Genomic DNA, 916,588 nt, shown 5'->3' with positions numbered 1-916,588 from the left:
TGACTTCTCGGGGCGCCCCGTCTCGAACCCGAGGCAGCTCCGAGTCCTCGACCTGCGCTATGGCATCATCCGGGCTCAGGCGCTCACGCCAGAGGAGTCTCTGGTCTTCATCGAGAACGCACTGGGAGAACTATGAGCACCCCGGAACTCCACTGGTTCAAGAGCAGTTACAGCGACAGCAGCAACGGCAATGACTGCGTCGAGGTCGCCGTAGCGGCCCCCACCACCATCCACATCCGCGACTCCAAGAACCCCACCGGCCCCCGCCTCGGCCTCGCGCCGGAGGCCTGGTCGGAGTTCGTTCGCACGCTCAGACTTGGAAAGTGAACCCGTGAGCACCGTCCCGCCCCCCGATCACCCCGAAGAGTCCTCCATACCCGACGAGCAGTGGGAGGCGTTCCTGCGCGAGGCCGTGGAGGAGGGTGGCCGGAACGCGCCGAAGGAGCCGTCCGCGCGGGCGCGGATGGTGACCCGTCGGCTGCGGGAGCAGGATGAGGCGACGCGGCTCCAGGTGATCGAGGGCGGCGGCCGGCGGCGGTGGTGGCAGCGGAAGCGGGTGCAGGAGCCGCAGGGATGGCGCACCGGCCCGGCCTGGCGGGAGATGAACGGGCGGAACAGCAGGCGCCGCACCGTGGGCTCGGTGATCGGCGTGGTGCTGGCGGTGGCGCTCGCCGTCATAGCCGTACGGCCGTCGCTGCTGCTGGACCGGCTTCCCGGCCGTCACCACACCTCCTCCGCACCGCTGCCCGCCGAGACGGCGCTGCCGTCCAGCGCGCCGGGCGGGGTCGGCCAGGCCGGACTGCCCACCCTCAAGGACCCGTTCCGCGGTTCGCCCGCCCTGCGGTGGGCCGAAGGGGCGGACGCCATCGAGGTGCCGCAGGCGAAGGCCGTGGGCGGGATGAGCCAGGAGGACGTGGCCCTCGCCCTGCGCCGTACCAAGGAGTTCCTGGTCGGCACCAACCTGGACCCGGCCGTGCTGCGTGGCGGACAGCCCGACGCGGCGCTGGCCCTGCTCGACCCGCGGCAGCCCCACACACTGTCCGACCTGCGGCGCTCGCTGCGCACCCCGGACCGTGACCACGACCCCCTGCACCTGGTGACCCGCTTCGACCCGTCGGAGGTGGCCCTCGCCGGTGACGTGGTCAAGGTGCGCGGCCATATGACGTTCTCCGCCGGTGCCGCGGGCGAGGTGCGGGTGCACGCGGACTACACCTTCGTCTACCCGCTGGTCCGGGCCGGTGGAAAGGGCGGTGGCGATGTCGTGGCACGGACGATCATCCGCCGCGACCTGACCATGGTCCTGCTCGACCCGAGCAAGTGGATCGCGACCGAGGGCAAGCTCGGGATCCGGTCGTCCGACAGCGAGTTCTACAACAGCGAGTGCGGCGTCTACGACGGCTACTACCACCCGGTCTTCCCGGACAGCAGCCCCACGGGCGCCCCTGCCACGGGCCCGACCGCGGACCCCTACGACCGCAGCAAGTCCCTGACGGACGACCACCACAAGGGCTGCGGCACGGTGAGCCGCACCTGAAGCGGAGCTCAACGCTCCGTTGGCTACCATGCGTTGTTGTGGCCACACCAACTCCCTGGGGACCGCCGTACGGCGGTCCGCCGCCCCTCCCGCCGACCATTCCGGCGAAGGACCTGCGGCCTCGGCGTATCTGGTACGTGGTGGCCGCACTGCTGGGGCTCGTGCTGGCCGGTGTCGGTACCGCCTTCATCGTGGTGACGGTGAAGAACACGCTGGACTCGATCGACACCGCCCGGAGTTTCTCCAGCGGTGACGCGCGGACGTTCAGCTTCGTCCAGGGGAAGACCAAGGCGATCTACGTCTCCCAGTCCGGGAAGGGCCGGGTCCAGTGCCGGATCCCGGAGCTGGGGTCAGGGGCGATGACCCAGCCGGACAGCACCTTCCGTATCACCCTGGGTTCCCGCACCTGGGAGCGTGTCTTCGAGGTGAAGCCCGGCAGCAGCGGTGACTACACGCTGACCTGCACCTCGGAGCTTCCGGCCGAGTTCGCGGTGGGAGACCAGCCCCGAATGGGGGCTACGGTCCGCGGTGTCGTCGCGGGCGTCGGCTGCATCCTGGCCGCGGTCGCCTCGTCCCTGGCCATCATCATCGTCACCGCCGTCCGACGCGGCCGTCACCGCCGACGGCTCATCCCGCCGCCGCAGTGGGGCCCACCGCCCTACGGGTACGCGCCGTGGCCCCCGTACGGCCCGCGGTCCTAGTGTGGCGGCATCATCGTCGTCCCGTACGCCGCCGAAGGCCCACGGCCCACACCACCAGCCCCACCGCAAGGAGCGCCGCTCCCGTCGCCGGGACCGCTTCCCAGCCGCCGAACCGGTACGCGGTGACGCCGATCGCGGAGCCGGCCGCACCGCCGAGGTAGTACGACGTCATGTAGACCGAGGCGATCCGGGCCCTGGGGTGGTCCGGAAGGTCGTAGACGACGCTCATGTTCAGCAGGTGGACGCCGTGCACCACGACGTCCAGCACCAGGACCCCGGCCACCAGCCAGGCCAGGCTGCGGCCGCCCGGCCACAGCGCGGCGAACGCGGCCACGCCCAGGGCGAGCAGCACACCGGTGGCCACCGCCTCGCGGCCGGTGTCGACGATTCGGCCCGTCGCCTTGGCCGCGATCGCGCCCGCCGCGCCCACCAGCGCGAACAGCCCGATCGCGGACGTGCTCCAGCCGTAGTGGGGTCCGGCGAGCAGGAACGCCGAGGTGGCCCAGAAGACGCTGAAGGCGGCGAAGCAGCACGCGCCGATCAGTGAGCGGCGGCGCAGGACCGGTTCCGCGGCGGCCAGCCGGAGCGTGGCAGCGAGCTGGGCGCCGTAGCCGAGGGACACGTCCGGCGGGGACGGGGGCAGCAGTCGTACGAGGAGCAGGGCCACGGCCGCCAGCGTTCCGGCCGCGGCCAGGAACACCGTGCGCCAGCCGAAGGCTCCGCCGAGCAGCCCGGCCGCCGTACGGGAGCACAGGATGCCGAGCAGGACGCCGGTGAGCAGGGTGGCCATCGCCCGGCCGCGCTGGTCCGCGGGCACGATGGAGGCCGCGTACGGGATGAGGATCTGGATCACGACCGCCCCGGCGCCCACGGCGAAGCCTCCGGCCTGCAGTACCCACAGTGCGGGGGCCGCTCCGGACAGGAGCATTCCGGCGCCGGCCGCGCCGAGCAGGATCGCGATCAGCCGGCGGCGCGCGACGATGTCGCCGAGCGGGACGATCAGCAGCAGGCCCAGGGTGTAGCCGGCCTGGGTGGCGGTCACCAGCGCGCCGACGGCGGAGGGGGAGGCGCCGTAGGAGTCCGCGATCCGGGGGAGCAGGGGCTGGCAGTAGTAGAGACAGGCGGCGATCAGGCCGCAGGCCGCCGCGAGGAGGGTGATCAGGCGGGGGTGCGGTGCGGAAGGGGCGGCGGTCTCGTCCGTCGGCAGCTGATTCGGGTCTGTTCTTCCGGTCGGGGCGGGAACGGTCATGACAGAGACGCTAGGCAGTGACCGGACCCCACCCAAGATCCAATACTGGCCGCCGTGAGTGACCCAATCCGCCGTGTCTCCTAGAAGACCGGTAGTGCCGTGAGTGAGTCACCGTCCACGATGAAGACCCGGTTGGCGTCGGCTGTCATCCAGTAATTTCTCGGGTTCTTGATGATGCGAAAGCTCCAGTTGGTCTTGTTCAACGTGGAGTTGGGATCCTTGGTGAAGCTGTTGCTGTCCGGTCCGTCGGCCACGTTGAGGACGGTGACCGCGCCTTCCGTCGCGTTGACGATGACCGACCAGAAGCCGTGGCCCTGGACCGTCAGCGGGCTGTACGGGTCACACATCTGATCGAGGTCGTAGAGCCAGCCGCTCTGCTTCCCGTCCTTGATGTCGAACCGGAGTGGTGCTCCGAGCGCGGCCACGAAGACGTACGGGCCGTGGAACGTGGAGGGCCCCCAGAACACCTTTGTGCCATCCGCCCGTCTCAGGTCAGGGCGCCACCGTTGCTTGCCGTCAGTGATGCCACGGGCCGTGAAGTACGGGCTGCCGCTCACGAACAGGGTTCCGCCCGATACGGCGATCCCCGGCCTGTCGTCGGCCTGGTCGCGGAGCATCCATACCGTGCGGCCGGTGCGTGTGTCGACGGCGAGGACGTCCCCCGCCTTCGTGGCGACGGCCAGGATGCCCTGGGCCACGACGCCCCGCGCTGCGCCCGTCGTGCCGAGGCCGGTTCGGGGCGCCGTGGTCCAGCGGATCTTCGCGTCGGAGCGGCTCACACTGCGCAGGCGGCCATCGCCTGTGACGACGTACACCGCTTCGGCATCGGCCGCGAGGATGTAGGAGGCCTCTGCCGGTGCCGTCCATTTAGGGGCACCGGTGGATGCGACGAACGTACACAGCGTGCCCTGACCGTCGACGGCGGCGATCAGCCGGTCGGAAAGTGAGACGAAACGGCGTATCGCCATTGCTTCGGGGGCGGACCAGCGCGGCTTCCCGTCGACGACGCTGTGTGCCGTGATGCCCCCCTTGGCGTCTCCGACTATCAGGACATCGCGCACGGGCAAAGGCGCGGGTGTGTCGGAACTGAGGGCGGACGGCCGGGTCCAGAGCGGGGCGGGCGTCTGCCCGAGGACGTAGTCCCCTCTGTCCGCCGACAGCAGCCGGGCCGTGGGGGTCCGCGCGGCATGCGGGACGTCGAAGAGGTCGCTGTGGTTCTTCCGCCAGAACCACCAGGTGGCGCCACCTGCACCGGCAAGGGCGACCGGGCCGCCGACCGCGAGGGCCGTCAGCAGGCGACGCCGAGGGATTCCGCCCGGCGCACTCGTGCCCGGAAGCGTGGTCAACTCGCGCAGTGCGCGTTCACGGCGCCGTACGTCTTCGGCCAGCGGCCCGGCACGCCACACCCGGTCGGCACCGCGCGGCGGGGCGAAAGCCTGCGCGATGGCATCGGGAGCGGGCCGGTATGCGGGGTCCTTGGCCAGGCACGGGTCGATGAGCTGCTGGAGGGCGGGCGGGACCCGGTCCATGCGCGGTGTGCCGTGAACGACCTCGTACTGGACGGCGGCGACGTGCGACCCCTCGTACGCCCGCTGACCGCTCGCCGCGTACACCAGCAGGGCGCCGAGAGAGAAGACGTCGGCGGCCGGGCCCACCCGCTGCCCGAGGGCCTGTTCCGGCGCCCCGTACCCCGGGGTGACCGGAACCTGGCCGGTGGTGGTGAGGGTGAGGCCGTGCTCGGGCCGGGCGATGCCGAAGTCGATGATGCGCGGGCCCGCCGAGGTGAGCACCACGTTGGCAGGCTTCAGATCGCGGTGCACCAGGCCGACGGCATGGATGTCCCGCAGCGCTCCCGCGAGCGCCGCCGCGAGGGCGCGGACGCCGTTCTCGTCGAGGGGGCCGTACGCGCCGACCGCCTCTTCGAGGGTCGGGCCGCTGAGGAACTCGGTCGCGATCCACGGGCGCCCGCCTTCGGTCTGTGCGTCCAGGACCCGGGCCACGCCCGGTCCGCTGACCGCCTGCGCCATCCGGGCCTCGCGCACGAAGCGCTGACCGAGCTGCGGGTCGTCCGCCAGATGCCGGTGCAGCACCTTCACGGCGGCCGTGCGACCGTCGCGGTCCTGGCCGACGTAGACCTTGCCCATGCCTCCCTCGCCGAGCACGCCGAGGATGCGGTAGGGCCCGAGCCGGAGCGGATCTCCGGTGTTCAGTGGCTTCATGTCCGGTGCTGCTCTTTCGTCGTGCTGTCTCAGAGGAGCGGATAGCCGGCGGTGTAGTTCTCGCCCAATGCGATGAGGCGCCGGGAGGCCGGGTGGGCGAAGTAGTGGGCTGCCGCGGCGGCCTTGAAGGGACGAGTCGTGCCACCGTCGGCCAGGTCGACGGCCGCCAGGCGCGACGACGCGTTGCGGTATACGTAGGCGAGGCCGACCACCGGCGGGGCGAGGAGGTCCGCGGCGGTCGCGTCGCCGCCCTTCTCCGTCCAGTGCGGTTCGCCGCTGCCGGCGTCGACCGCGACGACCCCACGGCCGGCCTCCACCGCGTACACCACCCCGTCCTTGACGGCGGGCGGGCTGTACGCGGCCCCGGCGGGACCCTTGTCGTAGTGCCAGGCGACCTTGCCGTCGTCCAGGCCGAGCGCGAGCAGCCCGCCGGCCGACGGATACACATGCCGGTCGTCGACTGCCAGCCGGGCCCGGCTGAACGTGGGCTGCGCACTGTCCAGCGTGCGGCTCCACAGCAGCCGCCCGATGCCGGTGTCGCGGACGACCAGCTGTGTCGCTCCGTCGGCCGCCTGCTGGACGAGGACGAGGCGGCCGCCCGACACCTGGGCGGACAGGAAGTGGAGCCGCTGGGAGCCTTCGGGCCGCGCGGGGAGCGGTACGTCCCATAGCTTCTTGCGGGCCCGGAGGTCGAACGCGAGAAGGTACCAGGTTTGGCCCTTGCGGAATGAGTCGCTGTCGGTCGGCTGGGAACCCCGGCCGGCGACCGCGTAGAGCTCCGCGTCCGTGGCGCAGAGCAGCTGGGTCCCGTAGAGCTCCCCGTTGAGGTCCTTGAGTTCGATGAGCGGTTCCCCCACGCTGCCATCGGCCGGATCGACCCGGCACACGGTCAGTGACGCGGCGTCCTCGTGGCCGCGGACGAGGGTGTGGATCAAGGTGCCGTCAGTGGCCGTACGATGCTGGAACGAGACCTCGGCATACTGCGGCCAGAGCGCCTTGCCACTGGTGGGGCTCAGACCCTTGAGTTCGGTCTGACCGACGATGAGAAGCCGGTCCAGCAACAGCGGTGCCGGTGGGACCAGAGGGTCGTGGTAGTCGGACGACGCCTGCCAAAGCAGGTCCCAGGTGGGTTCCCTCTGCGCAGGGCTGGTCGGCCCGGGCCGTGCGGGCGTGCCGGCGCCGCGGCCGCTGAGCCATGCCCAGGCGCCCGTTCCGGCTGCGGCGACACCGAAGGCCGTGCCGCCGCCGAGCATGAGCAGACGACGGCGGGACATCCGCTCCCGTTCGCCGACGGCTGCGGTCCGGGCCATGCCGTGCCCGGCCTGGGGCGGCAGGCGGCGGGGCTCGACCCGCCAGACGTCGGAGGCCCGTCGGGCGATGTCCACCAGGACAGGCTCCGGCAGGCAGTCCACGAACTCTCCTTCGTGGCCATCGAGGTAGGAACGCAACTGACCGGTGGTGGGCCGGTGCAGCGGATCCTTGGCGAAGCACGGCAGCAGCACGGAGAAGAGCCCGGCCGGAACTCCGGTCAGGTCCGGTTCGGCGTACCGCACCCGGTACAGCAGATCCGCGGCCTGCCCCATGCCGAACGGACCCCTGCCCGTCGCGGCGTGGACCAGCACTCCCGCCAGGGCGAACACATCACCCGCAGGCGAGTGTTCGCCGCCCGCCGCCTGCTCGGGCGACATGAAGGCGGGCGTGCCCGCCGCCGCCCCGACCCGGGTGAGGTGGTCGTCGCCGAGTGCCCGGGCGATACCGAAGTCGATGACCTTGGGGCCGTCGGCCGTCACGATGATGTTGGACGGCTTCAGGTCGCGGTGGACGACGTCCGAGTCGTGCAGTTGGGCCAGCGCGGCGCACAGCCGGGCACCCAGGGCCCGGACCGCTCGTTCCGGCAGCGGCCCGTTCAGCCGGACGGCGTCGTCCAAGGGCGGGCCGATCAGGTACTCCGTGGCCAGCCAGGGGGTTTCGTGGACGATGTCGGCGTCGAAGACCCGGGCGCCGTGCTCCCCGCCGATGACCCGGGCGGCATCCGTCTCCAGCCGGAACCGGGTCCGGAAGACGGGATCCGCGGCGATGCGGGCGTGCATGGTCTTCAGGGCGACGACGCGCCCCGTGTCCGAGCGGCCGAGATAGACGGTGCCCATGCCACCGCTGCCGAGGCGGGCGATCAGTTGGTGGGCGCCAAGGCTCTCGGGGTCGTCGTGAGCGAGAGGCGAGAACATCAGGGCCGCCCTACCTCCTGGGCACGCGCGAGCGGTCGGGCGACGAGGACAGCCGCCGACTGGCGGGCCAGGGCGGCGACGATCCGGGCCGGGAGGGGAAAAGGGGGGCCGTCGAGAACGGTCGGTATGGGTGTCGGAGACGGTGGGGCCGCCTGCGGCCAGGGCTGCGGTGCAGCCAGGCCGGACGCGAGGTCGGCAGCCGACGGCCGTCGGGCCGCGTCACGAGCCAGGCAGACCGTGATCTGCTCCCGAAGCGACTGCGGCAACTCCTCCCGCTCAGGGACGGTGTACCCGGTGCTGGCGTACGACAGCACAGCGCCGAGCGCGTAGACGTCACCGAGCGGGCGGGGCCTGCCGCCCTGGGCCTGCTCCGGGGCCAGGCAGCCGGGATCGAGTCCGGGTCTTCCCAGCCGCTGTTCACCGTCCGGCACCGCGGCGCGCACCGCACCGAAGCAGGTCAGCAGCGGTCCGTTCACGCCGAGCAGTACGGCTGCCGGGGACAGCCCCGCATGGGTCACACCCTGTGCGTGGGCCGTGGCCAGCGAGGAGGCGAGGGCCGCGCCCAGTGCGCGCACGACGGCCTCCGGCAGCGGACCTCCATGTGCGGCGAGAGCGGCGGGCAGCGGCAGTACGGGGGTGTACGGCGCCGCGTGCCAGGGCGGAACGGCAGCCCCGGCCACTTCCGCCACGGGCGCGAAGCCGGGCAGGGCCAACCGCCGGGCACCTTCGGCCTCTGCGGCCCAACGGGCGGGATCGGTCTCGGGGTGCGGAACATGGACCAGGACCGTGCGCCGGCCGTCCGCGCTGCGGGCGATGTACCGGCGATCGGGTGTCCGTTGCCGCTCGGACTCCTTGTCGACCTCGGCCAGAACTGCGTACGGCCCGATCCGTAGCGGGTCGTCCTGCCGCAGTTGCTCCATGTGTGTGTTTCCCCCGGTTGCCGGACACAGGCGAGGGATCTTATACGGCGAGGGACGGGTGGGACTGAGTACAGGTACTCAACTGCTCTGGTCACCGGGGCGGACGGAGCGCGGGTGATGCTCCGTTAGATTGAGAAGCCGACACGGATTTCTTACCTCGCGTGCAGGAAAGAACGATGAGAGTCGGCGGGAGCACCGGCGGCGGGGTGCGCGAGCATGGGGGAGGACCACCAGTATGTCCTGGGACGAGTGGGAGCAACTCAAGGCGGACGCGGCCGCGCGTGGCGGTTCCGCTCGGATGCAGTTGAATCATCTTGCCGACCCGGCGGGGGGCGGTTCTTCCGCCGTGAGTTCCGACCGGCTCAAGTCGGACAAGAAGGTCTGGGCGAAGGTCGGCGGGGACGTCAAGGGGCTGCAGGACGACATCCGCAAGGCGTTGGGGAAGCTTGACGACGGTCAGTCGGGGCTGGGGGGCGGGGCTGGGTGTGAGTCGGCCGCTGCGCAAAATGAGCTGTTCCACTCCTGGAAGAAGTATGTCGCTGATGTGAGCGGCCGCTGCGAGGGGCTGGGCGGTCTGCTGGAGCGTTCCGGGCGCGATCTGTCGATGTCCGATGCGGACGTCCGGGCCGAACTGGAGAAGATCAAGCTGAAGTACCAGGACACCGCGGCCGTCGGCGGCCAGGCGAAGGACAAGTGAGCGGCGACCATGGATCTTGCGACGCTCAAGGCTCTCAAGCCGTCCGAGTACCAGGAAGCCGCTGCCGGGTATCGGACCACGAGCAAGATGGCGAGCACGGCCAAGGACGCGATCGACAACCGAATTTCGGCGCAGATCCGCAACCAACTGGAAGGGGAGACGGCGAATGCCGCCCTGCGGGAGCTGAAGGAGCTGTCGAAGGACTTCCACTACACCCAGACCGAGTGCGCGCTGATCAGTACCGCGCTGGACGGCTTCGCCTTCGACATGGCTGCGGCCAAGCGGAAGCTGGAGGCGGCGATCGAGGACGCCAAGGCAGCGGGCTGCACGGTGGATGCGGACGGTTCGGTCTCCTTCCCGGCAGGCGGTAAGGAGGTCGACGGCAAGGTTCCGGAAGGCGGCACGGTCTCGGCGAGTCCCAGCCCTACGGATCCCACGGCGGCGGCGCTGGAGCGCCAGGCCGTCCACATGCATCCGAACCCGAACTTCGGCAAGGCCGTCGGGTTCGCCGACCGCATCGGTGACGCCCTGAAGGAAGCCACGGACGCGGACGCGAAGTGGGCTCCGAAGCTGCGTGCCCTGAAGGCTGACGACGACCTGGTGGTCTCCGACAAGGACTGGAGCGATGTCAAGGCGGACACGGACGCGGTGCGCGATGCGGGCAAGAGCTACCTCGATTCCCTGCCCCAGCCTCCCAAGCATGACAGCCCGAAGGACAACGCAGCCTGGTGGAACGGACTCACCGACGAGCAGCGGTCGGACTACCTGGCAGTCCACCCCGACTCGGTCGGCGCGATGGACGGGCTCCCTGCCACTGTGCGGGACCAGGCCAATCACACTGTGCTCGACGAGGCTCATGCGAAGGCTCAGCTGGGATATGACGCCTGGCTGAAGAATCACCCTGAGCCCAAGCGGTACGAGCCCTACTTCAACCCGATGACGGGCACAGAGGTGAAGGGGACGATGGTTGAGAGCCAGGAATGGAAGGACTGGGAGAAGGCCCGGCAGGAGGCCCGGGGTCCGCTCGGCGGGATGGAGGCGATCCAGAGGCGCTTCGACACCTACACCGACGAGAGCAAGCGCCCATACCTGCTCGGCTTCGACGACAAGAACAACGGCCGCGCCATCGTCTCCATCGGCAACCCCGACACCGCCGACAACGTGGTGACCTACGTTCCCGGCACCGGCACCACCCTAAGCGGCATCGACGGTGACATCCGTCGTGCCGAACTGCTCCAGGACCGGGCAAGCTTCACCGATCCCACCCACACAACCGCGTCGATCATGTGGCTCGGCTACGACGCTCCGCAGGGCCTTTTGAGCGACGCGACCGACGCCAAGTACGCCGACGCCGCCCGCGAGCCGCTGAGCAACTTCCTGACCGGGATCGGCACCGCCCACCACGGATCAGTGAACTCAACGCTCTTGGGCCACAGTTACGGCACGCTTGTGGCTGGCGAGACCATGCGGGACCACCCCCACCTGCCCGTGAACAACGCGATCTTGGTGGGCAGTCCCGGTGTGGGCGCGAACCACGCCAAGGATCTGCATATCGGTGCCGACCACGTCTGGGCGGCCACCGCCAAGAACGACCTGGTGAATCTGGCCCCGCCGCCGGCCGGGACGCTGGCACCCTTGAACCCGATGGCATACTGGCGCCTCTTCAATGATCACTCGATCATGTACGGGAATGACCCGACATCCGATGAATTCGGCGGCCGAACCTTCCATGTCGCCGACGGAAAGCTGCCGGGCACGGACGGCTTCATGCCCGCGCACTCGCAGTACTGGGAAGGCGACTCCCTGAACAACATGGCGAAGATCGTGACTGGAGGAACCCCATGAGGCCGTCCCGGACGATGGCGGTCATCGCCCTATTGACCGCGTCCGTCGCGGTGGCGGCGTGCGGATCGGGGCAGACGGGAAGCAGCGGCGGCAGCACACCATCGAAGCAGGTCACCATGGACGAGCAGCAGGCAACGAAGCGCGCTGAGGAAATCATCCACCAGGCCGTGGATGGCATGTCTCCCAAGCCGACCCTCAAGCGCACCGGGCTGAGTCCTCTCGGGGCCTGTGTCGCCGATGACCACAGCGCCGGCGAGCGTCAGCAGGTCGCCCTTTCGTACCAGCTGACCGGGGTGCCGGGCACCGAGGCGAAGAAGCTGGTGCGCCAGGCTCGGGACGCCTGGGTGAAGCTGGGCTACACGTTCCAGAGCTCGGACGCCGACTGGTCCGACCCCTTCCCCTCGGTGAGCATGCGCACCGTGCCCGACGACTTCTGGATGACCGCGATCACCGGTGTCGTCGACAAGGCCAAGGGGGAGGGGCTCGCCGCCATCAGCGTGACGTCCCCATGCTTCGCCGCGGACGGCTCCGGCACCGCCGACCCCGCCTCCTTCCGGCAGACCGCCACCGACGAGCAGGCCGAACACCGTGCCCGCGACCACTCCAGTCGGCTCTACGACGCGCTCCAGGTGCGGCACGGGGCGACGCAGGAGGGAGAAGGCCTCGCTACCTATCAGGACGGCGAGGAAACCTACGCTCACCACACCTGGTCGACCGAGCCGCTGCCAGAGGACGCCATGGTCCGGGCCCTGGCACGGGCGCAGGCCCACTTCGAGAGCCTGGGCTGGACGCTCCGGCAGGTCCCGACGGTCACCGGTGTCCCGGCACTCCTGGCCCGCAACGCAGAGGATGGGAGCGCGGCCCGGCTGGCCCCGTCGGTCGACGGCACGTTGCGTGTAGCCGTGACTACTCCGACGGCACCTCCCGGGTCTGTGTCGGTGTGACGGACGTCGAGGATGTGCATGGGGCCTGGCGATGAGACGTCTCTGGACAGACCGACCGGTACCAGGCGCCCCGTGGGGCACTTCACCGCCGGACGCTCCGCAGATCAACTGCTACCCGGGCCCGCACTACTCCGCCTCGTTCGCCCGCTCCGCCCTGTCGGTGTTCGCCGATCATGAGGCGAATCAGCGGGGCTGCACCGACGCGAAGGTGATGTCCGGCCGTGAGGCGCACCGCCTCCCCGTTTGACCTACGTCACCCCCGGGGTATTCTCTCCGGCTCGATTGGCGAAGCCCCCGCCGTGTATGGCAGACTGTCCGAGTTGCTCGGTCGAGTGTTGATGCTGCGCGCCTCCCGCCGGGGGGACCGGAAGCGAGTCCCACAGTACTCGTCGCCTTAACTGCCTTACGGCAGCGCTGGGGCGGACGTACGGGAATCTTCCGGGAAGTGCAGTGCGGCACCGGCCAGGCGCCCGGTGGACTTCACCCCCTGCAGGGATGTTCGAACAAGGGACATCTGTGTCAGCGAGAGTGCGACACGCCCGACCGCGTGGGTCGGACGAAGTCAATGGAACACCGGGTTCCAGAGCTGTAGAGAGACAGGACTACTGAGTAGCCATGGCGGGACAGAAGATCCGCATCCGGCTCAAGGCCTACGACCACGAGGTCATCGACTCCTCGGCGAAGAAGATCGTCGAGACGGTGACCCGCACTGGTGCGTCGGTCGCGGGCCCGGTGCCGCTGCCCACTGAGAAGAACGTGTACTGCGTCATCAAGTCGCCGCACAAGTACAAGGACTCGCGCGAGCACTTCGAGATGCGCACGCACAAGCGCCTGATCGACATTCTCGACCCGACCCCCAAGACCGTTGACTCTCTGATGCGACTCGACCTCCCGGCCGGTGTCGACATCGAGATCAAGCTCTGAGGCTGGTGGGCTGAGAATGGCTAAGCAGATCAAGGGCATCCTGGGCGAGAAGCTCGGCATGACGCAGGTGTGGGACGAGAACAACCGTGTTGTTCCGGTCACCGTCGTCAAGGCCGGCCCGAACGTCGTCACCCAGGTCCGTACGAACGACGTGGACGGCTACGAGTCCGTTCAGATCGCCTTCGGCGAGATCGACCCGCGCAAGGTGAACAAGCCCCTCAAGGGCCACTTCGCCAAGGCCGACGTCACCCCCCGTCGCCACCTCGTCGAGATCCGCACCGCGGACGCCTCCGAGTACACGCTGGGCCAGGAGATCACCGCTGAGGTGTTCGAGGCCGGCGTGAAGGTGGACGTGACCGGCAAGAGCAAGGGCAAGGGCTTCGCCGGTGTCATGAAGCGCCACAACTTCCGTGGCCTCGGCGCCGGACACGGCACCCAGCGCAAGCACCGCTCGCCCGGTTCCATCGGTGGCTGCGCCACCCCGGGCCGCGTGTTCAAGGGCCTCCGCATGGCGGGTCGCATGGGCAACGAGCGGGTCACCACCCAGAACCTGACCGTCCACGCCGTTGACGCGGAGAAGGGTCTGCTGCTCATCAAGGGCGCGGTTCCCGGTCCGAACGGCGGCCTCGTCCTGGTCCGCACCGCGGCCAAGGGGGCCTGAGGTAACCGATGAGCACTGTTGACATCCTTTCGCCGGCGGGCGAGAAGGCCGGTTCCGTCGAGCTCCCCGCGGAGATCTTCGACGCCAAGGTCAGCGTTCCGCTGATCCACCAGGTCGTCGTCGCGCAGCTGGCCGCGGCCCGTCAGGGCACGCACAAGACCAAGACCCGTGGCGAAGTCCGTGGTGGTGGCAAGAAGCCGTACCGCCAGAAGGGCACCGGTCGCGCCCGTCAGGGTTCGACCCGCGCGCCGCAGTTCGCCGGTGGTGGCGTCGTGCACGGTCCCGTGCCGCGCGACTACTCGCAGCGCACCCCGAAGAAGATGAAGGCCGCCGCCCTGCGCGGTGCCCTCACCGACCGGGCGCGTCACAACCGCATCCACGTCGTCGCCGGCGTGGTCGAGGGCGAGACCCCCAGCACCAAGGCCGCCAAGTCGCTGTTCGGCAAGATCTCGGAGCGCAAGAACCTGCTCCTGGTCGTCGACCGCGCCGACGAGGCCGCGTGGCTGTCCGCCCGCAACCTGCCCCAGGTCCACATCCTGGAGCCGGGCCAGCTGAACACGTACGACGTTCTCGTCTCGGACGACGTGGTCTTCACCCAGGCCGCTTTCGAGTCCTTCGTGTCTGGCCCCAAGGCCGCTGACACCGAAGGGAGCGAGGCCTGATGGCTACGCGTCACCCGAGCATTGCCTCGAAGGCCGCCAAGGCCGCCAAGGCCGCGCGCGTCGCCAAGGCGAAGCGCCACGCCACCGAGGGCAAGAACACCGTCGAGACCCCGCTGAGCAAGTCGTACACGGACCCCCGTGACGTCCTGCTGAAGCCGGTCGTCTCCGAGAAGAGCTACGCGCTCCTCGACGAGAACAAGTACACGTTCATCGTCGACCCGAACGCCAACAAGACCCAGATCAAGCAGGCCGTCCAGGCGGTCTTCTCGGTCAAGGTCACCGGGGTCAACACGATCAACCGCCAGGGCAAGCGCAAGCGCACGAAGACCGGTTTCGGTCAGCGTGCCGGCAGCAAGCGCGCGATCGTGACCCTCGCCGAGGGCGACCGTATCGACATCTTCGGCGGTCCGACCGCGTAAGCGGGTCGGATCGTCCGATATCGGACGAGGACTGAGAAATGGGAATCCGCAAGTACAAGCCGACTACGCCGGGCCGTCGTGGCGCCAGCGTCGCCGACTTCGTCGAGGTCACGCGGTCCACGCCGGAGAAGTCGCTGGTCCGTCCCCTGCACAGCAAGGGCGGCCGTAACAACGCCGGTCGTGTGACCGTTCGCCACCAGGGTGGCGGACACAAGCGCGCCTACCGCGTGATCGACTTCCGTCGTCACGACAAGGACGGCGTGCCGGCGAAGGTCGCGCACATCGAGTACGACCCCAACCGCACCGCGCGCATCGCGCTGCTGCACTACGCCGACGGCGAGAAGCGCTACATCCTCGCCCCGCGCAACCTGCAGCAGGGCGACACCGTGGAGAACGGTCCCGGGGCCGACATCAAGCCGGGCAACAACCTGGCCCTCCGCAACATCCCGGTCGGTACCACGATCCACGCGATCGAGCTCCGTCCCGGTGGCGGTGCCAAGTTCGCCCGCTCCGCCGGTGCCTCCGTGCAGCTGCTCGCGAAGGAGGGCGCCTACGCCCACCTGCGCATGCCGTCCGGCGAGATCCGTCTCGTCGACGTCCGCTGCCGCGCCACCGTCGGTGAGGTCGGCAACGCCGAGCAGAGCAACATCAACTGGGGTAAGGCCGGCCGTAAGCGGTGGCTGGGCGTCCGCCCGACCGTCCGTGGTGTCGTGATGAACCCGGTTGACCACCCGCACGGTGGTGGTGAGGGCCGGACCTCCGGTGGTCGCCACCCTGTGTCCCCGTGGGGCAAGAAGGAAGGCCGTACTCGTTCGCCCAAGAAGGCGTCGAACAAGTACATCGTCCGCCGCCGCAAGACGAACAAGAAGCGCTAAGGACGGGTTGAGATGCCTCGTAGCTTGAAGAAGGGGCCCTTCGTCGACGACCACCTGATCAAGAAGGTGGACACGCAGAACGAAGCCGGCACCAAGAACGTCATCAAGACCTGGTCCCGTCGCTCGATGATCGTCCCGGCCATGCTCGGCCACACGATCGCGGTGCACAACGGCAAGACCCACATCCCGGTGTTCGTCACCGAGTCGATGGTCGGCCACAAGCTCGGCGAGTTCTCGCCGACCCGCACCTTCCGGGGCCACGTCAAGGAAGACCGGAAGTCGAAGCGCCGCTAGTAGCGGATCGCATTCAGACACGTAAGTAACTGAAGGGACAACCATGGAAGCCAGGGCCCAGGCGCGGTACATCCGCGTCACGCCCATGAAGGCCCGCCGCGTGGTGGACCTCATCCGTGGCATGGACGCCACGGAGGCCCAGGCTGTTCTGCGATTCGCTCCGCAGGCAGCCTCCGTGCCGGTCGGCAAGGTGCTCGACAGCGCCATCGCCAACGCCGCGCACAACTACGACCACACCGACGCCGACAGCCTCTACATCTCCGAGGCGTACGTCGACGAGGGTCCGACCCTGAAGCGGTTCCGTCCGCGTGCCCAGGGCCGTGCCTACCGGATCCGCAAGCGGACCAGCCACATCACCGTGGTCGTCAGCAGCAAGGAAGGAACCCGGTAATGGGCCAGAAGGTTAACCCGCATGGGTTCCGGCTCGGTGTCACCACGGACTTCAAGTCCCGGTGGTACGCCGACAAGCTGTACAAGGACTACGTCAAGGAAGACGTCGCCATCCGTCGGATGATGACGTCCGGCATGGAGCGCGCCGGTATCTCGAAGGTGGAGATCGAGCGCACCCGTGACCGCGTGCGTGTGGACATCCACACCGCCCGTCCCGGCATCGTCATCGGCCGCCGTGGCGCCGAGGCCGACCGCATCCGCGGCGACCTTGAGAAGCTCACGGGCAAGCAGGTCCAGCTGAACATTCTTGAGGTCAAGAACCCCGAGACCGACGCTCAGCTGGTTGCTCAGGCCGTTGCCGAGCAGCTCTCCTCCCGCGTCTCCTTCCGCCGTGCCATGCGCAAGAGCATGCAGTCGGCGATGAAGGCCGGCGCCAAGGGCATCAAGATCCAGTGCGGTGGCCGCCTCGGCGGCGCCGAGATGTCCCGCTCGGAGTTCTACCGCGAGGGCCGTGTGCCCCTGCACACGCTCCGTGCGAACGTGGACTACGGCTTCTTCGAGGCCAAGACGACCTTCGGCCGCATCGGTGTGAAGGTCTGGATCTACAAGGGCGACGTCAAGAACATCGCCGAGGTCCGCGCCGAGAACGCTGCCGCCCGTGCGGGTAACCGCCCGGCGCGTGGCGGTGCCGACCGCCCGGCCCGTGGTGGCCGTGGTGGCGAGCGGCGCGGTCGCAAGCCGCAGCAGGCTGCCGGCGCCGAGGCCCCCAAGGCCGAGGCTCCCGCCGCTCCGGCTGAGAGCACCGGAACGGAGGCCTGACCGACATGCTGATCCCCCGTAGGGTCAAGCACCGCAAGCAGCACCACCCCAAGCGCGACGGCGCTGCCAAGGGTGGCACGACGGTTGCGTTCGGCGAGTACGGCATCCAGGCGCTCACCCCGGCGTACGTGACGAACCGTCAGATCGAGGCCGCTCGTATCGCCATGACGCGTCACATCAAGCGTGGTGGCAAGGTCTGGATCAACATCTACCCGGACCGTCCCCTCACCAAGAAGCCTGCCGAGACCCGCATGGGTTCCGGTAAGGGTTCTCCGGAGTGGTGGATCGCCAACGTCAAGCCCGGACGCGTGATGTTCGAGCTGTCGTACCCCAACGAGAAGATCGCCCGTGAGGCGCTGACCCGTGCGGCCCACAAGCTGCCGATGAAGTGCCGGATCGTCAAGCGCGAGGCAGGTGAAGCGTGATGTCGGCCGGTACCAAGGCGTCCGAGCTGCGCGAGCTGGGCAACGAGGAGCTTCTGGGCAAGCTCCGCGAGGCCAAGGAAGAGCTGTTCAACCTCCGCTTCCAGGCGGCCACGGGTCAGCTCGAAAACCACGGCCGTCTGAAGGCGGTCCGCAAGGACATCGCGCGGATCTACACCCTGATGCGCGAGCGTGAGCTGGGCATCGAAACGGTGGAGAACGCCTGATGAGCGAGAAGAACGTGACTGAGAACGCAGAGGCGCGCGGTTTCCGCAAGACCCGTGAGGGTCTCGTCGTCAGCGACAAGATGGACAAGACCGTCGTCGTCGCTGTCGAGGACCGCGTCAAGCACGCGCTGTACGGCAAGGTCATCCGCCGTACGAACAAGCTCAAGGCGCACGACGAGCAGAACGCCGCGGGTGTCGGCGACCGCGTCCTCCTCATGGAGACCCGGCCGCTGTCCGCGACGAAGCGCTGGCGCGTCGTCGAGATCCTCGAAAAGGCCAAGTAAGTCTCCTGCGGGGCAAACCCCGCAGGACAGTTCCGCCAGGCTCCGGGGGCCCGCTCGGGTGAGCGGCCCCCGGGGAACCGGCAGACAAACAGGAGATAGACGTGATCCAGCAGGAGTCGCGACTGCGTGTCGCCGACAACACTGGTGCGAAGGAGATCCTTTGCATCCGTGTGCTCGGTGGCTCCGGTCGCCGCTACGCGGGCATCGGTGACGTCATCGTCGCCACCGTCAAGGACGCGATCCCCGGTGGCAACGTGAAGAAGGGTGACGTCGTCAAGGCGGTCATCGTTCGCACCGTCAAGGAGCGCCGCCGTCCGGACGGCTCGTACATCCGCTTCGACGAGAACGCCGCCGTCATTCTGAAGAACGACGGCGACCCTCGCGGCACCCGCATCTTCGGCCCGGTCGGCCGTGAGCTGCGCGAGAAGAAGTTCATGAAGATCATCTCGCTCGCGCCGGAGGTGCTGTAAGCATGAAGATCAAGAAGGGCGACCTGGTCCAGGTCATCACCGGCAAGGACAAGGGCAAGCAGGGCAAGGTCATTGCCGCTTACCCGCGCGAGGAGCGTGTCCTGGTCGAGGGTGTCAACCGGGTCAAGAAGCACACCAAGGCCGGCCCGACCGCCAGCGGTTCCCAGGCCGGCGGCATCGTGACCACCGAGGCCCCGATCCACGTCTCCAACGTCCAGCTGGTCGTGGAGAAGGACGGCAAGAAGGTCGTCACGCGTGTCGGTTACCGCTTCGACGACGAGGGCAACAAGATCCGCGTTGCCAAGCGGACGGGTGAGGACATCTGATGGCTACCACCACCACTCCGCGTCTGAAGCAGAAGTACCGCGAGGAGATCGCGGGCAAGCTGCGTGACGAGTTCAAGTACGAGAACGTCATGCAGATCCCCGGCCTCGTCAAGATCGTGGTCAACATGGGTGTCGGCGACGCCGCCCGTGACTCGAAGCTGATCGAGGGCGCCATCCGCGACCTCACCACGATCACCGGTCAGAAGCCGGCCGTCACCAAGGCCCGCAAGTCCATCGCGCAGTTCAAGCTGCGTGAGGGCCAGCCGATCGGTGCCCACGTCACGCTCCGTGGCGACCGCATGTGGGAGTTCCTGGACCGCACCCTGTCGCTCGCGCTGCCGCGCATCCGCGACTTCCGCGGCCTGTCCCCCAAGCAGTTCGACGGCCGTGGCAACTACACCTTCGGTCTCACGGAGCAGGTCATGTTCCACGAGATCGACCAGGACAAGATCGACCGCACCCGGGGTATGGACATCACCGTGGTGACCACGGCGACCAACGACGCTGAGGGCCGTGCGCTCCTTCGTCACCTCGGCTTCCCCTTCAAGGAGGCGTGAGCGAGATGGCGAAGAAGGCTCTGATCGCTAAGGCTGCTCGCAAGCCCAAGTTCGGTGTGCGTGGCTACACCCGCTGCCAGCGCTGCGGCCGTCCGCACTCCGTGTACCGCAAGTTCGGCCTCTGCCGCGTGTGCCTCCGTGAGATGGCTCACCGTGGCGAGCTGCCGGGCGTGACCAAGAGCTCCTGGTAATCCCTGTAATAGGGGATTCCTGAAGCTCTCGGTAAGCATCTGGGTCGGCAGAGGCCCTTCTCCGCATGCCGTAGGCTTGCGGGGTTGGGCGTCTGCCGCGCCCGTACGACTTACTACGCCGTAGGTCCACCGCGCCGCACCCGTCCCGTCTCGGATCGGGGAGAGGGATGGCGCACCAGGAAACCCCGGCGAGAGAGGCCGAAGGCCAATTCATGACCATGACTGATCCGATCGCAGACATGCTTACGCGTCTGCGGAACGCGAACTCGGCATACCACGACTCCGTGACCATGCCGGCATCGAAGATCAAGTCGCACATCGCGGAGATCCTCCAGCAGGAGGGCTTCATCACGGGCTGGCGGATCGAGGACGCCGAGGTCGGCAAGAACCTCGTCCTGGAGCTGAAGTTCGGCCCCAACCGTGAGCGCTCCATCGCGGGCATCAAGCGGATCTCCAAGCCCGGTCTCCGGGTGTACGCGAAGTCCACCAACCTGCCGAAGGTGCTCGGCGGCCTCGGCGTGGCGATCATCTCCACGTCGCACGGGCTCCTCACCGACAAGCAGGCCGGCAAGAAGGGCGTGGGTGGGGAAGTCCTCGCCTACGTCTGGTAGCAGAAGGGAACGGAGGAAACAGCTATGTCGCGCATCGGCAAGCTCCCCATCGCGGTTCCCGCCGGCGTGGACGTCACCATCGACGGCCGTACGGTTTCGGTCAAGGGCCCCAAGGGCACGCTGACCCACACCGTCGTGGCACCGATCGACATCGCTAAGGGCGAGGACGGCACCCTGCTGGTGACCCGCCCGAACGACGAGCGTCAGAGCAAGGCCCTGCACGGCCTCTCCCGCACGCTGGTGGCGAACATGATCACCGGCGTGACCCAGGGTTACGTGAAGAAGCTCGAAATCAGCGGTGTCGGTTACCGAGTGACCGCCAAGGGTTCGAACCTGGAGTTCGCTCTGGGCTACAGCCACCCGATCGTCGTCGAGGCCCCCGAGGGCATCACCTTCAAGGTGGAGGCCCCCACCCGGTTCTCGGTCGAGGGCATCGACAAGCAGAAGGTCGGCGAGGTTGCGGCCAACATCCGCAAGCTGCGCAAGCCCGACCCGTACAAGGCCAAGGGTGTCAAGTACGAGGGCGAAGTCATCCGCCGCAAGGTCGGAAAGGCGGGTAAGTAAGCCATGGCATACGGGCAGAAGATCCTCAAGGGCGACGCCTACAAGCGCGCCGCGATCAAGCGCCGTCACATCCGGATCCGCAAGCGGATCGCCGGTACGGCGGAGCGTCCCCGTCTGGTCGTGACCCGCTCCAACCGCCACATCGTGGCGCAGGTGATCGACGACCTCAAGGGCCACACCCTGGCCTCCGCGTCCACCCTGGACGCGTCGGTCCGCGGTGGCGAGGGCGACAAGTCCGCGCAGGCCAAGCAGGTCGGCGCCCTGGTCGCCGAGCGTGCCAAGGCCGCCGGTGTCGAGGCTGTCGTGTTCGACCGTGGTGGCAACCAGTACGCCGGGCGCATCGCCGCCCTGGCGGACGCCGCCCGCGAAGCCGGGCTCAAGTTCTGAGCCTGCCGTAGCTAGCGGAAAAAGAGAGAGGTAATTCCAATGGCTGGACCCCAGCGCCGCGGTGGCGGTGCCGGTGGCGGCGAGCGGCGGGACCGGAAGGGCCGTGACGGCGGCGCTGCTGCCGCCGAGAAGACCGCGTACGTTGAGCGCGTCGTCGCGATCAACCGCGTCGCCAAGGTTGTGAAGGGTGGTCGTCGCTTCAGCTTCACCGCGCTGGTCGTGGTGGGCGACGGTGACGGCACCGTGGGTGTCGGTTACGGCAAGGCCAAGGAGGTGCCGGCCGCCATCGCCAAGGGCGTTGAGGAGGCCAAGAAGCACTTCTTCAAGGTCCCCCGTATCCAGGGCACCATCCCGCACCCGATCCAGGGTGAGAAGGCTGCCGGCGTCGTGCTGCTCAAGCCCGCGTCGCCCGGTACCGGTGTTATCGCCGGTGGTCCGGTGCGTGCCGTGCTGGAGTGCGCCGGTATCCACGACGTGCTGTCGAAGTCGCTCGGCTCCGACAACGCCATCAACATCGTGCACGCGACCGTGGAGGCCCTGAAGGGTCTGCAGCGTCCCGAGGAGATCGCGGCCCGCCGTGGTCTGCCCCTGGAGGACGTCGCTCCCGCGGCTCTGCTGCGTGCGCGTGCCGGGGCGGGTGCGTAATCATGGCGCAGCTCAAGATCACGCAGGTCAAGTCCTACATCGGCAGCAAGCAGAACCACCGTGACACTCTGCGGTCGCTTGGTCTCAAGGGGATCAACACCGTGGTCGTCAAGGAGGACCGCCCCGAGTTCCGCGGCATGGTGCACACCGTCCGCCACCTCGTGACGGTCGAGGAGGTCGACTGATCATGGCGGAGCAGAACCCGCTGAAGATCCACAACCTCCGTCCCGCCCCGGGCGCCAAGACCGCCAAGACCCGTGTGGGTCGTGGTGAGGCGTCGAAGGGTAAGACGGCCGGTCGTGGTACCAAGGGCACCAAGGCCCGCTACCAGGTTCCGGAGCGCTTCGAGGGTGGCCAGATGCCGCTGCACATGCGCCTCCCGAAGCTGAAGGGCTTCAAGAACCCGTTCAAGACCGAGTACCAGGTCGTGAACCTCGACAAGCTGGCCGCGCTGTACCCGGAGGGTGGCGAGGTCACCGTCGAGGGTCTCGTCGCCAAGGGTGCCGTTCGCAAGAACAGCCTCGTCAAGGTCCTCGGCCAGGGCGAGGTCTCCGTGGCGCTGCAGGTGACGGTCGACGCCGTCTCCGGCTCCGCCAAGGAGAAGATCACCGCCGCCGGCGGTACGGTCACCGAGCTGGTCTGAGTTCCTCAGGTCATTCGATGACATGAACGATCCCGACCGGGGATACTCCACAAAAGGGGTATCCCCGGTCGGTCGTTCCTAGGGGAGTGCTCTCGCCGGTAAGGTGGCCAGCACTGCCTACTTTCATTGGGTGCGTCTCATGGGGCACCCTGAGCGGCAGTTGACCGTTAGTAATTCGTCTGTATCCGTCGAACCTCAAGACCGTCACCCTTGACGCAGTTGCGCGGGGGTCGCAGGAGGCACCGTGCTCACCGCGTTCGCCCGGGCGTTCAGGACGCCCGACCTGCGCAAGAAGCTGCTCTTCACGCTGGCCATCATCGTGGTCTACCGCGTCGGTACCCACATCCCGATCCCCGGCGTCAACTACAAGGCCGTCCAGCAGTGTGTGAGCGAGGCGGGGGCCAATCAGGGCCTGTTCGGCCTCGTCAACATGTTCAGCGGCGGCGCGCTGCTCCAGATCACGGTCTTCGCGCTCGGCATCATGCCGTACATCACGGCCAGCATCATTCTTCAGCTGCTGACCGTGGTCATCCCGCGCCTGGAAGCCCTGAAGAAGGAGGGCCAGGCCGGCACGGCGAAGATCACGCAGTACACCCGGTACCTGACGGTGGCGCTCGCCATCCTGCAGGGCACCGGCCTGGTGGCCACCGCCCGCAGCGGCGCGCTCTTCAACGGCTGCTCGGTCGCGTCGAGCATCGTCCCCGACCAGGCGATCTTCACGACGATCACGATGGTGATCTGCATGACCGCCGGTACCTGTGTCGTGATGTGGCTCGGCGAGCTGATCACCGACCGCGGCATCGGCAACGGCATGTCGATCCTGATGTTCATCTCGATCGCCGCGACCTTCCCGTCCGCGCTGTGGGCGATCAAGAAGCAGGGCACCCTGGCCGGCGGCTGGATCGAGTTCGGCACGGTGATCCTGATCGGCCTGGTGATGGTCGCGCTCGTCGTCTTCGTCGAGCAGGCCCAGCGCCGCATCCCGGTGCAGTACGCGAAGCGCATGATCGGCCGTCGTTCCTACGGTGGTACGTCCACGTACATCCCGCTCAAGGTGAACCAGGCGGGTGTGATTCCCGTCATCTTCGCCTCCTCGCTGCTCTACATCCCGGCGCTCGTGGCGCAGTTCGCGGGGGGCAATTCGGGCTGGAAGTCGTGGATCCAGCAGAACCTCACCAAGGGTGACCACCCGATTTACATCACTCTGTACTTCTTGCTCATCGTTTTCTTCGCGTTCTTCTACGTCGCTATCTCCTTCAACCCCGAGGAAGTAGCCGACAACATGAAGAAGTATGGTGGCTTCATCCCGGGCATCCGGGCTGGCCGACCGACCGCTGAGTACCTCAGCTACGTGCTCAACCGGATCACCTGGCCGGGTTCGCTGTATCTGGGTCTGATCGCTCTCGTACCGACAATGGCGTTGGTGGGCTTCGGGGCAAGCCAGAACTTCCCGTTCGGTGGCACCAGCATCCTGATCATCGTGGGTGTCGGTCTTGAGACGGTGAAGCAGATCGAGAGCCAGCTCCAGCAGCGCAATTACGAAGGGTTCCTCCGCTGATGCGTATCGTCCTCGTCGGGCCGCCGGGTGCCGGTAAGGGAACGCAAGCCGTCCGTCTCGCCGAGAAGCTGTCCATCCCGCACATCTCCACCGGTGACCTCTTCCGGGCCAACATCAGCCAGGGAACGGAGCTGGGCAAGCTCGCGCAGTCCTACATGGACAAGGGCGAGCTGGTGCCGGACTCGGTCACCATCGGCATGGCCAAGGACCGCATGGAGCAGCCGGACGCCGTGAAGGGCTTCCTGCTGGACGGATTCCCGCGGAACGTGGAGCAGGCCGAGGCGCTCGACGAGCTCCTGCAGACCGAGGGCATCACGCTGGACGCCGTCCTGGACCTGGAGGTCTCAGAGGACGAGGTCGTCAAGCGGATCGCCGGCCGGCGCATCTGCCGCAACGACTCCTCGCACGTGTTCCACGTGACGTACAGCCCCCCGAAGAAGGAGGGCGTCTGCGACGTCTGCGGCGGTGAGCTGTACCAGCGCGACGACGACTCCGAGGACACCGTCCGCACGCGGCTGGAGATCTACCACACGAAGACCGAGCCGATCATCGACTACTACAAGGCGCAGGGCCTGGTCGTGACGATCTCCTCCCTGGGCCCCGTGGGCGAGATCACGCAGCGGGCCCTGGAGGCCCTGAAGCGCGAGAAGGCCGAGCAGTAGTCCTACGGCCCTTGTCCGGCCGCGGTGCCCCTCCCGGGTGCCGCGGCCGTACTGTTGTACAGGTAACCCCCAGTCGACGCGAGTGACGGAGAGCGCAGGCCCCCATGGTGCAGATCAAGACCCCCGAGCAGATCGCCAAGATGCGTGCGGCGGGCCTGGTCGTAGCCGCCATCCACGCGGCCACTCGGGAGGCCGCGGTGCCGGGCGCCTCCACCAAGGATCTGGACGAGGTCGCCCGTAAGGTCCTCGCCGAGCACGGCGCGAAGTCGAACTTCCTGGGCTACGGCGGCTTCCCCGCGACGATCTGCACCTCGGTCAACGACGTGGTCGTCCACGGCATCCCCTCCGACGACGTCGTCCTGAAGGATGGCGACATCATCTCCATCGACTGCGGCGCGATCGTCGACGGCTGGCACGGCGACGCGGCCTACACGGCCTTCGTGGGCTCCGGTCACGCTCCGGAGCTGATCGAGCTGTCCCGGGTGACGGAAGAGTCGATGTGGGCCGGCATCGCGGCCATGAAGCAGGGCAACCGCCTGGTCGACGTCTCCCGGGCGATCGAGACGTACATCCGCCGCCAGCCGAAGCCGGGCGGCGGCAAGTACGGGATCATCGAGGACTACGGCGGCCACGGCATCGGCACCGAGATGCACATGGACCCGCATCTGCTGAACTACGTCGACCGCCGCCGCGGCAAGGGTCCCAAGCTGGTCCCCGGCTTCTGCCTCGCGATCGAGCCGATGGTCTCCCTCGGCACCCCGCGCACGGAGGTCCTGTCGGACGACTGGACGGTCATCACGACGGACGGCACGTGGTCCTCCCACTGGGAGCACTCGGTCGCCCTGACGGAGGAAGGCCCGCTGGTGCTGACCGCTCCCGACGGAGGCAAGGCGAAGCTGGCGGAGCACGGCATCACGGCGGCACCGGACCCGCTGGCCTGACGGCGGCCCCTCCCGCGACAGCCGGTCGGAGGCCGGTGTCAGGGATGGGTCCCGCTCGGTTAATGATCTCCCCCGTAGGGCAGACTTCCTCGATTCGCCTTTCGGGGTGCGCCGACGTAGACTGACTCGTCGGCTCTCGTGCACCCGCATGTCCGCATGCTCGCGGGAGAGTCGATCAAGGTAGTCGATTCGAAGGGCGAAGCGTGGCCAAGAAGCAAGGTGCCATCGAGATCGAGGGCACTGTCGTCGAGTCTCTGCCGAACGCCATGTTCAAGGTCGAGCTCCAGAACGGCCACCAGGTCCTGGCACACATCAGCGGCAAGATGCGTATGCACTACATCCGCATCCTCCCTGACGACCGGGTCGTGGTGGAGCTGTCTCCGTACGACCTGACGCGTGGCCGGATCGTCTACCGCTACAAGTAGATCTTGCCCGCACTCCGCTCCGGCGGGGTGGTGGCACTGACCCGGAGAACCTCAATCCCATGAAGGTCAAGCCGAGCGTCAAGAAGATCTGCGACAAGTGCAGGGTGATCCGCCGTCACGGCCGGGTCATGGTCATCTGCGAGAACCCGCGCCACAAGCAGCGCCAGGGCTGACGCACGACCATCACCCTCTGCACCTCTATCGCAGAGATTCGCGCGACGCGAGCTGAATATGTTCATACGCAGAGCCCGAGCCACACGTCATGGCTCGACACCCCCGGTTCGGAGGCCGGGGACCCGGTTCGTACCTGATACGGCGACCGGGAACCGGTTCTGTGGAAGACCTCCGAAGATCACCAGGAGCCATTGAATGGCACGCGTTTCCGGTGTTGACATCCCGCGCGAAAAGCGCGTGGAGGTCGCCCTCACCTACGTGTTCGGCATCGGCCGGACCCTCTCGAAGGAGACGCTGGCTGCGACCGGCGTCGACCCGAACACCCGCGTTCGTGACCTGACCGAAGAGCAGCTGGTCGCGATCCGCGAGTACGTCGACAACAACATCAAGACCGAGGGTGACCTCCGTCGCGAGATCCAGGCCGACATCCGCCGCAAGGTCGAGATCGGCTGCTACCAGGGTCTCCGTCACCGTCGCGGTCTGCCCGTCCGCGGTCAGCGCACCAGCACCAACGCTCGCACCCGCAAGGGCCCGCGTCGCGCCATCGCCGGCAAGAAGAAGCCGGGCAAGAAGTAGTCCGCAGCGGACACCTGTCCACGGTCTTCGCTGTAGGACCGACCACCTCCCGTAGGAGTTAGTAGATGCCCCCCAAGGGACGTCAGGGCGCTGCCAAGAAGGTGCGCCGCAAGGAAAAGAAGAACGTCGCTCACGGCCACGCGCACATCAAGAGCACGTTCAACAACACGATCGTGTCGATCACGGACCCGTCCGGCAACGTGATCTCCTGGGCCTCCGCCGGCCACGTCGGCTTCAAGGGCTCCCGGAAGTCCACGCCGTTCGCCGCGCAGATGGCCGCCGAGTCGGCTGCCCGCCGCGCCCAGGAGCACGGCATGCGCAAGGTCGACGTGTTCGTGAAGGGTCCGGGTTCCGGTCGCGAGACCGCCATCCGTTCGCTTCAGGCGACCGGTCTTGAGGTCGGCTCCATCCAGGACGTCACCCCGACCCCGCACAACGGCTGCCGTCCGCCGAAGCGCCGCCGCGTCTGACGCACGGCCTTCGTCTGGCTCAGGGTCCGGGCGGTACGGCTCCGTAAGGGGCGTACCGCCCGTACCCTTGCAGTACTCGCACTTTTCACGGGTGCGGTTTCCGTCGGACGTCAAATAGCGGGCGTCCACGAAAGAAGGATCTGATCCACACATGCTGATCGCTCAGCGACCCTCGTTGACCGAAGAGGTCGTCGACGAGTTCCGCTCCCGGTTCGTGATCGAGCCGCTGGAGCCGGGCTTCGGCTACACCCTCGGCAACTCCCTGCGCCGCACGCTCCTCTCCTCGATCCCGGGTGCCGCCGTCACCTCGATCCGGATCGACGGTGTCCTGCACGAGTTCACCACCGTGCCGGGCGTCAAGGAGGACGTCACCGACCTGATCCTCAACATCAAGCAGCTGGTCGTCTCCTCGGAGCACGACGAGCCGGTCGTGATGTACCTGCGCAAGCAGGGCCCGGGTCTGGTCACCGCCGCCGACATCGCGCCCCCGGCCGGTGTCGAGGTGCACAACCCCGACCTCGTCCTCGCCGCGCTGAACGGCAAGGGCAAGCTGGAGATGGAGCTGACCGTCGAGCGCGGTCGCGGTTACGTCTCCGCCGTGCAGAACAAGCAGGTGGGCCAGGAGATCGGCCGTATCCCGGTCGACTCGATCTACTCGCCGGTTCTGAAGGTCACGTACAAGGTCGAGGCCACGCGTGTCGAGCAGCGCACCGACTTCGACAAGCTGATCGTCGACGTCGAGACCAAGCAGGCGATGCGTCCGCGTGACGCCATGGCCTCCGCGGGCAAGACGCTGGTCGAGCTGTTCGGTCTCGCCCGCGAGCTGAACATCGACGCCGAGGGCATCGACATGGGCCCGTCCCCCACGGACGCCGCCCTGGCCGCCGACCTCGCGCTGCCGATCGAGGAGCTGGAGCTCACGGTCCGCTCCTACAACTGCCTCAAGCGTGAGGGCATCCACTCCGTGGGTGAGCTCGTCGCCCGCTCCGAGGCCGACCTGCTGGACATCCGCAACTTCGGTGCGAAGTCCATCGACGAGGTCAAGGCGAAGCTGGCCGGCATGGGCCTGGCCCTCAAGGACAGCCCGCCCGGATTCGACCCCACGGCCGCTGCCGACGCCTTCGGCGCCGACGACGACGCGGACGCGGGTTTCGTGGAGACCGAGCAGTACTGACCGTACTGACCGGTCGTAGCCGGTGAGCATCCGCTCATCGGGTTCCTGACCCCGGTACCTGACACGGCCGGGGCAGACACACAGGAGAAGAACAATGCCGAAGCCCACCAAGGGTGCCCGTCTGGGCGGCAGCGCCGCGCACGAGAAGCTGCTCCTCGCGAACCTCGCGAAGGCGCTCTTCGAGCACGGCCGTATCACCACCACCGAGGCGAAGGCCCGCCGCCTGCGCCCGTACGCCGAGCGTCTGGTCACCAAGGCGAAGAAGGGCGACCTTCACAACCGCCGTCAGGTGCTCCAGGTCATCACGGACAAGAGCGTCGTCCACACGCTCTTCACCGAGATCGGCCCGCGGTACGAGAACCGTCCGGGTGGCTACACCCGCATCACCAAGATCGGTAACCGCCGTGGCGACAACGCGCCCATGGCTGTCATCGAGCTGGTCGAGGCGCTGACGGTGCAGCAGAAGGCCGTGGGTGAGGCCGAGGCCGCCACCAAGCGTGCGGTCAAGGAGGCCGAGGAGGCCAAGGTCGAGGAGACCAAGGTCGAGGACGCCGAGGCTCCCGCCGAGGAGCCGAAGGACGCCTAAGCGTTCTGCCGGGGACTGCCGGCCGGCGGCTGCGGCTCCGTCGTGGCTGGTCGCGCAGTTCCCCGCGCCCCTACAGGGCGTTGGCGGGTCCGTTCCTTTCCGAGGGGCGGGCCCGCTTTTCTGTACCTGAGAGGATCTCTGTGTGAGTGACGAAGTACAGCCCGGTTACGTCCGTGTCCGCCTCGACGTCTCCTACGACGGCACCGACTTCCACGGCTGGGCCAAGCAGGCCGGCGGCAAGCGGACCGTGCAGGGCGAGATCGAGGACGCCCTGCGTACGGTGACGCGGTCACGGGAGACGTACGAGCTGACCGTTGCCGGCCGGACCGATGCCGGGGTGCACGCGCGCGGCCAGGTGGCGCACGTGGACCTGCCCGAGGAGGTCTGGCGGGAGCACAACCAGAAGCTGCTCAAGCGGCTCGCCGGGCGGCTGCCGAGGGATGTGCGGGTCTGGGCCCTCAGGCCGGCGCCGAGCGGCTTCAACGCCCGTTTCTCCGCCGTCTGGCGCCGGTACGCCTACCGCGTCACCGACAACCCCGGCGGTGTCGACCCCATCCTGCGCAATCACGTCCTCTGGCACGACTGGCCGCTCGACGTCGACGCCATGAACGAGGCCGCGGGGGCGCTGCTCGGCGAGCACGACTTCGCCGCGTACTGCAAGAAGCGGGAAGGGGCCACGACGATCCGGACCCTTCAGGAGCTGAGCCTGGTCAAGGGCGAGGACGGCATCATCACGGCGACCGTGCGCGCCGACGCCTTCTGTCACAACATGGTGCGCTCGCTGATCGGCGCGCTGCTGTTCGTCGGGGACGGGCACCGCGGGCCGGAGTGGCCCGGGAAGGTGCTGGCCGCCGGGGTGCGGGACTCCGCCGTGCATGTCGTACGGCCGCACGGGCTGACCCTGGAGGAGGTCGGCTACCCCGCCGACGAGCTGCTGGCCGCGCGCAGCAAGGAGGCGCGGAACAAGCGCTCGCTTCCGTCGGCGGGGTGCTGCTGAGCGCTCCGCTGGACATGCCGTGTGCGGCCGTCGGTCGTCTGTGGCGCCGTCGTGGCTGGTCGCGCAGTTCCCCGCGCCCCTTCAGGGCTAGCCGTTCGTCGCCGCGGACGCCTGGGCCCTGCCGCGGCGGATGATCTGGTCGAAGGTGAACTGCTGCAGGTCGTTGCCGGTGCCGAAGACCTTGCTGTCCTTGTTGGTGACGTTCTTGCCGTCGGTGAAGCCGACGGTCGTGAAGTAGGCGTAGCGGCCGACGGAGTTCGCGGTGGTCAGGCAGACCGCGGCGTTGCAGAAGTCCTTGACGCCCTTGCCGGACAGGGAACGCACCATGGCGTTCTTGGCGGCCTGCCGCTTGACCTTCGTGGCCTGGTCCTGGGTGTCGAAGAGGGCGACGCCGATGGTGGCCGCGATGCCGCCGTTGGTGTAGGTCGCGCGGATCAGGCGGGTGCAGCTGTTCGCGGTGAGGATCTGCGGCAGCTTGCCGCCGGCGGCGGAGGCGCAGCTGGTGGTGTCGGCCGTGGCGCCCTTCTTGTACACGGTGGTCCCCACGGTCAGCTGGGTGCCGGGGAAGAGTGTGTCGGCGCTGATCGGGGCCTTGTCCTTCTTGGCCGTGGAGATGAAGTCCCTCGGGTCCAGCGGCGGCGGGGCGCTGGTGGGGGCGAAGGACGGGGTGGCCGAACCGCTCACGGAGGCGCTGGCCGGCAGGTTGGTGGGGTTGCCCGAGGCGTTGTTGCTGCCGTTCGCGGACACGACGGCCATGGCGACGGCGGTGCCGACGGCTATCGTGGCGATCGCGCCGCCGCCTATGAACAGCAGCTTGCGGCGCTTGTTCCGGGTCTCGGAGGCCTCCGCGAGCGCCGCCCAGTCCGGGGTCCCGTCATCGCCGCCGCTGTTCCAGGGCTGCTGGGAATTCGGTTTCCAGGGATCCCACTGAGACTGGGGTCCCCCCTGCCCGTAACTCATGGGGCGCATCTTAGACGGGGGCCGAGGGGTGCCGGAGCGCGTCCGGCGGCCATGCGGCGTTTGTCCGGCGACATGAGCGGGAAGGGCGTCGTTTTGACCCGTCCGGGGCCCTGCGGGTAACCTGCTTCTTCGTTGTGTATTGGCTTGCTCATTCTCACGGGACGGGCCCTTACACCGGTCCACCGGGCCGATGACCAGCGACCAGCACGCGGTTTGCGTCACCGCGGTGCGGTCAAGGCTGTCGTGATCGTTTCGGTGACCTGTTCAGGACCATTCACTCGAAGCGAAGGCTACGAACCGTGCGTACGTACAGCCCCAAGCCCGGCGATGTGACGCGCCAGTGGCACGTCATCGACGCTCAGGACGTTGTCCTGGGCCGTCTCGCCACCACTGCAGCGACCCTTCTCCGGGGCAAGCACAAGCCGATCTACGCGCCGCACGTCGACGCTGGTGACTTCGTCATCATCATCAACGCCGACAAGGTGCACCTGTCCGGCAACAAGCGGACCCAGAAGATGGCGTACCGCCACTCCGGTTACCCGGGTGGTCTGCGCTCCGTCCGCTACGACGAGCTGCTCGACAAGAACCCCGAGAAGGCCATCGAGAAGGCCGTCAAGGGCATGCTCCCCAAGAACACCCTGGGCCGTCAGATGCTCTCCAAGCTGAAGGTCTACTCGGGCGACCAGCACCCGCACGCTGCCCAGCAGCCGGTGCCGTTCGAGATCACCCAGGTCGCGCAGTAAGTCCGGCCACCCCCTAAGACTGAAGAGAATCTGAGGAGAATCGTGGCCGAGACCACTGCCGAGCAGCCGCTCGAAGAGCTTGACATCGACAGCTACACCACCGAGTCCGAGGTGCCGCTGGAGGGTGAGTACACCTCCGAGTCCCTCGCCTCGCGTTTCGGTGAGCCCCAGCCGGCCGCCGGCCTGGGCCGCCGTAAGAACGCCATCGCCCGCGTCCGGATCGTCCCGGGCACCGGCAAGTGGAAGATCAACGGTCGCACCCTTGAGGACTACTTCCCCAACAAGGTGCACCAGCAGGAAGTCAACGAGCCCTTCAAGGTGCTTGAGCTCGAAGGCCGTTACGACGTCATCGCCCGCATCGCCGGTGGCGGTGTCTCCGGTCAGGCCGGTGCGCTCCGTCTCGGTGTCGCCCGCGCGCTGAACGAGGCGGACGTGGACAACAACCGCGGCCCGCTGAAGAAGGCCGGCTTCCTGCGCCGCGACGACCGCGCGGTCGAGCGGAAGAAGGCCGGTCTGAAGAAGGCCCGCAAGGCCCCGCAGTACAGCAAGCGCTAATCGCCAGCTGCCCTGCTCGTACGTATACGGGTGCTACTGGCCCGCACGTACTCCGAACGCCCCGGCGGCACGCCACCTGTGCCGCCGGGGCGTTCGTTTATCCCAGTCATGGGCGTATAACGACACAAGATGCTGAGCCGCTCGGCGGCTTGTGTGATCGGAAGTTACCTCGGGAGGACAAGTGGGACGACTCTTCGGCACGGACGGCGTGCGCGGTGTCGCCAACGCGGATCTGACCGCCGAGATGGCGCTCGGCCTCTCGGTCGCCGCCGCGCATGTGCTGGCAGAGGCGGGCACTTTCGAGGGCCACAGGCCGACGGCCGTGGTCGGCCGGGACCCTCGCGCGTCCGGTGAGTTCCTGGAGGCGGCGGTGGTCGCGGGCCTCGCGAGCGCCGGTGTCGACGTGCTCAGCGTCGGCGTGCTCCCGACCCCCGCGGTGGCGTATCTGACCGGCGCGCTCGGCGCCGACCTGGGCGTGATGCTCTCCGCCAGCCACAACGCCATGCCGGACAACGGCATCAAGTTCTTCGCCCGCGGCGGCCACAAGCTCGCCGACGAGCTGGAGGACCGGATCGAGTCGGTGTACGAGTCTCACCGGCACGGAGAGCCCTGGGAGCGGCCGACGGGCGCGGGCGTGGGGCGTGTGCGGCCGTACGAGGAGGGCTTCGAGAAGTACGTCGGCCATCTGCTGTCCGTCCTTCCGAACCGGCTCGACGGGCTGAAGATCGTCCTGGACGAAGCGCACGGCGCGGCCTCGGGGGTCTCGCCGGAGGCGTTCTCCCGGGCGGGCGCCGAGGTCGTCACCATCGGTGCCGAGCCGGACGGGCTCAACATCAACGACGGCTGCGGCTCGACCCATCTGGAGCAGCTGAAGGCCGCGGTCGTGGAGCACGGCGCGGACTTCGGCATCGCGCACGACGGTGACGCCGACCGCTGCCTGGCCGTGGACCACACCGGCGAGGAGGTCGACGGCGACCAGATCCTGGCCGTGCTCGCGCTGGCGATGCGGGAGCGTTCCGCACTGCGCTCCGACACCGTCGTCGCGACCGTGATGTCCAACCTGGGCTTCAAGCTGGCCATGGAGAAGGCCGGGATCCGGCTCGTGCAGACGGCCGTCGGCGACCGGTATGTGCTGGAGGAGATGAAGCAGCACGGGTACGCCCTCGGCGGTGAGCAGTCCGGGCACGTGATCATCCTCGACCACGCGACGACCGGTGACGGCACGCTGACCGGGCTGCTGCTGGCCGCTCGGGTCGCGGAGACCGGGCGTTCGCTGCGGGAGCTCGCCTCGGTGATGGAGCGGCTGCCGCAGGTGCTGATCAATGTGCCCGACGTGGACAAGTCGCGGGTGCGGACGTCCCCGGATCTCGCCGCCGCCGTGACCGAGGCCGAGCGTGAACTCGGGGAGACCGGGCGGGTGTTGCTGCGGCCGTCGGGGACCGAGCCGCTGGTGCGGGTGATGGTCGAGGCCGCCGACATCGAGCAGGCCCGGTCCGTCGCCGGGCGGCTGGCCGATGCCGTGAAGTCGGCGCTGGGCTAGACCACGGCCGCCAACAGGGAGTAACAAAGGGTGCACATCTGGTCACGGATTGTTTGACTCGCTGTCGAGGGCCGCACGTCGCGGCACCTCGACGGGAGAGGAGAACAGCATGAGGACCAGGACCAGCACCCTGCGGCGCATGGCCGGTACGGCTGCGGTCGCGGGACTTGTCGTCACCGCGTCCGCGGCAGTACCGGCCGCCGCCGCCCAGCCGCCCGGTTCCACGGTCACCCGCTCCAGCGGCACCGTCGTGCTCAGCGCGCGCTTCGGCGTGCAGAACCAGGTCACGGCCAGTGTGTCCGGCACTCAGCTGATCATGGAGGATCTGTCGGGCATCGTGGCCGGACCGGGCTGTACGCAGCTGTCCGGCACCCGCGCCGCCTGCGGGTCCGCCAGTACGGTCGGTCAGCTGACCATATCGGTCGGGGACATGGACGACACCGTCACGAACAACACCAACATCCGCGCCGTCATCGACGCGGGTACGGGCAACGACATCATCCACGGCGGCGGCGGCAACGACACGATCAACGTGCACGACGGAGTCGGCGGCGACACGGTGACCTGTGACGGCGGCTTCGACGTGGTCTACGGCGACCCCGGTGACAACATCGCGAGCGACTGCGAGGTGCGGGGCGTCTTCTAGTCGCCCTCCGGCCTCGCTCGCAGGCCGCTCAGCCCGGCCGTACGCGCACGCTGCCTGGCCCACAGCCACTTCTGGGCCAGCAGCGTCAGCGTGCCCGCGAGGACGATGCCCAGCAGGTTCAGCAGGAGTTGGTCGATCGAGCCGACGGTCTGGCCGGTGTCCCCGTAGGCGAGGGCGACGGCCGCGTTGGCGGCGGCCGGGACCGTGGTGACCGAGATGGCCACGCCCACCAGGGCGCCCGACTTGGCCGAGGTCAGGGAGAGAGTGCCGGCGATGCCGGCGAGGACCGCCACGATGAACGAGAAGGCGTCCGGGGCGTACACGAACGCCGTGTTGGGCCGTTCGCCGTCCAACTGGGCCCGGTGGAACAGGTCGATGGCGTCCATGAACAGGCTGAAGCCGACCGTCACCGCCATCGCCACGGCGAAACCCACCAGCAGTGCGGTCAGGGAGCGCAGCGCGAGGCGGGGATGACGCTGCACCAGGGCCGTGGACAGGCCGGCCAGTGGGCCGAACTCCGGGCCGACCGCCATTGCGCCGACGATCAGGACGGCGTTGTCCAGCACCACGCCGCAGGCCGCGATCATCGTGGCCAGCGTGATGAAGGAGACGTAGGTGACCGACAGCGTCGACTCCTCGTGGGTCGCGTCGGCCAGGCCCTCCCACAGCACCGCGTCGGCGCCCTCGCCCGGCGCCTCCTCCTCGGCCTTGTCGGCCCGGCGGGACAGGGACAGATCGATGTTCTCCACCGCGATGGAGCCGGTCCTGTCCAGATCGAGGCGGCGCAGCGCGGTGAGGAGCTCGTCGCCGGCCTCGCGGGCCACGTCGCACAGCACCACGTCGCCGACGGGGTTGCGGGCGGTTCCCGGCAGGACGACGAGGTGGGCGGTGCCGACCGTGTTCTCGATCAGCCGCACCACCGTGTCCGTCAGGTCGGCCGGGGTGATCAGGCGCAGATGCAGCATGGCGCCTTATTCTCACAGGCCCGCCTACAGCTTGCGCAGTCGCAGCCGCTGCACCTTGTGGTCCGGGCCCTTGCGCACGACGAGGGTGGCGCGGCCGCGGGTGGGGGCGATGTTCTCGACCAGGTTGGGCTTGTTGATGGTCCGCCACAGCGTGCGGGCGTAGTCGAGGGCCTCCTCCTCGGAGACCTGGGTGTACTTGCGGAAGTACGAGTCGGGGTCCTGGAACGCCGTCTGGCGCAGCTTCTTGAAGCGGTTGAGGTACCAGCGCTCGATGTCCTCGGTGCTCGCGTCGACGTACACGCTGAAGTCGAAGTAGTCGGCGAGACCGACCCGGGTGCGGCCGTCCTTGCCGGGCAGGGCGGGCTGGAGGACGTTGAGGCCCTCGACGATGAGGATGTCGGGGCGGCGGACGGTGAGCCGCTGGTCGGGGACGATGTCGTAGATCAGGTGGGAGTAGACCGGGGCCGTCACCTCGTCCTTGCCGGCCTTGATGTCGGCGACGAAGCGGGTCAGGGCGCGGCGGTCGTAGGACTCGGGGAAACCCTTCCGCGACATCAGGCCGCGGGCCTCCAGCTCCCGGGTGGGCAGCAGGAAGCCGTCGGTGGTGACCAGCTCGACCCGCGGATGCTCCGGCCAGCGGGAGAGCAGGGCCTGCAGGAGGCGGGAGACGGTGGACTTGCCGCAGGCCACGGAGCCGGCGACGCCTATGACGAACGGGGTGCCGGACTGGGAGCCCTGCTCGCCGAGGAAGGTGTTCAGCGCGCCTCTGAGGCCGTCCGTGGCGCCGACGTAGAGATTGAGGAGCCGGGAGAGCGGGAGGTAGATGTCGCGCACCTCGTCCAGGTCGATGACATCACCCAGACCGCGCAGCCTCTCCACCTCCTCGGCGGTGAGCGGCAGCGGCGTCTTCTCGCGCAGCGCGCTCCACTCGGCGCGGGTGAGGTCGACGTAGGGAGTCGCCTCCGGCCGGTGCCGGTGGGCGCTCCTGTTCGAGGAGACCGGTGAGATCACAGTCCATTGTTAACGGAGTTTGAACGGGGCGGTGGGTGGGGTGCGTCACGTGGGTACGGCGCGCCCGCGCGCAAGGAGAGAGGCCCCGCCCCGCCCGGCCCGGAGCCGGTGCGGCTCGGGCCCGGCGGACCCCGGGAACATCCGGGAGCGCCGGCGCCGGTCTGTTCCAGCACCTGCCCGCGCGGCCCGGCGTCCGTCACCGGCCGTGGCGGGGGCGGGACGCACACGGCATCAGCCGTGGCGGGGCGGGACGCACGCGGCATCAGCCGTGGCGGGGCGGGACGCACGCGGCATCGGCCGTGCGTACGCCCCACTCGCACGCCCGCCGACCGGAAACGGCAGACCGGCCTTCGTACGGCGGTGGGAATTTCCGATATCGGGCAGCGACAAGCGTTTTCCGGCGCGGGACGGGTCGTAGGCTGCGGCGCATGTGCGGAATCGTGGGATACGTAGGGTCACAGTCAGCGCTCGACGTCGTGATGGCCGGGCTGAAGCGGCTGGAGTACCGGGGGTACGACTCGGCGGGCGTCGCCGTGCTCGCGGACGGCGGACTGGCCGCGGCGAAGAAGGCCGGGAAACTCGTCAACCTGGAGAAGGAACTGGTCGAGCGGCCGCTGCCGACGGGCTCGACCGGCATCGGCCACACCCGCTGGGCCACACACGGCGGGCCGACCGATGCCAACGCCCATCCGCATCTCGACAACGCGGGCCGGGTCGCCGTCGTCCACAACGGCATCATCGAGAACTTCGCGGTGCTGCGCGCCGAACTCGCCGAGCGCGGCCATGAGCTGAGCTCGGAGACGGACACCGAGGTGGTCGCCCATCTGCTCGCCGAGGAGTTCTCCTCCTGCGCGGACCTCGCGGAGGCCATGCGGCTGGTGTGCCGGCGGCTGGAGGGCGCGTTCACGCTGGTCGCGGTGCACGCCGACGAGCCCGACGTGGTCGTGGGCGCGCGCCGCAACTCGCCGCTCGTGGTCGGCGTCGGCGAGGGCGAGGCGTTCCTCGCCTCCGACGTCGCCGCGTTCATCGCCCACACGCGCTCCGCGATCGAGCTGGGCCAGGACCAGGTGGTGGAGCTGCGCCGCGACGGCGTCACGGTCACCGGCTTCGACGGCCGTCCGGGCGAGGTGCGTTCGTACCACGTCGACTGGGACGCGTCGGCCGCCGAGAAGGGCGGCTACGACTACTTCATGCTCAAGGAGATCGCCGAGCAGCCGAAGGCGGTCGCCGACACGCTGCTGGGCCGTATCGACCCGTCCGGCTCGCTCACCCTGGACGAGGTGCGGATCTCGCCCTCCGAGCTGCGCGAGATCGACAAGGTCGTCATCGTCGCCTGCGGCACGGCCTTCCACGCCGGCCTGATCGCCAAGTACGCCATCGAGCACTGGACGCGCATCCCGTGCGAGGTCGAGCTGGCCAGCGAGTTCCGCTACCGGGACCCGATCCTGGACAACCGCTCCCTGGTGATCGCCATCTCCCAGTCCGGCGAGACCATGGACACCCTGATGGCGCTCAGGCACGCCCGTGAGCAGGGCTCCAAGGTGCTGGCCATCTGCAACACCAACGGCTCGACGATCCCGCGCGAGTCGGACGCGGTGCTCTACACGCACGCCGGGCCGGAGGTCGCCGTCGCCTCCACCAAGGCCTTCCTGACTCAGCTGGTGGCCTGCTATCTGGTCGCGCTGTACCTGGGGCAGGTGCGGGGCACCAAGTGGGGCGACGAGATCCAGGCCGTGATCAAGGACCTGTCCCGCATCTCGGTCGAGGTCGAGCGGGTCCTGGAGACCATGGAGCCGGTACGCGCCCTGGCCCGGACGCTGGCGGAGAAGAACACGGTGCTGTTCCTGGGCCGGCACGTGGGCTACCCGGTGGCGCTGGAAGGCGCGCTGAAGCTCAAGGAGCTGGCCTACATGCACGCCGAGGGCTTCGCGGCGGGCGAGCTGAAGCACGGCCCGATCGCGCTGATCGAGGAGGACGTGCCGGTGGTCGTCGTCGTCCCGTCGCCGCGCGGCCGCTCGGTCCTGCACGACAAGATCGTCTCCAACATCCAGGAGATCCGGGCGCGGGGTGCCCGCACGATCGTGATCGCGGAGGAGGGCGACGAGGCGGTCGTGCCCTACGCCGACCACCTGATCCGCATCCCGGCCACCCCGACCCTGCTCCAGCCGCTGGTCGCGACGGTCCCGCTCCAGGTCTTCGCCTGCGAGCTGGCCACCGCGCGGGGCAACGAGGTGGACCAGCCGCGGAACCTGGCGAAGTCGGTCACGGTGGAGTGAGCCTGAGGCTCAGTGGACGGACAGGCCGCCGTCCACGAAGAGGGACTGGCCGGTGACGTAGGCGGAGGCGCGGCTCGCGAGGAACACGGCCGCGCCTTCGAAGTCCTCGGCCAGACCGTTGCGGCCGGTCATCGTGCGCGCGGCCAGGGCGGCCACCTTCTCGGGGTCGGACGCGAGCCGCTCGTTCAGCGGGGTCATCACGAAGCCCGGCACCAGCGTGTTCACGGTGACGCCGTACGGCGACCAGGCCTCGGCCTGCGAACGGGCCAGCGACTCCAGCGCGCCCTTGGAGACGCCGTAGGCACCGCTCTGCACGAAGGCGCGGTGGGCCTGCTGCGAGGTGACGTGGATGATCCGGCCGAAGCCCCGCTCCGCCATGCCGGGCCCGAACCGCTGCCCCAGCAGGAAGGGCGCCTCCAGGTTCACGGCCAGGGTGGTGTCCCACACGTCCTCGCCCAACTCGCCCATCGGCGGCCTGAGGTTGATCCCGGCGGAGTTGACGAGGATGTCAGGCTCCCCGAAGACCCCGGCCGCCTCCTCGGCCACGGCCCGCACCCCGGCCCGGCTGCCGAGGTCACCGGCGACGTACGAGACCTGCGCACCCTGAGCGGTCAACTCGCTCACGGTGTCGGCCAGTTGCTCCTTGCCGCGGGCCACGACCACCACCCGGGCGCCGGCCCGCGCCAGCGCCCCGGCGACGGCCCGGCCGATACCGGAACTGCCGCCGGTCACCAGGGCGGTGCGGCCGTCGAGCGAGAACAGGTCGGAGAGATACGCCTGGGAAGTCATGGCCGGAGCGTAGACGGCGGGGCGGGGCGGTGTGGTCAGGTGCCGGGCGGGTGACGAGGCTGACCGTAGGCTGCCCGCCATGAGCATCATCGGAGTGGGGATCGACGTCGCCGAGATCGACCGGTTCCGGGCGTCGCTGGAGCGCACGCCGGGGCTGGCCGACCGGCTGTTCGTGACGGCGGAGCTGCTGCTGCCGAGCGGGGAACGGCGCGGGATCGCCTCGCTCGCGGCCCGGTTCGCAGCCAAGGAGGCGCTGGCGAAGGCACTGGGCGCGCCGCCCGGACTGCACTGGACGGACGCCGAGGTGTACGTCGAGGACAGCGGCCGGCCCCGGCTGCGCGTCCGCGGAACCGTGGCGGCACGGGCCGCAGAACTGGGCGTGCGGTCCTGGCACGTGTCCCTGAGCCATGACGCCGGGATCGCTTCGGCGGTGGTGGTCGCGGAGGGGTGAGCGCGCCGGGGGCCGGCCGGTTCGGGGGCTGACCGGTCGGTTGGGTGGGCTGGTCCCGGGGGCGGATGGTCGGGTGTGGGGGGCGGTGGGGTGTGGCTGGTCCCGGGTTCGGCCGGGGCGGTGTGACCGGTCGGGTGTGGCGTGTGCGGGTTCCGGGGCAGACTCGGTGCCATGCGTACTGCGTACAGCGTGGAGACGGTAAGGGCGGCCGAACGGGCCCTCATGGCACGGCTGCCGGAGGGCGCGCTGATGCAGCGGGCCGCCGCGGGGCTCGCCGCGGCCTGCGCGGAGCTGATCGGGCGGGTGTACGGCAGCCGGGTGGTGCTGCTCGTCGGCAGCGGGGACAACGGCGGGGACGCCCTGTACGCGGGGGCGCGGCTGGCCCGGCGCGGGGCCGGGGTGACGGCCGTTCTGCTCGCGCCCGAGCGGGCGCACTCCGGGGGACTGGCGGCGCTGCGGCGAGCGGGGGGTGTGGTCGCCTCCGGCGCTGCCGAGGGACTGATCGAGCGGGCCGACCTCGTCGTGGACGGGATCGTCGGGATCGGCGGGAAGGGCGGGCTGCGCCCCGAGGCGGCCGCGCTGGCCGAGGTGGCCGAGCGGTCCCGGGCCGCCGTGGTGGCCGTGGACCTGCCCAGCGGGGTCGAGGCCGGCAGCGGGGAGGTGCGGGGGGCCGCCGTCCGGGCCGACCTGACCGTCACCTTCGGCGCGTACAAGCCCGGCCTGCTGATCGATCCGGCGCGGGAGTACGCCGGGGTCGTACGGCTCGTCGACATCGGGCTGGAGCTGCCCCGCGAGGGCGAGCTGACGGCCCTGCAGCACGCCGACGTGGCGCGGCTGCTGCCGGTGCCGGGCGCGGAGAGCGACAAGTACCGGCGGGGCGTCGTCGGGATCGCGGCCGGGTCCGCGCGCTATCCGGGCGCCGCGGTGCTCGCCGTCTCCGGGGCGCTGCGGGGCGGGGCCGGGGCCGTACGGTACGTCGGTCCCGCCGGGGACGCGGTCATCGCGCGCTTCCCGGAGACGCTCGTGTCCGACCGGGGTCCGGCCGAGGCGGGGCGCGTGCAGGCCTGGGTGACCGGGCCCGGGGCCGGGGAGGACGCGGTGACCGTGGCCGAGGTGCTGGGCACGGACGTGCCGGTGCTGCTCGATGCGGACGGGCTGCGGCTGGCCGAGCGGGACGCGGTGCGGGGGCGTACGGCGCCCACGCTGATGACCCCTCACGCCGGGGAGGCGGCCGCACTGCTGGGCGTACGGCGGGAGGAGGTCGAGGGGGCCCGGCTGGCCGCGGCGCGGGAGCTGGCGGCGGTGTACCGGGCGACCGTGCTGCTGAAGGGGTCCACCACGCTGGTCGCCGATGTCGCGGGCGGGGCGACGCGGGTGAACGCCACGGGGACGTCCTGGCTGGCCACGGCGGGCAGCGGGGACGTGCTGTCCGGGCTCGCCGGGTCGCTGCTGGCGGCGGGTCTGTCCGCGCTGGACGCCGGGAGCGTGGCCGCGTATCTGCACGGCCTGGCCGGGAGGTTCGCGGCGGAGGGGGCGCCGGCGGGGGCGCATGACATCTCCGACCGGATTCCGCAGGCGTGGCGAGACGTACGGTACTGAGCACCCCGGCTCGCCATCACCCGACTCGGTCGGCTGAAAACCCCCGCCAGCCGAACGGGGTGTACCCGGCTCCACCCCCCGGGTGACCCGCCCGCGCGGCGTCACCGATCCGGTGGGGCCGCGCGTTTGGCTGATCGCATGATCAGCAGACGAATCGCGTCCCGGGGTGCCGCCGTACTGCTCGCCACCGCGACCGCCCTGCCGGCGGCCGGGACCGCGGCGGCGGCCGTACCGCCCGCGCGGCCGGCCGCCCTCACCCCAGCGTCACCGGCCTTCCCCGCCTCCGCCGTCTCCGCCGCCGGCCCCGTGTCCCCCGCGCCCGGCGGCGAGGCGGGGCTCGTCCCCGGTGTGGCCCCCGCCGGGCAGCAGTGGCAGATCGACACGCCCGACCAGGTGCTGCCGCCGAAGATGTATGCGCCGGCCCCCCGCGAGGACCGCATCGAGCCCCGCCAGGCGCCGGCGGGGGCGTACGACCTCGTCGAGTACGTGCCGCTCTCCGACGCCGTCGCCAAGGTGAGCTGCAGCAAGCAGACCGGGCCGTACCAGCGGCAGGTGGAGCGCTGGCTGGGGCTGAAGGTGGACGGACGGCAGTCCGCCGCCGACTGCAAGGCCATCCGCACCTTCCAGGTCGCGTACAAGATCAAGCCCGCGATCGGCTTCGCCGGGCCCGTCACCTGGTCGACGATGATGCTCGTCTCGGCCCGCACGAACCCGAACGCGGCCAAGAAGTGCCCCGTGCGGTCGTACAAGGTCGCCTGTGTCGATCTGGACCGGCAGCTCACGTGGGTGCAGCAGGGTTCCAAGGTGGTGTTCGGGCCGGTGCCGATGCGCAGCGGGCGGGCCGGGCACGTCACCCGCAAGGGCTGGCACACCATCTACTGGCGGCACAAGAACCACGTGTCGACCCTGTACAACCAGCCCATGCCGTATGCCCAGTTCTTCGACGGTGGCGAGGCCTTCCACGCCGTCTACGGCAGCATCTACACCACCGTCGGCTCCTGGGGCTGCGTCAATCTGAGGCTCGGCGACGCGAGCACGCTGTGGAACGTGCTGAAGAAGGGCGACCACGTCTATGTATGGGGGCGACGGCCGGGTACCTGAGACTGTGACCGGGGCCCGCTGGGCCCTCTGAGACACTGGGGGCGCGATGAGTGAGACAGCAGCTGTGCCGACCGCCCCCCTGCGTGCCCGTGCCGAGATCGATCTGGGTGCCCTGCGCGCCAATGTGCGGACCCTGCGTGCCCGGGCGAAGGACGCGGTCGTGATGGCCGTCGTCAAGTCCGACGGGTACGGCCACGGGGCGGTGCCGTGCGCCCGCGCGGCCGTCGAAGCAGGGGCCGGCTGGCTCGGCACGGCCACCCCGGAGGAGGCCCTCGCGCTGCGCGCCGCCGGCCTGGACACGCCCGTCCTGTGCTGGCTGTGGGTGCCGGGCGGCCCCTGGCGGCAGGCGATCGAGGCCGGCATCGACGTGTCGCTGAGCGGGATGTGGGCGCTGCGCGAGGCCGTCGCCGCCGCGCGTGAGGCCGGGCGCCCCGCGCGCGTGCAGCTCAAGGCCGACACCGGCCTCGGGCGCAACGGCTGCCAGCCGGGCGACGACTGGGCCGAACTGGTCGGCGCGGCCCTGCGCGCCGAGGCCGAGGGACTGGTGAAGGTCACCGGGCTGTGGTCGCACTTCGCCTGCGCCGACGAGCCCGGCCATCCGTCCATCGCCGCCCAGCTCGACCGCTTCCGGGAGATGCTGGCGTACGCCGAGGGCCAGGGCGTGCGGCCCGAGGTGCGGCACATCGCCAACTCGCCCGCCACGCTCACCCTTCCCGAGACGCACTTCGACCTCGTGCGCACGGGCATCGCCCTGTACGGCATCTCGCCCAGCCCCGAACTGGGCACGCCGGCCGACTTCGGGCTGCGCCCGGTGATGACACTCAGCTCCTCGCTCGCCCTGGTCAAGCACGTCCCGGGCGGGCACGGCGTCAGCTACGGCCACCACTACGTCACGCCCGGCGAGACCACCCTCGGCCTGGTCCCGGTCGGCTACGCGGACGGCATCCCGCGGCACGCCTCCGGCACCGGCCCGGTGCTGGTCGACGGCAAGTGGCGCACGGTCGCCGGGCGGGTCGCCATGGACCAGTTCGTGGTGGACCTCGGCGGCGACGAGCCGCCGGTGGGCAGCGAGGCCGTGCTGTTCGGGCCCGGCGACCGAGGCGAGCCCACGGCCGAGGACTGGGCGCAGGCCTGTGGCACGATCGCGTACGAGATCGTCACCCGCATCGGAACCCGGGTTCCCCGCGTCTATGTGAACGCGGTCGTGTGAACGGCGTGCCGTGAACGGGGAAGGACTCGGATGACCCGTTCGGAAGACGCGACCCGGGTCATGTGTAACACCGGTCATACCTGTTACGGCGGCGACAGCGGCACCATCGGTCCCGACCACCCGGCGAACTGCGGTACGTGAAGAGGAGCGGTACGTGAGCGAGAGCAGCGCGGAGGCCGTGGCGGGCGTCGTCGCCTCGGCGGCCGCCGCCGCCTCCGCGGAAGCGGCCGGCGGCTGGCGCCGGGCGACCGGCATCGCCGGCGCCGCGATAGGCGTCCTCGCCGCCGGCGCGGCCGCGGGAGTGGCCGTCGAGCGGATGACGGTGGGCCGCGGGATGCGCCGCAAGGCCCGGCTGGCCCTGGACTCCGCGGGCCCCTACGGCACCCTGCGCGGGACCCCGGGCAAGGCGCAGGCCGACGACGGCACCGAGCTGTACTACGAGGTCGACGAGGTCGAGCCGGATCCGGGCCCCCATGTCTCGCCACGCCGGCGCCGGCTCTTCGGCCGCAAGGCGCCCGCCCCGGTCACCGTCGTCTTCAGCCACGGCTACTGCCTCAACCAGGACTCCTGGCACTTCCAGCGCGCGGCCCTGCGCGGGGTCGTCCGCACCGTGCACTGGGACCAGCGCAGCCACGGGCGCTCCGGGCGGGGCGTGGCCCAGACCCGGGACCGGGTGCCGCTCACCATCGACCAGCTCGGCCGGGATCTGAAGGCCGTGCTCGACGCCGCCGTGCCCGAGGGGCCGATCGTGCTGGTCGGGCACTCGATGGGCGGGATGACCGTGATGGCCCTCGCCGCCCAGTACCCCGAGCTGATCCGGGACCGGGTCGTCGCCACCGCCTTCGTGGGTACGTCGTCCGGGCGGCTCGGCGAGGTCAACTTCGGGCTTCCCGTCGCCGGCGTCAACGCGGTGCGCCGGATCCTGCCGGGCGTGCTGAAGGCGCTGGGGCAGCAGGCGGAGCTGGTGGAGAAGGGCCGCCGGGCCACCGCCGATCTGTTCGCCGGGATCATCAAGCGCTACTCGTTCGCCGGGCGGGACGTCGACCCGGCCGTCGAGCGGTTCGCCGAGCGGATGATCGAGTCGACGCCGATCGACGTGGTCGCCGAGTTCTACCCGGCCTTCACCGACCACGACAAGACCGATGCCCTCGCCTCCTTCCTGGAGATGCCGGTGCTGGTGCTGGCCGGGGTGCGGGATCTGGTCACGCCCAGCGAGCACAGCGAGGTCATCGGTGATCTGCTCCCGGACGCGGAGCTGGTGCTCGTGCCGGACGCCGGGCATCTGGTGATGCTGGAACACCCGGAAGTGGTCACCGACCGCCTCGCCGATCTGCTCACCCGTGCGGGTGCGGTGCCGGCAGGAGCTACGGTTATGGGCTATGGAAGCAGCAGTACCGCAGGGCCCCGCTGAGACCCGGCTGACGATCACCTCGCCCGAGCAGATGCGGGAGCTGGGCCGCCGCCTGGCGAAGCTGCTGCGCGCGGGCGACCTGGTGATGCTCAGCGGGGAGCTGGGCGCGGGCAAGACCACGCTGACCCGCGGGCTCGGTGAGGGTCTCGGTGTGCGCGGCGCGGTCACCTCGCCGACCTTCGTGATCGCCCGGGTCCACCCCTCCCTCGGCGACGGCCCGCCCCTGGTCCACGTCGACGCCTACCGGCTCGGCGGCGGCCTGGACGAGATGGAGGACCTGGACCTCGACGTCTCGCTGCCCGACTCGGTGATCGTCGTGGAGTGGGGCGAGGGCAAGGTCGAGGAGCTGACCGAGGACCGGCTCCAGGTCGTCATCCACCGTGCCGTCGGCGACACCACGGACGAGGTACGCCACGTGACGCTGACCGGGCTGGGGGAGCGCTGGACCGAGGCGGAGCTGGAGACGCTGACCGCCTGAACCTCGGGTTCCGACAGGCCGTCGGCAAGATATTGCGCAGGACGTCCCGGGCGTGGTCCCATGGTATCCAGCTAGTGGTTAGGCATACCTAACTGCGCCCGCCCCCGCACCTCAGGAGGCGTCCATGTCCGCGACCACTCCCACCCGGGTCTCCATGCACGCCCTGCTGGCATCGTGCGCGGCTGCGGACGCGATCTCCAGACCACCGAGGGATCTCGAATGCCCCGAAGGGGCGACGAAAGGGGCGCGAGGCAGCGCTGAACATGCGGCTGCCGCCGTGTGCGCGCGCCCGGCCACAACGGACCCGCAGCCGCCGGACGACCCCGCGCGGCACCCCGTGGAGCGCAAAGCCGCCTAGCGGATCACGACCACCCGCACGCCTCTCGTCGCGAAGTTCCACATGGCGAGCCCGTCGTCCCGTTTCTCCCGGATCCCCCCGGTCCGCAGCTTGGGATCGGCCGAAGCCTGCGCGGCGATCGCCGCGCTGAACCCGATCGCCAGCCCGTCAACGGCGGTGAACCGCACGACATGCTCGATCGGCGTGCCGTCCGTGCCGGTGGTCGCGTTGGAGCGGGAGGTGACCCAGTACGAGCCGGGCGGCGGGTCGAGAGTGCCCGGCTCGACCTTGAAGGTGCGCTCCACCTCGCCCGTCTGGCCGACCAGCCAGACCCGGTCGTCGTCCAGCGAGTACACGACCCGTTCACCCGTGCCGGAGCCGCTCGGCAGGGCCGTGGGGTGACGGCGGTCCCGGGGTGCCTTGCTCGCGGTGGCCGAGGGGGACGCGCTCGGGCCGGGCCGGCCGCTCGGGCCCGCCGGTTCGGTGCCCCGGGCCTGGTAGGTGAGGAAGCCGACGGCGCCGACGGCCGCCGCGGTCAGGCCGGCCACGATCACCGAGCTGGTCCCTGCCACGTGCGCCACCTCTGATTCGCGAATTTGCGCCATATGTCGTACTTCGTACTACAGACCGTAGCAGCCGGTGACCGTACGCCCCGGACGGCGCTGCCCGGGGGTTGGGGCCTGTGTCGGAAATCCCTCCCCCAGCCTTCGGCCGGGAGGTGCCCCCAGCCGCGCGACGCCCGGCACGCACGCTCGCGGCGTTGCCGAACCGCCCACGTGGCTCCGCCACGAAGGCGCTCCGGCGCCTTGCGATCGCACGCACCGACGGCGACATCGGCCGCTGCGCGGCGGGCGCGCGGCCCGCCCTTCGGGCGGACGCCGGGATTTCCGACACAGGCCCCATCGCGCCGTAGGCTGTTCGCGTGCTCTTGCTCGCTCTGGATACCGCAACACCCGCCGTCACCGTCGCGCTGCACGACGGCACGGACGTCATCGCCTCGTCGAGCCAGGTGGACGCGCGCCGGCACGGAGAGCTGCTGCTGCCGGCCGTCGACCGGGTTCTCGCCGAGGCCGGGTTCACGCTGGACGCCGTCACCGGGATCGTGGTCGGCATCGGGCCCGGCCCGTACACCGGTCTGCGCGTCGGCCTGATGACCGCCGACACCTTCGGCCTGGCGCTCGGCGTCCCGGTGCACGGCGTGTGCACGCTGGACGGCCTCGCCTACGCCGCCGACATCGAGAAGGGCCCCTTCGTCGTGGCGACCGACGCCCGGCGCAAGGAGGTCTACTGGGCGACGTACGCCGACTCCCGCACCCGGCTCACCGGCCCGGCCGTGGACCGGCCGGCCGACATCGCCGAGCGGGTCGCGGGCCTGCCCGCGGTCGGTGCGGGCGCGCTGCTCTACCCGGACACGTTCCCGAGCGCCCATGAGCCCGAGCACGTCTCCGCCGCCGCCCTCGCCTCGCTGGCCGCGGAGAAGCTGGCGGCCGGTGAGGAGCTGGCGGAACCGCGGCCGCTGTATCTGCGCCGGCCGGACGCCCAGGTCCCCAAGAACTACAAGGTGGTCACCCCGAAGTGACCGTGCGACTGCGCGAGATGCGCTGGTGGGACATCGACCAGGTCCTGGAGCTGGAGAAGGACCTGTTCCCCGAGGACGCCTGGTCCCGGGGCATGTTCTGGTCCGAGCTGGCCCATGCCCGGGGCGCCGAGGCGAACCGCCGCTATCTGGTCGCGGAGGAGGAGGGTCGGATCGTCGGGTACGCGGGTCTCGCCTCCTCCGGCGACCAGGGCGACGTGCAGACCATCGCCGTCGCCCGCACCCACCAGGGCACCGGGCTCGGCGGGCGGCTGCTGACCGAGCTGCTGCGGGTGGCGACCGCGTTCGAGTGTCATGAGGTGCTGCTGGAGTGCCGGGTGGACAACATCGCCGCCCAGAAGCTCTACGAGCGCTTCGGCTTCGAGCCCATCGGCTTCCGGCGCGGCTACTACCAGCCGGGCAACGTGGACGCCCTGGTGATGCGCCTGACCACCGACCGGACAACCGAAGACCGGACAACCGAAGACCGGACAACCGAAGACCGGACAACCGAAGACCGGACGAACGAAGAGAAGGACCATGGCTGACGAACCCCTCGTCCTCGGCATCGAGACGTCCTGTGACGAGACCGGCGTCGGCATCGTCCGCGGCACCACCCTGCTGGCGGACGCCGTCGCCTCCAGCGTCGACGAGCACGCCCGCTTCGGCGGCGTCGTCCCCGAGGTGGCCTCCCGCGCCCACCTGGAGGCGATGGTCCCCACCATCGACCGCGCCCTGAAGGAGGCGGGCGTCTCCGCGAAGGACCTCGACGGCATCGCCGTCACCGCCGGTCCCGGTCTCGCGGGCGCCCTGCTGGTCGGCGTCTCGGCGGCCAAGGCTTACGCCTACGCCCTCGGCAAGCCGCTGTACGGCGTCAACCACCTCGCCTCGCACATCTGCGTCGACCAGCTGGAGCACGGCCCGCTGCCCGAGCCGACGATGGCCCTGCTGGTCTCCGGCGGCCACTCCTCGCTGCTGCTGTCCGAGGACATCACCTCCGACGTCCGCCCGATGGGCGCGACCATCGACGACGCGGCCGGCGAGGCCTTCGACAAGATCGCCCGGGTGCTGAACCTGGGCTTCCCCGGCGGCCCGGTCATCGACCGGTACGCGCGCGAGGGCGACCCGGAGGCGATCGCCTTCCCGCGCGGCCTGACGGGCCCGCGCGACCCTGCCTACGACTTCTCCTTCTCCGGCCTGAAGACGGCCGTGGCCCGCTGGATCGAGGCCAGGCGCGCGGCCGGCGAGGAGGTCCCGGTCCGGGACGTGGCCGCCTCCTTCCAGGAGGCCGTCGTGGACGTGCTGACCCGCAAGGCGGTGCGCGCCTGCAAGGACGAGGGTGTCGAGCACCTGATGATCGGCGGCGGTGTGGCCGCGAACTCCCGGCTGCGGGAACTGGCCCGGCACCGCTGCGAGGCCGCGGGCATCGAACTGCGCGTCCCGCGCCCCAAGCTGTGCACGGACAACGGCGCGATGGTGGCCGCCCTCGGCGCCGAGATGGTCGCCCGGAACCGGTCCGCCTCCAGCTGGGACCTGTCGGCCGACTCATCCCTGCCGGTGACGGACACCCATGTCCCGGGCAACCACGACCATGTGCACGAGATCAGCGGGGAGAACCTCTCCTCATGACCGTGGCGCTGATGTGGGAGGCCCGCGCGACGGCGGGCCGGGGCGAGGAACTGCTCACCTGGGTCCGCGAACAGCCGCTGGCCGACGCCCCGTTGCGCCGCGAGACCTTCCGGGCGCCGCAGGACCGGGTCCTGGTCATCACGTGGTGGGACGCCCCGTACGACGCCGAGCTCCCCGAACTGCCCGAGCCGGACCCGGAGTTGGTGACCCGGGCGGTGCACCGCTGGCGGTTCGAGACGGTGGCCGAGGGCTGAAGTTGAGGTGTCCGGCCGGACTGCGCTATGATCATCACACAGCGAACGGCCGGGACCCGGACAACGGAAAACGGCTTCGGACGCAGTGCGTTGGTGGTCCAAGGAAAGACGTCCCGCTTCCTGCGGGGAGATGCAGGTGCAAGGCCTGCCCGGCGCTCCAGAAGAAACCCCGCCCCGGTTCTCCGGGGCGGGGTTTCGCGTTACCGGTGCCCGGCCCGCTGCGGCCGGGCCTCCTCCGCGACCGCGAACTCGGGGGCGGCGGCTCGTCGTTCCTTCAGCTGCGCGTACGCCATCAGGCCGAACAGCACCGCGAGCAGCACCGCCGAGGAGCCGGCCGTACCCAGGTTCAGCCCGCCCTTGGCGACGGGCTTGGTCAGGAGGTCGCCGGCCGTGGCGCCCAGCGGGCGGGTCAGCACGAAGGCGATCCAGAAGAGCAGGACGTTCGGCACGGCCGGGACCCGCATCAGGGCGACCAGGACGAGCAGGAGGCCGGTCACCAGGGACGCGCCGCCCAGGTAGCCGAGGCCCGAGCTGTCGGACAGGAAGTCGCCCATCGAGGTGCCGAGGGTGTTGGAGACCAGGATCGCCGACCAGAACAGGGCCTCGCCCCGGAAGGTGACGATCTCGGTGATCTGGAAGGTCATCCCGCTCAGCTTCCAGACGAGGAAGATCAGCAGCAGGATCGAGACGAGGATCGCGGCGCCCTCCGGATAGCCGAGGCCCAGGCCCTGCGGGCCCCAGCCGAGTGACGTGGCGCCGGGTGCGAGGTACTGGGCGCTCGCGTCCCGGTTCATGAAGTCGGACATGGTGGTGCCGGCCATCGAGGTCGACAGGATCACGGTCCAGTAGAAGAACGGGTTGTAGCGCTTGGCACGGAGCTGGATCACCAGCGTCACCACGAACACCAGGAACAGGGCGATCGTGGTGAGGAAGTAACCGAGCTTGAGGGTCTGGGAGAACAGGTCGCCCGCGGTCTCACCGAGGGTCGTCGCCGCGATCTTCATGATCCAGAAGGCGAGCGTGACCTCGGGCAGCTTCTTCATGACGGATGTCGTCACGGATTTCGTCGTCGAAGGCGTCGTCAAGGGTGCTCCTGTGGGGGGTCAGGTAGCGCCCGACCCTCCCAGGAGCAACCTGAACACATCCTGAACACGCGCCGCACAGGGCTTGCTTTTTGCCAGTGTTCGCGCTGGGGGATCAATCCAGGTGTTCGAAGACCTCGCAGCGCAGCCGCCGATCCGTCCCCACCGCCCGGACCGGTCCGGTCAGCCTGATCCGGGCCGTGTGCCGTACGTCCGTGCTCGACGCGGCCAGCCGCAGTTCCAGGTCCCCGGGCTCCACCACCCGTGCCCCCGTGCGGTCCGTGAAGGACGACAGGTCGGCGTGGAAGCGGAAGGTCAGGCGGCGGGAGGCGCCCGGGGCCAGCTCCACCCGCTGGTAGCCGATCAGCCGTACGTCGGGCCGGGTCACGCTCGCCACCGGGTCGTGCAGATACAGCTGAACGACCTCGGCGCCCGCCCGGTCCCCGGTGTTGCGGACGGTGACGGAGAGGTCGTACGAGCCGTCCGTGGGGATCCCGGCCTCGGGGGCGTGGACGTCCGCCCAGGTGAACGCCGTGTACGAGCCGCCGTGCCCGAAGGGGTACAGCGGGGTCGGGTCCAGGCTGCTGACCTCGCCGGCCAGGCCCAGCGGCGGCTGGAGGTAGGTCCAGGGCTGGCCGCCGGGCACCCGGGGCACGCTCACCGGGAGCCGGCCGGAGGGGTTCACCCGGCCGGACAGCACCCCCGCCACCGCCGGGCCGCCCTCCTCGCCGGGGAAGAAGGCCTGCACGACTGCGCCCAGCCGGCCGTGCCAGCGGCCGAGCGCGTACGGCCGGCCGGTCAGCAGCACGAGCACCACCGGGACGCCCGTCGCCACCAGCCGGTCCAGCAACTCGGCCTGTACGCCGGGGAGCCGGAGGTCCTCCGCATCGCAGCCCTCACCCGACGTGCCCCGCCCGAACAGGCCCGCCCGGTCGCCGAGCACGGCCACGCACACGTCCGCCTCCGCCGTCCGCGCCACCGCCTCCGCGAAGCCGGCGGTGTCCGGGTCGGAGACCCCGCAGCCCTCGGTGAACGTCACCTTGGCGTCCGGGAGTTCGGCCCGCAGGGACTCCAGCAGGGTCGGGATCTCGATGCCGAGCGGGGTCTCGGGGTGGTGGGTGAGGACGTGGGAGGGGAAGGAGTAGCAGCCGAGCATCGCCAGCGCGTCCGCCGCGCGGGGGCCGACCACCGCGATCCGGGTGTCGGGGGCCAGCGGCAGCAGGCCGTCCGGGTTGTCCAGCAGGACCACCGACTCCTCGGCCAGCCGGCGGGCGAGCGCCCGGTTCTGCGCCGAGTCCAGGTCGACCGGGCCCTCCGGCTCCGGCCGCCAGTCCTCGTCCAGCAGACCCAGTTCACACTTCTGGAGCAGGACACGGCGGGCCGCGCGGTCCACCAGCGCCTGAGGGACACGGCCCTCGCGTACGGCGGTCACGAGCGGGGTGCCGTAGCACTTCAGGGTGGGCAGCTCGACGTCGATGCCGGCGGTCAGCGCCCGGTGCGCCGCCTCCGCCTCGTCCGCCGCGACCCGGTGCTGGGTCTCCAGGAAGCCGACGCCGAAGTAGTCGGCGACCACCGTGCCGGTGAACCCCCAGGCGTCGCGGAGGAGATCGGTGAGCAGGCCCGGGTCGGCCGAGACCGGCACCCCGTCGGTCTCGGTGTAGGCCGCCATCACCGAGCGCGCCCCGCCCTCGCGCAGCGCCATCTCGAACGGCGGCAGGGTGATGTCCGCGAACTCCCGTACGCCCGCCCGGACCGGGGCCAGGTTCCGGGCGCCGGCCGAGGACGCGTACCCGGCGAAGTGCTTGAGCGTGGCGACGACCCCGGCCGACTCCAGGCCGCGTACGTAGGCCGTGCCGATGGTGCCGACCAGGTACGGGTCCTCGCCGATCGTCTCCTCGACCCGTCCCCAGCGCGGGTCGCGGACGACGTCCAGGACGGGGGCCAGGCCCTGGTGGACGCCACAGGCGCGCAGATCGTGGCCGATGCGCCGGCCCATCTCCTCAACCAGGGCCGGGTCGAAGGCGGCGCCCCAGGCGAGCGGCACCGGGTAGGCCGTCGCGCGCCAGGCCGTGAACCCGGCCAGGCACTCCTCGTGCGCGACGGCGGGGATGCCGAAGCGGCCGGCGGCGGTGATACGGCGCTGGGCGCGGGCCAGTGCCTGCGCGCCCAGCGCCGGGTCCACCGGGGCGGTGCCGAAGGAGCGGGTCAGCTGGCCGAGGCCGCGCGTGATCAGCTCGTCCCAGTCGTACTCGGCGGTCATCTCGCGCTGCAGGGGCGCGACCCCGTCGCCGTCCGTGGCGGCGCCCACCCAGACGCCGTACAGCTGGGCGGCCTTCTCCTCCAGGGTCATCCGGGAGAGCAGGTCGGCCACGCGGGCGTCGGCGGGCAGGGCGGGGTCGCGCCAAGGAGCGATGGTCATGGGACTCCCGTCTGACTCGGCTGGCTCAGCTGAACTCGTGCGCGAATGTTTCGTAGACTATTCCGAATGTTCCGGGAACCTATGGCGCGCACGGGCCTTCGTCAAGAGGTCCGGCGGGGATACGATCCCGGGCATGAAACCTTCGAAGCCCACAGAAACCCAGACGGCGACCCTCGCCGAAATCGCCCGTGAGGCCGGGGTGTCCGCTCCGACTGTTTCGAAGGTCCTCAACGGCCGCGCCGACGTCGCCCCGGCGACCCGCACCCGCGTCGAGGAGCTGCTGCGCGCCTACGGCTACCGGCGCCGGCGCGCCGAGGCGTCCCGCTCCCCGCTGATCGACCTGGTCTTCCACGAGCTGGAGAGCGCGTGGGCGATGGAGGTCATCCGGGGGGTGGAGAACGTGGCCCGGGACGCCGGGCTGAGCGTCGTGCTGTCGGAGTCGGCCGGGCGGCTCACCCCGGGCCGGACCTGGGCCGACCAGGTCGCCGCGCGCCGCCCGCACGGGGTGGTGCTGGTGCTGTCCGGGCTGGACGAGTCCCAGCGGGCGCTGCTGACCAGCCGGTCCATCCCGTTCGTGGTGATGGACCCGGCCGGCGACCCGGGCCCGGACGTGCCCTCGATCGGCGCCACCAACTGGCAGGGCGGGCTCGCCGCCACCCGCCACCTGGTCGAGCTCGGCCACACCCGGATCGGCGCGATCAGCGGCCCGTCCCGGATGATGTGCAGCCGCGCCCGGGTCGACGGCTACCGGGCCGCGCTGGAGACGGCCGGCCTGCCCGTCGACCCCTCGCTGATCGTCGGCGGCGACTTCCACCACGACGCCGGCTACCGGCTGGGCCTGGAGCTGCTCGGCCGCCCCGACCGGCCCACCGCCGTCTTCGCGGGCAACGACCTGCAGGCGCTCGGCCTGTACGAGGCCGCCCGCGAGCTGGGCCTGCGCATTCCGGAGGACCTCAGCGTGGTCGGCTTCGACGATCTGCCGGTGGCCCGCTGGGTGGGCCCGCCGCTGACGACCGTACGGCAGCCGCTGACCGAGATGGCCGAGGCGGCCGCCCGGCTGGTGCTGGAGCTGGCGCGCGAGCAGGAGGAGCGGGCGGCGACCCGGGTGGAGCTGGCAACGAGTTTGGTGGTGCGGTCGAGTACGGCGGCGCCGGCGACGGAGTGACGTGGCTGGCCGGAAGTTGACGTATTGACGGGTGGGACGGGCGCCCCCACACTCCTCCGAAGCCAGTCGGTAAACCAACCGAAACTTTCGGAGGCACCCGCAGTGAGATCTCTGAGAATCGGCTTACCTCTCGCTTCCCTCGTGACCGGTGCCGCGCTCCTGCTGACGGCGCCCGCCGCGCATGCTGCCGACACCCCGCTGCGCGACCTGGCGGCGGCGAAGGGCAAGCTCATCGGCACAGCCGTCACCGGCTCCAAGCTCACCGGCACCTACGGCGACCTCGCCGGCGGTCAGTTCAGCTCGCTGACCCCCGGCAACGCCATGAAGTGGGGGACCGTCGAGCCCACCCGGGGCAGCTTCAACTGGACCGAGGCCGACCAGATCGTGGCCTTCGCCCAGGCCCACAACCAGAAGGTGCGCGGCCACACCCTGGTCTGGCACAACCAGAACCCGAGCTGGCTGACGAACGGCAGCTGGACCCCCGCCCAGCTCGGCAGCCTCCTGCAGAACCACATCACCACCGAGGTGAGCCGCTACAAGGGCGAGATCGCCGCCTGGGACGTGGTCAACGAGCCGTTCAACGACGACGGCACCTACCGCTCCGACCTCTGGTACGACAACCTCGGCTCCGGCTATATAGCCAACGCCCTGACCTGGGCACACGCGGCCGACCCGGACGCCAAGCTGTACATCAACGACTACAACGTCGAGGGCGTGAACGCGAAGTCCGACGCCCTGTACAACCTGGTCAAGTCCCTGAAGGCACAGGGCGTCCCGATCGACGGCGTCGGACTCCAGGCCCATCTGATCCTCGGCCAGGTGCCGTCGACGCTCCAGCAGAACATCCAGCGTTTCGCCGACCTCGGCGTGGACGTGGCGATCACCGAGCTGGACGTACGCATGCAGCTGCCCGCCGACAGCACCAAGCTCGCCCAGCAGAAGGCCGACTTCAACTCGGTCGTGGCCGCGTGCGCCGCCGTGACCCGGTGCGTCAACGTCACCGTGTGGGGCTTCACCGACGCCGACTCCTGGGTGCCGGGCACCTTCCCGGGGTACGGGGCGGCAACCCCGTACGACGAGAACTACCAGCCGAAACCGGCGTATTACGGCATCGCGACGGCGCTCGGCGGCAGTGACAGCGGCGGGGGTACGCCGCCACCGACCGGCGCCTGCACCGCCGCGTACAGCGTGAGCAGTCAGTGGAACACCGGGTTCACCGGCCAGGTCACGATCTCCTGCTCCGGGGCCTCGCTGTCGTCCTGGAAGGCGAACTGGACCTTCGGGGCGGGCCAGCGGATCACCCAGGCCTGGAACGCCACCTGCACCCAGTCGGGCACGGCGGTGTCGTGTGCCAACGCCTCGTACAACGGGTCGGTGCCGGACGGCGGTTCGGTGACGTTCGGTTTCAACGGGTCCTGGAGCGGCAGCAATCCGGTACCCACGGTGACGCTGGGATGAGAATTGCCCAAGAAAACCGACTCGCACGGCTTCCGCTAACAGTCCCCTAATAATTCGGACTTACGTTCCTGCTGTGACGCGACACGAGGAGCTACGCGAGGAGCACGGCGACGCGGGCAGACAAGTGGGCCGGCGATCGAGAGCGCTGAAGATCGTCGGCCTCACCCTGGCGGGGGTCCTGGTGCTGGGCGCGGCCGCCGGCGGCTGGGCGTACTGGCATCTGAACCACAACATCAAAAGCGTCGACATCGACAGCGCCCTCGGCGACGACCGCCCCGCCAAGACGATGATCACCCCGTCGGCCTCGGCCTCCCCGCTGCCGTCCGGTTCCCTGAACATCCTGGTCCTCGGCTCGGACTCGCGCAGCGGCAAGGCCAACCAGGAGCTGGGCGGCGGCGACAGCTCCGGCGCCCGCTCGGACACGGCGATGGTCGTGCACATCGACGCGGGCCGTACGAAGGCCACCGTGGTCAGCATCCCGCGCGACACCCTCGTCACCCGCCCGTCCTGCCCGCTGTCCTCCGGCAGGTCCACGGCGGTGGCGTACGGCGCGATGTTCAACACCGCCTACGAGATCGGCGGGCCGGTGTGCGCCGTGAAGACGGTCGAGTCGATCACCGGCGTCCGCATGGACCACTACCTGGAGGTCGACTTCTCCGGCTTCGCCAAGCTGGTGGACGCGCTCGGCGGGGTCACGGTCACCACCGGCCAGGACATCCACGACGACGACAGCCACCTGGACCTGCCCGCAGGCACCCACCACCTCGACGGCAGGACGGCTCTCGCCTTCGCCCGCACCCGGCACGGCATAGGCGACGGCAGCGACCTCGGCCGCATAGGGCTCCAGCAGAAGCTGGTGAAGGCCCTGCTGGAGCAGATGGCGGGCACCAGTCTCCTCACCGACCCGGCCAAGCTGTACCGGGTCGCCGACACGGTCACCGCGAGCCTCACCACCGACACCGGCCTGGACTCGCTGAGCGAGCTGACGCGGCTCGGCCAGAGCCTGAAGGGGCTGACGGCCGACCGGGTGACGACGGTGATGATGCCGGTCGTCACCGCCCCCTCCGATCCCAACCGGGTGATCGCGCAGGAACCGGCGGCGAGCAGGCTGTGGGCGTCGCTGCGCTGAAGGAGCCCAGCCGAAGAAGCCCAGCCGAAGAAGCTCTGCCGAAGAAGCTCAAAAAAGGTCCAGAAAAAAGTTCCGGGTGCGTGTCGATCGAGGCGGTTCCTGTTCGACGCATGGGTGAGCGGCGGGGGAAGGCCCGGCCGCCCGACCGAAGGAGTCACCATGCCGCGCTACATGTCGATCGTGCACATCGACGAGTCCACCGCACCCGCCGGGGGTCCCAGCGAGGAGCTGATGCGGCGGATGGGCGAGCTGATCGAGGAGGTCACCAAGGCCGGCGTGATGCTCGACACCGCCGGGCTGACGCCGTCCACGCAGGCCACCACCGTGCACTGGCAGGGCGGCAAGCTCTCCGTCACCGACGGGCCGTTCACCGAGTCCAGGGAGGTCATCGGCGGCTACGCGATCATGCAGTGCAAGGACAAGGCCGAGGCCCTGGAGTGGGCCAAGCGGTTCCTCCAGGTGCACGAGGACTACTGGACCGTGAGCTGTGAGGTCCGGGAGATCGCCGAGGCCTGAGTGTTCGCTGGCCCCCCGGCGTCAAGGGGTGTTGCATGGTGGGCTGTGGAACCACAGCCCACCGCGGCACACCCCACCGCGCCAGAGCCCACCGCGGCACACACCATCGAGACCGTCTTCCGCCTGGAGTCGCCCCGCGTCGTCGCCGGTGTCGCACGGATCGTCCGGGACGTCGGCATCGCCGAGGAACTGACCCAGGACGCGCTGGTCGCCGCCCTGGAGCAGTGGTCCCGCGACGGCGTGCCCGACAACCCCGGCGCCTGGCTCATGGCCACCGCCCGGCACCGTGCCGTCGACCTGATCCGGCGCCGCGAGACCTACGCCCGCAAGCTCGCCGAGATCGGCCGGGACCTGGAGACCACGGCCCCGCCCGAGGAGCCGGCCGACCCGGACGACATCGACGACGACCTGCTCCGGCTCGTCTTCACCACCTGCCATCCGGTGCTGACCCCGCAGGCCCGCACCGCGCTCACCCTGCGCCTCCTCGGCGGCCTGAGCACGGCCGAGATCGCCCGCGCCTACCTGGTCCCGGAGCCGACGATCGCCCAGCGCGTCGTCCGGGCCAAGCGGACCCTCGCCACGAAGAACGTCGCCTTCGAGGTGCCGTACGGGCCCGACCGCGAGGCCCGCCTGGGCTCCGTGCTGGACGTCATCTACCTGATCTTCAACGAGGGGTACGCCGCGACCGCCGGCGACGATCTGCTGCGCCCCGGCCTGTGCGAGGACGCGCTGCGCCTGGCCCGCGTCCTGTCCGCCCTGATGCCCAAGGAACCGGAGGTGCACGGCCTGACCGCGCTGCTGGAGTTCCAGGCGTCCCGCACGGCCGCCCGCACGGGCCCGGACGGCGAACCGGTCCTCCTGGAGCACCAGAACCGCCGCCGCTGGAACCGGCTGCTCATCGCCCGTGGCATCCGCGCGCTCGACCGCGCCACCGCCCTGGGCGCGCCCGGCCCGTACGCCCTCCAGGCGGCCATCGCCGCGTGCCACGCGCACGCGTACCGCTACGAGGACACCGACTGGCGCACCATCGCCACCCTGTACGGCCTGCTGGCGGCCCGTGCCCCGTCCCCGGTGGTCGAGCTGAACCGCGCGGTCGCCGTGGCGATGGCCGACGGCCCGGCCGAGGGACTGAAACTGGTCGACGCCCTGACCGACGAGCCCGCCCTGCGCGACTACCACCTGCTCCCCAGCGTCCGCGGCGATCTGCTGACCCGCCTCGGGCGTACGACGGAGGCCCGCGAGGAGTTCGCCCGCGCGGCGGCCCTGGCCCGCAACGAGAAGGAACGGGAGCTGCTGCTGCGCCGGGCGCGGGAGTGACCGTTCAGGGCAGCCGGCGGTCGGTTCTCCACAGGCGTACGGTCCGAGCCGCTGGAGCCGGAGACCGTGGTCGTGGCCGTCGCCACCACGCCTGCCGTGAGGACGATCCTGCGCCGCACCGCGCGGCTCGCCACGGCGGGCCGCTCCCCGTCCTCGTACAGCGGTTGCCCGGCCGGTGTTTCCTGCAGCCGTACATGGCGCGCGGAAGAAGTCGGCCAGGGCGAGGAAGAGGCTGACGATGTCGGTGAAGAAGCCGGCCACGGTGGACATGTGGTCCGAGTCCTCCTTCCCGCCGAAGGCCGGCATCCCGCCGCCCAGCGCGAAGCAGACGACCGCTGAAGACAGGAGCAGGATGTCGCGGACCAGCCGCCGCCGGTTCCTTCGCCGCACGCTCCAGGTCACGGCGGCATGGTGGGCCGACGACGGGTTCCGGCTCCGCGAGAGACCGTGCGGATCACTCCAACGGGTGGCCGATCAGCATGGTGGGCGCCCCGGCGGCCCGGGTGAGGAACACGGTCGCCGCGTTGGGCCCCTGGGGCTTCACCTTCTTGCGCAGTTCCTCCGGCTCGACCGCCGACCCGCGCTTCTTCACGGTCAGCGTGCCGACCTCGCGCTCCCGCAGCAGGGCCTTCAGCTTCTTGACGTTGAAGGGGAGGTGGTCGGTGATCTCGTAGGCGGAGGCGTAGGCGGTCGGGCGCGGTTCGTCGGCGGTGACGTAGGCGATGGTGGGGTCGATCAGCCCGCCGTCCAGCTCGTCGGCCACCTCCGCGACCAGGTGCGCCCGGATCACCGCGCCGTCCGGCTCGTACAGATACCGTCCCACCGGGCGCACCGCCGGGTCCGGCAGCCCCCGGCCGAGCAGCGTGCGCGGGCCGGGCAGCAGCGTGGCCCGTACGGCGCCCGGCGCGCCGGTCCCGAACCACAGCACGGCCTCCTTCACATCGCCGCCGTCGGAGATCCACTCGGCCTCGGCCTCGGCGGGGACCGTCTCGTGCGGGATGCCCGGGGCGATCTTCAGGGCGGCGCGGGGAGCCGTACGGGCCGCGCCGACCGCCCAGGACAGGGGCGGCGAGTAGGCCTCCGGGTCGAAGATCCGGCCCCGGCCCCCTCTCCTCGCCGGGTCCACGAAGACGGCGTCGTACCCGGCCGTGTCCACCTCCGTGACATCGGCCTCGCGCACCTCGATCAGCTCGCCGAGCCCCAGCGCGTCGGCGTTCGCGCGGGCCACGGCCGCCGTCACCGGGTCCCGGTCCACGGCGAGCACCCGGATCCCGGCGCGGGCCAGCGCGATCGCGTCCCCGCCGATCCCGCAGCACAGGTCGGCGACCGAGGCCACGCCGAGGGCCTTGAACCGTTCGGCGCGGTACGCCGCCACGCTGCTCCGTGTCGACTGCTCGACCCCGTTCGGTGTGAAGTACATCCGCCGGGCGTCCGCCGCCCCGAACTTCGCCGCCGCCCGCTGCCGCAGCCGGGCCTGGCCGAGCGCGGCCGACACCAGCTCGGCCGGGTGGTCGCGGCGCAGCCGGGTGGCGACGGTGAGTTCGTCCGCCGGTGCGGTGCCCTGGACCTCGTCGAGGAGGGCACGGCCTTCGGGGGTGAGCAGCAGAGCGAGGTCGTTCACCGGCTCATTGTGGGCCAGTCGGTGGACGGTGTGCCTCCGGCGGCGGTGTCGGCCGGGGATCCGGGCCGGGCCCTGGGAGGATCCGGCATCATGCGAGCCGTCGTACAAAAGGATAAAAACCGGTCTGTTCCGGGTCGTCCGGCCCTCGGCTGCGGGGTCGCGGTCCTGGCCTCCGCGGCCCTTCTCTCCGCCTGCGCCGGCCCCGCCGAGACCCGCCCCGCACCGGGCCAGGGCGGCCCCGTGCAGGTGCTGGGCCCCCAGGACCGCCGGGCCGCGGAACACGCCCGCCAGGCCGCGGAACACGCCCGCCTGGTCGCCGCCGCCAGACGCTGGGGGCTGGACCGGGTACCGCTCACGCCTCCGCCGCCGCCCAAGGTGAAACCGGAGATCACCGCCCGGGCCGGCTTCGAGGTGGCCCACCAGGAGGACTGGGACCTGCCTCCGGTCTTCACCACGATCCCCACCAAGCAGAAGATCGTCTTCCTCACGATCGACGACGGCTCGGAGAAGGACCCGGACTTCCTGCGGATGATGCAGGACCTGAAGATCCCGTACACCGCCTTCCTCAGCGACTACCTGGTGAAGGACGACTACGGCTACTTCCGGACGATGCAGGCCGAGGGCCACACCCTCAACAACCACACCCTGCACCACCCCTACCTGCCGGGTCTGTCCTACGAGGAGCAGAAGGACGAGATCTGCGGCATGCAGAAGATCATGCGGAAGCAGTTCGGCAAGGCGCCCACCGTCATGCGCTTCCCGTACGGCAACTACAACCAGGACAGCCTGCGCGCCGCCAAGGCCTGCGGCATCAAGTACGCGCCGATCTGGAACGAGGAGGTGTTCGTCGACCACTGGGAGTATCGCGAGGACGACCAGAAGATGCGCCGGGGCGACATCGTCCTGACCCACTTCCGCGGCCGCTCCGAATGGGACGGCACGATGATCGACGACATGCGCCGCTTCCTGAACAAGGTCACGCGCGAGGGCTACGCCGTGGCCCGCCTGGAGGACTACCTGTGAGGCGCGGGAGGAGCCCGTGGCCGGGGCGCGGACGGCGGGCGGGTGCCGGGCGGCGCCCGCGCCGGAGCCTGACCGCGCACCTCACGCACCTCACCTCGGCCCTCCTCCTCCCGGCTCTCCTCCTCCCGGCCCTCCTCCTCGCGGGCTGCGCCCAGTCCGTCGACCCGATCGAACGCCTCGGCCGCAAAGCCGCCGAGCAGGTCCGCCCGCACGCCCCGCACGGCCCCTCCCCGGACCAGGGCTACCGCCGCTGGGGCCTGACCGAGCCCCTCGCCCGCCCGCCTCGGCCCGATGCCCGCGCCCTCGCCCTCTCCCCGCACAGCGCGGGCCGCTCCCTGCCCCGCGTCATGGACCACGTCCCCACCCGCGACCCGGTCGTCTTCCTCACCTACGACGACGGCGCCGACAAGGACCCCCGCTTCGTCGACATGGTCCGCGAACTGCGGCTGCCGGTCAGCATGTTCCTCACCGACAGCGTGGCCGGCCCCCGCTACGACCACTTCGCCCGCCTGCGCGAGCTGGGCGCCGGCATCCAGAACCACACCCTGGACCACCGCGTGCTCGCCGGACTGCCGTACGCGGGGCAGCGCGCCGAGATCTGCGGCCAGCAGGACCGCCTCAGATCCCGCCTGGGCCTGCGCCCCCGCCTCTTCCGCCCGCCCTACGGCACGTACGACACCACGACCCTGCGTGCGGCGGCCGACTGCGGCATCTCCGCGCTCGTCCTGTGGCGCGTCGCGGCGACCCCGGACGGCCTGGCCTACGCTCGCGGCGAACACCGCCTGCGCCCCGGCGACATCGTCCTGGTCGGTCCGGACGAGACGACGGGCCGGACCTTGCGGGACCGCACGATCAGGGTCCTGCGCCGGGCCCAGCAGCGGGGGCTGACGGTGGGGCGGCTGGAGGACTACCTGTAGGCGATCCGGGACCGTCTCCCGGCCGACGCGCCGCGGGCATTGGCACTCCGCTTGACCGAGTGCTAATCCCGGTCATAGTCTCGGCTCTGGCACTCGACGCGTGAGAGTGCCAAAAAAGCGACGGGCAGGTCCGGCACCCGCGACGACGGATCCACCTGGTCGCCACCTCAGACAGTTAACCCCGTGAGATCTCCGAAGGGGGAGGTCGGATCGTGACGACCGCCAGCTCCAAGGTTGCCATCAAGCCGCTTGAGGACCGCATCGTGGTCCAGCCGCTGGACGCCGAGCAGACCACGGCCTCTGGCCTGGTCATCCCGGACACCGCGAAGGAGAAGCCCCAGGAGGGCGCCGTCCTCGCCGTGGGCCCGGGCCGGTTCGAGAACGGCGAGCGCCTTCCGCTCGACGTCAAGGTCGGCGACGTCGTCCTCTACAGCAAGTACGGCGGCACCGAGGTGAAGTACAACGGCGAGGAGTACCTCGTCCTCTCGGCTCGCGACGTGCTCGCGATCATCGAGAAGTAATCACCTCGAAGCAAACCTCTGCTTCGAGCTGCGCCCCTGGCCCCCGCGACCGATAAGAAGCCGGGCGCCCGGGGCGCAGCGTTTTTTCACCCACAGATTTCGAGAGGGCTCCCGCTGTCATGGCGAAGATCCTGAAGTTCGACGAGGACGCCCGTCGCGCCCTTGAGCGCGGCGTCAACAAGCTGGCCGACACGGTGAAGGTGACGATCGGCCCCAAGGGCCGCAACGTCGTCATCGACAAGAAGTTCGGCGCCCCGACCATCACCAACGACGGTGTCACGATCGCCCGCGAGGTCGAGATCGAGGACCCGTACGAGAACCTCGGCGCGCAGCTGGTGAAGGAGGTGGCGACCAAGACCAACGACATCGCGGGTGACGGCACCACCACCGCCACCGTGCTTGCTCAGGCGCTGGTGCGCGAGGGCCTGAAGAACGTCGCCGCGGGTGCCTCCCCGGCCGCCCTGAAGAAGGGCATCGACGCCGCCGTCAAGGCCGTCTCCGACGAGCTGCTCGCCACGGCCCGCCCGATCGACGAGAAGTCCGACATCGCCGCCGTCGCCGCGCTGTCCGCCCAGGACCAGCAGGTCGGCGAGCTGATCGCCGAGGCGATGGACAAGGTCGGCAAGGACGGTGTCATCACCGTCGAGGAGTCCAACACCTTCGGTCTGGAGCTGGACTTCACCGAGGGCATGGCCTTCGACAAGGGCTACCTGTCGCCGTACTTCGTGACGGACCAGGAGCGCATGGAGGCCGTCCTGGAGGACCCGTACATCCTCATCAACCAGGGCAAGATCGCCTCCATCCAGGACCTGCTGCCGCTGCTGGAGAAGGTCATCCAGGCCGGTGCCTCCAAGCCGCTGCTGATCATCGCCGAGGACGTCGAGGGCGAGGCCCTGTCGACCCTGGTCGTCAACAAGATCCGCGGCACCTTCAACGCGGTCGCGGTCAAGGCCCCGGGCTTCGGTGACCGCCGCAAGGCGATGCTCCAGGACATGGCGATCCTCACCGGCGCCACGGTCATCTCCGAGGAGGTCGGCCTCAAGCTCGACCAGGTCGGCCTGGACGTGCTGGGCTCCGCCCGCCGCGTGACGGTCACCAAGGACGACACCACGATCGTCGACGGCGCCGGCAAGTCCGAGGACGTCCACGGCCGCGTCGCCCAGATCAAGGCCGAGATCGAGAACACCGACTCCGACTGGGACCGCGAGAAGCTCCAGGAGCGCCTCGCGAAGCTGGCCGGCGGCGTGTGCGTGATCAAGGTCGGCGCCGCCACCGAGGTGGAGCTGAAGGAGAAGAAGCACCGTCTGGAGGACGCCATCTCCGCGACCCGCGCCGCGGTCGAGGAGGGCATCGTCTCCGGTGGTGGCTCGGCTCTCGTCCACGCGGTGAAGGTCCTGGACGGCAACCTCGGCAAGACCGGCGACGAGGCCACGGGTGTCGCGGTCGTCCGCCGCGCCGCCGTCGAGCCGCTGCGCTGGATCGCCGAGAACGCCGGCCTGGAGGGCTACGTCATCGTCTCCAAGGTCGCCGAGCTGGAGAAGGGCAACGGCTACAACGCCGCCACCGGCGAGTACGGCGACCTGGTCAAGGCCGGCGTCATCGACCCGGTGAAGGTCACCCGCTCCGCCCTGGAGAACGCCGCCTCCATCGCCTCCCTGCTGCTCACGACCGAGACCCTGGTTGTCGAGAAGAAGGAAGAGGAGCCGGAGGCCGCGGGCCACGGCCACAGCCACGGCCACGCCCACTGAGCCCAGCGCTCCTGAGCGTTCCCGCCGAAGGCCCGGCACCCCACGAGGGGAGCCGGGCCTTCACCCTGTCCGCCACCGGAAGATCCGGCTACTGCTCCAACTCGTCCAGCGCGCCCAGCTGCTGCATCAGTCCGAGCTGGTCGTGCTGCCACCACATCTCGGCGATCTTGCCGTTGTCCGCGAACCGGAACAGTGTCATCCCGGTCATGACGACGTCCCTGCCGGTGGCCGGGATCCCCAGGAACTCGCCCTTGTGCGTGGCGTTCCAGGTCCACCGCACACAGGCCCGGTCGCCCTGGGCGAGCACGTCGTCGACCCGGAACGCGAAGTCGAAGCCGCCGCGCCACATCCGGAACTCGCTGCGCGCGTTGTCCAGCCCGATGGTGTCCTGCGGATTGACCGGATCATGGCTGTGGATGTCCTCGTCCAGCAGGTCGTTGAGCGGCGGCAGTTCGCCCCGGGTCTCCAGCGCCGCGAAGAACCGCCGTACGGTGTCCTCGGCCAGCCGCTCGTCCCGCACGACGTCCAGATCGATGAACGTCGGCATCTCGTCGCACAGGGCGACCATCCCTTGGAAGATCTTGTCGGTCTCCGGGAGGTTCGAGTTCCGCATCGCCTCCTCGTACGACGGGAACTCCACCACTTCCACGATGTGCGCCGCGTCCGAGCGGTCCTTGCCGACCAGCGCGTGCGTCGCCGTCCGTTTCCCCTTGGTCCCGGCGACCCAGTCGTCCATGAGCCGGTTCATCTCGTCCAGCCGGCTCGTCCTGCACTCGATGAGCTGTACGAAGGTCATGACGCCGCCTCCCGGCCCCCCTGGCCCGGTTCTTCCGTCACGCCCATTTTCGCCCCGTTTCCACACCGGAGCGACGGCGTCACCCGCTTTTCCGGCGGGGCTACTGCGGCCCGTACTTGCGGCCGGTCCTGGAGGTGACCCCGCCCAGCAGCCCGCGCGGGGCGACCTTCACCAGCCCCATCAGCGCCTTGTAGCGCGGGTCGGGGATCGACAACGATTTCCCGCGCGCCAGATCGGCCAGGGCCGCCGCGACCAGCTTGTCGGCGTCCAGCCACATCCAGCCCGGGATGTTGTCCGTGCCCATCCCGGCCCGCTGGTGGAACTCGGTGCGCACGAAGCCGGGGCACAGCGCCATCAGCCGCACCCCGCTGCCGGCCAGGTCCTTGGCCGCGCCCTGGGTGAACTGCACGACCCACGCCTTGGAGGCGCCGTAGGTGCCGCGCGGCACGAAGGCGGCCACGGAGGCGACGTTGACGATCCCGCCCCGGCGCCGCTCGCGCATCGCCTCGGCCGCCGCCGACGTCAGCCGGAGCACCGCCTCGCAGTGCACCTTGAGCATCCGCAACTCGTCGGCCATGGCCACGTCCAGGTAGCGGCCCTTGTTGCCGAAACCGGCGTTGTTGACCAGCAGGTCCACCGGGTTCTTCCGGTCGGCGAGGCGGTCGGCCACCGCCTCGATGCCCTTGTCCTCGGACAGGTCGGCGGTCAGCACCTCCACCTCGATGCCGTGCCGGTCGTGCAGTTCGGTCGCCTGCTCGCGCAGCCGTCCGGTGTCCCGCGCCACCAGGACGAGGTCATGCCCGTCCGCCGCCAGCCGCCGCGCGAACGCGGCGCCGATCCCCGCGGTCGATCCCGTAATCAGAGCCGTTGTCATGACCCAAGGGTAGTGACCCGGACCGACAGCGTCCGCTCCCGCGGGCCCCGCGCGGGCGCCCCGCTGACGGCCGCTCAGCCCCGCTGCGCCGCCACGTACTTGAGCGCCTGCTCCAGCGTCTCCGGATGCAGCGCCGCGCCCGCCACGAGCACCCGCGGCAGCAGTTCCCGCTCGGTGGTGACCGCACGGAACTGCATCGCCGCCGTCACCCCGTGCTCCGGCCGGTGCACGATCTCCACCGGATCTCCGGAGCGGATCTCACCCGGTTCGATCACCCGGAGGTAGGCACCCGTGGCGGCCTTCCGGGTGAACCTCTTGACCCAGCCGCGCTCGCCCAGATGGCCCTGGAACGTACGGCACGGAATCCGGCCCGCGGTCACCTCCAGGACCAGCTCGGCACCCACTCGCCAGCGCTCGCCGATCAGCGCCCCGGAGACGTCCAGCCCCTGCGTCGTCAGGTTCTCCCCGAAGGAACCATTGGCCAACGATCTGCCGAGCTCGCGCTCCCAGTCGTCCAGGTCCTCGCGCGCGTAGGCGTACACCGCCTGGTCGTCCCCGCCGTGATGACGCAGGTCGCACACCGCGTCCCCGGCGAGCCCGCCGGCCCCGGTCCCCTTGGGGCCGGGCGCCGTCACCCGCACCGGTCCGTCGACCGGCTTCTTGTCGATGCCCGTCACACCCTCCGCCTGGTCCGTGTACGACACCGGCTGCGGGCGGCCCAGATTGACCGAGAGAACCTTCATGGACGAACGGTATGCGACCGGTCTCAAAGCGTCGAGCGATTATCCGCCGCGACCCCTAAGCGGGGCTTATGCTCGAAGGGTGATCGAGGCCCGCCATCTCCGTGTCCTGCGCGCCGTCGCCGCCACCGGCTCCTTCTCGGCGGCGGGGCGCGAACTGGGCTGCACCCAGCCCGCCGTCAGCCAGCAGATGAAGGCCCTGGAGACCTCGGTCGGCACCCCGCTGCTGGTCCGCTCCGGCCGCGAGATGCGCCTGACCCAGGCGGGTGAGGCCCTGGTCCGGCACGCCTCCGGCATCCTCGCCGGGCTCACCGCCGCCGAGGAGGAGGTCGCCGCCATCGCGGGCCTGCGCGCCGGCCGGGTCCGGCTGGTGTCGTTCCCCAGCGGCAGCTCCACCCTGGTCCCCACCGCCCTGGCCGCCCTGCGCGCCGCCCACCCCGGCACCCGTGTCTCCCTGGAGGAGGCCGAGCCCCCGAAGTCCGTCGAGCTGCTGCGCGAGGGCGACTGCGACCTGGCCCTGGCCTTCCGCTACGCCGGGGCGGCGGCCGCCGAGGACTGGGACGACCTGGTCGTACGGCCCCTGCTGATGGACCGCCTGGTGGCCCTCGTGCCCGAGCGTCACCACCTCGCGCGCGCGGAGAGCGTCGCCATCGGCGAGCTGGCTCACGAGCCCTGGATCGCGGGCTGCCCGCGCTGCCGGGGGCAGCTGGTGGAGGTGTGCGAGGGGGCGGGCTTCACCCCGCGCATCGACTTCGCCACGGACGACTACCCGGCGGTGGTCGGTCTGGTCGGCGCGGGCCTCGGGGTGGCCGTACTGCCGCAGCTCGCGGTGGAGTCGGTACGGCCGAGGGGGGTGCGCACGGTACGGCTGGAACCGGCGGTACGGCGCGAGATCGTCGCCCTCACTCTGCCCGACCTGGCCCAGGTGCCGGCCGTGGCGGCGACGCTGGAGCAGCTGGCCCGGGCGGCCGGCCGTCCACAGGGCCACCAGAGCCCGGCCACGCGCGCGTAGCGGCACCCGCGCAGCAGGAGTCCCGGGCACGCGCACGCGTGCCCGCTGGGGGAGCGACTATGCAGAAACGTTCCTTCAGTGGCTCGGGGCGGTGTCCCCGCTGGTGGTCGACGCCGACACCAGGCGGTTGCGGGCCCGTCCCATCAACTCTTCGCGCTCGTCCTCGGTCAGGCCGCCCCACACGCCGTACGGCTCGCGCACCGCCAGCGCGTGCGCCGCGCACTCCGCGCGGACAGGGCACCTCATACAAACCTCCTTGGCCGAGTTCTCACGAGCGCTCCGAGCCGCTCCGCGCTCGCCCTCCGGGTGGAAGAAGAGCGAGCTGTCCACCCCGCGGCAGGCAGCCAGCAGCTGCCAGTCCCACAGGTCCGCGTTCGGTCCGGGAAGGCGGGAGAAATCTGCCATTGCGTGACCCCTTGTAGCCGTTCTGGGCGGATACGGTGCCAACGACCGTACATCTCCGGTCTAAGGAGATGAAAATATGACTCATTGCGAATCTAGCCTCGGACATCCCGAAACGGGAAGAAAAGCGGCTGAATGGGGCATAGGTTGTGATGAAAAGTTGAGGGTCTGCTGGTCATCTCTCCACCGTGTCGAGACCCTCACGTAGAGTGCCGATGACGGTATGCAGCCCCGTAACTCTTTCGAGTGACCATCGTTGAGAGTGCGGAGGCGGTTGAGAACACCGGCACTCGGGCAGGCGTCCGAGGCGGTCGACCGCACAGGTGACGATTCCGTACCAGCCTGGAGGCTCAAGGTGACGCGCATCAGCTGGGGGGGGCGGTCATGACATCCGTCCTCGTCTGCGACGACTCCCCGCTTGCCCGAGAGGCGCTGCGCCGCGCGGTGGCGACCGTGCCCGGTGTCGAGCGTGTGACGACGGCGGCCAACGGCGAGGAAGTCCTCCGCCGCTGGGGCGCCGACCGCTCCGATCTCATCCTGATGGACGTGCGCATGCCCGGCCTGGGCGGCGTGGAAACCGTGCGCCGGCTGCTGTCCGCCGACCCGGGCGCGCGCATCATCATGCTCACCGTCGCCGAGGACCTCGACGGCGTGGCCCTCGCGGTCGCCGCCGGGGCCCGCGGGTACCTGCACAAGGACGCCTCGCGCGCGGAGTTGCGCGCCACGGTGACGCAGGCCCTCGCCGACCCCACCTGGCGGCTGGCCCCGCGCCGGCTGCGCTCGGCCGAGATGGGCGCCGCGCCCACGCTCACCGCGCGTGAGATCCAGGTGCTGGAGGGCATGAGCCACGGCCGCTCCAACGCGGAGATCGGCCGCGAGCTGTTCCTCTCCGAGGACACCGTCAAGACGCACGCCCGCCGCCTGTTCAAGAAGCTCGGCGCCTCGGACCGGGCCCACGCGGTGGCGCTCGGCTTCCGCTGGGGACTGGTCCGGTAGTCGGTGTCCGGCCCTGCGGGGCAGGCGGGACCGGTCGGCACCGGGCGGCACACCCGGGGCCGACGGCGGATCCGCCGCCCCGGGCGGCAGCCGTCATGCGCCGGCCGGGAGGTGGCGCGCCCCTCGGGGGCGTACGCGAAGTTCCCGCGTGAGCGTCCCGGTTGTCCGGAGAAGCGGCTGTGATGCGTCTTCGCGGGGTGGACCCGGTCACATGTGAGGGTGTTCGCGTCAGCTTGTCGGCAGGGTGTCCGCATACGCGCGGGAACGGGGCCGCGCACCGCGCGCAGGGTGCTGTCACACGCCGGGCCGGGTCGCAACCGCCGTCTGTCAACGCCCAGGTCGGCGGGGTCCCGCCGGTGCCGGGCGGAGCGTCCGAGGCCGGTGTCGCGCGGCACGGTTCGGGGTGCACGCGCCCGGGTCGCGCACGCCTCGGGTGTACGACGTGTGCGACCCCGTCGGCGCCGTCGGCGGGTGGTTCGCGCGGCGGCCCGCCGGACGCGCGCTGCTTGTTTCGGCGCGGATGCCGCATCCTTGAGATGTGGAGTCTCTCGGGGACGAGTCGGTCGAGCGGAAGGGGAGGGCGCAGGGGATGAGTGCCGGCGCACCTGCTCATAACGCTTCGGTGCACAACCACGAGCACAATGCGACGGACCGGACGGCCGCAAGGCACCATGGACCGATGCGCGACGACGATGCGGGCACGGCCCAGGGGGCGATCGGTGCGCTCGTGCATCGTGCGGTCGACGGCGACGAGCAGGCCACGCACGATCTGCTCGCCCACGTCCACCCCCTCGCGCTGCGCTACTGCCGCACGCGGCTGTCCCGGCTGCCGGGCGACGCGCGCCACTTCGTCGAGGACCTCGCCCAGGAGGTCTGCGTCGCGGTCCTGCTGGCCCTGCCGCGCTATCGCGACACCGGCCGCCCCTTCGAGGCGTTCGTGTTCGCCATCGCCTCGCACAAGGTGGCCGACCTCCAGCGCGCCGCGATGCGCCACCCCGGTTCCACGGCCGTCCCCTCGGACGAGATGCCCGAGCGCCCCGACGACTCCCTCGGCCCCGAGGAGCGCGCCCTGCTCAGCAGCGACGCCGCCTGGGCCAAGAAACTCCTGGCCAACCTCCCCGAGAACCAGCGCGAACTGCTCCTGCTGCGTATCGCCGTGGGCTTGACCGCGGAGGAGACCGGGCAGATGTTGGGAATGTCACCAGGCGCGGTCCGGGTCGCCCAGCACCGCGCGCTGAGCCGTCTGCGCGCGCTCGCCGAGCAGTAACCCCCTTGGCCGAAGCCCCTGTCGTACTGCCGTGAACAGGCGCGCTTTCGTTTCCGTACGAACATACGAAGCCGGAAGCGAGCCCATACCGTGGAATTTGCTAGCGATGCTTCCCGTTAGCATGGACATCCGCACCGATCAAGGCCATTTGGGGAAGGTGTCATGACTGCCAACGTCGACGGAGTGCCCGGTAAATTCGCGACACTCGGGCTGACCTACGACGACGTGCTGCTGCTGCCGGGCGCATCCGAGGTGCTCCCCAACGCGGTCGACACCTCGTCCCGCATCTCCCGCAACGTCCGGGTCAACATCCCGCTGCTCTCGGCGGCGATGGACAAGGTGACCGAGTCCCGCATGGCCATCGCGATGGCCCGGCTCGGCGGCGTCGGCGTGCTGCACCGCAACCTCTCCGTCGAGGACCAGGTCAACCAGGTCGACCTGGTCAAGCGGTCCGAGTCCGGCATGGTCACCGACCCCATCACCGTGCACCCGGAGGCGACGCTCGCCGAGGCGGACGCCCTGTGCGCCAAGTTCCGCATCAGCGGTGTCCCCGTCACCGACCCGGCCGGCAAGCTGCTCGGCATCGTCACCAACCGTGACATGGCCTTCGAGTCCGACCGCGGCCGCCAGGTGCGCGAGGTCATGACGCCGATGCCGCTGGTCACCGGCAAGGTCGGCATCTCCGGTGTCGAGGCCATGGAGCTGCTGCGCAAGCACAAGATCGAGAAGCTGCCCCTGGTCGACGACGCGGGCGTCCTCAAGGGCCTCATCACGGTCAAGGACTTCGTCAAGGCCGAGAAGTACCCGAACGCCGCCAAGGACGCCGAGGGCCGGCTGCTCGTCGGTGCCGCGGTCGGCGCCAGCCCCGAGGCGCTGGAGCGCGCCCAGGCGCTCGCCGAGGCCGGGGTGGACTTCCTGGTCGTCGACACCTCCCACGGCCACAACAGCAACGCGCTGAGCTGGATGGCGAAGATCAAGTCGAGCGTGAACGTCGACGTGATCGGCGGCAACGTCGCCACCCGCGACGGCGCCCAGGCGCTGATCGACGCCGGTGTCGACGGCATCAAGGTGGGCGTGGGCCCCGGCTCGATCTGCACCACGCGCGTGGTCGCCGGCATCGGCGTCCCGCAGGTCACCGCCATCTACGAGGCCTCCCTCGCCGCCCGCCCGGCCGGCATCCCGGTGATCGGCGACGGCGGCCTGCAGTACTCCGGCGACATCGGCAAGGCGCTGGCCGCCGGCGCCGACACGGTGATGCTCGGTTCGCTGCTCGCGGGCTGCGAGGAGTCACCCGGCGAGCTGCTCTTCATCAACGGCAAGCAGTTCAAGTCGTACCGCGGCATGGGCTCGCTCGGCGCGATGCAGTCCCGCGGCCAGGGGAAGTCGTACTCCAAGGACCGTTACTTCCAGGCCGAGGTCTCCTCCGACGACAAGCTCGTGCCCGAGGGCGTCGAGGGCCAGGTGCCCTACCGCGGCCCGCTGGCCAACGTGCTGCACCAGCTCGTCGGCGGTCTGCGCCAGACGATGGGCTATGTGGGTGCGGCCACCATCGAGGAGATGGAGTCCAAGGGCCGCTTCGTCCGCATCACCTCCGCGGGCCTCAAGGAGAGCCACCCGCACGACATCCAGATGACGGTCGAGGCGCCGAACTACAGCAGCAAGTAACGCACGCGCGCGTGTGAGGCTCGGACAAGGGCGGTCCCGGACGCACCGGGGCCGCCTTTGTCGTACCCGTCGGCGATACTGGAAGGCGCTGCAACGCATAGGGAAAGGCCTAGAGACGTGACTGAGATCGAGATCGGGCGCGGCAAGCGCGGCCGCCGGGCGTACGCCTTCGACGACATCGCCGTCGTCCCCAGCCGCCGTACGCGGGACCCGAAGGAGGTCTCGATCGCCTGGCAGATCGACGCCTACCGCTTCGAGCTGCCCTTCCTGGCCGCCCCCATGGACTCGGTCGTCTCCCCGGCCACCGCGATCCGCATCGGCGAGCTGGGCGGCCTGGGTGTCCTCAACCTTGAGGGCCTGTGGACGCGGTACGAGGACCCGCAGCCGCTGCTGGACGAGATCGCCGAGCTGGACGCGGAGGCGGCCACCCGCCGCCTCCAGGAGATCTACGCGGCGCCCATCAAGGAGGAGCTGATCGGCGCCCGTATCAAGGAGGTGCGCGACTCCGGCGTGGTCACGGCGGCCGCGCTCTCCCCGCAGCGCACCGCCCAGTTCTCCAAGGCGGTCGTGGACGCGGGCGTGGACATCTTCGTCATCCGCGGTACGACGGTCTCGGCGGAGCACGTCTCCCACTCGTCGGAGCCGCTGAACCTGAAGCAGTTCATCTACGAGCTGGACGTCCCGGTGATCGTCGGCGGATGCGCCACGTACACGGCGGCCCTGCACCTGATGCGCACCGGCGCGGCCGGTGTCCTGGTCGGCTTCGGCGGCGGCGCCGCGCACACCACGCGCAACGTCCTCGGCATCCAGGTCCCGATGGCCACCGCGGTGGCCGACGTGGCCGCGGCCCGCCGGGACTACATGGACGAGTCCGGCGGCCGGTACGTGCACGTGATCGCGGACGGCGGTGTCGGCTGGTCCGGCGACCTGCCCAAGGCGATCGCCTGCGGTGCCGACGCGGTGATGATGGGCTCCCCGCTGGCCCGCGCCACGGACGCGCCCGGCAAGGGCCACCACTGGGGCATGGAGGCGGTCAACGAGGAGCTGCCCCGCGGCCAGAAGGTCGACCTCGGCACGGTCGGCACGATCGAGGAGGTCCTCACCGGCCCCTCCCACACGCCCGACGGTTCGATGAACTTCTTCGGCGCCCTGCGCCGCGCCATGGCCACGACCGGCTACAGCGAGCTGAAGGAGTTCCAGCGGGTCGAGGTGACGGTCGCGGACAGCCAGCACCGCCGCTGACCTCCGCGCGCGCAAGGGCCCGTCCACCGGTGCGGTGGACGGGCCCTTCGGCTTGCCGGAGGCGTTACGCGGCGGCCTTCCGGGCGCCGGAGAACGCGGCGAACGCGGCGATGGCGAAGAAGAGGAAGGTCAGCGGGTCGGCGTCCTGCTTCCAGGCCTCCTGGACCACGGAGAAGTGCTGGAAGAACAGCTCACTGAAGCCCACGTTCAGCGCCTTGGCGCCGATCATGGCCTCGCCGACCAGCTGGCCGATGTACACCGAGCCGAGCGCGAGGACGGCGCTCACGACAGGCAGGACCGGGTTGCGGCCGCCCGCCTTGCCGGCCGCGAGGCCGATGACGAAGCCGACGCCGACGGCCGCGTAGCCGATCTCGTGCTTGGTGGCACCGATGACGACGCCGTAGAGCGCGGCGGTGGCCACGGCGGCGACGACCGCGGCGACCAGGCCGAGGACGAGGTTGTTCCGGCCCGGCGCGGGCGGCGCGGGCGGTCCCGCGAAGGCGCCCGGCTGCTGGGGGTACGCGCCCTGCTGCGGCGGGTACGGTGCACCGGCGGGCGGCTGCTGGGCGTACGGGTTCGCCCCGGCCGGACCGGGCTGCTGGGCGTACGGATTGGCGCCCGCCGGACCGGACTGCGGCGGTGGTACTGACTGGCTCATGACAGAAATCCCCCCGATGTGGAACACAGGTGACGAACGGAAACGGAACGCACCCGGCACACGCGTGTGTGGCGGGTCCGGGGGAGATTAACAGCCAGGGACGACAACGCCCCTGGCTGTTTTCCGTTCGTGACCGGGCCCCGGAGCCGTCAGAGCCGGTGTGCCGCGCCCGTCGGGGTCGCCCCCCGGGTGTCCAGCAGGAGCTGGGCCTTCACCGACAGACCCTGGAGGTCGTACGTGCGGTGCTGCTGGAGCAGGATCGTCAGGTCGGCGTCGGCGGCCGCCTCGTAGAGGGAGTCCGCGCGTGGGACCGGGCGGTCCAGGAGGCTCCATGCGGGCACGTACGGGTCGTGGTAGCTCACCGAGGCGCCGAGCTCCATCAGCCGGATCGCGATCTCCTGGGCCGGAGTGCCCTGCAGATCGGCGAGGTCGGCCTTGTAGGTGACGCCGAGCAGCAGCACGCGCGCGCCCCGGGCGGACTTGCCGTGCTCGTTGAGGAGGGCGGCGGCGCGCTGGACGACGTAGCGGGGCATGCGGTGGTTGACCTGCTGGGCCAGTTCCACCATGCGCAGCGTGCGGGTGGCGTGGCCGGTCAGGTCCTGCGGGACGCCGTGCCCGCCGACGCCGGGTCCGGGCCGGAACGCCTGGAAACCGAAGGGCTTGGTCTCCGCGCAGCGGATCACGTCCCACAGATCGACGCCCAGTTCATGGCACAGGACGGCCATCTCGTTGACGAGCGCGATGTTGACGTGCCGGAAGTTGGTCTCCAGCAGCTGCACGGTCTCCGCCTCGCGCAGCCCGCGCGCGCGGACCACTTTGTCCGTGAGCCGGCCGTAGAAGGCGGCGGCCGACTCGGTGCAGGCGGGGGTGAGGCCACCGATGACCCGGGGGGTGCCGGCGGGGGTGCGGTCGCGGCTGCCGGGGTCGACCCGGCTGGGCGAGTAGGCGAGGTGGAAGTCGCGTCCGGCGCGCAGCCCCGAGCCCTTCTCCAGCAGCGGCCGCAGGAACTCCTCCGTCGTGCCCGGCAGCACGGGTGACTCCAGGATGACCGTGGTGTGCGGGCGCAGCCGCTCGGCCAGGGTGCGGGCGGCCGCCTCCACCTGGCCGAGATCGAGCCCGCCGTCGGCGTCGCGCGGGGTCGGCGCGCAGATCACGGCGGTGCGCACCCGGCCGAGCTGGGCGGGATCGGTGCCGGGCCGGAACCCCGTGGCGTGCATCCGGCGCAGCTCGGCGGGGCTGAGCGAACCCGCCTCGGGGCCGGTGGCGTAGCCGACGGTGGGGATCCCCGCGGCGACGGCGGCCTGGGCGAGCGGCAAGCCGTAGGGGCCGAGTCCGATGACGGCGAGGTCTGCGGGCATGGCGTGGGCCGTCCTTCCCAGTAACCGAAGCGGGACAGATGCGCAACCGCTGTGGACAGGATGAGCGAGCGCACTGTCAGACTAGGTACACATATGACTGTTATGGGTGATTGTGTTCGTGTGTCTTCCGGGGGATGTACGCGAGTTGTCCAGGTTGGAAGTCCGTGGTGGGTCGGTTGTCCGTTGCTGGAGCGACGGGCAGTCGACCTTGATCTCGCCGTAGGCGTGCTCGCGCAGCGCGAAGCGTGCGCACTCGTTCGACAGCCAGCTGTATGTTCCCCGCTCATCACCCAACCGGGTGAGGCCGTCAGCGCGGGTGCGCGGCCCCGCCCCCGGGCCCGGAGCGCCCGGTGGCCGGCTGCCGAGCGGACACCAGGTTCCCCGCAAGAAGCTGCTGAAGCCGGGCAAGCCGGTCAGAATTTGGGCATGAGGACATGAGGCTGGGGATGAACCGGGCTTCGCCCGCCGGGTGCGGCCGACGCGAGCGAGTGCGACAGCGGGAGGCAGCGGTGAGGACAGCGACTCTGGGGCCGGAGCAGCGCGCCGAGGCACTGGCGGCGATGGCGGAGCGCGAGCTGGACGTGCTGGTCGTCGGCGGCGGAGTCGTCGGGGCCGGGACCGCGCTGGACGCCGTCACACGCGGTCTGTCCACCGGGCTGATCGAGGCCCGCGACTGGGCGTCCGGCACCTCCAGCCGGTCCAGCAAGCTCATCCACGGCGGGCTGCGCTATCTGGAGATGCTCGACTTCACCCTCGTACGGGAGGCGCTGAAGGAGCGCGGGCTGCTGCTGGAGCGGCTCGCCCCGCACCTGGTCAAGCCGGTGCCGTTCCTCTACCCGTTGCAGCACAAGGGCTGGGAGCGGCTGTACGCCGGCTCGGGGGTCGCGCTCTACGACGCGATGTCCATGGCGCGCGGGCACGGTCGAGGGCTGCCCCTGCACCGTCATCTGACCCGCCGTCACGCCCTGCGCGTCGCACCCTGCCTGAAGAAGGACGCCCTGGTCGGCGCCCTGCAGTACTACGACGCCCAGGTGGACGACGCCCGCTTCGTGGCCACCCTGGTGCGCACGGCGGCGTCGTACGGCGCGAGAGCGGCCAACCGCGCGCGCGTGACCGGCTTTCTGCGGGAGGGCGACCGGGTCGTCGGCGCGCGCGTGCGGGACGTCGAGGCCGGCGGGGAGTACGAGATCCGCGCCAAGCAGGTCGTCAACGCGACCGGTGTGTGGACCGACGACACCCAGGCCATGGTGGGCGAGCGCGGCCAGTTCCACGTCCGCGCCTCCAAGGGCATCCACCTGGTCGTGCCCAAGGACCGCGTCCACTCCACCACCGGCCTGATCCTGCGCACCGAGAAGTCCGTCCTCTTCGTCATCCCCTGGGGCCGGCACTGGATCATCGGCACCACCGACACCGACTGGGACCTCGACAAGGCCCACCCGGCCGCGTCCAGCGCCGACATCGACTACCTGCTGGAACACGTCAACTCGGTGCTCGCGGTGCCGCTCGGCCGCGACGACGTCCAGGGCGTGTACGCCGGTCTGCGCCCGCTGCTCGCCGGGGAGTCCGACGCCACCAGCAAGCTGTCCCGCGAGCACACGGTCGCCCATCCGGCGCCGGGGCTGGTGGTCGTCGCCGGCGGCAAGTACACCACGTACCGGGTGATGGCGAAGGACGCCGTCGACGAGGCGGTGCACGGCCTGGACACGCGCGTAGCCGACTGCGTGACCGAGGAGACCCCGCTGCTGGGCGCGGAGGGATATCAGGCGCTGTGGAACGCGCGAGCGCGCATCGCCGCCCGCACCGGAGTGCACGTGGCCCGTGTCGAGCACCTGCTGAACCGGTACGGCTCCCTGGCCGAGGAGGTCCTGGACCTGATCGCCGCCGACCCCGCCCTGGGCGAGCCCCTGGCCGCCGCGGACGACTATCTGCGCGCCGAGGTGGTCTACGCCGCCTCCCACGAGGGCGCCCGGCACCTGGACGACGTGCTCACCCGCCGTACCCGCATCTCCATCGAGACCTTCGACCGGGGTACCCGCAGCGCCCGCGAGGCGGCCGGGCTGATGGCGCCGGTCCTCGGCTGGGACGAGGGCCAGATCGAGCGCGAGGTCGAACACTACGAGAAGCGGGTGGAGGCCGAGCGCGAGTCCCAGCGCCAGCCCGACGACCTGACGGCGGACGCGGCCCGGCTGGGGGCGCCGGACATCGCACCGCTGTAGCGGTGGTCACGGCCTGAAGCGGAGTCACTGTGCGGCTCCGTGGGTGGCTTCGGTCCTTTTGCAGCCCCTCATCCCGATAAGCGGAACGGCCTCTTCTGGTGGGCACCCTGGGCGTCGCCCACTTGTCGGGTGAGAGACAATGGAGGCTCTGTCAGGGCGGGTTGCATGAGGGGACGCATGTCGGAGGCGGAGCGGGCGGGCACTTCTCGTCAGGAGACTCGTCAGGACAAGAGCGAGCGTCGTCTCCTCGCCGGGCGGTACCGGCTGGGAGACGTGCTGGGCCGCGGCGGCATGGGCACCGTGTGGCGGGCCGAGGACGAGACCCTGGGTCGGACGGTCGCCGTCAAGGAGCTGCGGTTCCCGTCGAACATCGACGAGGAGGAGAAGCGGCGCCTGATCACGCGTACCCTGCGCGAGGCCAAGGCGATCGCCCGGATCCGCAACAACAGCGCGGTGACGGTCTTCGACGTGGTCGACGAGGACGACCGGCCGTGGATCGTCATGGAGTTGGTGGAGGGCAAGTCCCTCGCCGAGGTCATCCGTGAGGACGGCCTGCTGGAGCCGAAGCGCGCCGCCGAGGTCGGGCTCGCCGTCCTCGACGTGCTGCGCTCCGCGCACCGCGAGGGCATCCTGCACCGGGACGTGAAGCCGTCCAACGTGCTCATCGCCGAGGACGGCCGGGTCGTGCTCACCGACTTCGGCATCGCCCAGGTGGAGGGCGACCCGTCCATCACCTCCACCGGCATGCTCGTCGGCGCCCCCTCCTACATCGCCCCGGAGCGCGCCCGTGGCCACAAGCCGGGCCCGGCGGCCGACCTGTGGTCGCTCGGCGGCCTGCTGTACGCGGCGGTGGAGGGCGTACCGCCGTACGACAAGGGGTCGGCGATCGCCACGCTCACCGCGGTGATGACCGAGCCGCTGGAGGAGCCCAAGCACGCGGGCCCGCTGCGGGACGTCATCTACGGCCTGCTCACCAAGGACCCGGCCAAGCGGGTCGACGACGCCGGGGCGCGGGCCATGTTCAACAAGGTGATCCACGCGCCCGAGCCGGAGCCGATGGACGCCACGCGGGTGGTTCCGCTGCCGCCGCAGCCCGGTCCGGCCGAGGGCAAGCGGGGCGAGGAGGCCGCGGAGAAGCTGCGCGGCGCGCTGCGTTCGGTCCGCAAGGCGGCGGGGGCGGCCTCCGCCGCGGCCGGGACGCGGACGAAGAGCGGGGGCGGTGACGCGGGCGCGCCTGCCGCCGGCGGTTCGGCGGGAACGAACGCTTCGGCGGGTGCGGGCCGTTCGGGAGGTCCGGTCGGCGGCCGTCCGGTGGGTACGAGTGGTCCGGCGAGCGCGGGAGGTTCCGTCGCCGGTGGTGCACGGCCCGCTGCTCCTGCTGCTGCTTCTGCCTCCGGTGGGACCGGTGGCTCGGGTGCTGCTCCTACGGCGCGGTCGGCCTCCGGTGCCGCAGGCGGGCCGAACTCCAGCTCGACCAAGCCGAGTTCCGGCTGGCCCGTGATGCCGCCGCCGGACCTGGACCTGCCGCCGCGGCCGGTGCCGAGGGCGCCGCTGACCGATGTCGTGCCCAAGCGCACCCTGGTGATCATCGCTGTGGTCGTCGTCCTCGCCGTGCTCGGCACCGTCCTGGCCTTCGCCCTCAACAGCGGTGGCAAGGACGACAACGGCAGCGGGGCCAAGTCGGCGGTGAGCGCGAGTGCGTCCACCAAGGAGAGCCGCGGCACGGGCAGCGCGGCGCGGACGGGTGGGGCGAGCCCGTCCTCCGCCGGTACCGGTACGCCGTCGGACAGCAAGCCCGACGGCAGCGCGAGCCCGTCCGCGGCCGGCTCCGCGCCGGTGGTGTCCACCCGCAAGGGCGGACAGGGGTACTCGATCGGGCTGCCCAAGGGCTGGTCGTACAAGTCCAGCGACGACGCCGGTGACCGCTACACCGGGCCCGGTGGGCAGAAGCTGCTGGTCGCGTGGACGAGTACGCCCAAGGGCGACCCGGTGGCGGACTGGCAGAACCAGGAGCGCTACATGGTGCGCGCCCAGTACCACAAGGTCCGCATCGAGAAGGTGGACTACCGGGGCTGGAACACGGCCGACTGGGAGTTCACCTACGTCGAGGGCGGTACCGAGTACCGCACCGTCGACCGGGGTTTCGTCGTCAACGGCCATCTCGGCTACGGACTGATGTACACCGCGAAGGCCGCCGACTGGGACAGCGCGTTGCGCCAGGACACCTGGAAGACGCTGACGGCGTCCTTCCGGCCCTCGACGTAATCACCGTCCGTAGAGCGGTTCGGGACGTCACCTGCTTTCTTGCGAGCAGGCCCCGGCGTTCACGCCGGGGAGGAATCGCATCCCAGTGTCGCGACGCGGAGCGTCGTCGTATTCGGATGCGGAGTGGGACCGGTGTCGGTGGGTGTGGAACGAATGCGATGCGAGAGCCAAGCATCGCCTGCCGCTGGGTGAGCGCACCTGCACCTGCACCGCGTGCGGAACGGTGTCTCCACGAGACAAGAACTCCGCACGTGTGATGCTCGTCCGGGCTGGTCTCAACCCGGCTGGTGCCGATGGCGCAAGACCTCCTGGAGCGCTGCTCCAGGAGGCGGCCTGAGCCAGGAATCCCCTCCCTTCGGGAGGGGAGGATTTCAAAATCCGGCATCCACTCAATGCGGGTTGCCTCCGGCACGTATCGTGAATGGTTGCGGACCGTACGCAGCTGCATGTCTGTGCGAAACGGGTCGCGAGGCGAACGGATGTGACCAACCGGGCGGCCGGGGGAGGCAACGTGGACGACTACGCGGGTCGGGTGCTCGCCGACCGCTACCGCCTGCCGTTGCCGCCGTCCGACGAGTACGAACTCACCGAGACCCGCGCCTTCGACACCTACAGCGGGCAGGAAGTCCTCGTCCGGCAGGTGCCGTTGCCGGAGGTCGTCGAGGCCGAGGTGCTCGACGCGGAGGGGTTGCCCGAGGGGTTCACGGCGCGCGAGCGGGGCGGGGCCCGGCGGGCGGCACCGGATGCCCGTACGGCGACGCGCCGGCCCGCGGATCCTGCCGTACGACGCGCCGTGGAGGCCGCGCAGGCGGCGGCCCGCATCCCCGACCATCCCCGGCTGGACCAGGTCTTCGACGTGTTCGCCGAGGGCGGCTCCCTGTGGATCGTCAGCGAGTGGGTGGCCGCGCGCCCGCTGTCCGCGTTCCTCGCCGAGCAGCCGCTGTCCCCGTACCGGGCCGCCGAGGTCGCCTCCGACGTGCTCATGGCACTCCGGGTACTGCACGCCCATGGCTGGGTCCACCGCAACATCACCGCCCGCACGGTGCTCGTCTGCGAGGACGGCCGCGTCCTGCTGACCGGGCTTGCGGTCGGGGCGGCGGAGGAGGCGCTGTGCGGGTACGACCCGGTACCGGGGGAGGACGGCGAGCTCGGCGGGGGGATGTACGGGGCGCCGGGGGCTGCGGGTGGTTCGACGGCTTCTGGGCTGCCGGGGACAGCAGGGGTGGAGCGGGCCGAGCCGGGGGCCGGGGCGATGGCAGCCGGCGGGGCCGGTGGTGCCAGTAGTACCAGCGGTGCTGGTGGTGCTGGTGGTGCCTTGGGCGGTCGGCCGGGGACCGAGGCCGGAGGCGCCGGTACGACGGCCGCGGGACAGCGAGGCGGCCCGTCGTCCGTGGGTCCGGACGGCGGTGTTCCGTCCGCCGACGTCGATCCGGAGGCCGCGCGCCGGGCCGCGATCCAGGCGAGGGCGGCTGGTGGGCTGCCGGGTGCGAACGGCGGGGCCGATGCGGTCGGCGGTCCGGCGGGGCAGCGGGCTCTGGAGAGTGGCGCGAGGAGTGCGAGCGGGACGGACATCCGTGCGGCGCGTGCCGGGGCGATCGCCGCGTACCGCGCGGGTGCGCGTGCCGCCGCCCGGGTGCAGGAACCCGGGCAGAACGGCCGCCCCGCGCTGCCCGGCGCCCGCCCGCCCGCCGAGAACGGCACGGGCACCGACCGACCCGACGGCACGACCCAGCCGCCGTACCCCGCCGGACCGGGCAGCACGCCCCCGCCCGGCCGCGTCGCCGACCCCTACGGCGTCCGGACCGCCCCCTGGCACGGCACCTCACCCCGCCCAGGCTCGGGCAGCACACCCCCGGCCCTGGGAGGCGACGGCACCCAGCGCCCCGGGCTGCCCTCGGGAGGCTCGCACGACCCCGCCGCACCGGCACACCGGACGGGCACCGATCCCGTCCAGTCCGGCTCGGCCCCCGGCGCTCATGACGGCTCCGTGTTGCCTTCGGGGAACCCGTACGACCGCTCCCTGCCCGGCCAGAGCCGTGTCCATCGGACGGGCACCGATCCCGTCCAGTCCGGCTCGGCCCCCGGTGCTCACGGCGGTTCCGCGGTGGCGTCGAGGGGCCCGCAGTATCCGTCCGTTCCCGGGCAGAGCCAGGCCCAGCGGGCGGGCGCGGACCCTGTCCACCCCGGCCCGGCCCGCTGGGACGATCCCGCCGGTGTTGCCGGGGTCCGGCGTGGGGCTGGGAGTGCGTTGGCGGCTGAGCGGGCTCGGCAGGTGCGGATGACTGTCGTCGGGCCGGTGACGGAGCGGTGGGCGCCGGAGCAGGCCGGGCCCGTGCACGAGAACTGGCAGCTGGCGGCGCCGATCGGGCCCGCGACCGACCTGTGGGCGCTCGGGGCGTTGCTGTTCCGGGCCGTACAGGGGCACGCGCCCTACCCCGAGGAGTCCACGGCCGAACTCGTGCAGCTGGTGTGCGCCGAGCCGCCCGCCTTCGCCGAGGAGTGCGGTCCGCTGCGGCCGGTCGTGGAGTCCCTGCTGCGCCAGGACCCCACCGAGCGTCTCGACGTCGAGGAGCTGAACGGCTGGCTCCGATCGCTGGTCCGGTCCGCGCCCGAGCCCGACGCCGGTACGCATGTGGTGCCCGTCCCGCCCGCCGACCCGCGCCGGCTGCCGATCGTCCGGCGCCGCGGCGAGCTGGTGCGGCTGCGGCGGCGGCGCGTCCGGCGGCAGGCCGACGTCCCTCCGCACGGGCGGCACAAGCGGGACCGCGAGCAGGTACGGGAGCGGTCCGAGCGGAGCCGGGACCGGTCCGAGCGGATCCGGGAGCGCACCCGGGACGACGACGTCCGGTCGCCGCGCAGCCTCGGGCGGACCCTGCTCCTGCTGATCCTGCTTCTGCTGGCCGGAGCGATCGCCTACGCGATGCTGTTCATGCCGAAACAGGGGGACAGCGGCGCGGCGGGCAGCGACCGTACCGGCACCGCGGGGGAGGTGAGTGCCGCTCCCTCGCACAGCCTGCAGCCGTCCTCCGGGCAGTCCGCGGACGGCGGTCCCTCCGCGTCCGCGCCCGCCACCGAGACCCAGCCCCAGACCGGTGGCGATCCGTCCGTCGCCGACGGCTTCGCTCTGCGCACCGACCCCGAGGGCTTCACGGTCGCCGTCGCCAAGGGCTGGGACCGCACCCCGAAGAACGGCAGCGGGCAGGTCGTCTACGCGCAGGGGAACTTCGAGCTCATCGTCGTACCCGGACGGGACAGCGCCTCCGTCTACGGCAGCGACCCCATGGTCTACCAGCGGGACAAGGAGAGCGAACTCCAGCCGTACCGCGACTCCAGCTGGGCCACGGCCACCGGGCTGCGGACCATCGAGGTGGGCGGACGGACCATGGCCGAGGGGCAGTTCACCTGGACCGACGGGCAGGGGCGGGACCTGTTCGTGCGCAACATGGCGATCCTGCTGAACGGCCGCTACCACATCATCCAGGTCCGCGGCCCGGAGTCCCAGCGCGACGCGGTGACACGGCTGTACGAGCAGGCCACCGCGACGTACCGCTACACCGGCTGAGCGCCCAGTGAGGCAGCTGAGCGACAAGCGTCACAGTGCTGTCACCTTGGGACCCCGCTTGTTCCCAGAGGGGTAGCCGGTCCTTAGTCTGACCCTGTCAAGAGCATTGCGGGGCAACGTGAATCAGATGCAGGGCCTGCTCATAGCGGGCCGCTACCGGCTTGCCGACTCCATCGGCAGCGGCGGCATGGGCCGGGTGTGGCGCGCCCACGACGAGGTGCTCCACCGGACGGTCGCCGTCAAGGAGTTGACCGCTGCGCTCTACGTATCCGACGGCGACCGGGCCGTGCTGCTCGCCCGCACCCGGGCCGAGGCCCGGGCCGCCGCGCGTATCAACCACTCCGCCGTCGTCACCGTGCACGACGTCCTCGAACACGACGGTCGCCCCTGGATCGTGATGGAGCTGGTCGAGGGCAACTCGCTGGCCGACGCGGTCAAGGAGCGGGGGCGGATGGAGCCCAGGGAGGCCGCCCGGATCGGGCTGTGGGTGCTGCGGGCGCTGCGCGCCGCGCACTCCGCCGGGGTGCTGCACCGGGACGTCAAGCCCGGCAACGTGCTCCTCGGCCGGGACGGCCGGGTCCTGCTCACCGACTTCGGCATCGCCCAGATCGAGGGCGACACCACCATCACCCGCACCGGGGAGGTCGTCGGCTCGGTCGACTATCTCGCGCCCGAGCGGGTGCGCGGCCACGACCCGGGCCCGTCCTCGGACTTGTGGGCGCTCGGCGCCACGCTGTACACGGCGGTCGAGGGCCGTTCGCCGTTCCGCCGCACCTCGCCGCTGAGCACCATGCAGGCGGTCGTCGAGGAGGAGGCCGCCGAGCCGCGCCACGCCGGTGCGCTCGGCCCCGTGATAGCCGCCCTGCTGCGCAAGGAACCCGCTCAGCGGCCGGGCGCGGAGGAGGCGGAGCAGCTGCTCGCCGAGGCGGCAGAGGGCCGCCGGCCGAACGCGGCGCAGGCGTTCGTCCCGACCCAGGGCCGGGGCCTGCACACCGGCACAGGCCCCGGGGCGGGCCCGTCGGGCTACGGCTCCGGCACCTCCGCGGCCGGTTACGGCCCGGACACGTCCGCGAACACCTACGGCTCCGGTACGTCGGTGACCGGCCCCGGCCCCGGCCCCGGCCCCGGTTCCGCTTCCGGCACGCAGGCCGTCGGCTACGGCCCCGGAGCGGCGGCCGGCGCGGTCCCCTCGGTGACCGGGCCCACGGCCGTGGCACCCGCGCCGGCCGGACCTGCGGGACTGGCTGGACCTGCCGGACCGGGCGGATCCGCCGGGTCGGTGCGGAGCGCGGCGACGGCACGCCCCCGTCCGCGCCCGCGGCGCCGGCTGCGTACGCTCGTGCTCGTCGTCGCGGCCGCGGCCGTGCTCGGCGGTGGCGCGGCGGTCGCCGTCCAGGAGTGGGGCGGGACGCAGAGCGGCACCGGCACGAGCGGCGGTGCGGGCCCGGCCACGGACCCCTCCGGGAGCGACACCGCCACACCGGGCCCCGACGGCACGATACCCGCCAGCTGGGAGACCCACCACGACCCGCTCGGCTTCAGCCTCTCCCTGCCCAAGGGCTGGAAGCGGAAGGTCTACGAGGACCAGAGCGGCCTCCAGCAGATCGACTACACCCCGGACGGCGGCAAGCACTTCGTGCGCATCGCCATCGACTCCCCGGACTTCGCCACTCCCCTCCAGCACCAGAAGGACCTGGAACAGCAGCTTCAGCGGCTGGTCGACTACAAGCGGGTGCAGATGACGGAGAACATCTACCGCGACCGCAAGGGCTCGCTTTGGGAGTACACCTGGACCGCGCTGAAGAAGGACCCGCCGTACGTCCCCGGTCCGCGGCACGCGATCGAGGAGACGTACTTCGCGCGCTCGGGCACCGAGTACGCCATCTACATGTCGACGCCGGCCGAGGACTGGGTGAAAACCAGCAAGCAGTTCAAGTGGGTGCTGCAGTCCTGGCAGGAGCCGAACGGGTCCTGAGCGCCTGAGCGCGGTTCCCGGCGGCTGATACGGCCGAAAACCGCTGGTTGAGCACCCCGGCTTGGCCGGTCGGTGTCCCGGAGGGCATGGGTCCGGTGGGGCATGATGGGGCGCATGGGGACCGAGGGCGCCGACTTCCGGGTGATCGCGGGCCGTTACCGCCTGGAGGCACGCATCGGGCGCGGCGGCATGGGCGTCGTGTGGCGGGCGAGCGACCAGTTGCTGGGCCGCCTGGTCGCGGTCAAGGAACTCCTCCCGGACGACTCGCTCCCGGACGACGACGCCCGGCGCCGCCGGGACCGTACCCTGCGTGAGGCGCGGGCGGTCGCCCAGCTGCGGCATCCGCACATCATCGTCGTGCACGACGTGGTGGAGCACGAGGAACGGCCGTACCTGGTCATGGAGTTGGTCGAGGGCGGTTCGCTCGCCGACCGGATCGCCCGGGACGGCCCGGCCGACGCCGCCGAGGCCGCACGCATCGGCATCGCCCTGCTCAGCGCCGTGCACACGGCGCACGAGGCGGGGGTGCTGCACCGGGACATCAAGCCCGCGAACGTGCTGATCGAGGCCGGCACCGGCCGGGTCGTGCTCACCGACTTCGGCATCGCGCAGGTCGCGGGCGCCACCACGCTCACCGAGACGGGTTCCTTCGTCGGCTCGCCCGAGTACACCGCGCCGGAGCGGATGTCGGGGGTGCGTACCGGGCCGGAGTCCGACCTGTGGTCGCTGGGCGCGCTGCTGTGCACGGTCCTCAGCGGCGAGTCGCCGTTCCGGCGCGACTCGATCGGCGGCATCCTGCACGCCGTCGTCGCCGCCGAGATCCGGCCACCCGTCGAGGCCGAGCCGCTGCTCCCCGTCGTACGGGGGCTGCTGGAACGCGACCCCGACCGGCGGCTCGGCGCGGCCGACGCCGAGCGGATGCTGCGGGCCTACCTGGAGACGGGACGGACACCGGAGGCGCCGGGAACGGCCGGTACGGCGGGCGGCGGGCGCGGGCACCACCGGATCGGCGGGGGCCGAACGCCGAGGCCGGGGACGGGAGGCCGGACCACCGGGAGCCGTACGGGATGCCGGCCCGGCAGTCGTACGGCCGGGGCGGCGGCGCCCTACTCGCCGACCCAGCCGGACCTTCCGCACGGCCCACCGCTCCCACCCGCCGGATCCGAGCCGTCGGCCGCCCCTGAGTCCCGGACCGCCAGGCGCGGGGTGCTGATCGCGGCGGTGCTCGTCGCCGCGCTGGCCGGGGCCGGTGTCTCGGCGGCCCTGCTGCTGCACGGGAACGGCGACGGGGGCGGCGGCAGTCCGGGCGGTACGGCGACATCCCCGGCGACCGGCACCGGAAGCACCGGCACCGGAACCACCGGCACCGGCACGAGCCCAACTTCCCCCTCGCCCTCCCCGGCCCCCTCGACACCGTCGAAGGTCACCAACTCCCATACGGCGCCCTCCGGTTACCGCACCGCTCAGGACCCGGCCGGCTTCTCCCTCGCCGTACCGGAGGACTTCACCCGCAGCCCGCAGGGCGAACGCGTCTTCTATCTCTCGCCCGGGGAGACCTTCCGCCTCGGCATCAAGGTCGCCGAGTCCCGACCCGGCGGCCCGCAGGGCGTGCTGGAGCGGTCCGCGGCCGAGGGCCCGGACACCAACCCCGGCTACCACGACGGCCGGGTCACCCGCACCACGCACGCCGGACACCCCGCCGCGCTCTGGGAGTTCACCTGGGACGGCTTCAGCACGGCGGAGGGCCCCCGGCACACCTACGACCTGTGCTGGGAGGATTCCGGGCGGCTGTACGACGTGTGGGTGTCGGCGCCGGTCGGGAAGGTGCGGGAGGCCCGGGAGTACTTCGACGTGGCCCTCGACACCTTCTCGGTCACGGCTTCGTGACCGGTTCCCGATCCCTGTGGATCGGGCGCTCATGGCGCGATATGGATGAACCATGAGCAGCGACGGGGGAGTCACCGGCCGCACGGCCGACGACACGACGAGTTTTGTTCTGCAACCACCGCAACCACCGCGACCATCGCAACCACAGCAACCGCACGTGCACCCGGAGGGCACCGGACGGCTGATCGCCGGCCGCTACCGGCTGCTCGGCAAGCTGGGCCACGGCGGGATGGGCACGGTGTGGCGGGCCCAGGACGAGACGGTGGACCGGGAGGTCGCCGTCAAGGAGCCGCGCGTCCCGGAGAATCTTCCCGAACGGGAACGCGAGAACGCCTACGAACGCATGCGCCGCGAGGCCCGCGCGGCGGCCCGGCTGGACCACCCGGCGGTGGTCGGCGTCCACGATGTGGCGGTGGTCGACGGCCGGCCCTGGATCGTGATGGAGCTGGTCCACGGCCGCACCCTCGGTGACGTGCTGCGCGAGGGCACGCTGGACGCGCGCGAGGCGGCCCGGATCGGCCTGGAGGTGCTGGGCGCGCTGGAGGCGGCGCACGCGGCGGGCGTGCTGCACCGGGACGTGAAACCGGACAACGTCCTGCTCGGCCGGTACGACCGGGTGGTCCTCACCGACTTCGGCATCGCCTGGATCGAGGGCGACACCCGGCTGACGGACACCGGCGGCTTCGTCGGCTCGCCCGAGTACATCGCGCCGGAGCGGGTGCTGGGGCAGCGGCCCGGCCCGGCGAGCGACCTGTGGTCGCTGGGCGTGCTGCTCTACACGGCCACCGAGGGCGTCTCGCCGTTCCGCCGCAGCAACACCCCGGCCACCCTCCAGTCCGTCCTCAACTCCACCCCGGCCGCGCCCGCGTCCGCCACCGGCCCGCTGGCCCAGGTCATCGACGGGCTGCTGCACAAGGATCCCGCGCGGCGGCTGCCGGCGGAACGGGTCCGCGCCCTGCTTCAGGAGGCGGTACGGCCGCCCGTTCCCCCGGCGCCGACCCGCACCGAGCGGAACCCGCTGCCCGCCGACCGTCCCCGGCGTCCGCGTCGCCGTACGGCCTGGCTGGGCGCCGGCGCGGCGCTGGTCGCGGCGGTGGTGGCGGTGACGGCGTACCTCGTCCTCGCCGATCCCCCCGCGGGCCGGCTGCCCGACGGCTGGACCGAGCGGCCGGAGACCGGGCTGGGCGCCACGCTCGCCGTCCCGGCCGGCTACCAGGTCACCCGGCCCGCCAAGAACGACACCGACAAGTACTGGGTGACGTACACCGACTGGAGCGGCGGCGTCTGGGTCACCCTGCACCTGTCCCGGAAGGCGGACGACGCGCTGCACGAGATCAAGAACAGCGCGCGGTCGCAGATGTACGCCGACGACGACAAGTTCCGGGGCCAGGGCGAGTACACCCTCGCCATGCCCGCGGGCGCGCGCACCCACCCGGACGACACGGCCACGTACCACGGCAGGCAGGCCGCGCGGAACACCGTCGGCTACACCACCACCGACAGCCAGAACCCGCGCCCGCGCGAACTCCAGATCTTCTACTACCGCACCGGCACCGGAGATCTGTACACCCTCACCGTCGGCTACCCGGGCAAGGGGGACTTCACGGCACGCGGCCGGGCGGTGGCCAAGGCGGCGATCGCCGGCCTGGACATCACGAAGCTCTGAAGTGCCCCCTCCGAAAGGGAGGATGACCGCCCGCTTCGACAACGGCGTGGTGCGCACGGTACTCATGTGACATGACTGGAGACGGCGAACACCCGCCCGGCGTACGTCTGATCGGTGGCCGCTACCGGCTCGCCGGGCGCCTCGGGTCCGGGCCGACCGGAACGGTGTGGCGGGCCCGGGACGAGCAAGGGCGCGGCGAGGTCGCCCTCAAGGAGCCGCTGCTGCCCGGCGATCCGGCCGACGACGAGGACAGCCGCCGTGTCGCACACCGGCTGTACACGGAGGCCAGGGCTGCCTCCCGGGTGCGTCACCCGTCTGCCGTCACCGTGCTGGACGTCGTCACCGAGGGTCAAGTCCCCTGGATCGTCATGGAGTTGGTGGAGGGCGAGTCGCTGCGCGAGGTGCTGCTGCGCGGGCCGCTGCCGCCCGCCGAGGCCGCCCGGATCGGGCTCGCCGTCCTCGGTGCCCTGCGTGCCGCGCACGCCGTCGGCATCGTGCACCGGAACGTCAAGCCGGCCAACGTGCTGCTGGAGTCCGGTACGGGACGGGTGGTCGTCACCGACTTCGGGACCGGCGACGGCCATCCGGCGGACGCGCCCGCCGGATTCGTCGCCCCCGAGCGCACCGCGGGCCCCGGCGCCGGACCGGCCTCCGACCTGTGGTCCCTGGGCGCGCTGCTGCGGGCCGCGGTGGGGGACCCGGACCCGGTACGGCTGGGCACGCTCGGCCCGCTGCTGGACCGGCTGCAGGCCGACGAGCCGGCGGCCCGCCCCGGCGCGGCCGAGGTCGCGGCGGCACTCCGGGACCACCTCGGGCTCCCCGACGTACCGGAACCCGCGCCGGCGCCAGTGCCGGAACCCGCGCGGCCGGCCCCCGCTCCGGAGGTCGTACCCGCCCCCGACCCCCGCCGCCGCACCCCCCGCACGGCGCTCGGCCTGCTCCTGGCGAAAAAAGCCGGACTCGAATGATCGTTCTGTTCGGCCGGATGCCGGATGGCTGTCAACGCCCTGATCAGCACATTCACTGCCAGTGATCACTGGCAGTGTGTGAGCAGTCCGTGAATCCCCGTTACCGACGGGTACACAAAGCGTTCGCTCCGGCATACCCTGCGCCTCATGACGGACACGCAGGCCTCGGACATCGCCGGTACCAACCCCCTCGCGCCCGCCCCCGAGGGCGCCCGCACCGCCGCCGACGTGGTCACCCCGGAACTGGTGGCCCGGCTCACCAAGGGCGTGGCCGGTTCCGGCCGGACCGCCAACCACACCCCGTTCACCGGCGAGAAGCTGGCCGACCTGCCCGAGTCCACCCCCGAGGACGTGCGGCAGGCGTTCGAAGCCGCCCGCGCCGCGCAGGCCGTGTGGGAGAGGACCCCGGTGCGGCAGCGCGCCGCCGTCCTGCTGCGCTTCCACGACCTGGTGCTCCAGCGGCAGGCCGAGGTCCTCGACCTCATCCAGCTGGAGACCGGCAAGGCCCGGCTGCACGCGCACGAGGAGGTGCAGGCCGTTGCCGTCGCGGCCCGCCACTACGGCCGCACAGCGCCCTCGTACCTGAAGCCGAAGCGGCACACCGGCGCCGTCCCCACCCTCACGAAGGTCACCGAACTGCGCCACCCGCGCGGGGTCGTGGGCCAGATCGCCCCCTGGAACTACCCCCTGGAACTGTCCGTCGGCGACGCGCTGCCCGCCTTCGCGGCCGGCAACGCGGTGGTGATGAAGCCGGACACGGAGACCTGCCTGACCGCGCTGTGGGCGCGTGACCTGCTGATCGAGGCGGGCCTGCCCGAGGGCGTCTTCCAGGTCGTGCTCGGCGAGGGCCCGGTCGTCGGCCCCGAGGTCGTCAAGCACGCCGACTACGTCTCCTTCACGGGCTCCACCCGCACGGGGCGCGAGGTCGCGCAGGGCGCGGCGGCCCGCCTGGTCGGCGTCTCCCTCGAACTCGGCGGCAAGAACGCCATGCTGGTACTGGACGACGCCGACATCGAGAAGGCCGCCGCCGGTGCCGTACGCGCCTGCTTCTCCTCCGCCGGACAGCTCTGCATCTCCATCGAGCGGCTCTACGTCCACGAGTCGGTCGCCGACGCCTTCCTGGAGCGCTTCGCCGCCCGCACCAAGGCCATGCGGCTCGGCAACTCCCTCGCCTACGGCGCCGACATGGGTTCGCTGGTGGGCGAGCGGCAGCTGAAGACCGTGGAGCGGCATGTGGAGGAGGCCGTGGCGAAGGGCGCGAGGCTCGTCGCGGGCGGGGTGGCCCGGCCGGACATCGGCCCGTACTTCTTCGAGCCCACCATCCTCGACGGCGTCGAGGACTCCATGTCCGTCTGCGAGGAGGAGACCTTCGGCCCGGTCGTCTCCATCTACCGCTTCTCCTCCGACGATGAGGCCGTCGAGCGCGCCAACGCCACACCGTACGGCCTCAATGCGTCGGTCTGGACGACCAGCGCCCGGCGCGGCCGCGAGGTCGCCGCCCGGCTGCGCACCGGCACGGTCAACGTCAACGAGGGCTACGCGCCCGCCTACGGCAGCGTCCAGTCCCCGATGGGCGGCATGAAGGACTCCGGTCTCGGCCGCCGGCACGGCTCCGAGGGCATCCTCAAGTACACCGAGGCCCAGACCGTGGCCCAGCAGCGACTGCTGCCGATGGCGCCGTCGCTGGGGATGGACGACGCGAAGTACGCGGCGTTCATGAGCCGGAGCCTGAAGCTGATGAAGGCGTTCCGCTTCAAGTAGGAACACCTGTCAGGAACACCCGTTCTCAACGAGGAGAGCACGTGTCACAGGACACCTATGACTACGACGTGATCGTCGTCGGCTCCGGCTTCGGCGGTTCCGTCACCGCCCTTCGCCTCACGGAAAAGGGCTACCGCGTAGGTGTCCTGGAAGCCGGCCGCCGTTTCACCCGCGAAACCCTCCCCAAGAACTCCTGGGACCTCAAGAACTACCTCTGGGCCCCGAAACTCGGCCTGTACGGCATCCAGCGGATCCATCTGCTGGGCAACGTGATGGTGCTGGCCGGCGCGGGCGTGGGCGGCGGCTCGCTGAACTACGCCAACACCCTCTACGTACCGCCGAAGGCCTTCTTCGAGGATCCGCAGTGGAAGGACATCACCGACTGGCAGGAGGAGCTGAAGCCGTACTACGACCAGGCCCAGCGCATGCTCGGTGTCCGGCTGAACCCGACCATGACGCCGTCCGACGTGCACCTGAAGGCGGCGGCCCAGCGGATGGGCGTCGGCGACACCTTCCACCTGGCCCCGGTCGGCGTGTTCTTCGGCGACGGCAAGGACGCCGACGGCACGGCGAAGGCGGGCCCGGGGGAGCCGGTGGCGGACCCGTACTTCGGCGGGGCGGGCCCGGAGCGCAGGGCGTGCACCGAGTGCGGTGAGTGCATGACCGGCTGCCGGCACGGCGCGAAGAACACCCTCAACGAGAACTACCTCCACCTCGCCCAGCAGGCGGGCGCGGTGGTCCACCCGCTGACGACGGTCGTGTCCGTCACGGACGACTCGCGCGGCGGCTACGCGGTGGCGACCCTGCCGACGGACCGGAAGAAGAAGGGCGAGGGCCGTCTCTTCACCGCCCGGAAGGTCGTCCTCGCGGCCGGCACCTACGGCACCCAGACCCTGCTGCACCGCATGAAGACGGGCGGCCAGCTGCCGTATCTGTCGAAGCGGCTGGGCGAGCTGACCCGTACCAACTCCGAGGCGCTGGTGGGCGCGCAGACCGACGACCGCCGCTACCGCAGGGCGCACGGCACGGTGAAGGCCGACTTCACCCAGGGTGTCGCCATCACGTCCTCGATCCACCCGGACGAGAACACCCACATCGAGCCGGTCCGCTACGGCAAGGGCTCCAACGCGATGGGCGGCCTGTCGATCCTCCAGGTGCCGTACGCCGAGGGCTCCTCACGCGCGCTGGCCTGGCTGGCGAACGCGGCCCGGCACCCGCTCCTGGTCGCCCGCTCCCTGTCCAACCGCCGCTGGTCGGAGCGGACCATCATCGGCCTGGTCATGCAGTCGCTGGACAACTCGCTGACGACGTATCTGAAACCGGACGGCGTCGGCAAGGGCCTGCTGACCGCCCGCCAGGGCCACGGCGCCCCCAACCCCAAGCAGATCAAGGCCGCGACTCAGGCCGCGAGCGCGCTCGCCGCCGAGATCAACGGTTTCGCGGGCAGCAACGTCGGCGAGCTGATGGGCACCCCGCTGACCGCGCACTTCCTCGGCGGCTGCCCCATCGGCGACTCGGCGGAGACCGGCGTGATCGACCCGTACCACCGCCTCTACGGCCACCCCGGCATCTCGGTCGTGGACGGCGCCGCGGTCTCGGCGAACCTGGGCGTGAACCCCTCGCTGACGATCACCGCGCAGGCCGAGCGCGCGATGTCGTTCTGGCCCAACAAGGGCGAGGAGGATCCGCGTCCGGCGCCGGGAGCGGCGTACGAGCGGCTGAAGCCGGTGCGGCCCAACTCCCCGGCGGTCCCGGAGGAGGCGTTCGGCGCCCTGCGCCTGCCGTTCCTGGGGATTCCGGCGGTGCCGAAGAAGCAGTGACCCGGCGCATGCCGAAGGGGCCTGCGCCCCCCTCCTGGCGCAGGCCCCTTCGGCGGGGCGGGAACGACGGCCGCCGTTCCCGCCCGGTGTGCGTGACGCGCTTACGCGGCGGCGTCCGAACCGGCGCCCTTGCGGCGGCGCACGGCGAACACCGCTCCGGCGCCGACGACGACGGCGACACCGCCGACGAGACCGATGGTCGGCAGCATGGAGCTGGAACCGGTGTGCGCGAGGGTGCCGGTGGGCTCGATCTCGGTGGCACCGCCCTGCGGCTCCTTGCCGCCGGCCGGCTTCGTGCCCTTGCCGGGCTTGGCCTGGCCCGGGTTCGGGTTGCTGCTGCCGGGCTTGAGCACGGTGAAGTCGTAGAAGCCGAACGCGCTGTGCACGCAGTTCTTCTGCTGGTCGACGTAACCGCCGAAGCCCATGCTGAAGCCGTCGCCGGCCGGGGCCTGCGCGGTGATGTCGACCCGCAGCTTGATGCCGACCGTCTGCTTGAGACCGAGCGGCGTCGTGCCGAAGTAGAGGCCGTTGCCGATCTCGTCGGCCATGGACTCCCAGGCCTTGGTCTTGGGGTTGAAGTACTCCAGCTTGGCGTAGGTGCTCAGCCAGTCCTTCTCGTTGTCGCTCGCCGTGTCGTTGTCGACGGTCGCGAGCCACTGCACGGTGCCGAGCGACTGGTCGCTGTGGTTGGCGGCCGTCATCGTGAAGTTGTGCCAGCCGCTGCCCGCGACGATCTTGCCGGGCAGGCCGGAGATGTCGATGCTCAGCTGCGAGTCGGGGTCGACCATGTTGCCGTCGACCGGGCAGTCGCTGGGCTCGGCGGTGGGCGCGGCGCTCTGGGTCGGCGAGGCCGACGCGGACGTGCTCGCGCTGTCGCTCGGGGTGGCGGAGGCGGACGTGCTCGCACTGTCGCTCGGGGTGGCCGAGGAGGACTCGGAGGCGGAGTCCGAGGGAGAGACCGAGTCGGTGGGCGAGCTGCTGTCGTCGGCCGTGGGGGAGGACGAGTCGCTGGGCGAGCTGCTCACGGACGAGGTGGGGGAGGACTCGTCCGCGAACGCGGCGGGGGCGGAGAGCAGGGCGATCGGGGCTATGACCGCCGTCGCGGCCGCGGTGACCATGGCGCGGCGAAGCTTCATGAAGACCTCTGTAGGACAAGCATGCTGCGGTGCGGCAGCACGAGATGGAGGCCTCCGCGTGTGGGGCGCGGGCGTGGCCGTTCGGTTTGCGTAAGGGAGACCTGTGGCCGGTGTGAAGGGTTGTACTTGCCCTGCGCTTTACCTATGTGATGTGGATCACTTTTCGGAACGCGTCCCATTCGGATGCCGTCGCGGTCGCCGACGGCTCGGGCGTGCGGATTCGTGCGGGCAGCGCGAAGGGCCCCGCGGCGGGGGCTGAGGCCGCGGGGCCCTTCCGAGTCTTGGATGTCTTTGGATGTCTTTGGATGGCCGGACGGTGCGGCAGTGCCGTCGCCTGCGTGGGGACGTGGGGCTTCTACGCATCGTGCTGGACGGGCAAGGCATCCGCAGTCGTTGGACCCGGCACTGGTGCACATGTGCAGTTTTCCGCCGACAGGCTCCGGGCGTCCCCGGAGCCTGTCGTTCTCTTGGGTGACCGGGCTGCTGTCCCCTGCCGTCCGGTCACTTCCCCGGAGCGAGGTCCCACGGCGTACGGCACGACCCGTACGCCTCATCGCTCCAGCGAGCCACGCGTGGTTTCTGTCGGGCCCGCCCCTGGCTGGCACGGACATCCCGCTCAACGAAGGGGTGCGCGGGCCGGTCACGCGCCGTACGGGTGAGACGGTGATCGAACTCAGATGCGACCCCGGGACAGTTCCAGCAGCGTCATCGCGAGGGAGGTGCCGGGCTTGCCGAGGGCCTCGCGGTAGCGGCCGAGGATCTCCATCTCGCGGGACAGGTGCACCCGCCGCCCGCCGGAGGCGATCCGGGTCTGCTGCACGACGGCTGAGACGGCCATGCGCTCCTGGATGAGGCCGATGATCCGGTCGTCGAGCACGTCGATGCGCTCGCGGGCGTCGGCGATGGTCTGCTCAGGGGTGGTCTGCTCGGGGGCGGTCGTCTCGGTGCCGGTGGCGGTCATGTCGGGGCTCCTCGGGAGGTGTCGCTGGCATCGGGGGGAGGCGGGTGCCCCGGAACGACAGGACCCGGAGAACGACAGACGCCCCGGGCCTTGTCGGCCCGGGGCGCCTGGGAAGTCGCTTGGCGTTCGCTCAAGCAGCACGACCATGGCAGCCGGCGGGCCGGATGCCATAGGTAAAGAGGAAGGTCGAGTGCGTGAGCATGCGTGCAGTATGCCACGTCGTCTCCTGGAGAGGGCTCCCGGCCGCCCCGTTAGAATCGGGAGCACAGACCCCCGCCCGACCACCAGAAGGCACCCCGTGTCATCAGCGAACCCCGCTGCCACCGCCCCCGACACCGTCCTGGTCGTCGACTTCGGCGCGCAGTACGCCCAGCTCATCGCCCGTCGCGTCCGCGAGGCGCGGGTCTACAGCGAGATCGTGCCGAGTACCATGCCGGTCCAGGAGATGCTCGCCAAGAACCCCGCGGCGATCATCCTCTCCGGCGGCCCCTCCTCGGTGTACGAGGAGGGCGCCCCCCGCCTCGGCCGCGAGCTCTTCGAGGCCGGCGTCCCCGTCTTCGGCATGTGCTACGGCTTCCAGCTGATGGCGCAGGTCCTCGGCGGCACCGTCGACAACACCGGCGCCCGCGAGTACGGCCGTACCGACCTGCACGTCTCCAAGAACTCCTCCACCCTCTTCGAGGGCACCCCGGCCGAGCAGCACGTGTGGATGTCGCACGGCGACGCCTGCTCCGCCGCCCCCGAGGGCTTCACCGTGACCGCGTCCACGGACGTCGTCCCGGTCGCCGCGTTCGAGAACGACGACAAGAAGCTCTACGGCGTCCAGTACCACCCCGAGGTCATGCACTCCACGCACGGCCAGCAGGTGCTGGAGCACTTCCTGTACCGCGGCGCGGGCCTCACCCCGTCCTGGACGACCGGCAACGTGATCGAGGAGCAGGTCGCCGCGATCCGCGAGCGGGTCGGCGACAAGCGCGCGATCTGCGGCCTGTCCGGCGGCGTGGACTCCGCCGTCGCCGCCGCCCTCGTGGCACGGGCCATCGGTGACCAGCTGACCTGCGTGTACGTCGACCACGGTCTGATGCGCAAGGGCGAGACCGAGCAGGTCGAGAAGGACTTCGTGGCCGCGACCGGCGTCAAGCTGGTCGTCGTCGACGCCGAGGAGCGCTTCCTCACCGCGCTGAAGGGCGTCTCGGAGCCCGAGGAGAAGCGCAAGATCATCGGCCGTGAGTTCATCCGCGTCTTCGAGCAGGCGCAGGCCGAGATCATCGCCGACGAGGGTCCGGCGGTCGAGTTCCTCGTCCAGGGCACGCTCTACCCCGACGTGGTCGAGTCCGGCGGCGGCACCGGCACCGCCAACATCAAGTCGCACCACAACGTCGGCGGCCTCCCCGAGGACCTTGAGTTCCAGCTGATCGAGCCGCTGCGCAAGCTGTTCAAGGACGAGGTCCGGATGGTCGGCCAGGAGCTGGGCCTGCCGGAGGAGATCGTCCAGCGCCAGCCGTTCCCGGGCCCGGGGCTCGGCATCCGCATCGTGGGCGAGGTGACGAAGGACCGCCTGGACCTCCTGCGCGACGCCGACGCCATCGCCCGCGAGGAGCTGACCGCGGCCGGCCTCGACCGGGACATCTGGCAGTGCCCGGTGGTCCTGCTCGCCGACGTCCGCAGCGTGGGCGTCCAGGGCGACGGCCGCACCTACGGCCACCCGATCGTGCTGCGCCCGGTGTCCTCCGAGGACGCCATGACCGCCGACTGGTCCCGGCTGCCGTACGACGTCCTCGCCCGCATCTCGACCCGCATCACCAACGAGGTCCGGGACGTCAACCGCGTCGTCCTCGACGTGACCAGCAAGCCGCCGGGCACGATCGAGTGGGAGTGACCCTCACGGGCTCCTGCGTGCGCTTGATCGTGCGCAGGGGCGCACCGGGCATCCGGACCTGGACGACCCGATACCGGTCGTCCTCGACGTAGGTCCGCACGACCTCCGTCAGCTCGGTACGGAAGAGGTGGAACGGCTACGGCGGTTCCGCCTCTTTCGCGTTACCGGCCTTGGACAATCCCTGTCGTGCATTCGCTGCGTACGTCATCTTTACAAAACACCTCTGCCCTTTTGCGCTGACCGACGGTAACTTCCGGCCCGTACCGCAATTCCAGCGCTGGAGGACCTATGCATGGGCCGACCCCGCCCCTGCCGCTGCCCACCGACCAGCTGCAGTTCGCCATGCCGCCGATGCACGACTCCGTCGAGGACGAGCGGCGGCACCGCAAGGAGCGGCTCGCCGGAGCCCTGCGGATCTTCGGACGGGCCGGGCTGGAGGACGGGGTCTCCGGGCACATCACCGCACGCGACCCGGAGTTCACCGACTGCTTCTGGGTCAACCCCTTCGGCATGCCGTTCAAGCACGTCACCGTCGGCGACCTCGTCCTCGCCAACCAGGACGGTCAGGTCGTCGAGGGCCGCTATCACGTCAACCAGGCCGCTTTCACCGTCCACGTCCAGGTGCACGCCGCCCGCCCCGACGTCGTCGCCGTCGCCCACTGCCACTCCGTGCACGGCCGCGCCCTGGCCGCCCTCGGTGAGCTGATCGACCCGATCACCCAGGAGAGCTGCGCCTTCTACGAGGACGTGGCGCTCTACGACTCCTACAGCGGCGTCACCGTCGACGCCGAGGAAGGCCGCCGTATCGCCACCGCCCTCGGCTCCCGCAAGGCGCTCGTGCTGCGCAATCACGGGCTGCTCACCGTCGGCGACTCGGTGGACGCGGCGGCCTGGTGGTTCCTGTCCATGGAGCGGTCCTGCCAGGTGCAGCTGATGGCGAAGGCGGCGGGCCGTCCGGTCCTCATCGACCACAAACTGGCCGTCGCCACCCGCGAACAGCTCGGCACCGACCTGGTGGCCTGGATCAACTACCAGCCGCTGTGGCAGGACATCAGCCGCAGCGAGCCGGACCTGCTCAGCCGAACCCCCTGAGCACCACCGCCTTCGTCCTCGCGAACTCCTCGTCCGTGAGCACCCCGTCCCGGTGCAGCTCGCCCAACTCCCGCAGCCGGCGCAGCAGTACGTCATGGTGGTCGGCCCGCGCCGGTACGACCGCCCGCCGGCCGCCGACGCTTGTGCCGTCGCCGGTGCCGGCCGCGCGGGTGGAGGGATGCGGCAGCCGGGCGGTGACGGCCGCCGCGACCAGCGCGGTCAGCAGATCCCGCCGCACACTGCCCCACAGGTCCAGGGTGTAGGGGTCCCGCTCGGGCGGCAGCTTGGAGAACGCCGTCTCCGGGGTCACGAACCGCAGGAACCCGTCCTCGTACCCGGAATTGGGCAGCCACTCCACCTGCACCAGATCGCCCAGGCCGATGATCCGCGGGCCGGTCGCGCGCTTGACCCGGTCGGAGGTGTCGGACCAGTCGATGCGCACCTGGCCGCCGTCGAAGGACACCGTGCCGTCGGAGGACCGCACCGACACCGGCACCGGCGGCCCCGGCAGCAGATAACCCGTCGTGGGCTCCTTGGGGATCCGGTCGAGCAGCAGCGCCTGCCGGATCTCCCGCGCCACGTACTCCGCGGCCCCCGAGCGGTCCGCGTCCACCGTCAGCCGGTAGGGGTCCGCCGGGTCCGGCAGCCGGCCGCCCGTCGCCTGGAGCAGGGGGTCGGCGCCCTCGCGCAGCCGCATCCGCAGCCGGCCACGCTTGCGCTCGGGTTCGTAGCCGACGTCCGCCACCGCCTCCAGGGGCACGGAGATCTCCCCGTACGTCTGCCGGAACAGCGGTACGCAGCGGTGCAGTCCCGGAGTGATCCGGATCGTGCTGCCGTCGAAGGCCCAGGTCCCGTCCCGCGCGATGATCTCGGCCATACGGGAATTCTCCCAGCCGGGTCAACACGCCGGCCCCCGCTTCACCCGCCGTGACCCGGCCCGACGAGCCCGGACGGCCTGCCGTAGGGCACAATTCGCTGACGGCACAGGGGAGTTGCGCGGCAACGGAACGGTCCACCGAGGGGTCGCCGGCCGTGTCAGAAGGTCGTGGGGAAGGCGGGCGTCCGGCGTGGCGGTGCAGGAGGCGAGAGGGGACACGGGTGCCGACGGGACCCACGAGGGCGGCTGCACCTGCGGGGACTGTCCGCACGGCGCCCGCGAGGGGCACCGGCGGGCCGCCGCCGCATTCCTGCGCCGGCGCGACGAGTTCGCGGCCGGACAGGGGCTGCCGACGGCCGTGGCGCATTCGGCCTCGGCGTCCCGCCAGTGGATCTCCGAGGAGCTGACCCAGCGGGCGGAGGCCGTCGCCGAGCGCGGCCGGGCCGAGGGCGAGGCATGGCTCGCCGGGCTGTGGCCGCGCACGGTGGCCGTGGTGTGGGGCGCGGTCGTCGTCCTGCTGCTCGGCGAGGCGCTCACCGCGATCGGTGCGGGCTGGACCGTCGCCCGCACCGCGGCCCTGATCGCCGCGCTCGTCGTCGCGGGCGCCCTGACCGCCGCCGGCCGGCTGCACCGGGCCCGCGGCGGGGCACTCGCCCCGGTGATCGGTGAGGACAACCGGATGTCCACCTCCCGCACCGTGGCCGCCGGCTGGGTGCTGTTCGTCGGCTACGCCGTCCTGCTGCTGGCCACCCGCCTGGCCGCCGCCTCCGACCACGCCGAACGGGACGCGCTGATCTCGGGACTCGACCTCGCGCGTGGCACGGGCGTGGTGACCGTCCTCGCCGTGGTGTGCGGCATCGCCGTCCTGGTCCGCCGGGTGGTGGGCCTGCGCATCCTCGCCCAGCGGCTGCAGAAGGTGCCGGCCCACCGGCCGCGCGCCGCCGACCTGCTCACCGACGACTCCGGCCGGGGCACCTTCACCGACATCCAGTACGTCGCCGTCAGCGCCGTCGCCCTGGTGTTCGCCGCCGTCCGGCTCGCCCGCCGCCCCGGCCAACTGCCCGACCTGCCCTGGGGACTGGGCGTGATCGTGCTGATCTCGGCCGCCACCTACCTGGCCGGCAAGTACGCCGAGGGCGGCCGCCCGGTCGTCCTCTCCGTGGTCCGCGCCCGTGAACCCGGCGACCTGGACGGGCCGATCCGCACCGGCGACGACATCGAGATCCGCGGCGCCGGCTTCGTCCCGCCCGGCGCCCGCACCGCCGACCGGCTCGCCCGCATGGTGGTCCGCATCGGCACCGTCGATGTCCACGTACCCCTGGTCCCCGTCACCGGAGGCTTCCGCAACCCCACCGACACCGTCCTGACCGTTCCCGTCCCGGCCGAGGTCGAGCCCGGCGCGGTGGAGGTGCAGGTGGTCACCGCGGCAGGCGTGGCGACCAACCGGTACACGGTCCAGGTGACGGAATGAGAGACGCGGGAGCCGGAAGAGCGGGAGGAGCCGGGCCGGACGGAGAAGATGGGCGAGCCGCGGCAGAAGGCCGTGAGGTGGCAGGAGAGCGTGACGTGACAGAAGGGCGAGCAGCAGGGCGATGAGCGAGAGCGTCCTGCCGGTGATACCGACCGACCCGCACTGGCAGCCGGCAACCGAACCGGGGCAGCGCGCCGCCGCCCTGGTCCTGGATCTGGTCTCGGGCGCCCCCGACGACCCGCACGCCGACCCCGACGCCGTCGAACTGGACGTCGACTGGCATGAGGCGATCACCGCCGTCGACTGCGGCTCGAACCTGGTGGGCATCGGCTGCCCGCGGTGCGGCGGCCCCATCGACCCCGACTGGTACCGGGACCTGCTGGAGACGTACGCCGAGCAGGGTGACGGCCTGCCCACCCTCGACATCACCACTCCCTGCTGCACCACCGACACCTCCTTGGACCGGTTGGACTACGACTGGCCGTGCGGCTTCGCCCGCTTCGAGATCGCCGCCTGGAACCCACAGCGCTTCTTGCTCACCCCCGAGGAACTGACCGCCGTGGGCCGGGTCCTCGGGCATCCGGTGCGCCAGATCCTGGCCCGGATCTGACCCGCCATCGCTCGTGCGCCCGCCCGAATTCCGGAAAAACATCCGGGAGGGGATTGAACGGGCCCCGCTCGTCGTACGTATCGTCGAAGTGAGGGGCGGGACGGCGGGTGAGAGGCGGCTGGCGACGATGACTCACGGCATTCGGACAGACACGCACATGAATCGGCTCAACGGCCTCCGTGGCTGGCGGGACACCGCCACCCATTACGCCCTGCTCCCGCTCCGCGTCTTCCTCGGCGTCACCCTCATCTACGCCGGCCTGGACAAACTCACCGACAGCGCCTTCATGAAGTCCAGCGGCGCCGGGTCGATCGGCGACACCATGCGGGCGGCCCGCGACTCCGCCGGCATCCCGGCCCTGGTCGACCTGGCCCTGAAGAGCCCGGTCGGCTTCGGCTACGCCATCGCCTTCGGTGAACTGGCCGTCGGTATCGGCACCCTGCTCGGCCTGCTCGCCCGGCTGGCCGCGCTCGGCGGCGCGCTGATCTCGTTCAGCTTCTGGATGACCGTGAGCTGGTCGTCGACCCCCTACTACTACGGCAACGACCTCGCCTACTTCATGGCCTGGATCCCCCTCATCCTCGCCGGCGCCCCCTACCTCTCCCTGGACGCGGCCTGGCGAGCCCGACGCCGGCAGGGCGGCTACCGGTAGCCACGACCCCCGGCGGGCCGCCGAGGGCCGCGAGGCTCCGGCCCGGCCGGCGACGGACAACCACCGCCGGCCGCTCGCCGACCACCGCTAGCCGCCCTCCGCGCCGCCCCGTCTGCGTATCGCCCGGGCCACGCTCCCCGTGACACCGGCCAGCAGCAGGCCGCCCACGACCAGCGGGACGATCGCGAACCACGGCGTTTCCCACAGGCCGCGCGCATCGCCCGCGTAGACCCCGCCGGCGGCGGTGAGGAAGAGCCCGGCGACCAGCCTCCCGGGCTGAAACTCATGACGCAGCACGGCTGACCTCCACCTGTCCCACACCGACCCCGAGCGTGAGGTCCAGCGTGCCGGCCTCCTTGGCGGCCGTGGCCGGCGCCAGCGTCACGGCCTTGTGCCTGCTCGGCTGCACGTCCACGTCCCTCCTGTTCTCCCCGGGCAACCGGATGTCGCCCACCCCCACGTCGATACTCATCCGCACGGTCGCGCCCGCCGGCACGATCACCTTCAGCTGTCCGGCGCCCACATGGGCGTGCGTCGCGACTGTCTGCCCCTTGGCCGGAGCCGCCCCGGTCAGATCCAGCGTGCCCCGCCCGGTACCGAGGTCGTAGCGCGGCTGCACCTGTGCCGTCGCCGCAGGCACCCAGGACGTGTCTCTCCAGTGGGTGGTGATGTCCTTGGGCATGGCCGACGCCCCGGCGAGCAGTGCCGCCGTGACGAGCGCCAGGAACACCGTCCCCGCCCCGGTGCGCCCCAGGAACGCGCTGATCGCGACGCCGAGGCCGAACACCGCCAGCGCGCAGGCGAGACCGGTCTGGAGGCTGGTGCCCAACGGGTGTGTGTCCCAGGTGAGCCCCGTGCCCAGGCCGCCCGCCACCAGGGCGAGCAGGAAGACCCAGCCGCCGATCCAGCGCGGGCCGCGCGGTCTCGGGGGTGCGGCGGGCCGCGGCCGTATGGAGCCGGAGTGGGGCCACGGGAGGGCGACGCCGGCGTCGACGGCCGAGGTGAGATCCCGGTCGCGAGTGTCGCCGGGCCCCCACAGATAACCCGTGCCGCCCACGTGGGTGCCGTCCTTGACGATCGGGTCCCGCCACCACGACGGGTAGATGGTGGCGACCGGCGGAGCCTGCGCCTCCGGCGGGGCGTCGGCCGCGGCCTGCGCGGCCAGCGGGTCGGGGTCGGTCGCGTCACGGCGCCGTGACCAGTACCCGGCGCCCGCGAGCAGCAGGGAGAGGACCACGGCGAAGGTCAGCACCCCGCCGTTTCTCAGCATGGTCAGGAAGACACCGCAGCCGACCAGGGCGAACAGCACGGCGGCGAGCGCCAGACCGTCGACCCGGCCCGTCAGCAGCTTGCGCAGCTCGTTCTCGTCCTCGTCCTCGTACGGCACGAGGAGCCAGACGAAGCCGTAGAAGATCAGACCGATGCCGCCGGTCGCGGACAGCACGGCCAGAGTGATCCGGAAGATCACCGGGTCCATGTCCGTCTGCCGGCCCAGGCCCGCGCACACGCCCGCGATCATCTTGTGCCGGCGGTCGCGCCGGAACCGGTCGAAGGCCGCGGCGGGCTGCTGCTCCTGCTCTCTGCCCTGTTCTCCCTCCCGCTTCCCGGCGTGGGTGTCCGTGCCGGCCGCTCCCGTCCGCTGTGTCGCGGCGGGCCCGGCATCCGTCGGTCCGGTGCCCGGGGCCGGGCGCGGGCCGGGGCCGGGTCCCGGACCCGTCGCGGCGTGCTCGTGATCCGTCATGCGTCCATGGTGACGGCCCGCCCGCCGCGACGGCAGTCGGGACGACCCTGGGCGAACCCTGAAATCGGCCCTGAGACGGGGCGGGGAAGCGTTCGACCGGCACTGAACCGCTGTTGCCCGCCGTTCCCCGACCCGGTCCCGCGGAAGATCAGGGGCGTCTCGGGGGCCGACCCTGATGCCTGGCCCCGCCGGCCGTGTGACCATCATTGGCATGCCGGAAGCCGCAAGCCTGCCAGTCGACGACCCGCGGCCGCCGCGCAAGCTCTACCGCAGCAGCGACGGACGCTGGCTCGGTGGAGTGGCGCGGGGCCTCGCCGGGCATCTCGGGCTGCCCGTCATCTGGGTGCGGCTCGCCTTCGTCGGCCTTTTCATGGCTCATGGGTTCGGAGCGCTGCTGTATGCGGCGTTCTGGTTCTTCGTGCCGCTCGGGATCGGCGGTGTCGGCGAACAGAAGCAGTCGCTCGTCGGCACCGAGACCGCCCCGGACGGCCGCCGCAGACTGGTGGCCCGCAGGCCGGACAAAGGTCAGCTCGTCGCGCTGCTCCTCATGGTCATCGTGTCCATGGTCTTCGTGAGCAGCGTGAACCTCGGTGGCGCGGCCAAGGTGTATCTGGTGCCCGCCGTCCTCGTCGCGGCCGGTGTCGCCCTGGTCTGGAGACAGGCGGACAACGCCCGCCGGGCCCGCTGGGTCGAGGTCGGCCGCCGGCGCCGTACGCTCACGCTGCTGCGCGCGGCCGGCGGTGTCCTGCTCGTCACGGCCGGTGTCTCCGCCATCTTCGTGCTCCAGGGCTCGGCCGCCCACCTCGGCGCGGTCCTCCAGGCTGCGCTCGCCGTCCTCGTCGGCATCACGCTGCTCGCCGGCCCCTACCTGGTCCGGATGACCCAGGACCTGTCCGAGGAACGCCTGATGCGCATCCGCGCCCAGGAGCGTGCCGAGGTCGCCGCCCATGTGCACGACTCCGTGCTGCACACCCTCACCCTGATCCAGCGCAACGCCGACAACGCGAACGAGGTGCGCCGCCTCGCCCGCGCCCAGGAACGCGACCTGCGCACCTGGCTGTACAAGCCGGAGGGCACCGGCAAGGACGAGGCCGACGAGCCGGACACGGTCGCCGAAGCGGTGCGGCGCAACGCCGCCGAGGTGGAGGACAAGCACGGTGTGCCCATCGAGGTCGTCATCGTCGGCGACTGCCCGCTGGACGAGAGGACCCGGGCGCAGATGCAAGCAGGGCGCGAGGCGATGGTGAACGCCGCCAAGTACGGTGGCGAGGGCGGTGCCGTACAGGTCTACGCCGAAGTCGAGGGGAGGACGGTCTTCGTGTCCGTGCGCGACCGCGGCCCGGGCTTCGACCTCGACTCGATACCCGCCGACCGGATGGGTGTCAGAGAATCGATCATCGGCCGCATGGAGCGCAACGGCGGCACGGCCCGGCTGCGGGCGGTGCCGGGCGGCGGCACGGAGGTCGAGCTGGAGATGGAGAGGGCGGAGAAGACGTCATGAGCGACGCGACCGAGGCGAACGGCCCGGCGGGAGCCGGCGCGGGCGGACGGCACGTACGGGTCGTGCTCGTGGACGACCACCGTATGTTCCGCACCGGAGTTCAGGCCGAGATCGGCCAGACCGCCACGACCGGGGTCGAGGTGGTCGGCGAGGCCGCGGACGTCGACCAGGCGGTCACGGTCATCACGGCGACCCGGCCCGAGGTGGTCCTGCTCGACGTCCATCTGCCGGGTGGCGGCGGGGTCGAAGTGCTGCGCCGGTGCGCGGCGTTGATGGCGGACGCCGAGCAGCCGGTCCGCTTCCTCGCACTGTCCGTGTCCGACGCGGCGGAGGACGTGATCGGCGTGATCCGCGGCGGCGCCCGCGGGTATGTCACCAAGACCATCACCGGCACCGACCTGGTCGACTCGATCTTCCGGGTCCAGGAGGGCGACGCGGTCTTCTCCCCGCGGCTGGCCGGGTTCGTCCTGGACGCCTTCGCCTCCACCGACGCCCCGCCCGTGGACGAGGATCTGGACCGCCTCACCCAGCGCGAGCGCGAGGTGCTGCGGCTGATCGCCCGTGGCTACGCCTACAAGGAGATCGCCAAGCAGCTGTTCATCTCGGTGAAGACGGTCGAGTCGCATGTCTCGGCGGTCCTGCGCAAGCTCCAGCTGTCCAACCGCCACGAACTGACCCGCTGGGCGACCGCCCGCCGCCTGGTCTGACCTCGCCCTCACGCGACCCGGGTGGCCCCCGCGAACGGCATCTCGTCGACCGGGGCCAGCCGGACCGGTGCCGAGGGGTTCGGGGCGTGGATCATCTGGCCGCCGCCGACGTAGATGCCGACATGGCTGACGCCGGAGTAGAAGAACACCAGGTCTCCGGGCTGCAGTTCGGAGCGGGAGACGCGCCGGCCCGCGTCGATCTGGGCGTAGGTGGTGCGGGGCAAGGAGATGCCCGCGGAGCGGTAGGCGGCCTGGACCAGCCCCGAGCAGTCGAAGGAGTTCGGGCCGGCCGCCCCCCACACATAGGGGCTGCCGAGCTTGGCGTAGGCGTAGGCGACGGCCGCCGCAGCGCGGCTGTCGGGCGCCGTGACGGAGCCGGGCCCGGATCCGGCCTGCGCCAGGGCCTGCCGGGCATCTGCGGCCGACCGGGAGGCGCGCCCCGGTGCGCTGCCGTCGTCACCGGTGACCTGGGCGCGCTGCTGCGGGGTGAGCCGCGCCAGCAGCCGCCGGGCCTCGGCCAGCTTGTCCGTGACGGTCTTCTTCTGCCGGCTCAGCTCGGCCTGCCGGGAGCGCAGCGACGCCAGCTGGACGCGGGCGGCTCCGCGCAACTGCTCGATCTCCCGCAGTTGTTCGCGTACCCGCGACACGGCGGCGGCCTGCCGATCGCCGGCCCGCTCGGCGAAGGCGGCGTCGTCCAGATACCGGTCGGGGTCGTTGGACAGGGCCAGTTGCCAGGCGGGGGCGAAGCCGCCGTCGCGGTACTGCGCGGAGGCGAACGAACCCAGCGCGTCCCGGGCCGAGTTGAGCTCGGCCTGCCTGCGGGCCGTCTCGTCGTGCAGCGCGTTGAGCCGCCGCTGGGCCGCGTCTGCCTGCTCCTTGGCGCCGTCGTACTTCTCGGTCGCCGCCTCGGCCTGCTGGTAGAGCTTGTCCACCTGGGCCTTCACCTGTGCCGGTGTCAGCTGCGGGTCGGCGTGTCCGGTCCCGTCGAACCCCGTCGCGGTGGCCGCGCCCGCCAGGGCGAGGGTGGCGGCCGTCCGGACCGTAGGGCCACCGATCGAGCGTTGCCGGGGCTTGCGATGCGCTGCCACCTGGACCGTCACGTCCTTCCTGCTCGACGACCGAGCGGGCGGTATGCCCGGCGGCGGCCCGCACAGGGGGAGCGGGCCGCCGCCGGACCCTTCTCGGCGGTGGAGAGGACGCTAGGCCGGAGTGTGACGAGTGGGTAACGGACTGTACGGAACTGGCCTTTACGGATCGGAACGTGACCTTATGTGACTGATCCGACCGTCCAGGCTCGCCTCCTTCACACAGTGTGATGACCGATACGCGGGAAGCGGGACGGAAGGGGTGCCGGAGGTGTTATGGACCGCATAAATGCATGATCCATGTCGGCCGCGGCCGGGCCCGATGACAGGGGGCCGGTACACCCCTGGTCAGGCCGGCCGCGCGGTCTGACCAGAGGCCTCGCGAGGCCAGCTCCGACAAGGCGTGACGGCCCTCACCACTCGAACACCCCGGGAACGGCACCCTGCCGTCCTTGGGGCTGTTACCGACGAATTAGGCTCCGGCCCCATGGACGTACTCATCCATCTCTTCGTCGGCCTGCACATCATTGGCATCGCCGCGCTGCTCGGCGGTTTCCTCACCCAGATGAAGGCGATGGGGCAGGGCACGGCTCGCTTCGTCCCCGGGATGCTGCACGGTGCGCTGACCATGCTCGTCACCGGGGTGGCCCTCGTCGGCCTCAACCAGGCCGACGACCACCACGTGAACACCATCAAGATCGGTGTGAAGCTGGCCCTGCTGATCGTGATTCTCGGGCTGGTCTATGTGAAGCGCGACGAGGAGAAGGTCGACAAGGGCGCCTTCGGGGTCGTCGGCCTGCTGACCATGACGAACATCTTCATCGCCGTTCTGTGGACCTGACCCGGTAGGCGTCAGCCCGGGCGGACCACGCTGTGGATGATCGATTCCCCGCCGTAGTACACCGACTCCTCACGGACGTACGCGCCCGGCTTCGGGGCGTGGATCATCATGCCGTTGCCGATGTAGAGACCGACGTGGCTGATGTCGTCGTAGAAGAAGATCAGGTCCCCCGGGCGCGCGTCGGCCAGGGACACCGTGGTCCCGGCGTTGACCTGGTCGTACGTGGTGCGCGGGAGCGTGACGCCGGCGGCCTTCCAGGCGGCCTGGGTGAGGCCCGAGCAGTCGTAGGAGTCCGGCCCGGTGGCGCCCCACACGTACGGCTTGCCGATCTGGGCGCGGGCGAAGGCGATGGCCTTGGCGGCCTTCGTGTCGTACGAGCCGGCGGACCCGGAGGATCCGGAAGAGGCGGAGCCGGTCGGGCTGGATGAGCCGGACGAGGTGGTCTTCTGCTGGGCTTCGGCCTGCTGCTTCGCCAGCTCGGCCGCCTTGCGCGCCGCCTCCTGCTGCTTCTCCCGCTCGATGGCGGCCAGCCGCGCCTTCTCCTGGGCCGTCAGCTGCGACAGCAGCTCGCGCGCGGAGGCGAGCTTCTGCTGGACGGTGGACTTGGCGGTCTGCAGCTCGTGCTGCGACTCGGTCAGCGTCTGCAGGCTCTGCGCGGCCTCCCGCCGCTTCTTCATGGTGGAGGCCTGCTCGTCGATGTAGGCGTCGACCGCGCTCTTCTCGCGCGTGGTCAGCCGGCTCATCAGCTGGGTCTGGTCGAAGTAGTCCTGCGGGTTGTCCGCGAGCAGGAAGGTGGCCGTGTCGGGGGCGGCGGCGCCGGTGCGGTACTGGGCCGCGGCGAAGGAGCCCAGCTCGTCGCGGGCCTTGTTGAGGCGGGCGGTGCGGCGGGCGACCTCGTCCCGGAGCGCGTCGACCCGCCCGCGCTGCTTGCCGGTGCGCTCCGTGGCCGCGTCGTACTTCTCGGTCGCCGACTCCGCCTGCCGGTAGAGGTCGTCGACCTTCTTCTCCACCTCCTCCAGGCTCGGCCGGGTGTGGTCCGTACCGGGGGCGGCCTCGGCCGTCTGGGACAGCATGGCTATGGAGGTGAGGGCGGCGGTGGCGAGGGCCGGGGTGCGCAGACCCACTCCGGTGGTCCCGCCGGGACGCGACTTGCGGTGCGACGCCAAGGGAGGCGACTCCTTCCAGTGGGCCGCCTACCGGGTTAGCTGTCGGGTTCGGGCGGAGGTTCGGAAGGGTTGCCCTACGGCGTCGTCCCGGACGGGAGTCGGCCGATTCACCCCGGAGATTCGGTGGGTCCCCGGCTCCGGCCCCCCTTACGGGAGGCGCCGGACTCGGCGGGGGCCGCGCACGCGACCCGACGGCAACCTAGCCAACTCGTGTGACTGGTGTGAAGGTTGGTGCGTGATATGTCCGATACATTTTCGTGATCCGGCGCCGGGATCACGTCCACGTCATCGAGTGATTCCGCTGCGTGAGGGGGTTCGCCGCTCTGCTCGCGCGACCTTCTTCCCGGGACGGCGACCGGTTGTCGGTGGGGCGCCCTAGACTCGGAGAGCGATGAGCAGCCTCTTTGACGACAGCTTCCTGGCGGACCTCCAGCCCCCGCGCGGGCACGAGGAGGAACCCCCGCCGCCGCCCGAGGACGATCATGCTCCGGAACCGCTTCCGGACGATCTGTTCGGCGGGAAGTTCGACGCGCCGCCGGACCGGGACGCCTACTACCGCGACGGCGCCCCGCGCCCCGCGCTGGACGCGGCGGCGCTCCTGGAGGGGCTGAACGACAACCAGCGCGCCGCGGTCGTGCACGCCGGCTCCCCGCTGCTCATCGTCGCCGGTGCCGGCTCCGGCAAGACCCGCGTGCTCACCCACCGCATCGCCCACCTGCTCGCCGAGCGGCATGTGCACCCGGGCCAGATCCTCGCGATCACCTTCACCAACAAGGCCGCGGGCGAGATGAAGGAGCGCGTCGAGCAGCTCGTCGGCCCGCGCGCCAACGCGATGTGGGTCATGACCTTCCACAGCGCGTGCGTGCGCATCCTGCGCCGCGAGAGCAAGAAGCTCGGCTTCACGTCGTCGTTCTCGATCTACGACGCCGCCGACAGCAAGCGCCTGATGGCCCTGGTCTGCCGTGACCTGGACCTCGACCCCAAGCGCTTCCCGCCCAAGTCCTTCAGCGCCAAGATCAGCAACCTCAAGAACGAGCTGATCGACGAGGAGGACTTCGCCGCGCAGGCCGCCGACGGCTTCGAGAAGACCCTCGCGCAGGCCTACGCGCTCTACCAGTCGCGGCTGCGCGAGGCCAACGCCCTCGACTTCGACGACCTGATCATGACGACGGTCAACCTGCTGCGCGCCTTTCCGGACGTCGCCGAGCACTACCGCCGCCGCTTCCGGCACGTCCTGGTCGACGAGTACCAGGACACCAACCACGCCCAGTACGCGCTCGTCCGCGAACTCGTCGGCACCGGCACCCACGACGAGGACGCTCCGCCGAGCGAGCACGACCTCCCGCCCGCCGAGCTGTGCGTGGTCGGTGACGCGGACCAGTCGATCTACGCCTTCCGGGGCGCGACGATCCGCAACATCCTCCAGTTCGAGGAGGACTACCCGGACGCGACGACGATCCTGCTGGAGCAGAACTACCGCTCCACGCAGACCATTCTGAGCGCCGCCAACGCGGTCATCGAGCGCAACGAGTCGCGCCGCCCGAAGAACCTGTGGACCAACGCGGGCCAGGGCGCGCAGATCACCGGCTATGTCGCCGACACCGAGCACGACGAGGCGCAGTTCGTCGCCGACGAGATAGACCGCCTGGTCGACGCGGGTCAGGCCAAGGCGGGCGACGTCGCCGTCTTCTACCGCACCAACGCCCAGTCCCGTGTCTTCGAAGAGGTCTTCATCCGCGTCGGCCTGCCCTACAAGGTCGTCGGCGGGGTCCGCTTCTACGAGCGCAAGGAGGTCCGGGACGTCCTCGCCTACCTGCGCGTTCTCGCCAACCCCGAGGACTCGGTGCCGCTGCGCCGCATCCTCAACGTGCCCAAGCGGGGCATCGGCGACCGCGCCGAGGCGATGATCGATGCCCTCTCCCAGCGCGAGAAGATCAGCTTCCCGCAGGCGCTCAAGCGCGTGGACGAGGCGTACGGCATGGCCGCGCGCTCCACCAACGCGGTCAAGCGGTTCAACACGCTGATGGAGGACCTGCGCACGATCGTGGAATCCGGCGCCGGACCGGCCACGGTCCTCGAAGCCGTCCTCGAACGCACCGGTTACCTCGCCGAGTTGCAGTCCTCCACCGACCCGCAGGACGAGACCCGCATCGAGAACCTCCAGGAACTCGCGGCCGTGGCCCTGGAGTTCGAGCAGGAGCGCGGCGAAGGCGCAGCGACATCAGGGGCTACCGCCCCGGGCGGTACGCTGGCCGACTTCCTGGAGCAGGTCGCGCTGGTCGCCGACTCCGACCAGATCCCCGACGAGGACGAGGAAGGCTCCGGCGTCATCACCCTGATGACCCTGCACACCGCCAAGGGCCTGGAATTCCCCGTCGTCTTCCTGACCGGCATGGAGGACGGCGTCTTCCCGCACATGCGCTCCCTCGGCCAGACCAAGGAGCTGGAGGAGGAGCGGCGCCTGGCGTACGTCGGCATCACACGCGCGCGGGAGCGGCTGTATCTCACGCGCTCGGCGCTGCGCAGCGCCTGGGGCCAGCCGTCGTACAACCCGCCCTCCCGGTTCCTGGAGGAGATCCCGGCCGCCCACGTGGAGTGGAAGCGGACGGGCGCGGCGGCACCGGTGTCCTCCGGCCCGGCCTCCGGGATCGCGGCCTCACTGTCCTCGTCCCGCTCGCGTTCGTCGGCTGCGGGCGCGTCCGGGTTCGCCACGCGGCGTACGACGGACAAGCCGGCGGTGTCCCTCGCGGTCGGCGACCGGGTCACCCACGACCAGTTCGGGCTCGGCACGGTCGTCGCGGTGGCGGGCGCGGACGACAAGGCCCAGGCGACGATCGACTTCGGCGACGGCAAGCCGAAGCGGCTGCTGCTGCGGTACGCGCCGGTGGAGAAGCTGTAGGGAGTACGGGGAGCCCGGGGGCGCCGGCCCCCGGTTTCTCTGCGGGGTCCGGTTCCTACGTGGGGTCGAGTCCGTGGCTCCGCAGCCAGGGCAGCGGGTCCACGGCGGGCCCGCCCGCCGGGTGCACCTCGAAGTGCAGGTGCGGGCCGGTGGAGTTGCCGGAGTTGCCGGAGTAGGCGATCGGCTCGCCGGCCTTCACGGTCGTACCGGAGGCCACGCGGTAGCTGGACAGATGGCAGTACCAGGTCTGCGTGCCGTCCTTCGCCGTCACTATCATCATGTTGCCGTAGGCGCTGTTCCACTTGGTGGTGACGGTGCCGTCGGTGGCCGCCATCACCGTGGTGCCGTAGGAGACGGGGAAGTCGATGCCCGTGTGCACCGACATCCAGTTCACGCCCGCCTGGCCGAAGTAGGCGCTCAGCCCCTTCTGCGTGACCGGCAGCACGAACTTGGGGCGCAGCCGCTCCTTGAGCGCGGCCTCCGCGAGGGCCTTCTTCCGGTCCAGCTCCTGCTGGTTCTTGAGGTCGATCCGCTCCTGCGTCCGGCTGGCCCGGTCGGCGAAGTCGTCGGCGCCGGCGGAGAGCGTCCTGAGCTGGCTGTCCAGCTTGCTGTTGGCGACCGACGGCTTGACCGCGTGCGCGTCCGAGGCGGAGGCGGTCGTGTCCTTGCCGCCGCCGTCCGTCAGCGCGCCGACCGAGGCGGCCGCGATTCCCGCGACGCCCATCACACAGGCCGAGGGCACGGCGACGGTCAGCAGCGCGGAGCGCTTGGCGGGCGTACGACGCCGGGAGCGCGCCCCGCCGCGCGCGCCCGCGCGTGTTGTCGGCGTGACCTCTTCCTGGTCGTCCAACAGGACCGGCTCGGCGGGCGGTTCACCGGAACTGTCCGTGGCGTCCGCGTACGGCGCCTGGTCCTCGTACCCGCCGTGCGGGAAGGCCGCCGTGTCCGGCACTTCCGTGACCTGCTCGAACGTGGCGGTGGCCTGCTGGTCGAACGGTTCGGCAACCGGCTCGGGCGAGGGCGCCGCGGCCTGCCCGGCGGAGTTCCACTGCGTGGCGTCGTACGCGCCCGTCTCGAAGCCCTGGGTGCCCCACTCCCACTGCTGGGTCGGGTCGGCGCCGCCGGACTGATCGGGCTGCTGCCACAGGCTCGCGTCCCACTGGCCACTGACGTCGTGGCCCGTGGCCTGCGCGGGGACCGTCCAGGCGGCCGCGTCGTGGACACCGGAGTCGTAGGCGGCGTGGTGCTGGGCCGCGTACGCGTCGTAGTGCGGGGTCTGCCACTGCGCCGAGTCGTACGCGCCGGTGCTCTGCTCGCCGGGCAGGCTGCCGAAGAGCGGGTCACCGTGGAAGGCGCCGGTGGTGTCGTGGCCGGGCACAAAACCGGTGGCGTCGTAGCCGCCGTACGTGGTGAAGTCGCCGTAGGGGGCTTCATGGGTCCCGTACGGCGCGTGGTCGTAGCGCGCGGCGGAGGCGTCGGAAGCCGGGGCCGGGGTGGTCATGGTCCCCGACGGGTGACGGTCGTTCACCAACTTCTCTTTCGCCTCGACAACAGGGGCTGCCAGAGCAGTGCGGCGACTGTACCCGCCGGTACCTGGGCACGACAATCTTCGGCCGGTTTCGCGCCCGCCGGAAACGGGCATTCGGCGGTCTTTCGGGGGACGCCGGACACGAGTTTGGCCGAGAGTTCGATGAGCGTTCGATGTGCGGAGACTGTCGGCCGCCTGTACGACACGTCGGCGTCAGCCGGTTCACCTCACCGTTGGTTCACGCCACCGTCAGACCGCCGGCGAGCGCGTCCCCGGGGTGCGCGGCGTCGAGGGCCTCGCGTATCCCGGCCGCGACCGCGGGGTGCACGGGCAGGGCGAGATGCCCGATGCCGGACACCTGGACGTTCAGCGTGTCGAGATCGGGGTGCTCCAGGCGGGCCGTCTCCACCGGATCCATGATGGAGTCCAGGTCGCTCCAGAAGCTCACGAACCGCGTACGGCAGCCGGGCGCGGGCCGGGACAGTTCCTCGATCACCGATGAACCGGGCCGCATCTGGCGCACGATCGGATGGGCGTCGGCCAGCGGCACCACCCGGGTGCCCGCGTGCGGGGTGCCCAGCGTGACGAGCGTGCGCACCCGCAGATCACCGCCGAGACACTGCACGTAATAGCGGGCGATCAGGCCGCCGAGGCTGTGGCCCACGATGTCGACGCGGGGGCTGCCGGTGCGTTCGCAGATCTCCTCGATGTGCCGGCCGAGCAGCTCGGCCGCGGCGCGGACGTCGCAGGTCAGCGGGGAGTAGTTGAGCGACTCGACGCGCTGTCCGCCGTGCTGGGCGAGGCTGCGGCGCAGCAGTACGAACACCGAGCGGTTGTCGATGAAGCCGTGCAGCAGCACGACCGGCGGGCCGGACGGGACGGGCAGCCGGGCCGTGCCCTCCGCGGCGGGCAGGGCGGGGGAGCGGCGTTCCTGGGCGAAGCCCGTCGGATACAGCAGGAGGTGGCCGGCCAGGATCGCGGCCTCAAGAGCGGTCGCCTTGAGCAGCGCCATGGAGATTCCGGCGAGTCTTCCGGGCCACAGGCGCCGGTAGAACGGGAGGAAGAGTGGCAGTACTCCGGTGACCTTCATGGGCCGACCTCCTGTCGGCACGCCGGAGGACGGCTCGATCCCCCGTGTGCCCTCATGTCCCACCATGTGATTTCCCCCTCGCTGCGCACCGTAAAACTGCCGGTTGCGGGATGCTGGGGATAACGTTCGTTCACTTCGCGACGGTGGCGGAACGCGCCAAAAGTGCGGTACTTGTCGTTATGGACGGAAGCGATCGCTTCCGGGGTCGTCTGATGGAGGCAGTGATGGGTGTGGCAGCCGGTCCGATCCGTGTGGTGGTCGCCAAACCGGGACTCGACGGCCACGATCGCGGGGCCAAGGTCATCGCGCGCGCCCTGCGCGACGCCGGTATGGAGGTCATCTACACCGGGCTCCACCAGACACCGGAGCAGATCGTCGACACCGCCATCCAGGAGGACGCCGACGCGATCGGCCTGTCCATCCTCTCCGGCGCGCACAACACGCTGTTCGCCGCGGTGATCGACCTGCTCAAGGAGCGCGACGCCGCGGACATCCTCGTCTTCGGCGGCGGCATCATCCCGGACGAGGACATTCCGCCCCTGAAGGAGAAGGGCGTCGCGGAGATCTTCACGCCGGGCGCGACGACCGCGTCGATCGTGGAGTGGGTGCGGGAGAACGTGCGTCAGGCGGCTGCGTCGGGCAACTGAGCCGGCGGTTCGTTCCGGGAGGGGCCGCGGGTGGTGCCGGCCGGGGCCAACTCGCGGGCCATCTCCGCCCGCAACCGCAGCGTCGTGACCAGCCGCTGGAACGCCTCCGCCCAGTACCCCCCGGCGCCCGGCGCCGCGTCCTCCCGTTCGTCGGGTATCGCCAGCAGCGCCTCCAGCCGGCCGGCCTCCGCCGGGTCCAGGCAGCGTTCCGCCAGCCCCATCACACCGCTGAAGCTCCACGGGTAACTGCCCGCGTCCCGCGCGATGTTGAGCGCGTCCACGACCGAGCGGCCGAGTGGCGCCGCCCACGGCACCGCGCACACCCCGAGCAGCTGGAACGCCTCCGACAGGCCGTGTGTCGCGATGAACCCCGCCACCCACGCGGCCCGCTCCACCGGTTCCAGGGCCGCCAGCAGCTTCGCGCGCTCGGCCAGGGACACCGCCCCCGGCCCGCCCGCCTCCGGTGCCGACGGTGAGCCGAGCAGCGCCCTCGACCACGCGGTGTCCCGCTGCCGCACCGCCGCCCGGCACCAGGCCGCGTGCAGTTCGCCCTGCCAGCCGTCCGCGACCGGCAGTGCCACGATCTCCCGCGCCGTTCGCCCGCCGAGCCGCTCCGGCCAGGTGCCGAGCGGCGCGGCCTCCGCCAACTGCCCCAGCCACCATGAGCGTTCTCCTCTGCCCGCCGGAGGTGTCGCCACCACACCGTCGCGCTCCATGCTCGAATCGCACTGGAGCGGCGGCTCGACCACGATCGCCGGCACGGGCGCCGTACGGTCGAGGGCCACACAGGCCGCGGCCCGTACGGCCATGCGCGCGGCGAGTGCGGAGTCCGGCAGCGCCGACAGCAGTTCCGCCGCCGTCGCCCGGACGTTGCGGCTGCGGTCGCCGAGCGCCTGCTCCAGGAACGGCTCGTCCTCGGCGGCGAGGCCCGTGCGCAGCGCGTCGAGGAACATCAGCCGGTCCTCCGCCCGCTCCTTGGCCCAGGACGACGCCAGCAGCTCGCGCGCGACCGCGGGCCGCTCGGCGCGCAGCCCGCCCAGCAGGGCCACCCGTTCGGCGAACAGCCCCTCCTGCCACAGCCGCTCCACCGCCTCGGTGTCGTCGGCGCCGGGCAGCGTGGCGCCGCCGCCGGGAGCCGCGCGCAGGGCGAAGCGCCAGTCCGGGTTCAGCCGGGCCAGCCACAGCGCGCGCGGGCCCGCGAACGCCAGCGCCGCCGGGCGCAGATCCGTACGCCCCCGGGCCGCGTCCAGCAGGGCGGGCAGCGCCTGCGGGGGTGCCGCGTACCCGTGCGCGGTGGCCGCCGCGAGCCACTGCGGGAGCAGCTCCATGAGGTCGGGTGCGCTGCCCCGGCGGCCGCCGCCCGCCGCGCCCGAGCGGTCGGCCAGCAGGGCGGCGAGTCTGCGGGCCGCCGCCGCGGGCAGCGCCGGGCGCGGGTCCTCGGGCGTCGGCTCCGGCCGCCGGGCCGCCCGCGCGGGCCGCAGCCCGGCCCGTCGTCGTACGGTCGCCACGGCGGCCGCGTCCAGCAGCGCGAGCGGAGCCTCCCGCCCGGGCTGTGCGGTGGCCCACGGGCGCCGGTCGGTGCCGAGCAGGGCGGCGGTGACCAGGTCCTCCCAGGACTCCGCGGGAGCCGCGCCGGTCCGAGTGGTCGGGGTCGGGGTGATCGGGGTCCCGTTCATGTCATTCCCTTCCGCATGGCGTCGCGGGCGTCATGGCGTCGCCGGCATGCTGCTTCGGGTCCCGGGGAGGTTCGCCTCGGGCACTCTGGGGGCGTTTCGAGTCCCCGGCCTGCCGGTTCGTTCAGCACAGCGGCACCGCCTCGTTCGTCCCCGGCGTCCAGGCCGTGAGCGGGGTGAAGCCGTGGTGGCCGCACTCGCCGAAGACCGTCACGGGGGTCCCGCCGGACAGGGCGACCAGTCGCCACAGACCGGGGCGGGAGCGGGCGGCCCGGGTCAGGGGCAGGGCCGTGTCCGTACCGGCGTCGGCCAGTTGCCACGTCTCGCCGTCCGGGACCGGGATCACCCGCTCCAGCGTCACCGGGACCGACTCCAGCCAGGGATCGTCGCGCAGCGCGTCGCCGTACCGGGCCGCCGCCTCGGCCGTCGACACGCCCGGCGGGCGGAACCCGGCCGGCGCCGGCGGGGCGAACCGCTCGCCCAGTGCGGCCCGGGCCCGGCCGGCCCCCGGATGACCGGACAGCTCCGCGTCCAGCGCCAGGCCGACCGGCAGGGACAGCTCCGGCGCCCGGCCCGCCGCGCCGTACGACAGCAGCAGCCGGGTGCCGCCCGACTCCGCGCCGTACAGCCAGATCCGGCGGGTCGTCAGTTTCGCGTCCGCGGTGTCGTACTGGGCGAGGACCAGCCAGCGGTCGCGCAAGGGCGGGCCGTCCGCCGGGGCGGGCAGGCCGAGCCGGGAGCGGACCGTGGCCGCGAGGGCGTCCGGCAGCGCGGCGCGGCGCAGCCAGCCCTGGTCGAGCAGATGTAGCAGCGCGCATTCCTCCAGCAGCCGGGCCGGCCAGCCCGCCCCGGACCCCGGTATCGCCCCCAACTCCCGCACCCGCGCCGCGAGTCCGGGCGCCTGGGCGTCGACCATGCGGGCCGCCGTCTCGTCCCACGCCCCGTACCCCGCCTGCTCGGCCGCGGCCAGACCGCCGCGCAGCAGGTCCGCGAGGCGCTGCTCCAGCTCCGTCGCCCCCGCGGTGACCCGCTCGGCCCGGCGCTCGGCCCGCCGCCGTGCCGCCTCCGGATCGGCCGGCCCGGCCGCCGAACCCCCCTTGCCCTGGCCCGGTTCGCCCTCGGCCCGCTTGCGTCTGCCCGCCAGCCACGGCTCTGCCCAGTCCGGCGGATCGGCGGACACCGGCACCGCGCCGTCGCCGCCCGCCCACAGCAGAAGCAGCCCGAGCGCGTGCTTGCACGGGAACTTACGGCTCGGACAGCTGCACGTGTACGCCGGTCCGGCGAGATCGACCACCGTCTGGTACGGCCTGCTGCCGCTGCCCTTGCACAGCCCCCACACCGTCCCCTCTCCACTGCCCGCCTCGGACCACGGACCGGCCGTGCCGAGCTTGCTCCCCGCTGTGCGTGACGCGGCGTCAGGCGCCAGTGCCAGCACCTGTTCCGCGGTCCAGCGCACCCCCTGCTCAGTCATGCCTCCGACGGTAGGTCCCGCCACTGACAATCGCCCCGGAGCGGGCATTTGTGCAGGTCAGAGCGATTGTCAGTGGCGTGGTGCACGGTTGATGGCAGATCCGAACCGGCCGAGCTGGAGGGGGCCTCAGCCATGACTGTGTCCGTGGAAGCGACGTCCGTCGAAGCGTCGTCCGAGGGAGCGTCGTCCGTCGGAGTGAACGGGAGCCAGGAGGCGGCGCCGGTGCTGCGGCCGCACGCCGAGCATGCCTTCGCCGCCGAACTCACCGCGCTCGCGCAGCAGGACGACCGCCCGCGTCCGGCCCGCTGGAAGCTGTCGCCGTGGGCGGTGGCGACGTATCTGCTCGGCGGCACCCTGCCGGACGGCACGGTGATCACACCCAAGTACGTGGGCCCGCGCCGCATCATCGAGGTCGCCGTCACCACACTCGCCACCGACCGCGCCCTGCTCCTGCTCGGCGTCCCCGGCACCGCCAAGACCTGGGTCTCCGAACACCTCGCGGCCGCCGTCAGCGGCGACTCGACCCTGCTGGTCCAGGGCACGGCCGGCACCCCGGAGGAGGCGATCCGGTACGGCTGGAACTACGCGCGCCTGCTCGCGCACGGCCCGAGCCGCGACGCCCTCGTGCCCAGCCCCGTCATGCGCGCCATGGCCGAGGGCATGACGGCCCGCGTCGAGGAGCTGACCCGTATCCCGGCCGACGTGCAGGACACGCTGATCACGATCCTGTCCGAGAAGACGCTGCCGATACCGGAGCTGGGCGAAGAGGTCCAGGCGGTCCGCGGGTTCAACCTCATCGCCACCGCCAACGACCGGGACAGAGGCGTCAACGACCTCTCCAGCGCGCTGCGCCGCCGCTTCAACACCGTGGTGCTGCCGCTGCCGGAGAGCGCCGAGTCCGAGGTCGACATCGTCACGCGCCGGGTCGAGCAGATCGGCCGCTCCCTCGACCTGCCGGCCGCGCCCGACGGCATCGAGGAGATCCGCCGCGTCGTGACCGTCTTCCGCGAGCTGCGCGACGGCGTCACCGCCGACGGCCGTACGAAGCTGAAGTCGCCCAGCGGCACGCTCTCCACCGCCGAGGCGATCTCCGTCGTCACGGGCGGTCTCGCCCTGTCCGCGCACTTCGGCGACGGCGTGCTGCGTCCGGGCGACATCGCCGCCGGCATCCTCGGCGCGGTCGTCCGCGACCCGGCGGCCGACCGGGTCGTCTGGCGGGAGTACCTGGAGACCGTCGTCCGCGAGCGCGAGGGCTGGACGGACTTCTACCGGGCCTGCCGGGAGGTGAGCGCATGACCGGCACGAGCCGGCCGCTCCTGCTGGGCGTACGGCATCACGGGCCCGGTTCCGCGCGTGCGGTGCGGGCCGCACTGGACGCCGCCCACCCGGCCACCGTCCTGATCGAGGGCCCGCCCGAGGCCGATGCGCTGATCCCGCTGGCCGCCGACCCCGGTCTGCGGCCCCCGGTCGCCCTGCTGGCCCACGCCGTGGACGAGCCCGGCCGCTCGGCGTTCTGGCCGTTCGCCGAGTTCAGCCCCGAGTGGGTGGCGATCCGCTGGGCCCTGGAACATGGCGTCCCGGCTCGCTTCATCGACCTGCCGGCCACGCACACGCTCGCGTGGGAGGGGAGCGAGGAGCGGGCGGCGCCTCCCGACGGGCATGAGCAGGGGAACGGGTACGGGCACGGGCCGGACACGGCTGCTGGTGCTGGTGCTGGTGCTGGTGCCGGTTCCGGTGTTGGTGAGCCTGGGGGCGGCGATGAGCCCGAGGACGCCCGCGACCACATCCGGATCGACCCGCTCGCCGTGCTCGCCGAGGCCGCCGGTTACGACGACCCCGAGCGGTGGTGGGAGGACGTCGTCGAGCACCGGGGCCCGGGGGAGCGCGACCCCTTCGCGCCGTTCGCCGCCCTGGAGGAGGCGATGGGGGCGCTGCGCGAGCGGTACGGCACCGGCGGGCACGCGCGGGACCTCGTGCGTGAGGCGCACATGCGGATCCAACTGCGTGCCGCGCGCAAGGCGTTCGGGGACGAGGTGGCGGTGGTGTGCGGGGCCTGGCACGTGCCCGCGCTGCGTGAGAGGACCACCGTCGCCGCCGACCGGGGCCTGTTGAGGGGGCTGCCCAAGGTCAAGGCGGACCTGACCTGGGTGCCCTGGACACACCGCAGGCTGGCCCGGGCCGGCGGATACGGCGCGGGCATCGAGTCGCCCGGCTGGTACGCCCACCTGTTCCACGCCCCCGACCGGCCGGTGGAGCGGTGGCTGACCAAGGTGGCGGGGCTGCTGAGGGAGGAGGACCGGATCGTCTCCTCCGCCCATGTCATCGAGGCGGTCCGGCTCGCCGAGACCCTGGCGGCGCTGCGTGGCCGTCCGCTGCCCGGGCTCGGGGAGACCACCGACGCCGTGCGCGCGGTGATGGGCGACGGCTCCGATGTGCCGCTGGCGCTGGTGCACGACCGGCTGGTGGTCGGGGACGTGCTGGGGGAGGTGCCGGAGTCGGCCCCGGCCGTGCCGTTGCAGCGCGACCTGGCCCGGCAGCAGCGTTCCCTGCGGCTCAAACCGGAGGCGCTTGAACGGGAGTTGGAGCTGGACCTGCGCGGGGACACCGACGCCGGCCGCAGCAGACTGCTGCACCGACTGCGGCTGCTCGGCGTCGGCTGGGGCGAGCCGGCCCGGTCCCGGGGGAGTACGGGCACCTTTCGGGAGACATGGCGGTTGCGCTGGGAGCCGGAGCTGTCGGTGCGGGTCGCCGAGGCGGGGGTGTGGGGGACGACGGTGCGCTGCGCGGCGCAGGCCAAGGCGGAGGCGGACGCGGCGGCCGCGTGTGCCCTCGCCGATGTCACGGCGCTCGCCGAGCACTGTCTGCTCGCCGGGCTGCCGGACGCCCTGCCCGTCGTCATGCGGGCGCTCGCCGACCGGGCCGCGCTCGACACGGACGTCGGCCACCTCGCCCAGGCCCTGCCCGCCCTCGTCCGCTCCCTGCGCTACGGCGACGTGCGCGGCACCGACACCGGCGCGCTGGCCGGGGTCGCGGCGGGCCTCGCCGAGCGCATCTTCATCGGCCTGCCCCCGGCCTGCACCGCGCTCGACACGGACGCGGCGGAGGAGATGCGCGGCCATCTGGACGCCGTGCACGCGGCGGTGGGGTTGCTGGCGGAGACGCCGGTCGCGTCGAGTGCCGCGGGTGGTGAGGCCGGGAACGGCGAGGGGGGGAACGGTGGGGCCGGGAACGGAGAGGCCGGGACCGGTGGGGGGACTGGCGGTGGGACCGGCGGTGGGGCCGGCGCTTTCGGTGCCGATGCGGGCGCCGGCGCCGGTTCCCGCGCTGGGTACGGCGATCTGCGGAGCCGTTGGCGGGCCGTGCTGCGGGCGCTGGCGTTGCGCGACACCGTGGCCGGTGTTCTGCGGGGGCGATCGGTGCGGTTGTTGCTGGACGAGGGTGCGCTGGGGTCTGAGGAGGCGGCGCGGTTGATGGGGCTCGCCCTGTCGCCTGGGACGCCGCCCGCCGACGCGGCCGCCTGGATCGAGGGCTTCGTCGGCGGCGGGGGCGGGCTGTTGCTGGTCCACGACGAGCGACTGCTCGGCCTGGTCGACAGCTGGCTGACGGGGGTGCCGGCGGAGGCGTTCGCCGGCGTACTGCCGCTGCTGCGGCGCACGTTCGCGGCGTACGAGCCGGGGGTGCGCAGAACCCTCGGGGAACTGGTCCGGCGCGGCCCGGGAGAGGCGAGAGGCCGGGCCGGGGCGGGCAGCGGAACGCCCGGCTTCGCCGCCGAACCGGACGCCGGGCGCGCCGACGCCGTGCTGCCGGTGCTGCGGCTGCTGCTCGGCCTGGACGAGAAGCCAAGGATGACGGACGACAACAGCCTTGCGGGGGTGGGCACATGACAACCGAACGGATCACACCAGAGGCCGCCTCGGGCACCGGCCTCGGCACCGCTGCCAGCCCTGGCCCCGTCGCTGGCATAGGCAGCGGTGTCGCCGCCGGCCCCGGCACTGCCTCTGCCCCCGCCCCTGGCCCCGGCCCCGGCACAGTCACTCACCCCACTCACCCCGCCGACCCCGCCGACCCCGCGCGGGAGCGTTTGCGGCGGTGGCGGTTGGTGCTTGGCGGGGACCAGGCCGATGGCACCGGGTGTGCGTTGTCCGGGCGGGACGCGGCGATGGACGGGACGCTCGCCGCGCTCTATGGCAAAGGGGACAAACCGCAGGCGGGGCGGGAGCGTTCGGCCGGGCTCGGGGCCTCGGCGCCGTCAGTGGCGCGCTGGCTGGGGGACATCCGCCGCTACTTCCCGTCCTCCGTTGTCCAGGTCATGCAGCGCGACGCCATCGATCGGCTCGGGCTCTCCTCGCTGCTGCTGGAGCCGGAGATGCTGGAGGCGGTGGAGGCCGATGTGCACCTGGTCGGCACGCTGCTGTCGCTCAACAAGGCGATGCCGGAGACCACCAAGGAGACGGCGCGCGCGGTCGTCCGCAAGGTCGTCGAGGACCTGGAGCAGCGGCTCGCGACCCGGACACGGGCCACGCTCAACGGCGCCCTCGACCGCAGCGCCCGTATCAGCCGCCCGCGTCACCACGACATCGACTGGAACCGCACCATCGCGGCCAACCTCAAGCACTATCTCCCCGAGTACCGCACGGTCGTGCCGGAACGGCTCGTCGGCTACGGGCGGGCCGCGCGGTCGGTGAAGAAGGAGGTGGTGCTCTGCATCGACCAGTCCGGTTCCATGGCCGCGTCCGTGGTCTACGCGTCCGTGTTCGGGGCGGTGCTCGCCTCCATGCGGTCGATCAGCACCCGGTTGGTCGTCTTCGACACGGCGGTGGTCGACCTCACCGACCAGCTGGACGATCCGGTCGACGTCCTCTTCGGCACCCAGCTCGGCGGCGGCACGGACATCAACCGGGCGCTCGCCTACTGCCAGTCGCAGATCACCCGGCCCGCCGAGACGGTGGTCGTGCTGATCAGTGACCTGTACGAGGGCGGCATCCGCGACGAGATGCTCAAGCGGGTGGCGGCGATGAAGGCGTCCGGGGTGCAGTTCGTGGCACTGCTCGCGCTCTCGGACGAAGGAGCGCCGGCGTACGACCGGGAGCACGCGGCCGCGCTCGCCGCGCTGGGCGCACCGGCCTTCGCCTGCACACCCGACCTGTTCCCCGAGGTGATGGCGGCGGCTCTGGAGAAACGGCCGCTGCCGAAACCGGACACGGCATGACACAGGCGGTAAAAGGGATATGTCTACCCATCGGTAACAGGGGGGTTGCGCGGCCCGAGGCGTGCCGTGCAAGGATCGGCGGAGCCCCTGTCGTGCCGATCCGAGAATGTTCCTCCCCTTGACTTTCCCAGCAACCCTCCTCGGTACCACCGTGCGCGTGTTGCGTACGGCGGCCGGGCGGCGTGTGCTCCAACTGGCGTTGCTGGTCGGCGGGCTGTTCGCGCTGGGGTTCGTCTGCGGCGCGCAGGCCCACGCGGCGGACGGAACCGTCCCGGTACCGGTGAAGGTGACGTCGGCGGGGTACGGGGCGGTGGGGCATGAGGGACTGGTGCGACCGGTACGGCCGGTGCGGCATGCACAACCGGCCGTGCCAGTACGGAATTTGCGTACGGTCGGCGAGCAGACCGTCGCGTCCGCGCGGGACGTGGTGACAGCTGTGTCCCGATCCGTGGCCCAATCCGCGGCCCAATCCGTGTCGCAGTCATTGTCGCTGTCACTGGCCCAGGCCGTTTCGCAGACGGTCTCTCAATCCGTCGAGACGGCGCGACCGCCGACCCCGATGCCCTCCCTGCCCCTGCCGGAGCTCGGCCAGGACGCGGAGGTACCTGTGCTGCCGGTGCCGGGTGCGCAGGCTCCGGCGCCCCACCTGCGGTACCGCGGAGGCCCGGCGGCTCGGCCCACGGCTCCGGCGCCGCGGAAGCATGCCCGTGCCGGGGCCGGTACCGCCGTCACGGCGACGGCACCGCTCCTGTGGTACGGCCCGGACCTCACCCCCGTGCCGCAGAACCAGGCACGCACGCCCGGGCACCACGGCACCGCTGCCGGCGCCCCCGGTCGCCCTGAGCCCACGCGCGACACGGGCGGTGTGCTGGGTAAGCAGGCGGTCGACGGCAGCACGTCCCGCCACGGTGACGCGCACGCCGTCACCTTCGGCGATGGGGCGGCCCTGCGGCTCGTACCCGACGCCGCCGCGCGCGTCGACGCGCCCCGGACCCGGGAACGGCACCGGGACATCCTCGTCTTCCCCGGCTAGGCAGTACGGCTGACCTCCCCGCCACGGACCTGTCGCGCGAGGGCGGAACAGGTCTGCCCGTCCGTCCGGACCCCATCCCCAGCGATCACCTTCAGCGATCACCTTCAGCGATCTCCGGACGGAAACTCCCCAGCCGTTTCCGAAGAAATAGACGTACGTCATGAACAAGAGCATCCGCCGTTCGATCGTGATGGCCGCCGGTGTCACCGGCGCCAGGGCGCTCGGCTCGGCCGCGGCCAGCGCCGACGAGCTGTCCGTCACCTCCCTCTCCGTCCCGGACTCGGGCACGGATTCCGCCGCCGGGTCCGTCGACGGCGTCCTCACGGGCGTCCACGACACGGTCTCCGGTGTCCAGAAGACCGTTCACGACACCGTCTCCGGTCTGACCGGCACCGCCGCGTCGGCCGCCTCGACCGCCACCGACCAGGGAACGACCGTCATCAGCACCGCCGACCAGGCCGCCCGTTCCGCCGACGCGAGCGTTCCGGCCGCCGCGAAGGCTGTGCGGGGTGCCGAGGCCATCAAGGGCGCGCAGGCGGCCCGCGCGGAGCGGGCGCGGACGGCGCGGGTGCAGGGCCGCGTCGGGACTCCCGCCGAGCCCGGCGTCCAGGCCGGTCTCCAGGCCGGTCTCCGGGCCGGTGTCCGGGCCGGTGTCCAGGCCGGTGTCCGGGCCGAAGGGGCGTACGGAGCCGCCCACGGTGTCGCCCACGAGGCCGCGCATGCCGCCTCGGCCGTCGTCGGCGGCGGTGCGGTCGGCGGGGTGCCGGGCTACGCCGGCGGAATGGCCGGGCAGGTCGTGCGGGACACCACGGACGCCGTGCTGCCGCCGGTGGCCTCCGGCGCCGTGCACGGGGTCGTGCCGGTCGCGGGCGCGCTCGCCCACGGCGTGACCGGCGCGCTCGACGACACGGTCCGCCCGGCCGGCGGTTCGCCGGCCGGGCATGTCGTTGCCGGTGTCGCAGGCGTCACCCGGGTGGCCGTACCGCCGCCGCCGTACCTCCAGGACGCGGCCCACCTCCAGTACCCGTACGGCATACCGAATGCCGCTCGGGGCAGCTGAGAGCTGGGCCGAGCAGCCCTCCGCGGGGTGTCCGGACCCGGATGGCCGAATGCCGTCGGTTCGTCCGGCCGGGCCCCCTCGGGTGGGGCGGGTGGTCCCCATTGGGGTGGGGATCAACCGCCGCGGCCCCGGAGCCACCGGGGCCGGACCGGAGGCCTCACCGGGTCAACCCCAGCCCGGTGAGGCCTCGCACATCGAACGAAGCCGACCGAACACAGCCGAAGACGGCACGCCGTGCCAGCAGACCCGGCATCATGTGACAGGTATCACCGCTCGTGTGTGACCCTCGATTTAGGGAGCCCCCGCAAGCGGCGATAACCTGCGAGACGGACATGCCGCGCGCTCGGACACCGTGTGCGCCCCCCTTGTGACAAGCGGACGTCACGTTGCCCTTCGCGGCACGCCCACGCATCCAACGAACCGCGAGATCACTGATAGGGACGGAAGCGCGTGGACCTGTTCGAGTACCAGGCGAGGGACCTCTTCGCCAAGCACGATGTACCGGTGCTGGCCGGTGAAGTCATCGACACGCCTGAGGCGGCGCGCGAGATCACCGAGCGGCTGGGCGGCAAGTCCGTCGTCAAGGCGCAGGTGAAGGTCGGTGGTCGCGGCAAGGCCGGCGGCGTCAAGCTGGCCGCCTCCGCGGACGAGGCCGTCGCCCGTGCGACGGACATCCTCGGCATGGACATCAAGGGCCACACGGTCCACAAGGTCATGATCGCCGAGACCGCGCCGGAGATCATCGAGGAGTACTACGTCTCCTTCCTCCTCGACCGTGCCAACCGCACCTTCCTCTCCATCGCCTCCGTCGAGGGCGGTATGGAGATCGAGGAGGTGGCGGCCACCCGTCCGGAGGCCGTCGCCAAGACGCCGATCGACCCGATCGACGGTGTGGACGAGGCCAAGGCCCGCGAGATCGTCGAGGCCGCGAAGTTCCCGGCCGAGGTCGCGGACAAGGTCGCGAACGTCCTCGTCAAGCTGTGGGACACCTTCATCAAGGAGGACGCCCTCCTGGTCGAGGTCAACCCGCTGGCGAAGGTCGCCTCCGGCGAGGTCATCGCCCTCGACGGCAAGGTGTCGCTCGACGACAACGCCGAGTTCCGTCACCCCGACTTCGAGGAGCTCCACGACAAGGCCGCGGCCAACCCGCTGGAGGCCGCCGCCAAGGAGAAGAACCTCAACTACGTCAAGCTCGACGGCGAGGTCGGCATCATCGGCAACGGCGCGGGTCTCGTCATGAGCACCCTGGACGTCGTCGCGTACGCCGGTGAGAACCACGGTGGCGTCAAGCCCGCCAACTTCCTCGACATCGGCGGTGGCGCCTCCGCCCAGGTCATGGCGAACGGCCTGGAGATCATCCTCGGCGACCCGGACGTCAAGTCGGTGTTCGTCAACGTCTTCGGTGGCATCACCGCCTGTGACGAGGTCGCCAACGGCATCGTCCAGGCCCTGAAGCTGCTGGAGGACCGCGGCGAGAACGTCACCAAGCCGCTCGTCGTCCGCCTCGACGGCAACAACGCCGAGCTGGGCCGCAAGATCCTCACCGACGCCAACCACCCGCTGGTGCAGCGCGTCGACACCATGGACGGCGCGGCCGACAAGGCCGCTGAGCTGGCCCACGCCGCCAAGTAAGCACTCAGGACGAGGACACCAACACACCATGGCTATCTGGCTCAACAAGGACAGCAAGGTCATCGTCCAGGGCATGACCGGTGCCACCGGCATGAAGCACACCAAGCTCATGCTCGGTGACGGCACGCAGGTCGTGGGCGGCGTGAACCCGCGCAAGGCGGGCACCACCGTGGACTTCGACGGCACCGAGGTACCGGTCTTCGGCACCGTCAAGGAGGCCATCGACAAGACCGGCGCCAACGTCTCCGTCATCTTCGTGCCGGAGAAGTTCACCAAGGACGCGGTCGTCGAGGCCATCGACGCCGAGATCCCGCTGGCCGTCGTGATCACCGAGGGCATCGCCGTGCACGACTCGGCCGCCTTCTGGGCGTACGCCGGCAAGAAGGGCAACAAGACCCGCATCATCGGCCCGAACTGCCCCGGCATCATCACCCCGGGCCAGTCGAACGTCGGCATCATCCCGGGCGACATCACCAAGCCGGGCCGCATCGGCCTGGTCTCGAAGTCCGGCACGCTGACGTACCAGATGATGTACGAGCTGCGTGACATCGGCTTCTCGACGGCCGTGGGCATCGGCGGTGACCCGATCATCGGCACCACCCACATCGACGCCCTGGCCGCGTTCGAGGCCGACCCGGAGACCGAGCTCATCGTGATGATCGGTGAGATCGGTGGCGACGCCGAGGAGCGCGCGGCCGAGTTCATCAAGAAGAACGTGACCAAGCCGGTCGTCGGCTACGTCGCGGGCTTCACCGCGCCCGAGGGCAAGACCATGGGTCACGCCGGCGCCATCGTCTCCGGCTCCTCCGGCACCGCACAGGCCAAGAAGGAGGCCCTGGAGGCCGCGGGCGTCAAGGTCGGCAAGACCCCGACCGAGACGGCCAAGCTCGCCCGCGAGATCCTGGCCGGCTGAACAGCGCGTAGCTGAACAACGCCATAGAGGCACGCCGGTAGGCCCGTTCCCCGCGGTGGGGGCGGGCCTACCGCCGTTCACCTGGCCAACGGCACCAGCCGCTCCGGGCCGCTCCGCTCCGACTTGCTGAGCTTCGTCCGCAGGGCCTGCACGGCCGGGGACAGCGGACCGGGCGCCACCCGGGGCGGAACTCCCGCGACCGCCTCCGCCGGCGCGACCGGCGGCTCGTAGTGCGTCGGTGCCGTCCGCAGCGTGAGTGCCGTCGCGCCGATGATCGTCACCGTGAACGCGATCGCCACCCGGGTCCAGAAGACGTTGCGCCGCTCGCCGACGGTCCGCACCACCGTCGGCTTGGGCGCGCGCAGCCGCTCCGCCGAGGCCAGTTCGAGCAGCCGGCGGTGCAGCACGGCGGGGTCGGCCAGCTCCGGGACGCGGGCCGCCACCGCCTGCCGGGCGTGGGTCAGCCGGTTCGCCGCCGCCGGGGTGCTGGCCTCCGTCTCCGCCGCCGTCTCCGGCAGATCGAGGCCCACACCGTCGTACAGGACGAGCGTGCGCCGGTACGACGGCGGCAGCTCCAGCAGGGCGTGCAGTACCGCGCGGTCGGCCGGGTCGGCGGGCGGCGGCTCCGGGTTCCGGTAGCGGGGGCGGAAGCGGTGCCAGGGGGAGAGCGCGCAGTCGTACGCCACCGCCCGCACCCAGCCGCCCGGATCCCGGTCCCGCGCGACCTCGGGCCAGCGCTGCCAGGCCAGCTGGAACGCCCGCTCCACCGCCTCCCGGGCCAGCTCCCGCCGTCCGGTGAGCAGATAGGTCTGGCGTACGAGGGCAGGGGCGCAGAACGCGTAGAGCGCGTCGAAGGCCTGAACGGGCGTCAGGCCCGCATCTGCCTGAGTCTGCGTCACCGTGCGCTGCCCTTCCGTACGAAAAAGAACATAAACATATCTTGAGCGACACTTCCGAAGTTCGCCCGTTACGACGGGAAAGCGTGTGTCGTTGGGAGCATGGCGGGCGTGATTCCGATGACCGCTCGCCGACCGTCGCTGTCGCCCCTGCTGACCCGGCTGCGTGACCGCTCGCCCGGACTCGCCGGGAGCCTCCTGGGCGGTGCCGTCGCCGCCGGACTGGGGCTCGGCTCGTTCGCCGTCCTCATGATGGTGCTGTGGGTCAGCTCGCCGTATCCCGACAGCGGTCCGGGGGGCGCGCTGCACATCGCCGCCGCCCTGTGGCTGCTGGCGCACGGTGTCGAACTCGTCCGCACCGACACGCTCTCCGGCGCGCCCATGCCGGTCGGCGTCACCCCCCTGCTGCTGCTCGCGCTGCCGCTCTGGCTGGTGTACCGGGCGGCCCGGGTCGCCGTGGACGCGTCGCCCGCCGACGCCGAGGACGCACCGCCACCCGTACCCGCCCACACGGTGTGGACGGGGATCGTCCTCGGCTACCTCGCCGTCGGCTTCCCGGCCGCCCTGTACTGCGCAGGCGCCGGACTGCGCCCCGCCTGGCCCTGGGTGACGGCATGTCTGCCACTCGTCGCGACGGTCTCGGCGGCGGCCGGGGTGTGGTCGGCGTACGGCCGCCCGCGCGGGCCAGTGCTGAGTGTGCTGGTGGTGCTGCCGGGGCCGGTGCGGCGGCTGGTGTTCGGTACGGACGCGCGGCGGCTGGGCACGGCCGTACGGGCGGCCGGTGCCGCGACCGCCGTGCTCCTCGGCGGCGGGGCGGCGCTGGTCGGTGCGTCGCTGGTGTGGCACGGCGGTGCGGCGCGGGCCTCCTTCCTCCAGCTGACGGAGGGCTGGACCGGACGGTTCGCGGTCCTGCTGCTCGGGATCGCCCTGATCCCCAACGCGGCGGTGTGGGCGGCGTCGTACGCCCTCGGCCCCGGCTTCACCCTCGGCACCGGACACGCGGTCAACGCGCTCGCCTCCCACCCGCCCCTCCTCCTGCCGCCGTTCCCGCTGCTGGCGGCGGTACCGGACCCGGGCCCCGGGGCGCCCCCCAACTGGGCGGCGGGAGTGGTGCCGGTGGTGGCCGGGGTGACGGCGGGGTGGTTCGTGGCGCGGGCGGCCGTACCGCGGCCGGGGCGGGGCGAACCGGCGTCGGCCCGCTGGTCGGCGGCCGGTACCGCCGGGGTGGTCCTGCTGACCGCGCTGGTCTGCGCGGCCGTCCTCGCCCTGCTCGCCAGACTGTCCGGCGGCCCCTTGGGCGTGGCCGCGCTGGCCCGCTTCGGCCCGGTGTGGTGGCAGACCGGGGGAGCGGCCGGGGCCTGGACGGCGGTGTTCGCGCTGCCGGTGGCCCTGACGGTACGGGCGTGGCGGCTGTGGCGACGCCGGAAGCGGGACGCGGAGATCCCGACGCAGGGCAGGACGAAGGAGGAGAGCAAGGCGCAGGAGCAGGGGAAGGAGAAGGAGCAGAGGAAGGAGAAGAGCAAGGAGAAGGGCAAGGTGAAGGAACCGAAGAAGGCCGCGGACACGCAGACGGAGACCGTGCCCGCCGGGACCGGCGCCACCACCGACGAGGAGGAGTTCTACGACGTCCTCCCCGCCGACGACCCCTTCCCCCCGGACTGGCACGACGACCTCGCCCGCGCCTCCCGCTGGGCGGCCCTGCGCGAGGCGGCGACCCTGACCGACACCGCCGGCGAGTCCGACGAGCTCGCCGACGCGCCCGGCGGGCACCCCCGTGTCCCGGAGCCTCCCGCCGAGCCCGTCTGACGCCCCTACGACTACGTCATCGCGCCGTGGTGCTGGTGCCGGTGGCCCAGAGGGCACCGCCCTTGCCCGGCCCTCCGGTGCTCGTGTAGACGACGACGTTGCCGTCGTTCTGCACCATCGCGTACGCGCCGGAGTGGTGGTTGGTGCCGGTCGACCACAGCGCCCCGCCGCCGCTCTTGTAGACGACGAGGTTGCCGTCCGTCTGCATCACGGCGTACGCGCCCGGGTGGCCGTAGGTACGGCTGGACCACAGGGCGGCGCCGTCACGCCGGCGGTACAGCACCAGGTTGCCGTCCGTCTGCATGACCAGGCGGGTGTAGGTGCCCTGTGTCCACCAGCCGGGCTTGAGGGTGGTGCCGCCGTAGATGCTCTGCGGCCGGGCGTAGGTGCCGCTCGACCAGAGCGGTGCGGTGCTCGCCCTGTTGTAGACGACGATGTTGCCGTCGTCCTGCACGGTGGCGTACGCGCCCGCGTGGCCGTACGTCCGGCTCGACCACAGGGCGCCGCCCTTGCCGGCGCCTCCGCCGGCCGTGTAGACGACGAGGTTGCCGTCGGTCTGCATCACCGCGTACGCACCGGTGTTGCCGCTCGTCCCGGTCGACCAGACCACCTGGCCCGCGCCCTTGCCGGTGTTCAGGCGGGCCACGAGGTTGCCGTCGGTCTGCATGGTCAGCGTCATGGTCGAGCTGCTCAGGCTGTGCCCGGGGGCGAGTTGCTGGCCGGGGTAGATGAAGGCGCCCGCTGCGGGGGCGGGGGTGGAGGCGGGGATGTGCGGGTCGACGAGGTGGACGTTCTTGCCGCTGTCCAGGTAGGCGATGCCGCCCTGGTACTTGTCGACGGCCCAGGACACCCGGCGGTCGTCGGCGACGGGACCGGCGGGCAGGCCGGCCAGGTCGGTGGTGGTGGCGGTGCCGGTGTGGACGTCGGTGAGGGTCAGTTTGCCCGCCGACGTGTCGTGCTCGACCACGACTCCGTCGCCGAGCTGGGCGGGACCGGCGGTGGGTACGGGGACGTCCTCGCCGGTGGCCAGGTCGTGCACGCCGGCAGGGCCCGAGGGCCCGCAGGACCAGTACACCCAGTGCTGCGCTGCGGCCTGCAACTCGCTGGGGACGCAGGGGGCGTCGGTCGGGACGGTCTGGACGGTGCGCTGGGTGGTGAGGTCGATCTGGGTCAGCGTGCCTGCCGTGCTCCCGGGGACCCACACCGTGGAGCCGGACAGCGCGGCGGCGGATATCGGGCGGCTGAACAGGACGTGACTGGTGCCGCCCATGTCCGCGTCGCCGATGTACTGCTTCTTCGTGGAGCCGCCGTTGTAGACGACGTAGGGGCCCTCGGCGTCGACCAGGGTGCCGCCGGTGGCGCCGGGGGTGACCATCTCCGCGCTGTCGCCGGGCGACTGCACGGTGACGGCGTCACCCTCGGAGTTGGCGGCGGGCCACAGCTGCGAGATGTTCCCGTCGCCCGTGGCGATGGGCGGGTTGCAGGTGGCCGCGGTGTCGCAGTGGGTGGGGGCGAAGGGCGAGCCGAAGCTCTGCTCGGTGCCGTAGGAGGGCGGGGAACCCGGTTGGACGGTGCGGTCCCAGACCCAGTCCCCGTCGTTCCACTGCCGGCGGACCGTGAACAGCTTCCCGCCCGCCAGGGACAGGCCGTCGACGGGCGCGGGCACAGGGGGGTCGGAGTCGACGGCGGTGCCCATCGGGGTGCCGTCCGGTCCGGCGGTGAACCGGCGGGCCGCCCAGTCGGTGACGGACGAACCGCCCACGGCCACGACGCCGTCCGGCCCCTGGCGGACGGTGTTGACGTCGGCGTGGTCCAGGACCGGGGTCACCGTGGTCGAGCCGGACAGCGGCATCGTGTAGAGCGGGTAGCCGAGTGTGTCGTCGGTGGTGGATGCGCCGGTGTGCGAGACCGAGTAGGTGAACAGCAGGGAGTCGCCCCCGATGCCCACGGAGCGGAGGGCGCTGCTGTATCCGCTGCCCAGCGGGGCGGCCGGGACCTGCACAGTGCTCACGCTGCCGCTGGGAGCGGAGCGTGAAACGATCTGGAGCTGTCCCGCCGAGCCGGTCCCGGTGGCCCTCGTCGAGGTGTACCAGGCGATGTACTTGTCGGACAGGACGACGCGGGAGCCATTGACCAGCGGCCCCGAGACGGGGGTGACCGCACCGGTCGCCAGGTCCACCAGGGCCGCGCGGGCCGCGGTCGTGCCGCCCGTGTCCTGTATGTAGCGGATGACCACGGAGTCGGCGTCCCCGGCCAGCACCGTGGCCTGCGGTGTGGCGCCCTCGGGCCAGCCGGTGACCGGTGTGTCGGTCTGCTGTCCGTCAGCCGTGCCGAGCACATGGAAGCCCGTCACGGTTCCGTCCGCCGCCGTGGTGACCGTCAGCACGCGGGAGCCGAAAGTGCCCATGTACCTCTGTCCGGCACCCGGCCTGATGGTGGTGGTCGTACCGGAGTCCATGTCGTGCAGGTGGTACCCGTCGGCCGCCGCGCCGGCCACGATGTCGGAACCCGCACCGGAGTATCCGGGCATCTGGACGTCGCTCCTGGCCTCGGGCACCGGGATGTCCGGGCCGCCCGCGTACTTCGTCCAGACATAGCCGGACTGGGAGTAGGCCGAGCCGCTGGGCTGGTGCAGGAAGCCACCCGTGCCCGCGAACACGACGAGGTCCTTGGGCGGGTTGGTCAGAAGCGCGGCCGGTACGACCGTCTCGCTGGGCGAGTCGGCCGAGGCCATCGCCGCCGTCAGGGGCAGGGCCCCCGAAGCGAGGGCGCATGCCGCGGCGACCGCGATGCATCCGCTCCTCAGGGTGTGCTGGGCCACCCGTTCCTCCTTGGGAATGAGCCGGACCGGGCCCCCTTGGAAGGTGCCCGGTCCGGTCGTGGTCGGCGTGTCGTTACTGGTCGGTGTAGCGGCGGACAGGCGATGCGAGGCCGCCGTCGCCGTTGCTGTCGGCGGTGAGGGTGAACTCAGCCGGAATCTGGGTCGGGTAGTCGTAGTACAGGGCGAGGTCGGCCTTGCCGTCGCCGTTGAAGTCCCCGCCGGTCATGAACCGGGTGTTCGGTCCCCAGTCGATCTGCGACCACACGGTGCTGAGGGAGGAGGCGCCGCTGTTCAAGGTGAAGATCGCGTCGTGCTGGTTGTTGTTGTCCGCGTAGTTGTAGAACAGGGCGAGGTCGGCCTTGCCGTCGCCGTTGAAGTCACCCGCGGTCATGGACTTGGTGTTGGGGCCGAAGCTGGTGTCGTCCCAGATCTTGGCCGGTGCGGACAAGGCACCGGCGGTGCCCGCGGTCATGGTGAAGATCGCGTCGTGCTGGTTGTTGTTGTCCGTGTAGTTGTAGAAGAGGGCGAGGTCGGTCTTGCCGTCGCCGTTGAAGTCCCCGGCCGTCAGCATCTTCGTGTTGGGGCCGAAGACGGTGTCGTCCCACTGCTTGACCGGTGTGGCCAGAGCACCGCTGCCGGAGGACGCGGCGGTGAGGGTGAACACGGCGTCGTGCTGACCGTCGCTGTAGGTGTAGTACAGGGCGAGGTCGGTCTTGTGGTCGCCGTTGAAGTCCCCGGCCGCCATGAACTTGGTGCCCGGACCGAAGGCGGTGTCGTCCCACTGCTTGACCGGGGAGGTGAATCCGCCGCCGCCCGTCGCCGTGAGCGTGAAGATCGCGTCGTGCTGACCGTCGCTGTAGTTGTAGTACAGAGCGAGGTCGGTCTTGCCGTCGCCGTTGAAGTCGCCCGCGGCCATGGACTGGATGCCCGGCCCGAAGACCGGATCGTCCCAGACGAGACGGACGGGCTGGAAGCCGCCGTCACCCGCCGAGTCGGCCAGCGCGACGGTGATGGCGTCATGCCCGCTGCCGGCGTCGATGAGGTGGGCGACGTCAGCCTTGCCGTCGCCGTTGAAGTCCCCGGTCGCCTGGGCGATCACCGTGCCGGAGGGGACGTAGGGGACGTCGGCCAGGGCGGCGATCTGCGGGGCGGTGAGGGCCTGCTGGTAGGTGGTCACGTCCGCGACACTGCCGGTGAAGGCGGCGCTGCCGTTGCCGATGACGAAGGCGCCGGTGGCGTTCCACTTGGTGGTGTGGCCGGCGGTCGCCGCCTGCTTGCCGTTGACGTAAAGGGTCATGGTGCCGGCCGAGGCGTCATAGGTGGCGGTCAGCCGGGTCCAGGCGCCGATCTGGGCGGTGAGCCCACTGGCCGTGGCGGTGTCCGTGGTGGCGGACGTGGAATCGCTCTGCGGCATCTGGAACCGCCAGGTCTTGGACGCCGCGTCGGAGTAGACGGCGAAGCCGGACGTGCTGGATCCCTTCTGGCTGAGGACGGTGCCGCCGAGGGACTCGGGCTCGACCCACGCGGAGACGGTGAAACTGCCGTTGGTGGTGACGGCGGGGCCGCTGGTCTTCAGCGTGCCGGTGCCGTCGAAGTGGGCGGCGGCGGAGAACAGGTCGCCACTGGCCCAGGTCGCCCCGCCGCTGCCGCTCGCGCTCAGGGTGCCGGTCGTGTCCTTGGCCGTGGCGATGGCGCCCGTCTGGGCGTCATTGAGGGGCCAGGTGTCATGGGCGGCGGTGAGGGTGTCGAGGTTCTGCGTGAGCGTGGCCGACGTGGTGGTGGACAGGTTGGTGAACAGGTTCGCGGTGGTGGCGGCGCCGGCTCCGGTGGTCCACAGGTCGGGAGTGCCGTCGCCGTTGATGTCGGCTGCCTGCAGGGTGAGGGCCGCGCCGGTGTGGAAGCCGGTGGCAACCGGGTAGTCGGTGTAGGTCAGGGTGCCGCCGTAGGGGTCGGCGGAGAGGTTCTCCCACAGGTCGAGCCGGCCGGTGGACTTGTTCCACAGGAACATGGCCGTGCTGCTGCCGTTGCTGCCGGGCACCTGCATGGTGGCCAGCTGCCAGTTGTTCCAGTCGGCCGTGCCGTCCGGCGTGTTGACGGTGAGCGGCCAGGCCATCCAACTGCCGAGGATGCCCTGGGCCTGGTAGATGTTCAGCGCGTAGCCGTTGGTCGCGTCACCGGAGACGCCGATGAGGTCCGGGTACGGGCTGCCGCCGGCCGAGGTCGTGCCGGCGGCGCCGAGCTGGAGGGGGCTGTCGCCGTTGAAGTCCTGAAGGCTCAGCGAGGTGATGTTGTGGACGTCCTCGTTGTAGCGGGTGGCGAGAGCCGAACCGTCGCCGTTGCCGTTGATGATCGCTCCGCCGCCGGCATTGCTGCCCGTGGGGTAGTAGACGAGGACGTCCTGGAATCCGCTGCCGGTGAAGGGTCCGGTGAACGCCATGGCGCCGTCGAAGTCGGACGGTGAGCCGGCCGTGTTCAGTCCGCTGCCGTTGGCACCGATGTCGCTCGGCGAGGACACCACGTGCCCGTCACCGGTGGTCTTGCCCGTGTCGGCCTTGCCGCCGGCCAGCCACAGCCCGGAGGGCAGTCCGTTCTGGTGGCCGACGGTCAGCAGGTCGGGGATGTTGTCGCCGGTCAGATCGCCGTCGCCCTGCGGGCTGGCGGGGTTGGCGGAGTTGAAGGTGACGGACGCGGTGTCGCCGTAGTTGGACCCGGCGGACAGGCTGGACACCGACAGGACGTTGGTGTGCCGGGTGGGAGTGACCGAGATGGTGGCGTTGCCCGAGGAGTTGGCGATGACGTTCACCGGGGCGCCGCCGTTGAGCTGGTACTCGTAGCTGGACGGCGTGGTGCCGGTGCCCGGCGGGGCGATGGCGACGGTGAACGGCTGCCCGATGGTGGTGCTTCCGGGCTGGGCGATGACAGGGGTGCCCGGCCGGGTGGGGTCGAAGGAGAAGTGGCAGGTGGTCGACGTGCTGCCCCAGTACTTGAAGTCGCTGACCGCGACGTTCCAGTCGAACTCGGTGACCTTGCCGCCCGCGGCCTGCTCCAGCGTGGCCTTCGGGATCACATACACGGCCGTCGAACCGGACTGGCCGGTCAGGGAGTTGGAGTCCGACTGGGCGATGACGCTGCTCGTGTTGCCGTGCGGGAAGAGCTGGAAGTGCGCGCCGAGCGAGCCGCCGTCGGGGTCGGACATGCCCGCGTACAGGGTCACGTTGCCGTCACCGACGATGGCGTCGTCCTGGCAGGACGTCGACGGTGACGTGGTCAGGTGGGTGGGGGTGTCCGGCTTGTGGTCGTACGTGGTGGACACGGTGATCGTGTTGGCGAACTCCTTCCACCCGTACTTGTCCGTCTCGTCCCCGGCCTGCAGCCCGAAGGTGAGGTTGCTCGTCTTGGCGTTCGCCGCGCTCTGCATGACGCTGCCGATGTCGAAGCCGACGCCGGCGGCGGGGCAGGAGGAGTCCCAGCCGTGCGCGACGGTCTGCGAGCCGACCTCACTGATCATGCTGGGCGGGTTGTCCCACGTCGTGGACGAGGAGATGGTGCCGGTCTTCCACAGCTGCACCGGTGTGGCCGTGCACGAAGGAGACCATTCCTCGGTGAAGTTGAGCTGCGAGGACAGCACGGTGGAACCGTAGATCGCGGAGGGCACGCCGATCTGCACGAAGGAGCGTGCGGTGAAGGTGGGCGAGTCCCAGTACTGGTCGCCGACACGCAGCAGGTCGCTCGACTTCCAGTAACTGGAGCTGTGGTAGTACGAGTTGGTCTGCGTCCAGGCCTGGCGGGGGCTGGAGGCGGACGGGGCGTTGAAGTCGGGGTCGATGTAGACCGGGTACACCGTCCCGTGGCCCCTCAGCAGTGACCCCGAAGGCGTCAGCGCGATCCCCTTGGCCGTGACCTTGGTGGTGATGCCGGCGTGGTGCGCACCCTTGCCGGGACCCTGGGCGGACGAGGCGACGGGCTGGCCGCTGGCACGATCGACGTCACGACCGGTGAGCGGGTCGTGGACCACCGACGCGGCGGAGACATGGGAGGGGCTGGAGTCCCACATCTGGGGCGCGGACGCGGTGAAGACCGGGTGCCTGCCGTGGTCGGCCGCGGTGATGTTCCCGGCGCGGTCCGCGGAGACGGTCACCCCGTGGGCCCGGGTGGCCAGGGTGAGCTGCGCAAGGCCGGGGTTGGCTGCCGCCTGGGCGTTCTTGACGGCCAGGACCTCGGAGAAGCCGCCCTGGGCATCGGCGGTGACGATCAGGTCGACGCCGCTGAGCACGTTGCGGTAGGTGGCCGTCGCCCCGGACAGGGTCGGGGCCGGCAGCCGCATGGGCAGACTGAGCGCCAGGCTCCTGCCGCGGCTGTCCATGACGGCCAGTGGACCCGCGCCGCCGCCCGACAGGGTCAGATCACTGCTGGTGACCGCGGTGGCGATGCTGCCGTCGGCGTTCTTGTGCAGCGTCGGGTCGAGGGTCTTCCAGGTGTGCCCGAACCGCTTGCGCGCCGGAGCGAGCGACTGCGTGAGGGTGAACGTGCCGTTGGGATGCGCGGTCAGCGTACTGCTGTCGGTCGTCGCGGCCGTCGCGGCGGTGTCCTTGCCCGTCTTCCGCGCCCTGGCCGACGCCTCCTCGGCCGTCAGACCGAAACTCGCGGCCGTGCCTGCCTTGTGGGTGGAGGACGAGAGGGTGGCCGCGGAGGCCGAAGCCACAGGGAGTGCGCTGATGCCTGCGGCCAGCGTCATGACCACGACGGGTGCGCTGACCGCGCGCCATATCGCCTGTCTTTGAGGAGGGGAGGAGGACACGTCGGACCCTTCTGCTGTGGCCGGGCCGCTCCCGGGCCAGCGTCAAGGTAGATGACCGCCACGTGCCCGCCTCCGGGGGTAAGGGAGGCCACGCGACAATTGATCGATTCTTTTCATGATCGGGGGAACCCTTTGCGATCTTGTTGATGGCTCTTTCTTCATATTCATGGTCATGCCATGGAAATCTCTGACCTCGCGTGTGCAGAAGGCGTTCAACTCTGCACCGATTGTGTGCGTCTTTTGATGCTTTTCTGACGAGGGGTCAACCGATGTCCGTGTGGGGTGGGAAGCGGCGCGCCAGCCGCCTGCGCAGATCCGGTTGGGTTGTCTTCCTCGCCGTAGGATCCCTCTTCGCCTCCGCGGGCACGGCCGGTGCGGACGCGGTGCAGCGCACCGCGCATCACCACGCCTCCGCGCCCGACGTGCACGCCGCGCCGTCGGTGAAGGGCGTCAAGCCCGCGGCGACGCACTTCGCCAAGCCGCACGACCAGGCGACCCGGCAGTACCGTCCCACCGCGACGACCCTGCCGACGCCGCAGACCGCGACCCTCCCCGTCGCCGCGCCACACAAGTCCCTTGCGGCCGCGCACGGTTCGCCCCGCCTGCCGCTGTCGATGGAACAGGTCGCACCCAAGCACGGCCGCTACTCCGGTCCGTCTGCCGCCAAGGTGACGGTCAAGTCCCGTACAGAGGCGGCGAAGGCGGGCGTGAACGGTGTCCTGTTCACCCTCGCCCCCTCCGGCAAGGGCATCGGCACGGCACAGCTCAGCCTGGACTACTCCGGCTTCGCGCAGGCCTACGGCGGCGCCTTCGGCTCTCGTCTGCACCTGGTACGACTGCCCGCCTGTGCTCTGACCACCCCGCAGCGTGCGGCCTGCCGTACCCAGACACCCCTGCGGTCGAGGAACGACGCGCGGAGCAAGTCGGTGTCCACGTCGCTGCCCCTGAGCGGCACGTCCGGCGGCTCGTCCGGCGGCTCGTCGATGATGGTGATGGCCGCTGTGTCCGGATCGGGTGGCGGGGACGGGGGCGGTCCCTCGGGGTCCTACGCCGCGACCACGCTGAAGCCGTCGGGATCGTGGTCGGCGGGCGGTTCGTCCGGTTCGTTCACCTACTCCTACCCGATGGCCGTGCCGTCGTCGGCGTCCGCGCTCACTCCCAAGCCGTCTCTCGACTATGACTCGGGTTCGGTGGACGGGCAGACGGCGGCGACGGAGGCCCAGTCCTCCTGGGTGGGTGACGGCTGGAGCACCCCGCAGTCGTTCATCGAGCAGTCGTTCGTCTCCTGCAGCGACAGCCCCGAAGGGACCGCGTCGCCGGTCTCGACCTCGGACGAGTGCTACGACGGCCCGATCCTCACGCTCTCCCTCAACGGGTCGACGACCTCGCTGGTGTGGGACTCGTCGAAGAGCGTGTGGAAGCCGCAGAACGACAACGGCGCGGTCGTCAAGCACGTCACCAACTCGAACAACGGCACCGGCACGTACAACACCGACTACTGGACGGTGACCGAGCGCGACGGCAAGGTCTACTCCTTCGGCCGCAACGAACTTCCGGGCTGGGCCTCGGGGAAGGCGACGACGAACTCGGTCGACACGGAGCCGGTCTACTCGGCGCACTCCGGCGACCCCTGCTACAACTCGTCCGGGTTCACCTCCTCGGTGTGCACCATGGCCTACCGCTGGAACCTGGACTACGTCACCGACGTCCAGGGCGACGCGATGTCCTACTACTACAAGCAGGACACGAACTACTACGGCGAGGACAACGGCGCGCACAACGTCTCCTACGTCCGCGACTCGCACCTGGACCACATCGACTACGGCTTCACCGACGGAAACGCGTACGGCACCGTCCCGGACAAGGTGCTGTTCACCACCGGCGACCGGTGCGTGTCGGGCACGTGCGACCCGCTGAACTCCACGACCAAGGCGAACTGGCCGGACGTGCCCTACGACCTGGTCTGCGCGTCCGGTGCGACCTGTGCCGCGCACAGTCCGTCGTTCTTCTCCACCGTCCGCCTGACCACCGTCACCACCGAGCAGTACGCGGCCGCCTCCTCGGCGTATGCGAAGGTGGATTCCTGGGCGCTGACCCAGACCATGCCGACTTCCGGTGACGGCAACGCGACCCTGTGGCTGTCCGGGATCGCCCACACCGGTCAGGACACGGCCGGTGGTGGCAGCACCTCGCCCATCACGCTGCCCAGTGTGTCGTTCACCGCGGTGGACCTGCAGAACCGGGTGGACACGGTCACCGACGGTCTGCCGCCGCTGGACCGCTTCCGCATCTCGGCGGTCACCACCGAGACCGGCTCGGTGATCGGCGTGCAGTACGCCCAGACCGCGGCCTGCTCCGCCCCGGTCACCATCAGCCCGGCGTCGAACACCTCATCCTGCTTCCCGGTGTACTGGACGCCGCAGGGCTACAGCGCACCGTTCCTGGACTGGTTCAACAAGTACGTCGCGAACAAGGTCACCCAGACCGACCCCACCGGCGGCGCGCCCACCATGGCCACCTCCTACCAGTACGCCAAGCCCGCCTGGCACTTCGACGACAACGAGGTCGTCCAGAAGAAGTACCGCACCTACGGTCAGTGGCGCGGCTATGGGGACGTCAAGACCCTCACCGGTGACGGCGTCAACGACAAGCAGACCCTGGCGGAGACGACGTACTACCAGGGCATGTCGGACGACAACAACACCACGGCGGTGTCGCTGACCGACTCCCAGGGCGGCAGCCACGAGGACCTGAACCAACTGGCCGGCCAGAGTCTGGAGTCCACCTCCTACCTGGGCAACGGCGGCCCGGTGGACCACTCCGCCATCACCTCCTACTGGGTCTCTCCCGCCACCGCCACCCGCACCCGATCCGGCCTGCCGGACCTGACCGCCAACGCCGTGGAGCCGGTGGAGACCTGGACCCGTCAGGCGGTGACCGACGGCGGCACCACCACCTGGCGCATCAACGAGACCGACACCGCTTACGACGCCACCACCACGGACGCCGACTTCGGCCTGCAGACCGCGCAGTACAGCCACACGGTCCCGGCCAACGCGGCGTACGAGCGGTGCACCACGACCACGTACGCGGCCCCCAATTCCGGCGAGAACCTGGTCGGCCTGGTTGCGAGCACGGAGACCGACTCCGTTCCCTGCGGCGGCTTCACCGAGGGCAGCACGGCGAGCGTCCCGGGCTCGGTCAACACCCTGACCGCCCCGGCGACCGTCAACCGCCCGGACCAGGTCGTCTCCGCCAGCCGCACCTTCTACGACGACCAGAGCATGGCCACCACCTGGCCGCAGCCGGCGTCCCCGACGTTCCCGCAGACCTCCGCGCCCACCAAGGGCGACGCATCGGTCACGCAGCAGGCGTCCGGCTACAGCGGCGGCGCCTTCACCTGGCAGACCACCAAATCACAGGTGTACGACTCCCGCGGCCGGGTCACCGCCGCATACGACGCCAACGGCAAGAAGACCGCCACCGCCTTCACCGACGACGCCTACGGCTCGGTGACCGGCACGACCACGACCAACCCCCTGAACCAGAGCACCACCACCACGCTGGACCCCACCCGCGGCCTGCCGCTGACCACGACGGACGCCAACGGCGTGGTCACCACCGTGCAGTTCGACACCCTGGGCCGCACGACCAGCGCGTGGCTGGACTCCCGTGCCACCACCAGCCCGGCGAACTACACCTACAGCTACACAGTCTCCAACAGCGGCATCAGCGCCACCACGACGAACAAGCTCAACGACTCGTCCGGCTACCAGACGTCCACGACGCTCTACGACGCACTGATGCGTCCCCGGCAGACCCAGACCGGCACCCCGCAGGGCGGCCGTCTGGTGAGCGATACCTTCTACGACACCCGTGGCTGGAAGTCCGCCACCTACAACGGCTGGTGGGACTCCGCCACCACCCCCAACACCACCCTGGTCTCCGCGGCCAACCTCAAGGACGAGGTCCCGAACCAGGACTACTTCAGCTACGACGGCCTGGGCCGGACGCTGATCGACCTGTCGGAGAAGGACAACGTGGAGGTCTCCCGGACCACCACCGTCTACAACGGCGATCGCACCACCGTCATTCCCCCGTCCGGCGGCGTGACCAAGTCCACCGTCACCGACCCCCTCGGCCGCACCACGGAACTCGACGAATACACCAGCACGCCCACGCTGAACACCCCGTCGAACACCTTCACCGGCACCTGGTCCGTCACCGGCGGCACCAGCCAGGCCACCACCTACGGCTACGACGACCACGGCAACCAGAACAGCGTCACCGCGGCCGGCAGCACCTGGACCAGCACCTACGACCTGCTCGGCCGCGTCACGGCCAAGCATGACCCCGACGCCGGCGACAGCACCATGCAGTACGACAACGCCGGAAACCTGCTGCAGAGCACCGACTCCCGCAACAAGACGATCAGCTTCACCTACGACGCGCTGGGTCGTAAGACCGGCGAGTACGACGCCCCGGTCACCGGCCAGTCGACGTCGAACCAGCTGGCCTCGTGGGTGTACGACAACTCGGACAACGCCGTCACGGGCATGAAGTACGCCATCGGCCACGTGACCACGGAGACGGCCTACTCGGGCGGTGCCGCCTACGTCACCCAGTCCAAGGGCTTCAACGTCTTCGGCGAGTCCCTCGGCGAGACCGTCACCATCCCCTCCTCGACCGAGGGCAGCACGCTCGGCACCAGCTACACCTTCCAGCACACCTACACCACGACCACCGGTCTGCCGTTCCGCGACATCTACCCCGCGGCCGGCGGCCTGCCCGCCGAGACCGTCGGCCACACCTACTCCGGCGCCCTCGACCTGCCTTCCGGACTGGGCAGTACCTCCGGCTACGCCCAGACGACGGCCTACGACGCCTTCGGCCGGGTGCAGCAGGAGACCATCGGCATGGGCTCCAACGAGGCCTGGATCACCAACACCTACGACCCGCACACCAGCAAGCTCACCGACCAGCTGGTGACGCGCTCCACGGCCACGCCCACGAACGTGGACGAGCAGGCGTACACGTACGACCCGGCCGGCAACATCACCAAGCAGACCTCCACCCGGCTCGGCTCCACCACGTCCACCGAAACCCAGTGCTACCAGTACGACAACCTGGACCGCCTGACCCAGGCCTGGACCGCGACCGACTCCTGCGCGGCCACCCCGTCCGGCACGAACTCCTCCACGGTCGGCGACGCCCTGGACACGAAGGGCGCGTACTGGACGAGCTGGAGCCTGGACGCACTGGGCAACCGCACCGGTGAAGTCCAGCACTCCACCACCGGCGGCACGGACACCACCACGACCTACGGCTACAACGGCAACAGCACCAACCAGCCCCACACCCTGACCTCGACCGACACCACCGGCGGAGCCACCGCCTCCACCACGGCCACCTACGACAGCGCCGGCAACACCCAGACCCGCACCACCCCCGCCAACGGCACCCAGACCTTCGCCTGGGACGACGCCGGCCGCCTGACCGGCATCACGGGCGGCACCAAGGGCGACAGCCACTACCTCTACGACCCCGAGGGCAACCTCCTGCTCCAGAAGGGCCCGTCCAGCACCACCCTCTACCTGCCCGGCGAGCAGCTCACCCTCGACACGACCAGCGGCACGGTCAACAGCAACCGCTACTACACCCTCCCCGGCGGCGGCCGCGCCGTCCGTACCGGATCCACGGCAAGCGGCAGCACCAGCACCTACACCTTCCAGATCCCCGACCAGCACGGCACGGCGGGCCTGTCCCTGGACTCCACGGCACAGACCCCGACCTGGCGCGAGTTCACCCCGTACGGCGCTCCGCGCGGCACCACCGTCACCTGGAGCGACAACCGCGGCTTCCTCAACGCCCCCACGGACACCAACACCGCCCTGTCCATCATCGGCGCACGCCAGTACGACCCCACCACCGGCCGCTTCATCAGCCTCGACCCCCTCTTCGAGGCCACCGACCCGCAGCAGATGGCCGGTTACGCCTACGCGGGCGCCAACCCGGTCACGAACTCGGACCCGACCGGAATGATCCTGCGTAACTCGGACGGCTCGGAGTGCAGCGGCGGCTGGAACGAGTGCGGACCGGGCAGCGTCGACACGAGCGGTGTCGACATGAGCGGGGACAACGGGTGCTCCGGCGAAGGTGACAGCCTGCCCTGGAATTGCTACGGCTTCACGCCTTCCGAGTACGGCAGCGCCGAAACCGACACCTGGCACGGCACGCCTCCCCCCACCTACGAGAACGACCACCTGTCCGACCCGATCGTTGTCCATGTCCCCGTAGCCCCGCACGACAAGGGCACGTCGTGGTGGAAGAGCGGCTTGGACCTCCTCGGGGACGCCGGCAAGTTCATCTACCACGCATCGGGAGCCGCCGACGTCGTCGGCTGTCTGAAGGACCCCAGCTGGGGAGGCTGCACCAAGGCCGCCTTCATGGTGGTGCTCACGGTCGGTACGGGCGGCGAGGACGAAGTCGTCATGATGGGCGCCGACGCCCTCGAAGACGGCGCGGCCGACCTGGCCACCTCGGGCGACGAACTCATGGGCGTCGCCTGCAAGCTCAGCTTCAGCCCGTCGACCCGCGTGCTGATGGCCCACGGCAAGACCAAGCCCATCGCCAAGATCAAACCCGGCGACAAGGTGGAAGCCGGAAACCCCCAGACGGGCAAACACCAAGGCCCGCGCACCGTCCAGCACGTCTGGATCAACCACGACCACGACCTGCTCGACGTCACGATCCGCACCAAGGACGGCCACACCGCCACCGTCCACACCACGGCCAAGCACCCCTTCTGGGACGACACCATCCACCAGTGGGTCCTTGCCGGAAAGCTCCACCGCGGCGACGCCCTCAACACCGCCACCAACGGCCACGTCCATGTCGTCGCCATCCGCACCACCCCGGGCGCGGCAAATCGGTGGAACCTGACCGTCCAGCAGCTCCACACGTACTATGTTCTGGCAGGGGCCACGCCAGTCCTGGTTCACAACTGCAAAGAGGGTGTTGCGACGCTGCATTATCACGGCGAGGGGAACCACTTCAGCATTGAGGTCACGGACGGCGAGACTGTGACGCACACCCATCTCATGCCTCACGATGGAGAAGCCGTCGTCTCTCCATATGACGGCCCGCCGAGCATCATGAGCCGGGACCTTGACCTCCCGAACGCAGAGGCCGCTCTGAAGTTCCAGGAGGAAACCCAGGGGAGCTGGGGTCCATATCATCCGCTGGGGAATAGCTGCCTGACATACTGTGCGAGTGTTCTCAGAGAGGGAGGGGCTGAGGTGCCGGAAGGGAAGGCGGCCATTCCATGGGCGAGGAAGTTCCTTTCTGGTGGTGAGTAGACTCCTCGTTGGCGGAGTGGCGGCCGGCGTCTCCGGATTCTGGTCCCGATGCACAAGGAAAGCGAATGGCTGTAAGAAACTCTGAGGCGCTCGAAGTGTTCCTTCAGGTGGCCGCTGATTCGCGAGTCTCATGGCGTGCCGTCGAACTCGCGGGCCGCGGAATCGCGGCGGACGCGGCAGGTGTCATCTGGGTGATGTCGGCAGGGAAACTCTCGCTGGACGGGGAAAAGTTGACTGATCTCCTCATCGAGCAGGGGGATCTGGTCGACGCACTTGCTGATTCATGGCGGTCGTTCGATGGTGGAGATATCTCTGGCACGGATTTCGAGATGCGCCTAGAGGGATTCGTCCTGGGGCTTGAGGGGTGGATTTCCAGGGCCGCCCAAGGGTGATTGTTTCCAAAATCAGGGGCCCCGCCTGCTTCGATTGCTTGCGGGGCCTCTGAGCTGTCTGACGGCAGTAGTCGAAGGCGAGCGGATGTCCCGCTCACACCGCCCTCACACCCCGCCTCAGCCGTTCCCGACCCCCAGCACCCCCCGCAGCTGCTTCGGCAGGTGCTGGTCGCAGGACTGCTTGGCCTCGTGGGTGAGGGCGTCGTTCACGCACGTGTAGTAGTCGCGGTAGACGAACTGGACGGTGAAGGTCGAGGCCACCAGGACCAGGGCCAGGGAGGCGGTGACCAGGCCGCCCACCGCCGCCGTCACCTGGGGGCGGCCGGTGCCGGGGGCCGGCGGGGTGTTCGGGTCGGGGGTGCGGGGCTTGGCGCGGAGGGAGCTGACGCCCCAGTACAGGGCCAGGGCACCCAGGAGCAGGGCCACGTACGGCCAGCCGAACAGGACGAAGAAGACCGACCACATGCCGGAGAGCAGGGCGTAGCGGGCGCGGCGCTGGGCCGGGTCGGTGGGGTCCCAGCGCATGCCGCGGCCCGAGCCCGGTCCGTCGCCGGGGCCCTGGGAGCCGCCGGAACCGGGGCGCTCGCCGAAGCCGCCGGGGGAGCGGCCGGGCTGGCGGTCGCTCCACTGACCGCCCCACGGGGAGCCGCCGCCAGGGCCACTGCCTCCCCAGGGGTCGCCGCCCCCGTTGCCCCCGTTGCCCGAGCCGGAGTCGCCCGAGCCGCCCTCAGGGCGTCGGGGCTGCCACGGCCGGTCCGGGGTGCCCTCCGGGGGCGGGGCGAAGGGGTTGTCCGACTGGTGCCCTGTGCCGTGCCCGTTGCCGTCCCCCGGCGCCTCCGGCGGGGAGGTCGGGCGCTCCCGCAGCAGGACGGCGCCACGCTCTCCCCCCTGGTCGGGGCGCGAGGGAAACGTGAGGAGTCGCAGGCTGCGATCGGGCATCAAGAGAGCGTCTTCCCCTAGGTGGATACGGCTGGATCCGGCTGGATACGGCTGTCCGATGTGAGCTTCCACCCCGGAAACGCACCGCACCGCGTGCGCGTTCCCGAGCCGGTTCCTCCCGAACGCTACCTTCCGGCCAGACCCCCGTCCCCTGGGGGCTGCCCGGTGTGCCGGTATCGTTGCTGGCGGTCGGCTGCTTCGTAGAGTTCCCCGTATCCAGGGGCGCGAAGCATTCGTACGAATGTACAAGACCCAGGTCGTATCCGAGATCCCGAGAAAGGGCCTCCTCCGTGGCCGCCACCCACGCTGCCCCCGCGGTCAAGCGTCTCGTCGTGCTGGTCTCCGGATCCGGCACCAATCTTCAGGCGCTGCTCGACGAGATCGCGCGCACCGGAGCCGAGCAGTACGGCGCCGCGGTCGTCGCCGTGGGGGCCGACCGTGACGGCATCGAGGGGCTCGCCCGTGCCGAGCGCGCCGGGCTGCCCACCTTCGTCTGCAAGGTCAAGGACTTCGGCGGCCGGGAGGAGTGGGACGCCGCCCTCACCGAGGCCGTGGCCGCCTACGAGCCGGACCTCGTCGTCTCCGCCGGGTTCATGAAGATCCTCGGGAAGGAATTCCTCGCTCGGTTCGGCGGGCGGATCGTCAACACCCATCCCGCCCTCCTCCCCAGTTTCCCCGGGGCCCATGGCGTCCGCGACGCGCTCGCGTACGGCGTCAGGGTCACCGGCTGCACCGTCCACTTCGTCGACGACGGCGTCGACACCGGCCCGATCATCGCCCAGGGCGTGGTCGAGATCCGGGACGAGGACGACGAGAGCGCGCTGCACGAGCGCATCAAGGAAGTCGAGCGAAGGCTGCTCGTCGAGGTCGTGGGGCGGCTCGCCCGCAACGGCTATCGCATTGAGGGACGAAAGGTAGTTATCCAGTGACCGCCCAGACCAACGACAGCAGCAGCAAGCGGGCCATCCGGCGCGCGCTCGTCAGCGTCTACGACAAGACCGGGCTGGAAGAGCTGGCGCAGGGGCTGCACGAGGCCGGTGTCCAGCTCGTCTCCACCGGCTCCACTGCCTCCCGGATCGCCGTCGCCGGCGTCCCCGTCACCAAGGTCGAGGAGCTGACCGGCTTCCCCGAGTGCCTGGACGGCCGGGTCAAGACCCTGCACCCCAAGGTCCACGCGGGCATCCTCGCCGACCTGCGGCTGGACAGCCACCGCGAGCAGCTCGCCGAGCTGGGCGTCGAGCCGTTCGACCTCGTCGTCGTCAACCTCTACCCCTTCCGTGAGACCGTCGCCTCGGGCGCCTCCGACGACGAGTGCGTCGAGCAGATCGACATCGGCGGCCCGTCGATGGTCCGTGCCGCCGCCAAGAACCACCCCTCCGTCGCCGTCGTCACCAGCCCCGAGCGGTACGCCGACGTCCTCGCGGCCGTGAAGGACGGCGGTTTCGACCTCACCGCCCGCAAGCGGCTCGCCGCCGAGGCCTTCCAGCACACCGCCTCCTACGACGTCGCCGTCGCCTCCTGGTTCGCCTCGTCCTACGCCCCCGTCGACGAGTCCCAGTTCCCCGACTTCCTCGGCGCCACCTTCGAGCGCGAGAACACCCTGCGCTACGGCGAGAACCCGCACCAGCCCGCCGCCCTCTACGTCGACGGCACGGGCGGCCTCGCGGCCGCCGAGCAGCTGCACGGCAAGGAGATGTCGTACAACAACTACACGGACACGGACGCCGCGCGCCGTGCCGCGTACGACCACGACGAGCCCTGCGTCGCGATCATCAAGCACGCCAACCCCTGTGGTATCGCGGTCGGTTCGGACGTCGCCGAGGCGCACCGCAAGGCGCACGCCTGCGACCCGGTCTCCGCGTACGGCGGTGTCATCGCCGTGAACCGCCCGGTCAGCAAGGAGATGGCCGAGAAGGTCGCGGACATCTTCACCGAGGTCATCGTCGCGCCGGACTACGAGGAGGGGGCCCTCGAAGCCCTCACCAAGAAGAAGAACATCCGCGTCCTGAAGGCCCCGAGCGCGCCCTGCAACCGCGTCGAGGCCAAGCAGATCGACGGTGGCCTCCTGCTCCAGGTCACCGACCGCCTCCAGGCCGACGGCGACGACCCCGCCAACTGGACCCTGGCGTCCGGCGAGGCCCTGAGCGAGGCCGAACTGGCGGAGCTGGCCTTCGCCTGGAAGGCCTGCCGCGCGGTCAAGTCCAACGCGATCCTCCTCGCCAAGGACGGCGCCTCGGTCGGCGTCGGCATGGGCCAGGTCAACCGCGTCGACTCCTGCAAGCTCGCCGTCGAGCGGGCGGGCGAGGAGCGCGCGCGGGGCTCCTACGCCGCGTCCGACGCCTTCTTCCCCTTCCCGGACGGCCCCGAGATCCTCATCAACGCCGGTGTCCGGGCAATCGTCCAGCCGGGCGGGTCGATCCGTGACGAGCAGGTGGTCGAGGCCGCGCAGAAGGCGGGCGTGACGATGTACTTCACGGGCACGCGTCACTTCTTCCACTGAGTTCGCACCACACCGTTTTGCCGCTGGGGCCGTGCTCCACGCCCCAGCGCTCGGCCACCGCGTCGACCAGTAACAGGCCCCGGCCGGACTCCTCGTCCGCGCCGGGGCTTCGTCGCACCAAGCCTCGTCACTTGGCGCAAGAGCAGCTACAGCAGCGACACGGCCGGCGACTGCGTCGAAGTAGCCGATGCCCCGCAGGGAGTCGTCCCCGTCCGCGACTCCAAGACCCCCCACGGCCCCATCCTCCTCATCCCCACCCCCGCCTGGGCCCCCTTCCTCGACCTGATCAGAAACAGTGAGCTCTGACCATTACGGGTGACTATGGGCAGAGCCGCTGCCGGGGAGGAGGGTGAGTGCCAGACTGGCGGTATGGCTGACACACTGCACCTGACCGCTGCGATCACTCACGAGGGTGAGTGGTACGTGGCCCGCTGTCTCCAGGTCGAGGTCACCTCCCAGGGAGAGACCATCGAAGAGGCCCGGGAGAACCTGCGTGAGGCGCTGGAGCTCTACTTCGAGGACGCTCCCGCTCCCGAGGTCACCGACGTGATCACTGCCCCCGTCGAAGTGCGGCGCGTCGCATGAGCCCTGCTGTCCCCGCAGACCTGTCCGGCGTGGCCATTGCCAAGGCCCTGGAGCGGGGCGGATTCGAGCACATCACCACCCGTGGCAGCCATGCCAAGTACCGCATGCGGCGAGCGGACCGTCATCGTGCCTCTCCATCGCAGCCTCGCGCCCGGCACCCTTCGCTCCATTCTCCGCCAGGCCGACTGGACCGTGGACGACCTGGAGCAGCACCTGAAGTAGCGCCACGCCACACCGAGCACAGAAGTGACGGCCTCCGGCCCTCCCCCGAGGGAGCCGGAGGCCGTCTGGTCTGCTAGGCCACCGGGGTCAGCAGGGCCGCAGGGAGTAGACCGGGTCCCAGTTGGCCGTGCCGGCTTCGTAGGCCGTCGAGGTCCAGCGGAGGCTGCCGTCCTGGTTGTAGAAGCGGGCGACCGTGCCCGGGGTCTGGTTGTTGGTGAACGGGCCGTCGCCGGTCCAGTTCTGGACGGTCCACGTCTGGCACTTGTAGAAGTCGAACTTGGTGCCGTTGACGAGCATGCACAGGTGGCCGTAGGCGCAGTCCAGGTCCTTGGCGCTGACCTTGCCCTTTGCGGCCTTGGTGAGGGTCAGGCCGTCGTAGCGGACCTGGTCGGCGGAGGACGAGAGCGCCTTCGGGTGGCCGGCGAGGACGTGGTCGGCGACCTGCTGGACGCTGGTGACCCGGGTGCCGTCCGGGGCGGCGGCCGTGGCCGCGACCGTGGAGCCGGCGACGAGAGCGGTGGCCGCGATGAGCAGTGCGGCGGGCTTGGCAGGAACTGATCCGGTCGCTCCGCCGTGATGCCGTGGCGCCCCGGTGGAGTGGTCCAACAGTCCCAGTCGTCCCCGCCCGCCGGTACCTCTGAAGTCTCAGGGTCACTTCTTTCCCGGGGGCGCGTACTCCTGGAGGTAGTGGGCGACACGGGCGCAGTAGTCGCGGTACTTCGGGGGAACTCCGCCCGTGTCGTTCACCTTCCCGTACGACGTCCGGTACGACGCGGCGAGCAGCACCCGCCGGTCGCCGGGCAGGCCCGGTTTCAGGCGGGGGTCCATGTAGCACAGGTAGCGGCCCATGGCCGGGATGGAGACGGAGGGGGTGAGCGGGGGAGTGGTGGTCGCGGACGCGGGGACGCCGTTGTCCTGCATCCACCAGCGCAGCACGTCGGGGGTCCAGCGGGCGATGCCGTACTCCATGTTGCCGGGGTCGGAGAGGTTCGGGTCGAAGTCGCTCTCCGACTTGAGCATCGCCGCGATGAGGACGGGGGTGACGTCGGGGCGGGTGCAGAAGTGGGCGGCATCCACGATCAGGCGGCGGTACTGCACCGGGACGCCCTTGTCGGTACGCAGCTCCGCGGCGCCGTAACGCGCCAGGGCGGCCGTGTCGGTGTCGTCCGCCATCCAGGTGCTGATGCCGTAGCCGAGGGCCGCGAGGGCGACGGTGGCGGCGGCGATCACCACCGGCCGGCGTCCGCGCCGGGGGAACGGGCGCGGGGAGCGGGCCGTACCGGCCGCCGCCGCCACGCGACGTAGCAGCGCCTCCGTGGTGATGCGGTCCGCGTGCGTACGGGTCAGACAGGCGCGGACGATCTCCCGCCAGCTGTCCGGCAGTTCGGCGGACAGGCGCAGCTCGTCGGTGCCGCGCGCGTAGGCGGCCGCCGCGTCACGGCGGGCCGACGGGGTGGCGCCGGGGAGCGGAAAGGAGCCGGTGAGGACGAGATGGGCGAGGACGCCGAAGGCCCAGACGTCGGCGGAGGGGCGGATCCGTCGGCCGCGCTCTCCGATCTCCGCCCACAGCAGCTCGGGCGGGGTGTAGTCGGGGGTGGAGAAGGCGGGGGTGTAGGCGTGGGTGCCCTCCAGTTCGGCGGCCATGTTGAAGTCGGTGAGCTTGGCCGAACCGTCCGCCATCAGCAGCACGTTGGCCGGTTTGAGATCGCCGTGCACCCAGCCGGCGCGGTGCAGCTGGGCCAGGCCCTCGCAGATCTGGGCGAGCAGGGCGGGACCGGCCGCCGGGCGGGGGTCGGTGGCGAGCAGGGCGGACACGGACCCTTCGCCGCGCTCCAGGACGAGGACGGTGGCGCCGTCGAGGGCGGGCCGGGCGGGGTCGTCCAGGACGAGGGTCTCGTACATCCGGATCAGCCGGGGGCGGCGCAGCCGGCGGTGCAACTCGACCTCGCGGTCGATGAGTTCGCGCAGGTGGGCGAGCTGGCGTGGGGTGTTGGTGCCGGTGGGCAGGAACTTGAGGGCGGCGGTGGCGGGCAGGTCCGGACAGCCCGCGGAGTTCTCGGCGCGCCGGGCCGCGTACACGCTGCCGAAGGCGCCCGTCGCGATCGGCTCGCGCACCTCCCAGACACCGGCCCGGTAGCCCCTGGGCACCGGTACGGCGTACGGCTCGGTCACCGGGCTGCCCGACTGGCCGACGTGGTCAGCACGACCAGGTCGTCCTCGCGCACGACGTCGAACCGGAGCGCCAGGGAGACCAGGGACTCCTTCTTTCCGTTGAGCCGGGGTCCCGGATCGGCGCTCTCCGGACCGGGTTTGAGCCGCAGCTTCACGGCGAGGTAGTCGATGTTCCACTGCACGGACGTGCGGGACGCGGAGGGCCAGTTGGGGCGCAGCCGGTCCACCACCTGGTCGACCGTGGGCAGCGGGGCGTGCGGGTCGCCGCGCAGGCGGGGTTCGCACAGGGCGGCCAGGACGGCGAAGTAGCGCTTGGTGCGGTCGACGGAGAAGGCGGCGGCGGTGGTGTCGCCGTCCGGTCCGCCGTCGTCGCTCACGTAGTCGTGGCGCGGGGCCCAGACCTCGATGGGCAGCAGGTCACCGGCGGCGGGCAGGACGATCCGGGAGAACTCGAAGGGGACGGGTGCGTCCAGCCGGCCCGGCCCGACCTTGATGTGCTCGCCGGCGCCCTCGGGGTTCTCCACGACGTACGTCTGCCGCGCCGACAGGTTGCTCAGTATCCAGAACGTGCCCTGGGCGGTGAGCTCACCGGCCCGGCGCGAGACCCCGTCGTGCGGGATCGGCAGGCCGCTCTCGGGCGCCCGCCCGAAGCTGAGGCGTTCGCCGGGGGCGAGGTGGATCTGCTGGCGGTCGTCCTCCGTGGTCGGCGGAGGTACGACGATGATGCTGTACACGGTGCGTCTCCCCGTGCCTGACGGTTAGCCGGGTCAGTACGGCTACCCCGGCCAGCCTAGGGGGACACACCAGGGCCGTGCCTCCCCTCTGATGGGTGAGACACGGCCCTGGATGCTGATTGGCGCGAACTGGTCTGTCCCGCGCACCGGTTCAGTAGCGCGGGCGGTTGAACCAGGCCTTGCCGTTGGAGCCGCCCACGAAGCAGGCGATCAGGATGCCGAGCACCAGGTGGAAGATGCCCGCGAACGTGAACGGGAAGACCGCGATCACCGCGGTGAGGATGCCGAAGACCAGCGCCGTGACGCGCAGACCGTTGCCGCCGGTGTTGAACCTCGACGCCAGCACGGCCGCCCACACCAGCCAGGCGAGCGCGAGTACCGCGAAGGCCCACATCTCACCGGGCTGGTAGTCCCTGAGGGTCGACGGGAGGGATATGGAGCTGTCGTCCTTGGCTTTCTTGATGACCACACCGGCGTAGGCGAAGATCGCCACGCCGATCACCTGGAAGCCGACGATCACCCAGAGCAGTACGCGCGCCGCGCTGACGTTGCCCGGCATGGCGGTCATCGGGGCGCCCATGCCGTACGACTGCTGGACGGGCGGCGCGGCCGGGTAGCCGTAACCGGGCTGCTGCGGCTGCTGCGGGTAACCGTAGCCCTGCTGCTGGCCCTGCGGGGGCCCGTAGGGGTTGTTCGGGTCGCCGAAGCTCATGGTGGTGTTCCTCCGATGGTCGAGTGCGGGGACGAGGCGCGGCACCGCACGGAGGAATCGTTTCTACAGATGCGGTTCGTCCCCCCGATGAGCTGCCCGCTGCACTGTGTGCTCATCGTTCTTGACCGGATATGGGCTTGTCCAGCCGAAGAGTGGAGGTGTTGTGCAAGTGCAACACGGTTGATCAAAGGGCGGGTGGAGTGGTATCCGGATGGGAACCCTGGGCCTCCGGATTGGAACCGAGGCCCGGTCATCCGCGAGGATGGGGGTATGACCGCCCAGATTCTCGATGGCAAGGCCACCGCAGCCGCGATCAAGTCCGATCTGACCGCCCGCGTGGCGGCGCTGAAGGAGAAGGGCGTCACGCCCGGCCTCGGCACGATCCTGGTCGGGGACGACCCCGGCAGCCAGAAGTACGTCGCCGGCAAGCACCGCGACTGCGCCCAGGTGGGCATCGCCTCCATCCAGCGTGAACTGCCGGGCACCGCCACCCAGGAGGAGATCGAGGCGGTCGTCCGCGAGCTGAACGAGGACCCTGCCTGCACCGGTTACATCGTCCAGCTGCCGCTGCCCAAGGGCATCGACGAGAACCGCATCCTGGAGCTGATGGACCCGGCCAAGGACGCCGACGGGCTCCACCCGATGAACCTCGGCCGCCTCGTCCTGAACGAGCCGGCCCCGCTGCCCTGCACCCCCAACGGCATCCTGTCCCTGCTGCGTGCCCACGGCGTCGAGATCAAGGGCGCCGAGGTCGTCGTCGTCGGGCGGGGCGTGACCATCGGGCGTCCGATGCCGCTGCTGCTCACCCGGCGCAGCGAGAACGCCACCGTGACCCAGTGCCACACCGGCACCCGCGATCTGTCCGCCCACCTCAAGCGGGCCGACATCATCATCGCGGCCGCCGGCTCCCCGCACCTGATCCGCGCCGAGGACGTCAAGCCCGGCGCCGCCGTCCTCGACGTCGGCGTCTCCCGCAACGCCGAGGGCAAGATCCTCGGCGACGTCCACCCGGACGTGACCGAGGTGGCCGGCTGGATCTCCCCGAACCCCGGCGGTGTGGGCCCGATGACCCGGGCGCAGCTGCTGGTCAACGTGGTCGAGGCGGCGGAGCGCAGTGCCGGCTGAGGGCGCCCGCGCGGGGGCGGCCACCCGCGGCACGCAGCCGGCCGAGGGGGGTCCCGAGCGGCCCACCCGTCGCTTCCCGCGGATCACGAGGGACACCGCGCGGCCCGAGGGCGGCGGCCGCGCCGCGTCCGGTGCCGCGCCGGCCCCTGCCCGGCAGTGGCCGCTGCTGGTCGTGCTGGGCACGGTCGCGCTCGGCCTGCTGCTGACCTCGCTGGACCAGTTCCGTCCGGGCACGCTGCTGATCGGCGTCGCCCTGCTGGCCGGCGCGGGTCTGCGCTGGCTCCTGCCCGGCGTCGGCATGCTCGCCGTCCGCTCCCGGTTCACGGACATCAGCACCTACGGCGTCCTCGGCCTGGCGATCGTCCTGCTCGCGATGATGGCCCAGCCGAATCCGTGGCTGCAGATCCCGTTCCTGAAGGACCTCCTGCACGTGACGCTCAGCAACAAGTAGCGCCGCCCGTGTACGACGGTTCGCCCCCACCCCCGAAGGGGGGCGAACCGCCGTCCGGATTCAGCCTTCCTCCCGTGAACTGCCTGTTCAACGCCTGTCCTTGCGCTGTGGCACGGAAGTGACCGTTCCGCTACGGTGTCCGCGCGCGCCGTCCATGCTCCCGCGCGCCCCCACGCCGGGAACTGGGATCCGTAGGCAGGGCATCCTTGTGGGTAGCCAGGACGGGGAACGGGCTGGGGAACGTAGGGGGGAAGCGATGCCTCGTTGGAAAGATCTGCCGGACGATCTGGATCCGCAGATCAAGGAGTTCACCAGTCAGATACGGCGGCTCGTGGACCGCAGCGGGCTGAGCGTCGCGGCCCTCGCGGACCGCACGGGCTACAGCAAGACCTCCTGGGAGCGGTACCTCGGCGGCCGGCTCCTCGCACCCAAGGGCGCGGTCGTCGCGCTCGCCGAGGTCACCGGCACCAGCCCCGTCCATCTGACCACGATGTGGGAGCTGGCCGAGCGCGCCTGGAGCCGGTCGGAGATGCGGCACGACGGCACCATGGAGGCGATCCGCATCTCCCAGGCCCGCGCCGCGCTGGGGGAGTTCGGCGCGGCGGAGGCGACCGGGGGGCCGTCGGGGCGGGTGTCGGGGCGGCCGTCGGGGCGCAAGAACGGCAGCGTGACGGCGACTCCGGGCATCGCCGGTCCGGCGGGTGTCTCACCGACGATCCCGCCCCAGCCGACGGGCGCCGACGCCGACGCCAGGGACGCCGAGGGGAGCGGGGGCAAGAGCGCCGAGCGCAGGGCCGATTCGTGGGGGCCGACCGGGTATCAGGGGCCGCCCCGGGCGAACGCCCGGCCCGGCTCGGATCCGGGCGACCCGCGGGCGCCCCGGCCGGCCGAAGGTGCGCCGGAGCCGGGGAGCGGGGGCCGGCAGCGGCTGATGATGTTCCTCGCGGGGCTCGTCGGTGTGCTCGTCGTCATCGCCGCCGTCTTCTTCTTCACCGACCGCAGCGGCGGCAAGCACCAGGACGCCGCCGCCCCGCCGCCGTCGCCGACCGCCACCCGCCACGCGAGCCCGCCGGCAGGGGGCAAGTGCGCCGGCTCCGCCTGCACCGGCAAGGACGCCGAGGCGATGGGATGCAGCGGCGACCTGGTGAGCACCGCCAAGACCGCCACCGTGGGCACCACCACCCTGGAGGTCCGCTACAGCAAGGCCTGCGGCACCGCCTGGGGCCGGATCACCGGGGCCACCCGGGGCGACAAGGTGGAGATCTCCGCGGGCTCGGTCCGCCAGACGGGTGAGATCACCGCGACCGGCGACGCCATCGCCTACACCCCGATGGTCGCCGTGCAGAACGCGGCCGACGCCAAGGCCTGCGCGACCCTCGCCTCCGGGCGGACAGGGTGCACGAAGTGACCGGGCGGCCGGCGTAGCGGATGAAGCGGTCGACGTAGCGGATGAAGCGGTCGACGTAGCGGATGAAACGGGAGAAATCGCGCCCGCTCGACATCGTGCGGGTGAAATTCCGGGACGGGACGCATGGTCCGTCGGATCCGGGGCACGCGAACCGTACCCCCCACGGGAGTCCGGCATGCCGGTACTTCCCCCCACCGGCGGCCGCCTCCGTCCCCCTCTCCCGGACCGGCGGCCGCCGCTCCGTTCGCCCTGCGTCCGCCTGCGTCCGCCGTATGTCGGCCCTGTGTCCGCCTTGTGGGGTGAGCCACACGGCCCGGGACGTCTCGCATGCCGGATGCGCGATAGCCTGACCGCTGGATCGATCTCTTGACGCCAAGAGATCGATCATCTGCCCGGGGCCGGGAAGCCCTACCGCCAGTTGTCCTACGGAGAACGCCATGACCCGCACTCCCGTGAACGTCACCGTCACCGGCGCGGCCGGCCAGATCGGTTACGCCCTGCTCTTCCGCATCGCCTCCGGCCAGCTGCTCGGCGCGGACGTACCGGTCAAGCTGCGCCTCCTGGAGATCACCCCGGCGCTGAAGGCCGCCGAGGGCACCGCCATGGAGCTGGACGACTGCGCCTTCCCGCTGCTCCAGGGCATCGACATCACCGACGACCCGAACGTCGCCTTCGACGGCACCAACGTGGCTCTGCTGGTCGGCGCCCGCCCCCGCACCAAGGGCATGGAGCGCGGTGACCTGCTGGAGGCCAACGGCGGCATCTTCAAGCCGCAGGGCAAGGCCATCAACGACCACGCAGCGGACGACATCAAGGTCCTCGTCGTCGGCAACCCGGCCAACACCAACGCGCTCATCGCGCAGGCCGCCGCGCCGGACGTCCCGGCCGAGCGCTTCACCGCGATGACCCGCCTGGACCACAACCGCGCGCTGACCCAGCTCGCGAAGAAGACGGGCTCCACGGTCGCCGACATCAAGCGCCTGACCATCTGGGGCAACCACTCCGCGACCCAGTACCCGGACATCTTCCACGCCACGGTCGCCGGCAAGAACGCCGCCGAGGTCGTGAACGACGAGAAGTGGCTGGCCGACGAGTTCATCCCGACCGTCGCCAAGCGCGGTGCCGCGATCATCGAGGCCCGTGGTGCCTCGTCGGCCGCCTCCGCCGCCAACGCCGCGATCGACCACGTGTACACCTGGGTCAACGGCACGGCCGAGGGTGACTGGACCTCCATGGGCATCCCGTCGGACGGTTCCTACGGTGTTCCGGAGGGGCTGATCTCCTCCTTCCCGGTCACCACCAAGGACGGCGCGTACGAGATCGTCCAGGGCCTGGACATCAACGAGTTCTCGCGTGCGCGTATCGACGCCTCGGTCAAGGAGCTGGAGGAGGAGCGCGACGCGGTGCGCGGCCTCGGCCTCATCTGAGACCTGCACGGGCCCCGCTTCGGCTTTCTGCGAAGCGGGGCCCACGTGCGTTTTCGGCTAACCGCCGGCGGGAGCGCGTACGGCATGATCTGCGTGCTGCCCGTGCGAGGTCTCGGGCTGCCGGATCCACGCGGCCAGGAGCCGAAGCGCCTCTTCGGAGCTGGAGCCTGCCTCGGCGGTGTAGACACTCAGCCGCTGGTCCGGGTCGGCGGGCAGGGTGAGGGACTCGTAATGGAGGGTGAGCGGGCCGACGATCGGGTGGTGGAAGTGTTTGCTGCCATGCGTGTGCCGATACACGTTCTGATCGGCCCACCAGCGGCGGAAGTCCTCATCCGCGATCGAGAGTTCGCCGACGAGTTCGGCCAGCAGGGGATCGTGGGGATGGGTTCCGGCGTCGCGCCGCAGCGAGGCGACGATGTCCTGGGCGTGGGTGTCCCAGTGGGCATACAGCGAGCGGGCGGTCTCGTCGCAGAACATGAACCGCACCAGGTTCCGCTCGCGGTGCGGCAGCGCGTCGAAGTCGGTGAGCAGCGCACGTGCCATCTGGTTGGACGCAAGGACGTCCAGTCGCCGCCCCAGCACAAGGGCGGGGGTGTGTTCGAGGATCCGGAGCAGATCGCGCAGCCCCGGGCGGACCGCCTGTGGACGCGTCACCGTGCGGCGGGGCCTGCCTGCGGTGGGCTTGGCGAGCTGGAACAGATGGCTGCGTTCGACGGGATCGAGGCGCAGCGCGCGGGAGATGGCGTCCAGGACGGTCTCGGAGACGTTCAGCCGGCGTCCGCGTTCCAGGCGTACGTAGTAGTCGACGCTCACGCCCGCCAGTTGCGCGACCTCTTCGCGGCGCAGTCCTGGCACGCGCCGAGAGCCGCCGTCGTCGGACAGGCCCGCCTGGCGCGGGGTGATCCGTGCCCGCCGGGAGCGGAGGAACTCACCGAGAGCTGTGTTGCGGTCCATGCCGTTCACGATAGGACCCAAGTCCGCCCCGACGGCCCGCGAAAGGGGGACTGGCAGTCCCCCGGTCCGGCTGTCCCCGGGGCGAAGCGGACCCCCCGGAAGCCGGTCAGCAGCCGATTCCGGTGCTGAAGTGGAACGTGTCGAGCCCGACCGGGGCCCACCGCCCCGGTCGGCCTCTGTTCGTATCGCACGAAGGGGATTCCTGTGTCGGACACCAAGACATTCCTGATCACCGGCGTCAGCACCGGCCTGGGCCGCGCACTCGCGCGTGCGGCGTCGGCAGCGGGCCACCGGGTGGTGGGCACGGTGCGCACGCCCGCCGACGCACGGGCCTTCGAGGGGCTCGCCGGCGACGTGCACGCCCGCATCCTGGACGTGACCGACCATGACGCGGTGGACACGGTCGTGGACGAGACCGAGCGCGACCTGGGCCCGGTCGACGTCCTCGTCGCCAACGCCGGGTACGGCCATGAGGGCCTCTTCGAGGAGTCGTCGATGGATGACCTTCGCCGTCAGTTCGAGGTCAACGTCTACGGAACCGTGGCGGTGATCAAGGCCGTGCTGCCGCACATGCGAAAGCGCCGTTGCGGCCACATCATCGCCGTCACCTCGATGGGCGGGCTGGTCACCATGCCGGGCCTCAGCTTCTACCACGGCAGCAAGTTCGCGGTGGAGGGCATCCTCGAAACGCTCGGCAAGGAGGTCGCCGATCTCGGCATCCATGTCACCGCCGTCGAGCCGGGCAGTTTCCGGACCGACTGGTCCGGCCGCTCGATGATCCGCGCACCCCGTGTGATCGCCGACTACGACGAGCTGTTCGAGCCGCTGCGCGCCCGGCGCATCCACGGCAGCGGGCACCAGCCGGGCGACCCGGACAAGGCCGCGGCCGCGGTGCTGCGCATCGTGGCGGCCGACCAGCCGCCGACACGCCTGCTGCTCGGCCCCGACGCGCTTCGGCTCGTCCAGGCCGGACGCGACGCCTTCGAGCGCGACATGCTGGCATGGGCCGAGCTGTCGGCCTCCACCGACTTCGACGACGTCAGCCGGTCCGCCTGACGTCTCCCCACGACAGAATCGCGCCCGATCAGACCGATCGGACAGGATCTCGTCAACCGCTCCCGAGCCAACGTGAGAACAGTCGGTCACCCCGAACCGAAAACCTCAGTAGCCGCTTTTCGCACCACCGGCCAGCCGCTTCTCGAACCAGTGGGCGGCGTGGACGTTGTCGTCGTAGCGCGGGATCTCGGTGTACCCGCACGCCCGGTACATCGCCTGCGCCTCGGTGAGCACGGCGTGCGTGTCCAGGCGTACGACGTCCAGGCCGCGCGCCCGCGCCTGACGCTCCAGACCGTCGAGCAGCCGCCGTGCGAGGCCCAGCCGCCGGGCCTCGGGAGCGACCCACACATGCCGGATCTCGCCCACTCCCGGCCCCAGCCGCCGCAGCGCCCCGCAGCCCACCGGCCGCCCCTCCTCGTACGCGACCAGGAACGCGCCGGCGTCCCCGGTGACCTCCTCCGGGCCGACCAGGTCCGCCTGGTCGAAGCCCTCGGGGAAGCGGGCGTCGATGTCCGCCGCGTACGCCCCCAGGCAGGCCCGCGCGTCCGCCGAGGCGCCGTCGACGGTCTCGACGGTGATCCCCGCCAGCCGCAGCAGCCGCTGCGTGACCGCCATGGCGCCGGTCAGCTCGGCCCGCTGGGCGGGGGTGAGGCCGTCCAGCAGACCGGCCACGAGGGCGTCGGACCGGCGGTGCTGCTCGGCCACCTCGACGCGCCCGGCCGGGGTCGGCTCAACCGTCCGCAGCCGGTTGTCGTGCGCGGGCACCGCCACCCGGACCATGCCCTGCGCCTCCAGGGCCTTCACCATCCGGCTGAGGTACCCGGCGTCCAGGCCGAGCCGCCCCCGCAGCTCCCGCAGGGACACCCCGTCGCCGATCTCGAACAGCAGCCGGGCCTCGCCGAGCGGGCGGTCCTGCCCGAGGTAGTGCTCGTCCAGGACACCGATACGGCGCGTGAAGTACCGGTTGAAGCGCCGGAAGGCGGCGATGTCCTCGGCGGAGACCGGCGCACCCGCTCCCTGCCCTCTGCCCCGGCCTGTTCCTTGACTTGAGTCAAAGGTCTGCATTCTCCGACCGTAGTCAGATGTCTCTGTTGCCGTCCAGGGCCGGCCGCACGCGAACATCGCTCCCAGGCGGGCGAATTCGTGAAAACACCCGCAGCGAGGCGCCCAGCGTGCACGCTCGGTGTATGAGTGACTACCGAGACGAGGTACCGGCGTATCTGACGATCCGTGTCACGCAGCAGGACGGGCCGCTCGCCGCGTTCGCCGAGCAGGAGGCGTGGCAGGCGACCCAGCGGTATCCGCAGCTGATGGGCGTGATGATCGCGGAATACTTCCGTGCCCGCGAGTGCGAGGCGGGTGGCTGGGAGCTGCTGGCGACCGGTGCCGACACTCCGCAGGACGCCCGGGACGGGCTCGGCTCGCACTTCCGGATGCGGGCGAAGGAGGCCCGGGACGCGGGGGACGAGGCCGCGCGGCGCACCTGGATGGCGGCGGCGCGGCGGATGGACCGGGAGGTCGTGAACGAGGTCCGGGTGCGCGGGGAACGCTTCCGGATCGTCCGGGCGAGCCGCTTCATCCGGATGGGCCCGAACGGCCCCGAGCCGCCCCGCCCGTCCGACCCCGACACGGCGGAGGTGGGCGAGGCCCACCGGGCGGGGCCGAGCGTGAAGGGCTTCGTGGTCGATCCGTTCACCGGTACGGGCCTGTCGAACGGCATCCTGAAGCTGGAGCTGTTCCATTCCCTCGGAGTCTCGCCGGACGCCGGGCCGGAGGCCGTGGCGGACGCGCGCCGGGCCCGGCGGGAGTGTCCGGGCGGGGTGCTGCTTCCGGCGGTCTTCATGATCTCGGAGCGGGTGGACGGACGATGGCGTGCCTTCAACCCCGGCGCCGGCCACACCACTCCCCAGGCGGCCCGCGACTCCCTCGCCTCCTGGCAGCGCGTGATGGCCCCCTTCACCCTCCGTCTCGACGAGGGGCAACGCGCGGAGTACGCCCGGCTGGCCGACCGCCTCGACGAGACCCGCTCCAACGTCATCACGGTCGCCGGCGTCCGCTACCGCGTCACCCGCGTCGAACGCCTCATCCGCGTGGGCCCCGACGGGCCCGAGGGCCCCCGCCCCTCCGACTACGACCCCCAGCCGCCCGTCGAGGTCCACACGCGCCGGCTCAAGGAGCAGGGCCTGTGGACGGACGAGGACGACGACGAGCCGGCCGGACTCGACGAACGGGCGCAGGAGCTCAAACGGCTCTGGGACGAGGAGTGGGAGCGGAGGCAGGCGCTGCGCGCGAAGCGGGAACGCAAGGAGAGGGGGTGAGCGGGCGACCCGCGTCGGCCAGGCCGATCGGCCGCTGGAGTCGTCAGCTCCGCAGCCCTGGTCAACCTCGACCCGGGCGACTTCATCGGCTCACGCATGGAGTACCCGGCAGGCAGCATCGAGGGCGAGCGGGTTCTGTCCGCCCGATACGGACTGTGAGACATCCATGAACTGAGCGCAGCTGCCGGAATTGCCGATTTTCATCCGTTTTAGACCGTCGTTTCAGTGACGCCTCGCACTTTCCGCCGCCGATTCCGCATGTGAGCGAGGGGCCCGGGGCAGGCGGTCGCGGTCCCCGAGTGTGGCACGTGCGTGACACAGGGGCACGGATCAGGAACGGAAGGCAACAGGCGATCATGGCGGACAGTACGGAACGACAGCCCGGGGCGACCATCCACGCGGGAGGCGTGTGGCTGGACGCGGTCTCCGGCGCGACACGCGAGATCCTGGACCCCGCGGACGCGCTGCCGTTCGCCGTGGTCGCCGAGGGTGACGAGAAGGACGCCGAGCGGGCCGTCGCCGCGGCCCGGCAGGCCTTCGACCAGGGGCCCTGGCCTTCGACGCCCGTCGCCGAACGCGCCGCCCTGCTGCGCCGCGTCGCCGGCCTCCTCGTGCGCGACCGCGAGGAACTCGGACTGCTGGAGAGCCGGGACGCGGGCAAGACCGTGGAAGAGGGGCGGATCGACATCGACTGTGTCGCCGACACCTTCCGCTACTTCGCCGACCTGGCCGCCGCCGAGGCGCCCGGCCGGGTCGTGGACGCGGGCTCGGCCGACATCCACAGCGTGGTCGTACACGAGCCGGTGGGCGTCTGCGCGCTCATCACCCCGTGGAACTACCCGCTCCTCCAGGCCAGTTGGAAGATCGCCCCGGCCCTCGCGGCGGGCAACACCTTCGTCGTCAAGCCCAGCGAGATCACCCCGATGACCACCATCGCGCTGATCGACCTGCTTGCCGAGGCCGGGCTGCCCGCCGGGGTCGCGAACCTCGTCACCGGACCCGGCCACACCGTCGGCGCCCGGCTCGCCGAGCACCCCGACGTCGACCTGGTCTCCTTCACCGGCGGCCTGGTCAGCGGCGTCAAGGTCGCCCAGGCCGCCGCCCCGACGGTGAAGAAGGTCGCCCTCGAACTCGGCGGCAAGAACCCCAACATCGTCTTCGCCGACGCCTGCGCCACCGAGGAGGCCTTCGACACCGCCGTCGACCAGGCCCTCAACGCGGCCTTCATCCACAGCGGCCAGGTCTGCTCGGCCGGCGCCCGGCTCATCGTCGAGGAGTCGTTGCGGGAGCGGTTCGTCACCGAGCTCGCCCGGCGGGCCGCCCGCATCCGCCTCGGCCGGGGCACGGCGGACGGCGTCGAGTGCGGGCCGCTCGTCTCCGCGCAGCAGCGCGCCAAGGTCGAGGCGTATGTGGCGTCGGCGCTGGCGGAGGGCGCGGTGCTGCGCTGCGGCGGCAAGCGGCCGCAGCCGTCCGCCGACCGGCCCGCCACCGGCTGGTTCTACGAGCCGACCGTCCTCGACGCCTGCCACCGCGAGATGAAGGTCGTCCGCGAGGAGGTCTTCGGCCCGGTCCTCACCGTCGAGACCTTCCGCACCGAGGACGAGGCCGTGTTCCTCGCCAACGACACCGAGTACGGCCTCGCCGGCGCCGTATGGACCGCCGACGCCGGACGGGCCCGACGGGTCGCGGCCCGCCTGCGCCACGGCACGGTCTGGATCAACGACTTCCACCCCTACCTCCCGCAGGCGGAGTGGGGCGGCTTCGGCAGGAGCGGCACCGGCCGCGAACTGGGGCCCGCCGGACTCGCCGAGTACCGCGAGACCAAGCACGTCTACCAGAACCTCGCCCCCCGGCCCGTGCGCTGGTTCGCCGGCTGATCCCCCCACCGACTCCCGTACGCAGCAAGTCCTCTCGGAGTACCTCCATGTCCCACACCCCCCACCTCTACGACTACGTCGTCATCGGCGGCGGCACGGCCGGCTCCGTCATCGCCTCCCGCCTCACCGAGAACCCGGACGTCACCGTCGCCGTCATCGAGGGCGGCCCCAGCGACGTCGGCCGGGACGACGTCCTCATCCTGCGCCGCTGGATGGGCCTGCTCGGCGGCGACCTCGACTACGACTACCCGACCGTGGAACAGCCCCGCGGCAACTCCCACATCCGGCACAGCCGCGCCCGCGTCCTCGGCGGCTGCTCCTCCCACAACACCCTCATCTCCTTCAAGCCGCTCCCGTCCGACTGGGACGAGTGGGAGCAGGCCGGCGCCAAGGGCTGGGGCGCGGTGCCGATGGAGGCGTACTTCGCCCGGCTGAAGAACAACATCGTCTCCGTCGACGAGAAGGACCGGAACGCCATCGCCCGCGACTTCGTCGACGCCGCCCAGGCCGCCCTCGGGGTGCCCCGCGTCGAGGGCTTCAACAAGAAGCCGTTCACCGAGGGCGCCGGCTTCTTCGACCTCGCCTACCACCCCGAGACCAACAAGCGGTCCTCGGCATCCGTGGCGTATCTGCACCCGGTGCTGGACGAGCGCCCCAACCTCACGATCCTCCTGGAGACGTGGGCGTACCGGCTGGAGATCACCGAGGGCCGGGCCGAGGGCGTCCACGTGCGCACCAAGGACGGCGAGGAACTGCTGATACGGGCCCGGAGCGAGGTCGTGCTGTGCGCCGGCGCCGTCGACTCGCCCCGCCTGCTGCTCCACTCGGGCATCGGCCCCCGCGCGGACCTCGAAGAGCTGGGCATCCCCGTCGTCCACGATCTGCCGGGCGTCGGCGAGAACCTGCTCGACCACCCCGAGTCGGTCATCGTCTGGGAGACCCACGGGCCGATCCCGGAGAACTCCGCGATGGACTCCGACGCGGGCCTGTTCGTCCGCCGCGACCCCGAGAACCCGGGCCCGGACCTGATGTTCCACTTCTACCAGATCCCGTTCACCGACAACCCCGAGCGCCTCGGCTACGAACGCCCGCGCCACGGCGTCTCGATGACCCCGAACATCCCCAAGCCGAAGTCCCGCGGCCGCCTGTACCTGACCAGCGCCGACCCGGAGGTGAAGCCCGCGCTGGACTTCCGGTACTTCACCGACGAGGACGACTACGACGCCCGGACCCTCGTCGACGGCATCCGCATCGCCCGCGAGATCGCCAAGGCCGAGCCGCTCGCCGGCTGGCTGGGGCGCGAGGTGTGCCCCGGCCCGGAGATCACCGGCGACGAGGAACTGAGCGAGTACGCCCGCAAGGTCGCGCACACCGTCTACCACCCCGCCGGCACCTGCAAGATGGGCGCGGCGGACGACGAACTCGCGGTCGTGGACCTCGAGTTGAGGATCCGGGGCCTGGAGGGCATCCGGATCGCCGACGCGTCCGTCTTCCCGACGATGACCGCCGTGAACCCGATGATCGGGGTGCTGATGGTCGGGGAGAGGGCCGTGGACCTGATCGGAGGTGGTGCCCGATGAGTACCCCCGTGTTCTCGGTGAACGGCCTGTGGAAGGTCTTCGGCCCGAAGGCGGACCGGATCCCCGCCGACGCCGAACTGGCCACGCTGGACCCCGCCGGCCTGCGCGCCCGCACCGGCTGCACGGCCGCCGTCCGGGACGTCTCCTTCGACGTCCGCAAGGGCGAGGTCTTCGTGGTCATGGGCCTGTCGGGCTCCGGCAAGTCCACCCTGGTCCGCTGCCTCACCCGCCTGATCGAACCGACAGCGGGCACGATCTCCATCGACGGCGAGGACGTCCGCGCGATGGACAAGGCCCGCCTGCGCGAACTGCGCCGGCACCGTGCCGCCATGGTCTTCCAGCACTTCGGCCTGCTCCCGCACCGCACGGTCCTCGACAACGTCGCCTACGGCCTGGAGATCCAGGGCGTCGGCAAGGCCGAACGGCGTGAGCGGGCCGCCGAGTTCGTCACCAAGGTCGGCCTGGAGGGCATGGAGCAGCGCAAGCCCAGCCAGCTGTCCGGCGGCCAGCGCCAACGGGTGGGGCTGGCACGGGCGTTGGCGGTGGACCCGGAGGTCCTCCTGTTCGACGAGCCGTTCAGCGCCCTGGACCCCCTCATCCGCCGTGACATGCAGGACGAGGTGGCCCGCCTGCACCGTGAGGAGGGCCGCACGATGGTCTTCATCACCCACGACCTCACCGAGGCCCTCCGGCTCGGCGACCGCATCGCCCTGATGCGCGACGGCAGGGTCGTCCAGCTGGGCACACCGGAGGAGATCGTCGGCTCCCCGGCGGACGACTATGTCCGCGAGTTCGTCCGGGACGTCCCGCGCGAACAGGTGATGACGGTCCGTACGGCGATGAAGCCGGGCGACTGCGGCGGCCCGGAACACCCGGGCGCCCTCACTCCGGACGCGGTGGTCGCGGACGCGATCAGGACGGTGGCCGAGACCGGCACACCGGCGTGCGTGGTGGAGGACGGCAACTGCATCGGAACCGTGGACCACGAGCTGCTGCTGGACGTCGTAGCAGGCGTGGACGTCCGTGTACCCGGCCCCCGCACCACCCCGGAGGCCGTCTGATGACAACGCTCAGCGTCCCGGCCTCCCGCCCGCACACCCCCCGCCTCCTGAAGAGCCGAGCCGCGGGCAAACTGCTCCTGCTCGCCCTCGTCACCGCCGTACTGCTGCCCCTGCTCCACGGCGGATCATGGCCTCACCACCTGACCGTCAGCCTGGACAAACCCCTGACCAGCGCCAGCAACTGGGTCATCGACAACCGGGACAGCCACCCCCTGTTCCTGTACTTCTTCGGCTACATCAGCAACGCCGTCGTCCTCTCCGTCCGCGCCGTCTACCTCACCCTCCTCGCCGCGGGCTGGACCGGCGTCACGGTCTTCGCCGCCCTGGTCGCCTGGCGGGTCGCCGGAGTCCGCCTGGCCGCCGGGACGGCCCTCGCGTTCCTGGCCTGCGGGGCCCTCGGCATGTGGGTGCCGACCATGCAGACCCTCGCCCTGATGGTCGTAGCCGTCCTGGCCTCGGTGCTCACCGGCGCGCTGCTCGGTCTCGCGGCCGGCCTCTCCGACCGCCTGGACCGCGCCCTGCGCCCGGTCCTGGACACCATGCAGGTGCTCCCCGCCTTCGCCTATCTCCTCCCCGTCGTCCTGGTCTTCGGCATCGGCGTCCCCGCGGCCGTCCTCGCCACCGTCGTCTACGCCGCCCCGCCGATGGCCCGCCTCACCGCGCTCGGCCTGCGCGGCGCCGACCCCGAAGTCCTGGAGGCCGTGGAGTCGCTCGGCGCCACCCGCCGCCAGCGGCTGCTGACCGCCCGCATCCCGCTGGCCCGAGGAGAACTCCTCCTCGGCCTCAACCAGACGATCATGATGGCGCTGTCCATGGCCGTCATCGCCTCGGTCATCGGCGCCGGCGGCCTCGGCGACCGCGTCTACCAGGCGCTCGCCTCGGTCGACGTCGGCCAGGCCCTCGCGGCCGGCATCCCGATCGTGCTGCTGGCGATCGTCCTGGACCGGGTGACGGGAGCGGCGGGCGCCGCCGACGACACCGGCTCACGGACGATCGGCTGGCCGTACGCCCTCGCCGTCACGGCCGCGGTCGCCCTGGCCACCCGCCTCCTGCACGGCCTGAACTGGCCCACCGGCTTCAGCCTCGGCATCGCCGCCCCGGTCAACCGCGCCGTCGACTGGATGACCGCCCACCTCTACTCCGGCGTCCCGGTCGTCGGCGGCACGGCCGACTGGGCCGGCCACTTCACCACCTGGATCCTGGACCCGCTGCGCGGCGGCCTGCAGTGGCTGCCCTGGTGGTCGGTGCTGCTGATCGTCGCCGCCCTGGCCTGGCTGATCGGCACCTGGGCCACCGCCCTGACCGCCGTCCTCGCCATGGCCGCGATCGGCGTGCTCGGCGTGTGGGACCCGGCGCTCGACACGCTCTCCCAGGTGCTGGCCGCCGTGGCCGTCACGCTCGTCCTCGGCTTCGCCACCGGCATCGCCGCCGCCCGCAGCGACCGCGTGGAGCGGGTCCTGCGGCCGGTCCTGGACGTCTTCCAGACGATGCCGCAGTTCGTGTACCTGATCCCGGTCGTCGCCCTCTTCGGCGTGGGCCGCGCGCCCGCTGTCGCCGCGGCCGTCGTCTACGCCCTCCCGGCCGTCGTCCGGATCACCGCTCAGGGCCTGCGCCAGGTCGACCCGGCCGCGCTGGAGTCGGCGCGCTCGCTCGGCGCGACCGGCCGCCAGCAGCTGTGGCAGGTCCAGCTCCCGCTCGCCCGGCGATCGTTGCTGCTCGCCCTCAACCAGGGCGTGGTCCTGGTGCTGGCCGTCGTCATCATCGGCGGCCTGGTCGGTGGCGGCGCCCTCGGCTACAACGTCGCCTTCGGCCTCGCCCAGGGCGACCTCGCCACCGGACTCGTCGCCGGTGCCGCCATCGTCTGCCTGGGCCTGATGCTCGACCGGGTGACCCAGCCGACCGAGCGCCGTACGAAGAAGGGAGCCTGACATGCGACGCCGTACGACGACTGCCCTGGTGGGCTCGCTGGTGCTGCTGACGGCGACCGGCTGCGGCGCCGCCGACATGACCAAGCAGGCCTCGCCGTTCGCGAACGCCGGCGGCGCGAAGTCCGTCACCCTGTCCGTGCAGTCCTGGGTGGGCGCGCAGTCCAACGTGGCCGTCGCCCAGTACCTGCTGGAGCACGAGCTCGGCTACCGCGTCGACACCGTCCAGGTCGACGAGGTGCCCGCGTGGGACGCCCTCAGCCAGGGCCGCGTCGACGCCATCCTGGAGGACTGGGGTCACCCGGACCAGGAGAAGCGGTACGTCGAGGACAAGAAGACCATCGCCCGCGCCGGCGACCTCGGGGTGACCGGGCACATCGGCTGGTTCGTGCCGACGTACCTGGCCCAGCAGCACCCCGACATCACGGACTGGAAGAACCTGAACAAGTACGCCGGCCTCTTCCGCACGGCGGAGAGCGGCGGCAAGGGCCAGCTGATGGACGGCTCCCCGTCGTACGTCACCAACGACAAGGCCCTGGTGGCCAACCTGAAGCTGAACTACCAGGTGGTCTTCGCCGGTTCCGAGGCCGCGCAGATCACCCAGATGAAGCAGTTCGCCAAGGAGAAGAAGCCGTTCCTGACCTACTGGTACGCGCCCCAGTGGCTGTTCAAGAAGGTCCCCATGACGGAGGTGAAGCTCCCGCCGTACAAGGACGGCTGCGACGCGGACGCGGCGAAGGTCGCCTGCTCCTATCCGCACACCCCGCTGCAGAAGTACCTCAACGCCGGCTTCGCCAGGTCCGGCGGCAAGGCGGCGGCCTTCCTGAAGAAGTTCCGGTGGACCACCGAGGACCAGAACGAGGTCTCCCTGATGATCGCCGACCAGAAGCTGTCGCCCGAGGACGCGGCGAAGAAGTGGGTGGACAGCCACCCCCAGGTGTGGAAGAAGTGGCTGCCCTGACAGCCCCTACTTCCTCAGCTGTTCGGCCATCCCTCGCAGCGCCAGCGCCGCCCAGCGCTGCAGCCCCGGCCCGAACGTGATGCGAGTGGCCCCGAGTTCGCCGAGTTCGGCGGGCGAGGGGCCCTTGCCGTCCAGGCGGGCGTTGATGTTGACCGGGCCCTGGATCCCGGCCCGCAGCAGCGGCAGTACGTCCGCCGGGGCGAGGATCGGATAGATGCAGTCCGCGCCCGCCGCCACGTACAGCGCGGCCCGCTCGATGGCCCGTTCGGGGTCCTTGTCGCCGTGCACGAAGACGTCGACGCGGGCGTTGAGGAACAGCCGGTCACCGGCCGCCGCGCGGAACTCGGCGAGGAACTCGGCCTGTTCCCGCGGGTCCTTCAGCACACCCCCTACCGAGTCCTCCAGGTTGCAGCCGACGGCACCGGCCTCCAGCAGCCGCTCCACGAGCTCCTTCGGGGCGAGCCCGTACCCGCCCTCGATGTCCGCCGACACCGGCACGTCCACGGCCCGGGTGATCCGGGCGACGGCGGCGAACATCTCGTCGGCAGGGGTGGACCCGTCCTCGTACCCGAGCGAGGCGGCCACCCCCGCGCTCGGCGTCGCCAGCGCCGGGAACCCGGCCTCCGCGAACACCCGGGCGCTGGCCGCGTCCCACGGGCCCGGCAGGACCAGCGGATCACCATGGACCCGTCCGAGATGCAGCGCGCGGAACACATCGACCTTGTTGCTCATGGCTGGTACCCCCCTGGCGGGACGCGACGGCTGACCATCAGACGGTTCCAGCCGTTGATGACGGTGATCAGGCCGATCAGATGGGCGAGTTGAGCCTCGGTGAAGTGTCGCGCGGCCCGCTCGTACACCTCGTCCGACACGCCACCGGTGAGCAGCGTGACCGCCTCGGTGAGCGCCAGCGCGGCCCGCTCCCGCTCGCTGTAGAGGTCCTCGGTCTCCTCCCAGGCGGCGAGGAGCTGCACCCGCTCCTCCGACTCCCCGTTTTTCCGGGCCAGCCGGAGATGCATGTCCAGGCAGAACGCGCAGTGGTTCAGCTGCGAGGCGCGGATCATGACCAGCTCGGCCAGGGCGGGATCGCCGAGCCCCTTCTTCGCGGCCGCGCTGAGCGCGGACATCGCCCGCCCGACCTCCGGGTCGAGCAGCTGCGTACGGCTCACTGGTGCTGCCCCGGCTGGTAGTGGCCCGGGGTCATCCGGGTGGTCACGCCGAACCGGTTCCAGGCGTTGATCACCGTGATCGCGGCGATCAGCTGGGCCAGCTCGGCCTCCTCGAAGTGCTTCGCGGCCTTGTCGTACACCTCGTCCGGGACGAAACCGTCGGTCAGCACGGTGATCGCCTCGGTCAGCTCGATCGCCGCCAGCTCCTTCTCGGTGTAGAAGTGCTTCGACTCCTGCCAGGCGCTGAGCTGCACGATCCGCTGGACGCTCTCGCCGGCCGCCAGCGCGTCCTTGGTGTGCATGTCGAGGCAGAACGCGCAGTGGTTGATCTGCGAGGCGCGGATCTTCACCAGTTCGTACAGCGTGGGGTCCACGCCCTTCCTGGCCGCCGCGTCGAGCCGGATCATCGCCTTGTAGACCTCGGGCGCGGCCTGGGCCCAGCGCAGTCGCGGTGCGTGTTCGGTGGCGTACTCGACGGTTTCTTCTGCAGTGCTCATGTCTTCGACCCTAGGAGCGAGGCAGCCCAGGAGTATGGTCCATTTCCATGCCGGAATCATGGGCCACTCTGGGCGTCGATCTGCACCTCGAACCGACCGGCTCCGGCGGCCTGCGCCGGGGCCTGACCGACGCCCTGCGCGACGCGGTCCGCACCGGCCGCCTGGCCCCCGGCACCCGGCTGCCGTCCTCCCGCAGCCTCGCCACCGACCTCGGTATCGCCCGCAACACCGTCGCCGAGGCCTACGCCGACCTGGTGGCGGAGGGCTGGCTGACCGCCCGCCAGGGCTCCGGCACACGGGTGGCCGAACGCGCGGCCGTCCAGCCCTCCCGTACGGCACGGAGAACGGAAGCGGCACCTCGCCCGGGCGCCCCCGCCCGTCCGGCGTACAGCCTGCTGCCCGGCAGCCCCGACCTGGCGGCCTTCCCCCGCGCGGCATGGCTCAAGGCCGCCCGCCGCGCCCTGGCCATCGCCCCGCACGACTCCCTCGGCTACGGCGACCCGCGCGGTCGCCCCGAGCTGCGCACCGCCCTCGCCGGCTACCTCGCGCGCGTACGAGGCGTCCGCACCGACCCGGAGCGGGTGCTGATCACCTCCGGCTTCACCCACGCCCTGCGCATCATCGGCCCGGTCCTCGCGGCGCGCGGGGTGCGGACGGTGGCGGTGGAGTCGTACGGCCTGGGTGTCTACCGGAACCTGCTCCAGCAGGCGGGCCTGGCGACACCCCCGCTGTCGTACGACGAACTCGGCACGGATCCGCGGGAGTTGGGTGAGGCGGGCGCGGCACTGCTCACCCCCGCCCACCAGTTCCCCATGGGCACGTCGCTGCACCCCGACCGGCGGGCGGCGGTCGTGGACTGGGCGCGGCGCACCGGCGGACTGATCCTGGAGGACGACTACGACGGGGAGTTCCGCTACGACCGCCAGCCCGTCGGCGCCCTCCAGGGCCTCGACCCCGACCGCGTGATCTACTTCGGCACGGCAAGCAAGTCCCTGGCCCCGGGCCTGCGCCTGGGCTGGATGGTCCTGCCCCCGTCCCTGGCGCAGGAGGCGGCCGCGATCAAGGGCACCACCGACACCGTGGGGGTCCTGGAGCAGCTCACCCTCGCCGAGTTCCTCACCTCCGGCGCGTACGACCGCCACGTCCGCTCCTCCCGCCTGCGCTACCGGCGCCGCCGCGACGCCCTGGCCGAGGCGGTCACCGCCCGCGCCCCCGAGGTCACGGTCACGGGCATCTCCGCAGGCCTGCACGCCGTACTCCGCCTGCCCCCGGGCCTGGAACAGTCGGTGATCCAGGCCGCGACCTGGCAGTCCCTGGCCCTCCACGGCCTCTCCCTCTACCGCCACCCGGAGGCCGTCGCCGAGCAGGTGGACGCCCTGGTGGTCGGGTACGCGACACCGCCGGACAGCGCGTGGGCGGGCGCGCTGGAGGCGTTGTGCAGGGTGCTGCCGTAGGGGGCGACGCCCCCGCAGGGGCGCGAGGAACCGCGCGACCGGCCACACGCGGCCCGCCACCGGCGAACGGAACCTCAGGTGGCCTGCTCCTCCACCACCGGTGCCTCCCCGAACCGCCCCAGCAGCAGCGCGCCCGCCACCGCCACGGCGAATCCCAGCACGGCCAGCCAGGTCAGGCCCTCCCGCGTACGGTCCCCCAGCCACACCACGCCCACCGCGGCCGGGCCGATGGTCTCGCCGATCACCATGCCGGCCGTCGCCGTGGTCACCGAGCCGCGCGTCAACGCGGAGGTCAGCAGCATGAAGGCCGCGCTGCTCCCGATCACCAGCGCGTAGGCCGCCGGATTGGTGAACAGGTTCGCCGGCGCCAGAGTGTCGATCAGCCGCACCGACACCTCCACCACCCCGAAGCCGAGCCCGGCCCCGAGCCCGAGCACCAGCGACCGCCCCTTCCCCGACAGCCGGCCGCCCGCGAGCGCGAGCAGCAGCATGCCGACCGCCACCGCGAGCATCACGTACCGCAGGGTGTCCGACCCGTCCTGCCTGCCCTCCGGCCCGGACGCCAGCGCCAGCATCGCGAGGCCGGCGCACACCACGGCCACCGCACCCCACTCCGTGCCGCTCAGCCGCACGTACAGCAGGCGGGCCGCGACCACCGCGGTCACCGCCAGACTCGACGCCAGGGCGGCGCTGACGGCGTAGATCGGAAGGGACCGCAGCGCCACGATCTGGAACAGGAAGCCGAGCCCGTCCAGCCCCAGTCCGGCGATGTACCGCCACTGCCGGAGCGCCCGCAGCAGCAGCGCGGCCTCGCCCCCTCTGCCCGTGGCGGCCGTCCGCGCGGCCACCGCCTGCAACACCGTCGCGGTACCGAAGCAGACCGCCGCGCCAAGGGCGCACACCATTCCAAAGAGCACAAAGGGACTTTAGGAGACGGCCGATCCGGCCACCCACCGTGGTCTGCGCTCTTACCGTTCTCTAGTCTGATCCGACAGTCCGATGTGCATGGCGAACATACGGGGGAGACACCACGATGGAGAACACGCGCCGCCGGCTGCGGTCCGGCACGGTCGTCCTCGGCGGCGTGGGCCTGCTGGCCGCCGCCCTCACCGCCTGCTCGTCCGAACCGGACAAGCGCTGTGTCGACCGCGGCAGCTACAACCTCGCCAAGGGCTACAAGATCGTCTCCGACAAGAACTGCAGGACGACCAAGGCGGCCGTGAACGCCGACTGGTACTACGGCGGCAAGAAGAAGGGCTCCTGGGTGAACGGCGGCTCCTTCACCAAGCCCCGCAAGAGCTCCGGTGGTTCATCGACGGGCGGTTCCGCCGGCGACCACGACGGGGTCCACCGCGGCGGCTTCGGCGGCGGCCACCACAGCTCCGGCGGCTGACAGCCCCATGGAACGCCGTACCCTCACCCCCCGCCCCGGCTGGCAGCGCATCGTCGAGGAGCAGGGGCTCGTCTACCCGCTCACCCGCCACCCCGACGGCTCCCTGCGCCCCTACTGGGACGAGAGCGCCCACTACGTCTTCACCCTGGACGAGGTCGAGGCACTGGAGGAGACGGTCGGGGAACTGCACCGCATGTGCCTCGCGGCCGCCGGGCACATCGTGGCGCACGACCGCCTCGCGGACCTCGGCATCACCGACCCGCGCATCGCCGCCGCCGTCACCGAGGCCTGGCAGCGCAGGGCCGAACTGCCGTCTGTATACGGTCGGTTCGACCTCCGCTACGACGGCACCGGCCCGGCGAAGCTCCTGGAGTACAACGCCGACACCCCGACCTCACTGGTGGAGGCGGCCTCCCCGCAGTGGTTCTGGATGGAGGACCGCTTCCCCGGCGCCGACCAGTGGAACTCCCTGCACGAGCGCCTGGTCGACGCCTGGCGGTCCCAGGCCCGGCTGCTCCCGCCCGGCAGCCCGCTGCACTTCGCGCACTCCTCGGCCGACGAACTCGGCGAGGACCTGATGACGGTCGCCTACCTGAAGGAGACCGCCGAACAGGCCGGGCTCGACACCGACTGGCTGGCCATGGAGGAGATCGGCTGGGACACCCTCTCCGGCCGCTTCGTGGACAACCAACTCCGTTTCATCCGCGGCATCTTCAAGCTCTACCCCTGGGAGTGGCTCACCACCGACGCCTTCGCCGGGCACGTCCTCGACACGCTCGACAACGGCGGCGGCACCGGCAGCACCCTGTGGATCGAACCGGCCTGGAAGATGCTCCTGAGCAACAAGGCCCTGCTGGCGATCCTCTGGGAGCTGTACCCCGGTCACCCCAACCTCCTGCCCGCCTACCTCGACGGCCCCCGCGACCTGGCCTCGTCCGGGGGCTACGTCGCCAAGCCCCTGCTCGGCCGCGAGGGCGAGGGCGTCACCGTGCACCGGCCGGGCACGCCTGCCGCACTCCGCGACGAACCCTGCTGCTACCAGCAACTCGCCCCACTCCCCGTCTTCGACGGCAACCACGTCGTCCTCGGCGCCTGGGTCGTCCAGGACGAACCGGCGGGCCTCGGCATCCGCGAGTCCACAGGGCTGATCACCGACGAGTACGCCCGCTTTTTGCCGCACGTGATCCTTTAGGCGACGGCTTCTTGACTCAGTATTTCCTTCAATTTTCGGCGCCTTCGCATTGACCGAGGGAAAGGGGCTGTGCGGGCCCCTTATTCCATGTAAATCCTGTGCGTTCTCATTGACCCGGACGCGTCAACCCTGCTTTGCTTCTCGCCGTCTGACGGGGCCTCATCTGGTGTGACGGGCAAAAACCACGTTGCAGCAGGCGAGTTGCATTCCCGTGCAATGCCGTGGCGAGTCCCCAGCTGCCGGACGGACATTCCCCCGCGCAGTCACGCGGCACGGCTCCGTCGACGTCTCACGCAGCTTGCCTCCACCGCACCCACGGCGGAGGCCTGTACGCAGAAAGGAACCCATCACCCATGGGTAATCCCCACATTCGTGGCGTGGGCCGGGCGACCCTGACCGGTCTCGCGTCGCTCTCCCTGCTCACCGCTGCGGCACTCGCCTTCATGCCCCAGGCGTCAGCCGCCCCCCAGACCGCGGGTCAGACAGCGAGATCCAACCCCTACAGCCCGGCCTACCAGCACCCCTACCGGCACGGTGCCCTGCCGACCATCCAGCAGAACGCCAAGATGAAGTCCTGGGCGGCCAACCACCCGGCCGCGACCACGGCGACCGGGCCGGAGACGCTCTCCTACGGCGGCGGCATCGACGGCATCGGCGTGCAGAGCGGTCACTCCAAGGTCTACCTGGTCTTCTACGGCTCGCAGTGGGGCACGCAGAGCACCAACGGCAGCGGCGACGCCACGTTCTCCGGCGACCCGGACGGCGCGGCTCCGGTCACCCAGGAGATGTTCAAGGGCATCGGCACCGGCAACGAACTGTGGTCCGCCGACCTCACCCAGTGGTGTGACGGGCCGAACGTGGCCAGCGGAGCCACGAGCTGCCCGTCCAACGCCAACTTCATCCCGTACCAGAGCGGCGGCGTGCTGGCCGGCGTGTGGTACGACAACTCGGCCGCCTCCCCGAGTGCCGCGACCGGGCACCAGCTGGGCGCCGAGGCGGTCAAGGCCGCCGGACACTTCGGCAACACCACGGCCGCCTCGAACCGCGACGCGTACTACATCGTCCTGTCGCCGCACGGCACGAACCCCGACAACTACCAGGGCCAGTACTGCGCCTGGCACGACTACAACGGCGACAGCACCCTGACCGGCGGCCCGGTGTCCTCCTCCTACGGCGACATCGCGTTCAGCAACCAGCCGTACAACATGGACTCCGGCGCGGGCTGTGGCGTCGGCTTCGTCAACTCGCCCGGAACGCTGGACGGCTGGACCATGACGCTCGGCCACGAGTGGCACGAGATGATGTCCGACCAGAACCCGGCCGGCGGCTGGACCAACCACACCGGCAGCTCGTACAACGGCCAGGAGAACTCCGACGAGTGCGCCTGGATATCGCCCGGCAGCGCGGGCGGCGCGGCCAACGTCACGATGGGCACCGGCACCTTCGCCGAGCAGGCGAGCTGGTCCAACGACACCAACTCCTGCGCCATCTCGCACCCGATCGTGGGCGGCGGCGGCACGGGCGGCGGCGGCACCCTCACCAACGGCACCTTCGAGACCGGCAACCTGTCCAGCTGGACCACCAGCGGCAGCACCGCCGCAACCACCTCGGCGGCGCACAGCGGCAGCTACGGCGCGATGGTCGGCTCGACCAGCCCGACCAACACGTCCTCCGTCTCACAGAGCTTCACCGCCCCGTCCGGCACCAGCAAGGTCTCCTTCTGGTACGACGTCACCTGCCCGGACACGGTGACCTACGACTGGGCGACGGCCACCCTCCAGGACACCACCTCCGGCACCACCACGACGCTGCTGGGCAAGACATGCACCCAGGGCGCAGGCTGGAAGCAGGTCTCCGGCACCGTCACCCCGGGCCACAACTACACCCTCACCCTCACCAACAAGGACGACAACTACACGGGTGACGCGACGTACACCTACTACGACGACGTGACGGTCTCCTGACCCGCACCCCGTACCGCGGGGGGCGGGCCGCCGCCCCGCCCCCCGCCCCCGACCGCCGTCCCTCCGGGCGGCGTCCACTGGAGTGCCCATGCCACACCTGCCGGCCCGCCGGCTCCCGGTCCGGCCGCGCCCGCCGCTCACCGGGCTCGTCTGCGTGGCGGCCGCGGCCTGCCTGCTGAGCGGATGTTCCGGCGGGGCCGCCGGCCCGCAGCCGTCCGGCCCGCCGCCGGCCTCCCGCACCTCTCCCGCTCCGGCCGGCCACGCCTCCGGCCCCGTCGTCCTCGACGAACGGGCACGGGGAACCACCGTCCGGGTGACCACCGGCACGCTTGTCGAAGTACACCTGCACAGCACCTACTGGTCGACCCCGGCCGGATCGGATCCGCGGGTGCTCGCCCCGTCCGGAGGCGGCACCACCCCCACCGGCACCTGCCCGCCCGGCCGCGGCTGCGGGGTCTCCTCGGGCCGGTTCACCGCCCGCCGGCCCGGCACCGCGCACATCACGGCCCGGCGTACCTCGTGCGGCGAGGCGATGCGCTGCTCCCCGGGTCAGGAACGCTACGAGGTCACCGTGACCGTCACCCCGTAGCGCACCCGGCAGGGGCGCGTCTCAGACACCCAGCACCGCCCGCAGCTGCTCCAGCCCCCAGGCCAGGTCCTGCTCGGAGACGACCAGCGGCGGGGAGAGCCGGATGGTCGCGCCGTGGCTCTCCTTCGCCAGGACCCCGCGCTCCCTCAGCCGCTCCGCCACCTGCCGGCCGGTGCCGAGCCTCGGTGCGACGTCGAGGCCCGCCCACAGCCCGCGCCCCCGCACCGCCGTCACGGTGCCCGTGGCCGGCAGTGCCGCCAGCGCCCGGTGCATCCGTTCGCCCAGCTCGGCCGCGCGTGCCTGGAACTCGCCGGTGCGCAGCATCGCGATCACCTCCAGCGCCACCGCACAGGCCAGCGGGTTCCCGCCGAACGTCGAGCCGTGCTCGCCCGGCCGGAACACCCCGAGCACCTCCGCGCTCGACACCACCGCCGACACCGGCACGATCCCGCCGCCCAGCGCCTTGCCCAGCACGTACATGTCCGGCACGACCCCCTCGTGCTCGCACGCGAAGGTCCGCCCGGTGCGGCCGAGCCCCGACTGGATCTCGTCTGCGACGAAGAGCACGTTCCGCTCGCGCGTCAGCCGCCGTACCCCCGGCAGATAGCCCTCCGGCGGCACGATCACCCCGGACTCGCCCTGGATCGGCTCCAGCAGCACCGCGACGGTGTTCTCGGTCAGCGCCGCCCGCATCGCGGTCAGGTCGCCGTACGGCACGATCTGGAAGCCCGGCGTGTACGGACCGAAGTCCGCGCGGGCCTCCGGGTCGGTCGAGAAGCTGATCACGGTCGTCGTACGGCCGTGGAAGTTGCCGCCCGCGACCACGATCTTCGCCATCTCCGCGGGCACGCCCTTGACCCGGTACCCCCACTTCCGGGCCGTCTTGATCGCGCTCTCCACCGCCTCCGCGCCGCTGTTCGCGGGCAGCACCATCTCCATCCCGCACAGCTCCGCCAGCTCGGCGCAGAACGCGGCGAACCGGTCGTGCAGGAAGGCGCGGGAGGTCAGCGTGACCCGGTCCAGCTGGGCCTTCGCCGCCTCGATCAGCCGCGGGTTGCGGTGGCCGAAATTGAGCGCCGAGTACCCGGCCAGCATGTCCAGATACCGGCGGCCCGCCACATCCGTCAGCCACGCCCCCTCGCCCGTGGCGACCACGACGGGCAGCGGATCGTAGGTGGGCGCGCAGTGCGCGTCGGCGGCGGCGATGAGATCCTCGGCGGTGGTCATGATCTCTCCCGTTTCTCTCCCGGTGCCCCCTCTCCATCCTCGCTCGCATGGTGGACGCTGGGCCTGTCGTGGCCGGTGTGCCCGGTAGGCTGACCGGCGGGCCGTGACTGGCGCGCTTGGGATGGGACGGACCATCGGGGAGCGGTCCGAACGGTTGAAGAGTGCCGTGAAAAGTGCCGTGCGCCTGGGCCGAACGTGAACGCTGTACGCACACCGTCCGGAGGTCCTCATGCCAGAGCAGCAGCCCCTCTCCACCGAGTCCACCGCCTTCCGCGCCGCCCTCGACGTCATCCGTGCCGTGGAGCCCCGCGTCGCCGACGCCATCGGCCAGGAGGTCCACGACCAGCGCGAGATGCTCAAGCTGATCGCTTCCGAGAACTACGCCTCCCCGGCGACCCTGCTGGCGATGGGCAACTGGTTCAGCGACAAGTACGCCGAGGGCACGGTCGGCCGCCGCTTCTACGCCGGCTGCCGCAACGTCGACACGGTCGAGTCCCTCGCCGCCGAGCACGCGAAGGAGCTCTTCGGCGCCCGGCACGCCTACGTCCAGCCGCACTCCGGCATCGACGCCAACCTCGTCGCGTTCTGGGCCGTCCTCGCCGACCGCGTCGAGGTGCCCTTCCTGGAGAAGACCGGCGCCCGCCAGGTCAACGACCTGTCCGAGGCCGACTGGGCCGAGCTGCGCCAGGCCTTCGGCAACCAGCGCATGCTCGGCATGTCCCTGGACGCCGGCGGCCACCTCACCCACGGCTTCCGCCCGAACATCTCCGGCAAGATGTTCGACCAGCGCTCCTACGGCACCGACCCGGCCACCGGCCTCATCGACTACGAGGCGCTGCGGGCCCAGGCCCGCGAGTTCAAGCCGCTGATCATCGTCGCGGGCTACTCGGCGTACCCCCGTCTGGTGAACTTCCGGATCATGCGCGAGATCGCCGACGAGGTCGGCGCGACCCTGATGGTCGACATGGCCCACTTCGCGGGTCTGGTGGCGGGCAAGGTCCTGACCGGCGACTTCGACCCGGTCCCGCACGCCCAGATCGTGACGACCACCACGCACAAGTCGCTGCGCGGCCCGCGCGGCGGCATGGTCCTGTGCGACGACTCCCTGAGGGACCAGGTCGACCGCGGCTGCCCGATGGTCCTCGGCGGCCCCCTCCCACACGTCATGGCCGCCAAGGCGGTCGCCCTGGCCGAGGCCCGGCAGCCCGCCTTCCAGGACTACGCCCAGCGCATCGTCGACAACTCCCGCGCGCTCGCCGAGGGCCTCATGCGGCGCGGCGCCACCCTCGTCACCGGCGGCACGGACAACCACCTGAACCTGATCGACGTGGCGACGTCCTACGGCCTCACCGGCCGCCAGGCCGAGGCCGCCCTCCTCGACTCGGGCATCGTGACGAACCGCAACGCCATCCCGGCCGACCCGAACGGCGCCTGGTACACCTCCGGCATCCGCATCGGCACCCCCGCCCTGACCACCCGTGGCCTGGGCACGGCGGAGATGGACGAGGTGGCGGGCCTGATCGACCGCGTCCTCACCACCACCGAGCCGGGTACGACCAAGTCGGGCGCCCCCTCCAAGGCCGCCCACGTCCTGGACGAGAAGGTCGCCCAGGAGATCGCCCAGCGGGCGACCGACCTGGTGGCCGGCTTCCCGCTGTACCCCGAGGTCGACCTCGGCTGACCCCGGTCACCGGTCGATCAGCTCCTGACGCGGCTCGTCGCCGTGGGGTGGCCCGGCACCTCGCCGGGCCACCCCACGGCCGACCAGAAGCCCGCCGCCCGCCCCGGCGACCAGCCCGGCCACCGCCCACCACACGCCGTCCGGCACCCGGTCCGGGGCGCCCGGCCCGCTTGCCACGGCCGACCCGAGCAGTCCCGTCCGCTCCGCCTCCCGGAACACCGCCGCCGGTACCTGATGCCACCGGATGTCGTCGTCCACCACCTCCGGCGACGGATCCGACCGCACCCAGGCCGTGCCGTCGGCCGCGACGAACAGCTGGTCCTGCCGTTCCACGGCCACGTCACCGCCGGGCGCCCGATGCGTCTGCGGCCACCCCCCGACCCCCGTCAGACCCCACAGCACGGTGACCTGCACCGCCGGATAACGCCCGTCCGACCAGGCCTGCGGCACCCGCTCGGTGCCCGTGAGGTCCGGTCGCAGCAGCTCACGCAGACGGGTGAAATCCGGCTCGCCGGAGCGCAGCGCCCGGGTCCGCCCCGCGTCCCCCGTGACGACCAGTGCCAGATCCGGCTCGTCACCCCCCTGTCCGGGCGCCGCCGATACGGACCCCGCCCCGGCCGCCCCCAGCACCGGCACCAGACAGGCCAGCCACACCGCCGCACGCCTGCCCCACCACGCTCTTCGCCCAGCCATCCCGCGTCCCCCGCCTCCCGATCCTCCCGCCCCTTCGTACCCGCGGGGACGCGATCGGTGTCAGGCTGTTTCCCGTCCGTTTCGGACCGCTCTCCCGCACCTGCGAGAATGGGCACCATGGCTTCTGCTGACCGACCTCGTGTGCTCTCCGGCATCCAGCCCACCGCCGGCTCGTTCCACCTCGGCAACTACCTCGGCGCCGTCCGCCAGTGGGTGGCCCTGCAGGAGACCCACGACGCGTTCTACATGGTCGTCGACCTGCACGCGATCACAGTCCCGCAGGACCCGGCCGAGCTGCGCGCCAACACCCGGCTCGCCGCCGCCCAGCTGCTGGCCGCCGGCCTGGACCCGGACCGCTGCACGCTCTTCGTGCAGAGCCACGTCCCCGAGCACGCCCAGCTCGCCTGGGTCATGAACTGCCTCACCGGCTTCGGCGAGGCCAGCCGCATGACCCAGTTCAAGGACAAGTCCGCCAAGCAGGGCGCCGACCGGGCCTCCGTGGGCCTGTTCACGTACCCGGTCCTCCAGGTCGCCGACATCCTCCTCTACCAGGCCAACGAGGTGCCGGTCGGCGAGGACCAGCGCCAGCACATCGAGCTGACCCGCGACCTGGCCGAGCGTTTCAACGGCCGCTTCGGCGAGACCTTCGTGATCCCGTCGCCGTACATCCTCAAGGAGACGGCGAAGATCTACGACCTCCAGGACCCGTCGATCAAGATGAGCAAGTCGGCGTCCACGCCGAAGGGCCTCATCAACCTCCTCGACGAGCCGAAGGCCACCGCCAAGAAGGTCAAGAGCGCCGTCACCGACACCGACACCGTCATCCGCTACGACGCCGAGAACAAGCCGGGCGTCAGCAACCTGCTCACCATCTACTCCACCCTCACCGGCAAGTCCATCGCCGAGCTGGAGCGGGAGTACGAGGGCAAGATGTACGGCGCCCTGAAGACCGATCTCGCCGATGTGATGGTCGAGTTCGTGACGCCGTTCAAGGAGCGCACCCAGCAGTACCTGGACGACTCCGAGACGCTCGACTCGATCCTGGCCAAGGGCGCGGAGAAGGCGCGCTCCGTCGCCGCGGAGACCCTCGCGCAGGCGTACGACCGCGTGGGTTTCCTGGCGGCGAAGCACTGAGCCGGCTGCCGCACCGGGCAGAGCGCTGCACATCACTTCCTCTGCGCCTGCCCACAGGACATTCGTGGCCGTACAGTCGATAGCCGACGGCCCGGACGACTCGGCCGAGAAGACGACAGGAGACGACGTGGGGACCGTAACGATCGGCGTGTCGATCGCGGTCCCGGAGCCTCACGGCAGCCTGCTCCAGGAGCGGCGCGCGGGCTTCGGCGACGCCGCGGCGTTCAGCATCCCCACGCACGTCACGCTGCTGCCGCCGACCGAGGTCGACGCGGCCGTGCTGCCGGCCGTCGAGGCGCATCTGACCGGGGTCGCCGCGGTGGGCCGCCCGTTCCCGATGCGGCTGTCCGGCACGGGCACGTTCCGCCCGCTGTCGCCCGTCGTCTACGTCCGCGTCGTCCAGGGCGCCGAGGACTGCGCCCTGCTCCAGCAGCGGGTGCGGGACGCCTCCGGGCCGGTGGCGCGCGAGCTGCAGTTCCCGTACCACCCGCATGTCACGGTCGCGCACGGCATCGACGAGGCCGCCATGGACCGCGCCTTCGAGGAACTGTCCGGCTTCGAGGCCGAGTGGCCGTGCACCGGCTTCGCCCTCTACGAACAGGGGCCGGACGAGGTCTGGCGCAAGCTGCGGGAGTTCACGTTCGGGAGGTCTGTCGTACCTCCGCAGGCGGGCAGTGCCGACGTCGAGCGTGGGACGATCGTCAGCCGCTGACCGGCTCACCGGACCGGCAGCCTCCTGAACAGCCCCCTCGGTGTGTGCCGTAGCGCCGACATCACCACTCTGAGCAGGCCCGGCACCCATACCGTCTCGCTGCGGCGGCGCAGGCCCAGTTCGATGGCCGTGGCGATCGCCTCGGGGGTCGTGGCGAACGGGGACTCCGGGCTGTGGACGGAGCCGGGGCGTACGACCATGACGTGGACGCCGGTGCCGTGCAGGGCGTCGCCGAGGCCCTGGGCGAAGGCGTCGAGGCCGGCCTTGCTGGAGCCGTAGATGAAGTCGGCGCGGCGGGCCCGTTCCCCGGCGACGGAGGACAGGACCACGAGGGAGCCGTGGCCCTGCGTCTGGAGGGCGCGGGCGGCGACCAGGCCGGCGCAGACCGCGCCGGTGTAGTTGGTCTGGGCGACCCGCACCGCGCGGACCGGTTCGCGCTCGTCCTGGGCCTGGTCGCCGAGGATGCCGAAGGCGAGCAGCACCAGGTCGATGTCGCCCTCGGCGAACACCTTGCCGAGAACGGTCTCGTGGGAGTCGGGGTCGAGGGCGTCGAAGCCGACGGTGCGGACGTCCGCACCGAGCGCGCGCAGGCTCTCGGCGGCCTCGTCCAGCGCGGGGGAGGGGCGGCCGGCCAGCCACACCGTGTGGGTGCGGCGGGCGATCAGCCGGCGCGCGGTGGCCAGCGCGACCTCGGACGTGCCGCCGAGGACGAGCAGCGACTGGGGGAGACCGAAGGCGTCCTTCACGTCAGTTCCTAGGTGTCAGAGGGCGAGTCGGCGGGCCAGGTCGGAGGCGAACACCCCGCGCGGGTCGAGCCGGGCGCGCAGGGCGCGGAAGTCGGCCGCGCGCGGGTACATCGCGGTGAGCAGGTCGGGGCGGAGCCGGGCGTCCCGGGCGAGGCCGACCCGGCCGCCGGCCGCGGCGACCTCCTCGTCCAGCCCGTCGAGGAAGCCGGGGAGCCCCGGCAGCGCGAGGGGGAGGTCCAGGGAGAGCGACCAGCCGGGCGCGGTGAGGGAGAGCCAGCCGGGCCCGGCCTCCCCGAGGGGATGCAGGACGGCGTGGCAGGACGGGAGCCGCCGTCCCGCGAGGCGCCGCACGATCCGGTGCAGGGCCTCCTCCTGGCCGTGGCCCACGGCGAACTGGTAGCGCACCCGGCCGCCACGGCCGTACGGGAAGACGTCCTGCGGGGTCAAGTACGCGGCTGACGGCCGGAGTTCGCGGGTGCGCGCGCGGGGCGCGGCGCGGTAGTGGATGCCGGAGGGGAGGAGGGAGGGGAGGAGGGAGCCGAGGGGCGGGAGGCGGCGGGGGCGCGGGAAGAGCGGTCCCCGCCACGCGCGCGTGCCCGTGGCGCGGAGGGCGCCCGGCGGGGTGTGGCGGGCGCGGGTGAGGATCCCGCGTCCGGTGGCCGCGCCCCGGGCCGTCAGGTCGATGCGGGCGGCCGCGTAACGGCGGTCGTCGTGGCCGGCGGTCGCGGTCAGGCGGGCCAGCACCTCGTCCAGGCTGCCGGCGCGTTCGGTGCCGACGGTCAGGTACGCCGTCTCCACCGGCAGCAGCCGGACCGTGGCCGTCAGGATCACCCCGGTCAGGCCCAGCCCGCCGGCGGTCGCCTCGAACAGCTCGGTGCCCGGGGTGACCGCGAGGACCTCGCCGTCGGCGGTGAGCAGCTCCAGGGCGAGCACCTGGCGGCCGAAGGAGCCGACGGCCCGGTGCTCGGCGCCGTGCAGGTCGGCGCCGATCGCCCCGCCGACGGTCACGTGCCGGGCGGCGGGGAGCAGGGGCACCGACCAGCCGAGCGGGAGCAGGACCTCGGCCAGCCGGAGCAGTGGGACGCCCGCGTCGCACAGCACGATGCCCTCGGCCGCGTCGACGACATGGACGCGGTCGAGGCCGGTCATGTCGAGAACGGCGCCGCCCGCGTTGCGTGCCGCGTCTCCGTGGGCCCGGCCCGGACCGCCCCGGGCGACGGCGCCACGCGCCCCGCACGCGCGGACGGCGACCGCGGCCTCCTCGTACGTCCGCGGACGGATGACGGACACCGTGTCTGCAGGCATGTCGGTGACCGTATCGTCCTGCTATGGGAGGTTAGTTACTGAACATTCCGCACGCTGCACACAACGGGTGATTAGTGGGATGTCATACGAGCGGGCGGGCAGGGGCAGGAACGGATCATGGACTGGCTGAAGAGACTCCCCGGCATCGGGCCGGTCGTCACCTGGCTGACGACGACCCACGCGTGGCACTGCTACGAGCGCCTCGACCGGGTGAAGTGGTCGCGGCTGGCCGCCGCCATGACGTTCATCAGCTTCATCGCGCTGTTCCCGCTGCTGACCGTGGCCGCCGCGATCACGGCCGCCACGCTCAGCCCGTCCCGGCAGAAGAGCGTCGAGCACAAGGTCGCCGAGCAGTTCCCGGGCGTCATCTCGGACCAGCTCAACATCACCGCGCTGGTGCACAACGCCGGCACCGTCGGCCTCATCGCGGGCGCCCTGCTGCTGCTCACGGGCGTCAACTGGGTCGGCCAGATGCGGGACTGCCTGCGCACCGTGTGGGAGCTGCCGGACCGCGAGGAGAACCCCTTCCTCGCCAAGGCCAAGGACACCGGCATCCTCGTCGGCCTCGGCGGCGCCCTGCTCGTCACGTTCGCCGCGTCCACGCTGGCCTCGGCCGCCGTCGGCCTGGTCTCGCGCCACCTCGGCCTCGCCGGGTACGGCTGGGGGAGCGTGCTGCTGCGGATCGCCGCGTTCGCCGTCGCCGTGCTCGCCGACTTCCTCGTCCTGCTCTACGTCCTGACCCTGCTGCCCGGCGTCGAACCGCCGCGCCGCCGCCTGCTGGTGGCCGCCCTGCTCGGCGCGGTCGGCTTCGAACTGCTGAAGCTGCTGCTCAGCGGCTATATCCAGGGCGTCGCCGCGAAGAGCATGTACGGCGCGTTCGGCGTCCCCGTGGCCCTGCTGCTGTGGATCAACTTCACCGCGAGACTCGTCCTGTTCTGCGCCTCCTGGACGGCGACGGAGAACGAGGAGGGCGGGGAGAGCGAGCCGGCCGGGGTCACGGGCGGTTCCGGCGGCGCATCAGATCCGGCAGCGGCCAGCGGCGGTTGACCAGGAAGGCCGCGCCCGCGAGCAGCACCAGCACCCCGCCCGCGATGGCCGCGGCGATGCCGATCCCGGAGTGGGAACCGCCGCTCGCGCCCGCCACCGGCCTGGCACCGGTTCCGCCGCTCCCGGCGGTCTTCCCGGCACCGGAGGCGCTCGGCGCGGGGCTCGGCTCGGCGCTCTTCGGCGGCACCAGCTCGCCCACCGGCTGCACCTTGCCGGCCGCCTGGAAGCCCCAGTCGAACAGCTTCGCCGTCTCCTTGTAGACCTCGTTGTGCTCGTGCTTCTCCGGGTTCATCACCGTGACGAGCAGCACCCGGCCGCCCCGCTCGGCGACCCCGGTGAAGGTGGCGCCCGCGTGCGTGGTGTTGCCGTTCTTCACGCCCGCGATGCCCTGGTAGACGGGCACGTCGGAGTCGCCGGCGAGCAGCCGGTTGGTGTTGCGGATCTCACCGGAGCCGAACTTGGCCTGCACCGTCGAGCAGTAGTCCCGGAAGTCCTTCTTCTGCAGCCCGGAGCGGGCGAACAGCGTCAGGTCGTACGCGGACGAGACCTGCCCCGCCTCGTCGTAGCCGTCGGGGGTCACCACGTGCGTGTCCAGGGCCTGGAGCTCGTCGGCGTGGTCCTGCATGTCCCGGACGGTCTGCTCGACCCCGCCGTTCATCGAGGCCAGCACGTGCACGGCGTCGTTGCCCGAGCGCAGGAACACCCCGAGCCACAGGTCGTGGACGCTGTAGGTGCTGCCCTCCTTTATCCCGACCACGCTCGACCCGTCGCCCATGCCCGCGAGGTCCGACGGCACCACCTTGTGCGTGGTGCCGCTGGGGAAGCGGGGCAGCACGGTGTCCGCGAACAGCATCTTCAGCGTGCTCGCCGGCGGCAGCCGCCAGTGCGCGTTGTGCGCGGCGAGGACATCGCCCGACTCGGCGTCGGTGACGATCCAGGAGCGGGCCGTGAGGTCCTTGGGCAGCACGGGTACGCCCGGGGCGAGGTTCACCTGGGTGCCGGGCTGTCCGAGCCGCGCGCCGCCGACGGTGGACATCCGGGCCGGGGGCGTGGCGGTGGGGCTGGTTCTGGGGGTGGGGGCGGCGAGCGCGGCGGGCGCGGTGACGGAAAGGGACAGCAGTGTGGCGGAGGTGACCAGCAGAGATCGCCGGCCGGTCTTCTTCGGTGCGGGCACGGTCGGAAACGTACCTGGACGCAGCCCCGAAGTCCCGTCTGCGACCCCACCCCCGACACGGAACGGGACACGGCACGGCGATACTGGACGTATGACGCTCAGCCGCCGCCTCTCCTGGTTCCTGCTCGCCTTCGGGGTGTGGAGCTGGTTCATCTGGATCACTTTTGTCAAGAACCTCGTCAAGGACGGCAGCGGGCTCGCCTTCCACCACGGTCATCCGACCGCGTACTTCTGGGTGCACCTGCTGCTGGCTGTCGTCTCCTTCGTATTGGGGACGGTCATCGGGGTCATCGGGTTGCGCGGCCTGCGCGCACTGCGCCGCACGTCATAGCCGCCTCCCCGGCCGAGCAGCCGCGACCCTGGCCGAAACCGCTTCCCCGCCCCCTTTCCCGCCTGTGAAGGCGCTGTGAAACCCGGAGAAAACAACGCCTCGGTAAGTTCTTGCCCCAACGGGTCAGAAAGCCCTTCCCCCAGCTCAAACACGTGTGATTAGGTGAGCCGCATCACTTGGGGGAGTGGCGAAATAGTGCTGGTCAGGGGTAGGGCCTGTAGGGGGCCTGGGGAGGGCACACCACATGCGATCTGTTCGCATGCGCATTCTCGTGACGCTGCTCGTGCTCGCGGTCGTGGGAATCGGCGGCTGGCAACTGCTGCCGTCGCAGCAGAACAAGAACAAGACGATCACGGTCGGTACGACGGACGCCGTCACGGACCTGGACCCGGCGGGCGCGTACGACGCCGGTTCCTGGGCCCTGTTCAGCAATGTCTTCCAGTCGCTGCTGACGTTCGAGCCGGGCGGGGTCGCCCCGGTCCCGGACGCGGCGCAGAGCTGCGCCTTCCAGGGCGCGGACCTGAAGACGTACCAGTGCACGCTGCGCTCCGGCATCACCTTCCCGAGCGGGCGCGCGATGACGGCCGAGGACGTGAAGTACTCCTTCGACCGGATGAAGAAGATCAACTCCGATGTCGGCCCGTCGTCGCTGTTCTCCACGCTCGCCTCGGTGACCGCCGACAGCGCCACCACCGTCACCTTCCACCTGTCCTCCGCGGACGCCACCTGGCCGCTGAAGGTCGCCACCGGTGCCGGGTCGATCGTCGACAAGGACAAGTACCCGGCCGACTCCCTGCGCAAGGGCACCGACGTCGACGGCACCGGGCCGTACACGCTGACGTCGTACACCAAGGACCAGAAGGCCGTCCTCGCGCCGAACGGGCACTACAAGGGCGACATCAGCGGCACCGGCCGCCCGGTCGAGCTGCGCTACTACACCGACTCCGCGAAGCTGGACAGCGCCTGGAAGGACGGGCAGGTCGACGTCGCCACCCGGAACCTGTCGCCGAACGTGCTCGCGCAGCTGAACCCGAGCGACCCCAACAAGCGCGTCACCGAGTCCGACAGCTCCGAGACCCGCAACCTGTACCTCAACACCCGCGCCAGCTCCCCGCTGCACGACGTACGGGTGCGCCGCGCGATGGCCTGGCTGGTCAACCGCGAGCAGCTGGCCGCGACGGTCTACCAGGGCACGGTCGACCCGCTGTACTCGCTGATCCCGACCGGCATCACCGGCCACACCACGTCGTTCTTCGACTCCTACCCGACGCAGTCCGTCGCCAAGGCCCGCGCCCTGCTCACCCAGGCCGGCGTCAGCCTGCCGGTGCGCTTCACCCTCGGCTACGGCGTCGGCCGGGGCGCGGGCAAGGAGGAGTCCGCTGCGCTGAAGCAGCAGCTGGAGGCGGGCGGCCTGTTCCAGGTGGACGTCCAGGGCTATGAGTGGACCGACTTCCAGAAGCGCTGGGCCACCGGGAAGATGGACGCCTGGGCGGTCGGCTGGGTGGCCGACTATCCCGACCCGGACACCTTCGGCGCCGCGCTCGTCGGCACCGGCTCCACGATGAGCACCGGCTACAGCAACAAGGTCGTCGACCACCTCATCCAGGACAGCCAGCAGTACGCCGACCGCAGCCGGGCCGTGAACGACTTCAAGGACATCCAGTCCGACGTGGCCCAGGACGTCCCGCTGATCCCGCTGTGGCAGCGCAAGGAGTTCGTCGTCAGCACCGAGGACGTGGGCGGCGGCCAGTACCTGGACGACGGCACGGGCGTGTTCCGGTTGTGGCGGCTGAACTGGATCTGATCAGTCCCGATTCTGCTGACCGGCCTTGAGGATCGCGGTGACGTCGAGGCTGACCTCGGCTCCGATGGACGCAGGCAGGGTGAGGGATTCGCCGGGCGAGTAGGGACGATGGTTCTCGTACCCGTCTCCTGTCGGGTCGGTCAGGACATGGAGGCGCTGATGCTTGCGGTCGACGATCACATAGACCGGGACTTTCGCACTGGCGTAGGCCTTGACCTTGTCGCGCAGGTCGGTCTTCCAGTTGCTGGAGGTGACCTCCAGTACGAGACGGAAGCAGACGGGGTCGTAGCAGTTGTTCTCGACGTAGTGGTCCTGGCAGTCGGCGTCGACCAGGGAGAGGTCGGGGATCGCGTAGTCCTCTGTGCCCGTGGGCAGCCAGAGGCCGATGCCCTGGACCACGCTCGACTCGGGTCCATGGAGACCGGCGGAGAGGAAAGGCACCATCAGGTCGGTCAGGGCTACGGCGTGAGGGCCGTCGGGGGGCGGGGACACGACGAGCTGGCCTCCGATGATCTCGACGCGGTAGCCCGGGTTGCGCTCCATGAGCCGGTTGGCCTCCGCGATCAGCGGACGCTCGCCATGGGGCCGCTCGACGGCTGCTGCGGACATCAGGTGCCTCCCGTGGGCTGGTGTCGAGAGCATCATCGTAGGCAGGCAGCACCCCGGGTGTCCTGTTCCCGCGCGTTCACCCGAAAGTGATCACTCGCCCTCCCGGCCCTTCCGCCCCGGATCCGGCAGTGCCCTCGTCATGCCCGGCAGGAAGTCCGTGAACAGCTCATGGATCTCCAGGACCAGGGGCCGCAGCACCCGGAACCGGGCGAGCGTGACACCGCGGGCGGTCAGCCGGGCCCCGCGCCGGGCCAGCCGGTAACTGCGCTCGCGCCCCTCGGTCCGGTCGAAGACCCAGTACAGGACCAGCCCCATCTGGGCGAGCCACATCAACTCCGGGAGCACGTCGCGGAGTTCGGCCGGAACCTTGGACTTCGAGCCGGCCAGCACCTCCCGGTGGATGGCGATCGCCTGCTCCCGCGCGGGCGCGCTCTCCGGCGAGAAGGGGCTGAGCGGGCTGTCGGGATCGGCGGCGTTCTTGAAGAACTGCACGGCGAACTCGTGGTACGGCCGCGCGATGTCGAGCCACACCGTCAGCACCCCCGCGAGCCGTGCCTCCAGGTCGGTCTCCCGGTCCAGGACCTCCTGGACGGCCGCCTGCTGCTCGGCGGCGATCCGGTCGTAGAAGCCCTGGATCAGGTGCTCCTTGCCCGCGAAGTAGTAGTAGGCGTTGCCGACGGAGACCCCGGCCTCCTCGGCGATGGCCCGCATGGTCGTCTTGTCGTACCCGCGCTCCTGGAACAACCGCATCGCGGTCTCCAGGATCAGCGCGCGGGTCTGCTCGGATTTGCTGCTGTTCGTTGCGGGCACGGTAGAGAAGCCTAGCCAGTGCCGGTAAGCCCCCGGTCAGCCCCTGCGTCCCAGCTCCGGCCGCTTGGTGTAGTCGGTGAAGCCGAGGACGTTCCCCCACGGGTCGGCGATCTCGACGGTCCAGCCGGTGGCCGTCGGGAACGCCTCGTCCAGCGGCGGGATCCCGGCCTCGGCCAGCCCTCGCGCCGCCGTCCGCGCGTCCGTCACCTCCATCCACACCCGGGCCGAGGGCCACGGTGGCGTCCGGTGCCCCAGCTCCTCCTCGACCCGCAGCAGAATTCCCGGCGTCTCCTTGCCGACCCGCAGCAAGGCGATTCCGCCCTCGTCGAACCGGAACCCCACCTCGAACCCGGCCCGCTCGTAGAACCCGATGGCCGCCCCGAGATCCCCGACGGGCAGCAGCACGTTGTCGAAGCCGAGCAGCTCGTACGACTCATCGTCTGACATGTCGTCAGATTAGAACCGGCCGACGGGGAAACCCGGGCAAAACGCCCGAGGGCCCCGCTTCCGGGTGGGAAACGGGGCCCTCGCCGGCACCAGGGCCGGAAGGATCGGAAGGATCAGTAGCGGCGCGTGATCAGGGCGCGCTTGACTTCCTGGATCGCCTTGGTGACCTCGATACCGCGCGGGCAGGCGTCCGTGCAGTTGAAGGTCGTACGGCAACGCCACACGCCGTCACGGTCGTTCAGGATCTCCAGGCGCTGCTCGCCCGCCTCGTCACGGCTGTCGAAGATGAAGCGGTGGGCGTTCACGATCGCGGCCGGGCCGAAGTACTGGCCGTCGTTCCAGAACACCGGGCAGGAGCTGGTGCAGGCGGCGCAGAGGATGCACTTCGTCGTGTCGTCGAAGCGCTCGCGGTCCTCCGCCGACTGCAGACGCTCGCGCGTCGGCTCGTTCGTGTCCTTGGTGACCAGGAACGGCATGACGTCCCGGTACGCCTGGAAGAACGGCTCCATGTCCACGACCAGGTCCTTCAGGACCGTCAGGCCCTTGATGGGCTCGATCGTGATCGGCTTCTCGGGGTTGATGTCCTTGATGAGCGTCTTGCAGGCAAGGCGGTTCTTGCCGTTGATCCGCATCGCGTCCGAGCCGCAGATGCCGTGCGCGCACGAGCGGCGGAAGGTGAGGGTGCCGTCGACGTCCCACTTGATCTTGTGGAGGCCGTCGAGGACACGCTCCTTCGGGTCGATCTCCAGCTGGAAGTCTTCCCAGGTCGCCTCGCCCGAGACCTCCGGGTTGAAGCGCCGGACCCGGAAGGTGACCGTGATGTACGGGGACGCGGCGGAGTTCGCCTCCACCTTGTCCATGACAGGGGTAGCCATCAGTACTTACGCTCCATCGGCTGGTAGCGGGTCTGGACGACCGGCTTGTAGTCGAGACGGATGGACTCGGCGCCGTCGTCGCCCACCTCGCGGTACGCCATGGTGTGGCGCATGAAGTTGACGTCGTCGCGGTTGGGGTAGTCCTCGCGGTAGTGACCGCCGCGGGACTCCTTGCGGGCCAGGGCGGAGACGGCCATGACCTCGGCCAGGTCGAGCAGGTTGCCCAGCTCGATGGCCTCCAGCAGGTCCGTGTTGAACCGCTTGCCCTTGTCCTGGATCGCCACGTTCTTGTAGCGCTCGCGCAGCTCGGCGATCTTCTCGACGGCCGTCTTGATCGTCTGCTCGGTGCGGAACACCATGACGTTGGCGTCCATGGTCTCCTGCAGCTCGCGACGGATCGTGGCCACCCGCTCGTTGCCGGTGGAGTTGCGCAGCCGCTCGATCTGCTCGACGACGAACGCCTCCGGGTTCTCCGGGAGCTCGACGAAGTCCGCCTTGTGGGCGTACTCGGCGGCGGCGATGCCCGCGCGCCGGCCGAAGACGTTGATGTCCAGCAGCGAGTTGGTGCCCAGACGGTTGGCGCCGTGCACGGACACACAGGCGACCTCGCCGGCCGCGTACAGGCCCGGGACGACCGTGGTGTTGTCCGACAGGACCTCACCCTCGACGTTCGTCGGGATGCCGCCCATCGCGTAGTGCGCGGTCGGCTGGATCGGGATCGGGTCCGTGTACGGCTCGATGCCCAGGTACGTCCGCGCGAACTCGGTGATGTCGGGCAGCTTGGCGTCCAGCTGCTCCGGCGGGAGGTGGGTGAGGTCCAGGTAGACGTGGTCGCCCTCGGGACCGCAGCCGCGGCCCTCGCGGATCTCCGTGTAGATGGAGCGGGAGACGACGTCACGGGACGCGAGGTCCTTCATGACCGGCGCGTACTTCTCCATGAAGCGCTCGCCGTCCTTGTTGCGGAGGATGCCGCCCTCACCACGGGCGCCCTCCGTCAGCAGGATGCCCATGCGCCAGATGCCGGTCGGGTGGAACTGGAAGAACTCCATGTCCTCCAGCGGCAGACCCCGACGGTAGACGGCCGCCTGGCCGTCACCGGTGAGGGTGTGCGCGTTGGAGGTCACCTTGAAGAACTTGCCGGTGCCGCCGGAGGCGTAGATGACGGCCTTCGCCTGGAAGATGTGGATCTCGCCGGTCGCCAGCTCGTAGGCCACGACACCGGCGGACTTCCGGACGCCGTCCTCCTCGGTGATCAGCTGGTCCAGGACGTAGAACTCGTTGAAGAATTCCACGCCTTCCTTGACGCAGTTCTGGTACAGCGTCTGGAGGATCATGTGGCCGGTGCGGTCCGCGGCGTAGCAGGACCGGCGGACCGGGGCCTCGCCGTGGTTACGGCTGTGACCGCCGAACCGGCGCTGGTCGATCGTGCCGTCCTTGGTGCGGTTGAACGGCAGGCCCATCTTCTCCAGGTCGAGGACGGCGTCGATGGCCTCCTTCGCCAGGATCTCGGCGGCGTCCTGGTCGACCAGGTAGTCACCGCCCTTGACCGTGTCGAAGGTGTGCCACTCCCAGTTGTCCTCCTCCACGTTGGCGAGCGCGGCGGCCATACCGCCCTGCGCGGCGCCCGTGTGGGAGCGGGTGGGGTAGAGCTTGGTCAGCACGGCGGTGCGGCTGCGCTTCGTCGCCTCGATGGCGGCGCGCATGCCCGCGCCACCGGCGCCGACGATGACGGTGTCGTACTTGTGGATCTTCATGATTCTCGCAGCCCCGTGCCTAGCGGATGTTCGGGTCGAAGGTGAAGATCACCAGCGTGCCCAGCAGGATGGTGAACACCGTGGCGGTGTAGAGCAGAGCCTTCAGCCACATACGGGAGGCGGCACGCTCGGCGTAGTCGTTGATGACCGTGCGCAGGCCGTTGGCGCCGTGCAGCATCGCGAGCCACAGCATCAGCAGGTCCCAGACCTGCCAGAACGGGGAGGCCCAGCGGCCGGCCACGAAGGCGAAGCCGATCTTGGAGACACCGCCGTCCAGCACGAGCTGGATCAGCAGGTGGCCGAGGACCAGGACGACCAGCACGATGCCGGACAGACGCATGAACAGCCAGGCGGCCAGCTCGAAGTTGCCCCGGGTCGACTTCGGGGTCTTCTTCGTGCGCTTGCGCGGGGCCTCGATCAGCGGGGCCGGGTTGTCGACGGTGTAGACGGCGCCGCCCTCGACGGGGCCGATACCGGACGCGGTGGTTTCAGTGGCGGACATGGGCGTCAGCTCCCGAACAGAACACGAGCGGCGTGACCGAGGACGGGGTAGATGGCCCCGACCATCAGGACGATCCACACGCCCATCACGGTCCAGAACATCTGCTTCTGGTAGCGCGGGCCCTTCGACCAGAAGTCGACGGCGATGACGCGCAGGCCGTTGAGCGCGTGGAAGAGGATGGCGGCGACGAGGCCGTACTCCAGCAGCGCGACGATCGGCGTCTTGTACGTGGCTACGACCTTGTCGTAGTCCTCGGGGGAGACACGCACGAGAGCGGTGTCCAGCACGTGAACGAACAGGAAGAAGAAGATGAGGACGCCGGTGACTCGGTGAGCCACCCAGGACCACATTCCTTCCCGGCCGCGGTACAGCGTTCCAGCCGGCACGGAAGAACCCTCCGGGAGCGGGGACTAGGGCCGCGCCGGCTTCGGTGTCGGTCGGGCCCGGCCGGGTACGGTCCACCGGCCCTCTGCATGGTATCCATGCGGCGCGGCGGCGCTTACGGGGGGCCTACCTGTGTGATCAAACTGGCACCGGATGGGTTACGGCCGGTGTTCCGCAAGCAGGCTGCGAGTCTGCCTCCGGCAAGGCGCCGGAGTTCCTCTGCCGCCACTACCCGTTCCTCCTCCGGATCGTTTGTCAATCGTGATCGGATGGCTTCGAGGATGCGGTCGAGGGATTCGTCCGGAGGGGTGTCACCCAGGTAGAGGACGAACACGTGCCCGAATCGAGCCTCGTACGCCGCGTGTGCCGCGCCCAGGGCCATGTGGGCTGCCGAGTAGGTGCCTTCGGGCAGTTCGGGGAGCGACTCTCGCGCCAGCGCCTCCGACAAGTCGGCCGGTGAAAGGTCGTACGCCGCCTCGTCCGCTGCCGCCAGGAGAGAGTCCAGGTCGGGGTAGGGGCGGTGGTCGGTGATGCGGTGGGACCAGCGCAGGCTGTGCAGGCAGTGCAGGAGGAGCGCGCGGGCCTCGTCGGCGGGTGCCGTGTTGAAGGCGTCCAGGGGCTTGGGGAGAGAGGGGAGACGATGGGCGGGCAGCGTGGGTCCTCGCGTCACATGGGTGCGGCAGGGGATGTGCTGTGAAAGGTGTGTCGTCAGGTTATCGAGAGTGGTCACAGCGTGTCCGTGAGATGCCTGAATTTCACTCGTACGGAAGAGTTTCAGAACTTCTGAGTGACGGGTGAACGGCGGAACGGTCGTAGGTTGGCAGGGTGACCCAGCACAGGCGCCGCGTTTCGGCGCAGCAGGCGGTGCGGAAGCGGGCCGTGGTGGCCGCCGCGTTCGTCGGGACCGTCGCACTCGGCACGGGGGTCGGCGTGTGGGCCTCCTCCGGTGGCGGTGACGGAAAGAAGGCGGAGGGGGGCGCGGTCCCGTCGTCCTCCGGGCGGGCGGCCGGGACCGGCTCCGGTACGGCGGCCGCACCTTCCTCGGCGAGTCCCACGCCGAGCCGGTCCTATCCGCTGTCCCGGGCGCCCCGGACGATCCCCGCGGTGAGCGCCTTCACCCCGGCGCGCGGGCCCGGCTGGCAGCCGCGGAAGGCCGACCGGGTGGTGGTGAGCGACGCCGAGCTGGCCGACGAGGGGCGGCTGCTGGCCGGGGAGCTCGGGCTCACCTACGCGGGGGAGAAGGAGGACGTGCAGGCGGGGGACGTGCGGCTCGCGCTCGGCGGCGGGGGCGGGAACCAGGAGTCGTACAGCATGACCGTCCGCGAGGGGCGGGTCGACATCAGCGGGCCCGGCGAGGCCGGTGTCTTCTACGGCACCCGCACACTGAAGCAGGAGGTCCACGGCGGCGGTACGGCACCGGAGGGGGTCGTACGGGACGAACCGGCCAAACCGGTACGCGGGTTCATGCTGGACATCGCGCGCAAACCGTTCTCCGAGTCCTGGATCGAGGACCGGATACGGGAGCTGGGGGACCTGAAGTTCAACGAGCTGGGACTGCACTTCTCCGACGACCAGGCCTTCCGGATCGAGTCCAGCAGCCACCCCGAGATCGTGTCCGCGGACCACCTCACCAAGGCGCAGGTCAAGCGGATCGTGGAGCTGGCGGACAGCCGGCACATCACGGTCGTGCCCGAGATCGACTCGCCGGGGCATCTGGGGGCCGTGCTCGCCGCGCACCCGGATCTGCGGCTGCGCAACGTGAACGGCGTGCCGGCGAAGGGCGCGATCGACATCTCCAAGGACGCCTCCGCGAAGCTCGTCGACGATCTGCTGAACGAGTACGCGGGCCTGTTCACCGGCGACCAGTGGCACCTCGGCGGCGACGAGTACCAGGCGCTGACGGCCAAGGATCCGCAGGCCCTGTATCCGCAGCTCGCGGCCGCCGCGCGGCAGAAGTACGGCGCCTCCGGCACGGTCGCCGACCTCGCCACCGGCTGGCTGAACGACCGCGCCGGCACCGTCCGCGCCCACGGCAGGACCCTGCGGGCCTGGAACGACGGCTTCTACCGCGGGACGTCCGTGCAGGCCGCGGGGGACCTCCAGGTGGCGTACTGGACCGGCAAGGAGCTGGGCGCCCGGCCGCCGGTGGAGTATCTGAGCGCGGGCCGGAAGGTCCTCAACTACAACGACGAGTTCCTCTACTACGTCCTCGGCCAGCCGCAGACCTTCGTCTATCCGACCGGACAGCGGATCTACGAGCAGTGGGACCCGCGGGTGCTGCGCGGCACGGCCGCTGTACCGGCGCGGTACGACGGGCAGATCCTCGGCGGGTCGTTCGCGCTCTGGTGCGACTTCCCGAACGCCCAGAGCGAGGCGCAGGTCGCGGCGGGGATCCGGATGCCGCTGCGGGCCACGGTGCAGAAGCTGTGGGACCCGGGCAGGCCGTCGCTGTCCTGGGCGGACTTCCAGGCGCTGGCGAACCGGCTGGGCTGAGCGGAACCGGGCCGACGGAACCGGGCCGACCGCAACCGAGCCGAACGCAACCGGGTGGACGCGTGGCGCCGTTCGGCCGTATGTTCCGGTGTTCGCGCTGTGCGGCCAGGGGAGGCCGCGCGTCAGCCGCCATCACCGTCCGGGGGGACCTCTTCGTGACCTCACCCATGCCCGCACCGTCCGCACCGCCGCCCGCACCGCCGTTCGTGCCCGGTGCCGTGCTCCGCTCGCCCGTCGGGCTCGGCCGGGCCACCGCCGCTCTGCTGGGACTGGCCATCGCCGCGGACCTGTTCGCCTGCGCCGCGGATGTGCAGGAGATGAACGTCGCCGGTGACATCGCCGACGGCGCCAGGGGTGACGACGTCCTGCACCGGGTCCATCAGGTCGACGCTCTCTACACCGTCGCCGGCCACGCCCAGACGTGGACGCTGATAGCGACGGCCGTCGTCTACCTGTGCTGGCTGTGGCGGGTGCGGGTGAACGCCGAGGCGTTCGACCGGTCCGCGCACAGCATGCGGCGCGGCTGGGTGATCGGCGGCTGGTTCTGCCCGGTCGTCCACCTGTGGTTCCCGCGCCGGATCGTCCTGGAGACCTGGGATGCCAGCGTGCCATGGGGCGCGCGGACCGGGCACGGGTGGGTCAACGCCTGGTGGACGCTGTGGATCGTCGACCTCCTCACCGGCTACGTCGCGAACGTGACCATGGAGCACGCCCACACGGCGAGACTGCTGCGGAACGCCGTCGAGCAGATGCTGTTCTCCGACGCGGTCGGCGTCGCGGCCGGCGTTCTCGCCATCGTGGTGGTCGTCCGGCTGACCCGGATGCAGCACCGCAAGGCCCTCGCGGGTCAGGCGCTGGCCCAGGCCCCGGCTCCGGCCTTTGGCTGAAACCTTACTGCTGTGACACTCCCGCGCTGTCGCACGCAGTAAGGGGAAGTGCGGGCTCCGTAAAGGCGGCGCCCCGGCGAGGGAGGCTTCCATGAGCCTGGTGGAACGGATCGCGCAGGCCGACGAACGCGGACTGGCCGCCAGCGGGTTGGCTTGTTTGGATCGGTGCCTGCCGCTGCTCGGCGCCGACGACGAGCTGCTGCGCCCCCTGTGGGCGAGCCTCGCCGACGGCTCCGACTGGGGTCCGGGCCTGGCGCGGGCCCGGGACACCCTCGGCGCCGGGGAGTCCGAGGACGACGAGGCCGTGCGGCTGGCCCGCCGCATGCTGGACGCGGCCCCGGCCGAGCGCACCGCCGAAGCGGTACGGCCCTGGGCCGACGCCTGCTCGGTCGCCTCCCTGCGCATCCACCGGCTGCTCGACCCCGCGGCGGACGCCACCTCCGCCGTCGACGGGCTCGACGCCGGCCGCGCGGGCGCCACCGAGGAGCTGCCACCGCTGGTCGCCGCGGAGCTGCGCCGCCAGCGGGCCGTGCTGGACCTGGTCACCGAACACGGCAAGCACGGGCTGCGCGGCGCCCTGGAACTGTCGGTCGAGGGCCGCCGGGTGCTGCGCGCGGTGGTGTCGCGGCGGGCGCGCAGTGCCCTGTGAGTGCCTGGCTACGGCGATCCTGTGAGCGCTCTGCGGCGGACGTGGGGCGGTCCTGCGACGGTTGGCGAAACGTTCCCGAATCGCGTGACGGATGATCGCGCCGGGTCGCTCTTCCCTATGTGACAGCCCAGGACGTGACAGCACAGCAGGACACCCGGCCGCATGCCGCGGCGAAGCCGGTGCGGTGGGCCGCCGACACCGTGGCGATGGTGCGCGAGGGCGCCCGCGTCCGGCTCGACTACTCGGCGCAGAGCCTGTGGCGGGTGGACCGCATGATCGAGGACATCCGCCGCGAGGGCCCGCCGCACGGCGCCGTCCAGAATGCGCTGCGCGGTTTCGGCGCCTACGCCGGCGAGGTGATCGTCCGCGAGACCGGCGCCGAGTGGTGGGCGACCGGCGGCGAGTACTGGGTGCGCACCCCCGACGGCCGGATCTGGGACCCCATCGACGAGGCCCGCCGCGCCTACGGCGGCCACGGCTCGCTGCGCCTGCTGTGCCGCGACGCGGCCACCGCCCGCTGAGCCGCCCGCCGAGCCGTCAGTAGGGCGCCATCACCAGGTCGCCGATCACCCGCTGCCCCACCTGCGCGGCCGGCCAGGGGGCCCGCGCGGCCTCGACCTGTTTGACGTGGACGGAAGAGCGTGTGGTCCGGCGCGGGCTCCTCCAGATCGAGGTCGCGGGCGTTCAGGCGCAGCGTGACGAACGCGCCCCGGGTCCCGCAGGCGTCGAGGCCGGCCTCGGGTGCGGCCGGCCGGCCGGCGAAGTCCCAGCGCACCGCGGCCGGCTCCGTGCCCGTGACGTGCACGAGGGGCACGGCGAGGTCAGGGGGTTCGCCCAGCTCCGCAGCCTGACCGGCACGTGCTCCAGGGGGGCGGCCGCGTCCGGCAGCAGCTCAAGCCCCTTCCTGGCCGGCTGTGACACTTATGTGAGCCGTGACGCTGATGTCGCTGGGGGAGACGCGGAACGCGAGGACATCGGTACGGACGAGGACGGTTCTTGGGCCACGGAGGGGAACGCCGGCGCCTGCGGGCGTACGACGGTGAGCTGGGGGAGGCCGTCGCGCGGGCCCAGGAGGGCGACGAGGCCGCCTTCGCGGTCGCGTACCGGATCGTCCAGCCGGGACTGCTCGGCTATGTGCGCGGCATCGTCGGCGACGACGCCGAGGACGTGACCTCCGACGCCTGGCTGGAGATCGCCCGTGACCTGGGGCGGTTCACGGGCGACGGCGCGGGCTTCCGTGGCTGGACCGCCACCATCGCCCGGCACCGGGCGCTGGACCATCTGCGCAGACAGCGGGTACGCCCCCGGGCGACCGCGCTCGAACAGGACGTACTGGACCTGCCCGCACAGCACAGCACCCACGAGCAGGCGCTGGAGTCCCTGTCCACCGTGCGCGCCCTCGAACTGGTCCAGGGGCTGCCCCGCGACCAGGCGGAGGCGGTACTGCTGCGGGTCGTCGTCGGCCTGGACAGCCCGGCCGCCGCCCGCGTCCTCGGCAAGCGGCCCGGCGCCGTACGGACGGCCACACACCGGGGGCTGAAACGCCTCGCCCGCGAGTGGGGAGTAGAGAGCTAACGGCAACGGCCGGGGCCGCCACCCCCCACAGGAGAGGCCCCGGCCGTCGCGCGGACGGGCCGCGCACGGCCCGTACTCTCTTCAGCGCCGTGAGTGCGTTTTCTGTCACACCCCGGTCCCGTCCGGCCCGCATCCTGCGCACTTCCGGGCCCGGTCACGGGATGGTTGCATCGTCTACAGACCCGTCGACGGACATGGACGAGAACCGCTTTCACGCCGTAACGTGCCTTTCGCGCCGGACCGGGAAACAGGCGTAAGGGAGTGCGGTGCTGGGGGACGACGCGGAGCTGACCGCCGCGGTGCGTGCGGCACAGGACGGCGACGAGGCCGCATTTCGTACGGTGTACCGCGCCGTACAGCCACGGCTGCTCGGATACGTCCGCACCCTGGTCGGTGACCCGGATGCCGAGGACGTCGCCTCCGAGGCCTGGCTGCAGATCGCCCGTGACCTGGACCGGTTCACCGGGGACGCCGACCGGTTCCGCGGCTGGGCCGCCCGGATCGCCCGCAACCGCGCCCTGGACCACATACGGATGCGCGGCCGCCGCCCCGCCATAGGCGGCGACGAGACGGAACTGACCGGCCGGGCCGCCGAGTCCGACACGGCCGGCGAGGCCATGGAGGCCCTCGCCACCGACAGCACCCTCTCCCTCATCGCGCGGCTCCCGCAGGACCAGGCCGAGGCGGTCGTCCTGCGGGTGGTGGTCGGCCTCGACGCCAAGACCGCCGCCGAGACGCTCGGCAAACGCGCCGGTGCCGTACGCACCGCCGCGCACCGAGGTCTGAAGCGGCTCGCGGAGCTGCTCGGCGACGATCCGGAATCGGGCGGCGGCCTCGACGCGCTCCCGCCCCAGCGAGAACCGCGCCGTGGCGCGGTGTCGTCCGCAACTGTGACGCATACGCGAGCGCGGACGCAGAAGGACATGTGATGGCCGACGAGCAGGACAAGTGGCTGAACCGTGAGACGGCGGAACGTCTGCTGAACGGTGAGTCGCTGGAAGCCGTCGACGCCTCCGCCCGTGACCAGGCCGAACGCCTTGCCCAGGTGCTCGGCGCGCTGTCCGGGCAGGCGGCCCCGGCCACCGGTGAACTCCCCGGCGAACAGGCTGCCCTGGCCGCGTTCCGCAAGGCACGCGAGGCCGCCGAGGCCGAGCGGACCACCGCCGCCCTCGCCGAGGACGCCCGCGGCCGGCGCTCCGGCGCGGCCGCCCCGCCCGCCGACGCGGGCCTGATCCGCATCGGCGCCCCGGCCCGTACCGGAACCCCGGGCGGCCGGCCGCGCCGCCCCCGCTGGGCCCGCCCGGCCCGCCTGGCGCTCGCCGCCGCGCTGACCGTGGGCACGCTCGGCGGGGCCGCCATGGCTGTCGGCGGCGGGGTGCTGCACACGTTCCGGCCCGACCGGCCCGACCCCGCCGCCTCCGTCTCCGCCGACCGGACCTCCGGGACACCGCTCGCCTCCGCCTCGCCGTCGGCCCCCTCGGCTCCCGGTCCGGGCGTGCCGAGCGGCAGTCCCGGCGCACCTTCGGGCGATGCCTCCGGCACGGCCGTCGGCCCCGGCGGCAGCCCGGCCGGCAGCGGCAGTCCGAGCGCCGGGAGCAGCTCGGGGGCGCCGGGCGCCAGTTGGCAGGACATCGCGCGGGCCTGCCGGGATCTGCGTGACGGCAAGGCGCCGGACTCCGGCCGCATGCGCGCGCTGGCGAACCTGGCGGGCGGGTCCTCGCATGTGAGCCGCTACTGCAAGGTGATCCTGCCCGACCCCGGCTCGGCGGCCGGCGGCACCGGGGACGACCAGGGAAACGGCAGCGGCAGCGGCAGCGGCAAGGGTGCGGGCAACGGCCAGGGCGGTGACGACGACGGCCGGCCCGGCCGGTCCGGCCACGGTGGTGACGGCGGCAACGGCGGTAACGGCGCCGGGTCCGGCAAGGGTCACTCGCACCACCCCTGACCTGCGGTTTTATGGTCCGGAAAAAATCTTCGGCGCGGGGTGTGACGTTTTTGGCCCCCGTGACGCAGTACTGAGTGAGCCGACTGGTCATCGGCCGTCGCACTGAGCCGGGGTTCCCCCCGTACCCACGGCTCGTGCCTGGCGCGGGCGGGACACGTTCCCCCGGTCCCGCCCGCGCCCTATCTCTCTCAGCCGCCGGTGAACGGCGTCACCAGTGGACGACGACCTTGTCGCCCACCCGCACCTGCGCGAACAGCTGCTGGATCGCGGCCTCGTCGCGGACGTTGACGCAGCCGTGCGAGGCGCCCGCGTAGCCGCGCGCCGCGAAGTCGTACGAGTAGTGCACCGCCTGCCCGCCGCTGAAGAACATCGCGTACGGCATCGGCGAGTGGTAGAGCGTGGATGTCCAGGTCCGGGCCTTCCAGTACACGCGGAACACGCCCTCCCGGGTCGGGGTGTACAGCGCGCCGAACCGCACCGGCAGGGTGGACAGGGTCTGCCCGTCGACCATCCAGCGCAGCGTCCGCGTCGTCTTGTCGATGCACAGCACCCGCCCGGTCAGGCAGCGCGGGTCGGGTGCCCCGGCCGGCTGACCGCCCATCAGGTACAGCTCCCAGGTGCCCGGGGTGTGCGTCATCGCCACCAGCCGCTGCCAGGTGACGGTGTCGGTCCGCCCGGTCGGGGGCAGCCCGCGCTTGCCCTGAAATCCCGCCACGGCCTGCTCGGTCGGCCCGTCGTACGACCCCGTCGGCCCCTCGGACATCCAGTTCAGCTGGCGCAGCCGGGCCTGGAGTTCCCGCACGCCCGTCCCGATGTCGCCGCGCACCCACAGCACGGGGTCCGCCGGTACCACGGCCGGGGCCGACGTCCGGATCGGGGGCGGGACCGGGAGGCGGGCCGTCCAGGTCGGGACGGGCGCCCGGGGCGACGGCACCCGGACGTGCACCGGGCGGCCGGGCTTGGCGTCGGCACCCGGCGGCTGCACGGTGCACCCGGCCAGCGCGGCGAGGGCGGCGGAGGAGACGACTGCGGCGGCGAGCGGGCCCCTGATCCTCATGCCGGGGATGTTTCCCCGCGTGACCGCCGTCGAACTACGGGGCATGGTGAAAGGGGATAAATCGTACGAGACGTTCGGCGGAGGCATCCATGGTGCGTGAGTCGGAGTCGGGTCTGCCGATCGAGCCGGTCTACGGGCCGGCCGACCTGACCGGATGGGACCCGGAACTGCGGCTGGGTGAACCGGGCGCATACCCCTTCACCCGTGGGGTCTATCCGAGCATGTACACCGGCCGCCCCTGGACGATGCGCCAGTACGCCGGTTTCGGCACGGCCGCCGAGTCCAACGCCCGCTACCGTCAGCTGATCGCCCACGGCACCACGGGCCTGTCCGTCGCCTTCGACCTGCCCACCCAGATGGGCCACGACTCCGACGCGCCCCTCGCGCACGGCGAGGTCGGCAAGGTCGGTGTGGCGGTCGACTCGGTCGAGGACATGCGGGTGCTGTTCGACGGCATCCCGCTGGACCAGGTCTCCACGTCGATGACGATCAACGCCCCGGCGGCCCTGCTGCTCCTCCTGTACCAGCTGGTGGCGGAGGAACAGGGCGTGCCGGCGGACCGTCTGACGGGCACGATCCAGAACGACGTGCTGAAGGAGTACATCGCGCGCGGCACGTACATCTTCCCGCCGAAGCCCTCCCTCCGGCTGACCGCCGACATCTTCAAGTACTGCACGGCCGAGATCCCCAGGTGGAACACGATCTCGATCTCCGGCTACCACATGGCCGAGGCGGGCGCCTCGCCCGCGCAGGAGATCGCGTTCACACTCGCCGACGGCATCGAGTACGTCCGTACGGCGGTGGCGGCGGGCATGGACGTGGACGACTTCGCACCCCGGCTGTCCTTCTTCTTCGTGGCCCGTACGACGCTGCTGGAGGAGATCGCCAAGTTCCGTGCCGCCCGCCGGATCTGGGCCCGGGTGATGAGGGAGGAGTTCGGCGCCCGGAACCCCAAGTCGCTGATGCTGCGCTTCCACACCCAGACGGCCGGGGTGCAGCTGACGGCCCAGCAGCCGGAGGTGAACCTGGTCCGGGTCGCCGTCCAGGCCCTCGGCGCGGTCCTCGGCGGGACCCAGTCGCTGCACACCAACTCCTTCGACGAGGCCATCGCCCTGCCGACGGACAAGTCGGCCCGGCTGGCGCTGCGCACGCAGCAGGTGCTCGCGCACGAGACGGACGTGACCGCGACGGTCGACCCGTTCGCGGGGTCGTACGCCATGGAGCGGATGACGGACGACGTCGAGGAGGCGGCCGTCGGTCTCATGCGGCGGGTCGAGGAGCTCGGCGGAGCGGTCGCGGCGATCGAGCGGGGCTTCCAGAAGGCCGAGATCGAACGCAACGCGTACCGCATCGCCCAGGAGACCGACTCCGGTGAACGGGTCGTCGTGGGCGTCAACCGGTTCCGGCTGGACGAGGAGGAGCCGTACCAGCCGCTGCGGGTGGACCCGGCGATCGAGGCACGGCAGGCGGAGCGGCTGAAGCGGCTGCGCGCGGAGCGGGGCCGGGGAGCTGTGGAGGCGTCGCTGGCCGCGCTGAAGAAGGCGGCCGAGGGCGAGGACAACGTGCTGTACCCGATGCGGGAGGCCCTGCGGGCCCGGGCCACGGTAGGAGAGGTGTGCAACGCGCTGCGGGAGGTGTGGGGGAGCTACGAGCCGAGCGACGTCTTCTGAGCGGTGGCCGGGCAGGGGGCATTGTCAGACCCTCATGCGAGACTCGTTCCCATGTTCGGTGTCATCGATCTGCCCACCTACCTGGCAGGCCTCGCCCTGATCGTGCTGCTGCCCGGTCCCAACTCGCTGTACGTGCTGTCCGTCGCCGCCCGGCGCGGGGTGCGGGCCGGGTACACGGCCGCCGCAGGGGTGTTCTGCGGGGACACCGTGCTGATGACGCTGTCCGCCGCCGGCGTCGCCTCCCTGCTGAAGGCCAACGCGGTGCTGTTCGGGATCGTGAAGTACGCAGGCGCCGGTTATCTGACCTGGCTGGCGGTCGGGATGCTGCGGTCCGCCTGGCAGCTGTGGCGGACGCGGCGGGAGCAGGCCGTGGAGGACTCCGCGCCCGCCGCCGTCACCGAGGAGCGGCCCTTCCGGCGGGCCCTGGTGGTCAGCCTCTTCAACCCCAAGGCGATCCTGTTCTTCGTCGCCTTCTTCGTGCAGTTCGTCGATCCGGGCTACGCCTACCCGGCCCTCTCCTTCGCCATCCTGGGCGCCTTCGGCCAGCTGGCCAGCTTCCTGTACCTCAGCACGCTGATATTCGGCGGCACCCGGCTCGCTGCCGCCTTCCGGCGCCGGAAGAGACTGTCCGCCACGGCCACTTCGGCGGCGGGGGCACTGTTCCTCGGCTTCGCCGTGAAGCTGTCGCTGGCCAGTTCGTAGGCCAGGGGCGCGGTACGGGGTCGGCTGACCCACATCAGCCGACCCACATCAACTGACGGGCATCCGCACCGGCTTGAGCGCTCGCTTCAGCCGAGGCCCGAACGGCTTCTCCACGAACCGGTGGATCAGCCACGCCAGCCCCAGCATGCTCAGCACGGTCAGTCCGAGCGTCGGCCAGGGCGCGAGGCCCAGGCCCCGGTGCAGCACCCGGATGACGAACCAGCCCAGGTGCTCGTGGACCAGGTAGAACGGGTACGTCAGCGCGCCGGCCGTGACCAGCCAGCGCCAGGAGGCCCAGCGGGTCCAGCCGAGGGCCACGGCGGCGACGGCCGCGAAGGCGACGGTGACGATCAGGATGACGACGTACGGGTCCCGGTGCGGGTGGTGACCCCAGAGGCCGACGGTGGCCTCCCGCTGTGCGAGCAGCCAGGACATCGCGACGATGCCCCAGGAGAGCAGGTCGCTGCCGAAGCGGTGGATCAGGTACAGCGCCAGACCGCCGATGAAGAAGGGGGCGTACTCCGGCATGATCACCTGGTGCAGCAGCGCGTTGTCCGTGCTGTGGCACAGGACGGCCGCCAGCGTCCAGACGCAGGCGAACAGCACCACCCGGCGGTAGGTCACCCCGCGCCGGACGACGAGCAGGGCGAACAGCACGTAGAAACGCAGCTCCACCCAGAGGGTCCAGCACACGCCGAGGACCCGCTTCGCGCCCATCGGCTGCTGGAGCATCGTCAGGTTGACCAGGAACTCGTCCAGCCGGACCGCGTGGACCACGTAGGGCATGGCCAGGGACGCCCCCGTGACCAGGACCAGGGCCACCCAGTACGCGGGGTACAGGCGCGCGACCCGGGAGCGGAAGAAGTCGCCCAGGGTGCGGCCCCAGCTGCTCATGCAGATCACGAAGCCGCTGATGACGAAGAAGAGCTCGACGCCGAAGTTGCCGTAGACGGCGGCCTTGGACAGGGTCGGGAAGAGGTGGGACGGGCTGCCGTGCCAGGACGCGGAGACGGTGCCCCCGCGCCCGGCGTAGTGGTACAGGCAGACCATCAGCGCGGCCACGAGCCGCAGCCCGTCCAGCGCGAGCAGCCGGTTCTGGCCGCCCTTGGCGGCGGGGCCGGGCTCCTGCCGCGGTATCAGCGGACCGCGCGGACCGGGGGTGGCGGCGAGGTCGAGGCCGGGGGGTGACGCTGCCATGGAGGTCGTGTCCTTCCTTGGAACGGTCTTCGGTCTTCACGGTTCTGCCGCCGAAGGCTCCCGGCCGCGCATACGGCCTGCCTGTCCGCAGCCCGGTCAGCCGCGGGCGGTGCCCCGGCGCAGGCTGCGGGCCTTGCGCGCCACCCGGCGGACCGTGGCGTTGCGCGGGATGAACGCCAGCTGCGCGGGCACTCCGCCCGGCAGCGCCAGCGAGGTCAGCCGCCGGCGCTTGAAGTAGCGCAGGGTGCGCGGGTTCTGGTGCCGGGCCAGATAGCTCTCGGCCTCCGGGCGCAGCCCCGGCAGAACCTTCGGCTGCATCGCGAAGCCCACCGCGCGCACCAGCGCGCCGAGCGCCTCGACGTCCATGCCCCGGCGCTGCTCCCGCACGGCCGCCTGGTCGCTCAGCTCGGGCAGCAGCGCGTCGACGATGGTGACCGGGATCCGGTTGCTGTTCTCGTACGGCGCGAGCTGCTCCAGCAGCAGCTCGGTGCCGACCCGGGCGACGGGCAGGCCGTAGAGCGCGGAGGCGGTGAGCAGGGCGGTGGAGAAGCAGCCGACGACCAGCGCGGGACGCGTCCGCTGGTACAGCACCTCGGCCAGCACCGGGGTGTCGAGCACGGTCAGCTCGACCTTCAGCTTCTCCGCCTCCTGCTCCAGGGAGCGGGTGAAGCTCGCCGGTGCGGACGGGTGCGGCTTGAACACCACCGTGGTGTGACCGAGCGCGGCCGCGCCCCTCAGCATCCGTACGTGCAGGTTCTCCTCCTGCTCGACGGTGAGGATCTCCAGCGCCGACAGGTACTGGCCGAGCAGCAGCGCCGGTTCCTCGATCTCGGGCAACCCGTCGTCCACGGGCGCGAGTTCCGCGAGCACCTTGGTGAAGGCGGCCGTCGGCACGATCTCGCCGGGCACCCCGAACTCGGTGAGCAGCAGCGGGGTGAGGCCCGGCACCAGGTCCAGGTGCAGCACCCGGTCCACCCGCGTGCCGACCAGCGGGTCGATCTTGTTACGGGTGGGGCCGTAGCTCATCAGGCCGTCCGCGTAGACCGTCACCGGGGCGCCGTTGAAGATCTGCCCGAGCGCCAGGGCGGGGTTGACCTGGATCGACTCGACGATCAGCTCCACGTCTTCGTCGCCCAGTTGCCACTCGTGGCGCAGGAAGCGTTCCCACAGCGGCATGTCGTCCACGCGGGGTGCCCAGCCGCCCGGGTGGAACGGGTGGATGGTCTCGTTGTACGAGATCACCTCGTCGAAGCGGTCGCGCAGCTGCTCGAAGCCGGGTGCCTGGTCCAGGCCGGGCGTCGTCTCCGGGGTGGTCGAGTTGTTGCAGACCAGCAGGATCCGCCGGTCGGCCGGGCGGAAACAGCCGGAGTCCAGGGCGGCGGCGAGCGTGGCCGTGCCGTACAGCGTCGACGCCTGGAAGATCTGGGTGGTCACGCGGCGGCTCCCGCGGGGGCCGGACGGCGGCGCAGCCGGCGCAGCTTGGAGGCGCGCTGGATGTCCATGGAGTCCAGCGCCTCCTCCAGCACGTCCTGCGGCATGCGCCGCAGCGCCGCGGCACTCATGGATTTCAGTTTTCTCGCCACCGCGGGCTCGAACCTTTCGATGGATCCCAGATGATGGGAAATGATGGCGCAATACGTACGGACGGCCTTCGGCAGCAGTTCGTCCGCCCGCGGATCCTCGGCGGTTTCCGCGACGACCTGGTCGAACGCGCGAATGAAATCCAGCTGCCGTACGTCGCCGATCTGGGTGAGCGACGAGGCGACCCCGCGCCGGTAGAACACACCGAGCAGACTGACCGCGGCGAAGGATTCCGCCTGCCGGTGCAGCTTCCAGATCCACGGCCGGTCCTCGGCGGTGCGCAGCCCGTCGGTGAAGTGCAGCAGCCCCTTGTCCACCAGCCGGCGGTGGTAGACGCCGGCCCACGCGTACGCGTAGTCCACGGAGGTCGAGCGGTCGGCGGGCAGGATCGCCTCGCGCGGATCCAGCACCACGTTCCGCCGGCCGACCGGCACCCGGTGCACCTGGCGCGAGCGCCCGGTGCACTGCACATGGTCGGTGCGGATGAAGTCGCAGCCCAACTCCTCTATGGCGGTGACCAGTTGGTGGAAGTAGCCAGGGGCGAGCCAGTCGTCGCCGTCCAGGAAGGTCAGGTACTCGCCGCGCGCCCGGTCGATCCCGGTGTTGCGCGCGGTCGCCAGCCCTCCGTTCTTCTCGTGCCGGACGTGGACCGCCCCGGGCAGCTCGCGCTCCGCGCGCGCGAGAATCTCTGGTGTCCCGTCGCGGGAGCAGTCGTCGACGAGAATGAATTCGAAGTCCTCACGCGCGTTCGCCCTCAGGCTCCTGAGCGTGTCGGGCGCGTATTGCTGCACGTTGTAGAACGGCACGATGACGGAGAGCTTGACCACGTCAGGGACGTTAGGGGGAAGCCCGTCATTCGTCTTGACGCCTTTCTTGATACCGGGTGAACGACACGTGGCGAAGCTGTGAACCAGGCTTATTTCCGGCGCGTTGACGGCCCGATTCCCCATTCGGCGGTGCGCTGTTAACCGTTTGTTGCATTCGGGTTGGGCCGATCAACGGAATCGCTTCCTAGCGTCTTCGGCGTGCCAGCCAGTGCTACGAAGCCCCTGCGGGTCGCCGTCCTCGCCGATTCCGACACCCGGTGGAAATGGGGCGCCCTCACCGCGCAGCGCCTCGCCCCCGCCGACGCCGGGATCCGCCTCGACGGCTACCTCCTGCGGGGGCGCGCCACCCCGACGGCCCGCCAGCTGCGCGAGGTCGGCGTGCGGGCGGACTCCCTGCGCGAGGTCACCGGCGTCGAATTCCTGCGCACCATGGGGGAGGAGTCGTACGACCTCCTCGTCCTCGCGCTGGTCGGCGGCGGTGTCCAGGCGATGCTGCACGGGCTGCGCCACGCCTGGGGCTCGGGCCGGCGCCCGGTCGTCGTCACCGGCTATGTCGGCGTCGTCTACGAGAAGCTCGCCGACGGCCTGCTGCTGCGGCACGGCGCCGACCTCGTCCTCGCCAACTCCCGGCACGACGCGGACCGGTTCCGGGCCGTGTACGAGGGCGTGGGCGCGGACGCCTCCGCGGTCACCGAGGTCGCGCTGCCCTTCCTCGGCGGGGCGCCGTACACCGGTGAGCACGAGCCGTACACCGTGGTGTTCGCGGCCCAGCCGTCCGTCCCGGACAGCCGCAAGGACCGTACGTACCTGCTCGACCGCCTGATCGAGCACGCCCGTAAGCACCCCGAGCGCGAGGTGCTGCTGAAGCTGCGCTCCAAGCCGGGTGAACACACCACCCACATCGAGGAGTTGCCGTACCAGAAGCTGGTCCAGGGCAAGGACGTGCCTGCCAACTTCCGCCTGGTGTACGGCCACATGGGCGAGGTGCTCGACCGCACCGACCTGCTGGTCACGGTCAGCTCCACGGCCGCCCTGGAGGCGCTGCACCGCCGTGTCCCCACGGTCGTCCTGACCGACCTGGGCGTGCGCGAGGTGCTCGGCAACCACCACTTCACCGGCTCCGGCTGCCTCGCCTCCTGGGACCAGCTCGACGCCGGTCACCGGCCGGTGCCGGACGAGGAGTGGGTGTCCCGGCAGGGTGTTGCGGCCGACGGCTCGTACGGCACGGCCTTCGACACCGCCCGGGAGCGCATCGCCGAGCTGCTTCAGCGGCCCGGCGGACTGCCCCCGCTGAACCCCTACTACACCCCCGAGACGGCGCCCGGATACCTGCCCGGCATCCTCGCCCGCCACCACCTCGGCCCCGACGGCGCCCCGCTGCCCGGCGCGCCCGCCGCCGACAAGGAACCCGGACCGGTCCGCCAGATCGTGCGCCGCGCCGCCCGCGGCGCCTACCGCCACGGCGTGCAGCGCGTGGCCCCGGTGATCCGGCGGATGGGGGAGCTGTGACCTTCCAAGGAGACCTCATGTCCAACCTCTCGGCGGCCCAAGGCGTCGCACTGCGCCGGGTGCTCGCGGTGATCCCCGCGCGCGGCGGCTCCAAGGGCGTGCCCGCGAAGAACCTGGCCCCCGTCGGCGGGGTCCCGCTGGTGGCGCGCGCGGTGCGCGAGTGCCGGGCGACCCGGCTGGTGACCGACGTCGTCGTCTCCACCGACGACCAGGCCATCGCCGCCGCCGCCCGGCAGGCCGGCGCCGAGGTCGTGCTGCGGCCCGCCGCCATCGCCGGGGACACGGCGACCTCCGAGGCCGCGGTCCTGCACGCCATGGACGCCCACGAGACCCTGCACGGCGCTCAGGTCGATGTAGTCCTGCTCGTGCAGTGCACCAGCCCCTTCCTCACCCGCGAGGACATCGACGGAGTGGCCGGCGCGGTCGTGGAGAACGGCGCGGACACGGCGGTCACCGTGGCCCCCTTCCACGGCTTCCTCTGGCGCAGCGGCGAGGACACCCCCGGCGCGCCCGACGGCGGCTTCGGCGTCAACCACGACAAGTCCTACCGCCCCCGCCGCCAGGACCGCCCCCAGGACCTGCTGGAGACCGGCGCCGCCTACGCGATGGACGCGGTCGGCTTCCGCAAGCACCAGCACCGCTTCTTCGGCCACACCGAGCTGGTCCGCACCGACCCGGCCCGGGTGCTGGAGATCGACGACCCGCACGACCTGGCGCGGGCGCGGGCCCTGGCCCCCTTGTTCGACGCGGACCGCCCCGGTTCGCTCCCGACCGCCGACGACATCGACGCGGTCGTACTCGACTTCGACGGCACCCAGACCGACGACCGGGTGCTGATCGACTCCGAAGGACGGGAGTTCGTCTCCGTGCACCGCGGCGACGGACTCGGCATCGCGGCCCTGCGCAAGAGCGGCCTGAAGATGCTGATCCTGTCCACGGAACAGAACCCGGTGGTCGCCGCCCGCGCCCGGAAGCTGAAGCTCCCGGTGCTGCACGGCATCGACCGCAAGGACCTCGCGCTGAAGCAGTGGTGCGAGGAGCAGGGCATCGCGCCGGAGCGCGTGCTCTACGTCGGCAACGACGTCAACGACCTCCCGTGCTTCGCCCTCGTCGGCTGGCCCGTGGCGGTCGCGAGCGCCCACGACGTCGTACGCGGCGCCGCACGCGCGGTCACCACTCTCCCCGGCGGTGACGGCGCGATCCGAGAGATCGCCAGCTGGATCCTCGGCCCCTCTCTCGATTCCCTCCCCAAGTAAGGACATCCCCCTGATGAGCACCAACTCCCGTCTGCGTACGTTCGGTTCGCGCGAGGTCGGCCCCGGCCGTCCCGTCTACATCTGCGGCGAGATCGGCATCAACCACAACGGTGAGCTGGAGAACGCCTTCAAGCTGATCGACGTGGCCGCCGCGGCCGGCTGCGACGCCGTGAAGTTCCAGAAGCGCACCCCGGAGATCTGCACCCCGCGCGACCAGTGGGACATCGAGCGCGACACCCCCTGGGGCCGGATGACCTACATCGACTACCGCCACCGCGTGGAGTTCGGCGAGGACGAGTACCGCCAGATCGACGAGTACTGCAAGGAGAAGGGGATCGCCTGGTTCGCCTCCCCGTGGGACACCGAGGCCGTCGCCTTCCTGGAGAAGTTCGACGTGCCCGCCCACAAGGTGGCGAGCGCCTCCCTGACGGACGACGAGCTCCTGCGCGCCCTGCGCGCCACGGGCCGGGCCGTCATTCTGTCGACCGGCATGTCGACCCCGAAGCAGATCCGCCACGCCGTCGAGGTCCTCGGCTCCGACAACATCCTGATGTGCCACGCCACCTCGACGTACCCGGCGAAGGCCGACGAGCTGAACCTCCGCGTGATCAACACGCTGGAGAAGGAGTACCCGAACGTCCCGATCGGCTACTCCGGCCACGAGACGGGCCTGCAGACCACGCTGGCAGCGGTCGCCCTGGGCGCCACCTTCGTGGAGCGTCACATCACCCTGGACCGCGCGATGTGGGGCTCCGACCAGGCCGCGTCGGTGGAGCCGCAGGGCCTGGAGCGCCTGGTCCGCGACATCCGGGTGATCGAGGCGTCCCTGGGCGACGGCGTGAAGAAGGTCTACGACTCCGAGCTCGCCCCGATGAAGAAGCTGCGCCGCGTCGCCGGTGTGGTGGCCGAGGCGGAGATCGCGGCGGCGGCCGGCGAGCCGGTCACGGTCTGAGCACTGGCCTCTTGATTCCCTTACGACGGGACGGTCGTACGCCGATGAGCCCCCGCGCCGGCCAGGCCGGCCACCCTCCCCGCACGCTCGCCTTCGTGGAGAGCCCGGTCCAGCTGCTGAACGTACTGGAGTGGGCGCACCTGCACGGACTGCACGGTGCGAGCCCGGACCCGCTGCCGTCCGTGCCCGCGCAGGTACGGCGGACGGTGGCCGTGGGCGGCCCCCCGCCGGCCGACGCGGAGCTCACGGTGGTCGTCCTGGCGCCGACCGACCCCATGACCCGGGGCCAGCTGCGCCGCATGGCGGACCTGGCCCGGGACGAGGGACACCGGGTGCGCTGGGAGGAGGCGCGGGGCGGCACGACGGCGCCCTTCGCGACGATCGGCGGCCTGGCGGGCTCGTTGAGAAGGGCCGACCGGGTCGTGATGGGGGACCCGTTCTCGCGTTACGTCCAGCTCCTGCTGACGATCACCAGGGCACGTGAGCTGGTCGTGGTGGACGACGGGACGGCGACGATGGAGTTCGTGGCCCAGCTGGCGCGCGGCGAACGCCTGGTCCGCTGGCACCGCAAGGGCGGCCGCCCGGGGGCAAGGGATGTGCTGTTCGCCCCGGTCTCGTCCTCGGCACGGCGGCGGCTGACGCCGAGCGCGAGCCGCCGGGTGGAGGTCTTCTCGTCCATGCCGGTGACGGAGACCCCGGAGGGCGTGACGGTCACCGCGAACGACTTCGCCTGGACCCGCCGCCGCTTCGGCCCGCCGCGCATCACCAAGGGCGCGGACATGGTGGGTACGTCGCTGGTGGAGACGGGAGTGGTGGACGGCGACCACTACCTGGAAGCGGTCCGCACCCTGTCCAAGACCCACGGCGCGACGCGCTACTTCGCGCACCGCAGGGAGAGCACGGACAAACTCCACCGGCTGGCGGCGGAGACCGGCCTGGAGATCGTCCGCCCGGACCTCCCCCTGGAACTGATCGCCCGCCGCGGCCCCATCGGCCGTACGATCCTCAGCTTCCCGTCGACGGTCGTCCACACCCTCCCGCTGGCGCTCGTGGGCACGGGGGTGCGGGTGGCGGTCTGCGACATCGACCCGACGTGGCTGACGGAGACCGCGTCCCCCCGCGCGCAGGGCTTCCTGTCAGGGGTCACGGGGACGGCACGGGGGGTGCACCGGCTGGAGGCGGTGGCGGTGGGGCTGGCCTAGGTTTCCCGGCCGCGCGGCGGGTCCGCCCGCAGCAGCCGGCCCTCACCGCAGGCGAACTCCGCGCCGTGGAACGAGGCACCGGTCCGCACGTGCCGGAACCCGAACTCCCGGTGCAGGTCGAGCGAGGGGCGATTGTCGGCGGCGATGAAGCACCAGACCGCCGAGTCCCGCTCCCGGACCCAGTCCATGCGCCGCCGGGTCAGCAGCCCGCCGATGCCACGGCGCCGCCAGGCGGGATCGACGGTGACGCCGGTCAGGTAGTACCCGGCCGGGGCGTGGTCGACGGGATGCTCGGGAAGGAACTCCGTGTTCGCGTACCCGACGGTCTCACCGTCCACCTTCGCCGTGACCACGAGACTGTGTTCGCGAGAGCACGCCCGATGAATGCGGTCCGCCCACTCGGCAGCCGCACCCCCGCGCGCGCGGGCCTGCAAGGCGGCGAGTACCGGCACATCCGCCAGGGTCGCCTCCGCCACCACGGCCGACACCGGGGCATGCCGCTCGGCCGGTTGCGGTATGTAGGCGGCGTTCCGCAGATCCATCCTCGTCATGCTGCCCCTCAGGCGGGTTCCTCGTCGTTGTCCTGCGCCGCCGCCAAGATCTCCGTCTCGTACACGTCGACCACCTCTTCCACGGTGCTGCCGGTGAACCTGGCGATGTCGGCGATCATCGCGACCGTCCAGTTCGCCAGCGACAGCGCGAAGGCCAGCAGCTGGTCCTCACCGAGGCCGCGCTTGACCCCCAGGATGTAGGCCAGGTTCAGATACGGCACGAGGTCGGGATCCGAGACGTGCGCCGCGTTCTTCCGCACCATCTCGATCGTGGTCCGCGTCGCCTCCGCGCGCAGCGGCAGCAGCCGGTCCCGCTCGGCATGGACCTCCATGAGCATCTTCCGGCGCTGTTCCTTGTCCACGCTGTCCCTCCCGGATGTCGTCCCCGTCCCGTCCAATGTGGCCGATCCGACGGGGCGTCACATCCGGTTTCATCCAACAGTGGGACGTGTTGGGTCCTTCAGGGCGCGGAGGAAGGGGGCGAAGGCTTCGGCGGGGAAGGTGAGGGTGCCGAGGGTGGGGTTCTTGGAGTCGCGGATCGCTGTGTGAGTGGGGGCGGTGGCGATTTCGACGCAGTTGCTGCCGTCGCCGCCGCCGGAGTAGGACGACTTGCGCCAGTTGTCGAGAGGGGTCATGGTGTGCCTCACAGTTCCTTGGCGAGTTTGTGAATGAAGTCCCGTGAGCGGGTGGGACTGAGCGACGCCGCCTCTACTTTATGGAAAAGTGATCGCACGACCTCCAGCCGAGCTTCGGAATCGATGAGGCGGTTGCCGTTAGGGGTGTCATGGGCTGCTGTATCCAGCCTGGGTACGGCACCTCCCGCGATCATCATCGGGGTCCAGGCCCCGCCGAAACCGTCCAGCTCGAAGGTGATCACGCGCACCGTGATGTGATCCGCCTCGGACAGCTCCAGAACGTGCGCGAGTTGGGCTCGTGACGTCGCCCGGTCTCTGACCTTGATACGAAGTGCCGCCTCGTGGACGACCGCCTCGTACGGCATGGGGTCGGGCCTGTCGAGGATGACCTTGCGTTGCATCCGGTGCCGTACCCGTAGCTCTAGTTCCTCTTCAGGGAGGTCGGGAACCCTGGAGGAGAACGCCGCCCGGGTGTAGTCCTCCGTCTGCAACAGGCCCGGGATGAACAGGAACTCCACGTCACGCCGGTACGTCGCGTGGTGCTCCAACTCGGCGAGGTCGAGGAAAGGAGTCGGCAGAAGCTCCCGGTACTCCTCCCACCAGCCTCGTGTGCGGTCCTTCGCCATGGCCACCAGAGCGTCGATCAACTCCTGGTCTGTACATGAGTAGTTGGAGGCGAGACGGCGCAATCGCTTCTCGCTCACACCGGAGAGGCCGGTCTCGATCTGGCTGATCTGCGGAGCGCTCACCCCGAGCAGCTCCGCCGCCTCCCGTGACGAGAGGCCCGCTGCATCGCGAAGCCTGCGCAGTTCAGTTGCCAGTCGCATCTGACGTGCCGTCGGCTCGGACCTCAGTGCCATGGGCTGCCCCCTCAACGTGCCGGTGAACTCGACTCGTTCGAGCGTCAGAGTACGCGACCGGCTTGCCAATCCTAATTCCTTAAGTCTACCGTCAGTGACGTACCGCACACGCAGCGGAAGTGCACCGCGTATGCGGCGTTGCCACCCTGCGCTCAAAAATCCCTTCACCCCACCGGAGTTGATGACGCATGCCCGAAACCTGGGACTACACGCTCCAGATCCCCAACGACCCGAGAGCGGTCACCGTCGCCCGCCGCACCCTGCGCCTGATCCTCACGATGCACGGCCTGACGGGACTCGTGGACATGGCGGAACTGCTGGCGACGGAACTGGTCTCCAACGCGGTACGGCACACCAAGGGGCCCGCGGCGCTGAGGGTCCGCCATTCCCCGGAGGGCATGGTGTGGATCGGGGCCTGGGACACCGACCCGGTACCGCCCGACCCGCCGCGCCCGCTGGAGCAGGTCGCGGAGGCGGAGGACGGGCGGGGGCTGGGCCTGGTGAAGGCGTGCGCGGACCTCTGGGGGTGGCAGCCGTCGGCCCGGTTCGGGGACCGGGGGAAGTATGTGTGGTGCGAACTTGCGGCGGCCTAGCTCGTTGATCACGACGTCGTACGAAAGGAGAGGTGATGGTCAGCTCGTCGCACGAGGCACTGCACCAGATCTTCCAGAAGGATCCCACGCTGCTGACGAAGGCGTTACAACAGGTCCTGCACGTGCCGTTTCCCGAGCCCCGCGAGTTCGCCGCGCTGAACGTGGACCTCACGGAGATCGAACCCATCGAGCGCCGCGTGGACACCCTGCTGCGGGCGGAGACGGACGAGGGCACGTACCTGCTGGTCGTGGAGTCGCAGGGGAAGGTGGACGACCGGAAGCGGGGCAGCTGGCCCTACTACCTGTCCTACCTGTACGAGAAGTACCGCTGCGAGCCCGTCCTCATCGTCATCACCCAGAGCAGCCATACGGCCAAGTGGGCCTCGCGCCCCATCCGGCTCGGCTTCCCGGGCTGGGAGTCGCTGACCGTACGGCCTCTCGTGCTCGGCCCGGACAACGTGCCCGTGATCGCGGACGAGAAACAGGCCGAGCGGGACGTCCCCCTCGCGGTGCTCTCGGCCATGACACACGGGCGTGGCCCCCAGGCTCCGGCCATACTGGAGTCCCTGGCCGCCGCCCTGCGAACCATCGACCCCGACAGCGCCGCAGTCTTCGTGCAGTTCGTCGACTCATGCCTGGCCGACCCCCAGGCGAAGCAGATGTGGAGGGACATGATGACCGCGATCCAGTACTTCTGGCGACACCCCCTCGCCGAGCAAGTACGCGAAGAAGGACGTGAAGAAGGCCGAGAGCAGGGCCGCATCGAGGACCGTCGGCAGATGATCCTCCGCATCCTGGAATGGCGCTCCATCCCGGCGACCGACGCTACGCGCGAGCGAGTCGAGTCCTGCACGGATCTGGACCAGTTGGAGGTCTGGGCCCAGCGAGCCGTACACGCCACGGACGCGTCGGAGCTGTTCGGCGCCGAGTGAGCAGGTGACCGTCGGGCCGCCCGCCGGCTTGACCGGCTGATGGGGCCGTCCGGGTTACGGGCCCCGGGCCAGTACGAATGCCCGGAGTCTCGCTTCCTCCGGCGTACGCCACTCCACCGGGGCCGCTGCCCAGGTCGGCGGCCGCCGATCGGGTTACCGGGCCGCGTAGTCCTTGGCGATCGTGCCGTACGAGGTGCGGGTCGTCCGGAGGAACGGCTCTGCCGCGTCGGTCACGGGTGCGGACCCCGTCGGGAGGGCCGGGCCAGGGGCTGGTCCCGGACGTGCTCTGAGGTCCGGTTCCTGGACAAGTCGAGCAGGACTGTGGTGGGGCATGGTATCCGTGGAAGGAGAAAAAGAGGTTTTACCCATCCGAGTCCGCCCCCATGCGTCCGCCGGTCAGATTTTCTTCCCCTAACGGGCTGAACTTTTGTTGATCGAGGGGTAGTTGACCACCCGGGCGTCCTACCCTTCAGAGGGTGAAGCAATTGATGTCCCTAGAGTCCGAGGCCGGCCTCGCGGGGGATGTGCTCCCCGGCGTGCTGAGCGAAGCCCTGCACGCCGAACTCGTCGCCTTCCGTCGCGACTTGCACATGCACCCTGAGCTGGGCAATCAGGAGTTCCGTACGACCGCCGCGATCAAGGAGCGGCTGGAGCAGGCAGGGCTCAGGCCCCGCGTGCTCACCAAGGGAACCGGACTCGTGTGCGACATCGGCGTCACGGAGGGTGAGCGGCCCGCCGTGCCCGTGCTCGCCCTGCGCGCGGACATCGACGCCCTGCCCATCCCGGACACCAAGACCGACTGTCCCTATCGGTCGACGGTGCCCGACCGGGCGCACGCCTGCGGGCACGACGTGCACACGACCGTGGTGCTCGGGACCGGGCTCGTCCTCGCCGACCTGCACACCAAGGGCCTGCTGCCCCGGCCTGTGCGGCTGATCTTCCAGGCCGCCGAGGAGGTGCTGCCCGGCGGCGCCATGGACGCCATCGAGGACGGGGTGCTGACGGGCGTCGGCCGGATCCTCGCCGTGCACTGCGACCCCCGGGTGGACGCCGGGCGGGTCGGGCTGCGGCACGGGCCGATCACCAGCGCGTGCGACCGGCTGGATGTCGCGCTGGACGGACCCGGCGGACACACCGCCCGGCCCCATCTGACCACCGACCTCGTCACCGCCGCCGCCCGTGTCGCCGTCGACGTGCCCGCGGTGATCGGCCGCCGGATCGACACCCGGGCCGGGCTGGTGCTGACCTGGGGCCGGATCGCGTCGGGCCACGCGCCGAACGTCATCCCGCAGCACGCCGAGCTGTCCGGCACCGTGCGCTGCCTGGACCTGGAGGCCTGGCGGCAGGCCCCCGACATCGTGCACGCGGCCATCGACGAGGTCGCCACCCTGCACCGGGCCAAGTCCGAGATCACCTACGTCCGTGGGGTCCCGCCCGTCGTGAACGACCGGGAGTCCACCGAGCTGCTGCGCCGGGCCATGTCCGCGCGGCGCGGACGGGACTCCGTCGAGTCCACCGAGCAGAGCCTGGGCGGGGAGGACTTCTCCTGGTACCTGGAGCACGTGCCCGGCGCCATGGCCCGGCTCGGTGTCCGCCGCCCCGGTGAGCGAACCGTGCGCGATCTCCACCAGGGCGACTTCGACGCCGACGAGCACGCGATCACGGTCGGCGTGGAGATGTTCACCGCGGCCGCCTTCCTGGACGCCAACGGCATGCAAGGGTGAGACAGGAGTAAGAGAGGAGCCCCTCCGGGGGCTTCTCTTACCTATTCCCCTGACCGGCGCAACACGCTTGTAAGCCATTCGAACCCCGGCCGCAACAGCCTGGTGAGAGGCGTCAGACCCCGAGTTCAGGTGCTGTTTGCCTCGAATCGATAACGGCTTCGAGAGGGGGTTTTTTGCGACATCTACGCGCGTTACGATGCCGCGAAGCCGACGCCGCCGGGGCGCTTCGGCCCGGGCACTGGCATGGTGCTCACATCAAGCGCCGACATGGCGCTCAGGTCAGGTGAAGGAGCCTTCCCGTGCGCCGGGTAGCAAAGCTTTCTGCTGCGTGCATCGCGACCGCAGCACTCGCCGTGACTGCCACCGCGTGTGGCAGCACGTCCTCCGACAACAACGCCAGCTCGTCGTCCTCCTCGGGCGGCGCCAAGGGTGGCATCAAGATCGGTCTCGCCTACGACGTCGGCGGCCGTGGTGACCGCTCCTTCAACGACTCCGCCGCGCGCGGTGCCGACAAGGCCGAGAAGGAGTTCGGCGGTTCCATCAAGGAGCTGACCGCCAAGACCTCCGACACCCCGGCCGACCGCGAACAGCGCCTCACGGACCTCGCCCAGGCCGGCTACAACCCGGTCATCGCGATCGGCTACACCTACGCGCCCGCCGTGGAGAAGATCGCCAAGCAGTTCCCGAAGACCACCTTCGGCCTGGTCGACTCCGTGGTGAACGGCACCAACGTCGACAACATCACCTTCACCGAGGAGCAGAGCTCCTACCTCGCCGGTGTCGCAGCCGCGCTGAAGACCAAGAAGGACCACGTCGGCTTCATCGGCGGTGTGGACATCCCGCTGATCAAGAAGTTCGAGGCGGGCTACGTCCAGGGTGTCCACGACACCAACCCCAAGGTCAAGGTCGACGTCCAGTACCTGAGCCACGGCTCGGACACCTCCGGCTTCGCCAGCCCCGACAAGGGCAAGGAGGCCGCGCAGGGCATGCTCGACAACGGCGCGGACGTCGTCTACTCCGCTGCCGGCTCCTCCGGCAACGGCGCGATCGAGGCCGTCAGCGGCGTCAAGGGCGCCTGGGCCATCGGTGTGGACTCCGACCAGTACCAGATCCCGGGTCTGGCCAAGTACAAGAACTCGATCCTGACCTCGGCCGTCAAGAACGTCGACGTCGGTGTCTACGACCTCGTCCAGTCCGTGCACAACGGCAAGCCGCTGACCGGCAACAACGTCTACTCGCTCGCCAAGAACGGTGTCTCCCTGGCCACCAGCGGCGGCTTCCTCACCGACATCCAGCCCAAGCTGGACGCCGCCAAGCAGAAGATCGTCTCCGGTCAGATCAAGGTCAAGACCACCCCGTGACCCGGTGATCCGATCGGTCCGGCCGGTCCGTGTCGTACGCGTCCGTGGCGTACGTAACTGACGGATCCGGCCGGTCCGGCGGAGAATGACCGACATAGGCTCGGCGGGGCTGCCTTCCCGTGGCCCCCGCCGAGCCATAACAATGTGTCAACTCTACGCGTGTAGCATGGAGTTGCCGCGCTAGCGTCGCCGACGCCTGCCCTCCCCTACGCAGCCCCTTTCCCCGAGGAGAGTGCGCCATCAACGCGTCCAGCCCTCCCGCTGCCGTCGAACTGCGCGGCATCACCAAGCGCTTCCCCGGTGTCGTCGCCAACAAGGACATCGACATCACCGTCCGTACGGGCACCGTCCACGCCCTGTGCGGTGAGAACGGCGCCGGCAAGTCCACCCTGATGAAGATCCTCTACGGCATGCAGCAGCCGGACGAGGGCACCATCACGGTCAACGGGGAGCAGGTCGTCCTGCACAACCCCGGCGACGCCATCGCCCGCGGCATCGGCATGGTGCACCAGCACTTCATGCTCGCCGACAACCTCACCGTGCTGGAGAACGTCGCCCTCGGCGCGGAGAAGCTGTACGGCATCGGCGGCAAGGCCCGCGCCAAGATCAAGGAGATCTCCGACGCGTACGGCCTGAACGTTCGCCCCGACGTGCTCGTCGAGGAGCTGGGCGTCGCCGACCGCCAGCGCGTGGAGATCCTCAAGGTCCTCTACCGCGGCGCCAAGACCCTCATCCTGGACGAGCCGACCGCCGTGCTCGTGCCCCAGGAGGTCGACGCGCTCTTCGACAACCTGCGCGAGCTCAAGGCCGAGGGCCTCACCGTCATCTTCATCTCCCACAAGCTGGGCGAGGTGCTCTCCGTCGCCGACGAGATCACCGTCATCCGGCGCGGCACGACGGTCGGCACGGTCGAGCCGCGCGGCACCACCCCCAAGCAGCTCGCCGAGCTGATGGTCGGCAGCGAGCTGCCCACCCCGGAGACCACCGAGTCCACCGTCACGGACGTCCCCATGCTGAAGGTCGACGGGCTGCACCTCGCGCAGACCGACCTCGAAGGCATCGAGCGGATCATCCTGGACCAGATCTCCCTCACCATCCACAAGGGCGAGGTCCTCGGCATCGCCGGTGTGGAGGGCAACGGCCAGTCCGAGCTGGTCGAGGCGATCATGGGCATGCGCCACCCGGACGCGGGCGTGATCACCCTCGACGGCACCGACATCTCCCACACCGCGACCCGCGACCGCCGCGAGGCCGGCATCGGCTACATCCCCGAGGACCGCCACCGCCACGGCCTGCTGCTGGAAGCACCGCTGTGGGAGAACCGCATCCTCGGCCACGTCACCGAGAAGCCCAACTCCAAGGGCGGACTGATCGACATCAAGGCCGCCCGCGCCGACACCGAGCGGATCGTCCAGGCGTACGACGTCCGCACCCCCGGTATCGACGTCACCGCGGCCTCGCTGTCCGGCGGCAACCAGCAGAAGCTGATCGTCGGCCGCGAGATGAGCCACAACCCCAAGCTGCTCATCGCCGCCCACCCCACCCGCGGTGTGGACGTCGGCGCCCAGGCCGCCATCTGGGACTACATCCGTGAGGCCCGCCGCGAGGGCCTGGCCGTGCTGCTGATCTCCGCGGACCTGGACGAGCTGATCGGGCTCTCCGACACCCTGCGGGTGATGTACCGCGGCCGCCTGGTCGCCGACGCCGACCCCGCCACGATCACCCCCGAAGAGCTGGGCTCCGCCATGACGGGTGCGGCCACCGGCCACCTGGAGCACACAGAGGACGACGAGCGATGAACAAGCTGACCTCACGGATCGACAAGGAGCGGCTGCTCCTCGGGATCGCCGCGCCGCTGCTGGCGGTCGTCGCCGCCCTCGTCGTCACCGCCCTGGTGATCCTCTCCACCGGCAAGAACCCGGGCGCCGCATTCAGCGACATGGTGACCTACGGCTTCGCCAGCGACAGCCAGGTCTACATCCTGAACAAGGCGACGACGTACTACCTCGCGGGTGTCTCGGTGGCCATCGGCTTCCGGATGAACCTGTTCAACATCGGTGTCGACGGCCAGTACCGGCTCGCCGCGTTCATCGCCGCCGTCCTCGGCGGCGCGCTGAGCGTGCCCGGCTGGATCGCCATCCCGCTGATCCTGATCTGCGCCATGGCGACCGGCGCCCTGTGGGCTGCCATCGCTGGCATCCTCAAGGTGACCCGGGGCGTCAGCGAGGTCATCGCGACCATCATGCTGAACTCGATCGCCACCGCGATCATCGCCTACCTGCTCCAGCCCGGAAGACTCGGCGAACTCCAGCAGGGCGGCACCCTGGTCTCCACCAAGCCGCTGCCTTCCTCCTCCTACTTCTTCACGATCAACACCGGCCCGGCCGGGCTCCTGGACGGCTTCATCGTCGTCGCCGTGGTCGTCGGTATCGCGTACTGGTTCGTGCTCGGCCGCACCCGCTTCGGCTTCGACCTGCGCACGGTCGGCCAGTCCGAGTCCGCGGCGTCAGCGAGCGGTGTGTCGGTGAAGAAGATGGTCGCCACCAGCATGATCATCTCGGGTGCGGTGGCCGGCCTGGTCGGCATGCCCACCCTGCTCAACGAGAGCCACCAGTACGACGCCAGTTTCCCTGCCGGGATCGGCTTCACCGGTATCGCCATCGCGCTGCTCGGCCGTAACAACCCGGTCGGCATCGCGCTCGGCGCCCTGCTCTGGGGCTTCCTGGAGCGCACCACCAACCACCTGGAGTTCCAGGGCTACGACAAGGAGATCCTCGGCGTCATCGAGGGCGTCATCGTCCTCTGCGTCGTGATCGCCTACGAGGTCGTACGCCGCTACGGCCTCAAGCGCCAGCAGCAGAAGGTCGGCGCGGAACTCGCCGCCCAGGCCGCCGCGACGAAGAAGCAGGAGGTGGCGTGATGACTGCCACGATGACCGACACGCCGCCGCCCGCGGCCCCCAAGGCGCCGGGTGCGCCGCAGCGCTCGGGCCGCTCCCTCGGCCAGATCCTCATGATCGTCGCCGGCGCCCTGCTGCTCGTCTCCGCCGTCCGCATGATCACCGGCTCCGACTCGCTCGACTCCGCCGGCCAGGTCAGCGCCGCCCTCGGCCTCGCCGTCCCGATCGGCCTCGCCGGCCTCGCCGGCCTGTGGTCCGAGCGGTCCGGCGTGGTCAACATCGGCCTCGAAGGCATGATGATCCTCGGCACCTTCGGCGCCGGCTGGATCGGCTGGCAGTCCAGCCCCTGGCTCGGCCTGCTGATGGGCATCGCCTTCGGTGTCCTCGGCGGCCTGGTGCACGCCGTCGTCACCGTCACCTTCGGCGTCGACCACATCGTCTCCGGTGTCGCGATCAACCTGCTCGCGCTCGGCGCCACCCAGTACCTCGCCAAGCTGTTCTTCAACACCGGCGCGGCCGCCAACGCGGGCGGCAACCCCAAGCAGTCCCCGCCGGTCGACTCGCTGCCGACCGTCACCGTGCCCGGCCTCTCCAGCGGCCTGCACTCGATCGAGAACCACCACTGGTTCCTGGTCTCCGACCTCGCCGGCATCATCGGCGGCCTGGTCACGAACCTGTCCGTGGTGACGATCCTCGCCGTGGTCCTGTTCGCCGGCACGTGGTGGCTGCTGTGGCGCACCCCGTTCGGACTGCGGCTGCGCTCCTGCGGTGAGAACCCGACCGCCGCCGAGTCCCTCGGCGTCAACGTCTACACCTACAAGTACGCGGCCGTCGCCGTCTCCGGCGGCCTCGCCGGCCTCGGCGGCGCCTTCCTCGCCCTGGTCACCTCGCACACCTACCTGGAGGGCCAGACCGGCGGCCGCGGCTACATCGGCCTCGCGGCGATGATCTTCGGCAACTGGCGGCCGGGCGGCCTGGCGATGGGCGCGGGCCTGTTCGGCTACTCCGACGCGCTCCAGCTGCGCAACGGCGGCGTGACCGTCCACGCGCTGCTGCTTCTGCTGGTCGTGCTGCTGGCGGCGCTGGCGGGGTGGAAGCTGTACAAGAAGGCGGTGCTGCAGGGCGCGATCAGCGCCGTCATGGCCGCGCTGGTCCTGGTCTGGTACCTGACCACCAACGAGGTCCCGAGCGACTTCGTCGGCGCGACCCCGTACGTCGTCACCCTGCTGGTGCTGTCCCTGTCGGCGCAGCGCCTGCGGATGCCGAAGGCGGACGGCATGCGCTACCGGAAGGGCCAGGGCAAGTGACGCAGCACGCGGCCGAGTTCAACTGGGAGGCGCTGCGCGTGGTGGCGCGTGAGGCGATGTCCCACGCCTACGCGCCCTACTCCGGCTTCCCGGTCGGCGTGGCGGCGCGGGTCGACGACGGCCGCACCGTCACCGGCTGCAACGTGGAGAACGCCTCCTACGGACTCGGCCTGTGCGCCGAGTGCGGTCTGGTCTCCGACCTCCAGCGCACGGGCGGCGGCCGCCTGACGCACTTCACCTGCGTCAACGGCACCGGCGGCCTGCTGGTGCCGTGCGGCCGCTGCCGCCAGCTGCTCTACGAGTTCGGCGGCTCGGACCTCCTCTTGGACACCCCGGAGGGCGTCCTGCCCCTCTCCGAGATGCTCCCCCAGGCCTTCGGCCCGGCCCATCTCACCAAGTAACGCCGTACGGCCCCCCTGCCCCGCTCGCAGGGGGGCCGTGCACTTCGCACTTCTTCGAAGGGAACGTCATGGCCATGGACGCCATCTCCGTGATCCGCACCAAGCGGGACCGTGGTGAGCTGACCGACCAGCAGATCGACTGGGTCATCGACGCGTACACGCGGGGCGAGGTCGCCGACGAGCAGATGTCGTCGCTCGCGATGGCCATCCTCCTCAACGGCATGAACCGCCGCGAGATCGCCCGCTGGACGGCGGCGATGATCGCGTCGGGCGAGCGCATGGACTTCTCGTCCCTATCCCGCCCGACGGCCGACAAGCACTCGACGGGCGGCGTCGGCGACAAGATCACGCTCCCGCTGGCACCCCTCGTGGCGGCCTGCGGCGCGGCCGTCCCGCAGCTCTCGGGCCGGGGCCTCGGCCACACCGGCGGCACGCTGGACAAGCTGGAGTCGATCCCGGGCTGGCGCGCGCTGCTGTCCAACGAGGAGATGCTGCACGTCCTGGACACGACGGGCGCGGTGATCTGCGCGGCGGGCGACGGCCTGGCCCCGGCCGACAAGAAGCTGTACGCGCTGCGGGACGTCACCGGCACGGTCGAGGCGATCCCCCTCATCGCCTCGTCGATCATGTCGAAGAAGATCGCGGAGGGCACGGGCAGCCTGGTCCTGGACGTGAAGGTCGGCACCGGCGCCTTCATGAAGACGATCGAGGACGCGCGCGAACTGGCGTCGACCATGGTCGGCCTCGGCACGGACCACGGCGTCAAGACGGTCGCCCTGCTGACGGACATGTCCACCCCCCTCGGTCTCACGGCGGGCAACGCCCTGGAGGTCCGCGAGTCGGTGGAGGTCCTCGCGGGCGGCGGTCCGGCGGACGTGGTGGAGCTGACGATCGCCCTGGCCCGCGAGATGCTGGCCGCGGCGGGCGTGCAGGACGCCGACCCGGCGAAGGCCCTCGCCGACGGCTCCGCGATGGACGTCTGGCGCCGCATGATCGCGGCCCAGGGCGGCGACCCGGACGCCGAGCTGCCCACGTCGAAGGAACAGCACGTGATCAAGGCCCCGTCGTCCGGTGTGCTGACCCGTCTCGACGCGTACGACATCGGCATCGCCGCCTGGCGCCTGGGTGCCGGCCGCGCCCGCAAGGAGGACCCGGTGCAGGCGGCGGCGGGCGTGGAGATGCACGCCAAGCCGGGCGACTCGGTCCAGGAGGGCCAGCCCCTGCTGACCCTGCACACCGACACCCCCGAGCGCTTCGAGTACGCGCTCCAGGCGGTGGAGGGGTCGTACGACATCGCCGCGCCGGGCACGGACTTCACCGCGTCGCCGGTGGTGGTGGAGCGCATTGCCTGAGCTGGGCGGAGCACCGCCGAGCGCGACGCGATGAGTTCCGGTCCTCCCGCCGGTCTACCGGTCGTGGAGGACAGGACACTCGCCGTGCTCGTGCTGCCCGGCCCCGTCAGGCGTGCGGACGTGGCCGGGCTGTGTGCCGCCGTGCGGACGCTGCTGGACGGCGGCGATGGCAGCGGTCGTGGCGGTCGTGGCGGGGAACCGGTCGTCGTCTGTGATGTGGGCGGGCTCGGGCCGCCGGGGCTGGCCGTCGTCGATCTGCTGGCGCGGCTGGAGCTGACCGCCCGCCGGGCCGGCGGGCGGATACGGCTGCGGGATCCCGACCCGGCGCTACTCGCCCTCCTCGACCTCGTCGGACTCCGCTTCCAGGTGGAGGGGCAGGCCGAAAAGGGGGAACCAGCGCTGGGCGTCGAGGAAGCAGTGGAAACCGGTGATCCGGCCGTCTGAGATCTCCAGGATCTGCACCGCCCAGGGGCTGAACCCGCCCTTCTCCTCGTCCGGCTTGTAGTGCGCGAACGCCGGCAGCCCGTTGGCCCGGAGCGGCAGCAGGCGGGAGCCGGCGCAGGACGCGCCCAGCGTGCTCATGAAGCCGGTGATGTCCGCCGTACCGCGCAGCCACAGGTCGAACGGCGGCATCGTCATGATGGCGTCCTCGTGCAGCAACGCCGTCAGCGCCGTCATGTCGTAGCCCTCGAAGGCCTTGACGTACCGCTCCAGGAGCTTTTGCTGCTCCTCGTCCAGGGGGTCGGACACGGCCCCCTCCGGGCTGCCCTCGGCCCGCTCGGCGAGCGTGGCGCGGGCCCGCTGGAGGGCGCTGTTGACCGAGGCGACCGTGGTGCCCAGCAGCTCGGCGACCTCGCTGGCCTTCCACGCCAGCACCTCGCGCAGGATCAGCACCGCCCGCTGCTTGGGCGGCAGTTGCTGCAGCGCCGCCATGAACGCGAGCCGGATGGACTCCTTCGCGACGGCCGCGTCCGCCGGGTCCTGAGTCTCCGGCAGCACCCGCCCGTCCGGCATCGGCTCCAGCCAGGTGTTCTCCGGGCGGGGGGAGAGCGCCGCCTGCGCGAGCGGGGTCGACTCCGTCAGGTCCATCGGTCTCGCCCTCTTGTTGCCCGCCGACAGCATGTCCAGGCACACGTTCGTCGCGATCCGGTACAGCCACGAGCGCACCGACGAGCGGCCCTCGAACTTCTCGTAGCTCCGCCAGGCCCGCACCAGGGTGTCCTGCACCGCGTCCTCGGCCTCGAAGGAGGAGCCGAGCATCCGATAGCAGTACCCCGTCAGCTCGGTCCGGTGCTTCTCCAGTACGACGTCGAGGTCCGCCGTCGCCGTGCCGTCACCCATCGTCCACCCACCCCTGTGGCCGTCCCTGTTCGCGCTTCCTTGCGCCCCAGCACTTCGGAAGCTACCGCAGCCCACTGACAACGGCCCCCGGAGTACGAAAAAGCCCAGCTCAGACCAATTGCTTCACGGACATGAGCAGATGCCGGTGACCGGCTGCCGCACCGGTGCCGCCGAGCAGCGCCCGCTGCCCGCTGCCCAGCAGCTCCAGCCGCAGCTCTGGGCCCTCGAAGGAGTTCAGCGCGTCGAGCAGATAGGCCGGGTTGAAGGCCACGGTGAACTCCTCGGCCCCGTGCAGTACGGCCGGCAGCCGCTGTGCCGCCACGTCGTCCCCGTACCCGGCCCGCACCAGCAGCGTGCCCTCGGCGGCCGAGAAGTCCAGCCGGACCGGGCTGTTCGCCTCGGCGACCACCGCGACCCGTCGTACGGCCTCCGTCAGCGCCGCGCAGTCCACCTCGGCGACCGCCGCGTCCGGCAGCGCGAACAGCGACCCGTACCCGGGCAGCCGCCCCTCCAGCCGCCGCAGTACCGTCCGGGTGCCCCCGCCCGCGAAGCCGACCACGCCCCCGCCGGCCTGCTGCGCCGGATCCAGGCCGATCCGCACGGTCCCGCACCGGGCCAGCGACCGCGCCACCTCCAGCAGCCGCCGCGCGGGCAACAGCACCTCCACCGCCTCACCAGCCGACCCGGCCGCCCCCGCCTCCCGGGCCGCCCCGGCTTCCCGGCCCGCTCCGGCCTCTCCGGTCGGCCGCACCTCCCGGGCCGCCCCCGCCTCCCGGGCCGCCCCGGCTTCCCGGCCCGCTCCGGCCTCTCCGGCGGGCCGCGCTTCCCCGGTCGGCCCTGCCTCCCCGGCCGACCCCTCCTCGCCGGTGGGCCGCGCTTCCCTGGCTACTCCCACCTCCCGGGCCGCTGCCGCCTCTCCGGCGGGCCGCGCTTCCCCGGCCGTCCCCGCCTCGCCGGCCGCCCCCGCCTCCGGCTTCCACTCCAGCCGCCGTACCGCGTAGCGGTAGCGGTCGGAGGCCGACAGCGTCATCTCCTCGCCGTCGAACCGTAGTTGGATCCCGGTGAGCACCGGCAGCGTGTCGTCGCGGCCCGCCGCCACCGCCACCTGCCCGACGGCCGTCGCGAACGCCTCCGCGTCCACCCCGCCGTACGCCGGTGGCGCCGGGGGGAGCGCCGGATACTCCTCGTACGACAGCGTCGACAGCCCGAACCGGGTGCCGCCCGCCTCCAGACCGAACCGGGTCCCCTCCAGCGCGCAGCTCACCGGGCCCTCGGGCACCACCCGGCAGATGTCCAGGAGTCTGCGCCCGAGCACCAGGACCCGGCCCTCCGCCGTCACCTCGGCGGAGGTCTCCACGCGCACCATGGTCTCGAAGTCGAAGCCGGACACCGTCAGCCGACCCGCCTCCGCGGTCAGCAGCAATCCGCCCAGCACCGGCACCGGCGTCCGGGCGGGCAGCGCTCGCGCCGTCCTCCCCACCGCCTCCGCCAGCTCCCCGCGCGCGATCCGGAACTCCATACGACAAACCCCCGCTCGATGGACCAGTTGTGCCATGGACGCTATCCGCGCCCACTGACAACGGCCCCTGAGCAGGGGGTTCGCCGAAAGTGCAGAAGCTAGTGCGCCGCGACCGGCTGCCGGCGGGCCGCCACCCGGGCCGCCCGGGTGCCGGCGACGGTGATCGTGACGACACCGATGACCGCAAGCAGGCCCACTCCGACCGTGCCGCCCCAGCCGTCCGCGTGGAAGGCCGTCGCGCCGACCGTGCTGCCGACGCTGGAGCCGATGTAGTACATCGACTGGTAGAGCGCGGCGGCCTGGGCACGCCCGTGCGTGGCCGTCTTGCTGACCGCCGAGGACGCCACCGCGTGACCCGCGAAGAAGCCCGCCGTGATCAACACCAGACCCAGCAGGACCAGCGGGAGCGAGGGCGCCAGGGAGAGCAGCAGGCCCGCCGCCGTCGTACCGCCCGCCAGGTACAGCGCGCCCCGGCGGCCGAGGCGGCCCACCAGCCGGCCGGCCGTGGAGGCGGACACCGTGCCCACCAGGTAGACCAGGAAGATCGAGCCGATGATGCCCTGCGGCAGCCCGAACGGCGCCTCCGTCAGGCGGTAGCCGATCACCGTGTACACACCGCCGAACACCGTCATGAACAGCGCGCCGATCGCGTACAGCCGGCGCAGCAGCGGGTTGGCGAGGTGGTCGCGGACCGTGTCGAGCAGGACGCGGGGCCGCAGCGAGCCCGCCGTGAAGTGCCGGGGAGTCGGCAGCAGCAGCCGGAAGGCCACCGCGCACGCCACGGCGATCGCGCCGATCACACCGACCGAGACCCGCCAGCCCCACTCCTGGGCCACCCAGCCGGTGATCACCCGGCCGCTCATACCGCCGACGCTGTTGCCCGCGACGAACAGGCCGATCGCCGTGACCAGCGCCTTCGGCCGGACCTCCTCGGCCAGATAGGCCGTCGCCGAAGCGGGCAGACCGGCCAGCGCCGCGCCCTGGACGGCCCGCAGCACCACCAGCACGCCGAGCGACGGCGCGAACGGCACCAGCATGCCGACGGTGACCGCGACGGCCAGCGAGGCCGTCATCACCGTACGGCGGCCGAAGCGCTCCGACAGGGCGCTCATCGGCAGCACGAACAGCGCCAGTCCGCCGGTCGCGGCCGCCACGGTCCAGCTCGCCTCGCTCGCCGCGACCCCGAACTCCCCGGAGATCAGCGGCAGCAGGGCCTGCGTGGAGTACAGGAGCGCGAAGGTGGCGACGCCGGCGAGGAAGAGGGCGAGGCTCATCCGGCGGTAGCCGGGCCCGCCCGGAGTCATCCGGGAGTCGGCAGCGGAGTCAGCGGTGTTGGCGACGAGGACGGGCGAGGTGGCGCCCACGGTGGTGGACGCCCCGGTACTGGCGGGAGACATGCCTAGACCGTATGGTCGGGCTTCTCATCCGTCCAATGCATGGAATGGCGATAATCGTTCCCATGGTGCATCAGCAAAGCTCACGGACTCGCCTGTCATCGAACAGTGACACAGAAGACATGGCTGAGATGTCGAAGGTGCTCGCGCCCCGCCTCGCCTACTTCGCCGGCGTGGCCCGCACCGAGCACGTGACCAGGGCCGCCCACGAGATGAACGTTCCCCAGTCCACCCTCTCCCGCGCGATGGTCCGCCTGGAGCAGGACCTGGGCGTCGACCTCTTCGCCCGCCACGGCCGCACGGTCTCCCTCACCCCCGCCGGCCGCACCTTCCTCGCCTCCGTCGAACGCGCCCTCGCCGAGGTCGAGCGGGCCGCCGAGGAGGTCCGCGCCGACGCCGACCCGGCCACCGGCAAGGTCGCCTTCGGCTTCCTGCACACCATGGGCGCCGAGACCGTACCCGGCCTCCTGCACGCCTTTCGCGCCGACCATCCGCGCATCCGCTTCAGCCTCGTCCAGAACTACGGCGAGGCCATGCTGGAGGGCCTGCGCGCGGGCGAGCTGGACCTGTGTCTGACCTCGCCGGTCCCGGACGCCCCCGACCTGGTCGCCCGCCGCCTGGACGAACAGAAGCTCCGCCTGGTCGTCCCCGCCGACCACCCCCTGGCCGGCCGCAGACGCATCCGCCTGGCCGAGGCCGCCGAGGAAACCTTCGTCACCCTGGAACCCGGCTACGGCCTGCGCCGCATCACCGACGCCCTGTGCCGGGAGGCGGGCTTCCGCCCCAGGGTCGCCTTCGAGGGCGAGGAAGCGGAGACCCTGAGGGGTCTGGTGGCGGCGGGACTGGGGGTGGCCCTTCTCCCGCCGCCCACCGTCCCCAGGCCGGGCGTCGTGGAACTGACGGTCACGGCCCCGAAGGCGGCCAGGGAGATCGGGGTGGCCTGGCTGGCGGACCGCCCGGACACCCCACCGGTCGCCGCGTTCAAGAAGTTCCTGCTGTCGAGGAGGGGCAACTTGCTGCCGACCTGAGGGCCGCCAACCAGGGGCGCGGGGCTGTGTCTCATATGCGGTTCCGCCGCGTGGGGAGTAATTGTCAATTTCTGTGGATCAGTTGAAGCCGATCATGTCGCGAGGGCGGTGGAGCCTTCGATGAGATTGAAGGTTGGCCGAGGGCCTGCCTCCGCTCACGAGCGCATAACGCAGAACTCGTTGCCATCGGGGTCCTGCATCGTGATCCAGTCCTCACGCTCGGCCTGAACCGTTGCCCCGAGTGCGCATAGCCGCTTGACCTCTGCGGCTGCATCGGTCGTGCTCAGGTCGAGATGGATCCGGTTCTTGGCCCGCTTGTTCTCTGGCACCAGCTGAAAGAAGATGCGGGGCAACCTGCCGTCCGTGCCAACGAGCAGGACAGTGGGGTCGTCCTCCGGGTCGTTGATACCCACGGAACGCAGCCGGGTCAGCTCCTCCTCGTCGTACGGCGCGATTTCGTAGTCGTCCAGGGCCTGGGCCCAGAATCGGGCGGATGACGCCGGATGAGGGCTGTCGAAGACGATGTCCTTGATGGATGCCACAGGACTCCTTTCAGGAACGGATGACGCCAGCGAGATGATTCGAGCGTCCCTGGTGATTAACTGGCAGGAAATTTAGATCAGTTGATGTGGTTCAGGCGCGTTGAGCTCGGGTCGTTCGACGAGCTGGCCGCGTTCGAAACGGGCTCTGGCGCGGACGAGGGCGACGAGATGGGGTGCGTTCACGGCCCGCCACTGCTGCTGGGCGGACTCGACGAGCTTGAAGACCACCGCGAGGGCGGCGGTGCGGGAGCCGGCCCCGCGGGTGACCTCGGTCCGCAGGCGGACGGTGGCGAAGGTGGACTCGATGGGGTTCGTGGTTCGCAGGTGGATCCAGTGCTCGGCGGGGAAATCGAAGAAAGCTGGTTGTTGTGGGTCATGACGTTGTTGACGCCTGCGAGGGCGTAGCCCGCAGGGAGTTGTACCGATCGGCTTGGGCCAGAAGCTGTGTCAGAAGCGGTGATCTGTGACGTTCTGTAACGCCGACCGGGACCCGCCGCTGGGGAACTGGGAGCGAGGTGCTGTCACGCAATCGGTGTCGGTCATGCGGTTGTGATCAGACGCCACAGGGACGTGGTCTCGGCACTCCGTGCGGGGTGGAGCGGGTCGGTGGTGTCCTTGGTTGTGTGGTGCTTCGCGTGCACGGACTGGTGGCAGGTGCGGCGGTCGATTGCAGTCCCGGCGCTGAGCACCAGGTGGGCGGCTTTGGGGTTGGGGCAGTCCAGCGGCAGGCCGAGTTCCGTCAATTCGGAGAGCTGATCTTCAAGCGTGCGTCACGGCCGCGAGCATAAGCCTGGGTCTTGTGGTGATCTTTCCCAATTGGCTGCCCCGGCCTATCCTCCTGCTTGCAGGGACGTGGGGGAGGAGGGCACATGGCGACGCGTGGGCCGGCCGGGGTGAGCGAATTGGTGGAGGAACTGCCGCAGGTGCACGCAATGGCCGAAGCCGAGGACTTCGGCGCTTACGTCACCGGGCACAAGATGCCGCCCAAGAACGCGCCTTGGTGGGTGGGGCTGCCGTTGCTCCTTGTGCCCATGTTCGGTGGGTTCGCGCTCGTCCTGCGCGAGCCCGCGCCCGGGAGCGGGGCCGGCGGGCGGGTGGTAGGTGCCGTGCTGCTGCTCGTCGCCGTGGCACTCGGAACCGCCCTGTTCTTCCAGGAGAAACGACACAGACGGGACAAGGCCAACGCTCCCACCGTCTACGGATACGAGCGGGGCATGGTCATCGTGTCAACACAGGGCTGCGACGCCCGCCCCTGGCACGCCGTACTCCCCTTCGAGTACGAGATGACCCGCTCCGTCGGCAGTTCAGGACGTGACGTCTCCATTCCCCTGCTCGAACTGCGCACCCTTGGTGGCGAGAAACTCCTTACCTTCAATGGGCGTGGAGGCCATATCGACCGCTTTGCCGATCTGATCGCCGCATACGAAGTCCCGCGTGCCCGTGCGCGCCTGGAGCGGGGCGAGTCGGTGACCTACGGCAAGTTCACCCTCAGCGCGGACTCGGTCACCGTGGACGGCCGGAGATGCTCATGGGAGGACGCGCGGTCGATGGCGGTAGCCCGCGAGACACCTCACCTACGCGCCCTTCACGTTCTCATCGAGGAGCGGGTCATGCACAGCCATACCCCGTCGTAGTGGAGCTGTTGGGGCGGTTATGACGGAGTGCCGAAGGGCCTGCCCAGTTGCTCTGGGGCCGGCCCTTCGGCCTGCCACTGTTGGGTCAGCCAGGTGACCGTGGCCGGAGAGGGCCCAGCCGCACTGCCGTGGAACTGCTCCAGGGCGGGCACGAAGCCTCCGGAAGAAAGGCCGTGCAGGTAGAGCAACGGCAGCACCTCACTGATCTTCGGGGCTTGCGGCACCACGGCGGCAAGATCGCCGAGGAGAACCGCTTGCGCTCGCCCGTCGCCTCGTTAACGCGCTTGTCGTTCATCCGCGGCGCCCTCACCTCGACCGCACCGGCCGCCGTGGTCACCGTGCGCCGCTGGTGGTAGCCAGTGCGCACGACCATGCGATGGCCCTTCTCGTCGCACTGATCGGTCAACTCCGCTATACAGGCGTTGATTTCGGCCTCCAGCGCGACGGCCGGCATCCTTCGCGCGCCGCCACGGACCATCTCGTCGATCAGGGACGAGCCGTCGGCGTTCACTACGCTGAGCACGGGCGTGCCTTCCCGACCCCCGCGGCTGCGCGATCAACCACCAACCCCCCGCACCCCGAAGACCACATGGTGTCCCGAGCTCTACCGTCTCAACGACCGACCGAACCCCACAGCCAACGGCATCCGAAGACCAATCGGCGGCGGAGCAGCCAGCGCATCCTCGACAGGCCGCGACACGTGATACCCGAACAACGCCCCGAGCATGAAGTCGACGGCCAGGCACCCCACCTCGTCCCGGTGCCCGCTCAACCCGTGTCCATCGGAATGCACTTCGAACCGGCACACCTCCCGGTTGACCTTCTTCGCCCGCGCGGCGAACCGGAACGACAGCTCAGGATCGGTCCGTTGGTCATTCGTGCCGTGCACGATCAGCACCCGCCGCCCCACCAGCTGCTTCACCGGCTCCGCGGGAGCGGCCACATCCTCCTCGGGCAGCCAAGGCGCAAGCGCCATAACGGAGTTGACCGCCTCATGCCCACCCGCCCGCAGCGCCGCCCGCCCGCCCATGTCCACCCCGACCAGGCACACGGGCACGTCCCCGTACCGTCGTACGACCTCGTCGGCGGCCCACTCGGCGTCCACCGCGAGCTGCGCCTCGCTCCCGTTCCACCCCCGGTATCGGTAGTGGACCGTGTGCACCGCCAGCCCCTCGGCCCGGCCCGCGCGCGCGAACCGTCGGCCCAGCGAGCGCAGCGCCACCGTCGCCCGTACGGGGGACGGCCGGCGGGCGGACACCTCCTCCCCGCCGGGGAGCAGCAGCACCGCTCCGCTCACCGCCGTCGGCTCCGGGCCGACTGCCTTTCCCAGCCTGGCGGTTCGGACCGGCGTCGCTTGCTGTCCCATCAGATTCCTTTCCAGGGGACCACCTGCTTCAGCCGGTGGGGGAATCGAATCCGTAGCTGTGCTGCAGAGCTGCGCAGCGCCCGGTCCATGATGTGAGCCACCGTCAGAAGTGGCAGCATTTTGGTTGTGTCTAGAGGGGATCGCCGGGAGTCGCTGAACCTTCGCGTCCCCCCGGATCTGAAGCGGCAGGTCGAGGAGTACGCCCACCGGGCGGGCATCTCGCTCAACGCCGCCGCATGCGTTCTCCTCGCCGATGCCCTGCGCCTTGAGCGGAGGCGCCAGGGATGATTCGCTCCTACACGTTCCTCCTGCGTCCCACTGCCAGGCAGGAAGCCGCGCTGCGGGCGATGCTGGCCGATCACTGCTCCCTGTGCAACGGCGCACTCCAAGAGCGGCGGGATGCCTACCAGCGCGGCTCGAAGACCAGTGTCAGGTACAGGGACCAGTCGGCGCAGCTCAAGGAGATCCGCACCTTCGACCCCGAGCGTCAGGGCCGTTGGTCCCTCTCCTCGCAGCAGGCCACGCTTCGCCGTCTGGACAAGGCGTTCCAGGCGTTCTTCCGCCGGATCAAGGCCGGTGAGAAGCCCGGATACCCGCGCTTCAAGGGTGTCGGCCGCTTCGACACCGTGGTCTTCCCCAGGGACGGGGACGGGTGCCGCTGGGACTCCACCCAGTACGACCGCCGCACCCGCGTCCGACTGCAAGGCGTCGGGCACGTCCGCGTGCACCAGCACCGGCTGGTGAAGGGCTGTGTGAAGACGATCAGTGTCAAGCGGGAAGGCCGCCGCTGGTATGTGGTCCTCTCGTGTGACGAGGTGCCCGCCGAACTCCTGGCCCAGACTGGTGAGGTCGTCGGCGTCGACATGGGCGTCACGTACTTCCTGACCACCTCGAACGGCGAGCACATCGCCAACCCTCGCTTCCTCGAAGTGGCGGCCGGGGAACTGGCCGAAGCCCAGCGGCACCTGGCGACGTTTCCCAAGCGCACCAAGCGGCGCGCGAAGGCGCACCGCGCCGTCGCGCGGAAGGTCGCCAAGATCCACGCGAAGATCCGGCGTCAGCGTCTGGACCATGCGCACAAGACCGCCCTTACCCTCGTGGGCGACTACGACGCGATCGCTCACGAACGGCTGAACACGGCGGGCATGACCCACGCTCCCAAGCCGAAGCCCGACCCTGACCGGCCCGGCGTGTTCCTCCCGAACCAGCGGGCTGTGAAGGCCGGGTTGAACCGATCGATCCTCGACGCGGGTTGGGGGGTGTTCCTCACGATCCTCACCAACAAGGCTGAAAGCGCCGGTCGGACCGTCGTTGCGGTGGACCCTCGCAACACCTCCCGCACCTGCCCGTCCTGCGGGTGCGTCGCGAAGGAGAACCGCGTCACTCAAGCGAAGTTCCAGTGCACGGCGTGCGGGTTCGCGGCCGACGCGGATCACGTCGGCGCGCTGAACGTCCTCAACAGGGCCGGGCTGGTCCTCTGTGTCGCTGCTCAGCCGACGACGCAGGAAGCTCGCGCGGTTACGCGTGGGTGGGGTCACGACAGAACAGTGTCAGAAGGGGCGGTGTACGAAACCCGTACGTGCGGTCACCGTTGCGTATCGACGGAAAAGTGCCCTCCGGTACGGCGCGCTCTACGCGCGTAGGAGTTAGAGTGCGGAAATGACGAGCCAGACTGCACCGACTGGAGCCGTCCCGACGCCGGACCAGATCCGCCGGGCGCCCAAGGTTCTGCTGCACGATCATCTCGACGGCGGGCTCCGTCCCGGAACCGTCGTCGAACTCGCCGAGGAGACCGGGTACCCGGGCCTCCCCGAGACCGACCCCGACAAACTGGGCATCTGGTTCCAGGAAGCCGCCGACTCCGGCTCGCTGGAACGGTACCTGGAGACCTTCAAGCACACCGTCGGCGTGCTGCAGACCCGGGACGCGCTGATCCGGGTCGCGCGGGAGTGCGCCGAGGACCTCGCCGAGGACGGCGTCGTCTACGCCGAGGTGCGGTACGCGCCCGAGCAGCACCTGGAGCGGGGGCTCACCCTGGAGCAGGTGGTCGAGGCCGTCAACGAGGGGTTCCGGCAGGGGGAGCGGCTGGCCCGGGAGAACGGCCACCGGATCCGGGTCGGCGCCCTGCTGACCGCCATGCGGCACGCGGCCCGCTCCCTGGAGATCGCCGAACTCGCCAACCGCTACCGGGACTCCGGCGTGGTCGGCTTCGACATCGCCGGCGCGGAGGCGGGCTATCCGCCCACCCGGCACCTGGACGCCTTCGAGTACCTCAAGCGCGAGAACAACCACTTCACCATCCACGCCGGCGAGGCCTTCGGGCTGCCGTCCATCTGGCAGGCACTGCAGTGGTGCGGCGCCGACCGGCTCGGGCACGGTGTGCGGATCATCGACGACATCGAGGTCCGCGAGGACGGCTCGGTGCGGCTCGGCCGGCTGGCGTCGTACGTCCGCGACAAGCGGATCCCGCTGGAACTGTGCCCCAGTTCCAACCTCCAGACCGGGGCCGCGACCTCGTACGCCGAGCACCCGATCGGGCTGCTGCGCCGGCTGCACTTCCGGGCCACGGTGAACACCGACAACCGGCTGATGTCCCACACGAGCATGAGCCGGGAATTCGAGCGCCTTGTCGAGGCGTTCGGTTACACACTCGACGACCTCCAGTGGTTCTCCGTCAATGCGATGAAATCAGCGTTCATTCCTTTCGATGAACGACTCGCCATGATCAATGACGTCATCAAACCGGGATACGCGGAACTGAAATCCGAATGGCTGTTCCAGCAGACGGCCTCCACCAGCGGTTCTGCTGATTCGGAGGGCTGACCGAGCCCTTCGTCCCGGAACGGAATGCGGACACGCTTTCACAAGGCGTCCGCATTTCGGTGTTTGCGGCGGGTGGTCCGGCGTGTTTACGGTCGTGGACCGCTCAGATCATTTGTGATCTCCGTCTCCGCATTCAAGGACGCATTCACCATGAAGCAGTCTGCCGCCAAGACCCTCGGTGTCGCCGCCCTCGGCGCCGCCTTCGCCGCCACCGGTGCGGGCGCGGCCAACGCGGCCACGGCCCTCCCCGACACCGGCCAGGCCACGCAGGCCCTGAGCTCCGTCAGCCAGACGCTGCCGGGCGCCACCGAGGCGCTGACCCAGGGGCAGGGTGCCCTGGGTACCGCGACCGCCGCCGCCACGCCGGCCGTCCAGAGTGCGCTCGCCAAGGGCCCGACCGCGCCGGTCGCCGGGCTCCTCGGCGGACTGCCGACGGGCAACACGGGCCTGCCCACGCACGGTCTGCCGGTGAACGGGATCCCGCTCGGCTGACCCGGCGGCCCCTGGCCGTACGACACCGCTGGGGCGCCCCGGATCCGGTCCGGGGCGCCCCAGCGGCGTTCGCGTGCGCCGCTCCGGCCTCACCAGGCGGTGCGCGACTCCTCGGACGGCATCAGGATCCACAGCGCTATGTAGAGCAGGAACTGCGGGCCCGGCAGCAGGCAGGACAGCAGGAAGATCACCCGCATCGTCGTCGCCGAGGTGCCGAAGCGCCGGGCCAGTCCGGCGCACACGCCGCCGATCATGCGGCCGTGGGTGGGGCGGGCGAGAGCGGACATGGCGACTCCTCCGTGGTGGTCGATGCACTGTCTTCAGCGTCTTCAGCTGCTTTCAGCTGTCTTCGACGATACGGAGACGAAGCGGGCGAAGCGTCGCTCTACGGGGCGATCCCGACCCTGGGAATCGTCGGGGTACGACCCTGAGCCGGCTCCTCCCGGACGGTCACGAAGCGTTCGGCCCACGTGTCACCGTCCTCGCCTGCGTCGCCCACGTCGCCCGCGTCCCTCCGCCGCAGCCAGGCGCGTCCCGCCGGTACGACGGCCAGATGGGCCAGGACGACACCCGCGGTGTTCAGCAGCAGCGAGTCGACGTCCACGACCCTGCCGGGCACGCCGGTCTGGAGCAGCGCGATGCCGAGGGAGATCAGGGCGCCCGCCACGGCCGTACGGATCAGGGAGGCGAGCGGGGAGACGGCGAGCCTGCCGTGCACCGCCGGCAGCAGCACGCCCAGCGGGGCGAGCAGCGCCAGACCCTCACCGATGCGCCGGGCGGCCTCCCGCGCACCGAGTGCCAGGTCGGCGCGGATGCCGGCCAGGGGGTGCAGGTTGGGGGGTGTCACCCAGGGGACGTCCAGGGGACGCAGCGTCAGCCAGGCGACCAGGGCGAGGTGGGCGACGAGGAGGACACCGCCGGTCACCCGGATACGGATCGTGGCACTGCCGCCGAAGCGTTGACGCTGCACGACCCCCTAGACGCAGCGCCGGGTACGAACGGTTCCGGTGCGGCACGACTGCCCGCGGCCGGGCCGGCCCGACCACCTGCGGCCGCCCCCTCACCGCAAGAAGAACCAGGGCCAGAACCTGACGAAGCACTACTAGGACTTCCCCAGCACCTCGCTCGACGGCGGCTCCGCCGATCCCGGGCGGTTGCGGACGTCGTCCGTGCAGGCGTAGCGGCGGGGGGTGTCCGGGGCCGGGCCGGCCAGGATGACCGAGCCGTCGCCCTCCGTCGCCGCCGAGTCGGAGAGGGTGCAGACCAGCTGGGCCAGGGCGTAGGACGTGAGGCGGGACGGGGGCGTGTTCAGGCGGAGGGTGTCCTCGGGGTCCTTCGGGGCGGGGCCGGAGACGTTCAGGCCGCCCGGGACGTACGTCGTGTAGCCCGCGGAGCGTTCGGCTGCGGACGGCGACGCGGCGAGCTGGTCCAGCAGGCCCTGGGCCACGATCACCCGGCGCCGGGCGTCCGGGGTGCCGTCGGGGACGCGCACCGTCCGGTCGACCGTCACCAGGGACGCCCCGCAGAGCAGGAAGACCTGCACGGGCACGCCCTGCGAGGACTGCGTTGCCACGTCCGGGCCGGCCAGCGAGCACGGCACCCGGGACGGCGCCGCCCCGAAGTCGGTCGGCACCTGAGTGGCCCGGATGCCGCAGCCGGATAGCAGCAGACCCAGGAGGGGCAGCGCCAGCAGGCGTCGTACGGTCATGACCCCTCCTTTCCTGATCCTGAACTGCCTGTGTCGTTCGTGTCGTTCGGGTTGTTCCTGTCGGCCCTGGTGTCCTTCTCGCCCCCGTCCGCCTCCTCCGTCAGCCGCGAGGCGTCCCGCGGTAGCCACAGGGTGAACACCGCGCCGCCGCCGGGCGAGTTGGCGGCCGTGATCTCGCCGCCGTGGATGTGGGCGTTCTCCATGGCGATGGACAGGCCCAGGCCGCTGCCCTCGGAGCGCGGCCGGGAGGCGCTCGCCTTGTAGAAGCGGTCGAAGACGTGGGGCAGGACCTCCTCGGGGATGCCCGGCCCGTGGTCGCGCACCGCGATGACCACCTCGTCGTCCGCCGCCCTGACCGACACCCGCACCGGCGACCCGCCGTGCTTGAGCGCGTTGCCGATCAGGTTGGCGAGGATCACGTCCAGCCGGCGCGGGTCGAGGAGGGCGTGGATGCCGCGCTCGGCGTCCAGTTCGACGGCGTCGAGCCAGGCGCGGGCGTCGATGCAGGCGGTGATCTGGTCGGCGACGTCCACGTCGTCCAGGACCAGCCGCGCGGTGCCCGCGTCGAAGCGGGTGACCTCCATCAGGTTCTCGACCAGGTCGTTCAGCCGCCGTGTCTCGCTGACCACCAGCCGCACCGCAGGCTCGATCATCGGGTCGATGCTGCCCGACTCCGCCTCCAGCTCCTCCTCCAGCACCTCCGTGACAGCGGTGATGGCGGTCAGCGGCGTCCGCAGCTCATGGCTCATGTCGGCGACGAAGCGGCGCGAGGCCTCGTCCCGGGCGGCCATCTCCGCGACCCGCTGCTCCAGCGCCTCGGCCGCGTTGTTGAACGTCCGGGAGAGATCGGCCAGTTCGTCCGTGCCCGACACCCGCAGCCGGGTGTCCAGCTTGCCCTCGCCCAGCCGCGCCGCGGCGACCCCGAGCCGGTGCACCGGCTTCAGCACGGTCGTGGCGGCGGCCTGCGCGAGCAGCGCGGCGCCGATCAGCGCGAGCCCCGTGGCGATGCCCAGCGACCAGGCCAGCGAGTTCAGATCCTTGGCCTCCGGCTCCAGAGACTTCGCCATGTAGCCGGTCGGACCGCCGCCGATCACCCGCGTACCGGCCACCAGATACGGCGTGCCGTGGCTCACGACCCGCTGCCAGTACAGGTGGTACGGCTCCTTGTTGGCGTCGGTCACCTTCTGCTGCTTGTTCACGGCAGCGCGCAGCGACTTCGGCACGTCCTCCAGCGAGAAGCCGTTGATACCGCCCGAGTTGCCGTACACCGTCTTGCCGCCGGCGTCCTGGCCGACCAGCAGCACGCTGAAGCTCTGGCTGCTGGTCGCCATCTGCCCGGCGGTGCGCTGGAGCTGGTCCTGGGTGGGGTGCGAGGGCAGCGCGCCCGCGCGGTTCTGCATCTCCTGGCGGAAGTCGCGCAGCACCGCGTCCTGGGCGCGGGTGAGCACCGCCTCCCGGTTCAGCCAGTAGGCGATGCCGGACGCCGACACGGCGGCGGTCAGGGCCACCAGCCCGAAGACGACGACCAGCCGCAGCCGCAGACTGGTGAACCTCAGCCGGGCCAGACTCCTCCCGCGCCCCGCGGCCCAGCCGCGCAGCCCCCTGTGCGTGTCGGTCACTGAGGCGTGTCCAGGCGGTAGCCGACACCACGGACGGTACGGATCAGCGTCGGGGACGACGGCACGTCCTCGACCTTGGCGCGCAGCCGCTGCACACACGCGTCCACGAGCCGTGAGTCACCCAGATAGTCGTGCTCCCACACCAGCCGCAGCAACTGCTGCCGGGACAGCGCCTGACCGGGCCGCCGGCTCAGCTCCAGCAGCAGCCTGAGCTCGGTCGGGGTCAGCTGGAGGTCCTCGCCGTTCTTCGTCACGGTCATCGCCGAACGGTCGATGACGAGGTTGCCGAAGGTCGCCGAGTCGCTGGACTCACGCTCCCCGCGCCGCAGCACGGCGCGGATCCGGGCGTCGAGCACGCGGCCCTGCACGGGCTTGACGACGTAGTCGTCGGCCCCGGACTCCAGCCCGACCACCACATCGATGTCATCGCTGCGCGCGGTGAGCAGGATGATCGGCAGCTGGTCGGTGCGCCGGATCCGGCGGCACACCTCGAAGCCGTCGATGCCGGGCAGCATCACGTCCAGCACGATCAGGTCCGGCCGCTGCTCGCGCAGCAGCTTCAGACCGTCCTCACCGCTGGCAGCGGTGGCCACCCGGTGGCCCTGGCGGGTCAGGGAGAGCTCCAGGGCCGTGCGGATGGCGTCGTCGTCCTCGATCAGCAACAGGGAAGGCACGGGCTCATTCTGGCCCATGGACCCGCCGTCCTCCCACCTGCCCGCACCAGCCCTTCCCTACCGCCACCACATGTGCACGTCCTGTGAGCGCGCTGAGCCGGACCCCTGTGACAGGTCTGTGACAGTCGGCGGACACGGCGATGAAGTGACCCCGGCAGAGTTTTCGTCACGGGCCGGACGGTCAGCCGGAACCGGCCCGGCAAGACCGAACCACCGGAAGTCCACGACGGGGAGCGCGAGATGAACACGCTGCACAGCATCAGCACCAGCGCAGTGGTCACGCGTCTGCACGACGTGCACATGCACCGGTCCGGTTCCGAGAAGTCCGGTGCCGTGAGCGGGCGGGGGTGCGCTCGCGGTACCGGGCGTCAGCACCCGGCGTACATGTCGGTGGTCGACGCACATACGCCGGACGGCGTCACGGGGCCCGCGGCGGCAGCCGCCGTGGGCGCTGTCGGGGGAGCTGCGTACGGGGAGGACTCGGGGGAGCGGCGTCGCTCGCTGACGGAGGCGGAGTTCACCGCCTACGTCCAGGAGCGCCGCGCCTCCCTGTACGCCACCGCCTACCACCTGACCGGCGACCGCTTCGAGGCCGAGGACCTGCTGCAGAGCGCGCTGTTCTCGACGTACAAGGCGTGGGACAGGATCAGCGACAAGGCGGCCGTCGGCGGCTACCTGCGCCGCACCATGACCAACCTGCACATCAGCGCCTGGCGGCGCCGCAAGCTCAACGAGTACCCGACCGAGGAACTGCCGGAGACGCCCTCCGACACGGACGCGATGCGCGGCACCGAACTGCGCGCGGTCCTGTGGCAGGCGCTGGCCCGGCTCCCCGAACTCCAGCGCACCATGCTGGTCCTGCGCTACTACGAGGGCCGCACGGACCCGGAGATCGCGGAGATCCTCGACATCAGCGTCGGCACGGTCAAGTCCAGCATCTGGCGCTCGCTGCGCCGGCTGCGCGAGGACGAGGTCCTCAGCTTCGGCCGTGACGAGGAGAACGCCTTCGGCGAGCTCGTCGCCTGAGGGCAGGGGTCACCGGGGGGTGGCCCGAGGGGGGACACGGGGGAAGACGGGGGAGAACGGGGCCGCTGGGGGGCGGCCCACGGGGGAAACGGGGAGGGACACGGGGGAGCACCAAGAGCGGGGCTGGAGGGCCGGGGGGCCTGTCCAGTCCCGCTTTTGCGTGTGTACGACGCCTGCGGTGCTCAGGCCGGGGTCTGCTGCCGCGCCTGCCCCGTCGCCGCTGTCGCGAGCCGGCCCAGTGCCTCGTCGCGATCGCACGCATGCGCACCCAGCGCGACCTGGCGGGCGACGATCGACCGCTCCGCCCGCATCAGCCGCCAGCCGCGGCGCAGCAGGAACGGCACCGACTTGCGGCCCTCCTTCAGGTCCCGCGTGAAGCGGCGCCGGAAGGTGGTGAGCGGGCCACGGCTCAGGCACAGCGCGTCCGCGAGCAGGCCCCGTTCGCGGACGCGCTCGACGATCTCCGCCGCGAAGATGCCCTCGGCGATGAACAGCGGGGTACGGCCGATGTCGAGCGTGTCCTCGCCGGTACGGGCGCTCAGCGCGATGTCGTACACCGGCACCGGCGTCGAGCCCGTGGCGCACAGCCGGGCTATGGCCTCGATCGCGACGTCCGCGTCCCACGACTCCGGATGGTCCCAGTCGATGTCCGAACTGCCCGCCACCAGCGGCAGGGTCGGGTCGTCACCCTCCTTGTAGAAGTCGTCGAGGCGCAGCACGGGAAGCCCGGAACGGGCGGCGACGAGTGACTTGCCCGAACCCGAGGGACCGCACAGCAGCACGACACGGGCGGGGGACGGAGGATGAAGGCTCACGGAACACCAGTTTGACGCATGGGGGGCGCCCTGCCGACCCCGCGGGTCGGCTTTTGAGCGTGACCCCCGCCTCAACTACCCTTCGTGTCGACAGCATTACCCTGCGCACCAGAAGGCGGCACCAGCGATGGCCCGACAGACCACCCCTCAGCACCCCGTCGCGCAGCGCGCCCTGATCGCCCTCGCGACCGCCGGAGCGGCCCTGGGAGCGGGCGCGGCGACGGCCCACGCGGAATCCGCAGCCCAGTTGGTGGAGGTGCCGTGGCGCCCGACCTCACTCGGCAAGATCGACCCGGAGGCAGGCCTGACGGTCCTGACGGGAACGGTCGGCTACGTCACCGGCCCCGTGGCCGGTCTGAAGCCGAACCCCCTGGCGGGCACGGGCGTTGACCCGCTGGACAACGGCGTGGGCACACAGTTCGCCGACTTCAAGCCGGTCGCTTCGCAGATGCTGACGGCACCGGTGACGGGGGCGCGGTCGCTGGGTGCGGTGCCGGGGGTGGGGCAGGTTCTCGGGGTTCTGGGTCGCTGAAGCGCCCCCGAAAGGGGCGCGGGGCTGCGTTGTGCGGCTCCCGCGCCCCCTCCGTCAGTACGACGACCCGGACGCGCCCAACGACCCCGTCGGATGCCACACGGTCTTCGTCTCCAGGAACGCCGTCATCCGCTCGATCCCGGGCGTCTCGAAGTAATCCACAGCCTGTGGACGCAGAACGCGCTTGAGATTGTCGGCCGCGGCGACCTCCAGCTCCTTCGCGAGCGCCTCGTCCGCGCCCGCGAGGTCGATGGCGTTGACGTCCTGGTGTGCGGCCAGCGGGGCGGCGAGCTCCGCCGTACGGCCGGACAGGACGTTGACGACACCGCCGGGGACGTCGGAGGTGGCCAGGACCTCTCCCAGGGAGAGGGCGGGGAGCGGGGACTCCTCGCTCGCGATCACGACCGCCGTGTTGCCGGTGGCGATCACCGGGGCGACAACCGAGACCAGGCCCAGGAACGACGACTCCTGCGGGGCCACGACAGCCACCACACCCGTCGGCTCCGGCGAGGAGAGGTTGAAGAACGGACCCGCGACCGGGTTGGCGCCGCCGATCACCTGGGCGATCTTGTCGGTCCAGCCGGCGTACCAGACCCAGCGGTCGATGGTCGCGTCCACGACCGCCGCCGCCTTCGACTTGGACAGACCCTCGGCGTCGGCGACCTCGCGCACGAACTGGTCCTTGCGGCCCTCCAGCATCTCCGCGACGCGGTAGAGGACCTGGCCCCGGTTGTAGGCGGTCGCGCCGGACCAGCCGCCGAACGCCTTGCGCGCGGCCACGACCGCGTCCCGGGCGTCCTTGCGGGAGGACTGCGGAGCGTTGGCCAGCCAGTTGCCCTTGGAGTCCGTCACCTCGTACACCCGGCCGCTCTCGGAACGCGGGAACTTCCCGCCGACGTACAGCTTGTAGGTCTTGAAGACGCTCAAACGGTCAGACATCGAGGTACGCCTCCAGGCCGTGGCGGCCGCCCTCGCGGCCGAAGCCCGACTCCTTGTAACCGCCGAACGGCGAGGTCGGGTCGAACTTGTTGAACGTGTTGGACCAGATCACACCCGCGCGGAGCTTGCTCGCCACCGCCAGGATCCGTGAGCCCTTCTCGGTCCAGATGCCCGCGGACAGGCCGTACTGCGTGTTGTTCGCCTTGGCGACCGCCTCGTCCGGGGTGCGGAAGGAGAGGACGGACAGCACCGGGCCGAAGATCTCGTCGCGGGCGATGGTGTGCGCCTGGGTGACGTTCGTGAAGAGCGTCGGGGCGAACCAGTAGCCGCTCTCCGGAAGTTCGCACGCAGGGGACCAGCGCTCGGCGCCCTCCGCCTCGCCCTGCTCGGCCAGTGCGGTGATCCGGGCCAGCTGCTCGGCGGAGTTGATCGCGCCGATGTCGGTGTTCTTGTCCAGCGGGTCGCCGAGACGGAGGGTGGAGAGCCTGCGCTTCAGAGCGTCGAGCAGCTCGTCCTGGATCGACTCCTGGACCAGCAGACGGCTGCCCGCGCAGCAGACCTGGCCCTGGTTGAAGAAGATGCCGGTGACGATGCCCTCGACGGCCTGGTCGATGGGGGCGTCGTCGAAGACGATGTTGGCGCCCTTGCCGCCCAGTTCGAGGGTGAGCTTCTTCCGCGTGCCCGCGACCGTGCGGGCGATCTCCTTGCCGACGGCCGTGGAGCCGGTGAAGGCGACCTTGTTCACGTCCGGGTGCGCCACGAGGGCCGCGCCCGCGTCGCCGTAACCCGGAAGGATGTTGACGACCCCCTTGGGCAGGCCCGCCTGGCGGCAGATGTCCGCGAAGAACAACGCCGACAGGGGGGTCGTCTCGGCCGGCTTCAGGACGACCGTGTTGCCCGTCGCCAGCGCCGGGGCGATCTTCCACGCCAGCATCAGGAGGGGGAAGTTCCAGGGGATGACCTGGCCCGCCACGCCCAGCGGCCGCGGGTTCGCGCCGAAGCCGGCGTGGTCGAGCTTGTCGGCCCAGCCCGCGTAGTAGAAGAAGTGGGCCGCCACCAGGGGCAGGTCGGCGTCCCGGGTCTCCTTGATCGGCTTGCCGTTGTCCAGCGTCTCCAGGACGGCCAGCTCACGGCTGCGCTCCTGGATGATCCGGGCGATGCGGAACAGGTACTTGGCACGCTCGGAGCCCGGCAGCGCGGACCACTTCTCGAACGCCTTGCGGGCGGCCTTGACGGCGCGGTCCACGTCCGCCTCACCGGCCTGGGCGACCTCGGAGAGGACCTCTTCGGTCGACGGGCTGACGGTCTTGAAGACCTTGCCGTCGGCGGCCTCCGCGAACTCGCCGTCGATGAACAGGCCGTAGGAGGGGGCGATGTCGACGACCGAGCGGGACTCGGGCGCGGGTGCGTACTCGAATGCGGATGCCATGGTGATCAGTCCACCGTCACGTAGTCGGGGCCGGAGTAGCGGCCGGTGGCCAGCTTCTGACGCTGCATCAGCAGGTCGTTCAGGAGCGAGGAGGCGCCGAAGCGGAACCAGTGGTTGTCCAGCCAGTCCTCGCCCGCGGTCTCGTTGACCAGGACCAGGAACTTGATCGCGTCCTTGCTGGTCCGGATGCCGCCGGCCGGCTTCACGCCGACCTGGACGCCGGTCTGGGCGCGGAAGTCCCGTACGGCCTCCAGCATCAGGAGGGTGTTGGCGGGGGTCGCGTTGACGGCGACCTTGCCGGTGGAGGTCTTGATGAAGTCGGTGCCCGCGAGCATGCCGAGCCAGGAGGCGCGGCGGATGTTGTCGTACGTGGACAGCTCGCCGGTCTCGAAGATGACCTTCAGCCGGGCGGTGTCGCCGCAGGCCTGCTTCACGGCGACGATCTCGTCGTACACCTTCAGGTACTTGCCGGCGAGGAACGCGCCCCGGTCGATGACCATGTCGATCTCGTCGGCGCCGGCGGCGACGGCCTCGTGGACGTCGGCCAGCTTCACGTCGAGGGCGGCACGGCCGGCCGGGAAGGCGGTGGCGACGGAGGCGACCTTGACGCCCGAGCCGGCGACGGCCTCCTTGGCGACGGCCACCATGTCGGGATAGACGCAGACGGCCGCCGTGGTCGGGGTCGTCCGGTCCGTCGGGTCGGGATGGACCGCCTTGGCGCCGAGCGCCCGGACCTTGCCCGGGGTGTCCGCGCCTTCCAGCGTCGTCAGATCGACCATCGAGATGGCGAGGTCGATGGCGTACGCCTTCGCGGTGGTCTTGATGGAACGGGTGCCGAGAGACGCGGCCCGCGCCTCCAGGCCGACCGCGTCGACGCCGGGCAGCCCGTGCAGGAAGCGGCGCAGCGTGCTGTCGGACGCGGTGACGTCGGCGAGCGCGTGTGCTGTGGGTGCGGTAGAGGGCATGGTCACCAGACGAGCATATCTACGCGCGTAGCGGATGTATACCCCTGGGTCTCTCCAGCTGCTCATCTCTCACCCCGGGGTCACGGATGAGCACCGGCTGTCGGGGCACGTGAGCCACTGGTGGTGGTGTCGTGCAGAATCGGGGCCATGACGACCCCGGACCACCAGTCACCCGCGTCGCCCGTCGCGAAGGACCGGATCTACCGCTCGCCCATGGCGCTCGTGGGCGGCGTGCTGCTGCTCGCCGTCATGGCCTGGCTGGGCTTCGACGCCCTGTTCAGGGGACACGGTCGTACGCCGTGGCTGGCGCTCGCCGGGATGATCCTGGCCGTGCCGCTGGTGGTCGCCTTCACCCTGCGCCCGGCGGTCTTCGCCGGTGAGGACCGGCTGCGGATCCGCAACCCCTTCCGCGTGATCAGCCTGCCCTGGGGCGAGATCGCCTCGCTGCGCTCCGGCTACTCCAACGAGGTCGTCGTCAAGGCGGGCGGCAAGTACCAGCTGTGGGCCCTGCCGGTCTCGCTGCGGGCCCGCAAGAAGGCCCAGACGCGCAGGGCACGCGCGGCTGCGGACGCGGCCCGTGGCAGCCGCCCCGGGGGGCACGGCCTCGGCGGCCTGGGCGGCCTCGGCACCGGCTCCGCCCTCTCGACCGGCCCGACCCGCGCGGAGACCGACCAGGCCATGGACGACCTGCGCGAGCTGCTGGAGCGGCGCGGGGAAGCGGAGTCGGCGCAGGGAGAGATCAGCGTGCGCTGGGCGTACGAGGTGCTCGCACCGGCGGTGGCGGGTGCGGTGCTGCTGGCGATTCTGTACGTCACGGGGTGAGTCGGGTCGCCGTGGGGTGAGTCGGGTCGCTGTGGGCTGAGGCCGGTGCCCGTATGTGTGAGAGGGGGTGCCCCGGACGTCGGGGCACCCCCTCTCGTCGTACGGATCAGATGCCGGCGGCCGCCGACAGGTCCCGCTTGATCGCGGCGAGGAGCTCCGTCGCGCGGGCGTGGGCGGCCGGGAGGCCGGCGTGGCCGGCGACCGGTACGACGACCTCCAGGTAGCACTTCAGCTTGGGCTCGGTGCCGCTCGGGCGGACGATCACCCGGGCGCCGTCCAGCGTGTAACGCAGGCCGTCCGTGGGGGGCAGCTGCTCCGTGCCCCGGGTCAGGTCCTCGGACCGGGTGATCGGCAGGCCGGCCAGCTCCGTCGGCGGCTGTTCGCGCAGGCGGCGCATGGCGTCGGCGATCAGGGACAGGTCCTGGACGCGGACCGAGAGCTGGTCCGTGGCGTGCAGGCCGTGCTCCACGGCGAGGTCGTCGAGGAGGTCCAGGAGAGTGCGGTTCTCCGACTTCAGCCGCGAAGCCAGTTCCGTGATCAGGAGCGCCGCCGTGATGCCGTCCTTGTCGCGCACGCCCTCGGGGTCCACGCAGTAGCCGAGGGCCTCCTCGTAGCCGTAGCGCAGGCCGTCCACGCGGGCGATCCACTTGAAGCCGGTCAGGGTCTCCTCGTAAGGGAGGCCCGCCTTCTCGGCGATGCGGCCGAGGAGGGAGGAGGAGACGATCGACTCGGCGAACACGCCGGTCGCGCCCCGGCGGACCAGGTGCGCGGCGAGCAGCGCGCCGACCTCGTCGCCGCGCAGCATCCGCCAGTCGGCGCCGTCCTTGACGGCCACCGCGCAGCGGTCGGCGTCGGGGTCGTTGGCGATGACCAGGTCCGGGTCCGTGGCGCGGGCCCGGGCGAACGCCAGGTCCATCGCGCCCGGCTCCTCCGGGTTCGGGAAGGCGACCGTCGGGAAGTCCGGGTCGGGGTCGGCCTGCTCGGCCACCAGCACCGGCTCCGGGAAGCCGGCCCGGGCGAACGCGGCCAGCAGGACGTCCTTGCCGACGCCGTGCATCGCCGTGTAGACCGTGCGGGCGGTGCGCGGGGAGCCGGGGGCCAGTACGGCGTCCGTACGGGCCAGGTAGGCGTTCAGGACCGACTCGTCCAGGGTTTCCCAGCCGGACTCCGGGCGCGGTACGTCGTTCAGGCTCGCGATCGCGTCGATCTCGGCGGCGATCTCCGCGTCGGCGGGCGGCACGATCTGGGAGCCGTCGCCGAGGTAGACCTTGTAGCCGTTGTCCCGGGGCGGGTTGTGGCTGGCGGTGACCTCCACGCCCGCGACCGCGCCGAGATGCGGTATGGCGAAGGCGAGGACGGGGGTGGGGAGGGGGCGGGGGAGGACCGCCGCGCGCAGCCCGGCGCCGGTCATCACGGCGGCGGTGTCCCGGGCGAAGTCGGCGGACTTGTGGCGGGCGTCGTAGCCGATGACGACCAGCCCGCCGGTGTGGCCCTCCGCCTTCAGGTACGCGGCGAGGCCGGCGGCGGCGCGGATGACGACGCTGCGGTTCATGCGCATCGGGCCCGCGCCGAGTTCGCCTCGCAGGCCGGCGGTGCCGAACTGGAGGGTGCCGGAGAACCGGGCCGACAGTTCGTTCACGTCACCGGCGTCGATCAGCTTGGCCAGTTCGTCGCGGGTCTCCTGGTCGGGGTCCTCGGCGAGCCAGGCCTTGGCCTTGCTGATGAGATCGTCGTGCACCTTGGGATCAACCTCTCCTCGTCATTGCTGGGGGCTCCGCCCCGGACCCCCGTCTGCCCACCCGTTTACAGCTTGCCCAGCACCCGTCCCAGGAGCTCCCCCATCCGTGCGGCGGAGTCGCGGCCCGCCTGGAGGACCTCCTCGTGGTTGAGGGGTTCGCCGGTCATGCCGGCGGCCAGGTTGGTGACCAGGGAGATGCCGAGGACCTCGGCGCCGGCCTCGCGGGCGGCGATGGCCTCCAGGACCGTGGACATGCCGACCAGGTCCGCGCCGATGACGCGGGCCATGCGGATCTCGGCCGGGGTCTCGTAGTGCGGGCCGGGGAACTGGGCGTACACGCCCTCCTCCAGCGTCGGGTCGATCTCCTTGCACAGGGCGCGCAGGCGGGGGGAGTAGAGGTCCGTCAGGTCGACGAAGTTCGCGCCGACGATCGGGGAGGTCGCCGTCAGGTTGATGTGGTCGCTGATCAGGACCGGCTGGCCGGGGCGCATGCCCTCGCGCAGGCCGCCGCAGCCGTTGGTGAGGACCACCGTCTTGCAGCCGGCCGCCACGGCGGTACGGACGCCGTGGGCGACGGCCGCCACGCCACGGCCCTCGTAGTAGTGCGTGCGGCCCAGGAAGACCAGGGCGCGCTTGTCACCGAAGGAGTACGAGCGGATCTTGCCGCCGTGCCCCTCGACGGCCGGCGGCGGGAAGCCGGGCAGCTCGGTGACCTGGAACTCGGCGTCGGGGGTGCCCAGGGCGTCGACGGCCGGAGCCCAGCCGGAGCCCATCACGAGGGCGACGTCGTGGGTCTCGGCGCCGGTGAGTTCGCGCAGGCGCGCGGCGGCGGCGTCGGCGGCGGCGTACGGGTCGCCCTGGATGTCGTCCGGAAGAAGAGATGCGTTCACGCCGACGAGGGTAGCTCCTCTTCGCCTACGCGCGTAGATGACAGACGTCACGGGATGGCGATCGTTGTCTTGTCGTTTCCGACGAAAGCAGCGACACGAGGGACGGCTGGGAGCAGCTGGGGTTATAGGCGGCGGCTGTGAGTCCCCTGTGGCCGGCAGGGGCGCACCCCCTCATGCTCAGCAGGGGCGCTTGCGGAGTTCCATCACGTAGTCGTGCGGTGCGCCCGCCGACTCCGCCGCGTCCGCGATCTCGCCCAGATAGCGCGCCGAGGGGAGGCCGCCCTCGTAGCCGTCGAGGACGTACGCCCAGGCCGGCTCCTCGCCGTCCAGGGTGTGCACGCGCACGCGTGCGCGCCGGTAGATGCCGAGGCCCACGCCCACCCACCGGTCCAGCGACTCCTCGTCCATGGGTGCGATGTCGTACAGGGCGACGAAGACCTGCGCGAGCGGCTCCTCGACGAGGGTCGCCAGCGCGCCCTCCCAGCCCAGTTGCTCACCGCCGAACGTCAGCCGCCAGCCGTTCAGCCAGCCCGTGGCGCGCAGCGGGGAGTGCGGGGCGCGGCGGGACATCAGCCGGGCGTCGAGGTTGCCTGCGTACGCGGCATAGAGCGACATGGAGAGAGGGTACGGCAGGGCGCGGCGGGAGGAACGTCCGTCACTCATGCCCCAGGAAGCTCCGCGGACACTCCCGTGCGCCCCCGGGGCAGTAGCACCTTGAAGCGTGCGGGACAATGGAGTACGTGACTCGGATCGTGATCATCGGTGGCGGACCCGGCGGATATGAAGCGGCGCTGGTGGCCGCTCAGCTCGGCGCGGAGGTGACCGTCGTCGACTGCGACGGTCTGGGCGGAGCGTCGGTGCTGACCGACTGCGTGCCGTCGAAGACCCTAATCGCTACGGCCGAGGTCATGACGACCTTCGACTCGTCGTACGAAGAGCTCGGCATCATCGTCGCCGACGACACCCCGCCGCTGGAGCAGGCGGCCCGGGTGGTCGGCGTGGACCTGGGGAAGGTCAACCGCCGGGTGAAGCGGCTGGCCCTCGCCCAATCGCACGACATCACCGCCTCCGTCACACGCGCCGGCGCCCGGGTCATGCGGGGGCGTGGCCGGCTGGAGGGCATGCAGGCCCTCGACGGGTCCCGGAAGGTCGTCGTCACCGCCGCCGACGGCACCGAGGAGACCCTCACCGCCGACGCCGTCCTCATCGCGACCGGTGGTCACCCCCGCGAGCTGCCCGACGCCCAGCCCGACGGCGAGCGCATCCTGAACTGGACCCAGGTCTACGACCTCACCGAGCTGCCCGAGGAGCTCATCGTGGTCGGCTCCGGTGTGACCGGCGCCGAGTTCGCCGGCGCGTATCAGGCGCTGGGATCCAAGGTCACGCTCGTCTCGTCCCGGGACCGCGTGCTGCCGGGTGAGGACCCGGATGCCGCCGCCGTCCTCGAAGACGTCTTCCGGCGCCGTGGCATGAACGTCATGGCCCGCTCCCGCGCCCAGTCCGCCAAGCGCGTCGGCGACCGGGTCGAGGTGACGCTGGCCGACGGCCGGGTCATCAGCGGCTCGCACTGCCTGATGGCGGTCGGCGCCATTCCGAACAGCGCCGGGCTGGGGCTGGAGGAGGCCGGCGTCAAGGTGCGCGAGTCCGGGCACATCTGGACCGACAAGGTCTCCAGGACCACCGCCCCCGGCGTCTACGCGGCCGGTGACGTGACCGGTGTCTTCGCGCTCGCGTCCGTCGCCGCCATGCAGGGACGCATCGCCATGTACCACTTCCTCGGCGACGCGGTGGCCCCGCTGAACCTGAAGACGGTCTCCTCCAACGTCTTCACCGACCCCGAGATCGCGACCGTCGGCTACACGCAGGCGGACGTGGACGCGGGCAAGATCGACGCGAGGGTCGTCAAGCTCCCGCTGCTGCGCAACCCGCGCGCCAAGATGCAGGGCATCCGCGACGGCTTCGTCAAGATCTTCTGCCGGCCGGGTACGGGCATCGTCGTCGGCGGCGTGGTCGTGGCGCCCCGCGCCTCGGAACTGATTCACCCCATCTCGATCGCCGTCGACAACAATCTGACGGTCGAACAGATCGCGAACGCGTTCACCGTGTACCCCTCCCTTTCGGGGTCGATCGCGGAGGTGGCCAGGCAGCTCCACACGCGCAAGGCGAGCGCGGAGGCCTGACGGCCGGTTCCGACTTCCCGCTGGTCACGGGGAGTTGTCGCCTGTGCGTACGGCATAGTCGGGGCGGATAGGTCCTATACCACTTCCCGCCCCGCCATGCGAACAACTTCTGTTATTCGGCGCAAACTGCTGAAAGCAGACGGTCGCTGGGGTTACTGTCAGTTTCGTGTTCGCTGCTGAACGTCGCCAATTGATCCTCGAAATGGTGCGAGCGAACGGTGCCGTGTCGCTCCGTGAGCTCGCCCGCGTCGTCCAGACCTCCGAAGTGACCGTACGGCGGGACGTGCGGGCACTGGAGGCCGAAGGACTCCTCGACCGCCGGCATGGCGGTGCGGTACTGCCGGGCGGGTTCACGCGAGAGTCCGGCTTCCCGCAGAAGTCCCATCTCGCGACTGCCGAGAAGACGGCCATCGCCGACCTCGCGGCGGGATTCGTCGAAGAGGGCGAGGCCATCGTCGTCGGGGCGGGTACCACCACGCAGGAGCTGGCCCGTCGGCTCGCGCGGGTGCCCGGCCTGACGGTCGTCACCAACTCCCTGCTGGTCGCACAGGCGTTGGCCCATGCCAACCGGGTCGAGGTCGTGATGACCGGCGGCACCCTGCGCGGCTCCAACTACGCCCTCGTCGGCTCCGGCGCGGAGCAGTCCCTGCAGGGGCTGCGCGTGTCCAAGGCCTTCCTGTCCGGGAGCGGGCTCACCGCCGAGCGGGGGCTCTCCACGTCCAACATGCTCTCGGCGTCCGTCGACCGGGCGCTCGTGCAGGCCGCCGCGGAGGTCGTGGTCCTCGCCGACCACTCCAAGCTCGGCACGGACACGATGTTCCAGACCGTGCCGACGGATCTCATCACCCGGCTGGTCACCGACGAGCCTCCGGCCCATGACGACCGCGCCGGCACGGAGTTGCAGGCCCTTGCCGACCAAGGGGTGCAGATCGCTGTGGCCGGGGCGAACGGGGCCCCTCCGGGGGGTGAGCAGGCCCCGGCGCGGCGCGCGTCCCTGCCGGGGCCTAGGCGCGGGGTTCCTGGAGGCGGGTTGCGCGGGGTGCTGGGGGAGCAGCCGGCGGGGACGGAGCGGGGGCGCGTCGCTGATCTGCGGCGGCGTTGAGAGTGCCTATTCGCCATAGGGCTTGGGGTCGTTGGGCGGGTGCGGGTGCGGGTGCGGGTGCGGGTGCGGGTGCGGGTGCGGGTGCGGGTGCTATGTGGCTGGTCGCACCCACGCGGCGTAGCCGCATAGCAGACCCAGCCCCGCGCCCCTGAGTTCGCTGCCCCGGACGAGCTTGAAAAGCTGATGCCCGGCAGACCGAAGCAGTCGGTCCACCGGGCGTCGCTCAGACTCTTGCCGTCAGTCCTTGATCTCGCAGATCGCCGCGCCCGACGTGATGGAGGCGCCGACCTCGGCGGTCAGGCCCTTGATGGTGCCCGCCTTGTGGGCGTTCAGGGGCTGTTCCATCTTCATGGCCTCCAGGACGACGATCAGGTCGCCCTCGTTGACCTCCTGGCCCTCCTCGACCGCGATCTTGACGATCGTGCCCTGCATCGGGGAGGCGAGGGTGTCGCCGGAGGCCACCGGGCCGGACTTCTTGGCCGCGCGGCGCTTGGGCTTGGCGCCCGCCGCGAGGCCGGTGCGGGCCAGGGACATGCCGAGGGACGAGGGGAGGGAGACCTCCAGGCGCTTGCCGCCCACCTCGACGACGACCGTCTCACGGCCGGTCTCCTCCTCCGCCTCGGTGTCGGCGGGGGCGGCGAAGGGCTTGATCTCGTTGACGAACTCGGTCTCGATCCAGCGGGTGTGGACCGTGAAGGGGCCGTCCGAGCCGGTGAGTTCGGGGGCGAACGCCGGGTCCTTGACGACCGCGCGGTGGAAGGGGATGGCGGTGGCCATGCCCTCGACCTGGAACTCGTCCAGGGCGCGGGCGGCCCGCTGAAGGGCCTCCTCGCGGGTACGGCCGGTCACGATCAGCTTGGCCAGCAGGGAGTCCCACGCCGGGCCGATCACGCTGCCGGACTCCACGCCCGCGTCCAGGCGGACACCGGGGCCCGAGGGGGCGTCGAACCTCGTCACCGTGCCGGGGGCGGGGAGGAAGTTGCGGCCCGGGTCCTCGCCGTTGATGCGGAACTCGAAGGAGTGGCCGCGCAAGGGCGGGTCGTCGTAGCCCAGTTCCTCGCCGTCGGCGATGCGGAACATCTCGCGGACCAGGTCGATGCCCGCGACCTCCTCGGTCACCGGGTGCTCCACCTGCAGGCGGGTGTTGACCTCCAGGAAGGAGATCGTGCCGTCCTGCCCGACCAGGAACTCACAGGTGCCCGCACCCTCGTAGCCGGCCTCCCGCAGGATGGCCTTCGAGGCGCGGTACAGCTCGGCGACCTGCTCCTCGGACAGGAACGGCGCCGGGGCCTCCTCGACCAGCTTCTGGTGGCGGCGCTGCAGCGAGCAGTCACGCGTCGATACGACGACCACGTTGCCGTGCTTGTCCGCCAGGCACTGGGTCTCCACGTGCCGGGGACGGTCCAGGTAGCGCTCCACGAAGCACTCGCCCCGGCCGAAGGCCGCCACGGCCTCGCGGACCGCCGACTCGTACAGCTCCGGGACCTCCTCCAGGGTGCGGGCGACCTTCAGGCCCCGCCCGCCACCACCGAAGGCCGCCTTGATCGCGATCGGCAGGCCGTGCTGCTCGGCGAACGCCACGACCTCCTCGGCACCCGAGACGGGGTCCGGGGTACCGGCCACCAGCGGGGCGCCGGCACGCTGGGCGATGTGCCGGGCGGCGACCTTGTCACCCAGGTCACGGATCGCCTGCGGCGGCGGACCGATCCAGACCAGACCCGCGTCCAGCACCGCCTGCGCGAAGTCGGCATTCTCCGACAGGAAGCCGTAGCCGGGGTGGATCGCGTCCGCACCGGACTCACGCGCAGCGTTCAGGACCTTCTCGATGTCCAGGTAGCTGGTCGCCGGTGTGTCACCGCCCAGGGCGAACGCCTCGTCGGCCGCGCGGACGTGCAGCGCGTCCCGGTCCGGGTCGGCGTATACGGCCACGCTCGCGATCCCGGCGTCCCGGCAGGCCCGGGCCACGCGGACAGCGATTTCGCCACGGTTGGCGATGAGCACCTTGCGCACGATTGAGGCTCCCTCCTTGAAACAAGCCGAGTTTAGGGACTGCCGACACGGCACTTCGACCCGTCCCCAATGGTGAGCTTGCCCACACGGAGCGTGATTCGAGGCCCGCTCGACCCGCGAAAGCCCTTGTCGCACCTCAGCACGCAGGGCTCCTCCCGGAAACCCTAGCCCTCTCGTGTGGTCAAGGTCTCTGTGAGAGCGTGCTGCGGCCCACTCGGATTCTTTGTCGAGTCCCTACGAATGGCCCAATGATTCTTTGCTGCCACGCGAACCCTTGTCCCCGGGTTTACCCGTTAGTAGCGTTCGGGCTGGCTCGAACGTACCTGGGGTAACGAGAACACTGGCTGGGAAGTGGGTGGATCCACGGTGGTGCGCAGGCCTGTGGCGTGGGTCGTGGCGGTCGTCCTCCTCGCGGAGGGGGTCTTCGTCGCGGCGCTGAACTGGTTCCTCGGAGTGGTCGTCGAGCGGCAGGACATGTCTCTGGCGGGCCTCGACCCGTCCGCGATGGCGACGTCCTCGAAGATCGGCGGCATCGTCTTCGGTCTCTACTTCGTCCTGTGCGCCCTGGTGGCCGTCCTGGTCGCGATACGCGACCGCGCACCCGCGGGCTTCGGCCGTGTCCTGCTGATCAGCGTGGCGGTCGTACACGGCCTGCTGGGCGCCTTCGCCTGGGGTCTGGTCGGCTGGACGGCGTTCCTGTTCATGGTGGCCGTGCTCGGCCTCGTCGTGCTGCTCCTGATGACGTACGACCGTGACGCCGGCCCGCAGCAGAGCGCCTCCGGCGGTGGGGCGGGGGAGGGCGGGGGTCCCGAGGCCGTCGCCGAAACCGGATCGGGCACCGCCCCGGGTACGGCGGCCGTCGTACCGGCCCCCCGTACGGACGAGCCGCAGGACGGGGACGAGGACCCTCAGGACTCCGTACCCGCCCAGGTCGTCACTCGGCCGGCGGTGTCCACAACTCTGTGATGCCGACGCCCAGTTCGGCCAGCAGTTTGCGCACCAGGGGCAGGCTGATGCCGATGACGTTGCCGTGGTCGCCGTCGATGCCCTCGATGAACGGCGCCGAACGGCCGTCGAGGGTGAAGGCCCCGGCGACGTAGAGAGGCTCGCCGGAGGCGACGTACGCGGCGATCTCCTCGTCGCTCGGCTCACCGAAGTGGACGACGGTGGAGGCGACCCCGGCCACGTATCGATTGGTCGCGGTGTCCCAGATGCAGTGACCCGTCTGGAGGGTGCCGGCCCGGCCGCGCATCGACTTCCAGCGGGCCGTCGCCTCCTCGGCGTCGGCCGGCTTGCCGAGGGCCTGGCCGTCCAGCTCCAGCACCGAGTCGCAGCCGATCACCAGGGCGCCGTGCACCTCCGGCTTCGCCGCCACGACCGAGGCCTTCGCCTCGGCCAGGGCAAGGGCCAGCTCCGCGGGGGTGGGGGCGGTGACGGCGTCCTCGTCGACCCCGCTGACGATCACCTCCGGGGCGAGACCGGCCTGCCTCAGGAGGCCCAGGCGGGCGGGGGACTTCGAGGCGAGGATGAGTCGCCTGCGGCGCGTTGCGGTCATGGGGTCAGGTTAGTCGGCTCATCTCAGGCCGATGACGAGCATCGCCAGGATCATCGCCACGGCCATGAAAAGGCCGAGCCGCCGAAGCATGTCCTGCGCTTCGCGCAGGTCCTCCGGCGGCTCGTCTTTCGGGTCTGACCACAGCATGCCACCAGCGTGGGGCTGGGCCGGGTGAGGGTGCCTGAGTATTGCTACTCAAATTGGTGCCCGGTGTTGCACTGCTGTGCGCGGTTCCCCGCGCCCCTGGGGAGTTCGGCCTCAGCTCGGCCAAAAAGTGCGCGTCCAGGACGCCGGGCCCGGCTTGGGGAGCCGGGCGGACGTGATTCTGTTCGGGTCGGACCACGCGTCCCTGGGGCCCTGCGCGCCGGACGGCTGGGCCGCTGCCGCCGCGGCGCGGGCGCGGACCACCGCCAGGGCGGCGGCCAGCTCCTCCGGGGTCGGGTTGCCCCGTACGACTCTGATCGTCACAGCGGCTCCTTTACAGGGGGATGTTGCCGTGCTTCTTCGGAGGCAGGGATTCCCGCTTCGTGCGCAGCTGACGCAGGCCGCGGACGATGTGGGCGCGGGTGTCGGACGGCATGATCACCGCGTCGATGTAGCCCCGCTCGGCCGCGATGTAGGGGTTGAGGAGGGTGTCCTCGTACTCCTGGATCAGCCGGGCCCGGGTCGCGTCACCCTCTCCCGAGTCCTCGGCCTCGGCGATCGTGCGGCGGTGCAGGATGTTGACCGCGCCCTGGGCGCCCATGACCGCGATCTGGGCGGTGGGCCAGGCCAGGTTGAGGTCGGCGCCGAGGTGCTTGGAGCCCATGACGTCGTAGGCGCCGCCGAAGGCCTTGCGGGTGATCACCGTGATGAGGGGGACGGTGGCCTCCGCGTAGGCGTAGATCAGCTTCGCGCCGCGGCGGATGATGCCCTCGTGCTCCTGGCCGACGCCCGGGAGGAAGCCGGGGACGTCCACGAAGGTCAGCACCGGGATGTTGAAGGCGTCGCAGGTGCGGACGAAGCGGGCGGCCTTCTCCGATGCGGCGATGTCCAGGCAGCCCGCGAACTGCATCGGCTGGTTGGCGACCACGCCCACCGGGTGGCCCTCGACCCGGCCGAAGCCGGTGAGGATGTTGGGGGCGAAGAGCGCCTGGGTCTCGAAGAACTCGCCGTCGTCCACGATGTGTTCGATCACCGTGTGCATGTCGTACGGCTGGTTCGCGCTGTCGGGGACGACCGTGTCCAGCTCGCGGTCCTCGTCGCTGACCGCGAGGTCCGCCTCCTCCGGGAAGACCGGGGGCTCGGAGAGGTTGTTGGACGGCAGGTACGACAGGAGCTGCTTGACGTACTCGATCGCGTCCTTCTCGTCACCCGCCATGTGGTGGGCCACGCCGGAGGCGGTGTTGTGGGTGCGGGCGCCGCCCAGCTCCTCGAAGCCCACGTCCTCGCCGGTGACGGTCTTGATGACGTCCGGACCGGTGATGAACATGTGGGACGTCTGGTCGACCATGACCGTGAAGTCCGTGATCGCCGGGGAGTAGACGGCGCCGCCCGCGCAGGGGCCGACGACCAGGCTGATCTGCGGGATCACGCCGGAGGCGTGGGTGTTGCGGCGGAAGATCTCGCCGTACGCGCCGAGGGAGGCCACGCCTTCCTGGATGCGGGCGCCGCCGGAGTCGTTGATGCCGATGACCGGGCAGCCGGTCTTCAGCGCGAAGTCCATGACCTTGACGATCTTCTGGCCGTAGACCTTGCCCAGCGCGCCGCCGAAGACGGTGAAATCCTGGGAGAAGACGGCGACCGGGCGGCCGTCGACCGTGCCGTAGCCGGTGACCACGCCGTCACCGTACGGGCGGTTCTTCTCCAGCCCGAAGTTGGTGGAGCGGTGGCGGGCGAACTCGTCCAACTCGACGAAGGAGTCTTCGTCGAGGAGGAGGCCGATGCGCTCACGGGCCGTCAGTTTGCCCTTGGAGTGCTGCTTTTCGACGGCGCGCTCAGAGCCGGCGTGCGTCGCCTCGTGGATACGGCGCTGCAGATCCGCGAGTTTGCCCGCGGTTGTGTGAATGTCGATCTCTTCCGGCTCGGACATCGGGATGCGGCTCCCTGCCTGCTCAAAAGGGGGGACGGTTACTCATCCGTAGAGTAGTGGCGGCCCTACCGGTCAGCACTGCGTCGTTTACCACACCTAGGGTGGCTTGCATGACGCCGCACAATGCAGCAGACGACAACGGCAGCCGCTGGTCCGACCTGGAACGCCCCCCTCTCAACGCCGCGGCACTGCGGCGTGCTCTGGTGCGGGAGGGGAGCCTGTGGTCCCACCTCGACGTGGTCCCGCGGACCGGCTCGACCAACAGCGACCTCGTGGCACGGGCCGCCGCCGGGGAGGTGGCGGAGGGCGCGGTGCTGGTCGCGGAGGAGCAGACGGCGGGCAAGGGGCGCCTGGACCGGCGGTGGTCGGCGCCGCCGCGCTCGGGTCTGTTCTTCTCCGTTCTGCTGCGGCCGGCCGAGGTGCCGGTGGCGCGCTGGGGCTGGCTGCCGCTGCTCACCGGTGTCGCCGTGGCGACCGGGCTGTCCCGGGCGGCGGGTGTCGATACGGCGCTGAAGTGGCCGAACGATCTGCTGGTGACCGTGGGGGGCGAGGAGCGCAAGGCGGGGGGCATTCTCGCCGAGCGGGCCGGTGAGGACAGTGTCGTCATCGGCGTCGGCATCAATGTCTCGCTGCGGGCGGACGAGCTGCCGGTGCCGCAGGCGGGGTCGCTGGGGCTGGCCGGGGCCGTGAGCACGGATCGGGATCCGCTGCTGCGGGCCGTGCTGCGGGGGTTGGAGGAATGGTACGAGCGGTGGCGTGCGGCCGGGGGGGATCCTGCGGTGAGTGGTCTGCAGGAGACCTACGCGGCGGGCTGCGCCACGCTCGGCCGCACCGTGCGGGCGGAGTTGCCGGGGGATCGGTCGATCGTGGGCGAGGCGGTCGCGGTCGACGGGGACGGTCGGCTGGTCATCGCCACGGGGGAGGGTGTGCAGGAGCCGGTGGGGGCGGGGGACATCGTGCATCTGCGGCCCGCGTGACGGATGCCGGTTGCCTGCGGCGCGTGTGCGGTGGGACGTCGTGTGCGGTGGGGCGTCGTGTGCGGTGGGGCGTCGTGTGTCTGCGGCTCGTGTGGCGGGGTGCCTGCGGCGCCTGTGCGGGTGGGTGGGGGCTGGTGCAGCGCCCAGTGTGGTGGGGGGTCGGGGCCGCGCCGGGGGGTGTCCGTCCTCGGAACGGCGCGGAATCGGTCGGCCGTCCAGGTTCCGGCGTTGACGCGCCAACCGCTGCGGGCGGACACCCCCCGACACGTCCCCTTCCCGCCGTGGGCGGCCGCCGGCCGTCGCCCGATGCGTCGCCATCCCGCCGTGTGCGGCTGCCGGTCCGTCGTGGGCCGTCGCCCGATGCGTCGTCTTCCCGCCGTGGCGCGGCCGCCGGCTGTCGCCCAATGCGTCGTCTTCCCGTGGTGTGCGGCTGCCTGTCCGGCGTGGGTGGCCGTCTGTCCGGCGTGTTCCTGTCTCGTCGGGGTGGGTTTCCTGCCTGTCGGTGTACCGCTGTGGCCGATGTCGATCAGCTGGGTGGGGTCGAACACGAACCCGCCCGCCAAACCCAACGGAGTGAGCTGGCGCACACCTGCCGTAGAGTTGAGGCCGGTCGTTACCTGACCGCGGGAGATCGGAAGGGCAGCAGGCGTGACCGTCGACGACACGGGCTCCGGCGCGGGCGCGGACGCCGCCGACACCGGCGAGGACCCGCTGGCCCTGCGCCTGGAGCAGCTCATCCTGGGCGCCGAGCGCCGCTACACCCCGTTCCAGGCGGCTCGCAGTGCCGGTGTCTCCATGGAGCTGGCGTCGCGGTTCTGGCGGGCGATGGGGTTCGCCGACATCGGGCAGGCCAAGGCGCTCACCGAGGCCGATGTGCTGGCTCTGCGCCGGCTCGCCGGTCTGGTCGAGGCGGGGCTGCTGAGCGAGGCCATGGCGGTGCAGGTGGCCCGGTCCACGGGGCAGACCACCGCCCGGTTGGCGGAATGGCAGATCGATTCCTTCCTGGAGGGTCTGACCGAGCCTCCGGAGCCCGGTATGACCCGCACCGAGGTGACGTACCCGATCGTCGAGCTGCTCCTGCCCGAGCTGGAGGAGTTCCTGGTCTATGTGTGGCGGCGGCAGCTCGCCGCCTCCGCCGGGCGTGTGGTGCAGACCGGTGACGACGAGGAGATGGTCGACCGGCGGCTCGCCGTCGGCTTCGCCGATCTGGTGGGCTTTACGCGGCTCACCCGGCGGATGGAGGAGGAGGAGCTGGGGGAGCTCGTCGAGGCCTTCGAGACCACCGCCGCCGATCTCGTCGCCGCGCGGGGCGGACGGCTCATCAAGACCCTCGGTGACGAGGTGCTGTACGCGGCTGACGATGCGGGTACGTCCGCCGACATCGCGCTGCGGCTGGTCGAGACGATGGCGAACGACGAGACGATGCCCGAGCTGCGCGTCGGCATGGCGTTCGGCACGGTCACCACTCGTATGGGCGATGTGTTCGGTACGACGGTGAACCTGGCCTCGCGGCTTACCTCGATAGCGCCGCGCGACGCCGTGCTGGTGGACAGTGCCTTCGCCGAGGAGCTGATCCGCACCGGTGAGGCGCCCGCCTCGGAGGCGGAGGCGGCCGAGGCCGCGGCGGCCGCCGAGAAGGAGGGCGAGGAGCCGCCGGTGTACCGCTTCGCGCTCCAGCCGATGTGGCAGCGGCCGGTGCGCGGGCTCGGTGTGGTCGAGCCGTGGCTGCTCACCCGCCGCGACGGACGCCCCTGACGTCACTTCCCTCCCGGTCCCGGCAGGTCCACGCACAGGCCGATCACCGGCACGCACAGCCCGCCCGGATCCGGGTCCGTCGTGCTGTGCGTGGGCGCCGGGGTGGTGCGGGTGGAGGTGGGGCGTGGAGTCGGCGGGGTCGTCGGTGTCGTCGACGGCTGGGGGGTGGCAGGCGGCGTCGTGGGCTGGGGTGTGGTGGCGGACGGTGCTGTCGTGCTGGCGGGCGGGGTCGTACCGGGTTTCGGCTGGGCGGTGGTCGTCGGGGCGAGGTTTCTGCCGCCCATGGCGGAGGTCGCCGAGGGCAGTGCGGTGGGGGACGCGGCGACCGTGGCGGCTGTGTTCGCCGCGGGGTCCGTGGTGGGGCCGCCGGTGCCGAGGCGGGGCTCGGCCTCCGCCGTGCCGGGGGAGCCGACCCCCGGGTGCGGGGCGGCGACTCGGACCAGGCTGAGGGCGCCCGCGGCCAGGGCGAGACCGCCCGCCGCGAGCAGCACCTTGCGGGGGCGTGGCTTGCGGTGGCGGCCGCGTCGTACGGCGCCCGGTGCGGGACTCTCGTCCGGCTCCGCCTGATCCTGTGCGCGTATCGGTGTCATGGCTTCCCTCCCCGCCGTGCGCCCCCGGTGCGCCGTGGCGGACGCACGCTATGCGGTCCTGTGGGTGATGTGGGGGGAGACGGGCGGGATGTCACTCGAACGGGTGTAGCCCCCTGGGGTTTCCCGGGGGCTGGTGCGGCTGCGATGATCGGGCCGACAGTGAGTTAACCCGCGTTAACTGGTGAGTCGGAGGGTGTCATGGGCGAGGAGCGGTTCGGGGAGTTCGTGCTGGTGCGGCGGCATGGGCAGGTCGCGGAGCTGGTCATGGACCGGCCCAAGGCCATGAACGCCGTCTCGACGGAGATGGCCCGATCGCTCTCCGCCGCGTGTACGGCGCTCTCCGGGGACCCGGATGTCCAGGTGGTCGTGCTGGCCTCCTCGCATGAGCGGGCGTTCTGCGTCGGGGCCGATCTGAAGGAGCGGAATTCGTTCAGTGACGCGGATCTGCGGCGGCAGCGGCCGGTGACGCGCGGGGCGTACACCGGGGTGCTGGAGCTGCCGATGCCGACGATCGCGGCGGTGCACGGGTTCGCGCTGGGCGGTGGTTTCGAACTGGCCCTGTCCTGCGACCTGATCGTGGCCGACCGTACGGCGGTGGTGGGGCTGCCCGAGGTGTCCGTGGGCGTGATTCCGGGCGGTGGCGGTACGCAGTTGCTGCCGCGGCGGGTCGGGGCGGCGCGCGCGGCCGAGCTGATCTTCTCGGCGCGGCGGGTGGAGGCGGCGGAGGCGGCCGAGCTGGGGCTGGTGGACCAGTTGGTGGATGAGGGGCGTGCTCGGGAGGAGGCGTTGGCGCTGGCCGCGCGGATCGCCGGGAACTCGCCGGTCGGGCTGCGTGCCGCCAAGCGGGCGCTGCGGCTCGGCCAGGGGCTGGATCTGCGGGCCGGGCTGGAGGTCGAGGACGCGGCCTGGCGCACGGTCGCCTTCTCGGCGGACCGGGCGGAGGGAGTGGCGGCCTTCAACGAGAAGCGCAAGCCGGAGTGGCCCGGGGAGTGAAGCGGCACCCCGAAGGACAGATGAATGTCCCGATTACCGCAAACCATCCCTAACCTGGAGTAATGGGTGAGGACAAGCGGCTGACCGCAGTCGTGGCACTGGCTCAGGGGATGGCGGCGGCGCACACCCCGCCGGGGTCATGGCAGGCCGCCGCGCTCGGGGCCTGCCGTGCGCTGGACGGCAGCTTCGCCGCGCTGTCGGTGTGGGAGCGGGAGCTGGGGCGGCTGCGGGTCCTGGTGAACGTCGGGGACCGGCGGCCCGACGAGGAGGAGTTCCCGGCGGCCGAGACCTATCCGGTGCACCAGTTCCCGGAGATCACCGAGTTCCTGCACGAGCGGTGGGCCGGCGGGGGCGGGCCCAACGCCTGGGTGGAGACCGCCGAGGGGACCGCCGCCGGGACGCCCGGGTACTTCCATCAGCGGGTCGCCGCCCTGCGCCGCCGGGGGCGCGGGTGCTGTGTCGTCGCCCCCGTACTGCTGCATGGGCGGGCCTGGGGTGAGTTGTACGTCGCCCGTCCGGTCGATGTGCCCGTGTTCGGGCCTGCCGACGCCGAGTTCGCCACCGTCCTGGCCGCCGTCGTCGCCGCCGGACTCGCGCAGTCCGAGCGGCTGGAGGAGGCACGTCGGCTCGCGTTCACCGATGCCCTGACCGGACTCGCCAACCGCCGTGCTGTGGACGTCCGTCTGGAGGAGGCCGTCGAACGGCACTGCGCCGAGGGTGTGGTCGTCAGCCTGGTCGTGTGCGATCTCAACGGGCTCAAGCGGGTCAACGACACCCTCGGGCATGCCGTCGGCGACCGGCTGCTGGAGCGTTTCGGCTCGGTGCTGTCGCTGTGCGGGGCCATGGTGCCGGGGGCGCTGGCCGCGCGGCTCGGCGGGGACGAGTTCTGTCTGCTGACGGTCGGGCCGGCCGCCGATGAGGTGGTCAAGGCCGCCGATGAACTGTGCCGTCGGGCAGGGGAGTTGGAGCTGGGGGAGGGGGTGGCGTGCGGGGTCGCCTCGACCGAGGACCCGATCGGGCCGGTGCTGGACGCCCGGCGGCTCTTCCGGCTCGCCGACGCCGCCCAGTACCGGGCCAAGGCCCTGCGTGCGGACCGGCCGGTGGTGGCGGGGCGGGAGGGGCCGGAGGATCCGGTCGTACGGCTGGCGGACGAGCCGCCGCATCTCGCGCCCGCCGAGCGGCGGCGGTTCCGGGGGCGTCGGTCGTGAGGTGAAGGCCACAGAATAAGTAAGGGGTGCCGCCGGACCCCACTAGTGACATCCCCGCATTCAATGCGTACGCTCCTGAATATGGATATGCACACTGTGGTGGTGGGGACGTCCGGTGTCACGGCGTCCGACGTTCTCGCCGTGGCGCGCGGCGGTGCCCGCATCGAGCTGTCGGCGGAGGCGGTGGCGGCCCTGGCCGCGGCCCGGGAGATCGTGGACGCGCTGGCCGCGAAGCCGGACCCGGTCTACGGCGTCTCCACCGGCTTCGGCGCCCTGGCGACCCGGCACATCAGCCATGAACTGCGCGCCCAGCTGCAGCGCAACATCGTCCGCTCGCACGCCGCCGGCATGGGGCCGCGGGTCGAGCGGGAGGTCGTACGAGCCCTGATGTTCCTGCGGCTCAAGACCGTCTGCTCCGGGCACACCGGTGTGCGGCCCGAGGTCGCGCAGACCATGGCCGACGTGCTGAACGCCGGGATCACCCCGGTCGTGCACGAGTACGGCTCCCTCGGCTGCTCCGGCGACCTCGCCCCGCTGTCCCACTGCGCCCTCGCCCTCATGGGGGAAGGGGACGCCGAGGGGCCGGACGGGGTGGTGCGGCCGGCGGGCGAGCTGCTCGCCGAGCACGGGATCAAGCCCGTCGAGCTGCGCGAGAAGGAGGGCCTGGCCCTGCTCAACGGCACCGACGGCATGCTCGGCATGCTGGTCATGGCCCTCGCCGACCTCGACACCCTCTACAAGTCCGCCGACGTCACCGCCGCCCTCAGCCTGGAGGCGCTGCTCGGGACGGACAAGGTGCTCGCGCCCGAACTGCACGCCATCCGGCCGCATCCGGGGCAGGGTGCCTCCGCCGCCAACATGCTCGCCGTGCTGAAGGGCTCCCAGCTCACCGGGCACCACCAGGACGACGCCCCGCGTGTCCAGGACGCCTACTCGGTGCGCTGTGCCCCGCAGGTCGCCGGTGCCGGCCGGGACACGATGGCGCACGCCCGGCTGGTCGCCGAGCGTGAGCTGGCCTCCGCCGTCGACAACCCGGTCGTGCTGCCCGACGGCCGCGTGGAGTCCAACGGCAACTTCCATGGCGCGCCCGTCGCCTACGTCCTGGACTTCCTCGCCATCGCCGCCGCCGACCTCGGCTCCATCGCCGAGCGCCGTACCGACCGGCTGCTCGACAAGAACCGCAGCCACGGGCTGCCGCCGTTCCTCGCTGACGACGCCGGTGTCGATTCCGGGCTCATGATCGCCCAGTACACGCAGGCCGCGCTCGTGAGCGAGATGAAGCGGCTCGCCGTACCGGCCTCGGCGGACTCCATCCCGTCCTCCGCCATGCAGGAGGACCACGTCTCCATGGGCTGGTCGGCCGCGCGCAAGCTGCGCACCGCCGTCGACAACCTCACCCGGATCATCGCCATCGAGCTGTACGCCGCCACCCGCGCCATACAGCTGCGCGAGGGCCTCGCCCCGGCACCCGCCTCGCAGGCCGTCATCGACGCCGTGCGCGCCGCCGGGGTGCAGGGGCCGGGCCCGGACCGGTTCCTCGCGCCCGACCTGGCCGCGGCCGACGCCTTCGTGCGCGGCGGCCACCTGGTCACCGCGGCGGAGTCGGTCACCGGCCCGCTGCGGTAAGGACCGAAAGGAGAGGGGTCCCTGCCGTGCGCGGGGGCCCTGCTGCTACGTCACTTCAGCTTGGCCTGCTGGGCCTTGACGACCTCCGGCGACACCGCGTACGCCTTCTTGTCCATCATCGCGCCCAGGTTCGACGTGAAGTAGACCGACAAGGTGGTCCCGGTCCGCACGACCTCGGCGTGGACGGGAGCCGGGTTCCCGTCACCGGTGTCCATGGTCGCGGTGAACGCCACCAGCCCGTCCCCGGCGGCCGTGGCCTTCTCCTCGGTGACCTTGGTGAACCTCGTCTTCGTGCCCGCCTGCGCGGCGGGGAAGCCGTTCGCACAGCCGGGCACGGCGGTGCGGACCGTGCCGAGTGCCTTGTCGGCGCCGTTCCCGTCGTACGAGGCCAGGGTGACCGTGGTGACGTCCCGGTCCAGGGACTTGTGGATCGACTCCTCGAACTTCCCGCTGGCCAGGTCCTTCATGGAAGTCGCCTTGTCCGTGGGGTCCTTCGTCTGGTTCTCCATGGCCAGACGGTCGGTCTGCGCCGCCGCCTCGACCGGCGGGAGCCCGCTCATCACGCGGGCCAGCGGCCGGCACAGCGCGCTGTCGGTCGTGATCGGCTTGGCGCGGCTCGCGGGAACCGGTGTCACCTTGTAGCCGGGCACCTCGCCCTCGGCGATGATCAGCTTCTTCAACTCGGCGGCGCTCAGCGCCTTCGCGGCCGGCTTCGCGGCATCTTCGGTGTTCTTCGCATCCCCGCCGGAACACCCCGTGACAAGGGCGAGCGACAGTGCACCCACGGCTGCGCCGGCGCACAGACGCACGCCCGATGATCTCTTCATGGGCGCACTATGCGGGAGCTGCCAAGAGATCGTCAACGGAAATTAAGGGGCATCAAAAGCCCAGGCGCTCGCGGCGCACCGAATACACCACGAATCCGGCGCCCACCGCGAGGAAGGCCGTGCCGCCGACGACGTACGGCGTGGTGTCCGGGCTTCCGGTGTCGGCGAGTTCGGTGCCCTCCTCGGCGGCCGCCGCCGACATCGCCCTGGCCTGCTGGGTCACCTGCGTGGTGGAGGTCTCCACGGTCGCTCTGGCCGGGGAGTCCTGCGAGGCGTGCGCGGACGGGACGAACCACAGCGCGCACAGCAGGGTGCCCGCGGCGGTGGCGGTCAGCAGCGGACGGCGAGCGGATGGCACGGAATATCGATCCCCTTGTGACGCTGGCGAATTGGCCGTGTGGGGCGATGTTAGTGAAAGGCGCGGGTCACAGGAAAGTCACGGGAGGTTTCAGTCGTACGCTCGCGCCATGAGTGACGAAGAGACATCACGTTTTGTGCGGCTTCGGGTGGAGCTGGTCCTTGAGGTGCAGGACGAGGATCAGGTGACCAAGGCCGCGCTGCGCCGGCTCGCGCAGGATCCGGAGCTGCCGGAGGACGAGCGGATGCATGCCGAGGGTGCTGTGACGGAAGACACCGCGGAGGCCCTCGCCTATCTCGTGGACCCGTTCGACCTGGTCAGCGAGGTCCCCGGGGTGGAGCTCCAGCAGGCGTCCTGGTCGAGTGAGCGGATCGAATACGACCCTGACTCGCCGGACTGGGACCTCGACGAGGATGATGTGGAGGACGACGACGAAGTGGACGGCATGGGCTGAGCGTCCCGGGGCAGTTGACCCCGGACGGCAACCGCCGTCCGGGGTTTTGTCGTCTCAGGGGGCGCACGGTCGACTCCCGCACCACCCGCGCCGTGGCGGACGTGGTGTGTCCCACAGATCCACTGGACGGGGAACGGGACGGTGCGGCCGTAGCGTTGAAGGTTAAAGGTTCTTACGGGGATTCTCGGGGATCGCGACTCGGCAACGATGGAGAAACTTGTGATGACGGACAGTAGGCGGCGCAGGGGTCTGATGGCCGCGTCCGCTCTGCTCGGCAGTGTGCTGATGCTCTCGGCGTGTTCCGGCGGTGGCAAGGCCTCCGCCACCGGCAGCGCGGACAACTCGCAGGCCAAGGCCGACGCGGCCGCTGCGAAGAAGTCGTCCGAAGCGCAGATCACGATCACCCCGAAGGACGGCTCCGACAACGCGTCCATCAACAACTCCGCCGCCGTCACGGTCAGCAAGGGCACCCTCACGGGTGTGCAGATGACCACGCAGGACGGCACGGCCGTCGCCGGTCAGCTCTCCGCCGACCAGCACAGCTGGAAGCCCACCGTCCAGCTGCAGCGCTCGACCACCTACAAGGTCTCCGCCGAGGCCAAGGACTCCGAGGGCCGTGTGGCGCACGAGAACGCGTCCTTCACCACGGTCTCCCCGGCCAACAGCTTCATAGGCACCTACACCCCGGACGACGGCTCCACCGTCGGCGTCGGTATGCCCGTGTCGATCAACTTCGACAAGGCGATCACCAACAAGGCGGCCGTCCAGAAGGGCATCACGGTCTCCTCCAGCAGCGGTCAGGAGGTCGTCGGCCACTGGTTCAACGCCAACCGCCTGGACTTCCGGCCCGAGCAGTACTGGAAGGAGGGCTCCACCGTCACGCTGAAGCTCGCGCTCGACGGCGTCGAGGGCGCGCCCGGCATCCACGGCATCCAGCAGAAGACGGTCACCTTCCACATCGGCCGCAACCAGGTGTCGTACGTCGACGCGAAGTCCAAGCAGATGAAGGTCACGCAGGACGGCAAGGTCGTCAAGACCATCCCGATCTCCGCGGGTTCGCCCGAGCACACCACGTACGAGGGCCAGATGGTGATCTCGGAGAAGTTCACCCAGACCCGGATGAACGGCGCGACGGTCGGCTTCAAGGACTCCGACGGCAAGGGCGAGTACGACATCAAGGACGTGCCCCACGCCATGCGCCTGACCAGCTCCGGCACGTTCATCCACGGCAACTACTGGGGCGCCCCGTCGGTCTTCGGCAACGTCAACACCAGCCACGGCTGCGTCGGCCTGCAGGACGTCAAGGGCGCGGGCGACAAGAACATGCCGGCCGCGTGGTTCTACAACAACTCGCTGATCGGTGACGTCGTGGTCGTCCAGAACACCGGCGACAAGACGGTCCAGCCGGACAACGGCCTCAACGGCTGGAACATGGACTGGGCGCAGTGGAAGGCCGGTTCGGCCATCTGACGTCCCGTTCTCCACAGCTTTCTGATGCCGCCCCCAGGGGCGGCATCAGTGTTTCCGGGCCGGTCATGGGCTGACCGGGGCGGTCGTGGGCGGGGCCACAGCCTTCTCATGTTTCTTTTATGTCGGCCTTATGGTGTCATCACGGTCCGTCCCTAACTTGCGGGCCATGTTCTTCACCTACCTGAGGCGCGAGCTGCGCCGCCGCAGAAAGGCGGCTCTCGTCGTCGCCTCCGGCCTCGCGCTGGGCATCGCGCTGGTCATCGTGGTCAACTCCGTGTCGAACGGCATGGGCAAGGCCCAGGACAAGGTCCTCCAGTCGCTGTACGGCCTGGGCACGGACATGACGGTCACCAAGGCCGCGAGCGCCGACGCCGGCGGCTCGCAGCGGCCGCGCTTCCAGTTCGACGCCAAGGACAACGGCGACAGCTCGACGCAGAGCAGCGACCGGGTCATGGTGCAGGGCTTCACCACCCTCGCCTCCTCCACCGTCACCAAGGTCGGTGACCAGCAGGGCGTCTCGTCCGCGGTGGGCGGGCTGAGCCTCAGGGTGCTCAAGGTCAGCGGGCAGTTCACCCGCGGCCAGTTCCAGCAGAACGGAAGCGGGGGCGGCTTCCAACGGGGCGAAGGCTCCGGCCGGCCGCAGGGTGAGGTCAAGGGCGGCGGCGCCAACTTCGACGTCAACCAGTACTCGGTCTTCGGCACCGACGTGACCAAGCCGGAGGCCGGTCCGCTGACCTCTTCGAAGATCACCAGCGGCCGTACGTTCCGGACGACCGAGACGGACGCGAAGGTCGCCGTCGTCGACGCGTCGTACGCCAAGGAGAAGAGCCTCAAGGTCGGTTCCACGGTCACCATCAAGAACGTGAAGTACGCGGTCGTCGGCATCGCGACGGCCGACAGCGGCGACGCGGCGGCCAACCTGTACATCCCGCTCAAGCAGGCGCAGACCCTGAGCGACAACGCGAACAAGGTCACCACGATCTACGTCAAGGCTACCGACTCCCAGCGGATCGACTCCGTCAAGAGCGCGATCCAGAAGAACGTCTCGGGTACGACGGTCACCACCTCCGCCGACCTCGCCAAGACGGTCTCGGGCTCCCTGTCCACGGCCTCCTCCCTCGCCACCAACGTCGGCAAGTGGCTGTCCATCGCCGTGCTGGTGGCCGCGTTCCTGGTCGCGGGCCTGCTGACGTCGGCCGCGGTCTCCCGGCGCGTCCGCGAGTTCGGCACGCTGAAGGCGCTGGGCTGGAAGTCGGGCCGGGTGACCCGGCAGGTGGTCGGCGAGGCCGTCGTCAACGGCCTGGTCGGCGGCGCCCTCGGCATCGCCCTCGGCCTGGCGGGCGCCTATGCCGTCACGGCCATCAGCCCCAGCCTGCAGGCGCAGTTGGGCGGCGGCACCGGCGGCGGCTTCGGGGGCGGGTCCGGTGGCGGCGGTGGCTTCGGCGGCGGTGGCTTCGGCGGCCCCGGTCGCCAGGCCGCGAAGACCCTGGAGGTGGCCCTCACGGCACCGGTGAGCCTGACGACGATCGCCCTGGCGGTGGCCCTGGCCGTGGCGGGCGGGCTGATCGCGGGGGCGTTCGGCGGGTGGCGGGCGAGCCGGCTGCGGCCGGCGGATGCGCTGCGGCGGGTGGAGTAAGGGCCCTTGGTGAGGCCTCTTGGCAAGGGCCACTTGTCCGTCAGCGCAGCATCCCGAATCCTCCAGGAGCCATTCAGATGTACGAACTCAAGAACGTGACCAAGCGCTACACCCGGGGCAAAGACACCGTCCACGCCCTCGACGGCGTGGACCTGACCATCGGTGACGGAGACCGGCTCGTCATCCAGGGCCCCACCGGCGGCGGCAAGTCCACCCTCCTGCAGATGCTCGGCGGCCTGGACCGCCCCACGTCCGGCGAAGTCGTCCTGGACGGCATCGACCTGGCCAAGCTCAGCGAGGCCCGGCTGACCAGGGTCCGCAGTGAGAACATCGGCTTCGTCTTCCAGTCCTTCAACCTCATCCCCACCCTCACCGCCCAGGAGAACGTGGAGACGGCCCTCGTCCCCCTCGGTATCAAGGCCAAGGAGCGCCGCGAACTCGCCGCCGAGGCCCTGCACTCCGTCGGCCTCGGCGAACGCCTCGGACACCTGCCCGGCGAGATGTCCGGCGGACAGCAGCAGCGCGTCGCCATCGCCCGCGCCCTGGTGAAGAAGCCCAAGGTGCTGCTGGCCGACGAGCCGACCGGCAACCTCGACGAGGGCATGCGCGACGAGATCATGGACGTACTCGAACGCCTGTGGAAGGAGCACGGGTTGACCTTCGTCATGGTCACCCACGACTCCGCCATCGCGAAGAAGGCGCCGCGGCTGGCCACCATCCGCAAGGGAAAGATCACGGTAAGGGAGAACGCCGGGGCCTGACGGCCGGCAACTCCGCTTTCCCATAGGTCACTTAGCGATTCTGTAACGGTGCCCCGTCCGCCGGGTAACAGTTTCCCGACCTTTCTCTTACCGTCCTTTCATTCGTTGAGACGTTTGATCGCCCCCCGGCATACTGCGCTTGTCCGGGGGGCGACGTTCATGCGTACGAGACCACCCCCGGCCGGGTGAACGGGGAATTCGCCCGGTACTCCATCTCCAGGGGGAGATCTTGCGCAGACAAGTGAAGAGCGCTGCCGCGGCCACCGTGGCCATGGCAGCGGCCGTCGCCCTCGCAGCGGGTATGACCAGCCCGGCGTCCGCGAGGCCCGCGGAGCCCACCGCGACCGGCGGCTCCGCGCTCACCGCAAGGACCCATGTCACCCTCATCACCGGTGACCGGGTCGCCCTCGACGCCAAGGGCCGCATCGTCGGCCTGGAGCGGGCCAAGGGCCGCGAGCACATACCCTTCCAGGTCCGGCGGACCGAGGGACACACGCTGGTCGTCCCCGCCGACGCGGCCCGCCTGCTGGCCTCCGGCACGCTGGACCAGCGGCTGTTCGACGTCACCGAGCTGAACAAGGCCGCCACCCGCAAGGCCCAGAAGAACGGCCTGAAGGTGATCGTCGGCTACCGCGGCGGCGCCGCGGCCGCCAAGGCCGGCGTCCGGGACGCGGGCCGTCTGCGCCGCACCCTGACCACGCTCGACGCCGACGCCGTACAGACCCCGGTGCAGGACACCACCGCGCTGTGGCACGCCGTCACCGCCGACGCCAGGACCGCCTCCGGCATCGCGCACGTCTGGCTCGACGGCGTCCGCACGGCCTCCCTCGACACGTCCGTGCCGCAGATCGGCGCGCCGACCGCGTGGAAGGCCGGCTACACCGGCAAGGGCGTGAAGGTCGCCGTCCTCGACACCGGCGTGGACACCAGCCACGCGGACCTCAAGGACCAGGTGATCGCGTCCAGGAACTTCACCGCCGCCAAGGACGCCACCGACCACTTCGGGCACGGCACCCACGTCGCCTCCATCGTCGCGGGCACCGGCGCCGAGTCCGCCGGGAGGTACACGGGTGTGGCGCCGGGCGCCGAGATCCTCAACGGCAAGGTCCTGGACGACACCGGCTCCGGCGACGACTCCGGCATCCTCGCCGGCATGGAATGGGCCGCCTCCCAGGGCGCCTCCGTCGTCAACCTCAGCCTCGGCGGCTACGACAGCCCCGGCATCGACCCGCTCGAAGCCGAGGTGAACAAGCTGTCCGAGACCAAGGGCATCCTGTTCGCCATCGCCGCGGGCAACGACGGCCCCCACTCGCTCGGTTCACCGGGCAGCGCGGACGCCGCGCTCACCGTCGGCGCCGTCGACAAGAAGGACAAGCTCGCCGACTTCTCCTCCACCGGCCCGCGCGTCGGTGACGGCGCGATCAAGCCGGACGTCACCGCACCCGGCGTGGACATCACCGCCGCCGCGGCCAAGGGCAGCGTCATCGACCAGGAGGTCGGCGAGAAGCCCGAGGGCTATCTGACGATCTCCGGCACCTCGATGGCGACCCCGCACGTCGCGGGCGCCGCCGCGATCCTCAAGCAGGAGCACCCCGACTGGGGCTACGCCGAGCTCAAGGGCGCGCTGACCGGCTCCGCGAAGGGCGGCGCCTACACGCCGTTCCAGCAGGGCTCGGGCCGTATCGCGGTCGACAAGGCCATCAGGCAGTCCGTGATCGCCGAGCCGGTCTCGGTGAGCTTCGGCGTCCAGCAGTGGCCGCACACCGACGACAAGCCGGTCACCAAGAAGGTGACGTACCGCAACCTCGGCGACCAGGCCGCCACCCTCACCCTGAGCAGCACCGCCCTCGACCCCAAGGGCAAGGCGGCCCCGGCGGGCTTCTTCACACTCGGCGCGCGCCAGGTGACGGTCCCGGCGCACGGCACGGCCTCCGTCGACCTCACCGTCAACACCAAGCTGGGCGGCACCCTCGACGGCGCCTACTCGGCGTACGTGACCGCGACCGGCACCGGCCAGAGCGTCCGCACGGCGGCAGCGGTGACGCGCGAGGTGGAGTCGTACGACGTCACGGTGAAGTTCATCGGCCGCGACGGCAAGCCGACCAAGAACTACAGCGCCGGCCTCACCGGTGTCGCCGGTCTCGCGGGCGGCACGGACCTGAGCCCGTACGACCCGTCCGGCACGGTGAAGGTACGCGCGCCCAAGGGCACGTACATCCTCAACACCTCCGTGTTCGCGGACCCCGAGGACTTCGGCAAGGGCGTCGACTGGATCGCCCAGCCGAAGCTGACCGTCGGCAAGAAGCAGACGATCACGATCGACGCGCGTCAGGCCAAGCCGGTCGACATCACCGTCCCGGCCAAGGGCGTCACCTCGCAGTTCGCCAACCCCGGCTTCGACGTCAAGGCCGGCGACGGCGACTACGGCTACGGTTTCCTGCTGGACTCGTACAAGAACTTCCGCACCGCCCACCTGGGCCCGCAGTTGCCCGCCGGGTCGCTGTACCAGCAGTGGGACGCCCACTGGTCCAAGGGCGCGAGCGAGGAGTACGACGTCACCGCCGGCGGCCCGGTCAAGCAGCTCGCCACCGGCTACACCAAGCACTTCAAGGCGAGCGAGATGGCCACGGTCAAGGTCCGGCTCGGTGCCGCCGCGAGCGGCAAGACCGGCTCGATCAGCGCCACCGGCTGGCTGCCCGGAAGCTCCGGCGCCTCCTCGGTCGACCTCCCGCAGAAGCTGCCCGGCACCCGGACCCTGCACCTGTCCGCCACCGGCGGGGTGAACTGGCAGCTGGGGTTCACCCAGTACGGCGGGAAGGACAAGGACGGCTCCGCGCTCGCCGACGCGGGCTACCAGCTCGGCGAGTTCACCTTCAGGGCCGGCCGTACGTACACCAAGACGGTCAACACCGCGGTCTTCGGCCCGCACGTCGGCGGCGGCTTCGGCCTGTTCCGGGACGGGGACGAGATCTACGGCTCGCTGCCGCTGTTCGCCGACTCCGCCAAGCACGCCGGATCCTCCGACTTCACCTCGGTGACGACGACCCTGTACCGCGACGGCACCAAGATCGGCTCCAACGACGACCCGCTGTCCGGCCAGGTCTTCAAGGTGCCCGCCGGTGAGGCCGCGTACCGGCTGACCACGTCGGTCAAGCGGTCGGCCAAGGTCGCGGCGGCCTCGTCCCGCATCGACGCGACCTGGACCTTCCGCTCCAAGAAGCCGTCGGGCGACTTCGCCGAGCTACCGTCCTCCGCCCTGCGCTACGGCATCGAGACCGGCCTGGACAGCCGCGTCGCCGCCGGCAAGACGGTCACCTTCCCGGTCACCGTGGAGGGCTCGGCCGCGGGCAGGAACCTCAAGTCCCTGGCGGTCTACGTCTCCTACGACGGCAAGACCTTCAAGAAGGTCGACGTCAAGGGCGGCAGGATCACCCTGAAGAACCCGGCGAAGGGCACGTCCCTCAGCCTCCGCTCCACGATCACCGACAAGCAGGGCAACACGTCGGAGATCACGATCTGGGACGCGTACTTCGGCACGTGACGTCACTGGACAGTCGGGGCCGGGCGCGTCGCGTCCGTGCCCCAACTGGCCAGCAGGCGCAGGGAGTCGGCGGACGGGGAGTCCGGTTCGGCGTGGTAGGTGATGAGGGACTGGTCCGCGTCGCCCGTCAGGCGGAAGGACTCGAAGTTCAAGGAGAGATCACCGACCAGCGGGTGGTGCAGGTGCTTGACGCCGTGGTTCTTCTCCTTGACGTCATGCGTCGCCCACAGCCGCCGGAACTCCTCGCTCTTCACCGACAGCTCGCCCACCAGGGCCGACAGCCGCGGGTCGTCGGGGTAGCAGCCGGCGTCCATGCGCAGCGCGCAGACGATGTCGATCGCCTTCTGCTCCCAGTCGACGAAGAGCTCGCGGTACTCGGGCCGCAGGAACACCAGCCGCGCCCAGTTCCGCTCGCCCGGCGCGAGCTCCGCCCAGTCACCGAAGACCGCCGACGCCATCCGGTTCCACGCCAGGATCTCCGAGCGGCGCCCCACGATGTACGCCGGCACGCCGTCCATCGTGTCCAGCAGCTGCCGCAGCGCCGGGCGCACGTGCTGCTGCCGGGCCGCCGGCTTCTTCTTGTGCGACTTCGGCTTGGCCAGATGCGTGAGGTGGGCGTGCTCGGCGTCCGTCAGCCGCAGGGCCCGCGCGATCGCGTCCAGCACCTCCGCCGAGACATTGCGGCCGTTGCCCTGCTCCAGGCGCGTGTAGTACGCCACCGACACCCCGGCCAGCTGCGCCAGCTCCTCGCGGCGCAGCCCCGGCACCCGCCGGTGCCGGCCGAAGTCCGGCAGCCCCACTTCCTCCGGCTTCAGCCGGGCCCGCCGGGTGCGCAGGAACTCGCTCAGCTCGGCCCGCCGGTCCAGGGCACGCCCGGCTCCGGCCGCCTGTCCCGGCTGATCACCCTGTTCGCCCGTACGTTCCATACGTCCAGTATTCCTGGTCGTACGTACAGCATCCTGACCCCGCCAGTAGTACGCACGGCAGTCGTACGCAAGGCCGTGATCTGGGCGGATCGAGGGACGTGCGGCAGGCTGGTGATCGTGTCCGGCGGAAGGCAGCCGGACACGACACCCCCTTGCTAGGAGAACCCCGGCATGACCACTGTTGTTGCCGCGTACGCCGCGCCCGCCGCGAAGGCCCCGCTGGAGCGGACGACCATCGAGCGACGCGCGGTCGGCGAGTTCGACGTCCTGATCGACATCAAGTTCGCCGGTATCTGCCACTCCGACATCCACCAGGTCCGCGAGGGCTGGGGCGAGGCCATCTTCCCGATGGTGCCCGGCCACGAGATCGCCGGCGTCGTCTCCGAGGTCGGCTCCGGCGTGACGAAGTTCGCCGTCGGCGACCGGGTGGGCGTCGGCTGCATGGTCGACTCCTGCCGTGAGTGCGAGAACTGCCTGGCCGGCAATGAGCAGTACTGCCTCAAGGGCATGGTCGGCACGTACAACGCCATCGGCAAGGACGGCGAGCCCACCTACGGCGGCTACTCCGAGAAGATCGTCGTCGACGAGAACTTCGCCGTCCGTATCCCGGACGGCCTCTCCCTGGACGTGGCCGCCCCGCTGCTCTGCGCCGGCATCACCACCTACTCCCCGCTCCGCCACTGGAACGCCGGCCCCGGCAAGAAGGTCGCCGTCGTCGGCCTGGGCGGTCTCGGTCACATGGCCGTCAAGATCGCGCACGCCATGGGCGCCGAGGTGACCGTGCTCTCGCAGTCCCTGCGCAAGAAGGACGACGGCCTGAAGCTGGGCGCCGACCACTACCACGCCACCAGCGACCCGAAGACCTTCGAGGAGCTGGCCGGCACGTTCGACCTCATCGTCTCGACGGTGTCGGCGCCGATGGACTTCGGCGCGCTGCTGTCGCTGCTGAAGGTGGACGGCGCGCTGGTCAACGTGGGCGCGCCCGAGGAGCCCATCTCCCTCAACCTGTTCTCGGTGATCGGCGGCCGCAAGACCCTCGCCGGATCGATGATCGGCGGCATCGCCGAGACCCAGGAGATGCTGGACTTCTGCGCCGAGCACGGTATCGGCGCGGAGATCGAGCTGATCCGCGCGGAGGAGGTCAACGAGGCGTACGAGCGAGTGCTGGCGAGCGACGTCCGCTACCGCTTCGTGATCGACACGGCCACCATCTGACCCACGTGAGGAGGGGCCCCGGCGGAAGGTGAGGCCGGGGCCCCTCAGCGTGTCGCCGTGCGCCGCCCCGGCAGCCACAGCAGACGCGAATCGCTCCCGACAGCCACAACAGATACGGCTGCCCCGAAAGCCACAGCAGCTATGGCCGCCCCGCCAGCCACAGCAGACACGGCACGGTCCGCCCCGGCAGCCACAGCAGATACGGCCCGCCGGCCGGTGTGGTGAGGGCGCCGACCGGGATCTCCAGCGGCGGCAGCAGCGTCCGCGCGGCGGGGTCGGCGGCCGTCAGCACCACCGCACCGGTCTGCGCAGGTGCCGCTTCCAGGTGATGCCGTTGCCCGCGGTGACGACGGTCGGGGCGATCTTCGAGTGCTGCCTGCGCCTGATCGGTGTGCTGTCCCGGGTCCCGGGCTACTCGACGGAGAAGCCCTCCCCGGCGCCGTAGGACCGGACGACCGCAGCCCCGATACCCTCCGCGGGTCGCACCACGTGGACTCGCCCGCGTCCCGTGACCCGCACCTCCCCGTGCTCCACCGTCAGCAGGGTGTTCTCGTCCACGGCGACCCCGAACGGCACCCATCCCCGCCCGACCGCCGTGACCAGCCGGGCCAGCGTCCCCCACTGCGCCGCATGGACGTCCACCGCGAACGGCACCAGCCCCAGGCCGTCCCGCACCTCGACCTCCGTCAGGTCCTCCCCGGTCTCCTCCGGGCACACCGGCACCCCGTCCACCAGCCAGCCGCCGACCACCGCCCGGCGCCCGGCGACGGCCGCACCGGCGGAGAACCCCGCGTACGGCACACCGCGCGCGGCGAGCAGCCGCGGCAGCCCCTCCCGGCTCGCGGTGAGCGCCTCCTGGTACGCGGGCGTCAGGCCGCCGCAGACCAGCAGCCCGTCGATCCCCGCCAGCGCGGACTCCGGCTCCAGCCGGCCGCCGAGCGGCACCAGCAGCGGCAGCGGCGCGCACGGGCCCGCCGTGCGCAGCGCCGCCGCGTACCGCTCGAACTGGTCCGGCCCGTCCCCCTCGTCGACGATCAGACAGCCGATGCGCGGCGGCGGCCCGTCCCCCGTGCCCGCCGCCCGCAGGAACGGCGCGTACACCTCGGGCGCGTCCCACCCACCGCCGATCAGAAATGTGCTCAACCCGAATCCCTCCCGGTATTCCCCGGGGAATGTACGAGGAGGCGGGCGACACCGTCGCCTGAATTACCCGGCCCGCCCGACCGGTCCGGCCGGCCCCGGCAGCTCGGCCGCGTTGCCCCGAGGACGCACTCGCGAACAGACCGAGCGGACGGAACCGCGGCAGCGGCTGGGCCAGTTGGGGTGACCGGGTGACCGGGTGACCGAGTGGTCGGGTACTCGGGTGATCGGGTGGCTGGTCAGGCCGTCCCGGACGGCTTCGGTGTCCTCGGAGGCAGCAGCGTGGTGTCGGAGAGGGCGGGGACCGAGACGTCGACCGCGACACCGTAGTCGGAGTAGTAGGCGGTCGACATCTCCTCCCCGGCGGTGGTCCGCACCCGGGTCCGCTTCTCCACCAGCAGATCGCGGCTGTCGACCCAGACGTCGACGTGCTCCTCCTTGATGCCCTTCGCCGCGAGCTCCGCCCTGAGGGACTTCACGTCGCCGGGCGTCAGGCCCCGGCCGCGGAGGGTCGCCAGCCGGGACGCGTCCAGCGTGCCCGCGTAGTGGGTGGCGGCCACCCCGCGGACGGTTTCCCGGCCGACCCGGTGCACATCACCGCTCGCGATCAGCATCCGCACCGACAGGGTCGGATTGGCCTGCCGGATCATGTCCACCCTGGCCTTCTGCGTGGCGTTCTGCGCGGCGAGCATGCCGAGGGGGGTCCGCAGCCAGTGCTTGCCGCCCATCAGCTTCAGGAACTTCGCCGGCGTGCTCATGTAGATGGCGTCCTTGCGGAACTCGAACCGCGCGCTCGGGATCTGCGGGAGCGACGGCATCGTCAGCGTGAAGTCACCCTGCTGGCCGTCGGCCCAGTCCAGCTCCCCGGTCATCCGCGCCCGCAGCGCACCGCCGACCGTGTGGATCTCCTCCACCCGGGCCGAGTGCTCCTTGGCGCTGGCGTCCTCGACCTTGACCAGGTCGGCCGTCAGCGCGAGGGCGGCCCGCGTCTGTCCTCGCGCCGAGGGCGTGTGCCCCGCGCCGCTCCCACCACAGCCCGAGACCGGGCCCAGGACCGCCGCGACGGCCACGACCGCCGCAGCCGTACGGAACCGCCGACCACGCATGACGCCCCCCGTTGCCTCTCGTTCGTCTCTCATGCGACCCGTTCGAAAAACTGTTCAGGTCACAGATCATGATGGCCGAGAGGGCGGCAGTCGACTCTTATGGCATTCCTATGCCGAAACGAGGGGGACTTGTGATCGTGGTTCGCCCTGCGTCCCGTACGTCTGCAGGTGGTGCGGCGGCAGTGGAGATACATCTCTGAGGGGACGTCACTTACATCCCTGAGCGGACGTCACTCCGGCGTCCCCGCTCTAGCGTCACCACCATGACAAGAACCCGTCGCACAGCGACCGCTGTCGTGCTGGCCCTCGTCCTTCCGCTGCCCGTCGTCGCGGCTGCCACGGCCCCCGCGTCAGCCGCCCCCACCGGTGTGCACCGCACCCTCGCGGCCACCGGCACCGACGTCTCCGCCGCCGCCACCGATGCGGCTCTCTCCCCGGCCGAACTGCCCGCCCCGACCGGGCCGTACGCCGTCGGCCGGGACATCCTGCACCTTGTCGACGAGCACCGCCAGGACCCGTGGGTCCCCTCGGCGGGGCACCGGCAGCTCATGGTGTCGATGTACTACCCCGCCCGGCCCGGCACCGGCGGCCCCGCCCCCTACATGACCGTCGAGGCCGCCCGGGACATGCTCCAGCTGAAGGTCCCGGGCACCACGATCCCGCCCGAGGCGGTCAGCGAGACCCGTACCTGGTCGCACACCGACGCGGTGCCGCGCCACGGCCGCTTCCCGCTGCTCCTGCTCTCTCCCGGCTTCACCATGCCCCGCACGGAGATCACCAGCCTCGCCGAGGATCTCGCCGGCCGGGGTTACGTCGTCGCCCTGGTCGACCACACCTACGAGAACTCCGGCACCACGTTCCCCGACGGGAAGACCCTCACCTGCACCATCTGCGACGACCCGGACGCGTACCCGCCCGCGGCCATCGAGGAAAGCCGCGCGAAGGACCTCTCGTTCGTCATCGACGAGCTGACCCGCCACCGTCACCCTGCCTGGCGCTACGCCCACATGATCGACGGCAGGCGGATCGGTGTGGCGGGGCACTCCATCGGCGGCGCCTCCGCCGTCCCCACCATGGCCCACGACAAGCGGGTCCTGGCCGGTGTCAACCTCGACGGCACCATGTTCGTGCCCGTCCCCGACGACGGCCTGGGCGGCCGCCCGTTCATGATGATCGGCCACAGCACGGGCACCGACGAGGACCCCACCTGGACGGACGCCTGGGGCCGCCTCAAGGGCTGGAAACGATGGCTGACCGTCACCGGCTCCAACCACGGCAGCTTCACCGACGTCCCCGTCCTCGCCGCGAAACTCGGCATCCCCGAACCCCCCGGCACGACACTCTCCCCCCAGCGCGCCGTCCAGCTCACCCGCACCTACGTGGCGGCCTTCTTCGACCTCCACCTGAGGGGCATCCCCGAACCCATCCTGAACGGCCCCACCTCGGCCTACCCGGAGGTCGGCTTCCACGCACCGTGACCGACGAGCGCCGAGGCATCACAGGCCGGCCGGATCGGAGGGGAGCCAGTCGGTGTGGCGTTCGCGGAGCCGGTCCCGCTCGGCGGGGGTGGCGAGGATGACGTCCGCGCCACCGTCGTAGGGATGGTGGATCCGTCGCAGTTCCGTGTCGGTGATGAACACCTCGACGAGCGTCTCGTCGGCGACGGCGCGCAGCAGGTCGTCGAGGCAGCCGTACCGCCACGGGCGCCGGTCCGCGTACAGCCGGGTGTAGGCGTGGAACTCCGGATCGGGGTCGTCCAGTGCCGCCTCGGTCCACCAGCGGAGGCCGCCGGGGTGCAGTTCGGGCCGTGGTGTCGGCCAGCCGGCCGGACCCGTCGGTGTGTACGACCAGTCCATGGTCACCACGAACACGTCCCGCTCCGTGAACAACGTGTCGAGGATCGTGTTGTACCGGTCCAGCGCGATCGCGTACTCGGCATCGGACTCCGGGTAGCGCTTCGACCCGGGGAGGCTGTGGAAGCGCACCCAGCGGTCCGCGTACGTGCCGCGGAAGGTGTGGGCGACGGGCGGCCCCGCCGGCCGTCGTTCCCGCCACAGCGCGGCGAGCGATGACGCTGCCGCCTCCGCCTCCGTACTCACCCCTCCGCCCCGACCACGCCGACCGGGCAGGAGACGCCGGTACCGGAGAGCCTGTGCTGCCGTGTGACCCATGGGCCGGAGCCGGCTGTCGGCTGGAGCTGCCTGTCATCCGCGTAGGTGGGCAAGAAGCTCGTCTCCAATGGGATAGGAGCGTTCCTGGGGCAGCAGCCGGGCGGCGGCGCCCAGATCGCCACTGTTGACCAGGGCGTGGATCTCGTGGGCGAGGGGGGTCACGTCGCGGATGGCGACTGTCCACTCGTCCGCGTAGCGTCGTGCGGCCTCACCGCAGAGGCCGAGTTGCAGAGACCGGTACGGCAGGGGTTGCAGGTGCAGATCCCGCTCGGGGTCCCACTGCACGCGAGCGGGTGCGCGCTTCAACTGACACTGCCAGGCGGCCCGGTCTGGATGTACGCCGCGGACGTAGCTCGACAGGCACGCGTGACGCAGCGCCCACTCGAAGCCGGCACGGCTGATCTCGACCGCGAGAACGGTCTCCTGCCCCTCCTTGGCGCCCCAGCCGCATCGGTACATCATCCACAGGAACGACGGCTTGATCCACGTCATCCTGTCGCGCTTCCACACGGCGGGGAAACGGCCCTCCTGGACGGCGGGCAGGCCGATTTCCGGGGCGTACGCCTGGTAGACGGTGATCGTGGAGTCCGCGTAGGCCGCACGGATCTCGCGTTGGGGTTGTGCCATGGCGTACAGCGTGAAGTCGGCCGGTTCGGGCGGCCACTGATTTTCGACCAGACGCGCTCCGGTGAGCCCGAGGACGGGGACTCCACCAGTCATGCGGGCGGCAGAAGCTGCTCAGTCCAGACGGTCTTGCCGTCGTGGCTGTAGCGGGTACCCCACCGCTCTGTGAGCTGCGCGACCAGGAAGAGCCCGCGTCCGCCCTCGTCCGTGCTGAGGGCCCGCCGGAGGTGGGGGGACGTGTGGCTGGTGTCGGACACTTCGCAGATCAGGCAGTGCGTACGGATGAGGCGCAGGGTGACGGGACCGGCTGCGTACCGGTAGGTGTTGGTGACGAGCTCGCTGGCGACCAGCTCGGTGGTGAAGACCAGTTCGGCCAGCCCCCATTCGGTCAGTTTCGACGTGGTCAGCTCTCTGGCACGGGCGGCGGCGGTCGCCTCCAGGGGAAGCTGCCATGAGGCGACATTCTGTGGCCGCAGCACCCGGGTACGGGCGATGAGCAGCGCGATGTCGTCGGTGGGCAGGTGGTCCTTGGGCAGCAGCGCTTCGACCACGGCGTGGCAGGTGAGGTCCAGAGGCTCGGTGGCGTGGGCGAGACATGTGCGCAGGTCTTCCAGCGCGGCGTCTATGTCGCCGTTGCGTGCCTCCAGGAGGCCGTTGGTGTAGAGCGTGAGCAGGCTGCCCTCGGGGAGGTCGAGATCGTACGTTTCGAAAGGCAGTCCGCCCAGGCCCAGTGGTGGCCCCGCGGGCAGATCGAGCACGGTCACTTCGCCGTCCGGGGTGGACACCATGGGCGCCGGGTGGCCGGCGCGTGCCAGGGAACAGTGCTGGGAGACCGGATCGTAGACCGCGTAGAGGCAGGTGGCCCCGAGCGTCTGCTCGATCGCCGACTGGTTGCCGTCAGCGTTCGCCTCCAGCTCGGTGGCCAGCAGACTGACCAGATCGTCCAGCCGTGCCACCACCTCGTCCGGTTCCAGGTCGAGGCTGGCCAGGGTGCGCGCGGCGGCGCGTAGACGGCCCATCGAGGCCGCAGCGTGGATCCCGTGGCCGACCACGTCTCCGACAACGAGGGCGACCCGGGCCCCTGACAACGGGATCACGTCGAACCAGTCACCGCCGATGCCCGGTTCACCGCTGGCCGGGAGGTACCGGCAAGCCACCTCCACGGCCGGCAGGTCGGACGCGGTGCTCGGCAGCAGACTGCGCTGAAGAGTCAGAGCGGCGCTCTGCTGCTGGGTGAAGCGGCGCGCGTTGTCGATGCAGACGGCCGCACGCGAGGAAAGCTCCTGGGCCACCGCAGCATCATCATTCTCGAAAGGCTGCGAATTGCGCGACCGCCACAGGCTCACCAGGCCCAGTACCAGGCCGCGCGCAATCAGGGGCACCGCGATCAGCGAATGAACGCCGAGCCCCAAGGCGATCTCGACCCGCCGCCGGTCCATGGCGTACCACTCGGGGCGGAGGGACAGCAGCCCTTCGAGAATCGGGCGACGCTCGGCCAGGCACCGCGCCTGCGGAGATTCCGGAAGCAGCGGAACCACGTCGCCTTCCCGGAACGGGACGCGTTGTTCCGGTGGTGAGAGTGCGGCCCGGAGCAGCGGACCTGCCGTACCGGGAACTGGTTCGTCACCAAGTGTCACGGGCTTGAGGAGGTCCACCGAGCAGTAGTCGGCCAGGCCGTGGACGGCCACCTCGGCCAGTTCCCGAGCAGTCTGAGTCACGTCCAGCGAGGTTCCGATCTGGGCGCTCGCCTCGTTCAGCAGGGCGAGCCTGCGTTGCGCCCGGTGGCGGTCGGTCACGTCCTCGATCGTCTCGGCCACGCCGAGGACCCGGCCCGAGGGGTCCTCCATCCGGAACGCCGAGACCGACACGATCCGCTCCCGACCTGGATTGTGGCGTGCCCGGGCGGACTGCTCTGTGAAGATCAACGGCTCGCCGGTCTCCAGAACATGCCGTACCCGTTCCTCTGCCGGACCGGCGTCCTCGTCGACCATGAATTCGCGGGGGTGACGGCCCACCGGCGCCGAGGCCGGGACGCCGCTCGCCTTCTCGACCGCACGGTTGACCCGGATCACTCTCCTGTCCGGGCCGTGGATGACCAGACCGATCGGGGACCGGTGGTACAGGCCGTCCAGCAGCGCGCGGTCCCGCTGCCAGGCGATGACCTCCGCGGCAGGAGCACCGACCAGGAGCCACTCCTGCCTGCCCCCCTCCCGGCTGATCGCGCGGGCACGGAATCCCATCTCCATACGGCGCCCGTCGCGGTGCCGGACGGGCAGGACGCCGAACCAGCCCCCTGCCTTCAAAGCGTCTACGACCACGGAGCGCGCGACCGGCAGGTCACAGGCGTCGACGAGGAGGTCCTGCCACGCCCGTCCGATCACTTCCTCGGCCGGATAGCCCAGCAACTCCTGTGCGCGTGGGCTCCAGCCGACCACGGTGCCTTGATCGTCAAGCACAGCCGAGGCCCCACGCCCGAGGGCGAATGGATCCTCAGGACTCTCGCTGAAATGCATCGACGATGTCCCCATAGCCACCACCTTGCCTCCGTGCCTCCGATGTTCCTCCCCGTGGTCTCCGTCCGCGACTCTCACGTTCCTCTCGGCCCGGACCTTCGGCAGGAGTGCCCTGGCCAGCCGAGCCGGACGCAAGCTGGTTCGGCTACTTCTCCGAAACCTCCGGCGCCGACGCGATGCCCGTCGGGCACGACGCGCCCCAGTTCGTCTCGAACGGGGCACTCAGCTTGACCCCCGTCCCACCCAACCCGCAGTAACCGGCCGGGTTCTTGTCCAGGTACTGCTGGTGATACGCCTCCGCCGGGTAGAAGGGGCGGTCGGTGGCCGGGAGGATCTCCGTGGTGATCGTGCCGTAGCCGGAGGAGGTCAGGACCTTCTGATACGCCGTGCGGGAGGTTTCCGCCGTCGTGGCCTGTTCGGGGGTGTGGGTGTGGATCGCCGAACGGTACTGCGTGCCCACGTCGTTGCCCTGGCGGAAGCCCTGGGTCGGGTCGTGGGACTCCCAGAAGGTCTTCAGCAGGCGGTCGTAGGTGATCACCTCCGGGTCGTAGACCACGCGGACCACCTCCATGTGGCCCGTCAGGCCCGAGCAGACCTCCTCGTAGGTGGGGTACTCCGTGTATCCGCCCTGGTAGCCCACCAGGGTCGTGTACACGCCAGCCGGGAGCCGCCAGAACGTGCGCTCGGCACCCCAGAAACAGCCCAGGCCGAAGTCGGCGATCTCCAGCCCCTCGGGGTACGGGCCGAGAAGAGGGGTGCCGAGGACGGTGTGGCGGTCGGGGACCTCGTAGGCGAGGGAGGGGCGGCCCGTGAGCGCCTGTTCGGGGGTGGGCAGTTGCGGGGTGCGGCCGAAGAACATGCGGGTCTCCCTGTCGGTCCGGGGGAGGGCGGGCGGTGCCGGTCAGGGCGGTCGGCACGCGGGGAGAACGTCCGGGTGGGGGGCCGAATTCCGGTCACGTCCTCGCCGTCACCGTCGTGTCATCACCGTCGTGTCATCGCCGTTGTGTTCCCTCCGATCTCCTTCGACTCTCCGGCCACCGCCCGGGGTTCGGGCCGGCTCAGCCCGGCAGGCTCGCCGGGCTGCCGCCGTTGGCCTCGTAGCCGGCCACCGCCAGGGCGCGGTAGACGGCGAACTCGGCCGCCGGGTCGGCGGACAGGGTCCAGGGCAGGGCGCCTACGTGCCCGTCGACGTGTATCAGCTGCTGCATGGCCTCCGCCCAGCGTTCGGCGCGGACCAGGAAGAAGACCAGCAGATGGCGGACGTGTGCCAGCGTCGGATCGTCCGGGTGGGCCGAGTGCACCGCGTGCAGGGCGCCGTGCATCGCCTTGGTGACGACCTCGCTCTGGTAGAAGCCCGACACCAGGTTGACCTCGGGCAGGTGCTCGAAGACCGCGAACAGCGGCAGCGCCGCGAGCAGCGAGCCCTGCGGGGCGCGGGCCGCGGCGGCCTCGGCGAAGGCGTACGCCAGCGCGCGCGAGCCGTGCCACTTCTCGCACCAGTAGTGCAGCGCGGCCAGATGCGCACCCATGTGATGCGGCGCGCGGTCGAGGATCTTCAGCCACAGCTGCTCGAACTCGGCCTGCGGATACGACAGTCCACGGGCGATGGACAGCTCGACGATGTACGGCACCGGGTCGCCGGGCGCCAGCAGCGCCGCCTGCCCGCACGCCTCCCGGGCCTCCTCCATGATGATCCGGAAGTCGTCCGTGCCCGGCGTCGACGTACGCCATGCCTGCTGCACCAGGAACTCCGCGTGCACGGCGGCGCCGCCCGCGTCCTTGGGCTGCTCGGCCCGCCACACCCGCAGCCACTGGCCGCCCGGCGTCTCGTGCACCCCGCCGGGGCGCTGCTGCAGCTCCAGTGCGGCGGCACCCGCGAAGGCCTGCACCCGCTGCCAGCGCCGTTCGCCCTCCTTCTCGGTGCCGGCCAGCAGCTGGGCGGCCGCGCGATAGTCCTGCGTGCGCTGCACGAGCTCCAGCACGTCCAGCAGGTCCTGGTCCGGGCCGGGCATCCGTATGTCCAGCTCCTCCTGGCGCACGAAGCCGTAGTCCGCCGGGTCGGCGGCGTCCGGGTGTTCCGGAGGAACCTGCTCGATCACCCCGCGCCTGCGCCGCAGGAACGGGAGCAGGACGAAGCTCAGCATGAGCAGCGCCATCAGAAGCCAGAGAATCGCCATGCCTCAAGCGAACCAGACCGCGCGGTCACATCGCCAACCCCCCGCCGCGAGGCTGTGGAAAACTCCCGTCCTGGTCATGACACGCCTGCGGGCGACGGCATCCGGCCGGGCGGACTACGCTCGGTGCTCATGAGCGACAGGCACATCAGTCAGCACTTCGAGACCCTCGCGATCCATGCGGGCAACACCGCGGATCCCCTCACCGGCGCGGTCGTCCCGCCCATCTACCAGGTCTCGACCTACAAGCAGGACGGCGTCGGCGGGCTGCGTGGCGGTTACGAGTACAGCCGCAGCGCCAACCCCACCCGTACCGCCCTGGAGGAGAACCTCGCCGCGCTGGAGGGCGGCCGTCGCGGCCTCGCGTTCGCGTCCGGTCTCGCGGCCGAGGACACCCTGCTGCGCACGCTGCTCACCCCGGGCGACCACGTCGTCATCCCCAACGACGCCTACGGCGGCACCTTCCGCCTGTTCGCCAAGGTCGCCACCCGCTGGGGCGTGGAGTGGTCCGTCGCCGACACCAGCGACCCGGCCGCCGTGCGGGCCGCGATCACCCCGAAGACCAAGGCCGTCTGGGTGGAGACCCCCTCCAACCCGCTGCTCGGCATCACCGACATCGCCGCCGTCGCCCAGGTCGCCCACGACGCGGGCGCCAGGCTCGTCGTCGACAACACCTTCGCCACGCCCTACCTCCAGCAGCCGCTGGCGCTCGGGGCGGACGTCGTCGTGCACTCCCTGACCAAGTACATGGGCGGTCACTCCGACGTGGTCGGCGGCGCGCTGATCGTCTCCGACCAGGCGCTCGGCGAGGAGCTGGCCTACCACCAGAACGCGATGGGCGCCGTCGCCGGCCCCTTCGACTCCTGGCTGGTGCTGCGCGGCACCAAGACCCTCGCGGTGCGCATGGACCGGCACAGCGAGAACGCCACGAAGATCGCCGACATGCTGACCCGGCACGCGCGCGTGACGCAGGTGCTCTACCCGGGCCTGCCCGAGCACCCGGGGCACGAGGTCGCCGCCAAGCAGATGCGGGCGTTCGGCGGCATGGTGTCCTTCCGCGTCGAGGGCGGCGAGGAGGCGGCCGTCGAGGTCTGCAACCGCGCCAAGGTGTTCACCCTCGGTGAGTCCCTCGGTGGTGTGGAGTCCCTGATCGAGCACCCCGGCCGGATGACGCATGCCTCCGCGGCGGGCTCCGCGCTGGAGGTCCCCGGCGACCTCGTGCGCCTGTCGGTCGGCATCGAGAACGTCGACGACCTGCTCCAGGACCTTCAGCAGGCCCTGGGCTAGCCGGCATCCGCTCCATCGGCCCGGCGCGCCCATGTACGCGCGCCGGGCCGTGGGCTCACCAGCCCGTGAGCGGCGTCGTCCGGGAGGGCGGCTGCGTCCACGGGTGCACGCGAGCCGCCCACACCCCGAATGCGACGGCCGCGGCCCACGCCAGCAGCCACAGCACCCGGCGGACCAGCCGCCCGCGCCGCAGCAGGCGCTCGCCACGGCGCACCGCCTCCGCGCACAGGTCCGGCGGCACCGGCGCCGGTGCCCGTTCCATGATCTGCCGTACGGCGGCTTCCCGCTCGGGCCGTTTCACGGCACCCTCCCCGCGCGCGTGGAAGTCATCACGTCCCTCGCGCGCGCAGAGAAGTCACCGAGTCCCGCGCGTGCAGGCCGCGTGCCTGCACCGCATACGCCGGGCCATTCATGGCGGCCATGCCGGCCGTACCGCCTCATGACGGCGCCGTCTTCGTGCCCACCGCGCGCGGGGCGGCCGGGCGGGCCGGGTGCAGCAGGGTGGCCGTTGCGCGGTCGCAGAGGGTGTGCACGCGCTCGGCCGGCAGCCCCAGCAGGGCCGCGGTCTGCTGTTCGGCGACGCCTTCGTAGAGCCGCAGTACGAGGATCAGCCGTTCCTGCGGGGCGAGGGCGGCGAGCGGACTGCGTGGATCCGGCCGGGCGCCGCCGAGCACGCGGTACTGATGCCAGGTCGCGCGCGCGAAGCGGCCGGCGAGGTACTGGCGGGCGCAGTCGTACGGGTCCTCGCCGCGCAGCCGGTCCCAGCGCGCGTACGTGTGGGCGAGCGCGAGTGTCAGCAGCCGCCGCGCGCGTGGGTTGTCGTCCGGCGCCTCCGCCGTGAGCAGCGTGGCGGCGTGCAGCAGGCGCCCGCCCGCGCCCGCGACGAATGCCTCGAACTCCCGGGCCCGGCGGGTACTTCGGGCCACCTGCCGATCGCGCACCGCGCCTCCCCCCGACGGGGGCCCTGTCCGGTACGGGACAGGTGAACCGCGTACGACGCAGGACCCGGTCTCATATGAGGCCAGCGGCGGCCCCGGGTCAAGAGTCCGGAGCCCACCGGTGCCGACCGGTGTCGACCGTGTCCCGCGCGCGAGTCGGCGGTGAGTGCCCGGCGCGTTCAGGAGGCCGGTGGCTGCTCCCCCTGTGCGGTGCCCGGTGCCATCCGCGCGGAGAGGGCGCGGTTGAAGCGGGTCAGGAGCGAGCAGAACTGCTCGCGCTCCTCCGGTGCCCAGTCGTGGGTCAGCTCGGCCATCAGCTGACGCCGGGAGGAGCGCACCTCCTCCAGCCGGGCGGACCCGCGCGGGGACAGCTGAAGCACCACGGCGCGCCCGTCCTCGGGGTGCGAGGTGCGCTTGACGAGCCCGGTGTCGACCAGCGGGGCCACCTGCCGGGTGACCGTGGAGGAGTCGATGCCCATGCTCGCGGCGAGCGCCTTGACGCCCATCGGGCCTTCCCGGTCAAGGCGGTTGAGCAGCAGATACGCCGCCCGGTCCATGGAGTTGCGCACCTGCCCGACACCGCCGAGACGGGTCTGTTCGGCACGGCGGGCGAACACCGCCACCTCGTGCTGGAGGGTGTCGAGAAGACCGGTGTCACCGACGGTCGTCATGTCCATCGACATTTCAGGTGTTGTGGGCATGGCCGGAGGCTCACTTCATGAAGGGCTGCTGGGTTGGGGGACAGAGTACGCGGCCCGGGGGCGGACCGTACCGGCGCTGCGCAAACCGGTCTCGGAGCTTGGTCACACCCGCCGCGCGCGGGCGTGAACTGCGATGCTGGAGTCATGAGCTACGGCACGGCTGACTCCTTGCGTTCCGTCACCCTCGACGATGTGCGCGGCGCCCAGAAGATGCTCTCGGGCGTCGCACGGGTGACCGCGATGGAGGGCAGCCGGCACCTGTCCCAGCTGGTCGGCGCGCCGGTGCAGCTCAAGTGCGAGAACCTCCAGCGGACCGGCTCGTTCAAGCTGCGCGGCGCCTACGTGCGCATCGCCGGGCTGCTGCCGGAGGAGCGGGCGGCCGGGGTGGTGGCCGCGAGCGCGGGCAACCATGCGCAGGGCGTGGCCCTGGCCTCCGCGCTCCTGGGCGTGCACGCCACGGTGTTCATGCCGAAGGGCGCGCCACTGCCGAAGATCAGCGCGACCCGCGAGTACGGCGCCGAGGTGCGGCTGCACGGTCAGGTGGTCGACGAGACGCTGGCCGCCGCCGAGGAGTACGCGGCCGAGACGGGCGCGGTGTTCATCCACCCCTTCGACCACCCGGACGTGATCGCCGGTCAGGGCACGGTGGGCCTGGAGATCCTGGAGCAGTGCCCGGAGGTGCGCACGATCGTCGTGGGCATGGGCGGCGGCGGGCTCGCGGCCGGTATCGCGGTCGCGGTGAAGGCGATCCGGCCGGACGTCAGGATCGTCGGGGTGCAGGCGCAGGGCGCGGCGGCCTATCCGCCCTCGCTGGCCGCCGGGCACCCGGTGTCGGTGCGGAACCCGGCGACGATGGCCGACGGCATCAAGGTGGGGCGGCCGGGCGTGGTGCCGTTCGGGATCGTCAAGGACCTGGTCGACGAGGTGCGCACGGTCACCGAGGATCAGTTGTCGGCGGCGCTGCTGCTGTGCCTGGAGCGGGCCAAGCTGGTCGTGGAGCCGGCCGGGGCGAGCCCCGTGGCGGCACTGCTGGGCGCGCCGGACGCCTTCGAGGGCCCGGTCGTCGCGGTGCTCTCCGGCGGCAACGTCGACCCGGTGCTGTTGCAGCGCGTGCTGCGGCACGGCATGGCCGCACAGGGCCGCTACCTGGCGGTACGGCTGCGGCTGACGGACCGGCCGGGCGCGCTCGCCACGCTGCTCGGGGTCTTGTCAGTGGTCGACGCCAATGTCCTCGACGTGAGCCACGTGCGGACCGATCCCCGGCTGGGGCTCACCGAGGCGGAGGTGGAGCTGCACCTGGAGACGAAGGGCCCGGTGCACTGCGCCGAGGTCGGCCAGGCTCTGCGGGACGCGGGCTACACGGTCATCGACTGACCCGGCGCCGGGGGCGCTGCCTGCCCGGAAAAGCACCACCGTCACTCGTTCGGGCAAACCCATTGAGAGACGCGATACATCGCGTTATGGTGTGTCGCATGTCCGGAGAACCGGGCGACGAATCCCCGACGACGTGGAGACTGACATGCCAGGCGCCATCTATGCCGAAGGCCTGGTGAAGACCTTCGGTGACGTAAGGGCTCTGGACGGCGTCGACCTCGATGTGCCCGAGGGCACGGTCCTCGGCCTGCTCGGGCCGAACGGCGCCGGCAAGACGACGGCCGTCCGCTGCCTGACGACCCTGCTGCGCCCCGACAGCGGCAAGGCGGTCGTCGCGGGCGTGGACGTGCTCAAGCACCCCGACGCCGTGCGCCGTTCCATCGGCCTGTCCGGCCAGTTCGCGGCGGTCGACGAGTATCTGACCGGCCGGGAGAACCTGCAGATGGTCGGCAGGCTGTACCAGATGCGGGCGAAGCCGGCGAAGGCGCGCGCGGCGGAGCTGCTGGAGCAGTTCCACCTCACGGACGCCGCCGACCGCCCCGCCAAGACCTACTCCGGAGGCATGCGCCGCCGGCTCGACCTCGCCGCGGCCCTGGTGGTCTCGCCGCCGGTGATGTTCATGGACGAGCCGACGACCGGCCTCGACCCGCGCAACCGCCAGCAGCTGTGGGAGGTCATCAAACAGCTCGTCTCCGGTGGTACGACCCTGCTGCTCACCACGCAGTATCTGGAGGAGGCCGACCACCTCGCCCATGACATCGCGGTGGTCGACCACGGCCGGGTCATCGCCCAGGGCACCTCCGACCAGCTCAAGGCCCGCACCGGCGGTGAGCGCGTCGAGGTCGTGGTGCACGAGCGCGACCACATCGCGACCGCCGCCCAGGTCCTGGGGAGCTTCGGCAAGGGCGACACCACCGTCGAGGAGCACACCCGCAAGCTCACGGTCCCCGTCACCGGCGGCGCGAAGCTGCTCGCCGAGATCATCCGGGAGCTGGACACCCGGGGCATCGAGATAGACGACATCGGGCTGCGCCGCCCCACCCTCGACGACGTCTTCCTGTCGCTGACAGGCCACACGGCCGAGACCGTCGGGCCGGCCGAGCAGGACAAGACCCGCACGGAGAACGGCAAGGAGACCGTGAAATGAGCACCCTCACCGAGCCCGTGCGCGTGACCACGCCGGGCAACCCCGTCAGCCGGTCCGTCCGCGACTCGATGGTCATCGCGCAACGCAATCTGATCAGGATGTCCAGGATCCCTGAGATGATCATCTACGGGCTGATCCAGCCCATCATGTTCGTGGTGCTGTTCACCTACGTCTTCGGCGGTTCCATGCGGATCGGTGGCAGCAGCAGCGCTGTCGACTACAAGAACTTCCTCATGGCCGGCATCTTCGCGCAGACCGTCACGTTCGCGACCGCCAGCTCCGGTGCCGGGATCGCCGACGACATGCACAAGGGGCTCATCGACCGGTTCCGTTCCCTGCCGATGGCCCGCGGCGCGGTGCTGACCGGGCGTACGCTCGCCGATCTGGTGCAGACGGCCGTCACGCTGGTCGTGCTGGCCGTGGTCGCCGTGGTCGTCGGCTGGCGGGTCGGGTCCGACGGATCCACGAACGCCGGCAAAGTGCTCGCGGCCTTCGGCCTGCTGCTCCTGCTCGGCTACGCGTTCACCTGGATCGGCGCGCTGATCGGCATGTCCGTCCGTACCCCCGAGGCGGCCACGTCCAGCGGGCTGATCTGGCTCTTCCCGGTCACGTTCATCTCCAACGCCTTCGTGGACCCGGCCCACATGACCCCGTGGCTGCGGCACGTGGCCGAGTGGAACCCGTTCAGCGCCACCGCGCAGGCCGCCCGTGTGCTGTTCGCCAACCCCGGGCGGTCCACCTCGCACGCCTGGCCGATGGAGCACCCGGTCTGGGCCTCGCTGATCTACTCGATACTGATCATCGCGGTCTTCCGCACCCTCGCGGTGCGCAAGTACCGCTCGGCCACCGCCTGACGGCCCCGGACACGGCGAAGCCCCCGGTGTCCGCGCGATCCGGCGGACACCGGGGGCCCGAGGCCAGGCGAGGCAGGGGCTGCCAGGCGAGGCAGAGGCTGGTGGGTCAGCCCGAGTACGGCACGGCCTTCAGGATCCGCACCGAGGCCTTCTTGCCGTTCGGCAGTTCGTACTCCGCGTCCTCGCCGACCTTGTGGCCGATGACGCCGGCGCCCAGCGGGGACTGCGGCGAGTACGTCTCGATCTCGGAGCTCGCGTACTCGCGGGACGCGAGCAGGAACTCAAGGGTGTCGTCCTCGTCACCGTCGAAGGCGATCGTGACGACCATGCCGGGCGCGACGGCGCCGTCGGCGGAGGCCGGGGCCTCGCCCACCTGGGCGTTTTCGAGAAGCTGGGTCAGCTGCCGGACACGCAGCTCCTGCTTGCCCTGCTCCTCCTTGGCCGCGTGGTACCCGCCGTTCTCACGCAGGTCGCCCTCCTCACGCGCGGCCGCGATCTTGGCGGCGATATCCGTGCGCGCAGGACCAGAAAGGTACTCAAGCTCGGCCTTGAGCTTGTCGTACGCCTCCTGGGTCAGCCAGGTGACGTTCTCACTGGTCTGGGTCACAGGGTGCTCCTCGTCGGTACTGGGAATACAAAGCATCGCCCTACCCAGAAGAATGTTCCTTCTTGGGTGGGCGAAACCACGAGCCTAACAATTCGAGGGCGAAAGGGGGAGGACATAAGCCATCAGAATCACATCGACGCAGGTCAGCGTCTACGTGTTCCGGGTGATGGATCAGCCCGAGCGGCCCGTTCAGCCCGTGTGGCAGCCGAGCAGCTCGGCCGTGCTGCCCTTCGCCGTCGTACGGAGCGTGACGACCTGGTCGATCCGTGTGGCACTGCCGGTGAAGCGGAAGTCCGCGCGGCCCACCTCGGAGCCGTCCGCCGCCTGGGAGCGCAGGGTGCAGTAGCCGTCGGTTCCGGAGTCCTTGTGGACCTCCAGATGCACCTTGACCGCGTTGTCCGAGGCCACGAAGGTGATCACCTGGGCGCTGATCCTGGTCTCGAAGACCTTGTCGTAGGCGAAGTAGCCGACGAGAGCGAGCAGGAGCGTGCCCAGCACCACGGCGGCGACCCTGAGCTTGCGGTCGGCACGCTCGTCCGAGGAGCGGCCGTAGCGGCCCTCGGGCAGCCGCGTGCTCGCCGTGCTCATGATCTTCCTCTCGGCAGAACCGGACCCGGAATTATTCGCCCCCCGATTCCGTCACTATAGAAGCCGCCGATCGCGCCGAAGACACGGGGCGCCGAGTTACCGAGGATTGAGTCTTGACTGACCAGCTGCGACTGATGGCCGTACACGCGCACCCCGACGACGAGTCCAGCAAGGGTGCGGCCACGATGGCGAAGTACGTGTCCGAGGGGGTGGACGTGCTGGTGGTGACCTGCACCGGCGGAGAGCGCGGGTCCATCCTCAATCCGAAGCTCCAGGGCGACAAGTACATCGAGGAGCACATCCACGAGGTACGCAAGAAGGAGATGGACGAGGCCCGCGAGATCCTCGGCGTGGGGCAGGAGTGGCTCGGCTTCGTCGACTCCGGCCTGCCCGAGGGCGACCCGCTGCCCCCGCTGCCCGAGGGCTGCTTCGCCCTGGAGGACGTCGACAAGGCGGCCGGTGAGCTGGTCCGCAAGATCCGCTCCTTCCGCCCGCAGGTGATCACCACCTACGACGAGAACGGCGGCTACCCGCACCCCGACCACATCATGACCCACAAGATCTCCATGGTGGCGTTCGAGGGCGCGGCGGACACCGAGAAGTACCCGGAGGGCGAGTTCGGCCCGGCCTGGCAGCCGCAGAAGCTCTACTACAACCAGGGCTTCAACCGCCCGCGCACCGAGGCGCTGCACCACGCGATGCTGGAGCGCGGCCTGGAGTCGCCGTACGGGGACTGGCTCAAGCGCTGGAAGGAGTTCGAGCGCGTCGAGCGCACGCTGACCACGCACATTCCGTGCGCGGACTTCTTCGAGATCCGGGACAAGGCGCTGATCGCGCACGCCACGCAGATCGACCCGGACGGCGGCTGGTTCAAGGTGCCGATGGAGCTCCAGAAGGAGGTCTGGCCGACGGAGGAGTACGAGCTCGCGAAGTCGCTCGTCGATACCTCCCTCCCCGAGGACGACCTCTTCGCGGGCATCCGGGACAATGCCTGACATGAGCGCAAGCGTGAGCCTGGCAGTGACGCACCTCGTCCCCCTCGCCAAGGAGGTCGACCAGAACAAGGTCACCCCCGGTGTCCTCGGCTTCATCGTCTTCGCGGTGATGGCCCTGGCCGTGTGGGGCCTGATGAAGTCGATGAGCAGGCACATGAACAAGGTCGACTTCAAGGAAGCCCCGGACCCCGAGGCGAAGCAGAGCGCCGACTCCGCGCCGCGACGGGGCTGACACCGGGCGTCAGCGCGCCGCCGGTACCGCCACTCCCATCACCTCCTGGGCGTGGCGGTCCGGTGTCATGCGCAGCCGCCAGGCCTGCCAGCCGGCCTCCAGGCTGACGCCCCGCTCCAGCAGCAGGGCGTACGCCGTGAGGCCCTCGGTCAGCTTCTCGTCCCGCAGCGGATGCGTGGCGCGGGCCAGCTGGGCCAGCTCCTCCTGGGCGACGGCCGTGCCGACCTCTGTGCCGCCCGGCGCCGCGTACGGCAGCAGGGTGCAGCGCAGGAAGCGGGCCCAGTCCTCGCCGCGCAGGTCGCCGTAGGAGGCGAACAGATCGCGTGCCTCGTCGCACAGGGCCAGCGCCGCTTGCGTGCGCGCATTGCCCGCGTCGACCACGGCCAGCTCCAGGCAGGTCCACGCCTCGCCGTGGGCGACGCCGATGCGCTGGAAGTCGGCGCGGGCGTCCACGAGGAGCTGCCGGGCGAAGCCGGAGTTGCGCAGCGAACCGGTCTGCGCGGCCCGCTGGTCGCGGGTGACCCGGGCCGAGTGGTGCCGGGCGCAGGCCAGGCCGTAGACGTCGCGCATCCGGGAGAACATCGTGCGGGACCGTTCGAGGGCGCGGACCGACGGATCCAGCTCCCCGGACTCCTCCAGCGCCTGGCCCAGGTAGTACAGCGTCCAGGCCTCGCCGCGCGCGTCCTCGTTCTCCCGGTGCCGGGCGGCCGCCTGCCTGAGGCCCTCCACGGCCGGCGCGGGGTCGCCGTCCACCAGGCGGGCGCGGGCCAGCTGGGTCAGCGCCCACGCCTCGCCGCGCGCGTCGTGCGTGCGGCCGTACCGCTCCAGGGCGGCCCGCAGCTCCGTCTCCGCGCGCGGTACGTCGCCCATCCGCAGCGCCAGCTGGCCGAGCTGGAAGTGCGCCCAGGCCTCGCCGTGCACCGAGCCGCCCTCGTGGTGCAGGACCAGGGAGCGGGTGAGCAGCTCCAGCGCCTCCGACAGCCGGGCCCGGTCGCGCTGGACGGCCGCCAGAGCGTGCATCGTCCAGGCCCGGTCGGTCGCCAGCTCCGGTGCCGCCTGCAGATCCAGCGCCTCCTGGAGTTTGGCGGCGGCCTCGGTGAGCTGGCCCTGGTGGTGCAGGGTGATGCCGAGCGAGCACAGGGCGCGAGCCGCACCGGCGTCGTGGTGGGCCTCCCGGTACAGGTCCACCACCGAGGCCAGCGTGGTGCGTGCCTTGTCCAGCTCGCCCAGCTGCCGGGCCGCGATACCGGTGCGCCACTGCACCGAGCGCACCAGCAGCCCCTGGTCCACGGCCTGCGCCAGCTCGCTGATCTCGCCGAGCCGGTACAGGTCGCCGCGCAGCAGGCAGTAGTCGCACAGCGCGCCCAGCAGGTTCAGCACCGCCGCCTGGTTCACGCCTTCCGCCTGGCGCAGGGTCGCCGTGATGAAGCTGGACTCGTCGTCCAGCCACCGCAGCGCCTCGTCGAGCGAGGTGAAGCCGTGCGGGCCGAACTGGTGCGAGCGCGTCGACATGTTCCCGTCGACCAGGCGCAGTACGGAGTCGGCCAGGTCCGCGTAGTTCACGATCAGCCGTTCCTGGGCCGCCGTGCGCTCGGCCGGGTCCTCCTCGTCCAGCAGCCTGGCCTGGGCGAAGGCACGCACCAGGCTGTGCAGCCGGTAGCGGTTGCCGCGGACGTGGTCGAGCAGTCCGGCGCGGGCGAGGGCGACGAGGTGCCGGGTGGCCTCGGCCTCGTCCGTGCCGAGCAGGGCGGCGGCCGCCGCCGCGCCGAGGGAGGCCCGCCCGGCGAGCGCGAGCCTGCGCAGCAGCCGGCGGGAGAGCTCCGGCTGGTCGGTGTAGCGCAGCCACAGGGCGCGCTCCACCGGCTCCACCGGGCCGTACGCGCTCAGGTCCGCCGCCAGTTGCCGGGGTGAGCGGGGGCCGAGTGCGGAGCCCGCGATCCGCAGGGCCAGCGGCAGTCCGCCGCACAGGTCCCGGATCCGTTCGGCGGACTCGGCGTCGTACGGGCCGGACGTGTCTTCGGCGGCGGCGCTCAGCAGTTCCTCGGCGCCCGCCGCGTCCAGTGCCTCGACCGGCAGGTGGTGCACCCAGGCCGGCAGGTCCGCGGGCAGGTCGAGGGCCGTGCGGGCGGTGACCAGGACCAGGCTGTCGGAGCGTTCGGGCACCAGCGCCCGCACCTGTTCCGGGTCCGAGGCGTCGTCCAGCACGATCGTCACGGGCAGACCGGTCAGCTGCTGGTGATACAGCTCGGCGAGCCGCTTGAGCTGCTGGTCGGGGGAGGAGCGCTCCCGGAACAGCAGCTGTTCGCGGGGTGCGCCGAGCCGGTTGAGCAGATGCAGCAGGGCGTCGCGGGTGGGCAGCGGGGTCTCCTCCCGGCCGCCGCCGCGCAGGTCCACGACCACCGCGCCGCGGAAGTGGTCGCGCAGATCGTGTGCCGCGCGCACCGCGAGCGTGGTCCGGCCGGAGCCGGGTTCGCCGTGCAGGACGACCACCGTCGGCCGGGTCTCGGTGGCCGCCCGCGCGGCCTGCGCCCACTGTCTGATGCGGGCCAGCTCAGCCCGGCGTCCCGAGAACCGGCCGTCCGGCTCGGGCAGCTGGCCGAACGACTGCTCCAGCACCGTGCGTCTGCGGGCCGCCGCGCTCTTGTCGGCGCCGCGCAGGGTGGGGCTCGCGGTCTTCTTCGGGCCCGTGGAGGCGCTGAGCATCCGCTGCTGGTCGAGGAAGGGGCGGATGCCCCGCACCTCCAGCGCGGTCAGCCACTGCAGCCGTAACTGCTCCGCACCGCCGGGCTGGCCCGCGGCGCCGGCCCGGTGATGGGCGGCCGGCAGATGGGTACCGGCCACCTTCACCACGGTCGCGGCGGCCCCGACCGCCCCGGCGGCCACGCCCGCACCGACCGCCGTACCCGTACCGGTGCCCAGGGAGAGGTCGGCCACCGCCGCGGCGACCGCGGCGACGGCCGCCGCCAGCAGGGCTGTCCCGGCGCCGTCGCGGGCGTAGCGCTGCCCGAAGGTCAGCCGGCCCGCCTCGGCCTCGTCCAGTGCGCGGGTGTACGCCTCGTACTCCTCGCCGGCCGACCCGGCCATCGCGTCCAGCTCACCGCGCGCCCGCGACAGCAGCACCTGCCCGTCGACCCGTCCGCCCGAGCGGCGCACCTCCTCCTCCACGGCCCGCACCAGCAGCCGCTCGGCCTCCGCCCGATGGCTCTCCCGCATGTCCAGTCCCCTCCGGCGGCAACGTCCTTGGCTTACGAGTGTCCTTCGAGCCGGACCAGATGGCGAGGGTGCGACGATCAGCGGACCGGTGAGGATTTCGTGCCAACACTCCGGTGAAACCGCTCGCGCTCCTGCGGGACCACCACGCCCTGCCCGGCCGGTGCGGGCAGGCGCGCGAGGAGGTGTGCGACGGGCACGCCCGGTGATGACCGGTTTCTCCGCCGCCTCCGGGCCCGTGGGAGAGTGGAACGGTGAACCGACTGGCGCATGAGACGTCCCCGTACCTCCTCCAGCACGCCGACAACCCCGTCGACTGGTGGCCCTGGTCGGCCGAGGCCTTCGCCGAGGCCCGCGAGGCCGGCAAACCCGTCCTGCTGAGCGTCGGGTACTCCAGCTGCCACTGGTGCCATGTCATGGCTCACGAGTCCTTCGAGGACCAGGCCACCGCCGACTACCTCAACGAGCACTTCGTCAGCGTCAAGGTCGACCGCGAGGAGCGCCCCGACGTCGACGCCGTCTACATGGAGGCCGTCCAGGCCGCCACCGGCCAGGGCGGCTGGCCCATGACCGTGTTCCTCACCCCGGACGCCGAACCCTTCTACTTCGGGACCTACTTCCCGCCCGCGCCCCGGCACGGCATGCCCTCCTTCCGGCAGGTGCTGGAGGGTGTCCGGCAGGCCTGGGACACCCGGCGCGACGAGGTCGGCGAGGTCGCCGGGAAGATCGTGCGCGACCTCGCCCAGCGGGAGATCAGCCACCAGGGCGACCGCGTGCCCGGCGAGGAGGAACTCGCCCAGGCCCTGCTCGGTCTCACCCGGGAGTACGACCCGCAGCGCGGCGGATTCGGCGGGGCGCCGAAGTTCCCGCCGTCGATGGTCCTGGAGTTCCTGCTGCGCCACCACGCGCGCACCGGCTCCGAGGGCGCCCTCCAGATGGCCCAGGACACCTGCGAGCGCATGGCCCGGGGCGGGATCTACGACCAGCTGGGCGGCGGGTTCGCCCGTTACTCCGTCGACCGTGACTGGGTCGTGCCGCATTTCGAGAAGATGCTGTACGACAACGCGCTGCTGTGCCGCGTGTACGCCCATCTCTGGCGGGCCACCGGCTCGGACCTCGCCCGGCGCGTCGCGCTGGAGACCGCGGACTTCCTGGTCCGTGAACTGCGCACGGACGAGGGCGGGTTCGCCTCCGCGCTCGATGCCGACAGTGACGACGGCAGTGGGCGGCACGTCGAGGGGGCGTACTACGTCTGGACGCCCGAGCAGCTGCGCGCCGCCCTCGGGGACGCGGACGGCGACCTCGCCGCCCAGTACTTCGGGGTGACCGACGAGGGCACCTTCGAGCACGGGCAGTCCGTTCTCCAACTGCCGCAGACGGAAGGTGTCTTCGACGCCGAGAAGGTCGACTCCATGCGCACCCGGCTTCTCGCCGAGCGCGCCGGACGCCCTGCCCCCGGCCGGGACGACAAGGTCGTCGCCGCCTGGAACGGGCTCGCGATCGCCGCGCTCGCCGAGACCGGCGCCTACTTCGACCGTCCCGACCTGATCGAGACCGCCCTCGGTGCCGCCGACCTCCTCGTGCGCGTGCACCTCGACGAGCACGCCCGGCTCGCCCGCACCAGCAAGGACGGCCGCGTCGGCCCCAACACCGGGGTGCTGGAGGACTACGGCGACGTCGCCGAGGGCTTCCTCGCGCTCGCCTCCGTGACGGGGGAGGGCGTCTGGCTCGACTTCGCCGGACTGCTCCTCGACCATGTGCTCACCCGGTTCGCCGACCCGGGGAGTGGCGCGCTCTACGACACCGCCGCCGACGCCGAGCGGCTCATCCGCCGGCCGCAGGACCCCACCGACAACGCCACCCCGTCGGGATGGACCGCGGCGGCCGGTGCCCTGCTCGGCTATGCCGCGCACACCGGTTCGGAGGCGCACCGGACGGCGGCCGAGCGGGCGCTGGGTGTCGTCACCACGCTCGGGCCGCGCGTACCGCGGTTCATCGGCTGGGGGCTCGCCGTCGCCGAGGCCCTCCTCGACGGACCGAAGGAGATCGCCGTCGTCGGCACCTCACCGGCCGACAAGGAGACAACCGCCCTGCACCGCACGGCACTTCTGGGGACGGCCCCCGGGGCCGTCGTGGCCGTCGGGGCTCCGGAGAGCGATGAGTTCCCGCTGCTTTCCGGCCGCTCGCTGGTGGCCGGTCAACCTGCGGTTTACGTCTGCCGTAACTTCACGTGCGACGCCCCGACGACGGATCCGGAACGGCTGCGGGCGGCCTTGAACCGGCGCTGATCAGCCGAAACGCAGTGGAAAGCGGTTGTGCCGAAGTGTCCGGATGTGAGCAGGTGTTCGGATAGATACCGCTTCCCACCCCTTCTCGCCGCTTCCCTCCCCCCATTCCGAAACAAGCTCTTTATCGGAAGACCTCCCAGACTTCACAGATCCCACCTACGCTCTCCACATCGACACAACGGGTGACCGGTGATGACCGACCGTTGTGTGCACAGGGGGTTTCAGGGGGATCTGGGGGGATCTTTTGCTGACGTCTTTCTTCATCGCTGCCGTTTCGCTTGCCCTTTTCTGGATGGCGGCCTTCACTCTGTGGTGGCAGATGCACGCGTGGCGTACGCCCGAGGTGCTGGCCTCCACCCGGTTCGGCAGACCGGACGGCGCCGAACACCTGTCGTTCTCGCTGCTGGTGCCGGCCCGCCATGAACAGGCGGTGCTCGACCACACCATCCAGCGGCTGCTGGAGTCCACACACGCCGACTTCGAGATCATCGTGATCGTCGGCCACGACGACCCGGAGACGAGTGAGGTGGCCCGCGCGGCCGCCGAGCGCGACAAGCGCGTCCGGGTCGTCGTCGACACCCACGAGAAGAAGAACAAGCCCAAGGCCATGAACACGGCGCTGCCGCACTGCCGCGGTGACGTCGTCGGGGTCTTCGACGCCGAGGACCAGGTCCATCCGGAGCTGCTCGCGCACGTCGACCACGCCTTCCGCACGACCGACGCGGACGTCGTCCAGGGCGGCGTCCAGCTCATCAACTTCCACTCCAGCTGGTACAGCCTGCGCAACTGCCTGGAGTACTTCTTCTGGTTCCGCTCCCGGCTGCATCTGCACGCGCAGAAGGGGTTCATCCCGCTCGGCGGCAACACCGTCTTCGTCCGGACGGACGTGCTGCGGGCGGCCGACGGCTGGGACCCCGACTGCCTCGCCGAGGACTGCGACCTGGGTGTCCGGCTGTCGTCCGTCGGCAAGAAGGTCGTCGTCGCCTACGACTCCGACATGGTCACCCGCGAGGAGACACCGGGCTCGCTCATGTCGCTGCTCAAGCAGCGCACCCGCTGGAACCAGGGCTTCCTCCAGGTCTACCGGAAGAAGGACTGGCGCCAACTGCCGGGATTCGGGCAGCGGTTGCTCGCCCGGTACACCCTGATGACCCCGTTCATGCAGGCCTTCTCCGGGGTGATCATCCCGCTGAACGCGGCCGTCGCGCTCTTCCTCGACGTCCCCGTCGGCGTCGCCTTCCTCACCTTCCTGCCGCTGGTCACCGCCGTCGTCACCTTCGTCTTCGAGGTGGTCGGGCTGCATGACTTCGGCGTCCAGTACGGACTCAGGGTCCGCTTCGCCCACTACGCCAAGCTCATCGTGGGCGGCCCCTTCTATCAGGTCCTCCTCGCCGGTGCCGCGATCCGCGCCGTGTGGCGCGAGCAACGCGGCCGCAACGACTGGGAGTTGACCTCGCACGTCGGCGCGCACCTCACCGCGGCCGAGACGATCCGAGAGGACGTTCCTGCGTGACCTCCACCCTTCCCGCGGTGACCGCAGCGACGGTCCCCGCGCAGCGCCAGGCTGCGCCCACGACACGTTCGACCGGTCGAACGCAGCCTCCGGTACGACTCCGGTCCTCCCGCCCCGACCTGCTGCTCTGCGGTGCGCTGCTCGTGGCGATCCTCGTCGTCCAGGGCTGGAACATCGCCGACTACCCGACCCTCAGCGACGACGAGGGCACCTACCTCGCCCAGGCCTGGGCCGTCCAGCAGGGCCGGGGACTTGCCCACTACACCTACTGGTACGACCACCCGCCGCTCGGCTGGATCCAGATAGCCCTGCTCAGCTGGCTCCCCTCGAAGCTCAGCCCCGGCTCCATGACCGTCGGCACCATGCGCCTCGCCATGCTGCTGATCAGCGGCGTCAGCGCGGTCCTCGTCTACGTCCTCGGCCGCCGCCTCTCCCTGCCGCGCTGGGCCGCCGGACTTGGCATGGCCCTGTTCGGGCTGTCCCCGCTCGCGGTCGTCCTCAGCCGGGAGATCTTCCTCGACAACATCGCCGTGATGTGGCTGCTGCTGGCGTTCTGCCTCGCCGCCTCGCCCAGCCGCCACCTCTGGCACCACTTCGGCGCGGGCCTCGCCGCCGCCGCGGGCGTGCTCACCAAGGAGACGATGCTCGTCGTCCTGCCCGCCCTGCTCGTCACCATGTGGCGGCACAGCCACCGCGACACCCGCAAGTTCGCCCTCACCGGAGCCGTCACCGCCTGCGCCCTGATCGGCTTCTCGTACCCGCTGTTCGCGCTGCTCAAGGGCGAGCTGTTCCCGGGCGCCGGACACGTCTCCCTGTGGGACGGCATCACCTACCAGATGTCCCGGCCCGGGTCCGGCTTCATCCTCGACCAGGGCTCCGGCTCGTACGGCGTGCTGCACTCCTGGCTCTACTACGACCGGGTCCTGCCCCTCGGCGGCCTCGTCGGCGCCCTGCTCCTGCTGGTCACCTGGCGCTGGTCGGTCACCGCCCGCGCGCTCGCCGGACCGTCCTTGACCGTGGCCATCCTGGCCGTCGTAGCCCTCAGGCCGAACGGCTATCTGCCCGCCATGTACGTCATCGGCGCCCTGCCCTTCCTCGCCCTGGTACTGGCCGGCGCCGCCGCCTCCGTCGCGCACGCGGTGCTGCGCCGGTGGCGGGCCGAGAGCGAGAAGCGGTACGTCACCGGCGGCCGGTACGCGCTCGCCGCCGTGCTCGCGCTCGCCGCCGGCGCCTACGTCGTACCGCACTGGTACGACGGCGACCGCACCGCCGTCACCGCCGACGCCAACAAGCCCTACCGGCAGGCCTCCCACTGGCTCAGCACGAAGGTCGCGGACCCGAAGGACACCCGCGTCCTCGTCGACGACGCCCTCTGGCTGGACCTCGTACACGCCGGATACCGGCCCGGACTCGGCGCCATCTGGTTCTACAAGGCCGACCTCGACCCGGCCGTCACGAAGACCATGCCGCACGGCTGGCGGGACATCGACTACGTCGTCGCCTCGCCGACCGTCCGCCGCGACGCCAAGGACCTGCCCAATGTCAGGGCCGCCATCCAGCACTCCGCGCCGGTCGCCACCTTCGGCACCGGAGAGGACCGCGTCGAGATCCGGCAGATCCAGGCCACCGGGAGTGCCCGATGAGCGAGTACACCGCGCCCGTACCCGGCCTCGACGCCGTCGAGATACCTGAACCCGGCGCCGTCACCCTCGTCGTACCGACCTTCAACGAGTCCGCGAACATCCGTCAACTGCTGCACCACATCACCGAGTCGGTGCCCGAGCGGATGCCGTGCGAGGTCCTCTTCGTGGACGACTCCACCGACGACACACCCGAGGTCATCCGCGAGGCCGCCGAGGACTGCCCGTACCCGGTGGCCGTACTGCACCGCGAGGAACCCGTCGGCGGGCTCGGCGGGGCGGTGGTCGAGGGGCTGAAGGCGGCGGGCTCGGAGTGGATCGTCGTCATGGACGGCGACTGCCAGCATCCGCCGTCCCTGGTACCGGAGTTGATCGCCACCGGGGAGCGTACGAACGCCGGACTGGTCGTCGCCTCCCGGTACATCGCGGGCGGCAGCCGGGCCGGGCTCGCCGGTGGCTACCGGGTCGCCGTCTCGCGCGGTGCGACCTGGCTCGCCAAGGCCCTCTTCCCGCGCCGGCTGCACGGCATCAGCGATCCGATGAGCGGCTTCTTCGCCATCCGGCGCAGCGTGGTCACGGCCGATGCGCTGAAGCCGCTCGGCTACAAGATCCTGCTGGAGCTGGCCGTGCGCAGCCGGCCCCGGCAGGTCGCCGAGGTGCCGTTCGTCTTCCAGGACCGGTACGCGGGCGAGTCCAAGTCCACGGCGCGGGAAGGCTTCCGCTTCCTGCGCCACCTGGCGGGCCTGCGCACCGCGTCCCCGGTCGCCCGCATGATCGGCTTCGGGCTGATCGGGGCGAGCGGCTTCGTGCCCAATCTGGTGGGCCTCGCCGCCCTGACGGGGCTCGGCCTGCACTACGTGCTCGCCGAGATCCTCGCCAACCAACTGGGCGTCGCCTGGAACTTCCTGCTCATCGAGCAGCTGCTGTTCCGTGACCGGCGCGCGCACCGCCGCTGGTGGGACCGGCTCGGCCGGTTCGCGCTGCTCGCCAACGCCGACCTCGTGCTGCGGATCCCGCTGATCGCGCTGCTCGTCGACCGGTTCGGCATGGGCGCCCTGGCCGCGACCGCGCTCGCGCTGGTCATGACGTTCGTCCTGCGCTTCGCCGGGACCGAAGCGCTGGTCTATCTCCCCCGTCGCCGGGGGAGCCGAGCAAGGAGAGCCGTGTGAGCCGTAAGTACCGCAGACGGACCGCGCTGGCCGGGGTGGGCGCCCTGACCGCCGGTCTGCTTCTGACCGCACCCCAGCCGGCCGAGGCCGCCAACCTGATCAAGAACCCCGGCTTCGAGACCGCCGGCACGAACGACATGCCGTACTGCTGGGAGAAGTCCGGCTGGGGCGACAACGACTTCACCTTCGAGACGACCTCGGACGCGCACTCCGGGACCAAGGCCATGAAGGTCACGCTGACCCGCCGGGTCGACGGCGACCGCAAGGCGATGATCACCGAGTCCACCGACTGCGCGCCGGTCGTGACCGTCGGCAAGCAGTACGACCTGGGCCTCTGGTACAAGACCACGACCCCCGACGCGAACGTCACGCTGTTCCGGCACGACACGACGGCCGGCTGGCAGTACTGGACCGACGTCAAGACGCTGGACATGGCCTCGGACTGGACCCAGGCGTCGGTCCGCACCCCCGAGATCCCGGCCGGCACCGACCGCATCACCTGGGGTGTCTCCGTGTACGGCACCGGGTCGGCGACCACCGACGACTACACCATGGACCAGGTGCCGGACGTGACCCCGCCCGCACAGTGCACCGGCACCAGCGACCAGTGCGCGGGCGGCAGCTGGTCGGTCCTGCCGACGCAGAACCCGGTCCGCTCCATGCACTCCGTCGTGCTGAAGAACGGCAAGGTGCTGCTGATCGCCGGCTCCGGCAACAGCGAGGAGCAGTTCAACGCGGGCACGTTCACGAGCGCGGTGTACAACCCGGCCGACGGCACCTACAAGGTCATCCCGACGCCGAAGGACATGTTCTGCGCGGGCCATGTCCAGCTCCAGGACGGCCGGGTGCTGGTCCTGAGCGGCAACAAGGCGTACCCGGTCGCGGGCGGGCACGGGTACGAGGGCTTCAGGGACTCGTACATCTTCGACCCGGCGACGGAGACGTACACCAAGACGAACGACCTGAACGACGGCCACTGGTACCCGTCGGCGACCGAGCTCGGCAACGGTGACGTCATCACCTTCGGCGGGCTGCGCGAGGACTCCACCGGCTCGGTGACCGCCGAGCGCTGGTCGGACGCGCAGCAGCAGTGGCTGCCGACGTGGCAGGTCAACCAGACCTGGTCGTACTGGGGCCTGTACCCGGCGATGATCCTGATGCAGGACGGCCGCCTCTTCTACACGGGCAGCCATGTCTTCGGCAACAACATCCCCGGCACGGGCTCGGCGATCTACGACTACGGCGCCAACACGATCACGCAGATCCCGGGGCTCCAGAACAAGGACGAGCGGGACCAGTCGGCGTCCGTGCTGCTGCCTCCGGCGCAGGACCAGCGGGTGCTGACGATCGGCGGCGGCAACATCGACTCCAACCCCGACGCCAACCGCCTCACGGACCTGATCGACCTCAAGCAGCCGAACCCGTCGTACGTCGCCGGGCCGCCGCTGCCGCAGGGCACGGTCGACCTCGGGAACGGGCCGCAGCCGGAGACCGGTTCCCAGGGCAAGATGTACGTCTCCGCCGTGCTGCTGCCCGACGGCAAGGTGCTGGAGACGGGCGGCGCCCTGCACAACCGGGCCAACCCGGTGTACGAGTCCTCGCTGTACGACCCCGGCACCAACACCTTCCAGCAGGTCGCCGCCGACCCCCAGGCCCGCGGCTACCACTCCTCGGCGTTCCTGCTGCCCGACGGCCGGGTGATGGCCACCGGCGACAACCCGGGCAACGGCAGCTGGAACCACAACGTGTCCATCTACACCCCGTCGTACCTCTTCAAGGGCCCCCGGCCGACGATCACCTCGGTGATCAGCCAGGAGTGGAAGTACGGCGACACCCAGCGGATCACGGTGGACCGCCCGATCGCGAAAGCGGAGCTGATCCGCCCGGCGGCGGTGACCCACTCCTCGGACCCGAACCAGCGCTTCGTGGACCTGCCGCTGTCGGTGGACGGCAACAACGTCGACCTGAACGTGACGAACAACCCGAACGTCGCCCCGCCCGGCTGGTACATGCTCTTCGCGGTCGACGCCAACGGCGTTCCGTCCGTTGCCCAGTGGGTCCATCTGACGGGCCCGACGGCCATGACCGCCGCCTCGCCGCACGTCCACTCCTTCGCCGACTCCCTGACCGGCAAGGTCTCCGGCCCCGGCAAGAAGCGCACGTCCCAGCAGGTCAGCCCGACGCTCTCCGGCTGCGACCGCCACTACGGCTCGATCAACGTGTGCGTACCGACCGTCTTCCCGCCCGAGGTGAAGAAGACGACGGCCGCCCGCTGCGCCTGGCTTCGGGAGAACAACTACGGCCGGCTGAAGGTCAACGGCGGGGACGATCCGCTGGGGCTCGACCCGAACCGGGACGGGGTGGCGTGCGGAAAGGGGGACGTCAGGCGCCGCTGAGGATCATCGCCCCGAGCGTGAGCTGAGCCCCCCACTGCACGAACACGGCCCCGGCCCCGGCGATCCTCCACCGGGCCCGGGGCCGGACCAGTTTCGGCTCCCGTGCTCAATCCCCCTGGGTACGCATGCTCAACGCCCGCTCCACGACCGCCTCCAGCTGGTCGTGGTGGGCGCCCTTCCAGTACGCACGGCCGCAGGAGGTGCACTGGGCGAAGACGTCGTACGAGCGTTGGGTGCCGCCCTTGAGCTGGTCGGCCAGTTCTTCCTTTGTCGCTTGTTTCAGCAGGCCGTTGCAGGCCGTGCAGCGGGTCCAGGGGTGCAGGGCGGGGGCGAAGCGGTCGAGGACGTCGTGGAGCTGGTCGTCGGGGCGGGTGCTGTAGACGAAGGCGCCCGCCCAGAGTTCACGGCGGCGCAGCAGGCCCCGGTCGCGGCTCAGCATCACGCGTTTCTCGGCTGCCGAGCGGGCCGCCAGCGCCGGGTCGCCGATGTCCGTCGACTCGTACGCCGTGTCCACGCCGAGGAGGCGCAGGCGGCGGGCCAGGGTGCCGAGGTGGACGTCGAGGAGGAAGCGGAGCGGGGCGCCGGGAACCTGCTGGGGGCGGGCGACCGGGCGTACGCTCACGTGCTCGCCCGGCTTCGGGATGTGTGACACCGGGACCTCGTGGCCGTCCACCAGCAGGGCGCCCACCTCGGTCAGCGGCACGCCCAGGGACTCGATGACATGGCCGAGGGTGGAGACGCCGTCCGTGGCCAAGGGGGTCGTACCGGCGCGCCGGGCCTGCGGTACGAACACATGGAGCGCGGGGGCGACTTCGACGTGGATCTCGGCTGCGTTCACCTCGTCAGCATCCCATGGCGGGCCGGTGCGACCTCAGCGGTTTTCGCCCGGCAGCCCCTGCTCCAGAACGTCCAGGGCCCGGTCCATGAGGTCGCCGAGTTCGCCCGTGAAGTCGTTCTCCGCCCAGTACATGGAGACCTCCATCAGGCCGCCGATGAGGGACATGGCGTAGACGCGGATCTCCAGGCTGTCGGGGTCCAGGCCGGAGCGTTCGGCGAGGACCTCACGGAGCAGGCGGCCGGTCTCCGACATGCTCTCGAACATCCGGGAGCGGACGGCGGGGACCTGCACCGCGAGGTGGGTGCGCATGCGCACCACCTCGGGTCCCTCGGCCATGTTCGCGTCGACGGCCTTGCGCAGCACATGCCGCATCGAGTCCATCCACGACTCGCCGGCGGGCCGGGCGCGCAACTCCGCTGCCATCAGCGGGTCGTACTCGTCCGTGAGGACGATGTCCTCCTTCGTGGGGAAGTAGCGGAAGACCGTCGACGGCGACACCTCGGCGCGCTCGGCGATCTGCTCGATCGTCGTCGCGTCGTACCCCTGCTCCTGGATCAGCGCGTAGGTCGCGGTGCGGATCGCCTCGCGGGTCTTGATCTTCTTGCGTTCGCGCAGGCCCAGCTGGGGGCGGTCGGCGGGGGAGAGCGGGGAACGTGCGGCCGTCATACGGTTCATTGTCAGGCATCCTCCACGGTGACGACCATGGCGGCACCGGTGCTTTCCGCCTCCTGGGCGGGTGCGGCGGCCTTCGGCAGGAGCACCGCGGCCAGCAGCGCGGCGACCAGAGCGGCGATCCCGCACACCAGCAGGACCACGCCCATGCCGTGAACGTAGGCGTCGTTCGCGGAGGCGGCGAGGCGGGCCGCGCTGTCGGGGCCCGCCTTCGCGGCGATCAGATGCGCGGCGATCACCGACTCCCCGGCGGTGTGCGCCGCCTGCGGGGGCAGCCCGGTGACGTCGAGCCGGTCGCGGAAGATGCCGGCGAGCAGACTGCCCAGCAGGGCGATGCCGATGGCGGCGCCGACCTGGCGCAGCGTCATCAGCAGGCCCGAACCGCTGCCGGCCCGGTCCCGGGGCAACGCACCGAGGGCGCCGTCCATCGCGGGCACGACGCAGAAACCGAAGCCGACGCCGGTGATCGACAGCCACAGCGCGACGAAGCCGTACCCGGATTCGGCCGTCGTACGGCTTCCGAGCAGCGCGGCGAAGGCCAGCACGACCAGCCCGGCGCTCACCACGGCCCGTGCGCCGAACTTGGCGACGACCGGCTGGGCGCCCCGCGCGGCGATCATCAGCCCGCCCATCATCGGCAGCAGCCGCACCCCGGTGCCGAGCGCGTCATGACCGAGGACGGCCTGGAGATACGGCGGCAGCACGAACATCAGGCCCGACAGCACGAACATCACCAGGGTCGCGGCGAGCGTGTTGAACAGGAAGCCGCGGTGGGCCAGCAGCGTCATGTCGAGCATGGGGCGCACGGCCCGGCGTTCGCGCAGCACCAGCGCGGTCAGCAGGACGGCGGCCGCCGCGAACATCGCCAGCACCACGCCGTCGCTCCAGCCCCGGCCGGGCGCCTCGATGATCGCGTAGATGAGGGCGCCGAGGCCGGTCGCGGTGAGCGCGGTGGACAGCGGGTCGACCCGTGGGGAGGCGGGGTCGCTGGTCTCGGGGAGCAGGAAGACACAGGCGGCGATGCCGATCGCGGCCATCGGGACGTTGACCAGGAAGACCGAGCCCCACCAGAAGTGGTTCAGCAGCCAGCCGCCGATGATCGGGCCGAGCGGCATGCCGAGCGCGGAGGCGGCGGAGATGATGCCGATGGCTTTGGCGCGCTCGTCGGGGTCGAACAGCGAGGGCAGCACGGACAGGGCGAGCGGGGTGACGAGCGCGCCGCCGATACCCATGAACGCGCGGGCCGCGATGACCCAGTTCACGTCGGAGGCGAGGGCGCCCATCAGGGAGCCGGCGAGGAAGAGGGCGAGCCCGGTGATCAGCATCCGGCGCCGCCCGAACCGGTCGCCGAGGAGGCCGGCCGGGAGCATCAGGGCGGCGAAGACGACGACGTACGCGTCCGCCATCCACTGCTGCTGGCCGGTGCCGGCGCCGAGATCGCCGGCCATCGTCGGCAGCGCCACGTTGAGGATCGTCATGTCGAAGCCGAGCGTGAGCATGCTCGCGACCAGGGCCCCGAGGGCCCACCAGCGCCGAGGGTTCGCGGTGACAGCAACCATGAAATGAGAGTAGCTCTCAAAATATTGGTACTGTCAATCGGTATCTCCTGTCGGCAGAAGAAGAGAGGGCCACGGCGAGATGCCGTGGCCCGAAGGGGAGGGTGTCGAGGGGTTACGCGTGCTGGTACGCCACCAGGGAGATGCCGACGTAGTGCACGACGAACGCGGCCAGCGTGAAGGAGTGGAAGACCTCGTGGAAGCCGAACCAGCGCGGTGACGGGTTCGGCCGCTTGATGCCGTAGATCACGCCGCCGGCGCTGTAGAGCAGGCCGCCGACGACGACCAGGACCAGGACGGCGATGCCGCCGGTGCGCAGGAAGTCGGGCAGGAAGAAGACGGCCGCCCAGCCCATCGCGATGTAGCAGGGCGTGTAGAGCCAGCGCGGGGCGCCGACCCAGAAGACGCGGAAGACGATGCCGGCCGCGGCGGCGGCCCAGATCCCCCACAGCAGCCACTGGCCCTTCGCGCTCGGCAGGAGCAGCAGGGTCAGCGGGGTGTAGGTGCCCGCGATGATCAGGAAGATGTTGGCGTGGTCGAGGCGGCGCAGCAGGCCGTCCATCCGCGGGCCCCAGTTGCCCCGGTGGTACAGCGCGCTGACGCCGAACAGCAGGCAGGCCGTCAGGACGTAGATGCCGCACGCGATGCGGCCTCTGGTCGAGTCGGCGAGAGCGGTGAGCACGAGGCCCGCGACGAGTACGGCCGGGAACATGCCGAGGTGCAGCCAGCCGCGGAGCTTCGGCTTGACCTGCTTGACCTGTTGCGGCAAGGAGAGCGCGGCGGGACCGTGGCCGTCGGCCGGCGTGTCCGTGGGCGCGTCGGGGACGGACGCAGTCATGGCCGCATGGTACCTACGGCACCGTAAGTCGCTTGTCAGCGCGGGTCTTGGTCGTTCGAACGCAAAAAGACCTTCAGGTGACCCAAACCTGTACGTAAAGGGAACGCAAACAGGCCTGGAAACCGTGGCTTTCGTCACGCCGCTCACCTGTAGCTCCCCCTGGACAGATGGGCGCTCGCGACGGATGATCAAATGAGTGCGGTCGGCACCGGATGAGCACCACAAGATCAGTCGTGAAGCATCCGGGTCGCAGCCCCCACGGGGCAACAAGGACAAAATCCCTCACTTAGGAGCAACCGTGGCGCGCGACAACTCGGCTTCCAGCGTTCCCACCAACCACCAGGAACTGATCTCGTGGGTCAACGAGATCGCCGAACTGACGCAGCCGGACAGCGTGGTCTGGTGCGACGGCTCCGAGGCGGAGTACGAGCGGCTGGCCGAAGAGCTCGTAGCCAAGGGGACGTTCAAGAAGCTCGACCCGATCAAGCGCCCGCACTCCTACTACGCCGCCTCCGACCCGACCGACGTCGCGCGCGTCGAGGACCGGACCTTCATCTGCTCCGAGAAGGAGGAGGACGCCGGCCCGACCAACCACTGGAAGGCCCCCGCCGAGATGCGGGAGATCTTCGCCGGTGAGAAGGGCCTGTTCCGCGGCTCCATGCGCGGCCGCACCATGTACGTCGTCCCGTTCTGCATGGGCCCGCTGGGCTCCCCGCTGTCGGCGATCGGCGTGGAGATCACCGACTCCGCCTACGTGGCCGTCTCCATGCGCACCATGACGCGCATGGGTCAGGCCGTCCTGGACGAGCTCGGCTCCGAGGGCTTCTTCGTGAAGGCCGTGCACAGCCTCGGCGCCCCCCTGGAGGAGGGCCAGGAGGACGTTCCGTGGCCGTGCAACTCCACCAAGTACATCTCGCACTTCCCCGAGGACCGCGAGATCTGGTCCTACGGCTCCGGCTACGGCGGCAACGCCCTGCTCGGCAAGAAGTGCTACGCGCTGCGTATCGCCTCCGTCATGGCGCGTGACGAGGGCTGGCTGGCCGAGCACATGCTGATCCTCAAGCTCACGCCTCCGCAGGGCGAGTCGAAGTACGTGGCGGCGGCCTTCCCTTCGGCCTGCGGCAAGACCAACCTCGCCATGCTGGAGCCCACGATCTCCGGCTGGACCGTGGAGACCATCGGCGACGACATCGCCTGGATGCGCTTCGGCGAGGACGGCCGGCTGTACGCGATCAACCCCGAGGCCGGTTTCTTCGGCGTCGCGCCCGGCACCGGTGAGCACACCAACGCCAACGCGATGAAGACCCTGTGGGGCAACGCGGTCTTCACCAACGTCGCCCTCACCGACGACGGCGACGTGTGGTGGGAGGGCATGACCGAGGAGGCCCCCGCCCATCTGACCGACTGGAAGGGCAACGACTGGACGCCGGCCTCCGAGGCCCCGGCCGCCCACCCCAACGCCCGCTTCACCGTCCCCGCCTCGCAGTGCCCGATCATCGCGCCCGAGTGGGAGGACCCCAAGGGCGTGCCGATCTCGGCGATCCTCTTCGGCGGCCGCCGCGCGAGCGCGGTTCCGCTGGTGACGGAGTCCTTCGACTGGAACCACGGCGTGTTCCTCGGCGCCAACGTGGCCTCCGAGAAGACCGCCGCGGCCGAGGGCAAGGTCGGCGAGCTGCGCCGCGACCCGTTCGCGATGCTGCCGTTCTGCGGCTACAACATGGGCGACTACATGGCGCACTGGATCAAGGTCGGCAAGTCCGCGGACGCGGCCAAGCTGCCGAAGATCTACTACGTCAACTGGTTCCGCAAGAACGACGAGGGTAAGTTCGTCTGGCCGGGCTTCGGCGAGAACTCCCGCGTCCTGAAGTGGATCGTGGAGCGCCTCGACGGCAAGGCCGAGGGCGTCGAGACCCCGATCGGCGTGCTGCCGACCAAGGAGGCCCTCGACACCGACGGTCTCGAACTGTCCGAGTCCGACCTGGGCTTCCTGCTCACGGTCGACAAGGACGTCTGGCGCGAGGAGGCCGCACTGGTCCCCGAGCACCTGAACACCTTCGGAGACCACACCCCGAAGGAGCTGTGGGACCAGTACCACGCGCTGGTGGAGCGCCTCGGTTAGTCCCGCGCTCCCGCCCCAGACTCCACGGCCGGTCGCCGTGCCCTGACCAGCGATCGTCACGACCGGCCGTGGAACGACCCCGGGTGCCTCGCACAATGGCGTGCGGGGCACCCGCCTTTTATCGGAGTGTGTGGCTCCCGGTCCGCGCGTCGCTGCGGGTGCACGCGGACCGGGGCCGATCGGGGGACCCCGGGACGGGGTCAGTGGGCGGCGCTCAGCTCTTTCGGGTCGGCCAGCGCGGAGCTGTGGGCGTCCATCCGCTCCGCCGTGAGGATCGCCGCCGCCGTGTCGGCGCGGGACGCGGCGACCACGAGCGCGCGGCCTGCGAGGGTGTGTGCACGCCGGTGCAGGGCGGCGGGGTCGGCACCGGCGGACGGCGTCGCCCGCAGCGGGGCACGTCCGCCCCGGAGCCGGGTCACCTGCTCGACGAGCCGCTCGGCCGCGCCGTCCAGGTCGGCCGACGGGGTCGAGCCACGCAGCTCGTCGGTCACGGCGAGCAGCGCGGCGAGGTGACCGGCGAGCTGGATGTCCAGCTCCTCCTCGCGCGACCGGTGGGGAAAGTCGGAGGAGGCGTCGGCCATCGTGCTGTGGACCGACTTGGTGCGGATCGGCTCGTACATGGGATGGCCTCCTGTGCTCTGACAGGAGGCCATCCTAGCTTAGATCTCGTCTAAAGTTGAGCCCGTTCGCGCATCGCTGTCGGTCCTATGCCTGGCTGTAGCCGTCCAGGAAGTTCCCGATCCGGGTGATCGCGTCCTTCAGGTCGCCGACCGTCGGCAGGGTCACCACCCGGAAGTGATCGGGCTCGGGCCAGTTGAAGCCCGTCCCCTGCACGACCATGATCTTTTCCTGGCGCAGCAGGTCCAGGACCATCCGGCGGTCGTCGTTGATCTTGAAGACCTGGGGGTCGAGGCGCGGGAAGAGATACAGCGCGCCCTTCGGCCGTACACAGCTCACGCCCGGGATCTGCGTCAGCAGGTCGTACGCGGTGTCCAGCTGCTCCTTCAGCCGGCCGCCCGGCAGTACGAGGTCGTTGATCGACTGGCGTCCGCTGAGCGCGGCGACGACCCCGTGCTGTCCTGGCATGTTGGCGCACAGCCGCATGTTCGCCAGGATCGTCAGGCCTTCGATGTAGGAGTCGGCGTGGGCGCGCGGCCCGGAGATCGACATCCAGCCCACCCGGTACCCGGCCACCCGGTACGCCTTCGACATGCCGTTGAAGGTGAGGGTGAGCAGATCGGGGGCGACCTTCGCGGTCGGGGTGTGCGTGGCGCCGTCGTAGAGGATCTTGTCGTAGATCTCGTCGGAGCAGACCAGCAGATTGTGCCGCCGGGCGATGTCCGTCAGCCCCTTGAGCACCGGCTCGTCGTAGACCGCGCCCGTCGGGTTGTTCGGGTTGATGATCACGATCGCCTTGGTGCGGTCCGTGACCTTGCGCTCGATGTCGGCGAGGTCGGGCGTCCAGTCCGCCTGCTCGTCGCAGCGGTAGTGGACGGCGGTGCCGCCGGCGAGGGAGACGGCGGCGGTCCACAGCGGGTAGTCCGGCGCCGGTACGAGGACCTCGTCGCCGTCGTCCAGCAGGCCCTGCATGGCCATCACGATCAGCTCGGAGACGCCGTTGCCGATGAAGACGTGCTCGACGTCCGTCTCGATGCCGAGGGTCTGGTTGTGCATGACGACCGCGCGCCGGGCGGCCAGCAGGCCCTTGGCGTCGCCGTAGCCGTGCGCCGTCGAGACGTTCCGGAGGATGTCCTCCAGGATCTCCGGGGGGCACTCGAAACCGAAGGCGGCGGGGTTGCCGGTGTTCAGCTTGAGGATGCGGTGACCGGCCGCCTCCAGCCGCATCGCCTCCTGGAGCACCGGTCCCCGGATCTCGTAACAGACGTTGGCGAGCTTGGTCGACTGGATCACCTGCATGTCGTGAGCTTACGGCCGGTTCACGCCTCTTGGGTCGTGTTTTCCGCCACGTGGGACGCGGAGGTTTGCCCGGATTTCGCCGATGGCTGTCTCTGGGGTCACTTGCGTCCCTAGAATCCGGCGTCATGTCCACCGAACGTGAGGGCGAGGCGGGGGCGTACGGTGCACAGGGACCTGCCGGTGTGCCCTGGGAACGACCCCCCGCGCAGCCGAACGTCTACCTCCCGCAGGCCCCGGCCCCGGCGTACGAGGAGTACGCCGACCCCGCCGCCGCCCATGGCTGGCAGAACGCCTACGACGAGACCCGCGAACTGCCCCCGGTGACCGACCCGACCGAGCCGCTGGAGCCGGTCGACGGACCAGGGCTGGGTCAGGGACCGAGTCGGGGATCGGGCCAGGGTTCGGGGCATGGGTTTGGTCATGGGTCGGGCCAGGGGCTGGGTCCGGGTCAGGGGCTGGGTCCGGGCCCGGGGCAGGGGTCTGGTGAGGGGCCGGGCCAGGGATCGGGCCGTGGGCCGGGGGAGGGGCGTGCCGAGCGCCGGCGGGCTGAACGACGGCGTGCCGAGCGGCGTACGGGTGGCCGCCGGCGGGTGGCGGTCGTCGCCGGGGCGCTGGGGGTGGCCGGTGCGGTCGCGGTGATCACGGCGCTCACGGGCGGCTCGGACTCCCCGGCACAGGACGGGTCCAGCCCTGCCGGCGGCGGGCATGTGGCCGTGGACGACTCCGCCGCGGCGAGCCCCCGCGTGGACACCGGCTCCCCGTCCGGCCCCGCCTCGCCGGCGGCCGGCGGATCCGCCTCGGCCACCTCCCCGGCATCCGGCGCACCCCGGTCGCAGACACCGGGCGCCCCGACCGTCTCACCCTCCGCCACGACGCCCGGCACACCCGCACCCACACCCACGACATCGACGCCCAGCCCGACGGCCTCCACGTCGGGCACACCCGGGGACCGGGGCCGTGGTCACGGCGTGGGACGGACGCGCCACTGAGCCAGGCTTCGCCACACAGGGAAACCCCTACGGCCCGCCACGCCTTCTTGTTCACACCCCCCTCTCGCCTTGAGAATGCGCATGACAAGCGTGAGGGCGACCGGAAGATCTCCGGTCGCCCACGTCGTCAGAGGGGACCCCCACATGAACAAGCCTCTCCTTGCCGTGCTCTCCTCCGTGGCCCTGGCCGCGCTGGGCGCGACCCCGGCGGTGGCCGCACCACACACCGCACCGCACTCCACACCGCACACCACCGCACCGCACACCGCCAGGCCCGCCGCGGTCACCGTCGACTTCGCCGGCACCGTATCGCTCAGCAACTGCTCCGGCTCGGTCATCCGCTTCCGCAACTCCGCGGACACCGACCCGGCGCTCGTGCTGACCAACGGCCACTGCCTGGAGACCGGCTTCCCGCAACCCGGTGAGGTCATCACCGGCCAGTCCTCCAGCCGTACCTTCGGCCTGCTGAACTCCGCCGGCACCAAGGTCGCCACCCTCCGCGCCAACCAGGTCGTGTACTCGACCATGACGGACACGGACGTGACGATCTACCGCACGACCACCACGTACGCGGCGATCAAGAGCAACTACGGCATCAGCCCGCTCACCGTGCAGGACACCCACCCGACGGCCGGCACCACCATCAAGGTCGTCTCCGGCTACTGGAAGAGGATCTACAGCTGCGCCATCGACGGCTTCGTGTACCGGCTGCAGGAGGGCGACTGGACCTGGAAGGACTCCGTCCGCTACACCTCCGCCTGCAACACCATCGGCGGCACCTCCGGCTCCCCGGTGATCGACACCGCCACCGGCAAGGTCGTGGCCGTCAACAACACCGGCAACGAGGACGGCGAGCGCTGCACCGAGAACAACCCTTGCGAGGTGGACGAGAACGGCAACGTCACCGTCCGCCAGGGCATCAACTACGCCGAGGAGACGTACATCATCCCGGCGTGCTTCACCACCGGCAACAAGCTGAACCTCAGCGCGTCCGGCTGCACCCTGCCCAAGCCGTGAGCCTCACGCCGTAAGAACGGTCACACGGGGGTACGACGCACCGCCCGCCCCGCGAGCACGTCCGTCCGCTTCCCGTCCTCGATGACGAACCGGCCGTCGACGAAGACGTACGGGATCCCGGTCGGCAGCCTGCGGGGCTCGGCGAACGTCGCGCCCGGCGCCACCGTCTCCGGGTCGAAGAGCACCAGGTCGGCCCGGTAGCCCTCGCGCACCAGCCCGCGGTCCGGCAGCCTCAGCCGGGCCGCGGGCCGGGAGGTGAGGTGCGCGACGCACTCCTCCAGGGTCAGCACCCCCAACTCCCGTACACAGTGGCCGAGATAGCACGGGAACGTGCCGTACGCGCGCGGGTGCGGCTTGGCGCCCCGCAGGATGCCGTCCGAGCCGCCGGTGTGGGCGCGGTGCCGCATGATCGTGCGGACGTTCTCCTCGTGCCCGACGTGCTGGAGGATCGTCGTACCGAGCCGGTCCCCCAGCAGCAGCCCGCGGGCCGTCTCCCACGGCGCCTCGCCCCGCAGCCGCGCCGCCTCCCGGACCGTACGGCCCACGTACGCGCCCAGCGCCGGGTCGGCGACGCCCGAGATCTCGATCGTCTCCCACTCCACCGGCACCCCGTGGCAGCCGTCCGAGCCGGTCACCTCCAGGCCGTGCCGGATCCGCTCGGCCGTCTCCGGGTCGCCCAGCCGGGCCAGGATCTCCCGCGGTCCGCCCGCGCTCGCCCAGCTCGGCAGCAATGCGGCCAGCGTGGTGGAGCCGGGGGTGTAGGGGTAGGTGTCCAGCGTGATGTCCGCGCCGGCGTCGAGGGCCTGGTCGAGCAGGGCGAGCAGCTCCGGCGCCCGGCCCTTGTTCACCCCGAAGTTCATCGTCGCGTGTGCCAGATGCAGCGGACAGTCCGCCTCCCGCGCGAGCTCCACCATCTCGGCGTACGCCGCCAGGGCGCCGGCGCCGTAGGAGCGGTGGTGCGGGCAGTAGTAGCCGCCGTACGACGCCACCACCCGGCACAGCTCGGTCAGTTCGGCGTCCGGGGCGTACATGCCGGGGGTGTAGGTGAGCCCGGAGGACATCCCGACCGCACCCTGCTCCATGCCCTCGGCCACCAACCGCCGCATGCGGTCCAGCTCTTCGGGGGTGGCCGCGCGGTCCTCCCAGCCGACGGCGAGTGCGCGGACCGTGCCCTGCGGGATCAGATACGCGGCGTTCACGGCGATGCCCCGGTCCAGCCGGTCCAGGTACGCGCCGACCGAGCGCCAGTCGAACTCGATGTCGTCGCCGTACCCGTTCCATCCGGTGATCGCCCGCCGCACCTCCTCCAGGGTGCGGTCGTCCACCGGCGCGTACGACAACCCGTCCTGGCCGAGGACCTCCAGCGTGACCCCCTGCGCGGCCTTGGCGCTGTGGTCGGGGTCGCGCAGCAGGGCGAGGTCGGAGTGGGCGTGCATGTCGATGAAGCCGGGGGAGAGGACCAGGCCCTCCGCGTCCAGCTCCCGCATGGCGCGCGGGCGCTGGCAGCCGGCCGCGGCGGCCTCCTTGACGATCGAGACGATCCGGCCGCCGTCGATCACCACGTCGGCCCGGTACGACGCCTCGCCGCTGCCGTCCACGACGTCGGCGTCCCGGATGACCAGGTCCTCCACGGAAGGCTCCCTAGAAGTAGGTGCGGATGAAGTCGACGACCGTCCCGTCCGCCTCGGCCACCGGGATCAGCTGCCACTTGTCGAACGACGTGCACGGATGGGACAGCCCCAGCCCGACCCAGTCGCCGACCTCGACGTCCGCGCCCGCGTCCGTGCGCAGCCACAGGTGCTGGTCGGACAGGGCGCTCACCTCGACGCCGCTCGCCGGACGCTCGGTACCGTTCCGGCGTACCACGTGCGCCACCGGAAGGTCGAGGTCGTAGGCCGCGTCGCGCTTGCCCGCGTTGAGGAAGGCCTGGTCCGCCGAGGGACGGGAGACGACCTGGGCCCACAGCCGGAACGCGGGCTCCAGGGCGCCCTCCTCGGGGACCCGGTTGAAGGGGGTGAGCCTGCTGTAGTGCACGTCGTCGTGCGAGATGTACGCGCCCGAGCGCAGCAGCTTCAGTACCGGGCGGGAGAGTTCGGGCACGGCGGCGAAGACATCGGCGACCGCGTCGAACCACTCACTGCCACCGGCGCTCACCACGATCTCGTCGGCGCCGGCGAACCGGCCGGCCTTGTCGAGTTCCACCGCCAGTGCGACCAGCCGGTCCAGCCACGCATGCACGAGCACCGGGTCGGCGCCCGGCACCTGGGCCTCGTAGCCCGCCACGCCGACGAGCCGCAGCGTGTCCGTACCGCCCACGGCCTCGGCGACGGCCCGCGCGTCCGCCTCCGTGCGCACCCCGGTCCGCGCGCCCTCGCCGGCGCCCAGCTCGACGACGACGTCCAGCTGCCTTGAGGAGCCTTTCAGCGCGGCGTCCATCAGCTCGACACCGCGCACGGAGTCGACGTAGCAGACGAACCGGAAGTCCGGGTCGGCGGCCAGCTCGCCCGCGATCCAGCGCAGCGCCGGGGCGTCCACGAGCTCGTTGGCGAGGAAGATCCGCTGGACGCCGAACGCGCGGGCCACGCGCACCTGGTGGGGCACCGCCAGGGTGACGCCCCAGGCGCCGTGCTCGATCTGGCGGTGGAAGAGCTGCGGAGCCATGGAGGTCTTGCCGTGCGGGGCGAAGGCGAGCCCGTGCCGCGCGGCGTACGTCTCCATGAGCGCCAGATTGTGCTCCAGGCGCTCGGCGGACAGGGCGAGGACGGGGGTGGTGAAGCCGTCGGCCTCGCGGAAGAGGTTACGGCGCTGGGCGGCCAGTTCGCCGACGGTGAGGCCGTCGGCGTCGGGCGGCAGGCCCTTGAAGCGATGGTCGACGCGTTCCTCGGCCAGCCGGGCGAGCGCTTCGGTGCGCATGGAGCCCCTCTCTCGGCATGCGTTGCAGTGTGCGCAACGGCCATTGCGTATGGTGCTACGGGTGTCTAGCATCTCGCCGACACCGGGTCAACGGAGCCGCCGCCCAGGTATCGACAGGAGTCATCATCGACGACGCTGCTTACGCCGGGACAGTTGCGTACCACCCTGTGGACGTCGTGGCGCTCGGCGAGTCCATGGTCACCTTCCTGCCCAGCCGCCCCGGGCGCCTCGCGGACGTGCCCTCCTTCGACCGCGCGATCGGCGGCGCCGAATCCAACGTGGCCTGCGCGCTGGCCGCCGCCGGCCACACCGCACGGTGGGTGAGCCGGGTGGGGGCGGACGGCTTCGGGCAGCATCTGGTGGAGGGGATCGCGGGGTACGGCGTCGACACGAGTGCCGTGCGCACCGACCCGGCGCGGCCCACGGGCATCTACTTCCGCACCGCCGCCGACCGCGCCACCGACACCCACGAGGTGGCCTACTACCGCGCCGGCTCCGCGGCCTCCGCGATGGCCGTGGACACCGTGGACCTGGCGGCGGTGCGGGCAGGGCGCGTACTGCACCTGTCGGGCATCACAGCCGCGCTCTCCGACGCGTGCCGCGACCTGCTCTACGAGCTGACGGCACCCCGTCCCGGCCGCCCGCTGATCTCCTTCGATGTCAACTACCGGCCGGCGCTGTGGCGCCACGCTTCGGACGGACCCCGCGTCCTGCTGGAACTGGCGCGGCGCGCGGACATCGTGTTCGTGGGGGACGACGAGGCGCGTGACGCCTGGTCACTGCACGGCGGACGAGCCATCCTGACGGCGCTGCCCGAGCCGGCGATCGTCGTCGTCAAGCAGGGCAAGGGCGGAGCGACTGCCTTCGACAAGATCACCGACGGGAGCACGGCGGACGCCGACGGAACCGCGACGTTCGTTCGCGCCCCGAAGGTGGACGTCCTCGCCCACGTCGGGGCCGGAGACGCCTTCGCCGCAGGCTTCCTCTCCGGCACCCTCCGGGGCCTGCCCGTGAGGGATCGCCTCCGGTACGGCCACCTCTTCGCCGCCGCGGCCCTCACCACCCCCGGTGACCTGGCCCCGCCCCCCACCCGGGACCACGCCGACCGCCTGAGCGCCCTGGACGACACCGCATGGGGGAGACTGCGACTCGGCCCCGGCTGGACACAGGCCGAGCGGGCCACGGAGGAGGCGAACACCCCATGAGTCAGACCGTCGACCGCGCCCTGAGCATCCTGCCGCTGCTCGCCGAGGGCCCCGCAGACCTGGGCCAGGTGGCCGACCGCCTGGGCGTCCACAAATCCACGGCACTCCGCCTCCTGCGCACCCTGCACGAACACGGCCTGGTCTACCGCCAGTCCGACCAGCGCTACCGCCTCGGCGCCCGCCTCTTCGCCCTCGCACAGGAGGCGATGGAGAACCTCGACATCCGCGAGATCGCCCACCCCCACCTCGTGCGGCTCAACGAGGCCTGCGGGCACACCGTGCACCTCGCCGTGCACGAGGAGGGCGAGGTCCTCTACATCGACAAGGTGGAGAGCCGCTACCCGGTCCGCATGTACTCCCGGATCGGCAAGCCGGTCGCCATCACGGTCGCGGCCGTCGCGAAGCTCCTCCTCGCCGACCTCCCCGAAGCCGAGCGCCGCGCCCTCGCGGACCAGCTCGACTACCCCCTGTACACGCCCCGTTCGACCCCCAACGCCCCGGCATTTCTGCGGGAGTTGGAGCAGGTTCGCGAACAGGGATGGGCCGCCGACCTCGGTGGCCACGAGGAGTCCATCAACTGCGTCGCTGCCCCCATCCGCGGCGCCGACGGCCGGGTGGTCGCCGCGATGTCGGTGTCCGCGCCGAACGTGGTCGTCACCGCCGAGGAACTCCTCACCCTGCTCCCGCTGGTGCGTCGTACGGCGGACGCGATCAGCGGCGAGTACTCCGGAAGAACGCCAGTGACGGACCCCACGAAGGACGACCCTGCATGACCGAGAAGATCGCGCTCACCCCGAAGACCCACACCACCCCGCCCGCGAAGTTCTCGCACGGCGTGAAGAAGGGCAACATCCTCCAGGTGGCCGGCCAGGTCGGCTTCCTGCCCGCCGAGGAGGGCAAGCCCCCGACACCGGCCGGCCCCACCCTGCGCGAACAGACCCTCCAGACCCTCGCCAACGTCAAGGCGATCCTGGAGGAGGGCGGCGCGAGCTGGGACGACGCGATGATGATCCGCGTCTATCTGACGGACGTGGACCACTTCGCCGAGATGAACGAGATGTACGACGCGTACTTCGAGGAACAGGGCCTCACTCAACCGCCCGCCGCCCGGACCACGGTCTACGTCGGTCTCCCGGCCGGCCTCCTCATCGAGATCGACGCGCTCGCCGTACTGAGCTGACGTCCCCGCACGTCCCGTACGGCACGGCGCCCCACACCCCCGGGCCACCGTGCCGCGCTCCCCCTACCCGGTTCGGGGTGGCGGCGGTGGTCTTTGTTATGTAAACGTGTCTTATTCCTTGGCTCCGAGGGTGGCTGTAGGGGTGCTTCACGCCCGGGGGAGAGCGGACGAGATGACGCTCCGAGCTGCCGTGGGAACGGAGGATGCGCGGGCTGACTGGTTCCAGCACAGGGAAGTCGTCCATACTGCCGCCGTGGAGCAGCGCACAGGAGCGAGCAGCAAGCCGTCGAAGGCCGAGCCGTTGAAGACCGAGCCCGTGACGGGCGCCGGTTTCGACCCGGCCTTCATCCCGGGGATCACGGCTCCGGCCAAGGTGGACACGGGCACCGACGCGTCTACGGCCGCCGGGCCGGAAGTCGTGGAGCCGGAACCGGAGGTGCAGGATGCCAAGGTGACGGCTCAGCCGGAGGAGGCCGAGGAGGCCGACGAGCCCACGGACGACGACGGCCCGGTCTTCGAGGCCTCCGACCGCCGCGCGAAGATCGTGGCCGACCGCAAGGGCGTCCGCCTCAGCCTGGACCAGGAGTCCTGCGAGTTCCGCTGGGACGAGGTCGCGGCGGTGGAGACGGAGACCCCCCGCTTCGGCAAGCGCTACACGATCACGGTCCACACCCCCGACCGCCGCTGGTACCCCATCGAGATCGAGGCGGCGTCGAAGTCCCGCTTCCAGGAGTGGGACGAGCAGCTGGACGCGGTGCTGGACGCGTACTTCGAGGACGAGTCCGAAGCCGAAGAGTCCGCTTAGGCGCCCACCCCCGCGGTTCGGGGCGGGCACCGGCAAGAGAGGTCGCTCAGGTCCCAGGTCCCAGCGGTACCTGGGCGGAGAAGGCAGGCTCGGTGCCCGCACTCGGAGTCGGCTCGTCATAGCACTCGATCAGCAGGTCACCGCATAGGTCGTCGAGTTCGCTCCGGGCCTCGTGCAGCAAGGCGGTGGCCCACACTTCCAGCGGCGAGTCGCTCAACGCTCCCACCGGAACCTGGCTGAACTCCGGCACACCCAGTGCCTTCCAGCCGGCCCATGGCGCAGCCGCGTCACGCATGCGTATGCGATACCAGTAAGGCCGCCAATAAGGCTTCACTTCCTGAGCGCCTCCACGAAGGAGACGAAGACGTCCACCGGGACAGTGAGGGTGGCTCGGGCGGGGGCCTTGGAGTCTCGGATGGCTATGTGGGTGCGGCGGTTGGCGATCTCTACGCAGGCGTTGCCGTCGCCGCCACCGGAGTAGGACGACTTGCGCCAGTGGTCGCGAATGGCCATGTGTTCCTCACAGTTCTTTCGCCAGCCGGTGGATGAAATCACGCGACCGATCCGGGTCGAGTGACACGGCCTCCACTCTACGGAAGTGTGCTCGAAATACCCCTAGTTGTGCTTCCGAGTCGATGAACCCTGTGCCGTGAGGGCCATCGCGTACGACGGTGTCCAGTTTCGGGACCGCGCCGCCGGCGTACACCATGGCGGCACCCAGGTCGGCGAAGTGTTCCAGGTCGAAGGGGATCACGCGCACCGTGATGTGTTCTGCTTCGGAAAGCTCCAAGACCCGAGTGAGTTGCGCCCGAGACGCAGCACGACTGCCGACCATCATGCGGAGCGCCGCTTCGTGGATCACGGCTTCGTAGGGGACAGCTGGTGCCCTCTCCAGGATGGTGCGCCGCTGCATGCGGTGCGCCACTCGCAGCTCCAGCTCTTCTTCGGGGAGTTCGGGCACACGGGACGAGAAGAGCGCCCGTGCCCAGTCCTCGGTTTGAAGAAGTCCGGGAACAAGCAGGAAGTCCACGTCCCATCGGTGGGCGGCGTAGTACTCCAGCTCCGACAGGTCCAGGAATGACGTGGGCAGGCGACCTCTGTACTCCTCCCACCAACCCTGGGTCCGCTCGGAGGCGATGGCCGCCAGCGCCTCGACCAACTCCTGGTCCAGACAGGCATAGTTGGCAGCCATGCGGCGCAGCCGCTGCTCACTCACGCCTGAGGTGCCGGACTCGATCTGACTGATCTGAACGGAGTTCACGCCGAGCATCGCGGCCGCCTCACGTGAACTGAGGCCTGCTGCCTCGCGAAGCCGGCGCAATTCCACGGCCAACCGCATCTGTCGCGCTGTGGGTTCGCGCTTGGTCCCCATCGGTTGCTCCTTGACTCGTTCGGGGTCAGATTACGGGATCGGCTTGCCTGCTCTTAATTCTAAGGTCTACGGTCGGTGACGTACCGCACACGCAGCGGAAGTGCACCGCAGCTGCGGCGTTGCCACCCTGCGCCCGAAAATCCCCTCACCTCAACGGAGTTGATGACGCATGCCCGAAACCTGGGACTACACCCTCTACATCCCGAACGACCCGAGAGCGGTGACGGTGTGCCGCCGCACCCTGCGCCTGATCCTGACCCTGCACGGGCTGACCGGGCTCGTGGACACCGCCGAACTCCTCGCCACGGAGCTGGTCTCCAACGCCGTACGGCACACCAAGGGGCCCGCCGCACTCAGGGTCCGCCGTTCCCCGGAGGGCATGGTGTGGATCGGGGCCTGGGACACCGACCCGGCCCCGCCCGACCCGCCGCGCCCGCTGGAGCAGGTGATCGAGCTGGAGGAAGGGCGGGGGCTGGGCCTGGTCATGGCGTGCGCGGAACTGTGGGGCTGGCAGCCGTCGGCGCGGTTCGGGGACCGGGGGAAGTACGTGTGGTGTGAGCTGGGGGTGGCGTGATGCCGCCGCGCGTCACACAGAGCAAGTCGGCGGAGCTGTTCGAGACGGAGTGAGTCGGTGGCCGTTGGGCCGCCCGCTTCTCGGTGATTGTCGGGCTTGCGCGAGGTGAGTCAAGGGCGCTCCCGTTCCGCTGCGCTCCACTCCCGCGTCGGCTGCCGCCGATGGCCCTGCGGGCCACCCTTGACACACCTCGCTCCAGCCCGGGGGAGAAGCGAGCGAGCGGCCCGGAAGGGCGGTGGCCCTGGCCGGTGCCGGCCCCTTGGGTGGGCTGCGTTCCTGGTCTTGGCTGGGGCGCGGTCGCGTCTCGCATGGACGCCGGGTGGGTTTGGCGGCTCGCGGCTGCGAGTGGTGGGGGCGGGGGTACCGGATCGCGGAGATCGGCGATGAGTGAGTGGCAGGTTTGGGCCATCTGTGGGGACGAACTGGCTGGTGAGGGGCGGGTGGAGCGGGGCAGGCTGACCCGAATCTTCCCGTCACCGTCTGCGGGAGGTCCCATCACCGGTTGTGCTGGGCCAATGGGACGGATGAGACTCAAGGGAGCTGATCCCAAGAGCGGCTTCAGCCGTACATAACGGTGCGACGCCCGGACCTCCGCAGGCCCGGGCGTCGCACATCAAGAACCCGATCGGCTACGGCAACGCATGCACATGCGCCCCCACCGAGCCGGACCAAGCGTTCCCCGCAGCCGCGTCCCAGTTCGTCGACCACGTCATCGCGCCCCGGAGGTCGGGATACGTCTTCGACGGCTTGAAGGTGCCGCAGTTCGTGCCGGCCGTCAGGCAGTCCAGGGCGTTGTTCACCACCGTCGGTGAGACGTAGCCGCTGCCGGCCGCGCTGGTCGAGGCGGGGAGGCCCAGGCCCACCTGGGAGGGGGAGAGGCCGCCCTGGAGCTGGATGCAGGCGAGGGCGGTCAGGAAGTCGACCGTGCCCTGGCTGTAGACCTTGCCGTCGCAGCCCAGCATGGAACCGCTGTTGTAGTACTGCATGTTGACGACCGTGAGGATGTCCTTCACGTTCAGGGCCGTCTGGAAGTACGAGTTCGACGTCGACTGCATGTCGATCGTCTGCGGGGCCATCGTGAGGATGAGCGACGAGCCGGCCTTGGCGGAAAGGGCCCGGAGCGCCTGTGTCATGTACGTCGCGTCGAGGCCGTTCTCCAGGTCGATGTCCACGCCGTCGAAGCCGTATGTCTGCATCAGGGAGTACACCGAGTTCGCGAAGTTCGTCGCCGACGCCGAGTCGCTCACCGACACCGTGCCGTTCTGGCCGCCGATCGAGACGACGACCTTCTTGCCGGCCGCCTGCTTCGCCTTGATGTCCGCCTTGAACTGGTCGACCGTGTAGCCGCCGAGGCCCGCCGAGTCCAGGTTGAAGGTCACCGCGCCCGGCGTCGACGTCGCGTCCGCGAAAGCCACCGCGATGATGTCGTACGACGACGGGACGTCCGACAGCTTCTGGACCGTCGCGCCGTTGTTGAAGTTCTGCCAGTAGCCCGTCACCGCGTGCTTCGGCACCCCGGCACCACCGCCGCCACCGCCCGTTCCGGAGGGCGTCGTCGCCGTCACCGCCGCCGACTTCGCCGACTCGCCGGCCGCGTTCGTCGCCGTCACCTGGAAGCTGTACGACGTGGCGGCGGTCAACCCCGTCAGCGTCGCCGACGTTCCCGTCACCGCCGTGGCCTTCGTGCCGTTCTGGTAGACGTTGTAGCCCGTCGCGCCCGACACCGGGGACCAGGACAGAGACGCCGAGGAGGAGGTCGTTCCCGAGACCGTCAGACCCGTCGGGGCGGAAGGGACCGTCGGGCCGGGGTCGCCGCCTCCGCCGCCGTCGGGGCCGTAGACCGAGACGTCGTCGGCGTAGTAGGCCGCCTGGCCGTACCACCCGTGGGTGTACACCGTGACCGACGTCGTTGACGCGCCGGTGGTGAAGGCCGTCGACAGTTGCTTCCAGGCCGTGGTGTCGGGGGTCCAGGTCGAGACGTCCGTCGTGCCCGTGCCGGTCACGCCCAGGTACGCGTAGCCGCCCTGCACCCACGCGCTCAGGGTGTACGTCGAGTTGGGCTGGACCGCGACCGTCTGGGTGCACTGGGCGTCGTCCTGGCCGGCCGGGGTCGCCTTCAGTGCCGACGTGCCGCTGTGCACCGGGGAGGAGACGGAAACACCGCTGTTCGCCGTACACGTCCAGTTGCTCAGGCCCGACTCGAAGCCCGCGTTCTTGACGTTGTTCACGTCGGCCGCCGATGCGGGGCTCGCGGCGGCCAGCCCGGCGACCGAGAGGGCCAGGGCCGTGGCGGCCGACCAGAGAGTGAGGCGTCGTCTGCCGGATCTGGGTATGCCTGTGCCTGGGGCGCGGTCCACGGGGGCCTCCGAGTGGGGAGTTCGAGTGTGCGTACAAGTTGGTCCAGACCAATTGGGGTGTCAAGAGGTCCAGACCAAACTCGTCTCCGTGCCGGTGCTCAACCTGTCCGGTTTTGGCGGGACTTGCGCCGTACTTGTGCTCAGAGAGTTCCACGCGAGCTTCACAAACGCTGTTCTCCGGTCATACGGCCGTGGATACAGTGCTCAGGTAGTCACGCAGTGAAGTCGTCCCGGCGTACGGGAGTTACCCCGGACGGCCGGCGGGTGTGAAGAGCGGGGAGCTGCGCGTGCCAACTGCCATCGCCGTGACCAGTGCCGACATGGCGCTGCCGGCCCAGGACGAACGGACCATGCCCGCCGTCGTGCTGAGCGGCCTCGACCAGCGACCGCTGGACCACGCGCTCACCGAACTGCACACCCTGATCGAGCAGTACGGGTATCTCGTCGTCGTCTGCTCCAGCGCCACCCCGGAAAGTGTCGTACGACGGCTGTACACCCTTCGCTCGCTGCTCGAAAGCGATCGCGTCGCCCTCTTCCGGCCCGACCTCCCGCCCCTCGGCGTCGCCGTCCTCGCCCGGCAGCTGCGCCAGCTCGCCTCCTGCGATCTGAGCCCGGGAGTGCTCGCCTCCGCCGGGCGGCTGCTCACCCACTATCTGCACGCCGGGGCCGTCCTCGGCTCCGTCGCCAAGCTGGACCGGGTGCCGGTCGGGCTCAAGGCGCACGCCAGGTCGTGGATGCCCGGCAGCCAGTTCGCCGTGCTGGCCCATCCGGAGCCGCAGCTCGTCAAGATCGTGCCCGGTGCGACCCTCAAGGGGCCCGAGTTCAGCACGTGGATGCTCGTCGCGAAGGGGCAGTTGCAGAGCGACTGGGTCGGCGGGCTCGGCGGGCAGTGGAGCGTGCACGGGCTGCGCGAGGTCCCGCTGCCCGCCGAGTCCCCGGTGTGGTGGGGCACCGGCCGCATGGTCGAGTTCTGCGGATACCTCGCCGATCTGTCCGTTCTGTATCAACTGGTCACCTCCGTACGGCAGACCGGCTGTCACTGGTGCGGCCTGGACGTCATCGGCGACCGCTGCGTCTTCTGCTCCGCCACCCCGCCCGTCCACGAACCCGCCGCCCCCCGCGCCCTGGAACAGCGCACGCCCGCCTGACCAGATCCGTAAGTCACCGTCCCGCCCGACCGATTCCCCCAATGAGGTTGTACGGCTCATGAACTCCCGTCAGCGCCGCGGCGTGATACTGCTGATCCTGTCGGTCCTGTGCGCTCTCGGCGCGTTCGCCGGCGTGCTCTCCGTCGTCCACAACGTCAATTCCAAGGTCGGCCCCGAGGTCAGCGCCTACCGGGTCCGGTCCGACGTGAAGCCGTACACCGCCCTGGACACCAGCCAGTTCGAGAAGATCAAGATGCCGAAGCGGTGGCTGTCCGACAACGCCGTCACCGATCTGCGGCAGATCCAGGGCAAGATCGCCGTCACCACCCTGCGCGCCGGGTCCCTGCTCCAGACCGACATGATCGTCGACCAGCCCGCCCTCCAGCCCGGACAGCAGGAGGTCGCCATCATGATCGACGCGGCCACCGGGGTCGCCGGAAAGATCACTCCGGGGGCGCGGGTGAATGTGTATGCCACCTTCTCCGGGAAGAGCAACGGCGATCCCGACCAGTCGAAGATCATCGTGACCAACGCCCGCGTCCTCGACGTCGGCCGCATCACCGCCCTCGACCCCGACACCGGCAAGAGCCAGAACCAGAGCCAGAGCCAGCAGCCGAGCGAGGCCGTCCCCATCACCTTCGCGCTGTCCACCCTCGACGCCCAGCGCATCACCTACGCCGAGTCCTTCGCCCAGCGCGTCCGGCTCGCACTGGTCGCCCCCGGCAGCGAGACCAGCGTCCCGGACAAGGACCGCACCTACGAACTCGCGACGGACAAGTGAGAGGCGGCCCGCATGCCCACCAGGATCCTTCCGGCCGGCGCGGACCCGGACGCCGTCCGCTCCCTCGTCACCCTCCTCAGCCAGCTCCCCGACGCCGAGCCGCAGCCGCCGGTCGGTGACTCCACCCAGCTCGTCGACACCCTCGCCCGCCTCGCCGCCGAGTCCGTCGACGAGCTGCCCGAGGTGGTCGTCGTACATGAGCGGATCGGGCCCGTCCCCGCCCTGGAGCTGATCCGCGAGGTCGCCCTCCGCTTCCCCGCCGTCGGCGTCATCCTCGTCACCACCGACGCGAGCCCCGGCCTCTTCTCCGCCGCCATGGACTCCGGCGCCCGCGGCCTGGTCGCGCTCCCGCTGTCGTACGAGGAACTCGCCAGCCGCGTCCAGGCCGTCGCCCAGTGGTCGACCGGCGTACGGCGCCATCTCGGCCACGCGGCCTCCGACGTCCTCGGCGGGGTCGGCGGTACGGTCGTCACGGTCAGCGGCGCCAAGGGCGGAACGGGCGCGACGCTGGCCGCGATCCAGCTGGCCCTCGCCGCGCAGGCCTCCGGCCGGCCCACCGCGCTGGTCGACCTCGACCTCCAGACCGGTGACATCGCCTCCTACCTGGACATCCAGTTCCGCCGGTCCGTGGCCGACCTCGCCGCCATCACCGACATCTCGCCCCGCGTCCTCGCCGACGCCGTGTTCCGCCACGACACCGGGCTCGCCCTGCTCCTCGCCCCCGCCGAGGGCGAACGCGGCGAGGAGGTCAGCGACCGCGTCGCCCGCCAGATCATCAGCGCCCTGCGCTCCCGCTACGAGGTCGTCGTGGTGGACTGCGGCGCCCAGCTGAGCGGCGCGGGCGCGGCGGCCGTCGAGATGGCGGACACCGCGCTGCTGGTCACCACCCCCGACGTCATCGCCGTACGCGCCGCCAAACGGACCGTACGGATGTGGGACCGGCTCCAGATCCGCAAGGCCGAGGAGACCACGGTCGTCGTCAACCGGCACAGCCGCACCGCGGAGATCCAGCCCGCGCTCGTACAGCGCATCACGGGTACGGCCCTCGCACGCACCGCCGTACCCGCCCATTTCAAGGAACTCCAGGCCGTCGTGGACGCGGGGCGGGTCCACGAGCTGGACAGCAGGAGCACGGTGAAGCAGGCCCTGTGGGCGCTCGCCGGGGAGCTCGGGCTGGTGAAGACGGCGACCGAGGGGGCCCATCGCGGAGGCGGGCGGGGCACCGTGGGATTCCGGCGGCGGAAGGAGTGAGCGGGCGATGAGACGAGGAGGGGAAGGGGACCGGGGGCAGGTCAGCATCGAGTTCCTCGGGATGACTCCGCTGATCGTCCTGACCCTGGTGCTGGTGTGGCAGGCCGTACTCGTGGGGTACACCTTCACGCTCGCCGGGAATGCTGCCGACGAAGCGGTACGGGCGGGTACGGCGGTGGCGCCGGGCGCACGGCAGGCGGCCTGCTCGGCGGCAGGGCTGGGGCACCTGTCGGCAGCGTGGAGGGGGAGCGCGGAAGTGTCCTGTGGCGGGAGCGGCTATGTGACGGCCGACGTCAAGCTGCACGTCCCCGTCCTCTTCCCGGGCCTGATCGACTTCCCGGCCACGGTGACCGGCCACGCCGGTGCCGTCGAGGAGGTGAAGCGCTGAGATGCCGTACCGCCGCACACACAGAGACCGCGGCCAAGTCGCCATCGAATACCTGGGGTTCATCCCCGTCCTGCTGATCGTCGGGCTGGCCGGCATCCAGATCGGCGCCGTCGCCTACGCCGCCGAGCAGGCAGGTACGGCGGCTCGGGCGGGGGCGCGGGCCGCGTCCTTGCGGCAGGACGCCCAGCAGGCGTGTGCCGGAGCCGTCAGCAGCGGGATCACGGTGAGCTGCTCGGCCGGGGACGGCGGCGACTCCGTGACCGTCACGGCCACCGTTCACATCCCCAGAATCGTCTGGGACTTCGGCGACGCCACCAAGACCGCCACCATGCCCCTCGACCACTGAGCCAGGAGAAGCGAACCCATGAGTCTGCGGGCACGCATCAGCACTCCGGAGGAGCACGGCAGCCGGGGCGAGGACGGGCATCTGGTCGCCTCCTACCGGGCCAAGCTGCTGGAGGAGATCGACCTCGCGGAGATGAGTTCGCTCGCGGCGGCCGAGCGCCGGGCGCGGCTTGAGCGGGTGCTCGGGCACATCATCAGCCGTGAGGGACCGGTGCTGTCGACGGTCGAGCGCTCGCAGCTGATCCGCCGGGTGGTGGACGAGGCGCTGGGCCTCGGCATCCTGGAGCCGCTCCTCGAAGACGCGTCGATCACCGAGATCATGGTGAACGGCCCGGACGCGATCTTCGTGGAGCGCGGCGGGCGCGTCGAGCAGCTGCCCTTGAGATTCGTCTCCGCCGATCAACTCATGCAGACCATCGAGCGGATCGTGTCGACGGTCAACCGCCGGGTGGACGAGTCGAACCCGATGGTCGACGCCCGGCTGCCCTCCGGCGAGCGCGTCAACGTCATCATCCCGCCGCTGTCGCTGTCCGGCCCGATCCTCACCATCCGCCGCTTCCCGCGCTCCTTCACCCTCCAGGAGCTGATCTCCTTCGGCTCGCTGGACGAGCACATGGTGTATCTGCTGGCGGGCCTGGTGCAGGCGAAGTTCAACATCATCGTCTCGGGGGCGACCGGCACCGGGAAGACGACCCTGCTGAACGCCCTCTCCGGGCTCATCCCCTCCCACGAACGCATCATCACCATCGAGGACTCCGCCGAACTCCAGCTCCAGCAGACCCACGTGGTCCGCCTGGAGTCCCGGCCGCCGAACGTCGAGGGCAAGGGGCAGGTCACCATCCGCGACCTGGTCCGCAACTCGCTGCGCATGCGCCCCGACCGGATCGTGGTCGGCGAGGTCCGTGGCGGCGAGTCCCTCGACATGCTCCAGGCGATGTCGACGGGCCACGACGGATCGCTCGCGACCGTGCACGCCAACAGCGCCGAGGACGCCCTGACCCGGCTCCAGACCCTCGCCTCCATGTCCGACGTGGAGGTCCCCTTCGTCGCGCTGCACGACCAGATCAACAGCGCCGTCGACGTCCTCGTCCAGCTCACCCGGTTCGCCGACGGCGCCCGCCGCATCACCGAGATCGCCCTGCTCGACAGCCACGGCGGGGAGCCGTACCGGCTGGCGACGGTCGCCCGGTTCGACGCCCAGCCGATGACCCCCGACGGCCGCGTCCACGGCACCTTCGCGTACTTCCCGCTCCCGCGCCGCACCGCCGACCGCCTCTACATGGCGAGCCAGCCCATCCCGCAGGCCTTCGGCGTCGCCCGTACGGCGGACCAGCTCGCCACCCGAGAAGCCAGGTAGGTAGGACCAAGGACCATGGAACTCCACACCCTCGTCCAGCTCACCACCGGTGTGACGCTGCTGGCCTGCGTCCTGGCGGTGGCCGGACTGCACGCCTACGCCTCGGGCCGGGCCCAGCGCGCCGCCCTCGTGGACCGCCTCACCCACACCGGCCCGGTGCCGGCGTACAGCAGCCGCAGGCGCCGCTTCCGCGACCTGGACCGGCGACTGCGCCGTACCCGCTTCGGGCACCGGCTCGAACTGCGCCTCGCCGCAACCGGACTGGACGTCACCCCGGGCGAGTTCTTCGTCTACATGCTCGCCGTGGTCGCCGCGCTCTGGCTGATCGGCCAGGCCACCCTCGCCCCCTTCTTCGGCCCCCTCGCCGGCCTGCTCGGCATCGGGGCGGCGGTCCAGTTCCTCAACTGGCAGCGCCAGAAACGCATCGAGCGCTTCATCAACCAACTCCCCGAGCTCGCCCGCATCCTGGCCAACGCCACCCAGGCCGGCCTCGCCCTGCGCACCGCGATAGGCATGGCGGCGGAGGAGCTTGAGGCCCCGGCGGGCGAGGAACTGGCCAAGGTGGCCGACCAGTTGGCCATCGGACACTCCCTGGACGACGCACTGGGCGAGCTGGCCGGCCGGCTGCCGTCCCGCGAGCTGGTCGTCCTGGTCACGACCTTGGTGCTGTCGAACCGGGCCGGCGGCCAAGTGGTGTCCGCCCTGCGCAACCTGACGGAGACCCTGGAGGAGCGCAAGGAGACGAGACGCGAGATCCGTACCCAGCTCTCCCAGGTGACGATGACGTCGTACGCCGTCCCGGTCCTCGGCATCGGCGCGCTGTTCCTGATGAACGGGGTCAGGAACGGCGCGCTGGATCGCATGACCGGCTCACCGATCGGCCAGGCCTGCGTGATCATCGCGTTCGCGATGTACGCCGTCGGCTTCGTCCTCATCCGGCGCCTGAGCCGGATCGACGTGTGAGGGGGCGGGCGATCCGATGACGGCTCCGATGGTGGGAATCCTGCTCGCGCTGCTGATGGGCCTCGGCGTCTGGGGCGCCTTCGCCGGCATCCGTATGTACCGCGCGGACGCCAAGCTTCCCGGCGACCTCGCCGTCGCCCTGGAGGTCGGCGCCACCCGCACGGGCGCGGTCGGCTCGGTCATCGACCGCATGGGCATGCGCTACGCCCCCGCCGTGCTGCGCCTGATGGGCCCGCGGCTGGTCGCCAAGTACCGCCGCAAGATCGACCTGGCGGGCAACCCGGGCGGCCTGACCATCGACCGCTACGCGGCCCGCCGGGCGGTCTACGGCGCGCTGGGCGCCGTCGGCTGTGTCGTGTTCCTCCTCCGCGGCCAGTGGTTCGTCGCCGTACTGCTGCTGCTCTTCGGGGCGTTCTGGACGGAGGTCGGCATCTGGTCGGCGATCCGGGTCCGCAGGGACGTCATCGAGCGCACCCTGCCGGACTTCCTGGACGTACTCGCGGTGGTGGTCAGCGCCGGGCTCGGCTTCCGCCAGGCCCTGGACCGGGTCGCCTCCCACTACGAGGGCCCCTGGGCCGACGAACTGCGCATCACCCTGCGCCAGATGGACCTCGGCATGAGCCGCCGCCAGGCCTTCACCGAGCTGCGCCGGCGCAACGACTCCGAGCAGGTGGCGATGTTCGTGACGGCACTGCAGCAGGGGGAGGAGCTGGGCGCGCCCATCGTGGACACCCTGGTCTCCCTGGCGAAGGACATGCGCCGTACCGACGCCCAGAACGCCCGCCGCAAGGCCGCCCGCGCGGTGCCGAAGGCCACGCTGATGATCACCACGTTCATGGTCCCGGCGACGATGCTGCTGCTCGGCGCGGGCCTGATCCTGGGCTCCGGGGTGGACTTCGGCTCGCTCACGGGGAAGTGAGGCGGGGGTGACGGTGGCCGGGGTGACGGGTCGGGGCGGGGGGTGGCTGAGCGGGGTCACCGGCGGCTTCGTACGGCTACGCCGCGCGAAGCCGCCGGTGGACACATCAGCGGAGCCATCCGAACCCTCGGTGAAGATCCAGGTCAGCGCGTTGCAGGCGCTGTGCCGGCAGGTCTTCGGCTTCCGGCTGGCCATGATCGCCCTGGCGGCTCCGGCGGCGCTGCTCCACGCGGCCCCGGGGCTGGGCGTGCGCCTGGTCGGCGTGGCCGTGGTCGTCACCTTCATGGTGTCCTACGTCCTCTTCCGCGACTGGGAACGCTTCGGCCCCCTCCTCCTGCGCCACCCGACCCTCCTCGCGGCGGACACCCTCATCGGCTCCCTCCTCCTCGTCTCGGCCGGCCCGGACACCACCCTGGCCTACGTCAGCGTCTGCACCCCGCTGCTGGCCGGGCTCGTCTACAGCTGGCGCGGCGCGGCCTGTTTCGCCTCCCTCCAGGGCCTGATCCTGCTGCTGGTCCACGCCACCCTGAAGGCCGACCGGCACGCCCCGGTCGCCGAGGCGCTCCTCCTTCCCGGCCTGTGCGTCATCGCCGGCGCCATGGGCTCGACCCTGCGGGGCCTGATGCTCCGCTTCGGCGCCGCGACCCAGGCCCTGACGACGGCCCAGGCGCGCCTCGCGGCGGCGGAGGCGGTGAGCGCGGAACGCGCCCGGCTGGCCCGCGAGATGCACGACTCCGTGGCCAAGACCCTGTACGGCGTGGCCCTGGCGGCGGACGGCCTGGCGGCCACGGCATCGACGCAGGATCCCGACCCGGCCCGGATCAGGGACCAGGCCGACCTGGTGTCCCGCTCGGCGCGCAGGGCGGCGGCGGAGTCGAGGGAACTGCTGAGGGACCTGCGCCGGGAGGGTGTGCAGGAGATACCTCTCCGGCCAGAACTCCAGTCGTACATCAGCGACTTCACCTCGCGCACGTCATTGAAGGTCACGTGCTCGTTCCCACCGCTGGACACCCCTGCTCTCCCCGTCGCGTTGGCCCGCCACCTCCTGTCCATCACGGCGGAGGCGCTGGAGAACGCCCACCGGCACGCGTCCGCGACCCAGGTGGACGTACGTGTGACGGTGGTTGGCGGCCTCCTGCGCCTGTCGGTCCACGACGACGGCCGCGGCCTGCCGCCGGACACCACGCTCGAACGGCTACGGGCGTCCGGCCACTTCGGGCTGCTCGGCATGGTGGAGCGGGCGGCGCAGGCGGGAGCCAGGATCCGTATCGGCCGGGGCGACCGGGAACGGGGCACGGAGGTACGCGTGGAACTACCGCTGTCGGCCCTGACCGTCCCCGCTCCCGCGCCCCGGGAACCCTGAGAGGAGGCACCACACCATGCAGGACACTCCCCCCGCGCCGCTGCGACTGCTGGTGGCCGACGACAACCCCGTGGTCCGGGCGGGCCTGACGGCCCTGCTGTCCGGGCGTACGGACACGACGGTGGTGGCGGAGGCGACCGACGGCCAGGAGGCGTACGAGGCCGCGGTACGGCACCGCCCGGACGTCATCCTGCTCGACGTCCGCATGCCCGGAGTCGACGGAATCTCGGCATTGCCGCACCTGGTACGGCTGGCCCCCGTCATGATGCTCACCTACAGCCACGAGACGGAGACCGTGCGGGAGGCGTTGCGGCTGGGGGCGGGGGGATACCTGGTGCACGGGGAGTTCACGACGGAGCAGCTGGTACGGGCCGTACGGGACGTACGGGAGGGGCGGCCGCATGTGACGCCAGGGGCGGCACAGGCGTTGCTGGGTCTGCTCCATACCGGTGCATCTGCACACGCTGAACCCCAACTTCCGCCAATTTTAAGGGAAAGTACCCCTCAACGGCTTTCGCAACTGCAACCATCTATGGGACAGTCATCCCATTCCCGGTCCCGGTTCCGGTATCAGCTGAGCACGAGGGAGGCGGAGATCATGGACCTCATCGCGTCCGGCATGACCAACCAGCAGATCGCCGCCGCCTGCTTCATCTCCGAGAAGACGGTCAAGAACCACATCAACCGCATCTTCGCCAAACTCCAGAGCACCACCAGATCCCAGGCCGCCGCGAAGTGGCTGGGGGTGGCATGACATGGGGGCGTACGGGGATTGGGCCTGGAGTTGGGCCCTGGGGCCCTTCGGTGACGGTGACCTCCGGCCGTACGGTGCCCGGACCGGAGGCGAAGCTGGAGGGGACAACCGTGAGCAAATGGTTCAACACCACCGTCGCGTACCTGCAGACCCGCGCCGCGCGCAGCGACCGGGGCCAGACCGCGGTGGAGTACCTCGGCATCATCGCGGTGGTCGTGGCGATCGTGTTGGCGATCACGGGGACGAGCATCGGGCAGACGATCTTCGATGCGATCCGGACCAAGATCAGCCAGGTCACCGGCGGCTGATTCCTCCACGGCGCGACGCGGGGCAGGCCTTCCCCATCTATCTCACGGTGGTGGCGGGCCTGCTCTTTCTTGCGTTGGCCTACCTCGCGGTCGGCCAGGCCTCGGTGAACCGCAGCAGCGCCCAGACGGCCGCCGACTCGGCCGCGCTGGCGGCCGCCCAGAACGAGCGTGATCAGCTCACGGCCCAGTGGGTCACGGATCTGCTCGACCCGACGAAGTGGCAGGACATCTTCGACGGCAAGGCGACGTTCACTCAGGACCCATGTCAGCGGGCCCGCGAACTCGCCACGCAGAACGATGCCGCGCTGAACAACTGCTTTCCGCCCGGGTTGTTGAAGTACCAGGTCGACGTGCAGACCAACAAGACCGTCGGCCATTCCGTCGTACCCGGTACCGAGGACGTCAAGTCGAAAGCCCACGCCATCGCCGAGATCGAACCGCTCTGTACCTTCAAGCTTCCCGGTGGGGGCGCCACAGGCGGCACGCTGCCCCAGCTCACCTGCAAGGACAAGGTGTGGGACCTGAAGCCGGGCGATCTGTCAGCACTCCCCAAGCCCAACGACCTCTTCGACGTCCACCTGGCCGACTGACAAGCGAACGACGATGAAAAGGGAAGCAGAGCGATGAGCGTTCGGTTCACTGCGAGGGCCCGCAGGGGGATGGTCGCATTGGCCGTTGCGGCTGGTCTGGCCGTCGGTGTGGCCGGCTGCGGCGGAGGTGGCGGCGGAGGCAAGACGTCGCACAGTTCCGCGTCGGCTTCCAAGGCGGGCGACTCCGCCCCGAGCCCTCAGGAGGGTCAGTCGGACCAGCCACTGGCCGAACTGAGGGGGCCGGACGGTCTGCTCCTTCAGATCACCTCCGCGCAACGTGACTCCGGTGGCTTCGTCACGGTGAACGGCACCCTGAAGAACGACGGCGCCAAGGACCTGCTCATCCCGTCCGCCCTCAGCGGCAACGAAACCGAGATCACCAAGAACGGCCCGTCCCTGGGCGGAGCCACCCTCGTCGACTCCAAGGGCAAGAAGCGCTACTACGTACTGCGCGACACAGAAGGCCGCCCGCTCACCACCACCGGCCTCAACACACTCAAGGGGGGTGCGTCGCTCCCGGTGTTCATGCAGTTTCCCTCCCCGCCCACGGACGTCACCGAGGTGACCCTCCAACTGCCCACCCTCGCCAGTGCCACCATCAAGATCTCCGGGTGAGGCACCAGTGACCATCACCCGTCTCGCCCTGACCCTCACCGCCACCACCCTCCTCCTCACCGCCACCCCCGCCGCCCGGGCCGACGGCACCGACCCCACCCAGCCCCCCGACACCGCCCCCTCCGCCGCCGCCCCCGTGAAGATCGACCCCACCTCCCCGAACCTCAAGCTCCCCGAGGGCGCCACCCTCGCCGCGCCCAAGGTGCTGGACATCAAGTCGGTCGTGGAGGACCAGAGCGGGGACGAACGCCGGGAGGACACCAACGCGGACGTCACCTTCGCCCTCCAGGCCGAGGTCCTGTTCAGCAAGGACAGCGCCAAACTCAGCGACGAGGCGAAGGCGAGGATCGCCACCATCGCCGAGGAGATCAAGAAGCAGAACGCCACCCAGATCCGGGTCTTCGGCTTCACCGACAACCTCGGCTCCACGGCCCACGGCGCCGTCCTGTCCAAGCAACGCGCCAACGCCGTGCAAGCCGTCCTCGACCAAGACCTGAACGACCCGAACATCACCTTCGAGGTCCGCGGCTACGGCGAGCAGTTCCCGATTGCCGACAACTCCACGGAGGAGGGGCGAAGGAAGAACCGCCGGGTGGAGGTGTCGTTCCCGCGCTCGGGGAGCTGACCGCACGAGCGATACTCGTGCCATGCGTGACGACGCCGTGATTCGCGTGCCCGCCGAGGTCCGCTACCAGCTCGCCGCCGTGGCGAAAGAACGAGGCATCAGTCTTCGTGCGCTCCTGCAGGAGATCGCCGCTCAGACGCTGACCCCCGAACAGATCAAGGCGCGGGCCGACCGCACGCGTGGCCTGCTCGCCGAGCGGTTCGGGCATGACGTGACGGACGCGGAATCTGCGGAGATGCGGCACAGGATGCGGGAAGCCACCGCGGCTCACCGGGCTGCTCTTGCGGCGTCGGAGTCACCCCGTCGAACCAGATCGAACACTACGTCCTCGACAGTCCCATCCAGCGGCGTCCGGTGAGGACGTGCGCCTCTGGGCATCTGTCCTGAGCCTCCTGGAAGGGCCCCGACTGTTGCCGAGCTGCTCAGCGAGGGTGTGGTCCCCGGCATCGCGGCAGCCGTACATGTGGCGCGCCCCGACCCGATGCTCCCTGAAGGGGCGCTGGTGGCCACCGTCTCATCGGAGGTCCACGCCGCGCTCGGAGTCGGGGTCATGGACTTGAACCGCTGACTCGGCTGCCGCCGCGGCGCTCCTTCCACAGGCACCCGAGCTCTCATGCCCGCGTGCTAGGCAGGCCCACTGCCAGTGTCCTCACCCCTGACGGCCGCATCCTCGACCGTCACCCGTACCCCCGCCCGCACCCCCCACCCCGCCATCGCCCCCGCCTCCGCCTCCAGCACATGCCGGGCCCGCAGGCGGGGCAGACCCAGGCGGCCAGGGGGCATCGTGCGCACGGCCACCACGGTCAGGCGGCGGTCCAGATAAGCCACGTCGATCGGGATGCGCATGCCGAACGTGTGCACCCCGCTCGCCGGGGACAGCAGCATCGCACCGTCGATCCCGTCCCGGCCCAGCAGGCCCCTCGTGCGGGCCCGGTAAGACGTCGCGATCTCCAGGGGGACGGACGTGCCCGGCCCCTCGGTGTCCGCGTCCGCGCCCACGACCAGTCTGCCCCGTCCGTCCCGCCAGCGCCGTCGGACCATCGTCGCCCCGCCCTCCCGCTCAGCACACCCAACGCGCCCGATTCTTAAACACGTTGCCGATTCCCTTCCTCCCCACTAGGAAGGCCGACATGACTGAACTCGGTGCCGTCTTCCGTCCCCAGCTTCCTCCCGAGCGGCTGCGGGCCGTCGCCCGTGCCGCGGAGGAGGCGGGGCTCGACGAGCTGTGGCTGTGGGAGGACTGCTTCAGGGAGGGCGGGATTTCCACCGCAGCAGCGGCGCTCGCGTGGACCGAGCGGGTGCGCGTCGGTGTCGGACTGCTGCCCGTTCCCCTCAGGAACGTGGCCCTCACCGCCATGGAGGCCGCCACCCTGCACCGTATCTTTCCCGGCCGCGCCACCCTCGTCGTCGGGCACGGCGTCCAGGACTGGATGGGACAGGTCGGCGCCCGCGCCGCCTCTCCGCTCGCCCTCCTCGGCGAGCATCTCGACGCCCTGCGCGCCCTGTTGAGAGGTGATCGGCTCAGTGTGCGGGGGCGGTACGTCTCCCTCGACGGCGTCGCCCTCGACTGGCCGCCGGAGTCGGCCGTGCCCGTGCTCACCGGTGCCACCGGGCCGCGTACCCTGCGGCTCTCCGGCGCGAGGGCCGACGGCACCGTCCTCACCGCCGCCACTCCGCCGGACGGCGTACGGCAGGCACGGCGGCTGATCGAGGAGGGGCAGCGGGAGGCCGGGCGGGACGGAGAGCCGCACAAGGTCGTCGTCTATCTGCTGACTGCAACGGGAGCCGACGCCGAGGCCCGGCTGCGGGCCGAACTCACCGCCGAGGGGCTGGAGTCGGTACCGGACCTCGGGGTCGCCGGCGACGCCGCCGCCGTGGCCGAAGCCGTACGACGCCTCGCCGACGCCGGTGCCGACACTGTCGTGCTGCAGCCGACAGGGGACGAGCCCGACCCGGAGGGTTTCGTGCGGTTTGCCGCGCAGGAGGTCCGGCCCCTGGTGCCGCGCGGCTCCCGCCCATGACCGTCGGCCCCCTCCCCGCCCCCTGGCACCTCCCCTTCGAGCTCGCCTGGGAAGCCCTGCGCGCCGGCAGCCGGCCTGTCGGTGCGGTGCTGTACGGCCCGGAGGGGAACGTCGTCGCGTCCGGGCGGAACCGGAGCCGGGAGCCGGATGCCCCGCCCGGGCAGCTGGCAGGGACGGATCTCGCACACGCCGAGGTCAATGCCCTCGCCCAGCTGCCGGCCGGGCGGCACCATCCGGGGCACCGGCTTTACACCACTGTCGAGCCCTGCCTCCTGTGCAGCAGCGCGCTGATGCATGCCCATGTGCCGCACGTCGTCTTCGCCGCGCCCGACGAGCGCTGGCGCGGTGTCGAGCGGGTGCCGGAGGTCGGCGGGGCGATCGGCGCACGCTGGGCGCAGCGCGAGGGGCCGCTTACCGGGCCGCTGCGGCCCCTGGCCCGGTTCGGCGGGCTGCTCATGGAAGTGTGGGAGGCGCTCCATCAGCCGGAGCGGGTCCCGCCGCACACCCCCGCCCGGCGACTGCTGGACGCCGGGCTGCTCGACGCGCCGACCGCCGAGGCGGCGTACGCCCTGGCCGCCCCGGAACTGGCCGGCCCGGAGCCGACCCACCCGGAGTCCGTCAGGACGGACCCGACCCACCGGCAGTCCGCCGGTCCCGAGTCCGCCGCCCCATAACCCCTCAGCTCGTGCTCGTGACCCGCGGATGGTCCCCGGTCGCGCCGTCGATCAGTTCCCGCAGGATGTCCATGTGCCCCGCGTGCCGCGCGGTCTCCTCGATCATGTGGACCAGGGTCCAGCGCAGGCTGACGGTGATGTCGTGCCAGGAGGGGCGGCCCTGGGCGTCCAGCGGCAGCTCGGTGATCATCGCGTCGGCCGCGGCGCGGGCGCGGCCGTAGAAGGCGAGGATCTGGTCCGTCGACTCGTCGGGGGTGATGCGCAGGTCGTCGTACGGGTCGAACCACAGAGGTTCCGCCTCGCCTCCGAACGTCTCCACAAACCAGCCGTACTCGACCGAGGCCAGATGTTTCACCAGGCCCAGCAGGTTGGTGCCGGTCGGTGTCATCGGCCGGCGCAGCTGCTCGTCGTCGAGGCCCTCCAGCTTCCACAGCACCGCGTCCCGGTGCCGGTCGAGACTCGCGTGCAGGGTCTGCTTCTCCGCAGCGGTGTAAGGCGTCACAGGTGTCGTCATGCGGGCGGAAATTAGCAGGCCCCTCCGACAGCGGACTGCGATCATGAGGGCATGGCAGTGAACCGTTCCTTCGAGGACCTCGTGGCCGAGGGGGCCGCCGTACCGACCGAGGGGTGGGATTTCTCCTGGTTCGAGGGGCGGGCCACCGAGGAGCGGCCCTCGTGGGGGTATGCCGCGAAGGCGGGGGAGCGGCTGGGCGGGGCGGAGGCCGCGCTCGACATCCAGACCGGTGGCGGTGAGGTGCTGGACTTCGCGCTGACCCGGGCCGAGCCGGCCCGCCCGGTGCTGGTCGCCGCGACGGAGGGCTGGGCGCCGAACGCCGCCGAGGCCACCGCGCGCTTGCGGCCGCGCGGTGTGGTGGTCGTCGCCGCCCCGGACGACGCGCCGCTGCCGTTCGCCGACGAGGCCTTCGACCTGGTGCTCAGCCGGCACCCGGTGCGCCCGTACTGGACGGAGATCGCGCGGGTGCTGTGCCCCGGCGGGACGTATTTCGCCCAGCACGTCGGGCCGACCAGCGTCTTCGAACTCGTCGAGCACTTCCTCGGGCCGCTGCCGGCCGAGGTGCGCGCCGGCCGGGATCCCGAGGGCGAGGGGGCCGACGCCGAGGCGGCGGGCCTGGAGATCGTCGCGCTGCGGGCGGAGCGGCTGCGGATGGAGTTCCACGACATCGCCGCGGTCGTGCATTTTCTGCGCAAGGTGGTGTGGATGGTCCCGGGCTTCACGGTGGAGGCGTACGAGCCCCAACTCCGCGCACTGCACGAGCGGATCGAGCGGGAGGGCCCGTTCGTCGCGCACAGCACCCGGCATCTTTTCGACGCCCGTAAGCTGTCCGTTCCGTAAGCCGACCCGTGAGCCGGCCCATGAGCCGACCCGTAAGCCGGCCCGGAAGCCGACCCACACGCAGGACCGTAAGCCGACCCGTACCCAGGCCCGTACGCCGTCCCGCTGACGAATCCGACAGACAGGGTGCAAACGGGCTCTGTTCATCCGGAGTTTTCCTGAGGTTTTCACATCGTTATCCGTCTGAGTTCACATCAGCCCCACCTGTCACGTAAGTTCAGACCAAGGTAATTCGCGTGAGCAAAGCTGCGCGGCCGGCACCGCGCAGTGGAGGGGGCTGCGCGGTGCTGTGAGATCGTTCGATCCGCCCTGGGTGCCGTAGCGGAAGCGTCAAGTCACCGTTCGCCGGTCTGTTAGCCCATCGGGGGGACCCCCGGGCAACTCGCCGCAGAGTGCTCAAGTTGGCGTAAACCTTCCGAAATCTTTCGAATCAGCTCGTAGCTGACCGGATTTCCCTGGGATTCCGCTGTGAATCGGCCATGCGTCGCCCCTGAATCCAGCCTTCCGTAGCCATCGGGGCGTCGCCGGACGATTTCGGAGAGTAGTTGTTTGACGCCGATGCACCCACCAACCCTTACGAAGGGTTATGGTGGAAACCCCCCCTCGGGCCGGTCCGTCTCCCCCCCACGGACCGGCCCGTTTTCTCTGTCGGGGTTCCGGAACCTCTCCGTACGGTTCAGTCGTCCCAGCCCGAAGGGGGCCGCTCCCGACGCGGCGGGCGCGGTGCCGAAGACGAAGCGGCACGAACCCCCAACCCCTCCGCACGAACCCCCACCCCCCAACCCCCGGGCCCTAGCAAGCCTCTAGCAACGGTAGGCTCAACGGCTCCGGAACCCGCTATCCCCCGCCAATCCCCCGGAGGGCCACGTGAACCTGCGCGACAACCTGCGCAGCCTGCTCGTCAGGCTCTACGCACGCCGGGTGGAAGGCCACCTGGACCACACTCAGGTGCCCAAGCACATCGGCGTCATCATGGACGGCAACCGGCGCTGGGCGAAGGCGTCCGGCTCCACCACGGTCCACGGCCACCGGGCCGGCGCCGAGAAGATCGAGGAGTTCCTCGGCTGGTGCACCGAGACCGACGTCGAGGTCGTCACCCTGTGGCTGTTGTCCACGGACAACTTCGACCGGCCGCAGGAGGAACTCGTCCCGCTGCTCGGCATCATCGAGGACGTCGTGCGCACCCTCGCCGCCGACGGCCGCTGGCGGGTGCACCACGTCGGCACGCCCGATCTGCTGCCCCATCCCATGCGGATCGCGCTGAAGGAGGCCGAGGAGGCCACCGCCGACATCGACGGAATACTGGTCAACGTGGCCATCGGCTACGGCGGCCGGCAGGAGATCGCCGACGCCGTGCGCTCCATGATGTTCGACGCGCACGACCGGGGCGTGTCCATGCTGGAGCTCGCCGAGTCCGTCGACATCGACATGATCGGCCGTCATCTCTACACCAGCGACCAGCCCGACCCGGACCTCGTCATCCGCACCAGCGGCGAACAGCGGCTGTCCGGATTCATGCTCTGGCAGACCGCTCACTCGGAGTACTACTTCTGCGAGGTCTTCTGGCCGGCCTTCCGGAAGGTCGACTTCCTGCGCGCACTGCGCGACTACGCCGCACGTCACCGCCGTTACGGCGGCTGACCCGGCCCACGTCCCGTCACACGCCCCGTCGCCGCCCGGTGACGGGGCGTCGCCGTGTGCGCCGGCTCGCGGAGCCGTAACCAGGAGTTCACCGGCGCGCTGTTGGCCACATTTGCATGGCGGCGCATGTTCGAGGGCATAAGCCAAGCAGGTCGACACCCGAACCACGGGTGTCGGTTCTCAGCGGGCGGCTCGGGGCCGTCCGCCCGGGAGGCCCTTTGCACCAGCCCGACCGTGTGGTCACCGCACGGAAGCAGCCGCGGAGGGCCGGTTCACGGCCCGCCGCGTGCGAGGGCCGCCGACCGGCCTGGTCAGTCCCGCCCTCCCGGGCGGGTCTTTTCCCGCCCTCCCGGCCCAGCTTCCACCTCGTCGCTCCCCGACCTCATCCGAGGGGGTACGTCCTTCCGTGGTGACCAGCACAAAGCGCCACAAGCCAGACCGGCGCACCTATGTTCTCGACACCAGCGTCCTGCTGGCCGACCCGAACGCCCTGACCCGCTTCGACGAGCACGAGGTCGTGCTCCCCATCGTGGTGGTCACGGAGCTGGAGGCCAAGCGGCACCATCCCGAACTCGGCTACTTCGCCCGCCAGGCGCTGCGCCTGCTGGACGACTACCGGGTGAAGAACGGTCGCCTCGACGCCCCCATCCCGATCGGGGAGCTGGGCGGGACCGTCCGTGTCGAGCTCAACCACTCGGACCCCAGCGTGCTGCCCACCGGCTACCGCCTGGGGGACAACGACTCCCGCATCCTCGCGGTGGCCCGCAATCTGCAGGCCGAGGGGTACGACGTCACCGTCGTGTCGAAGGACCTCCCGCTCAGGATCAAGGCCTCGTCCGTGGGCCTCCTCGCCGAGGAGTACCGGGCCGAGCTCGCCATCACGGAGAACTCCGGCTGGACCGGAATGTCCGAACTGGCGCTCTCCGCCGAGCAGGTGGACATCCTGTTCGAGGAAGGGCACGTGTACGTCCCGGAGGCCTCGGAGCTTCCGGTGCACACGGGCCTGACCATCCAGTCCGAGCGTGGCAAGGCGCTCGGCCGGGTGACCGCCGAGGGCAACGTCCGTCTGGTGCGCGGCGACCGGGAGGCGTTCGGCATCAAGGGCCGCAGCGCCGAGCAGCGCATCGCCCTCGATCTGCTGCTCGACCCGGACGTCGGCATCGTCTCGATGGGCGGCCGGGCCGGCACCGGCAAGTCGGCACTGGCGCTGTGCGCGGGCCTGGAGGCGGTCCTGGAGCGCCGCCAGCACCAGAAGGTGATGGTCTTCCGGCCGCTGTACGCGGTCGGCGGGCAGGAGTTGGGCTATCTGCCGGGCAGCGAGGCGGAGAAGATGAGCCCGTGGGCGCAGGCCGTCTTCGACACGCTGTCGGCGGTCACCAGCCGCGAGGTCATCGAGGAGGTCACCGCGCGCGGGATGCTGGAGGTGCTGCCCCTGACCCACATCCGGGGCCGCTCCCTCCACGACGCGTTCGTGATCGTGGACGAGGCGCAGTCGCTGGAACGGAACGTCCTGCTGACCGTTCTGTCCCGGATCGGCGCCAATTCGCGGGTCGTTCTGACCCATGATGTGGCGCAAAGGGACAATCTGCGGGTCGGCCGCTACGACGGTGTGGTCGCCGTCGTGGAGAAGCTGAAGGGGCATCCGCTCTTCGCCCATGTCACGCTGACGCGGTCCGAGAGGTCCCAGATTGCCGCGCTTGTGACCGAAATGCTGGAGGACGGTCACATCTGACCCGTCCCGCACACCAGTTGGCGCCGTCCGGCAAAGGCCAAGAGCCTAGCCGGGCGGCGCCTCGGCATGTAGGGCTTTCCGGAAATCCCCAGGGGCAAACGGGATGTGAGCTTTCACACGCAACTCGGAATTGCCACGCGGCGTCGGGTTACGGCAGAGTCTCGTTCCTGTCAGGCCCCGCATACGACACAGCTGTACCCCCAGCGGTACGGCGCCACAGAAGCACCACCAACTCCATAGAGTTCGTCGTATGCCGCCCGAGCACCACGCGGCGCTCCCTCCGGGGGAGTTGCCCACCGGGCCCGTGCCTCCCGTGACCCCGCAGTTGGGAGGCCAGTGCCAGGGGCACGATTGCGTCCGCCAGGGTCACCGAAGCGGGCGATGCTGGAAGGAAACCGTGTGAGCCGGATTTCGGTCCGGGGATTCGCAGTGGCCTCGGCCACCGCGGTCACCGCCGTCGGAAGCGTCGTCGGAGTTGCCTCGGGCAGCGTCGCGCAGAACAACAACGACGCCGAGGCGACGGCAGCCGACACCACGCTCCTCGCGGACATACCCGCGGGTCAGCAGGCCCAGGTCCAGTCCGCGTCCCTGACGCAGCAGGCCGACGCCCAGGCCATCGCCGCGGACGCGAGCGCCAAGAAGGACGCCGAGGCAGCCGCCCGCAAGGCAGCCGCCGAGACCGCGTACGCGAAGAAGGCGGCCGCCGAGAAGGCGGCGGAGGAAGCCAAGCAGCGCGCCGAGACGAAGGCGGCGGCCAGCCGCAGCGGTGACGGCAGCGACGGCATCTTCCCCGTGCAGTCCTCGTACACGGTGGCGCAGGTCCAGGCCATCGCACGGCAGATCGTGCCGGCGGGCCAGTACCAGTGCTTCAGCAACATCGTGACGCGCGAGTCCACCTGGAACTACCAGGCGGTCAACGCCTCCTCCGGCGCCTACGGCCTCGTGCAGGCCCTGCCCGCCGGCAAGATGGCCTCCGCGGGCGCCGACTGGCGGACCAACCCGGCCACCCAGATCAAGTGGGGCCTGAGCTACATGAACGAGCGGTACGGCAGCCCCTGTGACGCCTGGACCTACTGGCAGGCGAACGGCAACTACTGAGACCGGCCGCGGCTCTCAACCTCGCAAAGCCCCTCCCCGTCCTTAGGGGAGGGGCTTTCGCCCTGTACGGTCGTATCCGGATACCTCCTGGGGGAGGAGAGGTGGCGAGCACGCGGGGACGCGGGGGAAGAGGGCGGATCATGTCGCGAGTGCCAGGGTGGCTCGGCAAGCTCGGTGCCGGACTCACCGAGATGAGCGAGCGCCTGGACGAACGCCGCGCGGAGGTCGAGCAGGAGACCGACCCGAACGCGCCACTGCCCGCCCCCGAACGGCCCGCGCCCGCCGCCCCGGCCGTCGACGCTGCGCCGGCCGCCCCCGGACGCGCCCAGCCGGCCGGCCCCCGCCCCGACCCCGTCGAGGCCGTGCCGTGGGGTGTGCGGGTCGCCGCCGAGGCGGGCTGGCGGCTGCTGGTGCTCGCCGGCACGGTCTGGGTCCTGATGAAGGTCATCAGCTCGGTCCAGCTGGTGGTCTTCGCCTTCGTCATCGCCCTGCTCGTCACCGCGCTGCTCCAGCCGACCGTCGCCCGGCTCACCCGCCGCGGGGTGCCGCGCGGCATCGCCACCGCGCTGACCGCCATCAGCGGCTTCGTCGTCATCGGTCTGATGGGCTGGTTCGTGACCTGGCAGGTCATGGAGAACATCGACACGCTCTCCAACCAGATCCAGTCCGGCATCGACGACCTGCGCAACTGGCTGCTGAAGAGCCCCTTCCACGTCACCGACAAGCAGATCAACCAGATCGCCAAGAACCTGCGCGAGGCGATCGGCGCCAACGCCGACCAGATAACGTCCTTCGGTCTGGAGGGCGTCCAGGTCATCGTCGAGACCCTCACCGCCATCCTGCTGGTGTTCTTCTCGACGCTGTTCCTGCTCTACGACGGCAAGCGCATCTGGGAGTGGTTCCTGAAACTGGTGCCCGCCGCCGCCCGGCCGGGCGTGGCCGGCGCCGGCCCGCGCGCCTGGCGCACCCTGACCGCCTACGTCCGCGGCACGGTCCTGGTCGCCCTCATCGACGCCACCTTCATCGGGGTCGGCATCTACTTCCTGAACGTGCCGATGGCCGTCCCGCTGGCCGTGTTCATCTTCCTGTTCTCGTTCATCCCGCTCGTCGGCGCGGTCGCCTCCGGCGCGCTCGCGGTGATCGTGGCCCTGGTCACCCAGGGCGTCTTCACGGCCGTCATGACCCTCGTGGTCGTCCTCGCCGTCCAGCAGATAGAGGGCCATATCCTGCAGCCCTTCATCCTCGGCCGCGCGGTCCGCGTCCACCCGCTGGCGGTCGTCCTCACCGTGGCGGCCGGCGGCATGGTGGCCGGCATCGGCGGTGCCGTCGTGGCCGTACCGCTGGTGGCGGTGACGAACACGGTGGTGGGATACCTGCGGCAGTATTCGGAGGAGCTCCGGCAGCAGCAGCAGGCCGCCGCCGTGGCGGCCGAGCCCGTGACGGAGAACGCGGAAGACCCCGTCCACGCGGAGTGAACGGGGCCTTCGCGACGGGCCTGGCGGCGGGACCTACTCGGCCAGGACGGCCTCGGCCTCCAGCGTGACGGCGACGGCCTGGACCACGGAGGCGATCTTGAACGCCTCCTGGATCACATCGCGCTCCACGCCGGCCTTGCGCAGCACCTGCTCGTGCGAGTCCAGGCACATGCCACAGCCGTTGATCGCGGAGACCGCGAACGACCACAGCTCGAAGTCGGTCTTGTCCACGCCCGGGTTGCCGATGACGTTCATCCGCAGGCCCGCGCGCAGGGTGCCGTACTCGTGGTCGGACAGCAGGTGACGCGTCCGGTAGAACACGTTGTTCATCGCCATGATGGCGGCCGCGGACTTCGCCGCGGTGTACGCCTCCGGCGTCAGGTTCGCCTTCGCCTCCGGCTCCAGCTCACGCAGCACGATCGGGGAACGGGAGGCGATGGCGGTCGCCAGCACCGTGCCCCACAGCTGCTGTGCCGGCAGGTCGGAGTTGCCGATGACCGAGCCCAGGTTGAGCTTCAGGTCCTTGGCGTAGTCCGGGACGCGGGACTTCAGGGAGTCGAGGGACATCTCGGTCACTCACCGGCCAGCAGCGCGACCGGGTCCAGGGTGTCGTCGCCCTTGCTCCAGTTGCACGGGCACAGCTCGTCGGTCTGCAGGGCGTCCAGGACCCGCAGGACCTCCTTGGGGTTACGGCCCACGGAACCGGCGGTGACCATGGTGAACTGGATCTCGCGGTTCGGGTCGACGACGAACACCGCGCGCTGCGCGAAGCCGTCCTCGCCCTCGATGCCCAGGTCGCGCATCAGCTCGTGCTTGGAGTCGGCCATCATCGGGAACGGCAGGTCGGTCAGGTCCGGGTGGTCCTTGCGCCAGGCGTGGTGGACGAACTCGGAGTCACCGGAGAAGCCGAGGATCTGGGCGTCGCGGTCGGCGAACTCGTCGTTCAGCTTGCCGAACGCGGCGATCTCGGTCGGGCAGACGAAGGTGAAGTCCTTGGGCCACGCGAAGACGACCAGCCACTTGCCCTCGTAGGACTTGTGGTGGATCTGCTCGAACTCCTTGCCCTTCTCCAGCGAGACGCAGGCGGTCAGTTCGAACTCGGGGAACTTGTCACCGACAGTGAGCACACGCTCTCCTTGCAGCGAAGAAACGCCCCTTTTGAGGGCGTTTCCCGTGTGGGTTGGACGTGGCCGATGGTGGCACATGGTGCATTGATTAGTGAAATAGCTACACTCGGTCATGTTGATCGGAGGTAGTTATCAGTGACCATCAGTAACGGCAAGCGGAGGCAGCCGAGCCTCGCACAGCTGCGTGCCTTCGCCGCCGTCGCCGAGCATCTGCACTTCCGGGACGCGGCCGCCGCGATCGGGATGAGCCAGCCCGCCCTGTCCGGCGCGGTCTCGGCACTGGAGGAGACCCTCGGCGTGACCCTCCTTGAGCGTACGACGCGCAAGGTGCTGCTCTCGCCGGCCGGTGAGCGGCTCGCGGTGCGGGCGAAGACGGTGCTGGAGGCGGTCGGCGCGCTGCTGGAGGAGGCCGAGGCGGTCCGGGCGCCGTTCACGGGCGCCCTGCGCCTCGGGGTGATCCCCACGGTCGCGCCGTACCTGCTGCCGACCGTGCTGCGGCTGGTCCACGAGCGCTATCCGCACCTCGACCTCCAGGTGCACGAGGAGCAGACCGCCAACCTGATCGACGGCCTGCACTCCGGCCGCCTGGACCTGCTGTTGCTGGCGGTCCCGCTCGGCGTCCCCGGCGTCGTCGAACTCCCGCTGTTCGACGAGGACTTCGTGCTCGTCACCCCGCTCGACCACTGGCTCGGCGGCCGTGAGGGCATCCCGCGCGAGGCGCTGAAGGAGCTGAACCTGCTGCTCCTGGACGAGGGCCACTGCCTGCGCGACCAGGCCCTCGACATCTGCCGCGAGGCCGGCCGCGAGGACGCCCCGGTCACCACGACGGCCGCCGGCCTGTCGACCCTGGTCCAGCTCGTCGCCGGCGGCCTCGGCTGCACGCTGCTGCCGCGGACGGCGCTGAAGCTGGAGACGGCTCGCAGCAGTCAGTTGCTCACCGGGTCCTTTGCCGACCCGGCGCCGAGTCGTCGTGTCGCCTTTGCCATGCGGGCGGGGGCGGCGCGGGCCGCCGAGTACGAGGAGTTGGCCGCTGCTCTGCGTGTGGCGCTGCGTTCGTTGCCGGTACGGGTGCTGGAGTAGCGGCCCCGGGGAGGGGGTCCCCGGGGCGCCTCAGCCGACCTACTCCGTCCGCAACCCGTCCGGCCGCATCAGCCTCAGCAACGGCGGCAGGCTGAGCAGGGTCACCGCCAGCACCACCCCCGCGCCCGCGCCCGTCATCGACAGCACGCTCGGCCAGTCCACGCCGATCGTCGCGCCGGCCATCTTCAGCAGGACCGCGCCCAGGGTCAGCCCCACGGCCGAGGCGAGCAGCAGGCCCAGGGCGATCGGGATCGCCGTCTGCCACAGGACCGACAGGCTCAGGGTGCGCCGCCGGGTGCCGACGGCGACGAGGGCCGACAGGAGCTTCCTGCGTTCGCGCAGCTGCTCCAGCTGGGAGACCAGCAGGCTCGCGCCGATCAGCATCAGGACGCAGACCGCGCCGACGGAGACACCGGTGCGGATGGAGGTGAACTTCGCGGACTGCTCGGTGGCCGACCACACGATCGTGTCCGCCAGCGGGTCGATCGCCGCCGCGGTGTTGCGGACGTGCTCCGCCGCGTCCGGCACCGACGCGTCCACCGAGAGATAGACAGCCCCGTTCAGCTGGCGGCTCATCCGCTCGGGCACGGCGGCCGGGGTCAGCAGCACGCTGCTGTCCTTGGTGCCGTTCGGGCCGGTGATCGCGGTGGCCTGCTTCAGATGGCCGGGTACGGTCCAGGGGATCTTGGTGCCGTAGCCCCTGCCGTTGCTGGTGTCGACCTGGAGCGTGCGGCCCGGCCGGACGAGCTTGGCCATGTCGGCGTCGTTGTCGCCGCCCTCGGCCACGAACACATCCCCGTCCGTGCAGGAGGTCAGCCGGGCGACCTCGCGCAGGGAGTCGCAGGTGCCGACGGTCACCAGTGCCGTGGTGCTGGGCCCGTGCTGCCAGTCCTGGTCGCCCAGCTCGGTGGTGCCGAGCGCGGTCGCTTTGCGCACCCCCTGGGTGGCGGCGAACTTCCCGGCGGACGGCACGAAGTCGAGGCCCCGCGACAGATTGACCTGCATCTGGGCGCGGTTCGTGTCCCGCCCGGTGCTCTTGGTGTAGTCGCCCGCGACGCCCGCGAACAGCATCTGCATCGCGACCGCCCCGGCCACCGCGACCGCGATGCCGTTCACCATGCGGGCCGCCGAACCGCTGCTCAACTGCAGCCGTCGTACGGCCAGTTGCCAGGCGAGCCCGCCGCGCCCGAGCCGGGCCACCACGGCCTCCACGACCCACGGCAGCAGCGTGGTCACGCCGACGAGCAGCAGCAGCACACCGCCGATCACCAGGTACGCGTTGAAGTCGCCGTTCGTCCGGCCCTGGCCGATCATCGGCGCGAGGCAGGCCAGACCGCCCAGCGGCAGCAGCAGCCGCCACCACAGCCGGCGGCGCGTGGGCCGGGTCGTACGGACCACGCCCAGCGGCTCGATGACCACCCGGCGCAGCGCGAACAGCGTGACCAGCACCGCTGCCGCCGGCACCGCGACCGCGACCAGGGCGGCCAGCGCGGGGGAGGGGTTGAGATAGCTGGGAAAGACGCTGACGTCCATGATCTCGACCGAGCCCGCGAGCTGCCGGCCGACCAGGAAGAAGACCGTGCCGAAGACCAGCCCGACCAGCGAGCCGGCGAGCGCCTCGCCCGCCGCGATCCGCCGGGTCATCCGGGTGTCGGAGCCCACCAGCCGCAGCGCGGCCAGCCTGCGGTCGCGCCGCTCGCCGCCGAACCGTACGGCCGTGGCGATGAACACGGCGACCGGGGCGAGCAGCACCACGAAGACGACCAGGACGAGCAGGATCAGCACCGGGTCCATCGTGTTCGACGACGCGATGAGGCGCCCGAACCGGGTGATCCGGGCCGTCCGCGAGCCGCCGATGCGCGGGGTGAGGTCCGTCGCGCCGGCGTAGTAGGCCAGTTCGCGCGAGCCGATCAGTCCGCTCTCGCCGATCGTCCCGGTGATCCGGTACGGCAGCCGCTCGCGCAGCAGTCTGCCGTCGCCGGAGCCGAGCAGGTCCTTCAGCGCGGGGGAGACGACCATCTCGCCCGGCGCGGGGTACGCCGACAGGCCCGGAGCGAGGGGCGCGCGCGGCCCCTCGGGCTCCACCAGCCGGCCGCGGATGTCCTTGCCGTGGTACGTCGTGTCCGCGTCGGAGATCACCAGGGTGTTCGCGGCCTTCGCCCGGTTCGGGCCGTAGGTGTAGTCCATGCGGGCGTCGTCGCGGGCGTGCCGTACCGACAGCGCGTTCGGGATCGCGGTCGTGAGCAGCAGCAGGGCCACGCCGAGCCCGACGCCGACGGCGGTCAGCAGCACCCGGATGTGACCCTCGCGCCCGCCCGTGAAGGCGAACTTGATGCCCATGCCCAGGTCCCGCCCCCATTGTGGAATGGAAGGGGTGGCGCGAAGCGCCTCGGACGGGGTGGTGGTGGGTGACGGGCGGGAGTTCGAACGGGCGGTCATACGATCCGCTCCATGTCCCGGGACTTGCCGTCGCGTACGACGATCTCCCGGTCGGAGTAGGCGGCCACCCGGGCCTCGTGCGTGACGAGGACGACGGCCGCGCCCGCCGAGCGGGCCGCGTCGGTCAGCAGCTCCATCACGCGCTCGCCGTTGAGGGAGTCGAGCGCGCCGGTCGGCTCGTCGGCGAAGATCACCCGAGGTGCGGTGACCAGTGCCCGTGCCACCGCGACCCGCTGTCCCTGGCCGCCGGAGACCTCGCCGGGCCGCTTGCCCTTCAGGTCGTCCACCTCCAGGCGCTCCAGCCAGCCCAGGGCCGCCTTCTCGGCCTGCTTGCGCGGGGTGCCGTTCAGCCGCAGCGGCAGCGCCACGTTCTCCACACAGGTCAACTCGGGCACCAGCTGGCCGAACTGGAAGACGAACCCGAACTCGGAGCGCCTGAGGGCACTGCGCTCGGCGTCGTTCATGCCGGCCAGTTCCCGGCCGTCGTAGACGATGGACCCGGAGTCCGGCGGCACGATGCCCGCGAGACAGTGCAGCAGCGTCGACTTGCCGGAGCCGGAGGGGCCCATGACGGCGACGACCTCGCCGGGGTGGATGGAGAACTCGGCGCCGTCGAGCGCGACCGTGGGGCCGTAGGCCTTGCGCAGGTCGTCGGCGGTGAGCAGGGAGCCGGCGGGTGCGGTCATCGGGTCACCGCCGCACGGAGCTTGTCCAGGCGCGCGGCGGTCAGCTCCAGCCAGCGCAGATCGGCCTCCAGGTGGAACAGCGCGTGGTCGCAGATCAGCTGGTCCGCGAGGTCGCCCTTGCGCTTGCGGTCGGTCAGGATCCGCATGCTGCGCAGGTGCTCGGCGCGCTGGCCGTCGAGGATGTCGGCCGCGTCGCGATGGGTCAGCAGTGCGAGGACGACCTTGGTGTACAGGGTCGACTGGAGGTACTCCTCGGGCTTCTCCGGGGTCGCGAGCCAGCGCTCGACGTCGGTGATGCCCGCGTCGGTGATGGCGTACCGCTTGCGCTCGGGACCGCCGCCCGCCTCGATCCCGTCGACTTCCACGAGGCCGTGCTTCAGCAGCCGGGACATCGTGGAGTAGACCTGGCCGTAGTGCAGCGGCCGGTCGTGACCGAACGTCTCGTCGAAGGCTCGCTTCAGGTCGTAGCCGTGCCGCGGGCCGGACTCCAGGAGCCCTAGAAGGGTGTGACCGATGGACATGCCGAGCACTCTACACACGGTGTATACGTGGCGTGTATACGCGGAGTGTGTAGATCATGGCCTGGCGTGTCGCGGCGCAGGTGGGAGCGGATTGTCACGGTTCCGAAACAGGCGGCCTGCCTCTGTGCGGGACTTCCCGTGATCTCCTCGGCGTCGCCGCGCCGCGAAAGACTTTCCGGGCCGAGGCAACCCTGTGACCTCCAGAGCCGTCGGTTCCCTTGGGGCGGGTGCTGATTGTCACGTCCGCAAAAGAGCGGATCGGACGCCCTTTGTCATATAGGCGGGTGTTAGCTTTCGGAGCTGACCCCGAGACGGAAGTGAGCGTAGGGACCGATGGGACGAGCGGAAGAGAGACGAGCGCGACAGCGCGGTGGCCACCGCGCGGCGCCCAAGCGCCGCCGCTCGCAGCCCGCGCAGTCGGCAACCGGCTCACGGTCGGCCCCGGCCGGCGCCAAGCCGCCCAAGGGCCGAATACGCCGGCTCTTCACCTGGAAGAAGATCCTCGGGACCTTCTTCGGGCTCTGTCTGCTCGTCGTGGGCGCGTTCATCGCGCTGTACATGACGATCAACATCCCGGAGGGGAACGCGGCCGCCCAGCTGCAGAGCAACATCTACAAGTACAGCGACGGCACGATCCTCGCCCGCACCGGCGAACTCAACCGGGAGAGCGTCGACCTCGCCGAAGTCCCCAAGGACGTCCAGCACACCTTCGTCGCGGCCGAGAACAAGACCTTCTACCAGGACTCCGGCGTCGACCTGAGGGGCACGGCCCGCGGCATCCTCAACACCCTCACGGGACACGGCACCCAGGGCGGTTCGACGATCACCCAGCAGTACGTCAAGAACTACTACCTGGACCAGAACCAGACCGTCACGCGCAAGCTGAAGGAACTGGTCATCTCGCTGAAGCTGGACCGCCAGAAGTCCAAGGACTACATCCTCGCGGGCTACATCAACACCAGCTACTACGGCCGCGGCGCCTACGGCATCCAGGCCGCGGCCCAGGCGTACTACCGCAAGGACGCCAAGAACCTCACGGTCGAGGAGGGCGCCTACCTCGCCGCGCTGCTCCAGGCGCCGAACCAGTACGACTGGGGCATCGCGACCGACACGGGCAAGAAACTGGCGCAGGCCCGCTGGAACTACGTCCTCGACAACATGGTCAAGCAGCAATGGCTGGACGCGGGCAAGCGCCAGGCCATGAAGTTCCCCGTGCCGAAGGCGCCCAAGGCGGCGCCCGGCATGAAGGGACAGACCGGCTACCTGGTGGACGCGGCCAACTCGGCCCTCTACAAGCAGCTCGTCGCCCAGGGCGACGCCGCCACCCTCAATGACGCCGAGGCACTGGTGAAAAAGGGCGGCTGGACCATCACGCTCAACATCGACAAGAAGAAGCAGCGCCGGCTGGAGCAGGCCGTCACGGAGCAGCTGACCAGCAAGCTGAACGCGAAGAAGCGCTCCGTCGACGGTGACGTCCAGCCCGGTGCCGTGTCCGTCGACCCGAAGACGGGCAAGGTCCTCGCCATGTACGGCGGCGTGGACTACTTCAAGCACTTCACCAACAACGCGACCCGCCGCGACTACCAGCCCGCCTCCACCTTCAAGCCGGTGATCCTGGCCGCCGCCGTGGACGAGGGCGCCCAGACGCAGGACGGCCGGGCGATCGGCGCGAGCACGATCTACGACGGCACGAGCGGCCGGCAGGTGGTGGACCACGGCAGCAAGGTCGGCTTCGGCCCGCCGAACGAGGACAACCACGACTACGGCAACATCACCGTCCAGACGGCGATGAACCAGTCCGTCAACTCCGTCTTCGCGCAGATGGGCGTCGACGTCGGCATGGACAAGGTGATGGCCACCGCCGGCAAGCTCGGCATGAACACCAAGGGCATGGAGGCGGTCCCCGCACAGACGCTCGGCTCCATGGGCGCCAGCCCGCTGGAGATGGCCGGCATCTACGCGACCCTCGACAACCACGGCAAGAAGGTCACCCCGGCGATCATCAAGTCGGCCGAGCACAAGGACCGCACCGTCAACCTCCCGGACCCGATCGGCGACCAGGTGATCAGCCGGACCGCCGCCGACACGGTCACCTCCGTGCTCACCGGCGTGGTCGACGACGGTACGGCCAACAAGTCGGTGGCGAGCAACCCGGCGCGCAACGGCCAGCAGGTCGCCGGCAAGACGGGCACGTCCGACAACAACAAGTCGGCCTGGTTCACCGGCTACACGCCCGGCCTGGTCACCTCGGTCGGCCTGTTCGGCGAGTCCGCCACGACCCACGCACAGGTTCCGCTGACGGGCGCCACAGGCCTCATCACCGCGGGCGGCGGCCGCATCAACGGCGGCAGCTATCCGGCGCTGATATGGGCCGCGTACACCTTCGGGGCGATGGGCGACGTCAGCAAGTTCGACCTGGACACCACGCAGGGCGCGGCGGTCCAGCCGAGCTACACGCCGACCACCCCCTCGACGCCGTCCAGCACACCGTCGAAGCCTCCGACCAGCAAGCCGCCGACGTCCGCACCGCCGTCGCAGCCGCCGACCAGCAGGCCGCCGACGACCACGCCGCCCACGCAGCCGCCGACGACCACGCCTCCCACGCAGCCGACGACGCAGCCGCCGACGGACCCCGTCACGGGCAACCCGCTCAATCCGGGCGGCGGCCAGAACGCCGGCCAGTAGCGGCACACAGGCGAAGGGCGCCCGGGGACTTCCCCGGGCGCCCTTGCGCCGTCCTGTGCTGTCCTGCGCCGCGCCTCAGCCCCGGTTCAGCTCGAACCAGACCACCTTGCCGTTGCTCAGCCGCGTCGCGCCCCAGCGCCGGGCCAGCTTGTTGACCAGGAACAGGCCGCGCCCGCCCTCGTCGTCGGCGCGGGCCTGACGCAGCCGGGGCAGCTGCGGGACGTCGTCGCCGACCTCGCAGCGCAGCACGTCGGTGCGCAGCAGCCGGAGCGTCACCGGCCGGGACGTGTACCGTACGGCGTTCGTCACGACCTCGCTGACCAGCAGCTCCACCGAGTCCGTCAGGTCCTCCAGGTCCCAGCGGGCGAGCGCGCGGCGGGCCAGCCGGCGGGCCTGGCCGGGGGCCGTCTCCTCGGGGTCCAGCCGCCAGTACGCGACATCGCTCGGGGCGATCCCGTCGAAGCGGGCCGCGAGCAGCGCGATGTCGTCGTCCCGGTCGCCCGGCCCGAGCATGTCCAGCACCTCGTCGCACAGCGCTTCCAGCGGCGGCGGATGGTCCGGGCCGGTCAGGCGGGCGGTGGCCGCGAGCTTCTCCCGCAGCTGCTCGATGCCGGTCCAGACGTCGCGCAGCCGGGACTCCACCAGCCCGTCGGTGTAGAGAAGCAGGGTGGCTCCGGCGGGCGCGTCCAGCTCGACCGCCTCGAAGTCGACCCCGCCGACACCGATCGGCGCACCGGGCGGCACCCGCAGCACCTCGGCCCGGCCGCCCAGGTGCAGCAGCACCGGCGGCGGATGGCCGGCATTGGCGATCGTGATGCGGTGCGTGACCGGGTCGTAGACGGCGTACAGACAGGTCGCCATGCGGTCGGTGCCCAGCCGCTGCGCCTGCTCGTCCAGGTGGTGCAGCACCTCCTGCGGGGGCAGGTCCAGGTTGGCCAGCGTCTGCGCGGTCGTCCGCAGCTGGCCCATGATCGCCGCCGATGTCATGGAGTGCCCCATGACATCGCCGACGACCAGCGCCACCCGGCTGCCGGGCAGCGGGATCGCGTCGTACCAGTCGCCGCCGACCCGCGCGGTCTCGGCGGCCGGCAGATAGCGCGAGGCCAGCCGCACCCCGGTCGGGCGGGGCAGGGTCTCGGGCAGCATGGTGCGCTGCAGCTCGTCGGCGATGTAGGCCTCCCGGCCGTACAGCACCGCCTTGTCGATGCCGAGCGCGCTGTGCGTCGCCAGCTGCGCCGCGACCAGCAGGTCGTCCGCCTCGAACGCGAGCCGCTCCGGGCGGCGCAGGAACAGGGCCGCGCCGATCACCCGGCGCCGGCCGCGCAAGGGGGCGAGGATCGCGTGCTGGCCGGGCGGCACGAGCGCGTCACCGCCGTCGCCGAGCAGCTCGGGCAGCGCGGCGCGGGCGGCGGGCGCGTCGGCGAACACCGGCCGCACCCCGCGCAGCACCTCGTTCAGCGCGCCGCCGGGCCGCACCTCGCACAGCTCGGTGGTGAGCGAGGACAGCTCGGCCAGGGCGCTCGCATCCGGCTCCGGCTCGAAGGCCGGCGGCAGCAGCACCCCGTCGGTGTCCCGCTCCTCCGGTATCCGGTCGGTCCGGCGCAGCCGCAGCACCACCGGGCCGGTGGGCCGCTCGTCGCCGACCGGCAGCGGGTCGCGCAGATAGACCAGGATCGCGTCCGAGAACGTCGGCACGGTCGCCCGGCACAGCCCCATCACGATCTCGTCCAGATCGAGGCCGCGCGCGATGCGCCGGGTGGCCGCGCCCACGAACCTCAGCCGGTCCCCGTCGCGCCGCATCGGCATCGGCCGGCCCGGCGGAAGTCCGCGTCCGGTACGGCGGTCCTGGCCGCCCGGCGAGCGCTCCTGCTCGGCACCGGGCTGGGGCGGAATGCCCTCCGGCGCGGGGCGCGGGCGGTGTGCGCCGGCTTCGGCGGCGGCGGGCTGGGAGTGCTCGGGGCCGTTGACTGGGGGCTCCTTCCCCTTGCCGACCGGGGGCTGCGTCCCCTTGCCGTCCTGTCCCTGACCACAGGGTGTGGCCGTGCCCGGTCCCGAGGACGCTCCCTCGGCCCGGGCCTGCACCGGTAAGGCGGAGCTGCCGGGGGAGTCCGGGGTACGCAAGAGCGCCCCGCGGGCCTCCGCGGGGTCGGCGCCCTGGGGGCGCTCGTAGGAGGTGGGCTGCTCCGTCACGCGTGTCGCATCCATCCGTCCGGGGCTGCGCGCCCGGCGCGCAGTTGGTCCCGCAGAAATCCCGATACCCGCAATACGTGTCCCAGGAACGGAATTCCCGCGTGCTGAGAGGTTGTTCCTGTGCCGGTGGTGTGGCCGGCCGTGTTGCCCTGGTGCCCCTCGCTCACGTCCTGCCGCCCCTCGGTGACGATCGGTCAGACCCGGCCCATGCTCCGGGAGTTGCTCATGTGCGCCCGCCCGCCACCCGACCACCACCCCTCAACGACAGTGCTTCGCACTGACCCTGATGACATGTTTGCGGAGGACGATCCTACGTTTCTTGCCCGGGGGCGCATCAAGGGTCTCATGAGGACACGTGCGCAGGCGTACGGTCCCAGTCCTCGGGGAGAGAAGGTACCGCCCAGGACGGATCCGGGCGCCAGTGCTGCCAGCCGTCCGCGAACGGCACCCCCCAGGCCTCGATCGCCTCGACCGCGTCCCGCCCCGCCGCCCGCGCCGTCTCGGCCGTCCGCGCGTCCATCAGCCCGTCCCGCTGGGCCTGCGCGAACTCGTCCTCGTCGCGCCAGTGCCAGCTGCGGTCCGGCTGTACGGAGATGTCCAGGAAGTAGTCCTCGGAGTCCACTCCGCCCGCCCAGCGGGCCAGCGGCTGCTCCAGATTGACGTACCAGTTCTTGAACCGCCAGCCCGGCTCCCAGAACAGCCACACCGACCAGGGCCGGCCGGGCTGGGCGAGCTTCAGCACACCGGTGCCGAACCAGTGGTCCCGCTGCACCGTGCGCGGCTTGGTGTAGCGGGACCGCAGCGGCTCCATGTGCACCGGGGTGCCGTCGGCCAGGACCGGCTTCACACACTCGGTGCCGGGGGCCAGCCACACGGCGAGCAGGTCCGCGTCGTCGCGTACGACGGTGACGGGCCGGGCGATATGGAAGCGGGCGCCGGCGTTCTCCCGGTAGCGCCACAGGATCCTGGTCCCGGGAGTCCAGTAGCTCGCAGTTCCCGCCGCCGTGGGTGTCATCGCTCCGTCGTCCGTCATGGACAGATATTAGGTGCCGTAGACATGCGACGCTGCGGTGCGGGTCACGGTTCCGCGCCGCAGGCCGGAAAGGTTCGCTCGCGGTTACGGGCGCGTCATCCCGAGGACATCCAGCGCCTCGTCGAGCTGCTCCAGCGTCAGATCACCGCGCTCGACGTAGCCGCTCTCGATGACGACCTGACGGATGGTCTTCCGCTCGGCGAGGGACTTCTTGGCGACCTTCGCGGCCTCCTCGTAGCCGATGTACTTGTTGAGCGGGGTGACCACGGACGGGGACGACTCGGCGTACTCCCGGGCCCGCTCCCGGTCGGCGGTGATGCCGTCGACGGTCCGGTCGGCGAGCAGGCGCGCCACGTTGGCGAGCAGCCGTACGGACTCCAGCACGTTCTTGGCGATGACCGGGAGCATGACATTCAGCTCGAAGTTCCCGGCGGCGCCGGCGGTGGTGATGGTGGCGTCGTTGCCGATCACCTGCGCCGCGACCATCAACACGGCCTCCGGTACGACCGGGTTGACCTTGCCCGGCATGATGGACGACCCGGGCTGCAGATCCGGGAGCCGGATCTCGGCGAGCCCGGTGCGCGGCCCCGACGCCATCCACCGCAGATCGTTGGCGATCTTGGTCAGCCCGACGGCGATGGTCCTCAGCTGCCCGCTGGTCTCCACGATCCCGTCCCGGGCACCCTGCGCCTCGAAGTGGTCCCGGGCCTCGGTGAGCGGCAGCCCGGTGGCCCGGGCGACCTCCTGGATGACGGCGGCGGAGAACCCGGGCGGGGTGTTGATCCCGGTCCCCACGGCGGTCCCGCCCAGCGGCAGCTCGGCGAGCCGGGGCAGGGAGGCGCTGAGCCGCTCGACGCCGTACCTGACCTGCGCCGCGTACCCGCCGAACTCCTGCCCCAGGGTCACGGGCGTGGCGTCCATGAGGTGGGTCCGCCCGGACTTCACGACATCGGCGAACTCCTCGCTCTTGCGGGTGAGGGAGTCGGCGAGGTGGGTGAGGGCCGGGATCAGCTCGTGGGTGACGGCGGCGGTGGCGGCGATGTGGATGGAGGAGGGGAAGACGTCGTTGGACGACTGCGAGGCGTTGACGTGGTCGTTCGGATGCACGTCCCGCCCGAGCCGCTCACTCGCGAGCGTGGCGATGACCTCGTTGGTGTTCATGTTGGACGAGGTGCCGGAGCCGGTCTGGAACACATCGATGGGGAAGTGCTCGTCCCAGTCCCCACGGGCCACCTCCTCCGCCGCCTCCTGGATCGCCTCGGCGATGTCCTTGTCGAGCACCCCGAGCCGCGCGTTCACCCTGGCGGCGGCGCCCTTGATCCGGGCGAGGGCCTCGATGTGCGCGCGCTCGATGCGTTGGCCGGAGATGGGGAAGTTCTCGACGGCCCGCTGCGTCTGCGCCCGCCACTTGGCGTGCGCCGGGACCTGGACCTCGCCCATGGAGTCGTGCTCGATGCGGTATTCGCTCATGGCAGTCATAGCGATCGGGCACGTGGGGTTGTTCCCGGGGGTTACGCTGAGTGAGCGATCGCCGGCCTGGGTGTCGTTCGTGTCGGCCGTGGGCGAGGCCGGGTTCGGCGCATGACCCGCTGTGGGGGTGCGGAGAACTCACCGCACCCCCACTGAGCTCGCCATCCCTGCGCGGCTATGCGTGTGGAGCCTGCAGGGCGGCGATGCGCCAGGCGACAGCCGCGTCCGTGGTCAGTTTCAGGGCCGAGTCGTCCGGGCGGAACGACCCGCGGCTGTTGTAGATGGCTCCGGGACTTCCCTCGCAGGTGGCAATGCCGAGCAGAAGCCGTCCGGACTTGTCCGCCACCTTCAGCGATCCTTTTCCGGAACAGCTCACGGCGATTACCAGATCGCCGCTCTTTCCCGCACCGGGAACGGAGGGCGAGGAATCACCTTTTCCGCGAATGTTGAGAAGTGTCTTCGCCCCGGAAACGGATTGCCCGTATATCGACGGATCGACGAGATCGCCGCCCTGCTGAGCGGAGCCGGAAGGAGAGGCCGCGGTCGGTGAAGCGTGCTTGGACGGCTCATGCCCGGACGACGAACACGCCGCCAGGCCGAGCAGGAGCACCGCGGTCCCGGCCGCGCTCAGCCGGCGCCTCATGACGAGGTGTGCCAGAACGTGGGGACGTGGTACGGGAAGACGGCCGTGCCCTGGCGGGCGACGTGCCACTTGCAGGCGCCGTTGGTGGAGCCGTACTCCCAGTGCATGCTCTTCTCGTCGGCACCCGCGTGCAGGTACCCGACGCGGGTGGGCACCTTCCAGGTGGAGGAGTAGGACACCTGGGCCGTGATGGCCTTGGCGAGCGACACGCTCACCGACTCCTTCGCGTTGGCGAAGATGACGCCTTCCTCCGCGGACACCGTGCCGGTGACGGTCCCCGTGACCGTCACGCCCCGCGTGAGGGTGATCCCGATGGTCTCGTCCTTCGTACCCTCGACGCTGCTCACCATGTCCTTGTAGCGGTGCTGGACGGCGCTGAAGCGGTAACCGGGGTCCGGCGGGCACCCGTCGGGGTGCATCGTTCCCGCCGCCACCTTGCTGGAGCCTTCCGCCGCGAATGCCACCCCGGTCAGTTGGGTGGTGCCCAGAAGGGCGAGAGCCGCGGAGGCGCCTATGAGCGCAACGGTACGCTGAGCATTCTTCTTCATTTAGTCCCCCTGTGCGGCCGAACTGATTCGGCCCGCATGGTCCGGCGATCGCTCTCGTGTGATCGCGCTGGCATGAGCATGCCGTGCCGTTATTGCCCTGTCAAGGAATTCCCGGGGGATGAGTGGTTTCCTCAAATGCTGCTCAAATTCCGGGAGTTGTGGAACCGGATTTCGAATTGCTCCGCTCCCGCATTCGGGGCATAAGGGAAGGGCCCCCTGGTGACTCGGGGTCGCGATCCGACCGAGCTGCACCAGAGGGCCCTGCGCCCGCGGGACTCACGCCGGCCCGGGCCCCCGCACCGGGATGGTCGTGAACGTCGGCTGCGGCGCCGGGTCCTGGAAGAAGTCGTTGCCCTTGTCGTCCACCACGATGAACGCCGGGAAGTCCTCGACCTCGATCTTCCAGACGGCCTCCATGCCGAGCTCCTCGTACTCGACGACCTCGACCTTCTTGATGCAGTCCTGGGCGAGGCGGGCGGCGGGGCCGCCGATGGAGCCGAGGTAGAAGCCGCCGTGGGAGTTGCAGGCGTCGGTGACCTGCTTGCTGCGGTTGCCCTTGGCGAGCATCACCTTGGAGCCGCCCGCCGCCTGGAACTGCTCCACGTAGGAGTCCATACGGCCGGCGGTCGTGGGCCCGAAGGAACCGGAGGCGTAGCCCTCAGGGGTCTTCGCCGGGCCCGCGTAGTACACCGGGTGGTCCTTCAGGTACTGCGGCATCTCCTCGCCCGCGTCCAGCCGCTCCTTGATCTTGGCGTGCGCGATGTCACGGGCCACGACCAGCGGGCCGGTCAGCGAAAGCCGGGTCTTGACCGGGTACTTGGTCAGCTCGGCGAGGATCGTGTCCATCGGCTGGTTGAGGTCGATCTTGACGACGTCACCATCCTGCTCCAGGTGCTCGTCGGTCGTCTCCGGCAGGAAGCGCGCCGGGTCCGTCTCCAGCTGCTCCAGGAAGACGCCCTCGGCGGTGATCTTCGCGACGGCCTGGCGGTCGGCCGAGCAGGAGACGGCGATCGCGACCGGGCAGGAGGCGCCGTGGCGCGGGAGCCGGATCACGCGGACGTCGTGGCAGAAGTACTTGCCACCGAACTGCGCGCCGATGCCGATCTTCTGCGTCAGCTCGAAGACCTTCTGCTCCAGCTCCTTGTCCCGGAAGCCGTGGCCCAGCTCCGAGCCCTCCGTCGGGATCTCGTCCAGGTAGTGCGCGGAGGCGTACTTCGCGGTCTTCAGCGCGTACTCGGCGCTCGTACCGCCGACGACGATCGCCAGGTGGTACGGCGGGCAGGCGGCCGTGCCCAGCGAACGGATCTTCGCCTCCAGGAACTTCATCATGGAGGCCTCGTTCAGGACGGCCTTCGTCTCCTGGTACAGGAACGACTTGTTGGCGCTGCCGCCGCCCTTCGCCATGAACAGGAACTTGTAGGCGCCGCCGTCGGTCGCGTACAGCTCGATCTGCGCCGGGAGGTTGGAGCCGGTGTTCTTCTCCTCCCACATGGTGAGCGGAGCCATCTGCGAGTAGCGCAGGTTCAGCTTGGTGTAGGCGTCGTAGATGCCGCGGCTCAGCGCCTCCTCGTCGCGGCCCTGCGTCAGCACGTTCTGCCCGCGCTTGCCCATGACGATCGCCGTGCCGGTGTCCTGGCACATCGGCAGCACGCCCGCCGCCGCGATGTTCGCGTTCTTCAGCAGGTCCAGCGCGACGAACTTGTCGTTGGCGCTGGCCTCCGGGTCGTCGATGATGCGGCGCAGCTGGGCGAGGTGGGCCGGGCGCAGGTAGTGCTGGATGTCGTGGATGGCCTCCTCGGCCAGCTTGCGCAGCGCCTCCGGCTCCACCGTGAGGAACGTGCGCCCGTCCGGCCCCTCGACGGTGGACACGCCCTCGGAGGTCACCAGCCGGTACGGGGTGGTGTCCTCTCCCTGGGGGAGCAGATCGGTGTACGCGAACTCAGGCATCTCAGCCCATTCCTCACTGTGACGGACGGCCGCCCGCCGACGCTGGCGGGCCTCACCAGCCTAGGACCTGCCGCCGACACGGAACCTGTGAGGTAAGGCTCAGTTCGCGACACGCGCGTTTTCCACAGCCCCTAGTCGCGATCTATCGCGTTTCGGTACGCTGCTTCCGTGGACCTTCAGAAGCACACCGATGCGCCTGTCTCCGAGCTGCGTGCCTCGGACGCCGACCGTGACCGGGTCGCCGACATCCTCCGCGAGGCCCTCGCCGAGGGCCGGCTGACCGCCGACGAGCACGCCGAGCGTGTCGAGGGGGTGCTGCACGCCAAGACGGTGGGTGAGCTGGAGGCCTTCATCCGGGACCTGCCTGCCGCCCACCAGCAGCCGGCCGCCCCCGCCTACACGCCGGTCCCGCCCCGCCCCACCCCGGGCGCGATACCCCACGAGGCGGACACCAACGTCGTGGCGGTCTTCAGCAGCGCTGTGCGCCGAGGCCGCTGGCGCGCGGGGCGCAGGCTGCACGCGTACTCGGTCTTCGGCAGCGTCGAGATCGACCTCAGCGAGGCGATCTTCGAATATCAGCAGGTCGTGATCAAGGCCGTCTCGGTCTTCGGTGACGTCCAGATCCGCGTCCCGGAGAACGTGTCGCTGCGCGGCACCGGCGGCGGTGTCCTCGGCAGTTTCGAGGTGGACACGCTGGACTCGGTCGATGCCGACGCCCCCGTGGTCTACGTCGACGGCTGGGCCGTCCTCGGCAGCGTGGAGGCGCGGCCCCGGCGCGGCAAGCGCGTGGGCGACATCCTGGACCGGGTGCAGAGCAAGGTCGACCGCAAGCTGGAGCGGGTCCAGGACAAGGTCGACAGGAAGCTGCGCAAACACCTGGGCCATTGACGGTCGCGCATCCGCCGCTGACCGGAAGGGGCCGGTCCTCCCGCACCGGGGGCCAGGGGGCGCGAACGAGCCGTCGCGCGCCCGCGGTTGGGAACGCAGTGCATAGGCGCGCGCACAGCGGGTAGGCCTTGCTGCATCGTCTCTCGCTCGCGAAGCCGTCGTCAGGAGTAGACCGTGCTGCAACCGCCGCATTCGTCCCTGCAGGTCGCTGCCCTTCCGGCCCAGCGGGTGCCAGCGCGAGACAGGGACCAAGACGCACCCTGGCACACCGAAGCGGTGTGCCGGCGCGACGAGGCCGGCCTGTTCTTCGCGCCGTCGAAAGAGCCGACCGCCGCCCGCCTGTCCCGCGAGGAGGCGGCCAAGCGTGTCTGTGCCCGCTGCCCGGTGATGGTCGAGTGCCGTGAACACGCTCTCCTCCAGCCCGAGCCCTACGGCGTCTGGGGCGGCCTCACGGCAGCGGAACGCCGCGTGGTCCTGGCGCGCCGCCGGCGCAGGGAGATGGAACTGAAGAAGGCGGCGAGGACGACGGCGGCGAACAGGATGGCGGGTTAGGGAGGGGCGCCCTCTCCACACTGGGGGCGCAACCCAACCTGAAGGGGCGCGGGGCTGTATCGATGTGCGGCTGCGCCGCGTGGGCGCGAGCAACCACGAACCACCCGCAGTCGCCGGCGCCCCACGCGCCCCCTTTGAACAGGCGTACTCGGCCCGGACCTACTTGGCCTTGTCGAAGTCGATCGCGCTGTACGCCCGCAGCTTGCTGAGCCGGTGCTCGGAGTCGATCCTCCGCACCGTCCCCGACTTCGACCGCATCACGATCGACTCGGTCAGCGCGGTCTCCGACCGGTACCGCACACCCCGCAGCAGCTCACCGTCGGTGATGCCGGTCGCGACGAAGAACACGTTCTCCCCGGACACCAGGTCGTCCGTCGTCAGAACGCGGTCCAGATCGTGCCCGGCGTCGATGGCCCGTGCACGCTCCTCGTCGTCCTTCGGCCACAGCTTGCCCTGGATCGTCCCGCCCAGACACTTCACGGCGCAGGCCGAGATGATGCCCTCGGGCGTACCGCCGATGCCGAGCAGCAGATCCACGCCCGTGCCCTCGCGCAGCGCGTACACCGAGCCGGCGACGTCGCCGTCGGAGATCAGCTTGATGCGCGCGCCGGCGTCCCGGACCTCCTTGATCAGGCCCTCGTGCCGCGGCCGGTCGAGGATGACGACGGTGACGTCCTCCGGCGCGGACCGCTTGGCCTTGGCGATGCGCCGGATGTTCACGGCGACCGGCGCGTCGATGTCGACGAAGTCCGCGGCCTCGGGGCCGGTGACCAGCTTGTCCATGTAGAACACGGCAGACGGGTCGAACATCGCGCCGCGCTCGGCGGCGGCGAGGACGGCGATCGCGTTCGGCATGCCCTTGGCCGTCAGCGTCGTACCGTCGATCGGGTCGACCGCGATGTCGACCTCGGGCCCGGTGCCGTCGCCCACGTGCTCCCCGTTGAAGAGCATCGGGGCCTCGTCCTTCTCGCCCTCGCCGATGACGACCACGCCGTTCATCGACACGGTGGAGACGAGGGTCCGCATGGCGCGCACCGCGGCACCGTCGGCGCCGTTCTTGTCGCCGCGCCCCACCCAGCGGCCCGCGGCCATGGCGGCGGCCTCGGTCACCCGGACGAGTTCCAGGGCGAGGTTGCGGTCGGGAGCCTCGGAGGGAACATCGAGCTCGGACGGGAGGTGATGATTTTCGGTCATCGGAGCGCACCTTTCTGATACGACGACGGCCGGATGAGGGTGTTGGCCACGACTCTATCGTTAGGCAGACAAAATGAGCAGGGGACCCCACGGATGAGCGCTTGGGGCACCTGCGACGATAGAGGGCGTGGCAGGTTCCAACGGCAAGCAGAAGACGGCCCGGGACATGATTCTCTCCCTGGTCCTGGTGGGTCTCGCGGCGGCGGTCGTCTACTTCCTCGCGATCCCGCACGATGATCACGCCCCCGACCTCAAGCGGGTCGACTACCAGGTCGAGCTGGTCACGGCGCGCCGCGCGGCGAGCTACCCGGTCGCGGCTCCCGAGGGTCTGCCGAGCGCGTGGAAGGCGACCTCGGTGAGGTACGACGGTGCGAACAATGATCGCTGGCACCTGGGCTTCCAGACCCCGGACGGGCAGTACGTGCAGCTGGAGCAGTCCACGCAGAAGCCCGCCGACTTCATCGACGACGCCAGCCAGGGCGCCACGGCGACGGCGAAGAAGGAGTCGATCGACGGCCGCACCTGGACCCGCTACACCGGCGGCCGCTACGCCGCCCTCGTCCTGGACGGCACGCACGGCTCCACCACGGTGGTCGCGGGCACGGCGTCCTTCGACGACCTGGCGAAGATGGCGGCGGCACTGAAGACCAAGTGACCCGCGCGTACGACCGTATGGCACAGGCCCCCGGCGCTGCCGGGGGCCTGTGCCATGTTCGGGGGCGTCTCAGACGGTCGTGATGACGTCCTCGTACGCCAGACGCGGCGAGCGCGGGTAGGAGGCGTTCTCGCCCGGCTTGCCGATGTTGACGATCATCAGCGGGGTGTGGTCGTCGTCCAGGAACTCCTTGCGGACGCCCTCGAAGTCGAAGCCGGTCATCGGGCCGGCGGCGAGGCCCGCGGCGCGGACGCCGACGATGAAGTACGCGGCCTGGAGGGCGGCGTTGAGCGAGGCGGCGCTCTCGCGGGCCGGGCGCTCGGCGAAGAAGAGCTCCTTGGCCTGCGGGAAGGCCGGGAACAGGGTCGGCAGCTCCTCGTGGAACTCGTTGTCCGCGGAGAGGATCGCGACCAGCGGGGCGGCGGCCGTCTTGGGCTGGTTGCCCTCGGCCATGTGCTGCACCAGGCGCTCGCGGGCCTCGGCGGAGCGGACCAGGGTGATGCGCAGCGGGGTCTGGTTGAAGGCGGTGGGACCGTACTTGACCAGGTCGTAGATCGCCTGGACCTGCTCGTCGGTCACCGGCTCGTCGGTGAAGGTGTTCGCGGTGTGGGCCTCGCGGAACAGCAGGTCCTGGGCGGCCGGGTCAAGAACGAGAGACATGCGTGGACTTCCTGAGCGTGCGTGTCCGGTCCAGGAGGTGCCGGACCGGCTGACGGAAACCGACCATACGCCAGATGAGGTTTAACCTTCAACGAAAACTGGAGTACGGTGATTCGCTTCACAGCGCCCGGCTGCCGTTACTCGCCCTCTTCCCCGGACTCCTCCTCGGCGAGCGCCGCGTCCAGCCGGGCCCGCGCACCCTCCAGCCAGCGCCGGCACACCTTGGCCAGCTCCTCGCCGCGCTCCCACAGCGCCAGGGAGTCCTCCAGCGACGTACCGCCCGCCTCCAGACGCCGTACGACCTCGATCAGCTCGTCTCGCGCCTGCTCGTAGGAGAGCGTCTCGTCCACCTTGCTCGTCATTCGCCCACCTTCACTGTGAATTCACCGTCGGCGACGCGCGCCCGCAGCGCCTCGCCCTGCGCGACCTCCTCCGGATCGCGCACCACGTGCCCGTCGGCCTTCTGCAGCACCGCGTACCCGCGCTTCAGCGTGGCCGCCGGGGAGAGGGCCACCACGCGCGCGTGCGTGTGCGTCAGCTCCGAGTCCGCGCGGTCCAGCAGATGCCCGAGGCAGCGCCGCGAACGCTCCACCAGCGAGGCCACGTGGTCCGCCCGCTCGTCGATCATCCGGTGCGGATCCTCTATCGCCGGCCGGGCCAGCGCGTGCGCCAGCCCCCGCTCCTCCCGCTCCAGATACGCGTGCACACACCGCCGGGCCCGGTCGCGCAGCATCCGCACCCGCGCCAGCTCCTCGCCCACGTCCGGTACGACCTTCTTGGCCGCGTCGGTGGGGGTGGAGGCCCTCAGGTCGGCCACGTAGTCCAGCAGCGGAGTGTCGGGTTCGTGCCCGATGGCCGAGACGACGGGCGTACGGCACTGAGCCACGGCCCGTACCAGCTGCTCGTCGGAGAACGGGAGCAGATCCTCCACGCTGCCGCCGCCCCGGGCGACGATGATCACGTCCACGTCGTCCATCGCGTCCAGCTCCTTCACCGCCTGCACGACCTGCGGGACGGCGTGCACACCCTGCACGGGAACGTTGCGCACCTCGAAGCGGACGGCGGGCCAGCGGTGCCGGGCGTTCTCCAGCACGTCCCGCTCCGCGGCCGACGCCCGCCCGCACACCAGGCCGATCAGCTGCGGCAGGAACGGCAGCGGCTTCTTCCGCTCCGCCGCGAACAGCCCCTCGGCACCGAGCGCCTTCTTCAGCTGCTCCAGCCGGGCCAGCAGCTCCCCGACACCGACGGGCCTCATCTCGGCCGCCCGCAGCGACAGCTGGCCGCGCGGGGCGTACCACTCCGGCTTGGCCAGGACCACGACCCGCGCCCCCTCGCCGACGACATCGGCGACGGCGTCGAACACCTGCCGATAACAGGTCACGCTCACGGAGATGTCGTGCGACGGGTCCCGCAACGTCAGGAACACGACCCCGGCACCGGGCCGCCGCGACAACTGCGTGATCTGCCCCTCGACCCACACCGCCCCGAGCCGGTCGATCCAGCCCCCGATCAGCCGGGAGACCTCACCGACGGGGAGGGGAGCTTCGGGAGAGGTGTTCACAGCCATGCGGTCGAGAGTAACGGGGAGTACTGACAGGGGGGCTACGGCAACTCCTCGGCGACCCCCGTCCGCCCCCGCTGCCCCACCAGCACCAGCACCCCGATCGCCAGCCACACCGCCCCCACCACCTGCGCCACCCCGCTCGCCGCCACGATCACCGCCACCGTGATCGCCGCCCCGAGCACCGGCGCCAGCACATGCCGCCACCAGCTCGGCCGCCGCCCGTCCCCGCGCCGCCGTACCGCGAAACAGCCCACCACGCTCGCGTGCAGCAGGGTGAAGGCCGTCAGGGCGCCGATGTCGACCACGGAGACCAGCTTGTCCAGCCCGTCGTCGCGCCGTGCCGCCCACCCCGCCGCGAGGAGCGTGATCACCGCGGCGCACAGCAGGGCGACCCGCGGTACGCCCGCGTCCGTGCGCGACAACGCGCGCGGGAGCCGTCGGTCGCGTCCCATCGCGAACAGCAGCCGTCCCGCCGCGGCCTGCCCCGCCAGCGCCGCGAACGCCGCGCCGATCGCCTTGCTCGCGGCCACCAGGTCGTGCAGCCGGCGCCCCACCGAGACGTCGACGGCGTCGTAGAAGGCCGGCCCCTGCCGGGCCGGATCGGCGGCCAGCTGCGCGGACGTCGCCGGCTCCAGCAGGGCGACCAGGTACGTCTGCGCCACGAACAGCACACCGGCCAGCGCCAGGCAGAACAGCAGCGCCCGCGCCACCTCGGCCGAGCCCCCGGTGACCTCCTCGGCGAAGGCCGCGATCGCGTCGAAGCCCAGGTACGACAGCACGGCCACCGACACCGCGCCGATCACCCCGGACAGCGCGAACCCGCCCTGCGTGCCGTCGCCCGTCAGGGGGGACAGGGGTGGCCGTGTCGCCCCGTCCCGCGCCAGGACCACGATCGCCGCCGTCACGAACACCACCAGGACGACGATCTCCATCGCCAGCACGAGAAAGCCCACGCGCGCGGCGGCGCGCACGCCCCACAGGTTCAGCAGCGTCGTGATCACCACCGCGAGCATCGTCCACACCCACCGGGACACCTGGGGCACCAGCGCGTTCATCGCGATGCCGGAGAAGAGATAGGCGACGGCCGGGATGAGGACGTAGTCCAGCATCGCCATCCAGCCCGCGATGAACCCAGCCCCTCTGCCGAGCCCCACGCGCGCGTAGGCGAACACCGACCCCGCCTGCGGTACGACCCGCACCATCTGCGCGTAGCTGAATGCGGTGAATCCCATGGCGACCGTCGCCACCACGTACACCAGCGCCACCGCGCCGTGCGACCGGGCGTCCAGCGTGCCGAACACCCCCACCGGCGCCATCGGGGCGATGAACAGCAGCCCGTAGACCACCAGGTCCCTGGAGCCCAGGCTGCGCCGCAGCCGGTGCTGTGCGCCGGTCGTGGAAGCCGCCGTACCGGTGTCGGACATGGCGACCAGTCTTCCCCGCACCACGCGTCCGAACGCGGTCGGACACGGGCTTTACGATGGGGCACATGACCTCTTCGACTGGCCGCCGTGTCCTGCTCGCCGCCCCTCGTGGCTACTGCGCGGGTGTGGACCGCGCCGTGATCGCCGTCGAGAAGGCCCTCGAACAGTACGGGGCCCCGATCTATGTCCGGCACGAGATCGTCCACAACAAGTACGTCGTGCAGACCCTGGAGAAGAAGGGCGCGATCTTCGTCGAGCGGACGGAGGAGGTGCCGCCCGGCAACATCGTGATGTTCTCGGCGCACGGCGTCGCCCCGGTCGTGCACGAGGAGGCCGCGCGGGGCCGGCTCGCCACCATCGACGCCACCTGCCCCCTGGTCACCAAGGTCCACAAGGAGGCCGTCCGCTACGCCAAGGAGGACTACGACATCCTCCTGATCGGGCACGAGGGCCATGAGGAGGTCATCGGCACCTCCGGCGAGGCCCCCGACCACATCCAGCTCGTCGACGGCCCGGGCGACGTCGCCAAGGTCGAGGTCCGCGACCCGTCGAAGGTCGTCTGGCTGTCCCAGACCACCCTCTCCGTCGACGAGACGATGGAGACCGTCGACGCCCTGAAGACGAAGTTCCCCGGGCTGGTCTCCCCGCCCAGCGACGACATCTGCTACGCCACGCAGAACCGGCAGCTCGCCGTGAAGCAGATGGGCGCCGAGGCCGAGCTGGTCGTCGTCGTCGGCTCGCGCAACTCCTCCAACTCCAAGCGGCTGGTCGAGGTCGCCAAGCTGGCCGGAGCCCGCGAGGCCTACCTGGTGGACTTCGCCGACGAGATCGACGAGGCCTGGCTCCAGGGCGTGACGACCGTCGGCGTCACCTCCGGTGCCTCCGTCCCCGAGGTCCTGGTCGAGCAGGTCCTTCAGTGGCTCGCCGAGCGGGGCTACGGCGACGTGGAGCTGGTCAGGGCGGCCGAGGAGTCCATCACCTTCTCGCTGCCCAAGGAACTCCGCCGTGACCTGCGCGAAGAGGCGGCCACGCTGGTCGCCGAGCGCGGCGGGAGCGGTGCCGCCGAGGCGTGACTGTCAGTGGTCCGTCGTAACGTGGTGCCATGCAGATCTTCGGCGTGGACATCGGCGGATCAGGGATCAAGGGCGCCCCTGTGGACCTGGACAAGGGCGACCTGGCCCAGGAGCGCTGCAAGGTGCTCACCCCGCACCCGGCGACACCGGACGGCGTGGCCGACGGGGTCAAGCAGGTCGTGGACCATTTCGGCTGGACGGGCCCGGTCGGCCTGACCTTCCCCGGAGTGATCACGGGCGGCGCCATGGTCCGCACGGCGGCGAACGTCGACAAGAGCTGGATCGACACGGACGCGGGCGCGCTGTTCGGCGGCCGGCTCGGCGGGCTGCCGGTGACGGTGGTCAACGACGCGGACGCCGCGGGCGTCGCCGAGATGCGCTTCGGCGCCGGCCGCGACCGGACGGGCACGGTCATCCTGCTCACCTTCGGCACCGGCATCGGCAGCGCCGTCTTCGTCGACGGCGTCCTCGTGCCGAACACGGAGCTGGGCCACCTGGAGCTCAACGGCCACGACGCCGAGAAGCGCGCCTCCAGCAAGGCCAAGGAGGACGGCGAGCTGAGCTGGGAGCAGTGGGCGCACCGCGTCCAGAAGTACCTGGCGCACGTGGAGATGCTCTTCTCGCCCGAGCTGTTCATCATCGGCGGCGGGGTCAGCCGCAAGGCGGACAAGTTCCTGCACCTCATCCAGGGCGTCAGAGCCGAGATCGTCCCCGCGCAGCTGCAGAACAACGCGGGGATCGTGGGCGCGGCGATGAGAGCGGCCGAGCAGCAGCACCGGTAGGAGAAGCGCCGGGTACCGGGTACGGCGCGGGTACCGGGTACGGCGCGGGTATCCGGGACGGCGGGTACCGGTACGGCGGGTACCGGTACGGCGTTCAGGTACGGCGCCGGCGCCGCCGTACCCACCGCACCCGCCGGACGAGCACGATCACGCAGGCGACGAGCGTCCCGCCGTACAGCCAGCCGGCCTGCGTGGCGAGCCCGGTGAACACGCCCATCAGGCGGGAGAGCAGCCCCGCCTTGCCGTCGGCGACGGGGAGCAGCCCGAGGGCGAACGCGATCGGCAGGATCACGGGGGCGGTCAGCAGGTCACTGTCACGCACCCATAGTGCGGTCAGGACGCACACCGGCACGAACAGCACGCCGTACACCGGCATGGACGCACCGAACAGCAGCTGGTCCAGGCAGCCGAGCAGGAACATCACGACGATGCAGAAGAGCCCGCTGCCGAGCCCGGTGAGCCGGGGGCCCGGCAGCCGCCCCGCGGGCGGCGCCGGCCGGGCGACCCGTACCTGCCGTACCTGCCGCGGATCTGCCCCTGACGCCGGCCGGCGGCGGGCCTGCGGGGGCAGCTGCGCGGGCGGTGGCATGCCGCGTCGCGGTCCGTCGTTCGGGGGTCGCGTTCTGTGTTGCTCCACTGGACCAACTTAGGTCTGTTTATGTGCCGAATCGCCCATCAGACACGCCGGTGAAAAGAGCTTGGCCGGGCGTTCGAAGCTCCCGCGAGGCCGTCGCCGTGGACGCCGTAAACTGGGGGATCGGCCAGTGTCAGTCTCTGGCCCCTGGCACCTCCGGCCCACTCATCGCCCACTCACTACGGGAAGTCGCAACGTGTCGCTCACGATCGGAATCGTCGGCCTGCCCAACGTCGGCAAGTCGACCCTGTTCAACGCCCTGACCAAGAACGACGTGCTCGCGGCCAACTACCCGTTCGCCACGATCGAGCCGAACGTGGGCGTGGTAGGCGTCCCCGACGCCCGCCTCGCGCAGCTGGCGTCGATCTTCGGCTCCCAGCGCATCCTTCCGGCCACGGTCGACTTCGTCGACATCGCCGGCATCGTGCGCGGCGCCTCCGAGGGCGAGGGCCTCGGCAACAAGTTCCTCGCGAACATCCGCGAGTCCGACGCGATCTGCCAGGTCATCCGCGCCTTCAAGGACGAGAACGTCGTCCACGTCGACGGCAAGGTCTCGCCGAAGGACGACATCGAGACGATCAACACCGAGCTGATCCTGGCCGACCTCCAGACGATCGAGAAGGTCCTTCCCCGGCTCCAGAAGGAGTCGCGGATCAAGAAGGACGTCGCGCCGAAGGTCAAGGCGGTCGAGGAGGCCAAGGAGATCCTGGAGAAGGGCGACACCCTCTTCTCCCAGGGCATCGTCCAAGGCTCGGAGCGCGCGGAACCCCTCCACGACCTGCACCTTCTCACCACGAAGCCCTTCCTCTACGTCTTCAACGTCGACGAGGACGAGCTGACCGACGACGCCTTCAAGGACGAGCAGCGCACCCTGGTCGCCCCCGCCGAGGCGATCTTCCTCAACGCCAAGCTGGAGGCCGACCTCGCCGAGCTGGACGAGGAGGAGGCCCTCGAACTCCTCCAGTCCGTCGGCCAGGACGAACCGGGCCTCGCCACCCTCGCCCGCGTCGGCTTCAACACCCTCGGCCTGCAGACCTACCTCACGGCCGGCCCCAAGGAGTCCCGCGCCTGGACGATCAAGAAGGGCGCCACGGCCCCCGAGGCGGCCGGCGTGATCCACACCGACTTCCAGAAGGGCTTCATCAAGGCCGAGGTCATCTCCTTCACCGACCTGCTCGACACAGGCTCGGTCGCCGAGGCCCGCGCCAAGGGCAAGGCGCGTATGGAGGGCAAGGAGTACGTCATGCAGGACGGGGATGTGGTGGAGTTCCGGTTCAACGTCTAAGCGATCATCGGAAGGCCGTCTGACCTGCGGCGGAGTGGGTTGGGCGGCCTTTGCGGTCCGCATGGAGTCCGCAGGACTGCCAACTCCGGCCGACGCGACCGGCGTCGTTACGCCGCTTCGGCGGTCGGGATGTCACCCTGGTCCGCGTCGTGGTCGGCGCCGTAGGCGCGGTCCACGGCGGCGCGGGTCCGCTCCTCGGAGTCGGGCCAGAGGTGGGTGTGGATGTTCAGCGTCATCGCGGCATCGGTATGACCGAGCCGCTCGGAGACGGTCTTCACCGACTCGCCGTTCTTGATCAGCGGGCTGGCGTAGTGGTGCCGGAGGGCATGGGGATCGGTGCCCTTCGGTATGCCGGCCTTCTGGCATGCGGGCCGCCATGCACCGTCCATGAAGTGGGTGTAGACGCGGTGACCTGGTGGCGCAGGTAGGCCAACGCCGTGGTGGGACCTCGGCCGGTGCCGGCGAGGGCGGCTCGGGCCAGAGAGCGGGCTGCGAGCCAGGTGGCTGCGTGTGTTGACCGCGCAGCAGACCGTCCTCGCGTCGGCATCGGAGTACAGGGCGTATCCGCAGTACCCCGCGTCACCGGACCCCTCCGCGAGGGTCGTGAAGACCGTACGCGCGGCAGGCAGCAGCAGGGCCGTCAGCATGTCGGTGGCGAGTCGCAGGGCGGGCGCGGGCGCGGAACGTCTCACCGTGAGCGTGTGCCGGGGCCGAGGTCTGCGCGGGTCCGCAGGAAGGCGAGGTACTTGGGGTCGTCCTCGTCGAAGATGCCGGGGCCGCCTCCCATGTAGGCGCGCATCAGTTCGTCCGCGGCCTGGTCGTGGTGGCCGAGCTCGAAGGCGGTCTGGCCCAGGCGCAGGTGAATGTACGGGTTGCCGAGTCCCTCGGGGCACTCGACGGCGTCGCGGAAGGACGCGTACGCCTCGGCGAAGCTCCGATGGCGCCAGCGCGCGTCGCCGATCGCCACATGGATCCAGGTCGAAGCGGCCCAGGCACGCGGACCACCCGGAAGCAGCCGTAGGGCCTGCGCTTAGCGCGGCTCGGCCTCGTCGAACTCTCCCATGCCGGTCAGGGCATCGCCTTCCTGGCACAGCTCCTTGATCTCGGCGAAGACGCCCTCGGGCAGTTGCACGGTCGTTCCTCTGCTGCGCGGGTCTGTACAGGTGAACAGAGTGGTCGGTTTCTTGAGTCGAGGCCGCGGGTGAGCACGGTGACGATGGTGTCGAGTACGGGCCCATGTCCTCGGGCGCGACGCGGAGTCGGTCGGCTCGCCGGCTCAGGGCGAGGATGCCGTTCATGGCGGCCCACAGGGCGTAGGCAGTGGCCCGGGGGTCCAGGTCCGGGTTGAAGGAGCCGTCGGCGATGCCGTCCCGCAGCGCTTCTCTGCCAAGTCCAGCGTGTTGAGCAAGGGCTGACCGGAACCTCTGATCTGGCGAGGGTGCTGCGGTGGCCACGGCTGACGGCGTTCTGGCCTTGCCGCGGTACAGCGGCTGACTGTCCAGGAGTACCTGTGACGCCCGAACTCAACTGCAAACCGTGGTCCTACCCGCACGGAACGCCACCCGCCCACTGGCCACCCTCGACCTCATGTGATCAAACCGGGCAGATCTCCTGAACGGCGCTGCCCTGCCTGTTTGACGGTCCTGATGACGGGTGCCGTCTCGACGTGCGTGACGGCCGGCAGCGCGGCCACCCGGGTGGTCAGGTACCGGTACAGCTCCCGCTGGTTCGCGCACACCACGCTCGCGTACAGGTTGGTCGGCCCGGTCGTGGCGGCGGCGAACGCGATCTCTGGATGCTCGGCCAGCGCTTGGCCGACCTCTGCCAGATGCGCGGGAGCGACCGAGAGCCAGAGCAGGGTTCGGCTGCCCATGTCGAACATGCGCCAGTCGACGTCGAGGTCCAGGTACAGCACTCCTCGTTCGCGCAGCTCCGTCATCCGGCGCCGGACCGTCGTCGCCGACCAGCCGGTCGCCGCAGCCAACTGCTCGAATCCGGCCCGGCCGTCGCCGGCGAGCGCGGCGAGTAGCTTGCGGTCACCGTCGTCGAGCCGCACCGGTCCCGGCCGGTTCGACACCGGGGGCGGGCGCAGCCGTTCGATCGCCTCCTCGTCCAGCAATCCGAGCTTGCCGATCAGGTTGTCCGGGCCCCCGTAGAAAGCGTGCAGCACCGAATGCGCGGTCACCCCCTCCACCCGGGGAGTCCGGGGGAGCTTGGCCAGCAGCAGCGCCTCGCTGTCGGCCTCGCACTCGGCGCGGACCACGCAGGTGATCTCGGTACCCCCGGAGCTGAGGCTCACCCAGGAGGTATCGGGGCGTCCGGCCAGCGCCTCGGCGACCGGGACCGAAGCGGTGGGTGCGCATCGCACCCGCAGGAACCACAGCATCCCGCCCAGCGCGGTCGGGTCGACCCCGCAGAGCACCCGCACCGCCCCGGTCGACCGCAGCCGGGCGTACCTGCGGGCGATGGTGCGATCCGACACGCCGAGAACCTCGGCGATGGTGCTGAACGGGGCCCGGCCGTCGATCTGTAGGGCGTGCACGAGTCGACGATCCAGCTCATCGGAGTCGGATTCCACCGAAGCGAAGCTAATCAACGTCGGATACCAACGCAACTGGGCCGGTTTCTGGCTCTGTCGGCCCGGCAGGTGGACCGTTGCTCCTGTCCTGACCGGCACAACCAGAGGAGAAACCATGGACACGGACGTGCTCATCGTCGGCGCGGGCCCGACCGGAATGACACTGGCCAACGAACTGCTGGTGGCGGGGGTGTCGACCGTGCTGGTCGACAAGCTGCCGCAGCGCAGCGAGTTGTCCAAGGCAGGTGGCATGCAGTCCCGCACGCTGGAGGCACTCGACCAGCGCGGGCTGCTGGAACCGGTGCTGGCAGCCGGAGACCATCCGGTCATCGACGGCCACTTCGCCGGCATACCGCTCCCGGCCCACCTCGCTCGGCACCGCCTGCCGTGGCGCTCCGTGCCGCAGGTGGCGATCGAGGGGTTCTTCGAAGAGCACCTCGCCGCGCGCGGGATCCACGTCCGGCGGGACCACGAATTGGTCGGCCTTGCCCAGGACGCGGACACGGTCACCGCGACCTTCGCCCACGGCGCCACCGTCCACGCCCGATATCTCGTCGCCGCCGACGGCGCTCACAGCACGGTGCGCTCGCTGTTGCGGGTCGGCTTCCCGGGGCGACCGGGCACGTTGACCGTGGTCGCCGCCGACGTGCGGTTGAGCGGCGTCGACCAGTCGGTGTCGCACACCTGGAGCGACGACGGGCACTGGGCGGCACTGTTCCCGCTCGGTACCGATCCGCAGGGCAGGCCGCTGCACAGGCTCGCCCTGGGCGGGCCGGGCCGGTCACTGCCCAGGGAGGTCCCGGTCACCGAGGAGGAGATCCGCGGCGGCCTGCGCAGGGTGTTCGAATCGCGCGTGCATCTGCTCGAACTGCGCTACGCCCGCCGTATCACCAACGCGGCCCGGCAGGTCGAGCAGTACCGGCACGGGCGGGTGTTCCTGGCGGGAGATGCCGCCCACATCCACCTTCCGCTCGGCGCGCAGGGCATGAACACCGGGATGCAGGACGCACTCAATCTCGGCTGGAAACTCGGCGCCGCGGTGCACGGCTGGGCACCGGAGAACCTGCTGGAGACGTATCACACGGAACGGTACCCGGTAGGAGCCGCCGTGCTGCGCAACGTCCAGGCGCAGAGCCTGCTGATGGACTGGGCAGGCACCCGCGACCCTGACGTGGAGGCCCTCAAGGCGATCTTCACGGACATGGTGCGGCTGCCGGAGGTCCAGGACTTTCTCGCCGACACGTTGTCCGGGACGGCGGTCCGCTACCCGATGCCGGACACCAAGACCCACCCGCTCGTCGGCCGGCCTTCGCCGGACATGGACATCCCCGGCTCGGTCCGGCTGCACGAACTGCTACGGTCCGGGCGCGGCGTCCTGCTCGACCCTGCCGACACGTTCGCCAAGGTCGCCGCCCTCTGGTCAGACCGAGTGGATCGCGTGGGTCAGGGCGCCGACACCGAGCCGATGCTCATTCGGCCGGACGGCTACGTGTGCTGGGCCAGCAACCCGGATGGCAGCACACATGACCTGGAACGGGCGCTCGGCTGCTGGTTCGGCGAACCCCGATGAACGCGGGCAGCCGGCCGTCGCGGTGACCGTTCAACGAGCTCGTGGCCGGGCCCGGCCGGGGAAGGAACCCTGTGTCTGAGCCAGGATGTCGGGGCCGATCGCCTCGCCGGTGCACAGTGATCATCGCATACCCCTATATCCCGTTCCGGTACTCTCCGAGGGCCTGCTCTCCGTACGGGGGGCCTGCGGCTGATGCTGAGAGGGCAGCGGGCGGAGCCCGGCCGTACGGTCTGCCAACTGTTGGTGTAGGAGTTGGTTCTCGGCGGTTGCTTGGTGCAGGGCGCCGACGAGGGCTTCGACGTCAGCCTTGAGCCGGGCGATCTCCTCCGCGTCGGCAGCCCGGAGTTCCTTGAGGCGGCGGACCTGTTTGCGCAGGCGCTGTTCGCTGTCGGGGGTGGCGCCGCGGGCGCGGACCTTGTCGTAGAAGTCTCGGCGAGGGCGGCGCCGATCTGCTCAAGCTCAACGCCTCCCGGGACGAGGGGAAGGTCGTCACCGGGCGCGGGCCGCTGCCCATTCACACCGACGGGCTGCTGGTCGGTGAGCGGGTCGACCTGATCATCCTGTACGCCGCCGAGTTCTCCGACGCCCCCGGCTCGGGCAAGACCTACGTCAGCGACCAGCTGACCGCCTGGGCGGAGATGCCCGAGCGGCTGCGCCGGGTTCTCGACGAGCACGAGATCGAGTACCTGGTCACCGAGCGCGGCTACTTCCCGACCGTCCCGGAGGACTGGTACACCATCCCGGCGACCCGGGACTACGGCCGGGTGAAGTCCCTGAACCTGGCCACGGCCTTCCCACCGGACGTCACTCCGCGCTCCTGGGAGGTCAGGGTCAAGGGGAGGGACCCCGAGGAGTCCGACCGGTTCTTCACCGAGCTGGACGCCTTCCTGCGCGCACCGCGCTACGCGCACACCCACCGCTGGCAGGTGGGAAACCTGATGATCACCGGCAACCAGCGGACCCTGCACGGCCGTACGGCCATCAGCCCGGGCGGCACCCGGGTGCTGTTCCGCGGCCGGCTGACCCTGCCGGACGCGGCCTGAGCGCCGTACACCCCGCCGCCCCGACCGTCCGAACCGCCCCGACCGTCCGAAACGACTCGCCCGCACCGGAGCCTGCCATGCACACGTCACTCGCCCCCCGTCGGCCCGTGCCCGCCCTCGACGTCCCGCTGGTCGGCGGCGGCCGCTGGGTCCTCGCCGACCAGCGTCCCGACCGCTTCAGCCTGGTGGTCTTCTACCGCGGGGTGCACTGCCCGAGTGGCCGGACGGGTCCGCCCTGCCGACGCTGCGGCAGGACCGCACCCCGGTCTTCTACTGCCGGACCGGGGTGCGCACGCTCCAGGTCCTGACCGTGGCGCGGGCGGCCGGGTTCACCGGCGCGGTACACCTGGAAGGGGGCGCCGTCGGATGGGCGAACGAGATCGATCCCCGGCTCCCGGTGTACTGAGCGCGCCGCTGCGGCACGGTCCGGGCGGACCGTGCCGCAGCGCGGCCGGCTCAGGTGGTGTAGTCGGCGTTGATCTTCACATAGCCCTCGGTGAGGTCGCAGCCGTAGACGGTGAACGCACCGTCGCCGATGCCGAGGTCCACCCGGATGACCACCTCGTCGCCGGTCAGATACCGTGCGGCCTGCTCCAGCAGCGCGTCGCTCGGCTCCTCCGGGTGCATGGGGAGGTCGTCGAACCAGATCCGTACCCGGGGCGGCTCGATGTCGGTCTCGTCCTCCAGCTTGCCGATGGCCATCGCGACCCGGCCCCAGTTGGGGTCGGCCCCGTGCACGGCCGTCTTCACCAGGGGCGAGTTGACCACGCTCTTGCCGACCCGCTTGGCCTGGGCGTCGTCGCGGGCCCCGGTGACCTGGACCTCGATGAGCTTGCCGGCGCCCTCGCCGTCGGAGGCGATGTCGCGGACGAGGTGCAGGGCGACGGTGTGCAGCGCCTGCTCGAACTCGGCGAGGTCGACGGGACCGGCCAGGCCGTTGGCGAAGATCGCGGCGGTGTCGCTGGTGGAGGTGTCGGTGTCGATGCTCAGGGCGTTGAACGTCCGGTCCATCACCCGGCGGAACAGGGCGTCGAGTTCGGCGGCCGGGATGTCCGCGTCGGTGAAGAAGAAAGTCAGCAGGGTGGCCATGTTCGGTTCGATCATGCCCACGCCCTTGGCGATACCGGCGAGCACGGCGTCACCGACCCGCACGCTGAGGTACTTGGGCCGGGTGTCCGTCGTCATGATGGCCGCGGCCGCCGCCGCGTAGTCCGCCTCCGGGAACGGCCAGGACAGCGCGTCGAGTCCGGCCCGGATGCTCTCCATGGGGTAGGGACGGCCGATCACTCCGGTGGAGCCGATGACCAGCTCCTCGGGGTCGATGCCGGCGATCTCGGCGACCCTGCGGCGCACCTCGGCCGCGTTGGCCGCGCCCGCGCTGCCGGTGGCGACGTTGGCGTTCCGGGAGAGCACGACCATGCCGCGGCTCTGCTGCCGGGGCGCCGCCTCGCGGCTGAGGACGACGCTCGGTCCCGCGAAGCGCGACCGGGTGAACACGGCGGCGGAGCGGGCGGGCACCTCGGAGACGACGGCCGCGAAGTCGTCCTCGACGTCCTTGAGCCCCATGTTCCTGGTCACGCTGCGAAAGCCCTTCGGGGCCGTCATCGGCATGGTTCGCATTCCTTCCCGAGCGGGTGACTGGGTGGGTGAATGAACATTCCGGTCACCGTACATTCAATCAACCTGTCCGGCAATGCATTCCCGGCAAACACCATGCGAAGCGCGGAGTTTGAGCGGTGAAGCGCGATCAGGTCGGTCTGCATAACTATCCAATTATCTCTGAGCTAGGAAGGAGGGTCCGTGTCGGCCATCGACATCGCGACAGCGACCATGACGTGCGAGGTACGTTCCGAGGGCGTCGCCCTGGTGGAGTTCTCGCAGTCGCACGAACAGAATCCGTTCAGCAGGGCGCGCATGCGCGAACTGACCCGGCTGATGCTCGACCTGGACGGCGACGAACGGGTCCGCTGCGTCGTCCTGTACGGCGGCGCGGCCCGCTCCTTCGGCGCCGGCGGCGGCTTCCACGAGGTCTCGGAGTTCTCCGGCGGCGACGAGGCCGACGCCTGGATCGACGACATAACCGACCTGTCCAGCACCATCGCCGGCATCACGAACCTGACCGAGACCCGCGACGAGGCGGACCCGCTCGCCGCGTTCCGGGCTCCGCGCCGCGAGGACCCGCTCGCCGCCGGCGAGGCCCAGATCGAGGCGCTGACCGAGGAGATCCGCCGGATCGACGCGGCCACCCCCGAGGGCACCGGCTACGCCACCCTGCTGTCCGGCGGCATCGACTCCGGCACGGTCACCTACCTCGCCGCCACGTCCGGGCTGTCCGTCACCCCGTACAGCGTGGCCACCCCCTGGGGCGACGAACTCGCCGACGCGGCCGAACTCTGCGCCGAACTCGGCATCGCGCTGGAGCCCGTCGAGCTGGCCGAGGGCCAGATCATCGCCTCCATACCGGAGGCCGTCCGCCGGCTCGGCGGCACCGAGCCCGAGGTCGTCGAAGTCGCCCTGACCGCCACGTCCGTGCAGCGGCTGCGCACATCGCCCCCGAGAAGGTGCTGCTCACCGGCTACGGCAGCGATCTGATCAACGCAGGCCTCTACCGCCCCTTCGACCACCGCGACGAGCTGATCGACCAGTGCCTCACGGCCGTCGACCGCACCCGGCGCAGCAACGAACTGTCCAACCGCATGCCGCTCGCCTACGGCACCACCACCCACCACCCTTTCTGGGCGCGGCCGGTGATGCGGACGGCCCTGGACACCGCGCCGGAGTGCAAGGTGCGCGAGGGCCGGGAGAAGCACCACCTGCGCACGGCCATGGGCACCCGGCTGCCCGAGCCGATCGCCTGGCGCAAGAAGATCGCCGTGCGCCACGGCGGCGGACTCCAGCAGGGCGTGATCCGCCGCCTGGAGCGGGACACGGGCACCGCCGACCGCGAGCGCCTCTACCGCGCCTGTTTCGCCGAACTCCTCGACCGGGCCGCCGAGGGCGCGCTGGAGCCCGCCGACCCCTGGTCCGTGCTGGACGGAGCGGTACGCCGCGTCCGCGGGACGCGCTGACCCCGGCCGCGGCGGGCCGCCGGCGACGGCACCGCGCAGGTGCCCCTCGCCGCGGCCGGCCGCGGGCTCACTTCGACGGGGCCGGCGGGCGGTCCGGGACGCCCTTCGGACGCGTACGCCGCGGTGACCGAGGCCGGCACCGCCGCCGTACGCGTCGAGCGGGCCCTCGCCGCCGAGTTCACCGATGCCGAGCGGGACGCTCTGACCGGGCTGCTCGCCCGCTGTGTCAGCGTCCTGGAGGAACAGCGCCCGGGAAGCTCCTGACGGCTTCCGGCGCCGGGTCCGCGACCCAGCCCGCCATCAGCACCAGCCGGGACTCGCGGTCGACGGCGAGGAAGCCGAAGGGGCGGTCGAACACCGCCCGGACGACCCTCGACTCGTAGCGGTACTGCGGCGGTGCGCTGCCGTACACCTCCGCGACCGCCGTCACCGCCGCCGCCCGGAACCCGAGCGCACCGAACCGGGCCAGCGCCGACTGGCGGGCCTGGCCGACGGCGAGCGGGACATCACTGATCCCGGGAAAGTGGCCGTGGGCCGGGTCCGACGCCGTCACCAGGCCGAAGAGCGGGGCCAGGGACAGGAGGTCGTGGTCGGCACGCACCTCGTACGCCACCGTCCGTACGTCGAGCGACACCGGCTCCGGCGCCAGTGCCGGCTGCTGTTCCACGTACAGGCCGGGGCCGACGTGGCCGTGCGGCAGCGTGCCGCCCGGGGTGAGCGGCAGCGCCCGCTCCACGATGCCCACCCCGGCGGTGAGCACCTGACCGGGAGTCATCCGCTCCTCGCCGAGCACCAGATGGACGTCGACGCCGTTGTCGCCCGGCACCGTCAGCGCCGTCACGAAGCCGTCCGGCGTGCCCGTCACACCCACCCGGTCCGGCCGTGGGCCGCGCCGCCGCAGACCGCGCAGCGTCCGGCCCTGCCAGGGGCCGGCGTCCGGCCGCAGCGGCTGCTCCTCGAAGGGCTGCCGCCAGGTCGTCCGCAGCGCGAGGGCACTGGCCAGCACCATCCGCGCGTCCCGGGTCAGCGTCACCGGCATGCGCTCGACCAGCCCGCCGGTCCGCTCGGCCGCCCAGGCGTCCAGCCGTTCCTGCGCGGTGACCAGGTCGTCGCCGAACACCCCGTACGACCCGGCCGGCAGCCCGGCCCGCCACTCCTCGCGCAGGGGCAGCCCCTGCCGCGTCCAGAGGCCGAGCGCCGCGTCCAGGCCGGGCACCGAGGCGAGCGCCGCCAGCAACTCCCGTGCCGCACCGGCCGCCTGATCCGCCGGCAGGCCGAGGGCCTCGCTCAGCTCCGCCCGCGCCGGGCCCGCCGCGCCGTCGGCCAGAAAGGCCAGCAGGGGCCAGACGCCCGGTGCCGAGAAGACCGTGCCCTCGGCGTCCGGCGTGCTCGCCGTCCACCGCCGGGTGAGCCCGTTCACGGCCTGTACGGCCTGCGCGCCCGCCCGACGCCCCGTCAAGGCTGCTGTCACCGTTCCCCCCGAATCATCACCGCCCTGGCCCAAGGAGCACCGTACCTCTGGGCCGGCCGGACCCCTTGCGGAGGTGTGAGCGCGCCGATATGGGGGAGAAAGTGCCTGGGTAAAGCCCTCCCCCGCGCCATGTCATCACATCGAGTGATTCTCTGGCCTTTGCTTGCGCGGCACAACCCACGGTTGCCACGCTGTTGCTGTCTGTACAACCTGATGGGAGCGGCCAGTGACTTTCGGTGAGCAGCCGGCGTACCTGCGTGTCGCGGGTGATCTCCGCAAGAAGATCGTCGACGGTTCACTGCCGCCCCACACCCGCCTGCCGTCCCAGGCCCGCATCCGCGAGGAGTACGGCGTCTCGGACACGGTCGCGCTGGAGGCCCGCAAGGTGCTGATGGCCGAGGGGCTGGTCGAGGGGCGCTCCGGCTCGGGGACGTATGTGCGCGAGCGGCCGGTGCCCCGGCGGGTGGCCCGCTCCGGCTACCGCCCGGCCTGCGGTGCCACCCCCTTCCGGCAGGAGCAGGCCGACGCCTCCGTGCGCGGCACCTGGGAGTCCAGCAGCGAGCAGACCCAGGCCGGGGCCGCCATCGCCGAGCGGCTCGCGATCCAGGCGGGGGACCGGGTCATGCGCACCAAGTACCTGTTCCGGGAGGGCGGCGAGCCGATGATGCTCTCCACCTCCTGGGAGCCCCTCGCCCTCACCGGCCGTACGCCGGTGATGCTGCCCGAGGAGGGGCCGCTCGGCGGCATGGGCGTGGCCGAGCGCATGCGGGCCATCGACGTCATCGTGGACAACGTCACCGAGGAGGTCGGCGCCCGCCCCGGCCTCGCCGAGGAACTGCATGTGCTCGGCGGCGTCCCCGGCCATGTCGTCCTCGTCATCCAGCGCACGTACTACGCCTCCGGCCGCCCGGTGGAGACCGCCGACGTGGTGATTCCGGCGGACCGGTACCGGGTGGCGTATCACCTGCCGGTGAAGTGACGCCCTGCGCGCCGCCGGACATCTGACGGAGGGTCGGGAATCGGAAGCCTGTCTGTGCGCCCCCTGGAGTGAGGTAGCGCACACCCTCGGTGCTCCGGGCGCCTGGATCTCCGGCCGAGCGTCCGCGTCCGGCCCGCGGCCCAGCGCCGCGATCCGGCCGTTTTCCCAGGTGGTCACGGGTCACTCGGATATGCCTCCGCCGCACGACGACGGCGCTCACTACGGCGCATTCGCACACGTGCGCCCCCGCCGTTCTGGCTGGTTGCGTACCTCTTTGTGAAAAGCCGTGTTCGCTGCGTAAAGGTTGGGCGTACGCTCGGGCATATGCGGATTGCGGTTTCCTTAGGCGTGGCTCGGCGGGGGCCCGGGACGGGGTGGGGGTCCCCCCAGGCGAGCGCAGTCGAGACTGGGGGAAGGTGGGGCGGTGCGGAAGGGAGCGTCGGGGGCGGTGGGAGCCATGAGTGAGGGGACGGTCTCCCTGCCCTGGATCGTGATACGGCAGGACGACAACGGCAATCGCTATCGCGTCGGCCGGTACGCGACACGGGCCGAGGCGCAGAAGATCGCCGACAGCCTCGACGACCGGGGGCACGACCAGCTCTACTGGGTCGAGTGCATCGGCCAGAACGGGGACGGCGCGCGCAACTGACCTACGGCGGCCTCCCGTAGGCTCCGCCTCATGACGTCCCGTACGCCCAGCACGCCGAAGACGCCCGGACCGGACCGGATCGTGGTGGTCGGAGCCGCCCTGCTCGGCGGCGGCCGGCTGCTCGCCGCGCGCCGCAGCGCGCCCGCCGATCTGGCCGGGCGCTGGGAGCTGCCCGGCGGCAAGGTCGAGCCGGGCGAGCGCCCCGAGGACGCCCTGGTGCGCGAGCTGCGCGAGGAACTCGGCGTCGACGCCGAGCCGGTTGAGCGGGTGCCGGGGGAGTGGCCGCTGCGGGAGCCGTACGTCCTGCGTGTGTGGACCGCGCGGCTGCGCCCCGGTTCGCCCGAGCCCCGGCCCCTTGAGGACCATGACGAGCTGCGCTGGCTGACCCCGGACGAGATCTGGGACGTGGCCTGGCTGGACCAGGACGTCCCTGCGGTCCAGGCGGTGGCTGCCCGATCGGGTGGCATGGCGTAGTCCCGTGAGGGGGCGCGGGACCTGGCCGGCACACGGCTGCGCCGCGGGTCGCGACCAGTCGAAACGGACCCGCGGCCGTATCACCCCGGCTCGCGGGCGGGCGGCTCCCCGCACGGAGTGCCTCGTACGCCGTTCGTGCCACTGTGCGCCCCGGCGCACGGTAATGCCTGCCGGATATCGGGTATGTGCCCATTAACCCCATGAAACCGGACATGGGTGAAGCTCGCTGGCCTGGGAAGTGATCGGCGTGATCGACACCGATGGTGACTGCGCCGAGTGGACTTTTCCCGCGGAACCGGGCGCGGTGCGCACCGCACGCGCGGCGGTCCGCGGTCAGTTGCACGGCTGGGACCTCGACTGCGTGGCCGATCTGGCGGCGCTGCTGGTCAGCGAGTTGGTCACCAACTCGCTGCGGCACGCCACCGGCCCCATCGGGGTACGGCTGGTGCGCCCCGCCCAGCTCGGCGCGACGCTGCGGGTGGAGGTCTCCGACCCGCTCCCGGACCCGCCGCGCGAACGCGTCGCCCACGCCGAGGACGAGAGCGGGCGCGGTCTGCAACTGGTCGCCGGCTCCTCGCGCCGCTGGGGCACCCGGCCCGGCACGAGCGGAAAGACCGTCTGGTTCGAACTGGTGGTACCGGAGTGACGAACCGGCGGGGTGAGGGTGACGCGGGAGCATCCGAGGGGGCACGGGGGTGTACATAGGGCGATGGCTCGTCCAACGTGCGCCCCGGGCGCGCCGTCGCCCCCCGGGTGCGTGATTCGACGGCGTGTTCCCTGGTTAGAAGAGTGGAAGTGTTGTCACGGACTGGTCCGAAAAACACCTGGACCATGCTGTGATCGTGAACACCGTGTCGTGCGGCGCCGTAGTGCTGGATACTGCGGGCAGCCGCCCCCGGTGACCGGTGCCGGGCGCGGTGAGCTGGAGGGGACGGTTCGCGTGAGCGAGATACCAGCGAAGGCCACGGAGTCCGAGGACCCGTCGGACGGCGCGAGGGACCAGGCGGACGACGTGCGCAACCCGGCCGCGGTGGCCGCCGCCCACAGTGGTGCGGCGTCCGGCGACGCCATGTGGCAGAGCAGTCCGCCCGGTTCCATCTACGACTACATCCGGGTCGCGTCCTTCTCCATCAGCCCCGGCGGCCTGGTCGACCAGTGGAGCCTGCGGGCCGAGCAGCTCTTCGGCGTCCCCGCCGCACGCGCCGTCGGCATGGACCCCATAGAGGCCTTCGTCGACCCCGATCTGCGCGAGCGCGGCCAGCGCAAGATGGCCGAGATCCTCGACGGGCGCGAGTGGACCGGAGTCGTACCCTTCCGGATGCCCGACGGACCCGACGGCGCGCGCGGTGAGGAGGGGCTGGCCGAGGTCTACGTCATGCCCACCCGGACCGCCGAGGGCGACAAGGCCGCCGTGTGCATCGTCGTCGACGTCCGCACACTGCGCAGCATCGAGACCGACCTCGCCGCCTCGCAGGCCATTTTCGGCCAATCCCCGTTCGGATTCCTGCTGATCGACAGTGATCTGAGGGTCCGTCGGGCCAACGAGAGATTCGCCTCCGTCTTCGGCGGCTCCCCGGACGACCACCGGGGCAAGGGCGTGCACGACTATCTGCAGCGCGGGGAGGCCGAGCGGGTCTCGGCCACCCTGCGCCGGGTGCTGGAGAGCGGACAGTCCATCACCGACATGCATGTCACGGGCTATGTCCCGGACTCGGCAGAGCGCCGGCACTGGTCGGTCAACCTCTACCGCGTGCACGGCGGCAGCGGCCGGCCCATCGGCATCGCCTGGCTCGGCACCGACATCACCGCGCGCCGGGCCGCCGCCCGCGAGGCCGCCGCCGCCCGGCGCAATCTCGCCCTGCTCAACGAGGCCGGGGCCCGCATAGGGAACTCCCTGGACCTGGAGACGACCGCGCGCGAACTCCTCGACGTCGTCGTGCCCGGCTTCTGCGACCTCGCCACCGTCGACCTCTACCAGGGGCTGCTGACCCGCGACGAGACCCCGCCCGGCCGGGCCGACGGCAGCGCCGAGCTGCGCCGCGTGGCCTTCGCCAGCGCCGTCTCCGGTGTGCCCTTCGGGGTCAGCGGCGAACCCGTCGAGGTCGGCGCGGTCCACCACTTCCCCTTCAACTCGCCCTGCGCGGACGCCCTGCGCACCGCCCGGCCGCAAGCCGTGCCGCCGGAGGACGGCGGCCTCGTGCAGTCCACGCTGGCCGTGCCGATGGTCGCCCACGACACCGTCGTAGGCCTCGCGCAGTTCGCCCGGACGAAGGGCAGCGAGCCGTTCGGCGACCGTGACCGGGATCTGGCGGTGGAGTTGGCGGCGCGCGCGGCCGTCTGCATCGACAACGCGCGGCTGTACCGCAGAGAGCACGAGCGGGCGCTGATCCTGCAACGGTCCCTGCTCCCGCCGGGCGACCCCGAGGCCTCCGGGCTGGACATCGCCTGCCGCTATCTGCCCGGCAACGCGGCGACCGAGGTGGGCGGCGACTGGTTCGACGTGATCGAACTGCCCGGTCACCGTACGGCGTTGGTGGTCGGCGACGTGATGGGGCGGGGACTGCGGGCGGCGGTCGCGATGGGTGAACTCCGCACCGCGGTACGGACATTGGCCCTGCTGGACCTCGAACCGGCCGAGGTGCTCTCGGCGCTGGACGAGATCGCCCGGGGGCTCGGTACGCCGGGCGGGGTGCAGGGAGCGACCCGTACGGCCCGCCAGCCCCGGGACGCCGACCTCTCCGAGGTCTACCTGGCGACCTGCGTGTACGCCGTGTACGACTCCGTCACCAGACGCTGTACGTTCGCCAATGCGGGCCATCTGCCGCCGGTGCTGGTCGAGCCCGGCGAGCCTGCGCTCATGCTGGACGTGCCGCCCGGCATGCCGCTCGGCGTGGGCGGCGAGCCGTTCGAGGAAGTCGAGGTGGAACTCCCGGAGGGAGCCCTGCTGGCTCTCTACACGGACGGCCTGGTCGAGTCCCGTGACCATCCGCTGGACGAGGGGCTGCAGGCGTTCGTCGGCGCGCTGACCGATCCCGCCCGGCAGCTGGAGGACGTCTGCGACCACGTCCTCAACACCCTCGACACCCATCACGGCGAGGACGACATCGCGCTGCTGATGGCGCGGGTGCAGGGGCTGCCGGCCGAGTCCGTCGGCGACTGGACGCTGCCGAGGGAGCCGCGCAGTGTGGGGCGGGCTCGGGAGTACGCCCGGGGGCAGCTGCTGAGCTGGGACCTGGAGGCGCTGGTCGACACCACGGAACTGCTGGTCAGCGAGCTGGTCACCAACGCGTTGCGGTACGGCGAGGGGGAGATCCGGCTACGGCTGCTGCTGGACCGGACTCTGGTGTGCGAGGTCTGGGACTCGGGCCTGGTCCAGCCTCGCCGACGACGCGCCCGGGACACGGACGAGGGCGGCCGGGGGTTGCAGCTGGTGGGGTTGCTCAGCGCGGCGTGGGGCTCGCGCCGGACGCCTCGCGGCAAGACGGTGTGGTTCGAACTGCCGTTGCCCGGGGGAGAGTCGCCCCTCACCGACCCGGCGGAGGCGTTGCTGAGCCTCTTCTGACCGACGCCGGCTGACACGGTGCCGGCTGACACGGTGCCGGCGGTCACGGTGTCGGCGGTCACGGGGGCTCGGGTGCGTGGTGGCGGGCTCTTGTCTCCGGGCCGCCGTAGGCTGCCGGGATGTCGGTGCCGGGGGGTTCCGGCAGGAGGATGCCGCCCAGGATCGCGCCCGCCAGGCCCGGGGCGGCGTGGGGGATGTCCGCGTACGGGGTGCCGTGGGTGCGGACGTTCTGTTCGGCTCGGTCCCGGGCTTCGCGGGACGCTGCGTCGGCACGGTCGGCGTCGTGCGCGGCCAGTTCGCGTATTGCTTCCGCCAGGCGCACCCGGGCCTCCGGGCCCACCGCGCCTCGGTGCACCGCTATGAACTCCTCCGCCCCGGACACGGAGTCGCGGGCCACCAGCACAGCCGCCGCGGACACCACGCCCTCGCGGCCGTTCTCCAGCCGCCGTACCGCCCGTGTGATCCGGTGCAGCGCGTCCAGCGGGTCGTACGGGCCCGTCGTCAGCTCCTCCCGTACGGCGGCCAGCACCGTGTCCGCGTGGGCCAGCCGGGCGTGCAGTTCGCCGGGGGGCAGTGGGGTGCCGGCCCCCCGTCGGGCCTTCGCCAGTTCCGCCTCCGCGCCCGTCAGCGTGGCCGGGAGCAGTTCGGCCGCCTGCCGTAGGTCCCTCGCGCGCCGTTCCACCCCGCCGATCAGCACCTCCGCCTGGGACACGGCGCCCTCGGCGGCGCGCAGGTGCCGGGCGGCGCGTCCGTCGTCGGCCGCGTCGGCGGCCTGGCGGGCCTCGTTGAGCCGGGCGGTGGCGAACACCAGCCGGTCCTTGGCCTGTTCGACGTACCCGGTGACCGGGCCGAGCGCCGAGGCTCCGTAGCGCTCGCGCAGCGCGGGCAGCGTGTCCTGCGCGATGATCGTCCGCCCGGTCAGCTCGCGGAAGCGACCCTCGGCGATCTCCAGGGCTCCGTTCAGCCCCGGCCCCGCCAGCCCCCGCAGCAGGTCCAGCTCCGCCGCCACCGAGTCCAGCCGCCGCCCCGCCTCCGCGCACCGGCCGATCACCCCCACCAGCGCCTGCCGTCGGGCCGCCGGATCCCTAGGTGTGCCCTGCTCGTAGCGCCGCCAGATCGCGCACGCGGCCGACAGCTCGGTCTCGGCGGCCCGCAGGGCGTGGGTGAAGACCTCGGTGTCCGTCCGTCCGAACCGCCGCTGGACGAAGGAGAGTTCCTCCCGGCTCGTGCGGACACAGTCGTCGGCCAGCACGAGCGCGGTGCGGGCCTGGCGTTCGAAGTCGGCCGGAGTGGGGGTCGGCGGGGCGGCGGAGACGATCCCCGGGGTCGTACGGGTGCGGGCCCGCCGGGTGCGGCGCAGCCAGCCGTAACCGGCCAGCGCCAGTGCCGCGACACCGGCGAGCAGGGGCAGCACGAGGTCGGCGGTGGACGTGCCGCCCTGCGGTGGCGCGGCGGCGCTCGCGACCGTCCCGGTGGGCGGCGCGGGAACCGGATCTTCGGCCACGACCGTCATCACCGGCAACACCAGCCACCCGACCCCGACCACGACACCCAGCACGGCATGCGCCACCCGCACCCGTATGTGCGCCTTGGCACGCCGGGGTCGGCCCCGGATCAGGGAGGACGTCACATTTCGGAGCGTATGGGCAGGTAGGCCCGGCCGCGAGCGGGACGGATACGGGCGGGGGACGAGGGAAGAGGGGGCAGAAAATGGACAGCGAGCCCGGCCGGCGCGAGCACGTTCCCACGGAGGGGGCCGACGGCGAGGCCCCCTGGAGGGGGCCGACCGCGCCTGACAGCGAGGACGCTGGGCAGACGTCTGCCGCATCCGACGGCGACGCCCCCGGGCATGGGCCGACCCCGCCCGACGTCGAGGACGCTCGGCAGACTCCCACCGAAGGAGCCGACGGCAAGACCCCCCGGCAGGCTCCGGCCCCCTCCGGCGGCGAGGCCCCCTCCGACGGCGAGACCCCCCGGCAGGCGCCGGCCCCCTCCGGCGACGAGGCTCCCTCCGATGGCGAGGCTTCCTCCGACGGCGAAGCCCCCCGGCAGGCGCCGGCCCCCTCCGGCGACGAGGCCCCCTCCGGCGGCGAGGCTCCCTCCGAGGGCGAGGCCCGCGGCGGGCGGGGGAGTGGGGGGAGGACGGTCCGGGGCCGTCTGCTTCGTTATGGTCTCGCCCTCCTCGCGCTCCTGCTCGTGCCCCTCCTCACCGCCGAGACCGCCCTTCGTGTCAACTACACCGGCACCCCCGAGCAGGGCACCACGACCCGTGGCCGGGACGCCGTCTGGCTGGGCCACGCCTGGGTGGACGGCCGGAAGAAGGACCAGGATGTGCGGGAGCTCGCCCAGCGGCTGAAGCGCACCGGCATCCGGGACCTCTACGTCCACTCCGGCCCGCTGGAGGACGACGGCACCCTGCCCGCCTCGGCGTATCCGAGGGCCCGTTGGCTGATATCGGCCGTGCACCGGGAGCTGCCCGGGGTCCGTGTGCAGGCGTGGCTCGGCGACAAGCTGGCCAGCGAGAGCCCCGACGGGATGCGGCTGGAGCGTGCCGCCACCCGCACCGCGATCCTCGCCTCCACCCGCCGCGTCCTCGCCACCGGTTACGACGGCGTCCACTTCGACCTGGAGCCGCTGCACTCCGGCGACCGCCACTATCTCGGTCTCCTGGACCAGCTGCGCACCCTCACCCGTGCCCGGCACGCCCTGCTGTCCGTCGCCGCGCACCAGATCGACCCGCTGCCCGCGTTCCACTCCTTCTGGGGCACGACCACCGGTCACCCCAAGTGGTGGTCGCAGGCCTACTTCGGGCAGGTGGCCCGCCGCGTGGACCAGATCGCCGTCATGTCGTACGACACCATGCAGCCGTTGCAGAGCCTGTACGGCGGCTATGTGGCCCAGCAGACGAGCCTCGCCCTGGAGGTCACCCCGAAGACCACCGACCTCCTCATGGGCCTGCCCTTCTACCACGAGAACCGTTTCGGCCACTGGGCCCACGCGGAGACCGTCCCGGCCGCCGTCCGCGGTGTCCGGCTGGGCCTGTCCCGGACCGACGCCCACCGGGCGCGCTTCGGTGTCGCGCTGTACGTGGACTTCGCGGCGACGGAGGCCGACTGGCGCGCCTACCAGGAAAACTGGGTTCGCTGAGCCGTTCCCCTGCGGAAGACTCGGGCCGGTGACCGAGACACGACAGCCCAGGACCGTCGCCGACCTCACCCCCCTCGCCCGGGCCGCCCTCGGCCGGCACCGCACGCTCAGCGCCGTCACCCGGCTGCGCGGCGGCAGCAAGAAGGGCGTCTACCGGCTCCGCCTCGACGACGGCGGCAGCGCGATCGCCTACCTCTGGACACCCGACGAGGACTACTGGAGCCACTCCGGTGCCGCGCCCGCGGCCGACCCGCGCGACCCGTTCTCGCACGCGAGCGGCCTCGGCCTGTTCACCGCCGCCCACGACCGTCTCGCCGCCGCCGGCGTCCGCACCCCGCGCCTGCTCCACGTGGACCCCGAGGCCCGCGCGGCCGTGGTCGAGGACCTGACCGGCGGCAGCCTGGAGGAGGCGCTGCGCCGGGACCCGGACGCGGCCGCCCCGGCGCTCGACGCGCTCGCCGAGTCCCTGCGCGCGCTGCGCGGCTGCCGCTCCGCCGCCCACGGCAAGGTCGCCGTGACCGCCGCCGGCGGCAGCGCGTACGGCGACTCCTGCGCCCGGCTCGTCGCCGACCGCGCCCTGTCCGACATCGCCGAGACCGCCGTACGCGATCCGCGCGTGGCCGCCGCCCAGGAGCGGCTGGAGGATGCCGTGCGCTCCCTCGCCGCCGAGGCGCGGCCGCGTGCCGAGCACGTCCTCGTGCACGGTGAACTCGGGCCGGACCACGTCCTGCTGGACGCCGACGGCCGGCCCGCCCTGATCGACATCGAAGGGCTGATGTACTTCGACGCCGAGTGGGAGCACGCCTTCCTGCGGATGCGCTTCGGGCCGCACTACGCCGCCCTGCGCGCCGACGGCCTGGACGAGGACCGGCTGCGGCTGTACCGGCTGGCGCTGCACCTGAACCTCGTCGCCGGGCCGCTCCGGCTACTTCAAGGGGACTTTCCCTTTGCCGAATCCATGCGCGAAATTGCGGAGCACAATCTGGCGCAGGCGCTGGACCTGGTGAAACTCTGACCGCCATGCACATGGTCTTGGTGGTGGCCGCCACCGTCCTCTTCGGCCTCCTCGCCGCCGCGGGCGTCGCGAGCCTCACGACCGGCTGGGTCGCGCCCTGGGGCCGCGCGCGGGTCCTGCGCCCGAAGCTGTGGGGCTACGGCTGCCTCCTCGGGGCCGCCGGCTGGGCGGTGTTCATCTATCTGGGCCCGCTCGCCGGCGGTCACAACCTCCTGGCCTGGCTCGGCTGGCTCGGCATCATGGCCGCGCTGCGCCTGCGGGTGCTGTCCGAGCGCCCCGGCCGCGACAGCGCCGCTACGACGACGACCTCCTCCTGATCTTCGAGCCCAGCCACACCAGCGGGTCGTACTTGCGGTCGACCGCCCGCTCCTTCAGGGGGATCAGGGCGTTGTCGGTGATGTGGATGTCCTCCGGGCACACCTCCGTGCAGCACTTGGTGATGTTGCAGTAGCCGAGGCCGTGCTCGTCCTGGGCCGTGCTCTTGCGGTCCAGGCCGGTCTCGGCGGCCGCGTCCAGCGGGTGCATGTCGAGTTCGGCGACGCGCATCAGATAGCGCGGGCCGGCGAACGCGGCCTTGTTCTCCTCGTGGTCGCGCACCACATGGCAGGTGCCCTGGCACAGGAAGCACTCGATGCACTTGCGGAACTCCTGCGCGCGGTCCACGTCCTCCTGCATCATCCGGTACTCGCCGGGGCCGAGGCCGGCCGGCGGCACGAAGGCGGGGATCTCGCGCGCCTTCTGGTAGTTGAAGCCGACGTCCGTCACCAGATCGCGGATCACCGGGAACGCGCGCAGGGGGGTCACCGTGATCGTCTCGTCGCGGGTGAACACCGACATGCGCGTCATGCACATCAGGCGCGGCCGGCCGTTGATCTCCGCCGAGCACGAACCGCACTTGCCCGCCTTGCAGTTCCAGCGCACGGCCAGGTCGGGGGCCTGGGTGGCCTGGAGGCGGTGGATGATGTCCAGCACCACCTCGCCGTCGTTGACCTCGACCGCGAAGTCCTCCAGGCCGCCGCCCCCGGCGTCGCCCCGCCACACCTTGAAGCGGGCCTCGTAGCTGCTCACTCGTACAGCTCCTCTTCGGCGAGGTACTTGACCAGCTCCTCCTTCTCGAAGAGGGCGAGCAGGTCCGGGCGGATGGGATCGGTGGTCTCGCGGGTCAGCCGGATCTGGCCCCGGGCGGGGTCCGTCGCCGCCAGGCCGCCGGAGGGGTCGGCGAGCGCGCACAGCAGGTTCACATTGCGCCAGGAGCGCTCCATCGTCGGACAGTCCTCGCGGGTGTGCCCGCCGCGCGACTCGGTGCGCTCCAGCGCCGCCCGGGCCACACACTCGCTGACCAGCAGCATGTTCCTCAGGTCCAGGGCGAGATGCCAGCCCGGGTTGAACTGGCGGTGCCCCTCCACACCGGCCCGGCGGGCGCGCACCCGCAGCTCCGCGAGCTTCTCCAGGGCCTGCTCCATCTCGCCCTCGCGGCGGATGATGCCGACCAGGTCGTTCATGGTCTGCTGGAGTTCCTGGTGCAGGGTGTACGGGTTCTCCGGCGGGCCCGCCTCGCCCTCCGCCTCCGCGGAGAAGGGGCGCAGGGCTTCCGCGGACGCCGCGTCGACCTGGGCGTCGTCGACCGGCGGCCGCGGGTGCGCCTGGGCGTACTCGGCCGCGTGCCAGCCCGCCCGGCGCCCGAAGACCAGCAGGTCGGAGAGGGAGTTGCCGCCGAGCCGGTTGGAGCCGTGCATGCCGCCGGCCACCTCACCGGCCGCGAACAGCCCCGGCACGCCGCGCGCCGCCGCCGTGTCCGAGTCGACCGCGATGCCGCCCATCACGTAGTGGCAGGTCGGGCCGACCTCCATCGCCTCGGCCGTGATGTCGACGTCCGCCAGCTCCTTGAACTGGTGGTACATGGACGGCAGCCGGCGCCGGATCACCTCGGCCGGCATCCGCGTGGACACGTCCAGGAAGACCCCGCCGTGCGGCGAGCCGCGGCCCGCCTTCACCTCGGCGTTGATCGCGCGGGCCACCTCGTCGCGGGGGAGCAGCTCCGGTGGGCGGCGGTTGTGGTCCGGGTCCTCGTACCAGCGGTCACCCTCCTCCTCCGACTCGGCGTACTTCTCCTTGAAGACGTCCGGGATGTAGTCGAACATGAACCGCTTGCCGTCGGAGTTCCGGAGCACCCCGCCGTCACCGCGCACCGACTCGGTGACGAGGATGCCCTTCACCGACGGCGGCCAGACCATGCCGGTCGGGTGGAACTGCACGAACTCCATGTTCAGCAGGGGCGCGCCCGCGAGCAGCGCCAGCGCGTGCCCGTCGCCCGTGTACTCCCACGAGTTCGACGTCACCTTGAAGGACTTGCCGATGCCGCCGGTCGCGACCACGACCGCGGGGGCCTCCAGGACGAAGAAGCGGCCGGTCTCCCGGTCGTAGGCGAAAACACCTGAAACGCGATCCCCGTCCTTGAGAATCCTCGTGACCGTGCACTCCTGGAAGACCTTCAGCCGGGACTCGTAGTCCCCGGTCTCCTTGAAGTCCTCCTGCTGCAGGGCGACGATCTTCTGCTGGAGCGTGCGGATCAGCTCCAGGCCCGTACGGTCGCCGACGTGGGCGAGGCGCGGGTACTCGTGGCCGCCGAAGTTGCGCTGCGAGATCCGGCCGTCCTTCGTACGGTCGAACAGCGCGCCCCAGGTCTCCAGCTCCCAGACCCGGTCCGGGGCCTCCTGCGCGTGCAGCTCGGCCATCCGCCACTGGTTGAGGAACTTGCCGCCGCGCATGGTGTCGCGGAAGTGGACCTGCCAGTTGTCGTGCTCGTTGACGTTGGCCATCGCCGCCGCGATGCCGCCCTCGGCCATCACCGTGTGCGCCTTGCCGAACAGCGACTTGCAGATCACCGCCGTACGGGCGCCCCGCTCGCGCGCCTCGATCGCGGCCCGCAGCCCGGCGCCGCCGGCACCGACCACGACGACGTCCCACTCCTGCCGGTCCACCACGGACATCAGTTCAGTCCCTCACTGGAAGCTCTAGAAGAAGCGCGGGTCGGCGAAGACCCCGGACGCGACGAGATAGACGTAGAAGTCGGCGAGCCACACGCTGAACAGCGACGCCCACGCCAGTTGCATGTGCCGGCCGTTGAGCCGGCCGACGTAACTCCATGCCCGGTAGCGCACCGGGTGCTTGGAGAAGTGCTTGAGCTTGCCGCCGACGATGTGCCGGCACGAGTGGCAGGAGATCGTGTACGCCCAGATCAGCACGATGTTGACCAGGAAGACCAGGGTGCCGAGGCCCATGTGGCCCCAGCGGTAGTGGGTGTCCCGGAAGGCCAGCACGGTGTCGTAGGTGAGCACGCCGGCGACCAGCACGGCGGCGTAGAAGAAGTACCGGTGGACGTTCTGCAGGATCAGCGGGAAGCGGGTCTCGCCGGTGTACTTCTTGTGCGGCTCGGCGACGGCGCAGGCGGGCGGGGACGCCCAGAAGCTGCGGTAGTACGCCTTGCGGTAGTAGTAGCAGGTCAGCCGGAAGCCGAGCGGGAAGATCAGGATGATGATGGCGGGGGACAGACCCCACCAGCTCCCGAAGACGTCGGCGTTCGGACCCGCGTGCATGGTCCGGCAGTTCTGTGCCAGACAGGGCGAGTAGAACGGCGAGACGTACGGCGCCGCGTAGTAGTCCGCGTTCGCGAAGCCCCGCCAGGCGGAGTACACGACGAAGGCGAGCAGGCCGGCCGCGGTGGCGGCGGGCGCCAGCCACCAGCGGTCGGTCCGCAGATGCGGCGCGTCGATCGCGGCGCGCGCAGCCGTCCGTACGCCGCCGCTGTTCTGTTGGGGGTCGGTACCAGTGGCCAAGGCGGGGCTCCGCTTCTATGGCTCTTTTACGGCTCTTCCGTGGCTCTTGCTGCGGCTCAGGGGGTCAGGGCGCGTGCCGGTCGCGGGCGCCCAGGCCTTCGTCGTCCGTGTCCGTCCACAGGCTGAAGTCGTAGGGCTTGTCGGAGATGGTGACGAGGTCGGGCCGGCGCGGCTCGGTCCGGGTGTCGGTGTCGGCCGCCTCCCGGAGCAGCCGGAGGCTCTCGCGCAGATGGTCGGCGTCCACGCGGACCCGGCGCATCTCCAGGCCGCCGCTGCCGAGCTGGTGCTCCAGGCGCCCCAGCGACCGGTCGAGTTCGTCGAGAGAGCGCTGGACCGAGGTGATGTCGTCGTGCACGGACATGACGTGTCCTCACTTCCACGGGTCCGGCGTGCCGGGGCGGCACCGTTCATGCGCCTTGGAGTGTTGCGCGTCACACCTGCCGATGTGAAGGCATGTGCAGCGATTGGCGGAGGCGTACGGATGCATCTTCCGGTCGTATTGCGCCGAACGGGTGAGGTTACCGCCCGTCGTCGCCGTGTCGCCCGCTGTGGCCGGATCCTTTCCTCTTCAGTGGGCCGCATTAGATCTGATCAGCTCCAAATACCGCCAAAGGTGATCATATCGCTCGCGGCTTCCCGGAGGTAGCAGAGATGTCCCACGACGGAGTCGGGCCGCGCGCCGTCATGCGATCGGTCGCCTTTCTGGCCGCGGGCGCGCTCGCGGTGCCGTTCCTCGCCGGGTGCGGCTCCGACGAGGAAGAGGTCGCGAAGCCCCTCGCCGGGCAGGACATCGCTCCGGTCGCCCGGGACCGGATCGCCGACGGCGGCACGCTGAAGTGGGCCGTCGACGCCGTCCCCGAGACCCTGAACACCTTCCAGGCCGACGCCGACGCCGGCACCAACCGGATCGCCCAGGCCGTGCTGCCCTCCATGTTCCGGCTCGACGCCACCGGCCGGCCGGTGCCCGACCCGGCCTACCTGGAGTCGGCCAAGGTCATCGAGACCGAGCCGCGCCAGGTCGTGCTGTACAAGCTGAACCAGCAGGCCGTGTGGAGCGACGGCCGGGAGATCGGCGCCGCCGACTTCGTCGCCCAGTGGCGCGCCCTGTCCGGCAAGGACAGCGCCTACTGGACCGCCCGCAACGCCGGCTACGACCGCATCGACAGGATCGAGCGCGGCGCCAGCGACCTCCAGGTCCGGGTCACCTTCTCCCGCCCCTACGCCGACTGGAAGTCGCTGTTCTCGCCGCTGTACCCGAAGGACGTCACGGGCACCCCGGACGCCTTCAACGACGGCGCCCGGCGCAAGCTGAAGGTCACCGCCGGACCCTTCACGGTGGACAAGGTCGACACCGCCCAGAAGGACGTCGTCCTCACCCGCAACCCGCGCTGGTGGGGCCGGCCCGCCAAGCTGTCCCAGATCGAGCTGCACGCCGTACCCCGCGACAAGCGGGCCGCCGCGCTCGCCGACGGCAGCGTGGACCTCGCCGACATCGACCCCGCCGAGGCCCGGCGGATCGGGCTCGCCGCGCACGGCGGTGCGAACCCGCTGCGGGGCTCCGGCAAGACCTCCGTGAAGAAGCTGCGCTCCTGGGCGCTGGCGCACGGCTTGGACTCGGACGAGGCCGAGTCGGATCAGACGGAGCTGCGCAAGGCCATCGCCGGCTACCTGGACGAGCAGCAGGCGCTGCGCGGCTTCGAGGTCCGCAAGTCGCTGGAGCCCGCCTACACCCAGCTGGCCCTCAACGGCTCCGAGGGCCCGCTGGCCGACGAGCGGGTCCGCCGGGCCGTCGCCCGCGCCCTGGACCGCACGGCGCTGGCCAAGCTGGTGCTCACCCCGCTGGGCCTGCCCGCGATCCCGGTCGGCAGCCATCTCGCCCTGTCCGGGCAGCCCGACTACGCCGACGGCAGCGGCGCGATCGGCGTGATGGACACCAAGGAGGCGGCAGCGCTGCTCGCCGACGCCGGCTGGGTGTCCGGGGGGCCGGTCAAGGAGCCGAAGAAGGGCGACAAGGCGGCCGGTCCCGAGAGCGACAAGGGCGACAAGAAAGACAAGGGTGACAAGGAGAAGCCGTCCGACGGGGGCAGGGACGGGCAGTACATCGTCGGCGAGGACGACAAGGGCGATGACAGCAAGGGTGGCGACCGGGGCGACGGCGCCGACCGGCATCTCGCGCAGGAGGGCAGGCACGGGGGCGCGGCCGGGGCGTACGCCCCCCAGGGCACGGCCGCCCCGGGCGCCGCGCCGGCCGCACCGCTCGCCAAGGACGGCAAGGCGCTCACGCTGCGCTTCGTGCTCCCCTCCGGGCCCGGCTCCGAGACGCTGAACACCGTCGCCGAGCGGATCTCCGCGATGCTGGAGCAGGTCGGCATCCGGACGACGATCAGCAAGGTCCCGGACGACAGTTACTTCAAGGACCACATCGCCTCCGGCGACTACGACCTCGCGCTGTACTCGTGGCCCTCGTCGGCCTTCCCGGCGACGGACGCCCGGCCGGTCTACGCCAAACCGGCGCCGGCCGCCGACGGGTCGGTGAACGTCGAGCAGAACTACACGCGGGTCGGCACGGACCAGGTGGACCAGCTCTTCGACCAGGCCGCGGCGACCCTGGACGAGGGCGAGGAGCGGGACCTGATCAGGAAGGCGGACGCCCGGATCTGGGCAGCCGCCGGATCGATTCCGCTGTATCAGCGGCCGCAGCTGGTGGGGGCGCGGCGGGATCTCGTCAACGCCGGGGCGTTCGGTTTCCAGACGCCGGTCTTCGAGGACATGGGCTATCTGAAGAAGGGCGCGAAAGGTGCCCCGAGTCCCATCAGTCCCACGAAATGACCTCCATGGAGATCATCACAGAGCCCTGAGGAAGCCGACTTCCTCAGGGCCCCGTACGATGGGGTAAGGCCGTGGCGTGTCAAGCCCGGCAGGGCCCGCGTAACGCAGACGTACGCGCAGGCTTTCCTCACACTCCGGGAGTACGGCAACTTATGGCCACGCGCCACGACATCCGCAACGTCGCCATCGTCGCCCACGTCGACCATGGCAAGACCACCATCGTCGACGGCATGCTGAAGCAGGCCGGCGCGTTCGCCGCCCACCAGCTCGACCAGGTCGACGACCGGGTGATGGACTCGAACGACCTGGAGCGTGAGAAGGGCATCACGATCCTCGCCAAGAACACGGCGGTGAAGTACCACCCCAAGGACGGCGGGGAACCGATCACCATCAACATCATCGACACCCCCGGCCACGCCGACTTCGGTGGCGAGGTCGAGCGCGGTCTGTCGATGGTCGACGGCGTCGTGCTGCTGGTGGACGCCTCCGAGGGCCCGCTGCCGCAGACCCGTTTCGTGCTGCGCAAGGCTCTCCAGCAGCGCCTGCCCGTCATCCTGTGCATCAACAAGACGGACCGCCCGGACTCCCGGATCGACGAGGTCGTCAACGAGACCTACGACCTCTTCCTCGACCTGGACGCCGACGAGGAGCAGATCGAGTTCCCGATCGTCTACGCCTGCGGCCGTGACGGCATCGCCTCGCTGACCAAGCCGGACGACGGCACGGTCCCGGCCGACAGCGACAGCCTGGAGCCGTTCTTCTCCACGATCCTGGAGCACATCCCGGCCCCGACGTACGACGAGGACGCGCCGCTCCAGGCCCACGTCACCAACCTCGACGCCGACAACTTCCTCGGCCGTATCGCGCTGCTCCGCGTGGAGCAGGGCGAGCTGCGCAAGGGCCAGACGGTCGCCTGGATCAAGCGCGACGGCTCCATCAGCAACGTGCGCATCTCCGAGCTGATGATGACCGAGGCGCTCACCCGCAAGCCCGCCGAGAAGGCCGGCCCGGGTGACATCTGCGCGGTCGCCGGTATCCCCGACATCATGATCGGTGAGACGCTCGCGGACACCGAGAACCCCGTCCCGCTGCCGCTGATCACGGTGGACGAGCCGGCGATCTCCATGGTCATCGGTACGAACACCTCGCCGCTGGTCGGCCGTGGCGGCACCGGCAAGGGCGCCGACGCGAAGGCGGCCGTGAAGGACCGCAAGGTCACCGCCCGCCAGGTGAAGGACCGCCTGGACCGCGAGCTGATCGGTAACGTCTCGCTGCGCGTGCTGGAGACCGACCGCCCGGACGCCTGGGAGGTGCAGGGCCGTGGTGAGCTGGCGCTCGCGATTCTCGTCGAGACCATGCGCCGGGAGGGCTACGAGCTGACCGTCGGCAAGCCGCAGGTCGTCACCAAGGACGTCGACGGCAAGGTCTACGAGCCGGTCGAGCGCATGACGATCGACGTGCCCGAGGAGCACATGGGTGCGGTCACGCAGCTCATGGGTGTCCGCAAGGGCCGTATGGACAACATGTCCAACCACGGCTCGGGCTGGGTCCGCATGGAGTTCGTGGTTCCGTCCCGCGGTCTGATCGGTTTCCGGACCGAGTTCCTGACCCAGACCCGCGGCACGGGCATCGGCCACTCGATCCACGAGGGCCACGAGCCGTGGTTCGGCACCCTGCAGACCCGTAACAACGGCTCGCTGGTCGCCGACCGCGCCGGTGCCGTCACCGCGTTCGCGATGACGAACCTCCAGGAGCGCGGTGTGCTCTTCGTGGAGCCGGGCACCGAGGTGTACGAGGGCATGATCGTCGGCGAGAACTCCCGCTCCGACGACATGGACGTCAACATCACCAAGGAGAAGAAGCTCACCAACATGCGGTCCTCGACGGCCGACGTGGCCGAGTCGATCGTGCCGCCGCGCAAGCTGTCGCTGGAGCAGTCGCTGGAGTTCTGCCGTGACGACGAGTGCGTCGAGGTGACCCCGGAGGCCGTTCGCATCCGCAAGGTGAACCTGGACCAGCGTGAGCGGGCCCGCGCCGCGAGCCGCGCCAAGCACGGCTGAGCCAAGCCGAGTTGAGCCCGGGCACCCCCCAGGAAGGGGGGTGCCCGGGCTTTTTGCAACCCGGTTTCGGGGGTAGTTTGCGGTCAGCGCTCGGGTCATTGGGTGAACACGTGGAGTCACATTCCTACTGGTGAAGTGGGCGATCCGTGACAAATCCTGGCAAGATCGAGGGGCGGTCACCTGGCCGGCTCGTCTGGCTGCGCTTCAGACGCGACCGCACGGGTGTGATCTCGGCCTACGTCGTGGGCTTCTTCTTCCTGATTGGCCTGCTCGCCCCCCTGATCTCCACGCTCTACGGCAAGAACCCGTACACGGTGTACGCGGACGAACGCCCGGAACTCTTCGACAGCGCCGGTGTGCCGGTGAAGCCCAACGGCGGTATCAGCGGGGAGTTCTGGTTCGGCCTCGAACCCGGCAACGGCTACGACGTCTTCACCAAGCTGATCTACGGCATCCGCACCTCGCTGATGATCTCGGTCGCGGTCACCCTCGCCGTCGTCGTCACCGGCATCCTGCTCGGGGTCGCGGCCGGCTATCTCGGCGGCAGGACCGACTACTTCATCGGCCGGGTCATCGACTTCCTGCTCGCCTTCCCGGCCCAGCTGTTCTTCATCGCCAGCATGCCGGTCGTCGTCTCCCTGTTCGTCAGCCCCCGTGACGAGACCCCCACCTACGTCCGGGTGCTCGCCCTGATCCTGGTCCAGTGGTTCCTGGGCTGGATGGGCCTCGGCCGCATTCTGCGCGGCACCTCACTCGCCCTGCGGGAGCGGGAGTTCATCGAGGCGGCCAAGGTCAGCGGCGCCTCGCCGTGGCGGATCATCAGCAAGGAGATCCTGCCGAACCTCGTGACCCCGCTGCTGGTGCAGGGGACGTATCTGCTGCCCAACTTCGTGACCGCCGAGGCGGCTCTGTCCTATCTCGGCGTGGGCATCGTCGAACCCACGCCGGACTGGGGGCAGATGTTCGCCAAGGCGTCCACCCAGCTGGTGATGGAGAACGACATCACCTACATGTTCTTCCCCGGCGTCTCGATGATCATCTTCGTCGTCGCGTTCAACCTCCTCGGGGACTCGGTCAGGGACGCCTTCGATCCCAAGACCGCGCGCTGACCTGGCACGTGCACGTACTGGTGACACACAGAAGGGTGGGATCCTCGTGATGATCAGGGGCGGACGCCACACATACGGCGCACTCTCCGTGCTCGCGGCCGGAGCTCTCGTGCTCACCGGTTGCAGCAAGGGCGGCAGCGACGGCGGCACGAACGACAAGAAGGCCCAGCAGGACGCCAAGAGCCAGCAGGCGCCCATCAAGTTCGGGAACGCCGCCGACTCCACCGGACCCGCGGCCCCCGTGCCCGGCGCCAGGTCCGGCGGCACGATGGAGGTGCTGGAGCGCGACAGCTACGCCCATCTCGACCCGGCCCAGATCTACGTGCAGGCCCAGATGGTGGTCGCGCAGCTGATCCACAGAGGCCTGACCGGATACAAGACGACCAGTGACGACGGGCACCGGCACGAGGTGGTCGGCGACCTCGCCACCGACTCCGGCACCACCACCGACGGCGGCAGGACCTGGAAGTACACGCTCAAGGACGGCATCAAGTTCGCCGACGGCACCCCGATCACCTCGGCGGACGTCCGCCAGAGCGTCGAGCGCCTCTTCGCGCCCTTCATCACCCAGGGCCCGAGCTACCTCCAGCAGTGGCTCGCCGACACCTCGGGCACCGACTACCGCAAGCTGCTTCCGGACGGCCCGTACAAGGGCCGGCACCTGCCGGACAGTGTCCTGTCGACGCCCGACGCGAAGACGGTCGTCTTCCACTTCAAGAAGCCCCACCCGGATCTGCCGTACACCCTGGCCATGGCGGGCTACTCGGTCGTCTCCGCCAAGGGCGACACCCGGGAGAGGTACGACAAGAACCCGGTCACGACCGGCCCGTACAAGATCCAGTCCTTCCAGTCCGGCAAATCGATGGTGCTGGTCAGGAACCCGAACTGGGACCCGAAGACGGACCCGATCCGGCACCAGTACGTGGACCGGTTCACCATCACGTTCAACCAGCAGTTCGAGACCTCCACCAAGGCGCTGCTCGCGGACAGCGGGGCCGACCGGACCGGCCTCAGCTTCAGCAACCAGGTCGACGCGGGCAACCTCTCCCACGTCCTCGGCGACCCGCAGCTCAAATCCCGTACGGTCTCCGGCTACCAGGGCTTCGTCGGCCTGATGCACATCAACACGAGCAAGCCCGAGATGAAGGACATCCGGGTCCGCGAGGCCATCGCCTACGCCCTGCCGGTCTCGCCCTTCGTGCGGGCCTACGGCGGCAGCGACGCCATGGAGGTCGCGGGCGGCCTGATCTCCCCGACCGTCCCCGGCTACGACCCCGCCTTCGACCCGTACGGCAAGAAGAAGAACCCCGGCGGCGACCCGGCCAAGGCCAGGAAGCTGCTCCAGCAGGCCGGCAAACTCCACCTGAAGCTGACGTTCGGCTACATGAACACCCCCGAGGGCCAGCAGTACTCCACCGCCATGGCAGCGGGCCTGCAGAAGGCCGGCTTCGATGTCCAGCGCCAGGAGATCCCGTCCGAGACCTACTTCGACCAGGTCTCCAAGCTGAACAACCCCTACGACATCTTCCACACCGCGTGGTCCGCCGACTGGCCCTCCGCCTTGACGGTGCTCCCGCCGCTGGAGGACGGCCGCCAGATCGCCGACGGAGCGTCGAACTACACGCAGCTCAACGACCCGCACGTGAACAGCGAGATCGACCGGATCAGCCTGATCACGGACCCGGCCAAGTCCGCGGCCGAATGGGAGAAACTCGACAAGTACCTGCTCACCAAGGTGGTCAACGAGGTCCCGACCGCCTACTACAAGCAGGTCCAGATCGCCGGCTCCCAGGTCGGCGGCCTCGTCTACGACGACGTCATCGGCGGCATCGACCCGCGCCGTCTGTTCATCAAGTAAACCGGCCGCCGACGTCGGAGAGCTGCCCTGCCATGCTGCGCTTCCTCGTGCGCCGGATCATCGGTGCCGTCGTCATCCTGTTCCTGCTGAGCATCGTCACGTTCCTGCTGTTCTTCGGGGTGCCCCGGGACCCGGCCCTGCTGATGTGCGGCAAGACCTGCAACCCGGACAGCATCGCGAACATCCACCATGTGCTCGGCCTCGACAAGCCCCTCACCGAGCAGTACGGGATCTTCCTGCACAACCTCGCCCTGGGCAGCAGCCAGTTCGCCCAGGGCCCCTGCCCCGCCCCCTGCTTCGGGTACTCGTACCACACCAACGAGCAGGTCTGGAGCACGCTGATGGACCGGCTGCCCACCACCGTCTCGCTCACCCTGGGCGCGGCCGTGTGCTTCCTGGCCGTCGGCCTCGGCACCGGGCTGCTCGCCGCCTGGCGGCGCGGCACGCTGATCGACAAGACGGCCACCGCGGGCGCCATGGTCGTCAGCTCGCTGCAGATCTACTTCCTCGGCCCGCTGGCTCTCGCGGTCCTCGTCTACCAGACCCACTGGTTCGACAAGCCCGCCTACAACGAGTTCACCCATGACCCCGTCAGCTGGTTCAACGGCCTGATCATCCCCTGGGTGGTGCTGTCCACGATCTTCGCCGCGCAGTACACCCGTATGGCCCGGTCCTCGATGATCGAACAGCTCCAGGAGGAACACGTCCGCACCGCCCGCGCCAAGGGCATGTCCCGGCGTTACGTCTTCTTCCGCTACGCCTGGCGCGGCTCGCTGATCCCGATCGTCACCATCTTCGGCATCGACCTCGGCTCGCTGTTCGGCGGCGCCATCATCACCGAGTACACCTTCGGCCTGCCCGGCCTCGGCAACCTCGCCGTCCAGGCCGTCTTCTTCAGCGACCTGCCGCTGCTGCTCGGCGTGATGCTCTTCTCCGCCACCATGATCCTGCTGTTCAACATCATCGTCGACACCACGTACGCCTTCATCGACCCGCGCGTGCGGCTGTCCTGAGGAGAGACCCCGATGAGCATCCCTCTCCTGTCCGTGCGGGACCTGCACGTCAGCTTCCGGACCGAGGACGGCGTCGTACGGGCCGTGGACGGGCTCTCCTTCGACCTGGAGCGGGGCAGGACGCTCGGCATCGTGGGGGAGTCCGGCTCGGGCAAGTCCGTGACCAACCTGACCATCCTCGGCCTGCACAACCCCATGTTCACCACGATCGAGGGCGAGATCCTGCTGGACGGACGGGAGCTGACCACCGCCCGCGAGGCCGAGCTGGAGAAGCTGCGCGGCAACAAGGTCGCCATGATCTTCCAGGACCCGCTCACCGCGCTCTCCCCGTACTACACCGTCGGCCGGCAGATCGCCGAGCCGTACATGAAGCACACCGGTGCCTCGAAGAAGGCGGCGTGGGACCGGGCCGTGGAGATGCTCGGCAAGGTCGGCATCCCGAACCCCAGGGAGCGGGCGAAGGACTATCCGCACCAGTTCTCCGGCGGAATGCGCCAGCGCGCGATGATCGCCATGGCGCTGGTCTGCGACCCCGACCTGCTCATCGCCGACGAGCCGACGACCGCCCTCGACGTGACCGTGCAGGCGCAGATTCTCGATCTGCTCAAGGACCTGCAACAGGAGTTCGGATCCGGCATCATCTTCATCACCCACGACCTGGGGGTGATCGCCGACATGGCCGACGACATCATGGTGATGTACGCGGGCGGCGCGGTGGAGCGGGGCACCACCGGCGAGGTGCTGCGCGCGCCCCAGCACCCGTACACCTGGGGCCTGCTGCACTCGATGCCGCGCCTGGACTCCGACCTCGGCGCCCGGCTGTCCCCGATCCCCGGCACGCCGCCCTCGCTGCTCACCCCGCCGTCCGGCTGCCGCTTCCACCCCCGCTGCACGTTCCAGGACCGGGTGGCGGCCGCCGGCCGCTGCGTACGCGAGCGTCCGCTCCTCGCCCCCGACCGGGCGTCGGCCTGTCACTTGAGTGGTGAGCAGAAGCGGACCATCTTCATCGAGGAGATCAAGCCCCGACTGGGCTAGGTCATAGGAGGTCACCGGCATGACAGAGGAACAGGTCCTTCCGGCCCCGCGCGAGGAGAACACCGGCGCGGACCGGGAGCCGCTGCTTCAGGTCTCGGCACTGACCAAGCATTTCCCGGTCAAGGGCGGTTTCCCGATCCGCCGGACCGTCGGCCAGGTCCAGGCCGTGGACGGCATCGACCTGACCGTGCACGCGGGCGAGAGCTTCGGGCTGGTCGGCGAGTCGGGCTGCGGCAAGTCGACCACGGGCCGGCTGATCACGCGGTTGCTGGAGCCGACGTCCGGCTCGATCACGTACCGGGGCCGGGACATCAGCCACGCGACGCGCAGGGAATTGGCGCCGATCCGCTCCGAGATCCAGATGATCTTCCAGGACCCGTACTCGTCGCTGAACCCGCGGCAGACGGTCGGCAAGATCGTCTCGGGCCCGATGGAGATCAACGGGATCGAACCGGAGGGTGGCCGGGAGAAGCGGGTCCGTGAGCTGCTGGAGATCGTCGGCCTGAATCCGGAGCATTTCAACCGCTTCCCGCACGAGTTCTCCGGCGGCCAGCGGCAACGCATCGGCGTGGCGAGGGCGTTGGCGCTGGAGCCGAAGCTGATCGTGGCGGACGAGCCGGTCTCGGCCCTGGACGTGTCGATCCAGGCGCAGGTCGTGAACCTGCTCCAGCAGGTGCAGAACGAGTTGGGCATCGCGTTCGTCTTCATCGCGCACGACCTGGCGATCGTCCGGCACTTCTCGCAGCGCGTCGCCGTCATGTACCTGGGCAAGATCATCGAGGTCGGCGACCGCCAGTCCATCTACGCCCGCCCGCGCCACCCCTACACCCACGCCCTGCTGTCCGCCGTACCCGAGGTGAACCTCACGGAGGAGGAGGGCACCGCGCGTGAGCGCATCCGGCTGGCCGGTGACGTCCCGTCCCCGATCAACCCGCCGTCCGGCTGCCGCTTCCGCACCCGCTGCTGGAAGGCACAGGACAAGTGCGCGACCGAGGAACCCCCGCTGGTCCGGCTCTCCGGAAACCACGAGGGCCATCTGACGGCCTGCCACTTCCCGGAGGACCCGACCGTCGAACGCGAGGAGGACATCGTCCTGGACCCGGCGCTGGCGGCGTTGGAGGAGGATGCCGACTGACCAGGGCGCGTATCGAGTCGTGATCAATCTGTGGGTTCCGCCTTCTCGGGCGGGGCCTGGACTGGTACATCGTCTTGCATGACGAGGGTCCAACTGACTGCTGACGACGGCGCTTTGATGTCGTCTCGCCGAGGTTCACCGTGCTGACGAACGGCCCTGAGGCGCTATGCAGTTGATGTGAGATATGCGCGAGGCGGCGGGCGGTGACGCCGCGGGGCGGGCACACTGTGAGGCATTGCGGATGCAGGCTGCCGCGATGTTCGTCGAGGACGTCACGCCTTCGGAGATCGCCAAGCGCCTGCGGGTGACGGTGCGGTCGGTATACCGGTGGAGGGCTGACTTCGAGCGCGGCGGGACGGCGGCGCCGGCAAGCCGGGGCCCGCTGGGCAGCGGTGCGAGCTCAGTACGAAGTCGCAGGTCAAGCCTGAACCCGGTCGAGGGCGTGTGGTCCCACGTCAAACGCAGCCTGGCCAACTGGCCGCGCTCACCGTCGATGCGCTGGAGACGCTGAACCGCAACCGACTCAAGCGCCTTCAGTACCGGCCCGTCGTCCTCGACGGCTTCGTCGCGGAGACCGGCCTGACCTTCCACCTGCTACCGCCATGACGTCGCGAAACGCCGTCGTCGGAAACTCGCCCGCCGCGATCGTCCGTCGCGCAGGCAATCCCCTTGCGCTGCCGACCCTGTCCAGCGATGCTCGAATGCCGTGAGCGGCTTCCAGATCAGCACCCTGACGGCCACCGAGGAGCGGCTCTGGCACGCTTTTCCCACCGGCGCCCTGGTCGACCTGCGCTCCCGACCCGACGACGGCCCCGGCCAAGCGACGTCGTGGCCGCGCACCCGCGACATTCGCGCCGAGGTGATCGCGGCGCTGCTGACTGGCAGCGGGCCCGATGCGAACGGCGGCGCGGGGGTCAAACTGGCCGGCGCTCGTGTCGTCGGGCGACTCACGCTCGCCCACACGCAAGTCCCCTACGCACTCGACTTCGAGCACTGCTGCTTCGACGACGGCCTGGACCTCGCCGAAGCCGAGACGCGCAGCGTGCGCCTGCGCGGCTGCTACCTCACCGTATTGGAAGCCAACCGCGCCGAGATCCGCGGCGAATTCCAGATGGAGGGCTGCCGCCTCGGCCGGCTCAGCCTCTACGCGGCACGCGTCTTCGAGATCGAAATCAGCGGGACCACGATCACCGCGCCCCCGCCCGAACCACCGGACCCTGACGCCGACTGGACGCCGCCGCGCACCGCCATCAACGGCGACCTGCTCGTCGTCGACACCGCGATGTACTGCCACGACGTCGTCCTCGACGGACAGTTCCGGCTCCCCGGCGCGCGCATCGGCGGATACCTGCATCTGGACGGCGCCCGGATCACCCACGAGGAGCCCAACCGCCCACCCACGCCTGCCCTGCTGGCGCAGGGGCTGCGCGTCGACACCGGCATGTTCGCCCGCCGTGGCAACACCCGAGCGAAGAACCGGTTCACCGTCACCGGCGGCGTCGACCTCAGCGACGCCACGATCAAGGGCGGACTCATGCTGCCCGACGCCGACCTGGTGGACGACCACGGCCAAACGGCGCTGCGCGCAGACCACATCTCGGTCGAGGGCGGGGTCAACCTTTCGGGCGTCACGACTTCGGGCGCGGTCCGGCTCAACTCGGCCCGTGTCATCGGGCCGCTGACACTGAGCGGTGCGCGACTGGGCACGCTCGACGCCTCCGGCGCGCGCGTCGAAGGGGCGATGTTCTGCAATGAGGGATTCACCGCGCACAGCTTGGACTTGCGGCGGGCACGGACTACGACGTTCGAGGACGACGCCGCGTCCTGGCCCGACAAGCTGCGCCTGGACGGCTTCGTCTATGACGAACTGATGCCGTTGCCGACGGCCGGGAGGCGACTGCCGTGGCTGGCTCGTGACGCGTATCAGCCTCAGCCTTACGAGCAGCTGGCCGCGCGCTACCGCGCGGTGGGGCGTGACGGCGAGTCGCGGCGGGTGCTGCTGGCCCAGCAGCGGCGGCGACGTGAGGCAGCGGGCGTGCCGGCGAAAGCATGGGGCCTTCTCCAGGACGCAACGGTCGGGTACGGGTATCGGCCGTGGTTGGCCGGGCTGTGGTTGTTGGGCCTGCTCGCCGCCGGATCGGTCTACTTCGCCTCCCACCACCCCGCACCGCTGGGCACGGGCGGCCCGCATTTCAACCCGGTCGCCTACACGCTCGACCTGTTGGTGCCGGTAGTGAGCCTCGGTCAATCGGGCGCGTGGAATCCGAGCGGGTCCAGTCAGGTGCTGACCTATGCGCTCATCATCAGTGGCTGGACACTAGCCACGACGCTGGTCGCCGGGGTCACACGAATACTGGTGCGGCCCTGAGACAACAGGTCTCTCTCCGGCTGGACAAGCTCTCGGCACCGTCACCAAGTGATGTGCCATAAGTAATCTCGATGTGCCCACTTCAGCCACAACCCAAGGGCTCAGCTGCACCGTTCGGATGTCTGCGCGTCGGCCGTGGTCGAGCCCTGGAAGCTCCGTGGACGGCGGGACCTTCGCCACCCGACGGGCGCCGACGGCGGGGAGACGCGGGTCACATTCGTCCGTGTCACAGGGTGTCGGGCCACCTCGTCTCAGGAGGTGTAGCCACTGACGACCACAGAGGAGCACACCATGGACGCGCGACTGAACTACTTCGCCAGCCCGACTGCCGGCAAGGCCCTGAAGTACTTCATGTCGGCGGGCAAGGCGCTCAAGGACTCGCCGCTGCAGGCCGCGACGCAGGAGCTGGTGGCGCTGCGCGTGAGCCAGATCAACGGCTGCGCCGCCTGCATCGACATGCACACCAAGGAGGCCGCCGCTGCCGGCGAGACCTCGGTGCGGCTGAACCTGGTCGCGGCGTGGCGGGAGGCCACGGTCTTCACCGAGGCCGAGCGTGCCGCGCTGGAACTGGCGGAGGAAGGGACCCGGGTCGCGGATGCGGCCAGGGGCGTCAGTGACGAGGTGTGGGCGTACGCCGCCAAGCACTACGACGAGGAACAGCTCACCGCCCTGGTGGTCCTGGTCTCCTTCATGAATGCGGTGAACCGGCTGAACATCATCACCCAGCAGCCGGCCGGTAACTACGAGCCCGGACAATTCCACTGAATGGCATCAGCGACTGGCTCGGGGTCCGGCTGCGGGCTCCGGGCCCGGGCTCGGCGGCGTTAGCGTGACCACCGGTGGTCCGGGTGATCACAGAAGATGTCTGCGCTGGCGAGTGCGGTCGGGTGGGAAGGTGTACGGGGAGGGGTTTCGTCGTGAACAAGGTTGAGGAGTTCGAGGAGCTGCGCCCGCTGCTGTTTTCGATCGCCTACCGGATTCTGGGCAGCGTGGGTGAGGCCGAGGACGCGGTGCAGGAGACGTGGCTGCGCTTCGACGGCTCGGCGACCCAGGTCGCGTCGGTCAAGGCGTTTCTGTCGGCCACGGTGACGCGGATCTCGATCGACGTGCTGCGCTCTGCGCGGGTGAGGCGGGAGGAGTACGTGGGCCCGTGGTTCCCCGAGCCGCTGCTCAGTGATCCATATCAGGATCCGGCGCGTTCGGCGGAGCTGGCCGACTCGGTGTCGATGGCGGCGCTGCTGCTCCTGGAGCGGCTCAGCCCGCTGGAGCGGTCGGTGTTCGTCCTGCGTGAGGTGTTCGGCTTCGGGTTCGACGAGGTCGCCGCGGCGGTGGGGCGGTCGGAGGCGGCGTGCCGACAGCTGCTGGTACGGGCACGGCGGCACATGCAGGCCGGGCGGCCACGTTTCGAAGCGGACCGTCAGGAGCGGCAGGAGCTGGCGACGCGGTTCTTCGACGCGCTGAAAGATGGTGACGTGGGCGGGCTGCGGAATCTGCTGGCCGCCGACGTCCAGCTGGTTGGGGACGGCGGCGGCAAGGCCCCGCAGCTCGCCAAGGCCGTCAGCGGCACCGAGAACGTGGCCCGGCTGCTCGCCTCCGTCTTCCCCCTGATGGCTCGGATCGACGTCACGTTCGAGGCGCACGAGATCAACGGGCAGCCCGGCGCGATCTTTCGCGACCGGGACGGCAAGGTGGTCCACATCCTGGCTATCGAGGTGCTCGACGGGCAGATCCAGACCATTCGCTCAGTGATCAATCCCGACAAGCTCGGCCACCTCGGGCCGGTCGCCGACGCCTGGGCCATTGACCGCGAAGTGAAGGAGGCCCGCAGGCAGATGAAGTGACCTCGGGACCGGCGTGGGCCGACTCGTTCATCAGCAGCTCATGGCGGCGGCCACGGGGCGGCCGATTCGCCTATCCGGCGAGGTTGAGGTTGTGCAGGCGGGCGATGCCGCGCGTCGCGTGGTGGACGCCGTCACCGTGGAGCCTGCAGTCGCGCAAGATCTTCCAGGTCTTCATGCGGGCGAAGACGTGCTCGACGCGGGCCCGGACTTGTTTGTGGCTCTTGTTGTGCGCCTGCTTCCAGCCGGGGAGTTCCTCGCCCGTGCTACAGCGGTGGGGGATGACCAGTCCCGTTCCGCGGTAGCCGCCGTCGGCGATCGTCACGGTCTTGCGGACGGCGCCCTTCGCGCCGGACTCAGCCCGGGCCCGGCAGTCGTTACGGTTGCCCGGCAGTGGGCGGCCGACCACGACCACCAGTCGGCTGTCGGCGTCGATGACTACCTGATGGTTCGTCGAATACCGATAGTTCTTCGACTGCTCGGCCACGGAGTGATCGCGCGTCGGCACGAGGGTGCCGTCCACGATCAGCACGGCATCCTTGCGGAAGCGATGCCACGGTGAGAGCGCGAGTTTCGGTCCGAGGTGGCCGATGACCCGGTCCGCGGCGGACTTCGACACCCCGAACAGCGGTGCCAGTTGCCGCAGCGTCAGGTTGGTCCGCCAGTACGCGATCACCAGCAGCACCCGGTCCTGAAGCGGAAGCCTCCAGGGCCGACCACGGCCCGGCGCCCCGGCGCCCTCGCGGCGCAACTGATTCACCAACTTGCCGAAGATGCGCGGACTCAGCCCGGTGAACGGGGCTATCCAAGACGGCTCCGACGCCGTGATCACACCAGCCACGGCCCGAGACCATCCCACATCAAGATCGCTTACGCGACAGCCCTTAGGCGGGCCGGGCCACGGTGATGATCTCGGGACTGGCGGGGGTGACTGGCCCCCGCCCCCAATCGCCGTACTGCGCTACGACCGTCAGCCCGGCCTCGGTCAGAAAGCCCTCCAGGGGCTCCCGGTCCAGGAACCGCAGCACGCTGGGGCACACCTGCGGGGCCGCCCAGCGGTCGCCGTCGTAGGTCTCCGTGAACCGCACCCGCCCCCCGCAGAGCCCGTCGCCCTGGACCTCGTGCCACACCCGCACCGATGTCCCGTCCTCGGCGGTGATCTCGTGCACCCGGTCCGGGGTCCACCGCTCCCAGGCGCGGGCGGCCGGGTTGCGGGTCTCGAACACGAACCGCCCGCCGTCGCCGAGGGCCGCCCGAACCCCGCGCAGACAGTGCCGGATCTCCTCGTCCCCGACCAGCTCCTGGAAGGCGTGGCCGGTCATGACGGCGAGGTCGAACTCCCCGTGCCACAACCGGGTGCGCATGTCCCCGAGCACCCACTCGACGTCCGGCCGGGCCCGCCGCGCCTGTACGAGCATGGCGGGGGCCGGATCGAGCCCCGTCAGCCGGCCCCGGTGCCCCTCGGCCCGTGCCCGCCGCAGCACCTGCCCGGTGCCGCACCCGATGTCCAGCACCGAGCGGGCCTCCCGCACCAGACCGAGGTAGAAGTCGTCACCCCGTCCCCAGGGATTGAGGCGGTCGTAGAGCGCGGCGAGCGTGAGATCGGTAAACACATGATCTACCACCGCGGCAGTCTGACACACGGTGTTGAACGGTGCGTCAGTTTCCGGTGGAGTTCTTGAGACTCTCTCAACTCCTGGCCGAGCCGTCGAACTTCAAAGACTCGATGAACGGAGTGAAGGCGGTGGGGGGGAAGGTGAGGGTGCCGAGGGTTGGGGCTTTGGAGTCTCGGATGGCTATGTGGGGGTCGAGGGTGGCGACTTCGACGCAGGTGTTGCCGTCGCCTCCGCCGGAGAAGGACGACTTCTTCCAGCTTTCGAGGCGTGCAACCTCGACGCAGGCGTCGCCCTCGTCACCACCGGAGTAGGAGGACTTTCGCCAGGTGTTGGGGGTCAGCATGCTCACAGCTCCTTCGACAGTCGGTGGATGAAGTCCCGCGAACGGTCCGGGGCGAGTGACGCTGCCTCCACCCTACGGAATCGGGTCCGATATCGGTTGAGCTGGGCTTCGGTATCGATGTAGACCGGCCCGCCGGGACCGTCACGGACGACGGTGTCCAGCTCGGGGACTGGGCCGCCCGCGTACACCATCGCACTTCCTGCCCCGCCGAAGCCGTCCAGGTCGAAGGGGATGATGCGTACGGTGACGTGTTCGGCCTCGGAGATTTCCAGGATCCGGGTGAGCTGGGCCCGTGCCGTGGATCTGTCGCCGACTCTGATGCGCAGTGCCCCCTCGTGGATCACCGCCTCGTACGGGACCGGGTCTGGGCGCTCGATGATGACCCTGCGCCTCATCCGGTGATCTACCCGCTGCTCGACATCGCTCTGCGGAAACTCCGGATTCACGTACGAGAAGAGGCGCCGGGCGTAATCCGCGGTCTGAAGGAGACCGGGGACATGAAGGAACTCCACGTCCCAGCGGAAGCGGGCGTGGTGTTCCAACTCGGGCAGATCCATGAACCGCGCGGGCAGCTGCTCCCGGTACTCCTCCCACCAGCCACGGGTCCGATCGGTCGCCATGGCCGCGAGAGCGTCGATCAACGCCTCGTCCGTACAGGCGTAGTGGGCGGCCAGGCGTCGTACGCGTTCGGCGCTCACGCCGGCGACACCGGACTCGATCTGACTCATCTGGACAGAGTCGGCTCCGAGCAACTCCGCCGCTTCGCGCGCCTTCATGCCCGTCGCCTCGCGCAGTCTGCGCAGTTCGGTGCCCAGTCGCACCCTGCGGGCCGTGAGATGCCTCTTCGGCGGCAACCCTTATCCCCTGTCTCAACTCACCTGTGGGTGTAGCTCGTTCGTGGCCCAGAATACGGCAACGGCTTGCGTCTTCCTAAGTTTAGGAAATACCGTCGGTGACGTACCGCACACGCAGCGGAAGTGCACCGCGTATGCGGCGTTGCCACCCTGCGCCCAAAAACCCCTTCACCTCACCGGAGTTGATGACGCATGCCCGAAACCTGGGACTACACCCTCTACATCCCCAACGACCTGAGAGCGGTCACCGTCGCCCGCCGCACCCTGCGCCTGATCCTGACCCTGCACGACCTGACCGGACTCCTGGACACCGCCGAACTCCTCGCCACAGAGCTGGTGTCGAACGCCGTACGGCACACCAAGGGGCCCGCCGCACTCAGGGTCCGCCGCTCCCCGGAAGGCATGGTGTGGATCGGCGCCTGGGACACCGACCCGGTACCGCCCGACCCGCCGCGTGCGCTGTGTGGCGGGGCTGGAGGAGGGACGGGGGCTGGGGCTGGTCATGGCGTGCGCGGAGTACTGGGGGTGGCAGCCTGCGGCACGGTTCGGCAACAAGGGCAAGTTCGTGTGGTGCGAACTTGTGGCCGCCTAGCTCGTTGATCACGACGTCGTACGAAAGGAGAGGTGCAGTTCGTCGACTCATGCCTGGCCGACCCCCAGGCGAAGCAGATGTGGAGGGAGCTCATGACCGCGATCCAGTACTTCTGGCGCCACCCGCTCGCCGAGCAAGTACGCGAGGAAGGGCGAGAACAGGGCCGGGAACAGGGCCGGGAACAGGGCCGGGAACAGGGGCGCGCCGAAGCCAAGGCCGAGATGATCCTCCGCATCCTGGAATGGCGCGGCATCACGGTCCCCGACTCTGTCCGCGAGCGCGTCAGCGCCTGCACGGACCTCGATCAGCTTGAGACCTGGGCGAAGCGAGCCGTACACGCCACGGACGCGGCGGAGCTGTTCGCAGAGGAGTGAGCGAGTGGACCGGTGCACGGCGAAGGCCCGCGCCTTGGGGGGAGGCGCGGGCCTTCGTTTCCGGGAACCGGACGTTCAGGGGCTCGGGTCAATGGGCCGGTGACATCCGTTCCGCGAGGGGACGGCCGACGGAATAGGGGGGCGTCAGGCCGCCGCCTCCGGGTCCTTGGACAGGGCGTCCGACGAGGTACGGGGCGCCGGGATCGTCTCCTGGGTCTCCGGGTAGTGGCAGGCCGTCAGGTGGCCCGGCTTGTTGCCCTCGGCCTGGACCAGCGGCGGCGCCTCGGTCGCGCACTTCTCCGTCGCCTTCCAGCAGCGGGTGCGGAAGCGGCAGCCGGAGGGCGGGTTGATGGGCGAGGGGACGTCACCGGCGAGGCGGATGCGCTCGCGCGGCTCCGCGTCCACCGTGGCCTCGGGCACCGCGGAGAGCAGGGCCCGGGTGTAGGGGTGGCGCGGGTTGCCGTACAGGTCCTCGCGGTCGGCGATCTCGACGATCTTGCCGAGGTACATGACGGCGACGCGCTGCGAGAAGTGGCGGACGATGGCGAGGTCGTGGGCGATGAAGACGAAGGCGATGCCCAGCTCGTTCTGGACCTTCTGGAGCAGGTTCACGACCTGCGCCTGGATCGACACGTCCAGCGCGGAGACCGGCTCGTCCGCCACGATCAGCTTCGGCTCCAGGGCGAGCGCGCGGGCCACGCCGATGCGCTGGCGCTGGCCGCCGGAGAACTCGTGCGGGAAGCGGTTGAAATGCTCCGGGTTGAGGCCGACGATCTCCAGCAGCTCACGGACGCGCTTCTCGCGGCCGCCGGCCGGGTTGATGCCGTTGATCTCCATCGGGCCGGAGATGATCTTGCCGACGGTGTGCCGCGGGTTCAGGGACGCGTACGGGTCCTGGAAGATCATCTGGATCTCGGACCGGATCGGGGCGAGGCCCTTGCGGTCGGCGTGGGTGATGTCCTGGCCGCGGTACTTGACGGTGCCGGCCGTGGGCTCCAGCAGGCGGGTGATCAGCCGGCCGGTGGTCGACTTGCCGCAGCCGGACTCGCCGACCAGGCCGAGGCTCTCGCCCTCGGACACCTGGAAGTCGAGCCCGTCGACGGCCTGGACGTGACCGACCGTACGGCGGATCGGGAAGCCGCCCTTGATCGGGAAGTGCTTGGTCAGCCCGGAGACGTCCAGGAGGGGAGTGGTGCTGCTCATGGTGGTGAAAATCCCGTCTCTTTACGTCAGTGGGCCTGGGCGGCCGTGTCGGCGAAGAACTCGCGGCGCTGCTCGTCCGTCAGATGGCAGGCCTTGCCGCGACCGTCCACGATCTCCAGCGGCGGGCGCTCCTTGGCGCACTTGCCGTCCGCGACCTGGTCGGCGAAGGCACAGCGCGGGTGGAAGCGGCAGCCGGACGGCGGGTTCAGCAGGGAGGGCGGCGAACCCGGGATCGGGTTCAGCGGCACGTCCACCGGGCCCTCCAGGCTCGGCATGGAGCCCAGCAGACCCCAGGTGTACGGGTGCTGCGGGGTGCGCAGCACCTCCTCCTTCGGGCCGCGCTCGACGCACCGGCCGCCGTACATCACCAGCACGTCGTCGGCGATGTCCGCGATCACACCCAGGTCGTGGGTGATGAAGATGATCGAGGTGCCGAACTCCTTCTGGAGGTCCTTGAGCAGGTCCATGATCTGCGCCTGGACCGTCACGTCGAGCGCGGTGGTCGGCTCGTCGGCGATCAGCAGCTTCGGGTCGCAGACCAGCGCCATCGCGATCATCGCGCGCTGGCGCATACCGCCGGAGAACTCGTGCGGGTAGTTGTCGACCCGCTGGTCCGGCTGCGGGATGCCGACGCGCTTCAGCATCTCGATCGCCCGCGCCCGGGCCTCCTTCTTGGAGGCACCGGTGTGCTTGCGGTACACCTCGCCGATCTGCGTGCCGATGGTGTGGTACGGCGACAGCGAGGCCAGGGCGTCCTGGAAGATCATCGCCATCTTGTTGCCGCGGAGCTTCTCCAGCGTCTTCTCGGAGGCGCCGTTCAGCTCCTCGCCGTCCAGCTCGATGGAGCCCTCGACCGTGGTGCTGTCGGGGTTGTGCAGGCCCAGGATGGTCAGGTTGGTGACCGACTTGCCGGACCCCGACTCGCCCACGATGCCCAGCGTCTTGCCGCGTTCGAGGTCGAAGGACAGGCCGTCGACGGCCTTGACGACGCCGTCCTCGGTCGAGAAGTGCACCTTCAGATCCTTGACGGACAGGAAGGGCTGCGAATCGGTGCTCGTCACGGGGACGCTCCAGAGGGGGGTGATGCGGGGTAGCTGGTAGGGGCAGGCGGGGTCAGGCGAGCCGGATCCGCGGGTCGATCATGGCGTACACGGCGTCGACGACGATGTTGGCGACGATCACGAACGCGGCGGTGACGATCATGACGCCGAGCAGCATGGGCAGGTCGTTGGTCTGCACCGACTTCACCGCCAGCATGCCCAGGCCCTGGAGGCTGAAGGTCTTCTCGGTGATCATCGCGCCGCCGAGCAGCACGCCCATGTCGATACCGAAGATGGTGACGATCGGGCCCATCGCGCCGCGCCAGGCGAAGCGGAAGAAGACGTTGCGCCGGGACAGGCCCTTGGCGCGGGCCGTACGGACGTAGTCCTCGCTCAGCGTCTCCACCAGCTGCGAGCGGGTCATACGGGTGTAGTTGGCGGTCCAGATCAGCGCCAGCACCAGCCAGGGCACGATCAGACCGGTGAACCAGGCACCCGGGTTGCTGCTGAACGAGGTGTACGTGGGCTGGTCGAAGATGTGCGCCTGGTACACGAGCAGGTACAGGGCGACGGGGCCGACGAAGTAGATCTGCATCGACGAGGCGACCAGCGAGGCGGAGCTGGCGATCTTGTCGGTGGACTTGCCCTGCTTCACCGCGGCGAGCATGCCCATACCGATGCCGAAGATGAGGAAGACGACCGAGGAGCCGATGGCCAGGGAGGCCGTCGTCGGGAACCGGTCCCACACCGTGGCCCAGACCGGCTCACGGTTGACGAACGAGTAGCCCAGGCACGGGGCGGCGCAGCTGCCGAAGCCGGGGTAGTCGCGGCCGGCGAAGATGCCCTTCAGCCAGTGCCAGTACTGGACCGGCAGCGGGTCCGAGATCCCCATGTTGTGCCGGATGACGTTCAGCGTCTCCGGCGTGCAGACCTTGCCGCAGGCGATCCGGGCCGGGTCACGTGGCACCGCGTAGAAGAGCAAGAAGGTGACCGCGCTGATGATCAGCAGCGTGATCACGGCGCCGAGGAATCGGCGGACGAGGAAGCGAAGCATGGGGGTTGGCTTTCCTGGGAGGGCCGTCGTGCGGAGCGGGCCGGGCCGGGGTGACCGGGGACCCGGTGGACGAGCCGAGGGTGGGGCGGCCGATCGCCGCCCCACCTCTCAGGGATGGATCAGGCCTTGACGTACATCTTGTAGAGCATGCAGCCGTCGAAGTTCGGGTCCATCTTCAGGTTGCCGAGCTTGGAGCCGTGGATGTACAGGCGCTTCATGTACACGTCCGGGATGAAGGTGCCCAGCTCGGTCACCTGCTTGTCCAGCGCGGCCCACATCTCGTTGGCCTTGTTCTGGTCGACCTCCGCCGTGGCGGCCTTGATGGCGGCGTCGACGTCGGCGTTCTTCAGGTGGCAGTAGTTGGTGCCCTCGTCGCGGATCTGGTCGCCCTCGAACAGCGGCTGGAAGACCGAGTAACCGGTCGGCCAGTCGGCGCTCCAGCCGCCCCAGAAGATGTCGAAGCCGCTGTCGACCTTGCCGGTCTGGTCGTACCAGGTGGTGGAGTCGACGGCCTTGGTGACGACGGTGAAGCCGGCCGCCGTCAGGGCGTTCTGGACGACGACCTTGATCTTGGCCTGGGTCGGGTCGTCCTGGTACGCGTAGACAATCTTGGTGCCGAGCTTGCCGGCCTTCTGCAGGATCGCCTTCGCGGCGGCCGGGTCACCCGCCGGGTTCTTCAGCTTGCCCCAGACGTCCTGCGACTTGTAGCCGGCGACGAGCGGGCTCATGATGCCGGTCGCGTAGTCACCGCGGTGCTCGCCGCCCTGCAGCGAGCGGATGGCGGCGGTCGGGAAGGCACGGATGATGGCCTCGCGGACCTGCATGTCCGGGACCGTCTTCTGGTTGATCCAGTACACGCTGGTGCCGCTGCTCAGGCCCTCGAACAGACGGTCCTTGGCCTTCGCGGTGGCCTGCGGGACCTTCGCCTGCGGAACCGTGCGCCAGGAGACCGCGTACTGGTCGTTGCCGGTGTCGGCGATGATGCGGTCGGCGGCGGTGTCCGCCTGGATGCCGAAGGTGAAGTCGAACTCGTCCGGGTAGGCGTTGCGGATCGGGTCCGTGCTCGGGTCCCAGTGCTCGTTGCGGACCAGCACCATCGACTTGTCGGTGACGTGCGACTGGATCTTGTACGGGCCGTTGGAGACCGGCTTCTTGTCGTAGTTCTGCTTGGTGTCACCCTTCACCGGGGTCGGCGCGTAGGAGTGCATCGCGAGGACGTAGTTGAAGTCCGGACGCGCCTCGGAGAGGTGGAAGGTGATGGTCTTGCCGGTGGTCTCGATCGACTTCAGGTGCTTGCCGCCGTAGGGACCGGGGTAGGTCTTGCGGTAGTCCTGGGTGCCCGTCAGCCAGTTCGGGACGTAGGTGGCGCCCTCGGTGATGAAGCTGGCGAAGGCACGCTCGATGCCGTGGCGGGCGTCGTCGACGGTGACGTCGGAGCCGTCCTCCCACTTGATCCCGTCCTTCAGCGTGAAGGTCCAGGTCTTGCCGCCGTCCTTCATGGTGCCGACGTCGGTGGCGAGGTCGCCGACCAGGGTCATGGAGCCGTCGTCGTTGACCTTGTAGCCGGTCAGGGTGCGGGAGAGGACGATCGCGGCCAGCGAGTTCCAGGCGTAGTAGACGCGCTGCGGGTCGAGGTGCGAGAAGTCGTCGTCGTTCAGCAGGTAGACCTTGCCGCCCTTCTTGGCGCCGGAGACCTCCGGAGCCGGGCCCTTCGAGTCCTCCGCCGTGCCGATCTTGACCGTGGCCGTCTGGGCCTTGGCCGCTCCCTGCTTGCCGGTGTCGCCGGAGCTGCTGGAGTTGCCGCTGCTGCACGCCGACAGGACGGTGGTGGAGGCCGCGGCAACGCCAGTGGCTATCAGGAAGTTTCTGCGCGAGAAGGACATCGCATCCTGCCTTGAAGTGAGTTGATGAGAGAAGTCGGCCCCCGGCGTCGTCGCCGTGGTCCTGAACAGGTCCGGGGTCAGCGGTTGGTCTTCGGGTCGAGCGCGTCGCGCACCGAGTCACCGAGGAGGTTGAAGGCCAGCACGAACATCACCATCGTGATACCGGGGAAGCACAGGAAGGTGATGTCGTCCTGGTAGAAGTTGGTGGCGTACCCGATCATGACGCCCCAGTCGGGGGTCGGGTCCTGAACACCGACGCCGAGGAAGGCCAGACCCGCCTCCGTGGTGACCATCGTGGGCAGCAGCAGGGTCCCCTGGATGAGGATGGGCGTCCAGAGGTTCGGCAGCAGCTCCTTGAAGATGATGCGAGCCGGAGACGCGCCCGTGACCTTCGCCGCCTCGACGAACTCCCGCTCGCGCAGGGCGAGTACCTGACCGCGCAGCAGTCGGGCGATGGAGGCCCAGCCGAAGATGGTGAGCAGGGAGATCACGCTGACCACAACGAGCCAGGTCGGCGTGTTCTCGGTGGGTGCCACGAACAGGGAGATGACCACGGGCGTGAAGGCCACGAAGAACAACTGCTGCGGGAAGGCGAGCAGGATGTCCATGACCCGGCCGAGGAACCAGTCCGTCTTGCCCCCGATGTAGCCGGACGTGATGCCGATCACGACACCGACGACCATGACCAGGACCGTGATCCCGGTGGAGATCAGCAGCGAGTTGCGGATCGCGTAGAGCAGGAAGGTGAAGACGTCACGGCCGAGCTGCGGGTCGATGCCGAACCAGAAGTCGCTGCTGATGCCGCCGTTCGCCTTCGCGGGCAGGCCGTTGTCGCCCAGCAGGCCGGGCGTGTTGATGCCGTACGTCGTGTACGGGTTCTTCCCGTACAGCTTGGCTATGAGTGGCGCGGCAAGGCCGACCACGAAGAAGGCGATCACGATGATCGCCGAGATCACGCCGACGCGGTCGCGCTTGAAGCGACGCCATGCCAGCTGTCCCGGGGTCCTGCTCTCGGAGCCCTTCGAACCGTCAGAAGAGGTCGTCTTCTCGGCGGACTCGTCGGTCACCTCAAGCGGGGCAGCCGCAGATGGAGTTGGGGGGGTCATGATGCTCCTGGCCCAAGGGAGGGTCTGATGACTCCGCAGGGCACTCCCCTACGGGCTACGCCGGACTTTTTCAACGCAATTCATTCAAGGTCAATAAATTCTCGGCCGACTTGGTTGTCTATTTACCTTCTTTACTCTGCCTTGACCATTCCGTAGCTACGCGGGTAGTGCGTTGTAATCGATCCGTGCTTCACATCGGACTAACCGGGCGAATGGGTCAATGGGTTCGATATGCGGACGGTGGTGTGTCGAAATGCGTACATCGGCACGTCGCAATCCAACGTTTCGGCATCGTTACGCGGAGATGTGTTGCGGGGTCCCCGGAAGATCGTCTGAGCGCCCGTCACCGGCTGCCCTGCATTCGGATGACGTGTCCCCCTAAAGGCCGCTCAATCCGGCGGCGTGCATGCGGTATGTGTCGTATAGCCCGATAGTGACCGGTATCGGGTCGGCGATCACGGAGGGAGGGCCGCATGCGGGGGTTCACGCACGCCGGAGGGCGCACCGCAGGGGCCGTCTGCGCGATCGCCGCGGGGCTGCTGGCCGCCGGCTGCGGGGGCGGCAGCGGGTACGGCGGCGCCGGGGTGCTGACCTCCTCCTGGGGTGACCCGCAGAACCCCCTGGAGCCCGCCAACACCAACGAGGTCCAGGGCGGCAAGGTCCTCGACATGGTCTTCCGGGGCCTGAAGAAGTACGACCCGAGGACCGGCAAGGCCGAGAACATGCTCGCCGAGCGCATCGACACCCCCGACTCGCGGAACTTCACGATCACGCTCAAGAATGGCTGGAAGTTCAGCAACGGCGAACCGGTCACCGCCCGGTCCTTCGTGGACGCCTGGAACTACGGGGCGTCCCTGCGCAACAACCAGAAGAACGCGTACTTCTTCGGTTACATCGAGGGCTACGACAAGGTCCACCCCGACAGCGGCCCCCAGACCGCCGACACCCTGTCCGGGCTGAGGGTCACCGGACCGCGGACCTTCACCGTCCGCCTCAGCCAGAAGTTCTCCAGCTTCCCCGACACCCTCGGCTACGCCGCCTTCGCCCCGCTCCCGCGCGCCTTCTTCACCGACCACGCGGCCTGGCTGAGCAAGCCGGTCGGCAACGGGCCCTACGAGATCGAGTCGTACACCAAGGGCTCCGCCATGGCCCTGAAGAAGTGGGACGCCTACCCCGGCCCCGATCGGGCCCGGAACGTCGGCGTCACCCTCCTCGTCTACACCGACAGCAACACCGCGTACACCGACGTGCTGGCCGGCAACCTCGACCTGGTCGACGACGTACCCGCCACCCAGCTCAAGAACGTCCGCACAGACCTGAACGGCCGGTACATCAACACCCCGGCCGGCATCCTGCAGACCCTGGCCTTCCCCTACTACGACCCGAGGTGGAACACCGACGGGGCACGGAAGGTCCGCACGGGCCTGTCCATGGCGATCAACCGCGAGCAGATCACCCGGACCATCTTCCGCCGCACCCGCACCCCGGCCACCGACTGGACCTCGCCGGTCCTCGGCACGGCCGGCGGCTACAAGGCGGGGCTGTGCGGCCACGCCTGCGCGTACGACCCCGTGGGGGCCAGGAAGCTCATCGAGGAGGGCGGCGGGATCCCCGGCGGCCGGCTGACGATCACCTACAACGCGGACACGGGCTCGCACCGGCAATGGGTGGACGCCGTGTGCCACTCCATCAACAACGCCCTCGGCAACGACAGGGCCTGCGTCGGCAATCCCATCGGCACCTTCGCCGACTTCCGCAACCAGCTCGGGCAGCACAAGAAGACCGGTCCCTTCCGGGCCGGCTGGCAGATGGACTACCCGTTGATCCAGGACTTCCTGCAGCCCCTGTACTACACGGGCGCCTCCTCCAACGACGGCAAGTGGTCGAACAAGGAGTTCGACCGCCGCGTGGACCAGGCCAACGCCGAGACCGACCAGGCCAGGGCCGTGGCGCTCTTCCAGCAGGCCGAGGAGGTCGTCCGCGACAACATGGCGGCCATCCCGCTCTGGTACCAGAACGGCAGCGCCGGCTACTCCGCCCGGCTCTCCCATGTGGCGCTCGACCCCTTCAGCGTGCCGGTCTACAACGAGATCAAGGTCGGCTGACCGCCATGGGGCGCTATGTCGTCAGGCGGCTGCTGCAGATGATCCCGGTGTTCGTGGGGTCGACGATGCTGATCTTCCTGATGGTCAACGTGATGGGCGATCCCGTCGCGGGCCTGTGCGGCGAGCGGGGGTGCGATCCGGCGACGGCCGCCCAGCTCAAGCGGGAGTTCGGCTTGGACAAGCCGATCTGGCAGCAGTACGCGACCTACATGGGCAACGTCTTCACCGGCGACTTCGGTACGGCGTTCAACGGGCAGAAGGTCACCGAGCTGATGGCGTCGGCGTTCCCCGTCACCGTGCGGCTGACCGTCGTGGCCATCCTCTTCGAGATCGTCATCGGGATCGCGCTGGGCGTGGTGACGGGCCTGCGGCGCGGCCGCCCCGTCGACACCGGCGTCCTCCTCGGCACGCTGGTGGTCATCTCCGTGCCCACCTTCGTCACCGGTCTGCTGCTGCAACTGCTGCTCGGCGTGGAATGGTCCTGGATCAGACCGTCGGTGTCCCCGGACGCCGCCTTCGGCGAGCTGCTCGTGCCCGGCCTGGTGCTGGCCTCCGTCTCCCTGGCCTACGTCACCCGGCTCACCCGCACCTCGATCGCCGAGAACAAGCGCTCCGACTACGTCCGCACGGCCATCGCCAAGGGCCTGCCCAGGCGCCGGGTCGTCGTACGCCACCTGCTGCGCAACTCCCTGATCCCCGTGGTCACGTTCATCGGCACGGACATCGGCGCGCTGATGGGCGGGGCGATCGTCACCGAGCGCATCTTCAACATCCATGGCGTCGGCTACCAGCTGTACCAGGGCATCCTGCGCCAGAACACCCAGACGGTCGTCGGCTTCGTGACTGTCCTCGTCCTGGTCTTCCTGGTCGCCAACCTCCTCGTCGACCTCCTGTACGCCGTTCTGGACCCGAGGATCCGCTATGCCTGAACAGCCGCCGTACGAGCCCGAGCGCGCGATCGCCGGCACCGGCATGGGCGGCGCGATGGACCTCGCGGCGAGCGAGGCCACGACGCTGGAGCAGCCGCCCGGCGGCCCGCTGGGCAGGCCCCGCTCGCTCTGGTCCGACGCCTGGCGCGACCTGCGCCGCAACCCGGTCTTTCTCCTGTCGGGGCTGGTGATCCTCTTCCTGGTCTTCATCTCCCTGTGGCCCTCGGCGATCGCCTCCGGCAGCCCCCTGACGTGCGACCTGGCCAGGGCCCAGGACGGCCCGGGACCGGGCGCGCCCTTCGGGTACGACGGCCAGGGCTGCAACGTCTACACCCGCACCGTCTACGGCGCCCGTACGTCCGTCACGGTCGGCGTCCTGGCCACGCTGGGGGTCGCGGTGCTGGGCTCCGTCCTGGGCGGCCTGGCGGGCTATTTCGGCGGGACCTGGGACGCGATCCTGTCCCGGCTCACCGACATCTTCTTCGCGATCCCGGTGGTGCTGGGCGGCCTGGTCCTGCTGTCGGTGGTCACCAGCAACACGGTCTGGCCGGTGATCGGGTTCATGGTGCTGCTCGGCTGGCCGCAGATCTCCCGCATCGCGCGCGGCTCGGTCATCACCGCCAAGCAGAACGACTACGTCCAGGCCGCCCGCGCCCTCGGCGCCTCCGACACCCGCATCCTGCTGCGGCACATCGCCCCGAACGCCGTGGCCCCGGTGATCGTCGTAGCCACGATCGCGCTCGGCACCTACATCGCCCTGGAGGCGACCCTGTCCTACCTCGGCGTGGGCCTCAAGCCCCCCAGCGTCTCCTGGGGCATCGACATCTCCGCGTCCTCCCCCTACGTCCGCAACGCCCCCCACGCCCTCCTCTGGCCCTCGGGCGCCCTCGCCGTCACCGTGCTGGCCTTCATCATGCTGGGCGACGCGGTGCGTGATGCCCTTGATCCGAGGTTGAGGTGAGGGGCGGTGGTGTTCGGGGTGTGGCGTGTGCGGCTTGGAGTGGCGTCGGCCGGGGCGGGTGTTCTGCGGCGGGGCGGGCGGGGTGGGGTGGGTGCGCCCTCCTCTGGCCCTCGGGCGCCCTCGCCGTCACCGTGCTGGCCTTCATCATGCTGGGCGACGCGGTGCGTGATGCCCTTGATCCGAGGTTGAGGTGATCGTGTCGTGCTGCTCGAAGTGCGGGATCTGCGGGTGGAGTTCCGGACGCGGGACGGAGTCGCGCATGCGGTCAACGGGGTGAGCTTCGAGGTGGACGCGGGGGAGACCCTCGCCGTGCTCGGGGAGTCCGGGTCGGGGAAGTCGGTGACCGCGCAGGCTGTCATGGGGATCCTCGACATGCCGCCCGGGAGGATCAGCGGCGGACAGGTCCTCTTCCAGGGGCGGGATCTGCTGACTCTGAAGGAGGAGGAGCGGCGGAAGATCCGGGGCGCCGGGATGGCCATGATCTTCCAGGACGCCCTGTCGGCCCTCAACCCCGTGCTCTCCGTGGGCGACCAGCTCGGCGAGATGTTCGTCGTGCACCGGGGGATGTCGAAGAAGGAGGCGCGGGCCAGGGCCGTCGAGCTGATGGAGCGCGTGCGGATTCCGGGCGCGGCCCAGCGGGTCCGGGACTACCCGCACCAGTTCTCCGGCGGCATGCGCCAGCGCATCATGATCGCCATGGCGCTGGCCCTGGAGCCGGCCCTCGTCATCGCCGACGAACCCACCACCGCCCTGGACGTCACCGTGCAGGCCCAGGTCATGGACCTGCTCGCGGACCTGCAGCGCGAGTACCGCATGGGGCTCATCCTCATCACCCACGACCTCGGCGTCGTCGCGGACGTCGCCGACCGGATCGCCGTGATGTACGCCGGGCGGATCGTGGAGTCCGCACCCGTGCACGACCTCTACAAGGCGCCCGCCCACCCCTACACCCGGTGCCTGCTGGACTCCATCCCGCGCCTCGACCAGAAGGGCCAGGAGCTGTTCGCCATCAAGGGCCTGCCGCCGAACCTGACGCACATCCCGCCCGGCTGCGCCTTCCACCCCCGCTGCCCGATGGCCCAGGACATCTGCCGCACCGACGTACCACCGCTGTACGAGGTGTCCGACGTACGCGGCAGCGCCTGCCACTTCTGGAGGGAGTGCCTGCATGGCCGGTGAGCCGATCCTGGAGGCCGACGGGCTCGTCAAGTACTACCCGCTCACCCGGGGCATCCTCTTCAAGAAGCAGATCGGCGCCGTGAAGGCCGTCGACGGCGTCGACTTCACCCTCGGCAAGGGGGAGACCCTCGGCATCGTGGGCGAGTCGGGGTGCGGCAAGTCCACGATCGCCAAGCTGCTGTGCAGCCTGGAGCGTCCGACGGCCGGACGGATCCGGTTCAAGGGCGAGGACATCACCCGGCTGTCCGGCCGCGCCCTGAAGGCGGTGCGCCGCAACATCCAGATGGTCTTCCAGGACCCGTACACCTCCCTCAACCCCCGGATGACGGTCGGCGACATCGTCGGGGAGCCGTACGACATCCACCCCGAGGCGGCCCCGAAGGGCGACCGGCGCCGCGCGGTGCGGGACCTGCTGGACGTCGTCGGCCTCGACCCGGAGTACGTCAACCGCTATCCCCACCAGTTCTCCGGCGGCCAGCGCCAGCGCATCGGCATCGCACGGGGGCTGGCGCTGCGCCCGGAGGTGATCGTCGCCGACGAGCCGGTGTCCGCGCTGGACGTCTCGGTCCAGGCCCAGGTGATCAACCTGCTGGACCGGCTCCAGTCCGAGTTCGACCTCTCCTACGTCTTCATCGCGCACGACCTGTCGATCGTCCGGCACATCTCCGACCGGGTCGGCGTCATGTACCTCGGGCGGATCATGGAGACCGGGCGGGACACGGAGATCTACGACCACCCCACGCACCCCTACACCCAGGCGCTGCTCTCGGCGGTCCCGGTCCCCGACCCCGCGGCCCGCGACCGGCGCGAGCGGATCATCCTCACCGGAGACGTGCCGTCCCCGACGAACATCCCCTCCGGCTGCCGCTTCCGCACCCGCTGCTGGAAGGCGCAGGAGCGGTGCGTCGTGGAGGTCCCGGCCCTCGCCGTCCCCGCCGTCTTCCGGGACGCCGGCGGTCCCGCCGCGCACGACTCGGCCTGCCACTTCGCCGAGGAGCTGCGGGTGGTTCCGGCGGACGGTGCCGGCAGGGAGAACGGCAGCGGGCCGGGATGACATGGCGCATCCCGGCCCGCTTACGGCACCCGCACGGCCGTACGCTGTTCAGACTCCCGCGTCCGTATATCGGTACGGCTTCCGTGAAGTTGCCTGCGTGTTAACGAAGTTGGTGGCTGTTTGTGCGGTTATGCGAGGCGCAGCGACCGCTTGAGGAAGTCCAGCTGCAGCCGCAGCAGATTCTCGGCGACCGCCTCCTGCGGGGTCATGTGGGTCACCCCGGACAGCGGCAGCACCTCGTGCGGGCGGCCTGCGGCCAGCAGGGCGGAGGAGAGCCGGAGGGAGTGGGCGACCACCACATTGTCGTCTGCCAGCCCATGGATGATCATCATCGGGCGGTGCGGCTCGGCCGGGTCGACCAGGCCCTCGTCGTGCACGACGGAGTTACGGCGGTAGACCTCCGGCTGCTCGCCCGGGTCGCCGAGGTAGCGCTCCTGGTAGTGGGTGTCGTACAGGCGCAGGTCCGTGACCGGGGCCCCGACGACGGCCGCGTGGAAGACGTCCGGGCGGCGCAGCACCGCCAGTGCGGCCAGATAGCCGCCGAAGGACCAGCCCCGGATCGCCACCCGGTCCAGGTCCAGCGGGAAGTCCTCGGCGAGCGCGTGCAGCGCGGCCACCTGGTCCTCCACCACCGTGGCCGCGATCTCGTCCCGGATCGACTTCTCCCAGGCCGGCGAGCGTCCCGGGGTGCCCCGGCCGTCGGCGACGATCACGGCGAAGCCCTGGTCGGCGAACCACTGCGAGGTGAGATGGGCGTTGTGCCCGGCGGTCACCCGCTGTCCGTGCGGACCGCCGTAGGGGTCCAGCAGCACCGGCAGGGGAGTGTCCCCGGGGTAGTCCTGCGGCATAAGCACCGCGCACGGAATTCGGCGTGCGCCCCCCTCGACCAGGGTCACCCGAGGGGAGAAACCGGGATCTTCGGCATATGACCGGACAGTCGCCACCGGTTTCCCGTCACGCAGGACCTGGGTGCTGGTGCCGGGCCGGCCGAGCGTCGCCGACACGAGCACGGTCACGCTCCCGGCCCGTACCGCCGTGTGCACACCGGGCTCCTGGGACACACGTTCCACGCCCAGTTCGTTCACCCGATACACATGAACTTCGCCAATTTCGGCGGCCTCCGCCTCCTCGCCCGCGGAGGCGGAAACCAGTACATCGCCCGCGCCCACGTCCAGCACCGCCCGGATGTGCAACTGACCGCTGGTCAGCGGCCGTTCGCCGACCGCCAGCACCCGGGCCCCGCCCTCGTCCACGATGCGGACAAGGTGCCCGGACGGGCTCCAGCAGGGCACCCCAGCGAAAAGTTCCAGCCAAATCGGATCTTCGTCGGCGTGCACCATCCGGGTGGCCCCGGTGTCCGGATCCACCGCCAGGAACAGCTGACTTCGCTGGTCCCGCGCCTGCACCAGAAGCAGCGGCGCACCTGCCTCTGACCAGTGCACACGCGCCAGATACGGATAGCGGGCCCGGTCCCAGGCAACCTCCTGGCGCTCCCCGTCGAGACCGAGCACGAACAGCCGTACCTCTGCGTTCGGGGTGCCGGCGGCGGGGTACGCGATGTCGACCGGCTCACGTTCCGGGTGGGCCGGATCCGCGATCCACCACCGCTTCACCGGCGTGTCGTCCACACGCGCCACCAGCAGCCGGTGCCCGTCCGGCGACCACCAGAAGCCCCGCGAACGCCCCATCTCCTCGGCCGCGACGAACTCCGCCAGGCCGTAGGTGACCTTCTCCGACTCCGGTTCGGCGAGCGCCCGATCCCGCTCTCCCCCGGCGCTCACGACCCGCAGCGCGCCCTGCGCGACGTACGCGATGTGCGTGCCGTCGGGCGACGGACGCGGGTCGATCACCGGTCCCGGAACCCGGAGTTCACGCGTCGTACCGTCCTGCAGCGCGGCCGTGAAAAGCCGCCCTGACAAGGCGAAAGACGCCAACTCCACGGCCGCGTCGGTGGCGTAGCCGACGATCCCGGCACCGCCCTCACGGCTGCGCTCCCGGCGTGCCCGCTCCTCGGCCGAGAGCTCCTCGGAGGCGCCGCCGAGCAGGGTGCGCGGATCGGCGGCCGGGCGCTCGGTGCCGTCCGGAAGGTCCAGGACCCACAGGGAGTTGGCCCGGTCGGTGCCGGAGCCGGAGCGGAGGAACGCGACACGCGAACCGTCGGGCGCCACGGTGAAAAAACGCGGCGCGCCGAGCGTGAACCGCTGTGTCCGGGCGTGCCGTCGGGGGAAGGAGTCAGCCTCGGTCGTCATACCCTGACCATATTGGCCATGCGCCCCCTTGTGCGGCCGTGCGCCGAGCGATGCGCGAGTACGGATAGTTATGATCACTACCGCTGTGTGGGTATGAACCTGCTGGCGTCTGCGTGGACTTGGGCAAGTGATCCGGATCTGGCGATCTTTGGAGGTGAGCCGCCGTGGCACTCTCGATTTCGGCGGTGGTGCTGCTGGCGATCATCGTCTTCCTGCTGATCAAGAAGTCAGGACTGAAGGGCGGCCACGCGGTCGTCTGCATCCTGCTCGGCTTCTATCTCGCCTCCTCGACCATCGCACCCACGATCAGCCAGCTGACGACGAATGTCGCGAGCATGATCGGCAGCATCAAGTTCTGAGGACGGCCGCTACCGGGTACCCGGGGCGGTGACCTCGTAGGGTGGATCCCATGACGGATATGCCCGCCAAGCGTCTGCTCCTCGTGCACGCGCACCCGGACGACGAGTCGATCAACAACGGCGCGACCATGGCCCGGTACGCGGCCGAGGGTGCCCATGTGACGCTGGTCACGTGCACGCTCGGGGAGCGCGGTGAGGTCATTCCGCCCGAGCTGCGGCATCTGACGGGTGCCGCGCTGGGTATGCACCGGCGCGGTGAGCTGGCCGATGCCGTGCGCGCGCTCGGCGTCAGCGACGCCCGGCTGCTCGGCGGCGCGGGCCGCTACGGCGACTCCGGGATGATGGGCATTGCGGACAACGAGGACCCCGGCTGCTTCTGGCAGGCCGACGTCGACGAGGCCGCCGGGCAGCTCGCCGATGTGATCCTGGAGGTCCGCCCCCAGGTCCTCGTGACGTACGACGACCACGGCGGCTACGGCCACCCGGACCACATCCAGGCCCACCGCGTCGCCATGCGCGCCGTCGAGCTGGCGGAGGAGCGCGGTCACCGCATCGCCAAGGTCTACTGGAACCGCGTCCCACGCTCCGTCGCCGAGGCCGCCTTCGAGCGCCTCCAGGACGAGCTGCCCGCGCTGCCGTTCGACAAGAGCGCCTCCGTGGCCGACGTACCGGGTGTCGTGGCCGACGAGCGGGTCACCACCAGCGTCGACGGCACCGCGTACGCCGCCGCCAAGGCCGACGCGATGCGCGCCCACGTCACCCAGATCGCCGTGGCCGAACCGTACTTCGCGCTCTCCAACGACCTGGCCCAGCCGCTGTTCACCACCGAGTACTACGAGCTGGTGCGCGGTGCGGGCGAGGCGGGGGAGACCGACCTGTTCGCGGGCGTCGAGGAGGCGGTGGCGTGAGCAACAACCAGCCGGGCTCGCTGCTCGCCCAGCCGCTGCAACGCCCCTCCGCCGCACGGATGGCGGCCTACGCCGGCCTCTTCCTCCTCGGGGCCGTCGTCGGCCTCGCCGGGACCCTGCTGCAGGCCGCCTGGTTCCCCGGCGGGCTGCTCCTCGGCTTCGCCGGCGCGGCCGGGACCTTCCTCGGCGGGGCGTACGCCACCGGCGGCCGGGGCGGGGCCGCGGCACCGGTGGCCGGCTGGATCATCGCCGTCATCCTGCTCACCACCTCGCGTCCCGAAGGCGACTTCCTGTTCGCCGCCGGAGGCGCCTCCTATCTCTTCCTGCTGGGCGGCATGGCGCTCGCTGTGATCTGCGCCACCCTTGGCGCCGGGCGGCAACCCGGGGGCGGTCCTGCCCGACTTGGCAAGTGACGTACCACTTCGCCATGCGGCGCACGTGCGAGTCCGGTGTGGGTTTCCGCAGCGGTCATGGGATAAGCGCCAGAAGTGGCCAGTATGGTGGTGCGCGCCGCCGAGCCGTCCGCATGTTCAGGTCGTCACGGGCGGTGGAGCCAACTGGGAGAACCTGCCTTGAGTCGTGAAACTGACACTCCGTCCTCCGGGCCCAACGGGCGCGGCGGAGCCGCATACCCCTCCGGCACGCCGCCGTACGGGACCCCCATGGCTACCGACGACGGTACGGACGCGGGCCGTTCGGGCACGCGACCGGAGGAGAAGAAGACCGAGACCACGCTGACGACCCGGATCCGGATCAACATTCCCGGGTCCCGGCCCATTCCGCCGGTGGTCGTGCGCAAGCCCGTCGGGGAGTCCGACGGCGCCGGGTCCGCCGGCTCCTCCGGATCCACCGGGGACGAGGCGCCCGCCGCCGATCCGCGGCCCGTGCCCGAACAGCGGACGGCCTCTGCCGCCGACACGCCCGCCGAGCCCGCGGCCCAGGCCGAGGAGAAGACGAGCGACTGGTTCGCGCCCCGCAAGTCCTCGGCACCCAAGGGCGGTCCGGGCGGCGGCGGCACGAACGGGGCCGGGAGCCAGGGCGGTTCCAGTGCCGCCGGCGGCGCACCGGGCGCCCGTACGAGTGGTCCGGGTACGACCGGTACCACCGGCGCACGCCCGGGCGGCGGCCGGTCCGGTGGCGGACGTCCGGGCGGTGTGGTCGGCTCCATGAGCGTCCCGGGCGGCTCCCGCTCCGGCACCACGAACGGCCAGGGACTGCCCGGCGCCACCGGCGGCCCCGTCGCCCCCGGGCACGGCGGCGGCACCGGCTCCTTCGACGTCACCGAGGCACTCAACGCCGGCCCGCTGGGCCCCGGCTCCCGCCCCGGCGCGTCCGGCGCGTCCGAACCCAGCCGCGACGACCTGCCGTACTTCTCGGAGAACGGCGGCACGGGCGCCGCGGGTGCGGCCGGTCACGACGGCTTCGGCAACTCCGGCACTCCCGGCGCGAACGGCCAGGGCGGTTACGGCGGCTCGGGTGCCGCGGGCGCCGGCGGGCACGACGGCTTCGGCGGCGCGGGCGCGAGCGGTGCCAACGGGCGCGGCGGCGCCAGCGGCTTCAACGGCCCGAACGGGCGCGGCGGCCACGACGGCTTCGGTGGCCCGGCCGGCCCCACCAGCGGCCCGGTCACCGGCGACGGCACCCTCCTGCCGTCGGCCGGCGGTCCCCGTCCCGACAGCGGCGAACCCTTCGGTGGCGAACCCTTCGGCGGTCCGGCCGGCTTCGACGCCCCCGGGCGCCCCGGCGACCAGGGCACCTCGGCCCCGCGCAGCGCCCTCGCCGACCTGGCCGACCTCGAAGGCCCGGCGGCACCCGGCGCGCCCCTCGGCGGCGGCGCCGGCCTCGGCCCCGGCGGCGGGCTCAGCGACGACACCGCGATCCTCACCCCGCAGAAGCCGGCGCCCGAACCGGGCACGCCCGGCTACCGCCCCGTCGACAACGTCTCCGGACACACCGTCACCAGCGGCATCCCGGTCGTCCCCGGCGCCGGCGGCTCCCCGTTCGGCGGCCCCGGCGGCCCGGCCGCGCCCACGGCACCCAAGCCGGAGCCGGCCGCCGCACCCAAGGCGCAGGCCAAGGCGAAGAAGAAGGGCCGCAGCAAGCTGGTGCTGCTCGGCGCCGGTGTGGTCGTGCTCGCGGGCGGTGCCTACGGCGCCGGACTGCTGATGAACCACACCGACGTGCCCAAGGGCACCACAGTGCTCGGCCTCGACATCGGCGGCGGCACCCGCGACGACGCCGTCAAGAAGCTCGACGACGCCTTCGGCAGCCGGGTGAACAAGCCGCTGAAGCTCACCGTCGACGGCAGGACGGTGACCCTCACCCCAGGCAACGCGGGCCTCCAGTTCGACTTCCAGGCCACCGTGAGCAAGGCCGCGACCAGCGACTACAACCCGGTCCACGTCATCGGCTCACTCTTCGGCCAGAAGCGTGTCATCGCGCCGGAGATGCCGGTGGACGAGGAGAAGCTCCAGGCCGCCCTCCAGCAGGCGGGCGGCGGCTCCGGCCTGTCGACCGACGGCACCATCAAGTTCGAGGCGGGCAAGGCCGTCGCCGTCTACGGCAGGGCGGGCAAGGGCATCGACGCGGCCCAGTCGACCCAGGCGGTCGAACAGGCCTACCGCACCCTGATCGAGACGGGCACCGCGAACCCGGTCGCCGTACCGACGACCACCCGGCAGCCGACGGTGTCGAACGCCGAGGTCGACCGCGAGATGAAGGAGTTCGCGCAGCCGGCGATGTCGGGCAAGGTGACCGTGATGACGGACGCCGCGCACTCGATCCTGATGGGCCCGGAGAAGTCGCTCTGGAAGTTCCTCAGGGTGACGGCCGTCAACGGCAAGCTGGTCGACAAGCCCGACCTGGCCGCCCTGCAGCAGCTGTACGGCAAGACCTTCGACGGCGTCCTCATCACCCGTGGCAACGGCAAGAAGACGCCCGTCACTCCCGAGGACGTCTACGGCGCCCTGCGCCAGGCGCTGATGAGCAAGACCAACCGGGTCGCGGTCATCTCCACCAACCCCAGTTAGTCACGCGGTACACAGGGGGCGCCCAGGTTCCGACGGGCGCCCCCTTCGCCGTCCCTGTCACCCGATCCGCATGACATCTGTCATCCGCCTCTCAGGACCCCCGACACTGCCGGAGGGGCGGGCCGCTCGGCGAGCATGGGGACATGACAACGACTGCGGCACCGGCCACCACCACCCCGGTGGTCGGCTTCGACCAGGTGACCAAGACATACGGCAGTGTGCGGGCGGTGGACGGGCTCTCGCTGAAGCTGTACCCGGGCGAGACCGTCGCCCTCCTCGGCCCGAACGGGGCCGGCAAGTCCACCACCCTCGACCTGCTCCTCGGTCTGAAGAACGCCGACAGCGGCACCGTGAACCTGTTCGGGACCAGTCCCCGCGAGGCCATCGTCGCCGGGCGTGTCGGTGCCATGTTGCAGAGCGGCGGCCTGATGGACGAGGTCACCGTCGCCGAGATGGTGAAGCTGGCCTGCTCGCTGCACCCGAAGCCGTACAAGGCCGCCGACGTGATGGCCCGCGCCGGCATCACGCAGATCGCCGACCGCAAGGTCAACAAGCTCTCCGGCGGCCAGGCCCAGCGCGTCCGGTTCGCCCTCGCCACCGCGGGCGACAGCGACCTGATCATCCTGGACGAGCCGACCACCGGCATGGACGTCTCCGCCCGCCAGGCCTTCTGGGCCACCATGCGCGAACAGGCCGACCAGGGCCGTACCGTCCTGTTCGCCACCCACTACCTCGAAGAGGCCGACGCCATCGCCGACCGGGTCCTCGTGCTGCACCGCGGCCGGCTCCTCGCCGACGGCACCGCCGCCGAGATCAAGGCCAAGGCGGGCGCCCGCCGGATCGCCTTCGACCTGGAGGGCGAGATCGACCACACCGCCCTGCGCGCGCTGCCCTTCCTGACCTCGATCGACGTGTCCGGGCAGACCGTCCGCATCCAGTCGTCCGACGCCGACGCCACCGTCCACGCCCTGTACGGCCTCGGTGTCTACCCCCGCAACCTCGAAGTCGCCGGCCTCGGTCTGGAGCAGGCCTTCGTCGCCATCACGGAGGCCGAGGAGGCCAAGAAGTCATGAACGCCCTGATCAAGCTCGAACTGGCCCGCGCCTTCCGCAACAAGAAGTTCCTGTTCTTCTCGGTGCTCTACCCGGCGATCCTCTTCCTGATCTTCTCCAGCAGCTCCGGCTCGAACCAGAAGGTCGACGGCACCGGCCAGACCGTCGCCACCTACCTGATGGTCTCCATGGCCTCCTTCGGCGCCCTGACCGCCGTGCTGATGGGCAACAGCGAGCGCATCGCCAAGGAGCGCGAGAGCGGCTGGGTACGGCAGCTGCGGCTGACCCCCCTGCCCGGGCGCGGCTACGTCCTTGCCAAGACCGCGAGCGCCGCCGTGGTGAGCCTGCCGTCCATCGTCGTGGTCTTCGCGGCCGCCGCCGTGATCAAGCACGTACGCCTGGACGCCTGGCAGTGGCTCGCGCTCACCGGTGTCATCTGGGCCGGCAGCCTGGTCTTCGCCGCGCTCGGCGTCGCCATCGGCTACGTCGCTTCCGGGGACGCGGTCCGCCCCATCACGATGATCATCTACTTCGGTCTGTCGATCCTCGGCGGCCTGTGGATGCCGAGCACGACCTTCCCGAAGATCCTCCAGGACATCGCGAAGTGGCTGCCCACGCACGCGTACGCTGCTCTCGGGCGGGCGATCGAGCAGAGCCAGGCCCCGCACGCGACGGACATCGCCATCCTCGCCGTCTACTTCGTCCTGTTCGCGGGCGGCGCGGCCTGGCTGTACCGGAAGGACACGCTGAAGGCGTGAGCACCATGACGGAAGACCGGACGGCCGACACCTGGCAGGACACGGCCATGGGCCGGCCGCCCCGCAACCGGCGCGAGCTGAGGGTCAAACTGGTCTGGATCGGCGTCTGGCTGGTCTTCCTCAGCTCGCCGGTCGGCGACCTCGCGAGCGGCCGGCACACCACGGGCGCCACCGTCGCCGGCGCCCTCGGCCTGACGGCGTTCGTCGCCGCCTACCTCTCGCTGGTCTTCCGCCGCATGGGCAAGCCGTTCTCGCCGCGCCTGACCGTCTCGCTGCTCGCGGTCCTCGGCGTGCTCGCTCCCGTGCTGGCCTACAGCCTGGGCAGGGACTGGCTCGGCCTGTTCGTCTACGTCTCGGTGGCCTGCGGGGCGACCCTGCCCGTCCGGGCGACCTACTGGGCGATCCCGGCGACCGGCGGGGTCATGTATCTCGTGGGACTGCACTCCGACGAGAAGGAGGCCCGCGGACTGCTGCTCCTGGTGGTCCTCATCGGGTTCGCGATGACGGGCGTGGGCCAACTCGTCCGTACGACCATCGAGTTGCGCAAGGCGCGGGCCACCGTCGCCCATCTCGCCGCCAACGAGGAGCGGCTGCGCCTCGCCCGCGATCTGCACGATCTGCTCGGCCACTCCCTCTCCCTGATCACGCTGAAGAGCGAGCTGGCCGGCCGGATGCTGCCCGACCACCCCGACAAGGCGGCCCAGCAGGTCGCCGACATCGAGCAGGTCAGCCGGCAGGCGCTGGTCGACGTACGGGAGGCGGTCACCGGCTACCGGCGGCCGAGGCTCGCCGCCGAACTCGCCGGTACCGAGGTCGCCCTGACCGCCGCCGGCATCACCCCCGACGTGCCCGCCGATCCCGACCTCAACGGTGTCCCGGAGGAGTCCGAGTCCGCGCTCGCCTGGGCGCTGCGCGAGGCGGTCACCAACGTGGTCCGGCACAGCGGCGCCGACCGGTGCCTCGTCCGGCTCACCCACCGCCAGACCCTGGACGGCCCGGTCCTCGAACTCACCGTCGAGGACGACGGATCCGGCGGTGTCGGCAGCGTCCCGGGCAACGGTCTGACCGGCCTGACGGAGCGGCTGGAGAAGGCCGGCGGCAGCCTGGAGGCGAGCTGGATCAAGCACGGATTCCGCCTGGTCGCCCGCGTCCCCACGGCCCCCGCGGGGGACGTAGGATCCGGGGCATGACGAGCCCGATCAAGGTCCTGCTGGCCGAGGACCAGTCCATGGTCCGTGAGGCGCTGGCCGCGCTGCTCGGTCTGGAGGACGACATCGAGGTCGTCGCCCAGGTCGCGCGCGGGGACCAGGTGCTGGCCGCCGTCGGCGCGCACGGCGTGGACGTGGCTCTGCTCGACATCGAGATGCCCGGCTGCACCGGCATCGAGGCGGCCGCCCAGGTGCACCGGGAGTTTCCGCAGGTCAAGCTGGTTGTCCTGACCACCTTCGGCCGCCCCGGCTATCTGCGCAGCGCCATGGAGGCGGGCGCGGACGCCTTCCTCGTCAAGGACGCCCCGGCCGCCCAGCTCGCCGAGGCGATCCGCAAGGTGCTCTCCGGCGAGCGGGTCATCGACCCCACCCTCGCCGCCGCCGCGCTCGCCGAGGGCGCCAACCCGCTCACCGAACGCGAACGCGAGGTGCTCCGCGCGGCGGCCGACGGCGCGACCAACGCCGAACTGGCCAAGGCCCTCCACCTCTCCCAGGGCACGGTCCGCAACTACCTCTCCACGGCCATCCAGAAGCTGGCGGTGCGCAACCGGGCGGAGGCGGTGCGGACGGCGCGGGAGAAGGGGTGGCTCTGAGAGGTCAGTTGAGCATCGCCCGTGCTGTCCGTGCCTGTTGCCGCACCTTGTGGGCGGTCGACTCGTCGACGACCTCGATCAGGTCGGCGTAGGCGTCCAGTTCCTCCGCACCGGTCACGAACTCGCCGCGTTGCACGAGCAGTTGGCCCCGCTCGTAGCGCAGCCGCGCCGGATGCGACGGCACCAGCAGGGCCAGCTCCACGGCCGACAGCGCCACGTCCGACCGCTCGGGCCGGGCGGTGGCCCAGGCGCGGATGTTGTTGAGGATCCGCTGGACGACCTCCAGCGGCGGCGCGGGTTCCAGCATCCCGGGATCCAGCGGCGCCCCCGTGGCCCCCACCACCAGCAGCTCCGCGTCGGTCCCGGTCAGCACCCGCCCGCCCTCGAACGGATCGGCCAGCACCTGCTCCTCGGCGGTGCCGAACCCGACCACGAAGTGCCCCGGCAGCGCGACCCCGTACACCGGGGCGCCCGCCCGCCGGGCGACCTCCAGCCACACCACCGACAGCAGGATCGGCAGCCCGCGCCGGCGCCGCAGCACCTCGTGCAGCAGGGACGACTCCAGCCGCTGGTAGTCGCCGGGCGTCCCGTGGAACCCGTAGCGCCCGCCCAGCAGCCGTCGTACGGCCTCCGCCCACGCGCGCGGCCCGCCCGGCCGGTACGGCAGCTCGCCCGCCAGCCGGTCCAGCTCCAGCTGCGCCACGTCGATCCCGGCCTCGTCCAGCTCCCCGTCCGCCGTGGCCCCGATCAGCAGACACAACGCCGCCAGATCCGGCCGCTCGGCCCGCGCCTCCTCGGCGAACCTGCGGCGCAGCTCGGCCGCCCGCTCCGGCGAGGGCGGATGCGGCGGCGGCAGATGCGGGTGACGCATGACTGACTCATGCCCTTCCACGACAGTTTCCCAGGGTGTCCTGCGACGGTTTTTCTACGACGGTTGCTCCTGCGGTGCCCGGTAGTGGTGGTACGCGTGGTGCGGGGTGAAGCCCAGCTCGGTGTAGAGGGCGCGGGCGCCGGCGTTGTCCGTCTCGACCTGGAGCCAGGCCGCCGACGCGCCCTCCTCCAGGGCTCGCCGGGCCAGCGCGGCCATCACCTCCGTGGCGAGGCCCTGCCGACGCCGGCCGGGGTCCACCTCGACGGCGGCGAACCCGGCCCACCGCCCGTCCACGACACACCGCCCGATGGCCGCCGGGGCCTCGCCCTCCCCCGAGCTCTCGGCTTCGCCCGGGCAGGGGGCACCCTCACCGCCGGGCACGGTCGCGAACCACACCGACGGGCCGCCCCCGAGCACCCGCAGGGCCACCTCGCTCACCCCCTTGCGCTGGTACCGGGCGAGCCAGGCCTCGTCCGCCTCCCGGGCCAGGACCACACCCGCGCCCTCGGCCCGGTCCGCGACCGGCGCCAGGGCACCGGTCCACACCTCGGCGGTCACCTCCCGCACCCAGCCGCGCCGCTCCAGCTCCGCGCACAGCAGCTCCTGCGTGCCCTCGGCGCCGGTGGCGGTCTGGACGTAGGCGGGCAGACCACGCTCTCCGTACCAGCGTCGTACGGCGTCCAGGGCCGCGTCGAGGGGAAGCCCGGGATCGCCGAGCGGCAGCACACTGTTGGCCCGCCGGGTGAACCCCGACGCGGCCCGCAGTTCCCAGTCCCCGAGCCGCTCGCTCTCCACCGGCCGCCAGCCCCGCGAGACGATGCGCGCGAGCTCCTCGTACGAGGCGGCGGGGCCGCGCCGGCGCGCGGGGGCCGCCGGTACGACCTTGCCCGCTACCACGACCGCTTCCGGGATGCGGACACTCTCCCCGTCCCGGCGTGTGATCATGAGCACGCCATCAGTCCATGATGTGAGAACACCCACCGTGTCGGTGAACTTCTCCGATGTCGTGCCAGGGTCCGCCAACCGCCGTACGGAGACGCGTTTCCCCACGTCAGAAGGGGTAATTCGGACTTCCAGACGTCCTGTCGCCGAGATTTCCACTGGTCAGTTCACCCCTCCTGTTCGGATCATGCTCCGGAACGGAGATACTAGGGGCGGGCATCGACGACGCCGCGCTCCCGCGCGCCAGGCGGCGGAGCCTGAGGAGGCCCGCCAGCGCCCTATCGAGGAGGAACGACAGCGTGACCTACGTCATCGCGCAGCCTTGTGTCGACGTGAAGGACAAGGCGTGCATCGAGGAGTGCCCGGTCGACTGCATTTACGAGGGCTCCAGGTCCTTGTACATCCACCCGGACGAATGCGTCGACTGTGGTGCCTGTGAGCCGGTCTGCCCGGTCGAGGCGATCTTCTACGAGGACGACGTCCCGGAGGAGTGGAAGGACTACTACAAGGCGAACGTCGAGTTCTTCGACGAGCTGGGTTCGCCCGGCGGTGCCAGCAAGCTGGGGCTGATCGAGCGTGACCACCCGTTCGTCGCCGCGCTGCCGCCGCAGGCGGAGGGCGAGTAATCCGCGTAAGCCGAATCGCCGCCTCGGTCCCGTACGGCCCGGTCATCCCGATCGCCGCCGCACGGGACCGAGGCGTTTGCCGCACCGTACGAAAGTGAGCCTGATTCCCGTGTCCGCAGTCTCCGACCGGCTCCCCACCTTCCCCTGGGACAAGCTGGAGCCGTACAAGAAGACGGCCGCCGCGCACCCCGGCGGGATCGTCGACCTGTCCGTGGGCACCCCGGTCGACGCCGTGCCCGAGCTCATCCAGAAGGCCCTGATCGACGCGGCCGACTCCCCGGGCTATCCGACCGTGTGGGGCACGCCGGCGCTGCGTGACGCGATCACCGGCTGGCTGGAGCGCCGCCTCGGCGCCCGCGAGGTCACCCACCGCCATGTCCTGCCAGTGGTCGGCTCCAAGGAACTGGTCGCCTGGCTGCCGACCCAGCTCGGCCTCGGCCCCGGCGACACGGTGGCCTACCCGCGCCTGGCCTACCCGACGTACGAGGTGGGCGCCCGCCTCGCCCGCGCGGACTACGCGGTCTACGACGACCCGCGCGACCTGGACCCGGCGAACCTGAAGCTCCTCTGGCTGAACTCGCCGTCGAACCCGACCGGCAGGGTCATCCCGAAGGAGGACCTGACCGCGATCGTCGCCTGGGCGCGCGAGCACGGCGTTCTGCTGGTCTCCGACGAGTGCTACCTGGAGCTGGGCTGGGAGGCCGACCCGGTCTCGGTCCTGCACCCGGACGTCAACGGCGGCTCGTACGAGGGCATCGTGGCCGTCCACTCCCTGTCCAAGCGCTCCAACCTGGCGGGGTACCGCGCGGCCTTCATCGCCGGCGACCCGGCCGTCCTCGGCCCGCTGCTGGAGATCCGCAAGCACGGCGGCATGATGACCTCGGCGCCGACCCAGGCGGCGGTCGTGGCGGCCCTCGGTGACGACGCCCACGTGCACGAGCAGCGCGAGCGCTACGCGGCCCGCCGCGAGGCCCTGCGCGCGGCCCTCCTCGGCCACGGCTTCCGCATCGAACACAGCGAGGCCAGCCTCTACCTGTGGGCCACGAGGGACGAGTCCTGCTGGGACACGGTCGCCCACCTGGCCGACCTGGGCATCCTGGTGGCCCCGGGGGACTTCTACGGCGAGGCGGGCGAGAAGTTCGTACGGGTGGCACTGACGGCGACGGACGAACGGGTCCAGGCCGCGGTGGAGCGCCTGTAGCGGCAAAGCCGACGGGGCCCAGGGAGCTCCCTGGACCCCGTCGGCCGGTCAAGCCGGCGGCAGCGAACCGTCAGCCGCCCAGCGGCAGCCCCTGGACCGGCAGGTTCGACGTCGGCAGGACGCCGCCCTTCGCCGTGCCGGACGCGGCGTCCCCGACGACGTTGCCGGCGGTCTGGGCGACGCCGCCCGCGGCGTTCTGCGCCACCGGCGCCGTCTTCTTCACGGCACCGCCGCCGGTCTGGCCCGCGGCCGGCACCGCCGTCCCGACCACGTGGCCGCCCGCGTTGCCCGCGAGCGAGGTGACGCTCTTCGCGGCGCCGTCGGCGGTGTTGGCGGCGTGCGTGGCGTCCAGGGCGCTCAGGCCGCCCAGGTTCGGGGCCACCTCCGGCAGGTTCGTGGCCGCACCGGCGGAGCCGGCCGCACCGACCCCGGCTGCCGCTCCCGCTGCGACGATCAGCGCGGCACGAGCGATCCGGCGGGTCAGAGGGAGGGACATGATGCTCCATTCGACGGAAGACAACGGTGTGAAGGTCCGGGTCCGGTTCCGGGCTCGGACGCCGTGACTACCGCTCGAAGCCCGCGAAGGTTGCGGACGCCCCAGGTAACGAATGGATAACGCATCGCATTATCAGGTGTGGATAAAAACGGGCAAAGAGCGTCCGTCGTACATCCCGCAGAATCCTTACGGCCCTTGATTTCCCGGGGTTTCCGACCTTGGCCCGGGAGCGGCGCGCAGGCGGGGGCGGGCGGGTGGCCGCGCAACCCGCCCGAGTGACCCTCCGTACTACTGTCCGGCCACGATCCGGACGACCCCCTGCGACGGGTCCGCCCCACCGGTCCCGTCCCCGACGGCCGTCCTCCACTGGTCGCTGGTGCTCCCGGCGGTCCACTCGCGCCCCGCGTACGACACCCGCTGGATGTGCAGCGCCGACGAGTTCGCGACCGCCCACTGCGCCAGCTGCCAGCCCCGCTGCCGCTCGCCGCGCCCGCTCGCGTCCGTCCGCGTGCCCTGCGGCACCGGAACGGTCACCGTCCGCCCCTGCGCGGTCGCGGTCACGCTCGGCGCCGGAGACGGCGACGGCACCGGGACACCGCCCACCTCCGCCCCGGTCTCCTGGAGCGCGTCGCGCCCGAAGTCCCGTACCAGCGCGCTGCGCACGGCGTCCGGACCGGTCGTCACCCCCGCCTGCGGACGCCCGTCGCAGGTCAGCGTGGCTGACGCGGTCCCCGTCAGGGCCGCCGCCAGCAGCGTGGCGTCCGACTCGTGCTTGGCGTACGCCTCCGGGTAGCCGCTGAGCTGCACCCGCTGGGCCGCCTCGGTCAGCGGCAGCTCGGTGTAGCCCGGCACCCGCGCCAGATGGGCGTAGAAGATGCCCGCCGCGTACGCCGGGTCCAGGATCTGCTGCTGGGTGCCCCAGCCCTGCGAGGGCCGCTGCTGGAACAGGCCCAGCGAATCCCGGTCGCCGTGCTGGATGTTGCGCAGCCCGGACTCCTGGATGGCCGTGGCCAGCGCGATCGTCACGGCCCGCTCGGGCATCCCGCGCCCGGTGCCGACGGCCGCGATCGTCGCCGCGTTCGACGCCTGCTCCGGCGTGAACTCGTACGACGTACCGTCACCGGTGTCCGACACCACCTTGCAGCCGCGCGCCCCACCTCCCCCGGTGACGTACTGCACCACGAGATAGGCGGCGACACCGCAGAGGACCAACAGGGCCGCGGTGTAACGGAAAACACGACCGCGACGCTTGGGACGGGTGGGGGACGGCTCTGACACGCGTACAAGGTACTGGAGGCCCGCCGGGCCCTCACGGGGGGTCAGCGGACAGCGCTTACCCGCCGGTCCCGGCGACCGGCGCGCTAGGGTCGGGGGCATGGCCGACACCTCGCTTGACCTCACGCTCGACGCCGCCGCGCTCACCGCGCGGCTCGTGGACTTCCCCTCCGAGAGCGGCACCGAGAAGCCGCTCGCGGACGCGATCGAGACCGCCCTGCGCGCCCTGCCGCACCTGACGGTGGACCGCTACGGCAACAACGTGATCGCCCGCACCCACCTGGGCCGCACCGAGCGTGTCATCCTGGCCGGCCACATCGACACCGTCCCGATCGCGGACAACGTGCCCGCACGGCTCGACGAGGACGGAGTGCTGTGGGGCTGCGGCACCTGCGACATGAAGTCCGGCGTCGCGGTGCAGCTGCGCATCGCGGCCACGGTCCCCGCCCCCAACCGCGACCTGACCTTCGTCTTCTACGACAACGAGGAGGTCGAGGCGAGCCTCAACGGCCTCAAGCACGTCGCGGAGGCCCATCCGGAGTGGCTCCAGGGCGACTTCGCGGTCCTGCTGGAGCCGTCCGACGGCCAGGTCGAGGGCGGCTGCCAGGGCACCCTGCGCATGCTGCTGAAGACCACGGGCGAGCGGGCGCACTCCGCGCGCTCCTGGATGGGCTCCAACGCCATCCACGCGGCCGCCCCGATCCTGGCCCGCCTGGCGGCCTACGAGCCCCGCTACCCCGTGATCGACGGCCTGGAGTACCGCGAGGGCCTGAACGCGGTGCGCGTCTCCGGGGGCGTGGCGGGCAACGTCATCCCGGACGAGTGCGTGGTCACCGTCAACTTCCGCTACGCCCCCGACCGCACCGAGGAGGAGGCGATCGCGCACGTCCGCGAGGTCTTCGCCGACTGCGGAGTGGCCGAGTTCGTGGTCGACGACCACAGCGGCGGCGCGCTGCCCGGCCTGTCCCACCCGGCCGCGGCGGCCTTCATCGAGGCGGTCGGCGGCACCCCGCAGCCCAAGTACGGCTGGACGGACGTCTCCCGGTTCTCCGCCCTCGGCATCCCCGCCGTCAACTACGGCCCGGGCAACCCGCACTTGGCGCACAAGCGCGACGAGCGCGTGGACACGGCGAAGATCCTGGCGGGCGAGGAGCGCCTGCGGAACTGGCTCACCGCCTAAAGAGCGGGTACAGGGCCGGTACGGCGCTGCACACCGGACATCGTGACGTCCCCCCTCCGTAACCCGCGGCGATCTAGTCTGAGATCGAACTACCCGCACGTGGAGGGAGCGCACATGGCTACCGGCAACCCCGAGGGAAAGAAGATCCCGCCGGACGAGCAGCGCCTGGGCCCGGTCCTCCGACGGCGCGGGCAGGTGATGGCCAGCACGACCGACCAGCGGCTGCTGGACGAGCGCGCCCCCACCGACTGGGTCCACACCGACCCCTGGCGGGTGCTGCGGATCCAGTCGGAGTTCATCGAGGGCTTCGGCACGCTCGCCGAACTCCCGCCCGCCATCAGCGTGTTCGGCTCGGCGCGCACACCGGTGGACTCACCGGAGTACGACGCGGGCGTCCGGCTCGGCCGGGGCCTGGTCGAGGCGGGCTGGGCGGTGATCACCGGCGGCGGCCCGGGCGCGATGGAGGCGGCCAACCGGGGTGCCTGCGAGGCGGGCGGCATCTCGGTCGGCCTCGGCATCGAGCTGCCCTTCGAGCAGGGACTGAACCCCTACGTCGACATCGGCCTGAACTTCCGCTACTTCTTCGTCCGCAAGATGATGTTCGTGAAGTACGCGCAGGGCTTCGTGGTCCTGCCCGGCGGCCTCGGCACCCTCGACGAACTCTTCGAGGCCCTCACCCTGGTCCAGACCCAGAAGGTCACCCGCTTCCCGATCGTCCTGTTCGGCAGCGCGTACTGGGGCGGCCTGGTCGACTGGCTCAAGAACACCCTGGTGGCCGAGGGCAAGGCCGCCGAGAAGGACCTCCTCCTCTTCCACGTCACCGACGAGGTGGAGGAGGCAGTGGCCCTGGTCTCGAAGGAGGCGGCCCGCTAGCGCGGGGCTTCGGCCAGGGTCTGCCGGCACCCGGTGTCGCAGCTCGCCCGGGGGCTTCTGCCCCCCTGGACCCCGACCTGTGCCCACCCCGCCCACCCGCCACCCGACTCGGTCCGCTGTGCGCGGGGCAGCAGGCTGTCCGTCCCCCCGGCCTGCTGCCTTCGCCTCTCGACCGAGACGGGTGGGTGTGGTGGGCGAACGGGGGGCCAGGGGGCGCAGCCCCCTGGTTGGTCAGGCCAGACCCCGGCGGGCCACCGCAGGAGGGCGGTGGCCCGCGATCGACGCCACCATGTCCAGCACCTGCCGGGTCTCGGCCACCTCGTGGACCCGGTACACCTGCGCGCCGAGCCACGCCGACACCGCGGTCGTGGCCAGCGTGCCGATCAGCCGTTCCTTCACGGGCCGGTCCAGCGTCTCGCCGACGAAGTCCTTGTTGGACAGCGACACCAGCACCGGCCACCCCGTGGCGGCCATCTCCGGCAGCCGCCGCGTCGCCTCCAGGCTGTGCCGCGTGTTCTTCCCGAAGTCGTGCCCGGGGTCGATCAGCACCGACTCCCGCGGCACGCCCAGCGCGACCGCCCGCTCGGCCAGCCCCACGGTCACGTCCAGGATGTCGGCCATGACGTCGTCGTACGTCACCCGGTGCGGACGCGTGCGCGGCTCCACACCACCCGCGTGCGTGCACACCAGCCCGACCTTGTACCGCGCCGCGACCTCCGCGAGCCCGGGGTCGACCCCGCCCCACGCGTCGTTCAGCAGATCCGCGCCCGCCTCGCACACCGCCTCGCCGACCGAGGCCCGCCAGGTGTCCACGCTGATGATCACGTCCGGGAAGCGCCGCCGCACCTCGGCCACGAAGCCGACCGTCCGCCGCGCCTCCTCCTCGGCCGTGACCTCCTCGCCCGGCCCGGCCTTCACCCCGCCGATGTCGATGATCGCGGCACCCTCGGCCACCGCCTGCTCCACCCGCGTGAGGGCCGGCTCGTCACGGAACGTCGCCCCCTGGTCGTAGAAGGAGTCGGGGGTCCGGTTCACGATCGCCATGATCACCGGCTCGTGCGCCCCGAATTCCCGCCTGCCCAGCCTGAGCATCCGCTGTGACCTCTCCTCGATCGTCCGGCGTTACGGCCGCCTGTGACCCTAACTGTCAGAGTCGCATGGCACGATCGGACCTGACAGTTTCAGCGTCCGGCAGAGAGCGTGGGGACCCTGGCGATGGTGATGTTCTTGTTCCTGGTCATCGCACTGGCCGTGGTGGTCGCCGCGGTGACGCTCGCCGTGGTGGGCGGCGGTGACAACAGCCCGCTGCCCGAGGTGGCGCCGGACCGGCTCCAGGACCCGCTGCCCGCCGACCGGCCGGTGGACCGCGCCGACGTGGAGAGCCTGCGCTTCCCGGTCGCCCCGCGCGGCTACCGCATGGCGGACGTCGACGACGCCCTCGGCCGGCTCGCCGCCGAGCTCGCCGAGCGGGACTCCCGGATCGCCGACCTGGAGTCGGCGCTGGCCGGAGCCAGAGCCGCGGCGGCACACGCCCGCATGGACAAGCCCGGTCACCCGGAGGACCGGCGATGAGCGACGGAGCGGCCCTCGCCGGGCCCGACGGCGCCCTGCGCTGTCCGTGGGCGCTGTCCACCGACGACTACGTGTCGTACCACGACGAGGAGTGGGGCCGCCCGGTCCACGGCGACGACGCCCTCTTCGAGCGGATCAGCCTGGAGGCCTTCCAGTCGGGCCTGTCCTGGATCACGATCCTGCGCCGCCGTCCCGGCTTCCGCGCGGCCTTCGCCGGCTTTCACATCGAGAAGGTCGCCGCCTTCACGGACGACGACCGCGAGCGGCTGCTGGCCGACGCGGGCATCATCCGCAACCGCGCCAAGATCGACGCGACCCTCGCCAACGCGCGCGTGCTCGCCGACTGGGCCGAGGGCGACCTGGACGACCTGATCTGGTCCCACGCCCCCGACGCGGCCGGCCGCCCGGCCCCCAAGACCCTGGCCGACGTCCCGGCGGTGACCCCCGAGTCCACGGCCCTGTCCAAGGCTCTGAAGAAGCGGGGGCTGAGATTCGTGGGCCCGACGACGGCGTACGCGCTGATGCAGGCGTGCGGGCTGGTGAACGACCACTTGGAAGCGTGCGTCAGCCGCACCAGCCCGCCCGCCCGCTGACCGCTCACCGGCCCAGGTACTTCGGCTTCTCCTTGTTGACGAAGGCCTGCACGGCGATCGCGTGATCCTCGGACTGCCCCGCCCGGGTCTGGAGTTCGTCCTCCTTCTCCAGCGTCTCCACGAGCGAGTGCGACAGCCCGAAGGCGACCGCCTCCTTGATCGCCGCGTACGCCACCGTCGGCCCCGCGGCGAGCGCCCGCGCCACCTTCTCGGCCTCCTCGCGCAGCTCGGCGGCGGGTACGACCCGGTTGGCGATCCCCAGCTCCAGCGCGTCCTGCGCGCTGATGCTGCGCGGGAAGAGCAGCAGGTCGGCGGCGCGGCTCGGGCCGATCACCCGGGGCAGGGTCCAGGAGATCCCGGAGTCGGCGGTCAGGGCGACCCCCGCGAACGACGTGTTGAAGGCGGCGGTGTCGGCGACCAGCCGGTAGTCCGCGGCGAGCGCGAAGCCGAAGCCCGCCCCGGCCGCGACGCCGTTCACCGCGGCGACCACCGGCTTCGGCGCCCCGGCGAGCGCGGTCACGATCGGGTTGTAGTGCTCCTTGACCGTGCTCATCGTCTGCCCGGCCCCCGTCTCGCGGTCGGAGGCGAGCAGCCCGATGTGCTCCTTGAGGTCCTGGCCCACGCAGAACGCCCGGTCCCCGGCGGCGGTCAGCAGGATCGCCCGTACGGCCGTGTCCCCGGCCGCGGATTCCGCCGCCTCCCGCAGGGCGGCCTTGGACGCGATGTTCAGCGCGTTCATCGCCTCGGGGCGGTTCAGCGTGATCGTCGCGAGTCCGTCGCTCACCTCGTAGAGCACGGTGTCGGCCATGGGACATCCCCTCCGGTCGCGGGTGACGTACCGCTCAGTACGTCCGGGTACGAAGGACAGCATGGCGGAGATCGCCGGCCAAGAGCCGGACCGGACGTGTGACCTGCGTCAAAGAAAACCGGAGCGGAGCCGACCGGCGGATGTCCGTGCGGCGGCGAAGTATCGCAGCCACATCCCCGAATTGGGTGGTTTTGCTCGCGCGCGTTGCCCAAGCGATGCCGACTGATGTTGGTCATCGGGTCCTGCGATGCGGGATAATGGCTGGGAAGCAATGTGTTCGATGCCGGTGTCGCGTGTCCGTTTCGGAACCGCGGGTGCCCTCCGAGGGCTCTCGGCAGACGATGAGCTGGTTTCAGGAAGGGGAACGAGCATGGCGGCCATGAAGCCGCGGACGGGCGATGGCCCGCTCGAGGTGACCAAGGAGGGGCGGGGCATCGTCATGCGCGTTCCGCTCGAAGGCGGCGGTCGGCTCGTCGTCGAGCTGACCCCTGACGAGGCCAAGGCACTCGGCGAGGCCCTGGAGAAGGTCACCGTCTGACGCGCCGGCCATCAGGTCCTTGCGTCTGCCCCGGCATCGTACGCGGTGCCGGGGCAGACGCATGTCCCGGCAGACACATGTCCCGCCCGGGGCCGGCTGCTCACCGCTTGACGGCGCACAGCAGCCCGTCGCCCACCGGCAGCAGCGACGAGACCAGTTCCTGGCTCTCACGCACCGAGCGCAGCAGCTCGCGCAGCCGCAGCACCTCCGTCGGCTGCGGTCCCGAGCCGACCGTACGGCCGTTGGCGAAGACGCCCTCGAAGACGACGAGCCCGCCCGGCCGTAGCAGGCGCAACGATTCAGCGAGGTAGTCGGAGTACTCCTGGCGGTCGCCGTCGCAGAAGACGAGGTCGTAGCCGGCGTCCGCGAGCCGGGGCAGGACGTCCAGGGCGCGGCCGGGGATGAAACGGGCCCGGTTGCTGGCGAAACCGCAGGCGCGGAAGGCCTGCCGGGCGAACTGCTGGTGCTCCGGCTCCGGGTCGACCGTGGTGAGCACCCCGTCCGGGCGCATGCCGTGCAGCAGATGGATTCCGGACACCCCGCAGCCGGTGCCGATCTCGGCGACGGCCTTGGCGTCCACGGAGGCGGCGAGCAGTCGCAGCGCGGCGCCCGTGGCCGGCGACACCGAGCGCAGCCCTGCCTCGCGGGCCCGGTCACGGGCCCAGATCAGCGCGTCGTCCTCGGCGACAAAGGCGTCGGCGAACGCCCAGCTCGTCTGCCGGTTGCCGGTAATGACCCTCTCCTGTCCCCGTGGTTGCCTGGGCGTGACTGTATCCGTTGGCGTCGGGAACCCGCAGATGGGACCGGACGTTTATGGGGATGAGACGGTGACCGGATGCGCGATGGGGGGTATGGGGTGGATCAGGACGCCGAGCAACTGCTGACGCAGCCGTATGAGCCGTATCAGCGTGTATCAAATTCTCGTAAAACCGCTTATGGGGAGCTAACGGGCGAGGTGGCTATGGTAGGGGCTCCACTGGACACCACCAGAGCTGACAGGGGAGGTGCGGCTGCGCCCTGGGACCGGGGTGGAGTGCTGCGGCGCTTCCTCGGGTCGGCGGGCAGGCCGAAATCCGTGACCGACACCGCTGCTGACCACCACGCCGCCTTCGCCGCAGGCGAGGCCCAGACCGCGACCTTCTCCACCGACGCGGACGGGCAGGCGTGGACTCCGCCCACGTGGGAGGAGATCGTCAGCACGCACAGTGCCCGGGTCTACCGCCTGGCCTACCGCCTGACGGGCAACCAGCACGACGCAGAGGACCTCACCCAGGAGGTCTTCGTCCGTGTCTTCCGCTCCCTGTCGACGTACTCGCCGGGCACCTTCGAGGGCTGGCTGCACCGCATCACCACCAACCTCTTCCTGGACATGGTCCGGCGCAAGCAGCGCATCCGCTTCGACGCCCTCGGCGAGGACGCGGCCGAGCGCCTGGCCAGCCGAGAGCCCACCCCGCAACAGCTGTTCAACGACGCGCACTTCGACGCCGACGTCCAGCAGGCCCTCGACACCCTCGCGCCCGAGTTCCGCGCCGCCGTCGTCCTGTGCGACATCGAAGGACTGTCGTACGAGGAGATCGCCGCGACCCTCGGCGTGAAGCTCGGCACGGTCCGCTCCCGTATCCACCGCGGCCGCTCCCAGCTCCGCAAGGCGCTCGCGCACCGCTCCCCGGAGGCCCGCGCGGCCGAGCGGCGCTCCTTCATCGCCCGTGTCCCCGCTCTGGGAGGAGGGGGCGCGACCGCGTGAGTGGATCCCGGCCGAAACCTGTCGAGAAGACGCACCTCGCAGAGCAGCATCTGGGAGACCGGCTCTCCGCCCTGGTGGACGGAGAGCTCGGTCATGAGTCGCGCGAGCGGGTCCTCGCCCACCTGGCCACGTGTGCCCGGTGCAAGGCGGAGGCGGACGCCCAGCGCCGGCTGAAGAACGTGTTCGCGGAGGCCGCCCCGCCGCCGCCCTCGGCGAGCTTCCTGGCCCGCCTCCAGGGGCTGCCCGGCGGCGACTTCGGCGGCGACGGCATGTCCGGGCCCGCCGGCGGCGTCCTCGGGCATGCCGCTCGCGAGGACACCACCGGGGCCGCCGACACCCCCGGCTCCTCCGCCATGTCCGGCGTCTTCGGGGCGCGGCGCGGCGAGCGCTTCGCCTTCGGATACGTCCCCGCCCGTCCGCACGGCGCGGTCCCCGCCCCGGCAGCTGCCTCCGCCGAGGCCGAGCGCGGCTTCCGCATCCACCCCGTCGGCCGCCCGGACGAGAGCCGCGCCGCCTCGCGCGGACTGCGGTTCGCGTTCGCCGCCGCCGGCGCGGTGTCGCTGGCCGCGGTCGCCCTCGGGGGCGTCACCACCGCCATCCCCGGTGACACGACGGCGGACGCCCGCGGCGGCACGGGCAGCAATGTCGTCCCGGCCCGCTCGGCCGGCTCGGGCTCGGGCGCGGCCACGCCCGACAGCCAGCGCCGCCGCCCGGGAGGACCGCTCCTCGCCGCTCAGGGCAGCGCGCTGCTCGGGCAGACCTCGGTGGCGCCGACGTCGATGTCAGCGCCGCTGGTGCCTGGCATGCCGACCCCCGGCACGGGCCAGACCCCGGACGGCCTCGTGCGCGGTCTGACCACCCCGATGATGGCCGGTGCGGCAGTCGTCTCCCCGCTGATACGCCCGCTGAACGACACCGTGGCCTACCCGCTGGGCGCCTGGTCCACGGTCCCCGGAGTCACCGGCTCCGGCCTGCTGTCCGCCCCCGTCCCCGCCATCGCGCCCCCCGCCGCCTCCGCCGCGCCCTCACCGTCCCCCTCCTTCCCGTCGCACACCCCCTGACCGGCCACTGCGCCACCGCCCGCGAACCTGGTTGAATCCGGTGAGGGCCGTTCCCGCGGCGATGACCCGGGGACGTAGTCGACGTTCCGCCGGCCACCGCCGAAGCGCGCGGCCGCGGCCAGCCGTGGGGAGAGCATGAACGAGGGGAACCGTGTCCCGCCCGTCCCGCCGGGGGAGGAGCCGGAGGGACCGGCAGGCGCGACACCGACGAACCGAACGGACACCGAGGCGCGGGATGCGGCACAGAGCGCGTCCGGGCGGGTCGAGTCGGGGCGGGCCGAGTCCGGGCCGACGGGATCGGAGTCGGGGGACTTCGAACTGGCCAAACCGGTGCCCGCTCCCGCCGGTGACACCGAGGCCGGCGCGGCCGTGGAGGCGGACGTAGCGGCCGTGTCCGGGGAAGCCGCCTGGACGGCCCCCACCGAGCGTCCGAAGCCCCTGCACGACCCCGATCCCTACGGCACCCCGCCGTACGGCGAGCCGGGCCCCTGGGCACCCGCACCGCCCGTCCAGCACCCTGCGACAGCGCAGGCCCAGGGAGCGTCCACACCGCCGGCACCGGCACCCGGCGTCCCCGCACCGGCCGTCTCCACGCCCGCGCAGGGACCCGCCGCCCCCGTCCCCGCCCCCGTCCCCGGCCCCGTCCCCGTCCCCGTCCCCGGCGCCGCCGCGCCCGGCGCCGCCGCGCCCGGCGCCGCCGCGCCCGGCGCCGCCGCGCCCGGCGCCCCCGCGTCCGCCGCACCCGTGCCCGGCGCCCCCGTCCCCGGCCCCGGCGCCGCCGCGTCCGCCGCACCCGCCCCCGCCGTACCCGTCCCCGCCGTACCCGCGCCCGGCGCCCCCGCGCCCGGTGCCCCGGACCCGGCAGCCCCCGCCGCACCCGCCCTCGGCTCGGAGGCACCCACCCCCACCGTCACCCCCACTACCACCCCACCCCCACAGCCGGCCGGTGTCGAAGGTGGAGGGCCCTGGGGGCGTTACGACCCCTGGGCCGCTGGGTCGGCTCAGGAGCAGGCTCTTCGGTGGCAGGGGGCGTTTCAGCAGACCGGGGCCGGGATGGCCGACCGGCCGCGGGGGCGGCGGTTGGCGATGGGATGGACGCTGGTGGTCGCACTCGTCGCCGCGGGCGTCGGCGGGATCGCCGGCGCCTATGTCGAGCGGCAGGGCTTCGGCAGTGATGTGCATCTGCCGCAGGCCGGGCGGGTGCCTGCCGGGCGGGCGCCGGACAGTGTGGCCGGGATAGCCGCCCGCGCACTGCCCAGCGTCGTGACGCTGCATGTCTCCGGGACCGACCAGAGCGACACCGGCACCGGCTTCGTGCTCGACACCCAGGGCCACATCCTCACCAACAACCACGTCGTCGCCCCCGCCGGATCGAGCGGTGCGATATCCGTGACCTTCAGCAGTGGCGACACCGTCAAGGCGGATGTCGTAGGACGCGACAGCGGGTACGACCTCGCCGTCGTCCAGGTCCACGGCCTGACCGGGCTCACCCCGCTGCCGCTCGGCAACTCCGACGACGTCCGCGTCGGCGACCCCGTCGTCGCCATCGGCGCCCCCTTCGACCTGGCCAACACCGTCACCTCCGGCATCATCAGCGCCAAGGAACGGCCCATCACCTCCGGCGGGGAGAAGGGGGACGGGAGCGATGTCTCGTACGTCGACGCGTTGCAGACCGACGCCCCCATCAATCCGGGCAACTCCGGCGGCCCCCTCCTCGACTCCCGCGCCCATGTCATCGGCATCAACTCCGCCATCCGTTCCGCCGACAGCGGCTCCGACTCGGACAGCGGCCAGGCCGGCTCCATCGGCCTCGGCTTCGCCATACCGGTGAACCAGGCCAAGCGCGTCGCCGAGGAACTGATCAACGACGGTCATGCCACCCACCCGGTCATCGGGGTCACCCTCGACATGGGATACACCGGCGACGGTGCGCGTATCGACGACCGGAGCGCGGGCGGCGGTCCCGCCGTGACCAGGGGCGGGCCCGGCGAGCGGGCCGGGCTGAAGGCGGGCGACGTCATCACCGAGGTCGACGGACAGGCCGTGCACACGGCCCAGGAGCTGATCGTCAAGATCCGCGCCCACCGGCCCGGCGACCAGCTACGGCTGACCGTCCGGCGCGACGGCACCGACCGGGAGATCCCGCTCCGGCTGGGCGCGGCGGAACAGAACTGACAGAAGTCTCACCCCGGGACGGTACCGGTCGGACAGGAACGCCGGGTACCGTTGACCGACCGAGGACATCGCACTGGGAGCGTCAGGTGTTCAATGACATAGGGCCAATGGAGCTGCTGACGATCATCGTCATCGCGGTGCTCGTGTTCGGTCCGGACAAGCTCCCCAAGGTCATCCAGGACGTGATGCGTACGATCCGGAAGATCCGCGAGTTCTCGGAGAGTGCCAAGCAGGACATCCGCAGCGAACTGGGTCCCGAGTTCAAGGACTTCGAGTTCGAGGACCTCAACCCCAAGACGTTCATCCGCAAGCAGATGGACAACGCCAACGACGAGCTGGGGCTGAAGGAGATCCGCAACGGCTTCGATCTGAGGAAGGAGATGGCCGAGGTCACCGACGCCGTGAACGGCCGGGACATCGAGGCCTCCTCCTCCGCTTCGTCCTCGTCGTCGTCCTCGTCGTCCTCGTCGTCCTCGTCGTCCTCGTCGTCCTCGGACTCCGGGGGCGGGCGGATCGACATGACCAAGAAGCCCGAGGAGCCCGGCAAGGACGACCGGCCGCCCTTCGACGCGGACGCCACCTGATCCCGGCCCCCGCCCGGCCGATCCCGACACGCGCACGCGGGCGTACGCCGCGCACGTGACGCGTTTCATAGCGCACCCCCGTCGCACACGGCTTGAACAGGCCGTTCGTGCGACCCACGCATCCAGTGCCTGCCCTGCCGCCCTCGGTCGTGTGGATATGCTGCCGAGTTGTTGTGCGGACCGGACGAGTACGCCCGAAGGGGGGCGGGCCGCCCCGGTCCGACGAGAGCGAGGAGGCGTCCGGGAGATGGAGACGACGAGTCGGGTGGGCGCGCAGGCGCCGGCCGCGGAGGGCGGACAACAGCTTCCCTCCGCCCGGCGCACGGTCGACGGTTACCTGCAGGCGCCCTTCCCGTGGTACGGCCTCGACGAGGCGTTCACCGGGCCGCGCTGGCTGATGCAGGTGGGTACGGCGGCCGACGGTGCCGTCGAGCACGGTTCGATCGGACACGGTGACGAGCCCTCCGTGCGGGTCGAGACCGGTGTCGTCGGTGAGCCGCGGGAGAAGTTCGCGGTGGTGGTCACGGTCGCCGCGCAGCCGTCCCGGCGCAGCGCCGACGGTACGGGGCTGCTGGAGGCCACGTCGGTGTCCTCGGCCGCCTGGCTGGCCGGGGTGGGGCTGCTGTCGTTCACCTGGCCCGGGCAGATGGACCACAGCCTGCGGGACGACTGGCTGGACCAGCAGACCGAGACCGCGTGGGCGCTGGCCGACGATCTCGACGGGCCGGAGTGGTCCAAGCTCTCGCTGCCCGTGGACGGGGTCGCGGCCTCTTTCTACTACCGGGAGTCGGAGTTCGGCTGGGTCCTCGCCGGTACGACCGACGCGGGGGTGCACCTGGGCGCGTACGGGCGGGGCATGAGCGCGTACGGTCTCGGGTTCGCCGTGGTGAAGGACGTGTCCGCGTACGCGTGACACCGCACAGACATGGCCGACACACCGCACAGACATGGCCGAAGGGGCGCCGGTCGATCCCGGCGCCCCTTCGGCGTAGCTGCCTAGAACTTGTTCTTCGGAGTGAGACCCAGGGACAGGCCCGACAGGCCCCGCTGCCGTCCGCCCAGCTTCCCGGCGATCGCCCGCAGCGCGCTGCCCGCCGGGGAGTCGGGGTCGGTGATGACCACCGGCTTGCCCTCGTCGCCGCCCTCGCGGAGGCGGACGTCGATCGGGATCGAGCCGAGGACCGGGACCGTCGTACCCGTCGTACGGGTCAGGCCGTCGGCGACCAGCTGGCCGCCGCCCGTGCCGAAGACGTCGACCATCTCGCCGCAGTGCGGGCAGGGCAGGCCGGACATGTTCTCGACCACGCCGACGATCTTCTGGTGGGTCTGGACCGCGATGGAGCCGGCGCGCTCGGCCACCTCCGCCGCCGCCTGCTGCGGGGTCGTGACGACCAGGATCTCGGCGTTCGGGATCAGCTGGGCCACGGAGATCGCGATGTCACCGGTGCCGGGCGGCAGGTCCAGCAGGAGGACGTCCAGGTCGCCCCAGTACACGTCCGCCAGGAACTGCTGCAGCGCCCTGTGCAGCATCGGGCCGCGCCAGACGACCGGGGCGTTGCCCGGGGTGAACATGCCGATGGAGATGACCTTCACGCCGTTCGCCGACGGCGGCATGATCATGTTCTCGACCTGGGTCGGGCGGCCGTCCGCGCCCAGCATGCGCGGCACCGAGTGGCCGTAGATGTCGGCGTCGACCACGCCCACCTTGAGGCCGTCGGCCGCCATCGCCGCCGCCAGGTTGACCGTCACGGAGGACTTGCCGACGCCGCCCTTGCCGGAGGCGACCGCGTAGACCCGGGTGAGGTTGCCCGGCTTGGCGAAGGGGACCTCGCGCTCGGCCTGGCCGCCGCGCAGGGCCGCCGTCAGTTCCTTGCGCTGTTCGTCGCTCATCACGTCCAGCGTGACGTCGACGCGGGTGACGCCCTCGACCCGGGAGACCGCGTCGGTGACGCGCTGGGTGATGGTGTCGCGCATCGGGCAGCCGGAGACCGTCAGATACACGGTGACCGCGACCGCTCCGTCCGCGCCGATCTCCACCGATTTGACCATCCCCAGTTCGGTGATGGGTCGGTTGATCTCGGGATCGTTCACCGTCGCCAGTGCCTCGCGCACCGCGTCTTCCGTAGCCATAACAACGATGGTACGGCGCGGTAAGGGGCCTTCGGGATGCCCCTCAGCGGTCGTCTGTGTCACGTCCCGGCGACCGTTCTGACCGTTCCGCCGGGAATACGACCCGGTCGCTGCGGCCTTGGCGATCCTCCAGGTCCTTCAGCAGATCCTGGAGCTCGGAGCGCATCCAGTCGCGGGTCGCCACCTCGCCGAGTCCCATGCGCAGGGCGGCGATCTCCCGGGTCAGATACTCGGTGTCGGCGATGGACCGCTCGTTCTGCTTGCGGTCCTGCTCCAGGTTGACCCGGTCGCGGTCGTCCTGCCGGTTCTGCGCGAGCAGGATCAGCGGGGCGGCGTAGGAGGCCTGCAGGGACAGGGCCAGAGTCAGGAAGATGAACGGGTACTGGTCGAAGCGGAGCGCGACGGGCATCGTGACGTTCCACAGGATCCACAGGATGATGACGCCCGTCATCCAGACGATGAAGCGGCCCGTGCCCAGGAACCGGGCGATCTTCTCCGACATCACGCCGAAGGCCTCGGGGTCCCACTCCGGCAGATACCGGCGCCGGGGCGGGGCCGGCTGGTCCAGCCGGGGGGTACGGGCCCGGGTGGTCGCCGTGGCGCCCGTCGGGGTGCGCTCGCGGCCGCCGCTCTCGCGCTCAGGAGCCATGCGTGGTCGCCCCCTCTCCCTCGTCCAGGTGGAACTCGTGCTCCCGCCAGTCCTCGGGCAGCATGTGGTCCAGTACGTCGTCCACGGTCACCGCGCCGAGCAGCCGTCCGGCCTCGTCCACCACGGGCGCGGCGACCATGTCGTACGTGGCGAAGAACCCGGCGACGGCGGGCAGCGCCGCGTCCGGGTCGAGCGGTTGCAGATCGGTGTCGACGATCGAGCTGACCAGCGCGTACGGCGGGTCGCGCAGCAGCCGCTGGAAGTGGACCGTGCCCAGGTACTTGCCGGTCGGGGTCTCGTCGGGCGGACGGCAGACGTAGACCTGGGCGGCGAGCGCGGGGGAGAGGTCGGGGTTGCGGACCCGGGCGAGCGCGTCGGCGACGGTGGCGTCCGGGCGCAGCACGATCGGCTCCGTGGTCATCAGACCGCCGGCCGTGTGCTCCTCGTACGACATCAGGCGCCGCATCTCGGCCGCGTCGGCGGGCTGCATGAGGCTCAGCAGCCGCTCCTTGTCGTCCTCGGGCAGCTCGGAGAGCAGGTCGGCCGCGTCGTCGGGGTCCATGGCCTCCAGCACGTCCGCCGCGCGCTCCTCCTTCAGCTTGCCGAGGATCTCGATCTGGTCGTCCTCCGGGAGCTCTTCGAGCACGTCGGCCAGGCGGTCGTCGTCGAGGGCGGCGGCCACCTCGGCGCGCCGCTTGGCGGAGAGGTGGTGCAGGACGTTGGCGAGGTCGGCGGGGCGCAGCTGCTCGAAGGTGGCAAGCAGGCTCTCGGCGCCCTGCCCGTGCTCCTCCAGCGAGAAGCCGGTGACGGCCGACCACTCGACGGTCAGCGCCTCGCCCTTGGCCCGCCGGAAGGCGCCACCCTTCTTCCCCTTGCGGACGAAGACCCGGTCGACCTCCCAGTCCCGGCGGGCGGGCAGCTGCTGCACGGACACGTCGAGGACGGTGACCTCCTCGCCGGTCTCGGTGAGCGTCACCCGCCGGTCCAGCAGCTCGCCGAAGACCAGCCGCTCGGTGGGCCGCTGCTCGAAGCGGCGGACGTTCATGACGCCGGTGGCGATGACCTGGCCGGACTCGATGCCGGTCACCCGGGTCATGGGCAGGAAGATCCGGCGCCGGGTGGGCAGCTCGACGACCAGCCCGAGCACCCGCGGGGGCCGCCGGCCGACGCGCAGCATGACGACCAGGTCGCGTACGCGGCCCATGACGTCGCCGCTGGGATCGAAGACGGGGACCCCGGCGAGGTGCGAGACGAAGATCCGGGGGGCGCCGGCTGCCATGGCTGTGCTTCCTTTGCGTGGGGATCGTGTGAGTTGCTCGGATATGCCCGCGCGCGTGCGCTTCAGGCTAGCTCGTCCTGATGGGGTATGGCCTGGCGGGCGGTCCGGACGGACTGGCTCCGCCGGGTGGGCAGGGACGGCCTGAGGCCCCGGTACGCTGCCGTACGCCGTTCAGGACTCGTCAGAAAGGCAGCGCCACCTGTGACTGCGACTCCCCAGGGCCGAACCCGCCGGACCACGCGGATGACCGCGCTGTGCGCACTGGCCGTGACAGGGGTGGCGGTGCTGACGGGGTGCGGCGGGGACGATCCGGACGCCGGCACGAACGGGGTGGGCAAGCTGCCCGCCGATCAGATCCAGGCGAAGACCCGCGCGGCGGCGGACGCGGCACCGGCGGTACGGCTGGCCGGGTCGGTGGTCACCAGCGGCCGTACCTACCAGCTGGACATGCGCCTGAAGGCCGACGGCGGCACCGGGTCGGTGACCTCGCAGGGGGCGACCTTCCAACTGCTGCGGGTGGGGCAGCAGCTCTACCTCAAGGCCGATTCGGACTTCTGGAACCACGCGGGCGGCAGCAACGGCGGTGACGGTACGGCGGGGAAGCTGAACGGCAAGTACGTGAAGGTGCCGCAGGGGGATCCCGCGTACAAGAAGTTCAGCGGCTTCACGGACAAGTCGGTCCTGCTCGACGGGCTGCTGACCCTGCACGGCACCCTGGCGACCGACGGCCACCACGACCAGTCGGGCACCCCCACCATCCGCATCACCGGCGACAAGGGCTCCGGCGGCACCCTGGACGTCTCCCTCCAGGGCACCCCGTACCCCCTCCGCCTGGTCCGCGCCGGCAGTGCGGGGACGCTCAGCTTCTCGGACTGGGGCAAGGACTTCACCGTGACGGAACCGTCGAAGGACGACACGGTGGACTACGGCAAACAGCTGCCGACGTCGTAACGGGCCCTGCGCTACTTCCTCCGCCGCTTCCCCAGCAGCTTCGGCAGCCCGGCCGGAATCGGCTCCCGCGTGGTCGCCGGGCTCGGCACAGGCCGCTCCGCCAGGCTGCCGTCGGGCAACGGCACCACAGTCCCGGCCGGAGCCAGGCGCAGCACCCTGCACTCGCGGGCCCAGCGGCCCGGCATCTCCTCGCCGTCCGGGGCGTTCAGGCGCTTGCCCTTCAGCTCGGCGACGGCGGCCTCCCACTGCTCCGAGCCGGAGGCCAGCTCGGTCACGGTCGCCTGGAACGTCACCAGCCGGCCGCCCTTGTCCTTGCTGCGCACGGTCACCTCGGCAAGGCCGCCGTCGACCAGCGCCGGCAGCGGCTGCTCCCCGGGCCCGTCGCCGACCAGGCACACCGCACCCTCGTGCCACACGTGCCACAGCGCATGCGCGGCCGGAGCATCTGCGCCCCTGACCCAGATCAGGCCGGACTTCTTCGCGGCCTCCTCGATGAGGGCCTGGTCGAGCAGCTCGCTTCGCATGGGGTCAGCCTATCCAGGCCCGTTCACAGCCAGCCGTTGCGCTTCAGCACCCGGTGGATGCCCACACACATGCCGACGGTGAGGGTCAGGACCAGCGGGTAGCCGTACTTCCAGTGCAGCTCCGGCATGTTGTCGAAGTTCATGCCGTACACGCCCGTCACCATCGTCGGTACGGCGATGATCGCGGCCCAGGCGGTGATCTTGCGCATGTCCTCGTTCTGCGCGACGGACGCCTGCGCCAGATTGGCCTGGAGGATGGAGTTGAGCAGCTCGTCGAAGCTCACGACCTGCTCCTGGACCCGGGCGAGGTGGTCGGCGACGTCCCGGAAGTACTTCTGGATGTCCGGGTCGATCAGCCGCATCGGCCGCTCGCTCAGCAGCTGCATGGGCCGCAGCAGCGGGGCGACCGCCCGCTTGAACTCCAGCACCTCGCGCTTGAGCTGGTAGATCCGCGCCGAGTCCACACCGCGCGCGACGCCGCCGCCCCGGCCCGGCGAGAAGACCTCGGTCTCCACCTCGTCGATGTCGTCCTGCACGGCGTCGGCGACCGCGATGTAGCCGTCCACGACATGGTCGGCGATGGCGTGCAGCACCGCCGAGGGGCCCTTGGCCAGCAGCTCCGGGTCGTCCTGGAGGCGGTGCCGCAGAGCCCGGAGCGAGCCCTTGCCGCCGTGCCGGACGGTGATGAAGAAGTCCCGGCCGGTGAAGCACATCACCTCGCCGGTCTCCACGACCTCGCTGCTCTCGGTGAGCCGGTCGTGCTCGACGTAGTGGATGGTCTTGAAGACGGTGAACAGGGAGTCGTCGTAGCGCTCCAGCTTCGGACGCTGGTGCGCCTGCACGGCGTCCTCGACGGCCAGCGGGTGCAGCCCGAACTCGCTCGCGATACCGGCGAATTCGGCCTCGGTCGGCTCGTGCAGCCCGATCCACACGAAGCCGCCGTCGCGCCGCACCAGCCGCATGGCCTCGTGCGGGCTCAGCGGCTTGCCGCTCTCGACCCGGGCGCCGTCGCGGTAGACCGCGCAGTCCACGACGGCCGAGGCCGTGCCGGGGTCGCGGGTGCTGTCGTACGGGGCGGCGGTGTCCTTGCGCGGTGCGGGACGGGACGCGGGGCGGACCACGGCGCGCAGGTCGCGGATCATCGACATGGGCAGGCTCCTTCGCGGGCAGGCAGCGAAAGCGCGGCGCGACGGGTGGAACTACCCGGAATGGGGACGGTCCTGTGTCCGATGTTCGGCACGTCCACAAAGCGGGGAGCACCGCACCGTCGCGGTGGCGGCTTCGCTGCTGATGCAGAACTGACGTTGATCAGACGGATCAGACTCAGACGGATCAGGCAAAGCGAAACGAAGTGCTCTTCCGAAGGGCAACGCGCACGCGAAGGCGGCAGCGGCCAGCCAGAGACCAGATCAGCGGGCGGAAGAGCGAGTGGTACTACCAGGTCGACTTCGATCCATGACAGCCCCACCTCCTCCGGCCGGTCCCTCGTAAGGGAGTCTCTTCGAGGGCTCAGGTTAGCAGCCGCCCGAACTGTCAAGGCGCCGCTTTGCCCGCTACTGACGAGTTCTATGCTCCCCGCATGGTTGATGTTCTTCCTCTCGTCGAGGCACGGTTGAGCACCGCGCTGGGCGAACCGGACGCGCGCGCCGCCGTCACCTTCCTCGGCACGGACCGCATCGAGGTCCTCCGGTTCCGGGAGGGGGATCTCCTCCGGTACGCCACCCTCGGCATGTCCGCGCACCCCATGACCGACCCCACGGCGATGCTCGCCGACCCGGTCAAGGGACCCCGCGCGGAACTGGTCCTCTCCGTCCGCGCGGGCCTCGCCGAGACCGACAAGGTGCTCCGCCCGCTCGCGGTGCTGGCCGCGTCCCCGCAGGTGGAGGGTCTGATCGTGACGCCGGGCGCCTCCCTGGACACCGGTGATCCGCTGTGGCCCGGCGCCCCCTTCACCTCGGTGCTGGTGGGCGAGCCCGGCGGACTGGTCGAGGATCTGGAGCTGGACGATCCGATGGATCCCGTACGGTTCCTGCCGCTGCTGCCGATGACCCCGAACGAGGCCGCCTGGAAGCGTGTGCACGGTGCCCAGGCCCTCCAGGAGCGCTGGCTCGCCGCCGGCACGGACCTGAGGGATCCCGCCCGCAGGTCCGTCCCGCTCGACTGACACACACGTGAGCAAGTTCACCAAGGACCGGTCGGCAACGGTCAGTTGGCGAAGACGCCGACGGTGTTGTCCACCGGCTGAGGGGGCTCGCTCCCGCCCGGTCGACCGGCACGGTTCCGTCCGGACGGGTGATCGTCCTTGACGCGGGCGGGCAGGGGTAGGACCGTGGAGCCCTATGAGGGGCGAACCCAGTTGCCCGAGGTGTGGTGGCCGGGTCAGGGCTCCCGGCCTCTTCGCCGATGCGTGGCAGTGCGATGTGCACGGCACGGTGTATCCGCTGCAGCCCGTGATCCCGCCCAGCGTCGAAGCCCTCGCCGCCGTCGTGCAGCGCACCCACGTTCCGGTGTGGATGCCCTGGCCGCTGCCGGTCGGCTGGCTCTTCACCGGTGTGGCCTACGCGGGCGACGACCGCAGCGGGGGCCGCGCGACCGCCGTGGCCTGCACGGGTCCCGGCCCGCTCGGCGGTCCGGCCGAGCTCATCCTGGTCGCCGAGGAACTCGGCGTCGGCCTCGGCGCGCGGTACGCGGGCATCGACGGCCCGGACCCGGGACCGTACATGAACATCGAGAAGCCCCCCGAGGCCAAGGTGCTGGCCGTCGGCCGCCCGACCCCGCTGTGGCACGTCTTCCGCACCCCCGAGGACCGCGCGGTCTTCGCGGGCGAGGCGCTCGGCATGTGGCTGTGGGCGGTGATGTGGCCCGAGCAGTCCGGGCTGCTCATGTACGACGAGCTGGTGCTCACCGATCTGCGGGACGCGGGGCCGGAGCTGGATCTGGTGCCCTGCGGAGCGTTGTCGCCGCGCTTGCTTCGGCCGTGACGCCGCCCACCGGGTGCCGGGTGCCGCTTCGTGGGCGGGTGCGGGTGCGTTGTGGTTGATCGCGCGCACGCGGCGGAGCCGCATATCGATACAGCGCGCCCCTAGGGCGTTGCAATCACCGGTACTATCAAGTGTCCCCCTTTGAATCGTCGGTGTCTGGAGTCCTTGTGCGTATAGATCTGCACTGTCACTCCACCGCCTCCGACGGTACGGACACCCCTGCCGAGCTGGTGCGGAATGCCGCCGCCGCCGGGCTGGACGTGGTCGCGCTGACCGATCACGACACCACGCGGGGGTACGGCGAGGCGATCGCCGCGTTGCCCGCGGGGCTGACGCTGGTCACGGGGGCCGAGCTGTCCTGTCGGATCGACGGGATCTCCATGCACATGCTGGCCTACCTCTTCGATCCCGAGGAGCCCGCGCTGCTCGCCGAGCGGGAGCTGGTGCGGGACGACCGGGTGCCGCGGGCCAAGGGCATGGTCGCCAAGCTCAACGCGCTGGGCGTGCCGGTCACGTGGGAGCAGGTCGAGCGGATCGCCGCCGGCGGGTCCGTGGGGCGGCCGCACGTCGCCACCGCGCTGGTCGAGCTGGGCGTCGTACCGACCGTCAGCGACGCGTTCACCGAGGAGTGGCTGGCCGACGGCGGGCGGGCCTTCGTGGAGAAGCACGAGACCGACCCCTTCGAGGCGATCCGGCTGGTCAAGGGCGCGGGCGGGGTCTGTGTCTTCGCGCACCCGGCCGCCGCCAAGCGCGGCCGGACCGTGCCGGAGTTCCGCATCGCCGAGATGGCCGAGGCCGGCCTCGACGGCATCGAGGTCGATCACATGGACCACGACGCCGACGCGCGCGACCGGCTGCGGGGGCTGGCGAAGGACCTGGATCTGCTGGTCACCGGCTCCTCGGACTACCACGGCAGCCGCAAGACCGTGTCCCTGGGCGCGTACACGACCGACCCCGAGGTGTACGGGGAGATCACCCGGCGGGCGACCGGCGCGTTCCCGGTGCCGGGCACCGGTGGAGCCTGAGACCGGCCCGCCTCACCCCCTCACGCCCGTATCACTTCTTCCGCAAGGCCTTCTGCACAACCATGTTCGACATCGCCGTCTTCGGCTCTCTGTTCCTGACCCTTTTTGTCATCATGGATCCCCCTGGGATCACCCCGATCTTCCTCGCCCTGACCGCCGGCCGGCCCGGCAAGGTGCAGAAGCGGATGGCCTTCCAGGCCGTCTGCGTGGCGTTCGGGGTCATCGCCGTCTTCGGTGTCCTGGGGCACCAGATCCTGAACTACCTGCACGTCTCCGTCCCCGCGCTGATGATCGCGGGCGGTCTGCTGCTCCTGCTGATCGCACTGGACCTGCTCACCGGCAAGACCGACGAGCCGAAGCAGACCAAGGACGTGAACGTCGCCCTCGTACCGCTGGGCATGCCGCTGCTGGCCGGGCCCGGTGCGATCGTGTCCGTGATCCTGGCCGTGCAGAAGGCCGGCAGTGTGGCCACGCAGGTCTCGGTGTGGACCGCGATCCTCGCGATCCATGTCGTGCTGTGGCTGGTGATGCGTTACTCGCTGCTGATCATCCGGGTGATCAAGGACGGCGGTGTCGTCCTGGTGACGCGGCTCGCGGGCATGATGCTCTCCGCGATCGCCGTGCAGCAGATCATCAACGGGATCACTCAGGTGATCCGGGGGAGCTGAACGTGATCCAGGGGAGCTGAACGTGATCCGGGGGGAGCCGAGCGGCGTCGCTCGGCTCCCCCCGGAAAGCGTGGGTGGTGGCTCCCGTTACGAGGCCGGGTTCTCGGCCGGGCGGATCCACAGGCGCTGTCCGATGGCGGCGGCCTGCTGAACGATCCGGTTGACGGAGGCGGCGTCCACGACGGTGCAGTCCACGGTGGTGCCGTCGACCTCGTCGAGTCGCCTGATCTCGAAGCGCATGTGCTTCTCCCTTCGTCTGGTCATCCTCCTGAGGAGAACTACTGGTGACGTGCTGTCGTACGTCCTAGTCAACGTGCTGCATGTTACGAACATTCCCTACGCTAAAGAAATTTTTCGAACAACTAATTACTAGCGAGTAAGGAACCGATCGGGAGCGGTTGTGTTCGCAGCGTGACGGCCGGGACAATGGAGACGATGAACGACGACCTGGCCGCCCTGGGCGCCCGCATCGACCGCACGAACGAGCTGCTGGAGCGCATGCTCGCCGAGGTGGCGAAGACGCCCTCCACCCACGCGATCTTCGTCGACGCGGGGTATCTGTACGCGGCCGCGGGGCGGCTGGTCGCCGGGACCGAGGACCGCCGGGCCTTCGACCTCGACGCCGAGGGTCTGATCGAGGCGCTGATCGACAAGGCCCGCACGATCTTCGCGGACAGCCGGCTGCTGCGCGTCTACTGGTACGACGGTGCCCGCCGCCGTATCCACACCGCCGAGCAGCAGATCATCGCCGAACTGCCCGACGTCAAGGTCCGCCTCGGCAACCTCAACGCCAACAACCAGCAGAAGGGCGTCGATTCGCTGATCCGCTCGGACCTGGAGTCCCTGGCCCGCCACCGCGCCATCAGCGACGCGGCCCTCCTCGGCGGCGACGAGGACCTGGTCTCGGCGGTCGAGGCGGCCCAGGGCTACGGCGCCCGGGTCCACCTGTGGGGCATCGAGGCCCCCGAGGGCCGCAACCAGGCCGAGCCCCTGCTCTGGGAGGTCGACAGCCAGCGCACCTTCGAGCTGGAGTTCTTCAAGCCGTACGTCTCCCGCCGTACGGCCGCCGCGTACGACTCCGGCACCGGGTCCCGGCCCGGCCGCGAGGACGTCCGCTTCGTCGGCGCCCAGATCGCGGCGAAGTGGCTGGCCTCCCGGGGCCGCGAGGCGCTGGTCGAACTGCTCCCCGGCCACCCCTATCTGCCCGGCTCCGTCGACCAGGACCTGCTCGTCGAGGCCGAGAGCCTGCTCCAGTACTCCCTGCGCGGCCAGGCGGACCTGCGCCGCGCCCTCCGGGACGGCTTCTGGGAGCATCTGCGAGCGCAGTACTAGCGGTACCGGCGGCCGGGACCGAGCGGACTTCGGCCAATCCGGCGCAGGACGCCTTCCGGTGGAGGACACCTTCGGGCGAAGGACGTCTTCCGGCGGAGGACGTCTTCCGGCGACGTACGGCCGCCGTGATCCTGTGTACCGAACTCGCCCGCGCTGCGGGACGGGAGGGAGGGGAGACATCGGCGGCCGGTGCCGAGTCCCCTGGTGTGGGGCGGGAGGGCACCGGCCGCAGCCTGGCCGCCGGGGCTGCGTCAGCGGTGCGCTGACGGTGATGCCGATCCCGCGTCATGGTTCCCTCGTGGGAAGCGCCGAACGCGAACCGGCAAACCACCCGGCTTTGTTCCTGGTGGCCCCGTCCGCGAAAACCGGCCGGAATTTCGAAAGTTTCCAGCCAGTGCCCGCGACGGGGGTCTGTCCACGTCACCGCTGATGAGCACACTGGCAGGCCAGCGGCACGCACCACCGAGCATGCAGGACGCACCTACACGATTTCTACGGGAGATCTTTCGGAGTAAAGCCAGCACCACTAATTACACTGACTCACCGTCAACAAAGCCGGGGGATCCGCACCAGTGAACAAACGAGCACTGAAAAGCCTGCTCAAGGACCGACGCGCGCTCATCGCCCCCGAGACACACGGTTTCACACGGCCCACCGGACCCGGCCGCCGCGCCCCCGGTCTGTCCCAGCATCAGGTCGACCAGCTCGTGAACCGGGCTTTCGGCACGTATCACCGTCTGGAGTCCGGCACGTACCCCAACGCCCCCGTCGACCTGCTGCGCGACATAGCCCGCCTGTTCGTCCTCAACGAGCAGGAGTGGATCTCGCTGTGCCGTTACGCGCGCGGCGAGGACCCGCCCGGCCCGCTCTACGACACCAGCGGCAACGCCGTCCCCGCCGCCTGGGAGGACGCCGTCGCCGCCGTGACGCACCCGGCCTATGTCACCGACGCCTCCTGGAACCTGCTCGCCTGCAACGAGCCGTTCCACCGGATCTTCGCGACCGGGCAAGCCCCCGAGAACACCATGCGGTGGATGCTGATCGACGGCCGTGAGCAGCTCACCGACTGGGCGAACGCCTGGGCGCCGCTCGTCATGCCCCAGCTCCAGGCCGCGCTCGCCCAGCGCCCCGACGACAAGGTCCTGCGGCAGATCGAGAAGGAACTCCTCGACGATCCCGTCTCCCGCCCGCTGTACGAGGTGGGCGGCGCCTCGATCCACCCCGACGGCGACGAACGCCCCATCAGGCATGCGGCCGACGGCCCGGGTTGGGTGACGATGTGCGTGGCGCAGCCGCTGGCGGCACCCGGCTCACGCTTCATGATCCTCATCTTTCGGCCGGGTCCGCGCCGGTCGAGCACGCGTCCGCCGATGCTCCAGGCCCGCTGAGCACGCTGGAGATCGGTCTTTGCCCGAGTTTGACGGGCCGTGAGAGAGCATGACCTGGACGGCAGGGGAAACGAACCAGCCAACTTTGCCGTACCTTGACCCCAATCAGGTTACGTGTCCTAGGGGGGACCCATGCCCGTTCACATCGCCCGCCCCAGCACGGTCCTCGCCGCGCACAAGGTCACCACGGGCGAGATATCCGACGACATCCGCGCCCATCACCCCGACCATCCGCGCCTCGGCGCGATCCTCCGGGTCATAGGCAACTGCGGTGTCCAGACCCGGTACTTCACCCAGCCGCTGAATTCGCCCACCATCAACGGCACCGCACCCATCGAGGAGCGCGCGTCCCGGGCCTTCGCCGACGGTCTCGACATGGCGGAGACCGCGGCCCGCTCCGTCCTCGGGCGCCACGGCCTCGAACCGGGTGACATCACCGGCCTGATCACCACCCACTCCACCGGCTGGGCCGTACCCAACCTGGACATCCACCTCGTCGCCCGGCTCGGTCTGCGCCCGTCCATCCGCCGTACCGCCTTGACCACCGCGGCCTGCGCGGGCGGTGCGCACGCCCTCATCCGCGCGGTCGAGCAGGCCCTGCTCCACCCCGGCTCCCAGGTCCTCGTCGTCGCCGCAGAGGTGCTGTCCACGGCCTACAACCACATGGACAGCAAGATCGAGCACATGATCTACAAGGCCCTGTTCGGCGACAGCGCGGCCGCCACCGTCGTCAGCAGCGACCCCCTCGGCGCCGGCCTCGCCATCGACAGCCCCGCCGGCCTCTTCGAGTACGCCCTCCCGGACTCGCTGGAGTTCTACGCGGGTCGTATCGACAGCCATGGCCTCCATTTCGACTCCACCAAGGCCGCCATGGGCGGGGCGAAACACGTCATGCCGGCCGTGGTCGACTGGCTCGCCGGCCGTCCGGTGACCGTTCCCGTCATCCACCCCGGCTCCCGGCCCATCATCATGGACACCGCCGAGGCCCTCGGCCTCACCGAGGACGACGCCCGCCACTCCCTCGACACTCTGGCCGAAGAGGGCAACCTCGGTGGCGTATCGGTTCTTCGCGTCCTCGAACGCACCCACGGCCGGCCTCCGGCGGACGGCGAGAAGGCCCTGATCGTCGCCTACGGCCCCGGTTTCAGCGCCTCCGCCGTCCACGCCACGTGGACCGACTGACCGGCACCCCGGTGGCCCCCCGAAGGACGACTGCCCTGCCCTGCAAACCCCCGTCGGAGCAGGGCAGTCGTAGGGTGGCGGGGCTCAGCGGGCGGCCTGGTCCCAGAAATCGGCGAGCGCTTCGGCGGTGGCGAGCGGCCGGTCGGTGTTGGGCGAGTGCTCGGCGTCCGCGATGGCCGTACGCCGGGCGCCCAGCCGTACGGCCATGTCGTCGAGCAGCGGCAGCGGCCAGGTGTCGTCCCTGTCGCCCGACAGGACGTGGAACGGCAGCGGTACCGCGGCCAGTTCGGCGATCCGGTCCGGCTCCGTGCACAACTGGCGCCCCGTGACGATGAGTTGGGCGGGCTTGGTGCCCAGCCAGCGGCGCCGCAGATCGTCCCGGTCGTCGAGCCCGCCGTCGAGCGCGGCCGTCTCGGTCTCCTCGGGCGTCTCCATCGCCTGGATCGCCTCCCAGACCTGCGCCATGTCCATCACCGCGAGCGCGTCCCGCAGCAGCTTGACGCGCTGCTGCTGGGATTCGGAGATCTGGGCGGGCCCGGAGGCCATCAGCGTGAGCGAGACGAAGGGCGCGTGGTCCAGCAGCACGGCCGCGCGCGAGATCTGCCCGCCGAGCGAGTGCCCCAGCAGATGCACCGGCGCCCCGACGGCTTCCACCTGCGCGAGCACGTCCAGCGCCAACTCGGTCTGCGCGTAAGCGGATTCGTCGCTCTCGGGCCCGTCCGACTCGAACTGCCCACGCCCGTCCACGGCCACGGTCCGGTACCCGCGCCGCGCCAGCGGCACATGCAGCGGATTGAAGTCCTCCTTGCTCCCGGTGAACCCCGGCAGCAACAGCGCGACCCCCCTGGGCTCGACCCCGTCGGCCACGGGAGCGTCGACGACGGCGAACTCCCCACGCGCGGTACGCAGGGCGTACGCGCGGGCACCGGGGGGCGGGACGAAGGTGGCGGGCCTGCTCATGGGGAGAGGTTATAACCCGGCCGCCCACTGTTTCTCCGCGCGCCGTGAGCCCGGCTGTACGCCGGACGTGCGACGGCCCGACCCACAGGAACATGGGCCGGGCCGTCGGTGACGGGGTGCCGGATCAGCCTTCGGCGACCTCGACGGCTGCCGCGGCCTTACGGGTACGGCGCCGCGGCTTGGCCTCCGGCTCCTCGGTGGCCTGCGCCGGGATCTCCGCGGTGACCGTCTTGGCGACGGCCTTACGGGTCCGTCGCACCTTGGGAGCGGCCGCCTCGACGACACCGTCCGCGTCGGGTGCGGCGGCCGCCGTCTTGCGGGTACGGCGGGGCTTGGGCTCCGTCTCGGGGGTTTCCGTCGGCTCCGGGGCGGTGGCTGCCGCCTTGCGGGTGCGGCGGGGCTTGGCTTCGGCTTCCGGAGTCTCCGGGGCTTCGGCGGTGGCTGCCGTCTTACGGGTGCGGCGCGGCTTGGGCTCCGCCTCGGGGGCCTCGGCCGTGGCGGCCGTTGCCTCGGCCGTAGCGGCCGTCTTGCGCGTGCGGCGGGGCTTGGCCTCGGCTTCGGGGGTTTCCGTCGGCTCCGGGGCGGTGGCTGCCGCCTTGCGGGTACGGCGCGGCTTGGCCTCGGTCTCCGGGGCGTCCGTTGCCTCGGCGGTGGCTGCGGCCTTGCGGGTGCGGCGGGGCTTGGCCTCGGCTTCGGGGGTTTCCGTCGGCTCCGGGGCGGTCGCGGCCGTCTTGCGGGTGCGGCGCGGCTTGGGCTCCGTCTCCGGGGCCTCGGCCGTGGCGGCCGTTGCCTCGGCGGTGGCTGCCGTCTTGCGGGTGCGGCGGGGCTTGGCCTCGGCTTCGGGGGTTTCCGTCGGCTCCGGGGCGGTCGCGGCCGTCTTGCGGGTGCGGCGCGGCTTGGGCTCCGCCTCGGGGGCCTCGGTGGTGGCTGCCGTCTTCCGCGTGCGGCGCGGCTTGGCTTCGGCTTCCGGAGTCTCCGGGGCTTCGGCGGTCGCGGCCGTCTTGCGGGTGCGGCGCGGCTTGGGCTCCGCCTCAGGGGCCTTGGTGGCCTCGGAGACCTCAGCGGCCTCGGGAGCGGGGGCCGTTGCCTTCCGGGTACGGCGGGGCTTGGTCGCCGGGGCGGGCTCCTCCGTGGGCTCGGCCGGGGCGGCAGCTGTTTCCGGCGTGGGCTCGGCCGTCTTGCGCGTGCGGCGGCGGGGCTTCGCCTCCGGTGCCTCCACGGTCACCGTGTCGGCCGCCGGAGCCGTTTCCGGCACCGTCACGGGCGTCTCGGCCGTGGGCTCGGCGACAGGCGCCGGTGCCTGCTCCGCGGACTTGCGGGTGCGGCGGCGGCGCGGCTTCTCCGGGGCCTCCGCGGTCTCCGGAGCGGCCGGAGCCTCCACCGGGGCCACGGTCTCGACGGCGGTCTCGACGGCCGCCACCGGCTGCGCCGACGCTCCGCCGCGCGTACGGCGACGGCGGCGCAGGGTGCGCGGTGCCGTGGAGGTCTCCTCCGCCGGGCCGGACTCGGCGGCCGGCGCCGGAGCCGTCGTAGCGGCCGGCGCGGCGGTGGTCGCGTCCAGCGGGGCGCCACCGCGCGTGCGGCGGCGGCGACGCGGCGTACGGGACGAACGCTCGCGCTCGGCCGGCGCGGCGGCGGACTCGGCACGGCCACCGCGGCCACCCCGGCCACCGCGACCGCGCGCACCACGGCCACCGGTCTCGCCCAGGTCCTCCAGCTCCTCCGCGTCCAGACCCGCACGGGTCCGCTCCGAGCGCGGCAGGATGCCCTTGGTGCCCGCGGGGATGTCGAGGTCGGAGAACAGATGCGGGGACGACGAGTACGTCTCCACCGGGTCGTTGAAGTCCAGCTCCAGCGCCTTGTTGATCAGCTGCCAGCGCGGGATGTCGTCCCAGTCGACGAACGTGATCGCCGTACCCTTGGCGCCCGCGCGGCCGGTACGGCCGACCCGGTGCAGATACGTCTTCTCGTCTTCCGGGGACTGGTAGTTGATGACGTGGGTCACGCCCTCGACGTCGATACCGCGTGCGGCGACGTCGGTGCAGACCAGGACGTCCACCTTGCCGTTGCGGAACGCGCGCAGCGCCTGCTCGCGGGCACCCTGCCCGAGGTCGCCGTGGACCGCGCCGGAGGCGAACCCACGGCGCTGCAGCTGCTCGGCGATGTCGGCGGCCGTGCGTTTCGTACGGCAGAAGATCATCGCCAGTCCGCGGCCCTCGGCCTGCAGGATGCGGGCGACCATCTCCGGCTTGTCCATGTTGTGCGCGCGGTAGACGAACTGCTTGATGTTCGCAACCGTCGCGCCCTCGTCGTCCGGTGCGGTGGCACGGATGTGCGTGGGCCGCGACATGTACCGGCGCGCGAGGCCGATGACCGCGCCCGGCATGGTCGCGGAGAACAGCATGGTCTGGCGCTTGGCCGGGAGCATGTCGATGATCTTCTCGACGTCGGGCAGGAAGCCCAGGTCGAGCATCTCGTCGGCCTCGTCGAGGACCAGGCACTTGACGTGCTTCAGGTCCAGCTTCTTCTGGCCCGCGAGGTCCAGCAGCCGGCCCGGGGTGCCGACGACCACGTCGACGCCCTTCTTCAGGGCCTCCACCTGCGGCTCGTAGGCCCGGCCGCCGTAGATCGCCGTCACGCGCACGTTACGGACCTTGCCGGCCGTCAGCAGGTCGTTGGTGACCTGGGTGCACAGCTCGCGCGTGGGGACGACGACGAGCGCCTGCGGGGCGTCCGTGAGGGCCTCGGGGGCGGCGCGTCCGGCCTCGACGTCGGCGGGGACGGTGACGCGCTCCAGAAGCGGGAGGCCGAAGCCCAGCGTCTTGCCGGTGCCGGTCTTGGCCTGGCCGATGACGTCCGTGCCGGAAAGGGCGACGGGGAGCGTCATCTCCTGGATGGGGAAGGGGGTGATGATGCCGACGGCCTCCAGGGCCTCGGCGGTCTCGGGAAGGATTCCGAGTTCTCGAAACGTCGTAGTCAGGGTGCTGCCTCTTCTGTGTGGTGCGGTGCGAGGCGAGCGCGGGGGTCATGTCTGACCGTGCCGGGGACGTCGGCTGCCGTACGGGCGAACCACTCGGGCAAGCCGTAAGACACGGGACCTCTGCCGACGCTCTAGCGCTCGTACCGCTGAGGGGTGTCCCTCCGGTCGTCGTACGTACTGCGCCGTACGGCCAGGGAGGGCTGTCGGGTCGGAGCCGATCGGGCCACCGACCGGGCATCCTCATGCGTGCGGCCTGTCGGGACGCGTCGAACACCGTCAACGCACTCAGCAGGCGCATTACCACCATACCCCGGATCGGCGCACATGCGATGGCCGATTTGGTCACGTAGTCGTCGTCACAGTGATCGGCCAGGCGCCTCGGGGGTGCCGCGAGCGGGCTATTGTGCGCCTCATGACTAGCTCTGACAAGCCTGAGAACGACTCCGTCGCACCCACGGGCATCGCTGCCAAGGACTGGGCGCAGGCCTCCGCCGACCCGCAGTACCGCGCCGCTGTCGTGGATCTGCTCGGCGCGCTCGCGTACGGGGAGCTGGCGGCGTTCGAGCGGCTCGCGGAGGACGCCAAGCTGGCGCCGACCCTCGCGGACAAGGCGGAGCTGGCGAAGATGGCCTCGGCCGAGTTCCACCACTTCGAGCGCCTGCGGGACCGGCTGACCGAGATCGGCGAGGAGCCGACCGCCGCCATGGACCCGTTCGTCGCCGCCCTGGACGGCTTCCACCGGCAGACCGCGCCCTCGGACTGGCTGGAGGGCCTGGTCAAGGCGTACGTCGGCGACTCGATCGCGAGCGACTTCTACCGCGAGGTCGCGGTACGGCTCGACTCCGACACGCGCGAGCTGGTCCTCGCCGTCCTCGACGACACCGGGCACGCCGGGTTCGCGGTGGAGAAGGTGCGGGCCGCGATCGACGCCGACCCGCGCGTGGGCGGCCGGCTGGCGCTGTGGGCGCGGCGGCTGATGGGCGAGGCGCTGTCGCAGTCCCAGCGGGTGGTCGCGGACCGGGACGCGCTGTCCACGATGCTCGTGGGGGGCGTCGCCGACGGGTTCGATCTCGCGGAGGTCGGGAGGATGTTCTCGCGGATCACCGAGGCGCACACGAAGCGAATGGCTGCGCTGGGCTTGGCCGCGTAGCGCCCGGTGGGGGTGGGCGCGGTGAGTTGCGCGGCTGCGGGTCCGCGGCGGCTGGTCGCGCCCACGCGGCCAAGCCGCACATGGAACACAGCCCCGCGCCCCTAGGGGGTTGACCCTTGAGCCGGCTGCAAGGCGCCGTTGCTACGCCGTCGCTGATCGCCGGATTCTGCCCGCCGGCCGCAGGAGCAGGGACAGGGACGCCGCCGAGATGGCCGCGGCGCCCAGGAGGCTCAGCCAGGCGGTGCCGGGGCCGAGGGCGGTGTGGGTGACGAAGTCGCCGAAGAGGGCTCCGGCGATGCCTGTCGAGAACACCAGCGGGCGGGCCGGGAGCCGGTGGGAGAGGCGGTGCGCCGCCGCCCACGCGAGGACGAGACCGAGCACTGCGGAGGCGAGTGCTTCCAGGATCATGTCGGGGGTCCCTCCCACGGCCGGTCTGCCTTGAACGGTCGTAGCCCGTCATACCCGTGACCTGCGGACTGCAATCCTCCGCTGTGCAGGAGTTGTGCTCCATCTGTGTGCACGTCCCCAGGAAGAACAAGGGCCCGGCGGCCGAGTGCCGCCGGGCCCTTGTCACTACGTCGGCCTACAGTGCGCCGAACCCGACCTTGCGGACGCTCGGCTCGCCGATCTCCACGTACGCCAGACGGTCCGTCGGCACCAGGACCTTGCGGCCCTTCTCGTCCTGGAGGCTCAGCAGCTGCGTCTTCCCGGACAGCGCGTCGTTCACCAGGCGCTCGACCTCCTCGACGCTCAGACCGCTCTCCAGCACGATCTCGCGGGGCGCGTACTGCACGCCGATCTTGACCTCCACGGCTATGTCCCTCCGACGGTCAGTGATGTGCGCGATCTTCCGCGCCGTACGCAGCACACATTAGCCCGGTGAGGGGACGCATACGTTGTGCGTCGGCACGCCATCAGCGAACAGCGACCGGGAACAAACGCCCGTCAGTGGTGTTCGGTGCCGTGCAGCGGGAAGCCTGCGATGCCCCGCCAGGCCAGCGAGGTCAGCAGCTGCACCGCCTGGTCGCGCGGGACGCTGCGGTCGCTGTGCAGCCAGGAGCGGGCCACCACCTGGGCGAGTCCGCCGAGGCCGGAGGCCAGCAGCATCGACTCCGCGCGCGAGAGGCCGGTGTCCTCGGCGATGACGTCGCAGATGGCCTCGGCGCAGTCGTTGGTGACCTTGTCGACGCGCTCGCGCACCGCTGGCTCGTTCGTCAGGTCCGACTCGAAGACCAGCCGGAAGGCGCCGCCGTCGTCCTCGACGTAGGCGAAATAGGCGTCCATCGTGGCGCGCACGCGCTGCTTGTTGTCCGTCGTGGACGCGAGCGCGGTCCGCACGGCCTGGATCAGCGACTCGCAGTGCTGGTCCAGCAGTGCGAGGTACAGGTCGAGCTTGCCCGGGAAGTGCTGGTAGAGCACGGGCTTGCTCACACCGGCCCGCTCGGCGATGTCGTCCATCGCCGCCGCGTGATAGCCCTGCGCGACGAAAACCTCCTGGGCGGCGCCCAGCAACTGGTTCCGCCGGGCTCGGCGCGGCAGACGGGTGCCACGTGGGCGTGCCGCCTCAGTTTGCTCGATGGCTGTCACGCCGCCTCCCAAAGTCGTCCACATGCGGTGTCGGCCGCGCGGCCATCGTACTTTTCGGTAACCGTGGTGTGCGCGGTGCGAGCGCAGAATTTCATGTACCGGACGGTGACGAAAGACGTGATCATCCTCCGGAACGGGCCCGGGGGTCCGCCGCCGTCAGCGGTAGTCGTCCTCGTCGAGCCTGACCACACGCGCCTGTTCGACCAGATCGGCCACGTTCCCGCGGTCCTGGTCGACTTCCTCCAGGGGATCGTCCTGCTCCGGCGAGATGTCGGTGTGCTGCTCGGCCGCGTCCACCTCGGGGGCCTCGACGTCGATCTCCGAGGCCGCCGTCTCGGTCTCCAGGTCGTCGGCCGTGTCGGGCTCGGTGGGGTCATGGGCCATGGTGGGCTCCCTTCCTACGGGCGTCCCTGGATGCGGCAGGGGCCACACGTGGGTGCCCTGGATACGAGCCTAGGAGAGAGCAGAACCGGACGCCATGCCGTGACGCCCACGCGCGCGTACCGGCGACACTCACGCGCGCGTACGGCTCACGCTGTGACGGCGAACACACGAACCTCGGCGTGATCACCTCGTAACATTGCCGCATGTCTTCGACCGAGTCGCCGTCCGTGCCGGCCGCCAGCGTGCTCCCGAAGGTGGCGCCCGTACGGGTCGGTGAGGGCGAGCGGCTGCGGTCCGTGGGGCTGCCCGGTGTCACCCTGTCGATCCGTTCCCGCCGTCCCGCGCACGAGGGCCTGCCGCCCGCGCTGTACGTCCACGGGCTCGGCGGTTCCTCGCAGAACTGGTCGGAGCTGATGGCCGAGCTGGACGGCGTCGTCGACAGCGAGGCGCTCGACCTGCCGGGCTTCGGCGACTCCCCGCCCCCGGACGACGGCGACTACTCCGTCACCGGGCACGCGCGCGCGGTGATCCGCTATCTCGACGCGGCCGGCCGCGGCCCCGTCCACCTCTTCGGCAACTCGCTGGGCGGCGCGGTCACCACGCGCGTGGCCGCCGTACGCCCCGACCTCGTCCGTACGCTCACGCTCGTCTCGCCCGCCCTGCCCGAGCTGCGCATCCAGCGCACCGCGGCACCGACCGCCCTGCTCGGCGTGCCCGGTGTCGCCGCCCTGTTCACCCGGCTCACCCGCGAGTGGACGGCCGAGCAGCGGGTGCGCGGGGTCATGGCCCTCTGCTACGGCGACCCCGGGCGGGTGTCGCCCGAGGCGTTCCAGCACGCCGTCGAGGAGCTGGAGCGGCGGTTGCAGCTGCCGTACGTCTGGGACGCGATGGCCCGCTCCGCGCGCGGGATCGTCAACGCCTACACGCTCGGCGGACAGCACGGGCTGTGGCGCCAGGCCGAGCGCGTCCTCGCGCCGACCCTGCTCATCTACGGCGGCCGTGACCAGCTCGTCGGCTTCCGTATGGCCCGCAAGGCCGCCCGCTCCTTCCGTGACTCCCGTCTGCTGTCCCTGCCGGACGCCGGGCACGTGGCGATGATGGAGTACCCGGAGGTGGTGGCCAGGGCATTCCGGGAACTCCTGGCCGACACGTCCGTCACCACCCCCGGCGCGGGGAGCTGAGGCCGGCGTGGGACGCCACAGCCGCCGCGGCCCGGCCCCCAAGCCCGATACCGCGGACATAGCCGCGAGGCGCGCACAGAAGCCGGAGCAGGGGGAACAGCCGGAACAGAGGGCCCGGGCGGAACGGCGGACGCAGGCGGCAGAGTGGGTGGCGCCGGGGCACGGGGCACCGCGGATGCCTGACGGGGCGCCTGCGCAGGGGATGCGGCGACCTCCGGACGGCACGCCCGTGCAGGGGATGCCCCGTATTCCTGGTGGTGCACCGATGCAGGGGGCGCCGCGCACTCCTGGCGGCACGCCCATGCAGGGGGCGCCGCGCATTCCCGGTGGCGCCCCCGCGCAAGGGGTGCCCCGGTCGGCTGACGGCACTCCCGCTCACGGCGTGCCGGGTTTCGCCGCGGGCACTCCTGCGCGCGGTGTGCCTCGCTTCCCCGACGGGACGCCTGCGCATGGGGTGCCGAGGTTCCCTGACGGTACGCCGGCCCACGGGATGCCCCGCCTCCCGGACGGTACGCCCGTACAGGGGGTACCGCGCATTCCCGGTGGTACGCCGGCCCACGGGGTGCCCCGCCTTCCGGACGGTACGCCCGCCCACGGGATGCCCCGTCTTCCCGACGGTACGCCCGCCCACGGGATGCCCCGTCTTCCCGACGGTACGCCCGCGCATGGGATGCCCCGTCTTCCCGACGGTACGCCCGCGCATGGCGTGCCCCGGCCGGCTGACGGTACCCCCGCGCGCGGTGTGCCCCGTTTCCGGGAGGGTGGCTCCGCTGGGGGTGTGCCCGTGCGGGGCGGGCATCCCGAGCAGTGGGAAGTCGGCGGAGGCTGGGGGGAGTTCGCGGGGCGGGCCGGGGCCGGGGGCGGGCCTGGTGTCGTGCTTCCCCGGCAGCGGCAGGGCGGGCCGCAGGGCGGGCCTCGGCAGGAGTACCTCGACGCCTTCCGGGACGGACACGGCGGCGGTGCGGACCTCGGCGATGTCGACGTCTTCGCGCCCCGCGCGCGTGGACCGCGCCGTACCGACGGGCAGCCGGTGGACATGGCGACTGCCGTGGGGACCGAGGCGGACGGCGGCGACGTGCCCCCCGTCGACCTGCCCACGCAGCGCTCTGGCCCAGGCGCCCCGAAAGGGGCGCGGGGAACGGCGCGACCAGCCACAATGGACCCGTGGCCGCAAGACGACGGGGCCGCCCCTCATGGAGTGCCGAGCGGTCAAGGCCAGCGCACGCGGGCTTTCACCGGCGTCGCCGCGGCCGCCGTGACGACCGTGCTCGCGGTGGTCGTCGCCGGGCAGGTGGCCGAGAGCCGGGACCACGCCGCACAGTCGCGCTCCGCCACCGACCAGGCCCGTGAGGCGCGCGCCTCGGGACAGCCGGCCCCCTCCGCCTCGGCGAGCCCGGTGACGCTGACGTACGAGCAGGCGATGAACCGGACGTACCCGCTCGGCGCGACACTGAAGGGCTCGGGGAAGTTCGACACCGTGCCCGGGTTCGACAAGGCGCCGGGCAGCGGACGGAAGTACACCTACCGCGTGGACGTGGAGCATGGGCTGGGCCTGGACGGCACGCTGTTCGCGGAGGCCGTGCAGAAGACCCTGAACGACGACCGCAGTTGGGCCCACGGAGGGGCCCGTACCTTCGAGCGGATCTCCTCCGGCAAGCCCGACTTCGTGATCACGCTGGCCAGCCCCGGCACGACCGCCGCCTGGTGCGCCAAGTCCGGACTGGACACCACGGAGGACAACGTCTCCTGTGACTCGGCGTCCACCGAACGAGTGATGATCAATGCATACAGGTGGGCTCAGGGAAGCGTGACATACGGGGACAAGATCTACGCCTATCGGCAGATGTTGATCAACCATGAGGTCGGCCACCGGCTCGGCCACGGCCACGTGACCTGCCAGAAGGAGGGGGAACTCGCCCCCGTCATGCAGCAGCAGACCAAGTTCCTCGACCACGACGGAATCCACTGTCTGCCCAACCCATGGCCATATCCCGCGAGTTGACGGGCGCCGCTTATGTCACATTGACATGAGTCGCATGTTCGTTCATATTTCTGCGCATGTGGTCTAGTCATGCCGCCCCTGGGAGCGCCGCCATCGAGCTGGCGCTCATCGGCGTGACCGCACTCTGCGTGGCCGACATCCACTGTCGCTGACGCCGCCTCCCTGGCGTTCGCGTCGCGACCTTTCCTTCCGCTCCGTGACACCGTCACGGGCCTTTTCGACGACCCGGCGCCGGGGCCGACGTCTGTTCGCAGTCGTCTCACTCCTCGTCCACATGTCTCACTTTTCGAGACACCCCTTTCTCGAGAAATCCTCGATCAGCCCCGAGAGGTCGTCATTCCGATGCGTCAACCGTCCGCCATAGCGCGCCGCGTGGCCGCGGCATCCGTCAGCCTGGTCGTGGCAGCGGGCGCCGCCGCCTGCGGCCCGAAGGACAGCGATGCCAAGGGCTCCGGTGGCGACTCCACGCCGCACAAGGGCGGCACCCTGACGGTGCTGAACGCCGAGCCGCAGACCGACTTCGACCCCGCCCGCCTCTACACCTCCGGCGGCGGCAACGTCCCCTCGCTCGTCTTCCGCACCCTCACCACCCGCAACCGCGAGAACGGCGCGGCCGGCGCCAAGGTCGTCCCCGACCTCGCCACCGACACCGGGCGCCCCAGCAAGGACGCGACCGTGTGGACGTACACCCTGAAGAAGGGCCTCAAGTACGAGGACGGCACGCCGATCACCTCGGCCGACATCAAGTACGGCATCGAGCGCTCCTTCGCCCCCGAACTGTCCGGCGGCGCCCCCTACCTGCGGGACTGGCTGGTCGGCGCGGCCGACTACCAGGGGCCGTACAAGGACAAGAAGGGCCTCGACGCGATCGAGACCCCGGACAGCCGGACCATCGTCTTCCATCTGAACAAGCCCGAGGGCGAGTTCCCCTTCCTCGCCACGCAGACGCAGTTCGCCCCGGTGCCCAAGAGCAAGGACACCGGCACCAAGTACGAGGAGCACCCGGTCTCGTCCGGCCCGTACCGCGTCCTCAAGAACGAGAACGACGGCGAGCACATGGTTCTGCAGCGCAACACGTACTGGTCGACGGCCGTCGACGACCAGCGCAAGGCCTACCCGGACACCATCGACGTCCGCTCCGGCCTGGACTCCTCCGTGATCAACCAGCGGCTGTCCGCGTCTCAGGGGGCGGACGCCGCGGCCGTCACCACGGACACCAACCTCGGCCCGGCCGAACTCGCCAAGGTCACCGGTGACAAGGAACTCGCCGCGCGCGTGGGCACCGGTCACTTCGGCTACACGAACTACATCGCGTTCAACCCGACCGTGAAGCCGTTCGACAACCCCAAGGTGCGCCAGGCGATCGCCTACGCCATCGACCGCTCCTCGGTGGTCAACGCGGCCGGCGGCAGCGCGCTCGCCGAGCCCGCCACCACCTTCCTGCCCAACCAGAAGTCCTTCGGCTACACGCCGTACGACCCGTTCCCGGCGGGCGCGACCGGCAACCCGGCCAAGGCCAAGGAGCTGCTCGCCCAGGCCGGTTACAAGAACGGGCTCACCGTCACACTGACCCACTCCAACGCCAAGGACTTCGAGACCAGCCCGGAGATCGCGACCGCCGTCCAGGACGCGCTCAAGACGGCCGGCATCACGGTCAAGCTCCAGGGCCTGGAGCTCAACGACTACAAGGACAAGATCCACAGCGTCAAGACCGAGCCCGGCTTCTTCCTCGCCCACTGGGGTGCCGACTGGCCCTCCGGCGGTCCCTTCCTCGCCCCGATCTTCGACGGCCGGCAGATCGTCAAGGACGGCGCGAACTTCAACACGGGCCTGCTCAATGACAAGTCGGTCAATGACGAGATTGACGCGATCAACAAGTTGACCGACCTTGACGCGGCCGCCAAGCGATGGGGTGCACTGGACCAGAAGATCGGCGAGCAGGCCCTCGTCGTGCCGCTGTTCCACCCCGTCTACAAGCGCCTGTACGGCAAGGACGTCAAGAACATCGTCATCAGCGACTGGACCGGCGTCCTCGACATCTCCCAGGTCGCGGTGAAGTAGCGCCGTGAGCGAGGCACTTGTCGCCGTCGAGACCGCCGGGACGGATGCGTCCGTCCCGGCGGTCTCGGGGGCCCGTCAGTTCTGGCGGCGGCTGCGGGCGCAGCGCGCCGCCCTGGTCGCCGCGGCCGTCGTCGCGCTGCTCGTCCTGGTCGCGCTCGCCGCGCCGCTCCTCACCGCCCTGGAGGGCCAGGACCCCACCACGTACCACCCGGCCCTGATCGACTCCGCGCGCGGGGGCGTGCCCATCGGCTCCTTCGGCGGCATCGGCGCCGATCACTGGCTGGGTGTCGAACCGCAGACCGGACGCGACATGTTCGCCCGGCTCGTCTACGGAGCGCGGGTCTCGCTGGGTGTCGCGCTGGCGGCCACGGTGGTGCAGGTCATCCTCGGCATCGCCATGGGCGTGGCCGCCGGCCTGGGCAACCGCTGGGTCGACCTGGTCCTGAGCCGCATCACCGACATCTTCGTCTCGATGCCGTTGATGATCATGGCGCTCGCGCTGCTCGCGATCGTGCCCAACAGCTTCCCGCGGCCCGTGCTCGTCGCGTTGATCATCGCCCTGGTCTCCGGCTGGAGCACGACGGCGAAGATGGCGCGCGCCCAGACCCTCACGCTGAAGAGCCTCGACTACGTCGCCGCGTCCCGGCTCAGCGGCTGGAGCACCTGGCGCACCGCCGTACGCGAACTCCTCCCGGGCCTCGCCGCCCCGGTCATCACGTACTCCGCGCTGCTGGTCCCGTCGAACATCAGCGCCGAGGCGGCCCTGTCCTTCCTCGGCGTCGGGGTGAAGCCGCCGACGCCCTCCTGGGGACAGATGCTCACCTCCGCCGACGTCTGGTACCAGGCGGCCCCGCAGTATCTGCTGCTGCCCGCCGCCGCCCTGTTCGTGACCGTGTTCGCGCTGACCATCCTCGGCGACGGCGTGCGTGTCGCCCTCGACCCGCGCGCGGCCTCACGCCTGCGCATCGGCACCGGCCGCAAGCGGGAAGCGCGCGCCGAGACGGCCGTACCGAAGGATGAGACGGCCGCGGCGAAGCAGAAGGAGAACCGGACATGAGCGGCCTCACCGGATTCGTCCTGCGGCGCGTCATCGGCGCCGCGGTCACCCTGTTCGTGCTCTCGGTGATCATCTACGTCGTCTTCTACGTCACCCCTGGCAACGTCGCCCAGATCACCTGCGGCCCGCGCTGCTCCCCGGAACAGGTCCACCAGGTCGCCCAGCAGCTGCACCTCGACGACCCGCTGTACGTGCGCTACTGGCACTTCCTGCACGGCATCTTCGCGGGCCAGGACTTCTCGACCGGCACCGGCGTGGAGCACTGCTCGGCGCCCTGCCTCGGTGAGTCGTACCAGAACGACCAGCAGGTCACCGACATCATCCTGACCAGGCTGCCGGTCAGCTTCTCGCTGGTGCTCGGCGCGATGGTGATCTGGCTGCTGCTCGGCGTCGGCACCGGTGTGCTGTCCGCCTGGCGGCGCGGCCGGTTCAGCGAGCGCGCCCTGACCGCGATCACGCTGGCGGGCGTCGCCACGCCCGTCTTCGTCATCGGCCTGGTCCTGATGATCGTCGTCTGCGGCGAACTCCAGCTCCTGCCCTTCCCGCAGTACGTGAACTTCACCGACGACCCCGAACAGTGGGCGTGGAGCCTGCTGCTGCCCTGGCTCTCCCTCGCCCTCGTCGAGGCCGCCAACTTCGCCCGCCTCACGCGCGCGTCGATGCTGGAGACGCTGGCCGAGGACCACATCCGCACCTTCCGCGCGTACGGCGTCGGAGAGCGCGCGATCATCGCCCGGCACGCGCTGCGCGGCGCGACCGCGTCCGTCATCGCGCTCAACGCGGTGACCTTCGGCTCGGCCGTCGGCGGCGCCGTCCTCACCGAGACCCTCTTCGGCCTGCCCGGCATCGGCCAGGAGCTGGTGCACGCGGTGCAGGTCGTGGACCTGCCGGTGGTCGTCGGCATGGTCCTGGTCACCGGATTCTTCGTGGTCATCGCCAACGCCGTCGCGGACGTGCTGTACGCGGTGGCCGACCGACGGGTGGTGCTCGCATGAGCCTCGTGGAAGTGACGGACCTGACCGTCGAGTTCGGCTCCCTGCGGGCCGTCGACGGACTCTCCTTCAGCCTGGCGAAGGGCGCCGCGCTGGCCCTCGTCGGCGAGTCCGGCTCCGGCAAGTCCACGGTCGCGGGTGCCCTGCTGGGCCTGCACCGGGGCACCGGGGCGCGGGTCACCGGCGCGGTCCGCGTGGCCGGCACCGACGTCCAGGACGCCTCCGACGAGGAACTGCGGGGGCTGCGCGGCGCCAAGGCCGCCATGGTCTTCCAGGACCCGCTGTCCTCGCTCGACCCGTACTACGCGATCGGCGACCAGATCGCCGAGGTCTACCGCGTGCACGCGCGCGTGCCGCGACGTGCCGCACGCGCGCGTGCCGTCGAGGTGCTGGAGCGGGTGGGAATTCCGGACGCGGTACGCCGGGCCCGGTCCCGGCCGCACGAGTTCAGCGGCGGCATGCGCCAGCGCGCGCTGATCGCCATGGCCCTCGCCTGCGAGCCGGACCTGCTGATCGCCGACGAGCCGACCACCGCCCTCGACGTCACCGTCCAGGCCCAGATCCTCGACCTGCTGCACACGCTGCGCGAGGAGACCGGCATGGGCCTGCTGCTCGTCACCCACGACGTGGGCGTGGCCGCCGAGAGCGTGGACGACATCCTCGTCATGCGGCACGGCCGCGCCGTCGAGCGCGGCCCCGTCGGCACCGTCCTCGCGGCGCCGGGTGAGGCCTACACGCGCGAACTGCTCGACGCCGTCCCGCGCGTGGACGCGCGCCGTACCGGCTCCGAGGCGACCGACGAGGTCGTGCTGGAGGCCACCGGGCTGCGGCGGGCGTTCGGGCGCGGAAAGCGGGCGTTCACGGCCGTGGACGACGTCTCGGTGACCGTCCGCCGCGGCGAGACCCTCGGCGTGGTCGGCGAGAGCGGCAGCGGCAAGACCACGCTCGGCCGGATGCTGGTCGGGCTGCTGGAGCCGACCGTCGGCGCGATCCGCTACGAGGGCCGCCCGCACACCACGGTGAACCCGGCCGTCCAGATGGTCTTCCAGGACCCGGTCTCCTCCCTCAACCCCCGCCGCAGTGTGGGCGAGTCCATCGCCGACCCCCTGCGCGCGCGTGGCGAACGGGACGAGGAGGGCGTCCGGGGGCGCGTGGCGGAACTGCTGGAGCGCGTGGGGCTCGAAAAGGCGCACTACGACCGCTACCCGCACGAGTTCAGCGGCGGCCAGCGCCAGCGCATCGGCATCGCCCGCGCGCTCGCCGCCGAACCGCGCGTCATCGTCTGCGACGAGCCGGTCTCCGCGCTGGACGTCACCACACAGGCCCAGGTGGTGGAGCTGCTCGGCGAACTCCAGCGGGAACTCGGCCTCGCGCTGGTCTTCATCGCCCATGACCTCGCCGTCGTACGACAGGTCAGCGACCGGGTCGCGGTCATGCGGCACGGCCGGATCGTCGAGTACGGGCCCGCCGACGAGGTGTACGACAGCCCCCGCGAGCCGTACACCAGGCAGCTCCTGGCCGCCGTGCCCGCGCTCGATCCGGAGCTGGCGGCCAGGCGGCGCGCGGCCCGGCGCGAACCGGTCGTGGCGTAACGTTTCGTGTGCGCGCGATGACGCTCTGAACCCTTAGCGCGACGAAACGCGACCCGCACGCGAAAGTTACGACCGTTCACCCCTTTTGGTGGCGCGATGGACAACCGTCCGTCGCGCCACCGCCTTGTCCGCTTACGTTCGTCCCGCTGCGAGCCGCCGGGACAACGGCGGCTCACCGGACGGGAGATCGGGGGTGCGTACGTGCGCATCGGACTGCTTACGGAGGGTGGCTACCCGTATGTGAGCGGTGACGCCGGACTCTGGTGCGACCGGCTCGTGCGCGGGCTTGAGCAGCACGAGTTCGACCTCTACGCGCTCAGCCGCAGCCGGCAGCAGGAGGACGAGGGCTGGGTCCCGCTCCCACCGCAGGTCAGCCGGGTGCGTACGGCGCCGCTGTGGACGGCCGAGGACGACGGGGTCGTGTACGGGAGGCGCGCGCGCCGGCGTTTCACCGAGTGCTACGGGGAGCTCGTCGGGGCCGTGTGCGCCGGAGCCAACCCCGGGGGCGAGGGCGCGCGCGTCGGCGCGTCAGGGAGTGACGGCGTGTCGGGAGATGCGGCCGAGGGTGGCTCCGCCGATCTGGCGGACCGTTTCGGCAACGCGCTGTACGGACTCGCCGAACTCGCCCGCGAGGAAGGCGGACTCGTCGGCGCCCTGCGCTCGGACATCGCCGTACGCACCCTGGAGCGCGCCTGCCGCGCCCCCGGCGCGTTGCGCACGGCGCGCGAGGCGCGCGTCCCCGACCTGCTCACCGTCACCGCGCACCTGGAGCGCACCCTGCGCCCCCTCTCCCTCGACTGGTACGGCGACGACGGCCTCGGCGCGGCCGACCTCTGCCACGCGGCCGCCGGCGGCCCCGCGGCCCTCCCCGGACTGCTCGCCCGGCATTTCTGCGGCATCCCCCTGCTCGTCACCGAGTACGGCGTGCCGCTCCGCTCGCACTACCTGGCCCTCGGCCCCGACGTCGCCGCCCCCGCCGTACGCGCGCTGCTCGGCGCCTTCCACGGCCTGCTCGCCGCCGAGGTCTACCGGCGCGCGGAGATCCTCACCCCCGGCAACGGCCACGCCCGCCGCTGGCAGGAACGGTGCGGTGCCGACCGGGCCAGGATCCGCACGGTGTACCCGGGCATGGACGCCACCCGTTTCGCGGAGGTCGGCGAGTCCCCCGACCGCGCCGACCCCGACACTCTGGTGTGGGTCGGGCGCGTCGAACCCGCCAAGGACCTGATCTCGCTGCTGCACGCCTTCGCCGAGGTCCGCAAGGAGGAGCCCAAGGCACGCCTCAGAATCGTCGGCGCGCCCGCCGGTCCCGAGGGCGAGGCCTATCTCGGCCACTGCCGGGCGCTCGCCGCCCAGCTCTTCCCGGACGAGGCGGAGGGCGTGCACGCCGTCGGCGACAACCCCGTCTCCTTCGAGGAGATCGGCGGCCCCGAGGCCCCGACCCTGCCCGAGGCCTACGCCGCTGGCGCGGTGGTCGTGCTGTCCAGCGTCGTGGAGGGCTTTCCGATCAGCCTCATCGAGGCCATGTTCTGCGCCCGCGCCACGGTGTCCACGGATGTCGGCGCCGTGGTGGAGGCCATCGGCGGCACGGGACTGGTCGTACCCCCGCGCAATCCACGGGCGCTCGCGGAGGCGTGCGTGGCGCTGCTGGACGACCCCGAGCGCCGTGAGCGCCTCGGCGCCGCCGCACGCGCCCGCGCGCTCGAACTGTTCACCGTCGAGCAGAACATCGCGGCATTTCACGGCATTTACTTGCAGATCGTGTCGCACTGTCCGGTGCGCCGGGTCGTCCTCGACGAGGCCGGCGAGCCCCTGCCGTTCGCCGTCCCCGCCGAGTCCCACGTCCCCGGCCGCTGGACCGGCCCCACGGCCCGCGTCCTGCCCCGGACCGCCCCCGGCTGGGCCACGACCGCACCGGTCCGCGCGACACCACTGGCGGCTGCGGAGGGGGCGTGATGGACGTTCAGAACGACGGCCATGGCACCGGCGACGGGCTCAGCAGCCCGGACCTGCCCGGCATGCCGAGCGGCGCCGAGCCGTGGGACGCGCGGTCGGGGGAGTGGTTCGGGGAAGTCGGGGAAGGGGAGGCGGAGGCACGGGACGGCGAGTGGGCGGACACACCGTCGCGCAGGCAATCGGCGGCCGCCGGGAGCGCTCCCGGCGCGTCCACGCCGCCGGCTTCCGCGAGCGGGCCCGTCAGGTCCGTGGTGTCGGCTTCCGAGAGTGACCCTGCCAGGTCCGTGGTGTCGGCTTCCGCGAGCGGGCCCGTCAGGTCCGTGGTGTCGGCTTCCGAGAGTGACCCTGCCACGTTCGCGGCGTCGGCTCCCGAGAGCGGTCCCGTCGCATCCGAACAGTCGGCTTCCGCGGGCGTTCCCGATCGGTCGATGCCGTCGGCTTCTGTGAACGCCTCAGGCGTGTCGGTGCCGCCACCCTCCGCCGGTGCTCCCGCCTCCTCCGCCGGTGCTCCCGCCACCTCCGCGCGCACCGTGCCCCGGCGTGGAGCTGCCGACCCCGTGAAGGCCCTGCTGCACCGGCACCGTGAGCTGTGTGAGCGGGCCGTGGACCCGCTGGAGATCGCCGCCGGGCTGGAGGCCCACGGCATCACCGACCGGACCGCCGCCCGGTTCCGCCACCGTGACGTCTTCTCGCTCGCCGAGGAGCTGTACGCGCGCGTGCCACGCGGCAGCGGTGAGGCACGCCCCGAACCCGCACCCCTGCCCGCGCCGCGCGTCCGGGCCGGCCGGGTCCTGCTCACGCTCCTGCCCGGCGCCCTGGGCGCAGCCACCGCGGCCGGACTGCGCCACACCCACGGACAGCTCCGTCCGCTCGTCGCCGGCGCCGGCCTCCTCGCCGTCGGCCTCGCCCTGCGCGCGGTGCTGCGCCGGGGCCCCCTCGCCGGCCCGCCCGGCATCTCCGCGTGGCGCAGGGCGAGCGGCACGCGCGTGTGGACCCTCTGGCTGCTCGGGTACGCCCTCTTCGGCGACGGCCTGCTCGACGCGGTCCTGACGGGCGGCCCCGACGCCCTGCCGACCGGCGCCCCGGGCGGCCCCTGGCCCACGGCCGTCGTGCCCGCCCTGGCCCTCACGCTGGCCTGCGCCCCGGCGGCCTGGTGCGCCCACCTGCTCAGCGCCGGCGCCCGCCGCAGGCTCGCCGGCAGCCGGGGCCTTGAGGACTTCACGGCCGCCGCCAGACCGCTGCTGTACGGCACGTTCACCCTGTTCCTGGGCGCGCTCACCGCACTGCTCCTGCTGTGCGGTACGGTCCTGCGCGAACCCGCGGCCTGTCCGCAGGCCCTCACCCTGGGCGCCCTGCTCCTGCTCGCCCGGCTGCTCGCCGTACACCACCGCCGACGTGCCCCGGCCCTCGCGCTGGGCGCCGCCGCGGCCACGGAGGCGATGGCCCTCGCCCTGCCGCTGGCCGGCCGGCTGCCCGGCTGCGCCGTCCTGGCGGCCCCTGTCCGGACCCTCGTGGACGCCTGGGGCGCCGCCACCGTCCCGGCCGTCGCCTGCGGCGTCGCGGCCCTCGCCCTGCTGCTCCACGCCGGCCGCACCCTCACCCAGGCCTCGGCCCACGCGTCCACGGGAGCCCCCGAGTGAGCCCCCGAGTGAACCCTTCGCCACCGGCCCACCACCGCGTGCACCCGCGCCACCCTTCTGAAGGAGAACACCAGATGACCACCTCCCGACCCGGAGCGTCCGGAGCCACCGGAGCCGCCGGAGCGCCCGCGACAACCGGCGCCCTCGCCACGGCCGGTGCCGCCGGCGCGCACACCGCGGGAGGCGCCCGATGAGGGTCCTGCTGATCGGAGCCAACGGGTACATCGGCCGCTTCGTCGCCGACCGCCTGCTCGCCGACCCTGCCGTCCAGCTCACCGCGCTCGGCCGCGGGGACGACGCCGACGTCCGCTTCGACCTCGCCACCGGCAGCCCGGGCGCGCTCACCCGCTTCCTCGACGCGGTCCACCCCGGGGTCGTCGTCAACTGCGCCGGCGCCACCCGCGGCGGCGCCCGCGAACTCACCCGGCACAACACCGTCGCCGTCGCCACCGTCTGCGAGGCCCTGCGCCGCAGCGGCTGCGGCGCCCGCCTGGTACAGATCGGGTGCGGCTCGGAGTACGGCCCCAGCCAGCCCGGCTCCTCCACGGCCGAGGACGCGGTGCCCCGCCCCGGCGGCCCGTACGGCGTGAGCAAGCTCGCCGCGACCGAACTGGTTCTCGGCTCGGGCCTGGACGCCGTCGTGCTGCGCGTCTTCTCCCCGGCCGGTCCCGGCACCCCGGCCGGCTCCCCGCTGGGCCGGCTCGCCGAGGCCATGCGGCGCGCCATGCAGTCCGGGGACGGCGAACTCAAACTCGGCGGGCTCGGCGTCCAGCGTGACTTCGTCGACGTACGCGACGTCGCGCGCGCCGTCCACGCGGCCTCGCTCTCCGCCGCGCAGGGCGTCATCAACATCGGCTCCGGCCGCGCCGTCCGCCTCCGTGACGCCGCCGCCGTCCTTGCCCGGGTCGCCGGGTACGGCGGCGCCCTGCACGAACTCGACGCGCCGCCCGGCCCGCTGCGCAGCGCCATCGGCCACCCGCGCGCCGACTCCGACCACGCCGCCCCGGTCGCGTACCCGTACCCGGACGGCTGCGGCAGCTGGCAGCAGGCCGATGTGCGCACCGCGCGGGACCGACTCGGCTGGCGGCCCCGCATCAACCTCGAAGAATCCCTGGCCGACATCTGGATGGAGGCGGCATGCCGCATCTGACCAGCACCACCACGGGCGCCACGGGCACGGGCCTGCGCACCGCCCTCGGCATCCCCGGCTACGCCCACCCGCTCGTCGCCCCCGCCCAGTGGGCCGAACTCGCCCGCCCGGGCACCCCGCTGGACTGGGTCGTCCTCAACGTGTCCGCGGGACCCGGCACCCGGCCCGACCCGCACTGCCTGGAAGTCGTGGGCCGACTGCGGGCCGCCGGCGTCCGCGTCCTCGGCCACCTGGATGTGACCTACGGCGCCCGCCCCTTCGCCGACCTGCTCGGCGACGCCCACCACCACCTCGACTGGTACCGCGTCGACGGCTTCCTGCTGGACCGCTGTCCCACCGAGCGCACCGCGCTCCCCGAGGTCCGCCGGGCGGTCACCACCCTCCGGGCGATCAGTGACACCGCCCACATCGTCCTCGGCCACGGCAGCCATCCGCACCCCGGCTACACGGAGAACGCCGACCAGCTGGTGACCTTCTCCGGCCCCTGGTCCGACTACCGCTGGTCGCAGGTCGCCGAGTGGACCGCCGACTATCCGCCCGACCGCTTCTGCCACTTCGTGCACGGCGTACCCCGAGGCCACCTGGACGAGGCGCTGCGCATCGCCCGCTGGCAGGGAGCCGCGACGATCTACTTCACCGACCACACGGACCGTGGCGGGAGAGCCGATCCGTGGGAGTCGATGCCCGGTTACTGGGACGACATTGTCTCGCGTATCGGAACGGGTGTCTCGGAATGAAAAAGGCCGTGGCAGTGTTACGGGGAGAACAACCGTAGTGATTGACCGACCAACGGAGTCCCCGTGTCGTTGCCACCCCTGGTCGAGCCAGCCTCTGAGCTCACCGTAGACGAGGTCCGCAGGTACTCCCGCCACCTGATCATCCCCGACGTGGGCATGGACGGGCAGAAGCGGCTGAAGAACGCCAAGGTGCTCTGTGTGGGCGCCGGCGGCCTGGGCTCGCCGGCGCTGATGTACCTGGCCGCCGCGGGCGTGGGCACGCTCGGCATCGTGGAGTTCGACGAGGTCGACGAGTCGAACCTGCAGCGCCAGATCATCCACAGCCAGTCCGACATCGGCCGCTCCAAGGCCGAGTCCGCCCGTGACACCGTCAAGGGCATCAACCCGTACGTGAACGTGATCCTTCACGAGGAGCGGCTTGAGGCCGACAACGTGATGGACATCTTCAGCCAGTACGACCTGATCGTCGACGGCACCGACAACTTCGCGACCCGCTACCTGGTCAACGACGCCTGCGTGCTGCTGAACAAGCCGTACGTGTGGGGCTCGATCTACCGCTTCGACGGCCAGGCCTCCGTCTTCTGGTCCGAGCACGGCCCCTGCTACCGCTGCCTCTACCCCGAGCCCCCGCCGCCGGGCATGGTCCCGTCCTGCGCCGAGGGCGGCGTCCTGGGCGTGCTGTGCGCGTCCATCGGCTCCATCCAGGTCAACGAGGCCATCAAGCTCCTGGCGGGCATCGGCGAGCCGCTGGTCGGCCGCCTGATGATCTACGACGCCCTGGAGATGCAGTACCGCACGGTCAAGGTCCGCAAGGACCCGAACTGCGCGGTCTGCGGTGAGAACCCGACCGTCACCGAGCTCATCGACTACGAGGCCTTCTGCGGCGTCGTGTCCGAGGAGGCCCAGGCGGCGGCCGTCGACTCCACCATCACTCCGAAGCAGCTCAAGGAGTGGATCGACGACGGCGAGAACATCGAGATCATCGACGTCCGCGAGCCGAACGAGTACGAGATCGTCTCCATTCCCGGCGCCAAGCTGATCCCGAAGAACGAGTTCCTCATGGGCAGCGCCCTGGAGGGCCTCCCGCAGGACAAGAAGATCGTCCTGCATTGCAAGACGGGTGTCCGCAGTGCGGAAGTCCTCGCGGTCCTGAAGTCCGCAGGCTTCGCCGACGCCGTCCACGTGGGCGGCGGCGTCATCGGCTGGGTCAACCAGATCGAGCCGCACAAGCCGGTCTACTGATCAGAAGCCTCGCCGACCAGCGGGGCAGGAAGCCCACGGCTCCGACCAGCTCGGACGCCGTGGGTTTCTGTCGTTGTAGGACGGCTGAGTGGTGAGGAGCCCAACCCGGTGTGGGACGGGGCGTTCTACCGCGTTCGACGTGACGGCTATGAGATCTGCTTCGTCCCCGATGCCGGGGTGCCCCTCGACGAGATCGACGACGTCGACATGTGGGTGATCTTCGACGACGGGGAACGCTGGTCGGGGACCATTTACACCCTGGACAATGTCCGCCGCACCATGGACCGTTGGCAACAGACCGGTGAGTGCCTCGGCGGCAGGTACTTCTGTGTCTGGGATGGGCTGATCGTCCGCGACCGGGGCGTTCTCGGCATGATCGACGTCGTCGACGACCTTGTCCGGAGCGGTGACTACAGACATGTCTTCCGCGACGTCGGTCCTGTGGACACGGATGACTGACTTCTTCGCCCCGAAGCAACTCGGGTGAGGGCGGGTTGCGGGGACTTCGGGTGCGTACGGCGCCCGGGGCCCTCGTCCGTGTCAGGGCGTCCGCGTGCGTCAGGTGCAGACCTTGCCGTCCTTGGGCACCTCTCCCTTCAGCAGATAGGCGTTCACGGTCGAGTCCACGCACGCGCTGCCGTTGCCGTACGCCCCATGTCCCTCGCCCTTCCAGGTGAGTTCGACCCCGACACCCTTGCCCAGCGCGTCGGCCATTCTGCGGGCGCCCTCGTACGGGGTCGCCGGGTCCCCGGTGTTGCCGACCAGCAGGACCGGCGCTGCCCCTGGCGCGCTGACCTGAGGGTGGTCGTACTGTCCCGGCACCGGCCAGGCATGGCACCAGCCGGCTGTGTCCCAGCCCAGGAAGTCCCCGAAGACCGGCGAGATCCGCTCGAACTCCGCCAGCCGCTGCTTCGTCTCGGCGAGCGTCGGCCGCTCCTTGTCGTCCAGGCACGATATGACCCGCTGGGAATGGGTCGTGGTGCCGTAATGGCCCGAGGTGTCACGCTCGTTGTAGTCGTCCGCGAGTGCCAGCAGCTGTGAGCCGTCGCCGTTCTCCGCCGCGTCGAGCGCGCTGGTCAGCCTCGGCCAGCCGGCCTCGCTGTACAGCGGCAGGACGATCCCGGTGGTCGCGAGGGTCTGGGTCAGCTTCCGCCCGGAGGACGTCGGCAGCGGTTTCGCGTCGATCCGCTTCAGCAGGGCGGCGATCTTCCGGGAGCCCTGCGCGGGATCCTGCCCGGTGGACTTCAGATAGTCGTCCAGAGCCCGCTGGAAGCCGCGGGCCTGGTTCTCGGCGTGGCCCACCGTGTCCGCGGTCGGGTCGACCACCGCGTCGAGGATCAGCCGTCCCACCCGCTGCGGGAACAAGTGGGCGTACACACCACCGAGTTGGGTGCCGTAGGAGATGCCGAAGTAGTGCAGCTTGTCGTCGCCGAGGACCTGGCGTATCAGGTCCATGTCGCGTGCGGTGTCGGTGGTGGACACATGCGCCAGGAGCGGGCCGGCGGCCTTCTGGCAGCCCTTGGCGAAGTCGGCGGCGTCCTGGAGGTAGGCCTTCTCCTCCTGCGGGGTGTCCGGTGTGGCGTCCACGTCCTCGGCGGCCGCGATCTGTCGGTCGCCGCGGCAGCGGACGCCCTCGCTGGCGCCGACGCCGCGCGGGTCCCAGCTCACCAGGTCGTAGCGCTTGCGCAGGGCGGAGGCGGTGTTCGCGTAGTACGGCATCATCTCCACGCCCGAGCCGCCGGGGCCGCCGAAGTTGAACAGCAGCGAGCCGATGCGGTCGCTGCCGGTCGCCTTCGCGCGGATCAGGGCGAGGCCGATCGTCGTGCCGTTCGGCTCGGACCAGTTCAGCGGCACCTTGAGTGTCGCGCACCGCCATGCGTCGCCCGGGGCCGCCGCGGGGCTCTTGGTGGCCTCGCAGCGCTGCCAGTCGAGGTGCTGGGAGGTGAGAGAGGCCGGAAGCTCCGGCTCGGCGGGCGTGGACCGCGACGCCGAGTCCCCTGATGCCGGCGGGGCCGTCGTACCCCTCCCCTTGCCCTCGTCTCCGTGCCCGCCTCCGCCGGACGTGCCGTTGCTGCAGCCGGCCACCAGCAGCGCCGCGGCCACGACGGCCGTCCAGCGCAGAAACCCCCTCATGCGCATCCCCCTCACAGGCCCTTCGCGTCGTGCCGCGCCGGGCGTTCAGGCCATGGTAGGCGGATCGGACCGAACGCGTTTCAGCCCTGTGGATAACCTTCTGACCTGCTGGTTTGCGGAGATTGAGGGGGCTCAGGAGCAGACCGAGCCGGCCTTCGGCACCGTCCCGTCGAGCAGGTAGCGGTTCACCGCACCCTGCACACACTTGTCCTTGCTGTCGTACGCGCCGTGCCCCTGGCCCCTGTACGTCAGCTCGACCGCGACGCCCTTGCCGAGTGCGTCGGCCATCTTCTTCGCGCCCTCGTACGGGGTGGCCGGATCGCCGGTGTTGCCGACGACGAGGATGGGCGCCGACCCGGGCGCGCTGACGTCGGGATGGTCGGCGGCGCCGGCCACGGGCCAGTCGGTGCAGCTGATCATGCCCCAGGCGAGAAAGTCCCCGAACAGGGGGGAAGCGGCGCGGAATTCGGGCAGTTTCCGCTGGATGTCGTCGGGGGTGTACCGCGGTTTCTCGTCGGCGCAGTTGATGGCGATGTTCGCCGCGGTGATGTTGCTGTACTCACCGTTCTCGCTGCGGCCGTTCATCGCGTCGGACAGCAGCATGAGGATCTTGCCGTCGCCGGCGTAGGCCTCCTCCAGCCCTTCGGTCAGGTACTCCCAGAAGTCCTTCGAGTACAGGGACTGCGCGATGCCGTTCGTCGCGGCGGTCTGGGTGAGCGGGCGCGGGGGGATACCGGGGATCGGCTTCTTCTCCAGGTCGCCGAGCAGTTTCGCGATGCGGTTCTTCACGTCCTGCGGGGTGTTGCCGATCGGGCACTGGGTGGGCTTCGACGTGCAGTCGTCGGCGAAGTTGTCGAGCGCGAGCTGGAAGCCCTTGGCCTGCCCGAGCGCGCTCTGTTCAGGGTCCTGCGTGGGGTCGATGACGCCGTCCAGGACGGCCCGGCCGACGTTCTTGGGGAACAAGTGGGCGTACACGCCGCCGAGTTCGGTTCCGTAGGAGATGCCGAAGTAGTGCAGCTTGTCGTCGCCGAGCACCTGCCGCAGCAGATCCATGTCGCGGGCTGCGTCCGTGGTCGCCACATGCGGCAGGACCTTCTGGGAGTTCTTCTCGCAGGCCGTGTTGAACTGTTTGGTGCGGTTCACCAGTTGGGCGCGCTCGGCGCTGGTGTCGGGCGTCGCGTCCTGCTGGAAGAACACGTCCAGCTGGGCGTCGCTCTCACATTTCACCGGCGCGCTGCGGCCGACCCCGCGCGGGTCGAAGCTGACCAGGTCGTAGCGGGTGCGCAGGACGTCGTAGTCCGAACCGAACGCGGGCAGGGTGCTGACGCCGCTGCCGCCGGGGCCGCCGAAGTTGAACACGAGCGAGCCGATCCGCTTGCTCGCGGGGCCGCTTGTCCTGGTGCGGATGAGGGCGATGCCGATCGTGTCGCCCTTGGGCTTGCTCCAGTCCAGGGGCGCCTTCATGGTGGCGCACTGCCATGTGCCGCCGTTCGGCAGCGGGGACGGGGCGCTGCCGCCGCCCTCGGCCTCGGACGGGGCCGGGCAGCCCTTCCAGTCCAGCTTCTGCGCCGCGAGGTCCCCGTCCTTGGCGCTGTCGCCGCATCCGGCCAGCATCGTGGCCAGCAGCACGGCGGTGGTGGTCAGGGCGGCGGCGCGCAGCCGGGAGGGGTTCGCCATGTACCCATCGTGGCCGCGTGCACGCCCGCGCGCGCGGGGCGCGGGCCGTACGAGGTACGGCCCGCGGTCCTACAGAGCTCCCTTGCGGGTGAGCTGGTTGAAGGCCAGCCAGCCGGGCAGCACCGGCAGCCACAGGGTGAGCAGCCGGTACAGCAGGACGGCCGGGGCGGCGACCTCCTTGGGCAGGCCGAAGGCGATCAGGCCGAGCGTGAGGCTCGCCTCGACCGCGCCGACGCCGCCCGGGGTGGGCGCCGCGGAGCCGAGCGCGTTGCCGGCGAGGAAGACGACGGCGACGCTGGCGATGCTCAGCGAGGCCGTGCCGCCGCCGAACGCGCGGACGGACGCGTCCAGGCACATCACGAAGCAGGCGGTCAGCAGGAGCATGCCGCCGATGCCGGTGATCAGCTTCTGCGGCCGCTGGAGCACGTCGAGCATGCGCGGGACGACACCGGCGAACAGCGACCTCACGCGCGTGACGAGGAATTTCCGCAGGAACGGCACCGACGTCACCACGAGCACCAGCACCGCCACGGTCAGCAGACCCGCGATGACCGTGCGGGACGGCGACAGCGACGGCGTCTTCTCGGTGCCGGTCAGATAGCCGAAGGTCAACAGCATCATGATGTGTGCGCCGAGCCCGAACAGCTGGGACGCGCCGACGCTCGCCACCGCGAGCCCCGGGCGTACGCCGGTGCGCTGCAGGAAGCGCGTGTTCAGGGCGACACCGCCGACCGCGGCCGGCGCGACGATCTTCACGAAGGACCCGGCGACCTGCGCCGCCACCGTCCGCGGGAACGGCACCCGCTCCGGTACGAAGCCCAGCAGCGCCATCGCCGCGGCGACGTAGCTGAGGGCGGAGAACAGCACCGCTGCGGCCACCCAGCCCCACTGGGCCTGGGCGAACAGCGTGCCGAACTCGATGTGGGTCAGCTGCGTCAGCAGGTAGTACGCGCCGATCGCGCCCGCGATGAAGCTGATGAGCGTGCGCGGCCGCACCCGCTCCAGCCGGGCCGGCTCCACGGGGGCCTGCGGCCTGATCCGCAGTACCTGGTGGCGGATCTGGGTGAGCAGGTCCTCCTCACGGGCCTCTTCGAGGGCTTCGTCGATGGCCCGCCGTTCCGCGCGCTGCTCGGCGCGGACGGTCTTCTTGTCGAGCTTTTCCAGCCCGGCCGAGGTCGCGTCGGCCGCTTCCTCCGGCCGGGCCTGCTTCGCCTGCCGGGATGCCTCCAGGACTGCTTCGCGTTCCCGCTGGGCGCGCTCCCGGGCCAGCCGGCGCAGTGTCGCGCGCGTGGAGCGCGTCAGCGCGATCGGCTGGAGCAGGGGCAGACAGTCGGCGACCGCGTCGGGGCCGAGCACCCCGACGGCCGAGGCCACGGCCCGCTCGGCGCCCACCCGCAGACCGAGGGTGGTGACCAGCTGGGCCACGTCCATGCGCAGCAGCAGCTCGCCGGCGGCGATCTCGCCGCCGCGCAGTTCGGTGAGGATCACTTTGCCGGAACGATCCACCAGAATCGCGTCACCCGCGAGCCTGCGGTGCGCGATCCGCCGGGACTGCAGCGCCTGCACCTGGTGCCAGGTGTTCCGCAGCAGCTCGTCGGTGATCTCCTCGCCGGGCAGCGAGTCCAGGGTGCGCCCGCCGGTGTGCTCGTAGACGAGCATGACGGCGTCGGGGCCGAGTTCCGAGGTGGCGATCAGCTTGGGCGCGTTGGCGCCGGCCGCGATCGCCGCGTAGGCCAGCAGCGCCTCCTGCTCCAGCGCCTGGCGCAGCGACTGCAGGCTGGAGCGGGTGGCGAAACCGCGCAGGGTCAGATTGCGCCACGCGCGGTAGAAGAAGCCCTGGGCCTGCTGTTCCCGGTCGACGACCGTGACGTCCAGCGGCGGGCCGTCCTCCAGGGTGACGAAGTAGCGCCGGCCGCGGTCGCCGTTCTCGGTCTCCCCGGCCTCCTCGCGGGCCGCGGCGACGGGGTGGAAGCCGACGTGCCTCAGGCCTGCCATCAGGGTCTGCCCGGTGGGGCGGACGTTGGGGGAGCCGACCGCGTAGAGCGTGCCGTAGGCGACCGTCCAGCCGATCAGCACCGTCAGGATGATCGAGAACGGCGTCGTGTAGCCGGTGACCAGCATCGAGAACGCGTCGAGCAGCAGCACGATCCACAGCACCGAGCGCCATCGGGGTCTGCGGGACATGCCGACAGCCGTCATATAGGCGATGACAGGGGCCAGATAGCCGTGCACGGGGTCGGTCAGGGCATGCAGGTCACCTGGCGAGGGCTGGGTGAGCGCCTCCTGGATCGAGCCCGGCGCGGCCCGCGCGACCCACAGGTCGGTGGCGAGGGTCACTCCGTGGGCGAGGACCGCCGCGAGGACGCCGTCGGCGATGCGGAGCCCGTCGCGTTTGATCAGCCGTTCGATCGCGAAGGCGACCGGCACCAGCAGGATCGCGATGCTGGACGCCAGTCCGGCGAACCTGATCAGCAGGTCGGGGGCCTGTCCGGTGCCCTTGTTGATGTCCTGTTCGAGGCCCGAGGTGGTGCCGTGGGCGAACGCGGCGATCGCGAGCAGCACCACGATGGCGAGCACGCCCACCAGGCACCGCATGAGGTCGGACGGGCGGTGCACGCGCGCGGGGAGCAGCGGTTCGTCGCCCTCCACCTCACCGGCGTGCGGCTCGTCGTCGGCGCCCGGACCCTGGCCGGGGGGCGTGTGCTGAGGGACGTGCGCTCCCTCGGTGTCGTCGTCGCCGTCCGCACCCGCGCGGGTGCGGTCGTTCCTCCGAGACGCGCCTTCGTCCGCACGCGCGCGCGTGGTGTCGTCCTTGCGCGGACCGGTGTCGTCCTGCCGTGCGCCGGTGTCGTCCTTGCCGGCGCCGGGGCGCGCGGCGGCGCCAGGGGTGCCCGCCGCGCCTTCGGGGTGCACGCCCTGCTGATTCATGGTCTCTTCTTGGTCTCGTATCACCGGTCACCGCCCGCACGATGGTGGCATGCCCCACCGACACACGGGGGCATCAGGGTGCGGATGCGCGGGCGCACAGTCTGCCCGAAGCGCCGTCCAGGGGCGAGAGGGCCCGTCCTCACGACCCGCGCCGCGCTGTCGGTGGAGTGCGGCAGGATGGGACGAATGAGCGAGCAGAGCCCTGCCGAGGACACCCGCGACGGGTACGGGGACGCGCTGCCGGAGTATGCCGAGCGGGTCCTCCAGGTCGCCGAGCGCATTCCGCCGGGACGCGTGATGACGTACGGGGATGTCGCCGAGTGGCTTGAGTATGAGGAGGGCGAGCGCGAAGCGCTCTCCGGCAAGGGTGGTGGGAGACGGATGGGCGGACCGCGCCAGGTCGGCCGGGTGATGGCTCTCTACGGAGGCGCGGTGCCGTGGTGGCGTGTCGTACGCGCCGACGGGGTGCTGCTGCCGGGGCATGAGCTCAGAGCCCTCGACCACTACCGCGCGGAGGGCACGCCGCTCAAAGAGGCAGGCAGGAGCGCAGAGGGGCATCTGCCGCGGCTCGACATGCGGCGGGCCCGGTGGGACGGCGGGGCGGACGCGGAGGGTCACACCTGACAGCTTCCGCCATCGGATGCCGTCGAGGAGAGCCTGTGGCCCGTACGGGGGACACGGGGGACGTTCGTGGCATGACGTACGTTCGTGAGGTACGGGACGCGCGTGGCGCGAGCGCCACGAGGGATGAACCGGAAGCCCTGCTTCCGGCCCAGGCGGCGGCGTAACCTCGGCCGCACCCGTCCCCCGCACCCCGCGGCCACCGCCTCGCGCGCGTGACCGTCCGCCCATCAGCACGACCACCAGGACCGGCCAACCACGTGAGCTCCTCTTCCTCCACCGAACGCCTGCCGCACCCCCAGGTGCGGCAGGGGAGCCGTGGCGCTTACCGACTGGTCCGCACCCCTCCCGCTGCGACGGATCCCCCTCGTCTGGACGCGGCACAGCGTGCCGTGGTTGACCATCGTTCCGGACCGCTGCTCGTCCTCGCCGGCCCCGGCACCGGCAAGACCACCACCCTGGTCGAGTCCGTGGCCGAGCGGATCGCCCGCGGCGCGGACCCGGAGCGCATCCTGGTGCTGACGTTCAGCCGCAAGGCCGCCGTCGACCTGCGTGACCGCATGGCCCTGCGCATCGGCGCCGCCCGCGCGCCCAGGGCGACCACGTTCCACTCGTACTGCTACGCCCTCGTGCGCGCCCACCAGGACAGCGACCGGTTCGCCGACCCGCTGCGCCTGCTCTCCGGCCCCGAGCAGGACGTCGCCGTGCGCGAGCTGCTCGCCGGACAGCCCGAGCTGGAGCGGCTCGGCCTCAGCCGCATGCGCTGGCCCGACGAACTGCGCGCCTGCCTGACCACGCGCGGGTTCGCCGACGAGGTCCGTGCCGTCCTCGCGCGCAGCCGTGAGCTGGGCCTCGGCCCCGACGCTCTGGACGCCTTCGCCCGCCGCATCGGCCGCCCCGACTGGCGCGCCGCGGCGGCGTTCCTCGCCGAGTACCTGGACGTCCTCGACCTGCAGGGTGTGATCGACTACGCGGAACTGGTCCACCGCGCGGTCCTGCTCGCCCAGCGCCCCGAGACCGCCGCCCGGCTCGCCGCCCGGTACGACGCCGTGTATGTCGACGAGTACCAGGACACCGACCCCGCCCAGATACGCCTCCTGCGCGCGCTGGCCGGCGGCGGACGCACGCTCGTCGCCTTCGGCGACCCCGACCAGTCGATCTACGCCTTCCGGGGCGCCGACGTGAACGGCATCCTCGACTTCCCGGCGGCCTTCGCGCGCGCGGACGGCCGCCCCGCCCCCGTCGAGGTGCTGCGCACCTCCCGCCGCTCCGGTGCCGCCCTGCTGGCCGCCACCCGGCTGATCACCCAGCGGATGCCGCTGACCCGGCTGCCCGCCGGCCAGGTGCGCGCCCACCGCGAGCCGGCCGCCGTCCGGGACGGGGGCCGCGTCGAGGCCTACACGTACCCGACGCCTGGTACAGAAATGGACAACATCGCGGACATCCTGCGCCGCGCACACCTGGAGGACGGTGTCCGCTGGAGCGACATGGCCGTCCTGGTCCGGGCCGGATCCCGCCTCCCGACCCTCCGTCGCGCCCTGACCGCGGCCGGTGTCCCGCTGGACATCGACGGCGACGACCTGCCCCTGCGGCACGAACCGGCGGTGGCGCCTCTGCTGACGGCACTGCGTGCGGTCGCCACGGCGGAGTCCGGGCACCGCGAGGAGAACGCCGACGCGCTCGCCCCGGAGCCTGAGCCCCCCGCCGAGGACCCTGAGGAAGCCACTCCGGAGGACCCTGAGGAAGCCACTCCGGAAGACACCGCAGAACCGGAAGACACGGCAGAAGCGGCACCGGACACCCCCTGGCTCGACACCGAGACCGCCCTCACCCTGCTCACCTCCCCCCTCGCCGGCATGGACGCGGCCGATCTGCGCCGGCTCGGGCGGGCACTGCGCGAGGAGGAGCGGACCGCCGGGAACCCACTGCCGCCGCCGTCCGACGAACTGCTCGCGCGTGCCCTCGCCGAGCCCGAACGGCTGGCCGTGCACGACCCGGCGTACGCGCGCGGGGCGCAGCGCCTCGGCGCGCTGCTCCGCAAGGCCCGCGAACGCCTCGCCGGCGGCGGAACGGCCGAGGAAGCACTGTGGGACCTGTGGGAGGGCACACCCTGGCCCGCGCGCCTTGAACGGGCCGCCCGGCGCGGCGGCGCGGCCGGCCGCAACGCCGACCGCGACCTGGACGCCGTGTGCGCGCTGTTCGCGACCGCCGCGCGCGCGGAGGAGCGCACCGGGGGCCGGGGCGCGCTGAACTTCCTGGAGGAGATCGAGGCCGAGGACATCGCCGCCGACACCCTCGCCCGCCGCGCGGTGCGCCCCGACGCCGTACGCCTGATGACCGCCCACCGCGCGAAGGGCCTGGAATGGCAGCTGGTCGTCGTCGCCGGCGTCCAGGAGGGGCTGTGGCCCGACCTGCGCCGCCGCGGCTCCCTGCTGGAGGCCGACCGCATCGGCCGCGACGGACTCGCCGAACCGCTCACGCCGGGCGCGCTGCTCGCCGAGGAACGCAGGCTGTTCTACGTCGCCGCCACGCGCGCGCGTGAACGTCTCGTCGTCACCGCGGTGAAGGCACCGGCGGACGACGGCGACCAGCCGTCCCGGTTCCTGGCCGAAGTCGGCGTCGAGCCCCAGGACGTCACCGGCCGCCCGCGCCGTCCGCTGTCCGTGGCCGCGCTCGTCGCCGAGCTGCGCGCCACCACCGTCGACCCGCGCGCGTCCGCCGCCCTGCGCGAGGCCGCCGCCCGCCGCCTGGCCCGGCTCGCCGCCCTCACCGACGAGGACGGCCGCCCGCTCGTACCGTCCGCGCACCCCTACCGCTGGTGGGGCATGTACGACCCGACCCGGAGCAAGGTGCCGCTGCGCCACCGCGACCAGCCGGTCGTGCTCTCCGGCAGCGCCCTCGACCAGCTCGCCAACACCTGCGCGCTCCAGTGGTTCCTCGGGCGCGAGGTGAAGGCCGACGCGCCCGCCACCACCGCGCAGGGCTTCGGCAACGTCGTCCACGTCCTCGCCGACGAGGTCGCTTCCGGCCGTACCCCGGCCGACCTCGACGTCCTCATGGAACGCCTGGACTCCGTGTGGAACGCGCTCGCCTTCGACGCGCCCTGGAAGTCACGGCAGGAGAAGGACAACGCTCGCGTGGCGCTCGAACGCTTCCTGAACTGGCACGTCCTGGACCGCACCGGGCGCACCCCGGTGGCGAGCGAGCAGGACTTCGACGTCACCCTCGGAGCGGGCGACTACGAGATCCGCATCCGCGGCCAGATGGACCGCGTGGAGGTGGACGGCGAGGGCCGCGCCTACGTGGTGGACTTCAAGACCGGCAAACAGGCGCCCAGCGCCGCCGAGGTGGCCCGCCACCCCCAGCTCGCCGTCTACCAGCTCGCCGTCCGTGAGGGCGCCGTGGACGAGGCCTTCGACGGCGTGCGTCCCGAGCCCGGCGGCGCCGAGCTGGTGCACCTCAGACAGGGCGCCGCCAAGCGCGACGGAGGTGACAGCCTGCCCAAGACGCAGAGCCAGGAGCCGCTGGCGGGGGAGTGGGTCGGAGAGCTGCTGGCCACCGCCGCCGGCAAGGTCCTCGACGAGCGGTTCGCGCCCAGCACCGGTCAGCACTGCACACACTGCGCCTTCCGCGCCTCGTGCAGCGCCCGGCCCGAGGGGCGGCACGTGGTCGAATGAGCCGCTGCGGGAGTGACGTACCGCACCACAGGTGCTGACCTGCGCTTCTCTCTCCCCGCGGGGTCGATCCGGCCTCGATTGTCAGTGCCCGCCGCTAGCCTTTTGCGACATGCCCGCCCGTATCACCGACCCCGAGCAGCTCAAAGAGCTCCTCGGCATCCCGTTCACCCCGGAGCAGACGGCCTGCATCACCGCGCCGCCCGCCCCGCAGGTGATCGTGGCCGGAGCCGGGTCCGGCAAGACCACCGTGATGGCCGCTCGCGTGGTCTGGCTGGTCGGCACCGGGCAGGTCGCCCCCGAACAGGTCCTCGGCTTGACCTTCACCAACAAGGCCGCCGGCGAGCTGGCCGAACGCGTCCGCAAGGCGCTGATCAAGGCCGGCGTCACCGATCCCGATGTCATCGACCCGGACAACCCGCCCGGCGAGCCGGTGATCTCGACCTACCACGCCTTCGCCGGCCGCCTGCTCACCGACCACGGCCTGCGCATCGGCCTGGAGCCCACCTCCCGGCTGCTCGCCGACGCCACCCGCTACCAGCTCGCCGCACGCGTGCTGCGCGAGGCACCCGGCCCCTACCCCGCGCTGACCCGCTCCTTCGCCGACCTCGTCAGCGACCTGCTCGCCCTCGACTCCGAGCTCGCCGAACACCTCGTCGGCCCCGAGCAACTGCGCGCCTGGGACGCCGACCTGCTGCACACCCTCCAGGGCGCCAAACTCACCAACGCCGACCTGCGCAAGGTCCCCGACACGGCCGCCGCCCGCCGTGAACTCGCCGACCTCGTCCAGCGCTACCGGACCGCCAAACGCGAGCGCGACCTGCTCGACTTCGGCGACCAGATAGCCCTGTCCGCCCGCCTCGCGCGCGTGCCCGAGGTCGGCCGCCTGCTGCGCGAGGAGTTCCGCGTGGTGCTCCTGGACGAGTACCAGGACACCTCTGTGGCCCAACGCGTCCTGCTGGCAGGCCTGTTCGGCGGCGGCACCGGCCACCCGGTCACCGCGGTCGGCGACCCCTGCCAGGCCATCTACGGCTGGCGCGGCGCCTCCGTCGCCAACCTCGACGACTTCCCCGCGCACTTCGCGCACGCCGGCGGCCGCCCCGCCACCCGGCAGGCGCTCAGCGAGAACCGTCGCAGCGGCGGCCGCCTCCTCGACCTCGCCAACGGCCTCGCCGAGCCCCTGCGCGCCATGCACGCGGGCGTGGAGGCCCTCCGCCCGGCCCCCGGTGCCGAGCGCGACGGCACCGTCCGCTGCGCCCTGCTGCGCACCCACGCCGAGGAGATCGACTGGCTCGCCGACTCGATCGCCCACCTCGTGCACACCGGCACGGCCCCCGGCGAGATCGCCGTACTGTGCCGTACGGCGACCGACTTCGCCGAGATCCAGGGCGCCCTCGTGGCCCGGGACATCCCCGTCGAGGTGGTCGGCCTGTCCGGACTGCTGCACCTGCCCGAGGTCGCCGACCTCGTCGCCGTCTGCGAGGTGCTCCAGGACCCCGGTGCCAACGCCTCCCTGGTGCGCCTGTTGACCGGCCCGCGCTGGCGCATCGGCCCCCGCGACCTCGCCCTGCTGGGCCGCCGCGCCCGGCTGCTGGTCGCCCACGCGCGCGTGGGCGACACCGACGACCCGGACCGCCGGCTCGCCGCAGCCGTCGAGGGGATCGACCCGGCCGAGGTGATATCGCTCGCCGACGCCCTCGACACCTTCCTGGAGACGCCGGCGGAGGGCGACTTCGAGGAGGGCGGCGACGACGGACTGCCGTTCTCCGCGGACGCGCGCGTGCGCTTCGCCCGCCTGGCCGCCGAACTGCGCGACCTGCGCCGCTCCCTGTCCGACCCGCTGATGGACGTCCTGCACCGCGTGCTCGCCGTCACCGGCCTGGAGGTGGAGCTGTCGGCGTCGCCGCACGCCCTGGCCGCCCGCCGCCGCGAGACCCTCTCCAACTTCCTGGACATCGCCGCCTCCTTCGCGGCGAGCGACGGCGAGGCCACCCTGCTCGCCTTCCTCGGCTTCCTGCGCACCGCCGCCCAGTACGAGAAGGGCCTCGACAACGCCCTGCCCGGCGGCGAGAACACCGTCAAGGTGCTCACCGCCCACAAGTCCAAGGGCCTGGAGTGGGACGTCGTGGCCGTCCCCGGACTGGTCGAGGGGACGTTCCCCAGTGCCCAGGGCCGCGAGAAGTGGACGGCACAGGCCAAGGTGGTGCCGCACGCGCTGCGCGGCGACACCGACACCCTGCCCGACGTCGAGAGCTGGGACTCGCGCGGCATGAAGGCCTTCCACGAGGCCATGAAGGACCACCAGCACACCGAGGAACTCCGACTCGGCTACGTCACCTTCACCCGCCCCCGCTCCCTCCTGCTCGGCTCCGGCCACTGGTGGGGACCCAGCCAGAAGCGGCCGCGCGGCCCGTCCGGCTTTCTCCAGGCCCTGTACGAGCAATGCGCCGCGGGGTACGGCGAGATCGAGCAGTGGGCGGACGAGCCCGCCGAGGACGAGGAGAACCCGGCTCTGCACGCGGCGACCGCCGACCAGGCGTGGCCGCTGCCGCTGGACGAGGCCGCCCTGGCCCGCCGCCGCGCGGCCGCCGAGACCGTACTCGCCCACCTGGGCGCCCTCGCCCAGAGCCCCGGCCATCCGCAGGCCGCCCACGACCCGGCCGTCTTCGACGACCCGGACTGGCCGACACCGCCGGAGGAGCCGTACGACGACGATCCGTACAACGAGGACTTCCCGTACGACGAGGACGTCCCCTACGACGAGGACGTCCCCTACGAGGAGGACGTCCCCTACGAGGAGGGGCTGTACGAGGAGGGGTCCTACGGCGAGGGACCCTACGGCGAGGACACCTTCCGGGAACAGGAGCCCCCGTACGACACGGACACACCTGCCGCGGACGATCCGGCCGGCTCCGCCGGCCGGGACACCTGGGACACCGCCCGGCCCACGGTGCCGCACCAGGCGCCCGCCCGCCGGCACCTCCCCGGGCCCACCGAGCCGCCGCCGCACACGCACCTCACCCCGGAGGAGACCCGCACCATCGCCTCCTGGGACCGCGACCTGGACGCGCTCACCGGAGAGCTGCTGCGCGCCCGGCAGGCCGTCACGGACGTCCCCCTGCCCGCCACGCTCACCGCGTCCCAGCTGATGCTGCTGGCCGAGGACCCCGACGGGCTCGCACAGGAACTCGCGCGCCCCATGCCGCGGCCCCCGCAACCGGCCGCGCGCCGGGGCACGCGCTTCCACGCCTGGGTCGAGGCCCGCTTCGAGGAACTGACCCTGCCCCTGCTGGAACCCGACGAGCTGCCCGGCAGCGACGCCGAGATCGCCGACGAGGCGGACCTGGAAGCCCTGAAAGAGGCCTTCGAACGCAGCGCGTACGCCCAACGCACCCCGTACCGGGTCGAGGCCCCCTTCCAGCTCGCCCTCGCCGGGCGCGTCGTACGCGGCCGGATCGACGCGGTCTACAGAAACGGCGACGGCGACGAGACGACGTACGAGATCGTCGACTGGAAGACCAGCCGCGTCCGCGCCGCCGACCCGCTCCAGCTCGCCGTGTACCGGCTGGCCTGGGCCGAGCAGCAGGGCGTGCCCCCCGAGTCGGTCACGGCCGCCTTCCTGTACGTGCGCAGCGGCGAGATCGTACGGCCGCGGAACCTGCCGGACCGGGCCGCCCTGGAACGGCTCCTCACGCAAGACGCCGGAACGGCACACAAGGCGACCTGAGTGTGACGAACCGCCCGCCGAGGATGTCGGTGCGGGCCGATAGGCTCGTGAGCATGAGCCAGACCCCGGACAGCGCCGTCCGCACGTACATCGAGCAGCACCGCACGGCCTTCCTCGACGACCTCGCCGCATGGCTGCGCATCCCCTCCGTGTCGGCCCAGCCCGCCCACGCGGCCGACGTACGGCGCAGCGCGGACTGGCTCGCCGCCAAGCTCAAGGAGACCGGCTTCCCCACGGTCGAGATCTGGCAGACCCCCGGCGCCCCCGCCGTCTTCGCCGAGTGGCCCTCCGGCGACCCCGAGGCCCCCACCGTCCTCGTCTACGGCCACCACGACGTGCAGCCCGCCGCCCGCGAGGACGGCTGGAACAGCGACCCCTTCGAACCGATCGTCCGCGGCAACCGCCTCTACGCGCGCGGGGCGGCCGACGACAAGGGCCAGGTGTTCTTCCACACACTCGGCGTCCGCGCCCACCTCGCCGCCACCGGCCGCACCGCCCCCGCCGTCAGCCTGAAGCTGCTCATCGAGGGCGAGGAGGAGTCCGGCTCCCCGCACTTCCGGTCCCTGGTGGAGGAGCGCGCCGGCCGGCTCGCCGCCGACGCCGTGATCGTCTCCGACACCGGCATGTGGTCCGAGGACACCCCGACCGTGTGCACGGGCATGCGCGGCCTCGCCGAGTGCGAGATCCGCCTGTACGGCCCCGACCAGGACATCCACTCCGGCTCCTTCGGCGGCGCGGTGCCCAACCCGGCCACCGCGATCGCCCGCCTGGTCGCCGCCCTGCACGACGAGCACGCACGCGTGGCGATCCCCGGCTTCTACGACGGCGTCGTCGAGCTGACCGACCGCGAACGCGAGCTGTTCGCCGAACTGCCCTTCGACGAGGAAAGCTGGCTGCACACGGCCAAGTCCCGCGCCGCCCACGGCGAGGCCGGGCACACCACCCTGGAGCGGATCTGGGCCCGCCCGACCGCCGAGGTCAACGGCATCAGCGGTGGCTACCAGGGCCCCGGCAGCAAGACGATCATCCCGTCCTCGGCCCTGGTGAAGCTGTCGTTCCGGCTGGTCGCCGGCCAGGAGCCCGAGCACATCGAGAAGGCCGTGCGCGCCTGGGCCGCCGAACAGGTGCCGGCCGGGATCCGCTGCGAGATCGACTTCGGCCCGGCCACGCGCCCGTGCCTGACCCCGCTCGACCACCCCGCCCTGCAGTCCGTGGCCCGCGCCATGGGCCGCGCCTTCGAGGGACCGGTCCGCTACACGCGCGAAGGCGGCTCCGGGCCCGCCGCCGACCTCCAGGAAGTCCTCGGCGCCCCCGTGCTCTTCCTGGGCATCTCCGTCCCCTCCGACGGCTGGCACGCCCCCGACGAGAAGGTCGAACTGGATCTCCTCCTCAAGGGCGTCGAGACCAGCGCCTATCTGTGGGGAGACCTGGCCGAGAACTGGCGTCCCACGCCCTGACCGGACCGGCGCCGCACGGGAGGGCACCGCGCCCGGGGCACACTGGAGGAACCGCCCCGCACGCCCGCCCCATCCGGCCCGGTGCCCCACGCCGAACGCCCCGCCGAACCGCCCGCCGAACGAACCGCTGCACTGGGGGAGTTGGAAGCACCCGTGACCACCTGGACCGACGACACAGCCGACCGTCCCATCTCGCTGACCGCCCCGAGCGGCATCGACCGCGCCGCCCACCACCGGCTCGACGAAGCCTGGCTCGCGGCGGCATGGAGCCACCCCACGACCCGCTGCTTCGTCGTCTCCGGCGGCCAGGTGCTCATCGACGAGACCCCGGACGGCCGTACCGAACTCGTCATGACGCCCTCCTTCGAGGCCCCGCTCACCGAGGCGCACCGCTACTTCCTCGGCATCGACGAGGACGGCGTCAGCTACTTCGCGCTGCAGAAGGACGCGCTGCCCGGCCGCATCGACCAGTCCGCGCGCCCCGCCGGCCTGCGGGAGGCGGGCCTGCTGCTGTCGCCGCGCGACGCCGGGCTCATGGTGCACGCGGTCGGCCTGGAGAACTGGCAGCGCACCCACCGCTTCTGCTCCCGCTGCGGCGAGCGCACGGTCATCGCCGCCGCCGGCCACATCCGCCGCTGCCCGGCCTGCGGCGCCGAGCACTACCCGCGCACCGACCCGGCCGTGATCATGGCCGTCACCGACGCGGACGACCGCATCCTGCTCGGCCGCCAGGTGCACTGGCCCGAGGGCCGCTTCTCCACGCTCGCCGGATTCGTCGAGCCGGGCGAGTCCATCGAGCAGGCGGTGCGCCGCGAGGTGTCCGAGGAGGTCGGTGTCACCATCGGCTCGGTGGAGTACGTGGCCAGCCAGCCCTGGCCCTTCCCGTCCAGCCTGATGCTCGGCTTCATGGCGCGTGCCACGTCCACCGAGATCGACGTCGACGGCGACGAGATCCACGAGGCCCGCTGGTTCTCCCGCGAGGAACTGCACGACGCCTTCGAATCCGGCGAGGTGATGCCGCCCTACGGCATCTCCATCGCGGCCCGCCTGATCGAGATGTGGTACGGCAAGCCGCTGCCGACACGAAGCTTCGTCTGAAGACACCCCCGATGACCGGCGACCCGTACTGGAACCACAACGTCCACTACCACCGGGCGGTGCTGGCGGCCGTACCCGACGGCTGCCGCACGGCCCTGGACGTCGGCTGCGGCGACGGCCTCCTGGCCCGCAAGCTCGCCGCCCGCGCGCGGACGGTCACGGGCGTGGACCGCTCGCCGGAGATGATCCGGCAGGCCCGCGCCCGGCAGCCGGGGAACGTCACCTTCGTCGAGGCCGACTACCTCGACGGCGTCTCGCTCCCCACGGACGGCTACGACTTCGTCAGCGCCGTCGCCGTCGTGCACCACGCCCGCTTCGAGGACGCGATCGGCGGCCTGACCCGGCTGGTCGCGCCCGGCGGCCGACTGGTCGTCGTCGGAATGGCGTACAACCACACCCCGCTGGACTGGGTGATCAGCGGCTGCGGACTGCCGGTGAGCCTTCTGTACGCCCGCGCCCACGGCGGCAAACGCGGCCCCACCGGCATGCCGGTGGAGGACTCCGCCATGCACTGGGGCGAGGCCCGCACGGCCGCCCGCCGTCTGCTGCCGGGCTGCCGCTTCCGGCGCAGGCTGCTGTGCGGTACGTCCTCGTGTGGGACAAGACGCGAAACGGCGGTTCCTGAACCCCAGGGGGCTCGGGAACCGCCGTCCGGCAGCGCGGACCTTACGCGGCCAGCTTCTGCTTCACCTGAGCCAGCGACGGGTTCGTCAGCGTGCTGCCGTCCGCGAAGAGCACGGTCGGGACCGTCTGGTTTCCGCCGTTCGCCTTCTCCACGAACGCGGCGGACTCGGGGTCCTGCTCGATGTTGATCTCGGTGTAGGCGATGCCCTCCCGCTCCAGCTGCTTCTTCAGCCGCTGGCAGTAGCCGCACCAAGTCGTGCTGTACATCGTCACAGTGCCCTGCATGTCTCTCGCGCTCCTCAGGCAGCTCGGAAAAGGTCGTCCGGGGAGAGAACGTACGCGACGGGCCCGCCATTCCCACCGGGGGTATGCGCCCTGTCACCCCGGTTGTCCACAGGCTGCTGTGACGCCTGCCGCATTAGTACGACAAAGCCCGCCCGCCTGTGGACAACCGCCACGGCAGTCCCGGACGACCTGGCAGCATTGCGGTGTGACAGCAGCAACGCACTCCACCCTCTTCCCGCAGGGCCCCGGCAGTTCTCAATATTCGGCTCCGCCGAGTGGGGCCGACGCGGTGCTCGAAGGGCTCGACCCCGAGCAGCGCGCGGTGGCGACCGCCCTGCACGGCCCGGTGTGCGTCCTGGCCGGGGCGGGCACGGGCAAGACCCGGGCGATCACACACCGTATCGCCTACGGGGTGCGCGCCGGGATCCTGCAGCCCTCCAGCGTGCTCGCCGTCACCTTCACCAACCGCGCCGCCGGAGAGATGCGCGGCCGGCTGCGCCAGCTCGGCGCCCACGGCGTCCAGGCCCGCACCTTCCACTCCGCCGCCCTGCGCCAGCTCCAGTACTTCTGGCCGAAAGCGATCGGTGGCGGCATGCCCCGGCTCATCGACCGCAAGCTCCAACTCGTCGCCGACGCGGCCGCCGCCTGCGGCACCCGGCTCGACCGCGGCGAGCTACGCGATGTGACCGCGGAAATCGAATGGTCCAAGGTCACCCAGACCGTCCCCGCCGACTACCCCTACGCAGCTGCGAAGGCCGGCCGTGAGGCGCCCCGCGATCCCGCCGAGATCGCACACCTCTACGCGGCCTACGAAGACCTAAAACGCGACCGCGCGGTGATCGACTTCGAGGACGTCCTGCTGCTGACCGTCGCCATCCTCCAGGACCGACACGACATCGCCGAACAGGTCCGCGCGCAGTACCAGCACTTCGTCGTGGACGAGTACCAGGACGTCAGCCCACTGCAGCAGCGCCTGCTGGAGCTGTGGCTCGGCGACCGCGACAACCTGTGCGTCGTCGGCGACGCCAGCCAGACCATCTACTCGTTCACGGGAGCAACCCCCGACCACCTCCTCGACTTCCGGGCCAGGCACCCGGGCGCCACCGTCGTGAAACTGGTCCGGGACTACCGCTCCACCCCCCAGGTGGTCCGCCTCGCCAACGGCCTGCTCGCCCAGGCCCGCGGCCGAGCCGCCGACCACCGGCTGGAACTCGTCTCCCAGCGCCCCCCCGGCCCCGAGCCCGTCCACACCGAGTACACCGACGAACCCGCCGAGGCCGAAGGCGCCGCCCGCCGCATCCGCGAACTGATCGACGCGGGCGTCCCCGCCGCCGAGATCGCCGTCCTGTTCCGTACGAACGCCCAGTCCGAGACCTATGAACAGGCCCTCGCCGACGCCGGCGTCCCCTACCAGCTGCGCGGCGCCGAGCGCTTCTTCGACCGGCCCGAGGTCCGCAAGGCCGGCCTCGCCCTGCGCGGCGCGGCCCGCTTCGGCGGCAACGACTCCCTGCTGGACGACGCCGTCGACCTGCCCTCCCAGGTGCGTGCCGTCCTCTCCGGGGAGGGCTGGACCAGCGAGCCCCCGGCCGGCTCCGGCGCCGTCAGAGAGCGCTGGGAGTCCCTGGCCGCCCTGGTCAACCTCGCGCACGACCTCGCCGCCGCCAGCCCGAAGGCCACCCTCGCCGACTTCGTCGCGGAACTGGACGAGCGGGCGGGCGCCCAGCACGCCCCCACGGTCCAGGGCGTCACCCTCGCCTCCCTGCACGCCGCCAAGGGCCTGGAGTGGGACGCCGTCTTCCTGGTCGGCGTCGCCGAGGGCATGCTGCCCATCACCTACGCCAAGACCGATGAGCAGATCGAGGAGGAACGCCGGCTCCTCTACGTCGGCGTCACCCGTGCGCGGGAACGCCTCCACGTTTCCTGGGCCCTGTCCCGCTCACCCGGCGGACGCCCCAACCGCCGGCCCAGCCGCTTCCTCGACGGTCTCCGGCACGGCACCACCGCCACGGCCGGCCATACCGGCACCGGCGCCGCGGCGGGCGTCGAACGGGGCACCAGCCGCGACACCGCCGCCGTACCGCGACGCGCCCAGCGCACCCCCGCCCGCTGCCGGGTCTGCGGACGGACGCTCACCGAGGCGGGCGAGATGAAGCTGATGCGCTGCGAGGACTGCCCCTCGGACATGGACGAAGGGCTCTACGAGCGCCTCCGCGAGTGGCGGGCCGTCCAGGCCGAGCGCAGCGGACAACCGGACTTCTGCGTCTTCACCGACCGAACCCTCATGGCCATCGCCGAGGCCCGGCCGGAGAACTCCGCCGAACTCTCCCGCATCTCCGGCGTCCTCAACCGCAAGCTGCGCAGCTACGGGGCTGACGTTCTGGCCATCTGCGCAGGTCAGGACATCAAGGAAGGCGACGGGGACGACTGATGCGAACTCGTCGAAAAAATAGTTTGCGCATGCCCCAGCAATCCCCATAGGTTCTAGGCACGGAAGCAGCGGCCTTCTCCAAGGCCCCGGCTCCGTGATGTACTTGCACATCCGAACGGACTGGTTCGCGCCGGTCCCCAAGACGCCGAGAGGAGGCGAGTCCAGTGATCAGCATCAACACCAGCACCATCAGCTCGGCCAAACTGACCGATCGCTCGACCGTCTCCACGTGCATGCTCGGCGCCTCGAACCAGGGCACCGGTCTGTCCGGCATCCGTGCCGTCCGGCCGGCATCCTCCCTCGCCCTCGCGGGTCTTCCCGTCCGCGAGCGCAATGAGCGACCGACCAAGGCACTGGAAGCGGTAGCGGCACAGGCACATGCCTATGCCTTTGCGGCGGCCGGTGCCGGATTCCGGAAGCAGACGACGCAGCACCACCTGATGTGGGCCTTCCGTGGGCCAGAACCCTGGAGTGATCCAGCCTGATCCGATCAGGCCGGCGCCTTCAGGGCCGCGGAACCCCATCCGGGATCCGCGGCCCTTCTGTTTTCCCTCAAGCGGGAAGACGGAGCGAAGGGGCCTCGGGACAAGAAAAGAACCCGGTACCAAGCCGACACCCGGTCAACCGGCCGGAACGACCAGACGAGGAAGACCAACCGTGCAACTCGAAGCGCACGCCCCGTCCGTACCGCCTTCGCAAACGATCCCCCCGCCCGGCCTCACGGAGGACTCCACCTTGATCCCCCTCACCGCGCTCACCGCGCTCGACGACGCCATCGAGAACCTCGGCGTACCCGTCCCCTGCCGCTCCTACGACCCGGAGGTCTTCTTCGCCGAGTCGCCGGCGGACGTCGAGTACGCCAAGTCCCTCTGCCGCACCTGCCCGCTGATCGAGGCCTGCCTCGCCGGTGCCAAGGAGCGGCGCGAGCCCTGGGGCGTCTGGGGCGGCGAGCTCTTCGTCCAGGGTGTCGTCGTCGCCCGGAAGCGGCCGCGTGGTCGCCCGCGGAAGAACCCGGTCACGGCATGAACACCGCAGGAACGATCGATCGCCCCCTCACGCACGACCCCAAGAAGCAGGCCCCGATGAAGCCGTCCACCAGCGAGCCCACAGGCTCCGCGACCACAGACTTCCCCATCACCGGCGCGACCGAAGCGCGCCAGAACAGGAACCGTGAGATGCAACTCATGCAAGAAGCCCTGGCTCGTGCGCATATGCACGAGCGACTCCATGACGCCGGGAGAGAGCGCCGGGCCCTGCGCCTGGTGGTCGCCCAGCGGATGCAGCGCCGGGCCGAGCGTGCCTCGCTCCGCGCCCGCCGCGCGCTCGCCCAGGCCGTCATGCAGTAGCGATCACACCTGAGAAGCGGTGGCCTCCCGGCCCAGGGAGGCGAAGACTTCCCCGCGGGGGCCCGTCCGGCCGAACGGACGGGCCCCCGCGGTGCGTTGCGTACGACGATCGGCCGGTCCGGGAGTTATCGTCACCGGGTGACGAGTCCTCCCGGAGGCAGTGATCAGGGCGGCTCCACCACGGAGCCCCGGCTTCCCCTCACCTGCGCCCGCTGCGGCACCCCCGCCGCCGGCCCCGGCCCCCAGTCGGTCACCTGGACCTGCTCCGTGGAGAACGGCATCCGCCGGTACTTCTGCGACATCTGCTCCCGGGAGAACCTCAGGGCGATCGAGGGGCGGCTGGATTCTTCCTGGTGGTGAGCCTTTTCCTTCGGGCCCCCTCCCCCTCCCCCCTCCCACCCCTCCCCCTCCGCCCCTTCAGGGCATGCCGGATCAGGCCTCCGCCGCCGGCTCCTCGCCGGGCAGGGCCTCGCCGGGCAGGTCGTCCTCGACGAACCCCGGCAGCCATTCCTCCAGTTCCTCCCGGAGCCGCACCGTGGCGCCCAGCTGGCACAGCACACCGATCGTGCTCAAGGTCACCCGGTGGATCAGCAGATAGGACGGCGGCAGGTTCAGCCGCTTGCCCAGCTGATACGCGGGGGAGCGGGGGTCGGCGATGCGGGCGGCCTGGCTGCGCATCCAGCTACGGGTGAAGGTGAAGGAGTCGACGCGGGCCGGCTCGATGATCGGCAGCAGGTAGTCGAGCACCGCGTCGGGGTCCAGCTCTATGGACTCCTTCACGAACCCCTCCTTGCAGAGGAGTTCGTAGACCGGCTCGGCCTCGCCATCCAGTGTCATCCGCAAGGAGACGCCGATCGGTGTCGGCAGGCCGCCGGGGAGGCGGTCGACGGTGCCGAAGTCCAGGACGCCGAGGCGCCAGTCGTCCTCGCCTGACGGGCCGCCGGGCAGCAGACGGAAGTTCCCCGGGTGGGGGTCGGCATGCAGCAGGCCGGTGCGGGCAGGGCCCGAGAACAGGAACCGGGCCAGCAGCTGGCCGGCGCGGTCGCGCTGCTCCTCGGTGCCGTCCGTGATGATCTCCGACAGGGGGATCCCGTCGATCCACTCCGTGACCAGGACCTGCTCGCACTGGTGCACCACCGCCGGGACCACCACGTCCGGGTCGTCGGCGAACTCCTCCGCGTGCACGGCCTGGGCCTGGGCCTCCAGCGCGTAGTCCAGTTCCTCGGAGACGCGGTCCTTCAGTTCCGCGATCAGCGGCTTGATGTCCATGCCGGGGATCAGGGGTCCCAACAGACGGGCGAAACGGCTCAGTTGACCCAGGTCGGAGATCAGTGCCTCGCCGGCGCCGGGGTACTGGACCTTGACCGCCACCTCGCGGCCGTCGTGCCACACCGCCCGGTGCACCTGCCCGATCGAGGCCGCGGCGGCCGGCTTGTCCTCGAACTCCTCGAACAGATCATGCCAGTCCGGGCCCAGCCGCTGCTCCAGCACGCCGTGCACCGTGCGGGTCGGCATCGGCGGAGCCGCCTCCTGGAGCTTGGTCAAGGCGGCGCGGTAGGGACCGGCGACCTCCTCGGGCAGTGCGGACTCGAAGACGGACAGCGCCTGCCCGAACTTCATCGCACCGCCCTTCAGCTCGCCCAGCACCTTGAACAGCTGCTCCGCCGTACGCTGTTGCAGTTCTCTGCCGACGATCTCCGCGGACTCGCCCACGATCCGCTTGCCCAGCCCCCAGGTCGCCCGGCCGGCGAAGCCGAGCGGGAGCGCGGCGAGCTTGGCGGTACGGGTGACCGCCTTCCGGGGAAGATCAGACATGCGCCCTCCAAGTCCCAGTCGGCCGCGCCGCGCCCGTTTCGCATCGTCGCTCCGTCGACGGCCGTTGCACCGCCATTGTCGCGCGTGGCTTCTCGTTGGTTGAGACGTGCTCCCCCTTGGCTTTCTCCCCGGCCTGCCTCCCGTTCTTCTTCTTGGTCTTCCCGGTGGATTTCTCCGCCGCACCGCACCCGCACGCCGGATGCGGCCGGACCGGTCGGGCGGACCAGTCCAGGCCGGGCAGAGAAGCCTCCCAGCGGGCCCCGGTGCCGGACGGCGACCGCCCGTCGAGGAAGGCCAGCGCGTGTGCCGCGGCCAGTCCGGCGACCGCCGTGGCCAGCGCCAGATCGCAGGCCCCGACCCGGCGGGCCGGCGCGGACCGCCACTGTGCGATCAGCCGGGGCCAGGCCGGATCCCGGTCCGCACGGTCGAAGTGCAGACAGCCGGCGCAGCCGGACCCGCCGGGCAGGACCAGCGGTCCGACGACACCCGTGCCCTCCACGACACCGGCGTACAGATGGGGTGTTCCGGAGGCCATCAGGGGCTCGGTCGCGACCGGGTCCGGTGCGTACACGCTCACGTCGTCGCGGGGTGTGAGGATCACCAGGGAGAGGCCGGGTTCGCGGGCGCCGGATCCGGGGGAGTGGGCGTGGCGCCGAGGGCGGTCCGGTGCCGCGCGGCGGACGGCGGCCCGCGCCGCCGCGTCGCGGCGCTCGCCGACCGCGTCGGCGGGCAGTCCGCCCGGGGCCACGTCCCAGGGCTCCACGTGTCCGGTGTCGCGCACATCCACCTCGCCGATGCCGGCGCCCGACAGCACCGATGCCAGCACGGCGCCGACCCGTCCCGCGCCCTCCACCCGCACTCTGAGCGCGCGGCGGGCGGCGAGGCGGGCGAGCGCACCGCCCGGCTCGGCCGTGGTCAGGGACAGCGAGGTGAGGTCCGGGCGCAGCCGCTGCAGGACGTGGTCCTGTGCGCGCAGCGCGTCCGCGGCCGGTCCGCCGCCGCGCGCGTCGTCGACGAGGCCGGCCCGGGTGAGCCGCTTCAGCAGGGTGTCGACCCGGTCGGCCGGCAGTTCCATGCGGTGGCCCTCCTCGCGCAGCAGCGGCAGTCCGCGCGTGCCGTTGAGCAGATCCAGGAAGCCGCGTGTCGTCGCGTCCACCGGTCCCAGCGTCACCGCGTGCGCCGGAGTCATCCCGAACTGCACCGTGTCGCGATCGCGCCAGCCACGCCGCAGCGCGGGCTTCATCACCGGATGCATGACTGTCCCCCGTCCGTTGAAGGATCCTCCGGAACGTCCCTGGAGTCTCCTTGGAAGATCGCCGGACGTCCTTGTCGCCGGTGGAGCCGGTCGTGCCCCGCCGACGAATGCCAGCATGCCGTTCCCGCCCGACCCGTGCCGGGAGTTATCCACAGGGCAGGGGTGTTTGTCGTATGAGACGGTCGGAAGTGGATCGGGCGGCCGGGAGCGGAGCCGTGCAAACCGGATGTGCGGATCAGTCGTAGGAATCATAGGAATCAGACGCATGGTGGGGGATCGGCAGCGAACCGTCCCGGAGCCGGGACTTTGCCCGGGCCCACCGGGTAACGTCGGGGCGTGCCCGCCGACCCACTGCACCGCGCCGGAAAGCCACAGCGCAGCACGACGAGCCAGCCGCCCAGCGGCTCGGGGGCGAGCGCGATCGAGGTCCGCAGGAGTGCCCGGCGCCGCCGGACGGTCTCCGCGTACCGCGAGGGCGATCGCACCGTCGTACTGATCCCCGCCCGGATGTCCAAGGCGGAGGAGCAGCGCTGGATCACCGTCATGCTCGACAAACTCGCCGCCCAGGAGAGCAAACGGGTCCTCGGCGACGCCGAGCTGGCCGAGCGTGCCGAGCGGCTGTCGGCGCAGTACTTCGACGGCCGGGCGCGCCCCGCCTCCGTGCGCTGGGTCACCAACCAGAACACCCGCTGGGGTTCGTGTACGCCGGCCGAGGGCAGCATCCGGCTCTCGCACCGGCTGCAGGGGATGCCCGAGTACGTCGTCGACTACGTCCTCTGCCATGAGCTGGCGCATCTGCTGGTGCCCGGTCATGGGCCGGACTTCTGGCGGCTCTTGGAGGCCTATCCGCGTACCGAGCGGGCCCGTGGCTATCTCGAAGGGGTGGTCGCGGCCGAACGGCTGCCGCATGTGCCCGGCGCGCGCGGGGAGTGAGCCGGAGGCCGTACGTCCGCCCCCTGCGCGGGTTGTGTACCGGGTCTGTACCGGCTGCGTCCGTTGTCGGACTTTGCCGTTAGCCTGGCGCGACGCACTCACATTCGGGATGGGGGACGGTCGTAACGCATGGCCAGGGAATTCCAACGGGGCCACAAGGCCAGGATCAGTGACCTCACGGCGGGCACGGATCTGTACGTAGGCGTGCAGATCTCCGCCCCCGGACTGACCTTCGACATCAGCTGCTTCGGTCTGGACGGCGACGAGCGCCTCTCGGACGACCGGTACTTCGTCTTCTTCAACCAGCCGAAGTCCCCCGAGGAGTCCCTCCAACTGCTGGGTGCCCAGGCGGGCGACACGGAGTCGTTCCGGGTCACCCTGGACCGGATCCCCTCGCACATCCGCAAGCTGTCCTTCACCGCGACCATCGACGGCGCCGGGCAGATGTCGCAGGTCGCCCCCGGCTACCTGCGCATCGTGGCGGGCGGCGAGGAGGTCGCGCGGTACTCGTTCAACGGCGCGGAGTTCTCCACCGAGCGGGCCGTGATGCTCGGTGACATCTACCTCAAGGACGTGTGGCGGTTCGCCGCCGTCGGACAGGGCTTCGACGGTGGTCTGGAGGCGCTGCTGAAGAACTTCGGCGGCGAGGTGCTGGAGGAGGAGGCCCCCGCCACCCCGCAGCAGTCGCAGCCGCAGCAGCCGCAGACCGGCGCCGCCCCCGGCTTCGCCCCGCCCGCCCAGGCCACAGCCCCGCCCGCGTTCGCCGCCCCGGCCGCCCCCGCCCCCGCACCACAGTCCGCCGCTGCCCAGGGCTTCGCCCCGCCGGCCGGTGGCACGCCCCCGCAGGGCTTCGCCGCACCGACCGGCCACACGCCCCCGCAGGGCTTCACCCCGCAGCCCGGTCAGATCCCGCCCGGCCAGACCCCGCCCCCGGCCCCTGCGCCGAACGTGCACGGCGCGCCCACGGTCATCGCCCCCCTGAGCCCGCCCGCCGCCGGTACGGTCCAGCCGCCCGCCCCGGCCCCCGCGCCGTACGGTAAGCCGCCTCAGCAGCAGCCGTACGGCCAGCCTCCGCAGCAGCCGTCGTACGGCGGTCAGCCGGGCGCGCCGATGCCGCCGGGCTACGGGCAGCAGCAGCCCTCCTACGGCGGCCAGCCGGGCGCCCCCATGCCCCCCGGCTACGGCCAGCAGCAGCCCTACGGTCAGGTCCCCGGGCAGCAGCCGGCCGGCTACGGAGTGCCGCAGGGCGCCCCGCAGGCCGGTGCCGGGGTCACGGCCGCGCTCCAGATGTTCAAGGAGACGCCCACCGGGCAGCGCTGGACGCTGCAGAACAAGAAGCTCGTCCGGGTCGACCTCGGCATCGGCGGGCAGCCCGTGCTGGCCCGGCAGGGCAGCATGGTGCTTTACCAGGGCAAGGTCGACTTCAGCTACAAGGGCGCCGGATTCGCCGGGCGCATCGTCGGTCACGCCACCGGCCAGGAGATGCAGCTGATGCGCTGCACCGGCCAGGGCCAGGTGTTCCTCGCCGAGAACGCCACCCAGCTGCACCCCATCGAGCTCCAGGGCGACGCGATCTGCGTGTCCTCGGAGAACGTCCTCGCCTTCGACGAGAGCCTGCACCACGAGGTCCGCCGGATCGAGGGCCACGGCATCCCCGGCGGCGCGCTGTTCACCATGCAGTTCCAGGGCACCGGGACGATCGTCGTCAAGACGCACGGCACGCCCGTCGTCCTGCCGGTCACGCCGACCACCTTCGCCGACTGCAACGCCGTCGTCGCCTGGTCGGCCGCCTCCCAGGTGATCGTCTCCAGCCAGGTCCGCATGCGCCGCAACGCCTACCCGGGCGACACCGGAGAGAGCGTCAACCTCCAGTTCCGGGGGGCGCCCGGCAACTTCATCGTCGTCCAGCCGTACGAGGTCTGAGGGAGCCCGTCATGAACCAGCCGCTCGCGGGCTACGCCCCCGCACCCGTCACCGCCCGCATGGAGAACCACGGCCAGCACATGCTGAAGGTCGCCATGCAGACCGGAAACGACCTCCTCGCGCGCGTGGGGTCGATGGTCGCCTACGAAGGCTTCGTCCAGTACGAGCCGAACCCGCCGGCCGTGCGCCAGATCGCCCGGGACTGGATCACCGGCGAGGGCGCGCCCCTGATGAAGTGCACCGGTGACGGACTGCTCTACCTCGCCGACTACGGCGCCAACGTCGTCGTGATCAATCTCAACGGCGACGGCATTTCCGTCAACGCGACCAACCTCCTCGCCTTCGACGCCCACCTGAGCTGGGGCGTGGAGCGGGTCAAGGGTCTGGCGAAGTTCGCCGGGCAGGGGCTGTGGAACACCAAGATCTCCGGGCAGGGCTGGGTCGCGCTGACCTCCCGGGGCACGCCGATCGTCGTCGACTGCGGCGGCGGCGAGGACGAGACGTACGTCGACCCCGACGCGCTGGTCGCCTGGTCGCCGAACCTGAAGGTGCGGGGCAAGCGCAGCTTCAAGGCGCAGTCGCTGATCGGCCGGGGCAGCGGCGAGGCCTACCAGATGGCCTTCTCCGGCCAGGGCATCGTCGTCGTCCAGCCCAGCGAGGACAGCACCGACCGCCTCCGGATCCGGGGCTGAGGGGGAGCCAGAACGTCATGCAGAGCCCGCTTTTCGCGCACAACGACCTCCAGACGCAGGAACGCTGGAGCCTTCAGAACTCACAGCTGCTCCGCGTCACCCTGCAGGGCCACGACGACATCCTCGCCCGCAAGGGCAGCATGGTCGCCTACCAGGGGCTGATGGAGTTCGACGCCGAGTACCAGAGCAACAACCAGGCACGCGCGCGTGCGTACACCGGCGAGGGCCTGGACCTGATGCGCTGTCACGGACAGGGCACGGTCTACCTCGCCAACCTCGCCCAGCACGTGCACATCATGGACGTCGAGCAGGACGGGCTGACCGTCGACAGCTCCTACGTCCTCGCCATGGACTCCTCGCTGCACCACGAGGTCATCGCCGTCGACAGCCTCTACGGCATCTCCGGCTCCGGGAAGTACCAGCTGAACATCACCGGGCACGGCAAGGTCGCCCTGATGACCTCGGGCGCGCCGCTGCTGATGCAGGTCACGCCGGACCGGTACGTCAACTGCGACGCGGACGCGATCGTCGCCTGGTCCACGGGGCTGCGGGTGCAGATGCAGGCCCAGACGCACTCCTCCGGGGTGTGGCGCCGGCGCGGCAACACCGGTGAGGGCTGGGAGCTGAGCTTCATGGGGACCGGGTTCGCGCTCGTCCAGCCCAGCGAGCTGCTGCCGCCGCAGAACGCGGTGATCGGGTCGGGCATCGCCGCCCAGTTCGGCATGGGCCAGCAGGGGGCGCGCGGGCAGAACCAGGGGAACGTCTGGAGCTAGGGGGTGTCGTTTGGATCATCCCGGCGTCGCGGGCCCTGACACGCACATCTGCGGCGTTGTCGTCGGTCGCCGACTCCCCCACGCTCGGCTTCTCCCCCACGCTCGGCTTCTCCCCCACGCTCGGCTTCGCTCGCGCGGGGGGACCCCCAGCGCGGGAGGGGCCCCCATCGCGGGGGACCCCCATCGCGTCGCCCGCCGCGGCAGCGGCTGATGTCACGGCCTCCTCCGCCTTGCAGCTGCACGCACCAGAGCCCGCTCGGGTCGGCCGGTCCGCACCGTTCGTCACGGCCGGCCTGATCCAAACGACACCCCCTAGCCGCCGGTGCGGGGTGACCGCGAAGGCGGCCACCCCGCACACCGTCAGAGCCTGGCGCGGGTCGCTTCCAGCAGCCGTACGACCGACTCGTCCGCTGCGTCTGCCACCTCGTCGTAGGCGAACCAGCGCAGGTCGAGGGACTCGTCGCTGATCGTATGCACCGCTCCCGGCGGGGCCAGGACCGCGTACTGGACGTCGAAGTGCCAGTGACACGGCGCCGGGATCGGGTGCCGGTCCAGGCGGACCGGGCCGCCGGGCAGCAGCGACAGCCCGGCGACGCCGGACTCCTCGGTCGCCTCCCGCAGGGCCGCCGCCTCCAGCGAGGTGTCCTCCGGCTCGCAGTGGCCGCCCATCTGCAGCCACATCCGGAGCTTCTTGTGGAGTGTCAGCAGCACGCGCTCGCGCGAGGGGTCGATCACCAGGGCGCTCGCCGTGATGTGGCCCGCGTGACATGCCTTCCACAGGCCGTCCGGGTGGGCCGCCAGATGGTCCAGATAGGCCTGGCACAGCTCTTCCTGGCCCTCGTACGCCTTCAGCACGAGGACCGCGTCGTCGTACAGGCTCACTCGGCGTCGTCGCCCTTGCTGCCGTCGTCCTTCTTGTGCAGGTCGGGCTTGTCGGCGGCTTCCCCGAGCATCTTGTCCAGCTCGGAGAAGTCCAGCTGCTCGCGGTGCACGAAGCCGTCCGGGTCGTCCAGGTCGGTCGCCGTCGGCAGCATGTCCGGGTGGGCCCACAGGCCGTCGCGGCCGTCGACCCCGCGCGCGTCCGTGAGCGAGGCCCACAGGCGGGAGGCGTCGCGCAGCCGGCGCGGGCGCAGCTCCAGGCCGATCAGCGTGGCGAACGTCTGCTCCGCCGGGCCACCGGTCGCGCGGCGCCGGCGCAGGGTCTCGCGCAGCGCGTCGGCGGACGACAGCCGCGGCTTCGCGGCCGCGTGCACCACCGCGTCCACCCAGCCCTCGACAAGCGCCAGAGCCGTCTCCAGACGCGCCAGGGCGGCCTTCTGCTCGGGCGTGTCCTCGGGCTGGAACATGCCCTGCTGCAGCGCGTCCTGCAGCTGCTCGGGGTTCTGCGGGTCGAACTGGCCGACCACGTCCTCCAGCTTGGCGGTGTCGACCTTGATCCCGCGCGCGTAGCCGTCGACCGCGCCGAACAGGTGCGAGCGCAGCCACGGCACGTGCGCGAACAGGCGCTGGTGGGCCGCCTCGCGCAGGGCCAGATACAGCCGCACCTCCTCCTGCGGCACACCGAGGTCCTTGCCGAAGGCCTCCACGTTGGCCGGGAGCAGCGCGGCCTTGCCGGCCGGGCCGAGCGGCAGGCCGATGTCGGTGGAGCCGACGACCTCACCCGCGAGCACGCCGACGGCCTGACCGATCTGCGTGCCGAACATGGCGCCGCCCATCGAGCGCATCATGCCGATCAGCGGGCCCGCCATGGCCTGCATCTCCTCCGGCAGGACATCGCCCATGGCCGCGCCGACCCGCTCGGCGACCGGGTCGACCAGCTCCTGCCACGCGGGCAGCGTCGCCTCGACCCATTCCGCGCGGGACCAGGCCACCGCCGAGGCGGAGCCCGACGGCAGGGACGTCGCGTCGTCCAGCCACAGGTCGGCCAGGCGGACGGCCTCCTCGACGGCCTTGCGCTCGGAGGGGCCGACGCTGGCGTCCTTCGTGCCGTCCGGGCTGCCCTGGGCGACCGTCTGGCGGGCGATCTGCTTGGCCATCTCCCAGTTCACCGGGCCGCCCTCGTAGGAGAGCATCTGGCCGAGCTGCTGGAACGCGGCGCCCAGGTCGGTGGGGTTCAGGGAACCGAACATCGCTGCGAGCGGATTGTCGGCGCCGGGACCGCCCAAGCCCCCGGCTCCGGGCAGGCCGCCGAAGCCGAACGGGTTGGCCGGTCCCTGACCACCACCGCTCTGCTGGTCCTTCTTCTTGCCCTCGTCGCCGTCGTCCGGCTCCTCCGGCGGAAGGCCGAATCCGAATGGGGTGTCACTCACGGGATTCCTCGGCTGGTAAGGCCACCGGTCTGTCTCCGGCGGCGCGGCTGCCCGACAACACCACCCAGCGTAGACACCTGGACCCGATCGGGCCTCGGTGCTTCGCCCACGGAAGGCCTGCGGCAGGATGGATGCACCTGGTACGTACGCGTCACTCGCGCCCGTATTGAAGACAACCGCTGGAGACGCCCGGTGAGTTCCCCAGATCCGCAGGTTCGCGCAGCGCGAAACCCGTCAACCCCTCCCGCAGCGCGCGGACCCGTCGTAGCGGTCACCGGCGCCGCCGGCGGGGTCGGCGCCCTGCTCACCGAGCGGCTCGCCGCCTCCGAGGAGATCAAGCAGGTCATCGCGATCGACGAGCGGCGCGGCGAGTGCGCCGAGGCGCAGTGGCACATCCTCGACGTCCGCGACCCGGCCATCGCGGACAAGCTGCGGGGCGCCCACGTGGTCGTCCACCTCGCGCTCGACCTGGACCTGGAGACCGATCCGGCCGCTCGCACCGCTTACAACGTCCGGGGGACCCAGACCGTCCTCACGGCCGCCGCGGCCGCCGGCGTGCACCGGGTCGTGCTGTGCACCTCGGCGATGGTCTACGGCGCCCTGCCGGACAACGAGCTGCCGCTGTCGGAGGACGCCGAGCTGCGCGCGACCGCCGAGGCCACCGGCGTCGGGGACCTGCTGGAGATCGAGCGGCTGGCCCGGCGCGCGCCACGCGCGCATCCCGGGCTCAACGTCACCGTCGTACGGCCCGCCGTGCTGGTCGGGGGAACGGACACCGCGCTGACCCGGTACTTCGAGTCGCCGCGGCTGCTCGTCGTCGCCGGGTCGCGGCCCGCGTGGCAGTTCTGCCATGTCGAGGACCTGTGCGGCGCGCTGGAGTACGCCGTGCTGGAGAAGGTCGACGGGGAGCTGGCCGTCGGCTGCGACGGGTGGCTGGAGCAGGAGGAGGTCGAGGAGCTGAGCGGGATCCGGCGGATGGAGCTGCCGTCGGCGGTCGCGCTCGGCGCCGCGGCCCGGCTGCACCGGATCGGGCTCACGCCGTCCCCGGCCGGGGACCTGGCCTACACGATGTACCCCTGGGTGGTCAGCGGGAGCAGGCTGCACGACGCCGGGTGGCGGCCGCGCTGGACCAACGAGGAGGTCCTCGCGGAGCTGCTGGAGGAGGTCTCCGGGCGGCACACGGTGGCCGGGCGCCGGCTCGGCCGCAAGGACGCCACGGCCGCCGGTGCGGCCGGGGCCACGGTGGCCCTGCTGGGCGCCGCCGCCGTCGTACGGCGGGCTCGCAAGGCTCGGCGGCGCCTCTGACCAGGCCGCCGGCCCCGGTCGGCCGGTGACTGTAGAAGCATCCAAGACGCCTCACGCGCGTGCCTGGTGAATCTCGTATTCCCCGTTGTCACAGGCGTGCGGCACGATGGGGGACATGGCACACGTGAACGACCATCCCGGTGAGCGGGCGGCGCAGGATCCCATCAAGCTGATCGCCGTCCGGGAGACCGCGCTCTCCGTGGACGAGGTGTTCCGGGCCGTCGGGGACGACGCGGCCGGGGGCGTCGCGCTGTTCGTGGGGACCGTGCGGAACCACGACTCGGGCGCCGACGTGGACGCGCTCGGATACTCCTGCCACCCCAGTGCCGAGGCCGAGATGCGGCGCATAGCGGAGAAGGTCGCGGCCGACTATCCGGTACGGGCGCTGGCCGCCGTGCACCGGGTGGGGGACCTCCGGGTGGGAGACCTCGCCGTGGTCGTCGGCGTGTCGTGCCCGCACCGCGCGGAGGCCTTCGAGGCCTGCCGCAAGCTGATCGACGACCTCAAGCACGAGGTTCCGATCTGGAAGCACCAGAGGTTCTCCGACGGAACCGAGGAGTGGGTCGGGGCCTGCTGAGGTACCGCTGAGGTCGGTCACCTGGAGCAATCCTGCCCCTCCGGTTGCGTAACCGGCCCCCTGGCGTGAGCGTTGTCAGTGCGGATGGTTAATCTGCTGATCAGTCAGTTGCGACGCTCATGAGCGTTGGGAGGTCGGCATGGGGGCGCTTGTCTGGCTGCTGATTCCGCTTCTGGCCGCGATCGGTGGCGGGCTCTGGGGCAGCTGGGCCAATCGGACCCGCAAGGTGCGCGGTGACGGGCCCGAGCTGGACGGCTATGCCCGGTTCCGCGCGGCGATGGAGAAGCCCACCCGGGCGCCGGCGGAGCCTGACGGGGGTGCCCTGACGGGCCGCTGACAGAGGCGTCCCGTACTGTCATGGCATGCCACGCCGCACCGCGACGATGCTCGCCTCCACCCTGATGCTGATCGCGCTCCTGTGCGCCGGAGTGCTCATCCCCGTGCCCTACGCGGAGATGTCGCCCGGCCCGACCGTGAACACGCTGGGGGAGCACGACGGCGAGCCGGTGCTGCAGATCAACGGGCACAAGACGTACGAGGCGAGCGGCCACCTGAACATGACCACGGTCCGGGTGACCAGCGCGGACTTCCGCATGAACCTGGTGGAGGCGGTCTACGGCTGGCTGGACCCCGACACCAAGATCGTGCCGCACGACACGCTCTACCCGAACGGCACGACGGAGGAGCAGTCCACCCAGCAGAACGCCGAGGAGTTCAGCCAGTCCCAGGAGAGCGCCAAGGTCGCCGCCCTGAAGGAGCTGGGCATCCCGGTGAAGTCCTGGGTGATCGTCTCCACCGTCGTCAAGGGCTCCCCGGCCGAGGGCAAACTGCACGCCGGTGACGTGATCAAGGCCGTCGACGGCACGGCGGTCAAGCAGCCGTCCGACGTCGCCACGCTCGTCACGAAGCACAAGGCCGGCCAGGACGTCGTCTTCACCGTCGTCCCCGCCAAGGACCAGGCCGCCGCGGAGAAGGCGCACAAGACGGCGACCGCGACCCAGGACGTCACCCTCACCACGAAGGCGTCCGACGACAGCGGGCCCAAGCGGGCCATCGTCGGCATCTCCGCCGGGACCGACCACACCTTTCCGTTCACCATCGACATCAAGCTCGCCGACGTCGGCGGCCCCAGTGCCGGTCTGATGTTCGCCCTCGGGATCTACGACAAGCTCACCCCGGGCGACCTCACGGGCGGCAAGTTCGTCGCCGGCACCGGGACGATCGACGACAACGGCACCGTCGGCCCGATCGGCGGCGTCGAGATGAAGACCGTCGGCGCGCGCGAGCGGGGCGCCCAGTACTTCCTGACCCCCGCCGACAACTGCGCGGCCGCCGCCAAGGACACCCCGGGCGGGCTGACGCTGGTGAAGGTCAAGACGATCGGCGACGCGCTCGGCGCCCTCAAGGACATCCGCACCGGGAACACCGGCGCGCTGCCCAGGTGCACCACCAAGGGCTGAGCCGCCCGCCCGTGACACACGGCTGGGGGCGCCCCCCGAGGCAGGGGCGCCCCCATCGCCGTACCGAGAGAACCGGAGAGAGGCGGTCAGTCCGCGAACGTCGCCGTCAGGGCCTCCGCCAGGGCGGGCACCAGGTCCGGGCCGGTGAGGACCTCCGTCGGGGTGTCCTTCTCGCGCAGCCGGATCGCCGACTCGCGGCTGCCGTCGCGCAGCACCGCGACCGTCATCCGCACCTCCTGGCGCTCGGGGTGCTGGGCGACCCACTTGGCCAGCTTGGCCTCGCTCAGGTTCTGCGGGACCTGCGCCTCGGCGGACGGCGGCAGCATCAGGCGCTCCACCGAGAGCGCGCAGCCGGCCACCGCGTCGGGCCAGGCGATGGTGCCGAGGAAGTCGTCGAGCGGCTTGCCGGACGGGAGCTCGTCCTGCTCGATCGGGGTGAGACCGGCGGTCTCGGACTCGGCCTCCAGGCCCAGCTGGGCCGCGAGCGCGGGTTCCTGGGTCCGCAGCCGCGCGGTGTCGACAAGGGCGAAGAGGCGAGCGGGCTGGTCCCAGCCGAGGCCGGAGACGTACTCGTCGATTTCGAGTACGGCCCGGGTGAGCGGGCTCGCTGCCATGGGAGTGTTGGACATGGTCACAATCCTGCCTCCTTCATGGCCGGAATCGGGAACCGAGCAAACCGTGAGTAAGTTGCATAGGTGTGGGTCCGCGATCACGGGGGGCCACGACGGGTCCGCGAACACGAGGGCCTGACTGACGGATCGACAGCGAACTTCGAGGTGCGCACCTTGGCTTTCCAGATGCCGGACCGCGGCGGAGGCCCGACGGGGCCACGGATCAGAGCGGGCCGCCCGACCCGGGGGGTCCGGACCCTGCTCATGACACTGGGCGTCCTGGCCGTCCTCGGCATGGCGTTCACCATGTTCGCGGGCTTCTGGACGGACTGGCTGTGGTACCGGTCGGTGCACTACTCGTCGGTGTTCACGACCACGCTGTGGACCAAGATCGGGCTGTTCTTCGTCTTCGGTCTGCTGATGGCGGTCGCCGTCGGGCTCAACATCTGGATCGCGCACCGGCTGCGGCCCCCGCTGAGCGCCATGTCCATGGAGCAGCAGAGCCTCGACCGGTACCGGATGGGCATCGCGCCGTACAAGAAGTGGCTGCTGCTCGCCGTCACCGCGCTCGTCGGGCTGATCGCGGGCGCCTCCGCGGCCGGCCAGTGGCGGCTGTGGCTGATGTGGGTCAACGGCGTGCCCTTCCATCAGAAGGACCCGCAGTTCCACCTCGACGTCTCCTTCTATGCCTTCGACCTGCCCTGGTACCGCTTCCTGCTGGGCTTCGGCTTCGCCGCCGCCATCCTGAGCCTGATCGCCGCCGCGCTCACGCACTACCTGTACGGCGGGCTGCGCCTGACCAGCCCCGGCGCGCGGGCCACCGCCGCCGCGACCGGGCATCTGTCGGTGCTGCTCGGCATCTTCGTCGCCCTCAAGGCGGTCGCCTACTGGCTCGACCGCTACGGCCTGGCCGTCAAGTCCAGCGACTTCAAGGCGACCGGCAACTGGACCGGCCTGCGCTACGTCGACGCCAACGCCTATCTGCCGGCGAAGACGATCCTGTTCTGCATCGCCGTCATCTGCGCGCTGCTGTTCTTCGCCACCCTGTGGCGGCGCACCTGGCAGCTGCCCGTCATCGGCTTCGGCCTGATGGTCCTGTCGGCGATCCTCATCGGCGGGCTCTACCCGGCGATCGTGCAGAAGTTCCAGGTCCAGCCCAACGAGCAGGCCAAGGAAGCCCCGTACGTCCAGAAGAACCTCAAGGCGACCCGTGAGGCGTACGGCATCGACGACGCCAAGGTCACCGAGTACTCCGGTCAGTCCTCGACGAAGGACACGACCAAGCTGCGCGACGACGCGAACGACGCGGCGAGCATCCGCATCATGGACCCGAACATCGTCTCGCCGACGTTCCAGCAGCTGCAGCAGATGAAGAACTACTACGCCTTCCCGACCAACCTGGACGTCGACCGGTACAGCGCCAAGGACGGCAAGAACGGCAAGGATCAAGACACGGTCATCGGTCTGCGCGAACTGAACCTGGACGGCATCCCGAAGAACAACTGGATCAACGACCACTTCCGCTACACGCACGGCTACGGCGTGGTCGCCGCCAAGGGCACCGCCGCCGACGACCAGGGCCAGCCGGTCTTCACCGAGTCCGACATGCCGTCCACGGGTGACCTCGGCACCTATGAGCAGCGGATCTACTACGGCGAGAAGACCACCACCTACTCGATCGTCGGCGGTCCCCAGCAGGAGATCGACTACACCGACAACGACGGCGAGAAGACCACCAGTTACCAGGGCGGGAGCGGGGTCAACCTCGACAACCCGATCAACCGGGCCGCGTACGCGGTGGCGTTCAACGAGCCGCAGATCCTCTACTCGGGCGCGATCGGCAAGGGTTCGCGGATCCTGTACAACCGCACGCCCAAGGAGCGCGTCGAGGCGGTCGCCCCCTGGCTGACCATCGACGGCGACGCCTACCCGGCGGTCGTGAAGGGCCGTATCCAGTGGATCGTCGACGCGTACACGACGTCCAACGGCTACCCCTACTCCTCCCGTACGACCCTCGGTGACACGACGGCCGACTCACTGACCGCCGCGAACAACAACCGCGCGGTGGTGGCCCAGCAGAACCAGGTCAACTACATCCGCAACTCGGTGAAGGCGACCGTCGACGCCTACACCGGCGAGGTCAAGCTCTACCAGTGGGACACCCAGGACCCGGTGCTGAAGACCTGGATGAAGGCCTTCCCGGGCACGGTGCAGCCGAGGAGCGCCATCTCCGGGGACCTGATGGCCCATCTGCGGTATCCGCAGGACCTGTTCAAGGTCCAGCGCGAGCTGCTCACCCGTTACCACGTGACGGACGCGCAGACGTTCCTCACCGGCAGCGAGGTCTGGCAGGTGCCGGACGACCCGACCAACAAGTCGGGCAGCGCGGTGCCGCCGTACTACCTGAGCATGAAGATGCCCGACCAGAGCCAGCAGGCGTTCTCGCTGTCGACGACGTTCACACCCAACGGCCGGGACAATCTCAGCGCGTTCATGACGGTCGACTCCGAAGCCGGCAGCGGTGACTACGGCAAGATCAGAATCCTGAAACTGCCGACGAGCACGACGGTCGACGGACCCAAGCAGGTACAGAGCCAGTTCAACTCCGAACAGGACATCGCCGCCGCGATCAGACTCCTCAAGGGCGGCGACTCCGACATCGAGTACGGCAACCTGCTGACCGTGCCGCTGGACGGAGGACTGCTTTATGTGGAGCCGGTCTACGTACGCGGCGGCGGGCTGAAGTACCCGCTGCTGCGCAAGGTGCTGGTCACCTACGAGGGCAGGACGGCGTTCGAGAACACCCTCGACGCGGCCCTCGACAAGGTCTTCGGTACGACGGCTTCGACCACCCCGCCACCGGACACCGGCACCACCAAGCCGCCCGCCTCCGCCAATCCGACCGTCCAACAGGCCCTGAACGACGCCCAGAAGGCCTTCGACGCGGGGCAACAGGCCCTGCAGAACCCGAACGGGCCGGACTGGACCGCGTACGACAAGGCCCAGAAGGATCTGAAGGCCGCGCTGAAGCGGGCGGCGGACGCCGAGGCCAAGGCCGGCAAGAGCGGGACGGGAAGCAAGAGTTGATCAAGGACACCCCGCGCCGTGGTACGGTTACCGAGCAACGGCGCGGGGTGGAGCAGCTCGGTAGCTCGCTGGGCTCATAACCCAGAGGTCGCAGGTTCAAATCCTGTCCCCGCTACTGCGATCGAAGGCCCGGATCCCAAGGGATCCGGGCCTTCGTGGTGTGCGAACTCAAGTGCGGAAAGGAGGTACGGCCGCGCCGCCGTGAGGAGTTGAGGGGGGTGTGTTTGACTTGTCGTCCTGTGGGCATGTCGACAAAACGCTGAAGTGACCTCACGGGCTGCGGTATACCGGGTGTACCCAGGTTGCAGGTGGTGCGACGATGGACGTTATGGGGGACAAGGCAACTCTGTTCGAGTCAGGGCGATTTGTGCAGCCTTCCGGTGAGGAGCCGACCCGCGACGAGCTGAGCGACATGGGGGACGCCGCCGAGGAGGTACGCTTCGGACTCGCCGCGCAGAGCGGCGACGCCGAGGCCGCGAGTGTCCTCGGAAGCCTGCTGCTGCGCCGCGGCGACCTCGACGGAGCCGAACCCCAGCTGCGGGCCGCCACCGCGGCCGGTGACCGTGCCGCCGCCAACAATCTCGGCGTCCTGCTGCACCAGCGCGGCTACCCCGACGAGGCCGCCGGCTGGTGGCGCGTCGCCGCCGTCGCGGGTTCCGCCGCCGCCGCGCACGCCCTCGGCCGCTATCACCGCGAACGCGGGGACGAGCCCGCCGCCGAGTACTGGCTGCGCCAGTCCGCCGAGCAGGGCCATGCCCTCGGTGCCTATGCCCTCGCCGACCTGCTGGAGCACCGCGGGGACGTCGGGGCCGAGCACTGGATGCGCGCCGCCGCCGAGCGCGGCCACCGGGAGGCGGCGTACCGGCTGGCGCGCGCGCTCGACCGCAGGGCCGGACACGAGGAGGCCGATCTCCGGGGCGGAGGTGCGCCGGCCCATCGGAGCGCTGGTGGCAACGGTGTCCAGGAGGGGGCCGGCCGCACGTCCGGTCAGGGTGGTCGTACGGAGGAGACCGGCGGTGACAACGCTGTCGCCGAGGCCGAGCAGTGGTACCGGCAGGCCGCCGCGCGCGGTCACCGGCGGGCCGCGCTGCACCTCGGCGCGATCCTGGAGAAGCGGGGCGAGCTGAAGGAGGCCGGGCGCTGGTATCTGACCTCGGCCAAGGACGGCGAGGCCCGCGCCGCCTGTGCGCTGGGCTTCCTGCTGCGCGACGCCGGGGACACCGAGAGCGCGGCCGTGTGGTGGCTGCGCGCCGCCCAGGAGGGCGACGGCAACGCGGCCAACGCGCTCGGCGCGCTGCACGCCGAGCGCGGTGAGACGCAGACCGCCGAGCGCTGGTACCGGGCGGCGCTGGACGCGGGCGACGACAACGGCGCGTACAACCTCGGGCTGCTCTGCGCAGAGCAGGGGCGCACCGCGCAGGCCGAGCAGTGGTACCGGCGGGCCGCCTACGCCGGACACCGGGAGGCCGCGAACGCCCTCGCCATCCTGCTGCTCCAGCACGGCGACACCACCGGCGCCGAGCCGTGGTTCTCCAAGGCCGCCGAGGCCGGCAGCGTGGACGCCGCGTTCAACCTCGGGATCCTCTACGCCGGGCGCGGCGAGGAGACCATGGCCCTGCGCTGGTACGAACGGGCCGCTGCCGCCGGGCACACCGAGGCCGCGCTCCAGGTCGGCATCGCCCGGCTGCGCGAGGGCGACGAGCAGGAGGCCGAGCGGCATCTGCGGTGCGCGGCGGGCGGCGGCAGCGCGGAGGGCGCGTACCGGCTGGCCGCACTGCTCGACGCCCGCCGGCCGCCGGAGCCCGCGCACGAGCTGGGCGAGATCGTGCACGAGAAGACCGAGTGCGAGGAGTGGTACGAGCGCGCCGCCACGCAGGGCCACCGGCGGGCGCAAGTGCGGGTCGGCATGCTGGCCGCCGCCCGGGGTGACGTGGTCGAGGCGGCGCGGTGGTACCGGGCGGCGGCCGAGGCCGGGTCGCGCAACGGTGCCTTCAACCTGGGGCTGCTCCTGGCCCGGGAGGGCAGCGAGCCGGAGGCGGCGGTCTGGTGGACCCGCGCCGCGGACGCCGGGCACGGCCGGGCGGCACTCCGGCTGGCCCTTGTCTACGCGCGTCGGGGCGAGCTGGCGGAGGGGCAGCGCTGGGCCGACCGGGCGGTGGCCCTCGGACCCGCGGAGGTCACGGAGCGGGCGGGACGGCTCAGGGACGCGCTGCGCGAGGAACTCTCGGCGTGAAGAAGTGAGCCCCGCCACGTCTCCGGTAACTGATTTGCCTCGGTCCACCTCCCTCACGTAATGTCGTGTTCACCGACGCGGGGTGGAGCAGCTCGGTAGCTCGCTGGGCTCATAACCCAGAGGTCGCAGGTTCAAATCCTGTCCCCGCTACTGAAGGCCTAGGGCCGGAATCCAGAGATGGATTCCGGCCCTAGGTGCGTTCGGGAGCAGAAAAGTTCGGGAGCGGAAAGGAGAGAGGGGGGCTTGCGCCCCCCTGTCTCAGGAACCGGCGCAGTCCGGGCACAGCCCCCGGTACGTCACCTCGACGTCCGACACCGTGAAGCCGAAGCGCTCCGTGTCGGGGAGGTCGGCGAGCGGGTTGCCCGTCGGGTGGACGTCGCGGATCGCGCCGCAGTGGGCGCAGACCAGGTGGTGGTGCGGGCGGTGCGCGTTCGGGTCGTACCGCTTCGCACGCTTGTCCGTCGAGACTTCCAGCACCTCGCCGAGGGAGACCAGCTCGCCCAGGGTGTTGTAGACGGTCGCCCGGGAGATCTCCGGGAGCTTCGCGACAGCGCGCGCATGGACCTCGTCGGCCGTGAGGTGGACGTGCTCGCCGTCCAGGACCTCGGCCACCACGCGCCGCTGCGCGGTCATCCGCCATCCGCGTCCACGCAGCCGTTCCAGAAGGTCGCTCATGGCTACCAGCCTAACAGGAGGGGGGACCAGGACGGGAATAGGTGTGAGATTGGACCAGCATTTGACTTAGATCTAGTCTAATGTAGGATCCGGAACGGCTTTAGTCGCAGGACAGGTATGACGCAGGAGGCGCACGTGACGCAGGGACCGCTCACCACGGAGGCCGGTGCCCCGGTCGCCGACAACCAGAACAGCGAGACGGCAGGCGTCGGTGGGCCGGTGCTGGTCCAGGACCAGCTGCTGCTGGAGAAGCTCGCCCACTTCAACCGGGAGCGCATTCCCGAGCGTGTGGTGCACGCGCGGGGTGCGGGTGCGTACGGCACCTTCACGGTGACGGCGGACGTCACGCCGTACACCAGGGCCGCCTTCCTCTCCGAGGCCGGCAAGGAGACCGAGGTCTTCCTGCGCTTCTCGACCGTGGCCGGAAACCTCGGCGCGGCGGACGCCGTCCGCGACCCGCGTGGCTTCGCGCTGAAGTTCTACACCGAGGAGGGCAACTACGACCTCGTCGGCAACAACACCCCGGTGTTCTTCATCCGGGACGCGATCAAGTTCCCGGACTTCATCCACACCCAGAAGCGCGACCCGTACACGGGCTCCACGGAGGCCGACAACGTCTGGGACTTCTGGGGGCTCAGCCCCGAGTCGACCCACCAGGTGACCTGGCTGTTCGGCGACCGGGGCATCCCGGCGTCGTACCGGCACATGGACGGCTTCGGCTCGCACACCTACCAGTGGAACAACGAGGCCGGCGAGGTCTTCTGGGTCAAGTACCACTTCAAGACCGACCAGGGGATCAAGAACCTCACCCAGGCGGAGGCCGACCGGATCGCCGGCGCGGACCCGGACTCCCACCAGCGCGACCTGCGCGAGGCCATCGAGCGCGGCGAGTTCCCGAGCTGGACCGTGGGCGTGCAGATCATGCCGGCGGCGGACGCGGCGACGTACCGCTTCAACCCGTTCGACCTGACCAAGGTGTGGCCGCACGCGGACTACCCGGTCGTCGAGATCGGCAAGCTGGAGCTGAACCGCAACCCGCAGAACATCTTCGCCGAGGTCGAGCAGTCGGTCTTCAGCCCCGCGCACTTCGTGCCGGGCATCGGCCCGTCCCCCGACAAGATGCTCCAGGGCCGCCTCTTCGCGTACGGCGACGCCCACCGCTACCGCGTCGGCATCAACGCCGACCATCTGCCGGTGAACCGCCCGCACGCCACCGAGGCGCGCACCAATTCCCGGGACGGCTTCCTGTACGACGGCCGGCACGGTGGGGCGAAGAACTACGAGCCGAACAGCTTCGGCGGGCCGCGGCAGACGGGCCGTGCGCTGTGGCAGCCCGTCTCCGTCGCCGGCGCCACCGGCGACCACCCGACCCCGGTGCACGCCGAGGACGACGACTTCGTCCAGGCGGGCAACCTCTACCGGCTGATGGCGGAGGACGAGAAGGAGCGGCTGGTCGCCAACCTGGCGGGCTTCATCGCCAAGGTGTCGAAGGACGAGATCGCCGAGCGTGCGATCGGCAACTTCGGACGCGCCGACGCCGACTTCGGCAAGCGACTGGAAGCGGCCGTGCGGGAGCTGCGCGGCTGAGCCGCGCCTGAGACGGCGGCACGCCTCCGTGCTGCTCGGCGGGCCGGACCCCACGGTGCTCGGGGTCCGGCCCGTTCCGCGTCTGCCCCCGTTGCGCACGCTCAGCGGGCCGGTGCGGGCGCGCGGGCCGGGAGCCAGCAGCGGATGATGTCGCGGACCGAGACGATGCCGGCCACCTCGCCGCCGTCCAGGACGACCAGGTGCCGGAAGCCGCCGTGGGTCATGGCGCGGGCGGCCTCCTGGAGGGTCCAGGCGGGGGCGGCGAAGACGACGTCGGTGGTGGTGTGGGCATGGACGGGTTCGGTGTCCGGGTTCTGGCCGAGGCCGACGGAGTCGAGGATGTCGCGTTCGGTCAGGATGCCGATGCCGCCGGCGTCCGGGTCGAGGACCACGGCGGCGCCGGTGCGGCGTGCGGACATCAGGGTGGCTGCCTGGCGGAGGGTGTGGGTGGGGCCGACGGTGAGGATCACCGTGCTCATGGCGTCACGGACGAGCATGGATGGTCCACCTCCTAGGAATCCCGTGCCGGGATTCACAAGTTCACAAATGAGGGTGGGCCCAGAGTGCCAGGTAAAGGGAGAGTCAACAAGAGGGCGCGCGACGCCAGTTGAGGGCGTGCGGGCCGGATCTCCGTGCTCAGCGGCGCGGGTTGAGATACCCCAGCAGCTCGTCGTGGAGCAGGCCGTTGGACGCGGCCGCGTTGCCGCTGTGCGGTCCCGGCCGGCCGTCGAGGCCCGTGAAGCTGCCGCCGGCCTCGGTGACGACGATCGCGTTCGCGGCCATGTCCCACAGGGACAGCTCCGGTTCGGCGCAGATGTCGACCGCGCCCTCGGCGACCAGCATGTAGGGCCAGAAATCGCCGTACGCGCGCGTGCGCCACACCTGGCGGGTGAGGTCCAGGAAGCCGTCGAGGCGGCCCTGCTCCTCCCAGCCGGACAGCGAGGAGTACGCGAAGGAGGCGTCCGCGAGCTTGCCGACCCGGGAGACATGGATCCGGCTCGCCGAGGTGAGGTTACGGCCGGTGAAGGCACCGTGGCCCTTCGCGGCCCACCAGCGGCGGCCCAGCGCGGGGGCGGAGACGACGCCCACGACGGGCTGGTAGCCCCCCTCGCCCGCCTCCATCAGGGAGATGAGCGTGGCCCAGACGGGGACGCCACGGACGTAGTTCTTGGTGCCGTCGATGGGGTCGATCACCCAGCGGCGGGGACCGGTGCCCTCGACGCCGTACTCCTCGCCGAGGACCGCGTCCCGCGGGCGGGCGCGCTGGAGCTGGCCGCGGATGAGTTCCTCCGCCGCCTTGTCGGCCTCGCTCACCGGGGTCATGTCCGGCTTCGTCTCCACCTTCAGGTCGAGGGCCTTGAAGCGGTCCATGGTGGCGGCGTCGGCGGCGTCCGCGAGGACGTGGGCGAGGCGCAGGTCGTCAAGGTAGTCCGGCATGCAGCAAACGGTAGCCGCCGTGCTCGGGGCGGGGCCAGCGGGGCAGGGGCGTGCCCGGTGCGGAGCCGGCGCGGCAGCGCGTACTCCCGCGCACCCTCGACCGTGTACCCCCGCGCACCCTTGACAGTGCATACGGGCGCGTCAACTCTGGGCGCAGAGCTGGTCTGGCCACGGAGGCGATGATGCCTGCTGCCCGGGAGTCACTACTGGACGCCGCCTTCACGGCGCTTGCGCGCCGGCCGTGGTCCGCGGTGCGGATGGTCGACGTCGCCGCGTCGGCCGGAGTGTCCCGGCAGACTCTGTACAACGAGTTCGGCAGCAAGGACGGCCTGGCCCGGGCGCTGGTGCGGCGGGCGGCCGACGGCTACCTCGCCGGGGTCGAGCGGGCGCTCGCCGGTTCCGCCGAGCCCCGCGAGCGGCTCACCGCCGTCGCCGAGTGGACCAGCTCCGCCGCGCGGGAGAACGCGCTGATCCGGGCCATGCTCACCGGCTGCTGGAGCGAGCGGCTGCCCGCCCCGCCGCTCACCGCCGTGCCCTCCGCCTCCGCGGTGCCCGCGCAGCGCCGGGCCGACGGGCCGCTGCCGACGCCCCGCGACTTCGTCCGGATCGTGCGCGACCGCGCGGTCACCGCCCTGGCCGGCCCCGCCGCCACCCCCGTCGACACCGCCGAGCTGACCCACCCCTGCGAACTCGTCGTCCGCCTCGCCCTGTCCTGCGTCGCGGCCCCGCCGGGCGAGGGCGGCGTCGCGGAACTGGTCCGGGCGGTGGTCCCCCAGCGGGCGGCCTGAGCAGCGGACTGCCGTACAGGCGGCGGGAGTTGACGGGCAGGCTCCCGTTTTCAGTTGACGGGTAGGCTCCCCTTTTCAAGGGGGTATCTCCCCCTTTTCGAGGGGGTGTGCGGTGGAGGAGGAACGGCGCAGTGCCGTCGTGTACCGGTCCGTGGCGCACCGGCTCCAGGATCTGGACGACGCGGAACGTGCCCAGCTGCTGTCGCTGGAGGCCGCGCGGTTCGGCTGGCCGGACCTCGTGGCACGGTTCGCCGCCGCGCAGGAGGGTGCGCCCTGGCGGGTCGGCGCCTGGGCGAGCGGGCGCTGGGCCGACGAGCGGATCGTGCACGTGCTGGGCCGCACCGCCGTACACACCGTGACGGCAGTACGGCGCGGGCGGCTGGTGTCCGTGGACGCCGGGCCCTTCGGCGAGGTGCGGGCGGTGGACGTGCTGGACGGGACGGCGGTGGAGCTGTTCAAGGCGCCGCATCCCGCCCGCGTCGTCGGCGTGGTCCCGTACGAGGACCGGGTGCTCCTGCTCACCGGGCACGACCATCCCGACCGCAGCTGGCGGCCCGACCGCGACGGCGACACCCTGCGGGCCTGGGACCTGGAGACGGGGGAGCCGGCCGGGGAGCCGGTGCGGGTGGACCGGGGTCTGCTCACGCACGCGGCCACCGCCCGCCTCGACGGCCGTACCCTCCTGGTCACCGGCGGCTGGGACGGGCTGGTGCGGGTGTGGGACCCGGCGAGCGGCCGGACCGTCGCCGAGCCCGCCGGGGGACACCGGGGCTGGGTGACCGCCGTAGCCACGGCCGAGGTGGCCGGGCGGCCGGTCCTCGTCACGGCCGGCGAACACGACCACGACGTCCGCGTCCGCGACCTGGCCACCGGCCGGCCGGCGGGCCGCGCGCTCACCGGGCACACCGCGCCGGTGTCGGCCGTGGCCACCGTGCAGGCGGGCGGCCGTACCCTCGCCGTCACCGCGGGCATGGACGGCACGGCCCGCGTCTGGGACCTCGCCACCCGGCAGCAGTGCGGCACCCCCTTCACCGGGCACGGCCATGCGGTGAGCGCGGTCGCCGCGGCCGTGGTGGACGGCCGGACCCTCGTCGTCACCGGCGGGCGGGACCGCGCGGTCCGGGTGTGGGACGCGGCCACCGGCACACCGCTCGCCAACGCCTTCACCGGCCACCAGGAGCCGGTGCGCGAGGTGGCGCTGAGCGTTCTCGACGGCCGGCCGGTGGTGGTGGGGGAGGCCACCGACGGGGTGCTGCGCAGCTGGCGGCTGACCGGCCGGCGGCACGGCGGCACCGTGCTCGACGGGCCCGGCCGGCGCGTGGCGTCGCTGACCACGGCGGCCGTGGCCGGCCGCCGGCTCGCGGTCACCGGCCGCCACGACGGCACCGTCGACCTGTGGGACGCGGCCCGCCCGCACCCCGTCGAGCCGCTGCCCGGCCACCCGGGGACGAACCCGGCCGCCCGCCCGGTCACCGTCGAACTGGCCGGGCGCACACTGCTGTTGACGCTGGACCGGGACGGGTTCGTACGGTGCACCGACCTGGCGACCCGCGAGGCGGCCGACGCCCCGCTCGACTGCCGGGACCCGGAGCCGTGCGCCCTCGCGACGGCCGTCGTGGCCGGGCGGGCGCTGCTGTTCGTGGGCACCCGGCGCGGCTCGGTCCGGGTGTTCGACCTGGCCGCCCGGGAGGAGACCGGGCCGCCGCTGGAGACCGCCGACCCGCTGCCCGTCGGGGCGCTCGCGGCCATCGGCACCGACGCCGGGCCACTGGTCGTCACGGGCCACGGCGACCGCACGGTACGGCGCTGGGACCTGGCCGGACGCGCCCCGCTCGGCCCGCCGATGTCCGGTCACTCACGGGCGGTGGACCAGGTCGCGACGGCCTGCCCGGACGGTGTGCCGCTCGCCGTGACCACCGCCGGCTACGACACCCGGCCGCTGGTCTGGGACCTCGCCACGGGCCGTCCGCGCGGCGGGCCGCTGCGCGGTCACCGGCGCCGGATCGCCGCCCTCACGGTCACCACGCTCGGCGGCCGGGTGCTCGCGGTCACCGGCGGCGACGACTGCACCGTGCGCGCCTGGGACCTCGCCGCCCACGCCCCGGCCGGCCGCGCCCTGCACGTCCCGTACCGCGTGCACACCGTGGCCCCGGCCGGGCACGGCACCCTCCTGGTCGGCTTCGGCGCAGAACTGGCGCTCTTCGAACCGGCCCCAGGCCGGCGCCCTGAAGGGGCGCGGGGCTGTATCGACATGCGGCTCCGCCGCGATGGGGGTACCTCCCTGCTCGAACGAAGTCGAGAGCTTGGGGGAGCGACCAGCCACGACGAACCCGCGGACGACGACGGCCCACCACGGCTCTCCCCGCGGAGCGCTAGTGCGCCGACCCCGAGAGCTGGAGGCCGATCACCCCGACGATGACGAAGCTGATCGACACGAGCTTCAGCGTGGACACCAGGTCGCCGAGGAAGACCATGCCGTAGATCGCGGTGCCCGCCGCGCCGATCCCGGTCCACACGGCGTAGGCGGGGCCGACGTCGAGCTTCTTCAGCGAGAGGGTCAGCAGACCGAAGCTGCCCAGCGCGAAGCAGGCGAAGGCGATCGTCGGCCACAGCCGGGTGAACCCGTGGGAGAGCTTCAGGCAGACGGCGAAACCGGTCTCCAGCATCCCGGCCACCACGACCAGCAGCCACGCCATGCGCTGTCCTCCCGTTGATCCGGATCACCGGTTCGGTGCGAGTATGCACTTACCGGCCGTTCACCCGGCCAAACAACGCGGTGGTCAGTCCCCTTCCCGGCGCTCCCGCGTGGCCAGCAGCCGGCGCAGCGAGTACAGCCGGGCCGGATCCGCGTGCCCCTCCTCGACCCAGGCGTCCAGCGCGCAGTCCGGCTCGTCGTGGCTGCACGCGCGCGGGCAGCCCTCCGTGCCGGATTCGAGGTCGGGGAAGGCGTGGATCACGCGGGACGGGTCGATGTGCGCGAGCCCGAAGGAGCGCACGCCCGGGGTGTCGATGACCCAGCCGTCGTCCGCGCTCAGCGGCAGCGCCAGCGCCGAGGTGGTGGTGTGCCGGCCCCGCCCGGTCACTGCGTTGACCTGTCCCGTCGTACGCCGCCGGTCCCGCGGGACGAGCGCGTTGACCAGGGTCGTCTTGCCGACGCCGGAGTGGCCGACGAACGCGGTGACCCGGCCGTCCAGAAGCGTGCGCACCCGGTCCGCCGCGTCCCCGTTCTCCAGCTCCTCGCGGCTGGTGACGACGTACGGGATGTCCAGGTCGCCGTACAGCTCCAGCAGCTTGTCCGGCGGGGCGAGGTCCGACTTCGTCATCACCAGCAGCGGCTCCAGGCCGCCGTCGAACGCGGCCACCAGACAGCGGTCGATGAGGCGGGGGCGCGGCTCGGGGTCGGCGAGGGCCGTGACGATCGCCAGCTGGTCCGCGTTCGCCACGACCACGCGCTCGTACGGATCGTCGTCGTCGGCCGTGCGGCGCAGCACCGAGGAGCGCTCCTCGATGCGCACGATCCGCGCGAGCGTGTCCTTCTTGCCGGACAGATCGCCGACCAGCGCCACCCGGTCGCCCACCACGGCGGCCTTGCGGCCCAGTTCGCGGGCCTTCATCGCCAGGACCGTACGGTCCTCGACCAGACAGGTCAGCCGGCCCCGGTCGACGGTGAGGACCATGCCCTCGGCCGCGTCCTCGTGGGCGGGACGGATATTCGTACGGGGCCGGGTCCCCCTGCGGTTGGGACGGGTGCGGATGTCGTCCTCGTCGGTGTGCTTGCCGTAGCGGCGCATGACGTACGTCCCTACTGCCCGAGCATCCCGGTCCACAGCTCGGGGAAGTCCGGCAGGGTCTTGGCCGTCGTCGCCACGTTCTCGATGAGCACGCCCTCGGCCGCGAGGCCGAGGATCGCGCCGGCGGTCGCCATGCGGTGGTCCTCGTAGGTGTGGAAGGTCCCGCCGTGCAGCGGGCGCGGGCGGATGTGCAGGCCGTCGGCGGTCTCCGTGACGTCACCGCCGAGCTCGTTGATCTCCTTGGTGAGCGCGGCCAGCCGGTCGGTCTCGTGCAGCCGCAGATGGGCCACACCGCGCAGGGTGGAGGGGGAGTCGGCGAGGGCGGCCACGGCCGCGATGCCGGGGGTCAGCTCGCCGACGTCGCCGAGGTCCACATCGATCCCGTGGATGACACCCGAACCGGTGAACACCAGCCCGTAGTCGGTGAGTTCACAGGAGCCGCCCATCTCGGTGAAGATCTCCCGCAGCCGGTCGCCGGGCTGCGTGGTCCGCTCCGGCCAGTCCGGGATCACCACCTTGCCGCCGGTCACCAGCGCCGCCGCCAGGAACGGCTGGGCGTTGGACAGGTCCGGCTCGATCGTCAGGTCCCGGCCGAGCAGCGCGCCCGGCGTCACCCGCCACACGTTCGGCTCGCCGCCCGACTCCGGGGTGTCCACCTGGGCGCCGACCGCGCGCAGCATGTCGACGGTCATCCGGATGTGCGGCATGGAGGGCAGGGTCGCGCCGGTGTGGCGGACCTCGACGCCCTGGTTGAAGCGCGGGCCGGACAGCAGGAGGGCCGACACGAACTGGGAGGACGAGGAGGCGTCGATCGACACCGGGCCGCCGTCCAGCGCCCCGCTGCCGTGCACGGTCAGCGGCAGCGCGCCCCGGCCGTCGTCGTCGATCCGGGCGCCGAGGACGCGCAGCGCGTCGATCACGCCGTTCAGGGGACGCTCGTACGACCGCGGGTCGCCGTCGAACCGGATCGGGCCGTCGGCCAGCGCGGCGACCGGGGGCAGGAAGCGCATCACCGTGCCGGCGTTGCCGACGTCCACCGTGGCCGGGCCGCGCAGGCCGGTGGGCAGCACCCGCCAGGCCTCGCCGGTGCCCTCGGGGCCGACCCCTTCCTCGATCTCGATGCCCATGGCCCGCAGGGCACCGGCCATCAACAGGGTGTCGCGGGAGCGCAGCGGGCGGCGCAGCCAGCCCGGCTCGGAGGCCAGGGCGGCGAGGACCAGGGCGCGGTTGGTGACCGACTTGGACCCCGGCACGTGGACCGTCGCGTCGACGGCTCCGCTCGCGTGCGGGGCGGGCCAGAGTGCGGGAAGGGCGGTGTTCGGGGCCATGGGCCCACTGTATAAGCAGGGTCGGCCGTCAACCTTCCAGCAGCCAGCGCCCGCCACCGATCAGCGAGCAGACCGACACCGCGTGGAACAGGAACAGCCACAGCCCCGCCGGGACGTGTGTCAGCCGGGACAGCTGGTCCGCGTCCGAGTCGCCGGCGCCTCCCCGGGAGCGCTTCGACTGGAGCTCGAAGGGCGGCCGTACCCCGCCGAGCAGCAGGAACCACACCACCGCGTACGCGAAGGCGGCCTGCACCTGGGGGCCGGTCAGCCAGGACACCAGCAGGAAGGCGCCGCCGGCCAGGACCACGGTGAGCACGCCGTACGCGTTCCTGATCATCACCAGCATCACCACCAGCAGGGCCGTCGCCACCCAGAGCAGCAGCGTGATCCGGCCCGCCACCAGCAGCGCGGCCCCGCCGAGCCCCAGCAGCGAGGGGGCCGTGTACCCGGCCGCCGCCGTCAGGATCATGCCCAGCCCGTACGGCTTGCCCCGGCTGACCGTGAGGCCGCTGGTGTCGGAGTGCAGCCGGATGCCCGTGAGCTGCCGGCCGGTGAGCAGGGCGATCAGGCCGTGGCCGCCCTCGTGCGCGATGGTGACGGCGTTGCGGGATATCCGCCACGCCGCGTGCGGGACGACGACGGCGAGCGCGGCCGCCAGCGTGACGATCACCACCCACAGGGCGGGGTCGGGCTGGGTGCCGGTGAGCCGGTCCCAGAGGTCGGGCAGCGCGAGGGCGGCGAGGCTGTCCATATGTCCGAGTGGCTCCCTGTACTGGTCCGGAGTCTGGCAGTGTGACGTGTATGTGCGGACGGTATGCATCGAGTCGTAGGCCCGAGGATCTCGCAGGAATCTTTGAGATCGAGAAGTGGGAGCCCGAGGAGACCCTGGAGCCGGACTACAACGTGGCTCCGACCAAGGAGGTCTACGCCGTCCTCGACCGTCCCCTGAAAGACGCGGACTCACCACGTCCGGTTCGCCAGCTGCGCAAGCTGAAGTGGGGGCTGGTGCCGTCCTGGGCCAAGACGCCCGAGGGCGGTGCCCGGATGATCAACGCGCGCGCGGAGACCGTGCACGAGAAGCCCGCCTACCGCCGCGCCTTCGCCGCCCGCCGCTGCATCATCCCGGCCGACGGCTACTACGAGTGGGTCACCGGCACCCAGGAGCGGGAGCTGGAGGTCGAGGGCAAGAAGAAGCGGCCCCGCAAGCAGCCGTACTTCGTGCTGCCCGCCGACGGCTCGGTCTTCGCGATGGCCGGGCTGTACGAGTTCTGGCGCGACCGGACCCTGCCCGACGACCACCCCCAGGCCTGGTGGGCCACCTGCTCGGTGATCACCACGGAGGCCGAGCAGACCCCGCTGGCCGTCGCCCCGGCACAGGGACCGGGCTCCCTCGCCGAGATCCACCCCCGGATGCCGCTGATGCTCACCCGGGACCGCTGGGACGCCTGGCTCGACCCCGCCCGCACCGACCCCGAGGCCCTGCGCGAGCTGCTCGCCCCGCCCCCGCCCGGCCTGATGCGCGCCTACCCCGTCTCCACGGCCGTCAGCAACGTCCGCAACAACGGCGCGGAGCTGCTGAAGGAGCTGCCGGCCCCGGAAGAGGGCACACTCTTCTAGCGTGATCGAGATTGTCGAGACCGACGCCGGGACCGCACGCATCACCTGGCGCACGGCGATGAAACCCCAGTTCGTGCTCGCCCTCGGCCATGGCGTCGGCGGCGGCATCGAGGCGCGGGACCTCCAGGCACTCGCGCAGGCCCTCCCCGCGCACGGGGTGAGCGTGGCGCTGGTCGAGCAGCCCTGGCGGGTCGCGGGCAAGAAGGTCGCGCCCGCACCGAAGACCCTGGACACCGGCTGGCGCGGGATCTGGCCCGCGCTGTCCGGGATGGAGCTGCCGGTGATCTCCGGCGGACGCAGCGCCGGGGCGCGGGTCGCCTGCCGTACGGCGGCCGAGCTGGGCGCGTACGCCGTGCTCGCGCTCGGCTTCCCCCTGCACCCGCCGGGCAAGCCGGAGAAGTCCCGCGCCGAGGAACTGCTCGGGACCCGGGTGCCCACGCTCGTCGTCCAGGGCGGCAACGACCCCTTCGGGAAACCGGACGAGTTCCCCGAGGGCTCGTACGGACTGATCGAGGTGCCGTACGGCGATCACGGGTTCGCGATCCCGGGGCGCGCCGAGGTCACCCAGGAGCGGGCCCTGGAGATCATCACCGAGGGGGTCGTGGAGTGGATCGCGTCACTCGGATGACGCCCGGGAATGTTGTGTGACGGACCGCTGTTGTGGCGGACAGAAGTGCTGAGGCCTCGGCACCGAAGACGTCGTAGGAGAGGGAGTCCGCCGCATGGGTTCGACCATCTGCCCGGCCCGCAGCAGCAGTACTGACCTGGACTGGACGGTGCTGCACGCGGCGAAGACCGCTCCTATTCGAGCGGCGGCAGGTACGGGTCGTGTTCTATCCTCCGAAACGAGTGGGACCGGACTCGGTCCCGCCCGGGATCTTGAGGAGGTGGGTCCGGTCACCGGTACCGACGCAGGGACCGACAACGGCCAGGCGGAGCAGCCCGAGGGCCGGGGCACGAGCGCGGGGACGAACTCCGAGTCCACCGCGGAGCGCAGCGCGCGCTTCGAGCGGGACGCGCTCGAATACCTCGACCAGATGTACTCGGCCGCACTGCGCATGACACGCAACCCGGCCGACGCCGAGGACCTGGTGCAGGAGACGTACGCCAAGGCCTACGGGTCCTTCCACCAGTTCCGCGAGGGCACCAACCTCAAGGCGTGGCTGTACCGGATCCTCACCAACACGTTCATCAACTCCTACCGCAAGAAGCAGCGCGAGCCCCAGCGCTCCGCCGCGGAGGAGATCGAGGACTGGCAGCTGGCCCGCGCCGAGTCGCACATGTCGACGGGTCTGCGCTCCGCCGAGTCGCAGGCGCTCGACCACCTGCCCGACTCGGACGTGAAGGAAGCGCTGCAGGCGATCCCCGAGGAGTTCCGCATCGCCGTCTATCTCGCGGACGTCGAGGGCTTTGCGTACAAGGAGATCGCGGACATCATGGGGACACCCATCGGTACGGTGATGTCCCGGCTGCACCGGGGCCGCCGTCAGCTGCGCGGCATGCTGGAGGACTACGCCCGTGAGCGGGGGCTGGTCCCGGCGGGCGCCGGAGAGTCGAACGAAGCGAAAGGCTCGGGCTCATGAGCTGCGGAGACCCGCACGAGACGGATTGCCGCGAGGTCCTCGATCACCTCTACGAGTTCCTCGACAGCGAGATGCCGGACGTCGATCGCGACAAGTTCCAGCACCACTTCGAGGAATGCTCCCCGTGCCTGGAGAAGTACGGCCTGGAGCAGGCCGTGAAGAAGCTGGTCAAGCGGTGCTGCGGCCATGACGACGTGCCCGCCGACCTGCGTGCCAAGGTCATGGGGCGGATCGACCTGATCCGCTCCGGCCACCCCCTGCCGGAACGCGACGCCACCGCCGCCCCGCAGGACACCTGAGCGCCGGGTCGTATCACCCGAACGTGCTAATCCTCAGGTCATAAGCCCCGTACCCCGGCATTCCCGCCCTAGGCTCCCAGCCGGGGCAGGGCATGGTCGGGGAGGGGCGCGATGGAGGCGGTTCCGGCGAGAGCACGCGGCTATGTGGCCGCCGTCGCCGTGCTGGCGCTGCTCTGCCTGCTGCCGCTGCCGGCGATACAGACCCCCTGGTGGGCGCTGGCCCTGCTCTCCGCGCTCTACGCCGTCTGCGAGTACGTCGTACGGCGCCGCTTCGGCGGCACCTTCCATCCCGTTCTGCTCGCCGGCGCGTTCCTGCTGCCCCCGCCGGCCGCCGCGCTCGTCCCGGTGCCGGCCGCCCTGCTCTGCCCGGTCGAGCAGCGGACCGCCCCGCTCCGGCGGGTGTGGCGGGCCGCGCAGCCCGCGCTCGCCGTGTGGGGCGCCGCCACGGTGCACTGGACGCTCGGCGGCCGCGACGCCGTCGTCGGCTCCGACTTCCCCTACGCCCTGCTGCCCGCCGGCGCGGCGGTCCTCGCCTTCTGCCTGATCCTCACCGGCCTCGACGGCGGCATCCTGGCCGTTGCCGAGCGCGTGCCGGTGCGCCGGGCCTGGCGCGGGCTGCTGTCCCGCACGCTCGCGCCGGTCGCCGTGCACGGACTCGCCGGGCTGATGATGGCCGTGCTGTGGCGCAGCCCGTACGGCCCGGTCGCCGCGCTGCTCGTGCTGCTGCCGATGTACGTCTCCTGGTGGGTCTTCGCCCAATACCACCGGCAGCGCGCCGCCCACCAGGCCACCATCCGCGCCCTCGTCCAGGCCGTCGACCTCAAGGACGGCTACACCCGCGGCCACAGCGAACGCGTCGGCCAGGCCTCCGTCCTGATCGCCCGCGAACTCGGCATGGACGACGACCGCGTCGAGGTGCTCCGCTTCGCCGGCATCCTGCACGACGTCGGCAAGCTCGGCGTCCCCACCCGGCTGCTGCGCAAGGACGGCCCGCTGACCCCCGAGGAACGCCGGATCATCGAACTGCACCCCGAGTACGGCCATGAGATGGTCCGCGGGATCTCCTTCCTCGGCGAGGCCCGCACGGCGATCCTGCACCACCACGAACGCCTCGACGGCAGCGGCTACCCGTACGGCCTGGCCGGCGACCGGATCCCCGAGTGCGCCCGGGTCGTCGCCGTCGCCGACGCCTTCGACGCGATGACCTCCACCCGCTCCTACAGCAGGGCCCGCCCGGTCGAGACGGCCCTCGCCGAGCTGGAGCGCTGCGCGGGCGCCCAGTTCGACCCCCGGATGGTCGGCGCACTGGGCCGCGCCCTGCGCCGCCAGGGCTGGCATCCCACGGTCACCGCCGACGAAGCCGACGCGGGGAACAGAGCCGAGGGAGCCGACGGAGCCGACGATCCGGCGCCCGGTGAATCGGCGCCTGGCGGACCGAGGTCAGCCGAGCAGGTGCCCGGCGGGCAGGAGCCCGGCGAACCGGCGGCCGGCGAACCGGGATACGGCGAATCTCCACCCGGCGAGCAGCCGCACGGCGGACCAGGGCACGACGACCCGGCGTACACGGCGGCACCCGCCCCGGCGCACAGGACGGCACCCCAGGAGCCGGTCCGGCCGGTCCCCGGTACCGGGACGCCCCGGTGACCGCGCTGCGGGTGATCCACGGCGCCGCCGCGCTCACCGCGGCCGGCTGCCTCGCCGTCACCCTGGGGACCGGCCTCGCCGACCGCGGGATCGCGCTCGCCTTCGGGGTGCTCATAGCCGTCGGCGAGCTGACCCGGTGGACCGACGCCGAGGCACGCCAGGCCGCGCCGCTCGCCGCCGCCGGCTCGCTGGCCTACGCCCTGCTCGGCGCCGACGCCGGGCGGCCCACCCACCATCACGCCGCCCAGGTCGTCACCGTCGCCCTCGCCGCCGCCGTACTCGGTGCCGTCCCGCACATCTGGTCCGGCCGCACCCCCACCCTCGACCACCTCGCCCGCCGCGTCCTCACCGTCGGCTTCACCGCTGTCTGTTTCCAACCCCTCTACAACGAGGGCCTGTTCGCCTCCTGGGAAGGCTCCGCCTACGCCCTGCTCCTCATCGCCCTGCTCGGCCTCACCGGACTGTGCGACGCCGTCCTCGCCGCCGCCCTCGCGCACGCCCGCACCCACTGGCCGTTCGCCCCGCGCCTGCGCGAGGAACTGCGCGGGCTGCTCGGCATCGGCTCCGCCGTCGGCGCGACCGGCGCCGTGATGGCGCTCGCCGTCGCCGTCGTCGGACTGTGGGCGCTGCCCGTGTTCTGCCTGCCCCTGCTGCTCACCCAGCTCTCCGTCCGCCGGTACGCGGCCGTGCGCGCCACCTACCGGCAGACCATCGCCTCCCTGGCCCGCGCCACCGAGATAGCCGGGTACACCCCCGTGGGCCACGCCCGCCGGGTCGCCGCGCTCAGTCTCGCCGTCGGCCGCGATATGGGCCTCGCCGGAGGTGAGCTGACCGTTCTGGAGTACGCGGCCCTCATGCACGACATCGGCCAGCTCAGCCTGGTCGACCCGGTCCCGGCCGGCGCCACCGCCTCGCTGCCCGCCGCGCAGCAGCGGCGGATCGCGCTGCTCGGCGGAGCCGTCGTACGGCAGACCGGGGTGGACGCGGCGGTCGCCGTCGTGGTCGAGCGGCAGGCCGACCCGTGCCGGGAGCAGCCCGTCGCCGCGCGGATCGTCCGGGCCGTGAACGCCTACGAGGAGCTGACCCGGGACGCAGGCCCCGAGGGCCCCCTGCGGGCCCTGGAGGAGCTGCGGCTCGCCACCGCCGGGGACTACGCCCCCGAGGTCGTCGAGTCCCTCGCCCGGGTGCTGGCTCGGCCGCGCGGCTGGCGGGAGGCCGCGCCGGTGCGGGGCGAGGGGAGACGCACGGCACTGTCTGACCCCGCGCCCGGCTGGGTAACCCATGGGTAATGAGCGCCTTCCCCACCGCACGTGGTTGGATGCGAGGGAGAGGGTGTCCGGGGGCACAAGCCAGCCCATTGTGGAACTGGAACTGGCAGGCGGGAATCGTGAGGATCTTCGGCAAGGGACGGCACCGGCCCTCCGCCTCCTGGCGGCAGGCCACCGATCGCGCGTTCACGCTCATCGGCGACGGCCGCTACGAGGACGCGGGCGAGTTGCTGACACGGGCCGCCGATCTGGAGCCCTGGCTGTCGGAGTCCTGGTTCAACCTCGCCCTGCTGCACAAGTTCCGGCACGACTGGGAGCAGGCCCGCGCGGCCGGACTGCGCGCCGTCGCCCTGCTCGACCGGGAGACCGGGGCGCCCGACTGGTGGAACGTCGGCATCGCCGCCACCGCCCTGCAGGACTGGCCGCTGGCCCGCCGCGCCTGGCAGGCGTACGGCCTGAAGGTGCCCGGGGGCGCCTCCCGGCCGAAGCCCGGGGCAGGCGCCGCCGCCTCCGGCGAACCGGTCGGCATGGAGCTGGGCAGCGCGGCCGTACGGCTCTCCCCGGAGGGCGAGGCCGAGGTCGTCTGGGGCCGCAGGCTCGACCCCGCGCGGATCGAGGTGCTGTCCATCCCGCTTCCCTCGTCCGGGCGACGCTGGGGCGAGGTCGTGCTGCACGACGGTGTCCCGCACGGCGAGCGCACGACGTCCGCCGGCCATGCCTACCCGGTCTTCGACGAGATCGAGCTGTGGGCGCCCTCACCCGTGCCGACCTGGGTGGTCCTGCTGGAGGCGGCCACGGAGGCGGACCGGGACGCGCTGGAGCAGCTCGCCGCCGACGCCGGGTTCGCCGCGGAGGACTGGTCGTCCTCGGTGCGGCTGCTGTGCCGGATGTGCTCCGAGTCGCGTATGCCCTCCGACGAGGGGGACGGGGTGCATCTGGACCCGCACGATCACAGCGAGCCGGGGCATCCCGGGCCGCTGGGGCACCGCACGGACGGGCAGCTGTGGGTGCCGGAGCGGGAGTGCGGGGTGGCCGCGCCGGCTTCGCTGGTCCGTGGGCTGCTGGACGGCTGGGTCGCGGACAGTCCGGACTCGCGGGACTGGCGGGACCTGGAAGAGGTTTGCTGAGCCGACGGTGACCGGCCGCCTTTAGGCTGTACCCGAGACTTTTTGGCTCGGGACTTTTCCAAGGTTGCAGGAAGGCGTACGTCGGTCATGGCCCAGCAGGACACCGATCAGCAGCACGCGGGCGTGCTCCCCGTCGATGACGAGGGGTACGTCGTCGACACGGAGGACTGCGAGGAGCGCGAGAAGGCCTGGCGTGAGCGCGGCACCTCGCGGCCGATCACGGTCGTCGGCAACCCGGTGCTGCACAAGGAGTGCAAGGACGTCACCGAGTTCGGCGAGGAGCTTCAGCAGCTGGTCGCCGACATGTTCGCCAGCCAGCGCACCGCCGAGGGCGTGGGCCTGGCCGCCAACCAGATCGGCGTCGACCTGAAGGTGTTCGTCTACGACTGCCAGGACGACGAGGGCAAGCGGCACGTCGGCGTGGTGTGCAACCCGAAGCTGGTCGACCTGGCGGCCGACCGGCGCCGGCTGGACGACAGCAACGAGGGCTGCCTGTCCGTGCCCGGGGCCTACGCGCCGCTCGCGCGTCCCGACTACGCCGAGGTGACCGGCCAGGACGAGCGGGGCAACCCGGTCAAGGTCCGCGGCACCGGCTACTTCGCACGCTGTTTGCAGCACGAGACCGACCACCTCTACGGCTACCTGTACATCGACCGGCTGTCCAAGCGGGACCGTAAGGACGCGCTGCGGCAGATGGACGAGAACGAGCCACGGTACCCGGTGGTCGCCAACGACTAGCCACCACAGGGCCGATGGGGCGCCCGATCGGGATCACTCCCGGTCGGGCGCCCTTCGCATGGGCTCTCTCGCTCATCCGTGCGTCGTACAACCGATCGCTTCAGGCTCTGTAGTGATCCCTAATCAGTCACGCAAGGGGGGATTCTCGGCACCTTGAGGTAGTGAAAGGCGCAAATCCGTTCCCAGAGCGGTCAGTTGTAGTGCTGAATGGGAGGGCGGGGATACGCAACGGCGCACGCCCGGCACAGCGGGAGGGGTGTGTGCTCCTGGCGGCTGAGAGGGGTTTGTTCGTGCAAGCTTTCCTACACAGCACCACAGCGACGCCGACGGCGGTCGTAGTACCACCCTCACTGGCACTCCCGGTGATCGAGTCCGCCTTTCCCCGGCAACTGCACCCGTATTGGCCGCAGCTCCAGGAGACAACACGCCTCTGGGTCCTGGAAAAGCAGCTCATGCCCGAGGGCAAGGTGCAGGAATATGCCGACGGACTTTGCTACACCGACCTGATGGCGGGCTTCTACGTCAACGCCCCCGACGAGGTCCTGCAAGCCATCGCCGACTACAGCGCATGGTTCTTCATCTGGGACGACCGCCACGACCGCGACATCGTCCACGGCCGGGCGGGCGACTGGCGGCGGCTGAGGAACCGCCTGCACGCGGCCCTCGATGCGCCCAGGCATCATCTGCGCCACCCGGACCCGCTGGTCGCGGGGTTCGCGGACAGCGTGCTGCGGCTGTACGGCTTCCTGCCGCGCACCTGGAACCAGCGGTTCGCCCGGCACTTCCATGCGGTGATCGAGGCCTACGACCGTGAATTCCGCAATCGCACCCAGGGATACATACCCGGCGTCGAGGAATACCTCGCCCTGCGCCGGCACACCTTCGCCCACTGGATATGGACGGACCTGCTCGAACCCAGCGCCGGGTGCGAACTCCCCGATGCCGTGCGGGAGAATCCGGCCTATCGCCGGGCCGCATTGCTGACTCAGGAATTCGCCGCCTGGTACAACGATCTGTGCTCCCTTCCCAAGGAAATAGCGGGCGACGAGGTCCACAATCTCGGAATCAGTCTCATCACCCATGAGGGGCTGACTCTGGAAGAAGCCGTGGACGAGGTGAGGCGGCGCGTCGAGACATGCATCCAGGATTTCCTGGAGGCCGAGCGGGAAGCCCTGCGATTCGCCGACGCAATCGCCGACGGAAGCACTCGCGGAAAGAAACTGAGCACCGCGCTGCGGGCCAATGTCAGCAATATGCGGAACTGGTTCAGCTCCGTCTACTGGTTCCACCACGAGTCCGGCCGGTACATGGTCGACAGCTGGGACGACCGGTCCACGCCCCCGTACGTCACGAACGAAACGGCAGGTGAGAAATGACCGTCGAGTCTTCCCCCGAGTTCTCGGCTCCGCTCGAACAGGGGGCACCCCCACCGCCCATGGCCTCCGAGACGACCGAGCTGCGCGAACCGCCCCTGGCGGGCGGCGCCGTACCGGGTCTCGGGCACGGCCTGAAACTGGTCCGCGACCCGCTCACCTTCATGGCGGGCCTGCGCGACCACGGCGACGTCGTACGCCTCAAGCTCGGCCCCAAGACGGTGTACGCCGTCACCACGCCGGCGCTCACTGGCGCCCTCGCGCTCAGCCCCGACTTCAAGATCGACGGGCCGCTGTGGGAGTCCCTCGAAGGGCTGCTCGGCAAGGAGGGTGTGGCCACCGCCAACGGCCCCCGGCACCGCCGCCAGCGGCGCACCATCCAGCCCGCGTTCCGGATGGACGCGATCCCCCACTACGGGCCGATCATGGAGGAGGAGGCGCACGCGCTGACCGAGCGCTGGAAACCCGGCGAGACCGTCGAGTGCACCTCGGAGTCCTTCCGCATCGCCGTCCGCATCGCCGCCCGCTGCCTGCTGCGCGGCGAGTACATGGACGAGCGCGCCGAGCGGCTCAGCGTCGACCTCGCCACCGTCTTCCGGGGGATGTACCGCAGGATGGTCGTCCCGCTCGGACCGCTGTACCGGCTGCCGTTTCCGGCCAACCGCGAATTCAACCGGGCCCTGGCCGATTTGCACCTCCTCGTCGACGAGATCGTCGCCGAGCGGAGGGCATCTGGTCAAAAGCCGAACGATTTGCTGACGGCATTGCTGGAAGCGAAGGACGAGAATGGCGACCCCATCGGGGAACAGGAGATCCACGACCAGGTCGTCGCGATACTCACCCCGGGCAGCGAAACGGTGGCCTCCACGATCATGTGGCTGCTCCAAGTCCTCGCCGAACACCCGGAACACGCCGAGCGGGTACGGGTCGAGGTCGAATCCGTGACCGGCGGCCAACCCGTCGCATTCGAGCACGTTCGCTCACTGACGCACACCAACAATGTCGTCACGGAGGCCATGCGCTTGCGGCCCGCCGTATGGATATTGACGCGGCGCGCGGTGACCGAAACATCACTCGGCGGCTATCGCATTCCGGCCGGGGCGGACATCGTCTACAGCCCGTACGCGATCCAGCGCGACGCCCGCTCCTACGACCGCAACCTCGACTTCGACCCGGACCGGTGGCTGCCGGAGCGGGCCAAGGAGGTGCCGAAGTACGCCATGAGCCCCTTCAGCAACGGCAACCGCAAGTGCCCCAGCGACCACTTCTCCATGACCCAGCTGACCCTGATCACGGCGGCGATCTCGGCGAAGTACCGCTTCGAGCAGGCCACGGGGTCGAACGACACCACCCGCGTGGGCATCACGCTCCGCCCGCACGACCTGCTGCTGCGGCCGATGCCCTGGTAGTCCGGGAGGGATCCGCCGGATACCGGCGCGCGCTCGTGCGGCCGCCTGGCCACCGAACGCGCGCCGGCAGGTGGTGCCGGGAGACTCAGAAGTCCTCGTCCAGGTCGACGGTGCCCTCGACCGCGACCTGGTACGCCGACGGCCGGCGCTCGAAGAAGTTCGTCAGCTCCTGCACGCCCTGCAGCTCCATGAAGGAGAACGGGTTCTCCGAGCCGTACACCGGGGCGAAGCCGAGGCGGGTGAGCCGCTGGTCGGCGACGCACTCCAGGTACTGGCGCATCGACTCGGTGTTCATGCCCGGCAGCCCGTCACCGCACAGGTCGCGGGCGAACTGCAGCTCGGCCTCGACGGCCTCCCGCAGCATGTCGGTGACCTGCTGCTGGAGCTCGTCGTCGAAGAGGTCCGGCTCCTCCTTGCGGACGGTGTCGACCACGTCGAAGGCGAAGGACATGTGCATCGTCTCGTCCCGGAACACCCAGTTGGTGCCGGTGGCGAGGCCGTGCAGCAGACCCCGGCTGCGGAACCAGTAGACGTAGGCGAACGCGCCGTAGAAGAACAGGCCCTCGATGCACGCGGCGAAGCAGATGAGGTTCAGCAGGAAGCGACGGCGGTCCGCCTTCGTCTCCAGCCGGTCCAGCTTCTCGACCTCGTTGATCCACTTGAAGCAGAACTCGGCCTTCTCGCGGATGGAGGGGATGTTCTCGACGGCCGCGAAGGCCGCCGCCCGGTCCTCCGGGTCGGGGAGGTAGGTGTCCAGCAGCGTCAGATAGAACTGGACGTGCACGGCCTCCTCGAAGAGCTGACGGCTCAGGTAGAGCCGCGCCTCGGGGGAGTTGATGTGCTTGTACAGCGTCAGCACCAGGTTGTTCGCGACGATCGAGTCACCCGTCGCGAAGAAGGCGACCAGCCGGCCGATGAGGTGCTGCTCCTCCGGCGTGAGCTTCGCGAGGTCGGCGACGTCCGAGTGGAGGTCGACCTCCTCCACGGTCCAGGTGTTCTTGATCGCGTCCCGGTAGCGCTCGTAGAAGTCCGGGTAGCGCATGGGGCGCAGGGTCAGCTCGAAGCCCGGGTCGAGCAGGTTGGCGTTACGGGACATTACTGGCAGGCCTCGCAGGACTCGGGGTTCTCAAGGGAGCAGGCGACGGCGTCGGGGTCGGCGGCCTGCTGGACGGGGATGGGGGTCTTGGTCTGCGCCTGGGCGGCACGGGCGATGCGGGTCGCCGGGCGCGAGCGCAGGTAGTACGTCGTCTTCAGGCCCGACTTCCAGGCGTACGCGTACATCGAGGAGAGCTTGCCGATGGTCGGCGTCTCCATGAAGAGGTTGAGCGACTGCGCCTGGTCCAGGAACGGGGTGCGGGCCGCCGCCATGTCGATCAGACCGCGCTGCGGGATCTCCCACGCCGTGCGGTACAGCGCCCGCACCTCCTCGGGGATCCACGCGAAGCCCTGCACCGAGCCGTTGCTGTCCCGCAGCGCCTCACGGGTGCGCGCGTCCCACACGCCGAGGTCCTTCAGGTCCTGCACCAGGTACGAGTTGACCTGGAGGAACTCACCGGACAGCGTCTCGCGCTTGAACAGGTTCGACACCTGCGGCTCGATGCACTCGTACACACCGGCGATGGAGGCGATGGTGGCCGTCGGCGCGATCGCGAGGAGCAGCGAGTTGCGCAGGCCGGTGCCGGCGATCCGCCCCCGCAGCGCGTCCCAGCGCTCCGGCCAGGTCAGCTCGACGTCGTAGTGGTCCGGGTGCAGCACACCCTGGGCGGTACGGGTCTTCTCCCAGGCCGGCAGCGGGCCGCTGCGCTCGGCGAGGTCGGCGGAGGCCTCGTACGCGGCGAGCATGATCCGCTCGGCGATCCGTGTGGACAGGGCCTTGGCCTCGGCGGAGTCGAAGGGCAGGCGCAGCTTGAAGAAGACGTCCTGCAGCCCCATCGCACCGAGGCCGACGGGACGCCACTTGGCGTTCGACCGTCCCGCCTGCTCGGTCGGGTAGAAGTTGATGTCCACGACCCGGTCGAGGAAGGTGACGGCGGTGCGGACGGTCTCGTCCAGCCGCTGCCAGTCGAGGTCCCCGTCGCTCACGAACGCGCCGAGGTTCACGGACCCCAGGTTGCAGACCGCCGTCTCGCCGTCGTCCGTGACCTCCAGGATCTCCGTGCAGAGGTTGGAGGAGTGGACCACGTGCCCGGGCAGGGCGGTCTGGTTGGCGGTGCGGTTGGCCGCGTCCTTGAAGGTCATCCAGCCGTTGCCGGTCTGCGCGAGCGTGCGCATCATGCGGCCGTACAGCTCACGGGCCGGGATGGTCTTCTTCGCGAGGCCCGCCTGCTCGGCCTTGCGGTAGGCGGCGTCGAACTCCGCGCCCCACAGGTCCACCAGCTCCGGCACGTCGGCGGGGGAGAAGAGGGACCACTGCTCGTCGGCGTTGACCCGGCGCATGAACTCGTCCGGGATCCAGTGCGCCAGGTTCAGGTTGTGCGTACGGCGGGCGTCCTCACCGGTGTTGTCCCGCAGCTCCAGGAACTCCTCGATGTCGGAGTGCCAGGTCTCCAGGTAGACGGCCGCGGCACCCTTGCGCCGGCCGCCCTGGTTCACCGCGGCCACCGAGGCGTCCAGGGTCTTCAGGAACGGCACGATGCCGTTGGAGTGCCCGTTGGTGCCGCGGATCAGCGAACCCCGGCTGCGGATCCGGGAGTACGACAGCCCGATACCGCCGGCGTGCTTCGAGAGCCGGGCCACCTGGTGGTAGCGGTCGTAGATGGAGTCCAGCTCGTCGAGCGGGGAGTCGAGGAGGTAGCAGGACGACATCTGGGGGTGCCGCGTACCGGAGTTGAAGAGCGTGGGGGAGGAGGGCAGGTAGTCGAGGCGGCTCATGAGCCCGTAGAGCGCGGCGACTTCGTCGACCGAGCGGTCGCTGTCGTCCTCGGCGAGACCGGCGGCGACCCGGAGCATGAAGTGCTGGGGCGTCTCGATGACCTTGCGGGTGATCGGGTGCCGAAGGAGGTAACGGCTGTGCAGGGTGCGCAGGCCGAAGTAGCCGAAGCGGTCGTCGGCGTTCGGGTCGACCAGCGCGTCGAGGCGGGCCGCGTGCAGCCGCGCGAACTCGGCGGTGCGGTCGGCGATGAGGCCCTCGCGGTGGCCGACGGCGACGGACTCGGTGAAGGAGGTCACGCCCTGCGAGGCGGCCTCGGCGCGGATGGAGAGGGTCAGCAGCCGGGCGGCCAGTTTCGAGTAGGCGGGGTCCTCGGAGATGAGCCCGGCGGCGGCCTCGGTGGCCAGTTCGCGCAACTCCGCCTCGTCGGCCCGGGCGGACCGGCCGCGCAGCGCGGCGGCGGCGACCCGGCCGGGGTCGGCGTCGGGGAGGTCGGCGGTCAGCTCGGTCAGGGTCCGCAGCAACGCGGTACCGGGACCGTCGGTGTCCTCGGTGTGCAGGCCGCTGACTGAAGCCGGATCTGCTGGCGCGATGGTCACGTGGGGCTCTCCCTCGCTCGGCACGGGGGCCTTGCGGAGGGCAGGGGGCAGCCACGAGCGCGCACGCGTCGCGTCCACCGGCCCATTCCACGAGGCCCGGACGTCGGAAGGCACCCGGGCCGGACGGCCGGGCGCGTGCTGCCGGCAGGTCCTCGGACTGACTCCTGTGTGCGGATGCGCACAAGTACACCGTTGCGGGACAGTTCCGGATTCGCACCGGATTCCCCTGCGGCGACAGCGAGGATGAGCATACATCTAGTGCCGGGCTGTCGTGGCACCCCCAGATGTTGTGTCACACGTCAACAGTCCGCGCGTTGGTATGTCAACGGGCCGCCGTTCGTACGTCAACGGGCCGCCGTGGGTTCGTCCCTCGGCGGCCCGCTGCGGATCGGCTGTGGCGCTTCAGTGTGCGGCGCCGGCCAGTTCGGTCTGGACGCCCGGGTCGCCCGCGTCCGCCGTGTAGTCCTCCGGCCTGGTCTCATCCAGGCCCTCGGGGGCCTTCAGGGCCCTCAGGACGAGGGTGAGGACCACCGTGACCGCCACGTTGAGCACGAACGCGGTGAAGCCGATGTAGCCGATCTCACCGATGCCCGGGATCTCCTTCGCCGAGCCGCCGAAGTGCTTCTGGGCCGGGGAGGCGACCCCGTACGCGGCGAACGTGCCGTAGATCATGCCGACCGCCCAGCCGGCGAGCAGGGCCCAGCGGTGGAACCAGCGGGTGAACAGGCCGCCGACCAGGGCCGGGAAGGTCTGCAGGATCCAGATGCCGCCCAGGAGCTGGAAGTTGATGGCGACCGTCTTGTCCATGGTGAGGACGAAGACCAGGGCGCCGACCTTCACCAGGAGCGACACGAACTTGGAGACCTGGGCCTCCTGCTTCGGCGTGGCGTCCGGATTGATGAAGTCCCGGTAGATGTTGCGGGTGAAGAGGTTCGCCGCCGCGATCGACATGATGGCCGCCGGGACCAGCGCGCCGATGCCGATGGCCGCGAAGGCCACGCCCGCGAACCAGGACGGGAACATGTCCTCGAACAGCTGAGGGATCGCCAGCTGCCCGTTCTTGACCTTCACTCCGGCCGCGATCGCCATGAAGCCCAGCAGGGCCAGCAGGCCGAGCATGAGGGAGTACAGCGGCAGGATCGTGGTGTTGCGGCGGATCACGTCACGGCTCTTGGACGACAGGGTCGCGGTGATCGAGTGTGGGTACATGAACAGCGCGAGGGCGGAGCCCAGTGCCAGCGTGGCGTACGTCCACTGGCCCGCCTCCGGGGGCGCGAGCGCGCCGCGCGGCTTGCCCGTCGCCGGGTTGACCTGGCTGAACGCGTGCGCGGCCTTGGCGAAGATGTCGTCGAAGCCGCCCAGCTTGATCGGGATGTAGATGATCGCCACCGCGATGACGATGTAGATCAGGGCGTCCTTGACGAACGCGATCAGGGCGGGCGCGCGCAGACCGGACGAGTAGGTGTAGGCCGCCAGGACGCCGAAGGCGATGAGCAGCGGCAGGTCCCGGACGAACCAGTTGCTGCTGCTGTCCCCGCCGACGCCCATCACGTCCAGCACCGCCTGGATGCCGACGAGCTGGAGCGCGATGTACGGCATCGTCGCCAGGATGCCGGTCAGTGCCACGGCCAGGGACAGGCCCTTGGAGCCGAAGCGGCCGCGCACGAAGTCCGAGGTCGTCACATAGCCGTGCTTGTGGGACACCGACCACAGGCGGGGCAGGAAGGTGAAGATCAGCGGATAGACGAGGATCGTGTACGGCACCGCGAAGAAGCCGGACGCGCCCGCCGCGTAGATCGCCGCCGGTACGGCGACGAAGGTGTACGCCGTGTACAGGTCGCCGCCGAGCAGGAACCAGGTGACCCAGGTGCCGAACGACCGTCCGCCCAGGCCCCATTCGTCCAGGGAGTGCTCGTTCTCAGCCCTGCGCCAGCGTGCGGCGAGGAAGCCCATGACCGTGACGGCCAGGAAGAAGAAGATGAAGACGCCGAGCGCGACGCCGTTGACCCCGTTCTTCACTTCGCCCCACCACCCTTCTGCGCGGCGCGGGCACGCTGGTCCCGCTGCCACAGCTGGTACGCCGTCATGGTGAGCGCGGTGGAGATCAGCACCCAGAGCATCTGGTACCAGTAGAAGAACGGGATGCCGATGAACGTGGGGTCGGCCTTGGCGTACGAGCCGACCCACAGCATCGCCACGAAGGGCGCGACGAGGCACAGCCCGATGATCACGCGGACCGGTGTCACGACCGGTGGTCTCACTTCAGGTGCTTCGGACATGTCACGGCTCTCCGTCCCCTCGCTGATCACCTGTGTAATGCGCAGGCAATCTAGGTGACGGTGTCGCGGCAGTGGAAGACCTCGTCCGCATATCGGTATATCGATTCAGCGAACGTCCACGGAACCGGCGCCTCCTACTCCGCCGGACGCTTGAGCCGCGCGACGAACTTGTAGCGGTCTCCCCGGTACACCGACCGCACCCACTCCACCGGCTTGCCCTCCCGGTCCAGGGAGTGGCGGGAGAGCATCAGCATCGGCAGGCCCACGTCGGTGCCGAGCAGGCCCGCCTCGCGCGGGGTGGCCAGGGAGGTCTCGATGGTCTCCTCGGCCTCGGCGAGGTGGATGTCGTAGACCTCGGCGAGCGCGGTGTAGAGGGACGTGTACTTCACCAGGGACCGGCGCAGGGCCGGGAAGCGCTTGGCGCTCAGATGCGTGGTCTCGATCGCCATCGGCTCGCCGTTGGCCATGCGCAGCCGCTCGATGCGCAGCACGCGTCCGCCGGCCGTGATGTCGAGCAGCTCGGCGAGCCGGTCGTCGGCCGTGATGTACCCGATGTCCAGCAGCTGCGAGGTCGGCTCCAGACCCTGGGCACGCATGTCCTCGGTGTAGGAGGTGAGCTGGAGCGCCTGGGAGACCTTGGGCTTGGCGACGAAGGTGCCCTTGCCCTGGATGCGCTCCAGCCGGCCCTCCACGACCAGCTCCTGCAGGGCCTGGCGGACGGTGGTCCGGGAGGTGTCGAACTCGGCCGCCAGCGTGCGCTCGGGCGGGACCGGCGTGCCCGGCGCCTGCGTCTCCGTCATGTCGAGCAGGTGCTTCTTCAGGCGGTAGTACTTGGGCACGCGCGCCGTACGGACGGTTGTGCCGGCCTCGTTCTCCGCACTGCTGACGTCGGTGCTCATGCTCTGCCTTCCCGGCTCCGGATGCCGAAGCGGCCGACCTGGCATCGGCCACGGCACACATCGTGGCACGGCTTCGTGTGTCCGGAGTCCACGCGCACGCCCCGCGATCTCCTCTGTATACCGTCGCACCCCATGTTGGTCTAGTCCATCGGCCCTTGCGCGCGCTCCGTACGCGAGACCTAGATCCCCTGCCAGTCGGGCTTGTGGGTGTAGGTGTGGCGGAAGTAGTCGGCGAGCTTGAGCTTGGTGGCGGCGGCCTCGTCCACGACGACGGTGGCGTGCCGGTGCAGCTGGAGTGCGGAGGCCGGGCAGAGGGCCGCGAGGGGGCCCTCGACGGTGGCGGCGACCGCGTCGGCCTTGCCCTCGCCGGTGGCGAGCAGTACCAGGTGGCGGGCTTCCAGGATGGTGCCGATGCCCTGGGTGACGACGTGGTGGGGGACCTGTTCGATGTCGCCGTCGAAGAAGCGGGCGTTGTCGATGCGGGTCTGCTCGGTGAGGGTCTTGATCCGGGTGCGCGAGGTGAGTGAGGAGCACGGCTCGTTGAAGCCGATGTGCCCGTCGGTGCCGATGCCCAGCAGCTGGAGGTCCACCCCGCCGGCCTCGGCCAGGGCGCGGTCGTAGGCCTCGCACGCGGCCTGGATGTCCTGGGCGGTGCCGTCGGGGCCGAGGAAGGCGTCCAGGGTGATGCCGAGCGGCTGGAGCACCTCGCGGTGCAGCACCGAGCGGTAGGACTCGGGGTGCTCGGCGGGCAGCCCCACGTACTCGTCGAGCTGGGCGATCCGGGCCCGCGAGGTGTCCACGGCGCCGGCGCGCACCTTCGCGGCCAGTGCCTGGTAGACGGGCAGCGGGGTGGAGCCGGTGGCCACGCCGAGCAGGGCGTCGGGCTTGCGCCGCAGCAGCTGGGCCATGGCCTCGGCGATCAGCTCGCCGCCCGCCGCGGCGTCCGGAACGATGACAACTTCCACGCTGGGCCTGCCGTTCTGGAGTGGTCTCTGGGCGTCTATGTGGTTTAGACCAATCTAACAGAACCGGCGTTTGCGAGCGCGAGAAGAGAGGGGGAGGGAGAGGGGAAGAGAAGGGGAACGGACGGGGAAGCCCGGGCGGAACGGTCAGGTGAGGGAGCCTCCCGACGCGTCCAGCCAGTGGCCCGTCACCCAGCGGCCGTCCGCCGAGACCAGGAAGGCCACCACGTCGGCGATGTCCGACGGTGTGCCCACCCGGCCCAGCGGCGAGTAATCGGCCGCCTGCTGCCATGCCTCGTCGCTCGCGCGCAGCCACTCGGCGTTGACGTCGGTGTCCACGATGCCGGGCGCCACCGAGTTCACCGTGATCCCGCGCGGGCCGAGCAGCTTGGACAGGTCCCGGGTGAAGACGTCCAGCGCGGCCTTCGTCATCGAGTAGGCCATCAACGGGGGCATCGCGGCGGTCCGTGCGAGCCCCGACGATATGTTCACCACCCGCCCGCCGTCCCGCAGCCGGTCCGCCCCGAGCCGGGTGAGGAAGAACGGCGCCTTCACGTTCACCGCGAAGAGGCGGTCGTACTCCTCCTCGCCGATCTCCGCGAACGGGTGCGCGGTGCCGATGCCGGCGTTGTGCACGAGGATGTCCAGGCCGTCCGCATGGCGGTCGAACTCCTCCCACAGCCGCGCCGCGTCCCCCGGTGTGCCCAGCTCCGCCCTGATCGCGAACGCCGAGCCGCCGGCCGCCTCGACGGCCGCGACCGTCTCCTTGGCGGCCGCCTCATTGCTTCCGTAGTGCACCGCGACCCGGGCCCCGTCCCGCCCCAGCCGCTCGGCGATGCCCCGCCCGATGCCCCGGCTCGCCCCGGTGACCAGCGCCGTCTTCCCCGTGAGCACACCCATGTCTGCCGCCCTCCAGATTTGTCTAGCGGTCGATACAGAAAGACCGTACAACACGGCGGAGTCATTTCTCTAGGGGGCGCTATAAAATGCACTCCATGGTGGGACATGGGCAGGCGGAAGAGCAGGTCAGGGCGCCGAAGGGTCGCGGCCGGCCGCGCTCCTTCGATCGGGCCACGGCTCTGGAGAAGGCCCTCATGGCCTTCTGGGAGCACGGCTACGAGGCCACCTCGGTCTCGGACCTCACCCGGATCATGGGGATCGGAGCCCCCAGTCTGTACGCGGCCTTCGGTGACAAACGGACCTTGTTCGAGGAGGTCGTCCAGGTCTACGGCGCCACGCACGGTGCCTTCACCGACCGCGCCCTCGCCGAGGAGCCCACCGCCCGCGCGGCCGTCGGCCGCATGCTGCGCGAGGCCGCCGCCGAGTACACCGACCCCGCCCACCCCTATGGCTGCCTGGTCGTCCATGCCGCCACCAACTGCACCAGTCCCGAGGTGGAGCAACTGCTGCGCGAGCAGCGCAACAGCAACATCACCGCCCTGGCCTCCCGGATCCGGGCGGACGTCACGGCGGGACTGCTTCCGGCCGGCACCGACGCCGCCGCACTCGCCCGGCACACCGGCGCGATGATCCAGGGCATGTCCCAGCAGGCGCGCGACGGAGCGAGCCGGGCGGAACTGGAGGCGCTCGCGGAAATTGCCCTGTCCATCTGGCCCCAAGACTGAGCCCGGCGGGCTAGGCTGCGTGGCATCGAGTGCCATCGGTCGCGCACGCGGTCTTGGTGCATGCCGACAAGACCATGGACACATCCTTGTGGTCTAGTCCACAATTCCACAGGAACGCACAAGCCTCCGTCTTCCCCGCACAGGAAGGCGGATCGAGGAACCGGAGCTCTCTGCCCTGACTGCCCCGGCTCCTCGACCTTCGGCCGACCGGGACCGCACACCCCGCGGCCGATGATGCTCCGGGCTGCGGTGCCGGGAGGGTTGAGGGTCCCTTCCAGGCGCCGCGGCCCGCGGGTGTTTTTCGGCCGCGTTCAAACGTGCGGGTACGCTCGCAGACGTGCCCTCCATGAACGAACTGGTCCGCCAGCACACCGCTCTCGACGACTCCGACCTTGAGTGGCTCCACCTGCTGGTCTCGGAGTGGCAGCTGCTCTCCGACCTCTCCTTCGCCGACCTGGTCCTGTGGGTCCCCACCCGCGACGGCACCCGGTACGTCTCGGTCGCCCAGATGCGCCCGAACACCGGCCCCACCTCCTACCAGGACGACATGGTCGGCCACCTCGTCCCGCGCGGCCGCCGGCCCATGCTGGACGCGGCCCTGGACGAGGGCCGGATTGTCCGCGAGGGCGACCCGGAGTGGCGTGAGGAGGTCCCCGTACGGGTCGAGTCCATCCCTGTACGACGTGAGGGCCGCGTCCTCGGCGTGATCGCCCGCAACACCAACCTGCTGACCGTCCGCACCCCGAGCCGGCTGGAGCTGACCTATCTCCAGAGCGCCTCGGACCTCGCGCAGATGATCGCGGCAGGATCGTTCCCCTTCCCGGACCAGCAGGTCGACATGGACGCCTCGCCGCGGGTCGGCGACGGACTGATCCGGCTCGACGCGGACGGCATCGTCCAGTACGCCTCCCCGAACGCCCTGTCCGCCTACCACCGCCTCGGCCTCGCCGCCGACCTGGTCGGCCACCACCTGGGCCAGACCACCGCCGAACTCGCCCCGACCCGGGGCCCGGTGGACGAGGCGCTCGTCAAGCTCGCGAGCGGCTGGGCCCCGCGCGAGTTCGAGATCGAGGCCAACGACGGGGTCATCCAGTTCCGGGCGATCCCGCTCAAGCCCAAGGGCACCCGGATCGGCTCGCTGGTGCTGTGCCGGGACGTCACCGAACTGCGCCGCCGTGAGCGCGAGTTGATCACCAAGGACGCCACCATCCGGGAGATCCACCACCGGGTGAAGAACAACCTCCAGACCGTCGCCGCCCTGCTGCGCCTCCAGGCCCGGCGCATCGAGTCCGAGCGCGGCCGGGAGGCCCTGGAGGAGGCCGTGCGCAGGGTCGGCTCGATCGCGATCGTGCACGAGACGCTGTCTCAGAACCTGGACGAGCGCGTGGAGTTCGACGACATCGCCGACCGGGTGCTGGCGATGGTCGCCGAGATCTCGCCGGGCAAGGTGACCGGCCGGCGCACCGGATGCTTCGGGATCCTCGACGCCGAGGTCGCCACCCCGCTGTCCATGGTGCTCACCGAGGTCCTGCAGAACGCGCTGGAGCACGGCTTCCGCGAGGGTGACACCGGCACGGTCGAGGTCTCCGCGGTCCGCGGCGGTACGACGAAGGAGGCCCGCCTCCTCGTCACGGTCCAGGACGACGGCGTCGGCCTGCCCGAGGGCTTCGACCCGCACCGCTCGGGCAACCTCGGCCTGCAGATCGTACGGACCCTGGTGGAGGGCGAGTTGGGCGGATCCTTCGACATGGTTCCGGCGCCGGAGCGGGGCACCCGGGTGATCCTCGACATCCCGGTGCGGGCCCAGAAGTGAACGCGCACAGCAAAAAGCCCCGGACCGCCATGGGTCCGAGGCTCGTGCTCGTTGCTGCTCTGCTATATCGCTAGCGGCATCGGGGGATACTGCGCGCTGCGGCTCGGGGGCGGGAGATGCGTACGTGGTGCACGCGCCGCCAAGCTCAGGCTGTCAGCAGGGGTGGGTATGTCAGGCGGAGGCCTGACGAGCCCGGTTGCGAGCGGCGCGGCGCTTCATGGCGCGGCGCTCGTCCTCGCTGAGACCACCCCAGACGCCGGAGTCCTGGCCGGACTCAAGCGCCCACTGCAGACACTGCTCGATCACCGGGCAGCGACGGCAGACGGCCTTGGCTTCCTCGATCTGCAGCAGCGCAGGACCGGTGTTGCCGATGGGGAAGAAGAGCTCGGGGTCTTCCTCGCGGCAAACGGCGTTGTGACGCCAGTCCATGGCTGCTACCTCTCCTTGGTATTACGTGCAAGTTGCTTGTGAATGTGAACGCTTTCACGAATCCCTCAACAAGTGAAGGGCCGACCGCCGAGTCTTCCCCGGCGTGGTCCTGTGGTTGAAGAGGGGTTCCGGTGATCAGTGGAGGCTGGTGTTGCGGGCCGTCCCGATCGCCACGTAGAGACTCGCAAACCTCAGCGACGGATACAACCCCTTCCGGAAAGTTTTTTTTGATTCCTCGGTGTCGACTGGGTCACAGCCGTACTTCCATGGGGTGGATCCTGGCCTAAACGTTCGAGTGAAAGGACTTTTGCCGGTTCCGCTCACACAATCACACGCAGTGCGCGGCGTACACCTGTGAACGTCACGCTCGTACGCAGTCCGAGGTGGTCGCCGTCCATCTGCAGGGGCAGGGGAGCCTTCGAATGCAAGGTGAACTGGTCCAGATCGTGCAGTGCGTGGGCATGCCTGCCATGGGGGCCGCGCTCGGGGGACGAAGTGAGCAACTGTGTTCCATATCGGGCAACTGCGGCCGTCGACAGGCGGCTGAGACCGAGCACGTCCAGGCCGGTATCGAACGAGGCCTTAGGTGATGTGTACATGGGGCGATTGCCGAGATACGTCCACGGGGCCGTGTTCGAGACTATGGCGAGGACAAGATCGGCGACCGGGTCCTCGCCGGGCCGTTCGAGCGTGATCGCGCCGTGCCGGCGGTTCGGCTCGCCGAGGAACTGCCGGATCACCTGACGGACGTAGAGCCCGTGCGTCGACGTCTTGCCGCGCTCGCGCTGCTGCTCGACCCGGCCGACCACGCCCGCGTCGAAGCCCAGTCCCGCGTTGAAGGTGAACCAGCGGTCCGGGACCGCCTCGTCCTCGGTGCCCGGTGTGCCCGAGGTCAGCCCGAGCCCGACCACCCGCTCCCGGCCCTCGCGCAGCGCGTCCAGCAGGGCGCCGGTGGCCTCGACGGGGTCGTTGGGCAGGCCCAGGGCGCGGGCGAACACGTTCGTGGAGCCGCCGGGCACCACGGCGAAGCCGGGCAGGCGGTCGAGGTCGGGGCCGGCGTGCAGCAGGCCGTTGACGACCTCGTTGACCGTGCCGTCGCCGCCGAGGGCCACCACGAGGTCGATGTCGTCGCTGTCCGCCGCCTGCCGGCCGAGGTCGCGCGCGTGGCCGCGGTACTGGGTGGTGACCGCGTCCAGCTTCATCTCGCTCGCCAGCGCGTGGATCAGGACGTCACGCCTGCGTGCGCTTGTGGTGGTAGCCGCCGGATTGACCACGAGAAGTGCACGCATGGATGGCAGCGTACCTACTGGGGGGTACCGGGCGTAGCGCGAGGTAGGGATCGGGTAAGAGGAGAGGGCGTGAGCCTGACCACGTCACGCCCACGCGGCGGAGCCGCACATGGGTGCAGCCCGCCCCCAGTGGTCCCCAGGCCCCGGCGGCTACCCTGCTGGGGTGAGCAGTGAGCAGAAGAGTGCCAAGGGTGCCGCGGACACCGCCGAAGTCGTTGCCGGGCCGCGGCCGAGCCGGCTGACCTATGCCGCCGTGCTCGCCGCGCTGGAGGGCATCGCCCTGGTGGCCGGCGGGCTGTGGATGGTCGTCCTCAGCCTCAGCGGTGACAGCTCCGACCGGCAGCAGGGCGTGTCCCTGGGGATCACCCTGGCCGTGCTCGCGCTGCTTCCGCTGCTCGCCGCGCGCGGTCTGCTGCTGCGGCGCGGCTGGAGCCGTGGCCCTGCGGTGATCACGCAGCTCATGGCCCTGCCGGTGGCCTACAGCCTGCTCCAGGCCGACAGCATGGCCATCCCTGCCGGGATCGCCCTCGCGGTTGTCGCCGTGGCGGCGCTGGTGCTGCTGATCAATCCCGCCACGACCCGGGCCCTCGGCATCAAGGGACCGGGCCGGAGCGAGTAGCCGTACCCCTTACTCCTCCACGAGGAGCTTCTCCCGCAGCTGGGCCAGGGTGCGGGCCAGCAGGCGGGAGACGTGCATCTGGGAGATGCCGACCTCCTGCGCGATCTGCGACTGGGTCATGTTCCCGAAGAAGCGCAGCAGCAGGATCCGCTTCTCGCGCGGCGGCAGATCCTCCAGCAGCGGCTTCAGCGACTCCCGGTACTCCACCCCCTCCAGCGCCTCGTCCTCCGCGCCGAGGGTGTCGGCGACCGCCGGGGACTCGTCGTCGGTGTCGGGGACGTCCAGGGACAGCGTGGAGTACGCGTTGGCGGACTCCAGGCCCTCCAGGACCTCCTCCTCGGAGATGGCGAGCTTCTCGGCCAGCTCGTGCACCGTGGGGGAGCGGCCGTGCAGCTGGGACAGCTCGGCCGTCGCCGTGGTCAGCGCCAGCCTCAGCTCCTGCAGCCGGCGCGGCACACGGACCGCCCAGCCCTTGTCGCGGAAGTGCCGCTTGATCTCGCCGACCACGGTCGGGGTGGCGTACGTGGAGAACTCCACGCCGCGCTCCGGGTCGAACCGGTCGACGGACTTGATCAGGCCGATCGTGGCGACCTGGGTGAGGTCGTCCAGCGGCTCGCCGCGGTTGCGGAAGCGGCGTGCCAGGTGCTCCACGAGCGGCAGATGCATACGGACCAGCTGATTGCGCAGCTCCGCGTACTCCGGGCTGCCGTCGTTCAGCTTGCGCAGCTCGACGAACATCGCCCGCGCCCCGCTGCGGTCCTGGGGGCCGTGCTGTGCCGCCTGCACGGCCTCCGCGCCCAGCGCGTCGTTCTCGGCGTATCGCTCGTGCTCGCTCATCGTCCCGCCCGTAGCCCTTCCCCGAGCCTTCGCCCCCGCGCGGGGTGCCTCCGTGGGCGCGCCCTGCGCGGAACCGTCACCGCCGACCCGCGCGGAGTGGTCCTCCGGGTGCGGTCTCGCCTGCTCGGGGATGCCCTCGATGCCGTCCGCCATGCGCCGGGAACCGTCCCGGGGGCTCGCCCCAGGGGTCTCGGCTGACCAGGGGGCACCCCCGTCCCCGGTCGGCAGCTCCCGTGTGCCGCGCTCTTCGTCCCGCACCGGACCGTCCCCGTTCCTCACGCCGGGCCGGGGCCCGCGCCGCGCTGTTTGTAGAGGCTGATCGACACGGTCTTGTCCTCGTCGACGGCGGACGAGACCTTGCCTGCGAGGGCCGACAGCACGGTCCAGGCGAAGGTGTCCCGCGACGGGGCGTGACCGTCCGTGGTCGGCGCCGCGACCGTGACCTCCAGCGAGTCGTCGACGAGCCGGAAGACACAGCTGAGCACGGAGCCGGGCACGGCCTGTTGGAGCAGGATCGCGCAGGCCTCGTCCACGGCGATGCGCAGGTCCTCGATCTCGTCCAGGGTGAAGTCCAAGCGGGCCGCGAGACCGGCCGTGGCCGTCCGCAGCACCGACAGGTAGGCACCCGCGGCCGGCAGCCGGACTTCCACGAAGTCCTGGTTCGCCGTGGGCTCGCCTGCGATCTGGGACACCCTCACCTCCATGGTGGTACAAGCTTTACGGGGCCGAGGGTCGCCCCCCGGGGTAACGCGTACGTGGTTCCGCGGTGACGCTATCGCGCTCCGAACGGTCCTGTCCTCGGGACCCCAACCCCCTGGCGTCACTCACAGTAAAGCTGTGGATACGCTCCGTGTCTAGAGGGTTTGCGGGCCCAAATGGGAAGAGCGCGCGCCGGGTTGACGTACCCAGGCGTCCGACGCTCGAACCGTCGTACGGCCGCCACCACATGCAGTGTCACACGACACCATGCCCTGACGGGAAGCTGCTCGGGCGGGTCGCTGTTCACACGAGGATGTGGTCCACGAAGCACCACCGCCAGTCCTCGCCGGGCTCGAAGGTCCGCATGACCGGGTGACCGGACTCCTTGTGGTGTCCCGTCGCATGCTGACCCGGCGAGGAGTCGCAGCAGCCGACGTGACCGCAGGTGAGGCACAGCCGCAGCTGCACCGGATGGGTGCCGTCCCGCAGACACTCCGGGCAGGTCTTGTCGAGCGGCTCCGGTTCCGGGTGCGGCAGCGCGTCGGCGTGCGTGCACTGTTTCATGATTGCCAGATTACGACGGGTGTGCGGGTGGCCGCGCGAAAAACGAGGGTGGGCGAGGACCATGGACGTGATGCCGCTGCTGTTGCTGGTGGCGGGCAGTGCGGGCATCGCGGGGGTTGCCCGGCGCACACCGGTGCCGGCGCCCCTGCTGCTGGTCGCCGTGGGCCTGGCCGTCAGCTACGTCCCCGGGATCCCGCACTACACGCTCGACCCGGCGGTCGTCCTGCCGCTGGTGCTGCCCCCGCTGCTGTACAAGGAGGGCACCGAGAGCTCGTACCTCGATCTGCGGGCCCAGATGCGGCCCGTGGGGATGCTGTCGGTCGGCTACGTGCTCTTCGCGACCTTCGTCGTCGGCTGGGCCGCCTACCTCGTCGTACCGGGGCTGCCGCTGCCCGCCGCGCTGGTGCTCGGCGCGGTCGTCGCGCCGACGGACGCGGTCGCGGCCGCGGCGATCGCGCGCCGGGTCGGGCTGCCGTCCCGGATCACCACCATCCTCCAGGGCGAGTCCCTGCTCAACGACGCCACCGCGATCACCGCCTACAAGGTGGCCCTCGCCGCGGCCGTCGGCGCGGGCGCCACCTGGGCGGGCGGGATCTGGGAGTTCCTGCGGGCCGCGGTCGGCGGGGTGCTCGTCGGACTGGTGCTCATGGTGCCGATCCACTGGCTGCGCACCCACCTGAGGGAAGCCCTGCTGCAGAACACCCTCTCCCTGCTGATCCCGTTCGTCGCCTACGGCGTGGCCGAGCAGCTGCACGGCTCCGGGGTGCTCGCCGTCGTGGTGGTCGCGGTCTATCTCGGGCACCACGCGTGGGAGGTCGACTTCGCCACCCGGCTCCAGGAGGACGCGGTGTGGCGGATGGTCGCCTTCGTGCTGGAGTCGGCGGTCTTCGCGCTGATCGGGCTGCAACTGCCGACCGTCCTCAAGGGACTCGGCGCCTACCACGGGGCCGACGCGGCCTGGTACGCGATCGCGGTCTTCGTCGTCGTCGTCGCGGCCCGGTTCGCGTGGATCTACCCGGCCGCCTTCCTGCCGCGCCTGCTGTCCGCCCGCATCCGCGAGCGGGAGGAGAACCCCACCTGGCGGGCGCCGGTCGTGACGTCGTGGGCCGCCATGCGGGGTGTGGTGTCCCTGGCCATCGCGTTCTCGATCCCGCTCACGGTGCACGGCGGCGCCCCCTTCCCGCAGCGGAACCTGATCCTCTTCCTGACCTTCACCACGGTCATCGGCACCCTGGTCGTGCAGGGCTTCACGCTCGCGCCGCTGATCCGCCTGATGCGCTTTCCCGGCCGTGACCGGCAGGCCGAGACGCTCGCCGAGGCCAACGCCCAGGCGCAGGCCTCCCGCGCCGCCGAACGCCGCCTGGACGAGCTCCTCTCCGACGAGCGCAACGCCCTGCCGCCGCCGCTCGCCGACCGGCTGCGCACCGTCCTGGAACGCCGCCGCAACGCCGTCTGGGAGCGCCTCGGCCAGACCAACCCCGTCACCGGCGAGTCGGTCGACGACACCTACCGGCGGTTGTCCCGCGAGATGATCAGCGCCGAACGCGAGGTCTTCGTCAAGCTCCGCGACCACCGCTACATCGACGACGAGATGCTGCGCGCCCTGCTCAGGCGCCTGGACCTGGAGGAGGCGGCGGCCTACCGGGAGGCGACCTGACCCTGCGGGGCACCCTGACCCTGCGGGAACGGCCGGCCGGTGATCACGGCGGCGATCGTCGTCCCGCGCGCGTAGGCGCCCTCTTCGGCGCGGGCGACGAGTCCGTAGAGCAACTTGGCGACATAGAGACGCTCGACGGGCAGCCCGTGGCGGTCCTCGAAGTCCTCGGCGAAGGCGTGCAGTTCGGGTGTCACGCGCGCGTACCCGCCGAAATGGAAGCGGTCGTCGAGGGACCAGTCGCCGGTGCGGGCGCCGAAGGCACGTTCCTGCAGGGTCTGTACCTCACTCGCCAGGAAGCCGCCTTTGAGGACCGGTACCCCGAGCGCGCGCTGCCCGGGGCCGAGTCCCGCGGCCAGCCCCGCGAGGGTGCCGCCGGTGCCGCAGGCGACGGCCACGACGTCGGCGTGGCCGCGCAGCTCCTCGCCCAGGGTCCGGCAGCCGTGCACGGCCGCGCTGTTGCTGCCGCCCTCGGGCACGACGTACGCCTCCTCGGCGCCGGCCGCGCGCAGGATCGCGGCCAGGGTCTCCGGCTCGCTCTTGTGCCGGTACGTCGATCTGTCGACGAAGTGCAGCCGCATGCCGTCGGCCGCGCACCGGGCCAGGGACGGGTTGAGCGGCCGGCCGGCCAGCTCCTCGCCGCGGACCACACCGGTGGTCGCCAGGCCCAGCAGGCGGCCCGCGGCGGCGGTCGCCCGCAGATGGTTGGACCAGGCCCCGCCGAAGGTGACCAGCGGCCGGCCCTGCGCCGCCGCGAGGTTCGGCGCCAGCTTGCGCCACTTGTTGCCGATCAGCTCCGGATGGATGAGATCGTCCCGCTTGAGCAGCAGCCGCAGCCCGTGCCGCGCGAACCGCTCGTCCCGTACGTCCTGGACAGGGGACGGGAGGCGGGGGCGGAGGGCGTCGGGGCTGGGCACGCTTCATTGTCGCCCGGCGCCACCCCTTCAGCCGCCCCGGACCCGTTGTCCCTGAGCCGTACCAGATCCGCTGCCCCCTCAGCCGTACCGGCCCGCTGCCCCTTCGGTCGTACCGGATCCGCTGCCCCTTCGGTCGTACCCGGTCCGCACTCCTCCAGCCGTCCTGGGCCTCGGCTCCTTCGGCTGTCCCGGGCCGCTTCCCTTCGGCCGCCCCGACCGCTTCCGCTTCGGCCGCCCCGGATCCGCCACTCCTCCAGCCGTCCCGGGTCGCTGTCCCTTCGGCCGCCCCGGATCCGCTGTCCCCTCAGCCGTGCCGGATTCGCTACTCCTCCAGCCGCCCACGGACCCGCTCCCGCAGCCACGTCATGGTGAAGCCCCGCGGGTCCACCTTCCCCGGCTGCCACTCCAGGTGGCCGATGACCGAGCGCTCCGACCAGCCGTGCTGCCGGCACACCGCCGTCGCCGCGCGCGTGATCGCCTCCAGTTGGGCCGCCGGCCAGGGATCCGCGCCGTCGCCCAGGTTCTCGCACTCGAAGCCGTAGAAGTGCCGGTTGCCGTCGGTGTTCGCCTCGTTGTCCGGCGGCAGCCCCTTCTCGGCGATCACCGCGCGCAGTACGTCGTCGTCACCGAGCCCGGCGTGGTTGGCGCGGCCGTGGCCCACCAGGTGGACCCTGCCGTCCTTGGTGATCACGCCGTGGCGCAGCGGGCCCGGCAGCGCCCGGTAGCCGTCCCGGCAGAGCTGCACCGTGGCCACGCTGCCCCGGGGCACCGTGTGGTGGATCATCACGCCGTGCACCGGTCCCCACGGGCCCTTGTGGTTGCGGTTGTGGCGCCGCCAGTCGCCGACCTCGACGACCGTGACGCCCTCGGCCCGCAGAACGTCCAGAAACCTGCTCGCGGACATGGGTGGGGCCATGCCGCCTCCTTCACGGTCGCGTCACCTTGCAGCGAACCTCTATCGAAAAACGGACCTCCCGGACACATCGTTCGCACGCTGTGCGAGCCGATCCGGACAAAATGCGGGGCCGAGCGGGCCATCGGCGCTGTACAGGGGCCCTCCATATGCCCAGGGTCCGTTGATCCATTCCCGCTCTTTCGGGTAATGGCGACGGCGCGTTGCGTGATGGAAGGCTCGCTTGCGAGAACCGGTGCGCGTGTGATTCGGCACCGGGCACACATGGGAGGACATTGCTTTATGTCGGTAGGCGAAGAGGTCCGCACGGATCAGGGCAAGCCGCAGCAGTCCCTCGGGACGGCGGCAGCGCGGAACCTGGCCACCACCACCAAGTCCGTTCCGCAGATGCAGGAGATCAGCTCCCGCTGGCTGCTGCGCAAGCTCCCGTGGGTGGACGTGCACGGCGGCACGTACCGCGTCAACAGGCGCCTGGCGTACACCGTCGGCGACGGCCGTATCACCTTCGTGAAGACGGGTGACCAGGTCGAGGTCATCCCGGCCGAGCTGGGCGAACTGCCGGCCCTGCGCGGGTACGAGGACGAGGAGGTGCTTACGGAGCTGGCCCGGCGCTGCCGCCAGCGCGACTTCGCCCCCGGTGAGGTCATCGCTGACTTCGGCAACCAGACCAACGAGGTGTACCTGCTGGCGCACGGCAGGGTCGAGAAGGTCGGCACCGGCCCCTACGGCGACGACGCCGTCCTCGGAGTCCTCGCCGACGGCGCCTACTTCGGCGACGCGGCGCTGCTGGACCCGGACGCCATCTGGGAGTTCACCGTCCGCGCGGCCACCGCGACCACGGTGCTGATCCTCAGCCGCCAGGACTTCGCGCAGATCGCCGAGCGCGCCGACACCCTGCGCGCCCACCTTGAGCAGCTGCGTGCGCTCCCCGAGCAGCGGACCAACAAGTACGGCGAGAAGGAGGTCGAGCTGGCGGCCGGTCACACCGGCGAGCCCGACATCCCGCACACCTTCGTCGACTACGAACCCCGCCCCCGCGAATACGAGCTGAGCATCGCCCAGACCGTGCTGCGCATCCACACGCGCGTGGCCGACCTGTACAACCAGCCGATGAACCAGACCGAGCAGCAGCTGCGGCTCACGGTCGAGGCGCTCAAGGAGCGTCAGGAGCACGAGCTGATCAACAACCCCGAGTTCGGTCTGCTGAGCAACTGCGAGTACGACCAGCGGATCCAGCCGCACGACGGCGTGCCCAGCCCGGACGACATGGACGAGCTGCTCAGCCGCCGCCGCAGCACCAAGCTGTTCCTCGCCCACCCGCGCGCGATCGCCGCGTTCGGCCGCGAGCTGAACAAGCGGGGCCTGGTCCCGGAGAGCGTCGAGATCGACGGCAACCGCATCCCGACCTGGCGCGGTGTGCCGATCTACCCGTGCAGCAAGATCCCGGTCACCCCGGAGCGCACCACGTCGATCATCGCGATGCGTACCGGCGAGCAGGACCAGGGCGTCATCGGCCTGCGCCAGTCGGGCATCCCGGACGAGATCGAGCCGAGCCTGTCCGTGCGGTTCATGGGCATCAACGAACAGGCCATCATCAAGTACCTCGTGACGGCCTACTACTCGGCCGCCGTGCTGGTGCCGGACGCGCTCGGCGTGCTGGAGAACGTCGAGATCGGCCGGTGGAGGTGACGTTTCCGCACTTCGCGGCCGTGTTCCCGCCCAGCAGGGCGGGTAGACCCTCCCCACACGTGTCCGGCCCGGCCGGCGACGCCGGCGTCCGCGGACCTGGCGAGGGGGAGACATGGCCGAGTTCATGACGGAGACCGAACAGCGTTCCACCGCCGTGCCGCACCCCGGCACGGCGGTGGGCCCGCGGCACCGGCAGGGGAGGCAGGGCGAGCGGGGCGAGAGGGCGGACAACACCCTCGGTCCGGGCGGGACGGCGGACAGTGTCTTCGGTCCGGGTGAGGGCGCGGACAGTGCCTTCGGTCCGGGTGAGGGCGCGGAGGGGCAGGAGGCGGCGGCCCTGCTGGAGCGTACGAAGGCCCTGGCTGGCCCCGGACTGCGCGCGGCCGTCGAGTCGTTGCCCGACTCCATGCGCCGGATCGCGCTCTACCACTTCGGCTGGCAGCATGCCGACGGCAGCCCGGCGGCGGGCAACGGCGGCAAGGCCATCAGGCCCGCGCTCGTCCTGGCCGCGGCCGCCGCCCTCGGCGGACCGGCGGCCCGTACGGCGGCCGTCCCCGCGGCGGTGGCGGTCGAACTGGTCCACAACTTCACGCTGTTGCACGACGACGTGATGGACCGGGACACCTCCCGCCAGCACCGGCCCACCGCCTGGACGGTGTTCGGCGCCACCGACGCGATCCTCGCCGGGGACGCCCTGCTGGCGCTGGCCCTGCGGCTGCTCGCCGAGGACCCGCATCCGGCCGGCGGCCCGGCCGTGGCCCGGCTCGCCACCTGCGTGGTGGAGCTGTGCGCCGGGGAGCACACCGACACGGACCTGGAGCACCGCGCCCCGGACGAGGTCACCCTCGACGAGGTGCTCGCGATGGCCGAGGCCAAGACCGGCGCGCTGCTGGGCTGCGCCTGCGCCCTCGGCGCGCTGTACGCGGGCGCGGGGCCGCAGGAGGTGGCCGCGCTGGACGGCTTCGGCCGGCAGGCCGGGCTCGCCTTCCAGCTGATCGACGACGTCATCGGCATATGGGGTGACTCGCGGCGCACCGGGAAGCCGGCCGGCGCCGATCTCGCGGCCCGCAAGAAGTCGCTGCCGGTGGCGGCGGCGCTGGCGTCCGGCACCGAGGCGGCGGCCGAGCTGGCCGAGCTGTACGCCAAGCCGTACATCGCCGGGGACGCCGACGGCATCGCACGCACGGCCCTGGCCGTGGACCGGGCCGGCGGCCGGGACTGGGCGCAGGCCGAGGCGGCCGACCGGATGGCCCACGCCATGCAGGAGCTGGCCCGCGCGGTCCCCGACCCCGAGGCGGCGGGCGGCCTGCTGGCACTCGCCGAATTCGTGACCCGGCGCAGTAGCTGAGCAGTCCGCCGCACTTTCGGGGCGCTGTCGGCTCCGGCCGGCAGGAGAAGACCCCGGAGTCCCGGACCCGCGCGGCTCCTGACCCCGCACGGTCACCGGGACTCCGGCCAGGCGGGCCCCGCACATCCCCACAGTGTGCGGGGCCCGCCGCTGTGTACGCCGTACCGTGGGCGCATGCCGAAACTGCCCCGGATCTTCCACATCACCGAACGCTCCCTGTGGGACGCGGCCCGCGAGCGCGGCACCTACGAGCTGTCGACCCGCGGCCGCACCCTCCAGGAGGAGGGCTTCATCCACTTCTCCACCCGCGCACAGCTCCCGCGCATCGCCGACCTCCTCTACGGCGGCTACGACGGCCCGGACGAGCTGGTCGTCCTGGTCGTGGACCCGGCCCTGGTCGGCGTGCCGGTGAAGTACGAGGCGGTGGAGCCGGGCGGGGAGGAGTTCCCGCACGTGTACGGGCCGCTGCCGGTCGAGGCGGTGGTGGAGGTGGAGCGCTGGGGATGACCTAGGTCCTCTCTTTCGGATCTTGCCGGAGTCGCGGGTCGGCCGGGAGGCGCCGTCGCCTGAAACCGGCCTGATCCGAAAGAGAGGCCCTAGCCGCGCCGGGCGGCCGTCGGCAGACCGGCCGTCTCCGGGTCGCGGCCGGTCAGGCAGTAGACGCCGCCGGCCGGGTCGCGCATCACCGACCAGTGCGGACCGTGGGACACCAGGACCGCCCCCAGTTCCTCGTGCCGGGCGCGGACCGTGGGGATGTCCGCGCAGGCGAGGTCGAGGTGGGCGGCGGCGGGGCGCTCGCTGTCGAGGCGCTGGAGCAGGATCCGTACCGGAAGTCCGGCCGGCGGCCGGAGCACCTCGAACTCCGGCCGGGACCCCGTCAGCCGCTCCCAGCCGGTCAGCGTGGCCCAGAAGTCCGACTCGGCGGCGTACGCCGACGGCGGGATGTCCAGGCACACCTGGTCGAGCCGGCTGCCCGCCACCACGGGTGGCCGTACCGTCTCGCCGTGCCAGGGCACCAGACAGAACAACTGCCCGGCGGGGGAGCGCAGTACGGCCCAGCCGTCGTGGTCCGCGACCAGCTCCGCGCCGGCGTCACGGGCGGTCGCGAGCGACTCCCGCAGGTCCTCCACGCACAGGTCGAGATGGGCGCCGCCGTCCCCCTCGGTGACCCCCTGGAGCTTCACGCACGCGTCGGCCCCGGTGGCCTCGCCGGGCAGCAGGGTCATGAACTCGCCCCGCTCACCCCGGGGTTCGGACGGCCGGGTGCCGGTGACGGCCTTCCAGAAGGCGCGGGCCTCGGGCAGCCGCTCGGCGGGCCGGTCGACGAAGGCGTACGTCCAGCGAATGATCATGCGGGGAGTGTAGGTACGAACTCCGCGGCGGGCTCGCGGAATTCGGCCGTGGCGTTCACTGCGCGGGCCGCTGGAGGAAGCGCAGCTGGTTGCCCGCCGGGTCCCGGAAGGCGCAGTCGCGTACCCCGTACGGCATGTCCGTCGGTTCCTGGATCACCTCGGCGCCGGATTCCACGACGCGGGCGAAGAGGGCGTCGCAGTCCTCGGTGGTGAAGTTGACCCCGCGCAGCACGCCCTTGGCCAGCAGCTGCTCCATCGCCTCCCGGTCGGCGGGGGAGAGGTCGGGGTTCGCGGCGGGTGGCTCCAGGACGATCGACACGTCCGGCTGCAGCGGCGACCCGACGGTCACCCACCGCATCCCCTCGTACTTGACGTCGTTGCGGATCTCCAGGCCCAGGACGTCGCAGTAGAAGGCGATCGCCTTGTCGTGGTCGTCGACGGCGATGAAACAGGTCTGCAGTTTCAGGTCCATGGGTCCAACCTAGGGTCGATACCGGCGCTACGCCCGTCTCGGGCGCATGTACGCGCGCGCCACGCAGGGCGGGATCGCCGCGCTCTCCTCGTGCGAGCGGGCCCGATAGGAGCTCGGCGTCTCGCCGACCAGCTCCGTGAAGCGGGCGCTGAACGAGCCGAGGGAGGTACAGCCGACCGTCATGCACACCTCCGTGACCGTGAGATCGCCCCGGCGCAGCAGGGCCTTGGCCCGCTCGATCCTGCGGGTCATCAGATAGCTGTACGGCGTCTCGCCGAAGGCCTTGCGGAAGCTGCGCTGGAAGTGGCCGGGGGACATATGGGCGCCCCGGGCCAGCTCGGTCATGTCGAGCGGTTCGGCGTACTCACGGTCCATGCGGTCGCGCACCCGGCGCAGCCTTCTGAGGTCCTCCAGGGTCACGTCCACAGCTTGGCACAGGGCACTGACACCAGGGGATGCAACGTTTCCACACAGGATCACACAACAGAGTCCCCCATCCTCGACACGCCGTTCGCCCTCAGTTCTCCGCGCATTGACCTGTCCTTGTCAGGCTTCCGGGATGGATCACATCACGTTCCTCGTGGCGGTCGTCATCGTCACGGCTCTGGCGTTCGACTTCACGAACGGGTTCCACGACACCGCGAATGCGATGGCCACCTCCATCGCCACCGGTGCTCTCAGACCGCGTACAGCGGTCCTGGTCAGCGGGGTCCTCAACATCGGCGGGGCCTTTCTGTCCACCGAGGTCGCGAAGACGATCTCCGGCGGGATCGTGGACGACACGCTGGTCAGCCCGGCGATGATCTTCGCCGGGCTGGTCGGGGCGATCCTGTGGAACCTGGTGACCTGGCTCGCCGGACTGCCCTCCAGCTCCTCCCACGCCCTCTTCGGCGGTCTGATCGGCGCGGTCTGGGTCGGCGCGGGCTCCCACGGCGTGCACTTCGACAAGGTTGTCGAGAAGGTGCTCATCCCCGCGGTGGCCTCCCCGGTCGTGGCCGGGGTGGCCGCGCTGGTCGCCACCTACCTCGCCTACCGGCTCTCCGCCCACGCCCGCCAGGACTCGGTGACGAAGGGCTTCCGCCTCGGTCAGATCGCCTCCGCCTCCCTGGTCTCCCTCGCGCACGGCACCAATGACGCGCAGAAGACCATGGGCGTGATCACGCTGACCCTGATCTCGGCGGGCGCGCTCCACCATGACGCCGGACCGCCGGTCTGGGTGATCGGCGCGGCCGGCGTCGCGATCGGACTCGGCACGTACCTGGGCGGCTGGCGGATCATCCGCACCATGGGCAAGGGCCTGGCCGAGATCCAGTCCCCGCAGGGCTTCGCCGCCGAAACCGCCTCCACTGCGGTGATCCTCACCTCCGCCCACCTCGGCTTCGCGCTGTCCACCACGCAGGTCGCCTCCGGCAGCATCCTCGGCGCGGGCCTGGGTCGCCGGCTCGCCGAGGTCCGCTGGGGCGTGGCCGGCCGGATGGTGCTGGCCTGGCTGATCACGCTGCCCGCGGCGGCGCTGGTGGGCGGCCTCGCGGCGAGCGTGGTCAAGCACGGCGGCAACGTCGGTACGGCCGTGATCGCCCTCGTCGCCCTGGCCCTCGCCGCCGTCATCGTCGCCGCGTCCCGCCGCAACCCGGTGCGCGCCGACAACGTCAACGACCACCACGAGGTCACCCTCCGCACCCCGGCCCCGACGAACGTCGGCACTGCCGCCTGACCCCCCAGGAGCCCTCCATGCACGTGGACTGGTCCGCCCTCGGCCGCGTCGCCGCGGTCAGCCTCGGCGTCACCGTCGCCGTGGTCGTCGTCTTCACCTTCGGCGTCCTCGGGCTGTCCCGCGCCGAAGACCCCCGGACCGACGCCGGCGCAACCGGCCGCCTCCAGGCCGGCCTGTGCTTCCTCGCCTGCGCGGCGGTGGTGGCGTACGGGATCTATCTGATCGTGCCGCAGTTCCACTGAGCAGTCCCGGTGAACTTCGCGCGCACAAGTGGGGCCCGGACGGCGAACCGACCGGGCCCCTTGTCTCAAGATTCAGGAGGAGGGAAGGCCTCAGGCCTTCTTGGTCTCCTAGTAATGGGCCAGGTCGGTGATCTGCGGGGATCTTCCCTGCGGGTCGCTGACCTGGCCCTTTGGCGATGGGGGGCGACGGTCTTGAGTTGGTGTCTTGCGGACTGTGTGCGGACTGCGAAAGCCCCCTTGGCCAAGCTAACCACTCTTGCTGGGTTCGGACTCCACAACGAGGCACCCATGCTCTGGTCTGCCCCCGAGTTGTCTACTGCGATCGGAGCTTGGGCGTGATGGCGGAACCGGCGACAGCCACATCAGCATCGACAGCCTTGCCCAATACTTCGCCGAAGCCTCCCTGCTCCTGTGGGGCGACGACGGTCAGATGCTCCTCGGCACGGCTGGCAGCCAGGTAGAACTGGGAGTACAGCGCCCGCATTGCGCTGGTGCCGTGACCGTACTCGTGGTTCCCGCTCGTGCCCCCGACCACCACGACATGCGAGAACTGGAGTCCGGCGGCGTACTCGGCTGCGGTCACGATCAGGGCACGCCGCGAGTAGCGCAGCTGTTCGATCTCGTCTCGTCCGTCGATCAGGACGTACGAGGCCGTGGAATGTCCCTTCTCCTTGAGGACCTCCCTGATTGCCTCTAGCTCGCTGTTGCCTATGCCGATGAGGGCCACCCGTTGTTCCTGGGCGCTCGCAGCGTGCAGAGCGAAAGCTTCTGCCACGCCGGTCTCGGCCAACTGGTGACGGCTGACGAATCGCGCCCGAGGCAGCTCCCGGCCTGTCTTACCGGAGTCGGGGATCGCGTCGTACACCCAGTCGTGTCCGAGCTCTACCACGTTCGGCATCTGTGTGTGCAGATAGCGCAGGAACTTGAAGATGGGCTCCGTGAATCGGTGTGTCGTTTTCAAGTCGATCGACTTTGTCTGTCCGCGCTGGATCATGCCGCTGGTAGTACGGCTGATTTCGGTCTCGGCAAGGCCGGTGAGCAACAGAAAAACGGACTGGCTCGGGTCCATCGCCATGACCAGTCGCGGCGGCTTCTCCGCTTCGCGAGTGAGTAAATGCAGCAAGTAGCGCTCGGGGTCGCTGAAGAGATGGAATTCATCGACGAAGACAATGTCGTAGCCGCGGCCAGCCCGGACGGCGTTCCACTCATATTTTTCGAGGTCCCTCCTCAAGTCGTCCACCACCTGGTCGGTGGTGACCAAGCCCTCCTCCACCAGCTGTCGGACGTAGTACTTGTACACACGGAAGGAGAGTTCTCGATCTGTTTTTGTTTCGAGTGGCACCATCCACGACTCGCGAGGGAGATCAATGTATTTCTGCAGCGCGTTGGGTAGTGTCTTGATCTCACGCGAGTCGAAGACTTCAGCGAATTCACGCAGCAAAGCCCAGCAAAGGCGGAGTCGATCGGCCTCGTCCCGGTCTGTTTCGACACCCTGCCGCACCCAGTCACTGACATTCGCCTTGTAGCTCGTCCAGGTACTGGACTTGATGTGCTCGATAGCCTCGCTGATGAGGCGCATCTGCTGCTGCTTGCCGTCCAAACTGTCCTCGCCGAGGACCTCGACCTCTGAGGACAGGGGGCCTTGGAGCCACTCTTTCAGGTAGAGGAGCGGCATGACATCGATCTTGGAGGAGAGCCCACGCTCGTCGAGGCGCCTAAATGCCTCCTCGACTTGCTCTGCCATGGACCAACTGTGCGTGAGGAACAGGATGCGCGGCAGAGCTCCACCGCCAGATGGCGGGCTCTGTGTGCTGCTCTCCGCCCCAGACGTCTTGTAGAGCTCGTGCAGCGCCTTCAGCTGAAGGGTGAGGGTCTTGCCGGAGCCAGCGACACCCCGGATCTTCAACGGGTCGGCCAAGGCATTGTCGAGGATGTCCCGCTGGGCCTCCGTGAGCTGCGGAAGCCACTCCGAGTACGAGCGTTCCCGGGCAACGGATCCGGCACCTACCCGCATCAGGTCAATGGAGGGCTGCAGCAGCTGGGGCTTTGCCTTAGCGCCACTGAACGCCTGGACGGCTTCCTCTAGTGCCTGGTGGTAGCCGAACAGCGCATTGCTGACAGGCGCGTGGTCGATGGCAAAGCTCTGGAGGGGCCTCGGATCGTTCCGGTCGGTGAGCCACCAGAAGGCCGCGTGTCCTCCTTGGAGGGCCTCGGCGACCCACCGCAACGACTCCTGGTTGAGGTTGCGGGGCAGTGCGAAGAAGGCCAGGAAGTTCTCGTATGAGAACTTGCTCCACTGGTGCGGAAGGGAGACGGGCGGTTGGGCCATGGCGCGGGATGCCCGGTCGATGCGCTCCAGGAAGCGGGTGGCCATCTCTGTGGAATTCTCGGTGATTAGGTCCCAGCACCAATCGTTCACCAGGATCAGTCGACTGTCTTGGTCGTCCTCGCGGTGCACGAAGAATCGGCAGCCCCTCGTCTCCGATAGGAACAGGTTGTCGCTCAGCAGCCCTGGTTCGGGATTCCGCTGAAACCCATCAACACGGCCGTGCTCGATGTATTCAGGAAGGCTGCTGCGCGTAAAGACGATCAACATTACTTGCCCCAACTTTCAACGTAGTCCTCAAGGTGTGAGTCCCGTGCTTCTTCGTAGTCGGCCGGCAGGCCGATATCCGTGAAGACCTGGGCCATTTGCTGGACAACACGGTGACAGTAAAGGATCTTGAGGCGGGCGATTCGCCGAGCTCGATGTTGCCCCGGGGAGTGGTACTCGTCGGACGGCCGCAGGGCTACCGAGGAGTCCTCGATGCTGCGGATTAGGCGCAACATCACGACGTACCCGCCTCCGTACCCAGGGGCGGGTTCGGACAAGTAGAGGGTATCGCCGGGAAAGCTTTTGAGTCTGCTTCTTATCTCCTTGCGAAGTGTTTCCTTGCTGCTCGTCTTAGGCCTGCGCAGTCTGTCGAGATTGGTGCTGAGTTCCTCAATGTGGCGCCAGTATTGCTCGGCGTCCGTGCATTGCTTCAGGGTGACCTGGGTGGCCCAATAAAACCCAAGGGCCTGGAGTTCAGCTTCGAATTTGGGGCGCCCCTTGCCGTCCGGGGGCAGTAACACCGCAATTTCCTCCAGTGGGTATCCAAGTTGCAGCATTTCCAATGCGCGTTCCGTGGACTCGGTTGCCACTTCTTGGGTGAATAGGCCGTACAGTATCTTTTCTGATTTTGCGCATTCCGTAGCGATAATCTTTGGGATGATGAATTGCTGGACATAGATGTCGAACGGGATTGCCGGCACGTAGGTGACTGTTCCCCAGTGTTTCCCGAAGGACAAGTCGCAGTTCGCGGTCACGACGATGGCAATGGTGTCGCGCCAGCCAACCGGGAATTCCTCCTTCTGGAGGAATTCCAGTACATCGCCCTGCCGCAGGGGCTGCTCGCTCAAGCCGGTGTCGTACTCGCGGAATGGTGCTGATGTGGCGTCGATCACGCCTGGATGCTACAGCCCAGCCTGGACCTCTCGTGGCAGATTGCCAGTTCAACTGCCTGGCTGTCTATGGCTGTTGGTTGAGGCTGAGAGACTCCGGATCCCGAGTACCTGGTTGGGGCGTCGGGTTCCACGACTCTGGTGGGTGGTGTAGTTCGCGGGCGCAGGGTCAATCGTCAGATGACCTGGCGGAAAGTCCTGGCTCAGTCCTTGCTCTGGGGTACGGCAACGAAGAGTTCGATCTCGATCGCGAGGGTGCCGAGGGCTTCCTTCTCAGGCAGGTAGATGGCGCGGATGTTGGCGAGCTGCTGCTCCCGGCTGGCAGTCGGGTTCACGTGGGAAGGCCCCTCCCCATCGAGTAGTGCCTCGAAATCGGGGTATTCGGTGACCCGCTTGACCTTGACCTCGCAGATCTCGTCGGTGCCCTTGATCCGGAAGCGGATGGTGTCGCCGACGGCGATGTCGGCGAGGTGCGGGTATTTGACCCGCACCTCGATGGTCTTGGTACCCGCGGCGACGAGGTCGAAGTACTGGCGGTAGAGGTTGAGCTCGTGGACGCGGGCGGTGGTGTCGGTCATGGGGCGGGAACGCTCCTGGTGGCTGGTGCGGTGATCATGCGGTCGATCTCGGCAGCCGAGTACGAGCGGAAGAAGTGGCGGGGGTCGGACAGCAAGGTATCGGTCATGGCGAGCAGTTGCTTGGCGTACTCGACGATGGTGCCAGGCCACAGCCGGGTGTCGAGCATCCAGTCGGCGGCGCCGGAGGGCAGGGGAGCGCGGCCCTCGCGGATCAGCGACTTGGACAGCTTGGCGCCGGTGTCGGTGACGACCTGGGGGCAGAACGGACGGGCCGGGAGCTGTCCGCGGGTGAGGCCAACGGCTTGGAGGGCCTCGTCGACCAGGTGGGAGCCGAAGACCCAGTCACCGCCCTTGACCATGACGTGCAGGGTGCCTTGGGGGCTGGACAGGGCGAGTTCTTTGACCATGTTGCGGTACAGGGTGGCCAGGTCCAGGTAGGCGCCTCCGGTCGGGGTGACGGTGGCGAGGTAGTGGCCGTGGTGGAGACAGACGGCGGCCACTTGCGCGGCCTCGCGGTCGGTGAGGTGGACGCGGGTGCGTTCGGCGTGTTTCTCGGCCCAGCCGCAGCCGGGGTGCGGGCAGGGGATGCGGAGGTGCGGGGTGCCGGTGGAGGGGGCGAGCCACCAGCGGGCCGCGTCGAGGCGAGGCAGGAGTCGCAGCCAGGTGCGGCGGTAGTGCTCGCCGGCCTGCTGCTGGGTGTAGGTCTCGACCCGGAAGGGGATGCCCAGGCGTCGCGACAGCGCGGTGAACAGGGGGCGGTAGAGGGCTGAGACGAGGTCGCCGAGAGCCTGTTCCCCGAGGGTCTGGGCGTAGGCGCGCTGGTAGCGGTGGCCGGTCGCGGGGTCGATGGCCAGTTCGTAGGGGGCGTTGTCGAGGGCGCTGAAGAGGACCTCGGTGGGTAAGCCGAAGCGGTCACGCAGGCGGGCGGCCATGGCGAAGGCCAGGGACTGCACGAGTGAGGTGCCGATGTGCGGGGCGCCGTTGATCTGGGTGCCGACGACCAGCACGATCCGCTCGGGCGGCGTTGCCAGGATGCGCGGGGTCAGGACGTCCTCAGCATGGTGGAGGGCGTTGGCGAGGACGGTGTTCGGTGAGACCGGGTGAGTCGTCATGAGATGTCCCCCTGAGGTGGGTTGGGGTTCATTCGGTTCGGGTGTGGCCGAAGAGGAGACGTTGGCGGAGGGTGCCCAGGTCGAGGTAGCTGTCGATCTCGGCCCGAGTGGAGCTGCGGGCGAGCGGGGCCAGACCGAGGACGAGGTCCACCGGGGTTCGTCGACCGAGCAGGAGCGTCCAGGAGCGGCCTGCCGGGATGCGCCTGCGGTAGGGGGTGCTGTCGAAGCACAGGGCGACCTCGGTGGGTGTGATCGGGCGCAGGCGTGGTCCGATGTCTGGTGGGGGCGCGGTTGCCGGGCCGAGGCGGAGTGCCTCAGCGATGGTCCGCATGCGTTGCTCGATGAGGGTCTGCGTCTCGTGGCGGCTGCGGGGTGGCTGGGGCACCAGCAGGAGGCAGCAGACAGTGGCGCCGGTCGGGGCCGTGTCCAACCACGCGACGGTGGCCAGGTACATGTCGTCTGTGGGGTGGGGCGTTGCCGCTGTCGTGTACTTCGATGCGGAGTTGGGTGTCGGCGAGGGTGACGTGCACCAGCACCAGTCCGCCTGACGGGGCTCCGTGCAGGATGGCGTTGGTGGCGAGTTCGGAGACGCACAGCTGGACGTCGTCGAGGCGTTCGGTCCGGCCCCATTGGGTAAGGGTCTCGGCGACGAACCTCCGGGCGGCGCCGGGTGTGGTCCGGCGTCGGTCGAAGAGTTTCCTGCGGCGCTCGACGTCGGCGTTGGGGGCAGGTGCGGGGGTCAGGGCGAGGGTGCCCGGCTTGCCGGGCGGTGTGCTGGGCATGGCCAACAGCCAACCGCTTTAGCTCGTTTGGGTCGGGAGCCAGCATGGGGGCCACGCCGGGGGCCACTATGGGGGCCAGAGTTCGCGTGCTGCGGGGTGAGGGCATGGGCAACACAGGGATCGGTGCTCTGCTCGTCCGGCTGCGCACAGAGCGTGGGTGGTCCCAGCAGCGTGTGGCGGACGAGTGCAACACCCTGGAGGGGCGAGCCACCAAGACGGGCAAGGAGATCGGGCGCTACGAGCGCGAGGTGCGCATCCCGGTGCCGTACACGAGGAAGTACCTGGCGCAGGTCTTCGGTGTCGATGCAGCTGTGCTCGACCAGGCGGTCGCCGTCAGCAAGAGCCGACGAGGTGGGGAGGGCGCGGATGAGGCGGGAAAGGTACCGCTCGCGTGGCCCACGGCGCGTCCCCGCACCGTCGCCGGAGCCGTGTCGGCGGACGCGGTGGCCTCGGCGGAGTTCGCCAGGTTCATCGCGCAACGCAACGCCGACGAGTTCGTCGTAGAGCAGTTGGAGGCCGATGTCGCTCGGCTCGCACGTATTTACGTCAGCCATCCGCTGCTGGAGGTGTACGTCGAGATCAAGCGGCTTCGGAACGGGGTGTTCGAGTTGCTGCGCGGGCGGCAGCATCCCCGGCAGACCACTGACCTGTACGTCGCGGCCTCTCGGCTGTGCGGGCTGTCCGCGCACGTCTGCTTGGACCTGGGCGCCTATGACTCTGCCGCCACGCACAGCCGTACCGCCAGGGCGTGCGCCGAGGCGGCCAGACATGAGGGGATGCTGGCCTGGGTACGGGCTGTGGAGTCCCTGATCGCCTACTGGACCGGGCACTACGAGCGGGCGGCTCGGCTGGCGCAGGCCGGTCGCCGGCACCGGGCGGGCGGGAGTATCGGGGCTCGGTTGGCGAGCTTGGAGGCGCGGGCGTTGGCCATAGTCGGAGACCAGGCGGGTGCGGTAGCCGCCCTGGTGGGCGCCGAGCGCGCCCGCGAGGCGATGCGTGGCCACGACGAGGTGCCGGGCATCTTCGCCTTCCCGGCCGCCAAGCAGTTCGCGTACGCGGGGACGAGCCACCTGGCCGTGGGCGGGCGGGAGCACGTTCAGCAGGCCATCGCCAGCGCAGACACCGCGATCCGGCTCTACCGAAGTGGCGAAGACGACGACCAGTCGGTCGGTGACCTGTTCGCCGCCCACGTCGATCTCGCTCGCGGCCACATGCTCCTCGGCGACCTGGACGGTACCGAGGCGATGCTCGGTTTCGTCCTCGGCTCCCCGCCGGAGCGCATGTCGGCCAGCATCGTGCGCCGGCTCACCGCTCTGGGCCAGGAGCTGAGCGGGCCGCAGTACGGTGGAGCCGCGCAGGCCGTACACCTGCGAGAACGACTCCAGCACACGGCCGTCCTTGCGGCCGCACCCGCCGCCCACCCTCCGGAGTTGCCGACGTGACCGAACTGTCCGCCGCACACCACGCCGCCGTCACCGACCGGGGCCGTCTCGCCGGAAGTGCCTACAGCAGTGACCGGGATCTGGCCGCCCGCCAGTCGCTCTACCAGTGGCAGACGCCCCGTTACGACCTGCCTGGCATCGTCGCCGAGCAGTTGAGGGGCGTGCGTGGGCGCCTGGTCGACATCGGCTGCGGCAACGGCAGGTTCATCCAGCGGCTCCGCCGGGACCGGCCTGACCTGGCGCTGCTGGGCCTGGACATCGCCCCTGGCATCCTCGCCAGTGTCCCTGGCCCGGTGGCCGTTGCGGACGCCACCCGCTTGCCGCTGGCCACGGGGAGCGTCCATGCTGCCTTGGCGCTGCACATGCTTTACCACGTCCCGGACATCCCACGGGCGGTGAGGGAGCTGTCCCGCGTCGTCGCCCGTGACGGGTTGGTGATCGCCTCCACCAACGGTGACCGGGACAAGGTCGAACTCGATGCCTTGTGGCAGCGGGCCGCTGGCGACGTGCTGGGCACTGGACGTGGCCCGGCCCGCATCTCGCTCAGCGCCCGCTTCTCCCTGGAGAAGGCCCCGGCCTTCCTGGGGGAGGAGTTCGGTCGGGTGGAGGCGATCGAACTGCCCGGCACCATCACGGTCCACGATCCCGAGCCGGTCATCGCGCATATGGCCTCCTACCGGGCATGGGCGGATCAGCACGATGTGCCCTTCGATGCCACGATCGAGCGGGCGCGCACCATTCTGGTCGATCACATCGCCCGGCATGGGTCCTTTGAGGTCACATGCTTGGGCGGCATCCTTGTCTGCCGTCGCTGAGGGCTGACTCCTCCACCGGCGTCGGCCGCGTTCCGTAGGCCGTTCGCTGATGTCGTGGGCGTCGCCTCCGCCCTCATCGCCGGCGGAGCGAGCGTCAAGCAGGTCCAGCTGGTCCTTGGCCACGCGTCCGCCGTCATCACGCTGCGGATCTACGCCCATCCGTGGCCGGGCGAAGAAGACCGCACCCGGACCGTCATGGACGCCGTTCTCGGCGGCCTGCGGGCCGGGTGCGGACAGGTAGACACTGCAACAAAAGAAATCGCAGGTCAGAGGGCGTAAGAGGAGATCACGCCTTCTTGGTCTCCCAGAAGATCCGGTCGATCTCGGCGATGAGCTCAAGTGCCTTCTCGCCCGTCTTCGGGTCGGTGGACGCCTTGGCGGCCGACAGGGCCTTCAGGGTGTCGTTGACCAGCTGGTGCAGCTCCGGGTACTTCTCGAAGTGCGGGGCCTTGAAGTAGTCGCTCCAGAGCACGGAGACGTGGTGCTTCGCCAGCTCCGCACGCTGCTCCTTGATGATGGCGGCACGCGTCTGGAAGTGGGGGTCGTCGTTGGCGGCCATCTTTTCCTGCACGGCCTTCACCGACTCCGCCTCGATGCGGGCCTGGGCCGGGTCGTAAACGCCGCAGGGCAGGTCGCAGTGGGCGCTGACCTTGACCTTGGGGGCAAACAGGCGGGAAAGCATGGAGCATTCCTTCCTCGTGATCGTCTTCTCAGGTGCGACATTACTCCCTGAGGAACGCGATTTCTCGGGTGCCCCCTAGGGCTTAGGACAAAAGTCCAGGGTGAGACTGAGACTGGTGGAGGAACGGACCGGGGAGGTGCCGGGGATGCCGGAACTGTCGCAGGAGACCGAACGGGGGAGGGCGGTGGCGCCGTTCGGGCTGGCCGAGGTCACGGGACCGTCCATGGTGCCCACGCTCCGGCACGGGGACCGGCTGCTGCTGCGGTACGGGGGCACGGTCCGGCCGGGGGACGTCGTCGTGCTGCGGCATCCGTTCCAGCAGGACTTGCTGGTCGTCAAGCGCGCCGTGGAGCGGCGCGAGGGCGGCTGGTGGGTGCTCGGGGACAATCCGTACGCGGGTGGGGACAGCACCGATTACGGGGTCGTGCCCGATGAACTGGTGCTGGGCAAGGCGTACTTCAGGTACCGGCCGCGGCCCGCCGGTCAGCGCTCGCCGGTCGCGCTGGTGCGCTGGGCGTTCTCGGCCGCGAGGCCGCTGCTGCCGGACCGGTCGGCCTCCAGGCGCTTGCGGGCCCGGTAGGCGGCCACGTTGGCGCGGGTCGCGCAGCGGTCGGAGCAGTAGCGCCGGGAGCGGTTGGTGGAGGTGTCGAGGTAGGCGTTGCGGCAGGGGGCCGCCTCGCACAGGCCCAGCCGGTCGACGCCGTACTCCGTCAGGTGGAAGGCCAGACCCATCGCCGCGATGGCCGCGTAGCCGGCGGTGGCGTTGGACGGGTGGTCGGCCAGGTGCATGTGCCACAGCGGGCGGCCGTCCTCGTCCCGGTAGTCGTGGCCGGAGATCTGGGGGCTGACCGGGAACTCCAGGAGCAGGGAGTTCAGCAGGTCCACGGCCAGGGTCTCGTCGCCCTGGTCCGCCGCTTCGAAGACCGAGCGCAGCCGGGCGCGGACCGAGCGGAAGCGCGTGACATCGGCGTCGGTGGCGCGGCGGGCCGCCTGTGAGTTGATGCCGAAGAGATCGCGGACGGCCTCGACCGAGGTCAGTGAGTCCTTGCCCCGGGCCGGTTCCTCGCTGTTGACGAGACGGACGGCGTAATCCGAGTAATAGGCCAGTTCCACTTGTAGTCCTTACTGGGGCGCTTTATGGTCGTGTCTGCGGTCGGGTAACAGCCGGTCGTGCTTCCAGGGTATTACGCAGCGCGAGGGGAGACGGGGTCATGACCACGAGCACCGCCGCCGACTGGGCGGCCTGGCAGGAGAGCTGGGACCGGCAGCAGGAGTCGTACATGCCGGATCGCGAGGAGCGGTTCCGGATCATGCTCGACATGGTCGAGGCGTTCGTGGGCCCCGCCCCGCGCGTCCTCGACCTCGCCTGCGGCACCGGCAGCATCACCGCCCGGCTGCTCGCCCGCCTGCCGCACGCCACCAGCACCGGCATCGACCTCGATCCCGCCCTGCTCACCATCGCCCGGGGCACCTTCGACGGCGACGACCGCGTCACCTTCGTCGAGGCCGACCTCAAGGACCCCGACTGGCCGGCGCGACTGCCGTACGACACCTACGACGCGGTGCTCACCGCCACGGCCCTGCACTGGCTGCGCACCGACCCCCTCGACACCCTGTACGGCCAGGTCGCCGGGCTCGTCCGGCACGGAGGCGTCTTCATGAACGCCGACCACATGATCGACGACTCCACGCCCCGGATCAACGCGATCGAGAGCACGCGCCGGCGCACCCGCATGGAACAGGCCACGCGGGGCGGCGCCCTCGACTGGGCCGAGTGGTGGGCGCTGGCGGCCGAGGACCCCGTCCTCGCCGCGCCCACCGCCCGCCGCTTCGAGATCTACGGCGTCCACGCCGACGGCGAGATGCCCTCGGCGGCCTGGCACGCGCGCACGCTGCTGGCGCACGGCTTCGGCGAGGCCCGGCCGGTGTGGTGCTCGCCGTCGGACACGCTGCTGCTGGCGCTGAAGTAGGCCGTGCGCAGACGAGCGAGGGGCGGTACGGGAAGTCCGTACCGCCCCTCGCGCGTCACCCGGTCACAGGACCTTCGACAGGAACGACTGCGTCCGCTCGTGCCGCGGGTTCGTCAGGACCTCGCGCGGATGGCCGGATTCGACCACCACGCCCTCGTCCATGAACACCAGGCTGTCGCCCACCTCGCGGGCGAAGCCCATCTCGTGGGTGACGACGACCATGGTCATGCCGGACTCGGCGAGGTCGCGCATGACGTCCAGGACGTCACCGACCAGCTCAGGGTCCAGGGCCGAGGTCGGCTCGTCGAACAGCATCAGCTTCGGGTCCATCGCGAGCGCCCGGGCGATCGCCACGCGCTGCTGCTGGCCGCCGGAGAGTTGTGAGGGGTAGTGCCCGGCCCGGTCGGCCAGCCCCACGCGCTCCAGCAGCTGCATGGCCCGCTCCCGGGCCTCCGGCTTGCTCCTGCCCTTCACCTGCACCGGCGCCTCCATGACGTTCTCCACGGCCGTCATGTGCGGGAACAGGTTGAAGCGCTGGAAGACCATGCCGATGTCCCGGCGCTTCATGGCGACCTCGCGGTCGCGCAGTTCGTACAGCTTGTCGCCCTGCTGGCGGTAGCCGACCAGCTCGCCGTCGACGTACAGCCGCCCGGCGTTGATCTTCTCAAGGTGGTTGATGCACCGGAGAAACGTGCTCTTGCCGGAGCCGGAGGGGCCGATGAGGCAGAACACCTCGCCCGGCTTCACCTCCAGGTCGATGCCCTTGAGCACCTCGACCTGGCCGAAGGACTTGTGCACGCCCTCGGCCCCGACCATCGGGTTCGTCGGGTTCTGCTCGGTCATGCCATGCCTCCCTTGGGGCGGCCCAGGGAGAACATGTTGGCCTTCACCTTCTGCCAGGGAGTCGGCGGCAGCTGGCGGCTGGAGCCGCGGGCGTAGTACCGCTCGATGTAGTACTGGCCGACGCTCAGGACGGACGTCATGATCAGGTACCAGGCCGCAGCGAGGAAGTACATCTCCACCGGTGCGCCGGAGTTCTGGCCGATGTCCTGGGCGTAGCGGAACAGCTCGGGATACTGGACGGCCGCTACGAGCGAGGTCGTCTTCAGCATGTTGATCACTTCGTTGCCCGTCGGCGGCACGATCACGCGCATCGCCTGCGGGATGATCACCCGGCGCAGGGTCTTGGCGTGGCTCATGCCGAGCGCGTGGGCCGCCTCGGTCTGGCCCTCGTCCACCGCGAGCAGGCCCGCCCGGCAGATCTCGGCCATGTACGCCGCCTCGTTCAGACCCAGGCCGAGCAGCGCCGTCAGCAGCGGCGTCATGAAGTTCGACCAGTAGTCCTTGTAGAACGGCATCAGGTTGATGTACTCGAAGACCAGGCCCAGGTTGAACCAGAGGAACAGCTGGACCAGGACCGGCGTGCCGCGGAAGAACCAGATGTAGAACCAGGCGATCGACGAGGTCACCGGGTTCTTCGACAGCCGCATGACCGCGAGGACGATGCCGCCGGCGATGCCGATGAGCATCGACAGGACCGTCAGCAGCAGGGTCTTGCTGACGCCGGTCATGATGCGGTGGTCGAAGAAGTACTCCGGCACCGCGTGCCAGTTGATCTTGCCCTGGCCGAATGCGTAGATGATCGCGACGAGGATCGCGATGGCGATGACGGCGGAGACGTAGCGTCCGTAGTGCCGTACCGGGATGGCCCTGATGGCCTCCGGGCCGGCGGACGGGGTCCGCTGCGCCGTCTTCTCTGTGTCAGTCACGGGTGTTGCCTCTCGGTGGCCGCGTCCTGCCGCGGGTCACTTGCCGCCGTTGAGCACGGACTCCTTGACGGCGCCGTCCTGGGCGCCCCACTTCGCGAGGATCTTCTGGTACTCACCGCTCTTGATGATCGCGTTCATCGCGGCCTGGAGCGCGTCGCGCAGCTGGGTGGCCTCCTTGGAGACGGCGATGCCGTAGGGGGCCGCCTCGACCTGCTGGCCGACGATCTGGAAGTCCTTGCCACCGCCAGAGGTCTTCACCGCGTACGCGGCCACCGGGAAGTCGGAGGAGGCGGCGTCCACACCGCCCGAGCGCAGCCGGGTCTGGGACTGCTGGTCGTCGTCGAACGGCTCGATGGTGAGCTTCTTGCCGCCCGGACACTTCTTGGCCTCCTGCTTGGCCAGGTCCTCCGAGACGGTGCCGCGCTCGACGGCGATCTTCTTGCCGCACAGGTCCGCCCAGCCGTTGATGCCCTGGGTGTCGCCCTTGCGCGTGTAGATCGAGACACCGGCGGTCAGGTAGTCGACGAAGTCGACGCCCTCGCCGACCTTCTTGCCGGTGTCGGGGTCGACGCCCTGCTGGCGGTTCTTGTTGTCCGTCATCGCGGACATCGCGATGTCGTAGCGGCCCGAGCGCAGACCGGTGAGCAGGCCGTCGAAGGTGCCGTTCTCGAACGTCAGCTTCACGCCGAGCTGCTTGCCCATGGCCGCCGCGAGGTCGGGGTCGAGGCCGGTGACGTTGCCGGAGGAGTCCTTGAACTCCACGGGGGCGTACGCGATGTCCGAACCGACCTTTATCTCCCCCTTGTTCCGGATGTCGGCCGGGAGCTTGGCGGAGAGCGGGGCGCCACCGGTGGAGGCGCTGCTGCCGGAGTCACTGCTCTTGCTCTTGGTCTGGTCACCGCAGCCGGTGAGCAGCAGGGCGCCCGCGACCGCTATCGCACCCACCGCGGCCAGACGGGAGTGCGCGGCGGTCGTACGGCGGGTGAAGCTTGCGGTCATCGTGGGTTCCTCCGGCAGATGGGAACAGATGGAGAGGTGAGGAAGCGTCGACCGAAACACACACCTTCGGGTGTCGCGATCTCGTAGGTTTACGGCATCTTGCCATTCGGACTGAGCCATTCAGGGTGGCGACTATGTCAAAATCACATAACGGGTGACCCCCCGAACCGCATCAGGTCGGCGCCATAAGGGTCCTTGACTGCCGAACCATCTACGGCGATCCAGTGCCCCGGCCGGAAAATCTTCGGCATATCTCACGATGTGGTCACCACATCTACCCGTGTAGCGGAGATCGCGCGCACGTGGCGTGGACGTCGGACGGATGTCAGCCTCGTGTCATCTGCGGGTGGCTCTCTAGCCGCCAGATGTGACCTTGAACCTAATGGACTCGTCGTGAGCGCCGTCCGTCCGGTAAGAAGGTTCTTTACACCCCTCATCCGGGGCTCAGGGCGCGTGTGCGGCGCGCCCGTCGCGTATGTCCCGTACGTATCAGCAACCGGGGCGTACGCGGTGCCCGCCCACCCCTCACCAGGAGTGGTCGACCCTCAAACCATGCATACCTAAGGGGTAAGACAAAGTGGCAGCGGAGATCGTCAATCCTCGCAGCGACAGCAAACCGGATCAGGACGGCGGGGCCGAGCCCCTCGATTCCTTCGATCCGGCGTTCGCGCTGCACCGTGGCGGCAAGATGGCCGTGCAGGCCACCGTGCCGGTCCGCGACAAGGACGACCTTTCCCTCGCGTACACGCCCGGCGTCGCGCGCGTGTGCACCGCGATCGCGGAGCAGCCGGAGCTGGTCAACGACTACACATGGAAGTCCAACGTGGTCGCCGTCGTCACCGACGGTACGGCCGTGCTCGGGCTCGGGGACATCGGTCCCCAGGCCTCCCTCCCGGTGATGGAGGGCAAGGCGATCCTGTTCAAGCAGTTCGGCGGTGTCGACGCGGTCCCGATCGCGCTCGACTGCACGGACGTGGACGACATCGTCGAGACCGTCGTCCGGCTCGCGCCGTCCTTCGGCGGCGTGAACCTGGAGGACATCTCGGCGCCCCGGTGCTTCGAGATCGAGCGCCGGCTCCAGGAGCGCCTCGACATCCCGGTCTTCCACGACGACCAGCACGGTACGGCCGTCGTGACGCTCGCGGCACTGCGGAATGCGGCGCGGCTGAGCGGGCGCGAGATCGGGCAGCTGCGGGCCGTCATCTCGGGCGCCGGCGCGGCCGGTGTCGCCATCGCCAAGATGCTGGTCGAGGCCGGCATCGGGGACGTGGCGCTGACGGACCGCAAGGGCGTCATCTCCACCGACCGGGAGGACCTCACCCCGGTCAAGCGGGAGGTGGCCGGCTTCACCAACAAGGCGGGCATCACCGGCTCGCTGGAGAACGCCCTCGCGGGCGCCGACGTCTTCATCGGCGTCTCCGGCGGTACGGTGCCGGAGGAGGCCGTGGCCTCCATGGCGGAGGGCGCCTTCGTGTTCGCGATGGCCAACCCGAACCCGGAGGTGCACCCGGACGTCGCGCACAAGTACGCGGCGGTCGTCGCCACCGGGCGGTCGGACTTCCCGAACCAGATCAACAACGTGCTGGCGTTCCCGGGCATCTTCGCGGGCGCGCTGCAGGTGCGCGCCACGCGGATCACCGAGGGCATGAAGATCGCCGCGGCCGAGGCGCTGGCCGCGGTGGTCGGCGATGACCTCGCCGCCGACTATGTGATTCCTTCGCCGTTCGACGAGCGGGTCGCTCCCGCGGTGACGGCGGCGGTCGCGGCTGCTGCCCGGGCCGAGGGCGTTGCTCGTCGCTGACGTTGCGCGGAAATGGTCCCGTCCGTTCGGACGGGGCCATTTTCTTTCCCGCCCGCCCGACTCGGGTGTTGTCGTCACCGCCCCGCCCGGGGGCACCCTCGTAAAGGTGCCCGGGCGTGGTGCTGTTGGCGGGGCGACCTTGGCCCTTGTGGCGGGTTGCGCCGCATGGGTGCCGCTGCGCAAGAGGGCATGTGTCACAGGGCTGCCTGGTTCCGTCGGCCGACCGGCGGACCTATCGTCGGGCCCATGTTCGCTGCCTACGCCGCCCGAATCGACCGCGACCAGCCGCTCAACGGCCTGGAGTTGGGGGAGCGTCCGGCTCCCGAGGCCCGGCCCGGCTGGAGCACCATCAATGTGCGGGCCGCCTCCCTCAACCACCACGACCTCTGGTCCCTGCGCGGCGTCGGCCTCCCGGAGGGCCGGCTGCCGATGATCCTCGGCTGCGACGCCGCCGGTGTCGACGCGGACGGCAACGAGGTCGTCCTGCACTCCGTCATCGGCCAGACCGGCCACGGCGTCGGCCCCGACGAGCCGCGCTCCATCCTCACCGAGCGCTACCAGGGCACCTTCGCCGAGCAGGTCGCCGTGCCGACCTGGAACGTGCTGCCCAAGCCCAAGGAGCTGTCCTTCGCCGAGGCCGCCTGCCTGCCGACCGCGTGGCTGACGGCGTACCGGATGCTGTTCACCAACGCCGGGGTACGACCCGGTGACTCGGTCCTCGTGCAGGGCGCGGGCGGCGGTGTCGCCACGGCCGCGATCGTGCTCGGCAAGGCGGCCGGCCTGCGGGTCTTCGCCACCAGCCGGGACGAGGCGAAGCGGAAGCGGGCGCTGGAGCTCGGGGCCGTGGAGGCCGTGGAACCGGGGGCGCGGCTGCCGCAGCGGGTGGACGCCGTCATCGAGACCGTGGGCGCGGCCACGTGGTCCCACTCGGTGAAGTCCCTGCGGCCGGGCGGGACGATCGTGATCTCCGGGGCGACGAGCGGGGACCGGCCCTCGCACGCCGAGCTGACCCGGATCTTCTTCCTGGAGCTGAAGGTCGTCGGCTCGACCATGGGCACCAAGGAGGAGCTGGAGGACCTGCTCTCCTTCTGCGCCGCGGCCGGCGTACGGCCCGTCATCGACGAGGAGCTGCCGCTCGACCGCGCCCGCGAGGGCTTCGAGCGGCTCGCCTCCGGGGAGCAGTTCGGGAAGATCGTGCTCACCAACCCCTGAGATCCACTGGGTGGTTGGTGAGGTCTGGGCGGGTCCGGTGTTCCCGGCCCGCCCTTTTCCATGCCTGCGTGGATACCTGCATGCGTCAACTTTGGTTGACATGGCGCACGTGTCAACCTAGGTTGACAGCATGACCGATGCAACCGATCTCGCCGAGCGCGCCGGCGACCGTGATCCGAGGGTCGGACTGCGGGCCGTGGCCGCGCTGCGCCGGCTGCTGGAGCAGCTGGAGGCGGTGCAGGTGCGCAGCGCGCGCAATCAGGGCTGGTCGTGGCAGGAGATCGCCGCGGAACTGGGTGTCAGCAGGCAGGCCGTGCACAAGAAGTACGGGAGGCAGTGATGTTCGAACGCTTCACCAAGGACGCCCGCGAGGTCGTGCAGAGCGCGGCAGGCCACTGCGAACGGGCGGGGGAGCGGACCGTCGGTGCCGAGCATCTGCTGCTCGCCCTTCTCGACCGGGAGAGCGGCCGCGCCTCGTCCGCGCTGACCGCGCTCGGCCTCACGGAGCGCACGGCGTCCGTACGGCAGGCCCTGGACGAGGCCCGGCGGCGGGCCGGGCTGTCCCGGGCCGAGGCGGACGCGCTCGCGGGGCTCGGCATCGACGTGTCGGAGATCGTCTCCCGGGTCGAGGAGGTGCACGGCGTCGGCGCGATGTCCGTCGACCCGGCGGACTCGGGCCGGCGGTCGGGCCGGCGGCCCTTCGGCAAGAGCGCGAAGGACGTCCTGGTGGCCGCGCTGCGCAGCGCCGTCGACCGCAGCGAGCTCCCCCACGCTCGAATCCGCTCGCGCGGGGGGACCACCGTCATCGGGGACGAACACATCCTGCTGGCCCTCACCGTCCGCCCCGGCGTGGCGGGGGAGGTGCTGGCGGATCACGGGGTGACGTACGAGTCGGTGCAGCGGGTTCTGTGACGGCCGGCGGCGACGTCGCCGTACGCGACGGCCTCCATCCGGACCTCGGCCCCTCACCCGCCCCGGCCGGAACTGCGGGCTGGAGGGCGGGATCGTAGGCCGGGGGTGGTGCGGGTCGGGGTGTCCCGGTGCCGGGACGGGGTCAGGGCTTCGGCTGGTGCAGCAGGGCTGCGATGCGGGCCGCTGCCGTGGAGAGGTGGTGCCGGGTCTCGCGGAGTTGGGCGGGGGTCACTCCGTGGTCGCGGGCCGCGTCACGGATGTCGTCGCGGAAGCGGTCCAGGAGGCGGTCCAGGGCGCGGGCCGGGTCGCCCGTGAAGTCCTCGTGGGACCAGGAGGGTTCGTACGCGGCGGGGAAGTCCTCGGTGGGCGGGACGTGGTGCGGTTCCTCGGGGGCGGCGGGCCGCTCCTGCGGGGGGCGGGTGAAGCCCCAGTCCTGGCCCAGGCCCTTGCCCACGTCCTTGCCGAAGTTCACGCCGAAATCGCCGAACTCCTTGGCCAGTTCGGTCAGACCCTCGCGGACGCCGGTCGGCCAGTCGCCGCGGGCGAAGTGGTCCTGGACGCGGTCCTGGACATGGCGGGCGATGCGCTGCATCTCCTCCTGCGCCTGGGCCCGCGCCCGAGCCTGCGCCTCCTGGGCCTGGTGGCGGGCCCGCTGGGCCTCCTCGCGGGCGCGGCGGCTCTCGTCCTTGGCGCGGCGGGCCTGCTCCTTCCACTCCTGCTTGACCCGGCGCATCTCCTCCTTGGCGACCCGCCAGGACTCCTTGTCGTCGCCCAGGTCGCCGTACTCCCCGGCCGTCGCCCGTGTGCCCCGGCGGGCCTCCGTGGCGGCCGCGCGCATCTCGCGGCGCAGGTCGCCGGCCGCGCCGCGCACATCGGCCCGGATCTCCGCGGCCAGTTCCGCGACCGACTCGCGGATCTCCAGCTCCAGGTCGGCCAGCTCGCCGCTGCGGTCCGCCAGTTCGGCGCGGCCCGCGTCCGTGATGGAGTACACCTTGCGGCCGCCCTCCGTGGTGTGCCGGACCAGACCCTCGGCCTCCAGCTTGGCCAGCCGGGGGTAGACCGTGCCCGCCGAGGGGGCGTACAGCCCCTGGAAGCGCTCCTCCAGGAGCCGGATCACCTCGTAGCCGTGGCGCGGGGCCTCGTCGAGCAGCTTGAGCAGGTACAGGCGGAGGCGCCCGTGGGCGAAGACGGGGGGCATGTCAGAGCACCTTCTTGTCGGTCGTGCCGTCGGCCGGGGCGTCGGGGGCGTGGGGGGCGCCCGCGCCCTGGTCGGAGACGGAATTGTCTCCCGGGGCGGCCGGGGTGTCTGCGGTGGGGGCGGTGCCCGGGGTCCGTGGCGGCTCCGGCTCCCAGGGGGTGTCCTCCTCGTCCTCGCGCGGCGGGCGGCGCAGCAGGGCGATCGAGCCGGAGACCGTGGTGGCCCGGAGTCTGCCGGTGCCCGCGCCGAGCCGGCCGGTGATCTTGTGGGCGCCCCACTGGCCGTGCACCCGCAGTCCGTCGAAGGCGTTGGAGATCGTGCCGCTCGCCGTGTTCGCCTCCACCTCGGCGTCCGCCGGGTGCGGCAGGCGGATGGCGATCTCGCCGGAGACGCTGGTGAGACTGACCTCCGTGGGGCCGTCCGGGTCCAGGTCGACGATCATGGATCCGCTGACGGAGTCGGCGCGGACGGAGGGGCCGGAGCCCTCGACGACCGTCAGGTCTCCCGAGACCGAGTGGAACCGGAGGTCGCCGGTGACCGCCTGAGCCTCCAGGTTTCCCGACACGGTGTCCGCGCGGACCGGGCCGGAGACGCCGACCAGGGTCGTGTCGCCGGTCACTCCCTTGACCAGCGCGGTGCCGCGGATGCCGGAGACGACCGCGCCGGCGTCGACCACGCCCACCTCCACGCGTGTGCCGGCGGGGACGGCGAGGGAGACGACCGCGCTGCGCCGCCGGCCCTTGCGGTCGAGCCACTTGAGGAAGCCCTTCCAGGGCAGGTCCTCGTAGGCCACCGTCAGGGTGCCGCCCTGCTCGGTGACCACCAGGGGCGGGCCCTCGATCTCCGAGACTTCGAGGCGGGCGGAACCTTCTTCGACGCCCACCACGTTCACCGTTCCACTGACGATGCGGACCTTGAGGTCGCTCACACCGGCGCCGAAGGTCAGCTTCTGGGGCTCGGTGACGGACCACACGGGCATGGGGACTCCTCGGCCGGGACACGGTCTCGACGCGCCATATCGCGTCTCCTGTGAAACACGATATATCGTGCCTGCCCGAAGTCAAGACACTCTTTCGGGGCATCGGGACGGTCACCGTCGCCCGTTGCATAGGCTTGTCCGTGAAGGCACTCGGCCTCCATCCGGCCTTGACGCAGACGCAGGAGACACACCCCATGTACTTCACCGACCGTGGAATCGAGGAGTTGGAGAAACGGCGTGGCGAGGAAGAAGTCACCTTCGAGTGGCTCGCCGAGCAGCTGCGGACGTTCGTCGACCTGAATCCCGACTTCGAGGTGCCCGTCGAGCGGCTGGCCACCTGGCTCGCGCGGCTCGACGACGAGGACGACGAGTAGGGCGAGTGGACGAGTAGGACGGGTGGACGAGTAGGGCGGGTGACGAGCGGGACGTGCAGGACTAGTCGGTCTATTGCCCTTCGCCCCCTCCCCCTCCCCTTCCCCTGGAGTTAGCCTTCTCCTCCCAACGGGGAACGGGGGGCGTTCATGGCCGGCGGAGTGGAGCGGATACGGCTGGACGACGGGACCGTCGTCTGGGCCAGAGTCGGAGACGGTGACGGGGACGGGTATCAGGACACCTCGCTCGGGGACCGCGTCATCGACATGGCGGGGGGACTGGCCGGCACAGTCGGCGGGGTCGTGCGCTCCCTGCGCGCCGGTCTCCAGACCCCAGGCCCTGTGGAGGTCTCCGTCAGCTTCGGAATCGAACTGACGGCGCAGTCCGGTAAGATCGTGAGTGCCATCGCCGAGGGTGGCGGCAAGTCGTCCCTCACCGTGTCCCTGACCTGGACCGAACCGGCCGCCGTACCGGCGCGCGCGGCCGACGGCGCGGATCCCGCGGCGCCCGCCGCCGGAACCGTACCGCCGCAGCCGGCGGCCCCCGGCGCCGTATGAGCACCTTCGCCGCGATGGTGCGCCCCTCCCTCGCACGCATCGGCGCACCGGGTGACGGGTATGCAACGGACCGTGACCCGTACTGGGGGTCGGGGTTCTTCATCGCCCCCGGCTGGCTGCTGACGTGCGCGCATGTCGTGGGGAGAGGGGGAGCCGCGGTGTGCCGAGGGGAGAGCGCGATGAGCGTGACCTGGCAGGAGCGCTCCGCCGCCGACGGCTGGGCGGACCGCACCGGCACCGGCACGGCCGTACTCGTCGCCCCCCGCCCCGACGCCGGCGAGGCCTCGCGGGACCGCTGGCCGTTCCCCGACCTCGCGCTCGTCCGGGTCACCGGCGCCGACGATGTGCGCTGTCTGTGGCTCGGCGACCGGGAAGCGGGCCCGCGCACCCCCGTCGGGCTCTACGGCTGGTCCGTGCAGACCGGCGAGCTGGGCATCCGGCACGGCGACGGCGAACTCGCCGGCTCCGACGCCCAGGCCCTGCTGCTCGCCGGGAGCCTGCCGGTCGGCGGACTGTCCGGCGGCCCGGTGCTCGATCTGCGGCACGGCTCCGTCATCGGCGTGATCAAGGGGCGGCGGCCGGAGGAGGGTGTCGCCGTCCCCGTCACCGCGCTGTACGAGCTGCTGGACTCGCCGCACGGGGGCCGGATCGTGCGCGAGGTGCTCCGTGCGCACGACCTCCACCATCTGCGCCGGCTGGACGAATCCACCGGCGCCGCCGCCCCGGCCTCCTTCACCCCGGCCGCCTCCGCCTACCCCGACTGGGCCTCCTTCCAGGCCGAACTGCCCGGCCACGCACCCGAGTTCACCGGCATCACCGCCGAACTGCGCACCCGGCTGCACGGCCACCTCGCGCAACTGCCCCCGCCGACGGGCGCGGGCGACGTCGTCCATCTCGTGGAGGATGTGAAGGAGCAGGTGCGCGGCGAGCGGCTGCGGTCGCTGGTGCTGCGCAACGTGCGGACCTGGCGCGAGGGCGCCGGACTGCTCTACGGGCTGCGCACGCTGGAGCCGGGCGGCGGCGGGACGCTGGTCGATCTGGACGCCGTCCTGCTGTACGCGGCGAAGGTGACCCGCAAGATCGCGTCGGAGCGGGCCGGGGAGGCGGAGCCGGGCCGGCTGGGCGCGGTCGCCGACTGGATCGCCGGGCAGGCCGCCGGCCACCCCAACTGGGCGGTCGGCGAGGCCATCCGAGCCCTCCTGGAGGGCGACGCGGGCGGGCAGGCCGGGTCTCCACCCATGACGCCCACGACACCCGTGACGCCCACGAGGCCCGCGATGCTCCCGACACCCCCGATGCCCACGACGTCCGGGGCGTCCCTGCTCACGACCGTCCCCGCCCCCGCCCCTGTCGTCCCCGCCCCGCTCCCCGCCCCCGCCACCTCCCGTACCGACGTCCTCGTCAAGGTCGGCGCCGCCATGTACGACGGCCGCTATCCGTGGAGCGTGCAGCTGATCTACGACGGCCAGGACGTCACCCCCGTCGCCGCCGACGACCGGGGCGTACGCGCCGAGGAGCTGGTGCGGGCGCTGCGGGACCCGCTGACGCGGGCGCTGAGCCAGGGCGACCACGGGGAGCACCTGGCCGCGATCGAGGTGTTCCTGCCGCGCAAGCTGTTCGATCTGCCTGTGGACGAATGGCAGTTGCTGCCCGAGCAGCCCGGCGGCACGGAACGCCGAGCGGACCACGCGGACTGCCCGGACCGCGCCGACCACGCCGCCCACGAGACCTACGCGGACTACGACGACGATGACGACGACTTCGTGGACGAGCGGGCCATCCCTCTCGGCATGCGGCGGACCGTCGTCGTCCGGGACGTGCGGCGCAACGCGTTACCGCCCTCTCCGGAGTGGCGCCGGCGCTGGAACGGCGTGCAGGGCGGGCCGCTCGCGGCCGGGACGCTGCACGGGCGGCCACCGGGTGCGGGGCATCACGGCGGGGTGCGTCCCGGTACCCGCCTCCCGTTCTACCGCGCCCTGACCGCGCTGGGCGACGCGTGCGTGCCGGTGTACTGCGGGCCCGTCGGCAGTGGAGAGGGGCTGGCCGCGATGAAGGACGCGCTGATGGCCGGGCACCCGGTGGTGCTGTGGCGCCGGGACCGGCACGACCCCGAGGACTGCGGGGTCTTCCACCGGCAGGCCGCCGAACTGCTGGCGGCCGCCCGGCAGGCGGGCGGTCTGCACGGTCCCCTGCGCGACCTGCGCATCCGGCTCGCCGACCCCGAGAGCGCCCGCGCGGACGGACTGCGGGGCAAGATCGCCGTACTGTTCGACCCGCCGGACCGGCCGCCGTACGGCGCGGAGGCGATGCGCCCGCCGCCGTTCGCCGCCCCGGGCGGGTGACCCGTGGCCCGGCCCCCCGGACTTCGGGCCGTGGTCCGGACCCCGGATCGCGGCCTGGTCCGGCCTTCGGGTTCCGGTTCCCGGTCCGGCCCTAGTCTTCGGTCCCCGGTCCGACCCACGGACTGCGCCCCCCAACCCCTCACCCCCCTCAACCCCCTTGATCCACAAGCGCGTTCGTCCGGCCGGAAGTGAGCGTCCGGGCGCGCTGAAGCTCGGCAGGGACGGCTCACGGGCGGTAGCCTCTAGGCCGGACGGCCACGACCCGCTGCATGATCACCAGAGCTGGGAGGAGCCCAAGGTGAACGACTGGCGGATCTACCGCGGAGTGGGTCAGCCGCACGACGGCGTACGGCGGTTGCCGGCGCCGCCGCCCTGGCGTGACTTCGCGGCGTCCCGGGAGAACGGCCGCGACGGGGAGGCCGGTCCGGAGGATCCCAGCAGTGCCCGGCGGCTCGGTGTGCGCCGCCGGATGGTCGAGAGCTACGCGCCCCGGCCCGCCGAGGTCGACGCCGTCAACGCGGCCCTCTATCTGCGCCGGCCCCTGCTGGTGACCGGCAACCCGGGCACCGGCAAGTCGACCCTGGCGTACGCGATCGCGCACGAACTGGGCCTCGGCAAGGTGCTGCGCTGGCCGATCGTCAGCCGGACCACCCTCCAGGACGGGCTGTACCGGTACGACGCGATAGGGCGGCTCCAGGACGTCCAGCTGGAGCGTGCCCGGGGCGGCGAGGAGCCGGCCGCGGGGGCTTCCGGCATCGGGTCGTACATCCGGCTCGGGCCGCTCGGCACCGCGCTGCTGCCCGCCGGTGAGCCGCGTGTGCTGCTGATCGACGAACTCGACAAGAGCGATCTCGACCTGCCCAACGACCTGCTGAACACGCTGGAGGAGGGCGAGTTCGCGATTCCCGAGCTGGAGCGGCTGGCCGACCGCGAGCCCGTCGTGGAGGTGCTCACGCACGACGGCGACCGGGTGGCCGTGCACGGCGGGCGCGTGGGCTGCACCGCCTTCCCGGTGATCGTCCTGACGTCCAACGGCGAACGCGACTTCCCCGCCCCGCTGCTGCGCCGCTGCATCCAGCTGGAACTGGAGGCCCCCGGCGAGGAGCAGCTGACCGCGATGGTCGAGGCGCATCTGGGGCCGGAGGGCGTCGCGGCCGGTACGGAGCTGATCCGCAGGTTCCTGGAGCGCGAGCCCGGCGAGGTGCTCGCCGCCGACCAGCTGCTCAACGCCCTCTTCCTCACCCGGCACGACCCGCGTGCACAGAGCCTGACCCGGGAGCGCATCGCCGAGATGCTCATGCAGCCGCTCGACCGTACGAGGTGATGGGCGCATGCCCGGCATGGGTCTGGACGAGCTGATCGGCAAGCTGCGCCAGGGCGGGCTCGACGTCACCGCGGAGGACGTGGCGGACGCGCTCTGGCTGGCCGGGCGGCTCGGCGCGGGCCCGGCGCGCGACGCCCCCGGGCCGTCGTCCGCCGGACCGCCCCCGCGCCGTCCCGAGGCCGGCCCGCCGCGGCCGGACACCGCCGTCGCCCCGCCGGACCCGACGACCGGCCCGGAGCGCGCCCCCGTGCCGCCTCGCCGGGAGTCCGGCACCGCCCCCGTCCACCTGCACACGCGCACCACCGCGAGCCCTGATCTCAGCCCCGGCCGCCCGGCCGCCGAGGGCAGTCCCGCCGGGTTCCCCGTCCGCGCCCCCGCCGCCGGTGCCCTGCCCGGACTGCTCGGCCTGGAGAAGGCGCTGCGCGCCCTCGGCCGGTACCGGCCCGGCTCCGTCCACGGCCGGGACGAGCGGCTCGACGGGACCGACGGGTCCGACCGGATCGACGAGGAGGCCACCGCCGACCGTGCCGCCGCCAGCGGCATCCTGCTCCCCGTCCTCCGGCCCGGCCGCCGCCGGCGCTGTGACGTGCAGCTCCTGATGGACACCGGGCCCGCCATGGCCGTCTGGGGACAGATGGTCGAGGAACTGCGCCAGGCCTGCCAGCAGTCCGGCGCGTTCGCCTCCGTCCGCGTGCACCAGCTGTACGAAGGGGACGCGGGCGCTCTGCTCGTGGGGACGACCGCCGGTCCCGGCCGGCACACCCGGCTGCGCCCGGCCGACGAGCTGCACGACCCCACCGGCCGCTGTGTCACCTTCGTCATCAGCGACTGCGTGGGCCCGCTGTGGCAGAACGGCAGCGCCCAGCGGCTGCTGCACAGCTGGCCGCGCACCGCCCCGCTGGCCGTCGTCCAGCCGCTGCCGCCCCGCCTGTGGGGCCGTACGGCGCTGCCCGCCGAACCGGGCGTGCTGGTGCGGGGCGCGGAGGTCGGCGGCCGCCTGGTCTTCCTGCCCGACGACGAGCCCTGGGACGAACCGGCGCCGGACGCCCGGCCGGTGCCGGTCCTGCAGCCCACCCCGGACGCCTTCGGGGCGTTCGCCCGGCTGCTCGCGGGCACCGGCCCGACCAGCGAACGCGCCTGGGCCGCGCTGACCGCGCCGGGTACGGCCACCCGGGCGGCACCGGCCGCCGCCCCGCCCGGCGACGACGAGCTGCTGCGCGCCTTCCGTGCCGGAGCCTCGCCCGGTGCGCTGCGCCTGGCCGTCTATCTCGCCGCGGCCCCGCTCACCCTGCCCGTGATGCAGCTGGTGCAGCGGGCGATGCTGCCCGACACCGGGCCCATGGAGCTGGCCGAGGTGCTGCTCGGCGGGCTGCTACGGCAACTGCCCGGCACCGGCGACCAGCCCTGCTTCGTCTACCCGGGCCGGGTGCAGGACCTGCTGCTCGCCTCCCTCGACCAGGACGCCGCCGGACTCGTCCTCAAGCACTGCTCGGCGTATGTGGAACGGCACTTCGGCCGCGGCACCCGGAACTTCGCCGCGCTCGCCTCGGCCCGGCTCACCGACCGCGACCCGGACGGCGGCGCGGGGCCGCTGCCCGAGGACACCGCGGCCGAGGACGCGGGCGGCGGCGTCGAGGCCGAGCTGTTCGCCCGGATCCCCGCCCGGGTGCTGCGCTTCTACCAGCCCGAGCGCCCGGCGGTCGACCCGCTCACCGAGGGCGGCCGGCTGTTCGAGGAGTGGCGGCGGCGCGGCGACCCGGAGGTGCTGCGGCATGCCCGGGACCTCGCGCGTACGGCGGTGACCGGCGCGGACGACACCGAGGAGACCGTCGTACGGGCGCGGCTGCTGCTCGGCCGGGTGCTGCGCGCCGAGGCGGGTACGGCGGGGGTGCGCGCGGCGGGCCGCCGGGAGGAGCTGCTGCGCGAGGCCGTGACCCAGGTCGCCGCCGCGCACGCCTCGGCCCCCGCCGACAGCCCCGAGCGCGCCGAGTCGGCCCTCGAAATTGCCTTCTGCAGCTGGGAGTTGTGGCAGCAGACGGCGGAGGCCGAGCTGCTGAGGGCCGCGCTGGAGGTGCTCGATCCGGACAGCGCGCCCTGGCCGGGCCTGGCACAGAGGGCGCGCATGTGGGCGCGTTCGCTGCCGGGCGGGGGTGGCGGGGACCTGGTGGACGCTCCGGGCGACCTGATGCGGAGAGCCCAGGCTCTGCAGGACGTTCAGCCCGACCAAGCAGACCAAGCAGGCCAAGCCGACCAAGCCGACCAAGTCGGGCAGGCCGGGCAGGATGCTCAAGACGACGGGGAGGACCCCGGCGCCGCGCACTCCCCCTCCGGGGAGTCGGCCGGTGCGGATGCGGAAGCCGTGCCCTGGGCTGCTCGCGTGCACCGCGCCCGGCTCCTCCTGCGCGGCCGGATCCTGCTGGAGCTGCGGCATGCCGGTGCCGCCGTGCCCGAACTCAGGGAAGGCTGCGCCCTGTTGGACCTCGAAGACGCCGCTGCCGGGGTACGGGCGCCCGCCGTGCTGGATCTGGCGCGGGCGCTGCGGGCCGCCGGTGCCGAGGACGCCGAGACGCGCGCGGCGCTGGAGCGGGCCGAGCGGGCCGCCGGGGACGAGCCGGGCCTGCTGCTGCCCTGCCTGGCCGCGCTGGCCGCCTTCCAGGACGAGACCGGGCACGGCCGTGAAGCCGACGCCGCCTACGAGCGGGCGGTGCTGCTCGCCCCCGCGGACAGCGCCCTGCGCTGCCGGCTGCTGACCGGCTGGGGCGAGTCGCTGCTGCGACGGGCCTCGGCGCAGGGCGGCGCGCAGATCGTGGACCGGGCCGAGTACGTGCTACGCGAGGCGCTGAAGGTGCTGCCGGCCCGCTCCGCCCAGCGCGGCCGGCTGCAGGGCCTGGTCGGCAGCGCGCTCGCCCAGCGGTTCCGCCATCTCGGCTTTCTGCCCGACCTGTTCGAGAGCCGTCATCTGCTCGGCCAGGCGCTGCGGGCCGCCGCCGACGCGGCCGTCCGCGCGGAGGTGTGGCTCCAGCTCGGGCGGGTGCGGCTGGAGGGCTGGTATCACGCGGGCGCGCCGGGGCTGATGGAGGCGTTGCAGGCGTACGAGAGCGCCGAGCGGGAGGCGCGGGCCGCGCACGGCGAGGACCCCGGCTCGGTGACGGCCGCGCGGGCCTGGCACGGCAGCGCCGCGGTGCTGGCCCTGCTGGGGCGGCCGGGCGCGGCACGGGGCGCCTACCGGGCGGCCCGCGAGCAGTGGCAGCGGCTGTCGGGGGCGTTGCGGGAGGTGGACTGGGCGGACGTCGAGGAGACCAGGCGGGCGGAGGCGGTCCTGGCCTCGGAGGGGGTTCGGCGGGATGACGTACGGGGGCTGCCGGAGACGGAGTGGGGCCGGCTCGCGCCCCCTTGGTACCCATGGACCGAAGAGTGGGCCAACTGGTCCGATCGTGACCGGAGTTGATCGACTCGGTGTTTCTGACTCCCTCGCGTCGGGAAGAACTGGGCAGCCGCTGTGGCCGTACGGGGCGGGTGCCGGCAGGGAGGAGCCGAGGGTGGCGGAGCAGAGGAAAGGAGCGGCCGGTCCCGGTGAGGACCGCGGACTGACCGCGCTCCTGTCCGGCCTCACCGATGTCGACCTGCGGACATTGCGCGCCATGGACGATCCGGGCCTCATGGCGGTGGTGGGTGACGTCCTGTACCGGGCCCGGGAGTTCGGCGAGGTCTGGTATGCCGGCGAGGATCCCCGGCCACCCGCAGACCTCGCACCGCTGCCCGACGAGGGTACGTTTCCGGCCGTGCTCGGTGCGCTCGCCCCGGGTGAGGACACCCGGGGATGACCCTGGCAACCCGCTTCTCCCGCATCGTCGGAGAGCTCGCCAGGACACGCCCCGCATCCCTCAGCGCCGAGGCACTGCGTGCCGCACTCCACGCGCGTCGCATGGTGCTCCTCAAGGCCGTGCTGATCCGGCTGGAACGCGAGCGCGCCGCCCTCCGGCCCGCCGGGCACCGGCGCTTCGAGGCCGACTGGGCGTTGCTGGAGCGAGCGGAACGCACCGAACCGGCGGCGGTGCGTGCCCTGCTGGACTACCCGATGACCGGCGCCTGGCTCACCGAGACGCTGGCCGCCGACGAGGGACCGGCACTGGAAGGGCGGCTGGGTTATCTGAGCGGGCTCGCCGTGGCCGCCGCCGTACGTGCGGGCTGCCCGGTGGAGGGAGAACTCGCGGTGCCCTCGGGGCGGCTCGTGCTGCCGTCCCTCGGTGAACTGAGCTGTCCGTCCGGCCGGGTCCGGCTGGGCGGGTATCCCGGCTCGGCCCGGATCACCGACTCCGCCGGCCTGGCCGACGTACTCCTCACCCGCCTGCTGCCCGATTCCCGGCACCCGGTCGGTGGCGGCCCCGGCTGGTCGGGGCTGCGCGAGCTGCCCGGCAGCACGGTCGTCCTCGACGACGTCGACCCCTACCGGGTGCCGGCGCAGGGCGTCGGCCCCGAGGCCCTGCCCGCCGTCAGGCGCCCGCACTCCGCTTCCCGCCGGTGGGCCGAGCAGTGGCGCGCGGCTCAGGCGCTGCTGTCGGCGACCGACCCCGAGCGCGCCGCGGAGACCAGGACGCTGCTGCGCGCCGTGGTGCCGCTCGCGCCGTCGGCCCACCCGAGCGGCTCTTCGATGAGCGCCACCCTGCGGGCCGCGCCCGGAGCGATGCTGAGCCAGCTTCCGCCGGAACCGGGCCGACTGGCCGAAGCGCTCGTGCACGAGGTGCACCACTCGAAACTGGCCGCCCTGCACGAACTCGTCCCGCTGTACCGCTCGGGCGGGGCCCGGTACCGGGTGGGCTGGCGCCCCGATCCGCGTCCCGTGTCAGGCGTCCTCCAGGGCGTCTACGCGCATCTCGCCCTCACCGACCTGTGGCGCAGGGCGAGGGGCGGGCCCCCGGGGACCGACGGCTTCCGGGACCGTGCCGAGCGTCAGTTCGAGACCTATTGGGATGCGGTCGGCGAAGCCTTGTCCATCCTCCGCGAATCCGATGAACTGACCTTTGTGGGACGGGAGTTCGTTCAGGAGATGGAATGCCACCACGCGAGTCTCGGCGTGGCGGCCCGAAGTCTGTGGTGACAGCCTGTGCGTATGGTATTGCGCTACGTTATGCAGGCGCTCGTCCGGGAGTCGGGCGCGGGAACAGGGAGCGGCGATGGCGGAACAGCGGCGGTCGGACAGGGGCGGCGCGGCCCAGCACGTCCTGGTGGTCTTCCCGGGCTACCACCGTTCGTGGGCGGCGTGGATCGCACAGATGCTGGAACGCCACGGCTACCGGGCCACCCAGCAACGCTGGGACCCACCCCGCGAGGTCCCGCTGGAGGACTCGCTCGGCGACCTGCTGCTCTCCACCGGCCAGGTGCTGCTGGTGCTCAACGACTGGTTCTTCGAACTCGGCCCGCGCCCGGCAGGTGAGTGGAACGACGTCCTGCGCGGCTTCGTCGCCCACCACGCCGACCGCTTCGCCGCCGTCAACCTCACCAACCGCCCGCTGCTGCCCGCCACCGCCGTCCTCGAACCGGCCAGCCTCTGGGCCCTGAGCGAGGACGCCGCCGAGGAGCGCCTGCTGAGCCGGCTCGGCCTGGACCGCGCACCCCGTCCACGCACCCTGCCCAACCCGGTCCGCTACCCGGACATGCGGTGCGACATCTGGGGCGAGGTGCCCCGCCGCAACCCGCGCTTCACCGGCCGTGACGACCTGCTCACCGACATCCACCAGCGTCTTTCCGACGCCGAGCGCGGCGCTTCCGCCTGCACTCTGCTGGGCATGTCGGGCATCGGCAAGACCCAGCTCGCCGCCGAGTACGCGCACCGCTTCAGCACCGACTACGACCTGGTGTGGTGGGTCAACTCCGACGACCGCAACATCCAGCGCGACCGCTTCGGAGAACTGGCCGTCGAACTCGGCCTGTCCATCGGCAACGAGCCCGGTGAGCGCATCCGCGCCGTAAGGGAGGCGCTGCGCCGGGGCGAGCCGTACACCAACTGGCTGGTGATCTTCGACGGCTGGGACGACTCCGAGGGGATCAACACGCTCCTCCCGCAGGGCCCCGGCCACGTCCTGGTCACCTCGCGCAACCGGGCCTGGACCGAGCACACCGACGTCCTGGAGGTGCCGGCCTTCCTGCGCGCCGAGTCCACCGGCTATCTCATGCGCCGCGCCCCGCACATCACGGAGGCCGAGGCGGACGAGGTCGCCGCCGAGTTCGGTGATGTACCGCTGCCGCTCGTGCAGGCCGCCTCCTGGCTCGGCGAGTCCGGCATGGAGGTGCCCGAGTATCTGCGGATGGTGCGCGAGCGCAGACTGTCCACCGTCGACGAGCCCGCCACCGGCGAGGGCTTCCCGCAGTCCTCCATGACCTCCTGGTCGATACTGCTCAACCGGTTGCGCCGTTCCCAGCCCCAGGCCATCGACGTCCTCGGCCTGTGCACGTCCTTCGCCCCCGGACGCATTCCGCTCGGCCTGATCCGCGCCTACCCGCAGACGGACCTCCCCGAGGAACTGCGCTGGATGGCCACCGACCTGCCCGCCTGGACCCGGGCCCTCGACACCCTCGTCAACTACTCGGTGCTCACCCGCGAGACGCGCGGCCCCCTCGGCGCCGAGATGGGCCCGCACCAGGAGTCCGTGCACATGCACCGGCTCGTCCACGACATCGTCTCCAAGCTGACTGGCGAGGAGAACCGGGCCGTCCACCGCCGGGCCGTGCGCACCCTGCTCGCCGAGGCCGACCCCGGCAACCCCGTGGACAGCAGGAACTGGCCCCGGTACGCCGAACTACTGCCCCACCTGGAACCCTCCGGCGCGCTGAGCAGCGGCCAGCCCCGCGTCCAAGCCACCGTCCTGAACTGCCTGCAGTACTGCCTGCGCAGCGGCGAGTACAACAGCGGTCTCGAACTGGCCCAGAAGATCCGCGCCAGCTGGTCGCAGATGATGGAGCCACTGGACCGGCCCCTGCTCGAACTGACCGCCCACGAGAGCTACATCATGCGCACCAGCGGCCGCTTCCGCGAGGCGCACGAACTGGACCGCCGGCTCCTGGAGCGCCTCCAGGCCGCCTCCCAGCGCAATGAGATGGCAGAGCTGAGCATGCAGTCCGCCGTCGCGGGTGACCTGCGCTTCCTAGGGCGGTACGAGGAGGCGTACGCCCTGCAGCAGAAGGTTCTGGAGGGCAGCGAACGACTGCTCGGACCCGACGAGGTCACCACGCTGGTCGACCGGCACAACCTGGCTGTCGGGCTACGGCTGCTGGGCAGGTACGCCGCGGCGTACGAACTCGACCTGGAGACCCTGACCCGGCGGGAGAACGTGCTGCGCGCCCGGCACATCAGCACACTCCACTCGGGCACTGCCGTCGCCCACGACCTGCGCCTTCTCGGGCGCTACCGGGACGCGCTGGCCCGCCAGGAGCCGCTGGTCCGCATCCATGTGCAGGTGCTCGGCCCCCTGCATCCGCAGACCCTGGCGGCCCGGGTCCAGCTGGCCCTGTGCCGGCGCCGCGAGGGCGGACACGGCGAGGCCGTGGGCGCCATCATGGCCGATCTCCTCGACCAGCTCGCCCGGCTGCACGGCCGCGAGCACTACCGCACCCTGTCCTTCATCGCCAACTACGGCAACTACCTGCGGGAACACGGTGATCTGAGCCAGGCCCGGGACCTGATCGACGAGGCCGAGGCCGGCTACCGGGCCCTGCTCGGCCCCGCCCACCCGGTGGCCACGGGCATGCTCTCCAACACGGCGCTCGTCATGCAGGTGGCCGGCGACCGCGCCGACGCGCTCGCCATGTCGGAGGCCGCGCTGGCCGGGCTCACCTCCACGCTCACCGCCGACCACCCCTGGGTCCTCGGCTGCGCCCTGAACACGGCCGCCGCCCGCAACTTCAACGGTCGTATCGCCGAGGCCGTGGAACTGAGCCGGGAAACCCTGCGCCGGGCCCGGCACACCCTGGGCCACGAGCATCCGCTCACCCTGTCCTGTCAGGTGGCCCTCGCCGCCGACCTGCGGGCCGTGCACGAGCAGGAGGAGGCGGGGAAGCTGGAGGACGACGCCCTCCTCACCCTCACCCGCACCCTGGGCGCCCAGCACCCCCATACCATCTCGGCCCGCCAACGGGTGCGTCCCTACTGGGACTTCGAGGCGTACCTGGGCTGAAAGCCCCGTAGGCGAAAAGGGCCCGGTACCGAGTGAGAACTCGGTACCGGGCCCTTGGTGGCTTAAGGCTTACGCCTCAAAAACCTCACGCACCAGCTGTTCCTGCTCCGCCTGGTGGCGCTTGGCGGAGCCGACAGCCGGGGACGAGGAGTGCGGGCGCGAGATGCGCCGCAGCCGCTCGCCGGCCGGGATGTCGGCGCCGACCGCCAGGTCCAGGTGGTCGATCAGGTTGAGCGCGATGAACGGCCAGGCACCCTGGTTCGCCGGCTCCTCCTGCGCCCACAGGTACTTCTCGGCGTTCGGGTACTTGTTGACCTCCGCCTGGAGCTCGGCACCCGGCAGCGGGTACAGCCGCTCGATGCGGATGATCGCCGTGTCCGTGACGCCGCGCTTGACCCGCTCGGCCTCCAGGTCGTAGTACAGCTTGCCGGCCACGAAGACGACCTTGCGGACCGCGGCCGGGTCCACCGTCGCATCGTCGATGACCGGGCGGAACTGACCCGAGGTGAACTCCTCCGTCTTCGACGCGGCCGCCTTCAGACGCAGCATCGACTTCGGGGTGAAGACCACCAGCGGCTTGTGGTGCGGGTTGTGCACCTGCCACCGCAGGAGGTGGAAGTAGTTCGACGGCAGGGTCGGCATGGCGACCGTCATGTTGTTCTGGGCGCAGAGCTGGAGGAAGCGCTCGACACGGGCCGAAGTGTGGTCCGGGCCCTGGCCCTCGTAGCCGTGGGGGAGCAGGAGCGTCACGCCGCTCATCTGGCCCCACTTCTGCTCGGCCGCCGAGATGTACTCGTCGACCACCGTCTGCGCGCCGTTGACGAAGTCGCCGAACTGCGCCTCCCACATCACGAGCGCGTCGGGGCGGGCCAGCGAGTAGCCGTACTCGAAGCCCATGACCGCGTACTCGGACAGCAGCGAGTTGTAGACGTTGTAGCGCGCCTGGTCCTCGGCGAGGTACTGGAGCGGGGTGTGCTCCTCGCCGGTCTCGCGGTCGATGATGACCGCGTGGCGCTGGCCGAAGGTGCCGCGCTGGGAGTCCTGGCCGGACAGGCGGACCGGCGTGCCCTCCAGGAGCAGGGAGCCGATGGCCAGGGTCTCGCCCATGCCCCAGTCGATCGTGCCGTCCTCGACCATCGTCGCCCGGCGCTGCAGCTGGGGCAGCAGACGCGGGTGGACGTGGAAGGTGTCGGGGATGTTGACCTGGGACTCGGCGATCCGCTTGACGACCTCCGTGGAGATCGCGGTCGGCACGGCGACCGGGAAGCCGTCCTGCGGCGCCGGGACGGGTCCGCCGGCCGGCTGGGACGTGGCCTCGCGGACCTCCGTGAAGACCTTCTCCAGCTGGCCCTGGTAGTCCTGCAGGGCCTGCTCGGCCTCTTCCAGGGTGATGTCGCCGCGACCGATCAGGGACTCGGTGTAGAGCTTGCGCACCGAGCGCTTCTTGTCGATCAGGTCGTACATCAGCGGCTGGGTGAAGGCCGGGTTGTCCGACTCGTTGTGACCGCGCCGGCGGTAGCAGATGAGGTCGATCACCACGTCCTTGTTGAACGCCTGGCGGAACTCGAAGGCCAGCCGCGCGACGCGGACCACGGCCTCGGGGTCGTCGCCGTTCACGTGGAAGATCGGGGCCTCGATCATGCGCGCCACGTCCGTCGCGTACATGGACGAGCGCGAGGACTCGGGGGCCGCGGTGAAGCCGACCTGGTTGTTGATGACGATGTGGACCGTGCCGCCGGTGCGGTAGCCGCGCAGCTGCGACATGTTCAGGGTCTCGGCCACCACGCCCTGGCCCGCGAAGGCCGCGTCGCCGTGGATCGCCACCGGCAGGACCGTGAAGTCCGTACCGCCCTTGTTGATGATGTCCTGCTTGGCACGGGTGATGCCCTCGATGACCGGGTCGACCGTCTCCAGGTGGGACGGGTTCGCGGCCAGCGAGACCGTGATCTGCTCGCCGTCCAGGCCGGTGAAGGTGCCCTGGGCGCCCAGGTGGTACTTCACGTCGCCGGAGCCGTGCATCGACTTCGGGTCGAGGTTGCCCTCGAACTCGCGGAAGATCTGCGCGTACGACTTGCCGACGATGTTGGCGAGGACGTTCAGGCGGCCGCGGTGGGCCATGCCGATGACGACCTCGTCCAGACGGGACTCGGCCGCGGAGTCGATCACCGCGTCCAGCAGCGGGATGACGGACTCGCCGCCCTCCAGGGAGAAGCGCTTCTGGCCGACGTACTTCGTCTGCAGGAAGGTCTCGAAGGCCTCCGCGGCGTTGAGCCGGCGCAGGATGCGCAGCTGCTCCTCGCGCTCCGGCTTGGCGTGCTGCCGCTCGACACGGTCCTGGATCCACTTGCGCTGCTTGGGGTCCTGGATGTGCATGAACTCGATGCCGGTGGTGCGGCAGTACGAGTCGCGCAGCACGCCGAGGATGTCGCGCAGCTTCATCAGGGACTTGCCGGCGAAGCCGCCGACCGCGAACTCGCGCTCCAGGTCCCACAGGGTGAGCCCGTGCTCGGTGATGTCGAGGTCGGGGTGCTTGCGCTGCTTGTACTCCAGCGGGTCGGTGTCGGCCATGACGTGGCCGCGGACCCGGTAGGAGTGGATCAGCTCGAAGACCCGGGCGGCCTTGGTGACGTCGTCGTCGTGGCTGGCGTCGATGTCCCGCAGCCAGCGGACCGGCTCGTACGGAATCCGCAGGGCCTCGAAGATGTCGTCGTAGAAGCCGTTCTCGCCGAGGAGCAGGTTGGCGACGGAGCGCAGGAACTCGCCGGAGGCGGCGCCCTGGATCACCCGGTGGTCGTAGGTCGACGTGAGCGTCATGACCTTCGAGATGCCGAGCTTGTTCAGGGTGTCCTGGCTGGTGCCCTGGAACTCCGCCGGGTAGTCCATGGAGCCGACGCCCATGATGACCGACTGGCCGGGCATGAGGCGCGGGACCGAGTGGACGGTGCCGAGGCCGCCGGGGTTGGTCAGGGAGACCGTGACACCGGTGAAGTCGTCCATCGTCAGCTTGCCGTCACGGGCGCGGCGGACGATGTCCTCGTAGGCCTGCCAGAACTCGAAGAAGTTCAGCGTCTCGGCCTTCTTGATGGCGGCCACGACGAGCTGGCGGTCGCCGTTGGGCTTCACCAGGTCGATGGCCAGGCCGAGGTTGACGTGGGCCGGCTTGACGAGGGTCGGCTTGCCGTCCTTCTCGCCGAACGACCAGTTCATCGCCGGCATGGCCTTGATGGCCTGCACCATCGCGTACCCGATCAGGTGCGTGAAGGAGATCTTCCCGCCGCGGGCGCGCTTGAGGTGGTTGTTGATGACGATGCGGTTGTCGAACAGCAGCTTCACCGGGACCGCGCGGACCGAGGTGGCCGTCGGCAGCTCCAGCGAGGCGTTCATGTTCTTCGCGACCGCGGCGGCCGGGCCGCGCAGCGTGATCAGCTCCGGGCCCTCGGGGGCCGCGGCGGCCGGAGCGGCGGCCGGCTTCGGCTGAGCGGGCGCCTGTGCGGGCTGCGCCGGCTTGGCCGGGGCCGGAGCCGCGGCCTGGGCCGCGGGAGCGGGTGCCGGGGCGGGGGCCGCGGCGGGCTTCGGAGCGGCCGGAGCCGGCGCAGCGGCGGCCTGCGGGGCAGGGGCCGCGGGCTGGGCCTGCGGGGCCGTGGTGGTGGTCCCTGCGGCCCCCGCGGCCGCAGTACCCGCCGGAGCCGGGGTGGCAGGTGCACCCGGCTTGTAATCGGCGAAGAAGTCCCACCAGGCACGGTCTACCGAATTCGGGTCCTGGAGGTACTGCTGATAGATCTCGTCGACGAGCCACTCGTTCGGACCGAACGCGGCAGCGGGGTTCTTCCCGGCTTGGTCGTCGGTGGAGACGCTCGGGTTACTGGGGGACTGTGGCGACACGGCGGCAACCGCCCTCTTCCGCTTCACAAGGTGATGGACAGCGGGAATAAAGGCTACGCCTCTGTGGCCGGGAAGGTCAGGTCGAGCAAGGTCATCGTCGCGTAAGTCACATTGGAAATCTTGTTTCAGGGCTTGATATGGCGGGAAACAAGCGTGGTTCCGGATGCGGGAAGGCGTGTGAGGGTGCGCCGGTCCGGGCCCGGCGCGCCTTCGTTCGACGGGTGGCGCGGGCCTGTCCCTGATCACACGTGTCCAGCTGCGCCTCAGCAGCGCCGAGCGGCGTGGATCTTGTGCTTCCGGTTCGGACTGTACGTCAACCAGGGAGGGAAGTCAGTCCCGGAAGGGTGACGATGATCCGGCAGCCGCGATCGGATTCGGCCACACCGATCCGGCCGCCGTGCAGATCCACCGCCCAGCGGGCGATCGCCAGCCCGAGCCCCGTACCGCCGTCGCTGCCCGGACCGTGCGGCCGGGTCACCGCGCCCCGGTTGAAACGCTCGAAGACCCGGTGCCACTCCGAGCGCGGAATGCCCGGGCCCTCGTCCAGGACCTCCAGCTCCAGCGACTCCGGCTGCGGCCCGCGCCGCGCCTTCACCGTGACCCGGCCGTGCGGCGGGCTGTGCTTGACCGCGTTGTCGATCAGGTTGGCGACGACCTGGTGGATGCGCTCGGGGTCCGCGTGCGCGGTCAGCTCCGGCGGGGAGACGTCCAGGTGGAGGTGGACGTCGGTACGGGTGTGACTGCCGGAGCCGGAGGCGATGCCCGCCCGCGCCGAGGCGACCATGTTGGCCTCCTTCAGCACGCCCGACAGATACGGCCACACCTCGAAGCGCCGCATCTTCAGCGGTACGACGCCGTTGTCCAGCCGGGACAGGTCCAGCAGGGTCTCCACCAGCCGGCCGAGGCGCTCGGTCTGCTTCAGGGCCGTGCGCATGGTCTCCTGGTCGGCCTCGGTGACCCCGTCGACGATGTTCTCCAGCACCGCGCGCAGCCCGGCGATGGGCGTGCGCAGCTCATGGGAGACGTTCGCGACCAGTTCCTTGCGCTGCCGGTCCTGTGCCTCCAGCTCGTCGGCCATGACGTTGATCGTCTCGGCCAGGTCGCCCAGCTCGTCCCGGCGGTTCTCGCGCACCCGGCGCGTGTAGTCGCCCTGCGAGATCGACCGCGCCACCGTGTTCATCTCGTCCAGCGGCATGGTCAGCGAGTGCGCCACGAACTGCGTGATCAGCAGCGTGGCGATCATCGAGAAGACCGTGATGAAGCGCAGCTCGGTCTTGGTCTGCACCGCGATCATCGACAGGCCGGTGGTGATCAGCACCGAGATGACGACCAGCGCACCCAGCTTGGTCTTGATCGAGAACGGGCGTACGCCGCCCCAGGGCTCCTCGCCGAGGGTCCCGGGGTTCCTCCGTGCGGCCTGGCGCCCGTCGCCGCTCACGGGGTCGGCGTCTCCAGGGCGTAGCCCACGCCGTGCACCGTACGGATCCGCTCGGCGCCGATCTTCCGGCGCAGCGCCTTGATGTGGCTGTCGACGGTACGGGTACCGGAGGCGTCCGCCCAGTCCCACACCTCGGCCAGCAGCTGCTCCCGGGAGAGCACCGCGCGCGGGGTGTTCGCCAGGCAGACCAGCAGGTCGAACTCGGTGGGCGTCAGATGGACGTCCTCGGACTTCACCCGGACCCGGCGCTGCGCGTGGTCGATCTCCAGCTCGCCGAGGCGCAGGATGCCGGAGCGGGGCGTGGTGGCGGCGAGGGCCGCCCGCTCCACCCGGCGCAGCAGCACGTGCACGCGTGCCGCCAGCTCGCGCATCGAGAACGGCTTGGTCATGTAGTCGTCCGCGCCGACCCCGAGACCGACCAGCATGTCCGTCTCGTCGTCCCGCGCGGTCAGCATCAGCACCGGCACCGGCCGCTGCGCCTGCACCCGCCGGCAGACCTCAAGGCCGTCGAAGCCCGGCAGCATGATGTCGAGGATCAGCAGGTCGGGCTGCCAGGCCTCGGCCGTGTCGACCGCGGCCGGTCCGTCCATCGCGGTCTGCACGAGAAATCCCTCGGCACGAAGCCGGGCCGCGATGGCGTCCACGATCGTGGGGTCGTCCTCGACGACCAGCACCCGGCGCTGGGCGCCCGGGGTGCTCGTCGCCGCGCCGCTCTGGGAGGTGTGTGTCTGCTCCATCGCCCGCCCCTGCTTGTTGCTTTCCGGAATCAGTGGGGTGATCCCATGTCTGCGTCCGACGCATGGTTGATCCGTTGAATGATCCGCGTCAGGGCAGCACCCTACGGGGATCCACCGCGCTGTCGCTATCCAGGTCGGACCGCGAGGTGCACGGCGTCCGGAACGCCCCGGGCAACCGGCACCTCTTCGGTACGCACCTGTTGGAACCCGGCATTCCACAAGCTTCCTTCAAATTCCGGAGAGGGCTGGGCCGACCACACGGCCAGCACCCCGCCCGGTCTCAACACCCTTGCGCAGGAAGCGAGTCCGGCCGCGGTGTACAGGCTCTGGTTGCCGTCCGTGACGGTCCAGCCCGGCCCGTTGTCGATGTCCAGGCACAGTGCGTCGAACGTGTCCGATGTCTCACGGACGTACGACACCAGGTCTTCACACACGACCTCGGTGCGCGGATCGCCGAGCGCCCCGGCCGACACCTCCCCGAGCGGCCCGTCCCGGTGCCAGTCGACCACGGCCCGCTCGCGCTCCACGACGGTGATCCGCCCCCAGCGCCGATCCGCGACGGCGTGTGCGAGCGAGAACCCGACGCCGAGGCCCCCGATCAGCACCGACGGGTCCGGCCGCCCGTCCAGCACGGCCGCCGCGGCCTCGACCAGCAGCCGTTCCGAGCGGCCGTCCGAGGTGTCCATGAGGAAGCACCCGTTGGCGATGATCTGGAGCAGCGCCCCGTGCCGGCGCAGCACCACCTCGCCGTACGGCCCGTCCCGCCGGTCGAGGACCACGGGGGAGTCGACGGAGCTGTCGTGGGCGGCAGTCATGCTTCCATCTTGCTTGAACGAGCCTTGTCGTTCACGGGAATTGCGGGTGACGGGGTGCCGTTCCCGGTGCGAGGCACCCGTTCGTGCGACGCGCGGCCCCGGGATGCGGACGCCGTCGCAGCGTGAGAGGTTGCTGTGAATCGGCTCGCGCGTGGCGTCGGTCATAGACACGCGGCTCGCCGAGCCCCAATGGTGGGCGCAACGGAAGGAGCGCCACATCGTGGAACGGACCGCGACGGGCCCTGCGACGGCCGCGTCCCCGCCCCTGACGGGCACGCCCCTGTCCGACGGCACCGCCGCCGTCCCGGCTCCCGCGCTCGCCGCCCTGCTGGACGGCATGCCCCGCCAGCGCGGCACCACGCCCCAGGCGCCGGCTCCCGTCCCCGTCGAGGTCCGTCCGAACCCGCTCGCCGCACGGCTGCTGCGCCTCCTGCCCACCCCGGCCGGCACGCCCTTCACCTTCGCCTACGCGTCCGTCCTGGCCGTCACCTCCGTGATCGCGGCCGTGGCCGACCCCGGGCTGATGAACACGCTCTACCAGGACTCCAGCACGGACGTCGCCCACCTGGCGCAGTCGCCCGCGGTGGTGCTCCTGGCGAGCGCGCTGTGGATCGCGGGCGGGATCCTCTCGCCGTACTCGGCCGCCTTCGTGCTGGTGCTCACCGCGCTGGAACGGCGGATAGGCGGAGCACGGGCGGTCTGTGTCTTCCTCGCCGGGCACGTCCTGGCCACGCTGGCGACGGAGATCCCGGTGGGCCTGGCCGTCCTGGCCGGCCACCTCCCGGAGACCTCACTGCACCGCCTGGACTACGGCATCAGCTTCGGTGTCGCCGCCAGCATCGGCGCCCTGGCCGGCCTCCTCCAGCCCTGGCTCCGCTGGCCCCTCCTCACCGTGTTCGCCGGCCTCCTCCTGAACGACCTGGCCGAGTTCGTGGACCCGATGACGGACTGGGGCCATCTGATCGCTCTGACGACAGGGGTCATGAGCTGGCCCCTGGTGCGCCGTTGGGCGCAGCCGATCTGACCCCCTCTCACCTGCGAGAACCTCTCGGTCATCCCCTGATCGCTCACAGCGAACAAGCAAGGGGAACACCAGCCCATGCCCAGAGGTTGAGTCGGCATAGCTCAAGTTGACTGCCGAAAGGGAGATCATGGCTGCTGAGTCCACGGCGTTCACGCTCGTCCTGCCCGTGCTGCCGCTCGACGACGAGGTCGTGCTGCCCGGCATGGTGGTTCCGCTGGACCTGAGCGATGCCGAGGTGCGAGCCGCGGTGGAGGCCGCACAGGCCGCCGCCCGGTCGGCGCCCGGGAAGCCCAAGGTGCTGCTGGTGCCGCGCATCGACGGCACGTACGCCAAGACCGGTGTGCTCGGTACGGTCGAGCAGGTCGGCCGGCTGGCCGACGGTGACCCGGGGGCTCTGATCCGCGGCCGCGGCCGGGTGCGGATCGGCGCCGGTACGACCGGCCCCGGCGCCGCCCTGTGGGTCGAGGGCGCGAACATCGACGAGACCGTGCCGGACCCGCTGCCGGGCCAGGTCGCGGACCTCGTCAAGGAGTACAAGGCCCTCGCCACCAACTGGCTCAAGAAGCGCGGCGCCTGGCAGGTCGTGGACCGGGTCCAGGCGATCGAGGACGTCTCGGCGCTGGCCGACAACTCCGGCTACTCGCCGTTCCTCACCATCGAACAGAAGGTCGAACTGCTGGAGACCGCCGACCCGGTGGCCCGGCTCAAGCTCGCCACGCAGGCGCTCCGCGACCACCTCGCCGAGCAGGACGTGGCCGAGACCATCGCCAAGGACGTCCAGGAGGGCGTCGACAAGCAGCAGCGCGAGTTCCTGCTGCGCCGTCAGCTGGAGGCCGTCCGCAAGGAATTGCGCGAGCTGAACGGCGATGCCAAGGACGCGGGCGAGGAGTCCGACGACTACCGCGCCCGGGTCGAGGCCGCCGACCTGCCGGAGAAGGTCCGTGAGGCCGCGCTCAAGGAGGTCGACAAGCTGGAGCGGTCCAGCGACCAGTCGCCCGAGGGGTCGTGGATCCGCACCTGGCTGGACACGGTGCTGGAGATGCCGTGGAACGAGCGCACCGAGGACGCGTACGACATCCAGGGCGCCAAGGCGATCCTGGACGCCGAGCACGCGGGCCTGGAGGACGTGAAGGAGCGCATCACCGAGTACCTGGCGGTGCGCAAGCGGCGCGGTGAGCGCGGCCTCGGCGTCATCGGCGGCCGGCGCGGCGGTGCCGTACTGGCGCTTGTCGGGCCCCCTGGCGTCGGAAAGACCAGCTTGGGCGAGAGTGTGGCCCACGCCATGGGCCGTAAGTTCGTCCGCGTCGCCCTCGGCGGCGTCCGTGACGAGGCCGAGGTCCGCGGCCACCGGCGTACGTACGTCGGCGCGCTGCCCGGCCGGATCGTGCGCGCCGTCAAGGAGGCCGGGTCCATGAACCCGGTGGTCCTGCTCGACGAGATCGACAAGGTGGGCTCCGACTTCCGCGGCGACCCGGCCGCGGCCCTGCTGGAGGTGCTGGACCCCGCGCAGAACCACACCTTCCGGGACCACTACCTGGAGGTCGAGCTCGACCTGTCGGACGTGGTCTTCCTCGCCACCGCCAACGTCCTGGAGGCCATCCCGGAGGCGCTCGCCGACCGGATGGAGATCGTCCGGCTCGACGGCTACACCGAGGACGAGAAGGTCGTCATCGCCCGGGACCACCTGCTCCCGCGCCAGCTGGAGCGGGCCGGCCTGGACACGGACGAGGTCACGATCGACGAGGGCGCGCTGCGCAAGCTGGCCGGCGAGTACACCCGGGAGGCGGGCGTCCGCACCCTGGAGCGCTCGATCGCCCGCCTGCTCCGCAAGGTCGCGGCCCAGCACGAACTCGGCGAGCGGGAGCTGCCGTTCACCGTCCGGGACGAGGACCTGCGCGGTCTCCTCGGCCGTCCGCACCACGTGCCCGAGTCCGCCCAGGACCCGGCCGAGCGCCGTACGTCCGTGCCCGGCGTGGCGACGGGCCTCGCGGTCACCGGAGCGGGCGGAGACGTCCTCTTCGTGGAGGCGTCCCTGGCCGACCCGGAGACGGGTGCGGCGGGGCTGACCCTCACCGGTCAGCTGGGTGACGTGATGAAGGAGTCGGCGCAGATCGCGCTGAGCTTCCTGCGCAGCCACGGTGCCGAACTGGAGCTGCCGGTCGCCGACTTGAAGGACCGGGGCGTGCACATCCACTTCCCGGCGGGCGCGGTCCCGAAGGACGGCCCGAGCGCGGGCATCACCATGACGACGGCCCTCGCGTCCCTCCTCTCGGGCCGGCTGGTCCGCACGGACGTGGCGATGACCGGCGAGGTCTCGCTGACCGGCCGCGTGCTGCCGATCGGCGGAGTGAAGCAGAAGCTGCTCGCCGCCCAGCGTGCCGGGGTGACCACCGTGATCATCCCCAAGCGCAACGAACCCGACCTGGACGACGTCCCGGCCGAGGTGCTGGACAAGCTCGACGTCCACACCGTGACCGACGTCCGCCAGGTCCTGGAGCTGGCGCTCGCGCCCGCCGAGAACGGCGCGACGCCGCAGATTCCGGTCGCGGCGTGACGGACGCGGCCGGATAGCCGGAGGCCCGGGTCCCGTGAGGGAGGCCCGGGCCTTCGCCATGCGCCCTTGTATCCCCGGTGCGGTCGTCATACCCGCATACCCGCATACCGGCACAGGTCGATAGAATTCAGGCGTGAGTTGGCCCCCCAAGAGCCCCTCCGGCCTGATCGGGGCCGAGATCGCGGGCTACCGGGTGGAGCGCGAGCTCGGCCGCGGTGGCATGGCCGTCGTCTACCGGGCCAGGGACCTGCGGCTCGGCCGGACGGTCGCGCTCAAGCTGCTCGCGCCCGAGTACACGCGCAACGACGCCTTCCGCCGCCGTTTCGAGCAGGAGTCGCGGGTGGCCGCGGCCATCGAGCACCCGCACATCGTCCCCGTCTTCGAGGCCGGCGAGGCCGACGGGATCCTCTACATCGCCATGTGCCTCGTCGCCGGCCTGGACCTGCGCGCCCTGATCGACCGGGAGAGCCGGCTGCCGGTGCCCGCCGCGCTGCGCATCACGGCCCAGCTGGCCTCCGCGCTGGACGCGGCCCACGCCCGCGACCTCGTGCACCGGGACGTCAAGCCCGCCAACGTACTGGTCGCCAAGGGTGTCGACAGCGAGCACCCCGAGCACGTCTATCTCACCGACTTCGGGCTGGCGAAGAAGTCGCTGTCGCTCACCGGGTTCACCACCGCCGGCGAGTTCGTCGGCACCCTCGACTACGTGGCCCCCGAGCGGATCGCCGGGCGCCCGGTGGACGGCCGCGCCGACCTGTACAGCCTGGCCTGCGTGGTCCACGAGATGCTCGCGGGCGCCCCGCCCTTCCAGCGGGCTGACCACCTCGACCTGCTCTGGGCCCACCAGTACGACCCACCGCCCGCCCTCACCGAGGAACGCCCCGACATCCCGGCGCTCGCCGCCGACGTCGTACGCAAGGCCCTGGCCAAGGCGCCGGACGACCGGCACGACAGCTGCCTGGAGTTCGTCACGGCCCTGCGCGCGGCCCTCGCCGGCACCGGCCCCAGGGGCCGTACGCCGACCGTGGTGGACCGCGTTCCGCCACCGGAGCCGCCGTCCTGGGCCCGGCCCTTCCTTGCCTGACCTGCGCTTATGCGGGCCCTACCCCACGACTGTGGGTGCGTCAAGTCCCGAGTCCTCGGAACGTGACCCTGATTTCCCGTTCGGGCTTACTTGAAGCACGGCCTCACCGGAAAGGAAATGAGGCGGTCCGGAGGACGGAAATCCTCCGGGAACAGCCCGGAAATCCTCCCGGGAAATCACCACAGTAATGGGAGAAAGCTCATGACTCGTAACGTTCGCACTCACAACGAAATCCGTCCGAAGCGCCGGGGTCTCCGTTTTGCGACCATCGCCGCCTCGGCCGCGCTGGTCACCGGAGGCGTCCTCATCCCCGTGTCGAGCGCGATGGCCGCCCCGATGCCCGCCTCGACCGTGGCCTTCGTCCACGGCGGAGGCGCCGGTGGTGCCGGTGGTGCCGGCGGCAACGGTGTGGTCGGCGGTGGCGGTGGCGCCGGTGGGTCCGGTGGCGGCAGCGTCCTCGGCACCGGTGGTGCCGGTGGCGACGGTGGCGCCGGCGGCAACGGCACCGAGGTCGGTGGTGGCGGTGGCGGCGGCGGTGGCGGCGGCGAGGGCTTCGTCGGCGGTAACGGCGGCCAGGGCGGCGACGGCGGCTTCGGCGTCCTCTCCGGCGGTGGCGGCGGCCAGGGTGGCGGCGGCGGCGACGGCGTCGCCAAGGGCGGCAACGGCGGCGGTGGCGGCGACGGCGGCAACAGCATCTTCCAGGGCGGCGACGCCGGTGCCGGCGGCGACGGCGGCTCCGGCTTCATCGGTGGCTCCGGCGGCAGCGGCGGGGACGGTGGCTTCAGCCTCTTCTGACCGTCCACGGGGTGGAGGCCGTCCAGGCCTCCACCCCCCTGAGGCGGGCCACAGCGCCCGCAACCACAACCTCTCACCTCACACCCTGATCGACCTCTGATCGGAAACGGAGCCCACGATGTCCACCAGCCTCTGGCGGCGTCCCATCCTTCTCGCGGCGGCCTCCGTGGCAGTCGTCACCGTCACCGCGTGCGGCGCCCAGGCAGCCACCCACCCGACCTCGGCCCCCACGGGCATCTCGGCCCTGGCCCACCAGTCCGACCACTGCGGAGAGGGCGGCGCGGGCGGCAAGGGGGGCGCGGGCGGCAAGGGCGGCGCGCCCGGCCAGCCGGGCCAGCCGGGCCAGCCCGGGCAACCCGGCAAGGCAGGCTGCCTCTCGTTGCAGGACCTGCCCGACAAACCGAAGTCGGAACTCACGGACCTGGACAAGGCACGGATCGCGCTGAGCGTGCTGACCGGCCGGGTGACCCAGGCCGATGCGGCCAAGAAGTACAAGATCTCGGAAGAGGAGATCAGTACGTGGGAACGCCAGATTCTGAGCGGCGACTGGCTCGGAATTCTGGAATCCGAATAATCCGACGAGAAATGTGGCGAGAGAGAAATCCCATGCGCAGGTACTCCTGGAAGTTCGGCCTCGGTCTCGCGGTCTCGACCGTGGTGATCGCCGGAGGCGCGATGACACCGGCCGCGATGGCCGACACCGGTTCCTTCGGCGGTGGAGCGGGCAGCGGCTCGTCCGGCTCCAGCAGCGTCCAGGTCGGCAACGGCAGCGTCCGCGTCGGTGACGGCATCTGTGCGGGCAACTGCAACGGCACCGTCAACGGCACCGCCGGATCCGACGGCGGTATCTGCGCCGGGCTCTGCAACGGCAGCGCCAACGGCGGCAACGGCACCGACGGCGCCGCGGGCCAGGACGGCACCAAGGGCGGCAACGGCGGGATCTGCGTCGGCGTCTGCTCGGGCAGCGTCAACGGCGGCGACGGCGGGAACGGCGGCAACGCGGCGGGCACGGGCGACGGCGGCAACGGCGGAAGCGGCGGCAACGGCGGGATCTGCCTCGGCGCCGGCTGCGAGACGAGCGGTCAGGGCGGCCGGGGCGGCGACGGCGGCAATGGCTGAGTCACGCGGTGGGCCCGCAGGATCACTCGGCGGTCGCCGAGAGCGACTGCTCCGCCCACACCGTCTTGCCGACCCGGTCGTGCCGGGTGCCCCAGCGGTCGGCGAGCTGGGCGACCAGCAGCAGGCCCCGGCCACCCTCGTCGAAGATGCGGGCGCGCCGCATGTGCGGGGTGGTGCCGCTGGCGTCGTACACCTCGCAGATCAGGTTCGCGTCCTGGTGGATCAGCCGGAGCTGGATGGGCGGGCGGCCGTAGCGGATGGCGTTGGTGACCAGCTCGCTGACCATCAGCTCGGTGGTGAAGGCGGCCTCCTGAAGCCCCCACACGGACAGCTGCTCGTCGGTGAGACGGCGGGCGTGGGCGACCACGGTCGGGTCGTTCGGCAGCTCCCAGGCGACGACCCGGTCCTCGTGCAGGACCCGGGTACGGGCGACGAGCAGGGCGATGTCGTCGTCCGGGCGGTGGCTGAGCAGCGCGGTGAGCACGTGGTCGCAGACCGAGTCCAGGGACTTCGCGGGCCGGCCGAGCGCGGCGAACATCTTGTCCAGCGCCTCGTCGATGTCGTGCTCGCGCGCCTCGAACAGCCCGTCGGTGTACAGGGCGAGCAGACTGCCCTCGGCGAGATCGGTCTCGCAGGCCTCGAAGGGCAGCCCGCCGAGTCCGAGCGGCGGCCCCGCGGGTACGTCGACGAAGCGGACGGCGCCGTCCGGGGTGACCACGGCTGGCGGCGGATGCCCGGCGCGGGCCAGGGTGCACCGGCGGGAGACCGGGTCGTAGACGGCGTACAGACAGGTGGTGCCGATGCCGCCGGCGGTGTCCCCGGCCGGGTCCGCACTGCTCTCGTCGGCGGCGAGGCGCAGGACGAGGTCGTCGAGGTGGGTGAGCAGTTCGTCGGGCGGCAGGTCGACGTCGGCGAGCGTGCGGACCGCGGTGCGCAGCCGGCCCATCGTCGCCGAGGCGCGGATGCCGTGCCCGACCACGTCGCCGACCACCAGGGCGACCCGGGCGCCGGACAGCGGGATCACGTCGAACCAGTCACCGCCCACCCCGGCCCGGGTGGCGGCGGGCAGATAGCGGGTGGCGATCTCCAGGGCCGCCTGGTCGGGCAGGGTGTGCGGGAGCAGGCTGCGCTGCAGGGCCATCGTGGTGGTACGGGCCCGGGCGTGGTCGCGGGCCTGGCGGATGCCGGCGGCCGCCCGGGCTGTGCACTCCTGGGCCTGGCGCAGATCCTCCCGCCCGAACGGCTCCCGGTCGTACCGCCGGCCGAACAGGGCCACGCCGAGCGCACCGCCCGGAGCCGCCAGCGGCACGGCCAGCAACGAGCGCACCCCGGCCGCCCGCACCCAGGCCGCACCGGGATCCACCGCCACCCAGCCGGCGACAGCCGGGTCCGCGGTGTCGAACACCAACGGCCGGCCCTCCAGCAGACACCGGGCGGCCGGGGACTCCACCGGACAGCCGACGGTCTCCCCGACCCCGGCGCCGCCGGCGTACCGTCCGACGTCCGGTACGCCGCACATGGCGACACGCCGCAACAGCACCGCCTCGGCGCGCTGCACGCTCTGCTCGCCCTCTCCGACCCCTGTGGCCCCCTCACCCTCTCCGGCGACTGAGGCCTCCCCTGCCTCATGTGCCCCTTCCGTCTCCTCGGCCGGCGTGTCCAGCAGGTCGAGCACCATGGCGTCGGCGAGCGCGGGGACCGTGGAATCGGCGAGTTCCTGGGCGGCCCGGGTCTGGTCAGGGGGCTGGCCGGCGGGTGTGTCGGCCGGGGTGGTCCCGGAGTCCTGGGCGGTGGCCGGGCGGGCGGAGAGGCAGATGGCCCGTACCCGGCCGTCCGCGTCCTTCAGGGGGGTGAGCACGGTGCTGCGGCCCAGTTCCGGGCCGAGCTGCAGCGCGATCTCCTGCGGACGGCCGGACTCCAGCGCGCGCCGCATCGACCGGTCGGCCTCCTCGCTCGCGGCGCCGGGCAGGATGTGTGGCAGCCGCAGCCCGCGCACCGCGGCCTCGGGCAGGGTGAGGGCGCGCTCCATCCGGCGGTTGGCGCGCACCAGGCGTAGCCCGGCGTCGAAGATGGCCAGCGGGAACGGGGACTGCAGGAACGTCCACTCCTCCAGCGGCTCGCCCCGCGGCGGCTGCGCCCGGGCCGGTACGGCGCTCACCACGAGCCAGTCGGTGGCCCCGGTCTGCGAGGTGCGGCGATGGACGAGCACGCCCAGCTCCAGGAGGCGGCCGTCCCGGTGGCGCAGCGGGACGACACCGTTCCAGCGCTCCCGCCCGGCCAGCACCCGGCGGGCCGCTCCGCCCTCGGCGCCGAGCAGCGCGGTGGCGGGTCGGCCGACGACGGCGGGGGAGTCGTAGCCGAGCAGCCGCCGTGCCCCATCGCTCCAGCTCGTGAGGATGCCCTGCTCATCGATGGTGGCCGTGGCCGTATAGGTCTCCTGCCGCTCCCGTTCCCGCTCCTGTCGCTCCATCGCCGCTCATCCCGCCCTTGCTCGGCAGCCTCTCCTGACCAGGATCGTCCGGGGCGACGCAGAGCACCAACGCAGCCATGTACGGACAAAGTGACCCCCACCCGCGGGCAGGGGTCACCGGTGAGCCGTCAGCCGTTGGCGAGGGCCTGGACCCGGTCCAGCGCGCCGTTGAACTTGTCGTGGTCGCCGACGGTCGGGCCGGAGGAGGTGTACTGCCACATCGTGTAGTACGACCAGCCGGCCGGCAGGGTCCCCGGGTCCGAGGCGTAGCGGGCGATCCACAGCGGGTTGTTCGCCGCGAAGCCGCCGTAGTTCCCGGTGCAGTCGCTCCACCAGCTGGTGGCCGTGTAGATCACGGCGTCCCGGCCGGTCAGCGACTTGTAGGTGTTCAGGAAGTCCGCGATCCAGCTGACCATCCCGCTCGCCGATTTGCCGTAGCACTCGGCGCCGTACGGGTTCCACTCGATGTCGAGCGCGCCCGGCAGGGTCTTGCCGTCCTGGGACCAGCCGCCGCCGTGGCCGACGAAGTAGCTCGCCTGGGTGGCGCCGCTGGTGGTGTCCGGGGTGGCGAAGTGATAGGCGCCGCGGATCATGCCGATGTTGTACGAGCCGTTGTACTGCTGGGCGAAGTACGGGTTCGTGTAGTACGTGCCTTCCGTGGCCTTGGTGTACGCCCAGCGCACCCCGCTGTTCCACAGGGTCGACCAGGCGACGTTGCCCTGGTAGCCGGCGACGTCCACGCCCTCGGTCTGGGTGACGGCGGTCGGGGCGGGGGTGCCGTGCCGGCCGTCGTGGGCGAGGACGCCCATGCCCATGTAGGCGGAACCTCGGCCGGGTTTCGTGGCTGCCTGGGCGGAGCTGAGGGGAAGGCTGAAGGAGAGGGCCGCGAGCAGCGCCGTGAGGAGGACGGCGACGGTGTGGGGGATGCGGACGGAGCCGGGTCTGTGCACGGGCATGACGTGCCTCCGGGGAGAGTGAGGTGGGGGAGCAACAAACCTGTGGGCCAGAACCTGTGGGGGGTCGCGTCCACTGATGTGGGCATGCCATTCATTGCCTGATAAAGAAGCTACGCACGTAGATGACGGCGTGGGAAGGGGGTCCGGGCGCCGCCGTTGGTCTACGCCTGCGAAATACTTACGGAGCTGCGGCAATGACGGCCTTTGGCAGAAACTTTCAGATTCGCGAAACCGAGCAGGGGTGCTGACGTGCACGAGCACGGAAACGACGGCGCACACCGCGCCGCCGGGAAGATGACGCCCAGTGGTGCAGACCAGGAATTCCTGGCGCTGGAGCGGGAGTTGACCGTGCTCCTGCGGCGCGCCCGGGCCAACCAGGGCGAGATGGCCCGCGAGGTCCATCCCGACCTGGAGTCCTCCGCGTACGGCCTGCTCATCCGGCTGGACGAGCTGGGCGGCCAGCGGGCCACGGAGCTCGCCGCCTACATCGGCGTCGGCAAGGCCACCATGTCCCGCCAGCTGCGTGCCCTGGAGGAGCTGGGCCTGATCGCCCGCGAACCCGACCCCGCCGACGGCCGTGCCTGGCTGGTCACCCTCACCGACGAGGGCCGCGGCCGGGTCGGCAAGGTCCGCGAGGCCCGCCGTGGCCGCTACGTCAGCCAGCTCGCCCACTGGGACCGCCGCGAGGTCGCGGAACTGGCCCGGCTACTGCATCAGTTGAACGGCGTCATGGAGAAGTAGGCGCCCCCGAGGCGCCCCCGAGGCGTCCCCAAGGCACCCCCGAGGCACCCCCGAGGCGCCCCCGAGCGGCGGGCGGCTACAGCTCCACGTACACCACCGTCGCGTCGTCGTGCGTCTTGCTGCGCCGCAGGAACGCCCGCTGCTCGCTGTCCGCCGTCTCCAGCTCCCGCACCCGGTCCAGCAGTGAGCGGGCGCCCTCCTTCTCGACGATGTCGAACAGGGCCGTCCAGTCGCCCTCACGGAACTTCTCCGTCCAGCGGGTCGCTCCGTCCGTCAGGGCGGCCAGGGCGCGGACCTCGCCCCGCGGCACGGTGCCGGTGACCGCGCGGGCGGCCACCGCGGGCTCGGCGGCCGCCGTGAAGAAGCCGCCCTCCTTGTTGCGCAGGTTCGCGTCCACCAGGGCGTCGGTGGCGAGCGCGGAGCGCGGGAGCCGGGCCAGACGGTCGTCCAGGACCGGGGTGACCGTGCCGTCGGGGGCCTTCAGGAGCAGCGCGGAGTCGGACAGCACCAGGTACTCGACCGCGTCGGCGGCCCAGCGGGCCAGGGTCACGGTTGCCTGCGGGGTGCGCGGGTGAGAAAGGTCACAGGTGCCCGCGTGGGCCTCGGCGGTCCGGGCGATGGCCCGTGAAAGTACCTCCGGGAGCGTCAGATCTCGCCCCGAAACGGTCAGTTCGGTCAGTGCGCCGCCGAGCCGCGCGGTGAACCAGGGGACGGAATGCAGACACCCCGTCTCACCCCGCGGCGGAGTCACCCCGTCCAGGACGATCACGCAACCGCCCTGTCCGGAAGCGGGTAGTCCGACACCGGCGAAGTCCTCGTTGGGGCGGTTCGTGTCGCCGGGCTCCGAAACGAGATCAGATCGCATCCAGCCAGTCTGCACGAGGCCTTCACAGCTTTCGCCAAAGGCTGGCAAGCGCCCTCGAATTGATACGACCTCGCAGGTCAGGCGCCTGTTTTGGGGGAGAATCCACCATTCCGGGCAGGCGGCGGTGGCGAATACTGTCAAAGCATGCCGCGTGCGTCCAACCGGCGTGCCGCACAACAGGCGTGCACACGCCACTGGAACTTGCCCGCCAACTCCCCTCCGATGTTCACTCCTTCGGGTGGCGGGGTCAGGTGATGCACGACCACCGCCCACCGGCGCTGGGAGGGTCGGGAACCGTACGAACCGGGTGTACGCACCACTTGGCACCGAGATGACGGGGTGCCACCCGGGCCCCTGGGTAGACGAGTTCAGGAATGCGAGCACCGGTGCAGAAAAAGCGGCCTCGGCGCACAGGCAGGCAGACGGACCCCGTGGGGACCGCCCAGCAGACCCCCGTGGGCACCGGCCGTCCCACCCATGTGCGCACCCGGTTGATCGTCGCCGTCGCCGTGGTGGCCGCCGCCATCGCCGGTGCCGGGGCGCCTTCCCTGCTCACCGCCTCCGGAAACGTCAGCGACTCCCAGGACCTGGTGACGCTGGCCGGCCGCACCCAGGACGCGCTCGCCCTCGCCCACTCGCTGGCCGACGAGCGCGACGAGGTCACCTCCTACATCGCGGCCGGACGCCCCAAGGCGAAGGCCCCCTCCGAGGACCGCAGCGCCCGCGTCGACCACCAGGTGGACGACCTGCGCGCCGACGCCGACACCCCGGCGAGCCTGCGCAGCGCACTCGACGGCATCGACGCCGTCCGCCAGGCCGCGCTCACCGGACGGAGCACGGCCCTCCAGACCCACCAGGCGTACTCGGCGACGATCGCCGCCCTGCACCGGCTCGCCGAGCAGCTGGCCGAGCAGTCGCCCCCGCGGGCCGGCTCCGGCGCCCATGCGCTCGCCGAACTGGACACCGCCGTCCAGCAGTCCGCCGCCGCCCGCGGCCTGCTGCTGGCCGCGCTGAACGTGCCGGCCACCACCCGGACCGTCATCAACCCGGTCACCGGCCTGCCGACCACCATCTCCACCGCGACCGAGGCCGACCGCAAGCAGCGCGACGCGCTCAGCGCCGCCGCCCAGCAGGCCCGGCTGCGCTCCGACGCGGCTCTCGCCGGCTTCCGCGAGACCGCCCCGCAGTCCGCCGTCGACTCCTACGACTCCACGGTCACCGGCTCCGACGTCAACTCGGCCGAGAAGTACCTGGCCGCCCTCACCGCCCAGCCCACCCTCACCGACAGCCAGCTGACCACCAGCATCAAGAAGCTGGACGCGGCCCTGTCCGCCAGAGTCGACCTGATGACCGGCGCGGAATCGGCCCTCTACGACCACCGCACCAAGGACCTGGCGAAGCTCCGGGACGACGACGTCACGGCGCTGGAGATCCGCATCGCCGTCCTCGGCGCGCTGATGCTGGTGGCGGTCGGCATCGCGACGGCCATGGCCCGTACGCTGACCCGCCCGCTGTCCGTCCTGCGCCGCGGCTCGGCCCGCCTTGCGGAGCCCGGGGACCCGGCGGCCCGGGAGCCGATCGCCTTCACCGGCCGCAACGACGAGTTCGCCCAGGTGGTCCGCTCGGTCAACGCCCTGCACGCGCACGCGGCGGCCCTGCGCGAGCAGACCGTCGCCGCCCATGAGCGGGTCGCCACCCTGGAGACCGACCGCAAGCACCTGGTCGGCCAGCGCCAGAAGATGGCTGACGCCCGCGAGGCGCTCCGCGCCGAACTGGCCGATTCCGCAGCCCAGTTGGAGCGCCTGCGCACCAGCATCAGCGGCACGTTCGTCAACCTGGCGCTGCGCACGCTGGGCCTGGTCGAGCGGCAACTGGCCGTCATCGAGGGCCTGGAGGAGCGCGAGCAGGACCCCGACCGGCTGGCCACCCTCTTCAAGCTCGACCACTTCGCCACGGTCATGCGCCGGCACAGCGAGAACCTCCTGGTCCTCGCCGGCACCGAGCATGTGCAGCAGCACCACGGCCCGGTCCCGCTGGTCGACGTCGTCCGCGCGGCGGTCAGCGAGATCGAGCGCTACGAACGCGTGCGCATCGCCTCCCTCCCGCCGCACGCCCACGTGGCCGGCTTCGCGGCCGACGACCTCTCCCACCTCCTGGCCGAGCTGATGGAGAACGCCACCTCGTTCTCCCCGCCGGACGTCCCGGTGGAGGTCTCCGGCTGGCTCCTGGAGAGCGGCGAAGTGATGCTCTCGGTCCAGGACGAGGGCATCGGCATGGCGACGGACCGCCTCGGCGTCCTCAACGGCCGCCTGGCCGACTTCGACCCCGAGTCCCACTACGACAACGAGGGCGAGACCGGTCTCGGCCTCGGCCTCTACGTCGTCGCCCGCCTCGCCCACCGCCACGGCGTGCGCGTGCAGCTGCGCGAGCAGAAGCAGGGCGGCATCGCGGCGGTGGTGGTCCTCCCCGCCACCCTCCTCACCGAGGCCCCGCCGATCGCGCTGCCCCCGCAGACCACGTCCATGAGCAGCACCGGCACGTTCTCCCTCCCGGGCGCCGACGCCGAGGTCAACTCCAACATCCTCCACGGCCGCACGAAGGGCACCGACCCACTGGTGGCCCTGGCGGAAGAGGCGGTACGGGCGGAAGCGGCGGCCACCGGCACCGACCCGGAGGCAGCCCGGTCCGCCACCGGCACCCCGGCCGAGGAGCCCGCCGCCGTAAGCGATCCCGCCGCCGTGCACGAGCAGGCCGCCCCGGCCGTCGCCGAGCACACGGAGACCCGCCCGAAGGCCCCGGCGGAGACCTACGCCGAGACGACCATGGAGCTCCTGCTCCCGGACCTGACACAGGACCCTCCGCCCGCCGAAACGCACACAGCGCCCACGGCAACGGCAATGGCGACGACAGCGCTTCCGCCGTCGCCCACGGACCCGGCGGCCAGCGACGGAGGGGACGCCGCACGGGCTGAGGCTCCGCAGGAACCCGCCGAGGCGGAGCGGCTCACGGCCAAGGGCCTCCCCAAGCGCACACCCAGGATCACCGCACCGGCCCAGGCCCCGCGCCAGCGGACCGGCTCTGTCGACGCGGAAGCGCTCCGCCGCAGGCTGGGCGGCTTCCGCAGCGGCGCCCAGGCCGGCTACCGCGCCGTAGCGGAGGAGATCACAGAACGTACGGAAGACACCACGGGGGGCACTGTCGAGGAGGCAAGCAGTTGACCGCGCCCAGCACCTTCGGACTGAGCAGTGAGGCCCGCAACCTGCACTGGCTGTTGACCAACCTGGTGGAGGAAGTACCCGGCATCCAGTCCGTCGCCGTAGTGTCCTCGGACGGCCTGCTGCTGCTCTCGTCCGACCCCGCCCGCACTGCCGCATCCCGGGAGAAGCGCCCGGTGAAGGGCCCGAAGGGCTCCGCCGCCGACCTCGCCACCATCGTCTCCGGCATCGGCAGTCTGACCGTCGGCGCGGCCAAGCTGATGGAGTTCGGCGGGGTCAGGCACACGATGGTCGCCATGGAGGAGGGCAGCCTGTTCGTGATGTCCATCAGCGACGGCTCCCTGCTCGGCGTGCACGGCTCCGCCGAGTGCGACATGAGCGTGGTGGCGTACCACATGGCCCTGTTCGTCGGCCGCGCCGGCCACGTCCTGACCCCCGAACTCCGCAGCGAGCTGCGGAAATCCCTGGAAGCCGAGTCGACGGGAAGCACCCGATGAGCGGCACGCAGAAGAAACTCCCCATACGCGGCGGCGATCGCAAACCCGCCCGTGTCCGCCCCTATTCGCTCACCGGCGGCCGTACCCGTTTCGGCCACGTCCTCCTCGTGGAGACGTTCGTGGCCAGCACAGCGGCTCTCGAAGCCCCCGAGGAGCGCAAGGAACTGACGAACGGCTCCCTCACCACCCGGGTCATGCCGGAGATGCGGGCCATCGTCGAACTGTGCCGCCGTATGCGCACGGTGGCCGAGATCGCCGCGCTGCTGAAGATGCCGCTCGGCGTGGTCCGCGTGCTCCTGAGCGACCTCGCTGACCAGGGAAAGATCCGTGTGTACGGCACCGGAACGGGTCACGGCACCGGCCGCCCGGACCGCGCTCTGCTGGAAAGGGTGCTGAGTGGACTCCGTCGTCTCTGACGCCGCCGCCTCCGCCTTCGGAGGCACCCCCCTCGTCGCCGGTTTCGCCGAGCCCGACGAGGACCTGAGGTCCTGGCAGACGGACCGTACGAGGGCCCCCATCGCGACGAAGATAGTCGTGGCGGGCGGCTTCGGCGTCGGCAAGACCACCCTGGTCACCGCCGTCTCGGAGATCACGCCTCTGCAGACCGAGGCACTGATGACCGAGGCGAGCGAGGAGACCGACGACCTCTCCGCCACGCCGGGTAAGCTCACCACCACCGTGGCCATGGACTTCGGCCGCATCACGCTCGACGACGACCTGGTGCTCTACCTGTTCGGCACGCCGGGCCAGCAGCGGTTCTGGTTCATGTGGGACGACCTGGTGCGCGGCGCGATCGGCGCCGTCGTCATGGCCGACACCCGCCGCTTGAAGGACTGTTTCCCCGCGCTGGACTACTTCGAGAGCTGCGGACTGCCGTACGTCGTCGCCGTCAACCACTTCGACGACAGCGAGCTGTTCGAGCCGGAGGACGTACGGGAGGCGCTGACCATACCCGCGCACATCCCTGTCATGATCATGGATGCGCGACGGCGGATTTCGGCCATCGAGACACTGCTGGCCCTGGTCGGCCACGCGCTGGACGAAACCCCCGAGTAGTCCCCGAGCAGTACCCGTTAGGAGTCCCCACCCGCATGCGGAAGATACTCGTCGTCGGAGCCGGTCAGTCCGGTCTCCAGCTCGCCCTCGGCCTGCAGTCGCACGGCTACGAGGTCACCCTGATGTCGAACCGGACCGCGGACGAGATCCGCACCGGCCGGGTCATGTCGACGCAGTGCATGTTCGACACGGCACTGCAGCACGAGCGCGATCTCCAGCTGAACTTCTGGGAGTCCCAGGCCCCGAAGATCGAAGGACTCGGCGTCTCCGTCGCCGCCCCCGGCTCGCACGACCCGGGCCCCACCCAGCGGGCCATCGACTGGGTGGGCAGGCTCGACGGGTACGCGCAGTCCGTCGACCAGCGGGTGAAGATGGCCGGCTGGATGGAGACCTTCGCACAGCGCGGCGGCCAGCTGGTCATCCACGGCGCGGCGGTCGGCGACCTCGACTACTTCTCCCGCGCCTACGACCTCGTCCTGGTCTCGGCCGGCAAGGGCGAGCTGGTCCAGATGTTCGGCCGCGACGCCTCCCGCTCCCCGTACAGCGAGCCGCAGCGCGCGCTGGCGGTGGCGTACGTCCACGGGCTGGGCCCGCGCCCGGAGCACCCGGAGTACGACGCGGTCCGCTGCAACCTGGTGCCGGGCGTGGGCGAGCTGTTCGTCATGCCAACGCTCACCACCTCCGGCCGCGCGGACATCCTGTTCTGGGAGGGCATACCCGGCGGCCCGCTCGACGTCTTCAACGGCGTCAAGGACCCGGCCGAGCATCTCTCCCTGACCCTGGAACTCATGGAGAAGTTCACGCCCTGGGAGTACGCGCGGGCGACGAAGGTCGAGCTGACGGACGCGGGCGGCACGCTGGCGGGCCGCTACGCCCCGACGGTCCGCAACCCCATCGGCCGGCTGCCGGGCGGCGGCCTGGTCCTGGGCGTGGCCGACGTCGTCGTCGCCAACGACCCGATCACCGGCCAGGGCTCCAACTCGGCGTCCAAGTGCGCCGCCGCGTACCTCGCCGCCATCCTCGAACACGGGGACAAGGAGTTCGACGAGGCCTGGATGCAGGCGGCCTTCGACCGCTACTGGAGCACCGCCCAGCACGTCACCAAGTGGACCAACGCGATGCTGGCGCCCCCGCCGGAGCACATCCTGAACCTCATCGGCGCGGCCGGGAAGCTCCAGCCGGTGGCGGACCGTTTCGCCAACGCCTTCAACGACCCGGCGGACTTCGAGAACTTCTTCTACGAGCCGGAGAAGACGCAGGCCTACCTGACCTCGGTGGCGGGAGCCTGATCCGGACGTACGGCACCGAGCACCGGGTACGACGCCAGGGGTGACACCTGGACGGCCGCGCCCGGTCTCGGCGCCTGCACGACCTTGCCGTCCCCGACGTACATCGCCACATGCGTCGCGTCGGGGAAGTACACCACCAGGTCACCCGGGCGCAGCTCGCTCAGCCGGATCCGCTTCAGCCGCTGCCACTGCTCCTGACTCGTGCGCGGAATGGGCGTGCCCGCCCGGGACCAGGCCTGGGCGGTGAGGCCCGAGCAGTCGTAGGAGTCGGGGCCTGCCGCCCCCCACGCGTAGGGCTTGCCGATCTGGCCCATGGCCCAGCGGACCGCGCGCTCCCCGGCCGGGGAGGCGGCGCGGGCCGTGGGCAGGGCGCCCGCGGTGGCGAGCTTCTGCTGGGCCGCGGTGACGCTCTGCCGCTCCAGCGTGGCGATCGCGGCCAGCTGGGCCGGGCTGAGGCCGGCCAGCAGGTGTTCCACGCCGGCGAGCTTGCCCTGGACGTCGTCGTGCTGTTTCTTCTGCTGGTCGGTGAGCGTGAGCTGGATGTCCAGGGCCTGGCGGGCGGCCCGGGCCAGGGCGTCCCTGCCCTTCTCCGTGGCGGTCAGCCGGGTCACCGTCCGGGCCCGTTCGCGCGCCAGCTCGCCGATGACATGACCCTCGTCCAGCGCGTGCTCCGGATCGGGGGCGAGCAGCAGCCGGACGTACGGCCCGAGGCCACTGCTGCTCTGGTACTGCTGGCGGGCCAGCCGGCCGGCGTCGGCCCGGCTGTCCTGGAGGGCGAGCCGGGCGCGGGCCAGTTCGCCGTCGAGCCGGGACACCTCGGCGCGCTGCCGCGTCAGCTTCTCCGCGGTCGCGTTGTAGGTCTCCGTGGCCTGCTCGGTCTGGTGGTACAGCTGCTGAAGGTCCGTCAGCAGCTGGGCGACGGAACGCTGTGGGTCCGGTACGGCCGCGGCGGGTGCGGGCACGAGGACGGCCTGGGCCGCCACCGCCGTCGTACAGGCCAGGCGCAGAAGCATTCCTGACACGTCATCACCTCGGTGCGGAGAGGGGGCCCGACGGGCGGGCTGTTCGCCTCCTATCGCACCGTGATAATCGGATCATCCGTGTGGGGCGCGCGCTGGGTGTGGGCGGTTCGGTCCACGTCTGTCACTCGTTCGCGTCGTCCCGCCCGCCCAGCGGCGTGGCGGGCCGGCCGGCCGGCTTCGACCAGGGCCACCGGAGCTTGCCGCCGGAGATGTCGTCCGGGTCGTAGACGTACTTCCACCCCTGGACGATCCCCAGCCGCTTGCTGTGACCCCTCGGCACCCGGTGGTAGACCAGCACCGTCGGCGGGCCGCCGGCCGGGTCCGGGACGGGGATGCGGTACGTCTTCGGGGGGTGCCCGGTCGGGCCGACCATGACGGACAGCACACGACCGTCCATCGGGCCGCCCTCGAAGGGGGTCTCCTGGCTCTTCACGGGTTCAGTTTCGGCCATCCCCGGCGAGCGCGCCGACGAGGGCCGCCGTCTGCGGGTCCCGGCCCGCGGTGACGGTGAGCATGGCCACGAACTGGTCCACCAGCCAGTCGCGCAGCTCCTCGACCGGGGGCTGCTTGTCCTCGTCCAGCCAGATCAGGGAGGCTCCCTCGACGGCCGTGATCCACATCCGGACGGTCATCCGCAGCCGGGGGCCGGGCTCGGCGACGCCGAGATGCCGGTAGATGTGCTCGGCGGCGGCCCGGCGTACGCCGTCCACGGTGGCCGTGGTCCGTGACGTCTCCACCACACTGCCGCCCTGGAGCAGCGCGCTGAAGCCGGTGTCGTGTTCGTCGACGAAGGCCAGATAGCGGTCCAGGGCCCGGGACAGCCGGCGCAGCAGCGGCCCCTGAAGGGGTTCGTCGAAGCACTGCCGCAGCTCTTCGGCGGCCGACCGCAGCGCGGCCTCGTACAGCTGCTGCTTGCCGCCCGGGAAGTACCGGTACACCAGCGGCCGCGACACTCCGGCCGCCTCCGCCACGTCGTCCAGCGACACGTCCTCGGGGGCGCGGTGCGCGAAGAGGGTGAGCGCGGCGGCGAGGAGCTGGCTGCGTCGCTCCTCGACACTGAGCCGACGGTAGGCGGGGGTGGCGGCCGGGGTCATGGCCGTCAGCCTAATCGCTCCGCTCGGGGGGCCGTCTTTTGTCCGCCGACTCGTTGTGGCTGGTCGAGCCCCACGCGGCGCAGCCGCACATCGATACAGCCCCGCGCCCCTTCAGGTCGGCATGCTCCCGCTACGCCAGCAGCCCCGACGACCTCCACAATCGCCGCCCGACCCCCCGCAACACCCCAATATCGTCCAGGAAGTCCGTAAGCCGCTTGGCCCCCGTCTGCATGACCTCCCGCCGGTGCCCGCTCGCCTTCACCTGGGCCATCGCCTCCCGCTTGTCCAGCCCGACGTTCGTGTACACCTCAGGATTGACGAAGGCGACCGAGAAGACGCGGGCGAACTCGCCCGAGGTGACCCGGGTGAACTCCTGGGACCACTTGGGGGCGGTCAGCATCTGCCGCCGCAGCTCCTCACGCGCGTACCGCACATGCCGGGCCTCCTCCACCACATGGATCCGAGTGACGCCCCTGATCAGCGGCTGGACGCGCTCGTCCGGGAAGGTCAGCCGCTGCATCCAGTCCAGGACCTCCTCACCGAGCAGGGTCGCCGTGAAGGAACCGGGGGTGGTGGAGATGGTCTTGAAGACGCGGCCGAGGTTCTGGTGGGCCCGGCTGACCGGGTACCAGGGCGTGCCGCCGTGCGAGATCAGCCGGGCGAACATCTTCGAGTGCCGGCACTCGTCCTCGATCTCGGTCAGCGCGTAGCGGACGTGGGCGCTCGTCGCCGCCTTGTCGTAGATGTGCCGGACGAGGAGCTGCATCAGGATCAGCTCGAACCAGATGCCGAGCGAGGCCAGCGCCGCCGCCTCGTGCTGGGAGAGCAGGATCCGCTGGTCCTCGCTCATCCGCTGCCACATCGGCGTGTCGTACAGCGACACCAGCTCCGGCGGCCAGAACCACTTGCCCTCCTCGAAGGGCGCGTCCCAGTCCAGCTCCTTGTCCGGGTCGAAGGAGTGCTTGGCGGAGGAGACGAGCAGCCGTTCGGCCACCTGTTCCCGGTCCTTGAGCAGGCCGAGCGCATCGCGCAGGCCGTCCAGCGCGTCCGCTTCCGTCAGCGTCGTCATGGCTCCCTCACCTCGTTACCGGGGGTACGTCGTCCTTGCCTTATGAGACTGCCTGTCAGCAAGGCCGTCAATCCCTTGCACATGACTTGTTGACCGCGCGTCTACATGTGAGCCTGCGGGGTATGCCGACCCAAGACCTGTACGCCAACGACCCCGGTGACCACCTCTGGCAGGTGCCCGCCAGCGGCGCGGCCCGGTTCAACTGGGAGTACGACGACGGCCGCGACCGGCTGCTCGCCCTGTACCAGAAGGGCAAGGACAAGCAGTGGGACGGGCAGAAGCGCATCGACTGGGACCTGGAGGTCGATCCGTACGACGCGCTCGGCACCCCCGAGGAGTCCATGACCCTGTACGGCACGCCGTACTGGGACAAGATGACGGACAAGGACAAGGGCGAGCTGCGCCGGCACTTCGCCTCCTGGCAGTTCAGCCAGTTCCTGCACGGCGAGCAGGGCGCGATGATCTGCGCGGCGCGGATCGTGGAGTCGGTGCCCGACCTGGACGCCAAGTTCTACTCCGCGACCCAGACCATGGACGAGGCCCGGCATGCCGAGATCTACGCCCGGTTCCTGCACGAGAAGATCGGGCTCGTCTATCCCATCAACGACAACCTGCAGTCCCTGCTCGGCGACACGCTCCGGGACAGCCGGTGGGACATGCCGTACCTGGGCATGCAGGTGCTCATCGAAGGGCTCGCGCTGGCCGCGTTCGGGATGATCCGGGACACCACGAACAAGCCGCTGCCCAAGCAGATCCTGGCCTACGTCATGCAGGACGAGGCCCGGCACGTGGCCTTCGGCCGGATGGCACTCAGGGACTACTACAAGCAGCTCACCGACGCCGAACTGCGCGAGCGCGAGGAGTTCGTCATCGAGGGCTGCTATCTGATGCGCGACCGGCTGCGGGGAGAGGAGGTGCTGGAGAACTTCGGCATCCCCAGGGCCGAGGCGGAGGTGCTGAGCGAGCGCTCCGAGTTCCTCCAGCTCTTCCGCAAGCTGCTGTTCAGCCGGATCGTGCCCTGCGTCAAGGACATCGGTCTGTGGGGCAAGCGGCTCCAGCAGGCCTACCTCGACATGGGCGTCTTCGACCTGGGTGACGCCAACCTGGACCTGCTCATGGCCCAGGACGAGGAACTGGCCGACCAGCTGGACGCGGAGCGCTTCGCCGCCGAGGAGCGGGAGCGGGTGGCGGAGGTGCAGGAGGCCGTCGAGGCGGGGGCCGCCGAGGGCTGAGCATCCAGGTGGCGGTGGCGGTGGCGGTGGCGGTGGCGGCACGTTCACCCAGGTGCAGTAGCGTGCTGGCGTGTCCATGCCTCCGCCACCGCCGCAGCCGCAGCCGCCGTACGGGCCGCCGCAGCAGCCGCCGTACGGGCAGCAGCCGCCCTACGGCCAGCCGTCCCCGTACGACCAGCAGCAGCCCTACGGCCAGCAGTCCCCGTACGGCCCGCCGCAGGCTGCCCCCGGCCCGTACGGCTCCCCGTACCCGCAAGCCCAGCCGTACCCGCCGCAGCCCTACCCGGCCTGGGGCGCGCCGCCCATGGCCCCGCCGCCGAAGAAGCGCCGGGTCGGACTGATCCTGGGGATCGTGGGCGGTGTCGTCACGCTGATCGTCGTGGGGCTCATCCTGCTCGGAGCCGTGGTCAGCAGCGGCTTCCCCGAGGCGAAGAACAAGCTCGTCCTCCCGAAGACGCTGGTCGGCGGGAGGTTCCAGCTCGCCCAGGACCTCTCCGACACCGAGGGCAAGAAGATCGAGGACGAGGCCGACGGGGCCTGGGACGCCAAGGACGTCCACGCCGTGGTCGCCACCTACCGGGTGGGTGGCGACGCGACCCGGGGCACCCTGGTGGTGTCGGGCATGTACGGCCGGTTCAAGAACGCCGACGAGGCCCGCGACAACATGCTGAAGGGGGCCTCCGATGCGGACGGCGTGACGGTGGCGGTGGCGCGGAAGGACTTCACCCAGAGCGGCTCGCCCACGGTCAGCTGCGAGGTGCTGACCCAGAAGAAGCTCGGCGAGACCCTGACCTACCCCATGTGCGCCTGGAACGACGGCAACACGGGGGCCGCCGTGGGGTCCGTCACCCCCAAGTCGGCCACGCAGAACCCGTCCGACGTGGACCTCACGATGTACGCGAAGCTCACCCTCCAGGTCCGCTCGGAGATGATCAAGCCGATCGGCTGACCGCAGCCCCCTCGGGGGCCGGGAACGACGTACGGAGCGTGAAGGCGTACGGCGTCGCGCCGTGCGCCCTCAGGTGCAGCAGCCGGTCCTCCGCCTCGGCGACCGTCGGGCGGTGGCCGGCCGGCACCCACCACAGCACGGCCGTCGCCTCTTCCAGCTTCTCGAACCACTCACGCCGACGGGCCAGCAACTCCCGGTGCCGGCCCTGGTACATGAACGCCGTCAGCGCGTTGGTGTCCCGCCACGTCGACATGTTGATGATCAGCCACTCGTCACCGAGGACCGGGATGTCGGTGGCGTTGCCGGAGTCGCTCTGCAGCCGCCAGACGAACCCGTCCGCGGCGTCCGCCACCGCGTTCACCGGGTCGAGCGCGTCGACGAAGTACGTCAACTGGGGCGAGTCCAGAGGGAACTTGAGGCGGGCGATGTTGACCTGGGCGAGTTCGTACGCGGCGGAAGTCTGCGTCATGACCGAACGGTAGGTCGGCCCCCGCCGGGACCGGCACCCCCGTCTCACAGACCGAGCACCGCCCGCATCACGTCCCGGGCGATCGGCGCCGCGTCCCCGCCGCCGCTGATCTCGCCCCGGTCCGCCGAGGCGTCCTCCACCACCACCGCGACCGCCACCCGCGGCTCCAGGGTGCCGTCGGCCTGCGCCCAGGAGACGAACCAGGCGTACGGTACACCGGAGTTGCCGACGCCGTGCTGTGCGGTGCCGGTCTTGCCGCCGACCAGGGCGCCGGGGATGGCCGCCCGGGTGCCGGTGCCCTCCCGGACCACGTCCGTCATCAGCTCCTTCAGCCGTGTGGCCGTCGACGGGTTCATCACCTGCCGCACCGGATGCATCCCGCTCCCGGCGACTGTCTCCCCGCTGTGCCGGGTGGTCCGCTCCACCAGGTACGGCGAGCGCAGCTGCCCGCCGTTCGCGACGGCCGCCGCGACCATCGCCATCTGCAACGGCGTGGCCCGCGTGTTGTACTGCCCGATCGAGGACAGCGCCAGCTGCGCCCGGTCCAGGTGCGGGTCGAAGGTGCTGGGCGCGACGGCGAACGGGATGCGCAGCCCGGCATCGTTGAACCCGAAGGCCTGCGCCGTGCCGACCATGTCCCGCGCCCCGACGTCCACGCCGAGCTTGGCGAACACCGTGTTGCAGGACCACTCGAAGGCGTCCCGCAGCGAGGTGTCGCGGCAGCCGTCGGCCTCGTTGGTCAGCCGGGTGACGGTGCCCGGCAGCCGGTAGGGGTCGGGGGAGTCGGTGCGTTCGTCCAGGTCGGTGACCACACCCGCGTCCAGCGCCGCCGCCGCGGTGACCACCTTGAACGTCGAGCCCGGCGGATAGGTCTGCCGCACCGCCCGGTTGAGCATCGGCTTCTCCGGGTCGTGGTTGAGCCGCTCCCACGCCGAGGTCACCGCCTCCCCGTTGCCGGACAGCTGCCCGGGGTCGTACGACGGGCTCGACACCAGCGCCAGGATCCGGCCCGTGGCCGGTTCGATCGCGGCGACCGCGCCCTTGCGCCCGGCGAGCCCCCGGTACGCCGCCTCCTGCGCGGCCCGGTTCAGGGTCGTGACGACGTTCCCGGCCCGACTGGGCCGGCGCGTCAGGTCGTTCCACAGCGGCAGCACCGACAGCATCGGGTCGGTGCCGGAGAGCACCCCGTCCCCGGCGTGCTCCAGGAACGTGGTGCCGTACCGCTGGGAGGAGAATCCGGTCACCGGGGCGTACAACGGGCCGTCCTTGTAAGCCCGTTCGTAGCGCAGCTGCTCGCCGGTGTCGGTGGATCCGGTGACCGGCTCGTCGCCGACCAGGATGTCGCCGCGCGGCTGGCCGTAACGGGCGATCGTGGCACGGCGGTTGGCCGGATTGCCGTCGTACACGCCCGACTCCACCACCTGCACCCGGGCCGCGTTGACCAGCAGGGCGGCGAGCAGCAGCGCGCAGAACCCGCACGCGTGCCGGATGTACCGGGCCATGGGCCGCCCGCCCTCGGGGAAGCCACCGAAGTCGCCGTGGTCGCGATGGTCCCTCACGGGGCCTCCCGCCCGTCGTACTGGCTGCGCGCCGAGTCGCTGACCCGGATCAGCAGCGCCACGATGGCCCAGTTGGTCACCACCGAGGAGCCGCCCTGGGCGAGGAACGGCATCGCCATGCCGGTCAGCGGAATCAGCCCGCTCACCCCGCCGGCGATCACGAACACCTGGAGGGCGAGGAGCGCGGCGAGCCCGACGGCGAGGAGCCGGCCGAACGGTTCGCGCAGCGCGAGGCCCGCCCGGAAGCCGCGCTCCACCAGCAGCGCGTACAGCAGGACGATCGCCGCGAGCCCGGCGAGCCCCAGCTCCTCGCCCGCCGTGGCCAGGATGAAGTCCGACTTCACCGCGAAGCCGATCAGTACGGAGTGCCCCAGCCCGAGCCCGGTACCCAGCACCCCGCCGGCCGCGAACGCGAACAGCGACTGGGAGAGCTGGTTGGGCCCGATCCCGGCGTCGATCGTGTGGAACGGATGCAGCCAGTCCTCGATCCGCCCGCCCACATGCGGCTCGAACCGGCCGACGGCCCAGGCGCCCAGCACCGCCAGCAGCAGCCCGACCGCGATCCATCCGGTGCGCCCGGTGGCGACGTACAGCAGGACGACGAACAGCCCGAAGAACAGCAGCGAGGTGCCCAGATCCCGCTCCAGGACCAGCACGCCCACGCTCAGCAGCCAGATGGTGACGATCGGCCCGAGCACCCGCCCGGTCGGGAACTGCAGCCGCCACAGCCGGCGGCCGGTGTACGCGAGCGCGTTGCGGTTGGCCGCCAGATAGGCGGCGTAGAACACCGCGAGCAGCACCTTCGCGAACTCGCCCGGCTGGATGGAGAATCCGGCGAGCCGGATCCAGATGCGGGCGCCGTTGACGGCCGGGAAGAGGATCGGCAGCGCCAGCAGGCCGAGCGCGGCGGCCACGCACACGTACGCGTACCGCTGGAGCACCCGGTGGTCGCGCAGCACCAGCACGACGACGATGAACAGCCCGGCCCCGAGCGTGGACCACACCAGCTGGGCCGGGGCCGCGCGGTCGCCCGGTGTCTCCAGGTCCAGCCGGTAGATCAGGACCAGGCCGATCCCGTTGAGCAGCACCCCGATCGGCAGCGGCAGCGGATCGGCGTACGGCGCCCGCAGCCGTACGGCGAGATGCGCGGCCAGGGCGAGCACCCCGAGCCCGGCGCCGTAGCCGGCGGCGCCGGGCGGAACGGTACCGGTCCGCGCGAGCCCCACCGCGCAGTAGCCGTACACGGACAGCAGGACGGCCAGCACGATCAGGGCGAGTTCGATGCCACGGCGCCGGGGGAGACGTACGACGGGTGCGGGAGCCTGCGCCGCCGCCAGGGTGGTTCCGGCCTTGGTCATGCCCGGAACCTACCTAAATGGGACGCCTTGTGGGCCATGGGCGCGCCCCGAAGGAACGCGGGGCTGTGTTCGAGCTCTACCGCTCCTCGTCCACCGGCAGGATCAGCGTGGCGACGGCCCCGCCGTCCAGCGCGTTGGCGAACACCAGCCGCGCCCCCAGCACCTCCGCCTGCCCCAGGGCGATGGTCAGCCCCAGCCCGTGCCCCGTGGCGCCGCCCTCCGTACGGAACCGCTGCGGCCCGTGCGCCACCAGGTACCCCGGATACCCGCTGCCGTGATCCCGTACGGTCACCACGGGCCCGTCCACCGTCAGGACCACCGGAGGGCCCCCGTGCTTGTGCGCGTTGGCCACCAGATTCCCCAGCACCCGCTCCAGCCGCCGCCGGTCGGTCTCCACCCGCGCGCTCCGGACGATCCGCACCTCCGTGTCGGTGCCCGACGCCCGCACCACCCGCCGGGCCAGCGCCCCCAGCTCCTCGGTGCCCACGGCCGGCTTCTCCCGGCCGGTGTCCAGCCGGGAGATCTCCAGCAGGTCCTCGGTGAGCGTGCGCAGCGCCGCCACCCGGTCCCGCACCAGCTCCGTCGGCCGGCCCGGCGGCAGCAGCTCCGCCGCCGCGTGCAGCCCGGTCAGCGGGGTGCGCAGCTCGTGCGCCACGTCCGCGGTGAACCGCTGCTCGCTCAGCAGCTTGCTCTGCAGCGTGGAGGCCATGGTGTCCAGGGCCGCCGCGACCGCGGCCACCTCGTCCTGCGGCCGGGACGGATCCCTGGTCAGCGGATCGTCCACGCGCGCGTCCAGGTCACCCGTGCTGATCCGCCGGGCCACACGCGCGGTGGCGTGCAGCCGGCGGGTCACCCGGGTCACCGCGAACACGCCGACCAGCACCGTCACCCCGATCGCGAGGCCCGACGACCACAGGATCGAGTTGTCGAGGCCGGCGATGGTGCGGGCCTGCTGGGAGTAGTCGACCTCCACGGCCAGCGCCCGGCGCCCGGCCACCGGGCCCGCCGCCCACATGGTGGGGCGCCCGTTGTGCGTGGAGACGATCGTGCCGCGCTGACCGGACGCCGCCAGCGTCCGCAGCGCGGGCGGCAGCCCCTCGGGGTCGACCCCGGCGCCCGGCAGCAGCGTGTCCCCGGCCTCGTACGCCTCGGTGGCGTCCGCGAGGCGGGACAGGGCCTGGTGGCGGGCCTGGTCGACCGTCTGGTTGGTCACCGAGACATGCACCAGGACGCCGAGCAGCGCGGCCAGCGCGCAGCACATCACCGTGATGAACACGGCCGCCTTCACGGCGAGCGGCCCGGCCCACCCTGGCAGACCGGGCTTCACGGGTTGCCCGCCGGGGAGGGATACGCCGGGGAGGCGGAGGGGGACGGGGACGCGGATGGGGACGCGGACGGCTTCTGGGCCTTGCGGCCGTCACCGGTGTGCAGATACTCGTCGCGGGAGAACACCATCGCGCGCTGCCCCGGATCCCACACCCAGGTCGTGCGGTACTCGTAGCCGGAGACGTCCGCCGGCGAGCGCTCGATCAGCGACCGGCCGGCCAGCTCCACCCCGAGGATCGCGTCGTTGTCGGCCAGCACCTGCACCAGCCGGTGCTTCTCGACGGTGTAGACCCGCACCGCCGTCTGGTTGGTCGGGTAGAGCCGGAAGCCGAGCGTGAGATCCTCCCGGCCGTCGCCCGTCAGGTCCCGGTAGTACGGCGTCAGCAGCGGGCAGCGCGCCGTGTCGCCGCCGGCCCGGCAGTCCTTCAGCCGGTCCACGGTCGCGTGGTACGCCCCCTTGGAGCCGTAGTCGTCCGGCTCGGCCTTGATCTCCGCCTCCACCACGGCCACCGGGTCCACCTTGCGGATGTCGTCACCGGGGACCTTGACGCCCTTGACGACCGACCGGGTCGCCACGGCGTAGGGGTAGGCCGGGCTGGAGGCCGGCCGCAGGTCGGGCCAGAGCTTGGCGGGGCTGATCGCGGTCGGGGTCGGCCCGGCCGCCTGCAGTCCGCCCCGGTCGCCACAGCCCGCGGCCGTCACCGACAGCAGGGCGACGGCGGCCGCGGTGAGGGCGGTACGCAGGGGACGGCGGGCTGGCACGGGGCTCCTGGGGCGTCGGGGTCTGTTCGGGATCCCGTACACCTTATGCGCAGTACGGAATGGTCGTAGTTTCGTAGTTTCCTGGGAAAGTCCTTTTTGTGCCGCCGAGGCGGCGCTGGGAGAGAGGCTACTCGGCCAGTTCCTCCAGCAGTCGGACGGTCGGCAGTCCCGCGCGCAGGTACTCCACGAACAGCTCGTTGTGCAGCGCCCACGCCGAGCGCCGGGCCCGGATCAGCTGGATCGCCTCGTCCGGGGAAGCATGGCCGCGCTGCACCAGAGCGTGCGCGATGAGCAGGCCGGACCGGTTGTACCCGTGGTAACAGCGCACGAGCACCCGGCGCCCGGCGTCCAGCGCCTCGTTCACCGCACGGGCCAGCCGCATCACCCCGGCGAGCTGGGTCCCGTCCAGCGGACCGTCCGGGATGGGCCACACGTGGTGCTCGACGCCCGGATCGGGCCCGTAACCCGGCAGTCGCAGCAGTGTCTGCACCACATCGAACTCGTCGTGCACGACGACCGGCTCCACCCGCCCGGAACGGCCCCGGAACTCATGCCCGCCCATCCACAGGCCCGGCACGATCTCGCTCCACGGACGCTCCGGAGGCGGTACGTCGGGCTGCCTTCCGCGGATCCGCAACGGCGCCTCCCCAACTCCCCCTCGCAGGGCCGTTCTCCAAGGTAACCGCTCTTGCCCCGGGAGCACCCCGCCTGTTCCCATGGTCGAGGGGTGATGGCGCATGAACGCACTGCGCGTGGTGCCGGCCTATCGGCACGGCCGGGAACGGCTGTACGTCTGCCGCCCGGACGGCAGCAACGTCGCCTGGTACGACCGGGAGACGGGCCGGGTGAACCTGCTCGGCGAGGACAGCAGGGACGACGTACTCCAGGCCCTGAAACCCTTCCTGACCGGCCCGGTGACCGTGGGCCCGCCCCCGGTACCGACCCCCGCCGAACTGGCCCGGCTGACCCTGCACCCGGACGACGACCTGGCGCCCAACCGCCCCGGCGAGGCCCTGCTCGTCGCCCTCGACCGCGACCCCGGACATGCCCACCGGCTGCGCCCCGACCCGCGCCGCCGCGCCCTGGCCGCCGAGCAGACCGTCGGCCAGGCCCTGGACGCCCTGGAGGGCGCCGGCTGGCACACCCTGCACTCCATAGCGCTGCCCGGCGGCGACCGCATCCACCACCTGCTGCTCGGCCCCGGCGGCCTGTTCGCCGTCCACGCCCTGTACGCCCGCAAGAGCCGCGTCCTGGTCGCCGACCCCATGGTCACCGTGGGCCGCCGCGAGCCCGAGCCCCTCCTGCGCCGGCTGCGCGCGGACGCCGACCGCGCCTCCTACGCCCTGACCGCCGAGGTCCGCCCGGTCCTGGCCCTGGCGGGCCCCGCCGAGGTGACCGTCACGGGCCGGCCGCGCGCGGTACGGATCCTCCAGGACGCCGAGCTGGCGGACCTGGCCCGGCTCGGCGGGGTGCTGAAGCCGGCGGACGTGGAGGCCCTGCACGGGATGGCGCGGGACCGGAACACGTGGGGGAGGGTGTAGGAGGGGGACCGGACCGGGTCAGGGGAGGGGCGCGGCCGTCTCCGGGTCCAGCAGGGGCGCCATCAGGTCCCCGTGATGCTGGAGGCGGGGAGCCATGTCACCGGCCTGGAACTCCAGCTGCCCGGCGCTGCGGCAGTCCGCGACCTCCTCCCAGGTGACCGGGGCGGACACGTAGGGGTACGGGCGGGCGCGCAGCGTGTAGGGCGTGGCCGTGGTCTTGCGCGCGGCGTTCTGGCTCCAGTCCACGAACACCTTCCCCGGCCGCAGGCTCTTCGTCATCCGGTGCACGACGAGCCGGGGCAGCGCCCGCTCGGCCTCCACGGCGAGCGCCTTGGCGTACTCGCTGGTCCGCTCGGGGGACGCGCCGCGCACGGCCGCCAGCAGATGCAGCCCCTTCGACCCGGCCGTCTTCGGATACGCCTCGATCCCGTCCGCCGCGAGCCGCTCCCGCAGCCACAGGGCCACCTCACAGCACTGGACGACGGTCGCGGGCGGTCCGGGGTCGAGGTCGAAGACCAGCCGGTCGGCCCGCTCGGGGTCCTGCACCCGCCACTGATGCGTATGGAACTCGGTGACGAGATTGGCAGCCCAGACGAGACTGGCCAGATCCTGTACGACGACCATCCGGGCCGGCCCCTCCGACCGCGGGACCTCGGCGGTGGTGACCCACTCGGGCGTACCCGGCGGCACGTTCTTGGCGAAGAACAGCTGCCCTTCGGGGCCGTCGGGATAACGCAGGAAGGACACGGCCCGGTCCCGCAGATGCGGCAGCAGCACGCCGGCGCCGGTCACGTAGTAGTGCACCAGCTCCGCCTTGGTGAAGCCGGTCTGCGGATACAGCACCTTCTCCAGGTTGCTGAGCGCGACCCGCCGCCCCTCCACCTCCGTGATAGGCGTCATAGGATGACAATCCCAGAGAAACGGTTGAAACCGGTGTAATTGGCAGGGGAAGGGTGGGTGCGGCACGTGCGGTCGATATGGAACGGCGCGATCTCCTTCGGTCTCGTCAGCATCCCGATCAAGCTGGTGAACGCCACGGAGAGCCACGCGATCTCCTTCCGCCAGATCCACACCGAGGACGGCGGCCGCATCCGCTACCGCAAGTTCTGCGAACTGGAGGACCGGGAGGTCGGCGGCGAGGAGATCGGCAAGGGGTACGAGGACGCGGACGGCACGATCATCCCGATCACCGACGAGGACCTCTCCCACCTGCCCATCCCCACCGCCCGCACGATCGAGATCGTCGCCTTCGTACCGGCCGACCGCATCGACCCGCTCCAGATGGACGCGGCGTACTACCTGGCGGCGAGCGGAGCCCCGGCGGCGAAGCCGTACACCCTGCTCCGGGAGGCCCTGAAGCGCAGCAACAAGGTGGCCATCGCGAAGTACGCCCTGCGCGGCCGCGAACGCCTCGGCATGCTGCGCGTGGTCGACGACGCCATCGCCATGCACGGCCTGCTCTGGCCGGACGAGGTCCGCGCGCCGCAGGGGGTGGCCCCGGAGGTCGACGTCACCATCCGCGACAAGGAACTGGACCTCGCGGACGCCCTGATGGACACCCTCGGCGAGGTGGACCTGGCGGACCTGCACGACGAGTACCGGGAGGCGGTGGAGGAGGTCATCGCCGCGAAGGCCGCCGGCGAGGCCCCGCCCGAGGCCCCGGCCCCGGCCCCGGGAGGCAAGGTCCTGGACCTGATGGCGGCCCTGGAGAACAGCGTCCGGGCGGCGAAGGAGTCCCGCGGCGAGGTGCCCCCCGGCGGCGAGGCCGAGGTGAGACGGCTGCCGAGGAAGACGGCGGCGACGAAGAAGACGGCTGCCGCCAAGAAGACGACGGCGGCGAAGAAGACGACAGCGAAGAAGACGGCGGCCAAGACGGCCAAGTCGGTGGCCAAGGCTGGGGAGAAGAAGACGGCGACGAAGAAGGCTGCGGCGCGCAAGCGGACGGCTTGAGGGGGAGCGCGGGGCGCCGTCGGCTTTCCGCGTGGTCAATGACAGCCACGGGCAACCACGGCCAACAGAGATCACCTGCGGGTCGTGTGATCAGGCCAGGCACCTGCCTGCACACACGCGAAGACCCCGGCCTCAGCGTTTCCGCTGGTGACGGGGTCTTTGGGCACCTCATGCTGGGTGCCCCCGGCAGGATTCGAACCTGCGCACACGGCTCCGGAGCACAATCAGAGTTCAGCTTGCAAATGGGCTCTGAGCAGCAGGTTCCTTGATCGCGGGAGGCGTGCGGTGTTCTCCTGTATCGCAGATAGTGCGTATCAGGCAGGGAGCGGGTTCACAGTGGGCCACGGCGCGCCCTCGTGAGCAGGGCCGCGTCGTTCAGGTGACCTGTCCTGATTGATCACGTGATGCCGAGGGTGATCAGTGGACGGTTGGCGTCGCGGGTGTGATGGCGGAGTCCAGCGGCGATGTTCGTCTGGTCGGCGAGTCGGAGAGCGCCGATGGCCAGGTTGCGCAGGGATGCCATGGCACGTGGAGCGGTGCCGGTGCGTACGCGTGAGGCGTCCTCGGCGTACGTGGTGTCCCTGACATGGTGGATCTTGTTCTCGATGCCCCAGTGATCGCGTACGCGGCGGGCGATCTCGGTTGCGTCGGCCTGCTCCGCGGTCAGGTCGGTCACCCCGTAGACGCATTCCAGGGTGACCTTGCCGGTGGTGATGATCCGTCGGCGGCGCACGATCTGGACGGCCTGCACCGCGTATGGGAACGCGATCCCGGTGACGGCGGCGGCCTTGATCCGGCGGATTTCGTCGCGGCCGTGTGCGATGGCCCGCGTCTTGTCCAGGAGTGGCACCTCCCGCCATGGCAGGGCCTTCAGCCACCGGTGCAGGGTGGGCCGGTTGCCCTTGATCAGCGCGATGTAGTGGGCGTGCTTGTCCTTGACGAGGAAGCGCGCGTGGGCGGTCTGCGAGTGGAGGGCGTCGAAGGTGACCACCGTGCCGTGCAGGTCGAGCGGGGCAAGCAGGGGCTGGAAGACGGTGATCTCGTTGGTCTTGCCGTCCACCTCGCGCTGGGCGGTGACCAGGCCGGTTTCCGTCATCGCGGCGAGCAGGTGGACCTGGGTGCCGTCGGTGCGGCGGGCACCGCGCACGGTCTTGCCGTCCACGGCGAGGGAGGGCAGGGGCCGGTCGCTGTCGTTGTGCTCCTGGCCGTCGGCGCGTTCGCGCCCGGCGAGCCAACTTCCGACGGCCATATCCAGGGCGTCGCCGTCGATGCGCTGGAGGATACGACGCACGGTGGCCTCGGCCGGGGCGACGGGGCCGCGGTCCGGCTCCCGGCATGGGCCACCGAGCCGGGCCAGGACGTGGGGCGGGGCGTCGGCGGCCCACTCCGCGATCGCGGCCAAGGACTTCGCTCCGGCCAGGACCGCGCACGCGGCCAGGGCCAGGACGAAAGAGAGTGGGTGTCGCCGGCCCTGGTCCCGCCGTGGATCGGGCACCTGAGCCAGGCAGGTCAGCAGGCCGGGGAGGTCATCAGGTGCGGCCGGTGCGGCGTCGGTGAGTTGGCCCAGAGGGCCCGGGATGGGCGAGGACGAGCGGGCAGGCACGGTCCTCCGTCGTGGTGATCAGGGACTCAACACCTCATGATCACCGGGAGCCATGCTTGCCTCCGCATCAGCCCCAGGCGACCATCCCGCAGCCCTGCCCCGTTGTTGGTGTACAGCACAACACGCGAACGCCGGCACGATCTCGGCACTGCGCCGCCACTGGGTCGGCAGGCGCGCGATGGGCGAGGTCGTCCAGGGCCACCGCGTGTGCGTGCCTCTTCGGCGACTGGCTCAGGCGTTCGCCCTGCGCCCCAGGCGTACGAGGCGGTGTGCGGCCGACCGCCGCATGGCCGACTCGCTTTTCCATGACCGCTGTCTCAACAAGCCCCAGGCCAGGAGCAGGCAGGCGATCGCCACCAGCAGGCCGTGTGCGATCCGTACGGGCTGGGGCGTAGCGAACTGTGGGATGTAGAGGGCGAATCCGACGGCGAGGGGAAGCCCGCTCCATCTGGGGAACGTTTCCGATCTCCACAGTGCGGTGGCGAAGAGGACGGCGCCCACGGCGAGGAGTATCAGCCCGGCCATGATGAGTCCGATGCCGGTTCCGAAGCGGACCGAGTCCGAGAGCGGGACGAGGCTGGGGTCCCGGCGCCGCAGGGCCTCCTGGCCGATGGCGTGCAGGCCGAAGGCCTCGGCCCCGTAGTAGGGCAGGGTCAGCCCGACGCCGATCCAGCTGAGTACGAGTGCTCGCAGGGCGCTGCTTCCGGCGGAGGCGTCGCGCAGGTGCTGGTACAGGCCGAGCATTCCGACGACCAGCAGTACGAACGCCGCGATGGCGAGGGTGTGCGCGAGGATCCATGAGGACGACGCGAACGCCGCGGCTCCCTGCAGGGACTTCTCGTCGGAGAACGGCCTGATCGCGGGATACAGGACGAAGAGTGCGCCGGCGAGGCCGAAGGCCAGGGCGGGCAGGCGCGAGGAGGGCGGGTGTGTCACTGCGGGCTCCGGTGGCGTGGGAGGGGACGGGCGCTCAGGCCCAGGCGGTGAAGACGGTGTCGAGGGTGTCGATGAGGCGGGCGTAGGAGCGTTCGATGTCCTGGGGCATCCCGAAGCCGCCCGCCGCCTCTAGTGCGACGAAGCCATGCAGCATGGCCCGGATGGCCCGGGTGGCGTCGACCAGGTCGTCGTCGCCGAGGTCATAGCCGTGGAGTACGGCGAAGACGGTGCGCAGCAGGGCGTCGCTGGCCGTGATGTGCTCGGTGTCGGCGGCGCCGGGGGCGTGCAGAGTGGCGGCGTAGCGGCCAGGGTGGGCGCGGGCGTAGTCGCGGTAGGCATCGGCCATGGCGCGCAGCGCGTCGCTTCGGGCCCGGCCGACGGAGGCGGCGGCCATCGCGTCGCCGAGCTCGCGTACGGCGCGCGTGGCGATGTGGCGTTGCAGGTCGTCGAGGCCCCCCACGTGCTTGTAGAGGCTCGGTGTCGCCACGCCGAAACGTTGGGCAAGGGCGGTCAGGGTCAGGTGGTCCAGGCCGACCTCGTCGGCGAGTCGGGCGGCTTCGGCCACCACGATCTCCAGATTGAGGCCGGGCCTAGGCACGGGGCAGCACCTCGCCGAGGAAGCGGGCGATCTCGGGAGCGACCAGGTCGGGGTGTTGGGCCTGCGGGTAGTGTCCCGCGCCCGGGACCAGGAGCGTCCGGCCGTTCAGCCGGCCGGCGACGAGGCGGGCCTCGGCGGCCGGGTCGGGAAAGTCTGGGTCGGCCTCCCCCATGACGACCAAGGTGGGCGCCTGTACCTGCGCAAGGCGGGCCTCGACCGCGGTGTGGGTGGTGTGCGTGGTGGCCAAGAAGGCGCGCCACGCGCCGGGACGGGCCAGGGCGGCGCGGATGTGGGCCTGGTGGTCGGCCAGGTCGGCGGGCTTCAGGCCCGGGTAGAGCCTGGCGTAGTAGCTGGTCCAGACCGACGGGCCCCAGGGCCGGCGCAGGCCGATCCGCAGCGCCAGCAGGGCGGCCCATCCGATCGGGACATCGCGTACGAACGGGCCGATGAGCACCAGGCCGGCGATCGCGCCGGGGTCCTCGGCCGCGGCCCACGCGGCGGCTGCTGCGCTCATCGAGTTGCCCACCACAACGGCGGGGCCGTCCAGCTGTCCGGTCAGGGCCAGGAGGTCCTCGCCGGTGGCCGGGTCGTCGTATGCATCGAAGGTCGCGTCGCTCTCGCCGTGGCCGCGCAGGTCCATGGTGGCCACCCGGTAGCCCGCCTCGACCAGCCTCGGCACGAGGCGGCGGTAGACGAAGCGCACGTCGCCCATCCCCGGCGCGCAGATCACCAGCGGCCCTGTCCCGGTGACGTCATAGGCGATCCGTCCGCCGGGACGTGTCAGGTAGCGCGTGCGGGACGTGCCTTCGGGCGTCGCGCGTGTTGTCACGGAAGCCTCCTCCACGGTTGGGTGAATGACAATAGCTTTTAAGCTATAGAGATTAGCCGATGGGGTAGAGCGTGGCTAAGGGGATTAGCTTTGTCAAGTGGCGCCCCACGGTGCCTGCTCGACTCTCAGGGCGCCGTCACCAGGGCCGGCGGGATACGGCCACGGGGCTCACCGGTGAAGCTCTTCAGTGACAATCCCGCCCAGGTGCCGGGGCGGTCGAGGCTGCACCTCGGCCACGGACATTGACCAGGCGCGTCGGCACGATGATCTGCTCAGTTAAGAGGTTCGCGCAGCAGGCGGCATGCAGGCTCGCCCGCAGACGTGACAGGCACAGGTTCTGTGATCATGGAGTTGCGACGCTCTGTGAGCACTGAATACCTGCGTCACGCACTTTGCCGTCCTGCCGTCGCAGGGGCCCCCAGTTCGACCCCGCTCGCCCGCTCGGCTGCCACCGCCGGAGGTCAGCGACCGTGAAACGCCTGGTCAGCCAAGGGCCACGTCCCCGGTCGTGCCGGTCGTGGTGTGGCCGATCATGACCCGTCGACTCCGGCCCTGGGTCCGACAGGCACGTCCCGCCATGAGGTGCCCAGCAGTTGTCGCCGGTCGCGGCGGCGTGAGCCCCAACAGGCTGTCAGGCAAAGGCGATCAGGGCCGCGACCTGGGCGTTCCACTTGCTTGATCCGCTACACCACCTGGTGGGACGCCATCGTGCGCGGGTCACGTCCGCGGGAGTGGTGTATCGACGGCCACTCGGTGATCTCTTCTTTGAGGCTATGCGGTGAGTTCCGTCGGGATGACTGTGTCGTCGGTTTCTGACTCGATCGGGTGGAGGCGGGCCTTGGCCAGCAGGTCGAGTCCCATGTAGCGGCGGGCTTCGGTCCACTCGTCGTTCTGCTCGGCCAGCACCGCGCCGACCAGGCGGATCAGGGCGGTGCGGTCGGGGAAGATGCCGACCACGTCGGTGCGGCGGCGGATCTCCTTGTTGAGCCGTTCCTGCGGATTGTTCGACCAGATCTGCCGCCAGATCTCGCGCGGGAACGCGGTGAACGCCAGCACATCGCCCTGAGCGGCGTCCAAGTGGGCTGCCGCCTTGGGGAACTTGGCCTCCAATGCGTCCAGGACGTGCCGCATCTGGGACTGGACTGCATCGATGTCGGGTTGTTCGAAGACGGTCCGCAGCAGCGTGGCCACCCACGGCTGGGCCGACTTGGGCACCTGGCTCAGCAACGCGCGGGCGTAGTGAGTACGACATCGCTGCCAGCTCGCGCCGGGCAGGGTGGCCCCGATCGCGTTGACCAGGCCCATGTGCGCGTCTGAGATGACCAGTTGGACGCCCGATAGGCCGCGGGCGATCAGGGAGCGCAGGAAGGCCAGCCAGCCGGCGCCGTCCTCGGCAGTGGCCACGTCCAGGCCGAGAATCTCACGGTGCCCATCGGCGTTGACGCCGACCGCGATCAGCGCGTGGACGTTGATGATGCGGCCGCCCTCGCGAACCTTCTGCGTGAGCGCGTCCACCCAGACGAACGCGTAGGGGCCGGCGTCCAGGGGCCGGTTGCGGAACGCGGCGACCTGTTCGTCGAGATGCTTGGCCATGGCGCTGACCTGGGACTTCGACAGCTGGGTGACGCCCAGGCTCTCGGCGAGCTTCTCCACTCGGCGGGTGGAGACGCCGAGCAGATAGGCGGTGGCGACCACGCTGATGAGGGCCTGCTCAGCCCGGCGGCGACGCTCCAGCAGCCAGTGCGGGAAGTAACTGCCCTGACGCAGCTTGGGAACGGCGAGTTCGACGGTGCCCGCGCGGGTGTCCCACTCGCGAAGGCGATACCCGTTGCGATGGTTGACTCGCTCGTCGCTGACCTGCCCGTATTCAGCATTGCAGAGGGCATCGGCCTCGGCGGACATGAGCGCGTCCGCGAACGTCTTGACCATCGCGCGCAGCAGATCGGGACTCGCCGCTGCGAGGTTGTCCTCCGCGAGGGCGTGCAGGGGCAGACTGTCGGGTGCGGTCATCGTGCTGATCTCCTTCGTGACTCGACATCTCGAAGATCAGCCGGTGGCCGTTCATCTATGCGGGCGTCACCCCGACGCGGGAGCAAACCCCCGGATCAGGTCGAACCCGTACACCACTTCCCAGGACGCAACCCCGCCGCGTGGCGTCCACACGTGGTGTGTCGGAGGTGTGGCGCGTGTATCGCAGATGGTGCGCGGCCAGCGAGAGACAACGAGATAGAGCGGGAGTCAGTGAGACTGACTCCCGCTCTATCAAGTCGGCATTCGCGCTGGTCAGAGCTTGATTCTTGCTGGCTGACTGGCGAGTGCCCCCGGCAGGATTCGAACCTGCGCACACGGCTCCGGAGGCCGTTGCTCTATCCCCTGAGCTACGGGGGCGTGTCGGCGGCTTGAGCTGTTGCTCGCGGCGACGGGTAGAACATTAGCAGGTCCGGCGGGATGATCAGGAACCTGATTTCCCGGGGTGGGGTGGGGCGGTCGTTCGGGGTGCGGTGGAACGGGTCCCCTGTACGGGGCAGAAGTGGGGAAAACCCGGACGCGGTGGCGGGGCCGGACCTACTCTCGACGTGTGCCAGGCGCCTCGGGTCGGGTGCTTGTTGTGGACGACAACAAGGTCATCCGGCAGCTGATCAGGGTCAACCTCGAACTGGAAGGGCTTGAGGTCGTGACCGCGGCCGACGGTGCCGAGTGCCTGGACATGGTGCATCAGGTGCGGCCCGACGTCGTGACGCTCGATGTCGTCATGCCCCGGCTGGACGGCCTGCGCACCGCCGCCCGGCTCCGCGCCGATCCCCGTACGCACCATCTGCCCCTCGCCATCATCAGCGCGTGCACCCAGTACGAGGTCGAGAGCGGCCTCGACGTCGGCGTGGACGCCTTCCTCGCCAAGCCTTTCGAGCCGGCCGAACTGGTCCGGCTCGTCAAGCGGCTCATCCAGCGCTCGGACGGGCACGAGGGAGAAGGGAGCGAGGGGCGTCGGAGTGGTGGCCAGGGTGGGCATGGAGATGACGGGGACGGTGGGGACGGGGAGGGAGAAGGGGACTGCGGCGGAGCCGGCGGCGGCTATGCCGATGGTGTTTCCGACCGGCTCTCCTACGGCGGCTAGCGAGCGGCTCCTGTGCGGTGGCCGAGTGCAGCTTCCCTGCGGTGGCTGAGCGCGGCTCTTGTGCGGTGGCTGAGCGCGGCTCTCCTGCGGTGGCCGAGTGCGGCTCTCCCGCGGCGGGAACTCCACGCACCCGCCGCCCGTCCCACAGTGAGAACCCCTTCGCCTACCCACCCCCTTCCTCCCCTACGCTTGTCCCGTGACCCCCGTCGAGTTGTCCCGCACCGTGCTGCATGCGGTGCGTCGTGCTGTCGATGACGGGGAGCTGCGTGTGACCGTGCCCGAGCGGGCCGTGGTGACCGAGCCGGGGCCCGGGGGGTGTGGGGACTACGCCACCACCATCGCCCTTCAGCTCGCCCGGCCGGCCGGACAGCCGCCGCGGCGGGTCGCCGAGATCCTGGTGCCCCGGCTCGCCGACGCCGACGGCATCCGTGAGGTTGTCGTCACCGGCCCCGGATTCCTCAACATCACCCTCGCCGAGCAGGCACAGGCCGACCTCGTCACCACCGTCGTCATGGAGATCCGTGCCCGCGGCGCCGCCTACGGGCACGGGGACGCCCTCGCCGGGCAGGTCGTCGAACTGCGGGTGCCGTACGAGGTCCGGGCCGAGGTCGTCGCCGACGCCGTCGTACGGCTCGTGGCCGCCCAGGGCGGGCGGGCCACCGTCGAGCACGCCGAGCCCGTCAATCTGCGGCCCGTGCCCGCCCCGGAGGACCCCGCCCCGCTCGGACCCGACGCCGCCCAGTGGGCCCTGCTCCACCCCGCCCCGCACGACCGGCCCCGGATCACCGCCGATCACCTCGTCCAGCGGGAGGGCAATCCGCTGTTCCGGGTGCGGTACGCCCACGCGCGCGTCCGCTCCGTCAGCCGCAACGCCGCTCGCCTGGGCTTCACCGCCGAGCCCGGCCCGATCGCCGCAGGTCCAGGCCCGGTCATTCCTGGTTCCCGTCCGATCGCTGCCGGTTCAGGTCGAGCCGCCTCCGGTTCCGGTCCGGTCGCTGCCGACTCCGGCCCCATCACCGCCGACTCCGGGCCCGGCACCGCCGGCCGCGGTCCGGTCGTCCCCGGTTCCGGTCCGCTCGCTGCCGGCTCCAGCTCGCTCACCCCCGTCAACAGCGCCACCCCCACAACCACCCCCACAACCGCTCCCCGCACCACCCCCGTCCCCGCCCTCCTCACCCCCCTCGCCGACCACCCCCGTATCCTCGCCGCGGCCGCCACCCACCGTGCCCCGGACCGGCTTGCCCGGCATCTCGTCACCGTCGCCGATGCCGTGCTGGCCTTTCTGCCCTCCGTGCTGCCCTGTGGCGAGGAGAAACCCTCGGCCGCCCACCGCGCCCGGCTCGCCCTCGCCGAAGCCGCCGGGACGGTGCTGGCCGGTGGCCTGTCCCTGCTCGGCATCGACGCACCCGAACACCTCTAGGGCCCACCAGCAGTGCGCCCCGGAGAGAGACAGAGAGTCTGAGAGTCACCGTCATGAGCCGTTCCGCCCACCCCGCCGGGCCCCGTCACGCCGACGTCCTGTCCGAGGGGCACTACTCCGCGCCGCCCGCCGATCTCAACGTCCTCGACCCCAAGGTCTGGGCCCAGACCGTCACGCGGGACGCCGACGGGGTCGTCACCGTCGGCGGTGTCGACGTCAACCGGCTCGCCGAGCAGTTCGGCACGCCCGCCTACATCCTCGACGAGGCCGACTTCCGGGCCCGCGCGCGTGCCTGGCGCGGTGCCTTCGGGCCCGACGCCGATGTGTTCTACGCCGGCAAGGCGTTCCTCTCCCGTGCCGTCGTCCGGTGGCTGGAGCAGGAGGGGCTGAATCTGGACGTCTGCTCCGGGGGCGAGCTGGCCACCGCTCTGTCCGCCGGGATGCCCGCCGAGCGCATCGCCTTCCACGGCAACAACAAGTCCAAGGACGAGATCCGCCGCGCCATAGAGGCCGGTGTCGGGCGGATCGTGCTCGACTCCTTCCAGGAGATCGTGCGGGTCGCCCACATCGCGCAGTCCCTCGGCAAGCGGCAGAAGGTCCAGATCCGGATCACCGTCGGCGTCGAGGCGCACACGCATGAGTTCATCGCCACCGCCCACGAGGACCAGAAGTTCGGGATCCCGCTGGCCGGGGGGCAGGCTGCTGAAGCCGTGCGGCGGGCGCTGCAGCTCGACGGGCTCGAACTGATCGGCATCCACTCCCACATCGGGTCGCAGATCTTCGACATGTCCGGCTTCGAGGTCGCCGCTCATCGCGTCGTCGGGCTGCTCAAGGACATTCGTGACGAGCACGGGGTCGAGCTGCCCGAGATCGATCTCGGGGGCGGGCTCGGCATCGCCTACACCAGCGACGACGATCCGCGTGAGCCGCACGAGATCGCCAAGTCGCTGACCGAGATCGTCACCCGGGAGTGCGACGCGGCCCGGCTGCGGACCCCCCGGATCTCCGTCGAGCCCGGGCGCGCCATCGTGGGTCCCACCGCCTTCACGCTCTACGAGGTCGGCACGGTCAAGCCGCTCGACGGACTGCGGACCTATGTGTCCGTCGACGGCGGCATGTCCGACAACATCCGGACCGCGCTGTACGACGCCGAGTACAGCGTCGCCCTCGTGTCCCGCACCTCCGACGCCGAGCCCATGCTCGCCCGCGTGGTCGGCAAGCACTGCGAGAGCGGGGACATCGTGGTCAAGGACGCGTTCCTGCCCGCCGACCTGGCGCCGGGGGATCTCATCGCCGTACCGGCCACGGGCGCGTACTGCCGGTCCATGGCCAGCAACTACAACCATGTGCTGCGGCCGCCCGTCGTCGCCGTGAAGGACGGCGACGCCCGGGTGATCGTCCGGCGTGAGACGGAGGAGGACCTCCTGCGTCTCGACGTCGGGTAGCCGTAACCCGCCGAACGGGGCTGGAAGATCTCCTGTCGCCCAGCCCCGTACAAATGAAATTCATGTCTCACGATCCGGACCAAGGGTAGAAACTCCCGTCCGGTGAGTGAGACTGGTCCAACCGTAGACGGTAAGAGGAAACGAGGTCGGATGATGCGTACGCGTCCGCTGAAGGTGGCGCTGCTGGGCTGTGGGGTTGTCGGCTCAGAGGTGGCGCGCATCATGACGACGCACGCCGACGACCTCGCCCAGAGGATCGGCGCCCCGGTGGAGCTCGCCGGGGTCGCCGTACGGCGACCGAGCAAGGTGCGCGAGGGCATTCCCGCGGACCTCGTCACCACCGACGCCACCGCCCTCGTCAAACGGGGGGACATCGATGTGGTGGTCGAGGTCATCGGGGGGATCGAGCCCGCTCGGACCCTCATCACCACCGCCTTCGAGCACGGCGCCTCCGTCGTCTCCGCCAACAAGGCGCTGCTCGCCCAGGACGGCGCCGCCCTGCACGCCGCCGCCGAGGAGCACGGCCGCGACCTGTACTACGAGGCCGCCGTCGCCGGTGCCATCCCGCTGATCCGCCCGCTGCGCGAGTCCCTCGCCGGCGACAAGGTCAACCGGGTGCTGGGGATCGTCAACGGGACGACCAACTTCATCCTCGACAAGATGGACTCCACGGGCGCCGGGTACCAGGAGGCGCTCGACGAGGCCACCGCGCTCGGGTACGCGGAGGCCGACCCGACCGCCGACGTCGAGGGGTTCGACGCCGCCGCCAAGGCCGCCATCCTCGCCGGGATCGCCTTCCACACGCGCGTGCGCCTCGACGACGTCTACCGCGAGGGCATGACCGAGGTCACCGCCGCCGACTTCCGCTCGGCGAAGGAGATGGGCTGCACCATCAAGCTGCTCGCCATCTGTGAGCGGGCGGCGGACGGCGGCTCCGTCACCGCGCGCGTGCACCCCGCCATGATTCCGCTGAGCCATCCGCTCGCCTCCGTGCGCGGCGCGTACAACGCCGTGTTCGTGGAGAGCGACGCCGCCGGCCAGCTCATGTTCTACGGCCCCGGCGCGGGCGGTTCGCCCACCGCCTCCGCCGTGCTCGGCGACCTCGTCGCCGTCTGCCGCAACCGGCTCAACGGCGCAACGGGGCCCGGTGAGTCGGCGTACGCCGCCCTGCCGGTCTCGCCCATGGGCGAGGTCGTCACGCGCTACCACATCAGCCTCGACGTCGCGGACAAACCGGGTGTGCTCGCCCAGGTCGCCACCGTCTTCGCCGAGCACGGCGTGTCGATCGACACGGTGCGCCAGCAGGGCAAGGACGGCGAGGCCTCCCTCGTCGTCGTCACCCACCGGGCGTCCGACGCCTCCCTGTCCGGGACCGTCGAGGCGCTGCGCAAGCTCGACACCGTGCGGGGTGTCGCCAGCATCATGCGGGTTGAAGGAGAGTAACCAGCAATGACCCACCAGTGGCGCGGAATCATCGAGGAGTACCGGGACCGGCTGCCGGTCTCCGACACCACGCCGGTCGTGACGCTCCGCGAGGGCGGCACGCCGCTCGTGCCCGCGCAGGTGCTCTCCGAGCGCACGGGCTGTGCGGTCCACCTGAAGGTCGAGGGGGCCAACCCCACCGGCTCCTTCAAGGACCGCGGCATGACCATGGCCATCAGCAAGGCCAAGGAGGACGGGGCCAAGGCCGTCATCTGTGCCTCCACGGGCAACACGTCCGCCTCCGCCGCCGCCTACGCGGTGCGCGCGGGCATGGTCTCGGCCGTGCTCGTGCCGCAGGGCAAGATCGCCCTCGGCAAGATGGGCCAGGCCCTCGTGCACGGCGCGAAGATCCTCCAGGTCGACGGCAACTTCGACGACTGCCTCACGCTCGCTCGCGAGCTGAGCGAGAACTACCCGGTGGCGCTGGTCAATTCGGTCAACCCGGTGCGGATCGAGGGTCAGAAGACGGCCGCCTTCGAGATCGTGGACATGCTCGGCGACGCGCCCGACATCCACGTCCTCCCGGTCGGCAACGCGGGCAACATCACGGCCTACTGGAAGGGCTACAGGGAGTACGCCGCCGACGGCATCGCCGCGAAGACCCCTCGAATGTGGGGTTTCCAGGCCTCGGGAAGTGCTCCGATCGTCCGTGGAGAGGTGGTCAAGGATCCCTCGACCATCGCCACCGCCATCCGTATCGGCAACCCGGCTTCGTGGCAGTACGCACTGGCGGCCCGCGACGAGTCCGGCGGTGTCATCGACGAGGTGACGGACCGTGAAATCCTGCGCGCCTACCGGCTGTTGGCCGCACAGGAGGGCGTCTTCGTGGAGCCCGCCTCCGCCGCCTCCGTGGCCGGTCTGCTGAAGGCCGCCGAGCAGGGCAAGGTCGACCCGGGGCAGACCATCGTCTGCACCGTCACCGGAAACGGCCTGAAGGACCCCGACTGGGCCGTCGCCGGAGCCCCGCAGCCGGTCACCGTCCCGGTCGACGCGGCCACCGCCGCCGAGCGCCTCGGCCTCGCGTAGATCCTGGTGAAACCCTGACAGGGTGCACAGGGGGCTTACGACACGCATCGTGCGCCGCCTGTGCGCCCTATGTCGCCACAGAACCTTCCTTCGATAGGCTGTACCGAACCCGCCCCTCGCATATGCCCGCGCATATGGGTGTCGTCGCGCCGTCTGCGCGGCCAGCGGGTCTCCACGCACGTATCGAATGTCATCGAATGTCTTCGACAGTCACGCAGCTCAAGGAGAGTCAACGAGCGATGGCCGGTCCAGCGTTCCGCGCCGCCGCCGTCCGGGTGCGCGTTCCCGCCACCAGCGCCAATCTCGGGCCGGGCTTCGACGCCCTCGGCCTCGCGCTGGGGCTCTACGACGACGTGGTCGTCCGGGTGGCCGACTCCGGGCTGCACATCGACATCGCGGGTGAGGGCAGCGAGACCCTCCCGCGCGACGAGAGCCACCTCCTCGTCCGCTCCCTGCGCACCGCCTTCGACCTGCTGGGCGGACAGCCCCGCGGCCTGGAGATCGTCTGCGCCAACCGCATCCCGCACGGCCGTGGGCTCGGTTCCTCCTCCGCCGCCATCTGCGCCGGCATCGTCGCCGCCCGCGCCGTGACCATAGGCGGCGAGGCCAGGCTCGACGACGCCGCCCTCCTGGAGCTGGCCACCGAGATCGAGGGCCACCCGGACAACGTGGCCGCCTGTCTGCTCGGCGGTTTCACCCTGTCCTGGATGGAGGCCGGCGCCGCCCGGGCGATCAGGATGGAGCCGAACGATTCCATCGTTCCGGTGGTTTTCGTGCCCGGAAAGCCGGTCCTGACCGAGACCGCGCGCGGCCTGCTCCCGCGCACCGTGCCGCACGTGGACGCCGCCGCCAACGCGGGCCGCGCCGCCCTGCTCGTCGAGGCCCTCACCCGGCGCCCCGAGCTGCTGCTGCCGGCCACCGAGGACCGCCTCCACCAGGAGTACCGCGCCCCGGCCATGCCGGAGAGCGCCGCGCTGGTGGAGCGGCTGCGCGCCGACGGCATCCCGGCCGTCATCTCGGGCGCCGGGCCCACCGTCATGGCCCTCGCCGACGCCGGCACCGCCGACAAGGTGCAGGCCCTGGCGGGCACCGACTGGGCCGCCAACCGGCTGAGCCTGGACGTGCAGGGCGCGAGCGTGCTGCCGCTCGCGACCTCCGGTGCCGACTCCGGCATCGGCTCCGGCGCCGACTGACCGCACACGGTTGCCGGATTTGGAGAGGGGGAATGTTTGTTGGATCCGGTAGTGTTAACCTCAAGTCTGCACCCGACCCCACCATGGCGAGGTGCCTCGTGTCCCCGTCCGGGACAGACATTCTTCCGGGAGCCTCCCACGCCACTCCGTGTTCCTTGCGCCGTACCTGGGCAGTACGTCGTATGCGGGCACTGAGCGGGCCGCCGGGCACGCTTCGGAATCGGTGCTACCACGCCACGTGACACTGGGTGCCACGGCTCGCGGAAGCGCCAGTCACCAGCAAATTCTCTTCCGCCGCTTTGGCGGACCACCGCCCCGGCGCGGTTCACAGAAGACAGGACCGTAGCCGGACAGCACAACCGGTCGCCGAGCCAGACAGGCCGACGTCCGCTCCAGGGAAGGACCCTTCGTGAGCGACACCACCGATCTGATGGGCGCACGTGTCGAGGAGACCGCTGCCGCGCCCGCCACGGACGCCTCCGCGCCTGCCACCGGTGCCGGCTCCCGGCGGCGCCGCGGTACCGGCCTTGAGGGCATGGTGCTGGCCGAGCTGCAGCAGGTCGCCTCGGGCCTCGGCATCAGGGGCACCGCGCGGATGCGCAAGAGCCAGCTGATCGAGGTCATCAAGGAGGCGCAGGCCGCCGGGGGCGCCGCCCCCAAGGCCGAGGCCGCCACCGAGACCAAGCCCAAGCGCCGCGCCACCTCCAAGGCCCGTACGGGTGAGGCCGCCGACGGCGAGAAGAAGGCCGAGGCTCCGGCCGAGAAGGCCGTGGCCCAGCAGCAGATCGAGATCCCCGGCCAGCCGTCCCCCAAGGTCTCGACTTCGCTCGACCAGGGCGGTGCCCCCACCGACGACGCCCCCACCGAGCGCCGTCGCCGCCGTGCCACCGCCGAGGCCGGCAGCCCCGCCGCGAGCAGCGCCGAGACGGTCGCCGCCGAGGCGAAGGCCGAGGCCAGGACCGAGGCCCCGGCCCAGCAGCCGCAGGGCGACGCCGGTGACGGCGAGGGCCGTGGCCGCCGTGACCGCCGCGAGCGCGGCCGCGACCGTGACCGGCGCGGCAAGGGCGACGAGCAGCAGGGCCAGGGCGGCCGTCAGGACCGCCAGCAGCAGGGCGGCCAGCAGCAGGGCGGCGGCCGTCAGGACCGCCAGCGGGACAACGCTCCGCAGGACGACGACGACTTCGAGGGCGGTCGCCGGGGCCGTCGCGGGCGCTACCGCGACCGCCGTGGCCGCCGCGGCCGCGACGAGTTCGGTGCGAACGAGCCGCAGCTCGCCGAGGACGACGTCCTGATCCCCGTCGCGGGCATCCTGGACATCCTCGACAACTACGCCTTCATCCGGACCTCCGGCTACCTGCCGGGTCCGAACGACGTGTACGTCTCCCTCGCCCAGGTCCGCAAGAACGGTCTGCGCAAGGGTGACCACGTCACCGGTGCGGTCCGCCAGCCGAAGGAGGGCGAGCGCCGCGAGAAGTTCAACGCGCTGGTCCGCCTCGACTCCGTCAACGGCATGGCGCCCGAACACGGCCGTGGCCGCCCGGAGTTCAACAAGCTGACCCCGCTCTACCCGCAGGACCGCCTCCGCCTGGAGACGGACCCGGGCGTGCTCACCACCCGCATCATCGACCTCGTCTCGCCCATCGGTAAGGGCCAGCGCGGTCTGATCGTGGCCCCGCCGAAGACCGGCAAGACCATGATCATGCAGGCGATCGCCAACGCGATCACGCACAACAACCCCGAGTGCCACCTGATGGTCGTCCTCGTCGACGAGCGTCCGGAAGAGGTCACCGACATGCAGCGGTCGGTCAAGGGCGAGGTCATCTCCTCGACCTTCGACCGTCCGGCCGAGGACCACACCACGGTCGCCGAGCTGGCCATCGAGCGCGCCAAGCGCCTCGTGGAGCTGGGTCACGACGTGGTCGTCCTGCTGGACTCCATCACGCGTCTGGGCCGCGCCTACAACCTGGCGGCGCCGGCCTCCGGCCGCATCCTGTCCGGTGGTGTCGACTCGACGGCCCTGTACCCGCCGAAGCGCTTCTTCGGTGCGGCCCGCAACATCGAGGACGGCGGCTCGCTGACCATCCTCGCCACCGCCCTGGTGGACACCGGGTCCCGCATGGACGAGGTGATCTTCGAGGAGTTCAAGGGCACCGGCAACATGGAGCTCAAGCTCGACCGGAAGCTCGCCGACAAGCGCATCTTCCCGGCGGTGGACGTCGACGCGTCCGGTACGCGTAAGGAAGAGATCCTGCTCGGCGCCGAGGAGCTGGGCATCGTCTGGAAGCTGCGCCGGGTGCTGCACGCGCTGGACCAGCAGCAGGCGATCGAGCTGCTCCTCGACAAGATGAAGCAGACCAAGTCGAACGTCGAGTTCCTGATGCAGATCCAGAAGACGACGCCCGCTCCGGGCAACGGGGACTAATACCCGCGGCTGGTGCAAGAGCGTCGGAAAGGTCACAACCGAGATCTCTGACACAAGGGTCTCGGTTGTGGCCCACCAGGAACGACTACACAGAGTGCCCATCGCCGTACGCGATGGGCACTTTGCGTTGTGCAACTCTTTCCCGAGTTTCTCCGTCCGACCGTACGGGGCGACGATGGAGCGGTGACGACCGCCCGACCCTGAAAGCAGGGGGTAACCGACCGACGAGACCTAGGAGCGATGTGTCCGCCGAGAGCACCCCGGAGCCCGTCATACCCGAGCCGGCGGGATCAGCCCCCCGCCGAGGCCGGGGGCGCCGCCGCAAGGCCCCCGGCAGGGGCCGCAAGGCGCTGCGTGTCGCGGCCTGGACCGCGGCGGGCGTGGTCGTCCTGGGCGGCACCGGCGCGGGGTACGTGTACTTCAAGCTCAACGGCAACATCCACAGCCTCGACATCAACCAGGCCCTCGGCGCCGACCGGCCCACGAAGATCGACAACGGCTCCCAGAACATCCTGGTCCTCGGCTCGGACAGCCGCTCCGGCTCCAACAAGAAGCTCGGCGGCGGCACCGACGACGGCAGTGCCCGCTCGGACACGGCGATGATCGTCCACGTCTACGAGGGCCACAAGAGGGCCAGTGTGGTCTCCGTCCCCCGGGACACCCTGGTCGACCGCCCCGCGTGCACGGACACGAGCGGTACGACGCACCCGGCGGCCACCGGCGTGATGTTCAACGAGGCCTACTCCACCGGCGGCGCGGCCTGTGCCGTGAAGACCGTCGAGTCCCTCACCGGCATCCGCATGGACCACTATCTGGAGGTCGACTTCCAGGGCTTCCAGAAGCTCATCGACGACCTCGGCGGCGTCCCGGTCACCACGAACAGGAACATCGACGACCCGCAGAGCCACCTGACCCTCCGGGCCGGCACCCACACCCTCGACGGCGAGCAGGCCCTCGGTCTGGTCCGCACCCGGCACGGCGTCGGCGACGGCTCCGACCTGGGCCGCATCCAGCTCCAGCAGGCCTTCGTCAAGGCCCTGATCAACCAGGTCGAGCACGTCGGCGTGTTCAGCAACCCCAAGAAGCTGTACGACCTGGCCGACACCGCCACCAAGGCCGTCACCACCGACTCCGACCTGGGCTCGGTCAACGCCCTCGCCGACTTCGCGGACGGCCTCAAGGGCATCGGCGCCAAGAACATGACCATGATCACCATGCCGGTCCAGTACGACCCGGCCGATCCCAACCGAGTGATCATGGAACCCGCCAAGGCCCACCTGGTGTGGAACGCCCTCAAGAACGACCAGCAGATCCCGAAGTCGGCCACGACGGGTACGGCCGCGGGCGAGGCCAAGGGCGTCGTGACCAGCTGAGGCCCCTCGGGGAATAGACGACAGCGGCCCCCGGTTTTGGGGGATGGCCCCAGTCCTGGCAGACTGGTACGTCGGCTCCGGTTCACGCTCCCGCACCCCGCGGCGGCGACCCGGCGCCCTCCCGAAACCTAGGAGACACCTTGAAGCGCGACATCCACCCCGCGTACGTCGAGACGCAGGTCAGCTGCACCTGCGGCGCGTCGTTCACCACCCGTAGCACCATCGAGTCCGGCACCATCCGGGCCGAGGTCTGCTCCGAGTGCCACCCGTTCTACACGGGCAAGCAGAAGATCCTCGACACCGGTGGCCGTGTGGCCCGCTTCGAGGCCCGCTTCGGCAAGGCTGCCGGCTCCAAGAAGTAGCGAGCCCCATTTCGCCGGTCCACGGCCACACCCCGACCGGGGTGTGCCCGGGACCGGCGTTTTTGGTCGCCCGCCCTTCCCTTCACCGCAGTACAGGAGCCGAAAGATGTTCGAGGCCGTCGAGGAGCTCGTCACCGAGCACGCCGATCTGGAGACGAAGCTCGCCGACCCGTCGGTCCACGCCGACCAGGCGAACGCGCGCAAGCTGAACAAGCGCTACGCCGAGCTGACCCCGATCGTCACCACGTACCGCTCCTGGAAGCAGTCGGGCGACGACATCGAGACCGCGCGCGAGCTGGCCGCCGACGACCCCGACTTCGCCGCCGAGGTCAAGGACCTGGAGAGGCAGCGCGAGGAGCTGACCGAGAAGCTCCGCCTGCTGCTCGTCCCGCGTGACCCGAGTGACGACAAGGACGTCATTCTGGAGATCAAGGCCGGTGCCGGCGGTGACGAGTCGGCGCTGTTCGCCGGCGACCTGCTGCGCATGTACCTGCGCTACGCCGAGCGCGTCGGCTGGAAGACCGAGATCATCGACGCCACCGAGTCCGAGCTGGGCGGCTACAAGGACGTCCAGGTCGCCGTGAAGACCAAGGGCGGCCAGGGTGCCACCGAGCCCGGCCAGGGTGTGTGGGCCCGGCTGAAGTACGAGGGCGGTGTGCACCGCGTGCAGCGCGTGCCGGCGACCGAGTCGCAGGGCCGTATCCACACCTCCGCCGCCGGTGTCCTCGTCACGCCCGAGGCCGAGGAGGTGGACGTGGAGATCAACCCGAACGACCTCCGCATCGACGTCTACCGCTCCTCCGGTCCCGGTGGCCAGTCCGTCAACACCACCGACTCCGCCGTGCGCATCACGCACCTGCCGACCGGGGTCGTGGCCTCCTGCCAGAACGAGAAGAGCCAGCTGCAGAACAAGGAGCAGGCGCTGCGTATCCTGCGCTCCAGGCTGCTCGCCATGGCGCAGGAGGAGGCCGAGCGCGAGGCCGCCGACGCCCGCCGCAGCCAGGTCCGCACCGTCGACCGCTCCGAGAAGATCCGCACCTACAACTTCCCGGAGAACCGCATCTCGGACCACCGCGTCGGCTTCAAGGCGTACAACCTGGACCAGGTCCTGGACGGCGACCTCGACGCGGTGATCCAGGCCTGCGTCGACGCCGACTCGGCGGCGAAGCTGGCAGCTGCATAAAGGCACCCAGGCACCACCCAGTACGACACGGAGGACTCGCGTGAACCTGCTGCTCGCGGAGGTGGCCCAGGCCACCCAGCGGCTGGCCGACGCCGGCGTGCCCTCGCCGCGCAACGACGCGGAGGAGCTGGCCGCGTTCGTGCACGGGGTGAAGCGCGGCCAGCTGCACTCCGTGAAGGACGCCGACTTCGACGCCCGGTACTGGGAGGTCATCGCCCGGCGCGAGCAGCGCGAGCCGCTGCAGCACATCACCGGGCGGGCCTACTTCCGGTATCTGGAACTCCAGGTCGGCCCCGGGGTGTTCGTGCCGCGTCCGGAGACCGAGTCCGTGGTCGGGTGGGCCATAGACGCCGTGCGCGCCATGGACGTCGTCGAGCCGTGCATCGTCGACCTGTGCACCGGCTCCGGCGCCATCGCGCTCGCCCTCGCCCAGGAGGTGCCGCGCTCCCGGGTGCACGCCGTGGAGCTGTCCGAGGACGCCCTGGTGTGGACCCGCAAGAACGTGGCGGGGTCGAGGGTGGACCTGCGGCAGGGGAACGCCCTGGACGCCTTCCCCGACCTCGACGGCCAGGTCGACCTGGTGATCTCCAACCCGCCGTACATCCCGCTCACGGAGTGGGAGTACGTCGCCCCCGAGGCCCGTGACTACGACCCGGAGCTGGCCCTGTTCTCCGGTGAGGACGGCCTCGACCTGATCCGTGGCATCGAGCGCACCGCACACCGGCTGCTCCGCCCGGGCGGGGTCGTCGTGATCGAGCACGCCGACACCCAGGGCGGCCAGGTGCCGTGGATCTTCACCGAGGAGCGGGGCTGGGCCGACGCGGCCGACCACCCCGACCTCAACAACCGCCCCCGGTTCGCGACCGCCCGCAAGGCGTTGCCGTGACCACCCCGACGGCAGTGATTTCTGAAGTCCCGCATTTCGTGTACTTCGTGTACGAGGAGGCCCGCTAGATGGCACGGCGATACGACACCAACGACGCGACCGACCGCGCGACGGGTCTGCGTGAGGCCGCGTCCGCCATCCGCCGGGGCGAGCTGGTGGTGCTGCCGACCGACACGGTGTACGGCATCGGCGCCGACGCCTTCTCCTCGGAGGCCGTCGGTGACCTGCTGGAGGCCAAGGGCCGGGGCCGCAACATGCCCAGCCCTGTCCTCATCGGCTCCCCGAACACCCTGCACGGCCTGGTCACGGACTTCTCCGAACTGGCCTGGGAGCTGGTCGACGCGTTCTGGCCGGGCGCCCTGACGCTGGTCGCCAAGCACCAGCCGTCCCTCCAGTGGGACCTGGGCGACACGCGCGGCACGGTGGCCGTCCGGATGCCCCTCCACCCCGTCGCGCTCGAACTGCTCACCGAGGTCGGCCCGATGGCGGTGTCCTCGGCGAACCTCACCGGGCACCCGGCGCCGGAGGACTGCGACGCCGCCCAGGAGATGCTCGGCGACTCCGTCTCCGTCTACCTCGACGGCGGCCCGACCCCCGGCATCGTGCCGTCGTCCATCGTGGACGTCACCCGTGACGTGCCCGTGCTGCTGCGCGAGGGCGCGATCTCGGCGGAGGAGCTGCGGAAGGTCGTACCTGACCTTGAGGTGGCGAATTGACGGCCCCTGAGGCGGGGCGTGGCATAGGCATCGGGGAGCGTGTCGAGCGCATCGCCGAAGAGACGACGACCTTCGGCTTTCCGCGCGACACCTTCCGCATCCTCCACGTCAGCACCGGCAACGTGTGCCGCTCGCCCATCACCGAGCGGCTGACCCGCCATTTCGTCGCGGAGCGGCTCGGTGTGCTCGGCGGCGGGCTGATCGTGGAGAGCGCGGGCACCTGGGGCCACGAGGGCGCGCCGATGGAGACCAACGCGGAGACGGTCCTGGCCGAGTTCGGCGCGGATGCCTCCGGCTTTTTCGGCCGGGAGCTTCTTGACGAGCACGTCATCATGGCGGACCTGGTCCTGACCGCCACCCGCGACCACCGCGCCCAGGTGATTTCCATGGGCCACTCGGCGGGCCTGCGCACCTTCACCCTGAAGGAGTTCACCCGCCTGGTCCGCGCCATAGACCCCGCGACCCTGCCCCCGCTGGAGGACGGCGTGGTGCTGCGGGCTCGCGCGCTGGTCCGTGCGGCCGCCGCTCTACGCGGGTGGCTTCTGGCCCCGACGGTGGAGGCGGACGAGGTGTACGACCCGTACGGGGCTCCGCTGACGTTCTTCCGTTCGGTGGGGGACGAGATACATCAGGCGCTGGATCCCGTGGTGACTGCGTTGACGGGTGTGGCTGCGCGGGCTTGATGTGCTGCGGGCCGGTCTGGGCCGCCGGTCGGAGGCCGGCGCAGCGGTTCGATGCCGGGAGGCCCGCCAGGGCCGAGCGAGCGCGAGAGGCGCGTCGGGGATGGGGCTCCGGTGGTGACTGCGCTGACGGGTGTGGCTGCGCGGGCTTGATGTGCTGCGGGCCGGTCTGGGCCGCCGGTCGGAGGCCGGCGCAGCGGCTCGATGCCGGAAGGCCCGCCAGGGCCGAGCGAGCGCGAGAGGCGCGTCGGGGATGGGGCTCAGCCAGGGCGGAGTCGCAGCCGGCGTCACGGCAGTACCTCCCGCGTTGTGTCGCGTCTCGGCTACCGGGCGTCCCGCACATCGCGGGCCTACATTGGGGTTACGTCACCGTCGACCGCCCGGGAGCCCGCCATGTCGGTCACGCATCCCCTTGAGACCGACGTCCTGCGGGAACAGGACCCCGAGCTGGCCGAGATCCTGCTCGGTGAGCTGCGCCGGCAGTCGACCTCGCTCCAGCTGATCGCCGCCGAGAACTTCACCTCGCCCGCCGTGCTGGCCGCGCTCGGCTCGGCGCTCGCCAACAAGTACGCCGAGGGGTATCCCGGCGCCCGGCACCACGGCGGCTGCGAACTGGTCGACGTCGCCGAGCGGCTCGCCGTGGAGCGGGCCAAGGCGCTGTTCGGCGCCGCGCACGCGAACGTCCAGGCCCACTCCGGCTCCTCGGCCGTCCTGGCCGCCTACGCCGCCCTGCTGCGCCCCGGCGACACCGTCCTCGCCCTCGGCCTGCACTACGGGGGCCACCTCACCCACGGCTCGCCCGCGAACTTCTCCGGCCGCTGGTTCGACTTCGTGGGCTACGGCGTCGACGCGGAGACCGGGCTCATGGATCACGACCAGGTACGGCATCTGGCGCGTAATCACCGGCCGAAGGCGATCGTGTGCGGCTCCATCGCCTACCCCCGCCACATCGACTACGCCTTCTTCCGCGAGGTCGCCGACGAGGTCGGGGCCTATCTGATCGCCGACGCCGCGCATCCGATCGGCCTGGTCGCCGGGGGAGCGGCGCCCAACCCGGTGCCGTACGCCGATGTGGTGTGCGCGACCACCCACAAGGTGCTGCGCGGGCCGCGCGGCGGGATGATCCTGTGCGGTTCTCCCGAGCTGGCCGAGCGGATCGACCGCGCCGTGTTTCCGTTCACACAGGGCGGCGCCCAGATGCACACCATCGCCGCCAAGGCCGTCGCGTTCGGCGAGGCGGCAACACCGGCGTTCGCCGTGTACGCCCATCAGGTGGTCGCCAATGCGCGGGCGCTGGTGGCGCTGCTGGAGGCGGAGGGGTTCGTCGTCACCACCGGCGGCACCGACACCCATCTGATCACCGTCGATCCCGCCCCGCTCGGCGTGGACGGCCGCACCGCGCGCGGCCGGCTCGCCGCCGCCGGGATCGTGCTGGACTGCTGTGTGCTGCCGCACGGCGACAGCCGCGGCCTGCGCCTGGGCACGGCCGCGGTGACCACGCAGGGCATGGCAGAGGCGGAGATGCGGCGGATCGCCGCCCTGCTCACGGCGGTGCTGCGGGGCGAGACCGACCCCGCCGGGGCGCGGGACGAAGTGCGCGATCTCACCGTCGGTTTTCCGCCTTATCCGGGCTGAACGCGGGCAGGCGCCGTCCCGTAGACCCCGGTGTGCGCCACGGTGCACAGCCACACATGCAACCATCGTGGCTACCCGGAAGTCCCCATCCATATACGTCCATCGCTAGGGTGTGGGGCTGTGATGGCCAGCGAGACCTGTGGGGAAGCCTGTGCGTGAATACCTGCTGACGCTCTGCGTCACGGCCGCGGTGACGTACCTGCTGACAGGGCCGGTGCGGAAGTTCGCGATCGTGGCCGGGGCGATGCCGGAGATCCGGGCCCGTGACGTGCACCGGGAACCCACTCCGCGCCTCGGCGGTATCGCCATGTTCTTCGGCCTGTGCGCGGGTCTGCTGGTCGCGGACCACCTGACCAACCTCAACGAGGTCTTCACGAAGTCGAACGAGCCCCGGGCCCTGCTCTCCGGCGCGGCCCTGATCTGGCTGATCGGCGTCCTGGACGACAAGTTCGAGATCGACGCCCTGATCAAGCTGGGCGGTCAGATGATCGCCGCGGGCGTGATGGTCATGCAGGGTCTGACGATCCTGTGGCTGCCCATCCCCGGCGTCGGCAACGTGGCGCTGACCCAGTGGCAGGGCACCCTGCTGACCGTCGCCCTGGTCGTCATCACGATCAACGCCGTGAACTTCGTGGACGGCCTCGACGGCCTCGCGGCCGGCATGGTCTGCATCGCGGCGGGCGCGTTCTTCCTCTACGCCTACCGGATCTGGTACTCGTACGGCATCGAGGCCGCCGCTCCGGCGACGCTCTTCGCGGCCATCCTGATGGGTATGTGCCTGGGCTTCCTGCCGCACAACATGCACCCCGCGCGGATCTTCATGGGCGACTCGGGCTCGATGCTGATCGGTCTGGTGCTGGCGGCCGGCGCGATCTCCATCACGGGACAGATGGACCCGGACGCGCTGGGCCTGTACGTGGGTTCCGAGCGGGCCGCGGTGCACGCGACGGTCCCGGTCTACATCCCGCTCCTCCTCCCGCTGACGATCATCGCCGTACCGGCCGCGGACCTGGTGCTGGCCATCGTCCGCCGCACCTGGCGCGGCCAGTCGCCGTTCGCCGCCGACCGCGGCCATCTCCACCACCGGCTGCTGGAGATCGGCCACTCGCACAGCCGGGCCGTGCTGATCATGTACTTCTGGTCGGCCCTGATCGCCTTCGGCGCCCTCGCGTACTCGGTGAACTCGGCGTCCATGTGGATCGTGCTCGGCGTGGTCTTCCTCAGCACGGTCGGCCTGGTCCTGCTGCTGCTCCCGCGCTTCACCCCGCGCGTCCCGGTCTGGGCGCAGGCCTTCGTGCCGCCGCGCTACCGCCGGCGCCGCCGGAAGGCCGCCGCTGCCGAGGCGGCCGTGGCGCAGACGGCGGAGGCCCCCTGTGGGGCGGAGGAAACCGCGGGGCGGGCGCGGATCACGGCCGGTGTCTCAGGCGTCAACGGGGCGACCGCCATTGGCCCTCGTTCGCGTTTCGTTGATCGTCATTGAGACGCTCAAGGTAAGAATCAGACGAGAGCATTGCCAAGTCGTGGGGGAGCAAAGTCCCCTAATACCAGACAAGTGGGCGCGGTTTTTGCACAGACGCGCACTGTCACTCTCATGTGTGACAGCAAGCACACCTACCGAGTAAAGACCTCATCAAATAGTTTGTGATACGGTTCACGAGAACCCCGGATAGAGCCGAAGGACCGTAGTGCGACGGTCCACCGGTGTGAGGTCTCGATCACTCAGCCCGGGACTACGCTCGTCCATGACGACACCCTGCCCCCTTGTGAAAGCGGAGTTGCCGCCATGCCGTCCAATGACGCCCGGAACCTTCTGCGGATCGCTGTGCCCACAGCGGTCGCAGGTGCGATCGCTGTCGCCGTGAGCGCCGCGGTCGCGGGGGGCAAGGGTGCGCTCGGCGCGGCCGTCGGCACGGTCCTGGCCATCCTGTTCATGGGAATCGGCCTCTACGTGCTCCAGTGGACGGCAAAAACGCTCCCGCAGCTGTTCCAGATGATGGGCCTGTTGCTCTATGTGGCCCAGCTGCTCCTCCTCCTGATCTTCGTCGCTGTTTTCAAGGACACCTCCCTCTTCAATCCGAAGACGTTCGCCGTGTCGCTCGTCGTCGCGACCGTCGTGTGGATGGCCGCGCAGGCTCGTGCGCACATGAAGGCCAAGATCTTCTACGTCGACCCGGACTCCGCGAAGAGTGAGAAGCCCGAGAAGACCGGGCCGAAGCCGTGAGGAGTAGGGGCGGGATAAAGGCTTGTGAGATCTCCTGCTATCGTCCGGTGCCAACTGCGGCATCGCGGGCGCGGGCACCTGAGCTGACGCCTGCTCAATGGCGAGGCTCGAAGCCCCACAGCCGCCCCCACATCCGTAACACCAGTCCGGTGCCGATCCGCGGCCCTGTGCCGCGCCGACACAACGAGGTTGCCGTACCTATGCGTCACGCCGAAGGAGCCCGTGGTGAGTGCTGACCAGACCCAGCTCGCCTTTGACTGGAGTTGTCGGATCATGTCCGACAACGGGTGTGGCTTCCCGGCCCCGGGCCTGAACTCGTTCCTGTTCAAGCCGCTCTTCACCGTCGGGGGCTTCGAGTTCAACAAGGTGATGCTGCTCGCGCTCGTCACCACGCTGCTCGTCATCACCTTCTTCTCGGCCGCGTTCGGCAAGGCCAAGGTCGTCCCGGGCAAGCTGCAGATGATCGGCGAGGCCGGCTACGACTTCGTGCGCCGCGGCATCGTGTACGAGACCCTCGGCAAGCGCGAGGGCGAGAAGTGGGTGCCGCTCATGGTCTCCCTCTTCTTCTTCGTCTGGATCATGAACATCTGGTCCGTGATCCCGCTGGCGCAGTTCCCGGTGTCCTCGGTCATCGCCTTCCCGATGGTCCTGGCCGCGATCGTCTACATCACCTGGGTCGCGCTCACGTTCAAGAAGCACGGCTTCGTCGGCTTCTTCAAGAACGTCACGGGCTACGACAAGTCGCTCGGCGCCGTGCTGCCCCTCGTCATGGTCATCGAGTTCTTCTCGAACCTGCTGGTCCGCCCGTTCACGCACGCGGTGCGACTCTTCGCCAACATGTTCGCCGGTCACCTGATGCTGGTCATGTTCACCGTGGCCTCCTGGTACCTGCTGAACAGCTGGCTGGTCGTGGGCGCCGGCGTCTCCTTCGTGATGACGATGGCCATGATCCTCTTCGAGCTCTTCGTCCAGGCCGTCCAGGCGTACGTCTTCGTGCTGCTGGCCTGCTCCTACATTCAGGGCGCTCTCGCCGAGCACCACTGAGCCGAACCACCCGCCCCAAACCCCAGTCGTCCGGTGGCCAACCCCCACCGGTCCGTAAAAGAGAAGGAAGAAACGGCATGTCCGCTGCCATCGACCTCGCCGCCGGCGTCTCCGGTTCCCTCGGTTCCATCGGCTACGGCCTCGCGGCCATCGGCCCCGGCATCGGCGTCGGCATCATCTTCGGTAACGGCACCCAGGCCCTCGCCCGCCAGCCCGAGGCCGCCGGTCTGATCCGCGCCAACCAGATCCTGGGCTTCGCCTTCTGTGAGGCGCTCGCCCTCATCGGCATCGTTATGCCGTTCGTGTTCGGTAAGTAATCACCCCTTACCCGACACGAAACGACGAAAGGCACTGATGTGATCGCCAACCTGGCACAGCTGGCGGCCTCCGAGACCGAGCAGAACCCGCTCGTCCCGGCCGGTCCCGAGCTGCTCGTCGGCACCATCGCCTTCGCCATCGTGTTCTTCTTCTTCTGGAAGAAGCTGCTTCCGAACATCAACAAGGTTCTGGAGGAGCGCCGCGCGGCGATCGAAGGCGGTATCGAAGAGGCCGACGCCATGAAGGTCGAGGCCCAGAGCGTCCTTGAGCAGTACAAGGCCCAGCTCGCCGAGGCCCGGCACGAGGCCGCGCGCCTGCGCCAGGAGGCGCAGGAGCAGGGTGCCACGCTCATCGCCGAGATGCGGGCCGAGGGCCAGCGGCAGCGCGAGGAGATCGTCGCCGCCGGTCACGCCCAGATCGAGGCCGACCGCAAGGCCGCCGCGCAGACGCTGCGTCAGGACGTGGGCAAGCTCGCCACCGAACTGGCCGGCAAGCTCGTCGGCGAGTCCCTTGAGGACCACGCCCGCCAGAGCCGTGTGATCGACCGCTTCCTCGACGAGCTTGAGGAGAAGGCCGAGGCCACGCGATGAACGGAGCGAGCCGCGAGGCCCTGGCTGCCGCACGTGAGCGTCTCGACGCGCTGACGGACTCCACGTCCGTGGACGCCGCATCGCTCGCCGACGAGCTGGCGGCCGTCACCGCGCTGCTCGACCGCGAGGCCGGCCTGCGCCGGGTCCTCACCGACCCGGCGCAGCCCGCGGAGGCCAAGGCGGAACTGGTCCAGCGCCTGATCGGCGGCCAGGTCAGCGGTCCCACCGCCGACCTGGTGTCCGGGACGGCCCGCGCCCGCTGGTCGCAGTCCCGCGACCTGGTGGACGCGCTGGAGGAGCTGGCGGACATCGCCGACCTCACCGCCGCGGAGAAGACGGGCACGCTGGACGACGTGGAGGACGAGCTGTTCCGGTTCGGCCGGATCGTCTCCTCCAGCACCGAGCTGCGCGCCGCGCTGACCGACCGCGCCGCCGGCAAGGCCGCCCGGACCGAGCTGCTGCACCGGCTGCTCGGCGGACGCGCCAAGCCGGGCACCGAGCGTCTGGTCACGCGCCTTGTGACCGCGCCGCGTGGACGTAGCCTGGAAGCGGGACTGGAGTCCCTGTCCAAGCTGGCTGCCGAGCGCCGGGACCGCATGGTCGCCGTCGTCACCTCGGCGGTGCCGCTGAGCGACGGCCAGAAGCAGCGCCTCGGCGCCGCCCTCGCCAAGCTCTACGGCCGTCGGATGCACCTCAACCTGGACGTGGACCCCGAGGTCGTCGGCGGTATCCGGGTGCAGGTCGGTGACGAGGTCATCAACGGCTCGATCGCGGACCGGTTGGAAGACGCCGAGCGTCGCATGGCGAGCTGAGCACCGCTCGGCACTCGGTACAAGCAGCGAATAAAGCAGTACGTACTTACGGCCCTGGTTGGGCCGTGCAGAGGATTCACCTCTTAACGGGGGGAGTCCCCCATCCCCCCAAGTGAAACTTCGGGCCCAACAAGGAGAGCAGGGAACCCAGATGGCGGAGCTCACGATCCGGCCGGAGGAGATCCGGGACGCGCTGGAGCACTTCGTCCAGTCGTACAAGCCGGACGCGGCCTCGCGCGAGGAGGTCGGCACCGTCACCTTCGCCGGTGACGGCATCGCGAAGGTCGAGGGCCTGCCCTCGGCCATGGCCAACGAACTGCTGAAGTTCGAGGACGGCACCCTCGGCCTCGCCCTCAACCTTGAGGAGCGCGAGATCGGTGCCATCGTCCTCGGTGAGTTCAGCGGCATCGAGGAGGGTCAGCCGGTGCAGCGCACCGGTGAGGTCCTCTCCGTCGCGGTCGGCGAGGGCTACCTCGGCCGTGTCGTCGACCCGCTCGGCAACCCGATCGACGGCCTCGGCGAGATCGACACCGAGGGCCGCCGCGCCCTTGAGCTGCAGGCCCCCACGGTCATGCAGCGCAAGTCGGTGCACGAGCCGATGGAGACCGGCTACAAGGCCGTCGACGCCATGACCCCGGTCGGCCGCGGCCAGCGTCAGCTGATCATCGGTGACCGTCAGACCGGCAAGACCGCGCTGGCCGTCGACACGATCATCAACCAGCGGGACAACTGGCGCTCGGGCGACCCGAACAAGCAGGTCCGCTGCATCTACGTCGCCATCGGCCAGAAGGGCTCCACCATCGCCGGCGTGCGCCGCGCGCTGGAGGAGAACGGCGCCCTGGAGTACACGACCATCGTCGCCGCTCCGGCGTCCGACCCGGCCGGCTTCAAGTACCTGGCGCCGTACACCGGTTCCGCCATCGGCCAGCACTGGATGTACCAGGGCAAGCACGTCCTGATCGTCTTCGACGACCTGTCGAAGCAGGCCGACGCCTACCGTGCCGTCTCCCTGCTGCTGCGCCGCCCGCCGGGCCGTGAGGCCTACCCGGGTGACGTCTTCTACCTGCACTCCCGTCTGCTGGAGCGCTGCGCCAAGCTCTCCGACGACATGGGTGCCGGTTCGATGACCGGTCTGCCGATCGTCGAGACCAAGGCCAACGACGTCTCGGCGTTCATCCCGACCAACGTCATCTCCATCACCGACGGCCAGTGCTTCCTGGAGTCCGACCTGTTCAACGCCGGTCAGCGTCCGGCCCTGAACGTCGGTATCTCGGTCTCCCGCGTGGGTGGCGACGCCCAGCACAAGGCCATGAAGCAGGTCTCCGGCCGGCTCCGCGTCGACCTGGCCCAGTACCGTGAGCTGGAGGCGTTCGCCGCCTTCGGTTCCGACCTGGACGCCGCGTCGAAGGCGCAGCTGGAGCGCGGTCAGCGCATGGTCGAGCTGCTCAAGCAGGGCCAGTACCAGCCCATGGCCACCGAGGACCAGGTCGTCTCCGTCTGGGCCGGCACCACCGGCAAGATGGACGACGTCCCGGTCGCCGACATCCGCCGCTTCGAGCAGGAGCTGCTGGACTACCTGCACCGCAAGGAGCAGGGCCTCATGACCTCCATCAAGGAGGGCGGCAAGATGTCCGACGACACCCTCACGGCCGTCGCCGACGCGATCGCGGAGTTCAAGAAGCAGTTCGAGACCTCGGACGGCAAGCTGCTCGGCGAGGACACCCCGGCCGCCGCCGCCAAGTGACGTAAGGAAGGGACCTGACTCATGGGAGCCCAGCTCCGGGTCTACAAGCGTCGCATCCGATCCGTCACCGCGACCAAGAAGATCACCAAGGCGATGGAGATGATCGCCGCCTCGCGTGTCGTCAAGGCGCAGCGCAAGGTGGCGGCCTCCACGCCGTACGCGACCGAGCTCACCCGGGCCGTCGCGGCGGTCGCCACGGGGTCGAACACCAAGCACCCGCTGACGACGGAGGCGGAGAACCCGACCCGTGCCGCGGTCCTGCTCCTGACGAGCGACCGCGGTCTGGCCGGCGCCTTCAACTCCAACGCCATCAAGACGGCCGAGCGGCTCACCGAGCAGCTTGAGCGGGAGGGCAAGGAGGTCGACGTCTACATCGTCGGCCGCCGTGGTGTCGCCCACTACAACTTCCGTGAGCGGAAGATCGCCCAGTCGTGGGCCGGCTTCACCGACGAGCCGACGTACGCGGACGCCAAGAAGGTCGCCGCGCCGCTGATCGAGGCGATCGAGAAGGACACGGCGGCCGGCGGTGTGGACGAACTCCACATCGTCTACACCGAGTTCGTCTCGATGCTGGTGCAGTCGGCGACCGGCGACCGGCTGCTGCCGCTGAGCTTGGACGAGGTGGCGGAGGAGGCGGCCCCCAGGGGTGAGATCCTTCCGCTGTACGACTTCGAGCCGTCGGCGGAGGACGTCCTCGACGCCCTGCTGCCGCGGTACGTCGAGAGCCGTATCTACAACGCGCTGCTGCAGTCGGCCGCTTCGAAGCACGCCGCCACCCGGCGGGCGATGAAGTCGGCCACCGACAACGCCGGTGAGCTGATCGAGAAGCTCACTCGACTTGCCAACCAGGCCCGCCAGGCCGAAATCACCCAGGAAATCAGCGAGATCGTCGGTGGCGCCAACGCCCTGGCCGACGCGACCGCGGGGAGTGACTACTAATGACCACCACTGCTGAGCCGACCGCTGCGGCTGGCGTGGCCACTGGCCGCGTCGCTCGGGTCATCGGCCCGGTCGTCGACGTGGAGTTCCCCGTCGACGCGATGCCGGACATCTACAACGCCCTTCACGTCGAGGTCTCCGACCCGGCCGACGCGGGCAAGAAGAAGACGCTGACCCTGGAGGTCGCCCAGCACCTGGGTGACGGCCTGGTCCGCGCGATCTCCATGCAGCCCACCGACGGCCTGGTCCGCCAGGCCACGGTGGTGAACACCGGCGACGGCATCACCGTCCCCGTCGGTGACGTCACCAAGGGCCGCGTGTTCAACACCCTGGGTCACGTCCTCAACGACGAGCAGTCCTCCGTCGAGGGCGCCGAGCGCTGGGCGATCCACCGCAAGGCCCCGGCCTTCGACCAGCTTGAGTCGAAGACCGAGATGTTCGAGACGGGTCTGAAGGTCGTCGACCTGCTCACCCCGTACGTCAAGGGCGGAAAGATCGGTCTGTTCGGCGGCGCCGGCGTCGGCAAGACCGTTCTGATCCAGGAAATGATCATGCGTGTGGCGAAGCTGCACGAGGGTGTGTCGGTCTTCGCGGGTGTGGGCGAGCGCACCCGTGAGGGCAACGACCTGATGCAGGAGATGGAGGAGGCCGGCGTTCTGGACAAGACCGCGCTGGTCTTCGGCCAGATGGACGAGCCGCCGGGCACCCGTCTGCGCGTGGCGCTGGCCGGTCTGACGATGGCGGAGTACTTCCGTGACGTCCAGAAGCAGGACGTGCTGTTCTTCATCGACAACATCTTCCGCTTCACCCAGGCCGGTTCCGAGGTGTCGACCCTGCTCGGCCGTATGCCCTCCGCGGTGGGTTACCAGCCGAACCTGGCCGACGAGATGGGCATCCTGCAGGAGCGCATCACCTCGACCCGTGGTCACTCGATCACCTCGATGCAGGCGATCTACGTCCCCGCGGACGACCTGACCGACCCGGCGCCGGCCACCACCTTCGCCCACCTCGACGCGACGACGGTTCTGTCCCGTCCGATCTCCGAGAAGGGCATCTACCCGGCCGTGGACCCGCTGGACTCCACGTCCCGCATCCTGGACCCGCGGTACATCGCGCAGGACCACTACAACGCGGCCATGCGCGTGAAGAACATCCTGCAGAAGTACAAGGACCTCCAGGACATCATCGCGATCCTCGGTATCGACGAGCTCGGCGAGGAGGACAAGCTCGTCGTCCACCGTGCCCGTCGCGTCGAGCGGTTCCTGTCCCAGAACACCCACGCCGCCAAGCAGTTCACCGGCGTGGACGGTTCGGACGTGCCGCTGGAGGAGTCGATCGCGGCGTTCAACGCCATCTGCGACGGTGAGTTCGACCACTTCCCGGAGCAGGCGTTCTTCATGTGCGGTGGTCTTGAGGACCTGAAGAAGAACGCGAAGGAGCTGGGCGTCTCCTGAGCCTCGCGCTCGCAGGAGGGGGCGGGGCGCGTCCCGCCCCCTCCGCCACGCCCACTAGAATTGACCCCAACACCCGGCAGAACCGCCGGGTGGTGACCCGAGGAGCCACCCTTGGCTGCTGAGCTGCACGTCGAGCTGGTCGCCGCCGACCGCCAGGTCTGGTCCGGCGAGGCCACCCTGGTCGTCGCGCGCACCACGTCCGGCGACATCGGCGTCATGCCCGGTCACCAGCCGCTGCTCGGTGTGCTGGAGTCGGGCCCGGTGACCATCCGTACGAGTGAAGGTGGAACGGTCGTCGCCGCGGTGCACGGCGGTTTCATCTCGTTCGCGGACAACAAGCTGTCGTTGCTGGCCGAGATCGCCGAGCTGTCGGACGAGATCGATGTCCAGCGCACGGAGCGGGAGCTGGAGCGCGCGAAGGCGGAGGGCGACGCCGCCGCCGAGCGTCGCGCAGACGTCCGCCTGCGTGCCGCGGCGGCGAGCTAGCCACCAGGCGCTGCGCGTTGATGTGACTCAGCCGCGGCTGGGACCTTCCGGTCCCAGCCGCGGCTGAGGTAGATGTGGGTGTTTTTTCCGTTCCATTACCTAGGAGACGAGGAGGTCGGTGTCGATGGTCCTCGCTCTGACTGTGGTCGCGATCGTGGTCGCGCTCGTGGTGGTGGGGCTGTTCCTGTTCGGGCTGCGCCGCAGACTGATCCAGCGCTCCGGCGGCACCTTCGACTGTTCCCTGCGCTGGGACGTGGCCGAGAAACCGGACGCGAACGGCAAGGGCTGGTCCTACGGCGTCGCCCGCTACAACGGCGACCGCATCGAGTGGTACCGCGTCTTCTCCTACGCCGTCCGCCCGCGCCGCACCCTGGAGCGCGCCGCGATCGAGGTGGCCGGGCGCCGGCTGCCCGAGGGCGAGGAGGAGCTGGCGCTGCTCTCCGACGCGGTGGTCCTCGCCTGTACGCATCGGGGCACGCGCCTCGAACTCGCCATGAGCGAAGACGCGCTGACCGGATTCCTCGCGTGGCTGGAGGCAGCCCCGCCCGGACAGCGCGTCAACGTCGCTTAGTGGCTCTTTTTACAGGTTGCTGCTGATGGCGTTCACCAGTTCACCGTTGCTGGTGTCGCCGCTGAACTCCCAGAAGAACGCGCCGCCGAGCCCCTGGGACTTGGCCCAGCTCATCTTCCCGGCGATGGTCGACGGGGTGTCGTACGACCACCAGTTGCTGCCGCAGTGCGCGTACGCGGTGCCCGCGACGGTGCCGGTGACCGGGCAGGACGTCTTGAGGACCTTGTAGTCCTCGATGCCCTGTTCGTACGTGCCCGCCGCCGGGCCCGTGGCCGTGCCGCCCGGGGCGTCCTGGGTGACACCGGTCCAGCCGCGGCCGTAGAAGCCGATGCCGATGAGCAGCTTGGACGCGGGGACGCCGATCGACTTGTACTTGGCGATCGCGTCGGCCGTGTCGAAGCCGGCCTTCGGGATGCCGGAGTACGAGGTGAGCGGGGAGTGCGGGGCGGTCGGGCCCTGGGCGTCCCAGGCGCCGAAGAAGTCGTACGACATCACGTTGTACCAGTTGACGTAACTCGCGGCGCCGGCGTAGTCGGCGGCCTCGATCTTGCCGCCGGCCGAGCCGTCGGCGGTGACCGCGGCCGTGACCAGCTTGCCGCTGCCGAACTTGGCGCGCAGCGCGGCCATCACGTTCTTGAAGGCCGCGGCCCCGCTGGTGTCGCAGGACAGCCCGCAGGCGTTCGGGTACTCCCAGTCGATGTCGATGCCGTCGAAGACGTCGGCCCAGCGCGGGTCGTTGACCAGGTTGTAGCAGGAGTCGGCGAACGCGGTGGGGTTGGCCGCCGCCTGGGCGAAGCCGCCGGACCAGGTCCAGCCGCCGAAGGACCACAGCACCTTCAGGTTCGGGTACTTGGCCTTCAGCTCGCGCAGCTGGTTGAAGTTGCCGGCCAGCGGCTGGTCCCAGGTGTCCGCGACGCCGCTGACCGACTGGTCGGCGGTGAACGTCTTCTGGTAGTCGGCATAGGCGTCACCGATCGCGCACTGGCCGTTCGTCACGTTGCCGAAGGCGTAGTTGATGTGCGTGATCTTCGCGGCGGAGCCGGACGTCACCAGGTTCTTGACCTGGTAGTTACGGCCGTAGATGCCCCACTCGGTGAAGTAGCCGAGCTTGACCTTGTCGCCGGTGCTCGGGGGAGTGCTGCCGCCGCCGGTGGTGTGGACGGCGACGGCACCGCTGACCGGGCCGGTCTGGCCGGCGGTGTCGCGGGCCTGCACGGTGTAGGAGTAGTCGGTGCCGGCGGTCAGGCCGGTGTCGGTGTACGAGGTGGCCGTCACGGTGGAGACGACCTTGCCGTCGCGCAGGACGTCGTAGTTCCTGACGCCCTTGTCGTCGGTGGCCGCGCCCCAGCTGAGCTGCACCGAGGTGTCGGTGATGTTCGAGGCGGCCGGAGTGCCGGGGGCGCTCGGCGGGTTGTCGCCGGGAACCGTCGTACCACCGTCGCAACTGCCGCCGTTGAGGGTGCAGTTGGACGGCGATCCTGAGCCCGCGCCGTTGAAGCCGAAGGAGACCGAGGCGCCCGGGGCGATGGTGCCGTTGTAGGACTTGTTCTTGGCGGTCCAGTGGGTGCCGGAGCTGGTGACGTCCGCGTCCCAGGCGGAGGTGACCGACGTACCGGAGGGGAAGTCCCACTCGACGGTCCAGGAACTGATGCTGCTGGTACCGGTGTTCTTGATGGTCCACTGGCCGCCGAAGCCGGTGCCCCAGTCGCTGGTCTTGGTGAAGCTTGCGGTCCCGCCGGTCGTCGCGGCCTGGGCGTGGCCGGCGAGCCCGACGAGTCCGGCCAGGGGGAGCAACAGGGTCGCGAACCCCGCCGCGGCTCTATGTCTGAAGCGCATGGTGCGCCTCCTCGGTTGTGGGGAAGGTAAGGGGTATGGATGTCGTGGGCATGACTGAGCCTCCACGCCCACGGTGCTGCGAGAGTAGAAAGGTCTGGACCACAGGTCAATAGGTCTGGACCACTTGCCGGGTCGGCTCCGGCCGCCCTCGCTAGATCCCCAACTCCTGGGCCAATACGGCGGCTTGGACCCGGCTGCGCAGCTCAAGCTTGCCCAGCAGGCGGCTGACGTGCGGATGGGCACGTATCGGATCGCCTACATGATCGACGACGGCAAGCTCGGCATCCTCGTCGTCGAGGTCGGGCGCCGCCGGGAGATCTACCGCCGCCTCCGACCCGGTTGCCGAGGGTCGTACGCTGACCCGGCGGTGAGGAGGACATATGGGTGACAAGGCCGGGGCGGTGCTGGTCGTCGACGATGATGCGGCGATCCGGCGCTCGCTGGAGCGGGGGCTCAGGCTCAGCGGGTTCGGGGTGCGGACGGCCGCCGGCGGGGCCGAGGCGCTGGCGGCGATCGAGGACAGTCCGCCCGACGTGCTGGTCCTCGACGTCTCCATGCCCGGGATGAGCGGCATCGAGGTGTGCACTCGGCTGCGGGGCGAGGGGTGGGATCTGCCGGTGCTCATGCTGTCCGCGCTCGACGAGACGGCCGACCGGATCGCGGGGCTCCAGGCGGGCGGTGACGACTATCTGGTCAAGCCCTTCGCCCTGCAGGAGCTGGTGCTGCGATTGCATGCCCTGCTCCGGCGCCGCCCGCCCGCCGGACGGGAGATGCTGCGGGTGGCGGGGCTGACCATCGATCCGGGCGCCCGTACCGCCGCGCGCGACGGCGTCCCGCTGGAGCTGACCCGGCGCGAGTTCGAGCTGCTGGAGGTCCTCGCCCGTAACGCCGGGCTCGTCCTCACCCGCGACCAGCTGCTGGAACGGGTCTGGGGCTACGACTTCGACGTGCGCACCGACACCGTCGACACCTTCGTCAGCTACCTGCGGCGCAAACTGGAGGCGGAGCGACGCCCCCGGCTGATCCACACCGTGCGGGGCGTCGGCTTCGTACTGAGAGAACCCCGGGACACACCGTGAGACTCTCCGCCCGTATCGGCCTCGCCGTCGGCTGCACCGTCCCGCTGCTGGTGCTGGCCGGCGGCTGGCTGCTGCTGCACCTGGTCGCCCAGGATCTGCGCCGGGCCGAGGACCAGCACCTGCGCCGGCGCGCGACCGCCGTCGCCCCGGACGCCCGAGCCCTGCTGCGGGCCGCCGCGAACGGCCGCCCCAAGGCCGCCGACACCCGCGAACGGCAGCTGTTCGACGCGGCCCTCGACGTCGGCGTACGCGTCGTCGGCCCGGACGCGACCTTCAGCGGCGGCCCGCAGCCCGACCCCGCGGCGGTGCTGCCCGACCGCACGTCCGGATTCGTCGCCGTCCACGCCGACGGCCGCACCTGGCGGGCCCTGGCCCTGCCGGTGCACGCCGGTACGGCCTCCGGCACGCTGTGGCTGTTCTCGCCCGACACCGCCGCCCGCGTCCAGATCCCGCTCGTCCGCCGCCGGGTGATCGCCACCGCCCTGCTCGCGGCCCCCGTCTCCGGCCTGCTCGCCTGGGGCCTGGCCGCCGGGGCGAGCGCGCCGCTGCGCCGGCTCACCCGCCGTACCGCCGGACTCGACCCGCGCACCAGCGGCGCCCGGCTCGGGCAGTGGCGGACCGGAGTGGTCGAGGTCGACGAACTGGCGGCCACCGTACGCACCGTCCTCGCCCGCTACGACGAACAGGCCGCGCGCACCGCCGAGGCCCTGGACACCGCCCGCTCCTTCTCCTCCGCCGCCGCCCACGAACTGCGCACCCCGCTGATGAGCATGGGCACCAACCTCGACATCCTGGCCGGGCATCCGGACCTGCCCGCGGCCGAGCGCGCCGAGGTCGTGACCGACCTGCGCCACGAACACGCCCGGCTGCTGGGCCTGTTGGTGATGCTCCGGGAACTGGGGCGGGGCGATCTGGTGGAGGCGGAGGCGTTCCGGGCCGTCGACCTCGCCGACACCGCCGACGCGGCCGTGGCCGAGGCCCGGCGTCGCGGCTCCGATGCCGAGATCACCCTGGACGCGGCACCCGGGCTCACCGTGCACGGCTGGGAGCCGGGACTGCGGCTGCTGCTGGACAACCTGCTGGTCAACGCCCTCGCCCACGGCCGGGACGCGCAGGGCCGGGCCGAGGTGCGGGTGGCGCTCACGGGCGGCGCCGGAGAGGTGCTGGTGACGGTGGACGATCAGGGGCCCGGCGTTCCGGCCGACGCCCGCGCCCGGATCTTCGAGCGGTTCCAGCGGGGCCCGGACAGCGCGGGTTCCGGCCTCGGCCTCACCCTCGTCGCCCAGCAGGCGGCGCTGCACCGGGGGAGTGTCACCGTCACGGACGGGCCGGACGGCACCGGCGCCCGCTTCACCGTACGGCTGCCCCGCGGCGGCGACCTGCCCGGCCCTCCCGGCCGGCGGGACTGGCTGATCGGTACAGCCGGGGCAAACCGGTCACAGAGTTTCCCCAAAGACCCTGCCTAGCCTCCGGCACGGACGGACGGCCGACCGCGGCCGCCCGGAAGCGAACGGAAGTGAACGGAGAGGCAGATGTACGGACGACGACGCACGCGCACGCTGCTCGCGGGGCTCGCCGTGACGGCCGTCCTGGCGGGCGGCGCGGCGGGGACGGCGGCCGCGGCCGACAGCACCCCCAAGCCGGCGCCCACCGGTGACGGCGCCCACGGGCTGTGCAAGCGGGTGCCGAAGATCGACCGCCGGATCGAGCGGGCCCTGAAGCGGCTCGACGCCGGAGCGGGCACGCGCGGTTCGGTGGCCCGGCTCCAGCAGCGCGTGGACAACGCGAAGAAAGCCGGCCACACCGAGATCGCCACCTACCTCCAGAACCGGCTGGACTTCCGCAAGTCGCTGGTCACGAACCTGGAGCAGCGGCAGAAGGACCTGGCCGCCGTCAAGACGTGGTGCCAGAAGAACGACGACGGCAAGGCGGCCGGCTGATGCGGGGCCGGCGGTCGGCGGCAGCGGTCGTGGTGGCCGCCGGCCTCCTGGCACTCACGACGGGCTGCGCCCACCACGACGGCGCCGCACCGGCCTCCTCGTCGTCCTCCGCCACGCCGTCGGGCTACGCCGACATGCAGAAGAAGGTCGACGCGGCCCAGTCCGCCGCGGCCGCGGCCGACAAGGACGCGAACAGCACGGCGGACCGGTGAGCTCCGCCGATCAGTGACCCTGGCGGGGAGCCACCCTCAGCGCTCCCCGCCCGGCACCCACAGGACATCCCCGGTCTCCTGGTTGGCCGTCCGCGCCAGAATGAACAGCAGGTCGGACAGGCGGTTGAGGTAGGTGGCCGTCAGGGGGTTCATCGTGTCGGCGTGGGCCTCCAGGGCCACCCAGGTGGAGCGCTCGGCCCGGCGTACGACCGTGCAGGCCTGGTGGAGCAGGGCCGCGCCCGGGGCGCCGCCGGGGAGGATGAAGGAGCGGAGCTTCTCCAGCCGCTCGTTGAAGCGGTCGCAGTCCGCCTCCAGCCGGTCGATGTAGAACTGCTCGACCCTGAGCGGCGGGAACTTCGGGTCCTCCACCACCGGCGTCGACAGATCCGCGCCCACGTCGAACAGGTCGTTCTGGACGCGGGTGAGCACCTGGACGACCTCCGCCGCCAGGCCGCCCAGCGCGATCGCGGTGCCGATGACGGCGTTGGCCTCGTTGGCGTCCGCGTAGGCGGAGATGCGGAGGTCCGTCTTGGGCACCCGGCTCATGTCACCGAGGCTGGTGGTGCCCTGGTCGCCGGTCCGGGTGTAGATACGCGTCAGATTGACCATGTGACCAGCCTAGTTACGCTCCGGCCGTCCGGAAGACCCGTGTGCCCACCGTCACCGCGAGCGCCGCGAAGCCGACGGCGACGAGGACGCCGTAGAGCATGTGCGCGCCGGCGTAGTGGCCCACGTACGCGTCGCGCACCGCGTCGACCAGATAGCGGAACGGCACGAAGTGCGAGAGCACGTCCAGCCAGCCGGGGGCCAGGGTCATCGGGAGCATCAGGCCGGACAGCAGCATCGACGGCATGGACACCATGTTGATCAGCGGCCCGAACTCCTGCGGGGTGCGGACCGTCATCCCCAGCGCGTACGACAGCGAGGCCAGGGACAGGGTCAGCAGCGCGACGAAGGCGAAGCCGATCAGGATGCCGGCGAGCGGTGCGCGCAGGCCCATCACCAGCGCGGCCAGCACCAGCAGCACCGCCTGGAAGACGAAGACCGTGGCATCGCGCAGCACCCGCCCGAGCAGCAGCGCGAGCCGGCTGACCGGGGTCACCCGCATCCGCTCCACCACCCCCTGCCCCTTCTCGACGATGATCGTGAAGCCCGCGAACAGGGCGCCGAACAAGCCGAGTTGGAGCAGCAGGCCGGGCACGAGCACCTGCCAGGAGCTGCCGCCCGCGCCCAGCGGCAGAGGGGTGAGCAGCGGGCCGAAGAAGACCAGATAGAGCAGGGGCGTCAGCACTCCGAAGAGCAGCGCGAAGCGGGAGCGCAGGGACTGGCGGAGGTAGCGGCCGTAGATGAGGGCCGTGTCGTGAAGCAGCATGCGTACGGTCCTTTGCGGTGGTGGCGGCTCATACGGCCACGGGGGCGGTGTCGGCCGGGGCGGCGGGGCCGCGGCCGGTGATCGCGAGGAACGTGTCCTGGAGGCTGGCGTCGAGCGAGCCGCCGTGCCGCAGCTTGAGCGCGCTCGGGGTGCCCTCGGCGGCGACCGTGCCCCGGTCGACGATCACCAGACGGTCGGCGAGGGCGTCGGCCTCGTCCAGGTAGTGGGTGGTCAGGAACACGGTCGTCCCGTGCTCGTCGCGCAGCCGGCGGACCAGGTCCCACAGGTCGGCGCGGCTGCCGGGGTCGAGACCGGTCGTCGGCTCGTCCAGGAACAGCACCTTGGGGTGGTGCGTCAGCGCCATCGCGATGTCCAGCCGGCGCCGCTGCCCGCCGGACAGGGCGCTCGTCTTCCGGTCGAGCAGGCCGGTGAGGTCGAGGTCGCGGGCGAGTTCCTCGGCCCGCTCGGCGGCGCTGCTTCTTGCCAGCCGGTACATCCGGCCCTGGGTGACGAGTTCCTCCCGCACGGTGAGCTGCGGATCGACCCCGCCGGACTGGGCGACGTACCCGGACACCCGGCGCACCCCGGCCGGGTCGGTCGCCAGGTCGTGCCCGGCGATCATCGCCGCGCCGCCGGTCGGCTTCAGCAGGGTGGTGAGCATCCGCAGGGTGGTCGTCTTGCCGGCCCCGTTGGGCCCGAGGAAGCCGAGGATCTCGCCCTCGCGGACGGCGAGGTCGACGCCCCGGACGGCCTCGACCGGGCCGGACTTGGTCTGGAAGGTACGGGCGAGGCCCGCCGCGCTGATGACTGTTGCCATGCCCACAGAAAAACAGAGTCCCTGAAATTTTGCAACGACCCCAAGTTTTCTCGGTCACCAACTTTCCAGTGAACCCAGCGAAGCTAGGATGCGGACATGGCTGAGGGACTCAGGGAACGGAAGAAGCGGCAGACCAGGCAGTACATCTCCGATGTCGCCACGGGCCTGTTCCTGGAGCGGGGCTTCGAGGACGTGACCGTCGCGGAGATCGCCGAGGCGGCCAACGTCTCCGTCAACACCGTCTACAACTACTTCCCGGCCAAGGAAGACCTCTTCTTCGACCGCTCGGCAGGCATGGTCGACCGGCTCGCCCGCTGGATCCGCAGCCGCGATGTGGGCGAGTCCGCCGCGAGCGCCGTCCTGCGCGAGCTGCGCGGCGAGGTCCAGGCCGTCTCGCCCCGGGTCGGCCTGATGGAGGGCTACGACCGCTTCATGCGGGTCATCCACGGCGCACCGGCGCTGCGCTCCCGGCTGTGGACCTTCCAGCAGGAGGTGCACGACAACGTGACGGCGGCGCTGCGCGAGGAGACCGGCGCCGCGCCCGAGGACCCACTGCCCGACCTGGTGGCCGGCCAGATCTGCTGGGTCCACCAGTCGGTCTTCGTCACCATCGGCCGCGAGATGCTCGCCGGACGTAAACCGGCCGAGGTGTCCCGCGAGGTGCTGGCCCTCCTCGACGACATCGAGGACCTGCTGAGCGAGCGGGTCCTCACGTACGCGGTGCGCGCATCGACCTAGTGGAACGTTCCGCTCTGGACGGCGGCGACGAACGCCGTCCAGGGGGCGGGGGCGAAGAGGAGAGCGGGGCGGTCTGGGGCCTTGCTGTCACGGACGGGAACGGCGGAGGGGATGGTGTCGGAGACTTCGAGGCACTCGCCGCCGTCGGGATTGCTGTAGCTGCTCTTGCGCCAGTGGGCGGTGGTCAGGAGATCGTCCGAGACTTCGAGGCAGTTGCCGCCGTCCGAGTTGCTGTAGCTGCTCTTGCGCCACGTCACATTGCTCAGATCGACGGATCGCACGGCACTTCCTCCAACATCCGCAGGATGAACTTCCGCGACTCGGCAGGGCTCAGCGCCAGGTCACGCACTTCATCATAGGTGCGGTGCAATTGCTCAACCTTGTTTGTTTCTTCGATCAGTTCGCCCCACACGTCGTTCTCCGCATAGGCCACGGTACGGCCGCCCGGCAGCCGCAGGAACATGGTGTCGGTGCTGTCCAGGCCGTGCGGTCCGGTACCGAAGGGCAGCACATGGAGGGTGATGTTCGGACGCTCCGACCACTCCAGCAGGTGCTCCAACTGCTCCCGCCACGCCTTGGGGTCGCGCAGGGAGTTACGTAATGCGGCTTCGGCGAGGATCACGCGAAACGGCGGCGCGCCCTTTCCCTCCAGTGCTTTCCGACGCCCGACACGCGCTTCGACCTGCTGGTCCAGTTCCTTGCCGCTGAGGCCGCCCGCCGTGAGCGCTTCCTGTGCGTACGCGGCCGTTTGGAGAAGGCCCGGCGGCCTGCTCACGGAGTACTGCCACAAACTCAGTGCCTCGGCCTCCAACGCCATGTACCGCCGGTACTTCTCCTTGAACTGCGTCAGATCCCCGAGCGCCATCTCCCACATCGCCAGCAACAACCCAGGCGTGCCATAAAACTGATCCAGCGCCTCCGCCACCTCCGGGCTCCCCAGCGTCTCCCCGCTCTCCAGCTTCGCGAAGAGCGACGGATCCCAGCCCACCGCCTCCGCCAGCGCCCGCAGACTCAAGCCCCGTGCCGTGCGCAGCCGGCGGAGTTCCTCCGCGTAACGCCGCCTGGGCTCCTGGCTGCGGCCGGTGACCACCCTTCGCGCCGGCATGGCACACCCCCGAAACTCACGTGTAGCGATATGAACACGCAGCGTATCGACGGGATCATGATCAGCGTGCCGTTTCCGTCCAGAAGGACCGGAGCAGGTAGGCGAGGGAGCGGCAGAAGGCCGGGGTCTGGCCGGTGACGTACGGGATCGTTTCCGCGAGGTCGAGGCCGCACAGCCGGGCGAGCACCACGACGTCCATCTGGTCGAGGGGCAGGCGGGCGATGGCGTCGAAGAGGTCCACCAGGTCGGGCAGGACGACGAAGTGGCCCGGGACGCTCTCGTGCACCTCACCGGTGGAGAAGACGGCGGGCCGCAGGTCCGGGTGGCCGTCGCGGCGGGCGGCGCCGGCCAGGACGCGGGCGCGCAGCAGACGCCAGGCGTGGCGGCGGAGGTTCTCCTCGCCGGTCGCGGTCCCCCAGGACAGCCAGAGCACGTCGAAGGTCTCGGCGACCGCGCTGCGGGCGCGGTCGTCGGTCTGGAGGAACGCGCGCGCGTAGGCGGTGTAGGCGGCGCGCACGCTCTCGGTGAAGGCCTGGTAGGGCAGGGGCGGGGTCTCCGGCTCGCACGCGACCTGCTGGAGGCACTGCCGGATCCACCCGGGGTCCTTGCCCGCTTCGCGCGCCGCCGCGGTCCACAGGCGCCGCATCGGCTGAACCGGCAGGCCGAGTGTGCGAATCACGCTGAAGGTGATCTCCCAGGCGGGGTAGTAGCCGTTGCCGCGCAGGAGTTCGCTGATCCGCGTCTTGGAGAAGCCGGAGCGGTCCGCGACGTCGTCCAGGGTCAGACCGCGGGAGAAGACGGCGTCGCGCACCGGCTCCAGCCACGCCCGGTGCGTGCGGCCGGCGGTCTCGGAGATGGGGCCCGGCTTGCGGCCCCGCCGGCCGGCGGTCCGCCCCGCGGGCGGCTGTTCGGTACGGGTCGCCCGGGTCATCGGGGCGGCTCCGTGCCGTCGCCGGCGGCGGGGTCGGGGCCGCCGGGCGTGTGGGATCCGCCGGTCCCGGCGGGCGTACGTGAGCCCTCCGGACCGGTCAGGGCCTGGACGATCTGCTGCACGAGCAGGCCCAGGGACGGGAGCAGGGTGGCCACGGCGGCGACCTGTCCCAGCACGGCCATCACCGTGCTCCATGCGAGGACCGTCACCAGGACGGCGACGGTCACCACCTTCTTACTCGACATCACACATCGATTCCGTGAGCAGAACAGAGTTCAACTGCCCACCTGAAGAGCGTTGTTGAGGCTCCATGAGGAGGGGGAGGTCAGGATGACCCGGCCATGGCCCGCCACGCCACGTGATCGGGAGGTTACGGAACAATGCCGGGAAAGAGCCGGGCCTCGCTACCCCGCGCCACCCGGTGCGCGGGGCGCAAACCGCCCGTGATGCAACTCATTGAGGAGCAAAGCCGCTTCTGGGTACGACGGGCCCGATCGGGTGGCGCGTACCGCTGCCGGTGTGATGTCCGTCTGTTGAGACGTGACGCGCGTTACTAACCAGTCACACAGCGGCTCCAGAGCGCTATGGTCCGCCGGAGAAGCAGACTTGGAGCGCTTTCAAGGGAGTCGTCAGTGGCACGGAAGCTCGCCGTCATCGGAGCCGGTCTCATGGGATCCGGTATCGCTCAGGTCGCCGCGCAGGCGGGCTGGGACGTCGTCATGCGCGATGTCACCGACGAGGCACTGAAGCGTGGCACCGACGGCATCAAGGCCTCGTACGACAAGTTCGTGAGCAAGGGGAAGCTGGCGGCGGCGGACGCCGAGGCAGCCCTCGGTCGCATCACCCCGACCACCGAGCTGGACGCCGCCGCCGACGCCGACATCGTCGTCGAGGCCGTCTTCGAGAAGCTGGAGGTCAAGCACGAGATCTTCCGTGCGCTCGACAAGATCGTGCGCCCGGAGGCCGTGCTCGCCTCCAACACCTCCGCCATCCCGATCACCAAGATCGCGGCGGCCACCGAGCACCCCGAGCGCGTCGTCGGCGTCCACTTCTTCTCGCCGGTGCCGATGATGCAGCTCGTCGAGCTGGTCCGCGGGTACAAGACGAGCGACGAAACCCTCGCCACCGCGCGGGAGTTCGCCGAGTCCGTCGGCAAGACCTGCATCGTCGTCAACCGGGACGTCGCCGGGTTCGTCACCACCCGGCTCATCTCCGCGCTCGTCGTCGAGGCGACCAAGCTCTACGAGTCCGGGGTCGCGACGGCCGAGGACATCGACCTCGCCTGCAAGCTGGGCTTCGGCCACGCCATGGGCCCGCTCGCCACCGCCGACCTCACCGGTGTCGACATCCTGCTGCACGCCACCGGCAACATCTACACGGAGTCCCAGGACGAGAAGTTCGCCCCGCCGGAGCTGATGCGCCGGATGGTGGATGCCGGTGACATCGGCCGCAAGAGCGGGCAGGGCTTCTACAAGTACTGAGCACCCTCTGTACGGAAATCCGCCGGATCTCACCCCCGGGAGTATCACTCCCCGGGGTGAATTCGGTATCGGTTCGCTTACAAGCAGCAACCGCACCACCACTCGCACAGTCAACAACGAGTACGCCAACCGCACTCAACGGGGAGCGCATATGCACATCAGGGGCGACCATGCCGAGCTGGTCGTCGGGGGCCGCCTCGACGTCCGCAGCGCGGCGGACGCCCGTACGGCCCTGCACTCGGCAGTCGATCACGGCGTCGGCGACCTGGTGCTCGACCTGTCCGAACTGGACTCCTGGGACGCCACCGGGCTCGGGGTGATCATGGGTGCCCATCGGCGGGCCGGCCGCTGCGGGCGCCGTCTGGTGCTGCGCGGTGTCCCGCCGCAGATGCAGCGCCTGCTGGTGGCCACCCGGCTGCACCGCATCCTGGCCATCGAGGGGGGCATCGGACTGGAGCCACTGCCCCGCGTGTGAACTGCCCGCGTGTGATCCGCCGTGCGGGCGGGATCCGTGCGCAGGGCGGGACAGGGTCAAGGGCAATCCACACCGGACCGTGACGTCTCGGGCCGTACGGCACCCCACCCTGTCGGAGATACTGAGCCAAGGTTTAGGGTTCGGTCGCCCGCTGCCTCGCAACCCTCGACCGAGCGGGCCCGGACCAGAAGCGACAGCGCGTGTGCGACAAGGCCGGGGGAGGGGCCGTAGTCACGGGCACACGACGCTTTTGGGGGGCTTGAACCCATGGAACCCAGGGAACCCATCGACCCGATCGATCAGGGACCCGAAGGGCACGGCCACACGTCCGGCCGCCGCCCGCCCCGGGAATCCCTCACCTCCGACTTCGGCCCGGGCGCGCCGGCACTCGCCCGCACGGCGCGGCTCGTCGCCGGTGATCTGCTGCTCACCGTCAACCCGGTCGACGGCAGCGAGATAGAGCCCTGCCCGCCGGCCGAGCGGCCCGGCGGTCCCCGTAAGCGGACGGCCGCCGAGCGCGCCGAGACCGAGCGGGCCGCCAGGCCCCCCGCGCCGGCCGGCCCCGCCCAGCCCGCGCCGTCCCTGCTGGAGCGCCAGGACGAACGCGAGCGCCTGGTCCGGCTGCTGGCCCGGGGCCGTTCCGTACGGCTCACCGGCCCCGGCGGCTCCGGCCGCACCGCCCTGCTCGACCTGGTCGCCGAGGACTGCGAGGACCTCGCCCCCGACGGCGTGGTCCGGCTCTCCGGCTTCCACCGCACCGCCGGCGACCTGCTGCACGACCTCTTCCACGCCGTCTACGACGCCCCCGGCCACCGCCCCGCACGGGAGGACCTGCACGCGCTCGTCGCCGAGATCGGCGCGGTCGTCGTCCTGGACGACATCGAGTTCGGCGGCGCCGCCCTGGACGAACTCCTCGACGTCGCCCGCGAGTGCGCGTTCCTGATCGGCGCCACTCCCGAGGTGCCCGCGCCGGCCGCCCAGTCCGCCGTCGAGGAGGTCTTCCTCGGCGGCCTCGACCGGGCCGGCGGCGTGGAGATCCTGGAGCGGACCGCCGGCCGCGTCCTCACCGAGGAGGAGGCCAACTGGGCGGGTGACCTGTGGTTCGAGTCCGAGGGCCTGCCCTTGCGCTTCGTCCAGGCCGGCGCCCTGCTCCGGCAGCGCGACGAGCTGCGGGCCGGCGCGGGCGCCGTGGACGAGTACGGCGTCTTCGAGGACGTACTGCCGCCGGCGGAGATCCCCCTGGTGCCCGAGGACGACATTCCCCTGCCGTCCCTCGGCGAGGCCGCCGCGCCCGCCCCGCTGCTCGCCTCCCGGCTCAGCGCGTCCGCCCGTGCCACCCTGCGCTTCGCGGTCGCCCTCGGCGGCGAGGTGCCGCACCAGGCGCATCTGCCGGCGCTGGTCGGCGACACCCACGCCGACGCCGCGCTCGGCGAGCTGGCGGGCTGCGGACTGGTCTCGCCGGTCGGCTCCCGCTACCGGCTCGCGACCGGGGTGCAGACCCAGCTGGAGGCCGCCGGGTACGCCGACGACGCCCCCGCCCAGGCGCTCGCCGCGGCCGAGCACTACGCCTGGTGGTCCGGGCATCCCTCGGTGACCCCCGAGCGGGTGAGCGCGGAGGCGGACGCGGTGCTGGCCGCGCTGGCCGCCGTGGTCCCGCAGACGTCGGTTCCGGCTGACGGCGAGGAGAGCATCGCCGTACGACTGGCCCGTACGGCCGCGCCCGCCTTCGCCGCGGGACTCCACTGGGGCGCGTGGGAGCGTGCGCTGCGCTCCGGCGCGGAGGCCGCCCGGCAGACCGGCGAGGTCCACGAACAGGCCTATTTCCACCACGAGTTGGGCGTCCTGGCGCTGTGCACCGACCAGCTGGACCGGGCCCGCGCGGAGCTGGAGGCGTCCATCGGGCTGCGCGGGGCGCTCGCCGACAAGCGGGGCACCGTCGCCGGGCGCCGGGCGCTCGCGCTGGTCGCCGACCGCTCCGGCGAGCTGCCCGGGGTCACGGTGCCGGCGGGGGAGGAGCTGCCGGAGATTCGGCACGAGGAGTCGGCCCCGCCGCCGTACGCTCCGCTGGGCGAGGCACTTGTGACCCAGCGGATCCCGGTCGCCGCGGCACAGAGCGGCGGCATCCGCCGGCTGGCCCGCCGCAACATGGTGGCGGCCGGTTCGGGGGCGCTGCTGGCGGCCGTCCTCGGCACGGTGGTGACGCTGGGCATGACGTCCCACGAGAACGACGGCAAGAACCCCGCCGGCAAGGTCGACGTCAACCCCTCGGTCAGCCAGGGCACGGGCGACGGCACCCTGGGCGCGGACCCGAACCAGAGCACGGGCGGCACGACGGGCGGGGCGACCGGCCGGCCGACGGCCAGGGGCACGGGCGGCACGACTCCCGCGCCGTCGACGGACCCGGCCCAGCCGTCGGAGAGCATCACGCCGTCGGGCCCCGGCACGACGTCCACCCCGCCGTCCAAGTCACCCAAGCCGACGGGGTCCACGAGTTCGGGCGGCGGTTCGACCGGGGGAACGACGACCGGGGGCGGCAGCACCGGCGGCTCCTCGACCGGCGGCTCGTCGACCGGCGGGTCCACCGGGACCACCGGGGGCAGCACGACGGGCGGCACCGGCACGGGAGGCTCCTCCGGCACGGGAGGCACCACGACGGGCGGCGGGACGACCACAGGTGGTTCCACGAGCGGCGGCAGCACCAGCGGCGGCACCACGAGCGGTGGCGGCACCACCGGCTCCACCGACGGCTCGACCAGTGGTTCCGGCGGCAGCACGACCAGCGGCTCCACCAGCGGCACGACGACCGGCGGCACGACGAGCACCGCATCGGCTCCCCAGAGCACCCCGGCGTCCCCGAGCGCGGTGATGTGAGCCCTGCCGACACAGCGGTGCCGGGTCCATCCGATGGACCCGGCACCGTCGTGTCGTAGAAAGGCCTGTGAACCGCCCGTGAACCGCCTGCGAGCCGTCTGTCAGAACAGGCGGAGCTTGTCGTCCTCGATGCCCCGCAGCGCGTTGTAGTCCAGGATCTGGCAGTTGATGCCGCGGTCGGTGGCGAGGACGCGGGCCTGGGGCTTGATCTCCTGGGCGGCGAAGACGCCACGGACCGGGGCGAGGTGGGGGTCGCGGTTCAACAGGTCGAGGTAGCGGGTGAGTTGCTCCACGCCGTCGATCTCGCCCCGGCGCTTGATCTCCACCGCCACCGTCTGGCCGTCCGCGTCCCGGCACAGGATGTCCACCGGGCCGATGGCCGTCATGTACTCGCGGCGGATCAGCGTGTAGCCCTCGCCGAGCGTCTCGATGCGGTCGGCGAGCAGCTCCTGCAGGTGTGCTTCCACGCCGTCCTTGATCAGACCCGGATCCACGCCGAGTTCGTGCGAGGAGTCGTGGAGGATCTCCTCCATCGTGATGATCAGTTTCTCGCCCGCTTTGTTGACGACCGTCCAGACGCCCTCGTCCGCGCCGCTGCCTTCCTTCAGCGTGCAGGGCGGCGACATCCAGTTGAGGGGCTTGTAGGCCCGGTCGTCCGCGTGGATGGAGACGCTGCCGTCCGCCTTGACCAGGATCAGGCGGGGTGCCGAGGGCAGGTGGGCGGTGAGCCGGCCGGCGTAGTCGACCGAGCATCGGGCAATGACGAGACGCATGGTCGGCAACGCTACTCGACGCGCGCCGGTGCACGCGATGCGCCCGTCCTGCTCCCTGTGTATCGCCCCAATTGTCCCTGGAAACTCTTGTTCATCCCTGGTCGATCCGTGGCCGATTGTGTTTCAGAGCGGATCGTTCCATATACGCATTCTGCTGGTGTGGTCACCGACGGTTGCCTACCGTAGGGAACGTGAGGTCGCGGCGTATGTACTGAGCGTGTTCGACATCGCGAACTCCCTTACCTGTCCGGCAACCCCTGCTCCCTGCGGGGGTGCGAGAGGAGAACCCATGTCGCTCGACGTCTCACCGGCCCTACTCGAACAGGCCGAGCGAGGCGAGGTCGACGAAGCTGAATTCGTCGACTGCGTCCGGACCTCCCTGCCTTACGCATGGGAGATGATCAGCTCCCTGGTGGCGCGGCTGAAGGTCGACGGCGGTCCGTTCGCCGACAACCTGACGCCCCCGCCGGACGAGCAGGCACGCGGTCAGCTGTTGCGTGCGCTCGCGAGTGACGCCATTCGCGGCGCGCTGCAGCGGCACTTCGGTGTGCGTCTTGCCTTCCAGAACTGCCACCGGGTCGCGGTGTTCCCGCTGGACCCGGCCGCGGACGAGACGCTGGCCCGCTTCACGTCGGTGCGCAGCCAGTTGCTGAACCAGTCGCCGGAGCTTCGGGACTGCTGACCCTACGGGAGCCAGTGAGGCGCTTGCTTGCCGCTCCACTCGCGGGAGGTGCATTCAGTGCTGGGGCGGCAAGCCCCCCAGGTGGCTCGCGCGCGGGCCGGCCGGGTCAGCGCAGCTGGGGCAGCACCTCGGCGCCCAGCCGCCGGAGGTTCTCCTCGGTCGCGGCGAGATCGCCCGAGCCTTCCACGAGGAGGGCGAAACGGGAGATTCCGGTGCGCTCGGAGGTGGCCGCGAGCCGGTCGGCGGCCAGCCGCGGCGTGCCCACCGGGTGCAGCCCGCAGAGCAGCTCGGTGTAGGCGTGCGGATCGCGCATCGCGCGCACCCGGCCGTCGACCGTCACATGCGCCTCCAGGCCCTGCTTCAGCCAGCCCGGCATGGCCTTCAGCAGGGTCTCCGCCGCGTCCGTGCGCCGGTCCGCGAGCTGGCACACCCCGGCCGAGACATGGGCGGCGTCCGCGATCTCCTCGCCCGGCCGGCCCGCCGCGAGGGCGTAGCGCCGCCACATGGCGACCATCTCGGCCTTCTCCTCGTCCCCGACGTGCATGCCGAGCAGCATCGGCAGCCCGCGCTCGGCGGCCAGCCGTACGCTCGCCGGGGAGGTGCAGGCGACGACGACCTCGGGCCCGGGCGTCTCCGTCAGACCGTCCGCGGGGCGGGGCACGACCGGCACCTCGCGAAACCGGAACTGCTCGCCGTCGGCCCCCACGCGGGGCTCCCGGAGCCAGCGCAGCAGCAGATCGAGTGACTCCGGGAAACCCTGTTCGTACGCCTGGAGTCCCGCGCCGAACACCTCCAGATCCACCCAGGGTCCACCGCGGCCCACGCCCAGCGTGAACCGGCCGCCGCTCGTCAGATGCAGCAGCGCGGCCTGCTCGCCGAGGGCCACCGGGTGCGCGGTGGGCAGTACGCTGACTGCCGTACCGACGCGGACACGGTGGGTGCGGCCGAGCAGATACGCGGCCAGCGTGACCGCGGACGGGCACGTGCCGTACGGCACGAAGTGGTGCTCGGCCAGCCAGACCGCGTCCAGCCCGGCCTCCTCGGCGACCTCCGCGGAGCGGACCGCCCGGTGCAGGGCTTCTCCCGGACCCTGGCCCGGGAACTGGGCGCCCAGCACAAAGCTTCCTACGTACATCGCATTTCCTGCTTCCTTGGCTCCGGCTCGGAGCTCCCCCACTCGGCATAACCGCCTGACACGTGCCCAGGACACGGCCTGGCGGAGAGATTTGCGGATTGTCTTCAGAATGAAGGGCCCCGGAGGGGGACTTGGGCGAGATTGTGCCCTTCGCGTACCCCACCTTGCGGCGCGTACGCTGGACGAAGCCCGTGTTTCCTGTATAGCCCCGAGAGGTGTCCCGTGTCCCCGCGTCGCAACCGACCGAAGGCAGCCGGATCGTCGGGCCGGAGCGCCGAGGACGACAGCGCCGGCCGGTACGGCGGCTGGCAGTCGTCCGAGAGCTGGCAGGGCGAGGACTGGAGCGTGCGCCATGTCGCCGGGGCGAGCGCGCAGGGCAAGACCTACCGCTGCCCCGGCTGCGACCAGCTGATCCCCTCCGGCGTCCCGCACGTGGTGGCCTGGCCGGAACACGCGGGCGTCGACGACCGCCGCCACTGGCACAAGGCCTGCTGGAACGCGAAGGACCGCCGCACCACGAGGGTGCAGCGGTCCAGGAACGGGCCGAGGTTCTAGTCCAGGCCTCGTCCGTCAGTCCGCGCGGTCGTTTGCATGCGCAGTGTTTGCTGACACTTGCTCGGCGACGTATTCCTCGTGGAAGCCGAAACGTGCTCCGATCTCCTGGTATCGAGCGTACTGGGTCTCGGAGACCGCAACGTCGTACGAGGCGAGGAGATGCAGGAGGAAACGGAAGCCGAGGTCCGGGTCGACGGACCTTACTGTTTCCTCAAGTACCGAGGCGATTCCCTCGGTTGCTGCGGACCGGCAGTGATGAGTCACGGACCTGTCCAGCGCCGGACCGATGTCGCGCACCTCACGTAGAACCGCTTCGGTCAGGTCGCTCCTGAGTGTGGGCAGGGCGGGTACGTAGGCGGGTGCGACATCAGCCAGCCGTGCTGTGCACACCTCCGCGATCTCCCGCAGCCAGGCCCGCCCGTCCGCGTCGAACGCCTCAGCCGCGTTCCAGCGATGCGCGGCGGTGCGCCACAGTGCCGTGACCGCGTCGTCGGACAGTGCGGAACCCGCCAGGCGGCGAACGTCCTGAAGGAGGACGGCAGCCTGGGTACCTGGGCCGAGGCCACGGTCGCCATGAGCGAGTCTGCCGACGTGTTCCCGGGGAGTCCCCGAGCCCTCGTACCGCCAGGCATCCCACCCTCCGTGGAACATCGCCGCAAGGAACGGCAGCCCGAAGCGGGTCCCGAAGTCCCGGCGGCCGGCGTCCAGCGGTCGCCACCGCACGGCCAGGCCTTCGAAGACGGCCGCAAGAGGGTATGCCAGCCGGTCCCCGATGCTCAGCAGCCGGTCGTACTGGCCCTGGTCCACCGGCACGGCATACGCCTTGAGGACACGCAGGAACAGCCGGAAGCCGAGATCGGCGTCGGCCTCGTCGACGATCTGCCGCAGCGTGCTCACGACGCGGGGCAGCGGCAGGGTGCTCCTCAACGCAGGCTCAGCCGACCGGATCTCGGCCAGCACGCAGGCGCGAAGCTCCCCTTCCGGCAGGCCGGGCTGCTGCGCCTCGGTCTTGTCCGGTACGTCCACACGGCTCACCTCGGCGACCATGCGCAACCAATCACGCGCGCCGATGCCATGGTCACCCGGGTCGAAGTTTCCTCCCGTCACGGCCGGCCAGACGACGCTGATCACCTCGTCCGGCACCGGCGACTCCAGCAGGAGCCGCACATCCCTGCCGAGTTGATGGTCCTCCTCGTCACGGACCGCCTCCGCGGCCAGTTCCAGCACCGCCGGAGGGGTCGGACGGGGCCTCTTCCCGGAGCACAGTTTCCCGCCGAGGCCACTGAGGCCGAAGTCCTCCTCGTAGAACCTGCCGTACTGCTCACGCTGCCTCGCCATGATGGTGCCCTTCTTGCCCGGCAGCCTCTTGAGCACCACTCGGACCTCGTTCCCCGCAGCCTCCGAGGCGCCGCGGGGCCTCTCCCGGTATCCCCGCTGCGGTACCTCCATAGGCATCCCCCGGGACCGAGCCACAACAGCTCGGTCCCGGGGGCTGAGACGGCGAATCGGGATCTTGACGGCGGTCGTCAGTGAGGTTTCACCTGCTGGTCGCCCTGCCAGGTCTCCGACGTGAGTGTGGCCAGCCCGCCATTGGCCAGTCCCTTGTACGTGACGGTTCGGGCCGGGCCCAGTTCACGGGCGAGTCGTTCCGAAAGGTCCCTCCCTTCGATGAAGAGACGTTGCCATTCGTCGGCGTACCTGTCCTCCTCCTGGTACGGGAGGTCCAGTTCCAGCGTCTCGTCGATCTGCCGACCCCATGCCTTGAAGGCCGTGACGAGATCGTCGGGGAGGTGCAGGCCGGCGGCGGGGTCGTCGGGCGCGAAGTACCCGAACCCCTCCGCACGCAGGGGGTCCATCCCCGCTTCACCCTCCACGGTGATGTCGAGCGGGTGCGGAGGGTTGGTGTGGGCGTCGGCCGTCCAGTGGAACCGGTCGCAACCCCAGCACACGAATTTCTCGTCCTGGTGCTGTTCGTCCCAGTAGCGCACCACCCAACGGGGGCCGAGAAACCTCGCCACCCTCCGGGCGATCTCCAGCCCGCGCTTGACGTGCTTGCGCAACGCCGGCCGAGACACGGACCCCCTGTCAGGGAACGACTGTGCCCACTCGGTCAGCTCGCGAGCCAGGTCGGGGGGCAGCCCCACCGCAGGGTCGTCGACCGCGGTCTCGCGGGTGAAGTCCTCGCGGCGGGATGCCATCCCGGCGTCGGTCCGGTACAGCGGGGACCGGCCGGCTCCCGCGCGGATGAAGAGGTGTTCAGGGTTCCCGTCAGTCATGCCACATTCGCTCCCACCTTTGACGTAGCCGTGTTCGAACCGGACGAGTCCCGTCGGCGACTTGACATACGGGAACACCATGATCCAGCCGTTCAGCTCCGCCGGATCAGTTGCTCGGCCCGGAGGAGGTGGAACTTGCCGTATCCGAACCGCTGAGCGATGGCCTCGCACTGGGCGTACCGCTCCTCGGTGAAGGGGGGCACGGCCAGTTCCGTCAGAGCCTGCAGGAACAGGCGGAACCCCAGGTCGGGGTCCGCCCGGGTGACGGCCCGACGGCGAGCGCTGACGTTCGGTCGGGAAGGCGGCCCGGGGAGCACAGCCGCTCCGCCAGGCCGGTCGGCCCGAAGTCGCCGCAGTAGCCGGGCGCGACGTACGTGGGATGTTCGTGTGCCATGGATCCTGCCCGTTGGCGTACTTGTCGGCGTCCTTGGCGTCCTTGGCGGCCTGTTCGGCCCGGCCTGATTCCTTACCACGAGGGTGAAGTGCGGTCCCGGGCTGAGGTTCAGACTGATAACGCCCGCGCGTTCAGGATGCCTGAATCGCCTGTGTGATCTGCGAACCGGTCGTCGCGACGATGACCGACCACTCGTCCCGGAGGGTCTGTGGCAGGTGTTCACGGTGTGAATCCTGGCTCAGTATCACCGTGCCCCCAGGGAGCACCAGCACAGCTTTTATGCGGTCGAGCAACTCCGAGATGACATTCATGACGCCACCATCGGTGAAATGGTTAATCATGATGCTCGTGTCGCTGGTGAAGTAAAGGTCGGCAGATGCTCCGTCTTTCGTTCTGATCTGAAAGAGGCCGTGTTCGGGATCCTGAGCGACCACGTGGGGGGCGAGGACTTCTGTCGCGACTATCTTGTTCAGCGGTATCGACTCGCCACTCAGGAATCGGCATACGAATACGTCATAACTCACATGTTCTCCAGATTTGTGAGCGAACAGTCGCGATCCTACCGTCATGCGGCAGGGTGCGCCCGGAGTTTATCGAGGAAGGCCCCGGGCGCCCGGGCTGTCATCAAACTTCAAGCGCACCGAGACTGTTCGGCGTATTGAATATTTTGTAGCCGAATCCATCCGGCAGCCCCGTTATCTGTGAGATCACAGTCCATTGTCGACGGAGTCTGAACGGGGGTGCGGGGTGGGGCGCGGCCCGGGACGTGCCGCACGGGCGGGCGGTTTCCCCGCCTGCCCCTGCGGCACGACGTCAGTCGGTTCGGTCGACGCGTCCTTCGGGTCCCGGAGGCTCCTCACGCATGGGTGAGCCATGGTGAGAGGAGGCTCGTGAACTCCTCGTCGGAAATGTGGACGCTCCCCAAGCCGAACCTCTCCCATGCTTGCGCCCGCTGCAGAACGGGCAGCGGTATGTCAAAAGCGAGACGGAAGGAGGCAATGAAAGGGACGGCCCTGAACCCTGCACCCAGCTTGTCCCGGGCGAGCAATGCGAGTTCTATCGCGTCCTTTCCATCGGCGTGAGCCGCCTTCAGCTCGCCGACAAGAATCTCCATCTCATTCATCTCGTGTCCGACTTTCCGATCTTTCGCGTGATGGCGTTGGGGCGGGACGCGGCCTCGCGATACCGCCCCAACGCGTGTCCTTCAGCCTTGGATGCCCTGGACAGGTGACCTAACGACGGAAGGTCACGCCCACGTTTGTGTAGTGCCCCGGCATGCCCCTGAGCTCAGTTATCTCCACCTTCGTGAAACCTGCTCGTGCGGCCATCTTCCCCGTGAACGTTTCCTTCAGTGCCGCGTCCTCAAGCGATGCACCGCCCCGTACGGCCGCGTTGAAGGAGTTCAGATTGTCGCTGAGCGTACCTCCGTCCTGCCAGTATCCCTTGATGCCCTTCACTGCGTCGCCGAAATGTGCGAGTGCGGCGTTGAACATCTCGCTGCCTCTGGGAGGTGCGTCCTTGATCGCCTCGATGGCGAGCCCGAACAGACCGTCCTTGTCGATGTCTGCGACGATCGAGGCCCCACTGGGGTATTCCGCATAGTAGACGGGGCAGTCGACGTTGTGGACCAGTACGGGAGTCCGGCCCGCGAGCACGTAGAAGGTGTGGAGGTCGGCGATGCTCAGGTCCCACACCTGCTGTGGTGCGGCCACGGGGCGGATACCGACCACCCTGTGCAGGGCACCGGACGGCGTCCGGAGCGAGTCTGCCCTGTGCAGGCTGGAGGCGTGCACCCAGCCGCGGCCCGGAACATACATCCGGTGTCCCGGCGTGGTCAGTATCCGTCCGCCGTCAGCGAAGGAGATCTGCAGGAGCTGGTCTGCCGAGTGAGAGAACGTCGACGTGACCGGTTCGGGGCCGGTCGTACCGGCGTCCGGGTCAGTGGCGAGCAGCCGATCGCCGACCTTGACCGCGTCGATGCGCTTGACCGAGCCATCGGCGAGCAGTACGGGTGTCGCAGCGGGGAAGCTGTTCTTCAGGCAGAGTCCACGCAGTCTCTGGCCAAGTTTCTTGAAGATGCCAGCGACAACATCTTCCGGCAGATTGAGGGCGCGCAGTGCCTTCCACGCGTCCGTGAAGCCGATCCCGGTCCGAGTGGCCGCGTCTGCTGCCTTGACCGCGTTGCTGATCTCGCTGAGTGCGCCTTCTACGGGGACGTAGGTCGCGTAGGCCCAGGCGCAGCCGCTGGCGCTGCCGTGGAGGCAGTCCATCATGTCTTCGGCGAAGAAGGAGAACAGGATCGATCCGGCCACGTCACCGAAGAGGCTCTGCCATCCGGCGCGGACGATGTCCTTGCCGGAGAAGTGGTGCTGCCAGTTTTCGATCTTGACGTTCTTCAGCGTCGTCCGCTGAAGGAACTGCCACGCCGACTTCGGGCAGCCATCCGCGGTGGCCTGCGCGTTGCCATCCGTGCACAGGTAGAAGTCGGCCGCGTAGTTGACGACCAGGTCGAACGTAGCGTCGCAGCCCTTGATGGCTGCTTCCGGCATCCCGGGGCACGTTCCGTGCTGCTTGGAGCTGACGATCTCGACGGTGGACTCGTCCGGGACGGCGAACACACCGGGAATGCCCGTACCGGACCCCTTGGATGCCTCCTTGTTGGCCTCCGCCCTTTCAGCCCTGTCGGCGGCGTCCTGGGCTTCCTTGGCGTACTTGTCGGCGTCCTTGGCGGCCTGTTCGGCTTCGGTCGCGGCGGTGTCGGCGCGGTCGGCGGCGGCGCGGGCGTCCTTGGCGTCCTGTTCGGCCTGGGCGGCTGCGCTGCGGGCGGCGTCGGCGTCGAGTGCGGCGGCGTCGGCTGAGGCGCGGGCGTCCTTGGCGTAGCCCTCGGCGTTGCCGGCTGCCGTGTCGGCCGCCGCGGCGTCCTCGGCGGCTTGTTTGTCGTAGTCGATGGTGCGGGCCAGGGACTGCTGGGCGGCTGCTGCGGCCTTGGCAGCGTCGGCGGCGTAGCCCAGGGCCTGCTTGGAGTAGGTGCGGGCGTCGGCGGCGTACTGGGCCGCGTTGGCCGCGTGCTGGTAGGCCTCCTTGGCGTCGCCCTTGGCCTGGTCGGCGAGGTTCTTGGCCGCGTCCGCCTCCGCCTGGGCGTTCTTGGCGTGGGCGTCGGCGACGGCTTGCTGCTGGTCGGCGATGGACTTCGAGGCCTGTCCGGTCAGGACGACCAGGCCGGCGGCGGAGTCGGTGTCGACGTAGGCCGAGCCGAGCTGGATGGCGTCGTTGGCCGGGTTGGCGACCTGTTCAGCGGCCTTGCCCGCGTCCACGGCGGCCTGGGCGGTGACATGGGCGTACCCGGCGGCTTTCGCCGAGGCCGCGAGCGCCTTGCCGGCCTCGGTGTTCGCCGCATCCGCCTGGGACTTGGCGTCCTTGGCGTGTTGCTCGGCCTCGTCGGCGAGCTTGACGGCCGTCCTGGCCTCGGCGGCGGCGTCCTGGGAGGCCTTGATGGCGTCGGCGGCGGCGCTGGTGGCGGTCTTGACCGCTGCGTCCGCCTTCAGCTTGTCCGCCTGGGCTGCGTCCGCGTCGGAGCGGGCGCGCTTGGCGGCAGCCTCGGCCCTCGTCGCCGCTGCGTCGGCGTCGGCTGCCGCCTGGGTGGCTGCATCCGCGTCGGCGCGGGCGTTCTTCGCCGCGGTCTCGGCGTCGTCGGCGGCCTTGTCCGCGTCGTTGGCGGCGTTGCGGGCGGCAGTCGCCGCGTCTCCGGAGTCCAGTTTGTCGGCGTAGGCGTCCTTGGCGTCCGCCTTGGCGCGGGCGGCGTCGGCCTTCTGTTCGGCGTCCCAGGCGTCGTCGCGCTTGGCCTTGGCCTTGTCCCGGGCGGTGTTCGCGTCGTCGCGTTTGCTCTCGGCGGTCTTCTCGGCGGCGTCGGCCCTGTCCTTGGCGTCCTTGGCCTTGGTCGCCTGGTCCTGGGCGGCGGTCTTGTCCGCCGCGGCCTCGGCCTGCTTGGCCGCGGCCGTCTCCTTCTCCGCCTTGGCGGTCTTCTCCTGGGCCTCGGCGTCGAGCCGTTTGGCGTGGGCGTCGGCGGCGGCCGCCTTCGCATCGCCCTCGGCCTTCAGAGCGACGGCGAGCTTGGCCTCGGCGGTCTCCTTGTCGGCCTTGGCGTTGTCACGGTGGACCTTGGCCGCGTCCGCCGCTGCCTTGGCCTGCTCCTCGGCGGCCTTGGCGGCCTCCTTGCGGAACTCCGCCTTCGCCTGCGCCGCCTGCGCCAGCGCACGCTGGGCGATCGTCGCGCTGTCACCGGCGGCGGCGCGGGTCGCTGCCTCGGCCGTCTCACCGGCCTTCTCCAGCGCCTGGAGCGCGGCCACCGCGCCCCGGGTCACCTGTGCCTTCTGCTGACCCACCAGCAGACCACGGCCGCGCGGCGCACCATTGGCGTCCGCGATGCCGTACGAGGCCTGAAGGGCTGTGTCCGAAGTGGTTCCGGCCTTCTGCGCGGCCGCCAACTGCGCCTGGATGGCGGCGAGCTGCTTCTTCGCGCCTGCCTGAGCGCCGGCGATGCCGGCGGTGGCCTTGGTGAACTGGGCCTTGTCCGGGTAGTCCAGCTTGTCCGTGCCGTTGTGGCCCTGGGGGACGATGCGGATCTTCTGCGCGTCGGTGCCGTTGCACGTGTACAGCTGGGTGTCGTTGCCGTTGTCGAAGGTGTGCAGGTCCAGGCACTTGTCGGTGGCGGCGTTGCGCAGCTCACCGGCGGCGCGGACGTCGAACTGCCACTGCTGCGGCGCGCTGCCGTTGCACGACCAGATCTGGATCTTCGTGCCGTTGGCGTTGTTGCCGCTCTTCACATCAAGGCACTTGGCAGCCTTGGTGTTGTAGAGGGCGTAGCCGCCGTCGTAGGAGCCCCAGAGTTTCCACTCCTGGGCGGCACTGTTGTTGCAGGTGTAGATCTGCACCGGGGTGCCATTCGCCGTCCCGCTGCCCTGGACGTCCAGGCACTTGCCCTTGGCTGCCTCGACCCTCATCACCAGCGAAGAGTCACCGATCCAGCCGATGCCGCCCGGACTCCAGTAGTCCTGCCAGCGGGTGAGGTGGTCGGCGACCCAGGAGTGCCCCAGCATGTCGCTGAGTGCCTTCGCGCCCTTGGCCAGGGCGTCGACGGCGGTCTTGTTCGCGTCCAGGATCTGGTTGCGCTGGGCGGCCTGGGAAGCAACCTCCTGCTGCCACTCGCCGGCCGCGGCGGAGGTGACGTCACCCAGCACGTTGTCCGGGTCCAGCGGGTCACGCCAACCACACGCCGCGAACCGGGATTTCACGTCCTCCACCGCGATACGGAACTCCGGCGTCCCCGGCTGCGGATCGGTACGCGGGAAACCACCCGAGGACAGGAAGATACGAGCGTCGTCCGCGCCCGCGTTCGTGGCCGGGCCGCCGTGCATCCACTGGAACGCGTTGTGCTCGGCGAGCGCCCGGTTCCACTCCTGCTGCGTCGTCCCGGTCGGATCCGGGTCCTTGCCGTAGAGCGGATTGCCGAGGTCGTCCACGGCCTTGAGAGTCGCGTCGTCGGCCTTCGGAGTGTCGTCCTGGTAGAAGTCGTAGTCATTCATCCAGAACCGGTCGGCGACCCACTTGCTCAGACCCGTCTGGTTGTAGAAGCTCTGCTCACCGTCCGGCGGCCAGTGGAACCCGGCGTCCGTGAATCCACCGGGCGTCGCCAAGCCGTCGAGAGGCTTCTTCCACCCCTCCCGCTGAGCAGCGAGATCGTCCATCTGCTTGCTCGCCGCGTCCCGGTCCTTCTGGTACGCGACGGCAAGCGGCGTCTTCTCCCAGCTCTTCCGGTCCGCCAGGACATGCAGCTTGTCCGGCGGCTGGTTGAGGCCGTCCTGCGCGGTCGCCGCCATCGACGGCCCGCCCAGGCGCAGTACGTCGGACATCAGGCACTGGTCCTGCCGCAACTGCTCGGCGGCCGTGTCCTGGTACCAGGGGTAGGAATCGTCCACCGGTTCGGCGTGCAACCGGGACACACCCGGCTGCACCGCGACACCCGCCACAACCGCCAGCGCGGCCACGGACGTTACGGCGGAGGTGAACTTCGCTGGTCTTCGTGATCCGCGCAGGCGGAACCAACGCTTGGAGCGCAAAAGAGCGTCCCTTTCTTCCTCAAGGGGATGCGCCGGGCGGAAGCCGACGGTCTGGGAGCAGAGAGCGCTCTTACTGGATGGCGCGTACGGACGGCCGGTACGACGGCATGGCGAAGCAACCCCTCCCCGTGAGCGACGGTGTTCCCCCGGTCGCTGAGTGATGTGCATGCGCTCAGACGCGGATTGGTCATGATCCGGTCATGTGCGGCTTTACCTTACGCATACACGGGTGGGCCGGTACAGAGGTTTATGGATTTTCTGTGCACCTCCTGTGTGTGGAGAAGGGACTGACGGTGAAACACGAAGGCCCCCCGTCGGCGTCATGCGCCCGGGAGGCCCTCTGTCGGTCAAGCGGTCCGGCTTAAGCGGTCAGGCTCACACGTCCCGCTTCTGCAGCAGCGCGAAGGCGCCGGCGTACGCGGCCGCCGTCAGGGCGAGCATGATCCACAGCGGGTCCCAGCCGGTCGGGCCGGAGCCGCTCAGGGTGTTGTCGTAGAAGACGCCCAGCTGGCTCGGAATGGAGTACTTGAACAGGAACTCCTGCACCGAGTGCAGCGAGGACGTGGCCATGAACAGCGCGATGACCAGCGGCGCGAGCACCGCGCCGATCATGATCGTGATGCCGCCGGCGGAGTGCCGGATCATCGAGCCGACGAGCAGCGAGAGCAGCCCGAGCAGCGCGATGTAGAGGCTGACGCCGACGGTGTCCTTCAGCCAGTCACTGCCGGAGGGCGTGCGGGCGCCGGTGCCGCTCAGCATGGACGCGTGGATCATGCCGACGAAGGCGGACGCGGCCAGCGTGACGACGAAGGCCACGGTGAAGAACACGATCGACTTGGCCGCGAGGATCCGGGTCCGGCTCGGGCACGCGGTCATCGTCGTACGGATCATGCCGGTGCCGTACTCCGAGGCCGTGGTCAGCACGCCGAGCGTGATGATGCACATGCTGCCGAGCAGCAGGCCGAAGAACCCGAAGGTGAGCGGGTTCTGGCCGTCCATGTTGGAGCTGTCGGCGTGGGCCTTGACCACGGCGCCGGTCAGCAGGCCGATGCCGACGACGAGCAGCACGAACACGCCGAGCGTCCACATCGTCGACCGCACCGACTTGATCTTCGTCCACTCCGAGGCGAGCGCGTGCCCGAGGTGGGTGCGCACGACCGGGATCGGCGAGGTGTATCCGGGGTACGACCCGCCGGGCGCCGCCTGCCATGCGGGCGCGGCGGCGGGGGCCTGCGGCATCGGGGGCTGGTGCGTGCTCATCGGGCGTCCTCGGGCTTGGTCAGGTCGGCGGGGGCGGGTGCGGGAGCGGGGGTTCCGGGGGCCGGTGCCGGTGCCGTTGCCGGGGGAGCGGCGGGGGCTGCCGGGGCCGCGCCCGGTACCTGGCCCTGCGGAGACTGCGGGGCGGCGACCGGCGGCTGGCCCTGCGGAGCAGCCGGCGGGGCCGCCTGGGCGTACGGGTTCGGGGCGCCCGCGCCGGGTGCGGCGGGAGCGCCGGGGGCGCCCGGTGCGGCCGGGTGGCCCTGCGGGGCGTTCGGGGCGCCGTACGGTCCCGGCTGGCCGGCGCCGTACGGACCGGCGGGAGCCGCAAGAGCCGCGCCCGGCGCCTGACCCGCACCCGTCACCTGGCCGACCCCCGGCGCCTGGCCCGGCTGGCCGGCGCCGTACGGGCCGGGGGCGGTGGGCTGGGGCGGCGGTGGCGCGTACCAGCCCGGCTGGCCCTGGCCGGGGACCGGCATGGGGGGCTGGGCGCCGGGCGGCAGCGGCTGCTGGAGGCCCGCCTTCTGGTCGACCGTGGAGCGGTAGTCCACGGCGGCCTGCGTCATCCGCATGTACGCCTCCTCCAGCGAGGCCTGGTGCGGCGACAGCTCCCAGAGGCGTACGTCCGCCTGGTGCGCCAGGTCGCTGATGCGGGGGAGCGGGAGGCCCGTCACCCGGAGCGCGCCGTCCTGTTCCGGCAGGACGTGACCGCCCGCCTCGGTCAGGGCCGAGGTGAGCTTCTCGCGGAGCTGCGGCTCGGTGTCGGGGGTGCGGACGCGCGCGAAGTCGGCGGAGTTGGCCGAGATGAAGTCCTTCACGCTCATGTCGGCGAGCAGCTGGCCGCGCCCGATCACGATGAGGTGGTCGGCGGTCAGCGCCATCTCGCTCATGAGGTGCGAGGAGACGAAGACCGTACGGCCCTCCGCCGCGAGCGCCTTCATCAGGTTGCGGACCCAGAGGATGCCCTCGGGGTCGAGGCCGTTGACCGGCTCGTCGAAGAGGAGCACCTGCGGGTCGCCGAGCAGCGCGGCCGCGATACCGAGGCGCTGGCCCATGCCGAGCGAGAAGCCCTTGGAGCGCTTTTTGGCCACGCCCTGGAGACCGACGACCCCGAGCACCTCGTCCACGCGCCGGGCCGGGATGCCCGACAGCTGGGCGAGGCTCAGCAGGTGGTTGCGCGCGGACCGCCCGCCGTGCACGGCCTTGGCGTCCAGCAGCGCGCCGACCTGACGGGCCGCGTTGGGCAGTTTGCGGTAGGGGTAGCCGCCGATGGTCACCGTGCCGGACGACGGGTTGTCCAGCCCGAGGATCATCCGCATCGTCGTCGACTTGCCCGAGCCGTTCGGCCCGAGGAAGCCGGTCACGGCTCCGGGCCGCACCTGGAAGGAAAGGTTGTGCACGGCGGTCTTGTCGCCGTAGTGCTTCGTCAGGCCTACAGCCTCGATCATGCTCCGCACCCATCGAAAGGTTCAGGACAGCAGGGCACCCACGCCCCCGTAAGGGTTAGGAGGATATCGAGTGGCTGACGGTTCCGCCCAAAAGAAAGTAAAGACCAGGCATCACGAAGCGTAGGGGATCCGTCTACTGGGCGTCCCGGCGCTTCAGCAGCACATACCCGCCGGCCAGCGCGGCGATCACCCACAGCACCATGATCCCGAGCCCGCCCCACGGCCCGTACGGCCGGTCGTCGCCGATCCTCGGCACCACCTCCATGATCCGGCTGCCCGCCTGGTCCGGCAGGAACCGGCCGATCTTCTTCGTCGCGTCGACGTTGCCGAGGATCGTGGAGATCAGGAAGAAGAACGGCATCAGGATGCCGAGCGAGAGCATCGGCGAGCGCAGCATCGCGGCGACCCCCATGGAGAACACCGCGATCAGCGTCATGTACAGCCCGCCGCCGACCACCGCGCGCAGCACCCCGGGGTCCCCGAGGTGCGCCCGGTACGGCCCCAGCATCGCCTGCCCGAGGAAGAACGCGGCGAAGCTCGTCGCCATGCCCACGACCAGCGCGAGCGCGGCGGCCACCGCGACCTTGCTGAACAGGAAGGTGCCCCGGCGCGGCACGGCGGCCAGCGAGACCCGGATCATGCCGGTGCTGTACTCGTTCGACACGACCAGCACCCCGAACACGATCACGGCGAGCTGGCCCAGGGTCATGCCCGCGAAGCTGACGCGGGTGGGGTCGAAGGAGAGCCGGTCCTGGATCGGCATCCGGTCGAACTGGCTCCTCGACAGCGCGGAGATGAGCATCCCGAGCGCGATCGTGACCACCACCGCCAGCGACAGCGTCCACACCGTCGACGCCACCGACCGGATCTTCGTCCACTCCGACTGGATCACCCGTACGGCCGCCGTCATGGCTCACATCCCCTTCCAGTCGGCACCCCAGTCCTGCGGGGCGGGGCCCGGGCCGCCCTGCGCGTGGTACTCCACCGTCTCCGCCGTGAGCCGCATGAACGCCTCCTCCAGCGAGGCCTGCTGGACGCTCAGCTCGTGCAGCACGATCCCGTGCCGCGCCGCCAGCTCGCCGATCTGCTCCGCCTTGCCGCCGTCCACCTCCAGCGCGCTCCCGCCCGCCTCGACGACGGTGATCCCGGCCTCGTGCAGCACGTCCAGCAGCCCTTCCCGCTGGGGCGAGCGGATCCGCACGTACGACCGTGAGTTCTGCCGGATGAACTCGGCCATGGCGGTGTCCGCGAGCAGCCGTCCCTGTCCGATGACCACGAGGTGATCGGCGGTCAGGGCCATCTCGCTCATCAGATGGCTGGAGACGAACACCGTCCGGCCCTGCGCGGCCAGCGACTTCATCAGGGTCCGGATCCAGTGGATGCCCTCGGGGTCGAGCCCGTTGACCGGCTCGTCGAACATCAGGATCCGCGGGTCGCCGAGCAGCGCCGCGGCGATACCGAGCCGCTGCCCCATGCCGTACGAGAATCCCTTGGCCTTCTTCCGCGCCACGGCCGTGAGCCCCACGGTCTCCAGCACCTCACCCACCCGGTGCTTCGGGATCCCGTTGCTCTGCGCGAGACAGAGGAGGTGGTTGTAGGCGCTCCGGCCGCCGTGCACGGCCTTCGCGTCCAGCAGCGCCCCGATGTACGTCAGCGGGTCCGCCAGCTGGTCGTAGTGCTTGCCGTCGATCCGGACATCGCCGGCGGTGGGGTGGTCCAGCCCGAGGATCATCCGCATCGTGGTGGACTTCCCGGCCCCGTTGGGCCCGAGGAACCCGGTCACGATGCCCGGCCGGACGGCGAAGGTGAGCCCGTCGACGGCCAGCTTCTCGCCGTACCGCTTGGTCAGGCCCGCCAGCTCGATCATGCGGCCACGCTAAGACGAGCCGAAGCCCCCTGCCACCGGAGTGGAAGAGGGCTTCGGTCTCTTCAGCGACCGCCCAGCGCAGGTGTCACCGGGTCTGCTGCGCCGGCACCCCACGAGAGATGGGCTCGTCGTCCGTCGTCGTGCCCGCCGCGGCCACGGCCGCGCCGGTCAGCGTCGCCAGCATCTCGCGCACGTTCGTCAGCTGGGCGTTGATGCTGTCGCGGCGGTTGGTCAGCGCGGCCAGCTCGCGCTCGGATTCCGAGCGGATGCGGTCGGCCTTGGCGTTGGCGTCGGCCACGATGTCCTCGGCCTGGCGCTGGGCCGTCTCCACCGTCTGGCGGGCGCGGCGCTCGGCGTCGGTGCGCAGCTTCTCCGCCTCCAGGCGCAGCTGCTCGGCGCGGTGCTCGATCTCCGCCAGTCGCTTCTCGGCCTTCTGCTGACGCGAGGCCAGGTCGCGCTCGGACTGCTCGCGGCGCTTGGCGAGGTTCGTCTCGAAGTCGGCGGCGGCCTGCGCGGCCTTGGCGCGGGTCTCCTCGAAGAGGGCGTCCGCCTCCTCGCGCTTGGACTGCGCGTCCTTCTGCGCCTCGGCACGCAGCTGGGAGGCGTCGGCCTTGGCCTTCTCGACGATCCGGACGCCCTCGTCCTCGGCCTTGGCCTTGCGCTCGGCGGCGTAGGACTCGGCGTCGTTACGGACCTGCTGGGCCGCCGACTCGGCGAGGTCGCGGTGCTGTTCGGCCGCCCGCCGAGCCTCCTCACGCAGCTCCTTGGCCTCTTCCTCGGCCAGGCGCAGGATCTTCTCGACCCGCGCGCCGAGACCCGCGTACGACGGCTCGGCGTCGGTGACCTGGGCCTGGGCGTTCTGCGTTTCGAGGTGGAGCTCCTCGATGCGCTTCTCCAGGGCGGTGATCCGGGCGAGAGCGCTGTCACGGTCGGAGACGAGCTTGGAGATACGTTCGTCCACCTGAGCGCGGTCGTACCCACGCCGCACAAGCTCGAAGCCGTAGGGGGAAGTGTCGCTCATGGGGTTCCTGTCGAATGAGACCGGTGAGGTGATAGGTGGAATCCTAGGGGCCGAAGCGGTGTGTCATCACGCGGATACGTGTTTGATCTGGAGAATGAGACCCCTTTTGGGTGGCTGACGGCCGGACGGCTTGCCAAGGACTCGGGCAAAGCCCCCAGACGTTACCGGAACGCCGCGCTCCCGTTACCCGTCTGACGGCTTGCCACCCGAACGAGGGGCGCCGACCGTCGCACCCGCCTTGACTCCGCCGTCCTTGCCGGACGAGGGGGCCTCGAAGGACTCCAACGCCTCCAGCACGTCCTGGACACGGGAGATCTCGGCGTTGATGTCCTCGCGCCGGCGCACCAGGATCTCCAGCTCGCGCTTGCCCTCCTCGACCGTGCGCCGGGCCTCCCGGATCGCCTCGGCCTTCAGCTCCTCGGCCTCCTTGACCAGGCTGGCCTTCTTCTGCTCGGCCTCCTTCAGGAGCCCCTCCGCCTTCTTCACGGCGGCGATACGCACCTTGCCCGCCTCGGAGTTGGCGTCCGACACCAGCTCCTTGGCCTTGGCCTCGGCCTTGGCCAGCTGCTCCTCGGCGGCCTTGATGAGCGCGTCGCAGCGGTCGCCGGTGGACTTCATCGTCTCGGCGACCTCGCGGCGGGCCCGCTCGTGCAGTTCCTCGATCTCGGTCGTGATGCGGTCGCGCAGCTCCTCCGCGCGCTCCCTTATCGCGGTCGCGTCCCGGCGGGCGCCCACCAGCAGCTCGTCCGCGTCCGTCCGGGCCTTCTCCACCCGGGAATTGCCCTCGACGGTCGCCTCCGAGACGATCCGCTCGGCCTCGCTGCGGGCCGCGCCCACCATCGTGTCGGCCTGCGACTCCGCGTCCGCCGTCGTCTTCAGCGCCTGCTCCTGCGCCTCGGTGAGCAGCTTGTCGACCTCGGCCGTGGTCTCCGTGATGAGCGTGTCGACCTGCTCGGCCGCCTCCGAACGCCGCTTGTTGGCCTCCTTGCGGGCCTCGTCCAGGGTCCGCTCGGCCTCCTCGCGCGCGGAGCTGACGAGCCGTTCGGCCGCCGCCTCCGCGTCCGCCCGGAGCTGCTCGGACTCGGCCCGCATCCGCTCGGCGTGCTGCTGGGCCGAGCCGACCGTCTCGGCGGCCTCGGCGCGCAGCCGTTCCGCCTCGTCGGTGGCCTCTCCGACCAGCTGCTCGGCGTTCGCCACCGCCTCCGCACGGACCCGCTCGGCCTCGGCGGCCGTCTCGTTCTGCAGCCGCTCGGCCTCGTTGCGGGCCTCGGTGATGAGGGTGTCGGCCTGGGTGGCCGCGTCGGAGCGGATGCGGTTGGCGTCCTCGCGGGCCTCCGCGCGGGCGCGGGCCGCCGCCTCGCCGGCCTCGGCGAGCGTCTCCGACGCCTCCGTACGGATCCGCTCCGCCTCCGCGGCCGTCTCCGACTGGAGCCGCTCGGCCTCGGCGAGCGCCTCCGTGCGCACCCGGTCGGCCTCAGCGATCGTCTCGTTCTGGAGCCGCTCGGCCTCGTTGCGGGCCTCGGTGATGAGGGTGTCGGCCTGGGTGGCCGCGTCGGAGCGGATGCGGTTGGCGTCCTCGCGGGCGTCCGCCCGGGTACGGGCCGCCGCCTGGTCGGCCTCGGCGAGCGCGTCGGAGGCCTCGGTGCGCACCCGCTGGGCGTACTCGCCCGCATCCGCGCGCAGCCGCTCGGCCTCGGCGATCGCCTCCGCGACCGTACGCTCGGCCAGCGCCTTGGCGGCCTCCGTCTCCTCGGTCGTCTCGCGGCGGATACGACTCGCGTCCTCGCTCGCCCGCTCCCGCTCGGCGTAGGCGTCGGCGCGGACCCGGTCCGCCTCCTCCTCGGCCTCCCGCCTGGTGCGGTCCGCCGCGTGCTCGGCGGCCGAGCGCAGCCCGGTGATCTCCTCCTGCGCCTGCTCGTGCAGCCCGGCGACCGAGTCCCGCACCTGCTGGGCGTGCTGCTCGGCGGCGGAGACCATCTCGCCGGCGCGCCGGTCGGCCTCCTCCACCAGCCGGATCGCCTCGGCCTGCGCGTCCTCGACCCGCTTGCGGGCGGAGGCCAGCAGCTCCTCGCTCTGCTCGCGGGCCCGCAGCCGCTCCTGGTCGGCCTCCTCGCGGGCGGACCCGAGGGTCTCCTCGGCCTCGCGGCGGCGCCGGACGGCCTCCTCCTGCGCGGCGGCCAGCGTCTCGGACGCCTCGGCGGCGAGCCGCTCGGCGGCGGCCTGCGCCTCCGCGCGGACCCGGTCGGCGGTCTCCTGCGCCTCGGTCTTCAGCCGCTCGGCCTCGGCAGCGGCCTCGGAACGCAGCCGTACGGCGACGGACTCGCCCTCGGCGCGGGAGGCGGACGCGTCGGCCGCGGCCTCGGTGCGCAGCCGGTCGGCCTCCTCGGCGGCCTGCTGCTGGAGCGTACGGATCCGCTCGGCGGCCTCCGCGCGCAGCCGCTCGGACTCCTCCGAGGTCTCCCGGCGGATCCGCGCGGCCTCCTCGCGGGCCTCGGCCAGCGCCTGCTCGGCCGACGCGAGCCGCTCCTGCGCCTCGGTCTGCAGCCGGGTCAGCTCACCGGCGGCCTCGGTGCGGCGGGCCTCTATGGCGCGCTCGGTCTCCTCGCGCAGCTCGCGCGCGGCGGTCTCGGCGGCCGTACGGACCGTCTCGGCCTGCTCCTCGGCCTCGGTGCGCAGCCGCTCGGCCTCCGCACGGCCGCGCTCCAGGGTCTCGTCGGCCTGCCGGCGCAAGCTCGTGGCCCGCTCGATGGCCTCGGTGCGGACCTTCTCGCTGTCCGCGGTCGCGCTCTTGCGCAGCTCGTCCGCGTCCGCCTTGGCCTTGGCCAGCAGCTCCTCGGCGGACTTGGCGCCCTCCTCGATCTGCGCGACCGCCTCGCGGCGGGCCTCGGCACGGATCGACTCGCCCTCGGCGACCGCGTCGGCGCGCAGCTGCTCGGCCTCGCCGCGCAGCCGGCGGGCCTCCTCCTGCAGCTCGACCGTCTTGGCGCGGTACTCCTTGGTGTCGTCCTTCGCCGCGCCCTTGAGCTGCTCGGCGATGTCGTGCGCCTCGGCGCGCAGCCGGTCCGCCTCGGCCTCGGCCTCGGAGCGGATCCGCTCGGCCTCCTCGGCGGCGGCCTTGGTGGTGTTCTTGGCCTCCTCCGAGGCCTTGTTGAGGACGTCCTCGGCGGTCTTGGCCGCCTTGCCCAGCTGGGTCGCCGTCTCCTCGGCGGTGATCGTACGGGCCCTCTCGCCGGCCTCGGCGACGATCTTCTCGGCCTCGGCGCGGGCGTCCGCGACCAGCTGCTCGGCCTCGGACCGGGTGGTCTCGGCCTCCTTGGTGGCCTCCTCGACCAGCCGGGCGACCTGCTCCTTCGCCGTACGCGTGCGCGCCTCGCCCGCCGCCTCGGCACTCGACAGGGTCTTGGACGCGGCCTGCTCGGCCTCGCTGACCAGCTTCTCCGCCTCGGCCTGCGCCTTGCGCAGCGCCTCCTCGGCCGCCGCCATCCGCTCCTCGGCGGCCCGGCTCAGCTCGGCGGCCTGCCGGCGGGCCGCGTCCGACTCGCTCGCGGTGCTGGTGCGCAGCTGCTCGGCGTGGTCGGTGGCCTCCTGGGCCTGCGTGGACGCCGCGTTCAGCAGCCGCTCGGCGTCCGTACGGGCCCGGCGCAGGATCTGCTCGGCCTCCGCGCGCGCCGCCTCGGCGTCGTTCTGCAGCCGCTGCCGGGCCTCCTCGGTCAGCCGCTCGGCCTCCGCGCGGGCGGCGGCCATCGCCTGCTCGGCCTCCGCGCGGGACTCGTCGAGGAGCCGGCGGGCCTGCGACTCGGTGCGGGCGCGCAGCTGCTCGGCCCACGCCACGTTCTCGTTGACGTGCGACTCGACCGTGGCGCGGCGCTCGGCCAGCTCCTGGTCGAGCTGCTGGCGCCGGTTCACCGCCTCCTGATGCAGCTCTGCCTGGAGCCGGGCGGCCTGCTCGGCGTGCTCCTGGAGGATCCGCTGGGTCTGCGCCCGGGCCTCCGCGGCCATCCGCTCCGCGTCCTGGCGCAGCTGGTCGGCCTGGATCTGGGCATTACGCAGCAACTGCTCGGCCTGGTAGCCGATGTCACCGCCGTCGAAGGCGGGCCGGGTCATGAGGGTGCGGCGCGCCTCGTGCAGCTTGGCGCGCAGCACCTCGACCTGGTAGCCGAGGTCCTCGGCGTGCTGGATCGCCTTCTCCCGCTCGGTCCTCAGCCGCTTCATCTCGGCCTCGAACCGAGAGAGGTGGTCGACGTCAGCCGCCGGCTCTCGCTCCTGGCTCTCGTAGCCCCGCACTGCGCGGTCCCATCCGTCCCCTGGTCGGCTTCTACAACGAGCCCCGTCCATCCGCCGAACGGGGCCCCCGGGGAATGGTGTCAGACTGGCGGCGGAGCACGGGCTGCTGCCCCGACGCTCGTCCCCCGAAACCCGGACCCCGGTGGTCCCTCCGTCAAAGGTGACGTCGTCCGCCCGAAGGCAGACGTCACCTTTGACGGAGGGACCGGGTCGCCCTGGGATGAGCGACGACCGCCCCCAACCCTACCGGCCCTTATGTACGGGGGTCAGTGCTCAGGGGACTCAACAGGGGCCGAAGTGACCAGTTCTGTCAGGACCCCGTGGCAATCCTTGGGGTGCAGGAAGGTGATCCGGGACCCCATCGAGCCGCGCCGGGGCTCGTCGTAGAGCACCCGTACGCCCTTCTCGCGAATGTCCGCGGCGTCGCCGTCCACGTCCGCCGTGCCGAAGGCGATGTGGTGGACGCCCTCCCCGTTCTTCGCGAGCCACTTGCCGACCGCGGAGTCCTCGCGGGTCGGCTCCAGCAGCTGGAGGTAGGAGGCGCCGCCGTCCGACGTCTCGTTGATCTTGAGCATGGCCTCGCGCACGCCCTGTTCCTCGTTGACCTCGGTGTGGAACACCTCGAAGCCGTATGTGGCCCGGTAGAACTCGACGGTCGCGTCGAGGTCGTGGCAGGCGATCCCGATGTGGTCGATTCGCGTCAGCATGGATTCAGTGCAGCGCCCTGCGGATGGTTACGCAACGTGCGCGCGATCACACCGACGGCCCGATGACGGCACGGAGTGCCACTCAGTACATTCGAAGTAAACCCTCGTTCACTCCTCGGCTGTGCAGGCCGGTAAGGGGATCGCAGCTCATGCCTTCTGGAACGACCAGCTCTGTGATCGTCGCGGGCGCGCGCACGCCCATGGGACGACTCCTGGGCTCCCTCAAGTCCTTCAGCGCGGCCGACCTCGGCGGCTTCGCGATCAAGGCCGCCCTCGACCGTGCGGGGATCGGTGGCGACCAGGTGCAGTACGTGATCATGGGCCAGGTGCTCCAGGCCGGCGCGGGCCAGATCCCGGCACGTCAGGCGGCGGTCAAGGCCGGCATCCCGATGAACGTCCCGGCGCTCACCATCAACAAGGTGTGCCTGTCCGGCCTCGACGCCATCGCGCTCGCCGACCAGCTGATCCGCGCGGGTGAGTTCGACATCGTGGTGGCCGGCGGCCAGGAGTCCATGACCAACGCCCCGCACCTGCTGCCGAAGTCCCGCGAGGGCTTCAAGTACGGCGCCGTCGAGATGCTCGACGCGATGGCCTACGACGGCCTGACCGACCCGTGGGAGAACATCCCGATGGGCCAGTCCACCGAGAAGCACAACGCGCGCCTCGGCATCGGCCGCGAGGAGCAGGACGCGGTGGCCGCCCTGTCCCACCAGCGGGCCGCCGCCGCGCAGAAGAACGGCCTGTTCGAGGCCGAGATCACCCCCGTGGAGATCCCGCAGCGCAAGGGCGAGCCCGTCCTGTTCAGCAAGGACGAGGGCATCCGCGCCGAGACCACCGCGGAGTCCCTGGGCAAGCTGCGCCCGGCGTTCACGAAGGACGGCACGATCACGGCCGGCACCTCCTCGCAGATCTCGGACGGTGCGGCGGCCGTGGTCGTGATGAGCAAGGCCAAGGCCGAGGAGCTGGGCCTTGAGTGGCTCGCCGAGATCGGCGCGCACGGCAATGTGGCCGGCCCCGACAACAGCCTGCAGTCGCAGCCCTCGAACGCGATCCAGCACGCCCTGAAGAAGGACGGCCTGGACGTCGCCGACCTGGACCTCATCGAGATCAACGAGGCCTTCGCCGCGGTCGCCGTGCAGTCAATGAAGGACCTCGGCGTGTCCACGGAAAAGGTGAACGTCAACGGCGGCGCGATCGCGCTGGGCCACCCGATCGGCATGTCCGGCGCGCGTCTCGTGCTCCACCTGGCGCTCGAACTCAAGCGGCGCGGTGGTGGTGTCGGCGCGGCCGCGCTGTGCGGTGGCGGCGGCCAGGGCGACGCCCTGATCGTGCGCGTGCCGAAGGCCTGAGTTCCCCTTTACGTCGCTGAAGTGAACGGAGCTGTGTGATGCAGGACGTCTCCTCTCTGGTGGCCCAGGCCAGGGAAGGCCGGCCGCGGGCCGTGGCCCGGCTGATCTCCCTGGTGGAGGGGGCGTCCCCGCAGCTCAGGGAGGTCATGGCGGCACTGGCCCCGCTGACCGGCAACGCCTATGTGGTGGGCCTTACGGGCTCGCCGGGCGTCGGCAAGTCGACCTCCACCTCCGCGCTCGTCACGGCGTATCGCAAACAGGGCAAACGGGTCGGCGTCCTGGCCGTCGACCCGTCGTCCCCGTTCTCCGGCGGCGCCCTGCTCGGCGACCGCGTCCGCATGTCCGACCACGCCTCCGACCCCGGGGTCTACATCCGCTCGATGGCCACCCGTGGCCACCTGGGCGGCCTGGCCTGGGCGGCCCCGCAGGCGATCCGGGTGCTGGACGCGGCGGGCTGCGACGTGATCCTCGTCGAGACGGTCGGCGTCGGCCAGTCGGAGGTGGAGATCGCCTCCCAGGCGGACACCAGCGTGGTGCTGCTGGCCCCCGGCATGGGCGACGGTATCCAGGCGGCCAAGGCGGGCATCCTGGAGATCGGCGATGTGTACGTCGTCAACAAGGCCGACCGGGACGGCGCCGACGCCACGGCCCGCGAGCTCAACCACATGCTGGGCCTGGGCGAGGCCCGGGGCCCCGGCGACTGGCGCCCGCCGATCGTGAAGACGGTGGCGGCCCGCGCGGAGGGCGTCGACGAGGTCGTGGAGGCCCTGGAGAAGCACCGTGCGTGGATGGAGGAGCACGGGGTGCTGACCGAGCGCCGCCGGGCCCGCGCCGCCCGCGAGGTGGAGACCATCGCGGTCACGGCGCTGCGCGAGCGCATCGGCGACCTGCACGGCGACCGCCGCCTCAGCGCCCTCGCGGAGCGCATCGTCGCGGGCGAACTGGACCCGTACCGCGCGGCGGACCAGCTGGTGGCGGGCCTCACGCAGGGCTGAGGGGGCCGCCGGCCGGCCGATCCCGAGCCAGGCTCAGGGGCGCCCCCGCTGCCCCCTCAGGTGCTGGGCGATCGGCTTGAGGGCCTTGTCCAGTTCCGTCAGTGCCTCCGGCGACAGCAGATCGATGAAGTGCCGTCGCACGGAGGCGACATGATGTGGCGCCACCTTCCTCATCGTCTCCATGCCGTGCTCGGTCAGTACGGCGTACAGCCCCCGGCGGTCGGACTCGCAGTTCTCGCGGCGCACGAGATTCGCGTTCTCCATCCGCGTGATCTGGTGCGAGAGCCGGCTCTTGGACTGCAGGGTCGCGGAGGCGAGGTCGCTCATCCGCATCCGTACGTCGTCCGACTCGGAGAGGTTCACGAGGATCTCGTAGTCGTTCATCGTCAGGCCGAACGGCTGCAGATCCTTCTCCAGCTGGTACGTCAACAGCCTGTTGACCTCCAGGTGGGTGCGCCAGGCGCACTGCTCCGCATCGGTCAGCCAGCGCGTGGCCGTCTCGGTCTCCATGAATGAAGTCTACCTAAGAAGTTGAATGACGAACTACTTCGGATGATGTGACAGTGCGCACGCGTTCGACGTCACACTCCGCAGACTACCGCTCACAGCCCGAAGCGACGCTGGAGGTCGCCGAGCTGTCCGGGAAGGCGCGGTACCCCGGATGATTGCGGACCGTGGCCGTCCGGACCCGGAGCGCCACCCCCCGGTACCCCCGGTTCGGACGGAACAACCCCCGTCGCCACCTCGCCCATGAGGCTCTCCGAGGACTGCAGAAGCACCGTTCCGGCGCCCACGAACTCGAACTGGTGCTCCTCCCCGGACACCCCGCCGAAGCCCGTCATCGCACGTAGACCGCCTAGTACACCCGTCAGATAACCGTGGTCGTAGTGATGGCACGGTGACGGGCAGTCGGCCCACCCGACGAGGGCCTGCGGATCGACCCGGATCGGAGGTTCCATGAACACCACCGGACCGTTAGATGCGGCGACAAACTTGCCGGTTCCGATAAGGGTCAGAAAACCCGGCACGATCGATTGCTTCAGCGCGAGACTTGGCTGAAAAGCGAGCAGGTTGCCCGAGCGAATGGTCAAGTTCCCGTCGTCCAGGTCATAGGAATTGACGTCGAAGGCCCGGTCGGCGAGCAGCATCTTGCCCGAGCCGTGCGCCACCACCCAGTCGCTCGCGTGCAGTGGCGAATGGAACGAGGTACGGACAAGTCGGTCGAGTCGCCCGTGCCCGATCCCGTTGAACTCGATCGCCCCGTAGTAGGCGATCATCTTCCCCTTCTGCAGGAACCACTCGCCGCTCTTGAGCTCCACACAGAACGTGTACCTGTTCACGTTGTCGTCGGCGGGCAGGGTCATCGGGTCGTACACCACAGGGGCACCGGGGACCGGGTGCGTGCTCACAGCTTCTCCTCCGACGCCTGGACGAACACCGTGCCGCTGCCGCTCAGCTCCAGCTGGAAGGCCTCGCCGGAGCCCCGGCCCACCATCTCGCGCCAGCCGAGCGCGGCCGACAGTCTGTTGCGGACCTCGCCGTGATGGGCGACGTACGCCTGCGGGTCGACATGGACCGGGTGCTGCGGGGTGATCGGGATCTCGAAGACCCCGCCGTGCGCCATCACGGCGACCGAGCCCTGCCCCTGGAGGGTGGTGGTGAACAGGCCCTGCCCGGTGACCTGGCCCCGGACCAGGCCCATCACCCCGCCCTGCGAGCCCATGAACATCGTTCCCTGCCGCAGCGTGCCCTCGAAGGCCAGCAGCCGGTCCGCCTCGACGTACAGGGTGTCGCCCGTGAGCTGGATGACGTGGACGTGGTGGCCGCCGTGCCCGAAGAAGACGGTCCCGCTGCCCTCCACCGTCATGAGCGGGGTCGCCTCGCCCGTCACCCGGCGCCCGAGCATGGACATCAGCCCGCCCTGGCCGCCCTGGATGTTCGGCGTGAAGGACACGTCCCCCTTGTAGGCGAGCATCGCCCCGCGCTGGCTGAACAGCCGCTGCCCCGGCACCACGGTCGCCTCGACCATCTTGGAGTTGATCTCCCGGAACGCCATCTCTACAGATCCCCCGCGATCGTGTTCCGTTCGCTCGGCTGCACATAGACCAGTCCGTCGCCCTCGAACCGGATCTGGAAGGCCTCGCCGCCGCCCTCCCCGAGGAACGTGCGGAACGTCACACCGGACTGGAAGGACTGCCGGACACTGCCCTGATGGGCGATGTACGCCCCCGGGTCCACGATCAGCGGGTACTGCGGGCTCACGCGCAGCACCACCGCCGGGCCGTCGGACATGATGGCCGCCTGCCCGTGCCCCTCGACCGTCGTCGTGAACAGGCCGTTGCCCTGCGAGGCGCCCCGCAGCCCCGTGAACGTCGTCCCGGTCCGCAGCCCGGCGTCGGTCGCGAGCAGATTGCTCGACTCCACGTACAGCTTGTCCCCCTGGAGGCTCACCAGGTTGATCTCCGAGGCCCGGTCGGCGAACCAGCACGTCCCATGCCCCTTCACCTCCATCACCGTCATCTGCTCACCGGTGAGCCGGCGGGTCACCATCCCCCGCAGCCCCTCACCGCCACCCGTCAGCTTCTTGAAGGACATCTGTCCGTCGTACGCGACCATCGAGCCGTTCTTCGCCTTCACGGCGTCCCCGGTCATGTCGACGGCGAGCACCCTGCTGCCTTGAAGTCGGAACATCGCCACGCAGCGAAAGTAGCGGCGGCGCGGGTGGACGGAACAGGGCCCATAGGTGGACACCGACCCTGAGCGGACCCCTACGGGCAGCGTTTGCCACAATGGCCGGACGTTTGTGCTTCCGTTCACAAAGCGGATCACACAGCGCTCGCGCCGTCAGCGACTCTCCCACCGAAGGTGACCCGTGGACCTCAAGACAGCCTCCGCCATCCGCCGCCTCCGTCTGATCTCCGTACCGGAAGGCATCTCCTGGATCATCCTGGCGGCCTGCACCGTCATCAAGTACACGGTCGACAGCGGCTTCGACGTCGCTCCGGTGCTGGGCCCGATCCACGGCGTGCTGTTCGTTCTCTACGTCCTGTTCTGGGCGGACGCCTGGAACCGCACCAGGTGGAACAAGGGCAAGGCTGCCCTCTACTTCGCCTACTCGGTCATCCCCGGTGGCGGATTCATCATCGAGCGCACGCTGCGCCGCGAGGCCGAGGACGCCGTCATCGCGGCCCGCGCCCGCAAGGAAGGAGTCGTGAACGCATGATCGTCGCCTTCTCCGTGACGCCCCTCGGCGTCGGCGAGGACGTGGGGGAGTACGTCGCCGACGCCGTCCGCGTGGTCCGCGAGTCGGGGCTGCCCAACCGCACCGACGCCATGTTCACCTCGATCGAGGGTGAGTCGTGGGACGAGGTCATGGACGTCGTCAAGCGCGCCGTCGCCGCCGTCGAGGAGCGCGCCCCGCGCGTGTCGCTCGTCCTCAAGGCCGACATCCGGCCCGGCGTGACCGACGGCCTGACCTCCAAGGTCGAGACGGTCGAACGGCACCTCGCCGGCTAGCCGGACCCTCGTTTTGAGCGGTCGCCCACGCCGATGTACGTTTCCCGGTCGATGCTTTGATCGATCATTCGAAGCACGTTCTGACCTGGGGGAACATCATGAGTCTCAGCAACCGTTTGCTGCTGGGGCCGCTGACCGGCTGGGCGACCGCCTGGACCCTCGACCGGCAGCGGCTGTGCCGGGAGCGGGGCATCACCCCTGAGCGCGCCCTGGCCAACTGGGTCGCGGAGCTGGTGGTCCGCGCGGCGGTCCTCACGGTCTGCGTGACCGGGCTCGGTCAGGAGACGCAGCTCCGCCGCTTCGGGCCGTTCGCGGACACCGTGGCCTACCTGTGCCCGCTGCTGATGGTCGTCGCCGTGTACATCGCCCTCTTCAAGGCACCGCTCGCGGGAACGCCCGCAGCGCGGCGCCGTTCGCGCCCGGACGACGTTCAGCCCCCGGAAGCCGGCGCCACCCCCAACGGCGTTCTCTCGTACAGCACCTGATGTCCGTACCGCCGCGCCGTCAGCAGGCCCGCGTCCCGCAGGATCGTCAGGTGGGACGACACCCTTCGCCCTGGGCTTCCTGCCGTACGCCGTCGGCGGCACCCTGCTCGGGCCCCTCGCCGACCGCTTCCCGGCCCGGCGCGTGCTGGTCGGCTGCGATCTGGTGTGCGCGGGCTGCGTGGCCGTGATGGCCGTCCCGGGCACCGGGATCGGCGTGCTGCTCGCGCTGCGCTGCGCTCTGGCGGTCGTCTCCCCGGTGTTCGCCGGCACCCGGATGGCCACCCTCGCCGACGTCCTCGGCGACGGCGATCTGTTCGTGCTCGGCCGCTCCCTGCTGCGGATTGTCGCCCAGAGCTCCCTGCTCGTCGGCTACGGCCTCGGCGGGCTGCTCCTCACCGTCCTCGCCCCCCGCCACGCCCTCGTCATCACCGTCGGCACCTTCCTCGCCTCCGCCGCCCTGCTCCGCTGCGGCACCCGCCACCGCCCGGCCCGCAGCCGGTACGACGCCTCGGGCCCCGCACCCGGTCCGCGCCGGCTCCTCGCCGACCGGCGGATCCGCGTCCTGCTCCTGCTGTTCTGGATCCCGGCCGCCTTCTCCGTCGTACCCGAGGCGCCGGCCGCGCGTACGCCGACGTGCTCGGCAGCGGATCCGCCGGGCTCGGGCTGCTGATGTGCGCGCTGCCCGTCGGCACGGTGGCCGGCGAGCTGTTCGCCGGGGCGCGACTGAAGCCCATGACGCGCGAACGCGTGGCGCTCCCGCTCGTCTGCCTCGCCCTCCTGCCCTACCTCGGCTACGCCCTGCGCCCCGGGCTCGTCGCGTCCCTGCTGCTCCTGGTGGTGTCCGGGGCGGGGTCGGCGTACACCCTGGGGCTGGACCAGTGGTTCGTGCGGGCCGTGCCGGAGGGGCTGCGCGGGCGGGCCATGACCCTGCTCAGCGCCGGGCTGATGACCGTCCAGGGCGTGGGCATGACGCCGGCCGGGGTGGCGGCTCAGGCGGTGGGTGCGGGCCGCGGTCGCCGGGGCCGGGGCGGCGGGGGTGCTGTGCTGCTGCGCGCTGGCCGTCGCTGCCCGGGCGACCGAGGGGCAGGAGGTGGCCGAGGGGCGAGAGGTGGCCGGCGAGGAACGGGAGGCGACCGATCGGCGAGACGGGGCTGACCGGTATATGACCGGCGGGTAGGGTCTGATGACGTGCCGAAGCCTCTCAGTCTTCCGTTCGACCCCATCGCCCGTGCCGACGAGCTCTGGAAGCAGCGCTGGGGAAGCGTGCCGTCCATGGCCGCGATCACCTCGATCATGCGGGCCCAGCAGATCCTGCTGGCCGAGGTGGACGCGGTCGTCAAGCCGTACGGACTCACGTTCGCGCGCTACGAGGCCCTGGTGCTGCTCACCTTCTCCAAGGCCGGTGAGCTGCCGATGTCCAAGATCGGTGAACGGCTCATGGTCCATCCCACGTCCGTGACGAACACCGTGGACCGCCTGGTGAAGTCCGGTCTGGTGGCCCGGCGGCCCAACCCCAACGACGGCCGGGGCACGCTCGCCGTGATCACCGACAAGGGCCGTGAGGTGGTCGACGCGGCCACCCGCGACCTGATGGCCATGGACTTCGGGCTGGGCGTCTACGACGCGGAGGAGTGCACGGAGATCTTCGCGATGCTCCGTCCGCTGCGGATCGCGGCACACGACTTCGACGAGGACTGACCCCGGCCAAGATCTCCCGGAACGGGTGGTTACGCTCGACTCCATGAAGAAAAGCGTGCTGACCCGCTACCGCGTCATGGCCTACACCACCGGTGTCCTCCTGGTACTGCTGTGCCTGAGCATGATCGCGAAGTACGGGCTGGACATCAGCGGTGCCGCCGACGTCACCCGGGTCGTCGCCATCGCCCACGGCTGGCTGTACGTCGTCTACCTGGTCGTCGCCTTCGACCTGGGCTCCAAGGCCAAGATGCCGGTCGGCCGGCAGCTGTGGGTCCTGCTGGCCGGGACGATCCCCACCGCCGCTTTCTTCGTCGAGCGCAGGATCAGCCGCGAGCTGGAGGCCAAGGTCGCCGACCAGGTCCCGGCCGCCGCGAAGGCCTGAGACACCGGGCGACCCCACCGCCGTACGCGTGCGTACGGCGGTCTGCCATCGACATTTACTAGGACGTCCAAGTAAATTCGAGTGTATGGACGCTCACGCCATCGAGGAGGGCCGCCGCCGCTGGCAGGCCCGCTACGACGCGGCCCGCAAGCGGGACGCAGATTTCACCACGCTCTCCGGCGACCCCGTGGAGCCGGTGTACGGGCCCCGACCGGGCGACACGTACGAGGGATTCGAGCGGATCGGCTGGCCCGGGGAGTACCCCTTCACGCGCGGGCTCCATCCGACCGGCTACCGCGGCCGTACCTGGACGATCCGGCAGTTCGCCGGGTTCGGCAACGCCGAGCAGACCAATGAGCGGTACAAGATGATTCTCGGCAACGGTGGTGGCGGGCTCTCCGTCGCCTTCGACATGCCGACGCTCATGGGCCGCGACTCCGACGACCCGCGCTCGCTCGGCGAGGTCGGGCACTGCGGGGTCGCCATCGACTCCGCCGCCGACATGGAGGTCCTGTTCAAGGACATCCCGCTCGGTGACGTCACGACCTCCATGACCATCAGCGGGCCCGCCGTACCCGTCTTCTGCATGTACCTGGTCGCCGCCGAGCGCCAGGGCGTGGACCCGTCGGTCCTCAACGGCACGCTCCAGACCGACATCTTCAAGGAGTACATCGCGCAGAAGGAGTGGCTCTTCCAGCCCGAGCCCCATCTGCGCCTGATCGGCGACCTCATGGAGTACTGCGCGGCCGGCATCCCCGCCTACAAGCCGCTGTCCGTCTCCGGCTACCACATCCGCGAGGCGGGCGCGACGGCCGCGCAGGAGCTGGCGTACACGCTCGCGGACGGGTTCGGGTACGTCGAGCTGGGGCTCAGCCGCGGGCTGGACGTGGATGTGTTCGCGCCCGGTCTGTCCTTCTTCTTCGATGCGCACGTCGACTTCTTCGAGGAGATCGCCAAGTTCCGTGCGGCCCGGCGCATCTGGGCACGGTGGATGCGGGACGTGTACGGGGCGAAGTCCGAGAAGGCCCAGTGGCTGCGCTTCCACACGCAGACGGCCGGTGTCTCGCTGACCGCGCAGCAGCCGTACAACAACGTGGTGCGTACGGCCGTGGAGGCGCTGGCGGCCGTGCTCGGCGGGACCAACTCGCTGCACACCAACGCCCTGGACGAGACCCTCGCGCTGCCGAGCGAGCAGGCCGCGGAGATCGCGCTGCGCACGCAGCAGGTGCTGATGGAGGAGACCGGCGTCGCCAACGTGGCGGATCCGCTGGGGGGTTCGTGGTTCGTCGAGCAGCTGACGGACCGGATCGAGGCGGACGCGGAGAAGATCTTCGACCAGATAAAGGAGCGGGGGCTCCGGGCTCACCCGGACGGGCGGCACCCGATCGGGCCGATCACTTCCGGGATCCTGCGCGGGATCGAGGACGGCTGGTTCACCGGCGAGATCGCCGAGTCCGCCTTCCGCTACCAGCAGGCGCTGGAGAAGGGCGACAAGCGGGTCGTGGGCGTCAACGTCCACACCGGCTCGGTCACCGGGGACCTGGAGATCCTGCGGGTCAGCCATGAGGTGGAGCGGGAGCAGGTGAGGGTGCTCGGGGCCCGGAAGGCGGCGCGGGACGAGTCCGCGGTGCGCTCCGCGCTGGACGCCATGCTGGGTGCGGCCCGGTCGGGCGGCAACATGATCGAGCCGATGCTGGACGCCGTACGCGCCGAGGCGACGCTGGGCGAGATCTGCGGGGTGCTGCGGGACGAGTGGGGGGTCTATACGGAGCCGGCGGGCTTCTGAGCGAGGTCAGGCGGACGAGGCCAGGCCGCCCAGCAGCACGCGCGTGAAGCTGCGTACCCACTCCTCGTCCGCCGCCTTGCCGCTCACCAGGGTGCGGTGCACCACCGCGCCCGCCACCATGTCGAAGATGAGGTCCACCGTGCGGGCGGCCTCCCGCGGATCGGGTTCCGGCGGGAGTTCGCCCCTTTTCTGTGCCCGCGCGCGGCCCTGGAGGACCAGCCGCATCTGGCGCTGCACGATGGAGCGGCGGATGCGCTCGCGCAGGGCGTCGTCGCGGGTGGCCTCGGCGACCACCGCCATCAGGCCGCTCCTGGCCTCCGGGCGGGCGAGGATCGCCGCGAACTGCAGGACGACACCCTCGATGTCGGCGGCCAGGCTGCCGCGGTCGGGCAGTTCCAGCTCGTCGAAGAGTTCCGCCACCGCGTCGACCACGAGTTCGTTCTTGCCGGCCCAGCGGCGGTAGAGGGTCGTCTTCGCCACCCCCGCCCGGGTCGCCACGTCTCCCAGCGTGAGCTTGGACCAGCCCAGCTCCACCAGTGCCTCCCGGGTCGCGGCCAGGATCGCGGCGTCCGCGGCGGCGCTGCGCGGGCGCCCGGTACGGCTGGCGGGGGTGCGGCTCTGCATCCCCCGACCATAACCGGCGGGTCCTGTGGTGTCGTGAGGGAGATCACCGGGGTGTGGTGTCGCGCGGGGTCCGCATGGCATTACGCTACGAGTCGTAGCGAAAGCTCGTGACGGACGTACACGGGCGCGATCACGAGGCGTGGGGTGGGGACCCGGCGCCCCGGCGCACGACTTTTTCATTCAGGGGCGGGAACGGGGGAGGATAGACGCATGCAGCCACGGAACATGTCCATGAGCGGCGTCGTCGACCTCGCCGCGGTGAAGGCGGCCCAGGAGGCCAAGGCCAAGGCCGAGCAGACGCGCGCCGAAGCCGCCCGGCAGGGCGGTACGGGGGCCGTCGCCCCGGCCGATCTCGTCATCGACGTCGACGAGGCCGGATTCGAGCGGGACGTCCTTCAGCGCTCCGCCGAGGTTCCCGTCGTCATCGACTTCTGGGCCGAGTGGTGTCAGCCCTGCAAGCAGCTGAGCCCGGTCCTTGAGCGGCTGGCCGTCGAGTACAACGGGCGCTTCCTCCTCGCCAAGATCGACGTCGACGCCAATCAGATGCTGATGCAGCAGTTCGGGGTGCAGGGCATCCCGGCGGTGTTCGCCGTCGTCGCCGGGCAGGCGCTGCCGCTGTTCCAGGGCGCGGCCGGCGAGCAGCAGATCCGGCAGACCCTGGACCAGCTGGTGCAGGTCGCCGAGCAGCGGTTCGGGCTCACCGGCCTGACGGTCGACCCGGACGCCCAGCCGGGCCAGGCGGCGCCCGCGCAGGAGCAGGCGGGGCCGTACGACGCGGCGCTGAACGCCGCCGCCGACGCCCTGGACGCCGGTGACCTGGCCGGCGCGGTGCAGGCCTACAAGAACGTGCTGGCCGACGACCCGGCCCACCCCGAGGCCAAGCTCGGTCTGGCGCAGGCCGAGCTGCTGCAGCGGGTCCAGGGCTTCGACCCGCAGAAGGTGCGTCAGGAGGCCGCCGACAAGCCGGCCGACGCCGACGCGCAGATCGCCGCCGCCGACCTGGATCTGGTCGGCGGGCATGTCGAGGACGCCTTCGGGCGCCTGATCGACGCCGTGCGGCGCACAGCGGGCGACGACCGCGACCGGGTGCGGGTGCGGCTGCTGGAGCTGTTCGAGGTCGTGGGCCCCGAGGACCCGCGGGTGGTCGGGGCGCGCCGGGCGCTGGCTCGGGCGCTGTTCTGACCAGTCACTAAACGCCACGGCTTGTGATGCCGGGGTGAAAGATTTGCCGACGAGACGTCAGGGCGGCAGCGCTTTACCAAATCTTGGTAATCGCGGTTGCTGTTACTCCGAGTAAATCAGGGCCGTTGATCTGTCTGGTTTCGTCCAGTGATCAACGGCTTTGCTCTGCCCAGAGTTGCGACCGTGCGTCGCACTCCGAGACCGGTCGGTCGTCCTCCGGTTATCCGGCCGTTACTACCCAGTAACGAAGCCCCTTGTGTCCGGGCCGAGAATGCACCACGATCGGCGACGCTCGGTCCATTCCCGTACCCCGACAGCCGGTTGGGTCGCGGGAGAATCTGGGTCCCCACCGAGCAGAGCCGGCGGCAGTGGCGCCGGCTCTTGGGCAGGGGGGTCTTCGCCGGCCGGCGAAGCCTGTCCAGCAAGGTTGTGCGTGATGCGTGTCAGGCGCGACCAGTGGTTGTCGCTCGGGGGTGATCGCCGGTGATCGAGGTGCGGTTCGCGCCTGACGAGCGCAGGCGCTCCCCTTCCGAGGACGTAGCACTTCTCCCATCCCTGCCCGGCTGAGCCGCTGTCGGTGGCGATTCCGAGCCAGGAGATGTACGTCCGAGAAGGAGGAAATATGGAGTCCCAGGTGCGTGGCGGGACCAGATGGAAGCGGTTCGCTGTGGTCATGGTGCCCAGCGTCGCCGCGACGGCCGCGATAGGTGTCGCCCTCGCGCAGGGCGCTCTCGCAGCTTCGTTCAGCGTTTCGGGTCAGCAGTTCAAGGTCACGGCGGACTCGCTCGAAGGCAACGGCTTCGTCCAGTACGGGGCCGTCGACTCGGGCTACACGCTCGCCGGTGACAAAACGGTCCGCCCGGTGGCGGTCTCGGCGTTCAACGACGCGACCATCACCAACCTGTGCCAGTCGGTGGTCACCCCGGACGTCCCGATCTTCGGGAAGGTCAGCCTGATCCTCAAGGCGGGTGGCAACGGCAAGCCGGTCGAGGCCAGCAAGCTGTACATCGACCTTGACGACCTCAGCGCCGACGCGACGTTCACCAACATCAACATCGGTGTCGCCGCCGTGGACTCGCACAAGGGTCCGGGGATCAAGCAGGGCGACAAGACGAACCCGTACGGGTTCGCCCAGGAGGCGGACCACGCCTCGCTGACCGGTGTGAAGCAGACGGCGTGGGCCACCACGGCAGGAACCTTCAAGCTCAGTGGTCTGCACATGTCGATCTCGACGGATGCCAAGGAGTGCTACTAAGCACTCTGTGACGGGCGGGGGAGCCGACGGCGCCCCCGCCCGTTCCCTCATCGGCCGTGCGCCTTCACGCGCGGCACACATCACCACCACAGCAACGCCGCACCAGGGAGCTGTTTTCCATGAGCGCCGAGACTCCTGCCGCCGCACCTGGCCAGTTCACCCGCCGGAGGCTGCAGTTCCGCGCCTGGCGGGGCACCCGTCCGTTCTGGGCCGGGCTGTTCGTCGTGTTCGGCGGCTTTCTCATCCTGTACTTCCCGTACGCACACCTGCACCTGGGCCACCTCACGATGACGATGGGGACACCCGGCGGCTCCAGTTCCCTGATCATCGGTGTGCTGCTCATCGTGCTCGGCATCACCCTCTGGTTCCAGCAGCACGTCCGGGTCTTCGCAGGCGTCGCGTCGATTCTGCTGGCCCTGGTGTCCATTCCGATGTCCAACATCGGCGGCTTCATCGTCGGCTTCCTGTTCTCGATGATCGGTGGGGCGATGGCCATCGCCTGGGCGCCTGGCAAGCAGCAGGAGCCGCAGCCGCCGGCCACGGCCGTGCCGGGCGAGGACGGTGCTCCCGAGGCCGCGCTGCCCCACCAGGGCACCGAACCGGCGAGTGCGTCGAACGACCTGTCAGGAACGAGCCCGGCCAACGGGGCGAACGGGAGGCACAGTGCCGGCTGACGAGGTGACCCGCGGGACCGATGTGGACGGGTCCCGCGCGAGAACCGGGCCCCGCCACGCGGCCCCCAGAAAGCCGCTGTTCACCAGGTTCCACATGCCGGCCGGCAAGGCGATAGCGTCCGTGGCGATGCCGACCGCGGTGCTGATGGGCATGGGCTTCACGTCCTCGCTGGCGCTCGCCGCCGGCAACGGCAGCAGCCCGTCCCCGTCGAAGAGCCTGTCGGCCGCCGAGTACAAGGACTGCGTCAAGCAGCTGGACGGCAGCAAGGACAGCTCGTCCTCGCCGTCGCCGTCCGCCTCGCCGAGCGCGTCCGACTCGGCGACGCCGTCGCCCTCGGCGAGCACCGGCGCGAAGGACGGCAAGGACACGGGCACGGGCTCGTCCTCTTCGTCGGATTCAGGTTCCGGCGACAAGGCGAGTCCGACGCCGACCGCGCCCTCCGGCTCGTCCGGCTCGGGCTCGTCCGGCTCGGGTTCCGGCTCCGGCTCCTCGGGTTCGGGCAGCGGTACGCCGTCGCCGTCGCCGTCGGCGTCCGCGTCCAAGAGCGGCGGCGGGCTGCTGGGAACCATCGGCGACACGCTCGGCGGCCTCCTCGGCGGCGACTCCAGCTCCGCCACGAGCCCCACGCCGTCCGCGAGCCCGTCGGTGAGCGCGTCCAAGGACGCGTCGTCCCCGTCGGCCTCGTCGGCGTCCGGGTCCTCGGGGTCCAAGCTGACCGACACCGTCAAGGACACCGTCTCCCACACCGGCAAGACGGTCACCGACACGGTGAAGAAGACCACCGACACGGTCTCCAAGGCGGCCGGGGACGCCACGAAGACGGTCAAGGACGCGGCCGGATCGGCCACCCCGAGCCCGTCCGCGAGCTCCTCCGCCCCGGCGACCGACTGCCCGGCGGCCACGACCGACACGAGCGGCGTCGACAACAAGGTGCCGGTGGCGGACGACCCCTGGTACCTCAACGCCAGCTCCCTGTTGCTCAAGGGCGCCGACTACCAGGGCATCGTCGAGGTGAAGAAGGCCGACGGCACCACGAAGAAGGTGCTGAAGTACGTCATCTCCGGCGGCACGGACATCGGGGACCTGCACCAGACGGTCAACGACAAGCTGTCCGGCAAGACTTACCACGTGCAGGCGTCCAAGGGGTCGACGTCCACCATCACCGGCGGCTCCACGACGATGTACACGGAGAGCATCTCGGGCAACCTGTTCGGACTGATCCCGGTGACGTTCAGCCCCGACAGCCCGCCTCCGCTGAACATCCCGCTGATCTACTTCACCAACGTGAAGGTGGTCCAGGCGGCCCAGTTCGGCGGCAACCTGCACGTGCCCGGCATGCACGTGTACACGACCGACAACTGACCGGTCGCACAAGCCCGTTCGGGAGCCGCAAAGGGACTGTGCCCCGCCGAGTACCGACTCGGCGGGGCACAGTTCTGTCCTGCACTCGCCCCCCTGCTCTCAAAAGGGCAACTAAAGCGCCGATATGACTTTCGTAAAACAGCCTGGCCTGACAGGATGATCGCGACCCCGGGGAGGGGGCGGGGGGCGTGTCGACCGCACGCTCAGAGGGGGATTTCTGCGCATTTTTCTGACCCTTGTCTCATCCTGCCTGCTTCCTGCGCGGACCGACTGACGGACTGACCATCCAGAGGAGGGCCCGGACGTGCGAACAGCGCGAAGAGGCAGAAAAAGACATATCGGAGACAGAAAAAGAGCTACGGGGAGACAGCTCCAGCGGGGCATCGCCCTCACGGCGCTCGTCACCGCATCGGCGATGCTCGGCGGACTCGTGTACGCGATCCCCGCCGCCGCGGACGAGCCGGGCGACAACCCGGCCAACCCCTACCAGCGCACCCTGCGCATCAGTCTGGGCGCACAGGCCCGCGCGGACCGCTGCCAGGCGGGGCAGGCCGTGCACTACGGCGGCCCCGACCTCAAGGCGGCTGCGGCGGCGAAACTCACCAGCACGGACGCCGGCCTGCGCGCGTTCGTGACCCCGGACGCGGTGGGCGGCGAGTGGGGCCAGGCCGCCACCCGCGACCGGGACGCGGGCATCGCCGCCCTGAACGCGTTCCGGGACCGCCAGACGAAACTGGACGAGAGCAACAAGCCGTACCGCTCGGTGAACTCCTCGGGCGGCCGGGACTTCTGGGCCCCCGAGTTCGGCGCGGACATCGTCACCTTCACCCTCGGCACCCAGCAGAAGCTGTACGACAAGGCGGCCGAGGACCCGACCCCGCGCCCCGGCCAGGCTTCGCTGGACCAGGCCAAGAAGGTGCTCGACGCGTTCGACACCGGCGGCGACGCCTGGGCCGCCGCCTACAAGGACGTCGCGGGCAAGGAACTGCTCGACACGAGCAACCTGGGCCATTCCTCGGCCAACGACGTCGCCACCTTCTTGCGCTTCGGCGGCTTCGCCACCAAGGCGCCCGAGCCTGATTCGCTGGAGTTCCGCACCGAGGTCGAGGCGCTCAAGCAGGCCTGGGCGGCCTGCGACAGCGACAACCCCATCGACCATTACCGGATGCTGACCGGCGTCGTCACCGAGGCCTATGCGGAGTGGGAGTCGGAGTACGCCGGCCAGGCCGAGCAGCGCAAGCAGATCGTCGCCGCCGAGGCCGCCGCCGCGAAGGAGACCCGGGCCGCCACCGAGGCCATGATCGAGGCGGTCCGACAGGCCTGGCTGGCGGACCAGATCCTGTACTGGCAGAAGTACTGGGCCGCCCACAAGGGCGCCATCAACTACCCGAAGGCCGCCGAATTCACGAAGGCCACGGCCGACTTGAACGCGGCCAAGGCCGCCGCGGCCAAACAGGTCACCGTGGCGGACGCGGCCGTCGGACGAGCCAAGACGGCCGCCGACACCGTGACCGCTCAGCAGCAGAAGGCCTGGCAGATCGCCGACGCGGCGAAACTGCCCCGCGGCCGGGGCCTGCTGTACGCGCAGCAGTCGGTGCAGGTCACCAAGGCGTCCTACGCCGCCGCCCAGGCCGCGGCCAAGGCCACGCTGACCGCGTCGAACGCGGCGAAGGCCACCGCGGCCGACTCCCAGACGCTCCTGGCGCTGGCCAAGACCCAGACACACGCGCTGAACACCGAGTTCCGCAAGACGGCGGCGCTGGAGGCGAAGGCGCAGGCGAAGGCGGCGGCCGACTCCGCGGCCAAGCTGGCCGCCGAGGCGGCGGCCGACGCCACCACGGCGAAGAACGCCCGCACGACGGCCGAGAAGGCGGAGCAGACGGCCCGGGAGCAGGCGGCCGAGGCGAAGCGGCAGCGCGGTATCGCGGAATCCGAGAGGGCCGACGCCGAGCGGGAGCGCGACCTCGCGGCGAGCGAGCGGGCGAAGGCCGGCGCGGCTGAGGAGCGGGCGCGGGGCGAGCAGGACACCGCCCGCAAGGCTCGCACGGCCGCGGAGTCGGCGGGCTCCACGGCGGCGGACAAGCTGGCGGCGGCCGAGGACGCCGAACTGCGCGCCTACCAGGCCCGCAACGAAGCGGTCAAGGCCGAGCACGAGAAGAACGCCACCGCCTCCCGGGCGGCCGCGCTGGAGTCGGCGGCCGCTGCTGCCGACGGCACGTCGGCCGCGGCGACCCGGGCCCGTGCTGCGGCCGACGACGCGACGACGGCCGCGGTGAACGCACGAGCGGCGGCGACTCGCGCGGAAGGCGCGGCCAAGCGTTCCCGCTCCGCTGCCGACGCGGCCCAGTCGGCGTACGCGAAGACACACGCGGCGGCCGCCACCGCGCACGCTGCCGCCGCCGAGGCGATCGACGCGGCGGCAGCGGCGAAGGAGAAGGCCAAGAAGGCCGACGGCGAGGCCAACAAGGCCCGGACGGCGGCGGCCACCGCCCGCACGGAGGCCACCGCTGCGGTGGCCGAGGCCGCGAAGACGGCCGCGTGGGCTGCGAAGACCGCCGGGTACGCCACCGCCACGGCACAGTACGCGCAGGCCGCCCGGGACGCCGCGACCGCGGCGACCAAGGCGGCCGACGAAGCGATCAGCCTCGGCTCCCCCTACCGCGAGACCGACACGTCAGCGGCGTACGCCGTGCTGATCGGGCAGACCTCCAAGACGCTCGCCGAGCAGCAGGCGAGCGCGGCGAAGGCCAAGTCGGACGAGGCGAAGAAGGCGGCGGCTCAGGCCAAGGCGCTCGCCGACAAGGCCGCCGGCGATGCGAAGACCGCCCTCCAGGCGGCGGCCGACGCCGCGGACTACGCGGTGCAGGCGGTCAACTCGGCTGCGGCGGCGAACGCCTCGGCGGCCGCGGCGGCGGCTGACGCGGCAGCGGCGAAGAAGGCGGACGGGAACGCCCAGAAGTACGACGAACAGGCGGGCACCGATGCCTTCTACGCACACTTCGCCGCGAACGAGGCCGAATCGGCGGCCGCTCAGGCCGACAACGACGCCACGGAAGCCGAGAAGGACGCCGCCGGCGCTCGTTCTGCCGCCGACAGCGCCGACCAGGACGCGGCGGCGGCCGGCCGGACGGCCACCAAGGCGGAGGGCGACGCCACCGCCGCGGAGGGCGCGGCGGCCAGAGCCGACACCTACGCGGGCCAGGCGGACAAGGCGGCCACGCGGGCGGAGGCCGAGGAACGGGAGCGGGCGCGGCAGGAGCGCGCGCAGGTGGTGGACTCCGGCGGTTCGACCGCCGAGTACGTCCTGACCAAGGACGAGGAGGCCGCCCTGCTCGCGGAGTGCGGTCAGACCTGCGTCGACCAGTACCGCGAGGCCATGGCGGGCGCGAACCACGACGTCCTCGACTGGGTCAGGGCGAACGGCGGCGCGATCCTGCTCGAACTGCTCGGGGTCCCGGACGCCAAGAAGTGCTTCTCCGATCCCGATGTGGAGAGCTGCCTGTGGACGCTCGTCAATGCCCTCAGCGCGGCCACCCTGATAGGTAAGGCGCCTGCCGTGGCCACGGCCGTCGTGCGGATCAGCGCCGGGATCGGGAAGTTCTTCGAGGGAGCAGCCAAGGCGCGCAAGACGCTCAAGGCGTTGAAGGTCATCATCGACGCACGGCTCGCCAAGGGCGTGTCGTTCTGCGTGAAGCACAGCTTCGTGGCGGGCACCATGGTCAAGCTGGCCGACGGCGGTGTCCGTGCCATCGAGAAGGTGACGGCAGGGGATCACGTCCTCACCGCGTGGCCGGGTGACACGGCCACCGAGCGGCACGACGTCGTCCTGACCCACCGCACCACCACCGACACCCGGTTCACCGACCTGACCGTCGCCACGCCGAGCGGACGGCGCACCGTCACCGGTACCTCCGACCACCCGTTCTACGACCTCACCACCGGCTCATGGACGGACGCCGGGCGCCTGTCGGCCGGCCACCGGTTGCAGACCGCGGACCGTGGCACCGTCACGGTCGTCGGCGTCACCTCGTACACCAAGCCGCAGGTCACGTACGACCTCACGGTGGAGGGTGTCCACTCCTACTTCGTGATGGCCGGGGACAGCCCGGTGCTGGTCCACAACATCAACTGCCGCACGATCACCAGCGGGGCGCTGAAGCACATCGGTGACGAGCACCTGTGGGGCGGCAGCTATCACGAGGCGGGCGACATGGGGAACGTGTTCGCCGAGGGGATCGACGCCGGTAAGCTCAAGAAGCTGATCGAGGAGGCGGCGCAGTTCGGACGCGAGGTTCCGCGGGCCAAGGCCGACCCCCGAGGAGGCAACTACATCGACTACGCCTTCGACGGTGTGACGACCGGGGCGAACGGCCAGAACGGTATCCGGCTCGTCGTCGACGACTACGGCAACCTGGTGACCGCGATGCCCAAGAACATCTGGTGAGGGGAGGGCGGACGGATGATCGCCTTCTCTTTCGAGCCGCGCGCGGACGACGGCTCCTGGTCACCGGACTGGAGGCCACAGGAGCCGGAGCTGACGGCCTCGGACTTCTGCCTGAGGTACTTCAAGGCCGACCTGCGGCTCGTCGTCCACGGCGTGGACCTCAGCGTGCGGCTGCGGGGAGAGCCCGTGGTCGACATCGCGCTGCTCCTGGACCACGCGGCGCGAGAGCTGGAGACCTGCGGTGGCATCGCGGTCGAAGCCTCCCTCACCCAGCACGTCTACTCCTTCCGCCGTGAGGCGACGACCGTCACCCTCACGACGGAGTGGCCGCCGGCCACGGCCGAGCTGACCTGGGCGGAACTGCGTGGGCTCGCCGAGCGGGCGAAGGCCGAGGCCGTACGGCTGATCACCGCCGCCCATCCGGAACTGGGCGCCAACGCCTGGCTGCGGGAGACGGTGGGAGCACCGCCGGCATGATCCGCCGGACCCACTGAGGGCGCCCCCCTGCCACAGGGGGGCGCCCTCAGTGCCGTACGACTGCCTTACGGTGCCGCTCAGTTGCTCTTGTTGCCCAGGTGGTGGACCCGCAGCATGTTGGTCGTGCCGGGGACGCCGGGGGGCGAGCCGGCGGTGATGATCACCGTGTCGCCCGCGTCGAAGCGGCCCAGCTTGGCGACCTCCTGGTCCACCAGGTCGACCATCTCGTCGGTGGTGTTGACGAACGGCACGACGTGGGACTCCACGCCCCAGCTGAGGGTGAGCTGGTTGCGGGTGGCCTCGTCCGTGGTGAAGGCGACGATCGGCTGGACCGCGCGGTAGCGGGACAGGCGGCGCGCGGTGTCACCGGACTGGGTGAAGGCGATCAGGCCCTTGCCGCCGAGGAAGTCCGCGATCTCGCACGCGGCACGCGCGACCGAACCACCCTGGGTGCGCGGCTTCTTGCCCGGCACCAGCGGCTGCAGGCCCTTGGAGAGCAGCTCCTGCTCGGCCGCCTGGACGATCTTCGACATCGTCTTGACCGTCTCGACCGGGTAGGCGCCCACCGACGACTCGGCGCTCAGCATGACCGCGTCGGCGCCGTCCAGGATCGCGTTGGCCACGTCGGAGGCCTCGGCGCGGGTCGGGCGGGAGTTGGTGATCATCGACTCCATCATCTGGGTCGCCACGATCACCGGCTTGGCGTTGCGCCGGCACAGCTCGATCAGGCGCTTCTGCACCATGGGGACCTTTTCGAGCGGGTACTCCACGGCCAGGTCGCCACGGGCCACCATGACGGCGTCGAACGCCGCGACGACGTCCTCCATGTTCTGCACCGCCTGCGGCTTCTCCACCTTGGCGATGACCGGGACCCGGCGGCCCTCCTCGTCCATCACCCGGTGGACGTCGGCGACGTCCTTGGCGTCCCGGACGAAGGACAGCGCGACCATGTCGCAGCCCATGCGGAGGGCGAAGCGCAGGTCCTCGACGTCCTTCTCGCTCAGCGCGGGCACGTTGACGGCCGCGCCGGGCAGGTTGATGCCCTTGTGGTCGGAGACGACACCGCCCTCGATGACGATCGTCTTGACCCGGGCGCCCTCGACATCCAGGACCTTCAGCTCGACGTTGCCGTCGTTGATGAGGATCTGGTCGCCGCGCGAGACGTCGCCCGGCAGCCCCTTGTACGTCGTACCGCAGATGTGCTTGTCGCCCGGGACGTCCTCGGTCGTGATGACGAACTCGTCACCGCGCTCCAGCTCGACCGGACCCTCGGCGAAGGTCTCCAGACGGATCTTCGGGCCCTGGAGGTCGGCGAGGACACCGATGGGCCGGCCGGTCTCCTTGGACGCGGCCCGGACGCGGTCGTACCGCGCCTGGTGCTCGGCGTGGGTGCCGTGGCTGAAGTTGAATCGGGCCACATTCATGCCGGCCTCGATCATCGAGACGAGCATCTCGTGGGTGTCGACCGCGGGGCCGAGAGTACAGACGATTTTCGAACGGCGCATGGGGCGATCCTATCGGTTTGTTTCGCTACGGAATATTCCGTCTGGCGGAAGATACAAATGAGTGGCACACCGCTCAGGTGCTATTCAGTTGTTCTTTCCGACCAGTGCGTAGGTCTGGGTCGCGATCTCCAGTTCTTCATCCGTCGGCACCACCGCGACGGCGACACGCGCATCCTTCGGAGAGATCAGTCTGGCCTCGTCCGCTCGCACCCCGTTCAGTTCCGGGTCGACCGCCGGGCCCAGCCCCTCCAGGCCCGCGATCGCGGCCTCGCGCACCGGCGCCGCGTTCTCGCCGACGCCGGCCGTGAACGCGATCGCGTCCACCGTGCCCAGCACGGCGTAATACGCGCCGATGTACTTCTTGAGCCGGTGAATGTAAATGTCGAAGGCGAGCGCCGCCTCTTCGTCGCCCTCGTCGATCCGGCGGCGGATCTCGCGCATGTCGTTGTCCCCGCACAGGCCGAACAGCCCGCTCCTCTTGTTGAGCAGAGTGTCGATCTCGTCCATGGACATTCCGCCAACGCGCGCCAAATGGAAGATGACGGCCGGGTCCAGATCGCCCGACCGCGTGCCCATCACGAGCCCCTCCAGCGGGGTGAGCCCCATCGAGGTGTCCACGCACCGGCCCTTCTCCACCGCCGAGGCCGAGGCGCCGTTGCCCAGGTGCAGCACGATCACGTTCACCTCGGACGGGTCCTTGCCCAGCAGCCGCGCGGTCTCCCGCGAGACGTAGGCGTGCGAGGTGCCGTGGAAGCCGTAGCGGCGGATGCGGTGCCGGTCGGCGATCTTCGGGTCGATCGCGTAGCGCGCCGCGGACTCCGGCATCGTCGTGTGGAACGCGGTGTCGAAGACGGCGACCTGGGGCAGGTCGGGGCGCAGCGCCTGGGCGGTGCGGATGCCGGTCAGGTTGGCCGGGTTGTGCAGCGGGGCGACCGGGATCAGCCGCTCGACCTCGGCGAGCACCTCGTCGTCGATCACGGTCGGCTCGGTGAAGAACATCCCGCCGTGCACCACCCGGTGCCCGATGGCGGCCAGCTCCGGCGAGTCCAGGCCCAGGCCGTCCCGGCCCAGCTCCGCGGCGACCGCCTTGAGCGCGGCGTCGTGGTCGGCGATGGGCCCCGTGTGCTCCCGGGTCTCGCCGGTGGACAGGCAGGTGTGCTTGAGCCGGGAGGTCTGCTCGCCGATGCGCTCCACCAGGCCTACGGCCAGCCGGGCGGTGTCGCTCATGTCGAGCAGCTGGTACTTCACGGACGAGGAGCCGGAGTTGAGGACGAGGACACGGGTCGCGGTCACGGTGATGGTCATGCTCTCTGTGGTCAGTTGGCGGGCGTCTGGGCCTGGATGGCGGTGATGGCGACGGTGTTGACGATGTCCTGGACGAGCGCGCCCCGGGACAGGTCGTTGACCGGCTTGCGCAGACCCTGCAGGACCGGGCCGACGGCGATCGCGCCGGCCGAGCGCTGCACGGCCTTGTACGTGTTGTTGCCGGTGTTGAGGTCCGGGAAGATCAGCACCGTCGCCTGACCGGCGACATCGGACTCCGGCAGCTTGGTCGCCGCGACCGACGGCTCCACGGCCGCGTCGTACTGGATCGGCCCCTCGATCTTCAGGTCCGGCCGCCGCGAGCGCGCCAGCTCGGTCGCCTCGCGCACCTTGTCGACGTCGGCGCCCGAGCCGGATGTTCCGGTGGAGTACGACAGCATCGCGATCCGCGGCTCCACCCCGAACTGCGCCGCCGTACCCGCCGACTGGATCGCGATGTCCGCGAGCGCCTGCGCATTCGGGTCCGGGTTGACCGCGCAGTCGCCATAGACCAGCACCTTGTCGGCGAGGCACATGAAGAAGACGGACGAGACGATCGACGACTCGGGCTTGGTCTTGATGATCTCGAAGGCGGGCCGGATGGTGGCGGCCGTGGAGTGCACGGAGCCGGAGACCATGCCGTCGGCCAGGCCCTCCTGGACCATCAGGGTGCCGAAGTAGTTGACGTCCGATACGACGTCGTAGGCCAGCTCGACCGTCACGCCCTTGTGGGCCCGCAGCTGGGCGTACTTCTCGGCGAAGGCGTCGCGCAGCTCGCTGGTGGCCGGGTCGATCAGCTGGGTGTCACCGAGGTCGATGCCGAGGTCGGCGGCCTTCTTGCGGATCTGGTCCTCGGGACCGAGCAGGGTCAGGTCGCACACGCCCCGGCGCAGCAGCACCTCGGCCGCGTGCAGCACCCGCTCCTCGGTGCCCTCGGGCAGGACGACCCGGCGCTTGTCGGAGCGGGCCTGCTCCAGCAGCTTGTGCTCGAACATCATCGGGGTGACCCGGTCGGTGCTGGGCGCGCTCACCCGCGCGGCCAGCTCGGCCGTGTCGGCGTACCGCTCGAACAGGCCGAGCGCGGTCTCCGCCTTGCGCGGGGTGGCCGCGTTCAGCTTGCCCTCCAGCGAGAACAGCTGCTCGGCGGTGGGGAAGCTGGTGCCGCTGACGGAGAGCACCGGGGTGCCCGGGGCGAGGCGGGCGGCGAGGGTGAGGATCTCGTCGCGCGGGACCTCGTTCAGGGTGAGCAGCACACCGGCGATCGGCGGGGTGCCGGCGCTGTGCGCGGCGAGCGAGCCGACGACCAGGTCGGCGCGGTCGCCCGGGGTGACGACCAGGCAGCCGGGGGTCAGGGCGGCCAGCAGGTTCGGCAGCATGGCACCGCCGAAGACGAAGTCCAGCGCGTCCCGGGCGAGCCCGGAGTCGTCGCCGAGCAGGACCTTCGCGCCGAGGGTGTGGGCGATCTGGGAGACGGTCGGCGCGGACAGCGCGGGCTCGTCGGGGACGACGTAGCAGGGCACCGGCAGCCGGTTCGCGAGCCGCCCGGCGATCTCGTCACGGTCCTCGCGGGCCACCCGGTTGGTGACCATCGCGAGCACGTCGCAGCCGAGGCCGTCGTACGCGCGGTAGGCGTTGCGCGTCTCGGCGAGCACGGACTCGGCGGTCTGCTTACGGCCCCCCACCACCGGGATCACGGAGGCGCCGAACTCGTTGGCGAGGCGGGCGTTCAGCGACAGCTCGTCGGGGAGCTGGGTGTCGGCGAAGTCGGTGCCGAGGACGAGGACGACGTCGTAGTCCCGGGCCACCAGGTGGAAGCGGTCGACGAGCGCGGAGACCAGCTCGTCGGTGCCCTGCTCGGCCTGGAGGGCGGAGGCCTCGTGGTAGTCCATGCCGTAGACGGTGGCCGGATCCTGGGACAGCCGGTAGCGCGCCCGCAGCAGCTCGAACATCCGGTCGGGGCGGTCGTGGACGAGCGGACGGAAGACCCCCACCCGGTCGACCTGCCGGGTCAGGAGCTCCATGACCCCCAGCTCCACGACCTGGCGGCCGTCACCGCGGTCGATCCCGGTCACGTACACGCTGCGCGACACGCGTCCACTCCGTTCCTCATGTCATATGCCTGATTGATCTCGAAGGTCGCCACTACGGCACATCTATGGCATAAAAATCGCCCACCAAGGTGAGCGGAACCCTCTTGACAATACCCCTGGTGCCGGATAAGGCGCCCGTCAAGTATCTCGGTGCCCCTGCGGACGTGGAACAATCGGGACTGGCTCACCGGCACCGACAGCGAGCAGGAGACACAGCACGATGCGCATCGGAGTTCTCACCGCAGGCGGCGACTGCCCCGGCCTGAACGCCGTGATCCGTTCGGTCGTGCACCGGGCCGTGACGGCGTACGGCGACGAGGTCATCGGCTTCGAGGACGGTTACCGCGGCCTGCTCGACCGCCACTACCGCTCCCTCGACCTGGACGCGGTCAGCGGCATCCTGGCCCGCGGCGGCACCATCCTCGGCTCCTCCCGGCTGGAACGCGACCGGCTGCGCGAGGCCTGCGACGGAGCTGCCGACATGGTCGAGGAGTTCGGCATCGACGCGCTGATCCCGATCGGCGGCGAGGGCACGCTGACGGCGGCGCGCATGCTGAGTGACGCGGGCCTGCCGGTGGTCGGCGTCCCCAAGACGATCGACAACGACATCTCCTCCACGGACCGCACCTTCGGCTTCGACACGGCGGTCGGCGTGGCGACCGAGGCGATGGACCGCCTGAAGACGACCGCCGAGTCCCACCAGCGGGTGATGGTCGTCGAGGTCATGGGCCGGCACGCAGGCTGGATCGCCCTGGAGTCCGGCATGGCCGCCGGCGCCCACGGCATCTGCCTGCCCGAGCGTCCCTTCGACCCCGCCGACCTGGTCAAGATGGTCGAGGAGCGCTTCGCCCGCGGCAAGAAGTTCGCCGTCATCTGCGTCGCCGAGGGCGCCCACCCCGCCGAGGGCACGATGGACTACGGCAAGGGCGAGATCGACCAGTACGGCCACGAGCGCTTCCAGGGCATCGGCACGGCGCTGGCGTACGAGCTGGAGCGGCGCCTCGGCAAGGAGGCCAAGCCGGTCATCCTCGGCCACGTCCAGCGCGGCGGCGTCCCCACCGCGTACGACCGCGTCCTTGCCACCCGCTTCGGCTGGCACGCCGTCGAGGCCGCGCACCGCGGCGAGTTCGGCAAGATGACCGCGCTGCGCGGCACCGACATCGTGATGGTGCCGCTCGCGGAGGCGGTCACCGAGCTGAAGACGGTCCCGAAGGACCGGATGGACGAGGCGGAGTCGGTCTTCTAGCCGGCCCTGGTCAACCGGTCCGGCTTTCCACGGCCTGCCAGAAGTTCTCCACGATCCGGTCGAGGAACTCCCGGCCGGACTCGCTCGCGCCGCTGCTGCCGCCGCCCCAGCTGAGGGTGGCGGCCATGTGGCCCTGATAGTCCTGGTGCAGCGCCTGCAGAACCGCCTCCAGGACCCCCTTGTCCAGCGGGGCCAGCTTCAGCACCGGCCGCACATAGGCCTGCCAGCGGGTGGTCACCGCGCTGTGCAGCAGCTCGGCGAGCTTCGCCTCCCGGCCCGTGACGGTCACGAAGTCCGGCAGGGCCAGGCCGAGTACCTCGGCCAGCGCGGCCGACTGCCGCTCGTTGCCCCGCCACTGCCCGCTCTCCTCCATCCGCAGATACCCGGCCAGGTCCGTGCCCACGGCCCGGGCCACGTCCTCCGGCGCGATCCCGCGCGCGATGCGATGCTCGCGCAGGGTCCGGGGCCGGCCGATGAGCTCCCCCGGAGAACACCACAACACCCCTGCGAGGGCGGTGAGTTCGGCGCTGCTCGGGGAGGCGATGCCGCGCTCCCAGGCGATCACGAGGTCGGGCGTGACATAGGGCAGGCCGTACGAGGCCCGCATGCCGTAGGCGACATGCTCGGGACCCATGCCGAGCGCGGCACGCAGCCTGCGGGCGGCCGGGGCGTTGAACGGAGGAGCTGAGGGTTGGCGCACTTCGCACAAGCTAGGGGTGCCGGCAGCGGATGGCTACGGTCTGTTCGGCCAGGATCACGGATTGTCGGAACGTACAGTTCCGGCCGTTCGGTATGCAAGCAGTGCAAAGGAATGTAACGGGCGGAACACCACTTCTGGCTACCCCTTGACCGCCCCGCCCAGCGCGAACCCGCCCCCCAGCCGCCGAGCCACCAGCACGTACAGCAGGATCACGGGCGTCGAGTAGATCACGGAGAACGCGGCGAGCTGGCCGTACGCCACCATGCCCCGGTTGCCGAAGAAGTCGTTGATGCTGACCGAGGCCGGCATCTGGTCGGGGCTGAGCAGCAGCATGAACGGCACGAAGAAGTTCCCCCACATGATCACGAACGAGAACACGGTGACGACGGCGACCCCCGGCCCCATCAGGGGCAGCACGATCCGCACCAATGACTGCAGCGAGGACGCCCCGTCCGTCCAGGCCGCCTCCTCCAGCTCCTTCGGAACCCCGTCCATGAAGTTCTTCATCAGCCAGATGGCGAAGGGGAGTTGGGAGGCGGCGAAGAACAGGATCGTGCCCTGGAGGGTGTCGATGAGATTCACCCGGACGAACAGCGCGTACACCGGGACCATGATCGCGGTGATCGGCAGGCTCGTCGCGAACAGGATCGTCAGCAGGAACGGCCGGTTGAGCCGGGAACGGAAGCGGGAGAGCGGATACGCGGCGAGGGCGGCGCAGACGACGGTCAGCGCGGTCGCCCCGCCGCACAGGATCAGGCTGTTGAGCAGCGGGGTGTAGGTGATGTCCGGGGTCAGTACGGCACGGAAGTTGGCCGTCGTGAGCCCGTCCGGGACGCGGACCCGCAGGCCGGCGTGCGGGTCCACGGCGGACAGCACCACCCAGGCGAGGGGCAGCGCGAAGGCGACGGCCACAGCCAGCAGGGCGGCATCGGCGGCGAGTCGGCGGGAGGTGCGCTGACGAGGCATCTTCTGTCTCACACCTCCGTCCGCAGCAGACGCAGATAGACGACGGAGAACAGCGACCCGACGAGCAGCAGAAGCAGCGCGACGGCGGTGCCGTACCCGATCATGCTGTTCTGGAAGGCCTGTTCGTACATGAAGAGGGGGAGGGTCTGGCTCTTGTTGCCGGGCCCGCCCCGGGTCATCACCCAGATCAGCCCGAAGACGGACAGCGTCTGGAGGGTGTTGAGCATGAGGTTGGTGGCGATGGACCGGCGGATCATCGGCAGCGTGATGTGCCACATCCGCCGCCACCCGCCGGCCCCGTCGACCTCGGCGGCCTCCGTGATCTCGGCGGGTATCTCGTCCAGCGCGGCCGAGTAGACGAGCATCGAGAACGCTGTGCCGCGCCAGACGTTCGCGAAGGACACGGCGAGGATGGGGAGCGTGAACAGCCAGTTCTGGCGCGGGAGATGGAGCCAGTCCAGGATGGCGTTCAAGGTCCCCTCCCGCCGGAAGAAGGCGTACAGCAGAAACCCGGCGACGACTTCCGGAAGCACCCAGGCGGTCACGACCACCCCGCCGGTGAGGGTCCGCACCGGCTTCGAGGCCCGCTTCATCAGCGCCGCGAGGGCGAGGCCCAGGGTGTTCTGCCCGACGAGCGAGGACAGCACGGTGAAGACGAGGGTCAGCCATACGGCGTTGAGGAACTCGCTGTCCCGGAAGGCCCGCCGGAAATTGTCGAGCCCGACGAACGAGGCGTGCGCCTGCCCCGTCAACTGCAGGTCGGTGAAGGCGATGTAGACGCAGTAGGCGATGGGGCCGGCGAGGAAGAGGAGGATGAGGACGAGGGCGGGGGTGAGGGGGAGCGCCCGGGTGACCCGGCGGTACGGCCTCACCTCTGGACCACTTGGCCGCCGGTGACGTCCTTGAGCGTCGAATCGTACGTGCTCGCCGCCTTCTCGGCTGACGAGTCACCGGTGGTCACGCTCTCCATCGCCTCCTGGATGGCGGTGGACACCTTCGGGTACGCCGGATACGCGGGCCGGTAGTGGGTCGTGGCCACCAGGTCGGTGAAGAACTTGATGCCGGGCTGGGCGGTGGCGTACGAGGGGTCGGCGGCGACGTCCTTCCGCACGGAGATTCCGGAGTTGGCGATGTACCACTTCTTGGCGTTCGCCTCGGTCTGCATCGTCCTGATGAAGTCGAAGGCGAGGTCGGGATGGCCGGCCTTGGCCGGGATCGCCCAGGTCCAGCCGCCGGACATGCTCACCTTGCCGGGCGCCTGGCCGTGCTGGGTGGGCATGGAGGCGAGGCCGAGCTGCCTGGACCAGTCCGGCCATGCACGCCCGCTGCCCGGGAGCCAGGTCTGCGGCAGCCAGGAGCCGTCGAGGTCGATGCCGAGCTTGCCCTGGGGGAGCAGCTCGCCCATGACGGTGGTGGTGTAGTTGGGATCGAGGGCGTCGGAGACGTCGGGCCCGAGCTTCTCCTTGTAGACGGTCTCGACGAACTTCAGCGAGTCCGTGAACCCCTGGCTCCCGCTGATCCACTTCTTGCTGCCGCCGTCGTACAGGGGATCGGACTTTCCGTCTCCAGTCCCGTAGAGCAGCATCTCCATGGTCTGCATGGTGGACCGCTCACCCGCCGGTTTGCCGGTGTAGACGTTGAGCGGGGTGACACCGGGGACCTTCTGCTTGATGGTGCGGGCGGCGGCGAGGATGTCGTCCCAGTTCCTCGGCTGCCAGTCCATCGGCAGCCCGGCCTGTTTGAACACCCGCTTGTCGAACCAGAGCCCGCGGGTGTCGGTCCCGTCCGGCACGCCGTACGTCTTCCCGTCCTGCCCCTGGGCCGCGGCCTTGGCGGTGTCGATGAACTGCCCCCAGTCCGGCCACTTGGCGAGATAGGGGTCGAGGGGCTTCAAGTACCCGCTGGTGATGTCGGAGTTGATGAGGAAGGTGTCCTCGTAGACCAGGTCCGGCGCGGTTCTCGGCGAGCGCATCATCTGCTGGAGCTTGGTGTAGTACTCGGAGTCCGGGGCCTTGATGGGGACGAGCTCGACCTTCTTCCCCGGGTACTTCTTCTCGAACTCCTTCTTGATCCCGGCCAGATAGGTGTCCATGACCTTGACCGAGTTGTCCATCGACTGCTTGTAGGACACCTTGACCGTGTTCGGACTGCTTCCGGATCCGCTTCCGCAGGCGGTGAGGGCCGTTGCGGCGAGGGCGGCGGTGAGGAGGGCGGAGAGGGCGGCGGTGGGGCGCACGGGCATGACCTCCTGCGGGCGCACGTGGGGGTGGCCTTGGGTGGTTGCCGTGTGAAGGTAAGAGCGGTGGTCCAGTCCGGTCAATGCGTGTGCGCGGGATTGGTCTCCGGCGGGCTGGGGCAGAGGGGGCTACAGGAGGTGGTCGGCTTCGAGGACAGTGACGACCGGCGTTCAGCGTGCAGGTGTCGGTGCCCGAGCCGCGCGCCCGCCTCACCGCCCCCGCACCACCCACCGATACACCAGCTCCGGCCGCCCCACCTGCCCGTACAGGGGACTCCGGTCGGCGCGGCCCGTTTCCACCAGGTGTTCCAGGTAACGGCGTGCGGTGATCCGCGAGATGCCCACCGACTCCGCCAGCGCCGCCGCCGTAAGTCCCGCCTCCGCCTCTCGCAGAGCCGACGTCACCCGCTCCAGAGTCGGCCCGCTCAACCCCTTCGGCAGCGCCGCGGGCGAGGGTGCCCGGAGCGAAGCCAGGGCGCGGTCGACCTCGTCCTGGCCGCTGGCCTCGCCGACCGCCGCGTGGAACTCGGCGTAGCGGACCAGGCGGTCGCGGAGCGTGGCGAAGGTGAAGGGCTTCAGGACGTACTGAACGACGCCCAGGGACACCCCTTCCCGCACCACCGTCAGATCCCGCGCCGACGTCACCGCTATCACGTCCGCGTGGTGGCCGGCCGCGCGCAGGGAGCGGGCGAACTGGAGGCCGTGGACGTCGGGGAGGTGGAGGTCCAGCAGGAGCAGGTCCACGGCCGTACGGTCCAGGATGCGGCGCGCCTCCGCGCCCGTGTGCGCCTTGCCGACCGCGACGAAGCCCGGCACCCGGCCGACGTACATCACATGGGCGTCGGCGGCCACCGGGTCGTCCTCGACCACCAGCACTCTGATCGCCGGTGCATCCGTCATGTCGCGCCGCCTCCCGGCACCGGGGAAGCCGTGCGCGACGGCAACCGCACCTCGAACACCGCTCCGCCCTCCTCGCCTTCCGTCACGGTCAGGCTGCCCTCGTGGCGGGCCACCGCCTGCCGGACCAGGGCCAGCCCGAGCCCCCGCCCGCCGGGCCCGGCCGGCTTGGTGGAGAACCCCCGCTGGAATACCAGGTCGGCATGGTCGGGGTCGACACCGGGGCCGGTGTCGGCCACCCGCAGGACCACCTCGCCGGCCGAGGCGTACGCGGTCACCGTCACCCGGGCCCCGATGCTGCCCTGCGCCGCGTCCACCGCGTTGTCGATCAGGTTGCCGAGGATCGTGACCAGGTCGCGGGAGGAGAGGTCCTCCGGGAGGACGCCGTCGTCCAGGCGGCTGTCCGGGGAGACCACCAGTTCCACGCCCCGCTCGTTGGCCTGGGCCGTCTTGCCCAGCAGCAGGGCGGCCAGCACCGGTTCGCTCACCGCCGCCACCACCTGGTCGGTCAGGGCCTGCGCAAGTTCCAGCTCGGCCGTGGCGAACTCCACCGCCTCCTCGGCCCGGCCCAGTTCGATCAGGGACACCACGGTGTGGAGGCGGTTGGCGGCCTCGTGCGCCTGCGAGCGCAGAGCCTGGGTGAAGCCCCGCTCGGAGTCCAACTCGCCTGTCAGCGCCTGGAGTTCGGTCACGTCGCGCAACGTCACGACCGTGCCTCGGCGCTCGCCTCCCGACACCGGGGAGGTGTTCACCACCAGCACCCGGGACGCCGTCAGGTGCACCTCGTCCACCCGGGGCTCGGACGACAGCAGCGCGCCCGTCAGCGGGCCCGGCAGGCCGAGGTCCGCCACCGAGCGACCGATCACCTCGTCCTCGCTCCCGACGCCCAGCAGCTCCCGCCCGCCGTCGTTGATCAGCGCCACCCTGTACTGCCCGTCCAGCATCAGCAGGCCCTCGCGGACCGCGTGCAGCGCCGCCTGGTGGTAGTCGTGCATCCGGCTCAGCTCGCCGGCGTTCATGCCGTGGGTGTGGCGGCGGAGGCGAGCGTTGACGACGTAGGTGCCGACCGCGCCCAGCAGCAGCGTGCCGCCGGCGACCCCGAGCAGGGCGGTGACCTGGCCCCGGACCCGTGCGCTGATCGCCTCCACCTTGATGCCGGCGCTGACCAGGCCGATCACCCGGCCGCCGTCCTCGACCGGGGTCACCGCGCGCACGGACGGGCCGAGCGTGCCGGTGTAGGTCTCGGTGAAGGTGTGGCCGTGCACGGCGGGGTCGATACGGCCGAGGAAACGCTTGCCGATCTGCTTCGGGTCGGGGTGGGTCCAGCGGATGCCGTCCGTGTTCATGATCGTCACGAAGTCGACGCCCGCGTCCCGGGTGACCTGCAGCGCGTACGGCTCCAGGGTGGCCGAGGGATGCGGGGTGTGGATCGCCGCGCGCACCGAGGGGGCGTCCGCGATCGACCGGGCCACGGCCGTGACCTGGCGCACCGCGGCGTCCTCGGCCTGCCGCTGGTCGCTGACGTAGGTGAACAGCGCGTACCCGGCCACGACCAGCGCTATCAGCACGGCCTGCATGGCGAAGAGCTGGCCGGCCAGGCTGCGGGGCCGGGGGAGACGGGGAACGCGCATGTCAGCAGTGTGCCTCTCCGGTTAAGCGTGAACTAAATGAACGGAAGGGTGACCACCCTCACAGGGCGGGAGATAGTCCAGGCATCCCCCACAACCCCCGGACGTGAGCCGCACGCCGGTGATGCCGACGAAGACGTCAAGGAGGGCAGCCGTGGCCGCCAGCACCCCCGATACGGCACCTGCCGTGCCCCGCGTGAAGCGGGACCGCACCCATTACCTGTACATCGCCGTGATCGCCGCCGTTGTGCTCGGCATCGCCGTGGGCCTCATCTGGCCCGACGCGGGCGTGCAGCTGAAGCCGCTCGGTACGGGTTTCGTGAACCTGATCAAGATGATGATCTCGCCGATCATCTTCTGCACCATCGTGCTCGGCATCGGCTCCGTCCGGAAGGCCGCCAAGGTCGGCGCCGTCGGCGGTATCGCCCTCGGCTACTTCCTGGTGATGTCGCTGGTCGCGCTCGCGATCGGCCTCGTCGTCGGCAACGTGCTCCACCCGGGTGACGGGCTGCACCTGACCAAGGCGCTCAAGGCGACCGGGCACGCCCAGGTGTCGCCCGACGCGCTGCCGCCCGTCGACTTCGTTCTGTCGATCATTCCCAAGACGTTCGTCTCCGCCTTCACCGAGGGCCAGGTCCTCCAGACGCTGCTCGTGGCCCTGCTCGCCGGGTTCGCCCTCCAGGCCATGGGCCCGGTCGGGCAGCCGGTGCTGCGCGGCGTCGAGCACATCCAGCGGCTCGTCTTCCGCATCCTGTCGATGGTCATGTGGCTCGCGCCGGTCGGTGCCTTCGGCGCCATCGCGGCCGTGACCGGCTCGGCCGGCATCGACGCGCTGAAGAGCCTCGCCGTGCTGATGCTCGGCTTCTACATCACCTGCGTCCTGTTCGTCTTCGTGGTGCTCGGCGCGATCCTGCGGCTCGTCTCGGGGCTGAACATCTTCTCGCTGTGCAAGTACCTGGGCCGCGAGTTCCTGCTGATCCTGTCCACCTCCTCCTCCGAGTCCGCGCTGCCGCGGCTCATCGCGAAGATGGAGCACCTGGGGGTCAGCAAGCCGGTCGTCGGCATCACCGTGCCGACCGGCTACTCGTTCAACCTCGACGGCACGATGATCTACATGACCATGGCGTCGCTGTACATCGCCGACGCGCTGGGCACGCCGATGTCGATCGGTGAGCAGATTCCGCTGCTGCTCTTCCTGCTGCTGGCGTCCAAGGGCGCGGCGGGCGTCAGCGGCGCCGGCCTGGCGACCCTGGCCGGTGGCCTGCAGTCCCACAAGCCCGCGCTGGTCGACGGCGTCGGCCTGATCGTCGGCATCGACCGCTTCATGAGCGAGGCCCGCGCCCTGACCAACTTCGCGGGCAACGCGGTGGCGACGGTGCTCGTGGGTACGTGGACCAAGGAGATCGACAAGGAGCGGGTGCGCAGCGTGCTCGCCGGTGAGCTGCCGTTCGACGAGACGACGCTGCTGGACGAGCACCAGGGGACGGTCACCGAGGTCCCCGAGCAGCGGGAAGAGGCGCTGGCCAAGGCCTGACCTCGTGAACAAGCTCCGGATGTCCGGCCCCGCCTGAACCCGGGCCGGGCATCCGGGACCGCCGCCGGGCGGCTGGGGATCCCCCCGTACCTCAGCCGCCCGGCTTCTTTCCTTCCCCCGTACTCATTCCTCCGTACTCACTCTGGCCACCAGCGCGGTGGCCGTCGAGGCGGGCATGCCCGCCGCGGTCAGGATCGTGACCGTGGCGGAGCGGCCCGCCTCCTGCGCTGTGAGGAGGCCGTCGTTCACCGCCTCCGTCACCGCGAACAGCAGCTGCTCGTGCACATAGGCGAGGGCCGGGGCCGGCAGCGGTGAGCTGAACACGCCTTCCTTCAGGCCCCGCTCCAGGAGCCGGGCCTTGGCCGCGCGCAGCGGGGCGAGGCGTTCGCGGATGCCCTGGACGGTGACCGTGCGCTGGGCCAGCGCGACCAGCAGCCGGTAGCGGTCGGCGATCTCCCAGATCGCGAGCACCGACCGGGCCACCGCCTCCGCCGGGTCCGTGACCCCTTCCCGGGCCTTCGCGTCCGCGTCCGCCAGCGCCGCCACGGCCCCGTCGACGAGTGTGCTGATCAGTGCCTCACGGCTGGGGAAATGGCCGTACACCGTCCGTCGTACGACTCCCGCGGCGCGCGCGATCTGGTCCATGGAGGCGTCGGGATCGCGCAGCAGCTCCGCGAGGGCGACGTCGAGGATGCGGCGCCGGTTGGCGTCGGCGCGGCTGGTGTTACCCGTGGTCATGGCAGTCATTCTGCACGCCCTTCCGCACCCGTCATCGACTTGCACAGCATTGTGCAACGGCGTACATTGCACATGGTTGTGCAATTGCACGCCACTGTGCAAATCCTGTCGCGCACCCGAGGAAGGCGACCCCTGCCATGCGACTCGTCATGACCGAACCGGTCGACACGATGGAGCGCCCCTATGCCCGGCGCTGGTGGGCACTGCTCGTGCTCTGCCTGAGCCTGCTGATCATCGTGATGGCGAACACCGCCCTCACGGTCGCCGCGCCCGACATGACGAAGGACCTCGGCCTCTCCAGCGCCGACCTCCAGTGGGTCATCGACGGCTACACCGTGCCCTACGCCGCGCTGATGCTGCTGCTCGGCGCGATCGGCGACAAGTACAGCCGGCGCGGCGCACTCGTCCTCGGCCTGCTGGTCTTCGGCGGCGGAGCCGTCTTCGGCTACCTCGCCGACAGTGCGGCCACCGTCATCGCGGCCCGCGCCGTGATGGGCGTCGGCGCGGCACTGATCATGCCCGCCACGCTCTCCCTGCTCGCCGCGACCTTCCCGCGCGAGGAGCGGGCCAAGGCGATCGTCCTGTGGACGGCCACGGCAGGCCTCGCCATCGCCGCGGGCCCGGTCGTCGCGGGCGCGCTGCTGCGCGACCACGGCTGGTCCTCGACCTTCCTGATCAACGTGCCCATCGCGGCCGTGGCGATCGTCGCCGCCCTCGTGCTCATCCCGCCGTCCAAGGCGGGCCACCACGACCGCATCGACTACGTGGGCGGCCTGCTCTCCGTGCTCTGGACCGGCTCCCTCGTCTACATGATCATCGAGGGCCCGCACTTCGGCTGGCACGCGAAGGCGATCACGGCGGCGGTCGTGGCGGGCGCGGGCCTCGTGGCCTTCGTCGTCTGGGAGCTGCGCCACCCGCGGCCCATCCTGGACGTCCGCCGCTTCGCAGGCCGCCGCTTCGCGGGCTCCAACCTCGCCGTCGCCCTGTTCTTCCTCGCCGTCTTCGGCGCCTTCTACTACCTGACCCAGCACCTCCAGTTCGTCCTCGGCTACGACGCCCTGCAGACCGGCGTACGGATGCTGCCGCTGGCCGGCGCGGTCTTCGTCGGCTCGGCCGTGACCGGGTTCCTGACCCCGCGTGTCGGCATGAAGTGGACGGTCACCGCGGGCATGGTCGGCGGCACGACCGCCCTCGCCCTGCTGACCCGGGTGGACGCGGCCTCGACGTACACCGACTTCCTGGCCCCCCTGATCATCCTGGGCCTCGCCATCGGCCTCGCGCTCTCGCCCTGCACCGACGCCATCATGGGCGCCTTCCCGGAGTCCGAACTGGGCGTCGGCGGCGCCGTCAACGACACCTCGCTGGAGCTCGGCGGCTCCCTCGGCATCGCCATCCTCGGCTCGCTGCTCGCGACGTCGTACGGCAACCACCTGAGTGAGGCCACGGCGGGCAGCAAGCTCCCGGCGAACACTCTGGAGACGGCGAAGGACTCGGTCGGCGCCGGCTACGCGGTCGCCCAGGGCATCGGCGACAAGGCGCACGCGCTGGCCGCGCAGGCCGCCCACGCGACCAGCCCGGAACAGGCCGCCCAGCTCAAGCAGCAGGCCGGCGAACTGGCCGCCGGCGCCCGCCGGATGGCCGACGCGGTCGGCTCCTCCTTCTCCGACGCCGTCGCCCACACCAGCCTCGTCGGCGCGGTGATCCTGGGCATCGGTACGGTCCTCGTGGCGTTCCTGCTGCCGCGCGGTGAAGCCCCCGTACCGGAGGTGAAGGAGGAGGAGAAGAAGGAACTGGCGGAGAGCGCGGCCGGCTGACCCTCCTCACCCTCATCCGCTAACGTGCCGCTCCGGATGAACTGGAACGGCACGTCGGCGCATAGCGTCAGTACGTGCAGTACGTGCAGTACGTGTATTGGGAGGCACGGGGGATGAGTATCGACTGGGACCGGCGGACCTGCGCGCGCAAGGGCCACGTGACCTACGCGCCCGACGACCCCCGGCTGCGTCTGCGGCTGCATGCCGAGACCGCCCTCGGGGAGGTCTGGCGCTGCCTGCGCTGCGGTGACTTCGTGCTGGGCGAGCCGCACGGGTCCGGCCCGGCCGCCGAGGCGCCGCTCGTGCCGCGCGGCAAGGTCCTGCGGGACCTGTTCATCCTGCGCTTCCTGTCGATCGAGCGGGCGGTGCGCGGGGTGTTCATCGTGCTCGTCGCCGTGGCGGTGTGGAAGTTCAGCAACAGCCAGGACGCGGTGCGGCGCCTGTTCAACCAGAACCTGGACGTCTTCCGCCCGGTGTTCAAGCACTTCCACTACGACCTCGACCACTCACCCGTGGTCGGCTCCATTCAGAAGGCCTTCGGCTACAAGCACTCCACCCTGCTCCTGGTCGCCGCCCTGCTGCTGGCCTACGCCCTGATCGAACTCGTCGAGGCGGTCGGCCTCTGGTACGCCAAGCGCTGGGCGGAATACCTCACCGTGGTGGCGACGGCCGCCTTCCTCCCGCTGGAGATCTACGAACTCACCGAGAAGGTCAGCTACCTGAAGATCGCCACCCTCGTCCTCAACATCCTCGCCGTCCTCTACATCGCCGTGGCCAAGCGCCTGTTCGGCCTCCGCGGCGGCCGCAGGGCCTTCGAGGAGGAGCGGCAGAGCGCGTCCCTGCTGGAGGTGGAGGAGTCGGCGGGCGTGATGGTCTGAGCTCGCCCGCTGGGCGAGGTTGGCCGCTTGCCTTGACGCCGACGTCACCCCCTACGGTCGTAGGCATGCGAATCGGCGAGCTGGCCGCACGGGCCGGGACCACGACCCGCACCCTGCGCTACTACGAGTCCCGTGGGCTGCTGCCCGCCCGGCGTGACGGCAACGGACACCGCGCCTACGACGAGGCCGACCTGCGGCTGCTGGAGCAGATCCGGACGCTGCGGGACTTCGGGTTCGAGCTGGAGGAGACGCGGCCCTTCGTGGAGTGCCTGCGTGCCGGGCACCCGGAGGGCGACTCCTGCCCGGCCTCGCTCGCGGTCTACCGGCGCAAGCTGACCGAGCTGGACGCGCTCATCGGGCAGCTCCAGGCGGTGCGGGAGACGGTCGCGGGGCAGTTGGCGCGGGCCGAGGAAGCGCGGGACGCGCTGGCCGCCGAGGCGCTGGTTCCGGGGGGTCCGGAGCCCGTGTGCGAACTGGGAGGGCCTGCGCGATGAGCTTGGTGAGCGGACTGACCGAGGTGACGGACGCCGATTTCGCGGCGGAGGTGAAAGGCTCGGAACTTCCGGTGCTGGTGCAGTTCACCGCCGACTGGTGCGGGCCGTGCCGGCAGCTCGCGCCGGTGCTGAAGGACATCGCCTTCGAGGAGGGCGACCGGCTGAAGATCGTGCAGCTGGACGTGGACCGCAATCCGGAGACGACCGTCGCCTACGGCGTGCTGTCGACGCCGACGCTGATGGTCTTCCGGGACGGTGAGCCGGTGCGGTCGATGGTGGGCGCCCGGCCCAAGCGGCGGCTGCTGGAGGAGCTGGCCGACGTGCTGTAAAGAGGAGCCGCCCATCAAAAAATCCCCTGAGCAATTGCGCTCGGGGGATTTCTGTGCGTATATTCAGTGGTTCGCGACTTCAATGGGATTGGGTCGCCGAGAAGTTCACTGAGCAGAGTATATCCGGGCGGGAGCGGAATTGTCAAACACCGAATTTCCGGACGATGAATTGAAGCGCGAGCAGGAATTCATCGACGGACTGTACGCGCGCGTGGACGTACTGCGCGGCGAGGCCGAGACCTCGGTCACGGACGCGCTCGCCCAGGGTGACAAGCCCATGCAGGCCCGGCTGGAGCGGGACATCCTGGTCGCCGAGCGCTCGGGGCTGCTCGCCGCGCTGAACGCCGTCGACGGCTCGCTCTGCTTCGGCCGGATCGACCTGGCCGACGGCACCGCCCACCACATCGGCCGGATCGGGCTGCGTGAGGACGACGCCGAGCACACCCCGGTGCTCATCGACTGGCGGGCCGACGTCGCCCGCCCGTTCTACCTGGCCACCGGGCACACCCCGATGGGCCTGCGCCGCCGCCGGCACATCACCACCGAGGGCCGGGCCGTGACCTCGCTGCACGACGAGATCCTCGACCTCGGCGACGCCACCCGCACCGGGTACGAGGAACACGACGCCGACGCCGTGCTGCTGGCCGCGCTGAACTCGGCGCGCACCGGCCGCATGAGCGACATCGTGCAGACCATCCAGGCCGAGCAGGACGAGATCATCCGGGCGCCGTACCGCGGGGTGCTCGTCGTCGAGGGCGGGCCGGGCACCGGGAAGACGGCCGTCGCGCTACACCGCGCCGCCTACCTCCTCTACGAGTACCGCGAGCTGCTCGCCCGCCGGGCCGTGCTGATCGTCGGCCCCAACCCGGCCTTCCTCGGCTACATCGGCGAGGTACTGCCCTCCCTCGGCGAGACCGGGGTGCTGCTGGCCACGATCGGCGAGCTGTTCCCCGGCGTGAAGGCGACCGCGACCGACACCCCCGAGGCCGCCGCCGTGAAGGGCCGCGCCGACATGGCCGACGCGCTCGCCGCCGCCGTGCGCGACCGCCAGGCCCTGCCCGACCCGGTGATCGCCATCGAGCACGACCGCGAGGTGCTGATGCTGGACGACGGTCTGGTCTCCGTCGCCCGCGAACGCACCCGCGCCGCCAAGCTGCCGCACAACGCGGCCCGCGAGTACTTCGAGGGGCACATCCTCAACACCCTCACCGAGCTGTACGCCGAACGCGTCGGCACCGACCCGTACGACGGCAGCAGCCTGCTCGACGCCTCCGACATCACCCAGATCCGCGACGAACTCGCCGAGAACCCCGAAGTCTGGTCCGCCATCGACCAGTTGTGGCCCAGGATCACCCCACGGCGGCTGGTCGCCGACTTCCTCGCCGAGCCGGAGGGGTACGTCGGCGACGCGGACGCGGCCGCCATCCGGCGCCCGGTGACCCGCGCCTGGACCGTCGCCGACGTCCCCCTGCTGGACGAGGCGGCCGAACTCCTCGGTGAGGACGACCGGGTGGCGCGGGCGCGGGCCGACCGCGAGCGCGAGACGCAGATCGCCTACGCGCAGGGCGTGCTGGACGTGTCGTACGCCTCCCGGACCTACGAGTTCGAGGACAGGCACGACGACGAGTCCGAGGTGCTGTCGGCCCACGACATCATCGACGCCGAACGCTTCGCCGAGCGGCAGGAGGAGGCGGACCACCGCAGCGCCGCCGAGCGGGCCGCGGCCGACCGGACCTGGGCGTTCGGGCACATCATCGTGGACGAGGCGCAGGAGCTGTCGCCGATGGCCTGGCGGCTGCTGATGCGGCGCAGCCCGACCCGCTCGATGACCCTGGTCGGCGACCCGGCCCAGACGGCGGAGGCGGCGGGCGTGGGCTCCTGGGCGGACATCCTCGCCCCCTACGTCGAGGACCGCTGGGAGCACACCCGGCTCGGCGTCAACTACCGCACCCCGGCCGAGATCATGGAGCTGGCCGCGGCCGTCGTACGCGCCGAGAACCCCGGCTTCGAGCCGCCGAGCTCGGTCCGCTCGACGGGCGTACGGCCGTGGGTGCGCCGGGCCGCCGACGACCTGCCCGGCGCGGTCGCCAAGGCGGTCGCCGAACTCACCCCGGCCGAAGGCCGGCTGGCGGTGATCGCGCCGCGCGACCTGCACCGCGCGCTCGCCGCCCGCCTGGACGGGGTGACGGCGGGCGCGGAACCCGACCTCACCCGGACCGTCGTCCTCCTCGACCCCCGTCAGTCCAAGGGCCTGGAGTTCGACTCGGTCCTGGTCGTGGAGCCGGGCCGGTACGGCACGAGTGACCTGTACGTCGCCCTCACCCGGGCCACGCAGCGGCTGGGCGTGCTGTACACGGACGGTCTGCCCGAGGCGCTCAAGCCGGCCGCAGCCACACCGTAGCCAGCGGTGGCAGGGTCAGCCGGATGCTCGTGGGGTGGCCGTGCAGGCCCTGCGGCTCCGGCTTGACCACGTCCGGGCGGGCGGCGCCGCTGCCGCCGTAGCGGGCCGCGTCGGTGTCGAGGACCTCCACCCAGGCCGGTACGTCCTCCGGGACACCGAGGCGGTAGTCCTCGCGCACCACCGGCGAGAAGTGGGAGACCGCGAGCAGGGGGGCGCCGTCGGCATCGAACCGGAGAAACGCGAAGACGTTGTCGTCGGCCGCGTCCCCGGTGATCCATCTGAAGCCCGCCGGGTCGGTGTCCCGCTGCCACAGCGCCGGGGTCGCGCGGTACAGCGTGTTCAGGTCCCGGACCAGGTCCCGTACGCCCCGGTGGTCGGCCGCGGCGCCGTAGGACGGGTCGAGCAGCCACCAGTCGGGGCCGTGCGCCTCGGACCACTCGGCGCCCTGGGCGAACTCCTGTCCCATGAAGAGGAGTTGCTTGCCGGGGTGGGCCCACATGAAGCCGAGGTAGGCCCGGTGGTTCGCGCGCTGCTGCCACCAGTCGCCGGGCATCTTCGACACCAGGGACCGTTTGCCGTGCACGACCTCGTCGTGGGAGATCGGCAGGACGTAGTTCTCGCTGTACGCGTACACCATCGAGAACGTCATCTCGTGGTGGTGGTACTTGCGGTGGACCGGCTCGTGGGCCAGGTACGCCAGCGAGTCGTGCATCCAGCCCATGTTCCACTTGAGCCCGAAGCCCAGCCCGCCGGTGTCCGTCGCCCGGGTCACCCCGTCCCAGGCCGTCGACTCCTCCGCGATGGTGACGACCCCGGGACAGCGGCGGTACACCGTGGCGTTCATCTCCTGCAGGAACGCCACCGCGTCCAGGTTCTCCCGGCCGCCGTGCTCGTTCGGGGTCCACTGGCCCGGCTCGCGCGAGTAGTCCAGGTACAGCATGGAGGCCACCGCGTCCACGCGCAGTCCGTCGATGTGGAACTCCTCGCACCAGTACACGGCGTTCGCGACCAGGAAGTTGCGCACCTCCCGGCGGCCGAAGTCGAACTCCAGCGTCCCCCAGTCGGGATGCGCGGCCCGCAGCGGATCGTGATGCTCGTACAGCGGGCGCCCGTCGAACTCGGCCAGCGCCCAGTCGTCCCGCGGGAAGTGCGCCGGCACCCAGTCCATCAGCACACCGATGCCGGCCTGGTGCAGCCGGTCCACCAGGTACCGGAAGTCGTCCGGCGTGCCGAGGCGGGCCGTGGGCGCGTAGAAGCCGGTGACCTGGTAGCCCCAGGAGCCGCCGAAGGGGTGCTCGGCGACCGGCATCAACTCGACGTGCGTGAAGCCCGTCTCCGTGACGTACGCAGGAAGCTGCTCGGCGAGCTGACGATACGTCAAGCCAGGGCGCCAGGAAGGGAGATGAACCTCGTACACGGAGAACGGCGCCTCGTGCACCGGCGTGTCCCCCCGGCGCGCCATCCACTCCCCGTCGGCCCACGTGTGGTGCGAGGCCGTCACGATCGACGCGGTCGCGGGCGGGGCCTCCGTACGGCGGGCCAGCGGGTCGGCGCGCAGGGTACGGGAGCCGTCCGGGCGGGTGATCTCGAACTTGTACAGCTCGCCCTCGCCGATCCCCGGCACGAACAGCTCCCACACACCCGAGGAGCCCAGTGAGCGCATCGGATGCCCGGTGCCGTCCCAGAAGTTGAAGCCGCCCGCGAGCCGTACCCCGCGCGCGTCCGGCGCCCACACCGCGAACCGGGTGCCGGACACGCCCTGATGCTCCACGACATGCGCGCCGAGCGCCCGCCACAGCTGCTCGTGCCGGCCCTCGCCGATCAGATGCAGGTCCAGCTCGCCCAGCGTGGGCAGGAAACGGTAGGCGTCCTCGGTGTCCTGGACCGACCCCTCGTACGCCACGAGCAGCCGGTAGCCGGGGACCTCGGTGAGCGGGAGCAGTCCGGAGAAGAAGCCGTCCCCGTCGTCGTGCAGCCCGGCCCGCAGCTCGCCGGTGACGACGGTGACGGACCGCGCGTACGGCCGGAACGCGCGGAAGACGACGCCCCCGGGGACGCGGTGGGCGCCCAGGACGGCGTGCGGGTCGTGGTGGGTGCCGTGCAGCAGCCGTGCGCGGTCACCGGCGTCCAGGCCGCCGGCGGACGTGGTCGACGTGTTGGTCACGGACGAGCCTCCTGGTCGGGCGCGGCGAGGCGGGCGATCGCCGAGAGCGGTACGGGCAGCCAGTCGGGGCGGTGGCGGGCCTCGTAGACGGCCTCGTAGACCGCCTTGTCGGTCTCGTAGGCCCGCAGCAGCTCCGCGTCGGCGCGCGGATCGTGCCCGGACACCTCGGCGTACCCGGCGCAGTACGCGGCCCGGCACCCGCGTGCCCAGTCCGGTGCGGGCGGGGTCACGGAGTGGGCCGCGTAGTCGAAGGAGCGCAGCATGCCGGCGATGTCCCGCACCGGCGGCTGCGGCAGGCGCCGTTCGGCGAGGGGGCGGGCCGGTTCGCCCTCGAAGTCGATCAGCGACCACTGCCCGTCCGCCGAGCGCAGACACTGCCCGAGGTGCAGATCGCCGTGGATCCGCTGGGCGGTGCGGGTGTCGCCCTCGGCGGCCAGGCGGTGCAGCGCGGCATAGGCCTGGCGCAGCCCGGTGGCGTACGGCCGCAAGCCCGGGACCGCCTGTACGGCCGCCTCCAGCCGCTCGATCATGCCGTCGGCCAGCCCCTGAAGCTGAACATGGCCGAGAGTGACCGTCGGCAGGGCACGGGCGAGCGCGGTGTGCACCTCGGCGGTGGCCCGGCCCAGCTCCCGCGCCTCGGCGGCGAAGTCCTCGCCCTTGGCCAGCTCGCGCAGCGCCAGCTCCCAGCCGTCGGCGCCGCCGCGTACATAGGGCTGGAGCACGGCGAGGACGTACGGCTCCCGGCCGGTCTCGGCGTACGCCCACGCGGTCGGCGCGGGCACCCGGGGGCAGCCCTCGCGGGCCAGCGCGAGCGGGAGCTCCAGGTCGGGATTGACGCCGGTCACGACCCGGCGCAACAGCTTCAGGATGAACGTATCTCCGTAGACGACCGAGGAGTTGGACTGCTCGGCGGTCATCAGCCGGGCCACCAGGTCCGTACGTATCTCCTGGCGCGGGTCCCGCTCGAAGCGCAGCCCGCCGATGCGGGCCTGGGTGCGCAGGGCCTCCAGGAGCACCTCGGCGGGCCGGGGGTCGTACAGGGCCTCGTACACCGTGCGTCCGGCGAGCGGCCCCTGCGTCACATGGCCGATCAGCGCGGGCGCCAGCCGGGGCGGGAGCGCCTCGCGCACACCTATGAGGAACTGGTAGCAGTCGCCGGGACCCGGGACGCCGGTCTGGTGGACCCGCAGCAGCAGGTGGTACAGGCCGAGCCGGCCGTCGGGCGGAAGCAGTTCGGTGACGGCCACGGGCGTGAACCCGGTGACCGGCCGCCCCTTGCCCGCGAACCACCGCTGCCTCGGCAGCCAGGTGCGCAACAAGGGGTCGAGGGAGGCGATGAGGGGGGTGTTGCGGCCGTAGGGGGTGACCGTCTCCGCCATGGGCGTCACGTCCTTTCCCCGGGTCGTCGGGGGCGGGGTGTTCCTGATGCGTGCCCCGGGCGGGGCGGCGGAAACACGCCACCGCCCCGCCCGGCCGGAACCACGTGGGTCTAGACGGCGTCGCGGCGCAGCCGGAACCAGTAGAAGCCGTGCCCCGCGAGGGTGAGCAGGTACGGCAGGGCGCCGATCGCCGGGAAGCGGACCCCGCCGAACAGCTCGACCGGGTGCCGCCCGCTGAACCGGCTCAGGTCCAGCTCGGTGGGCTGGGCGAACCGCGAGAAGTTGTGGACGCACAGCACGACGTCGTCCCCGCCGTCCTCGGACACCGGGGCCTCCCGCAGGAAGGCGAGCACCGCCGGGTTGGAGGACTGGAGTTCGTTGTAGGTGCCCAGTCCGAAGGCGGGATTCTGCTTGCGGATCTCGATCATGCGGCGGGTCCAGTGCAGCAGCGACGACGGCGAGGACATCGCGGCTTCCACGTTGGTGACCTGGTAGCCGTAGACGGGGTCCATGATCGTCGGCAGGAAGAGTCGTCCGGGGTCGCTGGACGAGAAGCCGGCGTTGCGGTCGGGGGTCCACTGCATGGGGGTGCGGACGGCGTCACGGTCGCCGAGCCAGATGTTGTCGCCCATGCCGATCTCGTCGCCGTAGTAGAGGATCGGCGAGCCGGGCAGGGACAGCAGGAGCGCGGTGAACAGCTCGATCTGGTTGCGGTCGTTGTCGAGGAGGGGCGCGAGGCGCCGCCGGATCCCGATGTTGGCGCGCATCCGCGGATCTTTCGCGTACTCGGCCCACATGTAGTCGCGCTCTTCGTCGGTGACCATTTCGAGGGTCAGCTCGTCGTGGTTGCGCAGGAAGATGCCCCACTGGCAGTTCGCGGGGATCGCCGGGGTCTTGGCGAGGATCTCGGAGACCGGGTAGCGGGATTCCCGCCGTACGGCCATGAAGATGCGTGGCATGACGGGGAAGTGGAACGCCATGTGGCACTCGTCGCCGCCGGAGCTGTAGTCCCCGAAGTAGTCGACCACGTCCTCCGGCCACTGGTTGGCCTCCGCCAGCAGCACGGTGTCCGGGTACTGGGTGTCGATCTCCTTGCGCACCCGCTTCAGGAACTCATGGGTCGCCGGCAGGTTCTCGCAGTTGGTGCCCTCCTGCTGGTACAGGTACGGCACGGCGTCCAGGCGGAACCCGTCGATGCCGAGATCCAGCCAGAACTTCAGCGCGGAGATCATCTCCTCCTGCACGGCCGGGTTCTCGTAGTTCAGATCCGGCTGGTGCGAGAAGAAGCGGTGCCAGTAGTACTGCTTGCGTACGGGGTCGTACGTCCAGTTGGAGGCCTCGGTGTCGACGAAGATGATCCGGGCGCCGGGGAACTGCTTGTCGTCGTCGGCCCATACGTAGTAGTCGCCGTACGGACCGTCCGGGTCGCGCCTCGACTCCTGGAACCACGGATGCTGGTCGCTGGTGTGGTTCATGACGAAGTCGATGATGACGCGCATGCCGCGCTGGTGGGCGGCGTCGACGAACTCCACGAAGTCGGCGAGGTCACCGAACTCCGGGAGGACGGCGGTGTAGTCGGAGACGTCGTAACCGCCGTCCCGGAGCGGTGACTTGAAGAACGGCGGAAGCCACAGGCAGTCCACGCCGAGCCACTGCAGATAGTCGAGCTTGGCGGTCAGGCCCTTCAGGTCGCCGATGCCGTCGCCGTTGCTGTCCTGGAAGGAGCGGACCAGGACCTCGTAGAAGACGGCGCGTTTGAACCACTCCGGGTCCCGGTCTTTGGCGGGAGTGTCCTCGAAGGTGTCCGGGACGGGCTCATTGACGCTCATATGGTGGGTGACCCTCCGATCTGCGGGGTGGACGGTCGCAGGACGTGGAAGATATGCGCGGGCCGAAGACCCGGTTCGAGGCGCACGTAGTTGGTCCTGCCCCAGTAGTAGGTCTCGCCGGTGAGCTCGTCGCGCACCGGCACGGACTCGTGCCAGTCCAGGCCGAGTCGCGGCATGTCCAACGAGACCGTTGCCTCCTGGGTGTGGTGGGGGTCGAGGTTGGCGACGACCAGAACCGTGTTCGACCCGCTCCGCTTCGAGTAGGCGATCACCGCGTCCTGGTCGGCGTGGTGGAAGTGCAGATCGCGCAGTTGGCGCAGGGCGGGGTGGTTGCGGCGGACGGTGTTCAGCCGGGTGATGAGCGGGGCGATGCTGCGGCCCTCGCGCTCGGCCGCCGCCCAGTCGCGGGGCCTGAGCTGGTACTTCTCGGAGTCGAGGTACTCCTCGCCGCCTTCCTTGAGCGGGGTGTTCTCGCACAGCTCGTAGCCGCTGTAGATGCCCCAGGTGGGGGAGAGGGTGGCGGCGAGCACGGCACGGACCTCGAAGGCGGGGCGGCCGCCGTGCTGGAGGTAGGCGTGCAGGATGTCCGGGGTGTTGGCGAACAGGTTGGGCCGCATGTACGCAGCCGCCTCACCCGCCAACTCACTGAGGTATTCGGTGAGTTCGTGCTTGTTGTTGCGCCAGGTGAAGTAGGTGTACGACTGCTGGAAGCCGATCTGGGCGAGGGTGTGCATCATCGCGGGGCGGGTGAAGGCCTCGGCCAGGAAGATCACGTCGGGGTCGGTGCCGTTGATCTCGGCGATGACCCGTTCCCAGAAGACGACCGGTTTGGTGTGCGGGTTGTCGACGCGGAAGATCCGCACTCCGTGGTCCATCCAGTGCCGCAGGATCCGTACGGTCTCGGCGACCAGGCCGTCCATGTCGGCGTCGAAGGCGACGGGGTAGATGTCCTGGTACTTCTTCGGCGGGTTCTCGGCGTAGGCGATCGTGCCGTCGGCCCGGTGATGGAACCACTCGGGGTGTTTCTGCACCCAGGGGTGGTCCGGCGAGCACTGCAACGCGAAGTCGAGGGCGATCTCCAGGCCCGACTCCCGTGCCTCGGCGACGAAATGATCGAAGTCCTCGATCGTGCCGAGGCCGGGGTGGACGGCGTCGTGACCGCCTTCCGGTGACCCGATGGCCCAGGGCACTCCCACGTCGTCCGGACCGGCGGTGAGGGTGTTGTTGGGGCCCTTGCGGAACGTCGTACCGATCGGATGGACGGGCGGGAGATAGACGACGTCGAAGCCCATCTCCGCGATCGCCTTCAGCCGCCGCGCGGCCGTCCGGAAGGTGCCGTGCGGCTGCTCGGCGGTGCCCTCGGAGCGGGGGAAGAACTCGTACCAGGAGCCGTAGAGGGCCCGCTCCCGCTCCACCAGCAACGGCATCGGGTCGGAGGCGGTGACCAGCTCCCGCAGGGGATAGCTGGCCAGAACGGCTTGGACCGAGGGCCAAAGGGCGGGCTTCAGGCGGTCGTTCGCGGACCGGGACTCGTCGCGCAGGGCCCGCACCGCGGCCCGTACGAGGGGGCGTGCCGCCGCCGGTACTCCGGTGACCGCCCGCTCGTACAGCCGGGCGCCCTCCTCCAGGACCAGAGCGGTGTCGAGGCCGGCCGGGATCTTGATCTGTGCGGTGTGCCGCCAGGTGGCCAGCGGGTCGGACCAGGCCTCCACGGTGTACGTCCAGCGGCCGGGCCCGCCGGCGGTGACGGTGGCGCCCCAGCGGTCGGTGCCCGGGGCGAGCTCCCGCATCGGCGTCCAGGGTCCGGGGCGGCCCTTGGGGTCACGCAGGACCACGTTGGCGCCCACGGCGTCGTGCCCCTCCCGGAAGACGGTGGCCGACACCTCGAACGACTCACCGGTCACCGCTTTGGCGGGCCTGCGCCCCTGCTGGACCACGGGGCGGACGTCCAGGACGGGGATGCGGCCGAGAACCGGGGTGTCCGGCTGCGGCGACCCCCGCTTGCCGTCCTTCCCGGCCCGGGGTTTTACGGGTTTTTTGGCCGTCGCCTTCTTCTCTGCTGCCGGGGTCCTGCTGTTGGTCGGGGGTCCTGACGAGTTGTGCGTGGCGGGCATGACCGCTCCTGTCCGCGTCAACGGGGGTGTGGGCGGAGGGATATGGGGAGGTGGGTCCTGCGGGGTCGTGCGCGGTGCTGTGGTGCGCCTGTGGGCCGTGTACCGGGGGAGCCTTCCCACTGTGTTCGGGTGGGCAATCCGGCACTTTGTTAACTACTCACGCGTATGTCCACCCGTCGGACCGGCCTCCTTTCCCGGCCTACCCGGTGACCGCCTCCGCACGCCCCCGACACCCCGCCGGACACGTCCCCACCGACCCCTCGGTAACCACTACCGTCGACGGTGACGACGAGACGTACAGCGCTGTGCGTCTCTCCACGCAACGCGTCCGAGGTGGAATGTGAAGGCGATCCGTCGGTTCACCGTCCGTCCCGTGCTCCCCGAACCCCTCCGGCCGCTGAGCGACCTGGCGCGTAATCTGCGCTGGTCCTGGCATGCGGAGACGCGCGACCTGTTCCAGTCCGTCGACCCCGAGGCCTGGGCCGGCGCCCAGCGGGATCCGGTACGGCTGCTGGGCCGGGTGCGGCCGGCACGGCTGGCCCAGCTGGCCGAGGACCGGCGGTTCCTGCGCCGGCTGACCGCCGTGGCCGACGACCTCGACGACTATCTGACCGGAGACCGCTGGTACCAGGCGCAGACTGACGGGCTGCCCGCCGCCGTCGCCTACTTCTCCCCGGAGTTCGGCATCACGGCGGCGCTGCCCCAGTACTCCGGCGGCCTCGGCATCCTGGCAGGGGACCATCTGAAGGCGGCCAGCGATCTCGGCGTACCCCTGATCGGTGTCGGGTTGCTGTACCGGCACGGCTACTTCCGGCAGACCCTCTCCCGCGACGGCTGGCAGCAGGAGCACTACCCGGTGCTCGACCCCAACGAGCTGCCCCTCACCCAGCTGAAGGAGCCCGACGGCACCCCGGCGCGGCTCACGCTCGCGCTGCCCGGCGGCAAGGCGCTGCACGCCCGCATCTGGCTCGCCCAGGTCGGCCGGGTGCCGCTGCTGATGCTCGACTCGGACGTGGAGGACAACGAGCTCGGCGAACGCGGGGTGACCGACCGGCTCTACGGCGGCGGCAGCGAGCACCGGCTGCTCCAGGAGATGCTGCTCGGCATAGGAGGGGTGCGGGCGGTGCGGACGTACTGCCGGCTCACCGGGCACCCGGAGCCGGAGGTGTTCCACACCAACGAGGGGCACGCGGGCTTCCTCGGCCTGGAGCGGATCGCCGAACTGGCCGCGGGCGGCCTGGACTTCGACTCCGCCCTGGAGGCGGTGCGCGCCGGCACGGTCTTCACCACTCACACCCCCGTCCCGGCAGGCATCGACCGCTTCGACCGGGAGCTGGTCGCCCGGCACTTCGGCCCGGAGGCCGAGCTCCCCGGCATCGACGTCCAACGGATCCTGACGCTGGGCATGGAGACGTACCCGGGCGGTGAGCCGAACCTGTTCAACATGGCGGTGATGGGGCTCAGGCTGGCCCAGCGCGCCAACGGGGTGTCGCTGCTGCACGGGCAGGTGAGCCGGGACATGTTCGCGGGCCTGTGGCCGGGATTCGACTCGGACGAGGTGCCGATCACGTCCGTGACCAACGGGGTGCACGCGCCGACCTGGGTGGCCCCGGAGGTGCTGCGCCTCGGCGCCCGCGAGGTCGGCGCCCAGCGGGCGGAGGACGCGCTGACGGTGGGCGGCTCGGACCGCTGGGACTCCGTCGCCGACATCCCGGACCAGGAGATCTGGGAGCTGCGCCGCACCCTGCGCGAGCAGCTGGTGCTGGAGGTACGGGAGCGGCTGCGCGCGTCCTGGCGTCAACGCGGGGCGGGGAACGCCGAGTTGGGCTGGATCGACGGCGTCCTGGACCCGGAGGTGCTGACGATCGGCTTCGCCCGCCGGGTCCCGTCGTACAAACGCCTGACGCTGATGCTCCGCGACCGCGACCGCCTGATGGACCTGCTCCTGCACCCGGAACGCCCGGTGCAGATCGTCGTGGCGGGCAAGGCGCACCCGGCGGACGACAGCGGCAAACGCCTGGTCCAGGAGCTGGTCCGGTTCGCCGACGACCCGCGCGTCCGCCACCGGATCGTCTTCCTGCCCGACTACGGCATGGCGATGGCGCAGAAGCTCTACCCCGGCTGTGACATCTGGCTGAACAACCCGCTGCGGCCGCTGGAGGCCTGCGGTACGAGCGGGATGAAGGCGGCGCTGAACGGCTGCCTCAACCTCTCTGTGCTGGACGGCTGGTGGGACGAGTGGTTCCAGCCGGACTTCGGCTGGGCCATCCCGACGGCGGACGGCGCGGGCACGGACCCCGACCGCCGGGACGACATCGAGGCGGCGGCCCTCTACGACCTCCTGGAGCAGCGGGTGACCCCGCGTTTCTACGAGCGCGGAAGGGGAGGCCTCCCCGACCGCTGGATCCAGATGGTCCGCCAGACCCTCACCCTGCTGGGCCCGAAGGTGCTGGCCGGGCGGATGGTCCGCGAATACGTCGAGCGCCTCTACGCCCCCGCCGCGCAGGCACACCGCGCACTGACCCCGGACACGGCTCGTGATCTGGCCGCCTGGAAGGCCCGGGTGCGGGCGGCCTGGCCCCGGGTGAGCGTCGACCACGTGGAGACGACGGCGACGACGGCCACGGCGGAGCTGGGCACGACGGTGGGTCTGCGGGTTCGGGTCGCCCTGGGCGAGCTGACCCCGGACGACGTGGAGGTGCAGGCGGTGTCCGGCCGGGTGGACGCGGAGGACCACATCACGGACGCGACGGTGGTCCCCCTGAAGCCGGCCGGCACCCCTGACCTGGAGGGCCGCGTGCTGTACGAGGGCCCGCTCTCGCTGGACCGCACGGGCCCCTACGGCTACACGGTCCGCGTCCTGCCCGCACACCGTTTGCTGGCGTCGGCTGCCGAGCTTGGGCTGGTGGCGGTGCCGTCGGGGGAGGTGGTGGAGGGGGCGGGGGTGTTGTTGCGGTAGCGCCCCTTCAAGCCAACGGGAACGGGAACGGCCGCTCTACGGCAGGAGGAGGTGCAGCCCGGAGCAGTCGTTCCCGCCGGCCGGGTCGGGGGAGTACAGCCAGTAGACCGCCAGGAGCAGCGCCAGGACCAACAGCAGACCGACGAACGCGGAACCCGCCGCGACCGGTACCTGCCAGCTGGCCCCTGCCGGGGGCTCGCACCTGTGCGCTGCGCGGCGGACCGCGGCGTACAGGAGCAGGGACCCCAGGGCGCAGCCGAGGCCGCCCCACGCGGTGACGTACATCCGGGTGGAGGGGCCCAGGTACGTGCAGTGCTGGTACGTGTCCGAGCTGAGGGCGAAGTGCGCGACCAGCAGTCCGGCCGAGATCGCCGCGAGGAGGGGCACCAACAGCGAACCCACTCGTGTCACCGGCCTCACAGCAGGTGGTCCGCCTTGCCGGCCTTGATGTCGCGGATGAGGGTGCGGAGGGCTTCGCGGGTGTCGGTGAGGTAGTGGTCTTCTTGGCCGGCTATGGCGATGTAGGCGTTGCCTTCGGGGTCGGTGCCGAGGCGGAAGCAGCTTGCTCCTTCCCCGCAGAACGGCTCTTCCCAGGTGATGTCCTTCATCGGGCGCTCCTCACAAGCTGTTGGCGATGTCGTGGACGAAGTCGCGCGATGCCTCCGGTGACAGGGTGATGCGCTCCATCCAGTCCAAGTGGGCACGGTACTTGGCCAACTGTGCCTCGCTGCTCAGGAATTCCGGGCCGTGCGAGCTGTCGACCTGAACCGTGTCGAGCTGGGGGACGGCTGCTTCGAGGTAGTTGACCGTCTGTCCGGCCCCCGGGAAGGTGCCGGCGGAGAACGGGATGACCAACAGCCGTACTGGTGGACGCTCTGACAACTTCAGCAGATGGTTGAGTTGGGCACGCGCCACAGCGCGGCCACCGAACTGCATGCGCAGAGCGGCCTCGTGGACGAGGGCGACGTACTCCGGAGCGTCCTCCGCCTCCAGCACGCGCTGTCGTTCCACGCGATAGGCGAGCCGCAGGGCTACCTCATGGTCCGGCAGCCGGGGCAGTACGGCGCGGAAGAGTTCGAGAGCGTGATCGTTGGTCTGTAGCAGACCAGGGATGTGAGCGGTGTGCGCTGTGCGCATCCGGACGGCGTACGACTCCAGTTCCGCGATGTCCAGCAGGCCGGGGGACAGGGAACCTCGGTAACGCTCCCACCAGCCACGCCCGTTGGGCCTTGCCATGGCCACCAGGGCATCGACGTAGGCCTGATCCGAACAGGCGCAGTTGCAGGCGAGGGTGCGCAGCCGTTCCGGGCTGATGGTCCGGATCCCTGTCTCGATGTTGGAGATCTTCGCCCGGTCCAGTCCGAGCAGGCCTGCGGCCTGATCCGCGGTCATCCCCGCTGCTGTGCGCATCTTGCGCAGTTCGCTGCCCAGACGCTTCTGACGCTCCGTGGGCGTGGTCCTCGGTGGCATTGCGTTCCTCCCGAACTGATCGGCAGCAGTCTGCCGTCGTTCGCTACCGATCGGCCACGAACGGGTCAATTTCCCTATCCAGGTGGCAATGTAACCATGCAGCGCCCTACGTTGAGTAACGCACCGAGCACCTACCGAAAGGGAAGCGGCCTCGGAAGTGCATCGCGCGAGCCTGCCCGCGTCCTCCTTCCCTGGGAGGGGTGGGTCCGCGTCAGGGAGACAAGCCACCGCCGCCGTGTCCTGCGGAACCTCGATCACCAGGAGTCTCTATGTCTGTGCCCGCAATCGAACCGCCAGCGCCCCACTGCCCCCTGCTGACACCGATGTACCCGGCGGACCCCACCCCGCCCACCCCGGGAACCCTCGCCTACAGCCTCACGCTCCCCGCCGCCCTCGCGAGCCCGTCCTTGGCGAGAGCGTCGGCGCGGGCGATGCTGGAGGCGCACGGGCTGAGTGACGTGCTCGACGCGGCACTGCTGGCGGTGGGGGAACTGACGGCGGTGGCCACCCAGTTCACTGACTCGTCGGAGTTCTACCTCTCGCTCCGCTACCGCTGGGACACCCTCCGGGTGATCGTCTACGACAGCCACCCGCCCCACGCGCAGCCGAACCTCGCTGCCGCCTGCGACACCCGCCGCCGCGCCGCCCTCCGCTTCCTGTCCTGCCTCTGCCGCGCCTGCGACGGCGACTGGGGATTCGGACCGACCCGTGAACCGGGCGGCGGGACGCGGATGTGGGCGACGCTGCCGAGGGCGGGGGCGGCGGCGTTCGGGGCGAGCGGTTCACGGGTCGGTCAGCGGAACGGGATGGTGACCCAGGGGCTGCTGGGCTCGGACATCAGGATGCGATGGGCCTCGACCACAGGGCTCTGGCGTAGTCGCTTGACGCCCGGTTCGTGACGACCCTGCCAGCTCGGGACCCCGACCCCCGCCCCAAGCGAGCACCGCTCGTCAGCTCACTCCTCCGACAGCCCCTCGCACAACCGCTTCAGCACCGTCCCGCACCGGCGGGCGTAGGCATGCTGAAGGCCCCGCGTCGCCGGGCCGGCCGCCCTCGTGTACCACTTGGCCGGTTTGCTGAAGGCGGCCACGGTCAGCCAGACCGTGCCGTCGCCTGTGCGGTCGATGAGGAAGGCTTCCTCGCCGCATTCGGGGTGGCCTTCGAGGGTGCCGTAGGCCCAGCCGGCGCGGCGGGGTTGTTCCACGGTCCAGATGATGCGGCAGGGGGCCTTGAGGAGGCCGGCGAGGGTGACGGTGACGTCGACGCCGGGGGCCGCGCGGTCGGCCGTCGTATCGATGCCGACGCCCAGAGCGCGGTGCATCTCCCAGCTCAGGACCGCCTCGGCCGCCCGCTGGAAGAGCTTTTCGCCCTCGCCGAGGCGGGTGCGGACGAAGAGGGGGTGGAAGCCGGGCGGGCAGTACGTCAGGTCGTCGCGGGTCGCGCCGACCGGCTCGTAGGTGAAGGGCGCCGAGGACATGGGTCACAAGGGTAGGCGGCACCCGGGGAATCTTCCGCCCGGGTGCCGCCTACCGCTCGATTACGGCTGGATCAGCTGACGTTGACCGCCGACCAGGCCGCGGCCACCGTCTTGTACTCGGTGCTGCTGGAGCCGTACAGGTCCGCCGCCGCCGACAGGGTGCCCGCGCGGGCGTCCGAGTAGTTGGTGGTCGACGTGAAGTACGTGGTCAGCGCCTTGTACCAGATCTGCAGCGCCTTGGCGCGGCCGATGCCGGTGACCGTGGAGCCGTTCGACGTCGGGGAGTTGTACGAGACGCCGTTGATCGTCTTCGCGCCGCTGCCCTCCGACAGGAGGTAGAAGAAGTGGTTCGCGACGCCCGAGGAGTAGTGGACGTCCAGGTCGCCGACCGACGAGGACCAGGAGTCGGCCGAGCTGCCGTCCTTGCTGGGCTTGTCCATGTAGCGCAGCGGGGTGCCGTCGCCGTTGATGTTGATCTTCTCGCCGATGAGGTAGTCACCGGGGTCGGAGGGGTTGTTGGCGTAGAACTCCACGCCGACGCCGCCGAGGATGTCGGAGGTCGCCTCGTTCAGACCGCCGGACTCGCCGCTGTAGTCGAGGCCCGCGGTGTTGGCGGTGACGCCATGGGTCATCTCGTGGCCGGCCACGTCGAGCGAGGTCAGCGGGTCGGCGTTGCCGCTGCCGTCGCCGTAGGTCATGCAGAAGCAGCTGTCGTCCCAGAAGGCGTTCACGTACGAGCTGCCGTAGTGGACGCGGGAGTAGGCGGCCTTGCCGTCGTTCTTGATGCCGCTGCGGCCGAAGGTGTTCTTGTAGTAGTCCCAGGTCTCCTGCGCGCCGTAGGCGGCGTCGGCGGCGGCCGTCTGGTTGCTGGAGGAGGTGGAGGCGGTGCCGGTGCCGAAGGTGCTGGTCGAGTTGGTGACCAGGGTGCCGGTGCCGGACGTCTTGCGGGCCAGGTTGTAGGTCTTGTGGCCGCCGCGCGAGGTGTCGTACAGCTGGTACGTCGAGCCCGACAGGTTGACGGTGAGGCCGACGGTGCCCGAGTACAGCGTCTTGCCGGTGCCGGTCGCGTTCTCGACGCCCTGGTACTCGAAGAGCTTCTTGCCCGTCGCGGCGTCGGTGATGACGTGGAGCTGGTTCGGGGTGCCGTCGTCCTGGAGGCCGCCGACGATCGTCTCGTAGGCGAGGACGGGCTTGCCGGAGCCGGCCCAGATCACCTTGCGCGCGCCGTTCGCGGTGCTCTGGGCGGAGCCGAGCGTTCTGGCGGCGGCGACCGCCTGCTTCTCCGCCTTGGCGGGGGTGATCTGCGGCGTGAGCGAGGCCACCTTGATGGTCGCCTTGGTCGCCTTGGTGACGCCCTCGGTCCTGCCCGACTTGGCGGTGTGGACGACGAGGTCGCCGCCGAGGACAGGGAGGCCGGCGTAGGTGCGCTCGTAGCGGGTGTGGACGGTGCCGTCGTTGTCCTTGACGACGTCCTTGACGATCAGCTGCTCCTTGGTGCCGAGGCCTATCTTCTGTGCGGTCTCGGCGGTGTTCGCCTGTGCCTGCTGGATCAGCGAGACGTGGGCCGTGGCGGACAGTGCGGCCGGGGCGGCGGCGAGGGGGGCCTTGGCGGCGGCCGTGGCGCTGGTGGTCAGTCCGGTGGAGAGCAGGGCTCCGGCGGCGACAGCGGTGGCGATGGCCAGAGTGGTGCGCTTGTGACGCGCGTAGAGGGGGCTCACTCAAAGCTCCTTCATGTGGGGAGTCCGGGCCACGTGGGGTTACTGGCCCGGCTGTGTGGGGTTGTGAAGTTGCTGTGCTGCGGCGGGTGGAGAGAGAGTGACATCAAGGGCGCGTACATGTCAGGACCCTGAAGTGATGTTGACTGGAAATCGATCACTGGGGAAACATTGCAGGCATGTGAACCCGGGCCGTCCGAGGGTGCCGGACCCTCGGACGGCGCCGCGTCGCAAGGCCTGCCGCTCGCGGCTTACGGGAAGGTCAGCTTCCAGTCGTTGAGCGTGCCCGTGTCCTGGCTGGCCTGATCCTGCACCTGCAACTTCCAGGTTCCGTTGGCCGGTTCGGCCGACGCGTTCACCGTGTACGTCGTCTTCACGTTGTCGGCCGAGTCGGAGGAGCTGAAGTTCTTCAGCCGGTACGCGGTGCCCGACGGACCGATGAGGTCGATCACCAGGTCGCCCCGCCAGGTGTGCGTGATGTCGACGCTCACCTGGAGGTTGCCCGGCGCGTTTCCGGTCCGGCCCGAGACGGTGATGGCCGAGGTGATGGCCGGACCGTTGTCCGGGATCGCCATCTGTGTGTTGTTGTCGTACGTCGACCCGGTACCGCCTCCGCCTCCGCCGCCGCCCGAGCGCGAGCCGACGTTGACGGCCGCCCAGGCGTCCTGCACCGCGGCGTACTCGGCGCTGGAGGTGCCGTACAGCTCGCCCGCCGCCGCGAGGGTGCCGGTGCGGGCGTCGGCGTAGTTCGTGGTGGACGTGAACTTGGTGGTCAGCGCCCGGTACCAGATCTGCAGCGCCTTGTCCCGGCCGATGCCGGTGACCGGAAGCCCGTCCGAGGTGGGCGAGTTGTAGCTGACGCCGTTGATCGTCTTGGCGCCGCTGCCCTCGCTCAGCAGGTAGAAGAAGTGGTTGGCGATGCCCGACGAGTAGTGCACGTCGAGGCCGCCCACGCCCGAGTACCAGGAGTCGGCGGAGCTGCCGTCCTTGCTGGGCTGGTCCATGTAGCGCAGCGGGGTGCCGTCGCCGTTGATGTTGATCTTCTCGCCGATGAGGTAGTCACCGGGGTCGGAGGCGTTGTTGGCGTAGAACTCCACGCCGGTGCCCATGATGTCGCTGGTGGCCTCGTTCAGGCCGCCGGACTCGTCGCTGTAGTCGAGGCCCGCGGTGTTGGAGGTGACGCCGTGGCTCATCTCGTGGCCGGCCACGTCGAGCGAGGTCAGCGGGTCGGCGTTGTTCGAGCCGTCGCCGTAGGTCATGCAGAAGCAGCTGTCGTCCCAGAAGGCGTTCACGTACGCGTTGCCGTAGTGGACGCGGGAGTAGGCGCCGACGCCGTCGTTCTTGATGCCGCTGCGGCCGAAGGTGTTCTTGTAGAAGTCCCAGGTCTCCTGCGCGCCGTAGGCTGCGTCGGCGCCCGCGGTGGCGGCGTTGGACGTCGTGCCGTTGCCCCAGGTGTCGTTGGACTGCGAGAACAGCGTGCCGGTGCCCGAACTGCCGTGGTTCAGGTTGTACGTCTTGTGACCGCCGCGCGTGCCGTCGGTCAGCGTGTACGTCGAGCCCGACTGGGTCGTGGACAGCGTGACCTGCCCGCTGTACTGGGTGTTGCCGATGCCGGTCTCGATGCCCTGGTACTCGTACAGCTTCTTTCCGGTGGCGGCGTCGGTGATGACGTGCAGCTGGTTCGGGGTGCCGTCGTCCTGGAGGCCGCCGACGATCGTCTCGTAGGCGAGGACGGGCCTGCCGGTCGCCGCCCAGATCACCTTGCGGACGCCGGTCGCGGCCGACCTGGTGCCGCCGCGGGCCTTCGCCCGCTGCACGGCCTGTTTCTCGGCCGCGGCCTGCGAGACCTTCGGGGTGAGGCCGGCGACCTTCATGGTGGCGTTCGTGGCCCGGATGACGTCCATGGTCTTGCGGGACCCGTTCGTGTCCACGACCAGGTCGCCGCCGAGCACGGGCAGGCCGGCGTACGTCCGCTCGTAGCGGGTGTGCAGGGTGCCGTCGGTGTCCTTCACGACGTCCTTGACGACCAGCTTCTCCTGGCTGCCGAGGCCGATCGAGCGCGCCGTCGCGGCCTTCGTGGCATCGGCGTCGCGCAGCAGCTCGGCGCGCTGCGAGGGCGTGAGCCTGAGCGCCAGGTGCGCCGGGTTCGCCTTGCCGGGCTGCGCCTTGGCCGCCGGTGCCGCGCTGGCCGCGCCCGTCTGCACGGCGGCGGCGATCAGCGCGGCGACACCGGCCAGGGCGAGGGTGGCGGTACGGCGGTGGGTGGTGCGGGGCCGGGGGGTGTGGTGCTGGGAGGTGTGGTGCTGCGGGGTGTGGGAGGTGCGTCCGCGAGAGGAATTGCGTCTCAACACTGACTCCTTCTGCGTGGCCGTGGGTCGCGCGGCCAGGGGAGACCGGACGGTGGGTTGGGGCGTCCGGGCAGAACAGGACGTGCGCGGAACAGGAAGTGCGCAGAACAGGAAGTGCTCGGAACCATGTGCGGGCCGGCTCGTGCACGTGCGCGTGCGTCGTGGGGTTGCTGTGAGTCGGCCAGGGAAGAGTGGCAGGGGAGTGGTGTGCCTGTCAGGACCGCGTCACAAACTTGGCCGGAAAGCGGTCCGTTGACCGGATGTTCATGTTCGATATGCGGACCGTTGGGTGGGGATGCGCACCGAGTAGGGTGGCCGCGCGGACGGGGGAGGGGCGGAAAGCATGCGTCGCGGGCGTGGGGTGCTGGGGTACGGCGGTGGCGGCGGGTCTAGGGCGCGGCCCCCACACCCCAGCCACCAGCGCCCTCACCCCGGTGACCCGGCGTCCCCATGCCACGCGCCCTCACCCCCGCGACCCGGCATCCCCATGCCACGTCCGCCACAGTGCCGCGTACGCCCCGTCGGCTGTCACCAGCTCCTCGTGTGTGCCCAGTTCCGTGAGGCGGCCGTTCTCCATGACCGCCACGCGGTCGGCGTCGTGGGCCGTGTGGAGGCGGTGGGCGATGGCGATGACCGTGCGGCCCTCCAGGACGGCGGCCAGGGCGCGTTCGGTGTGGCGGGCCGTGGTGGGGTCCAGCAGGGCCGTCGCCTCGTCGAGGATGAGGGTGTGCGGGTCCGCCAACACCACGCGGGCCAGGGCGAGTTGCTGGGCCTGTGAGCCGTCGGTGGCCGTACCGTCCGTACCCAGGCGGGTGTCCAGGCCGGCCGGCAGGTCGCGGACCCACTCGTCGGCGCCCACCGCCGCCAGCGCCGCCCACACCTCGTCGTCGTCGGCCTCCGGCTCGGCGATCAGGAGGTTGTCGCGGACCGTGCCGAGGAACACATGGTGCTCCTGGGTGACCAGCACCACCTGGCGGCGCAGCAGCTCCGGCTCCAGTTCGGCGACCGGCACCCCGCCCACCGTCACCGCGCCGGACCCGGGCCGGTCGATGCCCGCGAGCAGCCGGCTCAGCGTCGTCTTGCCGGCGCCGGAGGGCCCCACGACCGCGAGCCGCTCCCCGGGCCGTACCGTCAGGTCCACCCCGCGCAGCACCTCGCCGCCGCGCTCGTAGGCGTACCGCACCTCGCGCACGTCGATCCGGTCGTCCGCCGGCACCGGTGAGTCCGCGCCGGCGTCTCCGCGCGGTGCCTGCGCCAGCCCCTCCACGCGCGCGAACGAGGCGCCGCTGTTCTGGAGTTGCTCCACGTGCATCAGGATCTGGTCCAGCGGTTCGGTGAACTGCCGCAGATACAGCGCCGCGGCCACCACCGCGCCCACCCCGACCGTGCCCCGCTCGTGCAGCCACCCGCCGACCAGCAGCACCCCGGCCACGGGCACGGTGTACGTCACCTCGATCGCCGGGAAGAACACGGTCCGCAGGAACAGCGTGTAGAAGCGGGTACGGCGGGAGGTCTCCAGCGCGTCCCGGCTCGCCGTGATCCGCCGCCGGCGCAGCCGGAACGCCTCGACCGTCCGGGCCCCGGCCGCCGTGGCGGCGACGATCTCCGCGACCTCGGACGTCGCCGCGCCCTCGGCGAGATAGCCGTCCCGGGCCCGCCGCAGATACCAGCGCAGCGCCAGCCAGATCGGGGTCAGCCCGAGCAGCCCGAACGCCCCCAGCAGCGGGTCCAGCGCGAACACCGCGCCCAGCACGAACAGCGCCTGCACGGAGTTGACCAGCAGCTCCGGGCCGACGTCGCGCAGCGTGCTGCCGACGGTCGCGACGTCCGCCGTACCGCGCGCCGTGAGATCACCGGTGCCGGCCCGCTCCACCACGGACGCGGGCAGCGCCAGAACCCGCTCGACGTACTCCTCGCGCACCCGGGCCAGCGTCCGCTCCCCGAACCGGTAGCCCACGTACCGCGCCCAGCGGGCCAGCAGCAGCTGCGCCGGCGCGCACAGCAGGATCCACAGCGCCAGCCGGTCCACCGCCCCGACCCCGTGTCCGGCGCGCACCTCGTCGACGATCCGCCCGACCAGCCACGGCCCGACCAGCCCGGCTCCCGCCGCGAGCGCGTTCAGCAGCAGCGCGGCGGCGAACGCCCGCCTGTCGGCCCGAACCAGCCGCACCGCGGCCCGCCGCACCGTCGCCCGGTCCGCGACCGGCAGCAACCCCTCACCGGCCGCCGTCACCGTACGACCCCCTCGGCGTCCTCCGCCGACTCCGCCGCATCCCCCGTCTCCTCCACATCCCGCGCCACGAGGGCCCGGTAGTCCGGCTCCTCCGCCAGCAGCCGTCGGTGCGGGCCGCTCGCCGCCACCTTGCCGCCCGCCAGGAACACCACCGTGTCCGCGCGGTCCAGCACCAGCGGCGAGGTGGACGTCACCACCGTCGTACGGCCCTCCCGTGCCGCCCGGAGCCGTTCGGCGACCGTCGCCTCCGTGTGCGCGTCCAGGGCCGAGGTCGGTTCCACGGCGAGCAGCACCTCCGGGTCGGCGAGCAACGCCCGCACCAGTCGCATCCGTTGGCGCTGGCCGCCCGACAGGCTGCGGCCCTGACCGGAGACGAACGAGTCGGCCCCCTCGGGCAGCCCGCGTACGACGTCCTCGGCCGCGGCGGCGTGCAGCGCCCGGCGCAGCGCCCCCTCCCCGACCGCGCCCTCGGCGGCCACGACGTCCCGCAGCGGCCCCGCGAACAGATCGGCCTCGTTGTCCGCGACCAGCACGCGCGCGCGTACGTCGGCGAGCGCGATCGCGTCCAGCCGCACCCCGCCCCAGGTGGCGTCGGTCGGACCGAAGCGGCCGAGCCGGTCGACCACGGCCGCGGCCTCGGTGGGCCGGGCGGCGGCCAGCGCGGTGAGCCGGCCGGGCGCGATCCGCACGCCGGACGCGGGGTCGTACAGCTCGGCGGGCCCCTCGGGCGCGGGCCGCGTGCCCGCGTCCGGCTCCGGCTCCAGCCGCAGCAGCCGTACGACCCGGCGCGCGGCCACCACACCACGGTTCAGGTCGTAGGCCATCTGCACGAAGAACGCCACCGGCCCGATCAGCACCGCGACATAGCCGTACACGGACACCAACTGGCCGACGGTGATGGACCCTTGGGCCGCGAGGCGGGCGGCGAGCCAGGTGACGACGGCCAGGAAGAGCGTGGGCAGCCCGACGCCGAGCGCCTGCACCCAGCTGGCCGCCGCGCCCACCCGGTAGCCCTGCGCGCGCAGCGCCTGCGAGTCCGTCCGGAAGCCGTCGGCGAACAGCCCCTTGCCGCCCAGCCCGTTGAGGACGCGCAAGCCCCCGGCGAGGTCCCCGATGCGGGCGGTCAGCACGCCCTGCCGCTCCCGGTACGCGCTCTCCGCGTGCTGCAGGCGCAGCGTCACCGGACCGGTGACCAGCGCCAGCACCGGCAGCCCGAGCAGGACGACGGCGGCGAGCGGCGCCGAGACCGTGAGCAGCAGCCCGGCCACGACCGCGTACACCACGACCGCGCCGACGCCCGGCCCGACCACGGTCAGTGCCTGTGCGACCGTCTGCACGTCACCGACCCCGATGGTCACGACCTCCCCGGCCCCCGCCCGGCGCGGCAGCGCGGCCCCGAGCCGCACCACATGCCCCACGACCACCTTCACCGTGCGGAAGTTGGCGTCCATCCGCACCCGGGTCATCGTGCGGTGCCGCATGATGCTCAGCCAGGCGTTGACCGTACCGACCAGGAACATCGCCGCCGTCCACGCGGCCAGCACCCCCAGCCGCCCCGGCACCAGCCCGTCGTCCACGGCCCGCGCCGTCATGTACGGCTGCGCGGCCATCAGCACCATCCACACACTTCCCAGCACGGCCCCGGCCACCGACCGTCCCGACTGCCGCCGCACCAGCCACCACAGAAACCGCCAGCCACCCCGCACATCAGGCGCACCGGGCTCTTCGTACGCGTCGATCATCCGTCCCCCGCTCGACTCGGCCCCCGCTGGGAAACGTCGAACCTATCGAGGGCGGGAAGGTGGTTCCATCGATTAAGCGAGGGATGGACGCACGGAGCACACCCGGGTCGGGGGCGTACGCCGGGGTACGCGCCGTATCCGTCCTAGAGTGCTCAGATGGTCATTCCTTCCGAAGTGCTGCCGGGCGGCGCCGTGTTGCGCCTCGTCACCCTCGACGACGCGGAGGCGCTGCACGCCGCGTACGTGGCGAACCGGGAGTACCTGGCCCCCTGGGAGCCGATCCGCCCGGACAACTTCTTCACCGTCGAGGGGCAGGCCGAACGCATTGCCGGCCTCTTGCGGGAGTTCGCGGAACGCCGGGTCGTGCCCTGGGTGTTCGAGAGCGAGAGCGACGGCTCGGTCATCGGCATGATCACGCTCACCGGACTGGTTTACGGGGCGTTCCGCAGCGCGTATCTGGGGTACTGGGTGGCCGCCGACCGGCAGAACCGGGGGCTGGCCGGCGCGGCGGTGGCGAGCGTGTGCCGCGCGGCCCGCGACATCGTCGGCCTGCACCGCATCGAGGCCACCACGCTCCTCGACAACACCGCGTCGCAACGGGTGCTGGAGAAGAACGGTTTCGAGCCGATCGGCACGGCCCCGCGCTATCTCCACATCAACGGGCAATGGCGGGACCACCGTCTGTTCCAGCGGATTCTGCACGACGGTCCGCCGAGTTAGGCCAGGCTGTCCCGCCACGCCTTGTGCAGATCCGCGAAGCGGCCCGTGCCGGAGATGAGGTCGGCCGGGGTGCCGTCCTCGACGATGCGGCCGTGTTCCATGACCAGGACCCGGTCCGCGATCTCGACCGTCGACAGGCGGTGGGCGATCACCACCGCCGTACGGCCCCGCAGCACCGTCGACATCGCCCGCTGCACGGCCCGCTCGCCCGGGATGTCCAGCGAGCTGGTCGCCTCGTCCAGGATCAGCACCGCCGGGTCGGCGAGCAACGCCCGTGCGAAGGCGACCAGTTGGCGCTGGCCCGCCGAGATGCGGCCGCCGCGCTTGCGGACGTCGGTGTCGTAGCCGTCGGGCAGCGCGCTGATGAACTCGTGCGCGCCGATCGCCTTCGCCGCCTGCTCGATCTCCTCGCGGGTGGCGTCGGGCCGGCCGATGGCGATGTTGTCCGCGACCGTCCCCGAGAACAGGAACGCCTCCTGGGTCACCATGACCACCCCGCGCCGCAGTTCCGGCATCGGCAGCTCGCGCAGGTCCACCCCGTCCAGCAGGACGCGCCCGCCGGAGGGGTCGTAGAAGCGGGCGAGGAGCTTGGCGAGCGTGGACTTGCCCGCGCCCGTGGAGCCGACGACCGCGACCGTCTGCCCGGCCGGGAGGGTCAGATCGAAGCGGGGCAGCACCTCGCCGCCGGTACGGTAGCCGAACCGGACCGAGTCGAAGACGACCTCACGGCCCGGCAACTCGCCCTCCAGCGGCGGGAGTTCATGCGACGTCGGCGGCTCGGGCACGGTCGGGGTCTGCGCGAGCAGCCCGGCGATCTTCTCCAGGGAGGCGGCGGCCGACTGGTAGGCGTTCAGGAACATGCCGAGCCGGTCGATCGGGTCGTACAGCCGGCGCAGGTACAGCACCGCCGCCGCCAGCACGCCCAGCTCCAGCGAGCCGGACGCCACCCGGTAGGCGCCCCACAGCACGATCCCCGCCACCGCCGTGTTGGCCACCAGCCGGGAGCCGACCACATAGCGGGCCATCTCCAGCAGCGCGTCCCCGTTCGTCCGCTCGTGCCGCCGGTTGAGGACCCTGAACTCGGCGTCGTTCACAGCCTCCCGGCGGAACGCGCGCACCGGACGGATGCCGTTCATCGTCTCCACGAACTTCACGATCACCGCCGCGATCGCCGTGGACCGCGCCCGGTACACCCGCCCCGCCCGCCGTTGGTACATGCGCACCAACAGGTACAGCGGCACGAGGGACGCCACCGCGACCGCGCCCAGGCCGAGGTCCAGCCACAGCAGCAGCGCGGAGATGTAGACGAAGGACAGCACGACGGTCACCAGCTCCTGGAGCCCGTCGTTCAGGAGCTCGCGCAGCGACTCGACGTCCGTGGTGGAGCGGGAGATCAGCCGGCCCGAGGTGTAGCGCTCGTGGAAGTCGATGCTCAGCGCCTGGGCGTGCCGGAAGATCCGGCCGCGCAGATCCAGCAGCACGTCCTGGCTGACCCGGGCGGAGGTCTCGATGAACGCGGCCTGCAGCCCGCCGGAGAGCAGCGCGCACAGCAGATAGCCGACGGCCACCGCGATCAGCGGGCCGTGGCGGTGGTCGCGGAACGCGGGTACGGCGGTGTCGATGGCGTACGCCACCAGCAGCGGGCCCGCCTGGACGGCCGCCAGCTGGAGGAGAAGGAGGACGGTGGTGAGTACGGCCCGGCCCTTCAGGGGCGCGAGCAGCGAGCGCAGGAGAGCGGCGGTGGCGCCGGGCGCGGTGGGCAGGACGTCCCGGTCGAAGGCGTCGTCCCCCTCTTCCCGGTGGCCCGGGAGTTCGTCGTCCTCGGCGGTGGGGCCGGCGGCGGTCGTGGTGGTCAACGGGAGTCCTCCGTATCCCCGGCGTACGCGGATTCTCCGGACATCAGATGGGCGTACTCGGCGTTGCTGCGCAGCAGTTCGTGGTGGGTGCCGACGGCGGCGATCCGGCCGCCCGAGAGCAGGGCGACCCGGTCGGCGAGCAGCACCGTGGAGGGGCGGTGGGCCACGATCAGGGCGGTGGTGTCGGCGAGGACCTGGCGCAGTGCCGCCTCCACGGCCGCCTCCGTGTGCACGTCCAGGGCGGACAGCGGGTCGTCCAGCACGAGGAACTCCGGTCTGCCGACCACCGCCCGCGCCAGGGCGAGGCGCTGCCGCTGGCCGCCGGACAGGCTGAGGCCCTGCTCGCCGACGCGGGTGTCGGTGCCCTGGGGGAGGGCCTGCGCGAAACCGGCCTGCGCGACGGCCAGCGCCCGCTCCAACTCCGGCTTCCCCGCGTCGGATCGGGTGCCCATGAGGACGTTCTCGCCGACGCTCGCCGAGAAGAGGGTCGGCTCCTCGAAGGCGACGGCGACCCTGGCGCGCAGCTCCTCGCGGGGCAGCTCGGTGATGTCCACGCCGTCCAGCGTGATCCGTCCGGAGGTGACCTCGTGCAGCCGTGGCACGAGCGCGGTGAGCGTCGTCTTCCCGCTGCCGGTGGCGCCGACCAGGGCCATGGACTCGCCGGGGCGCAGGTGGAGGTCGATACCGGTGAGGAGGGGAGGGGAGCCGGGGGGTGCGTCGGGGTAGCGGAACGAGACGTTCTCGAAGCGGAGTCCGGCGGCAGCCCGTGAGCGCGGGCGAGCGTCCCCGGCCACCGCGGTGGAGTCGTCCTCCGGCACCTCGTCCATCACCTCGAAGTACCGCTCCGTGGCCGTGGCCGCCTCCTGACTCATCGCCAGCAGGAAGCCGATGGAGTCCACGGGCCAGCGCAGCGCAAGGGCCGTACTCAGAAAGGCCACCAGCGTCCCCGCCGACAGCTCCCCGTCGGCCACCCGCACGGCTCCCAGCACCAACGCCACCCCGATCGCCAGCTCGGGCAGCGTGACGATGACGCCCCAGATGACGGCCAGCATCCGGGCCTTGCGCAGCTCCGTGCCGCGCAGGGTGACCGCGAGCTCGCGGAACGCCCGCGCCTGGCTGCGGTGGCGGCCGAAGCCCTTGATGACGCGGATGCCGAGCACGCTCTCCTCGACCACCGTCGTCAGATCGCCGACCTGGTCCTGCGCCCGCCGGGCCACCGTCGCGTACCGCCGTTCGAAGACCGCGCAGGTCCACATCACGGGGAGCGTGGGAGCGAGGATGACCAGCCCCAGCACCCAGTCCTGAACCAGCATGATCACTACGCCGACCAGGATGGTCACGCTGTTGACCAGCAGGAACGTCAGCGGGAAGGCGAGGAACTGGCGCAGCAGCATCAGGTCCGTGGTGCCCCGGGACAGCAGCTGGCCCGAGGCCCAGCGGTCGTGGAAGGCCACCGGGAGCCGCTGCAGATGCCCGTACAGCCCCGCCCGCATCTCCGCCTCCACATGGGACAGCGGGCGGGCCACCAGCCACCGGCGCAGCCCGAACAGCAGCGCCTCGGCGATGCCCAGCAGGAGCAGGTACAGCGCGCCGAGCCACACCCCGCCCGGGTCCCGGTCGGCGACCGGCCCGTCCACCATCCACTTCAGGACGAGCGGGATCACCAGCCCCGTGCAGGAGGCGACTATGGCGACGGAGGCCGCCGTGAACAGGCGGGCGCGCACGGGGCGTACATACGGCCACAGCCGCAGGAGCGTGCGTACGGCGGAACGGTCCTCGGTGGTTGCACGTGTCGTGGGCATCATCGCGAGCGTACGGACCGGCACTGACAACGCCCACCGAGTTTCGGCCGGACCCGGCTCCGCCGCTGGTCCTAGGACCCGAGGTCGTAGGGCGGTATCAACCGATCGGCTGATGCGGCTTCGAGCGGGCCGGCCGATGTGGCGGACCCCGTCCGACCGGGATTCTCGAAGCATGCCATCCGTCATCGAAGTCACCGATCTGCGCAAGTCGTACGGCGGCCGGGCCGTGGTCGACGGTGTCTCCTTCGCCGTCGAGGAGGGCGAGATCTTCGGGATCCTCGGCCCGAACGGCGCCGGCAAGACCACCACCGTCGAGTGTGTCGAGGGGCTGCGGGTCCCCGACGGCGGCCGGGTCCGGGTCACCGGGTACGACCCCGTCGCCGACCACGAGAAGGTCGCCCGGGTGCTCGGCGCCCAGCTCCAGCAGAGCGAACTCCAAGCCAAGTTCACCGTCCGGGAGGCACTGGAGCTCTACGCGGCCTTCTACCCACGTTCCGCCGACTGGCGGCCCCTCGCCGAACGGCTCGGCCTGACCGACAAGCTCGGCACCCGGTTCGGCAAGCTGTCCGGCGGGCAGCAGCAGCGGCTGTTCATCGCGCTGGCGCTCGTCGGCGATCCCCGGGTCGTGGTGCTGGACGAGCTGACCACCGGCCTGGATCCGCGCGCCCGGCGCGACACCTGGCAGCTCATCGAGGACGTCCGCGCGAGCGGGGTCACCGTGCTGCTCGTCACCCACTTCATGGAGGAGGCGCAGCGGCTGTGCGACCGGATCGCCGTCATCGACAAAGGGCGGATCGCCGCGCTGGACACCCCCGCCGGGCTCATCCGCCGTTCGGCGGGCGCCACCGTCATCAGCTTCACGCCGTCCGCGCCGCTGGACGAGCGTGACCTGGCCGCGCTGCCCGCGCTCGCCTCGGTCGCGTACAAGGACGGCCGGATCACCCTGTCCGGCACCGACGAGACCGTCGACGCCGTCATCACCCTGCTCGCCCGCCACCACATCACCGCCCGCCAGCTGCGCGTCGTCGACGCCACGTTGGACGACGCGTTCCTCGACCTGACCGACGACAACAACCGCACCCCGGAGGAAGCCGCGTGAACACCGCCGTCCTGCGCACCGAGTTCCGGCTGTTCCGCCGCGAACCGGGTGCCGTCTTCTGGATCTTCCTGTTCCCGACGCTGCTGCTGGCGATCCTCGGCTCCATCCCGTCGTTCCGGCACGCCGACACGGCGCTGGGCGGGCTGCGGCCGGTCGACGCCTACGTGCCCATCGCCGTGCTGATCGCCCTGATCATGTCCGGGGCGCAGGCGCTGCCGCAGGTCCTGACCGGCTACCGGGAACGGGGCATCCTGCGCCGCATGGCCGTCACCCCGGTACGGCCCTCGGCCCTGCTGTCGGCACAGATGACCGTGCAGGGCGCGGTCGCGCTGGCCTCGGCCCTGCTCGTGCTCACGGTCGGCCGCCTCGCCTTCGGCGTGACGCTGCCCCGGCAGCCGGCCGGCTATCTGCTGGCCCTGCTGCTCGCGGCGGCGGCCGCGCTCGCCCTCGGCTCCGTCGTCTCGGCGCTGTCCCGGACCACGAAGATCGCGGGCGCGATCGGCACGGCGGTGTTCTTCCCGATGATGTTCTGCGCGGGCGTGTGGATCCCGGTGCGGTCCATGCCGCACGCGCTGGCCCAGGTGGTCGAGCTGACCCCGTTCGGCGCGGCCGCCCGTGCCCTGGACCAGGCCGCCGCCGGGAACTGGCCCGGCTGGGGGCACCTGGGCGTGCTCGCGGCGTGGACGGTCCTGCTCACCGCCGGTGCCGGCCGCTGGTTCCGCTGGGAGTGAGCTGCCGTGCCGGACACTGGGGGCATGACGAACGCCGTGCAGCAGGAGCCTCGGGCCTCCTTCGACGCGTGGGGGCCCTGGGCGCTGCTGGCCGTCGGTGTCGTCGCGGCGGCCATCTCCGCCCCTCTGACCGGCATGGACGGGCCCGGGAAGATCGTCTCCGCCGCTCTCGTGCCCGCGGGTGTCGTGCTGCAGCTGTACTGGGGAAGGGTGAAGCGGAAGCAGCCGGGCCCGAGCCGGACCGGTGTCTGCCTCTTCTTGCTGCGCTGGGCCATCGCCTTCGTGCTGACCTGGGCCAACCCGTTCTTCGCCTTCTACGCCGTGACCGGCTACTACACCGCGGCCCGGGAACTGCCGCGCCGACTGGTGATGCCCGGTCTCCTCCTGACCGCGGTCACCATGGCCGGCAGCGAGATCGGCGGCTGGCCGCCGCACGGGCTGATCCTCTGGATCGGCTTCTTCCTCGTCCTGGCCGTCAACATGGGCATGGTCACCGTGTTCACCCGGTACGCCCTGCAGGAGCAGACCCGCGCCGTCGTCCAGGCCGACACCATCGCCGAACTGGAGCGCACCAACACGGCGTTGCAGCAGGCCTTGGACGAGAACGCGGCCCTGCACGCCCAACTCCTCGTCCAGGCCAGGGAGGCGGGCGTCGCCGACGAGCGGCGCCGGCTCGCCGCCGAGATCCACGACACCATCGCCCAGGGCCTGACCGGGATCATCGCCCAGCTCCAGGTCGTGGCCAACGCCCCCGATCTCACCACCGCCCGCACCCACCTGGAGCGCGCCTCGGCCCTGGCCCGGCACAGCCTCGGCGAGGCCCGCCGCTCGGTGCACAACCTGGCGCCGGTGGCCCTCGCGGCCGACGGGCTGCCCGAGGCGCTGAAGAAGACGGTCGGGGAATGGGGTGAACGGGTGGGTGTACGGGCCGAGTTCACCGTCACGGGCACTGCCGAGCAGCTGCACGACGAGGTCTCGGCGACGCTGCTGCGCATCGCCCAGGAGGCCCTGTCCAACGCCTCCCGGCACGCCCGCGCCTCCCGCGTCGGGGTGACCCTGTCCTTCATGGGCGACGAGGTCACGCTGGACATCCGCGACGACGGCACGGGCTTCGACCCGGCCGCCGTACCGCCCCGTACCCGTACCGGAGGCTTCGGCCTGGACGGGATGCGGGCCCGCGCCGAGCGCATCGCGGGCTCGCTGACGATCGAGTCGGAACCGGGGCACGGCACGGCGCTGTCGGCTCGCGTACCGTTGGTGCGCGATGACCGCTGAGACTGTGATTTCCCTGCTGATCGTCGACGACCACCCAGTCGTCCGCGACGGCCTGCGCGGCATGTTCGAGTCCGCGCCCGGCTTCCGGGTGCTCGGGGAGGCCGCGAGCGGCGTCGAGGCGGTGGCCCGCGCCGCCGCCCTGGACCCGGACGTGATCCTGATGGACCTGCGGATGCCCGGCGGCTCGGGCGTCGACGCGATCCGCGAACTCACCGGCCGGGGCGCCCGCGCCAAGGTGCTGGTCCTGACCACCTACGACACCGACTCCGACACCCTCCCCGCGATCGAGGCGGGCGCGACCGGCTACCTCCTCAAGGACGCCCCGCGCGACGAGCTGTTCACCGCCGTCCGCGCCGCCGCCGAGGGCCGTACGGTCCTCTCCCCGGCGGTCGCCTCCCGGCTGGTCCACGCGGTCCGTACCCCCCGCACTCCGGCGGGCGAACCCCTCTCGGCCCGCGAACGCGAGGTCCTGGCCCTGGTCGCCAGGGGCACGTCCAACCGCGAGATCGCCCGTGAACTCTTCATCAGCGAGGCCACGGTCAAGACCCACCTCACCCACCTCTACGCCAAACTGGGCGTCAACGACCGCGCGGCGGCGGTGGCGGTGGGGTACGACCGGGGCATCCTGGGCTGAGCGAAGCCGGCCGGATCACCGTCACTCAGACCACCTTCAGCAGCAGCACACACCGCCCCGGCACCGTGATCTCGGACCCCGCCGGATGCACCGTGCCCGGCGGCTCGGCCTGGTCCTCGCGCGCGGTGTCCACGAGCACCTCGTACCGCTCCGCCCACGGCGTCCCCGGCAGCACGAAGGCCGTCGGGGCGTCGCCCGCGTGCAGCACCGCGAGGAAGCTGTCGTCCACGACCGGCACCCCCCGCTCGTCCCGGCCCGGGATGTCCCGGCCGGAGAGGTACATGCCGAGCGTGGCCGCGGGGGCGTACCAGTCGGCCTCGGTCATCTCCGTGCCGCGCGGGGTGAACCAGGCCAGGTCGCGCAGCCCGTCCGCCGAGTGCGCGCGGCCCGAGAAGAACGCGCGCCGGTGCAGCACGGGGTGACGGTGGCGCAGGGCGATCAGCCGGGAGGTCAGGTCGGCCAGCGCCCGCCAGCCCGGTTCCTCCAGCAGCGACCAGTCCAGCCAGCCGATCTCGTTGTCCTGGCAGTAGGCGTTGTTGTTGCCGCCCTGGGTGCGGCCGAGCTCGTCTCCGGCCACCAGCATGGGCACGCCGGTGGAGAGCAGCAGGGTCGTCAGCAGGTTCCGCAACTGCCTGCGCCGCAGGGCCCGTACTCCCTCGTCCTGCGTCTCGCCCTCCGCCCCGCAGTTCCAGGAGCGGTTGTCGTCGGTGCCGTCGCGGTTGTCCTCGCCGTTGGCCTCGTTGTGCTTGCGCTCGTACGACACCAGGTCGCGCAGGGTGAACCCGTCGTGCGCGGTGACGAAGTTGACCGAGGCGTACGGGCGCCGGCCGCCCCAGGCATACAGGTCGCTGGAGCCGGACAGCCGGTAGCCCATCTCCCGTACGTCGGGCAGGGCGTGCCGCCAGAAGTCGCGGACCGCGTTGCGGTAACGGTCGTTCCACTCCGTCCACAGGGGCGGGAAGGCGCCCACCTGATAGCCGCCCGAGCCGATGTCCCACGGTTCGGCGATCAGCTTGACGCGCCTGAGGACCGGGTCCTGGGCGATGACCGCCAGAAAGGGGGACAGCATGTCGACGTCGTGCATCGAGCGGGCCAGGGCCGCCGCGAGGTCGAAGCGGAAGCCGTCGACGCCCATCTCGGTCACCCAGTAGCGCAGCGAGTCCGTGATGAGCCGAAGCACCTGGGGCTGGACGACGTGCAGGGTGTTGCCGCAGCCGGTGTAGTCGGCGTACCGGCGGGCGTCGTCCTGGAGGCGGTAGTAGCCGCGGTTGTCGATGCCCTTCAGGGAGAGGGTCGGCCCCAGCTCACCCGCTTCCGCCGTGTGGTTGTAGACCACGTCGAGAATCACCTCGATGCCGGCCGCGTGCAGCGCGCGCACCATCCGCTTGAACTCGCCGACCTGCTGCCCCGTCGTACCGGAGGCCGCGTAGCCGGCGTGCGGGGCGAAGTAGCCGATGGAGTTGTAGCCCCAGTAGTTCCTGAGGCCTCTGCGCAACAGGTGGTCCTCGTGCGCGAACTGGTGGACGGGGAGCAGCTCCACGGCCGTCACGCCCAGCTTCACCAGGTGCTCGACGGCCGCCGGGTGCGCCAATCCGGCGTAGGTGCCGCGCAGTTCCTCCGGGATCCCCGGGTGCAGCTTGGTGAAACCGCGCACGTGCAGCTCGTACAGGACGGAGTCGGCCCACGGGGTCTTCGGCCGCCGGTCGTCCTCCCAGTCGTCGTCATCGTCGACGACGACGCCCTTCGGCACGTACGGCGCCGAGTCGCGGTCGTCGCGCACGGTGTCGGCGACGTGCTGCTGAGGCCAGTCCCGGACATGCCCGTACACCTCCGGCGGCAGGCCGAACTCCCCGTCCACCGCCCGCGCGTACGGGTCCAGCAGCAGCTTGGCCGGGTTCCAGCGGGCGCCGGTCCACGGGTCCCAGCGGCCGTCCACCCGGTATCCGTAGCGCTGGCCCGGCATCACCCCCGGCACGAAGCCGTGCCAGATCTCGTGCGTCAGCTCGGTCAGCCGGACCTGGGTCTCCCGGCCGTGCTCGTCGAACAGGCACACCCGGACCGCCTCCGCCCCGCCCGCCCACAGCGCGAAGTTGGTGCCCGCGACGCCGTCCGGGCCGACCCGGAACCGGGCCCCCAGCGGTGTCGGCGCGCCCGGCCAGACCATCGGGGCCGGTGGCACGGCGTGCCGGACGCCGCCGTTCACCACGGCGGCCGGCTGCCCGGTCCCGGCAGTCGGCTCCCCGGCCGGTGCCCGCTGCTCCGCTGCGCTCGTCACCTCTCGGCCCCTCTTTCAACCCAGGGGCGGCGCAGTCCGCCGTACCGGAGCAGCCCTTCGGGCCTCCGCTACGGCTGCGCCCCTACGGCTCCCACACGGGCGCGGCGGCTCCCCAGCGTGTCGTCCTTCCCTCTCTTCTGCCCAGTGCGTGCGTCGCACTCACGTTTCCCCCGGGCGGGCCGGTTCGTCGAGTCCCGCGTGCGGCACGTACACGGACGCGCACGGCGCGCGGGGGCCGCGCCGACAACGGCCTCGGCGGCTGGAACGTGACCTGGCAGGAGTGGGAAGCGGGCGGCGCGGTGAAGTAACAGGGGGAGGAACGTCCGGTCCAGGTGGAATTTGCGACGGAACGGTGACATTCACCTGACACTCCGCTCAAAACCAGGCGGTTAATATGCGCGCACAAGTGTGGTGGGGAGCGGGCCTGAGCAGGTCCGGCGCGAGGGGAGACGACTTGAACGCGCGGCCAATATCGGGGGCGTCGGCGGTGGGGCGGCGGGGCCGTAAGGGCAAGGGGTGGGCGCTGATATCCGGTGCCCTGGTGCTGACGCTCGCCGCGTGCGGCGGCGGGGGTGGCGGCAAGGACGCGGGCGCTTCCGGTGACGGCAAGGCCTCCAGCACCCAGCAGGGCAAGCAGCAGTCCACGGCGGCCGTCACCATCGCGCCCAAGTCCGGCGCCACCGGCGTGGACACGAGCGGCGCACTGAAGGTCGACGTCGCCCAGGGCAAGCTGACCGAGGTCACCGTCAAGGACGCCAAGGGCACACAGGTCGACGGCACCCTCACCGGCGGGGGCACGTCCTGGACGCCGTCGGTCCATCTGGCGGCCGCCACCAAGTACACGGTGCACGCGGTCGCGAAGGACTCCGAGGGCCGCGAGGCCGCCGAGGACTCCACCTTCACCACCCTGACCCCGAAGAACACCTTCCTCGGCTACTTCACCCCCGAGGACGGCTCCACCGTCGGCGTCGGCATGCCGTTCTCCGTCAACTTCACCCGGGGCATCACCAACCCGAAGGCCGTCGAGAAGGCCATCAGGATCACGACCCAGCCGGCGGTGGACGTCGAGGGCCACTGGTTCGGCAACGACCGTCTCGACTTCCGCCCCGAGCAGTACTGGAAGGAAGGCACGAAGGTCACCGTCGACCTCAACCTCGACGGCGTCGAGGGCCGCTCCGGCGTCTACGGCGAGCAGCACAAGACGATCAAGTTCACCATCGGCCGCAACCAGGTCTCCATCGTGGACGCCAAGAAGCACACGATGAAGATCACCCAGGACGGCAAGGTCATCAAGACCCTCCCGGTCACCACCGGCAAGCCCGGCTACGACACCTGGAACGGCCAGATGGTCATCAGCGAGAAGCTCACCGTGACCCGGATGAACGGCGAGACGGTCGGCTACGGCGGCGAGTACGACATCAAGGACGTCCCGCACGCCATGCGCCTGACCACCTCCGGCACCTTCATCCACGGCAACTACTGGGGCGGCGACGCCTTCGGCAACTACAACGCCAGCCACGGCTGCGTCGGCCTCGAAGACGTGCGCGGCGGCTACGACGGCTCCGTGCCGGCGGCCTGGTTCTTCAACCACTCGATCATCGGCGACGTGGTCGTGGTCCAGCACTCGAACGACCGCACGGTGGACCCGGCCAACGGGCTCAACGGGTGGAACATGTCGTGGGCCGACTGGACGAAGTGACCTTTCTCCGGCCGACGGGCCCGGTGCTGTGACCTACGGCACCGGGCCCGTTCCCGTTAACCCCCGCTAACCTGCGGGCATGACCGTGAATCTCGAAGTCGCCGAAGGCGTCGGCACCCTGCGCCTCGACCGTCCGCCGATGAACGCGCTGGACGTCGCCACCCAGGACCGGCTCAAGGAGCTCGCCGAGGAGGTCACGCGCCGCGACGACGTACGCGCCGTGGTGATCTACGGCGGTGAGCGGGTGTTCGCGGCGGGCGCGGACATCAAGGAGATGCAGAACATGGATCACACCGCGATGATCCTGCGCTCCCGCGGCCTCCAGGACGCCTTCACGGCCGTGGCCCGCATCCCCAAGCCCGTCGTCGCGGCCGTCACCGGCTACGCCCTCGGAGGCGGCTGCGAACTGGCCCTGTGCGCCGACTTCCGCATCGCCGCCGACAACGCCAAGCTCGGCCAGCCCGAGATCCTGCTCGGCCTGATCCCGGGCGCCGGCGGCACCCAGCGGCTGCCCCGGCTGATCGGCCCGTCCAAGGCCAAGGACCTCATCTTCACGGGCCGTCAGGTCAGGGCCGACGAGGCCCTCGCGATCGGCCTGGTGGACCGGGTCGTGCCGGCCGCCGAGGTGTACGAGCAGGCGCACGCCTGGGCCGCGAAGCTCGCCCAGGGCCCCGCGATCGCGCTGCGCGCCGCGAAGGAGGCGGTCGACACGGGGCTGGAGACCGACATCGACACCGGACTCGCCGTCGAGCGGAACTGGTTCGCGGGCCTGTTCGCCACCGAGGACCGCGAGATCGGCATGCGCAGCTTCGTGGAGGAGGGGCCGGGCAAGGCAAAGTTCCGCTGAGCGTCAGCGGTGTGAAGTGTGCCGTAACTCCCGCGGGTCCCCTTGCAATTGACGCCTCGTCTCATCCGGGTCCCTCGATGGGGCGGTTTATGGGAGCCTTAGGGCAACCTTAAGCCTGTGCTGTCGAGGGAGCCTGACGATTGCCCGGAACCGAGCCTTCCGCGCAGGTCAACGAGGGTGCGTCGACCTCTGGCATGCCCTCGGCATATGCCAGTCGCTCGGCGCGAAGCGGGGGCGCGAGGGGGGCGTATTCCTCCGGAACGGCCCCCAAGACGGCTCCGGGCCGCCATCATGGGGGCATGGCGGGGCTGGAGGGCATCGAACAGCCACGGGGACACAGTCGTGCGGCCGCGGCACGCTGGTCGCCCGGGGTGGAGGACGAACAGGCGCTCAAAGCGCTCGAACTGTTCGGCAACCCGACGGAGGCGGAGGTCCCGCTGCCGTCCCGGCCGGAATCCGCGGCCACCGCCCGCAGGCTCGCCCAGGTCGTCGTCCTGCGCACCTGGCGGCTGACCCCCAAGCTCACCGAGGACACCGTCTTACTCGTGTCGGAACTGGTCGGCAACGCCGTACGGCACACCGGCGCCCGCGTCTTCGGCCTGAGGATGCGCCGCCGCCCCGGCTGGATCCGGGTGGAGGTCCGCGATCCCTCGCGCGGGCTGCCCTGCCTGATGCCGGTGCAGGAACTGGACGTCAGCGGGCGCGGGCTGTTCCTCGTGGACAAGCTGTCGGACCGGTGGGGCGTGGACCTGCTGCCGCGCGGCAAGACCACATGGTTCGAGATGAGGGTTGCCGACCGGTAGCGAGCAGCCTGCGTGGCCGCAACCGCGACCCGAAGTCTTCCCTCAAACGGGCCAATCGGCGGTTTTCTTACCTGCCCGGCCTTAAATGGTGCGGGTGACCACGACCAACCGACGCGGGGTGCTGCGTGCGGGCGCCGGACTCGTCGCCGGCGGCGCGCTCGCCGCCGGTTGCGGTGCGGGCCAGGCGGGCCCGACCACCACCCCGGACCCCACATCCCCCGCCCCGTCCCCGTCCGCCGTCCACGGCAAGGGCCATCCGCCGGCCGCCGTCCAGGCGGCCCCCGCCCCCCGCGCCTATCCCGGCCTGCCCGCCCAGATCACCCACGGCCCGCGCACCCGCGCCCAGGTCGCCCTCACCTTCCACGGCCAGGGGGATCCGGGCATCGCGCACTCCCTGCTCGGCGCGGCGGAGAAGGCCGGCGCCCATCTCACCGTGCTGGCCGTCGGCACCTGGCTGGACGAACACCCCGACGTCGCCCGGCGGATCCTCGACGGCGGTCACGACCTCGGCAACCACACCCAGCGGCACATCTCCATCAACGGCATGGCCGAGGCCGACGCCCGCAAGGAGATCACCGACTGCGCGGACCGGCTGAAGCGGCTCACCGGATCGATCGGCACCTGGTTCCGCCCCTCCCGGTCGCCCACCGCCTCCCCGCTGGTCGCCCGGCTCGCCCGCGAGGCCGGCTACCCGCACGTGCTGTCGTACGACCTCGACTCGCTCGACTACACCCGGCCGGGCGCCACCGCCATCACCCGCAAGGTTCTCGCCGAGGTGAAGAACGGATCGGTGGTGAGCATGCACTTCGGGTACCCGGACACCGTCGCCGCCCTGCCCGACGTCCTTCACGAACTCGACCGCCGCGGACTGCGCGCGGTCACCACCACGGAGCTGCTGAGCTGATGCGAACCACGAAAGCCGCCCGGCTGCTGGCCGCCGGTGCCGCCCTCACCGCCCTGACGCTGCTGTCCGCGTGCAGCTCCGGATCCTCGAAGGGGGGGAACGCCGAGAACAACGCCGTCGGCAGCAAGGCCCCGGTCCAGCCGCGGGTGAACCAGAACCCGGACCGGGTGGACGTGCTGCCCGGGATGCCCCCGGTCGAGAACCCGGCCGACCTCTACTCCGCCGACCGGCCGAACCAGCTCTCCCCGGTCGTCAAGGACTTCCCGTCCCGGGTGTACGTCCCCAACACCAACTCCAACACGGTCACCGTCATCGACCCCGCGACCTACAAGGTCATCGACACGATCCCGGTCGGCCGCCAGCCGCAGCACGTCGTGCCGTCCTGGGACCTGAAGACCCTCTGGGTCAACAACGACCTCGGCAACAGCCTCACCCCGATCGACCCCAAGACCGGCAAGGCCGGCAAGGCGGTCGCCGTGCACGACCCGTACAACCTGTACTTCACGCCCGACGGCAAGTACGCCGTCGTCATGGCCTCCATGGACCGCCAGCTGGTCTTCCGGGACGCGCACACCATGAAGGTCGTCAAGGCCGTGCCGGTCAGCTGCTACGGCGTCAACCACGCCGACTTCTCCCCGGACGGCCGCTACTTCATCGTCTCCTGCGAGTTCAGCGGCGAGATCCTCAAGGTCGACACCGCGGAGATGAGGGTCGTCGAGCAGGAGAAGCTGCCGTTCCACGGCGCGATGCCGCAGGACGTGAAGATCTCCCCGGACGGCAAGCTGTTCTACATCGCCGACATGATGGCCAACGGTCTGTGGATCCTCGACGGCGACAAGTTCACCAAGCCCCGCTTCCTCTACACCGGCAAGGGCGCCCACGGCCTCTACATCAGCCGCGACTCCCGCGAGATGTACATCTCCAACCGGGGCGAGGGCTCCATCTCCGTCTTCGACTTCACCCGGAACAAGCTCACCAAGAAGTGGCATCTGCCCGGCGGCGGCAGCCCCGACATGGGCGGCGTCTCGGCCGACGGCACGGTGCTGTGGCTGTCCGGCCGCTACAACGCCGAGGTGTACGCCATCGACACCCGCACCGGCAAGGAACTGGCCCGCATCAAGACCGGCAGCGGCCCGCACGGCCTCGCCGTCTACCCCCAGCCCGGCCGCTACTCCCTCGGGCACACGGGCATCTTCCGCTGAGCGACGGCCAGTTGAGGAAGGCCACGTGAACACGAGTCAGTGGGACACGCCGCCTTTCGGGTGATGATCCACGCACCGCGGCCGGTCAGCCGACATCGTGCTGCGCATGATCATCACCCGAATGCGGCGCCGTGTCGTCGCCGCCGTCCTGTCCCTCGGCGCCGTCCTCGCCACCACGGCCGCCACCGCCCCCGCCACCGCCTCCGCGACCTCGCACGCGGCCGCCGCGCCCGCCAGGGCGGCCGCACCGGCCTGTCCCCAGTTCGAGGACAAGCTGAAGGCCGCCGCCGACCGGAACGTGGACCTCGGCCGGATCACCCCGGCCCCCGCCTGGCGCACCACCTGCGGCACCCTCTACCGCAGCGACAGCCGCTCCCCCGACACGATCTTCCCCGTCGGCTTCTTCCCCAAGGACGTGGTCAACGGCCAGTACGACATCGAGAAGTACGTCCTCGTCAACCAGCCCTCCCCGTACGTCTCGACGACCTACGACCACGACCTGTACAAGACCTGGTACAAGTCCGGCTGGAACTACTACATCGACGCCCCCGGCGGCATCGACGTCAACAAGACCATCGGCGACACCCACAAGTGGGCCGACCAGGTCGAGGTCGCCTTCCCCGGCGGCGTCGCCCGGCAGTACATCATCGGCGTCTGCCCGGTCGACAAGGTCAAGAAGATCGAGATCATGGACGACTGCCGGAGCAACCCGTACTACGAGCCCTGGCACTGACAGCCGCGGAGCGGGTCCCCGGGCCCGCTCCTTGAGTCTCCACCCGCTGGAGGGCCCAGACTCCCGGACATGACCGACGACGGCACCGGACTCTTCACGATCGGCGCGCTGGCCCGGGCCACCGGGCTGAGCGTGCGCACCATCCGCTACTGGTCCGACGAGGGCGTACTCACCCCGGTGACCCGCTCCACGGGCGGCTACCGGCTCTACGACGCCGCCTGCGTGGCCCGCCTGGAGCTGATCCGTACCCTGCGCGAGCTCGGGCTCGGCCTGGACGACGTACGCGAGGTGCTGGCCGGGGAGCGTTCGGTCGCCGAGGTCGCGGCCACCCATGTGGCGGCGCTGGACGCGCAGATCAGGGCGCTGAAGGTGACCCGGGCCGTGCTGTCGACGGTCGCGAGGAGAGGCTCGACGGCAGAGGAGATGACCCTGATGAACAAACTGGCCCGGCTGTCCGCGGCGGAGCGGCAGCGGATCATGGAGGAGTTCGTGACCGAGACCCTGCACGGTCTCGACACGGTGGACCCGGACATCCGGCAGCGGATCCGGCAGACCGCCGTCCGCCTCGCGGACGATCCGACGCCCGAGGAGGCCGACGCCTGGGTGGAACTGGCCGAGATGATCCAGGACCCGGACTTCCGGGCGCAGATGCGGCACGCGATGGAGTTCAACGCCGCCGACCGGCATCCGCGCGGACGGTCCATGTGGTTCGCCAAGCGGCTGGTGGACCTGGCCGCCCCGGCGCGGGAGCGGGGCGTCGAGCCCACGGCGCCCGAGGCGGAGGAGGTCCTGGCGGAGCTGTTCGGGGACGCCGACCGGGGCGAGGTGCTGGAACGCATGACGGCGGGGTTCAACGAGCGCATCGCCCGCTACCGCGAACTCCTCGCCATCGTGAACCGCCAGCCCGCCCCACCGCACGCCGAGGACTTCGCCTGGGTGGTCGCCGCACTCCGTGCGCACACGGGCCGTTAATCTGACCAGCGTCAGTGCGCCTGCACGGCACAAGAAACACGAACAAAAGGGGCGGATCGGTGGCGGACATCGAGGCAGCACGCAAGGAGTTCCAGCGGATCGACGCGGACGGTGACGGATTCATCACCGCTGCGGAGTTCAAGCACGCGCTGGCCCAGGAGGGCGACTGGAACGTCACCGAGACGGTCGCCCAGGCGATCATCAACCAGCGTGACCTCAACGGCGACAAGGTCCTGTCGTTCGACGAGTTCTGGGCGTACCTCAACAAGTGACGCCCGTGAGGGGGTGCCCCGCCAGTACGGAATCCCTCCGTCGGCGGGGCACCCCCTTCGCCGTACCGTCACGCGGTCCGCCGATCCGTACGCTCCAGGGGCCTTGCACGGGGCTCACTTGGTTGTCCACAGCCCCTACAGCGACTTGCCGCGCGCAGCACCTCGCTCACCGGGCCGCCGCCCGGTTCACCGCGGACAGCACCGCCCGCACCGAGGCCGCGAGCCCCGAGGCGTCCCGGCCCGCGCCCCACAGGACACGGCCGCCGACCCGGCACTCGGCGTAGGCGACCGCCGCACCGTCCACGTCCGGCTGTTCCATCACGTCCAGTACGCCGACCGGGTACCCGGCGCCGGCGAGCGCGTTGGCGCAGGCCGCGAGCGGCGAGTCGCCGGTGCCTTCGCAGCCGTCCCCCGAGGCGAGCGTGCCCGTGAACCGGTGCACCCCGGACGCCTCCCGCCGTGTGGACCAGGTGTCGAGCCCGACCGGGCCGTCCGCCAGATACGCCGCCTCGAACAGCTCGTAGAGCTCCTTGGGGGTCGCCTCCCGGCCGCTGTCGTCCGTCGCGTCCTGCACGATCCGTGCGAACTCCGGCCGCATGCCCGGCGGCAGGTCCAGCCCCGCGTGCGTGCGCAGCAGATACGCCACCCCGCCCTTGCCCGACTGGGAGTTGACCCGGATCACCGCCTCGTACGTCCGCCCCACGTCGGCCGGATCGATCGGCAGATACGGCACGGCCCACGGCGCCTGCCGCTCGGGCACCCCCGACTCGGCCGCACGCCGGGCGTGTTCCGCGAAGCCCTTGCTGATCGCGTCCTGGTGGGTGCCGGAGAAGGCGGTGTGGACCAGGTCGCCGGCGTACGGGTGGCGCGGGTGCACCGGCAGCCGGTTGCAGTGCTCGACCGTCTCGCGTACGGCGTCGATGTCGCCGAGGTCGACCATGGGGTCCACGCCCTGGGCGAAGAGGTTCAGGGCGAGGGTGACCAGGTCGACGTTGCCGGTGCGCTCGCCGTTGCCGAACAGGCAGCCCTCCACCCTCTGGGCACCGGCCAGGACGGCCAGTTCGGCGCAGGCGACGCCGGTGCCGCGGTCGTTGTGCGGATGGACGGAGAGGATCACCGAGTCCCGGCGGTCCAGGTGGCGGTGCATGTACTCGACCTGATCGGCGTACACGTTCGGGGTGGCGATCTCGACGGTCGCCGGGAGGTTGTGCGTCACCGGGCGGTCCGGGCTCGCGTCCCACAACTCGGTGAGGCCGTCGCACAGTTCGAGGACGAAGTCGGGCTCGGTGAGGTTGAAGGTCTCGGGCGAGAACTGGAAGCGGATGCCGGGCGCGTCCCCGGCCCGCCGCGCCATCCGCTGTGCCGCCTCCCGCACCGTCCGCCCCACCTCGCCCCGATCCCGGCCCAGCACCACGTCCCGCCACACCGGCGAGGTCGCGATGTAGAGGTGGACGACGGCGCGCGGCAGCCCGGCGATCGACTCGAAGGTCCGGTCGATCAGATCCGCGCGGGCCGGGGTGAACACGACGGGCGTGACATCGTCGGGCACGGCCCCGCCGGTCACCAGGTGCCGTACGAAGTCGAAGTCGGTGCGGCTGGCCGACGGATAGCCGACCTCGATCTCCTTGAAGCCCAGGGCCACCAGCAGGTCGAAGAAGCGGCGCTTGCGCGGGGTGTCCATGGGCTCGGCCAGCGCCTGGTTGCCGTCGCGCAGGTCGACGGGGACCCAGAGGGGAGCGCGCTCGATGCGGGCGGAGGGCCAACTCCGTTCGGTGACAGGGACGTTCACCCGCTCCTGGAAGGGGCGGTAGCGGTGGTACGGCATGGGGCTGGGACGCTGCGGGTTCCACAGGGTCTTCATCGGCGTCTTCATCGGCGGTCGCTGCCTTCGGCTCGGTCGGACGGTGACCGGCAGCACGGCGTCCCGCGGCGGGGCGCCGGTCGCGTCAAACCCCGCCGCGGCAGCCGAGGAGAAGCAGACCGCGGAGCGTCATGCCGGGTACGCTAGCGACACCTCAGCTCCTCAGACAAGTGAGAATTCCAAGAAGTCCCCGATTCCTCAGACAAGTTGGTGACGTCCGATGCCGCTCGAAGCCCTCCGCCCCAGTCCGCTGGTCGAACAGGCCACGCAGCGCCTGAGGCAGCAGATCGCCGCAGGTCACTGGCCGGTCGGCGGCAAACTGCCCGGCGAGACCACGCTCGCCAGGGAGCTCGGCGTCGGCCGCTCCACGGTCCGCGAGGCACTGCGCGCACTCGCCGGCGCCGGGCTGGTCCGGCCCCGGCACGGCGCCGGGGTCTTCGTCATCGCCACCGAGCCCGCCGAGGACTGGCCCACCCGGCTGCGCCGGGCCGCCGTCACGGACGTCTACGAGGTCCGCATGGGAGTGGAGGTGCAGGCGGCCCGGCTCGCCGCGCACCGCCGTACTCCTCAGGACGTCGAGGCGCTGCGGGCCGCGCTGGACGGGCGCCGGGCGGCATCCGCCGGCGACGACGCGGAGTTCATCGACGCCGACATCACCCTGCACACGGCCGTCGTCACCGCCGCCCACAACCCGGTCCTGGCCGACCTGTTCACCGAGTTCGCCCCCGTCCTGCGCGAGGGCCTGGTGACCCTGCTGGACCTCACCCGGCTGCGCGAGCGGGATCCCAACACCCGCGACGACAGCCACGCGGCCCTCGTCGAGGCCATCGCGGACGGGGACGCGGAGCGGGCGGCGGAGGTGCTGACGGCGGAACTGGAGGAGACGCTGGAGTTGTTGCGGGGGAGGGCTGACTAGGCCACGCCTCTGCGGTACCGGCCCGGCGCCACCCCGTACTCCCGCTTGAAGGCCTTGGCGAAGGCGAACTCCGAGGTGTAGCCGGTGCGTTCGGCGATCTGGCGCAGGGAGAGGTCGTCGTGGCGCAGCAGCCGGCCCGCCGTCGTCATCCGCCACCAGGTCAGATACGTCAGCGGCGGCTCGCCCACCAGCGTCGCGAACCGGCGCGCGAACGCCGCCCGGGACAGCCCGCCGACGACACCCAGCTCCGCCACCGTCCACGCCCGCGCCGGATCGGCGTGGATCGCGCGCAGCGCCGCCGCGACCGCCGGATCGGCCAGCGCCCCCGCCCAGCCCCGAGCCCGCCCTGCCGCGCGCTCGGCCTCCCACCAGGCCCGCAGGATGTACAGCAGCAGGGTGTCGAGCAGCGAGGTGACGATCGCGTCGGTGCCCGGCCGCTGCTCCTCCAGCTCCATCCCGAGCAGCTCCACCGCCGCCCGCAGCGAGCGGTGACCGCCGACCGTGGCGGGCAGATGCACCACCTCCGGAAGGTCGGCCAGCAGCCGGTGGGAGCGGTCGCGGTCCAGCCGGTAGATCCCGCACAGCGTGACCGTGTCCGGGCAGCCCTGCCGGGGTTCCCCGGGCGGGCTCCCGCTCCAGGTGCCGTCGGGCAGCAGCCGTACCTCGTACGTGGGCACCCCGGGGGAGCTGACCAGGGAGTGCCCCTGCCCGTGCGCGAGGAAGACGACGTCCCCCGGCGCGAGCGCCACCGGCTCCCCGTCCCTCGGGATCAGCCAGGCCGAGCCGCGCAGCACCACATGGAACCCGGCCTCGTCGGTGTCGGCGAACCGCAGTCCCCAGGGCGCGTACTTGTACCGGCGCGAGGAGTGCGGCCGCCCGGTGCGGAGGGCCGCGACGACATCGCTGAGCACGTCCATGGCCTCACTGTAGCCAGTGAGGCCGGACGAGAGAGACGTTCGGACAGGAAACCGAGACAGGAGGACATGGAACGTCTCGCCCGCCGGAACTAGCGTCGACGGCATGACAACTACCGCACGTACAGTGCTCTTCCACGAGATCGGCGGACCCGAGGTCCTCACGGTCGAGGAGACCGAACTGCCCGACCCCGCTCCGGGTGAGGTGCTGGTGAAGGTCGAGGCGCTCGGGCTGAACCGGGCCGAGGCGATGCTGCGCGCCGGGACCTACTTCTACCAGCCCACCCTGCCGGGCTCCCGCAACGGCTACGAGGCCGCCGGCGAGGTGGTGGCGGTCGGCGCGGGCGTGACGGCGTTCGCGCCCGGCGACCCGGTGCTCGCGGCGGCGAACCACCACCTCAGCACCCACGGCGTCTACGCCGACCTCGTCCTCCTCCCCGAGACCTCGCTCGTGCCGCGCCCGGCCGGCGTCGACGCCGTCACCGCGGCCGCCGTCTGGCTCACCTACACGACGGCGTACGGCGCCCTGATCGAGCGGGCCGGGACGGCGGCCGGCGACCATGTCCTGATCACCGGGGCGTCCAGCGGGGTCGGCACCGCGGCGATCCAGGTGGCCCGGCGGGCCGGCGCGATCCCGATCGCGACCACCCGCACCGAGGCCAAGCGGCAGGCACTGCTCGATCTGGGCGCCGAGCATGTGATCGTCAGCGAGGACGAGGACGTGATCAAGGAGACCCGGCGGCTGACCGGCGGCCGGGGCGCCGAGGTCGTCCTGGACGCGATCGGCGGCTCGTACTTCCGGGAACTGGGCGCAGCGGCCGCCGCCGACGCCACCATGGTCAGCTACGGCTGGCTGGCCGACGGCCCCATCGAACTGCCCCGGAACTGGCCCGTCACGGTCCACGGCTATGCCAACTTCATCGTGACCGGCAACGCCGAGGGCCGCCGCCGCGCCGCCCACTACCTCGCGGCGGGCCTCGCCGACGGCACCCTGCGCCCGGTGATCGCCGAGGTGTACGACGGCCTGGACCGCATGGCGGACGCGCACCGCCTGATGGAGTCGAACGCGCACCTGGGCAAGATCGTCGTACGCCCCTGAACGGGTTCACCGGGATTGCCGGGACCCCGGAATAGTGCCGGGGCCGACGGAGTTGTCGTGAACATCAGGAGCATGCACACGCATGGAACACTCCCGAACGACTCCGGAAGGCCTGTCATGAAGATCGGCATCATCGGCGCGGGCAACATCGGCGGCAACCTCACCCGCAGGCTCACCGCTCTCGGCCACGACGTCTCCGTGGCGAACTCCCGCGGCCCCGAGACGCTCAGGGAACTGGCCGAGGAGACCGGCGCGACCGCCGTCCGGGCCGAGGAGGCGGCCAAGGGCGCCGAGGTGGTGGTCGTCACCGTCCCCCTCAAGGTCGTCCCCAGCCTCCCCTCGGGCCTGCTGGACGGCGCGGCCGAGGGCGTGGCGGTGATCGACACCGGCAACTACTACCCGCAGCAGCGCGACGGCCGCATCGCCGCGATCGAGGACGAGGGCCTGACCGAGAGCCGCTGGACCGAGCAGCACCTCGGCCACCCGGTGATCAAGGCCTTCAACGGCACCTACGCCCAGGACATCCTCGACCGCCCCCGCCCGGCGGGCGACCCCGACCGCATCGCCCTCCCGGTGGCCGGCGACGACGGGGCGGCCAAGGCCAAGGTCCGCGCCCTCATCGACGAACTCGGCTTCGACACGGTCGACGCGGGCGGCATCGACGACTCCTGGCGCCAGCAGCCCGACACCCCGGTCTACGGCCTCCGGGCAGGCGTGGAAGCCGTGACCAAGGCCCTCGCCGAGGCCTCCCCGGAACGCCCGGCGACCTTCCGCGGCTGACGGCCGTCAAGGGAGCCGGGGCGGTCAGGGCGTCGCCCACTCCCTCAGCGCGGCCTTGCTGGGGAAGTCGGCGACGTCCTTGTCGTGCGGGTCACTGGTGTACTGGTGGAAGCGCCACTTCGCCTTGATGCGGGGGTGGCCCGCGCTCACGTAGTCGGCGATCCACAGGCCGTCGCCCGCGTAGGAGGTGTCGTCGACGGTGAGCCAGAAGTCGCGGTTGCAGTAGAGGATGACCCGGTGAGTGGGCCGCAGGGCCTTCACCTTCTTGAGGAAGGCGTCCTTCTCCGCGCCGCTCGCGTGGGTGCCGTCGCCCGTGGTCTCCCAGTCGACGGCGAGGATGTCGCCCGGCCTGGAGGGGGCGGCGGTCACGAAGTGTTCGGCCTGGGCGGTGAGGTTGCCGGGCCACAGGAAGTGGTAGAAGCCGACGACCAGGCCGGCGTCGCGGGCGGTCTTCGCCTGGGCGGTGGCGTGGGGATTGACGTACGAGCGGCCCTCCGTCGCCTTGACGAAGGCGAAGGAGAGGCCGCTCGTGTCGTACGAGGACGACTGGAACGCGCTGACATCGATGCCGGAGAGCATGTGGGGGGCTCCTCGAAGTACCGGTGGGGGTAAGGAGTTGGCGTTGCTGGTTGAGTGATGCCCCACGATGACACGCCCGATCCACCCTCGCCCGGGGGAACGTCAGCTCCGGGTGACCACCGAACTGAGTACCGACGCCGACTTCCCCGACCAGTCCGACGTGATGATGCTCGCGTGGTCCCCGGCCAGCAGGGCCAGCCTGGCCGCCACCTCGGCGTCCGTGGGGGTGGTCGAGGAGATCGCCGGGGACACGTTGTAGGCGTCCGTCATGATCAGGATGTAGTGGTTCGTGGAGTAGAACGACGTGTCGTAACCGCTGTTGACGTACGTCGCCGCATCGCCGTCGAAGAACACGAACCAGGGGCGGATCGAGGTGTCGGAGGTCCAGCGGCTCGCCCGCGGGTCGCCGCCCGCCGCGCCCAGCACCGCGGGGAAGGCCTCGGCCCGCGCGATGTTCCCGGCCGCGTACAGGTCGCGCAGGTGGTCGCCGTACTCCTGGTCCGTCCAGTAGTGGTCGAACGGGTTGTTCATCTCCACGGTCCCGGGGATCACCTCGAAGAGGAACTTGCCCTTGAGGGAGTCACGGCTCGGCCAGGCGTTCGCCTTCGCCGCCGCGTCCGGCGTGGAGTACGACGAGCCCAGCAGGTCGGCCGGCTTGTAGACGCTGCTGCCGAGCTTCTGGTCGATGAGGGTGTCGAACTCGTCGGGACCGAGACCGACGTCGTTGTTGAAGCCGACCTTCATCTCTATCTTGAAGACGATCGGCGGGTGGTCGGGGTGCAGCTGGTTCCAGGCCGCGATGTTGTCCAGGCAGCTGCCGAAGTCCTGGTTGCGGTCCTTGCTGTACAGCTCGCCGGGCGTCTTGGCGTCCTCGCAGTTGTTGTCGTTGCCCAGCGGACTGCTGTGACTCACCCGCCAGCGCCGGTTCACGCTGTCCGCGTAGATGTCGATCTCCAGCAGCGAGGCGCCGGAGTCCAGCGCCTGGGCGAAGTACGTGTACTTGGACTTGTCGTACGCGTTGTGCGTGCCGATGGCCGTCGTCTCGGAGAACTTCCCCGTCACCGCGTGGGCGTTCCCCGGCACCACCGCCAGCAGCGCCGCCGCTCCCACGAGCGCCGCCAGCCTTCTCATCACCCGCATGCCCGAACTTCCCTTCGCTGCCGTCGAGTTGGCGGAAGCGTAGGAGAAAGCGGTTACTGTCGGGTAGCCCCTGGAGGAACATCAGCCTCCGGCGGCGCGCGCCCACGAGCCTCAGGTGTCGGGCCCCCGCGTCCACAGGCGCGCCGTCCCGTGGCCGTTCACGGTGGCCACGAGCCGACCGTCCGGGCCGAAGGCGAGGGCGGTGACCGGTCCGTCCCGGCCTGCGTACCAGCCAGGCCGGCGCACGCGGCGCGGGCACGCCGTTCCGGAGCTTCTACACCCCGGAGGAGATGCTGACCCTGGCCCACGAGGCCGGCTTCACACACGTCCGGCACGTCCCGGGCACCTCCCTCGCCGAGCGCTACTTCACGGGCCGCCCGGACGGCCTGCGGCCGTCGACCGGGGAGGACCTGCTGCTGGCCACGACGTGAACCCACCGCCGGTCATCCCGACCGGCATCCCCGCCGGGCGGCGCGGGCGGTCGTCCTCGCCGGTCGTTCCCGCTCGCCGTCCCCGACCGTTGTGCGCGCCGGTCGCCCCCGCCCGTCGTCCCGGCACGTCATCCCGGCCTGTCCTCCCCGGCGCGTCGATACGATGGCGGGAACGGCGAGTTGGGGGGAGTTCCGGAGTGGAACCGTTGATGGGCATGGCGCTCTCGGCTGTCGGCACGGTGGCTTCGGGAGCCCTCTCCGGAGCGGGCGGCGAGGCGGGCAGACGGGTCTCCGAGCGGCTCTACGAGCTGTTGAGCAGGGGCCGTTCCGGGGGCAACTCCGCTACAGGAGAAGGGGATTCGCACCGGCCCACCCTTCCCGTCACCGAGCCTGAGCAGACGGCCGCGGCCCGCCAGCTCCTCGAACTGGCCAGCAGATCACCGGAGTTCGCCCGCGAGGTGACGGAGTGGGTCCGCGAGGCCGCGTGGCTGTCGCCGCGCACCGTACCCGCCGTGGCGCCCGGTGCCTCGCGGCCGCAGATGCTGCCGCCGGCGTCGGCCGTGTTCACCGACCGCGCCGAGGTGCTCGCCTGGCTCACGGCTCTGCTGGACGAGGAGGAGCGCCCGCCGGGTGCGCCCACGCTCGCCGTCCTCACCGGGCCGGGCGGCATCGGCAAGACCGCCGCCGCCGTGCACTGCGCGACCGCGCTGCGGGAGCGGTTTCCCGACGGCGTGCTGTTCGCGGACCTGAAGGGCGCGTCGGCGGGTACGGCGCTCGCCCCCTCCGACATCCTCGCGCGCTTCCTGGAGCGGCTCGGGGTCCCGCCCGCCATGGTGCCGGGCGACGAGGCACGCCAGCGGGACCTGTACCGCGACTGCACCGCCGACCGGAGCCTGATCGTCGTACTGGACGACGCCCATGACGACGCCCAGGTGATCCCACTGCTCCCGGCCTCGCCGGACTGCCTGGTCCTGGTGACGAGCCGGTACCGGCCGGGGTCTCTCGTGGCCGCCCACGGGGCCCGGCCGTATCCGCTGGGGCCGCTGTCGGCCGAGGATGCGGCGACGCTGATCAGGCGGGTCGCCGGAGGTGACCGACCGTCCGCCCCGGACGCCGTGATCCGGGCCGTGGCGGACGGCACGGGCGGGATCCCCCTCGCGGTGTGCACCACCGGCGCCGGTCTGGCCGTACGGCACCATCTGACCTGGGAGCGCGTCGCACAGCAGCTGTCGGACCGGAACCGCGTCCACGACCAGGGAGGAACCGCCGTGCGCGACGACACCCCGGACGGTACGGCCGACCCCGTCCGGCTCGTCCAGGACGCCGCCTACGCCGAACTGACCCCGGACTGCGCCGCGTTGTATCGCGCGATCGCGGTGTGGCCCTGGCCCACCGTGACCGTCCGGTGCGCCACGCATGCGGCCGGTGTCGGTGCGGACGAGGCGCGGGCGCTGCTGGAGGAGCTGGCCCGGGTGCATCTGCTGGAGGAGGTCGGGGAGGAGCGCTACCGGTTCCACGACCTGACCCGGGCCCACGCCCACGGGCTCGCGGAGGCCGAGGACGGACACGGTCGGATGGCCACCTCGGTGCGCCGCGTGGCGGTTTCGCACCTGCGCTTCGCCGCGGGCGCGGACTTCCGGGTCATGCCGCTGCGCTGGCGGCTCGGCCCCGCCTACCGGGGACTCACCCTGCCGGAACAGCGCGACCCCGGCGACGGCAAGCGCGCGCTGGCCGAACTGCGCGCCGAGCGGGAGAATCTCGCGGCCGTCATCCGGGCCGCCGCCCACCATGGCTTGCACGACCACGTATGGCAGTTGTGCGAGGCCATGTGGGGCCTGCATCTGCTGCTCGGCTTCCACGCCCAGTGGATCGACACACATCTGCTGGGCGTCGAGGCCGCTCAACGCAGTGCGGAGGAGTTCGGCGACCCGCGTGCCGTCGGCCGCATGTGGACGCAGCTCGCCTTCGGCTACCTGGGGGCGGGCCGGGCAGCGGACGCCGAGGACGCCCTCGTGCGGGCCAGGGACGCGGACCGGGCCTGCGGCCACCACCGGGGTGAGGCGACCGCGGCCGAGGCGCTGGGGCTGCTCCGCCTCAAGCAGTGGGAGTTCGCCGCGGCCCAGCGGTGCTTCGAGGAGGCGCAGGAGATGCTGAGCCGTATCGGCCCCGGGCAGGACGGCTGGGAGGACGTGCCGCGTGCCACCGCCCTGCTGACGCACCACATCGGCCGTGCCCAGACCAGGCAGCGCCAGTTCCCTTCCGCCATCGCCGGGTTGAACGACGCCCTCGCCCGGTTCCGCCGGCTGCCGGGCGGTGGCGACACCTACAACGCGGGCCGCGTCTACATGAGCCTGGGCGACGCCCACCTGGACGCCGGCGATGCGGAACAGGCGCGCGTCTGCCTGGACGAGGCCGTCAAGGCGATGACCGAGACGGGCGCGGGGCTCCAACTGGCCGACGCCGTCGAGGCGCGGGCCCGCTGCCATCGCCTCTCCGGCCGCCGGGCGGAGGAGGCGGAGGATCTGCGCACCGCCGCCGCGTGCTACGAGGAGTACGAGAACCACAGCGGCCTGGCCCGCGTGCGGGCGCGACTGGCCGAGGCGGAGGCCTGACCCGCGGCTCAGAGCGCTCCCGGTGCGAGCGGCGCCACAGTCACCCGGTGGGCCGCGTCACCCGTCCGTACGGTGATCCCGGGGATGGCTCCGGCCAGCTGCCGCCCACTCGCGAGCCAGCCGTACAGCCCGGAGGCGTACGCGGCGGGATCGCACAGGTCGGCTCGCCCGTCGGGCCCCGGCGCGGCGGACAGGCGTACGAGGTCCCCTGCGCGGGTGCGGACGACACAGCGGTCCGGCCCGTCGACGTAGGCGACCAGCCCGCAGTACGGGTAGCGGTCGAGCGCCTCCGCCGTCCACGCGGCCGGCGGCCCGAGCCGAGGGTCGTCCCCGGCCGCATACCGTACGACGACGTCGGCGATGCGCAGCCGGCCGGTCTCCCGTGTCTCCTCGTCGACCAGTGTGTGGGCGCAGTCCACCCAGGCCGGCGAGTCGTCGGGCGGATCCCCGGCACCGGCGACGGCGTACCGGGCGACGGTGACCTCCGCCGGATCCGTGCCGGCGCCGCCGGTGAGCACGCGGACCGGGGCGGTACGGCGGGCGGGCAGGTAGGGCGGCAGCGGCAACGGGTCGAGCAGCGCGGGGTGCTCCGCGGGCTCGGGGATGCCGATGAGGCCGTAGAACAGGCGACGCAGCAGAGCGGCCGATTCCCCGGGTGACGAACTGGTCTGTTCCGCCAGCTCCTTGTACCGGCCGGGCTCGTGCGCGGCGATGGCACGGTCGATCTGCGCGCGCAGGCTGCCCCGGCGGACGAGCCGGGGTGCCGTACGGCCGAGGGCGGCGACCGGGGAGAGCGGGTCGAGGTCCTGCTGGGGGAACGCTCCGAGGAGGACCGGGACGCCGATCGACGCCGCGTAGTAGGTGACGCTGGAGTGGTCGCCGAGGATGCAGTCGGCGGCGATCAGGGCCTGGCGCCACCCGTCGAGGGGAGATACCGGGTCGAGGCCGGCTCGTCGCGCGTTGTCCAGCCAGGCGCGGACCTGTCCGGGGCCGTGGCCGTACCAGATGTTGGGGTGCAGGACCGCGACCGTCCGGTACTCGTCGGCCGGCAGCTCCGCCGACAGACGGGACAGCAGCCAGGGCAGCAGATCGTCCGCCTCCGGCTCCGCGGCTCGGCCGAAGAGGGAGCGTGGCGCCCAGGTGGAGCTGACGACGATCAGCCGCTGGCCGGGGCCCACACCCAACGCCCGCCGGTAGAGGGCGCGTTGGGGGAGGGCGTCGAGGATGCGGTCGTAGCACGGGTCGCCCGCGAGCACCGCGGTGGGTGCCGCCTGCGGGCAGGACGAGCGCAGCCGGTCGAGCTGTTCGGGGTGGGAGAGAACGGTGGTGTGGGCGAGAGGACGCCCGTCGTCGAGGAGCCAGTCAGGCGAGAGACCGAAGACCGGTGTTGTCCGGTGTTGTCCGGTGTTGTCCGGTGTTGCCAGCCTCTTATTGTAACCGACCCCGTGTGACAGAACCGCCAACTTGCCCTGGATCGCGCCCAGTTCACCGCCGTAACTGGCGGAGACGGCCAGGTCGAACGTGGTGTCCTTGGCCTGCTCCCAGGGGAGCACCGGGAGTCCGGCCCGCGCCAGCAGCTCGGGCACTCCGGCCAGGAACGGGGACGAGCCCGTGCAGGTGGCGAACATCTGCACGCGCAGGTCGCCGGAGAACAGCGGGAGCAGGTCCAGCAGGCGCGTCGCCGACGTCACGTTGTGCACGACGAACAGGACCCGGCGGCACCCGGCCCGCGTGACCCAGCGCTCCGCGTCCTCGCCCACCGGCACACGTATCCGTGCCGCAGCACCCGTCACCCCGCCCGTCACGGGGTTCACCTCAGCACTCGATGATGTTCACCGCAAGTCCGCCCCTCTGCAGCGGCCTTCAGCGCTGCTAGGGTTTTCGCATGGGACCTTTGGAGCCGAAGGTAAATGAGCTCATCGTCGCGGTGATCTGCTTCGCAGCGGTCTTCTTCACTTTCGCGAAATTCTTGGTGCCGCGGATCACCAAGACCCTTGAGGCCCGGCAGGAAGCCATCGAGGGCACCATCGAGCAGTCCGAAGCCGTCCATGCGGAGGCGCGGCAGATTCACGCCGAATACCAGGCCGAACTTTCCGAGGCGCGCCACGAGGCTGCCCGCATCCGGCAGGCCGCGGCCGACGAGGGAAGCCTCCTCATCCAGGAGGTCCGGGCCGAGGGGCAGCGGCGGCGCGACGAACTCGTGGCATCGGCCAGGGCGCAGCTGGAAGCCGACCGGATCGTCGCCGAGGCGGCACTCCGGGAGGATGTGCTCAGGCTGGCCACCGACCTGGCCGGACGCATCCTCGGTGAGCCGATCACCGACGAGCGCCGGGCGCGGGAGATCGCCGACGCGTTCTTCGCCGAGGTGGACACCGACTCCGCGGCGAAGGCGTAATCACCGGGAGTTTCCCAGGATCCGATACGTCAGCAGTGAGCTGGGCGGCTTCAATGAAAGCGGCACGTCAGGGCGGCGGCGCCCAGCATCACCTTGCGCACGACCTTGACCCGCCCGCTGTGGCGGTTCGCGATGACCAGGCGGACGCCGCCCAGGCCGCGTTCGGGCAGGGAGCGCAGGAACGTGCTCCAGAACAGCCCCGTCTCGCTGTCGCCGACACCCTGTGCAGCGCGTTTGACAAGACTCTTGTCATTGGGTCGAGGTGACTCTTTCCCCAGGGACTTCAAAGGGACGTTCACGCCTGCCCCAGGGAGTCTCCAGGGACTCCCGTCGCGTGAGCAGGGAAGGCCCTGACAACGCCGAAAGAATCGAACGCGCTGGTCAGGGCCCCATCCTCTCAGCACTCGATGATGTTCACCGCGAGCCCGCCCCGCGCCGTCTCCTTGTACTTCACGCTCATGTCCGCACCGGTGTCCTTCATGGTCTTGATGACCTTGTCCAGGGACACCTTGTGGGAGCCGTCGCCGCGCATCGCCATCTTCGCGGCCGTGACCGCCTTCACCGCGGCCATGCCGTTGCGCTCGATGCAGGGGATCTGGACCAGGCCGCCGACCGGGTCGCAGGTGAGGCCGAGGTTGTGCTCCATGCCGATCTCGGCAGCGTTCTCGACCTGCTCGGGGCTGCCGCCGAGCACCTCCGCGAGCGCGCCCGCGGCCATGGAGCAGGCGGAACCGACCTCGCCCTGGCAGCCGACCTCGGCGCCGGAGATGGAGGCGTTCTCCTTGAAGAGCATGCCGATGGCGCCGGCGGCCAGGAGGAAGCGGACCACTCCGTCCTCGTCGGCGCCAGGCACGAAGTTGATGTAGTAGTGCAGGACCGCCGGGATGATGCCCGCCGCGCCGTTGGTGGGGGCCGTCACCACGCGGCCGCCGGCCGCGTTCTCCTCGTTCACCGCCATCGCGTAGAGCGTGATCCACTCCATCGCGTGCGCCAACGGGTCGCCCTCGGCGCGCAGTTGGCGGGCCGAGACGGCCGCGCGGCGGCGGACCTTGAGGCCGCCGGGGAGGATGCCCTCGCGGGACATGCCGCGCGAGACACACGCCCGCATCACCTGCCAGATCTCCAGCAGGCCCGCGCGGATCTCGTCCTCCGTGCGCCAGGCCCGCTCGTTCTCCAGCATCAGCGAGGAGATCGACAGGCCCGTCTCCTTCGTCAGGCGCAGCAGCTCGTCGCCCGTGCGGAAGGGGTACTTCAGGACCGTGTCGTCCAGCACGATCCGGTCCGCGCCGACCGCGTCCTCGTCCACGACGAAGCCGCCGCCGACCGAGTAGTACGTCTTCGACAGCAGCTCCGCGCCGGAGGCGTCGTACGCCCAGACCGTCATGCCGTTGGCGTGGTAGGGCAGCGCCTTGCGGCGGTGCAGGACCAGGTCGTCGTCGAAGGAGAACGGGATCTCGTGCTCGCCCAGTACCTTCAGACGGCCGGATGCCTTGATCGTCTCCACCCGCTCGTCGGCGGTCTCCACGTCCACCGTGCGTGGCGAAGCGCCCTCCAGGCCGAGCAGCACCGCCTTCGGGGTGCCGTGGCCGTGCCCGGTGGCGCCGAGGGAGCCGTACAGCTCCGTGCGCACGGACGCGACGGAGGGCAGCAGGCCCTCGTTGCGCAGACGGCGGGCGAACATGCGCGCCGCCCGCATCGGGCCGACCGTGTGGGAGCTGGACGGGCCGATGCCGATCGAGAACAGGTCGAAGACCGAGATGGCCACGGTCACTCCTCAAGACAGCAAAAACAGGGGGTGGTGGGGCACCCTTCCCAGAGTGCCCCACCGGGGGACTTACGTGTCCGGGCCTACTTGTTCAGACCCGGGTACAGCGGGTGCTTGTCGGCGAGCGCCTTCACGCGCGCCTTCAGGGCCTCCGCGTCGTACGACGGCTTCAGGGCCTCGGCGATCACGTCCGCGACCTCGGCGAAGTCCTCGGCCGTGAAGCCGCGGGTGGCGAGGGCGGGCGTGCCGATCCGGAGGCCCGAGGTGACCATCGGGGGGCGCGGGTCGTTCGGGACGGCGTTGCGGTTGACCGTGATGCCGACCTCGTGGAGGCGGTCCTCGGCCTGCCGGCCGTCCAGCTCGGACTCGCGCAGGTCGACCAGGATCAGGTGGACGTCCGTACCGCCGGACAGGACGTTCACGCCGGCCTCGCGGGCGTCCGCCGCCGTCAGCCGCTCGGCGAGGATGCGCGCGCCCTCGACCGTACGGCGCTGGCGCTCCTTGAAGTCCTCGCTCGCCGCGACCTTGAAGGAGACCGCCTTGGCCGCGATCACGTGCTCCAGGGGGCCGCCCTGGAAGCCCGGGAAGACGGAGGAGTTCAGCTTCTTCGCGAAGTCCTGCTTGGCGAGGATGATGCCGCCGCGCGGGCCGCCGAGGGTCTTGTGGGTCGTGGAGGTGACCACGTCCGCGTACTCGACCGGGTTCGGGTGCAGGCCCGCGGCGACCAGACCGGCGAAGTGCGCCATGTCGACCCACAGGTAGGCCTCGACCTCGTCGGCGATCCGGCGGAACTCGGCGAAGTCCAGCTGCCGCGGGTACGCCGACCAGCCGGCGATGATCACCTTCGGGCGGTGCTCCTTGGCGAGCCGCTCGACCTCGGCCATGTCGACCAGGCCGGTCTCGGCGTCCACGTGGTAGGCGACCACGTTGAACTGCTTGCCGGAGAAGTTCAGGCGCATGCCGTGGGTCAGGTGGCCGCCGTGCGCCAGGTCCAGGCCGAGGATGGTGTCCCCGGGCTGGGCGAGGGCGAACAGGGCCGCCTGGTTGGCGGAGGCGCCGGAGTGGGGCTGGACGTTGGCGTACTCGGCGCCGAACAGCTCCTTGATCCGGTCGATGGCGATCTGCTCGGCGACGTCGACGTGCTCGCAGCCGCCGTAGTAACGCCGGCCCGGGTAGCCCTCGGCGTACTTGTTGGTCAGCACCGAGCCCTGCGCCTCCATCACCGCGAGCGGCGCGAAGTTCTCGGAGGCGATCATCTCCAGCGTGGACTGCTGGCGGCTGAGCTCGGCGTCGACCGCGGCGGCGATCTCCGGGTCCAGCTCGTGCAGGGACGTGTTCAGGACGGTCATGCGATTACGACTCCTCGCCGGTGGAAAAGGCGGTGTACTCGTCGGCGGAGAGCAGGCCGGCCGGCTCCTCGGCGACGCGCACCTTGAACAGCCAGCCGCCCTCGAAGGGGGCCGAGTTCACCAGCGAGGGGTCCTCGACGACGTCCTCGTTGATCGCGGTGACCTCACCGGTGACGGGCGAGTACAGCTCGGAGACCGACTTGGTCGACTCCAGCTCGCCGCAGGACTCGCCCGCGGTCACGGTGTCGCCGACCTCGGGGAGCTGGACGAAGACCACGTCGCCGAGCGCGTTGGCCGCGTGCTCCGTGATGCCGACCGTCGAGACGCCGTCCTCGGCGCCCGACAGCCACTCGTGCTCCTTGCTGTAGCGCAGCTGCTGGGGGTTGTTCATGGCCTGAATTCTCCTGTACGCGCGGGAGTGCTGATGAAGGGGGGACTGCGAAAACCGCTGGTGGGCTGGAGGTCCCCCTGCTTGAGCGAAGTCGAAAGCTTGGGAGAGATGTGCGCAGGGTCACGTGCCCGCCACGGGACGGGGCCCGCGAGGAACGCGCTCGCGCCCAGTCTCTACTTCTGGCGCTTGTAGAACGGCAGCGCCACGACCTCGTACGGCTCGTGGCTGCCTCGGATGTCCACGCCGACACCCGCGGTGCCGGGCGCCGCGTGCGCCGCGTCGACGTACGCCATGGCGATCGGCTTGCCCAGGGTGGGGGAGGGGGCGCCGGAGGTGACCTCGCCGATCACCTCGCCGCCGGCGACGACGGCGTACCCGGCGCGCGGGACGCGACGGCCCTCGGCGATCAGCCCGACGAGCACCCGGGGCGGGTTCTGCTCGGCGCGCTCTGCGGCCTGCAGGAGCGCCTCGCGCCCGACGAAGTCACCCTCCTTCTCGAACTTCACCACCCGGTCGAGCCCGGCGTCGAACGGGGTGAGGGAGGTGCTCAGCTCGTGCCCGTACAGCGGCATGCCCGCCTCCAGGCGCAAGGTGTCCCGGCAGGACAGGCCGCACGGCACCAGGCCCACACCCTCGCCGGCCTTGGTCAGCGCCTGCCACAGCTCGACCGCGTGCTCCGGCTTCACGAACAGCTCGAAGCCGTCCTCGCCGGTGTAGCCGGTGCGGGCGATCAGGGCGGGGACGCCGGCGACGGTGCCGGGCAGGCCGGCGTAGTACTTCAGCCCGTCCAGGTCGGCGTCGGTGAGGGACTTCAGGATGCCGGGGGACTGCGGGCCCTGGACGGCGATCAGCGCGTAGGCGTCCCGGTCGTCGCGGACCTCGGCGTCGAAGCCGGCGGCGCGCTCGGTGAGGGCGTCCAGCACCACCTGGGCGTTGGAGGCGTTGGCGACCACCATGTACTCGGTGTCGGCGAGCCGGTAGACGATCAGGTCGTCCAGGATGCCGCCGTCGGCCTGGCAGATCATGGTGTAGCGGGCGCGGCCGACGCCGACGGAGGCGATGTTGCCGACCAGGGCGAAGTTCAGGAAGGCGGCCGCCTCGGCGCCGGTCACGGTGATCTCGCCCATGTGGGAGAGGTCGAACAGACCGGCCCTGGTCCGCACCGCGACGTGCTCGTCGCGCTCGGAGCCGTAGCGCAGGGGCATGTCCCAGCCGGCGAAGTCGGTCATCGTCGCACCGAGCGAGCGGTGCAGCGCGTCCAGCGCGGTATGGCGCGGCTCAGTGGGTTCGGTACTGCTCATCGGTCGGTCGTCTCCCAGGACAGCGGAACGGGCGAGGAACGTTCCTCCCCATCTGTCATCGGAACCTGAGAGGTTCGCCGCGACCGCCACGGGGACGATCACGGCTTGCACCTTGGGTGGAGCCACTGCGGAAGCGGCCCGCTTTTCAGATGTGCCTCGCCCGCGCGGTAACGGGGCCTGAGAGATTCAAGGGAGGGACTTGCTCCTTCGGCGCCCCAGCGAAGGCTGCTGGGGACTCTCCCGCGCGGATTCAAACGGCCGGTATGCAGTTGGCGGCCACATCATCGCACGCCGACGGGGCTTTTGTAACCGGCCTGTGGCAGGACGCGGACCTTACCGCCGACCTTTGGCTATTACCTTCTCTTTACGTTTCACGGGCAGGGCTATTACTGAATCGACAGGGGAGGACGATCACGGTGAACAGGACCCCGGTGTACGCCACCGCCATCCGTGGCATCGCGGTGCCGAAGCAGCGCTCCGCCCCGGCCACGGTCGTCCGCGACCTGCGCGACCGGTCGGGCCGCAGCCCCCGCGCCCTGCTCTTCGGCCCCGGGGACCTGGTGGTGATCACCGGCCTGCCCGGCAGCGGCAAGTCGACCCTGATGCACCGCACGGTGACCGGCCGGCGCATCGACTCCCAGGACACCCGCGACCGCTGGGACGCCCGCGTCCCCCGCTTCGTCCCCTACGCGCTCTACCGCCCGCTGGTCCGCCTCGCCCACTACGCCGGTCTGCGCCGCGCCCTGCGCGACGGCGAGGGCGTCGTCGTGCACGACTGCGGCACGCAGCCCTGGGTGCGCGGCTGGCTCGCCCGCGAGGCCCGCCGACGCGGCGGCACCCTCCACCTGCTCCTGCTCGACGTGGCACCGGAGACCGCCCGCGCAGGTCAGCGCGAGCGTGGCCGCGGCGTCTCCCGCTACGCCTTCACCCGCCACCGCCGTACGACCGCCCGCCTCCTCGCCGCCGCGGAGCGGGGCGAGCTGCCGGCCGGTGTCGGTTCGGCGACCCTGCTGGACCGGGCCGCGGCGGACACCCTGCACCGGATCGACTTCACCGGATGAGGGGGACCGTGTTCACACGGTGAGGGGACTGTCACAGCCACCCGCTAGCCTTCATGGTCACAGCAGTGGTTCCCAGCAGGCGGTAGGCAGATGGACTTCCCGGCGGACTTTCCCGCGGACTTCCCGGCACAGACACACCCCCACCCGCACGGCGGTTGGCCCGGCAACGAGCTGGAGGAGGTGCTCTCGGCCTCCCTCGGCATTCCCGCCGCGGCCGGCCGGATCATCGAGGTGCTGGGCCGCAGCTTCCTGTGGATCCCGCTGCCCAACGGCGGCGGGCCGGGCAGCGGCACCCTCGACCTGCCCACGCTGGAGCTCGACGGCCAGGCCTACGTCCCGGTGTTCAGCTCCGAGGAGCAGCTGCGCCAGGCGGCCGGCTCCCACATGTCGTACACCATCGCCCCGGCCGTGGAGTTCGCCCGCGGCCTGCCCCCGCAGGTCGGCCTCGCCGTGAACCCGGACGCGCTGGTCGGCATCCCGCTCCCGCCGGCCGCCGTGGCCGAGCTGTGCCGCGCCGGCCGCACCCCCCTCGACGGCGACCCCGACACCGGCGGCCGGGTCCGTCTCTTCGAGCCCGACTGGCAGGACGACCCGGTCGACTTCCTCTCCGCCGCGTCCGCCGAGTTCGCCGAGACCGGCGTGGTCCTCACCGCCCGCCGCTGCCTGGCCGCCATCGAGACGGACGACCCGGTGATGTTCATAGGCGTGGAACTCTCCCAGTGGGAAGGCGACCTCCGCACCCGCCCCATGGACGCCCTGGCCCGAGCCCTGGGCAGGGTCCCGGTCGCCTGGCCGGTCAGCCTGGTCCTCCTGGACGTGACGGACGACCCGGTGGCGCAGTGGCTGAGGACGCACGTGCGGCCCTTCTACCAGTACGGCCACTGAGGCGCGCCCCGAAGGGGCGCGGGGTTGTGTCCGATATGCGGCTCCGCCGCGTGGGCGCGAGAACCACGCACGACCCCGCACCCGCGTACGAACAGAAGGCCCCGAGCTACCAGGCGAATAAGCTGTCCCAAAACACGGGGCACTGAAAAGAAGGGCACGCAAGGTGAGCGCGAGCCACAGCGGCAGCGTGGAGCACACACTCCGCCAGGTCACGCCCGGACGCTACGACGCCTACGAGGCCCTGCTGCGCGCCCTCGCCACCCCCTCCTCCGGCCAGATCTGGATGCTGCTCTGGCACGGCCAGGCCGGCTCCCCGGACGCCCAGTACGGAAACATGGAGGTCGACGGCTTCCACTACGCCCCCTGCGTGACCTCCGCCCAGGAGCTCTCGGCCAGCGGCTGGAACCGGTCGTACGAGCTCGTCGACGGCCTCGACGTGGCCCGCACCCTCTATCCCGACCACTACGGCCTCTGGCTCAACCCGCACGCCCCGGGCGGCGGCGTCGGCATCCCCTGGCTGGACCTGCGCCGCATCGCCACCGGCCTGGACCGCCAGCCCGCCGGCCCCCTCCGCCTCACCGAACCCGGCATCGAGATCCCGCAGTTCTACGCCCTGCTCGCGCAGAACGCCCACCGCACCCCCGCCCTGCGCTCCCTGCGCCGCGCCTGGGTGCAGCCAGCGCTCGGGGCGCCGTACCTCGCGATCGGCCTGGACGTGTACGACACCTCCCCGGCCGCCGTCGACTCGGTGCGCGCGATGATGCAGCAGTCCATCGGCGCGGTCCCCGAGGGCCTGCCGGTGTCGACGGTCGCGATGACCGACGACCACGACCCGGTCGTGATGTGGATGCGGGCCAACGCCCGCCCCTTCTACGACCGTGACGCCCACGCGGCCGTACCCCCGGCGCACCCCCAGCCCCAGGCCCAGCCGCAGGCACCCGCCGCCGGTTACGGCTATCCGCCGGTGCACGGTGGTTACTGAAGCAACGGTTCGCAGAATTTACGTGGTTGACACATCTCTGCGCGCGTAGACACACCTCTTGCGTCCGGAACTGCGCAGATTCGCCGTTGTGTCCCAACTGGACCACGTCCGGGAGGCGTTACCGGGTGTTCGGATAACGGATTCCCTCGCACTCCATCACGGTTGTGCATACTTTCGCCGTCAGACCTGGCGGGTGATCACAACGACGCTGAAGACTCCCCACTCAGGCAGGGGGGTCAAACCTCATGCCGATGGCAAGTCGACAAAGCCGCAATCCGCGGCAGGCGCAGGCCGGTCACCACCGGCGAGAGGGGTCGCTCACCGTGACCGCACCGATCGAGACCACCGGGGCGGCAGCCGAAGCGCAGCCGGAGGCTGTGCTGGCGGGAGCCGAGAAGGGGCAGATCGAGGGTCGTTCCCTGGGGCAGATCGCCTGGACCCGGTTCAAACGGGACAGGGTCGCCGTGGCCGGCGGCGTCATCGTGATCCTGCTGATCCTCCTGGCGGTCCTCTCGCGGCCCATCCAGGCCATGCTCGGCCTCGACCCGAACGCCTTCCACCAGGACCTGATCGACGCCGACACCTCGCTGCCCAAGGGCGGCTGGGGCGGCATGAGCGGGTCTCACCTGCTGGGCGTCGACCCGAAGTTCGGCCGGGACATCGCCACCCGCATCCTCGAAGGCTCCTGGGTCTCCCTGGTCGTGGCCTTCGGCGCCACGATCCTGTCCAACGTGATCGGCGCCGTCATGGGTGTCGTCGCCGGCTACTACGGCGGCCGGGTCGACTCGATCATCAGCCGACTGATGGACACCTTCCTCGCCTTCCCCCTGCTGCTGTTCGCCATCGCCATCTCCGCCACCCTCCAGGGCGGCGCCTTCGGCCTCAACGGACTGCCGCTGCACCTGAGCGTGCTCATCTTCGTGATCGGCTTCTTCAACTGGCCCTATCTGGGCCGGATCGTGCGCGGCCAGACGCTCGCCCTGCGTGAGCGCGAGTTCGTCGACGCCGCCCGCGGCATGGGAGCCAAGGGTCCGTACATCCTCTTCCGCGAGCTGATGCCCAACCTGGTCGGCCCGATCATCGTCTACTCGACGCTGCTCATCCCGACCAACATCCTCTTCGAGGCGTCCCTGAGCTTCCTGGGCGTCGGCATCCAGCCCCCGCAGGCCTCGTGGGGCGGCATGCTCCGGGAAGCCGTCACCTACTACCAGGTCGATCCCGAGTACATGATCGTGCCGGGCCTCGCCATCTTCATCACCGTCCTGGCGTTCAACCTGCTCGGCGACGGTCTCCGTGACGCTCTCGACCCCCGCAGCCGCTAGGCAGCCCCGAGAGTCCTTCTAAGTTTCCGATCAATGGAGGGGAAGCAGACCATCATGCGAAGGTCAGCACTTGCCGCGGTCGCGGCCCTCGGCTCCGCCAGCCTGCTGCTTGCAGGCTGCACCAAGGCCGATGACAACAAGGACGGCGGCAGCACCCCGAAGGCGGCCGGTGCCAACGCGGCGACCACGGGAGTCGTCAACGCGTCCGACAAGAAGGGGGGCACGGTCGTCTACGAGATGTCCGACGTGCCGGACTCCTTCGACCCGGGCAACACGTACTACGCGTACATGTACAACTTCAGCCGGCTCTACGCCCGCCCGCTGATGACGTTCGAGCCCGCCCCCGGCTCGAAGGGCAACACCCTCGTCCCGGACCTCGCCGCGAGCAAGGGCGTCCCGAGCGACGGCGGCAAGACCTGGACGTACAAGCTGCGTGCGGGCCTGAAGTACCAGGACGGCACGCCGATCACCTCGAAGGACGTCAAGTACGCCGTCGAGCGGTCCAACTTCGCGCGTGACGTGCTCTCGCTCGGCCCGAACTACTTCCAGCAGTTCATGCAGGACGGCGACAAGTACAAGGGCCCGTACAAGGACAAGGACCCCAAGGGCCTGTCCTCGATCGAGACGCCCGACGACACCACGATCGTCTTCCACCTGAACCGTCCGTTCCAGGAGTTCGACTACCTGGTCTCGGCCCCGCAGACGGCTCCGGTGCCGCAGTCCAAGGACGACGGCGTCGACTACGTCAAGCACATCGTGTCCTCCGGCTCCTACCAGTTCCAGAGCTACGAGGAGGGCAAGCAGGTCGTCCTGGTCCGCAACAAGAACTGGGACCCGAAGACCGACCCGCTGCGCAAGCAGTACCCGGACAAGATCGTCGTCAAGCTGAAGGTCAACCAGGAGACGATCGACCAGGACCTCCAGTCCGGCGACGCCACCGTGGACCTCGCGGGCACCGGTGTCCAGGCCTCCACCCAGGCCAAGCTGCTCACCCAGGCCGACGGCAAGGCCGCGACCGACAACACCTACGCCGGCCGCCTGGTCTACATGGCCATCAACACCAAGGCCAAGCCGTTCGACAACGTGGCCTGCCGCAAGGCGGTCGAGTACGCCATCGACAAGGTCTCCGTGCAGACCGCAGAGGGCGGCCCGATCCGCGGTGAGGTCGCCTCCACCGTCCTGCCGCCGGACATCACCGGCTACCAGAAGGCGGACGTCTACGCCTCCGCGGGCAGCCACGGTGACGTGGCCAAGGCCAAGGACCAGCTGAAGGCCTGCGGCAAGGGGCCGATCACCACCAACATCTCGGCGCGCTCCGACCGTCAGCAGGAGGTCGACGCCGCCACGGCGATCATCAACTCGCTGAAGAAGGTCGGCATCAACGCCAGCCTGAAGCAGTACCCGCAGGGCAAGTACTTCACCGACTACGCCGGTGTGCCGAAGTTCACCGAGCAGCAGAACATCGGCCTGATCATGATGCAGTGGGGCGCCGACTGGCCCTCCGGCTACGGCTTCCTGCAGCAGATCCTGAACGGCAAGGCGATCAGCCAGTCCGGCAACACCAACCTGTCGCAGTACGACAACAGCAAGGTCAACGACACGCTCGCCCAGGCGATCGCCGAGCCGGACGTGGCCAAGCGCAACGCCCTGTACGCGCAGATCGACCAGCAGGCGATGGACGACGCCGTCCTCGTCCCGCTGACCTACTTCAAGGTCCTGCTGTACCGCTCGCCCTGGGCGACCAACGTGGTCTCCACGGCGGCCTTCAGTGGTCAGTACGACTACCTCAACCTCGGCACCACGAAGAAGTAGCAGCCCCGGAAGGCAGGTGAAGGCATTGGTGCCCGCGGGCCTCACGGTCCGCGGGCACCAGCGCCGGTCCCCGTGATCTCGTACATCCTCCGCCGGACGTTCGCGGCAGTGATCCTGCTGCTGGTCGTCACCGCGGTCACCTTCGCCATCTTCTTTCTGCTGCCGCGACTCGCCGGCCAGACAGCGGATCAGCTGGCGCAGCAGTACATCGGCAAGAGCCCGTCGAAGGCGGACATCGCCGCGGTCAAGCACAACCTCGGTCTGGACCAGCCCATCTACGTCCAGTACTGGCACTTCATCAAGGGGATCGTGGCCGGCGCCACCTACGACCTCGGCCCCACCACGGTGCACTGCGACGCACCCTGCTTCGGCTACTCGTTCAAGACCCACCAGGCGGTCTGGCCGGACCTCACCTCACGCATGCCGGTGACGATCTCGCTGGCCAGCGGTGCCGCCGTGCTGTGGCTGCTGTCGGGTGTGGTGGTCGGTGTCATCTCCGCGCTGAAGCCGCGCTCGTTCTTCGACCGCACCTTCATGGGCGTCGCGCTCGCCGGTGTCTCGCTGCCCATGTTCTTCACGGGCAACCTGGCGCTGCTGCTCTTCACCGACCCCGGTCCGTGGCCGATCTTCGGCAAGGAATACGTCCCGTTCACCACGAACCCCTCGGAATGGGCCAACACCCTCTTCCCGGCGTGGTGTTCGCTCGCCCTGCTGTACTCCGCCGTGTACGCGCGACTCACCCGCTCGGGCATGCTGGAGACGATGAACGAGGACTTCATCCGCACCGCCCGGGCCAAGGGCCTGCGCGAGCGGAGGGTCGTGGTCCGGCACGGACTGCGCGCCGCGCTCAGCCCGATCCTCACGGTCTTCGGCATGGACCTCGGTCTGCTGCTCGGCGGCGCCGTGATCACCGAGACCGTGTTCTCGCTGCACGGCGTCGGTGAGTACGCGGTGGCCGGCATCACCGACAACGACCTGCCCAAGATCCTCGGCGTGACCCTCCTCGCCGCCTTCTTCGTAGTGATCGCAAACCTTGTGGTGGACGTGCTCTACGCCGCCGCCGACCCGCGGGTGAGGCTCTCGTGACCGAACTCTCCAAGACCGGCGCGGCAGCCGGCGAGCCCACCGACGCGCAGCCGGAGGCGTCCCGCGCCTTCCTCGAAGTCCGCGACCTCAAGGTGCACTTCCCGACCGACGACGGCCTGGTCAAGTCCGTCGACGGACTGTCCTTCTCGCTGGAGAAGGGCAAGACCCTCGCCATCGTCGGCGAGTCCGGCTCCGGCAAGTCGGTCACGTCGCTCGCCATCATGGGCCTGCACCGGCTCGGAGCGCGCGGCAAGAACGTGCAGATGTCCGGCGAGATCTGGCTGGACGGCAAGGAGCTGGTCGCCGCGTCCCCGGACGAGGTGCGCAGGCTCCGCGGCCGCGAGATGGCGATGATCTTCCAGGACCCGCTGTCCGCGATGCACCCCTACTACAAGGTCGGCGACCAGATAGTCGAGGCCTACCGGGTCCACCACGACGTCAGCAAGAAGGTCGCCCGCACGCGGGCCATCGAGATGCTCGACCGGGTCGGCATCCCCGAGCCGGCCAAGCGCGTCGACGGCTACCCGCACGAGTTCTCCGGCGGTATGCGCCAGCGCGCGATGATCGCCATGGCGCTGGTGAACAACCCCGAGCTGCTCATCGCGGACGAGCCGACCACCGCCCTCGACGTGACCGTCCAGGCGCAGATCCTCGACCTGATCCGGGACCTGCAGAAGGAGTTCGGCTCCGCGGTCATCATGATCACCCACGACCTCGGTGTGGTCGCCGAGATCGCCGACGACGTCCTCGTGATGTACGGCGGCCGCTGCGTGGAGCGCGGCGCGGCGGACGAGGTCTTCGAGAAGCCGCAGCACCCCTACACCTGGGGCCTGCTCGGGTCGATGCCCCGCATCGACCGGGAGACCTCCGAACGGCTCATCCCGGTCAAGGGCCAGCCGCCGAGCCTCATCAACGTCCCCTCGGGCTGTGCCTTCCACCCGCGCTGCCCGTACGCGGACACCCCCAAGGGGAACGTCACCCGCACGGTGCGCCCCGAGCTGGAGCAGGTGAGCACCGGGCACTGGTCCGCCTGCCACCTCCCGGCCGAGGACCGAGAGCGGATCTGGACCGAAGAGATTGCGCCGAAGCTGTGAGTGAGACGACCAAGAACCAGTCCGCCGACGGTGAGGTGCTGCTCAAGGTCGAGGGCCTGACCAAGCACTTCCCGATCAAGAAGGGCATCCTGCAGCGCCAGGTCGGCGCCGTGAAGGCCGTCGACGGCATCGACTTCGAGGTGCGCAAGGGCGAGACCCTGGGCGTGGTCGGCGAGTCGGGCTGCGGCAAGTCGACCATGGGCCGGGTCATCACCCGGCTGCAGGACCCGACCGACGGCACGATCACCTTCGACGGCCAGGACATCACGCGGCTGAACACCGCGCAGATGCGCCCGCTGCGCCGCGACATCCAGATGATCTTCCAGGACCCGTACGGCTCCCTGAACCCCCGTCACACCATCGGCTCGATCGTCTCCGCGCCGTTCCGGCTGCAGAACGTGGAGCCCGAGGGCGGGGTCAAGAAGGAGGTCCAGCGGCTCCTCGAACTGGTCGGCCTGAGCCCCGAGCACTACAACCGCTACCCGCACGAGTTCTCCGGCGGTCAGCGCCAGCGCATCGGCATCGCCCGCGCGCTCGCCCTGAAGCCGAAGCTGGTCGTCGCGGACGAGCCGGTCTCCGCGCTGGACGTGTCGATCCAGGCGCAGGTCGTGAACCTCATGGACGACCTCCAGGAGGAACTCGGCCTGACCTACGTGATCATCGCCCACGACCTCTCGGTCGTCCGGCATGTCTCGGACCGTATCGCGGTGATGTACCTCGGCAAGATCGTGGAGCTGGCCGACCGTACCTCCCTGTACGAGGCGCCGATGCACCCGTACACGAAGGCGCTGATGTCGGCGGTCCCGGTGCCGGATCCCAAGCGCCGGGGCCAGAAGAGCGAGCGCATCCTGCTGCGTGGCGATGTGCCGTCGCCGATCGCGCCGCCCTCGGGCTGCCGCTTCCACACCCGGTGCTGGAAGGCGACGCAGATCTGCAAGACGACCGAGCCGCAGCTGGTGGAGCTGAGGCCGGGTCAGCGGGTCGCCTGCCACCACCCGGAGAACTTCGCCGACCAGGCTCCCCAGGACACCGTCCTGCTGTCGGCCGCGAAGGAGGCCGCCGAGCTGGTCGCCGACGAGGTGCTCGCCGAGTCGGCCCAGACCTCGCAGGCCCTGGCGAGCGCCGTCGCCGAGGAGGAGGCGGGGGCCGAGGAGGCTACGGCCGAGGAGGCGGAGGTGTCTGAGGAGGCCTCGGCTTCCGAGGAGGCCGAAGTGTCCGAGGAGTCTTCCGCTTCGGAGGAGTCTTCCGCTTCGGAGGAGTCTTCCGCTTCGGAGGAGGCTTCGGCTTCGGAGGAGGCCGAGGCTGCTGAGGAGACGGCCGCTTCCGAGGAGGCTTCGGCGCCCGAAGAGGCTGAGGCGTCCGAAGAGGCTGAGGCGTCCGAAGAGACCGCGGAAACCGAGGCCGAGGCCGAGGCCGAGGCTGTGGCTGCGGCCGACGAGCCTGAGGCCGACGGGAAGCCGGCGTCCTCCGGCAAGGCGGAGGTCACCGGTACGAAGGACAAGTCCGCCGGTACCGCCGACGACCAGGACTGACCGGCTCCCTGACACAGCGATGCCCCGCCCTCGTACGGACGGGGCATCGGTGTGTCAGCCGACATGTACGGACACCACAGTGACACCTCAGAACGGCGGCCGGCCCCGTGCCCGGCGCGTGGTCATCACCGGGGCCGCCCGGGACTTCGGCCGGACCCTCGCGATCTTCTTCGCCCGGCGCGGCGACGAAGTCCTGCTCTCCGCACGGGACGTGAGGGCGGCGCAGCGCACGGCCGACGAGATCCGCGGCCTCGGTTTCGACAAGGTGCACGCCTTCCGCTGTGACCTGGCGGACCCGGCATCGGTGCGTGCCTTCGCCGACGGGATCGCCGAGGTGACCGATCACATCGACGTGCTCGTCAACAACGGCGCCCGCTGGCTGCCCGGCGACGACCTCGCCTCCGCCGCCGACGAGGACATCGCGGCCACCGTGGCCTCGACCGTGACCGGCACCGTCCTCGTCACCAAGCATCTGCTGCCGCTGCTGCTGAAGTCCGACCGGCCCGACGTGGTCAACCTGATCTCGTCGGCCGGGCTCACCGGCAACCACCGTACCCAGGCCCACGCCGCCTTCTACGCGGCCAAGCACGGCCAGGCCGGTCTCGCCGACCTGCTCTCGCCCCAGCTGCGGCCGCACGGCGTACGTGTCATCTCGCTGTACCCGCCCGACTTCAGCAACCCGGACCCGCTGGGCCCGGACTGGGACACGACGCCGCGCGGGGCGGGCGACAAGCTCACCGCACACTCCCTCGTGGACTGCGTCATGTTCGCGATCGACCAGCCACGGGACTGCTTCATCAGGGCGTTCCACTTCGAACAGGCGGGCTGAGTAAAAATAGGGGGTGCTTCAGCCTCTCTTCACCCCCTCTGTCCAGCACACGCTCGATGTCATCGGCATCTTCGTGTTCGCGATCTCCGGCGCGCTGCTGGCCGTCCGGAAGAACTTCGACGTGTTCGGCATCGCCGTCCTCGCCGAGGTCACCGCGCTGGGCGGGGGCCTGTTCCGCGACCTGATCATCGGGGCCGTACCCCCGGCCGCCTTCACCGATCTCGGGTACTTCCTCACCCCCCTGCTCGCCGCCCTCGTCGTCTTCTTCCTGCATCCGCACGTGGAGCGGATCCAGGCGGCGGTGCTCGTCTTCGACGCGGCCGGCCTCGGCCTGTTCTGTGTCAGCGGTACGACGAAGGCGTACAGCTACGGCCTCGGTCTGACCGCGTCGGCGACGCTGGGCCTCGCGACCGCCGTCGGCGGCGGCGTGCTGCGGGACGTGCTCGCCAACGAGGTGCCCTCACTGCTGCGCTGGGACCGCGACCTGTACGCGGTCCCAGCGATCGTCGGCTCGACGATGGTCGTGCTCTGCATCCGCTACGGCGCCCTGACCCCCCTCACCAGTGGGCTCGCGGTCGTCACCGCTTTTGTGCTCCGCCTGCTCGCGATGCGGTTCCACTGGCGAGCTCCGCGCGCGTGGAACCGCCGGTCGACGGTGACAGAGGACTGAGCGGGGTGGACGTGTGGGTGTGCCCGGGGGCGCTGTGCCCCGTCATCTGCAGCGTCAGCCACTCGAACACCGTCGGCACCTGCGGCCGCCACAGCGCCATCGAGTGCCCGCCCATGCTGCGCGGCAGGAACACCACCCGCACGTACGTCGGCGGCTTCGCGATCTGCTCCAGCGCGACACCGGCCTGGTAGCCGTCGCCGTTCTCACCGGAGATGTACAGCGAGATCCTCGGCGGGGTGCGGTAGTTCTTCAGGATGTAGTAGGGGTTGTTGGCCCGCCGCAGCTCTTCGCTTCCCGCGGCCAGCGAGTTGCGCTCGCCGATCGGGTCGTTGTAGCCGGAGAGACTGATGGCGGCCCGGTAGCGGTCGGGGTGGGCGACGGCGAGCTTGGTCGCGCAGTGGGCGCCGGCCGAGTAGCCGGCCGCGGCCCAGCCGTCCGGCGCGGACTGGGCGCGGAAGTTGTCCGTGATCATCTTCGGTACGTCGATGCTCAGCCAGCTGTCCGCGTTCACCGTGCCGGGGATGTTGGCGCACCCGGTGTCGATCTTGGCGATCAGGTTCGTGCGCGGGGACACCAGGATGAACGGCGCGACCTGGCCGCTCCTCATCAGCGGTGCCAGCTGCTCGTGCACCTTCATGGACCCGAACCAGGCCTTCGCCGAGCCCGGGTAGCCCGACAGCAGTTCCACGACCGGGAACTTCTTGTTCTTGTACGCCGGGTCGTTGTACTGCGGCGGCAGCCAGACGTAGACCTCGGCGTTCACGCCCGACACCCGGCCCTTGAGCTGGGTGACCTGTACCCCGCCGGCCGCGTGCATACCGGGACCGTCGGCCTGGGTGAACTTCTGCTGCACCTTGGGCAGCTTCTTGTACGCGATTCCGCCCGTGCCGTCGGCGCCGAGGTTGGCGGCCTGCTGCACATGGTTGCCCGTGCCGATCAGGTCGGCCCAGTTGTCGTACAGGTTGTTGGCGTTGTTGACCAGCACGAAGACCAGGGTGATGGCGGTGACCTGGGCGAAGAGGAGCATCAGCACGCGGGCCGCGGCGCGCAGGGCCTTGGGCCCGCGCACCCGCGACCACAGAACGAGCGGCAGTATCAGGGCGACCACGGCCAGCACGATGGTCGTGTAGAGGAACGGAGTCCCGGTGAGGCTCATGTCCCCATAGAGGGGAATCGGATGCCAGAGGTTGTGGACGTCTCCGGACACTTACCTAGAAATTGCCGGAACCTCACCCGTGAGGGGGAACCGGAGGCGAACGGTAAGACGAAGCCTAGCAGCAGAAAGCTACCGCTTAGTAGTTTCCTGTTGTACCGTTCATCCATGCCAGAAGCAGCTTCCGCACCGTCCCCCACGCTCGGCTGCGCTCGCGCGGGGGGATCCCCAGCACCGGCCGTGATCGGCGACAGCGAGTTCGACCGCGACACCGCGGTCACCCGGCGCGAGCCCGGTGTCTACGACATCGACCTCTCGGCAGGCTGGACCATCATCAGCGCCGTCAACGGCGGCTATCTGCTGGCCGTGCTCGGCCGGGCCCTCGCGGACACGCTCCCGCACCCGGACCCCTTCACCATCTCCGCGCACTACCTGACCGCGTCCCACCCCGGCCCGGCGGTCGTCCGCACGGAGACGGTCCGCACCGGCCGCACCCTCTCCACCGGCCAGGCCTCCCTCTTCCAGTACGACGACGCGGGCAACGAGGTGGAGCGCATCCGCGTCCTCGCCTCGTACGGCGACCTCGCGGAGCTCCCCGACGACGTCCGCACGACGGCGACCCCGCCCGCGATCCCGCCCCTGGACCAGTGCTTCGGTCCGGAGGACGGCCCGGCACCGGTCGAGGGCAGCTCGGCCATCGCGGACCGCCTGATGCTGAAGCTGGACCCGTCGACGCTCGGCTGGGCCCTCGGCGCCCCCTCCGGCAGGGGCGAGATGCGCGCCTGGTTCGGCCTGGCCGACGGCCGCGACGCGGACCCCCTCTCGCTCCTCCTGGCGGTGGACGCCCTGCCCCCGACGGCCTTCGAGATCGGCCTCAAGGGTTGGGTCCCCACGGTGGAACTCACGGTCCATGTCCGCCACCGCCCGGCCCCCGGCCCGCTCCGGGTCGCCATCACCACCCGCAACCTGGCCGGCGGCTTCCTGGAGGAGGACGCCGAGGTCTGGGACACCGAGAACCGCCTGGTCGCCCAGTCCCGCCAGCTCGCCCGCGTCAGGCTCAGCTGAGCGCCGTACCGGTCCCCGTCAGGCGTGGCACGGGTGTGTGCCGCGGCTCCGTCCGGCCCCCTGTCAGGCGTGGTCGAGGGGGGTGCGGCCGAGCCAGGCGGCCAGTTGCTGGTAGGGGTCGGCGTTCTCGGGGGCCTGGGTGCGGGGGGCGAAGGGGGTGGCGGTGTCGCGGGGGCGGGAGTCGGGCAGGACGGTGCGGGCGGTGGTGAGGGCGAACTCGGCCAGTTCCGGGTCGAGTTCGTGGGGGTGGCCGAGGGCCTCGGCGAGGTCCCAGGTGTGCGTCACGATCTCCATCACGCTGCATCCGATATGCGGCTGCCGCCGCGTGGCGGACAGCGCCGCGTGGCCCGGGACCTCGCTTCGTGGCGCGGGTGAGCGCCGTGCCGGCCCCCTGTCAGGCGTGGTCGAGGGGGGTGCGGCCGAGCCAGGCGGCCAGTTGCTGGTAGGGGTCGGCGTTCTCGGGGGCCTGGGTGCGGGGGGCGAAGGGGGTGGCGGTGTCGCGGGGGCGGGAGTCGGGCAGGACGGTGCGGGCGGTGGTGAGGGCGAACTCGGCCAGTTCCGGGTCGAGTTCGTGGGGGTGGCCGAGGGCCTCGGCGAGGTCCCAGGTGTGCGTCACGATCTCCATCACGCTGCATCCGATATGCGGCTGCCGCCGCGTGGCGGACAGCGCCGCGTGGCCCGGGACCTCGCTTCGTGGCGCGGGTGAGCGCCGTGCCGGCCCCCTGTCAGGCGTGGTCGAGGGGGGTGCGGCCGAGCCAGGCGGCCAGTTGCTGGTAGGGGTCGGCGTTCTCGGGGGCCTGGGTGCGGGGGGCGAAGGGGGTGGCGGTGTCGCGGGGGCGGGAGTCGGGCAGGACGGTGCGGGCGGTGGTGAGGGCGAACTCGGCCAGTTCCGGGTCGAGTTCGTGGGGGTGGCCGAGGGCCTCGGCGAGGTCCCAGGTGTGCGTCACGATCTCCATCACGTAGCCGGACAGCGCCGCGTGGCCCGGGACCTCTCCCCAGGGGACGCGCACCGTGCTCGTCATCCGCTCGTCGCTCTCCCAGGCCTTGAGCACCCGGTTCCTGATCTCGTCGTAGGCCGCGGCCCAGCCGTCGTCCTCGACGTCCCCGGCGATCGGCTCGACGGCCATCCCGTCGCCGCCCTCGCCGACCACCGCGATCCGCCCGGAGCCGCCGACGATGTGGCTCAGCAGACCGCGTACGTCGAACTCGGTACAGGGGGTGGGGCGGGTCAGGTCCTCGGGGCGTACGGCGCTGATCAGCGCGGACGCCTGTGCGGTGGCGCGGGTGTAGACGGGGCGCGGGTCGGTGAAACCGTCGGTGGTCATGAGCTGCCTCTCTCGCTGGGCTGGTGCGCCGAGCATCCCCGGATAACCTGACAGACTCCGTCAACATTTGCGCCCGGCCCGCGCGGGGCGCGATGCTCACCGTGTGAAGTCCGACCGGCTGCTGTCGATCCTGCTGCTCCTGCAGACCCGGGGCCGGGTCCCCGCCCATGAACTCGCCGACCGGCTGGAGGTGTCGGTCCGCACCATCTACCGGGACATCGAGGCGCTGTCTGCCTCCGGTGTCCCGGTGTACGCCGAGCGCGGCCGGCACGGCGGCATCGAACTCCTCGCCGGATTCCGCACCGACGTCACCGGCCTGACCGCCGACGAGTCCCGGGCCCTGTTCGTCCTGGCCGCGCAGGGCGCCCACGCCGAGCTCGGTCTCGACGCGGCGCTCGGCTCGGCCCTGCGCAAGGTCATGGCCGCGCTCCCGGCCCCGTACCGGCCCGCCGCCGACCTCACCAGCCGCCGCATCCTGGTCGACGCCACCCGCTGGCGCGTCGGACCCCGGCAGAGCGCCGACCTGGCCGCGCTCCAGGACGCCGTCTTCTCCGACCGGCGTCTGCGGCTGCGCTACCGGCACAGCGGGGAACAGGAGCCGCGGACGTACACCGTGGACCCGTACGGCCTCGTCGCCAAGGCGGGCGTCTGGTATCTGGTCGCCGACCGGCGCGGCCGTCCGCAGCTGTTCCGGGCCGACCGGGTGCACTCGGCCAGGCTCCTCGACGACCCCGTACGGCGCAGGGACGGGGTCGAACTCGCCGACGCCTGGGAGGTGTTGCGCCGCCAGGTGGAGGAGCGGGACGGCGGGATCGAGGTCACCGTCCGGCTCCGGCGCACCTTCCTGGACGTCTTCCGGCGGATGGCGGCCGCCGAGCTGACCGCCCTGCCCGACGACGACGGCACCGGCGAGTGGGTCACCGCCCGGCTGACGTACCCGGTGCTGCGCGCGGTGCGCCAACTCCTGGCCTTCTCCGACCGGGTGGAGCTCCTGGACCCGCCCGAGGCCCGTGCGGAACTGCTGGCGGGTGCCCGTTCCGTCACGGCTCTGTACCAGGAGCCCGGGGAAGCGGAATTGACAGCCGGGGGACAGGAGAGGCTCAAGTACCGCCAAGGCGGCGTTGGTTGAGTGCGGCTCTCAGGACCTCCTCATCCGCACCGGAGCTGATTCTCATGAAGCGCGCCCGTCTCGCCCCCGCCGTCGCCCTGCTGGCCCTGTCCCCGCTGCTCCTCGCCGCCTGCGGCTCCGGTGACTCGTCGTCCTCCTCCGGGTCCTCCGGCGGCGGCAACTCCGGTCAGCAGCAGGCCTGTTCGGCGCCGTCGGGCATGCCCAGCGCCGGGGCGCAGCGACGCCGGCCGAGCGGGGCACCGTCCGGCATGCCCTCGGGAGCGTCCACGGCCAAGCCGACCGGCGCTCCCAGCGGGATGCCGTCGGGCATGCCGAGCGGCGGTCCGGCGGGCGGCGGCCGGGGCGGCTCCGGCGGCGGTCCGGCCGGCGGCGGTCAGGGTGGCGGCTGCGGCGGCCAGGGCGGTGGGCAGAACGGCGGCCAGGTTCAGCAGGGCTGACCGAAAAGGACCGTCGGCCGTACGCCGGCGGGGGCGGCACGCACCGGACGTGCCGCCCCCACCGTATGCGTACGGTCGTTCAGCCGAGCCAGTGGCTGCGGCCGATCGTGATGAGCCGCAACTGCCGCAGGGCGCGCTGCGTGACCCGCTCCCGCTCCTCCGCCGGAGCCTCCTGCGCCTCCAGGAACAGCGAGGCGGTGATGAGCATCTGGTCGACGTAGAGATGGGCGAGCATCAGCAGGTCGTCGTCGTTCCAGCCCTCGGCCTCGGGGTCCTTGGCCAGCTCGGTCTTCACCTCCTCGGCGAACCGGGCCAGTTGGTCCCGTATCGCCTCCCGCACGGGCTGCACTCCGCCGTGCCGTTCCCGGGCGATGAACCGCACGTGCGCCGGGTGAGCGGCCACGTGATCGGCGATCAGCCGCACGGCGCGCGTGATGCGTTCCTCGCTGTCGCCCGTCGTCGACACCGTCGTGCGCACCATCGGGTGCAGACTGCCCAGCGCCTCGTCGACCAGCGCCACCCCGAGGTCGGCGGTCGAGCGGAAGTGCCGGTAGAAGGCGGTCGGGGCGACGCCGACCGCCCGGGTGACCTCACGCAGACCCAGGCTGCTCAGGCTCTGCTCCTCCAGCAGCGCGAGCGCGGCGTCGAGGAACGCCTGCCGGGTCTTCTGCTTCTGCGCCTGCCGGATGCCGAGGGTGTGACTCATGTCATCCAGTTAACAACTGTTCTCCGGAATTGGAAAGCCGCGGAAGGCGCTAGACTCGAAGTCAGTGAACAACTGTTACTACAACTGTTCACCCAAACTTCACAACGGCATCCCGGAGGGGGGATCCGATCCCGTGCTGTTCCTCGTCGTCGCACTCATGCTCTTCGGAGTCGTACTGGGCACCGTCGCCCACGCGCCGCTCACCGTCACCGGCCTCATCGCCGCCGTCATCGCCGTCTGGCTCGGCGTGTTCGCCATCCGCGAGCGCCTCGGCCGCCGGCGCCGTACGACGGTCAACTGACCGTCCGCCACGACTTCCTGGAGCTGACCACCATGCAACTCACCGCACCCGTCACGAGCGGTACCGACACCCGCAGGCGCGCACGCGACGCCGATGGCATGGCCGTGGCGTCCTTCATCCTCGGCCTGCTCGGCCTGCTCGTCCTCAACATCTTCCTCGGCCCGATCGCCATCGCCCTGGCCGCGGTCTCCCTCTGGCGGGGCACCACCCGCCGCGGCCGCGCCGTGCTGGGCCTCGCCCTGGGCCTCGCGGACCTGGCGGTCCTGGTCCTGTCGATGCAGCTGAGCCACACGGTTTCCTGGAGTCTGTGACCGGCCGGCCGACTCCCGCGCAAGAAGGCGCATCCGAGGCCGGGCCCAGCCGTGCGGGACCCGTAGAATCGGGCTCACCATGGCTTACCTCGACCACGCCGCGACGACCCCCATGCTCCCGGAGGCGGCAGAGGCACTCACCGCCCAGCTGAGCATCACGGGCAACGCCTCCTCCCTGCACGCAGCCGGCCGCCGGGCCCGCCGCACCGTCGAGGAGTCCCGCGAAACCCTCGCGGAAGCGCTGGGCGCCCGCCCAAGCGAGGTCGTCTTCGCCTCGGGCGGCACCGAGGCCGACAACCTCGCCGTCAAGGGCCTGTACTGGTCCCGCCGCGCCGCCGACCCGGCCCGCACCCGGGTGCTGGCCAGCCCCGTCGAACACCACGCCGTCCTCGACGCCGTCCACTGGCTCGGCGAACACGAGGGCGCGACGGTCGAGTACCTCCCCGTCGACTCCTACGGCCGCGTCCACCCCGAGGCCCTGCGGGACGCCATCGCCCGCAATCCCGGCGACGTCGCCCTGGTCACCGTGATGTGGGCCAACAACGAGATCGGCACGATCCTGCCGGTGCGCGAACTCGCCGACGTCACCGCCGAGTTCGGCATCCCGCTGCACGCCGACGCGGTCCAGGCCTTCGGCCAGGTCCCGGTCGACTTCGCCGCCTCAGGCCTCGCTGCGATGACTGTTTCCGGCCACAAGATCGGCGGCCCGTACGGCATCGGGGCGCTGCTGCTCGGCCGTGAGCACACCCCCGTCCCCGTCCTGCACGGCGGCGGCCAGGAGCGCCATGTCCGCTCCGGCACCCTCGACGTCCCCGCCATCGCGTCCTTCGCCGTCGCCGGCCGGCTCGCCGCCGAGCGGCGCGCGGAGTTCACCCGCGAGGTCGGCGCGCTGCGCGACCAGTTGATCGACGCCGTGCGTGACGCCGTACCGGACGCGATCCTCGGCGGCGACCCGGCACCCGAGGGGCGGCTTCCGGCCAACGCCCACTTCACCTTCCCCGGCTGCGAGGGCGACTCCCTGCTGCTCCTGCTGGACGCCCAGGGCATCGAGTGCTCCACCGGCTCCGCCTGCACCGCGGGCGTCGCCCAGCCCAGCCATGTGCTGCTGGCCACCGGTATCGACCCGGAGCTGGCCCGCGGCACCCTGCGCTTCTCCCTCGGCCACACCTCGACCGAGGCGGACGTGGAGGCGGTGGCGAAGGCGATCGGCCCGGCGGTGGAACGGGCGCGGGCGGCGGGCCTCAGCTGAGCATCCGGGCCGGGACATACAGCGACCTACAAGGCGGGTTCCCTTCGCCGGTATTGTCCGGATCAGGTAGTAGGGGTCGCCTTCCGGTCCAGTACTTGCGACCTTCCGGCCTCTCAGCCCGAGCGTCGACGTCGGCACCAGCGGAGACTCGTACCTCTCGGTGAAGGGAGATCCTGTATCTCTCGCTGAAGTCGGCTACTCCGCTTGAACTCCCTCACTCGTCTTGTAGGTCTAATACAAGGATAAATCGGGACCTATCGTGCGCAAGGGGTCTGGCCTTGATTTTTTCAGCCGCTTCAAACTTTTCGGGGGCTCCTCCCGGGCCCCGTACCCTGGAGGGGCTATGACTGAGACCCCGCAGCGCCCCCTCCGCGTCCTCGCCGCCATGTCCGGCGGAGTCGACTCCGCCGTAGCCGCCGCGCGCGCCGCGGAAGCCGGCCACGACGTCACCGGCGTCCACCTCGCGCTCTCCGCGAACCCGCAGTCCTTCCGCACCGGCGCGCGGGGCTGTTGCACCATCGAGGACTCGCGCGACGCCCGCCGCGCGGCCGACGTCATCGGCATCCCGTTCTACGTCTGGGACCTCGCCGACCGCTTCCGCGAGGACGTGGTCGAGGACTTCGTCGCCGAGTACGAGGCCGGCCGCACCCCCAACCCCTGCCTGCGCTGCAACGAGAAGATCAAGTTCGCCGCGCTGCTCGACAAGGCGCTCGCGCTGGGCTTCGACGCGGTGTGCACGGGCCACTACGCCAAGGTGATCGTGCGCGAGGACGGCTCCCGTGAGCTGCACCGCGCGTCCGACATGGCCAAGGACCAGTCGTACGTCCTCGGTGTGCTGGACGACCGGCAGCTCGCGCACGCCATGTTCCCGCTCGGTGACACGGTGACGACGAAGGACGAGATCCGCGCGGAGGCCGAGCGGCGCGGGCTGGCGGTCGCCAAGAAGCCCGACTCGCACGACATCTGCTTCATCGCCGACGGCGACACCCAGGGCTTCCTCGCCCAGCGCCTGGGCAGGGCCGAGGGCGACATCGTGGACGAGTCCGGCGCCAAGCTGGGCACGCACGAGGGGGCGTACGGCTTCACCATCGGCCAGCGCAAGGGCCTGCGGATCGGCACCCCGGCCCCCGACGGCAAGCCGCGCTACGTCCTCGACATCTCCCCGGTGACCAACACGGTCACCGTCGGCCCCGCGGCCGCCCTGGACGTCACCGCCCTGACCGCGATCAAGCCCCGCTGGTGCGGCACCGCCCCCACCGGCCCCGGCACCTACACCGCCCAGCTGCGCGCCCACGGCGGCGAGACCGAGGTCACCGCGGAGCCGGTCGACGGCGAACTCCGCGTCACCTTCACCGCGCCGGTCCGGGGTGTCGCCCCCGGCCAGGCGATCGTCCTGTACGACGGCACGCGCGTGGTCGGCTCGGCGACGATCGCGACGACCACGCGCGCGACAGCGTCCGCGGTGTAGCTCTCACGGGGTACGTCGGCGGCGTGGCTCTCCGGGGGTACGCCGCCGGATCCTCAGCCGGTGAATCCTCAGCAGCCGGTGAATCCTCAGCCGGTGAAGAAGTCGGCCAGCACCGGCCCCAGCACCGCCGGCTCCACCATGTGGGTCTGCCCCGGAAGCACCCGGTAGGTGCCCTGGGGCACCGCCTCCGCGACGGCCTGGGCCGACCGGTGCATCCACTCCGGGCTCGCCCCGCCCACGACGGACAGCACCGGCACGGAGACCGCCGCGAGCCGCTCGCGCGGGAGCAGTCCGTCGCCCATGACGGCGTCGTCGTACGCGAGACTCGGTGCCACGGCCTCCATGCCGGCCCACATCGGCGACTGCCGGGCTCCCTGGATCATCTCCTCGCCGAGCCCGGTCAGCCGCAGGAACAGCTCCACCGCGTCCCCGCGCCGGCCGTCGGACAGTGCCTTGCTCAGCTGCTCCTTGTACACGGCCTCGCGCTCGGCGCCGCCCTGGAGGAAGTCGGCGTACGGCACCTCGTACACCGCCGCCCGGCGCAGCGGCAGCCCGCTCGCCGCCGCGCGGAGCACCAGCGCACCGCCCGAGGAGACCCCGAACAGCGAGGCGTCCCCGCCGACCGCGTCGAGCAGCGCGGCCAGGTCCTCCACCTCACGCGCGACCTCGTACGGCGCCGTGTCCCCGCTCGCGCCGCGGCCCCGGCGGTCGTACACGACGGCCGTGCAGCGGTCCGCGAGCCGGGCGGCCAGGGGTGCCACGGTGCCGCCGGTGGACATCGCGCCGCACACCAGGATCACCGCGGGCCCCTGGCCGGTCACTTCGTACGCGAGGGCGGTGCCGTCGCGGGAAGTCGTCTTCTTGTCCATGTCGGTGCAGACTGCCGTACCCGCATGGACTCATCGCTCACGACACGTCGACGTCGTAGAAGCAGAAGTGATCCTTGATCTCCGAGACTCCCGGCTTGGGGTCGGGGTACGCCCAGACCAGGTCCGGCGCGTCCGGCAGCGACCAGTACGACGCCGTGCCCTTGAAGGGGCAGACGGTGTGGGTGTCCGAGGGGGTCAGCAGGTCGAGGCGTACGTCCTCGGCGGGGATGTAGTACCGCGCGGGACAGCCCGTCTCGCGCAGCACCAGGGGACGGTCGGACTCCGCGAGCACCAGATCGCCGTGCACCACGCGCACGTGCCGCTCGCCCTGCTCGATGGTGATGGTGTGTCCTTCGGTCATATCCGGACAGCACCGGCGGGCGCCCGGTTCTTCCCGCGTACGGTGGGGGCCATGAACATCTGCGTCTTCCTGTCCGCCGCCGACCTCGACGAGCGTTACACGCGCCCCGCGCGCGAGTTCGCGGAACTGCTCGGCAAGGCCGGCCACACCCTGGTGTGGGGCGGCTCCAACGTCGGTCTGATGAAGGTCGTCGCCGACGGGGTGCACGAGGCGGGCGGCAGGCTGCTGGGCGTGTCCGTGGACTTCCTCGCGAACAAGGCGCGGCCGGGCGCCGACGAGATGGTCATCGCCGCCGACCTCGCCGAGCGCAAGAAGCTGCTGCTGGAGAAGGCCGACGCCGTGGTGATCATGGTGGGCGGCACCGGTACGCTGGACGAGGCCACGGAGATCCTGGAGCTGAAGAAGCACGGCCGCACCGAGAAGCCGGTCGTGCTGCTGAACACCGCGGGCTTCTACGACGGCCTCAAGGAGCAGTTCCGCCGCATGGAGGCCGAGGGCTTCCTGCCGCGTCCGCTGGCCGAGCTGATGTACTTCGCCGAGGAACCCGTCGCCGCGCTGGCCCACCTGGAAGGCCACCTGGGCGCCCGCTGATGCGAGCATGGCGGGCATGGCTACTCATGTGATCACCGGCGCCGGTTCCGGCATCGGCGCCGCCGTCGCCCGCCGGCTGCACGCGCGCGGGGACGACATCGTCCTGCACGCGCGCGACGCGGGCCGCGCGAAGGAGCTGGCGGCCGAGTTCCCCGGCGCCCGCACCCTGGTGGGCGACCTGGCAGACCCGGACCGGCTCTCCTGGGCGTTCTCCCACCAGACGCTCCCCGACCGGGTGGACTCCCTGCTCCACATCGCCGGGGTCGTCGACCTGGGCGAGGTCGGCGACCTGACCACCAAGTCCTGGCACCACCAGCTCAACGTCAACCTGATCGCCCCGGCCGAGCTGACCCGGCACTTCCTGCCCCAGCTGCGCGCCGCCCGCGGCCATGTGATCTTCGTCAACTCAGGGGCCGGCCTGAGCGCCCACGCGGGCTGGTCCGCCTACGCCGCCTCGAAACACGGCCTGAAGGCCCTGGCCGACTCCCTGCGCCAGGAGGAACACGCAGCCGGCGTCCGCGTCACCACGGTGTACCCGGGCCGCACGGCCACCCCCATGCAGACCAAGGTCCACCAGCAGGAGGGCAAGGACTACGACCCCGCGAAGTGGATCGATCCCGAGTCGGTCGCCACAACGATCCTCATGGCCCTGGACCTGCCCAGGGACGCCGAGGTCAACGACCTGACGGTACGGCCGGGCCGGTGACCTCCAAGGCCGCCGACGCCGCCACGATCCGGGCCTGGCCGGCACAGACCTGGTCCCGGACCGGGGCCGCGCTCTTCAGCCGACCGGGTCGGGTGGTGGGCGGGCACAGGCGGGGGTCCAGGGGCGGAGCCCCCTTGTACGGCCACGGCATACCCTTCCGGAGTGAGTGAGAGCAGCGAGTTCACGTTCCCCCCGGCCACCGGCATCGGGTCCATGCCCGGCGGCGACGCCAGGGAAGCCGCCAAGACAGTCACCGGAAGCTTCGAGGACTTCCCGTTCCTCGCCGAGCTGCCCGCGCGCGGGCCCGGCGCCGACATGATCGGCCGCACCGCCGGGATGCTGGTCGAGCTGTACGCGCGCGTGGAGCCCAGCGGCTGGCGGATCGGGGACCGGCCGGGCCGGGACACCAAGCGTGCCCGGTCCTGGCTGGGCGAGGACCTGGACGCCCTGGAGGAGTTCACGCAAGGGTACGAGGGCGACCTCAAGGTGCAGGCCGTCGGCCCCTGGACGCTCGCCGCCGCCCTGGAGCTGAAGAACGGCGAGGCCGCCCTCTCCGACCCCGGCGCCTGCCGTGACCTCACCGCCTCCCTCACCGAGGGCCTCCGCCTCCACCTCGCCGAGGTACGGCGCCGCATCCCCGGCGCCCGCCTCGTCCTCCAGCTCGACGAGCCCTCGCTCACCGCCGTCCTGCGCGGCCAGGTCCGCACCGCCAGCGGCTACCGCACCCACCGCGCCGTCGACCGCCAGCTCGTGGAGGCCGCGCTCCGGGATGTCGTCGGCGTGCACGACGACGGCCCCGTGGTCGTCCACTCCTGCGCCCCCGACGTGCCGTTCGCCCTGTTGCGCCGGGCCGGCGTGGCCGCCGTCGCCTTCGACTTCTCGCTCCTCACCGAGCGTGACGACGATGTCATCGGCGAGGCCGTCGAGGCCGGCACAAGGCTGTTCGCCGGTGTCGTACCGGGCACGGACGGCCCATTGTCAGACCCTGCCGGTAGCGTCATGGGTGTCAGGACGCTGTGGCGCAGGCTGGGGCTGCGACCAGGGCTGCTCGCGCAGGCCGTCACGGTGACCCCGGCGTGCGGTCTGGCAGGCGCTTCCCCCGCCTACGCGCGCCAGGCGCTCGCCCACTGCGTCCGGGCGGCGAGATCCCTCGCGGACAACCCAGAGTAACGGGAGGACAACACGGTGGCCGGCGACAAGCAGCAGGCGGAGACGGCAGTGCCCGCCGAGGCACGGGACAGGCACGCGCAGCTGGCGGAGCAGGTCGAGGAGCACCGCTTCCGGTACTACGTGAAGGACGCTCCCGTCATCAGCGACGCGGAGTTCGACAAGCTCCTGAAGTCCCTGGAGGCCCTGGAGGAGCAGTATCCGGAGCTGCGCACCCCGGACTCGCCCACCCAGAAGGTCGCGGGGTCGTACGCGACGGAGTTCACGGCGGTCGAGCACCGCCAGCGCATGCTGTCGCTCGACAACACCTTCAACGACGACGAGCTGGCCGCCTGGGCCGACCGTATCGCGCGCGAACTCGGCGACCAGGAGTACCACTTCCTGTGCGAGCTGAAGGTCGACGGCCTCGCGGTCAACCTGACGTACGAGAACGGCCGCCTCACGCGCGCGGCCACCCGTGGCGACGGCCGCACCGGTGAGGACATCACGCCCAACGTCCGTACGATCGCCGAGATCCCGGACCGTCTGGGGGGCGACAAGGTGCCGGACCTCGTGGAGATCCGCGGCGAGGTCTACTTCCCGATGGAGAAGTTCCTCGAACTGAACGAACGCCTGGTCGCGGCCGGTGACAAGCCGTTCGCCAATCCCCGCAACGCAGCCGCCGGTTCGCTGCGCCAGAAGGACCCGCGGGTCACCGCCACCCGCCCGCTGCACATGGTCGTCCACGGCATCGGCGCCCTGGAGGGCTTCACGGGCATGACCCGCCTCTCCCAGGCGTACGACCTGCTGAAGACCTGGGGCCTGCCCACCTCCCCGCACAACCGCGTGGTGGACGACCTCGACGGCGTACGGCAGTTCATCGCCCACTACGACGGCGAGAACCGCCACTCCGTGGAGCACGAGATCGACGGCGCCGTCATCAAGCTCGACGAGATCCGCCTCCAGGGCCGCCTCGGCTCCACCGCGCGAGCGCCCCGCTGGGCGATCGCGTACAAGTACGCGCCGGAAGAGGTCAACACCAAGCTCATCGACATCAAGGTGGGCGTCGGCCGCACCGGCCGCGTCACGCCGTACGCCCAGGTCGAGCCGGTCACGGTCGCGGGCAGCGAGGTCGAGTTCGCCACCCTGCACAACCAGGAGGTCGTCAAGGCCAAGGGCGTCCTCATCGGGGACACGGTCGTCATCCGCAAGGCCGGTGACGTCATCCCGGAGATCCTCGGGCCGGTGGTCGACCTCAGGGACGGCAGCGAGCGGGAGTTCGTGATGCCGGCCGAGTGCCCCGAGTGCGGCACGGCGCTGCGGCCCATGAAGGAGGGCGACATCGACCTCCGCTGCCCCAACGCGCGTACGTGCCCGGCCCAGTTGCGCGAGCGCGTGTCCTACCTGGCGGGCCGCGAGTGCCTGGACATCGAGGGCTTCGGCGCGGTGGCCGCCGCCGCGCTGACCCGGCCGCTGGAGCCGGCCGACCCGCCGCTGGTGGACGAGGGCGACCTGTTCGACCTGACGGTGGAGAAGCTGCTGCCCATCAAGGCCTATGTCCTCGACCCCGACAGCGGTCTGCCCAAGCGGGACCCGAAGACGGGCGAGGAGAAGGTCGTCACGGTCTTCGCCAACCAGAAGGGCGAGCCGAAGAAGAACACCCTCGCCCTGCTGGAGAACGTCGAGGCGGCCAAGCAGCGCCCGCTGGCCCGGTTCCTCAACGGACTGTCCATCCGGCACGTCGGACCGGTGGCCGCGCAGGCCCTCGCGCGCGAGTTCCGTTCCATCGACCGTATCGAACAGGCCACGGAGGAGGAGCTGGCGACCACCGACGGCGTCGGCCCCATCATCGCCACGGCGCTCAAGGAATGGTTCGCCGAGGAGTGGCATCGCGAGATCGTCCGCAAGTGGAAGGCCGCCGGAGTCCCGCTTGAGGACGAGGCCACCGGCGAGGACGAGGGCCCGCGCCCGCTGGAGGGGCTGACCGTCGTGGTCACCGGCACGCTGGAGAACTTCACCCGGGACGGCGCCAAGGAGGCACTGCAGAGCCGGGGCGCAAAAGTGACCGGATCGGTATCGAAGAAGACCTCGTTCGTCGTTGTGGGTGACAACCCCGGATCGAAGTACGACAAAGCCATGCAATTGAAGGTCCCGGTCCTGAACGAAGATGGTTTCTCGGTCCTCTTGGAGCAGGGCCCGGACGCCGCGGCCGAAGTCGCGCTTCCGACCGAGGAGTAGCGGTTGAAGGCCACCCGATCGGCGCATATCAGATGCATACGGGTGGCCTGGGCGCATTCGGGCAACCGTTGCCGACCGGTGCCCGTGGAAGCCTTCAGCGGCCTACTGTTGAGGTGTGCACCTGCCGTGCCCAGCTGCGGTCGGGGCATCCCCGCGCGCTCCCAAGGCGCGGGGAACGTTTCTTCAACGCGGAGCCGCTGATGGGTGACGGACGTCGGGCCGCGTGGCGTGGGCACCGCCGGGTGTGAGAGGGACGGGAATGGAACCGACCGAGAGCATCGCCCCGGACTCGCGGCTGCGCCTGCGCCGTCGCGCGGCCGCCTGGCGCGGGACCCGGTGGACGGGACGGGACAGCGGACGCCCGGCGGGCCGGGCGCGCCTGGCCGGACCGGGCGCCGTCGCCGAGGCCCATCCGCCGATACCCCTGACCGCCCTCGAACCCGCCCGCGCCCTGACCGGCGTCGGCACCGGCCCGGACACCGAACGGCAGCCGTCCTGGCCCGCACTGCCCGCGGCCGTCATGGCCGCCGCCGCACTCGTCCTGGGCGCCGGCTTCTACCGCGCCTTCACCGGCCACCACGCCCTCTTCCCGGGCGGCACCGTCGGCTGGTCGCTGGCCCTGCTCACCGGCGTCATCGTCGGTCACCTCGTCATGCTGGGCCGTGCCCGCTGGTGGGGCGGCACCGGCTCCGGCGCCGCCCTCACCCTCGCCGTCCTGCTGCTCTACGGCTGGGTGCCCGCCGGCATGGTCAGCCTCACCGTCGTCGTCCTGGTCGGCATCGCCCGCCGCCACCGCTGGCGCCAGGGCGTCCTGCACGGCGCGGTGGACCTCCTCGGCATCGGCACCGGCGCCCTGCTGCTCGGCGCCTTCGGCCGCGTCCCGAGCGTCGAGACGCCCTGGCGGCCCGGCAGCTGGAGCATCGCCACCGTGCCCGAGGTCGTCCTCGTCGCCGTCGCCTATCTCGCCGTCAGCCGTGGCCTGCTGTGGTACCTGCACGCCCCGCACGGCGGCAAGGTGCCCGCGGTCCACCGCGCCTCCCTGGTCAGACAAGGCCTGATAGCCGTCGCCCTGCTCGGCATCGCGCCCCTGCTGTGCGTCGTCGCCGACGCCGAGCCGGTCCTGCTGCCACTGTTCGCCATCCCGCTCATCGCCCTCGACTCCACGCTGTGGATGGCACGCGCGCGTGCCGAGGAACAGCTGCGCGACCCGCTGACCGGGCTGCCCAACCGGCAGTGGCTGCTGGAGCGGATCTGGACCGCCCTCGACGACGCCGAACGCATCGGCGCCCGCTCCGCCCTCATGCTGATCGACCTCGACCGCTTCCGTTCGGTGAACGACACCCTCGGTCATCTCGCCGGTGACCGGCTGCTGCTTCAGATAGCCGACCGGCTGCGGATCGCCCTGCCGCGCGGCGCGGAGGCCGCGCGGCTCGGCGGGGACGAGTTCGCGGTCTTACTGCCCGTCGCCGACTCCACCACGTCGGCCACGCGCGTCGCCCGCGGCCTCGTCACCGCCCTCAGCTCCCCGCTGGACCTCGACGGCCTCACCCTCGTCCTGGAGGCCAGCGCGGGCGTCGCCGTCTTCCCCGACCACGCCCTGGACGCCGAAGGCCTGCTGCGCCGGGCGGACGTGGCGATGTACCAGGCGAAGCGGGACCGTACGGGCGTCGAGGTCTACGAGTCCAAGCGGGACTCCAACACCCCCGACCGGCTCGGCCTGCTGGGCGATCTGCGCCGGGCGCTGGACGCGCACGAGGTGCAGCTGCACTACCAGCCCAAGGTGCGCTTCGACGGCCAGGTCGCCGGCCTGGAGGCGCTGGTGCGCTGGGTGCACCCCGAGCGCGGGAAGGTGCCGCCGGACGAGTTCATAGCGATCGCCGAGTCCTCCGGGCTGATGCCCCATCTGACGGAGTACGTGCTGGAGACCGCGCTCGGACAGGTCGCCCGGTGGCGGGCGCAGGGGCTGCGGGTGCCGGTGGCGGTGAACGTCTCGCCCCGCGATGTCCACACGCCCGGTTTCGCCGGATCGGTCGCTGCGCGGCTGGCCCGGCACGGGGTCCCCGCGGGCGCCTTGCAGCTGGAGATAACCGAGCATGTGCTGCTGGAGGACCCGCAGCGCGCCGCCGACACCCTCGCCGGGCTCACCGGGCACGGGGTGAAGATGTCGCTGGACGACTTCGGCACCGGGTACTCCTCCCTGGTCCATCTGCGGCGGCTGCCGGTGAGCGAGCTGAAGATCGACCGCTCCTTCGTGGCCCGGCTGGCCGTCGACGCGGAGGACGCGGAGATCGTGCGGTGCACCGTGGATCTCGCGCACTCGCTGGGGCTGCTCGTCGTCGCCGAGGGTGTGGAGGACGACGAGACGTGGGAGCGGTTGCGGGATCTGGGGTGTGATGCCGTGCAGGGGTGGCTCGTGGCAGCGGCGATGCCGCCCGAGGAGACCACGGCGTGGCTGCGGGCGCGCGGGTCCCGGGGCTGGCAGCGGCCGCGTGCGGCGCTGCCGGCCGCCGAATAGCCTCTCCCACCCGCGGTTCGACTCGGCCGGGCGGCGGGCCCTCGCCCCAGGGGGTCCGTTCGCCGTCGGCGGCTGCCGGTTCGTCGTGGCTGGTCGCTCCCCCACATTCTCGGCTTCGCTCGAACCCGGGGGACCCATCGCGGCGCAGCCGCACATCGACACAGCCCCGCGCCCCTACGGGGCGCTGAAGTGGCCGATCAGCAGCTCCAGCCTTCGCTCGTGCCCATCCTCCGGCAGCCGGCCGCTCCGCATCAGTGTCGCCAGACCGTGCAGGGCCGCCCAGAACGTCTCCGTCGGCAGCCCGGGGTCCTCTCCCTCGTGCGCCGTCGGCTCCACCACGACGAGCAGCTCGCCGAACGCCTCCTTGAGCGGCGCCGGTGCCTCCTCCGTCGCGAACGGCAGGTCCACCAGGTGGGTGAACATCGCGTCGTAGAGGGCGGGCCGGCGGCGGGCGAAGGCCGTGTACGTGCGGGCGATGGCCGCGAGCGCCTCGCGTGTGCCCTGTGCGGCGGCGCGCGCCTGCCGTAGCTCTGCCGCCAGGTCGGCGCAGCCCTGGACCGCGACCGCCGCCATGATCGCGTCCTTGCCCTTGAAGCGGCTGCAGATCTTCTAGCTTTGCTCTCAATCCCAGCGTTGAATGACTCGCCTTCGCCGGAGACGCGGGCCGAGGCGTGGTTCATGCTCGCCGTGGCACTCGTACCGTTCGGCGACATGTTCATCGTGCTGCGCAACGGCGGGACGAAAGCCGTGGCGTTCGGGATCCACTTCGCCACCGCGATCGTTGTCCTGATCGGCGCCGGACTGCTCTTCGCGGTCTGACGACCTCACACGACATCAGCAGGAGGGAACGTCATGTCACTGTTCGTGCCGAAGTTCGACGATTCCGTGATCGTGCGCGGCGTCGAGGCCGAGGTGGTCGGGGACACCCCCGTCGGCGTCCAGCTCCTGGCCGACCGCAGTGCGACCGGCGGGGCGCTGTCCACCGTGCGCGTCACCCTGGCCGAGGGCGCCGACGGAGCGCGGCCGCACCTCCACCACACCGGGGCGGAGATGTTCTACCTGCTCGACGGGTCCGCCGAGATCCTGTCCGGAGACGACATCGTCACCGCCGAGCGCGGCGATCTCGTCATCGTCCCGCCGGAGAAGCCGCACGCCTTCGCCGCCGTCCCGGACGCCACGGCGGACATCCTCATCGTCTTCACCCCGGGCATCGAGCGCTTCGAGTACTTCCGTCACCTCCAGCGCATCCGCGTCGGCGAGGCCACTCCGGAGAGCATCCTCGAAGTGCAGGAGCGGTACGACAACCACTTCCTCAAGAGCGAGGTCTGGGAAGGCCGCCGGGGCTGACGGGCGGGGCCCCGGCAAACCGTTTCACGGGCACGGGGCCCTGCCCCATAGGATTGGGGACTGGCGTCACATTTCCGCCTGCCGCGCTTCGGGCGGACGGCAGAAATGTGACGCCGGCCCCCGGCCCCAAACCACACACACTCACCCCAGAGGATCGCTGCATGCCTGGCATCACGCGCGAGGAGGTCGCCCACCTCGCCCGGCTGGCGCGTCTGGAGCTGAAGCCCGAAGAACTCGACCACTTCGCGGGACAGCTCGACGACATCATCGGCGCGGTCGCCCGCGTCAGCGAGGTCGCCGACCAAGACGTACCGCCGACCTCGCACCCGCTCCCGCTGACGAACGTCATGCGGCCGGACGAGATCCGTCCCTCGCTCACCCCCGAGCAGGCGCTCTCCGGCGCCCCGGCCCAGGAGCAGCAGCGTTTCAAGGTGCCGCAGATCCTGGGGGAGGAGTGACCACCATGACGGACAGCAACATCATCAAGCTCACGGCCGCGCAGATCGCCGAGAAGATCGCCTCCGGCGAGCTCACGGCCGTCCAGGTCACCGAGGCCCACCTCGCCCGGATCGAGGCCGTCGACGAGAAGGTGCACGCCTTCCTGCACGTCGACCGCGAGGGCGCGCTCGCCCAGGCCCGCGCCGTGGACGAGAAGCGGGCGCGCGGGGAGAAGCTCGGCCCGCTGGCCGGCGTCCCGCTCGCGCTCAAGGACATCTTCACCACCGAGGGCGTGCCCACGACCGTCGGCTCGAAGATCCTGGAGGGCTGGATCCCGCCGTACGACGCCACCCTCACCAAGAAGCTGAAGGCCGCCGACGTCGTCATCCTCGGCAAGACCAACATGGACGAGTTCGCCATGGGGTCCTCCACCGAGAACAGCGCCTACGGCCCGACGGGCAACCCCTGGGACCTCACCAAGATCCCCGGCGGCTCGGGCGGCGGTTCCTCCGCCGCGCTCGCCTCCTTCCAGGCGCCCCTCGCCATCGGTACGGACACCGGCGGGTCCATCCGCCAGCCGGCCGCCGTCACCGGCACGGTCGGCGTGAAGCCGACGTACGGCGCGGTGTCCCGCTTCGGCATGGTCGCCTTCTCGTCCTCCCTGGACCAGGGCGGGCCCTGTGCCCGTACGGTCCTGGACGCCGCCCTGCTGCACGAGGTGATCGCCGGGCACGACCCGCTCGACTCCACCTCCATCGACGCCCCGGTCCCGCCGGTGGTCGAGGCCGCGAAGAACGGCTCCGTGCAGGGCATGCGCGTCGGCGTGGTCAAGCAGTTCCGCGGCGAGGGCTACCAGGCCGGTGTCATCCAGCGCTTCGACGAGTCCGTCGCGCTGCTGAAGGAGCTGGGCGCCGAGATCGTCGAGCTGGACTGCCCGTCCTTCGACCTCGCGCTGTCGGCGTACTACCTGATCGCCCCCTCCGAGTGCTCCTCCAACCTCGCCCGCTTCGACGGCCTGCGCTACGGCCTGCGGACCGGCGACGACGGCGGCCGCTCGGCGGAGGAGGTCACCTCCCTCACCCGTGAGGCGGGCTTCGGCCCCGAGGTCAAGCGCCGCATCATGCTCGGCACATACGCCCTGTCGAGCGGGTACTACGACGCGTACTACGGCTCCGCCCAGAAGGTCCGCACGCTCATCACGCGGGACTTCGAGAAGGCCTTCGAGCAGGTCGACGTCATCGTCTCGCCGACGACCCCGACCACCGCCTTCCCGATCGGCGAGCGCGCCGACGACCCGATGGCGATGTACCTCGCGGACCTGTGCACCATCCCGACCAACCTGGCGGGCAACGCGGCCATGTCCCTGCCCTGCGGCCTCGCCCCGGAGGACAACCTCCCGGTGGGCCTGCAGATCATCGCCCCGGCGCTGCAGGACGACCGCCTGTACAAGGTGGGCGCCGCCGTCGAGGCCGCCTTCGTGGAAAAGTGGGGACACCCGCTGCTGGAGGAGGCTCCGTCGCTGTGAGCAAGGCACTGTCCAAGGCCAAGGGCTTCAAGAAGTCCAAGTCCGGTACGTACCTGTCGATGGCCACCACCGCGTTCGGCGCGATCGGTGTCGCCAAGCAGATCAAGAAGGCCCGCGCCGAGCAGGACACGCTGAGGTTGATCGACGCCACCGTGTCCGCCGTCGCGATCGTCACCGGCCTCGCCATCCTCTACCGCGAGCTGAAGCGGCTGGGCGACGACGACGTCCTGCTGGGCTGAGAGGGAAGTTTTCACCGTGACCACCACGACCGACCTGGTGTCGTACGAGGACGCGCTGGCGTCCTACGACCCCGTCATGGGCCTTGAGGTCCATGTCGAACTCGGCACCAAGACCAAGATGTTCTGCGGCTGTTCGACCGAGCTGGGTGCCGAGCCCAACTCGCAGACCTGCCCGACCTGCCTCGGCCTGCCGGGCGCGCTCCCGGTCGTCAACGCGACCGGCGTCGAGTCCGCGATCAAGATCGGTCTCGCGCTGAACTGCGAGATCGCCGAGTGGTGCCGCTTCGCCCGGAAGAACTACTTCTATCCGGACATGCCGAAGAACTTCCAGACCTCCCAGTACGACGAGCCGATCGCCTTCAACGGCTACCTCGACGTGCAGCTGGAGGACGGCGAGACCTTCCGCGTGGAGATCGAGCGCGCCCACATGGAGGAGGACACCGGCAAGTCCACCCACGTGGGTGGCGCGACCGGCCGTATCCACGGCGCGCAGCACTCGCTCCTGGACTACAACCGCGCGGGCATCCCGCTCATCGAGATCGTCACCAAGCCCATCGTCGGCGCCGGCGAGCGCGCCCCCGAGGTGGCCAAGGCGTACGTCCGTGAGCTGCGCGAGGTCATCCGTGCCCTCGGCGTGTCCGAGGCCCGCATGGAGATGGGCCAGATGCGCTGCGACGTGAACCTGTCGCTGATGCCGAAGGGCAGCTCGACGTTCGGCACGCGCTCCGAGACGAAGAACGTCAACTCGCTGCGCTCCGTGGAGCGCGCGGCTCGCTTCGAGATCATGCGGCACGCCGCCGTACTGAACGACGGCGGCACGGTCGTCCAGGAGACCCGCCACTTCCACGAGGACACCGGGTCCACGACCTCGGGCCGCGTGAAGGAGGAGGCCGAGGACTACCGGTACTTCCCCGAGCCGGACCTGGTGCCGGTGGCCCCCTCCCGGGAGTGGGTCGAGGAGATCCGCGCGGCCCTGCCGGAGCTGCCGCTGGTCCGCCGTACCCGGCTGCTCGCCGAGTGGGGCATCTCGGCCACCGACATGCAGGCGATCCTCAACGCCGGTGCGCTGGACCCGATCGTCGCCACGATCGACGCCGGTGCCGACGCGGCCTCCGCCCGCAAGTGGTGGATGGGCGAACTGGCGCGCAGCGCGAACGAGTCCGGCAAGGCACTGGACGAGCTGGCCATCACGCCGCAGCAGGTCGCCCGGGTCACCGAGCTCGTCGCGAAGGGCGACCTGAACGACAAGCTGGCCCGGCAGGTCATCGAGGGCGTCCTCGCGGGCGAGGGCACCCCGGACGAGGTCGTCGACAAGCGCGGCCTGAAGGTCGTGTCCGACGACTCGGCCCTCGGCACGGCCGTCGACGAGGCCATCGCCGGCAACCCGGGCGTCGCGGACAAGATCCGCGGCGGCAAGGTGGCCGCGGCCGGCGCCCTGGTCGGCGCGGTCATGAAGGCCACCCGGGGTCAGGCCGACGCGGCCCGCGTCAAGGAGCTGATCCTGGCGAAGCTGGGCGTCAGCGAGGGCTGAGCCCACACTCGGCACGGCCCCGGAGGCACGTCCTCCGGGGCCGTTCTCCTGCTCCCGGGCCGGAGGTACTACGCTCGCCCGCCATGAGGGCACGCACCGATTCCGACCCCCGACCCGCGATAGCCGACGTCGAGGACATCGCGGAAGACAGCGACATCGCGGAAGACAGCGACGAAGAAGCGGCGGACCACGTCGAGGGTGCCCGCCGGGCCCGCTGGCTCGCCGCCGGCACCGGTGTGCTGCTGACCCTCGCCGGTCTCGCCGCAGCCCTGCTCAAGCTCACCGCCGCCGCCCCCGCCCGCGTCCCCGCCGCCTATGCCCTCGGTGCCGCCGTCTGCGCCCTCGCCGCGCTGCTCGGCGGCCGGGGCCGTACCCGCAGGGCCCTGTGGCTGCTGATCGCCGGGACGATGATCATGGCGCTGGGGGACCAGCCCGGCTGAAGCGTCCGGAGGCACGACAGAGTTCGCCGAAGTGTCCTGTGACGTCCCTCCCACTCGTGTGAAGAAGCCCACGAACACGGCAAACGATCACTTTCGCCTGCAAGAGTGTCCTGCGATTGCTCATCCGTTCTTTGCGGGCAGTTCAGTTTATGGACGATTGTTCCCGGCCAAAGATCCAAAAATCGTCATCCTGGGAGCACGTCCGTGGCAGACCTCGCCCGTTGGTGTGTCCGGCACCGGCTGATCACCGTGCTGCTGTGGCTTCTCGCCTTCGGCGGGGTGAGCGCGGCCGCCGCCGTCGCCGGTACGTCGTACTCGAACGACTACGAGGTCCCGGGCACCGAGTCCGGCCGGGCGGCCCAGCTGCTCCAGGAGGGCTTCCCCGGTCAGGGCGGGGACAGTGACACCGTCGTCTGGCACACCACCGGCGGCAGCGTCCGGGCCGCCGCCGTCGAGCAGACCATGACCCGCACCCTGGACCGGATCGCCTCACTGCCCGGCGTGGCCTCGGTGTCCGGCCCGTACGGCGCCCAGGGCGCGCAGCGGATCAGCGCCGACGGCCGTACGGCGTACGCCACCGTCACCTTCACCCAGCAGTCGGACGCGATCGGAAAGTCCGAGGCCCAGGCCGTGGTGCGCACCGCCAAGGCCGCCCAGGGCGACGGGCTCCAGGTGGAGCTGGGCGGCAGCGCGATCGGGCTCACCGCGTCCCCACGCGAACACACCGCCGAGCTGGTCGGCGTGCTCGTCGCGGCCGTCGTGCTGTTCCTCGCCTTCGGCTCGCTCGCCGCCTCCCTGCTGCCGATCGCCACCGCGCTGGTCGGCGTCGGCACCGCGTACGCCGGCATCGGGCTGCTCGGACACGCCATGACCGTCGCCGACTTCGCACCCATGCTGGGCATGCTGATCGGGCTCGGCGTCGGCATCGACTACGCGCTGTTCATAGTGACCAGACACCGGCGCGGACTGAAACGCGGCCTGAGCGTCACCGAGGCCGCCGTGAACGCCGTCGCCACCACCGGACGTGCCGTCGTGTTCGCGGGTGCGACGGTGTGCATCGCCCTACTGGGAATGCTGATACTGCGGCTGAGCTTCCTCAACGGGGTCGCCGTCGCGGCCTCGCTGACGGTCGTGCTCACCGTCGCCGCCTCGGTCACCCTGCTGCCCGCCCTGCTGTCGTACATCGGACCGCGCGCCCTCAGCCGCCGCGAGCGGCGTCGGCTCGCCGAGCACGGGCCGCGCCCGGAGCTGCCCACGGGCCTCGCCGCCCGCTGGTCGGCGCTGGTCGAACGCCACCCCAAGCTGCTCGGCGCGCTCGCCGTCCTCGTCATCGCCGTCCTCGCCCTGCCCACCTTCTCCCTGCACCTCGGCACCTCCGACCAGGGCAACGACCCGCGCACCTCCACCACCCGCAAGGCCTACGACCTGCTCGCCGAGGGCTTCGGGCCGGGCGTGAACGGGCCGCTCACCCTGGTGACCCGGGTGGACGGAGCCGCCGACAAGCTCGCCCTGGACAACCTCGACACCACCCTGCGCGCCACCCGGGGCGTCGCCTCCGTCACCCCGGCCGCCTACGACACCGGCGGCGGCATCGCCTACCTCACGGTCGTACCCGACTCGGCGCCCCAGTCGCAGGCCACCAGCGACCTCGTGGACCGGCTGCGCACCCACGTGCTGCCCCGCGCGGAGACCGGCACCTCCCTCCACGTCCAGGTCGGCGGGGTGACCGCAGGCTACGACGACTTCGCGGATGTGATCGTCGGCAAACTTCCGCTGTTCATCGGCGCGGTCGTCGGGCTGGGCTGTCTCCTGCTGCTGGTCGCCTTCCGCTCGCTCGGCATCCCGGCGAAGGCCGCCGCGATGAACGTCGCCGCGGTCGCCGCCGCGTTCGGCATCGTCGTCGCCGTCTTCCAGTGGGGCTGGGGCAGCGAACTGCTCGGCCTCGGCCGGGCCGGCCCCATCGAGCCGTTCCTGCCGGTGATCATGGTCTCGGTGCTCTTCGGCCTCTCCATGGACTACCAGGTCTTCCTGGTCAGCCGGATGTACGAGGAGTGGCTGGAGACCGGCGACAACCGGCGGGCCGTCCGCGTGGGCCTCGCCGAGACCAGCCGGGTCATCAACTCCGCCGCGGTCATCATGATCTCGGTGTTCCTCGCCTTCGTGCTCAGCGGTGACCGGGTCATCGCCATGTTCGGCATCGCCCTCGCCTCCGCCGTCGCCCTCGACGCCTTCGTGCTGCGCACGCTGCTCGTGCCCGCGCTGATGCATCTGCTGGGCCCCGCCAACTGGTGGCTGCCCGCCTGGCTGGAGCGCCGCCTGCCCCGCGTCAGCATCGAGCCGCCCGAGTGCCGCACCGCCCATGAGAGGCTCGGGACCGTCTCGATGGCCGAGCTGGGGGAGGAACAGGAACATGATGTACGCGATATCCCTGGGTGACGACGGCGCCGAACTGCGGCCCCTGGAGGTCTGGCACGCCGAGGAGTTCCTCGCCCACCTGGACCGCGGCAGGGAGTTCATCGGGCAGTTCATCCCGTTCGGCTCGCAGGCCACGGACGTGGACTCCGCAAAGGCCACGCTCCAGCGGTACGCCGATCTGCGCGCCGCCGACAGCGCCTCCTACCACGGCATCTGGCTGGACGGGAAGCTCGTGGGTGGTGTACTGACGCTGAACTTCGACGCCGAGCGCGGCAACTGCGAGGTCGGCTGCTGGCTGGAACCCGCCGCGACCGGGCGCGGACTGATCACCCGCGCGATGCGGATCCTCATCGACTGGGCCGTCGAGGAGCGGGGCATCCACCGCGTGGAGTGGCATGCGGCCTCCGGCAACCAGCCGAGCATCGCGGTCGCCCGGCGGCTCGGCATGACCCGCGACGGGGTGCTCCGCCAGAACCACCTGCACCACGGCGTCCGCCACGACACCGAGGTCTGGTCGGTGCTCGCCCCGGAGTGGCGGGCTGCACGCGCGCGTAGCGGGCAGAACGATCATTAAGAGACTTCTCAGACGGCGTCCGTACGGTGCCGGGCATGGGAACGAAGACAGAGGCAGGCGCTGAGGCGCGCAAGGACGACGAGACGGCGGTGGAGGCCGCCACCGAGGACGAGGCCGCCCGGGCGGAGGCTCTTGAGGAGGACGCCGAGCAGGAAGAGCCCGGCGAGGAGAAGGCCGTCGACGAGGACGCCGTCGACGAGGACGGCGTCGACGAGGACGGCGTCGACGAGGACGGCGTCGAGCCGGAGGCCAAGGTGCCGTCCGGGGTCGGGCAGGGTGCCGGTGCCGTCGTCTCCGCGGCGCTGGGCCTGGTCTCGCTCAGCGGTGGCTGGATCGGCACGGTCGCCGGCGCCCGCGAACAGCTCGTCGGCCAGCTGCGCACCTCCTCTACGGCGAGCGTCGCCACGCAGATCAAGGCGGTCTACGGCAACGCCTGGCACAGCACCGCCCTGTGGGCCGGCCTGTTCGCGCTGGCCGCGCTGCTCACCGGCGTGGTCGTGCTCGCCCGGCCCGCGTTCGGCACCCCCGGCCGCCCGCAGGCGCACTGGATCAGGTCGGTCGCCTGGGCGGGTGTCTCGCTCGGTGTCATCGGCCTTCTCCTGGCGGTCCTGAAGTACTCCGACGCCCTGCTCGGCCTGCCTTCGGCCGGCTGAGAAGGCGCAGGTCCCAGGGGCCTTAGGGAATCCATGCGCACCTTATGGATGCCCTAAGGCCCCTTACGCGCGCGTGCGGCCCGCGGGCGGCACGAAGATGCGGAACTCTCCCGATGTGGCACACCCCCCTCCCGGACGAAGGTGGAGGCATCGCAGAACGCGACGCACCACACCGACTCTCTTCGAGGGAAACGCCGTGATCGAGATCGAGTACCAGAAGATGCACACCGCCCAGCTGCTCCGCGAGGCCGAGCAGGAGCGGCTGGCCCGCACCGTCACCCGGGGCCGCCGCGCCGCCCGCCGCGCGGAACCTGCCGGCCACGACAGCACGGGCGCCGACTCCCATACCGACCGGCCCCGCCGGCAGCGGCTCCCGCGCACCGCATGAGCACCGGGCCGGCGGAAGGGGGAGGGCCGGCGGAAAGGGACCCTGCGGCGGTCCGGGGCGGGGCGGCGGACCAGGACCGGGCGGAAGGGGGCCGTACGGGGGTCGGCCCTCTTCCGTCCCCCGCTTCGACTGCCGCGCCCGCCACGACTGCCGGGGCGGCCACGGCCGTTGGGACCACCAAGACTGCCGGGGCGGTCACGGCCGTTGGGACCGCCACGACTTCTGCGCTCGCCACGACCGCCCGGGCTGCCGCGACTGCCACGACCGCCAGGGCCGCCATGACTGCCGCGACCGCCGGGGCCGCCGCGACTGCCCGGGCTGCCGCGACCGCCACGACTGCCCGGACCGCCACCACCGCCCGGACCGCCACGACCGCCACCACCGCCCGGACCGCCACGACCGTCGCGACCACCACGGCCCTCCCGGCCGTCAGTACGACCATCGCACCGGGCCTGTGGAAAACCGGTGACCCGTCGCCCGGGCCTCGTGCGATGCTCGGGCCCGTGGAGACCAGGTCCGTCAGTCCCGTGTTCGTAGGCCGCACCGACGAGTTGGACACGCTGAACGACGCGCTCGCCCGCGCCCGCGCCGGCGAGCCGCAGGCGCTGCTGCTCGGCGGGGAGGCCGGCGTCGGCAAGACCCGCCTCGTCGAGGAGTTCGCCGCGGCGGCCGCCCGGCACGCGGTGGTGGCCGTCGGCGGCTGCGTCGAGATCGGCGCGGACGGGCTGCCGTTCGCGCCCTTCTCCACCGCGCTGCGCGCCCTGCGCGACGCCCTGCCCGAGCGGTTCGCCGCCGCCGCGAGCGGACAGGTCGAGGAGCTCGCCCGGCTCCTGCCCGACCTGGGCGAGGCCGGTGCCGGGCGGCACGACGAGCAGGGCACGGCCCGCCTGTTCGAGCTGACCGCCCGGCTGCTGGAGCGGGTCGCCGCCGAGCAGCCGGTCGTGTTCGTCCTGGAGGACCTGCACTGGGCCGATGCCTCCACCCGCCACCTCCTCGCCTATCTCTTCCGCACCCTGCGCGCCGGCCGGCTCCTCGTCCTCGCCAGCTACCGCTCCGACGACATCCACCGCCGCCATCCGCTGCGTCCCCTGCTCGCCGAGCTGGACCGGTTGCGCACGGTCCGCCGGATCGAACTCGCCCGTTTCACCCGCGAGGAGGTCGCCCGCCAGATCGCCGGCATCCTCGCCGCCGAACCCGACCCCGCCCGCGTGGACGAGATCTTCGAACGCTCCGACGGCAACGCCTTCTTCGTCGAGGAACTGGCCGTCGCCGGCTGCGACGGACGCTGCGCCGGCCTCACCGACTCCCTGCGCGATCTGCTCCTGGTCCGGGTCGAGGCACTGCCCGAGAGCGCCCAGCGGGTCGCCCGGATCGTCGCCGAGGGCGGCTCCACCGTGGAGTACCGGCTGATCGCCGCCGTGACAGGGCTCGGCGAGGACGACCTCATCGAGGCGCTGCGGGCCGCCGTCGGCGCCAACATCCTGACCGTCACCCCGGCCGGCGACGGCTACCGCTTCCGGCACTCCCTGGTCCGCGAGGCCGTCTCCGACGACCTGCTGCCCGGCGAGCGCTCCCGGCTCAACCGCCGCTACGCCGAAGCCGTGGAGGCCGACCCCACGCTCGTCCCGGCCGACGCACGCGTGATGCGCCTGGCCAGTTACTGGTACCACGCGCACGACGCGGCCAAGGCCCTGCCCGCCGTCCTGGACGCCTCCGTCGTGGCCCGCCGCCGGCACGCCTACACCGAGCAACTGGGGCTGCTGGAGCGGGCGATGGAGCTGTGGGACAGCGTGCCCGAGGAGGTCCGCTCCGCCCTGCGCCCGGTCGACTACACCGAGGTCTACCCACCGTGCGGCTGCGACCCGGCCACCACTGCGCTGCGCCCGCTCGACCTGATGGCCGAGGCCGCCGTCGCGGGCCGCTTCGGCGGCGAGCGGGAACGGGCGCTGAAGATCACCAAGCGGGCGCTGCGGTTGCTGGAGGACGAGCCGGACCCCCAGCGCGCCGCCTGGTTCTGGATCCAGCGCTCCCGCCTCGTCCAGGCCCTGGGCCGCGGCGACGGCTGGCACGAACTGGCCACCGCCCAGGACCTGGTGCGCGGTCTGCCGCCCTCGGAGGTGCACGCCGAGGTACTGGCCCGCGCCGCCAACTGGTCCATGCTGCACCGGCCCGGCCCCGAAGCCCTGGCCGCCGCCGAGCGGGCCGTGGAGTACGCGCGCATGGTGGGCGCCCGCGAGATCGAGCTGCACGCACGGCTCACGCTCGGTTGTCTCACGGTGGACTCCGGCGACCCGGACACCGGCCTCGCACAGATGCGGCAGGTGCTCCAGGACACCCTCGCGGAGGGCCTGCGCCAGATGGCGGGCCGCGCGTATGTGAACCTGCCGTCCGAGCTGCAGTCCGTCGGCCTCGACCGGGAGGCCGCGCCCCTGCTGCGTGAGGGCATCGCCTTCGCCCGCGCCCACGGGCTGCTGGACTCCGAGGCCCGGATGTGGTGCAACCTGTCCGAGGCGCACCTCGCGCTCGGCCAGTGGCCCAAGGCGGCCGAGGCAGCCGCGCACGCGGCCCGGGGTGGCCACGGCGCCCAGCCGCGGGGCGCGGGCGCCCTGCACCTGGCGGACCTCGCCCTCGCCCGCGGCGACCTCGCCGAGGCCGGCCGGCATCTCGCCGCCGCCCGCGCCCACTTCGGCACCCACGACCCCATGCCCCAGCACTTCCTGCCACTGGCCCGCGTCACCCTGGGCATCGCCGCCGAGGAGGGCCGCGTCGCCGACGCCCGCGCCGTGCTGCTCCAGGCCCTGGACGCCGGGTTCCCGCCCGGCACCCACCGCTACGGCTGGCCGCTGCTGCTGGCCGCCGCCGGCGCCGAGGCCGACACCCGCACACTGCCCGCGGCCCGGCCCGGCCGCGCGGAGGTCCTCGACCGGCTCTCCGAGACCGTCCGCACGCTCACCACGGGTGCCCCGCTGTGGCAGGCGTACGACCAGTGGACGCGCGCCGAGCTGCTCCGCGCCCAGGGCCGGGACACCGCCGAGCTCTGGTCACCGGTGGTCACCGCCTTCGAGTGTCTGGACCGCCCCTACGACCTCGCCCGGGTCCGCCGCCGCCTCGCCGCGGCCCTCCTCGCCGAAGCCGACGGCGACGACGGCGCACGCGACCGCGCGGTGGAACTGCTCCGGCTGTCCGGAGCGGTCGCCGCCCACCTCGGCGCCCGCCCCCTGGCCGACGCGGTCACCCGGCTCGCCCAGCGCGCCCGCCTCACCCTCACCCGGGTCCCGAGCCAGGCTCTGACCTCCGCCGACCCGGCCGCGGCCCTCGGTCTCACCAGCCGGGAGCGGGACGTCCTGCGCCTGGTCTCGGCCGGCCGCACCAACCGCCAGATAGCGGGGGAGCTGTTCATCTCCCCGAAGACGGCGAGCGTCCACGTCTCCAACATCCTGAGCAAACTCGGCGTCTCGGGCAGAGGGGAGGCGGCGGCGCTGGCCCACCGCATGGGCCTGTTCCCGGCCGAGCCGGCCCCTGCGCCGACGGCGGGCTGACTCGTACGCTGGAGGAAACCGGTGAGGGGAGGGGCCGTGTTCAACGCCTTCGAGGAACTGTTCGCGCCCGGCCGTAAACACACCCACGACGAGCAGAACCGCCTGGAGCTGACCCGGGAGGACGTCGGCGACGCCGACCCGGGTCGGGGGCCCATAGACCTCGCCTCGGGCAAGGTCGTCGTGCGCCTGCCCGAGCGGCCGCCCGCCGAAGCGGAGACCACGGACGACGACTAGCCGACGACCGGACGACGGCGAGCCGTGCCCCTCAGCTCACCCGCACCTCCAGCACCCGGTCGTCGCCCGGCCGGGGCCTGCCCCGGCCGTCGGTGTTGCTCGTCAGCAGCCAGAGCCTGTCGCCGCCGGCCGAGGCCACCGTGCGCAGGCGGCCGTACGTGCCGGTGAGGAAGGCCTGTGGGGCGGCCGCCGCCTCCGTGCCCTTCAGCGGGATGCGCCACAGCCGCTGTCCCTTCAGGGCCGCCATCCAGATCACGCCGTTCACATAGGCGATGCCGCTGGGGGAGGCGTCGTCGGTGTGCCACTGGGCGATCGGGTTCTGGTAGGCGGGGTCGGAGGACCTGCCCTCGGCGGCCGGCCAGCCGTAGTCGCCGCCGGGCTTGATCGCGTTCAGCTCGTCCCAGGTGTCCTGCCCGAACTCCGAGGCGAACAGGCGCTGCCGGTCGTCCCAGGCCAGGCCCTGCACGTTCCGGTGGCCGTACGAGTACACCGGGGAGCCGGGGAAGGGGTTGCCCGGCGCCGGTTCGCCCTCCGGGGTCAGGCGCAGGATCTTGCCGCCGAGGGACTTCCTGTCCTGGGCCAGTCCGCGCTCGCCGCCCTCGCCGGTGCCCGCGTACAGCATGCCGTCCGGGCCGAAGGCGATCCGGCCGCCGTTGTGGACGGTGCCCTTGGGGATGCCCTTGAACACCGTGTCCGGAGCGCCCAGTTGCTCACCGGCCGGTTTCCTGTCGTCGTACAGCACGCGCACGATGCGGTTGTCGGAGACGGAGGTGAAGTAGGCGTAGATCATGTGGTCCGAGGCGAAACCGGGGGACAGGGCGATGCCCAGCAGACCGCCCTCCCCGGCCGGGGACACCCCGGAGACGGCACCCAGCTCGGTCTTCCGGCCGGTCTTCTCGTCGACCCGGACGATCGTCCCGTCGTCGCGCGAGGAGACGAGCAGCCCCCCGTCGGGCAGCGGAGCCAGGCCCCAGGGCGTCTTCAGCCCCTCGGCCACGGTCCGCAGCACCTTCACCGAGCCCTTGGCCGGCGGGACGGGATCGGTGGCCGGCGCGGCGGCGGAGGGACCGGGCGCCGTACCGCCCGGCGCCGAATACCGGTCGCCCGGTGAGCCCGCGCTGCCCGCGGAGCAGCCGGCCGTCAGCAGCAGGGCGGCGGCCGACAGGGCGGTCACAGCACGGTGGTGTCGCACGATCGATGTCCCTCCGGCCGACGACGCTTTCGGCCCTCTCAACCTCTCACAGCCCCGGTGCTCACGGGTGCCGATCCCGCACCCCGGCCCTCAGCGGACCCGCCCCTCACCGCCCCGCAAGCGTCACCACCCCTCAGTCCCACGACCCCTCAGTCCCACGACCCCTCAGTCCCACGACCCCTGTGCCCCCGGCAACCGGGACACCTCCGCCACGTCCTGGTCGGTGAGCCGTAGTCCGGGCGCGGCCGCGTTCTCCGTGGCCCAGCGTTCCTGTTTCGTGCCCGGCAGGGCGATCACATGGCGGCCCTGGGCGAGGACCCAGGCCAGGGCCACCTGGGCCGGGGTGACGTCGTCGCCGTGGCGGCGGGCGATGCGGCGCAGCCCCGCGACGATCGGCTGGTTGGCCGCCATCATCTCCGCGGTGAAGCGGGGGTGGCGGGCGCGCGGGTCGTCCGGTTCGAAGCCCTCGCCGGGCCGCAGCGTGCCGGTCAGGAAGCCGTTGCCCAGCGGCATCGCCGCGAGGAGACCCACCCCCCGCGCCTCGCACCACGGCAGCAGCCCGTCCAGCGCCTCCGGCGACCACACCGACAGCTCCGCCTGCACCGCGGCCACCGGGAACACCTGCTGCACCCGCCGCAGCTGCTGCAGGGTCGTGTCGTGCAGCGCGCCCCCCGAGCGCCGGCCGGCGCGTGCCCCCACCGCGCACAGGCCCAGCGCCCGTACCTTGCCCGCCCGCACCAGTTCGGCCATCGCGCCCCAGGTCTCCTCGATGGGGACCTCGGGGTCGGCGCGGTGCAGCTGGTAGAGGTCGATCACGTCCGTCTGGAGACGCCGCAGCGAGGCGTCGCAGGCCCGTCTGACGTAGCCGGGGCGGCCGTTGGCCACGATGTGCTGCTCGCCCACGAGCAGACCCACCTTGGTGGAGACGAAAGCCTCCTCGCGGCGCTCCTTCAGCACCCGGCCCAGCAGCAGTTCGTTGGTGAACGGGCCGTACATGTCCGCCGTGTCCAGGAGCGTCGTGCCCAGGTCCAGCGCCCGGTGCACGCATCTCAGCGACTCCTCGCCCCGCTGCCGCGAGGTGCTGTACGCCCAGCTCATCGGCATGCACCCGAGTCCGACGGCCCCCACCGCGAGCGCCCCCGCGCCGATCGTCCTGCGCTCCACCTGCTCGTGACCCTCCCTCTCCTGGTCCCCAACCTAACCTCTGCGCCCGCGCGCCCCTGACCTAGGGCCTCCCCGGCGGGCCCTGCCGAAGACGCGCGCTGATGAGTTGCCGTCGGCCCCCTTGGCCGGACCCGCCGGGCAGGCCCTAGCCTCCCTGGCATGACTGCAGACGTGTGGCTTCCCATCCCGCCGGAGGAGATCGAGGGGCTTCCCGAGGGGCCCCGGTACCTGTTCTGGGACGGCGGCGCGGACGGTGAGCAGGAGTATCCCGGCGATCCCGCGGACTGTGCCGTGTACGTCGTGCCGTACATGAAGCCGGTGCCCGTGCGGATCCGGCCGCTCAGGCACCTGACGCACGTGCGGCTCATCCAGACACTCACCGCGGGCGTCGACGACATCACCGCGCAGCTCGGTTCCATCGCGCCGGGCGTCGCGCTGTGCAACGCGCGCGGGGTGCACGAGACGAGCACCGCCGAACTCGCCCTCACCCTCACCCTCGCCGCCCTGCGGGGCATCCCCGACTTCGTCCGCGCCCAGCAACAGGGGCGCTGGGAGGGCGGATTCCGGCCCGCGCTCGCCGACAAGAACGTCCTCATCGTCGGGTACGGCCCCATCGGCGAGGCCATCGAGGACCGGCTCACGCCTTTCGAGGTAGCGCGGGTGGCGCGCATCGCGCGCTCGGGGCGCACTACGGCGCGCGGTCTTGTGCATCCGATCACCGATGTGCTTTCTCTGCTTCCGGACGCCGATGTCGTCATCCTGTCCACTCCGCTCACTCGGGCCACACACCGTCTCGTCGACGCGGAGTTCCTCGCGCGGATGAAGGACGGGGCGCTGCTCGTCAACGTCGCGCGGGGGCCCGTCGTGGACACCGAGGCGCTGCTCGCCGAGCTGAAGAGCGGCCGGATCACCGCCGCCCTGGACGTCACCGACCCCGAGCCGCTGCCGCCCGGCCACCCCCTCTGGCAGGCGCCAGGTGTGCTGATCAGCCCCCATGTGGGCGGCCCTTCCTCGGCCTTCCTGCCCCGCGCCAAACGGCTGCTCGTGGATCAGCTGACCCGCTTCGTGAACCAGGAGCCGCTGCGCAACGTGATCCTGACGACGGACGCCGGCACGGCGGGCGAAGGCGGGCGCTGAGCCTCGCCCGGCACCCTCCGCAACCTTCCGGACGCGGCCCGTGCCCGCATCCCCGCTGGTCGTCACGGAGCGTAGAGAAGCTATGTCCCTGAGTGACGATCCTGGTGTATCGTCCCGACAGGGGCGCGCCACTCACCTTTTCGGCGCCGGGGATGGACATTTCAGATTTGTGAGGGGGGCGACGGGCGATGCACGGCCTATGGACGAACGATCCGACGCGGCGGAGCCGCCGACGGCGACCCTGGCGCACGGCCGCGCGCAGACGCGGTCATCACACCGGCCACCACAGCCACCACCAGCGCAAGCACAACGGCCGCAGGCGGCACGCGCATCCAGCGCACCGGGAGATGCGGGACGCGGGAGCGGCGCGGACCGGGAGGCCCCGGTGACGGCGCCGCTCTCTGTGACGACCGCGCTCGAAGAAGCGGTGCGCGCACCGCATCCGCAGCAGGCACCGCCGCCCCGCCGGCCGGCCGCCGGTGAGGGCGCGCGCGTGACGGAGCAACTCGTCCTCGCCCTGGTCTGCGCGGCCTACGCCGTCGGGGCCGCGTTCGACTGGGGTGCGCACGAAGTGGCGTTGATCATGGGCGACTTCGGGCTGAGCGCGGCGGCGGGCGCCGCCGCCGTCTCCTGCTTCCTGTACGCCCGCAGTCCACGCGTCCGCTTCCGCTCCGCCTGGCTGCTGTTCGCCCTGTCGTCGATGATGGCGTGCCTGGGCAACGGGGTGTGGGGGTGGTACGAGGTCGTCCTCGACCGTCCCGTGCCCACGCCCAGCTGCGCCGACCTGTTCTTCCTGTGCTTCGCGCCGCCCGCCATCGTGGGCCTGCTGGTGCTGGCGAAACGGCCGGCGACCAAGGCCGGCTGGATCTGCCTGGGGCTGGACGCCTGGCTGATCGGCGGCTCGCTGCTGACCCTGTCGTGGAGCCTCGCGCTCGCCCAGGCGGCCCGCTTCGACGGACCGAGCGTGGCGCACACCGCGCTGTCGCTGGCGTACCCGCTGCTCGACATCGCGCTGGTCAGCATGGTGCTCGCGCTGCACTTCCGGCGCGCCCCGGGCAGCCGTACGGCGGTGAACACCGCGATCGGCGCGCTCGGACTGACCGTGATGTGCGACGCGCTGTTCACCTCCCCGCTGCTGCACAACAGCTACCGCTCCGGACAGCTGCTGGACGCCGGCTGGTTCGCCGGTTCGCTGCTGCTCGCCTACGCCCCCTGGGTCGCCCCCCGCCACAGAGGGGCGCAGGAGGCGCACGTACCGGACAGGCACACGCGCGTGGTCCACGAGCACGTGCCCGGACAGCCCGGTCAGCGCGGTACGGGCCACCACCCCGTGCCCGCGCCCGCCCCGGGCGGCGACCACAGCCGCTATCCGGCCGACCGTCCGCTCACCGGTTCCCTCGCCGCGCTCACCCCTTACCTCGCCGCCGCCGTGTGCACCCTGGGAATCCTGTACAACGTCCTCGACGGCCGCCGGCCCGACCACGTCGTGCTGATCACGGCGGGCATGGTCGTGCTCGCGCTCGTGATCCGGCAGGGCATCATGCTGCTGGACAACATCACCCTCACCCAGGAACTGGCGCAGCAGGAGAACCACTTCCGCTCCCTGGTCCAGGGGTCCAGCGACGTCATCATGATCGCCGCGCCCAACGGCACCCTCCGGTACGTCTCCCCGGCCGCCGCCGGGGTCTACGGCCGGCCCGCCGAGGAGCTGGTGGGCACCGAGCTGGCCGCCCTCATCCACCCCGAGGATCTGGGCTGCGTGGTGCACGAGGTACGGCGCTTCCTGGTCGCCAGCCCGCTGCAGGAGCCCACCACCCGCATCGAGTGCCGCTTCCGCTCCGGCGACGGCGGCTGGCTCAACGTCGAGTCGACGGTCAACCGCCACCACGGCGGGCTGATCTTCAACAGCCGGGACGTGACCGAGCGCGTCCGCCTGCAGGCACAGCTGCAGCACAACGCCGAGCACGACCCGCTGACCGACCTGCCCAACCGCGCGCTGTTCACCCGGCGTGTCCAGCAGGCCCTGTCCGGCCGCCGGGCCACCGACCGGGGCACCGCCCTGCGCAACACGGCGGTGCTCTTCATCGACCTGGACGGCTTCAAGGCCGTCAACGACACGATCGGGCACCAGGCCGGGGACGAGCTGCTCGTCCAGGCCGCCCGCAGACTCCAGGACGCCGTACGGCAGGGGGACACCGCCTCCCGGCTCGGCGGCGACGAGTTCGCGGCCCTGATCGTCGGGGACGGCACCCGTGACCGTGCCGCCCGGGAGCGGAACATCCTGGAGCTCGCCGACCGCCTCAGGGTGACCCTCTCCCAGCCCTACGCCATCGACGGCAACGACGTCCGGGTCAACGCGTCCATCGGCGTCGCCTTCGCCGAACCGGGCCTCGGCGCGGGCGAGCTGCTGCGCAACGCCGACCTGGCGATGTACCGCGCGAAGGCGGCCGGAAAGGGCCGCGTCGAGCTGTACAAGCCACAGATGCAGCAGGACGTCGTACGCAAGGCGGAGCTGGCCACGCGGCTGCGTGCCGCGCTGCACGACGGCGAGTTCGCGCTGCTGCACCAGCCGGTGGTGTGCCTGGAGAACGGCCGGATCACCGCGGTCTCCGCGCAGGCGCGCTGGCGCTCCTCGCAGGGGGTGCTGTTCACCCCGGCGGAGTTCCTGCGGGTGACCGAGGACGGCGACAAGGCCGCCGAGCTGGACCGCTGGATCCTGGAGGAGGCCGTCGAGCAGGCCGCCGAGCGGGCCGCGACCGGGCTCGTCATGCCGGTGGCCGTCCGGATCAGCGCCCGGCGGCTGCTGAACCGCTCCATGCCGCTCGGCTCGGTGGAGGCACTGCTGACCCGGCATGGGCTGCCGCCCGGCGCCCTGGTGCTGGAGCTGTCCGACACCGATCCGCGGGTCTCCCTGGACGAGCTGGAGCGCAGACTGACCACGCTCAGACGGCTCGGGGTGCGGATCGCGCTGGACGGCTTCGGCAGCGGCTACGCGGCCATCACGGCCCTGCGCAGGCTCCCGGTGGACATCCTCAAGCTCGACCGCAGCCTGGTCGAGGGCGTCGTGGAGTCCGCACGGCTGCACAAGATCACCAGCGGTCTGCTGCGGATCGCCGGGGACCTCGGACTGCAGTCCGTGGCCGAGGGCGTGGACCTGCCGGAGCAGGTGGTCGCGCTGCGCGCGATGGGCTGCACCCACGGGCAGGGCATGGCGTTCACCGGTCCGGTGGACGAGTACCGGCTGCGCCGGGCGCTCGGATCCGGCCACTACCCCGTGCCGCACCCACCGGCGGAACCGGCGTTCGCGGGCAGTGTGCGCGAGCCGCACCGGCCGGTGCGGCCCGGCGGCGAGCGAGCCATGGAGGAGAGGGGCGCGGGGGTGTAGACAGGGAGTGTCCCCGCTGCCCGCCGCAGGGCAGCAGGGTCCCTGTCTCCGGAGGCGCCCGTGCCCATCGCTCACATGCTGAGACTCCCGTCCCACCCACTTGACACGTGGTGTGCGCCGGGGGGAGGGTCAGTGCCATGCGCACCCGAATTCTCGTACTTGGCAAGCGCGTCGGCTGAGCTGGGACCCACCGGAGGACGATCCGGAATCCCCAGCGACCGCACCGGCGCGCTCCCCTCGCTTGCCTTTCGGCACGAGGGGTTTTTTGTTGCACGAGCACCGATCGTGCAGCGCTTGAACTCCGCACAAACCTCGCAAAAACCCTCAGCATCGAGAAGAGAATGCCGATGACCGAGCAGGCCACCGGGGCCCATCCGCAGCCGCGGCCCCGATCCGGAGGACAGCAGTCCGCCCCCGTCGAGCACGTCACGGGTGCGCAGTCCCTCATCCGCTCCCTTGAGGAGGTCGGCGCGGACACGGTATTCGGCATTCCCGGCGGCGCGATCCTGCCGGCGTACGACCCGCTGATGGACTCGACGCGGGTGCGTCACGTCCTGGTCCGCCACGAGCAGGGCGCCGGCCACGCGGCCACCGGCTACGCGCAGGCCACCGGCAAGGTCGGCGTCTGCATGGCCACCTCCGGCCCGGGCGCCACCAACCTGGTCACGCCGATCGCCGACGCCCACATGGACTCCGTGCCGCTGGTCGCGATCACCGGCCAGGTCGCCTCGAAGTCGATCGGCACGGACGCCTTCCAGGAGGCGGACATCGTCGGCATCACCATGCCGATCACCAAGCACAACTTCCTCGTCACCAAGGCCGAGGACATCCCGCGGGTCATCGCGCAGGCGTTCCACATCGCCTCCACCGGCCGCCCGGGCCCGGTCCTGGTCGACATCGCCAAGGACGCCCTGCAGGCGAAGACCACCTTCTCCTGGCCGCCCACCATGGACCTGCCCGGCTACCGCCCGGTGACCAAGCCGCACGCCAAGCAGATCCGCGAGGCGGCCAAGCTGATCACCTCCGCCAGGCGGCCCGTCCTCTACGTCGGCGGCGGCGTCATCAAGGCGCAGGCCACCGCCGAGCTGAAGGTCCTCGCCGAGCTCACCGGAGCGCCCGTCACCACCACCCTGATGGCGCTCGGCGCGTTCCCCGACAGCCACCCGCTGCACGTGGGAATGCCGGGCATGCACGGTGCGGTCACCGCCGTCACCGCGCTGCAGAAGGCCGACCTGATCGTCGCCCTCGGCGCCCGCTTCGACGACCGTGTCACCGGCAAGCTGGACAGCTTCGCCCCGTACGCCAAGATCGTCCACGCCGACATCGACCCCGCCGAGATCGGCAAGAACCGCGCCGCCGACGTGCCGATCGTCGGGGACGCCCGCGAGGTCATCGCCGACCTGGTCCAGGCCGTGCAGAAGGAGCACAGCGAGGGCCACAAGGGCGACTACACCGCCTGGTGGAGCGACCTCAACCGCTGGCGCGAAACCTACCCGCTCGGCTACGACCAGCCCGAGGACGGCTCGCTCTCCCCGCAGGCGGTCATCGAGCGCATCGGGCAGTTGGCCCCCGAGGACACGATCTTCGCCGCGGGCGTCGGCCAGCACCAGATGTGGTCCGCGCACTTCATCCAGTACGAGAAGCCCGCCACCTGGCTGAACTCCGGCGGCGCCGGAACGATGGGCTACGCGGTCCCGGCCGCGATGGGCGCCAAGGCCGGACAGCCGGACCGCACGGTCTGGGCGATCGACGGCGACGGCTGCTTCCAGATGACCAACCAGGAACTGACCACCTGCGCCCTGAACAACATCCCGATCAAGGTCGCCATCATCAACAACGGCGCCCTCGGCATGGTCCGCCAGTGGCAGACCCTGTTCTACAACCAGCGCTACTCCAACACCGTCCTGCACAGCGGCCCGGACGACATCAACCCGGAGGCCCGGGGCACCCGCGTGCCGGACTTCGTGAAGCTGTCCGAGGCGATGGGCTGCGTGGGCCTGCGCTGCGAGCGCCCCGAGGACCTGGACAAGGTCATCGAGGAGGCGAACTCCATCAACGACCGCCCGGTCGTCATCGACTTCATCGTCCACGAGGACGCGATGGTCTGGCCGATGGTCGCCGCCGGCACCTCCAACGACGAGATCATGGCCGCCCGGGACGTCCGCCCCGACTTCGGCGACAACGAAGACGACTGAGCGAGAGAGACGTAAAAAGACCATGTCCAAGCACACGCTCTCCGTCCTGGTGGAGAACACCCCGGGCATCCTGGCCCGGATCGCCGCCCTGTTCTCCCGCCGCGGCTTCAACATCGACTCGCTCGCGGTCGGTGTCACCGAGCACCCCGACATCTCCCGCATCACCATCGTGGTGGGCGTCGAGGACCTGCCGCTGGAGCAGGTCACCAAGCAGCTCAACAAGCTCGTCAACGTGCTGAAGATCGTCGAACTGGAACCCGGTCAGGCCGTTCAGCGCGAACTCGTTCTGGTGAAGGTGCGCGCCGACAACGAGACCCGCTCCCAGATCGTGGAGATCGTCCAGCTGTTCCGCGCCAAGACGGTCGACGTCTCCCCGGAGGCCGTGACCATCGAGGCCACCGGATCCAGCGAGAAGCTGTCCGCCATGCTCAAGATGCTGGAGCCGTTCGGCATCAAGGAGCTGGTCCAGTCCGGCACGATCGCGATCGGCCGTGGCGCCCGTTCGATCACGGACCGTTCGCTGCGCGCTCTGGACCGATCCGCGTAAAGCTGAAGTACGGCTGAAAACGGGCGGTCGGCGCGTCGTCGCCCGCCCGTATGCCGAGACCCCGAAACTTCCTTCCCACCCACCGTCATACGGTGGGACGCACAACCTGCACACCAAGGAGAGAACCCAAAGTGGCCGAGCTGTTCTACGACGCTGACGCCGACCTGTCCATCATCCAGGGCCGCAAGGTCGCGGTCATCGGCTACGGCAGCCAGGGCCACGCCCACGCGCTGTCGCTGCGTGACTCCGGTGTCGACGTCCGCGTCGGTCTGCACGAGGGCTCCAAGTCCAAGGCCAAGGCCGAGGAGCAGGGCCTGCGCGTGGTGACGCCGTCGGAGGCCGCCGCCGAGGCCGACGTCATCATGATCCTCGTCCCGGACCCGATCCAGGCCCAGGTCTACGAGGAGTCCATCGCCCCGAACCTGAAGGACGGCGACGCGCTGTTCTTCGGTCACGGCTTCAACATCCGCTTCGGCTTCATCAAGCCCCCGGCCGGCGTGGACGTCTGCATGGTCGCCCCGAAGGGCCCGGGCCACCTGGTGCGCCGTCAGTACGAGGAGGGCCGCGGCGTTCCGTGCATCGCGGCCGTCGAGCAGGACGCCTCCGGCAACGCCTTCGCGCTGGCCCTGTCGTACGCCAAGGGCATCGGCGGCACCCGCGCCGGCGTCATCAAGACGACCTTCACCGAGGAGACCGAGACCGACCTGTTCGGTGAGCAGGCCGTCCTCTGCGGTGGTACGGCCGCGCTGGTCAAGGCGGGCTTCGAGACCCTGACCGAGGCCGGTTACCAGCCGGAGATCGCCTACTTCGAGTGCCTGCACGAGCTGAAGCTGATCGTGGACCTCATGTACGAGGGCGGCCTGGAGAAGATGCGCTGGTCGATCTCCGAGACCGCCGAGTGGGGCGACTACGTCACCGGCCCGCGGATCATCACGGACGCCACCAAGGCCGAGATGAAGAAGGTCCTCGCCGAGATCCAGGACGGCACGTTCGCCCAGAACTGGATGGACGAGTACCACGGCGGTCTGAAGAAGTACAACGAGTACAAGCAGCAGGACTCCGAGCACCTGCTGGAGACCACCGGCAAGCAGCTCCGCAAGCTGATGAGCTGGGTGAACGAGGAGGCGTAAGCGGAGCGCTCCGCGACGGTGCCGCCGGTTCGGGGGTGCCGTCGCGGGGGGGGGGGGGGGGGGGGGGGGGGGGGGGGGGGGCGGGGGGGGGGGGGGGGGCCGGCGCGGGGCTCCGCCCCGGACCCCGCTCCTCAAACGCCGGAGGGCTACAAAATGGAGTTTCTCGTCCGGGTGATCCTTCCGCAGAGGCGCAAGACGGCCCCCGTCACGCCACTACACTGCCGTACTACATACGCGTCAGGCCCACAGCGTCGTGCGTCTTCCGCGGCTAGCCCCCTCCTCCGCCTGCGGCCGTCGGGACGGCCGTCCGCATGCTTTGGACTAGTGAGGACCTCACGTGAGCTCGAAACCTGTCGTACTCATCGCTGAAGAGCTGTCGCCCGCGACCGTGGACGCACTCGGTCCGGACTTCGAGATCCGGCACACCAACGGAGCCGACCGAGCCGAACTGCTCCCCGCCATCGCCGACGTCGACGCGATCCTGATCCGTTCCGCGACCAAGGTCGACGCCGAGGCCATCGCTGCTGCGAAGAAGCTCAAGGTCGTCGCCCGCGCCGGTGTCGGCCTGGACAACGTCGACGTCTCCGCCGCCACCAAGGCCGGCGTGATGGTCGTCAACGCCCCGACCTCCAACATCGTGACCGCCGCCGAGCTGGCCTGCGGTCTGATCCTCGCCACCGCCCGCAACATCCCGCAGGCCAACGCCGCGCTGAAGAACGGCGAGTGGAAGCGCAGCAAGTACACGGGTGTCGAGCTCGCGGAGAAGACCCTCGGTGTCGTCGGCCTCGGCCGCATCGGCGCCCTGGTCGCGCAGCGCATGTCCGCCTTCGGCATGAAGGTCGTCGCCTACGACCCCTACGTCCAGCCCGCGCGGGCCGCGCAGATGGGCGTGAAGGTCCTCTCCCTGGACGAGCTCCTCGAAGTCTCCGACTTCATCACCGTCCACCTGCCGAAGACCCCCGAGACCCTCGGCCTCATCGGCGACGAGGCGCTGCGCAAGGTCAAGCCGAACGTGCGCATCGTCAACGCCGCGCGCGGCGGCATCGTCGACGAGGCGGCGCTGTACGCGGCGCTGAAGGAGGGCCGGGTCGCCGGTGCCGGCCTCGACGTGTACGCCAAGGAGCCCTGCACCGACTCCCCGCTGTTCGAGCTGGACCAGGTCGTGTGCACCCCGCACCTCGGCGCCTCCACCGACGAGGCCCAGGAGAAGGCGGGTATCGCGGTCGCCAGGTCCGTGCGCCTCGCCCTCGCCGGTGAGCTGGTCCCGGACGCGGTGAACGTCCAGGGCGGTGTCATCGCCGAGGACGTCAAGCCTGGTCTGCCGCTCGCCGAGCGCCTCGGCCGCATCTTCACCGCGCTCGCCGGCGAGGTGGCCCACCGCCTCGACGTCGAGGTCTACGGCGAGATCACCCAGCACGACGTGAAGGTGCTGGAGCTGTCCGCGCTCAAGGGCGTCTTCGAGGACGTCGTCGCCGAGACGGTGTCGTACGTCAACGCCCCGCTGTTCGCGCAGGAGCGCGGTGTCGAGGTCCGGCTGACCACCAGCTCCGAGTCGAGCGACCACCGCAACGTCGTCACCGTGCGCGGCACGCTGGCGAGCGGCGAGGAGGTCTCGGTCTCCGGCACGCTGGCCGGTCCGAAGCACCTGCAGAAGATCGTCGCCGTCGGCGAGTACGACGTCGACCTCGCGCTCGCCGACCACATGGTCGTCCTGCGCTACGAGGACCGTCCCGGTGTCGTCGGCACCGTCGGCCGCATCCTCGGCGAGGCGGGCATCAACATCGCCGGCATGCAGGTCGCGCGTGCGGCGGCGGGCGGCGAGGCGCTGGCCGTCCTGACGGTCGACGACACGGTGGCCGCCGGTGTGCTGGCCGAGGTCGCCGCGGAGATCGGGGCCACGTCCGCCCGCTCGGTGAACCTCGCCTGAGACTGAGACGTACGTCCTGAAGCGCCGGACGGGCTGATCCTCATCAGCCCGTCCGGCGCTTGTCGTTGCCCTGCTTCTCCGCCCTACTTCTCCCTGACCTCGATCCTCCGCAGCGACGCCGCCGCCCCCACCGCCGCCAGCACCAGAAGCACCACCCCGGCGATCGCGGCGCCCCGCATGCCGTCGGTGAAGGCCTCCCGGGCCGTGGCGAGGAGGGACTCGCCGGCCCGGCCGGGCAGGTGGGCTGCCGTGGCGAGGGCGCCGCCCAGGGTCTCGCGGGCCTCGGCGGGGGCCGTGGCCGGCATCTGGTGGCGGTAGACCGCCGTACCGATGGAGCCGAGCACCGCCATGCCGAGCGCGCCGCCGAACTCGGTGCCGGTCTCCAGCAGCGAGGACGCCGTGCCCGCCCGCTCCACCGGGGCGCTGCTCATGGCCAGGTCCACCAGCTGGGACGAGATCGCGACCATCCCGCAGGCGAGCACGCCGGCCCCGGTGAGCACCAGCCACAGCGAGTCGGTGCCGAGGAGCGCGAGCATCGCGTAGCCGGCCGCCATGGCGCCGAAGCCGCCGGCGACGACGTAACCCCGGTTGACGCCCCGCTGGACGAGCGCTGCGGTGATCGGACCGGCGAAGCCGATGAACACCGAGGGCAGCAGGCTCCACAGGGCCGCCGACAGCGGGCTCTTGCCGAGGACCGACTGCAGGTACTGCGTGGTGAAGATGGCCGAGCCCATCATCGCGAGGGCGGCGACGAGGTTCAGCACCAGGGCCGGGGTGAAGCCGTGGCCCCTGAGCAGGGCCGGCGGGATGAGCGGGGAGGCCGCGGTGCGCTGGCGGTGCACGAACAGGGCCGTGAAGAGCAGGCCGACGGCGACCGAGACGACGTAGAGCGGGTGCCAGCCCTCGGACGGGATCTCCTTCAGGCCGTAGATCACGGGGAGCACGGCGGCCATCGACAGCGGGACGCTCGGCCAGTCGAAGCGGCCCGGGTTCGGGTCCTTCGACTCCGGCAGCAGCACCGGGCCGAGGACCAGCAGCAGCGCCATCGCGGGCAGGTTGACCAGGAAGACCGAGCCCCACCAGAAGTGCTCGACGAGGATGCCGCTCATCACCGAGCCGAGCGCGATACCGCCGGTCATCACGCCGGACCACAGACCGATCGCCTTCGCCCGCTGGGCGGGGTCGGTGAACATCGTGCGCAGCAGCGCCATCGTGGACGGCATCAGGGTCGCGCCGCCGACGCCGAGGATCGCGCGGGCCGCGATCAGGGTCCCGGCGCTGCCGGCGTAGGCCGCGAGGAGCGAGGCTCCGCCGAAGGCGAGGGCGCCCGTGAGGAGCAGCCTGCGGCGGCCGATGCGGTCGCCGAGGGAGCCCATCGTCATCAGCAGGCCGGCCAGGACGAAGGCGTAGATGTCGTAGATCCACAGCTGCTGGGTGCCGCTCGGGTGCAGGTCGGCGCTGATCGCGGGGGTCGCGAAGTACAGGACGGAGACGTCCATCGAGACCAGCAGCAGCGGCAGCATCAGCACGCCGAGAGCGGTCCACTCACGGCGTCCGGCGCGGGCGCCCTCGGCGCCGGCGGTGGGGGTGGTGCCCGTCAGGTTCGTCATGCCGAGAAATATACGAGCGTCTTAAACGCTTGTCTAGAACGGATGTATAGGTCATGCGTCTAGGACGGTTGTATGGATCGCGGGGTAGGGTGACGGGCATGGGACACCGTGAGGATCTGCTCGAAGGCGCCAAGCGCTGCCTGCTGGAGAAGGGGTTCGCGCGCACCACCGCGCGCGACATCGTCAAGGCCTCGGGGACCAACCTGGCCTCGATCGGCTACCACTACGGCTCGAAGGACGCGCTTCTCGCGCAGGCCTACATCGGGCTGGTGGAGAACCTGTCCGGCGCCTTCGACGGGGGCGACGGCACCGCGATCGAGGGCGCGCCCGGTTCGCTGGAGCGCTTCCGGCATGTGTGGTCGAACATCGTCGGCACCATGCGGGAGCCGAACTCGATGTGGCGCCTGAGCATGGAGGTCATGACCATCGACATGCCCGAGGTGCGCGACCATCTGGCCCGCGCCCAGCGCGAGGGCGGGCGCGGGCTCGTGGCCCTCCTCCAGGGCGTGCCGGAGGAGGAGGTGTCCGACGAGACGGCCGACACCCTCGGCCGCTTCTACATGACCCTGATGACCGGGCTCATCGCGCAGTGGACGTTCGACGCCAAGACCGCACCCGACGGGGACGCGCTCACGGAGGGACTACGGCAGATCGTCGAGGCGGCCGGGAAGAGCTGACCCCGCCGGCCGGCCCAGCCGGTCCCGCACCGCCGGGGCCAGCGCGCCCAGCATCAGCAGCGCCGTCAGCAGGAACGCCCACGCGTATCCCGTGTGCCCCGCGACGAGGCCGAAGCCGGCGGCGCCCACGCCCATACCGCCGTCGTAGGCGAGGTTCCAGAGCGCGGAGACCGTGCCGTACGAGGCGCGGGAGACGCGGCTGTACATGAGCGCGAGGGTCGCGTTCTGGGCGGTGCCGAAACCGGTTCCGAAGACCACCGCCCCCACGAGGACGGCGACCGGACTGGAGACCGCCGCCATGACCGCCATCCCGGCGGCCGACAGCAGCAGCCCCGGCACGACCAGCCGCGCGGAGCCGCGCCGGTCGCCGTACCGCCCCGCCGCCCAGCGGGCCGCGGTCGCGGTGGCGCTCTGCACCAGCAGCGCCGCCGTCGCCACACCGGCCGGCGCGCGCTCCACGGCCAGCGGCAGGAACGTGACCAGGATCCCGGCGGCGAGCGCGGTGGTGGCGAAGACCTGCGCGGGACGCCGCAGCCCGGCGAGGCGCACGGCCCCCACCATGCCGAGGGACTTCGGGCCGGCGCCCGGCGTCCGTGGGCCCTCCCGCAGCCCCGGCACGGAGGGGACGGCCGCCAGTGCCGCCACGCCCGCGGCCACGGTGACCGGCCCGTACCCGACGTTCCCGGCCAGCCACACGCCCAGCGGCAGGGCGACCAGCGACGGAACGCCCCCGACCAGACCGACGAGGGCGAGCCCCTCACCCCGGCGCTGCGCCGGGATCAGCGCGGCGGTCAGGGCGCCGCCCGCGACGAGCGTGAGCGCGAACCCCAGACCGCGCACCAGGCACACCGCCACGGTCCAGCCCAGTCCGTCGGAGACGGGCAGCGCCGCTGCGGGCGCGCCCAGCAGGAGCAGCCCGGCCGTCAGCGGCCCCCGGTTGCCCCACCGGGCCACGATCCAGGGCCCGGCCAGCTCGCCGAGCACCGTGGACAGCATCAGCGCGCCGGTGACGAGGCCCGCCCCGCCGCGGCCGGCGTGCGCCGGTACCGCCGACAGCAGCAGGAAGAAGCTCACGGTGGCGCCGACCATGCTCACGAACCGCAGCAGCAGGGGACGGGTCAGCAGCGGGGGCCGCTCGGCCGAAGCCGCTGCCTGGGAAAGGGAGTTCGTCATGCGGCCGACGCTAGGCGGCGACCGGCCCCCGGGTAAGCTCCGATTCCATGCCTGTGCAGTGGGCCGGTCTGTCCCCGGAGCTGCTGCTGACCGTCGACCGGAGCAGCGGCGAACAGCTGCGCGCCCAGCTGGAGCGGCAGGTGCGGGACGCGATCCGCTCCGGACGGCTGCGGGAGGGCGAACGTCTGCCCTCCTCCCGCGAACTGGCCCGCACCCTGGGCCTGTCCCGCGGCCTCGTCCAGGGCTGTTACGCCCAACTGCAGGCCGAGGGCTACCTGGTGACCCGCGTCGGCTCGGCCACCCGCGTGGCCCCCTGCGCACAGCCCCCCGCACCGGCCCACCCCGCCCCGGTCGCCGAACTCCCGCGCCTCATCGCAGACTTCCGGCACGGCGTGCCCGACCTGGCCTCCTTCCCGCGCGCCGACTGGCTGTGGGCGCTCAGGGAGGCGGCCCGCCGCATGCCGACGGCCGACCTCGACTACGGCGACCCGCGCGGCAGCCAGGCTCTGCGTACGGTCGTCGCCGCCTACCTCCGCCGAGTCCGCGCGGCCGCCGCCGACCCCCGCCATACCCTGGTCTGTTCCGGCTTCGCCCAGGGCCTCGGCCTCACCCTGCAGGCCCTGGCCCGTACCGGTGTCCGCGCCGTCGCCCACGAGGATCCCGGCAGCCCCGGCACCGCGACGGCCTCCGCACGCGCGGCCGGCCTCACCCCGGTCCCGGTCCCGGTCGACGCGCACGGCATCGACGTACGGGCCCTGGAGGCGACCGGTGCGCGCGCGGTGATCGTCACGCCTGCCCACCAGTGGCCGACCGGTGTCGTCCTCGCACCGGAACGCCGCCACGCACTCCTCGCCTGGGCGCGGCGGCACGACGCCTACGTCATCGAGGACGACTACGACGCCGAGTTCCGCTACGACAAGGAGCCGGTCGGCGCACTCCAGGGCCTCGCGGCCGACCGGGTGATCTCGATCGGCACGGTCAGCAAGTCCCTCGCGCCCGCCCTGCGCATCGGCTGGCTGCTGTGCCCGCCCGCGCTCACCGCACCGCTCACCGCACTGAAACGGATCGCCGACCGGGGCACCCCCACCCTCGACCAGCTGGCCCTCGCCCTGCTCATCGAGTCCGGCCGCTACGACCGCCATCTGCGCCGCATGCGCACCACGTACGCGGCCCGCCGCACCGCGCTGGTCGCGGCCCTCGCCGCACACGCGCCGCGCGTACGGCTGACGGGGCTGGCCGCCGGCTTCCACGCGGTGACCCACCTGCCGGACGGGACCGACGAGGAACGAGTGCTCACCGAGTCCCTCTCCCGCCGCGTCGGCCTGTACGGCATGAGCGCCTGCCGGGCCGCACCGGCGCCCGGCCCGCCCCAACTGGTCCTGGGCTTCGGCGACGTACCGGAACGCGCGATCACGGAGGGCATCGCGGCGGTGGCCGACCTGCTCGGCTGAGCGACTGAGCGACTGAGGGACGACCAGGAGTCCCCGCCCGCGTTCGTCTCCGCCGCGCGACTCAGATTCGCGCCCGCTTCAACGCCATGTGCAGCAGCAGCCGGTCCTCGCCGTCGTCCAGGTCCAGGCCGGTGAGCTGTTCCACCCGGGACAGCCGGTAGTACAGCGTCTGCCGGTGGATGCCCAGCGCGGCGGCCGTGCGGCCGGCCTGGCCCGCGCAGTCGAGGTAGGCCTCGGCGGTGCGGGCCAGTTCGCGGTGGGCGGGGGAGAGCAGGGGGCCGACCGCGGGATCGTGCGCGGCCTTGGACGGCAGCGCCGTCAGGAGGCGGTACGGCCCGATGTCCGCCCACTGCGCGACCGGCCCGAAGCGCGGCTCGGCCAGCGCGGCACGCGCGGCGGCGACCGCCTCCTCCCACACCGCCCCCAACTCCCCGAGCCCACTTCGCGCCCGCCCGACCCCGGCGGCGAATCCACCGGTCACGGCGGGGAATCCGGCGGTACGGGAGGCCGCTGCGCCGACGGGGATTCCGGGGGTGCGTGAGGCTGTTCCGCCGGCGCCGGGTCCGGCACCCCGCCCTGTTCCGGCACTCGCGCCGGCTCCGGCGGGCGAGCCTGTGGTCCCGGCGGGGGATCCGGTGGTGCGGGGGGCCGTTGCGCCGGCGCCGGGTCCCGCACCCCGCCCTGTTCCGGCACTCGCGCCGGCTCCGGCGGGCGAGCCTGTGGCGCCGGCGGGGAATCCACCGGCGCCGGTGGGGAGTCCGCCGGTCCCGGCGGTCTGTCCGCCGGCCCCGGCGGCCCCCGCCGTTCCGCCGGCCCGGCCGGACCTCGCGGCCGTGGCCGCTGCCGTCTGTGCCGCCGCTCCCCGCGCCGAAGCGCCTTGAGGCGCCGTCCCCCGTGCTCCCTCGGCCTCCTTCAGAAGGCGGGTGGCGGCTGTCGTGGCCGGGGCCGGCTGGTCCGGGGTGCGGAGGCGGACCAGGACCGCGAGGCTCTGGCCCGCCGTGCCCCAGGGGAGGGTGCACAGGGCGAGAGCGTGCGGGATCGTACGGGTGGCCGGAGCGTCGTCCGGGTCGGCCGAGGGCCAGGGGGCGACGCAGACCAGCGTGAGGGGGCCGTCGGCGCGGGGGCCGAGGGCCGTACGGAGTTCCGCCACCGCCATGTCCTGCTGCCAGCCGGGCTCCGCGGTGAGCACCGCCCGCAGCTCCCGGCTCAGCCCGGCCCCAGCCTGCGCCTCGTCCGCGAGCAGCGCGCCGATCCGCCCCGCCACCCGCATCGCGGCGGCCAGCTGGGCGTCCGTCGGCCCGGGGTCGCCGTCCAGCAGCCAGACGTAGCCGAGGACCACCCCCCGATGCCGTACCGGAAGGCAGATCCGGCCGCGGTACACCCCGGCCTCCGGGGTCGGCGGGATTCGCACCGGGCCGGTCGCCCGGGTGATGCCGAAGCCCTCGAACCAGGACCGGACCGCCGCCGTGGAGCGCCGGGTCAGGATCGAGCGGGTGCGTACCGGGTCCAGCGCGGAGGGATCCAGCTCGTCGTCGCTGTCGTACGCGCCGAAGGCGATCAGCTCGAAGTCGCGGTTCTCCAGCGTCGCCGGGACGCCCAGCAGCTCCGAGATCTCGTCCACGAGCTCCTGGTAGTCGCCCTTGAAAGCCTTGAAATCCGCCGCCACACGGGCATTCTCCCTCATTTTCCGCCCGCCTTCATACATCTGTCTGAGATCCGGTGCACGGATGCGTGACAGCTGTCGATGGCCCACGATCGGAGAGATCCTTAGGTTTCACGGTGGTTCTCCGTGCCGTACCCGAATCGCTGGGTAATGGCCCATTTGATGCTTGTCTGTGGAGGTGCCCCGTGCTGGGTCCCGTGATTCTCGCCGCGTCGCGCAGCGACCGGATGCGACGCCTGATCTCGGCGGCCCCGGTGACCAAGCAGGTCGTCGACCGCTTCATCCCGGGCGAGACCGTCGACGACATCGTGCCGATCATCAAGGACCTGACCGCCAGGGGTCTGGAGCTGACGATGGACGTCGTCGGCGAGGACATCACCACCCCCGAGCAGGCCACCGCCGCCCGGGACGCCTACCTGCTGCTGATCGACCGGCTGCGCGAGCTGGAGCTGGGCGAGAAGGTCGAGATGTCGGTCAAGCTGTCCATGTTCGGGCAGGCCCTCCCCGGCGGGCACGAGCTGGCGCTCGCCAACGTGCGCCCGGTGGTCGAGGCCGCCGCCGCCATCGGTACGACCGTGACGCTGGACGCCGAGGACCACACCACCCTCGACTCGATGTTCGCCATCCACGAGGAACTGCGGAAGGACTTCCCGCAGACCGGCTGCGTCATCCAGGCCTACCTCTTCCGCACCGAGGCCGACGCCCGCCGGCTCGCCGCCGCCGGCAGCCGCGTCCGCCTCGTGAAGGGCGCCTACAAGGAGCCCGCCGAGGTCGCGTACCAGCAGAAGCACGAGATCGACAAGGCCTACGTGCGCATCCTGCGCATCCTGATGGAGGGCGAGGGGTACCCGATGATCGGGTCCCACGACCCCCGCCTGATCGCCATCGCCCAGGAGCTGGCCCATCAGGCCGGCCGCAAGCTGAACGAGTACGAGTTCCAGATGCTGTACGGCATCCGCGGCGACGAGCACCTCCGGCTGGCCGCGGAGGGCCACCGCATGCGCGTCTACACCGCCTACGGCACCGACTGGTACGGCTACTTCATGCGGAGGCTCGCGGAGAAGCCGGCGAACCTGCGCTTCTTCCTGCGCTCGATGGTCAGCAAGGGCTGAGCCCCAACACCCGCTCACGATCAAGGAGTTCGGATCTCATGGACGCTGTGACCCAGGTCCCCACCCCCGTCAACGAGCCGGTGCACGGCTACGCCCCCGGCTCGCCCGAGCGTGCCCGGCTGGAGGCCAGGCTCAAGGAGCTGGCCGAGAACCCGATCGAGCTGCCGATGACCATCGGCGGCGAGAAGCGGCTCGGCGGCGGCGAGCCCTTCCAGGTGGTCCAGCCGCACAACCACAAGGCCGTCATCGGCACCGGCCGGCACGCCACCCAGCAGGACGCGCAGGACGCCATCGACGCGGCCCTCGCCGCCGCGCCGGCCTGGCGCGCGATGTCCTTCGACGACCGCGCCGCGATCATCCTGCGCGCCGCCGAACTGCTCGCCGGCCCCTGGCGCGAGACGATCGCCGCCTCCACCATGCTCGGCCAGTCCAAGACCGCCCAGCAGGCCGAGATCGACACCCCCTGTGAGCTGGTCGACTTCTGGCGCTTCAACGTCCACTACGCGCGCCAGATCATCGCCGAGCAGCCCCCGGCGAACTCCCCGGGCGTCTGGAACCGCCTGGACCACCGTCCGCTGGAGGGCTTCGTCTACGCGATCACGCCGTTCAACTTCTCGGCCATCGCGGGCAACCTGCCCACCGCTCCGGCTCTCATGGGCAACGTGGTCGTGTGGAAGCCGTCCCCCACCCAGACCCACGCCGCCGTCCTCCTCATGCAGCTGCTGGAGGAGGCCGGTCTCCCCAAGGGCGTCATCAACCTCGTCACCGGTGACGGTATCGAGGTGTCCAAGGTCGCCCTGGAGCACCGGGACCTGGCGGGCATCCACTTCACGGGCTCGACCAAGACCTTCCAGTACCTGTGGAAGACGGTCGGCACCAACATCGAGAAGTACCGCTCCTACCCGCGTCTGGTCGGCGAGACCGGCGGCAAGGACTTCCTGGTCGCCCACCCGAGCGCCGACCGCGCCGTGCTGAAGACGGCCCTGACCCGTGGTGCCTTCGAGTACCAGGGCCAGAAGTGCTCCGCCACCTCCCGCGCCTACATCCCGGCGTCGATCTGGAACTCGGGCTTCAAGGAGGAGTTCGCCGCCGAGGTCGACTACCTCACCATGGGTGACGTCACCGACCTGTCGAACTTCATCGGCGCCGTGATCGACGACCGTGCCTTCGCCAAGAACAAGGCCGCGATCGACCGCGCGAAGTCCGACCCGACCTGCGAGATCGTCGCGGGCGGCAGCTACGACGACTCGGTCGGCTACTTCGTCCGCCCGACGGTCATCGTCTCCACCGACCCGGAGAACGAGGTCTTCCGCACCGAGTACTTCGGCCCGGTCCTCGGCGTCTACGTCTACGAGGACGACCAGTACGACGAGATGCTGGAGCAGATGGAGTCGGTGTCGGACTACGCCCTCACCGGTTCGGTCATCGCGGGCGACCGTGCGGCTGCGGCGTACACGATGGAGAAGCTGCGCTACGCGGCCGGCAACTTCTACATCAACGACAAGTCGACCGGCGCCGTCGTCGGCCAGCAGCCCTTCGGCGGCGGCCGTGCCTCCGGCACCAACGACAAGGCCGGTGCCCCGCAGAATCTGCTGCGCTGGACCCTGACCCGTGCCATCAAGGAGACGCTGGTCGCGCCGACCGACTACACGTACCCGCACATGGGCTGACCTTCCGCCCCCGTGAACACGGGCCGGCAAGCCTGACTTCTGAGCAGGCTTGCCGGCCCGTTCCCATTCAGGAGAAGTTCAGAGTGACGTCGTCACCGTCGTGCCGGCCGCTCTGTGCCTTGTTGGGGTGGAACGTGCTGGTGTTCCCGCCCGGGGACTCGCAGTTCACGGTGACCCGGAGGGTGAACTTCTTGCCCACCGGCGCGGTGAGGTCGACAGGGCCGTAACTTCCGCTCGCCTGGCCGTTGTTGTCCACGGAGTCCGCGACGGGTCCGTTCCCGGCACTCAGTGTCACCTCGGTGGGGACGGTGTTCGGGAACCTGGTCCCGCAGTCCACCGTCCCGGAGTAGGTCACCGTTCCCGTGCTCGGTGCCGAGTGGGCCGGTCCCGAGACCAGCAGGCCGCCGCCGAGGGTGGCCACGGCGAGGACCGCGAGAGTGCGGGACCTGCGGGAGACGCGCGATGTGTTCGTGGGCATGTCACCACCTGCCTGGATAGCGTGCGGGTGTCCGATGGGACCGCGTGCGCGCGCCGCGCCTGAGTGCGGCGCCCGGCTGGTGAGAGATTTGCGGCGGGGTCGGCCGTGCGTCGGCCGGTACGTCACTGCCGCTGTCACAGCAGCACCGGCAGCCCCATCCGTTCTCTGACAACGTTGCTACAGGGTCTCCCGGCCTGCAACCGCAAACCCTGCTGATCAGGTGGTCGCCACCCGGCGGCCGAGAAAGTCCCGCATGAGCGCGGCGATCTGGTCCACGTGGGTTTCCAGGGCGAAGTGGCCCGTCGGCAGCAGGTGGATCTCGGCCTCCGGCAGATCCCGCCGGAAGGCCAGCGCGCCCTTCGGCACGAAGATCTCGTCGTGGGCGCCCCACACCGCGAGCAGCGGGACCCCGCTCTCGCGGAAGTAGGCGTGGAAGGCGGGGTAGAGGGCGAAGTTGGAGCCGTAGTCGGAGATCAGGGCCAGCTGGATCTCCGACTGGCCGGGGCGGGCCAGGCCGGCGGCGTCGTGCTCGTAGGCGTCCGGGCTGACCAGCGTCGGGTCCGAAACCCCGTGCAGGTACTGCCACTTGACGCCGTCGAGGGTGTAGATCTCCCGCACCGGTGCCTCGGTTTCAGGCGTGCGCTTCTCGATCAGCGCCAGCACGGGCGCCCAGGCCTCGGCGCCGAGCCCTTCCTCGTAGGCGTTGCCGTTCTGCGTGACGATCGCGGTCACCCGCTCGGGGTGCGCGAGGGCGAGTCGCAGCCCGATCGGGGCGCCGTAGTCCTGGACGTAGAGGGCGTACCGCGCCAGGCCCAGCAGCTCGGTGAACTCGCCGGTGACGGCGGCGAGTTCGGCGAAGGTGTACGGGAACTCCGTGACGCCCGGGGCCGCCGAGCGGCCGAAGCCGATGTGGTCCGGTGCGATCACCCGGTACCGGTCCGCGAGCAGCGGGATCAGCTCGCGGAACATGTGCGAGCTGCTCGGGAAGCCGTGCAGGAGCAGCAGCACCGGGGCGTCGGACGGTCCGGCCTCCCGGTAGGACACGTCGAGGCCGCGGACGGTCACGGTGCGGTGGTGGACCTGGTGCGTCATCAGCATGGGAGCAGTGCAGCACCTCCCTGCCTAACCAGTCAAGTGGCTTTTAGTGGTTAGAATGGTCGTCAGGAGGTCGCCCGGACCAGGATCTTTCCCGTGTTGCCGCCGCGCAGCATCAGCAGGAACGCCTCCACGATCCGCCCGAAGCCGTCCACCACCGTCTCGTCCGCCGCCAGTGCCCCGCTGCGCAGATGCGGTACGGCGAAGTCGTACAGCTCGTCCTGGGTGTCCCGGTGGTCGCTCACCAGGAAGCCCTCGATGCGCAGGCGCTTCTCCACGACGTCCGCGTGGTTGAAGAGGACCGGCGGGGCGTCCGGGGTGTTGTACTGGCTGATCGTGCCGACCCGCACCACCCGGCCCCGCTCGCGCAGCGCGCCGATCGCCGCGCCCAGATGGTCGCCGCCGACGTTGTCCACGAAGACGTCGATGCCGGACGGCGCCGCCTCGGCCAGCAGGCCGGCCACCGCACCCGTGCGGTAGTCGAAGGCCGCGTCGTAACCCACCTGCTCCGTCAGGTACTTCACCTTCTCCGGAGTGCCCGCGCTGCCGATCACCCGGCCCGCGCCGAGCAGCCGGGCGAAGCGGCCGGCCGCCGTGCCGACCCCGCCCGCCGCGCCGGACACGAACACGTCCTCGCCCGCGCGCAGCCGGGCGATCCGGGTCAGGGCGACGTACGCCGTCAGACCCGTGCCGCCCAGCACGCTCAGATACGCCGTCAGCGGCACGCCGGGGTGGTGGGGCAGGCGCCGTACCTCCTCGGGGCGGACCACGGCGTGTGTGCGCCAGCCCTGGCGGTGGAAGACGATCTCACCCTCGGGCAGCTCCGGGCTGCGGGAGGCGATGACCCGCCCCAGGGTCCGGCCCTCCAGCGGGGCGTTCAACGCGAAGTCCCCGTCCATCATTTCGCGGTGGTACGGGTCCACGGACCACAGCACGTTCTCCACCAGGGCGGTGCCGGGTGCCGGTTCGGGCACCGGGGACTCGGCGAAGCGGAAGTGGTCCGCGGTGGGGAAGCCGGTGGGGCGGGCGGTCTGCTGCACGGTGAGCGCGGTCTCGGTCATGGGACGGGACCGTAGGCAGGAATGCCGGGCGGGTGCAGAGGGTTGGGCTCATGGAACGCGCCGATCCATGAACCGGTCTCATACGCGCAGGTGGGAGCCCCTAAGTGACAGCAGTCGACCTTGCCCCGCAGGAGCTGAGGATCCTGGTCGCCGTGGCCGACGAGGGCGGGTTCTCCACCGCGGCCGCCCGGCTGGGGACCACCCAGTCCGCCGTCTCGCACGCCGTGCGCGGGATCGAGCGGAAGCTGGGGGTCGTGCTGTTCGAGCGCGGCCGGTTCGGGGCCCGGCCCACGGCCGCCGGGGAACGGGCCGCCGCCCATGCGCGCCGGGTGCTGCGCATGCTCCAGGCCCTGGCCGCCGATGCCCGCGGCGCCGGCACCGGCGAGATCGACGGGACCCTGCGCATCGCCGCCTTCCGCAGCGCGGCCCTGCATCTGCTGCCGGCCGCCCTGGCGCGGCTCGCCGAGCGGCACCCCGGCATCGAGGTGAGTGTCACCGTCGTACGCGAACTGGGCGCCGGCACCGCGGGCGAGGTCGCCGCCGGGCGGGCCGACCTCGGCATCGCCACCCTGAGCGGACCGCCGCCGGCCGGACTGGTCGGCGGGGAGCTGCTCCAGGAGCCGTACTCCCTGGTGCATCCGGCGGGCCACCCCGACCCGCGCGCCCTGCCGCTCGTCGACTGGGCCGAGAACTGCGGCTCCTACACGCGTGGCTGGTGGGCCGCCCAGGACTGGATCCCGGCCGCGACCGTCAGCGCCGAGGACGACGGGGCCGTGCTGTCGATGGTGGGTAGCGGGCTGGGGATGGCGATCATGCCGGCGCTGTCCCTCACCGGTGCGCCCTCCGCCGTCGGCATCACCGACCTCGGGCCGGGACGGCCGTACCGCTCCGTCGGGTACGTCACCACCCCGGAACTGGCCGCCACCGACGCCGTACGAGCCCTGATCCGCGCCCTGCGTTCCCTCTCCCTGCCGTCCCCCGAACGCACGAAAGCCCAGCTCAGGGCGGTGTGACACGGTTCGCCGTCTCAGATAGTAGGAAGTCCGAGTAATTGTGCAGACAGAAGCGGGTCGCTCCCTTAGCTTTGTAGAAGCCGAACGCATCGCTCGATCCAGCGAATGGCGGTCGTGAGCCGGGCATCGTGCAGGTAACCCCTGCGGCCCTTCGGCTCCCCGCCCCTTCCGGCGTCTCGTAACCCCCTTTGCGTGCTCCATGGTTACCGAAGGAGTCGATTCCCATGGCCGAGACGACCGTCCGCCGCCGCGTCCGCCACGTGTCCCGTACGAACGAGGCCGACCGCAAGAACGCCGCCGCCGCCCTCCAGCGCGCCCTCGACCGCCGCGACAACGGCGGCGAGACCGGCCACTGAGGCCCGCTGGGAACGCCGACACGGTGTCCGCATCGCGGACACCGCATGTCATCACCTGGGACGAGGAGTAGGGTGCCCGCATGTCTCGCAGCATCAATCTCGCAGTGATCCCCGGTGACGGAATCGGCCAGGAGGTCGTGTCCGAGGGTCTGAAGGTCCTCTCCGCCGTGCTCCCGCAGGATGTGAAGCTGGAGACGAAGGAGTACGACTTCGGCGCCAAGCGGTACCACGCCACAGGTGAGACCCTCACCGACGCCGACCTCGCCGCCCTCAAGCAGCACGACGCGATCCTGCTCGGCGCCATCGGCGACCCGAGCGTCCCGTCCGGCGTCCTGGAGCGCGGCTTCCTGCTCAAGCTCCGCTTCGCCTTCGACCACCACGTCAACCTGCGGCCGAGCAAGCTGCTCCCCGGCGTGGCGACCCCGCTCGCCGGCCAGCCGGAGATCGACTTCGTCGTCGTCCGCGAGGGCACCGAGGGCCCGTACACCGGCAACGGCGGCACCATCCGCAAGGGCACCGAGCACGAGGTCGCCACCGAGGTCTCCGTCAACACCGCCTTCGGTGTCGAGCGCGTCGTCCGCGACGCCTTCGCCCGCGCCCAGGCCCGCCCGCGCAAGAAGCTCACGCTGGTCCACAAGAACAACGTGCTGACCTTCGCCGGTCACCTCTGGACGAACATCTTCAACAAGGTGGCGGCGGAGTTCCCCGAGGTCACCACCGACTACATCCACGTCGACGCGGCCACGATCTACCTGGTCACCGACCCGGCCCGGTTCGACGTCATCGTCACCGACAACCTCTTCGGCGACATCATCACCGACCTCGCCGCGGCCGTCTCCGGCGGCATCGGCGTGGCCGCGAGCGGGAACATCAACCCGTCCCGCGAGTTCCCCTCGATGTTCGAGCCGGTCCACGGTTCCGCGCCCGACATCGCCGGTCAGGGCAAGGCCGACCCCACCGCCACGGTCCTGTCCGTCGCCCTGCTGCTGCGCCACCTCGGATACGACGCCGAGGCCGACCGCATCGACGCCGCCGTCACCGCGGACCTCACCGAGCGCGCGGGCAAGCCCGCCCGCTCGACGTCCCAGATCGGCGACGCGCTCGCCGCGCGAGTAGCCGGCTGACCCGGCGCTCCACCACGAGAGGCCGCCGGGTCGGACGACCACCCGGCGGCTTCCGCATGTCCCCGCCGGGTGCCACCATCAACCACTGGGCCGCTTTCACCCCGATTCCGTCCGCCGCAGCCCCCGCGCGATAATCGAACGCGGAGCCGCGGTATGAGGGAAAGCTCGGACGTCCTAGCACCGACTGAGAAGCCGGTACGGACGTGAGCGCGGCCCGGTCACTACAACCGGTGAAGGACACCCACTCATGACGACGCCCACGATCGAGCTCAAGCCCTCCGCCAGCCCCCTCGCCGCCGCCGAGCGCGAGGCCATCCTGGCCAGCCCGGGGTTCGGCCGCCACTTCACCGACCACATGGTGACGATCAAGTGGACGGAGGGCCGTGGCTGGCACGACGGGCAGCTCGTTCCGTACGCGCCGATCCCGCTCGACCCGGCGACCAACGTCCTGCACTACGCCCAGGAGATCTTCGAGGGCCTGAAGGCCTACCGCCAGCCCGACGGCACGGTCGCCATGTTCCGCCCGGACCAGAACGCCAAGCGCTTCCAGCGTTCCGCCAAGCGGCTCGCCATGCCCGAGCTGCCGGTCGAGACGTTCATCGAGGCCTGTGACGCGCTGGTCCGGCAGGACATCGACTGGGTGCCCGCGCACGGCGGCGAGGAGTCCCTCTACCTGCGCCCGTTCATGATCGCCACCGAGGTCGGCCTGGGCGTCAAGCCGGCCAACGAGTACCTCTTCATCGTCATCGCCTCGCCGGCCGGCGCGTACTTCCCGGGCGGCGTGAAGCCGGTCTCGATCTGGGTCTCCGAGGACCGCGTCCGCGCGGTCCCCGGCGGCATGGGCGACGCCAAGACCGGCGGCAACTACGCCGCGTCCCTCCTCGCCCAGGCCGAGGCCGCCGCGAAGGGCTGCGACCAGGTCTGCTACCTCGACGCGGTCGAGCACCAGTGGGTCGAGGAACTCGGCGGCATGAACCTGTACTTCGTGTACGGCGACAAGATCATCACCCCGGCCCTGACCGGCTCCATCCTGGAGGGTGTCACCCGTGACTCCCTGCTGGCCGTCGCCCGCGACCTCGGCTACGAGTCCGAGGAGGGCCGCGTCTCGGTCGAGCAGTGGCAGCGCGACTCCGAGAACGGCACCCTCACCGAGGTCTTCGCCTGCGGCACCGCGGCCGTGATCACCCCGGTCGGTACGGTCAAGCGTGCCTCCGCCGAGTGGAAGCAGAGCGGTGGGGAGCCGGGCGAGGTGACCCTTCGCCTGCGTCAGGCTCTGCTCGACCTTCAGCGGGGGACGGCCGAGGACAAGCACGGCTGGATGCACAAGATCGGCTAGCGGTCGGTGGACATGCTCAGGGCCGCCTCGGACTCGTCCATGTCCGTGGCGGCCCGCGTCGGTTCCGTACGCGCCGTCACCACCAGATACACCAGCCCCCCGACCGCCCCCGACAGCAGGAAGCTGCAGTCCACCCCGCCGGTCAGCCGCAGCAGCGGGCCCTGGTACGACGGCAGGGACACCGCCAGCAGACCCACACCGGCGCCCAGCGCCCAGGACACCGTCGCGCGCACGTTCCAGCCCGCCCGGTACCAGTAGATCCCGCCCCGCGAGCGGCGGTTGAAGACCTGCAGGGCGTCGGCGTCGTACACCCCGCGGCAGCGGGCGAAGCCGATGAGGGTGATGACGGCCCACGGGGTGCCGATCGCGGTGAGCAGCAGCACGAAGGACGTCATCGCGGACTGCGCGTTCCAGGCGTAGTGGCCGGCGAAGACACAGGCGGTGGCGACGACGGCCACCGTGTAAGTCGCCCTGGCCCGTGAGGCCTTGGGCAGGATCGCGTCCAGGTCCAGGCCCATCGAGTACAGCATCAGGCCCGCGTTGCCGACCGAGCCCGCGGAGGCGGACAGCAGCAGCGGGATCAGGTACCAGGTGGGGGAGGCCGTGACGAGGGGGCCCGCGTAGTCGGTGGCCGCCTTCGCCGCGTACGCCGTGAAGGTGCCGAACAGCTGCGGCACCAGCAGACCCAGGATCAGCCCCAGCCAGGTGGCGTGCAGCACACGGCGGTTGGAGTGGCGGGACGGCGAGATGTAGCGGGTGTAGTCGCCGAGGAGCGTGATGAAGGCGATGGGCCCGGACAGGCCCGCCGCCACGGCCGCCAGGAACCAGGTCGGCCAGAACGAGCCCAGCAGATACCCGCCCGCGCCCGGCAGCGCCCCGGTGGTGAAGTGCGGGGCGTAGGCGAAGATCCCGAGGGCCAGCAGGGCCGTCATGCCGATGGACAGCACCTTGGACATGCTCAGCAGCACCCGGTAGCCGTAGACCGCGCCCGCCACGGTCGCCGCCGCGAGCACCGCGTAGACCGCGGCGTACGACACCCCGTCCGCCGGCAGCCCGAACATCCGGCCGAGCACGCCGATCATCACGTCCCCGCCGATCCACACGGTCAGCGCGGTGTAGCCGAGGGCCAGCAGCAGGCCGACCACCGAGCCGACCAGCCGGCCCCGGACGCCGAACTGGGCGCCGGAGGAGGTGGACAGGTTGGTCGCGGTGCGCAGGGAGATCAGGGCCAGCGGGGCCGTCACGGCCGTACCGACGACCGTGCCCGCCGCGATCGCGCTCACCGACGGCCACCAGCCGAGCCCGAAGGACGGCGGCAGCCAGCCGAAGATGATCACTCCGAGGCAGAGATTGGAGCCGAGCAGGATCGAGACGAGATCGCGCGGACCACTGGTCCGCTCCGCGTCCGGGATGGTGTCGACTCCGCGCTGTTCTATCGGCATGGCTGGTCTCCTTCGACGGCTGCCCAGAGAGTTAGAGCGACGTTCAATGTGGGTTACTCGATTCCGGATGTCAATGCTCGCAATCCCTGAATTTAACGTTTAGAGTGATGCTCTAAAGATAGGAAGGCAAGGAGGTGTCGGGACGTGAGACTGACCCCTACGGAGCGCGACCGGCTGCTGCTCTTCGGCGCCGCCGAACTGGCCCGGGCCCGCCGGGCGCGCGGGCTCAGGCTCAACGTGCCCGAGGCGACCGCGCTGATCGCGGACACGGTCTGCGAGGCGGCCCGCGACGGCAGGCGGCTCGCCGAGGCCATCGAGGCGGCCCGGTCCGTCCTCGGCCCCGAGGACGTGCTGCCGGGCGTCGCGGACGTCGTCACCGAGGTGATGGTCGAGGCCGTCTTCGACGACGGCTCACGTCTCGCGGTGGTCCCGGACCCCATCGGGGGCGGCGGGCTGGGGGACCGGGGTCCGGGCGCACTGCTCCCGGGGCCCGAGCACGCCGACCTGGAGGCGGTCGTACGCCTGCCGGTCACCAACACGGCGACCGTGCCGGTCTCGGTCACCTCCCACTTCCACTTCTTCGAGGCCAACCCGCGGCTCGACTTCGTCCGGGCGCAGGCCTACGGGATGCGCCTCGCCGTGCCCGCGGGCTCCTCGGTGCGCTTCGGCCCCGGCGAGAGTGCCGAGGTCGGACTGGTGCCGATCGGCGGAGAGCGGATCGCGATCGGCTTCGCCGGACTGGTCGACGGGCCGCTGGACGCGCCCGGCGCGAAGGAGGAGGCCCTGCGCCGGGCCGCCGCCTGCGGATACCTGGGCGCCGACACGGAAGGAGACGAGGAGCGATGAGCCGCTCGAAGGGGCGCGAGGTGAGCCGGTCGGTCCACATCGACCCGCACGCCTACGCCGCCACCCACGGCCCCCGCGCCGGCGACCGCATCCGCCTCGGCGACTCCGGGCTCACCGTCCGCGTGGAGTCCGACTCCCAGCGCTACGGCGACGAGTTCCTGGCCGGCTTCGGCAAGACCGCCCGCGACGGACTGCACCTGAAGGCCGCCGCCGTCCGCGAGACCTGCGACGTCGTCATCAGCAACGTGGTCGTGATCGACGCCGTGCAGGGCATCCGCAAGGTGTCCATCGGCATCCGGGAAGGCCGGATCTGCGCCATCGGGCGCGCCGGCAATCCCGACACCCTCGACGGGGTGGACGTCGTCGTCGGCACGGGCACGTCGATCGTCTCCGGCGAGGGCCTGATCGCCACCGCCGGCGCCGTCGACACCCATGTCCATCTGCTGTCGCCGCGCATCATGGAGGCCTCCCTCGCCTCCGGCGTCACCACGATCATCGGGCAGGAGTTCGGCCCGGTGTGGGGCGTCGGCGTCAACTCGCCCTGGGCGCTGCGGCACGCCTTCAACGCCTTCGACGCCTGGCCGGTCAACATCGGCTTCCTGGGCCGGGGTTCGTCCTCCCACAGCGCCCCTCTGGTCGAGGCGCTGGCAGAAGGCGGGGCGTCCGGCTTCAAGGTGCACGAGGACATGGGCGCCCACACGCGGGCGTTGGACACGGCCCTGCGCGTCGCCGAGGAGCATGACGTCCAAGTCGCGCTGCACAGCGACGGGCTGAACGAATGCCTGTCCGTCGAGGACACCCTTCGCGTTCTCGAAGGCCGCACGATCCACGCCTTCCACATCGAGGGCTGCGGCGGCGGACACGTGCCCAACGTGCTGAAGATGGCCGGTGTCCCGAACGTCATCGGCTCCTCCACCAACCCCACTCTGCCCTTCGGCCGGGACGCGGTCGCCGAGCACTACGGCATGATCGTCTCCGTCCACGACCTCAAGCCCGACCTGCCCGGCGACGCCGCCATGGCCCGCGACCGCATCCGGGCCGGCACGATGGGCGCCGAGGACGTGCTGCACGACCTGGGCGCGATCGGCATCACCTCCTCCGACGCCCAGGGCATGGGCCGGGCCGGTGAGACCGTGCGCCGTACGTTCGCCATGGCCGGCAAGATGAAGGCCGAGCTCGGCCCCCTGGAGGGCGACGGCGAGGGCGACGACAACGCCCGCGTCCTGCGCTACATGGCCAAGCTGACCATCAACCCGGCCATCGCACACGGGCTTTCCCACGAGGTCGGCTCGATCGAGGTCGGCAAGCTCGCCGACCTCGTGCTGTGGCGCCCGGAGTACTTCGGTGCCAAGCCGCAGCTCGTCCTCAAGTCCGGCTTCCCGGCGTACGGCGTCGTCGGCGACCCCAATGCGGCCACCGACACCTGCGAACCCCTGGTGCTGGGGCCGCAGTTCGGCGCGTACGGCGCCACGGCCGCCGACCTCTCCGTGGCGTTCGTCGCCCAGGCGGCCGTCGACCAGGGCAACGACACGATGCCCACCCGCCGCCGCCGGGTCGCCGTGCGCGGCACACGCGGCATCGGCCCGGCCGACCTGCGGCTGAACGCCCGGGTCGGAGCGGTCGACGTCGACCAGCGCACCGGACTGGTCACCCTCGACGGCGCCCCGCTCAGCTCGGAACCCGCCGACTCGGTCTCCCTCAACCGCCTCTACTTCCTCTAATTCCTCTAAGGATCACGATGTCTGCTGCCGCCGACGGCTTCCGCATGCCCGCCGAGTGGACCCCGCACGAGCGCACCTGGATGGCGTGGCCGGGACCCAACCCCACCTTCGACGCCCCGGACGACCTCACCGCCTCCCGCGCCGCCTGGGCGTCCGTGGCCCGGACGATCCGCCGCTTCGAGCCCGTGACCGTGGTCTGCGGCCCCGGCCAGTCCGCCGAGGCACGGGCGCTGCTCGGCCCCGACGTCGACACCGTCGAGCGCGAGCTGGACGACGCCTGGATGCGGGACATCGGCCCGACCTTCCTCACCAACGGCAAGGGCGAACTGGCCGCCGTGGACTGGACGTTCAACGGCTGGGGCGCCCAGGACTGGGCCCGCTGGGAGCACGACTCCAAGATCGCCGCGTATGTCTGCGACCTCGCGGGCGCGAAGACGTACGCCTCGAAACTGGTCAACGAGGGCGGCGCGATCCACGTCGACGGCGAGGGCACGGTCCTGCTGACGGAGACGGTGCAGCTGGGCCCCGAGCGCAACCCGCACTGGACGAAGGAGCAGGTGGAGGCCGAGATCCACGCCCAGCTCGGCACCAGCAAGGCGATCTGGCTGCCGCGCGGCCTCACCGGCGACTACCCGCCCTACGGCTTCGGCACCCTCGGGCACGTGGACATCGTGGCCGCCTTCGCCCGGCCGGGTGTCGTGGTGGCGCACTCCCAGCCGGACCCGGCCCACCCCGACCACGAGGTCACCCAGGAGGTCATCGGCATCCTGCGCTCCCAGACGGACGCCCGGGGCCGTGCCCTGGAGGTCGTGGAGGTGCCCGCGCCGACCGTCCTGGAGGCCGACGGCCACTGGGCCGACTACTCCTACATCAACCACTACCTCTGCAACGGCGGCGTCGTGCTGTGCGGCTTCGACGACCCGCGCGACGAGCTCGCCGCCGGGATCTTCCGCCGCCTCTTCCCGGAGCGGACGGTGACTCTCGTGGACGCGCGTACGATCTTTGCGGGTGGCGGCGGCATCCACTGCATCACCCAGCAGCAGCCGAAGGTCTGATCATGTAGGAGAGTCGCAGATGGCCGGTGCGGCACGGACGCGGAAGAACGCGCCGCCGCGCGAGGAGGTACTCGCCGCCGCCATGGGCATGATCGCCGAGCGCGGTCTGGAGAAGCTCACCATGGCGGCGCTCGGCCGTGAGGTCGGGATGAGCAGCGGCCATCTCCTCTACTACTTCCACTCCAAGGACGAGCTGCTGCTCCAGGCCCTGGAGTGGAGCGAGGGCCGCCTCGGCGCGGAGCGCGGCCGCCTGCTCACCCGCCCCGGTACGGCCCACGAGCGCCTGTCCGCCTACGTCGACCTGTACGTCCCCGACGGCCACCGCGACCCCCACTGGACCCTGTGGCTGGAGGTCTGGAACCGCTCGCAGAACGCCGACGAGGACGCGCGCGCCCGCCAGGCCGCGATCGAGGGCGCGTGGCATCGCGACCTGGTCGCGCTGATCGCCGAGGGGGTGTCCAGGGGCGAGTTCCGCAGGGTGGACGCGGACCGCTTCGCAGCGAGACTGCGTGCGCTGCTGGACGGGTTCTCCATCCATGTGGCCATCGGGTTGCGGGGGACCGACCGGGACCAAGTGCTGGCGCATGTACGGGAGTTCATCGAGGACGCGCTGCTCGTCCCCGACCTCTGAACCCCCGCCCGGGTTGTACGCGTTCTGTCCGATTGACCCGGCTCGCCCCCTGGGATTGCATCCCCCATGGGCCCTCGGCGCCGGGCCGGGGGATACGCGTCCCGGGGGGTACAGCATGGGGAAGAGCAGCAGAGCGGGGCAGGTGGCGGTGGCCGCGGTGCTCGGCCTGGCGGTCGCGCCGCAGGCCGTCGCGGCGCCGCGGCACGGCACCACGCGCATCAGCACCACGGTGGCCGGCACCCAGTCCGCCACCGCCTCGGCCGGAGGCACCGTCAGCAGCGACGGGCACTACGCCGTCTACGGCGTCGAGGACCTCGGCGACGGCTGCCCGGCCAGCTGGTCGGTGTGCGTGCTCGTCAAGGACCTGCGCACCGGCAAGGCCGTCCAGGTCCCGGGCACCGGCGTCGAGACCTACGCCCCGATGATCAGCGGCGACGGCTCCAAGGTCGGCTACACCAGCGGCACTTACCACTTCTTCCGCGCCAAGGTCTACGACCGCCGTACCGGCACACTCCAGACCCTGTGGCCCGCCGACCCGCCGAAGGACAACTGGTACGAGCGTTCCGACCTCACCGGCCTGAGCGCCGACGGCCGCTACGCCGCCTACACCATCGGCAACCGCGACGGCAACGCCTTCACCGCCCACCTCATGGTCCGGGACCTGACCACCGGCACCGACGAGGTGGTGGACCGGCCCGGCCACCTCAGCCACCTGGTCGGCGGCCGGCTCAGCGCCGACGGCCGGTACGTCGCCTACAGCGCGCTGGACAGCGACGCCGCCGCCCTCTACGTCAAGGACCGCAGGACCGGCAGGACCCGGAGCATCCACATCCCCGCCGGCGGCGGTTCCTCGGTCGTCGACATCTCGGCCGACGGACGCCACGTCCTGTTCCAGTTCGCTGCCTCCTACCCGGGGACGACCACCCGGACCTACCTCGCCGACACCCGCACCGGCCGCGCCGAACCCGTCGGGCCCGAGGGAGCCACGGCCCTCGCCCTCGACCCCACCGGCCGGTACACCCTGCTGAAGGACTCCACCGGCGCGCTCCGCCTGCTGGACACCCCCACCGGGCGGCAGCGCACGGTGGCCGCCGCGAGCGTGGCCGCCACCGCCGGACCCGGCGCCCTCACCCGCTACGGCCGTACCGTCGTCTTCGCCTCCGCCGCCGCCCTGGTCCCGGACGACACGAACGGCGTATCGGACGTCTTCGCACGCAAGGTCGGGTAGCCGGCCGAGGTAAAGGAATCGTTTGCTCCGGCGCCGGGCAAGTAACGGCCCATGGAACGACAACACTGGAAGAAGATCTGGGTCGGCTCGGCGGGCAACATGGTCGAGTGGTTCGACTGGTTCGTGTACGCGAGCTTCGCCACCTACTTCGCCGGCGCGTTCTTCCCGAGCGGCAATCCCACCGCCCAACTCATGAACACCGCAGGCATCTTCGCCGTCGGCTTCTTCATGCGCCCCGTGGGCGGCTGGCTCCTCGGCCGGGTCGGCGACCGCAAGGGCCGTAAGGCGGCGCTCACGCTGACCGTCACTCTGATGTCGGCGTCGGCGATCCTCATCGCCATCGCCCCGACCTACGCGGTCGCCGGCTACGGCGGCGCACTCGTCCTGCTCGTCGCCCGCCTGCTGCAGGGACTGTCGGTGGGCGGCGAGTACGCGGCCAGCGCCACCTATCTGACGGAGGCCTCGGACCCGCGCAGCCGCGGCTTCGCCTCCAGCTTCCAGTACGTGTCCATGACCGCCGGCCAGATCGTCGGCCTGGGGATCCAGATCATCCTGCAACGCACCATGTCCGACACCGCGCTGCACAGCTACGGCTGGCGCATCCCGTTCGTCGTGGGCGCGCTCGGCGCGGCGATCATCTTCTATCTGCGCCGCAGCATGCTGGAGACCGAGGTGTACACGGAGGACACCTCGCACGCCGAGGAGCGGGGCACGCTGCGCGCGCTGTGGCAGCACAAGCGGGAGGCGTTCCTGGTCGTCGCCCTCACCATGGGCGGCACCGTGGCGTACTACACGTACACCACGTACCTGACCAAGTACCTGTCCAACTCCGCCGGCCTGTCCAAGCAGACGGCGACGCTCGTCTCCTTCACCGCGCTGATCGTCTTCGCCTGCCTCCAGCCGCTCGCGGGCCGGCTGTCCGACCGGATCGGCCGCCGCCCGCTGCTGATCACCTTCGCGGTCGGCTCCACCTTCCTCACCGTGCCGATCATGACCCTGCTCAAGCACGCCAACGGCTACTGGTCCGCCCTCGGCCTCACCCTGCTCGCGCTGATCGTCGTCACCGGCTACACCTCGATCAACGCCTGTGTGAAAGCCGAGCTCTTCCCGACCGGCATCCGCGCCCTCGGCGTGGCCCTGCCCTACGCGATCGCCAACGCCCTCTTCGGCGGTACCGCGGAGTACGTCGCGCTGTGGTTCAAGAACGCCGGGATCGAGTCCGGCTTCTTCTGGTACGTGGCCGGCTGCGCCGCCGTGTCGCTGGTGGTCTACGTCACCATGCGCGAGACGAAGGACCTGGATCTGGCCCGGGTGAAGGCCCGCGAGGATTCCACCGTGACGACCGCATCCTGAGACGGTCCGTGAGCCGGGGGCGGGGCTGTGCCAGACTTCCCCCGTGCTCTCGTTCGCCATGATTATTGGCAGCAGGCGCGCCGGTCCGCAGTGACCACCTCGTACGACCAGATGCGGGTGGCCACCGTCGTCCTCGACCCGCGCGCAGACCTCTCGCACCCGCGAGGGGTTTTTTCGTTTTCCGGCCCACCTTCAGCCGGGGGATGTCAGCGCGAGGGACCATTGGGGGGACGGTGGAGCCGGGTGTTCCGGTAAGACCGAAGATCCACAACAGGAGCCTTGACACCATGACCGAGACGGCAACCAGCGAGATGACCGAGACGGCAACCAGCGAGCTCGACGACTCGTTCCACGTCTTCGACACCACGCTGCGCGACGGCGCGCAGCGTGAGGGCATCAACCTCACCGTCGCGGACAAGCTCGCCATCGCACGGCACCTGGACGACTTCGGCGTCGGCTTCATCGAGGGCGGCTGGCCGGGGGCGAACCCCCGGGACACCGAGTTCTTCGCCCGCGCCCAGGCCGAGATCGACTTCCGGCACGCCCAGCTGGTCGCCTTCGGCGCCACCCGCCGCGCCGGCGCCAAGGCCGCCGAGGACCCCCAGGTCAAGGCCCTGCTCGACTCCGGCGCCCCGGTGATCACGCTGGTCGCCAAGTCACACGACCGGCATGTGGAACTGGCCCTGCGCACCACCCTGGACGAGAACCTGGAGATGGTCCGCGACACCGTCTCCCACCTGCGCGAGCAGGGCCGCCGCGTCTTCGTCGACTGCGAGCACTTCTTCGACGGCTACCGCGCCAACCCCGAGTACGCGAAGGCGGTCGTCCGTACGGCCTCGGAGGCCGGCGCCGACGTCGTGATCCTCTGCGACACCAACGGCGGCATGCTGCCCGCCCAGATCCACGCCGTCGTCGCCACGGTCCTGGCCGACACCGGCGCCCGGCTCGGCATCCACGCCCAGGACGACACCGGCTGCGCGGTCGCCAACACCCTCGCCGCCGTCGACGCCGGCGCGACCCACGTGCAGTGCACGGCCAACGGCTACGGCGAGCGCGTCGGCAACGCCAACCTCTTCCCGGTCGTCGCGGCCCTGGAGCTGAAGTACGGCAAGAAGGTGCTGCCCGAGGGCAAGCTCCGCGAGACGACGCGGATCTCCCACGCCATCGCCGAGGTCGTGAACCTCACCCCCTCCACCCACCAGCCCTACGTCGGCGTATCGGCCTTCGCCCACAAGGCCGGCCTGCACGCCTCCGCGATCAAGGTCGACCCGGACCTGTACCAGCACATCGACCCCGAGCTGGTCGGCAACACCATGCGGATGCTGGTCTCCGACATGGCGGGCCGCGCCTCCATCGAGCTGAAGGGCAAGGAGCTCGGCATCGACCTAGGCGGCGACCGCGCCCTCGTCGGCCGGGTGGTCGAGCGGGTCAAGGAGCGCGAGCTCAAGGGCTACACGTACGAGGCGGCGGACGCGAGCTTCGAACTCCTGCTGCGGGCCGAGGTCGAGGGCCGGCCCCTGAAGTACTTCGACGTCGAGTCCTGGCGGGCCATCGTCGAGGACCGCCCCGACGGCACACACGCCAACGAGGCCACGGTGAAGCTGTGGGCCAAGAAGGAGCGGATCGTCGCCACCGCCGAGGGCAACGGCCCGGTCAACGCCCTCGACCGCGCCCTGCGCGTGGCCCTGGAGAAGATCTACCCGCAGCTCGCCGCGCTGGAGCTGGTCGACTACAAGGTCCGCATCCTGGAGGGCAAGCACGGCACCTCGTCGACGACCCGCGTGCTGATCTCCACGACCGACGGCAGCGGCGAGTGGTCCACGGTGGGCGTGGCGGACAACGTCATCGCCGCGTCCTGGCAGGCCCTGGAGGACGCGTACACGTACGGGCTGCTGCGGGCGGGCGTGGAGCCGGCGCAGTAGCCGCGCAGCTGCGGGCAGTCGTGCCGCTGGGGCGATGGGGGTTCCCCCGCGATGGGGGCCCCTCCCGCGCGAGCGAAGCCGAGCGTGGGGGAGGCACCTCCCAGTGAGCAGCGCCTCCAGTCGCTACGGCGCACGCCAGATGTTGTCGAAGGCCACGTTCTCGATGCGTCGGCGTTCGCGGACCGCGTTCAGCTCGGTCACCGCGTCGCCGACCGCCGCCAAGACGGTGACGACGGCTTCGTCGGCGGGAGGCTCCGCCGGCCGGTCGGCCTCGATGCGCAGCGTGGCGGCGAGGCCGGCGAGGACCGGCTCACGGGACCACCAGCGGTCTGCGGCGTGCTGCCGGGCCGGGGTGTCGGCAGCCGCATCCCGCCCGGCCCGCCGGAACAGCCCCTGCCGTTTCCCGGTGAGCTGCCCGGCGCGGTCCAGCGCGTCACGGTAGGCGGCGGCCAGCCCCTGCCCCCGGCGCCACAGCCAGTCCTCGACGGTCTCGTGCGGCTCTTGCCGCTTCAGTGCCGCCCCGGCCTCGTCCAGCATCCGGTCGCCCGTGGTGAGCGCGGGACCGGGCACGATGCGCTCGCCCTCCAGGGTGAGCGCCCGCGTGCCGAGCAGGTCGACCAGTTCGGCGCCCGCGAGCGCCAGCGACAGATCGCCCTGCTCGACGGGGTGCTCACCGGGCACGTCCAGGCTGACGAGGAACAGATCCTGCGGTGTCGTCATACCGTCATCGTCCCCCATGGCATCGACGGTCCCGCTCACCACTCTCCGATATGCCAGATTTCAGGGTGATTCGGGTAGTTTCGAAGCATGAAGGCCGTCCCGCGGACCCGCAGTCTGCCCGCCTCGCTGCTGGCCGCCCTGCTGCTGGCCGCCCTCGCCCTCGTCCTGACGACCCCGTTCGCGCCCCGGGCGAGCGCGGACACGAGCATCTCGGTGATCGCCCGTGCCCTGCGCGCGAGCCCCGTCTACGTCGACCCGGCGGCCGCGTCCCAGCTGCCGAAGGCCGACGCCGACGCGCTCGCGAAACAGATCAGGGACGCGAACAAACCGGTGTTCATCGCGGTGCTCCCGGCCGGCTACCCGACCAGCGGGCTCTTCTCGAACCTGCGCGCGGCCACCGGCATCACCGGCCTGTACGGCATCCGCCTCGGCGACCGCTTCGACGCCCGCGCCGACTCCTCCGTCATGTCCACGGCGGCCCGGCAGAACCTGGTGAACAGCGTCCAGGGCGAGCCGGTGAAGACCCAGCTCACCGACTTCACCGACCGCGCGCTGGCCACGGTCGGCGGGCACGCCCCGAGGAGCTGGGGCGGCTCCGCCGGCTCCGGCGGGGTGTCCGGTACGGCGGTGCTCGTCACGGGTGCCGTACTCGTGGCCGCCGGCGCGGGCGCGTACGCCCTGGTCCGGCGCAGCCGACGGCGCCGCGAGGAGGAGCAGCGGGCCGCTCTCGACCGGCTGCGGGTGGTCGTGGACGAGGACATCACCGCCTTCGGTGAGGAGCTGGACCGCCTCGACTTCCATCCCGCGGAGACCGGCGCCGACGACGCGATGCGCGCGGACTACGAGCGCGCGCTCGACGCCTACGAGACCGCCAAGCAGCGCATGGCCGAGGCGCGTCGCCCGGAGGACGTCCGCACGGTGACGGAGGCTTTGGAGGACGGCCGTTTCTCCCTCTCGCAGCTCGCCGCCCGCCGCGAGGGCCGCCCGCTGCCCGAGCGCCGGCCGCCCTGCTTCTTCGACCCGCGCCACGGCCCCTCGGTCACCGACGCCGACTGGACCCCGCCCGGCGGCGCCCCGCGCCAGGTCCCGGTGTGCGCGGCCGACGCCACCCGGCTCGCGGACGGCCGCGACCCGGTGATCCGCGAGGTCGACACCGACTACGGCCGCCGCCCCTACTGGGACGCGGGCCCCGCCTACGGCCCCTGGGCGGGCGGCTACTTCGGCGGCGGCATCCTGCCCGGCCTGCTCGTCGGCACCCTCCTCGGCAGCATGATGGCCACCCCGTCCTACGCGGCCGACTACGGCACCGGATACGGAGACTTCGGCCCCGGTTCCGGTTACGGCTACGACGACGGCTCCCAGGGCGGCGACGTCTCCGGCACGGACTTCGACGCCGGGGACTTCGGGGGCGGGTTCGGCGACGGCGGGGACTTCGGCGGGGGAGGGGGAGACAACGGCGGGGACTTCGGCGGGGGGTTCTGAGGGGCTGAGGGGCGTCAGTCTTCCGCGTCGGGCTCCAGCGACCCGAGCCGCTCCATCACAGCGGCCGCCAGGGTCAGCACCCCGCGCTCCGTCTCGCCGAGCGTGCCCAGGGCCTGGGCGAGCCACGCGTCCCGCTCGGCCATGTCCCGCTCCAGCGCCCGCCGCCCCGGCTCGGTGAGCGACAGCACGGACTGGCGCCGGTCGTCGGTACCCCGCTCCCGCGAGATCAGCCCCTCGTCCTCCAACTCCGCGTAGACCCGGGTGAGCGACTGGGGCCGCTGCCGCTCCGCCGCCGCGATCTCGCCGGGGGTCGCCGGGCCGTACCGGTGCAGATGGCCGAGTACGGCGAGCTGGTTGGGGCTGAGACCGCCCTCCCCGCGCTCCTGCCGCAGACGCCGGTTGAGCCGGACGACGGCACGACGGAGACGGGCGGCTTCCGAGAGATGATCCATGGAGGGATCGTACGCACAACTTAGTAGTTGGCGTGCGTGAGCTCCGGATCGTCAAAATGTGCGCTCAAAACTCATACGCACTGCGTACGAAGCTGTGCTGGTCATGACGGCGGTTTCTGCTCTGCTGGGGTATCGCCCTGTGACTGGAGGGCGCGGCCGGACTCCACACCGATGTGTCCGTACTCGCGGTCGCCCTGACCCTCGCACTGCAGATGGCGGCCGGTGTGGCGTTGGCCTGCTTCTCAACTACGCGTCGCCGTCGTGGCGTCGGCGCACGGCGTGACGGGTGGCATAACGCTCACCCGCGGCATGCCACCAGGCGGGCGGGGAGGGCCCGTTGACGGCGGAGGTCGGCTGATCGGGATGGAGCCCGAGCCGCCACAGCACCCGCGCATCCACGTTCACGCTGAGCGTGCCGTGCCAGTGCCCGTCGTCACCGATGCGGCACATCAGGTCGATCCGCAGCTCGTCCTCTGCGAACGGCATCCAGTCGACGCCGCGGTCACGCAGTCAACCGAGCAGGAAGCGACCGGGGTGGGGCCGCCCCGGCACGTTCTCGAACGAAGTTATGTGAACCCATTCAGCTTCAGCGGGCGATGCCGTCAAGGAACTCGCTCCAGGTGGTGGGGGAGAGGGTGAGGACGGGGCCGGTGGGGGTCTTGGAGTCGCGGACGTGGACGGCGGCGGGCTGGGTGGCGACCTCGACGCAGTCGCCGCCCTCGCTGCCGCTGTAGCTGGACTTGAACCATGTCAGTGCTGCGGTGTTCATGACTCTCCAAGCAGTCCATTCAGGAGGCGCACGCTCTCGTCGGGAGAGAGGGCCTGTGACCGCAGCATTCCATACTTGTGGTGATAGTCGCTGACCTCGTCGGGGTCATCGACCAGAAAACTGGCGCGGTGAACCTCCAGGTAGACGAGACGTTCGTACGCGGGTGTCTCCAGTAGCACCATGGGCCCGTCGAGACAGGCGTGCGGTGTCCGGCCCTCGGGCATGATCTGAAAGCTCATGTGGACCGGTTCCGTGTACTCCAGGATCTGACGGAACTGCTCGCGCATCACCTCCGGGCCGCCGACTTGCCGCCGCAGAATGCTCTCCTCAAGGACGAAGTGACCCACAGGCGGTCGGTCACGCTGCCAGATCAACTGCCGTTCCATACGGGCGTTCACCCACTGCTCGGCCGTCTCGGTCCCGAGCGCCGGATACCGGTAGTCGAAGACGGCGCGGCAGTACTCCCTGGTCTGGAGCAGTCCCGGTACGACCTGGGTCTGGTGCGAGAGGATGCCGACCGCCTCCTGCTCGTGATCGACCAGCCCCTGCGCGAACTGCACGATCTTCTCCCGTACGGGCAGCCTGTCCACCAGTACGGCCAACGCGCCGCCCGTACCCAGCAGTTCATCGAACTGCTCGGCACGATCCGGCTGAAGTGTCAGCCTCCCTTGCTCGATGGACCCCACCGTGTCCACATGAATGCTCGCCAACTCGGCGAACTGCTCCTGAGTGAGGCGGGCCTGCTTTCGGTAGTGCGCCAGCAGGGCTCCAACCGCCCGCCACGAACCGACCTTCTTGGGCTTCCTTGCCGTGTGCATAGCTGTGCCATTCCCCCAAACGCACCCGAAGTCCTCGTAGTGGAGTCGTAGTAATCAGAACTACGACCTCACTCACTGACCCACACTAGTGACGCACAGTGACACTCGCCTCATGAACGAGGAAACCCAACTCGGCGAGATCCGCGTGGCGTTCTTCCGTCGGGACCGCAGGTCGGTGCGCCCGGCACGGGAGTTCACGCGGGCGGTGATGGAGGAGTGGCGATTCCGGGGGCGGGAGGACGACGTGCTGCTGTGCGTGAGCGAGCTGGCGACCAACGCGGTGTTGCACGGCGTACCGCCCGGCCGGGGTTTCTCGGTCCGGCTCAGCCTCCTGCGCGCCGACGGACGGCTGAGGCTGGAGGTGCACGACAGCGGCCCCGAGGACATGTGCCTGCGCGAGACGTCACCGGAGTCGGAGGCCGGCCGGGGCCTGCTGCTCGTGTCGGCGCTGGCGGACAAGTGGGGCGTGGGGCAGCGGAACCCGGGGAAGTTCGTGTGGTGCGAGTTCGAGGCGGCCGTTCCAGGTCGGCCGCGGTGACCGTCTGCGGATGACGTGGCCGTCGGGCCGCCCGCTTCTCGGCGATTGTCGTGCTTCCGCGAGCCGAGTCAAGGGCGCTCCCGTTCCGCTGCGCTCCACTCCCGCGTCGCCTTCGGCGATCGGCCTACGGCCGACCCTTGACACGACTCGCTCCAGCACGGGGGAGAAGCGAGCGGGCGCCCCGGAAAGACGGTGGCCCGGACGGGGTTTGCGGGCTGCTGGGGTTACGCCGTTCCGTCGGCGGACGGACGCGGTCGCGCCTCGCCTGCACGCCGGGCCGCTTCGGCAGCTCTCCCTGGAGTCACACCCGCACCACCGGCCCCGTCAGGGCAGAGATTGGCAGATTTGGGCCACGGCCGCGCAGCAAAGGCGCAGGTCGGGTAGGTGGGAATCGGGAGGGAGGCCCAAATCTGCCCATCACCTCTCCCACGCGACCTGGAAGGGGCTTATGAGGCCTCGGGGGCGGATGTGACCCCAGGGATCCGCCCCCAGCCCCGGCAAGGCGCCCACTGCTCCCCGGCCATCCCGGTCGATGCCCCCCGCCGAACCCCCGGAGGGCTACGCCTTCTTGATCGCCGAGATGTCGAAGTTCAGCTTGATCTTGTCGGAGACGAGGACGCCGCCGGTCTCCAGGGCCGCGTTCCAGGTCAGGCCCCACTCCGAGCGCAGGATCTCGGCCTTGCCCTCGAAGCCGACGCGCTCGTTGCCGAAGGGGTCCTTCGCGGCGCCGTTGAACTCCAGGTCGATGGTGATCGGCTTGGTCGTGCCGAGGATGGAGAGGTCACCGGTGATGCGGTAGTCGTCGCCGCCCAGGGCCTCCGCCTTGGTGGAGCGGAAGGTCATGACCGGGAATTCGTCGATCTTGAAGAAGTCGGACGACTTCAGGTGCCCGTCACGGTCGGCGCTGCCGGTCTCCACGCTCGCCATCTGAATGTCGAGGCTGGCCGTGGACTTGCTGGGGTCCGCGCCGTCCAGGTGCAGGCTGCCGGTGAAGTCGTTGAAGGCTCCCTTGACGTTGGTGACCATGGCGTGCCGGGCGGTGAAACCGATCGTGGTGTGCGCCGGGTCGATCGTGTACTCACCGGTCAGCGCGGTCAGGTCGGCGCCCGTGTCGGCGGTGGTCTCGGGGGTGCTGCCCTTGCGGCCGAAGATGCCCATGTCCTGCTCCAGAAAGGTGTCTGTTGAACGTTAAACGAACTCGGTGTCTCCGACGGTAGACCCATTCAGTTCGGTTTTCAACATAATCCGCAGCGTGTCTTCATCGTTGCACGCAGTGATGGGGCGTGCCCCCTGGCGGCCCGCGCGGAACTCGGGCACCATCCCCGCCATGCGCAGGACCGGACCGACCCGACGTGCTCTCCTGCTGGCCGCCGCCCTCACCCCCGCCCTGGCCTCCCCTGCCTTCGCGGACGGCGATCCCTACGACACCCTGCGCCGCCGCTGGCTCGACATCGCCCTCGGCACGGGTTGCGACCCGGACGCCGAGCCGTACGCCTCCCGGCTCGCCCAACTAGGTTCCCTGGCAGCCGAGTTCAACCGCACCATGGCGCCCGCCCCGGACTCCCTGTGGCCCGGCCACCCCTTCGACCCGCCGTCCGGCATCACCTACAGCTACGGCCGGCTGTGGACCATGGCCCAGGCCCACCGCCGGCCCGGCACCGGCCGCACCGGCGACCCCGCGCTCCTCGACGCCGTCCTGCGCGGCCTCGACCATCTCTCCGCCCGCGTCTACAACCCTTCGACCAGCCGCTACGGCAACTGGTGGGAATGGCAGATCGGCAGCCCCCGGCTGCTCATGGACATCACCGCCGCCCTGTACGACCACCTCGGCGCGGCCCGTGTCGCCTCGGCCTGCGCGGCCGTGGACCACTTCGTCCCGGACGCGATGCTCACCGACTACTCCGGCACCTCCACCGGCGCCAACCGGGTCGACCTCGCCCGCTCCGTCCTCCTGCGCGGCATCCTCGGCCGGGACGGCGCGAAGATCTCCCTCGCCCGGGACGCCCTCTCGCCCGTCTTCCCGTACGTCACCCGGGGCGACGGGCTCTACGCCGACGGCTCCTTCGTGCAGCACACCTGGGTCGCCTACTCCGGGACGTACGGCCAGGTCCTGCTCGACGGCCTCGGGCGGCTGTTCGCGCTGCTCGCCGGGTCTCCCTGGGAGGTCACCGACCCGGCCCGGCAGAACGTCCTGGACGCCGTGGAGCACGCCTTCGCTCCCCTGATCCACGACGGGCTGGTCATGGACGGCGTCAACGGCCGTGCCGTCAGCCGGGGTTACCTCTCCGGCGATGACCTGCACCTGATGCGCAGCGACCACTTCCACGGACAGGCGCTCATCGCCGCCGTCGCGCTGCTCGCGGGCGGGGCGGGGGAGGAGCGACGGGAGCGGTGGTACGGCCTGGTGAAGGGATGGATCCAACGGGACACCGTCACACCTGTCCTGACGTCGGATCAGTTGGATGTCGCCGATCTCGCACGGCTGCACGCGGTCGCCGCCTCGCCCGCCCCGCCGCTCGCCGAACCCCTCGGCCACCGCCTCTTCCCGGCCATGGACCGCGCCGTGCACCGCGGCCCCCGCTTCACCGCCGCCCTGTCCATGGCCAGCGACCGCATCGCCCACTACGAGTGCGGCAACGGCGAGAACCCGCGCGGCTGGCACACCGGTTCGGGAATGCTCTACTGGTGGCCGAAGGGCAGCTCGGACCAGTACACGGACTGGTTCTGGCCGACCGTCGACTGGTACCGGCTGCCCGGCACCACCGTCTCCACCAAGCGCCTCGCCGACCGCGCCGGCGGCGAGTGGGGCGCGCCCCGACCGGACGTGCGCTGGGTCGGCGGGACGACGGACGGCACGTACGCGGCCGTCGGCCAGCACCTCAAGGGCCTCGGCTCCACCCTGGAGGCCCGCAAGTCCTGGTTCTTCCTCGACGACGCGGTGGTCTGCCTCGGCGCCGGGATCAGCTGCGCCGACGGCGTCCCGGTCGAGACCGTCGTGGACAACCGCAATCTGGGGGAGGGCGGCGCCCAGGCCTTCACCCAGGACGTCGTCCATGGGCGGCGCTGGGCCCATCTCGAAGGGCACGGCGGCTGGCTCCTGCCGGACGGGGGCGAGCTGCGCAGCCTGCGCGAGGACCGCACCGGTGCCTGGTCCGACATCAACACGGGAAGCACGGGCGAGCGGCGCACCCGGCGCTGGCAGACCCTGTGGCTCGACCACGGCACCGATCCCGTGGACGCCGGTTACGTCTACGTCCTGCTGCCGGGCGCGTCCCGCACCGAGACCCTCGCCCGGGCCGCCGACCGCCTGTGGCTGTGCGTCCTCGCCAACGACACCGTCCGGCAGGCCGTCGCCGTCCCCCGGCTGGGGCTGCGGGCGGCGAACTTCTGGCGGGCCGGTACGGTGGGGGACCTCACCGTCTCGGCCGGGGCGAGCGTCCTCGTCGTCCGCAGGGGCGGCACGGCCACCCTCCACATCAGCGAGCCGCCGCGCACGGGCGTACCGCTGGAGATCGTCTGGGACCGCCCGGTGCGTGAGGTGATCCGCGCCGGTGAGGGGGTGGAGGTCCGATCGGCGGACAGCCGTCTGAGTCTCCGCGTCACCCCGGGGATGGCATGTGCGGACCACGTATGTGAGGTGACGCTCAGGTGACGGCTTTGTTGCCTCTCTACAACCCCGGTGCCCTCTGAGCAGTCGGAACGGCTGCACGCGTCCACGGTTCTGTTCACTCGTACCAGGAAAACGGGCCGGAGACTGTACGGAGTCAACGGCTCGCTTTTCTTGGTCTCCTTCGTAAGGTCGCTACATGACCGTTTTGGAAGAGACGACGGGTGAACCGACCGGCGAGCCGGCGGACGCGCGCGGACGGGTCGCCGAACTGCACGAGATCCGTGCCAGGGCCGTCGCCGGTCCGAGTGAGAAGGCGACGGCGGCGCAGCACGCCAAGGGCAAGCTGACGGCTCGGGAGCGTATCGAGCTGCTCCTGGACCCGGGGTCCTTCCAGGAGGTCGAGCAGCTGCGCCGGCACCGGGCGAGCGGCTTCGGCCTGGAGGCGAAGAAGCCGTACACCGACGGTGTCATCACCGGCTGGGGCACGGTCGAGGGCCGTACGGTCTTCGTCTACGCGCACGACTTCCGGATCTTCGGCGGCGCGCTGGGCGAGGCCCACGCCACCAAGATCCACAAGATCATGGACATGGCCATCGCGGCCGGCGCGCCGCTGGTCTCCCTGAACGACGGCGCGGGCGCCCGTATCCAGGAGGGTGTCAGCGCCCTCGCCGGCTACGGCGGCATCTTCCAGCGCAACACCAAGGCGAGCGGTGTCATCCCGCAGATCAGCGTGATGCTGGGCCCGTGCGCGGGCGGCGCGGCCTACTCGCCGGCCCTGACGGACTTCGTGTTCATGGTCCGTGAGACCTCGCAGATGTTCATCACCGGCCCGGACGTGGTCAAGGCCGTGACCGGCGAGGAGATCAGCCAGAACGGCCTGGGCGGCGCCGACGTCCACGCCGAGACGTCCGGCGTGTGCCACTTCGCGTACGACGACGAGGAGACCTGCCTCGCCGAGGTCCGCTACCTCATCTCGCTGCTCCCGCAGAACAACCGGGAGAACCCCCCGCGGGTGCAGAGCTCGGACCCGGTCGACCGGCGCAGCGACGTGCTGCTGGACCTGGTCCCGGCCGACGGCAACCGGCCGTACGACATGAGCAAGGTCATCGAGGAGATCGTCGACGACGGCGAGTACCTGGAGGTCCACGAGCGCTGGGCGCGGAACATCATCTGCGCGCTGGCCCGTCTCGACGGCCAGGTGGTCGGCATCATCGCCAACCAGCCGCAGGTGCTGGCGGGCGTCCTGGACATCGAGGCGTCGGAAAAAGCTGCGCGCTTTGTCCAGATGTGTGACGCTTTCAATGTCCCGATCGTCACCTTCCTGGACGTGCCGGGGTTCCTCCCCGGTGTGGACCAGGAGCACGGCGGAATCATCCGCCACGGCGCGAAGCTGCTGTACGCCTACTGCAACGCGACCGTGCCGAGGATTTCGCTCATCCTGCGCAAGGCGTACGGAGG

The 916,588-nt window shown here is 71.0% G+C and carries 826 protein-coding genes, 3 tRNA genes, 20 pseudogenes and 5 riboswitches (2 of these 854 cut by a window edge); of the genes and pseudogenes, 513 read left to right on the top strand and 336 right to left on the bottom strand.

The genetic code is table 11. The annotated features are described in order from the left end of the window. The 4 genes in view from O1G22_RS17105 to O1G22_RS17090 are tightly spaced (at most 38 nt apart) and all read left to right on the top strand, a layout consistent with a single transcriptional unit that may run on beyond the window. A protein-coding gene (locus tag O1G22_RS17105) for a helix-turn-helix domain-containing protein (protein WP_270082139.1) crosses the window boundary here: on the top strand, positions 1-136 show its end. It extends 710 nt beyond the left edge of the window; only the last 136 of its 846 coding nucleotides appear in the window; its start codon lies off the left edge, out of view; it ends in the stop codon at positions 134-136. Beyond that, positions 133-327, top strand: a complete 195-nt coding sequence (locus O1G22_RS17100) for a DUF397 domain-containing protein (RefSeq protein WP_270082138.1) — start codon at positions 133-135, stop codon at positions 325-327. Before O1G22_RS17105 ends, O1G22_RS17100 begins: the two co-directional genes overlap by 4 nt. 4 nt (positions 328-331) lie before the next feature. After that, positions 332-1,534: a hypothetical protein gene (locus O1G22_RS17095; RefSeq protein ID WP_270082137.1), complete on the top strand. Its 1,203-nt coding sequence runs from the start codon at positions 332-334 to the stop codon at positions 1,532-1,534. Positions 1,535-1,572: 38 nt separating this feature from the next. Further along, complete coding sequence (locus O1G22_RS17090) at positions 1,573-2,235, top strand: serine/arginine repetitive matrix protein 2 (protein WP_270082136.1); 663 nt, start codon at positions 1,573-1,575, stop codon at positions 2,233-2,235. A 10-nt stretch (positions 2,236-2,245) separates the two neighbouring features. Here O1G22_RS17090 and O1G22_RS17085 read toward each other — a convergent pair whose 3' ends face one another. The 4 genes from O1G22_RS17085 to O1G22_RS17070 form a co-directional block, all read right to left on the bottom strand. Next, entirely contained in the window at positions 2,246-3,484 is a 1,239-nt protein-coding gene (locus tag O1G22_RS17085; RefSeq protein WP_270082135.1) for an MFS transporter, read from the bottom strand. Between the two features lie 80 nt (positions 3,485-3,564). Continuing rightward, on the bottom strand, positions 3,565-5,703 hold the full coding sequence (locus tag O1G22_RS17080) for a protein kinase domain-containing protein (protein WP_270082134.1): 2,139 nt from the start codon (positions 5,701-5,703) through the stop codon (positions 3,565-3,567). 29 nt (positions 5,704-5,732) lie between these two features. Beyond that, positions 5,733-7,928, bottom strand: coding sequence for a protein kinase domain-containing protein (locus tag O1G22_RS17075; protein ID WP_270082133.1), 2,196 nt, complete (start codon positions 7,926-7,928; stop codon positions 5,733-5,735). Beyond that, positions 7,928-8,848 carry a protein kinase family protein gene (locus O1G22_RS17070; protein WP_270082132.1) on the bottom strand — a complete coding sequence of 307 codons (921 nt, stop codon included), beginning with the start codon at positions 8,846-8,848 and terminating at the stop codon, positions 7,928-7,930. Before O1G22_RS17070 ends, O1G22_RS17075 begins: the two co-directional genes overlap by 1 nt. 235 nt (positions 8,849-9,083) lie before the next feature. Between O1G22_RS17070 and O1G22_RS17065 the strand changes: the two genes are divergently transcribed. The 34 genes from O1G22_RS17065 (at position 9,084) to truA (ending at position 30,268) form a co-directional block, all read left to right on the top strand. After that, a complete protein-coding gene (locus O1G22_RS17065; RefSeq protein ID WP_270082131.1) occupies positions 9,084-9,545 on the top strand; it encodes a hypothetical protein in 462 nt (153 codons plus the stop codon). A 9-nt stretch (positions 9,546-9,554) separates the two neighbouring features. After that, positions 9,555-11,390, top strand: coding sequence for an alpha/beta hydrolase (locus tag O1G22_RS17060; RefSeq protein ID WP_270082130.1), 1,836 nt, complete (start codon positions 9,555-9,557; stop codon positions 11,388-11,390). Then, the gene (locus O1G22_RS17055) at positions 11,387-12,334 is read left to right on the top strand and encodes a hypothetical protein (protein WP_270082129.1); all 948 of its coding nucleotides are present in this window, start codon (positions 11,387-11,389) and stop codon (positions 12,332-12,334) included. Before O1G22_RS17060 ends, O1G22_RS17055 begins: the two co-directional genes overlap by 4 nt. 615 nt (positions 12,335-12,949) lie before the next feature. Continuing rightward, complete coding sequence (gene rpsJ / locus O1G22_RS17050; RefSeq protein ID WP_003948644.1) at positions 12,950-13,258, top strand: 30S ribosomal protein S10; 309 nt, start codon at positions 12,950-12,952, stop codon at positions 13,256-13,258. Positions 13,259-13,274: 16 nt separating this feature from the next. Further along, positions 13,275-13,919 carry a 50S ribosomal protein L3 gene (gene rplC / locus O1G22_RS17045; RefSeq protein ID WP_014674369.1) on the top strand — a complete coding sequence of 215 codons (645 nt, stop codon included), beginning with the start codon at positions 13,275-13,277 and terminating at the stop codon, positions 13,917-13,919. Positions 13,920-13,927: 8 nt separating this feature from the next. Continuing rightward, positions 13,928-14,581, top strand: a complete 654-nt coding sequence (gene rplD / locus O1G22_RS17040; protein WP_225100405.1) for a 50S ribosomal protein L4 — start codon at positions 13,928-13,930, stop codon at positions 14,579-14,581. Next, positions 14,581-15,000 (top strand): 50S ribosomal protein L23, encoded by a 420-nt coding sequence (gene rplW / locus O1G22_RS17035; RefSeq protein WP_071373347.1) that lies wholly within the window; start codon positions 14,581-14,583, stop codon positions 14,998-15,000. The genes rplD and rplW overlap by 1 nt, the downstream gene beginning before the upstream one ends. 38 nt (positions 15,001-15,038) lie before the next feature. Further along, positions 15,039-15,875 carry a 50S ribosomal protein L2 gene (gene rplB, locus O1G22_RS17030; protein WP_030601203.1) on the top strand — a complete coding sequence of 279 codons (837 nt, stop codon included), beginning with the start codon at positions 15,039-15,041 and terminating at the stop codon, positions 15,873-15,875. A 12-nt stretch (positions 15,876-15,887) separates the two neighbouring features. Then, positions 15,888-16,169, top strand: a complete 282-nt coding sequence (rpsS, locus tag O1G22_RS17025) for a 30S ribosomal protein S19 (protein WP_073753479.1) — start codon at positions 15,888-15,890, stop codon at positions 16,167-16,169. A 43-nt stretch (positions 16,170-16,212) separates the two neighbouring features. Continuing rightward, positions 16,213-16,560 (top strand): 50S ribosomal protein L22, encoded by a 348-nt coding sequence (gene rplV, locus O1G22_RS17020; RefSeq protein WP_019329637.1) that lies wholly within the window; start codon positions 16,213-16,215, stop codon positions 16,558-16,560. After that, positions 16,560-17,378 (top strand): 30S ribosomal protein S3, encoded by an 819-nt coding sequence (gene rpsC, locus O1G22_RS17015; RefSeq protein WP_055706471.1) that lies wholly within the window; start codon positions 16,560-16,562, stop codon positions 17,376-17,378. Before rplV ends, rpsC begins: the two co-directional genes overlap by 1 nt. Before the next feature lie 5 nt (positions 17,379-17,383). Next, positions 17,384-17,803 carry a 50S ribosomal protein L16 gene (rplP, locus tag O1G22_RS17010; protein ID WP_103837549.1) on the top strand — a complete coding sequence of 140 codons (420 nt, stop codon included), beginning with the start codon at positions 17,384-17,386 and terminating at the stop codon, positions 17,801-17,803. Then, complete coding sequence (gene rpmC / locus O1G22_RS17005; RefSeq protein WP_018564811.1) at positions 17,803-18,027, top strand: 50S ribosomal protein L29; 225 nt, start codon at positions 17,803-17,805, stop codon at positions 18,025-18,027. Before rplP ends, rpmC begins: the two co-directional genes overlap by 1 nt. After that, the gene (gene rpsQ / locus O1G22_RS17000) at positions 18,027-18,311 is read left to right on the top strand and encodes a 30S ribosomal protein S17 (protein WP_018543912.1); all 285 of its coding nucleotides are present in this window, start codon (positions 18,027-18,029) and stop codon (positions 18,309-18,311) included. Before rpmC ends, rpsQ begins: the two co-directional genes overlap by 1 nt. 101 nt (positions 18,312-18,412) lie before the next feature. Continuing rightward, entirely contained in the window at positions 18,413-18,781 is a 369-nt protein-coding gene (rplN, locus tag O1G22_RS16995; protein WP_003998823.1) for a 50S ribosomal protein L14, read from the top strand. 2 nt (positions 18,782-18,783) lie between these two features. After that, positions 18,784-19,107, top strand: a complete 324-nt coding sequence (rplX, locus tag O1G22_RS16990; RefSeq protein WP_225100404.1) for a 50S ribosomal protein L24 — start codon at positions 18,784-18,786, stop codon at positions 19,105-19,107. Beyond that, entirely contained in the window at positions 19,107-19,664 is a 558-nt protein-coding gene (gene rplE / locus O1G22_RS16985; protein WP_023547375.1) for a 50S ribosomal protein L5, read from the top strand. Before rplX ends, rplE begins: the two co-directional genes overlap by 1 nt. A gap of 5 nt (positions 19,665-19,669) precedes the next feature. After that, positions 19,670-19,855: a type Z 30S ribosomal protein S14 gene (locus O1G22_RS16980; RefSeq protein ID WP_003948630.1), complete on the top strand. Its 186-nt coding sequence runs from the start codon at positions 19,670-19,672 to the stop codon at positions 19,853-19,855. 212 nt (positions 19,856-20,067) lie between these two features. Beyond that, the gene (gene rpsH / locus O1G22_RS16975) at positions 20,068-20,466 is read left to right on the top strand and encodes a 30S ribosomal protein S8 (RefSeq protein WP_225100403.1); all 399 of its coding nucleotides are present in this window, start codon (positions 20,068-20,070) and stop codon (positions 20,464-20,466) included. Between the two features lie 24 nt (positions 20,467-20,490). Further along, complete coding sequence (gene rplF, locus O1G22_RS16970) at positions 20,491-21,030, top strand: 50S ribosomal protein L6 (protein WP_225100402.1); 540 nt, start codon at positions 20,491-20,493, stop codon at positions 21,028-21,030. A gap of 3 nt (positions 21,031-21,033) precedes the next feature. After that, positions 21,034-21,417, top strand: coding sequence for a 50S ribosomal protein L18 (rplR, locus tag O1G22_RS16965; RefSeq protein WP_030860987.1), 384 nt, complete (start codon positions 21,034-21,036; stop codon positions 21,415-21,417). A 39-nt stretch (positions 21,418-21,456) separates the two neighbouring features. Then, positions 21,457-22,062 (top strand): 30S ribosomal protein S5, encoded by a 606-nt coding sequence (gene rpsE, locus O1G22_RS16960; protein WP_009190144.1) that lies wholly within the window; start codon positions 21,457-21,459, stop codon positions 22,060-22,062. Positions 22,063-22,064: 2 nt separating this feature from the next. Next, entirely contained in the window at positions 22,065-22,247 is a 183-nt protein-coding gene (rpmD, locus tag O1G22_RS16955; protein ID WP_003998814.1) for a 50S ribosomal protein L30, read from the top strand. 2 nt (positions 22,248-22,249) lie between these two features. Further along, a complete protein-coding gene (rplO, locus tag O1G22_RS16950; RefSeq protein WP_030745257.1) occupies positions 22,250-22,705 on the top strand; it encodes a 50S ribosomal protein L15 in 456 nt (151 codons plus the stop codon). Between the two features lie 244 nt (positions 22,706-22,949). After that, the gene (secY, locus tag O1G22_RS16945) at positions 22,950-24,263 is read left to right on the top strand and encodes a preprotein translocase subunit SecY (RefSeq protein ID WP_225100401.1); all 1,314 of its coding nucleotides are present in this window, start codon (positions 22,950-22,952) and stop codon (positions 24,261-24,263) included. Continuing rightward, the gene (locus tag O1G22_RS16940; protein WP_270082128.1) at positions 24,263-24,925 is read left to right on the top strand and encodes an adenylate kinase; all 663 of its coding nucleotides are present in this window, start codon (positions 24,263-24,265) and stop codon (positions 24,923-24,925) included. The genes secY and O1G22_RS16940 overlap by 1 nt, the downstream gene beginning before the upstream one ends. 104 nt (positions 24,926-25,029) lie before the next feature. Next, positions 25,030-25,866 (top strand): type I methionyl aminopeptidase, encoded by an 837-nt coding sequence (gene map, locus O1G22_RS16935; RefSeq protein WP_225100399.1) that lies wholly within the window; start codon positions 25,030-25,032, stop codon positions 25,864-25,866. A 203-nt stretch (positions 25,867-26,069) separates the two neighbouring features. Beyond that, positions 26,070-26,291: a translation initiation factor IF-1 gene (gene infA, locus O1G22_RS16930; protein WP_003948620.1), complete on the top strand. Its 222-nt coding sequence runs from the start codon at positions 26,070-26,072 to the stop codon at positions 26,289-26,291. A gap of 59 nt (positions 26,292-26,350) precedes the next feature. Next, positions 26,351-26,464, top strand: a complete 114-nt coding sequence (gene rpmJ / locus O1G22_RS16925) for a 50S ribosomal protein L36 (protein WP_003998809.1) — start codon at positions 26,351-26,353, stop codon at positions 26,462-26,464. Positions 26,465-26,660: 196 nt separating this feature from the next. Further along, positions 26,661-27,041, top strand: a complete 381-nt coding sequence (rpsM, locus tag O1G22_RS16920) for a 30S ribosomal protein S13 (RefSeq protein WP_023547369.1) — start codon at positions 26,661-26,663, stop codon at positions 27,039-27,041. A 65-nt stretch (positions 27,042-27,106) separates the two neighbouring features. Next, positions 27,107-27,511, top strand: a complete 405-nt coding sequence (gene rpsK, locus O1G22_RS16915) for a 30S ribosomal protein S11 (protein WP_003956432.1) — start codon at positions 27,107-27,109, stop codon at positions 27,509-27,511. A gap of 151 nt (positions 27,512-27,662) precedes the next feature. After that, positions 27,663-28,685, top strand: coding sequence for a DNA-directed RNA polymerase subunit alpha (locus tag O1G22_RS16910; RefSeq protein WP_112465430.1), 1,023 nt, complete (start codon positions 27,663-27,665; stop codon positions 28,683-28,685). 94 nt (positions 28,686-28,779) lie between these two features. Then, on the top strand, positions 28,780-29,271 hold the full coding sequence (gene rplQ / locus O1G22_RS16905) for a 50S ribosomal protein L17 (RefSeq protein ID WP_270082127.1): 492 nt from the start codon (positions 28,780-28,782) through the stop codon (positions 29,269-29,271). 142 nt (positions 29,272-29,413) lie between these two features. Further along, positions 29,414-30,268 (top strand): tRNA pseudouridine(38-40) synthase TruA, encoded by an 855-nt coding sequence (gene truA, locus O1G22_RS16900; RefSeq protein ID WP_270082126.1) that lies wholly within the window; start codon positions 29,414-29,416, stop codon positions 30,266-30,268. Positions 30,269-30,355: 87 nt separating this feature from the next. On the opposite strand, the gene O1G22_RS16895 is transcribed toward truA, so the two are convergent. Continuing rightward, on the bottom strand, positions 30,356-31,228 hold the full coding sequence (locus O1G22_RS16895; protein WP_270082125.1) for a hypothetical protein: 873 nt from the start codon (positions 31,226-31,228) through the stop codon (positions 30,356-30,358). Between the two features lie 299 nt (positions 31,229-31,527). Between O1G22_RS16895 and rplM the strand changes: the two genes are divergently transcribed. The 4 genes from rplM (at position 31,528) to O1G22_RS16875 (ending at position 34,712) form a co-directional block, all read left to right on the top strand. Next, entirely contained in the window at positions 31,528-31,971 is a 444-nt protein-coding gene (gene rplM / locus O1G22_RS16890) for a 50S ribosomal protein L13 (protein ID WP_225099769.1), read from the top strand. A gap of 42 nt (positions 31,972-32,013) precedes the next feature. Then, positions 32,014-32,526 carry a 30S ribosomal protein S9 gene (gene rpsI / locus O1G22_RS16885; protein ID WP_184818434.1) on the top strand — a complete coding sequence of 171 codons (513 nt, stop codon included), beginning with the start codon at positions 32,014-32,016 and terminating at the stop codon, positions 32,524-32,526. Between the two features lie 181 nt (positions 32,527-32,707). Beyond that, positions 32,708-34,066, top strand: a complete 1,359-nt coding sequence (gene glmM / locus O1G22_RS16880; RefSeq protein ID WP_270082124.1) for a phosphoglucosamine mutase — start codon at positions 32,708-32,710, stop codon at positions 34,064-34,066. Positions 34,067-34,175: 109 nt separating this feature from the next. Further along, positions 34,176-34,712 carry a hypothetical protein gene (locus tag O1G22_RS16875; RefSeq protein WP_270082123.1) on the top strand — a complete coding sequence of 179 codons (537 nt, stop codon included), beginning with the start codon at positions 34,176-34,178 and terminating at the stop codon, positions 34,710-34,712. On the opposite strand, the gene O1G22_RS16870 is transcribed toward O1G22_RS16875, so the two are convergent. After that, positions 34,709-35,677, bottom strand: a complete 969-nt coding sequence (locus tag O1G22_RS16870; RefSeq protein ID WP_270082122.1) for a DUF389 domain-containing protein — start codon at positions 35,675-35,677, stop codon at positions 34,709-34,711. The two genes, O1G22_RS16875 and O1G22_RS16870, sit on opposite strands and share 4 nt — an antisense overlap. Before the next feature lie 24 nt (positions 35,678-35,701). Further along, the gene (coaA, locus tag O1G22_RS16865; RefSeq protein ID WP_270082121.1) at positions 35,702-36,688 is read right to left on the bottom strand and encodes a type I pantothenate kinase; all 987 of its coding nucleotides are present in this window, start codon (positions 36,686-36,688) and stop codon (positions 35,702-35,704) included. Between the two features lie 428 nt (positions 36,689-37,116). On the opposite strand from coaA, the gene glmS reads away from it, so the two are divergent. After that, on the top strand, positions 37,117-38,964 hold the full coding sequence (gene glmS, locus O1G22_RS16860; protein ID WP_225099765.1) for a glutamine--fructose-6-phosphate transaminase (isomerizing): 1,848 nt from the start codon (positions 37,117-37,119) through the stop codon (positions 38,962-38,964). Positions 38,965-38,973: 9 nt separating this feature from the next. On the opposite strand, the gene O1G22_RS16855 is transcribed toward glmS, so the two are convergent. Continuing rightward, positions 38,974-39,753 (bottom strand): SDR family NAD(P)-dependent oxidoreductase, encoded by a 780-nt coding sequence (locus tag O1G22_RS16855; RefSeq protein ID WP_270082120.1) that lies wholly within the window; start codon positions 39,751-39,753, stop codon positions 38,974-38,976. 79 nt (positions 39,754-39,832) lie between these two features. Between O1G22_RS16855 and O1G22_RS16850 the strand changes: the two genes are divergently transcribed. From O1G22_RS16850 to tsaE, 6 genes are all read left to right on the top strand, one after another. Next, positions 39,833-40,204 (top strand): holo-ACP synthase, encoded by a 372-nt coding sequence (locus O1G22_RS16850; RefSeq protein WP_270082119.1) that lies wholly within the window; start codon positions 39,833-39,835, stop codon positions 40,202-40,204. 171 nt (positions 40,205-40,375) lie between these two features. After that, entirely contained in the window at positions 40,376-41,803 is a 1,428-nt protein-coding gene (locus O1G22_RS16845; RefSeq protein ID WP_270082118.1) for an NAD(P)H-hydrate dehydratase, read from the top strand. A 138-nt stretch (positions 41,804-41,941) separates the two neighbouring features. Next, the gene (locus O1G22_RS16840) at positions 41,942-42,904 is read left to right on the top strand and encodes a L,D-transpeptidase (protein WP_270082117.1); all 963 of its coding nucleotides are present in this window, start codon (positions 41,942-41,944) and stop codon (positions 42,902-42,904) included. A 46-nt stretch (positions 42,905-42,950) separates the two neighbouring features. Then, positions 42,951-44,114, top strand: coding sequence for an alanine racemase (gene alr / locus O1G22_RS16835; RefSeq protein WP_270082116.1), 1,164 nt, complete (start codon positions 42,951-42,953; stop codon positions 44,112-44,114). A gap of 154 nt (positions 44,115-44,268) precedes the next feature. Beyond that, complete coding sequence (locus tag O1G22_RS16830; protein WP_270082115.1) at positions 44,269-45,525, top strand: alpha/beta fold hydrolase; 1,257 nt, start codon at positions 44,269-44,271, stop codon at positions 45,523-45,525. Further along, complete coding sequence (gene tsaE / locus O1G22_RS16825) at positions 45,494-46,003, top strand: tRNA (adenosine(37)-N6)-threonylcarbamoyltransferase complex ATPase subunit type 1 TsaE (RefSeq protein WP_270082114.1); 510 nt, start codon at positions 45,494-45,496, stop codon at positions 46,001-46,003. Before O1G22_RS16830 ends, tsaE begins: the two co-directional genes overlap by 32 nt. 354 nt (positions 46,004-46,357) lie before the next feature. Here tsaE and O1G22_RS16820 read toward each other — a convergent pair whose 3' ends face one another. Next, a complete protein-coding gene (locus tag O1G22_RS16820; protein WP_270082113.1) occupies positions 46,358-46,912 on the bottom strand; it encodes a hypothetical protein in 555 nt (184 codons plus the stop codon). 350 nt (positions 46,913-47,262) lie between these two features. Between O1G22_RS16820 and tsaB the strand changes: the two genes are divergently transcribed. The 4 genes from tsaB to O1G22_RS16800 are packed head-to-tail and all read left to right on the top strand — an operon-like array spanning position 47,263 to position 49,799. Then, complete coding sequence (gene tsaB, locus O1G22_RS16815) at positions 47,263-47,919, top strand: tRNA (adenosine(37)-N6)-threonylcarbamoyltransferase complex dimerization subunit type 1 TsaB (protein ID WP_270082112.1); 657 nt, start codon at positions 47,263-47,265, stop codon at positions 47,917-47,919. Between the two features lie 17 nt (positions 47,920-47,936). Next, positions 47,937-48,464: a ribosomal protein S18-alanine N-acetyltransferase gene (gene rimI, locus O1G22_RS16810; RefSeq protein WP_270086441.1), complete on the top strand. Its 528-nt coding sequence runs from the start codon at positions 47,937-47,939 to the stop codon at positions 48,462-48,464. After that, positions 48,457-49,545, top strand: a complete 1,089-nt coding sequence (gene tsaD, locus O1G22_RS16805; protein WP_270082111.1) for a tRNA (adenosine(37)-N6)-threonylcarbamoyltransferase complex transferase subunit TsaD — start codon at positions 48,457-48,459, stop codon at positions 49,543-49,545. The genes rimI and tsaD overlap by 8 nt, the downstream gene beginning before the upstream one ends. Further along, positions 49,542-49,799, top strand: a complete 258-nt coding sequence (locus tag O1G22_RS16800; protein ID WP_225099753.1) for a hypothetical protein — start codon at positions 49,542-49,544, stop codon at positions 49,797-49,799. Before tsaD ends, O1G22_RS16800 begins: the two co-directional genes overlap by 4 nt. A gap of 200 nt (positions 49,800-49,999) precedes the next feature. On the opposite strand, the gene O1G22_RS16795 is transcribed toward O1G22_RS16800, so the two are convergent. Continuing rightward, on the bottom strand, positions 50,000-50,857 hold the full coding sequence (locus tag O1G22_RS16795) for a COG4705 family protein (protein WP_270082110.1): 858 nt from the start codon (positions 50,855-50,857) through the stop codon (positions 50,000-50,002). Between the two features lie 139 nt (positions 50,858-50,996). After that, positions 50,997-53,300 carry a beta-xylosidase/alpha-l-arabinosidase gene (locus O1G22_RS16790; RefSeq protein ID WP_270082109.1) on the bottom strand — a complete coding sequence of 768 codons (2,304 nt, stop codon included), beginning with the start codon at positions 53,298-53,300 and terminating at the stop codon, positions 50,997-50,999. 133 nt (positions 53,301-53,433) lie between these two features. Between O1G22_RS16790 and O1G22_RS16785 the strand changes: the two genes are divergently transcribed. From O1G22_RS16785 to O1G22_RS16760, 6 genes are all read left to right on the top strand, one after another. Continuing rightward, entirely contained in the window at positions 53,434-54,465 is a 1,032-nt protein-coding gene (locus tag O1G22_RS16785) for a LacI family DNA-binding transcriptional regulator (RefSeq protein ID WP_270082108.1), read from the top strand. Positions 54,466-54,567: 102 nt separating this feature from the next. Then, the gene (locus O1G22_RS16780) at positions 54,568-55,923 is read left to right on the top strand and encodes an endo-1,4-beta-xylanase (protein ID WP_270082107.1); all 1,356 of its coding nucleotides are present in this window, start codon (positions 54,568-54,570) and stop codon (positions 55,921-55,923) included. A gap of 73 nt (positions 55,924-55,996) precedes the next feature. Continuing rightward, positions 55,997-57,052 carry an LCP family protein gene (locus O1G22_RS16775; RefSeq protein WP_487416678.1) on the top strand — a complete coding sequence of 352 codons (1,056 nt, stop codon included), beginning with the start codon at positions 55,997-55,999 and terminating at the stop codon, positions 57,050-57,052. Positions 57,053-57,211: 159 nt separating this feature from the next. Further along, positions 57,212-57,568, top strand: coding sequence for a YciI family protein (locus tag O1G22_RS16770; protein ID WP_270082106.1), 357 nt, complete (start codon positions 57,212-57,214; stop codon positions 57,566-57,568). A gap of 45 nt (positions 57,569-57,613) precedes the next feature. After that, the gene (locus tag O1G22_RS16765; RefSeq protein WP_270082105.1) at positions 57,614-58,885 is read left to right on the top strand and encodes an RNA polymerase sigma factor; all 1,272 of its coding nucleotides are present in this window, start codon (positions 57,614-57,616) and stop codon (positions 58,883-58,885) included. A 72-nt stretch (positions 58,886-58,957) separates the two neighbouring features. Further along, complete coding sequence (locus O1G22_RS16760) at positions 58,958-59,224, top strand: hypothetical protein (RefSeq protein WP_270082104.1); 267 nt, start codon at positions 58,958-58,960, stop codon at positions 59,222-59,224. A 115-nt stretch (positions 59,225-59,339) separates the two neighbouring features. Here O1G22_RS16760 and O1G22_RS16755 read toward each other — a convergent pair whose 3' ends face one another. Beyond that, positions 59,340-60,506 (bottom strand): class I SAM-dependent methyltransferase, encoded by a 1,167-nt coding sequence (locus O1G22_RS16755; RefSeq protein WP_270082103.1) that lies wholly within the window; start codon positions 60,504-60,506, stop codon positions 59,340-59,342. Positions 60,507-60,596: 90 nt separating this feature from the next. On the opposite strand from O1G22_RS16755, the gene O1G22_RS16750 reads away from it, so the two are divergent. The 4 genes from O1G22_RS16750 to groL all read left to right on the top strand — a co-directional run bounded on the left by O1G22_RS16750 (position 60,597) and on the right by groL (position 64,715). Continuing rightward, a complete protein-coding gene (locus O1G22_RS16750) occupies positions 60,597-61,529 on the top strand; it encodes a polysaccharide deacetylase family protein (RefSeq protein WP_270082102.1) in 933 nt (310 codons plus the stop codon). Positions 61,530-61,597: 68 nt separating this feature from the next. Beyond that, on the top strand, positions 61,598-62,446 hold the full coding sequence (locus O1G22_RS16745) for a polysaccharide deacetylase family protein (protein ID WP_270086439.1): 849 nt from the start codon (positions 61,598-61,600) through the stop codon (positions 62,444-62,446). A 212-nt stretch (positions 62,447-62,658) separates the two neighbouring features. Then, positions 62,659-62,967 carry a co-chaperone GroES gene (gene groES / locus O1G22_RS16740; RefSeq protein ID WP_039652762.1) on the top strand — a complete coding sequence of 103 codons (309 nt, stop codon included), beginning with the start codon at positions 62,659-62,661 and terminating at the stop codon, positions 62,965-62,967. A 119-nt stretch (positions 62,968-63,086) separates the two neighbouring features. Further along, positions 63,087-64,715, top strand: coding sequence for a chaperonin GroEL (gene groL, locus O1G22_RS16735; RefSeq protein ID WP_225099744.1), 1,629 nt, complete (start codon positions 63,087-63,089; stop codon positions 64,713-64,715). Positions 64,716-64,803: 88 nt separating this feature from the next. Here the strand turns inward: groL and O1G22_RS16730 are convergent, their stop codons facing one another. The 3 genes from O1G22_RS16730 to O1G22_RS16720 all read right to left on the bottom strand — a co-directional run bounded on the left by O1G22_RS16730 (position 64,804) and on the right by O1G22_RS16720 (position 67,128). Further along, positions 64,804-65,511 (bottom strand): ester cyclase, encoded by a 708-nt coding sequence (locus O1G22_RS16730; protein ID WP_270082101.1) that lies wholly within the window; start codon positions 65,509-65,511, stop codon positions 64,804-64,806. A gap of 100 nt (positions 65,512-65,611) precedes the next feature. Then, positions 65,612-66,385: an SDR family NAD(P)-dependent oxidoreductase gene (locus tag O1G22_RS16725; RefSeq protein ID WP_270082100.1), complete on the bottom strand. Its 774-nt coding sequence runs from the start codon at positions 66,383-66,385 to the stop codon at positions 65,612-65,614. A 74-nt stretch (positions 66,386-66,459) separates the two neighbouring features. Then, the gene (locus O1G22_RS16720) at positions 66,460-67,128 is read right to left on the bottom strand and encodes an MOSC domain-containing protein (RefSeq protein ID WP_270082099.1); all 669 of its coding nucleotides are present in this window, start codon (positions 67,126-67,128) and stop codon (positions 66,460-66,462) included. A 79-nt stretch (positions 67,129-67,207) separates the two neighbouring features. Here O1G22_RS16720 and O1G22_RS16715 point away from each other — a divergent pair, with 79 nt between their 5' ends. Continuing rightward, positions 67,208-68,137 carry a LysR family transcriptional regulator gene (locus tag O1G22_RS16715; RefSeq protein ID WP_270082098.1) on the top strand — a complete coding sequence of 310 codons (930 nt, stop codon included), beginning with the start codon at positions 67,208-67,210 and terminating at the stop codon, positions 68,135-68,137. A 75-nt stretch (positions 68,138-68,212) separates the two neighbouring features. On the opposite strand, the gene O1G22_RS16710 is transcribed toward O1G22_RS16715, so the two are convergent. Next, a complete protein-coding gene (locus O1G22_RS16710; protein ID WP_270082097.1) occupies positions 68,213-68,542 on the bottom strand; it encodes a WhiB family transcriptional regulator in 330 nt (109 codons plus the stop codon). A 381-nt stretch (positions 68,543-68,923) separates the two neighbouring features. Between O1G22_RS16710 and O1G22_RS16705 the strand changes: the two genes are divergently transcribed. The 4 genes from O1G22_RS16705 (at position 68,924) to O1G22_RS16690 (ending at position 73,709) form a co-directional block, all read left to right on the top strand. Continuing rightward, on the top strand, positions 68,924-69,535 hold the full coding sequence (locus O1G22_RS16705; protein WP_003948568.1) for a response regulator transcription factor: 612 nt from the start codon (positions 68,924-68,926) through the stop codon (positions 69,533-69,535). 679 nt (positions 69,536-70,214) lie between these two features. Then, the gene (locus tag O1G22_RS16700) at positions 70,215-70,802 is read left to right on the top strand and encodes a sigma-70 family RNA polymerase sigma factor (protein WP_225099738.1); all 588 of its coding nucleotides are present in this window, start codon (positions 70,215-70,217) and stop codon (positions 70,800-70,802) included. A gap of 162 nt (positions 70,803-70,964) precedes the next feature. Continuing rightward, on the top strand, positions 70,965-72,467 hold the full coding sequence (gene guaB / locus O1G22_RS16695) for an IMP dehydrogenase (RefSeq protein WP_225099737.1): 1,503 nt from the start codon (positions 70,965-70,967) through the stop codon (positions 72,465-72,467). Positions 72,468-72,584: 117 nt separating this feature from the next. Further along, on the top strand, positions 72,585-73,709 hold the full coding sequence (locus O1G22_RS16690; protein WP_225099736.1) for a GuaB3 family IMP dehydrogenase-related protein: 1,125 nt from the start codon (positions 72,585-72,587) through the stop codon (positions 73,707-73,709). 64 nt (positions 73,710-73,773) lie between these two features. On the opposite strand, the gene O1G22_RS16685 is transcribed toward O1G22_RS16690, so the two are convergent. Then, the gene (locus O1G22_RS16685; protein ID WP_270082096.1) at positions 73,774-74,367 is read right to left on the bottom strand and encodes a hypothetical protein; all 594 of its coding nucleotides are present in this window, start codon (positions 74,365-74,367) and stop codon (positions 73,774-73,776) included. A 149-nt stretch (positions 74,368-74,516) separates the two neighbouring features. Further along, complete coding sequence (locus tag O1G22_RS16680; protein ID WP_270082095.1) at positions 74,517-75,725, bottom strand: nucleotide sugar dehydrogenase; 1,209 nt, start codon at positions 75,723-75,725, stop codon at positions 74,517-74,519. Between the two features lie 509 nt (positions 75,726-76,234). Between O1G22_RS16680 and O1G22_RS16675 the strand changes: the two genes are divergently transcribed. From O1G22_RS16675 to O1G22_RS16630, 10 genes and pseudogenes are all read left to right on the top strand, one after another. Next, positions 76,235-77,941: a glycerol-3-phosphate dehydrogenase/oxidase gene (locus O1G22_RS16675; RefSeq protein WP_270082094.1), complete on the top strand. Its 1,707-nt coding sequence runs from the start codon at positions 76,235-76,237 to the stop codon at positions 77,939-77,941. Between the two features lie 177 nt (positions 77,942-78,118). Continuing rightward, a complete protein-coding gene (locus O1G22_RS16670) occupies positions 78,119-80,206 on the top strand; it encodes a serine/threonine-protein kinase (protein WP_270082093.1) in 2,088 nt (695 codons plus the stop codon). Positions 80,207-80,360: 154 nt separating this feature from the next. Next, positions 80,361-80,543 (top strand): annotated as a pseudogene (locus tag O1G22_RS16665) (RNA-guided endonuclease TnpB family protein); the annotation flags it as partial. A 174-nt stretch (positions 80,544-80,717) separates the two neighbouring features. Then, a complete protein-coding gene (locus tag O1G22_RS16660) occupies positions 80,718-83,768 on the top strand; it encodes a protein kinase (protein ID WP_270082092.1) in 3,051 nt (1,016 codons plus the stop codon). Positions 83,769-83,895: 127 nt separating this feature from the next. Beyond that, positions 83,896-85,743, top strand: coding sequence for a serine/threonine-protein kinase (locus tag O1G22_RS16655; protein ID WP_270082091.1), 1,848 nt, complete (start codon positions 83,896-83,898; stop codon positions 85,741-85,743). Between the two features lie 114 nt (positions 85,744-85,857). Next, positions 85,858-87,630, top strand: coding sequence for a serine/threonine-protein kinase (locus tag O1G22_RS16650; protein ID WP_270082090.1), 1,773 nt, complete (start codon positions 85,858-85,860; stop codon positions 87,628-87,630). 52 nt (positions 87,631-87,682) lie between these two features. Further along, positions 87,683-89,296: a serine/threonine-protein kinase gene (locus O1G22_RS16645; RefSeq protein WP_270082089.1), complete on the top strand. Its 1,614-nt coding sequence runs from the start codon at positions 87,683-87,685 to the stop codon at positions 89,294-89,296. Positions 89,297-89,367: 71 nt separating this feature from the next. After that, positions 89,368-90,264 (top strand): serine/threonine-protein kinase, encoded by an 897-nt coding sequence (locus tag O1G22_RS16640; protein WP_270082088.1) that lies wholly within the window; start codon positions 89,368-89,370, stop codon positions 90,262-90,264. Between the two features lie 147 nt (positions 90,265-90,411). Further along, positions 90,412-92,025 (top strand): succinic semialdehyde dehydrogenase, encoded by a 1,614-nt coding sequence (locus tag O1G22_RS16635; protein WP_270082087.1) that lies wholly within the window; start codon positions 90,412-90,414, stop codon positions 92,023-92,025. A gap of 41 nt (positions 92,026-92,066) precedes the next feature. Further along, a complete protein-coding gene (locus O1G22_RS16630; RefSeq protein ID WP_270082086.1) occupies positions 92,067-93,845 on the top strand; it encodes a GMC family oxidoreductase N-terminal domain-containing protein in 1,779 nt (592 codons plus the stop codon). Between the two features lie 101 nt (positions 93,846-93,946). Here the strand turns inward: O1G22_RS16630 and O1G22_RS16625 are convergent, their stop codons facing one another. Beyond that, a complete protein-coding gene (locus O1G22_RS16625) occupies positions 93,947-94,981 on the bottom strand; it encodes an LPXTG cell wall anchor domain-containing protein (protein WP_270082085.1) in 1,035 nt (344 codons plus the stop codon). Between the two features lie 673 nt (positions 94,982-95,654). Continuing rightward, positions 95,655-95,942, bottom strand: coding sequence for a chorismate mutase (locus O1G22_RS16620; protein WP_270082084.1), 288 nt, complete (start codon positions 95,940-95,942; stop codon positions 95,655-95,657). 298 nt (positions 95,943-96,240) lie between these two features. On the opposite strand from O1G22_RS16620, the gene guaA reads away from it, so the two are divergent. Further along, positions 96,241-97,821, top strand: a complete 1,581-nt coding sequence (gene guaA, locus O1G22_RS16615) for a glutamine-hydrolyzing GMP synthase (protein WP_270082083.1) — start codon at positions 96,241-96,243, stop codon at positions 97,819-97,821. Positions 97,822-97,837: 16 nt separating this feature from the next. Here the strand turns inward: guaA and O1G22_RS16610 are convergent. Further along, positions 97,838-97,981 (bottom strand): annotated as a pseudogene (locus tag O1G22_RS16610) (pyridoxamine 5'-phosphate oxidase family protein); the annotation flags it as partial. 128 nt (positions 97,982-98,109) lie between these two features. Here O1G22_RS16610 and O1G22_RS16605 point away from each other — a divergent pair. Then, positions 98,110-98,913 (top strand): class II aldolase/adducin family protein, encoded by an 804-nt coding sequence (locus O1G22_RS16605; RefSeq protein ID WP_225099720.1) that lies wholly within the window; start codon positions 98,110-98,112, stop codon positions 98,911-98,913. Here O1G22_RS16605 and O1G22_RS16600 read toward each other — a convergent pair. Beyond that, positions 98,897-99,790, bottom strand: coding sequence for a DUF4429 domain-containing protein (locus O1G22_RS16600; protein WP_270082082.1), 894 nt, complete (start codon positions 99,788-99,790; stop codon positions 98,897-98,899). The genes O1G22_RS16605 and O1G22_RS16600 overlap by 17 nt on opposite strands. Before the next feature lie 190 nt (positions 99,791-99,980). Between O1G22_RS16600 and O1G22_RS16595 the strand changes: the two genes are divergently transcribed. The 3 genes from O1G22_RS16595 (at position 99,981) to O1G22_RS16585 (ending at position 102,523) form a co-directional block, all read left to right on the top strand. Further along, positions 99,981-101,261 (top strand): hypothetical protein, encoded by a 1,281-nt coding sequence (locus tag O1G22_RS16595; protein WP_270082081.1) that lies wholly within the window; start codon positions 99,981-99,983, stop codon positions 101,259-101,261. A 121-nt stretch (positions 101,262-101,382) separates the two neighbouring features. Further along, positions 101,383-101,871: a hypothetical protein gene (locus O1G22_RS16590; protein ID WP_270082080.1), complete on the top strand. Its 489-nt coding sequence runs from the start codon at positions 101,383-101,385 to the stop codon at positions 101,869-101,871. 127 nt (positions 101,872-101,998) lie between these two features. After that, positions 101,999-102,523: a DoxX family membrane protein gene (locus O1G22_RS16585; RefSeq protein WP_225099716.1), complete on the top strand. Its 525-nt coding sequence runs from the start codon at positions 101,999-102,001 to the stop codon at positions 102,521-102,523. Positions 102,524-102,610: 87 nt separating this feature from the next. Here O1G22_RS16585 and O1G22_RS16580 read toward each other — a convergent pair whose 3' ends face one another. Together O1G22_RS16580 and O1G22_RS16575 are read right to left on the bottom strand one after the other, a co-directional pair. Beyond that, positions 102,611-102,820 (bottom strand): hypothetical protein, encoded by a 210-nt coding sequence (locus O1G22_RS16580; protein ID WP_270082079.1) that lies wholly within the window; start codon positions 102,818-102,820, stop codon positions 102,611-102,613. Beyond that, positions 102,807-104,264 (bottom strand): PspC domain-containing protein, encoded by a 1,458-nt coding sequence (locus tag O1G22_RS16575; RefSeq protein WP_270082078.1) that lies wholly within the window; start codon positions 104,262-104,264, stop codon positions 102,807-102,809. The genes O1G22_RS16580 and O1G22_RS16575 overlap by 14 nt, the downstream gene beginning before the upstream one ends. Before the next feature lie 175 nt (positions 104,265-104,439). On the opposite strand from O1G22_RS16575, the gene O1G22_RS16570 reads away from it, so the two are divergent. Both O1G22_RS16570 and O1G22_RS16565 read left to right on the top strand, forming a co-directional pair. Beyond that, on the top strand, positions 104,440-105,765 hold the full coding sequence (locus O1G22_RS16570) for an ATP-binding protein (protein ID WP_270082077.1): 1,326 nt from the start codon (positions 104,440-104,442) through the stop codon (positions 105,763-105,765). Next, positions 105,762-106,472 carry a LuxR C-terminal-related transcriptional regulator gene (locus tag O1G22_RS16565; RefSeq protein ID WP_225099712.1) on the top strand — a complete coding sequence of 237 codons (711 nt, stop codon included), beginning with the start codon at positions 105,762-105,764 and terminating at the stop codon, positions 106,470-106,472. The genes O1G22_RS16570 and O1G22_RS16565 overlap by 4 nt, the downstream gene beginning before the upstream one ends. 8 nt (positions 106,473-106,480) lie before the next feature. On the opposite strand, the gene O1G22_RS16560 is transcribed toward O1G22_RS16565, so the two are convergent. Continuing rightward, positions 106,481-107,560, bottom strand: coding sequence for a C40 family peptidase (locus O1G22_RS16560; RefSeq protein WP_270082076.1), 1,080 nt, complete (start codon positions 107,558-107,560; stop codon positions 106,481-106,483). A 484-nt stretch (positions 107,561-108,044) separates the two neighbouring features. On the opposite strand from O1G22_RS16560, the gene O1G22_RS16555 reads away from it, so the two are divergent. Then, positions 108,045-108,398 carry a hypothetical protein gene (locus O1G22_RS16555; protein ID WP_225099710.1) on the top strand — a complete coding sequence of 118 codons (354 nt, stop codon included), beginning with the start codon at positions 108,045-108,047 and terminating at the stop codon, positions 108,396-108,398. 11 nt (positions 108,399-108,409) lie between these two features. On the opposite strand, the gene O1G22_RS16550 is transcribed toward O1G22_RS16555, so the two are convergent. Further along, positions 108,410-109,564 carry a C40 family peptidase gene (locus tag O1G22_RS16550; RefSeq protein WP_270082075.1) on the bottom strand — a complete coding sequence of 385 codons (1,155 nt, stop codon included), beginning with the start codon at positions 109,562-109,564 and terminating at the stop codon, positions 108,410-108,412. Between the two features lie 7 nt (positions 109,565-109,571). After that, a riboswitch (cyclic di-AMP (ydaO/yuaA leader) is annotated at positions 109,572-109,733 on the bottom strand. A gap of 222 nt (positions 109,734-109,955) precedes the next feature. On the opposite strand from O1G22_RS16550, the gene pcrA reads away from it, so the two are divergent. Continuing rightward, positions 109,956-112,463 (top strand): DNA helicase PcrA, encoded by a 2,508-nt coding sequence (gene pcrA / locus O1G22_RS16545; RefSeq protein ID WP_270082074.1) that lies wholly within the window; start codon positions 109,956-109,958, stop codon positions 112,461-112,463. A gap of 55 nt (positions 112,464-112,518) precedes the next feature. Here pcrA and O1G22_RS16540 read toward each other — a convergent pair whose 3' ends face one another. Further along, entirely contained in the window at positions 112,519-113,991 is a 1,473-nt protein-coding gene (locus O1G22_RS16540; RefSeq protein WP_270082073.1) for a M23 family metallopeptidase, read from the bottom strand. A 238-nt stretch (positions 113,992-114,229) separates the two neighbouring features. Then, positions 114,230-115,081: an esterase/lipase family protein gene (locus tag O1G22_RS16535; protein WP_270082072.1), complete on the bottom strand. Its 852-nt coding sequence runs from the start codon at positions 115,079-115,081 to the stop codon at positions 114,230-114,232. 224 nt (positions 115,082-115,305) lie between these two features. Here O1G22_RS16535 and icmB point away from each other — a divergent pair, with 224 nt between their 5' ends. After that, positions 115,306-115,728: a coenzyme B12-dependent isobutyryl CoA mutase small subunit gene (icmB, locus tag O1G22_RS16530; protein ID WP_225099782.1), complete on the top strand. Its 423-nt coding sequence runs from the start codon at positions 115,306-115,308 to the stop codon at positions 115,726-115,728. Here the strand turns inward: icmB and O1G22_RS16525 are convergent. Both O1G22_RS16525 and O1G22_RS16520 read right to left on the bottom strand, forming a co-directional pair. Further along, positions 115,704-117,404: a DUF5691 domain-containing protein gene (locus tag O1G22_RS16525; protein ID WP_270082071.1), complete on the bottom strand. Its 1,701-nt coding sequence runs from the start codon at positions 117,402-117,404 to the stop codon at positions 115,704-115,706. The genes icmB and O1G22_RS16525 overlap by 25 nt on opposite strands. Positions 117,405-117,525: 121 nt before the next feature. Beyond that, the gene (locus tag O1G22_RS16520; protein WP_270082070.1) at positions 117,526-118,872 is read right to left on the bottom strand and encodes an SWIM zinc finger family protein; all 1,347 of its coding nucleotides are present in this window, start codon (positions 118,870-118,872) and stop codon (positions 117,526-117,528) included. Positions 118,873-119,004: 132 nt separating this feature from the next. Between O1G22_RS16520 and O1G22_RS16515 the strand changes: the two genes are divergently transcribed. The 7 genes from O1G22_RS16515 to sucD all read left to right on the top strand — a co-directional run bounded on the left by O1G22_RS16515 (position 119,005) and on the right by sucD (position 128,719). Next, positions 119,005-120,168: an ATP-binding protein gene (locus tag O1G22_RS16515; RefSeq protein ID WP_270082069.1), complete on the top strand. Its 1,164-nt coding sequence runs from the start codon at positions 119,005-119,007 to the stop codon at positions 120,166-120,168. Next, positions 120,165-122,756 carry a DUF5682 family protein gene (locus O1G22_RS16510; protein WP_270082068.1) on the top strand — a complete coding sequence of 864 codons (2,592 nt, stop codon included), beginning with the start codon at positions 120,165-120,167 and terminating at the stop codon, positions 122,754-122,756. Before O1G22_RS16515 ends, O1G22_RS16510 begins: the two co-directional genes overlap by 4 nt. After that, positions 122,753-124,081, top strand: coding sequence for a VWA domain-containing protein (locus O1G22_RS16505; RefSeq protein WP_428986370.1), 1,329 nt, complete (start codon positions 122,753-122,755; stop codon positions 124,079-124,081). The genes O1G22_RS16510 and O1G22_RS16505 overlap by 4 nt, the downstream gene beginning before the upstream one ends. 559 nt (positions 124,082-124,640) lie before the next feature. After that, positions 124,641-125,114, top strand: coding sequence for a hypothetical protein (locus tag O1G22_RS16500; protein WP_270082067.1), 474 nt, complete (start codon positions 124,641-124,643; stop codon positions 125,112-125,114). A gap of 160 nt (positions 125,115-125,274) precedes the next feature. Next, the gene (locus O1G22_RS16495) at positions 125,275-126,174 is read left to right on the top strand and encodes a hypothetical protein (protein WP_270082066.1); all 900 of its coding nucleotides are present in this window, start codon (positions 125,275-125,277) and stop codon (positions 126,172-126,174) included. A gap of 450 nt (positions 126,175-126,624) precedes the next feature. After that, the gene (gene sucC / locus O1G22_RS16490; protein ID WP_270082065.1) at positions 126,625-127,806 is read left to right on the top strand and encodes an ADP-forming succinate--CoA ligase subunit beta; all 1,182 of its coding nucleotides are present in this window, start codon (positions 126,625-126,627) and stop codon (positions 127,804-127,806) included. A 28-nt stretch (positions 127,807-127,834) separates the two neighbouring features. Continuing rightward, a complete protein-coding gene (sucD, locus tag O1G22_RS16485; protein ID WP_270082064.1) occupies positions 127,835-128,719 on the top strand; it encodes a succinate--CoA ligase subunit alpha in 885 nt (294 codons plus the stop codon). A 77-nt stretch (positions 128,720-128,796) separates the two neighbouring features. Here the strand turns inward: sucD and O1G22_RS16480 are convergent, their stop codons facing one another. Next, positions 128,797-129,894, bottom strand: a complete 1,098-nt coding sequence (locus tag O1G22_RS16480; RefSeq protein ID WP_428986495.1) for an RNA polymerase sigma factor — start codon at positions 129,892-129,894, stop codon at positions 128,797-128,799. Between O1G22_RS16480 and O1G22_RS16475 the strand changes: the two genes are divergently transcribed. Continuing rightward, the gene (locus O1G22_RS16475; protein WP_428986494.1) at positions 129,778-131,421 is read left to right on the top strand and encodes a cell division protein PerM; all 1,644 of its coding nucleotides are present in this window, start codon (positions 129,778-129,780) and stop codon (positions 131,419-131,421) included. The genes O1G22_RS16480 and O1G22_RS16475 overlap by 117 nt on opposite strands. A 16-nt stretch (positions 131,422-131,437) precedes the next feature. Here the strand turns inward: O1G22_RS16475 and O1G22_RS16470 are convergent, their stop codons facing one another. Together O1G22_RS16470 and O1G22_RS16465 are read right to left on the bottom strand one after the other, a co-directional pair. Further along, positions 131,438-134,242 carry a hypothetical protein gene (locus O1G22_RS16470; protein ID WP_270082061.1) on the bottom strand — a complete coding sequence of 935 codons (2,805 nt, stop codon included), beginning with the start codon at positions 134,240-134,242 and terminating at the stop codon, positions 131,438-131,440. A 73-nt stretch (positions 134,243-134,315) separates the two neighbouring features. Continuing rightward, positions 134,316-138,977 (bottom strand): LamG-like jellyroll fold domain-containing protein, encoded by a 4,662-nt coding sequence (locus O1G22_RS16465; protein WP_270082060.1) that lies wholly within the window; start codon positions 138,975-138,977, stop codon positions 134,316-134,318. A 332-nt stretch (positions 138,978-139,309) separates the two neighbouring features. On the opposite strand from O1G22_RS16465, the gene O1G22_RS16460 reads away from it, so the two are divergent. Continuing rightward, entirely contained in the window at positions 139,310-146,398 is a 7,089-nt protein-coding gene (locus O1G22_RS16460) for a polymorphic toxin-type HINT domain-containing protein (RefSeq protein ID WP_270082059.1), read from the top strand. Positions 146,399-146,463: 65 nt separating this feature from the next. Further along, positions 146,464-146,790 (top strand): hypothetical protein, encoded by a 327-nt coding sequence (locus O1G22_RS16455; RefSeq protein WP_270082058.1) that lies wholly within the window; start codon positions 146,464-146,466, stop codon positions 146,788-146,790. 117 nt (positions 146,791-146,907) lie between these two features. Here the strand turns inward: O1G22_RS16455 and O1G22_RS16450 are convergent, their stop codons facing one another. Continuing rightward, positions 146,908-147,729 (bottom strand): hypothetical protein, encoded by an 822-nt coding sequence (locus tag O1G22_RS16450; protein WP_270082057.1) that lies wholly within the window; start codon positions 147,727-147,729, stop codon positions 146,908-146,910. A 290-nt stretch (positions 147,730-148,019) separates the two neighbouring features. On the opposite strand from O1G22_RS16450, the gene purN reads away from it, so the two are divergent. The 5 genes and pseudogenes from purN to O1G22_RS16420 all read left to right on the top strand — a co-directional run bounded on the left by purN (position 148,020) and on the right by O1G22_RS16420 (position 151,036). After that, on the top strand, positions 148,020-148,658 hold the full coding sequence (purN, locus tag O1G22_RS16445; RefSeq protein ID WP_270082056.1) for a phosphoribosylglycinamide formyltransferase: 639 nt from the start codon (positions 148,020-148,022) through the stop codon (positions 148,656-148,658). Next, positions 148,655-150,229 carry a bifunctional phosphoribosylaminoimidazolecarboxamide formyltransferase/IMP cyclohydrolase gene (purH, locus tag O1G22_RS16440; protein WP_270082055.1) on the top strand — a complete coding sequence of 525 codons (1,575 nt, stop codon included), beginning with the start codon at positions 148,655-148,657 and terminating at the stop codon, positions 150,227-150,229. Before purN ends, purH begins: the two co-directional genes overlap by 4 nt. 141 nt (positions 150,230-150,370) lie before the next feature. After that, positions 150,371-150,535 (top strand): annotated as a pseudogene (locus tag O1G22_RS16430) (DUF397 domain-containing protein); the annotation flags it as partial. 63 nt (positions 150,536-150,598) lie between these two features. Further along, positions 150,599-150,814, top strand: a complete 216-nt coding sequence (locus O1G22_RS16425; RefSeq protein WP_270082054.1) for a type II toxin-antitoxin system HicB family antitoxin — start codon at positions 150,599-150,601, stop codon at positions 150,812-150,814. Between the two features lie 90 nt (positions 150,815-150,904). Then, complete coding sequence (locus O1G22_RS16420) at positions 150,905-151,036, top strand: type II toxin-antitoxin system HicA family toxin (protein ID WP_270082053.1); 132 nt, start codon at positions 150,905-150,907, stop codon at positions 151,034-151,036. Positions 151,037-151,123: 87 nt separating this feature from the next. Here the strand turns inward: O1G22_RS16420 and O1G22_RS16415 are convergent, their stop codons facing one another. The 4 genes from O1G22_RS16415 to O1G22_RS16400 all read right to left on the bottom strand — a co-directional run bounded on the left by O1G22_RS16415 (position 151,124) and on the right by O1G22_RS16400 (position 154,654). Next, positions 151,124-151,642, bottom strand: coding sequence for a hypothetical protein (locus tag O1G22_RS16415; RefSeq protein ID WP_270082052.1), 519 nt, complete (start codon positions 151,640-151,642; stop codon positions 151,124-151,126). A 45-nt stretch (positions 151,643-151,687) separates the two neighbouring features. Next, the gene (locus tag O1G22_RS16410; protein WP_270082051.1) at positions 151,688-153,208 is read right to left on the bottom strand and encodes a protein kinase domain-containing protein; all 1,521 of its coding nucleotides are present in this window, start codon (positions 153,206-153,208) and stop codon (positions 151,688-151,690) included. Further along, positions 153,205-153,942 carry an FHA domain-containing protein gene (locus O1G22_RS16405; protein WP_270082050.1) on the bottom strand — a complete coding sequence of 246 codons (738 nt, stop codon included), beginning with the start codon at positions 153,940-153,942 and terminating at the stop codon, positions 153,205-153,207. Before O1G22_RS16405 ends, O1G22_RS16410 begins: the two co-directional genes overlap by 4 nt. Before the next feature lie 151 nt (positions 153,943-154,093). Beyond that, the gene (locus O1G22_RS16400) at positions 154,094-154,654 is read right to left on the bottom strand and encodes a hypothetical protein (RefSeq protein ID WP_270082049.1); all 561 of its coding nucleotides are present in this window, start codon (positions 154,652-154,654) and stop codon (positions 154,094-154,096) included. 270 nt (positions 154,655-154,924) lie between these two features. Between O1G22_RS16400 and O1G22_RS16395 the strand changes: the two genes are divergently transcribed. The 4 genes from O1G22_RS16395 (at position 154,925) to O1G22_RS16380 (ending at position 159,065) form a co-directional block, all read left to right on the top strand. Next, a complete protein-coding gene (locus tag O1G22_RS16395) occupies positions 154,925-155,779 on the top strand; it encodes a bifunctional methylenetetrahydrofolate dehydrogenase/methenyltetrahydrofolate cyclohydrolase (protein WP_270082048.1) in 855 nt (284 codons plus the stop codon). Continuing rightward, the gene (locus tag O1G22_RS16390) at positions 155,769-156,230 is read left to right on the top strand and encodes a DUF3017 domain-containing protein (RefSeq protein ID WP_270082047.1); all 462 of its coding nucleotides are present in this window, start codon (positions 155,769-155,771) and stop codon (positions 156,228-156,230) included. Before O1G22_RS16395 ends, O1G22_RS16390 begins: the two co-directional genes overlap by 11 nt. A gap of 256 nt (positions 156,231-156,486) precedes the next feature. Then, positions 156,487-157,638 (top strand): XRE family transcriptional regulator, encoded by a 1,152-nt coding sequence (locus O1G22_RS16385; RefSeq protein WP_270082046.1) that lies wholly within the window; start codon positions 156,487-156,489, stop codon positions 157,636-157,638. 437 nt (positions 157,639-158,075) lie between these two features. After that, positions 158,076-159,065: a malate dehydrogenase gene (locus O1G22_RS16380; protein ID WP_270082045.1), complete on the top strand. Its 990-nt coding sequence runs from the start codon at positions 158,076-158,078 to the stop codon at positions 159,063-159,065. 57 nt (positions 159,066-159,122) lie between these two features. On the opposite strand, the gene O1G22_RS16375 is transcribed toward O1G22_RS16380, so the two are convergent. Beyond that, entirely contained in the window at positions 159,123-160,019 is an 897-nt protein-coding gene (locus O1G22_RS16375) for a helix-turn-helix transcriptional regulator (RefSeq protein ID WP_270082044.1), read from the bottom strand. A gap of 204 nt (positions 160,020-160,223) precedes the next feature. Between O1G22_RS16375 and O1G22_RS16370 the strand changes: the two genes are divergently transcribed. Then, positions 160,224-161,075 (top strand): oxidoreductase, encoded by an 852-nt coding sequence (locus tag O1G22_RS16370; RefSeq protein ID WP_270082043.1) that lies wholly within the window; start codon positions 160,224-160,226, stop codon positions 161,073-161,075. Between the two features lie 105 nt (positions 161,076-161,180). On the opposite strand, the gene O1G22_RS16365 is transcribed toward O1G22_RS16370, so the two are convergent. Next, positions 161,181-162,140 carry a helix-turn-helix domain-containing GNAT family N-acetyltransferase gene (locus tag O1G22_RS16365; protein ID WP_270082042.1) on the bottom strand — a complete coding sequence of 320 codons (960 nt, stop codon included), beginning with the start codon at positions 162,138-162,140 and terminating at the stop codon, positions 161,181-161,183. A gap of 122 nt (positions 162,141-162,262) precedes the next feature. Between O1G22_RS16365 and O1G22_RS16360 the strand changes: the two genes are divergently transcribed. From O1G22_RS16360 to O1G22_RS16335, 6 genes are all read left to right on the top strand, one after another. Continuing rightward, positions 162,263-163,393 (top strand): DUF5954 family protein, encoded by a 1,131-nt coding sequence (locus O1G22_RS16360; RefSeq protein ID WP_270082041.1) that lies wholly within the window; start codon positions 162,263-162,265, stop codon positions 163,391-163,393. A 356-nt stretch (positions 163,394-163,749) separates the two neighbouring features. Next, positions 163,750-165,270 carry an aldehyde dehydrogenase family protein gene (locus tag O1G22_RS16355; RefSeq protein ID WP_270082040.1) on the top strand — a complete coding sequence of 507 codons (1,521 nt, stop codon included), beginning with the start codon at positions 163,750-163,752 and terminating at the stop codon, positions 165,268-165,270. Between the two features lie 47 nt (positions 165,271-165,317). Continuing rightward, complete coding sequence (locus O1G22_RS16350; RefSeq protein WP_270082039.1) at positions 165,318-166,850, top strand: GMC family oxidoreductase; 1,533 nt, start codon at positions 165,318-165,320, stop codon at positions 166,848-166,850. After that, positions 166,847-167,911 carry a quaternary amine ABC transporter ATP-binding protein gene (locus O1G22_RS16345; protein WP_270082038.1) on the top strand — a complete coding sequence of 355 codons (1,065 nt, stop codon included), beginning with the start codon at positions 166,847-166,849 and terminating at the stop codon, positions 167,909-167,911. The genes O1G22_RS16350 and O1G22_RS16345 overlap by 4 nt, the downstream gene beginning before the upstream one ends. Beyond that, positions 167,911-169,839 (top strand): ABC transporter permease, encoded by a 1,929-nt coding sequence (locus tag O1G22_RS16340; protein WP_270082037.1) that lies wholly within the window; start codon positions 167,911-167,913, stop codon positions 169,837-169,839. The genes O1G22_RS16345 and O1G22_RS16340 overlap by 1 nt, the downstream gene beginning before the upstream one ends. Position 169,840: 1 nt before the next feature. Next, positions 169,841-170,797 carry an ABC transporter substrate-binding protein gene (locus O1G22_RS16335; RefSeq protein ID WP_270082036.1) on the top strand — a complete coding sequence of 319 codons (957 nt, stop codon included), beginning with the start codon at positions 169,841-169,843 and terminating at the stop codon, positions 170,795-170,797. Between the two features lie 6 nt (positions 170,798-170,803). Here the strand turns inward: O1G22_RS16335 and O1G22_RS16330 are convergent, their stop codons facing one another. From O1G22_RS16330 to O1G22_RS16320, 3 genes are read right to left on the bottom strand one after another with little or no spacing between them, the layout of a single operon-like run. After that, positions 170,804-171,529, bottom strand: a complete 726-nt coding sequence (locus tag O1G22_RS16330) for an isocitrate lyase/PEP mutase family protein (protein WP_270082035.1) — start codon at positions 171,527-171,529, stop codon at positions 170,804-170,806. Continuing rightward, a complete protein-coding gene (locus tag O1G22_RS16325) occupies positions 171,526-171,966 on the bottom strand; it encodes a carboxymuconolactone decarboxylase family protein (RefSeq protein ID WP_270082034.1) in 441 nt (146 codons plus the stop codon). The genes O1G22_RS16330 and O1G22_RS16325 overlap by 4 nt, the downstream gene beginning before the upstream one ends. Continuing rightward, positions 171,963-172,463, bottom strand: coding sequence for a carboxymuconolactone decarboxylase family protein (locus tag O1G22_RS16320; protein ID WP_270082033.1), 501 nt, complete (start codon positions 172,461-172,463; stop codon positions 171,963-171,965). The genes O1G22_RS16325 and O1G22_RS16320 overlap by 4 nt, the downstream gene beginning before the upstream one ends. Positions 172,464-172,510: 47 nt before the next feature. Between O1G22_RS16320 and pdxR (O1G22_RS16315) the strand changes: the two genes are divergently transcribed. Next, positions 172,511-173,917 carry a MocR-like pyridoxine biosynthesis transcription factor PdxR gene (gene pdxR / locus O1G22_RS16315; RefSeq protein WP_270082032.1) on the top strand — a complete coding sequence of 469 codons (1,407 nt, stop codon included), beginning with the start codon at positions 172,511-172,513 and terminating at the stop codon, positions 173,915-173,917. 74 nt (positions 173,918-173,991) lie between these two features. Here the strand turns inward: pdxR (O1G22_RS16315) and O1G22_RS16310 are convergent, their stop codons facing one another. Next, positions 173,992-174,822 (bottom strand): DMT family transporter, encoded by an 831-nt coding sequence (locus O1G22_RS16310; RefSeq protein WP_270086437.1) that lies wholly within the window; start codon positions 174,820-174,822, stop codon positions 173,992-173,994. 128 nt (positions 174,823-174,950) lie between these two features. On the opposite strand from O1G22_RS16310, the gene O1G22_RS16305 reads away from it, so the two are divergent. The 4 genes from O1G22_RS16305 (at position 174,951) to O1G22_RS16290 (ending at position 179,055) form a co-directional block, all read left to right on the top strand. Continuing rightward, positions 174,951-175,310: a hypothetical protein gene (locus tag O1G22_RS16305; protein WP_270082031.1), complete on the top strand. Its 360-nt coding sequence runs from the start codon at positions 174,951-174,953 to the stop codon at positions 175,308-175,310. Between the two features lie 7 nt (positions 175,311-175,317). Continuing rightward, positions 175,318-176,502 (top strand): glutathionylspermidine synthase family protein, encoded by a 1,185-nt coding sequence (locus tag O1G22_RS16300; protein WP_270082030.1) that lies wholly within the window; start codon positions 175,318-175,320, stop codon positions 176,500-176,502. Between the two features lie 377 nt (positions 176,503-176,879). Next, the gene (locus O1G22_RS16295; protein WP_270082029.1) at positions 176,880-178,466 is read left to right on the top strand and encodes a hypothetical protein; all 1,587 of its coding nucleotides are present in this window, start codon (positions 176,880-176,882) and stop codon (positions 178,464-178,466) included. A gap of 88 nt (positions 178,467-178,554) precedes the next feature. Beyond that, positions 178,555-179,055, top strand: coding sequence for a hypothetical protein (locus O1G22_RS16290; protein ID WP_270082028.1), 501 nt, complete (start codon positions 178,555-178,557; stop codon positions 179,053-179,055). A gap of 21 nt (positions 179,056-179,076) precedes the next feature. Here the strand turns inward: O1G22_RS16290 and rocD are convergent, their stop codons facing one another. Next, complete coding sequence (gene rocD / locus O1G22_RS16285; RefSeq protein ID WP_270082027.1) at positions 179,077-180,282, bottom strand: ornithine--oxo-acid transaminase; 1,206 nt, start codon at positions 180,280-180,282, stop codon at positions 179,077-179,079. Positions 180,283-180,375: 93 nt separating this feature from the next. Then, positions 180,376-180,479, top strand: a riboswitch (ZMP/ZTP riboswitch). A gap of 32 nt (positions 180,480-180,511) precedes the next feature. On the opposite strand from rocD, the gene O1G22_RS16280 reads away from it, so the two are divergent. Then, complete coding sequence (locus tag O1G22_RS16280) at positions 180,512-181,963, top strand: glycine hydroxymethyltransferase (protein WP_270082026.1); 1,452 nt, start codon at positions 180,512-180,514, stop codon at positions 181,961-181,963. A gap of 6 nt (positions 181,964-181,969) precedes the next feature. Here O1G22_RS16280 and O1G22_RS16275 read toward each other — a convergent pair whose 3' ends face one another. Beyond that, positions 181,970-182,656: a hypothetical protein gene (locus O1G22_RS16275; protein WP_270082025.1), complete on the bottom strand. Its 687-nt coding sequence runs from the start codon at positions 182,654-182,656 to the stop codon at positions 181,970-181,972. 108 nt (positions 182,657-182,764) lie between these two features. Between O1G22_RS16275 and trpS the strand changes: the two genes are divergently transcribed. Together trpS and O1G22_RS16265 are read left to right on the top strand one after the other, a co-directional pair. Then, a complete protein-coding gene (gene trpS, locus O1G22_RS16270; RefSeq protein WP_428986369.1) occupies positions 182,765-183,790 on the top strand; it encodes a tryptophan--tRNA ligase in 1,026 nt (341 codons plus the stop codon). A gap of 127 nt (positions 183,791-183,917) precedes the next feature. Beyond that, positions 183,918-184,502: a 2'-5' RNA ligase family protein gene (locus O1G22_RS16265; protein WP_270082023.1), complete on the top strand. Its 585-nt coding sequence runs from the start codon at positions 183,918-183,920 to the stop codon at positions 184,500-184,502. A 5-nt stretch (positions 184,503-184,507) separates the two neighbouring features. Here O1G22_RS16265 and dprE2 read toward each other — a convergent pair whose 3' ends face one another. Further along, on the bottom strand, positions 184,508-185,248 hold the full coding sequence (gene dprE2 / locus O1G22_RS16260; RefSeq protein WP_270082022.1) for a decaprenylphospho-beta-D-erythro-pentofuranosid-2-ulose 2-reductase: 741 nt from the start codon (positions 185,246-185,248) through the stop codon (positions 184,508-184,510). A gap of 15 nt (positions 185,249-185,263) precedes the next feature. Beyond that, the gene (locus tag O1G22_RS16255; protein WP_270082021.1) at positions 185,264-186,553 is read right to left on the bottom strand and encodes an FAD-binding oxidoreductase; all 1,290 of its coding nucleotides are present in this window, start codon (positions 186,551-186,553) and stop codon (positions 185,264-185,266) included. A gap of 117 nt (positions 186,554-186,670) precedes the next feature. On the opposite strand from O1G22_RS16255, the gene O1G22_RS16250 reads away from it, so the two are divergent. Further along, positions 186,671-187,600 (top strand): YihY/virulence factor BrkB family protein, encoded by a 930-nt coding sequence (locus tag O1G22_RS16250; protein WP_270082020.1) that lies wholly within the window; start codon positions 186,671-186,673, stop codon positions 187,598-187,600. Here O1G22_RS16250 and O1G22_RS16245 read toward each other — a convergent pair. Continuing rightward, positions 187,548-188,774: a D-alanyl-D-alanine carboxypeptidase family protein gene (locus O1G22_RS16245; RefSeq protein ID WP_270082019.1), complete on the bottom strand. Its 1,227-nt coding sequence runs from the start codon at positions 188,772-188,774 to the stop codon at positions 187,548-187,550. The two genes, O1G22_RS16250 and O1G22_RS16245, sit on opposite strands and share 53 nt — an antisense overlap. 91 nt (positions 188,775-188,865) lie before the next feature. Here O1G22_RS16245 and O1G22_RS16240 point away from each other — a divergent pair, with 91 nt between their 5' ends. Continuing rightward, the gene (locus O1G22_RS16240) at positions 188,866-189,105 is read left to right on the top strand and encodes an SCO4848 family membrane protein (RefSeq protein WP_270082018.1); all 240 of its coding nucleotides are present in this window, start codon (positions 188,866-188,868) and stop codon (positions 189,103-189,105) included. 259 nt (positions 189,106-189,364) lie between these two features. Continuing rightward, on the top strand, positions 189,365-190,909 hold the full coding sequence (locus O1G22_RS16235) for an ABC transporter substrate-binding protein (RefSeq protein ID WP_270082017.1): 1,545 nt from the start codon (positions 189,365-189,367) through the stop codon (positions 190,907-190,909). Here the strand turns inward: O1G22_RS16235 and O1G22_RS16230 are convergent, their stop codons facing one another. The 8 genes from O1G22_RS16230 to O1G22_RS16195 form a co-directional block, all read right to left on the bottom strand. Then, positions 190,910-191,518 (bottom strand): Uma2 family endonuclease, encoded by a 609-nt coding sequence (locus O1G22_RS16230; RefSeq protein ID WP_270082016.1) that lies wholly within the window; start codon positions 191,516-191,518, stop codon positions 190,910-190,912. 90 nt (positions 191,519-191,608) lie between these two features. Further along, positions 191,609-192,328 carry a TetR/AcrR family transcriptional regulator gene (locus O1G22_RS16225; RefSeq protein ID WP_270082015.1) on the bottom strand — a complete coding sequence of 240 codons (720 nt, stop codon included), beginning with the start codon at positions 192,326-192,328 and terminating at the stop codon, positions 191,609-191,611. 36 nt (positions 192,329-192,364) lie between these two features. After that, on the bottom strand, positions 192,365-192,775 hold the full coding sequence (locus O1G22_RS16220; RefSeq protein ID WP_270082014.1) for a VOC family protein: 411 nt from the start codon (positions 192,773-192,775) through the stop codon (positions 192,365-192,367). 113 nt (positions 192,776-192,888) lie between these two features. Further along, positions 192,889-193,650 carry a succinate dehydrogenase iron-sulfur subunit gene (locus tag O1G22_RS16215; RefSeq protein ID WP_225099652.1) on the bottom strand — a complete coding sequence of 254 codons (762 nt, stop codon included), beginning with the start codon at positions 193,648-193,650 and terminating at the stop codon, positions 192,889-192,891. After that, entirely contained in the window at positions 193,650-195,404 is a 1,755-nt protein-coding gene (gene sdhA, locus O1G22_RS16210) for a succinate dehydrogenase flavoprotein subunit (RefSeq protein ID WP_270082013.1), read from the bottom strand. Before sdhA ends, O1G22_RS16215 begins: the two co-directional genes overlap by 1 nt. Before the next feature lie 19 nt (positions 195,405-195,423). Continuing rightward, the gene (locus O1G22_RS16205) at positions 195,424-195,906 is read right to left on the bottom strand and encodes a succinate dehydrogenase hydrophobic membrane anchor subunit (protein ID WP_225099650.1); all 483 of its coding nucleotides are present in this window, start codon (positions 195,904-195,906) and stop codon (positions 195,424-195,426) included. 5 nt (positions 195,907-195,911) lie between these two features. After that, positions 195,912-196,292 carry a succinate dehydrogenase, cytochrome b556 subunit gene (sdhC, locus tag O1G22_RS16200; RefSeq protein WP_225099649.1) on the bottom strand — a complete coding sequence of 127 codons (381 nt, stop codon included), beginning with the start codon at positions 196,290-196,292 and terminating at the stop codon, positions 195,912-195,914. Positions 196,293-196,405: 113 nt separating this feature from the next. Next, complete coding sequence (locus O1G22_RS16195; RefSeq protein ID WP_270082012.1) at positions 196,406-196,960, bottom strand: 2-oxo-4-hydroxy-4-carboxy-5-ureidoimidazoline decarboxylase; 555 nt, start codon at positions 196,958-196,960, stop codon at positions 196,406-196,408. Positions 196,961-197,115: 155 nt separating this feature from the next. Here O1G22_RS16195 and O1G22_RS16190 point away from each other — a divergent pair, with 155 nt between their 5' ends. The 7 genes from O1G22_RS16190 (at position 197,116) to O1G22_RS16160 (ending at position 203,839) form a co-directional block, all read left to right on the top strand. Next, complete coding sequence (locus O1G22_RS16190) at positions 197,116-198,783, top strand: beta-N-acetylhexosaminidase (protein ID WP_270082011.1); 1,668 nt, start codon at positions 197,116-197,118, stop codon at positions 198,781-198,783. Between the two features lie 155 nt (positions 198,784-198,938). Then, positions 198,939-199,670, top strand: a complete 732-nt coding sequence (locus O1G22_RS16185; RefSeq protein ID WP_270082010.1) for a DUF4328 domain-containing protein — start codon at positions 198,939-198,941, stop codon at positions 199,668-199,670. Between the two features lie 91 nt (positions 199,671-199,761). Continuing rightward, entirely contained in the window at positions 199,762-200,319 is a 558-nt protein-coding gene (locus O1G22_RS16180; RefSeq protein ID WP_270082009.1) for a hypothetical protein, read from the top strand. A 134-nt stretch (positions 200,320-200,453) separates the two neighbouring features. Then, complete coding sequence (locus O1G22_RS16175) at positions 200,454-200,840, top strand: hypothetical protein (RefSeq protein WP_270082008.1); 387 nt, start codon at positions 200,454-200,456, stop codon at positions 200,838-200,840. Between the two features lie 475 nt (positions 200,841-201,315). Then, positions 201,316-201,894 (top strand): RNA polymerase sigma factor, encoded by a 579-nt coding sequence (locus O1G22_RS16170; protein WP_270082007.1) that lies wholly within the window; start codon positions 201,316-201,318, stop codon positions 201,892-201,894. Between the two features lie 266 nt (positions 201,895-202,160). Continuing rightward, entirely contained in the window at positions 202,161-202,823 is a 663-nt protein-coding gene (locus tag O1G22_RS16165; RefSeq protein ID WP_270082006.1) for an RNA polymerase sigma factor, read from the top strand. Further along, complete coding sequence (locus tag O1G22_RS16160; protein ID WP_270082005.1) at positions 202,823-203,839, top strand: hypothetical protein; 1,017 nt, start codon at positions 202,823-202,825, stop codon at positions 203,837-203,839. Before O1G22_RS16165 ends, O1G22_RS16160 begins: the two co-directional genes overlap by 1 nt. A gap of 208 nt (positions 203,840-204,047) precedes the next feature. On the opposite strand, the gene O1G22_RS16155 is transcribed toward O1G22_RS16160, so the two are convergent. Further along, positions 204,048-204,896, bottom strand: coding sequence for a L,D-transpeptidase family protein (locus O1G22_RS16155; RefSeq protein ID WP_270082004.1), 849 nt, complete (start codon positions 204,894-204,896; stop codon positions 204,048-204,050). A gap of 89 nt (positions 204,897-204,985) precedes the next feature. Between O1G22_RS16155 and O1G22_RS16150 the strand changes: the two genes are divergently transcribed. Together O1G22_RS16150 and leuE are read left to right on the top strand one after the other, a co-directional pair. Beyond that, positions 204,986-206,566, top strand: coding sequence for an acyl-CoA mutase large subunit family protein (locus tag O1G22_RS16150; RefSeq protein ID WP_270082003.1), 1,581 nt, complete (start codon positions 204,986-204,988; stop codon positions 206,564-206,566). 51 nt (positions 206,567-206,617) lie between these two features. Further along, the gene (gene leuE, locus O1G22_RS16145) at positions 206,618-207,268 is read left to right on the top strand and encodes a leucine efflux protein LeuE (RefSeq protein ID WP_270082002.1); all 651 of its coding nucleotides are present in this window, start codon (positions 206,618-206,620) and stop codon (positions 207,266-207,268) included. 48 nt (positions 207,269-207,316) lie between these two features. Here leuE and O1G22_RS16140 read toward each other — a convergent pair whose 3' ends face one another. From O1G22_RS16140 to O1G22_RS16130, 3 genes are all read right to left on the bottom strand, one after another. Then, positions 207,317-208,465, bottom strand: a complete 1,149-nt coding sequence (locus O1G22_RS16140; RefSeq protein ID WP_270082001.1) for an acyltransferase family protein — start codon at positions 208,463-208,465, stop codon at positions 207,317-207,319. Between the two features lie 96 nt (positions 208,466-208,561). After that, positions 208,562-209,899, bottom strand: coding sequence for an alpha-2,8-polysialyltransferase family protein (locus tag O1G22_RS16135; RefSeq protein WP_270082000.1), 1,338 nt, complete (start codon positions 209,897-209,899; stop codon positions 208,562-208,564). Further along, positions 209,896-210,873 (bottom strand): glycosyltransferase family 2 protein, encoded by a 978-nt coding sequence (locus O1G22_RS16130; RefSeq protein WP_270081999.1) that lies wholly within the window; start codon positions 210,871-210,873, stop codon positions 209,896-209,898. Before O1G22_RS16130 ends, O1G22_RS16135 begins: the two co-directional genes overlap by 4 nt. Positions 210,874-211,071: 198 nt before the next feature. On the opposite strand from O1G22_RS16130, the gene O1G22_RS16125 reads away from it, so the two are divergent. From O1G22_RS16125 to O1G22_RS16110, 4 genes are read left to right on the top strand one after another with little or no spacing between them, the layout of a single operon-like run. Next, a complete protein-coding gene (locus tag O1G22_RS16125; RefSeq protein ID WP_270081998.1) occupies positions 211,072-212,382 on the top strand; it encodes a DUF6716 putative glycosyltransferase in 1,311 nt (436 codons plus the stop codon). A gap of 17 nt (positions 212,383-212,399) precedes the next feature. Further along, positions 212,400-213,638, top strand: a complete 1,239-nt coding sequence (locus tag O1G22_RS16120) for an N-acylneuraminate cytidylyltransferase (RefSeq protein ID WP_270081997.1) — start codon at positions 212,400-212,402, stop codon at positions 213,636-213,638. Positions 213,639-213,651: 13 nt separating this feature from the next. Beyond that, the gene (locus O1G22_RS16115) at positions 213,652-214,590 is read left to right on the top strand and encodes an N-acetylneuraminate synthase family protein (protein ID WP_270081996.1); all 939 of its coding nucleotides are present in this window, start codon (positions 213,652-213,654) and stop codon (positions 214,588-214,590) included. 44 nt (positions 214,591-214,634) lie between these two features. Next, a complete protein-coding gene (locus tag O1G22_RS16110) occupies positions 214,635-215,792 on the top strand; it encodes a hypothetical protein (protein WP_270081995.1) in 1,158 nt (385 codons plus the stop codon). On the opposite strand, the gene O1G22_RS16105 is transcribed toward O1G22_RS16110, so the two are convergent. From O1G22_RS16105 to O1G22_RS16090, 4 genes are all read right to left on the bottom strand, one after another. After that, complete coding sequence (locus O1G22_RS16105; protein ID WP_270081994.1) at positions 215,789-216,334, bottom strand: GNAT family N-acetyltransferase; 546 nt, start codon at positions 216,332-216,334, stop codon at positions 215,789-215,791. The genes O1G22_RS16110 and O1G22_RS16105 overlap by 4 nt on opposite strands. Positions 216,335-216,351: 17 nt before the next feature. Next, positions 216,352-216,705 carry a hypothetical protein gene (locus tag O1G22_RS16100; RefSeq protein ID WP_270081993.1) on the bottom strand — a complete coding sequence of 118 codons (354 nt, stop codon included), beginning with the start codon at positions 216,703-216,705 and terminating at the stop codon, positions 216,352-216,354. Positions 216,706-216,774: 69 nt separating this feature from the next. Then, positions 216,775-216,978: a DUF397 domain-containing protein gene (locus O1G22_RS16095; protein ID WP_270081992.1), complete on the bottom strand. Its 204-nt coding sequence runs from the start codon at positions 216,976-216,978 to the stop codon at positions 216,775-216,777. Positions 216,979-216,986: 8 nt separating this feature from the next. Further along, the gene (locus O1G22_RS16090; RefSeq protein WP_270086436.1) at positions 216,987-217,838 is read right to left on the bottom strand and encodes a helix-turn-helix domain-containing protein; all 852 of its coding nucleotides are present in this window, start codon (positions 217,836-217,838) and stop codon (positions 216,987-216,989) included. 188 nt (positions 217,839-218,026) lie between these two features. Between O1G22_RS16090 and O1G22_RS16085 the strand changes: the two genes are divergently transcribed. From O1G22_RS16085 to O1G22_RS16040, 10 genes are all read left to right on the top strand, one after another. Beyond that, positions 218,027-218,431, top strand: a complete 405-nt coding sequence (locus O1G22_RS16085) for an ATP-binding protein (protein WP_270081991.1) — start codon at positions 218,027-218,029, stop codon at positions 218,429-218,431. A 35-nt stretch (positions 218,432-218,466) separates the two neighbouring features. Next, entirely contained in the window at positions 218,467-219,363 is an 897-nt protein-coding gene (locus tag O1G22_RS16080) for a hypothetical protein (protein ID WP_270081990.1), read from the top strand. A 488-nt stretch (positions 219,364-219,851) separates the two neighbouring features. Next, entirely contained in the window at positions 219,852-221,087 is a 1,236-nt protein-coding gene (locus O1G22_RS16075; protein ID WP_270081989.1) for an amidohydrolase, read from the top strand. Positions 221,088-221,386: 299 nt separating this feature from the next. Continuing rightward, positions 221,387-222,448, top strand: coding sequence for a BMP family lipoprotein (locus tag O1G22_RS16070; RefSeq protein ID WP_270081988.1), 1,062 nt, complete (start codon positions 221,387-221,389; stop codon positions 222,446-222,448). Between the two features lie 272 nt (positions 222,449-222,720). Further along, the gene (locus O1G22_RS16065; RefSeq protein ID WP_428986493.1) at positions 222,721-224,247 is read left to right on the top strand and encodes an ABC transporter ATP-binding protein; all 1,527 of its coding nucleotides are present in this window, start codon (positions 222,721-222,723) and stop codon (positions 224,245-224,247) included. Beyond that, positions 224,244-225,368 carry an ABC transporter permease gene (locus O1G22_RS16060; protein WP_270081987.1) on the top strand — a complete coding sequence of 375 codons (1,125 nt, stop codon included), beginning with the start codon at positions 224,244-224,246 and terminating at the stop codon, positions 225,366-225,368. The genes O1G22_RS16065 and O1G22_RS16060 overlap by 4 nt, the downstream gene beginning before the upstream one ends. Continuing rightward, on the top strand, positions 225,368-226,654 hold the full coding sequence (locus O1G22_RS16055) for an ABC transporter permease (protein ID WP_270081986.1): 1,287 nt from the start codon (positions 225,368-225,370) through the stop codon (positions 226,652-226,654). The genes O1G22_RS16060 and O1G22_RS16055 overlap by 1 nt, the downstream gene beginning before the upstream one ends. After that, positions 226,651-227,055 (top strand): cytidine deaminase, encoded by a 405-nt coding sequence (locus tag O1G22_RS16050; protein WP_270081985.1) that lies wholly within the window; start codon positions 226,651-226,653, stop codon positions 227,053-227,055. Before O1G22_RS16055 ends, O1G22_RS16050 begins: the two co-directional genes overlap by 4 nt. 68 nt (positions 227,056-227,123) lie before the next feature. Next, a complete protein-coding gene (locus O1G22_RS16045; protein WP_270081984.1) occupies positions 227,124-228,407 on the top strand; it encodes a thymidine phosphorylase in 1,284 nt (427 codons plus the stop codon). Between the two features lie 30 nt (positions 228,408-228,437). Beyond that, a complete protein-coding gene (locus O1G22_RS16040) occupies positions 228,438-228,851 on the top strand; it encodes an STAS domain-containing protein (protein ID WP_270081983.1) in 414 nt (137 codons plus the stop codon). Here the strand turns inward: O1G22_RS16040 and O1G22_RS16035 are convergent. The 3 genes from O1G22_RS16035 to O1G22_RS16025 form a co-directional block, all read right to left on the bottom strand. Then, positions 228,735-229,748 carry a sigma-70 family RNA polymerase sigma factor gene (locus O1G22_RS16035; RefSeq protein WP_270081982.1) on the bottom strand — a complete coding sequence of 338 codons (1,014 nt, stop codon included), beginning with the start codon at positions 229,746-229,748 and terminating at the stop codon, positions 228,735-228,737. The genes O1G22_RS16040 and O1G22_RS16035 overlap by 117 nt on opposite strands. 109 nt (positions 229,749-229,857) lie before the next feature. Next, a complete protein-coding gene (locus O1G22_RS16030; RefSeq protein WP_270081981.1) occupies positions 229,858-231,267 on the bottom strand; it encodes a DNA polymerase III subunit beta in 1,410 nt (469 codons plus the stop codon). A 98-nt stretch (positions 231,268-231,365) separates the two neighbouring features. Continuing rightward, a complete protein-coding gene (locus O1G22_RS16025; protein WP_270081980.1) occupies positions 231,366-232,664 on the bottom strand; it encodes an MFS transporter in 1,299 nt (432 codons plus the stop codon). Between the two features lie 62 nt (positions 232,665-232,726). Between O1G22_RS16025 and O1G22_RS16020 the strand changes: the two genes are divergently transcribed. Continuing rightward, entirely contained in the window at positions 232,727-233,689 is a 963-nt protein-coding gene (locus O1G22_RS16020) for a LysR family transcriptional regulator (protein ID WP_270081979.1), read from the top strand. A 155-nt stretch (positions 233,690-233,844) separates the two neighbouring features. Here the strand turns inward: O1G22_RS16020 and O1G22_RS16015 are convergent, their stop codons facing one another. The 3 genes and pseudogenes from O1G22_RS16015 to O1G22_RS16005 all read right to left on the bottom strand — a co-directional run bounded on the left by O1G22_RS16015 (position 233,845) and on the right by O1G22_RS16005 (position 234,974). Continuing rightward, entirely contained in the window at positions 233,845-234,231 is a 387-nt protein-coding gene (locus O1G22_RS16015) for a VOC family protein (RefSeq protein ID WP_270081978.1), read from the bottom strand. Positions 234,232-234,303: 72 nt separating this feature from the next. Next, a pseudogene (locus O1G22_RS16010) lies at positions 234,304-234,588 on the bottom strand (transposase); the annotation flags it as partial. Positions 234,589-234,770: 182 nt separating this feature from the next. Continuing rightward, a complete protein-coding gene (locus O1G22_RS16005; protein ID WP_270081977.1) occupies positions 234,771-234,974 on the bottom strand; it encodes a hypothetical protein in 204 nt (67 codons plus the stop codon). Positions 234,975-235,100: 126 nt separating this feature from the next. Between O1G22_RS16005 and O1G22_RS16000 the strand changes: the two genes are divergently transcribed. Next, positions 235,101-235,865 (top strand): hypothetical protein, encoded by a 765-nt coding sequence (locus O1G22_RS16000; protein ID WP_270081976.1) that lies wholly within the window; start codon positions 235,101-235,103, stop codon positions 235,863-235,865. 56 nt (positions 235,866-235,921) lie between these two features. On the opposite strand, the pseudogene O1G22_RS15995 reads toward O1G22_RS16000, so the two are convergent. Further along, positions 235,922-236,343 (bottom strand): annotated as a pseudogene (locus O1G22_RS15995) (transposase); the annotation flags it as partial. Positions 236,344-236,469: 126 nt separating this feature from the next. Further along, a complete protein-coding gene (locus tag O1G22_RS15990) occupies positions 236,470-237,231 on the bottom strand; it encodes an alpha/beta hydrolase family protein (protein ID WP_270081975.1) in 762 nt (253 codons plus the stop codon). Positions 237,232-237,357: 126 nt separating this feature from the next. Here O1G22_RS15990 and O1G22_RS44880 point away from each other — a divergent pair, with 126 nt between their 5' ends. From O1G22_RS44880 to O1G22_RS15975, 4 genes are all read left to right on the top strand, one after another. Next, entirely contained in the window at positions 237,358-237,519 is a 162-nt protein-coding gene (locus tag O1G22_RS44880; protein ID WP_428986368.1) for a toxin-antitoxin system HicB family antitoxin, read from the top strand. Beyond that, entirely contained in the window at positions 237,516-238,874 is a 1,359-nt protein-coding gene (locus tag O1G22_RS15985; protein WP_270081974.1) for an RNA-guided endonuclease InsQ/TnpB family protein, read from the top strand. Before O1G22_RS44880 ends, O1G22_RS15985 begins: the two co-directional genes overlap by 4 nt. Before the next feature lie 16 nt (positions 238,875-238,890). Continuing rightward, complete coding sequence (locus O1G22_RS15980) at positions 238,891-240,054, top strand: adenosine deaminase (protein ID WP_270081973.1); 1,164 nt, start codon at positions 238,891-238,893, stop codon at positions 240,052-240,054. Between the two features lie 150 nt (positions 240,055-240,204). Beyond that, complete coding sequence (locus O1G22_RS15975; protein ID WP_270081972.1) at positions 240,205-240,546, top strand: ATP-binding protein; 342 nt, start codon at positions 240,205-240,207, stop codon at positions 240,544-240,546. A gap of 89 nt (positions 240,547-240,635) precedes the next feature. Here O1G22_RS15975 and O1G22_RS15970 read toward each other — a convergent pair whose 3' ends face one another. From O1G22_RS15970 to afsQ1, 5 genes are all read right to left on the bottom strand, one after another. Then, positions 240,636-240,833, bottom strand: a complete 198-nt coding sequence (locus tag O1G22_RS15970; protein WP_270081971.1) for a PspC domain-containing protein — start codon at positions 240,831-240,833, stop codon at positions 240,636-240,638. Positions 240,834-240,931: 98 nt separating this feature from the next. After that, positions 240,932-241,516, bottom strand: a complete 585-nt coding sequence (locus O1G22_RS15965) for a VanZ family protein (protein ID WP_270081970.1) — start codon at positions 241,514-241,516, stop codon at positions 240,932-240,934. 132 nt (positions 241,517-241,648) lie between these two features. Then, positions 241,649-242,254: a hypothetical protein gene (locus O1G22_RS15960; protein ID WP_270081969.1), complete on the bottom strand. Its 606-nt coding sequence runs from the start codon at positions 242,252-242,254 to the stop codon at positions 241,649-241,651. Continuing rightward, complete coding sequence (locus tag O1G22_RS15955; protein WP_270081968.1) at positions 242,251-243,873, bottom strand: sensor histidine kinase; 1,623 nt, start codon at positions 243,871-243,873, stop codon at positions 242,251-242,253. The genes O1G22_RS15960 and O1G22_RS15955 overlap by 4 nt, the downstream gene beginning before the upstream one ends. Further along, complete coding sequence (gene afsQ1 / locus O1G22_RS15950) at positions 243,870-244,547, bottom strand: two-component system response regulator AfsQ1 (RefSeq protein WP_067041772.1); 678 nt, start codon at positions 244,545-244,547, stop codon at positions 243,870-243,872. Before afsQ1 ends, O1G22_RS15955 begins: the two co-directional genes overlap by 4 nt. Before the next feature lie 240 nt (positions 244,548-244,787). Here afsQ1 and O1G22_RS15945 point away from each other — a divergent pair, with 240 nt between their 5' ends. Further along, a complete protein-coding gene (locus O1G22_RS15945; RefSeq protein WP_270081967.1) occupies positions 244,788-245,573 on the top strand; it encodes a SigE family RNA polymerase sigma factor in 786 nt (261 codons plus the stop codon). A 182-nt stretch (positions 245,574-245,755) separates the two neighbouring features. Here O1G22_RS15945 and O1G22_RS15940 read toward each other — a convergent pair whose 3' ends face one another. Then, positions 245,756-246,388, bottom strand: a complete 633-nt coding sequence (locus O1G22_RS15940) for a uridine kinase family protein (RefSeq protein ID WP_270081966.1) — start codon at positions 246,386-246,388, stop codon at positions 245,756-245,758. Positions 246,389-246,515: 127 nt separating this feature from the next. Between O1G22_RS15940 and O1G22_RS15935 the strand changes: the two genes are divergently transcribed. Beyond that, positions 246,516-246,920 carry a hypothetical protein gene (locus O1G22_RS15935; RefSeq protein WP_270081965.1) on the top strand — a complete coding sequence of 135 codons (405 nt, stop codon included), beginning with the start codon at positions 246,516-246,518 and terminating at the stop codon, positions 246,918-246,920. Positions 246,921-246,974: 54 nt separating this feature from the next. Here the strand turns inward: O1G22_RS15935 and O1G22_RS15930 are convergent, their stop codons facing one another. Genes O1G22_RS15930 through deoC form a run of 3 tightly spaced genes read right to left on the bottom strand, consistent with a single transcriptional unit; the run spans position 246,975 to position 250,253 of the window. Beyond that, positions 246,975-247,859, bottom strand: a complete 885-nt coding sequence (locus O1G22_RS15930; protein WP_270081964.1) for an aldehyde dehydrogenase family protein — start codon at positions 247,857-247,859, stop codon at positions 246,975-246,977. Beyond that, entirely contained in the window at positions 247,852-249,288 is a 1,437-nt protein-coding gene (locus O1G22_RS15925; RefSeq protein WP_270081963.1) for an aldehyde dehydrogenase family protein, read from the bottom strand. The genes O1G22_RS15930 and O1G22_RS15925 overlap by 8 nt, the downstream gene beginning before the upstream one ends. Before the next feature lie 5 nt (positions 249,289-249,293). After that, positions 249,294-250,253: a deoxyribose-phosphate aldolase gene (gene deoC, locus O1G22_RS15920; protein ID WP_270086434.1), complete on the bottom strand. Its 960-nt coding sequence runs from the start codon at positions 250,251-250,253 to the stop codon at positions 249,294-249,296. Between the two features lie 147 nt (positions 250,254-250,400). Here deoC and O1G22_RS15915 point away from each other — a divergent pair, with 147 nt between their 5' ends. Beyond that, positions 250,401-251,075, top strand: coding sequence for a PH domain-containing protein (locus O1G22_RS15915; RefSeq protein WP_270081962.1), 675 nt, complete (start codon positions 250,401-250,403; stop codon positions 251,073-251,075). 106 nt (positions 251,076-251,181) lie between these two features. Here the strand turns inward: O1G22_RS15915 and O1G22_RS15910 are convergent, their stop codons facing one another. The 3 genes from O1G22_RS15910 to O1G22_RS15900 all read right to left on the bottom strand — a co-directional run bounded on the left by O1G22_RS15910 (position 251,182) and on the right by O1G22_RS15900 (position 254,318). Continuing rightward, complete coding sequence (locus O1G22_RS15910) at positions 251,182-252,813, bottom strand: phospho-sugar mutase (protein ID WP_270081961.1); 1,632 nt, start codon at positions 252,811-252,813, stop codon at positions 251,182-251,184. A 65-nt stretch (positions 252,814-252,878) separates the two neighbouring features. Next, the gene (locus O1G22_RS15905; protein ID WP_225099606.1) at positions 252,879-253,703 is read right to left on the bottom strand and encodes a purine-nucleoside phosphorylase; all 825 of its coding nucleotides are present in this window, start codon (positions 253,701-253,703) and stop codon (positions 252,879-252,881) included. 177 nt (positions 253,704-253,880) lie between these two features. Continuing rightward, complete coding sequence (locus tag O1G22_RS15900) at positions 253,881-254,318, bottom strand: gamma-glutamylcyclotransferase family protein (protein ID WP_225099605.1); 438 nt, start codon at positions 254,316-254,318, stop codon at positions 253,881-253,883. Positions 254,319-254,434: 116 nt separating this feature from the next. Between O1G22_RS15900 and O1G22_RS15895 the strand changes: the two genes are divergently transcribed. Together O1G22_RS15895 and O1G22_RS15890 are read left to right on the top strand one after the other, a co-directional pair. Beyond that, positions 254,435-255,883: an NAD(P)H-quinone dehydrogenase gene (locus tag O1G22_RS15895; RefSeq protein ID WP_270081960.1), complete on the top strand. Its 1,449-nt coding sequence runs from the start codon at positions 254,435-254,437 to the stop codon at positions 255,881-255,883. A 166-nt stretch (positions 255,884-256,049) separates the two neighbouring features. Further along, positions 256,050-256,985, top strand: coding sequence for a DeoR/GlpR family DNA-binding transcription regulator (locus tag O1G22_RS15890; protein WP_270081959.1), 936 nt, complete (start codon positions 256,050-256,052; stop codon positions 256,983-256,985). A 237-nt stretch (positions 256,986-257,222) separates the two neighbouring features. Here the strand turns inward: O1G22_RS15890 and O1G22_RS15885 are convergent, their stop codons facing one another. Beyond that, the gene (locus O1G22_RS15885; RefSeq protein ID WP_270081958.1) at positions 257,223-258,995 is read right to left on the bottom strand and encodes an acetyl/propionyl/methylcrotonyl-CoA carboxylase subunit alpha; all 1,773 of its coding nucleotides are present in this window, start codon (positions 258,993-258,995) and stop codon (positions 257,223-257,225) included. A gap of 366 nt (positions 258,996-259,361) precedes the next feature. Between O1G22_RS15885 and O1G22_RS15880 the strand changes: the two genes are divergently transcribed. Continuing rightward, positions 259,362-259,961 (top strand): hypothetical protein, encoded by a 600-nt coding sequence (locus O1G22_RS15880; protein ID WP_270081957.1) that lies wholly within the window; start codon positions 259,362-259,364, stop codon positions 259,959-259,961. Here O1G22_RS15880 and O1G22_RS15875 read toward each other — a convergent pair. The 4 genes from O1G22_RS15875 to O1G22_RS15860 all read right to left on the bottom strand — a co-directional run bounded on the left by O1G22_RS15875 (position 259,930) and on the right by O1G22_RS15860 (position 262,621). Then, complete coding sequence (locus O1G22_RS15875) at positions 259,930-260,550, bottom strand: Maf family protein (protein WP_270081956.1); 621 nt, start codon at positions 260,548-260,550, stop codon at positions 259,930-259,932. The genes O1G22_RS15880 and O1G22_RS15875 overlap by 32 nt on opposite strands. Positions 260,551-260,568: 18 nt before the next feature. After that, positions 260,569-260,697, bottom strand: a complete 129-nt coding sequence (gene mmpB / locus O1G22_RS15870) for a morphogenic membrane protein MmpB (RefSeq protein WP_270081955.1) — start codon at positions 260,695-260,697, stop codon at positions 260,569-260,571. A gap of 111 nt (positions 260,698-260,808) precedes the next feature. Next, on the bottom strand, positions 260,809-261,018 hold the full coding sequence (locus O1G22_RS15865; RefSeq protein ID WP_270081954.1) for an acyl-CoA carboxylase epsilon subunit: 210 nt from the start codon (positions 261,016-261,018) through the stop codon (positions 260,809-260,811). A gap of 10 nt (positions 261,019-261,028) precedes the next feature. Continuing rightward, positions 261,029-262,621: an acyl-CoA carboxylase subunit beta gene (locus O1G22_RS15860; protein WP_270081953.1), complete on the bottom strand. Its 1,593-nt coding sequence runs from the start codon at positions 262,619-262,621 to the stop codon at positions 261,029-261,031. 110 nt (positions 262,622-262,731) lie between these two features. Here O1G22_RS15860 and O1G22_RS15855 point away from each other — a divergent pair, with 110 nt between their 5' ends. Both O1G22_RS15855 and O1G22_RS15850 read left to right on the top strand, forming a co-directional pair. Then, entirely contained in the window at positions 262,732-263,598 is an 867-nt protein-coding gene (locus tag O1G22_RS15855) for a biotin--[acetyl-CoA-carboxylase] ligase (protein WP_270081952.1), read from the top strand. A gap of 648 nt (positions 263,599-264,246) precedes the next feature. Next, complete coding sequence (locus O1G22_RS15850) at positions 264,247-265,353, top strand: adenylate/guanylate cyclase domain-containing protein (RefSeq protein WP_270081951.1); 1,107 nt, start codon at positions 264,247-264,249, stop codon at positions 265,351-265,353. A gap of 2 nt (positions 265,354-265,355) precedes the next feature. On the opposite strand, the gene O1G22_RS15845 is transcribed toward O1G22_RS15850, so the two are convergent. Beyond that, a complete protein-coding gene (locus tag O1G22_RS15845; protein ID WP_270081950.1) occupies positions 265,356-265,943 on the bottom strand; it encodes a hypothetical protein in 588 nt (195 codons plus the stop codon). 198 nt (positions 265,944-266,141) lie between these two features. On the opposite strand from O1G22_RS15845, the gene O1G22_RS15840 reads away from it, so the two are divergent. The 3 genes from O1G22_RS15840 (at position 266,142) to hutH (ending at position 269,770) form a co-directional block, all read left to right on the top strand. Then, the gene (locus O1G22_RS15840; RefSeq protein ID WP_270081949.1) at positions 266,142-266,936 is read left to right on the top strand and encodes an enoyl-CoA hydratase/isomerase family protein; all 795 of its coding nucleotides are present in this window, start codon (positions 266,142-266,144) and stop codon (positions 266,934-266,936) included. A 62-nt stretch (positions 266,937-266,998) separates the two neighbouring features. Next, complete coding sequence (locus O1G22_RS15835; protein WP_270081948.1) at positions 266,999-268,144, top strand: GGDEF domain-containing protein; 1,146 nt, start codon at positions 266,999-267,001, stop codon at positions 268,142-268,144. Between the two features lie 87 nt (positions 268,145-268,231). Then, a complete protein-coding gene (hutH, locus tag O1G22_RS15830) occupies positions 268,232-269,770 on the top strand; it encodes a histidine ammonia-lyase (RefSeq protein ID WP_270086433.1) in 1,539 nt (512 codons plus the stop codon). Positions 269,771-269,820: 50 nt separating this feature from the next. Here hutH and O1G22_RS15825 read toward each other — a convergent pair whose 3' ends face one another. Both O1G22_RS15825 and O1G22_RS15820 read right to left on the bottom strand, forming a co-directional pair. Then, complete coding sequence (locus O1G22_RS15825; RefSeq protein ID WP_270081947.1) at positions 269,821-270,597, bottom strand: hypothetical protein; 777 nt, start codon at positions 270,595-270,597, stop codon at positions 269,821-269,823. 52 nt (positions 270,598-270,649) lie between these two features. Beyond that, a complete protein-coding gene (locus O1G22_RS15820; protein ID WP_270081946.1) occupies positions 270,650-270,955 on the bottom strand; it encodes an LAETG motif-containing sortase-dependent surface protein in 306 nt (101 codons plus the stop codon). A 109-nt stretch (positions 270,956-271,064) separates the two neighbouring features. On the opposite strand from O1G22_RS15820, the gene O1G22_RS15815 reads away from it, so the two are divergent. The 5 genes from O1G22_RS15815 to O1G22_RS15795 all read left to right on the top strand — a co-directional run bounded on the left by O1G22_RS15815 (position 271,065) and on the right by O1G22_RS15795 (position 278,817). Beyond that, complete coding sequence (locus O1G22_RS15815) at positions 271,065-271,409, top strand: hypothetical protein (RefSeq protein ID WP_270081945.1); 345 nt, start codon at positions 271,065-271,067, stop codon at positions 271,407-271,409. A 222-nt stretch (positions 271,410-271,631) separates the two neighbouring features. Further along, the gene (locus tag O1G22_RS15810; RefSeq protein ID WP_270081944.1) at positions 271,632-272,879 is read left to right on the top strand and encodes a L,D-transpeptidase; all 1,248 of its coding nucleotides are present in this window, start codon (positions 271,632-271,634) and stop codon (positions 272,877-272,879) included. Between the two features lie 166 nt (positions 272,880-273,045). Continuing rightward, a complete protein-coding gene (locus tag O1G22_RS15805; RefSeq protein WP_270081943.1) occupies positions 273,046-274,515 on the top strand; it encodes an ABC transporter permease in 1,470 nt (489 codons plus the stop codon). Between the two features lie 77 nt (positions 274,516-274,592). Further along, positions 274,593-275,276, top strand: coding sequence for an ABC transporter ATP-binding protein (locus O1G22_RS15800; RefSeq protein WP_270081942.1), 684 nt, complete (start codon positions 274,593-274,595; stop codon positions 275,274-275,276). A 241-nt stretch (positions 275,277-275,517) separates the two neighbouring features. Further along, positions 275,518-278,817 (top strand): S8 family peptidase, encoded by a 3,300-nt coding sequence (locus O1G22_RS15795; protein ID WP_428986492.1) that lies wholly within the window; start codon positions 275,518-275,520, stop codon positions 278,815-278,817. Positions 278,818-278,819: 2 nt separating this feature from the next. Here O1G22_RS15795 and O1G22_RS15790 read toward each other — a convergent pair whose 3' ends face one another. Beyond that, positions 278,820-279,743 (bottom strand): helix-turn-helix transcriptional regulator, encoded by a 924-nt coding sequence (locus O1G22_RS15790; RefSeq protein WP_270081941.1) that lies wholly within the window; start codon positions 279,741-279,743, stop codon positions 278,820-278,822. A 171-nt stretch (positions 279,744-279,914) separates the two neighbouring features. Here O1G22_RS15790 and O1G22_RS15785 point away from each other — a divergent pair, with 171 nt between their 5' ends. Beyond that, positions 279,915-280,958, top strand: coding sequence for an NAD(P)-dependent alcohol dehydrogenase (locus O1G22_RS15785; RefSeq protein WP_270081940.1), 1,044 nt, complete (start codon positions 279,915-279,917; stop codon positions 280,956-280,958). Positions 280,959-281,097: 139 nt separating this feature from the next. Here O1G22_RS15785 and O1G22_RS15780 read toward each other — a convergent pair whose 3' ends face one another. The 3 genes from O1G22_RS15780 to O1G22_RS15770 all read right to left on the bottom strand — a co-directional run bounded on the left by O1G22_RS15780 (position 281,098) and on the right by O1G22_RS15770 (position 283,204). Then, positions 281,098-281,283, bottom strand: coding sequence for an iron chelate uptake ABC transporter family permease subunit (locus tag O1G22_RS15780; RefSeq protein ID WP_270086431.1), 186 nt, complete (start codon positions 281,281-281,283; stop codon positions 281,098-281,100). Between the two features lie 86 nt (positions 281,284-281,369). Then, positions 281,370-282,101, bottom strand: a complete 732-nt coding sequence (locus tag O1G22_RS15775; RefSeq protein ID WP_270081939.1) for a type 1 glutamine amidotransferase family protein — start codon at positions 282,099-282,101, stop codon at positions 281,370-281,372. Positions 282,102-282,337: 236 nt separating this feature from the next. Next, positions 282,338-283,204, bottom strand: a complete 867-nt coding sequence (locus tag O1G22_RS15770) for an SCO4651 family lipoprotein (protein WP_270081938.1) — start codon at positions 283,202-283,204, stop codon at positions 282,338-282,340. A 263-nt stretch (positions 283,205-283,467) separates the two neighbouring features. On the opposite strand from O1G22_RS15770, the gene O1G22_RS15765 reads away from it, so the two are divergent. Further along, positions 283,468-284,682 carry an alpha/beta hydrolase family protein gene (locus O1G22_RS15765; protein ID WP_270081937.1) on the top strand — a complete coding sequence of 405 codons (1,215 nt, stop codon included), beginning with the start codon at positions 283,468-283,470 and terminating at the stop codon, positions 284,680-284,682. Between the two features lie 18 nt (positions 284,683-284,700). Here the strand turns inward: O1G22_RS15765 and O1G22_RS15760 are convergent, their stop codons facing one another. The 5 genes from O1G22_RS15760 to O1G22_RS15740 form a co-directional block, all read right to left on the bottom strand. After that, complete coding sequence (locus O1G22_RS15760; RefSeq protein WP_270081936.1) at positions 284,701-285,303, bottom strand: DUF3885 domain-containing protein; 603 nt, start codon at positions 285,301-285,303, stop codon at positions 284,701-284,703. A gap of 105 nt (positions 285,304-285,408) precedes the next feature. Next, a complete protein-coding gene (locus tag O1G22_RS15755) occupies positions 285,409-286,002 on the bottom strand; it encodes a DUF4291 domain-containing protein (protein WP_270086430.1) in 594 nt (197 codons plus the stop codon). An 89-nt stretch (positions 286,003-286,091) separates the two neighbouring features. Beyond that, a complete protein-coding gene (locus O1G22_RS15750) occupies positions 286,092-288,527 on the bottom strand; it encodes a SpoIIE family protein phosphatase (protein ID WP_270081935.1) in 2,436 nt (811 codons plus the stop codon). A gap of 130 nt (positions 288,528-288,657) precedes the next feature. After that, complete coding sequence (gene msrA, locus O1G22_RS15745) at positions 288,658-289,371, bottom strand: peptide-methionine (S)-S-oxide reductase MsrA (RefSeq protein ID WP_270081934.1); 714 nt, start codon at positions 289,369-289,371, stop codon at positions 288,658-288,660. 199 nt (positions 289,372-289,570) lie between these two features. After that, positions 289,571-290,689, bottom strand: coding sequence for a hypothetical protein (locus tag O1G22_RS15740; RefSeq protein WP_270081933.1), 1,119 nt, complete (start codon positions 290,687-290,689; stop codon positions 289,571-289,573). Between the two features lie 129 nt (positions 290,690-290,818). On the opposite strand from O1G22_RS15740, the gene O1G22_RS15735 reads away from it, so the two are divergent. Continuing rightward, complete coding sequence (locus O1G22_RS15735; RefSeq protein WP_270081932.1) at positions 290,819-291,973, top strand: cystathionine gamma-synthase; 1,155 nt, start codon at positions 290,819-290,821, stop codon at positions 291,971-291,973. A 55-nt stretch (positions 291,974-292,028) separates the two neighbouring features. Here the strand turns inward: O1G22_RS15735 and O1G22_RS15730 are convergent, their stop codons facing one another. The 3 genes from O1G22_RS15730 to O1G22_RS15720 form a co-directional block, all read right to left on the bottom strand. Further along, a complete protein-coding gene (locus tag O1G22_RS15730; protein ID WP_270081931.1) occupies positions 292,029-292,274 on the bottom strand; it encodes a hypothetical protein in 246 nt (81 codons plus the stop codon). 136 nt (positions 292,275-292,410) lie between these two features. Next, complete coding sequence (locus tag O1G22_RS15725; RefSeq protein WP_270081930.1) at positions 292,411-292,914, bottom strand: sigma factor-like helix-turn-helix DNA-binding protein; 504 nt, start codon at positions 292,912-292,914, stop codon at positions 292,411-292,413. Between the two features lie 176 nt (positions 292,915-293,090). Further along, positions 293,091-293,594 carry a MarR family winged helix-turn-helix transcriptional regulator gene (locus tag O1G22_RS15720; RefSeq protein WP_225098761.1) on the bottom strand — a complete coding sequence of 168 codons (504 nt, stop codon included), beginning with the start codon at positions 293,592-293,594 and terminating at the stop codon, positions 293,091-293,093. A 162-nt stretch (positions 293,595-293,756) separates the two neighbouring features. Between O1G22_RS15720 and ilvA the strand changes: the two genes are divergently transcribed. From ilvA to O1G22_RS15705, 3 genes are all read left to right on the top strand, one after another. Beyond that, entirely contained in the window at positions 293,757-294,986 is a 1,230-nt protein-coding gene (gene ilvA, locus O1G22_RS15715) for a threonine ammonia-lyase (protein ID WP_270081929.1), read from the top strand. Positions 294,987-295,131: 145 nt separating this feature from the next. Continuing rightward, positions 295,132-296,133 carry an ATP-binding cassette domain-containing protein gene (locus O1G22_RS15710; RefSeq protein WP_270081928.1) on the top strand — a complete coding sequence of 334 codons (1,002 nt, stop codon included), beginning with the start codon at positions 295,132-295,134 and terminating at the stop codon, positions 296,131-296,133. Then, a complete protein-coding gene (locus O1G22_RS15705; RefSeq protein WP_270081927.1) occupies positions 296,130-296,987 on the top strand; it encodes an ABC transporter permease in 858 nt (285 codons plus the stop codon). The genes O1G22_RS15710 and O1G22_RS15705 overlap by 4 nt, the downstream gene beginning before the upstream one ends. Before the next feature lie 106 nt (positions 296,988-297,093). On the opposite strand, the gene greA is transcribed toward O1G22_RS15705, so the two are convergent. Further along, complete coding sequence (greA, locus tag O1G22_RS15700; RefSeq protein ID WP_225098719.1) at positions 297,094-297,594, bottom strand: transcription elongation factor GreA; 501 nt, start codon at positions 297,592-297,594, stop codon at positions 297,094-297,096. Between the two features lie 189 nt (positions 297,595-297,783). Continuing rightward, positions 297,784-298,182, bottom strand: a complete 399-nt coding sequence (locus tag O1G22_RS15695) for a DUF4307 domain-containing protein (RefSeq protein WP_225098718.1) — start codon at positions 298,180-298,182, stop codon at positions 297,784-297,786. Between the two features lie 113 nt (positions 298,183-298,295). Here O1G22_RS15695 and mca point away from each other — a divergent pair, with 113 nt between their 5' ends. Together mca and O1G22_RS15685 are read left to right on the top strand one after the other, a co-directional pair. Then, positions 298,296-299,177, top strand: coding sequence for a mycothiol conjugate amidase Mca (gene mca / locus O1G22_RS15690; RefSeq protein ID WP_270081926.1), 882 nt, complete (start codon positions 298,296-298,298; stop codon positions 299,175-299,177). After that, entirely contained in the window at positions 299,170-299,409 is a 240-nt protein-coding gene (locus tag O1G22_RS15685; protein ID WP_270081925.1) for a hypothetical protein, read from the top strand. The genes mca and O1G22_RS15685 overlap by 8 nt, the downstream gene beginning before the upstream one ends. A gap of 9 nt (positions 299,410-299,418) precedes the next feature. Here O1G22_RS15685 and O1G22_RS15680 read toward each other — a convergent pair whose 3' ends face one another. Continuing rightward, positions 299,419-302,622, bottom strand: a complete 3,204-nt coding sequence (locus O1G22_RS15680; protein WP_270081924.1) for a tetratricopeptide repeat protein — start codon at positions 302,620-302,622, stop codon at positions 299,419-299,421. Positions 302,623-302,873: 251 nt separating this feature from the next. On the opposite strand from O1G22_RS15680, the gene O1G22_RS15675 reads away from it, so the two are divergent. From O1G22_RS15675 to O1G22_RS15655, 5 genes are all read left to right on the top strand, one after another. Further along, positions 302,874-304,907, top strand: coding sequence for a thioredoxin domain-containing protein (locus O1G22_RS15675; RefSeq protein ID WP_270081923.1), 2,034 nt, complete (start codon positions 302,874-302,876; stop codon positions 304,905-304,907). 244 nt (positions 304,908-305,151) lie between these two features. Next, positions 305,152-306,420: a glycosyltransferase gene (locus tag O1G22_RS15670; protein ID WP_270081922.1), complete on the top strand. Its 1,269-nt coding sequence runs from the start codon at positions 305,152-305,154 to the stop codon at positions 306,418-306,420. Beyond that, on the top strand, positions 306,417-308,063 hold the full coding sequence (locus O1G22_RS15665) for an ArnT family glycosyltransferase (protein WP_270081921.1): 1,647 nt from the start codon (positions 306,417-306,419) through the stop codon (positions 308,061-308,063). Before O1G22_RS15670 ends, O1G22_RS15665 begins: the two co-directional genes overlap by 4 nt. Further along, positions 308,060-309,229 (top strand): glycosyltransferase, encoded by a 1,170-nt coding sequence (locus O1G22_RS15660; RefSeq protein WP_270081920.1) that lies wholly within the window; start codon positions 308,060-308,062, stop codon positions 309,227-309,229. The genes O1G22_RS15665 and O1G22_RS15660 overlap by 4 nt, the downstream gene beginning before the upstream one ends. Continuing rightward, positions 309,226-311,625 carry a galactose oxidase family protein gene (locus O1G22_RS15655; RefSeq protein WP_270081919.1) on the top strand — a complete coding sequence of 800 codons (2,400 nt, stop codon included), beginning with the start codon at positions 309,226-309,228 and terminating at the stop codon, positions 311,623-311,625. Before O1G22_RS15660 ends, O1G22_RS15655 begins: the two co-directional genes overlap by 4 nt. A 106-nt stretch (positions 311,626-311,731) precedes the next feature. On the opposite strand, the gene O1G22_RS15650 is transcribed toward O1G22_RS15655, so the two are convergent. The 4 genes from O1G22_RS15650 to trhA form a co-directional block, all read right to left on the bottom strand. Beyond that, positions 311,732-312,463 carry a Mut7-C RNAse domain-containing protein gene (locus O1G22_RS15650; RefSeq protein ID WP_270081918.1) on the bottom strand — a complete coding sequence of 244 codons (732 nt, stop codon included), beginning with the start codon at positions 312,461-312,463 and terminating at the stop codon, positions 311,732-311,734. A gap of 33 nt (positions 312,464-312,496) precedes the next feature. Beyond that, on the bottom strand, positions 312,497-313,129 hold the full coding sequence (locus tag O1G22_RS15645) for a TetR/AcrR family transcriptional regulator (RefSeq protein WP_270081917.1): 633 nt from the start codon (positions 313,127-313,129) through the stop codon (positions 312,497-312,499). Positions 313,130-313,140: 11 nt separating this feature from the next. After that, positions 313,141-314,694 carry an MFS transporter gene (locus tag O1G22_RS15640; RefSeq protein WP_270081916.1) on the bottom strand — a complete coding sequence of 518 codons (1,554 nt, stop codon included), beginning with the start codon at positions 314,692-314,694 and terminating at the stop codon, positions 313,141-313,143. 112 nt (positions 314,695-314,806) lie between these two features. Continuing rightward, the gene (gene trhA / locus O1G22_RS15635; protein ID WP_270081915.1) at positions 314,807-315,529 is read right to left on the bottom strand and encodes a PAQR family membrane homeostasis protein TrhA; all 723 of its coding nucleotides are present in this window, start codon (positions 315,527-315,529) and stop codon (positions 314,807-314,809) included. 298 nt (positions 315,530-315,827) lie between these two features. Here trhA and O1G22_RS15630 point away from each other — a divergent pair, with 298 nt between their 5' ends. Next, positions 315,828-317,648 (top strand): phosphoenolpyruvate carboxykinase (GTP), encoded by a 1,821-nt coding sequence (locus O1G22_RS15630; RefSeq protein WP_270081914.1) that lies wholly within the window; start codon positions 315,828-315,830, stop codon positions 317,646-317,648. Between the two features lie 200 nt (positions 317,649-317,848). Here the strand turns inward: O1G22_RS15630 and O1G22_RS15625 are convergent, their stop codons facing one another. Both O1G22_RS15625 and O1G22_RS15620 read right to left on the bottom strand, forming a co-directional pair. Further along, the gene (locus tag O1G22_RS15625; protein ID WP_270081913.1) at positions 317,849-318,268 is read right to left on the bottom strand and encodes an SCO4983 family protein; all 420 of its coding nucleotides are present in this window, start codon (positions 318,266-318,268) and stop codon (positions 317,849-317,851) included. Positions 318,269-318,353: 85 nt separating this feature from the next. Continuing rightward, on the bottom strand, positions 318,354-319,565 hold the full coding sequence (locus O1G22_RS15620) for a pyridoxal phosphate-dependent aminotransferase (protein WP_270081912.1): 1,212 nt from the start codon (positions 319,563-319,565) through the stop codon (positions 318,354-318,356). Between the two features lie 125 nt (positions 319,566-319,690). Between O1G22_RS15620 and O1G22_RS15615 the strand changes: the two genes are divergently transcribed. Continuing rightward, positions 319,691-320,554 (top strand): hypothetical protein, encoded by an 864-nt coding sequence (locus O1G22_RS15615; RefSeq protein WP_270081911.1) that lies wholly within the window; start codon positions 319,691-319,693, stop codon positions 320,552-320,554. A gap of 144 nt (positions 320,555-320,698) precedes the next feature. Then, positions 320,699-321,571 carry a S1 family peptidase gene (locus O1G22_RS15610; RefSeq protein ID WP_270081910.1) on the top strand — a complete coding sequence of 291 codons (873 nt, stop codon included), beginning with the start codon at positions 320,699-320,701 and terminating at the stop codon, positions 321,569-321,571. Positions 321,572-321,591: 20 nt separating this feature from the next. Here O1G22_RS15610 and O1G22_RS15605 read toward each other — a convergent pair whose 3' ends face one another. Both O1G22_RS15605 and O1G22_RS15600 read right to left on the bottom strand, forming a co-directional pair. Further along, positions 321,592-323,202 (bottom strand): N-acyl-D-amino-acid deacylase family protein, encoded by a 1,611-nt coding sequence (locus O1G22_RS15605; RefSeq protein ID WP_270081909.1) that lies wholly within the window; start codon positions 323,200-323,202, stop codon positions 321,592-321,594. 10 nt (positions 323,203-323,212) lie between these two features. After that, positions 323,213-324,484, bottom strand: a complete 1,272-nt coding sequence (locus O1G22_RS15600; protein ID WP_270081908.1) for an amino acid deaminase — start codon at positions 324,482-324,484, stop codon at positions 323,213-323,215. Between the two features lie 167 nt (positions 324,485-324,651). Here O1G22_RS15600 and O1G22_RS15595 point away from each other — a divergent pair, with 167 nt between their 5' ends. The 4 genes from O1G22_RS15595 to O1G22_RS15580 all read left to right on the top strand — a co-directional run bounded on the left by O1G22_RS15595 (position 324,652) and on the right by O1G22_RS15580 (position 327,674). Next, the gene (locus tag O1G22_RS15595; protein WP_270081907.1) at positions 324,652-325,689 is read left to right on the top strand and encodes a sugar kinase; all 1,038 of its coding nucleotides are present in this window, start codon (positions 324,652-324,654) and stop codon (positions 325,687-325,689) included. Next, positions 325,686-326,462 carry an IclR family transcriptional regulator gene (locus O1G22_RS15590; RefSeq protein WP_270081906.1) on the top strand — a complete coding sequence of 259 codons (777 nt, stop codon included), beginning with the start codon at positions 325,686-325,688 and terminating at the stop codon, positions 326,460-326,462. The genes O1G22_RS15595 and O1G22_RS15590 overlap by 4 nt, the downstream gene beginning before the upstream one ends. Next, entirely contained in the window at positions 326,459-326,869 is a 411-nt protein-coding gene (locus O1G22_RS15585; protein WP_270081905.1) for a RidA family protein, read from the top strand. The genes O1G22_RS15590 and O1G22_RS15585 overlap by 4 nt, the downstream gene beginning before the upstream one ends. Before the next feature lie 253 nt (positions 326,870-327,122). Then, complete coding sequence (locus O1G22_RS15580; RefSeq protein WP_270081904.1) at positions 327,123-327,674, top strand: hypothetical protein; 552 nt, start codon at positions 327,123-327,125, stop codon at positions 327,672-327,674. Positions 327,675-327,720: 46 nt separating this feature from the next. Here O1G22_RS15580 and O1G22_RS15575 read toward each other — a convergent pair whose 3' ends face one another. Genes O1G22_RS15575 through O1G22_RS15565 form a run of 3 tightly spaced genes read right to left on the bottom strand, consistent with a single transcriptional unit; the run spans position 327,721 to position 329,046 of the window. Continuing rightward, complete coding sequence (locus O1G22_RS15575) at positions 327,721-327,969, bottom strand: hypothetical protein (RefSeq protein WP_270081903.1); 249 nt, start codon at positions 327,967-327,969, stop codon at positions 327,721-327,723. Between the two features lie 35 nt (positions 327,970-328,004). Continuing rightward, complete coding sequence (locus tag O1G22_RS15570; RefSeq protein ID WP_270081902.1) at positions 328,005-328,187, bottom strand: DUF397 domain-containing protein; 183 nt, start codon at positions 328,185-328,187, stop codon at positions 328,005-328,007. 7 nt (positions 328,188-328,194) lie between these two features. Further along, entirely contained in the window at positions 328,195-329,046 is an 852-nt protein-coding gene (locus O1G22_RS15565; RefSeq protein WP_270081901.1) for a helix-turn-helix domain-containing protein, read from the bottom strand. Positions 329,047-329,215: 169 nt separating this feature from the next. Between O1G22_RS15565 and O1G22_RS15560 the strand changes: the two genes are divergently transcribed. Then, positions 329,216-329,620, top strand: coding sequence for an ATP-binding protein (locus O1G22_RS15560; protein WP_270081900.1), 405 nt, complete (start codon positions 329,216-329,218; stop codon positions 329,618-329,620). Between the two features lie 629 nt (positions 329,621-330,249). Here the strand turns inward: O1G22_RS15560 and O1G22_RS15555 are convergent. Further along, on the bottom strand, positions 330,250-331,977 hold the full coding sequence (locus O1G22_RS15555; protein ID WP_270081899.1) for a chitinase: 1,728 nt from the start codon (positions 331,975-331,977) through the stop codon (positions 330,250-330,252). Positions 331,978-332,297: 320 nt separating this feature from the next. Between O1G22_RS15555 and O1G22_RS15550 the strand changes: the two genes are divergently transcribed. From O1G22_RS15550 to O1G22_RS15480, 15 genes are all read left to right on the top strand, one after another. Continuing rightward, the gene (locus O1G22_RS15550) at positions 332,298-333,125 is read left to right on the top strand and encodes a hypothetical protein (RefSeq protein WP_428986491.1); all 828 of its coding nucleotides are present in this window, start codon (positions 332,298-332,300) and stop codon (positions 333,123-333,125) included. Positions 333,126-333,183: 58 nt separating this feature from the next. Beyond that, positions 333,184-333,906, top strand: a complete 723-nt coding sequence (cpaB, locus tag O1G22_RS15545; RefSeq protein WP_270081898.1) for a Flp pilus assembly protein CpaB — start codon at positions 333,184-333,186, stop codon at positions 333,904-333,906. Between the two features lie 12 nt (positions 333,907-333,918). Further along, on the top strand, positions 333,919-335,157 hold the full coding sequence (locus O1G22_RS15540; protein ID WP_270081897.1) for a CpaE/TadZ family protein: 1,239 nt from the start codon (positions 333,919-333,921) through the stop codon (positions 335,155-335,157). Positions 335,158-335,164: 7 nt separating this feature from the next. Then, a complete protein-coding gene (locus O1G22_RS15535; RefSeq protein ID WP_270081896.1) occupies positions 335,165-335,545 on the top strand; it encodes a TadE/TadG family type IV pilus assembly protein in 381 nt (126 codons plus the stop codon). A gap of 1 nt (position 335,546) precedes the next feature. Continuing rightward, positions 335,547-335,891, top strand: a complete 345-nt coding sequence (locus O1G22_RS15530; protein ID WP_270081895.1) for a TadE/TadG family type IV pilus assembly protein — start codon at positions 335,547-335,549, stop codon at positions 335,889-335,891. 18 nt (positions 335,892-335,909) lie between these two features. Then, positions 335,910-337,247, top strand: coding sequence for a TadA family conjugal transfer-associated ATPase (locus O1G22_RS15525; protein WP_270081894.1), 1,338 nt, complete (start codon positions 335,910-335,912; stop codon positions 337,245-337,247). Positions 337,248-337,262: 15 nt separating this feature from the next. Continuing rightward, complete coding sequence (locus O1G22_RS15520) at positions 337,263-338,210, top strand: type II secretion system F family protein (RefSeq protein ID WP_270081893.1); 948 nt, start codon at positions 337,263-337,265, stop codon at positions 338,208-338,210. 31 nt (positions 338,211-338,241) lie between these two features. Continuing rightward, the gene (locus O1G22_RS15515; RefSeq protein ID WP_225098759.1) at positions 338,242-339,129 is read left to right on the top strand and encodes a DUF5936 domain-containing protein; all 888 of its coding nucleotides are present in this window, start codon (positions 338,242-338,244) and stop codon (positions 339,127-339,129) included. 97 nt (positions 339,130-339,226) lie between these two features. Further along, positions 339,227-340,492 (top strand): sensor histidine kinase, encoded by a 1,266-nt coding sequence (locus tag O1G22_RS15510; protein WP_270081892.1) that lies wholly within the window; start codon positions 339,227-339,229, stop codon positions 340,490-340,492. A 16-nt stretch (positions 340,493-340,508) separates the two neighbouring features. Continuing rightward, a complete protein-coding gene (locus tag O1G22_RS15505; protein ID WP_270081891.1) occupies positions 340,509-341,246 on the top strand; it encodes a response regulator in 738 nt (245 codons plus the stop codon). Positions 341,247-341,356: 110 nt separating this feature from the next. Continuing rightward, a complete protein-coding gene (locus O1G22_RS15500; protein ID WP_067041996.1) occupies positions 341,357-341,554 on the top strand; it encodes a Flp family type IVb pilin in 198 nt (65 codons plus the stop codon). Beyond that, complete coding sequence (locus O1G22_RS15495) at positions 341,554-342,144, top strand: pilus assembly protein TadG-related protein (protein ID WP_428986490.1); 591 nt, start codon at positions 341,554-341,556, stop codon at positions 342,142-342,144. The genes O1G22_RS15500 and O1G22_RS15495 overlap by 1 nt, the downstream gene beginning before the upstream one ends. A 33-nt stretch (positions 342,145-342,177) precedes the next feature. After that, positions 342,178-342,759, top strand: coding sequence for a hypothetical protein (locus tag O1G22_RS15490; RefSeq protein ID WP_270081890.1), 582 nt, complete (start codon positions 342,178-342,180; stop codon positions 342,757-342,759). Between the two features lie 7 nt (positions 342,760-342,766). Beyond that, positions 342,767-343,384: an OmpA family protein gene (locus O1G22_RS15485; RefSeq protein WP_428986366.1), complete on the top strand. Its 618-nt coding sequence runs from the start codon at positions 342,767-342,769 to the stop codon at positions 343,382-343,384. A 22-nt stretch (positions 343,385-343,406) separates the two neighbouring features. Beyond that, complete coding sequence (locus O1G22_RS15480) at positions 343,407-343,742, top strand: hypothetical protein (protein WP_270081889.1); 336 nt, start codon at positions 343,407-343,409, stop codon at positions 343,740-343,742. A gap of 266 nt (positions 343,743-344,008) precedes the next feature. On the opposite strand, the gene O1G22_RS15475 is transcribed toward O1G22_RS15480, so the two are convergent. Further along, positions 344,009-344,425: a DUF192 domain-containing protein gene (locus O1G22_RS15475; protein ID WP_270081888.1), complete on the bottom strand. Its 417-nt coding sequence runs from the start codon at positions 344,423-344,425 to the stop codon at positions 344,009-344,011. 89 nt (positions 344,426-344,514) lie between these two features. On the opposite strand from O1G22_RS15475, the gene O1G22_RS15470 reads away from it, so the two are divergent. Both O1G22_RS15470 and O1G22_RS15465 read left to right on the top strand, forming a co-directional pair. Further along, the gene (locus tag O1G22_RS15470; RefSeq protein ID WP_428986365.1) at positions 344,515-345,405 is read left to right on the top strand and encodes an LLM class flavin-dependent oxidoreductase; all 891 of its coding nucleotides are present in this window, start codon (positions 344,515-344,517) and stop codon (positions 345,403-345,405) included. Continuing rightward, positions 345,402-346,079: a nucleoside deaminase gene (locus O1G22_RS15465; RefSeq protein WP_270081887.1), complete on the top strand. Its 678-nt coding sequence runs from the start codon at positions 345,402-345,404 to the stop codon at positions 346,077-346,079. Before O1G22_RS15470 ends, O1G22_RS15465 begins: the two co-directional genes overlap by 4 nt. Positions 346,080-346,083: 4 nt before the next feature. Here the strand turns inward: O1G22_RS15465 and O1G22_RS15460 are convergent, their stop codons facing one another. Next, complete coding sequence (locus tag O1G22_RS15460; RefSeq protein ID WP_270081886.1) at positions 346,084-346,593, bottom strand: DinB family protein; 510 nt, start codon at positions 346,591-346,593, stop codon at positions 346,084-346,086. A 51-nt stretch (positions 346,594-346,644) separates the two neighbouring features. Between O1G22_RS15460 and O1G22_RS15455 the strand changes: the two genes are divergently transcribed. The 5 genes from O1G22_RS15455 to O1G22_RS15435 all read left to right on the top strand — a co-directional run bounded on the left by O1G22_RS15455 (position 346,645) and on the right by O1G22_RS15435 (position 353,379). After that, complete coding sequence (locus tag O1G22_RS15455) at positions 346,645-347,433, top strand: methyltransferase domain-containing protein (RefSeq protein WP_270081885.1); 789 nt, start codon at positions 346,645-346,647, stop codon at positions 347,431-347,433. Between the two features lie 867 nt (positions 347,434-348,300). Further along, a complete protein-coding gene (locus O1G22_RS15450) occupies positions 348,301-349,074 on the top strand; it encodes an isoprenyl transferase (RefSeq protein WP_270081884.1) in 774 nt (257 codons plus the stop codon). A gap of 406 nt (positions 349,075-349,480) precedes the next feature. After that, complete coding sequence (phoH2, locus tag O1G22_RS15445) at positions 349,481-350,806, top strand: RNA 5'-3' helicase PhoH2 (protein ID WP_225098662.1); 1,326 nt, start codon at positions 349,481-349,483, stop codon at positions 350,804-350,806. Between the two features lie 399 nt (positions 350,807-351,205). Next, a complete protein-coding gene (locus O1G22_RS15440; protein WP_270081883.1) occupies positions 351,206-351,904 on the top strand; it encodes an aggregation-promoting factor C-terminal-like domain-containing protein in 699 nt (232 codons plus the stop codon). 140 nt (positions 351,905-352,044) lie between these two features. Then, positions 352,045-353,379 (top strand): AI-2E family transporter, encoded by a 1,335-nt coding sequence (locus O1G22_RS15435; RefSeq protein WP_270081882.1) that lies wholly within the window; start codon positions 352,045-352,047, stop codon positions 353,377-353,379. Between the two features lie 33 nt (positions 353,380-353,412). On the opposite strand, the gene O1G22_RS15430 is transcribed toward O1G22_RS15435, so the two are convergent. Next, on the bottom strand, positions 353,413-353,946 hold the full coding sequence (locus O1G22_RS15430) for an alkyl hydroperoxide reductase (protein ID WP_225098659.1): 534 nt from the start codon (positions 353,944-353,946) through the stop codon (positions 353,413-353,415). Positions 353,947-353,951: 5 nt separating this feature from the next. Beyond that, entirely contained in the window at positions 353,952-354,506 is a 555-nt protein-coding gene (locus tag O1G22_RS15425) for a peroxiredoxin (protein WP_225098658.1), read from the bottom strand. A 135-nt stretch (positions 354,507-354,641) separates the two neighbouring features. Between O1G22_RS15425 and O1G22_RS15420 the strand changes: the two genes are divergently transcribed. After that, positions 354,642-355,586 (top strand): LysR substrate-binding domain-containing protein, encoded by a 945-nt coding sequence (locus O1G22_RS15420; protein WP_270081881.1) that lies wholly within the window; start codon positions 354,642-354,644, stop codon positions 355,584-355,586. A gap of 39 nt (positions 355,587-355,625) precedes the next feature. On the opposite strand, the gene O1G22_RS15415 is transcribed toward O1G22_RS15420, so the two are convergent. The 3 genes from O1G22_RS15415 to O1G22_RS15405 form a co-directional block, all read right to left on the bottom strand. Beyond that, positions 355,626-357,926 carry an FtsX-like permease family protein gene (locus O1G22_RS15415; RefSeq protein ID WP_270086425.1) on the bottom strand — a complete coding sequence of 767 codons (2,301 nt, stop codon included), beginning with the start codon at positions 357,924-357,926 and terminating at the stop codon, positions 355,626-355,628. A 95-nt stretch (positions 357,927-358,021) separates the two neighbouring features. Beyond that, the gene (locus O1G22_RS15410) at positions 358,022-358,711 is read right to left on the bottom strand and encodes an ABC transporter ATP-binding protein (RefSeq protein ID WP_270081880.1); all 690 of its coding nucleotides are present in this window, start codon (positions 358,709-358,711) and stop codon (positions 358,022-358,024) included. Beyond that, positions 358,708-359,232 carry a PadR family transcriptional regulator gene (locus O1G22_RS15405; protein WP_225098655.1) on the bottom strand — a complete coding sequence of 175 codons (525 nt, stop codon included), beginning with the start codon at positions 359,230-359,232 and terminating at the stop codon, positions 358,708-358,710. The genes O1G22_RS15410 and O1G22_RS15405 overlap by 4 nt, the downstream gene beginning before the upstream one ends. 333 nt (positions 359,233-359,565) lie before the next feature. On the opposite strand from O1G22_RS15405, the gene O1G22_RS15400 reads away from it, so the two are divergent. Continuing rightward, entirely contained in the window at positions 359,566-361,917 is a 2,352-nt protein-coding gene (locus O1G22_RS15400) for a transglycosylase domain-containing protein (RefSeq protein WP_270081879.1), read from the top strand. 75 nt (positions 361,918-361,992) lie between these two features. On the opposite strand, the gene O1G22_RS15395 is transcribed toward O1G22_RS15400, so the two are convergent. The 6 genes from O1G22_RS15395 to O1G22_RS15370 all read right to left on the bottom strand — a co-directional run bounded on the left by O1G22_RS15395 (position 361,993) and on the right by O1G22_RS15370 (position 369,748). After that, on the bottom strand, positions 361,993-364,107 hold the full coding sequence (locus tag O1G22_RS15395) for a SpoIIE family protein phosphatase (protein WP_270081878.1): 2,115 nt from the start codon (positions 364,105-364,107) through the stop codon (positions 361,993-361,995). Between the two features lie 343 nt (positions 364,108-364,450). Next, complete coding sequence (fomD, locus tag O1G22_RS15390; RefSeq protein WP_270081877.1) at positions 364,451-365,140, bottom strand: cytidylyl-2-hydroxypropylphosphonate hydrolase; 690 nt, start codon at positions 365,138-365,140, stop codon at positions 364,451-364,453. 84 nt (positions 365,141-365,224) lie between these two features. Continuing rightward, on the bottom strand, positions 365,225-366,610 hold the full coding sequence (locus O1G22_RS15385; protein ID WP_270081876.1) for a class II fumarate hydratase: 1,386 nt from the start codon (positions 366,608-366,610) through the stop codon (positions 365,225-365,227). A gap of 175 nt (positions 366,611-366,785) precedes the next feature. Then, positions 366,786-367,220 carry a hypothetical protein gene (locus tag O1G22_RS15380; protein ID WP_270081875.1) on the bottom strand — a complete coding sequence of 145 codons (435 nt, stop codon included), beginning with the start codon at positions 367,218-367,220 and terminating at the stop codon, positions 366,786-366,788. Positions 367,221-367,249: 29 nt separating this feature from the next. Beyond that, the gene (locus O1G22_RS15375; protein ID WP_270081874.1) at positions 367,250-367,801 is read right to left on the bottom strand and encodes a hypothetical protein; all 552 of its coding nucleotides are present in this window, start codon (positions 367,799-367,801) and stop codon (positions 367,250-367,252) included. A 276-nt stretch (positions 367,802-368,077) separates the two neighbouring features. After that, entirely contained in the window at positions 368,078-369,748 is a 1,671-nt protein-coding gene (locus tag O1G22_RS15370) for a fumarate hydratase (protein WP_270081873.1), read from the bottom strand. Between the two features lie 168 nt (positions 369,749-369,916). Here O1G22_RS15370 and O1G22_RS15365 point away from each other — a divergent pair, with 168 nt between their 5' ends. Further along, the gene (locus tag O1G22_RS15365) at positions 369,917-370,636 is read left to right on the top strand and encodes a DUF1707 SHOCT-like domain-containing protein (RefSeq protein WP_270081872.1); all 720 of its coding nucleotides are present in this window, start codon (positions 369,917-369,919) and stop codon (positions 370,634-370,636) included. Between the two features lie 174 nt (positions 370,637-370,810). Beyond that, positions 370,811-371,188 (top strand): WhiB family transcriptional regulator, encoded by a 378-nt coding sequence (locus tag O1G22_RS15360; protein WP_270081871.1) that lies wholly within the window; start codon positions 370,811-370,813, stop codon positions 371,186-371,188. Between the two features lie 159 nt (positions 371,189-371,347). Here the strand turns inward: O1G22_RS15360 and glpX are convergent, their stop codons facing one another. Continuing rightward, complete coding sequence (gene glpX, locus O1G22_RS15355) at positions 371,348-372,382, bottom strand: class II fructose-bisphosphatase (protein WP_225098640.1); 1,035 nt, start codon at positions 372,380-372,382, stop codon at positions 371,348-371,350. Between the two features lie 127 nt (positions 372,383-372,509). Here glpX and O1G22_RS15350 point away from each other — a divergent pair, with 127 nt between their 5' ends. Then, positions 372,510-373,037 (top strand): DUF4245 domain-containing protein, encoded by a 528-nt coding sequence (locus tag O1G22_RS15350; RefSeq protein ID WP_270081870.1) that lies wholly within the window; start codon positions 372,510-372,512, stop codon positions 373,035-373,037. A 69-nt stretch (positions 373,038-373,106) separates the two neighbouring features. Here O1G22_RS15350 and O1G22_RS15345 read toward each other — a convergent pair whose 3' ends face one another. The 4 genes from O1G22_RS15345 to O1G22_RS15330 all read right to left on the bottom strand — a co-directional run bounded on the left by O1G22_RS15345 (position 373,107) and on the right by O1G22_RS15330 (position 376,685). Further along, positions 373,107-373,697 carry a malonic semialdehyde reductase gene (locus O1G22_RS15345; protein ID WP_270081869.1) on the bottom strand — a complete coding sequence of 197 codons (591 nt, stop codon included), beginning with the start codon at positions 373,695-373,697 and terminating at the stop codon, positions 373,107-373,109. Between the two features lie 137 nt (positions 373,698-373,834). Further along, positions 373,835-374,059, bottom strand: coding sequence for an exodeoxyribonuclease VII small subunit (locus O1G22_RS15340; protein WP_270081868.1), 225 nt, complete (start codon positions 374,057-374,059; stop codon positions 373,835-373,837). Continuing rightward, positions 374,056-375,264, bottom strand: a complete 1,209-nt coding sequence (xseA, locus tag O1G22_RS15335) for an exodeoxyribonuclease VII large subunit (protein ID WP_270081867.1) — start codon at positions 375,262-375,264, stop codon at positions 374,056-374,058. The genes O1G22_RS15340 and xseA overlap by 4 nt, the downstream gene beginning before the upstream one ends. A 35-nt stretch (positions 375,265-375,299) precedes the next feature. After that, a complete protein-coding gene (locus tag O1G22_RS15330; protein WP_270081866.1) occupies positions 375,300-376,685 on the bottom strand; it encodes an APC family permease in 1,386 nt (461 codons plus the stop codon). A 65-nt stretch (positions 376,686-376,750) separates the two neighbouring features. Between O1G22_RS15330 and O1G22_RS15325 the strand changes: the two genes are divergently transcribed. Together O1G22_RS15325 and ppgK are read left to right on the top strand one after the other, a co-directional pair. Then, a complete protein-coding gene (locus tag O1G22_RS15325; protein ID WP_270081865.1) occupies positions 376,751-377,758 on the top strand; it encodes a 4-hydroxy-3-methylbut-2-enyl diphosphate reductase in 1,008 nt (335 codons plus the stop codon). Between the two features lie 29 nt (positions 377,759-377,787). Further along, positions 377,788-378,540, top strand: a complete 753-nt coding sequence (ppgK, locus tag O1G22_RS15320) for a polyphosphate--glucose phosphotransferase (RefSeq protein ID WP_270081864.1) — start codon at positions 377,788-377,790, stop codon at positions 378,538-378,540. Positions 378,541-378,634: 94 nt separating this feature from the next. On the opposite strand, the gene O1G22_RS15315 is transcribed toward ppgK, so the two are convergent. Further along, positions 378,635-379,177, bottom strand: a complete 543-nt coding sequence (locus tag O1G22_RS15315; protein WP_270081863.1) for a DUF6542 domain-containing protein — start codon at positions 379,175-379,177, stop codon at positions 378,635-378,637. Between the two features lie 193 nt (positions 379,178-379,370). Here O1G22_RS15315 and ychF point away from each other — a divergent pair, with 193 nt between their 5' ends. Then, the gene (gene ychF / locus O1G22_RS15310) at positions 379,371-380,459 is read left to right on the top strand and encodes a redox-regulated ATPase YchF (protein WP_270081862.1); all 1,089 of its coding nucleotides are present in this window, start codon (positions 379,371-379,373) and stop codon (positions 380,457-380,459) included. A 107-nt stretch (positions 380,460-380,566) separates the two neighbouring features. Here ychF and O1G22_RS15305 read toward each other — a convergent pair whose 3' ends face one another. The 3 genes from O1G22_RS15305 to O1G22_RS15295 all read right to left on the bottom strand — a co-directional run bounded on the left by O1G22_RS15305 (position 380,567) and on the right by O1G22_RS15295 (position 383,037). Further along, positions 380,567-381,106: a tyrosine-type recombinase/integrase gene (locus O1G22_RS15305; RefSeq protein ID WP_270086424.1), complete on the bottom strand. Its 540-nt coding sequence runs from the start codon at positions 381,104-381,106 to the stop codon at positions 380,567-380,569. A gap of 41 nt (positions 381,107-381,147) precedes the next feature. Beyond that, a complete protein-coding gene (locus O1G22_RS15300) occupies positions 381,148-381,426 on the bottom strand; it encodes a hypothetical protein (protein ID WP_270081861.1) in 279 nt (92 codons plus the stop codon). Between the two features lie 618 nt (positions 381,427-382,044). Then, the gene (locus O1G22_RS15295; RefSeq protein ID WP_270081860.1) at positions 382,045-383,037 is read right to left on the bottom strand and encodes an Lrp/AsnC family transcriptional regulator; all 993 of its coding nucleotides are present in this window, start codon (positions 383,035-383,037) and stop codon (positions 382,045-382,047) included. A gap of 115 nt (positions 383,038-383,152) precedes the next feature. Here O1G22_RS15295 and O1G22_RS15290 point away from each other — a divergent pair, with 115 nt between their 5' ends. The 3 genes from O1G22_RS15290 to O1G22_RS44875 all read left to right on the top strand — a co-directional run bounded on the left by O1G22_RS15290 (position 383,153) and on the right by O1G22_RS44875 (position 386,056). Next, on the top strand, positions 383,153-384,607 hold the full coding sequence (locus O1G22_RS15290) for an FAD-dependent monooxygenase (RefSeq protein WP_270081859.1): 1,455 nt from the start codon (positions 383,153-383,155) through the stop codon (positions 384,605-384,607). A gap of 449 nt (positions 384,608-385,056) precedes the next feature. After that, the gene (locus tag O1G22_RS15285) at positions 385,057-385,650 is read left to right on the top strand and encodes a TauD/TfdA dioxygenase family protein (RefSeq protein WP_333492483.1); all 594 of its coding nucleotides are present in this window, start codon (positions 385,057-385,059) and stop codon (positions 385,648-385,650) included. Between the two features lie 145 nt (positions 385,651-385,795). Then, the gene (locus tag O1G22_RS44875) at positions 385,796-386,056 is read left to right on the top strand and encodes a rhodanese-like domain-containing protein (protein ID WP_428986489.1); all 261 of its coding nucleotides are present in this window, start codon (positions 385,796-385,798) and stop codon (positions 386,054-386,056) included. A 50-nt stretch (positions 386,057-386,106) separates the two neighbouring features. Here O1G22_RS44875 and argJ read toward each other — a convergent pair whose 3' ends face one another. Beyond that, on the bottom strand, positions 386,107-387,261 hold the full coding sequence (gene argJ, locus O1G22_RS15280) for a bifunctional glutamate N-acetyltransferase/amino-acid acetyltransferase ArgJ (protein WP_270081858.1): 1,155 nt from the start codon (positions 387,259-387,261) through the stop codon (positions 386,107-386,109). 189 nt (positions 387,262-387,450) lie between these two features. On the opposite strand from argJ, the gene O1G22_RS15275 reads away from it, so the two are divergent. Genes O1G22_RS15275 through O1G22_RS15265 form a run of 3 tightly spaced genes read left to right on the top strand, consistent with a single transcriptional unit; the run spans position 387,451 to position 388,982 of the window. Further along, positions 387,451-388,242 carry an asparagine synthase-related protein gene (locus tag O1G22_RS15275; RefSeq protein ID WP_270081857.1) on the top strand — a complete coding sequence of 264 codons (792 nt, stop codon included), beginning with the start codon at positions 387,451-387,453 and terminating at the stop codon, positions 388,240-388,242. Continuing rightward, a complete protein-coding gene (locus O1G22_RS15270; protein WP_270081856.1) occupies positions 388,212-388,718 on the top strand; it encodes an asparagine synthase-related protein in 507 nt (168 codons plus the stop codon). The genes O1G22_RS15275 and O1G22_RS15270 overlap by 31 nt, the downstream gene beginning before the upstream one ends. 39 nt (positions 388,719-388,757) lie before the next feature. Next, complete coding sequence (locus O1G22_RS15265; RefSeq protein ID WP_270081855.1) at positions 388,758-388,982, top strand: hypothetical protein; 225 nt, start codon at positions 388,758-388,760, stop codon at positions 388,980-388,982. Here the strand turns inward: O1G22_RS15265 and O1G22_RS15260 are convergent. Then, positions 388,945-390,177, bottom strand: a complete 1,233-nt coding sequence (locus tag O1G22_RS15260) for a serpin family protein (RefSeq protein ID WP_270081854.1) — start codon at positions 390,175-390,177, stop codon at positions 388,945-388,947. The genes O1G22_RS15265 and O1G22_RS15260 overlap by 38 nt on opposite strands. 238 nt (positions 390,178-390,415) lie before the next feature. On the opposite strand from O1G22_RS15260, the gene O1G22_RS15255 reads away from it, so the two are divergent. The 5 genes from O1G22_RS15255 (at position 390,416) to O1G22_RS15235 (ending at position 395,853) form a co-directional block, all read left to right on the top strand. Then, positions 390,416-391,168 carry a GntR family transcriptional regulator gene (locus O1G22_RS15255; RefSeq protein ID WP_225098597.1) on the top strand — a complete coding sequence of 251 codons (753 nt, stop codon included), beginning with the start codon at positions 390,416-390,418 and terminating at the stop codon, positions 391,166-391,168. A 457-nt stretch (positions 391,169-391,625) separates the two neighbouring features. Then, complete coding sequence (locus O1G22_RS15250) at positions 391,626-391,817, top strand: SPOR domain-containing protein (protein ID WP_270081853.1); 192 nt, start codon at positions 391,626-391,628, stop codon at positions 391,815-391,817. 30 nt (positions 391,818-391,847) lie between these two features. After that, positions 391,848-392,291 carry a (deoxy)nucleoside triphosphate pyrophosphohydrolase gene (locus O1G22_RS15245; protein ID WP_270081852.1) on the top strand — a complete coding sequence of 148 codons (444 nt, stop codon included), beginning with the start codon at positions 391,848-391,850 and terminating at the stop codon, positions 392,289-392,291. Between the two features lie 238 nt (positions 392,292-392,529). Continuing rightward, a complete protein-coding gene (locus O1G22_RS15240) occupies positions 392,530-392,937 on the top strand; it encodes an ATP-binding protein (RefSeq protein ID WP_270081851.1) in 408 nt (135 codons plus the stop codon). Positions 392,938-393,231: 294 nt separating this feature from the next. Then, entirely contained in the window at positions 393,232-395,853 is a 2,622-nt protein-coding gene (locus O1G22_RS15235) for a SpoIIE family protein phosphatase (protein WP_270081850.1), read from the top strand. A gap of 58 nt (positions 395,854-395,911) precedes the next feature. Here the strand turns inward: O1G22_RS15235 and O1G22_RS15230 are convergent, their stop codons facing one another. Beyond that, positions 395,912-397,483, bottom strand: coding sequence for a hypothetical protein (locus tag O1G22_RS15230; RefSeq protein WP_270081849.1), 1,572 nt, complete (start codon positions 397,481-397,483; stop codon positions 395,912-395,914). Between the two features lie 80 nt (positions 397,484-397,563). Here O1G22_RS15230 and O1G22_RS15225 point away from each other — a divergent pair, with 80 nt between their 5' ends. The 3 genes from O1G22_RS15225 to O1G22_RS15215 are packed head-to-tail and all read left to right on the top strand — an operon-like array spanning position 397,564 to position 400,332. Further along, positions 397,564-399,000, top strand: a complete 1,437-nt coding sequence (locus O1G22_RS15225) for a glycosyl hydrolase family 18 protein (protein ID WP_270081848.1) — start codon at positions 397,564-397,566, stop codon at positions 398,998-399,000. A gap of 28 nt (positions 399,001-399,028) precedes the next feature. Continuing rightward, on the top strand, positions 399,029-400,015 hold the full coding sequence (locus tag O1G22_RS15220) for a phosphotransferase (protein ID WP_270081847.1): 987 nt from the start codon (positions 399,029-399,031) through the stop codon (positions 400,013-400,015). A 5-nt stretch (positions 400,016-400,020) separates the two neighbouring features. After that, complete coding sequence (locus O1G22_RS15215; RefSeq protein WP_270081846.1) at positions 400,021-400,332, top strand: hypothetical protein; 312 nt, start codon at positions 400,021-400,023, stop codon at positions 400,330-400,332. Here the strand turns inward: O1G22_RS15215 and O1G22_RS15210 are convergent. The 4 genes from O1G22_RS15210 to O1G22_RS15195 all read right to left on the bottom strand — a co-directional run bounded on the left by O1G22_RS15210 (position 400,310) and on the right by O1G22_RS15195 (position 404,212). Continuing rightward, the gene (locus tag O1G22_RS15210) at positions 400,310-401,083 is read right to left on the bottom strand and encodes a succinate dehydrogenase/fumarate reductase iron-sulfur subunit (protein WP_270081845.1); all 774 of its coding nucleotides are present in this window, start codon (positions 401,081-401,083) and stop codon (positions 400,310-400,312) included. The genes O1G22_RS15215 and O1G22_RS15210 overlap by 23 nt on opposite strands. Next, complete coding sequence (locus tag O1G22_RS15205) at positions 401,080-403,005, bottom strand: fumarate reductase/succinate dehydrogenase flavoprotein subunit (RefSeq protein ID WP_270081844.1); 1,926 nt, start codon at positions 403,003-403,005, stop codon at positions 401,080-401,082. The genes O1G22_RS15210 and O1G22_RS15205 overlap by 4 nt, the downstream gene beginning before the upstream one ends. A 24-nt stretch (positions 403,006-403,029) precedes the next feature. Then, complete coding sequence (locus O1G22_RS15200) at positions 403,030-403,851, bottom strand: hypothetical protein (protein ID WP_270081843.1); 822 nt, start codon at positions 403,849-403,851, stop codon at positions 403,030-403,032. A gap of 64 nt (positions 403,852-403,915) precedes the next feature. After that, positions 403,916-404,212, bottom strand: a complete 297-nt coding sequence (locus O1G22_RS15195) for a hypothetical protein (protein WP_270081842.1) — start codon at positions 404,210-404,212, stop codon at positions 403,916-403,918. A 290-nt stretch (positions 404,213-404,502) separates the two neighbouring features. On the opposite strand from O1G22_RS15195, the gene O1G22_RS15190 reads away from it, so the two are divergent. The 12 genes and pseudogenes from O1G22_RS15190 (at position 404,503) to O1G22_RS15140 (ending at position 419,099) form a co-directional block, all read left to right on the top strand. Continuing rightward, positions 404,503-406,680, top strand: a complete 2,178-nt coding sequence (locus O1G22_RS15190; RefSeq protein ID WP_270081841.1) for an ABC transporter family substrate-binding protein — start codon at positions 404,503-404,505, stop codon at positions 406,678-406,680. 152 nt (positions 406,681-406,832) lie between these two features. After that, positions 406,833-408,740 (top strand): translational GTPase TypA, encoded by a 1,908-nt coding sequence (typA, locus tag O1G22_RS15185; protein ID WP_225098583.1) that lies wholly within the window; start codon positions 406,833-406,835, stop codon positions 408,738-408,740. Positions 408,741-408,886: 146 nt separating this feature from the next. Beyond that, positions 408,887-409,849: an ABC transporter permease gene (locus tag O1G22_RS15180; protein ID WP_270081840.1), complete on the top strand. Its 963-nt coding sequence runs from the start codon at positions 408,887-408,889 to the stop codon at positions 409,847-409,849. 49 nt (positions 409,850-409,898) lie between these two features. Further along, a complete protein-coding gene (locus tag O1G22_RS15175) occupies positions 409,899-411,707 on the top strand; it encodes an ABC transporter substrate-binding protein (RefSeq protein WP_270081839.1) in 1,809 nt (602 codons plus the stop codon). A 32-nt stretch (positions 411,708-411,739) separates the two neighbouring features. After that, positions 411,740-412,720: an ABC transporter permease gene (locus tag O1G22_RS15170; RefSeq protein WP_270081838.1), complete on the top strand. Its 981-nt coding sequence runs from the start codon at positions 411,740-411,742 to the stop codon at positions 412,718-412,720. Positions 412,721-412,732: 12 nt separating this feature from the next. After that, positions 412,733-413,755 (top strand): ABC transporter ATP-binding protein, encoded by a 1,023-nt coding sequence (locus O1G22_RS15165; RefSeq protein ID WP_270081837.1) that lies wholly within the window; start codon positions 412,733-412,735, stop codon positions 413,753-413,755. Between the two features lie 19 nt (positions 413,756-413,774). Then, positions 413,775-414,890: an ABC transporter ATP-binding protein gene (locus O1G22_RS15160; RefSeq protein WP_270081836.1), complete on the top strand. Its 1,116-nt coding sequence runs from the start codon at positions 413,775-413,777 to the stop codon at positions 414,888-414,890. Between the two features lie 177 nt (positions 414,891-415,067). Continuing rightward, positions 415,068-415,313 (top strand): annotated as a pseudogene (locus O1G22_RS44870) (helix-turn-helix domain-containing protein); the annotation flags it as partial. Between the two features lies 1 nt (position 415,314). After that, positions 415,315-415,496, top strand: a pseudogene (locus O1G22_RS15155) (IS630 family transposase); the annotation flags it as partial. 100 nt (positions 415,497-415,596) lie between these two features. After that, a complete protein-coding gene (locus tag O1G22_RS15150) occupies positions 415,597-417,258 on the top strand; it encodes a hypothetical protein (RefSeq protein WP_270081835.1) in 1,662 nt (553 codons plus the stop codon). A 291-nt stretch (positions 417,259-417,549) separates the two neighbouring features. Continuing rightward, positions 417,550-418,023, top strand: a complete 474-nt coding sequence (locus tag O1G22_RS15145; RefSeq protein WP_270081834.1) for a carboxymuconolactone decarboxylase family protein — start codon at positions 417,550-417,552, stop codon at positions 418,021-418,023. A 152-nt stretch (positions 418,024-418,175) separates the two neighbouring features. Further along, positions 418,176-419,099: an RNA polymerase sigma-70 factor gene (locus O1G22_RS15140; RefSeq protein WP_270086422.1), complete on the top strand. Its 924-nt coding sequence runs from the start codon at positions 418,176-418,178 to the stop codon at positions 419,097-419,099. 70 nt (positions 419,100-419,169) lie between these two features. Here O1G22_RS15140 and O1G22_RS15135 read toward each other — a convergent pair whose 3' ends face one another. From O1G22_RS15135 to O1G22_RS15120, 4 genes are all read right to left on the bottom strand, one after another. Then, entirely contained in the window at positions 419,170-419,937 is a 768-nt protein-coding gene (locus O1G22_RS15135; protein ID WP_270081833.1) for a transposase, read from the bottom strand. 43 nt (positions 419,938-419,980) lie between these two features. Further along, positions 419,981-420,721, bottom strand: a complete 741-nt coding sequence (locus O1G22_RS15130; RefSeq protein ID WP_428986364.1) for a class I SAM-dependent methyltransferase — start codon at positions 420,719-420,721, stop codon at positions 419,981-419,983. Positions 420,722-420,785: 64 nt separating this feature from the next. After that, positions 420,786-421,055: a DUF397 domain-containing protein gene (locus O1G22_RS15125; RefSeq protein WP_270081831.1), complete on the bottom strand. Its 270-nt coding sequence runs from the start codon at positions 421,053-421,055 to the stop codon at positions 420,786-420,788. A 2-nt stretch (positions 421,056-421,057) separates the two neighbouring features. After that, the gene (locus O1G22_RS15120; RefSeq protein ID WP_428986363.1) at positions 421,058-421,876 is read right to left on the bottom strand and encodes a helix-turn-helix domain-containing protein; all 819 of its coding nucleotides are present in this window, start codon (positions 421,874-421,876) and stop codon (positions 421,058-421,060) included. 225 nt (positions 421,877-422,101) lie between these two features. Here O1G22_RS15120 and O1G22_RS15115 point away from each other — a divergent pair. Together O1G22_RS15115 and O1G22_RS15110 are read left to right on the top strand one after the other, a co-directional pair. Beyond that, positions 422,102-422,501: pseudogene (locus tag O1G22_RS15115) on the top strand (ATP-binding protein). A gap of 32 nt (positions 422,502-422,533) precedes the next feature. Further along, a pseudogene (locus O1G22_RS15110) lies at positions 422,534-422,875 on the top strand (hypothetical protein); the annotation flags it as partial. Positions 422,876-423,019: 144 nt separating this feature from the next. Here O1G22_RS15110 and O1G22_RS15105 read toward each other — a convergent pair. The 5 genes from O1G22_RS15105 to O1G22_RS15085 form a co-directional block, all read right to left on the bottom strand. Next, positions 423,020-424,078, bottom strand: coding sequence for an ABC transporter ATP-binding protein (locus O1G22_RS15105; protein ID WP_270081829.1), 1,059 nt, complete (start codon positions 424,076-424,078; stop codon positions 423,020-423,022). A gap of 26 nt (positions 424,079-424,104) precedes the next feature. Next, positions 424,105-425,139, bottom strand: a complete 1,035-nt coding sequence (locus O1G22_RS15100; protein WP_270081828.1) for an ABC transporter ATP-binding protein — start codon at positions 425,137-425,139, stop codon at positions 424,105-424,107. A 52-nt stretch (positions 425,140-425,191) separates the two neighbouring features. Continuing rightward, positions 425,192-426,172, bottom strand: a complete 981-nt coding sequence (locus O1G22_RS15095; RefSeq protein WP_270081827.1) for an ABC transporter permease — start codon at positions 426,170-426,172, stop codon at positions 425,192-425,194. Positions 426,173-426,291: 119 nt separating this feature from the next. Next, positions 426,292-428,055 carry an ABC transporter substrate-binding protein gene (locus tag O1G22_RS15090; protein WP_270081826.1) on the bottom strand — a complete coding sequence of 588 codons (1,764 nt, stop codon included), beginning with the start codon at positions 428,053-428,055 and terminating at the stop codon, positions 426,292-426,294. Between the two features lie 77 nt (positions 428,056-428,132). Then, entirely contained in the window at positions 428,133-429,122 is a 990-nt protein-coding gene (locus O1G22_RS15085) for an ABC transporter permease (RefSeq protein ID WP_270081825.1), read from the bottom strand. Between the two features lie 512 nt (positions 429,123-429,634). Between O1G22_RS15085 and O1G22_RS15080 the strand changes: the two genes are divergently transcribed. The 6 genes and pseudogenes from O1G22_RS15080 to O1G22_RS15055 all read left to right on the top strand — a co-directional run bounded on the left by O1G22_RS15080 (position 429,635) and on the right by O1G22_RS15055 (position 435,389). After that, positions 429,635-431,266: a peptide ABC transporter substrate-binding protein gene (locus tag O1G22_RS15080; protein ID WP_270081824.1), complete on the top strand. Its 1,632-nt coding sequence runs from the start codon at positions 429,635-429,637 to the stop codon at positions 431,264-431,266. Between the two features lie 5 nt (positions 431,267-431,271). Further along, positions 431,272-432,195 carry an ABC transporter permease gene (locus O1G22_RS15075; RefSeq protein WP_270081823.1) on the top strand — a complete coding sequence of 308 codons (924 nt, stop codon included), beginning with the start codon at positions 431,272-431,274 and terminating at the stop codon, positions 432,193-432,195. Beyond that, entirely contained in the window at positions 432,188-433,156 is a 969-nt protein-coding gene (locus O1G22_RS15070) for an ABC transporter permease (RefSeq protein ID WP_270081822.1), read from the top strand. Before O1G22_RS15075 ends, O1G22_RS15070 begins: the two co-directional genes overlap by 8 nt. A 95-nt stretch (positions 433,157-433,251) precedes the next feature. Beyond that, positions 433,252-433,350: pseudogene (locus tag O1G22_RS15065) on the top strand (ABC transporter permease); the annotation flags it as partial. Positions 433,351-433,357: 7 nt separating this feature from the next. Continuing rightward, positions 433,358-434,335: an ABC transporter ATP-binding protein gene (locus O1G22_RS15060; protein WP_270081821.1), complete on the top strand. Its 978-nt coding sequence runs from the start codon at positions 433,358-433,360 to the stop codon at positions 434,333-434,335. After that, positions 434,325-435,389, top strand: a complete 1,065-nt coding sequence (locus O1G22_RS15055) for an ABC transporter ATP-binding protein (protein WP_270081820.1) — start codon at positions 434,325-434,327, stop codon at positions 435,387-435,389. Before O1G22_RS15060 ends, O1G22_RS15055 begins: the two co-directional genes overlap by 11 nt. A 128-nt stretch (positions 435,390-435,517) precedes the next feature. Here the strand turns inward: O1G22_RS15055 and O1G22_RS15050 are convergent, their stop codons facing one another. Further along, a complete protein-coding gene (locus O1G22_RS15050) occupies positions 435,518-437,638 on the bottom strand; it encodes a S9 family peptidase (RefSeq protein WP_270081819.1) in 2,121 nt (706 codons plus the stop codon). Positions 437,639-437,802: 164 nt separating this feature from the next. Here O1G22_RS15050 and O1G22_RS15045 point away from each other — a divergent pair, with 164 nt between their 5' ends. The 8 genes from O1G22_RS15045 (at position 437,803) to O1G22_RS15010 (ending at position 445,545) form a co-directional block, all read left to right on the top strand. Then, positions 437,803-437,997 carry a hypothetical protein gene (locus O1G22_RS15045; RefSeq protein WP_270081818.1) on the top strand — a complete coding sequence of 65 codons (195 nt, stop codon included), beginning with the start codon at positions 437,803-437,805 and terminating at the stop codon, positions 437,995-437,997. Between the two features lie 50 nt (positions 437,998-438,047). Then, a complete protein-coding gene (mshB, locus tag O1G22_RS15040) occupies positions 438,048-438,905 on the top strand; it encodes an N-acetyl-1-D-myo-inositol-2-amino-2-deoxy-alpha-D-glucopyranoside deacetylase (protein WP_270081817.1) in 858 nt (285 codons plus the stop codon). After that, a complete protein-coding gene (locus O1G22_RS15035; protein WP_270081816.1) occupies positions 438,902-439,318 on the top strand; it encodes a DUF6113 family protein in 417 nt (138 codons plus the stop codon). Before mshB ends, O1G22_RS15035 begins: the two co-directional genes overlap by 4 nt. Positions 439,319-439,477: 159 nt before the next feature. After that, positions 439,478-441,934, top strand: coding sequence for a hypothetical protein (locus O1G22_RS15030; protein ID WP_270081815.1), 2,457 nt, complete (start codon positions 439,478-439,480; stop codon positions 441,932-441,934). Positions 441,935-442,077: 143 nt separating this feature from the next. Continuing rightward, entirely contained in the window at positions 442,078-443,007 is a 930-nt protein-coding gene (locus O1G22_RS15025; RefSeq protein ID WP_270081814.1) for an ABC transporter ATP-binding protein, read from the top strand. Further along, a complete protein-coding gene (locus O1G22_RS15020) occupies positions 443,004-443,744 on the top strand; it encodes an ABC transporter permease (RefSeq protein WP_270081813.1) in 741 nt (246 codons plus the stop codon). Before O1G22_RS15025 ends, O1G22_RS15020 begins: the two co-directional genes overlap by 4 nt. A gap of 5 nt (positions 443,745-443,749) precedes the next feature. Further along, a complete protein-coding gene (locus O1G22_RS15015) occupies positions 443,750-444,934 on the top strand; it encodes a sensor histidine kinase (protein WP_270086421.1) in 1,185 nt (394 codons plus the stop codon). Continuing rightward, positions 444,931-445,545, top strand: a complete 615-nt coding sequence (locus tag O1G22_RS15010; protein WP_225098554.1) for a response regulator transcription factor — start codon at positions 444,931-444,933, stop codon at positions 445,543-445,545. The genes O1G22_RS15015 and O1G22_RS15010 overlap by 4 nt, the downstream gene beginning before the upstream one ends. Positions 445,546-445,549: 4 nt before the next feature. Here the strand turns inward: O1G22_RS15010 and O1G22_RS15005 are convergent, their stop codons facing one another. Together O1G22_RS15005 and O1G22_RS15000 are read right to left on the bottom strand one after the other, a co-directional pair. Beyond that, the gene (locus tag O1G22_RS15005) at positions 445,550-446,416 is read right to left on the bottom strand and encodes a transglutaminase-like domain-containing protein (protein WP_270081812.1); all 867 of its coding nucleotides are present in this window, start codon (positions 446,414-446,416) and stop codon (positions 445,550-445,552) included. Between the two features lie 54 nt (positions 446,417-446,470). Beyond that, on the bottom strand, positions 446,471-447,517 hold the full coding sequence (locus O1G22_RS15000; RefSeq protein ID WP_270081811.1) for a GNAT family N-acetyltransferase: 1,047 nt from the start codon (positions 447,515-447,517) through the stop codon (positions 446,471-446,473). A 140-nt stretch (positions 447,518-447,657) separates the two neighbouring features. Between O1G22_RS15000 and fdxA the strand changes: the two genes are divergently transcribed. Both fdxA and O1G22_RS14990 read left to right on the top strand, forming a co-directional pair. Then, positions 447,658-447,984, top strand: a complete 327-nt coding sequence (fdxA, locus tag O1G22_RS14995; protein WP_225098551.1) for a ferredoxin — start codon at positions 447,658-447,660, stop codon at positions 447,982-447,984. Between the two features lie 109 nt (positions 447,985-448,093). Beyond that, positions 448,094-449,185, top strand: a complete 1,092-nt coding sequence (locus O1G22_RS14990; RefSeq protein ID WP_270081810.1) for a bifunctional succinyldiaminopimelate transaminase/glutamate-prephenate aminotransferase — start codon at positions 448,094-448,096, stop codon at positions 449,183-449,185. A gap of 70 nt (positions 449,186-449,255) precedes the next feature. Here the strand turns inward: O1G22_RS14990 and O1G22_RS14985 are convergent, their stop codons facing one another. After that, complete coding sequence (locus O1G22_RS14985) at positions 449,256-449,681, bottom strand: ATP-binding protein (RefSeq protein WP_270081809.1); 426 nt, start codon at positions 449,679-449,681, stop codon at positions 449,256-449,258. 288 nt (positions 449,682-449,969) lie between these two features. Then, positions 449,970-450,959, bottom strand: coding sequence for a VldE C-terminal domain-containing protein (locus tag O1G22_RS14980; RefSeq protein WP_270081808.1), 990 nt, complete (start codon positions 450,957-450,959; stop codon positions 449,970-449,972). A gap of 97 nt (positions 450,960-451,056) precedes the next feature. Here O1G22_RS14980 and dapE point away from each other — a divergent pair, with 97 nt between their 5' ends. Next, a complete protein-coding gene (gene dapE / locus O1G22_RS14975) occupies positions 451,057-452,136 on the top strand; it encodes a succinyl-diaminopimelate desuccinylase (protein WP_270081807.1) in 1,080 nt (359 codons plus the stop codon). A 114-nt stretch (positions 452,137-452,250) separates the two neighbouring features. Beyond that, positions 452,251-453,009, top strand: a complete 759-nt coding sequence (locus O1G22_RS14970) for an LOG family protein (RefSeq protein WP_270081806.1) — start codon at positions 452,251-452,253, stop codon at positions 453,007-453,009. Between the two features lie 231 nt (positions 453,010-453,240). On the opposite strand, the gene folP is transcribed toward O1G22_RS14970, so the two are convergent. Then, the gene (folP, locus tag O1G22_RS14965) at positions 453,241-454,101 is read right to left on the bottom strand and encodes a dihydropteroate synthase (RefSeq protein ID WP_270081805.1); all 861 of its coding nucleotides are present in this window, start codon (positions 454,099-454,101) and stop codon (positions 453,241-453,243) included. A gap of 123 nt (positions 454,102-454,224) precedes the next feature. On the opposite strand from folP, the gene O1G22_RS14960 reads away from it, so the two are divergent. Together O1G22_RS14960 and O1G22_RS14955 are read left to right on the top strand one after the other, a co-directional pair. Continuing rightward, a complete protein-coding gene (locus O1G22_RS14960; protein ID WP_270081804.1) occupies positions 454,225-454,581 on the top strand; it encodes a DivIVA domain-containing protein in 357 nt (118 codons plus the stop codon). Then, a complete protein-coding gene (locus O1G22_RS14955) occupies positions 454,578-455,174 on the top strand; it encodes a DNA-3-methyladenine glycosylase I (protein ID WP_270081803.1) in 597 nt (198 codons plus the stop codon). The genes O1G22_RS14960 and O1G22_RS14955 overlap by 4 nt, the downstream gene beginning before the upstream one ends. 4 nt (positions 455,175-455,178) lie before the next feature. Here O1G22_RS14955 and chcB read toward each other — a convergent pair whose 3' ends face one another. Then, entirely contained in the window at positions 455,179-455,982 is an 804-nt protein-coding gene (gene chcB / locus O1G22_RS14950; protein ID WP_225098542.1) for a 2-cyclohexenylcarbonyl CoA isomerase, read from the bottom strand. Positions 455,983-456,352: 370 nt separating this feature from the next. Here chcB and O1G22_RS14945 point away from each other — a divergent pair, with 370 nt between their 5' ends. Then, entirely contained in the window at positions 456,353-456,520 is a 168-nt protein-coding gene (locus O1G22_RS14945; protein ID WP_003985072.1) for a DUF3117 domain-containing protein, read from the top strand. A 100-nt stretch (positions 456,521-456,620) separates the two neighbouring features. On the opposite strand, the gene O1G22_RS14940 is transcribed toward O1G22_RS14945, so the two are convergent. After that, positions 456,621-457,319, bottom strand: coding sequence for an O-methyltransferase (locus tag O1G22_RS14940; protein WP_270086420.1), 699 nt, complete (start codon positions 457,317-457,319; stop codon positions 456,621-456,623). A 234-nt stretch (positions 457,320-457,553) separates the two neighbouring features. Here O1G22_RS14940 and sigE point away from each other — a divergent pair, with 234 nt between their 5' ends. From sigE to O1G22_RS14915, 5 genes are all read left to right on the top strand, one after another. Next, positions 457,554-458,264: an RNA polymerase sigma factor SigE gene (sigE, locus tag O1G22_RS14935; RefSeq protein WP_225098751.1), complete on the top strand. Its 711-nt coding sequence runs from the start codon at positions 457,554-457,556 to the stop codon at positions 458,262-458,264. Further along, on the top strand, positions 458,261-459,325 hold the full coding sequence (locus O1G22_RS14930; RefSeq protein WP_270081802.1) for a zf-HC2 domain-containing protein: 1,065 nt from the start codon (positions 458,261-458,263) through the stop codon (positions 459,323-459,325). The genes sigE and O1G22_RS14930 overlap by 4 nt, the downstream gene beginning before the upstream one ends. 135 nt (positions 459,326-459,460) lie before the next feature. Then, positions 459,461-461,500 (top strand): S1C family serine protease, encoded by a 2,040-nt coding sequence (locus O1G22_RS14925; protein ID WP_270081801.1) that lies wholly within the window; start codon positions 459,461-459,463, stop codon positions 461,498-461,500. Between the two features lie 86 nt (positions 461,501-461,586). Then, positions 461,587-462,084: a sec-independent translocase gene (locus O1G22_RS14920; RefSeq protein ID WP_270081800.1), complete on the top strand. Its 498-nt coding sequence runs from the start codon at positions 461,587-461,589 to the stop codon at positions 462,082-462,084. 247 nt (positions 462,085-462,331) lie between these two features. Beyond that, complete coding sequence (locus O1G22_RS14915; protein WP_270081799.1) at positions 462,332-462,997, top strand: hypothetical protein; 666 nt, start codon at positions 462,332-462,334, stop codon at positions 462,995-462,997. Positions 462,998-463,080: 83 nt separating this feature from the next. On the opposite strand, the gene O1G22_RS14910 is transcribed toward O1G22_RS14915, so the two are convergent. Genes O1G22_RS14910 through O1G22_RS14900 form a run of 3 tightly spaced genes read right to left on the bottom strand, consistent with a single transcriptional unit; the run spans position 463,081 to position 466,142 of the window. Continuing rightward, positions 463,081-464,214, bottom strand: coding sequence for an Mrp/NBP35 family ATP-binding protein (locus tag O1G22_RS14910; protein ID WP_270081798.1), 1,134 nt, complete (start codon positions 464,212-464,214; stop codon positions 463,081-463,083). 43 nt (positions 464,215-464,257) lie between these two features. Further along, positions 464,258-464,863, bottom strand: coding sequence for a DUF1003 domain-containing protein (locus O1G22_RS14905; RefSeq protein ID WP_225098536.1), 606 nt, complete (start codon positions 464,861-464,863; stop codon positions 464,258-464,260). Beyond that, positions 464,853-466,142 carry a magnesium transporter MgtE N-terminal domain-containing protein gene (locus O1G22_RS14900; protein WP_270081797.1) on the bottom strand — a complete coding sequence of 430 codons (1,290 nt, stop codon included), beginning with the start codon at positions 466,140-466,142 and terminating at the stop codon, positions 464,853-464,855. Before O1G22_RS14900 ends, O1G22_RS14905 begins: the two co-directional genes overlap by 11 nt. A 201-nt stretch (positions 466,143-466,343) precedes the next feature. Here O1G22_RS14900 and O1G22_RS14895 point away from each other — a divergent pair, with 201 nt between their 5' ends. Next, positions 466,344-467,093: a hypothetical protein gene (locus O1G22_RS14895; RefSeq protein ID WP_270081796.1), complete on the top strand. Its 750-nt coding sequence runs from the start codon at positions 466,344-466,346 to the stop codon at positions 467,091-467,093. 11 nt (positions 467,094-467,104) lie between these two features. Here the strand turns inward: O1G22_RS14895 and O1G22_RS14890 are convergent, their stop codons facing one another. Further along, complete coding sequence (locus O1G22_RS14890) at positions 467,105-467,617, bottom strand: hypothetical protein (protein ID WP_270081795.1); 513 nt, start codon at positions 467,615-467,617, stop codon at positions 467,105-467,107. Between the two features lie 23 nt (positions 467,618-467,640). After that, entirely contained in the window at positions 467,641-468,765 is a 1,125-nt protein-coding gene (locus O1G22_RS14885; RefSeq protein WP_270081794.1) for a magnesium and cobalt transport protein CorA, read from the bottom strand. A 431-nt stretch (positions 468,766-469,196) separates the two neighbouring features. Between O1G22_RS14885 and O1G22_RS14880 the strand changes: the two genes are divergently transcribed. From O1G22_RS14880 to O1G22_RS14865, 4 genes are all read left to right on the top strand, one after another. Next, positions 469,197-469,781 (top strand): suppressor of fused domain protein, encoded by a 585-nt coding sequence (locus tag O1G22_RS14880; protein ID WP_270081793.1) that lies wholly within the window; start codon positions 469,197-469,199, stop codon positions 469,779-469,781. 175 nt (positions 469,782-469,956) lie between these two features. Further along, on the top strand, positions 469,957-470,598 hold the full coding sequence (locus tag O1G22_RS14875; RefSeq protein WP_270081792.1) for a DUF6758 family protein: 642 nt from the start codon (positions 469,957-469,959) through the stop codon (positions 470,596-470,598). Between the two features lie 167 nt (positions 470,599-470,765). Next, positions 470,766-471,623: a PHP domain-containing protein gene (locus tag O1G22_RS14870; RefSeq protein WP_270081791.1), complete on the top strand. Its 858-nt coding sequence runs from the start codon at positions 470,766-470,768 to the stop codon at positions 471,621-471,623. A gap of 62 nt (positions 471,624-471,685) precedes the next feature. Then, the gene (locus O1G22_RS14865; RefSeq protein WP_225098528.1) at positions 471,686-472,291 is read left to right on the top strand and encodes a MarC family protein; all 606 of its coding nucleotides are present in this window, start codon (positions 471,686-471,688) and stop codon (positions 472,289-472,291) included. Between the two features lie 87 nt (positions 472,292-472,378). Here O1G22_RS14865 and O1G22_RS14860 read toward each other — a convergent pair whose 3' ends face one another. Then, positions 472,379-472,531, bottom strand: coding sequence for a hypothetical protein (locus O1G22_RS14860; protein WP_225098527.1), 153 nt, complete (start codon positions 472,529-472,531; stop codon positions 472,379-472,381). A 186-nt stretch (positions 472,532-472,717) separates the two neighbouring features. Between O1G22_RS14860 and O1G22_RS14855 the strand changes: the two genes are divergently transcribed. The 3 genes from O1G22_RS14855 to O1G22_RS14845 all read left to right on the top strand — a co-directional run bounded on the left by O1G22_RS14855 (position 472,718) and on the right by O1G22_RS14845 (position 476,193). Next, the gene (locus O1G22_RS14855) at positions 472,718-473,623 is read left to right on the top strand and encodes an NYN domain-containing protein (RefSeq protein ID WP_270086419.1); all 906 of its coding nucleotides are present in this window, start codon (positions 472,718-472,720) and stop codon (positions 473,621-473,623) included. Between the two features lie 572 nt (positions 473,624-474,195). Next, positions 474,196-475,011, top strand: a complete 816-nt coding sequence (locus O1G22_RS14850) for an MmyB family transcriptional regulator (protein ID WP_270081790.1) — start codon at positions 474,196-474,198, stop codon at positions 475,009-475,011. A gap of 132 nt (positions 475,012-475,143) precedes the next feature. Beyond that, a complete protein-coding gene (locus O1G22_RS14845; protein ID WP_270081789.1) occupies positions 475,144-476,193 on the top strand; it encodes a beta-ketoacyl-[acyl-carrier-protein] synthase family protein in 1,050 nt (349 codons plus the stop codon). Between the two features lie 84 nt (positions 476,194-476,277). Here O1G22_RS14845 and O1G22_RS14840 read toward each other — a convergent pair whose 3' ends face one another. Together O1G22_RS14840 and O1G22_RS14835 are read right to left on the bottom strand one after the other, a co-directional pair. Further along, complete coding sequence (locus tag O1G22_RS14840) at positions 476,278-477,153, bottom strand: alpha/beta fold hydrolase (RefSeq protein WP_270081788.1); 876 nt, start codon at positions 477,151-477,153, stop codon at positions 476,278-476,280. Positions 477,154-477,277: 124 nt separating this feature from the next. Then, on the bottom strand, positions 477,278-480,040 hold the full coding sequence (locus tag O1G22_RS14835; RefSeq protein ID WP_270081787.1) for a DEAD/DEAH box helicase: 2,763 nt from the start codon (positions 480,038-480,040) through the stop codon (positions 477,278-477,280). A 505-nt stretch (positions 480,041-480,545) separates the two neighbouring features. Between O1G22_RS14835 and O1G22_RS14830 the strand changes: the two genes are divergently transcribed. Next, on the top strand, positions 480,546-481,283 hold the full coding sequence (locus O1G22_RS14830; protein WP_225098522.1) for a ferritin-like fold-containing protein: 738 nt from the start codon (positions 480,546-480,548) through the stop codon (positions 481,281-481,283). A gap of 141 nt (positions 481,284-481,424) precedes the next feature. Here the strand turns inward: O1G22_RS14830 and O1G22_RS14825 are convergent, their stop codons facing one another. From O1G22_RS14825 to O1G22_RS14810, 4 genes are all read right to left on the bottom strand, one after another. Next, on the bottom strand, positions 481,425-481,691 hold the full coding sequence (locus O1G22_RS14825) for a hypothetical protein (protein WP_270081786.1): 267 nt from the start codon (positions 481,689-481,691) through the stop codon (positions 481,425-481,427). Positions 481,692-481,866: 175 nt separating this feature from the next. Then, positions 481,867-482,094 carry a DUF3107 domain-containing protein gene (locus tag O1G22_RS14820; protein WP_270081785.1) on the bottom strand — a complete coding sequence of 76 codons (228 nt, stop codon included), beginning with the start codon at positions 482,092-482,094 and terminating at the stop codon, positions 481,867-481,869. 134 nt (positions 482,095-482,228) lie between these two features. Beyond that, positions 482,229-482,870 (bottom strand): TetR/AcrR family transcriptional regulator, encoded by a 642-nt coding sequence (locus tag O1G22_RS14815; RefSeq protein ID WP_270081784.1) that lies wholly within the window; start codon positions 482,868-482,870, stop codon positions 482,229-482,231. A gap of 156 nt (positions 482,871-483,026) precedes the next feature. Then, the gene (locus O1G22_RS14810) at positions 483,027-483,254 is read right to left on the bottom strand and encodes a hypothetical protein (RefSeq protein WP_270081783.1); all 228 of its coding nucleotides are present in this window, start codon (positions 483,252-483,254) and stop codon (positions 483,027-483,029) included. A 203-nt stretch (positions 483,255-483,457) separates the two neighbouring features. On the opposite strand from O1G22_RS14810, the gene O1G22_RS14805 reads away from it, so the two are divergent. The 8 genes from O1G22_RS14805 to O1G22_RS14775 all read left to right on the top strand — a co-directional run bounded on the left by O1G22_RS14805 (position 483,458) and on the right by O1G22_RS14775 (position 494,095). Continuing rightward, positions 483,458-484,435 carry an alpha/beta fold hydrolase gene (locus O1G22_RS14805; RefSeq protein ID WP_270081782.1) on the top strand — a complete coding sequence of 326 codons (978 nt, stop codon included), beginning with the start codon at positions 483,458-483,460 and terminating at the stop codon, positions 484,433-484,435. Positions 484,436-484,736: 301 nt separating this feature from the next. Continuing rightward, complete coding sequence (locus O1G22_RS14800; protein WP_428986488.1) at positions 484,737-486,437, top strand: DUF3152 domain-containing protein; 1,701 nt, start codon at positions 484,737-484,739, stop codon at positions 486,435-486,437. A 56-nt stretch (positions 486,438-486,493) separates the two neighbouring features. Then, on the top strand, positions 486,494-486,589 hold the full coding sequence (locus tag O1G22_RS44545; RefSeq protein ID WP_333492262.1) for an Ms4533A family Cys-rich leader peptide: 96 nt from the start codon (positions 486,494-486,496) through the stop codon (positions 486,587-486,589). Positions 486,590-486,779: 190 nt separating this feature from the next. Continuing rightward, positions 486,780-488,498, top strand: a complete 1,719-nt coding sequence (locus tag O1G22_RS14795; protein WP_270081780.1) for an ABC transporter substrate-binding protein — start codon at positions 486,780-486,782, stop codon at positions 488,496-488,498. A 4-nt stretch (positions 488,499-488,502) separates the two neighbouring features. Then, positions 488,503-489,555, top strand: coding sequence for an ABC transporter permease (locus O1G22_RS14790; protein WP_270081779.1), 1,053 nt, complete (start codon positions 488,503-488,505; stop codon positions 489,553-489,555). Next, on the top strand, positions 489,552-490,550 hold the full coding sequence (locus tag O1G22_RS14785; protein ID WP_270081778.1) for an ABC transporter permease: 999 nt from the start codon (positions 489,552-489,554) through the stop codon (positions 490,548-490,550). The genes O1G22_RS14790 and O1G22_RS14785 overlap by 4 nt, the downstream gene beginning before the upstream one ends. Next, on the top strand, positions 490,547-492,139 hold the full coding sequence (locus O1G22_RS14780; RefSeq protein WP_270081777.1) for a dipeptide ABC transporter ATP-binding protein: 1,593 nt from the start codon (positions 490,547-490,549) through the stop codon (positions 492,137-492,139). The genes O1G22_RS14785 and O1G22_RS14780 overlap by 4 nt, the downstream gene beginning before the upstream one ends. A gap of 201 nt (positions 492,140-492,340) precedes the next feature. Further along, positions 492,341-494,095, top strand: coding sequence for a DUF3492 domain-containing protein (locus O1G22_RS14775; RefSeq protein WP_270081776.1), 1,755 nt, complete (start codon positions 492,341-492,343; stop codon positions 494,093-494,095). 7 nt (positions 494,096-494,102) lie between these two features. Here the strand turns inward: O1G22_RS14775 and O1G22_RS14770 are convergent, their stop codons facing one another. Beyond that, positions 494,103-494,447 carry a hypothetical protein gene (locus O1G22_RS14770; RefSeq protein WP_270081775.1) on the bottom strand — a complete coding sequence of 115 codons (345 nt, stop codon included), beginning with the start codon at positions 494,445-494,447 and terminating at the stop codon, positions 494,103-494,105. Positions 494,448-494,523: 76 nt separating this feature from the next. On the opposite strand from O1G22_RS14770, the gene O1G22_RS14765 reads away from it, so the two are divergent. The 5 genes from O1G22_RS14765 (at position 494,524) to O1G22_RS14745 (ending at position 499,323) form a co-directional block, all read left to right on the top strand. Continuing rightward, complete coding sequence (locus tag O1G22_RS14765) at positions 494,524-495,735, top strand: hypothetical protein (protein WP_270081774.1); 1,212 nt, start codon at positions 494,524-494,526, stop codon at positions 495,733-495,735. A gap of 190 nt (positions 495,736-495,925) precedes the next feature. Beyond that, positions 495,926-496,885: an NAD-dependent epimerase/dehydratase family protein gene (locus O1G22_RS14760; protein ID WP_225098509.1), complete on the top strand. Its 960-nt coding sequence runs from the start codon at positions 495,926-495,928 to the stop codon at positions 496,883-496,885. Next, positions 496,873-497,622, top strand: a complete 750-nt coding sequence (locus O1G22_RS14755) for a spherulation-specific family 4 protein (protein WP_270081773.1) — start codon at positions 496,873-496,875, stop codon at positions 497,620-497,622. Before O1G22_RS14760 ends, O1G22_RS14755 begins: the two co-directional genes overlap by 13 nt. A 63-nt stretch (positions 497,623-497,685) precedes the next feature. Beyond that, positions 497,686-498,864 (top strand): adenylyltransferase/sulfurtransferase MoeZ, encoded by a 1,179-nt coding sequence (moeZ, locus tag O1G22_RS14750; protein ID WP_225098507.1) that lies wholly within the window; start codon positions 497,686-497,688, stop codon positions 498,862-498,864. A gap of 108 nt (positions 498,865-498,972) precedes the next feature. Then, positions 498,973-499,323 (top strand): hypothetical protein, encoded by a 351-nt coding sequence (locus O1G22_RS14745; RefSeq protein WP_270081772.1) that lies wholly within the window; start codon positions 498,973-498,975, stop codon positions 499,321-499,323. Positions 499,324-499,422: 99 nt separating this feature from the next. Here the strand turns inward: O1G22_RS14745 and O1G22_RS14740 are convergent, their stop codons facing one another. From O1G22_RS14740 to O1G22_RS14730, 3 genes are all read right to left on the bottom strand, one after another. After that, positions 499,423-500,997, bottom strand: coding sequence for an alpha/beta hydrolase (locus O1G22_RS14740; protein WP_270081771.1), 1,575 nt, complete (start codon positions 500,995-500,997; stop codon positions 499,423-499,425). A gap of 132 nt (positions 500,998-501,129) precedes the next feature. Next, entirely contained in the window at positions 501,130-502,674 is a 1,545-nt protein-coding gene (locus O1G22_RS14735; RefSeq protein WP_270081770.1) for an alpha/beta hydrolase, read from the bottom strand. 69 nt (positions 502,675-502,743) lie between these two features. Further along, positions 502,744-505,602 carry a lysylphosphatidylglycerol synthase domain-containing protein gene (locus O1G22_RS14730; RefSeq protein WP_270081769.1) on the bottom strand — a complete coding sequence of 953 codons (2,859 nt, stop codon included), beginning with the start codon at positions 505,600-505,602 and terminating at the stop codon, positions 502,744-502,746. Between the two features lie 186 nt (positions 505,603-505,788). Between O1G22_RS14730 and O1G22_RS14725 the strand changes: the two genes are divergently transcribed. The 6 genes and pseudogenes from O1G22_RS14725 to O1G22_RS14700 all read left to right on the top strand — a co-directional run. Next, a complete protein-coding gene (locus O1G22_RS14725) occupies positions 505,789-506,226 on the top strand; it encodes an MGMT family protein (protein WP_270081768.1) in 438 nt (145 codons plus the stop codon). 257 nt (positions 506,227-506,483) lie between these two features. Further along, complete coding sequence (locus O1G22_RS14720) at positions 506,484-509,900, top strand: ATP-dependent helicase (RefSeq protein WP_270081767.1); 3,417 nt, start codon at positions 506,484-506,486, stop codon at positions 509,898-509,900. Positions 509,901-510,009: 109 nt separating this feature from the next. Next, positions 510,010-513,624 carry a UvrD-helicase domain-containing protein gene (locus O1G22_RS14715; protein WP_270081766.1) on the top strand — a complete coding sequence of 1,205 codons (3,615 nt, stop codon included), beginning with the start codon at positions 510,010-510,012 and terminating at the stop codon, positions 513,622-513,624. Between the two features lie 53 nt (positions 513,625-513,677). Then, positions 513,678-515,081, top strand: a complete 1,404-nt coding sequence (locus tag O1G22_RS14710) for a dipeptidase (protein ID WP_270081765.1) — start codon at positions 513,678-513,680, stop codon at positions 515,079-515,081. Positions 515,082-515,234: 153 nt separating this feature from the next. Next, the gene (gene nudC / locus O1G22_RS14705) at positions 515,235-516,179 is read left to right on the top strand and encodes an NAD(+) diphosphatase (protein ID WP_225098498.1); all 945 of its coding nucleotides are present in this window, start codon (positions 515,235-515,237) and stop codon (positions 516,177-516,179) included. A gap of 11 nt (positions 516,180-516,190) precedes the next feature. After that, positions 516,191-516,496 (top strand): annotated as a pseudogene (locus O1G22_RS14700) (class I SAM-dependent methyltransferase); the annotation flags it as partial. A gap of 349 nt (positions 516,497-516,845) precedes the next feature. On the opposite strand, the gene O1G22_RS14695 reads toward O1G22_RS14700, so the two are convergent. After that, complete coding sequence (locus O1G22_RS14695; RefSeq protein WP_225098496.1) at positions 516,846-517,088, bottom strand: mycoredoxin; 243 nt, start codon at positions 517,086-517,088, stop codon at positions 516,846-516,848. A 205-nt stretch (positions 517,089-517,293) separates the two neighbouring features. Here O1G22_RS14695 and O1G22_RS14690 point away from each other — a divergent pair, with 205 nt between their 5' ends. The 5 genes from O1G22_RS14690 (at position 517,294) to O1G22_RS14670 (ending at position 521,222) form a co-directional block, all read left to right on the top strand. Then, the gene (locus O1G22_RS14690; RefSeq protein WP_428986362.1) at positions 517,294-519,516 is read left to right on the top strand and encodes an ATP-dependent DNA helicase UvrD2; all 2,223 of its coding nucleotides are present in this window, start codon (positions 517,294-517,296) and stop codon (positions 519,514-519,516) included. 164 nt (positions 519,517-519,680) lie between these two features. Continuing rightward, positions 519,681-520,001, top strand: a complete 321-nt coding sequence (locus O1G22_RS14685) for a hypothetical protein (protein WP_270081763.1) — start codon at positions 519,681-519,683, stop codon at positions 519,999-520,001. Between the two features lie 172 nt (positions 520,002-520,173). Then, complete coding sequence (locus O1G22_RS14680) at positions 520,174-520,542, top strand: WhiB family transcriptional regulator (RefSeq protein ID WP_053664703.1); 369 nt, start codon at positions 520,174-520,176, stop codon at positions 520,540-520,542. Continuing rightward, positions 520,539-520,862 carry a hypothetical protein gene (locus tag O1G22_RS14675; RefSeq protein WP_225098493.1) on the top strand — a complete coding sequence of 108 codons (324 nt, stop codon included), beginning with the start codon at positions 520,539-520,541 and terminating at the stop codon, positions 520,860-520,862. The genes O1G22_RS14680 and O1G22_RS14675 overlap by 4 nt, the downstream gene beginning before the upstream one ends. Before the next feature lie 138 nt (positions 520,863-521,000). Further along, on the top strand, positions 521,001-521,222 hold the full coding sequence (locus O1G22_RS14670) for a hypothetical protein (RefSeq protein ID WP_270081762.1): 222 nt from the start codon (positions 521,001-521,003) through the stop codon (positions 521,220-521,222). Between the two features lie 72 nt (positions 521,223-521,294). Here O1G22_RS14670 and O1G22_RS14665 read toward each other — a convergent pair whose 3' ends face one another. Beyond that, complete coding sequence (locus O1G22_RS14665; RefSeq protein WP_270081761.1) at positions 521,295-522,677, bottom strand: ABC1 kinase family protein; 1,383 nt, start codon at positions 522,675-522,677, stop codon at positions 521,295-521,297. Beyond that, positions 522,670-523,932 (bottom strand): TOMM precursor leader peptide-binding protein, encoded by a 1,263-nt coding sequence (locus tag O1G22_RS14660; RefSeq protein WP_270081760.1) that lies wholly within the window; start codon positions 523,930-523,932, stop codon positions 522,670-522,672. Before O1G22_RS14660 ends, O1G22_RS14665 begins: the two co-directional genes overlap by 8 nt. A 336-nt stretch (positions 523,933-524,268) precedes the next feature. Between O1G22_RS14660 and O1G22_RS14655 the strand changes: the two genes are divergently transcribed. From O1G22_RS14655 to O1G22_RS14640, 4 genes are all read left to right on the top strand, one after another. Next, positions 524,269-524,865 (top strand): M48 metallopeptidase family protein, encoded by a 597-nt coding sequence (locus O1G22_RS14655; RefSeq protein WP_270081759.1) that lies wholly within the window; start codon positions 524,269-524,271, stop codon positions 524,863-524,865. 129 nt (positions 524,866-524,994) lie between these two features. Then, on the top strand, positions 524,995-526,788 hold the full coding sequence (locus O1G22_RS14650) for a TerD family protein (protein ID WP_270081758.1): 1,794 nt from the start codon (positions 524,995-524,997) through the stop codon (positions 526,786-526,788). An 11-nt stretch (positions 526,789-526,799) separates the two neighbouring features. Then, positions 526,800-527,480 (top strand): AIM24 family protein, encoded by a 681-nt coding sequence (locus tag O1G22_RS14645; RefSeq protein WP_270081757.1) that lies wholly within the window; start codon positions 526,800-526,802, stop codon positions 527,478-527,480. A 17-nt stretch (positions 527,481-527,497) separates the two neighbouring features. Beyond that, a complete protein-coding gene (locus O1G22_RS14640; RefSeq protein WP_225098485.1) occupies positions 527,498-528,253 on the top strand; it encodes an AIM24 family protein in 756 nt (251 codons plus the stop codon). 360 nt (positions 528,254-528,613) lie between these two features. Here O1G22_RS14640 and O1G22_RS14635 read toward each other — a convergent pair whose 3' ends face one another. Together O1G22_RS14635 and O1G22_RS14630 are read right to left on the bottom strand one after the other, a co-directional pair. Beyond that, on the bottom strand, positions 528,614-529,135 hold the full coding sequence (locus tag O1G22_RS14635; protein ID WP_270081756.1) for an NUDIX hydrolase: 522 nt from the start codon (positions 529,133-529,135) through the stop codon (positions 528,614-528,616). Next, positions 529,132-530,562 carry a zinc-dependent metalloprotease gene (locus tag O1G22_RS14630; RefSeq protein ID WP_225098483.1) on the bottom strand — a complete coding sequence of 477 codons (1,431 nt, stop codon included), beginning with the start codon at positions 530,560-530,562 and terminating at the stop codon, positions 529,132-529,134. Before O1G22_RS14630 ends, O1G22_RS14635 begins: the two co-directional genes overlap by 4 nt. Positions 530,563-530,754: 192 nt before the next feature. On the opposite strand from O1G22_RS14630, the gene O1G22_RS14625 reads away from it, so the two are divergent. From O1G22_RS14625 to O1G22_RS14610, 4 genes are all read left to right on the top strand, one after another. Beyond that, positions 530,755-531,867, top strand: a complete 1,113-nt coding sequence (locus tag O1G22_RS14625) for an SDR family oxidoreductase (protein WP_270081755.1) — start codon at positions 530,755-530,757, stop codon at positions 531,865-531,867. Between the two features lie 115 nt (positions 531,868-531,982). Beyond that, positions 531,983-532,444, top strand: a complete 462-nt coding sequence (locus O1G22_RS14620; protein ID WP_270081754.1) for a molybdenum cofactor biosynthesis protein MoaE — start codon at positions 531,983-531,985, stop codon at positions 532,442-532,444. Between the two features lie 139 nt (positions 532,445-532,583). Next, positions 532,584-532,781, top strand: a complete 198-nt coding sequence (locus tag O1G22_RS14615; protein WP_225098480.1) for a hypothetical protein — start codon at positions 532,584-532,586, stop codon at positions 532,779-532,781. Between the two features lie 25 nt (positions 532,782-532,806). Next, complete coding sequence (locus tag O1G22_RS14610; protein ID WP_270081753.1) at positions 532,807-533,904, top strand: YlbL family protein; 1,098 nt, start codon at positions 532,807-532,809, stop codon at positions 533,902-533,904. A gap of 86 nt (positions 533,905-533,990) precedes the next feature. Here O1G22_RS14610 and O1G22_RS14605 read toward each other — a convergent pair whose 3' ends face one another. Next, on the bottom strand, positions 533,991-534,533 hold the full coding sequence (locus O1G22_RS14605; protein ID WP_270081752.1) for a PPA1309 family protein: 543 nt from the start codon (positions 534,531-534,533) through the stop codon (positions 533,991-533,993). A 168-nt stretch (positions 534,534-534,701) separates the two neighbouring features. On the opposite strand from O1G22_RS14605, the gene O1G22_RS14600 reads away from it, so the two are divergent. The 4 genes from O1G22_RS14600 (at position 534,702) to O1G22_RS14585 (ending at position 539,985) form a co-directional block, all read left to right on the top strand. After that, positions 534,702-537,602, top strand: coding sequence for a UPF0182 family membrane protein (locus O1G22_RS14600; protein WP_270086418.1), 2,901 nt, complete (start codon positions 534,702-534,704; stop codon positions 537,600-537,602). A 41-nt stretch (positions 537,603-537,643) separates the two neighbouring features. After that, positions 537,644-537,717: transfer RNA gene (locus O1G22_RS14595), tRNA-Met, on the top strand. 204 nt (positions 537,718-537,921) lie between these two features. After that, complete coding sequence (locus tag O1G22_RS14590) at positions 537,922-539,835, top strand: tetratricopeptide repeat protein (RefSeq protein WP_270081751.1); 1,914 nt, start codon at positions 537,922-537,924, stop codon at positions 539,833-539,835. Between the two features lie 76 nt (positions 539,836-539,911). Next, positions 539,912-539,985: transfer RNA gene (locus O1G22_RS14585), tRNA-Met, on the top strand. 108 nt (positions 539,986-540,093) lie between these two features. Here O1G22_RS14585 and O1G22_RS14580 read toward each other — a convergent pair. Further along, positions 540,094-540,510 carry a Fur family transcriptional regulator gene (locus O1G22_RS14580; protein WP_270081750.1) on the bottom strand — a complete coding sequence of 139 codons (417 nt, stop codon included), beginning with the start codon at positions 540,508-540,510 and terminating at the stop codon, positions 540,094-540,096. A gap of 135 nt (positions 540,511-540,645) precedes the next feature. On the opposite strand from O1G22_RS14580, the gene O1G22_RS14575 reads away from it, so the two are divergent. Then, positions 540,646-542,097, top strand: a complete 1,452-nt coding sequence (locus tag O1G22_RS14575) for a catalase (protein ID WP_270081749.1) — start codon at positions 540,646-540,648, stop codon at positions 542,095-542,097. A gap of 101 nt (positions 542,098-542,198) precedes the next feature. On the opposite strand, the gene O1G22_RS14570 is transcribed toward O1G22_RS14575, so the two are convergent. After that, the gene (locus O1G22_RS14570; RefSeq protein WP_270081748.1) at positions 542,199-542,594 is read right to left on the bottom strand and encodes a CBS domain-containing protein; all 396 of its coding nucleotides are present in this window, start codon (positions 542,592-542,594) and stop codon (positions 542,199-542,201) included. Between the two features lie 139 nt (positions 542,595-542,733). Continuing rightward, positions 542,734-543,534, bottom strand: a complete 801-nt coding sequence (gene hisN / locus O1G22_RS14565; protein ID WP_270081747.1) for a histidinol-phosphatase — start codon at positions 543,532-543,534, stop codon at positions 542,734-542,736. Positions 543,535-543,716: 182 nt separating this feature from the next. On the opposite strand from hisN, the gene O1G22_RS14560 reads away from it, so the two are divergent. After that, positions 543,717-544,322 carry a TetR/AcrR family transcriptional regulator gene (locus tag O1G22_RS14560; RefSeq protein WP_270086417.1) on the top strand — a complete coding sequence of 202 codons (606 nt, stop codon included), beginning with the start codon at positions 543,717-543,719 and terminating at the stop codon, positions 544,320-544,322. A 112-nt stretch (positions 544,323-544,434) separates the two neighbouring features. Next, complete coding sequence (locus O1G22_RS14555) at positions 544,435-546,741, top strand: WD40 repeat domain-containing protein (protein WP_270081746.1); 2,307 nt, start codon at positions 544,435-544,437, stop codon at positions 546,739-546,741. On the opposite strand, the gene O1G22_RS14550 is transcribed toward O1G22_RS14555, so the two are convergent. The 4 genes from O1G22_RS14550 to O1G22_RS14535 all read right to left on the bottom strand — a co-directional run bounded on the left by O1G22_RS14550 (position 546,695) and on the right by O1G22_RS14535 (position 550,192). Then, positions 546,695-547,018 carry a DMT family transporter gene (locus tag O1G22_RS14550; protein ID WP_270081745.1) on the bottom strand — a complete coding sequence of 108 codons (324 nt, stop codon included), beginning with the start codon at positions 547,016-547,018 and terminating at the stop codon, positions 546,695-546,697. The two genes, O1G22_RS14555 and O1G22_RS14550, sit on opposite strands and share 47 nt — an antisense overlap. A gap of 84 nt (positions 547,019-547,102) precedes the next feature. Then, a complete protein-coding gene (gene rsgA, locus O1G22_RS14545) occupies positions 547,103-548,113 on the bottom strand; it encodes a ribosome small subunit-dependent GTPase A (protein ID WP_270081744.1) in 1,011 nt (336 codons plus the stop codon). Between the two features lie 11 nt (positions 548,114-548,124). Further along, complete coding sequence (aroA, locus tag O1G22_RS14540) at positions 548,125-549,441, bottom strand: 3-phosphoshikimate 1-carboxyvinyltransferase (protein WP_270081743.1); 1,317 nt, start codon at positions 549,439-549,441, stop codon at positions 548,125-548,127. Between the two features lie 28 nt (positions 549,442-549,469). After that, complete coding sequence (locus O1G22_RS14535) at positions 549,470-550,192, bottom strand: M50 family metallopeptidase (RefSeq protein WP_270081742.1); 723 nt, start codon at positions 550,190-550,192, stop codon at positions 549,470-549,472. A 50-nt stretch (positions 550,193-550,242) separates the two neighbouring features. On the opposite strand from O1G22_RS14535, the gene O1G22_RS14530 reads away from it, so the two are divergent. From O1G22_RS14530 to O1G22_RS14485, 10 genes are all read left to right on the top strand, one after another. Beyond that, positions 550,243-551,058, top strand: a complete 816-nt coding sequence (locus tag O1G22_RS14530) for an SOS response-associated peptidase (RefSeq protein WP_270081741.1) — start codon at positions 550,243-550,245, stop codon at positions 551,056-551,058. Positions 551,059-551,116: 58 nt separating this feature from the next. Next, positions 551,117-551,686, top strand: a complete 570-nt coding sequence (locus tag O1G22_RS14525; protein WP_428986487.1) for an alpha/beta hydrolase family protein — start codon at positions 551,117-551,119, stop codon at positions 551,684-551,686. A 259-nt stretch (positions 551,687-551,945) separates the two neighbouring features. Next, positions 551,946-552,641 (top strand): RNA polymerase sigma factor SigR, encoded by a 696-nt coding sequence (sigR, locus tag O1G22_RS14520; protein ID WP_225098464.1) that lies wholly within the window; start codon positions 551,946-551,948, stop codon positions 552,639-552,641. Further along, on the top strand, positions 552,638-552,940 hold the full coding sequence (rsrA, locus tag O1G22_RS14515; RefSeq protein ID WP_270081739.1) for a mycothiol system anti-sigma-R factor: 303 nt from the start codon (positions 552,638-552,640) through the stop codon (positions 552,938-552,940). The genes sigR and rsrA overlap by 4 nt, the downstream gene beginning before the upstream one ends. Positions 552,941-553,051: 111 nt before the next feature. Then, positions 553,052-554,584, top strand: a complete 1,533-nt coding sequence (locus O1G22_RS14510) for an HD domain-containing phosphohydrolase (protein WP_270081738.1) — start codon at positions 553,052-553,054, stop codon at positions 554,582-554,584. After that, positions 554,581-555,873, top strand: a complete 1,293-nt coding sequence (locus tag O1G22_RS14505; protein ID WP_270081737.1) for an HD-GYP domain-containing protein — start codon at positions 554,581-554,583, stop codon at positions 555,871-555,873. The genes O1G22_RS14510 and O1G22_RS14505 overlap by 4 nt, the downstream gene beginning before the upstream one ends. A 98-nt stretch (positions 555,874-555,971) precedes the next feature. Beyond that, positions 555,972-556,979 (top strand): tetratricopeptide repeat protein, encoded by a 1,008-nt coding sequence (locus O1G22_RS14500; RefSeq protein WP_225098461.1) that lies wholly within the window; start codon positions 555,972-555,974, stop codon positions 556,977-556,979. 87 nt (positions 556,980-557,066) lie between these two features. Further along, complete coding sequence (gene def, locus O1G22_RS14495; protein ID WP_270081736.1) at positions 557,067-557,717, top strand: peptide deformylase; 651 nt, start codon at positions 557,067-557,069, stop codon at positions 557,715-557,717. Between the two features lie 290 nt (positions 557,718-558,007). After that, a complete protein-coding gene (gene cyc1, locus O1G22_RS14490; protein WP_270086416.1) occupies positions 558,008-559,093 on the top strand; it encodes an epi-isozizaene synthase in 1,086 nt (361 codons plus the stop codon). Then, a complete protein-coding gene (locus O1G22_RS14485) occupies positions 559,090-560,499 on the top strand; it encodes a bifunctional albaflavenone monooxygenase/terpene synthase (protein ID WP_428986361.1) in 1,410 nt (469 codons plus the stop codon). The genes cyc1 and O1G22_RS14485 overlap by 4 nt, the downstream gene beginning before the upstream one ends. 85 nt (positions 560,500-560,584) lie before the next feature. Here O1G22_RS14485 and O1G22_RS14480 read toward each other — a convergent pair whose 3' ends face one another. The 7 genes from O1G22_RS14480 to O1G22_RS14450 all read right to left on the bottom strand — a co-directional run bounded on the left by O1G22_RS14480 (position 560,585) and on the right by O1G22_RS14450 (position 569,007). After that, on the bottom strand, positions 560,585-561,595 hold the full coding sequence (locus O1G22_RS14480) for a ribonucleotide-diphosphate reductase subunit beta (RefSeq protein WP_270081735.1): 1,011 nt from the start codon (positions 561,593-561,595) through the stop codon (positions 560,585-560,587). Further along, positions 561,595-563,967, bottom strand: coding sequence for a ribonucleoside-diphosphate reductase subunit alpha (locus O1G22_RS14475; protein WP_270081734.1), 2,373 nt, complete (start codon positions 563,965-563,967; stop codon positions 561,595-561,597). Before O1G22_RS14475 ends, O1G22_RS14480 begins: the two co-directional genes overlap by 1 nt. A gap of 126 nt (positions 563,968-564,093) precedes the next feature. After that, positions 564,094-564,218, bottom strand: a riboswitch (cobalamin riboswitch). Between the two features lie 151 nt (positions 564,219-564,369). Then, complete coding sequence (gene mctP / locus O1G22_RS14470; protein WP_270081733.1) at positions 564,370-565,986, bottom strand: monocarboxylate uptake permease MctP; 1,617 nt, start codon at positions 565,984-565,986, stop codon at positions 564,370-564,372. Next, positions 565,983-566,246: a DUF3311 domain-containing protein gene (locus tag O1G22_RS14465; RefSeq protein WP_270081732.1), complete on the bottom strand. Its 264-nt coding sequence runs from the start codon at positions 566,244-566,246 to the stop codon at positions 565,983-565,985. Before O1G22_RS14465 ends, mctP begins: the two co-directional genes overlap by 4 nt. Before the next feature lie 134 nt (positions 566,247-566,380). Then, positions 566,381-567,145: a GntR family transcriptional regulator gene (locus tag O1G22_RS14460; protein ID WP_225098454.1), complete on the bottom strand. Its 765-nt coding sequence runs from the start codon at positions 567,143-567,145 to the stop codon at positions 566,381-566,383. A 179-nt stretch (positions 567,146-567,324) separates the two neighbouring features. Continuing rightward, entirely contained in the window at positions 567,325-568,110 is a 786-nt protein-coding gene (gene nagB, locus O1G22_RS14455; protein ID WP_270081731.1) for a glucosamine-6-phosphate deaminase, read from the bottom strand. A gap of 144 nt (positions 568,111-568,254) precedes the next feature. Then, positions 568,255-569,007: an SDR family oxidoreductase gene (locus tag O1G22_RS14450; RefSeq protein ID WP_270081730.1), complete on the bottom strand. Its 753-nt coding sequence runs from the start codon at positions 569,005-569,007 to the stop codon at positions 568,255-568,257. A gap of 86 nt (positions 569,008-569,093) precedes the next feature. Here O1G22_RS14450 and O1G22_RS14445 point away from each other — a divergent pair, with 86 nt between their 5' ends. Both O1G22_RS14445 and O1G22_RS14440 read left to right on the top strand, forming a co-directional pair. Beyond that, positions 569,094-569,732, top strand: a complete 639-nt coding sequence (locus O1G22_RS14445) for a TetR/AcrR family transcriptional regulator (RefSeq protein ID WP_428986360.1) — start codon at positions 569,094-569,096, stop codon at positions 569,730-569,732. Between the two features lie 337 nt (positions 569,733-570,069). Further along, positions 570,070-571,545, top strand: a complete 1,476-nt coding sequence (locus tag O1G22_RS14440) for a sensor histidine kinase (RefSeq protein WP_225101924.1) — start codon at positions 570,070-570,072, stop codon at positions 571,543-571,545. A 171-nt stretch (positions 571,546-571,716) separates the two neighbouring features. Here O1G22_RS14440 and O1G22_RS14435 read toward each other — a convergent pair whose 3' ends face one another. Together O1G22_RS14435 and O1G22_RS14430 are read right to left on the bottom strand one after the other, a co-directional pair. Further along, a complete protein-coding gene (locus O1G22_RS14435) occupies positions 571,717-571,974 on the bottom strand; it encodes a WhiB family transcriptional regulator (protein ID WP_003992873.1) in 258 nt (85 codons plus the stop codon). A gap of 320 nt (positions 571,975-572,294) precedes the next feature. Next, complete coding sequence (locus O1G22_RS14430; protein ID WP_270081728.1) at positions 572,295-573,263, bottom strand: diacylglycerol/lipid kinase family protein; 969 nt, start codon at positions 573,261-573,263, stop codon at positions 572,295-572,297. A 163-nt stretch (positions 573,264-573,426) separates the two neighbouring features. Between O1G22_RS14430 and O1G22_RS14425 the strand changes: the two genes are divergently transcribed. Further along, positions 573,427-573,882: a hypothetical protein gene (locus tag O1G22_RS14425; RefSeq protein ID WP_270081727.1), complete on the top strand. Its 456-nt coding sequence runs from the start codon at positions 573,427-573,429 to the stop codon at positions 573,880-573,882. 9 nt (positions 573,883-573,891) lie between these two features. On the opposite strand, the gene O1G22_RS14420 is transcribed toward O1G22_RS14425, so the two are convergent. The 3 genes from O1G22_RS14420 to O1G22_RS14410 form a co-directional block, all read right to left on the bottom strand. Further along, positions 573,892-574,977 carry an RNA polymerase sigma factor SigF gene (locus tag O1G22_RS14420; protein WP_225101921.1) on the bottom strand — a complete coding sequence of 362 codons (1,086 nt, stop codon included), beginning with the start codon at positions 574,975-574,977 and terminating at the stop codon, positions 573,892-573,894. A gap of 17 nt (positions 574,978-574,994) precedes the next feature. Further along, positions 574,995-575,411, bottom strand: coding sequence for an ATP-binding protein (locus O1G22_RS14415; RefSeq protein ID WP_031163342.1), 417 nt, complete (start codon positions 575,409-575,411; stop codon positions 574,995-574,997). Between the two features lie 310 nt (positions 575,412-575,721). Continuing rightward, complete coding sequence (locus tag O1G22_RS14410; RefSeq protein WP_225101920.1) at positions 575,722-575,982, bottom strand: UBP-type zinc finger domain-containing protein; 261 nt, start codon at positions 575,980-575,982, stop codon at positions 575,722-575,724. Positions 575,983-576,043: 61 nt separating this feature from the next. On the opposite strand from O1G22_RS14410, the gene O1G22_RS14405 reads away from it, so the two are divergent. Next, positions 576,044-577,639, top strand: coding sequence for a Na+/H+ antiporter (locus O1G22_RS14405; protein WP_270081726.1), 1,596 nt, complete (start codon positions 576,044-576,046; stop codon positions 577,637-577,639). On the opposite strand, the gene O1G22_RS14400 is transcribed toward O1G22_RS14405, so the two are convergent. Both O1G22_RS14400 and O1G22_RS14395 read right to left on the bottom strand, forming a co-directional pair. Then, entirely contained in the window at positions 577,621-578,553 is a 933-nt protein-coding gene (locus tag O1G22_RS14400) for a 1-aminocyclopropane-1-carboxylate deaminase/D-cysteine desulfhydrase (RefSeq protein WP_270081725.1), read from the bottom strand. The genes O1G22_RS14405 and O1G22_RS14400 overlap by 19 nt on opposite strands. Before the next feature lie 322 nt (positions 578,554-578,875). Beyond that, positions 578,876-579,469, bottom strand: coding sequence for an N-acetylmuramoyl-L-alanine amidase (locus O1G22_RS14395; protein ID WP_270081724.1), 594 nt, complete (start codon positions 579,467-579,469; stop codon positions 578,876-578,878). A 279-nt stretch (positions 579,470-579,748) separates the two neighbouring features. On the opposite strand from O1G22_RS14395, the gene O1G22_RS14390 reads away from it, so the two are divergent. From O1G22_RS14390 to O1G22_RS14380, 3 genes are all read left to right on the top strand, one after another. Then, on the top strand, positions 579,749-581,155 hold the full coding sequence (locus tag O1G22_RS14390; RefSeq protein WP_270081723.1) for a family 2B encapsulin nanocompartment shell protein: 1,407 nt from the start codon (positions 579,749-579,751) through the stop codon (positions 581,153-581,155). Between the two features lie 112 nt (positions 581,156-581,267). Next, complete coding sequence (locus O1G22_RS14385; protein ID WP_270081722.1) at positions 581,268-582,503, top strand: family 2 encapsulin nanocompartment cargo protein polyprenyl transferase; 1,236 nt, start codon at positions 581,268-581,270, stop codon at positions 582,501-582,503. A 174-nt stretch (positions 582,504-582,677) separates the two neighbouring features. After that, entirely contained in the window at positions 582,678-583,010 is a 333-nt protein-coding gene (locus O1G22_RS14380) for a DUF952 domain-containing protein (RefSeq protein ID WP_270081721.1), read from the top strand. An 89-nt stretch (positions 583,011-583,099) separates the two neighbouring features. Here the strand turns inward: O1G22_RS14380 and O1G22_RS14375 are convergent, their stop codons facing one another. Genes O1G22_RS14375 through O1G22_RS14365 form a run of 3 tightly spaced genes read right to left on the bottom strand, consistent with a single transcriptional unit; the run spans position 583,100 to position 584,747 of the window. After that, positions 583,100-583,855, bottom strand: a complete 756-nt coding sequence (locus O1G22_RS14375; protein WP_270081720.1) for a VOC family protein — start codon at positions 583,853-583,855, stop codon at positions 583,100-583,102. A gap of 55 nt (positions 583,856-583,910) precedes the next feature. Beyond that, positions 583,911-584,327, bottom strand: coding sequence for a VOC family protein (locus tag O1G22_RS14370; protein WP_270081719.1), 417 nt, complete (start codon positions 584,325-584,327; stop codon positions 583,911-583,913). A 27-nt stretch (positions 584,328-584,354) separates the two neighbouring features. Continuing rightward, the gene (locus O1G22_RS14365; RefSeq protein WP_270081718.1) at positions 584,355-584,747 is read right to left on the bottom strand and encodes a helix-turn-helix transcriptional regulator; all 393 of its coding nucleotides are present in this window, start codon (positions 584,745-584,747) and stop codon (positions 584,355-584,357) included. Positions 584,748-584,886: 139 nt separating this feature from the next. Here O1G22_RS14365 and O1G22_RS14360 point away from each other — a divergent pair, with 139 nt between their 5' ends. After that, positions 584,887-586,041: an inorganic phosphate transporter gene (locus O1G22_RS14360; protein ID WP_270081717.1), complete on the top strand. Its 1,155-nt coding sequence runs from the start codon at positions 584,887-584,889 to the stop codon at positions 586,039-586,041. A 17-nt stretch (positions 586,042-586,058) separates the two neighbouring features. Further along, entirely contained in the window at positions 586,059-586,283 is a 225-nt protein-coding gene (locus tag O1G22_RS14355; protein WP_270081716.1) for a hypothetical protein, read from the top strand. A gap of 313 nt (positions 586,284-586,596) precedes the next feature. On the opposite strand, the gene O1G22_RS14350 is transcribed toward O1G22_RS14355, so the two are convergent. From O1G22_RS14350 to O1G22_RS14325, 6 genes are all read right to left on the bottom strand, one after another. Then, positions 586,597-588,879: a UvrD-helicase domain-containing protein gene (locus O1G22_RS14350; RefSeq protein WP_270081715.1), complete on the bottom strand. Its 2,283-nt coding sequence runs from the start codon at positions 588,877-588,879 to the stop codon at positions 586,597-586,599. Then, positions 588,879-589,769 (bottom strand): hypothetical protein, encoded by an 891-nt coding sequence (locus tag O1G22_RS14345; protein ID WP_270081714.1) that lies wholly within the window; start codon positions 589,767-589,769, stop codon positions 588,879-588,881. The genes O1G22_RS14350 and O1G22_RS14345 overlap by 1 nt, the downstream gene beginning before the upstream one ends. Positions 589,770-589,969: 200 nt before the next feature. After that, positions 589,970-590,344, bottom strand: coding sequence for an ASCH domain-containing protein (locus O1G22_RS14340; RefSeq protein WP_270081713.1), 375 nt, complete (start codon positions 590,342-590,344; stop codon positions 589,970-589,972). Next, complete coding sequence (locus O1G22_RS14335) at positions 590,341-591,456, bottom strand: hypothetical protein (protein ID WP_270081712.1); 1,116 nt, start codon at positions 591,454-591,456, stop codon at positions 590,341-590,343. The genes O1G22_RS14340 and O1G22_RS14335 overlap by 4 nt, the downstream gene beginning before the upstream one ends. 28 nt (positions 591,457-591,484) lie before the next feature. Continuing rightward, the gene (locus tag O1G22_RS14330) at positions 591,485-591,886 is read right to left on the bottom strand and encodes a hypothetical protein (protein WP_270081711.1); all 402 of its coding nucleotides are present in this window, start codon (positions 591,884-591,886) and stop codon (positions 591,485-591,487) included. Further along, entirely contained in the window at positions 591,771-592,238 is a 468-nt protein-coding gene (locus O1G22_RS14325) for an ATP-binding protein (protein WP_270081710.1), read from the bottom strand. The genes O1G22_RS14330 and O1G22_RS14325 overlap by 116 nt, the downstream gene beginning before the upstream one ends. Before the next feature lie 104 nt (positions 592,239-592,342). Here O1G22_RS14325 and O1G22_RS14320 point away from each other — a divergent pair, with 104 nt between their 5' ends. The 3 genes and pseudogenes from O1G22_RS14320 to O1G22_RS14310 form a co-directional block, all read left to right on the top strand. Beyond that, positions 592,343-593,680, top strand: coding sequence for a helix-turn-helix domain-containing protein (locus tag O1G22_RS14320; RefSeq protein ID WP_270081709.1), 1,338 nt, complete (start codon positions 592,343-592,345; stop codon positions 593,678-593,680). Then, on the top strand, positions 593,677-594,495 hold the full coding sequence (locus O1G22_RS14315) for a class I SAM-dependent methyltransferase (RefSeq protein WP_270081708.1): 819 nt from the start codon (positions 593,677-593,679) through the stop codon (positions 594,493-594,495). Before O1G22_RS14320 ends, O1G22_RS14315 begins: the two co-directional genes overlap by 4 nt. A 63-nt stretch (positions 594,496-594,558) precedes the next feature. Further along, a pseudogene (locus O1G22_RS14310) lies at positions 594,559-594,774 on the top strand (tyrosine-type recombinase/integrase); the annotation flags it as partial. A gap of 7 nt (positions 594,775-594,781) precedes the next feature. Here O1G22_RS14310 and sodN read toward each other — a convergent pair. Then, positions 594,782-595,177, bottom strand: coding sequence for a superoxide dismutase, Ni (gene sodN / locus O1G22_RS14305; RefSeq protein WP_225101901.1), 396 nt, complete (start codon positions 595,175-595,177; stop codon positions 594,782-594,784). A 145-nt stretch (positions 595,178-595,322) separates the two neighbouring features. On the opposite strand from sodN, the gene sodX reads away from it, so the two are divergent. After that, a complete protein-coding gene (gene sodX / locus O1G22_RS14300; protein WP_225101929.1) occupies positions 595,323-595,757 on the top strand; it encodes a nickel-type superoxide dismutase maturation protease in 435 nt (144 codons plus the stop codon). Here sodX and O1G22_RS14295 read toward each other — a convergent pair. Then, on the bottom strand, positions 595,661-596,290 hold the full coding sequence (locus O1G22_RS14295) for a CGNR zinc finger domain-containing protein (protein WP_225101900.1): 630 nt from the start codon (positions 596,288-596,290) through the stop codon (positions 595,661-595,663). The two genes, sodX and O1G22_RS14295, sit on opposite strands and share 97 nt — an antisense overlap. A gap of 98 nt (positions 596,291-596,388) precedes the next feature. Here O1G22_RS14295 and O1G22_RS14290 point away from each other — a divergent pair, with 98 nt between their 5' ends. Further along, positions 596,389-597,147 (top strand): class I SAM-dependent methyltransferase, encoded by a 759-nt coding sequence (locus O1G22_RS14290; RefSeq protein ID WP_270081707.1) that lies wholly within the window; start codon positions 596,389-596,391, stop codon positions 597,145-597,147. Between the two features lie 63 nt (positions 597,148-597,210). On the opposite strand, the gene O1G22_RS14285 is transcribed toward O1G22_RS14290, so the two are convergent. The 3 genes from O1G22_RS14285 to O1G22_RS14275 are packed head-to-tail and all read right to left on the bottom strand — an operon-like array spanning position 597,211 to position 599,915. Further along, entirely contained in the window at positions 597,211-597,963 is a 753-nt protein-coding gene (locus O1G22_RS14285) for an amino acid ABC transporter ATP-binding protein (protein ID WP_270086414.1), read from the bottom strand. Between the two features lie 23 nt (positions 597,964-597,986). Further along, complete coding sequence (locus O1G22_RS14280) at positions 597,987-598,916, bottom strand: amino acid ABC transporter permease (RefSeq protein ID WP_225101898.1); 930 nt, start codon at positions 598,914-598,916, stop codon at positions 597,987-597,989. Between the two features lie 36 nt (positions 598,917-598,952). Beyond that, positions 598,953-599,915: an ABC transporter substrate-binding protein gene (locus O1G22_RS14275; RefSeq protein WP_270081706.1), complete on the bottom strand. Its 963-nt coding sequence runs from the start codon at positions 599,913-599,915 to the stop codon at positions 598,953-598,955. A gap of 577 nt (positions 599,916-600,492) precedes the next feature. On the opposite strand from O1G22_RS14275, the gene O1G22_RS14270 reads away from it, so the two are divergent. The 4 genes from O1G22_RS14270 to O1G22_RS14255 all read left to right on the top strand — a co-directional run bounded on the left by O1G22_RS14270 (position 600,493) and on the right by O1G22_RS14255 (position 603,840). Beyond that, the gene (locus O1G22_RS14270) at positions 600,493-601,716 is read left to right on the top strand and encodes an NAD(P)-dependent malic enzyme (protein WP_225101896.1); all 1,224 of its coding nucleotides are present in this window, start codon (positions 600,493-600,495) and stop codon (positions 601,714-601,716) included. A 246-nt stretch (positions 601,717-601,962) separates the two neighbouring features. Next, positions 601,963-602,928 (top strand): zinc-binding dehydrogenase, encoded by a 966-nt coding sequence (locus tag O1G22_RS14265; RefSeq protein ID WP_270081705.1) that lies wholly within the window; start codon positions 601,963-601,965, stop codon positions 602,926-602,928. A gap of 130 nt (positions 602,929-603,058) precedes the next feature. Next, complete coding sequence (locus tag O1G22_RS14260) at positions 603,059-603,268, top strand: helix-turn-helix domain-containing protein (protein ID WP_037851906.1); 210 nt, start codon at positions 603,059-603,061, stop codon at positions 603,266-603,268. Further along, positions 603,268-603,840, top strand: coding sequence for a Clp protease N-terminal domain-containing protein (locus O1G22_RS14255; protein ID WP_270081704.1), 573 nt, complete (start codon positions 603,268-603,270; stop codon positions 603,838-603,840). The genes O1G22_RS14260 and O1G22_RS14255 overlap by 1 nt, the downstream gene beginning before the upstream one ends. A gap of 142 nt (positions 603,841-603,982) precedes the next feature. On the opposite strand, the gene O1G22_RS14250 is transcribed toward O1G22_RS14255, so the two are convergent. Together O1G22_RS14250 and O1G22_RS14245 are read right to left on the bottom strand one after the other, a co-directional pair. Beyond that, positions 603,983-605,038 carry a PadR family transcriptional regulator gene (locus O1G22_RS14250; RefSeq protein ID WP_270081703.1) on the bottom strand — a complete coding sequence of 352 codons (1,056 nt, stop codon included), beginning with the start codon at positions 605,036-605,038 and terminating at the stop codon, positions 603,983-603,985. 1 nt (position 605,039) lies between these two features. Further along, the gene (locus tag O1G22_RS14245) at positions 605,040-606,017 is read right to left on the bottom strand and encodes a DUF4097 family beta strand repeat-containing protein (RefSeq protein WP_270081702.1); all 978 of its coding nucleotides are present in this window, start codon (positions 606,015-606,017) and stop codon (positions 605,040-605,042) included. Positions 606,018-606,211: 194 nt separating this feature from the next. On the opposite strand from O1G22_RS14245, the gene O1G22_RS14240 reads away from it, so the two are divergent. The 8 genes from O1G22_RS14240 (at position 606,212) to fxsT (ending at position 618,783) form a co-directional block, all read left to right on the top strand. After that, a complete protein-coding gene (locus O1G22_RS14240) occupies positions 606,212-606,391 on the top strand; it encodes a DUF6104 family protein (RefSeq protein WP_003992906.1) in 180 nt (59 codons plus the stop codon). A 147-nt stretch (positions 606,392-606,538) separates the two neighbouring features. Further along, the gene (locus tag O1G22_RS14235; protein ID WP_270081701.1) at positions 606,539-606,946 is read left to right on the top strand and encodes a CU044_2847 family protein; all 408 of its coding nucleotides are present in this window, start codon (positions 606,539-606,541) and stop codon (positions 606,944-606,946) included. Beyond that, entirely contained in the window at positions 606,943-609,288 is a 2,346-nt protein-coding gene (locus O1G22_RS14230; protein WP_270081700.1) for a VMAP-C domain-containing protein, read from the top strand. The genes O1G22_RS14235 and O1G22_RS14230 overlap by 4 nt, the downstream gene beginning before the upstream one ends. Before the next feature lie 298 nt (positions 609,289-609,586). Then, complete coding sequence (locus O1G22_RS14225; protein WP_270081699.1) at positions 609,587-610,612, top strand: AAA family ATPase; 1,026 nt, start codon at positions 609,587-609,589, stop codon at positions 610,610-610,612. Positions 610,613-610,619: 7 nt separating this feature from the next. Beyond that, positions 610,620-614,060: an SAV_2336 N-terminal domain-related protein gene (locus O1G22_RS14220; RefSeq protein ID WP_270081698.1), complete on the top strand. Its 3,441-nt coding sequence runs from the start codon at positions 610,620-610,622 to the stop codon at positions 614,058-614,060. A gap of 91 nt (positions 614,061-614,151) precedes the next feature. After that, positions 614,152-614,436 carry a hypothetical protein gene (locus tag O1G22_RS14215; protein WP_270081697.1) on the top strand — a complete coding sequence of 95 codons (285 nt, stop codon included), beginning with the start codon at positions 614,152-614,154 and terminating at the stop codon, positions 614,434-614,436. Beyond that, positions 614,433-615,710: an HEXXH motif domain-containing protein gene (locus O1G22_RS14210; protein ID WP_270081696.1), complete on the top strand. Its 1,278-nt coding sequence runs from the start codon at positions 614,433-614,435 to the stop codon at positions 615,708-615,710. The genes O1G22_RS14215 and O1G22_RS14210 overlap by 4 nt, the downstream gene beginning before the upstream one ends. 76 nt (positions 615,711-615,786) lie before the next feature. After that, positions 615,787-618,783: an FxSxx-COOH system tetratricopeptide repeat protein gene (fxsT, locus tag O1G22_RS14205; protein ID WP_270081695.1), complete on the top strand. Its 2,997-nt coding sequence runs from the start codon at positions 615,787-615,789 to the stop codon at positions 618,781-618,783. 69 nt (positions 618,784-618,852) lie between these two features. On the opposite strand, the gene O1G22_RS14200 is transcribed toward fxsT, so the two are convergent. The 4 genes from O1G22_RS14200 to O1G22_RS14185 all read right to left on the bottom strand — a co-directional run bounded on the left by O1G22_RS14200 (position 618,853) and on the right by O1G22_RS14185 (position 625,655). After that, the gene (locus O1G22_RS14200) at positions 618,853-622,665 is read right to left on the bottom strand and encodes a multifunctional oxoglutarate decarboxylase/oxoglutarate dehydrogenase thiamine pyrophosphate-binding subunit/dihydrolipoyllysine-residue succinyltransferase subunit (protein ID WP_270081694.1); all 3,813 of its coding nucleotides are present in this window, start codon (positions 622,663-622,665) and stop codon (positions 618,853-618,855) included. A 313-nt stretch (positions 622,666-622,978) separates the two neighbouring features. Next, the gene (locus tag O1G22_RS14195) at positions 622,979-624,103 is read right to left on the bottom strand and encodes a HAMP domain-containing sensor histidine kinase (protein ID WP_270081693.1); all 1,125 of its coding nucleotides are present in this window, start codon (positions 624,101-624,103) and stop codon (positions 622,979-622,981) included. Then, the gene (locus O1G22_RS14190; protein WP_225099452.1) at positions 624,100-624,840 is read right to left on the bottom strand and encodes a response regulator transcription factor; all 741 of its coding nucleotides are present in this window, start codon (positions 624,838-624,840) and stop codon (positions 624,100-624,102) included. Before O1G22_RS14190 ends, O1G22_RS14195 begins: the two co-directional genes overlap by 4 nt. A 125-nt stretch (positions 624,841-624,965) precedes the next feature. After that, the gene (locus tag O1G22_RS14185; RefSeq protein ID WP_270081692.1) at positions 624,966-625,655 is read right to left on the bottom strand and encodes a spermine/spermidine synthase domain-containing protein; all 690 of its coding nucleotides are present in this window, start codon (positions 625,653-625,655) and stop codon (positions 624,966-624,968) included. Between the two features lie 220 nt (positions 625,656-625,875). Here O1G22_RS14185 and O1G22_RS14180 point away from each other — a divergent pair, with 220 nt between their 5' ends. From O1G22_RS14180 to O1G22_RS14155, 6 genes are all read left to right on the top strand, one after another. After that, complete coding sequence (locus O1G22_RS14180; RefSeq protein WP_270081691.1) at positions 625,876-626,679, top strand: rhomboid-like protein; 804 nt, start codon at positions 625,876-625,878, stop codon at positions 626,677-626,679. 127 nt (positions 626,680-626,806) lie between these two features. Then, positions 626,807-629,233, top strand: a complete 2,427-nt coding sequence (gene lon / locus O1G22_RS14175) for an endopeptidase La (RefSeq protein WP_270081690.1) — start codon at positions 626,807-626,809, stop codon at positions 629,231-629,233. A 133-nt stretch (positions 629,234-629,366) separates the two neighbouring features. Continuing rightward, positions 629,367-630,317 carry a serine/threonine-protein kinase gene (locus O1G22_RS14170; RefSeq protein ID WP_270081689.1) on the top strand — a complete coding sequence of 317 codons (951 nt, stop codon included), beginning with the start codon at positions 629,367-629,369 and terminating at the stop codon, positions 630,315-630,317. A 201-nt stretch (positions 630,318-630,518) separates the two neighbouring features. Continuing rightward, on the top strand, positions 630,519-631,112 hold the full coding sequence (locus O1G22_RS14165) for a hypothetical protein (RefSeq protein ID WP_270081688.1): 594 nt from the start codon (positions 630,519-630,521) through the stop codon (positions 631,110-631,112). Between the two features lie 118 nt (positions 631,113-631,230). Continuing rightward, the gene (locus tag O1G22_RS14160; protein ID WP_270081687.1) at positions 631,231-631,686 is read left to right on the top strand and encodes a DUF1153 domain-containing protein; all 456 of its coding nucleotides are present in this window, start codon (positions 631,231-631,233) and stop codon (positions 631,684-631,686) included. A 32-nt stretch (positions 631,687-631,718) separates the two neighbouring features. After that, positions 631,719-632,231 (top strand): hypothetical protein, encoded by a 513-nt coding sequence (locus tag O1G22_RS14155; RefSeq protein ID WP_270081686.1) that lies wholly within the window; start codon positions 631,719-631,721, stop codon positions 632,229-632,231. A 22-nt stretch (positions 632,232-632,253) separates the two neighbouring features. On the opposite strand, the gene O1G22_RS14150 is transcribed toward O1G22_RS14155, so the two are convergent. Together O1G22_RS14150 and O1G22_RS14145 are read right to left on the bottom strand one after the other, a co-directional pair. Beyond that, positions 632,254-634,701 (bottom strand): SpoIIE family protein phosphatase, encoded by a 2,448-nt coding sequence (locus O1G22_RS14150; protein ID WP_270081685.1) that lies wholly within the window; start codon positions 634,699-634,701, stop codon positions 632,254-632,256. A gap of 128 nt (positions 634,702-634,829) precedes the next feature. Then, the gene (locus O1G22_RS14145; protein WP_270081684.1) at positions 634,830-635,657 is read right to left on the bottom strand and encodes a lysozyme; all 828 of its coding nucleotides are present in this window, start codon (positions 635,655-635,657) and stop codon (positions 634,830-634,832) included. Positions 635,658-635,906: 249 nt separating this feature from the next. Between O1G22_RS14145 and O1G22_RS14140 the strand changes: the two genes are divergently transcribed. Continuing rightward, positions 635,907-636,398 (top strand): MarR family winged helix-turn-helix transcriptional regulator, encoded by a 492-nt coding sequence (locus tag O1G22_RS14140; protein ID WP_428986359.1) that lies wholly within the window; start codon positions 635,907-635,909, stop codon positions 636,396-636,398. Positions 636,399-636,474: 76 nt separating this feature from the next. Here the strand turns inward: O1G22_RS14140 and O1G22_RS14135 are convergent, their stop codons facing one another. Next, a complete protein-coding gene (locus tag O1G22_RS14135) occupies positions 636,475-637,263 on the bottom strand; it encodes a protein phosphatase 2C domain-containing protein (RefSeq protein ID WP_270081683.1) in 789 nt (262 codons plus the stop codon). Between the two features lie 374 nt (positions 637,264-637,637). Here O1G22_RS14135 and O1G22_RS14130 point away from each other — a divergent pair, with 374 nt between their 5' ends. Genes O1G22_RS14130 through O1G22_RS14110 form a run of 5 tightly spaced genes read left to right on the top strand, consistent with a single transcriptional unit; the run spans position 637,638 to position 643,320 of the window. Beyond that, positions 637,638-640,481, top strand: coding sequence for a sensor histidine kinase (locus tag O1G22_RS14130; protein WP_270081682.1), 2,844 nt, complete (start codon positions 637,638-637,640; stop codon positions 640,479-640,481). Then, positions 640,478-640,975: a roadblock/LC7 domain-containing protein gene (locus O1G22_RS14125; RefSeq protein ID WP_270081681.1), complete on the top strand. Its 498-nt coding sequence runs from the start codon at positions 640,478-640,480 to the stop codon at positions 640,973-640,975. Before O1G22_RS14130 ends, O1G22_RS14125 begins: the two co-directional genes overlap by 4 nt. Beyond that, positions 640,972-641,391 (top strand): DUF742 domain-containing protein, encoded by a 420-nt coding sequence (locus tag O1G22_RS14120; protein ID WP_270081680.1) that lies wholly within the window; start codon positions 640,972-640,974, stop codon positions 641,389-641,391. The genes O1G22_RS14125 and O1G22_RS14120 overlap by 4 nt, the downstream gene beginning before the upstream one ends. Then, positions 641,372-642,031 carry a GTP-binding protein gene (locus tag O1G22_RS14115; protein ID WP_225099465.1) on the top strand — a complete coding sequence of 220 codons (660 nt, stop codon included), beginning with the start codon at positions 641,372-641,374 and terminating at the stop codon, positions 642,029-642,031. Before O1G22_RS14120 ends, O1G22_RS14115 begins: the two co-directional genes overlap by 20 nt. A 35-nt stretch (positions 642,032-642,066) precedes the next feature. After that, on the top strand, positions 642,067-643,320 hold the full coding sequence (locus tag O1G22_RS14110) for a styrene monooxygenase/indole monooxygenase family protein (protein WP_270081679.1): 1,254 nt from the start codon (positions 642,067-642,069) through the stop codon (positions 643,318-643,320). On the opposite strand, the gene O1G22_RS14105 is transcribed toward O1G22_RS14110, so the two are convergent. The 4 genes from O1G22_RS14105 to O1G22_RS14090 all read right to left on the bottom strand — a co-directional run bounded on the left by O1G22_RS14105 (position 643,293) and on the right by O1G22_RS14090 (position 646,505). Further along, positions 643,293-644,342: a C40 family peptidase gene (locus tag O1G22_RS14105; RefSeq protein WP_270081678.1), complete on the bottom strand. Its 1,050-nt coding sequence runs from the start codon at positions 644,340-644,342 to the stop codon at positions 643,293-643,295. The genes O1G22_RS14110 and O1G22_RS14105 overlap by 28 nt on opposite strands. A 121-nt stretch (positions 644,343-644,463) precedes the next feature. Further along, positions 644,464-644,775: a hypothetical protein gene (locus O1G22_RS14100; protein ID WP_270081677.1), complete on the bottom strand. Its 312-nt coding sequence runs from the start codon at positions 644,773-644,775 to the stop codon at positions 644,464-644,466. A 4-nt stretch (positions 644,776-644,779) separates the two neighbouring features. After that, positions 644,780-645,436, bottom strand: a complete 657-nt coding sequence (locus tag O1G22_RS14095; RefSeq protein ID WP_270081676.1) for a TetR/AcrR family transcriptional regulator — start codon at positions 645,434-645,436, stop codon at positions 644,780-644,782. 130 nt (positions 645,437-645,566) lie between these two features. Beyond that, positions 645,567-646,505, bottom strand: a complete 939-nt coding sequence (locus tag O1G22_RS14090) for an AurF N-oxygenase family protein (RefSeq protein ID WP_270081675.1) — start codon at positions 646,503-646,505, stop codon at positions 645,567-645,569. 122 nt (positions 646,506-646,627) lie between these two features. On the opposite strand from O1G22_RS14090, the gene O1G22_RS14085 reads away from it, so the two are divergent. Next, entirely contained in the window at positions 646,628-647,737 is a 1,110-nt protein-coding gene (locus O1G22_RS14085) for a ferritin-like domain-containing protein (RefSeq protein WP_270081674.1), read from the top strand. A 76-nt stretch (positions 647,738-647,813) separates the two neighbouring features. Then, positions 647,814-648,686 (top strand): hypothetical protein, encoded by an 873-nt coding sequence (locus O1G22_RS14080; RefSeq protein WP_333492482.1) that lies wholly within the window; start codon positions 647,814-647,816, stop codon positions 648,684-648,686. On the opposite strand, the gene O1G22_RS14075 is transcribed toward O1G22_RS14080, so the two are convergent. From O1G22_RS14075 to O1G22_RS14050, 6 genes are all read right to left on the bottom strand, one after another. Then, positions 648,670-649,155 (bottom strand): DUF3291 domain-containing protein, encoded by a 486-nt coding sequence (locus O1G22_RS14075; protein WP_270081672.1) that lies wholly within the window; start codon positions 649,153-649,155, stop codon positions 648,670-648,672. The two genes, O1G22_RS14080 and O1G22_RS14075, sit on opposite strands and share 17 nt — an antisense overlap. 44 nt (positions 649,156-649,199) lie before the next feature. Next, a complete protein-coding gene (locus O1G22_RS14070) occupies positions 649,200-650,657 on the bottom strand; it encodes a penicillin-binding transpeptidase domain-containing protein (RefSeq protein ID WP_270086412.1) in 1,458 nt (485 codons plus the stop codon). Positions 650,658-650,710: 53 nt separating this feature from the next. Then, positions 650,711-652,072 (bottom strand): FtsW/RodA/SpoVE family cell cycle protein, encoded by a 1,362-nt coding sequence (locus O1G22_RS14065; protein ID WP_270081671.1) that lies wholly within the window; start codon positions 652,070-652,072, stop codon positions 650,711-650,713. A gap of 76 nt (positions 652,073-652,148) precedes the next feature. Next, positions 652,149-653,333: an ATP-binding protein gene (locus tag O1G22_RS14060; protein WP_428986486.1), complete on the bottom strand. Its 1,185-nt coding sequence runs from the start codon at positions 653,331-653,333 to the stop codon at positions 652,149-652,151. Between the two features lie 62 nt (positions 653,334-653,395). Further along, on the bottom strand, positions 653,396-654,160 hold the full coding sequence (locus tag O1G22_RS14055) for a hypothetical protein (RefSeq protein WP_270081669.1): 765 nt from the start codon (positions 654,158-654,160) through the stop codon (positions 653,396-653,398). Positions 654,161-654,287: 127 nt separating this feature from the next. Further along, complete coding sequence (locus O1G22_RS14050; RefSeq protein WP_270081668.1) at positions 654,288-654,797, bottom strand: protein-tyrosine phosphatase family protein; 510 nt, start codon at positions 654,795-654,797, stop codon at positions 654,288-654,290. A 100-nt stretch (positions 654,798-654,897) separates the two neighbouring features. Here O1G22_RS14050 and O1G22_RS14045 point away from each other — a divergent pair, with 100 nt between their 5' ends. Then, positions 654,898-655,701: a nuclease-related domain-containing protein gene (locus tag O1G22_RS14045; protein ID WP_270081667.1), complete on the top strand. Its 804-nt coding sequence runs from the start codon at positions 654,898-654,900 to the stop codon at positions 655,699-655,701. Positions 655,702-655,719: 18 nt separating this feature from the next. Here O1G22_RS14045 and ligD read toward each other — a convergent pair whose 3' ends face one another. Continuing rightward, positions 655,720-656,601 carry a non-homologous end-joining DNA ligase gene (ligD, locus tag O1G22_RS14040; protein WP_270081666.1) on the bottom strand — a complete coding sequence of 294 codons (882 nt, stop codon included), beginning with the start codon at positions 656,599-656,601 and terminating at the stop codon, positions 655,720-655,722. Between the two features lie 66 nt (positions 656,602-656,667). Here ligD and ku point away from each other — a divergent pair, with 66 nt between their 5' ends. Beyond that, on the top strand, positions 656,668-657,651 hold the full coding sequence (gene ku, locus O1G22_RS14035; RefSeq protein ID WP_270081665.1) for a non-homologous end joining protein Ku: 984 nt from the start codon (positions 656,668-656,670) through the stop codon (positions 657,649-657,651). A 397-nt stretch (positions 657,652-658,048) separates the two neighbouring features. Here the strand turns inward: ku and O1G22_RS14030 are convergent, their stop codons facing one another. The 6 genes from O1G22_RS14030 to O1G22_RS14005 all read right to left on the bottom strand — a co-directional run bounded on the left by O1G22_RS14030 (position 658,049) and on the right by O1G22_RS14005 (position 664,005). Continuing rightward, positions 658,049-659,254 carry an ISAs1 family transposase gene (locus O1G22_RS14030; RefSeq protein WP_270081664.1) on the bottom strand — a complete coding sequence of 402 codons (1,206 nt, stop codon included), beginning with the start codon at positions 659,252-659,254 and terminating at the stop codon, positions 658,049-658,051. Between the two features lie 231 nt (positions 659,255-659,485). Next, positions 659,486-660,190 (bottom strand): hypothetical protein, encoded by a 705-nt coding sequence (locus O1G22_RS14025; RefSeq protein WP_270081663.1) that lies wholly within the window; start codon positions 660,188-660,190, stop codon positions 659,486-659,488. A gap of 34 nt (positions 660,191-660,224) precedes the next feature. Next, positions 660,225-660,788 (bottom strand): TetR/AcrR family transcriptional regulator, encoded by a 564-nt coding sequence (locus O1G22_RS14020; RefSeq protein ID WP_270081662.1) that lies wholly within the window; start codon positions 660,786-660,788, stop codon positions 660,225-660,227. After that, on the bottom strand, positions 660,781-661,617 hold the full coding sequence (locus O1G22_RS14015; protein ID WP_270081661.1) for an alpha/beta fold hydrolase: 837 nt from the start codon (positions 661,615-661,617) through the stop codon (positions 660,781-660,783). Before O1G22_RS14015 ends, O1G22_RS14020 begins: the two co-directional genes overlap by 8 nt. A gap of 771 nt (positions 661,618-662,388) precedes the next feature. Continuing rightward, the gene (locus O1G22_RS14010; RefSeq protein WP_270079380.1) at positions 662,389-663,627 is read right to left on the bottom strand and encodes an IS256 family transposase; all 1,239 of its coding nucleotides are present in this window, start codon (positions 663,625-663,627) and stop codon (positions 662,389-662,391) included. A 306-nt stretch (positions 663,628-663,933) separates the two neighbouring features. After that, a tRNA-Arg gene (locus tag O1G22_RS14005) sits at positions 663,934-664,005 on the bottom strand. Positions 664,006-664,147: 142 nt separating this feature from the next. On the opposite strand from O1G22_RS14005, the gene O1G22_RS14000 reads away from it, so the two are divergent. From O1G22_RS14000 to O1G22_RS13880, 25 genes are all read left to right on the top strand, one after another. Beyond that, a complete protein-coding gene (locus O1G22_RS14000) occupies positions 664,148-664,732 on the top strand; it encodes a response regulator (protein ID WP_270081660.1) in 585 nt (194 codons plus the stop codon). 196 nt (positions 664,733-664,928) lie between these two features. Then, on the top strand, positions 664,929-666,152 hold the full coding sequence (nrtL, locus tag O1G22_RS13995; protein WP_270081659.1) for an ArgS-related anticodon-binding protein NrtL: 1,224 nt from the start codon (positions 664,929-664,931) through the stop codon (positions 666,150-666,152). Positions 666,153-666,205: 53 nt separating this feature from the next. Further along, entirely contained in the window at positions 666,206-667,597 is a 1,392-nt protein-coding gene (gene lysA, locus O1G22_RS13990; RefSeq protein WP_270081658.1) for a diaminopimelate decarboxylase, read from the top strand. A 150-nt stretch (positions 667,598-667,747) separates the two neighbouring features. Next, a complete protein-coding gene (locus O1G22_RS13985) occupies positions 667,748-669,040 on the top strand; it encodes a homoserine dehydrogenase (protein WP_270081657.1) in 1,293 nt (430 codons plus the stop codon). A 6-nt stretch (positions 669,041-669,046) separates the two neighbouring features. Beyond that, the gene (gene thrC / locus O1G22_RS13980; RefSeq protein ID WP_270081656.1) at positions 669,047-670,105 is read left to right on the top strand and encodes a threonine synthase; all 1,059 of its coding nucleotides are present in this window, start codon (positions 669,047-669,049) and stop codon (positions 670,103-670,105) included. A 239-nt stretch (positions 670,106-670,344) separates the two neighbouring features. After that, a complete protein-coding gene (gene thrB / locus O1G22_RS13975) occupies positions 670,345-671,298 on the top strand; it encodes a homoserine kinase (protein WP_270081655.1) in 954 nt (317 codons plus the stop codon). 409 nt (positions 671,299-671,707) lie between these two features. After that, positions 671,708-673,720, top strand: coding sequence for a transcription termination factor Rho (rho, locus tag O1G22_RS13970; RefSeq protein WP_270081654.1), 2,013 nt, complete (start codon positions 671,708-671,710; stop codon positions 673,718-673,720). Between the two features lie 242 nt (positions 673,721-673,962). Next, positions 673,963-675,093: an LCP family protein gene (locus O1G22_RS13965; RefSeq protein ID WP_270081653.1), complete on the top strand. Its 1,131-nt coding sequence runs from the start codon at positions 673,963-673,965 to the stop codon at positions 675,091-675,093. 140 nt (positions 675,094-675,233) lie between these two features. Continuing rightward, complete coding sequence (gene rpmE, locus O1G22_RS13960) at positions 675,234-675,455, top strand: 50S ribosomal protein L31 (RefSeq protein WP_030740744.1); 222 nt, start codon at positions 675,234-675,236, stop codon at positions 675,453-675,455. A gap of 106 nt (positions 675,456-675,561) precedes the next feature. After that, complete coding sequence (gene prfA / locus O1G22_RS13955; protein ID WP_270081652.1) at positions 675,562-676,638, top strand: peptide chain release factor 1; 1,077 nt, start codon at positions 675,562-675,564, stop codon at positions 676,636-676,638. Between the two features lie 40 nt (positions 676,639-676,678). Beyond that, positions 676,679-677,524 (top strand): peptide chain release factor N(5)-glutamine methyltransferase, encoded by an 846-nt coding sequence (gene prmC / locus O1G22_RS13950; RefSeq protein WP_270081651.1) that lies wholly within the window; start codon positions 676,679-676,681, stop codon positions 677,522-677,524. A gap of 68 nt (positions 677,525-677,592) precedes the next feature. After that, a complete protein-coding gene (locus O1G22_RS13945; RefSeq protein ID WP_270081650.1) occupies positions 677,593-678,240 on the top strand; it encodes an L-threonylcarbamoyladenylate synthase in 648 nt (215 codons plus the stop codon). Then, complete coding sequence (locus O1G22_RS13940) at positions 678,237-678,923, top strand: arsenate reductase/protein-tyrosine-phosphatase family protein (RefSeq protein WP_270081649.1); 687 nt, start codon at positions 678,237-678,239, stop codon at positions 678,921-678,923. The genes O1G22_RS13945 and O1G22_RS13940 overlap by 4 nt, the downstream gene beginning before the upstream one ends. A 390-nt stretch (positions 678,924-679,313) precedes the next feature. After that, entirely contained in the window at positions 679,314-680,555 is a 1,242-nt protein-coding gene (locus O1G22_RS13935) for a serine hydroxymethyltransferase (RefSeq protein WP_270081648.1), read from the top strand. Positions 680,556-680,706: 151 nt separating this feature from the next. Further along, positions 680,707-682,035: an MraY family glycosyltransferase gene (locus O1G22_RS13930; RefSeq protein WP_270081647.1), complete on the top strand. Its 1,329-nt coding sequence runs from the start codon at positions 680,707-680,709 to the stop codon at positions 682,033-682,035. Between the two features lie 303 nt (positions 682,036-682,338). Further along, a complete protein-coding gene (locus tag O1G22_RS13925; RefSeq protein WP_270081646.1) occupies positions 682,339-682,776 on the top strand; it encodes a Cg1360 family ATP-synthase-associated protein in 438 nt (145 codons plus the stop codon). A 225-nt stretch (positions 682,777-683,001) separates the two neighbouring features. Continuing rightward, positions 683,002-683,820, top strand: a complete 819-nt coding sequence (gene atpB / locus O1G22_RS13920) for a F0F1 ATP synthase subunit A (protein ID WP_487416675.1) — start codon at positions 683,002-683,004, stop codon at positions 683,818-683,820. A gap of 77 nt (positions 683,821-683,897) precedes the next feature. Beyond that, positions 683,898-684,137: an ATP synthase F0 subunit C gene (atpE, locus tag O1G22_RS13915; protein WP_030656107.1), complete on the top strand. Its 240-nt coding sequence runs from the start codon at positions 683,898-683,900 to the stop codon at positions 684,135-684,137. 39 nt (positions 684,138-684,176) lie between these two features. Then, positions 684,177-684,728, top strand: coding sequence for a F0F1 ATP synthase subunit B (locus O1G22_RS13910; RefSeq protein ID WP_270081645.1), 552 nt, complete (start codon positions 684,177-684,179; stop codon positions 684,726-684,728). Beyond that, positions 684,725-685,540, top strand: coding sequence for a F0F1 ATP synthase subunit delta (locus tag O1G22_RS13905; RefSeq protein WP_270081644.1), 816 nt, complete (start codon positions 684,725-684,727; stop codon positions 685,538-685,540). The genes O1G22_RS13910 and O1G22_RS13905 overlap by 4 nt, the downstream gene beginning before the upstream one ends. Positions 685,541-685,691: 151 nt before the next feature. After that, complete coding sequence (gene atpA / locus O1G22_RS13900) at positions 685,692-687,284, top strand: F0F1 ATP synthase subunit alpha (protein ID WP_225099504.1); 1,593 nt, start codon at positions 685,692-685,694, stop codon at positions 687,282-687,284. Between the two features lie 21 nt (positions 687,285-687,305). Further along, on the top strand, positions 687,306-688,223 hold the full coding sequence (locus O1G22_RS13895) for a F0F1 ATP synthase subunit gamma (protein WP_270081643.1): 918 nt from the start codon (positions 687,306-687,308) through the stop codon (positions 688,221-688,223). Next, the gene (gene atpD, locus O1G22_RS13890; RefSeq protein ID WP_270081642.1) at positions 688,223-689,677 is read left to right on the top strand and encodes a F0F1 ATP synthase subunit beta; all 1,455 of its coding nucleotides are present in this window, start codon (positions 688,223-688,225) and stop codon (positions 689,675-689,677) included. The genes O1G22_RS13895 and atpD overlap by 1 nt, the downstream gene beginning before the upstream one ends. A 111-nt stretch (positions 689,678-689,788) precedes the next feature. Next, entirely contained in the window at positions 689,789-690,163 is a 375-nt protein-coding gene (locus O1G22_RS13885) for a F0F1 ATP synthase subunit epsilon (RefSeq protein WP_270081641.1), read from the top strand. 124 nt (positions 690,164-690,287) lie between these two features. Then, positions 690,288-690,734: a DUF2550 domain-containing protein gene (locus O1G22_RS13880; RefSeq protein ID WP_225099507.1), complete on the top strand. Its 447-nt coding sequence runs from the start codon at positions 690,288-690,290 to the stop codon at positions 690,732-690,734. A 9-nt stretch (positions 690,735-690,743) separates the two neighbouring features. Here O1G22_RS13880 and O1G22_RS13875 read toward each other — a convergent pair whose 3' ends face one another. Beyond that, positions 690,744-692,570, bottom strand: a complete 1,827-nt coding sequence (locus tag O1G22_RS13875) for a glycoside hydrolase family 18 chitinase (protein ID WP_270081640.1) — start codon at positions 692,568-692,570, stop codon at positions 690,744-690,746. Positions 692,571-692,721: 151 nt separating this feature from the next. Beyond that, positions 692,722-692,805: pseudogene (locus O1G22_RS13870) on the bottom strand (DNA-binding response regulator); the annotation flags it as partial. 145 nt (positions 692,806-692,950) lie between these two features. Here O1G22_RS13870 and O1G22_RS13865 point away from each other — a divergent pair. The 4 genes from O1G22_RS13865 to O1G22_RS13850 all read left to right on the top strand — a co-directional run bounded on the left by O1G22_RS13865 (position 692,951) and on the right by O1G22_RS13850 (position 695,801). Further along, a complete protein-coding gene (locus tag O1G22_RS13865; RefSeq protein ID WP_270081639.1) occupies positions 692,951-693,649 on the top strand; it encodes a response regulator transcription factor in 699 nt (232 codons plus the stop codon). After that, positions 693,646-695,115, top strand: coding sequence for a sensor histidine kinase (locus O1G22_RS13860; RefSeq protein ID WP_270081638.1), 1,470 nt, complete (start codon positions 693,646-693,648; stop codon positions 695,113-695,115). The genes O1G22_RS13865 and O1G22_RS13860 overlap by 4 nt, the downstream gene beginning before the upstream one ends. A 66-nt stretch (positions 695,116-695,181) precedes the next feature. Next, entirely contained in the window at positions 695,182-695,589 is a 408-nt protein-coding gene (locus O1G22_RS13855) for a hypothetical protein (RefSeq protein WP_270081637.1), read from the top strand. Continuing rightward, positions 695,589-695,801: a hypothetical protein gene (locus tag O1G22_RS13850; RefSeq protein ID WP_270081636.1), complete on the top strand. Its 213-nt coding sequence runs from the start codon at positions 695,589-695,591 to the stop codon at positions 695,799-695,801. Before O1G22_RS13855 ends, O1G22_RS13850 begins: the two co-directional genes overlap by 1 nt. 36 nt (positions 695,802-695,837) lie before the next feature. On the opposite strand, the gene O1G22_RS13845 is transcribed toward O1G22_RS13850, so the two are convergent. Genes O1G22_RS13845 through O1G22_RS13835 form a run of 3 tightly spaced genes read right to left on the bottom strand, consistent with a single transcriptional unit; the run spans position 695,838 to position 697,990 of the window. Continuing rightward, entirely contained in the window at positions 695,838-696,410 is a 573-nt protein-coding gene (locus tag O1G22_RS13845; protein WP_270081635.1) for a cob(I)yrinic acid a,c-diamide adenosyltransferase, read from the bottom strand. Positions 696,411-696,423: 13 nt separating this feature from the next. Then, complete coding sequence (locus tag O1G22_RS13840) at positions 696,424-697,173, bottom strand: ABC transporter permease (protein ID WP_270081634.1); 750 nt, start codon at positions 697,171-697,173, stop codon at positions 696,424-696,426. Positions 697,174-697,201: 28 nt separating this feature from the next. Further along, a complete protein-coding gene (locus O1G22_RS13835; RefSeq protein ID WP_270081633.1) occupies positions 697,202-697,990 on the bottom strand; it encodes an ABC transporter ATP-binding protein in 789 nt (262 codons plus the stop codon). Positions 697,991-698,086: 96 nt separating this feature from the next. Between O1G22_RS13835 and O1G22_RS13830 the strand changes: the two genes are divergently transcribed. Beyond that, the gene (locus O1G22_RS13830) at positions 698,087-698,728 is read left to right on the top strand and encodes a TetR/AcrR family transcriptional regulator (protein ID WP_270081632.1); all 642 of its coding nucleotides are present in this window, start codon (positions 698,087-698,089) and stop codon (positions 698,726-698,728) included. On the opposite strand, the gene O1G22_RS13825 is transcribed toward O1G22_RS13830, so the two are convergent. The 4 genes from O1G22_RS13825 to O1G22_RS13810 form a co-directional block, all read right to left on the bottom strand. Then, positions 698,725-699,009, bottom strand: coding sequence for a DUF397 domain-containing protein (locus tag O1G22_RS13825; protein WP_270081631.1), 285 nt, complete (start codon positions 699,007-699,009; stop codon positions 698,725-698,727). The two genes, O1G22_RS13830 and O1G22_RS13825, sit on opposite strands and share 4 nt — an antisense overlap. Then, positions 698,991-699,833 (bottom strand): helix-turn-helix domain-containing protein, encoded by an 843-nt coding sequence (locus O1G22_RS13820; protein WP_270081630.1) that lies wholly within the window; start codon positions 699,831-699,833, stop codon positions 698,991-698,993. Before O1G22_RS13820 ends, O1G22_RS13825 begins: the two co-directional genes overlap by 19 nt. 61 nt (positions 699,834-699,894) lie before the next feature. Beyond that, a complete protein-coding gene (locus O1G22_RS13815) occupies positions 699,895-700,764 on the bottom strand; it encodes an XRE family transcriptional regulator (RefSeq protein WP_270081629.1) in 870 nt (289 codons plus the stop codon). Then, complete coding sequence (locus tag O1G22_RS13810; protein ID WP_225099534.1) at positions 700,761-701,009, bottom strand: hypothetical protein; 249 nt, start codon at positions 701,007-701,009, stop codon at positions 700,761-700,763. The genes O1G22_RS13815 and O1G22_RS13810 overlap by 4 nt, the downstream gene beginning before the upstream one ends. A 387-nt stretch (positions 701,010-701,396) precedes the next feature. On the opposite strand from O1G22_RS13810, the gene O1G22_RS13805 reads away from it, so the two are divergent. The 3 genes from O1G22_RS13805 (at position 701,397) to O1G22_RS13795 (ending at position 705,591) form a co-directional block, all read left to right on the top strand. Then, positions 701,397-702,245: a 3-hydroxyacyl-CoA dehydrogenase family protein gene (locus O1G22_RS13805; protein WP_225099535.1), complete on the top strand. Its 849-nt coding sequence runs from the start codon at positions 701,397-701,399 to the stop codon at positions 702,243-702,245. 151 nt (positions 702,246-702,396) lie between these two features. Continuing rightward, a complete protein-coding gene (locus O1G22_RS13800) occupies positions 702,397-702,720 on the top strand; it encodes an STAS domain-containing protein (RefSeq protein WP_270081628.1) in 324 nt (107 codons plus the stop codon). Positions 702,721-702,987: 267 nt separating this feature from the next. Next, positions 702,988-705,591 (top strand): ATP-binding protein, encoded by a 2,604-nt coding sequence (locus O1G22_RS13795; protein ID WP_270081627.1) that lies wholly within the window; start codon positions 702,988-702,990, stop codon positions 705,589-705,591. Between the two features lie 101 nt (positions 705,592-705,692). On the opposite strand, the gene nucS is transcribed toward O1G22_RS13795, so the two are convergent. Continuing rightward, on the bottom strand, positions 705,693-706,364 hold the full coding sequence (gene nucS / locus O1G22_RS13790) for an endonuclease NucS (RefSeq protein ID WP_270081626.1): 672 nt from the start codon (positions 706,362-706,364) through the stop codon (positions 705,693-705,695). A 289-nt stretch (positions 706,365-706,653) separates the two neighbouring features. Here nucS and O1G22_RS13785 point away from each other — a divergent pair, with 289 nt between their 5' ends. After that, a complete protein-coding gene (locus O1G22_RS13785) occupies positions 706,654-707,046 on the top strand; it encodes an SCO5389 family protein (protein ID WP_225099539.1) in 393 nt (130 codons plus the stop codon). Positions 707,047-707,152: 106 nt separating this feature from the next. Here the strand turns inward: O1G22_RS13785 and O1G22_RS13780 are convergent, their stop codons facing one another. Then, a complete protein-coding gene (locus O1G22_RS13780) occupies positions 707,153-708,181 on the bottom strand; it encodes an LLM class flavin-dependent oxidoreductase (RefSeq protein WP_270081625.1) in 1,029 nt (342 codons plus the stop codon). A 222-nt stretch (positions 708,182-708,403) separates the two neighbouring features. Between O1G22_RS13780 and O1G22_RS13775 the strand changes: the two genes are divergently transcribed. Next, positions 708,404-708,736, top strand: a complete 333-nt coding sequence (locus O1G22_RS13775; RefSeq protein ID WP_270081624.1) for an ATP/GTP-binding protein — start codon at positions 708,404-708,406, stop codon at positions 708,734-708,736. Between the two features lie 15 nt (positions 708,737-708,751). Here O1G22_RS13775 and O1G22_RS13770 read toward each other — a convergent pair whose 3' ends face one another. The 12 genes from O1G22_RS13770 to mce form a co-directional block, all read right to left on the bottom strand. Then, entirely contained in the window at positions 708,752-710,113 is a 1,362-nt protein-coding gene (locus O1G22_RS13770) for a hypothetical protein (RefSeq protein ID WP_270081623.1), read from the bottom strand. 149 nt (positions 710,114-710,262) lie between these two features. Further along, positions 710,263-711,012, bottom strand: coding sequence for a hypothetical protein (locus O1G22_RS13765; RefSeq protein WP_270081622.1), 750 nt, complete (start codon positions 711,010-711,012; stop codon positions 710,263-710,265). A 525-nt stretch (positions 711,013-711,537) separates the two neighbouring features. Then, entirely contained in the window at positions 711,538-711,930 is a 393-nt protein-coding gene (locus O1G22_RS13760) for a hypothetical protein (RefSeq protein ID WP_270081621.1), read from the bottom strand. A 332-nt stretch (positions 711,931-712,262) separates the two neighbouring features. Beyond that, complete coding sequence (locus O1G22_RS13755; RefSeq protein ID WP_270081620.1) at positions 712,263-712,520, bottom strand: hypothetical protein; 258 nt, start codon at positions 712,518-712,520, stop codon at positions 712,263-712,265. A 118-nt stretch (positions 712,521-712,638) separates the two neighbouring features. Further along, positions 712,639-717,450 carry an RICIN domain-containing protein gene (locus O1G22_RS13750; protein WP_428986358.1) on the bottom strand — a complete coding sequence of 1,604 codons (4,812 nt, stop codon included), beginning with the start codon at positions 717,448-717,450 and terminating at the stop codon, positions 712,639-712,641. A gap of 447 nt (positions 717,451-717,897) precedes the next feature. Further along, positions 717,898-718,782 (bottom strand): ABC transporter permease, encoded by an 885-nt coding sequence (locus O1G22_RS13745; RefSeq protein ID WP_270081619.1) that lies wholly within the window; start codon positions 718,780-718,782, stop codon positions 717,898-717,900. Beyond that, a complete protein-coding gene (locus tag O1G22_RS13740) occupies positions 718,779-720,227 on the bottom strand; it encodes an ABC transporter ATP-binding protein (RefSeq protein ID WP_270081618.1) in 1,449 nt (482 codons plus the stop codon). Before O1G22_RS13740 ends, O1G22_RS13745 begins: the two co-directional genes overlap by 4 nt. A gap of 133 nt (positions 720,228-720,360) precedes the next feature. After that, entirely contained in the window at positions 720,361-721,137 is a 777-nt protein-coding gene (locus O1G22_RS13735; protein ID WP_270081617.1) for an ABC transporter permease, read from the bottom strand. 3 nt (positions 721,138-721,140) lie between these two features. After that, positions 721,141-722,094 (bottom strand): ATP-binding cassette domain-containing protein, encoded by a 954-nt coding sequence (locus tag O1G22_RS13730; protein WP_270081616.1) that lies wholly within the window; start codon positions 722,092-722,094, stop codon positions 721,141-721,143. An 85-nt stretch (positions 722,095-722,179) separates the two neighbouring features. After that, the gene (locus O1G22_RS13725; RefSeq protein WP_225099549.1) at positions 722,180-723,115 is read right to left on the bottom strand and encodes a coiled-coil domain-containing protein; all 936 of its coding nucleotides are present in this window, start codon (positions 723,113-723,115) and stop codon (positions 722,180-722,182) included. Between the two features lie 183 nt (positions 723,116-723,298). Continuing rightward, positions 723,299-727,399: a polarized growth protein Scy gene (gene scy, locus O1G22_RS13720; protein ID WP_270081615.1), complete on the bottom strand. Its 4,101-nt coding sequence runs from the start codon at positions 727,397-727,399 to the stop codon at positions 723,299-723,301. A gap of 266 nt (positions 727,400-727,665) precedes the next feature. Continuing rightward, positions 727,666-728,106: a methylmalonyl-CoA epimerase gene (gene mce / locus O1G22_RS13715; RefSeq protein ID WP_225099551.1), complete on the bottom strand. Its 441-nt coding sequence runs from the start codon at positions 728,104-728,106 to the stop codon at positions 727,666-727,668. Between the two features lie 149 nt (positions 728,107-728,255). Between mce and O1G22_RS13710 the strand changes: the two genes are divergently transcribed. Both O1G22_RS13710 and meaB read left to right on the top strand, forming a co-directional pair. Beyond that, positions 728,256-729,455 (top strand): acetyl-CoA C-acetyltransferase, encoded by a 1,200-nt coding sequence (locus tag O1G22_RS13710; RefSeq protein ID WP_270081614.1) that lies wholly within the window; start codon positions 728,256-728,258, stop codon positions 729,453-729,455. 38 nt (positions 729,456-729,493) lie between these two features. Next, a complete protein-coding gene (meaB, locus tag O1G22_RS13705) occupies positions 729,494-730,450 on the top strand; it encodes a methylmalonyl Co-A mutase-associated GTPase MeaB (RefSeq protein ID WP_270081613.1) in 957 nt (318 codons plus the stop codon). Between the two features lie 33 nt (positions 730,451-730,483). On the opposite strand, the gene O1G22_RS13700 is transcribed toward meaB, so the two are convergent. The 4 genes from O1G22_RS13700 to O1G22_RS13685 form a co-directional block, all read right to left on the bottom strand. Next, positions 730,484-730,960: a MarR family winged helix-turn-helix transcriptional regulator gene (locus O1G22_RS13700; RefSeq protein ID WP_270081612.1), complete on the bottom strand. Its 477-nt coding sequence runs from the start codon at positions 730,958-730,960 to the stop codon at positions 730,484-730,486. A 92-nt stretch (positions 730,961-731,052) separates the two neighbouring features. Continuing rightward, positions 731,053-731,859 carry an AIM24 family protein gene (locus O1G22_RS13695; RefSeq protein ID WP_270081611.1) on the bottom strand — a complete coding sequence of 269 codons (807 nt, stop codon included), beginning with the start codon at positions 731,857-731,859 and terminating at the stop codon, positions 731,053-731,055. After that, positions 731,856-732,506, bottom strand: coding sequence for an AIM24 family protein (locus O1G22_RS13690; protein WP_225099556.1), 651 nt, complete (start codon positions 732,504-732,506; stop codon positions 731,856-731,858). Before O1G22_RS13690 ends, O1G22_RS13695 begins: the two co-directional genes overlap by 4 nt. 2 nt (positions 732,507-732,508) lie before the next feature. After that, on the bottom strand, positions 732,509-733,141 hold the full coding sequence (locus tag O1G22_RS13685) for an AIM24 family protein (RefSeq protein WP_225099557.1): 633 nt from the start codon (positions 733,139-733,141) through the stop codon (positions 732,509-732,511). A 181-nt stretch (positions 733,142-733,322) separates the two neighbouring features. Between O1G22_RS13685 and O1G22_RS13680 the strand changes: the two genes are divergently transcribed. From O1G22_RS13680 to O1G22_RS13670, 3 genes are all read left to right on the top strand, one after another. Next, positions 733,323-733,673, top strand: a complete 351-nt coding sequence (locus O1G22_RS13680; RefSeq protein ID WP_270081610.1) for a DUF3817 domain-containing protein — start codon at positions 733,323-733,325, stop codon at positions 733,671-733,673. Then, positions 733,670-733,966, top strand: a complete 297-nt coding sequence (locus tag O1G22_RS13675) for an MTH1187 family thiamine-binding protein (protein ID WP_225099559.1) — start codon at positions 733,670-733,672, stop codon at positions 733,964-733,966. The genes O1G22_RS13680 and O1G22_RS13675 overlap by 4 nt, the downstream gene beginning before the upstream one ends. Positions 733,967-734,064: 98 nt before the next feature. Then, entirely contained in the window at positions 734,065-734,451 is a 387-nt protein-coding gene (locus O1G22_RS13670) for a hypothetical protein (RefSeq protein ID WP_428986357.1), read from the top strand. Here O1G22_RS13670 and O1G22_RS13665 read toward each other — a convergent pair. Further along, a pseudogene (locus O1G22_RS13665) lies at positions 734,397-734,513 on the bottom strand (transcriptional regulator); the annotation flags it as partial. The gene O1G22_RS13670 and the pseudogene O1G22_RS13665 sit on opposite strands and share 55 nt — an antisense overlap. Positions 734,514-734,515: 2 nt before the next feature. On the opposite strand from O1G22_RS13665, the pseudogene O1G22_RS13660 reads away from it, so the two are divergent. From O1G22_RS13660 to icmA, 4 genes and pseudogenes are all read left to right on the top strand, one after another. Beyond that, positions 734,516-735,628 (top strand): annotated as a pseudogene (locus O1G22_RS13660) (MFS transporter); the annotation flags it as partial. 11 nt (positions 735,629-735,639) lie between these two features. Beyond that, on the top strand, positions 735,640-736,149 hold the full coding sequence (locus tag O1G22_RS13655) for a MarR family winged helix-turn-helix transcriptional regulator (RefSeq protein ID WP_270081609.1): 510 nt from the start codon (positions 735,640-735,642) through the stop codon (positions 736,147-736,149). A gap of 43 nt (positions 736,150-736,192) precedes the next feature. Further along, positions 736,193-736,531 carry a DUF3817 domain-containing protein gene (locus O1G22_RS13650; protein ID WP_270081608.1) on the top strand — a complete coding sequence of 113 codons (339 nt, stop codon included), beginning with the start codon at positions 736,193-736,195 and terminating at the stop codon, positions 736,529-736,531. 85 nt (positions 736,532-736,616) lie between these two features. Beyond that, positions 736,617-738,317 carry a coenzyme B12-dependent isobutyryl-CoA mutase large subunit gene (gene icmA, locus O1G22_RS13645; protein WP_270081607.1) on the top strand — a complete coding sequence of 567 codons (1,701 nt, stop codon included), beginning with the start codon at positions 736,617-736,619 and terminating at the stop codon, positions 738,315-738,317. 6 nt (positions 738,318-738,323) lie between these two features. Here icmA and O1G22_RS13640 read toward each other — a convergent pair whose 3' ends face one another. Beyond that, on the bottom strand, positions 738,324-738,941 hold the full coding sequence (locus O1G22_RS13640) for a TetR/AcrR family transcriptional regulator (RefSeq protein ID WP_270081606.1): 618 nt from the start codon (positions 738,939-738,941) through the stop codon (positions 738,324-738,326). Between the two features lie 210 nt (positions 738,942-739,151). On the opposite strand from O1G22_RS13640, the gene O1G22_RS13635 reads away from it, so the two are divergent. The 6 genes from O1G22_RS13635 to O1G22_RS13610 all read left to right on the top strand — a co-directional run bounded on the left by O1G22_RS13635 (position 739,152) and on the right by O1G22_RS13610 (position 748,336). Then, positions 739,152-740,123 carry a tetratricopeptide repeat protein gene (locus O1G22_RS13635; protein ID WP_270081605.1) on the top strand — a complete coding sequence of 324 codons (972 nt, stop codon included), beginning with the start codon at positions 739,152-739,154 and terminating at the stop codon, positions 740,121-740,123. Between the two features lie 622 nt (positions 740,124-740,745). Then, positions 740,746-741,378, top strand: a complete 633-nt coding sequence (locus tag O1G22_RS13630) for a DUF6230 family protein (protein ID WP_270081604.1) — start codon at positions 740,746-740,748, stop codon at positions 741,376-741,378. Positions 741,379-741,497: 119 nt separating this feature from the next. Beyond that, positions 741,498-742,052 (top strand): DUF6114 domain-containing protein, encoded by a 555-nt coding sequence (locus O1G22_RS13625; RefSeq protein WP_270081603.1) that lies wholly within the window; start codon positions 741,498-741,500, stop codon positions 742,050-742,052. Then, positions 742,042-743,415 (top strand): hypothetical protein, encoded by a 1,374-nt coding sequence (locus O1G22_RS13620; RefSeq protein ID WP_270081602.1) that lies wholly within the window; start codon positions 742,042-742,044, stop codon positions 743,413-743,415. Before O1G22_RS13625 ends, O1G22_RS13620 begins: the two co-directional genes overlap by 11 nt. Positions 743,416-743,830: 415 nt before the next feature. After that, complete coding sequence (locus O1G22_RS13615; RefSeq protein ID WP_270081601.1) at positions 743,831-747,859, top strand: polymorphic toxin-type HINT domain-containing protein; 4,029 nt, start codon at positions 743,831-743,833, stop codon at positions 747,857-747,859. Between the two features lie 15 nt (positions 747,860-747,874). Beyond that, the gene (locus tag O1G22_RS13610; protein ID WP_270081600.1) at positions 747,875-748,336 is read left to right on the top strand and encodes a hypothetical protein; all 462 of its coding nucleotides are present in this window, start codon (positions 747,875-747,877) and stop codon (positions 748,334-748,336) included. Positions 748,337-748,413: 77 nt separating this feature from the next. Here the strand turns inward: O1G22_RS13610 and pyk are convergent, their stop codons facing one another. From pyk to pta, 3 genes are all read right to left on the bottom strand, one after another. Further along, positions 748,414-749,841 (bottom strand): pyruvate kinase, encoded by a 1,428-nt coding sequence (gene pyk / locus O1G22_RS13605; RefSeq protein ID WP_270081599.1) that lies wholly within the window; start codon positions 749,839-749,841, stop codon positions 748,414-748,416. Positions 749,842-749,925: 84 nt separating this feature from the next. Beyond that, complete coding sequence (locus O1G22_RS13600) at positions 749,926-751,134, bottom strand: acetate kinase (protein WP_270086410.1); 1,209 nt, start codon at positions 751,132-751,134, stop codon at positions 749,926-749,928. 23 nt (positions 751,135-751,157) lie between these two features. Then, positions 751,158-753,233 (bottom strand): phosphate acetyltransferase, encoded by a 2,076-nt coding sequence (pta, locus tag O1G22_RS13595; protein WP_270081598.1) that lies wholly within the window; start codon positions 753,231-753,233, stop codon positions 751,158-751,160. Positions 753,234-753,453: 220 nt separating this feature from the next. Between pta and O1G22_RS13590 the strand changes: the two genes are divergently transcribed. Next, positions 753,454-754,479, top strand: coding sequence for an ATP-dependent 6-phosphofructokinase (locus tag O1G22_RS13590; RefSeq protein ID WP_270081597.1), 1,026 nt, complete (start codon positions 753,454-753,456; stop codon positions 754,477-754,479). Positions 754,480-754,489: 10 nt separating this feature from the next. On the opposite strand, the gene O1G22_RS13585 is transcribed toward O1G22_RS13590, so the two are convergent. From O1G22_RS13585 to O1G22_RS13560, 6 genes are all read right to left on the bottom strand, one after another. After that, entirely contained in the window at positions 754,490-755,179 is a 690-nt protein-coding gene (locus O1G22_RS13585; protein WP_270081596.1) for a helix-turn-helix domain-containing protein, read from the bottom strand. 138 nt (positions 755,180-755,317) lie between these two features. Further along, a complete protein-coding gene (locus O1G22_RS13580) occupies positions 755,318-756,145 on the bottom strand; it encodes a carbohydrate ABC transporter permease (RefSeq protein WP_270081595.1) in 828 nt (275 codons plus the stop codon). 8 nt (positions 756,146-756,153) lie between these two features. Continuing rightward, on the bottom strand, positions 756,154-757,017 hold the full coding sequence (locus O1G22_RS13575) for a carbohydrate ABC transporter permease (protein ID WP_270081594.1): 864 nt from the start codon (positions 757,015-757,017) through the stop codon (positions 756,154-756,156). Then, entirely contained in the window at positions 757,014-758,387 is a 1,374-nt protein-coding gene (locus O1G22_RS13570; protein ID WP_270081593.1) for an extracellular solute-binding protein, read from the bottom strand. Before O1G22_RS13570 ends, O1G22_RS13575 begins: the two co-directional genes overlap by 4 nt. A gap of 204 nt (positions 758,388-758,591) precedes the next feature. Beyond that, positions 758,592-759,281, bottom strand: coding sequence for a response regulator (locus O1G22_RS13565; RefSeq protein ID WP_270081592.1), 690 nt, complete (start codon positions 759,279-759,281; stop codon positions 758,592-758,594). Further along, positions 759,278-760,909 carry a sensor histidine kinase gene (locus O1G22_RS13560; protein WP_270081591.1) on the bottom strand — a complete coding sequence of 544 codons (1,632 nt, stop codon included), beginning with the start codon at positions 760,907-760,909 and terminating at the stop codon, positions 759,278-759,280. The genes O1G22_RS13565 and O1G22_RS13560 overlap by 4 nt, the downstream gene beginning before the upstream one ends. A 121-nt stretch (positions 760,910-761,030) precedes the next feature. Here O1G22_RS13560 and O1G22_RS13555 point away from each other — a divergent pair, with 121 nt between their 5' ends. Then, positions 761,031-762,440 (top strand): cation:dicarboxylate symporter family transporter, encoded by a 1,410-nt coding sequence (locus O1G22_RS13555; protein WP_270086409.1) that lies wholly within the window; start codon positions 761,031-761,033, stop codon positions 762,438-762,440. A gap of 123 nt (positions 762,441-762,563) precedes the next feature. Here O1G22_RS13555 and O1G22_RS13550 read toward each other — a convergent pair whose 3' ends face one another. Then, positions 762,564-763,187, bottom strand: a complete 624-nt coding sequence (locus O1G22_RS13550) for a TetR/AcrR family transcriptional regulator (RefSeq protein ID WP_270081590.1) — start codon at positions 763,185-763,187, stop codon at positions 762,564-762,566. A gap of 128 nt (positions 763,188-763,315) precedes the next feature. Here O1G22_RS13550 and O1G22_RS13545 point away from each other — a divergent pair, with 128 nt between their 5' ends. From O1G22_RS13545 to O1G22_RS13525, 5 genes are all read left to right on the top strand, one after another. Beyond that, positions 763,316-764,992: an MFS transporter gene (locus tag O1G22_RS13545; protein ID WP_270081589.1), complete on the top strand. Its 1,677-nt coding sequence runs from the start codon at positions 763,316-763,318 to the stop codon at positions 764,990-764,992. A gap of 113 nt (positions 764,993-765,105) precedes the next feature. Beyond that, positions 765,106-765,870 (top strand): DUF2127 domain-containing protein, encoded by a 765-nt coding sequence (locus O1G22_RS13540; protein ID WP_270081588.1) that lies wholly within the window; start codon positions 765,106-765,108, stop codon positions 765,868-765,870. A 65-nt stretch (positions 765,871-765,935) separates the two neighbouring features. After that, positions 765,936-766,364, top strand: a complete 429-nt coding sequence (locus O1G22_RS13535; RefSeq protein WP_270081587.1) for a MerR family transcriptional regulator — start codon at positions 765,936-765,938, stop codon at positions 766,362-766,364. Further along, entirely contained in the window at positions 766,361-766,693 is a 333-nt protein-coding gene (trxA, locus tag O1G22_RS13530) for a thioredoxin (protein WP_270081586.1), read from the top strand. Before O1G22_RS13535 ends, trxA begins: the two co-directional genes overlap by 4 nt. Positions 766,694-766,862: 169 nt before the next feature. Then, positions 766,863-769,094, top strand: a complete 2,232-nt coding sequence (locus O1G22_RS13525) for a HelD family protein (protein ID WP_270086408.1) — start codon at positions 766,863-766,865, stop codon at positions 769,092-769,094. Here O1G22_RS13525 and glgB read toward each other — a convergent pair. From glgB to O1G22_RS13505, 4 genes are all read right to left on the bottom strand, one after another. Next, a complete protein-coding gene (gene glgB, locus O1G22_RS13520) occupies positions 769,069-771,258 on the bottom strand; it encodes a 1,4-alpha-glucan branching enzyme (protein WP_270081585.1) in 2,190 nt (729 codons plus the stop codon). The genes O1G22_RS13525 and glgB overlap by 26 nt on opposite strands. Next, entirely contained in the window at positions 771,255-772,637 is a 1,383-nt protein-coding gene (locus O1G22_RS13515; RefSeq protein WP_270081584.1) for a maltokinase N-terminal cap-like domain-containing protein, read from the bottom strand. Before O1G22_RS13515 ends, glgB begins: the two co-directional genes overlap by 4 nt. A gap of 110 nt (positions 772,638-772,747) precedes the next feature. Beyond that, positions 772,748-774,466: a maltose alpha-D-glucosyltransferase gene (gene treS, locus O1G22_RS13510; protein ID WP_270081583.1), complete on the bottom strand. Its 1,719-nt coding sequence runs from the start codon at positions 774,464-774,466 to the stop codon at positions 772,748-772,750. After that, complete coding sequence (locus tag O1G22_RS13505) at positions 774,463-776,580, bottom strand: alpha-1,4-glucan--maltose-1-phosphate maltosyltransferase (RefSeq protein WP_270081582.1); 2,118 nt, start codon at positions 776,578-776,580, stop codon at positions 774,463-774,465. Before O1G22_RS13505 ends, treS begins: the two co-directional genes overlap by 4 nt. A 340-nt stretch (positions 776,581-776,920) precedes the next feature. Between O1G22_RS13505 and O1G22_RS13500 the strand changes: the two genes are divergently transcribed. Beyond that, positions 776,921-779,539 carry a glycosyltransferase family 1 protein gene (locus O1G22_RS13500; RefSeq protein WP_270081581.1) on the top strand — a complete coding sequence of 873 codons (2,619 nt, stop codon included), beginning with the start codon at positions 776,921-776,923 and terminating at the stop codon, positions 779,537-779,539. Positions 779,540-779,575: 36 nt separating this feature from the next. On the opposite strand, the gene O1G22_RS13495 is transcribed toward O1G22_RS13500, so the two are convergent. From O1G22_RS13495 to O1G22_RS13485, 3 genes are read right to left on the bottom strand one after another with little or no spacing between them, the layout of a single operon-like run. Further along, positions 779,576-779,950, bottom strand: coding sequence for a hypothetical protein (locus O1G22_RS13495; protein WP_270081580.1), 375 nt, complete (start codon positions 779,948-779,950; stop codon positions 779,576-779,578). Positions 779,951-779,955: 5 nt separating this feature from the next. Then, positions 779,956-780,147, bottom strand: coding sequence for a hypothetical protein (locus O1G22_RS13490; RefSeq protein ID WP_270081579.1), 192 nt, complete (start codon positions 780,145-780,147; stop codon positions 779,956-779,958). Positions 780,148-780,157: 10 nt separating this feature from the next. Then, the gene (locus O1G22_RS13485; RefSeq protein ID WP_270081578.1) at positions 780,158-781,009 is read right to left on the bottom strand and encodes a helix-turn-helix domain-containing protein; all 852 of its coding nucleotides are present in this window, start codon (positions 781,007-781,009) and stop codon (positions 780,158-780,160) included. A gap of 269 nt (positions 781,010-781,278) precedes the next feature. On the opposite strand from O1G22_RS13485, the gene O1G22_RS13480 reads away from it, so the two are divergent. Next, on the top strand, positions 781,279-781,908 hold the full coding sequence (locus O1G22_RS13480) for an ATP-binding protein (RefSeq protein ID WP_428986356.1): 630 nt from the start codon (positions 781,279-781,281) through the stop codon (positions 781,906-781,908). Positions 781,909-781,964: 56 nt separating this feature from the next. Here the strand turns inward: O1G22_RS13480 and O1G22_RS13475 are convergent, their stop codons facing one another. The 5 genes from O1G22_RS13475 to O1G22_RS13455 all read right to left on the bottom strand — a co-directional run bounded on the left by O1G22_RS13475 (position 781,965) and on the right by O1G22_RS13455 (position 790,524). Beyond that, positions 781,965-782,486 carry a DUF1990 domain-containing protein gene (locus O1G22_RS13475; protein ID WP_270081577.1) on the bottom strand — a complete coding sequence of 174 codons (522 nt, stop codon included), beginning with the start codon at positions 782,484-782,486 and terminating at the stop codon, positions 781,965-781,967. Between the two features lie 71 nt (positions 782,487-782,557). Continuing rightward, the gene (locus tag O1G22_RS13470) at positions 782,558-784,204 is read right to left on the bottom strand and encodes a M4 family metallopeptidase (protein ID WP_270081576.1); all 1,647 of its coding nucleotides are present in this window, start codon (positions 784,202-784,204) and stop codon (positions 782,558-782,560) included. A gap of 248 nt (positions 784,205-784,452) precedes the next feature. Beyond that, positions 784,453-786,549, bottom strand: coding sequence for a M4 family metallopeptidase (locus O1G22_RS13465; protein WP_270081575.1), 2,097 nt, complete (start codon positions 786,547-786,549; stop codon positions 784,453-784,455). A gap of 463 nt (positions 786,550-787,012) precedes the next feature. Then, complete coding sequence (locus O1G22_RS13460) at positions 787,013-788,782, bottom strand: ABC transporter ATP-binding protein (protein WP_270081574.1); 1,770 nt, start codon at positions 788,780-788,782, stop codon at positions 787,013-787,015. After that, a complete protein-coding gene (locus O1G22_RS13455; RefSeq protein ID WP_270081573.1) occupies positions 788,779-790,524 on the bottom strand; it encodes an ABC transporter transmembrane domain-containing protein in 1,746 nt (581 codons plus the stop codon). Before O1G22_RS13455 ends, O1G22_RS13460 begins: the two co-directional genes overlap by 4 nt. Positions 790,525-790,680: 156 nt before the next feature. Here O1G22_RS13455 and O1G22_RS13450 point away from each other — a divergent pair, with 156 nt between their 5' ends. Continuing rightward, positions 790,681-791,244 carry a GNAT family N-acetyltransferase gene (locus O1G22_RS13450; RefSeq protein WP_225099427.1) on the top strand — a complete coding sequence of 188 codons (564 nt, stop codon included), beginning with the start codon at positions 790,681-790,683 and terminating at the stop codon, positions 791,242-791,244. On the opposite strand, the gene O1G22_RS13445 is transcribed toward O1G22_RS13450, so the two are convergent. Both O1G22_RS13445 and O1G22_RS13440 read right to left on the bottom strand, forming a co-directional pair. Further along, positions 791,241-793,100 carry an ABC transporter ATP-binding protein gene (locus tag O1G22_RS13445; protein WP_270081572.1) on the bottom strand — a complete coding sequence of 620 codons (1,860 nt, stop codon included), beginning with the start codon at positions 793,098-793,100 and terminating at the stop codon, positions 791,241-791,243. The two genes, O1G22_RS13450 and O1G22_RS13445, sit on opposite strands and share 4 nt — an antisense overlap. Then, entirely contained in the window at positions 793,097-794,902 is a 1,806-nt protein-coding gene (locus tag O1G22_RS13440) for an ABC transporter ATP-binding protein (protein ID WP_270081571.1), read from the bottom strand. The genes O1G22_RS13445 and O1G22_RS13440 overlap by 4 nt, the downstream gene beginning before the upstream one ends. A gap of 172 nt (positions 794,903-795,074) precedes the next feature. Here O1G22_RS13440 and O1G22_RS13435 point away from each other — a divergent pair, with 172 nt between their 5' ends. The 4 genes from O1G22_RS13435 to O1G22_RS13420 are packed head-to-tail and all read left to right on the top strand — an operon-like array spanning position 795,075 to position 798,641. Then, positions 795,075-796,001 (top strand): ABC transporter ATP-binding protein, encoded by a 927-nt coding sequence (locus tag O1G22_RS13435; RefSeq protein WP_270081570.1) that lies wholly within the window; start codon positions 795,075-795,077, stop codon positions 795,999-796,001. Then, entirely contained in the window at positions 795,998-796,732 is a 735-nt protein-coding gene (locus O1G22_RS13430; RefSeq protein ID WP_270081569.1) for an ABC transporter permease, read from the top strand. The genes O1G22_RS13435 and O1G22_RS13430 overlap by 4 nt, the downstream gene beginning before the upstream one ends. 24 nt (positions 796,733-796,756) lie before the next feature. Then, positions 796,757-798,007 carry a sensor histidine kinase gene (locus O1G22_RS13425; RefSeq protein ID WP_270081568.1) on the top strand — a complete coding sequence of 417 codons (1,251 nt, stop codon included), beginning with the start codon at positions 796,757-796,759 and terminating at the stop codon, positions 798,005-798,007. Beyond that, a complete protein-coding gene (locus O1G22_RS13420; protein ID WP_263636573.1) occupies positions 797,997-798,641 on the top strand; it encodes a response regulator in 645 nt (214 codons plus the stop codon). The genes O1G22_RS13425 and O1G22_RS13420 overlap by 11 nt, the downstream gene beginning before the upstream one ends. 25 nt (positions 798,642-798,666) lie before the next feature. On the opposite strand, the gene glgX is transcribed toward O1G22_RS13420, so the two are convergent. Next, positions 798,667-800,916, bottom strand: coding sequence for a glycogen debranching protein GlgX (gene glgX, locus O1G22_RS13415; protein ID WP_270081567.1), 2,250 nt, complete (start codon positions 800,914-800,916; stop codon positions 798,667-798,669). A gap of 454 nt (positions 800,917-801,370) precedes the next feature. On the opposite strand from glgX, the gene O1G22_RS13410 reads away from it, so the two are divergent. The 8 genes from O1G22_RS13410 (at position 801,371) to O1G22_RS13375 (ending at position 808,348) form a co-directional block, all read left to right on the top strand. Continuing rightward, positions 801,371-802,615 carry a L,D-transpeptidase gene (locus tag O1G22_RS13410; protein WP_270081566.1) on the top strand — a complete coding sequence of 415 codons (1,245 nt, stop codon included), beginning with the start codon at positions 801,371-801,373 and terminating at the stop codon, positions 802,613-802,615. A gap of 79 nt (positions 802,616-802,694) precedes the next feature. Further along, the gene (locus tag O1G22_RS13405) at positions 802,695-803,462 is read left to right on the top strand and encodes an enoyl-CoA hydratase/isomerase family protein (RefSeq protein ID WP_225099419.1); all 768 of its coding nucleotides are present in this window, start codon (positions 802,695-802,697) and stop codon (positions 803,460-803,462) included. Between the two features lie 299 nt (positions 803,463-803,761). Then, on the top strand, positions 803,762-804,265 hold the full coding sequence (locus tag O1G22_RS13400; RefSeq protein WP_225099418.1) for an ATP-binding protein: 504 nt from the start codon (positions 803,762-803,764) through the stop codon (positions 804,263-804,265). A gap of 85 nt (positions 804,266-804,350) precedes the next feature. Further along, on the top strand, positions 804,351-805,169 hold the full coding sequence (locus O1G22_RS13395; RefSeq protein ID WP_270081565.1) for a polysaccharide deacetylase family protein: 819 nt from the start codon (positions 804,351-804,353) through the stop codon (positions 805,167-805,169). Further along, on the top strand, positions 805,169-806,371 hold the full coding sequence (locus O1G22_RS13390) for a YncE family protein (RefSeq protein WP_270081564.1): 1,203 nt from the start codon (positions 805,169-805,171) through the stop codon (positions 806,369-806,371). Before O1G22_RS13395 ends, O1G22_RS13390 begins: the two co-directional genes overlap by 1 nt. 106 nt (positions 806,372-806,477) lie before the next feature. Next, on the top strand, positions 806,478-807,104 hold the full coding sequence (locus tag O1G22_RS13385; protein WP_270081563.1) for an ADP-ribosyltransferase: 627 nt from the start codon (positions 806,478-806,480) through the stop codon (positions 807,102-807,104). A gap of 69 nt (positions 807,105-807,173) precedes the next feature. Beyond that, positions 807,174-808,076 (top strand): helix-turn-helix domain-containing protein, encoded by a 903-nt coding sequence (locus O1G22_RS13380; RefSeq protein ID WP_270081562.1) that lies wholly within the window; start codon positions 807,174-807,176, stop codon positions 808,074-808,076. Between the two features lie 59 nt (positions 808,077-808,135). Next, entirely contained in the window at positions 808,136-808,348 is a 213-nt protein-coding gene (locus tag O1G22_RS13375; protein ID WP_225099413.1) for an EF-hand domain-containing protein, read from the top strand. A 166-nt stretch (positions 808,349-808,514) separates the two neighbouring features. Here the strand turns inward: O1G22_RS13375 and O1G22_RS13370 are convergent, their stop codons facing one another. Continuing rightward, on the bottom strand, positions 808,515-810,221 hold the full coding sequence (locus O1G22_RS13370; RefSeq protein WP_270081561.1) for a 2-isopropylmalate synthase: 1,707 nt from the start codon (positions 810,219-810,221) through the stop codon (positions 808,515-808,517). A gap of 208 nt (positions 810,222-810,429) precedes the next feature. Here O1G22_RS13370 and O1G22_RS13365 point away from each other — a divergent pair, with 208 nt between their 5' ends. After that, entirely contained in the window at positions 810,430-811,125 is a 696-nt protein-coding gene (locus O1G22_RS13365; protein WP_270081560.1) for a FadR/GntR family transcriptional regulator, read from the top strand. On the opposite strand, the gene O1G22_RS13360 is transcribed toward O1G22_RS13365, so the two are convergent. After that, a complete protein-coding gene (locus O1G22_RS13360; protein WP_270081559.1) occupies positions 811,122-812,042 on the bottom strand; it encodes an AraC family transcriptional regulator in 921 nt (306 codons plus the stop codon). The two genes, O1G22_RS13365 and O1G22_RS13360, sit on opposite strands and share 4 nt — an antisense overlap. Positions 812,043-812,145: 103 nt before the next feature. On the opposite strand from O1G22_RS13360, the gene O1G22_RS13355 reads away from it, so the two are divergent. Both O1G22_RS13355 and O1G22_RS13350 read left to right on the top strand, forming a co-directional pair. Next, positions 812,146-813,138, top strand: coding sequence for a zinc-dependent alcohol dehydrogenase family protein (locus tag O1G22_RS13355; protein ID WP_270081558.1), 993 nt, complete (start codon positions 812,146-812,148; stop codon positions 813,136-813,138). Positions 813,139-813,255: 117 nt separating this feature from the next. Continuing rightward, positions 813,256-813,918, top strand: a complete 663-nt coding sequence (locus O1G22_RS13350; protein ID WP_270081557.1) for an NADPH-dependent F420 reductase — start codon at positions 813,256-813,258, stop codon at positions 813,916-813,918. A gap of 24 nt (positions 813,919-813,942) precedes the next feature. Here the strand turns inward: O1G22_RS13350 and O1G22_RS13345 are convergent, their stop codons facing one another. Together O1G22_RS13345 and O1G22_RS13340 are read right to left on the bottom strand one after the other, a co-directional pair. Beyond that, positions 813,943-814,497, bottom strand: a complete 555-nt coding sequence (locus O1G22_RS13345) for a glycoside hydrolase family 25 protein (RefSeq protein ID WP_270081556.1) — start codon at positions 814,495-814,497, stop codon at positions 813,943-813,945. Between the two features lie 102 nt (positions 814,498-814,599). Beyond that, entirely contained in the window at positions 814,600-815,637 is a 1,038-nt protein-coding gene (locus tag O1G22_RS13340; RefSeq protein WP_270081555.1) for a phosphatidylinositol-specific phospholipase C domain-containing protein, read from the bottom strand. 212 nt (positions 815,638-815,849) lie between these two features. Here O1G22_RS13340 and O1G22_RS13335 point away from each other — a divergent pair. Both O1G22_RS13335 and O1G22_RS13330 read left to right on the top strand, forming a co-directional pair. Further along, positions 815,850-816,068 (top strand): annotated as a pseudogene (locus tag O1G22_RS13335) (SAM-dependent methyltransferase); the annotation flags it as partial. 215 nt (positions 816,069-816,283) lie between these two features. Further along, entirely contained in the window at positions 816,284-818,680 is a 2,397-nt protein-coding gene (locus tag O1G22_RS13330) for a tetratricopeptide repeat protein (protein ID WP_270081554.1), read from the top strand. 8 nt (positions 818,681-818,688) lie between these two features. On the opposite strand, the gene O1G22_RS13325 is transcribed toward O1G22_RS13330, so the two are convergent. Continuing rightward, positions 818,689-820,485 (bottom strand): hypothetical protein, encoded by a 1,797-nt coding sequence (locus tag O1G22_RS13325; RefSeq protein WP_270081553.1) that lies wholly within the window; start codon positions 820,483-820,485, stop codon positions 818,689-818,691. A gap of 80 nt (positions 820,486-820,565) precedes the next feature. Between O1G22_RS13325 and O1G22_RS13320 the strand changes: the two genes are divergently transcribed. Next, positions 820,566-821,075, top strand: coding sequence for a F0F1 ATP synthase subunit B (locus O1G22_RS13320; RefSeq protein ID WP_270081552.1), 510 nt, complete (start codon positions 820,566-820,568; stop codon positions 821,073-821,075). A 53-nt stretch (positions 821,076-821,128) separates the two neighbouring features. On the opposite strand, the pseudogene O1G22_RS13315 reads toward O1G22_RS13320, so the two are convergent. The 5 genes and pseudogenes from O1G22_RS13315 to gcvT all read right to left on the bottom strand — a co-directional run. After that, positions 821,129-821,293, bottom strand: a pseudogene (locus O1G22_RS13315) (transposase); the annotation flags it as partial. A 179-nt stretch (positions 821,294-821,472) separates the two neighbouring features. After that, entirely contained in the window at positions 821,473-822,840 is a 1,368-nt protein-coding gene (locus O1G22_RS13310) for an L-serine ammonia-lyase (RefSeq protein ID WP_270081550.1), read from the bottom strand. An 83-nt stretch (positions 822,841-822,923) separates the two neighbouring features. Continuing rightward, a complete protein-coding gene (gene glyA / locus O1G22_RS13305) occupies positions 822,924-824,189 on the bottom strand; it encodes a serine hydroxymethyltransferase (RefSeq protein WP_270081549.1) in 1,266 nt (421 codons plus the stop codon). Positions 824,190-824,193: 4 nt separating this feature from the next. Next, complete coding sequence (gene gcvH, locus O1G22_RS13300) at positions 824,194-824,580, bottom strand: glycine cleavage system protein GcvH (RefSeq protein WP_225099397.1); 387 nt, start codon at positions 824,578-824,580, stop codon at positions 824,194-824,196. 173 nt (positions 824,581-824,753) lie between these two features. Next, positions 824,754-825,881, bottom strand: coding sequence for a glycine cleavage system aminomethyltransferase GcvT (gene gcvT, locus O1G22_RS13295; RefSeq protein WP_270081548.1), 1,128 nt, complete (start codon positions 825,879-825,881; stop codon positions 824,754-824,756). A 42-nt stretch (positions 825,882-825,923) separates the two neighbouring features. Then, positions 825,924-826,036: riboswitch (glycine riboswitch) on the bottom strand. Then, positions 826,037-826,134, bottom strand: a riboswitch (glycine riboswitch). Positions 826,135-826,297: 163 nt separating this feature from the next. Between gcvT and O1G22_RS13290 the strand changes: the two genes are divergently transcribed. From O1G22_RS13290 to O1G22_RS13245, 10 genes are all read left to right on the top strand, one after another. Beyond that, on the top strand, positions 826,298-826,942 hold the full coding sequence (locus O1G22_RS13290; RefSeq protein WP_270081547.1) for an AAA family ATPase: 645 nt from the start codon (positions 826,298-826,300) through the stop codon (positions 826,940-826,942). Positions 826,943-827,032: 90 nt separating this feature from the next. After that, a complete protein-coding gene (locus O1G22_RS13285; RefSeq protein ID WP_270081546.1) occupies positions 827,033-827,827 on the top strand; it encodes an enhanced serine sensitivity protein SseB in 795 nt (264 codons plus the stop codon). Between the two features lie 163 nt (positions 827,828-827,990). Then, positions 827,991-828,809, top strand: a complete 819-nt coding sequence (locus O1G22_RS13280) for an enhanced serine sensitivity protein SseB C-terminal domain-containing protein (protein ID WP_270081545.1) — start codon at positions 827,991-827,993, stop codon at positions 828,807-828,809. Between the two features lie 323 nt (positions 828,810-829,132). Next, positions 829,133-830,131: an ABC transporter permease gene (locus O1G22_RS13275; protein ID WP_270081544.1), complete on the top strand. Its 999-nt coding sequence runs from the start codon at positions 829,133-829,135 to the stop codon at positions 830,129-830,131. A 54-nt stretch (positions 830,132-830,185) separates the two neighbouring features. Continuing rightward, positions 830,186-831,943, top strand: coding sequence for an ABC transporter substrate-binding protein (locus O1G22_RS13270; RefSeq protein WP_487416674.1), 1,758 nt, complete (start codon positions 830,186-830,188; stop codon positions 831,941-831,943). A 72-nt stretch (positions 831,944-832,015) separates the two neighbouring features. Then, positions 832,016-833,029: an ABC transporter permease gene (locus O1G22_RS13265; protein ID WP_225099390.1), complete on the top strand. Its 1,014-nt coding sequence runs from the start codon at positions 832,016-832,018 to the stop codon at positions 833,027-833,029. Then, a complete protein-coding gene (locus tag O1G22_RS13260) occupies positions 833,026-834,123 on the top strand; it encodes an ABC transporter ATP-binding protein (RefSeq protein WP_270081542.1) in 1,098 nt (365 codons plus the stop codon). Before O1G22_RS13265 ends, O1G22_RS13260 begins: the two co-directional genes overlap by 4 nt. After that, complete coding sequence (locus O1G22_RS13255; protein WP_270081541.1) at positions 834,120-835,655, top strand: ABC transporter ATP-binding protein; 1,536 nt, start codon at positions 834,120-834,122, stop codon at positions 835,653-835,655. The genes O1G22_RS13260 and O1G22_RS13255 overlap by 4 nt, the downstream gene beginning before the upstream one ends. A gap of 79 nt (positions 835,656-835,734) precedes the next feature. Continuing rightward, positions 835,735-836,484: an SDR family oxidoreductase gene (locus O1G22_RS13250; RefSeq protein ID WP_270081540.1), complete on the top strand. Its 750-nt coding sequence runs from the start codon at positions 835,735-835,737 to the stop codon at positions 836,482-836,484. A gap of 13 nt (positions 836,485-836,497) precedes the next feature. Beyond that, positions 836,498-837,154 (top strand): trimeric intracellular cation channel family protein, encoded by a 657-nt coding sequence (locus tag O1G22_RS13245; RefSeq protein ID WP_225099386.1) that lies wholly within the window; start codon positions 836,498-836,500, stop codon positions 837,152-837,154. Here the strand turns inward: O1G22_RS13245 and O1G22_RS13240 are convergent. Further along, complete coding sequence (locus O1G22_RS13240) at positions 837,063-838,310, bottom strand: alpha/beta hydrolase (RefSeq protein ID WP_270081539.1); 1,248 nt, start codon at positions 838,308-838,310, stop codon at positions 837,063-837,065. The two genes, O1G22_RS13245 and O1G22_RS13240, sit on opposite strands and share 92 nt — an antisense overlap. Before the next feature lie 165 nt (positions 838,311-838,475). Between O1G22_RS13240 and O1G22_RS13235 the strand changes: the two genes are divergently transcribed. Then, complete coding sequence (locus O1G22_RS13235; RefSeq protein WP_270081538.1) at positions 838,476-839,372, top strand: thioesterase family protein; 897 nt, start codon at positions 838,476-838,478, stop codon at positions 839,370-839,372. A 63-nt stretch (positions 839,373-839,435) separates the two neighbouring features. Here O1G22_RS13235 and O1G22_RS13230 read toward each other — a convergent pair whose 3' ends face one another. From O1G22_RS13230 to O1G22_RS13220, 3 genes are all read right to left on the bottom strand, one after another. Further along, a complete protein-coding gene (locus O1G22_RS13230) occupies positions 839,436-839,669 on the bottom strand; it encodes a DinB family protein (RefSeq protein ID WP_333492245.1) in 234 nt (77 codons plus the stop codon). A gap of 97 nt (positions 839,670-839,766) precedes the next feature. Next, positions 839,767-840,000, bottom strand: a complete 234-nt coding sequence (locus tag O1G22_RS13225) for a DinB family protein (RefSeq protein ID WP_333492245.1) — start codon at positions 839,998-840,000, stop codon at positions 839,767-839,769. Positions 840,001-840,097: 97 nt separating this feature from the next. Then, on the bottom strand, positions 840,098-840,697 hold the full coding sequence (locus O1G22_RS13220) for a TIGR03086 family metal-binding protein (RefSeq protein ID WP_270081537.1): 600 nt from the start codon (positions 840,695-840,697) through the stop codon (positions 840,098-840,100). A 103-nt stretch (positions 840,698-840,800) separates the two neighbouring features. Between O1G22_RS13220 and O1G22_RS13215 the strand changes: the two genes are divergently transcribed. Further along, positions 840,801-841,826, top strand: coding sequence for a helix-turn-helix transcriptional regulator (locus tag O1G22_RS13215; protein WP_270081536.1), 1,026 nt, complete (start codon positions 840,801-840,803; stop codon positions 841,824-841,826). A 44-nt stretch (positions 841,827-841,870) separates the two neighbouring features. Next, the gene (locus O1G22_RS13210; RefSeq protein WP_270081535.1) at positions 841,871-842,263 is read left to right on the top strand and encodes a hypothetical protein; all 393 of its coding nucleotides are present in this window, start codon (positions 841,871-841,873) and stop codon (positions 842,261-842,263) included. 79 nt (positions 842,264-842,342) lie between these two features. Here O1G22_RS13210 and O1G22_RS13205 read toward each other — a convergent pair whose 3' ends face one another. Beyond that, positions 842,343-842,969, bottom strand: coding sequence for a TetR family transcriptional regulator (locus tag O1G22_RS13205; protein WP_270081534.1), 627 nt, complete (start codon positions 842,967-842,969; stop codon positions 842,343-842,345). Between the two features lie 133 nt (positions 842,970-843,102). Between O1G22_RS13205 and O1G22_RS13200 the strand changes: the two genes are divergently transcribed. The 4 genes from O1G22_RS13200 to mnmA all read left to right on the top strand — a co-directional run bounded on the left by O1G22_RS13200 (position 843,103) and on the right by mnmA (position 846,298). Then, complete coding sequence (locus O1G22_RS13200) at positions 843,103-843,270, top strand: hypothetical protein (RefSeq protein ID WP_270081533.1); 168 nt, start codon at positions 843,103-843,105, stop codon at positions 843,268-843,270. Between the two features lie 32 nt (positions 843,271-843,302). Continuing rightward, a complete protein-coding gene (locus O1G22_RS13195; RefSeq protein ID WP_270081532.1) occupies positions 843,303-843,581 on the top strand; it encodes a DUF4190 domain-containing protein in 279 nt (92 codons plus the stop codon). Between the two features lie 79 nt (positions 843,582-843,660). Beyond that, on the top strand, positions 843,661-844,830 hold the full coding sequence (locus O1G22_RS13190) for a cysteine desulfurase family protein (protein WP_270081531.1): 1,170 nt from the start codon (positions 843,661-843,663) through the stop codon (positions 844,828-844,830). A gap of 343 nt (positions 844,831-845,173) precedes the next feature. After that, positions 845,174-846,298 (top strand): tRNA 2-thiouridine(34) synthase MnmA, encoded by a 1,125-nt coding sequence (gene mnmA, locus O1G22_RS13185; protein ID WP_270081530.1) that lies wholly within the window; start codon positions 845,174-845,176, stop codon positions 846,296-846,298. 86 nt (positions 846,299-846,384) lie between these two features. Here the strand turns inward: mnmA and O1G22_RS13180 are convergent, their stop codons facing one another. Both O1G22_RS13180 and O1G22_RS13175 read right to left on the bottom strand, forming a co-directional pair. After that, entirely contained in the window at positions 846,385-847,167 is a 783-nt protein-coding gene (locus O1G22_RS13180; RefSeq protein WP_270081529.1) for an alpha/beta fold hydrolase, read from the bottom strand. Positions 847,168-847,204: 37 nt separating this feature from the next. Further along, positions 847,205-847,528 (bottom strand): DUF427 domain-containing protein, encoded by a 324-nt coding sequence (locus tag O1G22_RS13175; RefSeq protein ID WP_270081528.1) that lies wholly within the window; start codon positions 847,526-847,528, stop codon positions 847,205-847,207. Between the two features lie 51 nt (positions 847,529-847,579). Here O1G22_RS13175 and O1G22_RS13170 point away from each other — a divergent pair, with 51 nt between their 5' ends. From O1G22_RS13170 to O1G22_RS13150, 5 genes are all read left to right on the top strand, one after another. Further along, positions 847,580-848,119, top strand: a complete 540-nt coding sequence (locus tag O1G22_RS13170) for an LOG family protein (protein WP_225099373.1) — start codon at positions 847,580-847,582, stop codon at positions 848,117-848,119. 7 nt (positions 848,120-848,126) lie between these two features. Then, positions 848,127-848,825, top strand: a complete 699-nt coding sequence (locus O1G22_RS13165) for an SDR family oxidoreductase (protein WP_270081527.1) — start codon at positions 848,127-848,129, stop codon at positions 848,823-848,825. Positions 848,826-848,987: 162 nt separating this feature from the next. Then, positions 848,988-849,995, top strand: coding sequence for a methionine synthase (locus O1G22_RS13160; protein ID WP_270081526.1), 1,008 nt, complete (start codon positions 848,988-848,990; stop codon positions 849,993-849,995). A 15-nt stretch (positions 849,996-850,010) separates the two neighbouring features. Next, positions 850,011-852,209, top strand: a complete 2,199-nt coding sequence (ligA, locus tag O1G22_RS13155; protein WP_270081525.1) for an NAD-dependent DNA ligase LigA — start codon at positions 850,011-850,013, stop codon at positions 852,207-852,209. A 259-nt stretch (positions 852,210-852,468) separates the two neighbouring features. Next, positions 852,469-854,724 carry a putative bifunctional diguanylate cyclase/phosphodiesterase gene (locus O1G22_RS13150; RefSeq protein WP_270081524.1) on the top strand — a complete coding sequence of 752 codons (2,256 nt, stop codon included), beginning with the start codon at positions 852,469-852,471 and terminating at the stop codon, positions 854,722-854,724. 174 nt (positions 854,725-854,898) lie between these two features. Here the strand turns inward: O1G22_RS13150 and O1G22_RS13145 are convergent. Further along, positions 854,899-855,324 (bottom strand): annotated as a pseudogene (locus O1G22_RS13145) (TetR-like C-terminal domain-containing protein); the annotation flags it as partial. A 41-nt stretch (positions 855,325-855,365) separates the two neighbouring features. Between O1G22_RS13145 and O1G22_RS13140 the strand changes: the two are divergent. The 13 genes and pseudogenes from O1G22_RS13140 to O1G22_RS13080 form a co-directional block, all read left to right on the top strand. Next, positions 855,366-855,543, top strand: a pseudogene (locus O1G22_RS13140) (DUF4267 domain-containing protein); the annotation flags it as partial. Positions 855,544-855,576: 33 nt separating this feature from the next. After that, positions 855,577-856,071, top strand: coding sequence for a cupin domain-containing protein (locus O1G22_RS13135; RefSeq protein WP_270081523.1), 495 nt, complete (start codon positions 855,577-855,579; stop codon positions 856,069-856,071). 161 nt (positions 856,072-856,232) lie between these two features. Then, positions 856,233-856,529 carry an Asp-tRNA(Asn)/Glu-tRNA(Gln) amidotransferase subunit GatC gene (gatC, locus tag O1G22_RS13130; protein ID WP_270081522.1) on the top strand — a complete coding sequence of 99 codons (297 nt, stop codon included), beginning with the start codon at positions 856,233-856,235 and terminating at the stop codon, positions 856,527-856,529. Between the two features lie 5 nt (positions 856,530-856,534). Next, entirely contained in the window at positions 856,535-858,034 is a 1,500-nt protein-coding gene (gene gatA, locus O1G22_RS13125; RefSeq protein WP_225099366.1) for an Asp-tRNA(Asn)/Glu-tRNA(Gln) amidotransferase subunit GatA, read from the top strand. Continuing rightward, the gene (locus tag O1G22_RS13120) at positions 858,031-858,273 is read left to right on the top strand and encodes a hypothetical protein (protein ID WP_225099365.1); all 243 of its coding nucleotides are present in this window, start codon (positions 858,031-858,033) and stop codon (positions 858,271-858,273) included. Before gatA ends, O1G22_RS13120 begins: the two co-directional genes overlap by 4 nt. A gap of 16 nt (positions 858,274-858,289) precedes the next feature. Next, entirely contained in the window at positions 858,290-859,804 is a 1,515-nt protein-coding gene (gatB, locus tag O1G22_RS13115; protein ID WP_270081521.1) for an Asp-tRNA(Asn)/Glu-tRNA(Gln) amidotransferase subunit GatB, read from the top strand. Positions 859,805-859,887: 83 nt separating this feature from the next. After that, positions 859,888-860,244: a hypothetical protein gene (locus tag O1G22_RS13110; protein WP_270081520.1), complete on the top strand. Its 357-nt coding sequence runs from the start codon at positions 859,888-859,890 to the stop codon at positions 860,242-860,244. Positions 860,245-860,448: 204 nt separating this feature from the next. Continuing rightward, positions 860,449-862,680: an MMPL family transporter gene (locus tag O1G22_RS13105; protein ID WP_270081519.1), complete on the top strand. Its 2,232-nt coding sequence runs from the start codon at positions 860,449-860,451 to the stop codon at positions 862,678-862,680. Continuing rightward, positions 862,658-863,233, top strand: a complete 576-nt coding sequence (locus O1G22_RS13100) for a GNAT family N-acetyltransferase (RefSeq protein ID WP_270086407.1) — start codon at positions 862,658-862,660, stop codon at positions 863,231-863,233. The genes O1G22_RS13105 and O1G22_RS13100 overlap by 23 nt, the downstream gene beginning before the upstream one ends. A gap of 35 nt (positions 863,234-863,268) precedes the next feature. Beyond that, complete coding sequence (locus O1G22_RS13095) at positions 863,269-863,886, top strand: hypothetical protein (protein ID WP_270081518.1); 618 nt, start codon at positions 863,269-863,271, stop codon at positions 863,884-863,886. A gap of 196 nt (positions 863,887-864,082) precedes the next feature. Further along, positions 864,083-864,274, top strand: a complete 192-nt coding sequence (locus O1G22_RS13090) for a hypothetical protein (protein ID WP_270081517.1) — start codon at positions 864,083-864,085, stop codon at positions 864,272-864,274. A gap of 491 nt (positions 864,275-864,765) precedes the next feature. Further along, on the top strand, positions 864,766-867,813 hold the full coding sequence (locus O1G22_RS13085) for a helix-turn-helix transcriptional regulator (protein ID WP_270086406.1): 3,048 nt from the start codon (positions 864,766-864,768) through the stop codon (positions 867,811-867,813). Between the two features lie 36 nt (positions 867,814-867,849). Then, complete coding sequence (locus tag O1G22_RS13080) at positions 867,850-868,047, top strand: DUF6191 domain-containing protein (protein WP_225099359.1); 198 nt, start codon at positions 867,850-867,852, stop codon at positions 868,045-868,047. A 31-nt stretch (positions 868,048-868,078) separates the two neighbouring features. Here the strand turns inward: O1G22_RS13080 and O1G22_RS13075 are convergent, their stop codons facing one another. Together O1G22_RS13075 and O1G22_RS13070 are read right to left on the bottom strand one after the other, a co-directional pair. Continuing rightward, positions 868,079-869,221 carry a PQQ-dependent sugar dehydrogenase gene (locus O1G22_RS13075; protein WP_270081516.1) on the bottom strand — a complete coding sequence of 381 codons (1,143 nt, stop codon included), beginning with the start codon at positions 869,219-869,221 and terminating at the stop codon, positions 868,079-868,081. Positions 869,222-869,404: 183 nt separating this feature from the next. Beyond that, a complete protein-coding gene (locus tag O1G22_RS13070) occupies positions 869,405-870,403 on the bottom strand; it encodes an aldo/keto reductase (protein ID WP_270081515.1) in 999 nt (332 codons plus the stop codon). Between the two features lie 159 nt (positions 870,404-870,562). Here O1G22_RS13070 and O1G22_RS13065 point away from each other — a divergent pair, with 159 nt between their 5' ends. The 6 genes and pseudogenes from O1G22_RS13065 to serA all read left to right on the top strand — a co-directional run bounded on the left by O1G22_RS13065 (position 870,563) and on the right by serA (position 880,724). Further along, on the top strand, positions 870,563-871,540 hold the full coding sequence (locus O1G22_RS13065; RefSeq protein ID WP_270081514.1) for a 2-hydroxyacid dehydrogenase: 978 nt from the start codon (positions 870,563-870,565) through the stop codon (positions 871,538-871,540). A 385-nt stretch (positions 871,541-871,925) separates the two neighbouring features. After that, a pseudogene (locus O1G22_RS13060) lies at positions 871,926-875,029 on the top strand (putative bifunctional diguanylate cyclase/phosphodiesterase). 243 nt (positions 875,030-875,272) lie between these two features. Continuing rightward, positions 875,273-877,120, top strand: coding sequence for an acetolactate synthase large subunit (locus O1G22_RS13055; protein ID WP_270081512.1), 1,848 nt, complete (start codon positions 875,273-875,275; stop codon positions 877,118-877,120). Positions 877,121-877,142: 22 nt separating this feature from the next. Next, positions 877,143-877,667, top strand: coding sequence for an acetolactate synthase small subunit (gene ilvN / locus O1G22_RS13050; protein ID WP_055708145.1), 525 nt, complete (start codon positions 877,143-877,145; stop codon positions 877,665-877,667). Positions 877,668-877,798: 131 nt separating this feature from the next. Further along, complete coding sequence (gene ilvC / locus O1G22_RS13045) at positions 877,799-878,797, top strand: ketol-acid reductoisomerase (RefSeq protein ID WP_225099353.1); 999 nt, start codon at positions 877,799-877,801, stop codon at positions 878,795-878,797. Between the two features lie 337 nt (positions 878,798-879,134). Beyond that, complete coding sequence (serA, locus tag O1G22_RS13040; RefSeq protein WP_225099352.1) at positions 879,135-880,724, top strand: phosphoglycerate dehydrogenase; 1,590 nt, start codon at positions 879,135-879,137, stop codon at positions 880,722-880,724. 83 nt (positions 880,725-880,807) lie between these two features. On the opposite strand, the gene O1G22_RS13035 is transcribed toward serA, so the two are convergent. Next, complete coding sequence (locus O1G22_RS13035; RefSeq protein ID WP_270081511.1) at positions 880,808-882,334, bottom strand: MFS transporter; 1,527 nt, start codon at positions 882,332-882,334, stop codon at positions 880,808-880,810. A 98-nt stretch (positions 882,335-882,432) separates the two neighbouring features. Here O1G22_RS13035 and O1G22_RS13030 point away from each other — a divergent pair, with 98 nt between their 5' ends. Continuing rightward, a complete protein-coding gene (locus tag O1G22_RS13030) occupies positions 882,433-883,011 on the top strand; it encodes a TetR/AcrR family transcriptional regulator (RefSeq protein WP_270081510.1) in 579 nt (192 codons plus the stop codon). Here O1G22_RS13030 and O1G22_RS13025 read toward each other — a convergent pair. Next, positions 882,976-884,184, bottom strand: coding sequence for an MFS transporter (locus O1G22_RS13025; RefSeq protein ID WP_270081509.1), 1,209 nt, complete (start codon positions 884,182-884,184; stop codon positions 882,976-882,978). The two genes, O1G22_RS13030 and O1G22_RS13025, sit on opposite strands and share 36 nt — an antisense overlap. A 47-nt stretch (positions 884,185-884,231) precedes the next feature. Between O1G22_RS13025 and pdxR (O1G22_RS13020) the strand changes: the two genes are divergently transcribed. Then, positions 884,232-885,635, top strand: coding sequence for a MocR-like pyridoxine biosynthesis transcription factor PdxR (gene pdxR, locus O1G22_RS13020; RefSeq protein WP_270081508.1), 1,404 nt, complete (start codon positions 884,232-884,234; stop codon positions 885,633-885,635). Positions 885,636-885,696: 61 nt separating this feature from the next. Here pdxR (O1G22_RS13020) and O1G22_RS13015 read toward each other — a convergent pair whose 3' ends face one another. Then, positions 885,697-887,319, bottom strand: a complete 1,623-nt coding sequence (locus tag O1G22_RS13015) for a PucR family transcriptional regulator (RefSeq protein WP_270081507.1) — start codon at positions 887,317-887,319, stop codon at positions 885,697-885,699. A gap of 164 nt (positions 887,320-887,483) precedes the next feature. On the opposite strand from O1G22_RS13015, the gene O1G22_RS13010 reads away from it, so the two are divergent. Together O1G22_RS13010 and pruA are read left to right on the top strand one after the other, a co-directional pair. Further along, entirely contained in the window at positions 887,484-888,410 is a 927-nt protein-coding gene (locus tag O1G22_RS13010) for a proline dehydrogenase family protein (RefSeq protein ID WP_270081506.1), read from the top strand. A gap of 38 nt (positions 888,411-888,448) precedes the next feature. Next, on the top strand, positions 888,449-890,080 hold the full coding sequence (gene pruA / locus O1G22_RS13005) for an L-glutamate gamma-semialdehyde dehydrogenase (protein ID WP_270081505.1): 1,632 nt from the start codon (positions 888,449-888,451) through the stop codon (positions 890,078-890,080). Between the two features lie 67 nt (positions 890,081-890,147). Here the strand turns inward: pruA and O1G22_RS13000 are convergent, their stop codons facing one another. The 3 genes from O1G22_RS13000 to O1G22_RS12990 all read right to left on the bottom strand — a co-directional run bounded on the left by O1G22_RS13000 (position 890,148) and on the right by O1G22_RS12990 (position 892,714). Then, the gene (locus tag O1G22_RS13000; RefSeq protein ID WP_270081504.1) at positions 890,148-890,558 is read right to left on the bottom strand and encodes a hypothetical protein; all 411 of its coding nucleotides are present in this window, start codon (positions 890,556-890,558) and stop codon (positions 890,148-890,150) included. Positions 890,559-890,774: 216 nt separating this feature from the next. Next, positions 890,775-891,650 (bottom strand): alpha/beta fold hydrolase, encoded by an 876-nt coding sequence (locus O1G22_RS12995; protein ID WP_270086405.1) that lies wholly within the window; start codon positions 891,648-891,650, stop codon positions 890,775-890,777. Between the two features lie 68 nt (positions 891,651-891,718). After that, on the bottom strand, positions 891,719-892,714 hold the full coding sequence (locus tag O1G22_RS12990) for an NADP-dependent oxidoreductase (RefSeq protein ID WP_270081503.1): 996 nt from the start codon (positions 892,712-892,714) through the stop codon (positions 891,719-891,721). A 104-nt stretch (positions 892,715-892,818) separates the two neighbouring features. Between O1G22_RS12990 and O1G22_RS12985 the strand changes: the two genes are divergently transcribed. From O1G22_RS12985 to O1G22_RS12970, 4 genes are all read left to right on the top strand, one after another. After that, positions 892,819-893,727 (top strand): LysR family transcriptional regulator, encoded by a 909-nt coding sequence (locus tag O1G22_RS12985; protein ID WP_270081502.1) that lies wholly within the window; start codon positions 892,819-892,821, stop codon positions 893,725-893,727. Between the two features lie 224 nt (positions 893,728-893,951). Then, positions 893,952-894,083: a hypothetical protein gene (locus tag O1G22_RS12980; RefSeq protein ID WP_263636571.1), complete on the top strand. Its 132-nt coding sequence runs from the start codon at positions 893,952-893,954 to the stop codon at positions 894,081-894,083. Between the two features lie 80 nt (positions 894,084-894,163). Next, positions 894,164-895,207, top strand: a complete 1,044-nt coding sequence (locus O1G22_RS12975) for a 3-isopropylmalate dehydrogenase (RefSeq protein WP_270081501.1) — start codon at positions 894,164-894,166, stop codon at positions 895,205-895,207. A 247-nt stretch (positions 895,208-895,454) separates the two neighbouring features. Further along, the gene (locus tag O1G22_RS12970) at positions 895,455-896,543 is read left to right on the top strand and encodes a branched-chain amino acid aminotransferase (protein ID WP_270081500.1); all 1,089 of its coding nucleotides are present in this window, start codon (positions 895,455-895,457) and stop codon (positions 896,541-896,543) included. Here the strand turns inward: O1G22_RS12970 and O1G22_RS12965 are convergent. Continuing rightward, positions 896,540-897,985 (bottom strand): cytosine permease, encoded by a 1,446-nt coding sequence (locus O1G22_RS12965; RefSeq protein WP_270081499.1) that lies wholly within the window; start codon positions 897,983-897,985, stop codon positions 896,540-896,542. The genes O1G22_RS12970 and O1G22_RS12965 overlap by 4 nt on opposite strands. Before the next feature lie 144 nt (positions 897,986-898,129). Here O1G22_RS12965 and ureA point away from each other — a divergent pair, with 144 nt between their 5' ends. From ureA to cimA, 7 genes are all read left to right on the top strand, one after another. After that, positions 898,130-898,831: an urease subunit gamma gene (gene ureA, locus O1G22_RS12960; protein ID WP_270081498.1), complete on the top strand. Its 702-nt coding sequence runs from the start codon at positions 898,130-898,132 to the stop codon at positions 898,829-898,831. Then, positions 898,828-900,552, top strand: coding sequence for an urease subunit alpha (locus O1G22_RS12955; protein ID WP_270081497.1), 1,725 nt, complete (start codon positions 898,828-898,830; stop codon positions 900,550-900,552). Before ureA ends, O1G22_RS12955 begins: the two co-directional genes overlap by 4 nt. Positions 900,553-900,569: 17 nt before the next feature. Beyond that, positions 900,570-901,607: an agmatine deiminase family protein gene (locus tag O1G22_RS12950; RefSeq protein WP_270081496.1), complete on the top strand. Its 1,038-nt coding sequence runs from the start codon at positions 900,570-900,572 to the stop codon at positions 901,605-901,607. Positions 901,608-901,626: 19 nt separating this feature from the next. Continuing rightward, positions 901,627-902,238, top strand: coding sequence for a TetR/AcrR family transcriptional regulator (locus tag O1G22_RS12945; RefSeq protein WP_270081495.1), 612 nt, complete (start codon positions 901,627-901,629; stop codon positions 902,236-902,238). A gap of 115 nt (positions 902,239-902,353) precedes the next feature. Continuing rightward, the gene (locus O1G22_RS12940) at positions 902,354-903,466 is read left to right on the top strand and encodes a TolB family protein (protein WP_270081494.1); all 1,113 of its coding nucleotides are present in this window, start codon (positions 902,354-902,356) and stop codon (positions 903,464-903,466) included. Between the two features lie 51 nt (positions 903,467-903,517). Next, positions 903,518-904,819 (top strand): MFS transporter, encoded by a 1,302-nt coding sequence (locus O1G22_RS12935; RefSeq protein ID WP_270081493.1) that lies wholly within the window; start codon positions 903,518-903,520, stop codon positions 904,817-904,819. A gap of 311 nt (positions 904,820-905,130) precedes the next feature. Then, positions 905,131-906,741 carry a citramalate synthase gene (gene cimA / locus O1G22_RS12930; protein ID WP_270086404.1) on the top strand — a complete coding sequence of 537 codons (1,611 nt, stop codon included), beginning with the start codon at positions 905,131-905,133 and terminating at the stop codon, positions 906,739-906,741. Between the two features lie 123 nt (positions 906,742-906,864). Here the strand turns inward: cimA and O1G22_RS12925 are convergent, their stop codons facing one another. Further along, complete coding sequence (locus O1G22_RS12925; protein WP_270081492.1) at positions 906,865-907,461, bottom strand: GOLPH3/VPS74 family protein; 597 nt, start codon at positions 907,459-907,461, stop codon at positions 906,865-906,867. An 87-nt stretch (positions 907,462-907,548) separates the two neighbouring features. On the opposite strand from O1G22_RS12925, the gene O1G22_RS12920 reads away from it, so the two are divergent. Further along, positions 907,549-908,943: a hypothetical protein gene (locus O1G22_RS12920; RefSeq protein WP_270081491.1), complete on the top strand. Its 1,395-nt coding sequence runs from the start codon at positions 907,549-907,551 to the stop codon at positions 908,941-908,943. Positions 908,944-908,957: 14 nt separating this feature from the next. Here O1G22_RS12920 and O1G22_RS12915 read toward each other — a convergent pair whose 3' ends face one another. The 4 genes from O1G22_RS12915 to O1G22_RS12900 form a co-directional block, all read right to left on the bottom strand. Further along, entirely contained in the window at positions 908,958-909,395 is a 438-nt protein-coding gene (locus tag O1G22_RS12915) for a MarR family winged helix-turn-helix transcriptional regulator (RefSeq protein WP_270081490.1), read from the bottom strand. A gap of 246 nt (positions 909,396-909,641) precedes the next feature. After that, on the bottom strand, positions 909,642-909,881 hold the full coding sequence (locus O1G22_RS12910) for a hypothetical protein (protein ID WP_270081489.1): 240 nt from the start codon (positions 909,879-909,881) through the stop codon (positions 909,642-909,644). Between the two features lie 100 nt (positions 909,882-909,981). Beyond that, the gene (locus tag O1G22_RS12905) at positions 909,982-910,164 is read right to left on the bottom strand and encodes a DUF397 domain-containing protein (protein WP_270081488.1); all 183 of its coding nucleotides are present in this window, start codon (positions 910,162-910,164) and stop codon (positions 909,982-909,984) included. Beyond that, on the bottom strand, positions 910,161-910,982 hold the full coding sequence (locus tag O1G22_RS12900; RefSeq protein WP_270081487.1) for a helix-turn-helix domain-containing protein: 822 nt from the start codon (positions 910,980-910,982) through the stop codon (positions 910,161-910,163). Before O1G22_RS12900 ends, O1G22_RS12905 begins: the two co-directional genes overlap by 4 nt. A 112-nt stretch (positions 910,983-911,094) precedes the next feature. Here O1G22_RS12900 and O1G22_RS12895 point away from each other — a divergent pair, with 112 nt between their 5' ends. After that, positions 911,095-911,520, top strand: coding sequence for an ATP-binding protein (locus tag O1G22_RS12895; RefSeq protein ID WP_270081486.1), 426 nt, complete (start codon positions 911,095-911,097; stop codon positions 911,518-911,520). Between the two features lie 558 nt (positions 911,521-912,078). Here O1G22_RS12895 and O1G22_RS12890 read toward each other — a convergent pair. Continuing rightward, positions 912,079-912,678 (bottom strand): YceI family protein, encoded by a 600-nt coding sequence (locus O1G22_RS12890; RefSeq protein WP_270081485.1) that lies wholly within the window; start codon positions 912,676-912,678, stop codon positions 912,079-912,081. Between the two features lie 169 nt (positions 912,679-912,847). Between O1G22_RS12890 and O1G22_RS12885 the strand changes: the two genes are divergently transcribed. Both O1G22_RS12885 and O1G22_RS12880 read left to right on the top strand, forming a co-directional pair. Beyond that, positions 912,848-915,172: a polysaccharide lyase 8 family protein gene (locus O1G22_RS12885; RefSeq protein WP_270081484.1), complete on the top strand. Its 2,325-nt coding sequence runs from the start codon at positions 912,848-912,850 to the stop codon at positions 915,170-915,172. A 154-nt stretch (positions 915,173-915,326) separates the two neighbouring features. Continuing rightward, positions 915,327-916,588, top strand: partial view of an acyl-CoA carboxylase subunit beta gene (locus tag O1G22_RS12880; RefSeq protein ID WP_270081483.1) — the 5' portion only. Its footprint extends 334 nt past the window's final position; 1,262 of the gene's 1,596 nt are visible here — the first part of the coding sequence; it begins with the start codon at positions 915,327-915,329; its stop codon lies beyond the right edge, outside the window.

It is taken from the genome of Streptomyces camelliae (genome assembly GCF_027625935.1).
GTDB lineage: Bacteria > Actinomycetota > Actinomycetes > Streptomycetales > Streptomycetaceae > Streptomyces > Streptomyces camelliae.
This window is presented reverse-complemented; position numbering and strand designations above follow the sequence as displayed.

Excerpts from the sequence above, each read along its gene's own strand:
- O1G22_RS17100 (WP_270082138.1), top strand. The coding sequence starts at position 133 with ATGAGCACCCCGGAACTCCACTGGTTCAAGAGCAGTTACAGCGACAGC.
- O1G22_RS17085 (WP_270082135.1), bottom strand. The coding sequence starts at position 3,484 with ATGACCGTTCCCGCCCCGACCGGAAGAACAGACCCGAATCAGCTGCCG.
- O1G22_RS17080 (WP_270082134.1), bottom strand. The coding sequence starts at position 5,703 with ATGAAGCCACTGAACACCGGAGATCCGCTCCGGCTCGGGCCCTACCGC.
- O1G22_RS17075 (WP_270082133.1), bottom strand. The coding sequence starts at position 7,928 with ATGTTCTCGCCTCTCGCTCACGACGACCCCGAGAGCCTTGGCGCCCAC.
- O1G22_RS17070 (WP_270082132.1), bottom strand. The coding sequence starts at position 8,848 with ATGGAGCAACTGCGGCAGGACGACCCGCTACGGATCGGGCCGTACGCA.
- O1G22_RS17065 (WP_270082131.1), top strand. The coding sequence starts at position 9,084 with ATGTCCTGGGACGAGTGGGAGCAACTCAAGGCGGACGCGGCCGCGCGT.
- O1G22_RS17060 (WP_270082130.1), top strand. The coding sequence starts at position 9,555 with ATGGATCTTGCGACGCTCAAGGCTCTCAAGCCGTCCGAGTACCAGGAA.
- O1G22_RS17055 (WP_270082129.1), top strand. The coding sequence starts at position 11,387 with ATGAGGCCGTCCCGGACGATGGCGGTCATCGCCCTATTGACCGCGTCC.
- rpsJ (WP_003948644.1), top strand. The coding sequence starts at position 12,950 with ATGGCGGGACAGAAGATCCGCATCCGGCTCAAGGCCTACGACCACGAG.
- rplC (WP_014674369.1), top strand. The coding sequence starts at position 13,275 with ATGGCTAAGCAGATCAAGGGCATCCTGGGCGAGAAGCTCGGCATGACG.
- rplD (WP_225100405.1), top strand. The coding sequence starts at position 13,928 with ATGAGCACTGTTGACATCCTTTCGCCGGCGGGCGAGAAGGCCGGTTCC.
- rplW (WP_071373347.1), top strand. The coding sequence starts at position 14,581 with ATGGCTACGCGTCACCCGAGCATTGCCTCGAAGGCCGCCAAGGCCGCC.
- rplB (WP_030601203.1), top strand. The coding sequence starts at position 15,039 with ATGGGAATCCGCAAGTACAAGCCGACTACGCCGGGCCGTCGTGGCGCC.
- rpsS (WP_073753479.1), top strand. The coding sequence starts at position 15,888 with ATGCCTCGTAGCTTGAAGAAGGGGCCCTTCGTCGACGACCACCTGATC.
- rplV (WP_019329637.1), top strand. The coding sequence starts at position 16,213 with ATGGAAGCCAGGGCCCAGGCGCGGTACATCCGCGTCACGCCCATGAAG.
- rpsC (WP_055706471.1), top strand. The coding sequence starts at position 16,560 with ATGGGCCAGAAGGTTAACCCGCATGGGTTCCGGCTCGGTGTCACCACG.
- rplP (WP_103837549.1), top strand. The coding sequence starts at position 17,384 with ATGCTGATCCCCCGTAGGGTCAAGCACCGCAAGCAGCACCACCCCAAG.
- rpmC (WP_018564811.1), top strand. The coding sequence starts at position 17,803 with ATGTCGGCCGGTACCAAGGCGTCCGAGCTGCGCGAGCTGGGCAACGAG.
- rpsQ (WP_018543912.1), top strand. The coding sequence starts at position 18,027 with ATGAGCGAGAAGAACGTGACTGAGAACGCAGAGGCGCGCGGTTTCCGC.
- rplX (WP_225100404.1), top strand. The coding sequence starts at position 18,784 with ATGAAGATCAAGAAGGGCGACCTGGTCCAGGTCATCACCGGCAAGGAC.
- rplE (WP_023547375.1), top strand. The coding sequence starts at position 19,107 with ATGGCTACCACCACCACTCCGCGTCTGAAGCAGAAGTACCGCGAGGAG.
- O1G22_RS16980 (WP_003948630.1), top strand. The coding sequence starts at position 19,670 with ATGGCGAAGAAGGCTCTGATCGCTAAGGCTGCTCGCAAGCCCAAGTTC.
- rpsH (WP_225100403.1), top strand. The coding sequence starts at position 20,068 with ATGACCATGACTGATCCGATCGCAGACATGCTTACGCGTCTGCGGAAC.
- rplF (WP_225100402.1), top strand. The coding sequence starts at position 20,491 with ATGTCGCGCATCGGCAAGCTCCCCATCGCGGTTCCCGCCGGCGTGGAC.
- rplR (WP_030860987.1), top strand. The coding sequence starts at position 21,034 with ATGGCATACGGGCAGAAGATCCTCAAGGGCGACGCCTACAAGCGCGCC.
- rpsE (WP_009190144.1), top strand. The coding sequence starts at position 21,457 with ATGGCTGGACCCCAGCGCCGCGGTGGCGGTGCCGGTGGCGGCGAGCGG.
- rpmD (WP_003998814.1), top strand. The coding sequence starts at position 22,065 with ATGGCGCAGCTCAAGATCACGCAGGTCAAGTCCTACATCGGCAGCAAG.
- rplO (WP_030745257.1), top strand. The coding sequence starts at position 22,250 with ATGGCGGAGCAGAACCCGCTGAAGATCCACAACCTCCGTCCCGCCCCG.
- O1G22_RS16940 (WP_270082128.1), top strand. The coding sequence starts at position 24,263 with ATGCGTATCGTCCTCGTCGGGCCGCCGGGTGCCGGTAAGGGAACGCAA.
- map (WP_225100399.1), top strand. The coding sequence starts at position 25,030 with ATGGTGCAGATCAAGACCCCCGAGCAGATCGCCAAGATGCGTGCGGCG.
- rpmJ (WP_003998809.1), top strand. The coding sequence starts at position 26,351 with ATGAAGGTCAAGCCGAGCGTCAAGAAGATCTGCGACAAGTGCAGGGTG.
- rpsM (WP_023547369.1), top strand. The coding sequence starts at position 26,661 with ATGGCACGCGTTTCCGGTGTTGACATCCCGCGCGAAAAGCGCGTGGAG.
- rpsK (WP_003956432.1), top strand. The coding sequence starts at position 27,107 with ATGCCCCCCAAGGGACGTCAGGGCGCTGCCAAGAAGGTGCGCCGCAAG.
- O1G22_RS16910 (WP_112465430.1), top strand. The coding sequence starts at position 27,663 with ATGCTGATCGCTCAGCGACCCTCGTTGACCGAAGAGGTCGTCGACGAG.
- rplQ (WP_270082127.1), top strand. The coding sequence starts at position 28,780 with ATGCCGAAGCCCACCAAGGGTGCCCGTCTGGGCGGCAGCGCCGCGCAC.
- O1G22_RS16895 (WP_270082125.1), bottom strand. The coding sequence starts at position 31,228 with ATGAGTTACGGGCAGGGGGGACCCCAGTCTCAGTGGGATCCCTGGAAA.
- O1G22_RS16875 (WP_270082123.1), top strand. The coding sequence starts at position 34,176 with ATGAGGACCAGGACCAGCACCCTGCGGCGCATGGCCGGTACGGCTGCG.
- O1G22_RS16870 (WP_270082122.1), bottom strand. The coding sequence starts at position 35,677 with ATGCTGCATCTGCGCCTGATCACCCCGGCCGACCTGACGGACACGGTG.
- glmS (WP_225099765.1), top strand. The coding sequence starts at position 37,117 with ATGTGCGGAATCGTGGGATACGTAGGGTCACAGTCAGCGCTCGACGTC.
- O1G22_RS16855 (WP_270082120.1), bottom strand. The coding sequence starts at position 39,753 with ATGACTTCCCAGGCGTATCTCTCCGACCTGTTCTCGCTCGACGGCCGC.
- O1G22_RS16850 (WP_270082119.1), top strand. The coding sequence starts at position 39,833 with ATGAGCATCATCGGAGTGGGGATCGACGTCGCCGAGATCGACCGGTTC.
- O1G22_RS16845 (WP_270082118.1), top strand. The coding sequence starts at position 40,376 with ATGCGTACTGCGTACAGCGTGGAGACGGTAAGGGCGGCCGAACGGGCC.
- O1G22_RS16840 (WP_270082117.1), top strand. The coding sequence starts at position 41,942 with ATGATCAGCAGACGAATCGCGTCCCGGGGTGCCGCCGTACTGCTCGCC.
- alr (WP_270082116.1), top strand. The coding sequence starts at position 42,951 with ATGAGTGAGACAGCAGCTGTGCCGACCGCCCCCCTGCGTGCCCGTGCC.
- tsaE (WP_270082114.1), top strand. The coding sequence starts at position 45,494 with ATGGAAGCAGCAGTACCGCAGGGCCCCGCTGAGACCCGGCTGACGATC.
- rimI (WP_270086441.1), top strand. The coding sequence starts at position 47,937 with ATGCGCTGGTGGGACATCGACCAGGTCCTGGAGCTGGAGAAGGACCTG.
- tsaD (WP_270082111.1), top strand. The coding sequence starts at position 48,457 with ATGGCTGACGAACCCCTCGTCCTCGGCATCGAGACGTCCTGTGACGAG.
- O1G22_RS16800 (WP_225099753.1), top strand. The coding sequence starts at position 49,542 with ATGACCGTGGCGCTGATGTGGGAGGCCCGCGCGACGGCGGGCCGGGGC.
- O1G22_RS16790 (WP_270082109.1), bottom strand. The coding sequence starts at position 53,300 with ATGACCATCGCTCCTTGGCGCGACCCCGCCCTGCCCGCCGACGCCCGC.
- O1G22_RS16785 (WP_270082108.1), top strand. The coding sequence starts at position 53,434 with ATGAAACCTTCGAAGCCCACAGAAACCCAGACGGCGACCCTCGCCGAA.
- O1G22_RS16770 (WP_270082106.1), top strand. The coding sequence starts at position 57,212 with ATGCCGCGCTACATGTCGATCGTGCACATCGACGAGTCCACCGCACCC.
- O1G22_RS16750 (WP_270082102.1), top strand. The coding sequence starts at position 60,597 with ATGCGAGCCGTCGTACAAAAGGATAAAAACCGGTCTGTTCCGGGTCGT.
- groL (WP_225099744.1), top strand. The coding sequence starts at position 63,087 with ATGGCGAAGATCCTGAAGTTCGACGAGGACGCCCGTCGCGCCCTTGAG.
- O1G22_RS16730 (WP_270082101.1), bottom strand. The coding sequence starts at position 65,511 with ATGACCTTCGTACAGCTCATCGAGTGCAGGACGAGCCGGCTGGACGAG.
- O1G22_RS16725 (WP_270082100.1), bottom strand. The coding sequence starts at position 66,385 with ATGACAACGGCTCTGATTACGGGATCGACCGCGGGGATCGGCGCCGCG.
- O1G22_RS16720 (WP_270082099.1), bottom strand. The coding sequence starts at position 67,128 with ATGAAGGTTCTCTCGGTCAATCTGGGCCGCCCGCAGCCGGTGTCGTAC.
- O1G22_RS16710 (WP_270082097.1), bottom strand. The coding sequence starts at position 68,542 with ATGGCAGATTTCTCCCGCCTTCCCGGACCGAACGCGGACCTGTGGGAC.
- O1G22_RS16705 (WP_003948568.1), top strand. The coding sequence starts at position 68,924 with ATGACATCCGTCCTCGTCTGCGACGACTCCCCGCTTGCCCGAGAGGCG.
- O1G22_RS16700 (WP_225099738.1), top strand. The coding sequence starts at position 70,215 with ATGCGCGACGACGATGCGGGCACGGCCCAGGGGGCGATCGGTGCGCTC.
- guaB (WP_225099737.1), top strand. The coding sequence starts at position 70,965 with ATGACTGCCAACGTCGACGGAGTGCCCGGTAAATTCGCGACACTCGGG.
- O1G22_RS16685 (WP_270082096.1), bottom strand. The coding sequence starts at position 74,367 with ATGAGCCAGTCAGTACCACCGCCGCAGTCCGGTCCGGCGGGCGCCAAT.
- O1G22_RS16680 (WP_270082095.1), bottom strand. The coding sequence starts at position 75,725 with ATGCCCGCAGACCTCGCCGTCATCGGACTCGGCCCCTACGGCTTGCCG.
- O1G22_RS16670 (WP_270082093.1), top strand. The coding sequence starts at position 78,119 with ATGTCGGAGGCGGAGCGGGCGGGCACTTCTCGTCAGGAGACTCGTCAG.
- O1G22_RS16655 (WP_270082091.1), top strand. The coding sequence starts at position 83,896 with ATGCAGGGCCTGCTCATAGCGGGCCGCTACCGGCTTGCCGACTCCATC.
- O1G22_RS16650 (WP_270082090.1), top strand. The coding sequence starts at position 85,858 with ATGGGGACCGAGGGCGCCGACTTCCGGGTGATCGCGGGCCGTTACCGC.
- O1G22_RS16645 (WP_270082089.1), top strand. The coding sequence starts at position 87,683 with ATGAGCAGCGACGGGGGAGTCACCGGCCGCACGGCCGACGACACGACG.
- O1G22_RS16640 (WP_270082088.1), top strand. The coding sequence starts at position 89,368 with ATGACTGGAGACGGCGAACACCCGCCCGGCGTACGTCTGATCGGTGGC.
- O1G22_RS16635 (WP_270082087.1), top strand. The coding sequence starts at position 90,412 with ATGACGGACACGCAGGCCTCGGACATCGCCGGTACCAACCCCCTCGCG.
- O1G22_RS16625 (WP_270082085.1), bottom strand. The coding sequence starts at position 94,981 with ATGAAGCTTCGCCGCGCCATGGTCACCGCGGCCGCGACGGCGGTCATA.
- O1G22_RS16620 (WP_270082084.1), bottom strand. The coding sequence starts at position 95,942 with ATGACCGCCACCGGCACCGAGACGACCGCCCCCGAGCAGACCACCCCT.
- O1G22_RS16605 (WP_225099720.1), top strand. The coding sequence starts at position 98,110 with ATGCATGGGCCGACCCCGCCCCTGCCGCTGCCCACCGACCAGCTGCAG.
- O1G22_RS16600 (WP_270082082.1), bottom strand. The coding sequence starts at position 99,790 with ATGGCCGAGATCATCGCGCGGGACGGGACCTGGGCCTTCGACGGCAGC.
- O1G22_RS16590 (WP_270082080.1), top strand. The coding sequence starts at position 101,383 with ATGAGCGAGAGCGTCCTGCCGGTGATACCGACCGACCCGCACTGGCAG.
- O1G22_RS16585 (WP_225099716.1), top strand. The coding sequence starts at position 101,999 with ATGACTCACGGCATTCGGACAGACACGCACATGAATCGGCTCAACGGC.
- O1G22_RS16575 (WP_270082078.1), bottom strand. The coding sequence starts at position 104,264 with ATGACGGATCACGAGCACGCCGCGACGGGTCCGGGACCCGGCCCCGGC.
- O1G22_RS16570 (WP_270082077.1), top strand. The coding sequence starts at position 104,440 with ATGCCTGGCCCCGCCGGCCGTGTGACCATCATTGGCATGCCGGAAGCC.
- O1G22_RS16565 (WP_225099712.1), top strand. The coding sequence starts at position 105,762 with ATGAGCGACGCGACCGAGGCGAACGGCCCGGCGGGAGCCGGCGCGGGC.
- O1G22_RS16555 (WP_225099710.1), top strand. The coding sequence starts at position 108,045 with ATGGACGTACTCATCCATCTCTTCGTCGGCCTGCACATCATTGGCATC.
- pcrA (WP_270082074.1), top strand. The coding sequence starts at position 109,956 with ATGAGCAGCCTCTTTGACGACAGCTTCCTGGCGGACCTCCAGCCCCCG.
- O1G22_RS16535 (WP_270082072.1), bottom strand. The coding sequence starts at position 115,081 with ATGAAGGTCACCGGAGTACTGCCACTCTTCCTCCCGTTCTACCGGCGC.
- icmB (WP_225099782.1), top strand. The coding sequence starts at position 115,306 with ATGGGTGTGGCAGCCGGTCCGATCCGTGTGGTGGTCGCCAAACCGGGA.
- O1G22_RS16525 (WP_270082071.1), bottom strand. The coding sequence starts at position 117,404 with ATGAACGGGACCCCGATCACCCCGACCCCGACCACTCGGACCGGCGCG.
- O1G22_RS16520 (WP_270082070.1), bottom strand. The coding sequence starts at position 118,872 with ATGACTGAGCAGGGGGTGCGCTGGACCGCGGAACAGGTGCTGGCACTG.
- O1G22_RS16515 (WP_270082069.1), top strand. The coding sequence starts at position 119,005 with ATGACTGTGTCCGTGGAAGCGACGTCCGTCGAAGCGTCGTCCGAGGGA.
- O1G22_RS16510 (WP_270082068.1), top strand. The coding sequence starts at position 120,165 with ATGACCGGCACGAGCCGGCCGCTCCTGCTGGGCGTACGGCATCACGGG.
- O1G22_RS16505 (WP_428986370.1), top strand. The coding sequence starts at position 122,753 with ATGACAACCGAACGGATCACACCAGAGGCCGCCTCGGGCACCGGCCTC.
- O1G22_RS16500 (WP_270082067.1), top strand. The coding sequence starts at position 124,641 with ATGCCCTCCCTGCCCCTGCCGGAGCTCGGCCAGGACGCGGAGGTACCT.
- O1G22_RS16495 (WP_270082066.1), top strand. The coding sequence starts at position 125,275 with ATGAACAAGAGCATCCGCCGTTCGATCGTGATGGCCGCCGGTGTCACC.
- sucD (WP_270082064.1), top strand. The coding sequence starts at position 127,835 with ATGGCTATCTGGCTCAACAAGGACAGCAAGGTCATCGTCCAGGGCATG.
- O1G22_RS16465 (WP_270082060.1), bottom strand. The coding sequence starts at position 138,977 with ATGACGCTGGCCGCAGGCATCAGCGCACTCCCTGTGGCTTCGGCCTCC.
- O1G22_RS16460 (WP_270082059.1), top strand. The coding sequence starts at position 139,310 with ATGTCCGTGTGGGGTGGGAAGCGGCGCGCCAGCCGCCTGCGCAGATCC.
- O1G22_RS16455 (WP_270082058.1), top strand. The coding sequence starts at position 146,464 with ATGGCTGTAAGAAACTCTGAGGCGCTCGAAGTGTTCCTTCAGGTGGCC.
- O1G22_RS16450 (WP_270082057.1), bottom strand. The coding sequence starts at position 147,729 with ATGCCCGATCGCAGCCTGCGACTCCTCACGTTTCCCTCGCGCCCCGAC.
- O1G22_RS16425 (WP_270082054.1), top strand. The coding sequence starts at position 150,599 with ATGGCTGACACACTGCACCTGACCGCTGCGATCACTCACGAGGGTGAG.
- O1G22_RS16420 (WP_270082053.1), top strand. The coding sequence starts at position 150,905 with ATGCCAAGTACCGCATGCGGCGAGCGGACCGTCATCGTGCCTCTCCAT.
- O1G22_RS16400 (WP_270082049.1), bottom strand. The coding sequence starts at position 154,654 with ATGAGCTTCGGCGACCCGAACAACCCCTACGGGCCCCCGCAGGGCCAG.
- O1G22_RS16395 (WP_270082048.1), top strand. The coding sequence starts at position 154,925 with ATGACCGCCCAGATTCTCGATGGCAAGGCCACCGCAGCCGCGATCAAG.
- O1G22_RS16385 (WP_270082046.1), top strand. The coding sequence starts at position 156,487 with ATGCCTCGTTGGAAAGATCTGCCGGACGATCTGGATCCGCAGATCAAG.
- O1G22_RS16380 (WP_270082045.1), top strand. The coding sequence starts at position 158,076 with ATGACCCGCACTCCCGTGAACGTCACCGTCACCGGCGCGGCCGGCCAG.
- O1G22_RS16375 (WP_270082044.1), bottom strand. The coding sequence starts at position 160,019 with ATGGACCGCAACACAGCTCTCGGTGAGTTCCTCCGCTCCCGGCGGGCA.
- O1G22_RS16365 (WP_270082042.1), bottom strand. The coding sequence starts at position 162,140 with ATGCAGACCTTTGACTCAAGTCAAGGAACAGGCCGGGGCAGAGGGCAG.
- O1G22_RS16360 (WP_270082041.1), top strand. The coding sequence starts at position 162,263 with ATGAGTGACTACCGAGACGAGGTACCGGCGTATCTGACGATCCGTGTC.
- O1G22_RS16355 (WP_270082040.1), top strand. The coding sequence starts at position 163,750 with ATGGCGGACAGTACGGAACGACAGCCCGGGGCGACCATCCACGCGGGA.
- O1G22_RS16350 (WP_270082039.1), top strand. The coding sequence starts at position 165,318 with ATGTCCCACACCCCCCACCTCTACGACTACGTCGTCATCGGCGGCGGC.
- O1G22_RS16345 (WP_270082038.1), top strand. The coding sequence starts at position 166,847 with ATGAGTACCCCCGTGTTCTCGGTGAACGGCCTGTGGAAGGTCTTCGGC.
- O1G22_RS16340 (WP_270082037.1), top strand. The coding sequence starts at position 167,911 with ATGACAACGCTCAGCGTCCCGGCCTCCCGCCCGCACACCCCCCGCCTC.
- O1G22_RS16335 (WP_270082036.1), top strand. The coding sequence starts at position 169,841 with ATGCGACGCCGTACGACGACTGCCCTGGTGGGCTCGCTGGTGCTGCTG.
- O1G22_RS16330 (WP_270082035.1), bottom strand. The coding sequence starts at position 171,529 with ATGAGCAACAAGGTCGATGTGTTCCGCGCGCTGCATCTCGGACGGGTC.
- O1G22_RS16320 (WP_270082033.1), bottom strand. The coding sequence starts at position 172,463 with ATGAGCACTGCAGAAGAAACCGTCGAGTACGCCACCGAACACGCACCG.
- pdxR (WP_270082032.1), top strand. The coding sequence starts at position 172,511 with ATGCCGGAATCATGGGCCACTCTGGGCGTCGATCTGCACCTCGAACCG.
- O1G22_RS16310 (WP_270086437.1), bottom strand. The coding sequence starts at position 174,822 with ATGGTGTGCGCCCTTGGCGCGGCGGTCTGCTTCGGTACCGCGACGGTG.
- O1G22_RS16305 (WP_270082031.1), top strand. The coding sequence starts at position 174,951 with ATGGAGAACACGCGCCGCCGGCTGCGGTCCGGCACGGTCGTCCTCGGC.
- O1G22_RS16300 (WP_270082030.1), top strand. The coding sequence starts at position 175,318 with ATGGAACGCCGTACCCTCACCCCCCGCCCCGGCTGGCAGCGCATCGTC.
- O1G22_RS16290 (WP_270082028.1), top strand. The coding sequence starts at position 178,555 with ATGCCACACCTGCCGGCCCGCCGGCTCCCGGTCCGGCCGCGCCCGCCG.
- rocD (WP_270082027.1), bottom strand. The coding sequence starts at position 180,282 with ATGACCACCGCCGAGGATCTCATCGCCGCCGCCGACGCGCACTGCGCG.
- O1G22_RS16280 (WP_270082026.1), top strand. The coding sequence starts at position 180,512 with ATGCCAGAGCAGCAGCCCCTCTCCACCGAGTCCACCGCCTTCCGCGCC.
- O1G22_RS16275 (WP_270082025.1), bottom strand. The coding sequence starts at position 182,656 with ATGGCTGGGCGAAGAGCGTGGTGGGGCAGGCGTGCGGCGGTGTGGCTG.
- trpS (WP_428986369.1), top strand. The coding sequence starts at position 182,765 with ATGGGCACCATGGCTTCTGCTGACCGACCTCGTGTGCTCTCCGGCATC.
- O1G22_RS16255 (WP_270082021.1), bottom strand. The coding sequence starts at position 186,553 with ATGCCTGCAGACACGGTGTCCGTCATCCGTCCGCGGACGTACGAGGAG.
- O1G22_RS16250 (WP_270082020.1), top strand. The coding sequence starts at position 186,671 with ATGGACTGGCTGAAGAGACTCCCCGGCATCGGGCCGGTCGTCACCTGG.
- O1G22_RS16240 (WP_270082018.1), top strand. The coding sequence starts at position 188,866 with ATGACGCTCAGCCGCCGCCTCTCCTGGTTCCTGCTCGCCTTCGGGGTG.
- O1G22_RS16235 (WP_270082017.1), top strand. The coding sequence starts at position 189,365 with ATGCGCATTCTCGTGACGCTGCTCGTGCTCGCGGTCGTGGGAATCGGC.
- O1G22_RS16230 (WP_270082016.1), bottom strand. The coding sequence starts at position 191,518 with ATGTCCGCAGCAGCCGTCGAGCGGCCCCATGGCGAGCGTCCGCTGATC.
- O1G22_RS16220 (WP_270082014.1), bottom strand. The coding sequence starts at position 192,775 with ATGTCAGACGATGAGTCGTACGAGCTGCTCGGCTTCGACAACGTGCTG.
- O1G22_RS16215 (WP_225099652.1), bottom strand. The coding sequence starts at position 193,650 with ATGGCTACCCCTGTCATGGACAAGGTGGAGGCGAACTCCGCCGCGTCC.
- sdhA (WP_270082013.1), bottom strand. The coding sequence starts at position 195,404 with ATGAAGATCCACAAGTACGACACCGTCATCGTCGGCGCCGGTGGCGCG.
- O1G22_RS16205 (WP_225099650.1), bottom strand. The coding sequence starts at position 195,906 with ATGTCCGCCACTGAAACCACCGCGTCCGGTATCGGCCCCGTCGAGGGC.
- O1G22_RS16180 (WP_270082009.1), top strand. The coding sequence starts at position 199,762 with ATGAGCCTGGTGGAACGGATCGCGCAGGCCGACGAACGCGGACTGGCC.
- O1G22_RS16160 (WP_270082005.1), top strand. The coding sequence starts at position 202,823 with ATGGCCGACGAGCAGGACAAGTGGCTGAACCGTGAGACGGCGGAACGT.
- O1G22_RS16155 (WP_270082004.1), bottom strand. The coding sequence starts at position 204,896 with ATGAGGATCAGGGGCCCGCTCGCCGCCGCAGTCGTCTCCTCCGCCGCC.
- O1G22_RS16150 (WP_270082003.1), top strand. The coding sequence starts at position 204,986 with ATGGTGCGTGAGTCGGAGTCGGGTCTGCCGATCGAGCCGGTCTACGGG.
- leuE (WP_270082002.1), top strand. The coding sequence starts at position 206,618 with ATGTTCGGTGTCATCGATCTGCCCACCTACCTGGCAGGCCTCGCCCTG.
- O1G22_RS16140 (WP_270082001.1), bottom strand. The coding sequence starts at position 208,465 with ATGGCAGCGTCACCCCCCGGCCTCGACCTCGCCGCCACCCCCGGTCCG.
- O1G22_RS16120 (WP_270081997.1), top strand. The coding sequence starts at position 212,400 with ATGTCCAACCTCTCGGCGGCCCAAGGCGTCGCACTGCGCCGGGTGCTC.
- O1G22_RS16115 (WP_270081996.1), top strand. The coding sequence starts at position 213,652 with ATGAGCACCAACTCCCGTCTGCGTACGTTCGGTTCGCGCGAGGTCGGC.
- O1G22_RS16110 (WP_270081995.1), top strand. The coding sequence starts at position 214,635 with ATGAGCCCCCGCGCCGGCCAGGCCGGCCACCCTCCCCGCACGCTCGCC.
- O1G22_RS16105 (WP_270081994.1), bottom strand. The coding sequence starts at position 216,334 with ATGGATCTGCGGAACGCCGCCTACATACCGCAACCGGCCGAGCGGCAT.
- O1G22_RS16095 (WP_270081992.1), bottom strand. The coding sequence starts at position 216,978 with ATGACCCCTCTCGACAACTGGCGCAAGTCGTCCTACTCCGGCGGCGGC.
- O1G22_RS16090 (WP_270086436.1), bottom strand. The coding sequence starts at position 217,838 with ATGGCACTGAGGTCCGAGCCGACGGCACGTCAGATGCGACTGGCAACT.
- O1G22_RS16085 (WP_270081991.1), top strand. The coding sequence starts at position 218,027 with ATGCCCGAAACCTGGGACTACACGCTCCAGATCCCCAACGACCCGAGA.
- O1G22_RS16080 (WP_270081990.1), top strand. The coding sequence starts at position 218,467 with ATGGTCAGCTCGTCGCACGAGGCACTGCACCAGATCTTCCAGAAGGAT.
- O1G22_RS16075 (WP_270081989.1), top strand. The coding sequence starts at position 219,852 with ATGTCCCTAGAGTCCGAGGCCGGCCTCGCGGGGGATGTGCTCCCCGGC.
- O1G22_RS16060 (WP_270081987.1), top strand. The coding sequence starts at position 224,244 with ATGAACAAGCTGACCTCACGGATCGACAAGGAGCGGCTGCTCCTCGGG.
- O1G22_RS16055 (WP_270081986.1), top strand. The coding sequence starts at position 225,368 with ATGACTGCCACGATGACCGACACGCCGCCGCCCGCGGCCCCCAAGGCG.
- O1G22_RS16045 (WP_270081984.1), top strand. The coding sequence starts at position 227,124 with ATGGCCATGGACGCCATCTCCGTGATCCGCACCAAGCGGGACCGTGGT.
- O1G22_RS16040 (WP_270081983.1), top strand. The coding sequence starts at position 228,438 with ATGAGTTCCGGTCCTCCCGCCGGTCTACCGGTCGTGGAGGACAGGACA.
- O1G22_RS16035 (WP_270081982.1), bottom strand. The coding sequence starts at position 229,748 with ATGGGTGACGGCACGGCGACGGCGGACCTCGACGTCGTACTGGAGAAG.
- O1G22_RS16030 (WP_270081981.1), bottom strand. The coding sequence starts at position 231,267 with ATGGAGTTCCGGATCGCGCGCGGGGAGCTGGCGGAGGCGGTGGGGAGG.
- O1G22_RS16025 (WP_270081980.1), bottom strand. The coding sequence starts at position 232,664 with ATGTCTCCCGCCAGTACCGGGGCGTCCACCACCGTGGGCGCCACCTCG.
- O1G22_RS16020 (WP_270081979.1), top strand. The coding sequence starts at position 232,727 with ATGGTGCATCAGCAAAGCTCACGGACTCGCCTGTCATCGAACAGTGAC.
- O1G22_RS16000 (WP_270081976.1), top strand. The coding sequence starts at position 235,101 with ATGGCGACGCGTGGGCCGGCCGGGGTGAGCGAATTGGTGGAGGAACTG.
- O1G22_RS15990 (WP_270081975.1), bottom strand. The coding sequence starts at position 237,231 with ATGGGACAGCAAGCGACGCCGGTCCGAACCGCCAGGCTGGGAAAGGCA.
- O1G22_RS15985 (WP_270081974.1), top strand. The coding sequence starts at position 237,516 with ATGATTCGCTCCTACACGTTCCTCCTGCGTCCCACTGCCAGGCAGGAA.
- O1G22_RS15980 (WP_270081973.1), top strand. The coding sequence starts at position 238,891 with ATGACGAGCCAGACTGCACCGACTGGAGCCGTCCCGACGCCGGACCAG.
- O1G22_RS15975 (WP_270081972.1), top strand. The coding sequence starts at position 240,205 with ATGAAGCAGTCTGCCGCCAAGACCCTCGGTGTCGCCGCCCTCGGCGCC.
- O1G22_RS15970 (WP_270081971.1), bottom strand. The coding sequence starts at position 240,833 with ATGTCCGCTCTCGCCCGCCCCACCCACGGCCGCATGATCGGCGGCGTG.
- O1G22_RS15960 (WP_270081969.1), bottom strand. The coding sequence starts at position 242,254 with ATGACCGTACGACGCCTGCTGGCGCTGCCCCTCCTGGGTCTGCTGCTA.
- O1G22_RS15945 (WP_270081967.1), top strand. The coding sequence starts at position 244,788 with ATGAACACGCTGCACAGCATCAGCACCAGCGCAGTGGTCACGCGTCTG.
- O1G22_RS15935 (WP_270081965.1), top strand. The coding sequence starts at position 246,516 with ATGGCCCGACAGACCACCCCTCAGCACCCCGTCGCGCAGCGCGCCCTG.
- O1G22_RS15930 (WP_270081964.1), bottom strand. The coding sequence starts at position 247,859 with ATGTCTGACCGTTTGAGCGTCTTCAAGACCTACAAGCTGTACGTCGGC.
- O1G22_RS15925 (WP_270081963.1), bottom strand. The coding sequence starts at position 249,288 with ATGGCATCCGCATTCGAGTACGCACCCGCGCCCGAGTCCCGCTCGGTC.
- deoC (WP_270086434.1), bottom strand. The coding sequence starts at position 250,253 with ATGCCCTCTACCGCACCCACAGCACACGCGCTCGCCGACGTCACCGCG.
- O1G22_RS15915 (WP_270081962.1), top strand. The coding sequence starts at position 250,401 with ATGACGACCCCGGACCACCAGTCACCCGCGTCGCCCGTCGCGAAGGAC.
- O1G22_RS15900 (WP_225099605.1), bottom strand. The coding sequence starts at position 254,318 with ATGTCGCTCTATGCCGCGTACGCAGGCAACCTCGACGCCCGGCTGATG.
- O1G22_RS15895 (WP_270081960.1), top strand. The coding sequence starts at position 254,435 with ATGGAGTACGTGACTCGGATCGTGATCATCGGTGGCGGACCCGGCGGA.
- O1G22_RS15875 (WP_270081956.1), bottom strand. The coding sequence starts at position 260,550 with ATGACCGCAACGCGCCGCAGGCGACTCATCCTCGCCTCGAAGTCCCCC.
- mmpB (WP_270081955.1), bottom strand. The coding sequence starts at position 260,697 with ATGCTGTGGTCAGACCCGAAAGACGAGCCGCCGGAGGACCTGCGCGAA.
- O1G22_RS15860 (WP_270081953.1), bottom strand. The coding sequence starts at position 262,621 with ATGTCCGAGCCGGAAGAGATCGACATTCACACAACCGCGGGCAAACTC.
- O1G22_RS15855 (WP_270081952.1), top strand. The coding sequence starts at position 262,732 with ATGACGCCGCACAATGCAGCAGACGACAACGGCAGCCGCTGGTCCGAC.
- O1G22_RS15845 (WP_270081950.1), bottom strand. The coding sequence starts at position 265,943 with ATGACACCGATACGCGCACAGGATCAGGCGGAGCCGGACGAGAGTCCC.
- O1G22_RS15840 (WP_270081949.1), top strand. The coding sequence starts at position 266,142 with ATGGGCGAGGAGCGGTTCGGGGAGTTCGTGCTGGTGCGGCGGCATGGG.
- O1G22_RS15835 (WP_270081948.1), top strand. The coding sequence starts at position 266,999 with ATGGGTGAGGACAAGCGGCTGACCGCAGTCGTGGCACTGGCTCAGGGG.
- hutH (WP_270086433.1), top strand. The coding sequence starts at position 268,232 with ATGCACACTGTGGTGGTGGGGACGTCCGGTGTCACGGCGTCCGACGTT.
- O1G22_RS15825 (WP_270081947.1), bottom strand. The coding sequence starts at position 270,597 with ATGAAGAGATCATCGGGCGTGCGTCTGTGCGCCGGCGCAGCCGTGGGT.
- O1G22_RS15815 (WP_270081945.1), top strand. The coding sequence starts at position 271,065 with ATGAGTGACGAAGAGACATCACGTTTTGTGCGGCTTCGGGTGGAGCTG.
- O1G22_RS15810 (WP_270081944.1), top strand. The coding sequence starts at position 271,632 with ATGACGGACAGTAGGCGGCGCAGGGGTCTGATGGCCGCGTCCGCTCTG.
- O1G22_RS15805 (WP_270081943.1), top strand. The coding sequence starts at position 273,046 with ATGTTCTTCACCTACCTGAGGCGCGAGCTGCGCCGCCGCAGAAAGGCG.
- O1G22_RS15800 (WP_270081942.1), top strand. The coding sequence starts at position 274,593 with ATGTACGAACTCAAGAACGTGACCAAGCGCTACACCCGGGGCAAAGAC.
- O1G22_RS15790 (WP_270081941.1), bottom strand. The coding sequence starts at position 279,743 with ATGGAACGTACGGGCGAACAGGGTGATCAGCCGGGACAGGCGGCCGGA.
- O1G22_RS15785 (WP_270081940.1), top strand. The coding sequence starts at position 279,915 with ATGACCACTGTTGTTGCCGCGTACGCCGCGCCCGCCGCGAAGGCCCCG.
- O1G22_RS15770 (WP_270081938.1), bottom strand. The coding sequence starts at position 283,204 with ATGCGTGGTCGGCGGTTCCGTACGGCTGCGGCGGTCGTGGCCGTCGCG.
- O1G22_RS15765 (WP_270081937.1), top strand. The coding sequence starts at position 283,468 with ATGACAAGAACCCGTCGCACAGCGACCGCTGTCGTGCTGGCCCTCGTC.
- O1G22_RS15755 (WP_270086430.1), bottom strand. The coding sequence starts at position 286,002 with ATGGCACAACCCCAACGCGAGATCCGTGCGGCCTACGCGGACTCCACG.
- O1G22_RS15750 (WP_270081935.1), bottom strand. The coding sequence starts at position 288,527 with ATGGGGACATCGTCGATGCATTTCAGCGAGAGTCCTGAGGATCCATTC.
- msrA (WP_270081934.1), bottom strand. The coding sequence starts at position 289,371 with ATGTTCTTCGGCCGCACCCCGCAACTGCCCACCCCCGAACAGGCGCTC.
- O1G22_RS15740 (WP_270081933.1), bottom strand. The coding sequence starts at position 290,689 with ATGGCGATTCTCTGGCTTCTGATGGCGCTGCTCATGCTGAGCTTCGTC.
- O1G22_RS15735 (WP_270081932.1), top strand. The coding sequence starts at position 290,819 with ATGAGCGACAGGCACATCAGTCAGCACTTCGAGACCCTCGCGATCCAT.
- O1G22_RS15720 (WP_225098761.1), bottom strand. The coding sequence starts at position 293,594 with ATGTCGATGGACATGACGACCGTCGGTGACACCGGTCTTCTCGACACC.
- ilvA (WP_270081929.1), top strand. The coding sequence starts at position 293,757 with ATGAGCTACGGCACGGCTGACTCCTTGCGTTCCGTCACCCTCGACGAT.
- O1G22_RS15710 (WP_270081928.1), top strand. The coding sequence starts at position 295,132 with ATGCCAGGCGCCATCTATGCCGAAGGCCTGGTGAAGACCTTCGGTGAC.
- O1G22_RS15705 (WP_270081927.1), top strand. The coding sequence starts at position 296,130 with ATGAGCACCCTCACCGAGCCCGTGCGCGTGACCACGCCGGGCAACCCC.
- O1G22_RS15695 (WP_225098718.1), bottom strand. The coding sequence starts at position 298,182 with ATGAGCACGGCGAGCACGCGGCTGCCCGAGGGCCGCTACGGCCGCTCC.
- O1G22_RS15685 (WP_270081925.1), top strand. The coding sequence starts at position 299,170 with ATGCCTGACATGAGCGCAAGCGTGAGCCTGGCAGTGACGCACCTCGTC.
- O1G22_RS15680 (WP_270081924.1), bottom strand. The coding sequence starts at position 302,622 with ATGCGGGAGAGCCATCGGGCGGAGGCCGAGCGGCTGCTGGTGCGGGCC.
- O1G22_RS15660 (WP_270081920.1), top strand. The coding sequence starts at position 308,060 with ATGAGCGAGTACACCGCGCCCGTACCCGGCCTCGACGCCGTCGAGATA.
- O1G22_RS15645 (WP_270081917.1), bottom strand. The coding sequence starts at position 313,129 with ATGACGGCCGCACGTTCCCCGCTCTCCCCCGCCGACCGCCCCCAGCTG.
- O1G22_RS15640 (WP_270081916.1), bottom strand. The coding sequence starts at position 314,694 with ATGGTTGCTGTCACCGCGAACCCTCGGCGCTGGTGGGCCCTCGGGGCC.
- trhA (WP_270081915.1), bottom strand. The coding sequence starts at position 315,529 with ATGACTGCGTCCGTCCCCGACGCGCCCACGGACACGCCGGCCGACGGC.
- O1G22_RS15625 (WP_270081913.1), bottom strand. The coding sequence starts at position 318,268 with ATGTACGAGCCGATCCGCACCAAGTCGGTCCACAGCACGATGGCCGAC.
- O1G22_RS15620 (WP_270081912.1), bottom strand. The coding sequence starts at position 319,565 with ATGCAGGTGATCCAGTCGACCAAGCTCGCCAACGTCTGTTACGAGATC.
- O1G22_RS15615 (WP_270081911.1), top strand. The coding sequence starts at position 319,691 with ATGTCCACCGAACGTGAGGGCGAGGCGGGGGCGTACGGTGCACAGGGA.
- O1G22_RS15610 (WP_270081910.1), top strand. The coding sequence starts at position 320,699 with ATGAACAAGCCTCTCCTTGCCGTGCTCTCCTCCGTGGCCCTGGCCGCG.
- O1G22_RS15600 (WP_270081908.1), bottom strand. The coding sequence starts at position 324,484 with ATGCGCACCGAAGCGCTCGCCCGGCTGGCCGAGGAACGCGTCGACCAT.
- O1G22_RS15590 (WP_270081906.1), top strand. The coding sequence starts at position 325,686 with ATGAGTCAGACCGTCGACCGCGCCCTGAGCATCCTGCCGCTGCTCGCC.
- O1G22_RS15585 (WP_270081905.1), top strand. The coding sequence starts at position 326,459 with ATGACCGAGAAGATCGCGCTCACCCCGAAGACCCACACCACCCCGCCC.
- O1G22_RS15575 (WP_270081903.1), bottom strand. The coding sequence starts at position 327,969 with ATGCGTGACGCGGCTGCGCCATGGGCCGGCTGGAAGGCACTGGGTGTG.
- O1G22_RS15570 (WP_270081902.1), bottom strand. The coding sequence starts at position 328,187 with ATGGCCATTCGCGACCACTGGCGCAAGTCGTCCTACTCCGGTGGCGGC.
- O1G22_RS15565 (WP_270081901.1), bottom strand. The coding sequence starts at position 329,046 with ATGGGGACCAAGCGCGAACCCACAGCGCGACAGATGCGGTTGGCCGTG.
- O1G22_RS15560 (WP_270081900.1), top strand. The coding sequence starts at position 329,216 with ATGCCCGAAACCTGGGACTACACCCTCTACATCCCGAACGACCCGAGA.
- O1G22_RS15550 (WP_428986491.1), top strand. The coding sequence starts at position 332,298 with ATGGCGCTGCCGGCCCAGGACGAACGGACCATGCCCGCCGTCGTGCTG.
- cpaB (WP_270081898.1), top strand. The coding sequence starts at position 333,184 with ATGAACTCCCGTCAGCGCCGCGGCGTGATACTGCTGATCCTGTCGGTC.
- O1G22_RS15540 (WP_270081897.1), top strand. The coding sequence starts at position 333,919 with ATGCCCACCAGGATCCTTCCGGCCGGCGCGGACCCGGACGCCGTCCGC.
- O1G22_RS15535 (WP_270081896.1), top strand. The coding sequence starts at position 335,165 with ATGAGACGAGGAGGGGAAGGGGACCGGGGGCAGGTCAGCATCGAGTTC.
- O1G22_RS15530 (WP_270081895.1), top strand. The coding sequence starts at position 335,547 with ATGCCGTACCGCCGCACACACAGAGACCGCGGCCAAGTCGCCATCGAA.
- O1G22_RS15525 (WP_270081894.1), top strand. The coding sequence starts at position 335,910 with ATGAGTCTGCGGGCACGCATCAGCACTCCGGAGGAGCACGGCAGCCGG.
- O1G22_RS15520 (WP_270081893.1), top strand. The coding sequence starts at position 337,263 with ATGGAACTCCACACCCTCGTCCAGCTCACCACCGGTGTGACGCTGCTG.
- O1G22_RS15505 (WP_270081891.1), top strand. The coding sequence starts at position 340,509 with ATGCAGGACACTCCCCCCGCGCCGCTGCGACTGCTGGTGGCCGACGAC.
- O1G22_RS15490 (WP_270081890.1), top strand. The coding sequence starts at position 342,178 with ATGAGCGTTCGGTTCACTGCGAGGGCCCGCAGGGGGATGGTCGCATTG.
- O1G22_RS15480 (WP_270081889.1), top strand. The coding sequence starts at position 343,407 with ATGCGTGACGACGCCGTGATTCGCGTGCCCGCCGAGGTCCGCTACCAG.
- O1G22_RS15475 (WP_270081888.1), bottom strand. The coding sequence starts at position 344,425 with ATGGTCCGACGGCGCTGGCGGGACGGACGGGGCAGACTGGTCGTGGGC.
- O1G22_RS15470 (WP_428986365.1), top strand. The coding sequence starts at position 344,515 with ATGACTGAACTCGGTGCCGTCTTCCGTCCCCAGCTTCCTCCCGAGCGG.
- O1G22_RS15465 (WP_270081887.1), top strand. The coding sequence starts at position 345,402 with ATGACCGTCGGCCCCCTCCCCGCCCCCTGGCACCTCCCCTTCGAGCTC.
- O1G22_RS15460 (WP_270081886.1), bottom strand. The coding sequence starts at position 346,593 with ATGACGACACCTGTGACGCCTTACACCGCTGCGGAGAAGCAGACCCTG.
- O1G22_RS15455 (WP_270081885.1), top strand. The coding sequence starts at position 346,645 with ATGGCAGTGAACCGTTCCTTCGAGGACCTCGTGGCCGAGGGGGCCGCC.
- O1G22_RS15435 (WP_270081882.1), top strand. The coding sequence starts at position 352,045 with ATGTCGCGAGTGCCAGGGTGGCTCGGCAAGCTCGGTGCCGGACTCACC.
- O1G22_RS15430 (WP_225098659.1), bottom strand. The coding sequence starts at position 353,946 with ATGTCCCTCGACTCCCTGAAGTCCCGCGTCCCGGACTACGCCAAGGAC.
- O1G22_RS15415 (WP_270086425.1), bottom strand. The coding sequence starts at position 357,926 with ATGGGCATCAAGTTCGCCTTCACGGGCGGGCGCGAGGGTCACATCCGG.
- O1G22_RS15410 (WP_270081880.1), bottom strand. The coding sequence starts at position 358,711 with ATGACCGCACCCGCCGGCTCCCTGCTCACCGCCGACGACCTGCGCAAG.
- O1G22_RS15405 (WP_225098655.1), bottom strand. The coding sequence starts at position 359,232 with ATGTCCATCGGTCACACCCTTCTAGGGCTCCTGGAGTCCGGCCCGCGG.
- O1G22_RS15400 (WP_270081879.1), top strand. The coding sequence starts at position 359,566 with ATGGGACGAGCGGAAGAGAGACGAGCGCGACAGCGCGGTGGCCACCGC.
- fomD (WP_270081877.1), bottom strand. The coding sequence starts at position 365,140 with ATGACGGACGACGGAGCGATGACACCCACGGCGGCGGGAACTGCGAGC.
- O1G22_RS15385 (WP_270081876.1), bottom strand. The coding sequence starts at position 366,610 with ATGAGCGAATACCGCATCGAGCACGACTCCATGGGCGAGGTCCAGGTC.
- O1G22_RS15375 (WP_270081874.1), bottom strand. The coding sequence starts at position 367,801 with ATGAAGAAGAATGCTCAGCGTACCGTTGCGCTCATAGGCGCCTCCGCG.
- O1G22_RS15370 (WP_270081873.1), bottom strand. The coding sequence starts at position 369,748 with ATGCCTGAGTTCGCGTACACCGATCTGCTCCCCCAGGGAGAGGACACC.
- glpX (WP_225098640.1), bottom strand. The coding sequence starts at position 372,382 with ATGACCGAAAATCATCACCTCCCGTCCGAGCTCGATGTTCCCTCCGAG.
- O1G22_RS15345 (WP_270081869.1), bottom strand. The coding sequence starts at position 373,697 with ATGTCTCTCGTTCTTGACCCGGCCGCCCAGGACCTGCTGTTCCGCGAG.
- O1G22_RS15340 (WP_270081868.1), bottom strand. The coding sequence starts at position 374,059 with ATGACGAGCAAGGTGGACGAGACGCTCTCCTACGAGCAGGCGCGAGAC.
- xseA (WP_270081867.1), bottom strand. The coding sequence starts at position 375,264 with ATGGCTGTGAACACCTCTCCCGAAGCTCCCCTCCCCGTCGGTGAGGTC.
- O1G22_RS15330 (WP_270081866.1), bottom strand. The coding sequence starts at position 376,685 with ATGTCCGACACCGGTACGGCGGCTTCCACGACCGGCGCACAGCACCGG.
- O1G22_RS15325 (WP_270081865.1), top strand. The coding sequence starts at position 376,751 with ATGACCTCTTCGACTGGCCGCCGTGTCCTGCTCGCCGCCCCTCGTGGC.
- ppgK (WP_270081864.1), top strand. The coding sequence starts at position 377,788 with ATGCAGATCTTCGGCGTGGACATCGGCGGATCAGGGATCAAGGGCGCC.
- O1G22_RS15305 (WP_270086424.1), bottom strand. The coding sequence starts at position 381,106 with ATGCTGACGGCCCTGCTGCTGCCTGCCGCGCGTACGGTCTTCACGACC.
- O1G22_RS15290 (WP_270081859.1), top strand. The coding sequence starts at position 383,153 with ATGGACACGGACGTGCTCATCGTCGGCGCGGGCCCGACCGGAATGACA.
- argJ (WP_270081858.1), bottom strand. The coding sequence starts at position 387,261 with ATGCCGATGACGGCCCCGAAGGGCTTTCGCAGCGTGACCAGGAACATG.
- O1G22_RS15250 (WP_270081853.1), top strand. The coding sequence starts at position 391,626 with ATGAGTGAGGGGACGGTCTCCCTGCCCTGGATCGTGATACGGCAGGAC.
- O1G22_RS15245 (WP_270081852.1), top strand. The coding sequence starts at position 391,848 with ATGACGTCCCGTACGCCCAGCACGCCGAAGACGCCCGGACCGGACCGG.
- O1G22_RS15225 (WP_270081848.1), top strand. The coding sequence starts at position 397,564 with ATGGACAGCGAGCCCGGCCGGCGCGAGCACGTTCCCACGGAGGGGGCC.
- O1G22_RS15215 (WP_270081846.1), top strand. The coding sequence starts at position 400,021 with ATGCACATGGTCTTGGTGGTGGCCGCCACCGTCCTCTTCGGCCTCCTC.
- O1G22_RS15205 (WP_270081844.1), bottom strand. The coding sequence starts at position 403,005 with ATGTCCGTGGTGGACCGGCAGGAGTGGGACGTCGTCGTGGTCGGTGCC.
- O1G22_RS15195 (WP_270081842.1), bottom strand. The coding sequence starts at position 404,212 with ATGTCCGTGCACGACGACATCACCTCGGTCCAGCGCTCTCTCGACGAA.
- O1G22_RS15190 (WP_270081841.1), top strand. The coding sequence starts at position 404,503 with ATGTCCCACGACGGAGTCGGGCCGCGCGCCGTCATGCGATCGGTCGCC.
- typA (WP_225098583.1), top strand. The coding sequence starts at position 406,833 with ATGGCCACGCGCCACGACATCCGCAACGTCGCCATCGTCGCCCACGTC.
- O1G22_RS15175 (WP_270081839.1), top strand. The coding sequence starts at position 409,899 with ATGATCAGGGGCGGACGCCACACATACGGCGCACTCTCCGTGCTCGCG.
- O1G22_RS15170 (WP_270081838.1), top strand. The coding sequence starts at position 411,740 with ATGCTGCGCTTCCTCGTGCGCCGGATCATCGGTGCCGTCGTCATCCTG.
- O1G22_RS15165 (WP_270081837.1), top strand. The coding sequence starts at position 412,733 with ATGAGCATCCCTCTCCTGTCCGTGCGGGACCTGCACGTCAGCTTCCGG.
- O1G22_RS15160 (WP_270081836.1), top strand. The coding sequence starts at position 413,775 with ATGACAGAGGAACAGGTCCTTCCGGCCCCGCGCGAGGAGAACACCGGC.
- O1G22_RS15145 (WP_270081834.1), top strand. The coding sequence starts at position 417,550 with ATGGACGCGCGACTGAACTACTTCGCCAGCCCGACTGCCGGCAAGGCC.
- O1G22_RS15125 (WP_270081831.1), bottom strand. The coding sequence starts at position 421,055 with ATGCTGACCCCCAACACCTGGCGAAAGTCCTCCTACTCCGGTGGTGAC.
- O1G22_RS15105 (WP_270081829.1), bottom strand. The coding sequence starts at position 424,078 with ATGAGCAGCACCACTCCCCTCCTGGACGTCTCCGGGCTGACCAAGCAC.
- O1G22_RS15095 (WP_270081827.1), bottom strand. The coding sequence starts at position 426,172 with ATGCTTCGCTTCCTCGTCCGCCGATTCCTCGGCGCCGTGATCACGCTG.
- O1G22_RS15090 (WP_270081826.1), bottom strand. The coding sequence starts at position 428,055 with ATGTCCTTCTCGCGCAGAAACTTCCTGATAGCCACTGGCGTTGCCGCG.
- O1G22_RS15080 (WP_270081824.1), top strand. The coding sequence starts at position 429,635 with ATGCGGGGGTTCACGCACGCCGGAGGGCGCACCGCAGGGGCCGTCTGC.
- O1G22_RS15075 (WP_270081823.1), top strand. The coding sequence starts at position 431,272 with ATGGGGCGCTATGTCGTCAGGCGGCTGCTGCAGATGATCCCGGTGTTC.
- O1G22_RS15070 (WP_270081822.1), top strand. The coding sequence starts at position 432,188 with ATGCCTGAACAGCCGCCGTACGAGCCCGAGCGCGCGATCGCCGGCACC.
- O1G22_RS15055 (WP_270081820.1), top strand. The coding sequence starts at position 434,325 with ATGGCCGGTGAGCCGATCCTGGAGGCCGACGGGCTCGTCAAGTACTAC.
- O1G22_RS15050 (WP_270081819.1), bottom strand. The coding sequence starts at position 437,638 with ATGACGACCGAGGCTGACTCCTTCCCCCGACGGCACGCCCGGACACAG.
- mshB (WP_270081817.1), top strand. The coding sequence starts at position 438,048 with ATGACGGATATGCCCGCCAAGCGTCTGCTCCTCGTGCACGCGCACCCG.
- O1G22_RS15025 (WP_270081814.1), top strand. The coding sequence starts at position 442,078 with ATGACAACGACTGCGGCACCGGCCACCACCACCCCGGTGGTCGGCTTC.
- O1G22_RS15020 (WP_270081813.1), top strand. The coding sequence starts at position 443,004 with ATGAACGCCCTGATCAAGCTCGAACTGGCCCGCGCCTTCCGCAACAAG.
- O1G22_RS15015 (WP_270086421.1), top strand. The coding sequence starts at position 443,750 with ATGACGGAAGACCGGACGGCCGACACCTGGCAGGACACGGCCATGGGC.
- O1G22_RS15010 (WP_225098554.1), top strand. The coding sequence starts at position 444,931 with ATGACGAGCCCGATCAAGGTCCTGCTGGCCGAGGACCAGTCCATGGTC.
- O1G22_RS15005 (WP_270081812.1), bottom strand. The coding sequence starts at position 446,416 with ATGCGTCACCCGCATCTGCCGCCGCCGCATCCGCCCTCGCCGGAGCGG.
- O1G22_RS14985 (WP_270081809.1), bottom strand. The coding sequence starts at position 449,681 with ATGTCCCTCCCTCTGACCCGCCGGATCGCTCGTGCCGCGCTGATCGTC.
- dapE (WP_270081807.1), top strand. The coding sequence starts at position 451,057 with ATGGCCGACACCTCGCTTGACCTCACGCTCGACGCCGCCGCGCTCACC.
- O1G22_RS14970 (WP_270081806.1), top strand. The coding sequence starts at position 452,251 with ATGGCTACCGGCAACCCCGAGGGAAAGAAGATCCCGCCGGACGAGCAG.
- folP (WP_270081805.1), bottom strand. The coding sequence starts at position 454,101 with ATGCTCAGGCTGGGCAGGCGGGAATTCGGGGCGCACGAGCCGGTGATC.
- O1G22_RS14960 (WP_270081804.1), top strand. The coding sequence starts at position 454,225 with ATGGTGATGTTCTTGTTCCTGGTCATCGCACTGGCCGTGGTGGTCGCC.
- O1G22_RS14955 (WP_270081803.1), top strand. The coding sequence starts at position 454,578 with ATGAGCGACGGAGCGGCCCTCGCCGGGCCCGACGGCGCCCTGCGCTGT.
- chcB (WP_225098542.1), bottom strand. The coding sequence starts at position 455,982 with ATGGCCGACACCGTGCTCTACGAGGTGAGCGACGGACTCGCGACGATC.
- O1G22_RS14945 (WP_003985072.1), top strand. The coding sequence starts at position 456,353 with ATGGCGGCCATGAAGCCGCGGACGGGCGATGGCCCGCTCGAGGTGACC.
- O1G22_RS14925 (WP_270081801.1), top strand. The coding sequence starts at position 459,461 with ATGAACGAGGGGAACCGTGTCCCGCCCGTCCCGCCGGGGGAGGAGCCG.
- O1G22_RS14915 (WP_270081799.1), top strand. The coding sequence starts at position 462,332 with ATGGAGACGACGAGTCGGGTGGGCGCGCAGGCGCCGGCCGCGGAGGGC.
- O1G22_RS14910 (WP_270081798.1), bottom strand. The coding sequence starts at position 464,214 with ATGGCTACGGAAGACGCGGTGCGCGAGGCACTGGCGACGGTGAACGAT.
- O1G22_RS14905 (WP_225098536.1), bottom strand. The coding sequence starts at position 464,863 with ATGGCTCCTGAGCGCGAGAGCGGCGGCCGCGAGCGCACCCCGACGGGC.
- O1G22_RS14900 (WP_270081797.1), bottom strand. The coding sequence starts at position 466,142 with ATGGCAGCCGGCGCCCCCCGGATCTTCGTCTCGCACCTCGCCGGGGTC.
- O1G22_RS14890 (WP_270081795.1), bottom strand. The coding sequence starts at position 467,617 with ATGCGAAGCGAGCTGCTCGACCAGGCCCTCATCGAGGAGGCCGCGAAG.
- O1G22_RS14885 (WP_270081794.1), bottom strand. The coding sequence starts at position 468,765 with ATGTCGATGATCCGCGACCTGCGCGCCGTGGTCCGCCCCGCGTCCCGT.
- O1G22_RS14880 (WP_270081793.1), top strand. The coding sequence starts at position 469,197 with ATGGTTGATGTTCTTCCTCTCGTCGAGGCACGGTTGAGCACCGCGCTG.
- O1G22_RS14875 (WP_270081792.1), top strand. The coding sequence starts at position 469,957 with ATGAGGGGCGAACCCAGTTGCCCGAGGTGTGGTGGCCGGGTCAGGGCT.
- O1G22_RS14865 (WP_225098528.1), top strand. The coding sequence starts at position 471,686 with ATGTTCGACATCGCCGTCTTCGGCTCTCTGTTCCTGACCCTTTTTGTC.
- O1G22_RS14860 (WP_225098527.1), bottom strand. The coding sequence starts at position 472,531 with ATGCGCTTCGAGATCAGGCGACTCGACGAGGTCGACGGCACCACCGTG.
- O1G22_RS14855 (WP_270086419.1), top strand. The coding sequence starts at position 472,718 with ATGGAGACGATGAACGACGACCTGGCCGCCCTGGGCGCCCGCATCGAC.
- O1G22_RS14845 (WP_270081789.1), top strand. The coding sequence starts at position 475,144 with ATGCCCGTTCACATCGCCCGCCCCAGCACGGTCCTCGCCGCGCACAAG.
- O1G22_RS14840 (WP_270081788.1), bottom strand. The coding sequence starts at position 477,153 with ATGAGCAGGCCCGCCACCTTCGTCCCGCCCCCCGGTGCCCGCGCGTAC.
- O1G22_RS14835 (WP_270081787.1), bottom strand. The coding sequence starts at position 480,040 with ATGACGCTCCCCGTCGCCCTTTCCGGCACGGACGTCATCGGCCAGGCC.
- O1G22_RS14830 (WP_225098522.1), top strand. The coding sequence starts at position 480,546 with ATGACTAGCTCTGACAAGCCTGAGAACGACTCCGTCGCACCCACGGGC.
- O1G22_RS14825 (WP_270081786.1), bottom strand. The coding sequence starts at position 481,691 with ATGATCCTGGAAGCACTCGCCTCCGCAGTGCTCGGTCTCGTCCTCGCG.
- O1G22_RS14810 (WP_270081783.1), bottom strand. The coding sequence starts at position 483,254 with ATGGCCCATGACCCCACCGAGCCCGACACGGCCGACGACCTGGAGACC.
- O1G22_RS14805 (WP_270081782.1), top strand. The coding sequence starts at position 483,458 with ATGTCTTCGACCGAGTCGCCGTCCGTGCCGGCCGCCAGCGTGCTCCCG.
- O1G22_RS14800 (WP_428986488.1), top strand. The coding sequence starts at position 484,737 with ATGCAGGGGGCGCCGCGCATTCCCGGTGGCGCCCCCGCGCAAGGGGTG.
- O1G22_RS44545 (WP_333492262.1), top strand. The coding sequence starts at position 486,494 with ATGTGGTCTAGTCATGCCGCCCCTGGGAGCGCCGCCATCGAGCTGGCG.
- O1G22_RS14795 (WP_270081780.1), top strand. The coding sequence starts at position 486,780 with ATGCGTCAACCGTCCGCCATAGCGCGCCGCGTGGCCGCGGCATCCGTC.
- O1G22_RS14785 (WP_270081778.1), top strand. The coding sequence starts at position 489,552 with ATGAGCGGCCTCACCGGATTCGTCCTGCGGCGCGTCATCGGCGCCGCG.
- O1G22_RS14780 (WP_270081777.1), top strand. The coding sequence starts at position 490,547 with ATGAGCCTCGTGGAAGTGACGGACCTGACCGTCGAGTTCGGCTCCCTG.
- O1G22_RS14765 (WP_270081774.1), top strand. The coding sequence starts at position 494,524 with ATGCCGTCGGCTTCTGTGAACGCCTCAGGCGTGTCGGTGCCGCCACCC.
- O1G22_RS14760 (WP_225098509.1), top strand. The coding sequence starts at position 495,926 with ATGAGGGTCCTGCTGATCGGAGCCAACGGGTACATCGGCCGCTTCGTC.
- O1G22_RS14755 (WP_270081773.1), top strand. The coding sequence starts at position 496,873 with ATGCCGCATCTGACCAGCACCACCACGGGCGCCACGGGCACGGGCCTG.
- O1G22_RS14740 (WP_270081771.1), bottom strand. The coding sequence starts at position 500,997 with ATGAGGGGGTTTCTGCGCTGGACGGCCGTCGTGGCCGCGGCGCTGCTG.
- O1G22_RS14735 (WP_270081770.1), bottom strand. The coding sequence starts at position 502,674 with ATGGCGAACCCCTCCCGGCTGCGCGCCGCCGCCCTGACCACCACCGCC.
- O1G22_RS14730 (WP_270081769.1), bottom strand. The coding sequence starts at position 505,602 with ATGAATCAGCAGGGCGTGCACCCCGAAGGCGCGGCGGGCACCCCTGGC.
- O1G22_RS14725 (WP_270081768.1), top strand. The coding sequence starts at position 505,789 with ATGAGCGAGCAGAGCCCTGCCGAGGACACCCGCGACGGGTACGGGGAC.
- O1G22_RS14715 (WP_270081766.1), top strand. The coding sequence starts at position 510,010 with ATGCCCGCCCGTATCACCGACCCCGAGCAGCTCAAAGAGCTCCTCGGC.
- O1G22_RS14710 (WP_270081765.1), top strand. The coding sequence starts at position 513,678 with ATGAGCCAGACCCCGGACAGCGCCGTCCGCACGTACATCGAGCAGCAC.
- O1G22_RS14695 (WP_225098496.1), bottom strand. The coding sequence starts at position 517,088 with ATGCAGGGCACTGTGACGATGTACAGCACGACTTGGTGCGGCTACTGC.
- O1G22_RS14675 (WP_225098493.1), top strand. The coding sequence starts at position 520,539 with ATGAACACCGCAGGAACGATCGATCGCCCCCTCACGCACGACCCCAAG.
- O1G22_RS14665 (WP_270081761.1), bottom strand. The coding sequence starts at position 522,677 with ATGTCTGATCTTCCCCGGAAGGCGGTCACCCGTACCGCCAAGCTCGCC.
- O1G22_RS14660 (WP_270081760.1), bottom strand. The coding sequence starts at position 523,932 with ATGCATCCGGTGATGAAGCCCGCGCTGCGGCGTGGCTGGCGCGATCGC.
- O1G22_RS14650 (WP_270081758.1), top strand. The coding sequence starts at position 524,995 with ATGGCCAGGGAATTCCAACGGGGCCACAAGGCCAGGATCAGTGACCTC.
- O1G22_RS14645 (WP_270081757.1), top strand. The coding sequence starts at position 526,800 with ATGAACCAGCCGCTCGCGGGCTACGCCCCCGCACCCGTCACCGCCCGC.
- O1G22_RS14640 (WP_225098485.1), top strand. The coding sequence starts at position 527,498 with ATGCAGAGCCCGCTTTTCGCGCACAACGACCTCCAGACGCAGGAACGC.
- O1G22_RS14620 (WP_270081754.1), top strand. The coding sequence starts at position 531,983 with ATGGCACACGTGAACGACCATCCCGGTGAGCGGGCGGCGCAGGATCCC.
- O1G22_RS14615 (WP_225098480.1), top strand. The coding sequence starts at position 532,584 with ATGGGGGCGCTTGTCTGGCTGCTGATTCCGCTTCTGGCCGCGATCGGT.
- O1G22_RS14610 (WP_270081753.1), top strand. The coding sequence starts at position 532,807 with ATGCCACGCCGCACCGCGACGATGCTCGCCTCCACCCTGATGCTGATC.
- O1G22_RS14605 (WP_270081752.1), bottom strand. The coding sequence starts at position 534,533 with ATGTCCAACACTCCCATGGCAGCGAGCCCGCTCACCCGGGCCGTACTC.
- O1G22_RS14600 (WP_270086418.1), top strand. The coding sequence starts at position 534,702 with ATGCCGGACCGCGGCGGAGGCCCGACGGGGCCACGGATCAGAGCGGGC.
- O1G22_RS14590 (WP_270081751.1), top strand. The coding sequence starts at position 537,922 with ATGGACGTTATGGGGGACAAGGCAACTCTGTTCGAGTCAGGGCGATTT.
- O1G22_RS14580 (WP_270081750.1), bottom strand. The coding sequence starts at position 540,510 with ATGAGCGACCTTCTGGAACGGCTGCGTGGACGCGGATGGCGGATGACC.
- O1G22_RS14570 (WP_270081748.1), bottom strand. The coding sequence starts at position 542,594 with ATGCTCGTCCGTGACGCCATGAGCACGGTGATCCTCACCGTCGGCCCC.
- hisN (WP_270081747.1), bottom strand. The coding sequence starts at position 543,534 with ATGCCGGACTACCTTGACGACCTGCGCCTCGCCCACGTCCTCGCGGAC.
- O1G22_RS14560 (WP_270086417.1), top strand. The coding sequence starts at position 543,717 with ATGCCTGCTGCCCGGGAGTCACTACTGGACGCCGCCTTCACGGCGCTT.
- O1G22_RS14550 (WP_270081745.1), bottom strand. The coding sequence starts at position 547,018 with ATGGCGTGGCTGCTGGTCGTGGTGGCCGGGATGCTGGAGACCGGTTTC.
- rsgA (WP_270081744.1), bottom strand. The coding sequence starts at position 548,113 with ATGCGCCGCTACGGCAAGCACACCGACGAGGACGACATCCGCACCCGT.
- aroA (WP_270081743.1), bottom strand. The coding sequence starts at position 549,441 with ATGGCCCCGAACACCGCCCTTCCCGCACTCTGGCCCGCCCCGCACGCG.
- O1G22_RS14535 (WP_270081742.1), bottom strand. The coding sequence starts at position 550,192 with ATGGACAGCCTCGCCGCCCTCGCGCTGCCCGACCTCTGGGACCGGCTC.
- O1G22_RS14530 (WP_270081741.1), top strand. The coding sequence starts at position 550,243 with ATGTGCGGACGGTATGCATCGAGTCGTAGGCCCGAGGATCTCGCAGGA.
- O1G22_RS14525 (WP_428986487.1), top strand. The coding sequence starts at position 551,117 with ATGAAACCCCAGTTCGTGCTCGCCCTCGGCCATGGCGTCGGCGGCGGC.
- rsrA (WP_270081739.1), top strand. The coding sequence starts at position 552,638 with ATGAGCTGCGGAGACCCGCACGAGACGGATTGCCGCGAGGTCCTCGAT.
- O1G22_RS14510 (WP_270081738.1), top strand. The coding sequence starts at position 553,052 with ATGGAGGCGGTTCCGGCGAGAGCACGCGGCTATGTGGCCGCCGTCGCC.
- def (WP_270081736.1), top strand. The coding sequence starts at position 557,067 with ATGGCCCAGCAGGACACCGATCAGCAGCACGCGGGCGTGCTCCCCGTC.
- O1G22_RS14485 (WP_428986361.1), top strand. The coding sequence starts at position 559,090 with ATGACCGTCGAGTCTTCCCCCGAGTTCTCGGCTCCGCTCGAACAGGGG.
- O1G22_RS14480 (WP_270081735.1), bottom strand. The coding sequence starts at position 561,595 with ATGTCCCGTAACGCCAACCTGCTCGACCCGGGCTTCGAGCTGACCCTG.
- O1G22_RS14465 (WP_270081732.1), bottom strand. The coding sequence starts at position 566,246 with ATGTCCGAAGCACCTGAAGTGAGACCACCGGTCGTGACACCGGTCCGC.
- O1G22_RS14460 (WP_225098454.1), bottom strand. The coding sequence starts at position 567,145 with ATGAGCACCGACGTCAGCAGTGCGGAGAACGAGGCCGGCACAACCGTC.
- O1G22_RS14450 (WP_270081730.1), bottom strand. The coding sequence starts at position 569,007 with ATGGGTGTGCTCACGGGGAAGACGGCGCTGGTCACCGGGGCGAGCCGG.
- O1G22_RS14445 (WP_428986360.1), top strand. The coding sequence starts at position 569,094 with ATGCACTCCATGGTGGGACATGGGCAGGCGGAAGAGCAGGTCAGGGCG.
- O1G22_RS14435 (WP_003992873.1), bottom strand. The coding sequence starts at position 571,974 with ATGGACTGGCGTCACAACGCCGTTTGCCGCGAGGAAGACCCCGAGCTC.
- O1G22_RS14430 (WP_270081728.1), bottom strand. The coding sequence starts at position 573,263 with ATGCGTGCACTTCTCGTGGTCAATCCGGCGGCTACCACCACAAGCGCA.
- O1G22_RS14410 (WP_225101920.1), bottom strand. The coding sequence starts at position 575,982 with ATGAAACAGTGCACGCACGCCGACGCGCTGCCGCACCCGGAACCGGAG.
- O1G22_RS14405 (WP_270081726.1), top strand. The coding sequence starts at position 576,044 with ATGGACGTGATGCCGCTGCTGTTGCTGGTGGCGGGCAGTGCGGGCATC.
- O1G22_RS14395 (WP_270081724.1), bottom strand. The coding sequence starts at position 579,469 with ATGGCCCCACCCATGTCCGCGAGCAGGTTTCTGGACGTTCTGCGGGCC.
- O1G22_RS14390 (WP_270081723.1), top strand. The coding sequence starts at position 579,749 with ATGTCGGTAGGCGAAGAGGTCCGCACGGATCAGGGCAAGCCGCAGCAG.
- O1G22_RS14385 (WP_270081722.1), top strand. The coding sequence starts at position 581,268 with ATGGCCGAGTTCATGACGGAGACCGAACAGCGTTCCACCGCCGTGCCG.
- O1G22_RS14380 (WP_270081721.1), top strand. The coding sequence starts at position 582,678 with ATGCCGAAACTGCCCCGGATCTTCCACATCACCGAACGCTCCCTGTGG.
- O1G22_RS14375 (WP_270081720.1), bottom strand. The coding sequence starts at position 583,855 with ATGATCATTCGCTGGACGTACGCCTTCGTCGACCGGCCCGCCGAGCGG.
- O1G22_RS14370 (WP_270081719.1), bottom strand. The coding sequence starts at position 584,327 with ATGGACCTGAAACTGCAGACCTGTTTCATCGCCGTCGACGACCACGAC.
- O1G22_RS14360 (WP_270081717.1), top strand. The coding sequence starts at position 584,887 with ATGGATCACATCACGTTCCTCGTGGCGGTCGTCATCGTCACGGCTCTG.
- O1G22_RS14355 (WP_270081716.1), top strand. The coding sequence starts at position 586,059 with ATGCACGTGGACTGGTCCGCCCTCGGCCGCGTCGCCGCGGTCAGCCTC.
- O1G22_RS14350 (WP_270081715.1), bottom strand. The coding sequence starts at position 588,879 with ATGTTGATCGTCTTTACGCGCAGCAGCCTTCCTGAATACATCGAGCAC.
- O1G22_RS14340 (WP_270081713.1), bottom strand. The coding sequence starts at position 590,344 with ATGACCGACACCACCGCCCGCGTCCACGAGCTCAACCTCTACCGCCAG.
- O1G22_RS14335 (WP_270081712.1), bottom strand. The coding sequence starts at position 591,456 with ATGACGACTCACCCGGTCTCACCGAACACCGTCCTCGCCAACGCCCTC.
- O1G22_RS14325 (WP_270081710.1), bottom strand. The coding sequence starts at position 592,238 with ATGCCCAGCACACCGCCCGGCAAGCCGGGCACCCTCGCCCTGACCCCC.
- O1G22_RS14320 (WP_270081709.1), top strand. The coding sequence starts at position 592,343 with ATGGGCAACACAGGGATCGGTGCTCTGCTCGTCCGGCTGCGCACAGAG.
- sodN (WP_225101901.1), bottom strand. The coding sequence starts at position 595,177 with ATGCTTTCCCGCCTGTTTGCCCCCAAGGTCAAGGTCAGCGCCCACTGC.
- sodX (WP_225101929.1), top strand. The coding sequence starts at position 595,323 with ATGCCGGAACTGTCGCAGGAGACCGAACGGGGGAGGGCGGTGGCGCCG.
- O1G22_RS14290 (WP_270081707.1), top strand. The coding sequence starts at position 596,389 with ATGACCACGAGCACCGCCGCCGACTGGGCGGCCTGGCAGGAGAGCTGG.
- O1G22_RS14285 (WP_270086414.1), bottom strand. The coding sequence starts at position 597,963 with ATGGTCGGGGCCGAGGGCGTGCACAAGTCCTTCGGCCAGGTCGAGGTG.
- O1G22_RS14275 (WP_270081706.1), bottom strand. The coding sequence starts at position 599,915 with ATGACCGCAAGCTTCACCCGCCGTACGACCGCCGCGCACTCCCGTCTG.
- O1G22_RS14265 (WP_270081705.1), top strand. The coding sequence starts at position 601,963 with ATGTTCGCTGCCTACGCCGCCCGAATCGACCGCGACCAGCCGCTCAAC.
- O1G22_RS14260 (WP_037851906.1), top strand. The coding sequence starts at position 603,059 with ATGACCGATGCAACCGATCTCGCCGAGCGCGCCGGCGACCGTGATCCG.
- O1G22_RS14255 (WP_270081704.1), top strand. The coding sequence starts at position 603,268 with ATGTTCGAACGCTTCACCAAGGACGCCCGCGAGGTCGTGCAGAGCGCG.
- O1G22_RS14250 (WP_270081703.1), bottom strand. The coding sequence starts at position 605,038 with ATGCCCCCCGTCTTCGCCCACGGGCGCCTCCGCCTGTACCTGCTCAAG.
- O1G22_RS14245 (WP_270081702.1), bottom strand. The coding sequence starts at position 606,017 with ATGCCCGTGTGGTCCGTCACCGAGCCCCAGAAGCTGACCTTCGGCGCC.
- O1G22_RS14240 (WP_003992906.1), top strand. The coding sequence starts at position 606,212 with ATGTACTTCACCGACCGTGGAATCGAGGAGTTGGAGAAACGGCGTGGC.
- O1G22_RS14235 (WP_270081701.1), top strand. The coding sequence starts at position 606,539 with ATGGCCGGCGGAGTGGAGCGGATACGGCTGGACGACGGGACCGTCGTC.
- O1G22_RS14230 (WP_270081700.1), top strand. The coding sequence starts at position 606,943 with ATGAGCACCTTCGCCGCGATGGTGCGCCCCTCCCTCGCACGCATCGGC.
- O1G22_RS14220 (WP_270081698.1), top strand. The coding sequence starts at position 610,620 with ATGCCCGGCATGGGTCTGGACGAGCTGATCGGCAAGCTGCGCCAGGGC.
- O1G22_RS14210 (WP_270081696.1), top strand. The coding sequence starts at position 614,433 with ATGACCCTGGCAACCCGCTTCTCCCGCATCGTCGGAGAGCTCGCCAGG.
- fxsT (WP_270081695.1), top strand. The coding sequence starts at position 615,787 with ATGGCGGAACAGCGGCGGTCGGACAGGGGCGGCGCGGCCCAGCACGTC.
- O1G22_RS14190 (WP_225099452.1), bottom strand. The coding sequence starts at position 624,840 with ATGGAGCAGACACACACCTCCCAGAGCGGCGCGGCGACGAGCACCCCG.
- O1G22_RS14185 (WP_270081692.1), bottom strand. The coding sequence starts at position 625,655 with ATGACTGCCGCCCACGACAGCTCCGTCGACTCCCCCGTGGTCCTCGAC.
- lon (WP_270081690.1), top strand. The coding sequence starts at position 626,807 with ATGGCTGCTGAGTCCACGGCGTTCACGCTCGTCCTGCCCGTGCTGCCG.
- O1G22_RS14165 (WP_270081688.1), top strand. The coding sequence starts at position 630,519 with ATGACTCGTAACGTTCGCACTCACAACGAAATCCGTCCGAAGCGCCGG.
- O1G22_RS14160 (WP_270081687.1), top strand. The coding sequence starts at position 631,231 with ATGTCCACCAGCCTCTGGCGGCGTCCCATCCTTCTCGCGGCGGCCTCC.
- O1G22_RS14155 (WP_270081686.1), top strand. The coding sequence starts at position 631,719 with ATGCGCAGGTACTCCTGGAAGTTCGGCCTCGGTCTCGCGGTCTCGACC.
- O1G22_RS14150 (WP_270081685.1), bottom strand. The coding sequence starts at position 634,701 with ATGGAGCGACAGGAGCGGGAACGGGAGCGGCAGGAGACCTATACGGCC.
- O1G22_RS14145 (WP_270081684.1), bottom strand. The coding sequence starts at position 635,657 with ATGCCCGTGCACAGACCCGGCTCCGTCCGCATCCCCCACACCGTCGCC.
- O1G22_RS14135 (WP_270081683.1), bottom strand. The coding sequence starts at position 637,263 with ATGCGATCTGATCTCGTTTCGGAGCCCGGCGACACGAACCGCCCCAAC.
- O1G22_RS14130 (WP_270081682.1), top strand. The coding sequence starts at position 637,638 with ATGCGAGCACCGGTGCAGAAAAAGCGGCCTCGGCGCACAGGCAGGCAG.
- O1G22_RS14120 (WP_270081680.1), top strand. The coding sequence starts at position 640,972 with ATGAGCGGCACGCAGAAGAAACTCCCCATACGCGGCGGCGATCGCAAA.
- O1G22_RS14110 (WP_270081679.1), top strand. The coding sequence starts at position 642,067 with ATGCGGAAGATACTCGTCGTCGGAGCCGGTCAGTCCGGTCTCCAGCTC.
- O1G22_RS14095 (WP_270081676.1), bottom strand. The coding sequence starts at position 645,436 with ATGACCCCGGCCGCCACCCCCGCCTACCGTCGGCTCAGTGTCGAGGAG.
- O1G22_RS14090 (WP_270081675.1), bottom strand. The coding sequence starts at position 646,505 with ATGACGACGCTGACGGAAGCGGACGCGCTGGACGGCCTGCGCGATGCG.
- O1G22_RS14085 (WP_270081674.1), top strand. The coding sequence starts at position 646,628 with ATGCCGACCCAAGACCTGTACGCCAACGACCCCGGTGACCACCTCTGG.
- O1G22_RS14080 (WP_333492482.1), top strand. The coding sequence starts at position 647,814 with ATGCCTCCGCCACCGCCGCAGCCGCAGCCGCCGTACGGGCCGCCGCAG.
- O1G22_RS14075 (WP_270081672.1), bottom strand. The coding sequence starts at position 649,155 with ATGACGCAGACTTCCGCCGCGTACGAACTCGCCCAGGTCAACATCGCC.
- O1G22_RS14070 (WP_270086412.1), bottom strand. The coding sequence starts at position 650,657 with ATGGCCCGGTACATCCGGCACGCGTGCGGGTTCTGCGCGCTGCTGCTC.
- O1G22_RS14065 (WP_270081671.1), bottom strand. The coding sequence starts at position 652,072 with ATGACCAAGGCCGGAACCACCCTGGCGGCGGCGCAGGCTCCCGCACCC.
- O1G22_RS14060 (WP_428986486.1), bottom strand. The coding sequence starts at position 653,333 with ATGTGCTGCGCGCTGGCCGCGCTGCTCGGCGTCCTGGTGCATGTCTCG.
- O1G22_RS14045 (WP_270081667.1), top strand. The coding sequence starts at position 654,898 with ATGAACGCACTGCGCGTGGTGCCGGCCTATCGGCACGGCCGGGAACGG.
- ligD (WP_270081666.1), bottom strand. The coding sequence starts at position 656,601 with ATGACGCCTATCACGGAGGTGGAGGGGCGGCGGGTCGCGCTCAGCAAC.
- O1G22_RS14010 (WP_270079380.1), bottom strand. The coding sequence starts at position 663,627 with ATGACCGCACCCGACAGTCTGCCCCTGCACGCCCTCGCGGAGGACAAC.
- lysA (WP_270081658.1), top strand. The coding sequence starts at position 666,206 with ATGAGCCGTTCCGCCCACCCCGCCGGGCCCCGTCACGCCGACGTCCTG.
- O1G22_RS13985 (WP_270081657.1), top strand. The coding sequence starts at position 667,748 with ATGATGCGTACGCGTCCGCTGAAGGTGGCGCTGCTGGGCTGTGGGGTT.
- thrC (WP_270081656.1), top strand. The coding sequence starts at position 669,047 with ATGACCCACCAGTGGCGCGGAATCATCGAGGAGTACCGGGACCGGCTG.
- thrB (WP_270081655.1), top strand. The coding sequence starts at position 670,345 with ATGGCCGGTCCAGCGTTCCGCGCCGCCGCCGTCCGGGTGCGCGTTCCC.
- prfA (WP_270081652.1), top strand. The coding sequence starts at position 675,562 with ATGTTCGAGGCCGTCGAGGAGCTCGTCACCGAGCACGCCGATCTGGAG.
- O1G22_RS13945 (WP_270081650.1), top strand. The coding sequence starts at position 677,593 with ATGGCACGGCGATACGACACCAACGACGCGACCGACCGCGCGACGGGT.
- O1G22_RS13935 (WP_270081648.1), top strand. The coding sequence starts at position 679,314 with ATGTCGGTCACGCATCCCCTTGAGACCGACGTCCTGCGGGAACAGGAC.
- O1G22_RS13925 (WP_270081646.1), top strand. The coding sequence starts at position 682,339 with ATGCCGTCCAATGACGCCCGGAACCTTCTGCGGATCGCTGTGCCCACA.
- atpE (WP_030656107.1), top strand. The coding sequence starts at position 683,898 with ATGTCCGCTGCCATCGACCTCGCCGCCGGCGTCTCCGGTTCCCTCGGT.
- O1G22_RS13905 (WP_270081644.1), top strand. The coding sequence starts at position 684,725 with ATGAACGGAGCGAGCCGCGAGGCCCTGGCTGCCGCACGTGAGCGTCTC.
- atpA (WP_225099504.1), top strand. The coding sequence starts at position 685,692 with ATGGCGGAGCTCACGATCCGGCCGGAGGAGATCCGGGACGCGCTGGAG.
- O1G22_RS13895 (WP_270081643.1), top strand. The coding sequence starts at position 687,306 with ATGGGAGCCCAGCTCCGGGTCTACAAGCGTCGCATCCGATCCGTCACC.
- atpD (WP_270081642.1), top strand. The coding sequence starts at position 688,223 with ATGACCACCACTGCTGAGCCGACCGCTGCGGCTGGCGTGGCCACTGGC.
- O1G22_RS13880 (WP_225099507.1), top strand. The coding sequence starts at position 690,288 with ATGGTCCTCGCTCTGACTGTGGTCGCGATCGTGGTCGCGCTCGTGGTG.
- O1G22_RS13875 (WP_270081640.1), bottom strand. The coding sequence starts at position 692,570 with ATGCGCTTCAGACATAGAGCCGCGGCGGGGTTCGCGACCCTGTTGCTC.
- O1G22_RS13865 (WP_270081639.1), top strand. The coding sequence starts at position 692,951 with ATGGGTGACAAGGCCGGGGCGGTGCTGGTCGTCGACGATGATGCGGCG.
- O1G22_RS13855 (WP_270081637.1), top strand. The coding sequence starts at position 695,182 with ATGTACGGACGACGACGCACGCGCACGCTGCTCGCGGGGCTCGCCGTG.
- O1G22_RS13850 (WP_270081636.1), top strand. The coding sequence starts at position 695,589 with ATGCGGGGCCGGCGGTCGGCGGCAGCGGTCGTGGTGGCCGCCGGCCTC.
- O1G22_RS13845 (WP_270081635.1), bottom strand. The coding sequence starts at position 696,410 with ATGGTCAATCTGACGCGTATCTACACCCGGACCGGCGACCAGGGCACC.
- O1G22_RS13840 (WP_270081634.1), bottom strand. The coding sequence starts at position 697,173 with ATGCTGCTTCACGACACGGCCCTCATCTACGGCCGCTACCTCCGCCAG.
- O1G22_RS13835 (WP_270081633.1), bottom strand. The coding sequence starts at position 697,990 with ATGGCAACAGTCATCAGCGCGGCGGGCCTCGCCCGTACCTTCCAGACC.
- O1G22_RS13830 (WP_270081632.1), top strand. The coding sequence starts at position 698,087 with ATGGCTGAGGGACTCAGGGAACGGAAGAAGCGGCAGACCAGGCAGTAC.
- O1G22_RS13820 (WP_270081630.1), bottom strand. The coding sequence starts at position 699,833 with ATGCCGGCGCGAAGGGTGGTCACCGGCCGCAGCCAGGAGCCCAGGCGG.
- O1G22_RS13815 (WP_270081629.1), bottom strand. The coding sequence starts at position 700,764 with ATGACCCGGGCGACCCGTACCGAACAGCCGCCCGCGGGGCGGACCGCC.
- O1G22_RS13810 (WP_225099534.1), bottom strand. The coding sequence starts at position 701,009 with ATGTCGAGTAAGAAGGTGGTGACCGTCGCCGTCCTGGTGACGGTCCTC.
- O1G22_RS13800 (WP_270081628.1), top strand. The coding sequence starts at position 702,397 with ATGCACATCAGGGGCGACCATGCCGAGCTGGTCGTCGGGGGCCGCCTC.
- O1G22_RS13795 (WP_270081627.1), top strand. The coding sequence starts at position 702,988 with ATGGAACCCAGGGAACCCATCGACCCGATCGATCAGGGACCCGAAGGG.
- nucS (WP_270081626.1), bottom strand. The coding sequence starts at position 706,364 with ATGCGTCTCGTCATTGCCCGATGCTCGGTCGACTACGCCGGCCGGCTC.
- O1G22_RS13785 (WP_225099539.1), top strand. The coding sequence starts at position 706,654 with ATGTCGCTCGACGTCTCACCGGCCCTACTCGAACAGGCCGAGCGAGGC.
- O1G22_RS13780 (WP_270081625.1), bottom strand. The coding sequence starts at position 708,181 with ATGTACGTAGGAAGCTTTGTGCTGGGCGCCCAGTTCCCGGGCCAGGGT.
- O1G22_RS13765 (WP_270081622.1), bottom strand. The coding sequence starts at position 711,012 with ATGACTGACGGGAACCCTGAACACCTCTTCATCCGCGCGGGAGCCGGC.
- O1G22_RS13755 (WP_270081620.1), bottom strand. The coding sequence starts at position 712,520 with ATGGAGATTCTTGTCGGCGAGCTGAAGGCGGCTCACGCCGATGGAAAG.
- O1G22_RS13745 (WP_270081619.1), bottom strand. The coding sequence starts at position 718,782 with ATGAGCACGCACCAGCCCCCGATGCCGCAGGCCCCCGCCGCCGCGCCC.
- O1G22_RS13740 (WP_270081618.1), bottom strand. The coding sequence starts at position 720,227 with ATGATCGAGGCTGTAGGCCTGACGAAGCACTACGGCGACAAGACCGCC.
- O1G22_RS13735 (WP_270081617.1), bottom strand. The coding sequence starts at position 721,137 with ATGACGGCGGCCGTACGGGTGATCCAGTCGGAGTGGACGAAGATCCGG.
- O1G22_RS13730 (WP_270081616.1), bottom strand. The coding sequence starts at position 722,094 with ATGATCGAGCTGGCGGGCCTGACCAAGCGGTACGGCGAGAAGCTGGCC.
- O1G22_RS13725 (WP_225099549.1), bottom strand. The coding sequence starts at position 723,115 with ATGAGCGACACTTCCCCCTACGGCTTCGAGCTTGTGCGGCGTGGGTAC.
- mce (WP_225099551.1), bottom strand. The coding sequence starts at position 728,106 with ATGCTGACGCGAATCGACCACATCGGGATCGCCTGCCACGACCTCGAC.
- O1G22_RS13710 (WP_270081614.1), top strand. The coding sequence starts at position 728,256 with ATGCCTTCTGGAACGACCAGCTCTGTGATCGTCGCGGGCGCGCGCACG.
- meaB (WP_270081613.1), top strand. The coding sequence starts at position 729,494 with ATGCAGGACGTCTCCTCTCTGGTGGCCCAGGCCAGGGAAGGCCGGCCG.
- O1G22_RS13700 (WP_270081612.1), bottom strand. The coding sequence starts at position 730,960 with ATGGAGACCGAGACGGCCACGCGCTGGCTGACCGATGCGGAGCAGTGC.
- O1G22_RS13690 (WP_225099556.1), bottom strand. The coding sequence starts at position 732,506 with ATGGCGTTCCGGGAGATCAACTCCAAGATGGTCGAGGCGACCGTGGTG.
- O1G22_RS13685 (WP_225099557.1), bottom strand. The coding sequence starts at position 733,141 with ATGTTCCGACTTCAAGGCAGCAGGGTGCTCGCCGTCGACATGACCGGG.
- O1G22_RS13675 (WP_225099559.1), top strand. The coding sequence starts at position 733,670 with ATGATCGTCGCCTTCTCCGTGACGCCCCTCGGCGTCGGCGAGGACGTG.
- O1G22_RS13670 (WP_428986357.1), top strand. The coding sequence starts at position 734,065 with ATGAGTCTCAGCAACCGTTTGCTGCTGGGGCCGCTGACCGGCTGGGCG.
- O1G22_RS13650 (WP_270081608.1), top strand. The coding sequence starts at position 736,193 with ATGAAGAAAAGCGTGCTGACCCGCTACCGCGTCATGGCCTACACCACC.
- icmA (WP_270081607.1), top strand. The coding sequence starts at position 736,617 with ATGGACGCTCACGCCATCGAGGAGGGCCGCCGCCGCTGGCAGGCCCGC.
- O1G22_RS13640 (WP_270081606.1), bottom strand. The coding sequence starts at position 738,941 with ATGCAGAGCCGCACCCCCGCCAGCCGTACCGGGCGCCCGCGCAGCGCC.
- O1G22_RS13635 (WP_270081605.1), top strand. The coding sequence starts at position 739,152 with ATGCAGCCACGGAACATGTCCATGAGCGGCGTCGTCGACCTCGCCGCG.
- O1G22_RS13630 (WP_270081604.1), top strand. The coding sequence starts at position 740,746 with ATGGAGTCCCAGGTGCGTGGCGGGACCAGATGGAAGCGGTTCGCTGTG.
- O1G22_RS13625 (WP_270081603.1), top strand. The coding sequence starts at position 741,498 with ATGAGCGCCGAGACTCCTGCCGCCGCACCTGGCCAGTTCACCCGCCGG.
- O1G22_RS13615 (WP_270081601.1), top strand. The coding sequence starts at position 743,831 with ATGCTCGGCGGACTCGTGTACGCGATCCCCGCCGCCGCGGACGAGCCG.
- O1G22_RS13610 (WP_270081600.1), top strand. The coding sequence starts at position 747,875 with ATGATCGCCTTCTCTTTCGAGCCGCGCGCGGACGACGGCTCCTGGTCA.
- pyk (WP_270081599.1), bottom strand. The coding sequence starts at position 749,841 with ATGCGCCGTTCGAAAATCGTCTGTACTCTCGGCCCCGCGGTCGACACC.
- O1G22_RS13590 (WP_270081597.1), top strand. The coding sequence starts at position 753,454 with ATGCGCATCGGAGTTCTCACCGCAGGCGGCGACTGCCCCGGCCTGAAC.
- O1G22_RS13580 (WP_270081595.1), bottom strand. The coding sequence starts at position 756,145 with ATGCCTCGTCAGCGCACCTCCCGCCGACTCGCCGCCGATGCCGCCCTG.
- O1G22_RS13570 (WP_270081593.1), bottom strand. The coding sequence starts at position 758,387 with ATGCCCGTGCGCCCCACCGCCGCCCTCTCCGCCCTCCTCACCGCCGCC.
- O1G22_RS13565 (WP_270081592.1), bottom strand. The coding sequence starts at position 759,281 with ATGACGGATGCACCGGCGATCAGAGTGCTGGTGGTCGAGGACGACCCG.
- O1G22_RS13560 (WP_270081591.1), bottom strand. The coding sequence starts at position 760,909 with ATGCGCGTTCCCCGTCTCCCCCGGCCCCGCAGCCTGGCCGGCCAGCTC.
- O1G22_RS13555 (WP_270086409.1), top strand. The coding sequence starts at position 761,031 with ATGCCGACGAAGACGTCAAGGAGGGCAGCCGTGGCCGCCAGCACCCCC.
- O1G22_RS13550 (WP_270081590.1), bottom strand. The coding sequence starts at position 763,187 with ATGACTGCCATGACCACGGGTAACACCAGCCGCGCCGACGCCAACCGG.
- O1G22_RS13545 (WP_270081589.1), top strand. The coding sequence starts at position 763,316 with ATGCGACTCGTCATGACCGAACCGGTCGACACGATGGAGCGCCCCTAT.
- O1G22_RS13540 (WP_270081588.1), top strand. The coding sequence starts at position 765,106 with ATGAGTATCGACTGGGACCGGCGGACCTGCGCGCGCAAGGGCCACGTG.
- O1G22_RS13535 (WP_270081587.1), top strand. The coding sequence starts at position 765,936 with ATGCGAATCGGCGAGCTGGCCGCACGGGCCGGGACCACGACCCGCACC.
- trxA (WP_270081586.1), top strand. The coding sequence starts at position 766,361 with ATGAGCTTGGTGAGCGGACTGACCGAGGTGACGGACGCCGATTTCGCG.
- O1G22_RS13515 (WP_270081584.1), bottom strand. The coding sequence starts at position 772,637 with ATGGCGGAGACGGTCACCCCCTACGGCCGCAACACCCCCCTCATCGCC.
- treS (WP_270081583.1), bottom strand. The coding sequence starts at position 774,466 with ATGAGCGTCAATGAGCCCGTCCCGGACACCTTCGAGGACACTCCCGCC.
- O1G22_RS13505 (WP_270081582.1), bottom strand. The coding sequence starts at position 776,580 with ATGCCCGCCACGCACAACTCGTCAGGACCCCCGACCAACAGCAGGACC.
- O1G22_RS13490 (WP_270081579.1), bottom strand. The coding sequence starts at position 780,147 with ATGAAGGACATCACCTGGGAAGAGCCGTTCTGCGGGGAAGGAGCAAGC.
- O1G22_RS13485 (WP_270081578.1), bottom strand. The coding sequence starts at position 781,009 with ATGCCACCGAGGACCACGCCCACGGAGCGTCAGAAGCGTCTGGGCAGC.
- O1G22_RS13480 (WP_428986356.1), top strand. The coding sequence starts at position 781,279 with ATGTCTGTGCCCGCAATCGAACCGCCAGCGCCCCACTGCCCCCTGCTG.
- O1G22_RS13475 (WP_270081577.1), bottom strand. The coding sequence starts at position 782,486 with ATGTCCTCGGCGCCCTTCACCTACGAGCCGGTCGGCGCGACCCGCGAC.
- O1G22_RS13455 (WP_270081573.1), bottom strand. The coding sequence starts at position 790,524 with ATGATCGACGCGTACGAAGAGCCCGGTGCGCCTGATGTGCGGGGTGGC.
- O1G22_RS13450 (WP_225099427.1), top strand. The coding sequence starts at position 790,681 with ATGGTCATTCCTTCCGAAGTGCTGCCGGGCGGCGCCGTGTTGCGCCTC.
- O1G22_RS13440 (WP_270081571.1), bottom strand. The coding sequence starts at position 794,902 with ATGCCCACGACACGTGCAACCACCGAGGACCGTTCCGCCGTACGCACG.
- O1G22_RS13435 (WP_270081570.1), top strand. The coding sequence starts at position 795,075 with ATGCCATCCGTCATCGAAGTCACCGATCTGCGCAAGTCGTACGGCGGC.
- O1G22_RS13425 (WP_270081568.1), top strand. The coding sequence starts at position 796,757 with ATGACGAACGCCGTGCAGCAGGAGCCTCGGGCCTCCTTCGACGCGTGG.
- O1G22_RS13420 (WP_263636573.1), top strand. The coding sequence starts at position 797,997 with ATGACCGCTGAGACTGTGATTTCCCTGCTGATCGTCGACGACCACCCA.
- O1G22_RS13405 (WP_225099419.1), top strand. The coding sequence starts at position 802,695 with ATGACCGTGAATCTCGAAGTCGCCGAAGGCGTCGGCACCCTGCGCCTC.
- O1G22_RS13400 (WP_225099418.1), top strand. The coding sequence starts at position 803,762 with ATGGCGGGGCTGGAGGGCATCGAACAGCCACGGGGACACAGTCGTGCG.
- O1G22_RS13395 (WP_270081565.1), top strand. The coding sequence starts at position 804,351 with ATGGTGCGGGTGACCACGACCAACCGACGCGGGGTGCTGCGTGCGGGC.
- O1G22_RS13390 (WP_270081564.1), top strand. The coding sequence starts at position 805,169 with ATGCGAACCACGAAAGCCGCCCGGCTGCTGGCCGCCGGTGCCGCCCTC.
- O1G22_RS13385 (WP_270081563.1), top strand. The coding sequence starts at position 806,478 with ATGATCATCACCCGAATGCGGCGCCGTGTCGTCGCCGCCGTCCTGTCC.
- O1G22_RS13380 (WP_270081562.1), top strand. The coding sequence starts at position 807,174 with ATGACCGACGACGGCACCGGACTCTTCACGATCGGCGCGCTGGCCCGG.
- O1G22_RS13370 (WP_270081561.1), bottom strand. The coding sequence starts at position 810,221 with ATGAAGACGCCGATGAAGACCCTGTGGAACCCGCAGCGTCCCAGCCCC.
- O1G22_RS13365 (WP_270081560.1), top strand. The coding sequence starts at position 810,430 with ATGCCGCTCGAAGCCCTCCGCCCCAGTCCGCTGGTCGAACAGGCCACG.
- O1G22_RS13360 (WP_270081559.1), bottom strand. The coding sequence starts at position 812,042 with ATGGACGTGCTCAGCGATGTCGTCGCGGCCCTCCGCACCGGGCGGCCG.
- O1G22_RS13355 (WP_270081558.1), top strand. The coding sequence starts at position 812,146 with ATGACAACTACCGCACGTACAGTGCTCTTCCACGAGATCGGCGGACCC.
- O1G22_RS13350 (WP_270081557.1), top strand. The coding sequence starts at position 813,256 with ATGAAGATCGGCATCATCGGCGCGGGCAACATCGGCGGCAACCTCACC.
- O1G22_RS13345 (WP_270081556.1), bottom strand. The coding sequence starts at position 814,497 with ATGCTCTCCGGCATCGATGTCAGCGCGTTCCAGTCGTCCTCGTACGAC.
- O1G22_RS13340 (WP_270081555.1), bottom strand. The coding sequence starts at position 815,637 with ATGCGGGTGATGAGAAGGCTGGCGGCGCTCGTGGGAGCGGCGGCGCTG.
- O1G22_RS13330 (WP_270081554.1), top strand. The coding sequence starts at position 816,284 with ATGGCGCTCTCGGCTGTCGGCACGGTGGCTTCGGGAGCCCTCTCCGGA.
- O1G22_RS13320 (WP_270081552.1), top strand. The coding sequence starts at position 820,566 with ATGGGACCTTTGGAGCCGAAGGTAAATGAGCTCATCGTCGCGGTGATC.
- glyA (WP_270081549.1), bottom strand. The coding sequence starts at position 824,189 with ATGACCGTCCTGAACACGTCCCTGCACGAGCTGGACCCGGAGATCGCC.
- gcvH (WP_225099397.1), bottom strand. The coding sequence starts at position 824,580 with ATGAACAACCCCCAGCAGCTGCGCTACAGCAAGGAGCACGAGTGGCTG.
- gcvT (WP_270081548.1), bottom strand. The coding sequence starts at position 825,881 with ATGAGCAGTACCGAACCCACTGAGCCGCGCCATACCGCGCTGGACGCG.
- O1G22_RS13285 (WP_270081546.1), top strand. The coding sequence starts at position 827,033 with ATGGACTTCCCGGCGGACTTTCCCGCGGACTTCCCGGCACAGACACAC.
- O1G22_RS13270 (WP_487416674.1), top strand. The coding sequence starts at position 830,186 with ATGCGAAGGTCAGCACTTGCCGCGGTCGCGGCCCTCGGCTCCGCCAGC.
- O1G22_RS13240 (WP_270081539.1), bottom strand. The coding sequence starts at position 838,310 with ATGAGCCTCACCGGGACTCCGTTCCTCTACACGACCATCGTGCTGGCC.
- O1G22_RS13235 (WP_270081538.1), top strand. The coding sequence starts at position 838,476 with ATGCCAGAAGCAGCTTCCGCACCGTCCCCCACGCTCGGCTGCGCTCGC.
- O1G22_RS13220 (WP_270081537.1), bottom strand. The coding sequence starts at position 840,697 with ATGACCACCGACGGTTTCACCGACCCGCGCCCCGTCTACACCCGCGCC.
- O1G22_RS13210 (WP_270081535.1), top strand. The coding sequence starts at position 841,871 with ATGAAGCGCGCCCGTCTCGCCCCCGCCGTCGCCCTGCTGGCCCTGTCC.
- O1G22_RS13205 (WP_270081534.1), bottom strand. The coding sequence starts at position 842,969 with ATGAGTCACACCCTCGGCATCCGGCAGGCGCAGAAGCAGAAGACCCGG.
- O1G22_RS13195 (WP_270081532.1), top strand. The coding sequence starts at position 843,303 with ATGCAACTCACCGCACCCGTCACGAGCGGTACCGACACCCGCAGGCGC.
- O1G22_RS13190 (WP_270081531.1), top strand. The coding sequence starts at position 843,661 with ATGGCTTACCTCGACCACGCCGCGACGACCCCCATGCTCCCGGAGGCG.
- mnmA (WP_270081530.1), top strand. The coding sequence starts at position 845,174 with ATGACTGAGACCCCGCAGCGCCCCCTCCGCGTCCTCGCCGCCATGTCC.
- O1G22_RS13180 (WP_270081529.1), bottom strand. The coding sequence starts at position 847,167 with ATGGACAAGAAGACGACTTCCCGCGACGGCACCGCCCTCGCGTACGAA.
- O1G22_RS13175 (WP_270081528.1), bottom strand. The coding sequence starts at position 847,528 with ATGACCGAAGGACACACCATCACCATCGAGCAGGGCGAGCGGCACGTG.
- O1G22_RS13170 (WP_225099373.1), top strand. The coding sequence starts at position 847,580 with ATGAACATCTGCGTCTTCCTGTCCGCCGCCGACCTCGACGAGCGTTAC.
- O1G22_RS13165 (WP_270081527.1), top strand. The coding sequence starts at position 848,127 with ATGGCGGGCATGGCTACTCATGTGATCACCGGCGCCGGTTCCGGCATC.
- O1G22_RS13150 (WP_270081524.1), top strand. The coding sequence starts at position 852,469 with ATGGAACCGACCGAGAGCATCGCCCCGGACTCGCGGCTGCGCCTGCGC.
- O1G22_RS13135 (WP_270081523.1), top strand. The coding sequence starts at position 855,577 with ATGTCACTGTTCGTGCCGAAGTTCGACGATTCCGTGATCGTGCGCGGC.
- gatC (WP_270081522.1), top strand. The coding sequence starts at position 856,233 with ATGCCTGGCATCACGCGCGAGGAGGTCGCCCACCTCGCCCGGCTGGCG.
- gatA (WP_225099366.1), top strand. The coding sequence starts at position 856,535 with ATGACGGACAGCAACATCATCAAGCTCACGGCCGCGCAGATCGCCGAG.
- O1G22_RS13110 (WP_270081520.1), top strand. The coding sequence starts at position 859,888 with ATGAGGGCACGCACCGATTCCGACCCCCGACCCGCGATAGCCGACGTC.
- O1G22_RS13100 (WP_270086407.1), top strand. The coding sequence starts at position 862,658 with ATGTACGCGATATCCCTGGGTGACGACGGCGCCGAACTGCGGCCCCTG.
- O1G22_RS13095 (WP_270081518.1), top strand. The coding sequence starts at position 863,269 with ATGGGAACGAAGACAGAGGCAGGCGCTGAGGCGCGCAAGGACGACGAG.
- O1G22_RS13085 (WP_270086406.1), top strand. The coding sequence starts at position 864,766 with ATGCTCGGGCCCGTGGAGACCAGGTCCGTCAGTCCCGTGTTCGTAGGC.
- O1G22_RS13065 (WP_270081514.1), top strand. The coding sequence starts at position 870,563 with ATGACTGCAGACGTGTGGCTTCCCATCCCGCCGGAGGAGATCGAGGGG.
- O1G22_RS13055 (WP_270081512.1), top strand. The coding sequence starts at position 875,273 with ATGACCGAGCAGGCCACCGGGGCCCATCCGCAGCCGCGGCCCCGATCC.
- ilvN (WP_055708145.1), top strand. The coding sequence starts at position 877,143 with ATGTCCAAGCACACGCTCTCCGTCCTGGTGGAGAACACCCCGGGCATC.
- O1G22_RS13035 (WP_270081511.1), bottom strand. The coding sequence starts at position 882,334 with ATGACGAACCTGACGGGCACCACCCCCACCGCCGGCGCCGAGGGCGCC.
- O1G22_RS13030 (WP_270081510.1), top strand. The coding sequence starts at position 882,433 with ATGGGACACCGTGAGGATCTGCTCGAAGGCGCCAAGCGCTGCCTGCTG.
- O1G22_RS13025 (WP_270081509.1), bottom strand. The coding sequence starts at position 884,184 with ATGACGAACTCCCTTTCCCAGGCAGCGGCTTCGGCCGAGCGGCCCCCG.
- pdxR (WP_270081508.1), top strand. The coding sequence starts at position 884,232 with ATGCCTGTGCAGTGGGCCGGTCTGTCCCCGGAGCTGCTGCTGACCGTC.
- O1G22_RS13015 (WP_270081507.1), bottom strand. The coding sequence starts at position 887,319 with ATGAGGGAGAATGCCCGTGTGGCGGCGGATTTCAAGGCTTTCAAGGGC.
- pruA (WP_270081505.1), top strand. The coding sequence starts at position 888,449 with ATGGACGCTGTGACCCAGGTCCCCACCCCCGTCAACGAGCCGGTGCAC.
- O1G22_RS13000 (WP_270081504.1), bottom strand. The coding sequence starts at position 890,558 with ATGCCCACGAACACATCGCGCGTCTCCCGCAGGTCCCGCACTCTCGCG.
- O1G22_RS12995 (WP_270086405.1), bottom strand. The coding sequence starts at position 891,650 with ATGACGCACCAGGTCCACCACCGCACCGTGACCGTCCGCGGCCTCGAC.
- O1G22_RS12990 (WP_270081503.1), bottom strand. The coding sequence starts at position 892,714 with ATGACCGAGACCGCGCTCACCGTGCAGCAGACCGCCCGCCCCACCGGC.
- O1G22_RS12980 (WP_263636571.1), top strand. The coding sequence starts at position 893,952 with ATGGCCGAGACGACCGTCCGCCGCCGCGTCCGCCACGTGTCCCGTACG.
- O1G22_RS12975 (WP_270081501.1), top strand. The coding sequence starts at position 894,164 with ATGTCTCGCAGCATCAATCTCGCAGTGATCCCCGGTGACGGAATCGGC.
- O1G22_RS12970 (WP_270081500.1), top strand. The coding sequence starts at position 895,455 with ATGACGACGCCCACGATCGAGCTCAAGCCCTCCGCCAGCCCCCTCGCC.
- O1G22_RS12965 (WP_270081499.1), bottom strand. The coding sequence starts at position 897,985 with ATGCCGATAGAACAGCGCGGAGTCGACACCATCCCGGACGCGGAGCGG.
- O1G22_RS12955 (WP_270081497.1), top strand. The coding sequence starts at position 898,828 with ATGAGCCGCTCGAAGGGGCGCGAGGTGAGCCGGTCGGTCCACATCGAC.
- O1G22_RS12950 (WP_270081496.1), top strand. The coding sequence starts at position 900,570 with ATGTCTGCTGCCGCCGACGGCTTCCGCATGCCCGCCGAGTGGACCCCG.
- O1G22_RS12945 (WP_270081495.1), top strand. The coding sequence starts at position 901,627 with ATGGCCGGTGCGGCACGGACGCGGAAGAACGCGCCGCCGCGCGAGGAG.
- O1G22_RS12940 (WP_270081494.1), top strand. The coding sequence starts at position 902,354 with ATGGGGAAGAGCAGCAGAGCGGGGCAGGTGGCGGTGGCCGCGGTGCTC.
- O1G22_RS12935 (WP_270081493.1), top strand. The coding sequence starts at position 903,518 with ATGGAACGACAACACTGGAAGAAGATCTGGGTCGGCTCGGCGGGCAAC.
- cimA (WP_270086404.1), top strand. The coding sequence starts at position 905,131 with ATGACCGAGACGGCAACCAGCGAGCTCGACGACTCGTTCCACGTCTTC.
- O1G22_RS12925 (WP_270081492.1), bottom strand. The coding sequence starts at position 907,461 with ATGACGACACCGCAGGATCTGTTCCTCGTCAGCCTGGACGTGCCCGGT.
- O1G22_RS12920 (WP_270081491.1), top strand. The coding sequence starts at position 907,549 with ATGAAGGCCGTCCCGCGGACCCGCAGTCTGCCCGCCTCGCTGCTGGCC.
- O1G22_RS12915 (WP_270081490.1), bottom strand. The coding sequence starts at position 909,395 with ATGGATCATCTCTCGGAAGCCGCCCGTCTCCGTCGTGCCGTCGTCCGG.
- O1G22_RS12910 (WP_270081489.1), bottom strand. The coding sequence starts at position 909,881 with ATGCCGTTCGCAGAGGACGAGCTGCGGATCGACCTGATGTGCCGCATC.
- O1G22_RS12905 (WP_270081488.1), bottom strand. The coding sequence starts at position 910,164 with ATGAACACCGCAGCACTGACATGGTTCAAGTCCAGCTACAGCGGCAGC.
- O1G22_RS12900 (WP_270081487.1), bottom strand. The coding sequence starts at position 910,982 with ATGCACACGGCAAGGAAGCCCAAGAAGGTCGGTTCGTGGCGGGCGGTT.
- O1G22_RS12895 (WP_270081486.1), top strand. The coding sequence starts at position 911,095 with ATGAACGAGGAAACCCAACTCGGCGAGATCCGCGTGGCGTTCTTCCGT.
- O1G22_RS12890 (WP_270081485.1), bottom strand. The coding sequence starts at position 912,678 with ATGGGCATCTTCGGCCGCAAGGGCAGCACCCCCGAGACCACCGCCGAC.
- O1G22_RS12885 (WP_270081484.1), top strand. The coding sequence starts at position 912,848 with ATGCGCAGGACCGGACCGACCCGACGTGCTCTCCTGCTGGCCGCCGCC.